Origin of the sequence: Moorella glycerini (assembly GCF_009735625.1) — a bacterium.
Lineage (GTDB): Bacteria > Bacillota > DSM-521 > Neomoorellales > Neomoorellaceae > Neomoorella > Neomoorella glycerini.
The window spans coordinates 634,387-1,557,132 of sequence record NZ_CP046244.1; the positions used below are offsets into that span (position 1 = coordinate 634,387).

Sequence of the window (922,746 nt, forward strand, 5' to 3'; positions counted from 1 at the left end):
GCGCGGTCATAGGTAGCTGCCAGCTCTACCGGGTCCCCGGCATCCCTTAAGTTTAAAAAATTGGTTCCCTTAACTACCCGCCCGTGATCCACATCCAGGCAGGGAATAATCCGCCTGGTAAGCATTTTAAACCTCCTCCCCGGCCACGGCCAGGGCTTCCTCCAGGGTAAAGTTGCCGTTATAAAGGGCCCGTCCCAGGATAGCCCCTTCCACGCCTTCCCTTGCCAGGCCCCGCAGGGCACGGAGGTCGTCCAGGCTGGCAATACCACCGGAGGCAATAACTTTCAGGCCGCTCCTCCTGGCTACCTCCCTGGTGGCGGCAAGATTGGGGCCCTGGAGAGTGCCGTCGCGGCTAATATCAGTAAAGATGGCCCGCTTTACCCCCAGGGCGGCCATGCGGCCGGCAAAGTCAAGGGCCCTTTCCTCCACCGTTGCCGCCCATCCTTCCACGGCTACCATCCCTTCGCGGCTGTCAATACCGACGGCCACCTGGTCGCCGAAGCGCACAACAGCCTCAGCAACTATCTCCGGGTTGGTGATGGCTACCGTCCCCAGGACGGCCCGGGCCGCCCCGGCAGCGAGCAGGTCCTTAAGGCTTTCCAGGTTGCGGATGCCACCTCCCACCTGGACCGGGATATGGACCTCTTTGATTATGGCCGCAATAACCTCCATATTCCGCGGCCGGCCGGCGAAGGCCCCGTCCAGGTCCACCACATGAAGCCAGCGGGCACCCCTGGCCACCCAGCCCCGGGCCACGGCCACCGGGTCGGTGGAGTAGATAGTCTCGGCTTCCGGCCGCCCCTGGTAAAGGCGCACGCAGCGCCCTTCCCGCAGGTCAATGGCAGGCAGAATCAGCACGGTTTACCAGCTCCCCAAAGTTTTTTAAAACCTCCAGGCCCCAGCGGCTGCTTTTTTCCGGGTGGAACTGGACCCCGAAGAGGTTGCCCCGCTGGATGCTTACGGCAAAGGTTAAACCATAATCCGTAGTACCGGTAACTATGGTTTTATCGGCGGGGTCAATATAATACGAATGGACAAAGTAAAAGTTCGTGCCCGTGGGTACCCCCTGGAAAAGCTCCCCGGCCTTAAGCAATTGCACCTGGTTCCATCCCATGTGGGGAACCTTAAGCCCTGGCGGCAGGCGTTTAACTTCGCCCGGTAAAAGGTTTAGACCTTCCACCGGGCCTCCTTCTTCGCTGGTGCTGAAAAGGAGCTGCAACCCCAGGCAAATGCCCAGGAAGGGTACACCCCGCTGCACAACTTCCCGGATGGCTGCTACCAGGCCCCTTTGCTGCAAACTGGCCATGGCGTCGGCAAAGGCTCCCACTCCGGGCAGGATAACGCCGGGAGCCGCTGCCACTACCCGGGGGTCTGAGGTTATCTCCGCCGGGTAACCCAGTTTGGCCAGGGCCTTCTGGACGCTCAAGAGATTGCCCATACCGTAATCGATAATAGCTAGCGGCCGCATTTCGCTTCCTCCGCAAATAACTTTGTCGCAGGCTGGTATTGTCTGACCCTTATCAGTCCAGGCTACCCTTGGTAGAAGGGGGGCCTTCTACCCGGGGATCGCGGCTGGCGGCCTCCCTCATGGCCCGGCCCAGGGCTTTAAAGAGGGCCTCGGCGACATGATGGCCGTTGCGCCCGGCGAGCTTTTGCACGTGGAGGGTCAGGCCGCTGTGGTTAACAAAAGCCCGCAGGAATTCCTCCAGCAGTTCTGTCTCCAGGCTGCCGATCCGGCCCGGGGGCAGGTCCAGGTTACAAGCAAGGTAGGGCCGGCCGCTGAAGTCCAGGGCCACCTGGACCAGGGCCTCATCCATGGGTACCAGGGCGCTGCCGTAGCGATTAATCCCGGCTTTATCGCCCAGGGCCTTTTTGATGGCCTCTCCCAGGCAGATACCGATATCTTCCACAGTATGGTGATTGTCAACTTCCAGGTCGCCCTCGGCCCATATTTTCAGGTCCAGGAGGCCATGGCGGGCCAGCTGGGCCAGCAGGTGATCAAAAAAGGGGATACCGCTGCTCCCCTGCCATTTGCCGCTGCCGTCCAGGTCGAGCTTAACGCGAATGCTGGTTTCTGTGGTCTGGCGCTCAATCAAGGCCTCGCGAGTCATTTCTATCCCCTTCCTGCAGCCGCAGCTCAATGGCCCGGGCATGACCCTCCAGGCCTTCGGCCCGGGCCAGGGCCTGGATCGAGCTCCCGGCCGCCTTCAGGTAGGCGGGACCGGCGGCAATGAGGCTGCTTTTCTTCATAAAAGTAGCGACACTTAAAGGTGAATAAAACCTGGCCGTGCCGCCGGTAGGTAAAACATGGCTGGGCCCGGCCCAGTAGTCCCCCAGGGGCTCGGAACTGTAAGGCCCCAGGAAAATCGCCCCGGCATTTTCCACCCGGCCCAGCCAGGACCAGGGTTCGGCCACGTACAGTTCCAGGTGCTCTGGAGCCAGGGCATTGGCCAGGTCCAGGGCGGCCTCGAGATGGGGCACTACCACGCACGCACCATAATTTGCCAGGGAGCGGGCAGCTATCTCCCGCCGGGGCAGGGTCTCCACCTGGCGGGCGACTTCCTCTACCACCGCCCGGGCCAGGCTGGCTTCCGGCGTGATCAGGACCGCCCCGGCCAGGGCGTCGTGCTCCGCCTGGGAGAGGAGGTCGGCCGCCACCCAGTCCGGCCGGGCGCCAGCATCGGCAATGACCACGATTTCACTGGGCCCCGCCAGCATGTCAATATCAACTGCCCCATAGACTTCCTTCTTGGCCAGGGTAACATAAATATTCCCCGGGCCGGCAATCTTAGCCACCGGGGCCACTGCTTCCGTCCCGTAGGCCAGGGCGGCTACGGCCTGGGCCCCGCCCATTTTATAGATCTCCCTTACCCCGGCCTCCGCGGCCGCCACCAGGAGCAGGGGCGGCAGGGTACCGTCCCGCCGCGGCGGCGTCGCCAGGGCTATTTCCTCAACCCCGGCCACCCGGGCCGGTACGGCGGTCATTAATACCGACGAAGGATAAGCAGCCGTACCGCCGGGTACGTAAAGGCCCACCCGCTTTAAAGGACGGCAGATCTGGCCCAGGATGGTGCCGCCGGCATCCGCCTCCATCCAGGAACCCCGCAGCTCACGGCGGTGGTAGGCAGCAATATTATCCCGGGCCTTTTGAATGGCCTCCCGCAGTTCAGGGGTAACGGCTTCATAAGCAGCCTTAATCTCCCCGGCCGTCACGCGGAAACCGGCCTTTTTGAGATCAACTCCATCCAGCTCACGGGTGTAACGTTCTACGGCTGCCTGGCCTTCCGCCCTGACAGCGGTAATAATATCCCGTACCCTCGCGGCTACATCGAGCTGGGCCAGCAGCCGGCCGGCCCAGCGGCGCCGCACTTCTTCACCCGCAAGAACAGGTAGCAATCCCGGCACCCCCTTGAGCAGCCGCCCGCCTTAAGGCTTCTATTACGGGCCGCAGGCGCTGGTAATTGATCCGGTAACTGACCCGGTTGGCAATCAAACGAGCGGTGGAGGGAAAAATGGGGACCACTTCCACTAGGTCATTTTCCTTTAAGGTCCGCCCGGTAGATACAATATCCACAATCAGGTCGGCCAGTCCCACCAGGGGGGCGAGCTCGATATTGCCGTGGAGCTTGATTATTTCCACCGGCAGGCCTCGCTCCTGGAAAAAGGCTGCTGCTACCCTGGGAAACTTGGTGGCCACCCGGCGGCTGCCGGCCAGCAGGGTTTCCAGGGACCGGCCGGCTTCTTCCCAGCGCTGCCGGGGCGCGGCTACGACAAAACGGCAATAGCCAAACCCCAGGTCCACCAGCTCAAAGACATCGGCCCCGGTCTCCGCCAGGGTATCCTTGCCGACAATCCCCAGGTCGGCGGCCCCGTGTTCCACATAGGTCGGTACGTCCGTGGGACGGCAGATCAGGTAACGTACCCGGTCTACCGGGAAAGTAAAGACCAGTTGCCGTGCTTCGGTGGCCACGCCATCTACCGGGAGCCCGGCCTGCTGCAATAACTGTAAGGCATCTTCGCCCAGCTTGCCCTTGGGCAAGGCCAGCGTCAGCACGTCGGTGACCATTTAAATGTTCCTCCGAAAATCGTATCTAATCCACCCAAACCAGGGCTAACCCCCGGGCGGCGGCCCGGGCCGCTGCTTCCTGGCGGTTTTGACTTTGCCCATCCATAATTACCGTTACCCCCGGCCGGCGCAATTCCCGCGCCCGGCCCAAAACTGCCGCCAGGTCCCGGCCCGCCACCAGGTAACCCTCACCCTGTCCGGCTCCCTGCCTCACGCACCGGGCCATGAGCACCCGCTCCAGTCCCAGGGCAAAGCCGGTGGCCGGGCAGGGGTAACCAAACTGGCCCAGCAGGCCATCGTAACGTCCGCCGCCGCAGACGGGTACTCCCAGGCCCGGTACATAACCTTCAAAAACGATGCCGGTGTAATAATCAAAATCCCGTAAAATACCCAGGTCAATGAAGAGCCACTTTTCCAGCCCGTAAGCTGCCAGCGCCTGCCATACCCTTTCCAGGCCGACCAGGGCGGCGGCCGCCCCGGTCTGGATAAAATTGGCCCGGGCTTCCTCCAGGGCCTCTTTACCGCCATGTAAAGTGGCGAGGAGTTCCAACTGCCGCCTTTTCGACCCCGTCAGGTTATACTCGTCGACCAGCCGCTCCAGCCCCACCAGGTCCTTGCCGGCCAGGGCTACTTTAATTCTCGCCACCGCCTCCTGGGGCAGGCCCAGGTCCTGGAGTACCCCCTTGGTGACGGCCACCTGGCCGATGCCCAAACGGAAGTCCTGCAAGCCGGCCTGCAGCAAGGTTTCTACCGCCAGGGCAATAATCTCCCCATCGGCCGCCACACCCCCGGCGCCAATAAGCTCCACCCCGGCCTGGTGAAATTCCCGCAGGCGCCCGGCCTGTGGTTCTTCATAGCGAAAGACCCTGGCGCTGTAACACAGGCGTAAAGGTAAAGCCTCACGCCGTAACGACGTAGCCACCAGGCGGGCAATGGGCGCCGTCATCTCCGGCCGTAAAGTGAGGACCCGCCCCTGGCGGTCGATAAATTTGTACAGCCTGCCTTCATCCCCGGCCGGAGACCCGGCCTGGAAGGTTTCCACAAATTCAAAAGTCGGGGTCAGCACTTCCTGGTAACCCCAACTTTGAAAGAAAGCCACCAGTTCCTGCTCCAGTTCCCTGAGGGCAGCCGCCTCTGCCGGCAGCAGGTCCCGCACCCCCGCCGGTACCTGGAGATTGTTCCAGTTGCCGGCCACTACCTTCACTCCATTGCTTTATCATGTTAACGTATTAACGTAATAATAACACAAGGAGTGACCTCTTGACAAAAACCGCCGGCCACGTCCAGAGGCCGGCAAGTCTGATTAAACCCCTTTATCTCCAGCCGGTTATCCCTGGCGTCAAATTACTCCCTTTTATCCAGGCGATCCAGGATGAGGTTGTAGCCGTCGGCGCCATAGTTTAAAAAACGCTTGACCCGGCTGATGGTGGCTGTACTGGCCCCTGTAGCGGCGGCAATGGCCGAATAGGTAACCCCCTGGCGTAAGTAGCGGGCTACGGCCAGGCGCTGGGCCATGGCCTTGATTTCAGCGGTAGTACACAGGTCTTCAAAGAAGCGGTAACATTCATCCAGGTTCTCCAGGGCTAATATGGCGCGAAAAAGTTCATCAACCTGGGGGTCCTGCAACTTATCCCGGCCCATAGCATACCCTCCCCCTAGATCAGATGTGAGAGGTGGGAAGTGAGAGGTGAGAAATCAACAAGTTCAGCTCTCTATGCGATAATTAACAACTTCGCCATGCACCTGGTTTTTCCTCCACTGTAATATGTTCTTTCTTTTCAACCAATCAGCCTGGTCAGCCACTCTGTTACCGGGCCAAAAACCCGGGCTAAAAGTTTTGCCGGGCTGGGGACGGGTAAATTTAAAGCCAGGGCCAGGCTTAAGGCCAGGCCCAGGGACCAGACAATGCCCATGACGGCCAGTTCCCGCCAGTACTTTTTCTGCCAGAGCTCCGGAGCATCCAGGTAGGCGATGCCCAGGAAAGCCAGGATAATTAAAATGAGCATGCCATCACTCCTACCTGGTCCTGCCCTGGGTGGCGCCCTTGCCGCCAATATCCAGGGTTTTACCTGGTGTCCTGTTGGTCATTCCCAGCCGGTTCAGATACAAATCCACCTTAACCTGGATTTTAGCCCGGGTAAACTCTTCGTTCCAGCGGTCCTGGACCTGGCGCCAGTAGCGAACATTGCTGCGGTGCAGGGTTTCGCCAAGACCAAAGATGTCCGCCCGGATTTCCTGCTGGGCCCTGCCCACGGCAGCCAGAACCCGCTCTTCCACGGCCCTGTTGACAGCCTCCTGGATGGCCGCCAGGTGTTCCGGCCGGTCGGGGTTCAGGCTAACTGTAGCTTCCGTTAAGTCACAGTCGCCCCGGATTGCCACGTTAAAAGTTACCTGGCTACCTTCAACCCGGGATTTAACCTCCGTAGAGGCGCGGTGAAAAATAACCGAAGCTTGCCCCGGGCCCCTACCCCCGGCCTGTGCTGGCAGCGTTACGGTAATAACCCCCTCCCTTACTTCCCCCCGCAGCCACATGAGGCCGCTGGTTTCCCGTTCATCCAGCCAGCCGATCAGGCGGTCGTCGCGGAAAGCCCCGGCACCTTTAATGGCCACGGCCTCGGGTGGTTTCTTTTTACCCTCTTCCTTGTTACCGCCCTTCTGGCCCCTATCATCACCGTCGCTTCTCACCTCGCGGCTTTCCTGCTCCGGCGTCGGCGTCATGACCACCTGGGGCAGGACGGGGTTATCCCCCGGCGCCTCCCACATGGCCAGGAGGTCTTTTAATTCTACCTTAAAGGTAGTCCGGTTGCGCAGGATACCGGTTAAAATCGTCCCGGGCATTAACTCAATGCCCGGTGGCAATTCCAGCACCTTGCGCGCTTCGCCCCGGGTAACCAATACCGGGGTCGTCAGGCGCATCTGCCGCTCCCGGGTAAAGTGGTCCAGGTAATGGAAACCCTGCCGGGCCAGTTCCTCGCCAAGAATCAACACCCGGTTCTGGGCCCATAGCAGGCGCCGCGGGACCATGTCCTCCAGGCGGCGGGCCGCCTGGGCAAAGTCGCTGCCGGTGGCGCTGATGACTTCTCCCGCTTTGGGCGGTTCCCCGCCGGCGCCCCCGCCCATGGACGGCCCGCCGGCTATGGTCCGGGGAATAGCAACATAAACACTCAGGCGCACCTGATCCCCGGGGACGGCATCCAGGGCTACAGCCATGACAATGGCCAGCTCTTCAATCTCGTGGCGGCTCCAGCAGCCCGCAAGCCCGGGCAACATAAGGGCCAGTAAAAAAAGGGCCAGGGTTAAGCGCAGCCGGGCCCTCATATACCCGTCCTCCTTTTACCCCGCAGCCAGGCCATCACCAGCAAAAATAAGGGTAAAATAAGCTGCCAGGTCAGGGTCCATCCCGGTTCTACCAGGAGCAGGTCGTGGCGGATCTCGCTGATGTTCCGGTAAAGGAGGGCCGCTACGGCAACATTTAATGCCCCCAGGGGGGCAACCAGGGGGCGGTACTCCTTGAGCCCGGTTACGGTGGCCAGGCCCAGGGACACTACATAGAGGTTAAGGGTTATTTTAATAAATACCCCCCCTACCCAGATGGCCAGGAACAGGGCTTCGATGCGCTCAAAAAACTGCCCCAGGGAAACCACCCGCGCCAGGGCATAAGCGGCAAAGGTCAGGCGGGCGGCTTCGCAGCAGCCGAATACAAGAATGGTGCCCATGGTCACCAGGCTGAGGAAAAAGGCTATCCCCAGCAGCCCGCTGATCAGGCTGGCTCTCAGGGCCCGGGGCGGGTTAACGAAGGCACCGTAGGCGGCTAGGATAACTACCTGGCCCAGGAAGCTCCAGGTCACCAGGGCGCCCCCCAGGACCGGCCGGAAGCCGTTTTCCAGGACAGGAAAGATATTCCGGGGCATCATTTCCGGCGTGGCAAAGAGGAGAACAATGGCAATAAAGGTCACCATCAGGGGCAGGATAAAATCCGTGCACCGGGCAATGACCTCCAGCCCGTTACGGACGGCATAGACGGCCACGGCGACGATACTGAGGCCGAAGAATAAAGCCGGCGTTTCCGGCATAACCGCCGTGACCAGGAACTCGCTGAACTCCCGGATAACTACCGCATCCAGCAGGAAAAAGGCCAGGACAAAGATCAGGGCCACCATTTTACCCGTCACAGGGCCTAAAATCAACTCGCAGTACTGGAAAAGGGTGTGGTGGGGGAAACGCTGGGCCAGCAGGTAGACAACCAGCGCCACCGCGCCGGCTGCCAGGGTGGCCATTATGACCGACAGCCAGGCGTCCTGGTGGGCCCGCAGGGCCAGCAGGGACGGTAGAAAAAGAATGGCCGTGGGCAGGACGGCAAACCACAACAGGACCGCCGCCTGGCGGGGACTGATGTAGCCTTCTTCCCGCATCTTCAGGACCGTCCCTCCCCCGGCGGGGGATTGGAGCTGGCCGGTGGGGTTGGCTTTAGCCCGGCTCCCTGGCGTACCGGGTCGCGGTAGCCGATCTGGCTGGGCCGGGAGTTCATGGCCCAGCGGGGTACCCGGACCAGGACGTCTTTAAAATCGCTGAAATTCCAGGGAGTGACAGGAGCCAGGTAGGGCACCCCGAAGGAGCGCAGGGTGTTCAGGTGCACCAGGATGGCCAGCAGGCCCAGCATGATGCCGTAGAAACCCAGGGTGCCGGCCAGGATGAGCATGATGAAGCGCAGCAGGCGCAGGGTAATGGCCATGGCAAAGGAAGGGATGGCAAAGGAGCTGATGCCCGTCAGGGCCACGACGATGACCATTGACGGCGAAACCAGCCCGGCGCTGACGGCCGCTTCTCCAATCACCAGGGCGCCGACGATGCTCAATGCCTGGCCTACCGGCCGGGGCAGGCGCACCCCGGCTTCCCGCAGGAGTTCAAAGGTTAATTCCAGCATGATGGCTTCCACCACTGCCGGAAAGGGAATCCCTTCCCGCTGGGAAGCCAGCTTGACCAGGAGGTTGGTGGGCAGCATTTCCTGGTGAAAGGTGCTAACCGCAACATAGGCCGCCGGCAGGAGGAGGGCTATATTCAGGGCTACAAACCGGGCCAGCCTTAAGAAACTGGAGAGGTAATAGCGCTCATAGTAGTCTTCACTGGACTGGATAAACTGGACGAAAAGCGTCGGGACAATGAGGGCAAAGGGGGTGTTATCCACCAGAATGCCCACCCGGCCTTCCAGCAGGGCGGCCACCACCTTGTCCGGCCGCTCCGTATGGTCGATCTGGGGGAAGGGGGAGGAGGGGTTATCTTCTATAAGTTCCTCAATGTAGGCGCTTTCCAGGATACCATCAATTTGAATCCGCTCCAGCCGCTGGCGCACTTCCCGGACTACGGCCGGGTCGGCCAGGTCTTCAATATAGGTGATGACGATATTAGTCATGGTATAGCGGCCCAGGCAAACAAGTTCCATTTTGAGGGACGGAGTTTTCAACCTGCGCCGGAGGAGGGCGGTATTAGTGCGTAAGCTCTCAATGAAGCTTTCCCGCGGGCCCCGGACCACGCTCTCGGTAATAGGCTCATCAATAGCACGGTGTTCCCAGGAACGGGTGCTTAAGGCCACGCCTTTATTATACCCATCCAGGAGCAGGACCGTATCCCCGTCCAGGACGTGTTTAACCACGGCCCCCATGTTATCGACCACGGCCACATCCGTCATGGGCATGACGGTTTCCATCACCGCGGCCAGTTCCCGGGTTTTGTCTGCCAGGTCCCGGGCCAGCTGCGGGGGGGCCTGCTGCAGGGTGCGCATCAGGGTATCTTCAATGAGCTTTTTGTCGGCCAGGCCGTCGATATAAAAAATGGCTGCTTTAATAGCCTGGCCGAGGTAAAAATCGCGGTGGACGACATCGCTGCATTTGGCAAAGATTCTCTGCAGCTGTTCCAGGTTGAGCTTCAGTTCGGCAGTGAGCTGGTATGCCTCCAGGGGCGGGTAAGGTGCCTTTTGAGCCTTACTGCCCCGGGACTGGCCCTGTTTATCCTGCTGTCCCGGAGGCTGCCGGCGGCGGAAGAGGGCCGCCCGCAGGGGTTTGCGGTAAGGACCGGGCAAAGTTCCTCCCTCCTCTGATTTGAAGCTGGCTAATAACAACACTGGTTAGCTTTCACCGGGGGAGGAAACTTTATGCACTTTCAGGTGCCCCGGCCGGGTTGCCCCGGTTTTAACTTGGGCCGCGTGGGTTAGTTAAACCTGGCGTACCGGAACTTTAAGAACTTACAGGGCCCGGTAACCAATATCGCGGCGGTAGTGCATGCCCGCAAAATTGATGGCCTTTATACCGGTATAAACGCGGTCCAGGGCGGCCTGTAAATCTTCACCCCGGGCTGTAACACATAATACCCGGCCCCCGGAAGTTACTACCTGCCCGTCCACCAGAGCCGTACCGGCGTGGAAAACCTCCACTCCAGGCGGCACTGCCTCCAGCCCCGCAATGGGGGTACCTTTAGCGTACGGGCCTGGATAACCTCCTGCCGCCAGGACCACCCCGGCTGCCGCCCCCGGGTACCAGTCAATCTTTGTTCCGGCCAGCTCACCGTTTATGGTAGCCAGCATCAGTTCTACCAGGTCGCTTTGTAAAAGGAGCATCAAGGGCTGGGTTTCCGGGTCGCCGAAGCGACAGTTAAATTCCAGGACCCTGGGCCCCTCGCGGGTGAGCATTAGCCCGGCGTAAAGGACGCCGCGGTAGGGGCAGCCGGCTGCGGCCATAGCCCGGGCTGTAGGCCGGAGTATCTTTTCTTCTACCTCCCTGGCTATTGCCGGGGTGTAAAAGGGTACAGGGGCATAGGCGCCCATGCCACCGGTATTGGGGCCGGTATCTCCTTCCCCCACCCGCTTGTGGTCCTGGGCAGGCAATAAAGATACCACCGTTTCCCCGTCGCAGAGGGCCAGGATGCTGACCTCTTCACCTTCCAGGCGCTCTTCAATAATTACCCGCCGGCCGGCAGGGCCAAACCGGCCGCCGAACATGGCCGTTACGGCTTCCCGGGCCGTGGCCGTGTCGGGGGCCACCACTACCCCCTTGCCGGCGGCCAGGCCGTCGGCCTTGACGACCACCGGGCCGGGATGTTCCTCCAGGTAGGCCAGGGCCGCCCCGGCCTCCGTAAAGGCGGCATGGCGGGCCGTGGAGATGCCCGCCGCCTGCATCAGCTCCTTGGCAAAAATCTTGCTCCCCTCCAGCCGGGCCGCCGCCCGGCAGGGCCCAAATATGGGCAGGCCGGCGGTTTGGAAGGCATCGACAATACCGGCTACCAGCGGCGCTTCAGGGCCCACGAGGGTAAGATCGATACCGGCCCGGCGGGCAAAGGCCAGCAGGCCGTCAATATCCCCGGCGGCAATGGGCACACAGGTGGCCAGCCCGGCTATGCCGGCATTACCCGGCGCGCAGTAGATTTCTGTAACGTGGGGATTCCGGGCAATCTTCCACACCAGGGCGTGTTCCCGGCCGCCGCCGCCAACTACCAGGATGCGCATTTGCGATTCCCTCCTTTAATGGCGGAAATGGCGGATGCCGGTAAAGACCATGGCTATGCCGCCGGCATCGGCAGCTTTGATGGACTCCTCGTCGCGGACGGAGCCGCCGGGCTGGATGATGGCTGTAATGCCGGCCTCTGCTGCCAGGGCAACGGTATCGCTAAAGGGGAAGAAGGCATCAGAAGCCAGGACGGCACCTTTAGCCCGGGCCCCGGCCTGCTCCAGGGCGATGCGCGCCGCGCCGACCCGGTTCATCTGGCCGGCACCAATGCCTAAAGTAACGCCGTCCTTAGCCACCACAATGGCGTTGGACTTGACGTGCTTCACCACCTGCCAGGCAAAGAGTAAATCCTCCCTTTCCCTCCCTTCAGGTTTACGGGCAGTTACCACCTTGAGGTGTGTGGGGTCGAGGACATGGTAATCCGGCTCCTGGACCAGGAAGCCGCCGCTGACAGGCCTTACCTGGTATTCCTGGACGCGGTAGGCAGCCCTCTCGCCTGCGGCCAGGAGGCGCAGGTTGGGTTTGCTTTTAAGAATCTCCTGGGCTTCAGGGGTAAAGTCCGGGGCGATGACGGCTTCCAGGAATATCTCCGTCATTTCCCTGGCTGTATCCGCATCCACCGTCCGGTTCAGGGCGACAATACCCCCAAAGGCGGAAACAGGGTCGGCCGCGTAAGCCAGGCGGTAGGCCTGGGAGGGAGTTGTAGCCCGGGCCACGCCGCAGGGATTGGTATGCTTGATTATGGCCACCACCGGCTCTTTAAAGTCAGAGGCCAGGTTCCAGGCAGCGTCCAGGTCCATGAGGTTGTTATAGGAAAGCTCCTTGCCCTGGAGCTGCCGCGCCCCGGCCAGGCTGCCGGGGGGTACGGAGGACAGCCGGTAGAAAGCCGCCTGCTGGTGGGGGTTTTCTCCATAACGGAGATCCTGGACCTTCTCGCCGCTGAGGATAAAGTGAACAGGAAAAGGCTCTTCATTGCGGATAAGGCGCTGGAAATAGGCGGCGATGGCCGCGTCGTAGGCAGCCGTGTGGGCGAAGGCCGCTGCCGCCAGGCGCCACCGGGTGGCCGGGCTCAAGTCCCCCTTCTCCTGCAGTTCGGCCAGCACCTCGCTGTAGCTGGCCGGATCAACGATCACCGCCACCCGCTCGTGGTTTTTGGCCGCCGCCCGCACCATGGCCGGCCCGCCGATGTCGATGTTTTCGATGGCCTCTTCCGGCGTTACCCCGGGCCGGGCAATGGTTTCCCGGAAGGGGTAGAGGTTGACTACCACCAGGTCTATGGGTTGGATACCCTGTTCCCGGAGTTGCGCCAGGTGTTCCGGCGCCGGCCGGGCCAGGATCCCGCCATGGATTTTAGGGTGGAGGGTCTTTACCCGGCCGTCAAGGATCTCGGGAAAGCCGGTAACGGCCGCCACTGCGGTAACGGGCAAACCGGCTTCTGCCAAGGTGCGGGCGGTACCGCCGGTGGAAATGAGTTCCCACCCCAGCTCTACCAGGCCCCGGGCCAGATCCACCAGGCCGGTCTTGTCGGAAACACTAAGAAGCGCCCTTTTATGCATATGTACAGCTCGCTTCCTATGAAAATAACTCGACTTGCCGCCATGAGCGGCTCCTTCAAATTTTCACTGAGACCCGCCGGCCGTGGAGGGTGACCCGGCCTTCGGCTAGCCATTTAATGACCTCGGGGTAAAGGCGGTGTTCTTCGACCAGGATGCGGGCCGCCAGGGTTTCCGGGGTGTCGTCGTCCCGGACCGGTACCACCGCCTGGGCGATGATGGGGCCCGTATCGGTGCCGGCGTCAACAAAGTGGACGGTGCAGCCGGAAAATTTGACGCCGTATTCCCAGGCCTGGCGCTGGGCGTTGAGGCCGGGAAAGGCCGGCAGCAGGGCCGGGTGGATGTTGATTACCGCCCCCGGAAACTGGTCGAGAAAATCCTGGCTGAGGAGCCGCATAAAGCCGGCCAGGACTACCAGCTCTACACCTTCTTTTTTCAAGGCAGCCGCCAGGGCCCGGTCATAGGCCTGGCGGGATGGGTACTCCCGCGGTACGAGGCACGAGGCCTTGAGGCCCCGCTGCCGGGCCAGCTCCAGGGCGCGGGCCTCCTGGCGGTCGCTGATGACCACCTGGATACGGGCGGGAACGCGGCCGGCAGCTATGGCTTCGGCAATGGCCTCCATGTTACTGCCCCGGCCGGAAACCAGGATGCCGATTGGTAAAGGTAATGCAGCAGCCATACTTTTTCCTCCGGAAATAACTTTGTCACCGGGCCTCCCCTAATCACGGCTTCCGGGACATACCCCGGTCCTCAATAGACTAACTAAATAAGATCCGGCACAAATTCCACTTCTCCCCGGCCGGGTATTATCTCGCCGGCTACAAAAACCTCTTCCCCGGCGGCCTCTAATCGCGCCTTTACCCTGTCAACGTCACCGGCCGCGATCACCGCCAGCATACCAAGGCCCATATTGAAGGTGCGGTACATCTCCGGTTCCGGCACCTTGCCGTTCTCCTGGATGAGGCGGAAAACGGGCGGTACCGGCCAGCTGCGCCGGTCCAGGCGCATGCTTAAACCTCGCGGCAGGATGCGCGGCGGGTTTTCTACCAGCCCGCCGCCGGTGATGTGGGCCAGGCCCTTGATTAATCCTTCTTTTAGTAATGGCAACAGAGAGGCTGCATATATACGGGTCGGCTCCAGCAATTCTTCCCCCAGGGCCCGGCCCAGTTCCGGCAGCTGCCGGTCCAGGGTGTAACCGGCTTCCGCCAGCAAAACCCGGCGGGCCAGGGAAAAGCCGTTGGAGTGCAGGCCGCTGGAGGCCAGTCCCAGGACCACCTGGCCGGGCCGGATGCGGCTGCCGTCCAGGAGCTCCTCCCGCTCCACGACGCCGACGGCAAAACCGGCCAGGTCGTACTCATCCTCAGGGTAAAAGCCGGGCATCTCGGCCGTCTCGCCCCCGATCAGGGCGCAGCCGGCCCGGCGGCAGCCTTCGGCCACCCCGGCGACGATTTGGGCCACTTTTTCCGGCACCATTTTCCCTACCGCCAGGTAGTCCAGGAAGAAGAGGGGCTCGGCCCCCTGGACCAGGATATCGTTGACGCACATGGCCACGGCGTCGATGCCGACGGTATCGTGGCGGTCCATGAGGAAGGCTATCTTCAGCTTCGTCCCTACCCCGTCCGTGCCCGCCACCAACACCGGCTGCCGGTAACGGCCCGGTTCCAGGGCAAAGAGGCCGCCGAAACCGCCCAGGTCCCCCAGGACCCCCGGTCGGAAGGTCCGGCGGACATGCTCCTGCATCAACTCTACGGCCCGGTTGCCGGCGGCAATGTCTACCCCGGCGGCAGCATAGGTCAGGCCTTCGCCAGCTACCATAATGTCCCCCTCCGAAAATAACTCTATCGCAGGTTGGCATTGTCTCGCTCGCTCCCTGGCCCTTGTGGAGCGGCCTACGGCTCAGCTTCGGGCTCGGGCGGGGTTCCCGGCCTATTCGGCGTCCTTGCCTTTAGAATCCGGCCTCGGACATCCTGTCCTCGGCCCCGCCCTCGCTCCTCAGCTTCGCCTGGGCCGCTTCACCACTCGGGCCAAGTCGCTCGCTTCCGACAAATGCCAACCAGGCATTTTCATACCCTCGCTGGTGGCGGCGTGCCGCCATGAGCGGCTCCTCAGTAAAGTTAGTCCTGCAAAACAAAAGCCAGCCTGTTAAACCTTCACCCCTACCCCTCCAGGCTGTACTTGGTCGCCTCCTCCGGGGAGGGGATGGGGATGGGATAGCGACCGGAAAAGCAGGCGGCGCAGAAATTTTCGGCCCCGCGGGTTACGGAACGGAACAGCCCCTCCAGGCTCAGGTAATAGAGGCTGTCGGCCCCGACATGGCGGCGGATGTCCTCCAGGGAATACCGGGCGGCAATGAGCTCGCCCCGGGCGCTGGTATCAATGCCATAGTAACAGGGGTGCAAAACCGGCGGCGAGGCCGCCAGCAGGTGGACCTCCCGTACCCCGGCCTGGCGCAGCATCTCGACAATCCGCCGGCTGGTAGTTCCCCGGACGATAGAATCATCGATGATAACTACCCGCTTATCCCTTAAGATTGGCTTGATGGGATTGAGTTTCAAGCGCACGCCCAGGTCGCGCATCTCCTGGGTGGGCTGGATGAAGGTCCGGCCCACATAGCGGTTTTTCATCAACCCTTCGATAAAGGGTAAACCCGCCGCCTCGGCGTAACCGGCAGCGGCGGCGATGCCGGAATCCGGCACCGGGATCACCACATCGGCCGCCACCTGGTATTCCCGGGCCAGATTGCGGCCCAGCTCCCGCCGCACCAGGTTGACGGTCTCGCCGTCCAGGATGCTGTCGGGGCGGGCAAAGTAGACGTATTCAAAGATGCAGTGGGCGCTGTGGGGCGCCCGCCGTCCCTGGATGGAGTGCACCCCCTGGCTGTCGATGACGACAATTTCCCCAGGCTCAATGTCACGGCAAAAAGCGGCGCCCACGGTATCCAGGGCGCAGGACTCGGAGGCCAGCACCCAGGCCTCCCCCATTTTCCCCAGGCACAGGGGCCGGACGCCAAAGGGATCGCGGACGCCGATGAGCTTTTCCTCGGTCATTACCACCAGGGAATAGGCGCCCTCCAGCTCGTCCTGGCAGCGGCGCAGGGCCGCCTCAATGGGCTCCTGGCTGTAGCGGGCGATCAGATTGACAATGACTTCGCTGTCGGTGGAAGACTGGAAAATGGAGCCCCTGGCCCCCAGCTGCCGCCTCAGCCGGTTGGCATTGGTCAGGTTCCCGTTATGGGCAATGGCCACCATACCCTTGAGGTAGCGGAAAACCAGGGGCTGAGCATTGACCAGGGAACTCGCCCCGGTAGTAGAATAGCGCACATGGCCGATGGCCAGGTTGCCCTTTAAAGCCCGGAGGTTGTCCTGGTTAAAAACCTCCGCCACCAGCCCCATGCCCTTGTGGACGGCAATATGGCGGCCGTCGGCCACGGCAATCCCGGCGCTCTCCTGGCCCCGGTGCTGCAGGGCGAAGAGGCCGTAATAGGCCAGGCGAGCCACATCCTTGCCCGGGGCATAGATGCCGAAAATGCCGCACTCTTCATGCCAGGGCGACCGGTCCCGGGATGGCTCCCTCTCCCTCACCGGGCCATCAAAGCCGGTATGCTCTCCCGCCATTGCTTCTCCATCTCCCCCAGGCTGAGATTAAATATGGTCCTGCCGTTTACCCTTACCTTCAGGGCCCGGCCGGCAGTCAGGCCGATGACCGCCGCCGGCACGCCCTTCTCCCGCGCCATGGCCAGCACCCTGTCCCGGGCTGCCGGCGGGACCGCCAGGAGCACCCGCGACTGGCTTTCGCTGAAGAGGAGGTAGTCCGGCCGGAGACTGCCTGCCAGCTCCACCACGGCGCCCACCCCGCCGGCCAGGGCACTTTCAGCCAGAGCTACGGCCAGGCCCCCTTCGGCGCAATCGTGGGCCGCCGTCACCAGCCCGGCAGCGATGGCCTGCCGCACCACTTCCTGGACGGCTGCTTCCCGTTCCAGGTTGAGCCGCGGCGGCCGCCCCGCCACCAGGCCGTGGACAACGGCCAGGTATTCGCTGCCGCCTATCTCCGGGCAGGTTTCACCCAGGAGAAGGAGGACATCATTCTCCCGGCGCCAGGCCAAAGCGCAGCGTTTTTCAATATCAGCGATGAGGCCCACCATCCCCACCACCGGCGTGGGATAGATGGCCTCGCCCTCTGTTTCATTGTAGAAACTGACGTTGCCTCCCGTTACCGGCGTCTGCAAAACCTCGCAGGCCCGGCTCATGCCGGCTACGGCCTGGTAGAACTGCCAGGCGACCTCCGGCTTTTCGGGATTACCGAAGTTCAGGCAATCGGTAAGGCCCAGGGGACGGGCGCCCACACAGGAGAGATTGCGGGCTGCTTCAGCCACGGCAATGGCCCCGCCCGTTTCCGGGTCCAGGTAGCAGTAGCGGCCGTTGCCGTCCACCGTCAGGGCCAGGCCCTTGCCGGTTCCCTTAATCCTTAAAACCGCGGCATCACCGCCGGGGCCGGCCACCGTGTCCGTGCGCACCATGTAGTCGTACTGGCGGTAAACCCATTCTTTACTGGCTATATTTGGTGCCGCCAGGAGTTTTAAGAGCGCTTCCCCGTAATCTCCCGGCTCCGGCAGGCGGCTCAGATCGATATGTTGCAATTTATCCAGATAAGCCGGCCGGCGCCGTTCCACCTCGTAGACCGGGCACTGGTCCGTTAAGGCCCGGGCCGGTACCTCGGCCACCACCCGGCCGCCCTCTTTAATGCGCATGATACCGTCGTCCGTCACCCGACCGATAACCACCGCCTCCAGGCCCCAACGCCGGCAGATGGCCTGGACCCTTGCTTCCGCGCCTCTTTTGGGCACCAGGAGCATGCGTTCCTGGGACTCCGAAAGCATCACCTCATAGGGGGTCATGCCCTCTTCCCGCCGGGGCACCAGGGCGACGTCGATTTCCATGCCCGTCCCGGCCCGGGCCGCCATTTCACAGGAAGAGCTGGTGATCCCCGCCGCGCCCATATCCTGCATGCCGATAATTAAATCTTCTTTAATAATATCCAGGCAGGCTTCGATGAGAAGTTTCTCCCGGAAGGGGTCACCTACCTGGACGGAAGGCCGGCGTTCCTCGGAAGCCTGGCCCAGTTCCTCGGAGGCAAAGGTGGCTCCATGGATGCCGTCGCGGCCGGTGCGGGCGCCCACCAGCATAACGGCATTGCCTACCCCGGCGGCGCGGCCGCGGCGGATGTTTTTTTGCTCGATAAGGCCCACGGCCATGGCGTTGACCAGGGGGTTGCCGGTATAAGAAGGATCGAAGTAGACTTCCCCGGCCACCGTGGGCAGGCCCAGGCAGTTGCCGTAAAAGGCGATACCGGCCACCACGCCGCCCATGAGGTAACGGGTACGCGGGTCATCGAGGAGGCCGAAGCGGAGGGAGTCCAAGACGGCAATGGGCCGGGCCCCCATGGCAAAGATATCGCGCACGATACCCCCCACGCCGGTGGCCGCTCCCTGGAAGGGCTCAATGGCCGAGGGGTGGTTGTGGCTTTCGATTTTAAAGACTACCGCCTGGCCGTCGCCGATGTCGATGATGCCGGCGTTTTCCCCCGGCCCCTGGAGGACCCAGGGGGCCTTAGTAGGAAACAGCTTTAACACCGGCCGGGAGTGTTTGTAGCCGCAGTGCTCCGACCACATGACGGCAAACATGCCCACTTCCACATCATTGGGCTCCCGGCCCAGGATTTCTTTAATACGTCTAAATTCCTCGTCCGTGAGGCCCATCTGCCGGTAAACTTCAGGCTCCAAGGCGCTCCCCCCTCTGCCACCAGTCAACTATGGAAGCAAAAAGCTCCCGGCCGTCGGTACCGCCCAGGAGGCTTTCAGCGCAGCGTTCCGGGTGGGGCATCATGCCCAGGATATTGCCCTTCCGGTTAATAATGCCGGCGATATTGCCCACCGAACCGTTGGGATTGGCCGCCGGCGTCACTTCTCCGTCCTGAGTGCAGTAGCGAAAAATAATCTGCCGGTTGGCCTCAAGTTCAGCCAGGGTGGCGGCGTCAACATAATAGTTGCCTTCACCGTGGGCAATGGGAATGCGGACGACCTGGCCCTTCCGGAAGCGGTTGGTAAAGGGGGTGGCGTTATTTTCCACCCTTAAACAGGTCCACTGGCAGCGGAACTGGAGGCAGTCATTGCGCCGCATGGCCCCCGGCAGGAGGCCGGCCTCCAGGAGGATCTGGAAGCCGTTGCAGATGCCCAGCACCAGGCCGCCGGACCGGGCAAAGTCAATGACGGCCGGCATAATGGGGGCAAAGCGGGCGATGGCCCCGGCCCGGAGGTAGTCGCCGTAGGAAAAGCCGCCGGGCAGCACCAGGCAGTCGTAACCGGTAACATCAGTATCGCCGTGCCAGAGGTAGTCCACCGGCTGGCCCAGGACGGCCCCCAGGGCGTGGTAAACATCCTGGTCGCAGTTGGAGCCGGGAAAGACGATAACGCCGAACTTCATGGTTGTTCCTCCGGAAATAACTTAGTCACAGGCTGGCATTTGGCTCGCTCCGTGGTCCTCGCGGAGCGGCCTATGGCTCAGCCTCGGGCTCGGGCGGGGTTCCCGGCCTATTCGGCGTCCTTGCCTCAGAGGCCGGCCTCGGACATCCTGTCCTCGGCCCCGCCCTCGCTCCTCTGCTTCGCCAGGGCCGCTTCGCCGCTCGGACCAAGTCGCTCGCTTCAGACAAATGCCAGCCCGCAATTTTCATTGCGCAGGGCTCAAGCCTTGCCGCCGGCGCCGGCAGGTTCTTCCAGCGTATAGCGATACTGTTCGATCACCGGATTGGCCAGGAGCCGCCGGCACATCTCCTCCACCTGTTGCCCGGCCTTTTCCGGGTCGTCCAGGTCCAGCTGTACTTCCAGGTATTTACCGACGCGCACCGCAGTTACTCCCTCATACCCCATGGCTTTGAGGCCGCCCATGACAGCCTCACCCTGGGGGTCGAGGACACCGGGCTTTAAGGTGACGTAAATTTTAGCCAGGAGCATAACTATCGTCCCTCCAAATTTATTGCAACAGCCTTTCCACCCGGCTTAATACTTCCTCATAGGCGTCTTCGACGCCGCCCAGGTCGCGGCGGAAACGGTCCTTGTCCAGTTTTGCCCCGCTGGTGCTGTCCCAGAAGCGGCAGGTGTCCGGGGAAATTTCATCGGCCAGGAGGACCTGGCCGTGGTGCAGGCCAAACTCCAGCTTGAAGTCCACCAGGACCAGGTCGGCCGGTTGCAGGAATTCCGCCAGCAGCTCATTAACCTTCCAGGCGTAGCTTTCCATTTCTTTAATTTGAGTGTCGGTGGCCAGCTCCAGGGCGGCAATGTGGTAGTTATTAATCATGGGGTCATGCAGTTCATCGGATTTATAATAAAACTCCAGCACCGGGCGCTTGAGGGTTGTCCCTTCCTCCAGGCCCAGGCGTTTGGCCAGGCTCCCGGCGGCAATATTGCGGACCACCACTTCCACCGGGATGATTTCTACCGCCCGCACCAGGAGCTCCCGGGGGCCGGTCTGCTCGATAAAGTGGGTGGGGATACCCCGGCCGGCCAGCATCTGAAAGAACAGGGCCGACAGCCGGGCATTGATCTCGCCTTTGCGGGCAATGGTGCCTTTTTTCAGGCCGTCAAAGGCCGTGGCGTCGTCTTTGAATTCTACAAGGTACTGGTCGGGGTCACCCGTGCGGTAGACCCGTTTGGCTTTGCCTTCATATAATAGTTCACCTTTAATAGGCATGTCATCCCTCTCCTCTCAAACTTTTCGGATACCCGGCACTCAACTAATTACCCGAAGTTTCTCCCCTAACCCTGGCAAGATAAACTATGGGGTAATAATAATGCGATAACCACTTGAGTGCCAGGATCGGTCCGGGCCGTTGCCCGCCGCTACTCTAATCCGGCGCGGCGGAAGATGTAGTCCACATGGCGCAGGTGGTAGTCATAATCAAATAAAGCCTCAATTTCTTTCGCGTCCAGGAGGCTCGTAATATCCCGGTCCTTTAAGACCAGCTCTTTAAAGGGCTGGCGGGTCTGCCAGGCCTGCATGGCATTGCGCTGCACCCAGGCGTAGGCTGTCTCCCGCAAGACGCCTTTATTTACCAGGGCCAGGAGGAGCCGCTGGGAAAAGACCAGGCCGTGGGTCGCCTCCAGGTTGCGGCGCATATTCTCCGGGTAGACATTGAGACCGGCAATAATCTCGGTAAACTTGACCAGCATGTAGTCCAGCAGGATGGTGCTGTCAGGTATAATCACTCGCTCAACGGAGGAATGGGTCAGATCCCGCTCGTGCCAGAGGGCGACATTTTCCATGGCTGCCAGGGCATTACCACGCAATACCCTGGCCAGGCCCGTCACCCGCTCAGACATGATGGGGTTACGTTTGTGGGGCATGGCCGAGGAACCCTTCTGCCCTTGAGCAAAGGGCTCTTCAACTTCTAAAATATCTGTCCGCTGGAGGTTGCGGATTTCTGTGGCCATTTTTTCCAGGGAACTACCGATAATGGCCAGGGTGGCCAGGAACTGGGCGTGACGGTCGCGCTGGATGATCTGGGTGGAAACGCTGGCCGGCCGGAGGCCCAGGCGCCGGCAGACATGCTCTTCCACCCGGGGATTGATATTGGCAAAGGTGCCGACGGCGCCAGAGATTTTTCCGACGCTGATCATCTCTTTAGCCTGTTCCAGCCGGGTGAAGTGCCGGTCAACCTCCATAACCCACAGGGCCATCTTAAGGCCAAAGGTGGTGGGCTCGGCGTGGACACCGTGGGTGCGGCCGATCATGAGGGTGTATTTATGCTCCCGGGCCTTTTGCACCAGTTCGGCCCGCAGTTCCCGCAAACGCCTGAGGAGCAGGTCAGCGGCGTCTCGCATCTGTACCGCCAGGGCCGTATCCAGGACGTCGGAGGAGGTCATGCCCAGGTGAATATACTTGGAGGCATCGCCCACCTTTTCCGCCACTGCGGTGAGAAAAGCCAGAACGTCGTGGCGGGTGGTGGCTTCTATTTCATTAATCCGGTCGATATCGAAATCGGCCCTGGCCTTGATTTCTTCCAGGGCGGCCGGCGGGATTTGCCCCAGCTCGGCCCAGGCCTCGCAGGCGTAGATCTCGATGGCCAGCCAGGTGCGAAATTTATGCTCTGGCTCCCAAATTTTCCCCATTTCCGGCAGGGTATAGCGTTCAATCATTTTTTCCCCTCCCGTAGATAAGCTTCGATGCCCAGTTGCGCCAGTTTGGCATCCCGGGCCGCCACTTCCCGGGCCAGCTCTTCTTTATAGGCCGCCAGGCGCGCCTTTAGCTGCGGGTCGTGGACGGCGAGGATCTGGGCCGCGAGTATTGCGGCATTGGCCGCCCCGTCAATGGCTACAGTGGCCACCGGGATGCCTTTAGGCATCTGTACCATGGCGTAGAGGGAATCCACCCCACCCAGGGCCGCCGTCTTGATAGGAACGCCAATGACTGGCAGGGTGGTCACGGCTGCCAGGACGCCGGCCAGGTGGGCCGCCCCGCCGGCGCCGGCAATGAGGACCTTGAGCCCCCGGCCGGCTGCTTTACGGGCGTAATCCAGGGCGGCATCGGGCGAACGGTGGGCAGACAGGATTTTTACTTCATAAGGAATCTGGAAGCGCTCCAGCATGGCGGCAGCCTGGGCCATAACCGGCAAGTCGGAGTCGCTGCCCATAACCATACCAACATGGGCCAGGTTCATCAAATTTCTTCTCCTTCCTTATATTTTAGCATCTATTTTATCAGCCCCCTTTATCCTTTTTGCTAGCGCCCTGTATTTAATATAATTTAACTCACCCCGCCGGCTTCTCTCCGCTTTCTCTCCGCTTCCACTCCGATTTCTGAACACAAGGATCATAAAGCACAATTTAAATTCCCTCTTGCCGGCCGGCAAACTAAAGAACCCAGGCCGGGGTAGGTCACGCAACACTGAAACCTACCCGCCTGGGTTTTTATCCCTCCGGTGTAGCACAAAAGTGCCTGTACCACTCGGACCTGGCCGCGAAATACCTTCGCGCGGAACCCTGAGGTACACTTTCAGGCTGTAGCCAGGGCAATTTACGGTTGCCCGGTAGAAACTTGGGAGCCCTATTCCCCCAATTATACAGGCCATTGCCATATTCTCTTTTCGCTCCTATCGTAGCAAAAAAGGAGAATGCTGTCAACAGGGAGTTAAATCTTTCCTTAACCGGTAGAAATTACGCTGTTCAAACTTATACTTTCTTAATATTTCTCCACCACTTTTATGTTTTAATATAAGGGTGGGACAAACCCTGCTACATTTCCCAGGAGGTGCTTTGATGTTTCGTCGTCATAAGTTAAGGCTGGTACTCTTTATCTTCGTCCTGGCCGCGATGGTGGTTTTTCCCCTGGTGACCTGGGCCATGAGCTACCAGGTGCAGCCCGGCGATACCCTGTGGCTGATTGCCCGGCGTTTTGGTACCAGCGTAGATGGTCTAAAAAGCAGTAATAATTTAAGCAGCGATATTATGGGAGTCGAAGACCCCGACCAGGGCTTTGCCAATATAGCCACCATCACGAAAATGATGTACGACTACCAGGAAAACCTGGCCCGCAGGTAAACCGGCCCCGGTGGCAGCGTTACGCTAAAGTCGTCCCGGCCGCAAGTAACGCTACCGGCAACCGGCAGCCATAAATAAGCCCCGGCCGCGCTTAGGCGCCGCCGGGGTTATAATTTATAGCTCGCCCCTGAAAACATCCATGACAAAAAACTCCAGTTAAGGAACTATCATCCTGGCGAGGCCCGCTCAAGTCACAGTTAAATTATCGGCGGTATGGGTAATTCTTACCTGTGAGAAAAAAACGGCTACCATTAATTATGCCTGCGGGAACTTTTGCCCCTTCCCTTCGTCTATCTATTACGGAAAATATGTGAAAGGAGACTTTCCTATGGCATTGCAAAAGGCCCGGTCCCGTCCCTTGATCCTGTTTGTTCTCTTTTTCCTCCTGGCTGCCATGTATCCCGCCGCTACGGTCCTGGCCGGGCCAGCAACCATAACCATTACCGTCGACGGCCGACCGTTAAACCTGGAGACGCCGCCCCTGCTCCAGGACGGCCACCTCCTGGTACCGGTGCGGCCAGTAAGTGAAGCCCTTCAGGCCCGGGTTACCTGGAATGAGGAAAACAGGGCCGTGGTAATCATTACCCCGCAGGTCACCATAAATATGAAGGTTGACAGTAAAGAAGTTTTCAAGAACGGCGAGCATCTGTCCCTTGATGTAGCCGTACGGGTAAGCCACGATCGCGCCATGGTTCCCCTGCGTTTCCTGGCCGAAGCCCTGGGGGCCCGGGTGGTCTGGGATGCCCAGAACCAGACCGTCACCATCACCACCCCGCAGGTGCCGGTACCGGAGCGGGTATACAGCGGGGCTTTCCCGGCCCGGGTGGCCTTTAGCGCCAACAATAACCTCTGGCTCCTGGACGGCAGCCGGGCCGGGGCCGGACCGGTACAGGTAACTAAGAAAGGTTCAGTGGAAATCCTGGGATGGTCCCCCGACGGCCAGTGGCTGGCCTACCTGCAGCGGGAGACGCCGGATCTCTGGGCCGGCAAACCCTATCTCTGGGTAGTTAAGGCCGGCGGCAGCGGCGCCTTCCAGGTGGACCCGCGACCGGTGCTGGGACAACCGGCATGGTCGCCTCAGGAAAATACCCTGGTCTACAGCACCCAGGGTCCCGGCGGCGGCTACGCCCCGGACATGAACCTGAAGCTGGCCGCTATTGAAGACGGCCAGGCGAAAGTAACGGCGCTGCTGCCGGACAAAAGCGAGCTGGTGCAAGACTTTGCCTGGGCGCCGGACGGCCAGAGCCTGGCCGTCGCCTTAAGGCGTACGGCAGAACAACCCCTGCGCATCGACCGCATCACCCTAACCGGCGAGCGCAGCAACCTGCTTACCCTGGGCGAAGCCGGCACCCCGGAAGGCCAGATTTACCCCAGCTTCGCCACCGGCTTAACGTGGTCCCCCAATGGCCGCTACCTGGCCTACTACCTGCACCCCAACTCGGGTTCCCTTGCCGCCGACGGCGTGCCGCTTCAGGTGCTGGACCTAGAAAAGTCGAGCCAACCCCTGGCCCTGGGCACATCCCTCCAGTATAAACAGTGGCTGGCCTGGTCCCCGGACGGCAACAAACTGGCCTTCATCCAGGGCGGCAACCGGGAAGCGACCTACAACAAGCGCCTGTGTATTGCCACCCTGCCAGCGGGCCAGATCACTTTTTACGACCAGCCCGGCAGGGTGGATACCCAACCCCTGTGGCTACCCGCCCCCCATGACGGCGTCCTCTTCTGCCGCGGCCTGGAACGCATGGACTGGGGGGGCCAAAAGCAATCCGGGGTGCTTTTAAGCGACCACGGCATCTGGCTGGCGGCGAGCAACGGCCAGGCTCGGCCCCTGACCAGCGGCACGCCGGATAAAGCCGACTACTACCCCTCCGTCTCCCCGGACGGCCAGGACCTCTACTTCCTGCGCCTGAACAGCGCCGCCAGCGGTTCCCTTTGCCACCAACCCCTGGCTGGCGGGCCGGCGGTGGAGCTGGTGCGGAACATGAGCGGCTGGGCCGGTTACTACGGCAACTACTACCCGGCCTGGATGAGTATCTATTACCTGGACAAAACCAGCCGGGCCACCGGAAAGCTGGTGGTTAGCAACGTTGAAGGCAGACACTTTGAACTGGAAACCACCGGAGGCCGCCTGGTGCTCCTGCCCGATAAGGGCGCGCCTGACATGGTGAAGGAACTGGAGAAATATGCCGGCCAGACGGTGACGGTGACAGGGGTAATAACGAACGAGCTCAATATCTACATGCGGGCCCCCATCATGCGGGTGCAGTCCGTCAGCCCCGTGGGTAATGGCGGGGAAACCCCTGCCGGGATTACCTCTTTTACCATCGCCCAACCCGACCTGGTGGTCAAGGGGCAGAACCTGGCCCGGGTGGAGATCTGGGCTATACCCACCGGCACGGGGATAACTGAGAAGGATTATGAACTCCTGGGGTATGCCGGTAAAAAATCGGAAGATAACGGCCAGCAGGTCTGGACCTTCCCTATTCCCCGGAAAACCATCCTGGCCACGGAAATCTTTGCCAAAGGTTACGATGACCGGGGTAAAGAGGTCGGTAAGGTATCCCTGCCTTTTATCGGGGTCACCAGGCTGAATGAAGCTCTAGGGACGCTTGATAAGCCTTAAATTAAACAGCAAGAGGGACGGTGCCCTTCTTCCCGAAGGTTGCCTCCCCTTTTTTTAAGGGAGCAAAAATGCGTGCAAAGCTGGCATTGAAGGATGTGAAAAGGGCCGGTTGCTTTCTGCCGGGTAAAAGTGATAAACTTACTGCAGTTCAAGCTTGGGAGGCTTAAATGTGATTGAACTCAACCACCTGACCAAGGTCTACCACCAGGGACAGGTTAAGGCCGTCGACGACCTGAACCTCCGGGTTCAGGCGGGGGAACTCTTCGGTTTCCTCGGCCCCAACGGCGCCGGCAAAACGACGACCATCAAAATGATGGCCGGGTTGTTAACCCCTACCTCAGGAGAGGTCATAATCAATGGCCACAATATGGCCAGGGACCCCCTGGCAGCCAAAGGCTCCCTGGGGTTTGTCCCCGATAACCCCGATATCTGGGAAAAATTGACGGGCCTGGAGTACCTGCAGTTCCTGGCCGATGTCTACCGGGTGCCGGCTGCCGCCAGGCAGGCCCGGGTGGAGGAACTGGCGGCCACCTTCGAACTCCAGGACGCCCTGGGGGATAATATCCAGAGCTATTCCCACGGTATGCGCCAGAAACTGGTCCTGATAGGCGCCCTGATCCACCGGCCGCCGGTGCTTATCCTGGATGAGCCCATGGTCGGGCTGGATCCCAGTTCCGCCTACCTGCTGATGGATATCCTCCGCCGCCACTGCGATGCCGGCAATACCGTCTTTTTCTCTACTCATATCCTGGAGGTGGCCGAGCGCCTCTGCGACCGGGTGGGGATCATTAATAAAGGCCGGCTGGTGACCCTGGGAACTATGGAAGAGATCAAGGCCCGTCATTCTCAGGGCGAGGAAACCCTGGAGCAGATTTTCCTGGAGATCACTGGCGCCAACCTACCGCCTGAAAGGATGGACCTTAATACTTCCAAAGCCTTGAACAACCTGGGGCAACATGCTATACCCAGGTAATACAGGCAAATACTGCCGCCCGAATATTTCCGTTTTAATGTAAATAGAAATCTGCTTTGGAGGCAAAACTTATGACCACCTGGCGCCAGCACAGTCCCTGGCAGGCCCTGCTGATCACCATCTTGAAAATAAACCTGCGCAACACGACCGGAAAAGGCAGGTTGCCCGGTAGAGGTTTGGTCCGGCTCCTGCTGGCTTTTCTGGTGTTGCTGAGCTTTATCCCCCTGGAGATAATCTTTTTCTCCTTTTTCCTGTCCCTCTCCCGGGCCAGCCTGGCCGTTGGCCAGCCGGCCCTGGTGCCGGTCCTTATAGCCGTGGCCGGGCAGACGGTGGTGCTGGTCTTCGGCATGTTCTACCTGATGTCAGCCTTTTATTTCTCCCGGGATATCGACCGTATGCTCCACCTGCCCCTGCGGCCCCGCCAGCTCCTGCTGGGTGGCCCTGGGCGGCGCCGGTCTGGTTATGCTTTTGGGCCTTGTCAGCCATATGGCCCCTACGGCCATCTCCCGGGAAGGGAAATTTATCTGGCTGCTCCGCTCCCTGCCAGTGGAGGCCCGGCTCCTGGTCCGGGTTAAGCTCCTCTTCAGCCTGGCCTTCGCAGTCCTGGGGGCCGTCCTGGTGAGCGGTATTCTCTACCTGTTCCTGCGCCTGCCCCCGCCATATCTAACCATTACATTTATCCTGGGCCTTTTGAGCAACTGGCCCGTGGCCGCTCTGGGGTTGATAGTCGATCTTTCCTACCCCCGCCTGGACTGGGTCGATCCCCAGCAGGCCATGAAGAGCAATTTCAACGGCCTGATAGCCATGCAGCCTGGCCCTCCCCCTGGTTCTCATCCTGGTCTTATCGGCCTATCTCCTGTCCCGCCTGGGCCAGGGGTATAACGCCATCGTGGCCCTGCTGGCCCTGGAGCTGGTGCTTGCCGGCCTGGTTACGACCCACCTCCTGGAGGGCATGGCCGAAAAACGCTTACGCGGGATGGAATAATGGAGCAGGACGTCTATGTCCTGCACTAGATAGCGAAATTAATAAGCCCCCGGACTACGTTAATAACGGAGCCGGGGGTTTCTTATATACCTCAGCCTGCAGGTCCACACCTTTACGGTGGGAGATGTAAACCAGCGTTTATTATTCCCGGGTTACCAGCACCTGCTGCCGGGCCGGGGACCAGGTGACTCGGTACCCCAGGGCTTCTGCAACATAGCGGGCCGGAAGGAAAACCCGGCCGGCGCGGTTCAAGGGAGCTACATCCAGGTCTTCCCGGCGGCCGTCGCGTTCCATTTCCGCCCGGCCGGGATAAAACCGCAGGACATGGCCGGCTCCCTGAAGGGTTACCGTCTCAGTGGCGGGATCCCAGCCAATCCCCGCATCGGGAACACCCAGGGCCAGGGCCAGGTAGCGCAGGGGGACGTAGGTGCGGTCGTTTTCGATAAAGGGAGCGACATCCATCGCCTGCGCCTGGCCATTGCTGGTGTAGCCCTGCTGCCCCGGGGTAAAGGTCGCCACCGGTACGGCGCTGCCGAAGACAGTAAAGGTGCGGCTGCTGGCTTCCCGGCCCTGGCTGTCATAGGCCTTAACTACGAGGCTCCCTTCCCCGGCCAGGCGGTTGAAATCAATGTTTAGCTGGTAGGGCGGGCTGGCAGGGCTACCCAGTAGCTCGCCATTTAAGTAATACTCCACCCTGCTGATGAAGGGGTCGTAGAGCTTGACGGCGGCCCCCAGGGTGACTTTCCCCTGGAGGGCCATGCCGTCCTCGAGTTCCCGGTAAATCCCGGCGGCCTCCTGGCCGACCTGTTCCAGGTAGTGGGGGCTGGCGATGGCCTCCCGGTAAGCGGTCAAAACCTCCCGGTTGTCATCCAGGCGATAATCGCTCACCTTCGCCTGGGTGTAGAGGGGGTCGCTTTCGTTGAGATCAAAGTAGACCACCGCCTTGACCCGCGGGTAGAGGAGGGGCAGGGTGCGGTAGAATTTAAGAATATTGAAGGCGGCCCAGCGGCTGACATCGGCCCGGCCGGGGCTCAACACCGTGTGGGCGATGCCGAACTCGCCCACCATCAGGGGCTTGCGGCCGGCGAAAATGCGGTACCAGTAGTCCAGGCGCTGCAGGGGATCCAGGCCTGCTCCCGGCTGGTCGGCGCGGCCGCTCAGGTAGTAGTCGCTGTAAAAGTTGACGCCCACCCAGTCGACATAGTCATCGCCGGGGTAATACTCCAGGGCCGCGGCTTTGACCCCCTCCGGCTGGACAATATCAAAGGGGTTCCAGACCATGGCCACGTTGGGTGCTTCCCGGCGCATGATGGTCGCCGCCCGGCGAAACCAGGCGACGTAGGCAGCGGGGTCGCCATGCCAGGCGTTAGTGCCCTCCATGTTCATTTCCGAGGCGAAACGGAGAAAAACCGGGATTTTTAAGGCGGCGAGCTCCCGGGCGATGGCCACCAGATCCTCCTCCTGCAGTCCTCCCAGGCCACCGTTGGGCTCCAGGGCCAGGACCAGGCCCGCGCCGGGCACCTGCCGGGCCTTCTCCATGGCATCCTGGGGTAAAACAAAGTTGCCCGGCCCGTAGATGTGGCCGTAGCCTAAAAAGAGGGCGTGCTGGCGGCCATAAAGGTCTTTGACCCGGTTGTAGTCGTTCCCGCCAGGCCCCCGCTCTTCGTAAAGGCCCAGGTAGGTACCGGCGGCCGGCTCAAATTTAGCCAGGGTTATCCGCCCGGGATCCGGCACCGGGAAAAAGAGGCGCAGGACCGATTTCAGGCTCTCACCCCGGGCTGTATCCCCCCAGGCCCAGTCAGGTACCCCTGCCTGCTGGAAGAGGGCGGCCTCCTTCACGTAGGCGGCCCTGGCTTCGGCCAGTTTCCCCTGGCGGTCGCAGAGGTGGAAGATCTTCTGCCAGGCCAGGCCGGCGTTCTTCAGGTCGCCGCTGGCCTCAAAGTAAGCCGCAGCGCTGCGGTAGAGACCCTCGGCTGTAGCCGGGTCGCCGGCCTCCAACTCCCCGGCGCGCTGGTAGTCCTGCCAGGGGTCAGCCCAGGCGGCTGCAGGCGGGATCAGCAACAAGAATAAAAGAATGACAGCTATACGCGATACCTTCATGCCTGACCATCACCTGCTCCTTTTTTGTGGTAATTCGTTCCTAATTTTAACACAGGAGCAGGGAGCAGGAAAGGTAATTTGTGGGGCGTCTACCGTAATCCGGCGACGTGCCCCCGGCTCCCCGGTTGGCTAAAACCATTTCTTCAGCAAAGGGGTAAATTCGGCCAGGGCTTTTTTTACCTTTTCTTCCTCTATTTCTGCTTCCAGGCAGGAGGCCAGATAGGCGCTTAAAACACTGGCGCCTACCTGACTGATGGCTGCCTTAATAGCTGCCAGTTGCATGATAATATCACTGCAGCTCCGGTTCTCCTCGATCATTCTGGTAATCCCTCGTACCTGACCTTCAATCCTTTTCAAGCGGGAGAGAATTTCCCCCTGGCAATTTTCTGGTGCTAAATCGTTGGCCATTGCGAATACCTCCTGGTATATAAGATGTGAGCTGCTGCCACCATGGGTAGCCCCCTGGTAACTAAGATGTGTGTGGGGGCAGATTATACTTATACTTATACCAATAGGGGTATCTTGTACACATTCTAAAATATAAAACGGCTCCTTGTCAAACCAGGCCTTGACAAAGACGTCATGTCGTGATAATTTTAGTTTTAAGATATACCTATACCGGTATGGGTACTATGCAGGGAGTACATCTTAAAACCACATCACAAACTCTAATCCCGGGGAGATGGTAACTTTGTCTACCAAGTGGTCCTGGGTTCAAGGTGGTATTATCCTGGGGTTGTGGAACCTGCTCATTTTCCTGAGCGGTAACCACCTGGGGACCACCACCGCCTATGCCCAGACGGCCGGTTATATTACCCAGTTCTTCTCACCCCAACTGATACCTGTTAGTACCTGGACGGCGGGGACCTGCGGCACCAGCAGCGGCCTTATGGTCAGCTGGCAGTGGATGCTGGTCCTGGGAACCTTCATTGGCGGCCTGGCCGGGAGCTTGCTACACCGCGAGGGACCGGCACCGGAGGTCCCGGAGCTCTGGCAGCGGAGGTTTGGCGACCGGCCCCGCTTGCGCTTCGGCCACGCTTTCCTGGGCGGTTTCCTGCTGCTCTTTGGCGCCCGGATTGCCGGTGGCTGCACCAGTTCCCATATCATCAGCGGTATGAGCCAGATGGCCATTAGCGGTGTTCTTTTCGCCCTGGCCGTCTTCGCCGCGGGCATACCGATGGCCACGTTCCTTTATAGGAGGGCTGACCTGTGAATCTCTTATGGGCTTTAATCTTTGGTATTGGCTTTGGCTATATTCTACAACGCGTGGGCGCCTTTGAATACCAGAACATCGTCAACGCCCTGCGCTTGAAGGACCTGACCATACCCAAGTTTATGCTCCTCAGTGTCGCCATTACTTCCGTGGGGCTTTTCAGCCTCTATTCCGGGGGGCTGGTGGTCCTGGATATGATCGTCACCAACCCGGTGGCCAATATCGTCGGGGGTCTCATCTTCGGCGCGGGTTTTGCCCTGGCTGGTTACTGCCCGGGTACCAGCATCGGCGCCATGGCCGAGGGTAAGAGGGATGCCCGTTACACCGTCGTCGGCGGGTTGTTCGGTGTCCTGACCTATACCCTGCTGCAACAGTATGCGGGCCTTTCCTTTGCTGCTTATGATGCCGGTAAGATCAACCTGGCAGACCTCATCCCCCTGAATCCCTTCTCCCTGGCGGTAATCTACAGCGCGGCCATCATTAGCATTATATACCTGGTAGACGCCTGGGAACAAAAAAAGGATGCCCGAACCCCTAAAAATATCACAACTAAAAATATCTCCGCAGGGACGGTGTTGAACCATGCCCAGGAATAACCGCGACAGGGCTCTGCTGGCGGTAACCGTTACCATCCTGGTTTTCATGGTCCTGGCTGCCGCCATGGGCGGCTGGCCCCGGTCAGGGGCGGCCGCCGGTAACAACCAGATCCTCCAGCAGGCGGTCTTTGCCTATTACGAGCGCATGCCGGACCATATCTATAAGATTCCGGAAGCAGATTTGAAGAAGCTCGTCGACGCCGGTGACCAGAGCATTTATATCCTGGACATCCGGGAGGCCAAAGACTTTGCTGCCGGCCATATAGCCGGCGCCCATAACATCCCCTTCAAAGAAGTTGGCCGCAACCTGGATAAGCTGCCCCGTGACAAGACCATTATCGTTTACTGCTACACCGGCCAGACCGGCGGCCAGACTACTGCCGCCTTAAATATCGCCGGTTTCAAGGCCCGCTCCCTGAACGGCGGCATGAATAACGGCTGGATGAAGGCCGGTTACCCGGTGGTCAAGTAAGTCGGGTTAACCGGAAGCACTACCAGGTTCCTATGTCCGGGCATAAAAGTGTTTTCAAGCAGTTTTTTCCGGCCCGAAAAGCAACTAGCCGGGCAAGATCTCTACCCATAAAAAATCCGGCTTAAAGCCGTTCATTTACTTAAGCGCGAAAAATATTGTTACCACAATTGCCGCCCATCAAAACGCCCCGCCTGCACGGCCGGGCGTTTTTCCTTACCCTAACTGCCGTATATTCGTCCGTGCACCAGGCTTCACCCCTGGTGGTAGCCACGCGGGAGTAGCCCTGGTACTCGTCCATGGAGAACTGGTTCAACACATCTCCCGGTACTTCGCCCCGGGCCAGGTATTTTGCCTGTCCCTCATCCAGGGCGGCTTCGGTGCCGGTCCCCGGGCGTCTTTACGGACCTCAACCTTCCAGCGCCTGGACGTGGGAGTAATCTCCGCTTGCCTGCTCCTAACAGCCGTACTGGCAATCATATCCATGATCATGCTCCCGCAGGCATGCATAAATCCAGGGCTCGCCGCCGGTTATGGCCAGGAGCTGCACCACCTGCAAAACCTTCCTCTCCCGGCAAAAATTACGCTGCCAAAACTTATACTTTCTTAATATTTCTCCACCACTTTTATGTTTTAATGTTAGGGAGGGACAGATTTCTTTATTTCTCAGGAGCCCCCCATGGGGGCTGGCGCCCCCTCCACGACACATGAAATAGGTGATAGTATAAGTTAAAACACTGCCATGAAAAGGATCGATTTCGCTCTGGTGCCGGACAAGGAGCCCGAGGAGGAGTCTGATCCAGACACCTTTAGGAACCACGAACTGTAAAGCAGGCCTCAACAAGGTAAAGTACCCGCCTTGGAAGGCTGAGCACGTGGAGGAGATTCTTAGACCATGGAGGTGTCTCTTGGCAGTAGTTAAATAAAAAATAAAAAAGAAAGAGGGGAAAGCAAGAAACCACGAAATGGAAGTAGTGTATGAACGCTGCTGTGGGCTAGATGTCCACAAGAAAAAGGTAGTGGCGTGTCTGATCACGCCAGGAGAAAAACAACTAAAACAAGAAATAAGAACCTTTGGCACCATGACCGAAGACTTAGAAGGGTTACGGGGATGGCTTTTAGAAAACGGAGTTACTGCCGTAGCCATGGAAAGCACCGGAGTATATTGGAAACCGATATACAACATTTTAGAAGGCCAAATACCAGAATTAATATTGATCAACCCCGAACACTTTAAAGCCTTAAAGGGGAAGAAAACCGACTGCAAAGACGCGGTGTGGCTAGCCGAACTTTTAAGGCATGGCCTGCTAGCAGGAAGCTTTATCCCGCCGAAAGAAATAAGGGAATTAAGGGAGTTAACCAGGTATAGGGCGGCTTTGGTAGCAGAACACAGCCGCGAGGTGCAAAGGGTCCAAAAGCAGCTAGAAAACAGCAATATCAAATTAAGTTCAGTAGCCACAGATATCATGGGCGTATCAGGGCGAGAGATACTAAAAGCGATGCTTAACGGGAACGAAGATCCAAAAGAACTAGCGCAAATGGCCAGGGGGAAATTACGCAAGAAGATACCAGAACTAGAAAAAGCCCTGGAGGGGAAAATAGAAGAACATACCCGGCTATTGTTGAAACAACAACTAGAGCACCTGGAGTTTTTAGAGCAACAAATCGAAGAACTAAATGCCGAAATCGAAAAAAGGATGGAGCCTTTTTTCGAAGAAGCGGGGAGACTAGCTGAAGTAAACGGCATAAAAAAAGAAGCAGCCCAGGATATAATTGCCGAAATAGGCGTCGACATGACCCCCTTTCCTGATGCTGACCATTTAGCCTCATGGGCAGGGGTCTGTCCCGGTAACAACGAAAGTGCCGGTAAACGAAAGAGTGGGAAAACCCGTAAAGGAAATCAACACTTAAGAGCAATATTAGTCCAATGTTCCTGGGCCGCAATACGAACAAAAGACAGCTATCTCTCCGCGAAATATCGTCGATTAGCGCCACGACTAGGCAAGAAAAAAGCCCTGCTAGCCATCGCCCATAGTCTGATAAAAATTATCTACCATCTCCTAAAAGATAAAGCCCATTACCAGGATCCAGGACCAAACTACTATACCAAAGAAGAACGAGAACGCCGAATAAGGCGGTTAGTAAAGCAAATAGAAGCCCAAGGTTACACAGTAACTCTAGAAGAAAAGCCTTCTGTTGCCTAGTTTTAAAAAAAGCCAAAGGAAAGATAAATGCTAGGTGCAAGCATGCAATGGTAAAAAGACACATTTTAGTATAGCTATACCGCCAGAGTAAAGTTTATACAGCAATAACGCACACTAATTATTTCCACTAAAGTGAAATATGGGCTGAACTGTAAGCCTTAGTGATTTCGGAGGAGGAGGTGCTTTGATGTTCCGTCGTTATAAAAGATTTGTGTCTCTAATCTTCATCCTGGCCGCGCTGGTGGTCTTTCCCCTGGTGGCCCGGGCCATGAACTACCAGGTGCAGCACGGCGATAGCCTGTGGCTGATTGCCCGGCGTTTTGGTACCAGCGTAGATGCGCTAAAAAGCAACAATAATTTAAGCAGCGATGTTATTTATCCCGGCCAGAAACTCTATATTCCTGACGGTACTGCAGCCGATGCCCCCGACTATACTTCCCTGCAGCGGCAGATCCAGGAGTTCCTGGCGGACAAGCCGGGGACTTACGGCGTTTATTTTAAAGACCTCATTTCCGGCCAGTCCTTCGGCATCAATGCCGACACCCCCCTGCCTGCGGCCAGCACGGTAAAGCTGCCGGCCGTCCTGTATATCAACCATCTGGTCGCCGCGGGCAACCTGGACTGGCAGCAAAAGCTGACCTATAACAGCGCCACCGATTACCAGGGCGGCAGCGGCATCCTGCAGTTCAGCGTCAAAGATGGGGACAAGCTAACGTTAAGAACCCTGGCCACCATGGCCATTACCACCAGCGACAACATTGCCTACAACATGCTGCGTAACTTTGTCGGTAAGGGCAGTATTGCCGACTATATGCGGAGCCTGGGAGGGCAAACCGTCTTTCCTGACGGCCAGAACTTGAGCACAGCCCGGGATATGGCCATCTATGTCCAGGCAGCCCTGGATTTCGCCAGGGTCAACGCCGACGGCCGCCGGCTGCTGGACGATATGGCCAATGGTATTTACAATGAAGGCATACCCTTAAAGATACCCGACGGCGTTACCGTGACCCACAAGGAAGGGTTCATCTGGGGCAGCCCGGCTGATGCCGGCGTCGTCTTTGGCTCCCGGCCCTTTATCGTCACCGTTCTTTCCCAGGGAATCGAAGACCCCGACCAGGGCTTTGCCAATATAGCCATCATCGCGAGAATGATGTATGACTACCAGGAAAACCTGGCCCGGAATTAGTAAAGGGTAAGGATCAAAAGCCCCCGGCTACGCCTCCAGGCGCAACCGGGGGCTTTTACTGCAGCGCGGTTCTAGATGTTCCGGGCCACTTCGTAGGCGTCCCAGATGGCTCCCATAATGTTCCGGGGTTCCCGGGAGTCGCCGATGAGATAAAGGCCAGGCATCTTGCCCATCAGGGCGCGGTAAAGTCCTTGCTCGGGCGTAAATCCTGCCGCCACGACTACCGTATCGGCTGGGAGAGTTGTTCTATGGAAGGACCTGTCAATCAGGATAACACCTGCTTCCGTTACCTCCAGCAGGCTGGTACCGGTTCGCCATTCTACCCCTTGATAGCGGAGCATCTCTATGAGCATGATCCGGTTCATATAGGGCACGGGGATGCCGGCCCGCATCAGGTCGTCCAGGATCTCAATTATCGTCACCTGCTTGCCCTGCCGGGCCAGCCAGAGCGCGGTTTCACACCCGGCCAGCCCGCCGCCGATGATGACCACCTTATCACCGGCCTGCTTTTTACCTAGCAGAATATCAGTTGCCGTGCTTACCTTGCCTTTGTCGATGCCGGGGACGTCGGGAATGGCCGGTTTGGAGCCGGTGGCCACAACCACGGCGTCGGGGTTTTTCTCCAGGACCAGTTCCGGGCTTACTTCCCGGTTCAGGTTGATCTCGACCTGCAGTTCCTGCAGTTCGGTTTTATACCACTCCAACAGGCGCGCATCGTCTTTTTTGAATTCCGGCACGGCGGCAGCGATGACATGGCCGCCCAGTTGCTCACTCTTTTCGTAAAGGGCCACCTGGTGCCCCCTCAGGGCGGCCACCCGGGCCGCCTCCATGCCGGCCACGCCGCCGCCGATAATCATTACCTTTCTGGCCGAACTTGCCCGCTCAATGCCATACTCTTTTTCCCGGCCGCAGGCAGGGTTCACGGCGCAGGACAGGGGCCGGCCCAGGAAGCCCCGCCCCAGGCAGCCGTCATGGCAGCCAATGCAGGGCCGGATCCTGTCAACTCGTCCCGCCATCACTTTGCTGGCCCATTCAGCATCGGTTAACAGCCCCCGGCCGATGGCTATCATGTCCGCCTGGCCTTCAAACAGGGCCCGCTCGGCCAGTTCCGGTACTTCCATCCGGCCGGCGACGATCACCGGGACCTTAACCGCTTCTTTTAGCTTTTGGGTTAAAGGCAGGTAACAGCCGTGCTCTTGATAAAGGGGCGGGTGGGCCCAGTACCAGGCATCATAGGAACCGGCATCGGCGTCAAAGCCGTCGTAACCGGCTTCCTCCAGGATCCTGGCAGCCGCCAGCGCTTCTTCCACGTCGCGGCCTTTTTCGGCGAATTCTTCCCCGGGCAGTCCTCCCTGGCGCCAGTCCTTGATAAAATTCTTGATGCTGAACCTGAGGAGGACGGGGAAATCTTTCCCCACCCTCTTTTTAATCTCCTGCACTATTTCGATGGGGAAAGTGAGCCTGCCCCGCAAGTCGCCGCCGTATTTATCCGTGCGGCGGTTGAACAGGGCGATGGTGAACTGGTCGAGGAGATAGCCCTCATGCATGGCATGAATCTCTATACCGTCAAACCCGGCCTCTACGGCTATCTCGGCCGCCTCGCCGGCCCTTTTCACCAGGGTTTCGACTTCCTTAGTCGTCAGTTCCCGGCAGGTTATGGCCGGTTCCCAGAAGTTGGGTATAGCGGACGGCGCTACGGGTTCTTCCGCCAGCATGACCGGCGCGGCCACCCGGCCGAAGCCCATGGTCAACTGCAGGAATATCCTGGTGTTGTAGGCATGGACTCTCTCTGTAAGCTCCCCTGCCGTGGCGATAAAGTGAAAGGGGTTCACGGATATGTTGGGGACCAGGCCGGGTTTAAAGGGCTCGATTTCGTTTTCGACCTTGGTCACACTGGTAATGATTAACCCGGTGCCCCCTCTGGCCCGTTCAATATAATATTCTATGGCTCGCTTGGAGAAGCAGCCGTCCTGGGTCACCAGGCCCAGGACACCCATGGGAGCCATGGCAATTTTATTCTTTACCTCTACCTTACCTATCTTGATGGGTTCAAAAAGTCTGGTATAGGCTGCCACCATAATTAACCTCCTGCTTTTAGCCAATTAGTTTTGTAGTCACGATAATTATTGTGCACCAATACCAGCCATTTATTAGCGCCCTTTTTTATTCTCCCGGCTCCTTGTCCCACCGCAAGCCGCGGTAACTGGGGTGACGCAGGCGGCCGTCCGGGGTCTGTTCCAGGTACTCCACGGTACAGGCCAGGCGCGGTTCCACCCAGCGGGGCCGGGTCAGGCCCGGCACAGGTTCTCCGAAGGGCGGCGGCACCGGCTTAAGTTTTTTTAACTCCGCCAGCAATCGCCTCTCTTCTTCCCGGTCAAAGCCGGTTCCCACCTTGCCCCGGTAGGCCAGCCGCCCCTGCCGGTACTCGCCCAGGATGAGGGCGCTTAAGATACGTTCACCTCTCCCGGGCTCGTACCCCACGATGATGAATTCCTCCGCGTGGGTATGCCGGAATTTGCGCCAGTGGGAGGAACGCCGTCCGGGAAGGTAGGGGCTGTCTTTGGCCTTGGCCATAACTCCCTCCAGACCCTGCCTGGTGCAGGTCGCAAAAAAGGTGGTGCCATGGGTTTCAATGAAGCTGGAGATAACCAGGTTGTCCCCCGGCTGCACGGCTTCCTGGAGCAGTTCCTTGCGCCAATACAGCGGCCGGGGCATGATGTTTTCGCCCCGGCAGTAAAGGAGATCGAAGGCGACAAAAACGGCCGGGGTTTGAAGAGCGGCCTGCCGGATTTTCACGGGTTCGGTAATTCTCCCCCGGGCCTGGAGGCGGCTGAAGGAGGGCCGGCCTTCCTCTCCCGGGATGATTATCTCTCCGTCCAGGACCGCCGGCTGCATCCCGACCCAGCGGTGCAGGCCGGCCAGCTCGGGAAAGGCCGGGGTGATGTCCAGGAGATTCCTGGACTGGAGGATGGTTTTCCGGTCCAGGTAAGCCAGGCAGCGGTAGCCGTCCCACTTCACCTCATAAATAAAGGCGGGGGAATCAAAGGGGCGGGCGGTCACGGCCAGCATGGGCCTGATCTGCAAAAGCGGGAGCCGGCCACCGTCACCTTCAGGCATAAGCCCAGCCCCCTAAAGGCAGTAAGGGAACTCTGTAGGGCACCGGCCATTCCTCCAACTATGATGTCTTGCGCCGCCGGCGGGGTTTTCTGCCTTCTTCCCCGGCACCGGCAGCTTTTTCCTTTTTGGCCAGCTCAATGCTGGCCTTCAGGGCCTCCATCAGGTCCACTACCTTACCCGCCGCGGGCTGCACCGGTACCACCACCTCTTCACCGGCGACTTTAGCCTCAATAATCTCCAGGAGGGCCTGCCGGTACGCGTCGGTATATTTCTCCGGATCAAACCTGGCCGCCAGGTTGTTGATAAGAGTAACGGCCATTTTGGCCTCATTTTCGTGGATTTTGACCTCGTAGTTTAATTCCGGCAGCTGCTCTACCGTCCTGACCTCCCGGGGATAAAACATGGTGTGCATTACCAGGGCCCTGCCGGAAACCCTTACCGCCGCCAGGGATTCCCTGGTTCTTAAACTTACTCTCGCTATGGCAATTTTCCCCGTAGTCTCCATGGCCTGCCGCAGCAGGGCATAGGCTTTCTGCCCCATCTCGCCTGGCACCAGGTAATAAGCCCTGTCAAAATAAATGGGGTCAATCTCTTCCAGGTCAACAAAATCGAGGATGTTAATGTTCCGGGTCGCATCTTGAGGAATTCCTTCCAGGTCTTCTTCCCGCAAAATTACATACTTGCCCTTTTCGTATTCGTAACCCCGGACGATCTCCTCCGGGGGAACCTCTACCTGGCAGAAGGGGCAGTATTTCCGGTACTGGATAGGTGTCCTGCACTTAGCATGCAGGTAGTTGAATTTGAGATCACTACTTTCTGTAGCTTTGTAGAGTTTGACCGGCACATTGACCAGGCCAAAGCTGATGGCGCCTTTCCAGAGGGGGCGCACGGTTCTCACCTCGAGGTCTTCCAGCAGTATCCCGGGCCACTCTGGCACCAGCAACCTTTGCGCCCCGGGCTTTGCCTGTAGTATCTCCCCCCGGCAGGGGGGGCAATACGCCGGGACGGACAGGCGCCATAACCGACGGCGCCGGTACTGGGAAAAATGGCCGACGGGCTGGCTATAAAAAAGAGCTAGACTCCGGCCAGCTCTAACAGCGGTTCTAAATTGTTGGGGTGCTCCAGGAGGTCCCGGTAAAGGTCGCCGTATTTTTCCAGGCGCGCACGGACGGTGTGGATGTTAAAATCCCCAGGGCGGATCTTTTTCCCCGCCACCTCTTCCCAGGTCAACGGCGTGGAAACAGGTGCCCCCGGTAAAGGCCGCAAGCTGTACGGAAAGGCCATAGACCGCCCCCGTACATTTTGCAGGTAATCCAGGTAGACTTTGTCCTGACGCTTCTGGATAGGGTGTGCGGTGGTGGCCTTTTGGGGGTAAACTTCAACAATCAATTGGGCGATGTACCCCATGGCGGCCGTGACCTCCTGGAAGGTCCAGCGGGGAAAAAGGGGGATGAAAATATGCAGGCCGCTGGCGCCTGAAGTTTTGGGGTAGCCAGTGAGGTGGAATTCCTTTAAAGCCTGGTTGACCAGGAGGGCGATTTCTAACACATCCGCAAAGGTGGCCCTTGCTGCAGGATCGAGGTCCATGACAGCAATATCGGGACATTCCAGGTGGCCGGCCCGGGAAAGCCAGGCATGGACCTCGATGCACCCCTGGTTGGCCAGCCAGGCCAGGGTCTCTTCGTTATTACAGAGGACGTAATTGATGGTCTTATCGCTATCGGCATGATAGACAGGCAAGGTCGCCACCCACTCTGGGGCATAGGCAGGACACTCTTTCTGGTAAAAGGCCTCTCCTGTAATGCCGTCCGGGTAGCGCTTCAGGACCAGGGGGCGGTCCCGCAGGTAAGGCAGGATGACGGGGGCCATGTCGACATAATATTCGACGAGATCAAACTTGGTCAGCCCCTCCGGCCAGAAGACCTTGTGCGGGTTGGTCAACTGGAGCTGTTGCTTCGGCAATTGGGGCCGTATGTATTGCTGGCCCTGACCCATTTCTATGCCGCAACCCCCTGTTATTCTTGCCTTGCCATTAGTATCCCACCCCGGTTAAGGCCCATACGCCGGGCCACAAGGAAGTAGCCCTGCGGCGTTCCACCGGCCCGGCCCCCAGGGCGACCAGGATCTTCCTGCCGGCGGCATAACTCAGGGCGGTGAGGCCCGGCCGATGAGTTTTCGCAGGGAACCATTTCCTGGGGTTTTCAGGGTGGGTTAAGGTAACTTTTTTCGCTGGTTTGTACCGTTCTTTTTTCTCCAGGCCATATTCTCCTGCCTGCCAGGATGATATTAGCTATATTTCAAACTATATCTGCCGCTTGACAACTTTATTTCCAGTTGTTATCCTGATGTTACTTAAATATTTATCTAAATATTGCTGGGGTGAAAAGCGATGGGTTTAAATACCCTCTTCAAGGCCCTGGGCGATGACACCCGCCGGGAGATCCTGCGCCGGCTGGCCCGGGGGGATATGGCCGCCGGGGAGATTGCCGCAGCCTTCGACCTCTCCTGGCCGACCATCTCCCACCACCTCAACGTACTCAAGGAAGCGGGCCTGGTGCAGGATGAGAAAAAGGGCCAGTACGTCATCTATTCCCTGAACACCACTGTTTTTCAGGACATTACGGGATGGCTGTTCGACATGCTGGGGATAATAACGGAACGACAGCCAGCCAGAAAAGGGGGAGTTAAAGATGGAAAATAAGTACCGCGTTAGCAAGGAAATGATAACCCGCGACTGGCCCGCCCTGGTGGTCCTGGGGGCCATGCTTGTCGCCGGCATCCTGGTTTACCCCCATCTGCCGGACCTGGTCCCGGCCCACTGGAACTTCCGGGGCGAAGTTGATAATTACTTCAGCCGCTTCTGGGGCGCCTTCGCCCTGCCCCTGATGACCGGCGGTATCTACCTGCTCATGCTTTTTATCCCTTACCTGGATCCCAAGCGGGAGAACTACCCCCGCTTTGAGCTCGCCTACCGGGTGGTGCGCCTGGGGCTGGTTTTCTTTTTAGCGGTGCTCCACACAACCGTCCTGGTAGTGGCCCTGGGCGGGCCGGCCAGCCTGGTCAACCGGGTCGTACCCCTCGCCGTGGGAATACTGTTCATCCTTATAGGTAATTACCTCCCCCAGGCCCGCTTTAACTACTTCTTCGGCGTCCGCACGCCCTGGACCCTGGCCAGTGAGGAAGTCTGGCGGCGTACCCACCGTTTTTCCGGTTATGCCTTTATCCTGGCCGGGTTCATGTTTGTAGTCGCGGCCTTCCTGCCGCCGCCGGCCAACTTCATCCTGGGCATAGCCGGCCCGGCCATAGCCGTGGGAGGTACAATAGTCTATTCCTACCTGGCCCTCCGCCAAGTGGCCCGGTGAAGTCCCAGGAAGCAAGAAGACCTTTATGAGGTTATAAAGGCAAGAAACAGGCCTACTCCATTACCCCTCTTCGCCCGGAACGGCGTCGGATTCTGGGGAGGCAGGTTCCGGATCTGCTCCCTGCCCTCCCCTTACCTGACCCGTTACCGGGCTTCACCTGGTAGTCAGTGCCGGATTTGACCGCGCAAGAATGTTCCGGCGGGACTAGAGCGGGTTTTATTCTCCGGGAATGAGCAGGGTGTTTTGCTCGTGCAGGGTCGCCAGGTCATGGGCCTTGAAGAACGCTCCGGACAGGGTGTAGAGGCTGGTACCGATGTAGAGAACCCGGGTCACGTTTTTATTACCCGCGTACCAGTGCTGCCCGGCCTTCATATAGTCCTGGTCATCCAGGTGGGTGATGCGGCCCCTGAGGGTAAAGCCCTGCTCCAGGTTAAGGTCATAGACGTAGGCCCCCTGGAAGCTAAACTCGCCGTACGGGGGCGGGCCGCCGGGCCTGATGGCCGCCGCCTTGTTTTTCACTTCCATGACGGTAACGGGGAAAGCCAGCAGGTTTTTCTCCCGGTCAAAGAGCAGGGCCTTGTGGTTGTGCAGCAGTTCGGAGTCGGTACCGCGGTCGCCGATGATTTCCTTGAATTTCTCCACCGGGTGCTGGACGTCACTGACATCGAAAAGGGCCATCTTTAAACCCTGGTAGAAGGCCATGCTGCCCCGGTCGTTCCCCTGGTAATCCTTCGGGGGGATTTCCACCGTGTCCTTGCCAAAGCCGATAATGTGGTTCTCGTCATAGGGGTGCAGGTAATCGCTGTAGCCGGGGATCTTCAGGGCGCCCAGGATTTTCGGCTGCTGCGGGTCCTGGAGGTCGATGACAAAGAGGGGGTCTACCTGCTTAAAGGTAACCATGTAGCCCCGGCCGCCCATGAACCTTACTGAATAAATGCGCTCGCCGGGGGCGATGTCTTCCAGTTTGCCCGCCAGTTTGAGCTCCCCGTCCAGGATGTAGACGTTATTTTTCGAGGTATACTCGTCGGTGCGCCAGGCTTCCCCCCTGGTGGTGGCCACGCGGAAATAACCCCGGTACTCATCCATGGAGAACTGGTTCAGCACCGTTCCAGGCACCTCGCCCCGGGCCAGGTACTTTGTCCGTCCCTTATCCAGGGCGAATTTATACAGGGTGGTCTGGCCTTCGCTGACTGGTCCCGACCAGATAAAGGGCCGGCGCGGCGGCGCCACCCCTGGCGACGTCGGCGTATCCGGCTGCGGGCCGGGAGCCGGCTGCGGCAGGGGCCTTACTTCCGGCGGCCGGAAGTGGGTAACGGCCACATATAAGTGTTCCGGGGAGGCATAGATGTTTTGCCCGGCGCCCAGGTAGGCGGCCACCTGCATTTCCACCTGCGGGCGCTCCAGGTCCAGGCCGGCCACCAGGAGATAGTTCGGTTCCACAAAATCGGGGAAATAGCGGATGTCCTGGTAATCGCTGCGTACCCAGCCGGATTTCGCGGCGGAATCGCGGTAGGAGGGCGTGGCCTCCCCTGTTTCCTGTTGCATGATACGGTAGTAGTCGATGTACCTGCTGGCTACCAGGTACAGGGCGGACCCGATTTTCCGGGAGGAAATGTAATCCCCTTCCAGTTCCACTTCCCGGATTTGTTTAAGGTTACTCCTGGCGCCCAGGTCGTAAACTATGGCTTTAACGACAGGGTATCTAATGGGAGGCGGGGGATAAATATCCAGCTTTACCGGTCCACCCTGGAGTAGCGGGGGAGCTACTTTTGTAGGATTGCTGTCCGAGCCGGGAGAGAGGCCGGGAGCTGGCCGGCCGCTTTCCGGCTTATAAGGGGGGCCGGGTGGCTGCCAGGGGATATCCCGAGAGGTGGAGCCGATGACCACCAGGTATTTATCATCCACATATAGCTCCCGCGGCGTGAACTGCTGCTCCTGGAATTCCAGGATACGGGCGATTTGCATCTCCGCCGCCGGGTAGGCCCGGGCCACCACCACCCGCCGGCCATTGACCTGGTAGATGTACTGGCCGTCGGTTTTGACGATATCGGCCTCGTCCACACCCTCTACCTGGACATTGGTACGGGAATAATCTGCTGCCGCCAGGGCCGCAGCCGCTGCCCGCATGGCCTGGACGCTGTCAGCAGCCGCCGCGCCGGTGGCCATTTCGGCGGCTTTCATTACGGTGCCTCCGGCGCCGTAACCGGGATTTTCCCGCTGTGCCTTCTCCAGTAGGGCCTTCAGGTTGGTATAGGAACCCACCACTGGAAGATCCCGGGTGCCATCTTTGTCGTCGTCCCCGGACGTGCCGGTTGTGCCGGCGGCCCCGAAGGCCGCCCCGGTTAAGAGCTGCGTAAGCGCTGGCGCCGCGCCGGTGGTTGCCAGGATAACAAGGGCCAGGACCAGCGCCGGGAGGGAAAGCAGCAGCAACCTTTTCATTACCATATTCACCTACCCTTGATATTTTCTGGTAGATACTCATGCCGCTAACGCCGCACCAGCAAAAGATGAAAATAATCTTCCTGTTGCCATTTATATCTATATAGACGCTGGCTGCCGCCTCCAGGTTCCCGCTTTCTGGTACTACCAGCCACCGTAGCCTTCGCCTCCCGGGAACCCCTGCCCCTCCTCAATCTCGGGGGAACCGTCCTGACCATCGCCCTGGCCGATTCGAGGGTAAAATTACGGCCACTTTGCTTGAATGATAATCACCTTACAAACTTTCCCCATAAAAAGGAAAACCCCGTCTTGCTTTCAAAGACGAGGCTTTATTTCGGAACCGCGTTATAAATCGCGTAGACGATGCCGGCCGCGTCGAGCAATACCAGGCCAGGCCGACGTTGATCAGGCCGCCGCTGGCTTCAAAATTATTGGCGGCATGATCCGCATCCAAATACCCACCCGCTCCGTATGTATTAGTAGCAGCCACGGGTGCTATTTTACCAGTTACCCGCGCACCTGCTCAGGGTTGACACGGGGGCTCCTTTTTCTCGCCCATCGCCGGCCGCTGTCAGCACACCAGCAAGACGGCCAAATGGTCCGATTATTATGGGCCGGTAAAGATTAGAGGTGCGGGAGGTCTTCCCTTTTCCCAATCAGTCCTTAGCTACCGCCGACAGGATTTGCAGCTGCCGGACGATATTCCGGCCCAGGGTGCGGCACTCGTGCAGGGCCAGGGCATCTTCCTCCACGCTACGCTTCCATACCGGGTTATCGCCATCCAGGTCTCCAAACAGGGTACCCATGACACCGTGGTTATAGACCCGGCCCTCCTGGTCGCGGCTGTCGACGACGATCATCCCGTGACTGGCCAGGTAGTGTTCCATGATCATCTGGGTGAACTCCTGGCCGCCGTTGCGGAGACCGGCGTGGGTCACCGCAGCGCCTACCTTGCCGTGTAAAACGTTCTTCACCATATGCAACCAGCGAGTGCGGTCCATGAAGTTCTTCATCAGGCCGGTGACATTGGCAATATAGACCGGCGAGCCCAGGACAATGGCGTCGGCGGCCAGCATCTTCTCTGCCAGGGCCTGCATGTCATCGTCCCTAATGGAACAGGCGATCGCCCGCAGGCAACGGTTACACGCAATACAAGGTTTGATATGGTAGTCGGTCAATTCCAGGAGTTCCGTCTCCGCCCCCAGGGAGCGAGCTTCTTCCAGTACCGCGGCCAGCAGCCTGGCGGTGTTTTTTCCTTTGCGGTGACTACCGTTAATGGCCAGTATCTTCACGGCAAACCCCTTTCTAAAAAGCTTTTGGCTTTATGCCTTTCCTGTCATGCCCGCGAAGTACAGGACATTTTCTTTAATTTTATCTAACGGTAAGGGGTGATGCAAGGAGGATCAGTTCCGGGCCGGGATAAAAAGCCGGCGGTCTTTAGCGGCGTCGTAGGCCGGTCACCCCTTGTAACTACCGTTCCAGTATAGTAAAATAACGCCAGGAAGCAAGCTGCAATAACTTTGCCAATTTAATAATACTTATGCGGTCCCTTTTCACGTAAAAAACTCCCGGGAAGGTGAACTCTTGCCGGCCTTTAAATTGCTAGCCGTATTCGGATTGATGATGGTGCTTCTCTGGCTGCGGGCGCCGCTGGCACCGGTAATCTTCGGGAGTTCATGCCTCCTCGCCATCCTTTACCGCCTCAGCCCGGCCGCCTTTCTGTCCACCATCGGGCAAACCCTTACGGACCCGGCCACCATTGAACTGGAGATAGTCCTTTTACTGATTATGTTTCTGGAATACCTCCTTGGAAAGCACGGTTACCTGGATAGGATGCTGGCCAGTTTACGCAACCTCCTGCATAACCGCCGCCTGCTGTTAGCGGTGTTACCAGCCTTGATAGGCTTGATGCCGTCCCAGGGCGGTGCCTTATTTTCCGCCCCCCTGGTCGCCCAGGCAGCGGCAGGCACTCCCCTGACCGCGGAAGAGAAAAGCTTCGTCAATTATTTTTACCGCCACATATGGGAGTATTGCCTGCCCCTCTACCCGAGTCTTTTAATTACCGCCCGTGTTTGCGCAATACCCCTGGCAAAGTTAATCCAGGCCCTGGTTCCCTACGCCCTGCTGGTGGCCCTGTTGGGGATACCGGTGCTGCGGCGTATCCCGGTGGTCAGGGAGCGCGGCAGCACAGACTATTTCCAACTTACCAGGGAGGTCCTCCTTAACCTCTCCCCGGTGCTGGCCGTCGTTTTAATGGTCCTGGCGTTGCAGGTCAAGATGTGGGCGGCCGTTGGCCTCATCGTGGCGGTGCTCCTGATCCGCCACCGTTATACGCCGTCTAAAGCCCTCCAGCTATGTCGGGAAGCAGTACAGGTAAAAACCCTGATCCTCGTGCTGGGTATCATGTTCTTTAAGCAGATAATTTTAGCTACCCGGGCCGTTGACGGCCTTGCCTACCTTCTGGAAATGCTGGCCATACCAGAGTTCGTCATCTTCGGGATGTTCGGCTTCCTGGTCGGTTTAATCACCGGTACGGTTTCTTATTCCATGGGAATCATTTTCCCCGTCGTGGTGGCTGCTGCCGGGGGTCAGATAGATATGCCCCTGGTGGTATTTGTCTTTGTGGCCGGATTTACAGGAGCCATGTTTACTCCTATGCACCTGTGTCTAACATTGACTGTCGATTTCTTCAAGGCTGACCTGCGTAAAGTCCTTAAAATGCTCATCCTCCCGGAAGCCGCCCTCCTCACCGTAGCTGCCGCTCTGTATGCTGTGTTTAACTAGATTGAGGCCCGTCTTCGAGGCACATCTTGAGCCGGACGTCGGGACCTGCGCAGGCGGCTGCCAGCTATTATGGGGTGAAAGGTGATGGGGTTAAATACCCTCTTTAAGGCCCTGGGCGATGACACCCGCCGGGAAATCCTGCGCCGGCTGGCCCGGGGAGATATGTCTGCCGGGGAAATTGCCGCGGCCTTCGACCTCTCCTGGCCGACCATCTCCCACCACCTCAGCGTCCTCAAGGAGGCCGGGCTGGGGCAGGATGAGAAAAAGGGCCAGTACGTCATCTATTCCCTGAACACCACTGTTTTTCAGGATATTACGGGATGGATGTTCGACATGCTGGGGATAATAACGGAACGGCAGCCAGCTAAAAAAGGGAAGGCGCGTAAAGAAAATGGAAAATAGGTAGCGGGTTAATGGAGGGATGCTAGCCCGCGACTGGCCCGCCCTGGTGGTCCTGACGGCCATGCTGGTCGCCGGCATCCTGGTTTATCCCCACCTGCCGGACCTGGTCCCGGCCCACTGGAACTTCCGGGGGGAAGTGGATAATTACTTCAGCCGCTTTAATACCCCTCCCGGAGACATCGAGTAGGAGGGGACGGCTAGCCCCCGTCCTCTCACACCACCGGACACGCGGGTCCGCATCCGGCGGTTCACCAAGCTTGACGAAGATAAGAATAGCGCTCGGTTAAGCTCATCAGGCCCTGGGATTGCCAGTAGGCATTGCCCAGGGCTCTATTCATTGGCCCATGGGCCATCCGCCACAGCCCTTTGCGGGCATTGGCGAATTCATGCACTACCCATTCCGGCAATCCCAATGCGCGTAGTTCGCGGTACCTGGTCCGTACTCGCTTCCACTGCTTCCAGAGACACATGCGCAGCCTCCGCCGCGTCCAGCTTTCTAAGTTCTTAAAGATGCTGGGCGTGTCGGCCAGGGCGAAGTACCCTATCCAGCCGCCCAGGTAGGCGTTCAGGCGCTCTATGCGCTCGGCCATCTTTAAGGGTTTATTCCGGGCGGTTATCTCCCGGATTTTCGTTTTCACCCGGTCGATGGTCTGCGGCGCCAGGCGGATAAGGATTACTCCTGCCTTGTGTTTGTACATGCTGAACCCCAGAAATTTCAGCTTCCACGGCCGGTCTACCGCGCTCTTCTGCTCGTTGATCTTGAGCTTCAACCGCTCCTGCAGGAAGTTGCGGATACTGGCCATGACCCTTTCTCCTGCCCGTTTGCTTTTGACGTAGATGTTGCAGTCATCGGCGTAACGGACGAACTTGTGGCCCCTCTTTTCCAGTTCTTTGTCCAGGTCGTCCAGGAGTATGTTGGCCAATAACGGGCTTAAGGGTCCGCCCTGGGGCGTTCCTTCTGCCGTCTCCATGACCACTCCGTTTACCATGACGCCTGCCTGGAGATAGCGGCGGATAAGGGTAAGTACCCTCTTATCTGCCACTTTCCGGGCCACCCGGGCCATGAGGATGTCGTGGTTTACCCGGTCGAAGTATTTCTCGATGTCCAGGTCCACGGCCCATTCGTATCCTTCTTCTACGTATTGCCGCGCCTTCTTTACCGCATCATGGGCTTTCCTTCCGGGACGGAACCCGTAGCTGGCCTCTGAGAACTGCGGTTCGAAGATGGGCGTCAATACTTGCAGGAGGGCCTGCTGGATTAGGCGGTCCATTACGGTGGGTATCCCTAACATCCGTTTGCCTCCCCCGGGTTTCGGGATTTCGACCCGGCGCACGGGCTTCGGTCTGTAGGTTCCCGCGAGCAGTTCTTCCCGGATGCGCGGCCACTCGGCGCGTATTTGGTCCCGCAACCGTTCGGTCGGGATGCCGTCCACACCGGGCGCGCCTCCGTTCCGCTCTACCCGTTTCAGCGCGGCCAGCATGTTCTCCCTGGCCACCACCTGCTCCATCAGGCCGCTACCTTGGCCTCCGCGAGGTGACGTCCCGCTTTGTGCCGGAGAAGAACTCGGCCCTCCCGCGCTCCCCCGTGGCTTCACCACTTCTTCCCGCGGGCAGGCCCCTTGCGGGGTTTTCTGCTGTCTCTGTCCTTCTCGCGAACGCACCGGTTTCACCTCTGACTTGATGTTCGGGCCTTCCCCTGGAGTTCATGACCCCCAGGGTACTATGCCCTCTGCTGACTCCTGCCGGTTCAGCCGTACCTTCCGATACGGTTTACCAGCTCTCCCTGGCTTATCCGGCAGGCCTCCCCGGGTAAGAGCGTTAACCTTCGCCCCGTGCCCGCCCCATATACTCTACCGTCCCTTGGCAGCCTGGGATTTCGCTGTGTTCCGCCAGCTTATCCGAACGGTCTAGCCTCGTATGGGGTTCTTGTTCATCGGGCCGTGGCTTTGCCTCCGGCTTCCTTCGGATCCCACCTCGCGATGGACACCCTTGCCTTTGGCTAGCAGACTGGTGCTGCCTCGCCTGCAGTGGACTTTCACCACTAAGTTAACGCCCATGCCGGGCGCACAAAAATAAACACCCGTTCCATGGAACGGGCGTTTTTGCTGCTGCACCGGCCGGTCTCCCCCCTTTTAGCTACACTAGTTGTCCCCCGGCAGGTCGCAGGTCAGCAGGGTCTCCGAGGTTTCATCAGCCATAACTACCAGGCCGCCTTCGGGGTCGGCGATCAGGCTGTTCCCCAGGCTCACCATACCGATGTGGCTGCCCACGGCGTTGGCCAGGAGGACGTAGCAGCGGTTCTCCACCGCCCTGGCGATGGGCAGGGCGCGGTTTTTGGGCAGCTTCCAGCGGGCCTCGCCGGGTTGGTAGTAGTGGGCGGAAAGGATGAACAGGGCCCGGGCCCCTTCCGCCGCGATCTGCCGGGCCAGTTCGGGATAATTCTGGTCGCGGCAGATGATGACCCCGAATTTTGCCCCCTTATAGTTAAAGACGAGGTGCCCGGTGCCCGGGGTAAAATAGCGGGCCTCGGCGTCCGTCAGGTAGATCTTGCGGTAGGTATGGACGCTGCCGTCGGGCAGGAACACCGAAGCAGCGTTGAACAACCGTTCGCCGGCGAACTCGGCCCGGCCGATAATCAAGCCCACACCCAGGTCGACCGCTCCCCTGGCAATCCTGGCCAGGGCGCCTTCCAACTCCTCTTTAAACCCCGGCCGGCCCAGGGTAGCCTGGTTATATCCCGTCAGGCTCATTTCCGGGAAAGCCAGGAGCTCCACCCCCCGCCCGGCTGCTTCTGCGGCCAGGCGCATGATGGACGCTTCATTGACCGCCAGGCTGTCGGCGATAAACATCTGGGCCGCACCTAGACGCAAAGTTATCGCCCCCGTGATATATTTTTCCGTCCCTATCTTACTATACCGGGGTCGGTGTGACAAGGCGCCTGCCAGCGGGCAACTCGTCAAACCTCAAAAAAGTCTTCCTCCTCCAGGATCTTTTTTACCACTTCAACCCGGGATGGTATACTGCCTCTGGTCGTCTTAACGCTAGAAGATCCCCCGTCTCCTGTTCCCTTTTTCCTGATAAGGTATTGCTCCAGCGATTCTTCAATCGCTGGCGTCCCGGTAACCCGGACAACGACAGGGCTATCCTGGCGATACCTTTTCACCCACTTATCCCCGGACTTTTCCCGTTATCCGAGGGTAAAGGCTGTGCTATACCTGGTGCGCTTGGAGTCAGCGGTACTTCCGGTGCCGTCAGGGCCTCGGCAGGCACCTGGATCTTTAAACCACTGTTATACTGATAATCCGTAACCTTCATGTTGATGGTCATGGTTTCCAGGGGCACGGTTTCTCCCTGGAATTTATCCGCAAAAGCGACCAGGCCGGTCATTTCATAGGCATAAGTAAGGTTGTTTTCCACGCCGATGGCTTCCACACCCCAGAAGGAAATGGACTTCAAGACGCCGCCGGCCTGGTTCAGGGCCTGCTCCATCTCCGGGGTCAACCCACCGGGGAGGGCCTGCATCAGGGCCTGCCAGTCGTCAATCCGGCCGTAGCAGGCGATACGGTGAACCTTATGCCCGTTCTCTATACCCTCGCCCAGGTACTGGAAATGGAAACTGTCCTTTAGCCCCGGCGGTAACCCCGCCGCGTTCCTGCTCTGTTCCACCAGGGCTTCCAGGTCCGGCAGGGCTCCTTTGGGTAGCTTCATCCACCGGGGTCCCGCCATGCCCGGGGCCTCTACCCTCTGGTACATAATCCCGTCCACCAGGTACTGTTCCATGGTCACCTGCACCTTGCCGCCCGGCGGCAGGTCTTTACCCGGTGTTTTCTCCACCGGCAGGTTCAGGGTCATTTCCACCTTCTGGTGCAGGCTCAGGGGATAGCTGAATTCGCTCTCGATATTGCCCTGCATGGAAACCGCTGGCACTTCCCCGGCCGCCCCCGGCCGCAGGCGTACGCTTATAGCCATGCTGCCGGCGAATTTCAGGTCTTTGACCTTAGCCTGGGCCTGCTGGGCTGCCTGGACAATCTTTTCCGCCTCCGGGTCGCTGCCAAAAACCCTGGCCAGGAAAGCAACGCCTCCGTCCACGGTTAGGAGCGCGCTGGCGTCCTGGCCGGGCTGCAGCAGGCCGGCCCGTACCAGCCAGGCATAGGGGGTATAACCCCAGCTCTCCCGCCCCAGGGACCCCTTTACCTCCGGCGCGGTGACACCGTCCGGCAACCCCAGGACCCGGGATGCCATCACCGCCGCTTCCAGCAGGGTAACCGGCTGGTCCAGGTGCAGGCCGCCGTCGGGGTAGCCCCTGATGACGCCCTTCTCCTTCAAAGCCATTACTGCCGGGATGTACCAGGCATCCCCCCGGGTGCCAGCAGGGTCGGACGTCACCTGCATCCCGGCCGCCCGGGCCAGGAGGGCGGCAAACTCACCCCGGGTCAGGGTCTTCCCTGGCGCCGGGGCCTGGGGAAATGCCTGGCGGAGCTGGTCGCCGGTGACCGTTCCGGCCAGGGCCGCCGGCGCCAGGGCCAGGATCAGGCCCACGGCAAGTATCAACGCCTGAAACCCCTTCTTCATACTTTTCCCTTCTCCCCTTTCGCTGTTCTTCCCCCTGTACCTCTCTTATTGTTTAGTAATTCTCTACCCTGCCAAATTTCTCCTGCCGGCCAGGGAAATTTTTAGTATTATTAATATTAAACCGCGCCTTTAAAACCTCCCTGCAGGGTTGGTTCATTATATGTCCACAAACATGCTACAGATGTCAAACGTTTAAACTCGCACTAAATTTTTCCTGAGCCTAAAATCTGAAACTTTTGTACCTGATCACCCCCTTGACAGGAACTCCCTACCCCTGGTATGCTAAAGGTAACCTGCAAGTGGAAACACCAAGTTTTCCGAGTCACAATTGCAAAGATTGAGCTGAGATGAGAGCCAAGTATAGATGAGGCGAGACGAGACTGGCCGGTAGTTAAAGGAAAAAACAGCCTGGCGGTTTTCGTCAGGCTGTTTTTTATTTATCCAGCCGTTCCGGGGCTGCAGCCCCGCCGGCAGCAATAATTCATTATCAAGGGGGAGTTATCAATGGAAGAGGTCAAAGTAACCCGGGTGGAAAAGCAGGGGCTGCAGGCCATGGACGTGGTCGTGGTGGCCGTCCTGCTGGCAGCAGGCGCGGTACTCAGGATGATCACCCCGCCTTTCTTTGGCATTACCCCCAACGTAGTCATCGGTATGTATGTCCTGGCCATCATGCTCCTTAGGCCCCGCCTGCCCCAGGTGCTGGGGATCGGCCTGGTGGCAGCCGCCGTCTGCCAGCTGACCACCAAATCTCTGCTGCCCTACCTGAATTTTGCCAGCGAACCGGTAGGAGCTATTGTTACCGCCCTTTTACTCTACCTGCCCTTTGATAAAAACAGTTTCTTCAGGGTAGTAAAACCCCTGGTAGTCACCTTCCTGGGTACCTTTGCCAGCGGTTTTACGTACATCACTATCTTTAAAGCCATAACTCTCTTTGCTACTTTACCCAAAAATCCAGCTTACACTTATCTTCTCATGGTAGTTATTGTTACCGGCATCTTTAATGCCGTCCTGGCCCAGGTACTCTATTTCCCCTTAAAACAACTGCTGAAAAATGTTTAACCTGATAGAGCGCAGCAGCCCGGAGGCCGGTTCATGGAACCCATTATTAAAGTAGAGAATTTTACTTTTTACTATCCCGACAGCCAGGTGCCCGCCCTGGCCGGAATAAACTTAACCGTCCGGGAGGGAGAATTTTTAGGCCTGACCGGCCCTGCCGGCGCCGGCAAGACCACCCTGGCCCTGGCCCTGAACGGCATCATCCCCAATTTTCAGGGAGGCCGTATGGGTGGCAGGGTAATGGTTGCCGGTTTAGACACGGCAAAAACCCCCTGCGCCCGGCTGGCCGGGGTTATCGGCAGCGTCTTCCAGGACCCGGAAGCCCAGCTGGTGGCGGAAGTAGTCGAGGATGAGCTGGCCTTCGGCCTGGAAAACCTGGCCGTTCCCCGGGAAGAAATAGAGCGGCGTATTGGCGGCGCCCTGGAAATGGTGGGCATCACCAGCCTGCGCCACCGTAGTTTACGGGAATTATCCGGCGGCCAGAAGCAAAAGGTGGCCATTGCCGCTGCCGTGGCTTTAAGGCCCAGGGTACTGGTGCTGGATGAACCGACTTCCGAACTCGACCCCCGTGGTACCGTGGAAATCGTGGCCCTCCTGCAGCGGCTCAACCGGGACTACGGCATAACCATCCTGTTGATTGAACAAAAAATAAGTGTCCTGGCCCCCCGGCTCCCCCGGCTGGTCTGTCTTAACAAGGGCCGCATCGTGGCCGATGCCAGCCCGCGCCAGATCCTGGCCCAGGAGAAATTGACGGCCGAGCTGGGCCTGGAGGTCCCCCCGGTGACAGCCCTGTTCCGGATGCTGCGCCGGGCCGGCGTCTATCATGGCGACCTGCCCCTGGAGGTAGACGAAGGCCGGCGGGAACTGGGGCTCCTGCTGGGGCACCAGGCGTCCCGGACATAGCGACCTGAAGGTAGACTATAGCGGGCCCAGTCTTTTATGGAGACCACACAGGGGCAAGCAGGTCCCTGACTGGCATTTGTTTACAGCCAGCGACTTGGTACGGGCAGGGAAGCGGCCAGGACTCAATTCGCAAAGATGCTGTTGGTAATAGGGTTACTTGTGCGAGTGAGTTGAGTTCTGGCTGCTTCGCAAGGACCATGGAGAGAAAAAACGAGCTGGCCGGCGGTAAAAGATACCTGAAAGCTGTCACCATCAGTACAGGGCGGCAACCTATATCTGGAGGCGCAAAAAAATGATCCGGGCTGAAAATGTAGAGTTTACTTACCCCAACGGTTTCCAGGCCCTCAGGGACCTATCCTTTCATATCCGGTCCGGGGAATTCGTGGCCGTCATCGGCCAGAACGGCGCCGGGAAAACCACCCTCCTCAAGCTCCTGAACGGGCTTCTTAAACCCACAGCGGGCAGGATCCTGATCGGCGGCCTGGATACGGCCCGGGCGCGGGTGGCTGAACTGGCCCGCAAGGTAGGCTTCCTTTTTCAAAACCCGGATCACCAGATCTTCCTGCCCACCGTCAGGGAAGAACTGGCCTTCGGTCCTAAGAATTTAGGTCTCAAAGGGGCGGCCCTGGCAGATAGGGTGGCGGAAGCGGCTGCTGCCGTAGGCCTCACCCCTTATCTTGACGTTAACCCCCGGCAGCTCAGCAAAGGCCAGCGCCAGCGGGTGGCCCTGGCCTCCGTCCTGGCCATGCAGCCGGAAGTCCTGGTCCTGGACGAACCCACCACCGGCCAGGATTACCGCGAAGCCCTGGAAATAATGAGGCTTGTCAAGAAGCTGCACCAGCAGGGCCACACTGTACTCCTCGTCAGCCACGATATGGAAATGGTGGCCCGCTTCGCCGGCCGGGCCCTCGTCCTGGGGGAAGGGCGGCTGCTCCTGGATGGGCCCGTGGCGACAGTTTTTGCCCGGGAAGATATCCTGGACGCCGCCGGCCTCGTACCTCCCCAGGCCATCCAGCTCGCCCGACCTTACCAGGAACAGGGACTCCTGCGCCCCGTCCTGACGGTAGAAGAATTGTATGCCGAAATTATCGCCGCTTTAAGGGGTGAGGTAGATGCCCGGCAAGTCCTTCCTGCATAAACTCAACCCCCTTACCAAAGTCGTCTGGTCCCTGGCCGTTATTACCCTGGCCTTTGTCTACCAGCAACCCCTGCCGCTCCTTGGCCTCTGGGCCTCGGTCCTGTCCGTCGCCCTGATTGGTAAAGTGTTGCGGGAAATCTTGCCCGCCATCCGGGGGCTGATCATCTTTGCCGCCATCTTTTTCCTCTTTCAGGTCTTTTTAATCGACGAGGGCCAAGTTGTTTTTACCCTGGTACCAGGCACCGGCATCGGCCGCATCACCGACGTGGGACTCAAGGCCTGCACCATGCTCGCTTTAAGGATGCTGGCCATGACTTCCACCATTCCCGTTCTCCTGGCCACCACCCCGCCCAAGGATATGATTGTCGCCTTTGTGGAAAAACTCAAGGTGCCCTATGTCTACGCCCTGATGCTGGTAACCTCTTTAAGGTTTATCCCTACCCTGCAGGAAGAATTGAGCCTGGTCATCCAGGCCCAGCGGGTCCGGGCCTACGACCTGGAAGGCCGCAATATTATCAAGCGCTTTCTGGCCCTCATCCCCCTGGCCCTCCCTCTCCTCCTCATGTCCGTCCAGCGGGCCCGGACCATGGCCATCTCCATGGAAACCCGCGCTTTTGGTGCCGGCCCCCGTACCAGCCTGCACACCTCGACCTTCCAGTTACTGGACATAGGGGTAATCTCTTCGTGCCTGCTCCTGACAGCCGTTCTGGCGGTTGTATCGCTACGTTAAGATTATCCAGCCGGTAACGCATTAGCCCCGGTATTGTAACCGGGGCTAATGCGTTTTTTGGCATCAGGTATTGGGCGAGTTTTAATGTAAAAGGATTTCGGGGATTCCTTGACTGGAGTTATTTTTCAAGTATATACTTAAGGTAAACTTAAGTTCTAACTAATGCCTTCTTGGGGGGAAACGCATTGGAATTTGCCACCAGCAAGGAGCTACGTATTTATACTGGAAAGATATTAGAGAAGGTTAGGGCCGGGGAACGTTTTGCCATTACGCATCGGGGTAAGCCTGTGGCATGGCTAATACCCTTTGAAAATGACACTCCCGAAGAATTTTCCCCTCTTCCCTATCATGAGGCGTGGGCGGATATTGAACGGGCCCTGGAAGCCAGCGAGCCATATTATCCTGACTGGCACGAAGCTCTCAAGGAAAGCAGGCGGCAAAAGTGATATTCGTAGATTCTGATGTATTACTAATCGACCTGCGCTATCGCCGTGACCCTAAGTATAAAGAAAACGCTGCTTTTTTAGCCGGGCTCAAGCATGGCAAGCAACAAGGTATTACATTGATCTTCAATGTTTTAGAGGTATGTGGTATCCTATCCTATAACTTAAACGAGCAGCAGCTATTAAACCTTTACTGTCATTTGCCAACCCATTATAACCTGCAAATTTACCCGCCCTCAAAGGAGTACCTGCCGCGCCTAACAGTAAAAAGTATCCTGGCGATCATAAGCAAAAAGGCCAGCTTTGGCGAGGCGCTGATTCTTTATACGGTACGAAACATGGGTCTACTGGTATCGCACTATGTTAGCTGGAATGCCAGGTATTTCCTCCAGCAGTTGTCCATACCAGCTTTGACACCAGCAGAGGCCCTGGAAGCTGGAATTCTGAAAAATGCTTGCCCTGAATGAAAAAAGATTGCCCCGGCCGTATAACTATACCCTTTCCGGTAAAGGTTAATTAAGGGGTGCCATTGCTTGGAAGAAAAGGACCTCATCCGCAGCCTTAACTGGTTCTACAGCCTGGAAATCGAGCAGGTAGACCTCTATAAGAGCCAGGCCCGGGCAGCAACGGACATTTACCTGCGGCAGGTGCTGACCCGGGTAGCGGCTATGGAACAGGAACACGTCATCAACCTGGAAGCGGAAATCAGCCGCCGCGGCGCCACCCCGACCCGCCTGGGAGCCATCATTGCTCCCCTCCTGGGGGTAGCAACCGGGACCATCCTCAACTGGACCAATACCCGCACCCTCCTCTGGGCCAACATTACTTTAGAAGAAAAGGCCATGGCTGACTACAAACGGCTAATCCTGAAAGTTGCCGAAAAATCTCTTTTTAACCTCCTCTGGAGCCACCTCATTGATGAAGACCTGCATGCCGCTTGGTTCAGCAATAAGCTGAAAGAGCTGGACCGCCTGGCCCTGCATTAACAGGATGGTAATAGAAAAACTTGACAGGAAAAATAGGATGAGTTATTATTACTATAAACTATACCAAATGAATATACTTTAGACTGGAAGTAATTTTACATGCGCTTAAACCAGGCTACCGATTATGCCTTCCGCGCCGTCCTGTACCTGGCGAAACTGGAACCAGGCACCATTGCCGAAGCCCAGATGATTGCTTCCCGCGAAGAGATCCCCATGCGCTTCTTGCTTAAAATCATGCGTTCCCTGGTGCAGGCCGGGATAGTGCAATCCTACCGCGGCGTCAGCGGCGGTTTTTCCCTGGCCCGGCCGGCCCGGGAAATTACCCTGCTGGATGTCGTCGAAGCTGTAGAGGGACCGGTCAGCATTAACCGCTGCCTCCTGGACCAGGAGTACTGTAATAAACACGGTACCCCTTACTGCCCGGTACACCGGGCCCTGGGCTCAGTCCAGGACGCCCTGCGCCGGGAGTTGGAGCGTTACAACTTCGCCGAACTAGCCGGGAAAACTTTAGTAAAGACTTGAAAGGAGGGATTATTTTCAAATAAACTATACTATTTGGGTATACTTTGATGTATTTTGAGGGGAGGAGAAAAGTTATGGATGCACTCTTGCTGGCCAGGTGGCAGTTCGGGATTACCTCGGTTTACCACTTCCTCTTCGTCCCCCTGACCCTGGGACTATCCGTCCTGGTGGCCATCATGGAGACCATCTATGTACGCACTGGTGATGAAACTTACAAGAACATGGCCCGCTTCTGGGGCAGGCTCTTCCTCATCAACTTTGCCATGGGCGTGGTGACCGGTATCGTCCAGGAGTTTCATTTCGGCATGAACTGGTCCGAATACTCCCGTTTCGTCGGGGATATTTTCGGCGCCCCCCTGGCCGTAGAAGCCCTGGCCGCCTTTTTCCTGGAATCCACCTTTCTGGGCCTGTGGCTCTTTGGCTGGGATAAGCTGCCTAAAGCCCTCCACGCCGCCTGCATCTGGCTGGTGGCCATCGGCACCAACCTTTCCGCCTTCTGGATCCTGGTGGCCAACTCCTTTATGCAGGAGCCGGTGGGCTATGTCTTGCGTAACGGCCGGGCCGAGATGACGGATTTCTTTGCCCTGCTGACCAACCCCCATGTCCTCTATCAATTCCCCCACACCGTCCTGGCCGGCTTTGTGACAGCCTCCTTTTTCGTCATGGGGATCAGTGCCTACCACCTCCTGCGGCAAAGCCAATTAGAGCCCTTCCGCCGTTCCTTCCGGCTGGCTTTGATAACGGGCGTCATCAGCAGCCTGCTGGTGGCGGCCGTCGGCCACTTCCAGGGCCAGTACCTGGTCAATGCCCAGCCCATGAAGATGGCGGCGGCCGAAGCCCTGTGGGAAAGCGCCGGCCCGGCCCCCCTGGCCCTGGTGGCCCTGGTTGATGCAAAAGACCAGACCAATACCTTCGAGATTAAGATTCCCGCCCTGGCCAGTTTTCTTACCTATAACAGCTTCCAGGGCGAGGTTAAAGGCCTGAAGGATCTCCAGGCCGCGGCAGAGGCCAGCTACGGCCCCGGCAATTATATCCCGCCGGTCACAACGGTCTTCTGGAGCTTCCGCCTGATGGTCGTCGCCGGGCTGTGGTTAATTTTACTGTCCCTTTACAGCCTGTACCTCTGGCGGCGGGGGCGGCTGGAAGAAAAGCCCCTGGTCCTCAAGGCCCTCCTCTGGAGCATTCCCGTGCCCTATCTCGCCAACACCGCCGGCTGGTTGATGGCCGAGATCGGCCGCTATCCCTGGATTGTCTACGGGCTGCAGCGAGTCGAGGCGGCCGTTTCGCCCGGGGTATCCGCTGCCGCTATTTTGACGACCCTGGTGGTCTTTACCCTGCTGTACGGGGTCCTGGCGGTAGCCGACGTCTACCTCCTGGCTAAATACGCCCGGCAGGGTGTTGAGACAACTCCTGCCACCAGGATGTTAGATAATTCCGGGGAGGTATCATTATGGATCTAACTATCCTCTGGTTTATCCTGGTAGCCGTCCTTTTTGCCGGCTTCTTTTTCCTGGAGGGCTTTGACTACGGCGTCGGTATCCTGCTGCCCTTCCTGGGGAAAAGCGATAGGGAGCGCCGCGCCATCATCAACAGCATCGGCCCCTTCTGGGACGGCAACGAGGTGTGGATGCTCACCGCCGGCGGGGCCATGTTTGCCGCCTTCCCCCACTGGTACGCCACCCTTTTCAGCGGCTTTTACCTGGCGTTATTCCTTATCCTCGTCGCCCTGATCGTGCGCGGGGTAGCCTTTGAATTCCGCAGCAAGGATGACCGCCCGGCCTGGCGTAACTTCTGGGACTGGATGCTTTTCCTGGGGAGCCTCTTGCCGGCCCTCCTCTGGGGCGTGGCCATGGCCAACCTGATCCGGGGCGTACCCATTGACGCCCGGATGCAGTATGCCGGTACCTTTTTCGATCTCCTTTCCCCCTACACCCTGCTGGGGGGCTTGACCTCTCTTCTCCTTTTCACCCTGCAGGGGGCACTTTTCCTGGCCCTCAAAACCGGGGATGAACTGCCGGAGCGCGCCCGGCAGGCGGGGTTAAAGATAGGTACCGGCGCTGTGGCGGCCCTCCTCCTGCTGCTAATTATGAGTTACCGGGAAACCGATATTTTTACCCGGCCGGTAGCGGGAATCTCCTTCTGGGGCGCCCTGGTAACCCTTCTCCTGGCCTGGTGGTTGCTCAGCTCCCGGAGCTACGGCGGGGCTTTTATCTTAAACGGTCTGGCCATCCTCCTGGGCACTGCGGCTCTCTTTGGCGGCCTCTTTCCCCGGGTGATGGTTTCCAGCCTGAATCCCCGGTGGAGCCTGACCATTTACCAGGCCTCCTCCAGCCCCTATACCCTTAAAGTTATGACCATCGTCGCCCTCACCCTGGTACCGGTGGTGCTCCTTTACCAGGGCTGGACCTACTGGGTCTTCCGCCAGCGGGTTAAGGCCAGAAACCTGGAATATTAGCGGTGAAAAACGGGAGGCCTGCTGGAACTGGCTGCAGCAACTACTTATAAGGGCTATCCAGGACTCTCCGGCTAGGGGCAGAAGATATGATGCTGGATAAAGATTTAATGCGCGAGGCCGGGAAGGTCCGCTCCCACCTGGCCCTTACGGTGGGGCTGGGAGTGGGGGCCGGCCTCCTGGCCATTTTACAGGCCAGCTACCTGGCCCGGGTGGTGAACGGGGTCTTCCTGGCAGGGCAGGACCTGCGTGGTGTCTGGCCCTGGCTCATGGCCCTCCTGGGGATTATTTTCTTGCGGGCGGGCCTGGCCTGGGTTGGGGAGGTGGCGGCCCACCGGGCCGCGGCCCGGATCAAATATGACCTGCGCCGGCGCCTGGTGGGCCACCTGCTGGCCCTGGGGCCGGTACCTTTAAAGGATGAGCATACCGGGGAACTGGTCAACGTCCTGGTGGAGGGTGTTGAGGCCCTGGAGGCCTATTTTGCCCGCTATTTGCCCCAGCTGGCCCTGGCGGCCCTGGTGCCCCTCCTGGTCCTGGGCTTTGTCTTCCCCCTGGACCTGCTTTCCGGCCTGCTTCTCTTTTTCACTGCCCCCCTGATCCCCCTGTTCATGGTCCTCATCGGCAGGCGGGCAGAAACCCTCAGCCAGCAGCAGTGGCAAACTTTAAGCGGCCTGAGCGCCCACTTCCTGGATGTCTTGCAGGGCCTCCCCACCCTGAAAATTTTCGGCCGCAGCAAGGCCCAGGCCGAGGTCCTGGCCCGCCTCAGTGACCGTTTCCGGTCCACCACCCTGGGAGTGCTGCGGGTGGCCTTTCTCTCGGCCCTGGTGCTGGAACTCGTAGCTACCATCAGCACCGCCCTGGTGGCCGTTACCGTGGGACTGCGCCTGGTTTATGCCCGGATACCCTTTAATGAAGCTCTCTTCCTTTTGCTGGTAGCCCCGGAATTCTACCTGCCCCTGCGGCTCCTGGGCAGCCAGTTCCATGCCGGCCTGGCCGGCGTCAGCGCTGCCCGGCGGATCTTTGCCGTTCTGGATATGGCAGGCCCTTATACTACCCCGGCCACAGCGGTAGCGGGCGTGACGGTTAAATCCCCGGCTAATGGCACGGAAACAGGAAATCTCCCGGAGGGCAGGGGCAACCAGGCGCTGCAACCGGGACTGCATATTGTCCTGGCAAGGGTTCATTATGTCTACCAGGATAGAGACCGGCCGGCCCTGGAGGATGTCTCCCTGGAACTCCGCCCGGGGGAAAAGGTGGCCCTGGTGGGTCCCAGCGGCGGGGGGAAAAGCACCATCGCCCACCTGCTCCTGCGTTTCCTGGAGCCCGGCCGGGGACAGATTACGGTCAACGGCCTTCCTTTAAACCAGATCCCCCTGGAGGAATGGCGCCGGCAGGTGGCCCTGGTACCCCAGCATCCCTACCTTTTCTGCGGTACTATAGCCGACAATATCCTCCTGGGACGTCCGGATGCCTCGCGGGAGGAAGTGGTGGCAGCGGCCCGCCTCGCCGGGGCCCACGAGTTCATTGCCGCCCTGCCCCGGGGCTATGATACGCCCGTTGGTGAACGGGGGCTGCGCTTGAGCGGCGGCCAGGCCCGGCGCCTGGCCATTGCCCGGGCCTTCCTTAAAGATGCCCCCCTGTTAATCCTGGACGAAGTTACCGCCGGCCTGGACCCTGCCGGTGACCAGGTAATCCAGGCAGCCCTGGAACGCCTGATGGAGGGCCGCACGGTACTGATTATCGCTCACCGCCTCAGCACCGTCTACCGGGCGGACCGCATCGTGGTCCTGGCCTCCGGCCGGGTGGTAGAAACGGGGCGACACGAGGACCTCATGGCGCACCAGGGTGCCTATTACCGCCTGGTCACGGCCTTTCATTGTGCGGCCGGAAGGTCTGTTGCCCGGGATGAAGGGCCTGGAAGTACGCCTGCCCCTGACCCACAGAGCTGCGCCACCATGTACCGGCGGATAAGCCCTACCTCTCTTAAGCGGAGAACTACCACCGCCGGTACCTTCATCCGCCTCCTGGGTTTAATAGCACCTTTCTGGAAATCCATCCTTGGGGCCACCCTGCTGGGCTTTTTCACCGTGGCAAGCAACGTCGGCCTCATAGCTACCGCTGCCTTTCTCATTGCCAGCGCCGCCCTCCACCCGCCGGTTTTAGACCTCATGCTCCCCATCGTCGGGGTGCGCTTTTTTGGTATCTCCCGCGCCGCCAGTCGCTACCTGGAACGTTATGTCAACCATAGCGTAACCTTGCACATCCTCAGCCGGCTGCGGGTTTCCTTTTACCAGGCCCTTGAACCCCTGGCCCCGGCCCGGTTACCGGACCACCACAGTGGTGACTTACTGAGCCGGGTCGTGGCCGATGTGGCGACCCTGGAAAACTTTTATCTCCGCGTCCTGGCCCCGCCCCTGGTGGCCCTGCTGGTAATGGTGGCAGTTTTCGTTTTCCTGGCCCATTTTGCTGTCAAGCCGGCCCTGGCCTGGCTGTTATTTTTCCTTGGGGCCGGCATCATTGCGCCCCTGGGCCTGAAGGCTGCTGGCCGGAGTGCAGTCCGGCAGCAGGGGGAGGTGCGGGCGGCCCTTAACGCCGCCCTGGTGGATACCGTCCAGGGCATGCCTGAAATCCTGGCCTTCGGCCGCGCCAGGCAGCAGCAGGAACGCATCGCCGCCTTGAGCCAGGAACTGCTGGTTCTCCAGGGCCACGAGGCCTGGAGGACCGGGCTGGCAGCCGCCCTGACAGGCTTGGCCATGAACCTGGCCCTGTGGTCGGTCCTGGGGCTGGCCATCCCCCTGGTGGACCACGGCCAGCTGGACGGTATCTACCTGGCCATGCTGGCCCTGGGGGCGGCCGCTAGCTTTGAGGCCGTCCTGCCCCTGCCTATGATCTTTGAGCACCTGGAGGCAAGCCTGGCCGCAGCCCGGCGGCTCTTCGCCCTTACCGATACCCGGCCTGCCGTCCAGGACCCGCCCGGCCCCGCACCACAGCCAGCGGGATACCACCTGCAGATAAAAGGACTGCGCTTTCGTTACGCCCCGGGAGAACCCTGGGTCCTGGACGGCATCGACTTTACCCTGCCCGAGGGCGGCCGGCTGGCCATTGTCGGTCCCAGCGGGGCCGGAAAAAGCACATTAGTAAATCTGCTCCTGCGCTTTTGGGATTACGAGGAAGGGTCCATCCGCCTGGGGGGACACGAACTCAAGGCCTATCCCCAGGAAGAGCTGCGGCGCCTGGTAGCTGTAGTTTCCCAACGCACCCATCTCTTCCATACTACCATTGGCGAAAACCTCCTGCTGGCCAGGCCCGGCGCGAGCCAGGAGGAGATCCGGCAGGCCGCGCGGCAAGCCCGGCTGCACGAATTTATCCAGAGCCTGCCCCGGGGATATGACACCTGTATCGGTGAAGAGGGACTGAAACTCTCCGGAGGCCAGCGCCAGCGCCTGGCCATTGCCCGCGCCCTTCTGAAAAACGCCCCCATCCTGGTGCTGGATGAAGCCACCACCGGCCTGGACCCGGTAACTGAGGAGGAAATAATGCAGGCTATCTACCGTTTAATGGCCGGCCGGACCACCCTGATCATAACCCACCGCCTGGCAGGCCTGGAGGCCATGGATGAGATCCTGGTCCTGGATAAGGGACGGGTAGTCCAGCGGGGACGGCATGAGGAGCTTCTCCGGCAAGAAGGGCTTTACCGCCGGATGTGGGAGCTGCAGCACGAAGTATTACTTTAGAAAAAGCCCGGGGACTGCCTTGATATGTCGCTCCCCGGGTGAAAATAATCGGCCAGCTTAAGCTCTGGGCTGATTTTTTCAGCCTCTGCCGAGGCTGGACAGTTAGCCCTTACTTTTTAGTACCACTTTGGGAATATTGCTCTAAAATCCGGACCAGCTCTTTCCCGGCCCGCTCCAGGTCGTCGTTAACGATCACGTGCCGGTACCTATCGACATAGCCCATTTCCATGTCCACCCGTTCCAGCCTTCTGGCTATCACCCCGGCGTCCTTTTCCCTCCCGGCCAGCCGCTGGCGCAATTCTTCCATATTTGGCGGGGCAATAAAAATCGGGACGACATTTTCAGGGAAGCGCTCCATGACCTCAACGCATCCCAGGACATCCATGTCGGTAATAATGTCATAGCCGTTCTCCAGGGCATAAACAATTGTCGGTAAATGGGTACCGTAGTAGTCCCCGGAATGAATCTGCTTCCATTCCAGGAAGGCTCCTTGAGCGATCATTGCTTCAAAATCAGCTTTGCTGACAAAAAAATACGGGAAGCCCTGGGCTTCCCCCGGTCGCATGGGGCGGGTGGTTATTGAGGGGAGGTAGTAAATACCCCGGACCCGCTCCAGGGCATAGTTCAGCAGCGTATTCTTCCCCACCCCGGAAGGCCCGGAAACGACGAAAAAGAAACCCTTCCTGTTCCTTTTATCCTCAGCTTGGAAGTTGACTACCAGATCCTTTATAAGTTCCCTTACCATGCTGCCACCAGTGAAAGATATTTAGTTCCATTTTAACATACTACCCCAGCCGAAGCAATGCCAGCTTTAATCCTGTGTCACCAGACTGTGATATTGTCACCCTGTAAGCGGACTGAGAAAATGTCACTATGGGAGGAGAAATCTTTTTGAGTACCAAAGATTCGCGCAGGGTGTTTTGTGATTGAACAAGCCGTTAAAGGCAAGATTACCAACAGGCAGGCTGCTGAGGTCCTGGACTTAAGTGAACGCCAGGTAATCCGCTTGAAGGAAAGGATAGAAGCTGAAGGTGTTACAGGCCTGGCTCATAAGAAGAATAGAGAGCGGACTCCCCAGCATGCTGTGCCTAACTGCTGGCGATCCGCCGATACATTGCCTACAGGAACTGGCATAAAGATAAAAAGATTCTCAAAGAACAGCGAAAGATATGGGTTGCCTAATATTGGTATTTCTTTCCAATATGATGTATGTCTTTTTGGGGGTGGCACTAGCAGCACCTTTGCCTACTGGCAAATTTTTCTTTCACACATCCGTTCTCCTCTCTCTTGCCACCTGCCGCCACCGGAGGTATAATATATTCAAACATTTGTTCCGGTGGCGAGCGTAGATGTCTTCCTCCTGCATCATTCTCCTCTGCGACGCCAACAGCTTCTTCGCCTCCGTCCACCAGGCCCTGGACCCGGTTTTACGCGGGCGCCCGGTTATCGTCGCCGGCCGGGAGGCCACCCGCCACGGCATTGTCCTGGCAGCCAGCTATGAGGCCAAACGGGGTTACGGCATCCAAACGGGGATGACCGTCCGGGAGGCAAAGAGCCTCTGCCCGGACGGCATTTTCATCCCTCCCCGCCATGACCTGTACATCGAATTTTCCACCCGCCTTTTACGCATCATGCGGGACTTTACTCCCCTGGTGGAGCCCTTCTCCATTGATGAAGCCTGGCTGGATGTCCGTGGCTGCCGGGAACTCCACGGCTCACCCCTGGCCATCGCCCGGCGGCTGAAGCAGAGGATCAAAGACGAAGTGGGCATTACCACCAGCATCGGCCTGGGGCCTTCCAAGCTCCTGGCCAAGATGGCGGCCGAGATGCAAAAGCCCGACGGCCTGACGGTCCTGGATTACCCGGATGTCCCTGTAAAAATGTGGCCCCTGCCGGTGAGGAAGCTTTTCGGCGTCGGCCCCCGCATGGAGGCTTATTTGGCCAAACTCGGCATCCATACCATCGGCGACCTGGCCTGCTTCCCTGTCGAGGTGCTGGTCAAGCGCTTCGGCGTGGTGGGACAGGTTTTACACCAGTGCGCCCACGGCGTTGACGGCAGCCCGGTGGACCCTCACTCCCTGGAAAGGGTGAAATCCATCAGCCACCAGATCACCCTGCCGCGGGACTACTATGGTTATGAGGAGATTGAAGTGGTTTTACTGGAGCTGGCCGAGCTGGTGGCCCGGCGGGCGCGCCTGGGAAATTACCTGGGGCGCACGGTGAGTATAAGCCTTAAAGGCGCTGAGTTCAACTGGCTGGGGCGGTCTTTTACCCTGCCCCGTTATACCGATACGGCTGCCGATATTTACACGGCGGCCCGGCGGCTCCTGCGCCGCCACTGGCCGCCCTGGCGGCCGGTTCGGCTGGTGGGGGTGAGCCTGGCCGGCCTGGTACCGGCAGAGGTGCGCCAGGAAGACCTCTTCGGCCGGGTGGAAAAACAGGCCCGCCTGGACCGGGCCTGCGACCGGTTGAAAAACCGCTACGGGGAAAGGGCCGTCTTTCGGGCAGCGTCCCTGACGGGGGTGGGTGTCCTCTATGCGCGGGGCTAACGCTTTGTATGAAGGCCACCGGCTGATGCTGCCGGGGCTTAAAGACCGGGCCTCGGCCACCTGCATGGGTTGCCGCTATTATGCCTTGATCCTGGGCCGGGAAGAAAATAAACCGGCCTGCCTGGCCACCCTGGACCTCTATCTTACCGGGGAACGCCGGGTGCCGGTGGAGCTCCAGGCCCGGGACTTTATCTGGCTGGCTGGCAAAGAAGCCCTGGTCAAAGCTGTGGCGAAGGTCCGGCCGGAAAGACAGGCCTGCGGTTTCTACTGCCCCAGGGGTTAGCGTTTTTCAGTTCCACAAAACCCGTGCACCACTGGCTTTCCGCAAACTATCGCCTGCATCAAAATATAGTATAACGATATTCGGGAGAAGGTGGTCCAGTGCCGGAAAATGAAGGGCAGTGAAGGCCTCGGAGCGTACGTATAAGCACATGGTCGATCTCCTCCTGTAGAGAAGATTCGACGCAGAATCCCAAAATCATCTTTTATCTTAATTATTTTTTTGGAACGGCACTAGCCGTTAATCTTAAAGAGGTTCCTTCCATAACTGCTGCCAGCTCAATCGTATCGGCCTCCAGCCAGATGTCTTTTCCATAACAAACCTCCTCAAAATGCCCCCCGCCTCTCCTCCTGGGTCGCCGCAAGATAAGGGCCCGCGACCTGGCGTTTATACGCTGAGAGGGAGAAGGGATGGAGGTAATTTCTATGCCGGGGATTTTAATCCCGCACACCAGGGAACGGAAAAATTTGCACCAGCCCATGGCCGCCGGCATTGGACCGCCTGATCTGCCCCTCCCCCACCGTGAGACCGGGCCGGCTTGGAGCCCCCTCCCAGGGAAAAGCGCTCGGCGGGCAGACCAATAACCTCCGGGGTCCAAAGTGCGGCAGGGGATGACCCCTTTTGCCCGCAACGCCCGGCGGCCCTAGAACTGGCCGACCATAATGCTGACCCCGGTGGCATAGAAAAGATAGCGGCTGGCTAGTTCGGCCAGGATGAGGAGGGCCAGGGCGCCGTAGAGCCACTGTCCCGTCAGGGCCGAACCATTTTCGCCGTACGCCCGCAGGGCCAGGAAGGTAAAGACAAGGCCACCGATTATCGCCAGGGCCTGGCTCAATACCAGGGCCGGCGCTGCTCCCAGGAGCAGGCGGGCACTCTCCTGCGCCGCTACCGGTCCGGCGCTCAAGCTGGCCAGGTAGGGCGGCAGGCTGACCAGCTGCAGGGCCACGCCGATGACCGCCAGGATGACCGTTGTTTTCAGCATGCTTCCCTGGCCTTCCTGCCGGGCCCGGTAGGCCAGCACGGCGTAGAGGATGGCCCCCAGCACCAGGGCCGTACTGTAGAAGACTATATGGGTATAGGCCGTCTCCCACGCCGGCAGGATGGTGTGGACATAGATGTTGGCCATGCTGACGAGGGCTATTATCCCGCACAGGCCGGCCAGCCAGCCCAGGGCGGCCCTGGCCCCCTCACCGGCCCCGCTGCGCACCTCAACATAGTAACTCACCAGCCACAGGACGAAGAACCCGGCCGAGAAGAAAATCTCCCGGCTGAGCCACGAGGTCTTCAAATTCAGAACAGCCAGCGGCGCTCCTACAGGGCTGCCCAGGTGTCCTAGAGAGACAATCATGCTGGCCGCCATAAGGATGCCTACCCACAGGAGAACCGGCTTGAGCCCTTCCCTCTGCTTTAAATTCAAGGCCTGGGCGACGACCATTAAACCTACGCTCATCTGGGCCAGTAAGGTGAAAAGTACCAGCGCCCATTCTTTACCCATTAGCTTCTCCTCCCATTCCTATTTCCCCAGGGCTGCATCCCGGTGGGGAGTTATTAAAATTGAAGGTTTGGTAAGGTTGGGGTCAGGCAGGCCTTTGATCTGGTTGGTACCGCCGTATTTCTTCTTGAGTTCGTCCAGGGGGCCGAAATCCAGTACCCGCATGGGGCAGGCGGTTACGCAGGCCGGCTGTTCCCCTTTGGCCAGGAGATCGCGGCAGAAGTCGCACTTGCCTACCTTGCCGCTTTCGGGGTTATACTGGGGCGCCTCGTAGGGGCAGCTCCAGACGCAGTAACGGCAACCGATACATTTATTCTGATCGACAAAGACGACCCCATCCTCCGGGCGCTTCTGCATAGCGCCGGTGGGGCAGTTCTTAACGCAGGGCGCCTCCTGGCAGTGGTTGCAACTTATTGAAATCCAGTAGGCGTAGACGTCGGCTTTAACGGCGTTGTTGCCCACCACGGTATAGCCGCCGCCGGCTATCTCATGGACTTTCCTGAAGAGCTGTCCTACCTCCAGGTCGTTTTTATCCTTGCAGGCGATCTGGCAGGTAAAGCAGCCGATACAGCGGTCCTGCTGGACGTGAAAACCTAGCTGTCCGGCCATTGGTACCACCTCCTATGCTTTCTCTACCTGAACTTGAATCGTATTCTGAGCATTGCCAAAAGCGAGGGGGTTAACCCGGTGTGATGTGAGGGTATTGATACATCCTCTGCGGTCTGTTCCCCGGACATCAGGCATAAACCAGGCACCCTGGGGAATATCTACCACCCCGGGCATAATCCGCGGTGTTACCCGGCAGGGCATGATGATTTCGCCCCGGTCGTTAAAAATGCGTACCATGTCACCATCTTTGATACCCCTTGCGCCGGCATCCAGCGGGTTTAAAAAGGCCACCTGGGGTGCTGCTTCCTCCAGCCAGGAGATGTTATCAAAGGTAGAATGAACGCGGTGTTTATAATGGTGACCGATGGCCTGCAATGGATATTTTTGCCCTTCCTGGCTCCAGGGGCTTTCCCATTCCTCAATATATTTGGGAACAGCCGGGATCTCTTTGGGGTTACCTTTATCATACATCCGCGGGTCGAAAATCTGGATCTTGCCTGAGGGCGTATCCAGGGGATGATGTTCCGGGTCACGATAAAAATCTATAAACCCTATTCCAGTTCCTTCCTTATCTGGGGAGAGTTTATAAATCCCCATCTTCTTAAATGCCTCGTAATCAGGAAAATCCGGTAATTTTTGCCGTGCGGTGTTTACCATTTCCCGCAACCAATCTTCTTCACTTTTGCCCTCCGTAAATTCCTTTTCCAGGCCCAGGCGACGAGCTAGCTCAGTACAGATATCCAGCATATTACGACATTCATACGGAGGTTCAATGACTTTATTCATAAAGATAGCGTAACCGATTCCGGCAATATGGGCCCACGTTGAGGTAGCGATGTCATTACGTTCAAAATGATGGGTATCTGGTAATAAAATATCGGCATATCTGGCACTGGGAGTCATAAAAAGATCATGGACCACAATAAATTCTACTTTATTCGGATCGCGAAGAATTTCATGGGTTCGTTTTGTATTAGCGTGCTGGTTAATAAGGGCATTACCAGCATAGTTCCAAATAAATTTAATATTACTGGATAAGCGTTCGACCCCCACTACCCCATCCTGGGGTCCCATTTCCGTACCCCGGATTATTGCATCAGTGAAAGTGAAGAAGGAGATCGTTGCTTTTACCGGATTGTTGCCTGTGGGGTAAACACCCATGGGCATTGGGGGGCTTATCATATCGAGTCCCGGGCCACTGCCTGGTTTACCGCCGTTACCGGTCATGGCGGCCAGCACCGGAATTCCCCTTACAATCTGTTCGCCATAAGCCCTTCTTTGCATACCCCAGCCCTGCAATATCGTCATTGGTTTTATCCTGGCCATTTCCCGTGCCAGTTGGCGGATACGGTTAGCCGGAATACGCGTGATCGGTTCAGCCCATTCCGGTGTTTTGGGCTGACCGTCCTGTTTCCCCAGAATATAGTTCTTATAACACTCCTGCGGTGGATAACCCGGCGGCATATGCTCTTCATCAAAGCCGACTGTATAACGGTTGAGAAATTCCTGGTCGTAAAGTCCCTCTTCTATCAGAACGTAAGCAATTGCCGAGACTAAGGCCATGTCCGTACCCGGTCGTATGGGAATCCATTCATCGGCCAAACTGCCCACGGTATCGCTGTAGCGCGGATCGATTACAATAATTTTAGCGCCTGCCTTTTTGGCCTGCTGTAAATACCAGGCGCCCCCGGCACCAGCCAGTTTCGTTTCGACAGGATTATGCCCCCAGAGTACAATTAAACGGGCATGACGCAGGTCTTTAGGGCTATTGCCTCCCAGGGCACCAAACATCATAGGGACGACATAATAATACTGGGCGGCACTATAGTTACCATAGTAATTCAAATAGCCGCCAAACAGGTTTAAGAGGCGCTGCAATGGTCCTCCGCAGGTGGGAAATTCAGCATAACAGTTATAGAGGGTGGCGCCAATAGTACCGGAGGCATAGACATAGTAAAATGCTTCATTGCCATAGCGCGCTTTTATTTCTTTCATTTTCTGGGCAATGGTATCCAGGGCTTCGTCCCAGGAAATCCTTACAAATTTGCCCTCACCCCGTTCGCCCACCCGTTTCATAGGGTATTTAAGACGGTCAGGATGATAAAGGCGTTTTAACTGGGACCTGCCCCTCTGGCACGCTCGCACCTGGGGTACTTCAAAGGTATCCGGCCCCTGATCATCAGTGCTTAAGCGTACAATTACCCCATCTTTAACATGGGCTTTGAGTAAACAGCGTCCACCGCAATTGTGAATACAGCTGGTTGGTACGATAAGTTCTTTTTCCCCTGAGGTCCTGGCTAAATTCGTGGCTGTTTTGCTATTGGCTCCTCCAGTAAGGTTACAGCCTGTCAAAGCTATGCTTCCGCCTGCGATTGCGCTCCACTTAAGAAAAGAACGCCGGCTTATTACTGGATTCAGTTTCCCATTCCCATGAAGTCTTCCTTTTTCTGCAGCGCACATGGCATTTAACCCCCACTTTTTTGTATATGATAATTTAATAATTAGGTAGTGTACTAACATTCACATTTACACACATGTTTAATTCCATAAAGAGCATCTTTTTACCTTTATATTAACCATCAAATCTACCCCTCCCCTTTTGTTAACTAATACACAAACGAATGGTACCTAACCCTGAATAATGGACAGTGTTAACATTCATATTGCTTGCCTGTTATTTTCAACAGGCGTGGTTTTTTCCCTTTGGACGCTTCATTAAAAATAACCCCTACATTTTTGTATATGGTGACAAAGGAATCTGGCGCCTTAACTCTACTGTTAACCATTTGTGGACACCCTTTTGGGGTCGTTAACCACTCCCAGAAGGTCCACCGGTAACCTAGCAATCATAGCTTATACAAGCCTTAGACCCATGGCTTTGCGCCCCTGCCTTTCGACAGGTTTGCCTTGAACATAGGATACTAAGGGAAAGTGAGTTTACCGTTGGTTTAGGGGAATTATGGAAAAGAAGAGTGTTTTTTTCCGCGGGCGAGGCATACTTTTGACGTTTGTAAACCCTCTCATTTGGCCAGCCCTTCTCCAAAGGATTAGCTTTTGTTCAGCCGGCCAGCAAGCGGCTTAAGGGATTTGAGTCTCCTTTTTCAACTACAGGCCGCTGATGCTCAAAGTTCCAGCCAGGCTGTAGTAGCCTTTGGCCGCAGCCAATAGTTCATCCACCTCAATATACTCATCGGTAACATGGGCCTGGCTTTCCCGGCCGGGCCCGAACCCGACGGTGGGTATCTCCAACTTCCCGGCCGACCCGCTGCCGTTAGTGCAGAACCAGTAGGTTGCAAGGGAGGGCTGCAGGCCTGCCTTGACGAGGGCTTCCCGGGCTGCGGCCACCAGGGGGTGCCCCTTATCTATACACCAGGCCGGGGCAAATTTTAGGCCCTTTAAGGCCCGGCCGGTGTAAGTAGTAATATCCAGGGGGGCTATCATAGCCTCGGCCTCAAGTTCCGGATCCTTAAGCCGGCCTGCTACAATTATGGATTGAAGCGGCATCAGGACCTGGTCCGGTTCTTCCCCTGCCAGCAGGCGCCTGTCGAAGGTGGCGCGACAGCGCTGAGGCACCACTGAAGCCCCCGGGTAGGGCGACGAGATGATGTCCGTCAGTTCCATTATGGCCGGGCCCAGAAGGGGATCGATGGGAAGCTCCAGATGGCGGACGGCCTCTACCAGGGGCAGCATTTTATATACGGCATTTACACCTACCCCCGGGTTGGCAGAGTGGGCCGGCCGGCCCCGGGTTTCGAGAACGATTTCCGCCCTGCCGCGCTGGCCAAAGTTAAGGTTTAGGCCGGTGGCTTCGCCGATAACCACTGCAGCCGGGCGTATTTTTTTTAAAATATGGCTCAAAGCAACTCCTTCAGCCACTTCTTCCACCACAGTACCGGTTACGTAGAGATCCCCGCCCCTATTTACGCCATCCTGGGCCAGGAAACCTATGGCACACACCATGGCGGCTAAGGCTCCCTTCATGTCGGCAGCTCCCCGGCCGTAGATTCTGCCGTCAACCAGTCGGCCCTGGAAGGGTGGGTGTTGCCAGGTCCCGGGTTCGGTTACATCCACCGTGTCCAGGTGGCCATCGAAGAGGATGGCAGGGCCCTGCCCCCGGCCTGCCACGCGACCTATCACATTGCCCAGCTCATCGATCCAGGTCTCGGTATAGCCTAAAGAAACCATCTCCTGCTGAACCAGGGAAGCAACATCCTTTTCCTTTCCGGTCACACTGGGGGTCTGAATCAAGCGGCGACAAAAGTCGATAATGCGCCTTTCCCTTTCAGGAGTTACCATTTTAGCGCACCTCCCCTAAGCCTTAAAACTTCCGGCCCGGTCTTGATAGTAGCGTCAATGCCCCTGTCGAAGGCTGTCTGAGCCTCTCCACAGTAAGTGCTGGTACCGAGGTGAGCCAGCGGGACTTTCTTTGAATCCAGAATAAGTTTAGCACAAAGGATCCGCTACGGAAACTACCCTTGACATATATTAGATTGTTATAGCCTTCCCTGGGCCATAATCTTACCTCTGCGTAAAAGTTTGGGTAAACACCCGCTAAATTTTGACCTCATAAACGCCAGACAGGGGGTCGCTTTTACAACGACTCCCCGCCCCGTCATTTTTCTATTTTAGCTTTTTCCCGCCCAAGTCTAAAGAATAAATAAAGACCAGAATCTCAGCTACTATCTGGTACAGTTCGACCGGAATCTCAGACCCGATATCTAACCCTGCTAACATCTCCGTCAGATGGGTGTCCCGGTGGATAGGGACGCCAGCTTCCCTGGCCGTGGTAATGATTTTATCGGCTATAGCCCCCCTACCGGAAGCCACTACCCGGGGTGCTTTATCTTGCTCGCTGTTATATCGCAGGGCTACCGCCTTTCTTACCCCTTCCTGCTCCTTCATGGCTGCGCTTTTCCTTTACCCCCGTTCCGGTGAAACAGGTTAAACCCTCTTATCCAGAAAGCCGATCTGGGAGCTGGTTTCCCCGGAAGCCATTTCCCAGGGTATAAGACACCGGGGAACGATACCTGGCTGCCATTTATACCCATGCAAATGGTAGCCCAGGCGGGCAAAGGCACCCTGGAGAGCCGGCCAGGATTCATTTATCAACCGGCCCACCCATTCCTTCTCCACCCTTCCCTGGACCCTGACCTCCCTCTGCCAGATACTTATTTCCAGCAACAGGCAGCCCAAATTCTCCGTATCAACTAGGATAGAGATATTAAAATTCTGGCGATCAATGGGGCTGTTTCCCCTTCTCTCTTTTTTAATCACCAGCTGCCCCCAGGTAGTTACCTCATTGTTTTTCCACAGGGGCAGGGTAAAATAAAGGTGGCTCCGGAGTTCGTTCTCCTTACCGCACCATTGGAAAATCAGCTGCCCGGCCAGCTGCCTGGCAATCATTTTGCCAGTCTCGAGGAGTTTGCCGCTGGCATCCTGGCCTGTTTCCCGGCTACCATCCCGTATGGCCTGTAAAAGATAGTCCAATTTTTCTATTAGCCCATTCAAAGGTAGGGACCTGAAAGGGGCGACACCATCCCTGGCAGGTAACTGGGAGGATAACAGGTTGCGCAACTGCTCCGCTACCTTTACCTCGCCTTCCTCCGGCTTAAGGACCAGGGAAGCCACCAGGGTCCTGAGTTCCTGGTAAAGAAGCCTGGCCTCCTCTCCCTTCTCCCCGGCTAAACCGTCAATTAAATCTGCCAGGAGAGGGATAAAACGGGCCAGGCGCGTCATCCCTGCCTGCCCCGGGTCTTTCTCCCCCAGCATAAACTCCTGCAGGAGCTTGAGGGCGTCTGTCCGGGGCAAGACTCCCAGCTTTAGGGCCTGTAAAACCACTTCTATCCCTTCCTCGTCCTCACTGCCAAGGAGGGCCAGAGCCTGTTTTACCTGCCCCAATAATTCTTGTTGCAACGGGAGCCTGTGGCTGATAAATTTTTGCACCAGGGAACGGTGCAGGGGTGTGTCTTTAAGCCCCAACCGGGCAAGAATTTCCCCGGGGATGTCATTTGTCGTTAACCCGTCCCGGGAAAGGAGTTTGACCATGTAAAGGCTTCCCTGGCGCTCCTGGACCTGCAGGCTGACCAAATCACCGGGGGATAAGAAAAAGGGAGTACGAGCCAGGATCTCTCGACCTTCGAGCTCCAGGATAAAATAGCCCGTTCCCCGCTGGCCGAGCACTTTGCCCTGGAGTACCTGCCCCACCTCCCAGGCCAGCCCCCGGCTACCTTTTACGGCTCCTGCCATCCTGGCAGCTACAGCTTTACCGGCCTCGGTCCTCAGATCAGTTAAGATCAGGTTCATAGTAAAGCCCCCCAGGTAGTTGGTTGCGGACAGGTACTTAGTACTGGTTGGATAACTATAGACATTCTATCATATCGGAGGACGGGGCATGATTTTAAATAAGATTCACGGTAATTAGAGTAGACCCTGGCATATCACCTTTAAGTCCAGACTATCCGTTTGTCTCCCCGTTTCCTCCGGGAGTGCCTCTACTCACTAGGCCATAGGTGACATGCCAGAGATCCTTTCATCGAACCGCCATCCGGCCGGTAATCCAAAGTTGGCAGCAGGTATTTTAAATTTCCTTCCCGTGAAGCTATAAAAACCGGTTCAGGGGTGGATCGGGGACAAGGGGACGAACACCCTGCAGGCGGGCTGCATAGGTGCGAATAGCATCGGCAGTAGCACGGGCGGGAAAAGCCCAGGTAGCATTACCAACGGGCCCGTAAAATATAAAGTCTGCTCCATGACTTATGAGATAGGAAAAAATGGCCCCTGCTGCCGCCGCCTCAAAGGCGGGAGTTGTCAGACCTCGGGCACGTTTCCAAGTGTAGAGGGCATTGGCCGGGGCACAGTCGACTGGAAAACCTGTTGCCGTCCTGATTTTCTCCATGGCTGCAGCCGTCCAGCCAATGCTGGCGATATCCAACACTCCCGGATCGACCAGGATATTCTCGATACCTGCAGTTCTGGCGGCTGGGAGGAGCTTATCCTGAAAGAGTTTTAGTTTGGCCGCCGGGTTTAGGGCTGTATTGGAGAAGGCCATAATGACGGCATTCTTTATCCCCGCAGCGGCTATCGCTTCCAATTCGGCTTCGCTAAAGTTAATGTCGAGGGAATTATAAATTAAACGTGAGCACAGGGCGGAGCCAGCAAAATGACGCAGGGTTTCCATCCTTACCGTAGCCGACATGGAATCGACCAATAGCGGTACCGTAGTTTCTGCAGCCAGGAACTCCAGGTAATTGATCATGGCGGCGGTGGTACTGGCGATGACATCCAGCATGACCGGCAACCCGGTCAGGGCCGACATTTCTTCTTGTCCGGCAAGTAAAACCCTGGCCTGATCGCGATTGAACTCTCCCTTTACTTCGTCGGTAGACCTTAACCCCGGGGGCCATGCTTGATATTCGTTTTTGCCGACTGACGTTCGTCAAGTACAGAAATGACGGGTTTATTTTTTTCGCTCACAAATCATCCGCCCCTTTCAATGTTAAATAATACCTGCAACTACCTTTTCTCCGATAATTTACTGCTGGTGATAAGCTCACCCCTCTTTCTTGTTATACTACCCCTGGAAGCAACTTCGGAAACCTTTAAATAAATTAGTATTTTCCAGCAGCCTTTTGGCGTGATCAATGCGGATTTCCATGAGATAATCCATAACACTGATGGCCAGCTCTTTACGAAACAGGCGGCACAAGTAGTTAGGGCTAACATGTACGGCCACGGCGATATCAACTCCACCGGCACCTGTTCTAATAATGCGCCTCCAGGGGGAATTTCTTTCTTTTGCTGGCGATAGGCCAGAATCATCTCCCGCAGGGCATCCTTAAGCATCTCTCTACACTCTTCCAGGGTTTTCCCTTCAGTTATTACCTCAGGCCACTCGACCAGTTGCCCCAGGTAACCGGAACTGATCTTTGTTTAACGTGCCGTATAGTTGCTGAGCATAAATAACCCCCCTTACCAAACCCTCATTATAAAGTATAACTCACCGCTCCTGGCCTTAGCAATTTTTTACCTACTCCCACTCTATGGTCGCCGGCGGCTTGGAGGTGATGTCGTAAACCACCCGGTTGACATAGCGCACCTCGTTGACGATCCGGGAAGAGATACGCTCCAGCAAATCGTAGGGCAGCCGCGCCCAGTCGGCTGTCATGGCATCGTCGCTGGTCACGGCCCGGACGACGATGGGGTAAGCATAGGTGCGCTCGTCGCCCATAACACCCACGCTTTTCATGGAGGGCAACACGGCAAAGGACTGCCAGATTTCCCGGTAGAGCCCGGCCCGCCGGATCTCTTCGGTTACAATGGCATCCGCCTGGCGTAAAATGGCCAGCTTCTCCGGGGTGACTTCACCCAGGATGCGGATGGCCAGGCCCGGCCCGGGGAAGGGCTGGCGCCAGACAATCTCCTCAGGCAGGCCAAGTTCCTCCCCTACCCGGCGCACCTCGTCTTTGAATAAAAGCCGCAGCGGTTCGATAAGCTCCAGCTCCATGTCTTCCGGCAGTCCACCGACGTTATGGTGGCTTTTGATAACGGCCGCCGTCGCGGTGCCGCTTTCGATCACATCGGGGTACAGGGTGCCCTGGACCAGGAAATCCACTTTCCCCAGTTTCCTGGCCTCCTCTTCAAAGACGCGGATAAACTCGTGGCCGATAATCCTGCGCTTCTCTTCCGGGTCGGTCACCCCTGCCAGCTTGGCCAGGAAACGCTCGCTGGCGTCGACATAAACCAGGTTCACCTGCAGGGCCTGGCCAAAGGTCTTCTGCACCTGTTCCGCCTCGCCCAGGCGCAGGAGGCCATGATTGACAAAGACGCAGGTTAAACGGTCGCTCACGGCCCGGTGCACCAGGGCCGCCGCCACGGAAGAATCGACGCCGCCGCTCAGGGCGCAGAGGACGCGGCCGTCACCCACCCGCTCCCGGATAGCCGCTACCTGCTCTTCTATAAAGGAGCTGACCGACCAGTCACCGCGGCAGCCGCACACCTGGAAGAGGAAGCGGCAGAGCATTTCCTGGCCCAGGGGCGTGTGCTTGACTTCCGGGTGAAACTGGACGCCATAAAGCCGGCGCCCCGGGTCGCTCATGGCTGCCACCGGCGTATAAGCCGAACGGGCCGTTACCTTGAAACCCGTCGGCGGGGCGCTGATATAGTCGCCGTGGCTCATCCAGCACTGCATGGTTCGGGGTAACCCGGCAAAAAGGATGTCGTCAGTAGTTACTTCAAGCTCGGTTTTGCCGTATTCCCGCCCCCCGGCTGCCTCCACCCGGCCCCCCAGGTCGTGGGCCATGAGCTGCATGCCATAGCAAATGCCTAAAATGGGAATGCCGCTCTCATATAGGGCCCGGTCAATGCGGGGCGCCCCCGGGCTGTAAACGCTGGCCGGCCCGCCGGAAAAGACAATCCCTTTGGGCTGCCGGGCCAGGATTTCCTGTAGGGGTGTATTAAAGGGGATCATTTCCGAGTAAACCCCGGCCTCGCGGATGCGCCGGGCAATCAACTGGTTGTACTGGCCGCCGAAGTCCAGCACCAGGACTATTTCCGCAGGTTGCTTGTTTTCTCGCATCATCTACCCAACCTCACTGAATTAACCTTTATTTTATTTTATGGTGAAGCTCCTTATGATTCAGGTCGCCCAACTATAGAGCTCTTGCCGTGCAAGCAGCAGGCCTGGCGACCCTCCTTTCATTTCTGCCGGGCGTAAACCTCCGGTTTTAAAACGCAGATGTCCGGCAAATGGCGGTATTTCTGGGCATAATCAAGGCCGTAACCAACAACAAAATAATCCGGGATGGAAAAGCCGCTGTAATCGACATGGACATCCACCAGCCGCCGCTCGGGCTTGTCCAGAATAGTGCAGGAGCGCACACTTAAAGGTTTGCGGGCTTTTAAATTTTCCAGCAGGTATTTTAAGGTCAGGCCGGTATCAACAATATCCTCCACAATCAGGAGGTGCTTATCTTCCACCGGCACTTCCAGGTCCTTCAAGATGCGCACTGCTCCCGACGTGGTGGTCCCGGCGCCGTAACTGGAAACGGCCATAAAATCGAGCTGTAGGGGAATGGTAATCTCCCGCACCAGGTCGGCAAGGAAAATAATCGCCCCTTTGAGGATACCCACCACCAGCAGGTCCTTGCCGGCATAATCGCGGCTGATGGCCGCGCCCATTTCTTTAACCCGTTTTTTTATCTCAGCAGCGCTGACCAGGGCTTCAGCAATATCATCTTGCAAACATAATTCCTCCCCCGAAATAAAATACGATGTTTACAGCAGTTAAGTATGCTTTTCCTCCACCGGCCTCTATTAATATACCTCTTGACAGTTTGCCATAACCTTGTTATCTTCGCTGTATAACAGCAAAATCCTTCTGGCTGGCCAAATTTGGCGGCCAAAGGAGTGATCCACCAATGTCCCTTAGCATCAGTACATTAGAAAAAAGGGCGCGCCAGGTCCTGGGGGTTAGTCCTGAGGCCGGCGCCCGGGCAATAAAAAAGGCCTACCGCCGCCTGGCCCGGCAGTACCACCCCGATTGTAACCCGGATGATAAGCTCACTATTGAAAAATTTATGCTCGTCACCGAGGCTTACGAGTATCTTTTGCGTCATAAACTCCCCGGGCGCAACTCCCTGCTGGTAGCCGGCCTTACCCCGGAAAGCGAGGAACCGGGTGAACGGTACGCTCGCTGGTGGATGGAGCATTTCCGGGAGTTTTTCTAAAGGACTGAGAACTTGCCAGCGATGGCAAGACGGCACTTTCCGGCCTAAATTTTACCTTCTTTTTTAGAAAAAATAAATCCCGCAGCAGGGATGCAGGAAGTTCTTGCGACAGTAATTTTAGCGGGATCTTTTACACCAGGTATTCAAATATCCTGATAGCAATTTAAAATTATGTTATTATATAACTTTTGTATGAAAAGCAACCAGGCATAATTTTTAAGTTGCCCGACTTTTTTACTGATGCTTGACTATGGGCGGAAAAGCCTTTATTCAAGCATCAGGCCGCCACAGAGGGTCCCGGTAATTTCACCGTCCGGTTTCTTGATGGGTACAGCTATCGTTACAATTAATTTGCTGGTTATTGCTGATATGTACACTTTGGAAACAAAAGGCTTGCCGGTAATGGCTTCCCTGAACCAGGTGCGGAAGGAAAAGTCTTTAACTTTGGAGATTGTGTTGGTATTAAATATAACCTGCCCTTCTCGATCAGCACTTATCAAAGCTTCAAAAACAGGGTGGCGGTTATAATACTCTAGTAGTGCCTCCTCATGCCGGCGGATATCCATGGTTACTATTCGTTTATCTGCAGCGACCATCTCCAAATAAGCCAGGGCCTCCCGGACCCGGCCGCGGGTATATTCATCCAGTTCACCTTCGCCACCGCTACTAGCAACAATTTGCTGTAACTGCCCGGCCATCTCCTGCAGCCTCCTACCGGTGCCGGCAAGCTCGTCCAGGGAAGCTGATTGTTCTTCCATGCCGGCGGCACACTCTTCGGCCGCAGCCGCGGTATTCTGGGAAATCATGGCCACCTTACCGGCTAGAGCCTTGATTTTATTCTCCTGATCCTGCTGGGAAGTCGCCGCGGCAAGAATAGTATCCATTGCTTTTTCAGCCTCAATCATGGCCTGGCTGGTGGCAGCGAGGGATTCCCTGGCCGCCCGGCCGGTTGCCAGGTTTTGGGCGGCGGCACTGCTGGCGGCTTCAATCTGGGCGCTGATGGCCTCTATTTCCCGGGCGATAATTGTTATTACCCCGTTAATCTCCTCCGCCGCCCGGGCCGAACTCTCGGCCAGCTTCCGCACTTCTTCGGCCACCACAGCAAAACCACGCCCCTGTTCCCCGGCCCGGGCCGCTTCAATAGCTGCATTTAAAGCTAAAAGGTTTGTCTGGGCTGCAATATTACCCACAATCTCGATAATCGCCGTAATCTGCCGGGCATGCTGCTGCAGTTCCTTAATCCTGCCACTGGCCAGCTGATTGGTGCTGGCAGTATTCTCGATATGTTCAAGGAGGGTGTGTAAAACACTGCCCAGCGAATCCAGGCTCGTTCTGGTGTCCCGGAAAAGGTGGGCCGCTTCCCTGGCTGTGGCGATGGTTTTTTGCCCTTGTTCCACGCCTTCCTCTGAAACTTTAAGAACAATCCCCGCCGCCTGAGCCTGTTTATCGGCGCCGCTGGCCATACTCTCCACTGCCTTAGATATTTCACCGGCAGCCAGTTTAATGTTGTCAAGCCCCCCGGCCAGCTGGGTGGCGCAGAGGTTTAATTGTTCCCCGGCGGCATAAAACCTGCCTAAAACCTGGCGGTATTGCCAGACCAGTTCTCTGACGGATGTCACCAGGGCCTGGATTTCCCGGCCTCCCCGTGGCGGTTCTTCCCAGGCAAGCTGCCCGCTGGAAATTTTCTTGATGCTTTCGTTCAGGGCAATAAGCGGCTTTTTAAACCAGCAGTGATAGGTATAATAAAGATAGCCAAAAAATAATAGATTAAGACCAATAACCACAGGGAAATAGCCCCGGCTCAACGGGGCTTTGATAATAAAGATACTTAACCATAGGAAAATACTTGCCAGGGTCGTCACAAGTATACTTCTCTCCATCTCAAGAATCCCCTCCAGCCTTCCCGGCCACGTAGGGCATCAACCCCCCGGCGGCAATGAGTTCCTGCATAAAGGGCGGGAAGGGCGCCGCCTGGTAGGTTTCTCCTTTAGTCAGGTTGATTATTTCGCCCTTCTCGGCATCGATCTTTACTTCATCCCCCTCGGTTATCCCTGCCGCCGCGGCCGGGGACTCAAAGATGGGCAGGCCGATGTTGATGGCGTTGCGGTAGAAGATGCGGGCAAAGGAAGCGGCGATGACCGCCGCCACCCCGGCGGCCTTGATGGCTACCGGCGCGTGCTCCCGGGAACTGCCGCAGCCGAAGTTTTTCCCGGCCACGATAACCTCCCCTTTTTGCACCCGCCCGGCAAAGGTGGGGTCGGCATCCTCCATGCAGTGGCGGGCGAGTTCTTCGGGGTCGGAGGTATTCAGGTAGCGGGCCGGGATAATGGCGTCGGTGTCGATATCGTTGCCGAAGGTGTGGCACTTGCCCTGGATAATCATTTTATTACCTCCTCGGGAGCGGCGATGCGCCCTTTAACGGCGCTGGCGGCGGCTACGGCCGGGCCGGCAAGATAAACTTCGCTTTCCGGATGGCCCATGCGGCCCACGAAGTTGCGGTTGGTGGTGGCCAGGGCCCGCTCGCCTTTAGCCAGGATCCCCATGTGCCCGCCCAGGCAGGGGCCGCAGGTGGGCGTGGAGACGGCGGCTCCGGCTTCTATAAAGGTGGCTATCAGCCCTTCTTCCAAAGCCTCGGCGTAGATCTTCTGGGTGCCGGGAATGATAATGAGCCTTACTTCCGGATGGACCTTTTGCCCTTTGAGGATCTGCGCCGCCACCCGCAGGTCCTCCAGGCGGCCGTTGGTGCAGCTGCCGATGACTACCTGGTCGATTTTGATCTCACCTATTTCTTTGACGCTCCTGGCGTTCTCGGGCAGGTGGGGCAGGGCCACCTGGGGTTCGATCTTCCCGGCGTCGATGTCTATCTCCCGGGCATACCTGGCGTCCGGGTCGCTCTGGTAGATGTGGTAGTCGCGTTTGAGGCGGCCCTGGATGTATTCTACGGTCTTTGCGTCTACCGCAAAGATGCCGTTCTTGCCGCCGGCTTCGATGGCCATGTTGGCCATGGTGAAGCGGCCGTCCATGGAGAGGTTGGTAATGGCTTCGCCGGTGAATTCCATGGCCATGTAGCGGGCGCCGTCGACGCCGATCCGGCCGATGGTGGAGAGGATGAGGTCTTTGCCTCCGACCCAGGGCTGCAGCCGGCCGTGGTAGCGGAAGAGGATGGTCTCGGGTACTTTAAACCACAGCTCGCCGGTGGCCATGGCGGCAGCGAGGTCCGTGGAGCCGACGCCGGTGGCGAAGGCCCCCAGGGCCCCGTAGGTGCAGGTGTGGGAGTCGGCGCCGATGACCAGGTCCCCGGGGCCAACCAGGCCCGCCTCCGGCAGCAGGCAGTGCTCGATGCCCATGCGGCCGATTTCAAAGTAGTTGGTGAGCCCCTGCTCCCGGGCGAAGTCGCGTAAAATTTTGGCCTGCTCGGCGGACTTGATGTCCTTGGCCGGGGTGAAGTGGTCGGGTACCAGGACGACCCTTTCCGGATCGAAGACCTTCTTTATCCCCAACTGCTTGAATTCTTTTATAGCCAGGGGGGCGGTGATGTCGTTCCCCAGGGCCAGGTCTACCTTGGCGTTGATGAGCTGGCCCGGCTCGACATGTTCGAGGCCGGCGTGAGCGGCCAGGATCTTCTCGGTGATGGTCATGCCCATACAGTTATCCCTCTCTCAATTAATTACAACAGCCATTGGTAGCGTATTTTTTTTCAAGTTCTTTAATTTCCGGAAGGCCGATAAGCTTGTTAAACTCGCTGAAAGGTAACATTTGATCTAAAAAATTCCTGGTAGTACCGCTGGCCTTTAAATTAGCCATAAGATCAATTAAGGCTTTGGCGGCTGTGTAAACTGATGCGGTAGGGAAAATAACTAACCTGTAGCCCAGTTCTTCCAGTTCTTTAACGGTCAGGAGCGGGGTACGACCGCCTTCTACCATATTAGCCAGGACCGGGACTTTAAAAGAAGAACAGATCTGCTTCATCTCGTCCACAGTTTCCGGGGATTCAATGAAGAGCACGTCGGCACCGGCGGCTTCGTAGGCCTTGCCCCTGGCGATGGCCTCTTCCAGGCCCCTGCTGGTCCGGGCATCCGTCCGGGCGATAATTACCAGGTCGGGGTCGCGCCGGGCTGCTACCGCGGCTTTAATTTTACTCACCATTTCTTCCACGGGTACTACCTGGCGATCGAGCATATGGCCACATTTCTTCGGTGAAACCTGGTCCTCCAATTGGATGGCCGCCGCCCCGGCCTTCTCATATTCCCGGACTGTACGCATGGTGTTAATGGCGTTGCCAAAGCCTGTATCGGCGTCGGCAATAACCGGAATGTCGACGGCTGCCGCTGTATTATGGAGCCTGGTTACCATCTCCGTCATGGTAAGCAGCCCTACATCGGGCTGGCCCAGGTGGCTGGCTGCCTGGCCGTAGCCGGTAAAGTAGACGGCCTCAAAGCCCGCCTGTTGAATAATTTTAGCCGCCAGTACATCATGGGCACCTGGTGCTACTAGAATCTGTTTTCTGTTTAATAGCTGCCGTAGCCTAGTTGTAGGTCGCATCGTTGCTTCCTCTCCCTCAATATGCTTCTTGGTGTAACCCGAAATATTGCTTGGCAAAACGGAGGGTTTCATAGGGGTAGCATGATGCCAGGAGGCCCAGGGAATAAAGTAAATAGTTGCGGTCAATGATAATCTCCGGTTCTTCAGGTAGAAGGGAAATGCCCCGGTTGGCCAGGGCCTCCCGCACAATCGCCCTGGCTTCTTCCTCCGGCAGGGCTGTAAAAATACCCCCCACCGCAATGATATATTTAACTGGCCGCAGGTCCCGGCCCATGGGCGTACCGGGAGCGATGCCCATCACCGGGTTATACTCCTGGCTCAGGCAACCGGCATGGCGTTTTAAGGCGGTTTCTACGGCTGCTACGGCCAGGCCGCGGTCAAAACAACGCTCTTCTTCATTCCCGGCCAGGGTCTCCGTCTGGCCTTCCACCCGGCTGCAATAGGCCAGGAGTTCCTGCTCCATCTCTTCGGTAACCGGAAGTTTGGCCCGGAGTAAAACCTGGCGCGGTCCTACTGTTTCTACAATACCCCGGCAGCTGACCCGCAGGCCCAGGTTTCCTTCCACCGTCCGGTAGGCCACCTGTTTTTCATTGGTCAGGATGAGCCCCCTTTCTTCCAGGGGGAGGCCTTCTAACTGGGGAATAACAGAATGGACATCCGTAGTCGCCCCGCCCAGGTCAATAACTACCAGGTTCCCCAGCCCTTTTTCTTCATAATAGCCGCGGGCTAGCAGTTCAGCCCCCATGAGGACGGCTCCAGGTGTAGGGATAACCTTGCCCCCGGGAACCAGGCCCTCCAGGTAACGCAGTCCCGGCGCCCGGGTAATCTGGCGGATAAACTCCCCGTGAATGGCCTCCCTGGCTGGCTGGACCCGCAGTTCGTGGATGGTGGGCATGACGTTGGCCACCCGCCGGTGCCTGACCCCGGCGGCTGCCAAAATCTCGGCCGCCCGGGCCTGGGCCTGGCTGTTACCGGCGATAATAACTACTGCCGGGAGCTTTAAATCCGCCAGGAGGCGGGCATTCTGCCACATGGCGTCGGTATCGCCGCCGTCGGTGCCCCCGGTAAGGAGTACAATGTCCGGCTTAATCTCCAGCAGGACCTCCCGGCGATAGGCCGGGGTATCCTCTTCGGAAAGGACCTCCAGGACCCTGGCCCCGGCGTTCATGGCCACCTCCAGGGCAGCCTTGGCCGTCACCCGCGGCATATAGCCGATGGCCACCATTCGTAAGCCCCCGGCGGCACTGCTGGAAGCCAAAACCTGCTGGCCCGCCAGGTCTTGCAACCTGGGGCCTCCCGGTAAACCTTCCAGGGCCTTCTCCAGCCCCAGGCGGATATCGTGGACCGTCGTCGGCGCCTGGGCGCGGGCCAGCCATTGTAAACGGCCGACCTCCAGCCTGTAAGCATTAACCTTGGTAAAGGTGCTGCCGACATCAAAGGCTTTTATTTCCATGACCCCTTATCCCTCAGGCCTGGATTTTTTCCGGGACCACATAAACATAACCATCCATCAGCCGCCGCGCCGTGCGGCCGACGGCCGCCCGCGTAAGGGTTACCTCATTCCCCTGGACGGCTGCTGCCACTTCAATGGTAATAACCCCCGCCGGATGGCCGATGCGGATCTCGCCCTCATGGCGGCGGGAAACTTCATTGACGATGGTCCCGGGAATGGCGGCGGCGGCCCCGGTACAGGTGGTGCCGGTGCCAGCATAGGTTTTATGCATTACCTGCATGAACATCAGGCGGGAAACAAAGTCAACGTCTTCGGCCCGGATCAATTTCTGGTCGGTAAAACAACGGTAATCCCTGGGCGGGGCGACGAAGGCCAGCATGGGGAAGGCCGGGATGCGCCGGCTGGCGTCTTCCGGAGTTGCGGCCAGGCCCATGGCGCAGGCCCCCAGGGCGCGGATTTTCTCCAGCAACCCCAGGAGGTCGGGCCGGCTGTCAACCTCGGCCGGAGATTCCGTCCCCGTAAGTCCTAGATCACTCGCCCGGACAAAGACCATGGGATTGGCCGCGTCTACCAGGGAGACCTCCAGGCGGCCGTAACCGGGGACATCCAGGACATCGACCGGCCGCCCCGTCGGTAAAAGCCTGCCGGTGGCCGCCCCGGCCGTCCCGGCAAAGTCGAGCATGATTTTCGCACCCGTTCCGGGAACCCCGTCGATTTTATAATCCCCCGTTACCCTGGCTTTACCGTTTTGGACCGGCACCTCGGCGACGATAATTTTACCGGTGTTGGTATTGTGAATGCGGACGTAAGTTACCGGTTCCTGGGCGCGTACCAGACCCTCGTCAATGGCAAAGGGACCTACAGCCGCCGAGATATTGCCGCAGTTACCGGAGTAGTCGATCAAAGGCTCCTTGATGCTTACCTGGCCAAAAGTATAATCAATATCGGCGTCAGGCCGGGAGGAAGGGCCAATTATAGCCAGTTTGCTGGTCAGGGGATCGGCCCCGCCCAGGCCGTCAATCTGGCGCACATCAGGACTGCCGAAAATAGCCAGGATCATCCGGTCCCTTAAAACCCGATCGCGGGGCAAATCATTTTCATGTAAAAATATGCCCTTGCTGGTCCCCCCGCGTAAGATGGCACAGCGCACGCGCAGCATCTCACTCATTACCCATAACCTCCTTTAAATGGGCCCGGACCCAGGCTACCGGTTCCTGGGGATCGGTCCCCGGGCCGAAAAAGGCGTCCACGCCGATAAATTCCGGTCCTTCAGTTTTGATTTTTGCTTCCAGTTCTGCGTGTTCCTCCTCTTTTTCGGCGATCCGCCCGCCGGCTATTACCAGGACTTTATCCCTCAATCCCAGTTCCTTCAAGCGCTTGTCCAGGCGGGGAAACAGGGTGATACCCAGGCCCAGGAGGTTGCTCACGCCGACTACCTGCGCCTTGCTCTCAGCGACGACTTCCGCCACCGTCTCCGGTAAATTCATGCCCCGCATGTAGATCACTTCAAAGCCGGCCTGCTGGAAAGCCTCCCGGACCAGGTTAATACCTATAACGTGGGCATCGGCCCCCACTGTAGCCAGGACAACTTTAGCTTTTTCCGTAACCGGCGGTTCCGGAGTAATGGAGACTTCCTCCCTGGTAAAATCAAGATATTTAGGATCGATCATGGCCGGCCCGTAGCCGGGCACGTAACGGCGAATGCCGTCCCGGTCGCGGTGGGTTTTGACGGCCCGTTTCAAATCCCAGCCCCCGGCCCGGGGAGCGTCCAGTATTCCCTGCTTGCCGGCAGTTACTATCTTTTCGATTAGCTCATCCGGTTCATAGCGGCGCCAGAAGGCGGCCGTTATATCCTCAGGTGCGGGCAGGGATTTTAAGCCCAGGGTAGCCGCCAGGATGGCCATGGCCTCAGTTAAAATGATTTCTTCCCGCCGGTCGATGGCCGGGTCGTTAATGGTGATGGAAGCCATGTTTTCAAAGATGTTCTGGGTGGCCCAGATGGCATGACCCATGGATTTTCCCGTAGGGATGCCTACCGATTCCGCCGCCTTGGGCCGGTAGAAATTGGCCCCGCCAAGCCTGGCCGCGATGGCCATCCGGGCGAAGTGCCCCTGCTCGGCGATTAAATCCGGGGGCGGGTTCTGGAAAGTCTCCGGCACGACGATAAGGGCTTCGCTCCACATAACCCGCCGGAAGGCGCGGATAGCAGCCAGGTCGGCCAGGAGGTTGATACCGGCGACGTTCATTTGCAGGGCGGCCAGTTCCCGCGGTAAACCGGCCAGGACGGCCAGGCCTTCCGCCAGGAGGCAGCCGGCCAGGCCGGCACCGTCGGTACCGCCGATATTGTTCAGGTGCTTGTGGGACTCTATCTGAACATAGATATTGTTTTCAGCGCAAATTTCCAGGGCCTTAAAGCCATTTTTTACTTTGGTTTTATAATCATGGATGCCCCGGCCGCCAAAGTGGACGTGGATGACCGGCCCTATGTCCGTCCCGTCAAAACCGGCAATAAAGGCATTCAAAATGGATAGGTGCGGCGTATCACCGGTTGCGTTAATGCGTATGGGGTGAACGGCGCCCCCGCCCATCTGAACAAATTCCCGCTCCCCTTTCGGCGTAATGCCGCCTTTTCCCCGCGACTGCTCGATCAACTCCGCCCCGTCCAGGGGATCGATATGGCGAGTAGCCTCGGAATGGACAAAATGGAAGAGCTTGATGCCCAGTTGATCGGCAATGGCATACATGTCTCGGGACTGCTCCATGGTCTCGGCCGCGGTATTGCGTCCCAGGATGGGATTCTGGACCGGTATCCCGGTACGGGCGGCCTGGCGCGCCAGTTCGGTCAGGCGATGCCCGCCCCGGACCACGCCAGCCACCTCTCGTGGATAAGGCGCCGGTAGCCCCTTAACGGAACCGTCGGGGCCTACGTCAGGCATGGTAACGTCAAAAATCCTGGCATAGGCCCGCACTCTATCAATATCTTCGCAAATAATCTTCTGGGTTTTTTCTTGCATAGCTTTCGCTCCCGTTTGTAATTACTTATGGTACAATAGCAATACCCAATTTTTGAGCTGCCGCCAGGGCCGCTTCCCGGGAAGGGACGGCGTCAATCAAGGCCAGGCGGCCGCCCCCGCGGTTACGAGCATCAACCATTACCCGGCCCGCGCTGGTCTCTAGCGTCACCCGCTGGAGCTGCGGTTCCCGGGCTTCTTTAATCTCTACTTCAATACCCAACCGGGGGAGTTCTTCCATTACGCGACGGTAGCTCTGGCTGTCGGCCGTGCTGGAACCGTAGATAGCTCCCATTAGAATGCCGGGCACGTTGATTGCCCGCCGGGCAAAAAGCTCCGGGTAGAGTTCAATAATCACTTTTTTAATCTCGCCCTGCGCTAACGCATGGGCTATCCGGGCGGTATTGGTGGGAGAACCGACGGCCTGGCTGCTACCGCCCACTACTACCTCGCCAAAGGGTTCGGTAACGGGATTGGCCAGCTCGGCCAGCCGGCTGACTTCCTCCCGGGCCCGGGTGGCGATGGTAGCCTGCCTTTGTTTTTCTTCTTCTTTGACCTGCTCCTCGATATAGCGGTCGACCCTGGGGTCGCTCTTAAAATAGGCTTCCATATAACTTATAACTTCCGGCACTATATATTGCGCTGATACCTGGTGAGCCCTGGCAGCCAGGGCCAGCATTACATCTACGGGAACATTGACCGGTATAGAGGTCTTGAGGGCCAGCCCGGCGGCCAGCTGCCCCAGCATCAGCGCGCCGCCGATATGGGTGGCGCACAGGCCCGGGACCATTACCCTGGGAGTGCAGGGGACACTTATGGTTGGCGACAGGGCCAGGACTACAGCCCGCTCCACCTCCCGCGGGCCGCCCCCGGCCAGTTCCACCAGGGCCGCGGCCGTACCGCTGGCGCCGGCGCCCAGACCCTCCATGTTACATCCGGTAGTCGTCTTGCCGGCCCGGAAAAAAGTACCGACCCGGAGCATTACAGCCACAGCCGGCCATACCTCTTCCCGCGGGTATGCCTCCAACATGGCCGCCGTCAGGCCGCTGAAGACACAGGCGTCACCGGTTCCGGCGCAGGGGGCCAGGCCCACCAGGTGGTTGCCCACCTGGGCCGCCAGGGTAAGGCTAACGGCCCGGTCGAGGAACGCATCGCCGGTAATTTGGCCCGGTTGCCGGGTTAGCTCATGGCCGACCCGGCCCAAAAGAAAGCTCTGGCTGTCCCGGTCCATCCCCAGCCGGACGGCTTCCAGGTTGTGGTCAAAGGCTTTCTCTATCCTGGCCAGCACTTCCTCCGGGGTAAGGTGCTGGCAAAAGCAGGCTTCGGCCACCACTGCTTCGCCCACCCTGGCTGTACATGCCTCCGCCAGGTGAAAAAGGTCGCCAAGGGTCAAGGGTGCCGTTGGCTGTGTGCGGCTGGCTAAACAGTCTACCAGGGCCTGAATTTTATCCCTGCGGATCATAACGTACCTCCGCTCCCGTCGCTTCTTCCCAGACCTTGATGACGGCGGCTATATCCTGGCCCCCCAGGCCCCGGGCACGGGCCAGGGCAAATACCTGGCGCGCTAGGCTGCCGAGCATCAGGGGGACATCATTTTCCCTGGCGGTCTGCAGGGCCAGGTCCAGGTCCTTGGCCTGGAGGTCGATGGCAAAACCCGGCTCGAAGCGGCCCGGCAGGATAAAATTGGGGACCTTGGCCTTGAAGGCGTAGCTCTGGCCGGAGCTGTTGCCGATAATCTCCAGCATAACTTCTGGTTTCAGGCCTGCTTTAATTCCCAGCACCAGGGCCTCGGCCACGGCGGCCATATTAATTCCCAGCAGCAGGTTGTTGACTATTTTCACGGCGTCCCCGGCGCCGACATCGCCGACGTGGTAGATTTTCTCACCCATGCACTCCAGGACCGGCTTGACTTTCAAAAAATCCTCCCTGGAGCCGCCTGCCATGATTGTCAGTTTACCAGCCGCGGCTCCCGTGACACCTCCCGATACCGGGGCGTCCAGGTAGGCTACCTGCTTTTGGGCGGCCAGGGCCGCCATCTTGCGGCTGTCACCGGGACCGACACTGCTCATGTCAACGACCACCAGTCCCGGCCGCGCACCGGCCAGGACACCGTTTTCTCCCGTCATGACGCTGGCAACAATGGCGGCGTTGGGCAGCATGGTGATTAAAACCTCTACCTGCCCGGCCACTGCCGCCGGTGTTGCGCCTGCCCGGGCTCCCGCTTTTACTAATTCATCGACGGCTGCCGGGATTACGTCATTAACTACCAGTTCGTGACCCTTTTTGATCAGGTTCAGGGCCATGGGCCGGCCCATGTTACCCAGGCCGATAAAACCCACACGCATTGCCGTTCCTCCTCACCGTTCCCCTTTAGCGAGGGGCGGCAGGTTTCCCTGCCGCCTGCTTAAAGACTTACCTCAAGCCATCTTCACCCTTGATCTCTTCTTTCTTTAGACCACCAATACGCGGCAAGGGCCGGCCCGCATCGGTAACCACCAGAGCCACCAGGATCTCGTCAGCCCGGGGTGCATCCGTAACCCTCACTTCCATGGCGTCGTAGTGGCTGCGGACAAAGGCGGCATTTTTAAAATGCAGGGGGACGTCGATGGGCGTGCCCATGCCGCCCCGTTTCTTGGCCGAGGGGATGATGGCCTTGCCTTCAAAGACGGCCGCCCGGAAGGGTTTGCCGAGTTTGGGATGCAGAATGGCGGCCGCATGTTCCAGTTCCCCGTTCTCGCCGACAATGGCGGCTTTGCCGTAACTCTCGACTTCCTTGGGGTCAATTCCCAGGGCGGCTACTGCTCTCTGGCCCAGCAAACCGCCCAGTTCTTCGCCGATATCCATTAATTCCGTCAGGTCTTCCTGGTATCTGCCGGCAAAGGGGTTCTTAATCACGGCAACAGCCGCTGCCTTGCGAACCGGTTTGGCCAGGCTTTTCTCCCCTTCAATCAAGGTTTCTTCAACAATGGTGACCAGTTTGCGGATTTCCATTAGCAATACCCCCTGATAACGATTTATTTAATTGGATGGACCAGGCCCTCCGGGTACTGACGCATGAAACCGTTGAGGTATACTACCACCCCCAGGAGGACCCCGGCCTCTACCAATCGCCGCCCTGTTTCTATTCCCCTTTCCAGGGCTGCGGTTTGTAATTCTTCCGGCAGGGGACCGACGGCCGTGGTCACCAGGAGTTCCGGGATATCGGTGTCCGGATCGAGCTCCCGCGCCGGCCGGCGCTGGATCAACGGGGTATCTACATTCACCGCGTTTCCCAGGACGGTGGCACAGGCGTCGGCAACCGCCGCCGAAGAAGCGACAGCCACGGCCGCATCGGCAATGCCCAGGGTAAAGCTGCGCCCGCCCCGGCCGCTGGTGGCCACGCCGCCGATATGATCCCCCGGCCTGATGTCCAGGTAATGGGTTGGCGGCGCCCCCAGGCGCGGGGCGATGCCGACCCGGGTCTTCTCACCCCTGCCGAGGCGGATGGCGATATCGCCGCCGTTATTGACCAGGACTTTGGTCGCCCCCTGTTTTACCAGGTAATCGCCAACCAGTTCCGCCATGGTACCGGCGACCGCTGCCATGGGGGTAAGATCCGGATCACCTGCGGTTTTAACGGCGGCATACATCCTGTCCAGGACCCGCGGCCAGCCTCCGGGATTGGTAAGCAGGGGCCAGGGCTTCCGGGCGATGGGCAGGTAGCGTTTTAAATCCTCCAGCCATCCTGTTACCAGTCCTTCCAGCCGGTGCCATTCCCGTCCCAGAGGCTGCCCCCGGCGTTCAGCCATAACGCTCATCTGCACCGGGCCTATATCCAGCAGAGCGCGAAAGGGGTCCAGCAATTGGAACATTAATCCCTAACCCCGGCTACAACTTCTTCCACAGGGCGCAGGCGGTGTAAGTGGCCGCCGATACGTTCATAGGTGCTCTTCAACATGGTATATTCCACCGGAGCCACCGTAGCCGGCGTCGGCACCCAGTAAAAGGCCTCCGGGGCAGCCACCTTTTCCACATCCACCATGAAATTGATGCCGCCGCCGGGCAGGAGCATGGCCGGCGCTCCCCCGATGGTCAGTTTTATTTCACCCCGGTGGACGGCCCTGGTAAGCTCCACCGGCAAGGTAGTCACCCCGGCCCGGGCCGAACCGCCGGTACCGCCGACGTACAGGGCCGAGACCCTGGCTTCCTCGCAGTTGGAAGCGATAAGCTCGATTACCATGCGCACCTCCGGTGTAAGGGGTATCTCCCGGACATCCCCGTCAGGCTGTACCTCAAACAGGGCCGCCTTGCGGGCCGTGGTTTCGGTGACCAGGATGCGCATTCCCGGCCTGGCGATATTCATATCAACGGCTTTGATGGCCTGGCGGGGATCGGTAATGGCCGTACCTCCCCAGCCATTGCCGGGATCGCCGAAATAACGACCGCGGGTGCTCTTGCGCCCGGCCGGAATGACGCCACTGTAGGTCATCCCCACCTCCTGGCCGGCCAGGTGCTCGGAAAAGAGGCCAATAATATGGTGGTCGAGGATAATGGCTTCATCCACCACACCTTTCAGGTGGTAGGCGAAGAGGCCGATGGTGGCGCTGCCACACCCCACCCTCATGGTGGTATCCTCCTGGCCGTCGATCACCGGGCGGTGGCCCACCTGAAGTTCTAATGTGCTGCCCTTTTCAACCTTCAAAACAACCCGCCGGCCGTTGGCCAGGTCGACAATCGTCCGCGCGGCCATAAAACCCGATTTGCCTGTTAAGAGATTGGCGCCGCCGATATAGAGCATCTTCGAGCCGTATTCCTCGGTATCGACCATGCCCACTACCTGGCCGTCGCGACGGACCCTGGCGCCTTCCTCGCCAATATGAAAGTTGGTATCGATCTTGACCTTAATACCGCTATAACTTAAAGGAGCTTCCGTAACTACGGTTACAACCTCGATGCCGCCCCGCTGGCCCTGGACGATATAGGGTGCCGGGCGCGGGCAGGGATACTCGGTCCCGGCACCGATGGCCGTGATTAAGGGCCATTCTATTTCCGGTGGCGGCAGGGTGGGTTTAGGTACGCTGGTTACCAGGGGCCGGTTGCGGACCAGTTGCCCTTTAATATTGGTATAACGGCGGCAGGCGCCGGTAAAACCCTCCTGAACCTGGCACTGGACCGGACAGTGGCTGCAGGTGACACTCCCGGCCGGGGGTTTAGCCTCTTTCTGCGCCGCTCCCCGGTTGCAGACCCGGGTGCAAATGCCGCAGGAAGAGCAACCCGCGCCGATGTTAGCCTTTTTCCCTTCAATGGTAATACACCCCAGGGGGCAATTCCGGGCACAGAGGCCACACCCGTTACATAGTTCCAGGTCAATCCTGACCATCATCCAAGCCTCCAGCTTATTTTATAATACTTACCTTTCTGGTAGCCGGCGGCGTGTTCCGGCTCTTTTCAGCCTTGATTTCCCCGTCAACCAGGACCAGGGCTATGCCGGGCAGGTCGCCGGCAGCCAGGGCACCCAGGGCATCCTCTCCCACCGAACCAAGGGGAGCGTCCATGAGGACCAGGTCGGCTTCTTTCCCCGGAGCGATAATACCGGTGTTGAGGCCGTAGACGCGGGCTGTATTACCCGTAGCCGCCGCTACTGCCTCGGCAGCCGGTATCCCGGATACCGAGGCCAGGAAGGCGATATTCCTCAAGATACCCAGGGGAATAATGCCGCTGCCGGATGGTGAATCGTTGCCCATGATCAGGCGGTGCAGCTCGTTGCGTTCCTTCAACCTTTTAGCCATCAGGTCGGCGATGCGGAAGTTGCCGCACTGGACCATTTCCACCGCAAAATCCGTCTCATCGATGATTTTGATTACCTCTTCCTCCGGGATGGCTGTGGGGCCGCCGTTGAGGTGGGAAACGACATCCGGTTTGGTGGCCATGACCTGGGCCGCGGTGACCGTCGAGCTCCCGGGGATGGAAGTGCCGCCGGTGTGCATGGCTACTTTAAAGCCGTATTTATGAGCCCACTCCACCATGGGCGCCGCCTGTTCCGCCGTCTTGACGCCGCCCAGGCCGATCTCCCCTACCAGCCAGACACCTGCCGCTGCCAGCTCGGCAAAGTCGGCTTCCGTCAAACCCGGTTCCAGAATGAGGGCGCCGCCGTGGACTTTTACTCCTCCCGGCCGGGCGTTGGCAAAGGATTTGTGGGCTAAAACAGCCAGGGCTTTGGTACCGGCCGGGTCTTTAGGCCGTCCCGGGGTATGGCATTCACCGGCCGAAATCATGGTGGTCACGCCGCCGTGCAAAGAGCCGGAAATATAATCGGAGGTTTTTTGCCGGGGCGTGTAATCCCCCAGGACCGGGTGAACGTGGGAGTCAATCAGTCCTGGCGTCACGGTCATCCCGCCGGCGTCGATTGTCACCTCCGGGCTTATTCCCTGGAGGATGTCCTCGCCACCCACAGCGGCAATCAGGCCGTCTTTTATAAGAATGGTGTTACCCTCCAGCAGGGGTTGGTTGATGTCACCGCTGACAATGGTACCGATGTTTTTTATAACTACCGTACTCATCTTTCGTTTTTCCTCTCCTTTTGGCTTTTTAATCGGCTCTTACAGGCCCCGGTTGGTTCATTTTCTTCAAAGAGGTTTGGATAATTTAGAGGCACATACATCCATGCGAAAGATATAGCCTTTTTGAGTAATGGCTTCCTCCGCTAGGATATATCGCATCCACCATTGAGTTTCAATTGTCTTCGAACCAGCCAGCATTTGGGTGTTGAAGGCTGCTCCCTTATCATCATCTCTCCCAAACTCAATTCAGCCTCGCGTGGCTTTTCTGGTTAATGCTTTCGTCCTATTTTGCAAACACCAGTAGAACGATGTGCGTTATACCTCGTCCAGCACCTTCTGCCTGGTTTCTACACCCATAGTAGCGACAAAAAGAGCTGCAATGGCAAAAGCAGCGCCAACGATAGCAAATACCCCCTGCACACCCACTGCCGCAAGGCTATACCCAACAACAATTGGGGCGAGCATGGAACCAACGCGCGAACACGCGGAGGCGCTGCCGGTACCTGTTGCCCTGATCCTGGTAGGGAAAAGCTCAGGGGTATAAGTATAAGTGATGCCCCATACGCCGGATACAAACCATGATGTTATTACGCCGACAAGAATAATGACGCCAGACCCGGGTTGACCATTCAAAACAATACCGTAAGCTATAGCGCTACAGGCAGACAGGATGAGGTTGGTGAACAGCAGCCATTTACGGCCAAGCTTATCCATTAAGAAAGCGCTCAACACCTGGTTAGGAATATAAGCAATCTGCATAAAGACTAAATAGGAGAAGGACTTGACCATAGAGTATCCGGATTTAACCAGCAGCGTCGGTAGCCAGGAAAACAACCCGTAATAGCCGAACATGCCAAAGAACCATAACACCCATAGCATAATGGTTCTTTTAATATACTTGGGCGAGAATAATACACCAACTGAGATTTTTTCTGTATCGGGCAGCTGAGCGATTTTTTCTACCGGTGGCAGTTCTTGCCTAGTGATGTTCCTTACCTCATCCTCAATCTGACGGATAAGCTCTTCCGCTTTATCTAACAGGCCCCTGTTGGCAGCCCAGCGGGGAGACTCGGGCAGCCATATCCGGATTATCCAAATAAAGAAAGCTGGCAGCGCACCGGCGATAAAGGCCAAGCGCCAGCCGTAACTCGGAATAATAAAATACGAAATAACAGCTGCGCCCAGCCAACCGATAGCCCAGAAAGTGTTCAACTGCCCTTGAATCTTACCCCGGTGCTTGGCCGGAATAAACTCACCAAAAAGCGATGAAACTACCGGTGTCTCGCCCCCCAGCCCCATACCAGTAAAGAACCTGAATATCACCATAGTGCTATAGTTCTGAGCAAAGGCACAAAGGAGGGAGAATACACAGAATATCAATAGGGTGATCTGAAATATCTTCTTGCGACCAAAAATATCCGCGACATAGCCAGATATAATAGCGCCAACAAGCATGCCCGCAAGGCCAGCACTCAAAATTACCCCGATCTGACCTGAAGTCAGGTTCCAGTCCTTGGCAAGAGCGGTAACGACAAAAGTTACGATGCCAACGTCAAAGGCGTCAAAGGCCCACCCAAAACCATGGATAAGAAGCATCTTGTAATGAAACCAGCATAATGGCAGCCGTTCAATACGTGCGGAGATTTCTGCTACCTTTTTGGCGGTGTCCTGAGGTAACGCTCCTGTAGCTAAACTCATAACGTTAACCTCCTTCTAATCTTAATGTTTCTTGCCTTTCTCAATTAACATTTGCTTTCTTACTTTTTTCAACATCTGAAAATCCCCATCCTTATTCGTAGTTTTTTCTGCTTTTTATGATACTACCTCTACATTTTACTGGGGATCTAAAATAAAAACTAATCCTAACGCATAATCCCACCTCCCAACTAGATATAGCTAGCAAAAACTATGCCATTCGAACAATAACAAAGAGTTCTATATCTAAAGGTTTGTTATGGATAAACAATTAATATGTCTTTTGTAACAACAAACAAACAACGTTTCATTTATAAATCATTCCTGAAACATAATGCTTTTTCCCCTTTCAATGATGCTTTTTCGAACACAAAGTTCCTCATCTGGAAAATCTATTCTATAATGGCTCCCTCTTGTTTCTTTACGTAAAAGAGCTGCTTCGACAATAAGGTTTGCGATTTGTAGCATATTTTTAAGTTCAAACCATTGGCGGTAATATAGTGGTCTAATTTGTGATAATTCATCGCTTAATTTTGATAATTTTTCTTTACATATTTTTAGTCCTTTAGCCTCCCTTATAATGCCTGCATATTGCCACATTGTTTTACGTAAACTCGAAATAATTTCTTGCGTATTATCTAAGCCAAGTAAGGGCAAGTCGATTCTATCTGGAGTTTTAAGTGGCAATTTATGACTAAATTTTAATGCATATTCAGCAGCAGCATTACCAGTACGAAAACCAAATACAGCACATTCTACTAAAGCTGAACCTGCCAATCTATTAGTACCATGAAGCCCACCCATACATTCACCACAAGCATATAATCCTTGTAAAGTCGTCCTACCAATAGAATCAGCTAATATTCCACCCATAGAAAAATGTGCCGCTACTTTCATTTTTAACTTCTGTTTACTATCTCTTCTAATTAAACGGTAAAGCTCAGGATATCTTACCAAGCTATTTGTGTCCATCTCTTTTAGCTCTAAAAAAACATCTTTTTGCTTAAACATTTCCCTTGCTAAAATATCTCGGTTTTCATGTTCACCCCTCGGGAATGCTTCCATAAACCTTTTACCATCCCTATTAACAAAAATGGCTCCATCATCGAAAATAGCAGGATTTAAATCAAGGATTTTAGGATACCCTAAACGATAAGGATAAAATTGAATGAACTCAATACCTGTAAGTTGTGCTCCTGCCCTATAAGCCATAGCAAGTCCATCGGCAGTTATATCTTTTGGATTAGTGGTTTCAGAGTAAATTCTACCCAGGCCTCCTGTAGCCATAATTACAGCTTTAGCATGTACGTTTATAATTTCATTGCCTATTGCACAAGTTACACCATATACAATATCATCATTACTCAATAAATCTATAGCCATCGTTTTTCCCATTAACTGGATATCGGTTCTTAAAATATTGTTTAATATCTATCTAAATCGAGTTCCGTCGAATAAGCTACCCTATGAACAGTCTGAGCTATCAATGAAGCTCCAGAACGTCCCACCCTTTCTTTGCATATAATAATAACTTTACATCCTCTTTTTTTAGCTGCTAATGCAGCATACATCCCTGCTAAACCACCACCTATAATAGCAACATCTGTTATAATAGTAGGACTAAACATTGAAACACCCCCATTAAACCCTTTTAATAATGATACTTGCAAAAATCGTACCAAAATAAAAGATGAGACCGAGCCACTATTCCTTCAACTTCCGCCAGAGAGTCGAACGGCTTACCCCCAGCAATTCCGCCGCTCGGGTTTTATTTCCCTGGGACTGCCTAAGGGCTTCCATGATTACTTCTTTTTCCATGTTAATAATCTCTTTTTTGAGATCACCCTTCCGGGGACTTAAATCCCGGGGTCTAATCCTAAAAGGTTCTTCATAAGCACTCTGCTTAATGACTACATCTATCACTTCTTTAATCTGCTTTTCGTCAGGATTGCCCGTCAGGGTCAGAGCCATAATTCTTTCCGCGATATTTTGCAATTCCCTCACGTTGCCGGGCCATGAGTAGGCAGGTAAATGGGTCAAGATTTCCCGGGCAATTACCGGTGCGTAACGGGCCAGGGTGCGGTTGGCTTTAAAAAGCATATCCCTTAACAGAGCCGGAATATCTTCCTTACGTTCCCTCAAGGGCGGTAAATAGAGAGGCAGGACATTCAAGCGATAATACAAATCGGCCCGGAAGGTCCCCTCCCGGACTGCCGCCAGCAAATCGCGGTTCGTGGCGGCGATGACGCGGACATCAATGGGGATGGTATGCTGGCCGCCGACCCGCATAATTTCCCTCTGTTGAAGCACCCGCAGTAATTTAATCTGGATCGCCTGGGAAATGTCGCCAATCTCATCCAGGAATATTGTACCCCCGTGAGCCAGTTCAAAGAGTCCTGGCTTGCCTTTTTTCCTGGCCCCGGTAAAGGCTCCTTCTTCATAACCAAAAAGCTCACTTTCAAGAAGGTTTTCAGGTACGGCAGCGCAGTTAATGGCCACAAAGGGCTGTCCCTGTCTCCGGCTGGCATTGTGGATTGCCTGGGCAAAGAGCTCTTTGCCGGTGCCGGTCTCACCCATGATGAGGACCGTAGCTTCGGAACGGGCATATTGCCTGGCCTGGGCAATAGTTTTCTTAATGGCCAGGGATTCACCTACTATATCTGCAAAGGTCGTCTTGGCCTCCAGCCCTTCCCGCCGGGCCTTGAGGCGAATCTGGTACTCCGCCTTCTGTATCGTTACGATGTCGTGCAGGGTGGCTACCGCGCCCCTGGGTTCGCCCCGGACGATAACCGGCACTTTATTGACCATGACTTCCTTATCATTGATTTTTTCCAGCTGGTTAAATGCAGCCTGCTCACTGGTAATGAGCTCTTCTAGCTTTAAAGATGGGACTACTTCCTGAACCGGCCGGCCGATGGCTCCCTGGGAGCTGATGCCGGTGATCATCTCGGCGGCAGGGTTGAAGGCGGTTATTATCCCTCCCTGGTCGCAGGCGATAATCCCGTCGCAGGTAAAATCAAGGATGGCCTGGATGCGCTGGGTTTTCTCCATTTCCTGGCGCCGCACCCTGGCCAGTTCCACCGCTCTCTCCAGGGCTTCAAGAACGGCTTTGGGCGAGTAAATATAGACTGCCTTCAAGCCGTGACGCTGGGCCAGATCCCAGGCCAGGCTGGCCCCAACTATCACTACCGGGCGGTCCTGGCGGCTGATTTCGTTGAAAAAGGCTTCTCCTTCAGCAAGAGTTTTAAGAGCTACCTGATATACCGGGAAAGGTAAAACCTCCTTCAAGTCATTGAGTTCATGAATTATTTCACTAAAATGGACAAAATAGACCGTTTCATCGCCGGTACGGCTTTGCAGGATTGTTTTCAGCATGTCATAACCGGATACCGTCACTGCCACCACCGGGGTTGTTAAATTTTCGCGAAGCATGCGGGCGTTACCGCCGCCGCTGACAAAAACATCTACTTCACCGCTGGCTTCAATCTGGCGGGCCATTTCCAGGGTTGTCTGCTGGTCAAATAAACCTTCTACCAGTTCAATCTGGACATCACCACCAACCTGTCCTTGTATTTCCCGGACAACGTTTGTTAATTGACCCCAGCTTACCACCACCACTTTCAGGGACATACCTGTCTCCCTCCCGGGTGTTTAGTTGCTCATGCCGCTACGGCTAAAGTTCGACAGGAAATCTCTTTTTTCCTTTCTAAATCTAGTTTCACCAAACTATAAAACATCGCTTTCAAGCACGAAAAAGCCCCTGGATGCTCGACTGGCAACCAGGGGCATCATTGCCCGTTCTCGGTAAAACACCTTTATCTCACCTGAAAACATTATAGTCAGGGGGAAAACAGACGTCAATCCTTCGCTTTTACCCCTTGCCCTTCCATGGCATGTATGTTATAACCAAGATGTATGTTATAACCAAGAAAGGTAACAACTGAATAGGAGTTGAGTTTAGCAGCTAGAATCGAGTTAGATGAGGATAGATGAGACGACTCGGAGCTTTTGGGGTGAGGACCAGCTGGGTTAGAGCTGGTTTTTTTATTTATAGAGGAGGCCAGGATAGATATGACTACGCCATTACCCATTGTAACCGAAGTCAAAGCACCTCCAGACCCGGAGGCCCTTTATGCCGCCATCACCGGCGGCCGGGAACACAGCTTCCTGCTGGAAAGCGCCCTTTTTCACCCCCGCTGGGGCCGCTATTCCTTTTTAGGCAGCGACCCCTTCCTGGTAGTCAAGACCAGGGGCTACCAGGCCCGGCTCTCCTGGCCCGGTCAACCGGTGCAAACCCTTACCGGCAATCCCTGGGAAATCATCCGCTCCCTCCTGGCCCGCTACAACCTTCCCCGGCGAGAACACCCCATTCCTTTCACCGGTGGCATCGTCGGCTACCTGGCCTATGACCTGGGCCGTTATATCGAGAAACTACCGTCCCGGGCCGCCGATGACCTGCCCTTCCCGGAAAGTTACCTGGCTTTCTATAGTACCATCGTAGCCATCGATCATCACGAGGAAAGGGTCTACGTGGCTGCCAGCGGTTTTCCGGCTACCGGTCCTGCTGCCGTAAAAGAAGCCCTGGCCCGGATAAAGGAAATAACTGCGCGCCTGCAAAAGGTAAGACCCCTGCCGCCCCCGGCAGGGGCCAACGGCACCAGAATACCCGTTAATTCCCTCTTTACTCCCGAATCTTATTGCCGGGCCGTCACCAGGGCGAGGGAGTATATTGCCGCCGGGGATATTTTTGAAGTAAACTTATCCCAGCGCCTGCAGACAGAGCTTGCTGTAGAACCCTGGGAGCTTTACCGGCGCTTGCGGCGGGTTAACCCGGCTCCCTTTGCCGCCTACCTGCCCTTAAAAGAAGGCACCATCGCCAGCGCCTCGCCGGAAAGGTTTTTACGGGTCAGTCAAGGCCAGGTAGAAACGCGGCCCATTAAAGGCACCCGGCCCCGGGGCCGGACCCCGGCCGAAGATGCCGCCTTACGCCAGGAGTTATGGAACAGTGCCAAGGACCGGGCCGAACTGGTGATGATCATCGACCTGGAAAGGAACGACCTGGGCCGGGTCTGCCAGGTAGGGTCGGTGCGGGTGCCGGAGCTTTTTGTCCTGGAAGAATACGCCACCGTTTTCCACCTGGTAAGCACCATCACCGGCACCCTGCAGCCCGGCAGGGATATGGTGGACTTGTGGCGGGCCACCTTTCCCGGAGGTTCCATTACCGGGGCACCAAAAGTACGTTCCATGGAAATCATCGAAGAACTGGAGCCGGTAAGGCGCAGCGTCTATACCGGCGCCATCGGCTACCTGGGTTTTGACGGCGAAGCCGACTGGAATATCGTCATCCGCACCTTTCTCCTGGCCGGCGACCGGGCCTATTTCCAGGTCGGGGGCGCCGTCACGGCAGAATCAGAGCCAGAGCGGGAGTACCAGGAAACCCTGGACAAAGCCCGGGGGCTGATCCAGGCCCTGCGATTATGAAAGAGGAGAAAACGGCGCCCGGAAGGAAACTGCCGCCGTTCTTTCCGTCCTACGGCCCGAGCCTGTGGCCGCTCCGGCGAAGACCAGGGAAAGTAGAAAAAAGCTCACCGGCAGGTGAGCTATTTTCGGAGGAATACACCCATGCCTGCAGCAATCGTCTACTTTAACGGCTCTCTCCAGCCCCTGGCAGGAACGGCAATCAGCCCCGCCGATCCCGGTTTCCTGTACGGGGCGGGGTTATTTGAAACAATCCGCATCGAAAAGGGCAGGGCCCTTTTTCTCGCCGAACACCTTCAACGTCTTACCAGCAGTGCCCGGCGCCTGGGCTGGCCTGTACCCGAAACCTCCGGCCTCCCAGCAGCTATGCAGGCTACCATCGCCGCCAACCAGGTGACCACCGGCCGCGGCCGCCTGAACTTTTTCCAGGGCTGCCAGGGCTACAACCTGATGTTTACGGCCGAAAACGGCCTGCCCTATACACTGGAAGATTACCGCAAGGGCTGCCGGGCTGCCATAGTCACCATTCGCCGCAACCAGCACTCTCCCCTGGCCGGCCTCAAGACCATGAACTACCTGGAAAACCTCCTGGCCCTGGCCGAAGCCCGGAAGAAGGGTGCCCGGGAGGCCCTGCTTTTGAACCTTGACGGTAACCTGGCCGAAGGCAGCCGCAGCAACCTCTTTCTTATCCAGCAAGATACCCTTTATACTCCCGACCTGGCCAGCGGCCCCCTGCCCGGCCTGGCCCGGGCCCGGGTGCTAAAGCTTGCCGCCGGCCTGGGCCTGGCGGTGAAGGAAGAACCCTTAAAGCCCGAGGCTCTCCTGGCTGCCGGGGAGGCCTTCCTCACCAACAGCTTGATGGAGATCCTTCCCCTGACATGGGTGGACGACCGGCCCGTCGGCAACGGCCGGCCAGGCCCGGTGACAGCATTGCTCCAGGCCAGGTATAGTGAGGAAAAATTTAGAAAACATAGTTGTTAACAGCAACTACCAGGTGAAGTAGGCATGGGACGCATGGCTAAAGCCGGTTTTCCCATGCCCCTTCCCGAACCAAGCTTGTGATTTTCAGCGCACCTGGCTCTCTATTACAAACCCAGTTAAGTCTCAGGTCATTTATGCTTACATTAAAAGCCTAAAAGCATGTAGATTGCTGATAGGGCTTTTCCTGCCTTGAAATTTTCGCATGCTGGATAGGGATATATGATAGTTTGGTGATATGGTAGCATCGGTCTTGACAAATATCATAGAGTTCTCACGCTCCTCGTAGTGGGGAGTAGGTTTCTCTTCCAGGGACAATCTCTCTTATCGAGGTTTCTCTTCTACTCTGACCTCCGGATCACCTTCTTAAAGTTGCGCCAGAATGTTGAACAGGGAGATGGCAAGGACATTCACGACGATAAAGGCGTCAGCGGGCAACAGATTAAATCCCCGCCATCTCTCCCAGGAACCGCCGGCAATCACCACGAGCAACCCGCTGAAGGCAAGGATGATTCCGCCCGTTTGTTTCAGGTTGGGCACCTTCCTCCACCCCACCGCCAACAGCAGATTGGTCACCGCCGGAGTGGTGGCCACGATTACGGCTGCGTTGGTGGCGGTAATCCCCCCGCAGGCCCCATGCCAGGGTGGAGTATGCCACCGTGATGCCCAGAAAGCCGAGCAGCGCCAACCCGGGCAAGTCTTTCCTGTGTACGCGTAAACGGCTGCTCCAGTAAGTCAGCGGGAAAAAAGGACCATCAGGGCCAGGAGCCCGCGCAGGGCGGACAGGGCCACCGGAGGTATCAGGGATGTGATCACCCGCCCCGCAATTTTATTGCCCCCCTACAGGAAGGCGGGGAAACCGTCAGGCACAAGTAAGCCAACCAGCGACTGCCCGAAGTCGACGGTGGGGTGTTTCGTCCTGTGCTTCAGAAGTGATTGGAGACTGTTCGTGCATGCCTTTTATCCCCCCATCTGTGCCTTTCTCCGCGATCATTGGTGTGAATGTCCCGCCCTTCCGGGTTTTTTAGGTCATTATATCTCTGATCACCGTTGAAAATTATGATAAAAGAGGGCAGTGGGTGAGGCCCACGTACCCTCTCTACTAGCTGGAAACAGCTACCTTTTATGTTCCGCGTTGTGTTCCGCGCGCATCTCCAGGTCGGCATACTTCTTCAATGGCTTTGCCTACACCCACGGCGGGGGCAGGGCCGCATGGAATTAGGCACGGTGGCCGCCTAGGCGGCGCGCACTGAAGCTCCGGTGAGGTCGCGGGCCATGGACGACGGGGGTCTGTTTACCTGGCATACTCGTCGGCGGCCTTGATAGTCCAGTATACGGCCCGGACCGTGGGGGTTGGCACCCCCAGCCGCTCCCCGATCCGGTACATGGTCCCCATCAAGGCGTCCACCTCCGTCTTTTTCCCACGTTCCAGATCCCTGGCCAGGGAAGTGTTGCCGTGGAAGCCCTTCTGGTACAAGGCTTCGGCCATGGTACGTACAAGCTCGACGGCTTCCACCAGGGGCAGGTTTCCTACTTCTTTGATCCGGGCCACGTTGATAAAGTAGTTGCCAGGCTCCAGGCCCTGGGCTCTCATTACCGCCACGCCTTCCTTCACCATATGCACGTATAGCTGGGCCCCGGCCAGGGTGCGCACCGCCGGTGCATAACCCAGCCGGGTGGCGCCGCATACACCCGAAGCGGCGCAAATCTGGACGAACTTGGTCCACTTGGCGACCTTGATCTCGGTGATGGTCTCGATACTCATCCCACCCCGGCGGAAGACCTCGGCCAGGGCTTCTACCCTCTCGCTGCGGGAACCGTCAAATTCCCCGAAATAGCTGGTGGAAGCCAGGGCATACTCGATCACCCCCGGCGCGGGCATATCCGCTCCTTCGATAGTGACACCACCGATAACTTTTTCCCAGCCGAAGACCTCGGCCAATCTTTCCTCGTGGGTAATGCCGTTCTGGAAGGAAAATACGGTTTTCACCCTGTCGCGAACGGGGCGAACGCTTTCCAGGGCCGTAGCCATGTCTTTATCCTTGACCGTCACCAGCAGGTAATCGATGTCGCCTTCTACCTGGGCAATGTCCGTGACCGCCCGCAGCCCTTCGCCGCTGGCGTACCTGTCGCCGCCCAAAGGACCGGTCAGGAACACCCCCTTCTCATTGATGGCCCGCGCATGGGCCTCCCGGGCCACCAGGGTGACCCGGGCGCCGCCCTCCCAGGCCTTCACCCCAAAGAGGGTCCCCAGGGCCCCGGCGCCAAGGACGACAAGATGCATTTGGAAAACACTCCTTTCGCAGGATAGTTCACACAGATCTAAACGAGTCATAACCCTTGATCATGCGCTTGGCCTAATTGGGCAGGTCGCCACTTTTCCCGCCGGACCCCACCCGGCTTGCCCGGGCCGCCCCCATGAAGCTGGGCTGCATTATGAAAATAATCAGCACTAATAACACCAAGAATACCCACATGCCTCCCACGTAACCACCCGTGGCATCCTTGAAGGCCCCCATGAGGTAGGGTCCCACAAAGCCCCCCAGGTTCCCGATGGAGTTGATCATGGCCAGACCCACGGCACTTTCCGCGGTACCCAGTCCCTTGTTGAAGTGGGCCCATAGAATCGGTGTGGTTCCGCCCATGCCCAGGAAGGCAAGGGACATCCCTCCTACCGTCATAGCCAGGGTATGGGCATTGATGAGCATGATGATTCCAATAGCGCATACGCTGGCGCCGATAGTAAAGTGCCAGTGCCGCTCATTGGTCAGGTCGCTGTGCCGGCTCCAAAGCGTCATGGTGGTGATAAGCGCCAGGGGGGGAAGTGCTCCCAGCCAGCCGATCTGCACGGTGGTCAGGTATTGAGCCACGCCCTTGAAAACCAACGGTGTCCAGAAGACGAGGCCCCAGCTAACCAGCATACAGACAAAATAGACGAAGGAATAGAAGAGGAAGCGCGGATTCCACAGGAGGCGAAGGGCGGAAGCAAGGTTTTCGTGTTCCTGCCTTGGGCCCCCCGCAGCCTCCCGGTCCGCCTTGAGGCGTTCCAAAAGCCACGTCTTTTCTTCTGGTTCCAGCCACTTGGCCTCTTCCGGGCGATTGTCCAGCGCGGACATGAAGATGATGGCCATAACGACGGCCATGGCTCCTTCGATGATGAACAGCCAGCGCCATCCGGGGAGCCCTATGGCTCCGTGGGTCGCGCTCAGGATCCAGCCGGCCAGTGGGGCGCCGATGAGGGACCCCACCTGACCGCCGGCAAGGAAGGACCCGGACATAAAGGCTCGTTCTCTTTGTGTCGTCCAGTAGGTGGCATAAAGGAGGCAACCCGGGAAGAACCCGGCTTCTGCCGCACCCAAGAGAAAGCGGAGAACGTAGAAGGTTGCAGCGTTATGGACAAAGCCCGTGGCTATGGTGACGATTCCCCAGGTGATCATGATCCTTGCCAGCCAGACCCGCGCACCTACCTTGACCATGATCATATTGCTCGGGACCTCAAAGATGAAATAACCGATAAAGAACAGGCCCGCACCCAGCCCGTAGGCTGCCGCAGATAATCCCAGGTCCTTGTTCATCTGCAGGGCGGCGAAGCTGATATTCGTGCGGTCCACGTAGGCCACCGCCATACCTAGTATCGTGAGGGGCAGGATATGCCACAGAACCTTATTGGGCACCCTTTTTTCCATGCTTACTGTTTCGGCTGCCATCGTCTTTTCCCTCCTCTTTTTCGTGAAAAATCCCTTTGGCGGCTAGACTAACCCTGCTGATCTACCGTCGGCTCCCCCCTTTACACCTCAGATGTTTCTTTCCCCCGGCTTCCGTGCTTACGCCCTCAGCAGGGCATCCCCCCTCGCGCGGATCGTTTTTTTCACCGCCTCCCCCACCTCGGTGGTGGAGCTCCGGCCGCCCAGGTCATAGGTGCGGCATTTCCCTTCCGCCAGTACGGCCTCCACGGCTGTCATGACCAGCCGCGCCGCCGCCGTATCACCCAAGTGCTCGAGCATCATGCTACCCGCCCAGATGGTGGCTACGGGATTGGCCTTGTTCTTGCCCTTGTGTTTGGGGGCCGAGCCGTGAATGGGTTCAAACATGGACGGGTACGCCCGTTCGGGGTTGATGTTGCCGCCGGCGGCGACTCCCATCCCTCCCTGGATGGCCGCGCACAGGTCAGTAATGATATCTGCGAAGAGATTCGACCCCACAATCACGTCGTAGTATTCCGGCTGGCGTACCAGCCACATGGTCAGGGCGTCCACCAGGGCCTTGTCACGATGGACGTCGGGATATTCCGCCGCCACGGCGTCGTAGATCTCGTCCCAAAAGACCATGGAGTAGTTGAGGGCGTTGGACTTGGTGCAGTTGGTAACCATGGGCCGTGGACCACCCGGCCGCGCGATGCCTTCCTCCGCCCGGCGCCGCGCCAGGTCGAAGGCGTAGCGGATAACCCGCTCCGTACCCTTGCGGGTGAAGATAGAGGTCTGGATGGCCACCTCATCCGCGGTGCCGGCCTTAAAGCGTCCGCCCAGCCGGCTGTATTCCCCCTCCGTGTTTTCGCGAATGACCACGAAGTCAACCACGGCGTCGGGCTTCAGCTTAACGGGAGAATCAACCCCCGCCAGGAGTTTGACCGGTCGGATGTTGACGTACTGGTCAAAACCCTTGCGTATGTCCAGCAGCAACTCCAGGCTCACATGATCGGGGACCCGCGGATCGCCGATGGCGCCCAAATAGATAGCATCGAAACCCTTCAGGATATCCAGGGCGTCCTCTGGCATCATCCGCCCGTTCTGCAGGTAGTACTCCGAGCCCCACGGCAGGATTTGAAATTCCAGGCGGCTGCTTCCCAACGCCTCCACGGCAGCATCCAGGACCTCCATACCGACCTCGAGTACCTCCGGCCCGATGCCGTCCCCGGGGATGGCGGCAATACGATACTCAGCTGTCATGACAGTCGCTCCTTTGCTGTTGGCCTTGTCTGTCCTGTTGTCCCGGGAACTGTTTTTTATGGCGGGGGCTTTAGGCCCCCGCCTCGCTTCTTGTCTGTCCTGTTGTCCCGGGAACCGCTGGCGCCTGTAACTTAGCAAACCCCCAGTTCCTTCAGCCTGGCGCGCAGCCATTCCTTGCGTTCGGGAGCCACGTCGCGCACCGGCGGCAGCATCGGCCCGGCCTTCAGCCCGATGGCCTCGTACCAGGTCTTCATCATGGCCAGGGCCGAGGCGTAGGTGGCTGTCTTGACGATCTCCCAGAGAAACACGTCGTCGTACAAGTCGCCCACCGGCCTGAGCTCCGCCCACTTCTGGTAGGCTTCCTCCCACTTGCCGGCCCGGGCCAGATCCATGTACTCCTTCATCAGGTGGCGCTTCTTGCCGTAGATGATGTAAGACAGCTCACCATAAATGACCTGCCCGCCGTGACGCAGGTCGTCCAGGAAAAACCGTTCCCAGGGCTCGGAGACAATAAAGTCATCACGGAGTTCGCGCCGCAGTTTCAGTGTCTCGGCGTGATTCAAGGATCCCTGCTTCACCGCCACCACGGTTTCCAGGTCCGCCAGGCGTTTCATAAGGTCGAAGCTCAACACCTTCCCGGACACGGGAGTGCGGTAAAGGCAGATGGCCAGGTTGGAGTGGTCGCTCATGTACTTGAAGAAGTCGTAAATCTCATCATCGGTCCGGAGCTGCACCGCCGGATTCATGACTTCGGCACCGCTGTAGCCCAGCTTTTCCACGAAGGCCATTTTTTCCAGGGCCTGGTGGACGCTGGGGTCCAGGATGATGGTCCAGAGGTCCATGCGCCCCTTGTTGGCATCGGCCACGATCTCGTGGTAGCGGAACCAGTCCGAGAGCTTCACGTTCCAGCACTCGGAAATGAATCCGCCCACCACCAGGCCGTTCACGCCCATGTCAATATAGGCCTCGATGTTCTCCCGGATACCCTCTTCGTCCAGGGTCAGCTCCGGCGTCATGGGTGTCGGAGGACACATGTAAAAGTCACGAAGATGCTCCTTGCACCAGGCCTTGGCTTCCTTGCGCGTGAATTCCATAACTTCATTTCCTCCTTATTATTTTTGATTTTATGATGACCCGCGCCAATGGCGCGCGACCCATCCATACCCCGCCAAGCAGTACCAACTTCGCCACATTACTGCGTCCCTGGTTTCCACCCCGCACCTCATGCGGGAAAACGGGAAAGTACCCATCTTTGGTATAACCGGTAAGACCACAACTCATACAAAAGGGGAAGCCCGGCGTGTGCGTGCGCCTTATAGACCTTCGTCAAATTACGTTTTCCAGTTTCGAGGCCTGCAGGCCGACCTGTTCCCCGCCCGAATTTCTTCCCGCCAGCGGCTGGCTCTGCCCTCTGCCTGCCCTATACGCAGCGAGGGCGAGGGTCACGCCGGCGATAACGAGAAGCGCGCCAACTTTTTCCGCATATCCACAATCTGCTTCAATGCCCTGTCCTTTTTTTCCTTAGACTTTTCCCGGGCTTTTTCCTGCATTTTTCATTTTTTCGTGCTAGACGCACTGCATGGCGGGTGAACACCTCCTCCCCAGCGTTCATTTATTGAGACGGCGGAAGTCGCCCGGTGCCCGATGGGCGCGGCAGGGTGCTCGTCTATGAGCACCTATCCCCCGCTCAGGGGCGGAAAGATCTCCACCGTGGCATCAGGATCGACCACCGCCTGGACGCTGCGTAGGGAACCGTTGACCAGGACTGCGTAGTAGGGCGGCACTTCCAGGCCGGCCTCGATAAGCAGCGCGTGAAGGGAAACGCCCGGTCGATCGGGCAGGAGCAATTCCCGCACCGGCCCGGTTTCCGGCTGGAAGTAAACCTTCACGGGAACCTCACCGCCGGATCCTTTTCCGGCAGAAGTCCCAACTCGGCCAACTTGCCCGGCGTGGGAACGCCGATTTCATCCCAGCCGCGAAGCTGGTAGTATTCCGCCAGCATGCGCCCCAGAAAAGGCAGGCTGCCGGCCGCCCCCGTATCCTTTTTCGCCAGGGTGAGGAACCTGGCCGGGAGGGTGTCATCCTTCCTGGAGACGCCCAGCTTCACGTTGTACATCCGTTTCAGGTTGAAGGCCCGCTCGCCGGCCACCATCAAATCTTCGGCGTCCATATCCCATCCGGTGGCCATGGACACCCACCCGGCCAGCATCTCCGGCCCCGTCCCGCCCCGGAGAAGGAACTTGCATAATCCCAGGGAGTTGTAGACCGCCGTCAGGTCCTGCATCCTCTTGGTGAGGAAGGCCTTCCCTTCCGGTGCGGCGGGTTCCAGGGCGCTCATCACCCCCACCAGGGCGGGATTGAAGGATCCCCCCTCAGCGTAGTAAGTCATCCCATCCAGGTGGCACGGCCCTCTGTTGGCCGTGGCGTATTCCAGGGCCATGCTGGTAAAGGCCCTGGGGTCGTGATAAGACGGCTCCATCCCCTTTACGTGCATGGCGAACTCATGACTCAAACCGCCCAGTTCCTCCGCAGCACGCTTGCTTCCCTGGCCCAGAAGTTCGCCCAGCCCTTCCCGGCGGGCAATCTGTTCCACAAGCTGGAGGATGGCGTTTCCGTTGCCCCAGGTGAGGTCCACGCCACCGGTTTCGCCGGGGGCGATCAACCCGTGTTCGTAGCACTCCATGGCAAAAGCGATGACGCCGCTGGTGGAGATAGTATCCAAGCCCAGGCGGTTGCAGAGGTCGTTGGCCGCTACAATGATCTCAGGGTCGTCATTCAGGAGGAGCGCCCCGAACCCGGCGGCCGTTTCGTACTCCGGCCCGTGGGCAAAGCCGCCCGCATGGGGACCCCGGGTGACCCGCACCACCTTGCCGCAGCGGATGGGACAGCCGAAGCACCCGTAATGTCCTTCGCCGAACCGCTCCATGATGGCCTGTCCATTGGTGCGGCTGGCGCCTTCCGTCCATTTCCCGCCCGCCCAGTTCCGCACGGCGAGATCCCCGCTGACATCACAGGTCTTCACGGAATAAGCCGTCCCGTACTGGCGCAAGGTGATCGTATTATCGCGCAGGGCCTGCATGTGGGCACGAATGGAATCCATCAGCCCCTCGCGATCGAAAACCACCGGCCTTTCTTTCCCCTCCACAGCAATAGCCTTCAGGTTTTTCGCTCCCCATAGCGCGCCAAATCCTCCACGCCCCGCGGCCCTGGCTTCCTCCCCACCGATGATTATCCCGGCCAGGAGCACCCGCCTCTCACCGGCAGGGCCAATAGCGGCTACCTCCGTCTCCGGGCTTGTTTCAGCCTTGATGGTTCTCGTAGTTTCGTAGGTGTCCAATCCCAACAGGTGAGCGGCTTCGCGGATTTCCACCATGCCATGCTGCACATGGAGATACACCGCCCTTGGTGCCGCTCCGGTGATGACTAGGCCGTCCAACCCGGCGCCGCGCAGCCCGGCCGCCCAGTTGCCTCCGACAGTAGATTCCCCCCACCATCCGGTCAGGGGGGACCGCCCGCAAACATTGGCCTTGCACGCCGCCGGAACCATGGTCCCGGTAAGCAATCCAACCATGATGCAAAGCGGACTGTCATCCTGTAAGGGGTCGTCCGGAATAGTTAAATCCTGGCCGAGGAGCCGGACCGCCAACCCCGCTCCACCCAGATACTTTTGCCGCGCACGCTCACCCAATTCCCCATAAGAAACCTTTCCCGAGCTCAGATCTATCCAGGCAATTCGGCCCGTCCCGCAGAACATTTCAGACAGTTACCTCCCATTTTGTGTTGAAGTTCCCTTGAGCGACGGGGGAGCCAGATGAGCGAAGTCGATTTCGATATTCATGTCCTGCCGGAAAGCATCCAGGTGCTGCCACATGGCACTGTAAGCAGAGCAAGCATCACCGGCCTCGATGGCTTGGTAGATCCGCCGGTGGAAATCACGCACCCGGCCCACGCGTTCTGGAAGAAGCAAACTGATGCGGCGACTATCGCGGAGCATGGAGTCGATATTCTGGAAAAGGTCAATAAACAGGGTGTTCCCCGCCAGGCGCAAGATGCCCATATGGAACTGGACATCAGCCTCCACCCGTTTCTCCAAACGGTCGACCTCAGCGCTTTGTTCCATAGCGCGCAGCGTCTCCGCCAGGAAGCTGAGGTCCCGGTCATGACCCCTTACAGCGGCCATGGCGGCCGCGAGGGGTTCGATAGCAAACCTGGCTTCCACCAGATCCTGGATTGGAATGGGGTATACCGAGTTCCACAAGGCGTAGAAATTGCCCTCACCTTCCCGTTTGTCCGCAATGTAGGTGCCCTTGCCACTGATCACCCGGATGAGGCCCATGGCCTGAAGCACCCGCAGGGCCTCTCGTACAGAGCCCCTGCCGGCTGAAAACCTGGCGCACAGTTCACGTTCTGAAGGCAGTTTATCCCCCGGGGCATATTTCCGGGCGCGAATATCTTCCAGAAGACGTTGAATAATTTCTGACGTGATTCCATTTGTAAGCATACCGCCATTGGGAATCCTAGCCTGATCTAAAACCATAACGCTCTCCATCCTCACTCGTTATCCTATTCCCTATAGCCGCTGGTATCCAACATGACCTACCATTCATACCGGTAAGACCATTATAACCACGCTATTGCGACTTGTCAATAATTTTTTTGACCATGTGCGTGTCGAGGCCTCCATGCCGCCATTGATGACGCTACCGGTAAATTTCTTGGGCGTCTACTTCCGCCCAGGAGTGATACCCCTGGTAAACGATAGCTTGAACCATATAAAAATTGTTATTATAATTATAATCAGCAGGAACCAAATCTTCCAGGCAGCTCTGCAATCATTCGATACCGTACAACTGGGTTGTTCTAAAAAAACTAGGTTATACCCAAAGAGGTTCTTAGAGTAAAATATCTCGGCTGGCCATGGCCAAGAGCTACCATAAGGAGGTGTTTTAAACTAATATGGCTACTACTAATAAACCGGGTATTTTTGATGATAAGTTTATAAAGGCGGCATCTCCCTGGGTAGTTCATAACGGAGCAGAATGTTGGAAGAACCTGCTGGTCCACGGGCAACAAATAATATTACCGGAAGGGAGAGTACTGTTTGCTGTTGGTAGCCCGGTACCAAACTTTTATTATTTGCATCGTGGCGAAATTATGATGAAAAGTTTTAACCAGGAAGGGCGCCAGAAAATTATCTGGTATATCGAAGAAGGTAATATTTTTGCCGAGGTGCCTTTTTTTTGCGGTATTCCCACCTTTTTTGAAATTGTAGCCAACCGCCCAAGCGAGGTATACAAGTTTTCCAGGGAGTTTATTTTTAATGAACTCATTCCTAATTATCCCCAGGCTGCAATTGATATAATTAAAACCCTCAGCTATAAGGCATCTGTACTTGCCATGCAAATTCATGAAATAGTATTATCCACCCCTTACAAAAGGATTTGCCGTTTATTTTATATCATTGGTCATTTGTACGGGGAGCCACATGATGAAGGATTGCTAATCAGGAAAATGTTAACCCAGCAAGAAATCGCCGATATTATTGGCGTGCATCGGGTAACCGTAAATAAAATAGTAAATTATCTCCATAATAAAGGAGTTATTAAAATTTCAGGCCGGTCATTGCTCATTACTGATCTCCCCTATTTGGTCAGGGCCATGTCAGAACTAGACCCGATCTTTTAGTCAGCAGGCAACCCGACCAGCTTAAATATACTCCTTACCCTCTAATTATGGGCGTGGCGCAAATTGTAAAAACACGAACATAGGTAAGGGCCGTCCCGAAAATCTACGAAGTGCAGAACGGCCCTGAACCCTAATTCTCTACGTATTCCAGTTTAACGTACCCCAATAATCATCTCTTTATCCATCACTATTGTTATCACTATCATTAACTTGTTTAAACTACTATACCCGATCCATGCTGAAGTTCCCCAGTTGTTTCAGCCTAGCAAGGTCACCGGCGTAAGTTCGGGTGGCAAAAAAGAACAGCATAACCATGGAAATTATTGATATTAGCATGATAATAAACAGGGCTAACGTCAACCCCATCCGATCGGATATAGATCCCGCCAGCCCCGGCCCGATAAAGGCAGTAATGTTCTGGAATAAGACAACAAAACTGGTGGCAAAGGCGCGGAAATGAGGAGCAGTTACGTCAATTATAGAAGAAATGACGGCAGCCGTCATTCCCGCCCAGGCGGGCTGGGACAGGGACCAGCAGATCAGCACCGGGACGAGGCCATAGCCCTTTATGGCCAAAGTAAACGTCAGGCTCCAGAAAACCCCGCACCAGCAAGTCAAAAACAAGGTGGCCTTTACCCGGCCGTTGACCGCTCGCCTGGCCCACCAGTCGCTTAACAAGCCCCCGATGGGCGCACCAAAGATAGTTACAAGACCGAAGAACATAACGGCCTGGCCGGCCTGGGCCATGTTTAAATTAAAGGTGCGGCCGTAAAAGCTGGGCACCCAGGCGGAAAAGGTAAAGGTCCACATCCCAATACCCAGCTGAGCCAGATAAAGGAGAATCAGGCTAGGGGACTTTATAATATAGCGCATGGCTTCCCCAAAATTGAAGCCTACGGCTAATTCCTCCTGTTTTTCCTTCTTCTTGGTCTTGTAGTCAGGGGCAAAAAGCATCAGCGCGGCCAGGATGAACCCGGGGATGGCCACAATACCGAAAACGCTCCGCCAGCCGAAGGTTACAGCCAGCCAACCGGCCAGGCCCACGCCGACGAAAGCGCCAATGGGCTGGCCGGTATTGAAGAGCCCGGTCATCACGCCTCTTTGCCGCGGGGGAAACCATGCCCCGATGAGGGCGTAGCCGGCAGTATTATAACCGGCCCCGCCCGCCCCGACCATGAAGCGGGTAAACAACAGACCCCTATAATTCCCCATCCAGGCGGTAGCCCAGCAAAAAAAGCTCCAGATCGCCGACATGATGGCAATCATATACTTACGGCTCCAGCGGTCCACCAGTATTCCAACTGGTATCGCGGCTATAAGGGCAGCCAGCCCGCGGACGCCTCCCAGCCATCCCAACTGGGCGTCACTTAAGTGATACTCGGCCTTAATGGCCGGAAACACGGCGGAAATGGCCAGCATATCCAAAATATCGAACACATAGAGAAGCCAGATCACAATAAACCAGAAGATAGCAGTTCGCTTCGGCAGCTGGAGTTCAGCTTGCCCGCTCGGCCCCATCCTTTCGAGCGTCTTTCCATCGCCTGGTTTGCCGATTTCAGGTAAAGCATTCACCTGTAAGCACCTACTTTGCATTTAGGATTATATCAACCAGGTTTATGGTTTACCCCCAGATTTTGTGATCAAACCATACCAGGCTATTTCCCCGGAGGATAACGAGCTTTAACCAGCATAATCTACCCCCTTTCCACAGCAGCAATTATTGCTTTGCGGGGCCTATCACAGAAACCTGCAGCACTCCCCGCGCAACCATGTAAATGCGCCATCTCCAGTAATAAAAGAGGGGCTTGCCAGGGCGATTGCTAGGGCATATTCTCCAGTATTGACCCGTGGAATAGTGATAAGTATGTTGCACCCGCAAAGCCTCTCCTAGTCATATACCATCCATTAACACGCAACCGGGCGGGAGGCCAATCTCCGGCTTATTAACCTTTAAACGTCAGCAGCAACGCATAAAGGAGCAAAGCCTGGTGGTGGTGTGTGTGGTGGTAAAACTCCCTCCACGGTTGTCTCCTTCTTGCGGCCGATTGGTGCGGCACCGGGGACTCGGAAGGTCTTTACATCAAGGCGCTCAATGGGTGTTTCCTTGGGGGGATCCAGCTGTGGGATCCATTCATAAGGCGCCCGGTAAGCCCTGTAAACCATGTTTAACTTAATAACCTTGCCCCAGTACGGACTAATATATTCCCAAACAATCTCATGGTTCGGAGTTACCTCTATGATCCGCCCGCCTGAACCTTCCGTAATCAATGTGTTGCCGTTCGGTAAACGCTGGGCGCCGCTGATGAACGGGCTGTAGAAGCGATTGGAGTCGAATGGCATCATATAACCAGCCTCGGCCGGGGTATACTGCCAAACGATTTTCAGCGTAGTTGGGTCAATTTCCAGCACGCGCGAGTAATCACGGAGAGCATTCATCCTGCCCGTCGGTGAAGAGGGGTTAGGTGCACCGTAACCGGCCCATCCGCCGTTGTCAAAAAGTAATATATTTCCTTCTCCCGGCAATCCCTTTGGAATCATGTGGGCGTGGTGTTGCCCGATGATCCAGCCAAGGGCCTTGAGTTCCTTGCTCGTATTGTAATCGGGACCGATTTTCCAGACTATGTTTCCGCTCTTCTTGTCGATTATCGCGATAATATTAGTTTCACGGCCGTCCCAAATAATATTGTCCGGGTGAAAACGTTCGTCGCCGGCGTCGTACCATTTATTTGACCCCAGGACAGACATCGAGTTGATGTGCATCCAGTCGCCCATGCCGCCACCATTAGGCCGCATATTGGGGTCCCGGCACAGGATGTTTTTGGCTTCTTCGCTGAAACCGTACTCATCAAAGTGGTCACTGCATATCCACTCCCAGACGATGTCCCCCTCCCACGTCACCTCGATAATGGTATCATCGAGTAGGAGCTTTTCGGAGATTTTGGGGTTTTTAAGGTTTTTATGACACAGGATAAGTGTGTTACCCCCATCAACCCGCGGTTCCATCCCCGGTACATAATACCCTACAGGGTTCCCTTCCCGCTGGTAGTCATGGTGCTGCCTGGCCATCCATTGAGGTTTCTCTCCCGGATCCTCAATAAACTCGTACATGTTAAACTTCCAGACGATATTACCTTCCCAGTCCACCTGGACCAGGTCAATCATATCTTGCATGCCATAAAAAGGATTCCTTTCGCCAGTGTGTCCCAACACGTAGCCACCGGGTAGAAGTTTGTTGGGGAAGCCGTATAACCCCTTCCATAGTTGGACCTCAGCCCCATTCATATCGATCACAAGAGCCCCCTGCTCAGCCGCCTGGAAAACCGTATAACCGTTCCAGCATTTTTCGGGGTTATAAATGGTAACCCCTGTTGGATAAACACTTGGATACGTCATGCTATCTCCCCCTAAGTTTTTATTTTCATAGCAGCACCAAAGGCTGCCGCTACGACACCGTAATAAACGCTTAAATAGTTGGACTGATCAGTGCTTTTCAATTTCAGTAAATACCTGGTAGGCCCGGGCCGCCGTCCTGTAGGTGAAAAGCATGTTCGGAGAAATCGGCTCCATCTGTCTAAAGCGCTCGTCTTGCGCTTCTTTGGGTTGGAATAAGCGAATGAAATAGGGATGCTTCTTACTCCCTGTTACCTCTTCAATTAACTTTGCCGTTTCGGCGATTTCTTCGGGAGTCATATAGCTAATAATTGGGGGAACCCTATCCTGGCGAATTACCGGGACGATGGTTGTCTGAAATTGATATTTAGGAAACTGCGGTACTATGGATATGGTTTTTTCAACATCATTGAGGTCAATCTCTGCTCCCAAAATACGTTTGTAAAGCCCAAGCGGCCCAACAACTTCCATGACGACGAAATCTGCCAAACCGTAATCGAGGATTTGACGGAGAACATGGCTATTTTTCCCATTTGTGTCTAACTTGAGCTTCATCCCCCTGCCTTTTAAATACATTAAGACCGCTATGAAATCCTCAGTATATTCGGGATTACCGGAAGAAACGTGTAAGCCGTCCACCCATTCCTTGTGTAAAGCGCCAATACTCACAAACCCATCCAGTTTTTTCCCGCCCTGGAGATAGGCAAGTACCGACCCAATTCCTTGCCTGATTTCCACGCCATCCGTAAAAACGGGGAACTCAATTCCGTCCGGGCCTCGATAAATGGCTCTCCGGTTGGCTGTATAAAACTGTTGGAAGTCTTCCCTCCCCTCCTCCTTTATGTTCTTATCTACAAAAGGGATGCCGCGTTCATTCATGAAATCCTTAACAATCTTGCACCTGATGCACCCCGTAGTTGAGAAAATTACATTTTTCATATAAAATCCCACCTTTAATCCCATAATGACTTGCCTGAAACTTGCTAACCTGCACGGGGAACCCCAGGATAAAAAGCACCCTTCCACATGCTTATTTCAACGTCCCGGTAGTTACAAAAACTTATCCTAACTTTCACTCCTTATAGGTTACTCAATATTTCAAGTTAAAAATACCCCATGGCATTGGTGCTTGTCTATAGTGATAACTACAACAAATATGTAGTTTTAATTACATAGAGTAGGCCTTGCCATATAGCCTTTAGGGCCGGCCTATCCCTTTGTTTTCCCTTTCTTCTAGGAGTGTCTCTACTGACCCGACCATGGGAGGTATCCTCCATCTTCGCATGGATATTTTCCAAATTCCTCTTTATAACCTCATAACCTCGCCGCCGAAGGGCTTTATGAAGCGCCTTCCAACTCTTCCAATCCCGCATCTGCTTCATTCTCAGCCGTCGGCGTATCCATCCCATGAGTTCGCGAAATACTCCCTTGCAGTCTGCAATACGGATGGGGTAAGAGCGCTAACCTTCGCCCCGCGCCCTCCTCATATACTCTACCGTCCCTTGGCAGCCTGGGATTTAGCTGTGTAATGCCAGCTCATCCGGACCGGGCGCACTAAAAGCAAAACCGCCCTACTGGGGCGGTTTAATGTTGATGCGCTTATTAAAGTCGTAAAAGTCAACTGTCATGGTCAGTTTATCCTGGGGGCGCTGGCGATGGGCGGCTTCCAGGGAAACTTTGCGGATGTAGTTGCTGCCTCGTTCCACCCAGAACTGGTAGTAAAAATCCTGCCAGTAGCTGTTGAGGAACTGGTTGTTGACCAGCGGCCGGCAGGTGAGGAGGTAAGGCCTCCCCGGCACCTTTTTCTGGCGACCCAAAAACTTCAGGTCATCCACCCGGGTAATTTTTAAAATAGAAAGGGGATTGATTTCGGCCATATACTTTTCCTGTTCCAGGGGGCTGTTGCCTGGGGTTACCATCCAGCGTTGGGAGGCCGGATCGCGGAAATAAGTGGTATCCTTTACCTGGTAGATCTCTACCGGCTGGCCGGTCATCTGGCCCTTTAAATACAGGCTGCCGTCACCGGCCCGCTCCCCGTCCAGGCTGCTCAGGGGTATTTTATTTTCCCCGGTAACCAGGCTGGCCTCGACGTGGAAACGGTAGCTGGCCGCCTGGTTGGTGGTATCCAGGGCCTGGACGATAAGTTCCTGGGGCTCGACCTTTATCTCCCGCAGGTAATAGGAATAAGACCAGCCGCCGGCTAGCGCCAGGAGTAGTACTACAGGTAAAATAACCTGCCAGCGTAAGAATTTAGAGGCCAAAAAAACCACCTTCCCGCCAGAATCCCTATTTAATGATATGGCAGGCGGGAAGGGATATACCTGGATATTACTGGTAACATCTGGGCCGCACCGAAGGTGGGTAGCATCAGGTCAGGAACCCGGTACCCGCGCAAGCTGGCTGGTTTTATAAGCACCATATTTAGCTACCGCCTGGTAAAGGGCCAGGACGTTCCGGGGTGGTAGGTCAGCGCTCAAGATACCACTGGAGGTGGAAAAGATATATCCGCCGCCGGGCGCCGCCGCTAGCAGGAGTTGCTGGACTGCCGCCGTAATGGTTTCCGGCGTACCTGTAGCCAGGAGGTCCAGGTCGAAATTGCCCATCAAGCACAGGCGCCCGCTGTACTCCTTCTTAATGGCGCCAATGTCCATGCCGGCGGCCGGTTCCAGGCACTGGATGCCGTCCAGGGGTAAAGTTGCCAGGTCGGGTAAAATAGCCTGCAAGTTACCGTCGGAGTGGTAAAGGACCGGAACGCCCATGGCTTTAATGGCCTCTACCTGGCGGCGCAAAAGGGGCAAAAAGATTTCCCGCCACAGGCCGGGGTGAATGTAGGTTCCCCGCTCATAGGCAATGTCGTCACCGATGAACAGGCCATGGGCCCCGGCCTGGACGCAGAGGCGGGCCAGCTCCAGGTTAAAGTCGACTACAGCCGCGGCCAGGTCGCTGATGGCTCCCTCCCGGCCGGCCACTGCCAGGAGAAAATCCGTAAAGTCAAAAAGCTTATTGGTTCCCTGGAAAGGGCCGTCTACAAAGGCAAAAACGAAGAAATCCGTTTCTTCCCGCCAGCGCCTTAAGGAACGCAGGTCAAAGGCGCTCGCGTCCGGCAGGTGGTAACTGGCTGCTTCCTTGACGGCGGGGATGGCCGGGACCTGGACGGCAGTCAGGCTCCCCTGCCGCCGCAGCCGCCGGCCCCAGATATCCTGGTAGCAGTCATTTCCCTCTTCCTTTAACGGCGCCTGGGGAGTAACGGCCAGGAGGTCCATTCCCAGGAGTTCCCGGGCAGCCACTTCCTCAGCAAAACCCGCCGGTCCTTCCCGGCCCAGCAGGGCCGCCACCAACCCCGGTTCCAGCTCAAATTCTCCCGCCGGCACCCGGTCGGGTCGTCCCCGGGCCAGGGCCACCTGCACCCGTTCAACATGGTTCACGGGCCTTCGCCTCCAAAATAAAATTTTCTTCCTTGACACCGGTGCGGTTCGCCCCTAATAGAGGCTCAGGCGTTTACAAGAGGCACGAAGCAAAGTTTTTGGCAGCAAATTATGGTAGTAAAAGTGAATTCATAAACACATCCTGGAAGGACGGCCGGGTCATGAGTTCGATATAGCCCACCCGGCGGGCTATTGTTTCACCCCGCTGCCTTTCGGCCAGGGAAAGGAGGGCCAGCCGCGCCCCGGTGCCGGCAGCGTTGCCCACCTGGCGGAAGGCGCCCAGGGGAAGTTGGGGGAACATGCCGATGGTAATGGCGCTTTCTAGCTTCAGGTGGGTACCAAAGGCCCCGGCGACCACCACTTCTTCCAGGTCGTCTACGGTGAGGCCCGCTGCCTCCAGGAGCAGCAGGGTACCGCTGGCGATGGCTGCCTTGGCCAGCTGGATCTCGCTGATGTCCTTCTGGGTTACCACCAGGTCGCTGTCAATGCCGGTTTCCTCAGCCGGCACCAGCAGGAATTCCGCCGGGCCACCCCCGGCAGGTCGCCTTACCCGGGGATGGTTTAAATCCAGCCGGCCGCTGGCGTTAATGACGCCGGTGCGGTAAAGCTCGGCCACGGCATCCAGGATGCCGGAGCCGCAGATGCCCAGGGGCGGTGCACCGCCAATGCTCTCCCAGTAGACCTCCCGCCCGTCGTCACTTAAGCGCACGGCGGCGATGGCCCCGGTAATGGCGCGCATCCCCTGGGCGATGTGGGCGCCTTCAAAGGCCGGCCCCGATGCGCAGGAGCAGGAAAGCATTTTACCGCCGTAACTTAAAACAATTTCCGTATTGGTACCGATATCCAGGCCCAGGGTGACTTTGCGGGCCTCGTCAAGGCGGCTGCCCAGGATCATGGCCACATGGTCGCCGCCGACAAAGCCGGCTATTACCGGCTGGAGATAGACATAGGCTCCCGGGCTGAAGTTTAAACCCAGGTTCCGGGCTTTCACTTCTACCGGGGTGGTCAGGGCCGGGACGTAGGGGGCCCGGGCCAGCTGGGCCACCGGCAGGTGCAACAACAGGTGGTGCATGGCAGTGTTACCCACGATGACGGCTTCTTCTATGTCTGCCGGGGTTACGCCGGCCTGCTCGGCCAGGGTGGCGGCCAGCCGGTTCAGCCCTTCGATTGCTACTTCCTGGATGCGCCGGTAGGCGGCTTCTCCCTCCAGGGCATAGCCCAGGCGCGCCATGACATCTTCGCCGTAGGCGATCTGGGGGTTCATGATGCCGTCGGCAGCCAGGGTGGCCCCGGTTTCCAGGTTGATCAGGAAACCGGCTACCTTGGTGGTCCCCAGGTCGACAGCCAGGCCCAGGGGCGGCGGCGCCGGCCGGCCGGCATAAATGTTGATCACCTCTGTACCGCGGACCGTCACCACGCCGCTGCCGCCGGCCGCCAGGGGCTCCGTCGCTAAAGCCAGGTTAAAATCTACCTCCGGGCGGTCCAGGCCATAAGCGGCCTCCAGCTCGCCGGCCACCTGCTGCCAGAGAGGCCGGGGGGTTTCAATGGTCGTCCTGGTTAACGGCAGGTTATACCTTTTAACCGGCGCTTCCGGGACTACTGCGACATCCAGCCCTTCTACCTGAAGTTGCTGCACGCCAAGCATGGATTCCGGCGGAATTTCCACTTTCAGCGGTCCCTGGATGACTGCCTGGCAGGCCAGGCGATAGCCCTGTTCCAGTTGCTCCGGCTTCAAGAAACGCTTTTCCGCCGGCGTCGGCTCCCCGGCGTCGCCGGCGGCTACCCGTACCCGGCAGCGGCCGCACAGACCCCTGCCGCCGCAGGGTGCCGTCAGGCCCCCGGACCCCAGGGCCAGCCCTATTTGCTGGGCCGCGGCTAAAATAGTCTGGCCGGCCGCAACCTGGGCGCGCCGGCCCACCGGCTGGAAATCAACCAGCACTTCCTTCAAACTTAGCACCCCCTATTTTGCGGAACACGCTGGGCGTGTACCCTTCCTGCTTTTTAAATACCTGGCTGAAATAACGGGCGTCGTGATAACCGACCCGTTCGGCTATTGCCGCTACCGGCAGGTTGGTATTTAACAGCAATTCTTTAGCTGCTCTCAGGCGTACCCTGGTCAGGTAGTCTATGAAGTTCTGGCCCTTAACCTGCTTAAAGAGGCGGCTGAAATAACAGGGACTTAAATATACCTGCTGAGCGACTTCTTCCAGGGTGAGATCCTGGCTGAAGTTGGCTTCGATAAACTTGCTGGCCCGTTCAATAAGGGAAGAATTGCGTTGTTCCCTGCTGGTTGCTACCTGATCTGCCAGGTCCGCCAGGCGCGCCAGGATGCGCTCCCGCATAGCCGCCAGGTTATCCAGGTTTAAAAATTCGCTGCTGCCGGCCAGGGTGAGGTTGGAAACGGCCTCCGGGTCGGCTCCGCCTTCCAGGGCGGCATTGGCTGCCAGGGCAACCAGTTCCAGGATCTTCATCTTTAACAGGGCCGGGCGCCTTTCCTGTTCCAGGAGCAGTTTCATTAAAATATTGCTGGCCTGGCGGTAGGCCAGTTCCCGCTCACCCATGCGGATGGCCTGGGCCAGCTCCTGTTCCACCTGCACCGGCAGGGAGCGGCTGGCCCTGGACCGGGTAGCAACGTCGTCAGCATGGATAACCTGGTCGCCGCCATAAAGCAGGCGGAATTCAGCTGCCGCCACCGCCTCGGCATAGGAGCGGGCCAGGTCGGTAACCCGTTCAGCCAGGCGACCAATACCCACCGTCACGGTCACTTCCGTGTCCTGGCGCACCTGGCGGCAGATGGCCTCGCCCAGCTGGATGGCGGCCCGGCGGGGGTCGCGTTCCTTTTCCAGGTGATCGATGGGCAGGAGAACGGCAAATTCGTCCCTGGTGACAGGTGCTACCAGGGCTCCCGGCCAGCCGGCGGTTGCCTGTTCAATGCTCTCCTTTACCCGCTGCTTTAAAAGCTGCCGTTCAATTTCCGTCCCTTCCCGGGCAAGGCTAGCAAAATTATCAATATCCACCAGCAGGGCCAGCCGCGGCAGGGAGGTGATCCCCAGGAAAAGGGCGCGGCTTTCGGCTTCGGCTGCCGTTATATTCCCGTTGATCAGGTCCATAATAAAGCCCAGGCGGATCAGGGGCTTCATTTCTTTCAGGGCCTTTTTGAGCCGGGCCGTTTCCTGCTGGCGCCGGCGGGCGACCGCTATATCTCCTGCCAGTTCGTCCAGAAGGGCGATCATCTCTTCCCCGTCAACAGGTTTTAACAAATATTTTGAAGCGCCTAGAGAAACGGCTTCCCGGGCGTAGTCAAATTCGCCATAGGCGGTGACAAAGATGAACCTGGTCTCAGGTAGAAGAGCCCGGATCTCCCGGCCGGCAGTAAGGCCGTCCATGACAGGCATCTTAATGTCCAGGAAGACAATATCCGGCCGCAAAGTTGCTGCCAGGTTTACGGCCTCCATACCATTACCTGCTTCAGCGGCCACCTGGTACTGGGGCCGTTCCCTGGCCAGCAAAAAACGCATGGCCTGCCGCTCCAGGGGTTCATCATCAACAAGCAGGATCTTGATTTCCGTGGACAAAACCGGCTATGGCCCCCTTCATAAATACTACGTTACTCTTTAGTATAGGGAAAAGTGAGCTGAATGCAAGTCCCTTTTCCCGGCGTGCTGGTCACATCCAGGGCGCAGTTGCTGCCAAATTGATGCTGCAGGCGCCGGTAAACATTGACAATCCCCAGCCCGCTCACCTGGCCTTTGCTACCGCCCTGTACCCGGAGGTCAAAGATGGCCTTCTGGACCTCAGGGGGGATGCCAATGCCGTCATCCTTTATTTCTATATGCACCTGGTCCCCCACCCGGCGGCCGGAAACGGTAATTCTCCCGCCCTCCTCCCTGGGCTCCAGGCCGTGGATGACAGCGTTTTCTACCAGGGGCTGCAGGACCATGCAGGGTACGCGAGCCTCCAGCACATCTTCCTCTACCAGCACCTGGCTCTGGACCCGGTCCGGAAAACGCGTCTCCTGGATAAAGAGGTAGTCGCGCACGGCAGCTATCTCCTCAGCCAGGGTCACCGTTTCTTTGACCTGGTAGAGGCTGTAGCGCATGAGGCGGGCCAGGGCGCGTACCATTTTTTCGGTAGTTGCCGCCCCCTCAAAGAGGGCCAGGCGGGCGATGGTATTTAAAGAGTTAAACAAGAAATGGGGATTAACCTGGGACTGGAGGACTTTTAGTTCGGCTTCCTTCAGGGCCTGCTCCAGCTGGTGCTGCCTTTTCAGGAAGTGGATAAAGCTCGTGCGCTGCTCCTCCAGTTCTTTATTGACCAGTAAAACGGCGTTGAGCTGCATGATCTGCCCGGACACAAAGGAAAGGAGGCCGCAGACGGCTTCCAAATCCTTTATGGACAGCACCGGTACGGCCGCCTGCAATTGTGCCGGGGCGGGGTCGCCCTCTAAAAGGCAGTGGCCGCAGAGGACGGCTCCCACCGTACCGTCTTCATTGGCCAGGGGATAGGATATTTCCACCAGGCCGGCATGGCAGCGGTAAATAAAAGCCTCTTTAAAATTACCCGCCAGGGTGGTAACATCCACGTCTTTGGCCGGGTAGCCCTGGAGTAAATGGCAATGCCGGGAGCATTCCAGGAAGCCTCCCAAAGGGGTCAAAGGATTACCGGCGGCATCCACCATGATCAGGTGCAGCCCGGTCATGCGGGTAAAGGCCAGCTGCAAGTCTTCCAGGGAACCTTCCCCAAAGAATAAATCCAGGGTAGCCGGTGCCAGGACCGCCTGGCGTTTCTGGCCGGTGCCGATCAGGTCCTTGATCAGCTGGACGGCGGCGGTGGCATCGGGCGCGTAGCCATCGGCCCCCATTTTGGCGGCAATAGTCTCATTCAGCGGCGTACCGCCCACCACCACTTTGACCTTGCCCCGCCAGCCGGCCTCTTGCAGGGCGGCAATGGTTTCGCCCATGGCTCCCCGGGTAGAGGAAAGGAGGGCCGACAGGCACAGGACGTCAGGATGGTATTTAATTACCGCTTCGACAAAGGTGCTGGGAGCGACATTGACGCCCAGGTCAATTACCTCGAAACCCGAGGCTTCGAGCATTATCCCCAGTAAATTTTTACCGATATCATGGATGTCTCCCTGGACGGTGCCGATTATGGCCCGCCCCACCGGTTGCACCTGGCCGGTCAGCATAAAAGGCTTGAGCTCCTTCAAACCGGTGTGCATGGCCCGGGCGGTAATAATCAGATCGGTGACGTAAATCTCATTGCGTTCAAACCTTTCCCCCACCACATCCATGGCGGCCACAAAGCCGTCGGAAATAATCCGGGCCGGATCTACCCCGGCGGCCAGGGCCTGCTTAACTTCTTCCCGTACCTGAACGGCATTGCCGTTGATTACAGCCTGGATTAAATTTTCCAGGGAAAAAGGCATATTTTTCCTCCTAATAAAAACGACCGCAGCAGGGAACCTCCCTGCCTGCGGCCGGATTTACTCTAAGCTTAAGCTTTAATTTTCCCGGCGCGGGCGGCGGCAATATACTCCAGGCAGTATTCATCCTGGCCGGCCAGGGCTGTAGCCGCTCGCAAAAGGCCCATCAGGGGCATATCCAGGGGGTCTAGGATAAAAGCATCCATACCCCGGGTCAGGCACATGACCATAAAGGCCCGGTTTAACAGCCGGCGCTCCGGTAAGCCATAAGAAACATTGGATAGGCCGCAGATAGTATGAACTTTGGGGTACTTTTCCTTTAAAGCCGCCACCGCTTCTAAAGCTTCGACGCCGTACTGGCTGTTAACCCCCAGGGGCTTAATCAGGGGGTCCAGGTAAATATCTTCTTCCGGTATCCCGGCTTCCACCAGCCCCGGTACCAGTCTGCCGGCTACCCGCAAGCGGTCGGCCACCGACTCCGGCATGCCGCCGTCGTCCATGCAGAGGGCAATGACCTTAGCTTTATATTTCTGCACCAGGGGCAAAACTTCCTGCCAGCGCTGCTTCTCCGCAGTGATGGAATTGATCATGGCCTGGCCTTTATGGGCCGCCAGGCCGGCGGCCAGGGCTTCGGCGCTGGGACTGTCGATACACAAGGGCACGTCAACGACTTCCTGGACGATATGCACCAGCCATTCCATGACCTTATCTTCTTCGCCGATGCTTGTCCCGCAGTTGACGTCAATAATGTGGGCGCCGGCCTCAACCTGCTTTCTGGCCAGGTCCTGGATATATTCCTTATCGCGTTCGGCAATGGCCCGGGCAATGGCCTTGCGGCTGGAATTTATCAGCTCACCGACAACCAGCATCTCCTGGCCTCCCTACGAAGCCAGCAGCTGGCGGGCGAGATCTACAGCCGAGGCAGCATCGGGAGCATAGCCGTCGGCACCGATTTCATCGGCAAATTTCTGGGTAACCGGGGCGCCGCCGACCATAATCTTGATTTTATCGCGGTAAGCTGCCAGGCCCTCGACAGTTTTCTTCATCTGCATCATGGTAGAGGTCAGCAGGGCCGAAATGCCGACCAGCTGGGGCTTGTGTTCTTCTACCGCCTGGACAAATTTCTCTACCGGCACGTCAATACCCAGGTCAACTACCTTGAAACCGGCTCCTTCCATCATCATGATGACCAGGTTCTTGCCGATATCATGGAGGTCGCCCTTAACCGTACCGATAACCAGCGTCCCTTTATCCTCCATGGCATCAGCGGTGAGCAGGGGCTTGACCACGTCCATGCCGGCATGCATGGCCCGGGCCGCCACCAGGACCTCAGGTACGTAAACTTCATTGTTCTTGAACTTAACGCCAATGATATTCATGGCCGCAATCAGGCCGTCGTTAATAATGGTGGTGGGGGTGATGCCCTCATCCAGCGCCTTCTGGGTCAGCTCCTTGACCTTATTGGCATTGCCGGCCATCAAAGCTTCTTTAATTTCCTCCAGGACTGCCACTTTACCTTGCCTCCTTAGAAATATTAATGTTAGTTCATTTTTAAGTCTATTTCAAGATTACTTGCGCTGCAAGGCTAAATTATTGCCAAAGGTTTGTTTTCTTGCCCTTGGAGGAAATTACCGGTATCTTCCCCGCTCGAGGGCACCCGGATTTTTGCAGTCCCCCTTCCAGGACCTCAAGGCGAAACCTCCCGGCGATACTTTGCCCGGCCGCTGGCATATAAATCATTCCCCTGGCAGTCAATACCCACAATCACCGGGAATTCTTCTACTTCCAGGCGGTAGATGGCCTCCGGCCCCAGGTCTGCGTAGGCAACGACGGTGGCCTTTTTAATGTGCCGGGCCAGGAGGGCCCCCGCACCACCGGTGGCCAGGAAATATACGGCCCCGGCTTCCTGCATGGCCCGGATTACTTCCGGGCTGCGGCCGCCCTTGCCGATCATCCCCCGCAGGCCCTTTTCCCTGATGAGTAGCGGTGCGTAGGCGTCCATCCGCCCGCTGGTGGTAGGGCCGGCAGAGCCGACCACTTTGCCGGGCCGGGCCGGGCAGGGGCCGACGTAATAGATAATCTGGTCGCGGAGATCCACAGGCAGCTCGCCGCCGGCCCGGAGGGTTTCCACCATCCGCTGGTGGGCCGCATCCCGGCCGGTTAAAATGGTACCGCTGATTAAAACCTGGTCCCCGGCCTTTAAACTCCGGGCCGTTGCTTCATCCAGAGGCGTCGTTATGCTCAGCACAGGCCCACCCCCTATAGAATTGCGGTAGCATGCCGGGCGGCATGGCACTGCAGGTTGACGGCGACCGGCAAAGAAGCGATGTGGGTCGGGTAGATTTCAATATGGACATCTAAAGCCGTTACCCTTCCCCCCAGGCCCTGGGGACCGATGCCGGTGGCGTTGATGACCGCCAGCAGTTCTTCTTCCAGTGCGGCAACATGGCTTAAAGGATGGCGCTGCCCCAGGGGGCGCAGGAGGGCCTTTTTCGCCAGGTAAGGGGCCTTTTCCAGGTTGCCGCCGATGCCTACGCCGGCAACAATGGGCGGGCAGGGATTGCCGCCGGCCTCCTCCACCACCTGGAGCACATATTTCTTGATGCCTGCCACGCCGTCGGCCGGTTTGAGCATCTTGACCCCCGACATATTCTCGCTGCCGGCGCCCTTGGGGGCTACCGTAATCTTCAAGCGATCCCCGTCAACTATCTCCGTATGGATAATGGCCGGCGTATTGTCGCCGGTATTTTTACGCAGCAAAGGATCGCCCACTACCGACTTGCGGAGGTAGCCTTCCAGGTAGCCCTGCCGCACGCCGGCGTTGATGGCTTCATAGAGATTGCCACCCGTCACATGTACTTCCTGTCCCACTTCCACAAAGACTACCACCACCCCGGTATCCTGGCAAATGGGCTCCCCGCTACCGGCCGCCAGCCTGGCGTTCTCCTGGAGTTGTTGTAATATATCCCGCCCTAAGGGCGCCTCTTCCCTGGCCAGGGCTGCCGCCATGGCCTGCCACCAGTCCGGCCCCAGCACCGAGCAGGCCTCGATGCACAGCCCGGCCACTGCCCCTGTGATTTCCCGGGCTTTAATTTCGCGCATTACCTTCCAGCCCCTCTGCACAAGTCCGGTATATTTATGGGACCGAAAAGAGTCGTTAATGTCAAGCAACAAAAGCCTGGATACAATTGTAAAAACTGCCGGACTCTTTAACTGGCCTTCTATATATCCTGGCCCCACTGACTGGTGAAATCCGGTTATTTTCCTGTACCCTGCCTGCTGCCCGGTTTGACAACCGGTAACCCCTGCCGGCATAAGGGACAGTCTTCCGGTTTATACGTCTCAATATCAAAGGTGATCAATGACTGTACCGGTACACCTACATCCGCCCGGCCGCCGCTGCGATCCACCAGGACGCCGGCCCCCACCGGCACCGCGTTGTACTGTTTCACAACTTCAATGACTTCCTTCACTGATCCCCCTGTAGTGATCACGTCTTCCACCACCAGCACCCGTTCCCCAGGCTCCAGGGTAAAACTCCGGCGCAGGGTCATGACGCCGTTTTCCCGCTCGGTAAAGAGGGCCCTGGCGCCGAGATGGCGGGCCATTTCATAAGACATAATAATGGCACCGATGGCCGGGCCCACAACGGCGGTAATACCCTGGTCCTTAAATCTCGCCGCCAGGTCCCGGCAGAGGAGGGCGTTTTCCTCCGGGAACTGCTGCACCCGGGCACACTGGAGATAACGGCCGCTGTGGAGGCCGGAGGTTAACACAAAATGTCCTTCCCATAATACGCCTGTGCGGCGAAAGATGGCCATGATTTCTTCCCGATCGAGCACTTGCTTCACTCCTGTAGATATTTTACTTGTCTGCTATCTCCGCCCTCATATACACTCCCAGGCCGGTCCGCTATCAAATTTGCAGCGCACCAATCAATTCCCGCACGTCTGCAAGGCCCTGTTCTGTCAGGTAGTTTTCCAGGCCAGCGATTATCTTCGTGATCGCACCCGGGTCGACCAGGGTGGCCGTACCTACAGCCACCGCAGTGGCCCCTGCCAGCAAGAACTCAATGGCATCGCGAGCCGTCATAATGCCGCCCATGCCGATTACCGGCACCTTTACGGCCCGGGCTACCCGCCAGACAGCATAAAGGGCCACCGGTTTAATGGCCGGCCCGCTTAAGCCCCCTACTATATTGGCCAGGGCCGGGCGGCGCCTTTCGATATCAATGGCCATGCCCTGGAGGGTATTAATCAGGGCTATGGCACCGGCACCGGCATCTTCCACCGCCCTGGCTATAGTGGTAATATCAGTTACGTTCGGGGTTAATTTAACTATCACCGGCAGGTGGGTATGTTCCTTGACTATAGCCGTCACCCGGGCCGCCATGGCCGGCACCGTACCAAAAACAATCCCCCCTTCCTTGACATTGGGACAGGAGATGTTGACCTCCAGGGCGGCAATGCCCTCGGCCTCGCTCAGGCGAGCGGCCAGCTCCGCGTACTCCTCCGTGGTCCTGCCGGCAATACTGACAATCAGGGGAGGTGTGTACCGGCGTAAATAGGGCAGTTTCTCCCGCAGGAAAATTTCCAGGCCCGGGTTCTGCAGGCCCACGGAATTAAGCAGGCCGCAATGGCCTTCCATTAAGCGCGGCGGCGGGTTGCCGGGGGTGGGATGCAGGGTGATGGTCTTGACCACCAGGGCTCCCAGGCGGTTGAGATCAATAAAGGGGGCGTATTCCTCGCCAAAACCAAAGGTTCCGGAGGCTGGCATTACCGGATTCTGTAAAGTTAAACCGGTAATTTCCACCGCCAGGTTGACTCGGGGCCTTTTACCGGCCTGCTCCATTGTTAGTCCTCCCAGTACACGGCGACTGCGTCGAAGACAGGGCCGCCCGTGCAGACATTTTCGTAATACTTATTGCCTGAAGGATCCTGCAGGGCCGTTACGCAGCCACGGCAGGCACCCAGGCCGCAGGCCATCCTTTCCTCCAGAGAAACCTCGGCCGGGAGGGAGGCCCGCCCCGCCAGGCAGGCGAAGGCCGCCAGGGCCGGCCGGGGACCGCAGGCATAGCCCCGGTCGTAGGACCTCTCTGGTATATATTTTTCCCAGAGCTTTGTCACCGGCCCTTGAAAGCCGGCGCTGCCGTCGTCAGTAGCCAGGAATAAATTAACCTGCATGGCCTTTAATGTTTCTAACTGGTACAACTGTTCCCTATCCCGGGCGCCATAGAAAAAATCAACCTCATTACCGGCCTCCAGGGCCCGCCGGGCGAGAAAAAGCAAGGGAACCATGCCCATGCCCCCGGCTACTAGTGCCAGCCTCTTGTTTTGGGGTAAAGTAAAACCCCGGCCGCGAGGCCCTAGAATATTTATCTTCTGTCCTGACTGCTGTCGAGCCAGCCAGGCTGTGCCCCGGCCTTTGACCTGATACAGTAAAGTTAATTCTCCCTCGTTACCGGCATCATGGATGCTTAACGGGCGTCGCAATAAAGGATCGAAGGTTTCTGAGCAACGGACGTGCACAAACTGCCCCGGCTGGGCCGCTTCAGCAATCAACGGGGCGTGTAAGCGCAATAAGTAAACGTCCTGCCCCAACTGGTGCGAGGCCAGTACTTCAGCTTCCAGGTCTTGCAGCAAGAGCTTCACCCTTTACCAAAAATCCCTATCTCTTTCGACACCAATTCTTATTTTCCTGCCCAGGAATACCGGTAACACAAATTTTAGTATACCTCATTTGGACTTACTAAAGAAGCCCCGAGATGCGCATGGCATGGCGGGGCTTCAGTAATGCTGGAGCTGGATGGGGTGCCCTTACGGCCGGCCGCACTCGCCGGCCTCGCCCTTTAAAATGGCCAGGCCGTGGGGCAGGGCTGGTAGTATGGCCGCCAGGTTTTCCCGCACCCCTTTGGGACTGCCGGGCAGGTTGACAATGAGGGTTTTCCCCCGGATGCCGGCTATAGCCCGGGAGAGCATGGCCTGGGGGGTTAACTTCAGGCTTGCCGCCCGCATGGCCTCCGGCAGCCCCGGAACTTCCTTTTCAATTACATCCCGGGTGGCCTCGGGGGTCACATCCCGGGGGCTGAAGCCGGTGCCCCCGGTAGTGAGGACCAGGTCGGCGCCTACCACATCGCAGAACTCCCGCAATTTGGCGGCCAGGAGCCGGCGCTCATCAGGAACAACCTCATAGGCCACCACTTCGCCAAGATCCGCCACCATTTCCCGGATGACGGCCGCGCTCTTATCCTCCCGCTCGCCCCGGGCTCCCTTATCGCTGGCCGTGAGGATAGCTACCCGGATCACGAGGCCACCACCTCGATAGGATCGCCCACCTGGACCGGCCCACCCTCCAGGATGGCCACAAAGATGCCCTCGCGGGGCATGACGCAGTCGCCGGCCTGCTGGTAAATGGCACAGCGGCTGTGGCACTGTTTGCCGATCTGGGTCACCTCGGCCAGGACCCGGTCGCCGATTCTTAATTTCGTACCCACCGGCAAGGATACCAGGTCAATACCCTCCGTCGTCAGGTTTTCGGCGAAGTCGCCGGGGCCAACTTTCAGTCCTTTCGCCTGCATTTTGGTAATGCTTTCCATGGCCAGGAGGCTTACCTGGCGGTGCCAGGGGCCGGCATGGGCGTCGCCCTCCAGGCCGTGGTTGGCGATTAGCATGCCCCTGGTGATATTCTGCTTGCGTTCCCCTTTATTAGCCGAAATACAGACGGCTACAATACGTCCCATGGCTCCTCCCCTTCCCGCTGGAAGTGGCCGCTGCGGCCCCCCTTTTTTTCGATTAACCGGATGTTATCAATAACCATACCCCGTTCCACGGCTTTGCACATGTCATAAATGGTCAGGGCGGCCACACTGACCGCCGTCAGGGCTTCCATTTCCACCCCGGTCTGGCCGGTGGTCTTCACCCGGGCTTCAATTTCCAGGGCCCCCGTTTCCCGGTCAGGGCGGAAGTCGACGCTTACCGCGCTGATGGGTAAGGGGTGGCAGAGGGGGATTAACGACCCCGTTTGCTTGGCGGCCATAATCCCGGCCACCCGGGCCACGGCCAGGACGTCACCCTTGGGCATCTCCCCTTCCAGGATGAGGTCCAGGGTGTTTTTGCTCATCAGTACCCGTCCCCGGGCTACAGCCACCCGTTCGGTAACGGCCTTGGCGCCCACATCTACCATTCGTGCAGCACCTTTGGCATCAAGGTGGGTCAGGGGATTGCTCATACCCGTGCCTCCATAATACACTGCTCGTTTACTTTGTGCCTTTACAGATACAAACTTTTATTAAAGGAACGACCCGGTTCCCCCCACGGACATTAACCTCACCGGAGCTTACTCTGAACCAACTCCTACTTCCCACTTCCCACCTCTCACTTCTTAAACATCAGCCGCCGATCTGGGACATGACCCGGGGCTGGCGCCAGCCGGTTTCCATGTGGTGTTCGGCCGGCTTCAAGCTGACGGCCCGGGCAAAAATGGCCGCCAGTTCGGCCTCCGAAGCCCCGGCGCGTAAAGGCCCTTTGATGTCTATTTCCCCGTCCCAGTAGAGGCAGGGCCTGAGTTTCCCGTCGGCCGTCAGGCGCAGGCGGTTACAGCGGTGGCAAAAGTGACTGGACATGGCGCTGATAAAGCCGATACTACCTGTACCGCCGGCCACCTTAAAGTTAACTGCCGGGCCGTTGGTTACCAGGTTTGCTAAAGGTTCCAGGGGAAAGACCCGGCTGATCTGGCTTTTAATCTCGTCCATGGATACATAACCGCTACCAGAAGCAGCGGCGGCGCCAATGGGCATCAGTTCAATAAAACGAATATGCAGGGGTTCTTCCTGCGCCAGACGGGCAAAATCCAGGATCTCGTCGTCGTTAAAGCCGCGGGTAACGACAACATTGAGTTTTACCGGTGTAAGGCCCACGGCCAGGGCGGCGCGGATGCCCTGCCAGACGCTGCTGATATTGCCCCGGCGGGTGATATAGCGGTAACGGTCTTTCTTCAGGGTGTCCAGGCTGATATTCACCCGGCTCAGGCCCGCTTCTTTGAGGGGCCTGGCCAGGCCACTCAGGAATATGCCATTGGTGGTCAGGGAAACCTCTTTAATACCCGGTAGGGCGGCCAGGTCCCGGACCAGGGTCACCACGTTTTTCCGCACCAGGGGCTCACCACCGGTGAGGCGGATGCGGTTAATCCCGGCGCTGCCGGCCACCCGCGCCAGGGTGACGATCTCCTCCAGGCGGAGGATGTCCTGGTGGCTCTTTAAAGGTACCCCGGTGGCCGGCATGCAGTAGCGGCAGCGCAGGTTGCAACGGTCGGTAATGGCAATGCGCAGGTAGTTTATCTGGCGGCGAAAGGTATCTTCCACCGGTTTCCCCTCTTTCCTCCGAATATGAGATGTGGGATTTGGGAAGTGAGAGGTGGGATCTGCGGTAGGAACGGCTACACCAGTTCCTACAGGAATTCTGACTTCTGACTTCCAGCCTCCGACTTCCGCAACAGATATACCGTCACTTCCTGGCCGGCGGCAAAGCCCTCGGCCAGGCGGGGGACCACCACAATGCCGTCGGCCCGGGCCAGGGCCATGATGGTACCGGCACCGCGGGAGGTCGGGATGGCCACCAGCCTGTCCCCCTCCCTCTCCAGGCGGACGCGGACAAACTCCTCCCGGCCCAGGGGGGAGTAAATTTTACGGGCCAGGACGGCCTGGACCCGCTCCCGCCGGGGCGGTTCCAGTCCCTGGCGGTAATAGATAACGGGCCGGGCAAAGAGTTCCGCACACAGGGCGGCCGATACCGGGTAGCCGGGTACGCCAATCACCGGCTTACCCTCGACTATACCCAGGATTACCGGTTTGCCGGGCCGGGTGGCAACCCCATGGGTTAAGACCTGCCCCAGCTCAACCACCAGGCGGGCGGTATAGTCCTCCCGCCCGGCCGAGGAGCCGGCATTGATGAGGACCAGGTCGCTTCCCGCCAGGGCCTGCAGCAGGCGTTCCTTTAAGAGCTGGTAATCATCAGGGGTAATGGGGTAAACCTGGGGCTCGCCCCCCCAGCGGGTGACCAGGCCGGCCAGCATGGTACCGTTGGACTCCAGGATCTGGCCGGGGGCCGGGTTGGGGGTGGGCGGCACAACCTCCGTCCCCGTGGGCAGGATAGCTACCCGCGGCCGCGGCCGGACGGCCACCCGCGTGACCCCGGCCGAGAGCATCCCTCCCAGGTCGTAGGGGGTGAGGATATGGTTGGCCGGCACCAGCAGCTCGCCGGCCGTGATGTCCTCACCCACCGGCCGGATATTCTGCCCTGGCACGGCCGGGCGCCGGATAACAGCCGTTGCCTTATCTTTAAAGGCTACCTCTTCAATCATAATAACGGCATCAAAGCCCTCGGGTAAGGGATCGCCCGTGTCGACAACTGCTGCCTCGCGGTCCAGGGCCAGTTCCAGGGGTTCCCCCTCGCTGGCACCAAAGGTCTTTTCCGCCCGCACGGCTATCCCGTCCATGGCTGCCGCCGGGTAGTGGGGTGAGGAGATAGCGGCATAAACCGGTGCTGCCGTCACCCGGCCCAGGGCCTGGGTAACGTCTATTTCTTCAGCCGGCAGCCCGGCCAGGTAACCATTGGATCTTAAAGTTCCCAGAAATTCCTCCAGGGCCTCCTGCCAGGGCCGGCTGGTGACAAAGACCTTGCGTGCCAATAACCAACCCTTCCTTCCCGGGTTTAATATAACTTAATTCAGCTTTCCGGACCCTCTCCGCTTTCTCGCCGCTTTCTCTCCGCTTTATGAACTATGGTATAATAAAGTAACACTTAAAATAATTTAACCTCTACCCTCGTACCGGCTTCCAGGCCCTCTTCTTCCAGGGGAATGGTTACCAGGCCGTCGGCCTGGACCATGGATGAGATCATACTCGATCCTCCCGGTACCGGTACGGCCAGGAACCCACCCGGGCCTGCTCCCAGGCGAACGCGGATATAGTCCTCCCGGCCGGGGGTGGAAGTAACTGTACGGCTTAAGATCGCCTCCACCGTCCTCCTCCCGGCCAGGTGGTCGTAGCTCCCGTAGCGCAGCAGGGGTTCAATTAAGATACTGAAAACAACCATGGCTGAAACGGGATGGCCCGGCAGGCCCAGGATCATCTTATCGCCGGCCACTGCCGCAACGGTGGGCTTACCCGGGCGGATGGCCACACCGTGAAAGAGGATACCCGGCTGTCCCAGGCCAGCCAGGACCTGGACGGTTAAATCGCGGGTGCCGACGGAACTGCCGCCGGAAAGGAGCACCAGGTGGTTCTCCGCCAGGGCTTTCCGGACCCTGGCCGTGAGGTCCTCCAGGTCATCGGGAGCAATACCGTAGAGGGTGACCTTGCCACCGCACTCCTGGACCAGTCCGGCCAGGGTGTAGGAATTAATATCTCTTACCTGACCGGGTCCGGGGTTAGCCTCGGGAGGGACGATTTCATTGCCGGTAGCCAGGATGCCCACCCGCCAGGGCTCATATACAGTCACCCGGGTTACTCCCAGGCTGGCCAGCACTCCCAGGTCCTGAGGCCGCAAAGTATGGCCGACAGGCAGGACGGTGGTACCGGCGCGGACGTCGGCACCCTGCCGCACCAGGTCCTGCCCCGGGGCCACGGGTTTAAAAACGGCGATCCGGCCCTCCGGTAAGAGTTCCGTATTTTCCACCATAACCACGGCATCAGCCCCCGGGGGCATCATACTTCCCGTAGCCACGGCCACCGCTTCGCCGGGGCCAACGGCAACTGTAGCCGGTTGCCCCATGGGCACCTCTCCTACCAGGCGCAAAATCACCGGCTGGCTTTCCCGGGCGCCAAAGGTATCGGCCGCCCGGACGGCATAACCGTCCATGGTGGCACGGGTAAAACCGGGAACGTCGTCCTTCGCCGCCACCGGCCGGGCCAGTTCCCGCCCCAGGGCAGCGAGCAGGGGTAAAATCACTTCCTGCCGTCCCGGCAAGGGCCAGTAGCGGGCCAGCAGCCGGCGTGCTTCTGCTAAAGTTACCACCCGAAAGAGTTCCATCCATATCCCCCTGCTACTCGAAACACCCCAGCTGGCACTGGATAATCTTGATCTGCAAGTCGTCAGTAGCCTGTCCCACCTCACGCATGGGCACCTGCAAACGGCGGGCCACTTCCTGGGCCACCGCGCAGGGCAGCTTGCCGCCATGGTTAGCCGCGGCTTCTTTTACTGCTGCTTTGATGGCTTCCCGGTCAACCATGAAAATACCCCCTTCCAGAAGTTTCATGCTCTCTTCGCGTTGATTTATTATAGCCGGGCTTTATTCCTTTTTGGTAAAAATGTTACTTAAAATATAAGGCACCCGGAAGGGTGCCTGAAGTTACTAAAAACTCCTTTCCCATTCCGGGAGGCAGGCAGGTTTCCCCGCCTACCCCGTCGCTGCCTGGCAAGCAGGCAGGAGGCCAGCAGCCATAGCCTCAAACCTTAGGCCCACTGGCTCGGAGGTATATGCAGTTATGTTTATTGTAGCATAACCATAAATAGGAGGCAAGCAGGAATTAAAACGCATGAGCGTAGATGGTCCCTGACCTTTAGTTAATCATTTTAGCGAATATCTTATTGTATATATCTTCCGCCATCGCAATTGCTTTTTGGGCTTCATCGTGAGGGCTCCTCCTCGTCGTTGAAGGCCATCCTGGCCACACGCAAGTCCCTTCTTGCTTTATCCAGCCATCTTAATGCTTCCTGTTCCCTTTCCTCAGTGTTCATAGAGCACCAACCCTTCTTTGAGGGCGGGGTGGTAAACAGTCCACCAGGCGTCTTTATACTTGCTGATGTCCTCTAGATTAGCAACTATAATATCTTTCGGGACTTTAAATTCACGCAGCTCTTTTCTAATGGCTACTTGCATAGCCCGTTTTTGTTCACGGCTGCAATCCAGAACAATCAAAAGGTCCACATCACTGCCTGGACCGGCTTCTCCCCTTGCCCATGAACCAAAAACGATTACTTTTTGGGGATGGAATTTCTCTACGATACGTTTGGCCATAGACTGTACTATTTCATGCATAAATGCCGACCCTCCTTTCCTGTATTATACCAAAAATACGGCATTTCAATCTTAAGCGGCTTCCGGTAGGGTTAACTCAAATGGGCCGGCTGGTTACGATGGTTTTTCAACTGACCTCCTGGTCCTGTAATCTGCCGCCAGATAGTTTCCACCTGGTTTATGATAACTTCCAAATCCTGTTCTTCTACTGGCTGGTGGCTTTCGGGTTCTCCAAAAGGATGACAATGCCAGCCGCGCAAATTATCCTTATCGATCCCCCAGATACGTTTTTCCTTGTTTATTAATGCAAAAGCCAGGGTACCTGTCCGCTCGTTGCAATACACTTTAAGAAAGCCATCATCTTTAAGTTCAATCTTTCCCTTCATCAGAAAAACTGCCACTTCCAGGTGACAATCCTTTACAAAGTCTTTTCCCGCCAGGCAGGAAAAAAGCTCCCTTAAAAACCTGGCTACATCCATTTGTTTTTCAGCCCCTGGTAGTGTTTTAAAAGAGTTTCTACTTCTTCCCATTCCCAGTAATCATTCTCTACTTCATAAGAAAAGGGATCCTTGGGCAGGCTATTATCTTGCACCTGGCGGCAAAAAGCCTCGAAAGACATACCCCATTTTTTTTGTAGATTATCCCGGCGCTCTTCCAGTTTAGCGATTTTCAACTCAAGGTACTCACTAAAAAGTTTAGATAAGGCTTCATCTATATCATGGGCGCGGGTGGCTTCCAGTAACAAACTACTGAATCGCGGTGAAATTGCCATGGCAGTGCCTCCTCCCGCGGTATATCATATAAGTATTGTATCACATACCAGTTTAAGCGAAAAGCCATCTCACCAACCGGCCAGGGCGGCCTGAATCAGGCCGATGAAAACTCCCGCAGGGCTTCCTCTTTTGCATCAGTGCCCATTAATTCTTGCCACCAGGGCGCAGAGCCTCTCGGTGGCGTAGTAGGCCTCCGCTCCGGTTACTATCCCCTGGGGATCGCTTCCCGTTTTATCCAGGGGCAGGAGGCCCTTTGCCCCGGCCCGGGCCACGGCTGCCGCCGGGTCTAAAGCCGCCGTATCATCGCCCAGGTAGGTGAGGAGGAGAGAGGCCGCTGCCCCCCGCGTTAAAGGTTTCCGTTCGAGATAGGGCTCTAAGGCTGCTGCCCTGGCAGCCACCAGATCGCCCCGGCCGGCCGCCCTTTTTAAGGCATTGGCCGTCATATAGTAAAAGCTTGCCTGGTTGACCGGGTCATCCAGCTTCCAGTCGTTATTATAACCGGCGACAATCAGGCCCCAGCGATTGACGAACTGCAGGCCCGCAAAGGCCCAGTGATCGCTCAAGGGGTTTCTGATGTGGTAGTCCTTCAGGTAAGCGCCGGCCTTCACCAGGAGATCCTGGATGGCCTGGATATCCCGGGGGCTGGCCGCCAGCTCCCGGAAATTCTTATTCACCTGCAGGGAATAAGCGGCCGCCACCCCGGCAGCGTCGCCGGTAGCCATGCCGATGGGTACCACCCGGGCGCTGCCGGCAGCCAGGTGGGTATAGCCGGCCGAGCGCCCTACAACCAGGAGGTTGTCGATCCCCTGGGGTACCAGGGAACGGAAGGGGATGCTGTAGACTTCCGGCCGGCCGTAGACGTAACCCGTATCCTGGGGTGAAGTCGCCTGGACATCCACCGGGTAGGACCCCAGGGCGATGGCGTCGGGGAAATAGCGGTTAAAGAGGACGTCATTCAGGTCCAGCTGGTAAAGGGCCTTGATGTGGCGGGTTTCCCGGACGTAGAGTTCCGGCGCCGCCCCCAGGAGCCTGGCCCCGGCAAAACCGGGCAGCCGGGAGCGCAAGAAGTCAGTAATAGCCGGCAGTTCTTGCCGGGCCAGCTCCATGGCTTCAGTTTTGGCAGCCTCGCTCAGTCCATCGACACCAAAGATCTGCAGGGCGTTAATGAGGATGGTGCCGTCATTCTGGCGGCCGATATTCAAGCCCCGCAGCCGCAAGCGCGAGGTGGAGGGCTGGTACGCCGCGCCAAGGCTGGCAAAGCCCCAGGCAGCCCGGTCGGAAATCTTAGCGTCTTTGATCTGGCCTCCCTTGACGGCCTGCTCCAGGGCCGCCCAGTCGATTCCCCCCAGGTGAAAGACCAGGGTCACGGCCTGGCGCCGCTCTTTCTCGCCCATATCCTCGGCGCCTACCGTATAAGGAACGCCGGCCGCGGCGGCAACGTCGGCGTCCTGGGTGGCGTCGATGACCCGGCCGGCGTAGAAGGCCATTTCCTGGCCGTCCCTGACGGCCTTAATGCCCACCAGTTTATTGCCTTCCAGGATGGGCGCTTTAAAAGCAGTGTTCAGGCTTAAAGCCAGGTTGGGGTAACGTCCCACCATGGCCTGGAAGACTTGTTTGGCCACGGCGACATCAAAGATGCTGCCCCCTACCTGGCGATAGAAATCAAGAAAGGTACCGCGGGTCAGCAGTTCGTATTTCGGCCCGTAATTCATGTCAATAAAGTTCAGCCAGCCGTAGGTAAAGAGGCCGCCCAGGCCGTCGCGCCTTTCCACCAGCAGGACCTTCGCCCCCTGGCGGGCAGCAGATATAGCCGCAGCGACACCTTCCGGTTGCCCCCCTACTACCAGGACGTCGTAGCTGGCTCCGGCAACCGGCGGCGGCGCCGGCGGGAAAGCAGCTGGGTCGGGTGCCTGGTGGGGACCCACCTGCCCGGCCCGCCACATTGTTAGATAGTACCTGGCCTGTTCAACAGCCGTTGCCCTCCCTGGCCATAAGCGCCACCCCGCCAGGGCCGCTAAAAGCAAAATGAAGCTCAAAAAAAGATACAATTTCCTTTTGCCCGGCATTTATTAAGTCCGCACCTTTTTCAGGGCAATTTTAAATCCCGCTACCACGCAAACAAAGCCAGCCTACCGGGGGATCACCGCCTGGAACCGGTAGTGAGAATCCTGCAGGCCCTCCTTAAAGGCCGCCTTGCTCCCCGGAGAAGAATCCAGGTTGTAGAGCCACTTGCCGTCCACCTGGTTAAACCATACGGCAATCTTTATATTGGGGTAGCGTGTCGCGAGGCTCCGGAAACATTCCCGGATCCAGGCCGCCTTGTCGCCGCCCGTTTCGTTGCTGGCGAACTCGGTAATCATGAAGGGCTTGCTCCCGAAATAATACATGTACTCGCGGTACAGGGGCTCATAGATTGCATTAAACCCGCGCCAGGTGTCGGCGGCATGGCTGGTGCCGTTGTTGTAGCCCGTCAGGCCGATCCAGTCTACGGTTTGATCCCCCGGGTAATAGAGCAGGTAATTATTCCATTTAAAGTTGGGAAAGGAGCGATCGTGGGGGTTAAAGACAAAAAGGACATTCTTCGCTCCCTCCGCCTGGAAGAGGCGGTAGACATGCTCCCAGGCCATTTTAAAAATATCCGTATCCTTACCGTAATACCACGCCGACCAGGTGGACCAGTCGCCGTTCATCTCGTTGCCGAAGCGGACGAAAACGGGGTCCTCCAGGGCTTTAAACTGCCGCGCCCATTCCCGTAAAATATGGTCATACTTGCCCTGGATGAGGTCGATGAGGGAGGTATCATTCTTTTTGCCGTACCACCAGGGCTGCAGGGCAACCATTAGTACGCGATTATCATCGTAGATTTTCTTTAATTCTTCAAAGTTGAAGCGGGTATCAAAGGCAGCATAGGTAATGAGAAATTGAAATTTAAAGTCGAGCTCTTTTTCCAGGGGCAGCAGCTTTTCAAAATACTCCAGGCGCCCCAGCTTGTGAGGGTTAAGGATGCCCCACAGGGTTTTATCTGCCGGGATCACCAGGCGGTGACGCCGGCCTTCGATTTCGATATCCCGCTGTACCGGCGGGGCTGCCGGCAGGGCAGGTAGACCTTGCGGCGGCAGGGGTTTAAAGGTCTGGATAATCCGGTTTAAATCCCGCGCCGCGGCCGTAAAATTGGCCTGGTTGCTTTTGAGCATAAAGGTATAGACGGTTTTGCCGGCGACCAGGTCATATTCGCGGTAGTAGTTCAGATCGCCGGGGCCCAGTTGCTGCCGCGTCCAGTCAAACTGCCAGGTATTATAACCCCGGATATTTAACTGCTTCTGGCCGTGGAGCTTAATACTGCCCCACCCCTCCTGGAGGCTGCGGTTGCTGTAAAGGACGTATTCCTCGGCACTGATTTTCCCCAAAGGCTGGGCGAAAACAGTTAATCTGGCGTAACCGGGTTTGGCCAGGATGGTAGCTACCCCGGGGATAATCTCCTGCTGCCAGCCGGCAGGATAGTTTAAACTGAAACCGTCATAAGTATTTACTAACTCCTGCCGTTCCTGGGTATCATTATCTACCGGGGTCATACTTAAGTTACCGGGGATATTGCCGGCAACCTGCGGCTGTGGCTGCAGGCGCCCGCTACCCAGGGCCAGGAGAAAAAGAACCAGGAAAACAAGCCAGGTCCACTTGCGCACCAAATTTCTTCCTTTCGGGAAGTATTTCCAAACGAAGTAAGGATAGCCGTAGGAATGTTTTAGGAGCTGGCATTTGCTATCCAGGCTTTTGTTTGGAAGCGAGCAGGCTCAATAATTTCCGTATCGGTAATAACCATATCCACCGGCCGGTCATGGGTTTCGGGATAAACGTCAGGGACAATTTGCTCGGCAAAGGCCAGGGCGATGGTCCTGGCACCGGGCCTTAAGTCCGCCAGGAAACGGTCATAGTAGCCAGCGCCGTAGCCCAGGCGGTTGCCGCCCCTGTCGAAGGCCACCCCTGGTACTATGACCAGGTCGATCAATGCTGGTGTCAGGGGGCGTAAGCTTTCCGGTTTGGGTTCCAGGATACCCCAGGTGCCGGGCTGCAAATCGGCCGGGAAAGCAAGGACTTCCGAGGCAATAAGGCGCCGCTCTTCCCGCACGCACAGGGGAACGGCCACCCGTTTTCCCCCGGCCAGGGCCGCTTTAATCAGGGCAGGGGTAGCTACTTCACTGCCAAAGGAGACATAACTCATAATTATGCTGGCCTGCTGCCAGGCAGGTAGTTCCAGGACTTTTTTAACGATAATCTCGCTTTTAGCTTCCCTGACTGCTGCTGCCAGGTCGTTACGCCTGGCTAGAATCTGCTGCCGCAGCTGCTTTTTCAAGGTGTACACCCCCGGCCCGGCAAGCTGGCTTTTAGATATTAGACATAAAAGCGCCAGATTCCTCCCCTGACTCTAAGAAAACAGTCCCAGGACTTCTTAAATAAAAACACCGTTCCAGCCTGTATCCACAGTCTTTCCACATGTTAATACCTTGAAAATCAAGCCTTCCAGCCAGTTATCCACATTTAGTGAATAACCTGGGGCCAGCATGATTTCAAATTTATCCACAGCAGGGGAGGCCTTAATTCCCGGTTAGTCACAGATTTATACACATTATCCACAGGCTAAATCATCCACAAAAACAGCCGTTCAGGTCCCAAAAAGGTCCCAGGACGGTCCCAGGAACCTGTTAATTAAGTGGTAAATCGGGGATAGCGTTTAAATCCAGGGGGGCAAAGTCCCGGCGCAAATACTGGTAGTAGGCGGCGCAGGCGATCATGGCGGCATTATCGGTGCATAGATCAGGTGACGGGCAAAAAACAGGTAAACCTGCCTCCCGGCCTGCTGCCGCCAGCTCCCGGCGTAAAGAGCTATTGGCCGCCACACCCCCGGCCAGGAGGATGGAACGGGTAGCCATGCGCCTGGCTGCCTGGATGGTCTTCGTTACCAGGACCTCGACCACCGCCGCCTGGAAGCTGGCCGCTACATCGGCCCGGTTAACCTCCGTACCGGTTTGCCGGGCATGGTGGAGGTAATTGATTACCGCTGACTTCAGCCCGCTGAAGCTGAAGTCCAGGCTACCTTCTTCCAGCCAGGCCCGGGGGAAATTGATCGCCCGGGGATTACCTTGCCGGGCCAGCTTTTCTAGCTCAGGGCCGCCCGGGTAGGGCAGGCCCAGTACCCGGGCCACTTTGTCAAAGGCTTCCCCGGCCGCGTCGTCCCGGGTAGCCCCCAGGATGCGCCGGCGGGTATGGCTTTCCAGGTAGACCAGGCTGGTATGGCCGCCAGATACTACCAGGCAGGCGGCCGGCAGAGGTAAATGGGGGTACTGCAAAAAGCCGGCATAGATGTGGCCCAGCAGGTGGTGAACACCGATGAGGGGTTTATCCAGGGCATAGGCCAGGCTTTTGGCGTAGGCCAGGCCTACCAGCAAAGCCCCTACCAGGCCGGGCCCATAGGTAACCGCCACGGCATCCAGGTCGGGGAAGGACAGGCCGGCGGCGGCCAGGGCTGCGGCCACTACCGGGACGATATTTTCCATGTGGCGGCGGGAGGCGATCTCCGGTACCACGCCGCCAAAGCGACGGTGGGTGGCAACCTGGGAAGCAACGATATTGGCCCGTATCTCAGTACCATTTATAACGATGGCTGCCGCCGTCTCGTCACAAGAAGTTTCAATGGCCAGAATAGTAGTTGCCGGTTCCAAGGCCATTCTCCTCAAAGAAATGTCTCCACATAATGATGGCGTCTTCGCGATTATCGTTATAATAACCTTTACGTACCCCGGCGCGGGAGAAGCCCAGGCGTTCATAAAGGCGCTGGGCTGGCCGGTTGGAAACCCGTACCTCCAGGGTCATCCTGTCGGCGCCCAGGCGCACGGCCTCCTGCATCAGGACCTTGAGGAGCAGTTCCCCCAGGCGCCGGCCGCGGTAGTGGGGGTGAACGGCCACATTGGTAATATGGGCTTCATCAAGGATAATCCACATCCCGGCATAGCCGACAACCTGCCGGCCGGCCAGGGCTACATAATAATAGGCGAAATTGTTGTTATATATCTCATTTAAGAAGGAATGGCGTGTCCAGGGGGTAGGAAAGGAAACCCTTTCAATGGCCAGCACCCCGTCCAGGTATTCACTGGTCATGGGCAGGATTTGCACTTCAACCGGGCCTGCCTCTCCGCCGGTGACGGGCGGAGGTAAAGTGGCTTTAACTGGAAAAGGTCGTCCTCCTTCCCGGCCAGGAGGCGTTCCCGCCCCAACCTGGCTATCTGCGCCGCCCGCGGCAAGGTGCTGGTGGAGGGAAGAAAGCGGGCCCGGCTGCCCAGTTGCTGCCATACTTCCCAGTAGGGTGCTACCCCATCGCCTAAAAAGTAGACCGGCATAGTGGAGGATTTTAATGAGTCGACCAGCGAATAAGGATCCAGGGCCTGATATGGCGTTAAACGGCATAATTCTCCCTCCTGCCAGCGGTAAAGGGCCGTATATACCTCCTGGCGGCGCGCATAGAGCACCGGGCAGACCAGTCCCGGTACCTCCCAGGCGTTCCAGGCCAGGCCATCCAGGGTGGGGATACCGGCCACCGGTTTTTGCGCCGCGTGGGCCAGGCCTTTGACTGTAGCCAGGCCAATGCGTAAACCTGTAAAGGACCCCGGCCCCAGGGCCACGGCCAGGCCGTCAAGATCGGCCAGTTTCACCCCGGCCTCACGGAGCAGGGCAGCGATCATGGGTAACAGGCGCTGGGAGTGGTTTTTGCGGGTATTGCAAAACAATTCGGCTACCAGCCGGTCGCCATCGATTAAAGCCACCCCGGCAACCTGGGTGGCACTGTCAAGCCCCAGGACCAGCAATTTGTTTCAACTCCTCCAGGATACGGGCATAACGCTGCCCCCTGGCCGTCAAGGTGGCGCGGCGGCCTGCCATGGGATCATACTCCAGGCAAACCTCCAGGTACTCCGGGGGTAAAAGTTCCCCCAGGCGCTTCCCCCACTCAACCAGCGTCACTCCCTGGCCGTAAAAATATTCCTCCAGCCCCAATTCCAGGGCAGCCTCCGGGTCTTCCAGGCGGTAAACATCAATATGATAAAAGGGAAGGCGGCCCTGGTGTTCCTGGATCAGGGTAAAGGTGGGACTGGTAACCGTACCGCTCACCTCCAGGCCTTGAGCCAGGCCCTGGGCCAGGGTGGTCTTGCCGGCTCCCAGTTCCCCGGTGAGGATAACAACATCTCCCGGACCTAAAAGCCTGCCCAGGACCCGGCCCAGCTCCCTGGTGGCCCCAGCATCCTTTAACCGTATTTGCACAGCAGTCACCATTCAGTCATTCTATTGCGAGTCGCGCCCGTTCACTGCTCAAACTCCAGGGACAGTTGTTCCGCCTGCAAGGCGCGGTAAACGTCCCGCAAACTTTTAAAATCCTCCCAAACCGGCCGTTTTTTAGCAGCATCCCTGAGCAGGGCGGCAGGGTGAAAGGTGGGCAGGTAACGAATACCATCCCGGGCAATCCACTGGCCCCGCAACCGGGTGATGCTGGCCCCGGGGGCAATTAAAGTCCGGGTGGCTATAGCCCCCAGGCAGACGATAATTTTAGGCTTAATAAGCTTAATCTGAGCCTCCAGGATGGGCCGGCAGGCCTGTACTTCAGCAGGAAGGGGCTGGCGGTTACCCGGCGGCCGGCATTTGACGACATTAGTTATATATAATTCTTCCCGTTTAAAGCCGGCAGCAACCAGGATGCGGTCGAGCAGCTCACCGGCAGGCCCGACAAAGGGTCGGCCCAGTTCGTCCTCCTGGGCCCCCGGGCCCTCCCCCACCAGCATTAAGCCGGCCCGGGGGTTACCCTCACCAAAAACCACCTGCCTGGCTCCCTGCCTTAAGCTGCATCCACGGCAGGCCAAGGCCTTCTGTCTCAGGTTTTCCAGGTCCATAAGCGACACCCAAAACCTTACTTCTACTTTTCCGGCGATAATCCTGGCGGGTAATTACTTTTCCAGGCCGGCCTGGCACTGCCGCCTAGCATCGGTATACGCTAGTGCCGCGCCCGCCTGACGGCGGCCAGCAATTCCCTGGCGGCAGCGGCAATGTCCGGGGCACCGATAACTGCCGAGACGACGGCCACGCCGTCGGCTCCAGCCGCAATGACGTCAGCGGCGTTGCTGCTGTTGATGCCGCCTATGGCGACAAGCGGGATGGTGACTGCGGCCCGGATGGCCTTTAACCCCGCCAGGCCGATGGGTTCGCCGGCATCTTCTTTACTTTTAGTAGCGTAGATGCTGCCAACGCCCAGGTAATCCGCACCGTCCGCAACCGCCTGCCGGGCCTCAAGTACCGTACCCGTTGATACCCCCAGGATTTTCCCCGGTCCCAAAAGCTCCCGGGCTACCCTGGCCGGCAAATCCTCCTGGCCGATATGCACGCCGTCGGCCTCTACCGCCAGGGCTACATCCAGGCGGTCGTTAACGATAAAGGTAGCCCCGGCAGCATGGGTAAGCTGCCGGATCTCCCGGCCCAGCTCTACCAGCTCCCGGGCCGGCAGATCTTTCTCCCGCAGCTGGATGGCTGTCGCCCCGCCGGCCAGGGCCTGGCGCACCAGTTCCAGGGTCGGCCGGCCCCCGCCCAGGTTGGTAGTAATAATGACGTACAGGTCCCATGGAGCCATCATTTTGTCCCCCTCCAGGAAGTCTAAAAGCCACCTGCCGTAGTACGCAGGCGGCTTTTATACTTCGTGATTACGGTGCCAGTTTCCTGCAATCCGGTTCTTCCCCGGGTAAGAATGCCCTCACCCTAGCTTTTAATTCTTCCAGGTCAAAGGGCTTGTAGATAAAATCACTGGCCCCCAGGTGCCAGACTTCCGGCAGCGTCGCGGCATCAACGTAAGCCGACATAATAATTACTGCTGTATGCGGGGCCAGGGCCTTGATCCGCGGCAGGGCTTCCAGCCCGCCCATGATGGGCATCCTGACATCCATCACCACTACATCCGGCCGCCAGCGCTCTACCTGGCGCAGGGCATCCCGCCCGTTACCGGCCGTGGCAACCTGGTAACCTTCTTCCTGAAAAGCCAGCTGCAATAAGGTACGTACCCCGTGCTGGTCATCAACAACAAGTATCCTGGGCAAGGCCTATGCATCCTCCGGCTAACATGGAAAATTACTTCCCCTAACTTACTCTATTCGACAGACAATGACCGGTTTCCTGCAACTATGGAAAATAATGTTTTAGAAAACGTTGAACTGAAATTGCTCGACAAAATATTCAAATAGCTCTTTCTGCCGCCGGTCGTAACAATATAAATCCTCAGGGTGCCACTGGACGCCGATTACCGCTACCTTCCCCTCACCTTCCAGGGCCTCGGTCAGGCCATCAGGAGCCACGGCACTTACCTTCAACCCCTTACCCACCCGGCGGACTGCCTGGTGGTGCAGGCTGTTGACCTGCGCCGTTGGCCCGAAAATTTCCGCCAGGCGGGTGCCCGGTATGACCTTAATATCGTGGCCGGGTTGCTCCCTGGGCCCGGCCTGGTTATGCTCCAGGGCAGCTGGAACTTCTATTTTGATGTCCTGGTACAGGTCACCCCCGGCAGCTACGTTCAGCACCTGGATGCCCCGGCAAATGGCAAGTATTGGCTTGCCAGCCGCCAGGGCGGCGCGGGTAAGAGCCAGCTCAAAGGCATCCCGCTCCGGCAGGACTTTATACAGCGTGGCTGCCGGCCGGGCGTTAAAAAAAGAAGGCTCAATATCACCGCCACCCGTTAAAAGCAAGCCATCGATTATTGCCAGGTAACCTGCCGCCAGTTCCGGGTTTACCGGCGGTAAGAGCACCGGCAGGCCCCCGGCGGCAGTAATAGCCTGGAGGTAGGCCGCCCGTAAAAAAACGCGTTCCCGGTCACGCTCCAGGTCACAGGTAACCCCTATTCTCGGCGCAGCCATAAATCTTCCCCCGTAACTTTCTCTCCCAAAAACTATAGCTCTATCAAACCCAGGCTGATCTCAATGGCCCGGTTCACCTTTTCCAGGGTCTCTTCATCAAGGACGGCTACCTTTTGCTTGAGGCGGCTTTTATCAATGGTGCGGATTTGTTCCAGGAGGATAACCGAATCCCGTTCCAGGCCGCTCCTGGCAGCGCTGATTTCCACGTGGGTAGGTAGTTTGGCCTTGGCAATCTGGGAAGTGATAGCGGCGACAATGGTGGTAGGGCTGTACTGGTTGCCAATGTCATTCTGGATAATGAGTACCGGCCGGGTTCCTCCTTGTTCGGAACCGACCACAGGATTTAAATGGGCATAAAAGACGTCTCCACGACGCACCAACATTTTATTTACACTCCGCCAGCCTGTCATCGTAGTATCTCTGGGCTTCATTTTCTACATCATAGTTTTCCACCGCAAGGGCCAGATTGATTGCCGCCATTTCCTGGTAGCCCCGTTTCATTTGCTCCCGGATATTGCGGCGTTTACGCTCGGTAATATATAGTTTCATGGCTTCGCGAATAAATTCACTCCTATTACGCCTTTCCAGGGTCGCCAGGCCGTCAACCTCGGCCAGGAGGCTTTCCGGCAGACTGATCATGATCCGCTTGACACCCGGCAAGAAAAGGCACCCCCTAAATTGGATGTGAGCAATGAGAAGTGAGAGATGGGAGAGGCAGCTAAACTTCTCAAAATAATATTGCTGACATGATATAACCAATTATAGCGGTAAAGGATTACCAGCGCAAGGCCGGGAGAAATCTTTTTAACGGCCATTTTTTAACTTTGCTTATATACCCTCGCTACCCTCCCGGAAATCAGGCAAAGAATTTCATAGTTTATCGTTCCCATCCAGGCAGCTACTTCCTCCACCGGTAAGATCTGTTCCCCCTGGCGGCCGAAAAGGACAACTTCATCACCGGCGCGGGCTTCTGGTATAGCCGTAACGTCTATCATACACTGGTCCATGCAGACCCGGCCAATGACCGGCGCCCGCCGGCCCCGGATTAACACTTCCGCCCGGTTGGAAAGGAGGCGCGAGTAGCCGTCGGCGTAGCCCACCGGCAAAGTCGCTACCCTGGCGGGGGCTGGTGTACAGTAGGTGCAGCCGTAGCTAATAAACGACCCGGCCGGCACCTCCTTTACCAGGACGACCCTGGTCTTTAAGGTCATGGCCGGGCGTAGATCCAGGCGCTCCCTCTGGACCTCCGGGGAAGGATAATGGCCATAAAGGATGATGCCCGCCCGCACCAGGTTGAAATGGGTTTCCGGCAGGTCGATAATGGCCCCGCTGTTGGCAGCATGGCGCCAGGGGAAGGTTATGCCCCGTTGCTCCAGGTCGGTAATTACCCCTTGAAACAGGGCCAGTTGCCGTCTGGTATAGGTTTTATCGGCAGCATCGGCAGCGGCAAAATGGGTAAATATGCCTTCCAGCCGGACGTGGGGCAATCTGGCTATGGCCAGAGCCGCCGCTACGGCCTGGCCGGGCAAAAAACCCAGCCGTCCCATACCGGTATCAATTTTTAAATGCAGCCGCGCCCTGGTGCCGGCAGCAGCGGCGGCTGCATCCAGGGCCCGGGCCTGTTCCAGGCTGAAGACCGTCTGGGACAGGTCCGCGGCCACCACCCGGCCGGCATCTTCAGCCGGGGTATAGCCTAAAATAAGCAGAGGGGCTGTAATCCCCTCCTCCCGTAAAGCCAGGGCTTCATCCAATGTGGCCACTCCCAGCCAGGTAACCCCGCTGGCCAGGGCCGTCCTGGCTACCGGTACGGCCCCGTGGCCGTAAGCATTGGCCTTAACAATAGCCATAATCTCTGTTTGGGGGGCCAGTATTTTTTTAATGGCGCGGACATTGTGGGCGATCGCATCCAAATCAATCTCGGCCCAAACTGGCCGTGACACCGGCCTCCACCTCCAAATTGCGGAAAACCGCTGGTAAAAAGTTTAACAAATCTCCCGCCAGGAGGGCATGCTGGCCCAGGCGGGCCTGCGCCTCGTCCCCGGCCGCTCCATGCAAAAAGGCCCCCACGGCCGCGGCCACCCCGGGCTCCAGCCCCTGGGCCATAAGGCCGGCAATAATCCCCGTCAGGACATCACCGCTGCCGGCGGTAGCCATGCCGGGATTTCCCGTAGGATTAATGTAGGCCTGCCCGTCGGGCCAGGCAATAATGGTCCGGGCGCCTTTAAGGAGGAGGACCACCTGCCATTCCCGGGCGTACTTCCTGGCTATCTCCAGGCGGTCTTCCTGGACTCTGGCCGCCGTTGTCCCAGCCAGGCGGGCCATCTCCCCCGGGTGTGGTGTCAGGACCAGGGGACCGTGGTTCCCGGTAAGGAGGCCGGTATCCGTGGCCAGGGCATTGAGAGCATCGGCGTCGACCACCGCCGGAGCTTTAAGGCGGGGCAGGAGTTCCTTTACCAGTTCCACAGTTGCTGGGTCCCGGGAAAGGCCGGGACCAAGGGCCAGGACGTCACATGCCGCCAGGCGTTCCAGGATGGGTTCCAGGGCCTCCCGGCTTAAGTATCCGGCCGGTGTTTCCGGCAGGGGACAGGTCATGACTTCCGTCGTCTTCATTGCCAGGATCCCGTGGACACCCCGGGGTACGGCCGCCGTTACCAGGCCGGCCCCGGCCCTTAAAGCGGCCGTGGCCGCCAGGGCAATGGCCCCGGTCAGTCCCGGTGCACCGCCCACGGCCAGGACATGGCCGTAAAGGCCTTTGTGACCGCTGGCCTCCCGTTTGGGCAAGCGGGAACGGCACCAGGCCGCTGTCAGCAGGTGCAGGTTAAAACGCTGGCTGTCAATGAGTTTCTGGGGGATGCCTATGTCGGCCACCTCCAGGCGGCCGGCGTAGCTCGCCCCCGGCTCGACGACCAGGCCCAGTTTGGGCAGGGCAAAGGTTACGGTCCAGGTAGCCTGAATGCAGGGGCCAAAGGCCCGGCCGGTATCGGCTTCCAGGCCGGAGGGCAGGTCAACGGCCACTGTATCCCGGTGGGCTTTATTGATCATGGTAATGACGGCTGCCGGTAAGCCCATGGCCGCTCCCTTAAAACCGGTACCAAAAATGGCGTCTACCACCAGGTCGGCATAAAGGAGGGCGATGTCAGCCCGCTGGAGGTGGCTTTCCCCCAGGAGGGGGAAGATACGGCCACCCATTTTCTGGTATATCTCTAAATTGGTGCGGGCATCGCCGCGCAGGTCTTCCGGCCGGGCCAGGAGGAAGACCTTGACCTCCGCCCCCTGGTTTAACAGATGGCGGGCCACCACCAGGCCGTCGCCACCGTTATTGCCTTTGCCGCAGAAGATTAACACCCGGCGGTTCTTCACCCGGTCTTGAAAATGGCGCCGGATGGATTCCACTACCCTCAAGCCCGCATTTTCCATGAGCACAATGCTGGGCACCAGGTACTCGCTGGAAGCCAGGCGGTCCAGCTGCCCCATTTCCGCGGCCGTTACCAGGTACATGGCTCATCCGTCCTCCGAAAATATAGTTCTACCAAAAACAGTACTTTCTGGTGGGGATATGTCCCTCCGCCGCGAAAGGCACTACGCGCCGACAGGACTACTCTTCCAAAGCCAGGGCTACTGCCGTGGCATAAGCCCGGCAGTGGGACAGGCTAACGATTATGGTGCCGGCTCCCACCTGGCGGGCCAGTTCCCTGGCCCGGCCATAAAGCACTACCCGGGGCCGCCCGCCCTCTTCCCGGCTAATCTCAATGTCCCGGAAAGAACAACTACCCCATCCCACCCCCAGGGCCTTCATTACCGCCTCCTTGGCGGCAAAACGGGCGGCCAGGGAAGCCCCGGGACGGTGCCGGCTGCTACAGTACTCCTGTTCCGCTGCCGTAAATAATCTGGCCAGCAAACGCGGGCGGCGCTTTATAGCCCTTTCCAGGCGCTCAATTTCAATAATATCAATGCCAAGGCTTGCCATAATCCCATCCTAACCATTTTACTGCTGCTTAATTCCCCTTTGCTTTATTCGGCAATAATAGTGAAAAACCTCCTGCAAAATCCTGTTTGCTCCTCTCCTTTAATCTGGCTTTTTCCCTTCGTGCCCTTTAACTTCGTTTTGCTTTAAAACAGGAAAATGGGGATTTTCCCCCCTTTAATCCTTGTTTTTTGCCCCTTTTTTCCCAAAAGCTACTTAAACCTCTTAGCCTACCACTAAGACTGGTAAGACGACCTTTGGCGCCCAAAGCCTTTATTTTTCTTGCTTTCCCGCTTAAGATAGAAATACAAGAAGGGAGTGAAAACCATGAGTAAAGACACCAGGACCATCGAAGCGCTGTTAAAAGAAAACCGCACCTTCCCTCCCCCGCCGGCCTTTGCCGCTGCAGCCAATGCCAGGGACGCCGGCTTATATAAGGAAGGCGAAGATATGGAAAAATTCTGGGCCAGGGAAGCTGCTCGACTCCACTGGTTCCGGCCCTGGGACCGGGTGCTGGAGTGGGAATATCCCCTGGCCTGGTGGTTTAACGGCGGCACCCTCAACGTCTCGTATAACTGCCTGGACCGGCACCTGGAAACCTGGCGCCGCAACAAGGCGGCCCTTATCTGGGAAGGGGAACCGGGGGACTCTGTCGTCCTTACCTACCGCGACCTCTACCGGGAAGTCAACAAGTTCGCTGCCTGCTTACGTTCCCTGGGGGTTAAGCGGAATGACCGGGTTACCATCTATTTACCCATGATCCCGGAACTGCCCATCGCCATGCTGGCCTGCACCCGCATTGGCGCCGTCCACAACGTGGTCTTCGGCGGTTTTAGCGCTGCCGCCCTGCGGGACCGGATTAATGATATTGGCGCCAAAGTGCTGATCACAGCCGACGGCGGCTTCCGTAAAGGAAAAATAGTTGCTTTAAAGGAAAACGCCGATACCGCCCTGGCCGAAACGCCTACTATCGAAAAAGTCATTGTTACCAAGCGTACGGGGCAAAGGATAAATATGCAGCCGGGCCGGGACCTCTGGTGGCATGAACTCATGGCCGCAGCACCCCTCTATACACCCCCGGAACATATGGAAGCCGAGGACCCCCTCTTTATCCTCCATACCAGCGGCACTACCGGTAAACCCAAGGGAGTAGTCCATACCACTGCCGGTTACCTGGTAGGCGTCACCACTACCTCCCGTTATATCTTCGACCTTAAAGATGAAGACGTCTACTGGTGTACTGCCGACATCGGCTGGATTACCGGCCACAGCTACGTCGTCTACGGTCCCCTGGCCAACGGGGCCACCGTTCTCATGTATGAGGGCAGCCCCGACTACCCCCAGCCAGACCGTTACTGGCAGATTATTGAGAAATACGGGGTTACCGTTTTTTATACCGCACCCACGGCCATCCGTTCCTTTATGCGCGCCGGCCCGGCCTACCCGGCCCGGCACGACCTCTCCTCCCTAAGGTTACTGGGAACAGTCGGTGAGCCTATTAACCCCGAGGCCTGGATGTGGTACTACAACTATATCGGCCACCGCCGCTGCCCCATTGTCGATACCTGGTGGCAGACGGAGACCGGGATGATCCTCATCACCCCCCTGCCGGGCTTGACCCCCTTGAAACCCGGCTCCGCCTGCCGGCCCTTCCCGGGGGTGGAAGCAGCGGTAGTCGACGACCGGGGCGAACCGGTACCACCCGGTAAAGGCGGCTACCTGGTCATTAAAAAACCCTGGCCGGCCATGATGCGCACCATCTTCAACGACCCTGAGCGCTATGTCAACCAGTACTGGAACCGCATCCCCGGTTATTACTTTACCGGCGACGGCGCCCGCGTGGACGAAGACGGCTATTTCTGGCTCCTGGGCCGGGTGGATGACGTCATTAACGTCTCCGGCCACCGCATCGGCACCATGGAAGTGGAAAGCGCCCTGGTGGATCACCCTGATGTCGCCGAAGCGGCCGTCATCAGCCGGGAACATGAAATCAAGGGGCAGGCCATAGTGGCCTTCGTTACGGTCAAGGACGGCGTCGAGGCCACTCCCCGCCTGGCCCAGGAACTGAAGGAACATGTGGTACAAAAGATCGGCGCCCTGGCCAGGCCGGAAGCCATTTTCTTCACCGCCGAGTTACCCAAAACCAGGAGCGGTAAAATCATGCGCCGCCTCCTCAGGGATATTGCCGAAGGCCGCGCCCTGGGGGACACCTCCACCCTGGCTGACCCGGCAACGGTAGCCAGGCTGAAAGCCGCTTATGCTGAGGAAGCGTAAGTCGGCGGTCGGAAGCTCGGAGGAACCGGCTAAAGCCGGTTCCAGATGGAGAAGGGAGAGCCCGTGAACAGAAGGGTTCTCCTTTTATATTTGGGGCAGGGCAGTTATAGATGTCCCTGATTGACAAAGAAGCCAGTTCGTTGTAGCATGGAATTAACAAGGATTAGTACCTGCTTTCTTAATTTTCTTGCCGGCAGATGGGAGAAATGGCCATGAATAATAAATTTTACCTCTTGTTTATTGCTTTGACCCTGGTGGAAACCATAGCCGCAATCATCCTTTTCCAGGCTTCACCCTTCCTGGCCTCCCTGGCCTTCGGGGGATTAAATGCCCTGGGGTTAGGGGCTTTAAAGGCTTTCCAGGGACCCCCTTGCTCATTAACCCAGTCGCCGGTGGAAGAAGAGGATGAGATCGGCGGGACCGAAGGTATTTTCGCTTCTACCCTGCAGATTGCCCATGAGACTCTACCGGTATTACGCGGGGGGTTAAATGAAGCAACGGCCGCCAAGACGGCCGAGATCATCCAGAATATCACCGAAGTCCCGGCCATAGCCATAACCGACCGCGAACACGTCCTGACCTTCCTGGGGGTAGGCTGCGACCAGCACCGGGCCGGTGACCGGATCTTAACGGAAGCCACCAAAGAAGTCATTGCCACGGGCAAGTTGAAGGTGGTGCATACCCCCCAGGGGCTCTGCTGCCCCAGGTATAATATGGGCTGCAACTGCCCTTTAAAAGCAGCCGTTATCGTTCCTTTAAAATGCCGGGAAGAAATTGTCGGCGCTTTAAAGCTCTACCAGACCAGGGAGGGGGTCTTCCCGCCCCAGATCATCCGCCTGGCCATTGGCCTGGCCGATCTTTTGAGCCTGCAAATCGAGCTGGCCGAGCTGGACCGCCAGCGCCAGCTCCTGACTGAAGCCCGGCTGGAAGCATTGAACGCCCAAATCAACCCCCACTTCTTCTTTAATACCCTGAATACCATTATTAGCTTCAGCCGTACCGACCCGGAGCGGGCCCGCCGCTTGCTGATCCGCCTGGCCAGCCTCTTCCGCCGGACCTTAAACCGCCGCGGCAGCCTGACAACCCTGCGGGAAGAGCTGGAATGTGTGCGTACCTACCTGGTCCTGGAAAAGGCCCGTTTCGGTAATAAATTCCGATACTTCCAGGATGTACCGGTAGAATTGCTGGATTATCACATTCCCGTCCTCAGCCTGCAGCCGCTGGTAGAAAACGCCATCAACCACGGCCTGTTGCCCAAAGAGGGGCCCGGGATGATCAAAATATCCGGGCGCCTGGCAGGCAATGAGCTCCATTTAACCGTAAAGGATGACGGTGTCGGTATCCCGCCTGAGAAAATCCCCCTGGTTCTCCAGCCAGGATACGGGTCTGGTAACGGCGTCGGTTTAAGTAACGTCAACCTGCGCTTCCAGAACCTTTACGGCCCGGATTATGGTTTGCGCCTGGATAGCAACATTAACGGCACGACTGTTTTTTTGCGGGTGCCCGTTATCCGGCCGGCAGTCGTAAAAGATGCCTCAGCAAAGGAGTTGCTGGTTAATGAAGCTTAAAGCCCTGATTGTCGATGACGAATACCCGGCGCGGCAGGAACTACGCTTTATGCTCCAGGAGTTTAAAGACGTAGAAGTGGTGGGAGAAGCCACCAATGCCCGGGAGGCTTTGAATCTCGTCAGCGCCCTTGATTACACGGTGCTTTTCCTGGATATCAATATGCCCGGGATGAACGGCCTGGAACTCTCCCGGGCTATTCAAAAGCGACCCAACCCGCCCTTCATTATCTTTGTCACGGCCTATGAGGAGTACGCCCTGCAGGCCTTTGAAGTCAACGCCGTCGATTACCTTTTAAAGCCCTTCGATGAAAAACGCCTGCGCCAGGCTATTGATAAAGTCCGCCGCCTGGTGGAACAGCGCCAGCAGCAGCCGGCAACTCCTGAAGCAGGCATCGGTAGCGACGGCAAAGGCCGCCTCAACCGCCTGCCGGTAGAAAAGGATGGCAAGACCATCCTCCTGGATCAAAACGACCTGATTTATGCCTGTACCCAGGGGGATAATGTTTATTTAAAAACATTAAATGAACAATACCTCACCCGTTTTACCCTCAAAGAACTGGAAAACCGCCTGGACCCCCGGGTTTTCTTCCGCTGCCACCGCTGTTATATCGTCAACCTGACCAGGGTGCGGGAAATTGTTCCCTTCTTCAACGGCACCTACACCTTGATTATGGCCGACAAGCAGCAAAGCGAGGTGCCGGTAAGCCGCAACCAGGCCCGCAAGCTAAAGAGCCTCCTGGGCATCAATTAAAATATTTTAAGCCGGCCACCGGCCGGCATTCCTGCTCCTCAAGGGGAGAGCGTTCTTTCACCCTGGTCTTTCTCCCTGCAAATACAGGCATCCTCTCAGCTTAGAAACCGTACTTGCTTGCTAATAAAACAGTTATTATTATAGCCAGGGCGCTGATAATCACACCGGCTAAAGTATTCCTTTGACTCCTGCTGTATTCATGTAATTCTTGATGTAGTAAGTTGAATTTTTCCTCCAACCTGTTATATGCTTCTCTCATTTCATCGCGTAATTGGTTTGATTTGCCTTCCAAGCCGTTGAGATCTTCCTTCGTCTCCCGGCCCAATTTGTTGAGCTCTTCCTTCGTCTCACGGCTCAATTTGTCGAGATCTTCTTTCGTCTCCCGCCTCAATCTGCTGAAATCTTCCTTCGTCTCACGGCTCAATTTGTTGAGATCTTCCTTCGTCTCCCGGCTCAATCTGTTAAGATCTTCTTTCATCTCCTGGCGTAATTGATCTATTCTTTGGTCCAGGGCTGCTATTTTCCCCTCTAAACTATCTTTTATACCGTCAATACGCTGGGATAAATTGTCTATCCGCAAGGAGAGGTTGTCCGTACGCTGGGCCAAGTGATAATAACCGAATTCCGCTATCTTAGATTCCACGCCTTCCGAAGCCGCGGCAATCTCTTTCGTTGCACCTTCTATTATTTCTTTTTCCGACATGGCCATCCCTTCCCCTCTCCTTTCTGCCAATATTTTAACACTTCCCGGAGATGCCAACAAGTAAAACTTACCTGTCTATCCCCCTACGATGTAATATTAAAAGGGATGCTTGCGGCCTCCCTTTTCCCGTCCGATTTCCCGCCTTTCCTACTTACTTCCGGCCCGATACCGCTCCATAATACCGTCGCTGGAAGCTTAAGGCCACGTTTACCAGGCCGATCATTACCGGCACTTCAATCAGCGGACCGATGACCGCGGCAAAGGCCTGGCCGGAGTTGATGCCGAATACGGCAACGGCCACGGCGATGGCCAGCTCAAAGTTGTTGCTGGCGGCCGTAAAGGAAAGGGTGGTTGTCTGCTCGTAGTTAACCCCCAGGCGCATGCTGAGGAAAAAGGAAATTAAGAACATGAGGACGAAATAACAGATTAGAGGAACGGCCACCCTGACCACATCCATGGGTAGTGACACGATATACTGCCCTTTCAGGGAAAACATAACCACTATAGTAAACAACAGGGCTATTAGGGCCAGGGGACTGATTTTGGGGACAAAGTTTTTCTCGTACCATTCTTTACCCCTGGCCGGGATGAGGGTAAAACGGGTGATAACGCCGGCCAGGAAGGGGATACCCAGGTAAATGGCCACGCTGATGGCCACCTCGCCGATGGAGACGTGGACTTTCATTCCTTGAAAGCCCAGCCACGCCGGCAGCAGGGTGATGAAAATATAGGCGTAAACTGAATAAAAGATAACCTGGAAGATGGAGTTTAACGCCACCAGGGCCGCGGCATACTCGGCATCACCCCGGGCCAGGCTGTTCCAGACGATGACCATGGCGATGCAGCGCGCCAGGCCGATAAGGATAAGGCCGGCCATGTAATCCGGGTAATTGTGTAAAAAGATGATGGCCAGGACAAACATCAGGATAGGGCCGATAATCCAGTTCTGGACGAGGGATAAGGCCATAACTTTGCCATTACGAAACACTTTTCCCAGTTCCTCATACTTGACCTTGGCCAGGGGCGGGTACATCATGACGATCAGGCCGATGGCGATGGGGATGGAAGTTGTTCCCACCGACATTTTATTCAGGGCCTCCGCCACCCCGGGCACTACATAACCCAAGGCTACGCCGAAAGCCATAGCCAGGAAGATCCACAGGGTCAAAAAACGATCCAGTAGAGATAACCTGGCCACGGGCTGATAGTTATTTGCTGGTGCCATAATTTCAGTCCTCCTCTATAATATTATTCTCTTTAAACGATCCACAAGTACTGTTTAGTTTAGTTAGGTGCTGGGCCGAAGCCTCCAATTTTCTGCCTTTCCCCTCCTACGCCGGTACCGGTAGCTAATCGTCATATAAGGGTCCCGGCTCTCTTATGGCGCCGTTGTCTGGTAGTCCGTGACCGTGGCTAACCGCAATTAGACGGCTACAGGCTCCCTTTCCTTAATAAGCGCCATCTTTCCTTTTCTGGGGCGGCCGGCAGGCAACTTTCGGATTCTCCATTAGTTGTTGGAGCTTATCATAATCGACGGCAAACTCCTTCTTCGCTTCCAGGGGTACATCCAGGTAGGCCAGCCAACCCTGGAGGACTGCGGCCAGCTTTTCTTTATTGAGGTGGTAAAAGACCCACTGGCTCACTTTTTCCTCCCAGACCAGGTCAGCTTCTTTCAGGACCCGCAGGTGCTGGGAGATGGCCGGCTGGGTTATGCCCAGGATCTCTTCCAGCTCGCAAACGCACAGTTCCTGTTCGGCCAGCAGGGCAATAATCCGCAGTCGCAAATGCTGGCCCAGGGCTTTAAAAGCCTTTTCCCACTCCTTTAAGGTCACTCCTTCGCCTCCTTAGATAAGCTATTTAGTATATAATATTGGGCTTTGGTAGGTTTGTCAAGATGAATTTAAAATGGGCGGCGGTGGCGGCCCTGGTGGTGAGGTTCAACATAGCCGCCCCGGCCAGGCTGGAACCAACCGGTGATACGCCATAAAAGGCGGGGATACCCCTTGACATGAGCATTAACCGGTAGTATCATGTAATTAGCTTATATATGCTGTCAACATATATAAGCAGATCAAAAAGGAGGGAAAGAAACAATGTGTAACTATGCCGGTTACGGTCATAACCGTGGCCATGATTGGGGCCCGCAGCGGGGCTGCTGCTGCCACGGCCATCACCCCATGGGCTTCCACCGCCACTTTTTAACTGCTGCGGAGAAAAAAGCCCGCCTGGAGGAGTATCTTAAGGAGCTGCAGGCCGAAGTAAAAGCCGTGGAGGAAAGGCTGAAGAAACTGGGAGAAGGGGCTTAATTCCCCTTCTCCATCTCTTTGTCCTGCCCAAAAATGTCTTCGTAACGCCGCAGGAAGGTTTCCAGGGCGGCTTTATTGCGCCGGATGGTCACCGCCCAGTCATGGAGGTAATCTATCCCTTCCGGGGTTATCTCATACCGGCGGCGGGCCGGTCCCGGGCCGCCGGTCGACCAGTGGGACCGTACCAGGCCTTCTTCCTCCAGGCGCCTTAAGTTGCGGTAAACGGCCCCGGCATCGGGAACGCCCTCCCATAACCCCAGGCGGTTCATGCTTTCCATCAGCTCGTAACCGTGGGTGGATTTCTCATAGAGCAGCAACAATAAGCAGGGCTGCAAAAAGCCTTCCATGCGGGCGCCGCGACAATCGCAGCGATGGTGATGCCCGCCGGGTTCATAACCGCACATGGATTCACTCCCTATCTGCTATTTACATATGTGTGTTAATATACAATAATAGAATAAACCAATAATTCCATCTCGTCAACAAGACGCTATAACCCATAAAGGAGAGAGGCCATGTTTACCCTGCTTCTTTACCTGCTGGCCCTGGGCGGGCTGTTAATTTCTTTTGGGAAAGACCGCCATAAAACCAGGCTGGCTTTAATGAAAGGCTGGAAGGCCTTTACCAACATCTTACCCGACTTTGCTGTCGTCCTAGCCCTGATAGGGATCATGCTGACTTACCTGTCACCTCATACCATTGCCGCCCTGGTGGGCAAAAACAGCGGCTTCCCGGGCATGCTGGCCAGCTCCATAGTGGGCTCCGTTACCCTTATTCCCGGGTTTGTCGCCTTTCCCCTGGCCAAATCTTTGCTCGACCGGGGCGCCGGTATCATGCAGATGGCCGTCTTTGTTTCGACCCTGATGATGGTGGGCGTCGTCACCGCTCCCCTGGAAAGCAGGTATTTCGGTAAAAAAGAAACTATCCTCCGTAATTCTTTGAGCTATGTCTTTTCCTTTATCGTGGCTATGATCATCGGGATGGTGGTGGGAGCGTGAACTTGCTTAACTTAATCAAGACTTACCGCTACTTTTTATTAATCATCCTCTTTGATGTGGTAATAACCGTCTTCCATCCCGGCACCGGCTTGACAATTTTTAAATACACCGCCGGTAACTTTGCCGAGATGCTCGCCATTATCCCGCCGATCTTTCTCCTCCTGGGCCTCCTAGATGTCTGGGTACCGCGGGAAACAATTATCCGCTATCTAGGTGAGGGTTCCGGGCTAAAGGGCATTGTCCTAAGCATAGTACTGGGGGCAGCCGCCGCCGGGCCCCTTTACGGCGCCTTCCCGGTGGCCGCCGTCATGGCGAAGAAAGGCACCAAATACAGCAACATTATCATTTTCCTCTGTTCCTGGTCGACTTTAAAAATCCCTATGTTTCTCTTTGAAATGTCTGCCCTGGGCATAAAGTTTGCCCTGACCCGCTGGCTGGTCAACATCCCCGGGATACTGGCGATTGCTTATATTATCGACCGCCTCATAGGAGCGGAAGACAAAGCGGAATTCTACCGGCGCCAGATGGCAAATCCTTAACGGCTTACCCCAGCAACCCCTGCAAGGCGTTGAAGCGTTCACTATTTTCCGGCTCTGCCAGGGGTGGGCAATCAGTCAGGGCGTTTTCACCGCCCAGCAACCTGGCGGCAAAAGCCAGGCAGGTCAACTGGCCGCACCGGCGGCAATTGGTCCCGGGCAGCCATTTGTATATTTGCAGCGCTGTGGGCCTCTCCTTTTTGGTGAATAAAGGAGGGATTTCCTTTTGCCGCCGGTGGGTATCGTTGATTAAATCCTTGAGCCAGTCCAGCACCTGGAGGGCGTCCGTCATATTGACCGCTTTGGCCATGGTAAGCTTGCGGGGGTAAAGGGTTATAAGCCGAAACTCTTTCATAAAGGTCAGGTTTTTAGCGTAATGGTTATATACGGCATTTTTAATCACGGTATTGAGGTAGGGTAATAACTCCTCAATGTCCTGGCTCAAAACCGCCTGCAGGCGGATCTTTTCCGCATCGGCCAGGCAGGTTTCCACTTTGGTGACGTCAATCTTTTCCAGATACAACAGGTACCGCCTCCAATCTGTCCACTCCTTGTTCAGCCATGCTTGCAAGGCACAACAATCAGGAAAATAACTCCGGATAGTCCACCGGGTCCATGATAGTAAAACCTCTCAAACACTTCAGCTTGTTAGTACAATAATTTCCTTTACCGCCGTTAAAAAGGTGTCTATCTCTTCCGCGGTATTAAAATAACTTACGCTGGCCCGCACCGTTCCCCGGTCCAGGGTGCCTATGGTTTTATGGGCCAGGGGCGCGCAGTGCAGGCCCACCCGGACCATAATTTCATGTCCCTCGTCCAGGGCGTAGGCCACCTCTTCCGGGGCCAGTTCTTTAATGTTAAAGGAAACCACGCCCACCTTGCGCGCCGTTTCCCGGGGACCATAGACGGTCAATCCAGGTAACTCTTCCAGCCCGGCCAGCATCCTGGCCGTCAGAATCTCCTCGTGGGAACGGATGCGGCTGATCCCCTGGTTGAGGATGTATTCCACAGCGGCTTTGAGGCCGGCGATGCCGACAACGTTCAGCGTCCCGGCCTCAAAGCGATCCGGCAGGCCCTCAGGCATGTACTCCAGGCGGGATACCGAACCGGTACCCCCTTCCTTCAGGGGATGCAGGTCGAAACCGGGACGTATATAGAGGCCGCCGGTACCCGTGGGCCCGAGCAGGCCTTTGTGACCGGTAAAGGCCAGGAAATCGATATCCAGTTTCCGGACATCGATGGGATATGCCCCAGCCGTCTGGGCGGCGTCCAGCAGAACAGGCACCCCGTGCCGGTGGGCCGCGGCAGTAATTGCCTGCACCGGCATCACCGTTCCCGTAACATTGGAGGCGTGGGTGCAGGCCAGCAGGCGCGTTTCCTCCCGGAAGGCCGCATCCAACTCTGGCATTAACAGTTCGCCGTCTTCCCGGCAGGGCACTACCGTAATGCTTATCCCGCGCTCCTTCTCCAGGGTTTTCAAACAGCGCCAGACGGCATTATGCTCCATAGCCGTAGTAATGACATGATCGCCGGGGTTCAACCACCCCTTGAGGGCCAGGTTGATGGCCTCGGTGGCATTGGCGGTAAAAATGATGCGGGTGGCGTCATTAATGTTAAATAACTTCCCCAGTAGCCGCCGGCATTGGAAGACTATCTCTTCCGCCGCCAGGGCGCGGCAGTAGCCGCCCCGGCCGGCGCTGGCCCCTATATTCTTCATAAAATGCTCCATAGCCTGCCAGACTGCCGGCGGCTTGGGATAAGTAGTGGCGGCGTTATCCAGGTAAACGGCCATTATTTACACCCCCCGTTAGGGCCTTAATGACAGGCGTTTATCAAGAGTATGGGTTTTGTCTATTACCTGGCAGCCGTTTTAAGTTTTGTCGGGGCTGCTATTTCGTCCCGGCGTGGTAAATAAACTAACTCAGAGGTGGGAACGTCATGTCACAACAGGAAAATTGGTACCTGCCCTATATGGATAAAAAGGTAAAGGGCATTGAAGTGGTGGAACGCCCGGCACAGGTAGCTGTTTTTTACTGTACCGGGGCCTCAAATGTGGGCCAGAGTACGGTGCTGGGTGGTAACGAGGCTGCCCGGCGCCTGGGTTATGACCGGGCCGCCCTCCTGTGCCTGGCCAGTATCTCGGCCGGCTTGAAGAATATCAGCCGCGCCGCGGCTGAAGCCAAAGGTATCGTGGCCGTAGACGGTTGCCCCATGCAGTGTGCCCGGCGTACCCTGGAGAAGGCCGGGTTTAACGTCGAGGAGAGCCTGGTGGTTACCCGGGACTGCAATGTACCCAAATCATTTATCCTGGAGGACGCTGCCGCTATTACCAACGTCGCCGACGCCATTGTTGCCCGGGTGGAAAAAATTGAAACCGAAAAATAAGGATAAGGGGCGCAATTGCCCCTTCTTCCGGCATTTTCATCAAAAGACGTCGTCATAAATCCCGTCGGAGGAGACTTCTCCTTTTCCCGACCAAGCGCCGCCTGGAAAATTTCGCTTCCCAAGATTTACAATTTATTAGATGAGTTGACTGCGGGTATCACGAACAAGCCCCGTCCCAGGACAGCCTTCATATTCCATCTGGAGCATGACGTGTTGGATGCCGAATTTGTCACGCAATGTGGCTTCCACTTCCCGGCGCAGCTTTTCCGATTCACTGATAGATATATCCTTATCCAGGTCGATGTGGCCTTCGAAATTAATCTGTCGCTCCCCGAGCTGCCAGACATGGACATGATGCAGGTCGCGGATACCCGGCAGGCTCTTGACAGACTTATAAATTTCCTCCAGCTTCACGCCCTTTGGCGTGCCTTCCATTAGAATTTGAACTGTATCAGAAACAATTTCGTAACTTTCCTTCAAAACATACAGACCGATTAATATTGTCAAGAGGGGGTCTATCCAGGTGATATGCCAGAAATAGATCGCCATACCGCCAGCTGCTACAGCCACTGAAGATAAAGCGTCGGAGAATAAATGGAGGTAAGAAGACCGCACATTCAGGCTCCGGCTGGCATCGCGCCGCAGGAGAAAGACCGCCAGGGTGTTGACTAATAACCCGGCGGCTCCGACACCTACCATCATTGAGCTATTGATATCCTGGGGGTGTAGTAACCGGGTTGCGGATTCTTTGAAAAGCAAAATGGAAATCACCATCAATACGGCGGAATTGAACAGGGCCGCCAGGATCTCCAGGCGCTGAAAACCGAAGGTTTTTTCCAGGGTTGCCCCCCGCCGGGAAAAGCGTAACGCAGCCAGGCTGATTGCCACGGCCGCCGCATCACTCAAGTTGTGCAGGGCATCAGAAAGGAGGGAAAGGCTCCCCGACAGTAATCCTCCTGCCACCTCCGCCGCGGTAATAAGCAGGTTTAATAACATCGTTAGTACCAGGTTCAGGCCGCTCACTGCTTCTGTTTCCAGGTGGCTGTGGTGGTGATGATGAGTATTGCCATCATGCTGATCACTGTTCACCTTATGCACTCCTTACCGCGCATTTTTCTCGCCTAACTATATCTCGCCTAACTATATTCTTTATTACTAATAAAATAACGCCTACCCGGCCTTCCGTCAACCAAATAAAAACAAAATCAATCTACCGTCTATGATTGTGGCATGACGAGAACTCTATATATCAGCACCCCCGCCAGGCAGGAAATCCACGTAAGAACACACCGTCCGGCGAAACACCCGGATAAATACCTTGACACCACCAGCCGGGTACCATATAATACAAGCAGCAAGCATTGCCCATCTATGTATAGAGGTTAAAGGTAGGAGGAAAATATGGATTATACGGATCGCGAGTACTGGAACGGTATCATCAAGATGTGCCTGTCGAAGTTTTTTATCCTGCGGGTTCTCTACACCCAGCCCATGCACGGCTACGAGATAGCCCGTACCGTAGCTGAAGTCACCAGGGGCTGCTGCACGCCTACCGAGGGGACGATTTACCCGGTACTCAGGGAATTCGAGGAGGGCGGCTACGTCACTTCTTCCCTGGAGATAGCCGGCGGCCGGGAGCGTAAAGTCTATACCCTTACGCCAAAAGGGCAGGAGGCCTTCCGGGTCGCCGTCGAGGCCTGGCGGGAGGTTACCAATTATATTTTACAGGCGGTAAAAGTACAGGAAAATAACGACCAATTGTAATGATATTGATACAGCTCAAATGCATAAACCAAAATAGCACTTAACATCTGTTAACTGGAGCTAATACATAGGGAGGTACAAAAATGGGCATCAACTCCTTAAGCCAGGCTCTTCATTTTTTCTTTATCATTACAATCGAACTGGTGGTACTCTTCATCGGCGTCAGCTTCCTGGTGGGGTTGCTACAGGAATATATCCCGGCGGCAACCGTCCAGCGGCTACTTACTGGACGCCGCGGCCAGGGTAACGTTCTTGGTGCGGTTCTGGGGGCTATTACTCCTTTTTGCTCCTGTTCCACCATCCCGATTATGGTGGGACTGATAAACGCCGGCGCCCCCTTTGGCGCCGCAAGCTCCTTCCTCCTGGCCTCCCCCCTTCTCAATCCCGTAATCCTTGGTTTATTGCTCGCCTTTCTGGGCTGGCAAGCCACGGTGACCTACGCGGCCGTTACCTTCATCCTCAGTGTAGTCCTGGGAGCCGTATGGGAAAAAATAGGCCTGGCCAGCCAGGTAAAGAGGGTCCGCATCAGCGGCGGCCACGTTGGCAACCGGGAAAACCAGGATTTCCGCTCCCGGTTGGTTCGCGCCCTGGGCGGAGCGTGGAATCAGTTTATCGGCGTATTGCCTTATCTCTTTATCGGTGTGGCCATCGGCGCTTTTATCTACGGCTTTGTCCCGGCTGAGTTTGTGGCTCGAGTAGCTGGCCCCGGTAACCCCCTGGCCATACCGGTGGCGGCAGTTATAGGCATCCCTCTCTATATCCGCGTCGAAACGATGATCCCCATTGGTATGGTGCTGCTCCAGAAAGGCATGAGCCTGGGTACCCTCATGGCCCTGATCATCGGCGGCGCGGGGGCCAGCATTCCCGAAGTTTCTCTACTAGCAGGTATCTTTAAGCCCCGCCTGGTGGTAGCTTTCGTTCTCACCATTTTTACGGTTGCCGTCCTGGCCGGGTATGCCTTTAATATTATTTTTGTATAAGGAGGAACTGTATTATGGCGGAAAAAAAAGGATTGCTGGCCAGGGTTTTTGGCCGGCAGGGAAGTAATTGTTGCTCTATCCGTATCGAGGAGATCCCTGAAGGAGACATCCATACCCCTGATAACGGTTGCTGCTGCGGCAGTTCTTGGCCGGGCAGTACCGAAAAAGCTGAAGGGCGAGAAATAGAGATATCGCCCGAAACCCGGGCGTTCCAGCGATCCCTCGACATCGAGTTTCTCTATCTGGACCTGGATGCCTGCACCAGGTGCCGGGGAACGGCGCGCAACCTGGAAGAGGCCCTCAACGAAATGGTAGGGGTTTTACAAGCAACCGGGATCAAGGTCAACCTGCGCAAGATCCACGTCCAGACGGAAGAACAGGCCCTGGCCCTGGGATTTGTCAGTTCGCCCACCATCCGCATCAACGGGCGGGACATCCAGCTGGACGTCAGGGAAAGCCTGTGCGAATCCTGCGGCGACCTTTGCGGCGAGGATGTGGACTGCCGCGTCTGGGTGTACCAGGGGAAGGAATATACCGTCGCCCCCAAAGGGATGATTATTGAGGCCATCCTGAAGCACGTTTACGGGGAAGGAACTGAAGCTCCCGCGGAAAGGGAAACACCAAAGGAGCTGCCCGATAATTTAAAGCGCTTCTTTGCGGCCAAGCGTAAGAAAGAAGAAGGCGCAGCCGGCCGTAAGCCCGCGCCGGAACCACAAGATTGTTGTTGCGGCGTTTCCCCGTTATCTAAGTGCTGCGACTGACGTGCTATGGCCTGCTCTTCTTGCGGGTATCAGAAACAAGCGCGTAGCTTTTACTAAAGCTATAACTTTAGAACAGGGCCACGGGCAGTATAGAGCAACCCGTGGCCACGCAATTAATATCCCAGGGATTCTTTTACCGCCTGCACCACCCGGTCCAGCTCTTCGCCCGTCCAGGCAAACTCATGATTTTTTTGGATTCCCAGCCGGGTCACCATAACATAGTCTGTCACCGGAAAGCCGGCATGCTCCACAGTTGCTTTAGCACAGCCTATAGGGCAGCCGTCTATCGCCACAATTCTCCTGGCCACCCTGGTGGACTCAACAATACTCTGGACATGGCCACCCAGCCCGGCCAGGCAAAACAACTTGCCTGCGCCCTCTTGATCCAGCTTTACCGCCGCCTGGTTGGCAAGCTGGCCTACGTTCGAACCTCCCGCGCAGGGAAAAAGCATAATTTCCGCCGGTTCGCAGGTGCATTTCTCCATTACAAGCTCATCTCCCGTTTACTAGCTTATTTCCTCCTGGATCCATTTCTTGATCTCTTCTTTGTCGGGCACCCGGCCGAACACTTTGAGCTTGTTGTTGACCATCAGTCCCGGCGTCATCATAACCCCATAATCGGTTATCTTGTTGATGTCCGTCACTTTTTCCACATCAGCGGCCACGCCCATTTCCGCCAGGGCGTTCATCACGTTTTGTTCCAGCGCCTTGCACCGGGCGCATCCCGTACCTAAAACTTTGATTTCCATGACTATCCATCTCCTTTTTCAATTTTTTAATTTAATTTTAGCCCACCAGGGCTCCAAATACTATCCCCGTTAAGGTAGCCATGATGACTACCAGGGAAACGTAGGCAAAGGTTTTCTTGAACCCCAGTACGCTGTTGATAACGAGCATACTGGGCAAACTCAAGGCCGGGCCCGCCAGTAAGAGGGCTAAAGCCGGCCCCTGGCCCATCCCGGACCCGATAAGTCCCTGGACGATCGGTACTTCCGTCAAAGTAGCAAAGTACATAAAAGCGCCTGCAATAGAAGCGGTAAAGTTGGCTAAGAGGCTGTTGCCCCCTACCACCATGGCGATATATTTTGCCGGTATAATACCGGTATCGACGTTGGGCCTGCCCATCAGGAAGCCGGCCACCAGCACGCCCCCGAAAAGGAGGGGCAGGATTTTAATGCTGAAATCCCACGTAGAATCCACCCAGGCTGACAGTTCTTCCCGCTTAAACCAGGCCTTTAAAATCACGGCCAGGGCTACCAGAAGAGCGATAACTAGATACCATTTGACGCTGTATACCGCATACCAGAAGCCCGCTTGTTCCGACGGCTTGCCCCAGGCGGCAAAAACAAGGATTAAGACCAGGACCAGGAAATACAGAACAGTCTGCCCAAGCGTGCGGGGTGGTTCTCCTCCTTCCGGCATGAGCAGCCCTTTGGCCCTCTCCTGCTCTTCTTCTCTGAAGAGCAGGGCCATGATCAGGCCGATTATTACCGAAAACAGGACGGCCCCCAGAGCCCTGGCCAGGCCGATCTGCCAGCCCAGCACCCGGGCCGAGAGGATAATGGCCAGGACGTTAATGGCCGGCCCGGAATACAGGAAAGCTATGGCCGGTCCGAGGCCGGCGCCGCGCTTATATATGCCCATGAACAAGGGTAAGACGGTGCAGGAGCAGACGGCGAGGATTGCTCCCGATACAGCCCCCACTCCATAAGCTGTAACTTTGGGGCTTTCCGGTCCCAGGTACTTCATGACAGCCTGGGAGGAAAGGAAATTGCTCATGGCCCCGGCGATGAAAAGAGCGGGTACCAAGCAGAACAGCACATGTTCCCTGGCGTATTCCTGCAGCATGTAGAAGGCTTCCAGGATGGCGCCCTGCATCCTGGGATGCTGGAAGGGCAGGAAATAGGCAGCCAAAAACACGGCGACAATCAATAACAATTTGCCCTGCTTGCTCATAAAAAAGCATCTCCTTTTTACAGTTTGGTAAAATAAAAGCCAGTCTCACCTTCACCCGGCCAGAACCCATGCATAAAGAGGATTAACCCTATTACATGCGGGCAGGTGGAACGTTTTATTATTACATTAGAATTTTGCTATATATAAGTTTAGAGACAGCCGCTAGTTTTGTCAAGGGCAATAACCTTTAACCTGAAACTTTATTTATGATTGGCTGGGAACAAACCGCCGGCAGGAATTTCCCCTTTCAGGTGCGAAATAGGATAACTGAGGTGAGGGCTGATGGCAAAATATTTTATTGACGCCCTGGGCGAAATGTGCCCGGTGCCCAATATCAAGATCCGGGAAAAGCTTAAAGATCTGGAAGTAGGCGACGCCATCATCCTGAAAACCGACCATAGCTGTGCCTCCATATCTATCAGGAACGAAATGCGTCGTAAGGGTTATAAAACAGCAGTCCAGGAGATCGATACCGGCATCTGGCAGGTAACTGTGCGGCGGGTGAAATAATTAACAGAAACCCCGGTTCGGGGAACGTAGGAAGTTGATAAAGGCTTTACCCAGCCTGGTCTGGATCCTTTCGCGGTTATAGGCCAGGTATATTTTTTGCTCAAAGGAAAGGCCTTCAAGTTCCAGAGCCAGCAGGGTGCGCGTATGGAGTTCCTTACGCAGGGCCAGCCGGGACATGATGGAGATGCCGACGCCGGCCTCTACGGCGGCTTTGATGGAATCAACGCTGGCCAGCTCCACTACTATATTGAGGTGGGACAAATCGATACCTATAGAGTTCAGGGTTTCTTCAATGACCTGGCGGGTACCCGAACCGGCCTCGCGGATGATAAAAGGCTGATTTTTTAATTCTTCGATGCTGATCCACGTACGACCGGTCCAAGGTTTCCTATTAGGGGCGATAATCACCAGCTGGTCTACGGCCAGCTCACAGGCAACAAAGGGCCCCTTTAAATCCTTGCCCTCAATGAGGGCGATGTCGACCCGCCCTTCTTTTAAATCATTGATAATCTGCTGGCGGTTGGCCACCTTGAGCTTTAATACAGCTTCAGGAAATTTTTCTTTAAAAATGCAGATGCTGCAGGGAACAGCATAACCGCCAATCGTCGAGGTAGCCCCCACGGTCAACTGGCCGCTGACGGAGGCACGTAAGCCCTCCATGGCGCTTTCCAGCTCGTCGTAAAGGGATACAATCTTTCGGGCGTAGTCCTTTAAAACTTCGCCGGCATCGGTGAGGGTAACCCCCCGGTTGGTGCGCTCCAGGAGCTGGATGGCAAAAACCTGCTCCAGGTGCTTGATCTGCTGGCTGACCGCCGGCTGGGTCAGGAAAAGACGCTGGGCCGTTTCCGAGAGGCTCCCGGTCTCGGCAATAGTAGCGAAAACGCGCAAGTTGTTCAGGTTCATTTTATCCTCACCTGCCGGTAGGTTCTTTAATCCCTTTGTTATAAGTTATACTTATAATAGCATAAGTGAAGCTAAGTTTACAAGGGGAGGTTGTTGTTTTAAACTGGTGATAGTGAAGGCCTTCACGATAATAAAGCTTAATGGAGGTGGGAACATGGCACAAAGTGAGACTTCTTTACGCTCCCGTGTCGGCACGCGGTCTAAAGCCACAAAAAAGAGCCAGGTGGGTTATGCTATCCTGGTCCTGGCCCTAGTGATCGTCTTTGGTGTTTTCCTGGGAAGCCTGAAGGTTGCCCTGGCTGCCAAGTGGGTCTTCGGCCTTGCTTTCGGCTTCGTTTTGCAGCGCTCCCGTTTCTGCTTTACCGCATCCATGCGTGACCCTGTACTAACAGGCAGCACCTCTTTAACCCGGGCCGTAATTATAGCCATAGCCGTAGCCACCGTTGGCTTTGCCGCCATCCAGTTCTCCGCTTATATGGCCGGCAAACCTATCCCGGGCTTTATCAGCCCCGTAGGTATCCATACCGTGATCGGCGCCATTCTCTTCGGCACCGGTATGGTTATCGCCGGCGGCTGTGCCTCCGGTACCTTGATGCGCGTAGGCGAGGGTTTCATCATGCTCATGGTCACCCTGGTCTTCTTCGTCGCCGGTTCGGCCCTGGGCGCCTATCACTTCGGCTGGTGGCAGGGTTTCTCCATGAAATCCTCGCCGTCAATATTTTTACCCAACGTCCTGGGCTGGCCCCTGGCCCTCCTGGTCCAGTTTGGCCTCCTGGGCGCCCTGTACTGGCTGGCCACCTGGTGGGAATACCGGAAGGCCGATTAATGGCAAAAACCATACTGACCATCAATTTTCCACCTCATATCATACGTCCCTGCTGGCGAGGAGCCATTATGGTAATCTAAATATGGAGGTTGATTAACCGTGGCTGAATATACCCTTGATGCCCTGGGCGAAGCCTGCCCGGTGCCTTTAATCCGCACGGAGAAAAAGATGCAGGAGCTGAAAGTAGGGGACATCCTGGTTGTCCAGGTTGACCATAGCTGCGCCATGAAAAACGTCCCGGAATGGGCGCGCAAGCAGGGTTATAACGTAGAGCTGGAAGAGGTTGAAGAAGGCCGCTGGGACATTATTATCGAGAAAACCAAGTAATCATCCGGAATATTACGGGCAGGAAGGGAGGATTACGATGAGCAGGTATCAGGAAGAGGCGCTGAAGCTCAAAAATGCCCTGCTCAAAGACCCGTTTCCCTACTGGCTGGGGGGCATTTTTCTAGGCGTCCTCAATATTGCCCACTTTGCCACCTTTGGTGCGCCGTGGGGTATCACCACCGCCTTCGCCAACTGGGGTGCCTGGATCGGCCAGGCTCTAGGCCTGCACCCGGAGAAGTGGGCCTTCTACCAGTCAGAGGCCAACGCCAAAATGCTGGCCGGCGGTTTCCTGAATGACGGGGGTTCCATCCTTGATGTGGGCATCATCCTGGGAGCTCTCCTGGCGACGCTGCTGGCCTCCCAGTTTCGCATTAAAAAGATTAAGAATTACAAGCAGGTTGTCGGTGCCGTGGCCGGGGGCTTGTTGATGGGTTACGGCGCCAGAATAGCCTATGGCTGAAACATCGGTGCATTATTTAGCGGCACGGCTACGATGTCGCTTCATGGTTGGGTGTTTGGTATTTTCCTGCTGGCAGGCGCTTTTTTGGGTTCGAAAATTTTAACCAAGTATCTGATTTAGCTAATTAAACAAGCGGGGCACAGGGGGGTAGCTCTCCTGCCCCGCGCTCAAGAGAAAGGGGCGCATGAGAAGATGCGGGAAAAGAAGGTTGAAGACTACGATGTGGTGGTTATCGGCGGCGGCGCTGCGGGGATGACGGCCGCTATTTATGCCGGCCGCGCCCGCCTGAAAACCATCATGATCGAAAAGTCCCTGCCGGGCGGTCTGGCTACCTATACCAATGAGATTGAGAATTACCCCGGTTTTCCCGAGGGGAACACGGGGTTGGGCCTGATGCAGCTTTTTGAACGCCAGGCCAAGAAATTCAACGTCAAGGTCAAACTGGCCGAGGTCCAGTGGGTGGAACTGGAGGGGGAAACCAAGGTCATCAAGACCTTTCGCACCGATTACCGCGCCAAAGCGGTGATTATCGCCACCGGCGGCAAGCCGCGCCTGACCGGTGCCAAAGGAGAAGAAAAGTTTCTTTATGACAAAGGCATTTCCTTCTGTGCCACCTGCGACGCAGCTTACTACACCGGTAAAGAAGTAATGGTAATCGGCAGCGGCGATGCCGCTATCGAAGAAGCTATCTTTTTAACTAAATTTGCCAGCAAGGTGTATATCTCTGTGATCCATGATGTCGGCATTATGGACGCCAATAAAGTGGCCCAGGAGCAGGCCCTGCGGAATGAAAAACTGCATTTTATCTGGAACACTGTAGTCGATGAGTTTGCCGGGGGCGAACGCCTGGACACAGTAATTCTAAAGAACGTCAAGACCGGGGAGAGGATTCCCGTAAAAGTCGACGGCTGCTTCCTCTTTATCGGCTACCTGCCCAACACCGAACTCTTCCGCGGTATGATCAATATGAATGAGCGCGGTTATATCATTACCAATGAGCAGATGGAGACCAATATCCCGGGCGTCTTTGCCGCCGGGGATGTGCGGGATAAAGTCCTGCGACAGGTGGCAACGGCCGTGGGTGATGGAGCCATTGCCGGTTTTATGGCCGAACGCTATATTGCGGAAAGCGAGTATTTTGCCCGGGAATTCCGGGAGGTTAAAGGACCGCAACTGGTATTCTGTTACGATCCAACCGATGCCCGCTGCCGGGAAATGATGACTGTAGTTGAGGCCATCCTGCAAAAACATCCGGAAATCAAGTTGAGCAAGATCGATGTCTATAAAGGCAAGAGTATGGCCCTGCGCCTGGGTCTTACGGGCGACCCCTGCCTGGTTTTAATGCATGGCGGCAGGGTTACTGAAGTCCTGGCCCTCGCAGGGTTGTCTCCCGAGCTCATTGAGACCATGATAAACCAGCTTGCGGCATGAATTTTTAAAAACGGCATTTTAACCTACGTCCCGGACTGGTCTGGTCCGGGACTTTTTTGCCCGCCGTTAATTATTTTCACCAAGTCAACCAGCTCTACAGGGAATACGTTCTAACCTGGGTAAAGTTTGGGACCAGGTAGGTAGATTGATGGGCGTGGGTCAAGAAGACCCTTGCCCCTGCTTAAAACCTCTGGATCAGGTAGATACCGGTCACAATCAAAACCGCCCCGAAGCCGCGCCCCGGGGAGAGTTTATCACCCAGCAGAGCAATTGCCAGGACGAGTGCTATTAAGGGGTAAGAAGCCGTTATCGGTACTACCGACGAAACCTTACCTGCCTGCAGGGCACGAAAATAGGCAAAATGTCCCACCACCGAAGCGGCCAGCCCTTCACCCAGAAGGAGTGCCCAGGTACGGGGTTCTACCTCTTTGAGGCTCCCCAGCCGGGCCGTCGCCAAACCCCACAAAAGCAGCGCGGCGAACACGCCAATAGTGCGTATGAGGAGCGCCGTGAAGGGATCGCTCTTCACCAACCCCAGTTTAGCAAAAATGGGGCTTAATCCCCAAAAAACCATGGCCAGCAACGCCCAGAACAGCCAGTTCACCTTTTTCCCTCCCAGTTCAATAGAAAGTCATTGCACCCCGTCCCCGGCAGATGAAAGCCCGGCAGCCGGGCTTGCAACATAATCTAACTCCCCTTCTTTTCCTCTTTACCCTGTAGCTCCTGCAGTTCCGCCATGGTATTGGTGATTTCCCGGGTCAAAATCCTGCCCACCAGGTCCAGAACCTGGAAGATTTCCGGGTGCTTAACCCGGTAGAGAACCTTTAAACCTTCTTTGCGGGTAACGACAATATCCTCCTTGCGTAACACCGCCAGGTGCTGGGAGATATTGGGTTGCTCCAGCTCCAGGTCTTCTATAAACTTGCAAACGCACTTTTCACCCTGGCGCAGCTGTTCCAGGATCCTCACCCGGGTCGGGTGGGCCAGGGCTTTAAAAAATTCCGCCTTCAGGCTGTAAAGTCTTTCAGCCAAAGAATATCCTCCTTATTTATATGCGAATTTCTGCATATATTAGTTTAGACTTCAAAAGCTGGCTTGTCAAGGACACGGCGCAGGCTTTTGGCAAGAAATAACACTTGCACCTGAACGACAGGCCTGTTCCGCGGAGGGTTACAAAACTAAATACGCGGCAATAGCTACCGCCAGGAGTGCCGCTTCCGGGCCAACCATCATCCTGAGCACCTTGCGCAGGTCGGCCTTGAAGAAGTCCACGGTGAGGGCCAGGCAGAGGTGCATGGGGGTTAACATGTTCCCGGTAAAGCCGGCGATAAATATAAATACAGTAAGTGGCAGGTTCATCTGGCCGCCCGCAGCAGCCATTACAATGGGAAAGGCTATCCCGACGTAGGCCACCGTCAGGCCGGTCAGCATACCTACCAGAAAACTGATAAGGCCGAAAATCATAAAGCCGGGTACCGGCAGCATGGCCAGCAAAGAAGTCAGGCCATCCACCGCCCGCGTATCTACCAGTACTTCCTTGAAAAGCATTACCCCCCACACCATGAGGAGGGTCTTTACTGCTATTGCCTCCCGGCACAGGTGCCAGAATTGCCGGGGCGTGTATTGGTGCCACACCAGCAGCACCAGGAGAACCAGGCCCACCGCCAGGCCTACCTCAACCCGGAAAACCAGTACCAGGACCACTACCACCAGTACCGGCAGGACGCTGAGGAAGAGTTCCCGGGCCGGGGCGTGGTGACCGGCCGGTACCACCTCCCTTTCCCCTTCCTCCGCTACAATTTTAATCCGCCTGAGGGCCGGTATACCCAACAAGATCACCAGCAGGCCATAGGGGGCCAGGGCGGCAATCAGGTGGGGAAGGGGGATCCCGCTGAGGCGGGAGGCCAGTAGGACCCCGGGGTAGAGGGGCAGGAAGTACTCCCAGATATGCCGGTAGTAGTAATTGATAAAACTTTTTTCTTCTGCAGCTATGGAGGTACGCGCCGCCGCCTGCCCCACCAGGGGAGCGGAAAACAGCGCGCCCCCTGCCGAAGGCATGAGGCCGATAAAGGCCGGCAACAGGGCCATCACCACGCGCCGGTTACGAATAAGACCATGTAGCCCCTGCAGCATCCCCTCCAGGTAACCCTGCTCTCCCAGGAGGTGTTCAAAGAGCATGATGAGGGCCAGGATAACCTCCAGTTCTAAGGTGGCCGGGCTTTTGGTGGCCTGCCAGGCCATGCCCAGGAAAGTAACGGGACCGGTGTGGTAAAGGGCGGCCAGGAGGAGCGAACTGCCAAGCATCACCGGCCCCAGGGGCGCCCGCCGCCCCAGGAGCACCATCATTAAACCGAACACCAGTAACAGCTTAAGGCCTTCCAACGTTGTCTCCTTCCCCGTGCATCAAGTTATCACTAATGATAACCACGCCGTAGCAATAAATCAAGGGGTAGTACTTCCGGGCAGCAGGAAATTCCGGGCACCTGTCGAGGGAAGAAACCCTCGCGGAAGGTGTCACCCCGGCCGGGGCAGCCGGGGTAGCGGAGTTGATTAAGGGGCCGGACATTTTACCGGCTTACAGGAAAAAACAGAAGTAAAAAGACGGGGCTGATGCCCCATCTTTTCCTTCTACCTTCTTGTCAAATTTACCTTTCGCTTGTGAAATTAGGCACGACTATTACAAGCTATAAAGCGTTCAATACTGCGATCATAAGTTCTCTCTATTTCCGGTGGAAAGAGACAGCCAGGCAACTCTCCATATTTCCTATGATAGGTTATACATTCGCAGCATTTACCCTTGCGGCTGCAGGGTTCATAGGTACAGGTGCACCTTTCCTTATTGGCTTGCAGATTGCACTGTGCCATTTTCTCACCCTTTACTGGTCCCAGTGAGCGATATTATGTTCATAGTAGAGAAGGGGTTTTTTATCATTGCTGACATTGGCCGCCACCACCTGGCCGACAATAATTACATGATCCCCCTTCTGGTAACGGCCGCTGACCCTACACTCCAGGTTGGCAAGGGCATCTTTTACCCTGGGAGTGGTAACCATCGCCGCCGGTTCGGTAGCAAGACCAAGTTCCTTAATTTTATCGACATCCCGCCCCGAATGGGTGCCGCAGAAGGCAGCAATATCCTCCTGGTCATCGGCCAGGATGGAAAGAACAAACTCCCCGGCGGCATCCAGCAGTTCCAGCACATAGCGATGGGGGTGAAGGGACACCATTACCTGGGGCGGGTTGGAGGATTGCTGGGTAAACCAGGCCACGGTGGTCAGGTCGTGTTTCTCCCCTTTTTTGACACCCACCAGGCCACAGGGGCAGGCGATCTTGCCCAGGGCGCGGGTAATCTCAACATTGCTCATGAGGGTTCAACTCCTTCCTGCATAGGCCAGGGTTTCTCCTTTTTTATTTTACCTGAAAGCAGGGTGGGAGGCAATGATTGTTATGCTATCCTGGCGGGTTTAATTTCCGCAGCCTGCTGATTTCTTCTGCCGTCAATTCACGATACTCCCCTGGCTTTAATAGTTTATCCAGTACTAAAGGCCCCATGGCAATCCGCTTAAGATAGGTTATTTTCTTGCCTACAGCGGCAAACATGCGCTTTACCTGATGATATTTTCCTTCATAAATGGTAAGTTCAACCTCCGATTCCGGTCCGGGGCGAAGAATCTTTAACTCGCCAGGCATGGTACGGTAGCCGTCATGCAAGATTACCCCCTGGTGAAATGATTCCACATCTGTTTCTGTAACCATTCCGCATACCACGGCATAATACGTTTTGGGCACATGTTTTCTGGGTGACAGGAGCTGATGGGCCAGCTTGCCGTCATTGGTAAGTAAAAGCAATCCCTCTGCATCTTTGTCTAACCGCCCTACAGGGAACGGATGATAGGCACGATACCGGGGAGGGAGCAGGTCAACTACTACTTTCGCAAATCTATCATCAGTGGCGGATAGGACACCTCGCGGCTTATTTAGCATTAAATAGATGTACTGTCTATACTCTATGGGTTCGCCGTTTACCTCAATGTAATCACGGCCGGGCAAAACATGTAATCCCGGGTCTCTGGCCAACTCGCCGTTGACCTGCACTTTTTTTTCTTTTATCAACTTCTTAATCTCTTTACGCGTACCAAACCCCATGCTGGCCAGCAATTTATCCAGGCGCTGCCGCTCTTTAACCGCCATTTTTCTTACCTCACCGCTAATTTCCGCACCGCTGTTTCCTAAACGCCGGCTATGCCAGTCATAATGGCATGGTCAGCCTCTTGATCAGCATTGTCCCGTAGCTCCCCCGCGGCAGCTTGAAGAAAAGGCGCATTTTCTGCCTGCCGGGGTAAAGGTCATCAGGCTCCGCGGGCTGCAAACGAAAATCGCCGGGAAAAACTACGGCCTCCCTGGGCGTCGACTTAAAAAAGGCCTGCCGGACCCTGCGCAGGTTGAAACTGCTGCGCTTGATGCCTCTTTCCTCCAGGATGGCCGCAAAGAGCCGCTCGGTGCGGGCATCGGGAAACTCCATGCGGCTGGCAGCCAGCGGCAGGAAAAGAGACTGCAAATAGGCAAGCTCTTTTCTTTCCAGGCGCCGGTAAAAAAGATAGGGTCCGGCCACTCCGCGTACAGCCGTAAGATCAAGCCCCAGTTCCTGCAAAATCCTGCGTAAAAGCTCGTTAAAAAGAAAACTCTGGTAGGCCGAAAAAAGAAGCGAGAGCTCTTCTCCCGGGATCATCTGCAGGGCATCTATGTAGGCCTTCGGTTTCTCTGCCAGCAGGGAAAACATCCTGCATTCCATCGTAGTTTTGGCACGCGTTAGACACGTCGCCCAATCCCCCCAGTGCTCGCGGAAAAAGAGCTTGCGTTCCCTGGCCTCTCTTTTTTCTTCCGGGTAAATACCGGTAAGGTAGATCTGCAGGCTGCCGTTATAGTGCCTTTTCAGCAGCCTTTCGGCCATAAGGCCCATCTGGCGGTCCATGCTGCCAAAACGCTGGTCGTCATAGTAATTAGGGTAGCCGAAACCCCGCACCTCATCAACCCGGCGGCTGATGCGGGATACCTCCGCCGCGTTGAGAGCGCGGAGGGTGATGGCAAATTCGTTTCCCTCCAGGAGGTCTGGCCCCATGGGCCTGTCCATGTAACCTGCGCTTCGCAGGGAAAAGTTTGTTTCTTCAGTGGTTAAGTCACTAGCATGCTTCACCGTGACGTACTGGAAGGTGTGGGCGTGCCTGTCCTTCAAACCCCCGTAAGCAAAAAGACGGTAGGGAAGGTGATGGGCCCTGGCCAGGCACATTAAAAGATCAATGGTATTCCATCCCTTCTTTTCCAAAAGGTACAGCCGATAAGGACCCTTTTCGCGGACAGGCAGTCTGGCCAGTTCCCGGACCATGAAATCCTCGGGGATTACCTTTAATTTCATTGTCTTACTCCTTATGCCTGTTTGTGGCCTCCCTAAATATGTACCACAATCCCTACCGCTTTGCAAATATGCCGGACCGAAAACAAAAGCCAGAACACCGTCGCCGTCGCTGCCAGCATCTAACAGCATTTTGCCAAAAGGGAACTTGATGAGGCCATAGTCCCGCGGCAAACCCTTTGCCAATATTCGAAAATAAACCTTGCTCACCCGGACCCTCTTAGGTAAAATAAAGTAAAAACTTGGTAGGGAGACTCTTGCAAGGGAGAAAACATCGCATGTTAAGAAGAGCCCAAGAAATGAGAGAGGAAATAGTTACCGGTTTAAGAGGTGGCAAAGGTTACGTCGAAATAGTTCACATCCTGGAAGAAAGTAAAAATGAATTCAATGGAAAGGGAAGACTATTTGCCAGGTTTACCCTTAACCCGGGTGCTTCAATTGGCTGGCACCAGCACAGCGGCGATTCTGAAGCTTATTACATACTCAGCGGACAGGGAATAGTAAATGACAACGGGACGGAATCCATCGTTAAGGCCGGCGATATGATTCTTACAAAAAATGGTGAATATCACTCGATAATCAATAACGGTGAAGAAGATCTGGTGTTCATCGCGTTAATTTTGTTCGCATAACTGCCCTTGATACCGGAGCCTTGGCGTACTCTATATTTTTGAGGAAAACTCTCCGGAGTGAGGGCGTTAATATAACTACTGCCAGCATCGTAGAGGAAGATCGCCGGTAATATGTTACCTCGATACCAGCGCCCTGGTGAAGCTGTATATTTATGAGGAAAGCCGCCTGGCCTCGGCTTCGCGCTGCAGGCGCGCCAGCACGGCAGCGACCCGGAGCTCGCTCTTGCGCTCCTTCATGCCGTCCGCCAGGCGGCTGGCGGCGTCCATGGCCGCCCGGGCCAGGATGCGCGGCGCTAAAAGGCTGGCCGTGTCACCCACAACCGGCACCTTGCAGCCGAAAAGCAAGTCGCCGGCGACGGGTTTCAGGGCATCTGCCGGCAGGTCGGTAACAAGGATCTTGTCGCGCTTGTCGAATAGAGAAGCAACCTCGCGCAGGACGGGCCAGAAAAGCGCTCCCTCCCCAGCAAACTGCGCCCTGGAGTTAAGCAGGCTTTGAATCACCAGAAAATCGAGCATCTCCTGCGCTCGCGCGGCACGGATATTTTCACGTTCAATCCGATCTGCCACCGAATAGTGATTGAATTCCTCCAGGACTATCTGTGCCAGCTTTTCGCGTAGCGGCTCAACCTCTGCCGCCGTAAGGATCTCCTCCTCCAGGAGCTGCAGGTTCTCGAGATCCCTCCATGACAGGATAAGCCGGACCTCGCGACTGCCGCCAGGTCCCCGGCAGACTGCCGCATAGCCCACTACCTCAGCACCATCCAGCCAGGGAACGGGGACGGCCAGCCGCCGCACGCATCCGGGAAGCTCGAAACCATTCAAGTATTCTAAAATACGCTCAAAAAATGGGTCACCATACGAGGCAAAATGCACACGTCCTCCACCCCCGGCCAGCCCTTCCTCGTAAAGCTCACGGGAAACGGTAAGGACTGCTCCCTCCGGAACGCCCTCAATGCCCGCCAGGGTCAGCACGGGCTTTCCGTCCTCGTCTGCGACGACACACCCCAGGTCGCGCAGGTACCGCGACTCTTTCAGGGCCTCCCATATCGCCGCCAGGTTTACCGGCGCCGGCCGCCGGTCGCCGGCCCCGGCCAGTCGCATGTAAATCTCGTAAAGTTCCTGCGGGTTGATTTCCATGCTCTTCGTGCGCCGGCGCTGCTCCTCGAGCCGTTTCCGGGCGCGCGCCTCCAGCTCTTCCTGGGTCAGCGTCCCCTCGGCCAGCTGGCGGAACTCCTCCGGTTCCACCGGCAGTAGGGAGACCTGCTGGGTGCCGACGATCAGGTTGGCCTTAGCCAGGCGGGACAGCAGCCGCCCGTACACAATCTCCTCGGCGCTGCCGGCATAGCAGAGATTAAGGACGTAGATATCCTGGTGCTGCTGGCCGATGCGGTCAATCCGCCCGACCCGCTGCTCGATTTTCATGGGGTTCCAGCCCAGATCGAAGTTGATGAGCAGGTCGGCGGTCTGCAGGTTCAGGCCTTCCGCCGCGGCGTCCGTGCACACCAGCACGTCGACCTCGCCGCGCAGGAACCGCTCTTTTACCTCTTCGCGGTCGACGGCAACCATGCGGCCTGTGCCCGCATCGAAATACTCGCCCCCCTGGCCGGAATAGGTGCCGATGCGCATCCAGGGGTCGGCCTGGCGCAGGCGGGCGACGATATCCTTGAGGGTATCGAAGAAACGGGTAAAGACGACAACCTGGCGGATGCGCCCGGCCTGCCGGTCGCGACGCTGGTCGAGCACATTTAAAAGTTCTTTCATCTTCGAGGAGGGCCCGCTCAGGTCGGCCATGTGGTTGATCATTTCCTGCAGCCGCTCCCGCTCCCATTCCAGATCGGCCGGGGTGCGATCTTTAAGCAGGGATTCTGCCGCCTCAAGGTCGTTTTCGTCCTCACTTTCATAGACCAGCTCCTGCAGCGCGGCGAGGCCGGAATCGCCTGCTTCCGTCACGAGCTGGTGCCGCAGGGTGGCTTCGACCTTGCGCAGGCGGCGCTGCAGCGTTTCGCGCAGGGCGTAGAGGCTGGACGCGAACCGCAGCCGCAGGAAGCTCAGCAGGAAGCTCATCATTTGCTGCGCCTGGTGGTCGCCGCGAGCCTGGATTTGCCTGGTCAGACCCTGGCAGTATTTCTCCAGCTCATCGTAAATGCGACGTTCCAGGGGCGTAAACTCGATCCGGGGTAAGGAAAGGATATGGCGCCGGGGGAGGTTTTGCCGTAGCTGCCCACGGTCGCGGTAAATCTCAAGCAACCGCCGGGTATGCCTGAGCATCACCCGGGAAAGGGGGGAAACACTGAATAACAAACGGTACATTAACTGGCGGTCCCTGCCGCGGGGAACCCGGCCGTACTCCAGCCACTGGTGCAGCGTTGCCCGGATGCGCCCGTCAATGACGCTTTCCTCGATAAAGCGCCAGAGCATGGGGTCCTGCACGGGCACTGCCTTTACAGCCCGCCGCAGGAATTCCCATTCCAGCTCCCCGGGCTCCTGCCCGTCCATGAGCCGGCCCAGGAGTTCATAGTACTGCAATGTCAGGGCCGGATCAAACTGGAAGGCGCCCACACGATTGGTCAGCGCCAGCAGGTCGCATACTTCCACGGGATGGATCTGCATGGGGGTGGCCGTGGCCAGCCACAGGCTGCGCGCCCTGCGGCGCAGGTAATTATTGGTGACAGTATAGAGAAGTCCAAAGTCCGGGTGCACCCCGCAGCCGGCCGCAGGGTTATGCCGCCGGAGGGCGTGGGCTTCATCCACCAGGGCAATGTCGAAGGGCGCCGCAAGGGAAAGGGCTTCCGCCCGCTCGCGGCGGGCGAGGAGCCCCGTCGAGACGATCACCAGGTCCGGCTCATAAAGGGATCTCGCCGGCCAGGTCTCTGCCGCCGGGAAGATATACTCGTGCGCGGTTTCCGGCGTGGTGCGCGCCAGGCCAAAGGAGAGCAGCATCTTCGCCGCCATCTGGCGGTGCCACTGCCGGGTGAGGCTCGCCGGTGCGGCAATAAGGATGCGTTTCACCAGGCCCGCCAGGTACAGGGAACGGAAGGCGAGCCCCGCCTCGATGGTCTTCCCCAGGCCGACCTCATCGCACAAGAGGTAGGAGTGGGGCCAGGTTTCAACCAGCCGGCGCACCACGATGGCCTGGTGCGGCCACGGCTCTACAGGCGCGGTCTCCATACCCACGAAGCGGCCGCCGGGCATCTTCGGCGCGTCGCGTAAGATGGCGAAGCGCAGCCGTTCCATGACCGCAGGCGGTGCCGCCACCCCGGTTGCAGCCCGCGTGCCGTTCACCTCTACCGGAAAGTCTATTCCCTCCGCGAACCGGATCAGGCGGCGCCGGACCGCTTCCGGCAGGGTCAGCACCGGCAGGTGGGGGACTTTACCCATCCACAGGTTCTCAAAGGCTTCGACAGCTTCGTCGACCCGCCGGCGGTCCGTCTCGCCCCACCAATCGCAGTGGACGTCAATATTTTCAGCGTTCAGGATAAGGGCTGTTTTCGATTCGTTCAGCGTCCCGGCCCCGTACAGCCGATTGCCGAATTCATCGTACAGGACAAACCACTTTTCGTGGACATAGCCGTCGTCCACGGCGTCCAGGGGTAGCGGCTCGCCGGTTTCTTTATGCACCCGGAAGGCCACCCGCACCTCAAGATAGCCGTGGGCCACCATCCAGGCGAGGAGCGTTACGCCGTTTCGCACCCCCTGCGGCCAGGAGCCGGCCCGGTCGAGCTCGCCGTTCAATCTCGCCGCCAGCCGCTCCCTGTCCCCGGCCAAAATGGCCCTCACGTCTTCGGGTTCCAGGTCGGCACCGACGATAAGGCGCATCTTGCCCCCCCGGCCGACAAAGGCGGAGAAGCCCATCGAGGCGGCGGCCAGGGAGGACGAACGAAAGTACCCGGCCACGCGATCGTACCGCACCGCCAGGCGGAGGGCGGGCACGTAGAAATCGTGCAGCATGTCGACCGGGCGGCCGTCGATCAGGGTAGAAGATGTCCTATAGGACAGGAGCCAGCGGCGGGACCGCAGGCCTTTACCTTGTAAAGGGGTTTCCATCAGATCCGTCATGCTATCTCCCCACGAACACTGGCTGCTGCCGGCTCTACTAAAGGCCGAAAAGGATGGCCCCGGCCTCTTTCCGCAGCTCCTCGTCGGCCATTTCCGCCGCCCAGACGTAGAGTAGGTCGCGGAACACCTGTTCCCGGCCCCCGGTGTGCTGCGTAAGATAAGCGCGGGCGACGGGCACATCGCCTTCCCGGTAAGCAAGGATCAAACCGTGGAGGAGGTCCCACTCGGTCTGCGGGTTATCTATACGCTTTTTGCTGCGCTCCTCCGGCCGGGCCAGGCGCAGTTTCGAGCCCCGGCGGACGAGGGGCGCATGGTAGCCGCTATCCCCGGCAGTGGTGCGCCCGGTACGCCTGCCCCGGCTTTCGTCATTGATGCCAATCATCCGCCCGTTGACGGTATAGCCGGCGGCCCTGCCCTCCAGGCTGATATTGAGGGAACGGGAAAGGTTCAGGGCCTCATTATAGGGGAATTCGGCCAGGCCGAAGATGCCGTAGAGGGTGAGGGCCATGGCGGCTTCCGGGTTCAGGTCGTCCACCCGCAGGCGCCCCCCGGTCAGGCGGGCGATCTGGTGCTGGGCGACGACGGCGCTGGCCTCGTTCATAGCGCGGGTGGGGCTCACCGGCTCGTCGCCGTCCAGCACCGGCCAGTGCTGGGAAAGCACATGGAGGGCGCGGCCGTAACTGGCCACCATCTCGTCCACCGGGTTCAGGTGCAGCGGCTCGAACTCCTTCAAGCCTTGGCGCACCGCCTCGCGCACCCGCTGCGCCACCCCGGTGCCGCCGAAGCCGCTCCAGGTGGCGGGGATGCTGTCCGTTGCCCCTCGTTTACGGCAAGTCAAGAAAATCGAACTGGTGGCAGCGGCATAATCTTTAATTCTCAGGGATTGCTTGAACTCAGATTCTATGGGAAAAGACGACGTGATCACCCAACCGTTCACAATAAGTGAACGTGTAAGCGCTTCCCAGGCTTCCTGCGTCTTGTGTGTAAACATAATTGTCATTATGCCCTCGTCCTTTAAAACACGCATACATTCGGCGAAAATCTCGCCCATTAGGCGTTCGTACTCCTTTGCCGCCTGACCAGCCGACCCGTGGCGTGTTGGGTTGGCCACGGCCTCGTCCGTCTTGTTGGTAAGCCGCCGCAGGAATAAGTCCGGGTATAAGTCATGGAGAGTACGCCGCTGCCAGACATAAAAGTAGTCGGACATCTCCGAGTACTGGACATTATTGTAATATGGAGGATCTATGCATATGAGATCGACGGAACGTTCGGGTAAGTCCATGTGGGCAGCTGTGCCGCACCGGATACTTACTGGAGGTGCGGTTCCAACCAGCTTGTCATGCAATGGTGCCACCAGCTCCGCTATGCCTTCATATGCATCTAAGACCTGTGAGAGAGCCCAGGCCGCGCCGGAATTGGGGCCGCTGAAGATCATCTCTCCGAATGTCCACTTTGGTGAGTAGTCATGGCGCCCAAATGTTCCCGAAACGATCGCCCGTTGCGGTATCCAACGGGTCTGCTTGCTGTTATAGTCGACACACTTGTCAATCACAAACTGGAGGTACGTTACGACGGCGCGTCCGCGTTCTTTGCCGAGTTCCTTTAAGATTTCAGACTTGAGGCGGTTAAGCTCCTCTACCAGGATAAGGTGCCCCAGGAGCTGGCGCGGGGTAAACATGTCGCACCAGCGCGTCATGCCGAAGCTAAGTGGCTGTTGTGTGTTATATCCTTGAGGGAGGTTCTCCGTAGGAATAAGCCCCTGCCGCTCCCACCCGGGCCAGCGTTCAGCAAGGCGCTTTTCAGCCTCGGCCAGGGCCGCCAGGTCCCCCTCGTTGGGCGGCCGGAAGAAGCGCACCTTCTCGGTCTTAATTTCCCCGGCCCGTTCACCGCTGGTATAGCGCTGCGGCCTGCCGTGCTTATCCAGCTTTGGCTGGTGGCGCACGGCCACGACGCAGTAAAGCCGGTCCTGCCACCTCCCGTGCGGCGATTCCCCCCGCGCCTGGGCTTTAATCTCGTCGGCGGGAATAGCTTGACGGCAGTGGACGCATAAACCGACGCCGTCCTTCACCGTCGCGAAGTTAGGGTCCTCGCCGTTGGGCCCCCGGTTGCCCCTGACGCGGTAGGTTTCAAAGCGGACTTTCCCGCCTCTTTTCCGGCCGTCAGTGACGATCCGCACGCCCCACTTATCGCCTTCTTTTGCCAGCCAGCAGGTGTTCAACAGCGGCGCCTCGCCGCCGCAATGGGGGCAGGTGACCTGGCGGCAATAAAGAAGCCCTATCTGATCCTGCTCAGGCCCATCGAACTGTGAAACGACTTCCGGGCACTTACTGCAATGTCTCCTGAGATGCTCCAATTCCTCCCTGGGAAGCGGCGAAAAAGGCGTCACATCAGCCATCTGCTGTTCGACGTGCGAAACCAAACGGTTACCCCATTTCTCCAGGTCTTTGAGCAGGTTAAGCCCAAACCTTGCCGGGTAGTCAAGAGTAGCGTGAAGTATTACAGCAGCAACAGGGTTTAATTCGTTGGCAATAACTCTATGCCCGAGGCGCATGGCCTCAAACGGGATAGAACCGCCTCCTGTCGTGGGATCAAGCACTGTCAACGGTTCATTCACTGGAGCTGGATGGTGCGCATAAGCTCGACCATAGGCGTACAAATCTTCATCGTCCCATTTAATGACAGATCCTAAAATGCTTTTTATACGTTCCGACTTGGCAAACTCGAGCCGCTCATTCACATGGGCCGGGTCTGCAGCTACCCGTTGGACCTGGATGCGATCGCCCTTTTCAGGCCAGGGCTGCGGCAGCGGCTGCGACTCCTGGGCCCAACGTTCGATAACCGGATGGCTGCGAAGGCCCGGGTCGGCGTTGCAGAGCTTTTGAATAATCTCCCGGTTCTTAGCACGCCGTTCCTGTTCCTTTTCCATTGCCCGCAGGACGGCTTCATCGACCGGCAGCCATTCGGCTCCCGCTCTGTCGGTTTTCACGCGGCTGAGCATTTGCCCGGTAAGCGTCCACGGCTCGCCGTTGACCAAAGCCTGCACCTTTTCGATGCCCAGCTGGCGGAGAAACCAGTCCGGGTCCGTACCGGCAGGCAGAAGGGAGCCGAGGATGGCGGCTCTGCTCGGTACAAGGGGCCGCCGCGCCCACCAGACGTGGAGGCGATGTACAGGCGGTGCCTTGCCAGTATCGCGCTCCCGCTGGGTTTCGGCGCCGACCTGGTGGCAGGGAAAGCCCGCTTCGATGAGGCGGACGTCAGTCCTGTCTTTACCGTTCTGCATAACAGTCGCCCCTACCTGCGCAGCTTCTCAAGCAGGTGAAGGACCGCCCTGTCGCCGGGCTGGCCGCCCAGCATGATGCGCATGCCGGCTAAAGCCCAGCGGTTGGCCGCCTCGCCGTACTGGGTCCCCCGCGTCAGCCAGTACGCGGCTTCCTCGCGGCTGAAACGCGCCACACGCCAGGCAATGAGCTCAACCCGGTCCATCTCCTTCAACCTTTCCTGGAGTTTAAAAATAAGCGCCAGTTTTACGCCCGCCTCCTCGTCCAGGGGCAGATTGCCCCGGAAAGTAATACGGCCATTGCCAAGGACCCGCTGCAGTTCAAGGGGGATCCCGGCCGCATCGCAGACGCTGCCGATAATCACGCGGATTACAGGCAAACAGCGGCGCAGGGGCTGGCCGTACAGGAGCCCCCGGTCCCTAAGAGCCGTTTTACCCGCGGCCCCGCCGTTTTTCTGCAGGTCCTCCCCGGGTGCAAAGCGCTCTTTAACCACAAAGACGGGCACAGGCTTGTCTTTATATTCGGTTACCCGCAGGACCCAGGGGGCCTGCGTTAAAAGAGGGCGGATGCGCTGCTGGAAATCCCGCTCCAGGTCCCAGCCGGTGGCTGGCTTCTGCTTTGTCATGGTCATCCCTCGCTACTTTTGTCGATTCTGTTATTTTTTAAGCTCCTGGATAAGCGGGCAATCGTCAGCGGGATCCGAGATCTCGAGGAAGGCCTCCGTGTGCTCTCCTTTCGCCACGACACCGGCCAGCACCTCGAACAGCTCAGCGAGGGCCTTCATGGAGCCCGGGGTAACGCCGGTGAGCTGGATACGGAGGACGCCCCCTTCCGGAAGCTCAAGGTCCACCAGGTCCAGGCTGTCAATGGTGGACCTGGCGCCCCGGTTGTAGAGGCCGCCCAGCCGCCGCAGCAGCGGCAGGAGCTTTGCGGCGCCTTCTTTGCCCTCAAGGGTAAAGGCCCGGCGGCCGGCTGTGACCCATCCCCGCTCGGCCGCCTTGGCCGGGGTGATCAGCACATCGCCGGGCCGGGGGGTATACAGGGCTGCACCGGGCCCCTGGATGAGTTCAGGCTTTTCTTGCTGGTCCGGCGTGCCACGGAAAACCAGCAGGCGGCCGTTCCTGACCAGGGTCACCACAGCCTCCTGGAAGTCCCGGGCCGGGATTTCCCCGTATTTTTCTGCCAGGTTGCCCGCGACCTCCTGCACCGTTGCCGCCCCGCCCCCGCTAACCGTGTAGAGCACGCCGTCACGAACCCTGGCCGGATCAGGCCGGCGGGCTCCCATCCAGCCGCGCTGGTTGGCTCCCTGGACGGTGACGAGCCCGTAGCCCGCACCGGCCAGGTTGACCCCCATGGGAATCTCGTTTTCCCGGTGGTAGAATTCGGCCGGCTTTAGACTATCTTCTGCGCCCATGCGATAAACGCACCATACGCCCTTCTGCACCCCGGTGCGAATAATTTGTTCAAAGACACCCGTACTCTCCAGCACCGGCCAGCTGCGCCGGCAGGAGAAGTTCTCCCGCAGCTTCTCCAGGGTTATAGTGTCGCCCTGCTCAAAGAAGAGCCTGCTCAGGTTCAAAAGGTCCGCCTGGGTTGTATTGCTGCCGGTGAGAAGCTCACCGTCATTGATCAAGGTGGCGCGGATTTGCTCGATAAAGGGCATCCCGCCCTCGCCCCCGGCTGTCTTGATCTCCTTGCGGACGATATGCCCTGCCGCCCCGGGGTAGTAGAGGCTGGTGTAGATGCTGGCGACGGCGGTAACCAGCGCCTGCTCCCGCTCACGGTAGCGTTTCTGAAAATCCTCCTCCGCCAGCCGCCGGGGGTTGAGGCCATAGCTCTGCGGCCTGTCGCTTAAGATGCGCATTGCTTTGACCTGGCGCGCAATAGCCTCGATACGCTGCCGGACTTCTTGAACCTGGGTGCTTTGACTTGCGAAAAGCCCTTCCTGGCGGTTTATCCCTTGCACAGCGACAGTTTCTGGAACCAGGATAAAGATGAGGTTCTGCTGCTGCCGGGGTCTATTAACACCCCTGGTGGTCACCATAGCCTCAACATCGATGGTTGCGGCAGCCAGCGCTACGACCCCCAGCACGGGCCTCCCCTTACCATCAGGCAAATGTTCCGGCAGCGAGACGTCGTGTTCAATATGGAACAGCCCCGAACCGCCAGTGATGATCTTCCGCGCCGTGGCCTCAAGGAGCTCCTGCACCTGGCCTGCCGTGATAGTCTTGCGGATCCTGGCCAGGATGTTGTTAATCGTCGGCTCGCGGCCGGCAAAATATTTTCCCTGTTCGTAACGGAGGTAAAAGGCACTTTCATTTATTTCCTCTAACGCCATGCGTACCTGGGGCGGCGTGAGGCCGGGAAAGGATACAGAAAACAGCGCCTCCGATTCGGTAAGGCCGTAGATTCTGGAATCCAGGCCCTCTTCGCGGCCCACCAGGCTGTGCAGGAAGACCGTCTTCCAGGTGTACTCGTAAAGGGGATAACCCTCCGGGTGCGGGTTGCGCTGGTCAGCAAGTTCCGCGTTGCTACGGCCGCCCTCGAGGGTGCCCGTGTCGACGCTACCCACGTCGGCATTAAGGACGAACAGCAGGTCCGAACTGCCTGTACGGCCGAGGATCTCGTTGACCACGCGGTCCGAGCGCAGGTCCAGGTGACAGGCATGGATCATGGGTACGTCCTGCTGTTGCAGCCACAGGCTGCGGACAGCCAGAGCCAGCACCCGCAGGACGCCGCGCGTGCCCTGGAAGTTCTCGGCACTGGCCAGCTTGTTATTCAGGAAGTCTATCAGGGTGGGGTGAAAGGGATAGCTGGCGATCATCCGGCCCTGAAAATCCTCGCTAGTAGCCTCATCCGGGAGCATGCTGGCGTTGCGGCGGTACATCTGCATATATTCCCCGGCGGTCGCCCTGGCAGCGTCGCGGTTTATCGATAGAAAAAGCCGCTTGGCGAGTACGGACGCGATCTCGGCGGCGTGCACCGGCGTAATCTGGACGGCGTCACGAGCCACCACGCTGGCCACGCCCTTGACGGCTTTTTCGCCAATTCCCAGGGCATCGTCTTCGCTAACCTCTTCGCCGCGCACCTGGCTGATGAGCTTCGCCAAAAGCTCCGTTTGGCGGGCAAAGGCATCGGTTGCGCTGGCCAGCGTGAGGATGACCGCGATCCCGGGATGGTTGCGGGCATAACCGTGAAGCCCCATTAGAAAGGCAGCGAGCTGGTTCGCGCCATCGGGCCGCGCCGCTTCCAGCCGTGCCGCGTACTGGGCCAGCTCATCCAGCATGATGATGGCCTTTCGCCCTCCCAGCACCCTTGCAAAATACGTTTTACCGGGTGCGGCATAGGAGCCGGCCTCCTCTTCCACCTGGCGGTAGAGCTCTTCGCCGCCCATTTGATAGGCAATCTCCCCCCAGAGGGTGTAGGGTACCAGGGCATTACCTTTCGGTTTATGTACCGGGATCTCGTCACCTGCCACGCCGACGACAGCGACTGAACCGGGCTCGGGGAGAAGCTGCGGGTCAAGAAAGTCCTGGATCAGGCCCCGCAGCTCTGTACCCCGGTAAGCAATGTGGGTGCAGGCGATTAGCGTATGGGTCTTACCGCCGCCAAAAGCCGTTTCCAACCGGTGGATAGCTGGAACCGTCATGTCACCCGCGAGGCGACCAAAAACTTCCGCCAGGGTTAAGCGCAGGCCCTGCGTCGGGTAGGTAGCTTCACGGAAAAATAGTTCCGCGTCGGTGTAAATACTATCTATGACGCCCCGGCCGCTACGGTAATACTCGATGATGGGGCTTAAGGACGCTGTAAAAACCTCGGGGTTAAACGTCCCGGCCAGGATCTCGGGACGTGGCCGGCATGTATCCAGTACCGATTGCAAGGTCAAAACCTCCTGTCCACAGCTTCTGGCACCCGGCATGGGATCACCCGTTTCCCGGCCCGGGCCTAGCCGTGCCGGGCCTGACTCAAAAAAGCCGTGGATTATGGATATTGTGACCAATTCTTATGACCATTTCGGCAAAAAACTCCGGATTCCTGCCAAAAGACGTCCAGACTAACCACTTATACCCGGAAGACACAACTTTTCCGGCGCAATTGCAAAAACCATCATTGCCTCACCTCAGCGGAAAGATTTTTAGAAAACGTAATCAAAGCACCTAAAGGCTCACAGATTACCATTACCATGGAATTGACAGGCTTCAATAAGCAGCAGGTCATGTCGTTCTGCCGCCTTCTGATGCAGTTCCTCGCTGAAGCCGTTCCGGGCAAAGAGGGCGTAATATACTTGCGGCGGCCGCTGAAAATGTGGTACCACGGCTTTGACCTTTTGCTGGAGTTCGGAGAGTACATTTGCCCCTACCGGTTTCCCCCACCATTTACACTCACCCACTAAAATGGCCGATTCGTCCTCATTTATGGCCAGCAGGTCCAATTCGTTCTGCCCGTCCCACCAGGAACCCAGGCGATAAGGATAAAAGGATAGTTTACCACGCTGCCCCAAAAATCGCAAATGCTGCCGGCAAACCTCTTCAAAAACCGGACCAACAAAATCCGGGAAATGGGGCTTAATCCTGGTTTCCAGCACCCGTTCTGTTTCTCCTTCCTCCAGGTCGCTGCGGTTGGGATAAACGAAGCGAAACCAGAAGCGTAGAAATTGATCCCGTAACCGGTAAATACCCCGGCGGCTTTTCTGCGGCTGCTTTTCCGTCACCGGCACCAGACGCCGGATTAAACCCATGTCCCTTAATATGTCCAGGTAACGAGAAGTGGCGCTGCGGTCGTGCAGGCCCGCCGCCTGGGTGATTTCATTTAAACGGGTTTTACCATGGGCAATAGCTCTCAGCACGGCAAAATAATTGGCCGGCTCCCGCAGTTCCTGCATAAGAAGAAAACGAGGTTCTTCATAAAGGAAAGTGCCCCGGCGTAACACCCGGCGGGCAATGCCGGCAAAAAGATCATCTTCATCCATAAATTCCAGCAGGTATGCCGGTACTCCACCGAGCACGGCGTAGGCTTCCACAAGCCATAGGGAATCCCTCCCCGGGAAAAAGCCAGCAATATCGTGAAAATGCAGGGGCTCAATCAGGTATTGCCCGGTACGCCTACCATAGAGAGCACTTTTATATCCCAGAACCTCCCTCTCCATCACCCCCACATAGGAACCACACAAAATACATATTACCCCAGTATTCCTCAATTCCTCGTCCCAGACTTTCTGCAAAATGGAAGGAATAGCCGGATTGGCTTCCATGAGATAGGGAAATTCATCCAGCACCACAATAAGCTGCTCCTGCCGGGCCAGCCCGCCCATAAAACGGAAGGCAGCCTCCCAGGAAGGAAAGGAAAAACCCGTTTCTGCCTGTCCGTAAGCCCGCTCCCACAGTCGTTGCGAAAAAGCGGCCAGCTGCTCCCGGTCAGGCGCCAGGTCGGCCACAAAAAAGACGTGTTTTTTCTCCCGGCAAAAAAACCTGAGCAGTTCCGTTTTCCCAACCCGCCGGCGGCCGTATAACACCAGCAGCTGGGCACGACCGCTTCTATAAACTTCCTCCAGCCAGTTTAATTCAGTTTGGCGGTTTACAAAAACCATTTTTAGTACCTCGCATCATTAGTCTAATCATAATTATACTAGGTTTGCAACATAAATTCAAAATCGAGTAGGAGGGGACGGCTAGCCCCCGTCCTCTCACACCACCGGACATGCGGGTCCGCATCCGGCGGTTCACCAAGCTTGACGAAGATAAGAATAGCGCTCGGTTAAGCTCATCAGGCCCTGGGATTGCCAGTAGGCATTGCCCAGGGCTCTATTCATTGGCCCATGGGCCATCCGCCACAGCCCTTTGCGGGCATTGGCGAATTCATGCACTACCCATTCCGGCAATCCCAATGCGCGTAGTTCGCGGTACCTGGTCCGTACTCGCTTCCACTGCTTCCAGAGACACATGCGCAGCCTCCGCCGCGTCCAGCTTTCTAAGTTCTTAAAGATGCTGGGCGTGTCGGCCAGGGCGAAGTACCCTATCCAGCCGCCCAGGTAGGCGTTCAGGCGCTCTATGCGCTCGGCCATCTTTAAGGGTTTATTCCGGGCGGTTATCTCCCGGATTTTCGTTTTCACCCGGTCGATGGTCTGCGGCGCCAGGCGGATAAGGATTACTCCTGCCTTGTGTTTGTACATGCTGAACCCCAGAAATTTCAGCTTCCACGGCCGGTCTACCGCGCTCTTCTGCTCGTTGATCTTGAGCTTCAACCGCTCCTGCAGGAAGTTGCGGATACTGGCCATGACCCTTTCTCCTGCCCGTTTGCTTTTGACGTAGATGTTGCAGTCATCGGCGTAACGGACGAACTTGTGGCCCCTCTTTTCCAGTTCTTTGTCCAGGTCGTCCAGGAGTATGTTGGCCAATAACGGGCTTAAGGGTCCGCCCTGGGGCGTTCCTTCTGCCGTCTCCATGACCACTCCGTTTACCATGACGCCTGCCTGGAGATAGCGGCGGATAAGGGTAAGTACCCTCTTATCTGCCACTTTCCGGGCCACCCGGGCCATGAGGATGTCGTGGTTTACCCGGTCGAAGTATTTCTCGATGTCCAGGTCCACGGCCCATTCGTATCCTTCTTCTACGTATTGCCGCGCCTTCTTTACCGCATCATGGGCTTTCCTTCCGGGACGGAACCCGTAGCTGGCCTCTGAGAACTGCGGTTCGAAGATGGGCGTCAATACTTGCAGGAGGGCCTGCTGGATTAGGCGGTCCATTACGGTGGGTATCCCTAACATCCGTTTGCCTCCCCCGGGTTTCGGGATTTCGACCCGGCGCACGGGCTTCGGTCTGTAGGTTCCCGCGAGCAGTTCTTCCCGGATGCGCGGCCACTCGGCGCGTATTTGGTCCCGCAACCGTTCGGTCGGGATGCCGTCCACACCGGGCGCGCCTCCGTTCCGCTCTACCCGTTTCAGCGCGGCCAGCATGTTCTCCCTGGCCACCACCTGCTCCATCAGGCCGCTACCTTGGCCTCCGCGAGGTGACGTCCCGCTTTGTGCCGGAGAAGAACTCGGCCCTCCCGCGCTCCCCCGTGGCTTCACCACTTCTTCCCGCGGGCAGGCCCCTTGCGGGGTTTTCTGCTGTCTCTGTCCTTCTCGCGAACGCACCGGTTTCACCTCTGACTTGATGTTCGGGCCTTCCCCTGGAGTTCATGACCCCCAGGGTACTATGCCCTCTGCTGACTCCTGCCGGTTCAGCCGTACCTTCCGATACGGTTTACCAGCTCTCCCTGGCTTATCCGGCAGGCCTCCCCGGGTAAGAGCGTTAACCTTCGCCCCGTGCCCGCCCCATATACTCTACCGTCCCTTGGCAGCCTGGGATTTCGCTGTGTTCCGCCAGCTTATCCGAACGGTCTAGCCTCGTATGGGGTTCTTGTTCATCGGGCCGTGGCTTTGCCTCCGGCTTCCTTCGGATCCCACCTCGCGATGGACACCCTTGCCTTTGGCTAGCAGACTGGTGCTGCCTCGCCTGCAGTGGACTTTCACCACTAAGTTAACGCCCATGCCGGGCGCACGGAAAAAGGCTCTCTTCCCGGTCTGGAAAGAGAGCCCTTTTTCTTGGCAAGAAGAACCAAGGTCAACACGTCTAACTGTTGGTATCAACACAGTTTGAGAATCGAGAAACGCAGGTAAAAAGCTTTTCAGGTATAACTATATTATCACTAGTTTTTGAGAAAAGGATTATTACAATTTGAGAATCACCGGAATGATGGCAATAAAGTCCGAGAACGAGTTACTTAATACGTTTATTTTACTCAGGAACCTTCTGGATGTGCATAACAGTTTTCCTGCGCCTATATGCCACCAGGATTCCTTTGTCAGGGCCTACCTCCACCCAACCAGGAGGCCTTCCTGGAAGGGCACTGTCTGGGCTTCTAGTTGTGTGGTGTCTTAATGTGATAAGCTTGTGTAGCCATTTCCTTTCTTTAGGATTCTTCGTATTCAGAACAGTTAGTTGCTGTCCGTAATTCTTTTAGTAATAAGGAGGCCTTCACGGGATGTCCAGCGTCTTTAAGCCATCTAGCCGTTGCTTCAATCAGAGCCTGTAGTCGCCGTATTTCTTTTCGGAGTTCCGCTACCTCGTTAAACTCTATAAGTGCCTTTTCACCGCACCACTCTCTCACAAGGGCAAAAACGGGCTTTTGCTTAACTAACCATTCTTCAGCAAATTCTTGTTCACGTAAAGTAGACGCTGATATTGCTTTTTGCCGCCACTTATTCTCCTCAAGTTGTATATACCTTAGAATTTCTTTTGGGAATCTTTTGCAAAAATCTTTCACAAGTCGCTCGCTAACATGAAATGGAGCCTTGTAATCTCCGTAACGGTCGATAAAGGCGTGTGGTTCAGGAAGAAGTTCTTCTCTTCCAAGGCCCAATTTGTGAACGGATTCTTCAAATTCCCTAATGATTATTAGGTTTTGCTCTATTGCCTTCCACCCGAAGAAGATAAGTTCCTCGCCAAACAATTCTGCAATAGCCCCGAATACTTCTTCAGCAGCCTTATAGATAATTGACCCTTGGACATCACCGGAAGCTTTTGCCGCATTCAATAGCCTCCGTTCGTCATCACAGAATGCATTTGCTTCCTCCCATGGAGCGACTAGTCGACTTTTGGGGACCCACTCTTCGAAGCCCTCATATTCGCCATCGAGGTGGCGGATTCGCACCTTTTGTGATCGCGGTGGCCCCTCTTTTACAACTATTACAGGCACAACTGGTTCACCTAGCATTCGCGCACGTTCTCGATAAGCATATCGCTGTCCTACGATTGCCATCTGGTTACCCCCAATCTTCTCCAACATTAGAAGTGCTGTGAGAAACCCTTCAAACTACAGTTACCCGCAGTTAAAGTGTACGACCTTCAAATTTTCCACTCCATGCAGCCACAATGTTCCGGGTGCGGCTGATGTATTGAAGCAGGCGTAAAGGGTCCTGCTGGAGAGCAGGGTCAAAGAGTATCTCAATGTTATCCAGTAAAACAGTGTCTCCCACCGTATCATCAATAATTGCTTCGACGATTCTTGGCAACCGCAACGTCCGTATCCGGTGGGGGTATTCAAGCAGCTTCTGGCTAAGGACAAGGCTCAAATTAATATATGGGCAGCCGGCGTCCTGGACTAATTGAAGAAGAATTTGGGTCTTTCCGGAATGAAACGGTCCCACGATTAGTAGTAAGCGGTAATATCTTGACCGGGCTGCCTCTATCTGTTTTCCAAGTTCATCTGTTCTCATGGCTATTTTTAACACCAGCCTAAGGGCACGTCATCTGGCCTTTTGGTCCTTCAAAAAATTACCTCCCGTAACCATTTCGATAAAACTTAACCAAAATCCTGCTGAAAACGACGGCCGTTGCGGCAGTCATTATATAGAGCGAGTTGGAATCCATGCGCTGTTCATAAATTCTAGTTTGTAGGGATTTCGTGAGAGCTCATGGGGGAGGGTTAATAAAATATAAGAGTGGCTGAAATAAAAAGCATTGTATGATATACTAAAGGCCAGGAGGGTATTTTCTGGAATAGAATTTCGGCAAATTGACTTTCGAGGAATTCCTGGCCTGGTGCGACGAGGACACCTGTGGAGTACGAAGCTGCCGGCGTCAGGGAATACTGGCTCATTGACCCCGACCGGCAGCAGGCGGAATTTTACCGTCTGGAAGATAATGGTCGTTACCACACCGTAGCACTTAACGCCAGCGGAATTTACCGGTCAGAGGTAATCCCCGGCTTCTGGCTTAAAGTTGAATGGTTATTCCGGGACCCTCCCCCGGCAGCAATAGCCTGCCTTAAGGATAAAGGAAATTCTTTCCTAAACTGTACATACCTAAGGTGTTCTTTATTTTCAGGCAGTGGTTATAATATTAACCAGGGTAGAAATTTATATGGAACTTTATGGTTATTACATCCAAAATTCCAGATAAATGTAAATTTATAACATTAGTGAGGGTACCTTATGATAACTTTGATTGAAGTATTAAATTTCCGCTGCTTGAGGTATATCAAGCAACCTCTCGGCCCTTTTCACGTTTTAATCGGCCCTAACGCCAGCGGGAAAACTACGTTCCTGGACGTAATCTCCTTTCTGGGCAGCCTTGTTTCGGAAGGCCTGGATGCGGCAGTGGGCGAAAGAACGAAAAATTTTCAAGACATGGTCTGGATGCGAAACAGGAATAGTCTCGAACTGGCCATCGAGGCCAGAATTCCTTCAGATCGACGGGCACAACTGGGCAAACAGCCCTATGACTCCGTACGTTATGAAGTTAAGGTGGGGAATGAGCATGGCGAAACGGAAATACTTGCTGAAAAGGTTTTGTTAAAAAAGGCAACGCCAATTCCTTATAAAGAAAGGACTTTGTTTCCTGATTATATTGAGCCGCCGCAAACAATTCTAACACCTAAAGGAAAAAAATACGGCCGTACCGTTGTTAACAAAGTTTATGGGGGAAATGATAATTATTATTCTGAAGTCTACTCTGAACCCGGCAAGGGATGGTAGCCTGCATTTAAGCTGGGTACACGTAAATCAGCCCTGGGAAACCTGCCTGAGGATGAATCCAAGTTTCCTGTAGCGACCTGGTTAAAAGGCTTATTGACAGAAGGTGTGCAACAGTTTATCCTGAACAGTATGCTTTTGCGTAAAGCCAGTCCTCCCGGGCAGGTGCGTGGATTCAAACCGGATGGTTCCAACCTGCCCTGGGTGGTGACCAATCTGCGGGAGAAAGCACCTGAAAAGTTTAAAGACTGGATCGCCCACCTGCAGACGGCGCTCCCGGACCTGGAAGACATTCAGACCATAGTGAGGGAAGACGACAAACATTGCTACCTGGTGCTGGTTTATCGTGGCGGTTTAAACGTACCGTCATGGATGGCGTCGGATGGAACGCTGCGCCTCCTGGCGCTCACACTACCGGCTTACCTGCCTGATTTTAAGGGCATTTACTTGATTGAAGAACCGGAAAATGGCATTCACCCCAGGGCAGTGGAAACCATGTTCCAGTCCCTGTCTTCCGTTTACAATGCTCAAATCCTTCTGGCCACCCATTCTCCGGTTATTTTAAGCCTGGCTGAACCAGAGAAAATTCTTTGCTTTGCCAGGACCGCCGAAGGCGCCACCGATATCGTCCTGGGCAGCGAACACCCGGCGTTGAAACATTGGCAGGGAGAAACCAACCTGGGTGTCCTTTTTGCCGGGGGTGTGCTTGGATGATTAAGGACCTGGTGGTCCTCGTGGCCGATAAAAACATGGAGTACACAATTAAGGGGTTGCTGACACGCCCACAGGCACTAGGGATACGTCAACTAACCTTTGATTGTTTCGTTCATCCAGAAAATGACCCGGGGTGCCTCTTGCGGGGACATGATTTTTTACGTTCTATAGCGAGTAACTATACTCATGCACTAGTAATGCTTGATCATAAGGGCTGCGGCCGGGAACGTCTATCTAGAAAACAACTGGAAAAACAGATTGAAGAACGTCTGAGGCAATCCGGCTGGGGTGACCGGGCCGTAGCCATTGTTATCTCTCCGGAACTGGAAATATGGGTCTGGAGTAATTCTCCCCACGTTGACCGGATAATCGGTTGGGCCGGCAGAGAAACGGATTTGAGGTCCTGGTTGATCCAGGAGGGTTTTTCAGAAGATCGTAAGGGAAAACTAAATCGATCGAAAGAGGCCTTTGAACGGGCTTTGAAACTAACTGGAAAGGCCCGTTCTTCTTCATTGTATTATCAGTTAGCCATATCTGTAAGCCTGGAAAGCTGCATAAATCCGGCATTTGTAAAGTTGAAAGCTACCTTGAAGAAATGGTTCTCCACAGAATGAGCATCAGACCTCTTAGGGTATCGAGGTTAGTTAATGTTCAGCCAGCTCGATTGGATGCGGCGGTGTCTCTGCTCTGGTGAAGTTTTCCGGTGCACGATTTTCTGTAAAATAAGAAACCTTGCACCTGATAATGGGGGTGTGATATTGTGGTCAGATTGAGCCGCAAATTAGAAAAAATAACCCTTTCTCCCAAGCAATTAAAAAGCATGGCGGATTTCGCCGGCAGGCAGGGGGAGGTCCTGGCCTTGTATTTATATGGCTCCTACGGTACGGAGTGGCAAACAGCACTATCGGATGTTGATCTGGCTGTACTGCCGATGCCGGAAACCTCGTGGGACTATAAGCGCGAATTAGAGCTGCTGGCTGAGTTTTGCCATATTGGGCGAAGCGACGATATCAACCTGGTGAACCTGCATCGCGTTCCGGTGACCCTGCAAATGCGGGTATTAGAAACAGGGCGCCTCCTGTATGTTAAAGATGAAATACTCCTGGCCGATTTCAAGGAAAGGGTCATTCGCCGTTATTGTGATTTTGAACCCGACTTGAAGATCCTGTACCGGGATTTTGATGCCAGCCTGCGGGAGGAATTCCTGTGACGGTTGATAGGGAAAAAATCCGCCAGAAGTTGCAGTTTATGCGGCAAGAATTGAGGGAGCTAAAAAAGTTCCAAGGTATGGATATAAGCCAGTTCCAATCAAATAGCCTGTACGAAGCCGCCGCTACAAGAATGCTGCAGGTAGCTATTGAAGCTTTGCTGGACATCTGTGCTCATATAATCTCCAGAGAAGGGTGGGGATTACCTAAGTCCTACGTTGAAACGGTTGAGCTGGCGGCCCGCAACAGTTTGATACCGCAGCAGCTGGAAGATACCTATAAAGCCATGGCCCGCTTCCGCAACCGGGTAGTCCATCTCTATGACGAAGTTGATGCCGCTGAAATCTGGGATATCCTTCAAAACCATCTCGAAGATTTTAGACCATTTATGGCCGCAGTAATACGGAGATACTTAAGTTAAGCGGGTTATTCTGCCGAAACACTAAAAAATAAAACGAGCGGGTCCTTTCCAGGGACCCACTCGCATTTTATAGTGAAAAAACGTTTATACTTATTTTCCCCTACTCCACCGTCACGCTCTTGGCCAGGTTGCGCGGCTTGTCGACGTCGCAGCCGCGGGCGACGGCGGTGTAGTAAGCCAGCAGCTGCAGGGGCACCACCGTCACCACCGGCGCCAGGATAGAGGGTACCGGCGGCAGGTAGAGGACGGCGTCGGCCTCGGCGGCTACCGCCGTGTTGCCTTCCTGGGTCAGGGCCAGCACCCAGGCGCCCCGGGCCTTGACTTCCTTGATGTTGCTGAGCATCTTTTCCAGGAGTTCCGCCTGGGTGGCCAGGGCCACCACCGGCGTGCCTTCTTCGATCAGGGCCAGGGTGCCGTGCTTTAATTCCCCGGCCGCATAGGCCTCGGCATGAAGATAGGAGATCTCCTTCAGCTTCAAGGCCCCTTCCAGGGAGACGGGGTAATCCAGGCCGCGGCCGATGAAGAAGGCGTGTTCGTGGGCAGCCATGCGGCCGGCCAGCTCGCGTATCCGGGGCTCCAGCTTTAATACTTCCTCCACGCGGCCCGGCAATTCCTTGAGGCCCCGGGCCAGCCCGGGCGCCCGGGGAGCCACACCGCGCCTTTCTCCCAGGTACAGGGCCAGGAGAAAGAGGGCCGCCACCTGGGTTAGATAGGCCTTGGTGGAGGCCACGGCAATTTCCGGTCCCGCCCAGGTGTAGATGATGTGGTCCGCCTCCCTGGCCACCGAGCTGCCCACGACATTGGTAATGGCCAGGATTTGCGCCCCTGCTTTTCTGGCCTCCCGCAGGCTGGCCAGGGTATCGGCCGTCTCGCCGGACTGGCTAATTACCAGGCCCAGGGTACGCTCATTGAGAACTGACTCCCGGTAACGAAATTCCGAAGCGACGTCGTCTTCCACCGGCAGGCGCAGCAATTTCTCCAGCAGGTACTTGCCGACCATGCCGGCGTAGTGGGCCGTACCGCAGGCAATGATGGCCACTTTCTCCAGGGCCGCCGCTTCCTCCGGCGTGAAGTTAACGCCTTCCAGGCGCACCCAGCCGTCGCCCTGCAGGCGGCCCGCCAGGGTATCCCTTAAAGCCCGCGGCTGCTCGTGGATCTCTTTCAGCATGAAATGGGCATAACCGCCCTTTTCCGCGGCCTGGAGGTCCCAGGCCACATGGAAAACTTCCTTCTTAAGCAGGTTGCCCAGGGCGTCATACACGTTTACTACCCCGGGCCTGATCCAAGCCACCTCACCATTTTCCAGGATGTAAGTATCCCGGGTGTAGGGCAGGAGGGCCGGTATATCGGAAGCCAGGTAGGTTTCTTCGCCGGCCAGGCCGACAATCAAAGGGCTGTCCTGGCGTACCCCTACCAGCTCCTGCGGGTGGTAGGCGCTGGCCACGGCCAGGGCATAGGAGCCACGTAGGACCGGCAGCATCCTGAGGACCGCCCGGAGCAGGTCGCCTTCATAAAATTGTTCCACCAGGTGGGCCAGGACTTCCGTATCCGTCTCGGAAATAAAGCGGTGACCGGCGGCCACAAGCTGCTCCCGCAGTTCCTGGTAGTTTTCAATGATGCCGTTGTGGACGACGGCAAACTTGCCCGTGCAGTCCAGATGGGGGTGGGCGTTGACATCGGACGGCCGGCCGTGGGTGGCCCAGCGGGTGTGGCCGATCCCCACCCGGGCCCCGTTAAGATTGCCATTGAGACGGCTCTTCAGGACATGGAGCTTGCCCGCGCTCTTTTCTACTACCAACCCCCCGCCGTTCAATACCGCTATCCCGGCAGAATCATAGCCCCGGTATTCCAGCCTTTCCAGTCCCTGAACCAATATGGGGACCGCCGGGCGCGGGCCCAGATAACCAACAATACCGCACATTATCATGCTCACTCTCCCTTTATTTTTTAACCAGGGAGAGATAAGGGGTTACCCGGCGCCCTTTGTCCCCGGGATTACTCCCGGGATTTGTAGCGCCTTTGACGGTCGTAACCGGACCGGGGGGCACCCGCCGATGCCTCGATTAACCCCCGCCTCGTCAACCCTCCGGCACCCATACCTGGATGGCCCTCCTGGCTCACCCCGGCATAAACGGCGGGCCGGCTGGTCCCGGCGCTTGCCTTCGTCCTGATTCCTTTATCTCTCCCCTTTAACCCGCTGGATAACCCGGGCTCCTGCGGCCCGGGTAAAAATCACCCCCCTTTCCCCAGAACGTATTTCCTTATGCCCCGGCGCCACCAGGTAGTAACGGCGGTGATATGCCGGCTTAAAAACACCCCGGCCTTCGTACCCCCGATGCTGCCGGGTAACAGTGGCGGCATGCCGGCAGGTCCTGCGCTCCTGTTAAGTGTTACTTAAGTGAGCCCGCCGGACCCCCTCCGCTTTCTCTCCGCTTTCTGGACAAATGTAGCATAAAGTAATACTTAATGCTGCCGGCAGGGCTCATAGCCCGGCAACAGCCTGCTGCAGGCCGGCCATAATGGCCTCCAGCTCTTCCCTGTCCGGGCCCTCTACCATGAGGCGGATAATGGATTCTGTTCCCGAGGGTCTGACCAGGACCCGCCCCCGGCCCGCCAGCTGCTCCCGGGCCGCCGCCACGGCTGCCAGGAGGGCCGGGCTGGCCATGGCGGCCTCTTTATCCGTCACCGTTACGTTGACCAGCAGCTGGGGCAGGTGCGGCATGGCTGCCGCCAGCTGCGACAGGGGCCGGCCGGTGGCGGCCATGACCTGGAGCAACTGCACCCCGGTAAGCAGGCCATCACCGGTAGTATTATATTCCAACAGGATAATGTGGCCCGACTGCTCGCCGCCCAGGACGGCACCCGTCCGCAGCATCTCCTCCAGCACGTAGCGGTCGCCGACCCGGGTCTGGTGCACCCGCAGGCCCGCTGCCGCCAGGGCCTGGTGGAGGCCGAAGTTGCTCATGACCGTCACCACTACCTGGCCCCCGGGCAGGCCTCCCTGCTCCTGGCGGTACAGGGCCAGGATGGTCATGATGGCATCGCCGTCGACCACCTGCCCCTTTTCATCCACGGCAATCACCCGGTCGGCGTCGCCGTCAAAGGCCAGGCCCACATCAGCTCCCCGGGCGACAACCTCAGCCTGGAGAACCCCCGGGTGGGTAGAACCGCACCCGACGTTTATCTTAGTCCCATCGGGGGCATTATGCAAGAGGAAAATTTCCGCCCCCAGGCGCTGGAAAACCGCCGGCGCCACCCGGCAGGCGGCACCATAGGCGCAGTCCAGCACCACCCGCAGGCCGGCCAGGCCCCGCCCGGCCGTACTGCAGATATGGGCAATGTAGCGTTCGGCAGCGTCCTCCAGCTCCCGTACCCGCCCCAGCTCCACGCCCACCGGCCGGGGCAGGTTATCTTCCGGTTGCAGGACCAGCCGTTCAATCTCTTCTTCCACCGGGTCGGGCAGCTTGTACCCGCTGGCGCTGAAGAATTTAATGCCGTTGTCCGCCACGGGGTTGTGGGACGCCGAGATCACTACGCCGGCATCGGCTTCCAGGGCCCGGGTCAACCAGGCAACCGCCGGGGTAGGCACCACCCCGACCTTCAGGACGTCCCCCCCGACGGAACAGATGCCGGCCACCAGGGCGGCTTCCAGCATATCGCTGGAAAGGCGCGTGTCCCGGCCCACCACCACCCTGGCCCGGCCTTCCGGCCCCGCCAGGACGGCAGCGCCGGCGCGTCCCAGGCGAAAGGCTAACTCCGGGGTAAGGCCGGCGTTGGCCACCCCGCGGACTCCGTCAGTACCGAATAACTTTGCCATGCTCTCACCTGTTTACTGCATTATATGTTCTTGCTGGGAAATCGCTACTTTCACGGCGTGCTGTTGGGGTTGGCAGCCTTGCCTATCTCCACTACCACCCTTACCCGCGGGAAGCTGCCGACCTGCACGCCGGCGGGTATTTCCAGGTTCGTCTCCGCCGTAACATTTTTCGTAGCCCCGGCAATATTAACCGGGGCCGTATTGATATAATCCAGGGCCGCTAAATGGTTGTAGGGAGCAAAGACCTCCACCACTTCCGGCTGGAGAATTACCCGCTGGATGGCATAGCCTTTGGCCGGCTCGCCGGCCAGTTGGGGACGCACCGCCAGGAACTTGCTTGGCATGTCCTGGACTACAGGTACAAATGTTTCTACCACTTCCGGGGAGACGGTTAACCATTCCTGCAAAGGACGGCCCTCCCGGTCAGCCAGCTTTACCGGCAGCTGGGCCAGGAAGTTGCCGCTGGCCTGGTCGATTTTGGCCTCCACATAGACCCGGCCGATGCTTTTCAGGGTGGCGGCAGAACCGGAAACAACTACCTGGGAAGGCTTGAGGACCGGCTCCAGGGCCCGGTAACCGCCGGCCGGCGTGCCCAGGAGATTCACCTGCACGGGCAGCTGCACCTGCTCAATTTTATCGATTTTTATCGTTACCTGGGCAGGGTTCACGTGGATCACATTTAAACCTTCCGGCACCTCGACCTGGACGGGTAGCAGGTTATCGCCGACTTTAGCATCCCGCAGGCTGACATAGGCATGGACATCCCTGGAGAGCAAATTGGCTACCGCGGCCTTGCGCCCCTCCACCCGCACCTGGACCTCCGCCGGGCGGTCGGCAACCACCAGGCCCTCTCTCAAGTTTTCTGTTTCCAGGGGGACCCGGACCACCTTTTCCCCGGTGGGGTTCTGCTCACCGGTTACATACATCCAGAGAATAATGGCCAAAGCGACGGCCAGCAGGCGATAAATCCAATCCTGGCGAAAATGCTCCCGCATGCTTACGACCTCCAGGGCCAGAAGAAAGTATTGTGGTTAACCTGCGGTAATAATAAACTCTGGAGGAGTTCCTTCAGGTTTTTCTCATCCAGGAAGCGGGTCAGCTTCCCCCCCTCGGCCACGGAAACGGCGCCCGTTTCTTCCGAAACCACCAGGACCACGGCGTCAGATATTTCACTGATGCCCAAGGCCGCGCGATGCCTGGTTCCCAGCTGCTTGCTTAAATAGGGGCTTTCGGAAAGGGGCAGGAAACAGCCGGCGGCTACCACCCGGTCCCCGCGGATAATGGCCGCCCCGTCGTGGAAGGGCGTCAGGGGCACAAAGATATTAATTAACAGCTCGGCGGAAACGACGCCGTCGACGCGGATGCCCGTCTCGATATAATCATTGAGGCCCGTCTCGCGCTCGACAACTATCAGGGCGCCGGTACGGTTTTTAGCCAGCACCTGGGCGGCCCGCACCAGCTCATTAATAAGCTTTTCCATATCTTCGGCGCCCAGGACCGTCAAGGGACGGGCAAAAAACTTGCCCCGGCCCAGTTGTTCCAGGGCCCGCCGCAATTCCGGCTGGAAGACTACCGGCAGGGCCACGACAATCACCAGGCGCAACTGGCTCAAAAGCCAGTTGATGGTAGTCAGGTGCAGGCGCTCGGCAATGACCGAGGCTACCACCAGCACCACCAGTCCCTTGATCAGCTGGACGGCCCGGGTGCCCCTGATAAGCATGATGAATTTATAAATGACAAAGGCGACGATGCTGATATCCAGGATTATCCGCACGAGGTCGATTATGTTTAACGATAACAAGTAGCGCCACAGGGCCGCCAAACCAGTCACCCCAAATTTTCCCGCCGGCTTTAGTTAGTATATGGAGGTCCGGTCACTTCATTCGACAGGTAGGGGCCAAATCCCTTCTTTTTACGGCTGCACGTTTTTACTAGTTGCCACCGGGCGGGACTTCATATAAAATAGCGCTAAAGGAGGAGTCCCTGGTGCGTAAAATTTATCTCTCCCTGCTCCTCATCAGCCTTTTTTCCGGGCTCCTGGTAGCCTGGCAGTGGCGTTCCCACCAGACCACCGCGGTCCAGGCCAGGAAGGATCCCGAACTCATTGATATTATTCATTCCCTGGAAAAAGAAGACGCCTCCCTGGAAAATACCATCGCCGACCTGCGCAGCCAGATTGAAGCCCTGCAGAAGGATCGCGCGCAAGGAAAAGGCCGGCTGGCCCAGCTACAGCAGGAAATAGAAGCCCTGAAACTGGCTGCCGGCCTAACTCCCGTGACGGGGCCGGGGATTACCGTTACCCTGGATGATAATAACGCCGGCGCCCAGGCGGCCAAAAACAGTTCGCCGGCAACCTACAAGCCGGAAGACTATATAATTCATGATAAGAATGTCCTCTACCTGGTCAATGAATTAAAAGCTGCCGGCGCCGAGGCCATTGCCGTCAACGGCCAGCGGATTGTCACCAGCTCGGACATCCGCTGCGTCGGCACTGTCATCCTGGTGAATTCCAACCGCCTGGCCCCGCCTTACGAGGTTCAGGCTATAGGCAACCCCGATAGCCTGGAGGCAGCCATCCAGAAGGCAGTAGACTTTTCTTTCTTAAAGAGCCGCGACTTCCCGGTCAAGGTGACCAAATCCCAGAACCTGACCCTGCCCGCGTATAAAGGCGTTTTTTCCCAGGACTACGTCCGGCTGGTTAAAGCAGGGGGGTAGCAATAAATGCGAGGCAAATACTGGCCTGTTTCCCTCACCGTTGTTTTCATAATCCTGGGCTTGCTTTTATCGCTCCAGTTTCGCACCCAGCGGCTGCTGGCCAGCTCCCTGGAAGCCCAGAAAACCGAAGACCTGGTGGCCATGTGGAAAAATTTGAGCAGCAAGCGCAGCCAGCTCCAGGGCGAAATCGCCCAGCTCCAGCAGCAGCTCTTTACCCTTAAGGCCGGTTCCGGCCAGGATAGTGACGCCGAAACGGCTCTGGAAAAGGAGCTGGCCCGCCTGCAGATAAGCACCGGCCTCGCCCCGGTCAAAGGCCCGGGGATTACGGTTACCATTACCGGCGACGCCCCCCTCCTCTACGAGGACCTGGTGGACATCGTCAACGAACTCTGGGCCTCAGGAGCCGAAGCCATCGCCATCAACGACCACCGCATCGGCGCCTTTAATGCCATTGCCGATAAAGAGGAGGGGTCGCGGGTTTACATCACCGTTGACGGCCAGAAGCTCCTCTACCCCATTGTCATCAAAGCCATCGGTGACCCCCATACCCTGGAGAAGGGTTTAACCTTCACCGGCGGCCTGATTGAGAACCTCAATAACCTGTTCAATATTTACCCTGACATTAAAAAAGAGCAGGACCTGCAGCTGCCGGGGACTTCCCTGCCCCGCTGGCAGTATGCTAAACCCCTGCCCCCTGATAAACAAGCGCCAAAGCAAAGCCAGGCAAAATAAAGGCCTGGCTTTTTTACGTGGCTGCCACTTTTTTGTTTAGCTCCCGGGACTGTTTTAAGAGGGCGTATTCCATGCTGTCTAGCAGGGCTTCCCAGCTGGCTTCAATGATGTTGGTGGAAACGCCGACGGTATTCCACGAGCTGGTGCCGTCCCGGGACTCAATGAGCACCCTGACCCTGGCGCTGGTAGCATCCTTTTCATCCAGGACCCGCACCTTGTAGTCCGTCAGGCGCATGCGGCCGATGGCCGGGAAAACTTCCTCCAGGGCCTTGCGCAGGGCGTTGTCCATGGCATTGACGGGACCATTACCTTCGGCCGCCGTATGGACTACCTGGTCACCCACCTTGAGTTTAACGATGGCTTCGGCGATGGCTTCCTGCCCGGGCCGCTTTTCCACCAGGGTCTTGACGTACTCCACTTCAAAGGGCTGCCGGTATTCCCCCGTTGTTTTCCGTAGAAATAATTCCAGGGAAGCGTCGGCCCCTTCGAACTGGTAGCCCTGGCGTTCCATTTCCTTGATGCCGTTTATAACGGCTTGCTCCTTTTCCGGGGAAAGCTCCAGTCCCATCTCTTCTGCCTTGCAGCGCAGGTTGCTGGCCCCGGCCTGGTCCGACATTAGTATGCGCCGCTCGTTGCCTACCAGCTGGGGGCGGATGTGCTCGTAGGTTTGGGAAGCCTTTAGGACGGCGCTCACATGGATGCCGCCCTTGTGGGCAAAGGCGCTGTAGCCGACAAAGGGCTGGTTGCCGGGCGGTACCACATTGGCAATCTCGCTGACATAGCGGGAGACTTCCGTGAGAAAGCTCAATTGCCCGGGGGGCAGGCACTGGTAGCCCATTTTCAGCTCCAGGTTGGGCAATACCGAGCATAAATTGGCATTGCCGCAGCGCTCGCCGAAACCGTTGATGGTCCCCTGCACCTGGCGGCAGCCGGCGGTTACGGCGGCCAGGGTGTTGGCCACGGCCAGGTCGCCGTCGTTATGGGTATGGATGCCTAAAGGTACCTGGAGCTCCTGGCGCACCCGGGCTACGGCGGCGGCGACATCACCAGGCAGGCAGCCGCCGTTGGTATCGCACAGGACCACCCAGCTGGCCCCGGCAGCCGCCGCGGCCTTTAAGGTAGCCAGGGCATAAGCGGGGTTGGCCTTGAAGCCGTCAAAAAAGTGCTCGGCATCAAAGATTACTTCCAGGCCCGCCTCCACCAGGAAGGCGATACTGTCGGCAATCATGGCCAGGTTTTCTTCCAGGGTCGTCTCCAGGGCCGCCGTTACATGGAGATCCCAGGACTTGCCGAAGATGGTGGCCACCTTCACCCCGGCCCGCTTGATGGCCAGCAGGTTGGCGTCTTCCCCGGCTTTCCCGCCGGGCTTGCGGGTGCGGCCAAAGGCCGCGAGTTTAGCCCGCCGCCATCCAAGCTCCCCGGCCCGCTGGAAAAACTCCATATCTTTGGGGTTGGCCCAGGGCCAGCCCCCTTCGATATAATCCACGCCCAGGCGGTCCAGGCGGGCGGCAATTTTTAACTTGTCTTCTACCGACAGGCTGATGCCCTCGCCCTGGCTGCCGTCCCGGAGGGTGGTGTCGTAGACGTAGATTTTCTCCGCCATTAGCTATCCCTCTTGCAGTTCCTGCCGCACCAGGGCACCCATCTCCGCCGTGCCCACCAGGACGGTCCCCGGCACGTAGATATCCGCGGTACGGTAACCTTTAGCCAGCACCCGGCCGACGGCGGCCTCCACGGCTGCCGCCGCCCCGTCCATCTTGAAGGAATACTTGAGCATCATGGCTACCGAGAGGATGGTCGCCAGGGGATTGGCCTTTTGCTGCCCGGCAATATCCGGGGCGGAGCCGTGGACCGGCTCATAAAGGGCCGTCGACCCGCCAATGCTGGCCGAGGGCAGCATGCCGATGGAGCCCGTCAGGACGGAAGCCTGATCACTTAAAATATCGCCAAAGGTATTTTCGGTCACAATCACATCAAACCGGGTCGGCCGGCGGACCAGTTGCATGGCGCAGTTGTCAACGTACATGTGTTCAAGGGTAACCTCAGGAAACTCGCCTTTCAGGCTTTCCACCGTATCCCGCCACAGCCGCGAGCTGGTGAGGACGTTGGCCTTGTCAACGCTGGTTAAGTGGCAGCGGCGCCGGCGGGCTATGTCAAAGGCCAGGCGGGCGATGCGCTCTATTTCCGCCGTAGAATAGAGCATGGTATCGTAGGCCACCTCGCCTGTGCCCGCCTTTTCCCGCTTTTTCGGGCCGAAGTAGAGGCCGCCCGTGAGCTCCCGGATAATAATCAGGTCGGTACCGGCAACAATTTCCCGTTTTAAGGGCGAAGCCTCTGCCAGGGGTTCAAAAAGGTAAGCAGGCCTTAAATTGGCATATAGACCCAGCTCCTTGCGTAAAGGCAGGAGGGCGGCCGTTTCCGGGCGTTCCTCCGGCGGCAGGGCATCCCATTTAGGGCCGCCCACCGCCCCCAGGAGCACGGCGTCGCTCTGCCGGCAGAGGTCCAGGGTTTCCGGCGGTAAAGCCTGGCCCCGGGCATCAATGGCCGCTCCCCCTACCAGGGCCTCGGTAAACTGGAACTCTATCCCCGTGCGGCGGCCGATCACTTCCAGGACCTTTACGGCTTCCGGAACAATCTCGGGGCCAATGCCGTCACCGGGCAAAACGGCGATTTTATACATGCGCCTTCACCTTCCTGGCCACGTAGGGCATCAGCCCCCCGGCGGCAATGAGTTCCTGCATGAAGGGCGGGAAGGGCGCCGCCTGGTAGGTTTCCCCTCTGGTCAGGTTCACTATTTCGCCCTTCTCGGCATCGATCTTTACTTCATCCCCCGCGGTTATCCCTGCCGCCGCGGCCGGGGACTCAAAGATGGGCAGGCCGATGTTGATGGCGTTGCGGTAGAAGATGCGGGCAAAGGAAGCGGCGATGACCGCCGCCACCCCGGCGGCCTTGATGGCTACCGGCGCGTGCTCCCGGGAACTGCCGCAGCCGAAGTTTTTCCCGGCCACGATAACCTCCCCTTTTTGCACCCGCCCGGCAAAGGTGGGGTCGGCATCCTCCATGCAGTGGCGGGCGAGTTCTTCGGGGTCGGAGGTATTCAGGTAGCGGGCCGGGATAATGGCGTCGGTGTCGATATCGTTGCCGAAGGTGTGGCACTTGCCCTGGATAATCATTTTATTACCTCCTCGGGAGCGGCGATGCGCCCTTTAACGGCGCTGGCGGCGGCTACCGCCGGGCCGGCGAGATAAACTTCGCTTTCCGGATGGCCCATGCGGCCCACAAAGTTGCGGTTGGTGGTGGCCAGGGCCCGCTCGCCTTTAGCCAGGATCCCCATGTGCCCGCCCAGGCAGGGGCCGCAGGTGGGCGTGGAGACGGCGGCTCCGGCTTCTATAAAGGTGGCTATCAGCCCTTCTTCCAAAGCCTCCGCGTAGATCTTCTGGGTGCCGGGTATGATGATGAGCCTTACTTCCGGATGGACCTTTTGCCCTTTGAGGATCTGCGCCGCCACCCGCAGGTCCTCCAGGCGGCCGTTGGTGCAGCTGCCGATGACTACCTGGTCGATTTTGATCTCACCTATTTCTTTGACGCTCCTGGCGTTCTCGGGCAGGTGGGGCAGGGCTACCTGGGGCTCGATCTTCCCGGCGTCGATGTCTATCTCCCGGGCATACCTGGCGTCCGGGTCGCTCTGGTAGATGTGGTAGTCGCGTTTGAGGCGGCCCTGGATGTATTCTACGGTCTTTGCGTCTACCGCAAAGATGCCGTTCTTGCCGCCGGCTTCGATGGCCATGTTGGCCATGGTGAAGCGGCCGTCCATGGAGAGCTCTCTTATGGCTTCCCCGGTGAATTCCATGGCCATGTAGCGGGCGCCGTCGACGCCGATCCGGCCGATGGTGGAGAGGATGAGGTCTTTGCCTCCGACCCAGGGCTGCAGCCGGCCGTGGTAGCGGAAGAGGATGGTCTCGGGTACTTTAAACCACAGCTCGCCGGTGGCCATGGCGGCGGCGAGGTCCGTGGAGCCGACGCCGGTGGCGAAGGCCCCCAGGGCCCCGTAGGTGCAGGTGTGGGAGTCGGCGCCGATGACCAGGTCCCCGGGGCCGACCAGGCCCGCCTCCGGCAGCAGGCAGTGCTCGATGCCCATGCGGCCGATTTCAAAGTAGTTGGTGAGCCCCTGCTCCCGGGCGAAGTCGCGTAAAATTTTGGCCTGCTCGGCGGACTTGATGTCCTTGGCCGGGGTGAAGTGGTCCGGTACCAGGACGACCCGTTCCGGGTCGAAGACCTTCTTGAGGCCGAGTTTTTTGAACTCCTGGATGGCCAGGGGGGCGGTGATGTCGTTCCCCAGGGCCAGGTCTACCTTAGCGTTGATGAGCTGGCCCGGCTCGACATGTTCGAGGCCGGCGTGGGCGGCCAGGATCTTTTCGGTGATGGTCATGCCCATGGAGTTTACCTTCTTCCTGCTAAAGTAACTCTTTTTTGGGCTGGCATTTGTTTGCAGCGAGCGACTTGGTCCGAGCGGCGAAGCGGCCGCAGGCTGTGCCGAGGAGCGAGGGCGGGGCCGAGGACAGGAGGTCCGAGGCCGGCCTCTGAGGCAAGGATGCCGAATAGGCCGGGAACCCCGCCCGAGCCCGAGGCAGAGCCGTAGGCCGCTCCGCGAGGACCACGGAGCGAGCGCAAACATAGCCAGCCCCAAATAGTCATGGTTCGCTCTACCTCTGTTTCGGCTCCAGACTCATGCTTCCAGAACCTGTAAGTTCTCTTCCCCTACCTCGTAAATGACTTTATTAATCGCGTTCAGGTAGGCGCGGGCGCTGGCTTCCAGGACGTCGGTGCTGATGCCCCGGCCGATGAACACCCGGCCAGCACACTCGATCTTGACGGTTACCTCGCCTACAGCGTCTTTGCCGCCGGTAACGGCATTGAGGCTGTAGGATTTAAGGCCAACAGGAATCCGCGTTATCTTGTCGATGGCCTTGAAGGCGGCATCCACCGGTCCTTCGCCGCAGGCCGCCTCTTCCTTTAATTCCTCGCCCACCCGGAGGCCGATGGTGGCCGTGGGCACCACCCGGTTACCTGTGGAGATGTGGATATGCTCCAGGACGAATTTTTCGGGAATCTGTTTAACTTCGTGCTCGACAATGGCTTCCAGGTCGCGGTCGCTGATCTCCTTCTTGCGGTCGGCCAGTTCCTTGAAGCGAGCAAAGGCTTTGTCGAGTTCCGCTTCATTCAGTTTAAAGCCCAGTTCCTCCAGGCGGCTGCGCAGGGCATGGCGGCCGGAGTGCTTGCCCAGGACAATATTGCTCTGGACCAGGCCGATCATGGTGGGGTTCATAATCTCATAGGTGGTGCGCTCCTTCAGGACGCCGTCCTGGTGGATGCCGGCCTCATGGGCGAAGGCGTTTTTGCCCACGATAGCCTTATTGTACTGGACGGGCATGCCCGTCAGGCTGCTCACCAGCTTGCTGGTACGGTAGATCTCCTCGGTAACAATGCCGGTGTGGCAGCCGTAATAGTCGCGGCGGGTATAGAGGGCCATGACCAGCTCTTCCAGGGCCGTATTGCCGGCCCGCTCGCCGATGCCGTTGATGGCCCCTTCTACCTGGAGGGCGCCGTTCTCAATGGCCGCCAGGGAATTGGCCACCGCCAGCCCCAGGTCGTTATGGCAGTGGACGCTGATTTGCACCTGCTCAATCCCCGGTACCCGCCGGCGAAGCTCGGCAATCAGATGCCCGAACTCGGCCGGGGTGGCATAGCCGACGGTATCGGGGATATTGAGGACGGTGGCCCCGGACGCAATGGCTGCCGCCAGCACCTGGCACAGGAAGTCGATGTCGCTCCGGGAAGCGTCTTCCGGGGAAAACTCCACATCCCGGCAGTAGCTTTTGGCCCGGGCCACCCCTTGACGGACGGCGGCCAGGACTTCTTCCCGCGTCATGCGCAGCTTGTGTTTTAAGTGAATGTCGGAGGTGGCAATAAAGACATGGATCCGCGGCCGTTTGGCTTCTTGCAGCGCCTCCCAGGCGCGGTCGATGTCCCGGTCATTGATCCGCGCCAGGCCGGCAATCACCGGGCCCTCTACTTCCCGGGCTATGGCCCGCACGGCTTCAAAGTCGCCGGGGGAGGCAATGGGGAAGCCGGCTTCAATGACGTCAACCCCCAGGCGGGCCAGCTGGTGGGCAATTTTCAGCTTTTCCTCGACGTTGAGGCTTACCCCGGGCGACTGCTCGCCATCGCGCAGGGTGGTATCAAAGATATAAATCCTTTTGCTGGTATCCGGCAAGAGACATCAACCTTCCTTGGCCAGTTTATTCCGGTAGGAGCATTTCGTTCAGGGCGGCTCCATTCAGAACCATAGGGTAAACCATTTCCTCTTCGCTGATCAAGCACTCAATAAGGGTGAGACCATCATTTTGCATGGCCCGGGCCAGCACCGGTACCACTTCTTCCTGTTTAGTAATACGCAAGCCGGTTGCCCCATAGCACTCGGCCAGGCGGACAAAATCGGGGTTGCCCGTAAATTTCACCGCTGTATACTGGCGCTCGTAGTAAAAATGCTGCAGCTGGCGCACCATGGCCAGGCTCTGGTTGTTGAAAAGCAAAATCTTCAAGGGCAAGCCCTGCTCCACGGCCGTACCCAGCTCGGCCATCCCCATCTGGAAACTGCCGTCGCCGGTAATGACCCACACCTGCCTGTCCGGCCGGGCCAGGGCGGCGCCGATGGCTGCCGGCAGGCCGTAACCCATGGTGCCCAGGCCACAGGAGGAAATAAAGGTGCGGGGCTCAGTATAGCCGTAAAAGAGGGCCGCCCACATCTGGTGCTGGCCGACGTCGGTGGTAATGATGGCCCGGCCGCGGGTCATTTCTCCCAGGCGTTCGATGACCCACTGGGGCCGCACCTCCCCGCCCCGGCCATAGGTCAGGGGGTAATTATTGCGCAGGGTTTTAACCCGCTCCAGCCACGTCGGGTGCGTAGCGGGCTCCACCAGGGGCAGAAGTTCCTTCAGGACACAGCTGATATCCCCCACCAGGGGCAGGTCGACCCGCACGTTCTTGCCGATTTCTGCCGGGTCAATATCCACATGGGCTATTTTAGCCTGGGGCGCGAATTTTTCTATGGCCCCCGTCACCCGGTCGTCAAAGCGCACCCCCAGGCCCACCAGGAGGTCGCATTCCATAACGGCGTGGTTGGCACAGGGTTTGCCGTGCAGGCCGACCATCCCCAGGGCAAGGGGGTTATCTTCAGGAAAAGCCCCCAGACCGGTAAGGGAGGTGGCCACCGGCGCCTGGATTTTTTCCGCCAGTTCCCGCAGGTATCCTTCCGCCCCGGAAGCCACCACCCCGCCGCCGGCAAACAGGACTGGCCGCTCGGCTTCCTGGAGGAGCTTTGCCAGGGCGCGGAGCTGGCCCGGGTGGCCCTGGTAGGTAGGTTTATAGCCCCGCAGCTCAACCTTCTCCGGGACGGGTGTCTGGCAGAGTGCCAGGGCTACGTCTTTAGGGAGATCCACCAGCACCGGGCCGGGGCGACCGGTGGAGGCGATATAAAAGGCTTCTTTGACAATACGGGGCAGTTCCTCGCCATCTTTAACCAGGTAATTATGCTTGGTAATGGGAATGGTGATCCCGGTAATATCGGTTTCCTGGAAGGCATCGCTGCCCACCTGACTTGTGGGCACCTGGCCGGTAAAGATTACTACCGGGACGGAATCCATATAGGCCGTGGCAATCCCCGTTACCAGGTTGGTGGCCCCGGGACCGGAGGTGGCAAAACAGACGCCCGTCTTGCCGCTGGCGCGGGCATAACCGCTGGCGGCGTGGACGGCATTTTGCTCCTGGCGGACCAGGATATGACGGATGGAAGTCCGGGCCAGTTCATGGTACAGGGGCAGGACGGCGCCGCCAGGATAGCCGAAGACCAGTTCCACCTCTTCGGCCTGGAGGACCTCCATTACGGCCCGGGCACCGGTACGTACCCTAGTCTCCTGTCCCATCGCCGCTGGCCTCCATTCCTTTAGTTTTCGCTCCCCGGAGCATGGCAATTTTACCTGTGCGTACTACTTCCCGGATACCAAAGGGGCGCAGGGAGTTTTCCAGAGCATCAATCTTGTCAGCATCGCCGGTAGCTTCGATAATCAGGCTGTTGCGGGCAATATCGACGATCCGGGCCCGGAAGATGTCAACTATCTGCATAATCTCGCCCCGGACCGCCGGGTCGGCATTGACCTTGATGAGCATCAATTCCCGGCCCACATGGGGATCATCGGTTATATCGCTGAGCTTGATGACATCGATAAGCTTATTGAGCTGCTTGCAGACCTGCTCGATAATCTGCTCATCGCCATCCACCACGATGGTCATGCGGGAAATAGAGGGGTTTTCCGTACGGCCTACGGCCAGGCTGTCGATATTATAACCCCGGCGGCTGAAGAGGCCGGCCACCCGGGTTAAAACCCCGGGGCGATTTTCCACCAGAACCGAAAGGGTGCGTTTCACTCCTGCCTACCTCCCGTCACCATTTTGTTCAGGGTACCACCCGGGGGCACCATGGGAAAGACGTTTTCTTCCCGGTCAATTAAGATATCCACCAGGAAGGGGCCAGCCGTCTCCAGGGCCTCCTGCAGGGCCGGGACGACTTCCTCCCGGGCCGCCACCCGCCGGGCCGGCAGCCGGTAAGCTTCCGCCACCTTGACAAAATCCGGGTTGCCGGCCAGTTCGGAATAGGCGTAGCGCCGGTCAAAGAAGAACTCCTGCCACTGGCGCACCATACCGAGATAACCGTTATTGAGGAGGATAATTTTCACCGGGATGCGATAATGGCTTAGGGTGGCCAGTTCCTGGATATTCATCTGGAAGCTGCCGTCCCCGGTAATGGCCACGACGGTTTCATCCGGCCTGGCCACAGCCGCTCCCATGGCTGCCGGGACGCCAAAACCCATAGTCCCCAGGCCGCAGGAGGAGAGGAAGGCCCGCGGTCGCTCCAGGGGGTAATACTGCACCGCCCACATCTGGTGCTGGCCTACGTCGGTGCTGACAATGGCCCGGCCCCTGGTTAAGCGATATAATTCCTCAATTACATACTGGGGCTTCAAGCCGCACTCATCATAGCGTAAGGGATGCTCTTCCTGCCAGCGCCGTATTCTTTGGCGCCAGGCCGGGTGCTCCCTTTTTTCAGGCAGCCTGGCCAGCAAGGCCTGGAGGGCCTGGCGGGCATCGGCGACGATGGGGATATGGGCCGGGACAACTTTGCCGATCTCGGCGGCATCAATATCAATATGGATGATTTTCGATCTCGGGGCAAAGGCCTCAACTTTCCCCGTCACCCTGTCGTCAAAGCGGACACCGACGCCGATGATCAGGTCCGTCTCACAGACGGCGTAGTTGGCGGCGGCCGTACCGTGCATCCCGACCATGCCGACAAAGAGGGGATGGGTTTCCGGGAAGGCCCCCTTGCCCATCATGCTCATGATGACGGGGATATCCTGCTCTTCGGCCAGCCGCCGCACTTCTTCATGGGCCCCGGAAGTAATCACCCCGCCCCCGATAAAGAGCAGGGGTTTCCCGGCAGCTTGAATAGCAGCAGCGGCCTGGGCTACCTGCAGGGGATGGGGTTCCACCCGGCTACGGTAGCCGGGCAGGCGTAACCTGGGCGGGTAGTGAAAGGCCGCCCGCTGGGTGGTGATATCTTTGGGAATATCGATGAGGACCGGCCCCGGCCGGCCGGTAGTGGCTACGTAGAAGGCCTCATGGATGGTTGCCGCCAGGTCCTTGATGCTTTTCACCAGGTAGTTGGCCTTGGTAACGGGCATGGTAATGCCGGTAATATCGGCTTCCTGGAAGGAATCCCGGCCGATCATAGCCAGGCTGACCTGGCCGGTAATGGCTATAATGGGAATGGAATCCATATAAGCATTGGTTATCCCTGTTACCAGGTTGGTTGCCCCGGGACCGGAGGTAGCGATGCAGACACCGGGTTTGCCGCTGGCCCGGGCATAGCCTTCGGCAGCATGGGCGGCTGCCTGCTCATGGCGGGTTAAAATATGGCGGATGCTGGCTACTGCCAGTTCGTGGTAAAGGGGTAAAACCGCCCCGCCGGGGATACCAAATACAGTATCCACACCTTCCGCCTGCAGGGCTTTTATGATGATTTCGGAGCCGGTTAATTTTTTCGTTTCCACGCGATCCCCAATGGTTGAAGCACTCCTTTGCGCATGAGATAGGTTTTGGCAGGATATGTCCCTCCGCTGCTCAGAAGCTGCGCGCCGACAGGACAACGGCTCGGTTCGGACCGTTGCATCGCCGCCTGCGGATTACCAATGAAAAGTCTCCTGGTTCCGCCAGCATTAACCCTTCTATGAGATTGCGTTTACTGCCCTCTCAAACGTACGCTCAGGCGTCCTCGGTGGCGGCAACGGTAACCTCACCTCGCCTGTCCTGTTACCGGCGCTCCGCTATTCGCAGCTCCGGGACATATCCCGCCCTAAGCAATCTCTTTATCAGGCTTTACTCCAATACCGCGCCCCTGGCCCCGGAGCCCACCATCCGGGCATAGCGGGCCAGGTAGCCGCTGGTGATCTTCGGCGGCGGTGCCTGCCACCTGGCCCGGCGGCGGGCAATTTCTTCTTCCGGCACCTTCAACTCTAGCCTGCGGGCCTCAATATCAATGGCAATGATATCTCCTTCTTCCACCAGGGCGATGATACCCCCTGCCGCCGCCTCCGGCGAGACATGGCCAATGGAGGCGCCGCGGCTGGCCCCCGAGAAGCGGCCGTCGGTAATCAAGGCCACGGAGCTGTCCAGGCCCATACCGGCCAGGGCGGCTGTAGGGCTGAGCATTTCCTGCATGCCCGGGCCACCCCTGGGGCCTTCATAACGGATAACGACGACATCACCGGGCTTAATCCGTTGCCCCATAATGGCGGCAAAGGCTTCTTCTTCGCTGTTAAAGACCCGGGCCGGCCCTTCATGCTGCATCATCTCCGGCAGGACGGCACCCTTTTTCACCACCGCTCCTTCCGGGGCGAGGTTCCCGTACAGGATGGCCAGGCCGCCTTCCTGGCTATAAGGATCCTCAACGGGCCGGATTACCTCCCGCCGCTTTACCTCCCGGCCGCTAACGTTTTCTGCCACCGTTTTACCGGTTACCGTCAGGTTGCTGCCATCAATCAGGCCATGGCGGTAAAGCTCGGCCATCACCGCCGGGATGCCGCCGGCTTCATCCAGGTCCTGGATATGCTGGCTGCCGGCCGGGCTCAACTTGCAGATCTGGGGCGTCCGCCTGCTGATGGCGTCGAAGGTGCTCAAATCCAGCTCCACGCCCGCTTCCCTGGCCACGGCCGGCAGGTGGAGGCAGGTGTTGGTGGAGCCCCCAAGGGCCATATCGACGGCCACGGCGTTGTGAAAGGCCGCCGGCTTCATAATGTCCCGGGGGCGGATATTTTCCTCCAGCAATTCCATAATGCGCATCCCGGCCTGCTTCGCCAGGCGCACCCGGGCCGCGCTGACGGCCGGTATGGTCCCACTGCCCGGCAGGGCCATCCCCAGGGCTTCCGTCATGCAGTTCATGGTATTGGCCGTAAACATCCCGGCGCAGGAACCGCAGCCCGGGCAGGCGCAATCCTCCAGTTCGGCCAGTTCGCTTTCCGTCATTCTACCGGCCTGGGTGGCACCTACAGCTTCAAACATGGTACTTAAGGAAATATCGCGGCCCTGGTAACGGCCGGCCAGCATGGGGCCGCCGCTGACAAAAATCGACGGGATATTTAAACGGGCCGCAGCCATCAGCATACCCGGGATGATTTTATCACAGTTAGGGATAAATACCAGGGCATCAAAGGGGTGGGCAATGGCCATGACTTCAATCATATCGGCAATGAGTTCCCGGCTGGCCAGGGAATACTTCATGCCCACATGATTCATGGCCAGGCCGTCGCAGACACCAATGGTGGGAAACTCCAGGGGCGTCCCGCCGGCCAAGCGGACCCCGGCCTTAACTGCCTCGGCCAGGGTATTTAAGTGAATATGACCGGGAATAAGTTCGTTATGGGCGTTGACAATTCCTATGAGCGGGCGTTCTATCTCGGCGTCCGTCAGGCCCATGGCCTTTAACAGCGACCGGTGGGGGGCCCTGGCCAGGCCTGTTTTCATGGCGTCGCTGCGCATAGTTGTCTCCCCTCACCTTAATTTAAAATATCAGGCAAAAATTTCCGGCCCGTCGTTTCTGGTCAGTTCCCTGAACCTGGCAATAAGGTCCCTAGTAATGGGTCCCGGCTGGCCGTTGCCAATGGGACGGCCGTCTACCTTAACCACAGGGATAACTTCCGCCGCCGTGCCTGTCAGGAAGCATTCGTCAGCCGTGTAAACATCATGCCGGGTAAAAACCTTTTCGTAAACGGGTATTCCCGCCCCGGCGGCCAGTTCCATTACCGCGTTGCGGGTAATGCCTTCCAGCAGGCCGACATGGGGCGGCGGGGTAATGAGCTGGCCGTTTTTGACGATAAAAATATTATCGCCGGTAGCTTCGGCCACATAGCCTTCTTTATTGAGAAATAACCCTTCCGGGGCTCCCGCCCGGGTGGCTTCCATTTTGGCGATGATATTATTCAGGTAGTTCAGGGATTTAATCCGCGGGTCCAGGGCGTCGGGAGCATTGCGGCGGGTACCCAGGGTAACCAGGTCCAGGCCTTTTTCATACAATTCCGCCGGGTAGAGTTCAATGGCTGCGGCAATACAAAAAACCGAAGGCCTGGGACACTTGCGGGGGTCCAGTCCCAGGTCACCTTTGCCCCGGGTAACTACCAGGCGGATATAGGCATCCCTTAAATTATTGCGCCGGCAGGTTTCCAGGACTACTTGCGTCATTTCCTCCCTGGTCAGGCCCGGGTCAAGGTTAATGGACCGGGCGGACTCATAAAGGCGGTCAATATGGGCCTGCAAACGGAAGACCCGCCCGTGGTAGGCGCGGATCCCTTCAAAGACCCCATCGCCGTAGAGTAAACCGTGATCGAAAACAGACAACTTTGCCTCTTCTTCGTCCACATACTGGCCATCAAGATAGATAATGAGCCCCACGCTTCTTCCTCCTCATTTCTACCGGTCAGTGGCAGTTTCCGGCCGGCGCGACTGGAGCCGCGAAATATGTTTATGTTTCAGTATAAATAACCGTAATTTAAGTGTCAAGGATTTTTCCATACTACTTTTTAACCTTCGGTCCTGGTAGAAAACGCTTTGCGCGCAGGTGGTCCTGGCAGCAAGAAAGGCTACTCCCCTTGGGGAGTAGCCCGCCCTCTAAACTGATAAGGGTTAACAGGGTATAAAAGGCCCCTGCCTACTGCTCTGACTCCATCTGGTTACCACAAAGATTTATCTAAATTACTATGGTGTAAAGGGCACCTGCATACCTGTAAAGACGTAAGCCTGCAGCCAGATCAGGGCACTTAAAAGGATGGCCAGGGCCAGGCTGTGCCAGACCACGTTGCGGAAAATGGGCCCCACTGCCGCCATCCCTTCTTCCTGGTCTTCATAACAGGCTACCGTGGAAACCACGATGCTCTGGGCGTCAATCATCTTACCCATAACACCGCCGGTACTGTTGGCCGTCACTATGAGGACCGGGTTCAGGCCCAGCTGCTCGGCGGTAATGCGCTGCAGGCTGCCGAACATGGCATTGGAGGAAGTATCGCTGCCGGTCAGGAACACGCCCAGCCAGCCGAGCATGGAGGCAAAAAAGGGATAGGCTGCACCCGTCCTGGTAAAGGCCAGGCCCAGGATAGCATCCGTACCCGCATAGCGGGTGGTATAACCCAGGCCCACGACGGTCGCGATAACGGTAATGGGCACCTTCATGCGGGCCGCTGTGCGCCGGATGGTTTCCGACCACTGGGCCGGCGTCAGCCGCAGCACGAAGAAGCCGGAAATCAACGCCGCCACCATTATGCCGGTACCGGCGGCCGACAGCCAGTTAAAAGTGTAAATCGCCGCTTCCAGTTCTGGCTTATTGCCGTGGGCCACAGGCGGCGTGCGGAAAACAAGACCGTGGAGATAGGGCATATTGATCTTGGGGGCGGAAATTTTATTAAGAAATGCTTTCCAATCGCCCATGCCCCAGAGGAAAACTGCTGCCGCCAGCAGTACCCAGGGCAACCAGGCCTGGATTAACTCCCCGGTTGTATACCTGGGTAGCTGTTGCTTCTTTACGGCCACGGTACTGGTTGCCGCCGCTTCACCGCCGGAAAGAGCATCTTCAGTAGCAATAATATGCTTGGGCTGCCATACTTTGAGGAAGAGGGCTGTTACCACCATGCTGACAATGCCGCTGGCAATATCCACCAGCATGACGTTGCCGGCCTGGGACATGGCATACTGGGTCAAAGCAAAGGAAGCGCCGCAGACCAGGGTGGCCGGCCAGACCTCCCAGACATCCTTCCACTTGCCTTTATCCATAAAGACCAGCGTGGCTACCAGCCAGAAGGGGACGATGATCGAGAAAAAGGGTAACTGGCGCCCGGCCATCCTGGTAATTAACTCGGCGGGGATACCGCTGACATTGCTCAAAGTAAGAATAGGGGTGCCGATGGCCCCCCACGCCACCGGCGCCGTGTTGGCGATCAGGCAAATCACGGCCGCGGTCAACGGCCGGAATCCCAACCCCACCATCAGAGCGCCGGCCACAGCCACCGGGGTGCCGAAACCGGCCGCACCTTCCATGAAGGCGCCGAAGCTGAAGGCCACCAGCAAAGCCTGCAGGCGCCGGTCCGGGGAAATGCTGGCCACGCTATTCTTGACGATTTCAAATTTTCCCGTTACCAGGGTCATGGTATAAAGGAAAATTGCCGAAAAAACGATCCAGCCAATGGGCAGCAGGCCATACATGGCGCCCATGACAAAAGCACTCAGGGCTGACGGCACCGGCATCTTCATTACCAGTACTGCCACCAGGATGCCGACAATAGCCGCGCTGATAGCTGCGTAAGGTGCAAAAATACCCCGCTCGGTCCGGCCATACTTGTCCTTATGGGGGTGAATGGCCAGCAGGTACAGCAGGACGACAATGGGCAGGGCGGCCACAACGGTAGATAAAAAGACGTTGTTTAGCGGGTTATAATTCTGGAAGTACTGCAATAATAACCCTCCTCTCAATTTTCCCTCAGCAATAGTGGAGAAGAAAAATAAAGCCATTTCTCAATGATTAACATTAAAACATTCTCACCCCCCTGCTTAAATTCATGCCGCCAGGAGGGAAACGCCAACTCACATTTATCCTCATGGCGTCACTGTCCTGCTGGTTAGACCAGGTACTATATATATTCAACGAGGGACTAGATTTTCCTGCTGAATGATGAAAAAATTTTTATTTCACCCCAAACTTGTGATAACTTGAACATAACTGCCCTTCGGTATAAATAATATTCTTTGTTGCATACTAAGTTAAAAATCAAGAAAGGGGCCTTACCTTTTATGACCAGGTTAAACGAATTAGAGATTGCCCGGTTAACCGAAGAGCAAATCAAACGCCTGCAGGAAACCGAAAAGCTAATCAATGCCGCCGGCAACCAGGACATCTATCTGATGGCCTTAAAGAAAAAGTAAACCAAAAATAATAACCCGGGCCATTTCCCGGGTGTAGTGGTCGCCCCTGACCGGGGCTTTTTTAATGACAACCGCTGCAGCTGCTGCAGCTGCCGCCGCTGCAGCTGCTGCCGGAAGTAGCCGTGCCCGGCTCACCTTTGCGGACATATAAAAAACCGGTAAACCGCTGGCTTACCTCGCCGCCGCACTCCGGGCAACGGACTTTATCTTTATCCTTAATGGCTACAAACTGGCTAAACAGGTGCCCGCATGTTTTACATTTAAAATCATAGGTCGGCATGGCTTCATCTCCTTCCCCTAATGATTATAACACCCGGTAACCCTCGTTGTCACCCTCAGCAACCTTGAGATCACAGGTTAAGGGTAAAGCCTCCGCCGGCAGGAGATGGCTGACATAATAGTCCATTTCTACCGCCAGGTCAAGGGTCAGTTGTTCGCCGTAAGGTTCTCCGGAAGGCCGGTAAAGGAGGCGTACCCGGGGCCGGTGCGAATGTCCCCGGGCCGTGCCCGTAACTACACCGATATCGCCGCTGTTGAGCTGCACCAGGGTCCCCACCGGGTAGGCAGCTACATTGGCCAGGAAAGCTTTAACTATCTCGAAATCATGGGTAAAATTGCCCGACCCGGCCAGCATTTCGTAGGCCTCATGGGGCGGGTAGGCGCGGCGGTAGACCCGGTCGGCCGTCAGGGCATCATAAACATCCACTATACCGGTAATCCGGGCAAATTCATGGATTTCCTGCCCCTTTAACCCCTGGGGATAGCCGCTGCCGTTATAGCGCTCATGGTGTTCCAGAGCCACCCGGGCTGAAATCAGGCTGACACCTTTTTGCATCCGGAGAATGTCAAAACCGCACCGGGCATGGCGACAGACCAGTTCATATTCCTCCATGGTCAGCTTCCCGGGTTTATTCAGGATATGCAGGGGTACACAGGTCTTACCGATATCATGGAGCAGGGCTCCTACGCCCAGGTGCAGCAGGGCCTCGCGGCTGTAACGCAGGGTTAAACCGGTAACCAGGGCTAAAATACAGACATTAACGGAATGGGCAAAGGTATAATCATCCAGGGCGCGGATATCGGTAAGATTCAGCATGAGTTCCTGGCGGTCTAAAAGGTCCTCGAGCAATTTGCTAACTATCCGCTGGATGCGGGCCGAATCTACCAGCAGGGGCACATGGCTCTTTTCCCAGCCCTGGTAATTGCCGAAAAGTTCCTTCACGGCCCTGACGGCTGCCAGGCGGGTCTGCTCACTGACTATATCTTCTACTTCCAGGTCCCCCAGGAGTTCATCGCGAATATATACCGCCGGCACGCCCAGTTCTTTTAAGCGAATTATGTAGCTGGGCTTTAAAACTACCCCTTTATTGAGTAATACCTGCCCTTCGGCACTGTAAATAGCCCGGGCCATCACCATCCCCGGTTTTAAACTATCTACCGATAGCTTGCGCAATACCGGCACTCCCCTTTTCCCGCCGCGCCGTTATTTCGACACCGGTAACATAAAATCCTTCTCTTGTAGGGGCCGGCAGCCTGCCCCGGAAAAAATTAACCACCCTTTGCCAGGGTGGTTGTTTTTTTATCGGGACTGCTGGTTATGGGGGAAAATGTTATAACCCGGGTCTTTTTGCTGGCGGTAGAGGTAATAGCCCAGGGCCAGCACCGCCCCGCCGAGGATTACTAACCCGTAAATCATTATCGATCACCCCCAGCTTTTGTTTCAGTTACCTATCACTGGCTTTTAGCAACAGAGAGTTTCCTTCTGCTTTCTACCACCAGCTTTAGTATAAAAAACCTGCCGGGTGGTGTCAACGTTCAAGCTAGCCCGGCCCGGCTGGCCTTCTCGTGTTCCATGAGGCTCACCGTATCCTTCAGGATGCGGATGAATTTCAGTTCCGGGTCTTCCGGTCCCTGGAGGTCGGCATGTTCCTTTTTAAGCAGGTTAACATAATCTATAATCTCCCGGGTGATGACCTCTCCCGGGCAGACCAGGGGAATACCCGGGGGGTAGGCCGTAATGGCTTCGGCGCTGATTTCCCCTTCGGCGTACTCCAGTGCTATGCTGCGCGTCTGGCTGTAGAAGGCTGCCCGGGGCAGCACCGCCATCCGCGGAATGGCCGGCAAAGGGGGACAAAAACGTATCACGTTTTTTAAAGAGCGTTTCCTGGCAATATCCTGGAAGGCAGCAACCAGGCGGCCGGCCGTTTCCCGGTCATCACCAATGGAAACGAGCAGCAGGACGTTGTAGAGGTCGGAAAGCTCCACCTGGATCTTGTATTCCCGGCGCAGGATGGCTTCCATCTCATAGCCGGAAAGGCCCAGGCCCTGGACGTTGACGGTGATTTTGGTCGGGTCCAGGGCGGTACAACCGGGCAGGGAGGTTACTTCATCGCCCATGATGTTCAGACCTTCAATCCGGGAAAGTTCCCGGCGAATCCACCAGGTTATTTCCAAGGTGCGCTCTAAAAGCTCCCGTCCCCGGAGGGCCATCTGCTTGCGGGCCACATCCAGGGAGGCCAGTAAAATATACGAAGGGCTGGTGGTCTGGGTAAGGTTGAGGACGGCCTTTATATGCTTGGGGTCCAACCTCTCCCCCTGCAAAAGGAGAAAAGAGCTCTGGGTCATAGACCCGGCTAATTTATGGGCGCTCACGGCCGCGAGATCCGCCCCCGCTGCCATGGCCGACGGGGGCAGCGCCGGGTGGAATGGCAAATGGGCACCATGGGCCTCATCCACCAGCACGGGTACGTCAAAGGCGTGAGCTACGGCTACTATTTCCTTCAAGGGCGGTACTGTCCCGTAGTAATTGGGGCTGATGACAAAAACCGCCCTGGCGTCGGGGTGTTCCTTTAACGCCCTTTCTACCTTCTCCGGCGTTACTCCCATGGAAATGCCGTAATCCTCGTTAATCTCCGGTTCGATATAAACAGGGTGAGCACCGCTTAAAATAAGGCCGCCCAGGGCTGACCGGTGGGCATTGCGGGGAATAATAATCTTGTCTCCCGGCTGGCAAACGGCCAGGATCATGGCCTGGATACCGGAGGTAGTACCGTTTACCAGGAAAAAGGCATAATCCGCGCCGTAGACAGCCGCTGTCAGAGCCTCGGCCTCCCGGATAACATCCCGCGGATTGCAGATATTATCCAGTCCGGGCACACAGGTCAGGTCCATGGCCAGGACCCGCTCGCCGACATACTCTTTAAATTCCGCCAGGGCCCGGCCCTGCTTGTGACCGGGAACGTGAAAGGGAATAACTCCTTCTTCAATATACTGCTTGATGGCCGTAAAAACCGGAGTCCTGGTCTGCTCCAGCATGGCAAACGCCCCCTATCACGCGCTGCAACAGAAATTATTACACCACAAAAGGCGCTGGAATGCAAGCAGAATCTTTCTTTATATTTCTATGGGCTTTAGCCATGCCGGGTTACCCCGGAAATAAAAGGGAGCCACCACCCGGTGACTCCGGCATTTATTGAAGGTGTTTTACTTCGCCCCCAGTTCAGCAGCAAACCTTTCTTTCGCCGCTTCCCTGCCCACTTTAACAAAGCGGTTCTTCAGTTTAGCCATCACCTCGGGCATGGTGGTATATTCCATATCCTCCAGGGGCAGGCGGTGGGGTTCGAAGGGGCCTAAGGAACGCAAATAATTAGCGATCTCATTGGCGATCTCCCGGGCCTTATCAAAGGCCACATCGGCAAAGAGATCCTGGGGACCCACCAGGCGTCCCTGAGCCAGCTGGAAGCCCATGGCTACCACCCGCGGCGGCCCGTCAAAGCGTGTCGGCGCCGATTGGTTAAGGCCCACGGGCATCAGGGGGCCGATATGGGAACCGCGCATCCAGCCGGCCACCAGGTGGGGATTGGCAAAGGGTTCCAGGGCCTCCCCTACAGCCGGCAGGCCGCTCTGGCAGCGGACAATGCACACCGGGTCGTCCTTACCCACATAACGCCCGGCCATGAGGTTCAGGCGCTGGGTACTGGACACGGCGGCGATTTCGCCTGTGGTTTTAGAATAAACGGCCTTGATGCAGTAGCGCCCCGGAGCACCAATGAAGACCAGCAGATCGTAGAGTTCCTCGGGTAAAGAAAACTCCACCCGCTCATTTTTGATCAGGTCGTAAACCTCAAAGCGGAAACCCTGGTGCATTTTGGGATCGATAACCAGGCCAATGGTATTAAAGGGATCGGCAAACATCTTGTAGAGGGGGAAGTTCCAGGCCCCGGGCTCGGTCTTATCGGCAGCGAAGACAATCACCGGTTCGCTCTTGCGTTCCTCAAATTCCATTTCGGCAACCCCGGGACCCATGCCCTTGACGTTGCCGGAGAAGGCGTCGGAAAGGAGATCCTGGCCGGCACCGTAAAGTTTCAGCTCCCGGGCCACCTCGGTACATTGGAGAAAAATGTTCCAGGCCAGATGGTGAATTTCCGGGCAATCAACGCCATATTTATGGGTCATGATGAGGTTGATATCATCACCCACATGGGCCACCCGGTAATCTATCAACAGCTTGCTGGCGGCCAGGCAGCGCTCAGCCGTTTCCAGGAGACGCGGGTGGACGCTGGAATGACCAACATAGCCACCAATATCAGCCTTGATGACACTTAAAGTAATCTTTTCACTCAAGGTTGCACAACCCCCTTGCCCCGTAATAAAAATAAATGTGTTATACTATATGCTTTTTTATTCGATATAGAATAGCTGATTCCTGCTTTTATAATGATTTTTTGGCGCAAAAATGACCTCCCTTTTCAGGGAGGTCCTATTTTGCGTGTTCCAATTATTTACTTGCATCTTTTAACGACATTCGACAGTGCCGGCCATCTTCTTGGTGCCCCTGGCGCCCTTTACTATGCTAAAGGCTAAAAAGGCAATGGCAATTACATACAGGGAGAAAGAAATCGGTGAAGCAAACAAGCTACCCACATCGCCCCGCCCCATAATTAGGGCCTGGCGCAAAGAACGTTCCATTATTGGTCCCATAACCAGGCCAATTAACAGGGGGGCCGGATCATATTCGAATTTGCGCATCAAATAGCCTGCCACGCCGGCGCCCAGCATTACCCAGACATCAAAAATATTGTTATTGTCAGCGTAAGCGCCGACAATACAAAAGAGCAAGACCACCGGCATCAGGTATTTCTGAGGTATGCGGGTAATGCTCGCCCAGATGCCTACCAGAGGCAGGTTTAAAATCAAAAGCATGACATTGCCGATGTACATGCTGCCGATTACTCCCCAGAAAGCATCCGGGTGCTCGCGCAAGAAAAGGGGACCGGGTGTGACTCCCATCAGAAGCATACCGCTTAAAAGGACGGCAACGGCAGGCGAAAAGGGTATCCCCAGGGAGAGCAGCGGCACCATGGCCCCGGCGCTGGCGGCGTTATTAGCCGCTTCCGGTCCGGCCACCCCTTCAATGGCGCCGTGGCCAAACTCCTCCTTATGTTTAGATATACTCTTCTCTAAGCTATAGGAAGCAAAGGAAGCAATAGTTGCAGCCGGACCGGGAACCAGGCCGATTAAAAAGCCCAGGAAGCCGCCCCGGAACATGGGCGGTAAAGCCCGCTTGATCTCCTCCTTTGTCGGGTAAAGGTCGCGCAGGCCTACTTTCATTACTTCCAGCTGTTCATCGGCCTGACTGGCCAGCCAGAGGATCTCCCCTACCCCGAAGAGGCCGGCAGCAATGGCGATAAAGCTCAACCCCGTCCCCGCACCGGCATAGTTAAAGGTAAAACGGTTAATACCTCCCAGGGGGTCCAGGCCCACTGTAGAAAGGAGCAAACCCAGGGCAATCATTAGAAAGGCCTTGAGGCCGCCTTTTCCCGAAAGGTTAGACAGGAGGATAATACCTACTATAGTCATGGCAAAAAATTCCGCCGGCCCGAATTTTAATGCTACCCTGGCCAGGGGCGGCGCAAAAAGCTGGATTAGGATTATGCCTAAAGTTCCGGCGATAAAGGAGCCAATGGCACTGACAGCCAGGGCCGCGCCGGCCCGCCCTTTGCGGGCCATTTTATACCCTTCCAGGCAAGTGACGACGCTGGCTGGTTCGCCCGGCACATTTACTAAGATAGAGGTAGTTGAGCCGCCATACATGGCGCCATAGTAAATGCCAGCCAGCATAATCAGCCCTGCCGTCGACCCCATTTTAACTGTCAGCGGCAATAACATGGCCATGGCGGCAGCCGGCCCCAGACCAGGTAAAACTCCTGTCAGGGTACCTATAATGACGCCGATAAAACAGGCAAAAAGATTAAAGGGTGTTAAGGCTACCTGTAAGCCTTCAAGTAAAGGCATCAGCAAAACCTCCTAGAGTAAAAGGCCCACCGGAAAAGAGACTTTCAGCCACAAACCAAAAATTAGATATGCCCCCAGGGCAGCTCCCGCGGCTATCCCTACAGCCCGGAACCATTCTTTGACCCCCAGGATCCTACAGCATAACAGGGCCAGGACAAAACTGGTAGTGAAAAAGCCGACAAACTCCATAGCCAAAAGGGCAAGGGCAATCACCAGGGTTAAAATTAAAACCCTGCGCCCGTTTCCGGGGTTAACTGCTTCGTTTTTCTCCCCTTCCGGCTTATTACCACGACCACTGCTTAAAAATAACCACCCTGCCAGCAATAGGACAGCTATAGCAACAAGCATGGGGAAGACTGCCTCGCCAGGTGAAGCGAGGGTGCCCAGGTCATATTGCCGGGAATATATTAAGAACAACAAACTTATGCCTGCCAGTACCAGGCTGCTAACTCTATCCTTTCCCATAGCCTTCCTCCGAAAATTGAAAGTGAGAGGCCGGAAGTCGTCCAGCACTTAACTGTAACCAACCGTCAGAAGTGGCTCCTCCCTGCTACTTTGCATATTCTCAGGGGGCACTTTTTGGTGCAGTGCCCCCTGAAAATAAGTTAACGCCTGGCTACTGCTTCTTCATACCAATCTGTTCCATCAAACTGGCTAGCTCTTGATCCTGCTGGGCGATAAACTTGTCAAAGTCTTTGGCGCTCCGGAATTCGATATTCGCGCCCATTTCAGCGGCAAATTTCTTGAATTCCTCGTTCTCCGTTACTTTCTTCATGGCTGCTTCCAGTTTGCTGATGACTGCTTCTGGTGTACCCGCCGGGACAGCAATGCCACGCCACAGGGACAGGGTTAAATCTATTCCCTTTTCCTTAAAAGTAGGCACGTCCGGCAGGACCTTCAGCCTTTCTTCGCCGGTAACAGCCAGAATCCTGACCTGCCCGGCTTTAACCTGGGACATGATTTCTGCCGGTAGCTGGGAGCTGGCCTCAATCTGGCCGCCTAAAAGGCTGGATACGGCCAGACCCTGGCCAAAAGGTACATGGGTAAATTTGACTCCCGTTTTATTTTCCAGAGCAACAGCCGCCAGGTGGGTAAAGCTGCCCTTACCTGAATTACCAATTCTCACTTTGCCCGGGTTCTTTTTGGCATAATCAATGAACTCATTGATGTCCTTCCAGGGCGCGTCGGCCTTGACGGCAATGCTTACCGGTTCGGTAGTCAGTTCGGCTACCCCGCTGAAGGCCTTATAGTCAAAATTCATATTGCCGGCGTGATAGGCGGTATTGATGGAATTGGAGTTCCAGACAATATTGTAACCATCTGCCTTCTGGCCTTTGACGTAGGTGTAACCTGTGGCGCCACCGGCGCCGGTACGGTTAACGACGGAAATGGGCTGGCCTAATTCCTTACCTGCGATTTCTGCTACCTTGCGGGCCAGCAGGTCCGCGCCGCTGCCGGCACCAAAAAGGACCGTCATCTCTACCGGTTTGGTAGGATAATCTATAGCCGCCTTGTTTTCACCCTGGCTGCTACCTTTGGTCCCTTCCTTCGCCTGCTCGCTGCCGCCGCAGCCAGCCAGGGACAGGGTAAGCACCAGTAGCAGAGCAGCTAGGCCTAGAGCTACACCCTTTAACCTCCAGTTTTTCATGTTAACCCTCCTTGAATTGATTTTTATTAATGCAGCGGTATTTCCGCCGGCATTTCCCCGCACTTAGAAGAGGAACCCCTTACAACCTGATGCCGTTTTCAGGGATTGATGACTACCTTCATGGCCCCGTCTTTGCGGTTGACGAAGTAATCCAGGCCCTTGGGGAACTCCTCTAACGGGAAGGCATGGGTCATGATGGGTTTGGCATCAATTTTACCCTGGGCCATCAGGGACAGGGCTCGCTTGCAGTTCTGGTTGCCTTCACCGCGTACCGTCAAAAGGCTGATCTGGTTCATGACTACATAATCCAGGTTGGCAGTAACCGGTTCTTTGTAGAAGGAAACCAGGACCATGACGCCGCCTTTTTTAGTTGACTTGATGCCATATTCAAAGGCCTGGGAGTTGCCGCCGCACTCAAAAACCCTTTCGGCACCTTTACCACCGGTGATGGCCATGACTTCGGCCACGGGATCGGCAACCTCGCGGATATTGATGGTATGGGTTGCCCCCAGCTGGCGGCCCTTGGCCAGGCGGTCTTCCCTGGTACCCATGAGGATGATTTTTTCAGCACCTAAAGCACGGGCTCCCTGGACAACGGATAAACCTATGGGACCAGGGCCGATCACCAGGACCGTATCGCCGGCAATATAGCCGCCGCTCTTATCGATGGCGTAGAGGGCGCAGCCGGCGGTGGTCACATAGGTGGCCTCGTTAAAGGAAATATTGTCAGGAATTTTATAAACCGAGTTCACATGCTGGACGGCATACTCGGCAAAACCGCCGTCTACCGTCATGCCGGCGGCGCGGTGGCCTTTATCCAGGCGGCCGTAGTTTAAACAGGCGGTATACTTGCCGTCAATGCAGTTCTCGCAGCGGCCGCAACCCTTGTGGGCCTCAATGGCCACCCGGTCGCCTACCTGGAACTCGTCCACCGTTTCCCCCAGGGCCACTACCGTACCGGCCCATTCGTGGCCGAAGGTAAATTCCCCGTAGGGCGGCATCTTGGGCATACCCTTGGTTATGATTTTCACATCGGTACCACAAATGCCGCAGGCGGCTACCCGGACCAGCACTTCTCCCGGGCCGGGTTGGGGGACCGGCTTCTCCACCAGGCGCACGTCATTGGGACCAAAAAGAACCAGGGCTTTCATTTTCTCGGGAATTTGATATTCCATTTTAATGAATAACCTCCTCCGAACGATTATGCCGGAAATTGTATCTGCTGGTTGGGGATATGTCCCTCCGCCGCTCAGGAGTTACACGCCGACAGGACGACGGCTCGGTTCGGACCGCTGCTCCTCGCCTGCGGATTGCCCATGAACAGGCTCCTGGTTCCGCCAACTTTACTCCTTCTATGAGATTACGTCGTTCCCTCACAAAGGCACGCTCAGGCGTCCTCGGCTCCGGCAGCGGTAACCTCACCTCGCCTGTCCTGTTAACGGCGCTCCACGCCTCATAGGCTCCAGGACATATCCCCATCCTAACGCCCAGGCAAATTTTTAGGGTTCGCTGGCGGCAGAACTTTCCTGGCCCGCCAGCCATACTTCCATCAACTGGTGCATAACGGCAGCCGCGCTGGTAGCAAAGACCGGGTCGTTGATATTGGCGTCCAATTTCATTAACTTTACCCGGGGGGCCAGATTGGCCTCCAGGGCCGCCACCAGCGCGGCATCGGCCTCCGGGTCGTGGAGGGGGCCACCGGCGCGGCCGTTTTCCGACCAGCCTTTAAGCGGTACCATAACGGCTACCGGCCCGCGGGCGGCATTTAACCTGGCGGCTAGCACCTCGCCCACCCGGCTTAACTCTTCTTTCGTCGCCCGGACGTTGGTATTGTAGGGGTTGTGGTAATGGGTCGGGCGGCCCCGGTAGGCCGGCGGTATGCTCTCCGCCGGTCCGAAGCAGAAATAATCCAGTCCCCCCAGGGAAATCACCTGGGGAATACCCCTCCGGCCCGCCGCCTCCAGGCGCGGCCGCATGGGGGTATAAATGTCGCCGGCCTCAGCAAAAACCTCGCCGATTAATTCATGGGTAGTGAGATCGAGGACCCCCTGGATCAGGCCGGCCTCGATTAATTCTTCCATGGCCGAACCGCAGGCCCCGGAAGCGTGGAAGGCAATCACCTCGTAACCCTGCTCTACCAGCAGCTCCCGGGCGGCGGTAACTGCCGCGTTGGTATTGCCAAAGGCGGTGGTGGCAATTACCGGCCGGTCGCCGGCCTGCAGGGGCTCGCCGTGGGCCGCCATGCCCATGACCGCCCCGGCAGCATTGCTGAGGATGGTCCGGCTGACGGTATTGGGGCCTCCCAAAAGGTCGGCTACCGAGAACATCATGATGATATCCTTGTACTCAATATAGGGGCGAATGTTACCGGAAGCCACCGTGGAGACAATTACTTTGGGCAGCCCGATGGGCAAAGCCCGCATGGCGATGGCCGCTATGGCCGTACCCTGGTTGCCGCCAATGCCCAGGACGCCGGCCAGCTCGCCCCGGACGTAGAGGTCGGTTAACACCCGGGCCGCTCCCACCCCCATGGTCTGCATCATGGCATCGCGGCGCAAAGCCGGCAAATCCTTAAATTCTACCCCGCCCCGGCGGCAGATTTCTTCCCGCGGGTAGGTGGCCTTAAACCCATGGGGAAGGTAGGTGCTTACATCCAGGACCGGCGCCTGCCAGCCCCGGGCGGCGATGAAGTCCTGCAAAAAACGAGTTTCAGCTTCTTTAGTGTCGACAGTAGCGATAATAGCAATGGTCCTGGATGGCATGCTAGTTTCGCCTCCGAAAATACCTCTCATGGGCTGGCTATGTTTGCGCTCGCTGCAAACAAATGCCAGCCCAGCTTCTCATAGGCGCTAATTGCGTAGATAGCGGCTGTTTACCACCGTGGTAGTTCCTCCTGGTTATTTTAAGCCAGGGCCCAGGCTTCTTTGATGACTCTTTTGGCATTGGCCAGAATTAATTCCGAAGTCTCGCCGGGCAGCAGGGGGCGCACTTCCGCACTCAGGACCGGTCGCTTTTCCGGGCCAATAAGGCCCATGCCGGCCAGCAGGCGGAAATAGGCGCTGACCTCGCCGGTGTCGATCTCCCCGTCTTCCACCCCGAAACGGGGCTGCAGGTCGCCGTACAAAGGATGGCGCCGGTCCTTCATGACGCAGTTACCGATATGAAAAGCCATTAAATAATCCTTTACCAGGGGCAGGGCTTCCTCGGGCTTTTCCCGGAGCAAGGGGAAATGGGAGAGGTCGGCCAGGAGCCCGAATTTAGGATAACTGGGCCGCAGTTCCCTGGCAATATCAAAAGCATCCCTGAAATGGCCAATCAAGGATTCTTTGTCAATATCCCGGTCAAAGATTTTTAAGGTAATGGCCGGGTCGCCCATCTCCCTGGCATACTCGCAGATCTGGGCCAGGGAATCTACCAGCAGTTTCTTGGCCTCTTCCCGCCGCTCCGGGCCGGGGTCTTTGCCGGCCGGGATGCGCACAGCAACAGCGCCCAGGTCGGAAGCTTCTTTAAGGCAGTTGAAAACCTGCTTGATGGCCCGCTTTCTTTCCCCGGGATCGAAGGAGTTGAGATTTAATTTCTGGGAAAAGATGGCCGGCTGGCAGGCATAGCACACCTCCAGGTGGGCAATGCGTAAAATTTGCGCCGCCTCGGTACGCTGTTTGATGTCCTTGATCCAGCCCACTTCCACGGCGGTAAAGAAGTCGTCTTCGGCAATGCGACGCAGGGTTTCTACTACCGGCCCGGTGCCGTTTACTACCTCTGGAAAGGCTTTAAAATGGACGATGCCGACCTTCATAAATTCATAAATGGAAGCCCTCATACCTTAACCTCCCCTTAATTTACGCCATTTTCCCCACTCGCCGGAAGTGTGGATCAATTCTGGCTAGCCCTTGGAAAAAAAATTAACCTAGCTGGGATAACAGGAAAGCCACTTTGGCATTATCTTCTAAAACGTCCGCCAGGTAAAAGGCCCGGTGGATATTTTCCCCCACCGTGACAAAACCGTGGCGCTTAAGGACGGCGGCTTTGAGGGTAAGGTCTGCAAAGGCTTTAATTACCATTTCGGCGAGTTCCACCGATCCCGGCGGGGCATAGTCAACAATCCCTATTTTGTTGAGGCCGGCCTCAGCGGCAGCCGTTACAACCGGCAATTCCCCCCTGGCCGTCACATAAGCCGTAGCATAGGCCGAATGGCCGTGGACGACGGCCTGGACTTCCGGGCGGGCCTTTAAAATACCCAGGTGGAAACGAATTTCCTTGGAAGGCTTGCCCTGGCCTGCCAGGATATTACCTTCCAGGTCCACCAGGATAAAATCTTCCGGTTCCACATCGCCAAAGGACTTGCCAGTGGCTTTAATGAGGATTTGTTCCGGGTGTCCCGGGACGCGGGCGCTGGTGTTGCCACTAGTAGCCGAGGTAAGGCCGCGGGTAAAGATTTGCCGGCTGACCTCTACCATTTCCTGGCGTAACCTGGTAACTGCATCTAAATCGATCATTTTACCTTCCTCCCAGCCTTGCTCGTGGGTACAAGCCAGGCTTTAAAGCCGGGCTTGTACCTTGAGTCAAGGGGATTAGCGCGTTATGCCCTCTCGGGGAAATCGCGGTTTTCTACTTTGAAGGGGAACTTCTTGACCTCTTCAATGAAGGCGGCCAGGTGCTCGGCTTCTTTGTCAAAGAGCTTCAAGCCTTTTTCGGCGGTTCCCCGGAAGGGATTACCAATAGTGGCGTGATCGGAGTACTCATGGTGTTCCATGGGGACAATGATGTTTTCGGAACCCCGGAATTTAACGGTAGCAGTGCCGTCGATCTTGGAGAATTCGGGGCCCATCCACCGCGGCGCGTGGGCACGGTCATTAACCGCCCGGCTCATATCCACCAGGCTCTCATCGTAAGCCATTACCTGGGCCGTCTCCATTTCACCGGCGTGCCAGCCGGGGGTCTCCTCAGGCGGCCCTTCAATGATACCTTTAACTACTTCGCATTCCCTCTCGGTAGGCGTCTTGTACCAGGCCACAAAGGCCCCGGTCTGGTAGCGGAGTTTGCGCAGGAGTTCATCAATAGGTTTGGTGTTGGACCCGTGGTGCGAAACAAAGACTATTTTATTGGCGCCATGGAAAATCAGGCTCCGGGCAATATCATGGAGGACACGGCGGAAGGTTTCGGCAGCCAGGGTAATGGTACCGCAACCTTCACCGACTTCGCCCATGTGATGGGGAGAGTAGCCAAAGGGTAGCAGCGGTGTGTGGGGAACATTAGCCAGTTTAGCGGCCCGCTCGGTAACGGAAATGGTAGTAATGCTGTCCGTTCCCAGGGGCACATGGGCACCGTGCTTTTCACAGCTCCCGACTGGTACGAGAACGGTGTCGGTCTCCTTGAACCATTCCTGAGCGTCAACGAAGGAACATTCCAAGAGGTTGTAACGTTTTGCCATTTCAGTAAACCTCCTGCCAGTTATTTATTTTAGTATAGAAGATTCCCTGACCTCAAGGTGGGTTGCCAGGATGGTAACCGGCGGCACCTCCCGGCCGGCAAGGAGCTCGGCCAGCACCTTCATGGCAGTCACCCCCAGGTCATAGACCGGGACAGCTACAGTAGATAATGCAGGCGTAATAAAGGATGCCAGGGGAGTATTGTCAAAACCTACCACAGCAACATCTTCTGGTACCTTGATTCCCCGTTCTTGCAGGGCTTTAATAACGCCTATGGCCATAAGATCGTTATGGGCGAAAATAGCAGTTATCTTCCGGGGACCGCTAAGGGGCAACCGGCCAACGGCTTGATAACCGCTATTAAATTCAAAGTCCCCTTCAATGACCCACCCGGACTCTATACCTGCCCCTTCAGCCTCCATAGCAAGGCGGTAACCTTCCAGGCGGTCCCTGGCGGTAGTTGAAACCGCAGGGCCAGTCACCGTGGCAATACGCCGGTGGCCGAGACGCAATAAATGCTCAACAGCTTCCCGGGCAGCCCGTACATTATCCACCTGCACCGCCGGCAGGTCGGCTTTATGGCGCCCGATGACCACCGTCGCCACCGAGCCCTGTTCAAAAAAGTGTTCCCTGCTGGCATCCTCTACAGCACCACCGCCGGTAAAGATTACCCCGTCCACTCGTTTTTCCCGCAAGACGCGGAGATATTCTTTCGTGCGTTCCCGGGAACGGTCGGTATTGCAGAGGATAACTGTATAGCCCTTCTCATGGGCTACATCCTCCACCCCCCGGACAATCCCCGGGTAATAAGGGTTGGCAATATCCGGGAGGATCAGGCCGATGGTTTTTGTTTCATTCAGCTGGAGGCTGCGGGCCATGGCGTTGGGGTAAAAGCCAAGTTCTTTGATAGCTGCCAGGACTCGCTCCCTGGTTTCAGGGTTAATGGGGTGCTGGCTGTTGTTAAGGACGCGGGAAACAGTTGTCACAGAAACACCGGCATGTCTGGCTACGTCTTTAATGGTGACCATGGCTTTCACCCCTTTGCGGAAAACGTTTTCCTTAGTTATAAATCTAGCATGGTTTGGCTCCCATGTCAATAACTAATTTTAAATCGTGAATATTTTCTTATGGCAACCGTTTCCCTTTGGCATTATGTGTTATGGCAAACGTTTTCTATTTGTTTTTTCGCGCCCCTTTCTGGAAAGCCATAAGATATGCGGCTGTACATTTGGCACAATCCGCTGCCATAGTAACAAACCCGCTATTCATACGCCTCTCAGATACCGGGGCGGAAATTGAGCCGTAAAGAGTCTGGACATTCTTCCCAAAAATAAAATCTCCCCGCAGGGTAACTAAAAATTTACGGGGAGTTTCAGGAAAGCAGCATCCTTATATAAGAGTTGTTCGCGAAAGGCCGCTAGTACAAGGCCGGGGGACCCCTCCTACTTCAATTGCCGGGCTACAAAGCGCAGGTGTTTGCCCATGGCCCGGCGGGCAGTTTCCGCAGCCCCGGAAATAATAGCCTGGGTAATTTCACTGTGCTGTTCAAAAAGCACCCGGGCGTTATCCGGATCAGAGTAAAGCCGGTTGCGTTTATTGGCCAGGGTCTGGGCAATGGTGTCGGCAATGGTGTACATCAAACGGGAAAGAATGGGATTATGGGACATCCCAGCAATGGTTAGATGAAATTTGACATCCGTATCCTCCTGGAGAAATCCCCGCGCCAGTTCGTTGCCCATCTGCTGGATTATCTCTACCAGCTTTTCTTTTTCCTCGGTCGTAGCCCGCCGCGCCGCCAGGTAAACTATCTCCCGCTCCAGGATCTGCCTGGCTTCCAACAAGTACATGGATTGTTGTTCTTCCAGCAGCAAGGCCATGACCAGGGGCTGGACAATATCGCAGTTCTGCACCTTGCGGACAAAGGTCCCTTCGCCGGGCTTAACTTCCAGGACACCCATGGTGGTCAGGGCGCGAATGGCCTCCCGGACAGATGCCCGGCTGACGCCCAGTTTCTCCGACAGCTCCCGTTCCGAGTAAAAGCGTTCCCCCGGCAAGAGCTTGCCTTCACTGAGGGATTTTTTCACCTGCTCGACGATTTCTTCGTAAATCTTTTTCGTTTTAATAGGCTGCAGTTCCATCGGCCCTACCTCGGAGTTCTTTTTAGATTATTATTGCATTATTTCAGGCTGATGGCAACTGGCTATTTCTAGACTTGGACGTGATTTTGCCAACCATCAGGCAGCTCGTAGCATCTGCCATCCTGGCGGCAACCTGACCTTCCACCTGGTGCAGCAATTCATTTACCGGCCCAAATTGCAGTGCTTTTGCAGGACAGGCACGCACACAGGCAGGTTCTAAAGCCTGTTTTATTCTTTCTATACATAAATTGCACTTTTGCATTTTCCCGTCCTGCCCAAAGCGGGGCACCCCGAAGGGGCAGACCAAAGCGCAGCTATGGCAGCCAATACAGCGCCTCGCGTCAACAAGGATTATACCTGTGTACTCTTCCATACTTATGGCTCTTGTGGGGCAGATCATCAGGCAAGGGGCATCTTGACAATTCATACAGGAAAGGGAGATATAATTCACCTTTACCCGGGGAAATTCCCCCCTTTCAACCACAAAAACCTGGCGCCAGGCAATTTGCTCTTTTCCTGTCTCCCCATCATTTTGATCCATACAGGCTACGATACAAGCCTGGCATCCCACGCAGCGATTCACATCCAGGTAAATAGCATAACCCATAATTTTAGACCTCTTTCTCGAAACACTTTTTAAGTTGGCCCTCGTGACAAATAAAGATTTCCCCTCGTCACCAAAACAATAACTCCTTTAACTGCCTAATCCTCCAATTTCTCGACTTTACATAAAAGTGCCTTGTATCCCGGATAACCGGAAATTGGGTCAAGATAATCAGCCGCAATAAGTAAATTAACGTCTGCCTCCGTATAACCGTGGTACATATGGATTACTCCTGGCATCACCGTTTGAGTCAAATTGGCCAGTACCTGAATTGATCCGCGAGGAGTAGATAGCCTGACCCTATCTCCCTGCTGGATACTCAGCCGATTGGCATCGACCGGGTTCATGTCCAGTGCCGGCTCCGGCCGTAAACTGCGCGTCCAGGATAAACGAAACGTGCGGGAATGAATGAACATTGGCAGACGGGAACCTGTATTTAAAATAAAAGGATATTCTTGCGCCTGCTCCGGGGTTTCATCAACACTAGAGCGGGGTGGGCGATAGACAGGCAACCCTTCATAGCCGTAGGTTTCCAGCAGTCTTGATTGGAATTCCATTTTACCCGTCGGGGTGGCAAAACCTTTTTGCCTGTATTTTTTTTCTTGTACTTCCCGGGAACAGGGTACAAACATGCCGGCAGGATGTTTCTTTAACTCGGCAATGGTTAAACCGCCCGGCGCCAAGATCCAGTCCAGGGAAGCTTCGTAACCGGCATTTAGTAAAGGATCCTCTATCTTTAGCCTGCGAGCCAGTTCAAAGATAATATCTGTATCCGGCCGGGAAGCATATAAAGGTTCAATAGCGGGCCGGGTATAGATGACGTAATTTTCCGGGTAACACCTCAGTTCACTGCGTTCTAAAGAACTGCATGCCGGCAAGACGACATCTGCCAACCTGGCACTGTCGGTCATAAACAGGTCCACATCAACCAGTAAATCCAGTCTCTTTAAACTTTCCGCCATAAAGCTAGAAGCAGGCCACATACGGTGGTTGAGACCAAAGGACAGCATCGCTTTCAGGGGATACGGTTGACCGGAATTAATCTGGAAGGGCAACATCATCGCCTGGGCTTCATTAACCAATTCACACCACACCGGAAATTGTTCCGCACCTATGCGCGGCGGCATCTCCTCCCATTTCCGGGGCAGAGCATACTCGCTCTCCCTGGTAGTAAAGCCGGCAGGTACGCCAATATAGCTCGGGGGATTTACCACATTGCCGCCTTTAATATCATAATTTCCGGTAAGGCCAACTAAACTCATTACTGCCCGGTAATTTTGAACGCCATTGGTATGGTGTACAACCGCACAAGCACTGGTCATCAGGCTACCCGGTTTAGTCGTAGCATACAGGCGGGCAGCTTCAATTATTTTACCTGCCGGTACACCGGTAATGGCAGCCCCCCTTTCCGGAGTAAACTGCCGAACATAATCCCGGTAGGCTTCAAAGCCATAAGTATAATTATTAATAAAATCCCGGTCATACAATTCCTCATTAATAATCACGTTGGCCATGGCCAGGGCCAGGGCGCCGTCAGTGCCGGGTTTTAATGGCAGGTGAATATCAGCCAGAGCAGCCATTGGGGTATAGCGGGGATCAACGCAAATAATTTTTAAACCCTTTTCCCGGGCGTCAAGGATACCCCGGCTCAGGCATGAATTAGAATAAAAGGGATTTGTGCTCCAAACGAGCAGGCAACGGCTGTTGGGAATGTCAGCAACAGCCTGGCTTCCAAAGGTTAGTTTCCAGGCCATCGTTGTCGCCCGGGCGCAGGTGCTGGACTCGCTGGCGTAATTAGGCGAACCGAAGGCATGGGCAAGACGCTGGAGAAAGGGGCGCATCCACTTGCTGTAGCCGGCATAAAAGACAACGGCTTCAGGTCCATAATTCTTCTTAATCTCTATTAACTGCCCGGCGATATAATCCAGGGCTTCATCCCAGGAAACAGGAATAAATTTACCTTCCCCCCGGGGCCCGTTGCGTTTCAAAGGCGTTCGCAAGCGATCTTTATGATATACATACTGGCGCGTAGCCGCCCCTTTTGCACAAAGAGTACCGGCATTATGGGGATTTTCTCGCGTCCCCTCTACTTTTATAATCCGGCCCCCTTGCAAATAGACATCGAGACCGCACTGGGTCAGTGGATCACATATGCAGCAAATTGACTTTTTAATCTCAATCCCTGTTTCTGGCCCGGGAATTTTTCCTTTAATTTTATCCATAACAATTTACCCCCAGGTAACAAAATTCTTCTTTCTTCTCCTTTCCACCTGGTATTTTGCTAGGAATCGCCCTCAGGTGGATTGCCCTGGGAATATTTAAGGAACATCTCCAGCGCAATGCGCTTTTGTTCAGCCATAACTCTTTCAGCCTCTTCCGGCCGACCATTCGCCATGGCCCGGACAATAGCCTGGTGTTCTTTTAAAGATTCTTTAAACCTGCTGCGGTTGTAGGCAAACAAGGCCCGTGCGCGGTCAGTACGGATCGTCAGGTCATCAATAAGCTTTTTTAGCTGCTCATTACCACAATGGGCATAAATGGTCTGGTGAAAACGGCGGTTCAAGATACCGTAACGGCGGTAATCATCATTCTGAACACACGCTTCCATTTCCTTTATCTGCTGTTCCAGCTCGGTCAAAATTTCCGGTGTTATTTTCTCCGCCGTCAGGCGGGTGGCATAGGCTTCCAGCACCACACGAATAGAACTCAGCTCGCGAAAATCCTTTTCTGACAACCTGCTGACCGTAACCTCGCTGTGGGCTGATACATCTACCAGCCCTTCGGCTTCCAATTGCTTAATGGCTTCGCGTACCGGGATAGCACTGACGCCCAGGTCGCTGGCAATCTTACGTAATACAATTCTTTCCCCGGGTTTTAATTCGCCCGAAACAATGGCTTCCCGCAGCATGTTATAAATCATTTCCGTCTTGGTTTTCCACTGCAGGGGTGTAGTTAAGCTAGACACGATACTCCTCCTCAGCAGCGTCTTGTTAATTACTGTCCCTGAATTATATCATATATCATTCTAAAATTACTTCAATATTGCTGGGGAAAATTCCTGCTTTAGACTTGTAGATTATTTTATCCGTGTCAGTAAACCTGTTATTAAACCCAATAAAGCTACAGGTACCAGTAAAAAAGACCCTGCTGGCCACCCTATTCCTGCAGCCAGTAATTGACCCAGGCTTACCGGCCCCAGCAGGACACCAAGATTCTGGCCCCACATTATAGCCGCATTAGCCAGGGGTAGCCTTCCTTGCCTGCCAATAGCCACCGGGGCGGCAGCAAAGGTTGCGGTAGGAATGAACCCGGCTACTAAGCCCAGGGCCAGCATAAAAGGTATAATCGTTAACGGTTTTAAATTAAAAGCCGTAATCCAGGCCAGTGCATAGACAATAAACCCGCCAATATAAACTCGCCGTGAGCTTTTTAAATAATTAACCAACCAGCCAGCAACTATATTGGCCGGTATGACACCGACATGGACCAGGCTGGTGTAAAAAGCAGCCCGGGCCGGGGTAAGGGCGAAAGTTTGTTTAAGATAAGTCGGTGCCCAGGAGTTATAAGCTACAATGGTAAAATTAAAGGTAGCAAACATAAAGGCCAGGAGCCAGATGTCCCTGCTACGCCAAGTTGTTATAATTTCAGACCAGTCGATAGCTTGTTTTGAGCCTGTTTTATTTTCTTTAAATTCATCCGGCAATTCAATTATCAATATAAAAACCAGGAACGCTATTAAAGCCATTATAAAACCGAACCACCAGACAGCCCGCCAGTCGCCCAGGCTGTATAAAGGATTTGCTAAATTAAGCATGAGCACGCTGCCAGCCGGTACCCAGGTAGCCCATATACCCATTGGTAACCCCCTTTCGTCAGGAGGAAACCAAGCATTAATTAAGGAAGGGGCTACTATGCCCATTGTTAAAAGGCCCATCCCCTCGCAAACCCGGCCGACCAGCATCAGGGTTGCCCCTGGGGCAAGGGCACCCAGTAAAGCGCCTGCGGTCAACGCACCCAAACCGGCTATGCCGGCAGATTTTAATTGATAGGGACGTAAAAAGATACCGGCTGGTAGCGCCAGGAAAAAACCTGCCAGGGCGAAACCTGACATCAACCAGCCCGCCACCTTTACATCTAAATGCAACGCCTGCATTAATACTGCCATTAGGGGTGGGACTTTAAATTGATTTAATGTAGCCGCCAGGCTACCTAAATATATAGTTATAAATATCCACCACTTACGTGGCACCTTCCCCGCCTCCATAAACGAGACATTTAAAGGCCAGAAAAAGAATAAGTACCCCCTCCTGGCCTTGCTCAGTACCATAATTATTTTAACTTTAGTAGTTTGGCCAGGTTATCACCTAAAAAGCCCCTTTTGCTTTCCTCGGGAATATCCAGGTTGCGCACGCTGTCGATATAATATTTAATATCACGGCCGCTGTGAATTTCAAAAGGATAATCACAGCCAAAAAGCAATCGATCATGCCTGACGGTCATCATGGCCAGGCGTGTAACAGGCTCCCATCCTCCTGAACCGGCACCGTCAAAGTACAAACGATCGAAAAGGTCCTCAAAGGCAGCTTTATAACCGAGTTCTTCAAGCTCTAATGGCGTCTTGGGAAGAGGTTGAATTTCTGGGGGTACCGGCATACCCAGATCCTGCCGTGGTTCAAAAAAGGCGTTGACCCGCCCCTTCAAAGCCAGCAGGCAGCCGCCAAAATGTGGCAGGACAAATTTGATGTCCGGGAACTCTGGTAAGACGTCATAAATTATCCTTAAAGCTGCCCTGGCAATATCAAAGCCGCGGCCGATGCTGCGGTTGATGGTGCAGTCAAGCTCTATCCCATAGGGTTTTAAATGTGGATGTAAAAAAATCGGCACGTCCAGTTCGCAGGCTTTAGTGTAAATCGGCCACATTAATTCCCGGTTGCTCAGGTTAATATCCGGTCCCTGGGAAGTTAACAGGGCAATACCATGAAAATGTAAATCTTTAATCATATAATCGATTTCAGCTACTGCCGCTTGCGGGTCAGCCACAGGTACGCACCCTGCCGCCAGGAAACGATCGCCATGTACTACCAGTTCTTCCGCAACGGCGTCATTAATCCGGCGGCAAAGTTCTGCGCCACCAACATTCCATTGGGATAAGGTCAGCACCGCCATATCGACCCCGGCGTAATCCATATCGCACAGGTGGGTATCAGTTTGATAGAGGCGGGCATTGAAGGTAAAATCATTTTTCTCATCTATAACTCGCCTGGACGGCTGCGAAGGATCGGCAAACAGTTTATAGACCTTAAGCGGCATAAAATGATGATGGGCGTCGATAATCATCTTTTTCTTTCCTCCTGGCAAAAAATTTGTGCTTCCAAAAGGACCAGACGACTTTAAAGACTGATCAGCGGGAAAATAATCTTAATACAATTTTCCGGGCAGTCAATCCTGCAGGCACCACAGTACCAGCATTCATCGGGGTAAACTACTAGGGGTTTACCGGAAACGGCATCCATATGAATAATATCACCGGGGCAATTATGATCACACAGCCCGCAGCCATTGCATTTTGTTTCGTCGATGAGGATCGCCATTGCTTTCCTCCCCTCCCTCGTGAAGCTGCCTCTTTGCCTCTTACAGATTACTGGGGGCTACGCGTTTTAAGACCACCTGCTCCCCTTGCAAGCATTGGTGCAAGGAGCAATGCCACTCTTCCCGGCTGGTCGGGAAGTCTCCCCGGTAATGGGACAGCCCAAAGCGGCTCTCTTCCCGTTCCAGGGCACCCCGGGCAATAAGTTGGGCCACCAGCAACATATCCCTTAACTCATGCACCCGCATTAGTTCATGGAGATTATCAGCCCTTACATCGGGGAACAATTTTTCTAATTTAGCCAGTTCCTCAAGTGCAGTCAGCATCCCCCGGCGGGTACGCCCGATGCCCACATACAGCGTCATCACCTGACGCAGCTTGTTTTCCAGTTCACAGTGCTTGAAACCGCCCTGGCGCTTCAGAGGGCTATAAATAGCCTCCCGCCTGGCTGTCAGTTCCTCCTTAGGTACTTCTGGTTTGACAGTTTTATCACGATAGATAAATTTAGCTGCTTCTTCTCCCGCCGTCTCGCCTACGCACATAGAACCCGAAAGGCTCCCTACAGTAACTGAACAGGCACCCGTAGCGAAGAGTCCGGAAACGGTGGTAGCACACTCAGGAGTGACATAGATACCGCTTACCGACCCCAGGAAAGCCGGCAACTGGCCTTCGGAAATTTGTACTTCCAGCAGGTCTTTACGCAAATCTACACCCTTTTGTTCGCAATAATCGAGGAATGTATTTTTATCAACCGGTAGCAGGTGATGTAAAAGATGATTAATAGCCTCTTCAGGTAAGTGGCGCAAGTCAAAATAACAGGGACCACGGCCTTCCTTGATCTCCCAATAAACACCCCAGGGCATCACCCAGCGGGGGCCTTTTTCACCCTTTTCGTGGTATTTGAAAAGGAAACGTTCACCCAGACCGTTAACAATGTAACCGCCCATGCCCACAATGGCATTGAGGGCCGAAGCGCTGAAGTTCACAGGGGTTAAGGTATAATTGACGAATTCCATGTTTTTTAATTCCGCTCCGGCCCGGAAGGCCATGGCCTGGGCCCCGCCATTATTATAGGGGCTATGCCAACTATTATAGGGCATACTGGCCTGGTTGTTATAAAGGCGAGTAACATTACCCGTAGCCACAATGGTAGCCCGGGCCAGGAAAGTATAAAAATCCCCTTTACGAATATCAAAGCCCACCGCCCCGGTTACCCTGCCACCATCAGCGAGCAAGTCGGTAATATTAATCCGGCGGAAAAACTTGACCCCAGCCCTGGCCGCCTCGGCACTGACTGTAGGCTTTAACTTGCGGCCGTCAAAATTGATGAAGTAATCCCCGGGCTGGCCGAAAGAACCGGTGCGAATATAATCGTTATGGGTCGCATCCAGCCGCATGGGAATACCCAGTTCTTCCAGGTAAGCAACCATGCGTTTGATCCTTGATAGAAATACCTTTTCCGGGATAGCCATATCCACCAGTCCCTGGGTCAGGCGGTGATACCATTTTAAAAAGGCTTCCTTCGTGTCCCATTCCGGGCCGCTTTCCAGGATGGCCAGGAAATGGTCATTGCCGGCGCAACCGCAACCGCTGCGATCGATGCCCGCTTTATCAACCAGGGCTACCTCCAACCCCTGCCTGCGGGCGGCCAGGGCGGCCATGGTACCGGCCGAACCACCACCAATGACCAGGACATCGGTTGTAATATGATGTTCTGGTATGTTAGCCAGATTAAAGGACATACTTCCTACCCCCTCTGCCGGGGCCAGGAGTTACCCGGCCCCGGCTCCTTACATCCTTAAATTATTATTTGGGCACATAAGGAAATAGCCAGGCAGTATAATAGTAAACGATAAATGCCGTAACTGGAATGGAAATCAAACTTAACAAGGATCCTACCTTGACAAATTCAGTAATTTTCAAGCCGCCACTACCGTATACCAGGGCCATCTGCGGGGCCGCAATGGGCATGGCATAGGACTGCTGGCAGGCTACCGCAATGGTCAATCCCATGGCCACGGGGTTCAGGCCCACAGCTACTGCTGCCGGTACTGCGATAGGGATCAACATGCCGATAGCCGGCACGTTGGGGATAAACTGGGTCAACAGGACACCAATAAAGGTAAAGCCCAGTACAATCAACCACGGCGAAGCCCCCTGGAATAGAACTGCCAGCTCCTTTGCGCTCCAGGCCACCAGGCCGACATCCTTGGCATTCATGGCATTACCCAGGGCAAAACCGGTAGTGACAATAATAATAGCGCCCCAGTTAATAGCCCGTTCTGTGTTCGTCCAGTTGATAGTGAACTTGCGCTCCTTCCAGTCTACAGGCAACAGGAAAGCCAGGACGGCCGCCAGCAAAGCAACTACCGACCCATTCAGTACTGTATCCAGTGTCTTGGTTAGAGCAGCATTAGGACCTGCTATTGCCGAGGCAAAACTAGGCACCAGCCAAAGAATAATAGCTAATGCCAGCACGATCAGAGCGTTGCGCTCGCCGACGGACAATGGTCCCATGGCCTTTAGCTCTCGTTCGGCATATTCCCGCGCCCGCTCCAGGTTAGCCAGCTCTAACTTGAACATCCCCCGGAAATAGATAACAATCACCAGGAACATGATAATACCAAAGGGCACACCAAAAGCCATCCAGTCCCCAAACCGAATAGTAAACTTGGTCAGTGAAGCGATTAAACCCATGGCCAGGAAATTAGTGTTAGGTGAACCGATGGGTGTAATTAAACCCCCGGCCTGAGATCCATACGCTGCTCCAAATTTCATTGTCTTCGAAAGTGGGTGCTCTTCATTGACGGCTAGGGCCTCGGCTATACCCGCCCCTATTACGAGAAAAAGCATAGTACAAGCGATATTGGAGAGGAAAGCTGACACAATTGCTACAGCAGCAGTATAGCTGGCAATCAGGGCAAAAGGACTGGTGGCAGCAAATCTGCGCGATAAAATCCACAGGGCCGTCCTCCTGGTAAAACCATGTTCTACCAGGGCGCCAATAAAAATGTATGCGCCTATCATCAGCCAGTTATTTTCATGACCCAGGACTGCAAAAATATCTTTAAAGTTCATAATTCCCATGGCCGGGATTAAGATAAAAGGAAGCAGTCCCGTTGCTGGAATAGGAATTGGTTCGCAAACCCACCAGGTAATCGTCCAGATAGTAATCGCCAGAACCTGCTGGCCCTTCAGGGTCATCCCGGACGGAGTGGGCATTACTAATATCAGTAAAAATAATAGTGGTCCCAGCCATAAACCTACAGTGCGACGTCCTTTTTCAAACTTGATCTCGGCCGGGCTATATTTTTCTTTGAGTTCATCGAAACTCTTCCACCCGCTGCTCATGGACATTTGTGATTTCGGTGGGACATTCCCAGACACTGTATAAACCTCCCTTTGTAATTAATTTTAAATATAACCAATACCAGCCATGCTTTTTCCAGTGGGTATTTGATTGTATTGTATTTATTTTATTTTTCTAAAACCCGTGATAGAGCCGCTACTATATCAGCCGCCAATACCAGACAGAATAGTACTCCACCCAGTACAACAATAATCTGGAATGGCCAGTGGGGAATGGCCAGGGCCTGTGAAACCTGGTGGGTAGCCCGGACATGCCCGACCTGCAAAATACCGCCCCAGGTCAGCAGGATAAAAATACCGAGGCTAATTAAGGCGGTGATAAATTCAAAAAAAGCACGTATCCTACCTCGAAGGTACTGGGTAACAACTTCCACACTCACGTGCGTTTTACTTAGTTGACCATTGGCCAGGCTCAAAAAGACCACCAATACCATTAAATACTCGACAATTTCGTAGGACCCCAGGATGGGCCGGTTGAAAACGAAACGTAAAAAGACATCAATAACTACTAGGAACATCATACCTATGAGGGCCAGCGCCCCAACGGTACTGAAACCCAAGCAAAGAGGCCGGATGATCCAGCGTTCCATACCACGAGATAACTTGCCTAAAAACAAATCTAATCGCCCTCCGTGCTCATTCTATCCTGATCAGGTTTTATAACGGCCGCGGCGGCCGGTCTTTGCCAACCGGCTACGCCGCGTCCTATCCTATCAAGTTCCTTTGCCTATTGCTGCTGCTTGTACTTGGTAACCAGTTGCAAAACTTGATCAAGGGCCTTCTGGCCATCCAAACCTTTTGCCTTCTGCTCAGCCACCCACTTATCCCAGACCGGTTTCGCTGCTTCCTGCCACTGCTTTTCCTCTTCAGACGTCAGCTGGCGCACTTGCTTATTTCTCTTTTGCATGTAATCCCTGCCTTCCTGGTTGGCAGCATCATAGGCTTGATTGGCCACCAGTTCAGCCACCTGGACGCCGCTAAGCTCATCTAAAACCTTTTGGATATCAGGAGGCAGGCTGTCCCATTTCTGTTTATTCATTATAAATACCTGGGGAATTACTGCCACAGATACATCTACGGCATAATTCATGACCTCGTACAGGCGGTTGCTGTTTATTCCCTGCCAGTCAAAGATAAATCCATCCAGTACACCCTTTTCAATACTCTCATACAACTCCGGCGGCGGAATGTTCATTGGGCTCCCGCCCACTAGCTTCAAAAATTCGGTCATCCCGTAGCCGCCCGTCCGCAGTTTCAACCCCTTGAGATCTTCCAGTTTGTTGATTGGTTTTTTGGCCGTACCAATAAGCTGGTAACCGCTGCAAAAAATGGAAAGCAGTTTGACTTCCGAGTATTCCTTTTGAATCTCCGGGTTCGTCTGGTAAAGCTCCCACATGATCTTCGCACCGGTTTTCGATGAGTTAATTCCCAATAGTGGCAGGTTGGCCACTTCCGTCAAGGGGAATTTGCCCGGCATCAAAGCCGTCGGTAACCAGCCAATATCAGCAATACCGTTGGTAACTATTGAGTAAGTGTCCTTACCCTTGCCCAGGGCTTCTCCGGGATACACGGTGATTTTTAGCCGGCCTTCCGTGCGCTGGTTCACCATATCTGCCCACTTTAACAAGGCCTGGTTGAGCCGTGAACCCGGCGGTTCATGATGGTGAAGTTTAAGATTGATCACGCTGGAGCTGTTAGATTGCGGCGAGGCACCGCCGCTCACTGTCGCCTGCTGTTTGTTGCCTCCACCGCACCCGGCCAGCAGGATGGCGATACTGGCTACCAAGGCCAGCAGCAATAAATATGATTTCCTCCATTTCATGCGCATTCAACCCCCACATAAAATTGTTCTGTGCCATTTTCTCACACCTATAACCCTTACCACAAATACCCTTTGTTTCACCTCCTTCACCGTTACATGAGTACATCCCTGGTTATCTTCCTTCAGCGGACAAGGTGAGGCAGGTACAGGGCTGTCTGCGGGAAGGCAATCATAATAAACATAAAAACTATAAGGGTAACGACAAAAGGAGCAATATAGCGGAAAATAACATGCATTGGGACATCCTTGGCAACGCCGGTAATAACAAACAGGTTGATGCCTACCGGCGGTGTGATTTGTCCCATTTCCATGGCAACAACCATCATTACACCATACCAGATAGGATCAAAGCCAAGGTTCATGACAACCGGAAAGAATATTGGTGTGGTAATGACCACCATGGCCAGGGAGTCCATTATGCATCCGAGGAAAAGGTAAATAGTCATTATACCGATAAAAATGACATAACGCGACACGGGAAGGGAAGCTAAAAATGAAGCCAGAGCCTGCGGTAGGGTAGTCACCGTCAGGAAATAACCGAAGATGTTAGCCCCTATCAAAACCAGAAAAATCATCGCCGAAGTGTTCATGGTCTCTGTTAAACATGCCACCACATTTTCCTTGTTTAATTTGCGCCTTAGCAGGAAAAATAGTAAGGCGCCAAAGGCCCCGATCGCCGCGGCTTCGTTGGCGGTAAAAACACCGCTTAGGATTCCTCCCATAATACCTCCGAAAAGGACGATCATGGCCCAGCTATTCTTTAGTGATACCAGTTTCTCCCCCCAGGGAGTGACCGGACCCTGCGGGGCTAAGGCCGGATTACGTACCGCTACCAGGTAAATAGTTACCATGTACAATGCTGCCAGAATTACCCCTGGAATAATCCCCGCAAGAAAAAGCTTGCCAATGGACTGCTCGGCAATTACACCGTAAAGAATAAAGCCGTTACTAGGAGGAATAAGTATACCAAGGGTGCCACCAGCAGCAACGGCGGCCGCGGCAAAACCCCGGTTATACTTCAATTTGGTCATTTCCGGAAGGGAGATAGCTCCCACGGTAGCGGTGGTAGCCGGGCTGGATCCGCAAACCGCAGCAAAACCTGCCGAAGCAGCGATGCTGGCCATAGCCATCCCGCCAGGCAGGTGGCCGAGCCATTTGTTCGCCGTCTTAAAAAGGTCATTGCTGATGCCTGAATGAAAGGCCAACTGCCCCATCAGGACAAACAGGGGAATAACGCTCATCACAAAGGAAGCTGCAGTCGTATAAGGTACAGTCTTCAGAACGCCCATGGCCGGTTCCCAGCCGGAAATATAAGCAAAGCCTAGAAAGCCCACGACTGCCATTGCTACTCCTACTGAAATTCCTGAAAAGATTAAAAGCAGGAGGGCTATGATGCCAATAATACCTACCTCAAGAGGCGTCAAATTTTCCACCCTCTTTTTAGAGGAAATTTATCTTTTGTCCAAAAAATTGAGCTAGAACAAAGCATCCAGAGACAGGTTGCCAGGACCCAGAACGATTAGCAGTAAGCACAAAGCCCAATCGCTCATCGGTAAGTCGGCCCCATCAAATATTTTATTCTCCCGGAATTTAGCCCAGGTGGCCACCGTCATTTCGACCAGCAGCATTAAAGCCACCCATCTGGTCATTAGCCCCGCCAGCAGGAGCGGCACAGCGATTAACTGGCTTATGGAGGTCACATAAGAGAAAAACAAGGGGAAAGGAATACCGTGTTGCCGAAAGCGAATAGCCGAACCCTGAAAACCCTGTTTACCGAAGGATTTATACCACCCATGGGCGCCAAAGACGATGGCCAGTATTACCCGCACCACCACTAAAACCCAGTCAAGATAATTTTGTGTAAATGAAAGAAAATGTATAAAAGCCGACACCATATTCCACTCCCCTGAAAATTAAGGCCGCACCTGTCTGGTTCTAAAAGACCAGGGCGCCAATGTCCTCACTTAAAAACAGAACACACCATCTCTACCAGTTCTTCCAGACTATTAGCTACTCGGACTCCGGCGGCGGCCAGGGCTGCCGCCTTGGTATCCGCTTTTCCCAAACTGCCTTCGATAATAGCGCCTGCGTGGCCCATCTGTTTTCCCGGTGGGGCCGTCTGCCCGGCAATATAGGCAAAGACAGGCTTGGGGTAGCTGCTGCTGTGTAAATATTCCGCCGCCCGTTCTTCCTTATTGCCGCCAATCTCGCCGATCATTATTACTGCTTCCGTTTCAGGATCGGCCGCGAAAAGGGGCAGCAAATCAACAAAATCAGTACCCACTACCGGATCGCCGCCAATCCCTACCACTGTCGAAAGACCCCCGCCGCGGTACATCAGGTTGGAGGCCGTTTCATGGCTCAAGGTGCCGCTCCTGGACATCATGCCAATATGGCCGGGCGGGTAGAGAAAGGAAGCCATAATTCCCAGCTTGCTTTTGCCCGGGCTGATAATGCCAATAGTATTGGGACCGACCAATCTGACACCCCGCTGCCGCGCCAGGGCGCGTAAATACATGGTATCATGCACCGGTACGTGTTCGGTAATGATTACGATTATGGGAATATCATTTTCTATAGCCTCAACAGCGGCATCTTTAACAGCTCGAGGCGGTACCAGGATCATACTGGCGTCAAGGTGCCCTGCAATCTCCCGTACCTCCTTCACCGTATCAAATACCGGAATGCCGTGTACTTCTTCACCGCCCCGTCCCGGTGTAACCCCGGCTACGATCCTGGTGCCATATTCTTTTATTAGCCGGGCGTGATAGGCTCCCTGGCTGCCGGTAATGCCCTGGATAATAACCCGGCTATCAGCCGCAAGCAGGATAGCCATCAACCTGCCCTCCTTCATTAACCGCCAGCTGTAATAACAGTTTTTGCACCGCCTCTGCCGTTGTACCGGTTTTGATTACTGTTACCCCGTACTTTTCCAGCAAAGACCAGCCTTCCTCCTGGGAATGACCACGCATCTTAACCACCAGAGGTAGTCGTTGCATGGCGGGTAATTTTTCCAAAATGGCGGTAATACCTTGGGCCACCGTATAGCAATTATTAATTCCACCATAAACGTTGACAATAATACCCTTGATACCTGCCGTTTTTAAGGTAATCTCCATGGCGACCATCATTTGTTCAGCAGTAATACCCCCGCCGAGGTCGAGGAAACTGGCCGGCCTGCCCCCCAGGCGAATTACGGTATCCATGGTTGCCAGGCAAAGGCCGGCGCCGCCAGCGATAATCCCTATTTCCCCGGCCGTATCCAGGCGCACGTAACCGAGATTGTACTTTTGGGCTTCAAGCTGGCAAGGGTCATCGGGAACTATTGACCAGGAGGCTAGCTCCGGGTGGCGGTCTAGGGCAGCATCATCAATTATTACTTTAGCATCAGCTGCCACCAGGCGACCGTCCCGGCACCAGGCTGCCGGGTTCACCTCCACTGTAAGGGCATCCAGGCGGTAAAATAATTGTGCCATCCTCCAGAGCATATCCCTTACTTGGAGCAACTTTTTACCCATTAATCCTGCCCGGCGCCCCAGTTCCGCCAGAAGATAAAGGGGTGGCAGTGTTGTGGCCGGCAAAACCGTCCTGGCCAGGGCCGCGGGTTCCCTCCTGGCTACCTCCTCGATATCGATACCACCGCGGGTAGAAAGAAGCATCACCGGATGACCGTGCCCGTAATCCAGGCTTATTCCCAGGTAAAATTCTTGCTCGATGTCCAGCACTTCTTCGAAAAGTAATTGCTTTACTGTTTCGCCCCTGTATGTTACACCGAGCATTTCTCCTGCAACTTTAGCCGCTGCTTCCGGGCAGGAGGCAATCTTTACCAGGCCGGCCTTCCCCCGCCCACCGGCACGTACCTGGGCCTTGATTACAACCCTGCCACCCAGCCGGCCAGCAGCCTCCCGGGCTGCTGCCGGCGTTGTTATTACTTCCCCTCGTGGTATTGCCAGGCCCTGCTGGTTGAAGAGCTCCTTGCCCTGGTATTCATAAAGATACAATCTTTATTTCCTCCCTGGATGTTCAATAAATTGTCACTTAATCTCTTCATTGCTAAATTCTTCCTTATTTTATACTTCACCATCATTCAATACACCCTTAACTATTTGTTCAAATTCTTCCTGTGTCAGGATACCTTTTTTGGCAATCCCCAGGGCTTTAACCCGCTGGACAATAGCTTCAATTTCTTCTTCAGTTGCCCTGCGACCCATTTCCTCCAATTTGACCCTTACAGACCCTTTACCGGTCTTTTTGCCCATAACGATTTCCATCTTTTTACCCACCGTCTCCGGTAAAAAGGGGAAAATGGCCAGGGGTGACTTCTGCAGTACCTCCATTCCCAGGCCAATTTCCCGGGTAAAAGGTAAAGAGCCAACCACCGGTTTGTTGCCGGCCAGGGGCTGTCTCGCAATCTCGGCCACCCGCATTGAGATGGTTGCCAGTTTGCTTAAGTCTACTTTTAGCTGGTAGCCATATAAAGCTGCCAGGCACAGGAGAACTTCTTCCAAGGCAGTATTACCGGCCCGCTCACCCAGGCCGTTGATACAACCGTGGACCACTTCGGCGCCGGCTTCCACCGCCGCCAGGGTGGTCGCCGTTCCCAGGCCAAGATCATTGTGGGTGTGCACTTCTAACGGGACGGAAACCATCTTTTTTATTTCCCGGACCAGGTAACCCATAGCCGCCGGTGTAGCCGACCCAGTTGTATCGACCACAGCAATACTATCCGGCGTAGCTTTGCGCATTACTTCGGCGAATAAACACTTGAGAAAATCCATTCTGGCGCGAGTAGTATCGAAGGGAAAGAAGGTTACATAAAGACCGCGGTCATGGGCATAGTTGATAGCCGTGATGCTTTTAGCGATTATCTCATCTTCCGTCCAGTTGAACTGGTATCTTAATTTGGGGTAACCTGTCGGCACTTCCAGTATAATTCCCCACACACCACAAGCGGCAGCCCGGTCAATATCGGCAAGCATGGCCCGGGAAAAAGCCATAATCCTGGCCTTTAAACCAGCCTGGACAATCTCCCTGATGGCCGCCGCATCCTCATCAGAAACCGCCGGCATGCCGGCTTCTATACGATCCACGCCCAATTCATCCAGCATACGCGCGATAGCTACCTTTTCTTCCAGGCGAAAGACTACTCCCGGGGTTTGTTCGCCATCACGCAAGGTAGCATCGTGAACAATAATTTTTTCAGGTAACTGTTGCTGTTCCCGTACCGGGGGTGCAAAGTTATATTCACTTACCCACCACTTATCCCGGTGCCACGGTTCCTGCATATTCATCCTCCTAACTCACCTTTACTTCATATAAAGGGGGTTTCCCGGTCAACACATTAACAATCGTGCGGGCCACAATTTCACTGGTCAAGGCCATAGAACCGTAGGTATAACCGCCCATGTGCGGCGTTACTATTACATTCTCCAGTTTCAACAGGGCGGAATCCAGCGGGGGTTCCATCTGAAAAACATCTAAAGCCGCCCCGGCAATTTTTTTCTGTTGCAAAACCTCATAAAGGGCTGCTTCATCAACCAGCTCGCCCCTGCTGGTATTGATTAGAAAAGCAGTAGTTTTCATCCGGGCCAGTTCCTGTACGCCGATGAGCTGCCGGGTACTTTCTGTCAAAGGTAAATGCAGGGTTACAAAATCTGCTGTAGCCAGGATTTCTTCTAAACTTGCCGGCTGTACTCCGTTTTCCTTTTCAAATTCGGCATCATGAACTATATCATAACCCAGGATATTCATTTGAAAGCCCCGGGCTCGCCTGGCAACCCCGCGCCCTATCTGGCCCAGGCCTACAATTCCCAAAGTCGTACCATATATATCAAACCCCATGATCGGTCCCCATAAACCCTGGCGCGTCCGCTGGTCAGCAATAACAATCTGCCGCGCAGCAGCAATCATGAGGCCGATGGTCAAGTCGGCTACCGCACTGGCATTGGTTCCGGGCGCATTAGCTACAATAATCCCCCGCCGGGCCGCCGCTTCTACATCGATACTATCGATACCTGTACCATGTTTAACGATGACCTTCAACTTTGGAGCCTGTTCCAGATCTGCAGCCAGGACTTTATTAGTACCGACAACCCAGGCATCTGCTTCTAGCAATATTTCTCTAAAATCGTCACGCCGTCGCATCTCTTCAGGTGGAATCATTACCAGGCGGCAGTGATGCTCTTCCAGTATTTGCTTGGCCATGCTGGAATACCTGGTAAATGTAGGTGAGGTGGAAAGTACAATATAAGGGCTCAAGACCCTCTCTCCTTTGCTTGCTTTCTCCGCCGGCCGATAAACGATTTTCCCACCGGGGCTGCATTTATTCCCGGTGCGGGAAATTATCCGCCTCCCGCACCGGGACATAACAGGGGAGGTAATAGGAAAAATCAAATGGCCTTTTTATAGTCAAATACCCTGTTTAAATGTAAGTCAGCTTTTTAATATATCCTCAATCTCCACCGCTTTTCCTGTTTTAGAGGATTCTACTGCCGCCAGAACTACGGCAATGTTGTGAATGGCCTGGGCGGCGTCAATTTCCGGCGCCGCTTTGAGACCGCGAATAGAATCGGCAAAGTCTTCAAATTGCTCGCGGAACATATCGCCGCGTTCCAGGGTGACGGGTACATCGTGTAAGAAGCGGTTATCAGGGTCATCGCCCTTGCTGGTAAATTCCCTCAAAATGAGCTTGCTGTGATCATCAACTACATCAGCCTTGCTCCACCAGCCGAAATCCAGGTCGTAGAAGAGAGTGGCTTTCGTGGCATAAACGTTCATAAAGAATACGCCCGGGGAAGCCCAGTTGGCACCAATATAAGCCAGCTTACCACTGGCAAACTCGCAGATGGTCATGGTGGCCGTATCTTGATCAACCGGCGTATACATGGATTTCATAAAGGAGAAAACCCGGACTACAGGACCCAGCAGGTATTGCAGGCTGTCGACATGGTGAACCGCAAGCTGGGTTAAGGGGCCACCCGGCGCCATCAGCCTGTCACCACGCCAGTTGCCGGGTTGCAATTCCATACCCCGTTCGTTGGAAAAGTTGGTCTCAATCATGGATACTTCGCCGATACGGCCGCTGTCCATCAGTTCTTTAATTTTACGTACCCCTGCCAGGCGCCGGGCGCTGTGGCCAACGGTAAAGACGACGCCGGCGTCGCGGACGGCTTTTTCAATGCGCCTGGCGTGATCGAGGCTAACGGCGATGGGTTTATCAACATAAACATGTTTACCCGCAGCGGCTGCAGCTTCAATTACCGGCGCGTGCTGGTCATTGGGAGTGGTGACGATAACCCCTTCAATATCATCACGTTTCAATAATGACTCCAGGTTATCTTCTATCTCGCAGTTGTGTTTGGCGGCAAAGGCCTCCCGTTTGCCCACGCTCCGGGAATAACAAGCGACTATCTTTAATTTCTCGCTGCGTTCAATGGCATTAGCCATGATGTTGGCCCAGCGCCCGAGGCCGATTGACGCCACCCTTACTGGTTCGTAGGACATTGTTTAACCCCTCTCCTTTTAGATAATTAATTTGAAAGATAAAATTTAAGGAATCGCCACCGCTGCCGCCGGAAAAAAACAGAGTATACGCAAATCCCCAGCCCCCGGATTTATAATCCGGTGCCCGGCTTTTATTGGTATAACAATGAGATCGCCCGGAGTGATATCAATTACTTCACCATCAACCCACGCTTTCCCCTCCCCATCTAGTACATAAATTACTTCTTCAAAATCATCATGGACATGGGGCTGCCTTGCCCCACCCTGGTCTTCAGCATAGATCTCGACAAGACGACAGGTAACACCCGTAGCCCCGGTAGTTTTTGCCGAGACCAGTTCCGCCACCCTTCGCCCCGCTGCCGGTTGAAAAACGGCCTGTTTGAGGTTAACCCTGGTAACCACTGGCTTTCATCCTTCCATGTTACGTATCCAGACGTTTAAAAACTTCTTGCACTGCCTGTATGATTTCTGAGCTTACGCGCTCTACCAGTTCCTGCGCCTTCTTTTCATTGACAATGCTCAGGTCACCGTACCAGCCGGTAGGCGCTATCTGCCGGATGTCAGCAAGCAGGGGGTAAACCGACCTTGAACGCCGCAGGGCGTCCATTTCCCTGGCTGCCTGGTAAGGGGAAGGGTTGGTAGCCAGCTCCAGCCTTACCAGCTCAGGCCGGTAAGCCAGTACCGGGAGGGCTTCTAAAGCCCCGGCGTGAGTTAATTCGGCTTCCTCCTGGTAAAGCTGGGCAGCAATATAACAGGCCTGGGCCACCACACATCGGACGTCATACTGTTGCTGGAGCTGGGAGGCAGCATAATTAATGGCCGCGGTATTGCCTTCATGCCAGTTCAAGATAAGAATGCGTTTCGCCCCGTGTTTGATTACGCTGGCGGCGACATCCATCAAAAGGTTTATATATGTTTCCTGCCGCAGAGTTAAAGTACCGACAAAAGAGGCATGAAAGGGGGTAACGCCGGCATGGCTAAAAGGGAGCAGGAGGCCATCCAGCCCTGCAGCTACCTGCCGGGCAATAACCATAATGGCGTAATGGTCCGTACCGCAGGGCAGGTGCGGACCATGTTGTTCCACGCTACCGGCAGGGATAATTGCCAGGCGAGAGCGTTTAAGGATTGCTTCGGCCTCCGGCTGGGTTATTTCCAGGAGGTAATGATTGTCTTCCCGGCTCTTCAATTGCTCCACCTCGATAATTGATGATCTATGATAGATGATATATTCTGCGTCAATTTTGATATTCCTGCTTTGGTAGTCGATTTTTTTTATTTATTTTCGGCGATAAAATAAATTGAGTGGTTTGCCCAAAAATCGTTTAACTTTATCCCACCTTTCTCCCTTTGATAACTGCTGGGATCCCATGAAGCCCTCAAAAGCAAATTGCTATTCCACCGTTTCTCTGTTAAAATGAGGCTGAAAGTTTCTGGAATAGCAGGTGCAAAGTAAGGTCATGATAGCGAAAGCAACATTAAAGCGCCTCGAAAAAATAAAACCCGTTTTACAAAAGTACGGGGTTGACGTGGCCTACCTTTTTGGCTCCAGGACTGATGGTACTGCTTATGCCGATAGTGACTATGACTTCGCTGTTTTATTTAAAAGTTATAACCACCAGTACCATAATATCACTCTGGCTATATCTATCCAGCTAGAACTAGAAGAAAAGCTCCACGCCCCGGTAGATATACTTTTTTACAAAAAGTACCAGTCGTCCTGGGTTTTGAAATAATTAACACGAAAATAACCTAACAAATGATCTTCATCAAGTAAATAACCCTACCAGGCAGGGCGTAAAAAGGCAATAATAAGCTAGCAGATGCATGAACTTGCATCAGCCAGGTTAATCCTTTTTGAGGGTATAGTGTTAAACGACCTGGGCGACTTCCCTTACCTCGAGTCCCAGCTTCCGGGCCTCAGCAATAATTTTCTTGATCCGAAACCTTTCTTGCTTTTGTTTGGCTTTCTCAAATGCAGTCTCGTCGTAGTCTGTACCGTTTTTTAGTAAGTTGTAAATGATTACCAGGAGCTTTCTGGCTAAAGCGATAAGGGCTTTCTTGGCCCCGCGGCGTTGCTTGACCTTCCAGTACCAGGACGATAAATAGCTGTCGCGTACCCGGGTGATGGACCAGGCAACTTCGCAAAGAATTCGCTTTAGATAGGTGTTACCGTGGGTGGTGCGAGTGGACTTTTTTTTCCTGCACTTTCATTATTGCCGGGGCTTAAGCCCGCCCAGGAACAGATATGTTCCGCAGTTTTAAAGCGGCTCATATCGATGCCAATTTCCGCCAGAATAGCGGCGGCAGCGGTTTTGTCAATCCCCGGGATGCCGTCCAGTTGTTCCAGTTGTCTTTGGTATTGATTAAGTTTTTCCTCCAGCTTTTGCTCTACCAATCGAAGATGCTCGTAGTGCTGATCCAGCCAGCCCAGCAAAAGCTTGAGGAACTCCCTTTGGTGAACATCCATTTTGCCATTGACAGCCTGCTTGATTTCCTGAAGCTTACTCTTGGCACGACCCTTTACCAAAGTCTCTACTTCCCGGGCGGATATCTTCCCGTGACGGCAAAGGTGATCCATAATCGCCCGGCCCGATACCCCGAAGATATCGGTGAGGAAGGTGGAGAGCTTGAAACCGCAGCTTTGTAAGTGCTTTTCGATGCGGTTCTTTTGCGACGCAATCTCTTCGATAATACTTTTGCGGTACCGGGTTAGATTACGGAGTTCCCGGATAGGTTTGGAGGGGATAAAACTTCCTTCCAACAATCCGGCGCGTAAAAGGGTAGCTATCCATTCAGCGTCCTTCATGTCAGTCTTTTTACCGGGAACGTTTTTCATGTGCCGGGCGTTGGCAACAATCAAAACCATACTGCCGTCAAAGGCTTCTTCCAGGACGTTATATACAGGCTGCCAATAAACCCCGGTGCTTTCCATGGCCACATGGCGGCAGTTCTCTGCTTCCAGCCAGGCTTTCAGTTCATCAAGCCCGGGCAGAAGGGTGGAAAAGGTGCGGATGGTTTTTGTCGGTTCCTCGCCAATATTGCCTTTTAATAGGCAGGCAACCACGGTATCTTTATGGACGTCCAAACCACAGCAGGTTTCCAAGATGTCTTGCATAAGAACTCCTCCTGCTTCATTGGATTTCAGGGATGATTGCCCGAGAAAGTAAGAAGTTTAACACCCGTGCTGTTCCCAAGTCCTTAAGAACAAGGGGCGACAATTGGCTGTGCTCAAAGGCAATCAGGTTAGGTTAGTACTCGAGGTTATACCATCAAAATGTACTCAACCTTTGTCCCTGATAAGTCCAATGTAGCAGAAAATCAGATGTTTGTAATCACTTCTTTCTATTTTCATGATTGGTTGTGCCTTCCAGGCATGGCCGGTTAGTAAGCATTCCTGTAATGAATTAAGGTAGGTGTTGCCAATAAAAAAGCCTCCTGGTAAAAAAATAATAGACCAAAACAAACAAACCCACCAGGAGGCGAGAAACCGAATGAATGAAGTGCAAAAGAAATTACTGGTCCATGGAGAAGTGATAATTGTCGGGATCGACGTAGCCAAGCACAATCACTGGGCACGGATCTATAACCAAATCGAACTGGATGTGGTCAAACCCTTCAAGTTTCATAATAGCAAAGAAGGCTATTATCGTCTAGTGGCAAAAATGGAAGGTACGTGTCAAGATGTAGTAGGCAAAAAGAGACCTCACATAAAAATCCCATATATATCCAACACCTTTTCCGGCTCCGGAGTATTGTGCAGTAATTCTCTGCGCCTGTCAAGGTTAAAGCCTGCGGCCGCCTACGGCGACCTTGACAGGCTTCGCGAATTACTGCCTGCTCTAATTAAGCCGGAAAAGGGGTTAGAATATAGCTCCACTAATTCTTGTTAGTTGCCTCAAGGTATATTTAACCCAATCTGTTCCCGCCTCAGGGCCAACAAGGGCTGGTACTCTCTTCCTTAACCATGCTTCTACGTCTTCTTTAACTATCTTCTTTTCTTTTATTACTTTAACGGGATTCTTTTCTACTTGTGGCATCTTCTTTTCTAGCCATGCGGCTAATTCTCCATTGGCTTTGAGCATAAGTAATGCTACCATGGCCGTTGCTCCTGCTTCGCTCCAGCTCATTCCCCTCTTTTTCATGCGAATGGCTATTTTTTTGTCTACTGTTGTTTCGGCTACGCCCATCCCGTATAACTTTAGCCCTTCCAGTTGTCGTGGTAACCGCAAGCGGTAATCTAACAGGTTATCGCGATATCTTTGACAGTAGTCATATACTTTTTGGCGTTGTTGCTTGTTTTTGCGGTTCGGTGCTTCTTCTATGAGTGCTTCCATGGTGTCCAAAAAGACCTGCTCTTGACCTTTGGCTAAAATCTCCATTAATCCTCGCGCTGTTTCGTTCCCATAAGCCTGCCTTATATCCCGGTGGAGGTGGTAGCGGTCCAATTGTACAATGGCTCCTGGTAACTGTTCTTTGGCTGTCTTCTGGATCCAGCTGGCTCCGTCGCCATTGACCACATATATTGTTTTTTCGTCTATCTCGTAGTACCTGGCTATTTCCGTGGTGAGGGCTTCCCAAAATTGTTCTCCATCTTCATAGATGCCCATTACTACCCGCGGGTTCTTGAGATGCCGGGCATTCCCTTTTTCTATCCACCCTTCGTATACTATTCCTACTTTTACTTCTATCCGCTCTTGCTTGCTCCTTTGCAGGGGAATCATTATGCCATCGGCTTCGATAAATAGTGCCGGTACTTTTTTCTTTTTGCCTTGGGGCTCTTCCCCGCTCACGAATAGCTTGTTGCGCAGGGCTTCTTGCAGTCCTTTTTGTTCCAGTCCATTTCGTTTTACTTCGCTATGGATGGTCATATGGCTTAATTGGCCCATCCCTGCTTCGGCCATTATTTCCGCTGCCTGCCTGAAGGGTAACCGGGTTGCCAGCGATACGGCTAATTTGAGCAGTCTTCCTGTCAGGCGCTTTCCTTGGCGTAAGTTCAGGGCTTCGTCTAACAGAAACCTTCCCTCGCCTCTTTTCTTTTTGCGCGTCGCTTTGACATATAGTCGGCGCTTAAAGGTTATATCCCCGTACAGGCAGGTGATTGTGCGGTAGCGGAAGCCAGCTATCCTATATCTCTTGGGTTTTGCTGGCATAAGGGCATCATCCAGGGCTTCCAGTACGGCTACCAATAATCGCCTGGCTATTTGCAGGATAACTTCTTCTAGAGTGTTGAAATTCTCGATACCATCTAATAAACTAAAGATGGTAGCGGTACTGGTATTACCGTTTACCATAAAGAGACCTCACTCCTTTTACGGTGTTTTTCTTCTTGTGAGGTCTCTTTTCTCTTTTTTGCTCCTTTTTCCTCCTGCCTACTGTAATTTTACACTAACAAATGGAAGAAGCCAAAGAAAAAGCCAGGGCAACAAAAGTAGTAATCGGCATGGAGCCCACCGGCCACTACTGGAAACCCTTAGCATGGTTTCTCCAGGAGCAGGGTTATACAGTAGTGATAGTCAATCCCTATCACGTCAAAAGGCGGAAAGAGGAAGTAGATAACTCCCCCACCAAGAACGACCGAAAAGACGCCGGGATAATAGCCAAAGTAGTCAAGGACGGGAATTTCCTCCACTGCCTTTTGCCCAAAGGAAAATATGCCGAACTAAGGAACCTGACCGTAACCCGGCGGCAGCAACGCCGGAAACTAAACAGCGCCTTAAACCAACTCCAGGCCATCCTGGACGAATACTTCCCCGAGCTGGGGCAAGTATTCAAAAACCTGTTAGGCAAAGCAGCCCAATGGGTCTTAAGGAACTGTCCCTTCCCCAGGTTAATATTAGCCTATAAACTCGAAGAATTAGCCACTGCATTAAAAGAAGCCAGTAACCACCGGGTAGGGATGAAAAGAGCCCAGGCCCTCTACCAGACGGCCCAGGGGTCCATAGGAGTAACCGAAGGATTAACCGGAGCCCAACACAAGCTAAACGCCTGCCTGGACGAAATAGCCTTTTACCAGAAGCAAATCGAGCAAACAGAAGCAGCCATGGCCGATATTTTGGCAGGAATAGATATCGCAGGCAATTTATTAAGCATCCCCGGTATAGGCCTGGTAACAGTAGCCGGCTTTTTAGGCGAAATAGGCGATCCCCAAAATTACGAGCACTGGAAGCAAATCCAAAAACTCGCCGGACTGAACTTAAGCGAACAAAGTTCCGGGCAGAAGAACGGGCAAAGCAAAATATCCAAACGCGGGCGAGCCGAATTAAGGAACCTGTTATACCAAGCCAGTCTAACTCTAGTAGCCAAGAACCGTGAATTTAAAGCGTTGTACCACTACTTCCTGACCAGGCGGGAAAACCCCTTAAAGAAAAAGCAGGCCTTAATAGCCATAGCCGTAAAATTGCTACGGGTGATGTACGGCCTGGCCAGGAAGAAAGAAAACTACGACTCTGACAAAGTGTTAGGCGACTATCGCCGCGCCCAATTACAGCAAGCAGCTTAAGTAAAAACCCAAACACAAGGTAAAAAGTCTTGGGTGGGGGAAGCCATATCATCTCCATAAGGGCATAGACCCTGCTTGTAAGTACTGGCACAACCCACCCGCCCTCAAAAGGCCGAACGAAGGAATGAAACAGGGCATAGACCCCGGGAGACATGATAGGGTAGCCGAGGGCAAGAAGTGGTGAGGGTAACTGCCCAAGACTTAAAGATTAAACCATCGTCTTGTTGTTGTGGACGATGATGGAGGCTTAGTCTGCCCTTTTGGACTTCATCATAAAAAATGAAAATCTAAGAGAGCAGGAGATTTAACGAGCTAGAAGCAAATTATTGAGATAGGGGATTGTCTTCTATTCAATAGATGAGGATTTCCGTACTGACATAGAAGACCGGATAATGCGGGACTATCTTGATTTTAAGCAAGAAATCAACTTCTATGAGCGGGAAGTTGAGGAGGCGATCAGACAAGGTGCCTTCTTCAATCAACCTTAGACTTATCTATTGGCTTTAACAAAAGAAGAGTTTATAGCCAATAACGATAACTTTGCCATCGCCGAGCACCATCTGCGCCGAGCTCTAGAAGCGCTCCTGGATATTGGCCGGCATATTATAGCTAAAAAAGGATTGGGCCGGCCGGAAGATTATAAAAGCATCATTACCTTGTTGGGAAAAAACGGCGTTATCCCCATGGAATTTATGCTAAAGATCCAAGGCATGGCTGGCTATCGTAATCGCCTGGTGCACGGTTATGCCGATGTTACTGCTGAAGAAATCTATGATCTCCTTAAAGAGAGGCTGGCTGATTTTGCGGAATTTGTGTATTACATACTTGACTACCTGAACAAAGAGAACGTAGTTCAGAAAGGTGGGACCGGTGATGACACCAAAAATTGCTCCCGAACTCCATCCCCAGGCAATTAATTGGGAAACTTACAAAGAAGCAGTCCCTGAGAAAATAGAGTTAATTGGAGGCTTCCTTTGCGGCGGTCCTGCAGATCATGATGCCAGGGAGAAACTTTTAAGGGCACTCTTGATTAATGTTGGCCTGGAGCGAGCGATCAAACTGGCGCCAAAGGAAAAATGGGAAGCAGCCCTACGGGAGATGACCCGTTATGCCCGGTAGCATTGCCGTCTGGCTGGCAGCGGCTGTCATAGTCTGCCTGGCCGCCGCTTTACAGGGAATAACCGGCTTCGGTTTTGCCCTGATTTCAGTACCTCTTTTGCTCCTGATCTACGACCCCCATACCGCTGTGGGTATTAATATTATTATTTCCTTCGTTTCCCTCTCTCTGTTGACTTTGCGCGTCCGTAAGGCTGTTTTACTACCGGTGGTGAAAAACCTTTTCCTGGGCAGTATCCTAGGGATTCCCCTGGGGGCTTACGTTTTCCTGCATTTTGACGTACAGCAGCTCAAGTTTATCATCGGTATTGTCACCGCTCTGTGTAGCCTGCTGCTCTTGAGCGGCATGACGGTGAAAAATGCCGCCGGTTGCTTCTGGGAAAGGATTGCGGGCAGCATCTCCGGTTTCCTGACGGGGAGCATCGGTATGCCCGGACCGCCAATTATCCTTTTCCTGAGCAACCTGCAGCTACCCAAAGACCGCTTCCGGGCCACAACGGCCGCCTACTTTACCCTGGTCTACCCGTCCAGCCTTCTTCTTTTAACCCTCCTGGGGGCCATCGACGGTCACATCACCCTGACGGCCGTCTCTTTGATCCCCTTTGCCATCCTGGGCGGCCAAGTGGGTTGCCGCCTATTTTCCCTGGTGCCTCAGGCGCAGTTCCAGCGCAGCGTGCCTCTGCTGGTCCTGGGAACGGCTATCTACATCGTGATAACCACGCTGCCATGAGGTCTGGTGCAATGTAACTTCTTGATTTTTCCCAAAAACCTTCGGGGGAACCAGGGGTCAATGATATATACCCCACTCTCTTCTTGGCGAAGTCAATCTATCGTTACCCCCGGGCAGGTGCTTAATCACCTATTATCTCATACACCAGCGGCTGGGGGGCCGGCGGCTCTGCTGCCAGGGTATAGGCCGCCAGGAATCTTTCCCTGGCCGCCTCCAGGTTGGTCCGGTCGTTGACGTGGAAGACGGCCAGGGGCTCGCCAGCGCTAACATAATCTCCCCGGCGCTTTTTAAGTTCAATACCTACCGCCGGGTCAACGGGGCTTTCCTTGGTGACCCGCCCGGCTCCCAGGAGCATGGCCGCCTCGCCTACCAGGCGGGCCTGGACGGTGCTGATGTAACCGCTGGCCGGTGCGGCTACCGTCACCTGATCGGCCGCCCTAGGCAGGAATTCCGGCCGGTCCACCACTGCCGGGTCGCCGCCCTGGGCGGCAATAAACTGCCGGAATTTATCCAGCCCCTGGCCTCCGGCCAGCAAGGTTTCCAGGCGCCGGCGGCCTTCCTGGCTGCTCCCGGCGGCACCGGCAAGCAAAAGCATCTGGCTGCCCAGGGTGAGGCACACCTCCCGCAGTTCCCGCGGCCCGCCGTCGGATAATACGGCAATAGCTTCTCTTACTTCCAGGGCATTGCCTACCATCATCCCCAGGGGCTCATCCATATTGGTAATTACGGCTACCGCCCGTCGGCCCATCTCCCGTCCCAGGGCCACCATAAGCCGGGCCAGTTCCCGGGCCGAAGCCAGGTCGGGCATAAAGGCGCCGCTGCCAACCTTGACATCGAGAACTATGGCCTCAGCGCCGGCGGCGATTTTTTTGCTCATGACACTGCTGGCAATGAGGGGCCTGCTCTCTACCGTTGCCGTTACATCCCGCAGGGCATAGAGTTTGCCGTCAGCCGGCACCAGGTTCCCCGTCTGGGCCGTAATGGCCAGCCCGATTTCCTTCACCTGCCGGACCATCTCCTCCCGGGAGAGCTGCACCCGGAAGCCGGGAATGGCCTCCAGCTTGTCAATGGTACCGCCGGTGTGGCCCAGGCCCCGGCCGGACATCTTCACCACCGGTACCCCGGCAGCCGCTACCAAGGGTGCCAGGACCAGCGTAGTTGTATCGGCTACACCGCCGGTGCTGTGCTTGTCGACCTTCACCCCGGGGATAGAACTCCAGTCAAGCTGCTCCCCCGAGGCCACCATGGCCCGGGTGAGGGCCGCCGTCTCTTCCTGATCCAGGCCGCGGAAATAGACGGCCATTAGGAAGGCCGCCATCTGGTAGTCGGGGATTGTCCCGGCCGTATAACCCTGAATCATGGCCTCAATTTCCGCCGGCGCCAGGGCCTGGCCCTCCCGCTTGCGGCGGATTAAGTCAAGCATCTGCATAATTATGTAAACCTCCCCTAATAATCGATTTTTCCTTACAGCCAGTAATAAAAAAGCCGCTGGTAAACTACTGGCGGCTTACCACATGGAAATGCCAGGATATACTCTTGCAAGCATTATACCTTGCCGGCTTAGCCTGGGCAAGGTGTGATGCAGGTAGCCATGGAGGTGTTTATTGCCACCAAACCCATATGGCACGTTAGGCGTCCCGGCCCGGCAATCGGGTCACGACCCAACGTCTACAATAGCAAATGGGGCAGTCTTCTAACCGCGTCATAGATCCCCTGGGACGGCTTCAGGAACACCCGAGTTCGACAGTTGCTAGGCAAAAATGACTGCTTTTCAGATGAAGAACCCTTATAAATCAACGTTTCCCGATCTTGGGAGAGCTCAAAAATCAAAAATCACATAGGCACACGATTTCGGGATTAAAACTTGATGGTAATGTAGTACATGCGCTATAATATAGACATGTACATAAGAACTATTTCCCGCAAAAACAAGGACGGCTCTGTTGTCCGTTATATCCAGCTTGCCCACAACGTCTGGGACCCCAAGGCCGGCTACCCGAAAGCCAAAGTACTCTTCAACTTCGGCCGCGAAGAGGATGTAGACCGGGAAGCCCTGGTCCGCCTGGTAAAGAGTATTACGCGTTTTTTGGGACCGGAAGAGGCTTTACGCACCCAGGCAGAGTTAAACGGCAGCGCTCCCCTAACTTTTGTCTCCAGCCGGCCTATAGGTGGCGCCTGGGTGTTAAACGAGCTCTGGAACCAGCTGGGTATCAACCGCGTTTTAGCCGGGCTGCTGGCCAAACGTAAGTTCCAGGCGCCGGTAGAACGAGCCATCTTCGCTATGGTAGCCAACCGGGCTTTGAACCCGGCCAGTAAACTTAAGACCGAGGATTGGGTCAGCCACGATGTTTTCATTCCCGGCCTCCCGGACGTGCCGGTGCAAAACCTTTACCGAGCCATGGACTTCTTACTGGAGGCTGCTGAAGAACTGCAAAAGGATATCTTCTTCTCCGTGGCCCACCTCTTCAACCTGGAAGTCGATCTCCTGTACTTCGATACCACCTCCACCTACTTTGAAGTGGAAGAGGAGGATAATCCGGAGGACCATAAGCAGCACCTTCGGCGTAAAGGCAACTCCAAGGACCACCGGCCGGATTTACCCCAGGTGGTAATCGGCCTGGCTGTCACCAGGGAGGGCCTGCCGGTACGCTGCTGGGTCTGGCCGGGTAACACCGCCGACATGGCGGTAATCGAGCAAGTCAAAAAGGACCTGGTGGGCTGGCAACTGGGCCGGGTCATTACTGTTGTCGACCGCGGTTTTGCTTCGGAAGACAACCTTCGTTACCTCCAGCGCGCCGGCGGCCACTACATTGCCGGCGAAAAGATGCGCAGCGGCAAGGATACGGTGGCAGAGGCCCTTGCCCGGCCGGGCCGTTACAAAACTGTCAAGGATAACCTTGAAGTTAAAGAAGTTATCGTCGGCGACGGCGAAAAAAGGGTACGATATATCCTGGTACGTAACCCTAAAGAAGCAGAAAAAGACAGACTGGAGCGGGAGAAAATCCTGGCCCGCCTCAAGGAAGAATTAGCGGCCATTGGGGACCTCAAAGGCGAACCCCATACTAAAGCCTGCTGCCAGCTCATTGCCCATCCCACTTATGGCCGCTATCTCAAGACCGACAAGAAGGGACAACCCTATATCGATGCGGCCAGGGTGAAAGCTGAAGAGAAGCTGGACGGCAAATACCTTTTAAGAACCTCGGACGATACCATAAGTGCTGAAGACGTGGCCCTCGGCTACAAGCAACTGCTTGAGGTAGAGGATGCCTTCCGCACCATGAAGCAGTCCTTAGAGCTGCGGCCGGTCTATCATCGCCTGAGCGACCGCATCCATGCTCACGTCCTCCTGTGCTGGCTGGGACTGCTCCTAATCCGGGTAGCTGAAACGAAAGTGCAGGATAGCTGGCGGAACATCCGCCAGACCCTGGAACGCATGCACCTGGGCGAATTTGTTGGTCCTGAGGGCAGGGTACTCCAAAGGACGGAAACAACCCCGCCACAGCAGCATATCTTCAAGACCCTTGGGATAAAGGAACCGCCGCAAATAATCGCGGTCGAAACAAAGGCCAGAAAGGGTCCCTAGTAACACGCGCCCAAAAAGCCGATCCCTGAAACCCTTGCGCAACAAGCTGTTGCGCTTATTATTCACCTAGCAACTGTCGAACTCGGGGAACAGGGAGGCAAAAAATAAATGCCTACTAAAAATCCATGGCACTCCAGATCTAACACTAAAGGTCATACCTACCGGGATAACCTGGGAGGTATGACCTTTTTATTTTAGTATGTTACCCGTTCTGGTCCCAGCCAAGGTAAAAGGCCTTCCTGTTAACCTCTAAAAACCGCCCCGGTACTGAGACCGCCAGGGCCTCTTCCCAGGCCTCCCGGCTGATGGGCAACCGCCGCGCCAGGGCGCCCATGAGGACCATATTGGCGCTCTTCACGTTCCCGGCCCGGCGGGCCAGTTCCAGGGCGTCCAGGGCCAGCATATTGTTAACCAGCCGGCCCATCTCTCCCACCAGGTCCTCCGGGTAGGTGCCCGCCCCGGTGAGGACGGGGAGAGGCGGCATCTCCTGGTCGTTGACAATGAGCCAGCCGTCCAACTTTAAGTAAGGCAGCCAGCGGCGTGCCTCCAGTTTCTCAAAGGCCACCAGGAAGTCGGCCGTACCCGGGGCCATGACCGGGGCATAGACGCGGGGACCAAAGCGTACCTGGGTCACCACGCTGCCGCCGCGCTGGGCCATGCCGTGGATGTCGGAAACCTTGACCTCGCCCCCCAGGGAAAGGGCGGCCAGGGAGAGAACGCGGCCAGCGAGGATCGTCCCCTGGCCACCGACGCCCACCAGCAGGACGTTAATCACGCCGTTACTCATCTTCTTCACCCGCCTTCCTGATGGCCTCACCAGGGCAAATCTGGGTGCAGAGGCCGCAGCCGTTGCACTGGACCGGATCAATGACTGCCTGCTGCTCCTTAAAGGACAGGGCCGGGCAGCCCAGTTCCAGGCAGTACCGGCATCCCAGGCAGTTTCCCTTATCTACTATATAGACTGCTTCTTTCTCCTTATTCAAAAGGGCGCAGGGACGGCGGGCGATAATTACCGAAGGTCCGGCTGCCGCCGTTTCTTCGCGGATAGCCTTTTCCACCGCCTCCAGGTCGTAGCTATCGACCACCTGCACCCGCTGCACCCCCAGGGCCCGGGCGATTTGCTTCAGGTCCGCTTTGGGGGCCGGCCGCTGGGCGGCGGTATAACCGGTACCCGGGTGATCCTGGTGCCCCGTCATGGCCGTGGTACCATTGTCTAAAATAATCAAGGTGCCGTTGCTGCCATTATAAACCATGTCCAGGAGGCCGGTCATTCCTGAGTGCAGGAAGGTGGAATCCCCGATAACCGCCACCACCCGGCGGGCAAACTCCGGGCCCCGGGCCTTCTCCAGGCCCATGGCCACACCCAGGCTGGCCCCCATGCAGATACAGGTATCCATGGCCTGCAGGGGCGGTGTAGCTCCCAGGGTATAGCAGCCGATGTCGCCGGCCACCACCAGCCCGAGCTTCTTCAGGACGTAAAAGACGCCGCGGTGGGGGCAGCCCGGGCACATGAGGGGCGGCCGGCCGGGGAGATCGGCAGCGGCCGGGAACCCGGTCAGGGTAGCCGCCGGCGCGGCTGCACCTCCCTGGCCGGAGGCGGCCGCTACCTCCTCACCCGCTGCAGCCGTCGCGGTCCCTTGTTCCCGCACCCCCTCTGCCTCTCCTGGTGCTAAAACCGTGCTGCCTGCGGCTGGATTCCCGGCAGCGGTCATCGCGGGTAAAGCTACTGCGGCCAGGTCGGGGCAAACCAGCTCGGGAGCCACGGCTGCCACCCGGGCGCCTACCGTCCGGGCAACAATGAGGCTACTCAACTCATCCACCCGGGGTACCAGTTCCTTGCCAGTTACGGGCAGGCCCAAGGCGCGGATTTGATCTTCCAGGAAGGGTTCCAGTTCTTCCACCACATAGCAGGTTTCCACCGCCCTTACAAAATCGCGAATCAGCTTCTCCGGGAAAGGATAGGTTAAGCCCAGTTTCAATATCGAAACCCCGGGCAAAGCCTCTTTGACGTACTGGTAAGAAATACCCGCGGTAATGACGCCGGCGCGCCGGTCGGCCCATTCCACCCGGTTCAGGGGTGTAGTTTCCGCATAGGCAGCCAGTTTGAGACGCCTTTCTTCCACCACCCGATGGCGCACCTTGCCAAAGGCCGGTAGCATGACGTACTTGGCGGGCTGTTTGACATAATCCTTCAGCGGCACTTCCCGGCGCTGGCCCAGTTCCACCAGGCTGTAAGAATGGGCAATCCGGGTGGTCAGGCGCAGCATGACCGGGGTATCAAATTCCTCGCTAAGACTAAAGGCCAGCATGGTCATATCCTTAACTTCCTGGCTGTCGGCCGGCTCCAGGCAGGGGATCTGGGCCAAACGGGCGTAAAAACGGTTGTCCTGCTCGTTCTGGGAGCTAAAAAGCCCCGGGTCGTCGGCCGATACAAGGACCAGGCCGGCGTTAACGCCGGTGTAAGCCAGGGTCATCAGGGGATCGGCGGCCACATTGACGCCCACGTGTTTCATGGCTGCCAGAGACCTGGCACCGCCTATGGCCGCGCCGATGGCCACCTCCAGGGCCACTTTCTCGTTGGGGGCCCACTCGGCATAAACTTCCGGGTAACGGGCCAGGGCTTCGATGATCTCCGTACTCGGCGTCCCCGGGTAGGCAGCGGCCACCCGCACCCCGGCTTCCCAGGCGCCCCGGGCCAGGGCATGGTTACCGATTAACAGTTCCCGCACACTTCCACCTCTTCCCACACTGCAGACCCGCCCTAATCCGGACGAGTTAAAATTAAAACAGGCCGCCTTTTATCCGGCGGCTTAAATGAATTCACAGGTTCTCCCACTCCTGTTCGGCTTCCCAGATATCAAATTCACCCGCTTCAACAGGTTTTTTAACATACCCTTCACGGTGCTTGCGTTCCAATAATGAGATTTTTTGCTGCTGAAGGGCGACTTGAATCTGGATAGTACGCATGGAGTCGCCACCCTCTAACTTTATGGGGAATCTTTTCAACACCATAATACATAATTAATAATTTAGGCGTCAATAAGGCATTATGAAAATACCCAAATTGACACCTTAATTAACGAGGTGGCGATAAGGAACCATTAGCTCATTTCGGCCGCAGGTCCACCACCCGCCGGGCCTTGCCCTCGCTCCGGGGAATGCTGTGGGGCTCTACCAGGCGCACCCGGGCTTTGAGTTGCAGCACCGTATGCAGGCGGTCGACCACCTTTTCTTCCAGTTCCTCCAGCTGGCGGTAGCGGTCGCTGAAAAACTCCGGATCTACTTCCACCTGGATTTCCAGTTCATCCAGATAGTTGCGCCGGGTGACGATGAGCTGGTAGTGGGGCGACACCCCGCCGATTTCCATAAGGATGCTCTCCACCTGGGAGGGGAAAACGTTGACACCGCGGATTATAAGCATGTCGTCCGTACGGCCGGTGATCTTGGCCAGGCGCGCCGTGGTGCGGCCGCAGCGGCAGGGCTCAAAGTTCAGGGAGGAGATATCCCGGGTGCGGTAGCGCAGTACCGGCAGGGCCTCTTTGGTCAGGGTGGTAATGACCACCTCGCCCTTGACCCCCGGCGGGCAGGGCTCGCCCGTGGCCGGGTCCAGGATCTCCACCAGGAAGTGGTCTTCGGCCACGTGCTGGCCGTCCTGGTACTCGCACTCGCCGGAGACGCCCGGGCCCATGACTTCCGACAGGCCATAATTATCCGTGGCCAGCATCCCCCAGCGCCGCTCGATTTCCCGGAGCATCTCCCGGCTGGAGGCCTCGCCGCCAAACAGGCCCAGGCGCACGGGGAGTTCCCGCGGGTTCACACCTTCTTCTTCCGCCACCTCGGCCAGGTGCAGGACGTAGGACGGCGTACCCACCAGGACGGTGGTGCCAAAGTCCTGCATTAACATAATATGCCGCTTGGAGTTGCCGGCCGCAGCCGGTACCACCGTCGCCCCCACCCGCTCCAGGCCGTAGTGGAGGCCGAAACCGCCGGTGAAAAGGCCGTAGCCAAAGACTACCTGGGCGACATCCTCAGCAGTCACGCCGGCCAGGGAAACCATGCGCGCTACCAGATCCGTCCAGGTTTCCATATCCCGGCGGGTATAGCCCACCACCACCGGCTTGCCGGTAGTGCCGGAAGAAGCATGGAGGCGGACCACTTCCTTCAGGGGCACGGCGAAGAGGCCGTAGGGGTAATTCTGGCGAAAGTCCTCCTTGGTAGTCATGGGCAGCAAGCGGACATCCGCCAGGGTGCGGATATCCGATGGCCGGATACCCTTGGCATCCATAGCCTGGCGGTAAAAAGGCACCCGCTCGTAGACCCGGGCCACCGTTTCCTGGAGCCGGGCCAGTTGCAAAGTCTCAATCTCCGCCCGCGGGCGGCACTCATTTGCCGAATCCCAAATCATCAGTCACCATTCCTTTAGTTGTTGCCGTGCTCACCCTGCCATGGCCAAAGACCCTGGTTAAATGCTCCCGCGAAAAGGCCGGGGTGACCAGGCTCACCAGGGGTACCACACCCAGGGGAATAATCATGGCCAGGGAGCCAATTGTCGGGATAACGCTACCATCAAGGTGGTAATAGAAAGATAAGCCCAGAGATATAATAAGCCCGCTCAAAAGTCCCGCCCAGGCCCCGGCTTTAGTGGTGCGGGGCCAGTACAAACCGTACAGGTAGGGTGCCAGGAAGGCCCCGGCTACCGTCCCCCAGGACAGGGACATGAGGACCAGGATTATGGTGGGTTTTAAGGCAATGTATACTGACAGCCCGATAAAGAAGACGCATAAGAAACGCAGTAGAGCCATGACCGTGCGCCGTGAAACGTGAGGTACTGCCCCCTGGACCAGGTCGATAGCCACGGCCGAACTGGAGACCAGCACCAGGGAAGCCAGGGTGGACATGGAAGCCGCCAGCACCAGCAAGAGCAGGAGCAACCCCACCCAGGACGGCAGGTACTGGTTGATAATCTGGGGCATAACCAGGTCCGGGTTGGGCTTGCCATTAAGTAAGGGCATCTGGTTGTTGAAAAAAAGGCGGCCAAAGGCACCCGTGAAATAGGCGCCGGTGGCAATAATCAGGGCAAACAGGGTGGATACCACCGTGGCCGGCCAGATGGAACGCTCATCCTTAATGGCATAGAACTTCTGCACCATCTGGGGCAGGCCCCAGGGTCCCAGGCTGGTAAGGACCACCAGGGATAAAAGGGCAAACCAGTTGGGACCCGCCGGGGAAACCAGGCGGGGATTTATGGCCGCCAGGCGGCTGATGCCGGTGACCAGGCCGCCCACCGGCGGCGCGGTAATCACATAATATATCAGGACAAAAACGCCGCCGATCATAATCAAGCCCTGGATGAAATCTGTCAGGGTGACGGCGATATAACCGCCCAGGACCAGGTAGACGGCCGTCAGGGCGGCCATGGCGATGAGGGCGGTAGTAAAGTCAATCTGGAAAACCTGTTCAAATAGGTAGCTCAAACCCATATATACCGAGGCGGAATAGGGAACCAGGAAAATAAAGATTAACAGCGCCCCTACCGTCCGTAAAGCCGGGCTGTCATAACGCGCTGCCAGGAACTCGGGCATGGTCATAGCATTCAGGCGTACCGTCATTTCGCGGGTCGGCCGCGCCAGTACCTTCCAGGCCAGGAAACTACCGATAAAGGCATTGCCGATGACGATCCATAAATCCGAGAGGCCAAAACCCCAGCCTACCTTGCCGGCGTAGCCAATAAAAATAACGGCGGAGAAGTAGGTCGTCCCGTAGGCAAAGGCCGATATCCAGGGGCCCACGGTCCGGTTACCCAGGAAAAAGCCGCCGACATCCCGTGATTTCTTCAAGCTGTAAAAGCCAATAACGATAAGGATTGCAAAATATAAGCCCAAAATAAAAAACTTCATCCTGCCTTCCCCCCGTCCTGCCGTGAAGTTTAATGCCTTTACATATTCCACAACAAAGGCCAGAATCCTGCCGGGCCAGTTAAGTTTGGTTTATAAGGTTTTGCCCGGATGGCAAAGTTAATTGCCACGGTTGCTGGAACCTCCTTTTTATACCTTCGACGTATTTGGGGTTGATCTCGATCATAATGAAATTCCGTTTGAGGGCCTGCGCCACGTATCCCGTGGTCCCCACCCCGGCCATGGGATCAAGGACAACGTCACCTTCCCTGGTCGAAGTAAGGATTATGCGCCGCAACAGTTCCACCGGTTTTTGGGTTGAATGCAATTTCTTCCCCTTCCCATCCTTCACTCTCTCCGTCCCGTTACATATTGGTAGAACCCATATATTAGCAGCAACTTTACCTATCCCAAATTCTTTGGCCACTTTCTTATTAAAGGTGTATTTTTTAGCACTCCTGTCCTTCACGGCCCAGATCAGCGTCTCCGTGGCATTGGTAAATCTTACTCCCAGCCAGTTGGGCATGGGGTTAGTTTTGGCCCAGATAACATCGTTGAGGATCCAGTACCCCAGGTCCTGCATAATCTTACCGATCCGGAAAATACTATGGTAAGTAGCAATTACCCAGATGGTGGCCTGGGGCTTCATTACCCTCTTTATTTCAGTAAGAATCCGGTAGATGAATTCATCATACTCCGCAAAAGATCCAAACTTATCCCAATCATCATCAACACCTGCAACAACCGTATTTACCTTCCATCTTCTCAACTCTTTTTTAGGTAGCTGGAGAAAATATGGTGGATCCAGAAAGACTGTATCCACTGCCTCTGCCGGTAATTTCTTTAGCACCTCAAGGGCGTTACCCAGAATAACCCTGTTCGTTATCTCTGGCAGGGAATAATTCGCTATTTCCGGCCTATCGATGAGCACCATCCTTGATTACCATCCTGCATTGGCTTTTAGCATCTCAATTTCAACATGCTGGCGGCCAAATTCTCCTGCTAAAACATTTAAACGCCTTTCCATTTTTTGATGTTGAGATGTATTTTCGGCACGCAGGTTGGCCAACTCCTCTTTTACCGCCGCCATCTCCGCCTTAAGCTCGGCTACATCCGCTTTTACCGCCACCATTTCCGCCTTAAGCTCGGCTACATCTGCCTTGAGCAATACTATTTCACCCTTAATTGCGCCCACTTCCTGCTTCAGGTCGCTGACGGCATTAGCAGCCCATTGCATTTTTTCCTTAAGACAATCAACACCTTTCTCCAGAGCTGACAAGCGCCTTTCAAAGGCCTCTTCAAAAGCCTTTTGTCCTTCCAGGTTGGCTTTAACCATCGCCTGGATATTTTCCAGCATCAACAGGACTTTTTGTTCCTCCACTGTTACCCCTCCCATAAAATCTTATCATGGCAGCTAAAACCAGGCAAGAAAAAACGCACCCTGTCCAGGGTGCGAAGAATATTATTTGCTTAATGCTGCCCGTACTTCCCGCCTGCAGTTCGACAGGGATGAAGAGCTTGGAAGTAATCTGCGGAGCACCTTCCCGGAGTAACTGGCAGGCAGTCTCCAGCATGGCATTTACCCGCTGGTGCATTAAGGTCTCACCGATTTCTTGCCTTGTTTTGGCCGCCACCTCTTCCAGGTCCCTTTTAGCCCGGCCAAGGGCTTCCTCCAGCCGCGCCAGCTCGGTCTGAATTTCCTCAGGCCCCTCTAAAAACGGGCTATTGTTGTTTTCTTCTTCCCCAGGTTCCATTTCGATCATGTACACCGGCCCAATGCCTATTCCCGGCGTAGCGGCAATTCCTTTCAGCATACGGCCATCTCCTTTTTAAGCAGTTACCCTGCTAGCTCGACTTCGCCCAGGCCTGCCTGCACCAGTTCCACCAGGGTAGCCAGGGCCCGGTCGGCATCTTCACCTTCGGCGCGGATGACCAGTTCGGTGCCGCATTTGGCTCCCAGGCCCATCACCGCCAGGATGCTTTTACCGTTTGCCTCTTTACCGTCCCGCTGCAAGATAATATCTGCTGTAAAGCCGTTGGCCGCCTGGACAAATACTGCTGCCGGCCTGGCGTGTAAGCCGGAAGGATTCTTTAAGGATAACTCTGGCCTCTGGCATTAAGTCATCTTCTATCCTGAAAATCACTTCGCTCCAGGCTGGCATTGTTTATGCTCGCTCCCTGGTCCTCGCGGATCAGCCTACGGCTCAGCCTCGGGCTCGGGCGGGGTTCCCGGCCTATTCGGCATCCTTGCCTTTAGAATCCGACCTGCCGTCAAAGCAGCACCAGCAGGGGCTGAAAATAGCTCACTTGCTCCAGGTTAAATCTGGCTTAACCGGTTAAACCGGACCATCTCCCTACCATCACCGTTTACACTCCGATTAATGAACTATAGTATCATAAAGTAAAATTTAATACCAGCTATTTTCCCCGCCGTTTTTTAATATCTCCCCAATTCCGCCGCCGCCCGGTACATAGCCACAATACTTTCCGGGGCCACATGCGGGCCGATGTGGTTGGAGGGCGCCAGGATATAGCCGCCGCCGGGAGCCAGCTCCTGCAACATCGGCAGGTTAACACCGGTTACCACGGCCCTGTTGCCCGCAGTAACCATCTCCAGGGCTATATTGGCCGGGCTACCCCCGGCTACATCCACCAGGAGTAAAACCCCGTCGCCTTGATCCACTTCCGTAGCCAGTTCCCGGGCCTTTCCCGAAAGGTATCAATCTGTCGCCGGGATTTAAGGCCAGGGCCCGGACCTGTTCCTGGGTACCCAGAAGCATGGTTACTACATCCAGGATAGCCTCGCAGGCCAGGGGGCGCTCGGTCAGGGCCGGGATGTTGATCACTACCGGAAAACGCCGGTAAAAGGTGGCCAGTAAGGAAGAATGGGGGTCGGCAGTAGTAGCGCCGATAACCAGGGTGGTGCAGGAACGGTAGCTCCCGGTTTCTCCTAATCGCCGGTACTGGCCATTGTCCATTAAATAAAAGAGCATTTCCTGGCCTTCCGGGGGCAGGCGGTGGATCTCATCCAGGAAAAGGATACTCTTGTGAGCGGCATCTACCAGGCCGGGCTTTTCCTGGGTGGCCCCCGTGAAGGCGCCTTTAACATGGCCAAAAAGGTGGCTCATGAGCAGCTGGGGGTTGTGGGCATAATCGGCGCAGTTGAAGGAGACCAGCTGGGCCTGGCCGGTAACTCGCCCCAAAGTTTGGGCGTACCTGAACATAGTCCGGTCAAAAAGGGTTTTGCCGCTGCCGGTAGGGCCGATAAGGAGAGTATGCAGGCCGTGGGGTGGGTAAAGGAGGGCGGCCCGGGCCTGCTCCACGGCTACCTTGAGACTGAGATTCCAGCCTACCAGGCTGGTAAAGGGATTCATTTCGATTTCCTGGACTGCCGCCCTTCCGGTATCTTCCCAGCCATTTGAGGAAAAGTCACTGGTAAACTTTCACATCCCCGTAAAAAATGGTATAATTATCGTGGTGAAAAAGTTGAAAGAGAGCTAAAAGATTATCCTCAAGCTGGGGAAAGGGCAGGAGATACCCGTTGAGGTTACCGGCTTTTTTAAAAAAGTATTTTTGGGATGTGCCTTTTGACAGCCTGGATAGGCGGAATGAGTCATATTTTATCCTCGAGCGATTGCTGGAATATGGGGATACTAGAGCCATCCGGTGGGTTATGAGACAGTACAGGGAGGAAGAGCTCCTGGAAGTAATCAAGACGAGCCCTAGATTGTCCGCTAAAACCGGCAACTTCTGGCGTTGTTACTACCATTTGCAGGAGGATGACCTCAGGTGTTTACGTCCGCCCTCCCACCGCAGGGACAGGAGGCACTGGAATTATTAAGCTCTACCGGCTTGCTGCAAAATTTTTACCTGGCAGGCGGTACGGCCCTAGCCCTGCACCTTGGTCATCGCCTTTCGGAAGACCTGGATTTCTTTTCCCCTGGTACGGTGGATACCTTGATACTCAAGCAGAGACTCCAGGACCTGGGCAATTTTCAATTGCTAGAAGAAAAGTGGGGCACCCTGCACGGCATTTTTCAGGAAACTAAAGTCAGTTTTCTGTATTACCGGTATCCCCTCATCTTTCCCCTTGCTACGTTTAGGGGTTGCCCGGTGGCATCCCCTGAAGATATTGCCCCTATGAAAATAGAAGCCATCGCCTCGCGGGGCAGCAGGAAGGATTTTTATGACCTGTATTTTATTGCCCGGGAAATTGCCGACCTGCGCCAGTGCCTGGAATTTTACCGGCGTAAGTTTGCAGGGACCAACTTTAACTTGTATCACGTGCTGAAAAGCCTGACCTATTTTGCCGATGCAGAAAAAGAAAAAGAACCGGTGCTCCTGCGCCGGGTAAGCTGGAACCAGGTAAAAGAATATTTCGAGGAAGTAGTACCGCCTCTATTGACGGCTATAAACTAAAACCCCTACGTCGCCGCTCAAGCAATCGAAGTCTTCGATACTTGAAGGTGCTGAGGAGGAAGCTCCTGTTTTATATATCCGTACGGGAAAAGCGCCGTTACAAGCAAAAGTTTTACCTGGCCTGATAATAGAACTGGATAATATTTTTGAGTAGCCGTTCTGTAATAATTTAGAGATTTCCCAGCTAGGATAAGAAAAAAACCCGGACCTGTTATTAAAGTCCGGGCGCTATTATATTGCTGTAGATTCCTGCAAGAATCTTCCTGGCCCGTTCCAGGGCCTGTTGCACCGCGGCCGGGGAGGGGCCGCCGGGGAGGTCGCGGCCCTGGACGCAGGCTTCCAGGGTAATGCAGTCAAAGACGTCTTCCGCAAAATGAGGTGAAAAGGACTGCCACTCGGCCAGGGTGAGGTCCTGGAAGGACTTGCCCTGCTCCAGGCAGTGGAGGACCAGGCCCCCCACCACGGCGTGGGCCTCGCGGAAGGGCAAACCCTTACGCACTAGGTACTCGGCCACGTCAGTGGCGGTGGCAAACCCCCGGGCTGCCTCTTCCCGCATCCGCTCAACCCTGAATTTAGCCGTGGCCAGCATGGGGGTGAAAACCATAAGACACCCTTTGACCGTATCCAGGGCGTCAAAGAGGGCTTCTTTATCCTCCTGCAGGTCCTTGTTGTAGGCCAGGGGTAAACCTTTCAGGACCGCCAGCATACCCATGAGGTGGCCGTACACCCGGCCCGTCTTGCCCCGCACCAGCTCAGCCACGTCGGGGTTTTTCTTCTGGGGCATCATGCTGGAGCCGGTGCTGTAGGCGTCGTCCAGCTCGATAAAGCCGAATTCCTCGCTGGACCAGAGGATTATTTCTTCCGCCAGGCGGCTTAAATGCATCATAATGAGGGAAGCTGCCGCCAGGAATTCCACCACAAAATCGCGGTCGGCCACAGCATCCAGGGAGTTGGCGCTGATCTCTTTAAAGCCTAATTCCCGGGCCACCATCTCCCGGTCAATGGGGAGGGTCGTCCCGGCCAGGGCGCCAGCACCCAGGGGCATGACGTCCACCCGCTCCAGGCACCCGTCTAAACGCTCCTGGTCACGGTAGAACATTTCAAAGTAGGCCAGCAGGTGGTGGGCCAGGGTGACAGGCTGGGCCTTCTGCAGGTGGGTATAGCCGGGCATGATGGTGTGCAGGTGCTCAGCCGCCAGGTCCACCAGGACCTTTTGCAGGCCGGCCAGGAGCTTTTTGACTTCTGGAATTTCCTCTTTTAAATACAGGCGCAGGTCCAGGGCCACCTGGTCGTTGCGGCTGCGGGCCGTGTGCAGCTTTTTGCCGGCCGCGCCGATCCGTTCCGTGAGCAGCTTTTCGATGTTTATGTGGATGTCTTCGGCGCCCACATCAAAGGTTACCCGCCCGGCCTCAATGTCGGCCCGGATTTCCTCCAGGCCTTTGATAATGGCCTCGCCCTCGGCCGGGGTGATGAGCCCCACCGCTGCCAGCATCCGGGCATGGGCTATTGACCCGGCAATATCCTGCCGGTAAAGGCGCTGGTCGAAGCTGATGGAGGAATGGAAGTCCTCCACCAGCCGGTCGGTTGTCCTGGTAAAGCGTCCGCCCCAGAGCTTCATTGTAGTATTTTCTCCTTCAAGCAACCTTTTTGGCCGGGTATATCCCTCCACTGCTTGAGACACTACGGCCGACAGAACGACGGCTCGGTTCGGACCGTTGCCATGTCGCCTGTGGATTGCCCATGATCAGGCTTCTGGTTCCACAAACTTATATCCTTCTATGAGTTTCGTCTATTTCCTCTCAGAGGCACGCTCAGGCGTGCCTTAAGCGGCAGCAACGGTAACCTCACCTCGCCTGTTCTGTTACCGGCGCTTCGCGCCTCAAAAGCTCCGGGACATACCCTGCCTATCCGGTAACCTTCTGAACCGTTTCTTGCCTTAACCCCGCCTTCTGCTCCATCAATGCCCGGACCTTCAGGGGCAGGCCGAAGAGGTTGATAAAGCCGGTGGCATCCTTGTGGTCGTAATCACCGCCGGCACCGAAGGTCACCAGGTCCTCGCTGTAGATGGAGTAGGGTGATTTAACTCCTGCCGGAGTACAGTTGCCCTTATACAGCTTCATGCGCACGGTGCCGGTGACCGTTTCCTGGGTGCTGTCCACAAAGGCGTCCAGGGCCTTTTTCAGGGGCGAGAACCAGTTGCCGTCGTAGACCAGCTCGGCGTATTTGGCGGCCACTATTTCCTTGAAGTGCATGGTCATGCGATCCAGGGTCAGGTACTCCAGCTCCCGGTGGGCCAGGTAAAGAACGGTACCGCCGGGTGTTTCATAGACGCCCCGGGATTTCATGCCCACCAGGCGGTTTTCTACCATGTCGACGATGCCGACACCGTTGGCCGCCGCCAGGTCGTTCAATTTTTCTACGATGGTCACGGCGTCCAGCCTTTCACCGTCCACGGCCACCGGGATGCCCTTTTCAAAGTCGATAGTTACATAAGCCGGTTTATCCGGGGCCTGTTCCGGCGGGGTAATGATTAAATAGAGATCGTCCTGGGGTTCGTTCCAGGGGTTCTCCAGGTCGGCGCCTTCGTGGCTCAGGTGCCAGAGGTTGCGGTCCATGCTGTAGGGCCGGTCCTTGGTGACCGGTACCGGGATACCCCGGGCGGCGGCATAGTCAATAGCTTCTTCCCGGGAGCGGATACTCCACAGGCGCCAGGGGGCGATAACCTTTAAATTGGGGTTTAACGCTTTAACTCCTAATTCGAAGCGCACCTGGTCATTACCCTTGCCGGTGGCGCCGTGGGCCACGGCGGTGGCGCCTTCCTTCTCCGCCACCTCTACCAGGCATTTGGCAATGAGGGGCCGGGCAAAGGAGGTACCCAGCAGGTACTTGCCTTCATAAATGGCCCCGGCCTTTAGAGTTGGCCAGATGTACTCTTCGACAAACTCACGTTTTTTGTCGAGGATGTAAATCTTGGTCGCCCCGCTCTTGATGGCCTTTTCCTCCAGGGGCGCCAGTTCCTCGCCCTGGCCAAGATCAACGGCCATGGCAATAACTTCGTAGCCGTAGGTTTCTTTGAGCCAGGGGATAATAATGGAAGTATCCAGCCCGCCGGAATAGGCGAGGACTACCTTTTCCGCCACAGGAAAGACTCCTTTCGCTTTAATTGTAGCGCAACAAAACCAGGCGGGTTGGCCGCCTGCCTGCATTCTGGCCGTCCTTACCCGCTTGGGCCCTTCCCTGCTTCAACCCATCAGGGCTGCCATAATAGCCTTGTGCGCGTGGAGGCGGTTTTCGGCTTCGTCAAAGACGGCCGACTGGGGACCGTCGATCACTTCGTCGGTAATCTCTTCGCCCCGGTGGGCCGGCAGGCAGTGCATGACCATGGCGTCAGGTTTGGCCAGTTTTAATAGTTCGCTGTTAAGCTGGTATTTCTGGAAAGCCTGGCGCCGCTTTTCCGCCTCGGCTTCCTGGCCCATGCTGGCCCAGACATCGGTATAAAGGATATCGGCGCCCTCCACTGCTTCCCGGACATTATTGGTAACGGCTATCTGGCAGCCGTTATAGGCGGCTATGCGCCGGGCTTCTTCTACTACCTGGGGCAGGGGTTCATAGCCAGAAGGGCAGGCGATGGTAACATTGAGGCCTACTTTGGCGCCGCCGTACATGAGGGAATGGGCGACGTTATTGCCGTCACCGATAAAGGTGAGGTTTAAACCCTTAAGCTTCCCCTTCCACTCGCGGATGGTCATGATGTCCGCCAGGGCCTGGGTGGGATGGAGAAAATCGGTCAGGCCGTTGATGACGGGAATGGTAGCGTGGGCCGCCAGTTCCTCCACCTCCTGGTGGGAATAGGTGCGGATCATAATGCCATCCAGGTAACGGGACAGGACCCGGGCCGTATCGGCAATGGTTTCTCCCCGTCCCAGCTGCAGGTCGTCCTTGGTCAGGAAAAGGGGATAGCCGCCCAGCTGGTACATGCCCACCTCAAAGGATACCCGGGTGCGGGTGGAACGCTTGGTAAAGATCATACCCAGGGTTTTGCCGGCAAGTATTGGGTGGGGCTCCCCCTTTTTGAGTTTGGCCTTGAGCTCGGCGGCCAGGTCCAGGAGGTAAAAGATTTCCTCAGTGGTAAAATCCTTCAGGGAGATGAAGTCGCGGCCTTTGAGGCCCTTTGCCAGGTCGTTCATTAAATGCATCTCCTTTCTATTAAACCCTGTCTCCTTAATTCGCTCCTTGCCCCAAAACTTCCTGTAAGGCGTCCTTTAAAATAACTATGGCCTGGTCGATTTCGTCCTTACTAATAGTCAGGGGGGGCAGGAAACGCAGGACGTGGCCGTGGAGGGAATTGATTAATAAACCCCGCTCCCGGCAGGCAGCCACCACGGCATCAGCCGGGCCGTCAATTTCTATTCCCAGCAGCAAGCCGCGGCCCCTTACTTCTGTTAACTGGGGAAATTCCCGGGCCAGCCTCTCCAACTCCTGGTAGAAATATTCTCCCAGGACCCGGGCATTTTCCACCAGGCCCTCTTCCAGCAGGGCCTTAAAGGCGGCCACCCCGGCGGCCGTAGCCAGGGGATTACCGCCAAAGGTGGAGGCATGGTCCCCGGGGCCAAAGGCAGCGGCTACCTTTTCTTTGGCCAGCATGGCGCCGATGGGCACCCCGCCGGCCAGGGCCTTGGCCAGGGTCATAATGTCGGGCTCCACCCCATAATACTGGTAGGCGAAGAGATAGCCCGTCCGGCCCAGGCCACACTGCACTTCATCAAAGATAAGTAAAAGTCCTTCATCGTCGCAGAGGGCCCGCACCGCCTGGAGGTAATCTTTATTGGCCGCGTAGACGCCACCTTCCCCCTGGACCGGTTCCAGCATGACGGCGCAGGTCCGGGGACCTACCGCTGCCCGCAGGCTGGCAAGGTCATTGAAGGGGACGTATTTAAAGCCTGCCGGCAGGGGAGCAAAACCGCGGTGGAATTTCTCCTGGCCGGTGGCCGTCAGGGTAGCCAGGGTACGGCCGTGGAAGGAACGGCGCATGGTAATAATCTCGTAGCTTTCCGGCCCCCGGTGTTCCTTGGCATACTTGCGGGCAAGTTTAATGGCCGCTTCATTGGCCTCCGCGCCGCTGTTGCAGAAAAAGACTTTATCCAGGGCTGAATTTTCCACCAGCAATTGCGCCAGCTCAACCTGGGGCTCAATCCAGTAAAGGTTAGAGCAGTGGATGAGCTTCCCCGCCTGCTCCCGGATGGCCGCCACTACCCGGGGGTGGCAGTGCCCCAGGGAGTTAACTGCCAGGCCACCCACAAAGTCCAGGTACTCCCGGCCGTCGGCATCCCAGACCCGGGCTCCCTCACCCCGCACCAGGGCCAGGGGGTAGCGCCCGTAGGTACGCATCACATATTTTTCCCCCAGAGCGATAAGAGCCGCATTATCCATTTCCGGCACCTCCTGCCTTCGACTTTCGTCTTATCCCGGTACTACCATGGTCCCTACCCCGGTATCGGTGAATATCTCCAGCAAAATAGAGTGGGGTATGCGCCCGTCAATAATATGGGTTTTCTTAACGCCGCCCTCCAGGGCGCGGATGCAGCAGTTGACCTTGGGGATCATGCCACCGGCAATAACGCCCTGCCGGATGAGTTCCGGCACCCGGCCAACCTCCAGGGCGGAAATTAAAGAGCCGGGATCATTGCGGTCCGCTAAAATCCCCTCCACATCCGTCAGGAGGACCAGTTTATCAGCCTTCAGGGCTACGGCCAGTTCTCCCGCCACCAGGTCGGCGTTGATATTATAGCTTTCACCCTCCGGGCCCACGCCGATGGGGGCCACCACGGGGATGTAACCTTCGGTGATGACGGTTTCAATAATACCGGGATTAATCCTTTCCACCCGGCCGACAAAGCCCAGGTCCAGCTCAACCTCCGCTCCATCTTCCTGCTGGATATGGGTCAGCTGCTTCCTGGCTTCAATGAGATGGCCGTCTTTACCGCAGAGGCCGATGGCCTTGCCGCCGTAACGGTGGATATTGGTGACAATTTCTTTATTAATCTTCCCCACCAGGACCATTTCCACAATCTCCATGGTTTCGGCGTCGGTAACCCGCTGGCCCTGGATAAACTGCGACTGCTTGCCCAGGCGCTTGAGCATGCCGGTAATTTCCGGCCCCCCGCCATGGACAATCACCGGCCGCATGCCCACCAGGTGCATGAGGACGGCGTCCTGCATCACAGCCCTTTTCAGGTCGCAGTTGGTCATGGCATGGCCGCCATACTTGATCACTACCGTTTTGCCATAGAACTGGCGGATATAGGGCAGGGCCTCGATAAGAATTTCTGTTTTTTCCAGGGGTGAAAGGGGCATCTTGCGTTCCCTCCATGTGCGAGCCCCTTACCGGGACTTTTCTACGGGACCAGCAGGGGATGAATATACCTCTATTAAGTTCGGTAGGAAGCATTGATCTTCACATAGTCATAGGTCAGGTCGCAACCCCAGGCGGTGGCTGCGGCCGTTCCCTGTTTTAAATCCAGGGTAATGGTGATTTCCTCTTCCCGTAAGATGGCCGCCGCCTTCTCTTCACAAAATGGCAGGGGCTCGCCGTCCATGGCCATCTGCTCGCAGCCGGCCCGGCTGGCCAGGTAAATGTCCACTCTCTCCGGGTCGATCTCTGCCCCGGAGTAACCGGCGGCGCAGATAATGCGGCCCCAGTTGGCATCGGCGCCAAAGATAGCGCTCTTCACGAGATTCGAGCCGGCCACGGCCCGGGCAACCAGGCGGGCTTCCGCCTCGCTGGCCGCCCGCCGCACTTCCACAGTGATGAGTTTGGTCGCTCCCTCACCATCCCGGGCAATCAGGCGGGCAAGCTCGCGGCAGACGTACTCCAGGCCGGCGCGGAAGGCGGCGTGATCTTCAATGGTCAGGGGGGCGTTGCCGGCGCAGCCGTTGGCCAGGATAACGGCCATATCGTTGGTGCTGGTGTCGCCGTCTACCGTTACCATATTGAAGGTGCGGTCCACCACTGCCCGCAGGGCCTGGTCCAGGTCACGCTGCTCCATGGCAACATCGGTGGTTAAAAAGCAGAGCATGGTTCCCATGTTGGGGTGGATCATGCCGGAACCCTTGGCTATGCCGGCGATGGTTACCGTCGCCCCCCCCAGGGGCAGCTGGACGGCAATTTCCTTCTTCCTGGTGTCGGTAGTCATAATGGCCGCCGCCGCATCGCTGCCGCCATCTAGTGCCAGCTTTTCTGCCGCTGCCCGGATGCCGGCGCTGATCTTCTCCATGGGTAGGGGCACACCGATAACGCCGGTGGAAGCCACCACCACCTGCCAGGGTTCGCAGCCGGTGGCTTCAGCCGTAATAACTGCCATTTCCCGGGCGTCCCGGTAACCTCGCTCCCCGGTGCAGGCGTTGGCATTGCCGCTGTTGCAGACAATGGCCCGGGCTATGCCAGTTTTGAGATGCTCTTTAGTAACTATCAGGGGTGCTGCCTTGACGCGATTCCTGGTATAGACGGCTGCTGCCGCCGCCGGTACTTCGCTGACAATCAGGGCCAGGTCCTTCTTTTCCTTTTTTAAGCCGGCATGGACGCCGGCGGCCACAAAACCCCGGGGGGCGGTAACGCCGCCGGTAACCGGCTGGATGTCTTCAGTCATTTCTTCCTTCCTCCGTATTTAAGGACATAGTCCCGGTGTGGCCAGGGCCATGGTTTCCGGGAAACCGCACATGAGGTTGAAGTTTTGCACCGCCTGGCCGGCAGCGCCTTTGGTCAGGTTGTCAATGGCGCTGGCGACTACCACCCGGCCGGTGCGGCCGTCCACCGCCAGGTTGATATAGCAATTGTTGCTGCCGTAGACCCAGCGGGTATGGGGCCACCTGCCGGGCGGCAGGAGATGGACAAAGGGTTCCCCGGCGTAAAAATCCTGGTAAACCTGCCGGAGTTCTGCTTCCGTTGCCGTGCGGGCCAGGGTGGCATACATGGTGCTTAAAATTCCCCTGCTGATGGGCAGCAGGTGAGGGGTAAAGGATACCTTAACCTCCATCCCGGCGAGGGCGCTCAGTTCCTGCTCGATCTCCGGGGTGTGGCGGTGGCCGGCCACGCCGTAGGGGTTAATATTTTCATTGCACTCCACAAACAGGCTGGTAACTTTGGCCTCCCGGCCGGCCCCGGACACGCCTGATTTGGCATCGATAATAATGGTTGCCGGGTCGATATAACCGGCCTTGAGCAGGGGTGCCAGGCCCAGGATGACGCTGGTGGGGTAGCAGCCGGGGTTGGCGACCACTCGCGCCCGGCGGACGGCTTCCCGATAAATCTCAGGCAGGCCGTAAACGGCGTGCGCTGCCAGTTCAGGGTTAGCGTGGGGGACTTTATACCATTCCTCGTAAGTTTTGGCCTCCCGGAAGCGCAGGTCGGCTCCCAGGTCGATGACCCTGACGCCTTTCTCCAGGGCCCGGGCGGCCACCGGCACGGCGTGGCCGTGGGGCAGGGCGATGAAGACTACTTCCGTCCGTTCCAGGACCTCTTCCGGGGTTAGATCTTCACAGGGAAGGTTTGTATAACCAGTAAGGGCCGGGTAAACGGCCGCCATATCCTCACCGGCATAACTCCGCGAGGTAAGGGCCACCACCTCTACTTGCGGGTGCCGGCTTAAGATGCGCACCAGTTCGGCACCGGTATACCCGGTGGCGCCGATAATGCCCGCTTTGATCAATAGTGGGAACCTCCTTGCTCTGGTGTTATAATTATACAATAGAAATGCATATTAATGCAATAGCATGGGTAAAATTTTACTTTATCTTTACATTGCATTGACAAGAGTTGCCAGGAGGCATAAGATAAATGGTGGACTTTAAACGCCGATAAATTCTGTCATACCGGTGCCGGTGAAAAGGTGCAACCTGGAGGGGAAAGGAATTTATGTCTGAATGGCAGCGCAACCTTTATCTCCTGGTCATCATTCAACTGCTGGCGACAAGTACCTTCCAGATTGTTACTCCCTTTTTACCCTTCTTTATTGCCGAGCTGGGGGTTACCGATCCCCGCTCCCTTAAAGCCTGGTCCGGCATCCTTCTTGGCGTCAACGCCCTTTTTTCCGGCTTGATGTCACCTTTCTGGGGTGCTCTGGCCGACCGTTACGGGCGCAAGCCCATGCTGGTCCGTTCGGCAGCCAGCATTGCCATCTTTACTGTATTACCTGCCTTCGTTACCAGCGCCTATCAACTGTTAATCTGCCGCATCCTGATGGGTGTCTTCAGCGGCTTTTCCTCTGCTGCCCTGACCCTGGCCGCCAGTACCACCCCGGAAAACCGCCTCGGGTTTGCCCTGGGCTGGCTGCAAACCGGGCAGGTCCTGGGCCTGGTGCTGGGACCTTTAATTGGCGGCGTCCTGGCTGATATTTTTCCCTTCCGGGTCGTCTTCATGCTGGCCGGGTTGCTGGCCTTAACCGGTACCATCCTGGCGGCCACCCTGGTCCATGAAGACTTTCACCCACCTGTGCGGGCAGCAGCCAAAACCACAGAAAAGAGCAGCTTGATCGGGCTGCTCTCCTGGCCGCTAACTATTTATAGCCTGTTTGTCGTTATCTTCCTGTCCCAGTTTGCCACGCGGGGGGTTGAGCCCCTGATGCCCCTCTATGTGCAAGAACTGTCTGCCGGGAGCTCCAATTTTAATACCCTGGTAGGCCTGGTGGTGGCGGTGACGGGGCTAGCCCAGGTAATAGCCGTCACCATCCTCGGTCGCCAGGCCCCTTACTGGGGCTACAAACGCTGCCTCCTGGCTTGCCTGGCCGGTTCGGCTTTGTTTTACTTCCCCCAGGCCCTTGTCGGCCAGGTTTTCCCCCTCATCAGCCTGCGTTTCTTCCAGGGCCTTTTCCTGGGGGGCCTGTTGCCCATGGCCAATTCCCTCATCGGCCTGTTTACCCCGCCTGAAAAACGGGGCCGGGTCTATGGCCTTACCCAGAGCGCTTTCTTCCTGGGCAACTTCTCCGGCCCCCTGGCCGGTGGCTTCTGGGCCGCCCTCTTTGGCCTGCGATCGGTTTTTTACGCCGCCAGTATCCTCCTGTTCCTCAATTTCATATGGGTGTGGCGGGAAGTGCGGGAACCGCAAACAGCCTTAAAAATAAGCAGCGGCAAGTGAAGGATCGGCAACCTTCTAAGCCTTGCCTGCCAGCAGGTCCAGATGACCTTTCAAAACATAACCCACCCGGCCGCTTTTGGTCTTTACCCGCCAGTAAGAAGGTTCCCCCGGTTTTAACCAGGACAGCAGGTCCTCATCCTCCAGGACAGCTACCTCCTCCCCGACCGCCAGATTAAGCCGGTCAGCATACTTATTCCCCTGGCGCTCTTTAAGGCTGGTAGCTTTATTTACCCTGCCTACGGCCATGACCATGGCCCCCCAGGCCGGTTCCCAGCGATAGGTGTGGGTTACCGTCCGGCTCTGGATTTTCGTCCGGGGACCGGTTGCTGCCGGGGCCGACCAGAGGGTCTGGCTGCTAATGGTTTTAATAGCCAGCCGCCCCTCTTCCCGGGTAAAGTCCGTCGTCACCTGTTCACTGACCCCCTGCCAGCCTTCGCCCTGGTCCAGCCATTTTTTATGCCAGCGTTCTTCATTGCCGGCAACTTTACGCCAGATTTCCTGCAAACCTTCCCCCTGCCAGGTATAAAGGGCATAAAAGCTGCTCAAAAAATAGGCACCGAAGCGCTCGTCCAGGAGTTCCCGGATTAAAATGGCATTGCGCCCGGCCTCCAGCTGGACCACCTTTACTTCCTGCAAGGGCAGGGTATTTATGCAGGCCAGCATTACCGGCTGGCTCCCCGGGGTGCTGAAGATACCCAGCAGGCCCCGGTCTTTGGATACAGTAACACCGATAATCTTTTCCGTCCCTGCCGCCGGGGCAATATCCCCTTCAGCCTGCAGGTGATAGACCCCTGGCTTACGGCCTTCGGCCAGTTCCTTTAATATTTCCCTGCCTTCCTTGCTGTTCTGGCCCATAACGGCCAGGGCCCGGGCTTCATAAACATTGACCTGCCCGCTTGCCGTCCGCTGCCAGAAGACAAAGGCTGCCGCAGCCAGGATAATTAAGGCCCGCAACCAGCGCCAGCGACTACCCATGTCCCCACCCCCATCCTTTTAAATCTTTATGCACCAGGATGGCGGGTATGAATAGTGCTGGTAAATTCCTCTTTAATTCGCTGCAACAAATCCTTGTCAAGCATGACATCCGCCGCCGTCCAGGCCAGAGCCGTGGCAGCCAGGATGACAACCCGCCGCCCGGCCTCACCCCGGACTACCTGGGCAAACTGGCGGCTATGGGGCACCAGTTTGCCGGCATTCAGGGAAAGGTAGGGGTGGATGGCCGGCACCACCTGGCTGACGTTCCCCATGTCCAGGGAGCCACGGCTATGGCTGGGGGAGCCAGAATCGATCACCCCCAGTTCTTTCACGTTTTCGCGCCAGGCTGCGGCCAGGGCGCGATTGGTCAGCATGGGTTCATAGGAAGGTTCGTAGTTGTGGTACCGGTAACGGCTGCCGGTGGCCAGGGCTGCCGCCGCGGCGCAATTTTCCACCCGCTCGACAACCTTATTTAATGCCCCTCGGGTACGGGCCCGGAGGTAAAAACGGGCCACGGCGCGTTCGGGAATGATGTTGGGTGAAGTCCCCCCCTCGGTAATAATGCCCTGGACACTGGCGCCGTCTTTAAGGTAGGGGCGCAGGCTGTTGATATGATTGAATAACTGGATGACCGCTTCCAGGGCATTAATACCTTCCTCCGGGCTGGAGGCAGCATGGGCCGCCCGGCCCTCAAAAACGAATTCCAGGGCCTCCAGGGCCAGGGAGCTCACTTCCACGGTATTGGTATCCCCGGGGTGAAACATCATGGCCGCATCCAGGTCGTCCAGGGCGCCCTGGCGAGCCAGCACCACCTTGGCACCCCGGGTTTCTTCGGCCGGCGTACCTAAAACGACAATGGTCCCCCGGAGTTCCTTAATTATGGTTGCTAACCCTAAGGCCGCCCCCAGGCTGGCAGCAGCTATCAGGTTGTGGCCGCAGGCATGCCCCAGCCCCGGCAGGGCATCGTATTCGGCCAGCAGGGCCACCCGCGGGCCAGGACCGCCAGCCAGCTCGGCCCTGAAGGCTGTCGACAGCTGGCACAGGGGCCTGGTAATCTTAAAACCCCGCTCCGCCAGGATGCCTGTCAGTAGCTCTACGGCAAAATACTCCTGGTTGCCCGGTTCCGGGTGATCATAAATAGCTTCGGCTACATTAATAATTTGTTCTTTTAAGGATGCAATGGCCCGGGCAATTCTTTCTTTGACGGCAAGCATACAGACTCCTTGAGTTGATAGATTAGATTTACCAAGGGGGGAAATAATACATCAGAGAAGTCATTCATGGCGACGAGCCGCAACCTGGGGTTACCACCACCAGCGAACTGAAAACCGCCATAAGGAGGTACTCCCATGACCCTGGCTACCTGCAACCGGCATTGCTCCTATTTAAACCATGGTGACTGTGAGCTGGCCGGGATCCTGGAACAGGGCCAGCCTGTCCTTTGCCCTTACCGGCACCGGGAAATGGCCACCCTTACCGGAGAAGTAAACTTCCAGCCAGCCGGGCTGCCCCGCAGCTTCGCCACTCCCCCTCATTACCGTTATCCCGGAACTAAAGAATCTGCTGCCCGTCAACCCTGAGCCGGGGCATGAGGAGTATACCGTCCAGGTGGCTGGGGGCTTCTACCTGGCCGCCAAAGGTACTGTTGTCGCCCAGGGCAATATGCACGGTACCCCGGACCTTCTCATCCTCCAGGACGTTGCCGGTCAGCCTGGCCAGGGGATTTAACCCTATGCCCAGCTCGGCGATGTTGCGGCTGGCCGGGCCATAGCGGGTGAAAATATCTTCTAACAGGCGAGCTTCCCGGCCGCCGCTGACCGCAACGGCCTGCCCTGCTTCAACTTTAAGCCGCAGGGGCTTCTCTAAAACGCCGATCCCGGCCAGGGCCCCGTCAATAACCAGCAGCCCCGCCGCCGTACCTTCCACCGGGGCAATATAAGCCTCCCCCGCCGGCAGGTTACCAAAGCTGCCCGGCTGGCGGTAGAGGCCGGAATCGGGGTGACCCTGGCGGCCGGCAATACTAAAGGTTAGATCTGTCCCTGCCGGCGTCGTCAGGTGGACCTCCCGGCCACGGGTCAGAATGGCCGCATAATGCTCACAATCTGCGGTCAGGGCCGTATAATCGACGGCCAGGGTGCGTTCCAGCATATCAGCTGTAGCGCCGGGTAAGGAGGCGATGCGGGCGCCGGCTGCGTTAGCCTCCCGGCGGGCGCGGGTATGGGACAGGGACCTGGAGGTAGCCAGGACGGCGACCTGGCTTTGCCGCATGGCCGCCGCTACCATGGCCGGCGGTTCCTGGCCGTGGTTATCCCGCGGCAGCATGGTGATGATGGCCGCTTCGGCTTTCAACTCCCGGGCGGCCTGGAAGAAGGCATCACCAATGGTCTGGAGAACAGTATCGGTAACAACGAGGACTGTATCTCCGGCCCTGACGGCCAGGCACTCCGCAAGGGCCAGGCGGCAGGCTGAAGCTAGATCAGGCATGTTAACAACTCCTTCATAAATGGCACTTTCGCAGGCTGGCTTTGTTTTCGCTCGCTCCCTGGTCGTCAATCCCTTACAATGGCCAGCTCACTTCCGCAGGCGCGGCAGGCGCGCCCTGCCAGGCCCGGCAGGGAAACATGATAGCCCCTGCGGCGGATGACCAGTTCGCCACAGGCCGGGCAATAGGTGTTGCTGGCCTCCGGGTCGGCCACATTGCCCAGGTAAACATAATGCAAGTGCTGCCGGGCCATTTCCCAGGTGCGGCGCATGGTCGCCAGGGGCGTCGGCGGCGCCTGCAGGCGGTACTGGGGAAAGTAGCGGGAAAAGTGCAGGGGCGTATCTATTCCTAAATTATCGGCCACCCATTTTACCAGCTCCGCCAGCTCCTCCGGGTCGTCGTTCAAGCCGGTCACCAGCAGTGTGGTTATCTCCACGTGGCTACCGGCCGCAACTATCGCCGCCGCCGTCTCGAGGACGGGCCGGTAGTCGCCGTGGACGACTTTGCGGTAAAATTCCAGGCTGAAACCCTTGACATCAATATTCCAGGCATCAATCCAGGGCAGGAGCTCGGCCAGGGGCTCCGGCCGGATAAAGCCGTTGGTTACCATAACATTCTTCAGCCCCGCTTCCCGGGCCAGCCGGGCTGTAGCCAGGACAAACTCAAACCACACCAGGGGTTCGGAATAGGTATAGGCTATCCCCAGGCTAGCGACTTCCCGGGCCTTCCGGACCAGGTTCTCCGGGGTAATAGCTGCCGTCTCCGGCTCTTCCTGGGCTATCTCCCAGTTCTGGCAGAACTCGCAGCGAAAATTGCAACCCACCGTCCCGGCGGAAAGGATGAGGCTGCCGGGATAAAAATGGTAGAGGGGCTTTTTTTCAATGGGATCCAGGGCCAGGGAGGAACAGCGGCCGTAGTTGCGGGTATAAAGGCGCCCCTCCCGGTTTTCCCGCACCCGGCAGATGCCCCGGCCACCGGAGGCGATAACGCAGGTATGGGGGCAGAGGCGGCATTCCACCTTCTCCCCGGGTAACTTTACATAATATAAGGCTTCCGTAACGCCAGCCACCGGCTTCCTGCCTCCTGCCTCCGTTAATGGTAGCGTGTAACCTTAAATCTTTCCAGCTGGTAGGGTTCATTGGGGCCGATGCCGCCCTTCTGGCGGGCAATAGCCACCTGCTCTTCGACGGTATCAATACCCTCCAGGTCCGGGAGGAGCAGTCCCCGCCGCCGGCCGCGGCTGACGATGACGCCGTAAACTTTGGGGTCCAGGTCCGCCAGGGTGGCCGGTTCGGGTTCGCTCAAGACGTCTACCGAATACTGGAGCTCGGGTAGTTCTTCTACTGTGACCGGGGGAAAACGGGGGTCTTCCAGGCCGGCAGCCAGGGCGTTGTAAATAATCTCCTCGGCCAGGTTGGTCCTGGTAGGGCCGATGGTACCGATACATCCCCTTAAGCTGCCGTGCTTCTTTATCGACACAAAGGCACCGGCCCGGCCGGCCAGTTCCGGGGGCAGGGGTTCGGGAACAGGCAACACCTTGCCGGTTCGCAGGTAATACTCCAGGCTCTGGCGGGCCAGGCGCACCGGCAGCGACTCCGCTACCGGCTTCTTTTCTTTCGCCAGCAGGCTCCGTTCTGGAGCTTCCCCTGCAGGCTCCAGGTGGGCCACCAGGTAACCGACGCCGAAGGGGCCTTCATAGGACAAAACTTCCCCCCGTACCTCATAGCCGTCCAGGGCCCCCAGGCCCATGATAAAGGAACGCAGGCCGCACTCGCCGGCTCTTGCGGCCAGATCTTCCGGTATGGCCAGGATGCCCTCCACGTCCAGGGCCGCAAGGAGCTCCTTCACCCTTGCATCAAAATCCTTTCCCCGGGGATCATACCCTGCCGGCGCCCCGGGCAGCAGCCGGTGGGACAGGTCACCGCTGGCCACCAGCAGGACCCGGTGCGGGCTGGCCGCAACGGCCCGGGCCAGGGCGGCGCCAAAGGCATAAAGCTGCTGCCGCTGCAGGAAGGCCATGCCCATGGCTACCAGGGGGGTATCGATGCCTGCCTGGCGCAAAAAATAGAGGGGCACCATCATGCCGTGGTCCAGTTCCGGGGTTAAGCCGTAACGCCGGCAGGCGGCAGCGTCGAGCCAGGCCACCGGCAACCCTGCTTCCCGGGCTATATCAGCTATGGCCCGGCTGAGCTCCAGGTCCAGGCGGTAAGTAAATTTGACTTCCCCGGCCCTAAAGGCCGCCAGATCACCCTTTAGCTCCCCGGTGGCCCAGAGTCCCACGGCTTCGCGAAAAACCGGCCCGTGAGGGGAAATAATGACGACCACCTCCGGGCGGCGGGCGGCAAGTTTTGCTGCCAGTCCTTTCACCGCCGTAACTGTGGTAGTAATTCTGGCCTCCTCGCCGCGCCCAACCTCCGGAACCATAACCGGCGGGTGGGGCATAAAGGCCACATCCAGTAACCGTCCCATACAATCACCCCTTTTAATATGGCCCGGCGCCCATCCTTTCATGTAACTGCTTCCAGCCCGGGTCTTCCCTTCAGGTTTACTTTACCACATCTACCAGCATTTTGACAGGGGTGAGGGACTGGCGCCATTTGCTATTGTGCCGGTGGCGGTAATTACGTTACAATAAAAGGGAATAAACTGGCTAAGCGCACGCTGCTGTTTCCGGCAACCTGGTGGCAGGTTTAAATCAATTTACCTTCCCGGAGGTGACAGGAAATGCCTCTTTTCATATCCCTGGTTGAACGGATGAGTGTAGTTATAACCCTGGCCTTTATCCTGGCCCGTTCCCGGACATTCCGGAAACTGCTCCAGGAGCAGGCCAGTTCCCGCCAGAAATTCCTGTTAATCCTGGTCTTTGGCCTGCTGGGGATCTTCGGCAGCTATGCCGGCATCCCCATCCAGGATGCCCTGGCCAACTCCCGGGTCATTGCCCCCATGGTCGGCGGGCTGTTTGGTGGTCCCCTGGTTGGTTTCCTCGCCGGGCTTATTGCCGGCGGCCACCGGTTTTTTATGGGGGGCTTTACCTCCCTGGCCTGTGGCATTTCCACCACTGTCGAAGGCCTGCTTGGAGGTATGGTGGCCCGGGCCTACCGCCAGCGCCCTTTGCCCTGGCCGGTGGCCTTTGCTGCCGGTTTTACTGCTGAAGCCCTGCAGATGCTGATTATCCTGGCCCTGGCGCGGCCTTTTGCCGCCGCCTGGAGCCTGGTCAAAGTCATTGCCTGGCCCATGATGCTGGTTAACGCCAGCGGTATTGCCCTGGCGGTAATCATTATCCAGGGTGTGCTCCGGGAGCAGGAGCTGGCCGGCGCCGTCCAGGCCCAGAAGGCTTTAAAGATTGCCAACAAGACCCTGCCCTACTTACGCCAGGGTCTGAGTGCAGATTCCGCCCGCCAGGCAGCCGCTATTATTATGGAGATTACTGGCCTGGAGGCTGTAGCTATTACCAGCGGCGATGAGATCCTGGCCCACGTCGGTGCCGGGAGCGACCACCACCGCCAGGGCCAGAAGGTCCTGACCAACGCCACCCGCCAGGCCCTGGTGACCGGCAAAATCCAGGTAGCCCAGACGGGAGCAGAAATCGGCTGCCACCACCAGGGTTGCCCCTTAAAGGCAGCTGTAGTTGTACCCCTGGAGTCGCGGGGCAAGGAAATCGGCACCTTAAAGCTCTACCATACCCGCGCCAATGCCGTTGGCCCCCTGGACCTGGAGCTGGCCGCCGGCCTGGGCCACCTCTTCTCCACCCAGCTGGAACTGGCGGAAATTGACCGGCAGGAACAACTGGTTGCCAAAGCCGAAATCCGGGCCCTGCAGTCCCAGATCAACCCCCACTTTTTGTTTAATGCCCTGAACACCATCATGTCCGTCTGCCGCCTGGACCCGGAAAAGGCACGGCAGCTCCTGGGCTACCTGGGGGACTTTTTCCGCCGCAACCTGCAACACCCGGAGCGGCCGGTCACCCTGGCTACGGAAATTGAGCATGTACGTTCTTACCTGGCCATTGAGAAGGCCCGCTTCGGTTCCCGCCTGGAGGTAATAATTGATGTCGAGCCCGGCGTGACCCATTACCTGTTGCCGGCCCTGACCCTCCAGCCCCTGGTGGAAAACGCCGTCAAGCACGGCCTTTTACCCCGCCGGGAAGGAGGACAGGTAACCATCACCGCCCGGGAGGTAAACGGCGAGGCCCGGATAACAGTTAGTGACAACGGTGTAGGCATAGACTTAAACAAGGTAACCGGTTTATTAGCGGGCACCCAGGCCAATAGTAATAATGTCGGCCTGTTTAACGTCCACGAGCGCCTGCGCCTGCTCTACGGCCCGGAATATGGCCTGCGCTTGAGCCTGAATCCCGGAGGCGGTACACGAGTAGAATTATCCCTGCCCCGCCAGGGCCAGGCAGCTTTCAAGGAAGGGGTTGCCAGTTGATCAAGGCCCTCATCGTCGACGACGAAGAACCGGCCCGCCAGGAACTACGTTATTATATTGAACGGGATGCTAACTTTACGGTCTGCGGGGAGGCTACCGGGGGCAGCGAGGCCCTGGAACTGGCCTCTTCCCTGCAGCCGGAGGTTGTTTTCCTGGATATCGAACTCTGGGACCTGGACGGGGTAGAGGTGGCGCGGCTGCTTTTAAAGCAGCCCCGTCCCCCCTTAATCATCTTTGCCACTGCCTATGACGCCTATGCCATCCAGGCTTTTGAACTCAATGCCGTCGATTACCTGTTAAAACCCTTCACAGCCGAAAGGGTAGCCACCACCCTGGCCCGGGTGCGCCAGTTGCTCCAGCAACATGAAACCCCACCCCTGGCCAGCCTCCTGCGCCAGCTGGCCGCCACCCGCAAGACTACCAAGGTGGCAGCCTGGAAGGAAGACCGGCTGCTGGTCATCGATCCCGCGGAAATTATCTATGCCGAAGCCCGGGGCCATCAGGTGCTCCTGAAAACTAACCAGGGTACTTTGCGATTTCCCGGTACCCTACAGGAACTGGAAGACAAGCTGGACAGGGGTTTCTTAAGGGTCCATCGTAGCTTTATTGTTAACCTTGACCTGGTGCGGGAAGTAGTTCCCTATTTCCACGGCACCTACCACCTGCTGCTTAAGGACCAGGAAAAGACCGAGATACCCGTCGGCCGCACCTATCTCAAGGACGTGCGTACTGTCCTGGGTTTTTAAGTTCTTCCGGCGCCGTTCAGGCATCAATAGCGTCGTTGGGGCAATATTAATGGCTGCTACCTCCCTCTGGCCTTAAAATTTTAAATAAATAATCAGGCAGGGGAGGTTACAGCAATCATGCTAACTTTCTGGGTATCCATTGCCATCCTCCTGGTGGGTTACTTCCTTTACGGCACTTTTGTCGAGAGGGTCTTTGCCCCCCAGGAACAGCGCCCCACCCCGGCAATAAGGCTCAACGACGGCGTTGACTATGTGCCCATGGACTGGAAACGGGATTTCCTGATCCAGCTCTTAAACATTGCCGGCCTGGGGCCCATTTTCGGCGCCATCCAGGGGGCCCTTTGGGGACCGGTGGCCTTTATCTGGATCGTCCTGGGCGGTATCTTTGCCGGCGCCGTCCATGATTACCTCGTCGGTATGCTCTCCGTGCGCCACGACGGTGCCAACCTGCCGGCCATTGTCGGCAATTACCTGGGCCCCAAAATGAAGCAGTTCGTCAACATTTTCACCGTCATCGTCCTGATCCTGGTAGGGACCGTCTTTATGACCGGCCCGGCCCAGCTCCTGGCCAGGCTTACCCCTGAAAGTTTAAATTATTCCTTCTGGCTGGGCGTTATTTTGGTTTATTACTTCCTGGCAACAGTTTTGCCCATCGATAAAATTATCGGCAGGATCTATCCCCTTTTCGGAGCCATATTGATTATTATGGCTGTAGGTGTTGTGGGCGGGATCATGTTTGAAGGGTACCGTATTCCCGAACTAACCCTGGCCAACCTGCACCCGCAGGGAGCGCCCCTGTGGCCCCTCCTCTTTATCACCATCGCCTGCGGTGCCATCAGCGGCTTCCACGCCACCCAGTCGCCGCTAATCGCCCGCTGCCTGGAAAATGAACGCTACGGCCGCCGGGTCTTTTACGGGGCCATGATTGCCGAGTCGATTATCGCCCTCATCTGGGCTGCTGCTGCCATGGCTTTCTTTGGCGGGACCAGCGGCCTGGCTAACGGTTTGAAGAGCCTGGGCGGTCCTGCTGGTGTCGTCAACCAGGCCTCCTTTACCCTCCTGGGTACCATTGGCGGCGTCCTGGCCGTCCTGGGGGTTATCGTCCTGCCCGTCACCTCCGGTGATACCGCCTTCCGGGCGGCCAGGCTAACCATTGCCGAGTTCATCGGGTTAAAACAAGGTCCCATACTCAACCGCTATAAAATTGCTATCCCCATTTTTGCCGTAGGTTTTATTTTAAGCCAGATTGACTTTACCATTGTCTGGCGCTACTTCGCCTGGTCCAACCAGACCCTGGCCATGATTGCCCTCTGGGCCGCCGCCGTCTACCTGGCCCGGCAGCGCAGCTTCCACTGGGTAGCCACCCTTCCGGCTGCTTTCATGACGGCCGTCAGCATCACCTATATCCTCCAGGCGCCGGAAGGCCTGCACCTGGCCACCAGCATTTCCTACCCCGTAGGCCTGGTCGCAGCCGCCCTGGCCCTGCTGGCCTTCCTGTGGCAGGTTTACACCCGGGAAGCTGTTTCAGAGGCAGCAGCGGCAGCCAAACCCAAACCGGAGCCCAGGTAAAGAAATTAATCCCCGGGTTAAGCTCCTAACCCGGGGATTTTTATATCTGCATCAGGGGGCTTTTTTTGCCTGGCCGGAATCCCCAGCCCCGGGGCCTTTTCCCGCCAGGTAATTAACAATGCCGGCGTAGATAGCAAAGGCCATCCGGCGCTGGTAATGGGGATCGGCCAGGAGCTTTTCTTCCTGGGGGTTGGAGATAAAGCCGGCTTCTACAATTACTGCCGGGATTTTCTGGGTGCGGAGGACAAAGGCATCAATACTTAAAGGCACCCGGTCGGTATTGGCCAGGCGGCGCCTGATTTCCGCCTGGATGGCCTCGGCCAGCATTTTCCCCTCCGGCGATTTGGGGTCGTAAAATAGCTGGGCGCCCCTTTCCCGGCCGTCAAAGGCGTTGCAGTGGACGGAGATAAAGAGGTCGGCCTTGACCTCCTGGGCAAGCTTAACCCGTTCCACCAGGTCATCGCCGGATTCCCCTCCATGGACGTTTTCATCCTGGCGGGTGAGGAAAACCCTGGCACCGCCCTGGCGCAAAAATTCTGCCAGGCGCTGGCTGATGGCAAGATTTACCCGGTCTTCCGGAGTTCCTCCAGGGCCTTTGGCTCCGGAATCAATCCCGCCGTGGCCGGGGTCGACCACCACCACCTGGTTGGCCACCGCCCAGGAAAAGGCCTGGATGGCCTGCTCCTCTTTCAGGCCCTGGTAGCGACTCCAGGCCAAAAATACAGCCATAACTACCAGTACGGCTGCCATAAACTTCAGGCTGCGCCGCCGGGGAACAAATACCACCCGCGCCATAAACCCCGCCTCCCCCCGTAAAAAATATGCCCCTGCTTAATTCGTTAAACCAGGGAACTATTTCCTGCCCGGGGTAAAATAATTAACCTTGATCCTGGTTTCTTAAATTGTTAAAATTAATTCTCAAGTAACAGCGAAAATAAACCATCTAAGAAGTGAAATCACTGCGAATACGAAGGGAAGAAACCAAGTGGCCGTAATCGTTGTCCAGGACCTGGTCAAGCGTTTTAACGACCTGATGGCCGTCGCCGGGGTAAGTTTTAACGTCGAAGAGGGGGAGATCTTCGGCTTCCTGGGGCCCAACGGCGCCGGTAAATCGACCACCATCAAAATGCTCTGTACCCTGCTCAAACCCACCAGCGGGCGGGTCACCCTGGCCGGCTTTGATGTGGCCCGCCAGCCGGATGCCGTGCGCCGCGCCATCGGCCTGGTCTTCCAGGACAACTCCCTGGACGACCGCCTGACGGCCGAAGAAAACTTGCGCTTCCACGGCCTCCTCTACGGCCTCTCCCGGGCTACCATCAAAGAGCGCATGGACGAAGTCCTGGCCATGGTGGATCTGGCCGGGCGCCGCCGGGATATCGTCCGCACCTTTTCCGGCGGCATGCGGCGGCGGCTGGAAATCGCCCGCGGCTTCCTCCACCACCCCAGAGTCCTCTTCCTGGATGAACCGACAGTCGGCCTGGACCCCCAGACCCGCAGCGCCATCTGGCAGCACATCCACCGCCTGCGCCGGGAGAAAAACATCACCATCTTTATGACCACCCACTACATGGACGAAGCGGAAAACTGCGACCGCATCGCCATCATTGACCACGGCCGCATCCAGGCCCTGGATACGCCGGACAACCTGAAACGCCGGCTGGGAGGCGATGTAGTCACCATGATGACCATCGACGACTCCCGCCTGCAGCAGGAGATAGCCGCCCGCTACGGCGTGAAAGTCATTAAAGACGAAGAAGGCCTGCGCCTGCAGGTAGATGACGGGGCTGCCTTTATCCCCCGGGTGGCCGCCGATTTTGGGGGGCAGATTAACAGCATATCCTTGCGGCGCCCCACCCTGGATGACGTTTTCTTAAGCCTCACCGGCCGGGCCATCCGGGAAGATAAAGTCTCTTCCGCCGAGCTCATGCGCCTGAACCGCCGCCACGGCCGCCAGCGGCACTAAGGAGGAAAGTCCCATGCAACCTGCCCTGCGAGCCCTCTATACCATCTGGTACCGGGAATTTATCCGCTTCATCCGCGAGCGCAGCCGCATCATTGGTATGATCGGGCAGCCACTCCTTTACCTGCTCATTGTCGGCCAGGGGATATCGGCGGCTATGGGCTTCCGGGGCGTCCCGGCCGGTATACCCATAAACTACGTCCAGTTCATGTATCCCGGCATCCTGGGGATGTCCGTCCTCTTTACCTCCATTTTTTCCGGCGTCTCCATCATCTGGGACCGGGAGTTCGGCTTTTTAAAAGAGGTCCTGGTAGCCCCCGTACCCCGCTGGGCTACCGCCCTGGGTAAAGCCCTGGGGGGCAGTACCGTGGCCCTCATCCAGGCCACCATCATGCTCCTCCTGGCACCTTTGATTAAAGTCTCCCTGACTCCAGTTACAATCCTCCAGCTCCTGGGCATCCTGTTCCTCATTTCCCTGGGCCTGACCTTCCTGGGCATCGCCATTGCCAGCCGCATGACAACTATGGAAGGATTCCAGATGTTCATGAACTTCCTGGTCATGCCCCTCTTTTTCCTGAGCGGCGCCATGTTCCCCATGACCAACCTGCCAGGATGGATGAATTTTTTAATGAAAATCGACCCCCTGACCTACGGTGTCGATGCCTTAAGGCGCTTGATATATACCGGCACCGACCCCCGGGTGCTGGAGTTCCTGGTCAACTACAGCCTCGGTTTTGACCTGGCAGTAATTACCCTCATGGCCCTGGCCCTGGGTATCCTGGGCTCCTGGTCCTTCAGCCGCCAGGAGTAAAATAAAAGCGGCTGGTGATAAGCCGCTGCTTTAGAGGATAGATTCTTCACTGTAAGGTAAGCCAATATTTATCCTAAAGCTTTCAAGAATAACACTTTATCGTCCTGTCCATCCCCCAGCCCCTCTACAACCGCTTTGATCCCCCGGGAGGCTAATTCTTTTTGCCGGTTACTGAGATGAGCCAGTATATCTTCTTTCTTACCAAAGCGGCGGGCCCCTGTAGTACAGGCTGAGCTACAAGCCGGCTCTTCTCCTTGTTGCAGCCGTTCCCAGCAAAAAGTACATTTTACCGGCTCATTGAAAAGGGAATTGTAGTTAATGGCCTCGTGCGGGCAAGCAGCTACACATAATTTGCATCCCAGGCAATTATCCCGCTCCCATAAAACGATCCCATCTTTATTTTTAATGAGGGCACCGCCGGAACAAACCGCGCAACAAGCCGGCTGCTCACAGTGGTGGCAGGAATAATGGCGACTCCCATCCACCTTCAAGCGGGGTAAGGAGTAATTGGTGTTGCCAGCTTGCCGGCAGGCTATAGTGCAAGCCTGGCAATTAATACATAAAGCACTATCCACCAGCAGGACATAATCCATCATTTCCCTCCCCTCCCCGGCAGGGCCCTGGATATACGGCACTGGAGATTTTTATGCATAAAACCGCCCCCGACGGGATCGGTAAGAGCTGGGAAGAGAGAATTGGCCGGCTCCCGGCCAAAGACCGCCTGGCCGTAATAGGGCTGGGTAAAGACACAATTAGGTGGTAATCCCGCTACCGGGCGGGCAGGTAAAGTAATGGCGCCATAGGCCGTCTCGACAATAAGTTCTTCGCCCGGGCGAATACCCAGGGCCGCTGCCAGGTCAGCATTAATTTCCAGGCAGGGCTCTTGCAAATCCCGCGCCCAGCTGCTGTACTGGCACTGGGTATGGTAGTGATAAGCCACCTTGGCGGTACTTAGCAGGAAGGGGTAATCGGTAACCTTTTCCCGGCTGTTCCCGGGAGCTTGCAAGACATCCTGGAAATAAGGGTAACGAGCAGCCAGTATTTTCGCATCCATTTGTTCCAGCTCTACCTTGCCGGAAGGAGTTGGGAAGCTCTTATCTTCATATAGGCGCCGGCGGGGCTCCTGACCAGCAGGAAAAGGATAGCTTATTCCCCCGGCACTAGAACGTAAGGCCGCAATAGTAATGCCCTTGATAGACGGTGTAAACTCACGCTCCAATTCCCAGCTTGAGGCCGGGTCAGGCGGGAAATATTCGGCCGGTAAATGCAAGCGCCTGGCCAGGAGCCGGAAAAATTCAGCTGCCGATTTGGCTTCTCCTGGCGGTTCCAGGACAGCTTCCCGCCACTGCAGGACACGATTAACACTGGCCTGGGCGGAAGCTTCCTCCAGCCAGTGGGTGGCCGGGAGGACAATATCAGCACAGGTTGCCGTATCATCCATTAAGAGGGTATGGCTGATTACCAGGTCAAGTTTCTCCAGGGCCGCCCGCATCTGCCGGGAAGCCGGCCAGGTAACGGCCGGATTACCGGCTACGTAGAGGACTTTAATCTCCCCCCCTAACATGGCCTCATAAAATTCTTGCGCGTCCCGTTTTTTTTCCGGCTTAGATACCAGCTCTGGCGGAATCAGGCCCTGGACTTTACCATAATCGACGATGTGGGAAATAATCCCGCCCCCGGGTTGCCCGATATTACCCAGGATGGCCATCAAGGCCTCAAAGGCCAGCAGGGCACCGGTCCCATTACTGGCCGTTGCCAAGCCCCGGCCGGGGTAAAAAAGACCCGGTTTGCGGTTAGCCAGGTCCCCGGCCAGTTGCTCGATGGTCGCGGCTGGAATTCCGGTAATTGCCTCCGCCCTCTCTGGTGTATATTCCCGGACGGCTACCGCCAGGCCGGCAAAACCCCGGGTAAAGCCAGCCACAAACTCCCGGTCATATAGTTCGCGGGTAATGATAATGTGGAGCAGGGCCAGTCCCAGGGCAGCGTCCGTACCCGGCCGGATTGGGATGAACTGGTCCGCCTGCCTGGCTGTATCGGTCTGGCGGACATCGATAACAATGACTTTGGTGCCCCGGCGCCTGGCCTCCTGCACCCAGTGGAACTGGCCGGCCTTGGTCTGGGCCAGGTTATTACCAGCTAAAAGGAGGAGCCTGGCCTCCATTACATCCGCCAGGGGATTAGGAGTTGCAGCTGAGCCAAAAAGGGAAATCCGGGCCCGCCGCTCTGATTCATAGCATATAGGGGACGTGCCATAGGAATTCAGTCCCGTGAGTTCAGCAAAAATACCATGAATAAACTTGCTATGGGACCCCCCGATTTTAGAAATAATAGCAGCCACCGCAGCATTGCCGTAAGTTTCTCTAGCCTGCTCCCACCGGCCGGCAATCAGGTCCATGGCTTCTTCCCAGCTCAGGCGACGGAAATGGCCCCGCTCCTTTTTTAAGGGATAAAGGACCCGGGCCGGGCTGTTTAAAATCTGGGCGGTTTCCATGGGTTTGGGGCAAATGTGCCCTTTATTCCAGGGATTATCCGGGTCACCATAAATACCCGCCAGCTTCCCCCGGGCATCCAGGGCAACTAGCAGGCCACAGCCGCCGTTGCAAAGGCCACAAACACTGCGCACCAATCTTCTGGCTTCACTGCTCCCGCTAACTTCCTGCCGCCGGGCCGGCCGGATATAGCGTGCTAATAGATTAGAATACATTGGCCACTACCCTCCCCCACCCTTGCTGTGCAGGGTTACGGAATTGTTGCCACAGCCTGGCTACCCCGAAATTACCTTGAATAAATTCTTTTTCGTGACCCTCTATTACTGCCCCCCTGGCTATAAGCCCGGTTATAACTCCAGCTCCCCGGAGATCACCAATTAAAGTCATCCCCGCCAGGCGACCCTTCCTGGTAACAATTTTGCGGTAAGTCATTCTTGTTGAGTCTAAAGTAAAGTATTCGCGATCATCAACACCTGTAGCTGCCGGCAGGCCGGCACTGGCCAGGGGTAAACCACCTATTTCCGTGGCGTTGACAGCCAAAGATCCCCTGTGCTCCCGTGGCAGACCCGCCATATTATATCCAGCCACCCTGCCCTGGGCGGCAGCACTCGGCCAAACGGCCACTATACCCCTTTCGCCCCGGGCCAGGTCGAAATGTTCGGCCACATCACCGGCAGCATAAATACCCGGTAAACTGGTAGCCATATGGTCATCAACTATAATCCCGGCGTTGATGTCCGCCCCGGCATCCGCCAGCAAGTCATAGTTAGTTTTGACTCCTACTCCTACTACTACCAGATCGCAGGGGATAACCCGGCCGTCATCCAGGCTGACCCCGGTAACCTTATCCCCATCCAGGATGGCTGTAACCTGCCGGCCTAATGCTAAGTCGATACCCCTGGCCCGTAAAGCTATTGCTATCAGGCTGGCGCCCCGCTCGTCTAAAGCCTGGGGCAGGAGATAGGGTAAAAACTCCACAATAGTTACTGCCAGCCCTAAGCCCCGCAGGGCGGCAGCAGCTTCCACCCCTACCAGGCCGCCGCCGATAACGACGGCTTGCCGGCAATGAGCAGCAAAGGACTTTAACTGGCGGGCATCCTCCAGGTTACGGAAGGTAAAAACGCCACAGGCTTCCCGGCCGGGAATGGGCGGTATCCGGGCCGCCGCCCCGGTAGCAATGAGCAAACGGTCATAAGGAACTTCTTCGCCGCCGGCCAGGACTACCACCCCGGAGGCCGGCCGCACTTTAACGGCCCGCCGGCCCAGACAGGTCCTGACGCCCAGGGCCTCATAGAAAGAAGGAGGCCGGATCCACAGCCCTTCCTCCTGGATTTGCCCTTCAAGATAATAAGGCAGCAGGCAGCGCGAGTATGGTGGCCCTGTTTCCGTGGAGATTAACGTAATCTTACCCCCTGGATCCTCGCAGCGGATGGCCTCCACGGCAAAAACAGCGGCGGCACTGTTCCCAACTATGACGTAGTCCATCCTGCTGCCACCTCCTCTGCGGCGGAACCAGAATGGCAACTGGCACCGAAGAGCCCGGCCGTGCCCGGGCTGATAAAATTAGCCATCTGGCTGGCTAAGAAAACTTCAGCCCCATGGGCGATGACCGTTGCTATTCCCGGATAAGCCCGGCTACAGCCAATAACCGGCCAGTAAACTTTCAGCGGCAGTTTCCCTTGAACAGCCGCCGCCACTGCCAGTCCCCTGACCAGGCCCCGGCAACCGCCTAAATGGAAAACCTGCCCCATATAGCCGGCAGCAATCAATTCGTCCAGGCCACAACCACCAGCCAGGACGAGGAAACCTTCTTCCAGGAGCTGGCGAGCCAGGTTAACCGTCCCGGTGCCTTCACACAGGAAAAGCAAAGCTATCCCCCGCATCTCTTTAGCCAGGGCTTCTCCTGCCAGAACTTCCACCAGGTCTTGCTGCCAGCCCGTTAACAGGGAGTGAGGTTTAAACGCGTAATTACTGGAGATTACCGGGCCTTCCTGATGGGCTGCCAGGGCTTGACGAATTAATTCCTGCGCCAGGCCTTCCCAATTGGAACCATCAGGTTTAATTTCATTAAGATTTACGCCCTTTATCCTGCTGCCGGTTAATTGAAAGGGGAGTAAGACACCGCTGGTGTCCGCTATAGCTACCAGGTCCACCACACCCGCCGCCATAGTTTCCCGCAGGACTGCTTCATTGCCCAGGTAAGGCAGCCCCAGCCGCCAGGCTAAATAATCCCCCTCGCGGCCGGCTGCTACAAGCTGGATGCCCCTGGCGCCATAGTTGTCTATTGGAGTAGCCGTGGCCGCAATTTGCTTTTTGATTGCTGCCGCCAGGTAGGGTCGGCTACCGTCAATAACGATCGATACTACTTCCGGACTTAATAGACCCGGCCCGGCAGGAACTGTAGTCAATGAAGTTAAACCCAGGCTGTCATTGTATAGCTTCTCCTGCTGAGCAAGCCCGGCATAAAAGGCCGCCAGGGCTACGCGGATGGCCTTGAGTTCCAATTCTTCCCGCCTGCTGCTGCCGGGACGAGCAACCTGGGCTAAAGCTGAAACCATCTCGGCCCCTGCTGGTCCAGGCCATACACCCCTATCTTTCCACAGGCTTAATTTCCCGGCAGGAATAGTAGCTGCCACAGCAGTCTCCAGCTGCCAGCTTTCTTCCAAATAAAGGGCACTGCCGGCCAGGACCTTTTCTAAAGTAGACCGTCCCGCCAGATTATCAGCCCCGGCGCCGCAGGCACCCAGGCTGGCGCCATAACCAAAAGGATCAATGCGGCAAGGTCCCTGGGGACAGCGAGTACAACACAGGCCCAATTTCGCAAAACCGCACCTGAGCCCTTCAGGCTGGCGCCGGGGTGTTTCCGCCAGGATATTTTTGGAGTTGAACATGCTAACCCTCCTTCACACCGCGAACGGCCCTTCAGCGTAGATTAAAGCCCCGGTAGGACAGGCATGGGCACAGGCCGGCTCCCCGCGACCGCTACATAAATCACACTTCCAGGCCTTCCTCTTGCCGGGAAAAGGAAACACCGCCCCTAACGGGCAGACGGTAACGCACATCCAGCAGCCGACACATTGCTCCCAGTCGCTGGCAACTCCCCCCTCCGGAGTAAAATGCATGGCCCCACTGGTACAGGCTTTGAGGCAAAGCGGGTCCTGGCAATGGCCACAAACCGCAGGCCAGGCGCCTTCCCCGGCTGGCTGGACCTGGAGGCGGGGCCTGTTGCTAGAACCTGGAGCATTAGTACGGGTCTGGGCTTCAGAACAGGCCAGTTCACAGGCCAGGCAGGCCAGACAACGCTCAGGGCGGACAAATAACTGTTTCATCGCTTTTACTCCTGTTCCCCTTCTACGACTCACCGGTGCTTTCTCCTATCCGTCGTCCCAATTCTCTTCCCAACTCCCTTGCCCGGGCCACCAGTCTTTCGTTATCACCGGCCCGGCAAAACATTTCTGGCTTTATTGCGTGGCTCCCATAATACAAGGGGACATTGCTATAAGCACATTCTTCACCATACCCGCAAGAAAGACAGGGAGCATTGCCGGGAACCTGGATACTACCTACCAGGTTCATGCGATACCAATTAAAAAAGTATCTCAGGTATTCTTCCACCCTGGTGGCATCGCGAAATCCTCCGGCTACCGCTATGCCAAACTTACCCTGGGTTAACATCACACGATGCTTCAGGGGATAAAGCCTCTCTAAAAAAGTTTTCGTTAAGGCGTTTAATGAAAAAAAGGTGGGGAAGCCCCCGATGACAATCCCCCGGGCAGCTTCCACCTTGGCCAGGATTTCATTCATCCCATCCTGCTGGACACACCTGTTGGTAGCAGCGCATTTTAAACACGCCAGGCAAGGACGCAGGTGGTAACGGGATAGCTTGATAAACTCTGTTTCCAGGCCGGTAGCGACAAGGATTTCCTGGATAACAAAATCCAGATTACTATTAACTATTGAACTGCCGCTAAAGCCGACTACTAAAGCCATTTCTTTTGCCTCCACCGAAAACTACTTACATTACCCCTGCAATTATACACCCGCCGGTCTTTCCTGAGGTATGCTCCCACAATCTTCCTCCAACTCCCGCGGCCCCACCAGGGAGAGGACCAGGCAGAAGCAGCCCACTACTACCAGGAAGGCCACCAGGCCAAAAAGCCCCATCTTATATAACCACCCGAAACGGGTAACAAGGAGCAGTACCATGGCTGCCGTCAGTATCCCGGCGCCCATAGCCAAGTTCTTCTTCCCAGCTGTAAGCTCGCCGCCTACTTGCCACTGGCCGGCCTTTTCTACCAGCGTTACCATTATCAGGGCCAGAATGTTCATGGACATACCAAAGAATACCGGGTGGATGTTGAGGTAAAATTTGGCAGGGTCCCAGTGACCCAGGGCATACCAGGTGAGACCGCTGATAAAGCCTGCCGCCAGGGCGGCTACCGCTGCTCGCTTCGTGGCCAGGGGCCAGAAAAGGGCGGCTACTACCGGCGCAAAGGTCGCCCCGTTGCGGAGTGTCCAGGCAAATACATTCCACCAGGCAGCCTGCTCGCTACGGAGAATGCCAAAAATAATCATCATTACCGTTAAAACTACCAGGGAAACCTTGGTGTAGTAAACCTTCTGAGCATCCGTTATCTTTGGGTTAATGGCGGCCATGGTGTCCCGTCCCAGACTGGTGGCCCCGGAAAACTGGCAGGGGGCACCCCACCCCAGGGCACAGGCCCAGACACCAAGGAAAAAGAGGCCTACCAGGGGAGCCGGTAAAACCTGCGCCAGGTACAGGGGCACCTGTACCATGCCCCGGGTACCACCAGGGGCTACTACCGCCGCCGCCAGGCCGAAGAGCACGCCGAAGAAGATAAAGATAATGTTGGCGGCAAAGGCCATGAGCAAACCTTTACGCCCTTCCTCCACCGTCCGGCAGGAGAGGGCCATCTGGAAGGCTGCCTGAGCCAAAAGTACGTTAATTAAAAAGGTGGCAAACCAGGCGATGATTAACTGCAAACCCACCCCGTCCAGGCTGAACATGGCCGGCTTGCTAGCCGCCAGCTGGGCCAGGCCGCTGAAGCCGGGTTTGATAAAGAAGGCTATGCCCCCTATAATAAACATAATGGCAAACATGATGTTATTGGCCGTCTGGGTGACCACTACCGACCACATCCCGCCGGACTGGAGATAAATTAGCAATAACAATGCCGTAATAACTACCGCCATGGTAATAGGTATATGGGTAAAGGCAGAAACAGCCGAGGCAAAGGCCAGGGTTGTAGCCACCGACCACATGGGGAAGGTAAAGGCGGTAATGGCGCCCGCCACACCCAGGGCCACGCGACCAAAATGGTCGCCAATCAACCCTGATATGGTCACCATCATCCGTTTCCGGAAATTACCGATGAGAAGCAAGGCAATAATCAGGACATGGACCATTTCGGCCACACCGTACCACCCGGCCGAAATGCCTTTTACATAGGAAAGTTCCATGATGGCAATAAATGAGGAGCCGGAGAATAATCCCGTGATACAGACAAAGACCATCCACGGCCGGAAAGAACGGCCACCGACAAAGTAGCCTTCGCTGCTCTGGGCTCTACGGCGTACCACGTTGCCCAGAAAAATCAAGACGGCCGTATAAACTATGGCTAACCCAATGACCCAACTACCAGTAGCATTCATTACCATACCTCCCTTTCCCTCAGACCTAGGGCCTCTAGCTCGTAGCGTAATACCTCGCAGGCTAGAATAAAAACCATCTATGCCTCCTGGTAATGGCGATAATCCTCAAGATAACGCATGGCCCACTCATCCCGGCCAGCAAGCAAGTCGGCAGCCCTGATACTCCGGCGGATCCCCCTTGCGATAGGATCAACAATCAAGGCCGTCGCCCCGGCAGCTATGGCCTGGGCAAAAAAGGCCTTATTGATAGCCTGGCGATCGGGTAACCCGTGGGAAACATTGCTGGCCCCTAAAATCAGGTTTAAACCTAATTCCTGGGCCACCAGGCGCATGGCTTCCAGGGTAATGACGGCTGCCTTTTGATCTGCTCCTACCGTCATGGCCAGGCAGTCAATAATAATGTCTTCCGGCCTGAGGCCAAAGGCGATAGCCCGTTCCAGGATATGCCGGGCTATGGCCAACCGCTCTCGCGGCTCCTGGGGGATGCCTTTTTCATTCATGCAGAGGCCAACGACTGCTGCCCCGTACTCTTTAACTACTGGTAAAATACGCTGTAAAGATGCTTCCTCGCCCGTTACTGAATTTACCAGGGCCCGGCCGTGGTAAGCCTTAAGGGCTGCCTGTAGGGCTTCGGGCTTGCTGGAATCAAGACATAAGGGTACATCGACAACATCCATTACCGCTCTAACCGCTTCCGGTAAAAGGGCAACTTCATCAACGCCGGCAGCCCCGACATTAACATCCAGCATATCGGCCCCGTTTTTTACCTGGGCTACGGCCTCTTCCTGGATTAAAGATAAATTACCTTCCTGGAGGGCCATGGCCATCCTTTTCCTGCCCGTAGGGTTAATCCGCTCGCCGATGATTACCGTGGGTAGGCCCGGACCAATTTCTACCTGTTTATCTTTGCGTGAAAGTATTGTCTTCATTTAACTCACCTTCAGTAATTCATTGGCCACATCTACAGCTGCAGCCGCATCTTTACCATAACCATCGCAGCCAGCTTTCCTGGCAAACTCTTCCGTGATGGCAGCCCCACCAGCTATGATTTTTACCTTATCCCGCAGGCCGGCATCCTCAAAGGCTTTAACTGTCGCCGGCACATAGTTCAAAGTAGAAGTGATCAGGCAAGACATGGCAATAATATCCGCCTTATAATCCCGGGCCGCCTGGACAAATTTTTCCGGGGCAATATCAATCCCCAAATTAATTACTTGAAAACCGGCACCCTCGAGCATCATGGCTACCAAATTTTTGCCGATATCATGGAGATCTTCTTTTACAGTGCCAATAACTATTACTCCCCGCGAGTTTGTTTCTGAAGCTGAAAGTAAAGGTTTCAGTATATCCAGGCCCGCGTGGGTAGCCTTGGCGGCAATCAACACTTCCGGGACATAAACCTCGTTGCGTTTAAATTTTTCCCCGACAACATTCATGCCGGCAATGATACCTTCATTCAGGATTTGTTGCGGGTCAAAGCCCTCCTCCAGGGCCCGGGTACAGCATTCTTTAACTACATTTGGCTTATAGGTGATGATGGCATTTTTAATTTCCTCCAGGATGCTCACGCTATCTCCTCCTTTTGCTGGGCGGCAATTTTGGTAGCCGAATATTCCCTCGCTGTTTTTAACATTGCCCTGACATTTGCATCGGGAGTTCCATAATCACACCCGACGGCATCAATGGAAAGCTTGTCATAAGGAGCGCCAATATCAATGATCCGTTTTACATCTCCGGCAATTTCTTCCGGCGAACAATTTAACATGCGGACAGGGTCGATGCGGGCATTGACAAAAACGTCTGGCATGAGTTCCCGCAAACGTTTTAAATCCGTCATGGGACCTACTTCCAGGAAGGAGAGATTGTTAACCTTGGCATAACCCTCCAGCATATGATCGGCCTTGCCACAATGATGGATGCCGAAGGGCTGTAAGGTTGCTGAAAGCCTGTTTTCGTAAGGGAGGACAAATTCTTCAAAGGCCTGGCGCGAGATCTGGACTACCGTACAATCAGGCAAAACATACATTTCTGGCGGTGCCATGGGCGTAACTGACGAAGCCAGGGTGCCCGTCCGGCTTTTGACATAACGGGCCAGCTGGATAATGGTTTCCGTACAGATATTAAATAGATGATGCACCAGGTCGGGATTTTCAAAGAAATCGATATAGAGCTGGTCTCCCCGGATCTTTAAACCCAGGTTTAAAACCCCGGTGGTATTAATGTTACCGGTGACCCGGCCATATTTTTGTTCCAGGTAATCCATTTGTTTGATAATTTCCGTCATGGGGTAAGCCTGGGTAATATCGGGTACTTTTAACTGGAAGATCTCTTCTTCTGATAAATTAGCCGGTACCGCCCAGGGAATGGCGTCATCAAAGAATTTAACTTCGCACCCAAAGACCTCCGGCAAAAGAACCATACCGTAATCAATAAAAGGTTCGGGTTCGGGATCGGGTTTCCCCATACCTACATCGCCAAAACGTTCATACAGGATACGCTGCTGTTTTTGAAAGGCATCTACCCGGTAGTCAGGATCATAATAGTACTGGCGGTTATAAGAAATACCGTAATTCTTATACCACCAGCTGGGATAAAAGCCCACTTTAGCGTTAATATATTTGGTGGCCATTTGGCAAACACCCCCTTCAGTTATCTGGTAATTAAATTTTTGCAAGAATCATGCCAGGGATGAAAAATAAAAAAATACCTGACTTTCTTAGTCAGGCATAATTTATTTTCAGTATTTTTGACTTAATTGGTGCGCGGATGTACCACTTTTAATATTAAAAACCTAAAAGCACTTTAATTTCGCACTGGTACGCTAGGCTACCAAGTGGTGCTCTGCTGTACCAGTCCATATTCGCGGGCCTTACGTAAAAGGGTGGAATGGGCTATCCCCAAACTTTCTCCCGCCCGCCTCAAGCTATGGTGCTCCTGCAGGGCCCGGGAGATAAGCTTTTTTTCTAATATCCGGGTGGCCTCATTAAGGGGAATTAAATCATCTACGTAAATTGTTACTCCTCCCTGGCCTCGATCCTTACAGATATAGGCCGGCAGGGATTTACAGGTAATTACCTTTTCTTCCGTAGTTACCACCAGGCGTTCGACCAGGTTCTCTAGCTCCCGGACATTTCCTGGCCAGGTATAGCTTATAAAAGCAGCAAAAACATCTTCCCCTAACTGCTTGTTTAAGCCGTAACGCTGGTTATACTTTTGTAAAAAAGCCCGGGCCAGGGGTAAAATATCCTCCTTGCGTTCACGCAAGGGTGGAATTTCAATGGGCACTACGTTAAGGCGGTAGTAAAGGTCCTGGCGAAATCTCTTTTCCGCCACCAGCTGGCGTAAATCCTGGTTGGTAGCAGCAATGATCCTTATATTGAGGGCAATCGGCTTACGCCCTCCCACGCGAAAAAGCTGCTGGTCCTGAAGTATCCGGAGCAATTTAACCTGTAAATTTAAAGGCATTTCCCCAATCTCATCCAGGAGAACTGTGCCCCCGTTAGCACATTCTAATAAACCTATTTTGCCCCCGCGTGTGGCGCCGGTAAAAGCCCCTTCTTCATAGCCAAATAGTTCGGATTCCAACAGATTTTCCGGGATGGCACCGCAATTAACCTGCACAAAAGGCCCGTTATGCCGGGGACTGGTACGGTGAATTATTTTGGCAATTACCTCTTTCCCTACACCTGATTCTCCTGTTAACAGGACGGTGGAATCAACATGAGCCACCCTGATAGCCTGTTCTACAATCCGTTCCATCTGTTTGCTCTTAAATATAATTTTTTCTGTTTCTAATAAACGCGCCCGCAGTTCATTTAATTCTGTGGTGAGCCGGGCGGTCGCATCACGATTTTGCTCCAGTTCTGCCTGCAGGCGATTGAGCTCGGTCATATCGCGAATGTTGACCACAACCCTGGCAATTGTTCCTTCTTCCGTAAATACCGGATTACCGGTAATCAAAACGTCCCGCCCTGCGGCTGTAATTACTTTGACAGTGGCTGGTTTTTTATGATGGGTTACCTGTTGAAAAATATCGTCAAGATATTTATTTTCCTGAAAGTTACATCCCGCCTCACCCAGGATACGCTCATAACTGGAATTAAAGCGTAAAACATGTTTATCCCGGCCCAAAACAACAATACCGTCATAAGAAGAAGCAATGATGCTTTCCAGTTCATTATTCAAGGCTTTAACGGCACTTAATTCATTATAAGCATTTTCCAGGGCGGAAATATCCTGCAGTACGGCAACTGCTCCGGCCACTTTATTATTAAAATATAAAGGATTTTCGCTTAAAATAATAACATTATCATTTAATATTACCCGTCGTCCATTTATCACCTGGTTGGCCTTAATATCTGTAAGCAAATCACCTTCAGGGAAGACATCTTTTATTTTTCGCCCTAAAATAGCTTTTGCCGGCATGCCAAGTATTTTTTCAGCCGCAGCGTTAAAGTGGATAATCTCTCCTTCTTCATTAACAGCTATAATACCATTCGGTACAGCTTGCAGGATAACTTCTAACTGATTTTCTGTTTCCTGGAGAGCCTCGTATACCTGGTTAATAAGACTAAGGCGAGTTAAAATTCCTTTCAGCTTCTGGTCATTATCTACCACCAGGAGGCGTTCCAGGGGTAAATGAGCAACATCATGAAAGGGTGTATCTTCATGGATACTTACCAGATTACGATCCATTACTTCGACCACAGGCGTATCAAAGCTTTTTCCTGCTCGCAAAGCCTTAATCAATTCCCGGATGGTAATTATCCCTACTATTTTGTCGTGTTCGCTTATTATAGGCGCACAGGTAAAGGGGCCACAGAGATAGATATCGGCTGCCTCGCTCAAGGTGGCATTGGCAGCTAAAGTTTGGGGTGTATGATACATAACTTGTTTAACGCGAAGCATCCCCTATCCCCCCTTATATTTCGATATAATTTATTATACATTCCCTATATATAAAATTCAATTGAGCTGTATTCCTGCCTTCACTGTTCTGGACCTCTCCCCAGACAATACCTACACCTGGCCCCCCAGTAAAAAGCGGCTCCTGGCAGTCGCTTTTGCGATTTCCTAAAAGTTTGGGGAAGATCGGCGAGCCCTTGAAAAACCTTACCGGGCAACCAATCTTCCCCTTTTTACTACTACCTTGCCGGATGCTATTTGCCCGCCGGGCCTGCCTGGGGCCTGGCCTCCGCTACAGCTAAACTCTCTGCCCTTTCTTCTCCGGTAAAGGCAATTACCATGCAGAAGGCAGCAATAAAGATCAGGAAAAGGACCATGCCAAAAACGCCTTTAGCATAAAGCCAGGTAAACTGGTTAACAGCCAGGATGATTAATGCCAGGCCGGCAACCATGGCCCCGAAACCAACACTCCTGGCTGCTCCTTTCCCGGGTATCGCCCAGCGATAGCTGCCAGTCCTTTCAATCAAGGTAACCAGGGTTAAAGCCGAGACGTTAAAGATCATACCAATCCACACCGGGTGGATGTTCAGGTAAAACTTCGCCGGGTGCCAGCCGCCCAGGTGATACCAGGTTATACCAGAAACAAACCCGGCGACCAGGGCGCTTACAGCTGCCTTTCTGGTAGCCAGCGGCCAGAAGAGCACCCCGATGACGGGAGCAAAAGTGGCCCCATTGCGGGCCGTCCAGGCCAGGACATTCCACCAGGCGGCCTGTTCCGTGCGCAGGAAGCCAAAGATAATCATTAAGCCGGTTAAAATTACCAGGGACCATTTGGTGTAGGCAACCATCTGCTTATCGGTAACTTCAGGATTCAGGGACGAAACTACGTCCCGTCCCAGGCTGGTGGCCCCGGAGAACTGGCAGGGAGCCCCCCACCCCAGAGCGCAGGCCCAGATACCCATGAAGAAGATGCCCACCAAGGGTGCCGGTAAAACCTGGGCCAGGTATCTGGGTACGGCTACCAGGCCACGGCCGACGCCGGGGGCTACCACCGCCGCTGCCATGCCAAAAAGAACGCCTAGGACGATAAAAACAATGTTAAATCCTGCTGCCCAGAGGAGACCCTTTTGTCCTTCTTCCGGCGTGCGGCAGGAGAGGGCCATCTGGAAGGCCGCCTGGGCCAGAAAGACGTTGACCAGGAAGGTGCCGAACCAGGCGAGGATTGTCTGCAGGCCAACGGTAGTCAGGCCGTACATGGCCGGTTTGGTCACCGCCAGCTGGGCCAGGCCGGCGAAGCCGGGTTTAAGGAAAAAGGCTACCAGACCGATTATAAACATCAAGGTAAAGGCCACGGTATTGGCCGTCTGGGTAAAGACCACCGACCACATGCCGCCAGCCTGCAGGTAAATTAGCAGGAGCAGGGCGCTGAAGATTACCCAGGTAGATAACGACATCCCTGTAAAGGCGCTCATGGCAGCGGCAAAGGCCAGGGCATTGGCGGTAGCGTACATGGGAAAGGTAAAGGCCGTGACAGCGCCGGCGATGGCCTTGGCCGTGCGCCCGTAGCGTTCACCGATCAACCCGGATACGGTCACTACCAGGCGTTTGCGGAAGGGTATAACAAAAAATAAGGCAATAATTATCACATGGATTAATTCAGCCACGCCATACCAGCCGGCAGAGATGCCCGTGGTATAGGCCAGTTCCAGGATGGCGATATACGAGGAACCGGAAAAAAGCCCGGTTATACAAACAGCCACCATCCAGGGCTTGAACTTACGGCCGCCCACCCAGAAGTCCTCACCGCGGGCGGCCCGGCTTCTGGCTACGTTGCCGGCAACAATCAGAGCGACTGTGTAAATGACAGCCATAAATAAGATCCAAAAAGCGTAGGTATTCACTCACAGTTCCCCCCTGTAGCCTTGTTAAGATTTAATTCTCTCTAGTGAATGCCTTCCCCGATATCCACTTTTAATTACCGCTGGCTTCTTTTAAGAAGGGGTAAGGATACTCCTGGCCGTTAATTTTAAAAGCATACTCGATGGAACCGGCTGTCTTCATCATATTGGCTGCCGAACAGTACACCTCGTCAGCCAGCTTGATGGCGTGGGCCACCTTGTCCGGCGGGATATTGGCCCCCTGGAAATGATAAACTACCCGCATATGGGTAAAAATTTTGGGATGGTCGGCAGCCCTTTCGCCTTCAACCGTAATGGTCAGGTCATCATAACTGACCCGCATTTTTTGCAGGATGTGGGTAACTTCGATACCGGTACAACCGCCCAGGGCCATAAGCATCAGTTCCATGGGCCGGGCACCCTGGTTCTCGCCACCATAGATGGGGCTGGCGTCCATGGCCACCCGGTGGCCGGCACCGTCATCCCCCACAAACTGCATCTTACCTGCCCAGTTGACTGTGACTTTTGCCATCGAAATCATCCTCCTCTGGGTTATTCTACCCTGAAAATAACTTCGCTCCAGGCTGGCATTGTTTTTGCTCGCTCCCTGGTCCTCGCGGATCAGCCTACGGCTCAGCCTTGGGCTCGGGCGCCCAGCACTCACTAAACTCAGGTGCCTCCAAAGGTAGTGCGACTGCATAAACCGAAGAACTGGTTACTGTAACTTGGTTACTGTGAGTGCTGGGCGGCCTATTCGGCATCCTTGCCTTTAGAATCCGGCCTTTGGCCTCTCTGTCCTCGGCCCCGCCCTCGCTCTCGGCACAGCCTGCGGCTGCTTAACCGCTCGGACCAAGTCGCTCGCTCCAAACAAATGCCAGCCGCGTTAGCGGCATAAAAGTCTTGTTACCGCTATCACTTATTTTGTAGATTGCAAAAATCATGCCAGGGTATATAAATCCCCTTGCACCATCTCCGGCTACAAGGGGATGGGATAAAAAAAGAACCTTTTCTGGTCTGTTTGCGCACCAGTAATCCCGGTTATTTACTTTGTTCATGTGGTCACATTATAATTTAACCCCGTAAATTAATCCGGTGCAGTTTCAGACCGCTTCGGTGCAATTTTGCACCACAAGCTCGTAGGACTGGGCCTTGCGCAATAAAGTTGAATGGGATACCCCCAGGGCCCGGGCGGCCTGGCGCAGGCTGCCATACTGTCCCAGGGCCATGGTAATTAATTGCCGTTCCATCTGTTCCCTGGCCTCCCGGAGGGGTAAAAGCTCCCTGAGGACCAGGGTTTTGCCGGCCTCTTGTCGTTCCCCTTGGAATTCAAGGGGCAGATGTTCCGGCTGGATTAAGTCTCCTTCGCCCATAATGACTACCCGCTCCATGGCATTCTGGAGTTCCCGGACATTCCCAGGCCAGGAATAAGCCTCCAACACCTTGCAGGCAGCGAAGGACAGGCGTTTAGCCGTACCGTATTTATTATTAAACCCTTCCAGGAAGTGCCTGGCCAGGGGCAGGATATCTTCCCGCCGCTCCCGCAAAGGCGGAATCCTTATAGGCACTACATTTAAACGGTAATAGAGGTCTTCGCGAAAAGTCTTTTCCCGGACCATCCGGGCCAGGTCCTTGTTGGTCGCAGCCAGGACGCGGACATTGAGCTTAATGGCATGGCGACCGCCAAGGCGATAAATCTCCTGCTCCTGGAGAAAACGCAACAACTTGACCTGCAATCCAAGGGGCAGGTCGCCTATTTCATCCAGGAAGAGGGTGCCGTTATCGGCCACCTCCAGGAGACCAATTTTTCCTTCTTTACTGGCCCCGGTAAAGGCCCCCTTCTCATAACCGAAGAGTTCTGATTCGAGCAGGTTTTCCGGGATGGCACCGCAATTAATTTCCATAAAGGGACCGTTACAGCGCCTGCTGTGCCGGTGAATCAGCCTGGCGATTACTTCCTTACCGACACCAGATTCCCCGGTAATCAGGACGGTAGAATCGACGGCCGCCACCCTTAAGGCCTGGTCCACCACCCGTTGCATGGCCGGGCTCTGGCGGATCACCTCGGGAGCCGCCAGGTGCCGGGCCCGCAGGGCCTGGATTTCAGCTGCCGCTCGCTGGGCCTCTTCTTTGAGATGGCGCAGTTCCGTCATATCGCGGATGCTGATGACCACCTGGGAAACGGTCCCCTCTTCGTTAAGGATGGGACTACCAGTTAGTATGGCTTCCCGGCCCGCCGGCGTCTGGTACATGACGGTCACCGCCTTGCGGCTGTCCCGGACCAGGCAGCAGAGCTGGTGGAGTTGATCTTCTGCCAGGGTGGCATCCGGCTGTAGCTTGTGGCCCACCAGGAGCGGCTTAGCGCCCGGCGCCATAATGCGGCCGTAGGCTTCGTTCACCCCCAGGACAACGCCCTGGCTGTCAATAACCACCATGCCGTCGTAGCAGGCCTCAATAACGCTCTTGAGCTGCCGGTTTAAAGACTTGACCACCTGCAGCTCGCTGGAGATGGCCTCCAGTTCGGAAATATCCTGCAGGACCAGGACAACTCCCTGCTCATGGCCCTCCCTGGTAATGGAACTGCGCCGGATGGCCAGGGTTCTATCTCCTGCACGCGCCTTATGAAACTGGTCACCGGCTGCTTTGGTAAGAAACTGGCTTAAACCAGACGCCGCCAGGACGGTGGCCGCCGGCTGCTCCAGGGCTGCTGCCACCGGCAGGTCGAGGAGCCGGGCAGCCGCCGGGTTGATGTGGCATATTTTCCCTTCCCGGTCGACGGCAATGATACCGTTTGGTACCGCCTCCAGTACTGCCGCTAGCTCGCGTTCCGCCTTTTCAAGGGCCCGGTGCACCTTATTGATCAGGCCAATCCTGGTCAGGACGCCGCTCAAGCGCCGCTCTTTGTTTAAAACAATGAGGCGATCAATGGGTAAATTGGCCACCTGCTCAAAACCTGTATCCTCATCGATGCAGACCAGTTTCCTATCCATGACCTCTTCAATAGGCGTAGCCATGGTAGCCCCCTGCTGCAGGGCTTCCAGGAGGCGAAAGACGGTAATAATGCCCACCACTTCGCCGTCGGCGTCCAGGACCGGAGCGCAGTTGACCTGCTGCCGCTGGTAGACGGCCACGGCATCGGCCAGGGTCTGCCAGTAGTATAACGTCTCCGGGTTGTTGAGCATTACCTGCTTGACCTGCATGAGATACACCAGCCCTTAAAAATTTAGGGATAGGCCCCGTACTACTTTCTACGTCAAGAGACCAATCCCTATTATAACAGGTGGTGCGCTTTTGCACCAGATACAAAAACAGCCGGCCTGGTATTGAGCTGGGGCCGGCTATCTGTTGGGCCAACTTTATAAGCAACCAGCCTTGCGAAAGGTGGGAAGGAAAAGTAGATAATTTTTACCTAGATGGTTACCATGGGATGAGATACTGCTTTTGCTAAAAGCTCGAGAGTGATAAAATATTAAGTAGAAAGTTGCTTTTCGACCCGGAGCTGATTTAAATTTTGCTTAAATGGGGAGGTATGCATCAACTTGGATCAAGAAATTCTCTTCCTTGTCGAAGAATCTCCTGAAGGCGGTTACGAAGCTCGTGCTCTCGGTTATTCCATTTTTACAGAGGGTAAATCAGTGGAAGAACTTAAGGATTCTGTTCGCGATGCAGTTCGCTGCCATTTTGAAGAAAAGGATTTACCGCGGGTGATTCGCCTCCATTTTGTAAAGGATGAAGTAATCGCCGTATGAAAATCCCGAGGGACATAAGCGGGGAAGAACTGGCCAGGTTACTCGCCAAGTTCGGTTATCAGATAACGCGGCAGACTGGTAGCCATCTACGTCTCACCACTATGTTTAACGGTGAACATCATATCACCATTCCCCGCCATAATCCATTAAGAGTAGGTACTCTTAATGGCATACTAATTGATGTTGGAAAACATCTAAAGATCAGCAAGGAAGCGTTGGTAAAAGACCTTTTTAATAACTAAGGGGGCCACGTGGTTGCCCCCTTAGTTGTTTTATAGAAATTCGCCCCCTAAAACCTACCCCTTGTGGGGTAGTGTCATTTAGCACATTAAATTAACCACCGTTTTTCAAATTAAAGTAACTCACGCCGCCGGCACAAACTGCAAGATTATCAAATTACAGCACCCCAAATTCTCAGGAATTGCACATTAGCACAATAAAATCCCCAAAGAAAAAAGCCGCTCAACGCGGCCTAAAAAGAAGGGGCCTTGAACCGTTCCGCCAATTTTTTATCAAGGGCAGCCAGGCGTTTTCTCTGGAAATCAAATCCTTGTTCCAGTTGCAACTGGCAAATAAAGCTGTAATAATGGGGTTCCTCGCGGGCGGTATAGAAAGACTCCAGGTATTTTAGCAATTCAGCGTAAAGGTCGCGGGCGAAATCCAATACCGGGCGTTCCAATTCCTCACCGTAGGACCCAAAAGTATTCGCCCAGAGGACGAAAGCCAGGATCTCCAGGAGACTTTCCACGTCTCTGGGGGAATCAAGCTTAAGCATAGCCACCACCCTTAAAGGCCAATTTCGGTAGCTGCCTGGCGTACCACATCAGCACTAATCAGCTGGGCTTTAAGCTGGGCGCCCCAGAGGAGGGAAGTCAGGGCCAGGTTGTTCACCAGGCGCGGCCAGCCGCGGGAGCGAGAAGCGATGGCCTCGACGGCAGGCGGCTCAAATAAAGGCCTGGTAGCCCCCACCAGGGATAAATGGTGCTCCAGGTAGGCGCCCACCTCCTCACGGTTTAAAGGTTCCACCTGGAAGCGAACCACCAGGCGTTGGGCCAGAGACTGGGTCTGGTTCAACTCCAAGCGGCTCAACAAAAAAGGCAAGCCGGCCAGGACCAGGATAAAAGGATTAAAGGCGTCCATGGCGAAATTAAAGAGCAGGGCCAGGTCCAGCAGGAATTTGGGGTTAGCCAGGTGCATCTCATCCAGGATGAAGACGGGCGTAATCTTTTTATCCCGGAAGAACACCTGGACCGCCTGCTGGATCTGGTGAAAAAGGTCAATCTTGCGGAAAGACGGTTCTTCCCCCAGGCCCCGGGCCAAACCGCGGTAAAAATCCATGACCGTCCCTGTGGCCAGGGGCAAATAAATAACCTTAAAGAGGGCCGGGTTTAAATTAGCACAAAAGACCCGCAAGGCAAAGGTCTTACCGGCTCCCGGTTCCCCCACCAGGACCCCCATGCCCCGGACGCGGGATAAATACTCCAGCCGGGCCCTCGTTTCTTTTAAACTGCAGGAAAGGAAGGCATCCTGGGGTTTTAGCTCCTTGCCAAAAGGAGCCCCTTTTAAGCCATAAAAAGCCTGGTACATTCTAGTTTTGGCCCCCTCCCTGTAAGCTGGCAAAAGAAAGTTTGCTCTCCCGCTTTGCCCGGGCGTTAACACTGAGCGCCACCGGCTGTGCCACCGCCACCTCTTTACCGGCCACAAAAATCAAGACCCGCTCCAGTTTTTCCGGGTCAAAGCGCACCTCCACCCGGTTGCCGATAAATTGAGGCGGCACCTCAAAAAGGCGCTTGTTAATGGAGATAGTAGCATCATGATGTACCCGCCGTTCCTCCCGCTTGAAAAAAAGCGGCTCCAGAACAGCCGGGTCGCTCACCATCTTAACCTGGCTGAACTGGGACATAAACTTATCCAGGGGGCTCATACCCAAAGCACTGTGGACCTGGCGGTGATAATCTTCCTCCAGCCACTGCCAGAAAGAGCGGTTCAAGTTATCCAGAGATTTAAGGTGTTCATCTTTAACCAGGGGCAAGAAACGCTGCCTGACGGTCAAGAAGAACCTTTCGATCTTACCCTTGCTCTGCGGGTCATAGGGTTTAGTATTGATCAAGGCTATCCCCAGGGCCGCGCAGGCCAGCTGCAGCTGCTCCGAACGATAGATTTTACCATTATCCACGTAGACCATCTGCGGAATGCCCCGGCGTAAGATAGCCTCCTTGAAGACCACCTTCAAAGACTCAAACTTCTCGGAAGTAAAAAACTGGGCAAAAGTCACCAGGCGGGAACAATCATCGATAAAAGCAAAGAGGAAAGTAGCCACCTTTTTGTTGCCAACGCGAAGGTAAGGCCCGGCCGCCACATCCCCCTGCCAGAGGGTATTCACCGTATCATAGGCAAAGCGTTTCCGTTCCGGCTCCCGCCGCATCTCCCGGCCTAAAAGCCCCCTGGATTTCAGGAAACGGTAAATGGTAGCGTAAGAAACGGCGTCCGGTAAAATAACACCTTTAGCCACCAGTTGTTCATAAAAGACAGAAGCCGGACAGGAACGCTCCTCCTGGCGCAGGGCCAGGAGTTGCTCCTGTAACTCCGGGGATAAGGCCCGCGGCCTTCCCCGGTCAGAACGCCTTTTCGGTTTTAACCCCTCAAACCCCTCGCGGCGGTAATCCCTGAGCCAGCTGGCAATGGTCTGGGGGCTATAGTCGCAGAGGCCATAATACGGTACTTCATGGGGTCTGGCCGTAATACTCTCCAGGTAGGCCTTCCTGCTGGCTACCTGACCCTGCAACAACGGCGCAATCAAGCTAAAGCGAAAAAGAGCGATATTTTCCCGGTCCTTCTCGTCCATCACAACCCCTCCCCAGGATTTAAGGTTAACCGGTCCGGTCATTTACCAGTTTAACCTTAACCTGTCCCCCAGGACAGGCAAAAGGTGTGTGGTGGCTAATGTAGCAGGGAGGCTTTACGGAACCGGGGAAAGCATGGTAAAATTAATTAGCCATAAAATTGCGCCGGAAATGATTATGGAACCTTTGGGAAAAGGTTTCGGCGTTGGGGAACGCGGCAATCATTTCCAGCAATTTTATGGCCCTTTGTTTAAATTCCGGCGGGATTATTTCCTGGTAACCCTGCTCCCGGAAGAAGGCCTGGATGCAATTCATGTTCTTCGCCCAACGGCGGCGGTAGAACTGGAGCAGCTGGTAGTAAATAAGGAGGCGGGCCTTGGAGAAGAAATATATGAGACAGTCCAGAATGAACTTAAGGGAATACTGGTAATACGGCAGGAGAAAGGAAGGCAAAAGAGAGAAGGTGTGCCGGCAGGAGCGGCACCAAAAGCGGCAGATGGGCAGCTGTAGCCACTTTTCCGAGTCACTACCGGCATTACGCCAGTAAAAACCATGCCGCTTTAGAGCCTGCCGGGCCATACAGATAGGGCAAGACTCTATGACGGGAAACTCATTTTTCTTACCCCGGGCAGCATAATCCTCCAGGGAAATACCGAAATTGTATACCAGTTGCATAAACAGCCCCCCAGAATAATTTGCTAAAATTATATCACTTTGGGGGAACTGTTACATGTTATCTCGATATTTTAAATTGATAAAGTTAGGACTAGTTTTAAGGATGATAGTGTGCTAAATGACAGGGTAGGATTAAGGGGACATATTTGATTTTAAATACATATAGACCAAACTTATGTTCTTGCGGTAAAATAAAGTTGTGGAAAGAAAAATTAACCATTGTGTATACAACATCAACTATCATATCGTTTTTTGCCCCAAATACGGTACCGCTGGCCATGTCAGCGCCGACACCATCCGTAAATATATCGAAACTCAAAAGTCCCATGCGAAGGGAGGTGAAAAAAATGAGCCAGTTGCAACGCAATACCACAGCCAAGAAAAGCAAAGGGCAAACGCAAGGTGACGTGCTGGTAGAAAAAATACCCCTTAAGTTAAAACCTACAGAAGAAACATTGGCCAGGGACATCCAGAGAGAATCTGCCAGGGTTTGGAACACCGTCATGACCATCCACCGCTTATTCTGGTTCAAATACGGCGTCTGGATAGATGAAGCCATGATGAAAGAGTTCCTTAAAGGAAGGTTCAACGTCCATTCTCAGGACGTGCAGGCCATTATTGAGACCTACTACGAATGCTGGGAAAGGACGAGGAAGCTTCACGAAGAAGGGCATCCAGAGTGGCGCTATCCCTGGCGGCTGAAGCGTTTTTTCACCTCCACGTGGAAAGTGACCGGTATCACCGTAGAAGACAAAAACTTAAGGCTGTCCAACGGCTGGAAGAAACCGCCGCTTAAAGTAAAACTGCCGGCCAGGCTGAAAGGAATGGCAATCAAACAGGTCCAGCTCGTTTGGCGCCGCAACGGCTACTGGCTGCATGTAGCGGTAGTTAAGCCCGCCCTGGAGAAAGTCCAGGGGGACGCTGTAGCAGCCGTAGACCCAGGCGAAGTCCATGCCTTAACCCTGACCGACGGGCAGGAAGCCCTGGTCATCAACGGCCGGCATTTGCGTTCCCTGCGCCGCCTGCGCAACAAAACCTTGAGGAAGTTTCAAAAGGCCATTTCCCGCACTAAAAAAGGCTCCAACCGTCGCAGGAAACTCCTGGCGGCCAAGTACCGCTTTTTAAATTGGATTGGAGCCCAAATATCCCACGCCGAACATGCCGTCACGAAAATGGCGGCAGACTGGTGCCTGGAACGCGGGATAAAGAAGGTTTACCTCGGCGATCCCCAGGGTGTAAGGGAACAGGACTGCGGCCGGCACCACAACCAGCGGATGAGCCAGTGGAGCTTCGGCCGGCTGCGGGAGTTGCTGGAATATAAGCTCAAGCGGCACGGCATCACTCTGGAGAAAATCGAAGAACGGGGCACTTCCGGCACCTGCCCGCTATGCGGCAAGTATACAAAGCAGACCGGCCGCGTTTACCAATGCGGTAATATGGAATGTGGTTTTAGCGGGATGCACCGCGACGTGCTAGGCGCTACGGGAATACTGGACTTAGCAGTAAACGGCCGGTTCACCCCGGGCCGCAAGTTACCGGAGATAGTGTCTTACGCGTGGCCTGCGGTATTAGCCCCAGTACAGGTCAGCAAGATGAAAGCCGCATAAAGACGTATCTACGCTGAGTAGTAGACGCCTCTGGACCGGGCCATCCGGCATTTGGGGTTAACCTGGGTGTCTGGATGTAGCGCATTGAAGGGGAATAAGACCTGTCTTCCGGCAGGCATCTCCCGATGAGGTGCTGAGGACCGTCCGGGATACCCGGCTGCTTTAATAAAGCCGCCGGGCTTGTCCCGGCGGAGGTTCACGCTTATCTATACGCGTACTAACCGGCCATGCCTGGAAGGCACAAACAATCATGAAAATAGAAAGAAGTGATTACAAACATCTGATTTTCTGCTACATTGGACTTATCAGGGACAAAGGTTGAGTATATTTTGATGGTATAACCTCGAGTACTAACCTAACCTGATTGCCTTTGAGCACAGCCAATTGTCGCCCCTTGTTCTTAAGGACTTGGGAACAGCACGGGTGTTAAACTTCTTACTTTCTCGGGCAATCATCCCTGAAATCCAATGAAGCAGGAGGAGTTCTTATGCAAGACATCTTGGAAACCTGCTGTGGTTTGGACGTCCATAAAGATACCGTGGTTGCCTGCCTATTAAAAGGCAATATTGGCGAGGAACCGACAAAAACCATCCGCACCTTTTCCACCCTTCTGCCCGGGCTTGATGAACTGAAAGCCTGGCTGGAAGCAGAGAACTGCCGCCATGTGGCCATGGAAAGCACCGGGGTTTATTGGCAGCCTGTATATAACGTCCTGGAAGAAGCCTTTGACGGCAGTATGGTTTTGATTGTTGCCAACGCCCGGCACATGAAAAACGTTCCCGGTAAAAAGACTGACATGAAGGACGCTGAATGGATAGCTACCCTTTTACGCGCCGGATTGTTGGAAGGAAGTTTTATCCCCTCCAAACCTATCCGGGAACTCCGTAATCTAACCCGGTACCGCAAAAGTATTATCGAAGAGATTGCGTCGCAAAAGAACCGCATCGAAAAGCACTTACAAAGCTGCGGTTTCAAGCTCTCCACCTTCCTCACCGATATCTTCGGGGTATCGGGCCGGGCGATTATGGATCACCTTTGCCGTCACGGGAAGATATCCGCCCGGGAAGTAGAGACTTTGGTAAAGGGTCGTGCCAAGAGTAAGCTTCAGGAAATCAAGCAGGCTGTCAATGGCAAAATGGATGTTCACCAAAGGGAGTTCCTCAAGCTTTTGCTGGGCTGGCTGGATCAGCACTACGAGCATCTTCGATTGGTAGAGCAAAAGCTGGAGGAAAAACTTAATCAATACCAAAGACAACTGGAACAACTGGACGGCATCCCGGGGATTGACAAAACCGCTGCCGCCGCTATTCTGGCGGAAATTGGCATCGATATGAGCCGCTTTAAAACTGCGGAACATATCTGTTCCTGGGCGGGCTTAAGCCCCGGCAATAATGAAAGTGCAGGAAAAAAAAGTCCACTCGCACCACCCACGGTAACACCTATCTAAAGCGAATTCTTTGCGAAGTTGCCTGGTCCATCACCCGGGTACGCGACAGCTATTTATCGTCCTGGTACTGGAAGGTCAAGCAACGCCGCGGGGCCAAGAAAGCCCTTATCGCTTTAGCCAGAAAGCTCCTGGTAATCATTTACAACTTACTAAAAAACGGTACAGACTACGACGAGACTGCATTTGAGAAAGCCAAACAAAAGCAAGAAAGGTTTCGGATCAAGAAAATTATTGCTGAGGCCCGGAAGCTGGGACTCGAGGTAAGGGAAGTCGCCCAGGTCGTTTAACACTATACCCTCAAAAAGGATTAACCTGGCTGATGCAAGTTCATGCATCTGCTAGCTTATTATTGCCTTTTTACGCCCTGCCTGGTAGGGTTATTTACTTGATGAAGATCATTTGTTAGGTTATTTTCGTGTTAATTTTATATTAACTCCCGGCTGAAGGCTACCTTGAAGTCCCGGGGCTGGTCCAGGCGCACCAGTTCCAGGCCCAGGCGGTCCAGGGTGGCTGGCGCCGGGCGTCCCTGATCATCCCAGCCGCGGCGGCGGTAATAAGCCTGCACTAATTCTGGCAAATTGGTAAAGGGCCCAGCTTTAATCTCCCCGGCAACAATACCTTCTCGCAGGAACCTGGCCGGCAGGGTATCGGCTTCCCGGCCCAGGCCCTCCCGCAGGTTGAAGGCCCGCTCCAGGGTAAGGCTCCTTGCGGCGGCCATATGGATTTCCTCCAGGGCCAGTTCCGTACCGGTAACGGCCGTCAACATTGCGGTCATCAGTTCCAGGGGCAGCCAGCCGCCCAGGTGGGCAAAGAGGCAGCCGATACCTGTTTCCAGGGCTACTGTCGTCTCGTGGATGCGGCTTACCTGGTCCACCAGGTCTTCCCCTTCCCGGTCGGCAGCAAAGAGCCCGGCGTGAAGTGACTTGCCATAGCAATAACTGCCACCCAGGGCCGAAACGACTATCCCCAGGCCGTGGAGGGGGCGCACCCGCGGGTCATAACCCGGCATCTCAATCCCTTTGATGGTCATGGCGTATTCCGCCGCCCCGGAGCCGGTATATTCTGCCGCCCGGCGCACCCCCTCGGCCAGGAGGTCGCCGATGCCGGCCCGGTAGGCGATCATGCGGATCAATTCCAGGGTGGCTTCCGGCCGTTCCCAGCCCAGGTCAAAGCCCTCAGCTTTAAGTAAACCCCGCTGCTGCAGTTCATAGGCAAAGGCAATACTGCCCCCGGTGGAGACCGTGTCCAGGCCCAGGTCGTTGCAGCGTTCGTTGGCTGCCGCCACCAGGTCCGGCTCGAAATGACCAGGGTTGACTCCCAGGGCCCAGCAGGTCTGGAACTCCGGTCCTCCTCGCTCCAGGAGGTGAGGCTGGTTAACCGTATCAACATCCGCCTGCCAGGCGCCCTGGAAATTGCGGGTAGGTAAAATGGCACCCTTTATAGCCCCCGGCAAAGGCGCCCGTTGATCCCGGCGGTCAATCAATTCCCGCTGTCGCTCCAGCAGCCGGGACCAGAGCTCCCTGTCAGCCGCAGGTATATCCGGTTCGGAGTCTACGACAATGGCTTTAAGTTTTTTGACTCCCATGACGGTACCCACCCCGCCGCGAGCGGCCGTACTGTGGTTACTCACTATGCTGGCATAGCGCACCAGGTTTTCCCCCGCCGGGCCGATGCAGGCCACCCGCGCCCCCTGGCCATAACGCCAGCGCAGCTCGGCCTGGGTAGCCTCTGTCCCCTGGCCCCAGAGGTCTTGTGCCGGTCGCAGTTCCACCTGTCCCCGAGGCCCCAAATAGAGGTAAACGGGCTCAGCCGCCTGGCCGGTCAGGAGGAGTATTTCGTACCCGGCGCCGTGGAGCCAGGTACCGAAGTCGCTGCCGCCCACGGAACGGATAAAGCCGCCGCTTAAAGGGCTTTTGGTCACCGCCAGCCAGCGGTTAACCCCCCTGGCCCCGCTGCCGGCCAGGGGACCGGCGCTAAAGATTAAAATATTCTCCGGGCTTAAGGGTCCTACTCCCGCGGCCAGTTCGCCATAAAGATATCTGGCCGCCAGGGGCCGTCCGCCGATAAAGTCACGGCATACCTTTGCCGGTATATCCTCCTGGCGGATGCTGCCGTCGCTTAGATTTACCCGTAAAATTTGCCGCTCCATAAAAACACCCCGCCGGTACTTTTTCTTTAGTATCAGCGGGGTGCTGCTACACTATACTTCTATCTTCAGCAGTACCACCCGGGCCGGGGCTGCTCCAATTCCCTGGAGGGGAAGGGGCAGGGCTTCGCCGCGCAAGTTATACCTTTGCCCGACGCTGCACCGGCTCACGAAAATCGTATACTGGTACTTCAATAATCCGTTTAGGTTTCATGTGTTCCTTTCGGATTTCCTCCAGCTGCAGAGTTGTTTCCGCATCATAATACTGCTCACCACATTCCTCGCATACCCATGCGGGGACATTTTCTACCAGGGTGAGTTTATCACCCCACCAGTTCTCCACCCGGACTTTTTTTGGCCTGACCTTACTACCGCAAAGCGGGCATTTAGTCATCTTTATTTCCTCCTGCGTTACCCCGACTTCTTTCATTTATCCATTTTGGTGGCTCCGGGATATAAACAGTGATTATGATTAACGTCCCATCGTTATCCAGAGAACAGACTATATGAATAGATCGCCCATCGGGAATATGACCTAGCACCAGGCAACTTGGTCCCCGGGGATCCTCAGGGTAATCCTCCAGGATCTCTCCTGTCAATAAGGCTACTATCATATCTGTAGCCGATATACATCGTTGCCCGGTACGCTGCCTGGCATGACAGCTCATTACCCAGTTACCCTTAATGATCGTCTCCTGTATCTGGCCTAAATCCATTTCCGTTTCTCCCGTCCCACTACTTCTAATTTTAACCGATAATATAAAAGATCGCGAGTACTTTTTACCCTCCACGAGCCAGCCGCTTTGGCGGCCTACTCTATCTCCAGTAGGACGACCCGGGCCGGGGCTGCTTCCGCTCCCAGGATACGGAGGGGCAGGGCCAGCATCTGATAAGTGCCAGGAGGTACCTCTTTCAATCTGAGGCCCTCGATGATAACAATCCCTTGCTCTAACAAGGTCCGGTGGGTTGGGTAACCAGGCTGGTCCCGCTCCACCCCCAGGGCATCCAGGCCGACTCCGCGAACCCCTGCTTTAGCCAGGTGGGCAGCGGCCCCGGCATCCAGGTAGATAAAGTCGGCTTCATTTCCGGCAGCCCAGGAGTTTTTAGTTTTCAACAGGATAAAGTCGCCGGCCCGGACCGGCTGGCCCGCCAGGTCCCCGGCCGTAATGCGGTCGTTGACTGCCGTTAGGTCCAGCACCAGGCAGGAGCCGATTAAAACCGATAGGTCCAGTTCTGCTGTCGTAGCCCCGCCGGGGATCACATGGGCGGGGGCATCGATATGGGTCCCGGTGTGGGTATCCAGGAGCCAGCGCGTTTCCCGCACGCCGTTTTCATAGTCGCGGGTGATTTCCGTTTGCGGCTGCTTCTCCGCCCTGTTTTTGTAGACCGGCATGCCTTGGTATATGGGCATGGATATGTCGTAGATACGCAAGCTTTCACCAGTCCATTCATTTATTTCTAGCTACCCACGTTCCGGCAGCAATTCATCTTCCTGCCACCAGTGGCGGCCGTCCCGGATTAAGAGCTCCCTCGCCGCCGGTGGTCCCCACTGGCCGGCGGCGTAATTGGGAAAGAGGGGCGGCCTCGCCGTCCAGGCAGCGGCAATGGGGTCCACAAACCGCCAAGCCGCCTCCACCTCATCCCAGCGGGTGAAAAGGGTGGGGTCCCCCCGCATTACATCATAAAGCAGGCGCTCGTAAGCCTCGGGGGAGTTGACGCCCACCTCACAGTTCTGGCAAAAGTCCAGGCGGATGGGTACAATGTAATTATTATTCCCCGGCCGCTTGGCATTGAGCTGGACGTAGACACCCTCCAGGGGCTGGACGCGGATGACCAGGAGATTGGGGCGTAATTCGCCGTATTCCTTAAAATACAGGATATCCGGCAGGGATTTAAACTGGAGGATAATTTCCGTCACTTTCACCGGCAGGCGCTTGCCTGTACGCAGGTAAAAGGGCACGCCGGCCCAGCGGAAGTTTTCGATGAAAAGCTTTAAAGCAACAAATGTTTCCGTCGTGGAATCAGAGGCCACTTCCTTTTCCCGGCGGTAAGGCGGTACCACCTGCCCATCTATCTCCCCGCCACCGTACTGGCCGCGGATGACGTTCCTGCTGACTGCCGCCGCGTCCAGGGGTTTCAAAGAGCGCAGCACCTTTACCTTTTCATCGCGGATAGCTTCCGTGGCCAGGCTGGCCGGCGGTTCCATGGCCACCAGGGTCACCAGCTGCAGGAGGTGGTTCTGGACCATGTCCCGCAGGGCCCCGGCCCTGTCGTAATAGCCGCCCCGGTCCGCCACGCCCACCGTTTCCGCCGAAGTAATCTGGACGTGGTCGATATATTTATTATTCCAGACCGGTTCAAAAAAGGTATTGGCAAAGCGGATGACCATGATGTTCTGGATCATTTCTTTCCCCAGGTAATGGTCGATGCGGTAAATCTCTTCCTCGCTGAAAGCCGCCCGGAGCTGGCGGTTTAATTCTGCCGCCGAAGGCAGGTCATGGCCGAAGGGTTTCTCAATAACAACCCGCTGCCACCCCCGCGCCGGTACCAGGCCTGTTTCCTTTAAGCTCCGGACCACGGAGCCAAAGTGTTCCGGGGCCACGGCCAGGTAAAAAATGCGGTTGCCCTGGCAACCAGCCGCCTCCTCCAGTTCCGCCAGGAATTGCCGCAGGAGGGTGTACCCCTCCGGGTCATAAATGTCGGTCCGGAAATAATGCAGACGGCTGGCGAAGGGCTCAAAATGGGCGTCCAGGTCAGAGGCGCGGCGGGAAAAGGTCTGCAGGGACGGCAGTAATATCTCCTGCCGGAAGCTATCCCGGGTAAAATCGCGCCGGCCCACAGCTATTACCCGCAGGGCAGGCGGCAGGAAACCATCGACAAAAAGGTTGAATAAAGCCGGGTAAAGCTTGCGCCGGGCGAGATCTCCCGTGCCACCGAAGATCACCAGCAAACTGTTGTCCGGCCGTTCCGGGGCCATATACCAGCCGCCTTTCTACCCATCTTCCCTCCTATTTTGTGCTCCCGGCCGGGTTTTTATAGGGAGTTTATTACCAGACAGGTAGAAAAAGACCACAAATACATGCGCTTCTAAAACACATGCGCTTCTAATTCTTATAGAAAAGAAACTCGAAGATCACACTGACCTTTGCCGGTGACGTGCTGGGCTCCAAAGCCCGGGCACCAAGCAGGCAATAAAAAAGGGTCCGGCACCTATCTTGCTGACCGGAACCCTTGATTTTACTGGAGCGGAAAACGGGATTCGAACCCGCGACCCTCGGCTTGGGAAGCCGATGCTCTACCACTGAGCTACTTCCGCATGTGTTATTAATTTTACCCCCTTCCTTTTCTTTTGTCAAGTTTTTTAATAAACCGCCTGAGCAAGGGTCTCTTTTTTTGAATTTCAACCCCGCAGGGCCCTAACAAGAATTGGTTAAAAGTATAGCCCTTGCTTAAACGTTTCCTCTGGTAGTATAATTTTTTTAGTAAGACGAATAACGGAGGTAAGAACGGTGTATAAAATAACCGTTTCCCAGAAAGGACAGATTGTTATTCCCCTGGAAATACGTAAAAATTATGGTTTAAAAAAAGGCGACCAGCTGGCGGTGGAAGATAATAACGGTATTATAACCCTGCGACCTCTTCCCAAGAACCCCGTCCTCGAGCTGCGAGGTAAATATAAAAGTAGCAATCCCGTCGATAGGCTTACTACAGTTTTAATAAAAGAAAGATCTGCTGAGCGATCCCGGGAAAGGCGATAAACAGTTACATGGAAACAGCAAAATTTGTCCTGCGCCAAAATTGGGTTTCGAGATTCTCTGGATAGGAAACGGTAACCCCTCTGTAAAGTGACCGGCCCAGGAATTAGGCCGGCCACATTTTTTGCCATGCGGCCCTGGTAGTACTACCATGCCAGCAGCTTAACAAATTCTCCATACTTATCTTCCCATTCCCCCGCCTTTTCCGCTTCATAAGTTTTCAGGGCAAAGGAACGGCGCACTATCTCCCGCCCCTCAGCCAGGCTTGCCACTGCACCCATAGCCATGGCCTGGACCAGGAGGCTGCCGGCGGCCGTGGCTTCCACCGGGCCGGCCACCACCGGGCGTCCGGTGGCGCTGGCGGTAAACCGGCAGAGGAACTCGTTCTGCGTACCACCGCCCACCATGTGGATGACCGGCAGTTTTTTCCCCAGGATACCCTCCAGCTTTTCCAGCACCCAGCGGTATTTTAAGGCCAGGCTCACCAGGGCGCACCTGACGATCTCGCCGCCCCGGAGGGCTCTTCTCCGGCCAGCACCTTTACAGTTTCCCGGGCGATCATGACTTCTTCGTCGGTGTGTACTACCAGGACCTGGACTTTGGCTTCCGGGCTCGAGATCAGGCGGTCATCGCTCCCGTTTTCATTGCGTTCAGCATCCAGCTCGATACCCAGGAACTCCAGGCCGCGGCAGATTTCCCGGCGCAGGCCGCTGCTCTTTTCGCCGATGCCGCCGGAGAAAATCAGGACGTCAATCCCGCCCATGGCCGCCGCGTAGGCGCCGATATATTTTTTCGCCCGGTAGGCCAGGACGTCCAGGGCCAGGCGGGCCCGTTCATGCCCCTGCCGGGCGGCTTCTTCCACTGCCCGGTAATCGTTGCTGACGCCGGCGATACCCAACCAGCCGCCTTTTTTGTTGATTACTTCCTCCAGGGCATCAGGTGACAGGCCTTCCTGCCGCAGGAGATAAACAAGGGCGCCGGGGTCGACATCGCCGCAGCGGGTCGACTGGAGCAATCCCTCCGTGGGCGTAAAGCCGGTGGAGACGTCGATGGATTCCCCGCAGCAGCAGGCATTGGCCGTGGTACCACTGCCGAGCATGAGGGAAACAATCTTTAGTTCCTGCAGGTCCCGCCCTAGAAATTCAGCGGCCCGGTTGACCATATAGGTAAAGGTGATGCCGTGGAAACCGTAACGGCGCAGGCCGTAACGCTCGTAATATTCGTAGGGGAGGCCGTAGAGATAGGCCCGGGGCGGCAGGCTCAGGTGGAAGGTGTTGTCGCAGACGGCCACTTGGGGTATATCCGGCAAAAGCCTGCTTACGGCCTCGATACCTGCAATGTTGGCCGGGTTGTGCAGGGGGGCCAGCTGGCAGCAGGCCTTTAAAGTGGCCAGGACAGCAGCATCAATGCGGGCCGGCCGGCGGAGGCTCGCGCCGCCGTGGACCACCCGGTGGCCGACGGCCTCCAGCCGGTGAGGCTGCAATAACTTGAGGATTTCTGCCAGGGCTTCGCCATAGTCGCCCCGGGGTAAATGCTTCCGGTACTCAGCCGCCTCCCCTGTTAAATCTTGATGCCGCAGGGTGGTTTCCCGGCTGCCGATGCGTTCCACGCTGCCCCGGACCATTACTTTTTCTTCCGGCATGGAAAAAACTTTATACTTAATCGATGAACCCCCACAGTTTAAAGCCAGAATTTGCACCGTTTGTCCTCCTTGAGGCCTTATTTCAGGTTAAAAAGTTTCCCGGCATCTTGAGGAAAAGGAGACCAGTATACCCTCCCAGGCCATAGCTTTCTTGAATTACCTTATGCCTGTTAGCCGTGAAGGGACATCGGCCCATACAGAAATACCGGTGGGCAGGGGGGTGCTACCACCGGTCTTGCCGGCACCAACCTAGCGTGGCAGCCCCTTGATGTCTCCCTCCACCTGGTCGATAATGCCCACAATGGCCAGGTCCACCGGGGCCTGGGGTACATTGAGGCCCAGGCGGGCGGCACTCCCGGTGGCTACCAGTACCAGTTCTCCCTTGCCGGCACCGACGGTATCCACGGCCACCAGGGTCTCGCCCCGGCGGCTGCCCTGGAGGGGACGGATGAGGAGGAGCTTGCTGCCGGTGAGGCTTTCATGTTTACGGGTAGCGACCACCGTTCCGGTTACTTCGGCAATCAGCATCTTCTCACCTGATTTCTACTTCGTCACCGCACTGCAGCCCGGCGGCATTGGCATCGTCGGTGTCGATGTGCATGACGAGCTTGAACTTGGGGCTGACCCGTACCTGGACGCCACCGAAGATGGTGGGCCGGTCGGATTTAATGGTGCGCACGGTGACTTCGTCGTTGTCTTGAAGGCCCCATTTTTCCGCTTCGACCGGGCTCATGTGGATGTGGCGGTTGGCGATAATAGCCCCTTCCCGCAAGGTAACGGAACCCCGGGGACCGACCAGGGTAATGGGGGCGGAACCGGCCAGGTCCCCGGAACGGCGCACCGGCGCCGGGATGCCTAAGGTTATGGCGTCGGTGCGGGAGATCTCTACCTGGGTGCGGTCGCGCACCGGCCCCAGGATGCGGACGTTGGTGAGGGACCGCAAGTTGCGCCCTACCAGGGTGACGACTTCGTTGGCGGCAAATTCTCCCGGCTGGTAGAGGTCGTTCCGTTTGGTCAGCTGGTAGCCGGGCCCGAAGAGGATGTCGATCTCCTTCTGGGCCAGGTGGACATGGCGAGCAGATACGAGTACGGGAACACGTTTGGCCGCCGGGGTGGAATGGGCTGCCGTACCGGCCGCGGCGGTTTTACCCCGGCGTTCCTTCAGTTCGGCCATAACTTCCCTGGTGATTAAATCGATAAGGGCAGCAGTGGACATTATGGTCACCTTGCTTTTAAGTATGGTTGACTGTCAGGACTGCCAATCTGGATGGCAGCAGTCCTGCCTAACAGGCGGCTGACAATGCCCCGGAAATTTGTGGCAGGCCGGCAATTTATCCTGCAGGCCCGATTTATGAACAAGCGGTTGATAAAGCAACATTTAAATTTGGTTGGGATTGGTCCACCTTTCTCCGCCGGGGCGTGTGTTTACGCTAGTTGCTCCCAGACTTCAGGGTGAGGAGAGGGGATAACAACCGCATCCACGAGTTCCCCTTTTTCTTTGAGGGGCAGGGTGGCGGCGTTTACGGCGGCCCGGACGGCGCCGACGCTGCCTGTCAAGATGACCACCCCCTTGCCCCCCAGCCCGTAGGCGGGGCGGATGTCCAGGAGCTCGACAAGGGCGGCCTTGGCGGCGGTGTCGGCAGCCTTGATGGCGGCCGTGACGCTGAAGGTTTCGAGGACTCCCAGGGCGCCTTTAGGGGTTACTGCGGCTACCCCGGCCAGGCCCGACAGGACTCCGGGATGGAGGTTGCCCAGAATTAAGCTGCTCACGACCGTTACCCCGCCGGTGGTGACCCCATGTTCTACGGCGCTCGTCACGGCGCTGATCTCGCCGCTTAAGATAATCAGGCTTTTACCGGGGCAGGTAGTGCGTATTTTCAGTTCTACCGGCGCGGCTTTAAGGCAGCTGTCGGCCACCATTATCCCCCGCGCCAGGCTCTTGAGTTCGATGAGTCCAACGGCGATACCCATCAGTCACTGCCTCCGTAAATAAGACGTCCCCAGGCTTTACCGGGCAGGAGTGGCCTTCGTCCAGGTAGGCGGTTCCTTTCCTGGCGGTGCTCAATGATCACCATGGTTAACTCCTCCCTGGATGGTGATATTGCCATTGACAGCAACGATGATGCCGCTGATGCTGGCGTGGAGGTTGGCACCCGGGGTATCGCCCCGGATACGAGCTAAAAGTTCCCCCGCTGTAACCCAGTCGTCCGGTTTGACTACCGGCTCCGGCGCGGCCCCGGCGCTTTGCTTTAAGGGCAGGGACACCTGGTTGACCGTGATGTTTCCTTCCCGGAAAGTCACCGGGCGGGCGTAGTATTCTTTTAAGCCCAAGCGGCTGATGAGACTTTGAGTAGGTACCTGCCGCCCTTCCCGGAAAGGGGAAGGAGTGGTAGCCTGCCAGGGGCCGGGCCGGAAACCCTTCTGCTGCAGCTCGGCCTTGATTTTCCTGTTGACCTGCCGCGGGGAGAGGTTGAATGGGCAGGCGTAGAGGTCGCAGAGGCCGCACTCGCTGCAAAGCAGGGCCCGCGGCAGGGTTATATCGGCCAGGCCATAGGTCACGGCACGCATGACCCGGTGGGGTTCCAGGGGATGCCCCAAAAGGTGCCGCGGGCAAAAGTCCGTGCACTGCTGGCACTGGCAGCAGACCTGGAGGGCGAGTCTCAGCTCCCGGTTTAGATCCCGCTGGTAACTGGCGGCCAGGGGGTGGTCCGGGGGCAGGACAAGGATGCCCTTGGTGGTCTTGGTAACCGGCGCATTGATGCTGGTCACCTTACCCATGCAGGGGCCGCCGGCGATAAGCACATATTCGTCTGCCAGCGGTCCGCCGGCCAGGGCCAGGAGCTCCCCCACCGGGGTTCCCAGGGGAACGGCCAGGGTGAGGGGCTGCCTCACGGCGCCGGTGACGGTGACGTATTTATGGGTTACAGGCTGGCCTGCCAGGGCGCGGTGGATGTTGTATAAAGTCTCGACGTTTAGAACTACCGCCCCGGCCTGCAAGGGCAAACCTCCCGGCGGGATTGTTCGGCCGGTAACGCTAGAGGTTAATAAGTGCTCGTCGCCCACGGGGTAGACGTCCGGCAGGAGGTGGAGCTTCAGGCCCGGGTAATTGTTAATCTCCCCCGCCAGGGCCGCATGGGCCTCCCGGTATTTTTCTTTGAGGGCTATAACCCCTGTTTGGGCGCCGGTGGCGCGGACAAGGGTGGCTAAAGTGGCCAGGAGTTCGGTCGGATGGCGGGCCATGAGTTCCTGGTCGACTTTAAGTAAGGGTTCGCACTCGGCCCCGTTGATGATAACGGTCTGGATGGGGGGGCTGGTCTTCAGTTTCAAGGCGGTGGGGAACCCGCCCCCGCCGGCCCCGACCACACCGGCAGCGGCTATTTTATTTATGACGGCTTCCAGTTCGCCGGCAGGCATTTCCTTCCCTCCAGGTACGGGCTGTTCTCCAGCTTTTTATCCAGTTCTCTCCCCGGGCATTTTCAGTTTTTTTATTCAGGTTTACCGCTCTTCCCCGCTGCCCGAGGCGGTTCTCCTCCGAAAATGGATGGGGAGGATGCCACCATGGGCGACTCCTCCAAGAATAGATATGAGAGGCGTTAAGTTGTACTTAACCCGGATAATCCCCTACTTTCTCCACTTCATCACCGCTTTCTCTCCGCTTTTGTTCTCAATTTCACAATTAAGCTGTATTTAACTATCCCGGCGGCCACACGGGTGGTGACCGGCCCCCGGCTAGTCTACCGTCCGCAGCGCCCCGGCGATGACCGTCCGCTGTTCCCGGGTGTAGGTGCGGGGGGTACAGATACCCTCGCCCGTGGGGCTGGCGATGGTGTGGCTGAAGTGCCCTTCCCCGCCGATCTTTAACCCGGCGGCCGAGGAGGCGTTGGCTACCAGGATGTCGGTACGGAGCTTGCGGGCGTAAGCCGTGATGCGGCCTACGTCCTGGCTGTGGATGATGGCCGTATGTTTGTAGCCGTGCTCGACCCGGGCGGCCAGTTCCAGGGCGGCGTCAAAGTCTTTTACCCGCACCAGGGGCAGGACCGGCAGCAGCTGTTCTTCCTGCACCAGGGGGTGCTCCGGGGGACATTCTATGAGGGCGATCCTGGTGTGCGCCGGGGCGTTGATGCCGGCTTGCTTCAGGATAAGTACGGCGTCTTTGCCTGTTAGTTCGGGGTTAAAGGTCCGGCCGTCGGGCAGGATGGCCCGCACCAGGTTCTCTTTGTCCCTTTCGTCCTGCACCAGATAGGCGCCGTGGTTCTGCAGGTGGAAGAGGAGCTCGCCGGCTATCGCTTCCACGGCAATGATGACCTTTTCGGCAATGCAGAGGACGGTGTTGTCAAAGGCGGCACCGTCGACAATACACCTGGCGGCGTAGTCCAGGTCTTTCACTGTTTCGTCGACGACCACCGGGGGATTGCCGGGGCCAGCGGCAATGGCTTTTTTGCCGCTTCTCAGGGCCCGGTTAACCACTTCGGGACCGCCGGTGGCGACGACCAGATCTACATCGGGATGGCTTAAGACCAGGTCCAGGTTTTCCAGGCTGACTTTATCGCCAACGACTAATAAATCCTCCGGCCCGCCGGCTTCCTGAATGGCGGCGTTGAAAAGGCGCACCAGGTACTGGGTGGTCTTGAGCCCTTTGGGATGGGGCAGGAAGATAATGCTGTTGCCGGCGGCGACCATGCTGATGGCATGGTTGATGACGCAGGAGCCGGGATGGGTGGCCGGCTCGATGGCGGCGATGAGGCCGAAGGGCGCCCGCTCAATCAGGATGAGGCCGTTGTCGCCGCTGATGGCCTCGGTCTTTATGTCTTCTAACCCCGGGGTTAAGCGGGCGGCGTAGAGCTTCTTCTGGATCTTGTCTTCGACCCGGCCGTAGCCGGTTTCTTCGTGGGCCAGCCTGGCGATTATTTCTACGTTTTCTATGGCCGCCCGGCGGATGGCGGCGACGATCTCGCCCCTCGTTTTGAGGCTTAGCTTTACCAGTTCTTGCTGCGCTTTTTTGGCAGCGCTAATGGCTGCATTCAAGTCGCTGTATACGCCTTTGTCACCGCGCGAGGCAGTGGCCACGGCCTGGCCGGCCCGCGCCTGGCAGGCACCGCTACACGCTGTTGCCGTGGTAGCTGTTGTCCCATTACAGGACTGCTGTTGGATGTTTTTTAATACTTCGGCGACAATGCTGGCGATAGTGGTTTCGTCGATCATTTCTGCTCACCGCTTAGGAGGGTAATATTCTGCTGAGGTCCGTGTGGGGCCGCGGGATAACGTGGACGGCAATAATCTCACCTAAGCGACCAGCGGCAGCGGCCCCGGCTTCGGTGGCCGCCTTGACGGCGCCGACATCGCCGCTGACCATGACGGTGACGAGACCGGAGCCGACTTTCTCCATGCCGGCCAGTTCGACGCCGGCGGCTTTGAGCATGGCGTCGGCGGCTTCAATGGCGGCGACTAAGCCTTTGGTTTCGATAAGTCCCAGGGCGCCGTCTTTCATGTTAATCTACCCCCCTGGTAGAGGCGTCTTTTTTACCGGGCAGGATGCGGGCTACGTCGCTGTGGGGCCGCGGGATGACGTGGACGGCGATGACTTCCCCGAGCCTGGCGGCGGCTGCCCCGCCGGCTTCGGTGGCCGCCTTGACGGCGCCGACTTCGCCAGTGACCATGACGGTGACCAGGCCGGAGCCGATCTTTTCCATGCCCACCAGTTCGACGCTGGCGGCTTTGAGCATGGCGTCGGCGGCTTCGATGGCGGCGACTAAACCTTTGGTTTCAATGAGTCCTAAGGCGCTCATGGGTTGTTTTCCTCCTTAAGCAATTGGTGTGTTATTTATGGGTGGAAAGGCCGACAACAATGACTCTACCCGACGGTTATGGGACCGTCGCTGTGGGACTTGCTTGCTGCCGGCTGTACCGCCAAGGCGGTAGCAGCAAAAATTAAAATTAGTTCCGCCGGAATTATGCTACCCGGGCTTTATCCGGCCGGTCCGTTAGCATAAATACCCAGACAGCTCTTCATGGGGCCGGGCGATGACCCGGCTGGCAAAAACGGTGCTGATTCTAGCGGCCTGTTCCCGGGCGGCTTCGACGGCTGCCGTTACGGCGCTGACTTCGCCGCTGATCTTCAGCACCGCCAGGCCGCTGCCTTTGGTAACCTCGTAACCGAGGATGGCAATACCCGCCGTCTTGGCGGCAGTGTCGGCGGCTGCTATCACGGCGGCCAGGCCGCGGACTTCAATTATTCCCAGTGCTTGTTTACTCATGGTTTTCCTCCGGAATTGATTTGCGCCCGTTGTATTGAACAGCCGGGGGGAAATATTTATTGCTTTCCTCTGGCTGGTTCATGGGCAGCCGCAGCTACCCTGCCCCTTCTTTACTGTTTCCTGTCCCCCAGTGAGGCCAGGACGCGCCGGGTTACGGTAGTGATGATATCCTTGAGTTCCTCCTCGGATATAGCGCCTGCCGCCCCTTCCTCATGGCCGGAAATGCTGCAGGCGCCACAACCCGTACAGCCGGGATGACGTCCGCTGACGCCGAGTTTTTCCCGGATCTGCAGCAGTTTTTCTACCTCCTGGCAGGGCAGCACTCTTTCCCCGCCCAGTTGCCGTGCCGCCAGGCTGATCTTGGCAAAATGCTCTATGGATTCCATCTTGTAAAAGGCGTTGTAGACGTCCGTTCCCATGGTCAGGGCACCGTGGTTTTCCAGCAAAACGGCGTCGTATTTGTCCAGGTATTCCCTGACCGCCAACGGTATCTCTTCGGTGGAAGGAGTGCCGTACCTGGCGATGGGGACAGCCCCCAGGCTGATGATGATTTCCGGCAGTACCGGCTTATCCAGGGGGATACCGGCCACGGCAAAAGCGGTCGCCACGGGCGGGTGGGCGTGGACTACCGCCCGCACGTCCGGCCGGTGCTTGTAGACATCCAGGTGCATTTTTATCTCCGTAGAGGGTTTAAGTTCGGCGGCGCCAGCGATTTTCCGCCCTTCCAGGTCCACCTTGAGGATCATGTCGGGGGTCATAAAGCCCTTGCTCACGCCGGTAGGGGTGGTCAAAACCTCATTTTCCCCGATGCGGACGCTGATATTGCCGTCGTTTGAGGCGACAAAGCCTTTGGCATAAATACGCCGCCCCACCTCACATATGTCCTGCCTGATTTGATACTCGGAAGCCACGTGTTATGTCTCCCTTCCTGGGATTGCCCTGGCCTTCAGGGCCATAGCTGCCGCCCGAAGGCCAGGGTAAGTGGTAACAACAGGCATGCTGTATATATTTAGAAATCGTACTGATCAACGTTACTCTTATCAAAAACCAGCGGCGGACCAGCATAAATTGTTCCGAACTTGCCCACTTCAACATCACCATACTTGGGAACCTTAAACTTGAACCCCTCTTCGCCTTTTGCTTCGCCTTTTACCAGGTTGTACGCAAAGTAACCCGCCACATATCCGATACGGTAGGTATCCCAAAGCATTGCACCAGGTATTACGCCCTTTTTAATAAATGTTTTCAATTGATTGGGTGTACCGTTGCCATAAGCGACAACTTTGTTCTGGACACCGGCATTTTCAACAGCCTGGGCAGCCGCGACGATGCCAACAGAAGTCGGCGACAGGATACCTGCTAAATCGGGATACTTTTGCAGGAGCGCTTCCGCTTCAGTCAGGCTCTTCTGAGGCTCGTCATTACCATAAGCAATTTCTACCAGCTGCATATCTTTATATTTAGGATCCTGCAAAACTTCTTTGGTAATTTTAATACTGTTATTCTGGAAGGGAGCGTCGGTTGTTGAACTCAGGATAGCGAACTTACCCTTGTATTTAAGAAACTCCGCAAACTTAATTGTCATCTGCCTGGCAAGCTCATCATAGTTTGTACCTATAATTGATGCTTCTCGGTACTTCTCATTACCCTTAATGTCATCATTAACGGTTATAATTTTTATCCCCTTATCCCTTGCTTCTTTAAGCACCGAGATTAGCGCATCGCTGCTGTTAGGGGATATGGCGATAACATCGACGCCGCGCTGGATTTGAGCTTTAATGTAAGGAATTTGCGAGGTCGGGTCCGCCTGGTCAGGTGCCGTCATGGTAAATTCAAAGCCCAGTTCCTGTGAAGCCTTTTTAAAGCCTTCAATGATTGGATTAAAGTAGGGGATACCGGTACTGATGGGGATATAGACAACCTTGATTTGTTTTTGGGCGCTGCCACTCTGGGAACTGCTGGCGTTTGGCTGTTGATTCGGTTCCTTAGTCGCGCTTTTACCACAGGCTGTTACAGCTAAAAGAATAAGCATTATACACGTCAGTAAGGCAATAATCCTTTTGGTCATCGTCTTTCCTCCTTGCATAATTGACTTAATAGATACAAGCTCCTCTCACTCCGGAATCACATGATGCAACTGGATGTAGTGGGGATTGCTTTCATATAAATTTCACCTGCTACATAGTCAATCACCCCTTTAACCTTTACTGGCAGTAAAGCTATTTAACAGGTTGGAAACTATCATGGCAAAAATAAGCACTGCACCTATGATGGCCAGTTGATCGAACCTCTTGACATTGGCCAGCAACATGCCTGTCCTCAGAATCATCAGAATGAAAAAAGACATAAAAGTTCCGGTAATACTCCCGCTACCGCCATTAATGGATGTGCCGCCTAACAGCACTATGGTAATTATGTCCAGCTCTCCGCCAAGTCCTATATTATACCTGGCGATCTCCAGCCTGGACATAGAGAGGATCCCGGCGATTCCGGCTACCAGGCCAACCAGGGTAAAAAGTATCATCTTTACCTTATTGGTATTTACAGCCGAATATTTGGCGGCCTCGCTATTGGTGCCAATGGCATATATCTGCCGGCCGAAAAACGTCAATCGTAGAATGGCTTCCATGACAACTGCCATGACTATAAAAAGCAGAAACGGGACGGGAATTACATCAAAGATGTAGCGCTTATCAATTCCTACAAACCAGTCAGGGAAATTTCCCAAGGAATTGTCACCAATGAGCACCTGGGCTAGGCCCCGGTACAATGCCATGGTACCAATAGTAACAATAAGGGAGGTAAGACCTGTTTTTGTTACCAGCAATCCGTTAATGGCCCCGAGAATGGCGCCAAAAACGATACCGATAACTAGGGCCCATTCCATCCTCACGCCATGGTGAAACAATTGGGCGGTTACACAGGCGACAAAAGTCATTGACGCCGCCACCGAAAGGTCTATTTCACCGGCGATCATGACCAGAGTCAACACCAGGGCGATGAGGCCAAATTCTACATATAAACTAGTAGAATTAAGTAGAAACTCTATGTCGGTAAAGTAGGGCGTCAAAAATGAACTAATAACAAAGCTGAGGATCAGGAACAGGATGGTATTAAGTTCCGGCCTGATAAGTTTTTGCCACCTCCTGGATTTTTCTGCAGCCGCCTCGCCATTTACCATCTTTGCTGTTGCAGGGCTCATAAGCTCACCTTCCTTTTCATGGCCTGGTATAGCCGGACCTGGATAAGCCTGTCAATGATTATGGCCACAATAATTATTAGGCCATATGTTGCTTCCTGCCAGAACCCCGATATTCCCAGGGTGGGGAGGGCATTATGGATAACCCCCAACAGGATGCAACCAAGCACGGTTCCGGTGGTATTGCCGTTACCCCCTGCCATGCTGGTGCCGCCGATTACAGTAGCCGCGATAGCGGTGAATTCAAGCCCCATGCCTGTCATGGTGGGGTTGACGTATCCGAACCGCGACATGTAAATAATACCGGCAAAGCCAGAGAGCCCCCCTGAAATCACAAAGATAAGAAAAACTATTAGCTTAACATTGATACCTCGTAGTCCGGCGGCATTAGGATTACTGCCGATCGCGTAAATCTCCCGACCAATATGTGTACGTCTCAAAAAAACTGAAACCAGTAGGGCTATAATAAAGGCGAAGATGACTATCCAGGGGATATAAAAAACTGAATGCTTGGTTTGTGATAAGGCCACCAGCGCCTGGGGTATAAACCTGTTATCGATCTGCTGGCCTTTGCAAAGGATAAATAATAAGCCCCTGTAGATGTTCATGGTACCGAGGGTTACAATAACTGACGGCAGGTTGAATTTGGTCACTATGACACCGTTAATAGCGCCAAGAACCGCCCCGATCAATGTCCCCGCTATAAACGCCAGCGGAATGGGGAACCCCGGATAATTAACGTAAATTTGCCCCACGGCAATCGCTGCAAAACCCACAATCGAACCCACCGAAAGGTCCAGATTCCTGCTGATAATCACCATCATTTCACCCAGGGCGACCACCAGAAGAAAAGGGAAAAACAACAATATGTTAACTAAAGACTCGATACTAAAAAAGCGCGGCTGTATGGCGGAAACCGTGGCATAAATCAATAATATGATTACAATAACGCCAAGTTCCCTGAGAAGGAACAGCCTGGTAATTTTGCTGGCGTCATAACTAGTCCCCGCAGTAGTAGAAAGGGGATCTGGGGTTTTAAGCATCGCCTTGCCCACCTTTAGACCTCCAATACTGCTATATCACAACTTTTGTCCCGAAGCAGCAGCCATAACCTTCTGCTCCGATATTTCTTCCCTCTCAAGGAGAGCCGTCATCGTACCTTCATACATCACCAGTACGCGGTCGCTTAAAGTCAGTATCTCCGGAAGCTCCGAAGAAATCATTATTATGCACTTGCCTTCCGCTGCCAGCCGGTTAATTATTTTATATATCTCTGTTTTGGCCCCGACATCGATTCCCCTGGTAGGTTCGTCCAGGATCAAGATTTTGGGTTCGGTCAGCAGCCACTTGGCCAGGCTTACCTTTTGCTGGTTACCACCGGAGAGTTCCTGAACGGGTTGTCTACTATTTCTAGTTATTATCCTGAGGTTATGGATATAGTTGTCAGCAATTAATTGTTCTTCTTTGAATTTCAACCAGCCCAACATACTGGTAATACGGTTAGGCGAGGAAAAGGAAATGTTATTGCTGATCGACCAAGGTAGCAGGAGCCCCAAACCTTGCCTGTCTTCGGGGACCAGGGCCATTTTATACTTAATGGCATCTAGCGGCGATTTTATCGTTACCTTTTTCCCCCTAATAAATATTTCACCCTTCTCAATGGGAGTAATGCCGAACAGGGCCCGTGCAACCTCGGTTCTGCCTGCACCTACGAGCCCGGCAATCCCCAGGATTTCACCTTCTCGCAATTCAAAGGATATATCTTTAAAGACCCCTTCGATGGCAATATTTTTAACAACAAGATAAGGTTGCGCCGCTATTTTAGCTGGTTCTTTAGGGATCAGCTCCTTTATCGTCCGTCCGATCATTTTTTCGATCATTTGATCTCTGTTGATATCTTTGGTTTTATACGTTCCTATTTTTTCGCCATCGCGTAGTATAGTGACGCGATCGGATATTTCCTTGATTTCATCCAGCCTGTGGCTGATGTAGATTATTGCCTTACCCTGATGTTTCAGTAACCTGATAATATCTAAAAGCTTGCCTACTTCGTCGGGGGTAAGGGCGGCAGTCGGTTCGTCCATAAAGATAACACGGGCATTTTGTGATAATGCGCTGGCAATCTCCACCATTTGCTGGTCGGCAACCGACAGGCCACGCAACTTGGCCTTGACATCCAGTTTAACGCCAAGGGAATCAAGTAATTGCCTGGCTTCCTGATATTTTCCATGCCAATCAACGAAAATGCTCTGCTTGTTTTTAACCCGGGTGTGGCCGATAAAAATATTTTCGGCGATGTCGAGATCAGGGAAGGAAAGAGGCTCCTGGTGGATAAGAGCGATCCCCAGATCTCGGGCAACAATAGGTGAGGAAACGCTAACCTTTTTTTCATCCACGTATATCTCGCCGGCCGAAGGCTGATAAACGCCGCAAATAATCTTTACCAGGGTGGATTTACCGGCACCGTTTTCGCCGATTAAGGCGTGCACCTCACCGGGATACACTTCAAAGCTGATTTTGTTTAAGACATTAATCCCACTAAAGGATTTTGAAATATCCAAGGTTCTTATGACAGGTACTTTTTCCGGCATCAACCTACCTCCTTTAGCCCGGCAAGCCGGAAATAATCTGCCCGCTGCCATGATCTACTGCCTGCAAATTAACCCTTTTCCTCGATAATCCTTACAAACCTTTCATATGCTTTCTCCCATACCTCTCGCTCTTCCGGGAGGTATTCCTTGATCTCAAATGAATTTCTAATAATCCTTCTTATTTCTGGCAAAGACCTGTACAGCCCTGCTCCGGTCGCTTGCAGCATGATATTCCCTATGGCCGTAGCCTCGACGGGACCGGCGGTCACTTTAATACCCAGGGCACTGGCGGTGAACTCGTTGAGCAATTCGTTATTGCTGCCCCCGCCAGTAATATGCAATACCTTCACCTTACTACCGGTCGCCTCCATTAGCCTCTCCAGAACATACCTGTATTTTAGAGCCAGGCTCTCAAAGACGATCCTGCTTATCGTACCTATATCATCTTTATCAACTTCCGCCTGCCCCGTCCTGCAACAATATGCGGCAACCGCTGCGGTGGCATCAACCGGGTTGAGGAAGGCTGGATCGTCGGGATCGATAAAGGCAACAAAAGGTGCGGCTCCCTGCGCCAGGCTGGCGATTTCCTGGTAACTCAAGGACGGGTGCTTTTTGTTCCAGATGCGTTTGCAACACTGGATTATCCACAGGCCCATCACGTTTTTCAGGTAGAGAATTCTATTAAAGGCCCCGCCGGAGTTGGAGATGTTCATTTCATAACTCCTGTCGTTTATTACCGGGCTATCCAGTTCCAGCCCTACGATAGACCACGTTCCTGAGTTTAAAAAAGCCCATCCTTCATCTTCTACTGCCGGAACCGCCACCGCGGCGCTGGCGGTATCATGAACGGCCGGAGCAATCACCGGGACCTCATTCAAGCCAACCTCTTCGGCCAGTTCCCCTTTTAACGGCCCGATAACGTCCCCTGCCCTTATCAGTCTGGTCGTTATCTTCGACGGGATTCCCAGGGCTGCGAAGACCTTCTTCTCCCAATCATCGGTGACAGTGTTATATAGCTGGGAAATAGAAGCCACCGTATGTTCGACGGCTTTTACGCCCGTGAAAAAATAGTGGAATAAGTCGCCGATAAAGAGTATGTTCTCTGCTGCCGGCAATAAGGGATCTTCATCCCGCACCATCGCCACCAGCTGGTTTACCGTATTGATTTGTAGCAGCTGGATTCCTGTCAGGTTATACAGCTCCCGCAGGCCCAGCTTTTTATCGATAATAGCCATTGTTCCTTCATTTTTGGCATCGCGATAATGGTAGGGGTTGCCCAGGAGATTCCCCCTTTTATCGAGTAAACCGAAATCTACACCCCAGGCATCTACTCCTATACCGTCGAGGTCGCTACCGTATTCAGATACATATTTCTTTAAACCGGCAAGCAGCTGGGAGTAAAAACCGAGTACATCCCAGTATAAATGATTATTTATTTTTGTTCCCCCTGTGGGGAAGCGGTAGATTTCGGTTAAGGCAAGCCGGTCCTCTTTGATACTTCCCACCACCGCCCTGCCGCTCTCCGCGCCCAGGTCAAAGGCCAGGAACCTCCTGGTTTCCCTCATGGTTTATCACCCAACCTTTCCCAATCAAGCGGGTAGGTACCGTATTCTTTGATAGCATCGAGGAAGGTTTTATAGTTTACCGGGTTTATACCGGCGTGGATGGAATTGCTGGAGGAGATTATATAACCGCCTCCTGCTCCCGCTTTCCGGATGCAATCTTTAACCTCTTCAATCACATCTTCCGGCTTCTTGTCAACCAGGGTGCTGACGCAATCCACGTTTCCTTTCAAGCAGATACGATCACCGTAGGTTTTCTTCATATATTCCAGGTCCATCCCCCCCAGGGGGTCAATGGGGTCCAGGCAGTCGATGCCCGTATCTATCAAATCTTCGATGACTTTCATAATATTGCCGTCGGTATGCTTGATTACATAGAAACCCAGGGCTTTAAAGTTCTGGATCAGCCTTTTGAAGTGGGGTAAGACCATTTTCCGGTACATTTCCGGGCTGATCAGCAGGTCCTTATTGTCGGCAATATCGTCGCCGACAACAATTATTTCCCCCCCCAGTTCTTTTATATTGCGGGCCAGGCGAGTGCTGTAATCCACGCTGATTTCCATCAGCCGCTCCACGACATCCGGCTGCGTGTAAAACCCCATCAGGAAGCCTTCAAAACCCATCAAATCCCGCGGCTGGGAAAACACATCCCGGAGCCTTATAATTACGGCCCGCGTATCGCCGATGGCTTCCATGACCCGCTTGATGTCGTCGAACCGGTAATCGGCATCCGGGTCGGGGACTCTAAGCTTCTTCAGATCTTCCTCATCCTTAATGGGGTAATCTACCGGCATGGGATATTCATCATAGGAAGCCCTCACGATGCCCCATTCGTCCCGGTAATGCCGGCTGTCGATTACCTCTTTTTTCATATTCGGCGCCACGGCCATCCCGTCAATATCCATCAGCTCGATAAATTTTACCTCGTCGCGCTGTCCGGTCATCTTTTCTATTACACTGGGACTTATAATCCACTCAAAGGTGGGTATCCTGTCCGGTTCCTCCCTTTGCAGGGTCTTGATCACTCTTTCCTTCGGTTTCATTTTTTAACCCCCAAGCGTATTGGCGCCTTTATTCTTTCTCTCCCGCGCGATTTTTTCCGCATAGCCGCTGCGGCGATAATTCAGCAGGGGGTCCGGCTCAATTCCCATTTCCACCCGCACCTGGTTCAGCAGGGGATTGACATCAATCTCAAAGGCTTCCATCAGGGTCCTGTTGGCCAGGATTACATCGCCATTTTGCCGCGCCTCCTGCAGTTTCCTGCGGTCGACTAAGAGAGCCCTGGCGTAGGCCTTCTGGACGTTCATTACCGACTGGATTATTCCTTCAATGCTCGGCTCGATATTGTGGGATTGGTCCAGCATGTAGACAATATCCACGTCCACGTTATCTTCTTCAGCTTCAATAATTTGATCAAAAATCAGGAACAGGCCATAGGGATCGATGGAGCCGACCATCAGGTCATCGTCCGCATACTTGTGGTTGTTGAAATGGAAGCCGCCCATCTTCCCTTCATCAAGTAAGACAGCGATAATCTGTTCCACATTTACCCCTAACAGGTGGTGTCCCAGATCAACCAGAACTTTGGCCCTGTCTCCCATTTTCGTACACATGAGATAGGACATACCCCAATCCATCACATCGGTGGTGTAAAAGGCGGGTTCAAAAGGTTTGTATTCGAGCAGCAGGGTCATATCGGCATCCATGGCGTCGTAGAGTTCCTTCAGTCCCGCGAATAACCTGTGTTTGCGCTCTCTTAATTTATCCTGTCCGGGGTAGTTGGTGCCGTCAGCCAGCCACACACCCAATGTTTTTGACCCCAATTCCCTGGCTATTCTTACGCAATCCTTGAAGTGCTCAATGGTGCTGCGGCGGACATCGGCAAAGGGGTTACATATGCTCCCGAATTTAAACTGCTGCCCCATAAAGGTGTTGGGGTGAACCGTACCTATTCTGAGGCCTTTCTCAGCGGCATATTCACGTACGGGCTCGTACTTCCCGTCCTCCGTCACATCCCAGAGGACATGGGTCGCCATTACGGGGCAAATGCCAACCACCCGCTGGATCTCGGCACAGTCGTCTATTCTATCCCAGACGGTTATAGCGGCACCTTCCTCCCGGAAGGTGCCATAGCGCGTGCCCGAATTACCCACCGCCCAGGAAGGAAGTTCAATGACCTGCTTTTTTAGCTTGTCTTTAACCCTTTCGATATCAATTCCTTTATCTGCTAAAACCTGGGCCAGGAGCTGGTACTGTTTTTCCCATAACATGACCTTATCCCTCCCAAAACTTTATTCTGTGAGGTTATATTTAAACATCAGTTCCATTTCCCTGACTGTGCCTGTTTCCGGGTCGATATCGGGATAATAGATATTGGCCATTACCTCATTCCACCTGGCAATTACGGGACTGCTGGCCAGGACTCTATTGGAATGGTTCCTGTCCGGGACTTCGTAGTAGCCGAATAAATCGTCGCCCGAGCACCAGATGGTGTAATTGCTGATCTTGGCTTCCGCCAGCACTGCCAGCATTTCCGGCCATATCTCGTCATGCATCTTTTTGTATTCTTCCTTTTTTCCCGGCCTTAGTTTAAGCCTGAAGGCTACCCTTTCCATAATTCGTATACCTCCATAAGGGAATGAATGAGGTGTGGGGGGCTATCCAGGTTATGGTTATATAATCCATTTTTAGTGTTTTTAAATCACTCCTCCTATACCTGGTCATATTCTATATTTAGCCCCAAAACTGGTTAACAATTTCTTGTTAAATTTTTAATCTAAATAAAAAACCTCTTTAATTTCCCGTGAAATATTTCCGTTTTCATCCAATTTCGCCTTCAAGGGCTTCATGTATTCCTACCAGCGGATATAAGACGGGTCTTTTGCTAATTCTCCACATGCTTTTTCCATATTTTCGACTTGTAAATAAGAAAACAATTTGCGGCCATCCATAAAATGCTATAATTGCGAATAGCAACCCTCCTAATAGCCGCCAGTAAATCAGGAAAGACTTTCTGGTGTGATAGTTGCCAGCTATATAAACGCCGGGCTTTCTACCTCCAGGTTCTTCAGCTGCTGGCACTTACCTTCTCTGGCACATCTGTTATCGCGCCTCCTGCAACAATCACCCTGACACCACTGCGGCGAAATTTTTCAATTTCCCCCTCCGGGGTGCCGCTGTCGGTTATAAGGGTATGCACAGCCGTCACCGGTGCTACCGTGGCCAGGGCGGCGGTACCAAATTTATCATGGTCGGCAAGAAGGATTATTTCTTTGGCCCCGCGCACCATCTCTGCCTTCACCCTGGCTTGAACCTCGGTCGATTCTGTGATGCCTTCTTCCAGGGTTACCCCTTTACAGGAGATAAAGGCTTTTTTAATGTTATAGCTGGCCAGGGCGTTCTCCACCAGGGGGCCTACGAAGGAAAGGGTACGGGGATGCAGGGTGCCGCCGGTGCAGATGACCGTTATATCCGGGTTGCCAACCAGGGCCATCACAACCTTCAAGGCATGGGTAATTACCACCAGGTCCTTTTTATCTTTGAGGTAATGAACCATCTGCAGAGCCGTGGTGCTGGCGTCAACAGCGATCACATCGCCGGGCTGGACCAGTTCCGCTGCCTTCCTACCGATGAGCTGCTTTTCGTAGCGGTTGCGCATATTGCGGATGTGGAAGGCCGTTTCTTCCTGGTTGACGGCTATTTTTACGGCGCCGCCGTGGGTGCGTTTTAAATAGCCCTCGTTCTCCAGGCGTTCCAGATCGCGGCGGATGGTTTCTTCGGTGACCTGAAAGATATTGCTGAGCTCAGTAACTTTAACTATGCCCTGCTCGTTTAAATGCCGGATTATCTCCTGCCGCCGGTCTTCAGCCCGCATGCCTCAACCCCCTTTCCGAAAACAGGTATCTTGAAGTTTTGTTTCACTAAATATATTCGCCGTTAAAAAGCAAATTCCTTCTGGCACCACAAATTTTTTATCTGGAATTTTGGTTTTTCAAATATGTATTCTGCGTTTCCCAAAATAAAATTACGGGTTTACATATTTACTTAGCCAAAGATGGCATGTGGGATTTAATCCCCTTGACAGGGGCGTTATAAGGGTGTAATATACTGACCTGTGGGCCATTAGCTCAGGCGGTAGAGCACCTGACTTTTAATCAGGGTGTCGGTGGTTCGAGTCCACCATGGCTCACCAGACATATGGCCCGTTGGTCAAGAGGTTAAGACACGAGCCTTTCACGCTCGTAACGGGGGTTCGATTCCCCCACGGGTCACCAAATCCAGGAGCCCTAGGGTAGCGGTCTAACATGCCGGCCTGTCACGCCGGAGATCGCGGGTTCAATTCCCGCCGGCTCCGCCAGGAAAGAATAAAGCCCCGGGAAGGGGCTTTTTTGATACGTATAGCATGGTATAATAAGAGTACAGGCATAAGCAGTTTTTAGGGAATGATGAGACTGTAATAATTTTCAAGAATGTACCGGCCGGGGTTTGCAGGCAATGCGGGAAGGTGTTTTCTATGGTACAAATTAGCTGGTTCTATGGCATCAAGATTTCAATGTTTTATGACGAACATTTACCACCTCATTTCCACGTAGAATACGGGGAATACCATGCGAATTAATGGATAACTGGCATAATGCTTATCATAAAAAAGAGCTGTTTAAAATCGATCCCCTCAGATAGGAGCGTGATAAAAATGATCCCCCCGGCATTAATCCAGGTATATGCTGATAAAGAAAGGGATTACGCCATTATCTGCCAGTTCGTTGACGGCAAAGTGACCCGCTACGATATGAAAAATCTGTTATACGGGGTTTTTGAACCCCTGAGGGATAAAGAGGTATTCAAGAACACCTTGACCATCCTGGATAATACAGCGGCCTGGGATTTAACCGGAAAAAGGGATGAAACAAACTGCCTGACTATTGATCCCTGGACATTATATAATGCCGAAGATATAACCGGCTGAGGAGGTTATTTTTAATGGGACTGGTAAATAAACAGTTCCTAGTGGATAGACGGGGTAGAAAACGGGGGATAGTACTTTCAATTAAAAGATACCGGCAACTGATGGAAGATCTGCATGATCTGGCAATCGTCGCTGAACGGCGTGAAGAAAAAACAAGGGATTTTGCGGAAGTAAAGCGCCGCTTAAAGGAAGATGGAATTGTATAGCCTGAACTTTAAAACTTCCGCTGAAAAAGACCTGCGCCGGTTACCAAAAGCTATAATAGGTCGTGTAATGGAAGTTATCGAAGGTCTGCAACTGGAACCATTTCCCCGAAAAGCGATAAAATTATCAGGTACCGAACGATTGTATCGCATCCCGGTGGGTGATTACAGGATCGTATACGAAGTTAATACTCAAAATCAGAAGCTTACAGTTTATTACATTCGTCACCGAAGGGAAGTATATCGCCGCATCTAGAAAAAGCCTCGGAGAGGTTTTCTTCTATTATTCCTTTTGCAATTCCCGCTCGACAAAGCGCAGGTGCTCGCAGACGGCCCGCCGGGCGGCGCGGGGGTTGTGGTCCCGGATGGCTTCATAAATGCGCCGGTGCTGCTCAAAGAGTAACTGCGGGTTGCCCGGGGTAGTGTAGAGGCGCTGGCGGCTGGCCCTCAAGGCCTGGCGCATGGTGTCGGAAACGGTGTGCATGAGCCGGGCCAGGACGGAGTTACGCGCCGCTTCGGCTATGGCCAGGTGAAAGCGCAGGTCGGCTTCTTCGCCCAGGGTGCCCTTCCGCAGGTCACGTTCCATTTCCTTTAAAATCTCGGCCATTTTTTCTAAATCCTCCGGCCCGGCGCGGCGGGCCGCGAGATGCGCGGCCTCGCCTTCTAAGGCCTGGCGGGCCTCCAGGAGTTCTATGGCCGCCTGGCGGTCCAGGAGCAGGGCCATTGCTAAGGGCTCTACAATGGCCCCCTGCCGGATGTTCTGGACAAAGGTGCCCTCCCCCGGCCGGATGTCAATAACCCCCATGGCCGCCAGGGCGCTCAGGGCTTCCCGCACGGAGGCGCGGCTGACGGCCAGCCGTTCGGACAGTTCCCGCTCCGAAGGCAGGCGATCCCCCGGTTTCAGGTTGCCCTCGCCGATGAGGTCCTTGATCTGCTGGACGATTTCTTCATATATTTTTTTGGGCCGGATGGGCCTCAGTTCCACCTCTGTCCTCACCTCTAAAAAGCAATTTATCTAAGACCGGCATTAAACCCTGAAAGGAGAGGTTACCCTCAGGCGCAGGTTCCACCCCATGCCTGTTTACTCCATACCTGTATCGAAATAACCTGTACCGGGCGCAGCCGAAAACTGGATCTCATCTGTTCAGCGTTAATGTGACTGGAGCCATATCTGTAGCCTTATTCGTCTTCACAGTCCGCAAGTATCTCTGCCGTGTGCTTTACCTGCATAGCGCTACCCAGCTGGTCCAGGCCGCCGCGGAGCTGGAGGACACAGCCGGGGCAGTCTACGGCCACCACTTCCGCGCCGCTCGCCACAATATTTTTCAGCTTGCGCTCCAGGATGGGCCTGCTGATTTCCGGGTACTTGATACTGTAGGAACCGCCGAAACCGCAGCAGCGGTCGCTTTCTTTCATTTCCACCAGTTCTAACCCCGTCTGGCCCTGCAAAACCCGGCGCGCCACCTGGTCCAGGCCCAGATGCCGCTTGAAGTGGCAGGAATCGTGGTAGGTGACTTTGACCGCCTGGTTGCCGGCTTGTGTCAATTCCCCCGGCGGCTCCGCCCGGCGGCCGGAAGTCGTGCATTGCCGGTCAAGGGAACCCTGCCTGCCGGTTTCCAGCCCTTCCCCGGCCCCCTGCTTCTTTTCCCCATTTCCGCCTGGTGGCCCGAAAGGTCCTTGTCGCCCGCCGGTCAATTCATGGACCAGTTCGGTGAAGTCCTTGACCTTCGCCGCCAGGGCCTGTGCCCGCCCCTCCCAGGCCGGGTCTCCGGCCAGGAGTTCGGGGAAGTCCTTCTTCAGGGCCACGGCGCAGGTGGGGCAGGCGGTGACCACCACCTCGGCCCGGGCGCCTTCCAGGGCAGCTATATTCTGTTTAGCCAGTTTAACCGCCGTCTCCCGGTCGCCGGCGTAAGTTGCCGGCGCGCCGCAGCAGGCCTGTTCCTGAGGGAAGACTACCTGCACCCCTTCCCGCCCCAGGACTTTATAAACGGCCTCGCCGATCTCCGGGTAGGCAAAGTCAATGACGCAGCCGCTGTAGAAGGCGGCCCGGAGACGGGGCTTGCTCAAGGGACGCTCCAGGTCCTTCGCCCGGTCCCGCAGGGGCCTCCCGGCAATGGCCGGCAGGCTGCGCCCTTCCGTAAGGCTGCTGAAAAAGAGGGGCAGGTGCCGGATGAGGGGTCGGCCGTGGGTCACCGGCCCCTGGAGACGGGCAGCGGCCCGCAGCAGGGTGTGCATAAGCTTCGGCCTGGCCACCACCCCGTGGAGGGCAAGGCGGTAGCCGCGGGAAAGGCCCTGCTTCCTGACGACCCGCTCCCGCAGCTTCAATACCAGCTCGGGGATGTTGATCTGCGCCGGGCAGACCTCAGCGCAGCGCCGGCAGCCGATGCACAGGCTCTGGGGATCGGCGGCGTCTTCCAGTGAATTGAAGAAGGCTGTGAGGATACTGCCGATGCCACCGCTGTAAATATAACCGTAGACCTGGCCGCTGACCAGCTGGAAGACAGGGCAGACATTGGTGCAGGAGGCGCAGCGGATGCACTGCAGGGCTTCCTTGAAGACCGGGTCGGCGGCCATGCGGGTGCGGCCATTGTCCAGAAGAACGACGTGTAACTCCTTAATCCCTTCGCCCTCACCCTTCCAGGCCGGGACCGGGCCGGTAATCATGGTCACATAGCTGGTAATGGGCTGGGCTGTCCCGCTACGGGGCAGGGCCTCCAGGATGGGGACGATGTCTTTAATGCCGGGCACCAGCTTCTCGTAGCCGACAATGGCCACGTGCACCGGGGGAACGGTGGTGGCCAGGCGGGCGTTACCTTCATTGGTGCAGATGACGATGGTCCCCGTCTCGGCCACGGCAATGTTGGCGCCGCTGATGCCCATACCGGCGGTCAGGAATTTTTTCCTTAATTCTCGCCGGGCGATGCGGACCATATTTTTAATATCCGGTTCCACCGGCTCATTCAGGTAACGGCTGAAGACCCGGGCCACCTCTTCCTTGGGCAGGTGGATGGCCGGCATGACCATGTGGGAGGGCCTTTCCCCGGGCATGAGCTGCAGGATCCACTCCGCCAGGTCAGTCTCATGGGGGGTGATGCCCCGCTCCTGTAGGTACGCGTTGAGGTGGATCTCTTCCGAAGCAAAGGACTTGGACTTGACAATATCGGTAACGCCATGTTCTCTAGCTACCTGGTAGATGTATTCCCTGGCGGCCGCTGCGTCCTTAGCACGGAATACCTTGCCGCCACGGGCCTCCACCGCCCGGGTGAACTGCTCAGCCAGTTCCTCGTAACGGCTGGCGGCATCAGCCTTGATAGCGGCAATCCTCTGCCTTAAGGATTCAAAGTCCCGGCCGGCATAGACCTGCTCCCGGGAAACGATGTAAGCATCGGCAAAGCGCTCTAGTGCCCCGCGCAGGCTGGCATTGTCCAAAGCCCGGCGAATACGCTGTTTGAATTCTTTACCGGCCATGATGCCCACCCCCGTTATCGCCTATCAGGATAATCAGCAGCCGTTCCGGGCCGTGCACGCCGATGGTCAGGCTGCGTTCTATGTCGGCCGTGCGGCTGGGCCCCGTGACCAGGGTGAAATATCCCGGCCAGGAACCCCGCCCCAGGTAGGCGTCGATTACCTCGGTTAAATTGGCCCGGACCCGCTCCACCGGCAGCAGGGCCACGCAGTTGAGCGGCAGCATGGCCGCCAGGCGGGTTTTAAGATCGGTAGCGTCCATAGCCAGGGTGCCCGTCTCGGCAATGCCATAATCAAATTCCACAATGCCGGTATCGGCCTGGCGGGCAAAACAGGCGCCGTCCTTCTCAATACTGAACCCCGCCTGGCCCAGGGCCTTTTCCACCCCTGCTGTCTGCACCAGGGGAGAATCTACCAGGGCCACCTTCAATCCCAGGGGGCGTAAAATTTCTACCAGTTTGGAAGCAACCTCTCCCGGTCCAGCTACCGGGATTACCCGGGCCCCCATCGCTTCGGCCTGGCTGGTGAAGGAGGCGATTAATTCCGCGTGGCGCAAATAGAAACCCTCCCGAAATAGAAGTCAGATGCAAGAAGTCAGAAGTCGGAATTTCCGTCAGAACTGGCTGGAAGCCAGTTCCTTTTAACTTATCGCCGGAAAGTCCCAACTATAAGGACGGGATGATAGATGGTATTTTGGTACAAGCTATTGTTCAAGGATAGTCCTCATCATAGGTGGTTTCTGGTTTATCCAACCTCTGACATCCTGCTTCCGACCCCCGTTTTTTCGTAGGCCTGCTCCAGTACCTGGACGACGTGAAGGACCCGTGGTGAAAGCCCCGCCTGGGCCAGGCCGTCTTCCAGCTGCATGCGGCAGGCCGGGCAACTGGTAACCACCGTATCTACCCCGGTGGCCTTGATGGCCGCCACCTTGTGGGCCTGGACCTGCATGGACATATCGTAATTGGTCAGGCTGAAGGAACCGGCGTTGCCGCAGCAGCGGTCGGCATTTTTCATTTCCCGGAACTCCAGGCCGGGGATGGAGCGCAAAATCTGCCGCGGTTCTTTGCTGATGCCCTGGCCGCGCACCAGGTGACAGGGGTCATGGTAGGTTACCTTGAGGGGCAGGCCGGCGGCAGGCCGGCGGTAATCAAGCTGCACCAGCAGTTCGTTGATATCCCGGGCCCTGGCGGCCATGACCCGGGCCGCCGCCCCCTGGGGGCTGTGCTCAAGGAGTTGCGGGTAAAAATGCTTCCAGGCCTCGCCGCAGGTGGCGCAGGCCACCACCAGGTAGTCAAAGTTATAGCGCTGGAAAATCTGCAGGTTGGAGGCTGCCATTTCCCGGGCCGTCGGGACGTCGCCGTGTACCAGGGTCGGGATACCGCAGCAATGCTGGTCCCGGGGAATTATGACCTCCACATCGTTGGCCAGCAGGACGTTGACCACCGCCCGGCCGGTATCGGTGTAGATATAATTCTCCAGGCAACCGGTAAAAAAGGCCGCCCGGGCCCTGGCTTTAACCGGCTGCATCACTTCCGGGAACTCTTCCCTCAGGGTCTTCCTGGCCAGGGGCGGTAACACCCGCCGCAGTTCCAGCCCGATGGGGAAGCGGGGGTTACAGCGCTGGATTTCAGGCCGGTAACGCAGGGCCAGGGACTGGAAACGGCGGCCGGTTTTGAGGGCCGTGTCAAAGAGCCAGGGGCGCTTCAAGCCCTGGAAGATTACTTTTTTTACCCAGGGCAGGCCCTTTTCCCGCACCATGGCCGCCCGGGCGGCCAGGACTACCATATCGACCCGGACGCCGCTGGGGCAATTGGCCACGCAGGCCATGCAGGTAAGACAAAAAAGCAACTTCCCGGCCAGGGAGTGGGTGGCCGGTAGCTCTCCCTTGAGGTAGGCGTAGGCCAGCTGGACCTTGCCCCGGGCTACCGCCGCCTCCCGCAGGGTTTCTTTATATAAAGGGCAAACCGCCTGGCAGTTGCCGCATTTCATGCATTTAGCCATTTCCTCTTCTACCAGGGCCAGGTCATCGAAAGGATTCACGGCAAATCACTCCTTTACCGGCAGGGGGCCTACCAGCTTCCCCGGGTTTAAGATCCCCAGGGGGTCCAGGGCCTGCTTGAGCCGCTGCATGACGGCAACGCCACTGGCGCCAAATTCCAGTTCCATATATTTCTGTTTGGCGAGGCCAATGCCGTGCTCGCCGCTTAAAGTTCCGCCCAGGGCAATGGCCGTATGGAAAATCTCATCTACCGCCCGGTGTACCCGCTCCATTTCTTCCTGGTCGCGCTCATCACAGGTAATGGTCGGGTGCAGGTTGCCGTCACCGGCGTGGCCGTAAGTAGCAATAGACACATTATACTTCCGGGCAATTCTCTCCAGGGCCAGGAGCATCTCCGGTATTTTACTGCGGGGTACGGTGGCGTCTTCCAGAACGGTGGTCGGCCGCAGCCGGGCACAGGCCGGCAGGGCCGCCCGGCGGGCCGTCCACAGGTTTTCCCGCTCGGCATCGTCCCGGGCCACCCGTACCTGGCCGCCGTTTTCCCGGCAGACGCGCTCCACGATAGCTGCCTCTTTTTCCACCACCGCCGGGATGCCGTCCACCTCCAGCAAGAGCACCGCCGCCGCCTCTACCGGCAGGCCGGCATGGCAGTAGGCTTCCACGGTGCGAATGGTGACATTGTCCATGATCTCCATAGTAGCTGGAATTACTTTATTGGCAATAATCCCGGTGATGGTCCTGGCGGCCCCTTCCAGCCGGTCAAAAACGGCCAGCATGCTCCGCCGCGCCTCCGGGGCGGGGGTCAACCGCACGGTAATGGCGGTCATTATCCCCAGGGTTCCCTCGCTGCCGCAGAAGAGCTTGACCAGGTCATAACCGCTGACGTTTTTCACCGTCTTACCGCCGCAGTGAAAGACAGTGCCGTCGGCCAGGACAACCTCCAGGCCCATGACGTAGTCTTTAGTAACACCGTACTTCAGGCCCCGTAACCCCCCGGAGGATTCCGCTACGCTACCCCCCATGGTGGCCGTTGCCACGCTGCCGGGATCTGGTGGATAAATTAACCCGTAGGGTGCCACAGCATCATTGAGTTCCTGGATCACCACTCCCGGCTGGACGGTGGCTGTCAGGTTTTCAATATCCAGTTCCAGGATGTTATTCATTTCCACAAAGGAGATTACCAGGCCATCTTCCCGGGGAATGACGCCACCACTCAGATTGGTACCGGACCCCCGGGGATAGACCGGTACGCGGTAGGCCGTAGCCAGCTTCATGATGCCGGCGACTTCTTCCGTCGACCGTGGCAAGGCCACGGCCAGGGGCAGGTGCTTGGGCTGGGCCGCTGCGGCGTCAAAGGCGTAGCACCAGCGGTCTTCCGTTCCGGTCAGCAGCCGTTCCGGTCCCAGAACGGCCTGCAATTCCTTTAAAAAATCTCCCCCTGCCAAGGTAATCCCCCCCAAAAAGGATCGCAATGGTCTGGTAATTTTGTCTGGCCTGACCACCTGGTGGTTCTATTATAGCACTTTTTTGCGGCAATTCAATAAGTATTTTACCACAAAAAAACTGGCCTGGCAGGCCAGTTTATAGAACAACTCCACCCATCCCTGTTTCGGGTGCAAATAGAGCAGCTCGGCACGTCGTTGCAGGCAAGGCTAGAAAACATCTTCCACCACAATGGTCTGGTCCCGGCGCGGGCCGACGGCAATGAGATGAACGGGCACGCCGGCCAGTTCTTCCAGCCGCCGGATGTAGCTGTGGCAGGCGGCCGGCAAATCTGCCAGGGTCCTGGCCTTAGTGATGTCTTCCTGCCAGCCGGGGACTTCTTCGTAAACAGGCTCACACTGCTGCAGGACCTTCAGGCTGGCGGGGAAATCACGGATTATCTCGCCGCCGTAACGGTAGCCGATACAAATGCGCAAGGGGTCAATTCCCGTCAGGACGTCCAGCTTGGTCAGGGCGATGCCTGTCAGGCCGTTGACCCCGGCGGCATGGCGCAAGATGACCGTATCCAGCCAGCCGCAGCGGCGCGGCCGCCCGGTGGTGGTGCCATACTCCCTTCCCTGCTCCCTTAAAGTATCGCCAATACTCCCCGTTACTTCGGCCGGGAAGGGACCAGCTCCCACCCGGGTGGTATAGGCCTTGGCCACCCCCAGGACCTTAGTGATCTTCGTCGGGCCGACACCGGCACCAATGCAGGCCCCCCCGGCCGTCGGGTAGGAAGAAGTAACAAAGGGATAAGTCCCCTGGTCCAGGTCCAGGAGGGTCCCCTGGGCACCTTCAAAGAGGACCCTGCGACCGTCCTTTAAAGCCTCGTTAACCAGGCGGACGGTATCGGCAATGAGGGGCCGCAGGCGCCTGGCATAGCCGGCATATTCGTCCAGGATGGCCTCCAGTTCGTAGCCCGGCCGGTCGTAAATTTTAGCCAGCACCTCGTTGACTGCCGCCAGGTTACGGGCCAGCTTCCCGCGGAATTCCTCCCCGTCCAGGAGATCCCCTACCCGGATGCCCGTCCGGGCCGTTTTATCCACATAGGCCGGGCCAATACCCCGTTTGGTGGTGCCAATCTGGGCTTCGCCCCGGCGCTCTTCCTCGGCAGCATCCAGGCCCTTATGGTAAGGTAAAATGAGGTGGGCCCGGTCGCTGATCCGCAAACTTGAGGTATCTATACCCCGTTCCGCCAGGCCGTCCAGTTCTTGCACCAGGACGGCCGGGTCGACCACTACACCATTGCCGATCAGGCAGAGCTTGCCGGGGTAGAGGATACCGGAAGGTACCAGGTGCAGTTTGAACTCCTGTTCCCCGACCATGACCGTATGGCCGGCGTTGCTCCCTCCCTGATAGCGAACCACCACTTCAGCCTTTTCCGCCAGGTAATCGGTAATTTTGCCCTTGCCCTCGTCGCCCCACTGGGCTCCCACCAGGACTACCGCTGCCATGCAAGCACCGCCTTTCAATGTTATTTGTTTTCCCAATCCTCGCCCGGGTGCGGGAGCCGGGCGCAAGCCACGGCCACTCCCGGTTAAGCGCCGGTCATAATAGCCCGCGCGGCAATAACGCCGGCCGCCGAAGCCTGGGCCAGGCCGCGGGTAACGCCGGCGCCGTCACCGGCAGCGTACAAGCCGCGGATATTTGTTTCCAGTTCCCGGCTTAAACTTAACCGGGAAGAGTAAAATTTAACCTCCACGCCGTAAAGCAGGGTATGCCGGGAGTAAACCCCCGGCGCGATCTTATCCATGGCCGCCAGCATCTCTACAATGGCCGTCAGGTGGCGATAGGGAAATACCAGGGACAGGTCCCCTGGCGTCGCCTCGGTCAGGGTCGGTGTCACCAGGCCCTTTTCCAGGCGGTCAGCTGTGGTCCGCCGCCCCGACAGGAGATCTCCCAGGCGCTGGACCAGGACACCGCCCCCCAGGAGATTGGCCAGCCGGGCTACATAACGGCCGTAGGCAATGGGTTCCTTGAAAGGCTCGGTAAAGGTCTTGCTGACCAGCAGCGCAAAGTTGGTATTGTTAGTCTTTTTGTCAGCATAGGAATGGCCATTCACCGTCACCAGACCCTCGTTATTTTCCAGCACTACTTCCCCATAGGGGTTCATGCAGAAGGTCCGCACCCGGTCGTCAAATTTCCGCGAGTAGAAGATAAATTTGGATTCGTAAATGACACTGGTCAGGTGCTCCATGACGGCCGCCGGCACTTCCACCCGCACGCCGATGTCCACGGGGTTGACGGCCAGCTTCAGGTTCAAGCCGGCAGCCACCCGGCGCAGCCAGTCGGCGCCTTCCCGGCCCGGGGCCAGGACCACATAACGGGCGCCGATCTCTTCCCCCTGCCGGGTAACCACCCCGCTAACCCGGTTATCGTCCACCAGGATTTCCTCCACCGGCGTATCCGTGCGCACCTCTACGCCGTGCTCCTCCAGGTAATCCTTCATGGCCTGGAGGATCTCCTGGGTACGCCCGGTACCCAGGTGGCGGATGGGAGCCGGGATCAACTTTAAATCTGCCAGGATGGCCTGGCGCTGGATATCCATAATCCGCTCATCCTCGAGACTGCCGTAGACCTTTTCCGGCGCCCCGAAATGGCGGTAAACGCCATCGACATAATCGATTAAGGCCGTGACATCCCGCTCCGGTATATATTCACTCAGCCAGCCGCCCACTTCCGGCGACAGGGTTAACTTGCCGTCACTGAAGGCCCCGGCTCCTCCCCAGCCGGATACTACCGAGCAGGGGTTGCAGTGCAGGCAGCTGGAACGCGTCTCCTTGGACGGGCACACCCGCCGTTTTAAGCCGTGGCCCTTTTCCAGGATCAGCACTTTGAGCCCGCTTCTCTGCCGCACCAGCTCCAGGGCGGTGAAGATCCCCGCCGGGCCGGCGCCAACGATGACCACCTCATATTTTCCAGCCATCCGTCTCCCCTCCTCAACCTGTTTGCGGGCAAAAAAATAGCCCCTTCACCGGGATTAGCCAGAACAACATTATAATTTTACCAGACCCTTTGCGGGGCGTCAAGAAAAACCACCCGCCTGTGTCACCGGACTGTGATATTGTCACCCTGTAAGCGGACTGAGAAAATGATTTTAGGGCTCATCATCTCGCCCGGGAAAGAGGCTGGTTAACAGGTTAATTACGCCAATAAAAAGGAGGATTATCCCAAACATGGTCGGTAGGGCGATGGCCATCAATTGTAAAGCCTGGGATACAGCATGATCCATCTCTACTGGCCTCCTTAATGCACCAGCGCCAGGACCAGGCCGCCGGCAATAATGGACCCGATCTGGCCGGAGACATTAGCCCCAATGGCATGCATGATGAGGAAGTTGTTAGGATCTTCTTTTAAGGCCATCTTGGCTACCACCCGCGCCGACATGGGGAAGGCGGAGATGCCAGCCGCACCGATAACCGGGTTGAGCTTTTCCTTCAGGAAGAGGTTCAAAAGCTTGCAGAAGAGGACGCCGCCGGCGGTGTCAAAGACAAAAGCCACCAGCCCCATGGACATAACCATCAAGGTCTGCCAGTTTAAGAAGGCGCTGGCTTCCATGGTGGAACCGATGGTGATGCCCAGAAGCAGGGTGACAAGGTTGCCCAGTTCTTCCTGGGCCGCCCTGGAGAGCTTATCCACCACACCGCACTCCCGCAAGAGGTTGCCGAACATCAGGGAGCCGATGAGGGCGACGCTGATGGGGGCGATAATGCCGGCGACGACGGTCACGACGATGGGGAAGAGGATACGTACCAGCCGCGATACCGGTTTCCCTTCCCGGTAGGGCATGCGGATCATGCGCTCTTTTTTGGTAGTCAGGGCTTTGATGACCGGCGGCTGGATAATGGGTACCAGGGACATGTAGGAGTAGGCGGCTACAGATAAGGGGCCCAGGAGGTGCTGGGCGAACTTGGTGGCCACGTAGATAGTGGTGGGGCCATCGGCAGCGCCGATGATGCCGATGGAGGCGGCTTCCTTGATGTTGAACCCCAGGGCCGCGGCGGCGACGATGGTGGCGAAGATGCCGAACTGGGCGGCAGCGCCGAAGACCATCATCAGGGGGTTGCGCAAGAGGGGTACGAAGTCACACATGGCGCCCACGGCGACAAAGATCAGCACCGGGAAGAGTTCATTTAAAATCCCGGCATGGAGCAAGACGGTTAAAAAACCTTCTTCGCCCACGGCCGAAGAGAAGGGGATATTGGCCAGGATGGCGCCGAAGCCGATGGGGAGAAGGAGCAGGGGCTCATAATCTTTAGCAATGGCCAGGTAAATCAGGAGACCGCCGATGGCAAACATGATGACGTCCTGCGGGGTTAAGCTAGTTATACCAATGAGTAGATCTTGCATAATGAAACCCCTTTGTTAAAATTTTAAGCTAAACCATTTATGGTTAAAGCTTTAAGTAGCCTAAATTATAGCAACCAATGGTTCGCCAACGTTAACACTGGCACCCTCGCTGACATAAATTTCCTTCACTGTACCGGCACCCGGGGCTACAATCTCATTTTCCATCTTCATGGCTTCCAGAACTATGAGAACATCCCCCTGCTTTACCGGAGTCCCCATCTTAACTTTAACAGCTACCACCTTCCCGGGCATGGGCGCGGTAATGGTATTGGCGCCTGCCGGCCCTTGCGCCGGTGGGGGTGTTACCGGAGTTGGAGCTACCGGGGATGCCGGTGGCGATGATAGAGCAGGTGCTAGTACTGCTATAACACCGGGGATACCGGTCCCACTGCTTTTTTCTTCTACAGTTACTTCATAGCGCTGGCCGTTAACATGAATAATATAGGTTTTCATCTTCCCGACCTCCATTTGAAGTTAGGTGGTACGGCTCCTAGCAGCTCCTGGCGACCGCTCAGTACCCAGTAATTGGCCTGGGGAAGGGTTCGGCGGATTGTTATCCGATGGGGGGTAGCGCTGTCGGCGGCAATGGCGGCTGCAATAGCGGCTACAAGCTCGGGAGCAATCCCTGTTGGAACTGCTTCTTCCCCGGCAGCAGCTGCCTCCTCCTTGGCTGTTTCCTTCCCGGCCAGCTCTCTTTCCCCACCTTGCCGGTGCTGGCTCCACAGCCCCAGGATGATCCCAACGACTGCCAGCAGACCCAGGGCCAGTAATCCTGAATAGGGCATTTTCTTCACCTCACAGGGGAATATTCCCATGCTTTTTGGCGGGCCTGCTCTCCCGTTTGGTAAGTAGGAGTTCCAGGGCCTGAACCAGGTAACGCCGGGTCTGGCGGGGGTCGATGATGACATCGATATACCCGCGCTCGGCGGCGACATAGGGGTTGGCAAAGAGGCGCCGGTATTCGGCTATTTTTTCCTGCCGCACCTGCTGGGTATCGATAGCTGTTTCTATTTCTTTACGAAAGATTATATTGGCCGCCCCCTCCGGTCCCATAACGGCAATCTCTGCTCCCGGCCAGGCAAAGACCTGGTCGGCACCCAAGTCGCGACTGCACATGGCTAGATAAGCCCCGCCGTAAGCCTTGCGGACGATTAAGGTAATCTTGGGGACTGTAGCTTCGGAATAGGCATATAACATCTTCGCCCCGTGGCGGATGATACCACCGTACTCTTGCTTGGTGCCTGGTAAAAAGCCGGGTACATCGACGTAGTTGACGATGGGGATATTGAAGGCATCGCAAAATCTGATGAACCGCGCCGCTTTGTCGGAGGAATTAATATCCAGGCATCCTGCCATGACCGCCGGCTGATTGGCGATAATCCCGATTACCCGGCCGTTAAGTCTGGCAAAGGCGGTGATAATATTAGGGGCATAGAGGGGCTGGACTTCGAAAAGGCTCCCCCGGTCCACGGTCAAATTAATAACATCCAGCATATTAAAGGCCTTATTAGAGTTATCAGGTAAAATGTGGCGTAATTCCTCCTCTTCCCGGGCCGGATCATCACTTGTTTCCTGGAATGGTGGGTCATCCATATTATTGCTAGGTAAATAGCTTAGCAGGGTACGAACGAGCTGTAAGCATTGATCTTCGTTTTCAGCGGGGAAGTGGGCCACACCGCTGGTCTGGTTGTGGGTCAGGGCGCCGCCCAATTGCTGGGCGCTGACATCTTCGCCGGTGACGGCCTTGATGACCTGGGGCCCGGTAATGAACATCTCGCTGGTGTCCTTGACCATGAAAATGAAGTCCATTAGGGCCGGGGAATAGACGGCGCCACCAGCGCAGGGGCCCATGATGACGGCGATCTGGGGGATGACCCCCGAGGCGATGGTGTTGTGATAGAAGATCTGACCGTAACCGCTCAGGGCGTCGACGCCTTCCTGGATGCGCGCCCCGCCGGAATCGTTGATGCCGATTACCGGGATCCCCACTTTCATCGCCAGGTCCAAAACTTTACATATTTTTTTAGCATGCATTTCTCCCAAAGAGCCGCCCAGGACTGTAAAGTCCTGGGCATAAATGGCTACCAGCCGGCCGTCAATAGTCCCATAGCCTGTCACGACTCCTTCTCCTGGAGCCTCGGTTTGCGCCATATCAAAATTGGTGCAGCGGTGGGTGACAAAGGCATCAATTTCGTTAAAGCTCCCCGGGTCCAGCAGGGCTTCAATTCGTTCCCGGGCCGTCTTTTTGCCCTGCTGGTGTTGTCGAGCTACACGTTCTTCACCGCCACCGGCCCTGATCTTGACCAGTTTCTTATTTAATTCATTTAATAGTCCGTCCATGATCATATTCTAACCCTCACTCTAAGTGATACGACCTCTTTTATTCGCAAAAACTATTCCATCCCTCGTTGAAAATGCTTAGAAAACTACCATAGCGCCAAAAAAGATCAATGTAACTAATATAAATCCCATAATACAATAGCCCACAATATCCCGGATATTAAGACCCGCTATACTTAAAAGGGGTATAGCCCAAAAGGGTTGAATCATATTGCTAAACACTTCCCCAGCAGCAAAACTATTAATAACCCGGGCGTCAGCAACACCTAACATTCGTCCAGCTTCAATCATAATCGGCCCCTGGACCATCCAGATACCACCGGAAGAGGGGATAAAAAAGTTAACTACAGCCCCGCTTAAATAATTCCAAAACTGGTAAGTAAATGGCGTCGATATGCTCACAAACCATTGGGCAATAATCATAACCAAACCTGAAGAAGCCATCATCCCCTGGATACCAGCATAAAAAGGAAACTGCACTATAATCCCGAAAACATCTTTGGTAGCTTCTTCTGCAGCTCGCATAAATCTAGCCGGTGTCTTGTGCAAGAATAAGGCTAAAAATAGTAGGGTAAAATTGAAGATATCTAAATTAACATCAAAACCTTTTGTATAAAACCAGTTAACAATGTAAATTAAGCCAAGCAATCCTGCACACCAGTTTATAAGCGGGCTATTCTCCAGCTTCTGGGCAAAAGACATTTCTGCTTTTGCAGCTAATTCATTGCCAATATTGCCTTCTGTATCTAATAATTTTTTGACACGTATATCTATAACTGGTGTTTCTTGTCTGTCGGGATGAACTAGATAAAACAATAGAGCCACACCCAAAGTACCTAAAGCGACGCCGGTTAAAACCATAGGACTTAAGGCTGTCTGGCTAAAAGGAATAAGTCCTATGGTCTTTTCCAAAAAATGACCCGGGGTATTAACTAGAAGGGATTCTGTATTTGAAAGCCCAAAAAGTCCTATCGACCAGCCGGCATAGGCCCCTGCTACCATTAACTTAAAATCCAGCTTTTCAAGATTCTTGGCAATTTCCCGGCAAAGCAACCCCCCGGCAATTAGACCTAAACCCCATTGCAGCCAGGTTAAAAAGGAGGTAATAATCGTAACAAAGACTACTGCAGAAAGAGAGTTCTTAGGTATCCGTGCCAGGGCCTTCATAAAACGATGGCCCAATGGACTAATAGCCACCATACCACCCACGACCATTAATACTACCATTTGCATGGAAAAAGCTAGGAAACCCCAGAAACCTTTTCCAAAGTATAAGATCATGTCAAACCAGCTTTTGTGGGCGATGAAAATGCCGGCTAAATATACGATAAAAACTAAGCCAACACAAAAAACAAAGGAATCTGGAAAAACTTTTTCCATACCAAAATTTAATTTAGAACTTATCCAACGAAGGATCTTGCGCATATTCCGTCCTCCTTTTTGAATTTTAGCTTTTATAAATGGTGCCAGGAAACCAGCCCGGAGCTTTATCGGCCTAACTGTTTCCCAGCACCAGCTCCAGTGTTAAACAACCCCTTCTTGAGCAAGCAAATTAATTTCTTCAGCAGTTAAACCGTATTTTTGTAGCACCTCCCTTGTATGCTGTCCTAATACAGGCGCCGGTTGACGGACCCTCCCAGGAGTATCAGATAGCTTTACAGGTACCCCATGAATTAATTGCTTTCCGGCTACAGGGTGGTCAATTTCGACCACCATCTCCCGCGCCCTGACTTGCGGGTCATTAACTACTTTATCAACGGTGTTAATGGGTCCGCAGGGAATACCGGCCGTTTCTATAATCTCGATCCACTCTGCTGTTGTCTTTTGGCGAAATACCTCAAACAGAATCGGTTCTAACTCGGCTATATTTTCTGTACGCAGGCGGTTGCTTTCAAAACGCGGGTCGTGCACTAATTCTTCTTTGCCTATGGCCTGGCAAAACTTTTCCCACAACTTATCATTACCAGCGGCGCAAATCACATAATAATCTTTCGTCGGAAATGCCTGGAATGGAGTAATAGATGGATGCCTATTCCCTGTCGGCAGTGGAGCCTTTCCTGTGGCCCAGTACCTGGCAATGGCATTTTCCAATAAAGCAACCTGGCAATCAAGCATAGCCACATCTACCAGTTGGCCTTTGCCGGTTACTTCCCGGGCTCGTAAAGCCGCCAGGATGCCGATGGCTCCAAACATACCGGCAGCAATATCCCCAATGGCCGAGCCCACTCTCGTTGGCAGACCTCCCGGGTGAGCTGTCAAACTCATTACTCCACCCATAGCTTGAATAATTAGATCATAAGCAGGTTTAGAAGCATAGGGACCGCTCTGGCCAAAGCCAGAAATGGCGGCATAAATCAAGCGTGGGTTTATCTCCTTTAGGACTCCATATCCCAAACCCAATTTATCCATCGTACCTGGCCGGTAGTTTTCTAAAACCACGTCAGCATGCTTAACTAGAGTTTTAAATACTTCCTTTCCTCGCGGATGTTTGAGATTTAAAGTTAGACTTTTTTTGTTACGGTTCAGGCTCATGAAATAGCCACTTTCACCATTAATAAACGGTGGATACTCTCTCGCATCATCGCCTTTACCGGGGACTTCAATTTTAATAACTTCCGCCCCCAGGTCGGCCAATATCATGCCACAATAAGGCGCCGCCAACACCCGGCTGAGATCCAAAACAATTATCCCTTCCAGGGCACTGTTGATAACAGCCATTAACTGTTCCTCCTTTTTAAATGGAGGTCCAGCCCCCTTCCCTTTAGTCGCTATATCACTAAATGGTTGGACCATACTCACGGTAGTCTTTAAGATAATTGGTAGCCCATTCGTCATAACCCATTAGCAAGTCCGACGCCCGAATAACCCGGCGAATGGGCTGTACTGTAGGATCAGCAATTATAGCACTTAATCCCTCATGAATAACCATTGGGAAAAAGGCCAGGTGAATACACTTCCGTTCTGGTAAGCCAAAGGATACATTGCTAGCCCCCAGCACGGTATTGTTACCCAGCTTATCCCTTACAGCCGCCAGGGTTTCCAGGGTTATTACAGCAGCCTGGGTATTTGAACTTACCGTCATGGCCAGGCAATCAATAATTATATCTTCTTGAGGAATACCAATTTCCGTAGCCCTCTCAATTATTTTAGTAGCTATTTTCACTCTCCCCTCAACGTCTTCGGGAATACCATTATCATCCATACAGAGGCCAATAACTGCAGCATTATATTTTTTAATCAGGGGTAAAACCTTTACCAGAGAATGTTCTTCACCGGTTACGCTATTCACCAAGGCTTTACCCTCATAAACCTCTAGGGCTGCAGCCAGGGCATCAGGATTGGAGGAGTCGATGGACAAAGGCAAATAACTAACTTCAGCTACAATTTTTACCGCCGCTGGTAAAACAGCGACCTCATCAACTCCTGCCGCTCCTACATTTACCTCTAAAACCTCCGCCCCTGCTTCTATCTGGCGAATTGCCTCCTGGCGCAATACTTCAAGGTCACCGTTAAGGAGTGCCTGAGCCAACGCTTTTTTACCTGTAGGGTTAATGCGTTCACCGATGATAACTGTCCCTTTGCCTCGTTCAATAACTACCTCTTTCGTCTTGCTGCTTAATATTGTTTTCATAATTTTTCCCTTCCCCAGGACGTGCTACCTCCTAGAAATTCAAGGGGTAATCACGATATTGTTTTACAACTGCGGCCATGGCCCGGACGTTGTCGGGGTTGGTATCCCTGGGAACAGCACAGTCAGCGCTGATAATATAACGGCCACCCGGCGCTCCCTTCTGCAGGCATGCTAAAGTCTCCTCGCGTACCTGTTCTTCTGTGCCTTGAAGCAGGGTTACAACTGATTTCACATTACCCATAACAACAATACGATCACTATATTTTTCCTTAAAGTCCTTAATGTCTACTTTATCGCAATGAATAATATCAACATTTTCAGCGCAGACTAGGTCAAAGCGGTCATCCCAGCGGCCACAGGTGTGATAAAGAATAGCCTTAGCGCCGTGAGCCTTCAGCTCACCAAACATTTTCTTGGTGTAAGGATGAGAAAACTCCTCATAGTGCCTGCGGGAAATACAATCCATATTGGCCACGGGATTGGAGGTACAAATAATATCGGCACCCGCATCGACCAGGGCTTTACCATAGGCAGTACAGGCTTCATAGGTAATATCTAGAAGGTCTTTGACGAACTTGGGGTCATCGAAAATGTCCAAATATAGATTAGCACTGCCCCTTAACATACAGGCCGTCCGGAAAGGCGGAGAAGCCCAGGCAATTACAGGCACGTCCGGCCCCACTGCTTTTTTCAGCCTGCTGACAACTTCTAACATATAGGGCATACGGCCATCTTTTCTAGGGTCCACTGGTTTAAGCTTACTAATATCTTCTCTTTCATTAAGGTAAGGTTCAGGAATCCAGGGCGGGTCATCCTCAGCAACTACCATATGGGCACCCATGGCCTCGTCTACAGCAGGTGTACACCAGATATCCCAGACCCCATCTAATTCAAATTCCTCCAGCAGTCGCAGCTGAGAGTTTACATAAAGATTAGGATCTTCATAGCACTGGGCATACTTCAGGCCTGCATACTTAATACCAAATTCACGAGAAGTGAGGAGAAAAGGGACGCGATCGGGGATTTCCTTATTACAAACGGCCATAATCCTTTTCATCGAAGTCATCTTACCGTTACTTGCCATCCTTAAGCACTCCTTCCCAGGGTAAATTCTTTAACGAGTTCAAGGGCTTCACCAGCATCGGCACCGTAGCCATCAGCCCCTATCTTATTGGCGAATTCTGCAGTAACCGGGGCTCCTCCTACTAAAAATTTAACTTTATGCCGCTGTCCCTGCTTTTCAAAAAGGGCTATGGTATCGCGCATGGCCTGCATGGTGGTGGTCAACATAGCTGACATACCAATAACAGCAGGTTTTTCCGCTTCAAATACTTCCAGGAATTTTTCCGGGCTTACGTTCATTCCTAAATCAATAACTTTAAAGCCAGCGCCTTCCAGCATCATAATTACCAGATTCTTTCCAATATCATGTAAATCGCCTTTTACTGTACCAATAACAACTTTTTCTTTGTTGCCTTGAGCACCTTCAACCATTACCGGCTTTAGTACATCCATACCAGCATGCATAGCCCGGGCACATAACAGAACTTCTGGAACAAACATTTCGTTGGCTTTAAACCGCCTGCCCACTTCATCCATGCCTGCAATCAGGCCCTTTTGCAGGATTTCCTGAGGCGCAACGCCCTCCTTTAATGCTTCCCCAACTAACTGCCGCACCTGATCCTGGCTACCAGCTATTAATGCTTTGGCTATCTCCTGTAATTCAACTGCCATTTTGCCTCACCTGCTCCTTTCTTTAAAATTAACTAATATTTGGTAACAAAAATTCTTTTCTGGCTCCCTCTTCCACCCCCCTTTATTTTTTTCTCTATTTGAATTTTAATCTTGGCAATTAATTTTTTACTGGATAACGGCGTTCTAATTGACTGGCTGAAAATTCCCTTTTGCGCACGTTTAAAGGATCTAAACGACGAATAAGTTCAATTTCTTCCCTTGTTGGTAAAGGTGTCTCTCCTAAAGGTTCCGCCATAACTGGCCTGAATGACGTATTATCAAGAAGCTCTTCCATGGTAACTCCCGGGTGTAATGTTTTTAGCCTTAATTCACCTGAAGCAGTAAAATCAAAAACGCCCAAATCAGTTATGACCCAATCTGGCCCTCCGCCCCTTAACCCCATTTCTTTTCGTGTTCCTGACGGGGTTACATGACCCATTGTAGTAATAAAATCAACTTTTTCTACCAGAGTATAATTTTTGCGGGAATCCGCAGGCTTAACTTGATGGCGTGAGGTCCATACCGTAAAATTTTTGGCAAAACAAGATAGGTTGCTGGCTCCTGCGCCACCAGGCAACTTTACTTTTATCTTTTCTTTGCTGCCAATAAGAGTATTATTTAAATTACCGTACTTATCAATTTGGGCGCCACCAAAGAAGATGCGATCTAGCTTGCCTTTTTGCGCCAGGTCGAAAATCTCATGGAGAGGTAGAATTGTAACTGCACCATGGAGCATTACGGCATCCGCCGAAGTAGGGGGTAAAAACGGCGGCTGGGGATCAACCCCTGCCGGCAGCCCGCCTAGAAAGACACAATTGCGAGCATGGGTATGTTTGGCTAACATAATGGCCGTAAAAGGTAACGCTACTGCTACTCCATTAAAAACCACGTCATGATCTTTAATCGTCCTGGCAAGGCAAACAGCCATTAATTCATCTATGGTACAATAAGTTACATCCGTCATTCTCCAAATACCTCCATCCAGCTCGTAATATCCTGCCTCCAGGCTCGCAAGCGTTTAAAATGCTCTTCGTCGCCCACACGCCGTAAGTATTCTTGCTGGGTCTCGCTACCATAAACAAATACATCCAAATATTCTCTCCGGAATATTTCCTCGCCCTCTTGAGCAAGTTGTATATATTTAGCAATATGCTTGCGATCATATGCATAGGCAGGATAACAAGCTGTCGGATGGGCCCCAAACGGAACTTCTACTACTGCTGTCACTTCATAGTAAGGAATTACTATACCCAATTCCCGGATTTCTTCCTCACTAACCACCTCCTCAACAGTTACGATGGTTTTCTCGGCGGCCGTAGCCATTAAAACGTCGGCAAAATACGGTTTGGTTAAATGAACATTCCCGCGTTTATCTGCTTTATAGCCATGAATTATTGCCACATCAGGTTTTAAGGCTGGTACGGCTGTTAATTTTTCGCCCGTGAAGGGACAGGTTATGGTTTTAAATTCAGGATGCAGTTGAAGGATATCCGTACCTCCAACGCGCGGCATGGGCATAAAGGGAATACCGTACTGGGCTGCTCGTAATTGTTGTAAAGTAAAATTACAATCTGTTTCCCTTACCTGCACTTTTCCACTCTGGCAGGCGCGCCTATAATTTGGGGCTAAACCAAAATCAAATTCAAAGCCTACAAAAGAATTTTGTACTGCCCCTACTACCCCCCCGGCACACAAAAGGTCAATATCCAGGCCATGGGCACCGCCAATGGTCATTAAATTCTTCTTCCCCTGGCGTATTATTTCGTGAATGAGGGCGATGGGTTCACGGGCAGACAAAGCTCCACCAACGGCTATAATGTTACCATCCTGGATAATCTGCCCAGCTTCTTTTAAAGAAACAATTTTTTCTCCCTTTGTTATAAACCCGCCCAAAAAATACCACCCCTTAAAACAAACAAAGCCTTTAAATTGGATAAGCACCAATTTAAAGGCTTCACTTTACACTCTTCTCTGAGCAAATGCCCCGCCTTGTTTTTACAACCGTTTACCTATTCCCTTTTCACTTTACACTTATAAATGCATTACTCCTAATCCAGCTCGTTCATGATTGGTACATACATGTAAAGCAGTAACTCCAAACATACCTACTGCTACCCACTTATCATCTGTTACTATCCCCATTTTAACTTTTATGCTCGGATTTGCTAAAGCTGCTATGAGTATGCCTTGGGTAGCTTCTAAAACCGCATGAACTAGACCATGAAGTTTACGGGGGTCATTCTCAATTATACCCGTGTGCAAAGCTGCAGCTACCGCGTTTTTCATTACCTTTTGCTTAAAATCAGCTAACGGCCCAGATACCTCAGTAGCTACTGCTTTTTTATAGCCAATAGATGCCAACCATTCTTTGATACTCTCTTCTTCCTCGCGATCATCCGTCATTGCCAACATTAACGCCGCCTTACCTAGAGAAATTTTTCGCTTCTCAATATATATCTTACTTACCACTCCTCTTTACCTCACTAAAACAGCTTATTCGACATAACTTTATAAATTCCTTCTATGGGGATATAATTTTTTTTAATTTTTATTTTGGCTACTATAACCGATTACTATATTTTTCCCGGGCGGGCGCCACGTCTCCCAGGTTCACGGTAATAATCCCCAGGGCCACCAGGGCCAGCCCCAGGAGCAGGTTCAGGGTCAATTTCTCACCCAGCAACAGGGTGCTGGAGGTAACGCCAAAAACCGGCACCAGGAAGAGGTAAACGCTGGTCTGGCTGGCCGGGTAACGGGCCTGGATAGTTAAAAGGATGGCAAAACCCAGGGCCGAGGTGAAGATAGAAGTGTAAAGGATGATCCCTATAGCCGGCAGCGTCCAGGAGAAGCGCAGGCCATGATCAGCCAGGGCGGCTACCGGGAGTAACAACAGGGAACCATAAAACATCTGGTAAGCAGTTACCACCAGCTTGTCCCGGTTTTGAAAGGCTGCTTTCAGGTAAACGCTGGCCAGGCCCCAGCTGACGGAACCGCCCAGGAGAACAAGGATGCCCAGCCCCTTATTTCCATGAAGCAATTACTAAGACCATGTAAATCAAGCCTCCCAGGGGAAATAAAAACCGCCCACCTGTAAAAAGGTGGACGGTTTGCCTGCCAGGTAAGGACAGAAAGGGGAGATGGAGAGACAATCAAAACGTACAGCCAGCCGCGGCAGGGAGCATCAGGGCAAGCGCAGGACGGTAAAGGCCAGCCAGCTTACAACAGCACCCACTACCGACATGGACAGGCCCCAGATGAGCATATCCCGGAAGAGCTTTTGCTTGTTGGTCTTCTCGCCGGCATTGGCGTAGAAAATGGCACCGGTGGTAGAGAGGGGACTCAGGTCGGTCAAGAAACCGCAAACTACAATTGTTGAAAGCAAGGGTATCAGGTCTGTTGCTGGCGCCCCCACCTTCTGCAGCAGCATGGGGGCCATGGGGATGAAAGCAGGCAAAATAACACCGATGGTGCTGGCATAAGCAGAAATCAGCGCCGCTAAAAATCCCGTTACCAGGGTGAGGGTCAGCGGGGTGGAGAACCTGGCAATTATGCTAGCAAACAGGTCCATGCCCCCTATCTTGCTCATGAGGTCAACGAGCACCGTAACACCCGTCACGAAGAGGATAGTCCCCCACGGCATCTGCTTGATGGCTTTGCCCTCATCGGCAATCTTGAACAAAGCCAGGACGGTGCCAATCAGGAAGCCGCCCAGGCCGACGTCCATCTTGAAGAAAAGGGCGCCGATGATAAATATAAGAATAGCGACGAGGGTGATCAACTGGTTGCGCGTAAAAGGCTCGACCTGCATGTCGACCAGGCTTTGCCGCTGTCCCGGTTCTTTAACTTTCCACAGCTTCAAGCCGCCGTAAATTATATAAGCGAGAATCGAGACGATAAAGTGACCCAGGAACTGGTTCAGCCACAGGATGCCGCTTACCCCTGTCAGGCCCATCTTCTGGGTCAACCCTGCCGCGATAACGCCTGCCGGGGCTATGGGAGACATGGCCCCGGCCTGGCCGCCGTTACCCACTACGATGGCCATGAGCAGGGGGCTGATGCCGGCTTCCTCCGCCAGCAGCATGGCCATGGGCGCCATTAAAGCAGCTATCGTTATCTGCCCGGGCCCCATGGAAGAAAGAACAAAGGCCAGAAGGAAGAAAATTATAGGAAGAATAGCAGCATTGCCTTTAACGCCTTTTAGTGTATATTTAACAATTTTCTCCAGGGTGCCGTTCACCTGGGCCAGCGAGAAAAGATAGGTAGTGCCGGCCAGCATGATTAAAATATTGGTAGGGTAGCTTTTCAGTATATCGGCTACTTTCAGGCCCCCGATATAATGGCCGACCACCAGGGCCAATCCCAGCGACATGGCGCCAATGTTCAGCGGCATGATGCAGCTGATTATAATGATGAATATTAGTGCCAGTAAAGAAACTACTGGTACAGACATCTGGAGCATTCCCTCCTCCGAAATCACTAAGGCTTACAGTTCAGCCCATATTTCACTTTAGTGGAAATAATTAGTGTGCGTTATTGCTGTATAAACTTTACTCTGGCGGTATAGCTATACTAAAATGTGTCTTTTTACCATTGCATGCTTGCACCTAGCATTTATCTTTCCTTTGGCTTTTTTTAAAACTAGGCAACAGAAGGCTTTTCTTCTAGAGTTACTGTGTAACCTTGGGCTTCTATTTGCTTTACTAACCGCCTTATTCGGCGTTCTCGTTCTTCTTTGGTATAGTAGTTTGGTCCTGGATCCTGGTAATGGGCTTTATCTTTTAGGAGATGGTAGATAATTTTTATCAGACTATGGGCGATGGCTAGCAGGGCTTTTTTCTTGCCTAGTCGTGGCGCTAATCGACGATATTTCGCGGAGAGATAGCTGTCTTTTGTTCGTATTGCGGCCCAGGAACATTGGACTAATATTGCTCTTAAGTGTTGATTTCCTTTACGGGTTTTCCCACTCTTTCGTTTACCGGCACTTTCGTTGTTACCGGGACAGACCCCTGCCCATGAGGCTAAATGGTCAGCATCAGGAAAGGGGGTCATGTCGACGCCTATTTCGGCAATTATATCCTGGGCTGCTTCTTTTTTTATGCCGTTTACTTCAGCTAGTCTCCCCGCTTCTTCGAAAAAAGGCTCCATCCTTTTTTCGATTTCGGCATTTAGTTCTTCGATTTGTTGCTCTAAAAACTCCAGGTGCTCTAGTTGTTGTTTCAACAATAGCCGGGTATGTTCTTCTATTTTCCCCTCCAGGGCTTTTTCTAGTTCTGGTATCTTCTTGCGTAATTTCCCCCTGGCCATTTGCGCTAGTTCTTTTGGATCTTCGTTCCCGTTAAGCATCGCTTTTAGTATCTCTCGCCCTGATACGCCCATGATATCTGTGGCTACTGAACTTAATTTGATATTGCTGTTTTCTAGCTGCTTTTGGACCCTTTGCACCTCGCGGCTGTGTTCTGCTACCAAAGCCGCCCTATACCTGGTTAACTCCCTTAATTCCCTTATTTCTTTCGGCGGGATAAAGCTTCCTGCTAGCAGGCCATGCCTTAAAAGTTCGGCTAGCCACACCGCGTCTTTGCAGTCGGTTTTCTTCCCCTTTAAGGCTTTAAAGTGTTCGGGGTTGATCAATATTAATTCTGGTATTTGGCCTTCTAAAATGTTGTATATCGGTTTCCAATATACTCCGGTGCTTTCCATGGCTACGGCAGTAACTCCGTTTTCTAAAAGCCATCCCCGTAACCCTTCTAAGTCTTCGGTCATGGTGCCAAAGGTTCTTATTTCTTGTTTTAGTTGTTTTTCTCCTGGCGTGATCAGACACGCCACTACCTTTTTCTTGTGGACATCTAGCCCACAGCAGCGTTCATACACTACTTCCATTTCGTGGTTTCTTGCTTTCCCCTCTTTCTTTTTTATTTTTTATTTAACTACTGCCAAGAGACACCTCCATGGTCTAAGAATCTCCTCCACGTGCTCAGCCTTCCAAGGCGGGTACTTTACCTTGTTGAGGCCTGCTTTACAGTTCGTGGTTCCTAAAGGTGTCTGGATCAGACTCCTCCTCGGGCTCCTTGTCCGGCACCAGAGCGAAATCGATCCTTTTCATGGCAGTGTTTTAACTTATACTATCACCTATTTCATGTGTCGTGGAGGGGGCGCCAGCCCCCATGGGGGGCTCCTCAGCAAATGAATATTTTGGTCCAACTCATCGCTCTAAATTTTCGCCACTCTCCGTTTATTAACCTTTCACCTCCCAGCAATTCACCACTCAAACCATTTTTAAGACGATTTCCTATCCCCTCCTTTCCGGAAGATCAGAAAAGCAAGCGCCTTTACCCGGAAATAAAAGCTACACTGTTCCTCCTGCGGTAATGTTCCCCGCTGCCGCCGCAGCCCCTACAGTTCGCGGTGAAGCAAGGTATATCTCGCTTTGCTCGGACCCCATCCGGCCCGGTACATTGCGGACCGTCGCTGCCAGCGCCCGGTCGCCAGGCGCCAGGAGGCCCAGGTGAATGCCCGGGCAGGGACCGCACCCCGGGGGGAGAATGATGGCCCCCAGATCGCGCAGGACCCGGGCCAGGCCCTCCCTTTCCATTTGATGTAAAACGTCCCGGGAGGCCGGTGTCACCAGCAGGGTCACCTCTCTATGAACCTTCCGGCCATTAAGCCCCAGGGCTAACTCCCTTAAATCCTCTAACCTGCCGCTGGCACACCCGCCAACTACGGCCTGGGTGATGGGCAGCCCTTCCAGTTCCTTCAGGGGCCGCACGTTAAAGGGAGAAGGGGGACAGGCTACCACCGGCTCCAGGTTCTCCAGTTCCACCTCCAGGTTCGGTTTAACTCCTGGGACTACTGCTTGCGGTGGTATTATCAGTCCCGTTACCGCCCCTGTCTCGCCAATGAGGTTGCATAAAGCCATCCGGCCGGCAGTGCTGAGGCCCCATACCCCCGGGCCCTGGAAACCCAGGGCCCGGCCCTTCACAGTCTCGCGGTCAAGGTGCTTTAAAACCGCCAAAGCCAGGTCCCGCGCTGCCACCCCCGGCGGCATTTTCCCTTTAACCTGCACATTATATATTTCCGGCACCTTAAGCTGCAACTTCCCGCTGACCAGCACGCTCACCAGTTCTTCCGGTTTAAGGGAAAAGGCGATGGCGCCAAAGGCCCCGGCGGTGGCCACGTGACCGTCGGCGCCGGCAATAATCATCCCGGCCCGGGGGGTAAATCTTTCCGCCACTACCTGGTGGAGAACGCCCTCGCCCCGGTCAAAGAGGTGGATGCCCTCCCGGCGGGCAAAGGCCTGCATTTCCCGGTGCAGTTGCCGGCTGGCTACCGCCGGCGCCGGCAAGGTGTGGTCCAGGGTAAAAACAACCCGCTCCGGGCAGGCCACCCTCTCGCCCGCTGGCCAGGCGGCCAGGACCTTGCCGGCGCTGCCGTCATGAGCCAGCATGAGGTCGACGTTGATGGTTATCTCTTCCCCGGGCGCTACCTGCCCTTTCCCGGCAGCAGCCGCCAGGGACTTAAGAAGAAAGTTCATGGGAACACCTGGCCTCCCGTAAGAGTTGGCAGCAAACCAGTTTTATTCTTTATATTGATCCTTCCAGAGCCTCTCCAGGGCTACGAGAAGGGCCTGCTCTTTGTCTCCCGCCGGCGCAACAGGGGTAAATCTAAACTTCTTCCCCTTTTCCCCCAGGGTCTCAGGGCCAATCCCCAGGGCGAACACCATACCGCCATCCTTCAGCCCTTTAGTGACATCCGTTAGCGGTAGCAGGCTGTTGTCCAGGACCACCACTGCATCCGGGTTGCTGGCATTGGCCGAGCGTTCCCGGATAAAGCTATCAGCAATACGCACCACCGCATACATAGGTGCCCCGGGCCGGTAGGCGCCGAAGTTTTCGAAGACCTGGGCATATTTGCCTGCTGCCAGGGCAACCTGCGCTACTTTACCGGCCAGGGCCGCCACCGGCTGGCCGTAACGGCCGTGGAAGCGGATTTCGATCATGACTGCACCTCCTGGAAGCGGCGGTCAACTTCGGCCTGCAGGGCGGCAATGGCCGCTTCATCCATAGTCTTGAAGCGCCCCTGGAGCCGCAGGTATTCCCGGACCGGTATACGGCGTTCCGGGATGACCGTCACCCGCCGCCGGCCGTCGATCTCTTCATAAAGCTGCCACAGGCCGCATTCTACTGCCAGGCGGGCGAGTTGCACCGTCTGGTCCTCCCTGATGCCCCAGCCTTTAAAGCAGGGGGCCAGGATGTGGATATAGCGGAAGCCCTGTATTTCCCCGGCCTTCTGGAATTTCTGGATCAGGTCCAGGGGGTAGGCGACGGAAGCCGTGGCCAGGTAGGCCGGGTGATGGGCGGCCATAATAGCCAGCATATCCTTCCGCGGGGTCGGCTTCCCGCCGGGGGTGTCAGGCGTGACCGCGAGGTAAGGGGTAATGCTGCCGGCCTGGCCGCCGGTATTCATATAAGTTTCATTATCATAGCAGACGTGGATGATATTCTCCTGGCGTTCGGCCGCCCCTGTCAGGGACTGGAAGCCGATGTCCGCCGTCCCGGCATCACCGGCCCAGGAGACGACATTGACATCTTTAATGCCCTGGATGTCCAGGGCCGCCCGGATACCGGAAGCGACGGCCGGGGCGCACTCAAAAAGGGAGTGGTAAAAGGGTATCTCCCAGGCGGTACTTAAACCCGAACCGCCAATGGTGGCCATACAGGAAGCCGGAATGGTAATGATGGTCCGCGGGCCCAGGGCCTTCATGGCCTGGCGCACCGCCAGGGCCGCGCCACAGCCGCGGCAGCCGCCGTGACCACCGGTGAAAAGCTCGGTTTCTGGTACATCAGCTAAACTATTAATTAGTTCCATGATCTCTCACCTCCGGCCTACAGGCCGTACCATTGATAGGGTGCCGGGGTCGTTCCGGCTCCCAGCTGCTCGCGCACCTGCCGGTAAATACTGGTCAAGTCTTCCACGCCGACATCCCGGCCCCCCAGGCCCAGGATGTAGCTGTAAACCGGCATGGTTGCCAAGCCGTACAGGCCGGCCCGCAGTTCCCGGGCCAGGGCGCCGCCTGCACCGTAGACAATATTTTTATCCAGGGCGACTACGGCTTCCGCCGCCCGCAGGCTCTCCCGTACCGCTGCTGCCGGGAAGGGCCGGAAGAGGCGGACCTTCAGCAGGCCGGCCTTTTCGCCTACCGCCCTTAAAGCGTCAACGGCAATCCGGGCCGTGCTGACCAGGGAGCCCATGGCCACCAGGACAATGGCGGCATCCTCCAGCCGGTAGCCCGTTACCGGGCCGCCCCAGTCCCGGCCCGTCAGCCCGGCGTAAGCCGTGCTAACTTCCTGCAGGACTTCACCCGCCCGCTGCAGGGCGGCATCCTGCTGATATTTATAGTCTATATACAGTTCCGGGCCGGTAACGGTATTGACGGCCAGGGGATTATTTACATCCAGGACCGGCCGCCGCACCAGGGGCAGGAAATTAGCCACCGCCTCCTGCTCCGGCAGGTCCACGGTTTCCCGGGTATGGGACTGGATGTAGCCCTCATAGTTGACCATTACCGGCAGGCGCACCCGCTCATCTTCCCCCAGGCGAAAGGCCTGGAGGAGGCTGTCCAGGACTTCCTGGTTGTTCTCGCAGAAAAGTTGCACCCACCCGCAGGCCTCCTGGGCCACCACGTCCCCGTGCTCCGGGAAGCGGCTGTGGGGAGCTGCCAGGGCCCGGTTGACGACGGCCATGACCACCGGCTGGCGCAGGCCGGAAACATGGTAGAGAACCTCGCTCATATAGGCCAGGCCCTGGGAATTGGTGATTAGAAAGGATCTGGCACCGGCCATGGTCGCCCCCAGGGCCGCCGCCAGGGCACTGTGGTCGGACTCCACCCGGACAAAATTACATTTAAGGCTGCCTTCAGCTATAAACTGCGTTATCTTTTCCATGACCGGCGCCGCCGGGGTAATGGGGTAGGAAGCCAGGACTTCTACCCGCGCCAGGCGGGCGGCATGGGCGGCAGCTTCGTTGCCGTTTAATAACTGGCGCATTTTCTTTCACTCCCTGCTTACTTCTCAATAAACCCCCGGTTGCCGGCATATTCCGCAACCATGGTGATAGCCCGGACGGGACACTCGACGGCGCAGATGCCGCAGCCTTTGCAAAAATGCCAATCCACCCTGACCTCCCCTTTATCTACCGCCAGGGCCGCGTCCGGGCAGTACAGCAGGCACTCGCGACAGAGATTACACTTTTGATGATCAATGACCGGCCGCTGCTCGCGGATACGCTCCATGGCCGCCCCGGCGGCCATGGTACCCGGCCTGGCCGAGGGTACCACTGGTAGTTCTTTAGCTGCCACTCCTGGTTGCCTCCTCCGTTACAACTCTTAATGTCATGCTTCCAGGCGGGGGTAGATTTGCCCGTTGCTGGCCGCACCCTTATACAGGATCTGCCACGAGAGACTTTCGGACTATAGACATCCATTTAATAATGCAAGTTCCATGCCAGGTCGAAAAAAACGAACTGAAAATTTTTGCCTGTCTTACAACCGTTGCTATTTAAAGGTTCTGGGAAAAAGAAAAGCCGGCCGCAGTTGCCGGCCGGGAAGCCTCGTGTTTCATTAATATTACATTTACAATTATCTGCAACGTTTATCTATGTTTCACTGCAATACCGGTAGAGAGAGAATTAAGGGTGAAAATTTTCAAACCAGCAAGGAAAAACTGTTTAAACGTCGAATAGTAACTCTAAAGCCCGTAATGTTTCATCTTTGTAACGATAAAGGTTTCCTGAGGTGGCCACCTGGTGTCACCACGGCAAGAAATGAAAATCAGGAGGAAAAGGTTGGTGGCGGAAATTGCCTTTATTGCTCCCTATGAAGACCTGGCCCACATCGCCCGCCAGGTGAGCCTGGAGCTGGGCCTGGACCTGTCCATCCACGTTGCCCGGGTAGAAGAAGGGGCCAACCTGGCCCGCGACCTGGCTAGAAACGGTTGCCAGGTAATAGTCAGCCGCGGTGTGACGGCCTGGCTCATCGAGCAGGCCGTGGACCTCCCGGTGGTAGATGTACCCATCGGCGGCTACGACATCCTGCGCGCCTATTACCAGGCCAAACAATTCGGCGGTCCCATCGGCATCGCCGACGTCCCTGATGTCATCCAGGGCCTGGAGAGCCTGGAAACCATCCTGGGAGATACTTTCCTCAAGTACACCCTGAAAAACCAGGATGATGACATCCGGCGGGGCATCATGGCCCTCAAGGAAGCCGGCGCCGAAGTAATCATCGGGAAAATTGCCATGGCCCGCGAGGCGCGCAATTTCGGCTTAAACAGCGTTATAATCACTTCCGGGAAGGAAACAGTTTACCAGGCCCTCAAGGAGGCCCAGCGGGTATTACAGGTCCGCCAGCAGGAGAAACGCCGGGCCGAACAATTCAAGGCCATCCTGGATTTTGCTTACGACGGCATCATCGCCCTGGATGAGGAAGGCCGGATCACCGTCTTCAACCCCGTGGCGGAAAAACTCTCCGGCTGGCGCGCCGAGGAAGCTATCGGCCGCCCGGTGACCGAGGTTATCCCCGCCGCCCAGTGCCATATATTGTTAAAGACGGGAAAACCGGAACTTGGTGAGTTACTGGACATCGGTAATACCCGGGTAGTGGCCAACCGGGTACCCATTCTTGTCGACGGCCGCACCGTAGGAGTGGTAACTACTTTCCAGAATATTTCCAGCCTGCAAAGCCTGGAGCATAAGGTCCGGCGCCGGCTGGCCGGGCGCGGCCACGTGGCCAAGTATACCTTTGCCGACATCCTGGGCGAAAGCCCATCCTTAAAGGAAGCCGTTCGCCTGGCCCGGGAGTACGCCGCCGTCCAGTCCACGGTCCTTATTCACGGCGAGACGGGTTCGGGCAAGGAAATGTTCGCCCATGCCATTCACCTGGCCGGCCCGCGGCAGAACGGTCCCTTTGTCGCCGTCAACTGCGCCGCCCTGCCGGAAAACCTCCTGGAAAGCGAGCTTTTTGGCTATGCCGAAGGGGCCTTTACCGGCGCCCGCAAAGGCGGCAAGCCCGGCCTTTTCGAACTGGCCCACGAGGGGACCATCTTCCTGGATGAAATCGGGGAAATGTCGCCCCGCCTCCAGGCTCGGGTGCTGCGGGTCCTGGAAGAGGGGGAGATCATGCGCCTGGGGGATGACCGCATCATCCCCGTCAACGTGCGGGTTATTGCTGCTACCCACCGGAATCTGGCGCAGATGGTCAAAGAGCAGGCTTTCCGGGAAGACCTTTACTACCGCATCAACGTCCTCAACCTGGAAATCCCGCCTTTACGGGAGCGCGGGGCCGATGTGCTCCTCCTGGCCGGACACTTTCTCCAGGAATTCTGCCGCCAGTTGCAGCGGCCGGCGGGGAACCTCACGCCTGAGGCAGCCAGGGAGTTGCTCCAGTACCAGTGGCCGGGAAACATCCGGGAGCTGCGCAACTGCATGGAACGCCTGGCCTTACGTTGCCATGGGACCACCATCAACGCTGCTGAGGTTCGCCAGGCCCTGGGGCTGGTAATAGCGCCGGAGTCCGGGGTCCCCGGAGAAGGCGCAGCAGGAGAAGGAAGAATAGAAAGACTGGCCGGCCAGGTAAGTACCCTGGAGCGCGGGTTGATTAAACGCGTCCTGGCCGAAGCAGGAGGCAACAAGGCCGAAGCCGCCCGCCGCTTAGGCGTCAGCCGCACCACCCTGTGGCGGAAGTTAAAAGAGGAAAATAAGATAGACAAAACTGGTAAAGCATAGTAAGATGTTATCAGAGGAGCGAAAGGGGTGGCAGCTATGGCTGAAGAAGCCCGGCAGGAGATAGTTTCTGGAAGGCGGGAAGCTGCTGCAGGAGAGGAAAAACTGGCGGACTTTGGCTTTTATCTGCTGGTGGATAGAATAAGTAATGTCAAAGGCGATCTGCAAAAGCAGCTCATTGACACTAAAGATACTCTGGCAGACAGGATAAATAACGTCAAAAACGACCTGCAAAAGCAAATCAGCGACACCAAAGAAGGCCTCGAGGCCAGGATAAGTAATGTTAATACCAATCTGCAAAAACAGATCAGCGACACCAAGGATAGCCTTGAAGCCAAGATAAATAACGTCAAAAGCGACCTGCAGAAGCAAATCAGCGACACTAAAGAAGGCCTCGAAGCCAGGATAAATAACGTCAAAAGCGACCTGCAAAAGCAAATTAGCGACACTAAAGAGGGCCTCGAAGCCAAGATAAATAACGTCAAAAGCGACCTGCAAAAGCAAATCAGCGACACTAAAGAGGGCCTCGAGGCCAGGATAAGTAATGTCAAGAACGACCTGCAAAAACAGATAAGTGACACTAAAGAAGCCCAGGAAGCCAGGTTTGATAATAAAATTGAAGCCCTACGCCAGGAAGTAAAAAATGATATCAACCGTCTTGATGGCAAACTGGATAATACACGGTGGTGGAGCATAGCCACATTCTTTGCGGTCCTGTTAGGTTCCCTGGCAATTGCTTACTCCATATATTTCGCGAAGTAGTAGAAAAATGGCTAAGGGGTGCATAACAGCACCCCTTAGTTTTTTAAGGCTGGACAGTTCTTAGCCAGCCGGTTCTAGCCGCACTGCGGTCACCTTATATTCCGCCGTCTTGGCGATGGGGTCAAAGGCGGCGTTGGTCAGGATGTTCACCGGCGATTCTTTGTAGTGGTAGGACATGAACATGATCCCCGGCGGTACCCGGTCCGTCACCCTTACTTTCGTTACCAGCCGGCCGCGGCGGGAAACGACCGTCACCCTGTCTCCCGTCTGGACCCCCAGTTCCGCTGCCTGGACGGGGTTAATCTCCGCCAGCTCTTCCGGCCGGTAGCTTTCCAGGGCGGGCGAATGGCGGGTGGTAATGCCGTAGTGATACAGCATGCGGCCGGTAGTCAGCAAAATGGGGTATTCCTCGTCCGTCAGCTCGGCCGGCGGCTGGTACTCGATGCCCTGGAGCAGGCCCTTGCCCCGCGGGAACCTGCCGGCATGGAGGAACTTCGTCCCCGGGTGATCGGGCGTTGGGCAGGGCCACTGCAGGCCATTACCCTCCAGGCGGGCATAGTTCATTCCGGCATAGCTGGGGGTGAGACTTGCCATCTCGGCGAAAATCTGCTCCGGGGAGTCGTAGTGCATGGGGTAGCCCAGGCGCGTCGCCAGATCGCAGATAATCTGCCAGTCGGGCCGGGACTCGCCCCTGGGGCTCAAAGCCCGGCGCACCCTTTGCACCCGGCGCTCGGTGCTGGTAAAGGTGCCGTCCTTCTCCAGGAAACTGGCGCCGGGCAGGATGACGTCGGCAAACTTCGCCGTCTCGGAAATAAAGAGATCCTGCACTACCAGGAAGTCCAGGTTGGCCAGGGCCCTGCGCACGTGGGTGATGTCCGGGTCCGTCAGGGCCGGGTCTTCGCCCATGATGTACATGGCCCTGATATAGCCCTCAGCCGCCAGGTCGATCATCTCCGGGATGCGGAGGCCCGGGGTGGCGTCCAGCCGGCAGTTCCAGGCGACGGCAAAGCGCTCCCGCACCTCCGGGTTGGCCACCTTCTGGTAGCCCGGGAAGACATCGGGCAGGGCACCCATGTCGCAGGCCCCCTGGACGTTATTCTGGCCGCGCAGGGGGTTGACGCCGCTGAACTCTTTGCCCACATGGCCGGTAATCATGGCCAGGTTGGCCAGGTTCATGACGTTGCTGGTACCGCTGGTATGCTCAGTGATGCCCAGGGTATAGAAGATCCCCGCCCTGTCAGTCGTGGCGTAAAGCCGCGCTGCGGCGTAGATCTTCTCCGCCGGCACGCCGGTAATCCCCGCCACCCGTTCCGGCGGGTAGTTCTGGACCACAGCCCGGAGGCTCTCAAAACCTTCCGTCCGCTCCTCGATAAACTTTTTATCCACCAGGCCTTCCGTGATGATGACGTACATCAGGCCGTTAATCAAAGCCACATTGGTCCCGGGTCTGATGGGCAGCCACAGGTGGGCGTGCTCCACCAGCTCAATCCGGCGCGGGTCAACGACGATGAGCTTAGCTCCCCGCCGGGCGGCCTGTTTCATTTTCTGGCCGATGACCGGGTGGGCCTCGGTGGTGTTGGAACCGATAATAAGCAGGACGTCGTTATGCTCAATTTCGGCGATGGAGTTCGTCATAGCGCCGCTACCGAATGCTATGGCCAGACCGGCCACGGTAGGGGCGTGTCAGGTCCGGGCGCAGTGATCGACGTTGTTGGTGCCGATCACCGCCCGCATGAACTTCTGCATCAGGTAGTTTTCTTCGTTGGTACACCGGGCCGAACTCAAGGCAGCGATGGCCCGGCTGCCGTACTGTTCCTTGATCTCTTGCAGGCGCCGGGCGGTATAGTCAAGGGCCTCGTCCCAGGTAGCTTCCCGGAAGCGGCCCTCGCCCCGCTCGCCCACGCGGATGAGGGGCCGGGTAATGCGGTCCGGGCTTTCGGCAAAGTCGGCGCCAAAGCGGCCCTTGACGCAGAGCCAGCCGCTATTGACCAGGGGGTTGTCATAACCGCGGACGCGCACCACATGGTCGTCCTTCACGCTGACCTCCAGGTTACAGCCCACGCCGCAGAAGGTGCAGGTGGTACGCACTTTGGTGAGTTCCCACTCGCGGCCCTGCCATAAACTCGCCTTCTCCACCAGGGCCCCCACCGGGCAGACCTGGACACAGTTGCCGCAAAAGACACATTCCTCCGATTCCCTTAAGGTTAGATCCATGGCCGGGGTTACCCTGGTGTTGAAACCGCGATGGGCAAAGTCGATGACGTTGTTAACCTGGACTTCCGCGCAAACGCGGATGCACTTGCCGCACAGGATACACTTGTTCATATCCCGCACGATGAAGGGGTTGTCATCCTCCAGGGGATAGTCGTGTTTTTCCCCGTGGAATTTGTCTCCCCTTACGCCGTAATAGTAGGCGTAATCCTGCAGGCTGCAGGCGCCGCTCTTGCTGCAGGTGAGGCAGTCCTGGGGATGGTTGGCCAGCAATAATTCCAGCATCATTTTACGGGCTTCAACTACTTGCGGCGAAGCCGTCTGCACCACCATACCCTCAGCGACGGTGGTCACGCAGGAGGCCGGCAGGCCGCGCATACCCTCGATTTCCACCACACACAGGCGGCAGCCGCCCCAGGGCGTGAGCTTCGGGTCATGACAAAGGGTAGGGATAAAGATGCCGTTATTCCGGGCGGCCTGCAAGACCGTTGTCCCGGCCGGTACGGTAATTCTCTTGCCATCTATGGTCAAGGTGACATCAGCCATCTGTTTTCCCCCCTACGTAAATAGATGTGGGAAGTTGGAGCTTAAAGTCTCTAAAACCCACCATTTTCGTTCTTCGCTACAGCCTGGATATAGCCCCGAATTTGCACTTCTCCATACAACTGCCGCACTTGATGCACAAGGCAGGATCAATCCGGTGCGGCTGCTTTTTCTCGCCGCTGATGGCCCCCGCCGGGCAGGCGCGGGCACAGGCGCCGCAACCGGTACACTTGCCGGCGTCAATGGTATAGACCAGCAAGGCCTGGCAGACATGGGCCGGGCAGCGCTTATCTTTGATGTGGGCCTCATATTCTTGGCGGAAGTACTGGAGGGTGGAGAGGATGGGGTTGGGGCAGGTCTGCCCCAGGCCGCAGAGGGCCGTGTTCTTGACTACTCGCGCCAGGGTCTCCAGGGTATCCAGATCCTCCATCTTCCCCTGGCCCTCACAGATGCGGGTGAGGATCTCCAGCATCCGTTTGGTGCCCTCCCGGCAGGGGGTACACTTGCCGCAGGATTCCGCCTGGGTAAAGTTCAGGAAAAAGCGCGCCACATCTACCATACAGGTATTCTCATCCATGACCACCATGCCGCCGGAACCCATGATGGCCCCGGCCCGGGTCAGGGAGTCATAGTCCACCGGCAGGTCGAGCTTGTCCTCGGGCAGGCAGCCGCCCGACGGGCCGCCGATCTGGACGGCCTTGAACTGCTTATCATCCTGGATACCGCCGGCAATATCAAAGATAATTTCCCGTAGGGTTATCCCCATCGGCACTTCGATGAGCCCGGTCTTTTTGACCTTGCCCGTCAGGCAGAAGACCTTGGTCCCCTTGCTCTTTTCCGTGCCCATGGCGGCAAACCACTGGCCGCCGTTCTTGATAATAAAGGGGACGTTGGCGTAGGTTTCGACATTATTGATATTGGTAGGCTTACCCCATAACCCCTGCTGCGCCGGGAAGGGCGGCCGCACCCGGGGCATGCCCCGCTTGCCTTCGATGGAAGCCAGCAAGGCCGTCTCCTCGCCGCAGACGAAGGCGCCAGCACCGGCCTTGATATGCAGGTCAAAATTAAAGCCCGTCCCCAGGATATCCCGGCCCAGCAGGCCCTTTTCTCCCGCCGCGGTAATGGCCATTTTCAGGCGCTTGATGGCCAGGGGGTACTCGGCGCGGCAGTAAATATAGCCCTCATCGGCGCCAATGGCATAAGCGGCGATGGTCATGCCCTCAATAACGGCAAAGGGGTCGCCTTCCAGGACGCTGCGATCCATAAAGGCGCCGGGATCGCCCTCATCGGCGTTGCAGACCACATACTTTTTGTCCCCCGGGGCTTGCCGGGTAAAACTCCACTTCAGGCCCGTAGGAAAGCCGGCACCGCCCCGGCCGCGCAGGCCCGAGATCTTGATTTCTTCGATAACCTGTTCCGGGGACATCCCGCTCAAGACCTTTTCCAGGGCCTCATAGCCGCCGGTGGCGATATATTCTTCCAGGCTTTCAGGGTTGGTAAGCCCCAGGCGGGAAGTTACCACCCGTACCTGCCGCCCATAGTAAGTGCTTCCTGGCATCACCGGGATGCCTTCATAGGGAGTTGCCTCACCGGACAACTGGATAAGGGCCCATTCCCTGACAGGCTCCCCCTGAACCAAATGTTTTTCAATCAAGCCGGGGACCCGCTCCGGCGTTACGTCGCCGTAAAACACCCGCGGTTTCCCCGGCAGGGCTACTTCCACAATGGGCTCAGCGTAACACATGCCGATACAGCTCGTCTGGCTTATATCTACCTGCAAACCCCGCCTGGCTATCTCTTCTGCCAGGGCCGCCATTACCTTCGCTCCCCCGGCCGCCTGGCCGCAGGTGCTCATGCCCACGGTAAGGGAGGGCCTGTCCCCCCGGTGAGATTGCTGCTGCAAAGTTTCCCGCCATTCCTTCAAGTCCTGCAATTCAGTTTCACCCCCACCTAAAAATAGAAGTCTTTTTATATCCATGCTGTGGAAGCTCGCGACGTCATAGTCGTATAGCTAGTATTTTTCCAGGATGGCCGGGATCTTCTCCGGCACCAGGCGCCCATAGGTTTCTTCGTTAATCATCATCACCGGGGCCAGCCCGCAGGAACCCAGGCAGGCCACCGTTTCCAGAGTAAAGCGGCCGTCGGCGGTGGTTTCATTTTTGCCTATACCCAGGGCTGCCGAAATAGCCTCCAGCAGCCGGGCACCCCCCCGTACGTGGCAGGCCGTACCCTGGCAGACGCGGATGATGTTCCGCCCGCGGGGTTTTAAGTGAAACTGGGTATAAAAAGTAGCCACGCCGTAAACCTGGCTGAAGGGGATTTTCAGCTTCCCGGCAATTTCCTGCATGATTTCTCGCGGCAGGTAACCGTAAATCTCCTGGGCTTCCTGGAGGAGAGGGATCAAGGCTCCCCTTGTCCCGGCATAGCGTTCCAGGGCATCCGCCAGGGCTTTTGCCTTAATGTTCACATCATTATTGCTGCCAGCATCCATCAAATCTAGCCAACCCTCCTATCAGACGCTTTCCGCCAATTTAGTGTTATTATAACACTAAATCTACGCACCAGTCAGTAAGTTTTTTTGCTCTAAATTTTACTATTTTGCATATTTAACTTTGTACGGGCTAATATCCCCGGTCCTATATCCCCTAAATCGCCGCAGCCGGTAAGGCGCATGGCCACGGCCAGGTCGTCGGCCAGGGCCTCCAGCTGCAGCCTCACGCCGGCGGCACCGCCGCCAATAGCGGCAATGGCCAGGGGCCGGCCCACCAGGACCGCCCGGGCGCCCAGGGCCAGCATCTTCAGGACGTCCACGCCCGAGCGTACGCCGCCGTCGGCCAGGACCGTTATTTTATCCCCCACCGCCGCCGCGATTTCCGGCAGCACCGCCGCCGTTCCCGGCGTGTGGTCCAGGGCGCGGCCGCCATGGTTGGAAACCACAATGGCCGCCGCCCCGCCGGCCACGGCGGCCTCCGCGTCGGCCACCGTCATGATGCCTTTTAAAATCAGGGGGAGTGAGGTCGCCGCCGCAATCCCGGCAATCTGCTCCACCGTCTTGGGTTCCACCAGCTGGCCGGCGCGGGTCATATTCACCAGCCCGGCAGCGTCGACATCGATACCTACGGCCACGGCGCCGGCATCCTCGGCCCGGCGGATAAGGCTCACTATTTCCCCATCTTCCCGGGGTTTAATGACCGGGATACCCCGCCCCCCGGCAGCTTTGATGGCCTTGAGCCCGGCGTCCATGAGTTCCGGCAGGGGACCGTCCCCGGTGAGGGAAAGGCTACCGGCCTCGGCCGCCCCCAGGACGAAGGCCCGCGCCAGTTCCTCTTCCCCCAGGCGGCCCTGGAAGTTGACCCTGGCCCCGGCCACGGCCGCACCCAGGATGGGAAAGGCCAGCTTCTGGCCGAAAAGCCGCAAGCCCAGGTCCTGGTCCTTGCGGTCGTGGAGAACCCGCATATTGACCTGCCAGGCCGCCAGGGCCGTAACATTATTGCGGAAAGACGCCCCGGTACCAGTGCCGCCCATTCCCGGCACGCCGGTAGGGCAGCGCCGGCCGTCACATGCCGGGCAAACGTGGCAGATGCCGTCCAGGAGCACCCTGGCCCGCTCGCGAATAGATACAAGAGTCGCCGGCATAAGCAGCTTCTCCTTCCTGACACTTCTTGCCAAGCATATATTCTAGTGTTATACTTTATAACAAATAATATAACATGGCGGTGATTCGTATGCCTTATATTGCTCGTGTATCTTCAAAAGGGTGGGTGGTTATACCCAAAGAACTGCGCCAGCGTTATAACATCAGCCCCGGATCAAAAATTGTTTTTACAGAAAATGGTGGCAGCCTCTATCTTACTCCAATCCCTCCAAATCCTATCGCCTCAGGTAAAGGAATGCTTCAAGGTTATCCCCTGGTAGAAACGCTCCTGGCCAGCAGAAAAGAAGAGGTAAAAAATGAAGAAGTACGTTTTTGACAGTTATGCCCTCCTGGTTTATTTACAAAACGAACAGGGGGCCGATCTGGTTGAAGCTATGATTGAGGAAGCCCAAAATGAGACGGCGCAGATTTTGATAAGCGCCGTTAATCTTGGCGAAGTTGCTTATATTATCGAAAGAGCAGCGGGCACAAAAAAGCTAAATGAAGCCATGGCCCTTTTGGAAACGTTACCGATAGAAGTTGTCAATGTAAATAAAGAATTTGCGCTAAAAGCCGCTAAATATAAAGCTAAAAACCCAATCGCCTATGCAGATTGTTTTACCCTGGCCCTCGGAGTGCAAACCGGAAGTCAAATAGTAACCGGCGACCCTGAGTTTCATAAAGCCGCCGATCAGGCCAGCATTATCTGGTTGCCTGAAAAAATCAAGGCGAATTAAATTACCTGCAGGCCAGGTTGCCCGCCACTAAGGGCGGGGCAATTTGCGCCCGCAGGATTTTCAAGGCGCGGTCCAGCTGCTCCCGGCCCTCCGTTACTTCAATATCCGGTTTTAGCCCTTCCCCGTCAATATCCTGGCCGGCAGGCGTACGGTAATAAGCCGTAGTTAATTTTAAGGCGCCGCCGTTACTTAAAGGAAAGATGGTCTGCAGCGCCCCTTTGCCGTAGGTCCGGGTGCCGACCAAAATGGCGGCGTGATTGGCCTGCAGGGCCCCAGCCAGGATCTCCGCCGCGCTGGCCGTGCCCCGGTCCACCAGGACCACCAGGGGCAGGTCCTGGCCCGGTCCCCGGGAACGGAGGACGGTGACCTTTTTATCCCGGCCCATCACCTGCGCCACAGGTTTATCCCGGAGCAAAAACAGGGACGCAGTATCCAGGGCAGCGTCCAGGTAGCCGCCGGGATTACCCCGGAGATCCAGGATCAGGCCCCGGGCGCCCTGGTCTTCCAGCCCCGCCAGCGCCGTCTCCACCTCCTCCGGCGCCCAGTAGGGGAAAGAGCGCAGGTAAAGGTAGCCCACCGGCCCGGCCAGCAGGCGGCTGCTGACCACCGGCGGCCGGATTAATTCCCGGCGCAGGTAATAGCTCCGGCGACTGTCACTGCCGGGAAGGGTAACCGTCAGGTCCACATAGGTTCCCGGTTTGCCGCCCAGCAGCGTGCCTATCTCCTCCAGGGAGAGGTTCCCGACCGGGCGGCCGTCCACGGCCACCAGCACCGACCCGGGCGTGACCCCCAGCCGGGCCGCCGGCGAGCCGGGAACAACGTTAGTGATAACCACCCATCCGTCGAGTGCCTGGAAAACGATCCCTACCCCTATATATTCCTCGTCCAGGGAAGAAGCAAAAGCAGGCATCTCTTCCGGGGCTATGTACTCGCTGTAAGGATCGCCCAGGGATTCCACCAGACCCCGGACGGCCCCGGCCTCAAGGGTTGCCTGATCAATAGGGCCGGCATAATTTTTTTCCGTGAGAGAGCGCACCTCGTCCAGGAGGGCCCACCCCGGCGCCGCGGCCCGGGCTGCTGCCAGGTCACCCAGGAAAACGGCAAAAAAGATGGCCAAAAAGAAAACCCACCGCCGCGCTCGCAGCATCATTCCGTCGTCATTCCCCTCTCCCGGCTTGATGTTGTTAACTATTCGGTACAGTAAGTGCTATTTCCTGCCACAATACATGATTACATTGATTTTTTTCCCAGAAAATACTAAGATGATGAACAAGGAAAGAACGGAAGGAGAAAGAACAATGATGGCCGCTAAAGACCTGGCCATTGCCCGGAAGGTAAAAGAGCGTCTCACAGGGAAGATCCCTCTTTACGAGGTACGTCTATTTGGATCCCGGGCACGCGGGCAAGCCAGCCCCGATTCAGATCTTGATCTGTATTTAGAGACTGGTCCTCTTTCACGGGAACAAAAACGTTTAATCAGCGAAGTGGCCTGGGAAGTGGGATTTGAAAACGATGTGGTTATAGTACCACTGGCAGTTAATCGTAATGAAGCACTAAACGGACCTTTTTCTATTTCGCCACTCTACCGGTCGATAAAAAAAGAAGGGATAAAAGTATGAAAGAAGATAACCACAAACGCACTTTAATTAAGTACCGGTTAAACGAAGCATATGAAGTTCTGGCAGATGCGCAAAAATTACTGGCATCCCAGGGCAGCCCGCGTAGTATAGTCAACCGTTCTTATTATGCCATGTTTTATGCCACTCTGGCTCTTCTAGTAACTATCGACCAGGGTTCAGCCAAACATAGCGGGGTTATTTCCCTCTTCGATCGCTATTTCGTCAAACCGGGGATATTCCAAAAAGAACTTAGCAAATCGCTTCATCGCGCTTTTGAATTCCGACAACAAGGAGATTATGGCGAAGTTACTCCTATAGTAGTAGAAGATGCTATTGAACTTCTGCAAGCTGCGGAAAAGTTTATCCACACCGTACAACGCTACCTTAACGAAAGAGGATTTGCTGATTAAAAATTTACTTATCCACCCGGGCGCCGAAGCGCTGCACCAGGGTCTCCCGGACGGCCGCCACGTCGGCATCGGTAAAGGTACCCGGATCGCGTCCCTGCGTTACGGCGTAAGCGGCAGCCACCCCGGCGGCATCCCCCAGGACGCACTGATTAGGCAGGACTCGCAGTTCGGCCCAGGCCAGGGAGGAGATGCTGGCCGCGTAGCCGGGGATGAGCAAGTTGGGCACCGGGCGGCTGAGGAGGGTGTTAAAGGGAAGATAGACCGGGTTTTGCGGCCATGCGCCCGGTCCAGGCGTGGTCCGGGGATAATCAGGCCGCAAGAAAGGCGTCACCGGCCAGCGGTAGCGACCGTCGCTGCCTTTCAGGTCGCTGAAATGATAGGCATTGATATCCTGCCAGTAAAAGCCCAGGCCGATGCGGTTTACATAATTGCCAAGGTCGTTGCCTTCCTCCGGGCCTGGCCCGGCGCCGTGTACGGCCGCCGCAGTCAGGGCGTAGTTGCTATCCTCCGTCCCCGGTCCCGCTTCCCGGGGATCGACTACCGTATGAATCGTTTCCCGCAGGTAGAGCATCCCGCCGGCAAGGGGTTTCCCATCCGCATCCGGCACCACTTCCGCCTTATTGAAGCCATCGAAGCGGCGCAACGCCCGGATGAAATCAGGATTCGCCAGCATCTCCCGCGCCCGCTGCCAGGCCGTGTCCGTGTCCAGGGCTCCCGGCGCCATATCTCCCGGATAAGCATCGTGCCCCCGGTCGCGGGCATTCGCCCGGCCGTCGACGTTAAAGATGAGAAGGGTATTGACCCACCACTCCTGGCTTCCCGGCCCGTCCTGGGCGGCATTGAGGGGCTTTAAAGCAAAGCCCGCGGGACCGTACCTGTCGTTAAAGCCAGTTACCACCGGGTCATTTATGTAAACTTCCCTGCCGCCATAGGCCCCCCAGGCACCCCGCTCCTGGCGGAAAATCATATCCCGGTAACGGCCGGGCTGCACTCCCCGTACCTTGAACATGAGGGTGGCCGCCTGCTGGCGGGGCAGCAGGATATCCCCATCGTGGCCGGGCCCCGACCAGCCAGCCGCTATTCCTCCGGCGCCGGCAGTACCGCCTTGCAGCCGCAGGCTCTTAAGACGCCGCACCTCTTCCTTGCTAACCAGGTCCGCCGCCAAAAATTCGACGGGCCAGTCTTCCCGGCCCACTGTTACGCCGGCCTCACTCAAGCGGCTGAGCCGCCCGTCTTCCGAGGCGTCAACAAAGATGGTCGCGGCCAGTATTTGGCGCTCTTCACCCCAGATTACCGTCCCGGCGGCATCCCGCTGCAGGCCCCGCAGGGCCAGGGCCTGGAGCCGCCCGCGCCAGTCCTTCCGGACGGCAGTAATATCCATGGCCCAGTAAGTCTGGAGATTAGGCAGCCTGCCCAGGTCGGCGGCAATCCGTGCCGCCAGGTCAGCCGTGCGGTAAAATGGTCCCACAGCTTTAAACCAGTGGGCAAAAGAGCCCCCCTGCACAAGCCTTCCATCCCGGAGCCAGTAGCGCACGTCCCAGAAGTTCTGGCCGCCAGCCGTGGCCAGGCCGCCGTACTCGCGCCCGGGGTAGGGGACCACCAGGGCTACCGACCTGTCCGGCGCCGTCGCCGCCGCCTTCCAGGCCGCCGCGCACCCGGCCAGCCCGCCACCGTAAATGACAATATCCGCCCGCGCCACCGGCGCCGCCAGGGGCCAGCCTTCCGTCCGGCTTCCCGTACCGGAGAGAGTTAACATAAAATATAAAGCGATAAAAAATAACAGCAACCGTTGCCCCATTAGCTAATTCCCAATAGTTTTTTTATGGTTAACATAAAATGCTTTAAATCACCAAGATCACGTTTTAATATTCCCCAGATAATCTCAGCATCAAGTCGAGCATAATCATGGACAATAATGTTACGAAATTGGGCCATCTTCATAAGTTTTTTGGTCAATTCCTCAGGCAGGTAACCGTTTGCCTGGACCAAACTTCAAACGCCACCCGGTAGCGGGGATTTTTATCGACCAGTAAAATCCCGTCCTTTAAGATCTGGTGCTGCAACAGTAAAGGCGCTGCCTGAATGTCAATGACATCCACCTTTTTCCCCGTCACCCTTTCCAGGTCGATAATTATTTCCAGCCGGCGGTCAAAACGCTGCAATTTATCTTCGATACCGGCAAATAACACGGCCACGTCGATATCGCTGCGCTCCCGGCTGGTCCCTCGGGCGTAAGAACCAAAAAGGTACGCCGCCACCACATCCTGGCAGCGGGTGAGATACCCGGTCATGGCAGCAGCCATAGCTTTATTCAAGCGCGCTTCGGCCGGCAAATATTTGGGGAAAGTCAAAATCTCCACCTTCCTGCAACCACACATTTACATCACCTTGACCTTAATTTTACTGGAATTAACCATTTTAAGCAACAAAACAAAAAAGACTGTCCCGAAATTATATGGAAAGCCCTCCTGCCGAAAAAATCCTTAAGCGCAAAAAATCCTTGCTTTAAGCCGGAAATTGTAGTGTAATTTTTATAAAAATCCGCCCCTGAAAACCTACCCCCTTGTGGGGTAGGATGAAGGGGGCGCATGTGATCGTTAAAATTAAACATATCGACCAAACCCCTGTTCTTATGGTAAAATAAAGCCATGGAAAGAAAAATTAACCATTGCGTGTACAACATCAACTACCATATCGTTTTTTGCCCCAAATACCGCCATAGAGTATTAAGGATGATGTCGCCAAACCTCCGCCAACTGTGGCCCCAACGGAGATCGTCAAGCGGCTCAAAAGCATCACCGCCAACAGGATATTCGCCGCCTTTCTCGCCTTGAAAAAGAGATACTTCTGGGGCAGCGGCCTCTGGAGGAGGGGCTACTATATCGGTACTACCGGCAATGTCAGCGCCGAAACCATCCGCAGGCACATTGAAGCCCAAAAGTCTCGCCCGAAGGGGGGTGAAAAAAGATGAGCCAGTTAAAACGCAATACCGCAGTTAAAAAAGGCAGGAATCAAACGCAAGGTGACGTGCTGGCAGAAAAGATCCCACTGCATTTTAAACCTCATGAGGAAGAAATGGCCAGGGACATCCAGAGAGAATCCGCCAGGGTCTGGAACACCGTCATGACCATCCACCGCTTATTCTGGTTCAAATACGGCGTCTGGATAGATGAAGCCATGATGAAAGAGTTCCTTAAAGGAAGGTTCAACGTCCATTCTCAGGACGTGCAGGCCATTATTGAGACCTACTACGAATGCTGGGAAAGGACGAGGAAGCTTCACGAAGAAGGGCATACAGAGTGGCGCTATCCCTGGCGGCTAAAGCGTTTTTTCACCTCCACGTGGAAAGTGACCGGCATCACCGTAGAGGACGGATACTTAAGGCTGTCCAACGGCTGGAGGAAACCGCCGCTCAAGGTAAAACTGCCTGAAAGGCTGAATGGGTTGGCAATCAAGCAGGTCCAGCTCGTCTGGCGCCGCAACGGCTACTGGCTGCATGTAGCGGTAGTCAAGCCCGCCCTGGAGAAAGTACAGGGGGATGCCGTAGCAGCCATAGACCCGGGCGAGGTGCACGCCTTAACCCTGACTGACGGGCAAGAGGCCCTGGTCATCAACGGCCGGCATTTGCGTTCCCTGCGCCGCCTGCGCAACAAAACCTTGAGGAAATTCCAGAAGGCCATTTCCCGCACTAAAAAAGGCTCCAACCGCCGCAGGAAACTCCTGGCGGCCAAGTACCGCTTTTTAAATTGGATTGGAGCTCAAATATCTCACGCCGAACATGCCGTCACGAAAATGGCGGTAGACTGGTGCCTGGAACGCGGGATAAAGAAGGTCTACATCGGCGACCCCCAGGGTGTAAGGGAACGGGACTGCGGCCGGCACCACAACCAGCGGATGGGCCAGTGGAGCTTCGGCCGGCTGCGGGATCTCCTGGAATATAAACTCAAGCGGCACGGCATCACTCTGGAGAAAATCGAAGAACGAGGTACTTCCGGCACCTGCCCGCTATGCGGCAAATATACGAAGCAGGCCGGCCGCATTTACCGGTGCGGTGACAGGGAGTGTGGCTTCGGCGAGGTTCACCGCGACGTGATAGGCGCTGCGGGAATACTGGACTTAGCCGTAAATGGCCGGTTCACACTTGGCCGTAAGTTGCCGGAGATGGTGTCTTATGCACGGCCTGTGGTGTTGGCTCCAGGGCAGGGCCATAATATAAAAGCCGCATAAAGACGTATCTACGTTGAGTAGTAGTTGCCTATGGACCGGGCCATCCAACATCCGGGGCTAATCTGGGTGTCTGGATGTAGCGCATTGAGGGGGAGTAAGACCTGTCTTCCGGCAGGCGTCTCCTTATGAGGTGCTGAGGACCGTCCGGGAAAACCCGGCTATTTTAAGAAGCCGCCGGGCTTGTCCCGGCGGAGGTTCACCATCTTCATCGACGACCTTTCCCTTTGAAGAGGACGAGGTGGAATATAAAGAGCTGAAGGGCCTGCTGGAAGGGAGCCTGCAGGTACGGCCGGCCAACGTCCTGGTTTACGCTACCTCCAATCGCCGCCACCTGGTGAAGGAATTCTTCGCCGACCGCGCGCCGAATGCTGGCGGCGAGGTGCGTCTGCAGGACACCGTCCAGGAGAAGCTCTCCCTGGCGGAGCGCTTCGGCCTTACCGTCATCTTCCCCAGCCCGGACCAGGAGCAGTACCTGGCCATTGTAGGCGAGCTGGCCCGCAAAGCCGGCCTGCAAATGGAACCGGCCGAGCTGCGCCGCCGCGCCCTGCAGTGGGCCCTCTACCATAACGGTGCCAGCGGCCGCACCGCCCGGCAGTTCGTCGACTACCTCCGGGGAGAGCTGGAATAAGAATTGGTTATACCTCGCTGCTACTGTCAAGCCCGAGGATCCGGCGCATTCTAAGGATAAAAAGATGCAGGTCCTTCTTAAAATCACCGGCCAGCTCCGGCAATCCCTCCAGGAGCTGGCGAATTTTTGCCGGGTCCAGGCTAAAACCATAAATGTTACGGAAAACGTGCCTGAAAGCCCGGAGTTCATCCAGGCTCCGGGCTGTCTTAGAAGCAAGTAACGCCGGGCGTAAGCCCGGCACTTCCAGGGTCATTTGATCCAACAACTCTTTATGCCATTGCTCGCCGGCAGGGACAGAACAGTCAATATCTCTGGATATAATTCTAAAAATCTTTTCTATAGCCGTGTAGTAGTCATGCAAGATGGAACCTATAATCCGCAGGGAGGCTTCATCGGTGAGGCTGAAACCCCCCAGGGAATCTGCCTGAATCCTGGGGAATAAATTATACCGCGCTAGTTCTCTTTCCAGCCTTTCCAGGTTGGCAACTTCTTTACGAATACGGGCTTCCAGCAGGAGGTATTTTTCAGGGATCAAATTTTCACCCCTTCCCGGGCAACTTCTTCCTGTAAAGATGGCAGGGCGTCCTCGGCGCACACGATGCTGACCTCAAAGGGCGCGGCCAGGCGCCCGGCCCGGGCCAGCATCTGCCAGTAGGGGCCTGTAAAGCCCTTGATATAAAGATCAATATCGGACCCTTGCCGGAAATCGCCCCGCGCCAGGGAACCATAGAGGATAACCTCCTGCGCGCCGTAAGTATCCCGCAAAAAGGAGGCCACCTGACGGGCCTTCAGCCAGGCCAGGGCCCGGCGCTTATCTAACTCTTCCTCGCGTTTCATGTCAAGAAGCCGCTTTAACCGGACAAATTCTTGTGTCATATTATTATCCCCTCCAGGGAAGCCCTGAAAGAGTGGCTTTTCTTTATTTTACATCCTATCATTAGCCAATTATCCAGTCAATCCTGCCCGTACTAACATTACTCCACCGTAACGGCCATGCCGTCCTGCAGCACGCCCACGTTGGTCACGGCCACCTGCTCGCCGTCCTGCAGGCCCTTAAGTACCATCACCTGCTCCTCGTTCTTCAGGCCCAGAACAACCGGCCGCCGCTCTACCGTACCGTTTTTAACCACAAAGACATAATCCTGGCCGCCGTCCGTACGCACGGCAGCAAGGGGCACAACTACGCCCTCCGGGGCCGCCAGTTTAAATACAGCCCGGGCCGTCATGCCGGCCTTCAGCTCGCCCGGGTTGGCCAGGCTGATCTCTACCGGGAAACGCTGTCCCGTAGCCGCCGCTCCCAGGGCCTGGGGGTTGATGGCGCTTGAAGTAGGGTAGATTCCAGTTCAGCCGGCCCAGGACCTGCCCGGCTTTAGCCTCATCGCCTTCCTGGACGGGATGGAAAATATGCTCAAATGTTTATTTTTCTTCATGCTGTTTGGTAAGGGATAAAGCCCATTGGTAAACTTCCTGGGCGAGAGAGACTGCCTGTTTGTATTCAGCTTCATCTATTGGTTCCCAGTCTCCCGGGTAACGGGTCGTTACAGCGTAATCAGTTAGTATTGCAGCTTCCTTAAGGCTTTCAGTAACTTGCCCTACCCCCGATTCTTCAATTAACTTTAAAAGGTATCCAATAGAATGTGTTTTTGGGATATCAATCTTAAAAAAGGCCATTATACCTTTAAGAGCTTTCTCGGCTGCTTGCTGGGCGTCAAAACAAAGATCTTCGTATAGAATATCAGGTGTTTGCCTGCCCAGTTTTGCCCTGGCGAGATTGCTTTTTGCTTTTTTTAACCACAGCCGCCATAATTCATCGCTCATAAACTACCAACCCTTTGGCAGCCTCAGCATAAACCAACCCCTGTGAAGTCTGGTACCTTTCTATTTTTTCCGGAGTATCTACAAGTATATCTACAGCCGCAGGAACATCGACCAGGTTTTTATAAAGCTGTTGAGCCAAAGCGCGGCGATTATTTATTCCGCTCTTCAGCACTAGGAGATCATAATCACTATTAAATCCTGCTTTCCCTTTACTTCTGGACCCAAAAAGGATTATCTTATCAGGATTTACTGCCTTCACTATTCTGTCTATTACATCTTTAAGGACTTCTTCCAAAAAAATTTCCTCCTCTAGTTTAAACTTTACGCGATAAAATTCCTGTATTCTTTATCTAGATGCTACCAAATTTCTAGCACAATAGTCAACCAAAAAATGTTAAAACGGCATTTTCTCCTTTGCATATCGCTGCTGCCTTCGAGACCGAAAATGCGGCGCATTCTTATGGTAAAAGAGTGGCTTTTCTTTATTTTACATCCTATCATTAGCCAATTATCCAGTCAATCCTGCCCGTACTAACAGTACGTGTCAAGATGTAGTAGGCAAAAAGAGACCTCACATAAAAATCCCATATATATCCAACACCTTTTCCGGCTCCGGAGTATTGTGCAGTAATTCTCTGCGCCTGTCAAGGTTAAAGCCTGCGGCCGCCTACGGCGACCTTGACAGGCTTCGCGAATTACTGCCTGCTCTAATTAAGCCGGAAAAGGGGTTAGAATATAGCTCCACTAATTCTTGTTAGTTGCCTCAAGGTATATTTAACCCAATCTGTTCCCGCCTCAGGGCCAACAAGGGCTGGTACTCTCTTCCTTAACCATGCTTCTACGTCTTCTTTAACTATCTTCTTTTCTTTTATTACTTTAACGGGATTCTTTTCTACTTGTGGCATCTTCTTTTCTAGCCATGCGGCTAATTCTCCATTGGCTTTGAGCATAAGTAATGCTACCATGGCCGTTGCTCCTGCTTCGCTCCAGCTCATTCCCCTCTTTTTCATGCGAATGGCTATTTTTTTGTCTACTGTTGTTTCGGCTACGCCCATCCCGTATAACTTTAGCCCTTCCAGTTGTCGTGGTAACCGCAAGCGGTAATCTAACAGGTTATCGCGATATCTTTGACAGTAGTCATATACTTTTTGGCGTTGTTGCTTGTTTTTGCGGTTCGGTGCTTCTTCTATGAGTGCTTCCATGGTGTCCAAAAAGACCTGCTCTTGACCTTTGGCTAAAATCTCCATTAATCCTCGCGCTGTTTCGTTCCCATAAGCCTGCCTTATATCCCGGTGGAGGTGGTAGCGGTCCAATTGTACAATGGCTCCTGGTAACTGTTCTTTGGCTGTCTTCTGGATCCAGCTGGCTCCGTCGCCATTGACCACATATATTGTTTTTTCGTCTATCTCGTAGTACCTGGCTATTTCCGTGGTGAGGGCTTCCCAAAATTGTTCTCCATCTTCATAGATGCCCATTACTACCCGCGGGTTCTTGAGATGCCGGGCATTCCCTTTTTCTATCCACCCTTCGTATACTATTCCTACTTTTACTTCTATCCGCTCTTGCTTGCTCCTTTGCAGGGGAATCATTATGCCATCGGCTTCGATAAATAGTGCCGGTACTTTTTTCTTTTTGCCTTGGGGCTCTTCCCCGCTCACGAATAGCTTGTTGCGCAGGGCTTCTTGCAGTCCTTTTTGTTCCAGTCCATTTCGTTTTACTTCGCTATGGATGGTCATATGGCTTAATTGGCCCATCCCTGCTTCGGCCATTATTTCCGCTGCCTGCCTGAAGGGTAACCGGGTTGCCAGCGATACGGCTAATTTGAGCAGTCTTCCTGTCAGGCGCTTTCCTTGGCGTAAGTTCAGGGCTTCGTCTAACAGAAACCTTCCCTCGCCTCTTTTCTTTTTGCGCGTCGCTTTGACATATAGTCGGCGCTTAAAGGTTATATCCCCGTACAGGCAGGTGATTGTGCGGTAGCGGAAGCCAGCTATCCTATATCTCTTGGGTTTTGCTGGCATAAGGGCATCATCCAGGGCTTCCAGTACGGCTACCAATAATCGCCTGGCTATTTGCAGGATAACTTCTTCTAGAGTGTTGAAATTCTCGATACCATCTAATAAACTAAAGATGGTAGCGGTACTGGTATTACCGTTTACCATAAAGAGACCTCACTCCTTTTACGGTGTTTTTCTTCTTGTGAGGTCTCTTTTCTCTTTTTTGCTCCTTTTTCCTCCTGCCTACTGTAATTTTACACTAACGTACTAACATTACTCCACCGTCACGGCCATGCCGTCCTGCAGCACGCCCACGTTGGTCACGGCCACCTGCTCGCCGGCCTCAAGGCCCTTAAGTACCATCACCTGCTCCTCGTTCTTCAGGCCCAGAACAACCGGCCGCCGCTCTACCTTACCGTTTTTGACGACAAAGACATAATCCTGGCCGCCATCCGTACGCACGGCAGCAAGGGGTACAACTACGCCCTCCGGGGCCGCCAGTTTAAATACGGCCCGGGCCGTCATGCCGGCCTTCAGCTCGCCCGGGTTGGCCAGGCTGATCTCCACCGGAAAACGCTGTCCCGTAGCCGCCGCCACCGGGCCCACCTGGGTCACCGTGCCGGTGAACTCCCTGCCCGGCAGGGCGTCCATGGTGACCGTCACCTTCTGCCCGCCGGCCAGCAGGGGGACCGCCTCCTGGCCAACCGTACCCTGCAGCTTCAACGTTGAAGTGTCGGCGATGGTCAGCAGGGGCAGGGGACTCGTCGGTGCGGCCATTTCGCCGGGATTAATGTTCCTGTTGGTGACAACGCCGGTGATGGGGCTGGTTATGACGGCGTTGCTCATATTCACTTTAATGGTGTTCACCGCCGCCTGGGCCTGGGCCAGGCCGGAGCCGGAGGCTATTTCATATTGTTTTTTGGCCACCTCGTACTGCTTTTTGGCAGCATCAAGGCCGTTTTTAGCCTGGTCCAGCTTGGTCCGGGCATCGTCCAGCTGGCTCTGGGAGGCTGCGCCGGCGTCCGCCAGGGCTTTAATGCGGTCGTAGTATTTCTGGGCGGCATCCAGGGCGACGCCGGCGTTGGCAATAGCCACCTGTGCCGTCTCCATGCCGATGCGGGCCTGTTCCGCCTGGTCTTGCACGCCGCGGACGGCCGCCTCGGCCTGCCGCAGCTGGGCCTGGAGTTCCTTGGTGTCGATTTCCACCAGGACCTGCCCGGCCTGCACCCGGTCGCCGACATCAGCCTTCACAGCCAGCACCTGCCCCGCCAGCTTGCTGACCACACTGGCCACCCGCACCGGCACCAGGGCGCCGCTTATTTCTACCGTAGCCGCCAGCTTCCCCCTGCCGGCGGCAGCGGCTTTTACCGTTACCCGGTCGCCGGCCCCGGCCCCGGCGCCGCAACCGGCGGCCAGGGCCAGGGTTCCCGCCGCCAGGAGGGCCACAACTTTCTTAATCAACTTCCTCATGGTCTGCTCCCCTCTTTGCCTTTCGCTCTGTGTTTTACCTGATATGGATACGCACCGTCGCGTTCATTCCCGGCATCAGTTTCACGTCGCCGGCATCCAGGAGCTGGATCTTCACCGGAACGACCTGGGTCACCTTGGTGTAGTTGCCGCTGGCGTTCTGCGCCGGCAGCAGGGAAAAGACAGACGTCGTCGCGCCGCTGATGCTGGCTACCCGGCCGCTAAAGGTCCGGCCGGGGTACGCGTCGATTTTTATGTCTACCACCTGGCCGGGCTTGACCTTTTCAATCACCGTTTCTTTGATGTTGGCGCTAATATACAGGTGGGCTGTGTCAGCAATAACGGCCAGGGGCGTACCGGGGGCGACCATTTCCCCGGCCACGGCCCTGGACTGGATCACCTGGCCGCCGACCGGTGCCGTTATTTCCGCCTTCTGGGCCAGCACCCCCGCCGTGCTCCCCAGGGCCTGGGGACTGACGGCGCTGGAGGTCAGCGCCGCTCCCAGGTCCTGGCGTCCCAGCACCTGGCCGGCTTTGACCATATCTCCTTCCTGCACCAGCCAGGCCAGCAGCTTGCCGGGGATTTCTGGGCTGACCGTCACCGTATCCGCCGCCACCCGGGCGTCGTCGGTGCTGGCATAGTTGACGGCCTGGTAGTGGTAGTAGTAGGCAATACCTCCCGCCCCGGCCAGGGCTAAAAGGAGTACCACTGTGATAATCATTCGCCTTTTCATTTATCCTACCTCTCCCTGACTCTATTTTCCTGATTGGTTGTGCCTTCCAGGCAGGGCCGGTTATTTAAAAATTACCCTGCCGCCCGTGGGCGTCATTCGCCGCCGAAGGTGGCCCTGGCAGCGCCCGAGCCTTTCTGCAGGAAAAAGGCCGGGAGCAGCCCCACCAGGATGATCAGCGCGGCGATAATAAACACGTCGTCAATGGCCCGGACAAAAGCCGTCCTGGCGATAATCCCCTGCAGGTAGGCAGCCGCCAGGGTCCTGGCCTGGTCCCCCGCCGTGGACCCGCCGCCCAGCAGTAGACCCGCCTGCCGGAAAAACTCGCCGGCCGCCAGGCTGGACGCCGTGACCTCGTTAGCCAGGTGGGCGGCGTGCATGGCCGTGCGGTTGTTCAGGACGGTTGTCAGCACGGCAATGCCGAAGGAGGAGGAAACCCGGTTGATGATATTGGTAATGGCCGACGCGCGGCCCACCAGTTCGGCGGGGACAACCGACAGGGCCGCCGTCTGGCCCGGCATCATGGCCAGGGACATTCCCAGGCCGCGCAGGATGACCCACAGGTATAGGGTGGCAGTCGGGGTAATAACGTCAAGATGATGGAAAATATAGGTGGTCCAGCCCAGCCAGAGCATACCCGCGACCGCCAGGGGCCGGGGTCCCAGGCGGTCGTACAGCCAGCCCGTCAGGGGCATAACCAGCCCGGAGGCCAGGGCACCGGGCATGGTGATCAGGCCCGTCTCCATGGCCCCCAGGCCCCGGGCCACCTGTAAGAAAAAGGAGATGTAAAACACCCCGGCAAAAAGGCCGATGGAAGTAACGATAACAATGACGTTTCCCAGCGTAAAAGTGAGGTAACGGAAAACGCGCAGATCGAGGAGAGGATTTTCCTGGGTCAGCTCCAGGTATATAAACAGCCCCAGGGAAACCGCGCTGGTGTAAAAAAGCAGCACGATAGCTTCCGATGACCAGCCCCAGTCGCCGCCCTTGCTCAGGGCCAGCAGCAGGCAGAAAAGCCCCACGGCGGCCGTCACGGCACCGCCTATGTCCAGGCGGCCGGCTTCACGGCGGGGAAAGACCGGCAGGTAAAACCAGGAAAGGATGACCCCCAGGACCCCCACCGGCAGGTTGATGGTGAAAATCCAGCGCCAGTCCACGTACTCCACCAGGTAACCTCCCAGGGTAGGGCCAATGGCCGGGGCAACAATCATCGCCATGCCGAAAATGCCCATGGCGCTGCCCTGCTTTTCCCGCGGCACCAGGCGGTAGATGATGGACATGGTGGTGGGCATAATCATACCCCCGCCCAGGGCCTGGATCACCCGCGCCGCGATCATGGAATCGACGTTCCAGCTCAGGGTGCACAGGAGCGACCCCAGGGTAAAAACGCCCAGGGAAAGAATATAAAGCAGTTTAAAACCCAGTTTGTCACCCAGCCAGCCGCTCAAGGGAACAACCACACCCAGGGCGAGCATGTAAATAGTGACTACCCACTCAATGGTGGCGGTGTCGGTGTTGAAAACGCGCATCATGGTCGGCAGCGCCACGTTGACGATGCTGGAATCCAGGATGGCCATAAAGGCGCCGATAAGGGCCACCAGGACAGGGATGATCCAGCGCCCCTCACGGCTGCCCTCTCCACCCGGCAGGCCCGATACCACCTCTGTTCGTACCCTTTCATGCCCGGCCATGGCTTTCTCCTTCTTCCTGTTCCAGGTACCGGCAAAGCAGCTCTAAATCTGCCATTAAACGCCGGTAATAATCTTCCGGCACCGCTTTAAAAATATGCCGCAATTCCTCTTCCATAGCTTCAATTAACCGCCCCATCAACTCTGCCAGGGCGGGCGTGCCCCGCACCAGGACGCTGCGGCGGTCCCCCGGGTCCGGCACCCGCTCCAGGAGCCCGCGGGCCACCAGGCGGTCAAAGATGCCGGTAAAGGTGCTGGGCGGGATGCCAATGTGCCCGGCCAGCTCCGTCGCCCGCAAAGAACCCTTTTTATGCACCTTCCAGAGAACAAGGATCTCCGTCCCGGAAAAACCTTCCGCCTGGAACAGCGGCGCCAGCCGCCGCACTAGCCTCCGGTGCACGCGGCTTAAAAGTTCTAAAAGCCGGATCTCCTGCATTAACACCACCTGTTTTGAAACCGGATAATACGAATCCGAAGTAATAACGATAAAAATAATAGCACCTCCAAAGGTGCCTGTCAACTGCTGTTAAAATTTTGGTCAAAAGCAGGCTATATGGTAGCCGTCTTCGTTAGCTCTACCTCCACAGTTAAAGGGGGCTTTCCCAACTTTTTAGACGCATTAAGAATCTCCAGGCCTACCAGCTTGCCTTCTTCATCGATGTCCAACAATACACCCTGGGATATTTCTTCAGTTTCATAAATAGAGCTGTCATTAAAACGAATATATACGGCGTCAGCATCTGGATCATAACGAAACTTCATGATTTATCTCCTCCGCCCCATTTCCTTGTAAATCTTCTGGTAGATTAAAACATCCTGTCCTTGCGGTATTATTTGTTCCGGATTACCCGAGTTCGACAGTTGCTAGGCAAAAATGACTGCTTTCTAGATGAAGAGGCCTTATAAATCAAGGGTTTCCGGTTTCGGGAAAGCTCAAAAATCAAAAACTGCCTAGGCACACGATTTCGGAATTAAAGCTTGATAACGACATAGTACATGCGCTATAATATAGACATGTACATAAGAACTATTTCCCGCAAAAACAAGGACGGCTCTGTTGTCCGTTATATCCAGCTTGCCCACAACGTCTGGGACCCCAAGGCCGGCTACCCGAAAGCCAAAGTACTCTTCAACTTCGGCCGCGAAGAGGATGTAGACCGGGAAGCCCTGGTCCGCCTGGTAAAGAGTATTACGCGTTTTTTGGGACCGGAAGAGGCTTTACGCACCCAGGCAGAGTTAAACGGCAGCGCTCCCCTAACTTTTGTCTCCAGCCGGCCTATAGGTGGCGCCTGGGTGTTAAACGAGCTCTGGAACCAGCTGGGTATCAACCGCGTTTTAGCCGGGCTGCTGGCCAAACGTAAGTTCCAGGCGCCGGTAGAACGAGCCATCTTCGCTATGGTAGCCAACCGGGCTTTGAACCCGGCCAGTAAACTTAAGACCGAGGATTGGGTCAGCCACGATGTTTTCATTCCCGGCCTCCCGGACGTGCCGGTGCAAAACCTTTACCGAGCCATGGACTTCTTACTGGAGGCTGCTGAAGAACTGCAAAAGGATATCTTCTTCTCCGTGGCCCACCTCTTCAACCTGGAAGTCGATCTCCTGTACTTCGATACCACCTCCACCTACTTTGAAGTGGAAGAGGAGGATAATCCGGAGGACCATAAGCAGCACCTTCGGCGTAAAGGCAACTCCAAGGACCACCGGCCGGATTTACCCCAGGTGGTAATCGGCCTGGCTGTCACCAGGGAGGGCCTGCCGGTACGCTGCTGGGTCTGGCCGGGTAACACCGCCGACATGGCGGTAATCGAGCAAGTCAAAAAGGACCTGGTGGGCTGGCAACTGGGCCGGGTCATCACTGTTGTCGACCGCGGTTTTGCTTCGGAAGACAACCTTCGTTACCTCCAGCGCGCCGGCGGCCACTACATTGCCGGCGAAAAGATGCGCAGCGGCAAGGATACGGTGGCAGAGGCCCTGGCCCGGCCGGGCCGCTACAAAACTGTCAAGGATAACCTTGAAGTTAAAGAAGTTATCGTCGGCGACGGCGAAAAAAGGGTACGATATATCCTGGTACGTAACCCTAAAGAAGCAGAAAAAGACAGACTGGAGCGGGAGAAAATCCTGGCCCGCCTCAAGGAAGAATTAGCGGCCATTGGGGACCTCAAAGGCGAACCCCATACTAAAGCCTGCTGCCAGCTCATTGCCCATCCCACTTATGGCCGCTATCTCAAGACCGACAAGAAGGGACAACCCTATATCGATGCGGCCAGGGTGAAAGCTGAAGAGAAGCTGGACGGCAAATACCTTTTAAGAACCTCGGACGATACCATAAGTGCTGAAGACGTGGCCCTCGGCTACAAGCAACTGCTTGAGGTAGAGGATGCCTTCCGCACCATGAAGCAGTCCTTAGAGCTGCGGCCGGTCTATCATCGCCTGAGCGACCGCATCCATGCTCACGTCCTCCTGTGCTGGCTGGGACTGCTCCTAATCCGGGTAGCTGAAACGAAAGTGCAGGATAGCTGGCGGAACATCCGCCAGACCCTGGAACGCATGCACCTGGGCGAATTTGTTGGTCCTGAGGGCAGGGTACTCCAAAGGACGGAAACAACCCCGCCACAGCAGCATATCTTCAAGACCCTTGGGATAAAGGAACCGCCGCAAATAATCGCGGTCGAAACAAAGGCCAGAAAGGGTCCCTAGTAACACGCGCCCAAAAAGCCGATCCCTGAAACCCTTGCGCAACAAGCTGTTGCGCTTATTATTCACCTAGCAACTGTCGAACTCGGGGATTACGTACTGTCTCATTTACCAGCTGTTTAGGGAGTTTCCTTTCTATTAGCTGCTTTTCAGCATGGAAGGTAAATCTAAGCTTCAAGGTTTCCTTCCTCCTGACTGCCGCAGAAGAAGTCTTCGCCGCCTGGTACGCACCTCAAGGATGGCGCTCTCGATGCCATCCTGTCCAAGTAGCTCAATAAGACAGCTTTAATAAGGTTCACCTCAAGCTCAATCTTAATGTTGAAATGCATAACTGTCAAGAATTTCGGGCCCCTCCCAGCAGGAAATGGCGCCCGGAAACAGTGAGCCTTAAAAATAAAACCGGTAGCTTTTAGCTATCGGTTTCTTGTTAACACGAAAATAGTCCTTTCCAATTTTCATTATTTGTTGTTCCCATTTAATTCCCTGTTCCCATGCCACTACTACCTGTTGCCACAGTTGCTGAACTACCGCCAGAAGCCGACCAGGCCCAGGGCTGCCAGAAGGCTTTTACCGCCAGCTCGTGCTGGATAGTGATGCTCAGCAGTTGCTGCCGGGCCTGCGCCAGGGACGCCTCAGCTGCCAGCACGTCGGCCTGGGTACCAATGCCGACATCATAACGTAATTGGGCCAGGCGCAATACGCCTTCTGCCGAAGCAACCCCTTTTGGGCCGCTTCATAACCCGTTCCGGGGTTTTTAAGCTTTAAAAGTATGGCTTTTTATTGTACAATAACTTATCTCGCTGCAAATAGTGACCTTTATCATCTAGTATTACTGCTTGAAACACCTGTTGAACCAGTATAATTATATGCCCACGGTTTCTCTAGGGCTAGTTTATAATAAGCATGATCTAAAGTTAACTGGAGCAACTTTTGCTGCGCATCTGCAAGATTCTTTTCTGCTTCATTGATGTCGCTTTTCGTTGCCATACCTATTTCATATTTAATTTTGGTTACCCTTAAATTTTCTTCTGCCAGGCGAAGGTTATTTTGAGCAGGAATATAATTTTCTTCCAAGGTTTTTACGCTATTATAAAGAGTGCGTACCAGTTCTTTTACTTGATCTTGGGCCATACCAGCTTGGAGCCTTGCGATTTCAATATCTTCATCGCTGGTATTTTCATCCCACCCCTTCAATCTTTCTTTCAATTGGGCATTTTCTATGGCTGACATTACGTTCGGGCTCTCATCTAGGGCCAGGGTTTGCTGGGAGGCTAAATCACCTTGAAATGGGCTAAAATCTATCTTATCAACAAGTACGGGTCTTGCATTCTCCGGGAGGCCGATAAGTAAATTGAGGGCCTTATACGTTTTATCCAGCTCGATCCTTGCTGCTGCCAGGGCCGCCCTGCCGACCGCCAGCTGGGTTTCCATCCCCATAAGGGCCTGCTTGCTAATTAAGCCATTGGTATAACTAAGCCGTGCATTACTGAGCTTTAAGGCATCATTTTCTACAGTTAAAGTAGCCAGTGAAACCTGAGCCTCTTTTTTTAAAACATCATAATAGGCCTTATGAGTTGCCAGAATAACACTATCTTTTACTGCTGCCTGCTTTTTCCTGGCTACTTCATAGCCCATCTTGCTCTGCTCCCTGGCGACATAAAGAGGTTCTACGCCGGGAGTATAGTCGGTAGCCCAGTTTGGACTAAACCTGGCCAGGGCATAGGCAGCATCATCCTTTAATTCCTCGCTTTTTTGCAATTCAAGCTCGCTTATTTTTAAACTGTCACTATGCAGCAAGGCTTTCTTGATTGCTTCTTCGAGGGTTAATTCCATCTCGTTATTTTCTTCGGCCCTAGCAGGCATTACCATCAACATCAAGAACAAGAAAACCACCATAACAATTGTTGGCAGCCGCCGCATTATCCCACTCCTTATACTTCTTGAATCAAACCTGCTGTTAAAGTCTCCCCTTTGTATAATCTGTATCAATATTTAGACAACCCATAGAAAGAAGCTGAGCCCGGGTTTTAACCCGGGCTCAGCAAATTTGGTTGGTTACTTATTCCAGATTCATGGTCACGGTCTGGGTGGCGTCGTCATAGCCGACGCTGGCGCCCAGGGCCTGGGCGATGAACCGGAAGGGCAGCATGGTGCGGCCACTGGCAACCTCAGGAGCAACGTCCATGGTCAGGCTGATGCCGTTGACCTTCAGCACGTTGCTGCCGATGGTCATCTGGACGGCAGTAGTACCCTTCAGCACGGTCACGGTCTGGGTGGCGTCATCCCAGAAGATGTTCTCCGGATCCACACCCAGGGCGTAGGCGACGTAGCGGACAGGCAGGTAGGTCCGGCCGTCTTTTACGTAGGCGGCTACGTCCATGGTGTACTCGGTGCCGTTGACGGTGTAAGTGCTGCTGCCGATGACGAAGGAGGCTGAACGTTTGGTTGCAGAAACCCCCGAAGCGTTCGTCACAGTAGCTACAGTGCTGGTACTACCGCCAGCTTTTGTCAAGAAAGTACCACTAATTTCCACTGTAACGTCCTTAGCTAGGAAGCGGGAATCGACGTCGTAAGCAATGTCTTTAATCTCAATAACGTCAGCCTTAACAGTGCTGAATTTGGTTCCCCATGTAGCAGCTGCAACCTCAGCAACGTTTGTCCCTTTAGGCGTAGCTACCCACGTAACAGTGACTTTTTCACCATTGATGTAAAGGGTCGGGTTTTTAGAGAAATAGATACCATTGGGTAATGTCAGCTTCAGGGTTCCATTAGTGTTAAAGAGATTTTTCCCTGCTTCGGTAATCTTGATATCACCAGCAACCTGATCAAGACTATTTACGTTTACGTTCTTCTTATCGGCCTCAAAGGTGGCAACGGGGATAACCTTGCCCAATACAACCTCACCGTTCGGACCGGCGGTACCGCTAATCTCCACAACGATGTCGCCAGAAGCATTCGCATCAATATTGACGGTGGGCAGGTGAGTAGAACCATCAAAGGTAACGGGATCAGTAATATTAGTTGGATTAGTCACACTAAACCAGATGCTCCGGTCATCGTTATAACGAGTTCCAGCGGCAAAACCAGCAGGAGCAGCAGGTGGGTTACTGGTCCATTTAGCGTTTTTCAGTGTAAAAACAAGGCTGCCATTGTTGCTAAAGGCACCGGCAAAGTTCTGATCGATCTTAATATCACCCAAGATAACGCCAGCTTGGCCGGGTACACCTTCACGGTCCTTAGTATCCTCTGCGGTTATGGTAAATTCACCTACAGTCGTAGTCGCAACCACCAAATCGGTATCGCTCAGCTTAGAATTTGAGCTAGCAACGGTGATTACGATATCGCCTGAAACACCGGGAGATACATTAAGATAACCGGCAGAATCAAGATCAAACGTCAGCTTCCCACCGATACCTGAAGACGGACTGGTGACAGTGTAAGTAAGGGTTTTGTCATCGGTACGCGTTGCGGGACCCACGGCAAGACCCGCGGTGCCAGAAGCCGTTGGGTATGGGCCAGGAGCAGCAACCCAGGTCACGCCCGGGGTAGCAATTGTTAAGGTGATTGTGTCAGGGGTAGTTGAACTTAGAACGCCAGGTTGATTTTCCTCAATGGTAATATCGGCAACCTTAACGCCAAGACCTGCCCCGCTGATCTTCTTGGCACTGGCAGCAGTGGCAGTCAGCGCACCGGCTCCAATCCTAGCGATGACAAGAGTTTTACTCTCAGTCCAAACCTGGTTGCCATCCTCATCTAAAACCTGCAGCTTAACAGTTGCAGTTACATCACCGGTAGTACCCGACGTGATGTCTAAGTTTGGAACGTCAAAAACCAGTTGGGTTACAGCAGCAGTAGCATTGTAGACGGTAAACTGCACCGAATCACTGTCGGATGCGACATAAGTAATCGTGGCAGCTGGCGAAGTAGTGACGAGAGCTTGAACGGCAGCATTAGTGTTGGGTTCGCTGTTCCATTTCGCCCCGCTTGAAAGATCGACGGTTACATAGGTAGTACCTCCACCGGGTTTCTGACCATTAAATGTAATATTTTGATCGCCAGCAGCTATAGAAAACCACCCAGCCGGCTGATTAGAAGCATCGGTGATGATCGGATATGCGCTGCTGTACTTAAACGGATCTCCGGCAAACGCCGGTACTGCCATGGGAACCAACAACGTTACCATAACAGCCAAGGTTACTAAAATGGCCACAATTTTTTTCGATTTGCCCACTAATTATTTACCTCCTTGAAAATTTGGTTTTTCTTGGCCCGGGCGGCCAATCTTACCCGCTACTCCCCTCCTTCACTCTGGTTTCCCATACCTTGCTGCGATTTATTGCTGCGACTGGTGCTGCGATACAGGCAATTATGCCCGGATGAGGAATTTCCTGCGTGCCCGACCAGCATCCCTACTGGCTTGGACAGGTTTTCCTCACCCAACCAGTTTATTAGACACCGCACCGCGGTAAAAAGTTCCCAGGGCCCGTAAAAAATTTTAAAAGGACATATGTAATATAAAGTATAATTTTAACGGAACCCGCCAGTAAAACGCTCGCCTGAGATATTTGTTACTTTCTGCCAGGTTGCAGTATAGATGGCCCTGCGATATACTTAGTAATGATAGCATGAGGGCATTAAAGCATGATTTCGTCTTCTTATAGAAAATTTCCTTACGGATAACGTCCTTCACGGGAACTTTTTGGCTTTCCATATTGTCTAATAAGTGTCCGGGGAATACCGGGCCTCCAGGGGTGTTCTGCTTGAACCTTGGGAGTAAAAAGGCGCCGGGCAAAAAAAACGGTGCTGTTTCCTTTGAAGAACTGGTCCTGACCTATCAGGATAAGGTATATAACCTGAGCTACCAGCTGACGGGTAACCATAACGATGCCCAGGACCTGGCCCAGGAGGTCTTTGTTAAGGCCTACCTGGGGCTGGATAAATTCCGGTATGAGGCCGATATAGGTACGTGGTTACACCGCATCACCGTAAATTTATTTTTAAACCTGCGCCGGAAAATAGCCCGCCACCCGGCGGTTTCCCTGGACGCCCCTCTAGATACGGGGGAAGGGGAGGTTAGCCGGGAAGTAGCCGCCGCCGGGGGTGACCCCCAGGAGCTGGTGGAGGAGCTGGAGCTGCAGGGCCTTGTCCGGCGGGCCTTAAGGCAGCTGCCGGCGGAGTACCAGGCGGTGCTGGTGCTGCGGGAACTGCAGGGTTACAGCTATGAGGAAATCGCGTCCCTGCTGGGCTGCCCCCCGGGGACGGTGAAGTCGCGCCTGAACCGGGCGCGGCAGGCCATGAAAGAGAAAGTAATGCAGATGGCAGAGGAGAAGCCGCCTGAACACAGGCGGCCTTGAGGTGAGGGGTTATGCAGTGCCGTAACGCGCGGGAGTTCTTCTCGCCCTACCTGGACGGGGAGCTCTCCCCGGCGGAAAGAGAGGTTTTCCGGCAGCACCTGGGCGAATGCCCGGCCTGCTGCAAAGAATTAGAGCGTTGGCGGGATATTTCCCTGGCCCTGCAGGGAATGAAGGCGCCGGTGGCGACACCGCCGGGCTTCCTGGCGGCGGCCAACACCAGGCTGGCGGCCCGGCAGAGGACACGGCCCTGGCAGGGTATCCGGCGCTGGGTGGCTGCCGCTGCGGCCGTGGCGGTGCTGGCCGCCGGTTCCCTAAGCTACGCCGCCCGGGGGTTATGGCAGCACCTGCCTGCTCCTGTAGCCAGGGTGCAGCAGGGCGATGGCCAGCAGTTAGCTGTTGATAATCCCGATCCGGCCGCGAGGCCGCCGGCGTCAAATCTGCTGCCGGACAGCGGGCACAGCCAGCCGGTAAAGCCGGACGTCCAGCAGCCGGACAGCGGCAACCCGCCCGGTAAAAATCAGCTGCCGGTAACTGCGCCTGGCAATGGCGGGGGGCAGCCGGTGACACCGGACAGCGGTAAGCCGGGCCAGCAACCCACCCGGCTGGCCGGCGGGGAGCCATATACCGCCCGGGCCTTTTTAAGCGCCGGGCGCCAGGCGACCAGTACCATGATAAAAATTACCGTAGATGATATAAATGGGACCAAAGCAAAGGCTTTAAGTTTAGCCAGCAGCAGCGGCGCCGCTATTCAGGTCATCGCCGACCAGGACAACGGCCAGGTGAAGCGGGTAATTTACAAGTTCACCGTGGCAGAAAGCCAGGCCGCCGCCCTCGTGGCTGGATTGAGCCAGCTGGGCCAGGTGATCTCCAAAAATACCACCACCCAGGACCTGACGCAGCAGTTCAGCGCCACCCTGGAGCAGTACCAGGCCAAGGTGGCCCAGGTCAATGCCGCTGCCGACGCGGAGGAGAGGGCGAAGCTCACTAAAGAAGCTAAAGCCCTGGAACAACAGCTCAGTACCTGGGAAGAGGAAACGAAACAGCACACCATCATATTATGGCTGGAGACGAAATAAGGGACCGGAAGGTCCCTTATTTAATGGCTGCAGTTGTCTTGTATCACAGGATATGAGAAAAGAGGACAGGCGGGAATGGGCGGGTGAAAACGGGAAAAACCGGGATGGGACAAGGGTTTGAGGGATTTGGCGGGCGGCCTGGCGGTGAGGCGGGAATCTCACAAGGGATGAAAAAAGGCGGGAGAATAATGGCGGCGGAGCGGCGTGTAACGAAGGTATTGTACCGGCTGTTACTGGCCGTTACTAGAATGTGCAAAGGCAGGTTTTATCTGCGTTACAAAGGATTCAGGTTGTAATGATGGCACCCCGGAAAGGGGTGTTTTTTAGTGGTCGGCGGCGGCCTGGATGTCGCGAAAGCGAACTGGCGGATACTGACCGGAGGCGAAGCCAGCAAAGCCAGATATATCAAGGGATTAAAGGTATTTTGGGTGACCGGTAAGGGGTGAGTTTTGGCGACATTGGCGACACCTAAATTATGGTAAAAAGCGAATAAATATAACATAATGATGCATAAATATGCAACGAGATGATTAAAAATAGGGGCTGACCGGCATGGTGCTGGCCAGCCTTTTTATTGGTGGCGATCCAGCGGGCAAGTTTGGCGGCTTTGACATGCACCAAGACGTGGCCGCCGGTCTTTTAATTTTAAGGCCCCCTCTGTTTCCTGTAAATGCGGAATAAATTCCACAAACAACGCCAAAAAAATCAGGCGTATTCTTTACCTGCGGCCTGTTCGGAAGTCGATGTAGATAACCTTCCTTTTTTAGCCTGTTCAAAGTGGGTGTAGTTGACAAAATGAGCGACTTCCCGCTTCCCTTCTTCATCAAGCTCCCGGAACTTTTCAAGGATCTCCCGCTCAAGCGGCGACAGTTCTGCCTGCCTTTTTTCCCGGACCGGCACTTCTCCCGGCCCCGGCCCAGTGCCTTTCAGGAGCCAATCTGTTGAGATATTAAAATATCGGCTCGCGGATATAACCGTTTCAATCGAGGGCTTAAATTTATCCTTTTCAATGTCACTTAAAGTACCTTGAGATATACCGATTGCCTGGGCAAAGTTGACTTGGCTCATCTTCATCATTTTTCTAAGGTGCTTAAATCTCTTCCCAATAGATTCCAATAAACTTCCCCCCTTTCAAGATATCCGCTCACCTGATAATTTAGAAGAAAAAGTTATCCGCGAACCTGTTAATTAGGGTTGCAAATATCCGTTAGCGGATATATAATAGAGGCATCGGGAATTTATTCCACAACCAAATATAGCACCCCGCCGGGAATGGGACAAGGAAAACCGTTCCCCTGAAATTCATGAAAGGCCAAAGGAGCGGCGGTGCTAGCCGCGCCCCCGGTGGCAGCCGGGGACGCAGCACAAACAAGTAAAGGAGGTGGATAAAGTGAAAAACAGTCAAAGGCAGGGGCGGTTGCTAACACCCGAAGAACTCGCCCGAGAATTTAAAAGCTTCCTGGGTGGTTATGCCAACCTGGCGGCAACAGCGCCCGAAAAACCATTCCGCTGGAACCGGTCTATAGAATCCTGGTTTAAAAAGATGGCTGCTAATTATTACGGGGGCTAAGGTTGTAAATGTGGTCATGGCAAAACTCAAAAAGGTGGTGAACAACGTGAACGCCCGCAAATGCCGGTGGTGCAACACTTGGCCTTGCCCGTATCCCAGCGATGAGGACTTCAGGCGGCAAAGGGAGAAGGGCGGCCAGGAATGGCTTGAAACAAAGCCTTGCTGGAAACCGTTCCCCGAAAACATCGGGACCCTGCATGATGAGAACGGGCAACTACTCCGGACACCGGCGACTTAGATCTAAAATGCGGAACTGCCGGGGCTCTTCCCGGGAGGCCGAGTTCATCAGTTCTTTCAGGTATTCGTCCAGGAACTCGTCCTCGGAGCCTATCTCTTCAACAATGGCGGAATAAGGCAAGACGTTTTTGGAAGCGAACCTGGTCAAGGCATAACCGAGGAATTCCGGACAGACCAGGGTGGTACCGGCCACCTGGCCGCCGCGCAGGAGCGCGACGGTGATTACATTCCGGTCTTCGGGATCATCATGGTAGAGATCGGCCCGGTAAAGAAGCAGGGCTTCTTTGAGGGTCAGGGGCTGCAAGAGGGCTACCGGCACCCGGTCGGCGGCAAGAAAGTAACAGCGCCATTGCCCGGCCTGCTCAAGATCGGCGGCAACTATTTTAGCCAGGTAGTCATGGCGGCGGAGAACACCGACTGGCTGTGACTCCAGGCCCAGGCCGAGAGGAAATTCAGACTCAAACTGTTCGATTGCTTTCAAGTCCTGCGCTATTGTGCCAGGCGAAAAATTCATAGTGAGGTGACCTCCTTTGCAAATAATGGAAGTAACTCTTAGATATACGGAAGACGATCTCAAACGGCTGGTGGAAGGCCCGAGGATTAAGCGGGCGGACTGGGTTAAGTGCCTGCCTCTTGAACTTAGGTCCCATCTAACGCGGCTGTTGGAGCTGCAAAAAGTTGCCGCACAGGCATCACCTTCTTCCAAAGTGGTTTAAGGGAAATAATTCCACAAAGGCCGCGCAAAATCCTTTATTTTGTAACAGCCTGTCTCAACTTCGGGAGGTGGTGGATATGCGAAAAAGACAGCTGACCAGCTTTGGCGTGGCGGTGAAAAAAGCGCTTTTGGAAAAAAGAATATCGCAGAAGGAGTTTTGCCAGGTCTACAACATCCCGGAGAACAGGCTGTCGGAGATACTGTATGGAGACAGGCCGGGCAAGAAGTACCGGGAGAAGATCGCGGAAATCCTGGACATTGACCAAGAGCTGGTCGCTTCGTGAAAGGGGGTGGAACGGTGTTGGAACTCAAACGGGCCAAGGCGGAAATCAGCCAGGAGGATATCAAAAAGCAGCAGCTGGAGTTCCGGATCAGCGTGCTGAAGGACCTTTTGATGGAAAAGCTGGACCAGGCCAGGGCGCTGGAGAACGAGATCAAGGTCCTGGAGGCGAAGCGCCAGGCGCTCCTGGAAATCGGGGAGCTGGCGAACAAGGAGCTGGCCAAGCTCCTGGAAATCTGGTCGCAGGAGGGCGTAAAAGCGGAGGGCCACCCTGTAAGCGCTTAGGGCGGCCCTCCCGACAATACGACTACCAGCCCCATTATAGCATCTTCCGGGGCTGGTAGTCAAGGTTGACGGCGGGCGGGGGTTAGTTACTGTTTGTGGTAATCCAGGGGCATCCGCTTAAACTTTTCGACAAAACTGGGGTGAAACCTTTATGCAGGTGGTGCAGGAGCGAGTTTATAAAGCTATCGCTGACTTAATGAGGATGCCCGGTGAGCTGAACGCCCTGGAGAGGGCCTACCAGGACGAAGGTTATCACGTCGAGCGGGGCTTTGCCGGGACGGTCATTTTGAAGCTGGAAGACGGCGAGGTTCATTTTGTCCCCGGCGGGACTTTGATCAGGCAAATTGTTTTCAGGAATTAGGCAAAGTTTCTTGGGAAGGAGGGCAGAAATGGGCACCTGGCTTGCGGTTAAAGATGTGGCCGAACTACTGGATGTAACGGAAAGAACCGTACAACGGAAGATATCAAAGAAAGAGCTGGTAGCCAAGCGGAAGGGCAAGGGGTATCTGATAGATCTATCATCTTTGCCGCCGGAGGCCCAGCTTGAATATGCCAAACGCTTTCCCGAGGCGGAGGTGGTGTTTAAGGAGCGCAGGAGCCGCAACGGGCGCGAATATTCCCTGGCGGAAATCATGGACCTTTACGGGCAGGAGGCGGTGCAGGAAGCTCTGGAAAAGGTCAGGGTGGCGAAGGAAGCCCTGGAAGTAAAATACGACCTGGAGCGCACGGAAAAACTGGAGCGCCTGGCGCAGCAAAACGGTATCAGCTTAACCACCCTGTACCGCTGGATGGAGGCGTACGAGGAGGACAGTTTGATGGGTTTAATCAAGAAACCGCCCAAGAGCCGGGGCAAGCGGCATAGCTTGCCGGAGGAGGCGATCAAGTTTATTAAGGGGTTATACCTGCAGCCAATCAAACCCCAGGGCCAGTGGGTTTATGACCGGTATAAGGAGCGGGCCAGGGAAAAAGGCTGGCCGGTCGCCAGCCGGGCCACGGTCTACCGGGTATTGCAGGAATTGAGCGAGTCGGAGCTGGTGATGGGGCGCGAGGGACTGGAAGAGTGGCGAAAGAAAATAATGCCCAAGGCGACGCGCGATATTACAGTGCTGAAGACCTACGAGATCCTGGTGGGCGACCATCACACCTTCGACCTGTTTGTGGCCCACGGCGGGCGGGCGGTGAGGCCGGACCTGACGGCCTGGATGGACGCGAGATCCAGGGCCATCGTCGGCTGGTGCATCAGCCTGCAGGGCAATTCGGAAACAATCTCCCTGGCGCTGCGGCACGCGATGCTGCCGAAGGAGGACCCGGAGGTCCCGTTCTGCGGCATACCGGTGCTGGTATATATCGATAACGGCAAGGACTACCGCTCCAAGCGACTTACCGGCGGGATGAAAACGGCGCGGAAAGATTATTCCCTGGAGGCGCAGGGGGTGCTGGCCAACCTGAAGGTAGAAGCCACCTACTGCGAACCGTATTCACCCTGGGCCAAGGAGATCGAGCGCTGGTTCGAGACCTTGACCAACCAATTCACCAGGTACCTGCCTGGGTTTTGCGGCACCAAGCCGGAGGACAGGCCCCCTGGGTTCGACGAGAAGAAGCTCCTGGAACGGGGCGAGCTGCTAACCCTGCCGGAACTGGTTGTGCTTTTTGAGCAGTACCTGAAAAAATACCATACTACATACCACGCGACACTCAAAGACACACCGCTTAACGTCTACCTCTCGGTGGAGAAGGCGCGGGAAGGCGTGCCGCAGCCCGAAGCCCTGGACCTCTTGATGATGAAATACGACAATGCCGTGGTCCAGACCGACGGCATCCACCGGTTCAACCACGTTTACTGGCATGACGACCTGATTAATTTGATCAACCACAAAGTGACCATCAGGTTTGACCCCAACCGGATCGGCGAACTGTGGGTCTACTACCAGGGCGAGAAGGTCTGTGTGGCGGAAAACAAAGAGCTTTTATCCATGCACGCCAGCGAGGAAGACATCAAGAAATGGCGGCGGGTCCAGGCCCGCGCCAGAAAGGAGGTCCTGGCCCGCATCAATTCTTACGGCGTTTCTCAGGACGACCTGCGGGAGATCGTGGCCAGCACTTTCGAGGACGGCCCGGCCATCTTTACAGGCAGGTCCAGCTCTAAACCGGCTGCCGTGACAACCCTGACCGGCTTTGAAAAAGAAGCGCGGGAAGCCAAGAAAAGGCGGCGTAAGGAAGAAATCGGCGAGATGGGCCACAATTTCTTCAGGGAAAAAGGCTTAAAACTTCTCGGAGGAGGTAATCAAAGATGAGCGACAATTCGACTGCCATGGACAAGCACAACAAGGAGGAACTGCGGGAATTCTTTGCGGACCTGGTGGAAAACCAGGGCAAGCGCATCACCGACCTGGCTAAAAACATCGGCTACTCCCACACTATGCTTTCCCGGTTTATCAAAGACGGCTACTGCAGCAGCCAGTTCCTGGAGGCCGCTGCCCAGTTCCGGGCAAGTTACCTGGAGCAGGTTAAAAGCGTGGCTGAAGTGGCGGCGGGCGTGGAAGCCATCAAACGGCAGAGTATCGAATGGCGCGGCGAGTGGGACTACATCCCCACCAACGATGCGGTTGCCGTCCTGGGATTCGTTGACGAAGTATGGCGGCTGCACGAAATGGGTGCCATCCTGGGCCATCCGGGCACGGGAAAGACCAGGGGCGTCCAGGAATACTGCAAGATTAACCCCAAGGCGGTCTATGTGCGGGCCGACGTCACCATGTCTTCCAAGGAATTGTTGCTGGAGATTGGCGAGGCGCTGGGCGAGAATCTGAGTTACGGGTCCCGGCGCTCCATGATGCGGCGGATCATTAACCGGCTGCGGGAGGAGCCGCGCATCTTGATTATTGACGAGGCAGACCTCCTGGCCGCCGGTTACACGGTCAATAAGATGGAAATCCTGCGGAGCATTTACGATGAAACTAAACCCTACGGCAACGCCCTGCTCCTGGTGGGTATGCCCAGGCTGGAAGCCTTTTTGAAGAAAGGCCCCAGCCTCAAGGAAAACCTGTCCCAGTTCGACAGCCGCATGGGGCTGGTGCTGCGCATGGGGGGGCTGAAGCGGGAAGAAATTGAAGCCATCCTGGATAAGGTGAACTGCACGCCGGGGGCCAGGCAAATGCTGGTCAACATCATCATGAAGACATCCAAGGGCGGCATCCGGCAGCTTACCAAGATACTGGGCCGCTGCCTGGATCTGGCGCTGGAAAACGGCGACGGCGTTATTACAGATGAAATCGTGCGGGAAGCCACCCGGATGTTGATGCTCTAAGGGGGTGAACGGATGGGCATGGTACCAAGCAAGCTAAGGGATTGCTTTAAAAAGCCGATTGCCTGGCGGGATGTTAAGACGGGTAAAGGGTATTGCCGCCTCCATGAGTTTTGGGAGTCCCAGGGGGCGACGACTTATTCCCCGGAGGAATACGAGGCGGTCCGATGTCAGGAGGCGGCCCGGCTGCAAGAGCCACGGCAGCCCGCCCAGGCCCCGCCGCCGGAAGCGTTAGAGCTGCCCAGCCCGCCAGCCGGTCCCCGGCGGTTCGGGACATGGAGCAAGCAGGAAAAGCTACTGGCGGTCAAAATGTTGGGTCGGGGGCTTTCCGAGGAGGAAGTGGCCAAGAGATTGGGCCGGACCGTCAGGGGCCTGAAGCAAGTCAAACGGCGGGCGGAGCGGCTGGCTGCCGGTTAGGGGGTGAAACGGTGGAGCATGGGCTGGATGGAGAGGAGGCGAAGCAAATGGGAAATAAAATATGCCCGGTCTGCCAGATGACGTTAGAAAATGAAAATGGAGACTGCATGTGTTTGCCGGAAGAAAATACCTGTGATGACTGCCAAAGCTTTGAACGGTGCAAGGCGTTGGGCGTGGCCAAAGAGGGACAGGGAACATGCGATTGGTTCCCGATCAGGTTTAAAGAGCGCAGTTCAAAGATGAGCTTCAGGGATACCGTAATCCTGGCCCTGAACAGCTATAAGGAGGGCCTGGCGGCCAGGGAGGAAGCGGCGGCCATGATTGAGGCGGCGGTGCTTTCCTGCAAGAAATGCGGTATTAAAGAGGACCTGAAAATGGCCCTGGCAACTATAGAGCTGGCCATGGACAACTGCATCAAACCGGAAATCACAGAATGACAAGGAGGTAAACGCGATGCCGAGGGTGCGTATCGAAGAGACCCGGCTGAAAAGCTGGGACGAGGTGAATTTAAACTTAAAAGAAATTGCGGAATGGGAGCTGGCTGTGGAAGCCATTGAAGCGGATATGAACAACAAGATCCAGGACTTGAAACTGGAGAAAGAAATGGAGGCCAAGCCCTACCAGGAGCGCATCGAAAAGCTGGCCATGGAGATCAAGGAGTTTGTGGAAGCCCACCGGGACGAACTGAAGGGCAAGACCAAAATATTGAATTTCGGCAAAGTGGGCTTCCGCCAGAGCACCAAAATTATCATCAAAGGGGTGCAGGCGGTGCTGAAATCTCTGAAGGCCAGGGGCATGATGGACTGCATTATTGTTAAGGAGTCGGTGAATAAGGACCGGCTGCGGGAGTACCCGGACGAGGTGATCGCGTCCGTGGGCGCGACCAAGAAGGTTACGGACACTTTCTGGTATGAAGCTGACCGGGAGAAGCTGAGAGCATGATCAGGGCGCATACTTACACAGAGGCCGAGAAGGCCCTGGTAAGTTACCTGAAGGAGAAACTGGCGGCCCGGGGGATTCAAAAATTCCCCAGGGACTGGCATTTAAAGCAGCTATCGACAGCCAGGAACATGCTGGCGGGGGACAAAGCCCCGGCTCTGGAAGAGTGGTGCCGGTGCATCGATTGGGCTTTTGCCGACCCATTCTGGTGCGATAAGGTGGACCACCTGGCCCGCATTGAAGCCTTGTGGCCCAAATACATGCTGCAGCAAGGGGGTGCTGGGCGTGGGCGGGCCGCGCAGGCTAAACGAAATCCTCCCAAACGTGGTAGCTGGGATGCAAGCCGCAAAGGGAAGCGTTACATCGGACAAAACGACCCCCTGCCCTTTTAATCTTTGCGACGGATCAGGTTATTATTTGGTTTCAGATGACGGGCACCAGATGGTGCGGCAGTGCCGGTGCGCCGAACTGAGAAGGCAAAAGGCCCTGGTGGAACGGCTGTTCCGGCAGGCCAGGATACCCAAACGGTTTGCCGGCAAAAGGTTCGATAATTTTGAGGTTAAGCGCCAGGAGAGGGCCTGGCAGGTGGCCAAGCGGTACGCGGAGCAATACAAGACCCTAAAGGATAAGCCTCAAAACGGGCTGTGTTTTGTGGGGCCGCCGGGTACCGGCAAGAGCCACCTGGCTTATGCCATTCTAAACGAGCTTTTGCCGCAGCAGGTGGTGGCGGTGTCCGGCACGGTGCCGGACCTATTGGACTCCCTCCGCCCCAAGGGCGGGGGCAACGCCGAAGCCGAGGATCGGCTGGAGCTTTTGAAGACGGCGGAGCTGGTGGTGCTGGATGACCTGGGGGCGGAAAGGGACTCTCCCTGGGCCACGGAAAGGATTTATTTGATTATCAACGCCAGGTACGCCGAACAGCTCCCGACCATCATTACCTCCAACCTGCCACTGGAGGAACTGGAAACCGGCGCGGACGGCGAAGTGAACCTGGCCTGGGAACGGATTGTCTCACGGATTTGGGAAATGTGTTATGTGGTGATCATGGACGGGGACGACTACCGGAGAAAGGATGATTGAAATGCTTCAACCGAAAGCGGGAATGAATATATACGATGACGCAAAGTATATCAGGCTGCGGCGGACCAGGAAGAGACCGGCCCACCCGGCCCCCGCCTGGGCGTGGTGGGTGCTGGGCCTGGCCTGCGGCTATTTCATGGCCGCCCTGGCGGTGGCCCTGGCCTGGGGGCGTCTGCCTTAGCAGACACCAAAACCAGGGAGGGGGAGCGGTTATGGGCATGAATCGCGGGTTGTTTTCCTCGGCCAGCGATGAATGGGAAACCCCGCAGTGGTTGTTTGACCAGTTAAACAAGGAATTTCGATTTGTCCTGGACGTTTGCGCCACTCCAGAGAACGCCAAATGCCCTTATTACTACACTAAGGAGCAAGACGCACTCAACTGCTCCTGGGTATGGGCGAAGAACTGCTGGATGAACCCGCCTTATGGCCGCCAGATTGGCCAATGGGTCAGAAAAGCTTATGAGGAAGCAAAGGCCGGGGCTACAGTGGTCTGCCTGCTGCCAGCCCGCACGGACACAGCCTGGTGGCATGATTACTGCATGAAAGGGGAAATCCGTTTTATCCGGGGCAGGTTAAAGTTTGGCCGGAGTAAGAACAGCGCGCCATTTCCAAGTGCAATTGTGATTTTCAGACCGAGAAATGGGCGGTGAGGTGAAGCCGATGGCCAAGATCAGCAAAGGCCAAAACGCTAAAATATGGGCTATGGCCCGGCAACTGGATCTGGACAGCGATCTGTTGCACGAGTTCGTATATAACTATACCGGCGAGAAGAGCATTGCGGCGCTGTCCAGGTCGCAGGCCGCAAAGGTGATTGATGTCATGGAATCCCGCCTGGGCAGCCGCCCGGCCAACCGGGTGAGCAAAAAGCAGCTCTGGAAGATCCGGCAACTGGCCCGGCAGCTGGGCTGGGACGATAACCCTAAACGGCTACAGGGGTTTGTGAAAAAATACGGAGGGGTGGACAAACCAGAGTGGCTTTCCCCGGCCCAAGCCTGGAAGGTGATCGAAGGATTAAAGAAGCTGGCGGAGAGAACGGAAAACGGAGGATAAAAATATGCCAATATGGAACAACCCACCGAAGCCCAGCCGACGGTTCGGCTGGTGCCGGTATCACCGGCTGTGGCTGACGCTGAAGCAGGCCAAGAAGGCCGGTTGTATGGAAAAAGGCTGCAAGCATTTTGAGGAAAATTTCAACCATGAACTATGGCGGCAAAGAGCGAGGCGAGGAATATGCAGTATTGACAACGGTTAAGAAAATGGTTTAAGGTGGTGATCAGGATGGCTAACGAGGGGTGGATCAAAGACTTAAAACCGGAGGATTTGCCCGAACCATACCGGGCGATCAGCGAGATGATCGGGATGGAAAATACGCTGAAGCTGGCAGACAAGTTTCAGGGGATGGCAATCTACCTGCCCAAGCTGGATGCCGTTCTGCGCAAAATCCGCGACGAGAGGATCAAGGCAGAGTTTAACGGGGCCAACTATCGCGAATTAGCCAGGAAATATGGACTTACTGAGGTATGGGTGAGGCAGCTGATCTCTTCCGACCGGGAAACCGGCCAGATTACGTTCATGGACTTTGGGCTGGCGGCCTCGGAAAAGTAATTTTCTAAAGCACTTTTTTTGAAGAACACAGGCAATTAAAGGTAAAATCCCAGTAAAGGCTGGGATTTTTCTTTTTGCCCGCAAGGAGGTTTAGCAGTGAACGTACCGCCGGAAATCGCCCCCTGGTTTATATCCGTCCTGCTTACAATACTGTCCGCAGCTCTTGGAGTTGTCGGATACCTGCTCAAGGATATAAGGGCCGGGATGAAAGACAACGAAAAGGAACAGAACGAGCGCATTGAGTTGCTAAAAAGAGAAATGGCCGATTTTAAGGCCAACATGCCCAAGGAATATGTGTTGAGGGACGATTTTGTCCGGGCCATTGCCGGGCTTGACCACAAGCTGGACCGCATGGCCAGGGAGGTTTCCATCATCAATAGTTCCCTCAATAAACTTATAGGAACACGAGGTGACGGCAGATGAAGATTAGCGAAGCCAAGGAACTGAGGGGCTTCATTTTGAGCATGTGCAAGGTAAATTATCCCCACGGCTGCAGCGAACAACTGGTGCAGATAACGGTCAGCGAAAATGATTTTTCCGCCTCCCCGGCCCTGCTGGCGGGGCATTTTGAGTACCTGGAGGAAAAAGGCTATGTCCGGGTGGAAGAGTCCCGTAATGATAAACTGGGCATTTCCCGGCGGGTGATCTATATCACCGCCAAAGGAATTGACCTGCTGGAGGGCAATATACCGCCGGATCCCGGCATCCTGCTGCCGGTATGGAGTGATTGAATTGGCAAGGGCGAGACGAAAACACCACAAAATTACCCAGCTCCCATCCGAAATTGTGGAAGAGGTAAACAGGCTGCTGGTAAACGGCGAGACCTACGAGGGAATTGCCCAGTGGCTGCGCCAAAAGGGCCATGAGGTCGGCAAGTCGTCGGTGGGACGTTACAGCAAGGATTTTCTTAACCGCCTGGAACGGCTGCGCGTTGTGCGGGACCAGGCCAAGGCCATCGTGGAAGATGACCCGGACGCCCCGGCCACCCAAATGGCGGAGGCTGCCAATAACCTGGCCATGCAATTAGTAATGGAAATTCTCATGGAGGCCGACATCGGCAGCTTGAAGGGGGAAAAACTGAGCCGGGTGCTCAAAGCGGCGGCGCAGCTGCAGCGGTCCAGCGTGGCCATCGAGAAGTTAAAGATGGAGTTCAATAAAGGGGTAGCGGCTGCCGTAGCCCGGCTGAAGGAGGAACTGCAAAGGGAACTGAAAGAACAGCCGGAACTGCTGCGCCAGCTGGAGCAGCTGGTGGATAAGGCCGAGAAGCAGGTGGTCAAGTAATGCTCCTGGAGGAACTGATTGGCGGTAGGAACAAAGCGGAACTGGGACTGGAATTCCTGGAGTGGTGCGAAAAACATATCATCCTGGATAACGGGAGAAGGTTTTCCCTGGAACGGCGGGCAGCCCTGAAGGAAATCTATACCGACATTGCCCACCCCACCATCTCGGTACTGAAGGGTGCCCAGGTGGGGCTGTCCACCTGGGGTATCGGGTTCTCCCTCTGGCTGGTAGACCAGAAGGGTAAAAACGCCATCTACTACCTGCCCAATAATCAGTTCGCCAACAGGTTTGGGGCTACCAGGTTTAACCCATATATCAACCGGTCGGAATACCTGCGCAACCGCCTGCAGTCTACTGACCAGGCGGGGTTAAAAGAAATAGACACCCACTTCTTATACATCCTGGGGCTATTCAACGTCTCCGGCGCGATCTCCATCCCCAGTGACTGCAACCTTTATGACGAGGTGGACGTGCTGAATCCGGAAAACATGGAGTGGGCGCAGGACAGGATTTCCGCCTCGGAACTGGGCTGGCAAAGGTATTTTTCGGTGGGGATGATACCCGGCGAGGGGATTGATGAGCGCTACCAGGCTTCGGATAAGAGGAAATGGGTGGTGACCTGCCAGGCTTGCGGCAAGGAGCAGATCATTGAAGACGAGTTCCCGGAGAATATGGTGAAAAAGGGCGGCCAAGTCTACCTGGTTTGCATTAGATGCGGCAGGCCCATCGATGTGGAAAACGGACGCTGGGTGGCGGAGGAACCTTCCCGCAGCGACGAACACCGGGGATACCGGGTGCCGCAGCTGATTATCCCCGGCCTGAAACTGGATATTATCTGGCGGCGCTGGCAGGATGCCAAGGACAAGCCCTCCAAGCGGGCCAAGTTCAATTGCTCTGTGCTGGCCAAGCCGGATGCGGGAAACATGCAGCCCATTGACCAGGAAGTGCTCAACCGGGCTACAATGGCGTTGCAGTATTACATGCAGTCCCGCTCTGACGAACCGACGGTTATGGGCATCGACGTCGGCGATTATTGCCACCTGGCCGTTGTCCAGCCTCTGCAGAACGGGGTGCTGAAAGCCATTTACTTTGAGGAAGTCCTGGTGGACGAACTGGTCAACCGGGCCGTACTGCTGGAGGAACGTTTTAACGTCATAGGGACGGTAATCGACGCCATGCCCTACAAGACCGAAAGCAAGAGGCTGGTCCGGGCGCTGAAGCGCTCCGCCTGGATCCAATATTTCAAAGGCACTTCCCTCCAGGAGAAGGAAGAGGGTGAGAACGAGAAAGCGGTGCCGGTAATCACGGTGGACAGGGACGACAGCCTGGATAATACCACCGACATGTTTGCTGAGAACCCGCCCAAGTACCTGCTGCCGCTGCCCAGGGACGAGCAGGAAGAAGAAACCTTGCAGGCGGTCCACCGCCACCTGCGGAAGCTGGTCAAGGAAAAGAGGGTTACCAATTCCGGGGATGTGGTGATCAACTACAAGCGCAACGTGGAAAACCACTACGGCATGGCGCTGAACTCGGCAAGGATTGCGGCCACAATGGTTCACGGCAGCGGCTTTGGAGGGCTTCTCTCCGCCGGGATGCGCAAAATATACGACGCGTTAAGGGGATACGACTGATGATCTTGGGGCCGGACGGAAAACCCATTAAAAAACCAATGGAGAGCGAGATCGCGGCGCTCAGCAGCGACCCTTGGAGCAGCTTCCTGAAGGTGCTGCCCAACCCGGACCTGATCCTGCAAAAGACGGGCCGGTCCGTGGAGGTCTACGAGGAAATGAAAAACGACGCCCACATCTGGGCCTGCATGACCTCCCGGAAGTCGGGGGTGCTGTCAAAAAACTGGGACGTCCTCCCGGCTTCCCAGGACGACAGGGATAAAGAGATCGCCGATTTCGTCAAGAAGAACCTGGAGGGGCTGAACTTTGAGCAGGACCTGCGGCAAATGCTGGACGCGGTGTTCGAGGGGTTCCGGGTGCATGAAGTCATTTGGGAACCCCGGGGCGGCAAGTGGTGGATAAAGAGCCTGAAAGCCCGCCCCCAGCGGCGGTTCACTTTCGGCACCGACGGCAGCCTGCGGCTGGTCACCGCCGCCAGCCTGGACGGCGAACCGGTGCCGGGGGCCAAGTTTCTCCTGGTCCAGCATGAGGCCGATGATGATTACAACCCTTACGGGGTGCGGCTGTTCTCTAAATGTTACTGGCCCTGGACGTTCAAAAAGCACGGGTTCAAGTTTTGGGCCATCTTTACGGAGAAATACGGCATACCGACGGCAGTGGGCAAGCACCCGCCGGGGATCCCGGAGCAAGAAAAGCAGGAACTGTTAAATGCCCTCCTGGCCATCGTCCAGGATGCGGCCATCGCCATACCCAACAACGCCGAAATAGAATTCAAGGAAGCTAAAGGCGAAAAGGCGGCTATTCACGAGCTGTTTATCAATTTCTGCAACCAGGAAATCAGCAAGGCCATTTTAAGCCAGACCCTGACCACGGAAATCGGCGACCGGGGCAGTTATTCGGCAGCCAAGGTCCATGAGGATGTCAAGCAAGAGATAGTCGAGGCCGACGCCAAGATGGTGATGACGGCGGTCAACACCCAACTGGTGCGCTGGCTGGTGGATTTTAACTACGGTCCCCAGGAAGAATACCCCCGCTTCGTTATCTTCTACGAAGAGGAGGAGATCAACCGCGACCGGGCCGAGCGGGACAAGATCCTAGTGATGGACCTGGGCCTGCCCACCAGCGTGGACTATTTCTATGACAAATACAATATCCCCCGCCCCGGTGACGACGAGGAACTGCTGGTGGTGCCCAGCCGGGCGACGGCGCTGCCGCCGGTGCAAATGTCACAGGATTTCTCACAGGCGGCGAAACGGGCCGTGAAAGTGGACTTTGCCGAGGATGACCTGAAAATCATGGCCCGTGGCGACGTCCTGGAGAGTTTCTACCAAAAGGCTTTGGAAGGGGGCAGGAAGGCATACGGACGCCTGATGGACAACCTGAAGGAGCAAATCAGTTCCTGGGACTCCTTCGATGATGCGGACAATCTCAAGGCCGGGGTTGAAGCGGTGGAGAACCTGGCCGCTTACCTGACGGATACCGCCCTCACCGGCTATATGCTGGGCGAATATGACGCCTGGCAGGACTACAAGCAAGCCCTCCAGGAAAAGGACTTTGCCGAGGGGCTGGAGATCAGGGTCACCCCCCTGCCCCTCCAGGAGGCGCTGGACTATTTCGCCAGGCTGATGCCGGTGGACGCCGACGAGTATAAAAAGCTGGAGCAAGAGCTGCGGGCCAAGTATTTCACCATCTCCAGAGTGGAAGGCCGCGAGATGGTGGAGAAAATCAAGGGCTATGTGCAGGAGGCCATGGAACAGGGCCAGCCCCTGGAGGAATTCAAGCAAAATGTTGACCGCCTTTTCGAGCGCATGGGCATGGGCCAGGCCGACCCGTGGCACCTGGAAACGGTGTTCAGGACCAACGTCCAGACGGCCTACGGCGCTGGCCACTGGGAAAAGCTCAACGACCCGCTTTTAGCGGATATGTTCCCCTACTACCGCTATTCGGCGGTGCTGGACAGCCGGACGCGGGATACTCACCGGGCCATGCACGGCTACATCGCCAGGCGGGATGACCCCATCTGGAATGAATGGTGGCCGCCCAACGGCTTCCGCTGCCGCTGCGGCGTCGTGGCCATCAACAAGTACCGGGCGGCCAGGGAGGGCATCAAACCTTCGGCACCGCCCAAAGTCGCGCCCGACCAGGGGTTTGCCCGCAACCCCGGACGGGCCTTGAGGGAGGTGCCTGACAACATCAAGGAAAAGGCTGACTTCTACCAGATAACAGCTTGATTGGAGGGATGCAAAATTGGGCAAGTGGTACGAGATTTGGCGGGCCGGGAAATACCCGCAGGGAGAGTTCACCGAGGAAGACGTGCAGCAGATAGTTGACAACTACGACCCCAGGGTGGAAGAAGCCCCGATTGTGCTGGGCCACCCGAAAAACAACGACCCAGCCTTCGGTTGGGTGGAGGCCCTGGCCAGGAAAGGCCCCCTGCTGCTAGCCAAGTTTAAGCAGGTGGTGCCGGAGTTCGCTGAAGCGGTCAATGCCGGGCGGTACAAGAAGGTGTCGGTGCGCCTGGCTAAGGACGAGAAGAAGGGCTGGATGCTCAAACATGTGGGCTTTTTGGGAGCGGCCCTCCCGCAAGTGCAGGGACTGGCCCCCATCACCTTCAGCGGCGATGACGGCGGCCTGGATCTGGAGTGCGATTTTGACGGCGGCACCGACAAAAACCATCATGAGGAGGTAAAGCAAATGGGTGACAAGGAAAAGGAAGCCCTCAAGGAGCAAATCCGCAAAGAAATAGAGGCCGAGTTCGCGGAAAAGAGCAAGACCCTGGAACAGCGGCTAGCGGAGAGCGAAGCCAAGCGCAAGAAAGCGGAGTTCACCGCTTTTGTGGAAAAGCATAAGGCCAAGATACCCACGGCGGTGCAGCCCGGCCTGGTGGAGTTCATGACCAGCCTGCCGGACAAAGAAGATACAGTGGAGTTTACGGCCAAGGAAGGCGACAAGGAAAAACAGGTCAAACAGTCCCCGCTGGCCTTCTTCCAGGACTTCATCAGCAAGCTGCCGGATTATTCGTACCTGTTCAAGGAGATCGCTTCCGGGGAAGAGGGCAAGACCCGCCGGGAGGAAAAGGATTTCGCCGGGGTCCAGGTTGATGAGGAGCGGATGGAACTGCACCGCAAGGCTCTGGATTTCATGGAAAAGAACAAGGTGTCCTATGAAGAGGCCCTGGTTGCGGTGAGCGATTAAGGGAACAAACTCTCAAAAAGTGAGGAGGAAAGGCTATGCCGACTTACAACCCTATATTGACGATTACCTTGACCCCTGCCGGGGTTATCGCCCCCCACCGGTTTGTTAACTTTGCCGGTGGCCAGGCCGGGGCCGGACAGGCCGCCCGAGGAGTTACCCATGACGGGGCGGAAGCGGGAGAAAAGGCCGTCGCGGTCATTGCCCTCGGTACGGCGATAGTGGAAGCTGGCGGCGCTATTAACACGGGCGACCCGCTGACCGCCGACGCCAACGGGAAGGCCGTAGTGGTAACCGATGCCTCGGGCGCGGCCATTAACGCCATTGCGGTAGGTTCCACCGCAGCGGACGGCGACCTGGTGGAAGTGATAGTGGTATCGCCGGTGGCCAAGGCAACCATGACCAGGGCGGCAGCCCAAGCCAACAGCACGGCGGCGGACGTGGCCACCATCGTGGCGGATTTCAACGCTTTGTTAGCCAAACTCCGGGCCGCCGGGATAATGGCGCAGTAACCGATACTAACCTTACTGGAGGTGCGAAATAATGCCGACTTACAAGCAGGTGCGGGTAGTTGACCCGGTATTGACAACGGTGGTCCAGGGCTATAAGCCCCCGGAATTTGTGGGCGATAAAATCCTTCCCATCGTACTGACCGACAAAATGGGCGGGCTGATCAGAAGGTTCGGCCCGGACGACTTCAAGCTGTATGACACCAGGCGTGCCATGAGGGCGAAAAGCAAGCGGATTGAACCCAGGGAAGGTGAAACGGTAAAACTGGCGCTGCATGAAGAGTCCCTGGAAATCACCATTGACATCAACGAGCGCAGCGAGGCCCCCAACCAGGCGCAGCTGGAGGCGCGGCGCAGCCGCATCGCCATGAACAACATCCTGACCCGCAAGGAGAAGGACCAGGCCGACGTGGTGCTGGATCCCAACAATTATGCTCCCGGCCATGTGCTGGACCTGGCGGGGAACGCCATGTGGAGCGATTATACCAACTCCGACCCCATTGGCGACATCGAGGATGCCAAGTCAACCGTGCGCCAGAAGATCGGCAAGAGGCCCAATGTGATGCTCCTGGGAGCCACCACCTTCGATATCCTGAAGGAACACCCGAAGCTGATCGAGCGCATCAAGTACGCTGTCAAAGGGGTTCTTACCGTTGATCTGATGAAGGAATTGTTCGGGATCCAGGATATTATCGTCGGGGAATCCCTCTATGCCGACGATAAAGATGTGCTGCACGATATCTGGCCCAATATCGCGGTGCTGGCCTATGTACCCCCTGAGAACGAGCGGGGCGAGGAAACGCCCAGCTTCGGCTACACCTTCCGCAAGAAGGGCCACCCGCAATCCGGGATGTACAAGGAAGGCAACAAGCTGGATGTCATCGAGGTTTGGGACATCTACGACCCCATGGTCCTCGGTCCCAGCGCCGGGTTCCTGATCAGGAACACCAACTAAGGGGGTGTGACCGGTGCCTAAATACGTGGTATTGGGATACGTAAAACACAACGGCGAAAAGCTCCAGGCTGGCGACATCCTGGAGCTGACCGCCAAGGAAGCCGCCCCGCTCTTGAAATTGCAATCAATCAGCAAGCTGCAAGAGCCTGGCGAGGACAAGGAGAGCGGCGCTCCCGACACAGGCGGCAAGGCCGGGGAAGGCGACGCCGCCAGCAAGGCCGACCAGACCGAGGCAAAGCCCGAGACCAAGCCCGAGGCCGACAAGGGCGGCAAGGGGGACCAGAAAGCGGCCCCCGATAAGGGCGGCAAGAAGAGCTAAAGAAATGCCCCGCAGAGGCCCTAAAACGGCCCAGGAACAGAGGGGGGATATAAAGATATGCGCCCCCGATTTGTAACAAAAAGTAACAGGGTTGTAACGGGGTTATAACACGTTTCGTTACTAACCCATACCCCTGAAATTCATTCCCCGATAAATTCGGGAGCGCGTTTCCCCTCCCGGAGGTGATGACCATGTACTGCGAACTGGCGGACATTTTAGCCCAGGTAGACCGGCGAAAGCTAATCGATCTCTCCAATGACGACGGGGAGCCGGTGCTGGACGAAAACGGCAACCCGACCATCAACACGGCCAACGTGAACAAGGCCATCGAAGCCGCCGGGTCGGAGATCGATTCCTATGCTTCGGTGAGATATCAGGTCCCCTTTTCGCCGGTGCCCCCGGTGATCAAAAAGCTGGCGGTGGACATCGCCGTTTATAACCTGTTCTCCCGCAAGTGGACCGGCGAGGAGGAAGACAACATCATCCTTCGCTACAAAAACGCTGTCAAGCTGCTGGAGAAGATCGCCGAGGGGAAGGTGCAGATAGGCATCAGCGAAAACAGCCTCTTCTATTCCGCCCCGGCCAAGGTTTTCGGGGACACCTTCCGCAAGGAGTACGACTGATGGCGGGGGTGGAACTGGCGGGCCAGTGGGCCGAGCTCAGGCGCACCATGGAGAACATGAACCTGTCGGACCAGGACCTCCTGGCGCTGAACGAGCGCGTGGCGGCCATCCTGGAACAGTCCACCCAGGAGCGGTTCGAGGAGGAAAAAGGCCCGGACGGGAAGTCCTGGCCGCCTTTGAGTGAGCAGACCCTGGTGGCGCGGGCCAGGCGGCGGACCCGGCGGAAAGATGGCTCCAGCGGCTTCAGGACCAAGCGGGGCAACCTTTCCAGGCGGGCGCTGCGGATCATAGAGAATGCCGCCATCCTGAAAGACACCGGCAGGTTGATGCGGTCAATCACTTCCAAGGCCAGGCCCGAAGGGGCGGCGGTGGGCACCAACCTGGTTTACGCCGCCATCCATCAACTGGGCGGCAAGGCGGGCCGGGGCAAAAGGGTGGAGATACCGGCCCGGCCCTACCTGGGGGTATCGAGCGCCGACGAGCAAGACCTGCTGGCTATGCTGCAAGAATTCATTGAGGAGCGAATCGAAAAATGATCCAGATCGCCAAGGATACCATAACAGGAATTCTCAATAATATCGGTGTCAAGCAGGTCTATTACGACGACGATGCCTTTAACCGCAGCAAAGCCAACCCCAGCGCCATCGTCCTGGCCAACAAGGAAGAGCTGAAGGACAAGCGCCGGAAGGTGTGCATCTGGACCGACCCGGCCACGGGTAAGCGCTACCTGCGCAGCCAGAGGTACGAGCGGATTTTGCCCATTGAGGTGAACATTTTCCACCGGACGGAGGAACTGGTAGACGAGATCGCCAGGGCGCTTCTGGCCGGGCTGCCGGACGGTATTGATGACGGCCAGGGAAACTGGACTCCCATCGAACCATCCACCATCGACTGGCCACCGGACCAGAAAGAAAGGGCGCTGGCGGTGGTGTTTATCAAGTTTATCGGCGGCATTTACCAGGACCGGGAGCTGGTGGCTTACACCAAGCTCACCGGCGGCAATACAAGCATCCAATAAGGAGGGCTGAAGCATGGCGGAAAAAGATGACCGGGGCAGCAAAAAGCAAAACGAACCTGAGAAAAAGCTCTACCCCATCGAGGAACTGGCGGCAAAGCAGAACCTGCGCCCGTCCATCCTGGCGGGCATGAAAATGTCATATGGCTGGGCCGATGGGCTAGCCATGACCGATGAGGACTTCAACAAGGCGAAAGATGACTGGCTCAAGCGACCGGTTCACGGTCGGAAATAGGAGGTGAACGATTATGCCGGTTTGGTCCAAAGCGGAAGTAGAGTATCTGGACAAGGGTACCGTAACGGTGAAAGACGTTACCGGGACCCATATCAAGATTGGTTACTGCACCGGACTTGCTCCGGGGCAGTTTGTGACCCTGACTGACGAGGAGAGCGTGCTGGAGAAGCTGGGCGCTGGCCCCCTGGCGGAAGCCTGCCTGGATACAATCCAGGTGCAAGGCGGTACGATTATTGCCATTGCTGCAGCGGCGAGCGTTGCGGGCACATCCACCAACATCACCCACATGGGTACCGGGCAGGCGACGTTTGTCAAAGGAGGTACCCCTATCGGCGAATATGACGTTATCCTGGCGATCACCCAGGGTGGGGCGCTGAATGCGGCCCAGTACAAGGTTTCGGTGGACGGAGGCGACAGCTGGTCACAAATCAAGACGGTGCCGGTGGATGGCATTGTTGATACGGGCACCGGTATCACCATCACCTTCAGCAATGCCGTGGACCCGGGTACCAGCTTTGTGGCGGGGGATACCTACAGCTTCAAGACGACCGCTCCCTCCATGTCCAACCAGGACTTCCTAAATGCCATGGATGTGGTCAAGAACAATAATTTTGTCTATGAATTCATCCATGTGGTGGGCGAAACCGCCCCCGCTCTGTGGGCGGTGTGCGCCACCGAGGCCGACGCCCTGGAAGCCGTGGCAATACCGACCTTCTTTGTATGCGAGACGCGGAACATCGACGATACCGAGGACCCGGACACCTATGTCCAGGCCCTGATCAGCGAAAAGGGACTTCTTGCCCACGAGCGGCTTTGCGTGGTGGCCGCAAGGCTGGAACTGGCAGACCTGCGCGGCAGGCAGCAGGACAAAAACGCTGGCGGCATTGTTACGGGGATTATCGGCAAGTCGAAAATCGAAGAGTCGGCGGGCAAGGTGCGCAAGTATAACCTGGCCCCTCCCGCCCTGGCCATCAAACCCGACGGCTTGAATGAGGGGCACCTGAAGCAGCTGAACGACGCCGGGTTCACGGTGTGCCGGACCTATAACCAGTACTCCGGCATTTACATTGAGGAAGCTAATTTGATGTCCCCTCCGGGTTCGGATTATATGTACGTCAAGGACCGCAGGCTGGCGGACACCGCCGGGCGGCTGGCCTACCAGGCGGGGATGTTCTACATGAAGAGTGAGATGTTTGAGGATGATTTAGACAACCTCAAGGCCAACATGGAAGTGCCCCTGGACCAGATGGTCAAAGACAGGCACATGAAGGGCTATGAACTGACCCTGGTGAAGGCGGCCAATGATGAGATCGTCTTTGATCTGGTGGTGCAGGAAGTGGGCAGTATCAGGAAGTTCAAGACCAGGATCAGCCTGGAGAGGGGGTAAGCTGAATGGCTGTTAACGGCAAGGTGTACGACTGGGAGAGCATCACCATTGCCCTTCCCTACGGGGTGGTGATCGGCGTGGAAAGTATTGACTACGACGATAGCAAGGAGGCGGAGCTGGTCTACGGTAAGGGCGGCAAAGCGGTTGGCTACGGTCAGGGCAACTACGAGGCCAATGCCAAAATAACCCTGCTCCGGGACGAGTACGACCGGCTGCTGGAGTATGCCAGGGAGAACGGCAAGGCCCTTTATAAACTGCCCCCCTTCCCCATCACGGTGAGCTACGCCAACGACGGGGAACGGCCCAAGACGGATGTAATCAAAGGTGCCAAGCTCACCAAGAACGCCCATAAAGCGGCACAGGGCGACAAGAAGCTCTCGGTGGACCTGGAGCTTTTGGTTACCGACGAGATCATCCGGGACGGCGTGCGGGCGGTCTAAACGATAATTTGCTGGTAAGGAGGATGTTTTCTCATGGATAACAAGAAACTGAGCGAGCTGAAGGAAAAATACGGCGAGGTCATCCTGGTGAAGGTGCCCGACCTGCAGAACCTGGATGACGACCGTGGGGACCCGGTGACGCTGGAGTTTGTCTTCCACAAGCCCAAGTCGCGGGATATTGAGCGCTTCCTCAAGGAGATGAGTAAGGACGTTTCCAGGGCCATGAAAAACCTCTGCTTCGGCCTGGTGGTCGAGGAGATGAAGGGCGAGCTGGAACGGGCGCTGGAGAAATACCCCGCCATCCATACGGGGATAGCCAACAGCATCCTGGACCGGATGGGCATGTCGGACGCCATTGAGTTAAAAAACTTATAAGGCGGGTAGACGCCCTGGTGGAGGAGATTGACAACAACTCCTTCACCGCCGGGCGGCTGCTGATCAAAAAGCACCTGCAGCGGGAAAGCGACTTTGAGCTGGAAGAGTTCGCGGAGCTTTACGCCCAGGCGCTGTGGTTGGAACGCAGGGAGATGGACCTGATGGCGGCGGCCATCGCCAAGGCATTCGGAGGGGACAAAGAATAGGCCCCTTTGCTGTAGTATAAGGGGCCTAAAGGCAAAATCGCCGGATTTTTTAAGTGGTTAAATTTTAGTGCCCTTTCCTTGTTGGATAAGTACCTTTTGGTGACATTCAAAACAGTCGAATGTCTTTGTGCCCGATAAAAGTTTATTTTTGGTATGACAGTAAGGGCAGTCAATCTTTATAGTCGAAGCAAAAATAGAAGCAAGTAAAGATATTAAACCTATCAAACCAATGACCACCCCCAAAATTATCATAGGGATGGCAATAAAAAATCCGCCGATGCCCATTAGAAGAAAGGCCATTATCGGCATGGCTCCCCAACCTGCAAAAAGCAACACTAAACTGTTTAGAACAGCGCCACCTTTAGTTTTAGCATCAATATCAGCCATCAACATCACCCCATGACCTTTATTATATACCAAAGCCTGGAGGACTGCACTATGGGATTAGAAACAATTTACAGGTTATCGGTCATCCTTAAACTGTCGGACTTGTTGAGCGGCCCCATGCGGGGGGCGCAAGTCGCCGTCAATAAAACCAATGAAAGACTCCAGGCTTTGGCTAATACCTCCAAGAACCTGATGGCTGCCGGGGGTGCCATGACCGCCGCCGGTACCGCTATATTGGGGGCGGTGTTGCTGCCCACCAAGGCCACCTTTGAGACGCAGCGGGCGCTGGGCGAACTGGCTTCCGTCGGCGTGACCGACCTGCAGGCACTGGAAAAGGCGGCCATGAGCTTCAGCAATAAGTGGGCCGGCACCACCAAGGCCCAGTTTATCAGCGCAGCTTACGACATCAAGGGAGGTATTTCCTCCCTGACGGATACTGGCGTGGCGGAGTACACCCGCCTGGCGGCCCTGACGGCCAAGGCCACAAAGGCCACTACCGAGGAAATGACGTCATTGTTCGCCACTGGGTACGGGATCTATAAAGACATGTACAATAAGCTGTCCGATGAGGCGTTCGGGCAGATGTTCTCGGGCGGGATCGCGGCGGCGGTAAATCAATTCAAATCCACCGGCCCACAGATGGCGCAGGCCCTGACCACATTGGGGGCCGCGGCTACCAGCGCCAAGCGGCCCATGGAGGAGCAGCTGACTGTCCTGGGTATGCTGCAGGCTACCATGCCAGGTGGTGAGGCCGGAACTAAGTACCGGGCCTTTATCCAGTCGGCGGCCAAGGCCGGGAAGGAACTGGGCCTGTCGTTCGTGGACAGCAAAAACCAGCTACTGGGCGTTACTGAGATCATCGCCAAACTACGGGCTAAGTACGGGGATACCCTGGACGCTATCGAAAAACAGCAGATCGCCAAAGCCTTCGGCACCGACGAAGCAGTGGCCATGATCGATCTGTTGTATCCAAAGTTGGATTCTCTCAAAGACAATATCGGCAACATCCGCGAGGCCATGAAAGGCGGCACTAAGGTCACCCTGGAGATGGCCAGGGCCATGAACATTGACCCAGGTTCCCGGTGGCAGATATTAGGTCAGCAATGGCAGAACCTCAAGGAAGTCGTTGGTGGTGAACTCCTACCAACTTTTAACCAGATTATGGATAAGACAGGCGGCTTCCTGCAACGTTTGACGGACCTGGCGCAAGCAAACCCCGGCGTGGCACGCAGCATTGGGTTGGTTGCTGCTGGAGCAGGCGTTTTATTGGCTGCGTTAGGAGGGGCCTCTCTCCTAATTGGGGGTGTGGGCTATATGTTTACTCAATTAGTTAAACCCTTACGTTTAATTAGGGAGGCTGCTGGGCCGATACAGGACGCCTTTCTTACCCTCCGCATCCGGGGCATGTACGCCGCCGACTCCCTGCGCAAGGGCTTCAGCACCATCCGGGCCGGGGCGGCCAGCGCCGGGCGCGGCGTGGCCCAGCTGGCCATCAGCACCGCCCAGCTGGCCCGGCGGGCGGCTATAGCGGCGGCGGGCGGCCTGCGCAATATGGCGGTGGGCCTGGTACAGCTGGCCCGGCGCGGCATTATGGCGGCGGCCACCGCCCTGCCCGGCCTGATCGCTTCGGTGTGGAGCTTTACGGCGGCGCTTTTGGCCAACCCCATCACCTGGGTGGTGATGGGAGTTATCGCCCTGGTGGCGGCTCTGGTCCTCCTGTGGCGCAACTGGGACGCGGTGACGGCGGCCTTCGCCAGGGGCTGGGAGTGGATCAAGAACGTCTTTACCATGGGTAAGCAGTGGCTGGCCGAGGCCCTGACGGGCATGAAAAACCTCATTGTGGGCAAGTTCACCGAATTTAAAGAGTCCGGCGCGGCCCTGCTGCAGGCGTTCGTAGACGGCTTGAAGAGCATGGTCATGCAGCCTTACGAAGTGGTTAAGGGCGGGCTGGCCAAGCTACGCAGGCTGCTCCCCTTCTCCGACGCCAAGGAAGGCCCGCTGTCGCAGCTCACTAAAAGCGGCGGAGCCTTGATAACCACACTGGCAGGCGGCATCTACGCCAAGCAGCATGTGCTATACGCTGCCATGAGCGACGTGCTGGGCGGCGCGGGGCTTACTCCGGCCCTGGCCGCCGGTGGCGAGGGGTTCGCCGCCCCGCCGCCCGGACTGGCCAAGACGACATCCGTCAATATTCGTGAGATTTTCCGTGAGCGGTCTATTACCAGGGAACGGGAACGCAGCGTGGAAACCCGCCGGGGCGGGCCGCTGGTGGCCCTACATTACTACGGCAACGACCGGGCGGAAGCAAGGGACCTGCTGCGGGATCTGGAAGCCTGGTTGAGCCGCAACCAGTAAGGAGGTGGCACCGTGGCGACCATAAAAATCGACAACGACAACGGCGAGGTGATGGTGGGCAACACGGTACTGCCTGGCGTTTTTGAAAGCATCGAGGTGGAAGACGACACCCAGGCCGACCAGGTGGAGATCCAGGGCAAGGAAAAGCGCTCTAACCAGCGGATAGCATATAACCCTACCCGGATCAGGCTGAACCTCACCCTTTTAAACGACGAATCCGGGCCTGCGGTGCAGAAACTGGAGGCCATTCATAAAATCTACCGGCCATCGCGGAGCGTTAACACGCCGCAGGTCTATAGCATTATCTCCCCGGAAGCCCAGGCCCACGGGGTGGACCAGGTGACCTTCGCCTCCTTGAGAAGCCGGAGCACCAACCTGGACGACACCATTTTCGTCAACCTGGAATTCGAGGAATACATCGCGGTGACCGTCCCGGTCCGGGAACGCCCGGTGAGCGGCAGCACGACCACCTATACCGTGGTCAAAGGCGACACCTTGAGCGGGATTGCGGCCCGGTTTGGGACCACCGTCCAGGCCCTGGCAACGGCCAACAACATCGCCGACGTAAACCTTATCTATGTGGGCCAAAAACTGGTCATCCCGTCCGGTGCAGCAAGTTCATCACCGTCGCCCGCCCCGGCGCAAACGGCGAAGGATTCCCTCTCTTGGACCACGGAGGATATCGCCATGGCCCAGGACGACGACATGCCAAGTTAAGGGGAGTTAAGGATGCCGACGCAGCTGTTTTTAGGAAACGCCATAATCCAGGACGGGATTGAATCCTTCGATTGCTGGCGGTCACGCAAGGAGCCTATCGATGTTTTAAACTTCACTTTAAGGCCGCAGGTAAGCATAAGGGTGGAAAATAAGGCCCCGGTAACATTCCTGCTGGGGTTGCCTGGGGGCACTCTAAAGCCGGTATTCGCTGGGGCAATCGACCGCACGGTTTCCCCTTACCGGGCCAGGGACAAGATGGCGGATATGATGCAGCCAGTAAAACAGGCTTTTACCGACATTCTCCCCCAGGAGGTCTTAAGCTATGTGTTAAAGATGAAAGGGATTGAAAAGGCGGAGCTTTCGCCCAAACAATTCCCCCGCAAGAACTTCGTGGCCGACGCCCCCACTTTCTACGACCTGATCCTCCAGGTGAACAGGGCATGGGGAGTAAACTACGACGGTTATTTCGACGTGGAACAGACCTTCCACTGGCATGAACGCAAGGAGCAGAGCAAGCTACCGATCTTCGCATACGGAGAGAACATTATCAACCTGGAATTCGATGGAACCGCAGGCACCCTTTTGACGGTGCTGGTGCCGGAAATAGAGCACTCGCAGCTCATCGGCATCGAGCACCCGGATGTGGAAGTTCAGGAAGTGCTGGTGGATACAATCCACCACTATACCAACGATACCGGCGGCTTGAGGACGGAGATATTTTTCAGTGTTCCGTAGGAGGTGCGCAACTATTGGCGGACAGGATCCAGACTTTTATCGACGGAGTGAAGCTGGTTTTAGAACGGGAGTTTCCTGACCTGACAGGGGCTTACCGTTACCCCGTCCGCGCCAGGGTCATCAAGGTCCAGGGTGCGGGCGCTGATATAGAACTGCTGGATAAGGACGGCGGGCCATCCCCCCCCACCCCCCCCCGCCGTCCCCTACCCGGCAGGAATGGAGCTTTTGCCTGGCGATCTAGTCAGGGTTGGTTTTTACTACAACGACCCGGCCCAGGCGTTTATCGCAGCCAAGATATAGGTGGTGAGCAAAATGGCAGAGCTGGTGGACATTCTGGTGGATGATGACGGTAACTTCGTCCTGGCACCGGATGGCGACGCGGCAGTAGTGACGGACAAGGCGGTCATCCTCCAGGACATCAAGCATGAGATTATGACCTACCTGGGCGGGATCCCCTGGCACCCCGAGTACGGGGGCAAGCTCCAGGAGTACCTGAAGGACGAGGGCACGCCCATCAATCAAAAGGCAATGGCACGGGAACTGGCGGTCATAGTGGCCAAGCATCCCAACGTGTTGCCCGGCAGCGTCTCGGCGGCGGTTAAAGCCTGGGAAGGCGAGGCGATTGAACTGGAGACCGGGTTCCGGTACACCCTGGAGGAGTCTGCCGCTGAAGCCAGCGCCGCCCTTGTGGTGATTATTGATAAGACCGGAGTGAGGGTATATGAAGCCTGAAGACTTGTTGGAACTGAAGACCTTTGAGGAATTGATGGACGAGGCCGTTCAGGAGCTGCAAAGCCGCCAGTTTAAGATAAAGAACTTCCGTCCAGGCCGGATTTTTTACACTCTGCTGGAACTGGCCATGCTGGCCGTAGCCAGCCTGTTCAAGCTGCTGCCCAAAGTCCTGGACCAGCTCTTTTTGAGCACCGCCAAAGGTGCCTGGCTGGACATCGTGGCCCAGGACCGGGCGGGCGTGTTCAGAAAGCAGCCGCAAAAGACGCAAGGCGTAATCAGGGCGGGGCGGAATAACCCTGCTGCAAAAGCGGTGCTGCCGGTGGGGGCGGTAGTTACCACTGAAGAAGATGCTGATGGCAATGTTTTGAGATATCTGGTTACCAAAAGGACTGTTCTGGACGCGGGGGTGGCGGAGGCTACCGTCCCCGTGGAGGCAGAACTGGGTGGCGCGCGATATAACGTCGGGCCGGGGCGGATTACCAGGCTGGCCACCTTCCAGGCAGGGATAGATTACGTGACCAATGATGCCGACTGGATCACCCTGGAAGGTACGGACCTGGAGGATGACGAAAGCCTGCGCCGCCGGGCGATGAATAAGCGTACCGGCATCTCTTACGGCGGCAACCAGGCCATGTACCAGAGCATGGCTGAAGAGATTACCGGCGTGGCCAGGGCCAGGGTGAACACCAAACAACCGAGGGGAGAAGGCACTATCGACGTGGTGATCATCGGCACCGAAGGGGTGCCCACCCAGGCGGTCATCGACAAGGTGAAGGAAAAGCTGGATAATGACGGGTCGGCTATTGCCGACATCGCCGTCTACCCGGCGGAAGAACTGGTCGTGGATATCACTGCCACCCTTTACATCGACCCTGTATATGGTGACCCTGCTGTCATTGACCCGAAAGCCAGGTCTTTGCTTGCGGATATGTTTAAGGTGACACCGGTGGAAGGAGTCCAGCAGATCAACATCGACTATGGCCTGGACAGGTCGTTAATCGTGGCCAACCTGCGGGCGATTGAGCGCGTCTTCAGCGTGGAGTTGCTTCAACCGGCGGAAGACATTAAGACCACCTTCAAGCAGATCCTGGTATTGGGCCAGGTGAACCTCACCATACTGGGGGCTGATGTCTGATGGGTTTCGGTGAAGAGCTTTGGAAACTTACGCCCCCTTTCTTGAAGCGGGCGGCCCGTAAAGAAGACAGCGACACCTGGGTCTGGCTTAGTACACTGAGTGCTGTTTTTGACCGGGCGCGGGAAAAAGTGTTCCTGGTGCGCAGGCAGGCCCTGGTCCCCACGGCCAGCGGGCCTGCCCTGGACTGGCACGGGCGGGACTGGAAAATGCCCCGCTTTCCGGGAGAAACGGACGAGGCATACCGGGAACGGCTCAAGAATGCGCCGGAATTTTACCTGCGGTCCGGCACGAAACGTGGTCTCCGGGCCGTGCTGGAGGCCCTGGGGTATCCAGATGCTGAAATTTACCCGTTGTACAAAGAGAAATACAAGTTCCGCTTCCTGGATGAAAGCTGGGGATTGGGCGACGGCTTAACTTTGGAACCGGTGGTGCCAGACGCCAGGCTTGACTACCTGGGCAAGTGGTCCCAGTTGGCAATTAAACTCAATATTGGAGACCAGCCCTTTACATCCGACCAGCATGACATTTTGATGAAGCACCTGGATATGGTCAGGCCGCCCGAAGGCAGGATCTACGCCGTGATGTTCAGCGTGGTAGCAGAGACCAAGATACTGTACCATGTCTTAGGCAAGCTGACGGCCACTCTGGAGGCCATGACCTCAACCGAAGAGACCGTCCTGGATCGGAAAAGGGTACTTGACGGCAGCTGGCAGCTAGGAAGCAGGCAGAGGTCTTTAATACATGCGACCATTGAGACGGAAACCAAGCCGCTGCAAGAAAAGCCGGTCTATCATACCCTGGCTGAAGGGATGTGGTATCTGGACGGCGGCGGCCCGAGGTACCAGCTGGACGGGAGATGGACGCTTTCCGCTCCCATTACCCTGGGTGATACCATCATTCGCCTGGACGGCCAGCATACCCTGGTGGAAGGATTAAAGCTGGATGCCAGCTGGGTTTTGGACCAGTATGCCGAACTGCGCCACAAGTGTTCCATCACCGAGTGGAAAGACGGCCAGCTGACTGAAAGGAGGTGGCTGCAGTGAACGAAGTAACCACAACACAGGGTAAGATTGACCTGGCCAGGGCCAGGGCCGGGGAAATACCCATCCCCAAGATCACCTATATCGCCCTGGGCACCGGCGGGCACGAACCGGGAGACCCGACCAAGCCGGTACCCCCTTCTCCCGACCAGTTGGCCCTGGAAAATGAGATTTTACGGAAACCCGTGAGCATCGAGAGAACCGGCAATGTGAACCGCTACTGGATCGAACTTGGGAAGGACGAGGCCAATGGTCAGGTTATTACCGAAGAAGGGTTAATTGACGAGAATGGCACCCTGGTGGCCGTCAAAACCTTTGGCGGCAAAACAAAAGAAATCGATACTACGCTGGTCTTTGACTGGTACGAAAACTTTTAGGAGGTGAAGCTCCATGCCGGATTTAATTGGCCAGGACATATACAAGGACAGGATTAGGGAACTGGAAATAACCGACCCGGCCCACCCGTCCACCTGGAACACGAATTACCAGGACCTTATTAACAATGACGTGCATCTAAAAGGGCAAATCACTGGGATTCAAAATGAGATCGAGACAGCCAGGGGAGGTTTCGGCAGCCTTGATGCCCGCCTGGATGCCATGGAAACCCAAACGATGCAGGGGGAACGATCTTTTGCCTCGACCAGCGGCGTGACCGTGACCCACAACTTGGGCCACACGAACTACATTGTGAACATCGCGGCCTTGGCGGACACCGGCGGCGACCTGGGCGACGTATATGTGGTCAAGGCGGCTAATGCCTTCACAGTTTACAATACCGGAGGCTTTGCTGGGCCATTCCGGTACCAGATCATGACATAGGAGGGTTGACAAATGGCGATTATGCAAACGGATCCCAGGCGACCCAATGAGGCCGTGGCCATTGACCCGGCAAATCCCAACCGCATCCAGGTGTCTCCCTTTCCGTATTTCGGGGGGAACACCGCGCCAGCAACCATCGACGCCACACCCTTCCAGGGCGGCCCGCTGCGCGTGTACCTCGACCCGGATGGCAGCATATCGACCGACTTGTATCGCGATCATTACTGGCTCCTGGCCGAGGCCATCCTCCCAGAGCGCCGGTACGAAAACAAACCTACCGGCCAGGTGGACGAAAACGGCCAGCCCATGATGGCGATGGTGGAGCTTCCATTAGATCTGAATGACGTGGAAATCATAGTATTTCCTCTTCCGGAGGTGGTATAAGTGGCAAATATTAGTAAGTTGTCGCTTGCGGCATTGCGTGATTGGCTATTGAGCCAGGTTCGGGAGCAAGTATTTTGGCACAACTCCAAATCTGATGGCACTGGCACCATGGTGGCCAGTGTGATGGTCTACATCCCGCGCTTTCGTGTACCTGCAGGTATATGGGAGGGATGGCCTCCAGTCGAAATCAAGTCGCCGGGGTTCTGGTTCGATAAATATCCTTGCAGCCAGCCTGATGCAACTTCGCAGAGCCGTGGCAGCACGTCTCCCAACTCCCCCGGCCTGGTGGCCGCAGTAAGCCAGGCGGGGGTGGTACCCTGGACGGACATCAACCAGCCCAATTCCAAGATAGTTTGCAGCAACAGGAAAATCAATGGCCGTTCCTGCCACCTCATAACCTTGGAGGAAGCCAGGGCTGTCATGTTCGTGAAAGAACTCATCGGACATGTCCTGTATGGAAACAACTACTGGGGGCGGGATTACCGCGATCCTGCTTCTTGGGAGTATTATGGAGAGCCCGACCCGGTGGTCGCTTCATATACCAAACAATATTCGCCTACCGGGTATTCTCGCGTTTTAACCGGCACTGGGCCGAACAAGTGGGCGCACAATGGTCTTGCAATCGGCGGCGCAATGGATTTTATCAGCTTCTGGCAATGGACGGATTTTGAAATTACCGATGGCCGCTACCAGGCGGTTAAGAAGGCGGCTATAAATGATGTCGATGGCATCACCGCCGCTGACACCGCCATTGTGATCGACGGGGTAGAAAAGCCGGAGTTTTGGCCTGTAAATAATGGGCTGGTCTTAATCAAGGCTGAAGGAACGAACACGGACGAATATGTGATCTATGACTCCTTCGTGGACAACGGCGATGGTACCTACACTCTCAGCGGCTGCCAGCGTGGCCAGAAGGGCACCGCTGCCAGTGCCCACGCCAACGACGCCTTGGTGCAGCAAATCACTGACTACTGCGTGATACCGGGCGGCTGGACCGCCAAGATCGCTGATGCCGGACTCGATAACACCGCCAACCCAGCCACATTTACCTACAGCGACCTGGTGTTGGGACCGGGCGGGGCCAACCCGGCAGTGAACGACGTTCTCCAGTGCCAGAACGAGCAACTAATTATTACGGCTGTCAACGGGAACAGCATCACAGTCAGTCGTGGAGCCAATGGCTCAACCGTGGCTGCCCATGCCCAGGGGATCGGCATTGCGCGTATTTCACCACAGATGACGAATGATAATGTGGCAGCTACTGGTGACTACGGCGCATACCAATTTAACAGGATCGTGAGCTTCAGGACTGAACCGGAACTGCTGGCCCTGGGCCTGCCTGCTTCTGTGTCCTCTGGCGGCTCTAGCCGTTTTGGCGATGGCTTCTGGCTGCGGGTCTATGGCCAACGTGCGGGCCTTGTTGGCGGGGACTGGGCCAATGGGTCGAATGTGGCCCGTGGTTGGGCGGTCAACTTGATCTATCCGCCGTCGTACGCGAACTTCTTCATCGCCCCCCGCGCCGCTTTGCGCCTGTAACCTGAATCCTGAAAACTGAAATCCTGATGGCCCCGCGATAGCGGGGCCAGGGCAAACTTATTTTGCAGGAGAAATTGATGACTAAGAAGTTTGAGCTTGAAGAGAAATGCCGGGAGATGATGGAATTCGCTTATATGGCCCTTCGGGACATCCCGCGTGACTATCGCTATACATTAGGGGCAGACATCCGTAATTCGGCCATGAATTTGATGCAGTTAATAGTCCGCTGCAGAAAACGCTATTACAAGAAAACCACCTTAGAGGACATGGATATCGAATTAGAAACACTTCGTTCATTCATCCGCATAGCGGCAGACACTAATGTTATTTCCAAAGGAGAATATGGTGCTTGGGCTGAAAAGCTAGACGAAATCGGTCGCTTGATTGGTGGCTGGCAGCGATCCGTTAGAAATAAGCAATAAACTATTAGGGCTTGGGCTGAAACGTGCGGGCCTTGTTGGCGGGAACTGGGACAATGGGTCGAATGTGGCCCGTGGTTGGGCGGTCAACTTGAACAATCCGCCGTCGAACGCGAACATCAACATCGCCCCCCGCGCCGCTCTGCCTGAAACAAGCGAGAAGGCGGCTGCTTACGGGCGGTCGTCCCAGGCACAGGCAAAGGAGCCCTGGTCCTTGTCGCGCCTGCTTTATGGCCGGCAAAAAATAAAACACGCCAGACCCGGCTGGTAGGAAATGAAGGCCGGAATCTGGCCTGGTTGGAGGATGAAGATGAGGACTTACGATAATCTATACCCGCAAATTTACGACTTTGGAAACCTTTACGAGGCATATTTGAAGGCGCGGCGCGGGCATAGGTATGACCCGGACGTCCTCGTCTTCTCCAGCAACCGGGAGAGCGAACTGATCGAGTTGCAGAATGAGCTTATCTGGAAGACTTATCAGACGGGCCAATACCGCCGGTTTTATGTACATGACCCGAAAACCAGGCTAGTGGCCGCCCTCCCTTTTCGGGACCGCGTGCTGCACCACGCTCTGTGTAATGTTATTGAGCCGCTTTTTGAGCGGAAATATATCTATGACAGCTATGCCTGCCGGATAGGCAAGGGAACTCACGCCGGTGCAGACCGGGTAACGGAATTTCTCAAAAAAGCTGCAAGAAAATGGCCCAAACCCTACTGCTTGAAAGCCGACATCAGCAAATACTTTCCGTCAGTGAGGCACAGCACCCTCCTGGGGATAATCAAAAGGACTATTGCTTGCGAAGATACTTTATGGCTTATCCAGGAAATCCTATCAAGCTGGGCGGATACAGCCGAACCGGATCCACGAGGGCTGCCCATTGGAAACCTAACCTCCCAGTTATTTGCAAATGTTTATTTGGATCAGTTGGATCACTTCATAAAAGAAGAGCTGCAAGTACCTTATTATGTTCGGTATATGGATGATTTCGTCATAATTTCTGGCGACAAGAAGGAACTGTGGCGGTTGAAGCAGGAGATAGAAGATTTTCTTGACGCCAGGCTTAGTTTAAAACTAAATGACAAAACTGGCATATTTCCTGTATCCCACGGTGTGGACTTCCTGGGGTACCGGATCTGGAAAGACCATCGCCTGTTACGCAAGCGAAGTACTAAGAGGATTAAGCGTGCCTTAAAACACTTCCAGAAACTTTACAGCCAGGGCAAAATCGACTTCGAGAAGATCAACACCACTGTTCAAAGCTGGTTGGGACATACAAAGCACGCAAACAGTTTTAATTTCAGAAAGAAACTCTTTGACACTTTTTCGTTCATACGGGGAAGAGGTGATGATCATGAAACTTAAAGGTTTTTGGAATGATCCAGAAGGGTTGTCTATCGGGGATATAGTTATATGGGCTACGTTGCCCCCTTGGTTATATACGGCCTATCACTACGCTTTGGCAGCTGATTTAAGCGGGAACCAGGTTGACTTCTTTTTAACTCTAACATACCCGCTGTTAATGGTTTTGGGCGGCAAAGCTATTTCAGACCTGCCGCCGCTTAAAAGGCTGAAAATAGAGTTTCCAATCTCAGATGAAAGGGATGATCGTGGTGTCAACTCAAGCCCGAGGATATGAATTGAAGGAAATGCTCCTTACTTCTGGACGCGGTGGTCGTCCAGGACGCAAAATTCAACCCAAGGCCCTGGTGATCCATTGGACAGCCAATACTAAAGCAGGAGCCGACGCGGTAGCCAACCGGAATTATTTTGAGGGGCACCCCCAAAATAAGGTTTCAGCCCACTATATTGTAGACGACCACCAAGTTGTTCAGTGCCTGCCCGAAGACGAAATGGGATATCATGTGGGGGCTTATCGATATCAGCCGAAAGCACTGGAGTTATTGTCCTCTTACCCCAATAACTGCACCATCGGTATCGAGATTTGTGTCAACGAAGATTGCGATTTCAGGCGGACATACTGGAACACGGTGGCCCTGGCGGCTGATATTCTTCAGCGCTATGGCTGGGGTATTGACCGGCTTTGGCGGCATTATGACATTACCTGGAAAGATTGTCCGAGATTCTTTGTAAATGACGAGACCGCATGTGCATACGGCTTTACATCGGCAGCGGAGGGTTGGGAACAATTCAAGTCTGATGTTAAAAAAGAAATGCAAGGAAAGGGGACGGATAGAATGTTCACTGACATGAGAGGGCATTGGGCCGAAAATGATGTCGAGGAAGCTGCGAAATTGGGCCTGGTGGCCGGGAAGGGGGACGGAACTTTTGGTCCTGACGATGGAATGACCAGGGCGCAAGGAACGGTGGTGAGCCTACGGGTTTACAAGAAGCTAGAGACTAAAATCATAGCGCTTGAAGAGCGCATCGCTAAATTTGAAGGGAGGGCTTAGGAATGCACGATTTATTAATGCAGGTGCTTTATGATGTTCTGGTACTTCTGGCCACAGTCGCAGCTGGCTATGCCGTGGCCTGGTTACGGAAAAACCTTGGCGTTGAAGGAATGCGAAAGGTGGAAGTTGAACTGGCTGCCAAACAGGAGTTGGCCTCGTTGGCGGTCCGCTTTGTAGAGCAGGCTTATCGTAATTTACATGGAGAGGATAAATACCAGAAAGCAGCAGAATGGCTGGCGGCGCGGGCTGGTGAACTAGGCATGACAATGACGGCAGATGAAATCAAGGGACTTATTGAGGCTGCGTTAAGGGCATTCAAGGATAGATTTGGTGAGCAGTGGGCGGCAGAGACGACTGGCAGTTAAGCAACAAAATTAGGCAGGGGGTTGAACTCCTGCCTACCGCTCTTATACAACTAATTATGCAAAGAAATTTTTTGCATCGCTCGTGAGATTTTTTTGCAAAACGCGTGCGAAGCTACAGCAGTTTTGTTGCTTTTATACGTTATGACCTTGTTATTTGTTCTCCGGGGATATATAATTTTTCTTAAGTAAGGTGAAAAGAAGAAATGAATATGGCTAAACATTATGAAATAGTTAAAGTTAAAGCGCGAGGAGAAATGGTCTTGCCAGCACCGGGAAAGTTATTGGGAATAAAAGAGGGCGATCAGTTAGCAGTATATGTCGATGGTGAAGAAATTATTCTCCGTAAATTGACACCCTTTAAAAAAGCTAGTTCTAACGACGCTATTTTTAAATTAATCGGTATGGGGGAAGGCCCATCTGACCTGGCCGAACACCATGATTTTTATCTTGCATCTGATGATAAGGAGATTTGATACCCACTATGAGCAGTTTGGATTTAATGTTGTTGGCCGTGCTGGTTAGTACTTTGCCAGCCGCAGGCAGAAGAGCAGTAGCAGGCCAAAGTGGCCCAGGTAAACGCCCGAAATAAGGGACCGCCAGGGATCCTTTTATTTATAGCTTCAAGTTGTTATTTGTTGAATTTCTTTGATAGCCGGCGAGCAGCATTATAGCCCGGTAAATATTATTAACCTGTTCTTTGAGAGTAAGCCCTTCTTCATTCAAGCGCCAGCGCACAATGGTCCCCTGAATGAGCCCGATAAAAATGTAGGCCAGGCTTTTGGGATCGAATTCTCCCCGGAAAATACCTTTATCCATGCCTTCGTTAAATATCGTTTCAATCCAGGAGGTATAATTATTCACCAATTTCTTGATGTTCTCCTTTAGACCGGGATAGCCGGTGTACAGTTCATCTGAAAAAATGATCCGGGGCATGCCGGGGTTGGTTTCTAGTAAAGCCAAATGTGAATTTAAAATTGACCGCAGTTTCTTTTCGGGGGGAAGGTTGCTCCTGGCTACTCCAGCGGCCGTATCAGATAGGTTACTACCTACACTATGTACGGCTGCCTGCAGGATTTCTTCCTTGGTGGCAAAATGTTTAAAAATGGCACCTTCCGTCAGTCCTACTTCCCGGGCGATGGCTGCTGTTGTAAGATGAGTTAATCCTTGACTGGCAATAATTTTTAAGACGGCGGCTATTATTTGCTGTTGCCGGACAGCAGTGCTTTCTTTAGAGTTCACAGGCTCTTGCCTCCCTAATTTACACTATGAGGTCAACGGCTAAAGCATAGTAATTAATTACTTGCCTAACATTTTAACATTTTCCGCTGCATTGTTCAATTACAAAATGTCGGGTTCCAGGCTTTCCCGGCTTTACTACCCTTATGGCAAAATGCCCTCCTTGGCCAGCTTCCGCTTCAAGGATTCTCTACCGCGATTTATGCGCGATTTTACTGCAGTTTCTGAGCTTTTGGTGATCGCGGCGATTTCTTTATAAGAATAACCATTCAGCACCCTTAAACCCAGGGCCAACCTGCAGTTCAATGGAAGCTCACCCATAGCACGCCACAATGTCTCCCAAAGCTCTTTTTTCCTCACCTTTTCCTCCGGGTCGTCAATACTGCCGGCTATCTCCCAGCTTAGTTCACCATCCTCGGTAGTTACTGCAGCATCCAGGGAGAACAACTGGATCTTCTTCCGGCGCCTCCACCAGTCAATCCACAGGTTGACCCCTATCCTGTGCAGCCAGGCCTCAAAACTGCGACCGTCATTCACAAAGTTGGCCAGCGCTATGTACACCTTTATTACTATCTCCTGGGCCAGGTCTTCAGCGTCAGTATGGTTCCCGGTGAGAGTAAAGGCTAGACTGTAGATTTTCTTCTCATAGGCTGCCAGCAGTTCTTCAAAGGCTTTCGTATCGCCCTCTTGGATCCTGGCTATCAAATCTTCGACTTTGCCCATGGGTACGCTCCTTCAACTCAAGCAACAATCCCAAGTAAATGACCACTTACCTATAAGCACGAAAAAAAAGCCCAAAAGTTTCGCCCTGGGCAAAAATTTTTAACCATGAAAAGCGACGAGTTGTGCCAGCCAGGATGGAGCTGTATTCTAACTGATAATAAGTTAGTATTTACTTACTTCAACCTTAAAATCCTAGCAAAATCCATGCCTAACCTCAAGGCCCATTATCATTTATGTAAAATAAAGGTATAGCAATCCGGTTAGCAGGCAGCCGTCTCTAAAAAATAAAACGGATCTCTAGATTTCTAGAGATCCGCCAGAGCCGGGTAAAGTATGGCCGGCAAACCCTGCTTTCCTGTTTTATTTGGTGATTGAGCTCATGACAGCAGGAACAGGGTGTTGTTTTTTCCTGACAAATAAGATTCCCAGATCATCAAACAGGGAGTAGATGACGGGAACTACGACCATGGTCAGGAGGGTCGCCGCTAAAATACCACCTATAACGGTGGTGGCCAGGGGTGAAAAACGTTCCGACCCTAGGGCCCATTCCAGGGCCAGGGGCAGCATCCCGGCAACGTCGGACAGGGCCGTCATCATAATGGGGCGAAAGCGGGTTTTAACGGACTGGATAACAGCCGTCTCCCGGTCAGCTCCTTGTTCACGGGCACGCAGGATGTAGTCCACCAGGAGAATGGCATTATTGACTACCGTACCGGCCAGCAAGATAAAGCCAAACATGACCGGCAGGGAAACGGGCTTGTTGCTGTACAGCAGGGCCAGGGCGACCCCAATGGCAATCAAAGGGATGGAGATCATAATAGTCAGCGGGTGCAAGAAGGACCTGAACTGGGCCACCAGCAGCAGGTAAACCGCCACCACGGCCAAGAGCAGGGCGAAGCGCAGGTCGGCACCGGATTCTTTGAGATCGGCCTGTTCGCCCGTTATCGTCACTTCATACCCGTCCGGCACCTTTATATTTTTTAAAACGCGTTCGACGTCGCCGATGACATGACTGAAAGGCCTGCCGTAGGTAAATCCCAGGACATCGACGGTCTGGTTGAGATTTTCCCGGGTGACTACATCTGCTCCCCTGGTCAAACTTATACTGGCCAGATCCTTTAATGGCACCTGCACTCCTGCCGGCGTGGTCAGGCGGAGATTTAAGAGTTCTTCCAGGGAATCACGGTTTTCGGGTGCATACCGCACCTGAATATCCGTGTCTTTCTGATTAGGCATTTTTAAGCTCGAGGCCCGGGTCCCTTCAATGTTCGCAAATACCTGCCGGGAAACCATCTGCGGTGTCAGGCCCAGCTCTGCTGCCCGTTTGGCATCAATCTTTAAGTCTATTTCCGGAGTGGTTAAGGTCCAGCTCCGGTAGATATTGACAGCCCCGGGTACCTGTTGCAGGGCAGCGGCAATCTCCTCCGCCAGGTGATTTAAAACCTCGGGGTCCTTACCGGTTATGCGGACATCAATTGGCGCCCTTGTGGTTGCTATGGCCGTACCACCGCTTTCTTTAACAACAAATGTCTGCACCCCCGGCAGCCGGGCAATTTTGGCCCGCAACCTTTCTTCAATAGTCCAGATGTCTTCCGTGCGCTCTTTCCTGCTGGTCAGGGTGACCGTTATGTAAGCCCTGGTTACGCCCTGGACGCCGCTGTCACCCAGGTAATGGGCCCCTGCCTCATAGCCTATGCTGCTATGATATGTCACAACGCTGGGCTCTACCGCCAGGAATTCTTCCACCTGCCGTACAATGGCGCTGGTCCCTGCCAGCGAGGTTCCCGGTGAGGTTTCCAGGGTGATAAAGAAGGAGCCAGCGTCGAGCTTGGGCAAGACCTCCACACCGATCAGTCCCAGGATCCGGATACCTATAATCAGCAGGAAAACAGCCAGGCCTACGGTTAACAAGCGCAACCTAAGGGCATGCCGTAATATGGAAACATAAAATTCGCAGGTGGCATCCATCAAGCGGACAAAGGGCCAGGCCAAAAAACCGAGGAACTTTTCAAGCCAGGCAAACCGCAGTCCTTGCAACAGCACTGTAAATAAGGGAATCATGGTCACAGCGACAATAAATGACGAACCCAGGGCCAGGATGAGGGTCAACCCCATGGGGCCAAAAACCCGCCCCACAAAACCGGGGATAAACAGGAGGGGTACCATGACGATGAGAGTTGTAGTAGTACCGGCCAGCACCCCGAGAAATATTTCTCCGGTCCCATCAATGGCCGCCCTCAGGGCATCTTTACCCAGCTCCACCCGGTGCCTGGTGATATTCTCCACTACCACGATAGCATTATCTACTACCATACCGATGGCCAGGATCAATGAAGAAAGGGTAATAAGGTTCAGATCCAGCCCGGCTACCTTCATCAAAGAGAAAGTCATTAAAAAAGAAAGGGGCATGGAAAGGGCCACAATCAGGCTCTCTTTCAAGCTGACTATGAAAAACCAGATAATTAAAGTTGTAAATAGCAGGGCAGTGCCAATACTGCCAGTCATGTTGTCAACAACCGAACAGGTAAATGAGGCATCTTCACTGGCTATCACGAAATCCAAAAAGGGATATTTCTGTTGCAAATCCGCTACTTTTTCCTTGACCCCGTCTACTACGGCCACAGTATTGGCATCCTTTTTCTTGATAACCTGGAGGGATAGAGCCGGCTTGCCTTCAAAGCGAAACTCGCTGCGGTTTTCGGCCTGGCCATCCTCCACCCTGGCAATATCCTTCAGGTAAATAAGGTTGCCATTGCGGTTTTCTATAATGGTACGGCCAATATCGGCAGCCCCGTTAAACTCATTGACAATGCGGATTAGATATTCTTTCTCCTTTTGGATAATGTGGCCGCCGGGATCAGCTATATTCTGGGTACCGAGAGCGGCAACCACTTTGTCCAGGGGTATCTGTAAGGCCTCTATCCGGTTGCGATCTGCAAAAACATTGATCTGGTGCTTGTAACCGCCAAAAATATCAACGGCAGCCACCCCGTCCACCATCTGCATTTCATTCTTAATATCATTCTCCAGCAGGGTGCGTACGGCGGTCATAGGGACTCTGGTACTGCTGACGCTGTAGGTAATAACAGGTTTATCCGACGAACTGAACTTCATTACCTGGGGTTCCTGAATCCCGGCTGGTAAATTTCTTTTGATACGGTTAATCGCATTTTGCACATCAACAGCCGCTACATCAACATCCCTGCCGTACTGAAATTCGACCTGGACTACGGAAAGGCCATCCTGGGAGGTGGAGGATATTTTTTTTACTCCTTCCAGCGTGGCGAACTCTTCTTCCAGGGGTTTACTCACATTTCTGGCAACATCTTCAGCAGCAACACCTGGATAAGCGGTAACTACATTAACCAGCGGCGGTGCTGTTTCCGGAAAGAGCTCTATTTTTAGTGAGTTTTTAGCAAAAACGCCAAAGATAATCACAGCAATAACCAGGGCAAAAACAGTGTACCGGTGCTTAAGTGTATAGGCTGCCCAGTTCATTGCTCTTGCCCCCCGTCGTAGAGGTAAACAGTACGGCCATCATATAATTCCGTTAAATTAGTAGTTGCCACCACGGTATTTTTCTCCACACCATCCAGGGCTTCGATGTAGTCATTATTGGTGATGCCTTTCTTAATTTCCCGGCGCTGGACCTTGCCTTCGATGACGGCAAAGACGAAGGCTTTCCCGCCATCCTCCATTACCGCCTGGCGGGGGACCAGGATGGCTTCCTTTTTTTGTTTCAGGATAAATTTTGCGTCCATACTGTTGCCTGGCCTCAGCTCCTTGCTAACCTCCCCCGGTAAGGGGATTTCCACTATGGTTGTACGGGAAACCGGGTCGGCAGCCGGATGGATTTTGCTTATTTGGGAAATAATTGGTTTTACCGAGCCAGTACGCATCTGCAACATGACTTTGGTACCTACCTGGACTTTGGGCAGCTCCACTTCCGCCAGCTTGACCTCTACTTTAAGGCGGTTAACATCGGCAATGGTCACCAGCGGTTTGCCCGGGATGGCTAGATCACCGGCATAACCGGACACATCCGTAACAACACCATCCACAGGGGTGTTCAAGGTAGTATTATTTAAGGTAACCTGGGCCTCCTCTAGCATAGCCTCAGCCTCTTTGAGATTAGCTTCAGCTTGTTCCAGGGCGTGCCGGGCATCTTCATATTGCTTGGCTGGTATAACGCCCTGCTCATAAAGGGATTTATTCCTGGAAACTTCTTTCTGCCAGTAAGCCACGTTCGTTTTAGCGCTGGCTACTTTTTGCTGTAAAGTATTGGTTCGGGCAACAAGCTCCCGGTCATCGAGGATCACCAGGGGTGTCCCCGCCCGCACAAAGTCTCCTTCCCTGGCGTCCTGCTTAAGGATTGTTGCCGTTATTTTGGCAGCCAGAAACACCTCGTGGTCCGAACGGACGGTCCCCACATAGGTAAGGGTTTCCTCGATTGGCCCGGAAGTCACGTGAACCGTTTTTACCGGTAGCCCTACCTCCTCCCTCGCTGGCGGTGGGGTACGCAAAGCTGCGACCCGGTTATAGGTCAACCTGCCACCTGCATAAATCACCAGGCCGATAAGAAAAAATGTCACTCCCTTTCCCAGCAAGCCGATCAATCTAACTTTACTTGCCATAAAGTTGCCCCCTCCAAAAACTTGCACCCAGTATGTTAAAAAACGATTGTGAGTAAATAGATACTTTCCTAAGGTGACAAATAAACGCCCGGCGCACGATAAATCATAACCACCAGGCATAAGTAATAAGCAAGCTACATGCCTCCTGCCGATATGGCCCAGGGCTTCTCAAAGGCAAGTTTTAAATAGGCGTGCTGGCGCACGAGATTGTCCAGGGCCTGCTGCGCCTGGACCACCGCCACTTCAGCAGCCACCACATCCGCCTTGATGCCCATCCCTGCCTCGCACCTGGCCCTCTCCACGCGAAGTTTCTCTTCGGCCATTTTCAGGGCCTCCAAGGCCGCGACGTACCCTTCCTCCACCTGCCTGGCCTGATAGTATGCCGTACGCGTTGCTTTGGCCATGAGCTCTCGCACGCCGGCATAGTCAAGCTCAGCCTGCTCGAGTTCCTTCTGCCGGGCATCATAGGGTGTATAGGAGCCCGTAAAATACATCATGTCGGCGGCCCAGCGTTTTAAATCTATATTTTGCCGCGCCTTCCACACAGCGGGGGCTTTTTCCAATACCCGGAATACCGCACCGTCCAGGCTGTCCACTTGTAAAGGCTCGAATTTTACATCATCGATGAGCTCGGGCCTCGCCCCGGCATCCAGACCTATTGCCTGGTTTAAGGCGTTGTAAGCGTCATCCAATGCGTGCCGGGCCTGCTCGTAGTTCTTTATAGCTTGCTCATATTGCGACTCAGCTATCATTTGCGTCGAGGGTGCCACAGTGCCTGCCGCTGCACCCGCCCTGGCGTTCTGGAGGTTAATTAGAGCCTGTCCCTTAAGCTTCTCTTGTAGAGATAGCTTGCTACCAGCAACCTGAACGTCCCAGTATTTCTTACACACATCCAGGACCAGGGCGTCTACCTTCGCCTCGTAGTCCTTCTTGCTGGCCCGCCAGGCGAGGTCAGCAGAGAGAAGCTTGTTCCAGCTCGCCTCTATTTGCGGGCCGTAAGGACCGCTGTAACCACCCTCAACCGGGGTGAATTGTACATTCTCCTGGGCGTCGTCCCTGATGGCCTTGGTGCGCTCGATTTCGGCTTCCGCTTTTTTAAGGTCCATATCGTGATCCAGGGCCAGCTTGATAGCCTCGTCTAAACTCAGCGTATCCTGGGCAGCAGCCCATTGCGCCGTACCAAAGAACACTAAAAGGCTTACAACCAGAGTTAGCACCTTTACCCACCGTTTCAACCTGACACCCCCCCAAAGTTTAAGGACCCGGGTCCGGAGGTGGACCCGGGTCAAGCAAGTCTTGTCAAGAGCTTACAGCGTCATGCTCACCGTCTGGTCGGCTTCATTCCAGTCGACCTGGGCACCGAAGGCCTGGGCAACCCAGCGGAACGGCACCATCACGCGGCCGTTTACCACTTCGGCTACCACGTCCATGGTGATGGGGGCACCGTTGATGGCCATGATCGCGCTGCCCGGAGTGACCTGCACAACACGGCCCTGCCCGATGAAGGTGGCTTTAACGCCGTCCCAGATAATGTTTTCTGGCGAAATGCCCAGGGCATAGGCCACATACCTGGTCGGCAGGTAGGTACGACCATCCTTAATGTATGGAGCCACGTCCATAGTAGCCTGGATACCGTTTACGCTGTAGGTAGTGCTGTTAATCTGGAACGTAGCGCTGCGCTTCGTTTGTATTGCGCTGACAACTTCAGCATTTACTACTTTAACTGCATAATCAGTGTCTTCAAAGAAGGCTTCATCGTCATCCTCGAAGCCACCCGACTCTACATCAAAATCGGAACCGTCATAGTAAGCCGTATGGTCCGTTTCAACAATTGCACTGCCGCCGATCTCAACCTCAATGTCACCCTCGGTCACGGTGCGGTCGACGTTGTACTTGATCCCGCTGATAACGATGGTGCTAGGTTCAGTGCTTTCATCACTGAAGGTAATTACCAGCACATCGTTATCATCATCGTCTTCGTCAACATCAACGTCGTCGATTTCCAGATCTCCAGACGTTACCTCGACATCAGGAGTTCCGTCGAAGGTAACATCCTCGGGGAGGGTGATCCTCAGTTCACCGTCGGCATCAATAGCTTCCGCTGCCTCTTCGGTTATGGTGATGTTCCCAGCCGCCTGGCCGCTCTTGCCAATTAGAACCGTAGTCTTTTCCACTTTAACCGATACCGGAGATACAATCTTAGCGACGGTGATCTCTTCAGTCTCTATATCCTGGGTACCGCTAATCTTGATCTTAAGGTCGCCCGTTACTCCGGCCTCGAGGGCTACCTGGTTATCTTCGATGGTCAGCTCAGCAGCATCGGTGGACTCGTTTTGAACCTCCAATTTGAGGGTCCGGTCATCAGTTCCCTCAAGACCTGCATAAATTAGTTCAACGCCATTATCGCTTACAACCACTTCACCTTCTTGCCAAAAGTTACTATCATCGCTAGGCGGATTAGGTGCTACATATTTACCGCCAAACATAACCCATCGTGCGTTGCTTGGAAGAGTAAGTTTAATAGTTTTACCATCATCCAGGCTACCTTCAAGACCTTCTTTAATGGTTATGTCACTGATATCCTGTTCATTAAGGCCAGCATACACCTTGGTATCAGGATCGTCGGCTTCTACAGTCACACTGTAGTCGGCATACTGCCCTACTACAATCTCGGACGGGGTTACGTCGTAGTCACCCTTGACTTTTACAGTTACATCGCCATAGTCAGCCTCGTCTTCGTCGTCTATATTAATATCTACCCAGAATTCAAATCCTATTGCTTCTTGGCTTTCACTCCCGTCGGTCTTGATTATCAATTCATCTTCATCCGGGTTAATTTGAATATCACTGCTTGTCAGGTCACCCCAAAGTACATTTAGGCCAGAAACCGTTCCCCATTCAAGTCCACCAGGCAATACCAGCTTCAATTCATCGCCGCCGTTGAGCGTTCCTGCTACATTTTCTTCTACTCTGATTTTGACCCTACCGCCATCATCCGTAAACTCGTCGTCCTCGATGACGCTCACTTCCAGTGCCCCGTCGCTAACTACCTTGGCGATCACTACCTTGCCATCCGGCAGCGGCCCGGAAATCCCATCGATGGTAACCGCCACATCGCCTTCTGCGCTATCGGATACGTCTACGTTCTCAAAGGCCACAAATAATTCTGCTTTTCCTGAGTAGGTAGTAGTGGTAACGGTTAATTTTAGCGTATTTTCATCAATATAGGTAAGCTGTGCAGTTGCACCGTTAGGTTGTGCAGCCCATTCAATGCTGTATACAGTATCAGTAACTACGTCAAAGTCATTTGGTAAGGTTATCAATGCCTGAGCTGTAGTATTTGCTGGCATCGGGTCGATTTTTACGCCTAGTTTACCAAGTGTACGGAGACCGTCATTCTGTATTGTAGGTACATCAACTGCATAGTACGATGTCCCTGCAATAGCCGGTCCGGCAAAGGGCACCATCAAACCGACCAGCATGGCCACGGTAAGTAGAATCGACAACCATTTCTTCCTCGTTTTAAGCAACTTTCTCCCCTCCATGAAAGATTTGGTTTTAGTTTTGATTTGGAGTTTGGTATTGCTGCATCCTTGGCAGCATTTGGGTATTCCCGCCGCTCTTCACCGCTCCCGTCGCACCCGGGGGCCGGATTTATCGCGGGTGTATGGAACGGACGGCGTGCGGGACCGCATCCCCCCTTTTTCGCTTTTCACACTAGCGGGGCTGTAGCACCCTGCCAGCGCTCTATCTCTACCCCGCCACACCGTATAGACCGGCTAACGGAGTTTGAGCCACACGTTTACCACTTCCTTGCCAGCTTCCAGCGTTTCGCGATCGAGATCTTGAAGTTGCCGCTCTAAGGCTTTGGCCAGCGCCTGGCTCTCGCTGTCCTGCTTGCCTGCCAGCCTCTGGTATTCCAGGAGATTGCGATCGAATTCAGCTGTTATATCCACAGTTTCTCTCTCGAACTTGAACTCATGGCCTAGCCGGGCTATTTTCTCCAGGAATTGATCTGTACTGCCTGTGGGCAGCACTGCCCTCAGTATGGCCTCTTCCTGCTGGTACACCCACACTTCCCTCGGCCTCACGGCGCCCGCTTTTTCGGCCAGGACGGCCACTACTTCTTTGGCATAGGGCAGATTATCCACTTCCACCTTTACCATGGTGGTCCGTATATGCCTGCTCCTGCTGAGGAAGACCTTCTGCTGGCTACCGTTCTCCTGGCCAGCGGCAACGCGCGTATCAGTATTACCCTGCACCCGGGGATGCTGTTCGGCGGCCGTATTCCCCGGCGGGCTGTCCCCTGCACTCCTCTCGCTATTTGGCGCAGGGGTCCCGGGTCGGGTCTTTACCTGTTTTTCTCCCGCACCGGGCCTATATCCATCAGGAACCTTTTTGCCTGCTCCGCTGTTCCCGGGCGTTGCCGCGGCCTGCTCCTGCTCTCCGTCGCTCATTTTCTCGCCCGCCGCCGGGACGCCATCACCGCTTTCAGCGACCACCACCGTACCCGGAACCGGGGGACTACCGGAATCCCGCCACACCGTCAGGCTTCCCGTATTTGCGCGGCCGTACTGCAGCACCCCCAGGCCCACGCCCACCACAATGACGGCCACCAGCGCGACCAATCGCCACCTGGTAATATAAGAAGGGGATACAACCGGGAGCCTGCGGGGACTTTTACCCTCCTCCAGTTCCTCTATACACTTCATCACGCTGTCAACAAAACCGGGAGGAGCTTTCACCTGCCGGTAGAGTTCTTTCAGGCCGCGAGAAATTTTCTTCAGAGCCTCAAGCTCCGCCCGGCAGGCCTCGCAGGACTCCAGATGCTTCTCTAGCGAACTCCTTACCTCATCCCTCAGCTCGTCATCTATATAAGGCGATAACAATTTCTTTGCCTGCCGGCACCTCATTTTTAACGCCACCTTTTCCGAGGGGTCATGCCGTTCCGGCGTTTTGCTCCCGGAGCTACACGCGGCCTCTCCCACCGGCCTTCCTGCTTATTAACACGCATGACGAGCCCGAAAGTTTCGCTTCGCCGGGAAAAAATTTATTTCTTCCATGTCCCGGCCGGGCCTTAAAGCCGGGCGCACAAAAAAAATGCGCCCGTACTAAATCGGGCGCATAGACAGCCTACGTTTACTATTTATTGCTATATATAGGATTAATTTAACATAACTACCCGTGTCAAAGGTGGCAAAGGCATTTGGTGAAGTCAGGGAGTGAAATCGATGAACGGAGGAAACACGTACACGGATTGGAACATATCTGCGCCAGCACAGTGCCCATCTTTACCGCTCTTAATTTCGATGAACTGCAAAAAGTCAACAACCTAATCCGGAAAAAGGAGTACAAGAAAGGTAACGTGCCCAGCAGGAGAAAGCTCGCAGCCAGCAATTACTGGAAAATTTCGACCGGTATTATACTCCGGGGATTATGGTCGCCTCCGCCTTGACGTATCTGGTGACGAGAAACCCTATCATCGCCTTGACCCTGCTGGTGATCGCCTGCCCCGGAGCGCTAGTGATCGCCACGCCGGTTTCCATATGGCCGGTATAGGCAATGCGGCCCGCCGGGGAGTACTCATCAAGGGAGGAGAACACCTGGAAAAGGCAGGAAAAATCCAGGTAGTGGTGCTGGACAAGACCGGTACCCTCACCCGGGGCCGGCCGCAGGTGACGGGATGCTGGGTCAACCGCGGCACGGAAACGGATATGCTGTTGAAAGCCGCCGCGGTGGAAAGGCTGTCGGAGCATCCCCTGGCCAAACCCGTGGTGGAACGGGCAGCAGAAAAGAGACGCATACCTGAAGCCACTAATTTCCAGGTACTTCCCGGCCATGGAGTAATGGCTACGGTAGCAGGAAAGAGGATATATGTTGGTAACCGCAAGCTGATGAGGGAACAGGGCATCGCCATTGATGCTGGGACTGAGGAACGCATGGCAGCAGAGGAAAGGCCGGCCGCACCGCGGTAATCGTGGCAGAGGACCAGGAAATCCTGGGAGTAATTTTTATCGCCGACGTACCGCGGGAGGAGGCCCTGACCCTGGTACCCCGGTTCAAGCGTATCGGAGTTGAAAAGGTTGTGATGTTAACGGGTGACAACCTCCGAACGGCGGGAGCTATAGCGCGCCAACTGGGGATAGATGAGTTCCGGGCGGAAATGCTGCCGGAAGAAAAGGTGGCGGTAGTCAAGAGTTTACGGCAGGAAGGCCAGATTGTAGCCATGGTGGGTGACGGTATTAACGACGCTCTGTCCATGGCGGCCGCCGATGTAGGCATCGCCATGGGGATGGCCGGGACGGACGTGGCCATGGAAACGGCAGGCCTGATGCTGATGGCCGATAGTCTGGCCAAACTCCCTTACGCCATCGGCCTTACCCGCCAGACAATCAGGAACATTAAACAAAATATCACCTTCGCGGTTCTGGTGGTGCTGGTGTTGCTGGTGGGAGTGATCGGCGAGGTAGTCGTGCTCTCGTCAGGCATGCTGGTCTACGAGGCCAGCGTCCTGCTGGTGATCCTCAACGCCATGCGGCTGCTTCATTACCGGGAAGTCTAGCTATGCCCGGGCCGACGAAATCAAGTTTCTAGCAAAAAGAGGCTACAAAGTTACTGTTGCCAATGAACCGCATTTCTGTTGCTTTTATGCGGTATGCCTTTGTTATTTGTTCTCTGACCAGCGCCGGCCAAAATACTATTTAGGAATAAAAGAGCCCTGGAGCAGCAGCCCGGCGCCTGGGACCGGGAAAACCATCATGTTCTGGCTGGAAAAGCAATGAGGGACCGCGAGGTCCCTTGTTTTATTTGGCTGCTATATAGCTTAAAGCCAAACTGCTTAAAATGGTCATCAAAAGCAAATGCTGTACTCATTTTAAATCGTTTCATGACGGCAAAACTGATTGCATCTACGTAACTGGCCTTTTGCATTAAATCTAAAGCATGGGTATGATTTTCATCGGCCCTGTTGAGTATAGCTACTATAGCGCTGGTATCAATCAAGACCCGCATCAACTTTTGTGCTCCCTGGATATATAGTAATCATGACGCCTCGACAAGTCTGCCGGCCCTTCAAAAACGCCGGCCATGCGCAAAAGGTTATTCCCAGGCCAGAAAGTTTTATTTTGATGAGTACCTTCCCTGGTTATTTTTTTAGAGAAAAGCAATATCTTTTTTGCCTGTCGCTCATCAATTTTTTCCAGCATTCTTTTCAGTTCTTCCTTGGCAGTACTCATTATGGTATGCCTCCTTAAGTTAATCCACCTTTATTATACAATCACTTTGTTACCACTTCAATGTTCAGGGTAAACGGGTGTTTGGTTGGAGTTGAGGATCGCGCCGCCGGCCTGCTGAACAGTTTGAGCCGGCCAGGTGACGGAGCGCAATACCTCTACCCAGGACCTGTCGCAACAGCTCAGCACCACCCTGGAGCAGTAGCAGGCTAAAGTGGCCCAGATAAACGCCGCCACCGACCGGGAGGAGAGAGCGAAGCACGAAATAAGGGACCGCGAGGTCCCTTAACTTATATACACTTGCTTCTGAATTTAATCTCCGCTAATAAATTTTCAACGCCTAATTCTCTGGCCCATGATTCTAAGTATTCCATATTCAGATTGCCAAATTGTACTTCATATACGCGCAAAGCGTCTGTTAACTGTTTCTCGCTGCCGCCGGCCAGCTTTGCCCACCTTAACTTGGCTAATATGGTGTCTTCAGGCCGTGATACAACAATTTTCTGCCCCATAAAGCAGTTTGTAACCCTACGGGAAAAACGGGATTGATCGAAAGGTTGGTCTGTAAGAATCCAAAAATCTACTTTATCCCCCGTGGTCAGATCGATTAAATTAAACATGCTCTTCTCCGCGATAGCAGCTAAAATGCTTTGTTCATCCAGGTAATAATCCGGCGGTGGAAAAGCGGCCGATAATTTTTTGAGAGCATTTTCAGGAACAGCTACAACAATATCGATATCGTGGGTTAGACGGGGTTCACCTTGAAGACTGGAGGCAAGAGAACCGGTCAGCATATACTGGATACCAGCGCTTTCGAGTACACTAATAACCCGTTTCAATAATTCCTGTTGTGACATTTAACAAGTCGCTCCAGGTAAATTTTTTTTATTTCCTCTTCAGGAAGATCTGGGTACCTCTGGCGTAAACCGTGCAAGAATAGCTGCCTGCCGAACTCGGAAAGCTCGCAAGCTTTCAGCAACCTTTGCTCAGGAGTCATCTTCCTTAGGACTTCAATATAAATCTGGTGATTGGGCCGCGGTTTCGGGTCCATAATATATCCACCCTTTCAAACTACCCGCACTGGTACGCTCGCAGCGTCGATAACAAGCCGTGTAGCACCGGAACAGGTGATGCTTTAGCCCGGCAATGGTCCACCCGCGCCTTAGGCTGCCAGGCCGGGGGCGCTCCCCATTATCCCTTCTCAGGCTTATAGCCAATCCCACGAGCTAACTGGTAATTGATAAATTGATTAAGGCTGGTATTTTCTTCTCTGGCCCTCTCAACCAGCGCCCGGTGTAAAGATCTGGTAGTCCGGATTAATATGCGGCCGCTATATTCCTCATGGGATGCCGGCTCTGGAATTGGGTCGCCATGTTCCAGGGCATCGATCAACCAGCAACGTTTTGCATCTTCAATCATTGCCAGGGCTTCTTCTTTTGTCTCCCCCTGGGAAAGGCAGCCCGGCAGCTCAGGTATTTCTACCGCATAACCACCTTCGGGAGAAGGGTATAGAACTATTCTATAGGGTAACTTCATATAATATGCAAGATCTTTATTCATCTTCATCTGCCCCCTCTAAAAGCTTAATAGCCCTTATTACATAGCTTTGTAATACATATGGCTGCCGGTAAGGTATAACTAACTTATATTTTCCCTTTCTGTATATGTAATGGCTTGATCCTCCACCCGGCTGAGATCTTATAAAACCAGCTTTTTGCAAAAGTTTATCTATCTCATCAAAGCGGACCGTTTTGGGGTTTCTTTTAATTTTTTCTAGCAATTTTTCAAGCTTGCCCATGAAGCATTATCCCTCCGGTCCTTAAATTATGATAGCATATATGTTAGCATACTGCAATAAATATTCATTTCACCCGTGCCAGGACGGCCGCGGCCTGGGCGCGGGTGAGGGGGGAAAGGGGGGCGAAGACGCCCGGCGCCACGCCGCGCATGAGGCCGGCGGCGTAAGCGCGGGCCACGGCCTCCCGGCCCCACGCCGGGATATCGTCCCAGTCGCGGAAGGGGAGGGAAGCTGGGATGGGGACGCCCGGGTCCGCTGCGCTGGGGAGGGAGCTGGCCGTATCAGATACGCCCGGCAGGAAGGACCCCGCTTGTGCGGCCGAGGATTCTTGCGAGGGCGGGGCGGCCGTTCCTGCGGCCAGGTTGACCACGCCTGTTGCGTCGCCGCGGCCGGTTTTTTTACCGGTGATCTCCAGGTAGCGGGTGAAGAAAGCCGCCGCTTCCACGCGGCTGACGGGCTGATCCGGGCGGAAGCTGCCGTCCTGGTAGCCGGCGACCAGGCCGTGGGCCCAGGCCGCGGCCACGTCCGCCCGCGCCCATTCCGGGATGCCGGCCGCGTCGCTGAAGGGCAGGGCTTCCCCGCCGCCGGGCGCCCAGCCCGCCAGGCGGCCGAGTATTGCTACCAGTTCCACCCGCCGCACCGGGCTGTCCGGACGGAAGCTGCCGTCTTCATAGCCTGCCAGCAGGCCCCGGCCGGCCATTTTCTTGATGTCCTCTTCCGCCCAGTGGCCGCGGGTGTCCCAGAAGCCCTCTTCCCGCGTGCTGTCCAGGTCAATTTTCTGCCCCGCCACGCCGCTCGTCGCCTGGTCCAGGGCCACCAGGAGGACGCTCTTTTCCCCGCCGGTTAAAAGCCGCTGGAAGTCGCCCCTGGCGTCCAGGGGGATTACCTCCTGCCGGCCGTCGTCAAAGTTCAAGTACAGGCGGCCGGCGGTGGTGGTCCCTTTGAGGAGGACACCGCCTTGCTGGGGCAGCACCGAGACGGCCAGCAGAGGCGGCCGGCTGCCGGGCAGCCCGGCGGCCGCCACCTGCGCCAGGATGGGTCCCCGGGGGCTTTCCAGCAGGGTCAGGGTCACGGGCACCCAGGCCGGCAGGCCGGCGGCGTCCACCCGGTAGCCGTTTAAAGTGACCAGGGTGCGGTCGCTTAAGGTATAGCTGCCGCCGTCGGCGGTGCGCAGGAGGCCCTGCTGCCTGTCGACGCCGGCCAGGACTTTAACGGTTTCAGCGGCCGGGGTAGCTATATCGACCCGCCAGGCCTTCCCCTGGCCGGGCACTGCCGTCAGGCGCACCCAGTCGCCCGGGGTCAGGGTAGCGGCGCCAACCGGCAGGCCCCAGCGGAATACCTGGGTGCCGTCGTCCAGCTCAAAGAGGCGGAACTGGTTGGCAAAATCCATGAGGTACAGGTTGCGCCGGTCCGCGCTCACATAAAGGACGCGGCCGTAGGTGACGGAGCTGTATGCCGCCAGGGTAATTATCTCGCGGCTGCCTGGCATGAGGTTCAGGGCCACCCAGTCGCCGGGGCGGACGGCGGCCACCTGCACCGGCTCGCCGTCGCGCTGGACCGGCGCGCCGGGGAAGAGGGTGTAGGTAGCGCCCGTGGCCAGGGTGAGGCTGCTACCGTCAATCCTGGCTACCTTTCCCAGGGCCAGTTCCCTTTTAACGGCGATGTATTCCACCAGTCCCGTTACCGGGTCGAGGACCAGGCGCACGGCCATACCCGGCACCAGGGACCCGGGTTCGGCCCGCCCGGCGGCGCCGTAAGGCAGGTCGGCCCTGCCGGCGTCTACCAGTTTGTCGGCAAAGGTAACGGCTACTCGGGGGCTAAAGACAAAGGGCGCATCCATCCCCAGGAGCCAGAGTTCCCCCTTTTCCAGGTCGATGCGGGTGAGAATGCCTTCTTTTTCCTGGTAGCCGGCCTGGACCCGCCACAGGGTCTGGGTGGAGGGGTTTAGGGTAGCGCTCAGGGCGAAGCCGGGCGGCAGGTCCCGGACACTTCCTGGACGGTTATTTACAGCCAGGCTGCCAGCGGGATTGAAGTAGTAGCCGCCGGTCCGGGCCTGGCTGTTAATCTCCAGGAATAAATCGCCCTCGCTGGTTCCCAGGGCCTGGACGCCGGCGGCCTGCCAGCGCCGGCCCACGATGTACAGGGTATGGGGCCCCAGGTAAGCGTCGGAGCCCGGGAGGATGTGGGCAGCGTCAGCCGGCGCCGCCACGCCGTCGACGCAGTTTTTAATGCCCCCTGGCGGGGCTGTAATGGTGCGGCCTCCAGTTAAAGTTACCTGGTTGGCGCCAGGAACCCCGGCCACTACTCCTCGCTCCAGGAGCTGGCCGAAGGCCAGGGCAAAATCCTGGACTGGCTGCCGGGTCCCAGGTAGGGCGCTTTTATTAATGGCTACGGCCCGTACTTTAACGGTATAAATGCCGGGGGACGGGTCTTTTATGTAAACTTTCTCCAGGTTGTTGCTGTGGTCGGCTTTGCCGGCACCGCTATAATCATTACCGAAAAACTGCCGGCCGTCGGGCGCAATTACCACTAGGTCCAGGTCGTTGACCAGGGCGGCCGCCGCCCCGGCCGGCGGCACCGGGTCGGTCCAGGCCAGGGTGGCCTTGAAGGGCGCCGCTGCGGTAGTCACTTCGACCCGGAAGGTCATCTCCTGCCCCGCCTCCAGGCCTTCGCCGGCGTCCACCAGGTGCATGGCCTTTTCCTCCAGGGCCAGCACCGTACCGGCCAGGTCCAGGATGCCGGGAAAAGCAGCCGTTGGCCCGGCAGGCGGCGTCCAGGCGCCGTTGACGAGGGCGGCTTTGAGGAGGGCGGCCGATGGATCGGCAAAGCCCTTTGTTTTCAAGTACTGGCGCAAAACGGCCGCGGCACCGCCGGTCACAGCCGCCGCCTGGCTGGTGCCGCTCTGGACGTTATAGCTGGCATTGGGAGGGAAATTGCCTTCTACCAGGCGGGAGCGCGGGGCAACAATACCCGTACCCGGCGCCAGGAGATCGGGCTTATAACGGCCGTCACCGGTAGGGCCGCAGCTGGAGAAATCAGCCTGGCGGCGAGCGTCGCTGGCGTCGGGGCTGAAGGCGGGGCGCACGGACTCGCTCGCCCCTACCACCAGGGCGTTTTTGCTGTTGGCTTCGGTAGTAAGCGACCCCTGGACCGGCCCGCTGTTGCCGGCGCCGAAGATGGGAAGGAAGTCGGGGTACTGGCGGACAAAGCTGTCAACCTGGACGGCAGCGTCGCGATAGGCGTTGGGACCGCCGCCCCAGCCGTCAACGTGGACACGGACGCCGGCCTCATAGGCGGGGCGGAAGAGGCGGGTCAGGTCTTCGGGGGGCGCCAGTTCGCCCCTGGAATTTAACAGGCCCTGGAAATAGATGCTGGCCCCGGGGGCAATGCCGCGGTACTGGCCGTTTGATGCCACACCTGTACCGGCAATAATGCCGGCCAGATGGGTGCCGTGGCCGGCAGGGTCATCGGCCTTTTCCCTCCCGGCCCAGCTCTTGAGCATGACCACTTTGGGCATCTGGCCGGGGGTGCTCTGCAGGTCGGCATGAATATCGCTCACGCTGCCTGCATCCAGGCCGCTGTCGGCTAAACCTACAATCTCGCCTTTGCCGGTAAGGCCGCCCGGCACCACCAGGCCCGGCGCCGCCAGGGGGCGGGCCCCGGTGATATCGGCGGCGCGGTCGGTAAGGAAGCCCCGGCCGTGCCAGCCGGGGGGAGGTCCCAGGAGGACTGCCAGCAGGAACACGGAAAGCATAGTTACCCTGGTAGTAGTTCTCATATTATGTAAACTCATGCTTATGAGTATACTCCTCATGTAAGCTTTCCCTCAAACTTCTCACAGTGGTAGCCAGGTAAGCTGGTTTGTTATTAGCAGCTTGCATCCTGGAGCTGTAGCCAGGCCAGGAAACACAGCAGGACGCTGCTCGCTTGAGGGTGAGGGATTGTTTGGCTTTCAGGCATTGAGGCTGGTCCTGGTATATAGTGGGCATGGGAATCAGCCCCTATTACGGGCCTGCTGCAGTACTGCCAGCATAAACTTAGGCAGGGCCAGCGTTCTTTTGACCCTCCCGGGCTCCTGGAGAACCCGGTACAGCCACTCCAGGTTCAGCCGCTGCATCCAGGCTGGTGCCCGCTGTACCCGCCCCGCCAGGACATCGAAACTGCCCCCCACGCCCATAGCTACCGGCACCTGGAGTTCTTCCAGGTGGCCGGCGATCCAGTATTCCTGTTTGGGGGCGCCCAGGCCCACGAGGAGAATATGGGGCCGCGCCGCTTTGATAGCCTCTATAAGTCCCGGTATTTCCCGGGATGACAGGTAACCATGGCTGGTGCCGGCCACCATAAGGCCGGGATGCTCCCGCTGCAGCCGGGCAGCTGCCGCCTCAGCCACGCCGGGAGCGGCGCCATAGAGGTAAAAGCGCCAGCCCTGGCGGGCCCCCGCGGCCGCCAGGGCCTGGAGGAGGTCGATGCCCGTAACCCTTTCCGGCAGGGGCGTGCCCAGTTTCCGGGCCGCCCAGAGGATGCCAGCGCCGTCGGCCGTCACCAGGTGGGCGCGGTTGATGAAGGCCTGGAGTTCCGGCTCGCGGTAGGCCCGGTAGGCGATTTCAGCGTTCAGGGTCACCACGTGGTGGGGTGTACCGGCCCTGATAAACTCTGTCACCCTGGCCACAGCTCCGGCCAGGGTGAGGGGATCTACCCGGTTGCCCAGGACACAGCAGCTTGACATAAAACACGCTTCTCCTTCGCCAAGAGTGGGGAACAGTGGAATTATAGCGGCGCGTTTGCACCGGCAGGCAGCCTAGGGAAGCTGCTCGTAGCGGCCACTTTTTTTCACCGCAGGTTGGGAATGGCGGCCAGGGTTTCCGCCAGCTTCTTCTGATCGACCAGGTAGTAGCTGACGCCGTCGACGTACTTGCCTTCTCCCGGTACCAGGTGCGCGGTCATGGCGCTGCTGTTTAGATCTTTCATGCTCAAGGCCAGGGAGAGCATTTCTTTGAGACTGAGGTTGGTCTTGACCTCTTTACTGATTTCGCTGACGAGCCGGGGTATCTTGGGAATAGTGCTCAGCTTTAACGTCTGGTCGACTACGGCTTTCAGGAATTTCTGCTGGCGCCCGATCCTGGTGATGTCTCCTTCCGGGTCGTAGCGATAACGTACGTAGCCCAGGGCGTCGTGGCCGTTCAAATGCTGTAATCCCGGGCGGAGATTAATGCCCTCTTCCGGGTAATACATGCGCTTGTCCACGTCGATATCAACGCCGCCCAGGATGTCAATGATCTTTTCAAACCCCTGGAAGTCGACTTCAACATACTTCTCGATATGGGTGCCCAGGAAATCGTTGATGGTGTCCAGCAGGAGCTGGGGGCCGCCCAGGGCGTGGGCGGCATTGATTTTATCATAGCCGTGGCCGGGTATTTTTACCCGCGTGTCCCGCGGTATGGAGAGGAGATCAACCTGGGGTTTCCTGGGATCAAGGACCGCCAGGATAATGGTATCGGACCGGGAAGGCTCCTGGGGCTGGCGCCGGTCGATACCAATGAGCAGGATGGTCTGGGGCTGACCGGGTGCCGCCTCGGCCAGGCCGCTACCGTCCCTAGCGTCGCGGGCGGTTGCCAGGCTGCCGTCCAGCCACAGATTGGCCAGCCGGTAGCCGGCAAAGGCAAAGGCACCAAAGGTAAAAAAGGCCAGCAGGATTATACCGAAAATCAAAGGTAAGGAGCTGCGGCGCCGCCCGGCCTGGGCCGCCCCTTCACCCCAGAATTCAGTTTGACGCCTGTCTGGTGTCGCCACCATGAGCTCTTCCCCCAAACTTATAGACGCTTAATTAGCCCTCCAGGTTCCCCAGTCCGCAAAAATTCTTCTTCCTGACAAAGGAACGGGCGCCTGGCGCGCCCTGTGCAGTTCCTGCTGTAGCTGTACAGATTATCAACCTGCGTCCTCGCCCCGGGCTGCCCGCCGCTGCTGCCGGGAGTTTTCCTCCTGACAGGCAACCAGGGGGCCGGCCACAGGTATCCGGCCGGTAGACCAGTCATGGCCTGATGGTGATGGTCAGCGTAGCCTGGTCCCAGTCCACCCTGGCTCCCAGACCCTGGCTGATGACCCGCACCGGCACCATGGTCGTCCCGTTGACCATGGCTACCGGCGCCGGAAGGTCACTCTTGCGGCCGTCAAAGGTGCCGGTGGTAGTACCGATTTTCAGGACGACAGAATGGGCCGCGGTGGTATAGCTGACGGTTTGGGCTGCTTCGTTATAATCAACTTTAGCCCCCAGGGCCTCGCCGATGAAGCGGAAGGGGACCATGGAGGTGCCATTGCCCGTCTGGTAGGGAGCAACCGGCAGCTGTTTGGCGCTGCCGCCCACGTAGGCCGTCCTGCTGCCGATAGTTAACTTAATCACCGGGCGCTGCTCCAGCGAAGCTATCCTGGCTTCCAGGTCGGCAATCTGCTTGTTGATGTTGTCAAGCTGGCCCTGCAGCTCCCGGGCACGGCTGTCGATATAATTGTCGACATAAGATTTGGTCACCAGGGGGTCCTGGCTGCTGCCCGGCTCGGGTCCCCCGGCCTGGACTGACCGGCCGGCAAAATAAATGCCGGCGGCCATTAGCAGGGCCAGGGGCAGGAATATTTTCCAGTTGCGTAAGGAAGGTTGCTTCATACCACCGGTGCGCCTCCTCGTAATGGAAGTCAGGAGCAGGCAGTCGGGATTCGGATTGCCTGTGGGAACGGAGGGTGCTAAGACGTATCTAGTTTTTATTCGACACAAAAGACGAGATTCCTGTTGGCAATTTTTTGTCCTGACGAGGAGAAATAATTGCAATTTTTTTTCAAGCTATAATTCACAAAGTACCTGTCTTTGTGGTATAATAAGAATGGGGGTAACGAGAGATACTATTTAATAAAACAATCTAGTTTTCCTGCAATTCCCCCGGTTTACTTATTTATAGCGAAGAAAGGAGGCATAAAAAATGTTAAAGGACATCCAGCGCAATCTCCTCCGCGAACGCAAGGCGCTCTTGGAACAGTGGGCCTACGCCTCGGAAAGGGAACGGCCCCACCTGCTCGTCAGGATTATGGACATTGACGAGCAGCTTGAACTGGGCAAAAGCAAAAGCAGGCCCCAGGCCAGGCTTCCCAAGCGAAATGTGGTCTAGGAGGAGTAAAAAGGCGCGGTTTTAAACCGCGCTTTTTTCTTGCCGGCCCGGGGGCAGGTAGGGCAAGCGCCAGGGTGAGGCGGCGGGACCAGGAGCCATGCCGGGCTGCAGGCGCCCGGCGGCCCGGACAGTTCCGCCTTCCCTAGCCGCCGATGCCCTGGAGAATCATCTCCGTGGCTGCGCTGGCGATTGCGGCCGGATCGAAATCCGTATCGCTTTCAAAGAAAAGCTGGTGCCCCAGGGCCACTATAAAACCCATGATCAGGTTGGCGGCCAGCCAGGGCGACACCGGGCGCATTTCGCCCCGCCTGGCGGCCGCCTGCAGGTATGCGGCCAGGCGTTGGAGCATTTCTTGCTTGGCGGCGAAGAGCAGCCGCTGGGTGGCGGCGTCGATGGGTGGGTGGTCGCTCAAGAAAATTCTGGCAATTTCCCGGTGCGTCTGGAAGTAGCCCAGGCTTTCCCTAAAAAGGCGCTCCAGGAACCCGGCCAGGGCCGGCTCCTGGCTTACCTCCTGCAGGTGGTCCAGGTGGTCGTTGAAAAGGTGCAGTAGCAATTGCTGGAAAAGATCTTTTTTGCTGCGGAAGTACTCGTAGACGGTCCCCTTCCCCACCCCGGCGGCCGCGGCGATGTCGGCTATTTTAGCCTGGTAAAAGCCGCGGGCAGCGAAGATCTTGGTGGCGGCGGCCAGGATCTGCTGGCGCTTGTCGCCTGTCGCGCGGGTCATACCTCTCCCCTCCCCTTACTCTTGCTTTCCATACCTGCTATTTACATTCCCGGCTCCGGCCTCCCCGGGCGGGCCGCAGGCGGGCGGTGCCGGCGGCGGTTTACCCCGCCGCCGGGGTCTGCCGGGGAACCGGCGGCCCTATACCCCTACCCCCTCCCGGCGCCGCGCCGGCCGCAGCAAGCGGGCCAGGCGCTGTCCCAGGTCTTCCAGAAGGGTGTACAGCACCGGTACCAGGACCAGGGTCAGCACTGTGGAAGCCATCAGGCCGCCTATGACCGCCGTGGCCAGGCTGGCGTTCATCTCGGCCCCTTCGCCGATGCCGGCAGCGAGGGGCAGCATGGCGAGGATAGTAGTCAGGGCCGTCATCAGGATGGGCCGCAGGCGGGTGCGGCCGGCTGTCAGGATCGCCTCCTGCCGCGGCACGCCTTCCCGTCTCAGGATGTTGATGTAGTCCACCAGGACAATGGCGTTGGAGAGAACAATGCCGGCCAGCATGATGATGCCGATAAAGGCGACGACATTGAAAGTTCTCCCCGTCGCCAGCAGGGCCAGGACCACCCCGGTCAGCGCTACCGGGATGGAAAACATGATAATAAAGGGGTGGAAGAAGGATTCAAACTGGGCCGCCATGACCAGGTACACCAGGACAACGGCCAGGAGCAGGGCCAGCCCCAGCTGGCCGAAGGTCTCGTTCATCATCTTGTTCTGGCCGGTGTACTCAATGCTGTAGCCCGGCGGCAGCTTTAACTGGTCCATGTGGGCCCGCACGTCGCCCATCACGTCGGCCAGGGGCCGCGAGCCGCTTAAATTGGCGGTGATACTGGCCACCCGGTCCTGGTTGTAGCGGTTGATGGTGCTTGGGGTGGTGTCCACCTTGAGGTTGGCGATCTCTTTTAAAGGCACCTGCACCCCCAGGGGGGACAGCACCGTGAGGTTCTCCAGGTCAGCAATATTGCGACGGCTGGCTTCCGGGAGGAAGACGCGGATGTCGTATTCGTCACCGCCGGTGCGGTAGCGGGTGGCTACCGTCCCGCCTACGGCCGTAGCCACCACCGCACCGACCTGCCCGGCCCCCAGCCGGTACAGGGCGGCTTTTTCCCGGTCGACGGTGATCTCTACCTGGGGCCGGCCTTTAGCCAGGCTGTTTTCCACGCCCACCGCGCCCGGCACAGCGGCCACCAGCTGCTGCGCCTCGGTGGCGAGCTCCTTCAGCACCTCCAGGTCGGAACCGTGGATGTCTACCTGCACGGGGGCGCCGCTCATAGCCCCACCGAAGCTGGAGGAGGTAGTGACGTTAATCCTGGCGCCCGCGATTTTGCGGACCTGCGCCCGAATCGCCGCCGCCACCCCGGTCGAGCTCCGGCGGCGTTGCTCCAGCGGTACCAGGTTGATATTCAGGCTGGCTGCCTCCGGCGTCTCACCGCTCATAAAGCTGGCCGTGCCGCCGGTACTGCCGATCTGCTGGTAGATGCTCTGGACTTCCGGCTGCTGCTGGATAAGCCTTACTACCTGGTCGGCTATCGCGGCGGTGGCCTCGAGGGCAGTTCCCTTGGGCAGTTCGATAGATACGTTTATGGTCCCTTCGTCGGTGACCGGCATGAATTCTACCCCTACCGCCGGCACCAGGGCCAGGCTGCCGGCAAAGATGAGGGCCACCGCCGCTACTGTCAGTTTACGGTGCCCCAGGGCCCAGTTCAGGAAGCGGCTGTAAGCATTGCTTAAACGCGCCAGCCAGAAGCCGTTAACCAGGCTGTGCCAGAAACTGCGGGCTGTCGTGGCCTCCGGGGGCAGGATGCCGGCCAGGAGGCGGGCCGCCACCGTGGGGGTGACGGTCATGGAGACGGCCAGGGAAGCCATCAGGGAGAAGGCCACCGTCAGGGCCAGGGGGCCGAAAATCTGCCGGGCCATACCCTCGATAAAGGCGATGGGCAAAAAGACGGATACGGTGGTCAGGGTGGAGGCCACCACGGCCGTGGTCACCTGCCGGGTCCCCGAGACGGCCGCCGCCATGGCTTCCCGGCCCTCCTGGCGGTGGCGGTAGATGTTGTCAAAGACTACAATGGCGTCGTCAACCATGCGGCCTATTCCCAGGGAGAGGCCGCCCAGGGTCATCATATTGAGGGTCATCTTGCCGAAATATAAGAGGACAAAAGTCGTAATTACCGAGATAGGAATGGTGAGGCCGATGACCAGGGTGGCGCGGAGGTGCCGCAGGAAAATGAAAATAATCAGCATGGCCAGCAGCCCGCCGTAAAGCATATCCCGGTAAACGCCGTTGATGGCGCTTTCGATGTAGCGGGACTGGTCAACTACCGGCTCCAGGGTTACCCCCGGCGGCAGCTCCTTTTGCAGCTCCCTGATAGTTTGTTTAACGGCATGGGCGATCTGCACCGTATTGCCGCTGGTCTGTTTCTGGATGGACAGGCCGATGGCCGGCCGGCCGTTGAAAAGGGCATAATTCTGCCGCTCGGCATGATAATCCCGCACTTCCGCTATATCGCCCAGGCGCACCGTCCCCGCAGCGGTAGCCAGGGTTACCTGGCGGATCTGGTCCAGGTCTTTAAACTCGCCATCGACCCGGACCAGGACGTCCTTGCCGGCGTCGCTGACCTTGCCGGCGGAAAAGGTGCTGTTCTCCGCCTGCAGGGCCTGGACCACCTGGCTGATGGACAGGCCGTAGAGCTGCAGCCGGGCCGGGTCTACCAGCACCTGGATCTCGCGCTCCAGGCCGCCGGTAATGTTTACCGAGGCGACGCCGTCCAGGCGCTCGAGACGGCTCTTGATGGTATTTTCAGCCAGGTCTTTCAACCGCTGCTCGTCCATGTCGCCGTACATGGCCAGGGTCATCACGGGCATCATGTTAGGGTCAAACTTGATGATTATCGGTTTTTCTGCTGCATCGGGTAAAAAGCGCTCAGCCTGGTCGACTTTCTCCCGCATATTCAGGGCGGCAAAATCCATATCCTGGCCCCAGTTGAACTCCAGCAGGACCACGGATGTGCCGGACATGCTGTATGATTGGATATTTTTGACTCCCTGGACCGTGCCCAGGACGTCTTCCAGGGGTTTAGTAATGGTCTTTTCAATTTCTTCCGGCCCGGCACCCCGGTATGTTGTAATCACCGCGGCGTAGGGCAGGTTCAAATCAGGCAGGAGGTCGACCTGCAGGCGTACCAGGGACACGGCCCCCAGGAGGATGGCTACCAGGACGGCCACGGTTACCGCTACCGGGCGCCTGACCAGTGCCTGAAGCCAGTTCATGCCCCCGCACCCCCGTTCACAACTTCCACCGGCTGGCCTTCGCTGATGAAGTCCTGGCCTTTCACGATCACGCTGTCGCCCTCCGCCAGCCCCTTTATAATTTCGAGGTTTTTATCATCGGCTATGCCTGTGGTGACCGGCCGGCCCGCGGCCTTGCCTTCAACGACTGTGTAGACCACGTCCTGGGCGCCGCGCTTGACCACGGCGTTTTTGGGAACCAGGAGGGCATTATTGACCTGCCTGGTGGTGTAGATAACCGTGGCGGCCATACCCGGCTTGACCCCGGCAGGGGCACCGGGAAGGCTGATTTTGACTTTAAAAACCCGGGAACGCTCATCGGCTGCCGGGCTGACGCTGGCTACCCGGCCTTTCAGCGGCTCCGCTGCCGCTGCCGGCACTTCCACGGCAACCTCCCGGCCCGGCCGGAGGTAGTTGACGTCCTGCTCGGTGACGCCGATCTCCACCTGGCGCTCGCCGGAGGTCACCAGGGTAACCACCGCTCCCTGGGCCAGGGCGCCGGGCTCCAGCAGGCGGGCCGCTACTTCCCCGCTTACCGGCGCCTTGATGTATGTATTTTCCAGGGCTACCTCGGCCTGGCGCACGGCCGCCTCGGCCGCGGCGACCTGGGCGGGGGCGGCCGCCATGGAGGTACGGGCTATGGCCAGGTCTTCCTGGCTGGCCGCAGCCGCTGCACGGGCGGCATCCAGCTGCTGCTGGGAAGCTGCGCCCTGGTCGAACAGCGCCTGGGTGCGCTTTAAATTGGCTTCATCCAGTTGGGCACGAGCTTCCGCCTGCTTCACCCGGGCGTCAGCCTGGTCCAGGCCGAGGCGCGCCTGCTCCAGGTTCGCCTTTGCCTGCTGCAGGCGCGCTTCCAGGTCGCTGTTTTCTAATTCTGCTATTATTTGCCCCTGGACCACTTTATCCCCTACATCCACGAGAATAGACTTTATCTTCCCCGGGCTGGCGGCCATTACTTGGACGGTGGCCCCGGCCTGGACGGTGCCGGTCACCCTTACCGGCTGGGCGATGCTGCCCCGCACGACCGGCGCCAGTTCCACCGGCACCCGGGGCACTTCTGCCTGCCTGGCCGGCTGCCTGCCGCAGCCCCCGCTGTTGACGCTCAGGAGCAACACCAGCAAGATCAGGACCCCATAGCTCCAGCTCTTTCTCACCGCTGTCTCCTCTCCCTTTTGCAAAACTGACTGGACGGTCGGTCGGTTTTCATTATAACAAAAGCTTCCTGACCTGGCAATAAAAATACAAGTGGTAAGTCACCGTGTTACTCACCACTTCTGCCCGCGCAGCCATATTTTAGAGATAAATCGCTCCGTCGGCCTGGCAGCCAGTCCAGGTGCCTGCTTCAACGGTTTAACCGCACCTGCCTCCCCTCGGAGGGGTTGCTCTGCCTCAGGACATCCAGCATGGTCAGGGCCTTGCCTGTCCCCAGGGCAACGCAGGAAACGGGATCGTCGGCCACATGCACCGGCAGTCCCGTTTCTTCACTCAACAGGAGGTCCAGGCCATGAAGAAGGCTGCCCCCGCCGGTCATGACGATGCCTTTGTTCACCAGGTCCGCCGCCAGTTCCGGCGGCGTTTTTTCCAGCACCTCTTTAACCGCACCGACTATCTGCTGCAGGGGCTCCTGGATGGCCGTATAGATTTCCCTGGAAGTAATATTTACCGTTTTGGGCAGGCCGGTTACCAGGTCGCGGCCGCGGACATCCATACTGGCTTCCACCCGGGACGAAGGATGGGCCGTGCCGATATGGATCTTTAATTCCTCGGCGCTGCGCTCACCAATCATCAGGTTGTGCTCACGGCGTATGTAACGGACAATGGCTTCATCAAGCTTGTCCCCGGCCACCCTTAAAGAATTGCTGCACACAATACCCCCCAGGGAAAGGACGGCGATGTCCGTCGTCCCTCCACCGATATCCACCACCATGGAGCCGCTGGGTTCAGCAATATCCAGGCCAGCCCCCAGAGCCGCCGCCAGGGGCTCTTCAATGACATAGGCCTGCCTGGCCCCGGCCTGCTGGGCTGCCTGGCGCACCGCCCGTTCTTCTACGCCGGTAACCCCGGCGGGGATGCAGACCATCACCCGCGGCCGGAAAAAACCCTGGCGACCAATGGCTTTTTCGATAAAATAGCGCAACATTTTTTCGGTACTGTCAAAATCAGCGATGACCCCATCTCTTAAAGGGCGCAGGGCGATGATATTGCCCGGGGTGCGGCCCAGCATGCGCCGGGCTTCTTCCCCGACGGCAAAAATCTGGCCATTATCCCGGTTAAGGGCGACCACCGAAGGCTCACGTAAGACAATCCCTTTACCCTGCACGTACACCAGTACAGTAGCTGTCCCCAAATCGATGCCGATATCCTGATAACCCAGGCCAAACATTAATCTTGCTCCTTTCCTCTCCCATGGCAATCATGTTAATTATTCTCCAGAAGAGGAAAGGATTCCTGTCGGCCTTTCAGGAAACCTGCGTTTCTTTATATTTTTTCCGGGTGGCTTCACCGCCGCGGAGGTGGCGTTCGGCTTTGTTGGCGTTAAGCACTACCCGTACCTCCCTGGCCAGGTTGTCGTTAAGGCGCGGCAGGCGTTCGGTGACGTCCTTGTGGACGGTGCTTTTGCTGACATGAAAAACAGTAGCCGCCTGGCGGACCGTACAGCGGCGTTCCACGATGTAGGCGGCTATCTGCAATACCCTTTCCTGGATATGATCCTGCATGGGGGCAGCCTCCCAATTTCAACTCCGCTATAATTTTATTGGCAGGCTGCTGAAAAAAGAACTTATTGCAGGGCCGGGACGGGGTCGACGGCCTTGCCGTTTTTTAGTAATTCCAGGTGCAGGTGAGCCGGTGTCCCGGCTTCGGCCGTACCCGGGTCCCCCAGTTGCCCCAGAACGGTACCTGGCTGGACCTTATCCCCCTTGGCTACCTTGATGTTGCTTAAGTGAGCATAGACCGTCTGGTAGCCGTTGCCATGGTCGAGGATCAGGCGGTAACGCCAGGCATCGCTGTGTTCTACCTGCTTCACCACCCCGGTAGCGGCGGCTTTAACCTCGCTGCCTGCCGGGGCTTCCAGGTCTACCCCGGCGTGGAAGCGGTAGTCGCCAAAGGCCGGGGCGTAAGTAAAGCCGTAGCCCTTACCTATCTTGCCGGCAACAGGCAAAGCCAGGGAAGGCAGGGCCTCATCATTACCGGCCTGTCCCGCTGCCGTAGCCGGGGCAGTATGGGCACCAGGCTGATCCTGGAGTTCGGGAGGCACGGTGGTAGAACCGGTCAGGGGTTCCCGGGGCGCTGCCGTGCCCTGGAAGGCCGGTTGGCCGGCCAGCGGGAAGGTCTGGACGGCGGGCTTTTTGAACACGGCGTCGCTGGTGACCAGGTAATAGCTGCCGCCAAAGAGGAGGGCCAGCAGCACCAGGTAGAGGCCGCGGCGCTTTAAAGCCCGCTGCAGCCGTTCCAGGCTTGCCGGTCTGAGCAGGGGGCGCCGGGGTAAAAGTTTTTTCCATGAGGCCAGAATCTTCAGCATATGGTTGTATCACCTCAGCTGGATTCTGCCCCATTTTTTAGCATTTAATACATGCTATTTCCTGGCTACCATTGCCGGCTGGTCCTATGAGTAATTCCTCACCGGTTTTCAATCTTTACCCCCCGGTAGTAGTAGGTAAGAATCTCGGCGAAGTTTTTGCCCTCTTGGGCCATACCGTTGGCGCCGTACTGGCTCATGCCCACGCCGTGGCCATAACCGGTAGTATTGAAAATCAGGCGGTCCCCCTGGACCTGCCAGGTGAAATCGGTTGAAGGGAGGCCCAGGAGCTGCCGCAGCTCAGCAGCAGCAAAGGTCTTGTTGCCGATTTTTATGGTCTTTATGCGGCCGGTGGGAGTTTTTTCCAGGACCTTCATGGCCGTCCCCCCGGACGGAGCCAGGGCTGCCGCCGGTACGGCCGTGAGGTTGACCCCCAGCTTCCGGTCCAGCTCTTCCAGGGTGAAGGAAATGGTGTCGTGGTAGCGGGGGGCTTCTTTATCCCAGGGAGAGGGTACGCTCTGGAGGTAGGGCAGGTCCCGGCCCCAGACGGCCGCGGCGCTCTCCGTGCGGCCGCCGCTGTTGGCATGATAGACGGGATCGATGAGCTTGCCCTGGTAGGTCAGGACCATCCCCTGGGTGGCGCGGACGGCTTCCTGGATCTTGCCTTTATTACGCCAGAAGTTGAGGAAACCCCAGCGCTGCCGCAAAACGCTGTCATCGGCAAAGGCCTGGCAGTGGGCAGGATCGGTGCAGATATCGGCACCGGGATGGTGCTCGTCCGGTTTGGTTTTGGCCTCTTCCATCTTTTTCAGAGTATAGGTCCTGGCGGCCACGGCCTGGGCCTTGAGAGCTTCCAGCTCAAAGCTGGCCGGCATTTCCCCGGCTACTACCCCGGCTATATACTGCTCCAGGGGCAAGATCTTAATGTCACCGCTCTGGTGAAAATAGACCCGCACCAGTTGCCGGCCCGCCTGGACCTGGACCGGTGGCTGCAAGAGGTGGATACCTTCAATAATTATGGCCGGCAGGATAATTACGGCCGCAAAAATGAGGATAATGAAAACGGCCATTACTTTACGCATGGTGTTCCCCCTCTGCGGCTTATGGTTTTGTCCACCTGCTATGTCCATTTATATGAGGGCTTGACCAAAAAAAGACCGCCCCGGTGGAGGGCGGTCAGCATAAAAACAGAAATCCGGCGCCAGCCCGGATAGGATAGGCCTGTTTTGTTCTGCTTTGACGGGCCGGCGCCGGATATCTCTACCTTTCTTCCCTACTTATCTTCGCTCCCAGGGCCTGGAGCTTGCCCACCAGGTCCTCATAACCCCGGTCAATGTGATGGACGCAGGAAATCACCGTCTCTCCCTCAGCCATAAGTCCGGCTATGACCAGGGCGGCACCGGCCCGCAGGTCGGTAGCCTTGACCGGCGCACCGGTCAACCTTTTTTTTCCTTTCACAACGGCGCAGTGGCCCTCAATGACGATGCTGGCTCCCATACGCTTGAGCTCATTGACATGCATGAAGCGATTTTCAAACACCGTCTCGGTCACGACGCTGCTACCCCGGGCCGTTGTCAGGAGGGCCATGAACTGGGCCTGCATGTCCGTGGGAAAGCCAGGGTAAGGCATGGTCTTGATGTCCACAGCCTTCAAGGGCAGTTCCGCCCGAACCCTGATGCCGCCGTCTTCCTCTGAAAGTTCAGCCCCGGCTTCCGCCAGCTTAGCCATGACGGCCTTCAGGTGGGTGGAAATGACGTTCTCCAGGAACACGTCACCCCCCGTGGCAGCTGCGGCGATCATAAAGGTGCCGGCCTCCACCCGGTCGGGGATGACGGCGTGGCGGGCGCCGTGGAGTTCCCTAACCCCTTCGATCTTGATAACCCTGGTGCCGGCGCCGCTGACGCGGCCACCCATGGCGTTGATGAAGTTGGCCAGGTCGACAATCTCGGGCTCACCGGCGGCGTTTTCAATGGTCGTCGTCCCTTCGGCCAGGGCGGCGGCCATCATAATGTTTTCCGTCGCCCCGACGCTGGGAAAATCCAGGTAAACGGGCGCTCCCTTCAGGCGCCTGGCCTCGGCCTCCACGTTGCCGTTATTGACATGAATGCTGGCCCCCAGGGCGGCCATGCCTTTAAGGTGCAGGTCAATGGGCCGGGCGCCAATGGCGCAGCCGCCGGGCAGGGAGACCCTCACCCGGCCCAGGCGCGCCAGCAGCGGGCCCATAACCAGGAAGGAAGCCCGCATGCGGCGGACAAATTCATAGGGTGGCTCAACTCCTTGTAAGGAACCGGCCGCCACCCTTAAACACCGGACCCCGTCGGGGTAAACTTCGGCCCCCATTTCGCCAATAACCCCGCACATGGTATCAACATCGGCCAGGCGGGGGATATCCTCCAGGTAACATTCATCCCCGGTCAGCAGGCAGGCTGCAATAATGGGCAGCACCGCGTTTTTGGCGCCGCTGATGGCTACCCGTCCCTCAAGGCGCGAATGGCCCTTAATGACAATTGCCTCCAATTTCCCTTAGCCCCTTTGGCCGCAAATCTCTATTTAAATTTTATTATAACATATAACGGCTAATACTCGCCACCTAAAAGGGGAGAACCTAAATGTAAATAAGTATTGTCATCGGTGGCGTGATAGCGCAGGGCCACGTTGGCATTTACCGGCCGGCCGGCAACTTCCAGGGACCGGGGTAACCGGGGTGTATAGGCGCTGATGGAGAGGAGTTCCTCATCTTCCACACCCTCTACCTTTTCAGCTGCCAGGGCGGCCAGGACGGCCCTGGCCCGCTGCTCCCTTTCCGCCGGGGTAAGTTTCCCGGGGATAACGCCGGTCAGGTTGTAGATAAGATGGGGCTCCACCTGCCAGGGGCGAAAGGCTTCCCTCACCTTTTCCTGCCAGGCCAGCATCTCCCCTTCACCCTGCTTTGGCTGGCCTTCCAGATTGATGAGGAGATAGGTTTCGCCGCCCTCCCCCGCCCCGGCCAGGCTCTGGAGGGAAAAGTACAGGACCACCCCGGGCTGCAGTTCCCCTTCCCAGAAAAGGGCATGGAAGCCGGCATCATCCTGCCTGGTGAAACTGGTTATCCCTTCCAGCCCCAGGGCGGTTGCCGCCCGGCCGGCCAGGTCTTGGATGGCCTCGCCGTCCATAAAAGTAGAATTAAGGCTGCCCCAGGCTTCCAGGCCCATGGTTTCCAGGCGGGCGCCGCCAGCGGTTAAGGCGTTGAATAAAAGGTGGGGTACCGGGTCGTCCCTGTCAACGGCCTGAACGGTACTGGCAGCCTGAATGCTTGCCGCGCGGGATGTCCGGGCGGCCAGGGGGTGCAGGTGCCGGGCCAGGGCCAGTCCCCCGGTAAAACTCAGGAGGAGGACGATTAACAGGAAAATCTTAAAATTAAAGCGCAGGAAATTAAAAGAGAACCGGCGCAAATTAAATGCCCCCTTGCAAGAATAGGATCATACCTATTCTTGCCGGGGGATCCGTTAATTAAACGCCAGCACCGGGTTAGAGATTTACCCTGGCGGCACCGCTTAAGGATACGCATAATGCCTGGTATTTGTCTGAAGCGAGCAAGCCTCTATCGAATGGCTAAACGGCTCCGGCCAAACTTTTTATAATTCGCCCGCGGCCTTGAGGCGGGCAATAGCCCGCTGCAGGGCGGCCTCGGCCCGGGCCACATCCAGGCCGGGCGGCCGTTCCCGCAGGCGCCTTGCGGCCCTCTCCTTTGCCTGGCGCGCCCGCTCCACGTCGATTTCTGCCGCCTTTTCCGCCGTATCCGCCAGGATGATCACATGCTCCGGCCCGGCTTCCAGGAAGCCGCCCGACACGGCCAGGCGCTCCTCCCCCCCGCCCTCCGGGCGGTAGGTTACCACCCCGGCCTTGAGGGAAGTAATGAGGGGGGCATGGCCGGGCAAAACGCCCAGATAGCCCAGAACTCCCGGAGCGATAACGCTTTGAGCCTCCGCCTTTAATGTCACCCTCTCGGGGGTAATAACCTCCAGCTTTAGAGGGGCCATTTACATCAACTCCTGCCCCTTCTTTACGGCTTCTTCGATGGTGCCGACCATGTAGAAGGCCTGTTCGGGCAAGCTATCGTGACGGCCCTCCAAAATTTCCTTGAAGCCGCGGATAGTCTCCTTTAAAGGCACATAGACGCCGGGCTGGCCGGTAAAGGCCTCCGCCACGTGGAAGGGCTGGGAGAGGAAGCGCTGGATCTTGCGCGCCCGGGCCACGATCAGTTTGTCGTCTTCCGAGAGTTCATCCATGCCCAGGATGGCGATGATGTCCTGGAGTTCCTTGTAGCGCTGCAGGATGCGCTGTACGCCGCGGGCCACCTGGTAGTGCTCCTCGCCCAGGATCCTGGGGTCGAGGATGCGGGAGGTGGAATCCAGGGGGTCCACGGCCGGGTAGATGCCCAGCTCGGCGATCTGCCGGGAGAGTACCGTAGTAGCGTCCAGGTGGGCAAAGGTGGTCGCCGGCGCCGGGTCAGTCAGGTCGTCGGCCGGGACATAAATGGCCTGGACGGAGGTTATGGAGCCCTTTTTGGTAGAAGTGATGCGCTCTTGCAGGGCGCCCATCTCCGTGGCCAGGGTGGGCTGGTAACCCACAGCCGAAGGCATGCGGCCCAGGAGGGCCGATACTTCGGAACCGGCCTGGACAAAGCGGAAAATGTTATCGATGAAGAGGAGGACGTCCTGCCCTTCGGCGTCGCGGAAATACTCGGCCATGGTCAATCCCGTCAGGCCTACCCGCAGGCGGGCTCCCGGTGGTTCGTTCATCTGGCCGAAGACCAGGGCCGTCTTGTCAATGACCCCGGATTCCTTCATTTCCAGGTAGAGGTCGTTGCCTTCCCGGGTGCGCTCACCGACACCGGCAAAGACGGAAAAGCCGCCGTGCTCGTAGGCAATATTGCGGATGAGTTCCATGATGAGGACCGTCTTGCCCACGCCGGCACCGCCAAAAAGGCCGACTTTACCGCCCTTGGCGTAGGGCGCCAGCAGGTCAACTACCTTAATGCCCGTCTCCAGGACTTCGGTTGAAGGCTGCTGTTCCTCAAAGGAGGGCGCCGGCCGGTGGATGGGCAGCCGTTCAGTGGCTTCTACCGGCCCCTGGTTATCAATGGGTTCTCCCAGGACGTTGAACAGCCGGCCTAATGTCGCCCGGCCTACCGGTACGGTGATGGGGGCGCCGGTGTCCACGGCTTTCATGCCCCGCTGCAGGCCGTCGGTGGAAGACAGGGCCACGCAGCGGACAGTATTGTTGCCCAGGTGCTGCATGGCTTCCATGGTGATATTGATCTTGTCATTCTTAATGGTAATGGCGTTGTACAGATCGGGCAGCTGGTCGCTGGCGAATTCCACGTCAACTACCGGGCCGATTACCTGCACTACCTGTCCTTCGTTCAATCCATATCCCCTCCTTTACTTCAGGGCGTCGGCGCCGGCCACAACCTCCAGGATCTCCCTGGTAATGGCCGCCTGGCGGGCGCGGTTGAAGGATAGGGTCAATCTATCGATCATCTCTGCCGCATTCTCGGTAGCGTTGTCCATGGCCGTCATCCTGGCCCCGTGCTCGCTGGCCTTGGCCTCCAGGAGGGCCTGGTAGACCTTGATCTCGCAGTAACGGGGCAACAGGGCCTTTAAGACCCCGGCGGGAGAAGGTTCATAGATATAGTCCCCTCCATCCTTCCCGGCCCCGCCGGCTTTAATGGGCAGCAGGCGGTCGACCTGGGGCACCTGGCGGAGGGCGGAGTAGAAACGGGTATAGATGAGGTTAACTTCATCCAGGCTCCCCTCCAGGTACAGCTCCACCAGCTGGCGGGCCAGTTCCCGCGCCTGGATGAGGTCCGGTTCGTCGCCGATATCGGTAAAAGACCGGACTAGCTCCACCTGGCGGCGGCGGAAATAGTCCCGGCCTTTGCGGCCCACGGCTACCAGGGCTACCGGGCGCTCTTCCGCGTGCAGGCGTTCTTCCGTCAAGCGGATGAGGTTGGCATTATAACCACCGGCCAGGCCCCGGTCGCCGGTAATCAACACGTAGCCGGCTTTTTTGACTTCCCGGGTTGCCGCCAGGGGCTGGGTTTCCGGGTCCACGGCCCCGATCAGGCGGCCGATGACTTCCTCCAGTTTTTCGGCGTAGGGCCGGGCTGCCGTGACCTGGGCCTGGGCCTTGCGCAGTTTGGCTGCCGCCACCATTTTCATGGCCCGGGTAATATGCTGGGTACTCCTGATACTGCGGATGCGGCGCTTCAGGTCACGCATATTGGGCATACCGGCTCACCACCTTATGCTTTCCCGGCAGCGGTAAAGCTGCTCTTGAATTCTTCGATGCTCTTCTTAAGCTGTTCCTGGAGAGCATCGTCCAGCTGGCGTTTCTCGCGGATGCCGGCCAGGATTTCCGGGTGCACGCCGTGCAGGAAGCGTAAAAATTCCTTTTCAAAGGGCCGTACCCTCTCTACCGGCAGGTCATCCAGGAAGCCGTTAACGGCCGCGTAGAGGACCACCACCTGTTCCTCCACCGGCATGGGCTGGTACTGGTCCTGCTTTAAAATCTCCATCATGCGCTCGCCCCGGGCCAGGCGCGCCTGGGTGGTCTTGTCCAGGTCGGAGCCAAACTGGGCAAAGGCCGCCAGCTCGCGGTACTGGGCCAGGTCCAGGCGCAGGCGACCGGCCACCTGTTTCATGGCTTTGATCTGGGCCGCGCCCCCCACCCGGGATACCGAAAGGCCCACGTTGACCGCCGGTCGCTGGCCGGCGTAGAAGAGGTCGGACTCCAGGTAGATCTGGCCGTCGGTGATGGAAATAACGTTGGTGGGGATATAAGCCGACACGTCCCCGGCCTGGGTTTCAATGACCGGCAGGGCCGTCAGGGACCCTCCCCCCAGGGCGTCGTTCAGGCGGGCCGCCCGTTCCAGCAGGCGGGAATGGAGGTAGAAGACGTCGCCCGGGTAGGCCTCCCGTCCCGGCGGCCGCCTGAGTAGCAGGGAGAGTTCACGGTAGGCGGCGGCGTGTTTGGACAGGTCGTCGTAGATGCAGAGGACGTCCCGGTGCTGCTCGTACATGAAATACTCGCCCATGGCGCAGCCGGCATAGGGGGCGATGTAGAGCATGGGCGCCGGCTCGCTGGCCGTGGCCGAGACGACAATGGTATAATCCATGGCCCCGGCCTCCTCCAGGCGGTGGACAACGCCGGCCACGGTGGAAGCCTTCTGGCCGATGGCCACGTAGATGCAGATGACGTTTTGCCCTTTTTGATTAATGATGGTATCTACGGCGATGGCCGTCTTGCCCGTCTGGCGGTCGCCGATAATCAATTCCCGCTGGCCGCGGCCGATGGGGATCATGGAATCGATGGCCTTCAAGCCTGTCTGGAGGGGAGTATTCACCGGCTGGCGGTAAACAACGCCCGGCGCCGGCGATTCCACCGGCCGGAACTTGTCCGTCTTGATGGGACCCTTACCGTCAATGGGCTGGCCCATGGCGTTGACTACCCGGCCGATTAGGGCTTCTCCTACCGGGACCTCGACGATGCGGCCGGTGCGCTTGACCTGGTCCCCTTCTTTGATGTGGGTGTAAGGGCCCAGGACCACGGCGCCGACGTTATCTTCCTCCAGGTTCAGGACCATGCCGTAGACATTGCCGGGAAACTCCAGCAACTCGCCGGCCATGGCCCGCTCCAGGCCGTAGATGCGGGCGATGCCGTCACCCACCTGGGTGATGATGCCCGTATCGGCCACTTCTACTTCCAGCTGGTACTGTTCGATCTGGTTCTTCAGGATACTGGTTATCTCATCGGGCCGGATGCTCAAGACTGTTTTTCACCCCTTTGCTCTTTCTGCTCACGCGCCCTTCAGGTGCTCGCCCAAAAGTTCCAGCTTTTTCTTCAGGCTGGCGTCCAGGACCCTGTCCCCGAGGCGGATGACCATGCCGCCCAGGAGGGCCGGGTCCAACGCGGTCTGCAGGCGGATGTTTTGTCCCGTAATATGGGCCAGCCTTTCTTTCAGGGTGGCAGTGACCTCCTCGGAGAGAGGTGCTGCTGCCTGCACTTCCACCGGCAATACCCTGTTTTCCCGGTCTACCAGGCGCCGGAACTGGGCTGCCATTTCCGGCAGGGCCCGCTCCCGGCCTTTGGCCAGGACCAGGTGGAAAAAGTTCTTTAATAACGGGTCGACGTCCGGAAAGAGGGTATCCATTAGCCTTTGCTTCTCCCGGACGGGAATGAGCTGGTGATAAAGGACCCGGCGCAGTTCGGGATTCTCTGCCAGGGCCTGGCCGACCCTTTCCAGGGCGGCGGCAAAGCCGGCCAGGGCACCCTTCTGCCGGGCAACTTCAAAGAGGGCGCGGGCATAACGCCTGGCGATAGTCTGACTACTCATTGCAACCGCTCCACCTCAGCCAGCGCTTCCCGGGCCAGGCGTTCCTGGTCGTCAGGCGTTAAGGTGCGCTCTAAAACTTTGCCGGCCGCCAGGACGGCCAGGGTAGCTGCCTCGCTGCGGATGGCAGCCAGGGCTTTGCTCTTTTCGCCTTCAATCTCGGCCCGGGCCTGTTCCAGAGCCCGGCTGGCTTCTTCTTTCGCCCTGGCGACTATCTCCGCCCGGGTTTCTTCGGCCATCCTGTTGGCCCGGTCTAGTATCGCCTGGGCTTCCTGGCGGGCACCCTGGAGTTGCTGCTGGTACCCGGCCAGCATTTGCTCCGCCTTCGCTTTGGCCGCCGCCGCGTCCTTTAAATTGCCCTCAATTTTGGCCTCGCGGTCGGCCAGGATCTTGCCCAGGGGTTTATAAAGGAGAATATAAAGAACCCCCATGACTACCAGGAGGTTGATGACCTGGAACAAAAAGGTCCAACCGCTAAAATTCAGGGCCTGAAAGATGCCCTGCACGTAGCCACCCCCCTTTCGCTATTCCGGAAAGCAGGACAGGGGCGAATAAGACGGTTTGGCCCGCCTTACCCGCCCGCTTCATTTTAATTAAAGCTTGGTCCACATGAGGATGGCAATAACGAAGGAAAAGAGCGTCAGCGCCTCCATAAAGGCCAGGGCCAGGAGCAGGGTGGTGCGAATGTCGCCGCTGGCCTCGGGCTGGCGGGCTATACCTTCCATCGCTCCGCGGGAAGCATTGCCCTGGCCAAGGGCCGAACCCAGTGCTGCCAGGCCTATGGCCAGGCCGACGCCGATAAAACCTAGTGCTGTCATGTGCATATCCTCCTCTAAGAATGGCTTCCTTTGTGGGCTGGCTATGTTGGTGGTTAGCCAGCCGCTAATTTCCGTTCATTCCCGGGTAACTAATCCCGTAAGTGCGGCTCCTTTAATGCCCGTGGATAAAGTTGGCGATATAAGTAACTGTCAGCAGGGTAAAAACAAAGGCCTGGATCAAGCCCATGAGGACGCCCAGGATCATAATGGGCGTCGGTAATAAAAAGGGCAGCATGATAAACAGGATAGTCACCACCATCTCTTCCCCGAACATATTGCCGAATAAACGCAGGGACAGGGATACCGGCTTGACCAGCTCCTCAATTACATTCAGGGGAAAGAGAAAGGGTGCCGGCTGGAAAAAGTGCTTGATGTAGCCCACCAGGCCCTTTTTACGGATGCCGATTAGCTGGACCAGGATAATGGTAGTCACGGCAAAGGCCGCCGTGGTGGAGAGGTCCATGGTCGGGGGCTTCATCCCGGGGATAAACCAGGATAGATTAAGGCTCAGGATAAAAATAAACAGGGTGGCTACCAGGGGTAGGTAGCGCCGGCCTTCCTTGCCCATGGTTTCCTCCAGGAGGCTGTAGAAAAATTCCAGTAGCATCTCCAAGATGTGCTGGATACCGCGGGGGATAAAGTTTAATTTCCGGGTAGCCAGGAAAACCCCCAGGACCAGGAGGGCCATGATAATCCACGTATTGACCACCGTGGAGTAGACCGGGATGGGCCCCAGGTAAAATACTTGATGGGGCCGGACATGGGCCATTATCTCGCCCAGGGCTTGCAGTCCCACTGTTCTATCCCTCCTTTCCCAGGATAATGAGAATGGCCTGGCCCATATAGGCCAGGACCTGGAGCACCAGCCCTGCCAGCACGCCAAAAAGAAACTCCCTTCCCCCCGCCAGGGCCAGGCCCAGCAGGGCCAGGGACAGACCCGACCGTATGAGGGAACGCCCGAAGAAACGATTAAAGGCCTTCCGGGGCGGCAGGTTGTCCAGGTTATCGACGGCTGCCACCTGCCAGCGGAGTAACAGCAGGGAAACAGGCAAAACACACCCTAACCCGGCAACAAAGGAGTAATAACCGCCCCCCAGGCCGGCTACTGCTCCCAGGGCAGCCATGGCCAGCATGCCTTTTTCAGTCCGGGTGAGTTTTATCTTGAGCATCGGTTTTAATCCCCGGGGCTTCCTTTTCCAGGACACGCAATTCGCTTAAGACACTGCGAAAACCCACCCCTATCCCCAGGAGGACGCCGGCCAGCAGGAAAAGGGGCGACGTGCCCAGCCGCCGGTCCAGCCATCCCCCGCCGTAAAGGCCGAGGAGGGTGCCGGCAATCATGGTAACCCCAAAGGAAAAGGCCATATTGGCATACCTGGCGTAATCCCAGAAATGACGCTTTTTAGCTACCATCGATGTTAAATTGTGCCGGAAGAAAATTTTTATACTCCTGCCAGTCGTAAAACATATTCTCTTTTGTTGACGAAATTCCTGCCGGGAAGAATGTTTATTTTTTAATCCAGGGGATAAAACAACTTTATCCGGACGTAAATTCCTGGGGTCTGGCTATAGTCAGACCGAAATAGTGACGCAGGGCGCCCCGGATACGCCGCGAGGCCTGGCCATCACCATAAGGGTTGACGGCGTGGGCCATCCGCAGGTAAATCTCACGGTCTTCCAGGAGTTCGCCGGCCGCTGCCAGGACCTCCTGGTAGCCCGTGCCCACCAGGCGCACGGTACCGGCAGCAACGGCTTCCGGGCGTTCGGTGACTTCCCGCAGGACCAGCACGGGTTTACCCAGGGCCGGCGCTTCTTCCTGGAGGCCGCCGGAATCCGTCAACACCAGGTAGGAACGGGCCATGAGGTTGACGAAGGGCTCATAATCAAGGGGATCAATTAAGTAAATACGCTCCCGGTTACCGAGGATTTCCCCGGCCAGTTCCCGCACCCGGGGGTTGTAGTGAACGGGGAAAACGACGACTATATCACCATAGCGCTTTACCAGGTCTCGCAGGGCCGTGAATATTTCCTTCATGGGCTCGCCCCAGTTTTCCCGCCGGTGGGCCGTTACCAGGATAACCCGCCACCTTTGCAAATCCAGCTCCTGCAGGCGGGGATCGCTAAAGCAATAGCCGGGGCGCACGGTAGCCTTTAAGGCATCAATAACGGTATTGCCGGTGACGTAGATGTGCTCCGCCGGTACACCTTCCCGCAACAGGTTATCCCGGGCGGTAGCCGTAGGGGCAAAGTGAACGTCGGCCAGGACCCCGGCCAGGCGACGGTTCATCTCCTCCGGGAAGGGGGCGTAGCGGTCCCCCGTCCTTAAGCCCGCCTCGACATGGCCAACGGCAATTTGCTGGTAAAAAGCGGCCAGGGCCGCTACGAAGGTGGTGGTGGTGTCGCCGTGCACCAGGACCAGGTCCGGCCGGGAGGTTTTTAAAACCCCGGCCAGGCCGTTTAAAGCCCTGGTGGTCACTTCTTCCAGGGTCTGGCGGGGCTGCATGATATCCAGGTCATAGTCGGGCTGGATCTGGAACAGGTGGAGGACCTGGTCCAGCATTTCCCGGTGCTGGGCCGTGACGGCCACCTGGCAGCTGAATTCCTCCGGGTAACGGTTTAGTTCTTTTACTACCGGGGCCATTTTGATGGCCTCGGGACGGGTGCCAAAGACGGTAAGTACCTTTAAGGGCGGCATGGAAAAACTCCTCTTATTTCAGATACCTTTTCGCCCTGAGTTTATTGATATGCTCCTCCAGGGCCTGCTGGATGTCGACGCCGTACTGGTCTTCCAGGACAAACATGAGGGAAACGGCCGTCTGGGCCACGTCCAGCAACTCGCGGGTAATGGCCGCCAGGACGGCGTGATGGTCCACCTGGACCTCCTCGCCGCTTAAACCCCGGAGCTTGCCGATGGCCTGGGCCAGTTCCCCGGCTTCTTCCATGAGCTTTAAGGCGGTGGACTCCATGGTAGGTGTCAGGTTGTCCAGTTTGGGTAAGGCGATAATCTTTTGCTGCAAAATAATTCCCTCCCTACTGGTAAGCCCTGGTTAGGGAACTTCCGGGCGCGAGCGGTACCCCTCTTACCCCTCAGTTTGCCTGGGGTGGTGGACGATTTCGATCCCGGCTTCCCGCAGCCAGTCGCGGGCGACCGGGTAGGGCCGGGCATAGACGAGTCTTTTAATCCCGGCCTGGATAATGGTCAGGGCGCACCTTTCGCAGGGATAATCGGTAACGTACATGGTCGCCCCGGCCCGTTCTTCCGGTGAACACTCCAGGAGGGCGTTGATTTCGGCATGGATGGTCCGCCGGCAGTGCTCTCCCTCCATGAGGCAGCCCACATCCAGGCAGTGGGGCAGCCCATGGGGGGCGCCGTTGTAACCGGTACCTTTGATGCGCCTGTCCTTTACCACCACGGCGCCCACGGCCCGCCGGTTGCAGGTGCTCCGGCCGGCCACCTGGAAGGCGATATCCAGGAAGTACTCGTCCCAGCCTTTACGCATAAAACTCACCTGGGGAGTAAAATAACAGCAAAATTTTAGCGGGTAGTTCCCGCCAAACTTAAAAAATTAAATTGCGCGTATCCTGGCTTATTTTAGCATAATTTGTCCTTGTCGGCCAGACTTTTTTAAAGCCCGCCCGGAGTTTTTAACCTCCGGGCGGGCTTTATAGCTCAAGCAAGCTCGGGGTACAGGGGGTAGGCCTGGCAGAGTTCCGCGACGATGCCCCGGGCTGTAGCCAGTTTCTTTGCATCAGGGCCGTAGGAGAGGGCGAGATCTATGGCCCGGGCTACCACCCGCATGGCGTCGGCGTCCATACCCCTGGAGGTCAGGGCGGCCGTGCCCAGGCGGATGCCGCTGGTTACGCTGGGCTTCTCCGGGTCAAAGGGGATAGCGTTTTTATTAACGGTGATCTGGACGGAACTTAAAATATCCTCGGCGTCGCGACCGGTAAGGCCTTTATTGCGCAGGTCCACGAGGAGCAGGTGGTTGTCGGTGCCGCCGGATACCAGGTTAAAACCGTAACCCTGCAGGGCTTCGGCCAGGGTACGGGCGTTGGTGACAATCCTCTCCTGGTAACGCTTGAATTCGGGCAGCATGGCTTCCTTTAAGGCCACCGCTTTGGCGGCGATGACGTGCATCAGGGGCCCGCCCTGGATGCCGGGAAAGACCGCCTTGTCGATCTCCCTGGCGTATTCCCTGGTGGTAAGGATAATACCCCCCCGCGGCCCGCGCATGGTCTTGTGGGTGGTAGTGGTCACAAAATGGGCGTAGGGCAGGGGGCTGGGGTGGATGCCGGCGGCCACCAGGCCGGCGATGTGGGCCATGTCCACCATGAGCAGGGCCCCGACTTCGTCGGCTATCTCCCGGAAGCGGGCAAAATCGATCACCCGCGGGTAAGCGCTGGCCCCGGCGACAATGAGTTTGGGCCGCTCTTCCCGGGCTATCCGGGCTACTGCATCGTAATCAATCCGGCCGGTATCGGGGTTGACGCCGTAAAAGGAAAAATTATAATACCGGCCGGAGAGGCTGACCGGGCTGCCGTGGGTCAGGTGACCGCCGTGGGCCAGGTTCATCCCCAGGGCTTTATCGCCGGGGTTAAGGACGGCGAGATAGACGGCGGTATTGGCCTGGCTGCCGGAATGGGGCTGGACGTTGGCATGTTCGGCGCCGAAAAGGGCTTTAGCCCGCTCCCGGGCCAGGTTTTCGACTACATCGACCCACTCGCAGCCGCCGTAATAGCGTTTGCCCGGGTAGCCTTCGGCGTATTTATTGGTCAGGACCGAACTGTAGGCTTCCATGACGGCCCGGCTGACGAAGTTCTCCGAGGCGATGAGTTCCAGGTGGGTGCGCTGGCGTTGCAACTCGCCTTTAACGGCCTCGACCAGTTCCGGGTCCACACGAGCTACGGTTTCTAAGTTCATTAAATTTCCCTCCTGTTTTGCTGCTGGAAACTCTTCCCCCTGCCAGCTTCTAATTTCCTGGCTTCTTGGTCCTCATCCTTGTCCCGCTTCCAGCTGTAACAACCGGCTATTACTCCTGCCTTCAATCTTGCCGCCGCTGAAATACATATACCGCCCGTTCACCACCAATGAGGGGGGGCCGCGTCCGGGCCGCCGTGACGGGGGCGCTGCCGACGGTCTTGACCTGCAGGCGGACGGGCACGGCTACCGGCCGCAGGTGCATGCCGATGAGGGTGGCGCCGATGTCCAGGCCGGCATGGGCCTGGAGCCCGGCCACCACCACCGGCCGGTGCAGGGCGGCATAGGCAGCCGTGGCCAGGGAACCGCCGGCCTTGGGCGCGGGGACGACTGTTACCACCGGCAGGTCGTAAAGCCTGGCGGCGCCGGCCTCGATGACCAGGGCCCTGTTTAAATGTTCGCAACACTGGGCCGCCAGGTACACCTGGGCGGCACTGGTGGCCTGGAGCAGGCCTTCTACCACGGCCTGGCCTATTTCCAGGGAAGAGGCCGTGCCAATCCGCTGGCCCGTGATCTCGCTGGTGCTGCAGCCGGCCACCAGCATCTGGCCGGGCTTTAGAGCGGCAGCTTCAATAAGCTCGGTAGCAGCTGCTTTAACTGCCGCCGTGATGGTGCTTAAGTCGACCATTCTCTCCGTCCTCCCTGCCCGCCCTATTTTCCTGCCGGCAGTAACCGGCCTCCATGGCGCTAATTTTGGCTACCCGGCGGGCATGACGGCCACCGCTAAATTCGGCCGCCAGCCAGGTGGCGACAATTTCCAGGGCCAGCCCGGGGCCGATGACCCGCTCTCCCATGGTCAGGATATTGGCATCGTTATGTTCCCGCGCCGCCCGGGCCGAAAAGGTATCGTGGCAAAGGGCGGCGCGGATGCCCGGGACTTTATTGGCCGCGATGCAGACGCCTATCCCCGTGCCGCAGCAGAGGATACCCCGGTCGTAGGCGCCGCTGGCCACAGCTTCGGCCACCTTGCGGGCATAGTCGGGGTAATCTACCGCCTCGGCATTATAGGTACCGAAGTCATAGTTGGCAATGCCCTGCCGGTCCAGGTACTCCTTAATTGCTGCCTTAAGGTGAAAACCGCCGTGATCGCTACCCAGGGCGATACGCAATCTTACTGCACCTCTTACGGCAAAGATTAAATACTACTTAATTTTATTCGCCATATTAACGTTAATTCCTGCTCAAGTTACCCAACTTATTTTTTCTCTTGTGAATATTTCTCCAGGGCCTGTCCAACAAGTTCGGCCAGTTCTCTGGCCGTAGCCTGGTAAACTTCCAGGGGCCGGCCAAAGGGATCGGGAATATCGTCATCAACAGTAACAGGCGGTTCTTCCGCAGCCGCTCTTGCACCCGTCTCTTCCCGGGGCTCCCCTGGCGAGGGCTTTTCTTCCCCATCCCGGACATACTCTTTGAGGGTAAAGGTTTTTCCCCGGGCCTCGGGGTAAAGCCGGAGGAGGTATTCTTTGTGGGCCCTGGTCATGGTTAAAATCAGGCCAGCTTCTTCTACCAGGGCTCCTGTAACCTGACGGGCGCGGTGGTCCTGGAGATCTATACCCATGGCCGCCACTGCCTGGATGGCTTGCGGTGTTGCCGGGTCCCCTTCCCTGGCGGCCAGGCCGGCCGAGGCAATATCAATATCTAAGCCCCGCTCTTCCTTTATATGGGCGGCAATGGCCGCCGCCATGCTGCTGCGGCAGGTGTTACCGGTACAGACAAAAAGAATACCGGGCATATCCTATACCCCCATCAACATTTTTAAGCCGATACCCACCAGAATCAGGCCGCCGATAACCTCGGCCCTGTTGCCCAGGTAGGCGCCCAGGCGCCGGCCGGCCAGGAGCCCCAGGACCGTCATGGTCCCGGCAATAAAACCCATGGTCAGGACCGTCAGGGGTACATTGACGCTGATGGCGCCCAGGCCAAAACCGACGCTGAGGGCGTCCAGGCTGACGCTGCCGGCCATGAGCAGGATGGCCATCAGGCCACCGATCACGCCCCCCTGGCCTGGAACGGCCCGCAGCACCTGCCCGGCCAGGCCACCGCTTTCCGTCCTGGTCGTGAGGGCCTCCCAGAGCATCAGCCCCCCCATGCCGGCCAGGACCAGGGCGCCGATAACGGCCGCCAGTTTCCCCAGGAGCCGGCCCAGGAGCAGGCCCAGGTAGAGGCCCGTCAGGGGCATAATGATGTGAAAAATACCAACGATGCCGGCAAAGAGCAGGGCCTGCCGGCCCCGGAGCCCCCCCAGGGCCAGGCCGGTAGCCAGAGAAAAGGCATCGGTCCCCAGGGCCATGGCTACCAGGATGAGACCTAACGGCTCCATATCAATGCCTCCATCTTAAGCCTGGATGATGCGGTTGGCAGCTGACTTGCGCAGGCGGTTCATGATGGCCAGGCCCAGGCCTTCTTCGGCAATGGTTTCGGCCAGGATGATGTCGGCCCGGTGGCGGTCACAGTTGCGCAAGGCACTGAAAAGATTGGCGGCAATGGTAGCCGGCTGGGAGCGGCTGCCCAGGACCTCCAGGTAATCGGGCCGGGGCTCCTGCTGGTAGGCCGCGGCCGTTTCCCTGGTCGCCAGCACGGCCACCCGGCGTCCCCTTTGCTGCCAGGCTGCCACCAGGGCCCGGATTTTAGCCGTCACCCGGTCCAGTTCGCCGGTAATGAGATAAACTTCGCCCCGCGGGGCATAGTGTTTATACTTCATCCCCGGCGCTCGCGGCTGCGCCACCTGGCTGCCGCGGACGGCCGGGTCAATAGCTACTTCGCCGAGGACAGCTTTCAGATCTTCATAGGTCACTCCCCCCGGCCTTAAAATGGTGGGCACCGGGGTTGTCAGGTCCAGGACCGTTGATTCTACCCCCACGGTAGCCGGCCCGCCATCGACGACGGCATCGATCTTGCCCCGCAGGTCTTTCAGGACGTGCTGGCCGGTGGTAGGGCTGGGGCGGCCGGAGATATTGGCGCTGGGCGCTGCTATGGGCAGGCGGGCGACCCGGATGAGGGCCTGGGCCACCGGGTGGGAAGGCATGCGGATGCCCACCGTATCCAGACCGGCGGTCACGATATCCGGGATCAGGTCGCTCCGCGGCAGGACCAGGGTCAGGGGCCCGGGCCAGAAGCGCTGCATGAGCAGGGTCGTCCGGGGCGGCAGGTAGGCCACCAGGTCCTGGACATCACGGAAACTGGCAATATGGACAATCAGGGGATTGTCGGCCGGCCGTCCCTTGGCGCGAAAGATGCGCCGCACCGCCCGGCCATCCAGGGCATTGGCCCCCAGGCCGTAGACCGTTTCCGTGGGGAAGGCCACCACCCCGCCCCGGTTAAGGATCCGGGCCGCCAGGCGAATTTTATGGAGTTCCGGTACCAGGGGATCTATCTTTAAGTACTTCGTCCGTTTACCCACAGCCACCCATTTCACCTCTATGTATTTTTCCCTGTTATTATTCTTCCCGGCGATAGGCCAGGAAACAACGATCGCGGCCGCCATAATCGGGTAACACCGCCATATCCCGGTAAGCCCCGGCGGCCGCTGCCAGGTTCAGGACGGCCCTGCCTTGATTATACCCGATTTCCAGGGCCAGGAGCCCTCCTGCCTTTAAAACTTCCGGTGCCCCGGGTAACAGGACCCGGTAGGCGCGCAAACCGTCGGGGCCGCCGTCCAGGGCCAGGCGCGGCTCAGCCCGGACCTCCGGCGGCAACCCGTCCAGTTCGGCCGCAGGTATGTAGGGAGGGTTGGCCACCAGGGCATCTAACTTTAAACCCTTAAGGGGCGCCAGAAAATCGCCCTGGAGGAAAGTAACCCGGCCTGCCAGGCCTAAAGCACGGGCATTTTGCCGGGCTACTTCCAGGGCAGCCGGGCTAATATCAGTGGCGTATACTTTGGCGTTGGGCAGGTAGTAGGCCAGGCTTAAGCCGATGGCCCCGCTGCCCGTGCAACAATCGGCAATAACATGGTTTCCCCGCACGTCGAAGCGCTTTAAGACGGCTTCCACCACCACTTCCGTGTCCTGGCGGGGGATTAAAACCGCAGGGGTTACTTTAAACTCCAGGGACATGAACTCCTGGCTGCCGGTCAGGTACTGGAGGGGGTAGCCGGCCACCCGGCGCTCCACAGCCGGCCAGAACCTGGCCGCAGCGGCAGGCTCCAGTTCCTCCTCCAGGCGGGCCAGGAGCTGCGGCCGGCTATACCGGCCGGCCCAGGCCAGGAGGACTTCCGCCTCCAGGCGGGGCCGGGGGAGTCCTGCCGCCGCGAGTTGCCGGCTTGCTTCTTTTAAGGCTTCCTGGAGGGTCAATCCCAACGCCTTAAGCCTCCATATTCTTTAACCGTTCGGCCTGGTCACTGGTCACCAGGGCATCGATGATTTCGTCCAGTTCGCCATCCAGGATAGCATCCAGGTGGTGCAGGGTCAGGCCGATCCGGTGGTCAGTTACCCGGTTCTGGGGAAAATTGTAGGTGCGGATCCGCTCGCTGCGGTCGCCGCTACCCACCTGGGAACGCCGTTCGGCCGCCAGCTCCCCCTCCTGCTCGGCCCGGGCCATATCCAGGAGGCGAGCCCGCAGGACCTTCAGCGCCTTCTCCTTGTTCTTCAGCTGCGACTTCTCGTCCTGGCAGGATACCACCAGGCCCGTCGGCAGGTGGGTAATCCGCACCGCCGAGTAGGTGGTGTTGACGGACTGGCCCCCGGGCCCGCTGGAACAAAAGATGTCAATCCGCAGGTCCTCGGGGTTAATCTCCACGTCTACTTCTTCCGCCTCGGGCAGGACGGCTACGGTAGCGGTGGAAGTATGAATCCGTCCTCCGGACTCGGTGGTGGGGATGCGCTGCACACGGTGGACGCCGCTTTCAAACTTCAGGCGGCTGTAAACTCCCTGGCCTTCAATCAGGAAAATAATTTCCTTGAAGCCCCCCAGTTCCGTAGGATGGGAGCTGATAATCTCCGTCCGCCAGCGTTTTTTTTCCGCATAGCGCTGGTACATGCGAAAAAGGTCGCCGGCAAAAAGGGCCGCTTCATCGCCCCCGGCTCCGGCCCGGATCTCCATGATGATATTCTTTTCGTCGTTGGGATCTTTGGGCAGGAGCAGGATCTTTAACTGCCGTTCCAGGTTCTCCTTTTCCTCTTCCAGGCGTTTTATTTCATCTGTAAGGAAGTCGCGGAACTCAGGGTCCTTTTCTTCTGCCAGCAGGGCGCGGCTCTCTTCCAGGTCGGAAATGACCCGGCGATACTGGCGAAAGGTCGTGACTATTTCTTCCAGGGCGGCGTGGGCGCGGGCATGCTTCTGCAATTGCTCCGGGTCGGCGATTACTGCCGGGTCCCCCATGAGCCGGCCCAGTTCTTCATATTTAGCTTCGAGCTGTTCCAGCTTCTCCAGCATAAGGCATCACCTCGCTTCTTCCTCTCGTGCCGCTGCCAGGGCGGCCAGGGCTACTTCCAGCATGCCGTCGTCGGGTTCCCGCGTAGTAAGCTTCTGCAGCCACAGGCCCGGGGCAGCTATGGCCCGCACCCAGGGTACGTTTAAATGGCGGCCGGTGAATTTGAGCAGTTCATAAGCCAGGCCGGCTACTACCGGTAGCAATACCAGGCGGGAGACCAGGCGCCAGGCAATCCCACCCCGGCCAACGATGGAAAAAAAGACGATGGTTAATACCAGTACCAGCAGGAGGAAGCTGGTACCGCACCGGGGGTGCAGGGTCGGATAGGGCCGCACCGTTTCCACCCTTAAATCTTCCCCTGCCTCCAGGGCATTAATTACTTTATGCTCGGCCCCGTGGTACTGGAAGACGCGCTGGACGTCTTTCACCCGGCCAATGGCCGCCACGTAGCCTAAAAAGAGGAGCATCCTGAGCAGCCCCTCGACTACATTCTGCCAGAAGATAGATAAATGGTTATGGAGAAGCAGCGCCGCCCCGGCCGGGAGGAGGACAAAGAAACCCACGGCTGCCGCCAGGGCAATGGCTACCGTCAGGACCAGGTCCCTGGTGCTTAACTCCTCCTCTTCTCCCTCCATTGCCTGGTTGGCCGAGAAGGTTAGATACCGGATACCCAGGATTAAAGACTCAAATAAGGCCACAACCCCGCGGAGCAGGGGCAGTTTTAAAACGGGGTAACGGGCGGTAATGGAGCTGTTGGGGCTGGCCTCGACCAGGATCTCGCCGTTAGCTTTACGGAGGGCTACTGCCGTTTTGTGTGGCCCCCGCATCATCACGCCCTCAATGACGGCCTGGCCGCCGTATTGCACCTCGGGGGCCGCTCCCCATAGGAAAAAGCAGAGCCCGCGGCTCCGCCTTTTTGCCCTAGCGACCATATTTTTGCCGGAAACGCTCAATCCGCCCGCCACGCTCGACTACCCTTTGCCGGTTACCGGTGTAAAAGGGATGGCACTGAGAGCATATCTCTACCCGGATCTCTTTTTTGGTGGAGCGGGTCTCAATGACATTACCGCAGGCACAGATAATCCGGGCTTTGTCGTAATTGGGATGAATATCTGGTTTCACGCCATCTTCACCTCCGCGGGAAAATCAAACTCATATCAGTATAACATGAAAGGGCCGCCAGTGCAAAGCAAAAAATTGGCGGGGCAAATCCCCTTACCATCAAAAAAAGGCCGGCGTACCGGCCTTTTTACCTGTTGAAGAAACGTTCGGGATTGATGGCCCTGCCCTTTTCCCGGATTTCAAAATGAACATGGGGACCGGTGGCATTGCCCGTAACGCCCACTTCGGCAATGGGTTCGCCGGCCCGGACGTACTCACCAACCTTGACCAGGTTGCGGGAGTTATGGGCATAAACAGTCTCCAGCCCATTGCCATGGTCGAGCTTAACCATGTTACCATAGATACCGTTACCCCAGCCGGAAAAAGTTACCACCCCGGACCAGGCGGCCCGGATGTAATCCCCCACCTTGCCGGCGATATCCAGGCCGTGGTGGAACTCATTATCCCGCCAGCCAAAGCCGGAGGTAATGACGCCGATGAGGGGCCAGAGAAAGGAGGCTGGCCTTAAGCTACGGGAAGCAGGTACAGTCTCTACCCTGGTGACCGGTACCCCACGTGGCGAACCGGGGATAGTCAGGACCATACCAATCCGCAGCGCCCTGGCATCGACAATACCGTTGGCGGCGGCCAGGCTTTCCACGCTGGTGCCAAAACGCCGGGCAATATCCCAGAGGGTGTCCCCGGCAGCTACCGTATAGCTCCGCTCTTCTTCGTGGGGCAGCACCAGGAACTGGCCCGGTGTCAGGACGGCATCAGGTTCCAGGTAATTCATCACCGCCACCAGTTCGGGGTCCGTCTGGTAGCGGCGGGCAATGCGCTCCAGGGTGTCGCCTTCTTCTACCCGGTAGATGCGGGTATAGTTATTGACCCGGGCAGCCAGTTCCTGGTAGGTTGCCGGCGCGAGGACGGTCGCCACCTGCTGCAAATCCTCGATGACGGCTGCTTGCGCCGGGAGGGCAAAAAGACTGTTAACAAGCAGGGCCAACCCCAGGGCCAGGCTTACCGCCATCTTTTTGTCCAGCATTTTTTCACTCCTATCCTTTACCATTCTGGCATGAGTTACCTTTTTTCCCATTTAGCCTTTATTTTAGCCATACGTAAACAAAAATATACCCCGTTCTGGACGGGGTTAGTCTTGCAATGACTCCTCGGTTTCGCCAAGGCCGCTTTGCCGCTCAGACCAAGTCGCTCGCTCTAAATAAAACCCAGCCTTATACTATTTTTAGCATTTTGCTAACGGGGTTCTAGCCTCACTAATGCTCCCGGGGGAACAAGGCCGGGAGGGCGCGCAGGAGATCCTTGTTGCTTTTGGTCTTTTGCATGGATTCGATTAAAACCTCGGCTACTTCTACCGGACCCATGCCGCTGGTGGCCCGCCGGAAATGCCAGACCAGTTCCAGTTCCTCAGGGCTTAACAACAATTCTTCTCGCCTCGTGCCGGAGCGCTTGACGTCAATGGCCGGGAAGATGCGGCGTTCGGCCAGTTTCCGGTCCAGGATGAGTTCCATATTGCCCGTTCCTTTAAATTCTTCAAAGATAACTTCATCCATGCGGCTGCCGGTTTCAATCAGGGCCGTCGCCACAATGGTCAGACTCCCCCCCTCTTCCACCTTACGGGCAGCGCCGAAGAAGCGTTTGGGTTTATAGAGGGCGGTGGGATCAACGCCGCCGGAAAGGGTGCGGCCGCTGGGAGGCACGACCAGGTTGTGGGCCCGGGCCAGGCGGGTGATGCTGTCCAGGAGGACCACCACGTCTTTTTTATGCTCCACCAGGCGTTTGGCCCGTTCCAGGACCATATCGGCCACCTTGACGTGGTTGTCCGGCAGCTCGTCAAAGGTGGAGCTGACCACCTCACCCCGCACCGAACGTTCAATGTCGGTGACTTCTTCGGGCCGTTCGTCAATTAATAAGATTATCAGTTCAACGTCGGGATAGTTGGTAGTGATGGCGTTGGCGATTTTTTTCAGCAGCACGGTCTTACCGGCCTTGGGAGGGGAAACGATCAGGGCCCGCTGGCCCTTACCCAGGGGAGCAATCAGGTCGATAATCCGGGTGGAGGGGTCACCGTTATCCGTCTCCAGGGTATAACGTTCGTAAGGGTAAATGGGCGTCAGGGCATCAAAGTGCAGGCGTTCCGGCGATGTCTCCGGTTTTTCCCCGTTGACCTTCTCCACCCGCAGCAGGGCGAAAAAGCGCTCGTTATCCTTCGGAGGGCGGACCAGGCCGGCTACCTTGTCTCCCGTGCGCAGGTCAAAGCGGCGGATCTGAGAAGGAGAGATGTAAATATCGTCGCCGCTGGGTATGTAACCGAAGGGACGCAAAAAGCCGTAACCATCCGGCAGTATCTCCAGGATGCCCTGGGCCTGCAGCTGCTCCTCCTTTTCCTGTTCCTGCTGTTCCTTTTGGGCCAGGGCCTTGGCAATTTCAAAGACCAGCTCTTTCTTGCGCAGGCGGTAGTAGCCGCTTAAATTGAGCTCCCGGGCGATGCGGTAGAGCTCGACCATGGTCTTGCTTTCTAACTCGGCAGTATGCAAATGTAAATAACCTCCATAATTATTTATCCTTTACCTTCTCCCAGTCGGCCAGGAACCTGGCCAGGCCGGCATCAGTCAGGGGGTGCTTGACCATTTGCATGATAACTTTGTAGGGAACGGTGGCGATATCGGCACCCAGGCGGGCGGCCTGGAGCACATGGAGAGGATGGCGGATACTGGCGGCAATAACCTGGGTTTCCAGGCCGTACTGGGCATAAATGGGGACAATATCGGCAATGACCTGCATACCGTCATGGTTGATATCATCCAGGCGCCCGACAAAGGGACTCACATAGGTTGCCCCGGCCAGGGCGGCGAGGAGTGCCTGGTTGGCGGAAAAGACCAGGGTCACGTTGGTTTTAATCCCTTGAGCGGCCAGTTCTTTGACGGCCTTAAGGCCCTCGGCAAGCATGGGGATCTTGATGACGATGTTGGGGTGGATGGCTGCCAGCTCCTGGGCTTCGGCGATCATGGCCCCGGCTTCCGTGCTGATTACTTCCGCGCTGATGGGGCCGTCCACAATGGCAGCAATCTCTTCCACAACCTGGCGGAAATTTCGTCCTTCCCTGGCAATCAGGGAAGGATTGGTGGTTACACCTGAAATTATACCCAGATCATTGGCTGCTTTAATCTCTTCAATATTGGCTGAGTCGATGAAAATACGCACTTCTCAAGGGCACCTCCGTAAAATGGATGTGAGATGGGGGAAGGGAGAGGGTTGGATACTTATAGTTTCGATTCTCATTCATCATTTTAGTCGGCGAAGGGTTCTAAAAAACGGGAGTTATCTGGCAGAAAATAGAAGGTCAAACCCTTAATAAATCATTCACCACGTAACGCCAGAATCCTGCTGGCGGCTGGAAAAAGTATAGATAAGGATAAGAGCCCGGCGGCAGGGGGCCGCGGGGCTCTTTTTAAAGCCCGCTAAGGTTATTTCTTTTTGGGACGGAAGGTATGGCAGGCCGTCCCATCAGAAGTGGTTACTTTGCGATCGCCGCTGGACCTGACTTCAATGGCATCGGCAGTACAGGCCATGTTGTCCCAGAAATGACACTCTTCCACACCGCATTTTATGCCCGCCATCTTTCTCCACCTCCTTTGGGTGTTCACCTATAGGTTTTCACCCCGGGGGAGAAATATGCAAGCGACCGGCACAGCCAAAGACCTGCATTTTATGGCGGATAATGCCGGTGGCAGCTTCCCGGGCCGGCCCCAGCACTTTACGGGGGTCGATTTCGTCAGGGTTGGCTGCCAGGGCCTGGCGGGTAGCTTCGACAAAGGCGATACGGATATCGGTATCGATGTTAATCTTGCGGACGCCCAGCTCCACGGCGCGGCGGATATCGGCATCGGGGACGCCGGAAGAACCGTGCAGGACTATGGGGGTGGGCACCAGGCGGTCAATGGCTGCCAGGCGGTCAAAATCCAGTTTGGGCGTGCCCTTGTAACGGCCGTGGGCCGTACCGATGGCTACGGCCAGGGCATCGACGCCCGTCTCGGCGGCAAAGCGCCTGGCCTCTTCGGGATCGGTCATGGTCGCCTCGCGTGCGGACACGCTGATGTGGTCCTCGGTGCCGCCGATTCTACCCAGTTCCCCCTCCACAGAAGCACCCATGGCATGGGCAATCTCCACAACGCGCCTGGTCAGGGCAATGTTTTCTTCCAGAGGGTATTTGGAACCGTCGATCATGACCGAGGTAAAACCGGCCCGCAGGCAGCGCAGGACCTGGTTGAAGTCGGTGCCATGGTCAAGGTGCAGGACTACCGGGACAGAGGTCCCTGCGGCTGCCGTCCGCACCAGGGCCGTTATGTACTCCAGGCCGGCATATTTAATTGCCCCCTGGCTGGCCTGGATGATGACCGGCGCCCCTTCTACCTCGGCGGCATTGATGATGGCCTGGACAATTTCCATATTATTGCAGTTAAAGGCCCCGACGGCATAGCCCTTGGCGTCGGCTTCTTTGAGGACCTCGGCCAGGGTAACTAAAGGCATAGAATCAACTCCTTTAAAAATTTAGAAGTCGGAGGCAGGAAGTCTGAAGTCAGAATGCCATACATATGTTAGCCTTTACCCTGCAAACTTTATTCTAAAAAGGGATAATATGTTGCTCCTTGAAATCCGCCTTCCGACATCCTGCCTCTAACTTCCGTTCATTATACCGGCGACTTCTGGCGGCGGCGATAACGCTGTTTGGCAGAGGTTTCATTTTTACTCACCAGGTGACCGGGCAGGCGGATTTCCTGTAAGTTCTCTACCCGCTCCAGGTCGGCCATGGTACCGGCCGGCAGTTTTTTTTCCGCCCGGCAGGCCTCGCAGCGGAGCTGCAAATAGCCGGGAAAAATTTCTATTTCAATATTTTCGTTACCGCACCCGCACCTGACGCGACCGTCTTCGGCCAGCTGGTAAATAAGGGACAGCAGCCGGTACATTACGTCCGGTTCCTCAAAATAATCGTCGAAACCAAGGTCCCGGGCCACCTCGGCCAGGGTGCGGTCATGGCGCTGCACTGCCCGCTGCACCTTTTCCCGGGGGCCGATAAAGCCGACCTCCAGTTCTGTCTCCTTACAGGTCAGGGTCAGGAGTTCCCGCGACCACAGTTCCTGGCGGGTATAGCGGCTGATATGAAGGCAATCACACATGCCGCAGTGATACTGGAGCCAGAAGTTTATGCCCTTTTTCCTGCTGATGGTTAAAAGGGTGGTGCCGCAGCTGCACTCTGCCTGCCACGTCCGGCTCCCGCCGAAATTAAAGAGGGAAAGACCGCCAAACTCCAGGCGGCCGCAGGTTGGACAGCGTAAAACCACAACATTCAGCGTAGGGATGAGCATTTTTAATCCTCCTCACCCCTCCTTATTCGCCGTAACCGGGGAAATTCCTGCTCCAGGGCAAATTTAAAAGGCCCTGCCAGCGGCAGAGCCCGTGCGTCCCGTGACAACAGCTTTACTTTTACACCTGTCCCACTGCCTGGACCTGGCAGTATCCCGGTTGCAACACCCCGCGCACCAGCCTGTATAGCTGCTGGATATCAAAGGGTTTTTGCAGGAAATACCGGGCGTCGTATTTACCGGCCTGTTCTACCAGATCCAGTTCGTTATACGCCGTTATGATTATTACCGGTGTGACAAAAGAACGTCTGCGCAACTCCTTTAAAAATTCCACTCCGCTCATGCCTGGCATTTTTATATCCAGGATTACCAGGTCCGGCGCTTCGCTGGCAATTTTTTCGAGGGCCTCCCTGCCTTCAGTGGCCACACATAAGTTATAACCGGCCTGTTTCAAGGCTTCGCAAATTAAACGGCGTACACCCGGCTGGTCGTCAATTACCATTACCTTTTTTTCTGTCAGACCAGCTCACCTCCGATTCCGGCGGTTCTAGAGCCCCCCTTTCTTCATCGCTTCGCTCTTACTTCGCTATCATAATATTTAGCTATCAATCGCTAAATTCCTGCTCCAGGAGCTAAATTTTGGCCGGCAGAGGAAAGTACCGGCACCATCTCCCCGGAAGTTGTGCGCACCAAATAGGGTTGTCCTTCCCGGCAATAGACCCGGGGCAGGCGGGCGCTGGCTGTCGGCCGCCGCAGGTCAAGCTGCACTTCCTGGCCTACTTTGACCTCCGGCAGGTGACCCACGTCGACTATGGAGAGCTGCATGCCCACCCGGCCTACCACCGGCGCCCTCTGGCCGGCGATGGTGACTGCCGTTCCTTCCCCGCCCCCGCGGCCCAGGTAGGCCAGGACGGTCTTCACCAGGTGGCGGGCCAGGTCGTTTAGATCTTTGGGACGGCTGACGGGCGTCAGGGCAAAGCCATCGGCATAACCCACCGGGATAACGGCCAGGCGAGTGGCCTTTTTGACTACATAATCGCCACCATAGCCAACGGGGGTACCGGCCGCCACATCATGGATAAATAGAATACGGGCTTTAAACTGCCAGGGGTTCTTTAAATCCAGGCCCCGGCGAGGAGCCTGGTAGGGGAAATGGCCGTACAAAAGGGTACCGGCCCTCACCATATCAAGGTGCATTTCCGGGTGGAGCAACAGGCCGGTGCTGTTGCAGATATGTTTTAAGGGTAGGGATATCTGCTGCCCTTCCAGTTCCATAAGAACCCTTTGAAAACATTCCATCTGCCTCCGGGCTGCCCCCGGGTGGGCCGCTTCGGCCAGGTGGCTGTAAATGCCCTCCAGTTGCACAACTGGCCAGCACCGCATTTCTCTTGCCAGGGGCACCACTTCTCCCGGTTCCAGGCCGGTGCGCTGCAGGCCGGTTTCTACCTTCAGGTGCAGCCGGGCCTGGCGGCCCACCGTGGCTGCCGCGGCTGCCGCCGCCTCAGCGCCAGAACGGCTGCTGATGGTCAGGGTGAGGTCATCAGTCAAGGCTTGCGGCAGTTCTTCCGGCAGCAAGGGACTCATTAACAGGATGGGGGCCGTAATGCCGGCCCGGCGCAATTCTTGCCCTTCGGCCAGGGTAGTAACCCCCAGGTAGTCTGCGCCTGTGGCCAGTAAAATCCGGGCTACCTCGACGGCGCCGGCGCCATAGGCATCGGCCTTGATGACGGCCAGGAGGCGGGTCGGGGGTTGGAGCAAGCCTTTGACGGCCCGCAGGTTATGTTCCAGGGCCGTAGCTTCGATCTCAATCCAGCGAGGACCGGCCAACCGGGTTAGCTTTGCTAAGTCCACAGGGGATTGACACCACCCTATCTTGAGGGAGTAATTCACGTCAAATAGGGGCATGCAATAGAAAAAAGAGATGGAAAGCTCCATCTCTTTCCGTTTTAGCTGTTTTGGGCAGGACCGCCGGTACTCCTGCATCTCTTATGACCTCCCAACGAAGGTGCGTGGGGGGCGGATTTGCCCACCTCCAAAACAGCCTGTTTATATTTTATGCTTGTTTTCTATATATTAGTCTACCACTAGCAATATCTTTTTGCAACTCCCTTCTACGAGCCGTACGTGTCAAGATGTAGTAGGCAAAAAGAGACCTCACATAAAAATCCCATATATATCCAACACCTTTTCCGGCTCCGGAGTATTGTGCAGTAATTCTCTGCGCCTGTCAAGGTTAAAGCCTGCGGCCGCCTACGGCGACCTTGACAGGCTTCGCGAATTACTGCCTGCTCTAATTAAGCCGGAAAAGGGGTTAGAATATAGCTCCACTAATTCTTGTTAGTTGCCTCAAGGTATATTTAACCCAATCTGTTCCCGCCTCAGGGCCAACAAGGGCTGGTACTCTCTTCCTTAACCATGCTTCTACGTCTTCTTTAACTATCTTCTTTTCTTTTATTACTTTAACGGGATTCTTTTCTACTTGTGGCATCTTCTTTTCTAGCCATGCGGCTAATTCTCCATTGGCTTTGAGCATAAGTAATGCTACCATGGCCGTTGCTCCTGCTTCGCTCCAGCTCATTCCCCTCTTTTTCATGCGAATGGCTATTTTTTTGTCTACTGTTGTTTCGGCTACGCCCATCCCGTATAACTTTAGCCCTTCCAGTTGTCGTGGTAACCGCAAGCGGTAATCTAACAGGTTATCGCGATATCTTTGACAGTAGTCATATACTTTTTGGCGTTGTTGCTTGTTTTTGCGGTTCGGTGCTTCTTCTATGAGTGCTTCCATGGTGTCCAAAAAGACCTGCTCTTGACCTTTGGCTAAAATCTCCATTAATCCTCGCGCTGTTTCGTTCCCATAAGCCTGCCTTATATCCCGGTGGAGGTGGTAGCGGTCCAATTGTACAATGGCTCCTGGTAACTGTTCTTTGGCTGTCTTCTGGATCCAGCTGGCTCCGTCGCCATTGACCACATATATTGTTTTTTCGTCTATCTCGTAGTACCTGGCTATTTCCGTGGTGAGGGCTTCCCAAAATTGTTCTCCATCTTCATAGATGCCCATTACTACCCGCGGGTTCTTGAGATGCCGGGCATTCCCTTTTTCTATCCACCCTTCGTATACTATTCCTACTTTTACTTCTATCCGCTCTTGCTTGCTCCTTTGCAGGGGAATCATTATGCCATCGGCTTCGATAAATAGTGCCGGTACTTTTTTCTTTTTGCCTTGGGGCTCTTCCCCGCTCACGAATAGCTTGTTGCGCAGGGCTTCTTGCAGTCCTTTTTGTTCCAGTCCATTTCGTTTTACTTCGCTATGGATGGTCATATGGCTTAATTGGCCCATCCCTGCTTCGGCCATTATTTCCGCTGCCTGCCTGAAGGGTAACCGGGTTGCCAGCGATACGGCTAATTTGAGCAGTCTTCCTGTCAGGCGCTTTCCTTGGCGTAAGTTCAGGGCTTCGTCTAACAGAAACCTTCCCTCGCCTCTTTTCTTTTTGCGCGTCGCTTTGACATATAGTCGGCGCTTAAAGGTTATATCCCCGTACAGGCAGGTGATTGTGCGGTAGCGGAAGCCAGCTATCCTATATCTCTTGGGTTTTGCTGGCATAAGGGCATCATCCAGGGCTTCCAGTACGGCTACCAATAATCGCCTGGCTATTTGCAGGATAACTTCTTCTAGAGTGTTGAAATTCTCGATACCATCTAATAAACTAAAGATGGTAGCGGTACTGGTATTACCGTTTACCATAAAGAGACCTCACTCCTTTTACGGTGTTTTTCTTCTTGTGAGGTCTCTTTTCTCTTTTTTGCTCCTTTTTCCTCCTGCCTACTGTAATTTTACACTAACCTACGAGCCACTCTAAATGATTGAATCGAATTTTTATAGTGTGGGGAGTCTTGTGGTGTTTTTAGTAAGATTACTGCTCTCAAATAGTAATTTTCATAGCGATAATAGTAAAAGGCAACCACTTGTTTATCATCTTTATCTATACAAACATAATCAGGCTTAGCAATTATTTCAGGTAATAGTTGATAAGCCTCGTCATCTATATCTCTATGATGCCTTTTATTCTTCTCAAGCCTTTCTCCCGTTAAGACAACTTCGGAGGTTTCCTGATACGGAAGTAATTTCAAAATTTCACCCGTAATTTTGCCAACGAATTGGGTTGTCTTACATTCGGTATCTATTTTAACCATGCGACAATGAGCCTGAAGTTGCATAAAACAATTTCATTCTTCCGCGGTAGCCTTTTTCTTCCAAAAAAGCAGGCGGCGGAAACCTTGGGAATAGAGGGGCAAGATCGACTGCCAGAGCCAGTAGTAAAAGGGGGAGTAGACACGGTCGTACTCGCCGATAAACTCGGTAAAGGTGCCGTTGAAGCCCTTCTTAAAACGATAGAGGCCGTAGAGGGGGTTCTTTTCGTCCAGGTCACCCGGCACGCCGCGGAAGTCGTACATGGTACAGCCCTGTTCCCTGGCCCACAGGATCATGGCCCACTGCAGGAGGTAGTTGGGCATAGCGTTGCGGTGGCGGTTGCTGGAGGCGCCGTAGAGGTACCAGGCCTTGTCACCCATGATAAAGGCCAGGGCGCCGGCAATGGCCTCCCCCTGGTAGTAGGCCAGGAAAAGCCTGGCGTAGCCGCGCTTCACCATCTCCCGCCACATGGTTTCAAAATAGCTGTAGGAGCGCACCAGGAAACGGTCCCTGAGGGTGGTTTCTTTTAAAATCTCATAAAAAACTGGCAGGTCATCCAGGGTACAATCATCTTTGATGATCACACCCTTTTTTTGCGCCAGGCGGATATTATAACGGGTTTTGCTGTGCATGTTGGCCAGGAGTTCTTCCGGGGAAGGGGTTAAATCGAGGCGGAAGACATGGCGTGGCTGGACGCCTTCAAAACCAGCCCCTTTGTTCGCCAGGCGGAAACCCTTTTCCTTAAGCATCTGCTTTACGGCCGTATCGCTTTCCGGGATATCGGGGTCGATTTTCAGTAAAATAGCCCCTTCCTGCCGCGCCACGCCGTCGACGGCGGCCAGGAGTTCGCTGAAGAGGTTAGCGTCATGGAAGTCCACCACCGGACCCCGGGGGGCATAGAGGATAGATTTGCCAACATAAGGGAGCTGCCTTTTCAGAAGGCTGGCGCAAGCCACGATGCTGCCCCCCTTCTCCAGGACAAGCCGTAAGGGTTGCCATCCGGTAGTGGCCTTCACCTCACCCCAGCCATAAGACTGGAGAAAATGACCCTTGGGATGGCTGGCAATGAAAGCGTCAAAGCGCTTTTCCTCCTCCGGGCCGATGAGCCTTGCCTGGCGGTTCATACCCCTTGCCCCCCTTGATAAGCCAGGGCCGCCCCCACAAAGTCCCGGAACAGGGGATGGGGCCGGTTGGGTCGCGATTTAAATTCCGGGTGGAACTGGCTGGCGACAAACCAGGGATGGTCGGCCAGCTCGATGATCTCCACCAGGCGGTTATCGGGAGAAGTCCCGCTAATGACCATACCCCTGGCCGTCAGTTCCGCCCGGTAGCTGTTATTGAATTCGTACCTATGGCGATGGCGCTCGTAGATTACTTCTTCGCCGTAGGCCTGGTAGGCCTTCGTCCCCGGCTGCAGCCGGCAGGGGTACAGCCCCAGGCGCATGGTACCGCCTTTTTCGGCTATATTCTTTTGTTCCGGTAATAAATCAATGACCGGGTGGGGCGTTTCCGGGTTAATTTCCGCGCTGTGAGCTTCTTTCAGGCCGCAGACATGGCGGGCCAGCTCTACCACCGCCAGCTGCATGCCCAGGCAGATACCCAGGTAAGGTACCCTCTTTTCCCGGGCATACCGGGCTGCTAAAATTTTCCCTTCGATGCCCCGGTCACCAAATCCCCCCGGCACCAGAATACCGGCCACACCCTGGAGCTGGTCCAGCCCGCCCCGCTCCAGCTCGGCCGAGTAGATCCAGCGGATATCCACCTGGACGCCGTGGTAGAAACCGGCATGGCGCAAAGCCTCAACAACGCTTAAGTAGGCGTCGGGCAGGGTTACATATTTACCCACCAGGGCAATCTCCAGGTGGCGGGCGATGCTCTTCATGCGCTCTACCATGGCCCGCCAGTCATCCATCTGAGCGGGGCCACAATTTAACTTCAGGCGTTCTACCACAATGCTATCCAGGCCTTCCTTTTCCATTAGCAGCGGGACTTCATAGATGGAATCAGCATCCCAGGCCTGGATGACGGCATCGGGGTCGATGTCGCAGAAGAGGGCTATTTTTTCCTCCATTTCCCGGGAAAAGGGACGTTCCGTCCGGCAGACGATGATATCGGGCTGGATACCGATGCTGCGCAATTCTTTGACGCTGTGCTGGGTGGGTTTGGTTTTGGCTTCCCTGGCAGCCCGCAGGTAGGGGACAAGGGTGACATGGATATAGAGGACGCGGTCGCGGCCGATGTCGCTTTTCATCTGGCGGATGGCTTCCAGAAAGGGTAGGGACTCAATGTCGCCCACCGTACCGCCAATCTCGGTGATTACCACATCCGGGTCGCTTTCTTCGGCCACCCGGTAGAGCTGCTCTTTGATCTCATTGGTAATATGGGGTATGACCTGGACCGTACCCCCCAGGTAGTCGCCCCGGCGTTCTTTGGTGATGACCGACCAGTAAATCTTGCCGGCGGTGACGTTGCTGGCCCGGGTCAAGTTAATATCAATAAAGCGCTCGTAGTGTCCCAGGTCCAGGTCGGTTTCCGCACCATCGTCGGTGACAAAAACCTCACCGTGCTGGTAGGGGCTCATGGTGCCGGGGTCAATGTTGATATAGGGGTCAAATTTCTGGATGGCGACTTTCAGGCCCCGGCTCTTTAAAAGTCTGCCTAAAGAAGCGGCGGTTATCCCCTTCCCTAAAGAAGATGTGACACCGCCGGTAACAAAAATAAATTTCGCAGGCATAATTTCCTCCGTAAAATGACACTTTCGTTCATCCTACATCCTCTCCGGAGCGCTGACCCCCAGGAGGTGCAGGACGTTGCGCAAGGTTATACGGGTAGCTTCCACCAGTACCAGGCGTGCTTTCCTTATTTCCGGGTCGTCGGCCAGGACGCGGCAGCTGGTATAAAAGCTGTGGAACAGGCCGGCCAGGTCATGGGCAAAACGGGTGAGTCTATGGGGCTCCAGGGCCTGGGCCGCCCCGGCTACCGTCTCCGGTAAAGCGGCAATCTGTTTGATTAACTCCAGCTCGGCCGGCTCTTTTAAAAGATCCAGGCGGGCCTCCCGGGCCGGGGGAACTGCCAGGCCCCTATCCTTTGCCAGGCGCAGGATACTGCAAATGCGAGCATGGGCGTACTGGACGTAGTAAACGGGGTTGTCGGCCGTTTGCGACCGGGCCAGGTCGAGGTCAAACTCCAGGTGGCTGTCGCTCTTCAGCATGACAAAGAAATAACGGGCGGCGTCCCGGCCCACCTCTTCAATCAGCTCATTCAGCGTTACGTAACGGCCGGTACGCTTGGACATGCGTAAAACCTCGCCGCCCTGGTAAAGGCGGACCAGTTGCATGAGAACTACTTCCAGGCGCCCCGGGTCGTAACCCAGGGCCTGGAGGGCCCCTTTCAGGCGGGCCACATGGCCGTGGTGGTCGGCGCCCCAGATATTGATGACCCGTTCAAAGCCCCGCTCGAATTTATTGCGGTGGTAGGCAATATCGGCAGCAAAATAGGTGGGCAGACCGTTCTTACGGACCACCACCTCATCCTTTTCTTCGCCAAAACGGGTGGCTTTAAACCACAGGGCACCGTCCTTCTCATAAATATAGCCAGCCCTATCCAGGTCGGCTATGGCCCGGGCAACGGCCCCGGAATCGTGCAGGGACTGCTCGCTGAACCAGACGTCATAGGTAACGCCAAAATCCTCCAGCACCTGGCGAATGGCGGCCAGCTTTTCCTCCAGGGCATAGCGGACTAGCATTTCCCGCCTTAAAGCCGGGTCGGCGTCCAGGTACCTGTCCCCGTACCGGTCAATAAAATGGCCCACCGTCTCTACCAGGTCCTCGCCGTGGTAACCGTCAGGGGGGATGGTCGCCTCCTGACCCAGGGCCTGCAGGTAGCGTGCCTCCAGGGAAAGGCCGAAGTTCTCAATCTGGTTGCCGGAGTCGTTAATATAGAATTCGCGGGTAACGTCGTAGCCCACGGCTGTAAGGAGGTTGGCTATACTATCTCCCAGGGCCGCCCCCCGGGCATTGCCCATATGCAGGAGCCCGGTAGGATTGGCACTGACAAACTCCACCTGAACCTTAGCCCCCTGGCCGATATTGCACCAGCCGTAATGCTCGTCTTCGGCCAGGACGGCCGGCAATACCGGTAAGAGCCACTGGTTGTCCAGGGTAAAATTAATAAAGCCCGGTCCGGCCACCTCGATCCTGGCCACGCCGGGTTGGGGTATTTCCAGGTGTCGCACCAGTGCTTCCGCTACGTTCCTGGGTGACTGGCGGGCCTGCCTGGCCAGCAACAAGGCCAGGTTAGCAGCAAAGTCGCCGTGAGATTTATCCCGCGGCGTCTCAATTACAAAATCAGGCAGCTCATCAAAGCTTATCTCCCCGGCTGCCCGGGCGGCGGCAGCGGCATCCCTCAATACCGCTGCCAGCCGCCTTCTGGTTTCCTGTACTATATTCACGCCCTACCTGTACTCCTTCAAGCGTAACTTTCCAGGCGCTCAACCGTAATCTCTAACTGGTTGTCGCTGATTTTCTCCTGGCCGACCTGCAATTCATACTCTAGATTAATACTTCCGCCCCGTTCTGTCAAGTCGACTTCCACTTTAGAAGGTAATACGGTAATCTTCATCGTACCGTATGGAGTTACGTAGAAGCCGGCATTTAAAATACCTGCTTCAAAGGTTGTTTTTTGCTCGGCCGTACCCATGCGGTTCAAGGTTACCCGCCGGGGTTCGACCTTTAAAGTGGTGGTGGTACCCTCCATTCCCGATAGACTGGTTTCATTGTAAAGGATGTAGTAGTGTTGATCCCGGATGAAGAAGCGACCTTCGGTAACCAGCTCGATGGAATCCTTTTCCCCCAGCTCGTTGGTCTGGGTGCCCTTGACCTTCACCAGTACGTCCTTCTTCAAGCCACGCACATCCCTTCGGGATTTTTTGGGTCCTTAAGTTATAATTCTCCAGAAAAGACTGATCTCCTTTTTATTTTTAACGATAATTTAACAATTCTCGTTGTTAATTATACCTTGCAATAGCAAATATTGCCTTGATAAAAAAAGAAAGCTCCGGGCCGGGGAGCTTATGCTTATAAAACTGTTACCCTGGTGATAGACCGGCCATTGCCGGGCTACTTCCCGCCCGCCAGGACCGCAGCCTTTTCAAGAAATACACCTGGGGGGGCCAGGCCGCGGCCGACAGCCAGGGCTACCGGCGCCAGCTCGCCCATCAGGCGGTCAAAGGTTTCCGGGTGCAGGGATTGGGGACCGTCGCAAAGGGCCCGGGCCGGGTCGGGGTGGACCTCGATGATCAGCCCGTCGGCGCCGGCAGCCACCGCAGCCCGGGCCATGGGTAGGACCAGGCGCCAGCTTCCCGTACCATGGCTGGGGTCAACTATTACCGGCAGGTGGGAGTTTTCTTTGACCACAGCCACGGCAGCCAGGTCCAGGGTGAAACGGGTGGCCGTCTCAAAGGTACGGATCCCTCGCTCGCACAAAATCACATTGGGATTGCCGCTGTCCAGGATGTATTCGGCTGCCATGAGCCACTCTTCGATGGTCGCTGCCAGACCCCGCTTCAGGAGGATGGGCTTACCGGTAGCCCCGGCTTCCTTTAGTAGGCGGAAGTTCTGCATGTTGCGGGCGCCAATCTGGAGGGCGTCGGCATATTCGGCCACCAGGGCCACATCCCGGGTGTCCACGGCTTCGGTGACAAAGGGCAACCCTACCTCCTCCCGCACCCGGGCCAGCATTTTGAGGCCTTCCTCCTCCAGGCCCTGGAAGGCATAGGGAGAGGTGCGCGGTTTAAAGGCGCCGCCGCGCAAGATTTGGGCTCCGGCGGCCTTGACGGCCCGGGCCGCGCTCAAAAGCTGTTCCTCGCTTTCCACGGCACAGGGACCGGCCATGACCACCAGGCCGCGGCCGCCTACCGGCACCCCGCCGACCCGTACCATGGTCGGCGTCTCCTTCAGTTCCCGGCTGACCAGTTTATAGGGCTTCATAATGGGGACAATTTTTTCGACGCCGGGCAGGTTGATGATAGCTTCCGAACTCAGGGCTTTCTTGTCGCCGATAGCACCGATAACGGTCTTTTCCTGGCCATAGATGGGGTGGGTCTTAAAGCCCAGTTCTACCAGGCGTTCACTTACAGCCTCGATCTGTTCCCGGGTTGCTCCCGGTTTCATAACGATGATCACAGTCCATTCCTCCCTCCTGGAAATAACGGCAAAATAAAACTCCCCGTCCCAGGGACGAGGAGTTCTACCCGCGGTACCACCCTCCTTGGCTGCATAGAAGCAGCCCACTCATTAAAGGGTACGGGAAAAGAAACAGGTATTACCTTCCGGCTTCCCCCGACGCCACAGCGAAAGAACGAGCGCGCGAAAGCCTCCGGCTGCATCCTTTCCGATACCCCCTCCCTTTTAACGGCGGGAGCTCCGGCCCGGCCTACCCAGCCGGTTGTTACCGGCCTTCAGCCTGCTCCTCCGGGGAGAACTTCAACTCTAGCTTCCCGGCCGGTCTCCCACCAGCACCGGCTCGCTGGGCAGGCCGCTAGAGCCTACTTTTCCCCGTCATGGGATTTATTCTTTCCAGGTTGTGTAAAAATAAGTTTAGCAGAAGGACCGGCCCGGCGTCAAGGGGTTAAAAAAAGTTCCTCCAGGGTTTTACCCTTGGTTTCAATGCCTAAAAGAAGCATCCCGATAGCGGTGACGACAAAGACGGCGGTAAAGAGGAGGAAGATCACCGGGTAGGCTGCCGCCTGGCCCATAAGGACCAGCATCTGCCCTACTATCAGGGGAGCGAGGATGGCGCCAATGCGGCCGCAGAAGGAGGCCCAGCCGGAACCGGTAGCCCGGATGGCCGTGGGGTAAAGCTCCGGCGTATAGGCGTAAAGGACTCCCCAGGCTCCCAGGTTAAAGAAGTAGACTGCCAGGCCCCAGAGAATAAGCTGGCTGGTGGTGGTACTGAGGGAGAACATATAGGCTGCTCCACCGCTCAAGGCCAGGTAAGTCACCAGGGTGGCTTTACGACCGATCTTCTCCACCAGGTAAGCGGCGCTGAAGTAGCCCGGTACCTGGCCCAGGGTCATGATTAACACGTATTCAAAGCTCTTGATGATGGCAAAACCCCTGCCCACCATCAGGGAAGGCAACCAGGTGACAATGCCGTAATAGGAAAAGTTAATCCCGAACCATAAGAGCCACAGGCAGAGGGTGCGCCGGAAATAGCGCCGGGACCAGAGATCGCTGAAGGTTACCCTGGCTGCAGTTTCACCCTCCCCTTCCGGGCCAGTTAGTATTTCTCCCGCAGGGCCGCCGCTGCTTTTCTCCACCATGGCCACTATTGCTTCAGCCGCTTCAACTTTACCTATTTTCTCCAGGTAGCGGGGAGATTCCGGCAGGGCCCGGCGCAAAACGGCAGCATACAGGGCCGGCAGGGCACCAATAAAGAAGGCCAGGCGCCAGCCCCACCGGGGTACGGCCAGGTAGCCTATCAGAGCTGCAGCAATCCACCCAAAGGCCCAGAAGCTTTCCAGCAGGACCGCCATGCGGCCCCGGTAGCGAGTAGGAGAAAATTCGCTCATCAGGGTAAAGGCTACCGGTACCTCGGCTCCCAGGCCGAGGCCCACCAGGAAGCGCAAAAGCATCAGCCAGGGGTAATTAACTGCCAGTCCCGCCAGGAAAGTAGCTACACCATAGAAAATCAGGGTGTAAGTAAAGACCTTTTTGCGTCCCAGGAGATCGCTTAAAGTGCCGCCTGCAACTGCACCCAGGCCCATCCCTAAAAGGCCAATGCTGCCCAGGGCTCCCATCTGGGCGGCAGAAAGATGCCATTCTTTACCCACTGCCGGCAAAACAAAGGAGACCAGGCCCACATCCATGGCATCAAAAAGCCAGCCTATGCCGCAGATAAGGAGCAACCGGTAATGAAAGGCCCCCAGGGGTAATCCTTCTAAACGCCGGGCAATACTCAAAGGACCATCTCCTTTCTTAGCCACAATAAGATCTTTTGGCTCTACTTATCTTACCACATGTAAAGACAGTTGGAAAGTCATTATTTACGGATCTGAGGTCTTAGTATCCGGCCAGGGCAGCAAAGCATAAAACGCCTCCGGTTGCTTTACCGCACCGGAGGCGCCATTACCTTTTACTTCTGCAAAAGGCGCTGTAAAGGCGGTACCACCTGTTTTTTGCGGGACATGACCCCGGGCAAAAAGACACTGCTCACCCCCGGAGCAACATTAAAGGCCCGCTCTACGGCCCGCGCCTGGGGACCGGTGTAAAGCAACTCCGTGCCGTTCCGCATCAAATCGGTGACCATCAGCACAATGAGATCATAATTCTTTTCTACCTGGAGCTTTTCCAGTTCAGCCAGGAGCTCTTCCCGCCCCACCGGCAGGGTGCCGGGATCGATAATCTCAATCTGGCCAATGCCGACCATGGTACCGCCAAAGTTGAAGTTTTTAAAGTCTTCCAGGATAATCTCCCGTCCCGAGCGGCCGGCCAGGGAAGAACCGGCCCGGAACATTTCCCGGCCAAAATCATTAACGTCTATGCCTGCTATCCCGGCCAGCCACTCCGCCTGCTCTTTATCGGTTAAGGTGCTTGTTGGTGATTTAAAAAGCAGGGTGTCGGAAAGGATGGCCGCGCATAAGATGCCGGCAACAGCCTTTTCGGGCTTAAGGCCCTGTTCCCGGTACATCTTGCTGACAATGGTGGCCGTACTCCCTACCGGTTCATTGCGGACCATAACGGGTTCTGCCGTTTCGATGTCGGCCAGGCGGTGGTGATCAATAACCTCCTGGATCTTCGCTTCTTCAATGCCGGGCACGGCCTGGCTCTTTTCATTATGGTCCACCAGGATGACCCTTTTGCCCCGCATGGCCAGCAGGTGATAGCGGGCAATTAAACCCACCAGGCAGTGGTCGTCGTCAACCACCGGGTAATTGCGGTAACGCGTGTCCAGCATGGTCTGGCGGACTTCCGTGATGAGATCGTCCTGGTGAAAAACCACCAGGTTATCCCTGTGCATTACTTTTTGAACGGGCTCGTCCATGGGTACGTTGCCGGTATCCCAGGCTTCCAGGAGTAACCGCGCCAGGTCTCCCACTGTAAAGAGGCCCAGGAGGCGCCGCTCATTATTGACGACGGCCAGGGTTTTAACGCCGTGCTGGCGCATAAAAATCCCGGCCTGGCGCACCGTCGCTTCCGGGTGGATGAAGAGGAGCCCGCCGTCCAGGACATCCTTTACCCGGGTGCGGACATCGTCAACTAAGGGCGGGACAGTTACAGCGAAATAAGAAAGGACAAACTCCGTTTCCCTGTTGAGCTTCCCACACCTTGCGGCCTGGAAGCCCCCCTGGTGCAATTCGTTCTTCAAACCGGCATAACCAATGGCCGCAGCAATAGAATCCGTATCCGGTCGCTGGTGCCCGATTACCAGGATCTCTTTCCCCATGGTCTTAATCTCCCCCTCAAAAGACCTTCTTACTGCTTCGTTCCCAGGGCAGGGTACCCTCACGAATAGCCCGGCCTTATATTTAGCCTCTATAAATTCTATGGTAAGGAGCAATAAAAGACAAGGGCTCAGGAAGGAGGGTTGCTTAACGGTGGTAGGTTTCTCCACGCTGGATTTTATAGGCCCGGTAGAGCTGTTCGAGGAGGATTAAGCGCATGAGCTGGTGGGGAAAGGTAAAGCGGGAAAAGGAGAGGCGCAAGTCAGCAAACTCCAGGAGGTCTCTAGCCAGGCCCAGGGTACCGCCAATGACAAAGGCCAGGTCATTGCGCCCGGCCAGGGCTAGATCAGCCAGCCGCGTGGCCAGCTCTTCCGAAGATAGCATCACGCCCTCCCGGTCCAGGGCGATGGTATAAGCGCCAGGCCGCAAGAGACGCTTCAGCCCTGCTCCTTCAGCGGCCAGGACCTGCTCGACCCGGGCCGGGGACAAATGATCCGGGACCTTTTCTTCCGGCCCCTCCAGGATACGCACCCGGGCATAGGGCTGCAGGCGCTTTAAGTATTCATTTATCCCGGTACTTAAATATTGCTCCCGGACACGGCCAACGACTATAATGTCAATGTGCTGCATGCTTCCTTATTTCGACGGCATTTCACCCAGGGTTACCGTAAAATTAAGTTGCTTTTTGCTTGCCAGGCGGACAACAGTTAAAGTTACTTTATCCCCCGGCGATTTTTTATTAATCAAGCGCTGGATGTCGGCGTAACTCGCCACCTTATTGTTGTCTACGGCGATAATGACATCGCCCACCTGCAATCTGGCCTTAGCCGCCGGGCCATCATTAAAGATGCCGCCGATATAAACCCCCTCCGGTATATTATACCACCGGGCCATTTCCGGGGTAATCTCCCTGAGGTTATAAATCCCCAGGAAAGGATGGGTAACATAACCCCGGGTCAGAATCTGGTCGATAATAGGCCGGACGTCGTTGATGGGTATGGCAAAACCCATGCCCTCCACCCCGCTCGCGGCTATTTTAACGCTGTTGATGCCGATAACTTCCCCCCTTAAATTTACCAGGGCACCGCCGCTGTTGCCGGGGTTAATGGGAGCGTCGGTCTGGAGAGTCCGGAGGGTAATCTCTACACCCCGGGGCCCGGGCACGGTCACTTCCCGGTTCAGGGCACTGATGACCCCCACCGTTACCGAACGGGCAAACTCCCGGCCCAGGGGGTTACCAATGGCCACTACCGTCTCCCCTACCTGCACGGTGCCCGAATCCCCCAGGCGGGCCTGGGGCAAATTGGTTCCCTTGATCTGCAGAACTGCCAGGTCGCTGCGCTCGTCGGCTCCCACCAATGTGGCCGGGTAAACCTGGTCGTGGTCGAGGCTGACGGTGACCCGCTCGGCGCCGGCAATGACGTGGTTATTGGTAACAATATAGCCGTTGGTACCGTCAAAAATAACGCCGGAACCCTGTTTTACCCCGGCATCACCGGTAAAACTATGGCCCGTCAAGGCCGCCACCCCGACGACGGTCGGGCCCACCTGCCTGGCAATGGCAACTACCGGTGAATCGGCTGTAAATTGGACCGGTTGTCCTGCCGGTGGGGTTAACCGGGCCGGAGGTCCAGGGGCCGGTGCCAGGGGCCGCTGCACCAGGCGCGGGGCCAGAACAATGGCCATCCCGGCACCAAGGGCCGCACTGAGAAAAAATAGCAGCACTACTGCCAGGACCCGCACGTACTTAAAGCTGCTGGAAGAAAGATAACGCAAAAATATGCCCTCCTCTTTCAGTTCTAATATTGCCTGCTCTCCCCTTCTTTATAATGTAAAAGGTAAAAAAAAGCCCCCGGAAGCCATTCCAGGAGCTAAGGAAAAAAGCTATAAGGGAGGATGGTTGGGCAGTTTAACGTCATGCCCGGGACTACCCACTGTGACCGCCGGAGCAGTGGGCCACCGGGCGCAAGAAGTACCTCTTGAGCCTGAACATGTAATCACACCTCCATTTTGGGCAAATACCCTTATAGGGTATTTCCATGGTTTTAATATAACCCGGAGATGTGATATTTTTGTGAAGGAAAGTTAAAGGCTTTGTGAAAACTTGCTTACGGGAATTTCCCCGGTAAAGGCACCCTCAAAGCCAGCAGTACTGGTACCCAGGACTTCCTGGAATGCCCGGTCCAGGGTGGCCCCCTGGCCGAGGCGTTCCAAGACCCGGCGCAGGTCCGGCAAGCCCCAGCGTTTTATCAGGTAGTCAACCATTAAAAACGACTGGCGGTAAGCCAGGGCCTGGTCAGGGAGGCTATCAAAACCGTAATCCATAGCCTTTAAGGGATACCAGCCGGTAGCGCCCGGCGAACCCGCCATGGTAAAGCCAGTAAGTTCCTTTTCTACATACTGGGCAATACCTTCCGTCAGCCAGCGCGGGTAATTACCCCGGGCCTTTTCGTCCACCAAAAGGTGGGTCAATTCATGGGCCACGGGGCCCGAGGCGGCAAAAATGCCGGCAATCTCTTCCGGGTCCTGACTGGCCACCCAGTCATAGGGCGAAAGTACGCGGATAACCCCGCCCCAGTAAACCCCCATGGCACTTTCGCTGGCCGCCCAGCCAAACTGGCGCGCGAGACTCTCCCGGTCCGGGTAAAGGATAATTAAAGTTTTACCCTGAGGTTCGTATTGTAACATGGCACCAGCCGGCCCGTAAGCCTCCTCGGCAGTTGCCAGGACCAGGGGGGCTATGGCTGCATCCTCCGGCCGGTAGCGGAGGCGGAAATGGGTGCTATCTATCTCCAGCCAGTTGCGGGTCTGCCAGGCGGTATGCCCCGTCACTACCTGGCGGACCAGGCTGTAGCTCAGGGTACGCGGTAATGCCGTAGTACGGGCCAGGATAACTCCCGCAACTACCAGCATAGCCAGGCAGATGGCAATGATTGCCTGCCACCAGTGTTGAAACATGTTTCTCCCCTCCCCCAGGGGCTCCTCCGTCTGGATTATACTATATTCCTGGTGGCAGCTTCACTGGTAATGAGTGTAAAAAATCCGGAGCCAGCTTAGCCCCGGATTTAAAAGTAGTTCGCTTTTTGGTGTCTACTGGAAATTGCCGGGCCGGTCTGGTGAAAGTTTACTTTACTTCATAACCAGCCTCAGTTACAGCCTTTTTCATAGCTTCCAGGTTTACCTTAGCAGGATCATAAGTAACATGGGCCGTTTTAGCCGCCAGGTCGACTGCTACTACCGTGATACCTTCCAGGCCCCTCAGGGCCTTTTCCACGCTCATTTTGCAGTGATTACAGGTCATCCCTTCGACCTGCAGGGTAGCTTCAGCCATTGTTTCACCCCTCCTTTCTACAGGCCGGCCAGGTAGCGCTCGGCCGCCATGGCCGCCACTGCCCCGTCACCTACAGCCGTACTCACCTGGCGGAAATCCTTGGCTCGGACGTCGCCGGCGGCAAAAACACCGGGGATGGACGTGGCCAGGTTTTCGCGGGTAATAATATACCCCTGGGAATCCAGGGTCAGGGCCCCCTTCAGGAAACCGGTGTTGGGCTCCAGGCCGATAAAAATAAAGACCCCGTCGAAGGCTTCTTCCCTGGTGACACCGCTTTTTACATCTTTTAACTCCAGGCTGCTGATCTTTTCCCGGCCCATAATCCCTGTTACAACTGTATTCCAGTGGAAGGAAATCTTGGGGTTATCCCGGGCCCGTTCCTGGAGTACTTTCGTTGCCCTTAAGGCGTCACGGCGGTGGATAATGGTCACCTGGCTGGCAAAACGGGTCAGAAAGAGAGCTTCTTCCACTGCCGAGTCACCCCCGCCGACTACAGCGACCTTTTTGTCCCGGAAGAAAGCGCCGTCGCAGGTGGCGCAGTAGGAAACGCCCCGGCCGCGAAACTCCTCTTCCCCCGGTACTCCCAGGGGCCGCGGGTGAGCACCGCTGGCGATGATTACTGCCCTCGCCGTAAACTCGCCGCTCCCGGTGAAGACTTTTTTAATTTCCCCGTTAAGCTCCACTCTCTGGACTGTGGTCATCTCTATCCTGGCACCGAAACGCTGGGCCTGTTCGGCAAACTTCATGGCGAGTTCCATACCGTTAATGCCTTCGGGGAAGCCAGGATAATTTTCAATCCTGTCCGTCTGCCCGGCCTGACCACCAGGAGCACCCATCTCCAGCACCACGGTATCCAACCCGCCCCGGGCGCCGTAAAGAGCCGCCGTCAGCCCGGCCGGACCCCCACCGATAATTAGCAAATCATGGGGCACCTTGCTCTACCTCCTTTGCAAAGTAACATATCGCCGCAAGTCTTAGTAATGGCTTACGGATCGCCCGTACTTAGGCAGGGCTCCCGGGATTATGGCTATATTATGCACCCGCTTAAAGTCCATCATGCCTCCCTTCTATGTTTAAACTATAGTTATTATACGCTCCCACTTTAGTCCAGGCAAGATCAGGCAAGAAAAAATCCCTGCGGCCTGTCCACAGGGATGGCAATAAAAATCTAGTTTAAAAATCCGTACGGGTTACGGAAACTGCCATTGACCAGGACTTCAAAGTGGAGGTGGGACCCGGTGGTACGGCCGCTAACACCTACATAGCCGATAACCTGCCCCCGGCTCACCTGCTGGCCCACACGGACGTTAAAGCCCGATAGATGGGCATACCGGGTGACCAGGCCGCCGCCGTGGTCAATGGCAATCATCCGGCCGTAGCCGCCGTCGTAACCGGCAAAGGTTACCGTCCCGGCCTCGGCGGCCCCTACCGGCTGCCCGACGTAACCATCAATATCCATGCCAGAGTGGAACTCCCGGCCGCGATAACCATAGGGGGAAGTAATAGAGCCGCGGATGGGCCAGGCCAGGCGGCCGGAACCGCCGCGGGAAGCCAGGACTACCCGCGTACCCCGTTCCACTATTTTGGTGACAGGTTCTTTCAGTACCTGCTCCTGGATAACTTTTTTCTCAACCTGGACGCCATTTTTGGTCACTACCTGGTAGGTAACCAGGCGTTGGCCCTCTGACCCCGCCTGTTTTACCCTTTCCTGGCCTCGTAAGAGGTCGGTATTCGTTTCTACTTTCACATCATAGGGAACAGGCTCTTGCACTTCCTGGCTATAGACGACCATTACCTGGAGGAGGGGTTTCTCTGTCGTGAGTCGCAACCGCTGGCCAATATCCAGGCGTTCGCCCTTGATTTCCGGGTTGGCTGCTCTAATATCGTCAACCAGCAACCCGTGTTCCCGGGCGATGGTCCACAGGGAATCGCCTTCTTTAACGATATACTCCTGGCTCGCAGGAGAAGTTCCCTTGAGCCTGGCCAGGGCTGCCTCCGGGCTTAAAATTTCTTCTGGCCGGGCCGGCCGGTGCTCATAGGCTACCTGCTCCAGGAACCTGACCTCCTGGATCTCCCCGTTCCCCGGCAGCGGCAGGTAGGCTTGTTTTAATTCGGCCAGTACCGCTTCCGCAATACTATCATCCCGCACGATAAGCTCTGGTTGACCGTTAATGGTTATTACCGTCGCTGCCGCCACGAAATGTAGCGTGCCTTGCAATATATTTTTCAATTGCTGGCCATCCACGATTTCCCGCGGGTTGACCCGGACTTTTTTATAGTCAACCTGGTCGGTGATCTGTAAGCCCTGGTAACTTCCTGCCCCGCGTTCCTTGAGGACATCCTGGATAACCTGGTTGACATCAACCCGGCTGGTAACCACAGCCACCTGCCGGCCGTTAATTATTACTGCCCAGGCGTTGGGAGCGGTAAACTGGTACCATCCTGCCAGCAGCAGCAATCCCCCGGCCAGGATACCGCTTAGTAAGTAAAACTTTTTTTTCTTCCTGCCGTCTGTTTCTTTCCACCGTGCCGGCCATTTCTTTAAGAAACGACCTGCTGCGGCCGCCACATCGGGCAACTTACCTGGCGGCGGCATGACGTTCCTCCTCTCCCCCTTTTTACGGCAGGATTTACTTTTCCCTGCCTTTTACCATCTATATTCTACTTCTGAAAGCAGGAATCCTCCCCGCTTAGAAAATTTTTGCCCTTTCTTTAACCCTGGTACAGGGCCTTTGTGATATACCCTGGTAAGATCAGCCTTTAACAACTTCCTTGACCTGGACATAGAGGGCCGCTTCCAGGCGCATCTGCTGGATGGCGCAAGGTACAGGCGCTGGTTGCCGCAAATCCCCGGTAGCAGCCAGGTTGGCCGCATGGCATCCACCGCTGCAGTAGAAACGAGCCCAGCAGCGGCTGCAGGCCGGCTGGTTGTAAACGTAGGCCTGGCGAAAATCTTCCCTTAAATCAGGGCGCAAGATCCCTTTCCGGACGTTGCCCAGGCAGTAATCCCTTCTCCCCACCAGCTGGTGGCAGGGATAAAGGTCACCGCCGGGGGTTACCGCCAGGTAACTGGTGCCCGCACCACAACCGGTAAGCCTTTTGGTGAGGCAGGGCCCGGCAGCCGCATTAATGTTAAAATGGAAAAAGTTAAAGGGCTTGCCTTTAGCCCTGGCCTCCAGGTAAGCCCGGGCCAGGTAGCGGTATTCCCGGGCCAGACGCGGCAGGTCCTCCTCCTTAATAGCATATTCAGCCTCCGGTGCGGCTACTACCGGTTCCAGGGACAGGTAACGAAATCCTAATTCTACCATATGCAGGATGTCCCTGGTAAAATCGAGGTTCTGGCGGGTATAGGTTCCCCGCACCCAGTAGTCACGGTGCTCCCGGGCGGCGACAAAATGCTGTTCCCGGGGGACAACTAAATGATAAGTGCCCTGGCCGGAGACGGTCCGCCGGTTAAGGTCATGGACTTCCGGGCGACCGTCAAGGCTCAAAATGACACTGATCTGGTTCTCAATGAGGTACTTCTCGATGGCCGGCGTCAAGCCCAGGCCATTGGTGGTCAGGGTAAAGCTGATCTTTTTCCCGGTAGCCACCGCCCTTTCCCGGCCGTAAGCTACCAGATCCTGAACGACGCCGAGATTGAGCAGCGGCTCCCCGCCAAAGAAGTCGATTTCTACCCGGGGGCGGCTGCCGGATTCTTTAAAAAGCAAGTCCAGGGCCTGGTATCCCGTCTCCCGGCTCATTAAGCCCCGCTCGCCGCCAAAGGGGCCACCGCCGGCAAAGCAGTAACGGCAACGCATATTGCAGTCATGGGCCACGTGGAGGCAGAGGGCCTGGAGGCTGGGCTCCGGTGGCCGGTAGGCCCGGCCTGCCTCATCGACGGTAAAGAGGGTTCCCCCGGCCTGTTTGGCCGCCAGTTCCTGGCAGACTTCCCGGACTGTGCCGGCACCCCACTCCCGGGTGGACAAGGGCAAGAGCGCCAGCCAGTCGGCTTCGGTTAAGGTGCCATGTTCTTCCCCGGCCCGCAGTTCTTCCAGAACAGCCCGGGTGGGAGCGTCGATTATATGGACAGCACCACTATTGACGTCCAGGAGCAAGCAGAGGTCTTCAAAGTCGAACCAGTGGACATCCCCCTGCCAGTCAACATTTTGGAGATTTAGGGATGGCAATATCGTTCTCCTCCATAGATAGGACATAAATTTTAGACTGGCTTTTGTTTGGAGCGAGCGACTTGGCCCGAGCGGCGAAGCGGCCCTGGCGAAGCCGAGGGATGATAAGCGGGGCCGAGGACAGGAGGTCCGAGACCGGATTCTAAAGGCAAGGATGCCGAATAGGCCGGGAACCCCGCCCGAGCCCGAGGCTGAGCCTTAGGCCGCTCCGCAAGGGCTTTGGTGCGCGCGAAAACAAAGCCAGTCTAACTACAATCAGTAACCCGCAGTTACTAGAAGCCCGATAGCTCCACCACGTACAACAAAAGCCCGACTGGAAAAGCCGGGCCTTGGGGCTTACTTCTTTTCTTCACGTTCGCAGGGCTGGTTGCTGACGGTAATGGAGGTCTTGCAGGCCGACTGGCAGGAAACATGACAGTTGCCGCAGCCGCCTTGCCTCATGCTCTCCTGCAGGCGGGGCGTGAACACCGTCTTGATGTGCATCAGAAACACCCCTTCTTAACGCTTGGAGAATTGCGGTGCCTTGCGGGCCTTCTTTAAGCCGTACTTCCTTCTTTCCTTCATCCGCGGGTCACGGGTAAGGAAGCCATTACGTTTCAGCACCGGGCGCAGGTCGGCATCGGCCTGTAACAGGGCCCTGGCGATGCCCATCCTGACGGCACCGGCCTGGCCGCTGATCCCGCCGCCCTCAACTTTAGCCAGGACATCAAAGCGGCCCATGTTATTGGTTACTTCCAGGGGCTGGCGTACCTGCATCGCCAGGATCTGCTGGCCAAAATACTCATCGAGGGGGCGCTCGTTAATTAACACCCGGCCCTCGCCGGGAACCAGGCGCACCCGGGCCACGGCATTTTTTCGCCTTCCCGTACCGTAAAACTGTACCTGGGCCAAAATTTTCGCCTCCTTCGATTAATCCTTGATCTCCCAGGCTTCCGGCCGCTGGGCCGCGTGGGGATGACTGTCGCCCCGGTAGACTTTGAGTTTCTTGGCCATTTGCCGGCCCAGGCGATTATGGGGGATCATCCCTTTAACGGCCTTCTCAATGGCTCGCTCGGGAAAAGTCTTTAATAGCTGGGCATAATTCATAACCTTTAAGCCGCCAGGGTAACCGCTGTGGCGGATATATTTCTTTTGCAGGAGCTTTTTGCCGGTAAGGCGTACTTTTTCTGCGTTTATAACAATAACGTGATCACCACAATCCACATGGGGGGTAAAGATGGATTTATGCTTGCCCCTTAGGAGACGGGCAGCTTCGGTAGCTACGCGACCCAGAGTTTTACCGGCCGCGTCAATAATATACCACTTCCGCTCCACCTCATGTGGTTTGGCCATAAAGGTGGTCATTTTCTCCCTCCTGTTCCTGTCACGAAACTATTTTAAGCAATTAATCCCGGCAAGTCAAGAAAATTAGTATGCTACCCTTTCCAGGCACAGCCCCTGGGGCGGGGCCGTCGGGCCCGCCTTTTCCCGGGAACGGGCGGCAAGTATTACCGGGACATCCTCCGGTTGCAGGCGTCCCCTGCCAATTTCCACCAGGGTGCCGGCCATAATCCTTACCATATGGTAGAGAAAGCCGTTAGCCACCACATCAAAAAAAATAAAGTTGCCCTGGCGGCGTAAGTGCGCCTTCAGAACCTCACGTTCATAGTGACGCACCGGGCTGCCGGCGGCGCAAAAGGAGCGGAAATCATGCCGGCCCGTCAGGTAACTTGCGCCTCTGGCCATAGCTGCAAAGTCCAGGGGGTGACGTACCTGCCAGCTGTAACGGCGGCTGAAGATATCGGGCAGGCTGTGGTTGTAAATGGTATAGCGGTACCATTTCCACCGGGCGCTGTAACGAGCATGGAACCCCGGCGGGGCTACCTCGGCAGCCAGGGCCGCTATATCTTCCGGCAGGAGGCTGTTCAAGGCCAAGGGCCAGCGCTCTACCGGTATGCGGCTGGCGGTACTGAAGCTGATTACCTGGCCGCGGGCATGAACCCCGGCGTCCGTCCGCCCCGCAGCCACCGGGCAGATCCTTTCCCCTGTCAGCCGGTTTAAGGCTGCGGCTACGACACCCTGGATGGTAGGCCCGTGGGCCACCGGCTGCACCTGCCAGCCGGCGTAATTGGTGCCGTCATAGGCCAGGGTAATTTTCAGGTGCGGCATGGGCGGAAGTTAGCCTCCTAACATATGGGAGGGATATGTCCCGGAGACGCGATTAGCGGAGCGCCGGTAACAGGACAGGCGAGGTGAGGGTAACCGTTGCCGCCGCCGAGGACGCCTGAGCGCGCCTTTGAGAGGAAACAATTGCCAACTTATAGAAGGATTAAAGCTTGCGGAACCAGGAGCCTTTTCATTGGCAATCCGCAGGCGGCGTGCAACGGTCCGAACCGAGCCGTTGTCCTGTCGGCGCGTAGCTCTTGAGCGGCGCAGGGACATATCCCTCCCCTTTCCTTAGCGGTATCTTCAATCCTAACTTCCAAACCTTAGCCGGTAATACGCCGACCCGGCCGCTAGGAGGCCGGCCAGCAGGAGGAAGAGATAATCTGCCGCCTTGAAATGCAACTCCCGCATCCGGGTGCGGCCCTGGCCCCCCTGGTAGGCCCGGGCTTCCATGGCTTCGGCCAGGCCTTCGGCCCGGCGAAAGGCACTGACAAAAAGAGGGATGACCAGGGGCATTAAGTTTTTAATCTTGCTGCCCTGGAAGGTCGCTCCCCGGGCAACTTGCGCCCGCATAATCCGCTCGGCTTCTTCCAGCAGGGTAGGCACAAATCTGAGGGCCAGGGTCAGCATCAGGGCCAGTTCACCGGCCGGCAGGCCCAGCCTCTGCCCTGGTCTTAGCAGCCGCTCCAGGCCGTCAGCCAGGGCCAGGGGATCGGTCGTGGCCATGAGTACAGCCGCGGCCAGGACCAGGAAAAACACCCTGGCCAGGGCCAGTAAACCGTAGTTAAGCCCCTCCCGGGTAATCCTCACCGGGCCCACCACAGCCATTACTTCCCCCGGTGTGAACGCCACCTGGAAGATAAAGATAATTAACAGGAAAACAATTAGCGGCCTCAACTGGCGCCAGATAAAGGCCGGTGCCAGGCCGGCCAGGATTATTACCGGTAAAATGGTTGCCCCGGTAAGGCTTGCAGCCATACCCGTTGGCGCAGCAAGGAGGGCTATGCCGTAAAGGAGCAGGCCCAGCAGTTTAGACCGGGGATCCAGGTGATGGATGCTGCTTGTCCCCGGGATATATTGCCCCAGCTCGATCAGCATACAGCTAAACCCCCAGCCAGGCCAGGATGGCGTCCCGGGCCTCGGCCAGGGTGAGGACATCCAGGGGTACCGGGGCCCCCCGGCGGCGCAACACCTGCATCAGGCTGGTCAGGGGCGGCGGGATAAGGCCATAGGATCTTAAAGCTTCTCCCTGGCGGAAAATATCCCGGGGCGTACCCTGGAGAGCCACCCGTCCCTGGTGTAAAACTATAACCTCCCGGGCCAGTTCGGCCACCTCAACCATATTATGGGAGATAAGGACTACTGCTTTCCCGGGCCGGCGGTAAAAGGCCCGGACAACGTTAAGTACCTGTTCCCGGCCGGCCGGGTCCAGCCCGGCCGTCGGCTCATCCAGGATTAAAACCTCCGGCTCCATGGCCAGGATCCCGGCGATGGCTACCCGGCGCTGCTGTCCCCCGCTTAAGGTAAAGGGGGAACGCCCGCCCACCGCTTGCGGGTCCAGGCCTACAGCGCGGAGGGCCGCCTTTACCCTTGCTTCGAGCCTGGCCCCGCCAAGGCCCAGGTTCCGGGGGCCAAAGGCTACATCTTCAGCCACCGTTTCGGCAAAGAGTTGCTGCTCCGGCTGTTGAAAGACCATACCCACCCTCTGCCAAGGTGATAAACCTTTCCCTTTACCCCGCCCCCTGGCCGGCTGCCCGTGCAGGGTAACCCGGCCCGCTGTGGGTTCCAGCAGGCCGGCCATGAGCATGGCCAGGGTTGATTTCCCCGAACCCCCGGCCCCGGTAACGGCCAGGAAATCGCCCGGAGAAACTCTGAGAGTGATGTTTTCCAGCACCGGTAACTGCCGGCCGGCTACCTGGTAGGCAAAACTTACTTCCTGGAGGCCAATTTCCATAGGGCCCGGGCCATCTCCTCCACTGTGACTAAATTGGCCGGTAATTTTAAACCCGCCTGCCTTAAACCCTTGCCCAGGGCAACGGTTACCGGCACCTTAAGTCCCGCTGCGGCCAGCTTCTCCTCCTGCTGCATCACTTCCGCCGGCGGGCCGGCTAAAAGTATCTGCCCCGCCTTCAGGACCAGGATCCGTTCTGCCCGGGCTGCCTCTTCCATCAGGTGAGTTATGAGGATAACGGCCAGCCCTTTTTCCCGGCGTAATTCCAATACCTTCTGGAGAATTTCCTCCCGGGCTACCGGGTCCAGCATGGCCGTAGCCTCGTCCAGGACCAGGTAGCGGGGTTCCATGGCCAGGACGCCGGCCAGGGCCAGGCGCTGTTTCTGCCCCCCCGAGAGGCGGTGGGGAGGCCTGGTCCTTAAATTTACCAGATCCACAGCCTCCAGGGCGGCTGCTACCCGCTGCCTTATTTCAGCCGGCGGCAGGCCCAGATTTTCCAGCCCGAAGGCTACATCATCTTCTACGGTAGCTGCCACCAGCTGGTTGTCGGGGTCCTGGAAGACCATCCCTACCCGGCGGCGAATGTCTACCAGAGAAGCTTCGTCCCGGGTGTCCAGGCCGTCTACCAGTACGCGACCTTCCCCGGGCCGCAGCAGGCCATTTAGTAACCTGGCCAGGGTGGATTTGCCGGAACCATTGGGGCCCGTGATAGCCAGAAATTCCCCCGGTTTGATAATTAAACTTATAGTTTCCAGGGCCGGTACGGTAGCTCCCGGGTAGGAAAAAGTGACGCCCTGGACCTCGATCATGGTTTATACCAGTTCAATGCGCACCATGGGCGCGCCGTCACCCTGGCGGAAGCCGGTCTTAATTATCCGGGTATAGCCGCCATTTTTATCCTGATAACGCGGGCCAATTTCTTTAAACAATTTGGTAACCACGTCTTCATCCAGCAGGTAAGCCAGAGCCTGGCGCCGGGCATGGAGGTCACCCCTTTTGCCCAGGGTGATCATTTTCTCGGCCAGGCTTTTTAGTTCTTTGGCCCGCATTTCCGTGGTTTCTATTTTACCTTCCCGCAAAAAGGAAGTTACGATATTGCGCAGCATCATTTTCCGGTGGCCGGACAGGCGGCCTAATTTACGGTAACCCATCTAAAGGACCCCCCTTTACCCATCGCTCTGTCGCAGGGACAGGCCCAGTTCCGCGAGCTTTTGCGTGACTTCTTCCAGGGATTTTTTACCCAGGTTGCGTACCTTCATCATATCTTCTTCCGTACGCTGTAAAAGCTCGCCCACGGTATTAATGCCCGCCCGCTTCAGGCAGTTGTAAGAACGTACCGATAGATCAAGTTCCTCAATGGACATATCCATGAGGCGATCCCGGCTTTCTTCTTCCTTCTCTACCATGGTCACTTCATCGCTGACTCGCTCCGTTAAACCTAAAAAAAGGCGCATGTGTTCGATGAGAATCTTGGCTGCCGAGCTCACTGCCTCATCAGGGGCAATAGTACCGTCAGTCCATACCTCCAGGGTGAGTTTATCATAGTCAGTAACCTGTCCTACCCGGGTGTTTTCCACCTGGTAGTTTACTTTATGGACTGGCGAAAAGAGGGAATCGACCGGGATAATCCCGATGGGCTGGTCCTCTTTTTTATTTTTTTCCGCACTGACATAACCCCGTCCTTTTTCCACCGTCATTTCGATAAACAGGCGGCCGCCTTTTTCTACGGTGGCAATGTGCAGGTCGGGGTTTAAGACTTCGACGTCAGCATCAGTGATAATATCGGCAGCTGTAACCTCGCCTTCACCTTCGGCCTCAATCCTGATTACTTTGGGTTCATCAGTGTGGAGTTTCAGGGCCAGGGACTTGAGGTTTAAAATAATCTCCGTGGTATCCTCAACGACCCCGGGAATGGTGGAAAACTCATGGAGAACCCCTTCAATTTTGACCGTGGTGACGGCAGCCCCCGGCAATGAGGAGAGGAGAATCCGCCGCAGGGAATTACCCAGGGTGATTCCATAACCTCGCTCCAGGGGCTCGACTACAAACCGCCCGTACTTATTGGACATTTCCAGGCACTCAATCCTGGGCCTTTCAATTTCGAGCATTGTTCCCCTCCTTCTCGTGAGCTCATCCAGCCTGCATCTTACCTGGAGTAAAGCTCAACGATGAGGTGTTCTTGCACCGGCACGTCAATCTGCTCCCGCGTCGGCAGGGCGAAGACGTGACCTTCTAAAGCTGCCGGGTCCGACTTAAGCCAGGCCGGCACCGTCCGGTGGGCTGCCGCCGCGGCAATCTCTTTGAAAAGCGGGCTCTCTTTGCTCTTTTCCCGGACGGCAATGACATCCCCCGGCCGGACCAGGTAGGAAGGGATATTTACTTTGTGGCCGTTTACTGTAAAATGACCGTGCCGGACTAACATCCTGGCCTGAGCGCGGGAATCGGCAAAACCCAGGCGATAAACAACATTGTCCAGGCGCCGTTCCAGCAGGATGAGCAGGTTTTCACCAGTAACGCCCTTCATGCGCTCGGCCTTCTCAAAGTAGTTGCTGAACTGCCGTTCCATGATGCCGTAAATGCGGCGGGCCTTCTGCTTTTCCCTTAGCTGCAGGCCGTATTCGGAAAGCTTTTTCCTGGCCTGGCCGTGCTGGCCGGGGGCATAGGACCGCCGGGCCACGGCACATTTATCCGAGTAGCAGCGATCGCCTTTAAGGAAAAGCTTCATGCCTTCCCGCCGGCACAGGCGGCAGGTGGACTCTTTATACCTTGCCAAAGTATTACCTCCTCTGCAAGTCGCATGCTTCTTAGCGACGGCGTTTTCCTGCGACCCTTAGAAGATCCTGTTACACACGACGCCGCTTGGGTGGCCGGCAGCCGTTGTGGGGAATAGGGGTCACATCTTTAATGACGCTGACCTCGAGCCCTGCCGCCTGCAGGGAACGAATGGCTGCTTCCCGGCCGGCCCCCGGTCCTTTAACGTAGCACTCAACTTCGCGCATGCCATGTTCCATGGCCTGCCTGGCGGCTGCTTCGGCCGCCATCTGGGCGGCAAAGGGTGTGCTCTTGCGGGAACCTTTAAAACCTACGGTACCGGCACTGGCCCAGGAAATGGTATTGCCATTTTTATCGGTGATGGTTACCAGGGTATTGTTAAAGGTTGATTTAATATGGGCCACACCGCTTTCAATATTTTTACGTTCGCGCCGGCGAGGCCGGGTAGTTTTCCTTGGCATAGCTTCTCCCCCTTACTTCTTCCGTCGCACGCCCACAGTCTTGCGCGGACCCTTACGCGTACGGGCATTGGTCTTGGTGCGCTGGCCGCGTACCGGCAGTCCCCGGCGGTGACGCAGGCCCCGGTAACAGCCGATTTCCATCAACCGCTTGATATTTAACGCTACTTCCCGCCGCAAATCCCCTTCTACCGTTAAATTCTTATCTATATATTCCCGGAGCCGGCTGACTTCTTCTTCGGTTAGATCCCGTACCCTGGTATCAGGGTTAACGGCCGTCGCAGCCAGGATTTTATTTGCCATAGGCCGGCCAATACCATAAATATAAGTCAGGGCAATTTCCACCCGTTTGTCCCGGGGGAGGTCTACCCCGGCAATCCTTGCCATTTACGCCTTACCCCCTGTCTATCCCTGTTTTTGCTTGTGCTTGGGATTTTCACAAATGACCATAATTCGACCCTTGCGTTTTATAATCTTGCATTTTTCACAAATAGGCCGCACTGAAGGTTTGACTTTCAAACTAAACCCTCCCAGCTCATTTATAGCGGTAAACGATGCGTCCCCGGTTCAGGTCATAGGGTGATAATTCCACCATTACCCGGTCGCCCGGCAAAATGCGGATAAAATTCATCCGGATCTTACCGGAGACATGGGCCAGCACCCGGTGCCCATTGGCCAGCTCTACCCGAAACATGGCATTGGGCAGGGGTTCGATCACCTTGCCTTCAACTTCAATGACATCCTCTTTGGCCAAATAAACCCCTCCTTTTCAAGCCTGCTCAGTCTCTAAGAGCTGGGCAATAGCCCGTCGTACTTCCGCATCGGTAACTACTTCTCCCTGTTTTAACCGGGCGGCAATAGCCGTCGCTACCCGGTTAACCGCCTGGACATGGAGGACGTTTTTCAGTTTGGGTTTACTGGTGCGCCTTAGCTTGCCGTCAACCAGGTAAACCCGGCCGGGCCCGGCCAGCTGCCAGACCAGGAAAGGTCGCCCCTGGTCGCGCCCGGCCCGGGAATATACCAGTTGCCCCACCTTTAGTTCCCCTGCCGGCATAACCTTCGCCTCCACCTGCCAGTTAGAGTAACGTCAGGATTTCCGGTCCATTATCCGTCACAGCTACCGTATGCTCAAAGTGCGCCGAAGGTTTCTTATCCCTGGTCACTACTGTCCAGCGATTGGCCAGGGTATAAACCTCATAGGTACCGGCATTAACCATGGGTTCAATGGCCAGGACCATCCCCACCCGCAGGCGGGGGCCATAACCCGGGGAACCAAAGTTCGGTACCTGGGGATCTTCATGCATAGCCCGGCCTATACCATGGCCTACATAATCACGGACTACCGAGAGGCCATTTCTCTCTACATAAGTCTGGATAGCATGGGATATATCAGTCAGCCGGTTGCCCACGACTGCCTGTTTGATGCCTTCATAAAGGGCGGCTTCAGTAACTGCCAGTAAATGCTGCTTCTCGGCGTCAATAGCGCCAACTGGAAAGGTAACCGCGGCATCACCAACGTAACCATTTTTTACCGCGCCAATGTCAATACTAATAATATCCCCTTCTGCCAGTTGCTTTAAACCTGGGATGCCGTGAACGACTTCTTCATTAACAGAAGCGCAGATGCTGGCCGGGAAGCCCTGGTAGCCCTTAAAGGCTGGCACGGCACCATTATCCCGGATATAATCCTCGGCAATCCGGTCCAGTTCGGCGGTAGTTACCCCGGGGATGATATGCTCTTTGAGTTTAGCCAGGGTCCGGGCCACGATCCGTCCCGCCTCGCGCATCAGGGCTATTTCCCGGCGCGACTTTAAAATAATCATTGCCAGTCTCTTCCCAGGGCCGTACCGATGGCCCGGGTTACGGCCGCAATGTCCCGGCTACCGTCAATTTCTTTTAAACGGCCGCGCTGGCGGTAATAGGCAATGAGGGGCGCCGTTTGCTCGTTGTAGACATCCAGGCGTTTGCTGACGGTAGCCGCGGTGTCGTCGGCTCGCTGGACGAGTTCACCGCCGCAAACGTCGCATTTGCCGGCCTCCGCCGGTGGATTGTACTGGAGATGATAGGTGGCCCCGCACTGGCGGCAGACCCGCCGTCCTGTCAGGCGCTCCAGGAGTTCCTCCCGCGGCACCTCAATATTAATAACCGCGTCCAGCTTTTCCTTCCTCCCGGCCAGCCAGGCATCAAGGGCTTCGGCCTGGGCCACCGTCCGCGGGAAACCGTCCAGCAGAAACCCCTGCCAGCAGTCGGGCTGGCTCAGGCGTTCCTGGACCAGGCCAATGGTTACGGCATCGGGTACCAGGCCCCCACTTTGCAGGTACTTTTCAGCCTGGCGTCCTAATTCGGTACCTTCCTTGATGGCCCGGCGGAACATATCCCCCGTGGAAATATGGGGGACACCTAAGCGTTCACTGATTACCCCGGCCTGGGTGCCTTTGCCGGCCCCGGGTGGCCCCAGCAATACCAAACGCATCCTTTTCAGCCTCCCGGTATTTACTTCATAAAGCCCTGGTAGTGCCGCAGCAACAGGTGGGACTCCAGCTGTTTCATGGTTTCCAGGGCTACGCCAACCACAATCAGGAGGGAAGTGCCGCCAAAGTAGACGTTAATGCCGGTAATGGCCATGAGAATATTGGGCAACACAGCGATAAAGGCCAGGAAAATCGCCCCGGCCAGGGTTATCCGGGTTAAGATCCTTTCAATATATTCGGCCGTCGGCCGGCCGGGTCTCAAACCCGGGATAAAGCCGCCATACTTCTTCATGTTATCGGCCACATCCTGGGGATTAAAGGTAACGGCCGTGTAGAAATAGGTGAAGAAGATAATCAGCAGCGCATAGAGGATCATATAAAAAGCCGACCGCGGGTCAAAAAACCTGACGATAGCCTGGGCCAGGCTGCTGTGGGGGAACCAGGAAGCCAGGGTGCTGGGAAACATCAGGATAGACATGGCAAAGATCACGGGAATAACCCCGGCCTGGTTGACCTTTAACGGGATATGGGTACTCTGACCGCCGTAAATCCGCCGGCCCACCACCCGCTTGGCATACTGCACGGTAATGCGGCGTTCTCCCTGCTGCATGGCCACTACGGCAGCAATGATTACCACGGCAATGATGGCAAAGAGGAGTAAGGATATGATACTTACCTCACCAGATGTAAGGTACTGGTAGATGCTAACGGCACCAGCCGGTAGACGGGAAACAATCCCGGCGAAGATAATCAGGGAAATGCCGTTACCAATACCCCTTTCCGTAATTAATTCCCCCAGCCACATGAGGAAAGCCGTTCCTGCCGTAAGCATTACTGCTACCACCAGGTAATTATGCAGACCCGGCCTTAAGAAGGCCCCCGAGCGAGCGAGATACAGGGCCATACCCAGGGCCTGGAGGAGGCCTAAAACGACCGTCCCGTAGCGGGTATACTGGACGATCTTTTTGCGGCCTTCGATGTCTTCTTTGGCCAGTCGTTCCAGGGCCGGGATGACCACCGTCAGGAGCTGCATGATGATCGAGGCATTGATGTAGGGCATAATGCCCATGGCAAAGACGGTAAAACGCTTGAAGGCCCCACCGGAAATGACATCAAAAAAACCCAATATAGTACCGCCACGAACTAGTTCCTGCAGGACGGCATTATTAATTCCCGGCAAGGGCACATGGGCGCCAAGGCGGAAGACGATAAACATCATCAGGGTAAAGAATATCTTCTTCCGCAGGTCTTCCAGCTTCCAGGCGCTAACCAGGGTATTTAACACCTACATCACCTCAACTTTGCCGCCGGCGGCCTCAATCTTGGCAATGGCCTGGCGGCTGGCAGCCTGAACCCTGACGGTCAGGGGCTTGGTCAGTTCACCATCGCCCAGGATTTTGACACCATGCCTGGCCTGCTTGACCAGACCGGCCCTGGCCAGGACTTCCGGCGTCACCACGGTTTCCGGTGCAAAGCGTTCCAGTTCGCCGACATTAATGGCTGTTAACTGGCGGGCAAACTTATTGGTGAAGCCCCTTTTAGGCAGGCGGCGACTCAAGGGCATCTGGCCACCTTCAAAGCCACGGCGGACACCGCCACCGGAGCGGGCTTTTTGCCCTTTATGACCACGGCCGGAGGTTTTACCCAGGCCGGACCCGATACCCCGCCCTACCCGGGTAGCTTTAAACCTGGAACCCGGGGCTGGATGTAACTCATGCAGGCGCACCCCTGTCACCTCCTATTCTACTTCCTCGCACTTCACCAGGTGGGCCAGTTTCTTTACCTGGCCCCTGATCACCGGTGAATCAGGGCGGATTATTTCCGCATGGAGTTTCTTTAGGCCCAGGGCGCGGGCCGTCTTTCTTTCCGTTTCCGGTCGACCGATTAAGCTTTTTACCAGGGTAATCTTCAAGTTTGCCAATGCCAACTCTACTCCTCCTAGCCAATCAGCTCGGCCACAGTTTTGCCCCGGAGGCGGGCTACCTCTTCAGCCCTCTTCAGCCCCTTCAAACCTTCGATGGTGGCATAAACGACGTTATTGGGGTTGGCCGATCCCAGGCTCTTGGTCAAGATATCCCTGATGCCGGCAGCCTCCAGGACCGCCCGTACCGGTCCCCCGGCAATGACTCCGGTACCGGGGGCTGCAGGCTTGAGCAACACTTTCCCGGCGCCGAAATGGCCCATAACTTCGTGGGGAATGGTCGTGCCCACCATTGGTACTTTAATAAGATTCTTTTTGGCATCTTCAATGCCTTTACGGATGGCTTCCGGTACTTCACTGGCCTTGCCTAAGCCAGCGCCCACATGGCCTTTACCGTCACCAATAACTACCAGGGCAGAAAAACTAAAGCGCCGGCCGCCCTTTACTACTTTAGCTACGCGGTTGATATGGACAACTTTTTCCGCCAGCTCCAGGTCCTTGGTTTCAATGCGCGCCATTTTTCCCCTCCTTCCCTCTTAAAAGTGCAGCCCTGCTTCCCGGGCGCCTTCAGCTACGGCAGCTATGCGACCATGGTAAATATTGCCACCCCGGTCGAAGACAACTTTCTTAATCCCTTTAGCCAGGGCCTTCTGGGCGACGAGTTCGCCAACTTTCCTGGCAGCAGCTATATTCCCGGTAGCTTCCAGGTCTTTTAAAGCCGGGTCCAGGGTTGAGGCAGCCACCAGGGTAACACCCTGCGTATCGTCCACCACCTGGGCGTAAATATGGCGCAGGCTGCGGTAGACACTCAAACGGGGCCGTTCAGGAGTGCCCATTATACGCCGCCGCACCCGCAGGTGCTTCCGCTGCCGCGTGAGTTTGCAGTCTTTCCTTTTGAACATTCCTTTACCCCCTATTTCTTACCGCCCTTGGCGCCACCCTTGGCGCCGGTCTTACCAACTTTGCGCCGGATATACTCATCTTCATACTTAATACCTTTACCCTTATAAGGTTCCGGGCGGCGGACGTCGCGAATATTGGCCGCCAGGGCCCCTACCGCTTCTTTGTCAATGCCTTTAACGATTATTTTGTTGGGGGCCGGCACTTCAATCTCCAGCCCTTCCCCCGGTACTATTTCTACCGGGTGGGAATAACCTACCGTCAGCACCAGTTTGTTCCCCTGCTTGGCGGCCCGGTAGCCTACTCCTACCAGCTCCAGGCTTTTTTGAAAGCCTTTGGTGACGCCGTCAACCATATTCTGCAGCAGGGCCCGGGAAAGGCCATGCAGGGCGCGATGGGGCTTGGCATCCGAGGGACGGCTGACCTCCAGTACATCCCCTTCCCGGCTAATGGTAATCTCGGCCGGGAACTGGCGGGTAAGTTTTCCCCTGGGCCCCTTTACCGTTACCGTGTTGCCGTCAATGCTTACTTCTACCCCTGCCGGTACCTGCACCGGCTTTCTGCCTATACGTGACACCTGAACACCTCCCAGCCTTACCAGATATAACAGATAACTTCACCGCCGACGCCTTCCCGGCGGGCCTGTTTATCCGTGAGTATCCCTTTGCTGGTAGAGATTACAGCCACCCCCAGCCCCCCCAGGACTTTGGGAATTTCTCCCTTCCTGGCATAGATCCTGAGCCCCGGGCGGCTGATCCGTTTTATGCCCGTAATAACCTTTTCCTTATTGGGACCATACTTGAGATAAAGTCTCAAGATACCCTGCTTGCCATCTTCGATGTACTCGTAGTTCTTGATATAACCTTCGTTCTTCAAGATTTCAGCTATCGCCCGCTTCATTTTGGAAGCCGGTACTTCCACCTTCTCCTGGTAGACCATGTTGGCGTTACGAATGCGGGTCAGGAAATCAGCAATGGGATCGGTCATCACCTTGAACTACCCCCTTCCTTCTCGTCCCGCCCTTACCAGCTGGCTTTCACTATACCAGGAAGCTCTCCCCTGTAGGCCAGCTCGCGGAAACAAATACGGCACAGGCCGAACTTCCGCATGTAAGCATGGGGACGGCCACAGCGCAGGCAACGGTTATATGCGCGTACCTTAAACTTCTGGGGACGCGCTTGTTTGATACGTAAAGATTTCTTAGCCATGGATTTCCTCCTTATCACTGTTCCCGGAACGGCATACCGAAGCCGCGCAGGAGTTCCCGGGCTTCCTCATCGCTTTTTGCCGTCGTCACCATGGTTATTTCCAGGCCCCGGGTTTTGTCGATTTTGTCGTATTCAATCTCCGGGAAAATCAACTGTTCTTTCAGTCCCAGGGAGTAGTTGCCACGGCCGTCAAAGGAATTGGGCGACACTCCCTGGAAATCCCTGACCCGGGGCAGGGCCACGTTGATCAGGCGGTCCAGAAACTCATACATCCTTTCACCCCGCAGGGTTACCTTGCAACCGATACTGTTCCCCTGGCGAAGTTTAAAGGCGGCAATAGATTTTTTGGCCTTGGTAACAATGGGTTTTTGCCCGGTAATGGCCATCAGGTCCTGGACGGCACCCTCAATGGCTTTGGGATTCTGGGTAGCCTCGCCCACACCCATGTTCACGACGATTTTTTCCAGTTTGGGGATTTCCATGACATTTTTGTAGCCGAATTTATCCTGCAAGAGTTTGCGAATCTCTGTCAGGTACTTTTCCTTCAGTCTGGCCACATCCAGCCCTCCTTTACCTGGGCTTAATCAATTACTTCGCCACACTTTTTACACACCCGGGTCTTGGTCCCGTCGGCCAGGAACTGTTTCCCGATTCTGGTGGGCCGGTTGCATTTGTTGCAGAACAGCATGACATTGCTGCTGGCCACCGGGGCCTCCTTTTCTATAATCCCGCCCTGGGGCGTCCTGGGGGTAGGACGGGTGTGCCGTTTGACAATATTTACCCCTTCCACAATGACCCGGCCTTTAGCTCGATCAACGCTTAAGACTTTACCTTTTTTACCGGCATCTTTACCGGTAATTACCATGACCAGGTCGCCCTTCTTGACGTGTACCTTTGATGGGGGCAATTTAATGCCACCTCCTTAAAAATAGCAGCGCACGGTTTCTTCTAACCACCTATACCTGCCCGCCGCCAAAATGGTACGGCTATTTTTCCCCTTTTAAAGTACCTCAGGAGCAAGGGAAATGATCTTCATAAAATCTTTATCCCGCAGTTCCCTGGCTACCGGCCCGAAGATACGCGTACCCCGGGGGTTGTTTTGTTCGTTGATGATTACCGCCGCATTTTCATTAAAGCGGATATAGGAACCGTCTTCACGCTTTAAAGCCTTTGTCGTCCGTACCACTACCGCCCGGACGACGTCGCCCTTCTTTACTACGCCCCCTGGCGTTGCCTCTTTAACGGAGGCAATAATCACATCACCCACACTGGCATAACGCCTTTTGGAACCGCCGAGGACGCGAATGCACATCAATTTCCTGGCGCCGGTATTGTCGCCGACTTTGAGGATCGTCTGTTGCTGGATCATCCTTTACCTCCTTCCCGGCGGAAATAAGCCTATTTGGCTTTTTCCAGGATCTCCACTACCCGCCAACGTTTATCTTTGCTTAAAGGACGGGTTTCCATAATCTTGACTTTATCGCCGACGCGGCATTCATTTTTTTCATCATGGGCCTTGAATTTCGTGGTTTTGCGGATAATTTTACCGAGTAACGGGTGACGTACCCGGTTTTCCACAGCCACCACCACGGTTTTGTCCATTTTATCGCTCACTACACTGCCGATCCGGGTTTTACGGTAGTTTCTTTCCAAAGGGCCTGCCCCCTTCCTGTACCATTATCGTCTTTATGCCCGTTCCCGTTGCAGTTCCCGTTCCCGCAGGATTGTCTTGGCCCGGGCGATACTGCGGCGGACTTCCCGCAGGCGCATGGGATTATCTATCTGCCCGGTGGCCAGCTGGAAACGCAGGTTAAACAGTTCCTGCTTCAGTTCGCCTACCTTTTGCAGCAGCTCTTCGGTGGTCAATTCGCGAATCTCTTTAGCTTTCATTGACCTCACCACCCACTTCCGTCCGTTTTACGAACTTGGTTTTAATGGGCAGCTTGTGGGAGGCCAGGCGCATTGCCTCACGGGCTACCTCTTCGGTAACTCCGGCCATTTCAAAAAGAATCCGCCCCGGTTTAACAACGGCCACCCAGTACTCTGGTGCCCCCTTGCCGCTGCCCATCCGGGTTTCAGCCGGTTTGGCCGTAATGGGGGTATCGGGAAAGATCTTGATCCACACCTTGCCGCCACGCTTAATATAGCGGGTCATGGCAATACGGGCAGCCTCAATCTGGCGGCTGGTGATCCAGGCCGGTTCCAGGGCCTGCAACCCGTAGTCCCCGAAGTGGATCTCATTCCCCCGGGTAGCCTTACCCCGGGTGCCTGGCCGGTGCGGTTTGCGGTATTTTACCCTTTTGGGCATTAACATTATTTGCGGCCCCCTTCCTGGACCCTGGCCCGTTCAGGCAATACTTCTCCTTTATAAATCCATACCTTGACACCTATTTTACCATAGGTGGTATTGGCCTCAGCAAAACCGTAGTCGATATCAGCCCTTAAGGTGTGCAGAGGTACCTTGCCCTCGCTGTACCACTCGGTGCGGGCGATTTCTGCCCCTGCCAGGCGGCCGCCACAGGCTATTTTTATACCTAATGCCCCCAGGCGCATGGCCCTGCTTACGGCCTGCTTCATGGCCCGCCGGAAAGCAATTCTTTTTTCCAGCTGGGCAGCAATATTTTCAGCCACTAGCTGGGCATTGAGCTCCGGTTTTTTAACCTCGACGATATTCAGGTTAACCTGTTTACCGGTTAAACGCTCCAGTTCCTTCCGCAGGGCCTCAACTTCGGTACCACCGCGGCCGATGATAACCCCCGGCCTGGCAGTATTGATTATTACCTTGACGCGATTGGCTGCCCGTTCAATTTCTACACTGGCAATGCCCGCCTGGTAAAGGCGCTTTTTGATGAACTCGCGTATTTTCAGGTCTTCATGGAGCAAGGTTTTATACTCCTTGCCGGCATACCAGCGGGAGTCCCAATCGCGGATAATCCCAATACGCAATCCCTTGGGGTGAACTTTTTGACCCACGAAATCAGTCCTCCTTTTCCCCAACCACCACAGTTATATGGCTGGTGCGTTTCCGCCGGATATTGGCCCGTCCCATGGCCCGCGGCTGGTAGCGTTTCAGGGTCGGCCCTTCGTCAACATAAGCGCGGGTGACAACCAGTTCGCCGGCATCCAGGTCGTAATTATGCTCGGCATTGGCGACGGCCGATTTTAAAACCTTGGCAACGGCCCGGGCCCCCCTTTTGGGCGTGACCATGAGGATGGCCTCTGCTTCCCGCACTCCTTTGCCGCGAATTAAATCAACTACCTGGCGGACGCGCCGCGGGGAAATCCGGATATATTTAGCTACCGCTTTTGCTTCCATCCTGTTTACCCCCTACTTCAGCGCTGTGGAACGCTCCGTGTGGGCGCCGTGCCCCCGGAAGATACGGGTGGGAGCAAATTCGCCCAGCTTGTGACCGACCATATCTTCGGTAATGTAAATTGGCACGTGCTTGCGGCCGTCATGGACGGCAATGGTATGGCCCACCATCTCCGGAAAGATAGTTGAACGGCGGGACCAGGTTTTAATCACCCGTTTAGTGCCCTTCTCGTTCATTTCAATAATTTTCTTGAGGAGCTTTTCATCACAATATGGCCCTTTTTTCAGGGAGCGGCCCATGAAAAGGAACCTCCTTCCACCCCTTTATTTGTTCCGGCGCTTGACAATAAGTTTGTCGCTAGGCTTCCGCTTTTTACGGGTTTTAACGCCCAGGGCCGGTTTACCCCACGGTGTTACCGGGTGCTTGCGGCCTACCGGAGCTTTTCCTTCGCCGCCACCATGGGGGTGATCCACCGGATTCATGACCACACCGCGCACCGTTGGCCGGATACCCAACCAGCGACTGCGCCCGGCTTTACCAAAGGTGATGTTTTCCCAGTCCAGGTTGCCCACCTGGCCAATAGTAGCCCGGCATTCTTCCTGCACCTTACGTAATTCTCCCGAAGGTAACCGCAGGAGGGCATAACCGTTTTCTTTGGCCATGAGCTGGGCACTGGCCCCGGCCGCCCGGACCATCTGGCCACCCTTGCCGGGTTTAAGCTCGATGTTGTGGACTATGGTGCCGACCGGTATCTGGCTTAAAGGTAGCGCGTTACCGGTTTTTATATCCGCCCCGGGACCGCTGATGATCTTATCGCCGACCTGCAGGTTTTCCGGGGCCAGGATATAGCGCTTTTCCCCATCGGCATAATTAATCAGGGCGATATTGGCCGAACGGTTGGGATCGTACTCAATGGTTGCCACGCGGCCGGGAATGCCATCTTTATCACGTTTGAAATCGATTATCCGGTAAAGGCGCTTGTGTCCCCCGCCCCGGTGCCGGACGGTGAGCCGTCCCTGGTTATTGCGCCCGCCGGTTTTCTTCAAAGGGGCCACCAGGGGTTTGTAGGGTTCCGTTGCCGTAATCTCGGCAAAGGTAGATACCGTCATCTGCCGCCGGCCGGGTGATGTCGGTTTAAACTTCTTAATGGCCATCTTACTTCTCCCCTTAATTTTAAGCTACTCCAGCCCTTCAAAGACCTTGATTTTATCGCCGGGTTTCAGGGTGACAATGGCTTTTTTCCGGTCGGGTTGCCGCCCCTGGAAACGACCTACCCGGCGCATTTTACCGCGGTCCATGAGGGTATTGACCTTTAATACTTTGACGTTGAAGAGTTTCTCGATGGCATGCTTGATTTCAATCTTATTGGCCCCGGGATCTACTAAAAAAGTATATTTATTTTCCGCCATCAGGCCGGTGGATTTTTCCGTTACCAGGGGTTGAATGATAATTTCTTCGGGAGCCCGCATTAAGCCAGCACCTCCTGTACCCGGGCCACGGCATCTTTGGTAATAACCAGTTTGTCATGGGCCAGGAGATCATAAACGTTTAGCCCCGCCGAGGTTAAACAAGTTACTCCCGGTAGATTGCGGGCCGATAGCTCGACATTGGGATCTTTGCCTGCCGTAACTACCAGGGCTTTATCCTCTACATCCAGGGCCTTGAGAATAGTAACCATATCCTTTGTCCGGGGTTTGGCCAGCTTTAACTCATCCAGGACAATGATGTTGCCTTCGCGCACCTTGTTCGCCAGGGCCGAACGTAGAGCTAAACGGCGCACTTTTTTGGGCAACTTGTAACCATAATCCCGGGGCTGGGGACCAAAAATTACCGCCCCGCCACGCCACAGGGGTGAGCGAATACTGCCCGCCCGGGCCCGGCCGGTTCCCTTTTGCCGCCAGGGTTTGCGGCCACCGCCGCTGACTTCGGCCCAACCGCGAGTTGCTGCCGTGCCCCGGCGCCGGCTGGCCAGCTGCATGACCACAGCCTGGTGGAGGACAGCTTCGTTAACCTCGCCGCCGAAGATGCGGTCATCAAGGTCAATTTCCCCTACTTGCTGGCCCTGGATATTGTACACGGCTACTCTGGGCATTGCCTGTTAGCCTCCCTTTACCGAATTCTTAATTACCAGCAGCCCCTGGCGCGGGCCCGGGACGGAACCCTTGATCAACAGGAGATTACGCTCGGGATCATTCTTGATAACCTCCAGGCCCAGCACAGTGACCCTTTCGGCGCCCATGTGCCCGGGCAGGCGACGCCCCTTAAAGACCCGGGCCGGTCCTTTGGCCGCCAGGGACCCGGGACGGCGGTGATACTTGGAACCGTGCTCCATGGGGCCACGGTGAAAGCCGTGACGTTTAATGCCGCCGGCAAAACCTTTACCCTTGGATATACCTGTAACATCAACCTTTTCGCCGGGGCTAAAAATATCGGCTTTAATTTCCTGCCCCACTTGATAATCCTTAATATCTTCTAACCGGAGTTCCCGGACATAACGGAAAGGGGTTACCCCGGCCTTGCTAAAATGTCCCCGCAAGGGTTTATTGACCCTTTTTTCTTTAACTGGTTCAAAACCTACCTGCAGGGCTTCATAACCATCGGTAGCTACGGTTTTTTTCTGGATGACGATACAGGGCCCGGCCTGGACTACCGTTACCGGAATGGTCCGGCCGGCCTCATCAAAGATCTGGGTCATGCCTATCTTTTTTCCTAAAATACCCTTGCGCACCTGCTCTTACCCCCTACAGCTTGATCTCAATGTCAACCCCTGCCGGGAGATCCAGGCGCATTAATGCGTCTACCGTCTTGGGCGTTGGCTCGTGAATGTCGATTAAACGCTTGTGGGTCCGCATTTCAAACTGCTCCCGGGAATCTTTATTTACATGGGGTGAGCGTAAGATCGTAAAGATATTCTTCTCCGTCGGCAGCGGGATAGGTCCGGATACTACCGCCCCGGTGCGCCTGGCAGTCTCGACAATCTTTTGGGATGACTGGTCTAACAGGCGGTGATCAAAGGCCTTTAAGCGAATGCGGATCTTCTGCCTGGCCATGGGATATTTACCCTCCTTCATGGCACGGGATCAGGCATAAAGCCTGATCCCTGGCCTGGTAATTACTCGATAATCCCGGTCACGACGCCGGCGCCCACGGTGCGGCCGCCTTCACGGATGGCAAACCGTAAGCCTTCTTCAATGGCTATGGGGGTAATGAGCTCGATGGTCATGCGGATGTTGTCCCCGGGCATCACCATCTCTACCCCTTCGGGCAGTTTCACTACCCCGGTCACGTCCGTCGTCCGGAAGTAAAACTGCGGCCGGTAACCGTTGAAAAAGGGTGTATGCCGCCCACCTTCTTCTTTGGTCAGCACGTATACTTCCGCGTTAAATTTGGTGTGGGGTTTGATGGACCCCGGCTTGGCCAGCACCATCCCCCGTTCTACTTCTTTGCGCTCTACACCCCTGAGAAGCGTACCGATGTTGTCCCCGGCTACCGCTTCGTCCAGGATCTTCCTGAACATCTCTACCCCCGTCACTACCGTCTTCCGTACCTGGTCCCTTAAGCCTATAATCTCTACTTCATCCCCTACCTTCACTTTGCCCCGCTCTACCCTGCCGGTGGTCACCGTGCCCCGGCCGGTAATGGTGAACACGTCTTCGATGGGCATCAGGAAGGGTTTGTCGACGTCCCGTTCGGGGGTTGGCACGTAGCTGTCTACCGCGTCCATCAGTTCCCAGATCTTGCTGCACCATTCGCATTCCCGCTTGCCGCAGCCGCATTCCATGGCTTTCAGCGCGCTGCCTTTGATGATGGGTATCTCGTCACCCGGGAATTCGTATTCGCTTAACAGTTCCCGCACTTCCATCTCTACCAGCTCTAACAGCTCGGGGTCGTCTACCTGGTCCACTTTGTTCATGAAAACGACAATGTAAGGTACCCCTACCTGCCGCGCTAAAAGTATATGTTCCCGCGTCTGGGGCATGGGGCCGTCGGCTGCCGATACTACCAGGATGGCCCCGTCCATCTGGGCCGCACCGGTGATCATGTTCTTGACATAGTCGGCATGCCCCGGGCAGTCGACGTGGGCGTAATGCCGCTTTTCTGTCTCGTACTCCACGTGGGCCGTGGCTATGGTGATGCCTCGTTCCCGCTCTTCCGGTGCCTTGTCGATCTGGTCGTAGGCCGTGGGTACGGCCCCCCCGGCTTTGGCCAGGCAGAAGGTGATGGCTGCCGTCAGCGTCGTCTTGCCGTGGTCAACGTGACCGATGGTTCCCACGTTGACGTGGGGTTTCTTGCGTTCAAATTTTTGTTTGGCCATGGGTGGTTTTGCCTCCTCCATTATTGAGAAAAATTTTCTTCCCCTATGCTCCCTGGCGTATGCTGATAATCTCGGCGGCGATATTCTGGGGTACCTCTTCATAATGATCAAACTGCATGACGTAGGTACCCCGGCCCTGGGTCCGGGACCGCAGGTCGGTGGCATAACCGAACATCTCGGCCAGAGGAACAAGGGCGCGGATGACCTGGGCGCCGGACCGGGGCTCCATACCTTCCACCCGGCCGCGGCGGGCATTCAGGTCGCCAATCACATCGCCCATATATTCTTCCGGCACCACAACCTCGACCTTCATGACCGGTTCCAGGAGAACCGGCTGGGCCTTTTTGGCGGCATCCTTGAAGGCCAGGGAACCGGCAATCTTAAAGGCCATTTCCGAAGAGTCGACCTCGTGGTAAGAACCGTCCACCAGGGACACCCGCACATCTACTACCGGGTAACCGGCCAGGACGCCGTTGGCCATGGCTTCCTGGACGCCGGCGTCAACTGCCGGGACATACTCTTTGGGTACAACCCCGCCGACGATCTTATTAACAAACTCATAACCCTTCCCGTGCTCCTGGGGTTCTACTTCAATAATCACGTGGCCGTACTGGCCGCGGCCACCCGTCTGGCGGATAAACTTGCCTTCGGCCTTGACCGGCCGGCGAATGGTCTCTTTGTAGGCCACCTGGGGCCGGCCGACCTTGGCCCCCACCTTAAACTCCCGCAGCAGGCGATCGACGATAATCTCCAGGTGTAGTTCGCCCATGCCGGAGATAATGGTCTGCCCGGTTTCGGGGTCGGTATGCATCTTAAAGGTCGGGTCTTCCTCGGCCAGTTTCTGGAGGGCCAGGCTCATCTTTTCCTGGTCGGCTTTAGTTTTGGGCTCAATGGCTACGGAAATAACCGGCTCGGGAAATTCCATGGCCTCCAGAACAATGGGATGTTGCTCGTCGCACAGGGTATCGCCGGTGGTCGTTTCCTTCAAGCCCACCGCTGCCGCGATATCGCCGGCGTAGGCCTCGTCAACTTCCTCCCGGTGGTTGGCGTGCATGCGTAAGATACGGCCGATCCGCTCCCGGCGGCCCTTGGTGGAATTATAAACATAAGAGCCAGATTTGATGGTCCCGGAATAAACCCGGAAAAAGGTTAACTTGCCCACATAAGGATCGGCCATGATTTTAAAGGCCAGGGCGGCAAAGGGCTCGTTATCGCTGGAATGGCGCTCGTCCTCGGAGCCTGTTTCCGGGTCAATGCCCTGGATGGCCGGCACGTCGGTGGGCGCAGGTAAGAAATCTACCACCGCATCCAGCAGGGGCTGAACACCTTTGTTCTTAAACGAAGATCCGCAGAGAACCGGCACCATCTTGACGGCAATGGTTGCCTTGCGAATACCGGCCTTAATCTCCTCTTCGGTCAGCTCTTCCCCTTCCAGGTACTTGAGCATTAATTCTTCATCGCTTTCGGCCACAGCCTCCAGCAATTTCTCCCGGTATTCACGCACCAGGTCTTCCATGTCGGCCGGCACAGGCCCTTCCTCAATGGCGGTCCCTAAATCGTCAGTGTAGTAAATGGCCTTCAGCCGGATCAAATCTACCAGGCCGCGGAAATTTTCTTCAGCACCGATGGGCAACTGGATGGGCACCGGATTGGCTCCCAGGCGGTCGGCAATCATCCTGACGCCCCGGTAAAAATCAGCCCCGATCCGGTCCATTTTATTGATATAGGCAATCCTGGGTACGCCGTATTTATCCGCCTGGCGCCAGACAGTCTCCGACTGGGGTTCGACCCCGCCTACAGAACAGAAGACAGCTATGGCCCCATCCAGGACGCGCAAAGAGCGTTCTACTTCCACGGTAAAATCCACGTGGCCTGGCGTGTCGATAATGTTAATACGATGGTCCCGCCAGAAGCAGGTAGTAGCAGCCGAGGTAATGGTGATACCTCGTTCCTGTTCCTGGACCATCCAGTCCATAGTTGCATTGCCTTCATGCACTTCGCCCATACGGTGCACGCGGCCGGTATAGAAAAGTATCCTCTCGGTGGTAGTAGTCTTACCGGCATCAATATGGGCCATGATGCCGATATTCCTCGTTTTTTCCAGTGGGTATTCTCTAGCCATAAAGTTTCATCCCTTCTTGTAATCAGGTTTCAGGTACCGGAGGCCGCTGTGAGGTGAGACCTCCAGTTCCTGGGCCCCTGACCCCCACACCTACCACCGGTAATGAGCAAAGGCTTTGTTGGCTTCCGCCATCTTATGGGTATCTTCGCGTTTCTTGACGGCACCGCCGGTATTATTGGCGGCATCCATCAACTCGGCAGCGAGTTTTTCGGCCATACTCTTGCCGCTACGCGCCCGGGCGTAGTTTACCAGCCAGCGGATGCCCAGGGTTTGCCGTCTTTCCGGCCGCACTTCCACCGGTACCTGGTAGTTGGCACCACCCACCCGGCGGGCCTTAACTTCCAGGAGTGGCATGACATTTTTGAGGGCCTGTTCAAAAACTTCCACCGGCTCTTTACCGGTTTTTTTCCTGATGGTGTCGAAGGCGTCATAGCAAATCCGCTGGGCCAGCGATTTTTTACCATTGAGCATGACCTGGTTAATTAATTTGGTAACCTTGGTACTCCCATAAAGCGGGTCCGGTAAAACCTCCCGCCGGGGAACACTGCCTCGCCTTGGCAACCCTTATCCCCCCTTACCACTACTTTTTGGGCCGTTTGGCCCCGTACTTGGAACGGCCCTGGTTACGGTTCTGGACGCCGGCAGAATCGAGGGTACCTCTGATAATATGATACCTGACGCCCGGCAGGTCCTTCACCCTGCCCCCCCTTACCAGGACCACCGAGTGTTCCTGCAAATTATGACCAATACCGGGGATGTAGGCGGTTACCTCAATGCCATTGGTCAGGCGTACCCGGGCTACCTTGCGCAGGGCCGAATTGGGCTTTTTGGGTGTAGTTGTATAAACACGGGTGCAGACACCCCGCTTCTGGGGACATTCCTTTAAGGCAGGTGCCGTCGACTTTTTGACTACCTTTTCCCTTGCCTCACGTACCAGTTGCTGGATTGTCGGCATTCCTTCCACCTCCTTCCCCGGCTATTCTTCCAGGATGACGGCTGAGGCTGAACCTACTTCGATACCGCAGGCCCGCCCCAGCTCTTTCATTGAGTCTACCTCGACTATTTCTACACCCCGCTCGCGGCAAAGCTGAATTAACGGCCCGGTTACATGGGGTTCGGCATCCCTGGCTACATAGACCACCCGGGCTGTCCCCTTCATTACCGCTTTGGTGACCTGTTTGGTGCCTACCACTCGTTTTTTGGCCACCTGCAAACGTTCGTAGGACATAATTCAACCTCCCCTGGGCAGTCGCACTTTCTTATACTATCATTTTCCGATCGCCGTGTCAACAGATTCTGAGGCAACCGCGCCTTCCTCGCCGTCTTCCGGGGTTATTACCCTTAGCTGCCGGTAGCGGCTCATGCCGGTACCGGCCGGGATCAGCTTACCGATAATGACGTTCTCTTTCAGGCCCAGGAGGGGATCGATCCGGCCCTTGATGGCTGCTTCCGTCAGCACCCGCGTCGTTTCCTGGAAGGAGGCCGCCGACAGGAAAGAATCCGTCGCCAGGGAGGCCTTGGTAATGCCCAGCAGCACCGGCCGGGCCGTGGCCGGCTTGCCGCCGCTGGCCTGGACCTTCAGGTTTACCTCTTCAAATTCAAAGGCGTCCACCAGGGTGCCGGGCAGGAGATCGGTATCACCCTCATCTTCCACCTTGACTTTACGCAGCATCTGGCGGATCATCACTTCAATATGCTTGTCGTTGATGTCCACCCCCTGCAGGCGGTAAACCCGCTGCACTTCCCGCAGGAGATAAAGCTGGACGCCCCGGACACCCTTTACCTTTAACAGGTCGTGGGGATTAACGGAACCCTCCGTTAACTCGTCACCGGCTGCCACGTGGTCGCCTTCGTTAACCTTCAAGCGGGAACCATAGGGAACATGGTAGGAGAACTTTTCACCATTGGCGTCGGTGATTTCAATCTCCCGCCGGCCCCGGATCTCGTTAATGGCAGTAATAGTGCCGGTAGTCTCGGCAATAATGGCCTGGCCTTTGGGTTTGCGGGCTTCAAAGAGTTCTTCTACCCGCGGCAGACCCTGGGTGATGTCCTCACCAGCCACACCGCCGGTATGGAAGGTCCGCATGGTTAGCTGGGTACCGGGCTCGCCGATGGACTGGGCGGCGATAATCCCCACGGCTTCGCCAATTTCTACATCCTTACCCGTGGCCAGGTCCTGGCCGTAGCATTTACGGCAAACGCCGTAGCGGGTCCGGCAGGTGAGGACGGAACGGATCTTTACCTTTTTAATACCGGCAGCCACAATGGCCCGGGCCGCCTCATCACTGATCATGGTGCCGGCGGCTACCAGGAGTTCACCGGTTTCCGGGTGGTAGACATCCTCCAGAGCATAACGCCCGGTCAGGCGTTCTTCCATCTTTTCGATTACCTGGTTGCCTTCGTGGATCTCCTCCACTTCAATGCCGGCCGGGGTACCGCAGTCGTCTTCCCGGACAATAACATCCTGGGCCACGTCCACCAGGCGCCGGGTGAGGTAACCGGAGTCCGCCGTCCTTAAAGCCGTATCGGCCAGGCCCTTCCGGGCGCCGTGGGTAGAAATAAAGTACTCCAGCACCGTCAGGCCTTCGCGGAAGTTGGCCTTGATGGGCAGGTCGATAATCCGGCCGGCCGGGTCGGCCATGAGGCCCCGCATCCCGGCCAGCTGGCGAATCTGCTGGACATTACCGCGGGCTCCGGAATTGGCCATCATGAAGACGGGGTTGAATTTATCCATACCCGTCATGAGCTGTTTGGTCAGGGTATCGGTGGCGTTATTCCAGAGGCTGATGACCTTCTGGTAACGCTCTTCCTCGCTGATTAACCCCTTGCGGTATTGCTGGTCAATTTTCTCTACTGCGGCTTCCGTCTCAGCGATTATCTCCTTTTTCTCCTCAGGCACAACGATATCATTGATGCCAATGGTAAAGCCGGCCAGGGTGGAGTAATGGAAGCCCACTTTTTTGATGCCGTCCAACAATGTGGCAGTAGCTTCCGTCCCCAGGAGTTTATAGCAACGGGCGATGATCTCCGTCAGCTTCTTTTTATCAACTTCACAGTTATAGTAACCCAGTTCTTTGGGGATGGGGATTTCCCGGTTAAAAATCAGGCGGCCAATGGTCGTCTCCAGGAGCTTGCCGTCTTCCAGGCGCACCTTGATCAGGGCGTGGACGTCAATGTCCTTGTTGAGATAAGCCATATAGGCCTCCTCGTAGCTGCCAAATACCCGCCCTTCGCCCCTGACCCCGTGGCTTACGGTAGTCAGGTAATAGGATCCCAGCACCATATCCTGGGTCGGCGAAACGACCGGTTTGCCGTCCTTGGGGTTCAGGATATGGTGGGCGGCCATCATTAAAAGGCGCGCCTCGGCCTGGGCCTCGGCCGAGAGGGGAACGTGAACAGCCATCTGGTCGCCGTCGAAGTCGGCATTATAGGCCGTGCAGACCAGGGGGTGAATCTGGATGGCCCGGCCTTCCACCAGTACCGGCTCAAAGGCCTGAATACCTAAGCGGTGCAGGGTCGGCGCCCGGTTTAACAGGACCGGGTGCTCGGCGATAACCTCCTCCAGGACGTCCCAGACTTCATTCTTTACCCGTTCCACCATGCGCTTGGCACTTTTTATATTATGAGCCAGGCCTTTATCCACCAGCCGTTTCATAACAAAGGGCTTGAAGAGTTCCAGGGCCATTTCCTTGGGCAGGCCGCACTGGTGGATTTTTAGTTCTGGCCCGACAACTATTACCGAGCGGCCCGAGTAGTCAACCCGCTTGCCCAGCAGGTTCTGGCGGAAACGGCCCTGCTTGCCTTTAAGCATGTCGCTTAAAGACTTCAGGGGACGGTTGCCGGGGCCGGTCACCGGCCGGCCGCGGCGGCCGTTATCAATCAGGGCGTCCACGGCTTCCTGGAGCATGCGCTTTTCATTGCGGACAATGATGTCCGGCGCCCCCAGGTCCAGGAGCCTTTTCAAACGGTTGTTGCGGTTGATTACCCGGCGGTAGAGATCATTGAGATCAGAGGTGGCAAAGCGACCGCCGTCCAGTTGGACCATAGGCCGCAGTTCCGGGGGTATCACCGGGATGACATCCAGGATCATCCACTCGGGACGGTTGCCGGAGGCCCGGAAGGCTTCTACCACTTCCAGGCGACGGATGGCCCGGATCTTGCGCTGGCCGCTGCTGTCCTTCAGCTCCTGGCGCAATTCGGCGGCCAGCTGGTCAAGATCGATTTCCTGGAGGAGTTCCTTAATGGCCTCGGCCCCCATGGCGGCCCGGAACTGGTTGCCGTACTTATCCCGGTACTCCCGGTACTCAGCCTCGGTGAGCAGCTGTTTCTTCAATAGGGGGGTATCACCAGGATCGATAACCACGTAGGAGACGAAGTAAAGAACCTTCTCCAGGGCCCGGGGTGACATGTCGAGGATGAGGCCCATGCGGCTGGGGATGCCTTTAAAGTACCAGATGTGGGAGACAGGGGCTGCCAGTTCAATATGGCCCATCCGCTCCCGGCGCACCTTGGAACGGGTTACTTCCACCCCGCAGCGATCGCAGACAATGCCCTTGTAACGGACCCGCTTGTATTTACCGCAGTGACACTCCCAGTCTTTGGTGGGGCCAAAGATGCGTTCGCAGAAAAGGCCATCGCGCTCCGGCTTCAGGGTGCGGTAATTGATGGTTTCCGGTTTCTTCACCTCGCCGCTGGACCAGGCCCGGATCTGTTCCGGTGAAGCCAGGCCAATCCGCATGCGCTCAAAGTTGCTTACATCCAGCATTATTCCTGCCCCCCTTGAAGACCTTAAATTTCTTCTTCGTCATATTTGCCGCCCGGGACTACCCTGGCCCGCGGTTTTATCACTGTAAAATCACTGTCAAAATCATCTCCTTCAACCTCCAGTTCCAGTTCGCCGGGATCAAGGTCGGCAGGATCAAAGTCCAGGTCTTCTTCTTCGGTTTCATCGACAGCCTCTCCCGGCTCTGCTTCAGGCTGGCCCTGGATGTCCAGGCCCAGATCCTGGGCCGCTTCGACACCATCATCATCGTCTTCTTTAATCTCGATTTCTTCGTTTTCCTCCGAGAGGACTTTGACATCCAGCCCCAGGCTCTGGAGCTCTTTAATTAATACCTTAAAGGATTCCGGTACCCCGGGTTCCGGGACATTTTCCCCTTTCACAACGGCCTCGTAGGTCTTGACCCGGCCGACGACGTCATCGGATTTTACCGTCAGGATCTCCTGGAGGGTATAGGCCGCACCGTAAGCTTCCAGGGCCCAGACCTCCATTTCCCCAAAACGCTGGCCGCCAAACTGGGCTTTACCGCCCAGGGGCTGCTGGGTAACCAGGGAATAGGGGCCGGTGGACCGGGCATGGATCTTGTCATCCACCAGGTGGGCCAGTTTCAGCATATACATATAGCCTACGGTAATGGGACGGTCAAAAGGCTCGCCGGTACGGCCGTCATAAAGGATGGTCTTGCCGTCTTCAGGCAGGCCGGCTTCCCTTAGTTTAGCCTTAATCTCCTCTTCCGAAGCACCATCAAAAACCGGGGTGGCTACATTAATCCCCAGGGTTTTAGCCGCCCAGCCCAGGTGGGTTTCCAGGATCTGGCCTAAATTCATCCGGGAGGGCACGCCCAGGGGATTTAACACAATTTCAATGGGCGTACCGTCGGGGAGGAAGGGCATATCCTCTTCCGGCATGATGCGGGAGATAACGCCCTTATTCCCGTGGCGGCCGGCCATCTTGTCACCTACGGAAATCTTCCGTTTCTGGGCGACGTAAACCCGGACCAGTTCATTAACCCCGGGGGCCAGCTCATCACCGTTCTCCCGGGAAAAGACCTTGACATCGACGACAATACCCGACTCCCCGTGGGGTACCCTCAAGGAGGTATCTCGCACTTCCCGGGCTTTTTCGCCAAAAATGGCCCTGAGCAAACGCTCTTCGGCGGTCAGCTCCGTCTCGCCCTTGGGAGTAACTTTACCTACCAGGATGTCACCCGGGCGTACCTCGGCACCGATACGGATGATGCCCCGCTCGTCCAGGTCCTTTAAAACGTCTTCGCTGACGTTGGGAATATCGCGGGTGATCTCTTCCGGTCCCAGCTTGGTATCCCGGGCGTCACATTCATATTCTTCAATGTGAATAGAAGTAAAAATGTCTTCCTTAACCAGCTTCTCGCTAATGAGGATGGCGTCCTCATAGTTGTATCCTTCCCAGGTCATGAAGGCCACCAGGATATTGCGGCCCAGGGCCAGTTCGCCCTCACTTGTGGAAGGGCCGTCGGCGATGGGCTGCCCGGCCGTTACCCGCTCCCCTTTGCGGACAGTGGGCTTCTGGTTAATGCAGGTTCCCTGGTTGGAACGGACGAACTTTTGCAGGCGGTAGGTATCCAGGGTTCCGGCATCGGTGCGGATGACAATCTCGCCGGCCGTAACCCTTTCCACCATGCCGCTGTTTCTCGCCAGGACGACCACCCCGGAATCATGGGCCGCCCGCCATTCCATACCAGTGCCTATTACGGGCGCTTCGGTCCTTAAGAGGGGTACGGCCTGGCGCTGCATGTTGGCTCCCATGAGGGCCCGGTTGGCGTCGTCATGCTCCAGGAAGGGGATCAGGGCCGTGGCCACACTGACCATCTGCTTGGGGGAGACGTCCATGTAATCAACCCGGTCGGCAGGCACGACTACAATTTCCCCGGCATGACGGGCGTTAACCCGCTTCTCTAAGAAATGGCCTTCTTCATCCAGGGGAGCATTGGCCTGGGCAATGACGTACTTGTCCTCTTCATCGGCAGTCAAGTAATCAATTTCGTTGGTGACGACGCCCTTTTCTTTATCTACCCGCCGGTAGGGGGTTTCAATAAAACCAAACTCATTGATGCGGGCATAGGTACTTAAAGAACCAATCAGGCCAATGTTCGGGCCTTCCGGGGTCTCAATGGGACACATGCGGCCGTAGTGGGAGGTATGCACGTCCCGCACTTCAAAACCGGCCCGTTCCCGGGACAGGCCGCCGGGCCCCAGGGCCGAGAGGCGCCGTTTATGGGTTAACTCGGCCAGGGGGTTAGTCTGGTCCATAAACTGGGACAGCTGGCTGGAACCAAAGAATTCCTTGATGGCCGCCACTACCGGCCGGATGTTAATCAGCACCTGGGGAGTAATGACATCTACATCCTGGATGGTCATCCGCTCCCGCACTACCCGCTCCATGCGGGCCAGGCCAATACGGAACTGGTTCTGGAGGAGTTCGCCGACGGAACGCAGGCGGCGGTTACCCAGGTGATCGATATCATCGGGTTTAACTTCGCCATCCATAAGGCGCAGGAGGTATTTGATGGCGTAGATAATATCTTCTTTTGTAAGGCAGCGAATATACTCCTGCCGGCCGTTAACTTCCTGAGTCAAAACGCCATGACCCAGCTTTTTGTTCAGCTTGTAGCGACCGACGTTGCCCAGATCGTAGCGCTTGGGATCAAAGAAAAGGGATTCCAGCAGGTTCCTGGCACTCTCGACAGTCGGGGGCTCACCAGGACGCAGGCGTTTATAGATCTCTACCAGGGCTTCCTCCTCGGAATCGGTGTTATCCTTTTCCAGGGTATTCTGGATACGCGGGTCAAAGTCAAAGAGTTCCAGGATACGGGCATTAGTCGCATAGCCCAGGGCGCGCAGGAGGACGGTGGCCGGGATCTTCCGCGTCCGGTCAATACGGACGTAGATGCTTTCGGTATTGTCGGTTTCGAACTCCAGCCAGGCACCCCGGTTGGGGATAAGGGTGGCGCCGTATACATTTGTCCCGCTAGCATCTTTACTTTCCGTATAATAGGCCCCCGGTGAACGGACCAGCTGGCTGACAATAACCCTTTCAGCACCGTTAATGATAAAGGTGCCCTTTTCCGTCATGAGGGGGAAATCCCCCATAAAGACTTCCTGCTCTTTAACCTCGCCGGTTTCTTTATTAATAAGACGAACCTTGACCCGCAGGGGGGCAGCATAGGTCATATCCCGCTCTTTGCATTCTTCCTGGGAGTACTTGGGCTCGCCCAGGGAATAATCAACAAATTCCAGGACCAGGTTGCCGGTAAAATCCTGGATTGGCGAAATATCCCGCAAAATTTCCCGCAAACCTTCATCAATGAACCACTGGTAGGAGTTACGCTGGATTTCAATCAGGTTTGGTAACTCCAGGGTTTCCTTGATTTTAGCAAAGCTCCACCGTTCCCTGGTCCCAACCTTGACCGGATAAGCCAACATGGGTCCCCCCTACAAGAAATTCAAAAGCAAGGTATTGAAAACCTCGCTTTTGACCTCTAAAGTTCCTGCTACCTATTATTGCCGTCCCAGGAAATACTTAATCATGCGACGGCAAATTAATGGCATTTTGTTATGATAGCATAAAGGGCGACTAATGTCAAGGACAAAATTATAGCCGGGGAGTGTTAGTTCCCCGGCTTCTGGCAGCAGGCAACTATTTGATTTCCACAGTGGCGCCGGCTTCTTCCAGCTTGGCCTTGATGCTTTCGGCTTCCTCTTTGCTGATCTTTTCTTTAACCGGCTTGGGAGCGTTGTCTACCAGTTCTTTGGCTTCTTTGAGGCCCAGGGCGGTAATTTCGCGGACCACCTTGATGACGTTAATCTTCTTGTCGCCGGCGGACTTCAGGATGACGTCAAATTCAGTCTGCTCCTCAGCCGGGGCTTCAGCCGGGGCTGCTGCTCCCGGGGCTACGGCCATGGCTACCGGCGCGGCAGCGCTGACGCCAAATTCTTCTTCCAGGGCCTTAACCAGTTCGGCGAGTTCCAGGACCGTCAAACCTTTGACGGCTTCGATAATTTCTTGAACTTTGCTCATGATTGAGAGTCACTCCTCCTCTGAAAATCATTCTACCCTGAAAATAACTTCGTTCCAGGCTGGCATTGTTTTTGCTCGCTCCCTGGTCCTCGCGGATCAGCCTACGGCTCAGCCAGGGCTTAAGGCGGGGTTCCCGGCCTATTCGGCATCCTTGCCTTTAGAAGCCGGCCGAAGGCCTCGCTGTCCTCGGCCCCGCCCTCGCTCCTCGGCTTCGCCAAGGCTGCTTAACCGCTTGGACCAAGTCGCTCGCTTCAAACAAATGCCAGCCCTTTGGGTACCGTGTTAGCGGTATGAGGGTCTCAAGCTGCTTCTTCCTTCTTTTTACGAATGGCCTCGAGGACGTAAGTCAGGTTGCGGATATTGCCGGCCAGGACGTTGACCAGCCCGGCCAGGGGAGCCTGGAAGCCGCCCACCACTTTAGCCAGGAGCTGTTCGCGGGAGGGCAGGTCGGCCAGGGCCTTGATTTCATCCAGGCCAATAACCCTGCCCTGCAAAACGCCCGCCTTAATCTGGAAGGTCTTGCTGTTGCGCATTACTTCCGATAAGATTTTGGCCGGTACCGCCGGATCGTTTAAGCTGAAGGCCGCGGCAGTTGGGCCTTCCAGGAAAGGTTCAAGGGTATCCAGGCCCAATTCCTGCGCGGCCCTGCGCGTGAGGGTATTTTTCACCACTTTAAATTCTACTCCGGCTTCCCGTAACTGCCGGCGTAGCCTGGTCATTTCAGCTACATTCATTCCCCGGTAGTCGGCCAGGATGGTTACGATGGAATTGCCCATCTTTTCCTTTATTTCGGCGACTGCCGCCACCTTGGCTTCCCTCTGTTTGTTCATTTCCCCACCTCCGTTCTGCCAAAAATAAAAGCCCCCGCAGACAAACGAGGGCAAAAGATAATTATAATTAACCTTAACCTGGAAGGTTAATTTTTAACTACCTCGGCAGGATATTAAGCCTCCCTGGCACCTGCTGTCTACGGTAAATACCGGTATGAAGTTTTAACTGTAATTTTAGCCCTTTACCTTACGGCCCGCAGGGGGTTAACTTTGATACCCGGTCCCATGGTCGAAGAAATACTGATGCTCTTTAAATACTGGCCTTTAGCCGCTGCCGGTTTGGCCCTTACCAGGGCTTCTATCAGGGCCTGGAAATTTTCTTTCAGCTTATCTTCCGCAAAACTGGCTTTGCCGATAGGAGCATGGACAATGGCCGTCTTATCTACCCGGAATTCTATTTTACCGGCCTTGACTTCTTTAATGGCCCGGTCCAGGTCCATGGTTACCGTGCCCGCCTTGGGATTGGGCATCAGCCCCCGGGGACCTAAAATACGGCCCAGTTTACCGACCATACCCATCATATCAGGGGTAGCAATAGCCACATCAAAGTCGAGCCAGCCGCCCTGGATTTTTTCTACCAGGTCTTCGGCGCCCACAAAATCGGCCCCGGCTTCCTCAGCTTCCCTGGTCTTTTCGCCCTTGGCAAAGACCAGCACCCGCCGGGTTTTACCGGTACCGTTGGGCAGGACTACCGTCCCCCGGACCTGCTGGTCGGCATGACGGGGGTCGACACCAAGTTTTACCGCTACCTCAATGGTTTCATCAAATTTGGCGCTAGCCGTTTTCCTGGCCAGGGCTATAGCTTCGCCGGGTTCGTAAAGTTGCTGCCTGTCTATCAGTTTACTAACCTCGCGGTACCTTTTACCATGCTTAGGCATTTGGGCATTCCTCCTCGTGGTTCTAGCGGATTACTCCTCCCACCAGCCTCTATTCAAGCCTCTACTTCCACACCCATGCTGCGGGCAGTACCCTCGATCATGCGCATGGCTGCTTCAATACTGGCGGCATTGAGATCCTTCATCTTGAGTTCGGCAATCTCCCGGATCTTTTCCCGGGAAACCTTGCCGACTTTCTTGCGGTTGGGCTCCCCGGAAGCCGTCTCAATACCCAGGGCTTTTTTCAGCAAAACGGCTGCCGGTGGCGTTTTGGTAATAAAGGTAAAGGAACGATCTTCGTAAACAGTTATCTCCACCGGGATAATCAGGCCAGCCTGGTTGGCTGTCCGGTCGTTAAACTCTTTGACAAAGGCCATAATGTTAACCCCGTGCTGGCCCAAGGCCGGACCTACCGGCGGTGCCGGCGTAGCCTTGCCTGCCGGTACCTGGAGTTTAACCACTGCCATTACTTTCTTAGCTTTGGGTGGCATTTTTAACACCTCCTTTAAACGATTTTCTCGATCTGGTTGATATCCAGCTCAATGGGAGTTTCCCGACCGAACATGGAAACCAGGACCTTTATTTTACCCTTATCGGGCTGGATCTCTTCTATCGAACCAATAAAGTTTTCAAAGGGACCACTGGTAACGCGTACATTTTCCCCCACGGCTACATCGATCCGCGGCCGTGGTTCGTCGACACCCATCTGTTGCAGGATTTGCTGGGCCTCTTCCTCCCGGAGGGGTATGGGCTTATTACCCGTACCCACAAAACCGGTTACCCCTGGTGTATTGCGCACTACGTACCAGGAGGCATCGGTTAAAATCATTTCCACCAGCACATAACCAGGGTATATTTTCCGTTTGACGATTTTACGCTTGCCGTCCTTAACCTGGATCTCGTCTTCCATGGGCACTACTACCCGGAAGATTTTATCGCCCATGTTCATGGACTCGACGCGCTTTTCCAGGTTGGCTTTAACTTTATTTTCGTAACCAGAATAAGTGTGGATGACAAACCAGGCCTTTTCCATGTTAACCTCTACCGCAAGATCAATTTGCCCAGAAGGAAACTAAAGACAGAGTCAAAAACCCATAATAAGGCCGCCACAATGAGTACTGAAACCAGTACCACGGAAGTATAGGTTACCAGTTCTTTACGGGACGGCCAGTGGACCTTTTTTAACTCAGCCCAGGACCCCCGGAAAAATTTGGTGGCCTGCTCTTTAAAACTGGTTTTGTTGTTAACTGTTCTGGCCATGGTCTTGGTTACCATTTAAAAACCCCTATCCTATTTCGTTTCCTTGTGCACAGTGTGCCTGCCGCAGTAGCTGCAGTACTTTTTCAGTTCCAGGCGATCGGGGTCATTCTTTTTATTTTTACTGGAAGTATAATTACGGCGCTTGCATTCGGTACATGCCAGGGTAATCCCTACCCGCACTGCCAGCCACCTCCATTATAATAGAAGTGGGGAGGTGGAAAATTGCCCGGGGAGGCAATTTCACTTCCCGCTTCATTTAAATTTCCCTGCTAGAAAACTCTTCTCCACCGCCCCAGGGTTTTTACCCCGGGGCGGCTAAACACTCTTATTAGTTTGCCATAAATATAAAACCCTGTCAATATTTATTTACTCGATAATCCCGGTCACGACGCCGGCGCCCACGGTGCGGCCGCCTTCACGGATGGCAAACCGTAAGCCTTCTTCAATGGCTATGGGGGTAATGAGCTCGATGGTCATGCGGATGTTGTCCCCGGGCATCACCATCTCTACCCCTTCGGGCAGTTTCACTACCCCGGTCACGTCCGTCGTCCGGAAGTAGAACTGCGGCCGGTAACCGTTGAAAAAGGGTGTATGCCGCCCGCCTTCTTCTTTGGTCAGTACGTATACTTCCGCGTTAAATTTGGTGTGGGGTTTGATGGACCCCGGCTTGGCCAGCACCATCCCCCGTTCTACTTCTTTGCGCTCTACACCCCTGAGAAGCGTGCCGATGTTGTCCCCGGCTACCGCTTCGTCCAGGATCTTCCTGAACATCTCTACCCCCGTCACTACCGTCTTCCGTACCTGGTCCCTTAAGCCTATAATCTCTACTTCATCCCCTACCTTCACTTTGCCCCGCTCTACCCTGCCGGTGGTCACCGTGCCCCGGCCGGTAATGGTGAACACGTCTTCGATGGGCATCAGGAAGGGTTTGTCGACGTCCCGTTCGGGGGTTGGCACGTAGCTGTCTACCGCGTCCATCAGTTCCCAGATCTTGCTGCACCATTCGCATTCCCGCTTGCCGCAGCCGCATTCCATGGCTTTCAGCGCGCTGCCTTTGATGATGGGTATCTCGTCACCCGGGAATTCGTATTCGCTTAACAGTTCCCGCACTTCCATCTCTACCAGCTCTAACAGCTCGGGGTCGTCTACCTGGTCCACTTTGTTCATGAAAACGACAATGTAAGGTACCCCTACCTGCCGCGCTAAAAGTATATGTTCCCGCGTCTGGGGCATGGGGCCGTCGGCTGCCGATACTACCAGGATGGCCCCGTCCATCTGGGCCGCACCGGTGATCATGTTCTTGACATAGTCGGCATGCCCCGGGCAGTCGACGTGGGCGTAATGCCGCTTTTCTGTCTCGTACTCCACGTGGGCCGTGGCTATGGTGATGCCTCGTTCCCGCTCTTCCGGTGCCTTGTCGATCTGGTCGTAGGCCGTGGGTACGGCCCCCCCGGCTTTGGCCAGGCAGAAGGTGATGGCTGCCGTCAGCGTCGTCTTGCCGTGGTCAACGTGACCGATGGTTCCTACGTTGACGTGGGGTTTCTTGCGTTCAAATTTTTGTTTGGCCATGGGTGGTTTTGCCTCCTCCTAGAATAGCATTACTATTCGCTTTCCTTGCGCCGCGCCTCTTTCACGTAGCCGGGCGTAGCTATCCGCAAGAGATATTTCTACATTGGTTAGCCTTTTCCTGCTTGTACTCTGTATATTATTACCCTGGTACTGTAAAATAATTCCGGTAACAGGTTGCTTTTGCCAGAAGAAAGGATATGATAGACTTACATATGACTTCCATATTATGAGGGGAGAAGGCCTGTCCATGCCCGTTCTTGTATTAATCCTTTTGTCCGTCTTCCTGGGGGCCGGCGCCCAGGTATTATTTAAAGTAGGCGTCCTGCAGCTGGATAGCCTCAAGTTTAATATTCCGGGGATTACCGGCTTACTTTTCAGCCCTTACATCCTGGGAGGCCTGGTAGCCTTTGCCGCCAGTTTCCTCCTCTGGCTAAAAGTCCTGGCCGAAGTCCCTTTAAGTTATGCCTATCCCATGGTTAGCCTGGGTTATGTATTCGTCTTTTTGCTTTCCTGGCTGTACCTGGGAGAAACCTTGCCGGCCTTACGGGTCGTGGGGCTGGCCTTGATTATCGCCGGCATCTTCCTTATTGCCCGGAGCTAATTTTCCCGGTTTTAAGGGTAAAGCCCTGTCCCAGGGCTTTGCGGCCCACCGGCATAAAGAAAGAACAGGCAGGTGATACTCAAAATGCCGGATTTGTATTATGAAAATTGCCCTTATAAAATTGAAGATATAAAAGCAAAGGTTCAACAGCATAAAAGCGGGCTCCTGGATGCCCGCCTGTATGCCCAGTCCGCCGTCCTTATACCCATTTTAAAGGGAGACGACGGCCTCCTCTCGTTACTTTTTGAAGTCCGTTCCCGGAACTTGAAGGCCCAGCCGGGCGAGATTTGTTTCCCCGGCGGGCGCCTTCAACCCGGCGACAATAGCGTGAAAGAAGCAGCCTTAAGGGAAACCTGTGAGGAACTGGGGCTTAAGCCGGATGCTGTTGAAATCTGGGGTGGCCTGGACATCCTGGTTACCCCCTTCCAGCAGGTCATCTACCCCTTTGTCGGCCTCTTGCTAGAGCCCCAAAGCATCAGGCCCAACCCCCTGGAGGTGGAGGAAGTCTTTACTGCACCGCTGGACCGGCTCCTCAGCCTTACCCCTGAATATCATGAAATTACCCTACAGGTGCAACCGCCCGAAGATTTTCCCTTCCATAAAATTCCCCATGGCCGGCAATACCCCTGGCGCCGGGCCATCTGGCCTGAGCTATTCTACGAGTTTGAAGGGCGTATTATCTGGGGTTTAACGGCACGGTTGCTACAACATTTTTTAGCAATATTGTAAGAAGTGATAGGTAGGGTTCATATAATCGGATTATACTCTTATTTCATTCTTCCCGATAGGAAAAATTATCCCCATAAAGAAGGGCGGGCATCCAATCCTTGCCCACCCTTCGCTACTCCGCTCCGCTCTATTCGGCCAGCTTTTGCTCAATCCACTGCAAGGCCGGGGTTTCCCGGGCGATATCCAGGTGATTATAGTTCATCCCAACCTTGGCCTTTAACGGCGCACCTCTCCTGGTAACCCCCGAGGTATAAGTGGCGCTGGCCACAAAGAGTAAACCGTCGCTAGCATCAGCTTTTTCCCCGATAGGATATCCCCACCAGGTATAGTCCCAGACCTGATTGTAACCATAAAGGACATACAGGTTGATGCCGGGATCTAATCCTTTGTTATTTAACTTGGCAATAAAGTTACTGGTCCCCAAGCTGCCATTGGGATTGGCAATGGCCTGGTTAATACCTTCCGAAGTAATGTAAGCGCTTTGCCCACCATAGTACAGATCATACATGGTTTCATTTCCATCAGCTGATGTCCAGCTCTCGGAATTAAAGGGGATAGGATGCTCGGGATCATCAACCCAGTTGTGCAATAACTGGGTCTGCCCCTGGAAATAATTCCCGTTATACGTATCAGTCATATCCCAGCGCTTATAATAACGGTATACATAATAAATATATGCTTCCCAGAAGGCTACGGGGCTGTTAAGGTTATTTTGGATGACATTCGTGTTTGCCGTATAGTACCGGAACATGGTATCGAGGCCCTTAAAAGGAGCGGCAACAGCAATGTATTTCCTCACATCGCCACGGTAATCGGTCATCCAGGAAGTATCTGTCCATTCGTTGTTTAAAGAACTCATATAGGCGATAGCCGGCAGGTTCCCTTTGCTATGAGCCACTACATCCACTTTGCTGGCCCCGGTTTTTTGTTTTATTATTTCAATAGCATCAGCAATAAGTTCCGCTTGTATCAGGTTATTCCCATGGGTGTGGGGGAAAGAAATGGCAAAGACAGCGTAGCCGCGGTTGGCCAGGTACTGCATCAGGCCAGGATTGGTAATACTGCCTGGTGTCTGATAATCCCAGGGATGGGCCCAGGCACGGTTCATATCATCCCGCGCTCCATGAACAAGGAGCACCGGGTACGGTTTTGTTGCATTCTGCCAGTTAGGCCCGTAACCTAAAAGGAAATAACGATTGCTCTTAAGGTGGCCGTAACTGCCAAAGTTATAGTCGTTATAGGTGGAACTGTACCCGTCGTGCACGTAAATATCCGCCGGGAACCAGGAGCGCACCTTGTCATTCCTGGGCAGGCTAAATTTAACAATCTTCTCCTGCCCGTTTATCATCTGGCTGCTGCTGTCTCCCCATAACTCAACCCGCTCCCAGGGATACGGGTCTGTCGCGGTGGCAATAAGAACAGGTGAGGCGGCTCTGGCCTCAGGGGGTGGAAAAACTGCTCCTGCTACCAAATTTACCAGTAAAAAGAATACTGCTACTAAACCAATAAACCCTCTCCTAATCCTTTTCATAAACTTCCTCCTTATCAAGATTAAATTATGAGTTATTCGTTTAATTACTATTTTAGGCGAGGTACAGCTTTGTACAATTTCTTTTGTATAAATGGATATTTTTTTGTAATAAAATGTTATTCAAAATGCTTCTTCGAGCAATTTTGTTAGAGTTTTGATCTTCGACCTGCTAACCCAGGCAGGAATTTCATAATTGTCAAAGATAACTTTGTAAACTCCCCCGCCACAGTGTATTAACCGCTCTATCCTTTTCAAGTTAACTATATAGGACTGGTGCGTCCTTACAAAACAGAAATACTTCTTCAGTTCTTCTTCTACTTCCTTCAGGCTTTTGTAGCAGAAGCGCCTGCCTCTGGTGGTATGAAAGCAGGAATACCGGCCAAGCCAGGTTTCGATAAAAAAAATATCGTAAATGTTGACAAAAGTTACCTCCTGTCCGCTTTTCCCCTTTAAAGGGTATAAAGGTGCCGCCTTAAAAACATCATCATTTCCAATCCTGACGGTAAAGCCTATGAAGGCCTTAAAAAATAACGCCACGTCTTGAAAATCTTTAAACTTGTAAATCCTACCGCTCCGTGTTTCTTGTACCAGTATCTCCCTGGAATTCGCCTCATTTTTCTGGTTATATATCTGTAAAATGAATGAAGCGCAACTCTTTTTCTCCATCCCCTCTCTCCCCTCATCTCGGTGGATTACCTATATATACACTATCCCCGCAGGCTTATAGCTAATTTCACCAGGTCTTCACCGGTCCCGGTTATCTCCTCCAGGGCGGCAGCTAAAGCTTCTGTCCCCGCTGTTTGATTGGTAACCTGGAATTGTATCTCCTGCAGCCCCTCCTGCAGGCGTTTAACAGCTGCTAGAATATGGCAATATAGTTCTTCTGTAACCTTAACTTGTTCGGCAACTCGTTCGGCCAGCTGCCGTACCTCCCTGGCCACAACTTCGAAGCCTGCTCCCATGCGTCCTAACCTGGCAGCTTCAATGCCGGCATTGAGGCCTAAAATTTTGGTCTGGTAAGCCATTCTTTCAATGAAGTTGACTATCTCCCTGGCGCGGGCAGCTTCCCTTTCTACTGCGGCAGCCAGTTCTTCGATTTTCCTTACCTGGGCGGCGATTTCTTCGGCTGCTGCCGCCAGTTCCTGCCCGCCGGCCATGGCATCCTGCATACTCCCGTTAATATTTTGGGCCATGGCCATTAACTGCTCTTCCCTTTCTATTCCCTCCGACACGCTGATACCGCCAACTACCAGCCCACCCTCTCTCACAGGTATAGCCCTGGCCACATATGGCACCCCTAGCACTTCCGGCCCTACCCGTTCAACTATGCGTTTCCCTTCTGCTATACAGCGCCCTACAACCGAAGCCGGGAGGAGAGGGTCTCCCTGCTTTACAGGGTGTCTGATTTTCTCTCCAGGGACGTATACCAATACCTTCTCTAGATCGCAAACAGATACGGCACAGTCTGCGGCGAATAATCCCGCAAGGCAGGGGGCCACCTCTACAAAAGCTGCCAGTAATCCCATGCTGCTTTCCCCCTTCCCTGAAGAACGCTTCTTCTACCTGGCTTTGCTTAAAGCCAGAAATCCTAATATGGCTGTATGAAATTCTTCTTTTTTCTCATAAAAGGAAGCATGACCGGCTTCCGGAATGGTAATATACAACGAACCCTTTATAGCCCGGTGGATCTTTATCATTTCTTCCAGGGGAGTAACCATGTCTTTTTCAGCACCGATTAAAAACGTCGGCACATTTATTTTTCCTAATCTTTCTAGTATGTCAAAACCACCGTGACTGGAGGACAACCTGAGATAGGCGGCGAACCAGTCACTGGTCAGCACTTCACCGCAATTCTTTTCCCTGGCCTTTAACCATTGGTAATGGGCTTCATAAAAAGCAGATGAATAGATGAAGGGCATGGCCAGTTGGAAAAACTTCTGGCCCGAGTTAAGTTTTGCCGCTTCGTCCCAGGCCTCACCAATGGCCTTCAGGTGATTGGTAAGCCGCGCGGACGTATTGGCTAAAATAAGGGTTTTTAGCATATAACCGTATTTAAGGGCAAAAAGTAAAGCGACCTGGCCCCCGTATGAGGTCCCCACCAGGTGCACCCGGGGCAACCCGAGATGAACAAACAGGTCCCGGAGATCCTCCCCATGCTGGCCTATTTCATATTGCTCATTACATTTGTCCGATTGACCCTGATCGCGAAAATCTACCCTCAAGAGCCGGTAGCCGTTGCGGGTGTAAAAGTCTACGCCATCCACCCAGCTGGCGGTGCTCATCATAATGCCGTTGAGTAATACTACCGTTTCCTCTCCCGTGCCGTCCAGCTCGTAATAGATCCCTACACCATTAATCTCTACTTTCGGCATACTTCTCCCCTCCGTTAACGTTATTGCAGGCATTGTTCCCTGACAAAATTCTAAAAATAACCCCCAGCATCCTGGGGGATAAATTATTGACAAAACAAAAACAGAATGCTGGCTAGCAGCTGGATTCTTTTTCCTTGACATTTACCACTTCTGAGGATAACGCAACTCCAGTGCTGATACGGGTGTCTTTTCGCCAGCGCCGGCCCAGGCTGCTAAAAGCTCGGACCAGTCCTCCCGGGAAAAATAGCACTACTACAATATAAACAACACCGAAAATGATCAACCAGCGTTCAAAAATTGGGTGCACACTCCCCAGGCTGCTGAACCATTCATGGACTATAGTTACCAGGGCCGAGCCGACGATAGCCCCATAAAGGGTGCCGCTACCTCCAATGATAGTCATCAGCAAAGCATCCAGGGTCTTATCCACAGCCAGTACGGAGGTGCTGACAAAACGCTCCTGCAGGCCATAGAGGGCTCCAGCCAGGCTGGCCGTGATGCCTGCTACCACGGTAGAGAATAATTTGTACCGGAAGACATCATAGCCGATGGCCTGGGCCCGGCGTTCGTTTTCCCGTATGGCCTGCAAAACCCTGCCGGTGGGTGATGAAATGAACAAGCTGAGCAGGTAGAACACCAGAATAAGAAAAAGGAGGGCAAGGTAATAGAAAACAACCCGGTCCTGCAGCATTTCCGGTACCCGGAAGCTAAAACCATCTTCGCCGCCGGTCAGGCCCCGCAGTTTGAAAGCTGCTATAAAGAACAGCTCTCCCAGGGCAAGGGTCATCATGGCAAAGTAGGTATCGCGTACCCGCAGGGATATAGTACCGATTAAGAAAGCCACCACGAGGCCTAACAGCATGGCCATAACTAATCCGAGGAGGGCAATCTCCAGCCCCCGGCCCAGGTTTTTCAAAAGGAGGCCTATGGTATAGGCGCCGCTACCGAAAAAAAGGGCATGGCCAAAGCTTATTATACCGGTATAGCCGAGCAAAATATCATAGCTCATGGCAAAGATGGCGATGATGAATATATGGGTTAAAAGGTTAATAGTGGCCCGGGATTCGGTAAACAGAGGTACTGCTGCCACCAGGAGCAGCAATATGAGCAGTAATATATGAAACCTTCTTCTCTTCACTTAAATATTACCTCCTCCGAACAAACCGGTAGGCTTGACCAGCAGCACCAGCGCCATCAAGAGGACGTTTACCGCCAGGGCCGCCTCCGGTACAAACCATGATACAGCCGCCCCTATCAGTCCTACCAGCAGGGCGCCGACGAGGGAACCGACAAAACTTCCCAGCCCACCGGTGACTACTACAATAAAAGCCAGTAGCTGGTTATCCAGCCCCATGGTCGGGCTGATGGAACCACCCAGGGGCCCCATAATAGCCCCGCCCAGGGCCGCCAACCCCGCTCCCAGGGCAAACACCATGGTAAATACTTTCCTGATGTCAATACCCAGGGCCTGCACCATTTCCGGGTTCTCTACCCCGGCCCGGACAATGATGCCCAAGCGGGTCCGGGTAAGCAAAATATATACTGCCAGTGCAACCACTAATCCCACCACGATGGTAAACAGGCGATACTTAATGAGCACAATCCCGCCAAATTCCCAGCTTCCCTCCAAAAAACCAGGGGGCGGGCTGGTCAGCATATTGGGCCCCCAGACCACCTTGACCAGTTCTCCCAGGACGAGCATTAAGCCCATGGTGAGCAGGATCTGGGATAAATGATTACCGAATACCCTGCTGATGGTTGTCCGCTCCAGGATGACGCCTAGCAAAGCGCCGGCGAGAATAGCGCTTGCCAGGGCCAGGAAAAAACTCTGGGTACGCCCAAAGACCCAAGTTCCGACATAAGCTCCCCAGAGGAAGAAGGCCCCGTGGGCAAAATTGAGGATACCCATTAACCCAAAGATAATGGAAAGACCTACAGCCAGGAGAAAAATGGCCATGCCGGTGGCGATGCCATTGGTAAATAGATTGATAAAAGTATCCATACATGCACCCCCATCATCAATCGCGTGCTTCAATGCGGGCTCAGGCTAATGCCCAGGTAACGCTGCTGCAGGGAAGTATCCGCTGCCAGGTCTGCCATCGTACCGCTATGCACTGTCCGGCCATCGTCGAGGATATAATACCGGTCCCCCACCGCCCGGGCCAGGTTAAAATTTTGTTCTACCAGAACCACGGTTGTTTCTTTTTTGATCTGTTTGATGGCTTCCGCCAGCTTTTCAACTACCACCGGAGCCAGCCCCTTGCTGGGTTCGTCGATCAGGAGCAGGCGGCTGTTGGTGACCAGGCCACGCCCCATGGCCAGCATTTGTTTCTGACCGCCGCTAAGGCTCCCCGCTTTCTTCCGCCAGGCCGCCTTCAGGTCAGGAAAGATAGAGACTACTTTTTCTAGCAGGCCCTCCCCATTTTTGCTCCTCATTGCTATCTTTAAATTCTCTTCCACAGTGAGCCCGCTGAAAATAGCCTGGTCTTCAGGCACATAGCCTAAACCTTTTCGCGCCACCTGATGGGCCGGCAGGCCCGTGATACCCTGGCCTTCAAACTCAATCTTGCCCTGCCTGGGTTTTAAAAAGCCCATAATAGTACGCAAGGTGGTTGTCTTGCCGGCGCCATTACGCCCCAGGAGTACCGTCACTTTCCCGGCAGGCACCTGCAGGTAGACACCCTGCAGAATGTGAAATTCGCCAATATACGTTTGCAGGCCCTCGACATTCAATATCATGCCATTCCCCCTCCCAAGTAGGCTGTCTGGACGCGCTCATCCCGGATAATTTGTTCGGGAGCTCCCGAAGCCAGTACGCACCCGTTGAACAACACTACAACCTCGTCCGAAAGGGACAGGACCATATTCATCTTATGTTCCACCAGGATGATGGTCCGGTCCCGCTTCTCCCGCAGGTGCTGCAACAGCTCGATCATGGCCGGCACCTCCTCCAGGGAGATGCCCGCTGTAGGTTCATCTAGTAACATTACCTCGGGTTCCATGGCGAGGACAATAGCGATCTCCAGCTTGCGCTTCTCCCCGTGGGTCAGGGTGCTGGCCAGGGACCCCGCCTTTTTCCTTAAGCCAACTGTATCCAGCACTCCCAGGGCTTTGTCTTGCAGTTCTTTAAAGTGCACTACTGGCGTCAACGGGCGAAAACCGGTACCTGCACTGGCCTGTACTGCCAGCCTCACATTTTCTAATACCGTTAATTTTGGAAACACGTTAGTTATCTGGAAACATCTCCCAAGCCCGCGCCTTGCCCTCTCATGGACAGGAAATCTGGTAATATCTTCTCCTTTAAAAAAGATCCTGCCTCTGGTGGGCACCAGTTGCCCGCTGACCAGGTTAAAGAAGGTTGTTTTCCCGGCACCATTGGGACCGATAATTGACGTAAAGCTACAGGGCTTAAAAGACACATTAACCCCGTTTACCGCAAAGTGGCCCCCGAAAGCCATGGTTAAATCTTCCGTCCACAGGATAGCATCCGTCACTTCATTTCCACCTCCTCACTCCAGTTTAAGCCTTCTGGCCTCGTGACGCAATTCCTCTCTAAAGTTGGGATGGGCTATAGCAATGAGCCGGTTAACGCGTTCTTTCAGGCTCCGAGCCTTCAGATGGGCCACACCGTATTCGGTCACTACATAGTCAACATCAGCCCGCAGCAAAGTTACTTTAGCCCCTTCCGGGAGGAAGGGTACAATGGTCGATATGGTACCATTTTTGGCCGTAGATCTTAAGGCGATAATAGACTTGCCGTCCCGGGACAGCTGGGCACCCACAGCCGTGTCTGTCTGTCCGCCGGTACCGCTGTACTGCAGGTGGCCAAGGCTTTCCGATACCACCTGCCCGGTCAGGTCGATTTGTAAGGCTGTATTAACACTAACCATTTTATAATTTTTGGCAATTACACGCGGATCATTCGTAACTCTTCCTGGCTGGAACTCTATAGCCAGGTTTTCATTAAGAAAATTATACAGTTTCCGCGTTCCCAGGGCAAAGTTGCCTACCATTTTGCCGGGCCAGAGGGTCTTGCAACGACCCGTAATAACCCCGGCCTCGGCGAGGTCCACCATACCGTCGGTAAACATTTCGGTATGGACGCCGAGATCCTTTTTGTTCTTTAGAAAGGTTGCTATAGCATTAGGTATACCTCCGATGCCCAGCTGGATGGTCGATCCGTCTTCAATCAGCTCGGCTATAAAAGCGCCGATGGCCTGCTCTTCTGTACTGGGCTCTATAGGGGGCAGCTCATAGAGAGGTGCTTCGTTTTCAACGATATAGTCAACCTGGCTGATATGGACCTGGGTATCCCCATAAGTACGGGGCAGATTAGGATTAATTTCCAAAACTACGGTTTTGGCTACAGCCAGGAGATCCTTCTCATAGCCGACACCCAGGGACAAAGAAAAATAGCCGTGCCGGTCCATGGGACAGGCTGTACCCCAGAAGAAATCAGGTGGGTCGAAACGGGCCTTGCGAATGCCCCAGTCACGGCCGTGGGAAGGAATGAGGGATACGGTCCCAAGTTCGTGGCCCCGGCGTTCCCCGGCACCATAAAACCAGCTTTCCAGGAGGAAGTGCCCCTTCATGCTGGGGTCAAGGAAAAAATCGTACTCCCGCAGGAGCAGGGCAGAGAAGACACGCACGTTTTCCACTTCATCCCGCCGCCTTCCCAGGGCGCCCAGGAGCCCCGGAGGGGCCGAGGCAGCCATGGCGGCGGCAATGCTGCAGCCTGAAGTAACCATACCCACGGCTTCATCTATACTGATACATTTACGACGGTATTCCTCATGCATGTTCATACGATCTGTTCCTCCTTACTGTTCATCCCGGCCTCACAGGCAGGCATCACCCGGCGCACGGTCCCCATTTAATGGCGGTAGCAGCCCAGGCATATCCGACCCCGGCGCTAACCATGACCACAAGGTCCCCGTCCTTCACACGCCCCTGCTCCAGGGCCAGTTCCAGGGAAAGCACCTGGTCTAGCTGGCCAATATGCCCGTAATCTTCAAGATAAATGGACTGTTCGGGTTTCAGTCCTAATTCAGAAAGGATATAATCATGGGCCGAACGCTTCATATGCAGCAGGCATAAATAACCTATATCCTGCACCGTATAACCGCTGGCCATCACTGCTTCCTGAATGACCTGCAGGAAGTTAGGCATAGAAACTTCTTCCAGGCGATTCTTCATCCCCTCAGGATCGAAAACGTCCAACGTATATAGCCCCTGCGCCAAAGCTTCAGGAGTCATAGGCACTTTAGTGCCCCCAGCAGTAACCCCTACCGCATCGGCCAGGGAAGGATCCGTTATAATTTTGCTGGCCAGCACTTCGTTGCGCCCCAGATTTTTCTGCAGCACAATGGCCGCGCCCCCTGCGCCCAGGTTATACATAAAGCGCACGCGGGGATTCTTGTAATCGATAAAATCCACGTTACGATAACCGCCGGCCAGGAGGACGGTATTCAGGTTTTCGTCGGCCAGCATCATATCCCGGGCAACCTTCAGGGCCATAACCGTTGTACCGCAGCGCAACTGGACGTCAAATCCCCAGGCACGGCCGGCACCGATTCCCCCCTGTAATTTTATCGCTCCCGTCTGCAGGGGATGCTCTTTGTACTCTTCTCCCACATAAATGATCAGGTCGATTTCTTCCGGGTCAATATGGCCCTTCTCCAAAGCCCGGCGGGCAGCCCTGATGCCCATTTCAATGGTATGGTCCTCTGAGCCGGGTACCGGCTTGCGACGAAATCCCAGCTTTTTTTCCACCACCTCCTGAGGTATCCCACTTTCCCTGGCGACATCGGCACTGGTCATATACCTGTCTGGCAGGTATACCCCGGTGCTGCGGATACCAATATTTACTGTGGCCATGTGTCTCTTTCCCCTTTCTCTTTAAGGTAATATCCAAACAAGGACAGGCCCGCAACTACGGCTCATTGTCCTCACTTTTAGAAATCGCCGCCGTCAGGGCATCTTCGTTTGGGCACACCTTCTAAAATTGAGTTCTTCACTACTTTGGCCGTTTCTAACGGGATGAACCTGGCGTCCTCCGGCCAGTTTTCTGCCTCAACAATCTCTGCCAGCAGGGAACTTACTTCCTTGAGATCGGCCAGGCGGTAGACCCGGCCGCTTTGCACATGCTGGATGGTAATGCTCCATGGTATCTGTTCGTTACCCGGCTCATGAACCACTCGAACAATAAAAGAAGCTACAACTCGTTTTGGCAATGCCTTTTACTCCCCTCAAAACAAAAGCCCGCTATCATCCTTCCAATAGGATGATAGCAGGCTCAAGTTGCCTTCAAGTTACATGGCGGCAGAAACCTGCAGTATCTTTTTATAAAGCTTAACCGTCTTAAGGGAAGGAGCTACGCCCATCTCTTCCCTTAACACTTGCAGGCATCGCTGGTAAACCCGTACTACCATAGCCTTGTTGTTCAATTTGCCATAGGAGTATATTTTTAAGCGATAGGCTTCTTCCCAGCAATTATCCTTTTTCAGTATCCTGTCCGCCCATTCAATGCAGCCCTGGTAATCTCCCCGCCCGGCCAGCAGGCGGGCCAGGATTTCCGCCGCGTGGATGTACATCACCACCAGGCGTTCCCGTTCCTCCAGGCACCATTCATCCTGGTTTACTCCCTGCAGGTACTCGCCCTCATAGAGTTCCAGGGCTCTATTAAGCAGGATCTCCGCTTGCTCCGGCCGTTCATTGACCACTTCCTCTGCCCGCCGGACCAGGCCCTCAAATTCTTCCACATCCAGCCAGAATCCTGAAGCCAGATTAAAAAAATAGGCCGTACCTTCACGCTGAATGAAAAAGGAGGGACTGCGCGGCTGCCTCTCCGGTTCCAGCACGCTTAGCAGGGTGTTCAGGGCTACTTTGAAGTCCCGGCCGGCAGCCTCGGGATCTGCTTCCGGCCATAAATAAGCCATTATTTCTTCTTTATGCAATAAGACGCGCCTTTTAGTGATCAGGAGCTGGAACAGCCGCCTGGCGCTCTCCCGGCGCCACTCGTGGCAACCGATCTCTTCTTCGCCGCGCCAGACGCGGAATTTGCCCAGGGTTTGAATGCGCAGGGTATAGCCGATGCAGGGAAACTCCGTATTTACCCCCATTTTTTGCAGCTGCCAGTCAACATAGGGCTGGCAGATATCCTGGCGCCTGGCCTCGTGTAAAAGGGGTACGGAAGCCCGGCCGTCACGGGCACCCAGAAGGGTCCCACGCTGGAGAAGAAAATCATACCCCCTGCTTTCACACAGCTCCAGTAGCTGGATGAGCCTGGAACGCAATTCCTCACCCGGCCCTGCCTTAAATGCCAGATAGGCCAGCCACCAGGCGGCCGTTGCCTTGCCAAAACTATCCCCGCAGCGGCAAAAAAGGTCATGGCCCCGCGCCAGGTACACCCTGGCTTCGGCGAGTTGCTGGCAGGTGGCCGCCGCCACTCCCAGGCAGTTATAAAGGACGGCTGTAAACCACCGGTCCCGTACCTGCTCGGTAACCCGTACCCCTTCCAGGCCGGAGCTTCTGGCGGCCAGCCAGTCTCCCTCCAGGCCATGGATCAGGCACTGGCCCATCATTACCTCCGTGCGGCCGCGGATTATCCCCAGGTTGTCGTTCAGTTCCAGCGCGCGCTGGTAGGCCTCCCGGCAGGCGCCGGTGGGCCAGCCTTTAAGGACCAGCAGGGCATGGCCCAGGCGTACATATCCCATGGCTTCCACAAAGGGCGATCGCAGTTTCTGTCCCAGGCGGATGCCCTCTTCCGCGGCGATGACGGCTTTTTCCCCCTCGCCAATCATAGAGTAACAGAGGGATAAAAGTAGTGGGGTTTCGCGAAAAGAAAGGGGGGGATGGTAGGAGCCTTTTTCTTGCGACGCCGAGCTTTCCAGCAACTGAATGGCTGCCTGCAACCTGCCGGTCCGCAGCAGGAGGCGGGCTTCAAAATTACCCCGGGTGGTGAGATGGAGCATCTCTTTGGCCAGTTGCCGGTAGCGATGGGCATGACGAGGTTTGCCCTGATTGATCATGTTTTCAGCCATCAGGCCCAGGATCTCTGCTTTTTCTTCCGTATCCGCCTCGCCCAGAGCTTTATAAGCGCGCCGCAAGAAATCCTCGGCCAGGGCGGGCTGGGCTGTATCTACATAGGTTTCACCCAGCCCCTTCAAGGCCCTGCTCAGGCCTTTTCTGTCGCTGCTGTTCTTGCATTTTTCTGCCGCCCGCCTGTAGAGGGCCAGTGCTCCCTGGTAATTGGAGGCCAGTCTTTCCGCATCCCCCAGGGCCAGTAAAAACTCTACTTGCTCCTGGAATCGGGGCGGGAGCTGCTGCAGATAATGGCGCAAGAGGTGACCCCGGCCACTGCGGGCCAATTCAGAAGAAAGACGGGCCAGGACCTCAGCCGCATCAGCCCACTGGCGCCCTTCCAGCAAATGCTGGAAAGCCTGCTCCTCCTGGCCTTCCTTAAGATAAAAATATCCGGCCCGGCAATGGAGCAGCTCATAATCGGGCAGCCTTTTGCGGGCTTCCCGGCGGAGAAAATCCCGGAAGAGGTTATGATAGCGAAAAAGGCCGTTCCCCAGTTCAGACAGGAAAAGACCCTTCTTGCTGGCGCGAGATAGTAAACGGGGTGTAAATTCACCCCCCATTACCACCGTACAAGCGTGGAGGCTTAAATAATCCAGAATGGAAGTTTTGAGCAAGAATGATAATAAACTGCTATCCTGCCGCTCCAGTACATCCAGGATAAGAAATTCAAAAAGGCTGTCCAGGCTGTTATCCAGGGTATTACTAAGGGGCAACCGGACCGTCCCTTCTTTAATTCCCCTGCCGATAAGTTTGAGGGTCATAATCCAGCCTTCGCTGTAATCGTAAATCCACCGGGCGTCTTCCCGGGTGAGACGGGGCGAGAATTCCCGCGATAAATATTCATAAACTTCCTCAGGGTTCAAGGCCAGATCCTTCTCGTCGATCAGCAACCTCTGTCCCCTGGCCGCCTGGCGGTAAACTTCAGGAATTTCTACCTTTTCCCGGGAAAGAAGGGCTACCCGCAACCACCGGGGCTTACAGGCCAGAAAACGATCCAGGAACAGGGAAACCTCTTTTTCCTCCCCCACCAGGTGCCAGTCGTCGATGATTAAAATTCCTTCTACCCCGGTATATTCTTCCAGGCTATGCAGCAGGACATTTAATACACTGTCCCAGTTTAATGCCTCATATTTTTTTAGCTCTTCTGGTAATTTATCCCTGATGCCGGGTGCCAGCTTCTCCAGGGCTCCTGCCAGGTAGCTGGCAAAAACAAAACTACTGGCATCCTCCGGCCCCGGGCTGTACCACCCGTAAGGCACCTCCAGCAGGGCAAGAGCCTGGACAATAGCGGTTGTTTTCCCGTAACCGGCCGGGGCGCTAATGACAGTAAGGGAATAATCCATAAGCCGTTGCAATTTATTTTTTAACTCAGGCCTTAACCATATATCTGCTTCCGGCCTGGGAGCAACCAGCTTGCTTTCCACCAGGGCCAGCGACTTTAGCATATCCCGGCCTCCCCTCCCGGTATTAATAAGCCCAGGGGACTGCATATATTATTGGGATATTTCAAGCAAAAAGGCATGCCTGTAGTATTTAGACAACCGACCTGCCGGTCACAAAGAGGTGGCTTAACTTAATTTTAACATACTTTTAGTTGCATACAAGTTACAATTTGTAGTAACCCGGGTTCCCCTCAAAAAAGACGCCACGAGCTGTCGCCCGCGGTCGTCATGATTGAAAACAGGTAAAATTAGTAACGCTTGTTTGTAATTGGAGGCACGGTTTCATCCGGCTTTATTTCCCGGATCAGAGTCGGTACCGGGTAATCAAAGCCTTCCTTTTGCTCAAATTTAATATGATAGAAGCTCTGCAGGGCCTGGTGATCCTCTTTGCGGAAGGTCATGGCACCCTTGGGTGTTTCAAAGCTCATGCCTTCCATTGCTGCGATGAGCTTATCGGCGCCGGTATCGCCACCGGTTTTTTCCACGGCCTGCAGGATAGCCGCTGCTACGGCAAAGCCACCGCAGGTAAAGAGATCAGGGGGCTGCCCATTAAAGCGTTTTTTATGTTCTTCCACCAGCCAGTCATTGAGCTTGTTTTTCGGCAGGCCGTAGTAATAGATAGAGAAGCCTTCCTGCCCTTCCAGGCCCTTCATGGCCTTCATGACGGCAATCTCCGGTGTCTGGGTGATGAGCTTAATGCCTTTATCCGCTACCTTCATATCCATAATCTGTTTCCAGGGCGTATTGGCAGTCCCGGCCCAGATAACATAAAGATAGTCGGGGCTGGCATTAATAATCCGCTGGATGTGGACGGTAAAGTCCGTGGCGTTCATGGGGACAAATTCCTGGATGGAGGTCTTGAGGCCTTTCTCTCCCGCTGCTTTCACAAAGGCGGTAGCACCATCGCGACCAAAGGAGTAATCCTGGGCCAGGATAGCAACGCTCGCTCCCGGTTTCGCGCTGGCAATGGCAGCCGCCGCGGCCAGGGCATCCTGGGTGGAGTTCCTCCCCGTCCGGAAGATGTACCTGTTCCACTGGGCCCCGGTAATGCTATCCGCCACCGCCGGCTCCACAATCATTACCCTTTTGTACTCCTGGGCCAGGGGGAGGATGGCCAGGGCGTCGGCAGAGCTGGCGCTCCCCACCAGGATGTCAACTTTCTCTTCTTCTAAAAGCTTCAAGGCTTTTTGTTTGGCTACGTCAGGCTTGGTAGTAGTGTCCTCGACCACTATCTTGATGGGCCGGCCGGCCACTTCTCGTTTGCCCTGGGTAAGGTAGTCCAGCCCGAGTTCCAGGCCATTGATGGTCATCTTGCCATAAGTCTCCAGCGCGCCGGTAAGGGATGTAACTACTCCGATTTTGATCGGTTTCCCCGCCTCACTTGCTTTCCCTTTTTCCTTTTCCCCACCACCACCGCCACAGGCGGTCATAAAAGCAAGCAAGGCTATTGCCGTAAAAATCACAATTAGTTTTTTCCTCAATACTTTTTCCTCCTTCCCTTATTATCCAGGCATGAATTCTACAATAAAAGTACTTTTCCCTGTCACCTCCCGCGCCTTTTTTAATCATTTGTTTTATCATTATTTTACGGTTATATAGTTACACGACAGTTACCAGGTAAAAACTGCTTATACCTCCTACCGGCGCCTGAAATGTCGCTGTAAAATTTCTGCTGCCTACGGCGGCACCAGTCCTTCACTCCTGAAGCCAAAAATGCCGGGGATTATTATTCCCCGGCATATTATAATTATAAAAATTTAACGCTTGTTCATAATAGACGGCACGGTTTCCTCCGGCTTTATTTCCCGGATCAGATTCGGTACCGGGTAATCAAAGCCTTCCTTCTGCTCGAATTTAATATGGTAGAGCGTCTGCAGGGCCTGATGGTCCTCTTTACGGAAGGTCATAGGACCCTTGGGGGTCTCAAAACTCATGCCTTCCATAACCTCGATAAGCTTCTCGGCGTTGGTATCACCGCCGGTTTTCTCCAGGGCCTGAACTATGGCCACGGCAGCCGCAAAGCCGCCAGGGGTAAAGAGGTCGGGGGGCTGCCCGTTAAAGCGTTTTTTGTGCTCCTGAACCAGCCAGTCATTGGCTTTGTTTTTGGGCAGGCCGTAATAGTATACGGAATAACCCTCCTGCCCCACCAGGTTCATCATGGCTTTCATGGCAGCGATCTCCGGCGTGCCCGTTATGATCTTGATACCCTTTTCCGGCACCCTCATATCCGTGATCTGTTTCCAGGGAGTATTGGCGCTACCGGCCCAGATGACAAATAGATAATCGGGTTTAGCATTGATAATGCGCTGGATGTTGGCCGTAAAGTCGGTGGCGTTCATAGGGGCGAATTCCTGGAGAATTACCTTCAGGCCTTTCTGTTCCCCGGCTTTTACGAAGGCGGCGGCACCCTCGCGACCGAAAGAATAATCCTGGGCCAGGATGGCTACCGAGGCGCCGGGTTTGGCTCCGGCAATTGCTGCCGCCACGGCCAGGGCATCCTGGGAAGAGTTGCGAGCCGTCCGGAAGATGTATTTATTCCACTGGGTGCCGGTAATGCTGTCGGCCACTGCCGGCTCGACCACCATAATGCGCTGATACTCCTGGGCCAAGGGCAGGATGGCCAGGGCATCGGCGGAACTGGCGCTGCCCACCAGGATATCCACTTTTTCCTCTTCCAGCAGCTTCAAGGCTTTTTGCTTAGCTACATCAGGCTTGGTGGTAGTGTCCTCAGTTAATCCCAAGTTCGACAGTTGCTAGGTGAATAATAAGCGCAACAGCTTGTCGCGCAAGGGTTTCAGGGTTCGGCTTTTGGGGCGCGTGTTACTAGGGACCCTTTCTGGCCTTTGTTTCGACCGCGATTATTTGCGGCGGTTCCTTTATCCCAAGGGTCTTGAAGATATGCTGCTGTGGCGGGGTTGTTTCCGTCCTTTGGAGTATCCTGCCCTCAGGACCAACAAATTCGCCCAGGTGCATGCGTTCCAGGGTCTGGCGGATGTTCCGCCAGCTATCCTGCACTTTCGTTTCAGCTACCCGGATTAGGAGCAGTCCCAGCCAGCACAGGAGGACATGGGCATGGATGCGGTCGCTCAGGCGATGATAAATAGGCCGCAGCTCTAAGGACTGTTTCATGGTACGGAAGGCGTCTTCTACTTCGAGAAGCTGCTTGTAGCCGAGGGCCACGTCTTCCGGGCTTAAAGTATCGTCCGAGGTCCGTAACAGGTATTTGCCGTCCAGCTTTTCTTCGGCTTTCACCTTGGCCATATCGATATACGGTTGCCCTTTCTTGTCGGTCTTGAGATAGCGGCCATAGGTGGGATGGGCGATAAGCTGGCAGCAGGCTTTGGTATGGGGTTCGCCTTTAAGGTCGCCGATGGCTTTTAGTTCTTCCTTGAGGCGGGTCAATATTTTCTCCCGCTCAAGTCTGTCTTTTTCTGCTTCTTTGGGGTTGCGGACCAGGATATAGCGTACCCTTTTTTCACCGTCGCCGACGATAACTTCTTTGACTTCAAGGTTATCTTTGACGGTTTTGTAGCGGCCCGGTCTGGTCAGGGCTTCTTCTACGGTTTCTTTGCCGCTGCGCATCTTTTCGCCGGCAATATAGTGGCCACCGGCACGCTGGAGGTAGCGAAGGTTATCTTCCGAAGCAAAGCCGCGGTCGACAACGGTGATGACCCGGCCCAGTTGCCAGCCCACCAGGTCCTTTTTGACTTGCTCGATTACCGCCATATCGGCGGTGTTCCCGGGCCAGACCCAGCAGCGTACTGGGAGGCCTTCCCTGGTGACCGCCAGGCCGATTACAGCCTGCGGTAAATCCGGCCGGTGGTCCTTGGAGTTGCCTTTACGCCGAAGGTGCTGCTTATGGTCCTCCGGATTATCCTCCTCTTCCACTTCAAAGTAGGTGGAGGTGGTATCGAAGTACAGGAGATCTACTTCCAGGTTAAAGAGGTGGGCCACGGCGAAGAAGATATCCTTTTGTATCTCTTCCGCAGCCTCCAGTAAGAAGTCCATGGCCCGGTAAAGGTGTTGCACCGGTACCTCCGGGAGGCCGGGAATGAAAACGTCGTGGCTGACCCAATCCTCGGTCTTAAGTTTACTGGCCGGGTGCAAAGCCCGGTTGGCTACCATGGCGAAGATGGCCCGTTCGACCGGATTCTGGAACTTACGTTTGGCCAGCAACCTGACTAAAACGTCGCTAATACCCAGCCGGTTCCACAGTTCGTTTAATACCCAGGCGCCGCCCATAGGCCGGCTGGAGACAAATTTCAGGGGAGTGCTGCCGTTTAACTCTCCTTGGGTGCGCAAAACCTCTTCCGGTCCCAAAAAACGCGTAATACTCTTTACCAGGCGGACCAGGGCTTCCCGGTCTACATCCTCTTCGCGGCCGAAGTTGAATAGTACTTTGGCTTTCGGATAGCCGGCTTGGGGGTCCCAGACGTTGTGGGCAAGCTGGATATAACGGACAACAGAGCCGTCCTTGTTTTTGCGGGAAATAGTTCTTATGTACATGTCTATATTATAGCGCATGTACTACATAGCCATCAAGCTCTAATTCCGGAATCGTGTGCCTATGTGATTTTTGATTTTTGAGCTCTCCCAAGAGCGGGAAACGTTGATTTATAAGGTTTCTTCATCTGAAAAGCAGCCATTTTTGCCTAGCAACTGTCGAACTCGGGTTAATATTGCTACAGGTCGCCCGGCAACTTCTTTCTTCCCCTGGGTAGCATACTCCAGCCCCAGTTCAAAACCATTTATAGTTGCTTTACCATAAGTCTCCAGGGCTCCGGTGAGGGAGGTAACTATCCCTACTTTAATCGGCTTTTGGGCAACAGGTGCCCTTCTCCCGTCTTTGCTCCCACTACAACCTGATAACAACAGCATTAAAAATAATAATGCAATTAACGACAGAGTACCTTTTTGCTTCAGCTTCAATGGTTTTCCTCCTTCTTGCTAATCTCAATTGCCGTTGGCTACAAAAAGGGTAGTCCAGGTGCCTGCTTCTAGATCATCAGGCCACCGTCTACACCCAGCACCTGGCCGTTAATATATGACGCTTCATCAGAAGCCAGGAACAGGTAAGCCGCCGCCACATCCTTGGGTACCCCCAGGCGTCCCAATGGTGTCCTGGATTGCATCAGTTCCAGGACCTTTTCCGGTACTTTGGCCGTCATATCGGTAATGATAAAGCCCGGCGCGATGGCATTGACGCGTATCCCTTTTTTGCCAAGTTCTTTGGCCCAGGACTTCGTCATGCCGATCACCCCGGCCTTGGTAGCAGCATAGTTGGTCTGGCCTACATTCCCGTAAACCCCCACTACCGAAGAGGCGTTGAGAATTACACCCGAACCCTGTTCCATCATAATGGGCACCACGGCCTGGGTGCAGTTGAATACGCCTTTCAGGTTAACAGCAATGACTTTATCCCATTGTTCTTCAGTCATTTTGGTCAAGAAGGCGTCGGCTGTGATGCCGGCATTGTTAATTAAAATATCGATCCGGCCGAACTCCCCTTTTGTGGCATCTACCATGTTTTGTACGCTGGCCCTGTCGGTGACATCTACCTTGAAGAAAAGAGCCCGGGCTCCTGTAGACTTGAGTTCTGCGAGAGTTTGTTCCCCCGCCGCCGCATCAAAATCGCCAATTACCACCATGGCCCCTTCACGGGCAAAAAGAAGGGCCGTTTCCTTGCCGATGCCCCTGGCTCCTCCGGTAATGATGGCTACTTTATCCTTTATACGCATGAGTTCTCCTCCTCGAAATATTTTTTGATATAATTTTATTAACCTTCCTTTTCAGGCCCTCTCTACAATCGTAGCTACTCCCATGCCACCGCCCACACACAGGGTTGCCAGACCATACCGGCTCTGGCGCTTTTGCATTTCATGCACCAAAGTAACCAAAATTCTGGCACCGCTGGCGCCAATGGGATGCCCCAGGGCTATAGCACCACCGTTCACGTTGGTCTTAGTTAAATCCAGTTCCAGTTCTTTAGCTACCGCCAGGGATTGGGCAGCAAAGGCTTCGTTGGCTTCGATCAGGTCCAGGTCGGCAATGGTAAGACCGGTCCGCTTCAGCGCTTTACGAGTGGCCTCCACCGGCCCGATGCCCATGATGCTGGGGTCTACCCCGGCCGTACTCCAGCTGCGAATAGAGGCCACAGGCTTCAGACCCAGGGTTTCGGCTTTCCAGGCCGAAGTTAGCACCACTGCTGCTGCTCCATCGTTAATCCCCGAAGCATTACCGGCCGTAACCGTCCCATCCCTTTTGAAGGCAGGTTTCAATTTGGCCAGGGCCTCCGCAGTAGTGCCAAAACGGGGGAACTCATCCTGGACAAACACGACAGGCTCTCCTTTACGCTGGGGTACTTGTACCGGGACAATCTCATCCCGGAAACGCCCTTCCTTAACAGCCTTTTCTGCCCGCCTCTGGCTCTCCAGGGCAAAACAATCCTGCTCTTCCCGGGTAATATGGTAACGTTCGGCCAGGTTTTCGGCAGTAATGCCCATGTGGTAGTTATAGAAAGCATCCCAGAGACCATCTTTAAGCATCACATCTATTACCTGGTCATCTCCCATACGGCTACCCCAGCGAGCTCCAGGCAGGGCGTAAGGTGCCCGGGACATATTCTCTACGCCTCCGGCCACAATAACATCCGCCTCCCCTGCCTCAATAAGGCGGGCGGCCAGGTTGATGGCCCGCAGGCCCGAGCCGCAGACCATATTGATCGTTATAGCCGGGACTTCCACGGGAAGGCCGGCCTTGATGGCTGCCTGGCGTGCCGGGTTCTGTCCCAGTCCTGCCTGGAGTACATTACCCAGGATTACTTCATCCACCTGGCCGGGTTCTATCCCGGCTCTGTGCAGGGCTTCTTTTATCACGATGGCCCCCAATTCTACTGCCGGAATGTCCTTTAAGGTTCCCCCAAAACTGCCGATGGCCGTGCGCACTGCACTGAGAATAACCACATTGTCCACGCCCGTCATCCTCCATTTTGTTTTAACAATACCTCTGTTTCATTAACTCGCATTTATATAATTATTTAATTAAGATTCTTACTCAGGTCATTCGAACTCACCTTCCCTGCTTAAACTTCTTCACTTCATCACATATACTAGGGCAACCTGGTTACTGTTAGGTTACACTTTTACTTGCTGCCCGGGCTCCACTTTAACCCGTCTTTTCCCGCACCCCTACGGGCTTTCGTAACCCCCCAGTAACTTATACTGTCTATATTACAATCGCTAAAGTTTTTAAGCCCAGGGAGTGACTGATATGGATCAAAGCCTTGAATTCGATGCCATCCAGATCGGTCAGAAGGCCAGCCTGACCAAAACTATTACAGAATGCGACATCTATACCTTTGCCGGTATCACGGGGGATTTCAATCCGGTTCACATTGATGCCGAGTTCGCCAGGAAAAGCATCTTTAAAGAAAGAATTGCCCATGGGATGCTAACTGCCGGTCTCATCTCTGCTGTCCTGGGTACGAAACTGCCAGGCATAAATACCGTTTACCTCAAGCAGGAACTGGAGTTTACATCTCCGGTACGCATTGGCGATACCATTACTGCCCAGGTGGAAGTCCTGGAAAAGAAGCCGGAAAAGAAGATCATCCGCCTCAAGACCATCGCCACCAACCAGGAGGGAAAGCTGGTCCTCAAAGGAGAAGCCGTAGTCATAAAGCCGGTTTCGTGAATGTGCCCACTAATATTTCATGGCTTGCTTGATATGTTTATTTGTAACCGGAGGTGCTTAAAGATGGAATTCAATCTCAACAAAACGCAGGAAATGATTCGCCAGATGGTACGGGAATTTGCCCGGAAGGAAGTAGCTCCTGGAGCTGCCGAACGGGATGCCAGCGGTACCTTTCCCTGGGAAATCGTCCACCAGATGGCTGATTATAACCTGCTGGGCATCCCTTTCCCAGAAGAATACGGCGGGGCGGGGGCCGATACTTTAAGCTACATCATCGCCATCGAAGAACTGGCACGGGTTTGCGCTGCTACAGCCGTTATTGTCTCGGCCCACACTTCCCTGGGGGCCCACCCCATCTACCAGTTTGGTACCGAGGAACAGAAGCAGCGCTTTCTTGTACCCCTGGCCCAGGGAAAAAAACTGGGAGCTTTCGCGTTGACCGAACCCAATGCCGGGACCGATGCCGGTTCCCTCCGGGCTACTGCCATCCAGGAAGGAGATCATTATATCCTTAATGGCAATAAAGTTTTCATCACCAATGGCGGTGTGGCGGATGTCTATATTGTCTTTGCCAGGACTGGCCCGGGCAAGGGAAGCCACGGTTTAACGGCCTTCATAGTTGAAAAAGGTACGCCCGGCTTTTCCTTTGGAAAAAAAGAAGACAAACTCGGTATCCGCGCCTCCAGTACGACCGAACTCATTTTCCGGGATTGTCCTGTCCCTGTGGAAAACCGCCTGGGCGAAGAAGGAGATGGTTTTAAAATTGCCATGCAGACCCTGGACGGGGGGCGCATCGGTATTGCTGCCCAGGCTCTCGGTATAGCCCAGGCCTGCCTGGACGCTTCCATACGCTATGCCAGAGAGCGAGAGCAGTTCGGCAGGCCCATTGGTTCTTTCCAGGCCATCCAGTGGATGCTGGCCGATATGGCCACCCAGATCGAAGCAGCTCGCCTGCTGACTTACCGGGCAGCGTGGCTTAAAGACAGGAAACGCCCGTTCTCACGGGAAGCGGCCATGGCCAAGCTTTTTGCCTCGGAGACGGCCATGCAGCAGGCCATCAAAGCCGTCCAGATCCATGGCGGGTACGGTTACATGAAGGATTATCCCGTAGAACGATTCTTCCGTGATGCCAAAATAACCGAGATATATGAGGGTACATCTGAAGTCCAGCGTCTGGTCATCTCGGCCAGCATGTTACGATAGGAGGAAGAGCCCATGCGCATAATCGTCTGCATCAAGCAAGTGCCCGATACCACGGAAGTGCGCATCGACCCGCGTACCGGTACCCTGATCCGTACAGGCGTACCCAGTATCATCAACCCCGAAGATCTTCACGCCCTGGAGGCGGCCCTGGCTATTAAGGATCAGCAGGGGGCGGAAGTTATTGCCCTGTCCATGGGACCGCCCCAGGCTCAGGATGCCCTGCTGGAAGCCCTGGCCATGGGGGTCGACCGGGCCATTCTCTTAAGCGATCGTAATTTTGCCGGCGCTGACACAGCAGCCACTTCTTATACCCTGGCCCGGGCTATCAAGAAAATAGGTTCTTTTGATCTGGTGCTGACCGGCCGCCAGGCCATTGACGGTGATACAGCCCAGGTGGGCCCCCAATTGGCCGAACTGCTGGATATACCCCAGGTAACCTACGTGCAGCAGTTAAGCCTGGCGCCCGACGGTACCTGTCGCTTACAACGGGCTCTGGAGAATGGCTACGAAGTAGTGGAGACCAGGCTGCCGGCCCTCTTTACAGTAGTCAAAGAACTGAACACCCCGCGCTATCCCTCTATCCGTGGCATTGTCCGCGCTTGCCGGCAGGGCGTCACTGCCTGGACGAGTGCAGACATAGCGGCCGTTGCCGCTCTCACAGGACTTAACGGGTCGCCCACCCGGGTACGCCGGACTTTTATACCGGAGCATAAAAAAAGCTGCACCATCCTTAACAGCTCTCCCCAGGAGAGTTGCCGGACCCTCCTGCAACATCTTAAAGAACGCCGGATCTTGAAATTTGAACAATTATAGAAGGAGGTCCTGGTTAAAACCATGCGTATAAATAGTGACCTCTGCACGGGTTGCCGCCTGTGCGTGCGCCACTGCCCCTTTGACGCTATAGAAGTAGTTGATAAACTGGCCCGTTTCAAAGATAACTGTAATAGCTGCGGAGCCTGCATAGAAGTTTGTAAATTCCAGGCTATCACTCCAGATGAGGTCCCAGGAAAGAGTACTGGAAGGGCTGAGGAAGGGCCCGTAACTTATGCAGGCATCTGGGTCTTTGCCGAGCAGCGGCAAGGGCGCCTGGCCGGGGTAGTACTGGAACTCCTGGGCGTCGCCCGGGAACTCGCATCCCAATGTAATACTGAGGTAACTGCCGTACTGTTAGGCCAGGGCGTTGCCGGCCTTGCCAGCCAGCTCATCGCCTGCGGCGCTGATCGTGTTTACCTGGTGGAACACCAGGAGCTGGCCAGTTACCGCACTGAGCCTTATACTTATATTCTCAGCAAGCTGGTGCAGGAATACCGGCCGGAAATCCTCCTCCTTGGTGCTACCCATATCGGCCGTGACCTGGCCCCGCGCCTGGCCCGGCGCCTGAATACCGGCCTGACGGCCGATTGCACTGGTTTAGCCATTGACCCTGAAGAAAAAATTCTCCTCCAGACCCGGCCGGCCTTTGGTGGTAATCTCATGGCCACTATTGCCTGCCCCCACCGGCGGCCCCAGATGGCCACGGTGCGCCCGGGGGTGATAGTGAAATTAGAGCCGGATTACACCCGCAAGGGCGAGGTCATCAGGCATTCTTATACTATTCCCCCCGAAGTTCTGCGAACCACAGTACTGGAAATTGTACAAACAACTGCAACTACAGTAAACCTGGAAGAAGCGGAAATAATTATTGCCGGCGGGCGTGGTTTGGATGGACCGGAAGGCTTCCGGGAGCTAGAAAAAATCGCGGCCCTCCTGGGGGCTACTGTAGGTGCTTCCCGGGGAGCTGTGGAGGCCGGCTGGATTGGCCGCGAGCATCAGGTGGGTCAGACAGGTAAAACTGTGCAGCCCAAACTGTATATAGCTTGCGGCATCTCCGGAGCCATTCAGCACCTTGCCGGCATGCAGCGTTCGGGCTGTATAGTAGCCATTAATACTGACGCCAGCGCTCCTATCTTCAGGGTTGCCGATTACGGCATTGTAGGCGATGTTCATCAGATTCTACCTGTACTGGCCCGAGAAATGCAGACCTTAAAGTAAATGCGATAAATACCCTGTATATAGAATGGCAAAAGGGCGCCACGTAGCGCCCTTTCAGTTTAGCTGCTAGTTGCCGAAGAAGAGCAGGATAAGAACCAGGAACAGGATCAAGGCCCAGCTGCCGGAGAAACCTGGTCCGAAGAAGCCGCCCATGATTATTCCTCCTTTCTATAATACCTAACCAGGATTAGTTGCCAAAGAAGAGCAGGATGAGGATCAGGAACAGGATTAAGGCCCAGCTGCCAAATGGACCTGGTCCGAAGAAGCCGCCCATGGTTATTCCCCCTTTCTCCGGTAGTTAGCGGCGGTTAATTACCGAAGAACAGTAGAATCAGTACCAGGAAGAGGATAAAAGCCCAGTTGCCGAAAATGCTGTCTGCCATCTTGTGGCCCCCCTCCAATTTCTCCAGATTTTACTTTAACTTATGCCATTGCCTGCCAGGAGGTTACACTCCTGGAAAAACGCCCGGCAGGTTACCGGGCTAAACGAAGATAAATAAAGCGATCAACAGGAACAGGAAAAGGAATACCAGGCCGCCATCGGCCAGGATGTCCCGTACCTGGGCTTCAGGCTGGATCTGGACTTCAGCCATGATGCCACCCCCTCTGAAAATAGATACTGGCCGCCAGATGCCACTCCAGGCTGCGGGCCTTTTACCCCCTGCTTTTTAATCCCTCCAGGTATTTTATGTATCTCCTGCACCGGTGGTTACCAAATAAAAAATCCCCCGTATGGGGGATTTGGCTGGGTAATTATCATTAAACATTAAAGCGAAAGTTGATAATATCGCCATCCTGGACGATATAATCTTTGCCCTCCAGGCGGGCCAGGCCTTTCTCCTTCACTTTATTCATGTCACCCAGCCGGGCCAGGTCACTAAAGTTCACCACTTCGGCGCGGATGAAGCCCCGCTCGATATCGCTGTGGATCTTGCCGGCCGCGGCCCGGGCATTGGTGCCCTCTTTAATGGTCCAGGCGCGGACCTCATCTTCCCCGGCCGTGAGGAAGGAGATTAACCCCAGGCGGCGGTAGATGGCCCGGGCCAGGCGGTCAATACCCGGTTCGGTAATGCCCATTTCTTGCAGGAAGACTTCCCGGTCGGCGGGTTCCAGGCGCGCTATTTCAGCTTCCAGTGCCGCACAAAGGTTTAAAACCGGGATGCCCCGGGCGGTAGCGTAGGCCTCAATCTCTTCCTGGCCTTCATAATGACCTGCCCGTAACTGCTCCTCGTCAATATTGACCACAATGATCATGGGCTTGGTGGTTAAAAACCCCATATGCCGTAAAACCTGCCATTCTTCGGCCGTAAGACCGGCTTCCAATAAAGGCTTTTCCGCCTCCAGGGCTTCCTGGCAACGGCGCAAGGCGCTTTGTTCGGCCAGCAGGTCGCCCTTAATCTTCTTGCTGGCGGCAATGCGTTCCAGCCTGGTTTCCACCAGTTGCAGGTCGGCCAGCAGGATTTCGGCATTGATCATCTCCAGGTCGCGTACCGGATTGAGGCTTCCCTCAACATGAGGCACGTCCTCACGGCAAAAGGCCCGGACGACATGCAGCAGGGCATCTACCTCCCGGACGGCAGCCAGGAAGGCTGCCCCGGCGCCGCGGGTCAATCCCGGTACATCAATAATCTCCAGGGTGGCCGGGGTTACTTTACGCGGGTGGTAAAGGGAAGCCAGGAAATCGAGGCGGGGGTCGGGAATGGGCGCGGTCCGGATATTGGTTTTCGTCCGGCCGGCAAAGGCCGAGGTTTCTGCCCCAGCTTGGGTTAAAAGGTTGAATAACGTGGTTTTGCCTACCAGGGGCAGGCCAATGATACCGCAGGTCAGGGCCAACTCTCTTCACCTCAAGTAGATATCACAAATCGCCCGGGGTATTGTCACGGTGACGGCGTCAGGACAGACTTCAGGCATCGAAAAACGTCTGCGGGCATGCGTCAGCGCCGGCGTCAGGAAAAGCTGGCATCCTGCGCGGCAGGGGGGAGGGAATAAAAGCTAGGGTAAGCGGACCAGGATAGCCAGGAGGGAAGCGATAACTCCCCCCAGGCCGACAATGACCGCGGCAATTGCTCCCTTGGACCAGCGCATGGTTTCATGGATCTCTACATGCAGGGCCTGGATCTCCTGCTTTGTTTCCTCGCGATATCCCTGCATTTCGCCGCGCAGGGCCTGCATCTCCTGCTTCATTTCCCCACGGAAACCATGAATCTCCTGCTTCATTTCCCCACGGAGACCCTGGATTTCCTGCTTCATTTCCTCACGGAGACCCTGGATCTCCTGCTTCATTTCTTCGCGGACGCCTTTGATTTCCTGGCGGAGATTTCCTTCCATATTATCCATTCGTTGTAATAAGTATCCCAAAAAATCCAGCGGGCGCTGGTTGCGGATTAATTCTTCCTCCAAACCGGCTGCGATTTCCTTTCTCACTTCCTCCGGCATGACCATCCCGCCTCCCTCCTCACCTATCATATTACCATACTATGGACAAAAAATAAAACCCTGGTTTATGCCAGGGAAAATACTGGAGCCCATAACCGGGATTGAACCGGTGACCTCCGCCTTACCAAGGCGACGCTCTACCGACTGAGCTATATGGGCATGGTTGCGGGGGATGGATTCGAACCAACGACCTTCGGGTTATGAGCCCGACGAGCTACCAGCTGCTCCACCCCGCAACATTATTATTATTTGGTGGAGGGGGCTGGATTTGAACCAGCGAAGGCTGCGCCAGCAGATTTACAGTCTGCCCCCTTTGGCCAACTCGGGAACCCCTCCATATTTCCTTTTCAGACGCAAAAATAATTATAACATCCTGCCCTGTTGGCGTCAAGCCCTTTTTGCCGGCAATTACTGGTTATTATCCCGCCGTTCCAAGTAACGCTCCAGCTTGCGCTTTACGCGCTGGAGGGCGTTATCGATGGATTTAACATGGCGTTTCAGGTCAACGGCAATCTCCTGGTAAGACTTGCCTTCCAGGTAAGACATTAAAACTTTCCACTCCAGGGAACTTAAAATCTCGCCCATTTTTTCTTCGATGTCAACGAATTCTTCCTGGCTGATGATTAGTTCTTCCGGGTCGGTAATCTTGGAACCAGAAATAATGTCCAGCAGGGTGCGATCGGAGTCTTCGTCATAAATGGGCTTATTGAGAGAGACATAAGAGTTCAGGGGAATGTGCTTTTGCCGGGTGGCTGTTTTAATGGCCGTGATAATCTGCCGGGTAATGCACAGCTCGGCAAAGGCCCGGAAGGAGGACAACTTGTCGCCGCGGAAATCGCGAATGGCCTTGTAAAGGCCAATCATCCCTTCCTGGACAATATCCTCCCGGTCAGCGCCAATGAGGAAATAGGAACGCGCTTTCGCCCGGACAAAATTGCGGTACTTATTAATCAAATATTCCTGGGCTACTTCATCACCCTCCTGGGCCAGGTAAACAATGTCCTCATCCCCAAGAACTTCATAGGGTTGCCACGTTTCCTGCTGTACATTGACGCTCATGCCAACGCCTCCACCCTGGATTTCCAAGAACCATAGTAATAAAAGGAGGCCCTCTATCTTGTCCAATAACATCAATAATTATACAAGAAACCCCTTCTAACCGCAAGAGTTAACTACTGCCTACTGGCGGCGCCAGTTTTCCAGAACTTTAAGGGTTTCCCCTTGGAGTCGCCCATCCAGGGAGTTTTTGTGGGGGGCCTTCTGGCCCTCCCTGGCCATCTCCCGGTGGGCGTTTTCAATGTAAGCCTTTAACTCGGCTACCGGTAGACGGAGGGCCCCGCCTCCCAGGATCATGCACTGCTCGGCCGCGTCGGAAGTGGCTACGTAAACCTGGCCCCGGGTATTAAGGTTCCTTACCAGTTTCTCGATGACGGCATCAGCCGTTTCCCCCTCCCGGCTGTAAATAATCTCCACGCCGCCGATCTTTTCCTTCTTTTCCACTGCCCCGGCAACCTTATGGGCATCAAAGACAATTATTACCTGTCCACCCCAGTAAGCCTGGTAATTAATCAACTCTGCTATTAGTTTATCACGGGCATGGGCAAAACTTGACTCTTCTTTTAGCTTAACTAATTCCGGCCAGCTATATAAAAAGTTATAGCCGTCAACAATGAGCACATCAGGCACAGGTTCACCCCGCTTCATACCGGGCAGCAATACCTCTGGCGGATGACCTCATACATTAAAACCGCAGCCGCGGCAGCAACATTTAAAGAATTAATTCTCCCGCGCAGGGGCAGTCGCACGGTAAAATCACAGTGGGACCTGACCAGGGGGGAAAGCCCCCGGCCCTCGCTCCCCAAGACCAGGACCAGGGGTATGGTAAAATCGGTAGCAAAGGCTTCCCTGGTGCCATCGCCCTCAGCACCAATGACCCAGATCCCTTCAGTCTTTAGCCTGGCGATGGCCTGGGACAGGTTGGTCACCCTGGCTACAGGGACATACTCCAGGGCTCCGGCAGCAGCCCGGGCCACGGCTGTGGTTAACCCCGCCGTGCGCCGCCGGGGGATAATAAGGCCGTGGGCGCCGGCGGCTTCTGCCGAGCGTAAAATGGCCCCCAGGTTATGGGGATCCTCCACCTGGTCCAGCATGATTAAAAAGGGGTGCTCCTGTTTTTCCCGCGCCAGGGATAGGAGGTCCTCAAGTTCGGCATAACTCCTGGCCGCCGCCAGGGCTACCACGCCCTGGTGCCGGGAACCTGCCATTTTATCCAGGACCGGCCTGTCCACCCTCTGGACAGGAATTCCCTGGCTACGGGCCAGGGCGAGGATCTCGCCAATTACCCTGCCTTCCAGCCGGGGGGCCATTAAAATTTTATGCAAGGGCCGGCCGGCCCGCAGGGCTTCCCGGACCGGATTGCGGCCGGCAACAATATCGTCCATTAACTTTCCTCCCTGGCACGGACAACCGGCGCCCGGCCACAACTCCGGGCGCCTTCGTGGCAGACGCCCTCCGTCTCGCAGGTAGGCCCGGCGTGGCTAAAAATGAGGGGAGCTACCTTTCTCACCTGCTCCCTCATTTTTAAGGCCAGCTCCCGGATTTCCCACTGGGCCTGGTTACAGCAACGCAGGCGAAAAAAATTAAACAAACTGCGAGCATTAAAGGTACAGACCAGTTTGGTCTCGCAGGCATTGGGTAACAGGTAGCGGGCATCTTCCCGGGGGACCAGCTCCTGTATTTCATGATATGCCTTTTGTAAGGCCCGCATACATTCCTGGTAGCGGGCCAGGGCTGCCGGCACGGCGGCGATGCTGGGGGGGATAATGTAGGTGAAGTTGTCTTCGTTGACGTAACGCTGGGATTTCTGGGAATAGGAAGCTATGCGGTGCCTGACCAGCTGGTGGGAAAGGACGCGGCTGACCCCTTCTATGGCAAAGGTAAAGGTAATATGCTCCAGGGGGGATTCATGGCCCAGGGATAAAAGCAGGCGCAGCAGCCTTTCTATTTCCTCCCTATCCATTGCGGCCAGGAGCCTGGTTGCCCCCCGGGGCGAATAACAGAGGCGGGCCGCCGCGGCCACCAGGCGCTCCGGCTCCGGGGTATGGCTGATGAGTTCGACTTGCATTTTAATCCTCTCCCTGTTATACTTCCGCCAGCTCAAAAATGAGCCGGGCAAGCTCGTCCAGCCTTTGCCACTCGCCCTTGAGGTACAGGTAACCGAAGAGGCTTTCCAGGGCCGTGCTGGAGTGGTACTCCTCCGGGACGGCGCTGCGGGGCAGGTGACCCGGCCGGGCGTTACGGCCCCGGCGCAGGATATCCTTTTCCGCAGCCGTTAAGTGGGCCTCCAGGGCCGGTACTAACCTGGCCTGGCCGGCGGCCCGGACGAAACGCACGGCTTCCCGGTGCAATTGCTCCGGCCTGGCCGGACCCCGGCGCACCAGGTGGGCGCGGACCAGCAGTTCGTAAACGGCGTCTCCGACATAAGCGAGAACCAGGGGCGAAAGGCCGGCAACAGGATCCACTGTCGCTCCTCCGAAATCACTAAGGCTTACAGTTCAGCCCATATTTCACTTTAGTGGAAATAATTAGTGTGCGTTATTGCTGTATAAACTTTACTCTGGCGGTATAGCTATACTAAAATGTGTCTTTTTACCATTGCATGCTTGCACCTAGCATTTATCTTTCCTTTGGCTTTTTTTAAAACTAGGCAACAGAAGGCTTTTCTTCTAGAGTTACTGTGTAACCTTGGGCTTCTATTTGCTTTACTAACCGCCTTATTCGGCGTTCTCGTTCTTCTTTGGTATAGTAGTTTGGTCCTGGATCCTGGTAATGGGCTTTATCTTTTAGGAGATGGTAGATAATTTTTATCAGACTATGGGCGATGGCTAGCAGGGCTTTTTTCTTGCCTAGTCGTGGCGCTAATCGACGATATTTCGCGGAGAGATAGCTGTCTTTTGTTCGTATTGCGGCCCAGGAACATTGGACTAATATTGCTCTTAAGTGTTGATTTCCTTTACGGGTTTTCCCACTCTTTCGTTTACCGGCACTTTCGTTGTTACCGGGACAGACCCCTGCCCATGAGGCTAAATGGTCAGCATCAGGAAAGGGGGTCATGTCGACGCCTATTTCGGCAATTATATCCTGGGCTGCTTCTTTTTTTATGCCGTTTACTTCAGCTAGTCTCCCCGCTTCTTCGAAAAAAGGCTCCATCCTTTTTTCGATTTCGGCATTTAGTTCTTCGATTTGTTGCTCTAAAAACTCCAGGTGCTCTAGTTGTTGTTTCAACAATAGCCGGGTATGTTCTTCTATTTTCCCCTCCAGGGCTTTTTCTAGTTCTGGTATCTTCTTGCGTAATTTCCCCCTGGCCATTTGCGCTAGTTCTTTTGGATCTTCGTTCCCGTTAAGCATCGCTTTTAGTATCTCTCGCCCTGATACGCCCATGATATCTGTGGCTACTGAACTTAATTTGATATTGCTGTTTTCTAGCTGCTTTTGGACCCTTTGCACCTCGCGGCTGTGTTCTGCTACCAAAGCCGCCCTATACCTGGTTAACTCCCTTAATTCCCTTATTTCTTTCGGCGGGATAAAGCTTCCTGCTAGCAGGCCATGCCTTAAAAGTTCGGCTAGCCACACCGCGTCTTTGCAGTCGGTTTTCTTCCCCTTTAAGGCTTTAAAGTGTTCGGGGTTGATCAATATTAATTCTGGTATTTGGCCTTCTAAAATGTTGTATATCGGTTTCCAATATACTCCGGTGCTTTCCATGGCTACGGCAGTAACTCCGTTTTCTAAAAGCCATCCCCGTAACCCTTCTAAGTCTTCGGTCATGGTGCCAAAGGTTCTTATTTCTTGTTTTAGTTGTTTTTCTCCTGGCGTGATCAGACACGCCACTACCTTTTTCTTGTGGACATCTAGCCCACAGCAGCGTTCATACACTACTTCCATTTCGTGGTTTCTTGCTTTCCCCTCTTTCTTTTTTATTTTTTATTTAACTACTGCCAAGAGACACCTCCATGGTCTAAGAATCTCCTCCACGTGCTCAGCCTTCCAAGGCGGGTACTTTACCTTGTTGAGGCCTGCTTTACAGTTCGTGGTTCCTAAAGGTGTCTGGATCAGACTCCTCCTCGGGCTCCTTGTCCGGCACCAGAGCGAAATCGATCCTTTTCATGGCAGTGTTTTAACTTATACTATCACCTATTTCATGTGTCGTGGAGGGGGCGCCAGCCCCCATGGGGGGCTCCTCCGAAAATAACTCTATTGCAGGCTGGCATTGTCGCGCTCGCTCCCTGGCCCTTGTGGAGCGGCCTAAGGCTCAGCCTCGGGCTTAAGGCGGGGTTCCCGGCCTATTCGGCATCCTTGCCTTTAGAATCCGGCCGAAGGCCTCGCTGTCCTCGGCCCCGCTTATCATCCCTCAGCTTCGCCCGGGCCGCTTCGCCACTCGGTAGAAGCTCGCTCGCTTCCGACAAATGCCAGCCAGGATTTTCATGCCCTCGCTGGTGGCGGCGTGCTGCCATGAGGGAGTCCTCAGCTTTTCTTCCAGCGGGACCCGTGGGGGGTATCCTCCAGGATTATCCCCAGGGCTTTGAGACGGTCGCGGATGGCATCGGCCGTGGCCCAGTCTTTGCGCTGCCGGGCTTCCTGGCGGATACTTAAAATGATGTCCATGAGGCCTTCCAGGAGGGCATCATCCAGCTGCTGCTGGGGCCGGCCAAAGAGGCCCAGGACGTTTTCGCCCAGTTCCTCAAAAACCGTAGCTGCCCTATTAACAACCCCGGCCTCCGGCCGGGCCGTCCCGCCAAGGTAGCTATTGATCTCCCGGGCCAGGTCGTAAAGGGCCGCCAGAGCCCGCGCCGTATTGAAGTCATCATCCAGGGCAGCCGTAAACTCCCGGCGCAGTTCTTCAACCCGCCCGGCCAGGGTAGCACCCTCTTCGCTGCTGGCAGTTGACCCACCGGCACCCCCCAGGTGGCAGCGGGCCTCGTTCAAAAGGCGGCGGGTATTTTCCAGGCGTTCCAGGCCCTTCTCGGCGGCCAGGAGCCCGGCGTCATCAAAGTCAATGGGGCTGCGGTAATGGGTAGCAAGTAAAAACAGGCGCACGGCCAGGGGCCGGAAACGGCTGGCGATGTCCCTTACCAGGAAAAAATTGCCTCTAGACTTGGACATCTTTTCCTGGTTGACGGTGATAAAACCGTTATGCAGCCAGAAACGGGCAAAAGGGCAGCCTGTCTGGGCTTCTGCCTGGGCAATTTCGTTTTCATGGTGGGGGAAAATGAGATCGGCGCCGCCGCCGTGGATATCGAACCCTGCCCCCAGGTATTTCAAGGCCATGGTGGAGCACTCGATATGCCAGCCCGGCCGGCCCGGCCCCCAGGGGCTATCCCAGGCCGGTTCCCCGGGGCAGGCGGCCTTCCAGAGGGCAAAATCCAGGGGATTACGCTTGGCGGTATTGACTTCCACCCTGGCGCCGGCCCGCATTTCCCCGGGGCTACGCCTGGACAGGCGGCCGTAGGCGGGGAACTTTTCTACTTCAAAGTAAACATCGCCGCCGGCTTCATAGGCAAAACCGCGCCTCATAAGCTCCTCGATGGCGGCGATAATATCTCCTATATGCTGGCTGACCCGGGGATAAAGGGAGGCCCGCTTCACATTTAAGGCATCGGCGTCGCGGAAAAACTCTTCAATATAACGTTCAGCTATACTTAAAGCCGGTACTCCTTCTTCCCGGGCCCTGTTGATGACCTTGTCGTCGATGTCAGTGAAATTCTGGACATAAAGGACGTCATAATTCCGGTATTCCAGGTAACGGCGTAAGGCGTCAAAGACCACCAGGGGCCGGGCGTTGCCCAGGTGGATATAGTTATAAGTGGTCGGACCGCAGACATACATCCGCACCCGGCCCGGCTCAGCCGGAGTGAACTCTTCCTTTCGTCCCGTCAGCGTATTGTACAGGTAAATGCTCATCCTTGCTGGCCTCCAGTTCTTCGATCCTTTGTTCCAACCGCTGGATCTGGCGTTGCAGGCAGAGGAGCATTTCAGCCACCGGATCCGGCAGTTCGTCGTGGCGGAGGTCGATTTCGCTGACTTCGGCATCGGCAATTTTGCGCCCGTTACGGACGACCACCTTGCCCGGAACACCTACCACCGTGCAGTTGGCCGGCACATCACGTAAAACAACGGAACCGGCGCCTATTTTGACATTGTCGCCTATAGTAATATTCCCCAGGACCCTGGCCCCGGCACTGATGACGACATTGTTGCCAATGGTGGGGTGACGCTTTCCCTTTTCCTTGCCGGTACCCCCCAGGGTAACTCCCTGGTACAGGGTAACGTTATTACCTACTTCTGCCGTCTCGCCGATGACCACTCCCATGCCGTGGTCGATGAAAACGCCTTCACCCAGTTTAGCCCCGGGATGGATTTCAATCCCGGTCAGGAAGCGGTTGAACTGGGAAATGAGCCTTGCCAGGAGAATCAGGCCGTGGCAGTAAAAGAAATGGGCGATACGGTGGAGGAGCAGGGCATGAAAACCGGGATAACAGAGGATGACCTCCAGCAGGCTCCTGGCTGCCGGGTCGCGCTGGAAAATAACTTCAATATCCCTTTTTAACTGCCGCCACAAAGCTATCAACCTCCTCCCGATAAGATAAAAGCCTTTCATCCCGTCAGGGACGAAAGGCCGCGGTTCCACCCTGTTTGGAGATTGCTCTCCCCCTCAGCGGGCAATATACTGCCCCGGCCAATAACGGGGCCCGCCGGCAGGGCCTACTTCACTTTCAGCCCTGCAGCTCCCAGGGGCACTTCAACGCCCGGTATCCGGGACCACTTCCAGCCACCGGTGATCCCTCTCTGGTGACCCTTGGTGCGCCTACTCTCCCTGCTCATAGCCGTTAGCGTTATAAACCTTCAATCAGAAACATTATAAACCGGGGCGTTCATCACTGTCAAGCAACAAGACGCTGGCCTGGGCGGCAATACCCTCACCCCGCCCGGTAAAGCCCAGGCCCTCGGTGGTGGTGGCCTTGATGCTGATCTGGTCCTTATCAACCTCCAGGGCCCGGGCTATCCTCTCCCGCATGCTGTCAATAAAGGGCGCGAGCTTGGGCTGCTCGGCAATGATAATGCTATCGGCATTGCCCAGGCGGTAGCCCGCCTGCCTGACCATCCGGTAAACCTCCTGCAGCAGGACCAGGCTATCGGCGTCTTGATACCGGGGATCCCCGGGGGGAAAATGCCTGCCGATATCCCCCAGGGCGGCCGCCCCCAGCAGGGCATCGGCCAGGGCGTGAAGCAAAACATCAGCATCAGAATGGCCGGCCAGGCCGAGGGAACAGGGGATTTCAACCCCGCCCAGGACCAGGCGCCGGCCCGGGACCAGGCGGTGGACATCAAAACCGCAGCCGGTACGCATTAACTATCACCTGCCACAATGGCCCGGGCCAGGACCAGGTCGCCCGGGGTGGTAATTTTAATATTTACTTCTTCTCCTGGAACTAGTTTCACCGGGTAACCCGCCCTTTCCACCAGGGCCGCATCATCGGTAGCCTGCCAGCCGTTAATTTCGGCCTCCCGGTAGGCCGCTGCCAGCCAGTCCCGGCGGAAAACTTGCGGCGTCTGTACCGCCCAGAGGCCCCGGCGTTCCAGGGTGGCAGTAACCATATCGTCGGTATTCCCCTTCTTAATGGTTTCTTTGACCGGCAGGGCGGCAACGGCCGCCCCGGTATCCCGGGCCGCGGCAATCACCCGCTCCAGCAGGGCCGGACTCAAAAAAGGCCGTGCACCATCGTGCACGGCCACCCATTCTGCCCCCGGCGCTACGGCCTTAAGGCCGGCCGCAATGGAATCCTGCCTCTCCCTTCCACCAGCGACTATTTGCCTCACCTTCCGGTAAGGCCCACCTGTAACCACCTGGTGGCACAGGGGGATATTTTCGGGCCGGGTAACGACGATGACTTCATCTACCAGGGGGGAAGCCTCGGCTACCGCCAGGGTGTGGGCCAGGATGGGTTTATCTCCCAGGGGTAAAAAAACCTTATTGCCGCCGGCCCCCAGCCGCCGGCCCTGGCCGGCGGCGGCCACGATCAGGCTTAAGAAAGGCACTGGTACTCACCCCGCTCCAGGGCCTGGTGGTTGGAACCTATTTTACGTTCCGGCCCTTTGGGCCGGGCAAAAATCATCCGGCCGGCTGCCGTTTGCAGGACGCTTGTTACCAGGACGGCAATGGTCTGGCCTATGTAGCGGCGGCCATTTTCGACCACAATCATGGTGCCGTCATCCAGGTAAGCCACCCCCTGGCCAATCTCCTTGCCATCCTTGATGACCTGGACAGTCATTTCTTCACCCGGCAGGACAACGGGTTTGACAGCATTGGCCAGCTCATTGATGTTCAGTACCCGCACGCCCTGGAGTTCAGCCACCTTATTCAGGTTGTAATCATTGGTCAGGATGGGGGCGGCCAGCTTCTGGGCCAGGCGAACTAATTTGCTATCCACCTCCGTCAGGTCTTCAAAATCAACTTCCAGAACCTTGACGTTCACAGCCATTTCCTTGCGAATTTTATTGAGGATATCCAGGCCCCGCCGGCCGCGGTTACGTTTTAACAGGTCAGAGGAATCAGCTATGTGCCGTAATTCTTCCAGAACAAAGGAGGGTATCACCACCGTGCCTTCAATAAAGCCGCTTTTAATAATATCGGCTATGCGGCCGTCAATGATAACGCTGGTATCCAGGATTTTGGCTACCGGTTTCCCGCCTTCACCCTTGCCTTTTTCCCGGTCCTTGCCACCCCAGCGGGGAATGAGATTAAACAGTCCCCAGACTTCGTCCTTGCGCTTGGTGCCCAGGCTCCAGCCCAGGTAGCCAAAGAAGAGGCTGCCGGCCATAGGAATGTAGGGTCCCACCAGGGGCAGGTGAAAGAAAGAGGCCCCCAATAAATTAGCGATGATAAGTCCAAAAATAAGTCCTAAGGAACCGCTGATTATTTCCTGGGCCGGTGTGCGCTGCAACCTCCCTTCCAGCCAGCGCGTCGATTGGGTGATGAAATTAATCAGGCGCTGGGCCAGGCTATAGCCAGTTAAGGCCGCAATCAAGGTCACCAGGGCCAGCAGGGTCCAGCGCAGGCCCGGTAGAGGCCTGGTGCCCCAGCTCTGCTGCCAGATGGCCAGTCCCATTTGGGCAGCATAAAAGCCCGTCGCTGCCGCCACCAGGGCTATGGCACCCCGTAAAATCCGGTACAACATCCCTTCACCTTCTTTACTTCCTTTCTTTCAATTCTTCCTCACCCGGCCCCATCTTATACCATGGGAACCATCAGGCTAAAAGTTTTTCCAGCATGGTTTCTACCTGCTTTTTTTCATAGTTACGGGCCAGGGCCAGTTCACTGATTAAAATCTGGCGGGCATTTTCCAGCATTTTGCGCTCGCCGGTGGACAGCCCCTTATCGTGCTCCCGCCTGGCCAGGATACTGACTACCTCGGCTATCTGGTAAATATTACCGCTGCGCAGCTTCTCCAGGTTGGCCCGGTAGCGATGGTTCCAGTTGGTGCCAGAACTGCCGGTAACTTTTTTCTCTTTGAGAATCTTTATTACTTGTTCAACGCCTTCTTCGTCTACCACTTCCCTTAAACCCACCACCTGCTCGCTTTCCAGGGGCAGCATCACCTTCATATCACCCAGGGGAAAGCGCATAATGTAGTATTTTTTCTTTTGACCCAGTACCTCCCGCTCCTCGATGGCCTCAATGATTCCCGCCCCGTGCATGGGATACACTACTTTATCGCCCACTTTAAACATTCCTTTGTTACCCCCCGTTCCGGCAAAGCCGTGCCTATTATGATTATAACATGATTTAAGCCGTCAAACCGAGTTCCAGGGCCTCAACCACTGAGCGTACATCATAGATTTCGTAATCATTCCGGCCTATTAGACGGCATTTATTCCCCGCCGGGATGAGAAAACGCCTGAAACCCAGCCTGGCTGCTTCTTCGATGCGCCTTTCAACCTGGCTTACGGCCCGGACTTCTCCCGCCAGGCCAACTTCCCCTAAAACTAAAGTTTCGGCCTCTACCGGCCGGTCTTTAAGGCCGGAGGCGATGGCCAGGCAGATAGCCAGGTCGGCTGCCGGTTCATTGATGGCGATGCCGCCGGCGACGTTAAGGTAAACGTCATAGCCCCCCAGCTGTAATCCCGCCCGTTTTTCCAGTACTGCCGTAAGCAACAGGGCGCGGTTAAAATCGACCCCTGTAGCCAGCCGCCGCGGGTTGCCAAAGGTAGTCGGGCTTACCAGGGCCTGGATTTCCAGGAGCAGGGGCCGGGTCCCTTCCAGGCAGGCCACTACACAGGAGCCGGCTACCCCGGCCGGCCGCTCGGCCAGGAGCATTTCCGAGGGGTTGGCCACTTCCTTAAGCCCCCCGGTAACCATCTCAAAGATCCCGATTTCATTGGTGGAACCGAAACGGTTTTTGGCGGCACGCAGGATGCGGTAGGCCTGGTAGCGTTCTCCTTCCAGGTAGAGGACGGTGTCCACCAGGTGTTCCAGGACCCGGGGACCGGCCAGGAAGCCTTCTTTGGTGACGTGCCCCACCAGGATTACTGCCGGGCCACCGTCTTTGGCCAGGCGCAAAAAACGCGCCGCACATTCCCGCACCTGGGATACGCTCCCTGGCGCCGCCTGGATGGCCGGCAGGAACATGGTCTGGATGGAGTCCACAATGACTGCCACCGGGCCTAACCCTTCTATCCCGGCCAGGATGGCTTCTACATCCGTCTCGGCCAGTAAATAAATCTCGCCACTAAGGGCCCCCAAGCGCTGGGCCCTGAGCCTGACCTGCCCGGGCGATTCTTCACCGGAGACATAAAGGATCTTGCCATACCTGGCGGCAAGCCTGTGGGCCACCTGGAGGAGTAAAGTCGACTTGCCAATGCCAGGCGCCCCGCCGACCAGAAGCAAGGAACCAGGTACCAGGCCACCCCCCAGCACCCGGTCCCACTCGCTGAAAGAACTTACCAGGCGTTCCCCGGCAATATCGGTTATCCCTGCCAGCAAAGCAGGAGGTGCCTTCAAACCAGCCGGCCGGCTTATTCCTTCCAGGGTTACCATCTCCGCCACCAGGCTGTTCCAGCTGCCGCAACCGGGGCAGCGGCCTAAAAAACTTAAGCTTTCATAGCCACATTGCTGGCAGACAAAGCGCTCTTTTGTTTTCGCCAGGAAGATCACCTCCCCCAGGCATTATACACCAACCGCCCGGGGTTGGGAAGTCCTACCAGTCAAGGCCTTTTCTTCCTGGGTTAGCTGGAGGCGCCGGCGATGCCAGCCCAGGTATTCCTTAACGCGGTTGATAGTCAAATTGAGCACCTGGTCTTCGCCAATACCGGCACTGCGGGCCACCTGCCAGGCCCGGGCAAAATTGCCCACTGCCGTGAAGACATGGGCATCGCTATTTAAAGCCACCCAGACCCTATATTTTTGCGCCAGCCTGGCCAGGAGCTGACAGCGGGGCAGGCTGCCCGGCCGGCTGATATTGAAGGAATTGTTATTGATTTCCAGGGCTTTACGCTCGGCGGCAGCCGCCAGGACCAGCTTTTCTATATTCAGGGGAAATTCGGGATTGCCCGGGTGGACGATAATATGGACCCGGGGATTCCTTAAGGCCGCCAGGGCAGCCCGGGTATATTCTTCCTCGGACCGGTTATCGAAACCAGTCCCTGTATGGAAACCCGCCAGGACAATGTCTAACTGGTCCAGCAGGCGGTCGGGTACATCCAGGTGCCCCTCCGGGTCCAGGATATTTGCTTCCACGCCCCGGAGAATTGCTACGCTGCCAATCTTGCGAGGCAGGGCTACCAGATTGCTGAAGTGATATTCATGGGGACCGCCGGGCATTTTGAGGCCGTGATCGGTAATGGCAATCATCTTCAGTCCCCGTTTTTCAGCAGCTTCAGCCAGTTCCTTAACGGTACTGTACGCATGGCCGCTGGCGATGGTGTGGGTGTGGAGGTCCGCTTCCAGGTGCACTTTCCTTCACTCCTTTTTACTCCTTCTAGCTTAACAAAAGATTATTAAAGTCACATTAGAATTGCTTTATCTTAAGCTTAATCCATAAATTGGCATCAATTTTGGGGGCTTAAGTATAAATATTAGCTGTTAACGGGGGCATAATACTAGCAGCAGGGTCGGCCAGGGCCGAGCCCAGAAAATTATCGGGTCCGATGCCGGGCTCGCTAATTTTCGGCCAAAGGTCGCCAGCAGGTCAAAAGGCTTGCTGGCCGGCCGGCGGGCAGATCAGCAGCGGTTCGTCACGGCTTGCCGTTAGTCCGAAGGATTAATGGCAGGTCGGCAAGGATGGTTGCTGGTCGAGCTAAGATGACCATAGTTGCCGCAAGGCTTTCAACACCAAAAAGCTCGAGGTTCGTAAAGGTCGAGAGATCTTTACGGGCTTCCCAGGTAGCTGTGGTCGTCGAGCAAAGGTTATTGTAGTTGCCGTAATGGTCTGTGGCAGCCGAAAGGTTGTCGCCGGCTATGCAGGTAGCTGCCGTAGCCGGAGTTAAGGTTCTGACCGGCTCTTTAAAATGAAGGCCCTCCTCCACGGAGCGGCCTTCATTTTTATACCTAAAAAAGTGGCCCAGAAAACCTGGGCTCAAAAGAGTGTATATATTAAAGGAGGTCAGAGGACACCTGATTTGGAGGTAATCAGGTATTGGCTTCAATGATATTATAACTCATTCCTGTTAAGAATCAATAATGGCCTTGTTAAGTTTAGATTAATTTTGGGCCTTCTCCGGTATGGGGCTTTCCGCCTGGGCCTTTCCTTCAGTTACTACCGGTAAGGTAAAAAAGAAACAGCTGCCCTGCCCCGGCTGGCTGGTTACACCGACATTACCACCGTGGGCTTCAACGATATGCTTAACTATAGCCAGGCCCAGGCCGGTACCCCCCATTTCCCTGGAACGGGCCTTGTCAACCCGGTAAAAACGTTCAAAAACCCGGGGCAGGCTTGCTGCCGGTATACCAATACCGCTATCTTCTACTTCTACCCGCAGGCCATCATTCTCCAGGCCGGCCCGTACCGTGACCCTGCCGCCGGCAGGGGTGTACTTAATGCCATTGTCAATTAAATTTAGCAAAACCTGGCTTAAATAATTCTCGCCAATGGCCAGGGGCGGCAGGCCTGCCGGTATTTGTACTTCCAGGTTAACTCCCTTTTCCCGGGCCAGGGGATTAACAGTAGCCAAAACCCCTTCCAGGGTAGGCATGAGCTTGGCCCGTCCGGGGCGGATCCGCTGGGGTTGATTTTCCAGCCGCGAAAGGGCCAGGAGATCTTCGATTAACTGCTGCAGGCGCTGGGCCTCTTTATTGATAATCCCCAGAAAACGGCGGCTCACTTCCGGGTCTTCCAGGGCCCCTTCCAGCAAAGTCTCCACAAACCCCCGGATAGACGTCAGGGGCGTGCGCAGTTCATGGGAAACATTGGCCACAAACTCCGTCCGCATTTGTTCCAGGCGGCGGATGTTTGTTATATCCCGGATGGTCAGGGCCGCACCCACTACCCGCTTTTGGGCACTGATAATGGGCGCCCCATAAATTTTAAAAAGCTGGTTAGTGGTAGGAAAAAGGCGGGTTTCTATCTCCAGGGGTATGCCGCTGGCCAGGATTTCTTTGACGAGTTTATCGATCTCATGATTGCGAATTACTTCCAGTAAATACTTATGCTCAACTTCCGTCCCTTTCTTGCCGAACATGGTTTCGGCCGCCGGATTTAAGAGCATTACCCGGCCCACCTGGTCCACAGTTAACAGGGCGTCACTCATACTGGCCAGAATTGCTTGCATTTTATTTCTTTCTTCTGCCATTTCCCGGAAGTTGTTGCGTAAAGTTTCCACCATGACATTGAGGTGGTGGCTCAACAACCCTATTTCATCATTACTTTGAATCTCAATCCGCTGCTCCAGGTCGCCGCCGGCAATCTTTTGCGTCAGGGGTAGCAGGGCCGTCAGGGGCATAATTATCCCCCGGGACAGGATAAAGGTCCCGGCGGTCATGACTACCAGGACCACCAGCATGGTCAGCAGGAGCTGCCCTTCCAGCCTGGCTACCAGGACACCGGCCCGGAAGGGCGGCAGCCACGGCAGGCCCAGGGCGTTAAGGATGGCCTGGTGCAGGTAAAGATAGGCAGCCACCAGGGTCAAGAAGAGGAGGGTTAAAAAATTTAAGGCGATCTTCCAGCGCAAAGAACGCAAGGCCATCACCACCTCTGGCTATGTAAGCAAACATGGGGCGACGGCCACAACTGCCGGGTCAAACTGGCTGCCACTACCCCGGGTTAGAATAGCCACTGCTTCTTCGGGTGTCCGGGTAGGCTGGTAGGGCCTTAAGGAAGTCATGGCATCAAAGGCATCGGCTACGGCTATGATGCGCGCCCCCAGGGGAATTTCCCCATCATGCAGGCCATAAGGATAACCTTGGCCATCATAACGTTCGTGATGCAGGCCGGCATCATGGGCTATATCTTTTAAACTGGTAACGCTGGTCAATAAATCTATGGTTCGCACCGGATGCTGGCGTACCACTTTTAATTCCCGGGCATCGAGCCGGCCTGGTTTATCTAATATGGCCCGGGGAACGGCAATTTTGCCAAAGTCATGGAGGAGCCCGGCAATTTCCAGGCGCTGGATTGCTTCTTCGCTAAAGCCCAGGCAGCGGGCCAGCCGCATGGCGTAGCTGGCCACCCGCCGGGAATGACCGGCCGTATAAGCGTGTTTGGCGTCGATTATCTGGGCAAAAAGGTCGATGGTAACTTTCATCGGCTCAGCCACCTGGAAATTTACCGGTGGCAGGTCTAAAATTACCCGGAACATCTTTAACTCCAGGGCTGCATTGGTGGCTACTTCCGCAAATAGCGAGCCCGCCAGCAAGCTATCGAGAACTGTTAACAGTTCCGGGGGAAAGGCCTCCTGGACCGTCCAGGCCATGGCCTTTTTGACGGTAGACCAGTCGCTGCCCGGGTAAGCCCGCAGAGTTAGATCAAATTCATCGGCCAGCCCCAGCAGCAGGGCACCGGGGACGATGGCTCCGTCCTTAAGGCCCCGGGGGTAGCCGGAACCGTCCCAGCGCTCATGGTGATCCCGGATCATGGCCGCCACTTCCTCGCCCAGACCGGGAATGGGGGTAACCATGGCCGCCCCCCTGGCAGGATGGTCTTTGATCTCCGGGTTTTGCCAGGCTCCGGCCTTGAGCGTAAGGTGTACCAGGTGGTCGTCCAGGCCCATGGCACCAATGTCGTGAAGCAGGCCGGCATAAAAAACCGGCGTTGCCTGGCCGGGCAATACTTTTTGGGCCAGTTCCCGGGCCACCAGGGCTACCCGCCAGGCATGGTAAAGTTTGGTTTCTTCTTCCACATCCAGGATGGTTGATAAAGCCACCACCAGTTCCCGGAAAGAGCGGTCCTCCGGGCAGCTCACCGTGCCCCTCCCCCTTTATAAAAAAATCGCCCTTTATGCTGGTTATAAAGAGCGATTTCCCCTGGTATAGCTTTAATCTTCCTTAGCCCCTTTGTTTACCACCTTATTCAGGTCGGCAACAAGGCTGGCAACATCAATACCGTGGGCCATGGCTCCCTGCTCGATATTTTCAAAGCGTGCTGCCGCGCAGCCCAGGCAACCCATCCCATGCTCCATAAAAACCGGCACCGTCTGCGGGTACTTGCTGACTACTTCCGTAATGCTCATTTCCTTGGTAATGGTGGCCAAAGGACTCACCTCCTCATCATGTTTATCATTATAAACGGTAAGAGGCCCTTTGTAAAGAAAACTCTATACTATACCCATTTCCTTAAGACAGGTAATCACAGAAGGAGGAGGGTCCTGCCACAGCCAGTCTACCTTGAGCCAGAAACCTGGCAAGATCTCTGTACAGTAAACGCCCTTCCCGCCAGGTGCTATGGTCCGGTAGCGGCCGTTCTCTCCCAGGCGATAGAACTCCGCCTCCTGCCGGTCAGGGTCGATAAGCCAGTATTCCTGGACTCCGGCGGCCTCGTACTCCACATATTTTTCCCCCCGGTCCCGGGCCAGGCTTTCCGGTGAGGTTATCTCTACAATCAGGTCGGGAGGGCCATCCATATAAGTTTCCTTTAGAAGAGGAAGCTTTTCGTTGCTGACATAGAGGATATCCGGTTCCCGGCCCCGGCGCAAGGTACCGGGCAAGCGCACCAGGAAGGGAGCGTCAAAAACTCGCCCTGTTTTTTTGTAATGCAAGAACTCACGTATAACACTGTACAAAAAACCTTTAATATCCTGGTGTTTCCTCTTGGCTGGCGTCAAGACAATTACCTCCCCGTCCACCCACTCCGCCCAGGTATCCTCGTCGCACCAGGCCAGGAACTCCTCAAAGGTTAGCTTGCCTTCCGGTAGGGACCTGCCAGTTTCGTAGGTCACTGCTGCTTCCCGTATTGCCGTAGTCATCTTTTTGCCCTCCTTCCAGGGACGGATTCCCTAAGCCCAAACTTTTGCCAGTTCAACCGCCAGACCCGGGAAGAGTTCAGGTGTAAAAGGTTCCTCTTTTTCCCAGCGGCGGATAAGCATGTAAATACCTCTTTCCAGGCGGAACTCCTCCACCGTCTTTTCCTGGGGGTCCACCACCCAGTAGTAAGGTACGCCATAACGGGCATAGACCTGAGCCTTGGTTACTTTATCGGTAGAGGATAATCTCCCCTGCGGCGGGTACAGGCCGGCTCACTTCGCCCTCTCCTTCCGGCAACCATTTATTTGGGATCATTGTATAATCGTTCCCCAGTGTTGTCAATCAAGCAGCTAACCGGACCAGCCATTTTGTGGCGCTACTATCGGGAAATAATCACTGGTGTACGACAATAGAAAACCCCACTAGCGGTTCCCTCCATTTTTACCCGCCGGTGGGGTTTAATTCACTCTGGCTATTTGCTTGTTACCAGCTTTTCCTCTACCGATTTAACCTTTCCTTCCATGGACAACTCCTTATCGCGCCGGTCGTCAATGCGGATAATGGTCATCGACCGCCGGGCGCCCTTTTCAAAAGGTACTTCGTGTAGCCGCTGCAATAGGGGAAATAAGACATCCAGCTCACCTTCGATAATGGTCCCCATGGGCGTCAGCTGGTACTTAATTCCCGGCGTTTCCTGGAGTACCCTGTGGGCATCGGCCACATACGGGCTGAGGCTGGTACTGCCTGTTCCCAGGGGGGCTATGACTACTTCCAGGACAGCCATGGTTTAAACCTCCTTACCTGCTTTTAAGCAAAACCTGGCACAACATATAAAAGGTCGTTTCCTTCTCGCGAACGGTACGACCCCCATTAGCACTATACTTCTGGCGGGAGTGGGTGGGAATCGAACCCACCGCGCCCGGGGCTCACCCACGCGCCGGCTGGATTTGAAGTCCAGGCAGGCCACCAGGCCCGATCCACTCCCACGCCATTATACGACCATCACTGGAATTGAGTCAAGCTGTCCTCACATATTGCCTAATTCCTTACATTTTTAACAGCTATTTTATCCCTAAAGCGCACCAATGATATCCTCTCTCAAGTTTTCTTGCCTCTTAATATCGCAAGGGAAACTCAAACTACAAAGGGGTGCTAAATTAAATCATGTTTAACAGCTCGAGGTGCCATTATCTCCGCACCCTCTCCGCTTCCACTCCGCTTTTGTTCCAAAAAGCACAATTAAATGTAATTTAACTTCCTGCCGTCAATATAACAGCTACCCGCCCGCAGCGCCAATGCTTACCAATTACCCGCCCAGGTAGGCCTTTTTGACGGCTTCGCTGCTGGCCAGTTCGGCGGCACTGCCTGCCAGGGTGATCCGTCCCGTCTCTAAGACATAACCGCGGTGGGCCACGCTCAAGGCCATGTTGGCGTTTTGCTCTACCAGTAAAATCGTCGTCCCCTGTTCGTTGATCTCCCTGATGATATTAAAAATTTCCTGTACCAGGATAGGGGCCAGGCCCATGGACGGCTCGTCCAGCAGCATGAGCTTTGGCCGGGACATCAACGCCCGGCCGATGGCCAGCATCTGCTGTTCACCGCCGCTTAAGGTACCGGCCATCTGTTTCTGGCGTTCCTTGAGGCGCGGAAAGCGCCGGAAAACCTCCTGCATACTTTTATTTATTCCTTCCAGGTCCCGGTGCAGGTAGGCACCCAGCTCCAGGTTTTCGCGCACCGTGAGATTGGGAAAAATCCGCCGGCCTTCCGGCACCTGGGAAATGCCCATCTTTACTATGGCCTGGGCCGGCAGGCCGTTAATGTTCTGGCCCTGGTAGGTGATGGTGCCGCTCTGGGGCCGTAAAAGACCAGAAATGGTTTTCAAGGTAGTACTTTTACCGGCCCCGTTGGCCCCGATCAGGGTTACAATTTCGCCTTCATTTACCTCCAGGAAAATGCCCTTCAGGGCATGGATGGCGCCGTAATAGACATTAAGGTTTTCTACCTTGAGGAGCAACACCGTTCACCTCCCGCCCCAGATAAGCCTCGATAACCCGTTCGTTGTTGCGAATGGCCTCTGGTGGTCCCTCGGCAATAACCTGGCCGTAATCCAGGACATAAATGCGCTCGCAAATGCCCATTACCAGGGACATGTCGTGCTCGATTAATAAAATCGTCAGGTCGAACTCCTGCCGTACCCAGTTGATCAAGGCCATTAATTCCCTTGTTTCCTGGGGGTTCATCCCGGCCGCCGGCTCGTCCAGCAAGAGGAGTTTAGGCCGGGCCGCCAGGGCACGGGCAATCTCCAGCCGGCGCTGTTCGCCGTAAGGCAAATTTTTGGCTTTTTCATGCTGATAGGGTTCCAGTTTAAATATCCGCAGGAGTTCTTTACTCCGTGCCAGTATCTCTGCCTCGCCCCGGTGAAAGGAGGGCAGGTGTAAAATGGCGTTGAGTACACTGTAGCGGCTGTGCCAGTGGTAGGCAATACGGACATTATCCAGCACACTCAGATCGCCAAAAAGGCGGATATTCTGAAAGGTCCTGGCAATCCCCCGCTGGGTAATCTGGTAGGGTTTCAGGCCCACCAGGTTCTGGCCGTTAAAAATAATCTCCCCCCTGGTGGGACGGTAGACACCGGTCAGCAGGTTAAAAATCGTCGTTTTCCCCGCACCGTTGGGGCCAATCAGGCCTACCAGTTCTCCCTGCTGTAAACACAGGTCCACATTGGCTACCGCCATCAGGCCGCCAAAGGAAATTGTCAAATCCCTAGTTTCCAGCAGAGCCACTGGCTTCACCTCGTTTCGGCACCCAGCGGTCCAGGGTAAATTCCTTGGTGCCCATTAAACCCTGGGGGCGGAAAACCATGATGACAATCAATAATATGGCGTAGATAACCATCCTTAAAACGGCCAGGTCCTGGAGGGCGGCATTAATAAGGGTAATGGCTGCCGCGGCAATAATGGAGCCGGTGATGCTTCCCAGGCCGCCAAAGACTACCATGACCAGGATGTCAAAGGAGCGGAAAAAGGTAAAAGTGGTCGGCTGGATGAGATAAAAATAATGGGCATAGAGGGCACCGGCAATCCCGGCAAAAAAGGCGCCTATGGCAAAGGCCAGGACTTTATAGTAAGTGGTATTGATACCCATGGTTTCGGCGGCAATCTCATTTTCCCGGATGGCCACACAGGCGCGGCCGTGGGTAGAATTAAGAAAATTGACTATAACCAGGATGGTCAGCACCATCATCAGGTAGAGCCAGGTCCAGCTGGTCAGGCGCGGGATACCAATCATCCCGGCGGCGCCGCCAATGTAGTTGATATTATTGGCCACCCCCTTGATAATTTCACCAAAGCCAAGGGTGGCGATGGCCAGGTAATCGCCCTTCAGGCGTAAGGTTGGCAGGCCGATAATTATCCCCGCTAGAGCAGCCGCCAGTGCCCCGGCTATAATGGCCAGTAAGAAAGGCTGGTGCAGCTTCATGGTTAGGATGGCAGCCACATAGGCGCCGACGGCCATAAAGCCGGCATGCCCCAGGGCCAGCTGGCCGGTGAAGCCGACGATGAGGTTTAAGCTTACCGCCAGGATGATGTTGATCCCCAGCATCATCAAGTTAATTTCCTGGAACTTGCTGATCATACCCAGGGACTGGAGGCTAAAGATGAGGAAGTACACCAGTAGCGCACCGGCCAGGGTAAGAAGATTTTTCTTGCTAAACCGCACCTCGGTCACCTACACCTTCTCCGTGTTGTTCTTGCCCAGTAGACCGGCCGGCTTGAGCAGCAGGATTAAAATCAAAAGGATAAAGACGATAGGATCCCTCATTTTACTGCTCCAGTAACCGCTGACCATGGTTTCAAAGACCCCTAAGGCAAAGCCCCCCAGCATGGCGCCGGGGATCAGGCCAATGCCCCCGATAACAGCCGCCACAAAGGCCTTTAAACCCGGCATAATGCCCATTAATGGCTGGATGGTATTGTAATAGAGACCCAGGAGAATACCGGCCACAGCGGCAAAGGCCGAGCCCAGGGCAAAGGTAACGGAAATGGTGTTATCTACATTGATACCCATGAGCCTGGCGGCATCCGGGTCGTGGGAGACGGCCCGCATGGCTTTACCGGTCCTGGTGTAATGGACAATATACTGCAGGACAACCATCATCACCACAGTAACGGCCAGGATCAACAGCTGCAGGGTAGTGGCCGTCAGCTGCATGCCCAGGACTGATAAGGGTAGCTGCTTGTTGGTGATTATACCACCCGGGTAAGAGCGGATGTCGGTCCCCAGGACCATCAGGCCCCCGTTTTCCAGCAACAGGGACATGCCTATGGCCGTGATCAGGGCCGCCAGGCGGGGCGCATTGCGTAAAGGCTTATAGGCCACCCGTTCAATAATGACGCCCAGGAGGCTTGCGCCGGCCATGGCGATGATAAAGGCCCACCAGATGTTGAGCTTTAAATAGACTACCGCAAAAAAACCGATATAAGCTCCCACCATCAAGATGTCGCCGTGGGCAAAATTAATCAGTTGAATAATGCCGTAAACCATGGTATAGCCCAGGGCGATGAGGGCATAAATGCTGCCCAGGGATAAGCCGTTAATTACCTGCTGGAGAAACCCGGCCACAGCTGCCAACTCCTGTCTCAGGCCAAAATAAAGTCCAATGAGGGGGTAAAATGGCCCCCCCATTGGCTTGTCTATCCAGGTTTTATTCTTGCGGTTTGATTTTAGCCTTTAAGGTTTGCTTGCCATCCACCAGGGCAATAATGGCGATTTCCTTAACCGGGTTGTGGTTGGCATCAAAACTCAGCTTGCCGGTAACGCCCTCAAAGCTCTTGGTATCCGCCAGGGCCTGCCGGATGGCTTGCGGATCGGCTTTGCCGGCCCGGTTGATGGCATCGTACAGGAGGTAGGCGGCGTCGTAACCCAGGGCGGCAAAGGCATCGGGCTCGCTGCCGTATTTTTCTTTATACGCCTTGACAAAGGCCTGGACCTTGGGGTTGGGGTCGCTGGCCGAATAATGGTTGGTGAAGTAGGTGTTCTTCAAGTTGGCCGCCCCGCCGGCAAATTCGGCCAGTTTGGGGGAATCCCAGCCGTCGGCCCCCAGCATGGGCACGGTGAGTCCCAGTTCCCGGGCCTGGCTGATAATTTTACCAACCTGTTCATAATAGGCGGGCACATAAATCAGGTCGGCGCCGGCGTTCTTAAAGCGGGTCAGGGCCGGGCGGAAATCCTGGTCGCCCTGGTTAAAGCTTTCTTCGGCTACCACCTGGCCACCCCTTTTGGTGAATTCCGCTTTAAATACCTGGTACAACCCCTTGCTGTAGTCATTGGTATTGTCATAAAGGATGGCCGCCTTCCTGGCCCCTAAATCTTTCGCCGCAAATTCAGCACCAACAATAGCCTGGGGTGGATCGGTAAAGCAGATGCGGAAGATATAGTCGCGGACCTTTTTAGTTTGGGGGTCGACGGTAACATCGGGGTTGGTTGCCGAAGTGGTAAGTAAAGGTACTTTATTGTCGGTAGCTACCGGTACTGCGGCCAGGGTATTGCCCGTGGTGGCCGGTCCCAGGAGGGCAACTACCTTATTTTCAGTTACCAGCTTGGCAGCGACACTCATAGACTCTTCTTTCTTGCTGCCGTTGTCCAGGACAATGGGGTTAATCTTTTTGCCCCCCAGGACGCCCCCCTTGCTGTTGATTTCCTCGAAGGCCAGCATGATGGCATTCTTGGTATTGGTACCATAGGTGGCCACGTCGCCCGACAGCTCGTAGTTGACGCCAATGTTAATCTCGTTGCTACCAGCAGCAGTTCCCTGCTTTTCGCCACCCGACTTGCTCTGGCCGCAGCCGGTGATTAAAGCCGCCGCCAGGAGCAATACCAGGATAACCAGGGCGATTCTTTTAAGCCTCCCCATTTTACATGACCTCCTCCGGTTGTTTTGCCTTTAACAGGCACACTTGCATTTATTATAAACCTGCCCTTGAAGAGCTGTCAATTGGCAATAACCACCCGCCTGTCCCCCTGGCGGCGGGTCAATTTTATCCGGTCCAGGTACTCTAAAAAAGGCAGGACATATTTACGGGAGCTGCCCAGGGCGTCCCTTACTTCCGCCAGGCCAAAGGGGCCGGCCAGGCCTAAATTTTTAACTACCGCCAGGGCCTCCTCAAAGGCCTCCCGGTGCCAGTAAAACTCGTCATTGATTTTAACCAGCACTCCTTCCCGCGTCAGGTAGTGAAGGAGCTCTTCCAGTTCTGCCGGGACCAGGTTGTAAGCAGCTGCTACTTCATTAAAACCAGGGGGCTGCCAGCGGGCCGACCGGTAACGTTCTGCCAGGGCTTGTAAAAGTTCTTTTTGCCGGGAGCTAAACTCGGGTTTAAAATCAGCCAGGGCCACCGTGCTGGCCGTCAGTTGAATACGGCCTTCCCGCGACCATCGTTCCAGCAGGGCCTGGAAGGCCCGCGCCGGCAGGCGGGAGAAATAACGGGAACGTAATTCCTCCCTGGCCAGGCCGGGACGCAGGGGATACTGGCGGTGAAAATCAGCCAGGGCCCGGGCCGCCTCCTGCCACCAGGCAGCCAGGCGTTCATTGCTCACCGCATACAGGTCGTTATCGGCAGCCAGCAAGGTGAGCTGTCCCGCGGTAGCCATATCCTGCAACAATTTCCTGGTTTCCTGCGGCGTTAAGGCCGCCCTGGCTGCCGCTTCCTGCCAGTCCAGGCCATCCCGGTACTCCCGGACAATCTGGGCCAGGATTTCCTCCGGCGAACCTTCCAGGCGCTGCTTTAAGGAAGCCAGGACGGATGGCTCAAAACGGCGGTGCCGGGGCGGTGCCGGGTCAATGACCAGCCCGCCGCCAATGGTTTCCATGGGCGAATAGCTGCGCAAGATAAAGCGATCGGCCCGGGTAGCCACCACCGGCTCCTCCATGAGCAGCTGAACAAAGGCCTTTTCCCCGCCCTTTAATTCCTCACGATCAAGGAGGATAATTCTCCCCAGAACCTCGGCCGTGCCCAGGTAAAAACGGATGCGACTGCGGTTAACCAGGGTACGGGCGCCTGCCAAAAGCTTAAAACTGGCATCCAGGCGATAGGTAGGCCGCAAAAAGCCCGGGGTCAGCAGGGAACTGCCCCGGCTGATGGCTTCCTTTTCTATGCCGGCTAAATTTACGGCTACCCGCTGGCCGGCCAGGGCTTCTTTGACATTCTTACCATGGACCTGGAGGTTGCGGACCTTGGTCTTTATACCTTCCGGCTGGACCTCCAGCTCGTCCCCGATCCGGATGGTTCCTGACCAGAGGGTACCGGTAACTACCGTGCCAAAACCGGTAATGGAAAAAACCCGGTCGACGGGGAGCCTTACCCCGCCTTTTGCCGGCCGGGGTGGAGTTGTTGCCGCCAGGGCCTCCAGCCGGGCCAGGAGCTCGGCTATCCCTTCTCCGGTCAGGGCGGACACAGGTATGATGGGGGCGTCTGCCAGTACTGTTCCCCGGACGGCCTGGCGCACCTCTTCCCGGACCAGTTCCAGCCACTCGGCATCCACCAGGTCGATTTTCGTGAGCACAATGATACCCTGCTTAACCTGCAGCAGGTCAATGATGGCCAGGTGTTCCCTGGTCTGGGGCATCACGCCTTCGTCGGCCGCCACCACCAGCATGACCAGGTCCATGCCGCCGACACCGGCCAGCATCTGGCGAATAAAACGTTCATGGCCGGGTACATCCACCAGGCCTAACTGGCGCCCGCTGGGTAAAGTCAGGGGAGCAAAGCCCAGCTCGATGGATATGCCGCGTTCCTTTTCCTCTTTGAGCCGGTCCGTATCAACGCCGGTTAAGGCCTTGACCAGCACCGTCTTGCCGTGGTCAACATGACCGGCAGTCCCGACAATAATGTAGTCCAAAGTTCCTATCGCTCCTTCTCTCCCAGGGCCTCTGCCAGGGCGCGGGCCAGTTCTTCTCCTTCACCGGGCAGGAGGGTGCGGACGTCAAGGATTAAGGTATCGTCCTGGACCCGCGCCACTACCGGCGGATCTGTTTGCCGCAGGCGCCCGGCCAGCTCCTCTATCGTCAACTGCTCCGGTTTGACGGTTACACCCCAGGACGGCAGTTCAGTTAACGGCAGGGAACCACCTCCGGCCTGGGAGGTGATCGCTTTTATGCCTACCCGCGCCCGGGCACCCAGCACTCCTGCCAGCAAGGCCTGCAACTGTTCCGCCTGCCGGCGTAAGGCCTCCGGCCGGGCTACCAGGGCGGCCAGGGTGGGGATCTCCCGGACGGCCCGGTCCGGGTGACGATAAACCCGCAGGGTTGTCTCCAGGGCGGCCAGGGTCATTTTATCAACCCGCAGGGCGCGGGTTAAAGGGTGACGGGCAATGGCGGCCACCAGTTCCCGGCGGCCCAGGATAATCCCCGCCTGCGGCCCGCCCAGCAACTTGTCCCCGCTGAAGGTTAAAAGGTCTACTCCCTGTTTAATTTCTGCCTGCACAGTCGGTTCGCCGGAAATGCCGTAGTTCTCCAGGTCCACCAGAAAACCGCTGCCCAGGTCTTCCATGACGGGTACCTGCCGGCGCCGGCCCAGGTCAACCAGTTCGGCCGTGGTCACCTCATGGGTAAAGCCCTGGATGCGATAATTGCTGGGGTGAACTTTGAGGAGGAGGGCTGTATCCGGCCCCATGGCAGCCTCGTAGTCCCGCAGGTAGGTCTTATTGGTAGTACCCACTTCTACCAGCCTGGTGCCGCTCTGGGCCATAACCTCAGGTACCCGGAAGGAGCCGCCGATTTCCACCAGCTGGCCCCGGGAAATAATGGTCTCCCTGCCGGCAGCCAGGGTGGCCAGGCTTAGGAAGACGGCGGCAGCGTTGTTGTTAACCACCAGGGCTGCTTCGGCACCGGTCAGTTCCTGGAGCAAACCGGCCACATGATCATAACGGTTACCCCGCTGTCCCCTTGCCAGGTTAAATTCCAGGTTGGTATAGCGCCGGGCTGCCATCAGGGCTGCTTCCGCAGCGGCCTGGCTTAAAACAGACCGGCCCAGGTTGGTATGTAAAACAATACCGGTAGCATTAATGACCGCTCGCAGGCTGCTGCGGCTGCTGGCTTTGTACCTGTTCCTTATTTCCCGCGCCAGCTCTTCCGGGTCCGGCGGCTCAATTCCTGCAGCCAGTATTTTCTCCCGCCAGCCAGCCAGGACCTGGCGGGTACAGGCTACCACCAGGTTATGGTCTTGTTGGGATAATTCCCGGAGCAGGGGATGCCGCAACATCTGGTCTACTGCCGGTAATTGCCGCAAAAGGTTTTTGGGCTGTTCCATGGTTGCCTCCAAAAATTGAAATAGGAAAACGGCGGTCTGGCAAAAACGAACTATCGTTATTATAACCATAAGCTAAAAAATGTGGAACCGGTACAGGTACCAGTTCCGCGTAAAGTTTTCCCCGCCGGGTTATAAACTCCGGCTGCTGGTTAAAAAATATAGCTTAAGAATACTTGCCAAAGGAGGTTTTCCCCATGAGTATCGCTCCCTGGCGCCCCTGGCGCGAACTGGCCGATATCCGCGAGGCCATGTTCCGTAACCTCATGCCCGGCCTCTGGGAAGTCGGCCCCCGCTTTGACATCTACCAGACCGACAGGGAAGTGGTGGCCACGGCAGAATTACCGGGCCTGACATCCAAGGACGATGTGGAGATCACTGCCACCGAAGACACCCTGGCCATTCGGGGTGAAATTCGCCGCAGCGAAGAAACAGAGGATCAGAATTACCACCGCGCCGAGCGCTTTTACGGTACCTTTGCCCGGACCGTCAGCCTGCCAGCCAAGGTAGAACCGGAAAAAGCAACGGCGACTTATAAAAACGGTATCCTGGAGGTCCGTATACCCAGGGCAGAAAACCAGCGGCAGCGGCGCATCCCCATTAATCTCCACTAGTGTTTAAGAAAATTTAATTGCTCCGGCCGGGACAGGGGTTTGTCAATAGCTGAGCCCTCCGGTAAATATTCGCGTTTCTGCCCCTCAATCAACAGCTGTACCCTGTTAATCTCCGGGAACTGGGTTAAGGTAAAGAGGAGGGAATTAAGAAGGGCGGTTTCGGCCGTACTACCCCCGCCATAGCCTGTTACCTCGCGACTGAAATTCACAGTGGCCAGGCCGTGCTCAATTTTTAAATCCAGGAGCCTGGTCCCGGGCCAGATGGTCCGCACCAGCCTGCTATCCGGCGGCGGCCCGGCCAGCAAGGCCAGGATAGCCGCCCGGGGCAGATCGCTTCCCGTGGCTCCGGGCGGCAGCGCCACTGTGACCGGTACCAGGAAGTTGGCGCTGGCGTCATTAAAGTAGACCTGGACACCCTGCTGGTTATCTTTTTTTAAGAGGCTGTTAATTGTGGCCGGCCGGGCCAGGGGTGGATCAAGTTTTACCCCGCCAACCTCCGGCACAGCCTGCCCCTCGACCAGAACTTGTACATAGCGCACATTATCCAGACCGGTCAAAGTTAAAACCAGGGCTTTAATCGCCCTTTCTGCCTGCCCGCTATCCTTCACCTGCAACAATTCTTTTGTTAAATCTACATATACCGTCTGCTGGTTATCTAAAAGATAAACATCCCTCAGCTTAACGCCGTCCGGTATTACTCCCTTTAAACCATCCACCTGGGGACCGGCGAGGAGTTTTTCCACCGCTACTTTAGCTACTTCGCGGGTCGGGTTAAAGGTAACCGTTACCGGTACCAGATAAGCTCCATCCCGGGTCAGGTAATACACTAAAACCTGGCTCAATTCCCTGTCATATAACAACGGGCGTCTCTCTTTGGCAGTTTTGCCGGGCAAATCCTGGGTAGCAGGTTTGGGTTTGCTGAAACAACCGCCGCTAAGCACAACCTGTACCAGTAGCAATAATACCAGTACTACTCGCGACCACCCCCAGCGCCAGTTTCCCGGGTGGTCTGCCTTCATATCCTTCACTCCCTCCCAGGTTTTTTAAAGATTTTTTCGACAAACAAGAGCTAAAATCCTGCCTGTCCTGCATCTTAAAGACGGCGTATTAAAGAGAGGATTAACAAGCACAGGCCCAGGTAACCGAAAAGGGGGTAAATCCAGCTTACCAGGTTGATAAAGCCACAAGTAGCCACCGGCAAAGCCAGGATGAGAATTACTACCGCCGCCCGCCAGGGTGGAAGGGCGGGAATTTGCCCCAGCCTTGTCGCCAGCCCGTAAAGATCACTTGCCGCCGTCGTCACGATAGCCAGCCAGAGGGCCAGGGCATAAAGGTGAAAAAGTCCGGGTTGCAGGCCGGACACCAGGTACAATAAAGGTAGTTCTGCCCGCAGGCCCGCAGGACTTAAAACCGCCAGGGCCGTCACCAGCAAGTACGCCAGGACGCCCAGCACAAGCCCGCCCAGGCCGGCCCCCAGGACCCCCTGGCGGGAGGCCGGCAGGGAGGTAAGTAAAACCGCAACACCAGCCATATTATAAGTAACGTAGAGGCAGGCGTTGAGGACCCAGTTGCTGCTGATGAGCCCCCCTGGTGGTGCAGGCGGGGCAGCAGCAAATGGCCCTGGCCGGGACATGATGGCAACAGCAGCGGTTACAGTCATAATTACCAGCATAACCGGTACCAGCAGGGCATTTAAAAGCAGCAGGCCGCGGCCCTGGCCCAGGCTGGCCAGGAAAGCCAGGACAATGCAGGCCAGAATCCCGGTAATGGGCGCGAAACCAAAATACTGCCGGGCCACGGCGCCGGACCCGGCCAGCATAATAGCCAGGCCACCAAACAGGAAGGCGCCTGTGGCCAGGTCGGCCGGTTTCTCCCAGTTGCCCAGGAGTACCACCAGGAAATCATGGTAAGAGTTAGTACGCCACTTCAGGGCCAGGCGGCGTACCTGGCTGGTAGCCAGGATTAAAAGGGTCCCCATTAAAATTATGGCCGCCGGGGCCTGCGGCCCCAGGATCACGAAAAACTGGACCAGTTCCTGGCCGGAAGCAAAGCCGGCCCCGACCATGGTTCCCACTACCGCTACGGCTACAGCCAGTTCGTCCCTAAGGATCAGGACCACCCTCCCTCAATCTTTGTACATTAATATGCCAGGAGGGTCGTCCTATAGTATAAAAAAGCTGATTCCGGCATATACTCTAGGCACAAGGTTTCTCAGGAGGTAAGGTATGGCACTGTTACCTTTTTTCACCTCTAATCAACCTGAGGCAACCCTCCCTCCTAAGATTAAATATTACTACCAGGACCCCGTGGCAGTGGAAAAATTAAGCCAGACCCTGGCTGGGCACCTGCAGGAGCTTAACCCTCAGGGTAAACAACCCATTGTCGTTGTATGTATTGGTACTGATCGTTCAACGGGTGACTGCCTGGGGCCCCTGGTAGGCACCAATCTTTTACGCATGCCCAGTTTGCCCTTTGCGGTGTACGGGACCCTGGACGAGCCAGTTCACGCCAGCAACCTGACGGAAAAACTGGCCTATATTAAGACCCACCATCCTGATCCCATAATCATCGCCGTTGATGCCTGCCTGGGACAGGCGGAAAATGTCGGCACCATTACCCTGGCCCCGGGGGCTTTAAGACCCGGCGCCGGGGTGAATAAAAATCTCCCGGCTGTAGGAGACATTCACTTTACGGGCATTGTCAACGTCGGCGGCTACATGGAATATTTTGTCCTCCAGAATACCCGCCTGTCCATTGTCATGCGCATGGCCCAGCAAATTGCCAGCGCCATTTACCAGGGTGTGTGCCTGGTTTGCAAGCAGCGCAGTATTGCCGTTGCCCAGGTCCTGCAGTAGGATCAGGAAGCACGTTTGAACTTCGCTAAAATATTTTCCACCTCGTCATCTGAAACCTGGCTGAAATCTTCATAGAACTGGCCCACGGCGTAAAAGGGCGCCGGAGTTGCCAGGCAGATTAAGTCTCCTACGAGAGGCCGCAGGCGTGCCACGGTTTCCGGCGGGGCCACCGGTACGGCCAGGACCAGCCGCCCGGGGTTGGCCTGCTTTACCGATTGCAAGGCCGCCTCTATAGTCAGGCCGGTAGCAATACCGTCATCTACTACAATAACAACCCTTCCGGTGATTTCCGGTTCACTTTCATGACCCCGGTAAACCTCCAGCCGCCGTTTGATTTCTGCCAATTCCCGCCCGATGAGGTCTTTAAGATCGGCCGGCAGCAGATTTAAAGAGCGCATAACGGGTTCGTTGTATAAAACTGTACCGTTCGGCGCCACGGCGGCTACAGCCAGTTCCGGATTGCCCGGCAGGCCCACTTTGCGGGGGATAATCAAATCCACTTCCCCTGCCAGGGCCGCGACGATGGGCGCGGCGACTACCACCCCACCCCTGGGCACGGCCAGCACCAGGGGTTGCTGGCCCCGGTAAACCTGCAGGGCCCTGGCCAGCCGGCAACCGGCATCGTGGCGATCTTTAAAGAGCATGCGGGTCTAACCCCCCGGGAAAAGAGAAGTAGTAATAGCTTTTCCCTTATTTACCTGGCTATGTATGTATTCTCCCGGCCGGAGGCGCAGCAGGTCCCACGGGCCTGGCCCGGCAGAGCCCGGTATAAGCTCCTTCCAGGCTAGGAGTCGGCCGCTAAGGGCATCTGGCAGTGGCCCTGGAGCAAACCGCCGGGTTCGACAATCAGCCGCACCGTCTGGACATCGCCCTCCACCTTGCCCGTCGGGGCAATTTCCAGTTGACCTGTGGTTACTACATCGCCTTTGATGGCTCCCACCACCAGCAGGTTGCGGGCCCTGACCGTGGCTACCACCTGGCCGCTTTCCCCGACCACCAGGTCACCCTCGGTACTTACCTCGCCTTCCAAATTACCGTCGATGCGGACGGCGCCTTCCGCCACCAGTTTGCCGGTTATTTTAGCCCCCTTACCAATGACCGTATCTACCGTTGCCGCAACGGCGTCATTCTTTTTCCCCAGCACTGCCGGCGACCTCCTCCGAAATCACTAAGGCTTACAGTTCAGCCCATATTTCACTTTAGTGGAAATAATTAGTGTGCGTTATTGCTGTATAAACTTTACTCTGGCGGTATAGCTATACTAAAATGTGTCTTTTTACCATTGCATGCTTGCACCTAGCATTTATCTTTCCTTTGGCTTTTTTTAAAACTAGGCAACAGAAGGCTTTTCTTCTAGAGTTACTGTGTAACCTTGGGCTTCTATTTGCTTTACTAACCGCCTTATTCGGCGTTCTCGTTCTTCTTTGGTATAGTAGTTTGGTCCTGGATCCTGGTAATGGGCTTTATCTTTTAGGAGATGGTAGATAATTTTTATCAGACTATGGGCGATGGCTAGCAGGGCTTTTTTCTTGCCTAGTCGTGGCGCTAATCGACGATATTTCGCGGAGAGATAGCTGTCTTTTGTTCGTATTGCGGCCCAGGAACATTGGACTAATATTGCTCTTAAGTGTTGATTTCCTTTACGGGTTTTCCCACTCTTTCGTTTACCGGCACTTTCGTTGTTACCGGGACAGACCCCTGCCCATGAGGCTAAATGGTCAGCATCAGGAAAGGGGGTCATGTCGACGCCTATTTCGGCAATTATATCCTGGGCTGCTTCTTTTTTTATGCCGTTTACTTCAGCTAGTCTCCCCGCTTCTTCGAAAAAAGGCTCCATCCTTTTTTCGATTTCGGCATTTAGTTCTTCGATTTGTTGCTCTAAAAACTCCAGGTGCTCTAGTTGTTGTTTCAACAATAGCCGGGTATGTTCTTCTATTTTCCCCTCCAGGGCTTTTTCTAGTTCTGGTATCTTCTTGCGTAATTTCCCCCTGGCCATTTGCGCTAGTTCTTTTGGATCTTCGTTCCCGTTAAGCATCGCTTTTAGTATCTCTCGCCCTGATACGCCCATGATATCTGTGGCTACTGAACTTAATTTGATATTGCTGTTTTCTAGCTGCTTTTGGACCCTTTGCACCTCGCGGCTGTGTTCTGCTACCAAAGCCGCCCTATACCTGGTTAACTCCCTTAATTCCCTTATTTCTTTCGGCGGGATAAAGCTTCCTGCTAGCAGGCCATGCCTTAAAAGTTCGGCTAGCCACACCGCGTCTTTGCAGTCGGTTTTCTTCCCCTTTAAGGCTTTAAAGTGTTCGGGGTTGATCAATATTAATTCTGGTATTTGGCCTTCTAAAATGTTGTATATCGGTTTCCAATATACTCCGGTGCTTTCCATGGCTACGGCAGTAACTCCGTTTTCTAAAAGCCATCCCCGTAACCCTTCTAAGTCTTCGGTCATGGTGCCAAAGGTTCTTATTTCTTGTTTTAGTTGTTTTTCTCCTGGCGTGATCAGACACGCCACTACCTTTTTCTTGTGGACATCTAGCCCACAGCAGCGTTCATACACTACTTCCATTTCGTGGTTTCTTGCTTTCCCCTCTTTCTTTTTTATTTTTTATTTAACTACTGCCAAGAGACACCTCCATGGTCTAAGAATCTCCTCCACGTGCTCAGCCTTCCAAGGCGGGTACTTTACCTTGTTGAGGCCTGCTTTACAGTTCGTGGTTCCTAAAGGTGTCTGGATCAGACTCCTCCTCGGGCTCCTTGTCCGGCACCAGAGCGAAATCGATCCTTTTCATGGCAGTGTTTTAACTTATACTATCACCTATTTCATGTGTCGTGGAGGGGGCGCCAGCCCCCATGGGGGGCTCCTCCGGAAATAGGGTTCTGCCAGAATTGGTGTCTTCTGGTGGGGATATGTCCCTCCGCCGCTCAGGAGTTACGCGCCGACAGGACGACGGCTCGGTTCGGACCGCTGCTCGTCGCCTGCGGATTGCCCATGAACAGGCTCCTGGTTCCGCCAACTTTACTCCTTCTATGAGATTACGTCGTTCTCTCACAAAGGTACGCTCAGGCGTCCTCGGCTCCGGCAGCGGTTGCCTCACCTCGCCTGTCCTGTTACCGGCGCTCCACTATTCGCGGCTCCGGGACATACCCCCACCCTAACGCCCAGGCAAATCTTAACCGTTTGCTGGCGGGGTCGTCAGCCCCCATGAGGGGCTCCTCCCGAAAGATATTTTAAGGGATCCTGTAACTGGTCATATAGTTTCACTTGAAAGTGCAAGTGGGGACCGGTACTGCGACCGCTGCTGCCCACCCTGGCGATAGGCTGGCCGCGCACTACCTGTTCTCCCGTTTTAACTAAGAGTTCAGAATTATGGCCATACATACTTGTTAGCCCATAGCCGTGATCAATGATAATGGCACGTCCATAAACCGGCATCCAGCCGGCAAAAACCACCCGGCCGTTGCCAGCAGCCTGGACCTCCGCGCCATAGGCAGCGGCAATATCAATGCCTTCATGAAATTCTTCCCGCCGGCCAAAGGGGGAATCCCGGTAGCCAAAAGGGGAAGAAACCGGCCCCCTTACCGGCCAGTGGGAGGGCAGGGCTGCCAGGTAAGCCAGGTGCTGTTCCATTTCCCGGGCCAGTTCTTTGAGTTTGACCTCCTGGCGGGGAGTTTCCCGGGCTACGCCGTTCAGGATAGAACGTACCTGGTTTAAAGTTTGTTCCTGTTCCCGTGGTCTTAAACGGCCACCCCGGGAAGCTTCACTGGGGCGCCCACCGCCTCCCTGGCCCAGGCCCAGCAAGGACCTTACCCGGGCATCCAGTTCGTCGATGCCCTGGATTTTTTCCTGTAAAGCCCTGGCCTGTTCCTCCAGTTGCATAATCTGGGCGGCCTGGCTGGCATTGATCTGGTCAATAACTCTAAGCTCGGCAACCCTTTTGTGCAGGTGATATACTGCTCCTGCGGCTGTAATTAAGGCTATAATAAGCAGTATGGCCATTACGACCGCGACCTGGAAAAACCATGCCGGGAGTAAATAGCGATAAACTCCCCGGCGCCCTTCCGGGACAAGCATTAGCGTAAAGTAACGATCACGCCGGCTACCCTTCAAACCCGGATCCCCCTAACTGGCTGCCTTTTCCGGCGTCAGCAAGCCGAGGGCCATGGCCAGGGCCTTTTCTTCCTCTTCGCTCAGGCGGTAAGTCGAACGCCCACCGTGAACGGGTTTAATAAAGACGCGAGTCTCGTCCCGGGCATAAAGGCTGGTGAGGATAAAACCGTGCCCTTCCCTGTTAAGGAGGGCCAGGGCAAAACTCAAATCGCTGCCGGTATCGGGAAAGGCATTAAAGCGGATCAAGCCCATGCGGCTGAAACTTTTTTCCAGGCCCACCTGGAGATCGGCTGCCTTTTCGTGCACCTGTTCAAGGGCTTTCTTTATCTCCCCGAGGTCATGAAAGCGCGCCAGGACGGCAGTCAGGTCGTGGCCTTCGCCAGTTTCAGCTAAACGCTTGATGCGTCCTTCCAGGCGCCTTACCTCAGCATGGTTATACCAGAGAAAAAGGATGATAAGCAATTGCAAGCCGGCCAGCCCCAGGAGGATAGGGATATAATAGGGTGCCAGTAAAGAAGTAAGTGCCGCCAAGGCAAAATCCTCCCTACTAAATTACAGCAAAGGATTTATTTCCACATGAAATGCCATTTTCCTGTTATTTAAACTTACCTTTCGCAAAAATAAACTGGTTAACTACCGCTAATATCATGCTATCCCGAGAGAACCTGTATCTGCAAGTATGCAAATTCTATCATCCCGAAAAAAATAAATCCAGCAGGATTTATTAAGGTAGAAGAAGAAAGTCTATATGCCTATAAATAAATTAAAGCGTGGTGATATTAATGATAACTGCTGATCTAGCTGCCAAACTGGAACACCTGCAAAATAATTTAGCAGGCATGGAAGCCATCCTGGTGGCCTATTCCGGTGGTGTTGACAGCAGCCTTTTACTCAAGGTAGCCAGTATGACGCCAGCCAGGGTCCTGGCGGTAACGGCCGCTTCACCCACTTATCCCCAGGTGGAAATAGAAGCCGCTACCCGGCTGGCGCGGGAACTTGGTATCTCGCATATGGTAATAAATACCAAAGAAATGGCAAACCCTGCCTTTACTGCTAACCCGCCGGAACGCTGCTACCATTGCAAAAAGGAACTTTTTGCTACCTTGCAGGAACTGGCCCGGGAACACGGACTGAAAGTAATAGTTGATGGCGCCAATGCCGATGACAGCAGCGATTTCCGCCCTGGTAGCCGGGCGGCCAGAGAGTTCGGCGTCCGCAGCCCCCTGCAGGAAGCAGGCCTGACCAAAGAGGAGATCCGCCGGCTGGCAAGATACTTAAGCCTGCCCAACTGGGATAAGCCTTCCATGGCCTGCCTTTCCTCCCGCATCCCCTACGGCCAGGCCATTACACCGGAAAAACTGGAGCAAGTGGCTGCTGCCGAAGCTTTCTTACGCCAGCTGGGTCTAAGGGAAATCCGGGTACGTCATCACGGCGCCGTTGCCCGCCTGGAGGTAAACCCATCCGCCTTTGCCCTTCTCATTGATACAAGTGTCCGGGAAAAGCTGGTTAACTGTCTCCACGAACTCGGGTTTACCTATATCACCCTAGATTTAGAAGGCTTCCGCAGCGGCAGCATGAATGCCGTGCTTAGCCCGGTGGAACGGGTAGTAAGGCACAATGCTTAAAGCAGGGGGAGAAAAATGAAAGTCGCCTACTTTGACTGCTTTTCCGGTATCAGCGGTGATATGTGCCTGGGGGCCCTGCTGGCCAACGGCCTCTCCCGGGATGAACTGGTGGCGGGCTTAAAAGGCCTGGCCCTGGAGGGATGGGAATTAAAGGTCAGTAAAGTCAAGCAGCAGGGTATTGCGGCCATAGATGTAGCTGTGCAGGTGTCCGGTCACCAGCCCCACCGCCACCTGGAAGATATCCTGGAACTGATCAATAACAGCCCGTTGCCTGCGCCGGTACGGGAAAAAGCAACGGCTGTCTTCCGGCACCTAGCCCGGGCTGAGGGCCAGGTGCACGGCATCAGTCCCGAAAAGGTCCACTTCCATGAAGTCGGGGCCGTCGATGCCATTATCGATATTGTGGGCACCGTCCTGGGCCTGAACCTCCTGGGTATTGAGCGGGTTATAGCATCACCCCTGCCCCTGGGCTGCGGCTGGGTCGAATGCCATCACGGCAAGCTACCGGTACCGGCACCGGCGACCCTTTACCTGCTCCAGGGTTACCCTGTTTACGGCACTGAAGATAAAGCCGAGCTGGTAACCCCCACCGGCGCGGCCCTCATCACCACCCTGGCCGAAGCTTTCGGTCCTTTCCCGGCCATGGATTTGACCAGCGTTGGCTTTGGCGCCGGGAAAACCCTTCTTGCGCATCCCAACCTCCTGCGCCTGGCCCTGGGAGAAATTACCGAAAAACAGCTAGAAGGAGAGGAGAGCAGCCTGGTCATCGAGACGACCATTGATGACATGAACCCCGAGTTTTTCCCCGTCCTCATGGAGCAGGTCCTGGCTGCCGGGGCCGTGGATGCCTACTTTACGCCGGTACAGATGAAGAAAGGTCGCCCCGGCGTTCTCTTTACAGCCCTCTGCCCGGAAAACCGCCTGGCCTCAGTAGCGGCGGCCATCTTCCGCCATTCCAGCACCCTGGGCCTGCGCTTCCGCCGCGACCAGCGCCTGGTCTGCCAGCGACGGAGTACCGAGGTGCTGACTCCCTACGGACCGGTTACCGTCAAATGGGGGCTTTACCATGATCCTGAGGGCCGGGCAATCACTAACGTAGCCCCGGAATATGAATCCTGCCGCCGGGCCGCCCTGGCCGCCGGCGTGCCTGTAAAGGAAGTCTACGCCGCCGCCCTGGCTGCCGCCCGGGCCGTAAAGGTATGGTGACCTAAGCTAACCCCTTGCCTGCCAGCGACAGGTCAAAGGGTTAGCTTTTTTAGTGCCACCATAAGGACAGCAGGGCAGCAAAGACAAGGGCTGGTAAAAGGTTACCGGCGGGGATCTCCTTTATCTTCAGTACTCCAAGGGCAATGGCGATAATGAGCAATCCGCCGCTGGCAGTAATTTCGGTTACTGCTGGCGTCAGGTAGTTCTGCAGCCAGGCGGCCATGAGGGTCAAACTGCCCTGGTAAACAAGCACCGGCAGGGCCGCCAGGGCCACTCCCCAGCCCAGGGTGGTACTCATGGTAACGGCCAGGATGCCGTCCAGCAGAGCCTTGGCATAAAGGGTATTGTAATTGCCACGTAAACCAGCCTCCAGGGAACCCATAATGGCCATAGCACCGACACAGTAGAGAAGACTCGCGCCGACAAAGGCCCGGGTAAGCTCTCCGCTACCGCCCCGGGTAAGAAGTAGCTCCAGGCGCCGCCCCAGGCCGGCCAAACGCCCTTCAATATCCAGGAGTTCCCCGCTAATACCCCCGGCTACCAGGCTGACAATCACCAGCACGATATTTTTGCCCTGGGCGGCCATGGCCAGCCCCACCAGTAATATACCCAGGCCAGTGGCCTGGGTAACTGTTTTCAGCAGGCGCCGGGGCAGGCGCTGGCCAATTAAGGACCCTAAAAGGGAACCGGCCAGGATGGCCAGGACATTAACCCATGTCCCCCACAAGTTCTTCACCCCGATTTCAGGCGCCGGCCGGCGCCTTTTTCTTTAAAACTCCCTGGGTTTGCAAATTATCTCTCTGATTTTGGTGGCGAAAAAGTCCTGGGAATGGGCCGGGCGTAAAACCAGGGCCGTATCGACACCTTCGTTGCTGCCGCCCAGGGCAATGACATCCACCCCCGCCGGTATGAGACCAGCGTCCAGGGCCATGCCGGCAACCTCGACGGCCACCTTGGTGCCCTGGCCAAAGAGACGCAGGGTATTGGCGATAATTTCGGCCGGGTAAATGCCCTGGAAACTGAAGCGCAGGGCGCGGTCCAGGCCGGCCAGCAGGTGGGTGGTGGTCAGGACTTTAATCCCCCCATCCTCCAGGCGCCGGCGCGTGGCCGCATCCATTTCTATTTCCCCCGGATTTTTAAAACCGGCCTGGTGGGTAACGCAAACGATATTTAAGTCGTTATTCCCCAGGCACAGCGAGGCGCTGTAGCCGGTTGCCGAAGCAACAACCACATCCTTTAGCCCCAGCTGCCTGGCCCGTTCCAGGGCCAATTTCACCGTCCCTTCTGTATTTATCTTTCCTTTGGCTTGCCAGTATGTTGTCATGTATAGATTCCTGGCTCAAAAAACCTAACAAGTCTTGATACATTGTACCAATTCTTGATAGGCGGCCTCCCCATGACCAGGCTTTTCGCTCCTTTCGGATTTGATTTGCCTGCCCCTGGGAACAGGCTTCGCGACAGGGAGACCTCGGCCCCGGGGGTCTCACCCGGACGGGAGAACGGCACTTGAACCGGGCGTAAGGCGTGGCCTTAAGGAGAACCATAAAAGTTCCCGCCTTACGTTGACCGTTAAGTGGTCCAGCGCTTTAGTCTTTCAAGAGCCGGACGCCTCCGCGCGATCTGTTGGATGCGGCCTACCGGTTTGTCCGATACCGGTTAACGGGGTCACCTACTTGATAAAGCAAGCCGTTTCAAGTCGTGCCAGGCAGAGTAAAAAGATTCCTGTTTATAGCGGTCTAAACCGTTATGAACGGAAACCTTTTCGTCCAGCCGCTTGAAAAGCCGCTTTACCTTTCGGGTCATCCCTTTTCCTTCCCCAGGTAAGGTATCGACCTTTTGGTTCGACTTTTCTTTAATGGCTTGGATTTTTTGTTTTAACTCTTTAGTGATGCGTTCTTTAAAACCTATAGCCCGACGGGCAATTGTCATCGCGGCAGCATGGTGGATTGTTATCCCGTACCGCTCCATGTATTTCCAATAGCCGATAGTGGAAGTGTGAGCTGGCCGGACCGGCTTAAGGGGAAATTGGCTGCCATGCGGTTGAATTTTTTATTGGTGTCCAGCCGGTCTTTGCCGAAGTCCAGATCTTCTAAAGCGATGGGCTTGCCTAATGTTTTGGTAATATCCACCACTACCTGAGCCAGAACGCCGATGAGGTAAGCGCGTCTGAAACTGCGGCTGTAAGCCAATTCGGGCATCTTGATGTAAAAAAACCGTTCGGGTGCATTGTAACCTGAAATTCCCCGTCGAATTTATGCAGTGCCTTCGGATACGGTACGATAAATCCTTCCGGCCAGGGCTCGGGCTGGCCAAAATAGTTGACGTTGGCTAAAGCCACCCCGTCCGGGTTGGTGTCTAAGCCCACATAACCCAGGTTGGGGTCGGTCACCAATTCAGGCGCCGTCATGGTGAAGGCGATATGAACCCTGTACCGGCCGTCCCGGCCTTTGATCAGCTCTACGGTATAAGGCACGCCTGTTAAGAGCAATTCCCATACTTTCAACCGGTGTTTCTCCGGCAGCCAGAGCTTCCCTGTCACCCGCGGAGCCCTGGTCATTATCGGCCTCCCTTTGCTGTCTATGCCTTTTTGTTCGGATAAATGGGAAATAGTGATGTTAAGGCGGAATTCCCCGCCTTGATAAACTGCTCTTATGTTGGGATTGCCGTTTTTAGTGTCGTCACCGCGGGCGTATAACCGGTTCTGCCGGACGTCCCGCCATTCTTCCCGGCTGGCCTTGCCCTGGCAGACCTGCCGCCATAAAGAACGTCCCCCGAAAACTACCTTGGGGATAGTGACGTTAGCTTCATGCTTCTGGAGTTCGGCCAGTTTAGCGGCAAGCTTTTTGACCCGAGTCTTGCGGCCGTGGAATGTCCGTTTAGCTTGCTCTATTTTTGCGGGGTCATTGGCCTTAATCGCTTTGTCTAGATCCTTTTCAGCCCAGCGGAGTTTCTTTTTAGCCCGGCTCAGTTTGGTTTCTGTTTCCTCGATTTCTAACGACAGGAGTTCCTTTTGTGATTCTATGACAGCCTTCGCTTTCATTATGGCGTCGTCACAGTAGCGGGAGTTTAAGCCGCATACCCCTTGGCCTTCTTGTTTAAGTTCTTCCCGGGAACGACCCTCCAGCAACCTGTTGAACGCCCAGCGCTCGCAGGAGCAAAAAAGACGCATCTCCGTGTCCAGCGGGTCTTCATCCCCCCGGCTCCATTTCTCGGACCGGAAAGCAGGGTAAGCTTCCGGAAACCACTCGCCGCAGACGGTATACTTGAGGCCGCCGTTAAGTTCACTCATTTTCTTTTTGTTTTTTCTCTTTTTGTTCTTTCGCTGCTCCTTCATCTGGCTCCACTCCCGCGATTAGTTCCCGAAACCCCTGTCTCACTTTTTTGCCGCCCCTGGCCCCGTACAGCCGGGCAGAAAATGACGTGACTATGGCTAACAAATCCTTAACCAGTTCGCTTTGGGCGTCTTCCGGTTCTTTTTCCGCTATGGCGACTATTTCTACGCCGCAATATTTTAAATGACGCTCAATGTACGAATACCCAAAACGGGCCAGCCGGTCGGGGTACTCGATAATAAGCTTTTTGTATTCTCCCCCCTCGGCCAGTTTGATGGCATTGGTTAACCCCCGGCGTTTCTGGTTCAGGCCGCTGGCCACGTCCGCAAATTTCGCCCTGATGGTAAAACCGTGCTCTTTAGCGTATTGGCGCAACCGTTCCATCTGCCTCATCAGGTTGCCAGCATCAGCCTGCTTTTTAGTGGATACCCGGGCGTATAGCACGGCTGCCTCGCGTCCGTCAGTCAATTGATCGGACTGCAAAAGCCTGTTGAGTTCATCCATAGAGTAACGGCGCTGGCCTCCAGGCAAACGGACGGGCTTAATTAACCCTCGCTTTTCCCAATTGCGCAGGCTGTTAGGATGGACTCCTAATTTCTTTGCTGCTTTGCTGATGGTTAATAGTTCCATAATCTTATGGTAATCATTTTGTTATGTTTTGTCAATATTTATTAACCTTTAGCAGCTGCTACAACCCTCCCAAAAAAGACTTCTTAATCTCGTTGACTATTGAAGTGGTGCTGCTGTGTCCCGGAGCCGCGAATAGTGGAGCGCCGGTAATAGAACAGGCGAGGTGAGGTTACCGCTGTCGCCGCCGAGGACGCCTGAGCGTGCCTTTGAGAGGAAACAAGCGTAATCTCATAGAAGGCTCATAGCTTGCGGAACCAGCAGCCTCTTCATTGGCAATCCACAGGCGGCGAGCAGCGGTCCGAACCGAGCCGTAGTTCTGTCGGCGCGTAACTTTTGAGCGGCGAGGGACACAGCATCACCAACTGATAACTACCAGAGCCCGAAGCCTGTATCCGCCACCACTTACCTGAGCCCGCATTTTCATGTTTCGCCGGAGGAGGCGTTAGCCCCCCTCCATGATTGGTCGAGGGCTGGCTATACTTTGAAGCGAACTTTAATTTACAGCCCTTCTCTAAGCCGGAAGGGTTAAGGAGGGATGGTTCATAATGTTTCACGTGAAACATTTTCCCTGGTTAATACCGCTATAATCCTTTCTAAGTCCTCGGTTCCAAAATAATAGATTTCTATTTTACCTTTATTTTTCCCGTGATTCAGTTTGACCTTTGTGCTTAAAATGTGCTGGAGTCTATCTTCAAGTTGCTTGACTTCTAAATTAACTTTTTCGTACTTCACCTGCTTTTTCTGAGGGATTTGAAGGGCCTCAACTTGAGCCTGCATCTTTTTAGCAATTATTTCTGCCTCACGGACTGCTAACCCTTCTTCTTTAACTTTTTTTGCTAGCATTATCTGCTGTTCTCTGTCCTTCAAACTAAGGATTATCCTGGCATGTCCGGAGGATATTTCATTCTTCCGGAGCATCTCCTGTATTTCCTCTGGTAACTGCAACAGGCGCAGGGCATTGGCGATTACGGGCCGGCTTTTACCTACTCGGTGGGCGATTTCTTCCTGGGTAAGATTATGTTCGTTTATTAGTGCCTGGTAAGCTTCAGCTTCCTCGAGGGGATTGAGATCTTCCCGTTGCAGGTTCTCTATCAAGGCTATTTCAGCCGTTTCCCTGGCATCCAGGTCCTTGATGATGGCTGGTATTTCCTTTAATCCAGCCAATTTTGAGGCGCGCCAGCGGCGTTCGCCGGCAATTAGTTCGTACCTGTCATCGCCAACGGGTTTAATCACTATCGGCTGGATAACGCCGTGGCTTTTGATTGACAGGGCCAATTCCTCTAATTTCCCGGCATCGAAATCTCGCCTTGGCTGGTGCCGCCCGGCTATAATCCGGTCAATTGCTACGCTGGTTACTTCCCCTGCTATAACTTCTTTTTCTTCAGTTGGTGGCAATAAAGCTCCCAGGCCCCGGCCCAGGCCCCTTTTAACCATTGTTTATCACCTCCCTTGCCAGTTCTTGATAGGCTTCGGCCCCACGGGAACGGGGGTCATAAAGGCTGATTGGCTGGCCATAGCTTGGCGCTTCACTTAGCCGCACATTACGCGGGATAATGCTTTTAAATACTTTTTCGGGGAAGTGATTTTTCACTTCATCAACTACCTGCATGGATAAATTGGTCCGCGGGTCATACATTGTTAAGACAACCCCTTCTACTTTCAAGCGGGGGTTCAAGTGGCGCGCAACCAGCTGGATGGTGTTCATCAACTGGCCCAGCCCTTCCAGGGCATAATATTCACATTGAATAGGAATTAAGACGCCGTCGGCTGCCGTCAGGGCATTGATGGTGAGCAAACCCAGGGAGGGCGGACAATCGATTATTATGTAGTCATAGTTATCTTTGACTTCTTTCAGGGCTTTCTTTAATTTCTGCTCCCTGGCAATGGCAGTCACCAGTTCAACTTCAGCGCCTGCCAGTTCAATGGTCGCCGGCGCCAGGTCTAGAAGGGACACTCCTGTGGCGATAATTACACCGGCTATGGGTACGCCGTTAATAATGACATCATAGATACAGTGCTCGATGCGCAGGCGATCAATGCCCAGGCCGCTAGTGGCGTTACCCTGGGGATCAATATCTACCAGTAGTACTTTCTTTCCCGCCTGGGCTAAAAAGGCACTCAAATTGACGGCAGTGGTGGTTTTACCAACCCCTCCCTTTTGATTGGCAATGGCCATAACCTTGCCCATGGGATTGACCTCTCCCTTGACTTTTTTTCTTTATTTCGGCATGCTTGTTCGGGTTCCTGCCGGCCTTGATTATTTTCCCTCACTTCAGCGGCCGTTTGGCCGGCACCCCCACCCGGCGCGGGTAAGCTGGCGGTGTAGTCTTTTCCTTTTTGATTATAACTAAAATGCGCATTTCTTCTCCTTCTGGTAGTTGATGCCGCCATATTTTTGTCTCACCACCTCCCAAAAGGTTTATTGCCTTTTCAGCTGCTGCTAATTCTTGCTCTCCTGCCGGCCCCTTATAGGCAACCATAAAACCACCTACCTGTACCAGGGGCAGGCAGTATTCCGCCAGGGTAATTAAAGGCGCTACAGCCCGGGCTACGGCCAGGTTATATTTTTCCCGGTAATTTCTGTTTTGACCTACCTCCTCGGCCCGGCCCCACAAGCAATCAACCCCGTTTAACCCCAGCCTGGCAACTACCTTTTCCAGGAACTTAACCTTTTTTTGCTGGGCTTCCAGCAGTGTAAGCTGCATGTCCGGCCGGTATATTTTGAGGATAAAGCCCGGTATCCCTGCGCCGGTACCTACATCAATAATCCTGGCACCTGCCGGGATTTCCAGGGCACAAAAAAGGAGGAGGGAATCCAGGACGTGTTTCCGCCAGATTTCTTCCTCCTCAACAATGGCTGTCAAGTTTACCTGCTTATTTGACTCTAAAAGGAGATTGATATAACTTTTTATTTTAGCAATTTGTTCAGCCGTTATTTCCAGGCCGGCGTTCCGGATCAAGCTGGTAATTATGCTATTATTAACCGGCACAGGCATTAACCCCTTCCCGCCGTTTTTGTTCTAGATAGACCAGCAGGATACTGATATCAGCCGGGGTAACGCCTGGTATGCGCAGGGCCTGCCCCAGGGAACGAGGTCTTACCCTTTCCAGGTGATCGATGCTCTCCCGGGATAAGCCACGGATTTCCCGGTAATTGAGATTATCCGGTAAACGCCGTCCCTCCAGTTTTAACATCCGCTCTACCTGGGCTTTTTCCTTGGCAATATAGCCTTCGTATTTGAGAATCATTTCTATTTCCCCGGCAATATCGGCCGTTAGCGGTGGTACCAGGCCGGCTTCTGCCATTTCCTGGTATCTTAATCCCGGTCTTTTCAGGAGATCGGCCAGGCTGGCCGTTCCCTTCAGGGGCGTCTCCTGGTGGCGTTGCAGTATCTCCTGGATAGCCTCATTGTTACTGCCTACATGCTGCTTTTGCAGCATCGCTATTCCTTCTTTGATGGCTTTTTCTTTGGCCTGCAACTTCTTGTAGCGTTCCCCATCCAGGAGCCCTATTTCATAACCAATGGCCGCCAGGCGCAGGTCGGCGTTATCTTCCCGCAGGAGCAAGCGGTGTTCAGCCCTGGCCGTCAGCATGCGGTAGGGCTCGGTGACACCCCTGGTGACCAGGTCATCAATAAGGACGCCGATATAGGCCTGGTCGCGCCTTAAAATAATTGGTTCCTTTCCCTGCACCAGGCGGGCGGCGTTGATACCCGCTATTAACCCCTGGGCCGCAGCTTCTTCGTAACCAGAGGTACCGTTGATCTGCCCGGCCGTGAATAAACCACCAATGGTTTTGCATTCCAGCGTTGCCTTGAGCTGGGTCGGTTCCAGGTAATCATATTCAATGGCATAGCCAGGACGCATCATTTCCGCCTTTTCCAGGCCAGGGATACTGTGCAGGACAGCCAGCTGGACGTCTTCCGGCAGGCTGGTGGACAAACCCTGGACGTACCATTCTTCCGTACTTAAGCCTTCCGGTTCCAGGAAAACCTGGTGCCCGGTCTTATCGGCAAAGCGGACCACTTTGTCTTCTATTGACGGGCAGTAGCGCGGTCCCTTACCTTCGATCATGCCGCTGAAGAGGGGCGCCCGGTCCAGGTTATCCCTGATAATCCGGTGGGTCGTCTCGTTGGTATGGGTCAGCCAGCAGGAAACATTGGGCCGGTGGCTGTTGTCCTCCCAGAAGGAGAAATTTAATGGCTCTTTGTCCCCGGGCTGTTCAATTAATTTCTCCCAGTTTATGGAACGCCCGCTTATCCTGGGCGGCGTACCGGTCTTAAAGCGGCCCATGGCGAGACCCAGGTCCTTTAAACTCGCCGCCAGATCAATGGCCGGGAACTGGCCGTTGGGCCCGCCGGAATAGGCAACATCGCCAATGATAATCCGGCCCCTAAGATAAGTTCCGGTAGTTAAAACAACAGCCCGGCAGTTAAAGAAGGCTCCCGTTCTGGTCAGGACACCCTTTACCCGGCCATTTTCCACCACCAGCCTGGTAACCTCACCCTGCTTGACCTCGAGATTATCCTGCCGTTCCAGGGTAAGGGTCATGAGCTGCTGGTAAAGCTTTTTATCGGCCTGAGCCCGCAAGGCCCTGACTGCCGGGCCTTTGCCGCCGTTGAGGCGCCGGATCTGGATGCGACTGCGGTCGGTATTTAAGCCCATGGCGCCGCCCAGGGCGTCAATCTCCCTTACCAGGTGACCCTTGGCCGGCCCGCCCACCGAAGGGTTGCAGGGCATCATGGCAATACTCTCCAGGCTGATGGTCAGCACCAGGGTACGACAGCCGAGCTTGGCTGCCGCCAGGGCGGCTTCACTGCCAGCATGACCGGCGCCAATGACAATGACATCGTAATTCCCGGCGTTGTACATTTTGTTCACCTTCTTTCTACTTAACTTTCTAACCTGAAAATAACTTTGCTCCAGGCTGGCATTGTTTTTGCTCGCTCCAAACAAATGCCAGCCCGTTATTTTCATCCTTCTGCTGGTGCCGTGTTAGCGGTATCAGGGTCTTGTCATCTATTTACCAATACAGAAGTCGCTAAAGATCCGGTCCAGGAGATCCTCCCGGGCGGTAGCTCCGGTGATTTCGCCCAGGAAATCGCGGGCCGCCCAGAGATCAATTGCGATTAGATCGCCGGGGATACCCTCTTCCCAGGCGGCTATGGCCGCGTTCAGGTGTTCCAGGCATTTTTCCAGGGCGTCCCGGTGGCGGGCCCGGGTGAGTAGGGGATCTCCCCGCCTCCTTACTGCTTTCCCGCCAAGGACGATCTCCTTTACCCTTTGGGCCAGTTCATCCAGGCCCCTGCCTTCCCGGGCGGAAATGGCCACACGGGGGTAAAGGCCGGCAAAAGCCGCAAGCCCGGTTTTCTTTTCGCCTACCAAGTCAACTTTATTGCCTACGACAATCAAGGTTTTACCCGCCACTTCCTCAAGAATACGCTCATCTTCCGGTAAGATTCCGGTACTTAGATCAACGACCATCAGGACCAGGTCGGCTTCCTTTACTGCCTGCCTTGTCCGCGCCACACCGATACTCTCTAGGGTATCGGCCGTTTCCCTTAAACCCGCAGTATCGATAAGGCGACAGGCAAAACCACCCAGCAGCAAAGTTTCTTCTATGGTATCCCTGGTGGTACCCGGAATCTGGCTGACAATAGCCCTTTCCTGGCGCAGAAGTGCATTTAACAGGCTGGACTTGCCGACGTTGGGCCGCCCGACAATGGCAATTTTCAGGCCTTCATTAAGGAGTCGCCCTTCTTCCCAGGTGGCCAGTAGTTTTTTTACCTCTTCCCGGGCCTGGCGCAGCTTATCCAGCTCGCCAGCACTTACTTCGCCAACCTCTTCGGGAAAATCCAGACTGGCTTCAATGGCTGCCAGCACGCCGGTAAGAAGATCGTTTATCTCCGTTATTTTTTGAGACAGTTTACCCTGCAGTTGGCCCACGGCAGCTGCCAGTCCCTGGCTGCTCCTGGCCCGGATGACATCCAGCACTGCCTCAGCCTGGGCCAGGTCCAGGCGCCCGTTTAAAAAGGCGCGCCTGGTAAATTCTCCCGGCTCGGCCAGCCTGGCACCGTGGCGTAAAGCCAGTTGTAAAACCCTGGCTACCGCCAGGGGACCACCATGGCAGTTGATTTCCACTACATCTTCGGCCGTATAGCTGCGGGGAGCCCGCATAATGCAGGCCAGGACCTCATCAACGGTTTCCCCCGTCGCGGGATCGACAATCACTCCCAGGCGCAAGGTATGGCTGCGGCTGGCAGCAAAATCCGGTCCCCGGCGGGGCTGAAATATTTTACTGGCGATGGCTACAGCTTCACTGCCGCTCAGGCGAACTATGCCGATGCCGCCTTCACCCGGCGGTGTGGCTACTGCGGCTATGGTGTCGGCCAGCATAGCCTGCCCTCCCCACATAATAAAACCCAGCAATACTGAAGGTATCACTGGGCCATAGCAACATACCAGGTAATTTTATTTTAGCGTAAAAATGTTAATGACGCAAGGCAATAACAACCTTACGGTTTGGTTCCTGCCCTTCACTGAAGGTCAAGATCTCATTGTCGTTTTGTAAAGCAGTATGGATAACGCGCCTCTCCTGGGGGTTCATGGGTTCCAGGACGACCCTTTTCCCGGTTGCTTTTACCCGGGCCGACAAACGGCGGGCGAGATTGATTAAAGTTTGCTCCCGGCGCTTGCGGTAGCCCTCTACATCCAGGACGATCTTGACTTTGTTCTTTAATACCCGGTTTACGGCCAGGTTGCATAAATACTGCAGGGCGTCCAGGTTGTCGCCCCGCCGGCCAATTAAGATACCCAGGTCTTTGCCGTGAAAACTGACAAAATAATATCCTTCCCGCTGCCGGATTTCGATGCCGGCTGTTACATGCATGGCTTTTAATACCTTGGTTAAAAAGTCGTTAATTACTTCTTCGGGGCTATCGGGCAGGACAACCTTTACCCGCGCCTGGCGCGAGCCCAGTAAACCTAAAAAACCCTTACTGCCTTCTTCTAAAATATAAATTTCTACCTCTTCCCTTTTGGCCCCCAAACTTTTCAGCGCTGCCTCAATGGCTTCCTCAACAGTCTTGCCGCTGGTTTCAATCTCCTTCATTTGGCGCTGATTTCCTCCTTCACCAGGTGCGGCTTCCGGCGTACCAGCCACTGTTCTAAAATGCCCATTAAACTAAAGGTTACCCAGTAGAGAGATAGGCCGGCCGAAAAGCTCCGGCTCATCCAGCCAATTACCAGTGGCATGACTATAAGCATCGTCCTCTGGGTCTGGTCTTGATTGCCGCCGACCATACTTACTTTTTGCTGGAAAAAAGTACCCAGAGCAACTAAGATAGGTAAGATATAGGGATCCGGTTGCCCTAAATTGCTGACCCATAAAAAGTTGGCGTGGGCCAGTTCCACATAGGCCGGGTGGTGAACGGGATCAAAGAAGGTACGCAGGGCACTGAATAAAGCAAAAAGAACGGGCATTTGCACCAGTAGAGGTAAACATCCCCCCAGGGGATTGACGCCTTCCTTCTGGTACAGTTCCATCATGGCCTGCTGGGCCTTTTGCGGGTTGCTCTTATACTTTTTTTGCAATTCCTGGATCTTGGGTTGAATTTCTTGCATCCGTTTCATGGAGCGCAGTTGCCTGTAGGTTAAAGGGAAAAGGATTACCTTAACGAGAATGGTAAACAAAATTATAGCCAGGCCATAATTGGGTATCCCCATCGTCCTGGTAATATTATATAAAAATTGTATTGATTGTGACAGGAAATCAACTAATATATTCAACTAGCACCCTGCCTTCTTCCCCTCTTTAAGGAAAAGGCAGCCTTCACCTCCCTGCTGGCTTTAACGAACCGGGTCATAACCTCCAGGCTGCCACGGGTGACAGCGCCCTAATCTTTTTACAGCCAGGATACCTCCCCTGAATACTCCATATCTGCTTATTGCTTCCAGAGTATACTGGGAACAAGTGGGATAGAAACGACAATTTTTACCCAGGATAGGGGAAATAAATATCTGATATAAACGAATAAATAAGATAACACTTCTTTTAATCACCCGGGCCACCGCTTTCCTTTTTAACCAAAATTTTCCCCCAGCGCCCTAAATTTAATACTTCTTGCTCCAGTTCATTAAAATTACTTTGCCCCGCACTCTCCCTGGCTACCAGCACCACATCCCAACCCGGCTGGAAAGAAGTTATATGTTTACGACAGATTTCCCGCAGGCGGCGCTTTAATAAATTGCGCTTTACAGCTTTGCCTACTTTTTTGGAAATGGAAAAACCAAAACGGGTAAGGCCATAGTTATTGGGCCTATAATATAGTTTTAACATTTTGCCGCTTACTTTGCGGCCCTGGCGGTAAACCCGGCGGAAATCCTTGGCTTTGACAATACGCCGCCCTGCAGTTAACAACATCCTGCCTCCATGGAAAAAGGGATAGGGCCTGCCTTAAGCAGACAGGCGTTTACGACCTTTCCGGCGCCGCCGCTTGATGACTTCCTGGCCGGCTCGCGTGCGCATCCGCTTTAAAAAACCATGAACCCTCTGATGGCGTCTCTTTTTGGGTTGATAAGTCCTTTTCAAACTTACTTTTCCCTCCTACCAGAGTTATCTTTTATCTTTTTCCAGCCGTATCATTCAAATTATAGCTGAGTCTTTTTCCATCTGTCAAGGAAAAGGAATTTTTGTTGCCTGTTGATAGTTATCCCCAAAGCTGGTAAGATAAAAATGCGTGATTTCCCTTTATACCTCTCATTTATCCCCGATATTCATTTTATAGACAGCTGACTTTATTAACATCATCCCCAGGGAGGTTTCCTTTTTGTCACCAAATCAACTCGATCTAGCCTGGCAACAGGTATTATCTATTTTAGAAAAACAAATTAGTTTCTCCGCCCTGGAAGCATGGTTTTTTGATACCCGGCCGGTAACCATGCAGGGTAACACTCTGGTCCTGGCCGCAGCCAACGAATTTGCCCGCGATTATATCCAGAGCCGTTATTATCCTTTGGTTCAGGAATCCCTGCAAAAAGTCCTGGGCCGGGAACCAATTAATATCCAGGTTATTTGCTTTTCTCCTGCTGGGGACCTGGCCACAGCCCCCCCTGAAGCAGCATACGACGACCTGCCCCGCCTTAATCCCAGGTACACTTTTGATACTTTTGTGGTGGGCAACAGCAACCGCTTCGCTCACGCTGCCTGCCTGGCAGTAGCCGAAACGCCGGCCAATTCTTATAATCCTTTATTTATTTATGGTGGTGTTGGCCTGGGGAAAACCCACCTCATGCAGGCTATCGGCCATCACGTCCGCCAGCACTTACCTAATTTCCGGGTCCTGTACATTTCCTCGGAAAGGTTTACCAACGACCTGATTAACGCTATTCGCGATGAGCAGACGGAAGAATTCCGGGCTAAATACCGTAACATTGATGTCCTCCTTATTGATGATATCCAGTTCCTGGCAAAAAAAGAAAGTACCCAGGTAGAATTTTTCCATACCTTCAACCACCTGTATGAAGCCAATAAACAGATAGTAATCTCCAGTGACCGGCCGCCTAAAGAAATACCTACCTTAGAAGACCGCTTACGATCGCGTTTTGAGTGGGGACTCATTACCGATATCCAGCCGCCCGACCTGGAAACCAGGATGGCTATCTTACGTAAGAAAGCAGCTGCCGAAAATATTATTCTCCCGGATGATGTCATGTTTTTTATGGCCCAAAAAATAGATTCTAACATCCGGGAACTGGAAGGGGCTTTGATCCGGGTAGCAGCCTATGCCGCCTTTACGAAAGAAGAAGTTACCATCGAGCTGGCGGAAAAAGTTCTCAAGGATGCCTTAAATCTGGCCCGGCCGAAGCCAATTACCATCAACCTGATCCAGGAAGTGGTGGCTCGCTATTTCAACTTGAAGCCTGAAGATTTAAAGGCTAAAAAGCGGAACCGTTCGGTAGCCTTTCCCCGGCAAATAGCCATGTACCTGGCCAGGGAGATGATCGATGCCTCTTTACCTCAGATCGGGGAGGCCTTTGGCGGCAGGGATCATACAACTGTCCTTCACGCCTACAACAAGATACGCGATGATTTAATAAGCGATCCCTCCCTGCCCCAGATGATATCCCAGCTTATGCAGGAAATTAGAAACCAGTAATCCACAAATCTCAAATCCCGTCCTGACAGCATTTACGGCTGCTATTAACATATCCACAGGCCCTATTACTACTACTATTCATCTTTAAGATGATGATGGAGGATTTGTTCCATGCATATTTACTGTTCCCAACCCCAGCTTTTACAGGCTGTGCAAAAGGTTTACCGTGCCGTAGCCACCAGCACTACTCTACCGGCCCTTACAGGTATTTTATTCCAGGCACAAGATAATATGCTAACTTTACAGGGAACTGATCTCGATCTAGGTATTATTTACAGTTTCCCTGTGGAAGTACTAACTCCCGGCGAACTACTCCTGCCGGCGCGCATTTTTTCAGAAATGGTGCGGCGTTTACCACCGACTAACCTCTCTTTACAGGCCCTGCCGGATAATACCGTTGCCATAACCTACATGCAGTCCAGGGTCCAGTTAAACAGCTTCGATCCCAACCAGTTTCCTTCCCTGCCAGACCTGGAAGGCAATATATCCCTGGAGATAAATATAAACACTATTAAAGACGCCGTCCGCAAAGTAAGTATAGCTACCAGCAGTGAAGATTTGCGTAGTATTTTTAGCGGGATACTACTGGAAATAGAACCCGGGGGGAATCAATTTAACCTGGTGGCTACCGATACCCACCGGCTAGCCGTCTACCATGGCCGGCTGGCCGGAATTACCAGCCAGGAGCCGGTAAACGCCCTCATTGGCAGCCGTTCCTTGAATGAACTGGCCCGCCTGCTGCCGGGTGAAGAAGGCCAGGTGCAAATAAGCATAGGTTCCAGCCAGATTTTTGCCCGGTATGAAAACTTAAAGCTATATGCCCGTTTGCTTGATGGTAAGTTTCCTCATTATCGCCAGGTTATTCCTCAATCCCATATTACCACCGTAAAGGTGGCAACCAGGGACATACTGGAAACAACAGAACGGGCTACCTTGCTGGCCCGGGATGAAATAAAATCCCGTTCTCATATTATCTTCCTGCAGGTAGGTGAAACTTTAAAGATTACCAGCGACGCTACCGAAGTTGGCCACCTGGAGGAAGAACTAGCGGCGCAGGTTGAAGGTGAGCCTTTAACCCTGGCCATGAACGGCCGTTATTTACTGGAAACGTTACGGATAATAGACACGGAAGAGGTTATCCTGGAGATGCTGGCACCTTTAAAACCAGTAGTTGTGAAACCGGCAGGCGAGGATAATTATTTTTGCCTCATCCTGCCGGTAAGGATCAATACCGCACCGGAAAGCAGCCCGCCAGGTGTCTAAAGGGTTTAATTATGCCTAGCAAAAACGTACCTATTACTACTCCATCTATCCGGCTGGACCAGTTCTTAAAATGGGCTGGCATAGCAGCAACCGGCGGCCAGGCAAAAGCAATGATTGCCGGCGGCCTGGTACGGGTTAACGGTCAAACAGAGAAACGCCGCAGCCATCCTATAGGGCCTGGCGATGAGGTGGAAGTTAAGGGTGACAGCTATAAGCTTACGGCAGCTCCAGTTGACTAATTTTCGCAGTTACCGCGAGTTAACCTGGAACTGCCAGCCGGGCCTGAACATTATCCAGGGTCCCAACGCGGCCGGCAAGACCAATCTCCTGGAAGCTGTTGGCTATTTAAGCTTTGCCCGATCCTTGCGCCAGCAGCAAGACCAGCAAGTGGTAAGCTGGGGAGCAAACTCTTTCCAGGTAAAAGGCTTCTGCAATGCCGGCCAGGAAAACCTGGAAGTAGCTATTATTTACCATCAAAGTCATAAAGAGTTAACAATTAACGGCCAGCACCACCGCTTAGTTGATCTCCTGGGGATCTTGCCGGTTATCTATTTTGGACCCGATGACCTGCTCCTGCTTAAAGGTGCGCCTGTCTACCGGCGCCAGTTCCTGGACCGGGAGATAAGCATCCTGGACCGGCTCTATTGCCACAGCCTCCAGTCTTACCGTCGCCTCCTTTTACAGCGCAACCGTTTACTGCGGCAGATCAAGGCAGGCCGGGGAAAATTTCAGGAGCTTGAACCCTGGAATATCCAGTTAGTATCTACCGGCTTGACCATTATCCAGAGAAGACGGGCCTTTCTCCAGGCCCTGGAACCCCTGGCAGCGGCCATCTACCAGAGTATGGATGCCAGGGAACAGCTAACCCTTACCTACCGGCCCAGCGGCGGTGACGGAGAGGAATGGCTGGCAAAAATAACTGCGGGAATGGAAAGGGAGATCCAGGCGGGCTTAAGTCTCTGGGGACCCCATCGTGACGATTTCTCCTTTTTTATCGGCGACCATGAAGCGCGTTGCTTTGCTTCCCAGGGCCAGCAAAGGTCAGCCGTGCTGGCCCTCAAAATTGCTGAAGCCAGGATCTTTATGCAGGTCCTGGGAAAGAGGCCTATTTTGCTCCTGGATGACGTTTTCTCCGAGCTGGATAGCAAACGCCAGCAAGCCTTGCTGGAACTCCTGGCTACCGCTGGCCAGACCTTTTTAACGACCACGGAATTGACCAGACTACCGGCCAGCCTCCTGGAGCAGGCCACCCTCTGGCAATTATCAGGGGAAAGACAGTTAGTGGCAGGGTAGGGATATGTCCCGGAGCCTATGAGGCGTGGAGCAAAGGTCAAAAGGCAGGCGAGGTGAGGTAACCGCTGCCGGAGCCGAGGACGCCTGAGAGTAGCAGAACCTTATGCGGAGGTGGTTATTATGTACCTGCACATAGGTAACGAGATGGTTGTGCCCTGCAAGGAGATTATCGCTATCCTCAACTTGAGTACAACCGGCCGGGCCGGGGTTAACAATGAATTTTTAAATAAGGCCAACCTTAAATTCAAAAAAGATCCCCGGACCGAGGGTTGCAAATCCTGCATTATTACCGATAAGGAGATATATTATTCAAGCATTTCTTCCGGTACCCTGATGAAGAGAGCCAGTTCTATCTTCAGCAACCTGGAACAGGAATAAGGCCCTCCCTGCCGGGATCAAAGACCTCCTTTGGCAAGATATGGTCAGTGCCGGCACGCCTGCTTGCAGGGAGCCAGACTTTTGTGCTATATTTGTCAGGGAAAGTTTAACCTGGGAGGAAAAGATGGAACAGGTACACACGGAATATGATGCCAGTCAAATCCAGGTACTGGAGGGCTTGGAAGCCGTGCGCCGGCGTCCCGGCATGTACATTGGCAACACCGGAGTCCGGGGCCTGCACCAGCTGGTCTTTGAACTGGTGGACAACAGCATTGACGAAGCCCTGGCCGGCTTTTGCGATCGTATTGAAGTAACCATTCATCAGGACGGCAGCCTGACGGTTACTGATAACGGCCGGGGCATCCCGGTGGATCTTCATGAAAAAACAGGCCTGCCGGCCGTGGAAGTAGCCCTGACCATGTTGCACGCCGGGGGCAAATTCGGCGGCAATGGCTACAAGGTGGCTGGCGGCCTCCACGGCGTGGGCCTTTCGGTGGTCAATGCCCTGTCAGAGTGGCTGGAAGTCAAGGTAAAACGTGATGGAAAAATATACCAGCAGGAGTATCGCCGGGGCAATAAAGTATCGGATTTAAAGGTCGTCGGCAAAGCCAAGGGTACGGGCACCAGCGTAACCTTTTTCCCGGACAGGGAGATCTTTGAAGATATAGTTTTCCAGGATGAAATAATCGGCCGGCGCTTGCAGGAACTGTCCTTCTTAAACCGGGGCGTCAAAATAATCTTTCGCGATGAAAGAAACGACACCGAAACCACCTATTACCACACCGGCGGGTTGATTGACTTCGTCCGTCATTTAAATAAAAATAAGTCGGTCCTTTTCAACAAGCCCCTCTACTTCAGCGGGGAAAGGGATGACGTCCAGGTCGAAATAGCCCTGCAATATAACGACGGTTATAACGAACTAATCCTGTCTTATGCTAATAATATCAATACCACCGAAGGCGGCAGCCACGAAATTGGTTTTAAAACGGCCCTGACCAGGGTGATCAATGATTATGCCCGTAAATTTAACATCCTGAAGGAAAACGACAGTAACCTGGCCGGCGAGGATATCCGGGAAGGCCTGACGGCTGTCATCAGCGTCAAGGTGCTGGAACCGCAGTTTGAAGGCCAGACCAAGACCAGGCTGGGCAACACGGAAGTACGGGGCATTGTCGACGCCCTGGTGGCAGAGCAGTTAAGTGCCTATCTGGAAGAAAACCCCACCTTTGCCCGGCGGATTGTCGATAAAGCTTTGAATGCCTTCCGGGCCCGGGAGGCGGCCCGTAAAGCACGGGAGCTGACCAGGCGCAAGAATGCCCTGGAGATAACTTCGTTGCCCGGTAAGCTGGCCGACTGCACCCACAAGGACCCGGCCGTGGCCGAACTTTTCCTGGTGGAGGGTGATTCCGCCGGCGGTTCGGCCAAGCAGGGCCGCGACCGGCGTTTCCAGGCCATCCTGCCTTTGCGGGGTAAAATCTTAAACGTCGAGAAGGCGCGGCTGGATAAGATTTTAAATAACGAAGAGATCCGGACCATCATCACCGCCCTGGGGACAGGCATCGGCGATGATTTTAACATCAACAAGGCCCGCTACCATAAGACTATCCTCATGGCCGATGCCGATGTGGACGGTTCCCATATCCGGACGCTGTTACTTACCTTTTTTTACCGCTACATGCGGCCTTTAATCACCGAAGGTTATATCTATATCGCCCAGCCGCCCCTGTATAAAGTTTCCCGGGGTAAAACAGAGCACTACCTGTATAATGACGCCGAACTGGAAAGGTTTTTACAGAACCATGGCGGCGAAAAATGGGAAGTCCAGCGCTATAAAGGCCTGGGCGAAATGAATGCCGACCAGCTCTGGGAAACGACCATGAACCCGGAAACCCGGACCCTGCTCCGGGTCAACCTGGAGGATGCTGCAGAAGCTGATGCCATCTTTAACATCCTCATGGGTGACCGGGTGGAGCCGCGGCGAGAATTTATCCAGCAGCACGCCCACGAAGTCAGAAACCTGGATATCTAGGGTAGGGGGGCTGACCCCCGTTTTTCTTTAGAACTGTTTGTCGCTAGCTTCCAGCCGGGTATAATTAAAGGGTCACTCTTGAAAGAAGGTGGAAAATACTTGGCCTTGAGAGAGGGCGGTAAGATTTTAGAAGTCAACCTGGAAGAGGAAATGAAGCGTTCCTACATTGACTATGCCATGAGCGTTATTGTGGGCCGCGCTTTACCTGATGTCCGCGATGGCTTGAAACCTGTCCACCGGCGGATCCTTTATGCCATGTACGAAGAGGGGCTGACCCCGGATAAGCCCCATAAAAAGTCGGCCGTCGTCGTGGGTACGGTGTTGGCCCGTTACCACCCCCACGGCGATGCCGCCGTCTATGAAACCATGGTCCGCCTGGCCCAGGATTTTGCCTGCCGCTATCCCCTGGTGGACGGCCACGGTAACTTCGGTTCCGTCGACGGCGACTCCCCGGCGGCCATGCGCTATACCGAAGCCCGGCTGGCGAAAATTGCCCTGGCCATGCTGGCCGATATTGATAAAGCGACCGTCGACTTCAGCGATAACTATGACGGCAGCCTGAAGGAACCGGTCGTGCTCCCGGCACGGATTCCCCAGCTTTTAGTCAACGGGTCGGCCGGCATTGCCGTGGGTATGGCCACCAACATCCCGCCCCATAACCTGGGGGAAGTTATCGATGCCCTGGTCTACCTGATTGACCACCCGGAGGCCGATCTCAAAGACCTGACCCGGTTTATCAAAGGACCGGACTTTCCTTCCGGAGGCCTGATTATCGGCCGGGAAGGGATTAGAAATGCCTATCGCACCGGGCGGGGTAGCATTAAGATTCGCGCCAAAGCCCAGGTGGAAACCTTAAACAACGGCAAGAGCCAGATTGTGGTCACGGAAATCCCCTACCAGGTCAACAAGGCCCGCCTGGTGGAAACTATTGGTGAGCTGGTGCGGGAAAAAAAAATTGACGGCATTGTTGAGCTGCGGGACGAGTCCGACCGGACGGGGATGCGCATTGTCATCGAGCTGCGCCGGGATGTCCAGCCCAGGGTGATCCTTAACCAGCTCTATAAACACACCCAGATGCAGGAGAATTTCGGGGTCATTATGCTGGCCCTGGTAGATGGAAGGCCGCGGGTCCTCAATTTACAGGAAATGCTGACCCTCTACCTGGATCACCAGAAGGAGGTTATCACCCGCCGTACCCGCTATCTCCTGGCCCAGGCCGAAGCCCGGGCCCATATCGTGGCGGGCCTGCGCATTGCCATCCAGTTTCTCGATGAAGTAATCAAGATTATCCGCCAGTCGCCCAATGAACCTGAAGCCTGCCGGGGCCTGATGGAGCGTTTTGCTTTAAGCGACAGGCAGGCCAAAGCCATTGTCGACATGCGCCTGGGGCGCCTCACGGCCCTGGAAAGGGAAAAACTGGAAGAAGAGTGGGAGGAACTGCAAAAGCGTATAGCCTACTTGAAGGAAGTCCTGGGCCATGAGGCCATGGTCTACGGCATAATCCGGGAGGAACTCCTGGAGTATAAAAATAGATTTGCTGATCCCCGCCGGACGCAAATTGTCCTGGAAGAAGAAAACCTGGAGGTAGAAGACCTGATTGCCCGGGAAGATATCGTCGTCACCCTGACCCGCCGCGGCTATGTCAAGCGCCAGCCGGTAGACGCCTACCGCAGCCAGAAGCGGGGCGGCCGCGGCATCCAGGCCATGGGTACCCGGGAAGAAGATTTTGTCCAGGACATCTTTGTCACTACCACCCATCACTACCTCCTTTTCTTTACCAATAAGGGGCGGGTCTTCCGCCTGCGGGGCCATGAAGTACCGGAGGCCGGCCGCCAGGCCCGGGGGACGCCGCTGGTCAATTTAATTTATCTCCACAAGGAAGAAACCATTACCGCCGTTATTCCCATCCGCGACCCGGGCGAAGAGGCTTATCTCTTCATGGCCACCAGGAGGGGTACGGTGAAAAAGACCCCCCTGGCTGAATACCAGACTTCCCGGCGGGACGGCCTCATTGCCCTTAACCTGGAAGATGGCGATGAACTGATCGGTGTCCTGCGGACGGAAGGGGATAACGAAGTTATCCTGGTGACGCGCCGGGGCAAGGCCATCCGTTTTGCCGAAGATGAAGTCCGGCCCATGGGCCGGGCCGCCCACGGCGTGAAGGGCATCGAACTGGAAGACGGGGACGAGGTCATCGGCCTGGTCCGGGTTAAAGAAGGGGCCGAACTGGTCGTTGTTTCTGAGAAGGGTTTCGGCAAGCGGACGCCTTTAAGCGAGTACCGGGCCCAGGGCCGGGGCGGCAAGGGGATTATAACCATGAACGTCACTGAGCGCACAGGCCCGGTAGCCGCGGTGACCGTCGCCGCCCCGGATGACGAGCTAATGCTGATTTCGGCCGAGGGGATTCTCATCCGCCTGGGGGTGGAAGACATCTCCCGCCAGGGACGCATTACCCGCGGCGTCACCCTGATGCGCCTGGATCCCAGTGACCGCGTGGTAGCCATAGCTCGCGTGCAGTAAGACTTAAGTTTTATAGCAAAAATTATGTTATATTGAAGGATTATTGCTTAAGAGGTATCCCTGTAGTAGAATGAAGGAGAATGAAACTGTGCAGCCTGAACGGTCGAAGAGTGAACAATGTGGGGGGGTACAAAATGGCAGCAGAAAAGGGAACCTGGACGGTAAAAAAGGGCCTGGCGGAGATGCTTAAAGGCGGCGTCATCATGGACGTCACCACCCCGGAACAGGCTAAAATTGCTGAAGAGGCCGGGGCCTGCGCCGTCATGGCCCTGGAACGGGTGCCGGCCGATATTCGCGCTGCCGGCGGGGTGGCCCGCATGGCCGACCCGACGGTTATCTTACGGATTATGGACGCCGTATCCATTCCGGTGATGGCCAAGGCTAGAATCGGCCATTTCGTGGAGGCGCAGATTTTAGAGGCCCTGGGCGTTGACTATATCGATGAAAGCGAAGTCCTAACGCCGGCCGATGAAGAATTCCATATCAATAAACATGAATTCAAAGTGCCCTTCGTCTGTGGCGCCCGCAATCTCGGCGAGGCTTTAAGGCGCATCGGCGAGGGGGCGGCCATGATCCGCACCAAGGGCGAGCCCGGTACAGGCAATGTCGTGGAGGCTGTCCGTCATATGCGCCGGGTAATGAGCGAGATCCGGCGCCTGCAGAACCTGCCCGATGAGGAATTGATGACCTTTGCCAAAGAAATCCAGGCTCCCTATGAACTGGTCCGGCAGGTGAAGGAACTGGGGCGCTTGCCGGTAGTCAACTTTGCCGCCGGCGGCATCGCCACCCCGGCCGACGCCGCTCTAATGATGCAGCTGGGCGCCGACGGTATCTTCGTCGGCTCCGGTATCTTTAAATCCAGCGACCCCATGAAACGGGCGCGGGCCATTGTGGCCGCCACCACCCACTTCCGGGAACCGGAAGTCCTGGCCGAGGTATCTAAAGACCTGGGTGAAGCCATGCCCGGCCTGGAGATTGCCACCATCAGGCAGGAAGAACGCATGCAGGAACGCGGCTGGTAGGGCAGCATTGCAATCGTTACAATTTAATGTACTCAGGGGATAAAGAGGCGAGTAAAATGAAAATCGGTGTGCTGGCCATGCAGGGCGCCTTCCGGGAGCATATTGCCTCCCTGGCGGCCCTGGGTGTGGAAGGTATAGAGATCCGGCGGGAAAGGCAACTGGAAGGTATTGCCGGGCTGATCATACCGGGCGGCGAGAGTACAACCATCGGCAAGCTAATGGAAGAGTTCAACCTCCTGGAACCTGTACGGTCACTGGCGGCAGCCGGTATGCCGGTCTTCGGCACCTGCGCCGGGATGGTACTCCTGGCCAAAGATATAATCGGCAGCGACCAGCCCCGCCTGGGGCTGATGCACGTCAGCGTCCGGCGCAACGCCTATGGCCGCCAGGTGGACAGCTTTGAGGTCGACCTGGAGATCCCCGTCCTGGGGGAGGAGCCCTTTCATGCCGTCTTTATCCGCGCTCCTTACCTGGAGAGGGTTGAGCCCCCGGCGGAATCCCTGGCCACCTTTATGGGCAAGTCCGTCATGGCCCGCCAGGGGAACCTCCTGGCGACGGCCTTCCACCCGGAACTGACTAAAGATTTACGAGTACACCGCTATTTCCTGGCGATGATAAAATAAGAGGGCTGGCGACAGCCCTTCTTTTCTTTCACTCAGCCAATTATCAAGAACTACCGGGGAGACTTTATGGAAGCAGGTCAACTTTTTGCCCGCAGCATAGATATCTTGAAAGCCTACCAGTCACCTACGGGTGCTTTTCCTGCGGCTCCTGATTACCCGCCCTATAATTACGCCTGGCTGCGGGATGGGACCTTTAGCGCCCGCGCCCTGGACCTGGTCGGGGAAAGGGAAGCAGCCGCTGGCTTTTACCGCTTTGGAGCCCGCACCATTATCGCCCATGGCTACAAGGTAGAGAGAGCCATGGCGGCCGTGGCCCGGGGCCAGCCCATAGGGGATGCCACCTGCCTCCATACCCGCTATACCCTGGCCGGGGAAGAAGGCCGGGAGCCCTGGGGCAATTTCCAGCTGGACGGCTACGGCACCTACCTCTGGGGCCTGGCCGCCCACCTGCGGGCCGGCGGCCCCTGGGAAGATATTTACCGCCGGGCCGTTGACCTGGTGGTGCCTTACCTCACCGGCCTCTGGCAGCACCCCTGCCTGGACTGCTGGGAGGAATACGGTGATTACCGCCACCCCTCCACCCTGGCGGCCATATATGGCGGCTTGCAGGCCATTTTACCCTGGCTGGAGGACGAAAGCCGAAAAACAGGATTCCACGACGCCGGCAGGGAACCAGAAAGGGAGCAAAATCCGGGACGGCTGGTTTTAAAGGTAGAAGATGTACTGGAACGGCTGCCTGAACTGGCCAGGAGTGAGTTTATCCGGGACGGTCACTGGGTAAAGTTTGCCGGGCAGGATGCCGTTGATGCCAATCTCCTCTGGCTGGGAGTACCCTTCGGCCTCTGCAGCCTGGATGATCCCGTCTTCCGGGAGACGGTGGCCAGGATCGCAACCGAACTTTGTTCCGGTGGCGTCAAGCGCTATTCTGCAGATACCTACTACGGCGGCGGGCAGTGGCTGCTCCTCACCGCCTGGCTGGCCTGGTACTACCGCCTGCGGGGGGAAGAAGCCCCGGCCCGGAAACTCCTGGCCTGGGTGGAAGCCCGGGCCGATACCAACGGCTTCCTGCCGGAGCAGGTGCCGGAAAACCTTACTTCCGAGGCCCACTACCACTACTGGCTGGAGCGCTGGGGGCCCATCGCCAACCCCCTCCTCTGGTCTCACGCCATGTATATCATTGCCGCAAGGGGCATGGAAGTTTAAAATAACTATCGTCCGTCGCCATCATGACCTGCAAGTGTTAATTCAACCGCTTGCAGAACTTACCTTCATCTGATATACTGATATTCGGAGGTGGGATCATGAACGCTGCTCTAACAGAAACCACAAAAATAGGTAAAAGGGGTACGGTTGTAATTCCGGCAAGCCTGCGTCGTAGATACGGCTTGAAAGAAGGGGCTTTGATGATAGCCGAAGCATGCCCGGAAGGGATATTATTGCGCCCGGCGGTAGCCCTGCCCGTAGAAATTTATAGTCCTGAACGTAAGGCCGAATTTCTTTTAAATAATTGCATAACACCTGAAGATTATGCCTGGGCCGTCGAGGAGGTACGCCGGCTGGGATTGGATCCAGCTAATATCCCCCATGAAAGGTTAAAAGATAATTAATGGACCGGCTATTTTTGGATGCCAATGTATTATTTTCCGCCGCTTATGGCAGTCCTACGCTAAACCAGTTATGGGAAAGGGAACGCCATAATCGCTGTCGGCTTTTGGCCTCCAATTATGTAATCGAAGAAGCCCGGCGTAACCTTGAACAACAGGAACATTTAATACGCCTGGAAAAACTGGTGGCGCAACTTAGAATCGTTCCCGAGGCCGACATCACCATTCCCTGTCCAATTAATCTACCGGTTAAGGATCATCCTGTACTTGTAGCTGCGATCCAGGCCCGGGCAACCCATCTCATTACAGGGGATTTACGTCATTTTGCCCCTTATCGTGGCCAGGTTATTGCAGGTGTACGCATCTGTACCCCCCGTGATTACTTTAGCAGCCTGGAGGACGTAGCCACGCCCGGATAACCCTCGCAGTTGCGGTCGAAGCCGGTGCCTGTAGTGACGGCTACCCCGGCCCTCCCCGGCACTTTGATTTTAGACATACTTTATGCTCCATATGTCCATAAAGCGGAGAGAAAGTGGAGAGAAAGCGGAGAGGGTCCGGAATAAAGCGTTAAATATAGTTTAACCTGCAGTAGCTTTACGAGGGCGGCGCAACTTTAAGATTTTTACGGATTACGAAAAAGACACGCCGGTGGCCGGACCGGTAACCACCTGATTTTTTATCCCTTCTACCGGCAACGAGAAAAACGTCCCGGTCCCGGACGGTTACGCAATTAGCCATCACCTCCGGCTCCCTGTTAGAATGGGGGCGAAAGGAGGTGAGCAAGATGGCCAGAGTAACAGCGCCCCTAATGTCCATGGATGCCAGCGGCGCTGTGGGGAAATCCCTGGTATTCGGTAAATGGAAGGGTATTAATTATGCGCGCCGGTATCTTGTGCCTGTGAATCCCAATACCATGAACCAGAAGAAAGTCCGCGGCTATTTCTCCCGCGCGGTGGCCGCCTGGCACGGCGAGAACAGCGAGGTTAAAACGGCATGGAACACGGCCGCCGGCAGCAGGGCCATGACAGGGTTTAATTACTACGTGGCCCAGTACATCAAGTACCTTCACTCCCACAACGGCGAGGACCCTACCGCCCCCTACCAGCCGCCCGGACAACCGTGATTGCTGCACCCCAAGGAGCGGCAAGGCTATTAGCTTTGCCGCTCCTTGAATCATGCCGATGAAGCCCCGGCACCATCTCCGCCTTGCCGGCAAGGCCAGAGGCGGAATAGTCTCGAGGTTTAAGGAAGTGAAGAAAACCTCATTATCTTGAAATCAGTGCTGACGCATGAACTTATTTCAAAACGGGTTTAAAGATCAAAAAACAGGCGACCAGGCGATGTGATAAGAAACCAAGACGGGAAAAAGGGCTTTTTATGTCTGCGGGAGTTTGGGAGGGAAAAGCGGGGGTAAAAAAAGGTGCAGCAAAGTAAGCCACCCCTTAAGGGGGCTTGTGGGTAGGGATTAAATGGCAACTGGCGTAAAAATATTAAAGGGCCAGCCGTATCCTGGGGGCTCTGGTGCAAAGGGCTAGCAATTGGTCGGGATTAAGCCAGCGGTTCATCCAGGTTTCCCGGAGAAACCTGATGGTTCCCCTTAGGCCCAATTCCTGTACTTTTTTCATCAAGGCCTCTGTATGTAAGGTCAGGATATTCAACAGATGCCCCAGATGCATGAGCAAATGCCAGTTTTTCATTGCCGTCCAGTTCAGGGAAAAGGCGTGTTCGTACTGGTAGCCCTGATGCTTTTCCAGCAGGATATTTTCTTCGATGTCCCAGCGGTGGCGGGCCGCTTTATTGCAACGGGCGACTATATTTTGTTTCGTTAATGGCCGTGAGGATACCCACATCCAGTGGGCCTCCTTCTTGGCACCGTTCTCTTCCCATGTCTCTGTGCATCCCGCCACATGGATTTTTAACCGTCGTAAGGACCCGGAAACTTCCCGGAACTCGTAGTCGATGTGGTTGGCCCACCAAAAGTTTTGCTCCCGATTGCCCCACCGGTACTTTAGGGTCTGGTCTTTTTCCAGTTTTCTAATGGCCTGCGCCTCTTCCGCAACACTTATCAGGCGGTCTTGAGGCAGAACAAACATAAAATCCAGATGTAATTGGCGGCACAGGGCCATTATTGGTCCATTGGCATACAGGCCGTCAGCTACTATCATCATGCGTAACTTGGGAAAGGCTTTACGCAGGCGTACCAGTAACCGTTTACAGGCTTTTAATTCGCAATCCTGTTTGGTGAATATGATGTCCTCGCCGGCGGGGTTTTCACAGAACTCCGTGAGTAAGGGGATGGTTACCCCCTGGGGGCCGACCAGGACTGCTTCTAAAGCATAAGCGGCATATGATACCTCTTCCCCACGTTGACGGTGGAGGGCTTCTTTAGCCCAGGGCCACCGGCGCGCTATCTTCTGGGTCCCATCGATGGCTACTACCTGAATCCGTGACAACCCAATAACAAAATATCTGGATATGGCTCAAAACCTCGCGAAAAATAAGGTATAATAGGCTGGATGGCAAACGAATCCATGTTCACCTGCGAGGTGCGGCCATGAAATTCATCATTGAACAGTCTGATGAACACCTTACCCCCGTTGCCGGACTGGCTCTGGTGGGGGAAATCATTGATCATACTGCTCTGAAACTCAGGCTAAATAAGACCCGGATACCTGGTGTTTCTTCTCCGGATATTTCTCACGGGGATGTTATCACCTCTTACGTGGGCCTGCTTTGCCAGGGTCGCAGTGATTTTGACCATATTGAGCTTTTTCGGGATGACCCCTTCTTCGCTGCGGCGCTGGGTATTCAGGATGTGCCTTCAAGCCCTACCCTGCGCCAGCGCCTGGATATGATAGCTCATAGTGTACCCTACCAGGAGATTATCCTCGAGGAAACGGCCAGGTTCCTTAAGAAACTTAAGGCACCGGTAACTCCTGTTACCCTGGGTTCCAGGGAACTAAAGCGCCAATATGTCCCTTTGGATATTGATGTTACTCCCTTTGATAATTCAAATTCCAAGAAAGAGGGTGTTTCCAGGACCTATAAGGGCTACGACGGTTATGCGCCTATCTTCGCCTACCTCGGTAGGGAAGGCTACTGCGTCCATACCGAACTGCGGGCCGGGAAACAGCATTGCCAAAAAGGGACGCCGGAGTTCCTGCGACAAGCTCTAACCTTTGCTCGCGCTATCACTTCGCTGCCACTTTTAGTACGGATGGATGGCGGTAATGACAGCCAGGATAATCTCCAGGTCTGTTTGGACCCGGAAATCAAAGCCGATTTTATCATTAAGCGTAACCTGCGCAAGGAAACGCCGGAGGCCTGGCTGGCCATTGCCAAGGAAAATGGTACCGCCACCCTAGAACGGGAGGGAAAAACCGTCTATCGGGGGCACCAGATGGTGAAAATCGAGGGTGCTGACACCCCTGTCCGTCTGGTGTATAAGGTCACCGAGCGGACGATATTACGAAACGGCCAGCTTCTCCTGGTCCCGGAAATTGAGGTCGAAACCTACTGGACCACTTTACCCGACCCGGTGGAGGATATCATTACCCTCTACCACGACCACGGCACCAGTGAGCAATTCCACAGTGAAATCAAAAACGATTTAGACCTGGAACGGCTGCCCAGCGGCAAGTTTGCCACCAATGACCTGGTGCTACACCTGGGTGTTTTCGCCTACAACATTCTAAGGCTTCTGGGGCAGTTTAGCCTCCCGCTAAAGGAGGTACCGCTGCGCAATAAGAAAGCTCAACGCCGGCGGCTGCGTACCGTTATACAAAACCTGATTACCATAGCGTCCCGGCTGGTTCACCACGCCCGGCAGGTCAAATTACGATTTGGGCAGCACAGCCCGTGGTATCCAGCTTTCCGGTACCTATATAAAGCGTTGGCTTAATACAGAACTTCTAGCTCCAGTTAGCTGTATAAGCAGGCTCCAAGCCTCTTAGGACGAGAGGTCTACTTTGTTATTCCCTTATCCAGGGGACCCAAGGTAAGAGTAAATAGCCTTCGTCCACATAATCAACTTTAGACCCAATTCAATGTATCAGCAGATGTTAAATATAACTGTTAATACCATTTACTGTTAGTGCGAGTTCTACCCAGTTGTTATTATCACGGATTCAGGTACTATATAATGCTTTTCTACCAGTAATGCCTGGAGCTGCCGGTTACGCAGCAGTCGTTTGATTGTTTGCACCAGAACTCCTTCCAGTTGCTCCGGATTGATCTTTTCCAACAGACGATTGACGGTGTCCATATGGGGGATACTTTCAATCTCCGGAAATACCTCCCTAAATAGCTCCCAAAAGGTGGGTCGGGTCAGTTCTCGATTGGCTTCCCTCCTTGAACTATAGGCGAAGATGAATAGAAACAGCGCGAAGGTCAGGAGTACGACCAGTTTATGCCGGATGCTTCCCGGCCGCCTGGGGTCTGGTAGGCGGGCGAATTTCTCCATCAATTGCGGTAACTGTGAACGCCATACCGGCAATTGTGCCGCCAACGCCCCTTGCCGTTCGGCGCCCTCCTTGGCACTGTTGATATAGGCATTTTTACGATTGGCCAGGGTCGCCGGGTGGAGGGTTTCGGGATGCCGTAAGGCCATATTTATTCCCCTCCCTCGTCTAAGGTTTCTTCAATATACTCCGGGAAGGGTTCCACCAGCCGCCGGCGCCAGTTACGTACCAGGGGGTACACCCAGATTGCTTTGACCGCAACGGCATATTGATTAAAGGTGTCTTGACGCCCGCGGCCGGCGGTCTCGCCTATATATATCCAGTTGGCCGCCCGGTAACAGGTACCCTGGTATTCCGGTTCCACAAAGGTTTCTAAAAGAACAGGTTCATAGCCGTAACGTTCCCGCCAGTCCACCCTGATCCGGCGGGCCGCCAGGGCAAGAGCGTGACTCGCTAAGTGCGGGATATGGACTTCCGGTAAGATCAAAAAGCGGTTGTTGTTGACAATCCTGGGCCGGTAACGCCGACGCTCCTCGGCCGTCCAGCCGATCCATTGATCCCTCGCTGCCAGAGCCTTGGCGGCGGCGCCAAACAACATCGCCCCTACTATCTCCCGGCCATTGGCTCCTTGCACCCGAATCCAATACCGTTGCTGCGCCCCGATGGCACGAACATACCCTAAAGGATGGTAAGCCGCCATCGTGGCGTTCCAATCTGCCCTTTCTAAAGGGGTGACTGGATCTATGGTAACCGGCGCCACTTCTTGAAGTTTGGCCTCGAGCCGTGTTTGTATCGCAGTTCCCAGTCGCTCTCCGCCGACTTGGCGCACCTTATTCTTTTGCAGCGGTGGTAAGGTGATGACCCCTTTTTGTTCTAATTCTAGCAGCAGCTTTCTACAGGCTTCCATCTTTAGCCGCCCATTCGGAGCCTTCCAGGGCAAATTCTCACATATGGTCGCCGCTATTTCTTCTCGGCTTAATCGGGAAAATCGCTCTACTGTGTCGCGTATTAAGTTGATATCCGCCTCGGTAAACTCTCTATCCCCAATCCAAAAAGGCACGTCCATCTGAAATTTCACCTCGCTATTTCTCCAAGGCTATTTTCTCAGATTGGCTCGTGCCTGTCCAGTCCTATTTGCGATAAAATTTTCTCGGAACCTCTGTTTTATCCAGATGTCGCAAGGCCTTTTTTGTTAATGCGTCAGCACTGTCTTGAAATGGCGGTCGAAGGTGGCGATACGAGGGATGTTGTTAAGCCGCAAAATAGCGGCGCTGGTAGCGTCGGCTAAAGTTAGGGAATGATCGGAAAACTTCTCCAGGAGCCTACGCGCTTCCTGCAGAATTTCCTTATCGACCCAGATTATTTCGGTAAATCCTTCCTCAACTTGCTGCTTTATTATATCAAGGAACTGCAGGGCTGCCTTTGTATTTAACTTGCGCATCAGTAAAGTATAAGTTTCAGATAGGATCAAATCAGAGGTGATAAGCAGGGTGCCTTCGGCTTGTAAGGATAACATCACCTGAGCGGCTTCGTCATGATGCTGGTCGCTCCGGACCAGGTAAGCAAACCATAAACCTGTATCGACAAATACTTTCATTGATTTGCCTCCGGATACCCCGGGCCATATATTATTTCATCATGCCTTTCGCTGGCTGTAAAGGGGCTCGTTTCGCCAGCAAAAATTCCTATCGCCTTCAATACCGGATTCTTTTCCGGAGGTGTATTACGCCGCTTTTCCTGCTCAAGGTACATGATCAGCGCCCGGCGAACGATTTCCGATTCAGAAACCCTGGCTCGTCGGGACAATTCTTTTAATTCTTTATTCAGGGTAACAGGCACATACAACTGGCGTCTTACCATCTTGATTTGGGGCATATGAATTTACCTCCTTCTCAGTATCATTATAGTATAATGGTGTATAGTGGGCAAGTATTATACACCATCTAAATACTTGTAGTGGCAATGTTGGATAGAGCTTTATTGTCATTTAGCACACTATCATCCTTAAAACTAGTCCTAACTTTATCAATTTAAAATATCGAGATAACATGTAACAGTTCCCCCAAAGTGATATAATTTTAGCAAATTATTCTGGGGGGCTGTTTATGCAACTGGTATACAATTTCGGTATTTCCCTGGAGGATTATGCTGCCCGGGGTAAGAAAAATGAGTTTCCCGTCATAGAGTCTTGCCCTATCTGTATGGCCCGGCAGGCTCTAAAGCGGCATGGTTTTTACTGGCGTAATGCCGGTAGTGACTCGGAAAAGTGGCTACAGCTGCCCATCTGCCGCTTTTGGTGCCGCTCCTGCCGGCACACCTTCTCTCTTTTGCCTTCCTTTCTCCTGCCGTATTACCAGTATTCCCTTAAGTTCATTCTGGACTGTCTCATATATTTCTTCTCCAAGGCCCGCCTCCTTATTTACTACCAGCTGCTCCAGTTCTACCGCCGCCGTTGGGCGAAGAACATGAATTGCATCCAGGCCTTCTTCCGGGAGCAGGGTTACCAGGAAATAATCCCGCCGGAATTTAAACAAAGGGCCATAAAATTGCTGGAAATGATTGCCGCGTTCCCCAACGCCGAAACCTTTTCCCAAAGGTTCCATAATCATTTCCGGCGCAATTTTATGGCTAATTAATTTTACCATGCTTTCCCCGGTTCCGTAAAGCCTCCCTGCTACATTAGCCACCACACACCTTTTGCCTGTCCTGGGGGACAGGTTAAGGTTAAACTGGTAAATGACCGGACCGGTTAACCTTAAATCCTGGGGAGGGGTTGTGATGGACGAGAAGGACCGGGAAAATATCGCTCTTTTTCGCTTTAGCTTGATTGCGCCGTTGTTGCAGGGTCAGGTAGCCAGCAGGAAGGCCTACCTGGAGAGTATTACGGCCAGACCCCATGAAGTACCGTATTATGGCCTCTGCGACTATAGCCCCCAGACCATTGCCAGCTGGCTCAGGGATTACCGCCGCGAGGGGTTTGAGGGGTTAAAACCGAAAAGGCGTTCTGACCGGGGAAGGCCGCGGGCCTTATCCCCGGAGTTACAGGAGCAACTCCTGGCCCTGCGCCAGGAGGAGCGTTCCTGTCCGGCTTCTGTCTTTTATGAACAACTGGTGGCTAAAGGTGTTATTTTACCGGACGCCGTTTCTTACGCTACCATTTACCGTTTCCTGAAATCCAGGGGGCTTTTAGGCCGGGAGATGCGGCGGGAGCCGGAACGGAAACGCTTTGCCTATGATACGGTGAATACCCTCTGGCAGGGGGATGTGGCGGCCGGGCCTTACCTTCGCGTTGGCAACAAAAAGGTGGCTACTTTCCTCTTTGCTTTTATCGATGATTGTTCCCGCCTGGTGACTTTTGCCCAGTTTTTTACTTCCGAGAAGTTTGAGTCTTTGAAGGTGGTCTTCAAGGAGGCTATCTTACGCCGGGGCATTCCGCAGATGGTCTACGTGGATAATGGTAAAATCTATCGTTCGGAGCAGCTGCAGCTGGCCTGCGCGGCCCTGGGGATAGCCTTGATCAATACTAAACCCTATGACCCGCAGAGCAAGGGTAAGATCGAAAGGTTCTTCTTGACCGTCAGGCAGCGTTTCTTGCCCCTGGTTAAAGATGAACACCTTAAATCTCTGGATAACTTGAACCGCTCTTTCTGGCAGTGGCTGGAGGAAGATTATCACCGCCAGGTCCACAGTGCTTTGGGTATGAGCCCCCTGGATAAGTTTATGTCCCAGTTCAGCCAGGTTAAGATGGTGAGCGACCCGGCTGTTCTGGAGCCGCTTTTTTTCAAGCGGGAGGAACGGCGGGTACATCATGATGCTACTATCTCCATTAACAAGCGCCTTTTTGAGGTGCCGCCTCAATTTATCGGCAACCGGGTGGAGGTGCGCTTTGACCCGGAAAAACTGGAGCGGGTCTTGATTTTTGTGGCCGGTAAAGAGGTGGCGGTGGCACAGCCGGTGGCGCTCAGTGTTAACGCCCGGGCAAAGCGGGAGAGCAAACTTTCTTTTGCCAGCTTACAGGGAGGGGGCCAAAACTAGAATGTACCAGGCTTTTTATGGCTTAAAAGGGGCTCCTTTTGGCAAGGAGCTAAAACCCCAGGATGCCTTCCTTTCCTGCAGTTTAAAAGAAACGAGGGCCCGGCTGGAGTATTTATCCCGCGTCCGGGGCATGGGGGTCCTGGTGGGGGAACCGGGAGCCGGTAAGACCTTTGCCTTGCGGGTCTTTTGTGCTAATTTAAACCCGGCCCTCTTTAAGGTTATTTATTTGCCCCTGGCCACAGGGACGGTCATGGATTTTTACCGCGGTTTGGCCCGGGGCCTGGGGGAAGAACCGTCTTTCCGCAAGATTGACCTTTTTCACCAGATCCAGCAGGCGGTCCAGGTGTTCTTCCGGGATAAAAAGATTACGCCCGTCTTCATCCTGGATGAGATGCACCTGGCTAACCCCAAATTCCTGCTGGACCTGGCCCTGCTCTTTAATTTCGCCATGGACGCCTTTAATCCTTTTATCCTGGTCCTGGCCGGCTTGCCTTTTTTGTTGAGCCGCTTGGAGTTGAACCAGACCCAGTCTCTGGCCCAACGCCTGGTGGTTCGCTTCCAGGTGGAACCTTTAAACCGTGAGGAGGTGGGCGCCTACCTGGAGCACCATTTATCCCTGGTGGGGGCTACCAGGCCTTTATTTGAGCCGCCTGCCGTCGAGGCCATCGCTTCTCGCTCCCGCGGCTGGCCGCGCCTGGTGAACAACCTGGCCCTGACTTCCCTCCTCTGGGGCGCCCAGCTTAAAGCCCAGCTGATTAGTGCTGATGTGGTCCGCCAGGCAGCTGCCGAAATTGGCCTCTAAGGGTGGTGGCTATGCTTAAGCTTGCTTCCCCCAGAGACGTGGAAAGTCTCCTGGAGATCCTGGCTTTCGTCCTCTGGGCGAATACTTCTGGTTCCTACGGTGAGGAATTGGAACGCCCGGTATTGGATTTCGCCCGCGACCTTTACGCTGAATTGCTAAAATACCTGGAGTCTTTCTATACCGCCCGCGAGGAACCCCATTATTACAGCTTTATTTGCCAGTTGCAACTGGAACAAGGATTTGATTTCCAGAGAAAACGCCTGGCTGCCCTTGATAAAAAATTGGCGGAACGGTTCAAGGCCCCTTCTTTTTAGGCCGCGTTGAGCGGCTTTTTTCTTTGTGGCTTTTATTGTGCTAATGTGCAATTCCTGAGAATTTGGGGTGCTGTAATTTGATAATCTTGCAGTTTGTGCCGGCGGCGTGAGTTACTTTAATTTGAAAAACGGTGGTTAATTTAATGTGCTAAATGACACTTTATCACAGTCACAGGATCTTTCTGGGACTTATTTGTCCTGTCAATTGCAAGACATGAAGATTGATTAAGGCAGCCGGTAATGGTTGCCTTTTTAACTATTAAGTTACGATTTTTTTCGTTAAAATGATCTTGACATCAAAAGTAAATAATCGTAAACTATAAGCGAAGAAAATGAAAAAATATGAAAGGTATAAAGCAATATATGTTCGCAAGCGAACGCAAACAAAAGATAATAGAAATCCTGGAACATACACCGGCAGTGAGAGTAGCGGAATTAAGCGAGCTCTTTCAAGTTTCCGAAGTAACCATCCGACGTGATCTCCAGGAATTAGAAGCGGCCGGCCTCCTGAAACGTACCCACGGCGGTGCCGTGAGCATTACCACGGCTTCCTTTGAACCAACTCTTATAGAGAAAGAAGAAGAACACCTGGAAGAGAAAAAGGCCATCGCGCGGGCCGCCCTGGATTTGATTGCTGACGGCGATACTATTTTACTGGATGCCGGTTCCACCACCTTACAGCTGGCCCGCTTGCTGAAGGCGAATAAAAAACAGGCCCTCACAGTGGTGACCAACGCCCTCAATGTAGCCTGGGAACTGGCCTTCGTTGAAGCCATCGATTTAATTCTCACCGGCGGCCACCTGCGTCACCGCACCCTTTCTTCCGTCGGTCCCATTGCCGACAATACCCTGCTGGGTTTATACGTCGATAAAGTGTTCCTGGCTACCAATAGCTTAGATGTCGAGCGGGGCCTGACTACGCCCAATATCTACGAGGCGCAGACCAAACAGAATATGGTCAAAGCTGGCCGCGAGGTTATTGTCCTGGCCGACCACAGCAAGTTCGGCCGCACCTCACTGGGATTTGTTTGCCCCATAACGGCCATTCACCGGCTCATTACCGATCCCGGTGCCCCGCAAGAGGACCTGGCGCGCCTGAAGGAACGCGGCGTGGAAGTAATCGTCGCCGCCAGAGATTGAACTACCAGGAGGGGTCATTATTGCCTGCACCCATCATTACGGTTACTTTGAACCCGGCCCTGGACAAGACGGTTGTCGTCGAAAACTTTGAGCCTGCCAAAACAAACCGTGCCCGTTTGGTGTGTTACGAGCCTGGCGGGAAAGGAATTAATGTTGCTAAATTTTTACATAAGCTGAATTATCCGGTTATTGCCACCGGTTTCCTGGCCGGCCATAACGGTATTCTGATTAAAGAGGCCTTACAGGAGAGAGGCATTCTTGCGGATTTCATTGAAGTCGAAGGAGAAACCAGGATCAACCTGAAGGTCATTGATCCTGTCAAAAATACTGAAACGGAAATCAATGAAAACGGGTTTATCGTCAGGAAGGAAGATTTAACCGCTCTGGAGCAGAAGCTCGATGCATTGCTGTCCCGTTGCCGGTTGCTGGTATTATCGGGCAGTTTGCCCGGGGGCGTCCCTGGCGATTTCTATGCCACCTTAATTCGCCAGGGACAGAAATACGGCATTGCTGTCATCCTGGATGCCGAGGGGAAGGCCCTGGAGTACGGCCTGGCGGCCAGGCCCCTGCTGGTAAAACCCAACAAGTATGAAGCCGAAACCCTGCTGGGCGAGCATATCTCTACACCTGAAGACGCCGCCCGCGCCGGGATAAAAATCCGGCAGGCCGGGGCGGCAATGGTGGTCATTTCCCTGGGCGCCCTGGGGGCGGTGGCTGTGGACGGGCACCAGGCCCTGTGGGCGCAGCCGCCCCTGCTGGCGGTTGGTAGCACCGTTGGCGCCGGTGACGCGATGGTAGCCGTCCTGGCTCGGGCTGTATGTATAGAGACCGGCCTGGCGGAGGCCGTGCCCCTGGCGGTGGCCGCCGGCACCTGGCTTGCCGCCCGCCGCACCGGGCCCCAGAACAGCATCAGCCTGGAAACCCTGGCCCGCCAGGTTCAAGTAATACACATTAAAACCCGTCCAGCTAGATGGGCTGCCCCGGAAATGAGGGTTTCCGGTTAAGCAGGGAAAAGGAGGAAGTTAATTTGAATTCCTACGAACGCGCCGTGGCTACCCTGAAAGGGGAAATCCCCGACCGGGTGCCAACCTTTGAACTGATGATCGACCCGGCGGTCATGCAGGCTATCACCGGTAGCGACGATTATGCTGATTTCTGTGAATACGTGGGCCTGGATATAGTCGTCACCGGTACCCCTTCTAAACTATATGCCGAAAAGGTTATTGATCCTGCCAGCCGCACTATTATCAACGAATGGGGCATTGTCCGCCGCTACAGCGAGCAGGTGGTTTCCATCCCCCTGGAAGGCCCCATCAAGAAACCTGCCGATATTGAAAATTACACCCCGCCCGATCCCTATGATGAAAGGCGCTATGTCCAGCTCAAAGCCCTGCTGCAGCGCTTTAAGGGCAAAAAGCTGGTAGGCATGCACCTCCACGACTCTTTTAACTACCCCGTTTACCTGCGGGGCATGGAACAGCTCTTCATGGACCTGATTATAAACCCGGAATTGGTGCAAAAACTGGTGCGGATTTCCGTGGATCACAACATCGCCATCGCTGAACGGGCCATCGACCTCGGCGCTGACTTTATCATCCTGGGCGACGATTACGGCAGCAGCACCAGCACCCTGGTATCGCCGCAGCATTTCCGCGAGTTTTTCCTGCCGGGATTAAAGGAAGTAGTCCAGGCCGTCAAGGCCAAAGGCGCCTTTTGCCTGAAACACTGCTGTGGTAACATCAACGCCATTGTCGATGATATGGTGACCACCGGCCTGGACGGCCTGCATCCCCTGGACCCCGGCGCCGGCATGGACATGCTGGCCGTGAAAAACCGCCATCCGCAACTGACGGTTATCGGCGGCATCAGCTGCGCCGAGCCCCTGACGGAGTACAGCGTCGAGGAATTGAAGCAGGAGGTCAAAAGGGTGATTGACCGGGTAGCCCCCGGCGGCCGTTATATCCTGGCTTCCAGCAATTCTATCCACAGTAAAGTGAAACCGGAAAATTTCCTGGCCATGCAGGAAGCAGCGCGAGAATACGGGAACTATGGAAAGTCCGGTAAGCAGTCAGGGTAGTAGTAATCGCCCGGATACAGGAGTAGAAGAACGGATTAATCAAGGAAGGTTATTTTGACTGGAAAGGTAACCACGTTAAAGCTTTCCCTGCATACCAATTTCACTTACCAATATAGATTGGCAAGAAGTTTTTTTTCAAAAAAAATTACAGAGTAGCAGGAATCCCGAAGGTGACGTCGAATATATGACAACGATAGTTATCGACAACGTTATCAAGTCAGAGGAGTAAAGTTTATTTTGATAAATAGGAATGATTCGCCTAAAGGGCTGCCTACTATTAAAGACGTGGCTGCTGCCGCCGGGGTTTCCTTGAAAACTGTTTCCCGGGTCATCAACGGCGACGAGCACGTCCGCGAGCAGACCAGGGAAAAGGTCCTGGCGGCCATCAAGGCTGTGGGTTACCAGCCGAACGCCATTGCCAGGAGTTTACGGGTTAAAAAAACTTATACCATCGGCGTCATCATCGCCGATATAACTAACAACTTTTACAGCGCTATTGTCCGGGGTATCGAAGACATCGCCACTAGTAAAAACTACAGCCTCCTGATTGCTAATTCTGACGAGATGCTGAAGAAAGAAAAACAGTATACCCGCATCTTTGTGGAAAAACAGGTGGAGGGCATGATTATCGTCCCGGCGGGCGGCTCCCACCAGTATCTAGAGCACCTGGCCGGGCACCTGCCCCTGGTCTTTGTGGACCGGCAACCGGAAGATTTTAAGGGCGCCTCCATTGTTAAGGTGGAAAATAGCCAGGGTGCCTATAATCTAACTTGCCATTTACTTCAACACGGCTACCGGGAAATTGCCTATATCGGCCATATCGCCAGTTTAACAACTGGGGAAGAACGCTTCGCCGGTTTTAAAAAAGCCATGGAGGAATATGGCCAGGAGATTAAACCTTTCCTGGTGCGGATGGGTAGTAAAACGGTAATGGATGCTTTCCGGGCCACCCAGGAGGTTTTAACGGAACAGCCGCGCCGGCCCCAGGCCATCTTTGCTACCAACAATATCATGGTGCTGGGAGCCTTACGGGCCCTGACCTATCTGGGCCTGGAGGTGCCGCGGGATATAGCCCTGGTGGGTTTTGATGATTTTGAAACTGCGGATACCTGTCGGCCGCGCCTGACCGTCGTTTCCCAGCCAGCCTACGCCATGGGCCGGGAGGCGGCTATTATGTTGTTCCGCCAGATGGAAGGAGCTGCTGCCGGGCAGGAAATTACCTTGCCGACGGAGTTGATAATCCGGGAATCCTGCGGCTGCCTGGGGCAATTCCACGACAGCCCGGAAAGGAGAAGATAAGCTAAATTAGCATCAATTGACAACGTTGTTTTTTTGTCGAAGAAGCTGCCGCATTAATATTTCAAAATTAGCGCTTATGTAACCGGAGCCTTTTAGCGAGGTGGCTGTTGATGCCGGAAGTAATCTGCCTGGGGATTATGGTAGTCGATTTAGTGGGCCGGCCGGTGCGCGTCATACCGGAAAAAGGGAAGTTAACCCTGGTAGATACCATGGAACTGCATACCGGCGGCTGTGCCGTCAATACCGGGCGAGCCTTGAGCAGGCTGGGGGTTAAAACGGGCGTTATTGGCAAAGTAGGAACCGATGCCCTGGGCGACTTTATCATCAAGGAACTGGAAGTTGCCGGTATTGATACCCGGGGCATCAGGCGGGCCGCCGGAGTCAATACTTCAGCGACCATGGTTATGGTCAGTGAAGACGGCGAACGCTCTTTTATCCACTATATCGGCGCCAATGCTACTTTAAAGCCGGAGGATATTGACTGGGATCTGGTAAAGGGCGCGCGCCTGCTGCACCTGGCCGGCAGTTTAGTAATGCCGGGTTTTGATGGTGAGCCGGCAGCCGGGGTGCTAAAAAGGGCGCAGGAGATGGGCTGCCTGACCAGCATCGATACGGCCTGGGACGCCACCGGCCGCTGGCGGAAGCTCATTGATCCCTGCCTGCCTTATACCGATGTCTTTTTACCCAGCCTGGACGAGGCGCGAATGCTATCCGGCTATGAGGAACCCGAAGCGATAGCGGCCAGCTTCCTACAAAGGGGGGTGAAGATAGTCGGTATTAAGATGGGTGCCGCCGGTTCTTATGTAGCTTCGGCGAAGGAGAGCATCCTGATGCCGCCCTTTAAAGTCCAGGCCGTTGATGCCACCGGGGCCGGCGATGCCTTTGTAGCCGGTTTCCTGGCAGGGCTGGTGCGGGGCCTTGATTTAAAAGAAACAGCCCGGCTGGCCAATGCCGTCGGGGCCCTGGCCGTCACCGCCGTTGGCGCCTCCAGCGGCATCCGTAGCTGGGAAGAAACTCAAGGATTTATTACGGCAAATTATAATAACACCAACTAACAAAGGAGTCATAGTAGTATGCTTTATCCATTAAAATTTCGCCCCCATTTACGCTTTTATCCCTACGGCGGCTACCGCATTGCCCGCATGTTTGCCAAAGAGGATATTCCCACTGACAGGACCGTAGCGGAAAGCTGGGAAATCAGCGCCTGTCCCGGGTCGGAAGGGATTATTAAAAACGGCCCTCTGGCGGGCTTAAACCTGCAGGAGGCAGTGGATAAATTCCAGGCTGACCTGGTAGGGGAAACGGTCTGGCAGCAATATGGGAATTACTTTCCCCTGTTAATCAAGTTTCTCGACTGTGCCAAGGACCTGCCGCCTCAGGTCCACCCCGATGACGAGTATGCTGCGAAAGTAAACCTGCCCTACCGGGGCAAGACCGAGGCCTGGTATGTCCTGGCTGCCGAGGAAGGAGCCAGCCTCTGGTGCGGTAGCAAGCCGGGATTGACGGTAGAGGAATTTCGCACCCTTATCGAGAGGGGCGATACCTTTGCCCCCATGAAAAAGGTGCCCAGCAAGGTAGGAGCCACCTACTTTATCCCCGGCGGCCATCTCCACGCCATCGGCGCCGGCAACTTTATCGTGGAAGTGCAGCAGAACAGCGACGCCATCTTTGCCTGGGACTGGCTGGACTGGGATTTTGATGAAGAACGCCGTAAGAGCGATATTGAACACAGCCTGCAGGCGGCCGTCATCCAGGATGGCGATCCCGAGGATATCGCCCCTATCACTTTAGAAAAAGGGAAAAACCTCCATGAATATCTTTGCGCCTGCCGTTACTTTACCATGGAACGGCTGAGCCTTAAGGAACCCTGGGCTGAAGGCGGGGATCCAAGGCGATTTACCGCCCTGATCCCGGTAGCGGGCCAGGGGCAGTTGAAGTACGACGGCGGAGCGGAGCAGGTTAAAGCCGGGGAATCCCTGCTTTTACCGGCGAAGATGGGCGCCTGGACCCTGGAACCTGAAGGAGATCTGGTCTTAATTCGCGCCCTGGTGCCGGTAGATTTGCGGGAGGATATCATCCAGCCCCTACGAGCGGCTGGGATAAACGATGAGAGAATTATATCCCTTGGTGGTTATGGCATCCAGAATGACTTGCGCGGCCTGATATAGGGCATCTGCGGCTTTAATACATCGAATTTTCTTGAGGAGGTCATTGAAAATGGGAAAAATGACGAGCCGTGAGCGTTTCCTAAAAGCTGTTTGCGGCGAGCGACCTGATCGAGTGCCGATTTTTGACTTCCTTTTCCAGAAGGATATCTATGAAGCCACTATTGGACGTCGTCCCAAAAGTTATAATGCCCGGGATGCAGTAGAATGTACTTTGGCCTTAGATCTGGATGCCGTATGGGTGCCTTTTGGAGGTTTTCAGGGATGGGAACCCAAATACCTTTCTGAGAATATTTACCAAGATGAATGGGGCACCACTCTACAAGTAAGCGAATCTGCGTGGCCGATTGACGCTCCCATTGATTTCCCGATTAAAGATCGCAAAGACCTCCAGGCATATAAAGCACCCGATCCTCTGGCCCCGGGCCGCCTACAGGAAGTAAAGACTGCGTTAGACATGGTTGGGGGCAAGATAGCCGTATTGGGTGGAGTCCAGGGTCCCCTAACTACTGCATGGTTAATTATGGGGCCCACCAAAATCATGTATAGTTTTTATGATGATCCCCAGTTATTACGCGATGTCTTCAAACTTTCTAATGACTTTTTCATCGAAGCAGCGAGGTTATTGGAAGAGGCAGGGATTGATGCCATCTTCGTCAGTGAAGATTTAGGCGCTAGTGCCGGTCCTCTATTTTCCCTGCAGATGTTCCGGGAATTTATCTTGCCCTACTTTGTCGAACTGGTGTCTTCCATCCATGTTCCTGTTTTACTTCATAGCTGCGGTAACATAAATATTTTCCTTGATGACCTGGTAGCCACAGGTATTAAGGCCATCCATCCCCTGCAGCGCACAGCCGGCATGGATTTAAAGACCGTTAAAGAAAAGTACGGGAATAAAATAGCCATTATCGGTAACGTCGACTCTTCCCGCACCCTGCCGGAAGGGACGGAAGAAGATGTGGAACGAGAAGTGCAAGAATGCATCGAAATTGCCGCTCCCGGCGGTGGCTATGTTTTAGCCTCCGATCACTCCCTCCATGATGGCATTCCGGTTAAAAACATCCTGAAAATGATCGAAGCGGGTAAGAAGTATGGTGTTTATGAATAAAGCTCTTTAGGTTAAAGAAAGGAGGGGTAAAATTTGCCTGATAGCCCCTATATCCTGGAAATGCGATCCATTTGCAAAAGTTTTCCAGGTGTCCAGGCTTTAAAAAATGTCGACCTAAAAGTGAAACGGGGCGAAATTCACTGCCTTCTGGGGGAGAATGGTGCCGGGAAGTCGACCCTTATTAAGATTCTCGCCGGTGTCTATCCCATGGATGCCGGGCAAATAATCGTGAACGGCCATGAAGTTACTATTAACAGCCGTCGTGACGCCCAGAATTTGGGTATCAGCTTTATCTTCCAGGAACTTAATGTCGTTAATCAGCTAACAGCCGCTCAGAACCTGACCTTGGGAGAAGAAAAACACCGTTGGGGCGTTATTAGCCGGCGGGAAGAAATAGCCATTGCCCGCAGCCATTTGCAGGAGCTAGGTATCGAACTTGACCTGCAGGCCAGGGTAGGTAACATGACTACCTCTCAGAAACAGATGCTCCTCATCGCCAAAGCGGTATCGACCCAGGCCAAGATAATTGTTATGGATGAGCCCACAGCAGCCCTGCCGGAAAAAGAAGTGGCCATCCTGTTTAATACCGTTAAAAGGTTGCAGCGTAAAGGAATTACTTTTATTTTCGTATCCCACCGCCTGCAGGACATCTTCCAGATAGGGGAAAGCTTCACGGTATTGCGGGATGGGGAAAATGTAGGCACGGGTCGGATTGCCGAAATTACGGAAACGGAACTCATCAACCTGATGGTCGGCCGTAAAATAGAAAGCCTCTATTATTGGGAACCCCGGCCAATAGGACGAGAGGTATTGCGATTGGAAAACCTCTCCGCCGTCAGCCTGTTGCAGGATATCAGCTTTAGCTTACACGCAGGTGAAATATTGGGGGTGGCCGGGTTGGCAGGCAGCGGTAAAAGCGAACTGGCCAAAGCCATTTTTGGCGTCAACAGGATAACCGGCGGCAGGATGTACTTGGACGGACAGCCCTTCCTTCCGGGAAGCCCGCGCGAGGCTATTGTTAGGGGCATCGCCCTGGTGCCCGAAGAAAGGCGTAGCGAAGGTATTGTCGGCGTTTTAAGCGTGCAGGACAACTTGTGCCTGGCCTGTCCGGGGCAAATCAGTTCTGTCGGCGTTTTAAAGAAAAAAGCCGAAAAAGCCCGTGCCCTCAACTTGATCAGGAAGCTGGATATCAAAACCCATAGCCCGCAGCAGCAGGTAGCCAACTTGAGCGGAGGTAACCAGCAGAAGGTGGTATTAGGTAAATGGCTGGAAAGCAGCACCCGTATCTACCTTATGGATGAACCTACAAGGGGGATAGACGTCGGCGCCAAGGGCGAGATCTACAAGCTAATCAATAATCTGGCGCGGGAGGGGGCGGCCGTTCTCATCTGTTCATCGGAGCTACCCGAACTCTTGGGCGTGTGCGACCGTATTTTGGTTATGCGTGAAGGCAGGTTGGCGGGCATCCTCTCCCGCGAAGAAGCAAACCAGGCCCGCATCTTGAGCCTGGCTATTGGAGGAGAACAAAAAAATGCGAGTTAAAGGTAAAAACCTAAACCAATTAATGCTAGTGGCGATCCTCATCGGTATCTCTGCCATCTTCAGCGCTTTATCTCCGTCGTTTTTAACCACCGTCAATGTCATGAATACCATCCGTCAGGTAGCAATGATTTCTATTGTCGCTTCGGCGGCCACTCTGGTCATGATTGCCCGCGGCCTGGATATTTCTGTGGGCGGTACCTTGGCCTTAACCGGCGTTATCTATGCCAGCCTGGCCACTAAAGGCGTCCCACTGAGTTTAGCCCTGTTAGTAGCCTGCTTGGCCGGCACGATGGTAGGAGTTATCAACGGCGCACTGACAGTAGGTTTAAAGATTAATCCTGTCATCGCCACCTTGGGCACAATGTATGCCACCCGCGGCCTGGCTTTCCTGTATTCCGGGGGTGTGGCTGTGGTCAACGGCTTACCGGCCAACTTCAGCAACCTGGGCCGGGGTTATATAGGGCCATTTCCTACGCCTATCATTATTATGCTGATTGTTTTCCTTATCTTCCACTTTCTCCTCAATAACACCCTGCTGGGCAAATATACCTATGCTGTCGGGGGCAACCCGGAAACAGCCATTCTTTCCGGCATCCCGGTAGCTATGGTAACCTTTATTCTCTACACCCTTGTTGGATTAATGACAGGTTTAAGTGGGGCGATAATGGCCTCTCGTTTGGGTTCCGGCCAGCCCAACATCGGTATGGGTTTTGAATTTGACATTATTCTGGCCGTTCTCCTGGGCGGTACCAGCCTTGCCGGCGGCGAAGGCACGGTGTTAGGTACCCTTATCGCCACGGTAATCGTCGGCGTCCTGGCCAATGGGCTCAATCTTCTGGGTGTGCATACCTTCTACCAATACATTATCAAAGGCGTGGTCCTAGTAGCGGCCGTGGTCATTGACATGCAGCTCAAGGGCCAGGGCGTCATTCGCGTGGGTAAAATGGTACCGGCAGGGAAGTTCAAACTTGAGGGGGGTGAGGCGCTGAAGGAAAAAAATAGGTAAATACGAGCAGGCAAGGTTGTAGAATGTAAAGGTTTATTCAGGAATGGTAGGAACAAGTACAGGACCCAATCCGAATATTGTTATGGGGAGGTTTCACTATGAAAAATGCCAAATGGGTTTTATTGACCCTCGTAGTAGCTTTATTAGTAGCCTTGATAGTTGGATGCGGCCAGAAACAGGCTTCGAATTCCGGTACATCGGGGCCACAGCAAGCACAGCAAACGCAGAAAAAGCTCAAGATTGGCTATATTTATTTAACCCTGGAGCATCCGTATTACCAGGCTCATCAGAAATGGACGCAGAAATGGGCTAAAGATATGGGGATTGATCTAGTCGAACTCGACGGTAAAATGGATGCCGGTACAATGACCAACCAGATTGAAAACCTAGTGGCACAAAAAGTTGATGGGATTGTTTATTGTTTGGTCAATCCTGCCTCCGGCGCTTCTGATATTAATTATGCCCAACAAAACGGCATCCCCATAATTAGTTTCGCCATTAAGCACGGCAACGCGGCTAAAGCTCCTTTCGTTGGCATTGATGAATTAACGGCAGGGAAAATGGTTGGTAAAGCAGCAGCGGAAAAATTTAAACAGCTTTTCCCGAATAAAAAAGCTAAAATAGCTTTAATTAGAATGCCGGGTGTGGAGGCTACCGAGAACCGGGCCAACGGTTTCGTAGAAGGCTTTAAATCGGTTATTAGCGATGCTACTGTAGTTGCTGAAGTTGATGGTGGCGGTGTTCGTGATAAGTCTATGGCTGGTATGGAAGCTATTATCCAAGCGCATCCGGAGCTAAATGTGGTATATGGGATTAATGGTGATAGTGCGCTGGGCGCTCTGGCAGCATTGGAAGGAGCCGGTAGAGGAACTATAAAGACTGAATTGGTAGTTAGTCATGATGGCTCCGAACCGGAAATATTGAAGTTAATCAACCCGGATAGTGCGCTGAAAGTATCTATTGCTAACCAACCCAAAGAATTATCTAAGGCCACATTGGATACTATCTTAGAAGTCATTAACAAAAAGCGGGATATGAAAAATACGGATAACATTTATGTTCCCGCCAAAGTACTGGAGCCTGATATTGATAAGTTACAGCAGTTTATTAAAGAAGAATACTGGTCGACTACCGACCTTAAAGCAGAAGCAGCGAAGTTCAAAAAATAGTTTTTCGCGCGCCTAAAATGCAGCGGCCTATGTTATAAACATAGGCCGCTTTAAAACAAGGGGTGACGCACATGCAAACCCTGACTTCCCTTGAACGTTGTCTAGCCGCTCTCCGTTTTGAGGTCCCGGACCGGGTGCCGGTGGTGCCCCAGTCGTTTATGGTGGCCTGCGCTACGGCCGGGTACAAAATCGGCGCAATCAATAAAAGCGGCAGGCTCATGGCCGAAACACATCTTGTCAGCCAGGCCAAATACGGCTACGACGGCGTCGTCATCGATATAGATGATGCCACCCTGGCGGAGGCCTGCGGCGCCAAAGTTATCTGGCGGGAAAATGATGTGGCTATAGTGGATGAGGAAGATGTGGTTTTAAAGGACCTGCGGCAGATTGACGACCTCCCTTTGCCTGATCCCTACAGTTCCGGGCGCCTGCCGGAATGGCTGGAGGCCACCCGGATTTTGCGGGAAAAGATCGGCGACCATGTTTTCATTATGGGACGGGCCGATCAGGGCCCTTTTGACCTGGCCTGCCTCCTCCGGGGGGCGCAGCAGTTTATGATTGACCTGGTAACCGAACCGCCGGAACTCATCTGGAAGGTCCTGGACTACTGCCGGCGGGCCGGGACGCTATTTGCCAAGGCCCAGAAGGATGCCGGGGCCCACGCCACTTCCATTGGCGATTCTTTTGCCGGCCCCAACCTCATTTCCCCGGCCATGTTCCGCCAGTTCGCCCTGGAGCATGAGATTACCATGACTAAAGAAGTCCAGGATTACGGCATTCCTTTCTCCATTCATATTTGCGGTGATACGACGGCCATCCTGGAAGATATGGCCTCTACCGGCGCCCGGATCCTGGAGCTTGACTGGCAGGTCGATATGGGCTATGCCAAACGAGTAGTTGGTAACCGGGCCGTTCTTATGGGCAATATCAATCCCAGCGATCCCCTGGTCTGGGGCACACCGGAAGCTATTGAAGCCCAGGCAAAGAATATCATTGAGGCCACCGGGGGTATTGGTCTTTTCCTGAGTTCGGGCTGTGCCATGGGTTACAATACACCGGCGGCCAATATGCGGGCCTTGTGTGAGGCCGGTAAAAAGTATGGTAGCTATGAACGGTTAATGGAGTTGGAGGAGAAAAGGAGTAAGGCTTAATGGCGCACCTTTTTGACCGGGAATTTACCCGCCGGGATATCCGGCGCTACTTTGGCAGCCTGGAGCAGGTGGCCGGCCTCCGCCCCTTTACCTACGGCGAGGGAAGGGCTGAGGGCCTCAAGGCGGTTGAGGTCAGGACGGGGAGCGGTTTCCGGTTTGTCGTCCTGCCGGGGCGGGGCCTGGATATCGGCCTGGCCGAGTACCGGGGCCTGCCCCTGGCCTTTCGTTCGGCAGTGGGTGAGAGCGGCCCCCAGTATTTCGAACCGGCCGGCCTGGGATGGTTGAGGAACTTTGGCGGCGGCCTCCTGGTTACCTGCGGCCTGACCTACCTGGGCTCTCCCTGCCAGGATGCCGGGGAGGAACTGGGCCTTCACGGCCGCATTAACAACGTTCCGGCCGAGGAGTTGGGTACGGCGACTGCCTGGGAGGGGGATGAGTGCATCTTTACCATTAAGGGCCGGGTACGGGAGGCTGTAGCCGTCTTTGGCCCCAACGTACTCCTGGAAAGGACCATCCGGGCGCGCCTGGGGGAGAACCGCCTGTTTATCCACGACGTGGTAACCAATGAGGGCTGGCAGCCGGCGCCCCATATGATCCTTTATCACATTAATCTGGGTTATCCCGTCCTGGATGCCGGTTCCGAACTGCTGGCTGCCAGCCGGGAGGTAAAACCCCGGGACGAAGTGGCTGCCCGGGGGTTAGCCTCTTACCGCATTTACGAGGGCCCGACGCCTGGTTTCCCCGATACTGTCTTTTATCACGACCTCCAGCCTGATGCCAAAGGATGGTGCCAGGCCGCCCTGGTCAACCGCCGGCTAAACCTGGGTGTATATGTCCGTTATGAACGCCAGAACCTGCCCAACTTTATCCAGTGGAAGTTTACCGGCGAAGGCGACTATGTGGCCGGTCTGGAGCCGGCCAACTGCCTGGTGGAAGGGCGGGCTAGAGAGCGGCAACGCGGTACCCTGGTGTACCTGGCGCCAGGGGAGGTCCGGGAATACCGCCTGGAGATTGGTGTCCTGACCACGGCAGAGGAAATAGACGCCTTTGCCAGGGCCCTGCCGGCTATTTCATAAGCCGATGGCGGAAGCGGCATTAATTAAAGGCCAGGCAGGTCGGGAGAAAACGAGGAGCACGGAGTGATTTTTTTGCGTCCAGCAGTAGGTATTATTGAAGCCATTGGTTTAACGGCAGCCATCCAGGCGGCCGATACGGCCGTCAAGGCGGCTGACGTTCAGCTCCTGGGTTATGAACTTTCCAAGGGCAAGGGTATGGTTACGGTACGCTTCAGCGGCGATGTCGGCGCCGTTACGGCGGCCCTGGAGGCCGCCGTGGCGGCAGCCAGGGAAGTAAGTGGCGTTTATGCCTCGCTAGTTCTCCCCAAACCCCATGAAGAACTGGACAAGCTATTGTACCGTCAGAAGAAGGATAATGTTGACTAGGAAAAGGGGGAGCACTAAATGCCACTAATGACTCTAAAAGAAGTCCTGGCTGACGCCGACCGGCGCCATTACGGCGTGGGGGCCTTTAATGTCCTTAACGTCGAGATGCTGAATGCCATTGTAAGCGCGGCTGAGGAAGAGCAGGCGCCGGTGATCCTGGCTTTTGCCGAGGTGCACCAGAAGTATATCGCCATGGAAACCATTGCGCCGCTGATGCTTAAAGTCGCCCGGGAAGCCACGGTGCCGGTGGTGGTTCATTACGACCACGGCCAGCAGTTTGAAAACATTATCAAGATCATGCATTACGGTTTTACCTCGGTAATGTTTGACGGCTCGACCCTGCCCTATGAAGAGAATGTCCGCCGCACCCAGGAAGTGGTGCGGATCGCCAGGATCCTGGGCGTTTCCGTGGAGGCCGAACTGGGGCATGTCGGCGGGGCGGAAGGGGGGCCGGGCGGGGAAGATGACCCGCAGGCCTGTTATACTGATGTCAACCAGGCGGCCGATTTCGTGGCCCGGACCGGTGTCGATGCCCTGGCGGTAGCCATCGGTACCGCCCACGGCGTTTACCGTACCCGCCCAAAGCTCGATTTGGAGCGCCTGGCGGCCATCAAAAAACGGGTGGGGATCCCCCTGGTCCTTCACGGCGGTTCGGGGTTGAGTGACGACGATTTTCGCCAGGCCATTGCCCGGGGGATAGCCAAGATCAATATCTTTACCGATATGTCCCTGGCAGCCGTCGATCAATTGAAAACGAAGTTGTGCACCTGTAGCCAGGGTAGCTGCGATGCGTCCTGTGCTGACAACTGCCTGCTCCAGCGTGATTACAGCGACGGTTTGCCCGGGGACAGCATGGAAGACCTGGTCCAGCGGGTAGTGGTCCGGGTATTGCGGGAGTTGGCGCAGAAAGAGAAAGCCCAGGCCCACCCGGTACAAAGTTACCCGGATTTGATTTTAGCGACCACGGCCGGGATTAAAGCCGAGGTTAAACGTAAGATGCGCCTTTTTGGCAGTAACGGCAAGGCCCTTGCCTTTGGCAAGTAGAATGCGGTGGGACTTGCTACATTTTGCTTAAGCAAAAACATTTGTTTAAGGAGGCATTTTCCAATGATTAATGGTGCTCTGGGTATGGTGGAAACCAAGGGTTTGACCGCGGCTATTGAGGCGGCCGATGCTATGGTGAAGGCAGCCAGCGTCAGCTTGCTGGGTATGGAGAAGATCGGCTCCGGGATGGTGACGGTTTTCGTGGCCGGCGATGTCGGTGCGGTCAAGGCAGCCACCGAAGTCGGCGCCCAGGCCGCCCAGAAGGTTGGCGAGCTGATAGCCGTCCATGTCATTCCCCGGCCCCATGCTGACCTGGAAAAAATCCTGCCGGCCATGGCATAGTTCTGTCCTCATAAAGTGAGGGAGCGATAAAGTGCTGCCACAGGAAGAATTACTGGCCATCATCACCAGGGCGGTCCTGGCTGAACTAAAGGAGCAAAAGCGTTTCATCCCGGTAGGTGTTTCCGCCCGCCATCTCCACATCAGCCGCGCCGACCTGGATGTCCTGTATGGCCCTGGTTATCAATTAAAAAAGTTAAGGCCCCTCATGGCCGGTGAGTTTGCTGCCGAGGAGACAGTGACCCTGGTGGGTCCTAATATGCGGGCCCTGGAGCACGTCCGTATCCTCGGGCCGGAGCGCCAACAGACCCAGGTCGAGCTGGCCCGGACGGATGCCGTCCGCTTAGGGCTCAATCCCCCGGTGCGCCAGTCGGGGGACCTGGCAGGTTCAGCGGGGTTAGTAATTGTAGGCCCTAAGGGAGCCGTGGTCCTGCGGGAAGGTTGCATTATTGCCAACCGCCACATTCATATGACCCCGGCTGATGCCCGGGCCCTGGGCCTGAAAGATAATGTCTACGTTGATGTACGTGCCGTAGGGGAAAAGGGTGCCGTTTTACACCAGGTACAGGTACGGGTTCATGAAAAGTTTCGTACCGAACTGCACATCGACACCGATGATGCCAACGCCCTGGGGTTACGCTGCGGCGACCGCGTCATGGTGGTAGCGTGAAAGCTGGCGAGATAAATGTTAATCGGTAAAGTTATCGGCTCAGTAGTATCCACCCGGAAACACGACGGCCTGGTAGGCTTGAAGCTCCTGATCATCAGGCCGTTAAACAGCCGCTCCCGGCACCAGGACCTGGTAGCTGTCGACAATATTGGCGCCGGCACAGGAGAAACCGTGCTGGTGACCACAGGCAGCAGCGCCCGCCTGGCGATCGATAACCCCCGGGCGCCGGTAGATGCCGCCGTGGTAGGCATTGTCGACAACCCGGCCGGGCTGTCGTCCGGGTAACTACTGCTGCCTTTTAAAAGGGGTAATAACTTTGCAGGCAGGAGAAGAACGGATTGCCCAGATTGTAGCGGAAGTGCTAAAAAAATTACAGCCCTATCTGCTTCCCGGCCAGCCGGTACCCGCACAGCCGGCGGCCGCAGCGGCGCCGGCTAATCTACCCGGTGAACAAGGCATCTTTAATGATCTGGAAGCGGCCCTGGCGGCAGCCAAAAAGGCCCAGGCCGAATTGATGGCCCTGGACAGGGAAACCAGGGAGAAGATTATCGCCGCCATCCGCCAGATCTTCCTGGAAAATGCCGAGAAGCTGGCCCGCCTGGCGGTGGAAGAAACCGCCATGGGACGTTATGAAGATAAGATCGTCAAGAATAAGAACGCGGCTTTGCTGACGCCGGGTATGGAGGATTTGGAGCAAAGGGTCGACGCCGGTACGACGGGGATGATTTTTAGCGAGCGCGGTCCCTTTGGCTTGATAGTCTCTATTGAGCCGACCACCAACCCGGTGGCTTCGCCGGTCAATCATGGCCTGGCCATGATTGCCGCCGGCAACAGCGTTTGCTTTGCTCCCCATCCCCGGGCCGTCAAATGCTGCCACGAGGTGGTACGCCTTTTTAACGAGGCGATCTATAAGGCCGGCGGTCCCGTTAATTTAGTTGTAACTACCCGTGATGTCAGCCTGGATAACGTCCACCGGGCCATGGCCTCACCCCTGGTAAACCTGATCGTAGCCACCGGCGGCCACGCCCTGGTGGAGGCTGCCTTGGCCAGCGGGAAGAAATGCATTGCCGGCGGTCCCGGCAACCCGCCGGTGGTGGTGGATGAAACGGCCGACATTGAGCTGGCGGCCCGGAATATCATTCTGGGGGCGGCCTTTGATAATAACCTCCTCTGTATCGCGGAGAAAGAGGTTTTTGTCGTGGACCAGGTGGCGGATGCCCTGCTGCTGGCCATGCAGCGCCAGGGCAATTATGTGGCCAACAACCTGGAAATCCAGCAACTGACCAAACTCCTGGTGGTGGACGGTAAGATTAACAGCCGCTTTATCGGCCAGAATCCATCCCGGATCTTAAAAGAGATCGGGGTCCGGGTTGGGGATGAGGTGCGGGCGGTAGTTATGGAAGTACCCCTGGATCACCCCCTCGTTACCCTGGAACAGCTGATGCCCGTTCTGCCGGTGGTCAGGGTCAAGGATTTTGCCACGGCATTAAAAATTTCCCGGGAAGTGGAACACGGCTTCCGGCATACGGCCGCCATTTACACCCGCGATTATACCCGGGCGGCGGCCTTCGCCCGGGCCATGGAAGCCACCCTGACGGTGGTCAATGTGCCCACCTATGCCGGCCTGGGCGGCGAAGGCATCGGCAAGCCAACCATGACCGTGGCCGGCCCCACAGGGGAGGGTATTACTTCACCCCGGACTTATACCCGCGAGCGTAACGTCGTCTTTGGTGGCCAGTTAACAATCGTTTAGACCGGAGTGAGCTTAATGACCGGGCCGGAATTAGTAGCCAAAGTTTTTCAGGCGGGAGTGGTCGGGGCCGGCGGGGCCGGGTTTCCAACCCATTTTAAAATTAAAAACCGGGCGGAAATCGTCATTGCCAACGGGGCCGAGTGCGAGCCCCTCCTCCAGGTGGACCAGCAGCTCCTGGTCAGGGAGCGAAGGGCAGTTTTAAGGGCTCTGCAGGCAATAAAAGAGGCTGTAGGGGCCACGGAAGCTTACCTGGCCTTGAAACCCAAGTATAAAGAAGCAGTCAGTGCTTTAGAAGCAGTTTTGCCGGGGTATCCGGGCCTGACGATCAAGTTGCTGCCCGATGTTTACCCGGCCGGGGACGAGCAGGTGCTGGTGTACGAGGTCACCGGGCGGGTTGTCCCTCCGGGGGGAATTCCCCTCCAGGTAGGCGTGGTGGTTTTGAACATCGAAACCCTGGTTAATGTATATGCAGCCATGCATGACGAACCGGTAACAGCGAAGTATCTTACCGTTGCCGGCGCGGTGGCCCGCCCCGTGACCGTCCGGGTTCCGGTGGGAACACCGGTGAAGGAGGTCCTGGACCTGGCCGGCGGCCCGCAGGTAGAAGATTTTTTGGTCCTGGACGGCGGCCCCATGATGGGTAAGCCAATCGCCCCTGAACACGATGTGGTGACCAAGACCACCAAGGGGCTACTGGTGCTTCCGGCCAGCCATCCCCTGGCGGCGAAAAAGCAATTGACCCTGGCCAGGGCCCTGGGGCGAACAATGGCGGCCTGTTGCCAGTGCCGGGAATGTACCGACCTTTGCCCCCGCTACCTGCTGGGTCACCCCCTGGAACCCCACCGGACCATGCGGGCGGTGGCTTATGGGATTACCAGTGATAGCCGGGGTATTACCGGGGCTATGTTGTGTTCCGAGTGCGGGTTGTGTGAACTTTTCGCCTGCACCCTGGAACTCTCGCCCCGCCAGGTTAATGTCGCCATAAAAAAGGAACTGCGGCGCCAGGGCTACCGGCCGGGCCGGCCAGGGCAGCAACCCCTAGTTAACCCCTGGCGGGACGGGCGCCAGGTACCTACCGGCCGCCTGGTAGCCAGGCTGGGGCTGGGGGCTTATAACCGTAAAGCCCCCCTGACCCTGGAATTGTACCGTCCCCGGCTGGTGAGGTTGCCTTTACAGCAAGGCTCTGGTGTGGCCGCCACTCCGCTGGTCAAGAGCGGTGACCGGGTGGCCAGGGGCCAGCTCATCGCTGCTGTTTCCGAAGAGCAAATCGGGGCCAACCTCCATGCCAGCATTGCCGGTACCGTCCAGGCGGTGGGCGAGGCCATCATAATCCGGGCCGGGGAGGTGGGTGAAGATTGAAACACGCCATCGGTTTATTGGAATTGAACAGCCTGGCCGCGGGGGTCATGGCAGCCGACACCATGGTCAAAACGGCGGCGGTGGATCTCCTCCAGGCCACCATCATGTGCCCGGGGAAATATATCATCTTAGTTGCCGGGGATGTCAGCGCGGTCCAGAGCGCCGTCGCAGCAGGTAAAGCAGGGTTCGCGGCGAACATCATCAGCAGCCTGATCCTGGCCAACGTGCACCCGGATGTCTTCCCGGCCCTCAGGGGGGCGGTAGCAGCGACGGCAATGGGTGCCCTGGGTTTGATCGAATCCTTTTCGGTGGCGGCGGCCATCCAGGCCGCCGATGCCGCGGCCAAAGCGGCCGTAGTGCAACTCCTGGAGATTCGCCTGGCCCGGGGTATGGGCGGCAAAGCCTTTGTTCTTTTTACGGGGGATGTAGGTGCGGTCACAGTGGCGGTGGCCGCCGGCGCCCGCCAGGCGGAGGCCGAGGGTATGCTGGCCGGCACGGCGGTAATTGCCAATCCCGACGCCCGGGTCTGGGAGCAGGTGCTGTAGAAGGTTAAACTGGCGGGCGGGTAGGGAAAGTATAAGTAAGTGCTGCTAGCTACCAGTGAAAGAGGGTTTTGGATGCAGATTTTAGTTCTCAATTGCGGCGGTTCATCCATGAAGTACCAGCTTCTGGCCATGCCGGCAGAAAGGGTACTGGCCAAAGGGAGCATTGACCGGCTGTTTAGCCCCCGGGCAGAGATCAGCCACCAGGTGGCGGGCCGGGAAGCAGCCCGGGAGCCCTTGCCCGGCGCGACTTTTGCCGACGGCATCCGCTGGCTGGTTACCGCATTGCGGGAGGAGGGTATCATTGCCGGGGTCACGGATATTGAAGCCATTGCCCATAAACTGGCCCACGGCGGGGAGAAATTCCAGCAGCCGGTGTTGATTGACGACGAAGTCCTGGCTACCCTTACCAGCCTCTCCAGCCTGGCGCCGGTTCACCTACCCCCGGCGGTGGCAGGCATCAGGGTGTGCCAGGAATTGTTGCCGGGGGTACCCCAGTATGCTGTCTTTGAAACCAACTTCCACCAGACTGTACCGCCTTACGCCTATATCTACGGCCTGCCCTACGAGTGGTACGAACAGTACGGCATTCGCAAGTATGGCTTCCACGGTACCTCCCACCGCTATGTAGCAGAGACGGCAGCTGGAATCCTGGGACGGGAACTCCGGGAATTAAAGCTTATCTCCTGCCACCTGGGCAGCGGCACCTCCGTGGCGGCCATCAAATACGGCCGGTCGGTAGACATCAGTAGCGGACTGACACCCCAGTCGGGGACCATTATGTCCACGCGGCCGGGGGATTTTGACCCCTGGGTCTTTCCCTTGATCATGGAACTGACCGGCATGACGCCCGCCGCAGTTAATGAAGTCATGGTTAAAAAGGGCGGCCTGCTGGGTATTTCCGGCTTGAGCGGCGATATGCGCGACCTGGAGGCCGCGGCCAGAGAAGGCCACCAGCGGGCCCAACTGGCTATCGATGTCTTTTGCTACCAGGTAAAGAAGTATATCGGTGCCTTTGCCGCCGCCATGAACGGGCTGGACGCCTTAATATTTACCGGCGGCATCGGCGAACGGTCCCCTGCCATCCGCGCCGGGATCTGCCGGGATCTTGATTTTTTGGGGATTGAGTTAGACGAAGAGAAAAACAAACACCGGCCCCGGCTGGATATCCTCTCCAGGGACAGTGCCCCGGTGGCCATCCTGGCCATTGACAGCAACGAAGAATTGATGGTGGCCCGGCAGGTAATTGATTTTAGGCATACTTTATGCTCCATATGTCCATAAAGCGGAGAGGGTCCGGAATAAGGCGTTAAGTATAGTTTAATTTATAGTAGCTTTGCAAGGGCAGCCCAACTTTAAACTGCTTATGGTAGTCCTGCGATAAACAAGTTATGGGATAGGAAGGACTTGTTTCGCCAGCAAAATTCTATCACCTTGGAGGAAGGTTTCATGCCGGCAAAAACCCTCGATGTCGTCTCCGTAGGCGAGATTTTAATTGATTTCGTGGGCAGCCCCAAAGGGTGTCCGCTGGCGGAAGTGACCGATTTTCGCCGCGCTGCCGGCGGCGGGCCGGCCAACGTTGCCGTGGGGGTGGCGCGCCTGGGCGGCCGCGCCGGTTTCATCGGTAAGGTGGGCCGGGACGCCTTCGGGGACCATTTACAGAAGGTCCTGGAGGAAAACAATGTGGATACGCGGGGCCTCCTGCGGGACAGGGAGGCCAACACCACCCTGGTTTTTGTTGCCCTGAATGAAAAGGCGGTGCCGGAGTTCGTCTTCTTCCGTCACGGGACAGCCGACACCAGGCTGGACCCGGCCGAACTGCCGCGGGAGGTCCTGGCGGCGACCCAGATCCTGCACTTCAGCTCCGTTTCCCTGACGGTGGAACCGGCTAGGAGCGCCACCCTGGAGGCCGTCCGCCTGGCCAGGGCGGCCGGGGCAGTTATATCCTTTGACCCCAACCTGCGCCTGTCCCTCTGGCCGGACCGGGAGACGGCCAGAAGAAACATCCTGCAGGCCGCCGCTAGAGCGGACATCATCAAGCTCAACGCAGAAGAGCTGGTATTTTTAACCGGTTGTCCGGAGATGGCCGCTGGAATAGCAGCGCTGTTGTCCGGGATAGCGCCGGGGCCGCGGCTAATCGCTGTTACCCGGGGCGCGGCCGGGGCCGTCCTGGCCCGACAGGGGTTGCAGGTAGAGATACCGGCCCTACCGGTAACCGCTGTGGATACCACCGGTGCCGGGGATGCCTTCATGGCCGGAATGCTAACCGCCCTGGCCGGGATTTCAGGGGAGGGCCGGGATTTAACGGATCTGGAAGAAAGGGAACTGCACCATGCCGGTCGCCTGGCAGCCACTGCCGCGGCCCTTGCCTGCACCCGCCCGGGCGCCATCCCGGCGTTGCCGACGCAAGCGGAAGTGGAAGAAGAGATACAGCGTAACTTAAGAAGAGTAGGGTTTTAAAGTTAATAATCCTTCAACAGGCTCAAAGTGCTTCGTATTCCTCGTCACCAGTATGGCTGTCAGGTCTAAAGAGGTACTGGCAATAATGGCGTCTACCGGGGCAAGTCCATTAGCTCTGTATTTTCGTAAAAGCTCTCCGGCACGCCGGGCAATATTAGACGATACGGGAATGGCATTAAAATGCTTAAGCAGACTCTCTATCTGCTCTTTTTCGCCTTTTTTGGGCATAGTACCAGCCAGCAATTCCATTTCCGTAAGTACAGATATATGGCCCGTAAACTCGCCCTGAAAGATGCGTAACAAAAAATCTGTGGCCGGCTGAAAGCCCCGGAGGTGATCAATGAGGATATCGGAGTCAATTACAATGCTATTCATTGAGCAATTCCTCCAGGCGTCTATGATCTGATTTACGTAGTTCTCGGATGAAATTCTCATTAATATCAGTTCTGTCTTTCCATAAACCCGCCGTAGCTTTAAGTATATCTTCGCTTGTACCCTGGCTACCAGTTAAGGCCTTCTTTTTTACCTCAAGTATAATACTGTTTTCCCCGATCGCTTTGACCAGCAGGGCATCACCAGTATGAATCTTTAACTGGCGTCGAATCTCTGAAGGTATGGTTATTTGTCCTTTGGAAGAAATGCGTGTTTCCATAAACAATCTGCCTCCTTGCCAACTCCTTACTCTCCATAGTTTATCATACCTGGTAAAGCAACGTCAAGAAAGGAAACGCTCCAGCCGGTCGAGGCCTTCTTTGATGTTTTCCAGGGAGTTGGCATAGGAGAGACGCAGGTACCCCTCGCAGTTGCGGCCGAAGTCGATGCCCGGGGTGACGGCAACCCGGGCTTTTTCCAGGATTTCAAAGGCAAAAGAATAGGAGTCGCCGGTATATTCCTTAACGTTGGCCAGGGCGTAGAAAGCGCCGGTAGGCTCAACCCGGGTGGCCAGGCCCATGGCTTTGAGGCGCGCCAAAAGATAACGGCGGCGCTCGTCGTAAGTGGCGACCATTTGCGCCACGTGTTCGTCGCATTCCCGCAGGGCGGCGATGCCTGCGGCCTGGATGAAAGAACCGGCGCAGATAAAGAGGTTCTGCTGCAGCTTTTGTAAAGGCCGGACAAATTCCGGCGGGGCGATACAATAGCCCAGGCGCCAGCCGGTCATGGCGTAGAGCTTGGAGAAACCATTGATGACAAAGGCCCGGTCGGTAAACTCCAGGATGGTATGCTCCCGGCCTTCGTAGACCAGGCCGTGGTAGATTTCATCGGCAATGATATAGGGTCCCAGGCCGGCCAGGGCTTCTAATTCCGCTGCCGTAAAGACGGCGCCGGTGGGATTGGCCGGGGAATTGACCATAATGGCTCTGGTCCTGGAGCCGATGCCCGCCCGGATGGCAGGTAGGCTGTATTTGAAACCGTCTTCTTCCTGTACCGGGATAAAAACCGGCCTGCCGCCGTGATAACGGATGAAATTGGGGTAGCAGGCGTAGTAGGGATCGGGGAGGATGACCTCGTCCCCCCGCTCCAGGAGGACGCCGAAGGTCAGGAGCATAGCCGGCGAGGTGCCGGAAGTTACGATGATTTGATCGGGCGAGATGCTGACCCCGTACTTGCGCAGGTAGTAGCGGGCGATTTCTTCCCTGAGTTCCGGCTTGCCCAGGCTGTGGGTGTAGTGGGTGTCACCGTCCCGGAGGGCCCGCCGGGCGGCTTCTTTGATGGGTTCAGGGGTGTCAAAATCAGGTTCGCCGATTTCCAGGTGGATGATTTTCTCTCCCCTGGCTTCCATTTCTTTGGCCTTTTCCAGGATGTCCATGACGATAAAGGGCGGCATTTCCCGCGCCCTGGTGGCAATACCTTTTTCTCTGTCAGGCAAGTAGCTCACCAACTTTAAAGCAAGGTATTGTTTCTTTTTTCGCCGGAAAAAGCCTGTAATCCTGCCAGCCAGGGGTTTCGGGAATAAAAAAGTGAGTTATGATATAATAACTTGTGGTGATGCAGCAATGGATAGGAAACTAACGGAAATAATCAAAAAGCGCTATAATCGCACGGCCCTCTTTTACGATTGGATGGACCGGATGATCGCCACCGACTGGCGCCGGCGAGTGTGGCGGGAAGCCCGGGGCCGGGTGCTGGAAGTTGGGGTAGGTACAGGGGCTAATTTTCCTTTTTACCCACCGGGATGCCAGGTGACGGCCATTGATTTCAGCCCGGGGATGCTGGCGCGGGCCAGGCAGAAGCTGCACCTGGCTAGGGTCGCGGTGGATTTAAAGGAGATGGATGTCCAGCACCTGGAATTTACAGACAACAGTTTTGATACGGTGGTAGCCACCTGTGTTTTTTGTACGGTCCCCGATCCGGTGCAGGGGTTAAAGGAGGTACGCCGGGTCTGCCGTCCGGATGGCAGGATTGTCCTCCTGGAGCATGTCCGCAGCGAGCACTGGTTGCTCGGCCCCCTGATGGATATCCTGAACCCGCTGGTCCTGTATCTGATCGGGTCCAACATTAACCGCCGTACAGTGGCCAACGTCAGGAAGGCCGGGATCGAGATTGAACGGGAGGAGGATCTGGCGGGAAAGATCGTTAAATTAATTATCGGGCATCCCGGGTAAATTTAAAGTTTTGCCTACAACTTTCTTTAAGAATTTGTTAAATATCTCTCCGGGCCTTGCGTTCTGCGCCGTGGTATGCTATTATAACTCCAAATTAGTTAGGCCAAAGCGATGAGGGGGAGTGCCGGCGGCCCACTCCGGTAGGCGAGAGAGCTGGTGGCCGGTGGGAACCAGCCCGGAGGCTGTCGGGAGGCACCCCTGAGTACCCGGCGAGAAATCCTGTTGCGGGAAAAAGTCGGGGCGGTCATGTCCGTTATGCATGCAGAGGGGGCCAGGTTTGGCTTTATTAACCTGGTCAATTAGGGTGGCACCGCGGGTGAAACTCTCGTCCCTTTTGATAAGGGGACGAGAGTTTTTATTTTGAGCTGGTTAAAAAAGGGAGGTGAGCCGATCTCCACTACCAGGCCTGGGCCAAGTCCTGAATACCAGGTCCGGAACGGATGCTGCCCTCCAGCCAGCGGCAAATTTTGAAGCCTCTTACTACCGCTGTTTTAGTTCTTTCGATTGTGTTGATAGCAGGCCATTATGAAAAGTGTCTTCCATTGATAAAATCAGGAAAGGGTGATTTCCATGACTGACAAGCAGATTTTACTCCTCCCCGGGCCAACGCCGGTGCCGCCACAGGTGGCCCTGGCCATGGCGCGGCCGGCTATCAACCACCGCGGCCCGGAGTTTAAAGCCTTATGGGAAGAAGTAACGGAGGGGCTGAAGGATGTTTTCCAGACCCGCTCCGAGGTGGTCATTTTGACGGCTTCGGGTACCGGCGGCATGGAAGCCGCGGTGGCCAACCTCATTTCCCCTGGGGAAAAGGTGCTGGCCGTGACCATTGGCGCCTTTGGGGAGCGTTTCGTCCAGATTTGCTGCGCCTTTGGCGTTGAAACGGAGGTTATGGCCTTCCCCTATGGCCAGGCGGCCGACCCCCGGGCCATAGCTGGGCGCCTGGCGGCCGACACTAAACATGAAATCAAGGCCATCCTGGTCCAGCATAATGAGACTTCGACCGGGGTTTTAAATGACATCCAGGCCATTAGCCGGGCGCGGGGAAGCCACCCGGCCCTGCTCATTGTGGACAGCATCAGCGGCCTGGCGGCGGCCGATTTACCTATGGACGCCTGGCAGGTTGATGTTGTCATTGCTGGTTCCCAGAAAGCCTTTATGCTGCCGCCGGGATTAACCATGCTGGCCGTAGGCGAGCGCGCCTGGCAGGCAGCTGAAAAGTGCACCAACCATCGTTTTTACCTGGATATTAAAAAGGCGAGAAACTCGGGCTTGAAGGGCCAGACGCCCTTTACACCGGCCGTACCCCTGCTCTACGGTCTAAAGGAATCCTTACGCCTCCTGCAGGCTGAAACCCTGGCCGGCAGCTTTGCCCGCCATGCCCTGATGCGGGATATGGTACGGGCGGGGGTCCGTGCCCTGGGGTTAAAGCTCCTGGCTGACGAGACAATAGCCTCACCGGCAGTGACGGCCGTATGTGTCCCGGAGGGGATGAAACCGGCGGATATAATCAAACCCTTGCGGGAAAAATTCGGCGTGGTTGTGGCCGGGGGGCAGGGTGAGGTCAAGGACAGGGTCTTCCGCATCGGCCACCTGGGTTATGTAAGTTTCAGCGACATCCTGGCCGGCCTGGCCGCCCTGGAAAATGTCCTCTTTGATGCCGGTATACCCGTGAGCCGTGGTGCAGCGGTGGCTGCAGCCGGGGCCATATTAAGCGCAGGAATGCCTGCCGGCGTGGAAACCCTGGCTAGCTAGGTAGAGGAGCCGCTTATAGGGGCTAAGCGCCCGCTCCAACAAGCATGAAAATGTAGGTTGAGGCAAGCTGAATTACATGGCAGAACCCATTTCCGAGGGAGGGGATAACCAAAATGCGTGTTTTAGCCCTGGACGGCATCGATCCCCGTGGGCTGGCTATCCTCCAGGAGGCCGGCCTGGAAGTTACGGCCGCCGGCAAAATGAATGAGGAAGAACTCAAAGATGCTATCCGTGACTGTGAAGCCTTAATCGTCCGCAGCTCTACCCGGGTAACGGCGGCAGCCATCAACGCCGCCAAAAAGTTAAAGATTATCGGCCGGGCCGGCGTAGGCACCGATAATATCGATGTCACCGCCGCCACCGAGAGGGGCATCGTAGTAGTCAATGCCCCCGAGGGCAACACCGTCGCCGCTGCCGAACATACCATGGCCATGATGCTGGCCCTGGCCCGCAATATTCCCCAGGCCAGCGCCACCTTAAAGCAGGGCATCTGGGAGAAAAAGAAGTATGTTGGCGTTGAGCTGCGGGGGAAAACGCTGGGTATAATCGGCCTGGGCAAAATCGGCCGCGAGGTGGCCCGCCGCGCCCGGGGCATGGAAATGAAGGTGAAGGCCTATGATCCCTACGTCGACCCGGAACAGGCCGCCCACCTGGAGGTCGAACTGGCCTCCCTGGAGACAGTCCTGCAAGCCGCCGACTTTGTCACCGTCCACCTGCCCCTGACGAAGGAAACCCGGCACCTCCTGGGGCGGGAGGAGTTGCAGCTCATCAAACCCGGGGCACGGCTATTAAATGTCGCCCGCGGGGGTATTATTGACGAGGCGGCCCTCTATGAAGCCCTGAAAGGCGGGCATCTGGCCGGGGCGGCCCTGGATGTCTTTGAAGAGGAGCCCTTAAAGGCCAGCCCCCTGCTGGAACTGGACAACGTCATTGTCACCCCCCACCTGGGCGCCTCGACAGAAGAAGCCCAGGTGGCCGTAGCTGTGGAGGTCGCCCACGATGTCGTGCGCTGCCTTAAAGGAGAACCGGTTTTGAACGCCGTCAATATCCCGGTGGTGCGGGGCCATATAGCCGCGATCTTAAGGCCTTACCTGCAACTGGCGGAAAAACTGGGCAGCTTCCTGGCTCAGCTCATGGAGAGTCCTATCATTGCGGCGGAAATCTGCTGCAACGGCGAGCTGGCCCAGTATGACCTGGCCCCCCTGACCAGCTCCTTCTTGAAAGGGTTACTGCGCCCCCTCCTGGCCGATGCCGTCAACTATGTCAACGCGCCCCTGGTGGCGCAAAAGCGGGGCATCCGCATCCGGGAAAAGAAGAGCCGGGAGATGGAGTACTTCGCCAACCTCATTAGCGTTAAGGTGGAGGGACGGCGGGAGAGCCACCTCCTGGCCGGCACCGTCAACCAGGCCGGGGAACCCCGCCTGGTCAACCTGGACGGCTACAGCATCGACGCCTGCCCGGCAGGGCACATGCTGGTCGTACCGCACCTGGACCGGCCGCGGATAATCGGCCCGGTGGCCCTGGCCATAGGGGATCATAAGGTTAATATCGCCGCCATGCAGGTAGGGCGGCAGGAAAGAGGCGGGGAAGCCGTGATGCTCATGAGCATTGATTCCGAGGTCCCGCGGGAAGCCCTGCAGTCCATTCGCCAGGTGGACGGCGTCCTGGACGTGCGTTATATTTACCTTTAAATTTCTTTATGGGGGCGGCAACGCCCCTGAAGTTTTTTCTCTCCGGGTTTGCCCCTGGCTGTTAATCGTGGCATAATAGTGGCAGGATTATCCACACTAAGCGGATGAAAGGGGAGCAGTATTTTGCTGGATATTAAGCTATTACGCCAGGATCCGGAAAGGGTGGCCAGGGCCCTGGCCCGCCGGGGCCTGGAAGCCGGGCTGGAGCACTTTCTGGCCCTGGATGCCAGGCGCCGGAAGCTCCTGGTGGAGGCCGAGGGATTGAAGAATAAACGCAACCAGGTATCGGCCGAAGTAGCCCGGCGCAAGAAAAACGGCCAGGACGCTACGGAGTTAATTGCCGCCATGCGCGAGGTCGGCGACCGTATCAAAGAACTGGATGCGGACCTGCGCGCCGTGGAAGAAGAACTCCAGCAGGAGATGTTAAGGATTCCCAATATACCCCATGCTTCCGTGCCTGATGGCTTGAGCGACGCTGATAACATGCCGGTACGCCACTGGGGCGAACCGCCCCGCTTTGCCTTTGAGCCGCGGCCCCACTGGGAAATAGGGGAACAGCTGGGCATCCTCGATTTTGAGCGCGGCAGCAAGGTGGCGGGGGCGCGTTTTGTCTTTTACCGCGGTGCCGGGGCGCGCTTGGAGAGGGCCCTGATAAATTTTATGCTGGACCTTCATACCATCAAACACGGTTATACGGAAATTTTCCCGCCCTATCTCGTCAACAGCGCCAGCATGGTGGGCACCGGCCAGCTGCCCAAATTTGCCGGCGATATGTTCCATGTTGAGGGGACGGATTACTACTTGATACCCACCGCCGAGGTACCGGTTACCAACCTTTACCGGGGAGAGATTCTGGACGGCGATTTGTTGCCCATTTACCACGTGGCCTACAGTGCCTGTTTCCGGGCCGAGGCCGGGGCGGCCGGGCGGGACACCCGCGGCCTCATCCGCCAGCACCAGTTTAACAAGGTCGAGCTGGTCAAATTTACCCGGCCGGAGGATTCCTATGAAGAACTGGAGAAATTGACCCGGGATGCGGAAGAGGTCCTGCAGCTCCTGGGCCTTCCCTACCGGGTGGTGGCCCTCTGCGCCGGGGACCTGGGTTTTTCGGCGGCCAAGACCTATGACCTGGAGGTATGGTTCCCCAGTGCCCGCACCTACCGGGAGATCTCTTCCTGCAGCAACTTTGAGGACTTCCAGTCCCGCCGGGCCGACATCCGCTTCCGTCCCGGCCCCAAGGAGAAGCCGCGGTTTGTCCATACCCTGAATGGATCGGGGGTGGCCGTGGGGCGGACGGTGGCGGCCATTCTGGAGAACTACCAGCAGGAGGACGGCACGGTAGTTATCCCTAAAGCCCTGAGGCCATATATAGGTGGCCTGGAAACCATCCGGCCGGAGCAGGGCTGACCAGGAGCGGTATATGAACCCTTCCCTCCACTTCCTCACCAGGGATAACTGGTACTGGTCCTTACTTTTGTTTGTTTACGGCCTGTCTTTTTTCCTTATGGGTTTTGGCATCATAATCCAGGCGCGGCGGGGGAGCGACCTGCGCCTGGGGAGGCGCTTGCCCTTGCTGGCCGTCTTCGGCCTTTTGCATGGCCTGGTAGAGTGGGGTTACATTTTTATTCCCACTGCTATAGTTGCTGAAGGCTGGCAGACCATGAGGGGGATGGCCGTCAACGGCGGCCATGCCCTGCTCCTGGCCCTTTCCTACCTTTTTCTGCTGGCCTTCGGCATCAATCTCCTGGCGGATACCAGGGGATGGCCGGCCTGGATGAGGTTTCTGCCCCTTGCCTGTTTCGGCGGATGGCTGCTGTTTTCTGCCCTGTCTTTGCCGCAGCAAAGCACGGCTGTCGCTTCCTGGTTGATCCTTATTGAAATTACAGCGCGTTATTTACTGGCCGCCCCCGGGGCGGCGGCAAGCGGGCTGGCCATCCTGGCCCAGGGGGATGAGCTGCGGCATTTAAGGCGCGGCTCTTTAAGATTTTTCCTGGCGGGTGCTGCCGGGGCCTTATTCCTTTATGCCTTTGGCGGGGGATTGATCGTTCCGCCGGCACCTTTTTTCCCGGCCAGTTTTCTTAATACTTCCCTGCTGTTGCGCCTGGGCCTGCCAGCCCAGGCCCTGCGCATCCTCAGCAGCATCCTGGTCGCCTTCTTTATTTTCCGGCTCCTGGACGTTTACGATGCTGAGGAAAGGCACTACCGGGAGACGGCCAGGGAGCGGGAAATGATCTGGCGGGAAAGGGAAAGAATCCGGCGGGACCTCCATGACGGTTTGATCCAGTCCATCTACGGGCTGGCCCTGGGCCTGGAACACAGCCGTTCCCTGCTGGCCGAAAACCCGGCGGTGGCGGCAGAGAGGCTCGCTGTGTTGAAACACCAGGCGGAAGAGGTGATTTCCGGCCTCAGGGGATACCTGGCCGGCCTGCACCTGGGGCGGGAACTGCCGGCCGACCCGGTGGCCCTGATGAAAAGAGTGGTGACCGAGCGGGTCGGCGGTACCGGCTTAAAGGTTAACTGGTGCATCCGGGGTAACGGCCGGCCTCACCTGGATGCCGACCAGCGGGATCATCTTTATCACATGCTGATTGAGATTTTAAGCAATATACGCCGCCATGCCGGGGCCAGCGAGGCCTGGATCGGCATTGACCTGGGGGCCGGCGGTTTCAGGGTGGAAATTAAAGATAATGGTACCGGCCTTCCTGCCAAAGTGCCTGCCGGCGGTCTGGGCCTGGAAAACCTGCGGCAGCGGGCGGCCCTGGCCGGAGGCTGGCTGGAAATTGAAGGCTGGCCCGGGGCGGGAACAACCGTAACCTTCTGGCTGCCCTATGGAGGCGATGGGGAGGGGAGAGACCATGGCCATTCGCGTGGTGCTGGTAGATGATCATGTCGTAGTCCGGGAGGGGCTGCGGGCCCTCCTGGCCGGGGAAAAGGATATTGAGGTGGTAGGGGAAACCGGCAGCGTCGCCGAATTACTGGACCTGGTGGAAGAAGCCCGGCCGGAAGTGCTGGTCATGGACCTCCAGCTGGGCAACGGCCAGAACGGGGTGGAGGCTACCAGGACCTTATTGCAGAGATGGCCTGACCTCAAAGTCGTTATTTTAAGCATGTACGACGACCGCGAACTCGTTTTCCGCGCCTTGGAGGCCGGGGCAATGGGCTATGTTTTAAAGCGGGCCGGGGTGGAGGACCTGATCCGGGCCATACGCCTGGTGGTCAGGGGCGAGGCCTTTCTCGATCCCCAGATTGCCCGGCGGGTTATTGACGGCCTGCAGCAGGGGTTGCCGGCAAACAGGGTCGATGGGGACGAGAGGGTGGAATTGACCGACAGGGAGATTGAGGTCCTGCGCCTGGCTGCCGAGGGCCTGACCAATGCCGAGATTGCCCGGCGCCTGTTTATCAGCGTCAAGACCGTCCAGGCCCACCGGGCCAGCCTGATGCAAAAGCTGGGTCTCCATGACCGCGTGGACCTGGTTAAGTATGCCATCAAAAAAGGCATTCTAAAATTGGATGCTGATTAACGCGGGTTATAGGGTTTAGACCCTAGGAAAAAATCGGGTCACCAACCTATGGGTTCTTTCTCCCCCTGGAGTTATAGTAAATATGGAGACTATCACGAAGGGGGAGAGGGAAGATGCGTAACTTTCTGCGCGACCGGCGTTTAAGCATTGTCTGGACCCTTTTGCGGATATGGCTAGGCTGGCAGTGGCTGGAGGCCGGCCTGCACAAGTTTAGTGATCCTAAATGGATGCAAACCGGTGAAGCATTGAAAGGTTTCTGGGCCAAGGCCGTCGGGGCCTTGCCGGGGACCACATCAGCCATTAAGTATGGCTGGTATGAAGCATTTATCCGTTCATTACTAAACGGCGGCCATTATACCTGGTTTGCCAAGCTGGTAGTTGCCGGTGAGATTTTAACGGGTATTGCCCTGATTCTTGGAGCGGCAACCGTATTTTCCCTGTGCATAAGCGCCTTTATGAACCTTAATTTTATGCTGGCCGGTAGCGCCAGCACCAACCCGGTGCTGTACACGGTGGCCATTATTCTGCTGGTGGCCGGAAGCTCTGCCTACTATTACGGTATCGACCGGCTGGCATTAAACTACTGGCAGCGCAATAAGGAAAAAGTAACGGGCGAGCCACTTTCGGCCCATAAGTAAAGAAAAACTAAAGCCCCGGTAGCCAAGTTACCGGGGCTTTGTATTCCATTGCGGGAGTTGCTTCAAGCACCACTGTTTTTAACATACGTCTATTTCACATTTAATTGACAGCAGAGGTAGGGGTGTGTTATACTATCCTTGCCAGTTACGGAGGGGTGTCCGAGCGGTTTAAGGAGCTGGTCTTGAAAACCAGTGATGCTCTTACGGGCACCGTGGGTTCGAATCCCACCCCCTCCGCCAGTTACAAAAAAGGCGTGGAGAGATGGCCGAGTAGGTCGAAGGCGATCGCCTGCTAAGCGATTGTACGGGACTAAAACCTGTACCGTGGGTTCGAATCCCACTCTCTCCGCCAGAGGATGCCGGCGCCGGGAGGCGCCGGTTTGACTTTACGGCCTTGACTTAAGCCGGCATCTCTGCTACAATAAACGGTGCCAGCAGAAAGAGAGATTGTGCGCCCGTAGCTCAACGGGATAGAGTAACTGGCTACGAACCAGGAGGTTGGGGGTTCGAGTCCCTCCGGGCGCGCCATTTTTTTATCCGTGCGTCTGTAGCTCAGGTGGATAGAGCAGCGGTTTCCTAAACCGCGTGGCGGGGGTTCGAGTCCCTCCAGGCGCACCAGAGATTATCAGCGAGGGGGTCCCATGTGGACCACCGTTTCTATATGGGGGAAGCCCTGGCCGAGGCGGAAAAGGCCTTTACCCTGGGGGAAATCCCCATTGGTGCCGTTATAGTAGACGGGGAGCGGGTCATTGCCCGGGCCGGCAACCGGCGGGAAACATGGGGTGACCCCACGGCCCATGCCGAGATTATCGCCTTAAGGGAAGCTGCCCGGGTACGGGGTAACTGGCGGTTGACGGGTACTACCCTGTACGTTACCCTGGAACCCTGTCCCATGTGCGCCGGGGCCCTGGTGCAGGCCCGGGTAAGCCGGCTGGTTTATGGCGCGGCGGATTTACGTGCCGGGGCCGTAGATTCGGTAGTCAACCTGGTGGAGAATTCCCATTTTAACCACCAGGTGGAGGTTATCCCCGGCATCCGGGAAGAGGAATGCCGGGAGTTGTTAAAACGCTTTTTCCAGCAGTTGCGGAGAGATGGCTGAGCTGGTTGAAGGCGCTCGACTCGAAATCGAGTAGGCGGCTGAAGAAGTCGTCTCGTGGGTTCGAATCCCACTCTCTCCGCCAGCAAAAGGTAATGAAGGGGTGCTGCAGTTATGAATAGCCTCCCCTTTTTATTTTACCAAACTCCAGGTTTTGATCTTCTGTAACGGCTTGCATTTAGCCGCAGTTAGCTGTATAATTTATACGACCACCAGATTTGCGCGGAGAGATGGCTGAGCTGGTCGAAGGCGCTCGCCTGGAGAGCGAGTAGACGGGTCACAAACTCGTCTCGTGGGTTCGAATCCCACTCTCTCCGCCATTTTAATTTTTATAGCTTTGACCGTGCTAGACGGGGAGGTAGCGGTGCCCTGTAACCCGCAAACCGCTATAGCGGGGTCGAAGTCCCACTGGCGGGCCTGACCTGTGGGGTCCGGCCGGTGTAAGGGGCGAAGAGAGCCGGGTCCTGCGCGACGAGAACTCATGAACCCCGTCAGGTCCGGGAGGAAGCAGCGGTAAGTGAGCACCCTCGGGTGCCGCGGGAGCGCCTGGTTGGAGTTACCTGCGCCGGTAACGCCCGGAGGCCATGTTCAACAGTGGGTGCACGGTCACCTAAAGAGACGGGAAGGGATTATTCGGCAGGGGAATAATCCCTTTTTTAATAGGAAAAGAAGGTGAGGATGTTGGCCCAGTACCAGGCCCTGTACCGCCAATGGCGGCCGCGCACCTTTGCTGAGATAGTGGGACAGGAACATATTACCCGCACCCTGCTCAATGCCCTGCGCAACCATCGCCTGGTCCACGCCTACCTTTTCTGCGGTCCCCGGGGCACCGGTAAAACCAGTACCGCCAAAATCCTGGCCAAAGCCGTCAATTGCCAGTCGCCCCGGGAGGGAGAACCGTGCAATGAGTGTCCCAATTGCCGGCGCATCAATGCCGGTAACTCCCTGGATGTCCTGGAAATCGACGCTGCCTCCAACCGGGGCATCGATGAGATCCGCGAGTTAATTGAAAAGATCCCCCTGGGGCCGGTAGAGGGCCGCTACAAGGTTTATATTATCGATGAAGTCCATATGCTGACGCCGGAGGCCTTTAATGCCCTGTTAAAAACCCTGGAAGAGCCGCCGGTCCATGCCGTCTTTATCCTGGCCACCACGGAGCCGCGCAAGGTTTTACCAACCATCCTTTCCCGCTGCCAGCGTTTTGATTTTCATCCCCTGACGGTAGCGGCCATCAGCGGGCGCCTGCAGGAAGTGGCGGCGGCCAATAAAGTCCAGATCGAGCCGGCGGCCTTAAGCCTTTTAGCCCGCAAGGCTGCCGGGGGGTTACGCGATGCTTTAAGCCTTTTGGACCAGATCCTGTCCACCGGCAACCAGGAGATCATTACTGCGGCGCAGGTAGCCGCTACCCTGGGTACGGCGCGCCTGGATATCCTCCTGGCCTTGACTGATGCCCTGGCTGCCGGCGATGGGGCCGCCATGCTCCGTCTGGTAGATACGGCCCTGCAGTCGGGGGTGGAACCCCAGCGGCTGCTGGAGGACCTGCTGGAGCATACCCGCAACCTCCTTCTTTTGCATATGGACCCCCGGGCGGGGGAATTTACCGGCCTCCTGCCGGAAGAAGTGGAACAGGTAGCGGCCCAGGCGCAAAAATTTACCCCCCGGCGCCTGTTAGACCTCATGGAACGGCTGCAGGAGGGAGGAGCAGCCCTGCGCTGGAACAACCAGCCCCGGGTCCTGCTGGAGATGACCCTGGCCGGCTTCCTGGTCGACCCCGGCCCTTCCCTGGACGACCTGGCCCGCCGGGTGGAGGAATTGGAAAAAAGCCTGGCCGCCCTGGCAGGCAGGGGGGAGGTAGCAGCGGGCCGGCAACCGGCAGCAGGGAGGCCGGCAGGACCGACCGGGCCGGGTACCCACGATCGGGGGCACGCTGCTGCAGTTATGAAGGCGGCAATGCGGCCGGTCGACAGGCTGGGGGTAGCACCGCTTCCCGCCAGCCAGGCCGGGCCGGAGCCGGGAAACCAGGCCCGGCCGGTGGCAGGAACGGCAGGGGGAGCGGAAAAAGACCCGGGGTCATCGGAAACCCAGTTAGAATTATTTACCGTCCAGGAGCGCTGGCCGGAGGTCCTGGCAGCGGCCCGCCGGGAAAGCGTTCACCTCCAGGCTTATTTACGGGCCGGGGAGCCGGCGGCTGTCAGTGGGGATAGCCTGACCCTGGAAGTCAAAACGGATTTCCACCGCGGCATGCTGGAACAGCCCGCCAACCGGCAGAAGGTGGAAGCAGTCCTGGCCAGGGTTTTCGGCCGGCCCCTCAAGCTCGTTATTACGGCGGGGAGGCCACCTGTGGACGGGGTGAGCCAGGAAGTATTAGCTAAGCTGGTAGAATATTTCGGCCCCGACAAAGTGGAGATCAAGGATTAAAAAGGAGGACGGTTAAGCCCGTGGGTATGAACAATATCAACAAGATGATGAAGCAGATGCAAAAGATGCAGGCCCAGATCGCCAAACTCCAGGACGAGCTGGGGGAAAAGACAGTGGAAGCAGCCGCCGGCGGCGGTGCCGTCGTGGTTGTGGCCAACGGCCGCCAGGAAATTGTCAGTATTAAAATTGACCCGGTTGCTGTCGATCCTGAAGATGTGGAGATGCTCCAGGACCTGATCCTGGCCGCTGTCAACGAAGCCCTGCGCCAGTCCCAGGAAATGGTGGCCAGGGAAATGGGAAAAATTACCGGTAATATGCGGCTGCCGGGGTTTTAAAAGATGTATTACCCGGAACCCCTGAACAAACTGATTGTAGCCCTGGGCAAACTGCCGGGGGTGGGGCCTAAAACCGCCCAGCGCCTGGCCTTCCATCTCCTTAACGCCCCGGCGGCAGAGGCGGAAAACCTGGCAGCAGCCATCCTGGAGGCCCGCCGGAAGACCCATTATTGCTCTGTATGCGGTAACCTGACCGACCGCGATCCCTGCCTCCTGTGCACCGATCCGGAAAGGGATCAGGGCATCATCTGCGTGGTGGAGGAGGCGCGGGACATTGTGGCCCTGGAAAAAACCCGCCAGTACCGGGGATTGTACCATGTTTTGCAGGGCTCCATTTCGCCCGTGGACGGGATAGGGCCGGACCAGCTCAGGGTTAAAGAGCTTTTACGGCGTCTCCAGGGAGGGAAGGTCAAAGAAGTAGTCCTGGCCACCAATGCCGATGTGGAAGGAGAGGCTACGGCCCTTTATCTGGCGCGGTTATTAAAACCCATGGCCGTCAGGGTAACCCGCCTGGCTTATGGCCTGCCGGTGGGGAGCGATCTGGAATACGCCGATGAAATTACCCTGGCCCGGGCCTTCAGCGGCCGCCACGAAATGGAATAAAAAGTAGGCAAGAAATTATTCCCAGCTGCATATTTTATAAGCAAATGGCAGTTGGGAGGTGGCCGCATGCAGGAGTGGAGCCTGAACGCAGACCTGGAAGTGCTGGCCGAAGCTATCAGGGAGGCCCGGGCAGAATGGTGGGCGGCCCAGCGCTTTTTTGCCGAGGTAACGGAATCCGATCTGGTGGATCAGGCCATCTACCGTCTGGAGGCGGCAGAAAGGAAATATATGTACCTGTGGAAGCTGGCTCGTAACCGGCAACAAAAAGACGGCCTGCAAACGCAAGCCTGTGGCGGGGAAAGCGGGTTAAGGAGTGGTACCTGTGGGCGGTGATACCGTACAGCTTATACTGGCCGGTGTTTTCTTGTTATTTCTTGTTTATCTTATAGGCGGCCTTTTATTAAAACCCTTGAAGTTAGTTTTTAAGATTGTTGTTAACTCCTTGTTCGGGCTTCTCCTCCTCTGGGCCTTTAACTTTTTTGGCGCCTATTTTCATTTTTTTATCCCCCTGAACTGGCTCACTGTTTTAATCGCCGGTTTCCTGGGCCTGCCCGGGTTAATCCTGCTGATTTTTTTGCGCCTGGTCCTGGGGACGTGAGGGAGGGATGCACCAGCGTTGGCCCGTAGCACCGGCAGTCCGGTTAAAGCCGGGCTTTTTTATTTTTAGGCGGTCTTTCAAAGCGGGTGGCATGCCTCATTCGGGAGTATGCTATTCTTGCAGGAGCGCATACTAACCACCGGGGTGAAGAAAAGCGCGTATCGTTGAGGCATACCTGGGGGAATACGGCAGCGGCAAGTCGGAAAACGCCGTTAACCGGGCTATTTTTTTACGGGAGCAGGGCCGGCAGGTGACCCTGGCCGACCTGGATACCGTGGAACCATGTTATACTTTACGACCCCTTAAACCCAAGCTGGAAGCCATGGGCCTCAAGGTACTGGGCTGGGAAACGCGGCAGGTCACCGGCTGGGGTGAAGCCGGGACGGTCCTGCACCCGGCCGTCCGCTGGGCCCTGCACCGGGAAGGGGACGTGATCATCGATGTCGGCTACGGCACGGCCGGGGCCGGTATATTGCATTTACTGGAAGGAGCGGAAACGGCCCCCGATCTCCGGGCCCTGGCTGTGATCAATACTGCCCGCCCGGCGACGGCCACGGTTGAGGATATTATCGCCCACGTCCGCTCTTTAGGCCGGGTGGACGGCCTGCTGAACAACACCCACCTGGGGGAAGAGACAACGGTAGACCTCATCCAGGCCGGGGCCAGGAAGGTAACTGCTGCGGCCCGGGAATTAAACCTCCCGGTAGTGGCCACGGCAGTATTGTTCGAGATGGCCCCTTTAATCGGCGAGCGCGATATTTGTGGTAACCCTGTCCGGGCAATCAAACGCTACATGCCCCTGGCATTCTGGTAAAATTATTTTTCGCAGGAACGGGGTGTATTTATGGCAACCAGGCCTGTTACGGGCGAGCAGCGGGCCTTCATGACCGGCAACGAGGTGGTGGCCTGGGCGGCCCTGGCCGCCGGGGCCGACATCATGTACGGCTACCCCATTACGCCGCAGAATGAAATCATGCACTACTGGACCCGGATGGCGCCCAAATATGAACGGGGTTTTCTCCAGACGGAAGATGAAATCGCCGCCGGTTTTGCCACTGTCGGGGGCGTCCTGGCCGGTAAAAGGGCCTTTACGGCCACGGCCGGGCCGGGCAACGTCCTGATGCAGGAAGCCATGGCCATGGCCGAGATGATGCGCCTGCCCACGGTAGTGGTGGTAACCCAGCGCGGCGGCCCTTCGACGGCCACGGTCATCTATTCCCAGCAGGAGCTCAATCTGACCTGTTTCGGCGGCAATGGCGAGGGCTTGAGGATCGTTTATTCCCCGGCCTCCCATGACGAGCTGTTTCTTTATACCATTAAAGCCTTTAACAGTGCCTGGAAATACCGTTTCCCCACCTTTGTCCTGGGGGACGGGTATCAATCCAAAATGCGGGAACCGGTAACCATCTTCGACCCTGAAGCCCGGGGCATTACCATGGAACCGTGCCGCCCCATGGTGGGCCTGCCGGGGGAAAAACGCGACCCGGCCCACCTGCGCAATACCTATAACCTGGAAGATGAGCTTTACGAGGTCCTCACGGCGGCCATTAAAGAATATGAAGCCATCTCTCCCCGGGTAGTCGAATGGGACACCTACGCCGTCGATGATGCCGACCTGCTTATTATTGCCCACGGGGTTGTTTCCCGGGCCGCCCGGGCGGCCGTTGTTTCCCTGCGGGAAGGAGGCTTCAAGGCCGGCTATTTCCGGCCCGTGACCTTAAGGCCCTTCCCGGAGGAAACCTTGAGGTCCCTGGCAGCCCGGGCCCGCAACCTCCTGGTGGTGGAATCGGCCTACGGCCAGCTAAAACGGCTGGTCCAGGTAAGCCTTTACGGCCTGGAGACGCCGGTCACCGGCTACCTGCGGCCGGGAATGGGGATTACGCCGGAAGAAATAGTGGAGTTTATCCATGCGAAGGAGCTGATCTAATGGCCATCGCCGCCCAACCGCAAATGCCCCGGGTCTGGCGGGCGGAGACCAAGCCCCACAAGTTTTGCCCCGGCTGCGGCCACGGTATTGTCCTCAAGGCCCTGGGGGAAGCTATCGACGCCCTGGACATCCAGGAACGGACCGTCTTTGGTTGCGACATCGGCTGCTCCCTGCTTTCCTGGGACTTTTTCAACCTGGACACCGTCCAGACCCACCACGGCCGTACCACGCCGGTGCTGGTGGGCATCAAGCGGGCACGTCCGGAACTGGTGGTCGTTTCCTACATGGGCGACGGCGGCGCCTACGCTATCGGCGCCCAGCACCTGGTCAGCAGCGCCAGCCGTAACGACCTGGTGACGATTATCGTGGTCAACAATACCGTCTACGCCATGACCGGCGGCCAGATGGCCCCGACCACCCTGCCGGGACAGAAGACGGAAACGACCCCCTATGGCCGCGACGCCAGGCTCACCGGCCGGCCCATCCTGGGCCCGGAACTGGTGGCGGCCATCGCCCCGCCGGGAGCCTACGTCGCCCGGGGGAGTATAGCCAATATCGTCCAGCTGAAAAACTTTATTCAGAAAGGCCTGCAGAACCAGCTGGAAGGCCGGGGAATTGCCTTTATCGAGGCCCTGTCGTCCTGCCCCACCAACTGGCACACCAATGCTGCCGCGACCTGGCGCTTTGTGGAAAAAGAAATGACGGCTTATTTCCCTGTGGGGGAACTAAGGATACCGGCAGAGAAACCGTCCGGCCGGTTCCAGGAGGTACCACCTTATGGGTCTTAATCTCAAAATCGCCCTGGCCGGGGAAGGAGGGCAGGGGGTACAGTCGGTGGCCGAGATTATTACCGAGGCGGCCTATCAGGCCGGCTTCCAGGCCCTGTATATCCCCAATTTTGGCGTCGAACAGCGGGGCGGCGTTTCGGTGGCCTTTGTCCAGATAAGCAGGGAGCCGGTGAGCGCGCCCAAGTTTACTACCGGTGATATTGTGGTAGCTTTGAGCCGCCGGGCCGTGGAACGGGTACGGCAGTATGTGGGCGAAAAGACTTTACTGGTTTATGAGGCCGGCCTGGAAGACGACGTGCGGCGGGTTTACGGGGAAGAACAGAGACGCCTGGCCGTCCCGGCCCTGGCCATAGCCCAGGAGGAAATGCACCCCAGGGTCTTTAACGTCATCATCCTGGGAGTACTGGTGGGCGTAACGGGCTTTTTAGAGCGCCGGCATGTAGAACAGGCCCTGGAACGCCAGTTTGGCCATAAGTTTGCTCAGGACCCGGGCCTCAGGGAATTAAACTACCGCGCCCTGGAAAGGGGGTACGAGATAGGAAGTGGGAAGCGAGAAGTGGGAAATGGGAGATGAGATTATAGCCAAATGTATTTGCAGCATAACCAGTTGTTTTGAACGAGTTTGGTACTGGGTACCCGCGCCTGCGAAAGAGTTATTTTAAAAGGAGCGAAAGCTTTTGAGCATTGTTTTTAAGGCCATTACCACGGAAAACGGCAAAGGTATCTTTCACCTTTTCCCCGCCCTGTGTAAGGGATGCGGTTTATGTATTGAAAAATGCCCTGTAGACACCATCGGCTGGGCTAAACAACTGGGGGCCTTCGGCACCCCGGTGGTAGAGCCGGGTCACGGGAAACCCTGCATTGCCTGTAAAAAATGCCAGCTGGTCTGCCCCGATGCCGCCATCTGGATCGAAAGGCGCGACGGCAAGGGCCGGGATACTAGCCTGACGGCTGCCCCGGAAAAGCATATCAAGCATAAGTAAAAACCAGGCAATACCTACCCTTTGTTGCTACCGCCCGGCGCGTTGCTGGAGGCGGTTTATTGTTGTCCTGACCATGGCATAGATAACTTGCCGCGGAGTGCTACGGGCAATAAATTCCAGCAAAGGGCCTACTTTAGTAAACATCGCCCCTCACGAACGATTTAATTTTCGCGGCTTCCTTAGGATTGTTACTGTAGATATTCACGCTACTGACGGCAGGTTATAAGTTGATGCAGCAGCCAACCTAGCGCTCTGTTGGGCGTCCGACCGACCAGCTGGCTGGCCTGGTATCAGCCGGAAGCTCCCCGGGAGTTGTTGAAGGGTCTGTTGCCAAAATGGAAGGTACTTGTAATTGGGAGGTCGAATTATAAGGATGGATAATGGGGCCTTGCTAGAACTAAATCCAAAACTGGCCAGGGGAATGAACTTGTGAATAATAGGTTTATGGCTTTATTTAGATGGTTTGGGACGCGTACGGGCAGGCGAAACGAGACGATAAAACGAAACGAACAAAATTAGATTTCAATTAGATTTCAACATTAGATTGGATTGGAGGTATGGCTATGGGTAAAACTGCTTTGTTAATTATTGACATGCAAAATGATTTCTGTTTGCCAGGAGCACCTTTTGAGGTAAGTGGGGCTTTGAAAGTGGCAGCCAAGATTAAAGAGGCTTTGGAGGCCTGTCGTAAAAATGGTCTACCTATAGTCCATGTTATCCGTCACTACCGGCCTGATGGCAGCGATGTAGAAATTACCAGGTATGAGGCCTTTTTAAATGCAGGTGGAGCATTAATTCCAGGCAGTAAAGGGGCAAAAATTATTGAGGAATTGAAGCCCATAGAGGGCGAATACCTGATTGTCAAACAGCGGTGGAGCGCTTTCTTCCAAACTGAACTGGATATATTATTAAAGCGCTTGGGTGTAGACCAAGTGGTCATAACCGGCGTTCAAACTCCAAATTGTATAAGAGGAACTGTTTGGGATGCCAATTCCCTAGATTATGAAGTTATTGTTCTAACTGATGGAACCGGGGCTAAAACACCTGAAGTGCACGAAGCCAACCTTTTCGATATGAAAAACATTGGAGTAAAGTTAATGACCACGGAAGAATTTATTAAAAGTTTGCCTGCTCCCCCAAAGGAAAACTTGATAGCTAAAATACGAGGCGATATCGAAAAGAAAAAAGAATAAGTAAAACACTCCCTTGCAGACAAAGAAGGTATTCACGGCAGGGCTTTTTGACCAGGTCAGGTGGTCGTGCCGCATATCCTTGGGGATTAGGCGAGTGGACCCGGTAGCCAGCCTTATTAGATAATATAGCAGGTGTTTTGACAGTAAAAGGGGTTAAGCTATACTTAATTGTGAAAATAGACACAAAAGCGGAGTGGAAGTGGAGGAAAAGCGGAAAAGATACGGGGAATTAAGGGTTAAGTATAATTTAAATAGGGGGAAAAGCAGTCATACTAACTTTATTGTCTTTATTGATATTATGTAGCCTGATCGTGTAAAATTAGTGTATCATAACTTCCGGGGGGTTTAAAGGTGCGTTTTGTGACCGTCCGGTGGCCGTACTTTCCAACATAGAAGAAAAATATCTGGAAGAGTACTTGCAAAACCTGCGCCGCCTCCGGGCAGTACTGGCTGTAAAAAATATGCAAGCAAGAGCCCGGGAAAAAGGATTGGATAAAATTAAGGACGCAGAAATTGAAGCTGAAATTAAAGCCGTTAGACGGAGCCGCGGCCAATGAAAATTATCATCCTTCGGAATTTATCTCCCTTTGGTGAAATATCAAACCTGAATAATGCAGTTTAGCCTGGAGGGTTTTACGAGGAGAAAAGCAAAGTTCTAGGACGGGGACGGACCGCTCTCCGGTCGGAAAGACATAGTCTGAAGGAAGATAACAGCCTGGAGAAGAGCATATGGTCTGATAGCCTGATGGTTGCTCCGGAAAAGCATTGACAGGGATGGCGGTATGAGGATATATTAAATATAGAGGGAAAATTTATAACCACCTTCTGCCTGCCGGGATAGGGAAATATGGGAGGTGAGATGTTTTTTGCGTATTATCTTTATTGGCCAGGCGCCCTTTGGTAAAGATTGCCTGCAAGCCCTCCTTGACCAGGGGGAAGATATTGCAGGCGTCCTCACCGTCCCGGACCGGCCGGGGCAAAAGGGGCCCAATCCGGTTAAAGAACTGGCCCTGGAGCGCGGTTTACCCCTCTTGCAGCCGGCGCGTTTGAAGGAACCGGAAGCCTTGACGTGGGTTAAAAACCTCCGGCCCGACCTGCTGGTGCTGGCCTTCGTAACCGATATTGTCCCCCGGACCATGATTGACCTGGCTACCTGCGGTGGCATTAATTATCACCCTTCATTACTACCTAAATACCGCGGCGGCAGTGCCATGAACTGGGCCATTATCAACGGCGAAACGGAAACGGGCGTTACCATCCATCAGATTGATGCCGGTATTGATACGGGTCCCATTATTCTGCAGCAGAAAGTGGCCATCGACCCTGATGATACGGTAAAGTCATTATACTTTGAGAAACTCTACCCCCTGGGCGTGCAAATGGTAGCCGAGGCCGTCCGTTTAATCCGGGAGGGGAAGGCCAATCCGGTGCCCCAGGATGAAAGGCAAGCTTCTTTCCAGCCGGTAATTAAAGAAGCAGATGTGAGAATTGACTGGCGGCAAAATGCCCAAAAGATTTACAACCTTATCCGCGGTTCCAACCCCAACCCGGGGGCCTGGACTACCTTCCGGGGGGAAAAGCTAAAGATATGGGAAGCCACGTCCTGCCGGGGTCAGGGCGATCCGGGCACAATAATCGAAATCGCAGGAGAGGAAGGCTTTGTTATCGCTACAGGGGAGGGGGCCATTCTGGCCCGGCGGGTGCAGCACGGCAGCTCCCCTGACAAGATGCCCGCTACCCAGTTTGTAACTGCCGCCGCTATCCAGCCAGGTGAACAGGTGGGCATTTAACAATATTTCCTGTCTGCTGGTTAGACCATAAGACAGGAAGCTAATGAATGAAAATGGGAGAAAAGGCTTTATCCAGGGGCTTTTCTTGCCTGCCTGAAGGGCATTATAAGCCAGACAATTCTTGACACCTGTCCAAAGTTACTGCTAGATTTAAATTAATGAATATTATACCTTTGTTATATTAATAACAAAATAGACGGGGGCTGGTACTGGCGAAAATATACTTTTTACCCTGGTCGCACCGCTGGAGAGTGGTGTTTAGATAGAGATCTGGCCCTGATTTTTAATGGAGAAGGGAGAGGGGTTTAATAATGGTCGATCAATCAACCCTTAACGAACTGGTGAGAATTGTCGGCAAAGAGAATGTACTTACCTCTAAAGTATCTTTGAATACCTATATGTATGATGCTTCCCTCGTTTACGGCCAGCCCGAAGTCATTGTCTATGTACAAAATGCCCGGCAGATAGCTGCTATTTTGAAACTGGCCAGCAGTAAAAAGATCCCGGTAACCCCCCGGGGGGGCGGTACATGCTTGAGCGGCGGTGCCGTACCGCAGCGCGGCGGGATAGTCATTGTCATGACCAGGATGAACCGTATCCTGGAGATTGATCCTGAAAACCGCGTGGCGGTGGTGGAACCGGGTGTTACCAATATGGAACTGCAAAAGGCCGTCGCTCCTTATGGTCTAGTTTACATGCCCGACCCGGCCAGCCAGAAGGTATCGACAATGGGAGGCAACCTGGGGGAGAACTCGGGCGGCATGCGCGGGATTAAATATGGCCTTACCAAGGACCATATTATCGGGATGGAGCTGGTTTTATCCAGCGGTGAAATTGTGCAAATCGGAGGCAAACTGGAACCGATAGCCCAGGAATTAAACCTCAATGCCCTCCTGATCGGTTCGGAAGGCAACCTGGGCATTGCTACCAAGATCATTTGCAAGTTGACACCTGCACCCAGGGCCAACCGTACCATGCTGGCCTCTTATAAAACTCTCGAAGATGCAGGCACGACGGTTTCCGCCATCATTGCCCACGGCATTATCCCCTGTACCCTGGAACTGATGGACAACAAGATCATCAATGCCGTTGAAGACTGGCTGCATATCGGTTTACCTGTAGACGCGGGAGCTATACTCTTGATTGAGGTTGACGGCTGGGATGCCGGCCTGGACCGCCAGGCGCAGCAGATAATGCATATCTGCCGGGAGAACGGCGCTACCGATGTGAAGCTGGCCCAGAATGCCCGGGAACGGGATAACCTGTGGACGGCGCGGCGCATGGCCATTGGCGCCATTGGCCGCCTGGCCCCCAATTACGATATGGAAGATGCCACCGTACCCCGCACCAAATTACCGGAAATCCTCAAGGAAGTTAACCGCTTGAGCCAGGAATTTAACGTCCCCATTGGCATGCTGGCCCATGCCGGCGACGGCAACCTGCATCCCCTGGTTCTTTTCGATGAGCGTAATAAAGAAGAAATGGAGCGGGTGGAAAAAGTCAGGGCCGCCCTTTTCCGCAAGGCCCTGGACCTGGGTGGCACCCTGTCGGGTGAACACGGCATTGGCCTGGCCAAACTAGAATTTATGCGCTGGGCCTTCAACCCGGAGGAACTCCAGTTTTTACGCCGGGAACGCCTGGCCTTTGATCCCAGTGAGATATTGAACGCCGGTAAAACTGTACCCGATACTGATACGGCGGCCTGAGGAGGACGGCAATATGCGGCAAGAAATCATTCATAAGCTGGAGAAGATCGTTGGCAGTGGGAATTGCCAGGTAGAGGTAAACATCCGGCGCCAGCACGGTTTCAGCGAAGCAGCCCTGCCGGATGCTGTTGTCTACCCGGAGAACAGCCAGCAGGTAGCTGGGGTTCTCAAAATAGCCGGCGAGGAGGGTATACCTGTGGTACCCTGGGGAGCTGGTACCATGGCCTGGCGGGGTCTGTTACCGCTGGCAGGGGGACTGGCTGTTAACCTCACCCGGATGAATAAAATTATTGAATATGACTATGAGAACATGACGGCCTATGTGGAAGCAGGTATCTCTTTAAAGGACCTGCGGGAAACCTTGCAGTCCCATAACCTGTACTGGCCCGTCGAGCCGGTAGAACCGGATACCTGCACCGTTGGGGGGTGTATAGCTGCCGGTGCGGCAGGACCCAGCAAGCTCGGTTATGGCGATGTTAAATTCCATATTTTAGGCCTGGAAGTTGTTTTACCTACCGGTAAAATTATCCACACCGGCGGTAAAACGGTTAAAAACGTCCAGGATTATGATAACACCCGCTTTCTGGCCGGCTCCTGGGGAGCCCTGGGCATTATCACAAAGGCCATGTTGAAATTAAGGCCCGTGCCGGAAAAGGAAACGACGGTTTTCTTGCCCTTTAAAGAACTGGCGGCAGCCATAGCGGCGGCCCGCACCCTCAGGAATGATACCTTACCTGTGGCCCTGGAATGGCTGGACGGCGCCGCCACGGCGGTACTGGCCCGGGCCGGGTGGAAACCCATTGGTGCAGGCCCCGGCGTCCTGGTAAGCTACAATGGTTTTAGCGAACAGGTAGATACCCAGGTAGATTATGTTAAAAAACAATTTTCGGCAGCCGTTATCCTGGAAGGAGAAGCGGCCGCGGTCGCCTGGCAGGCCCGCCGGCAGCTCTTCCCGGTCTTTGCCAGCCAGAAAGGTGCCATCCTGGCCAGCGTGGCCGTACCTTTTACCGCCATGGAAGAATTTTTAACCCGGGCCCGCTCCGAACTGGACCAGAGCTGCAAAGAGGCAGCCCTGGCAGCTCATTTCGGCAACGGGCATATCCATATCCTCCTGGAGGCGGCTCCCGGCGCCTATGCCGGCGTCCAGGAAACTGTTAATCGCCTTGCCTCCCTGGCCGGTAACCTGGGCGGGCTCCTGATTGTAGATAATATCAATGACCTGACTTTAACGCGGCGCTGGGTTGAGGCGCGGGGGAAAGCTGTGCTGGAACTCCTGGCCCGGCTTAAGGCTGCCTTCGACCCGCAGCGGATTATGGCCCCCAACAGCAAGGTCCTGGCGTATGTTATTGATACTACCAGGCTGGCATCCTGAGACGAGGAGGAACAGGTCATGGTCAAGACTTTTCGTCAATTTGAAGAGGATATCGTACGTTGTAACCGGTGCGGCTTTTGTGAGGAGGTATGTCCTACCTACAAGGCAACGGGTGAAGAGTTTTCCCTGGCCCGGGGACGCAACCGGTTGATGCGCCAGTCCATGGAAGGCCACTTTGATTTAACCAAAGAGCCGGAGATAAACCACCATATTTACTCCTGCCTTCTTTGTGGCGCCTGCGTCGTCACCTGCCCCTCCTCCGTCATTACCGATACCCTGGTTAAGGCTGCCCGGGCAGAAATTACCCGCGCCAACGGTAATCCCTTCCCTATCCGCATGGCCCTGCACGGCGTCCTGGCCAGGCAGCGGCGCCTGACCCTGGGGGCGAAAGCCTTGCGCTTTTACCAGCGCAGCGGCGCCAGATGGCTCGCCCGCCATACCGGCTTCCTGGGTTTGCTGGGGTCCCTGGGTAAGGCTGAAGGGCTGCTACCTGACATTCCGGCCCGGACCTTAAGGGAGCGCTTGCCGGAAATTTTAAAGAAGCCCCTGAAACCCCGGCATAAAGTGGCCTATTTTGCCGGTTGCATGATGAACAACTTCTTCCCCCAGGTCGCTGAGGCGAGCTTGCGGGTTTTCCAGGAAAACGACATTGAGGTCGTAGTGCCAACTTCCAACTGTTGCGGTATTCCTCACGAAGCTTACGGCGAGACGGAAATGCAGATCAAACTGGCGAAAGAAAACCTGGATTCCTTTAAACGCTTTAATGTGGAAGCGGTGGTCACGGACTGCGCCAGCTGTGCTCACGGCCTGCATTATTACGCTGAACTCCTGAAAGATGACCCGCAATACGGCCCCCTGGCGCAGCAGTTTGCCGCCAAAGTAAAGGAAGCTTCCCAGTACCTGGCGGAAGTGGGCTTTAAGAAGGAAATGGGGCCGGTCAACGCTACCGTAACCTACCATGATCCCTGCCACGCCGTCCGGGGCCTGAAGGTCAAGGATGAGCCGCGCCAGATTTTAAAGAGCATCCCGGGAGTCAAATTTGTGGAGATGAACGAGTCCGACTGGTGCTGTGGCGGTGCCGGCTCCTATAACGTTACCCATTATGATTTATCGCAGAGAATCCTGGCCCGTAAGATGGCAAACTTTAAGAAAACGGGGGCCCAGTACCTGGCTACCTCCTGCCCGGCCTGCCTGATGCAGCTGGCCCATGGGCTGGACGTCCACCAGCTACCCGGCCGGGCCATCCACGTCATGCAACTCCTGGACCAGGCCTACCAGAACCGGGCTGTAAAAAGCGGCGCCAAAGCGGTCTGATGGTCACCCCCCTGAAGGGGGGCACAAAAATGCCATCATATAGCAACCTCGCGCTGAATAGGATCATCTCGGGGGGTGAGGAGATGATCCTGTTATGGCGCTGGCGCCGGGCACCCAACATCCTTATCCCGGCGCTGCTTTTTTTCCTGGGGCTCTATCTGGGTGCCAGGCTGGCCGATTATCAACCACTGGCGGTTATGGCCGGCCGGGCCAGGAAATTATTACCCATATACAGCGTTTACACGACAGATAAAAAGGTGGCCCTTTCCTTTGATGCCACCTGGGGAGCAGAGTATACACCTAAATTGCTGGCCACCTTAAAACAATATAATGTTAAAACGACCTTCTTTTTAACCAATATCTGGCTCAAGAAATACCCCGAAGTTGCCAAACAGATCGCCGCCGCCAGTCATGAAATCGGCCTGCACTCGGCCACCCATCCCCATTTTACCGCCCTGAGCGAGGCGGAAATGGAAAAAGAGCTGCAGGAAAATAGCCAGATGGTGCGGGAAATAACTGGCTATAAGGCAGAACTCTTCCGGCCTCCCTTTGGTGACTATAACGATACGGTGATCCGTACCGCGGAGCGCCTGGGGTACCGGGTTATCCAGTGGGATGTGGATTCCCTGGACTGGCAGGAAAATATGACGGCCGATGCCATCTTAAACCGGGTGCTGAAAAACATAAAACCAGGCTCCATTGTTCTCTTTCACAATAACGGACGCTATACGGCCGATGTCCTGGCTCCTCTCCTGGAAAAGCTCAAGGCCGACGGCTACCAGGTCGTGCCGGTAGGGGAGCTGATCATCAAGGGGGATTACTATATTGACCACGCCGGCGTGCAGCATCCCGGCCGTTGATAGATCCGAAAAAATATTTTGCAGGCCGGGGATGTGTGTTACAATAACATCGTGAAGACCCAAGGGCAAGCGCCTCTCTGGGAGGCGCTTTTAAATTACCGGCGACAGCTACTTAATTCCTGGCATACGCCGGGTCATAAGGATGGAGCCTATACCTGGCCCTCCTGGCGGCAGGTCCTGGGGGAGGAAACCTTAGGGATGGACCTGACCGAGGTGCCGGGACTGGACAACCTGGCCTGTCCCGGCGGGGTGATCCGGGCGGCCCAGGAGAAGGCTGCTGCCTTTTACGGGGCGGCGCGGACCTTTTTCCTGGTGAACGGGGCCAGCAGCGGCCTCATGGCCGTTATCCTGGCTACCTGCCGGCCCGGGGATGAAGTTTTATTGCCCCGTTATGCCCACCGGGCTGTTTTTAATGGTTTGATCTTAAGCGGGGCCAGGCCGGTTTATTTAGAAACAGAATGGTTAACTTCACCAGGTCTCCCCCTGGGGGTAACCCCGGCAGTTTTAGCCAGGACTTTGCAGGCCCATCCCCGGACCAGGCTCCTGCTCCTGGTCCACCCCACCTACGAGGGCATCGTCCCCTGGAGCAAGGAACTAATCGCCCTGGCCCATGACCATGGCCTGGCCGTCCTGGTGGATGCTGCCCACGGCGCCCACTTCGGCCTTAACCCGATGCTACCGCCCTCACCCCTGGCCCTGGGGGGCGACTACGTGGTGCAGAGCACCCACAAGACCATGGGGGCCCTTACCCAGGCGGCCATGCTGCACCTGCGGGAAGCCGGGGCCGGAGATACGATAGCAGCGGCCTTAAACCTTTTACAGACCACCAGCCCTTCCTATTTACTCCTGGCTTCCCTGGACGTGGCCCGGCTCCTGGCGGAAGAGCGGGGCCGGCGGGACTGGGGCCGGGCTGTGGCCAGGGCGCTGCGGCTGCGGGAAAAACTGGCAGCAGCCGGCATACCCTGCCTGGCTCCTGCCGATGTGACTGGACCTGCGGCCGCCGGCCTGGATGTCACCCGCCTGTTGCTGCCGGCGGCCCCCTTCGGTGCCAGCGGGTCGGAAGTAGCCGCCTTCTTACGACGCGCCGGTCAGGAAATAGAGCTGGCCGGGCCGGACTATATCCTGTTAATCATCACCCCCGGCGACGGCGCGGCCAAAATAAAATCTCTCCTGGCGGCCCTGCTGGCCCTGCCGCGGCCGGCCGGGCAGCTGCCACCGGCAGCAAATGATAAAGGGGGAGCAGGTCCCGGCCCCCGGATCGCCCAGCCCCGGCAGGCGCTGACGCCCCGGGAAGCCTGGCTGGCCCCCCGGCGGGAGATACCCTTAAGGGAGGCAGAAGGCTGGATTGCGGCAGAATTGATCGCCCCCTGTCCCCCCGGCCTGGCCCTGGTCGTACCGGGAGAGGTCCTGACCGGGGAAGTAATTGCCAGGCTGGTATACTTGCGGGGGCCGGAGGGTAAGGTGCTGGTAGTAGATGGATGAGAAATGTTTATTCTTTAGGAAAAAGTGCAGGTGATTTTTACGTGCCTGGCGGCCTGTTCATTACCCTGGAGGGGCCGGACGGCTCCGGTAAGACCACCCAGATGGAACGCCTGGAATGTTTCTTACGCAGGCGGGGGTTTACCGTTGAATGTACCCGGGAACCCGGCGGGACGCCCCTGGCCGAAGCCATCCGGCAACTGCTCCTGGAACCGCGCTATGGCCCCATTGATGCCCGGGCCGAAATCCTGCTTTATGCTGCCGCCAGGGCCCAGCATGTAGCCGAACGCATCCGGCCGGCCCTGGCAGCAGGAAAAGTAGTCCTCTGCGACCGTTTTACGGATTCCAGCATCGCCTACCAGGGCTATGGCCGCAGGCTGGGGGTGGAACTGGTGCGCCAGGTTAACAGCCTGGCTACCAGTGGCCTCCTACCGGATCTTACCCTCTTAATCGACGTGCCGGTAGAGTTAGGCCTGGCACGGCGCCGGGGGAAAAGCGCCGCCGATCGCCTGGAGCGGGAGGACCTCGCCTTTCACCGGCGGGTACGCCAGGGTTACCTGGAATTGAGCCGCCTGGAGTCGCAGCGAGTCCACCTCATTGATGGTACCGGGTCCCCGGATGCCGTGTGGTCGCAGATTGAAAAGGTAGTAGAACCTTTGCTGGAGTTGAGGAAAAGCTAAATGGCAGCAGGAGAGCAGTTACCCACCGCGAAGCCCCCAATTGCCATGACTGCCCGCCACCAGCTGCGGCAGGCCCTGCAAAGGGGGAAACTCGCCCATGCCTACCTCCTGGCAGGTGGCAGTGAGGCCGCGAGGTTGGAACTGGCTAGGTACCTGGCTGCGGCCCTGAACTGCCAGGAGCCCCGGGAGGGGGAGCCCTGCGGCCGCTGTCGTTCCTGCCAGCAGATGGCTGGCGGCAACCACCCGGACTTTTATCTCTGCAAGCCCCAGGGCGTCACTCTAAAAATTGACCAGATCCGGGAACTGGAAAGGCAGTTGACCTTCCGGGCCTTCCAGGGAGGGGCCAGGGTGGCCGTCCTGGCCGGGGCCGATACCATGACCGAAGCAGCAGCCAACTGCCTGCTAAAGACCCTGGAAGAGCCCCCGGAAGGAGCCTATCTTATTTTACTGGCTGCCCAGCCGGACTTATTGCTGCCGACCATCCGTTCCCGCTGCCAGGAACTGCACCTGGGCGGGGAAGGCGGGGTGTCACCTGCCGGAGCTACCTACTGGAACCGCCTGGCAGGGGCCGGTTTAGTAGCTATGCTACAGGAAATCCTGCCCGAGCTGGAAAAGGAGGAGGATCTCCCGGCCGTTCTCCAGGCCATGGCCCTGGCCTGCCGGGACCAGCTGGTCTGGCAGTTAACAGGAACGGCAACACTATTACTGCAGCCAGGGTACCTTTTACCGGTACCCCTGTCACCGGCGCAAGCCTGGCGCTGTTTCTGGCTTATCCAGGCTGCCCGGGCGGCCATTGAACGCAATGCCAACCGCCACCTGGCCCTGGAGGTCTTGATGTTTAACCTGCACCGGGAACTGGATAAACAGTATTAATCCTTGGCTGGTGCTGCGTCAGCGGCATCTAAATTTACGGAGGTGAGGAATTATAGTTACTGTCATTGGCGTCAGGTTTAAAAAAGCGGGCAAGATTTATTACTTTGACCCGGGCGAACTGGAATTGAACCGCGGCGACCATGTTATTGTTGAGACGGCCAGGGGACTGGAGTACGGCGAGGTGGTCATCCCGCCCCGCCAGGTTGATGAAGGCCAGGTAGTGCAGCCTTTGCGGCCGGTTATCCGCCGGGCAACGGCGGCCGATACCGAACAGGCAAATATCAACCGCCAGAAGGAAAAGGAAGCATTTACCATTTGCCAGCAAAAAATTGCCGAGCACAGCCTGCCTATGAAATTAATTGACGTCGAATTTACCTTTGACGTCAGCAAAATCATTTTCTATTTTACGGCCGAAGGCCGGGTCGACTTTCGCGAACTGGTCAAAGACCTGGCGGCCGTTTTCCGCACCCGCATAGAATTACGCCAGATTGGTGTCCGGGATGAAGCCAAGATGCTGGGCGGGCTGGGTTGCTGCGGCCGGCCGGTTTGCTGTGCCACTTTTCTGGGTGAGTTTGACCCGGTTTCCATACGCATGGCCAAAGAACAAAACCTGTCTTTAAATCCTACCAAGATTTCGGGCCTGTGCGGCCGGCTCATGTGCTGCCTGCGCTACGAAAATGACGTTTATGAGGAGGCGCGACGCCACTTTCCTCCCTGTGGTGCCATGGTCCAGACACCGGCAGGTCCAGGCCGGGTAACAGGGCACAATATCCTTAAGGAAACCGTCATGGTCGAAATACCCGAGGATGGCACTATGGAATTTCCCCTGAAAAATATCAGGAGAGAAGATCATGAGCAGTAATTTTGTGGATTCTCAAGGCAGTACCCTGGTCGTAGCCCTGGCTGAACTGGAAGGACACCTGAGTGAGGTTTTAAAGGAAGTGCGGCGCCTCCGGGCTTTAGCGCGGGCCCTGGAGGAAGAAAACCAGCGCCTCAGGACCATCATGTTCGCGGCCCAGGCCGGGGAAGGTGGTTACCAGCAGCTTTTACGCTTTTATGAGGAGGGTTTTCATGTATGCCCGCCCCATTTTGCCCGGGTGCGGGACGGTGATGGCTGCCTTTTTTGCCAGAGTTTCTTAGAGAAGAAGGGGTTACAGTCCCATGGCTAGCCTTTACCTGGTAGCCACGCCCATCGGTAACCTGGAGGACATTACCCTGCGGGCCTTAAGGATCCTGCAGGAGGTCGATTTAATCGCTGCCGAGGATACCCGGCGTACCAGGGAACTCCTGGCCCATTATGACCTGCACACACCCCTGACCAGTTACCACCGCCACAACCAGGCCAGCAAAACCCCTTATTTATTAAAGCTTCTCCAGGAAGGCAGGGATATCGCCCTTGTTTCCGATGCCGGCCTGCCGGGCATCAGCGACCCGGGGGAAGAGCTGGTGCGGCAGGCGGTAGCTGCCGGCATCACGGTAGTTCCCATTCCCGGCGCCAACGCCGCCCTCGCTGCCCTGGTGGCGTCCGGCTTACCGGCTGGCCGTTTCGTCTTTGAGGGTTTTTTGCCCCGGGCCGGCAAAGAACGCCGGAAGAGGATGGCGGCCCTGGCGGCAGAAGAACGAACCCTGATCTTCTACGAGGCTCCCCACCGCCTGGTGGCTACCCTGTCTGACTTGCTGGCCACCCTGGGAGAACGGCGGCTTGCCGTCGGCCGGGAGCTGACCAAAAAATTTGAGACCATCTGGCGAGGAACGCTGCCGGAGGCGGTAGAGCATTTCCGGGCCAACCCGCCCCGGGGAGAGATCACCCTGGTAGTGGCCGGGGCCGGGCCGGCACCCCTGCCGGCTTATGACCCGGCCCGGGTAGCAGCAGAGGTGGCGGAGCTGGAGGCGGCCGGCCTCGACCGTAAAGAGGCTATGGCCAGGGTAGCCCGGCGTTACGGCCAGCCCCGGCGGGAGATTTACCGTGCCTGCTTGCAGGCCCTCAAAAAAGGTGGCGAGGCCTCCCTGTCAAAATAAAAAGGCGCCCCGAGGCGCCCCTTTTACCTGACTTAGACAGCCTTGGCCTGCTGGGTCATGGCTTCCAGGCATGCCCGGCAGACGTTTTTGCCATGGAAATTGACGATATCTTCCGCATTGCCGCAGAAAACACAGCCGGGCTCATATTTTTTCAGGATAATTTTCTCGTGGTCGACGTAAATCTCCAGGGCGTCTTTTTCATCGATGCCCAGGGTACGCCGCAGCTCAATGGGAATGACTACCCGGCCGAGCTCGTCCACTTTACGTACCACACCCGTAGATTTAATCATGGCTCTCCCCTCCCTATTTCAACATGTTTCGACAACCTGTCTATATGGTACCAGTGTTTCCAGTAAAAGTCAACCATATTTTGGACAAAAAATTAGCCTTCTCGCGCCATTATAGCCAAAACTTGACAACTTGCTCTTTTTTTTAATATAATACTCCTGAATTTGCCGAAAGGGGACGACCAGGATGGGGGACAAGGTTTTTTACGTTACCACCCCTATTTATTATCCCAGCGATAAACTGCATATTGGTCATGCCCTGACGACCACCATGGCCGATACCCTGGCCCGCTACAAGCGCCTGCGGGGTTATGACGTTTATTTTCTCACCGGTTCCGACGAGCACGGCCAGAAAATCCAGCGCAAGGCCCGGGAAGCGGATCTACCGCCCCAAAAGTATGTCGACCGGATTGTGGCCACTTTCCAGGAACTCTGGCGCCGTCTTAATATTTCTTATAACGACTTTATTCGCACCACCGAACCGCGCCATACGCGGGTCGTCCAGCATCTACTGCAGAAAATTTACGACCAGGGGGATATCTATAAGTCCACCTACGAGGGCTGGTACTGTACCCCCTGTGAAACCTTCTGGACGGAACGGCAGCTCAAGGACGGCAACTGCCCCGACTGCGGCCGGCCGGTGGAACTGGTCAAAGAAGAAAGTTATTTCTTCCGGATGAGTAAATATGCCGATAGATTGCTGCAATATATAAAAGAACACCCTGACTTTATCCTGCCCCTTTCCCGGCGCAATGAGATGATCAGCTTTATCGAGGGTGGCCTGGAGGACCTGTGTATTTCCCGGACCACCTTTGACTGGGGTATACCGGTGCCCATGGATCCCAGGCACGTTACCTATGTCTGGTTTGATGCCCTCACCAACTACATCTCCGCCCTGGGTTACGGTACCGAAGATGATCACCTCTTTCGTAAATACTGGCCGGCCGCCGTGCACCTGGTGGGTAAAGATATCGTCCGCTTCCATACCATTATCTGGCCCATTATCCTCATGGCCGCCGGCATTGACCCGCCGCGCCAGGTCTTTGGCCACGGCTGGCTCCTGGTGGACGGCGGCAAGATGTCCAAATCCAAGGGCAATGTTGTCGATCCCATGGTGCTCATCGACCGCTACGGCGCCGACGCCATCCGTTATTTCCTCCTGCGGGAAATGCCCTACGGCGCCGATGGTTACTACAGTGAAGAGGCTTTAATTACCCGCCTCAATACCGACCTGGCCAACGACTTTGGTAACCTCCTCAGCCGGACGACGGCCATGATTGAAAAATTTAACGGCGGGGTAATTGCGGCGCCCTCAGCCCCGGAGCCCCTGGATGAGGAGTTAAAGGCCATAGCCAGGGCTGTGCCGGATGAGGTGGACGCGGCCCTGAACAATTTTGAATTCGCGCGGGCCCTCACGGCCATCTGGCGCCTGGTTAACCGGGCCAATAAATACATCGAGGAGACGGCTCCCTGGGCCCTGGCCAAAGACCCCTTAAAGAAACCGCGCCTGCAGACGGTCCTTTACAACCTGGCCGAGGCCATGCGCCAGGCTACCATCATGGTGGGGCCTTTTATGCCCGGCGTACCGGCCCGGGTGTGGGAGCAGCTGGGCCTTGAAGGTGTGCCCGCGGCCCTCACCTGGGAGAGCCTGGCCACCTGGGGGGGCATCCCTGCCGGTACCCGGGTGAGAAGGGGCCCGGCCCTCTTCCCCCGCATTGAACTTAACGAACAGGAAGGAGAAGGACCGGTGGCAGGACAGGAGACTCCGGCGGCAGCAGCGCCTGCAGTTAAAGAAGAAACGGCTGCTAAACCCGGGGAAGAAGAGATAACCATCGAGGAATTCGCTCGCATTAAACTAAGGGTGGCTGAAGTCCTGGCGGCGGAGAAGGTGGCCAACGCCGATAAGCTCCTGAAGCTGGAAGTTAAAGTTGGTGACGAGCGGCGGACTATCGTGGCCGGCATCGCCCGCTACTACCGGCCGGAAGAACTGGTGGGCAAGAAGGTGGTTATTGTGGCTAATTTGAAGCCGGCCAAACTCAGGGGTATTGTCTCCCAGGGGATGGTGCTGGCGGCCGTCGCTGACGATACCTTAAGCCTGGTAACACCGGAGCGGGCTATTCAGGACGGCGCCCAGGTGCGATAAATGCCGGGACTCATTGACTCCCACGCCCACCTCAACGATCCGGCCTTTGCCGCCGACCTGGCCGGTGTCCTGGGCCGCCTGCAAGAGGCCGGCGTTGTAGCCGTAATCAACGTGGGTTATGATGTGCCATCTTCCCGGCGGGCGGTAGAGCAGGCCCACCGCTGGCAATTTATCTATGCCGCCGTGGCCATCCATCCCCACGACGCCATGACCTTTGACTCCGAGGCAGAGGCTGCTATCCGCGGCCTGGCCGGGGATAGCCGGGTGGTGGCCATTGGCGAAACGGGGCTTGATTACTACCGCAACCTTTCGCCCCGGCAGCGCCAGCAGGAGGTCTTTCGCTGGCACCTGGAGCTGGCCCGATCTTTACGCCTGCCGGTAATTGTCCATGACCGTGACGCCCATGAGGACACCCTGCAGATTTTAAAAAAGGCCGCGCCGCTGCCGGCCGGGGGTGTCCTCCACTGTTTCTCCGGCAGCTGGGAAATGGCCCGGGAGTGCCTGGGGCTGGGCTTTTATATTTCCTTTGCCGGCCCGGTGAGCTTTAAAAATGCCCACAAGCTCCGGGCCGTAGCGGCGCGGGTGCCCCTGGAGCGGCTGCTGATTGAAACCGACTGCCCGTATCTCACCCCGGAACCCCACCGGGGCCGGCGTAACGAGCCGGCCTATGTCGGCCTGGTGGCCGACGCCATAGCCGCGGCCCGGGGCCTGGCACCGGAAGCCGTCAGCGAAGCCACCGCGGCCAACGCCCGGCGCCTGTTTGGGATTTGATCAGAAAAATTCCCGCAGTACATAATCACGGAACATCGGCTCAACGAATGTATAAGACCCGCGCCCCTTCTTCTCGATCACTGTTTTAGCCAGCAAATGATCTATCGTCCGCTTAATTTCATTAGGATTGGCGTTTTCTATGCTATAAATGCTGGTTCCTGTGGCAATGCGCTTTAATACCTGGCGTCCAGTGAAACTCAGGTTTAGATCGTCTAGTAATTCATCGTAGATGGGTGCAAGAGTCAGCAGGGCGCGATCATATCCCAAGCGTACAATCTCAAGGGATATGGTGTTCTGCCCGGCTTCAAGCAATGCGTAGTATAGTTCGGAACATACAACCATCGTGTCCTGGGGGTGCCCTCCGGTTTTACGGGTAATCTCCTTTATTGCTTCCGGGGTAGATGTGATTCCCCTGGTGCGGAACTTTTTGGCAATATATTCCACCCAGGCCGTTTCGGGAATCGAGGGTATGGGAAGAATAGTGGCGAACCGGTAAAAGGCTTCCTTTTTGTCAGCGAATAGGGTTTTCATCATGCCCTCTTTTGATCCCAGGAACAAGTAGGCCACATCTTCTTGATTTTGAAAATAGGAACGCATCTTTTTATAGATTTCCGTCCCTGCTACCCGGGAAGCGTCTTGAAATTCATCGAACAAGATAACCACCGGCTTTTTATCCCGTTTAGCCAACACCCCGGGCAAGTTCAGCGCATAGTCAAGCAAGGCTTCATCGCTTTGCTCGCCTTGCGAAAGCCCCAAATCGAGTTCAAGGTCCTGGAGCTTAATTGCCAGTTTCGCAGTGCCGACAATGGTTTTAGTCCGGTCTTTCCACGCGTCGATTGTCTTGCGAATGCCAGTCCTGTTTTCCAGGCAAGCGTTAATCAGCGCAACAGCCAGATCGCGCTTGCTGGAAAGCCGGAAAAGATCAACTGAAGCGATATAAAAACCTTTTACCTTTAGCTGCCTTAGCACCTCATGGGCCAACGAGGTTTTTCCTATGCGCCGTGGGCCGTAAAGCATGACGCTTTGACCCTCAGAGAGCCTAGTTACAAGGGAGGTAATGAAGTCCTCCCTGTCGACGATATCTTCTTCTGCAACAGGACCGCCGATGGGAAATAGCTTACCTGGCATTATCAACGCCCCTTGATCTTATTATCCATGATTATTACTTATTGTGTAATATTATATTACATAAGGCGTAATAAAGCAATATTTTCCCGGCCAATCCAAAACTCGCTCCAGGAAATAGGGGTATACCGCTTGAAATAACCTATAATCCCTCCTGCCTCAGGGCAGGAGTTTTTTTACGGGTATAAAAGGCGAATATTCTGGCAAGGCTATAGCTGGCATAAAGTGGAAGGAGTGACGTCATGTTCAAGATGTTACCCCCTTCCGGCCAGCGGCCTGCCCCTGGCCGGAGAAAGTCATTGCTGGCGCTGGCCTGCCTGCTGCTGGGGCTCCAGTCCCTGCTGCTGGCCGGCTGGACCAGTAATCGCGTCGATATTTTCACCGATGGCAGCGCCAGGCAGGTAGCCACCGGCCAGTGGTACCTGGGCGACAGCCGGGGCCCGACCGGTTGCCAGGTACGGATAGGCGACTGGGTTTTACCCCTGCCCGGTGCCTGGTTCTGGCCGGGCTTAAAACTGACCATGGCCGGCGTAGTACCGGTAGCGGCCGAGATTGCCGGCCAGCCTCTCTGGTCCCAGGTACCGCTGCCGGCAGTAGCCGGAATCCTGGCCCAGGAGGGCATAACCCTGGGTCCTGAAGACAGGGTAGATAGCAACCTGGGCAGCAATGACCCTTACCAGTATATCCGGGTCATCAGGGTGGAAAATACCATTGAACTGCGCCAGGAAGCAGTACCGCCTCCCCTGGTGCGCCGGCCGGATCGGACTTTACGGCCGGGGAAGGAAAAAGTGGTCCAGGAAGGCCAGCCGGGAGTACGTTATTATAAATACCAGGTAAAGAAAGAGAATGGCGTCGAAGTCGAGCGCCAGCTCCTGGAGACCTGGATCGAAGTCCAGCCCCAGCCGCGGATAGTGGCCTACGGTAGCCGTGCCTACCCGGCAGTTACGGCGGCCCGGGCGGGGGATACCCTGAAGGTGATAGCTACGGCCTATACCCATACCGGCAACCGGACGGCTACCGGCATTTGGCCCTACCGGGGAATAGTTGCCGTCGATCCCCGGGTCATACCCCTGGGAACCAGGCTTTACGTAGAAGGCTACGGCTATGCCGTGGCCCAGGACACGGGCGGCCTGATTAAGGGCAACCGCATTGATATCTTTGTAGATAGCGAGGCCGAAGCCATCCAGTGGGGTCGGCGGCCGGTTACGGTGCGGATTCTCGGTTATTAGGTAAAAAATTCCAGGCGCGGGGGCAGGAAAATCTTGCCCCCGCGTCGAAGTATTTATAGAGACTTCTTCCGGGCGCAACCAGCGTCCGGAGGCAACCTCCCCTCCAATGGCAGTAAAGCTGTATTAGATTTTAAATTTAAATTAGCAAGAGGTGACTCATGGACGGGTGGATTACTTACTGGCGCCAGAAGAATTCCCGGGGGCGCCGCCGGCCCTGGCTCTGGCTCCTGGTGGCGGTATCAGTGCTTTTTGCCGGCACCGGGTGGGGAGTAATGAACTTTGCCTGGAAGCAGGTAACCCTCCAGGTAGACGGGCGGGAGAGCGTAGCCCGGACCTTTGCCGGCCAGGTAGGGCGATTTTTAAATGAGCAGCAAATTACCCTGGGGCCAGAGGATGTTGTTCTTCCTGCCCTGGACGCACCTGTGACTAAAGGTATGGTGGTGACGGTCAAAAGGGCCGTCCTGGTAAAGATAATTGCCGACGGGCAGGAAAGGGAAATATGGACTCCTCCGGTGACGGTGGCCGAGGTTTTAAACAAGGCGGGGGTAACTTTGCAGCCGGAAGACCGGGTTACCCCGGGTGTAACTGCCACCGTAAGGGCAGGAGACACAATTAAAGTTACCAGGGTCACCTACAAAATGGAAACGGTTAAGAGCGAAATTAACTACCGGGTGGAGCGTCGACCCGACGGGGAGATAGAAAAAGGCATTACCCGCCTGGTGCAGAGGGGGCAGAAGGGCCTCCAGGAAGAAACTTACCGGATCGTCTATGAAGACGGGCAGGAAGCAGGCCGCGAACTGGTGGCAACTAAGGTCGTTAAAGAACCTGTACCGGAAATAATAGCTGTAGGAGCCCTGGATATGGCTTCCCGCGGGGGGTACAGTTTCCGCTTTGAGCGGGTTTTCTGGGCCGTTGCTACGGCTTATACCCACTCGGGCTCACGGACGGCGACGGGGGTTTATCCCCGGGTAGGTACCATTGCCGTTGACCCGGATGTAATTCCCCTGGGTACCAGGCTCTACGTCGAAGGCTATGGCTTTGGCATTGCCCAGGATGTGGGCAGTGCCATCAAGGGTAACCGCATTGACGTTTTCCTGGATACGGAGGCGGCTACGGCCCGCTGGGGCGTCCGCCGGGTGAAGGTTTACGTGTTGAAATAGGCACCGGTACCGGCTCAGGCATTGCTGCTAGGGTAGCGGCATAAAATGGTAACTAACACCACCCCGCGAGGTGGTGTTTATTTTTGCTTTCCCACATCTCATAGGGTTTTTCCATTTACATATATTTGTACCATGGCTGCAGATGTAGTATAATACCTCTATGGAGGGATTGGGGTGGATTCTGTAGCCACGCCAGGCAAAACCCTGGCCCTGGTCCGGGAAAAGGGGCTGGTACCCCGTAAATCCCGGGGCCAGAATTTTCTTGTGGATGTAAATATCGTGCGGAAAATTGCCGGGGCCGCTGGCCTTGGCCCTGATGATACTGTTGTCGAGATAGGTCCCGGGCTGGGAGCCCTTACCCAGGAGCTGGCGGAACAGGCGGGACTGGTAATAGCCATTGAGATCGACCGGGATTTAATATCTGCTCTAAAAGAAACCTTGAAGGATAAGGCCAATGTGCGCCTGGTTGCCGGCGATGCCTTAAAAGTTGATTTTGACGAATTAGTTGCCAGATTTAAGGGAAATGGAGGAGGAAGGTTGCCCACTTATAAGCTAGTGGCCAACCTTCCTTATTATATAACCACCCCCATCCTGATGCATTTACTGACCGGTAAATTTCAGATTACGGAACTTGTTTTAATGGTCCAGGCCGAAGTGGGCTACCGGATGCTGGCCTTACCGGGAAGCAAGGATTATGGCTCTTTGAGTGTAGTGGTCCAGTATTATACGAAACCGGCCATTATCTTGAAGGCACCGCGCACCGTCTTTTACCCGCGGCCGGAGGTCGACTCCCTGGTAGTGAAACTAACCCGCCGGCCGGAGCCGGCGGTACAGGTAGGGGATGAAGATTTCTTTTTCCAGGTAGTCCGGGCCGCCTTTAACCAGCGACGTAAAACCCTTTTAAACGCCCTGGGGAGCCTGGGACTGGAACGTCCCCTGTTACTAAAAGCTATGGCAGTTACCGGAGTGGAACCCCGGCGAAGGGGAGAAACCTTGACGATTGAAGAGTTTGCTAACTTGAGTAAAGCGTTACAGCAACAAATGGAAAGAAGGTGATGCCGGTGTATTATATCAGTCCTACTAAGGGTCGCCTGACGGCTGAAGAAATGTTTGCCGACATGATGCAGTTTATCGAGGCCAATCCCGAGGCCCAGTACAAGATCATTATAGGCTCGGATTCCCAGGCCCGGGTCCGTACCTGCTTTGTCACGGCTGTCATAGTCCACCAGGTAGGCCGGGGAGCTCGCTACTACTACAGTAAAAGGTACCAGCGCAAGATTACGTCCCTGCGCCAGAAGATCTTTTATGAAACGGCTTTGAGCCTGGAAACGGCCAGCTTTATCGCCCAGAAGCTGGCGGCCAACGGTCATGCTGATCTCAACCTGGAGATCCACCTGGACATCGGGCCCAACGGCAATACCAGGGAATTAATCCGGGAAATTGTCGGCATGGTGGTGGGCAGCGGTTTTGCCGCCAGGATCAAACCCTATTCCTGCGGGGCCTCCAAGGTAGCCGATAAGTACACCAAGAGCGGCTAAGGGTGAAAATATGTGGAGCACGTCATAAATGTTAAATGGAGTCAGGAGTAAATTGCGGGTGCTTATATATTCGGGTGCTTATATAAAAGAGGTGGCCACCCTTATCCCGCGGGGTTGCCACCTCTTCTAGTTTAATAGACTGGTTCCGTACTTTTTAACCCAACTTTGACACTAAAACTTCTATTTCAAGGGCTTAAAGACCACCAAGACTAGTAATATCAACGATCTTTCTCTACCGAAGTCGGCAAAACGTAGTGAAAACAAATCTGCCTTAGAGTATTTTCACGCCGGGCATCTCTTGGTATAATAGTAATGACGATAACCGAGGTGATGCCCCTTTGTTCCCCCGTATTATCACTACCAGGCGCGGCGGCCATACCTACCATTATCTGGTCCTGGTAGAATCCTACCGGGAAAAAGGCAAGGTAAAACAGCGCCAGGTTGGGCATTTAGGCAACATCGACCAGTATTCCCAGGAAGAGATACAGCGGCTTATTAATAAACTGCGGGAATTCCTTAAGGAAGATGAGCTGGGCACTGTTAAGGACCTCCAGACCTTCGGCACCAAGCATTATGGTATCCCCTATGTGGTGAATTTTTTCTGGGAGCGACTGGACCTGGACGCCTTCTTTAAAAACTATCTCCAAAATCGTCAAGTAGAGATGGATGTGGCCTTATGCACCAAGATTATGATTTTAAACCGCCTCATCGCTCCTAAAAGCAAGCTTGGAGTATCCCAATGGTTAAGGCAAATTTACCTGCCGGAACTGGAAGAGAAACAGCCTGAGTTGCATCATTTTTACCGTACTCTTGACGTCCTGGAAGAAATGAAGGATTATCTGGAACGCCACTTGTACAACCGGCTTACGGATCTCTTGAGTTATCAGCTTAACCTGGTGTTTTACGACTTGACCAGCAGCTACTTTGAAGGTACCCATTGCCCCCTGGCCAGGTTCGGTTATTCCCGCGACCACCGGCCGGACTGCCGGCAAATTAATATTGGCCTCCTGGTGACTCCGGAAGGCATGCCTATTGCCCACCAGGTATTTGAAGGTAATATACCTGATAAAGTAACCGTGGCTGGCGCCATCGAACAACTTAAGCAAAAGTTTGCCATCAAGAGCTGTATTTTCGTGGGCGACCGGGGTATGCTGACCAGTCATAATTTAGAAGAACTCAAGGAGGCTAACTTCCGTTATATCCTGGGCTTTCATAAACGCGGCCGGGAAGTGAGCGATGAACTACTGGCCAGGTACCAAAACCTCGAAGAATACCAGCTAATAGACGGCGATAACCCCCTCTTTTATGTGGAAGTACCACCAGAGCAGGTACAGGCTCCCCCTAAAGAAAACTTGGTAGAGGGAGAAGAGGAAGAAAAGGAAAACTTCGAGCCTCCGGTTCGCTATATCCTTTGCCACAATCCTCTCAAAGCCCAAGAGGATTATGAATTTCGGGTCAAAGCGATAGAAGAAGCCAGGATAAAATTGCAAGAGCTGAAAGACAGGCTGGCCCGGGAAACCCCGCGGCGGGGGCGCAAGCCTACCACAAAAGGAGTCATGCTTAAAGCAGCTGCTATCCTTAACAAGAAGGGCCTTGCTCCAATTTTTGATATTACTTATGACGGCAAGTCTTTCAACTTTGAAATTAATGAGCCGGCTCTGGCTAAAGAGGCTTTGCGGGACGGCAAATTTTTAATCCAGACTAATGCTGACCTGCCAGCTGAGGAGGTAATTGCCGCCTATAAAAACCTGCTCCAGGTAGAAACCGCCTTTCGCCATATCAAGGACTTCATTCGCTTGAGGCCTATCTACCACTACAACGAAAGTCGGGTTAAGGGACACATCTTTATATGTGTGCTGGCTTATCTCTTTGAAAAATGGCTGGAGGTGATACATCGCCGATATATTGAAGATGAGATTTTTAAGGCGAAACAAATCCCTGATCCTGAAAGTCAAGAAAGAGAGTTACGCCGCTGGAAGGTTGCCCATAAAAGCGGCCGCCGTATCCTGGAATTATTAGAAGAGATAAAGGCTGTTGACCAGCAGTTTCTTGATAAGCGGATTTATAGTATCACCCAGCCCGGACAAAGCCAGAGTGAATTGTTAAAAATTTTGGGCCTTCCACTTCCACCTAAAATTTTAACCTTCAGGTAGCCACTAAGAGCCCCAGAAAGGGGTTGTAGTGACAATTGTCCCTATGGACCCCTTGATTTTTAAGGGGCGGTGTCAAAGTTGGGTTTTAACGGGCAAAAACGTGGTTGCCAATGGTGGTGATAATGGTCCGCGTCCAGACCCAGGAGTTAGCCGGGACCTGGGCCGGATTCCAGAAAAAGAGGGCACCGCCGCTGGGATCATAGCCCCGCAGGGCTTCGCGGGCCGCCTGGTAGGCAGTAGCATCGGGAGTCAGGTAAAACTGGCCGTCGTTTACCGAAGTGAAGGCGTCGGGGTCATAGATGACACCGGCAATGGTCCGGGGAAAGCGCCCGTCCCGGGTGCGGTTAATGGCCACGGCAGCTACGGCTACCTGGCCGGCATAGGGTTCACCCCGGGCTTCACCATAAATTAGATGGGCCAGCAGGTCCAGGTCGCTGGCACTATAATCAGTGCTTGTCCCCCGGGAGGCCGCAGGCTGGTAGGACCCGGCCGGGAGGCGTAAGACCTGTCCCGGGTAAATGACATCGCTGGTGAGATTATTGGCGGCCATGATTTGCTGGTAAGACAGGCCGTAGCGTTGACCGATAAGAAAGAGGGTATCGCCGGGCTGGACGACGTAAGTACTGCCGCCCCGGTCAGGTACCCAGAGGGTCTGGCCAGGATAGATCCATGTACTACTCAAGTTATTCGCTTGTTGGAGTTCCCAGGCGCTGATCCCATAGCGCTGGCCGATGAGATAGAGGGTATCGCCGGGCTGGACGGTGTAAGTGGCGGCTGCTGCTGTGCCGGCAAAGGCGAGGATGCCAATTAGCAGGAAAGAAGCCAGGCAAAATAGCCGCAGGCTGGCATAAATTATCCTAGAAATTGCCATCAACTCCTTTGATTTAACTTCTATCTCTAGGCCTGTCATCCAGCTTACTACCATTATACATTTAATTACCATAACCCGTCACTGATAAATAGTTACCAGGACCGGTGTATTATGGTAACTATACATAATATCCAATCAGAATATGGCAAGTTGCTGCATCGAGTACCGCCCTCACCTCCTTAAGTCCCGGGGCATAAAATAGAATGATACAGGGCTTACGGGGGAGGGAAGCAGGTTGAATAACATTAAGCCCGGAGATATCGTGGCGCGGAAAAAATACGGTAAAGATATCTTTTTCAAAGTAAAGTCGCTTATTATAACTGATGCAGGAGAAACTACTGCCATTTTGCGGGGACTGGATGTCAGGCTGGTAGCTGATGCCCCCCTGGAGGACCTGGAGCTGCAACCGGCCGAGGAAGTGCTGCGTTACCGCCACTGCGATATTCAAAAACACAGTCTTTGTTTCCGGCGGATTTTGCAGCGCCGGGAAGCCGAGAGGGAGGTTTTTTTATTGCGGGGTGAACGGCCGGGCCTGGGGGAAAGGGAGCTGGAAAAACAGGAAGGTGCCCCCGGTGATGGTTTTTTTGAGGTACCGGGCCGGGTGCTGCATATCGACGGTGACGAGGAATACCTGGATAAGTGCCTCCATGCCTATGAGCAGCTAAGAATACCGGCCCAGGGCGTGTGCTTGCCAGAAGAACAGCAGGCGGCTAAAGTGAAGGAGCTTTTAAAGGAATATACCCCCGATATTCTGGTCCTTACGGGTCATGATGGCCTGCTCAGGGAAAAAAATAATACTTTTGCCGATCTGGATAGCTACCGCCACTCAAAGTACTTTGTAGCGGCAGTAAGGGCAGCCAGAACTTTAAGACCTACCCATGATGACCTGGTTATTTTTGCCGGGGCCTGCCAGTCCCATTATGAAGCCCTGCTTAAAGCCGGAGCCACCTTTGCCAGTTCGCCCCGGCGGGTTTTAATTCATGCCTACGACCCGGTTTTTGTGGTGGAGCGGATTGCCTATAGTTCCATTGAAAAAACCCTGGGCCCCGCGGATATAATCAAAGATACCATCACCGGCAATGAAGGTATAGGTGGTATAGAGATTAAAGGTAAACTGCGCCTGGGTTATCCTATTTCCCCTTATTGAAAATATCTTAATAACAAAGGCGAAATTTATACCATTATTCCCCTTGACAATAAGTCGGCTCCTCTAGTAAAATAAACATTATGCCTTGACACCACCCCCTTGCTGTTGTATAATAAAGTATACGCGGAAAGAGGGTGGTCTTTTTTGACAGGTAAAGAAGTACTGGCAACTATCAGAGAGGACCTGGAGTCCCGGGTAGGCCAGAAGGTAAGACTAAGAGCCAACCGCGGGCGGAAAAAGATCCTGGAGAGGACCGGTATACTGGAAAAGACTTACCCCAACATCTTTGTGATCCGACTGGAAGAGCAGAAAAGCCCGGAACGCCGGATATCCTTCAGCTATACCGATGTCCTTACCAATACAGTAGAATTAATGGTTGAGGGTGAGAGCGGTATTAAAAAACTGGGTGCCAAACATTAAAGAGCTATCAGGCCAAACCTGATAGCTTTTTTGTATCCGCAATAATTGCATATTTTGGGTTCCCCCACCCCATACTAGCAGCAGTGGGACGGCAGCTGGCTGGCGCCCTGGGGGTAGAGCTGGCCGGAGTCCTGGTGGGGCAGGGGGTGGCCGGCCTGGCCCCTGAAGCCTGGGCTTACGGGGCGGACAAAGTTTACCTGGTTGAGGACCCCGTCCTGGGACCCTACCGCACGGCCCCCTATGCCCGGGCCCTGGTACAGCTGGTAAAGGAGTACAAACCGGAGGTCCTGCTGATGGGAGCCACCAGCCTGGGCCGGGACCTGGCGGGAGCCGTGGCCACCTCCCTGGGGACCGGCCTGACGGCCGATTGCACCAGTCTCACCATTGACCCGGAGACGCGCCTCCTGGAGCAGACCCGGCCGGCCTTTGGCGGTAATGTCATGGCCACCATCCTCTGCCACCGGCACCGGCCCCAGATGGCCACCGTCCGGCCGCGGGTCATGCCCATGCCGTCCCGCCAGGAGGGCCGCCGGGGAGAACTGGTCCGGGTGGATATGGCCTTCAATGAAGCCGAGGTCCGGGCTGAGGTTATAGAGGTCATCGAAGAAAAAAACAAAGCCGTCTACCTCGACCGGGCGGAGATCATTGTTGCCGGCGGCCGGGGCGTGGGGTCGAAGGAAAACTTCCGCCTCCTGGATGAACTAGCCGGGGTCCTGGGCGGCACCCTGGGCGCCTCGCGGGCGGCGGTGGAGGCCGGGTGGCTGCCCCCGGAGTACCAGGTGGGCCAAACAGGGACTACCGTGCGGCCGAAAGTCTATTTTGCCATCGGCATTTCCGGGGCCGTCCAACACCTGGTGGGCATGCAGACTTCAGACGTCATTGTGGCCATTAATAATGACTCGCAGGCCCCTATTTTTAAAGTAGCCACCTATGGAATAGTCGGCGATTTCCGGGAAGTGGTACCGGCTTTAACGGCGGAATTTCGCCGCCAGCTGGTACCGGGGCCTGGGTAGGCTGGAAAAGCAGCTCGGGGTGGGTATTAGCACTGGTTGATGTTAAGTTCGTATGGGGGCATTATGATGGCGCTAAGGTTTGAAGTCGTCATAGTGGGCGCCGGGCCGGCGGGGCTGGCGGCGGCCATCACCCTGGCCCGGGCCGGGGTGGAGGTAATTATCTTTGAGCGCGGCGAGCACCCGGGCAGCAAAAACGTCATGGGCGGGGTCCTTTACCGCCACCCCACCGCAACGATAGTTCCCGGGTTTTACCGGGAGGCCCCTTTAGAGCGGCCGGTAGTGGAGCAGCGCCTGTGGTTGCTGACCGATGCAGCGGCTCTCACCCTGGGTTATAAGAGTATGGCCTTTGCCGCCGAGCCTTACAACGCCTTTACCGTGCTCAGGGCCCGCTTTGACCGCTGGCTGGCGGAACAGGCCGTGGCGGCCGGGGCCCTGCTGATTAATGAAACCGTCGTCGAGGACCTCCTCTGGGAGAAGGACCGCGTCGTCGGGGTAAGGACTGGCCGGGCCGAGGGCGACGTCCGGGCGGAGGTAGTCATCCTGGCCGAGGGCGCCAATTCCCTTTTAACCCAGAAGGCCGGCCTGAAAAAGGACGGCATCAATACCAACCAGCTGGCCGTGGCCGTCAAAGAGATCATTGCCCTGCCCCGGGAAAAGATCGAGGACCGCTTTAACCTGGACGAAGGCCAGGGTTGCACCATTGAACTCCTTGGCGACGCTACTAAAGGCATGATGGGGACAGCCTTTATCTATACCAACAAGGATTCCCTCTCCGTGGGCGTGGGCGTCCTCCTGTCGAGCCTGGTCCGCCGCCGTTTGAACCCCAACGACCTCCTGGAGCACCTGAAAAGTCACCCCATGGTGCGGCGGCTGCTAGCCGGGGGTGAGAGCAAGGAATACCAGGGCCACCTGATTCCCGAAGGCGGCTACCGGGCCATTCCTAAACTCTATGGCAACGGCGTCCTGGTAGCCGGAGATGCCGCCATGCTGGTCAACGGGATTCACCGGGAAGGGTCGAATCTCGCCATGACCTCCGGCCTCCTGGCAGCGAAAACCATCCTGGCCGCCCGGGAAAAGGGCGACTACAGCGAGGCCAACCTGGCACCCTACCGGCAGATGCTGGCGGAGAGCTTTGTCTTGCAGGACTTGCAGAAATACCAGCGGGCCCCCTTTTTCTTTGACCAAAATCCCCACTTCTTTACCCTGTATCCGCAGCTCCTTTCCCGGGCCGCCAGGGAGTTCTTAACCGTCGATAATGTACCCAAGCGGGAAAAACAGAAGCGCATTTGGAGGGAAATTACGGCCGAACGCAGCCGTATACAACTGGCCGGGGACCTTTACCACCTCTGGAGGGTGATGGGCTGATGCGCCTGGAAGATAAGCTGTTCCTCAACCGTTACCAGACGGATAAGCACCCTCATTTAAGGATCAAGGACCGGGAGGTCTGCCGTCACTGTGACGGCAGACCCTGCACCTTTATCTGCCCGGCCCGGGTTTATGCCTGGAACGAAAAGGAAGAAAGGATTGAGACGGCCTATGAGGGCTGCGTGGAATGTGGCACCTGCCGCTACGGCTGCGCCCACGACAACATCGACTGGCGCAATCCCCGCGGCGGCTTCGGCATTCTGTATAAATATGGTTAAAACCAATACCTGGACTTACTTTATCTGTATGGGCACACTTACCAGGAAAACTAATATTATGTAGTATAAGCATACTCCTGGAGGTGGCCCTATGACCATCGAGCAGATAATCAAGCTCCTCAACCTGGACCTGTCCTGGGAATACGCCGCCATGATCCAGTACATCCAGCACGCCAGCATGCTTACTGGCCCCCAGTATTTTGCCATTATCGATGAAGAGCTCCAGCATGCCCAGGATGAGCACGACCATGCCGTAAAGCTGAGTGACAAGATCCAGTACCTGGGCGGCATCCCCACGGTCCAGGTGCAGGAAATCAAGACTTCCCTCAATAACGTGGAAATGCTGCGCCAGGACCTGGAGGCCGAGTATGACGCCCTGAACCGCTACCTGCAGCGCATTGAGCAACTGGAAGCCTTGAAATTGTATGACGTCGCCCAGGTCATCAGGGAAATAGCCCTGGTGGAGCAGGGACACATTATCGACCTGGAAAAGTCCCTGGGCATCCAGAAGGTAAGATAACATATTTTGACCCCACGGCCCAGGACTCGACCTGTAGCCCTGTCGAGGATAACGTCTCCGCAGCCTCAGCGTCCGGCCCCTGGAAGACCCGCGCCTCTGGCAACCGCAGCAGGGGTAAATTGACATTACTTTTACCTAAAGGGAAGGAATTTGTTGAGCGAGGTCGAATATAAAAATATTATAGCAACTGGATTGGAGGATAATACCTGTGCTGGCAAAGGGCATAACAAAAATTAACATAAAAAACAAAAATAGCCAATGGGGGGGGGGGGGATTATATGCCTTTATTGTAAATATTTGGAAAGAAACTCCCCCTCTATTAGCCTCCTTAAAATTACTGCAAATAACATTCCTCCCAACCCATCCAGTGCTACCTTTCATAACGCCTCCGGGAACCAGAATTTCCTTGTAATTTTCGGGAAAAAGTGTCCAGTGGCCGCTGGACTGCCGTCACCATTCCTTCTACTCCGCCCCCCAGAGTTCCCAAAGAGATATCTTTCTCTTATGCCAATAGCTTAAAGTGTTTAAGGGCAAACCACTCGAAAGGGTGGGACGCAAAGCCATGGGTCTGTAGCCACTATGCTGGTATGACTGCCAGGCTGCCACTTTAAAGTCGGTTTTTAATTTTACCTGAACTTTTAAAGGGCAGCCATGCAAATTGCTCGTGGCTGCCTTTATTATTTCTAGATGGAACGAAGGCTGGGGGGCGGGTTTAGTGCAAAGGGATACGGTTACTAAAATTTTACTGGAGATTCGGGAATACTGGCCGGTACTGTACTTTCACTCGGCTGCGGTGGCCAACTTTGCCTTAAGGATAGCCATGGACCTGGGAATAGAAGCCCGTCATTGCCGGGACGTGTTGAGGGGTGCCCTCTTGCATGATGCCGGAAAAATACATGTACGTTTGGAGATATTGACGAAACCGGGGCCACTGACAGAGGCGGAATGGGGGCAGATAAAAAAGCATACCGACTATGGAGCGGACTGGGTGGAGCAAAGAGGGGGCAACGATGAGGTGGTAGCAGTTATTCGCTACCATCATGAATGGTGGAATGGAAACGGTTATGCCGGCCTTAAATATGAACAGATCCCTTTGCTGGCCAGAATAGTAACAATTGCCGACGCCTTAGATGCCATGACGGCGTCGCGACCCTACCGTAAGGCGATTGCGGTTAGTGAAGCTCTGATGGAAATACATAGCGGGAAAGGATTGCAATTTGACCCGGACATATTAACTGTCTTAAGTCAAAAGGCCACCTACGAACCGGCAACCTACCAGGATCCCCGCCCCCTTGCCAGGCAAATCCAGGTAGAAAAAGAATGGCTCGCGAGGTTAATTAAGATTTACGGCGATCTTGCCCATCCTTTAGTAATTGCCCAAAGTCACTGGTTGGATAAGTTGATAGTAAGTATTTATAAGTTACAGGAAGGGAAAAGGGGGAAAAACCTCTCTTTAGGGGAGAAAGAGAAGCTTTAAACCTGGTTTAAAGCCAGAGCAGTAGAGGGGGGGTTCAGGTATGCAAGAGTGTAGCCAGTGTACCCGCAAGACCCCAAATCGTTCTTGTGTCGATTGCGATTATTTCATGAGTCCCGGCCCTTTACGCCGGAAGCCACCGGTGCCCATAGGCATTAGCCTGGTTGCCGCCGATGGAAAACGTTATGCTGGCCGTATTCTCGTATTGAATACCATGGAACTGGGCCTGGAAACACGAGCTCCCGTTCCCGGTCAATACCGGATTTATTTAAAGCAGCATCTTAGCCTGGATGTAGCAGGGGTACCGACCAAGGGCAAGGGTAACATCCACCTCTTTGATATCATAGCCGTTTACCGGGGTGAGGAAACAGCCAGCCGTCTGGGTAATGAAGAATACCGTTTACTGACGGGTAGTACTGGGGACTTCATTGAGCAAGTATCGCAATTAGTTCCCGCCCATTTACAGGACCTGGTTAAAGAACGACTACTTGCCGAGTTAGAAAGCTCGGAGATTTTCAATGCCATGCGGTTGGGCAAGGTAATGCGTTACGAAAAGGGGCGTTTTCGCCATCTGACAGGACAGGCTGACCTGGAACTGCCCCTGCCGGCAATAGAAAATTTAATGCGCCAGGCAATACACCGGGGAACCCACTGCCGGGAAGTGATAGTAAGTGATGACGGTAAAAGGATTTTTGACCTGCACGGTATACCCCTTGACTCCCGGGCAGGGGGCCTGCTGGCCTTTGATCTTACCGAAATTATTGAAAAGGAAAGGCAGATGCGCCGCCAGGAGATGCTGGCCTACCGGGAAGCCGTGGCTGCCGTCACCAATGGGCGCCTGCAGCTTTTGACTTCAGAAGAAATGGTAGCTGTGTTATCCCAGGGTAAGGAACTGGCAAGGGGAGTAGTTAACAAGGCTGCTGACATAGCTTCAGCTCGCAGCAAGTTATGCAGTTTGCTACCCGCGGCTTTTAGCGCCCGCGCGTACGGCATGACCTTATCTTTAACTGAGGCTTTGACCAATACATTAAAACATGCTACGGGTGGTGAATGGGTGGTCCGGCAGACGGATGAGGCCATCCGGATAATTATTCAAAACCAGGGCCAGGGAATTAAGATAAAAGATTTACCCAAAGCGGCTTTAATGCGACATTACTCCACCCAAAATTCTCTTGGTTGCGGGTTTACTTTAATGCTTTATTATGCTGATCAAGTTTATCTAACTACCGGTTCCAGGGGAACCACCCTGGTCCTGGATTTCCATCAATCAGCAGGTGAAGAAATCTGTTCTCCAGCTTCTTAAGTAAAGAAAGAGGAGGAGCGATATTATGCTGGCAGTCTCTGTAACCAAGGGCGCTTATGGGCGCTGTTTAAACCTTAAAGGGGAGTTAGACATGGAAACCTTGGCCACGCTGGAGCGAGCAGCAGAAGTACAGGAAGGAGAGCGGCAATTGGAAATAAACCTGGCAGGGGTATCCTTTATAGATTCTACAGGTCTCAGGGGTTTATTAGAAATACAGCGCCGGTGGTCAATGAAGGGAGGTGAGGTACGGGTTATTAACCCCTGTCCGGAGATTGCCGAAGTTTTCCGGCTCGTAGGTATGGAAGAACTTTTAGATTGTAGTGACCAGAGCCAGGTAACCGGGGGTGAATATTAAATGTCCCTGGATATCGGTGGCAAGGGGAAACAAATAATACATGCCGGTATACAGGGTGCCGGGTGTAGTATTCCAGCAGACGTGGAAGGCGGCGACTTTTTTGCTTTTATTCCCCTGGGAGAAGATCAACTTATTATTGCTATCGGAGATGTAATGGGTAAAGGTATGCGTGCTGCCGGGCAAATGAAGGAGCTTTGTACAATCTTACATGCGTGTACCAGGAAAGAGCTGTCCCTATTAGAAATCATTAATCAGCTGGCTGAAATCGGGGGAAAGCGGCTGCATCGCGCCGGTTCCTTTGCCACCCTGTGCCTTATTTCTTATGAACAGCAGCATAATTGTTTAACCTGCCTCAGCGCCGGACACCCGTCTCCGGTAATATTTTCAGGCCGTAATATCCACGTACCCCGGGTAAGGGGGGTGGCCCTGGGTTTCCTGGAGGAATACCAGGGTACTCGACCGGAACAAGTTATCCTGTCGAGCGGCGATGTAGTTATCCTGTATACCGATGGCCTGCTAGAAGCCCGCGATGCCAACGGTCAAAATTATGGTTTAAATCGCCTCAAAGAGATAGTTGCCGCCAATACTTGCCTGGATGCAGTTGAACTCCAGGAGGTTATCTTAAATGACTTATTTACCTTTACCGGCTGCAGGCAGCAGAGGGATGATGTAACCCTGGTAATACTTAAGAAAGACCTGGAAAAGGGGGGTGAGTGTCATGGAGATCAGGGTAAATAATGAAAAGGAAAAGGCCACCCTGCTGGTAGCGGGGGAACTGGATTATAGCAATGTTGCCCAGTTGCAGCAAGAGATTGAAAGGCAAGAGGCCCCCCTGGTGGAGGTAGATCTTAAGGACTTGCAGTTCATGGATTCCTCCGGTGCCGGGATGCTTCTCAGCCAGGCCAGGTTGTTGAGCCGGCAGAACCGCGTTTTGAAAATTACCCATATACCCGCAAATATTCGCCATGACCTGGAAATAATCGGTTTTTTCCGCGTCTTAGAAACCCTTAAAGGCGCCCCTCAAAGTAGAGGGGAGTGATTGCAGATGGAATCTTTAAAGGCTGGTGCCCTTGAGCAGCCCGGGGAATACGGCGCGGCATCCCGGGCGGCCATTATAGACGGGCAGCTGGTAATAAAACACCCGCCCGGAGGCCCTTATCCGGTGATAGTTCCCTGCCCGGGGTTGCGCCTGGTAGTAAATGGGAAAGAACGAAGCGAACCGACGCCTGTAAATGAGAAGGACAGGGTGGAAATAATCGTTCTGGATGAAAGGCGGGAAGGATACTGGCAGGTAAAGGTTAGTGCGGATAAACTGGAAGCACTTTTACAGGTAAAACCCTGGGTATTAATCCGGCGGCAAGTGCGGGACCTGCCACCGGCGCGGGTTTTATACCTGGAGGTCCTGGAGCACGAGGATTTCTATAAACCTTTTACCCTGGAAGATTTAACCCGGGAAATGGGGCGCCAGGGTATCAAGTATGGTATCGACTGGCAGGCCTGTGCCCGGGGACTGGAAGCCTCAACTGAGGGTACTTTAACCATTGCCCGGGGGCAACCACCCGTACCAGGTAAAGACGCCTCGGTAGAATTATTCTTTACTACCCAGCAAAAGGTTCCAGTAACAGTCGGAGAAGAAGACACGGTGAACTTCCGGGAAAGATTTCGTTTCACCGCGGTTGAAGCCGGAATGGTCCTGGCCAGGAAACACCCGGCTGAAGTGGGGCGGCCGGGGAAGGCGGTAACGGGGGAAATAATCGTGCCCCCCGAGCCCAGGGATATTCAAATGACAGCCGGTTCCGGCGCTGTTTTAAGCAATGATGGTTTGGAGATAATTGCTACCACAGCTGGCCGCCCCGTGGCAAGGGGGTTAAAAGGGCGAGTTGTTATCAGTGTGCTCCCTGCCCTCATGCACCCTGGTAATGTTGATATCACCTCGGGAAACATTTCTTTCACTGGCGATGTCAAGATTGCCGGCCAGGTTGAAGAAGGGATGAGTGTTGAGGCTGGTGGTAATATTTATATAGCGGGAGCTGTATCCAGGGCCATGGTCCGGGCCGGTGGCTTAATTGAGGTACGCGGCAACGTTTTTTCTTCCCTGCTGGCCGCCGGGAGTACGGTGGCTTTACAGCAGGAATTCGGCTCAATACTTGCCAGGGTTGCTGCCATCCTGGAGCAATTTGTTGCCGCTGCTACCCAGCTTTTCCATCATCCTTCCTTCAAAAAGGATGACCTTAAAGGTGGTATTGGTCCCCTGGTATTATTGCTTTTAGCCCAACTTTGACACCGCCCCTTAAAAATCAAGGGGTCCATAGGGACAATTGTCACTACAACCCCTTTCTGGGGCTCTTAGTGGCTACCTGAAGGTTAAAATTTTAGGTGGAAGTGGAAGGCCCAAAATTTTTAACAATTCACTCTGGCTTTGTCCGGGCTGGGTGATACTATAAATCCGCTTATCAAGAAACTGCTGGTCAACAGCCTTTATCTCTTCTAATAATTCCAGGATACGGCGGCCGCTTTTATGGGCAACCTTCCAGCGGCGTAACTCTCTTTCTTGACTTTCAGGATCAGGGATTTGTTTCGCCTTAAAAATCTCATCTTCAATATATCGGCGATGTATCACCTCCAGCCATTTTTCAAAGAGATAAGCCAGCACACATATAAAGATGTGTCCCTTAACCCGACTTTCGTTGTAGTGGTAGATAGGCCTCAAGCGAATGAAGTCCTTGATATGGCGAAAGGCGGTTTCTACCTGGAGCAGGTTTTTATAGGCGGCAATTACCTCCTCAGCTGGCAGGTCAGCATTAGTCTGGATTAAAAATTTGCCGTCCCGCAAAGCCTCTTTAGCCAGAGCCGGCTCATTAATTTCAAAGTTGAAAGACTTGCCGTCATAAGTAATATCAAAAATTGGAGCAAGGCCCTTCTTGTTAAGGATAGCAGCTGCTTTAAGCATGACTCCTTTTGTGGTAGGCTTGCGCCCCCGCCGCGGGGTTTCCCGGGCCAGCCTGTCTTTCAGCTCTTGCAATTTTATCCTGGCTTCTTCTATCGCTTTGACCCGAAATTCATAATCCTCTTGGGCTTTGAGAGGATTGTGGCAAAGGATATAGCGAACCGGAGGCTCGAAGTTTTCCTTTTCTTCCTCTTCTCCCTCTACCAAGTTTTCTTTAGGGGGAGCCTGTACCTGCTCTGGTGGTACTTCCACATAAAAGAGGGGGTTATCGCCGTCTATTAGCTGGTATTCTTCGAGGTTTTGGTACCTGGCCAGTAGTTCATCGCTCACTTCCCGGCCGCGTTTATGAAAGCCCAGGATATAACGGAAGTTAGCCTCCTTGAGTTCTTCTAAATTATGACTGGTCAGCATACCCCGGTCGCCCACGAAAATACAGCTCTTGATGGCAAACTTTTGCTTAAGTTGTTCGATGGCGCCAGCCACGGTTACTTTATCAGGTATATTACCTTCAAATACCTGGTGGGCAATAGGCATGCCTTCCGGAGTCACCAGGAGGCCAATATTAATTTGCCGGCAGTCCGGCCGGTGGTCGCGGGAATAACCGAACCTGGCCAGGGGGCAATGGGTACCTTCAAAGTAGCTGCTGGTCAAGTCGTAAAACACCAGGTTAAGCTGATAACTCAAGAGATCCGTAAGCCGGTTGTACAAGTGGCGTTCCAGATAATCCTTCATTTCTTCCAGGACGTCAAGAGTACGGTAAAAATGATGCAACTCAGGCTGTTTCTCTTCCAGTTCCGGCAGGTAAATTTGCCTTAACCATTGGGATACTCCAAGCTTGCTTTTAGGAGCGATGAGGCGGTTTAAAATCATAATCTTGGTGCATAAGGCCACATCCATCTCTACTTGACGATTTTGGAGATAGTTTTTAAAGAAGGCGTCCAGGTCCAGTCGCTCCCAGAAAAAATTCACCACATAGGGGATACCATAATGCTTGGTGCCGAAGGTCTGGAGGTCCTTAACAGTGCCCAGCTCATCTTCCTTAAGGAATTCCCGCAGTTTATTAATAAGCCGCTGTATCTCTTCCTGGGAATACTGGTCGATGTTGCCTAAATGCCCAACCTGGCGCTGTTTTACCTTGCCTTTTTCCCGGTAGGATTCTACCAGGACCAGATAATGGTAGGTATGGCCGCCGCGCCTGGTAGTGATAATACGGGGGAACAAAGGGGCATCACCTCGGTTATCGTCATTACTATTATACCAAGAGATGCCCGGCGTGAAAATACTCTAAGGCAGATTTGTTTTCACTACGTTTTGCCGACTTCGGTAGAGAAAGATCGTTGATATTACTAGTCTTGGTGGTCTTTAAGCCCTTGAAATAGAAGTTTTAGTGTCAAAGTTGGGTTTTAGAGAAGAAATTTCGCGATCTTCCTGCAGCTGTAGAATTACTAAAAAAGGAAGCCCACAGCCTTCCTGCTATATCAATGAATAGTTTGACGGCATTGATGAATGACCTGGAACGCCTGGTAAGGACGCCATTGACCATTAATAGTTTAGAGCAACTGGAATCAATGTTGAAAGAAATTATAGCCTGGCGGGATGAGATTAATACACCGCCTCAAGGTGCGGCCGACATTATAATTCACTACGCCCTTAACTCAACCGTTGTAGCTACCGGTAACATTAAAGTAATAGGTGATGGCTGTTATCATACCAGGTTGCAGGCCGGGAAAGCGGTAGCTGTGCATGGTGTGTTCCGCGGTGGGGAGATCCAGGCCCAGGGTGACGTTTATATTAAGGAACTGGGCTCCCGTACCGGTACGAGCACCAGGGTCGAAACCCAGGCTGGGGCTGCCGTGACCATAGCTCATGCTTTTGAGAATACTTCCATCCGGATAGGTTCCCGCCAGTATTCTTTTGTTCAGGAAGAATGGGGAGTGCGGCTATGGCTTGACCGGGAAGGAAACCTGGCCAGGCGTAATATTCCAGCCTCATAGCAGCAAAGCCGGATACCCCCTGAAGGGGGGCTTTTTACTTCCAGGAGGAAATTAAGGGGGGAGGAAGAATTATTAAGGGGTTTTTGCAATAACTAGACTGGGGTAAAGAAGGGATATCATGCAACTGGAAGACATCAAGGAAATAGCCGTTTTAGGCACCGGCACCATGGGCCATGATATTGCTTTATTATGCGCCCTGGCAGGATATCAAGTGCGACTTTTTGGCCGTAGTGAGGATAGCCTTAACCGCGGCTTCAGGGAGATTCGCTCCGGCCTGGAGTTGCTGGCAAAGGGTGGCCTGGTGGAGGCTTCCCGGACTGAAGGGGTTATGACGAACATCAAAGGGTTCACGACCCTTGCTGAGGCTGTTACAGGGGTTGATTTTGTCATTGAAGCCATTGTTGAGGACCTGGCTGTTAAGCAAGGGGTATTTCGCGAAGTCGATGCCCTGGTTCCACCCCACACCATCCTGGCTTCAACCACATCCGGCCTGGACCCCACAAAGCTGGCGGCATTAACCAGGCGGCCGGAAAGGGTTGTTGTCACCCATTTCTGGAATCCACCCCACTTGCTCCCCCTGGTGGAGATTGTACGGGGAGAAAAAACGGCTGACGCTACCGTGGCCCTGGCCAGGGGCCTGGTGGCCAGGCTGGGCAAGAAACCAATTGAAGTTAAAAGGGCCGTTCCAGGCTTTGTGGGTAACCGGTTGCAGTTCGCCCTCCTGCGCGAGGCCCTGTACATCGTCGAGCAGGGCTGGGCGACGGCAGAGGATGTGGATGCGGCCGTGAAATACAGTTTTGGCCGGCGCCTGGCGGTTACCGGTCCCCTGGAAAGCGCCGACCTGGGGGGACTGGATGTGTTTTATAACATCCAGTCTTACCTTAACCAGGACCTCTGCCATGAACGGGGGCCGTCACGGCTTCTCAAGGAGAAAGTAGAGCGCGGCGACCTGGGTACCAAGACCGGCCGCGGCTTTTACGACTGGCAGGATGAACAGGTGCTGGCCATTAAAAAAGCCCGGGAAGAAGACCTGATTCAGCGAATGAAGGAAGATAATTTTTGAGGAGCCCCTCATGGGAGCTGGCGCCCCCGCTAGCGAACCATGAAAATGTAGCTTGAAGCAAGGGGCTGGCGGGTACAGGCGGAAGGCGACTTGGTTCGAGGCGTCAGCAAACTCAGCAAAGCCGCAGCGAGGCGGCGGTGAACGGGATGGGGATCGTAACGTGGCTTTAGAAACGAGAAGTACCACGCCCCGTTATGGTTGATCAAAGAGATAAAGTTAAGCCACCCCCGCCGCCGAGCAAGGCTGAGCGCTAAGTTTGCTAGCCGAGAACCACCGGAGCCTGGAGGCTGTACCCCCAGCCCAAAGAAGCTGGGGTAGAGGGCTGGGTGCAGGGATATGGTATCCCATGACGGAAACTTAGCCTTACCGCCGCTTCATCAAGTAGCCCTCGAAGTAGTTCGGGGGTTATTTGTTTTCAGTATTTCCCTTAAGAAATTAGAAATTAAAGCAGGATTTTTGGAGAGGATGGAGAATATTATTTAGAGACTATATAGAGACATGACCTTAATGTGGATAAATATATCCAAAATGGAGGTTCTCAATGTATCTAAATGAACTTAAAAAAAGAGTCTGCGAGGCTATAGATGCCAGGAAAGATGAAATTATCGGGATTGGCGAGTGGATTTTAGATCATCCGGAACTGGGCTTTAAAGAAGTGGCGACTGCAAAATTGGTGACAGAAAAATTTTTATCCCTGGGATTAAAGTGTGAAACAGGCCTGGCCATCACTGGGGTTAAAGCCAAAGCTCCAGGGAAAAGCCATGAGCTAACAGTTGCCATAATGGGAGAAATGGACGCCGTTGTTTGTCCTGACCATCCCCGGGTTGACCGGCAAACTGGAGCAGCCCATGCTTGTGGCCATAATGCCCAGGTAGCCTCAATGCTCGGGACAGCCTTCGGCCTGATACTAAGTGATGTCATCAAAGAATTGGATGGAGATGTAGCTTTTATGGCCGTACCGGCCGAAGAATTTGTAGAACTGGAATACCGGGAGAAGTTACAGCGGGAAGGGAAAATAAAATTTTTCGGTGGCAAGCAGGAACTTATCAGGTTGGGAGTATTTGATGACATTGACCTGGCCATGATGGTCCACTCCCAGGCCAATACCCCGGAACGAAAGGCCTTTATTGCCGGCGGCAGTACCGGATTTATTGGTAAGACCGTAAAGTTTAAAGGCCGGGAGGCCCATGCCGGTGGGGCTCCCCATGAAGGAATCAACGCTTTAAATGCCGCCATGTTGGGCCTGATGGCCATTCACTCCCAGCGGGAAACCTTCCGGGATGAAGATCACATCCGGGTCCATCCCATCATAACTAAAGGCGGCGACCTGGTAAATATAGTTCCGGCCGATGTGCGAGTGGAAACTTATGTACGGGGTAAAACCTTGGAGGCAGTACTTACGGCCAATAAAAAGGTAAATAGGGCCCTGCAGGGAGGGGCTTATGCCGTGGGCGCCGAGGTGGAGATTCAAGAATTACCCGGTTATTTGCCCCTGAATCAGGATCCCGTATTAAGTGAACTCTTTAAGAAAAATATCGAACCTCTCTTTGGCAAAGAAAACATCATCGAGGGGGTAGATATGGTTGGTTCTACCGATATGGGGGATCTCAGCGCCCTGATGCCGGTTATCCAACCCACTATTGGTTGCTTTAAAGGCCCCGCCCATAGCAGCGAATTTACCATAGTAGACGAAGAGGCCGCTTATATTGCTCCCGCCAAGGCCATGGCCATGACGGTAGTTGACTTATTATTCAACGGTGCCCGGGAGGGCAAAAAAATTAAATCCCAGTTTAAGCCCCTCTTTACCAGGGAGACCTATCTTGCCATGTGGGAAGAGGTATTAGCTTAATTAAAGAAAACAGGAGGGTATATAAGTATGCATATAAATGAAGCGGCCAGGATTGAGAGCGCCAGGATTGTGGAGGTGGATATCCCCTATGCCATCCCCTTTCAGATAAGCGGGGGGATAAGTTACAGCCGTAAATCTTTAATTATTGAACTAAAGGGCGAAGGAATTACAGCCTACGGCGAAGCCGCACCCTTTGAAGCTCCTTTTTATTCTTCGGAGACCATTGCTTCCGCCAGGGCCATGCTTATTGAATGGCTTTTACCCCGGGTGATAGGCAAAGAATTTAATAGTATTGAGCACCTGAATATGACTTTAAGGGAAGGCATCCGGGGCAACAACTTTGCCCTAGCAGGTATTGAGACTGGCTACTGGGACCTTATTGCCAAAAAGAATGGTTTATCCTTAAAGGAGTTAATCCGCTATAAGCTGGAACAGCTAGGCACGCCCGAGGAGTTTTTAGCAAGCAAAGACTATATTTTATCAGGGGTTTCGGTGGGGATTCCGGAAGATAGGAGTTACCAGACCCTGGCCCAATGGATCCGTAACTATGTAGAGGAAGGCTACCAGCGAATAAAGATCAAGGTTAAACCCGGCTGGGACCTGGAGGCCATGAGGGTGACCAGGGAAGTAATCGGCCCGGATTTTCCTTTCTGGGTGGACGCCAACTCCTCTTTTGCTGTGGATGAGCATCTAGACATCTTAAAACAGATGGATGCCTTTAATTGTCTCTTTCTGGAGCAGCCCCTGCATCACGATGATCTTTTCGATCACTACAAATTGAGCCAGGAAATAAAAACCCCTATCTGCTTTGATGAGTCCTTAAAGTCTTTGCGCATTGCCCGGCAGGTCCTCGAACTGGGAGTATCTAAAATCTGGAACCTCAAGATTCAGCGGGTAGGCGGTCTCCTGGAAGCAATTAAAATTTATAACCTGGCCGTAAAAAACGGTGTGGCTGTCTGGGGCGGCACCATGCCCGAAAGCGGTATCGGCGCCATGAGTATTCTGGCCCTGGCAAGCTTTGCAGGCTTTAAATATCCCGCCGATGTCGAGGCCAGCAGCCGCTGGTATGGCAGCGGCCATGACCTCATCGAGATAACCATGGATAAGGAGGGGAGAATTGGCGTTCCAGCAGGGATAGGTATCGGGGAGATTAATAGGGAGAACTATCACAGGTATGGCCGGGTAGTATATGAGGTTGGGTTGAAGACTAGAATGGCGGCAGATTGAATATAGCAATAAGGATAGGGGGTTAAAAGGTTATGTTTTTAAAAAAGATCCTATCACTCATCGGGCCTGCTTTTATTACTGCAGCAGTGGTACTGGGGCCGGGTAGTATTACTACCAGCACTAAAGCCGGTAGCCTGCTGGGCTATTCCATTTTATGGGCGGTATTGCTGGCCAGCGTTATGATGGTGTTTTATACCAGGATGGGAGCCGCTATCGGGGTGGCCACGGGCCAATCTTCTTTGATGCAAATTGTGACCCAAAAGTATGGCAGGTGGCTGGCCGTATTGCTAGGGTTGTCCGGTTTTCTGATTTGTGCCGGGTTTCAAACCGGTAATAATCTTGGTGTCGGGCTGGCCATGTCTTCCATGTTCGGCGGGACGGTGGCCCTGTGGGCAGTCATCTTTACGATTGTTGCCCTTGCCCTGATGTGGTCTTCGAGCAGCATTTACCAGGTCCTAGAAAAGCTGATGATGGCGTTGGTGGCAGTTATGATCATATCCTTTGTCGGGAACCTATTGATGATCAGGCCCGATAGCGCAGGTATTATTAAAGGTTTCATACCTGGCAAGCCGGGCAATTTCGGTCTTGTTGTTGCTATTTCCGCCACCACTTTTAGTGTCGCCGCGGCAGCTTTTCAAGCTTACCTGGTGAAAGGGAAGGGTTGGGGGAAAGATGACTACCGTAAGGCCATGCAGGACGCTACTGCCGGTATTATTGTTTTAGGTGCCATTACTATGGTGATTATGATTACTTCGGCGGCGGTGTTATTGCCTAAAGGGATTAAAGTAAACACTGCTGTTGAAATGGCCCTGCAGTTAGAACCCCTGTTGGGCCCCCTGGCCAAGTGGTTATTCCTCATTGGTTTATGGGCGGCGGCTTTCTCCTCGTTTATTGTTAACGCCATGATTGGGGGAACCATGCTGGCCGACGGCCTGGGCATCGGCAGCACCATGGACGGTAAATGGCCTAAATTACTGGCTTCTCTGGTGATGATCTTGGGAACAGCCGTTGCTTCCATCTATAAGACCAATCCTATCCAGCTTTTAATCATGGCCCAGGCTACCACTATTCTAGGGGTTCCCCTCCTGGCCGGGGTAATGATCCTGTTGGCTAATGACAAGCAACTTATGGGCGAATTGAGAAATAATCTGGTTAGCAATATTATTGCTGTGGTCGCATTCCTCTGGTTAGTATACCTTTCTATCCGGCAATTGCTAACATTTCTTGGTTAAGGACAGTTATGTTTCCCCAAAACTTGGAAGAGATGTTCTTTATCCCAACGGCGGGTACTCCGGGACGGGCTAAAATGCGCTGGAACTAGATTTATGTATTTGGCGGCAAGCTAGAGGTAAATTATTCAAATAGGAGCGGTTTTCATGCGCGATGTTGACGTTTTTCGGGAAAGGCTGCGGCAGTCCTTTTTTCCGGCTGTACCGGTCCCCTTCCGGCAGGACGGTACCATTGACCGGCTAGCCCAGGAAAGTTATAGCCGCTACCTGGCCGGGCAGCCGGTGACCGGTGTGGCGGTGTGGGCTCACACCGGGCGCGGGCTGTTCCTTACCAGCGAACAGCGGGAGTATGTCTACTGGAGCTGGCGGGAGGCCATTGGTAACGACAGGCCGATTATCTGCGGTGTGGGCTCCCGTGTGTCACCCGGTACGGCGGCTGATGCGGAAAAGTTGTTTTTGCAGCAGGCCATGGAAATGGCGGAACAGGCGCGCAACCTGGGGGCGGACGCCCTGCTGGTATATCCACCTACCTTTTACCGCGGCACAATAGGCCAGGAGGAAAAGATTATCGCGTACCACCGTATGATCGCCGGGCTGGGCGTTCCCGTTATCCTCTTTTACCTTTACGAAGCAGCCGGGGGCATTACCTACTCCCCCGCTGTATTGCAGGAACTATTTGCCCTTCCCCAGGTAGCCGGCATCAAAATGGCTACCCTGGATTCGGTAATGACCTACCAGGACGTAGCCAACCTGATCCGGCGGGATTATCCTGCCGTTAAGCTGATTACCGGGGAAGATAGGATGCTGGGATATACCATCGCCCTGGGAGCCGACGGTGCTCTGGTGGGGTTGGGAGCAGCCTGCCCGGGGCCACAGGTGGCCATGCTGAAGGCTTTCGGCGAGGAGCGTTATGAGGAATTCGTCCGCTTGATGCTCCAGGTAGACCGCCTGGCTGAGTGCACTTTTGTGCATCCGATGGAGGGGTATATCCAGCGCATGCTATATATCCTGACCCTGCAAGGGGTAATTCCCGCCGGGGCGGCTTATGACCCCTTCGGACCGGGGATCACAGAGGCGGAACGGAGCCACATCCGGGAAACCCTCCAGGACCTGAACCTGCTGTAAGAGGAGAATTATTGATGAACGATGTTTACCTGCTGCCGGCAACCTTAGATCTGGATACCCGTATTCGGAGCCGTATAATTGCCGACTATGAGCGCTTTGGCGATTCTTCCCTACCCCAGAAGGTGGAAGAATATATTTTGGAACAATATGGAATAGATGTTTCCAGTCGTTACGGGCGGTTCCCCATCAAGAATCCCTTTGGTAAGGCCTCCGGCCAGCTTTCCACCAACCTGGCCCAGGTCACCGGGGATGCCCAGGCCGGCCTGGGGTTTGTGGTTTTAAAGACTGTTATCGCCCAGGACCAGGCGGGGCATTCGACCATGGGCCAGTGGAAGGTGGCAGCTCCTCACATGGTGGTGGAGAGGATCATTAGCCGGCGAGGTGAAGAGGGATGGACGGTTACCTGGAAGGGACGGGGTTGGGAGAAGAGCTTTGCGGCCTATCTGGATTTCATGCGGGATGCGCTGCAGGTGGGCAAGCAGTATGGCATCCCAATAGTCCCCTCCTGTAAGTACCACTTGCCCGCGGCTGGGGAAGCCTATAAGGAAGAAGAGTATCAATATACAACCCGAGAGCTGCTACGGGTGTGGCAGCAGGTCAACCCTGACTTGCCGATGCCCCTGGAAAAGGATTTCAGCCCCACCCTGGCGGGCGCGGACGTCAGCAAGGACCGGGAAAATATCCTCCGCTGGCTCAGTGAGGTCCCGGCCCGGATCAAAAAGTGGTGTCAGGCGGGGGAAATTTATCTTGGCCTTAAACTGATGAACGCCATGTACGGGGAAGACTTCCAGCTGGAAATGCTCTCCCGCTGCCTGGCTGAGGGTGACAGGCCGGGAGCGGACTTCCTGGTCTGTTTCAACCGGTTGTTCGATCCTGAACGGGTCTTTGAGGGCAAGCAGGGGGTGGCCTACGGTGGCTACGACCTGAGCGATCGCAACCTGGCGGTACTGACTGCCCTCCGGCGGCGGGAATCAGGGGGCAGCCTCCAGGCGCGGGATATCCCCATCTGCGCCACCGGCAACATCAATTCCGGCCGCATGATGGTGGAATACGCCCTGCGGAGTTGCCTCTGTGGGGAAATTCATACCTATTTTCAGTTACCAGCGAATCAATACCGGATGCGTAAGGGTAGCCGCACCCGGAAAGCGCTGCACGAATTGTTCTTCCACCCGGATAATGGCCTGGTGGCGGTGATGGCCTGGTTGCGGGAGCGATGGGGGATAGGCCGGGAGGAGGGTATAATCCGCTTTACGGACATTGCCGCCTGGTACCGGCGGCAGCCGTTATTTTCCCAGGTAAAATGAAGCCTTAGAAGTGGTATGACCAAAAGCGAGGCGGGGTTGGTGCGAACCCCGCCTTAAATTATTTTCTCTTTTCCCTGCCTGGCCAGAAGGATTTTTAAGAAAGACGTAGAATAGATATTTATAGTAAACGATTACTATCGAACGGTGTGAGTTCATTGAAGCAGCAGGCCAGAGTTACTATTAAGGAAATAGCCCGGAGAGCCGGCACCTCGACGGCAACAGTTTCCCGGGTATTGCGCAATGATGGCTATCCAATCAGCGAGGAATTGAAGGAACGCGTTCTGGCAGTAGCCCGGGAATTAAACTATAGCCCCAATTTAATCGGCCGTTATCTTAAAAATCATAGTAGCAGCGACGTTGGTGTTATTATACCGACTATTACCAATCCTTTCTATTCGCTTCTTATCCTGGGAATAGAGGAGGTGTTAAATCAAAACAATTACAGCATGCTTCTCTGCAATTCCTTCCGGGATGAGGAGAAGGAAAAACGCTATATTGATCTGCTTTTTCAAAAGCAGGTTAAAGGGCTGATCGTTGCTTCTATAGCCAGGCAACACGATTACCTCCAGCAATATATCGATAGGGGCCTGCAGGTGGTTACCTTTGATCAAGAAGTCGAGGACCTTGATTGTACTAAGGTGCTCATTGATTACGAAAAGGGCAGTTATCTGGCCATGCAGCACTTATTTGCCAATGGGCACCGGGCCATCGGCTTCCTGTCAGCGCCCTTGACCAGAAAGAGCAGGAAATTGATTTATGAAGGCTACTTGAAGGCCATGCGGGAACAGGGAATAAAAATAAATAAAGAATGGGTTGTTATTGCCGATACGGAAGTGGAAAGAAATGGTGAGGTCTATGAGTTTGAGAATGGGAAAAAAATAGCGGCCAAACTACTGACAGCATATGAAAAGCCGACGGCTGTTTTGGTGATCAATGATATGACGGCTTATGGTGTGATGCATGAACTGGCCAGCAGGGGGGTAAAAGTGCCCGAAGATTTGTCGCTGGTAAGCTTTGATAACATCTTTTTTTCTCAAATTACCAATCCACCCTTAACTACTGTTAGTTATACCACCTATGAAATGGGGAAACTGGCCGCTGAATATTTAATTAAAAAGCTTACAGGAAGCCAGACGTTACAGGCTAATATCATTTTAGAGCCCGTTTTAGTAGAGAGAAGTAGCGTTAAACCGGTTGGTTGAGGATATAATTTTGCTTCTGTAGTAATCGATTACTATAATTAGACCTCGGGTAACAGAAAAAGATAGACAACGTACACCTTACAATAACTCGTAAAGCCTGTGGGGGAGTTTTATACCGCAGCACTCACCCTTGAGCAGGCAAATGACCCTGTCAAACAGGGAGGATATAAAGGGGGGGTACTACCTTGGAAAAAGTTAAGGTCGGGTTGCTGGGAGCTGCCTTCAGCGCGGAACTGCATATTGATGGTTACTTGCGCTGCCAGGAGCTCAGCCGGGTGGTCGCTGTTTGCGATCGCAATCTAGAACTGGCCCGGGATTTTGCCCGGCGCTACAATATTCCGTACGTCTTTGGTGATGCTGATGAGTTGTTTGCTTTAGGCGAAATTGATGTAATCGATATCTGTTTACCCAATTTTTTACATTGTGAAATGGCTGAAAAGGCGTTTTCTGCCGGCAAGCATGTTATTTCCGAAAAACCTCTGGCGACATCAGTGGAAGAAGCCGAGCGTATGGTGGCGGCAGCACAAAAGGCACATAAACAGCTTTATTATGCCGAAGACTGGTTGTTTGCCCCGGCGTTGCTCAGGGCCCAGGAGCTTATCAACCAGGGAGCGATAGGGAAGCCGTTGTTTATTAAAGCAAAAGAAAGCCATAGCGGTTCCCATTCTCCCTTTGCCAAAAAGCTGCGCTTCTGCGGCGGCGGCGCCATGATCCACCTGGGTGTCCATCCCGTCGGGTTTCTCGTGGCCCTGAAGGGAACACCGACAGCAGTGGTGGCCATGACAACCGGAGGCGGGGCGGGCAATTTTGTCCACCAGGATATGGAGGGCGAAGACTGGGCGGCGGCCCTGTTACGCTTTGCCGACGGAACTACGGCCATCGCCGAAGCAAATTATATTACCCTGGGTGGAATGAATGATATAATTGAATTTTACGGTACCGAAGGCCGGTTGCATATTGATTTGACCATGTCCTCGCCCATTACTGCCTATTCACGGGTTGGATTTGACTACGCGGTGGAGAAAGCCGAAACTACCATAGGATGGACGAAACCGGCAGTGGATGAGAGGCTGATGCTGGGCTACATCGGTGAAATCAGGCACTTTATGAGCTGCCTGCAGCAGGATAAACCGGCAATGAAAGGGCTGAGGGGAGAGGATGGTTTGGAAGTTTTAAAAGTAATCGAGGCTATTTACCGTTCGGCTCGCGAGGGCCGGCAGATAACTTTATAAAAGGAGCGTATTATATGGAGTTAGAATTTGCCGGAGTCAAGTTCAAGAACCCATTTGTAGTTGCTTCCAGTCCCCTGACCAGTAAGATAGAGTTGCTCAAGATGGCCGAAGACCATGGTGCTGCTGCTGTAAGCACCAAGCTTACCTTTATCAAGCAGCCCTTCTACGGGAAATTACGCATGTATAATTCACCTAAAGAAGCTAGTATTATCTGTTATGATCGCCGCCTTGACCTGGAGGAAGGTCTGGAACTGGTCCGACAGGCCAAGGAGCAAACGGAATTAAAAATTTTTGTCAACATCACCAGCGATAGCGGTGACCTGGAAAGCTGGCAGAGGCTGGCCAGGGAACATGAAGAAGCAGGTGCCGACCTGATTGAAGCCAACCTCATTTGTCCCAACGTCGGTCTGGCCACCAAGAGCATTAAAGGGGCTGACGCAGTAAGCAGTACGGAACATGGGGGAGCGGTTACGGGGCAGGATCCGGTTCTGGTAAAGCAGGTTGTTAGTGCCCTTAAGGCGGTTGTTAAAATCCCGGTGGTGGCTAAATTAACCCCCAATGTAACGGACATTGCCGTTATTGCGCGGGCCTGCCAGGAAGCCGGGGCCGATGGTGTTTGTTTGGCAGGAGGGCAATCATCTTTACCTCCGGTGGATATTTACCATGAAGGACGCCCCTGTTATGAACTCTTAAATGGTGCTTCCCACGGCAGCCTTGGCGGCCCGGCTACGAAACTGATCAGCTTTTCCCAGGTGGCCCAGGTGGCCATGAAAACGGATTTGCCAATTATTGGCGGTGGCGGTCTGGGCAATGTGGAAGATGCCATCATGATGATGATGTGGGGGGCCACCCTGGTTACCTATTGCACGTCTATCATGTGGTATGGCTGGGAGGTGGTGCGCCGGACAGTGGCAGGTATAGAAAAATATATGCAAGACATGGGTTATTCTGATTACCGGCAGATAATCGGCAAATCCCTGCAGTACCTGCGCCCCTCTTCAGAACTGGAAGCTGTTCCGGGTTATCCCCGCATAGCCCCGGATAAATGCAATGGCTGTGGTCGCTGCGCCCTGCCGGGTCATTGTCAGGCTATTACCATAATCGATCATAAAGCAGTGGTCCAGGCAGAGAAATGCCTTGGCTGTGGTATTTGTAAGCAGTTATGTACGCGGAAAGCGATATCTTTTTAAGAGTAATAATGAAGGAGAGAGAGCGGTGGAAGAAAAATTAGAGCCAGTTAAAGAATGGTTGGTAGACAGGCTAAAAGTCAGGGTCTACAGTAATCGGCTGGAAATGGGGGCCGCGGCAGCCCGGGAAGTGGCTGATAAAATTAAATTGATCCTTTCTGAAAAGGAAACCGTTAATATGGTATTTGCCGCAGCTCCTTCCCAGGCAGAATTTCTTGAGGCCTTATCTTCAATTCCGGGGATAGACTGGTCACGAGTGGTGGCTATGCACATGGATGAATATATTGGCCTGCCGCCCGGAGCCCCCCAGCGTTTCGGTTTATGGCTAAAAAAATATTTATTTGACAGGGTCAGGCCTGGCCGGGTTTATTACCTGGATGCAGGAGAGGGGGTGGAAGAAAAGTGTAAGCGCTACAGCGAACTTTTGCAGCAGTACCCGGTGGATATAACCTGCCTGGGCATTGGCGAGAACGGCCATATTGCCTTTAACGATCCCCCGGTGGCTGATTTTAATGATCCTCTAGCCGTCAAAGTGGTAGAACTTGATGAGCGTTGCCGCCAGCAGCAGGTAAATGACGGTTGTTTTGCTACAATCGACGAGGTGCCGGCCAGAGCCATTACCTTGACCATACCGGCCTTGCTGGCCTCCAGGTGGATTGTCGGGATTGTCCCCGGGGAAAGGAAGAGGGAGGCTGTTTATCATGCCCTCAATGGGCCTATTGCTCCAAGCTGCCCGGCCTCAATTTTGAGGCAACATGGAGGCGCCACTTTGTATCTTGATGCACAGGCTGCCAGCTTAGTTTTCAGCCTTCAACAAAATTTATAAGAAAGGAAGGGTCAGAATTGAGAAAGATTGTTAGCCTTATGCTTTTGTTGGTGTTGGCCCTGGGCCTGGCGGGCTGCGGTGGAAATCAGAATGCCAATCAGGGTAAAAGCAATAACACCCCGGCCCAGACCGGCGGCGTGGCTGGAGACTATATTTTAATTGGCTCCCTCCAGGACATTAGTTCATCTACAGCTGCGTGGGGTAAAGGTGTGGTCAACGGCGCGCAAATGGCCATCGACAAAATTAACAGTGAGGGCGGGGTGTTGGGCAAAAAGCTTAAACTAGTCAATTATGATACCAAAAATGATGTTAATGAGGCCATTAATGCTTACAACCGCTTGGTAAACCAGGATAAGGTTGTAACGGTTATGGGGCCGCCGACCAGCAATATTGGCATTGCCCTGGCTCCCATTACAGAGCAGAAAAAAGTACCTATTTTTGGAGATTTCATGGATGAACGAGCTACCACCAAAAACGACGGCACTCCTTGGAAATATATGTTCCTGGGTGAGCCAAGCTGTTCCCAGCAGGCGGAAATCAGCGCCAGCTATACCGTCGATAAGTTACAGTTAAAAAAGATAGCTATACTTTATAACCAGGCCAATGCCTATGCTGTTTCCCATGTGATTCCCTTTACCAGATATGTGGAGGGGCATGGCGGGCAAATAGTGGCCAAAGAAATCTTCCAGAACACGGATAAAGATTTAAAGGCCCAGCTGACCAAGATTAAAAATGCCAATCCCGACGCTATCTATGTACCCAACTATTTGCAAGAGAATGCCCTGGTTCTCAATCAAGCTAAACAACTGGGTATAAATATACCCATTATAGGTAACAACTCCTATTTTTATCCTCTGATTGACCTGATCGACAAAAGCATTACTGACGTTTATTTCCTCAATAATGTTACCTTTGATGACCAGGAGGTCAAAAAATTTCTGGGGGAATATAAAAGCAAGTTCAATGAAGACGCGCCTCTTCATGCCTTTTTTGGCTACGATAACATTCTGGTAATCGCGGAAGCTATCAAGAAAGCAGGTAAAGTAGATCCCGAGGCTGTACGCAGTGCCCTGGAAAATATTAAAGATGTCAAGGGGTATACCGGTAATATCTCTATCGATCCCGCTACCCATAGGCCTTTAGGGCTGTCCATGTGGATCATGAAAATCGATAAAGGCAAATACGTTAGCCTGGAGAAATACCTGCCTCCAGCCCAGAAATAAAATGACAGCCTGCAGAGGGGTGACCGGGTTATTCCGGTTTCCCCTCTGCAGGAAAATGAAGGAAGGGACGTCCATGCAACAGGTGATCAATGGAATCTCCGTGGGGGCCGTTTATGCCCTGATCGCTGTAGGCTTTGCCCTGGTCTACAATATCCTCAAGTTCAGCAATTTTTCCCACGGCGGTGTGATGACGGTAAGCGCCTATTTCGGTTATTTTCTGGCCAGCACCTTTCATCTCTCCCTTTTAGTAACGCTGGCGCTGACGGCTCTCTTTGGCGGCCTGTGTGCGGTCATTATCGAACTGGTGGCTTTCCGTCGCATTAGGAATAGTAATGGCCCCCTGATCTATTATTTTGTCAGTTCCATTACAGTGGGCATGTTGCTGGAAAATATCATTACTATTTTTAAGGGGTCAACCTTTTATGCCTATCCTGGCCTGGCCAGTAATACGGTAGTTAGAATGGGTAGTATTACTATTCCGGTAATGAACATGCTCATGCTGGTAATTTCCGGTATGATGCTCCTGGTATTGATGTGGGTGATTATGAAAACCTCCTTTGGCATTGCCGTACGGGCGGCTTCCTTTGATGTCAACACCAGCAAGCTGATGGGGATGAATACTTCCCAGATTATCTCCCTGGTTTTCTTTGTTTCCGGGTTCCTGGGCGGTATCAGCGGCGTTTTTTTAGGAATCAGCTACACCCTGTACCCCCAAATAGGCCAGATGGTGGTGAAGGGCTGGATAGCTTCGGTACTGGGCGGTCTGGGTAGCCTGGAAGGAGCTGTGCTGGGGGCCTTCATCCTGGGGATGGTAGAAGTTTATCTGGTTTCTACCGTAGGTGCCGGCCTTTCTTCCGTATTTATTTTTATCCTGACCCTGGTATTTCTCATGTTCCGGCCCCAGGGAATAGCCGGTAATGTAGTGAGAGATAAGGCTTAGGAGGGAGAGCATGACCCTGTTTACTTCCATGCTGAGCTTCGCCTTAATAACCCTCCTCGGCGTTTTAGGGACATTTCTGCTGACCGGGCTGACGGGATTATTCTCTTTCGGCCAGGCCTCCTTTATGGCCCTTGGCGCCTATATTTCGGGACTGGCAGTAATCAAGTTTAATGTCCCCTTTCCCCTGGCCATAATTATCGGTGTTGCCAGCGGCACCCTCTGTGCGCTGATTATCGGCATTCCTACCCTCAGGCTGAATCGGGATTTTTTCTCCCTGATTACCTTCGGTTTTGGCGAAGCTGTAGCAGGCCTGTTGAATTACTTTGTTAACGTCACCGGCGGCGCCATGGGCCTTTCGGGTATCCCGCCCAAAACAAACCTGTTAATGGTTGCTCTTTCTACTGGGGCTGTTATCTGGATGGTTAACAACTTCCGCAGGCTGAAATTTGGCCGCCAGTGCCTGGCCTTGAAAAACGACGAGCTGGCGGCGGCCGCTGTCGGTATTGATGTCTACCGCATCAAACTGCAGGTTTTTATTATCAGCGCCATAATTACCTCCTATGCCGGTGCTCTGTATGGTTTTCTTACCTCTTATGTGGAACCGGCGATGTTCGGCTGGACCAAATCGGCCGAGTGGGTGATCATGGTTTTTTTCGGCGGCGTCAACAGTTTGACCGGCGCGGTTGTAGCCGGTTTCTTGCTCAATATTTTGCCCGAAGTCCTGAGGTTTGCTTCCGAATGGAGAATCGCGGCTTATTGCCTTATTATTGTTGTTCTCCTGAACTTCAGGCCAACCGGGCTCTTTGACGAATATGAGCTCAGTTTCCGGCGCAAGCACTAACCGGCAGCCACAGCCCCCAAACCGGAAGTTAACTAATAGGAGGGACTGGTAATTGCTGCAAATATGTAACCTCAATAAAAACTTTGGGGGAGTAAAAGCCGTTCAAAATTTTAATATGGAAGTAGAGAAGGGGTCAATAACAGGTATCATTGGCCCCAACGGCGCCGGTAAAACTACTATTTTAAACCTGATATCGGGTATTTATAAAGCTGATGCCGGACAGATCTTTTTTAACAACAGGGATATTAGCAATATGAGACAGCACCAAATTGTCCGGCTGGGCATTTCCAGGACATTCCAAAATATCAGGCTGTTTAAAGGGCTTAATTGCCTGGATAACGTCAAAGCAGCCCGGGATTATTGTACCCCTTACAATCTCCTGGAGGCTTTATTGCAGCTACCTCGGGTGGCCAGAGCTGAAAGGGAACTGGAAAGGGTGGCCCGGGAATGTCTCGAACTGGTAAACCTGAGCCATTACGCTCCTGAGAAACCGGAAAACCTCCCTTACGGTTTGCAGCGTCGCCTGGAGATAGCCAGGGCCCTGGTTAATAAGCCGCGCCTGTTACTCCTGGATGAACCGGCAGCAGGCCTAAATCCGGAAGAAGTAAGTGACCTTATCCAGTTAATCAAAAAGATTTACCACGATTTACAGCTAACGATCATTATCATTGAGCATAAAATGGAAGTCATTATGAACCTGTGTCAAAAGATCTACGTACAAAATTTCGGGCAGACCATTGCTGTAGGAACGCCCGGGGAAATACAGACCAATAAAGAAGTATTGCAAGCCTACCTGGGAGAGGAGGCTTGACGGATGTTAGAAGTAAGGGATCTTTACGTTAGCTATGGTAAAGTAGCGGCCCTTAACGGGGTGACTCTTTCCGTGCCAGAAGGCTCGATTGTCAGCCTGATTGGCTCCAACGGGGCCGGCAAATCCACTTTCCTTAATGCCCTTAGCGGGCTGGTGCGTATTAAGTCAGGGGACATTAAGTTTAAGGGTGCTCCTTTATCGCGCCTGCCGCACGTTATTGTAGGCCAGGGACTGGTCCAGGTTCCTGAAGGACGAAAGATATTTTCTGGCTTAACTGTACGCGAAAATTTGCTGGCCGGGGCCTATCTCAACCGAAACCGTCGAGAAGTCCAGCAGGCCCTGGAAGAAGTTTTTGCGTTGTTCCCCATTCTCAAGGAGCGGCAGAAGCAGTACGGCGGTACTTTAAGCGGCGGCGAACAGCAGATGCTGGCCATTGCCAGGGGGTTGATGGCGCGCCCTAAACTGCTGGCCCTGGACGAGCCTTCCCTGGGACTGGCGCCTTTAATCGTGCGCGGCATCTTCGAGTTGATTAAGAAGATCCGGTCGCGGGGCGTTACCATCTTACTTGTGGAACAGAACGCTAACAAGGCCCTGGAGATTGCCGATTATGCCTATGTCCTGGAAAATGGGCGAGTAATCTGCCAGGGTAGCGGTCAGGAATTACTGCATGATGAGGCTGTCAAGCGAGCCTACCTGGGCATAAGGGGGCAGGAAGGATGCAGGTGACTTTTCCCTACCCCGGCTTTGAACCGTTAGAGGTACCGGCGGGGAATTTTCTTGGGGTTTTCGCCCCCCGGGAAACGGCTCCTGTGGATGAAGATGAGGTTATAGGCAATGGTTTTCAGCACTTCATTGATACGGGACCTCTGGTAGATATCTGCCGGCGGGCTAAAAAAGGAGCAACAGGTGGCCGGGTAAAGGTAACAGTAGTAATTGATGATAATACCCGGCCTACACCGGTCAAAAAGATCCTGCCCTATTTGTTCCGGCACCTGGCCAAAGCAGGTATTGGCTTAGAAGATATAACTTTGCTGGTAGGCCTGGGGACCCACCGCCGGCTGAGCCCGGCAGAGCTAATAGCTAAAGTTGGCCCGGATATTTATGGCCGGGTAAAAGTCGTCCAGCATGACTATCGTGATGAAGGGAACCTGGTCCACCTTGGCTGTACCGCCAAGGGCACGCCAGTGATCGTCAACCGCCTGGCTGTGGAAAGCGATCTGTTGCTGGCGTTGGGGAGTATCGTACCGCACCGGGTGGCCGGCTTTAGCGGCGGCGGCAAGATGATCCAGCCGGGTATCAGTTCCGCAGCTACCACCGGGCAGACTCACTGGCTGAGCGCCCGGGTCAAGGGAGAAAAAATCCTGGGCCAGGTGGAGAATGAGGTGCGCCAGGAAATCGACGCCGTGGCGCGCCTGGCGGGACTGGATCTGATTATTAACAGCGTCCTGTCGCCCGATGGCCGGGTGGCCGGCCTGGTAATAGGGGATTTAGTAGCCGCCCACCGCCAGGGGGCCATGCTTTCGCGCCGGATTTACGGCGTCAACATCCCGGAACAGGCTGATATCGTCATCACCGACTCTTATCCAGCCGATATTGAGATGTGGCAGGCGGCCAAGGGCATCTATTCCGGCAATCTGGCCTTAAAACCAGGAGGCATTATTATCCTCGTCACTCCCTGCCCCGAGGGAGTTGCCGTCCAGCACCCGCAGATTGAGCAGTTCGGTTATGGTAGCCTGGCGGAAGTAGAAGCACTGGTGGCCAGGGGAGAGATTGAGGATTTAACCGTGGCCGCTCACCTGGTCCACGTGGGCGAGGTTATAAAAGAAAAAGGGACAGGCATCCTGGTAAGCCAGGGTATTAATAAGGAGACAGCCGCCAGGATCGGCTTTATTCCGGCCGCTTCACCCCGGGTTGCCCTGGATATGGCCCTGGCCATGAAGGGTAAAGACGCTTCCATAATTGTCCTGCGCCATGGCGGGGATATCCTGCCCCTGGTAGGGGAGGAGTGAAGGCCGGTGGGGGAAAGTTTCTACTGCGGTCTGGATATCGGTACTTCGTCAACTAAAGCCATCCTTTTTGACCGGGACCTGCAGGTAGTTTACAGGATATCCCACGGCTATAGACTGCTTATTGAGGGTACCAGCAGGGCTGAACTTGACCCCGGGGAAGTGCTGGCAGCAGTAATGCAGTGCCTGAAGGAAGCCCTGGCCGCAGCCCGGTCCCGCGGTGGGGAAATAGCTTTTGTGGCCATCAGTTCAGCATTACACTCCCTTATTGCTGTAGATAGGGATTTTACCCCTCTTACCGGTTGCCTTACCTGGGCTGATACCAGGGCCCTGGAGTGTAGCGAGGAATTAAAGGAGCTATATGCCTCCCGGCATTTCTATTTCCAGACCGGGTGCCCGGCGCATGTGATTTATGCTCCGGCCAGGCTGCGATGGTGGCAGAGCTATGAACCGGATATTATAGAGCGAGCCGCCGGCTTCATCACAATCAAAGAGTATGTTCTTTACAGGTTGACGGGGCAATGGGTGGTTGACTATTCCCTGGCTAGCGGCAGCGGCCTGTTAAATCTATATACCCGGGCCTGGGAAAAAGGATTATTAGCTTTGCTGGGCCTGGAAGACAACAAACTGGGACGATTAGTGGACGGTACCACTACCCTCACCTTGACCAGAGAAGCGGCCGTTGTCCTGGGAGCGGATGTACCCCTCGTTGTAGGTAGCGGTGATGGCCCCCTGGCCAATCTTGGTGCCGGCGGTTTAATTAACAATAGCTGCGTGGCCACCATCGGTACCAGCGGGGCTATCCGGGTCTTCTCCCCGGAACCGCGTTTTGATGCCCGGCAGCGGACCTGGTGCTACATGCTGGACCGGGATACCTACCTGGTGGGAGGGGCAATTAATAATGGCGGCCTGGCGTTAAACTGGTTCAGGGATAATTTTGGCAGCACGGGTGAAGATTATGAGGCCATTAATGCCCTGGCGCGTGATGTACCCCCCGGCAGCCGGGGGCTTATCTTTCTACCCTTTTTAACTGGCGAAAGGTCCCCTAACTGGAATCCTTATGCCCGGGGCTTAATGGTTGGCCTGGATCTTGCCCATGGCCGGAAGGAGATGGCCCGGGCGGTACTGGAGGGGGTTATCTTCCGTATGTACTCCATCTTTCGCGCCCTGGAAGAATTAATGGGCACCTTCCCGGAGGTGCTGGTCAACGGTGGTTTTACTAATTCGGATCTCTGGTTGCAGATTATGGCCGACGTCTTTAACAGGCGCATAATTGCTTACCAGACCTACGACAGCTCGGCCCTAGGGGCTGTCATAATGGGTCTTAAAGCCTTGGGCCTTATTAAAGATTACCGCTCTCTGGATTACCAGCCCACCGTCAAGGATATTAAGAAGCCGGTAGCAACTAATGTCCGGCAGTATCAAAGGGTCTACCAGCTATATGAGGAAATCTATGCGGCCAATGCGCTCCTGTTTAAAAAATTGGCCGGGCTGCGGTGTCACTGATTGGAGGCAAGGCAATGGGTAGTAAAATCTTAATTACACCCCGGTCTTATCTGGAAATTCGTGCTGAAATGAAGGAACTCCTGGAGGGTTACCAGGTAGTTTTCAATGAACGCGGCCGACCCTTAAGCGAAAGAGAGATGGTGGAACTGGTCCCGGACGTAAATGGCATTCTGGTTGGAGTCGATCCGGTGACGGCAGCTGTGATGGAGGCGGCGCCAAAGTTAAAAGCTATATCCAAATATGGCGCCGGCATGGATAATATCGATCTGGCAGCAGCGGCCCGGCGGGGCATCAAAGTCCAAAATACTCCTGGTACCAACAGGGTGGCGGTGGCGGAGTTAACCATTGGCCTGATGTTTGATCTTTCTCGCCATATCTCCCATGCGGTAGCAGCCGTAAAAAGAGGCCGCTGGGAGAGAGTTATGGGGGTGGAACTGGCAGGTAAAACCCTGGGCCTGATTGGCTGCGGTAATATTGGCCGGGAGGTTGCCAGAAGGGCCCGGGGCCTGGAAATGAACGTCCTTGTATATGATCCTTACTTCAGCGATGACGGCTTTGCCAGCCGTTATCAGTTACAGGTGACTGACCTGGTTACCCTCCTTAGCCAGGCTGATTATGTATCCCTCCATCTCCCCTTAAGTGCTACTACGGCGGGAATTATTGGCAGGAATGAACTGGCGATGATGAAGAATACGGCCTGTCTCATTAATACTTCCCGCGGTGCTCTGGTTAAAGAAGACGACTTGCTCTGGGCCTTGAGGACAGGAGTCATTGCCGGGGCAGCCATGGATGTCTTCTGGCGGGAACCAGCCGGGGAACATGAATTGTTGCAACTGGATAATTTTATTCTAACTCCCCATATGGGTGCGCACACCAGGGAGGCCGTAATAAAGACAGCCAGGGCGGCCACGGAGAACCTGCTGGCCATGCTGGCTTGAGGGCCCAATACCATTTAAGTAAATTATTGTGATAGGAGGCTATACCAATGCAAGCTCTAGTTAAGTATGCCCGTGGTCCCCATAATATTGCCCTGCGCGAGGTACCGGAGCCGGAGTGCGGGCCGGGCCAGGTTAAGATTGCCATTAAGGCCGCCGGCATTTGCGGCACTGATATTCATGTTTACCATGATACTTTTGCCACCACTCCCCCTGTCATCCTTGGCCATGAGTTCTGCGGCCAGGTAGTTGAAGTGGGCCAGGAGGTAACCAGGTTTAAGGTGGGTGATAGGGTAACGGCGGAAAATGTATGCCGTTTTTGCGGCCGCTGCTTCCTGTGCCATACGGGCCATTACCCTTTATGTCCAGAGCGCAAGGCCCAGGGTCTGGACCTGGATGGCGCTTTTACCAGCTATCTCGTAGCCGATGAGGAATTTGTTTTTAAGATTCCTGACAATATTTCCTTTGAAGAAGGCGCCTTGAGTGAGCCCCTGGCCTGCTGCGCCCATGCCGTCCTGGACCAGACTAAATGCCGGGCCGGAGACGTAGTCCTGGTATCAGGGCCGGGAGCCATCGGCTTGCTTACCATGCAACTGGCCAAAGCCGAAGGGGCTACGATCATTATGGCCGGTACTGATCTTGATGCTGAAAGGCTGGCAATAGCCAGGGCCCTTGGGGCTGATGGGGTTGTTAATATCCAGCAGCAGGATATTAAACAGGTAGTACAGGAACTTACTGATGGCCGGGGGGTTGATGTAGTTTTAGAGTGTTCCGGGGCTGCACCTGCTGTTAATATGGGGCTGGAGCTGGTCAGGAAACGGGGCAAATATACCCAGGTAGGCCTTTTTGGCAAGCCGGTAACCATTGATTTGGAAAAAGTTTGCTATAAAGAAATAAAGCTAACAGGGTCCCTTTCCCATTCCCGTGATGCCTGGATCAGGGGGCTGAAGTTAGTAGAACAGGGCAAGATCCAACTTAAGCCTTTGATTACCCATATCCTGAGCATATCGGAATGGGAGGAGGGCTTCCGGTTATTTAGCGAGAAGAAAGGCCTCAAAATCATATTGAAGCCTGTTCAATGCTAGAAAATACTGCACTTCCTGGTCAGCAGCTGTAAACAAAAAAGCCGGGGCAAAGTGTTCTTCAGCCTTTTCTGGAAGCAGGTCAATAAATACGGCGCTACGGCGGCCATCGTGGGGGGTATTTTAGCCAACATCCTTATCTACTACCTCAAGCCGAACTATCTGGGTAGAAATACCCCTGTCTGGTCCTGGGATGATAGCCATTATTTTAATTGTGGCAGTCAGCCTGGCCACCGAACCTCCGCCGGAACCGATAGTAAAGCGTTTCTTTGCTGCCGAAGAGGAGCAGAGTAAAAAATAAACTAAGGCGTAAAGATACCACCTTCCAGGGTGGTGTCTTTATGTTTACAAGACAAAAAAGGAGGGTTATGATATACTTGTTTTAGTATTGCTTAATTCAAGGGGGATCTTCCAATTATATGCCCTTTAAACTGGCGATCATCGGCCCTGATGATTTGGTGAACCAGAGCTATCAACTTTCCCGGGATACGGCAGGTATTACCCCGGTAACATTGCCTTACAAGCATGAAGGGGAAACTTTATCCCTGGTAGAAAAACATGACTCCCAGGTGGATGGCTTCTTATTTACCGGCTTTTTACCCTATCATGAAACTAGAAAAGCAGGAATAACTTCCAAACCAATATTTTTTTACCCCATTAATGGGACCAGCCTTTATCGCGTGTTCTTTATAATGAAGTTCCACCAGGGGATAGATATTACCCGCATCAGTATTGATACGTTAAAAAGGGATGAGGTACGGGAAGTCTACCGGGAATTAGAATTGGATTATAGCAATTTATATGTTAATGAAAAGGACCTGACGGAGTTTTCCCAGGAGCAGTATTTCAATTTCCATAAATCTTTATTTCTGCAAGGGGTAACCGTTGGAGCGGTAACGGCAATTAATTCCGTTTATGAGAGACTAAAAAGTGAAGGCATTCCAGCCTTTAAAGTAATACCAACGTTGTATGCCATGAAAGAAACCCTCAAGTTCATCCAGGCAGCAGCCCAGGCCTATACGGCGGAAAGCAACCAGATAATCATTCAAATTATCGATATTGAGGATTATAATTTAAATGGACCGGAACTTGCCAGCCTGGAAAAGAGACAGCGTAAATTAAATTTATACCAGGAGCTGCTAAATTATGCCAGGAACTATCAGGCTTCAGTGTTACCAACTGAAGGCGATCAGTTTGTCATCTTAATTACCAAAGGCATCTTTCGCGAGTACACTAATTTTTATGAAGATATTCCCATAATCTATGAGATTGAAAAGAAGCTGGCCATGGGTATCAGCATGGGTATCGGCATGGGCCGGAGCGCCCTGGAGGCTGAGGAAAATGCCCGGGAAGCATTATTATTATCTAAACAGAAAAAGGGTCGTAATGCTTATATTATTAATCAGGACAAGCAAGTAATCGGGCCTATAGGGAACGGCGAAAAGCTAGATTTTAATTTAAAAAGCGACGATCAAAGGTTGGTTGGACTGGCGGAAAAAACAGGTCTCAGTATTGCCACCTTAACCCGCATCCAGAGCTTGATAAAAAAGCTTCAGAGGGATGCCGTTACAGCGACCGAGATTCAGGAAGGCCTGGGGATTACCCTCCGTACTGCCAACCGGGTACTGCAAAAATTATCTTCCTGTGATATAGCTATAAAAGTAGGCCTGGAACAGCCGGCCAGGGGAAGACCGCGGCAGGTGTACAGGATAAAATTAAACTAATTTAGAGCACGACAAAAGGGCCAGGGGTGTGTCGCTCCTGGCCCTTTTGACTGTGCGCCCGGCATGGGCGTTAACTTAGTGGTGAAAGTCCACTGCAGGCGAGGCAGCACCAGTCTGCTAGCCAAAGGCAAGGGTGTCCATCGCGAGGTGGGATCCGAAGGAAGCCGGAGGCAAAGCCACGGCCCGATGAACAAGAACCCCATACGAGGCTAGACCGTTCGGATAAGCTGGCGGAACACAGCGAAATCCCAGGCTGCCAAGGGACGGTAGAGTATATGGGGCGGGCGCGGGGCGAAGGTTAACGCTCTTACCCGGGGAGGCCTGCCGGATAAGCCAGGGAGAGCTGGTAAACCGTATCGGAAGGTACGGCTGAACCGGCAGGAGTCAGCAGAGGGCATAGTACCCTGGGGGTCATGAACTCCAGGGGAAGGCCCGAACATCAAGTCAGAGGTGAAACCGGTGCGTTCGCGAGAAGGACAGAGACAGCAGAAAACCCCGCAAGGGGCCTGCCCGCGGGAAGAAGTGGTGAAGCCACGGGGGAGCGCGGGAGGGCCGAGTTCTTCTCCGGCACAAAGCGGGACGTCACCTCGCGGAGGCCAAGGTAGCGGCCTGATGGAGCAGGTGGTGGCCAGGGAGAACATGCTGGCCGCGCTGAAACGGGTAGAGCGGAACGGAGGCGCGCCCGGTGTGGACGGCATCCCGACCGAACGGTTGCGGGACCAAATACGCGCCGAGTGGCCGCGCATCCGGGAAGAACTGCTCGCGGGAACCTACAGACCGAAGCCCGTGCGCCGGGTCGAAATCCCGAAACCCGGGGGAGGCAAACGGATGTTAGGGATACCCACCGTAATGGACCGCCTAATCCAGCAGGCCCTCCTGCAAGTATTGACGCCCATCTTCGAACCGCAGTTCTCAGAGGCCAGCTACGGGTTCCGTCCCGGAAGGAAAGCCCATGATGCGGTAAAGAAGGCGCGGCAATACGTAGAAGAAGGATACGAATGGGCCGTGGACCTGGACATCGAGAAATACTTCGACCGGGTAAACCACGACATCCTCATGGCCCGGGTGGCCCGGAAAGTGGCAGATAAGAGGGTACTTACCCTTATCCGCCGCTATCTCCAGGCAGGCGTCATGGTAAACGGAGTGGTCATGGAGACGGCAGAAGGAACGCCCCAGGGCGGACCCTTAAGCCCGTTATTGGCCAACATACTCCTGGACGACCTGGACAAAGAACTGGAAAAGAGGGGCCACAAGTTCGTCCGTTACGCCGATGACTGCAACATCTACGTCAAAAGCAAACGGGCAGGAGAAAGGGTCATGGCCAGTATCCGCAACTTCCTGCAGGAGCGGTTGAAGCTCAAGATCAACGAGCAGAAGAGCGCGGTAGACCGGCCGTGGAAGCTGAAATTTCTGGGGTTCAGCATGTACAAACACAAGGCAGGAGTAATCCTTATCCGCCTGGCGCCGCAGACCATCGACCGGGTGAAAACGAAAATCCGGGAGATAACCGCCCGGAATAAACCCTTAAAGATGGCCGAGCGCATAGAGCGCCTGAACGCCTACCTGGGCGGCTGGATAGGGTACTTCGCCCTGGCCGACACGCCCAGCATCTTTAAGAACTTAGAAAGCTGGACGCGGCGGAGGCTGCGCATGTGTCTCTGGAAGCAGTGGAAGCGAGTACGGACCAGGTACCGCGAACTACGCGCATTGGGATTGCCGGAATGGGTAGTGCATGAATTCGCCAATGCCCGCAAAGGGCTGTGGCGGATGGCCCATGGGCCAATGAATAGAGCCCTGGGCAATGCCTACTGGCAATCCCAGGGCCTGATGAGCTTAACCGAGCGCTATTCTTATCTTCGTCAAGCTTGGTGAACCGCCGGATGCGGACCCGCATGTCCGGTGGTGTGAGAGGACGGGGGCTAGCCGTCCCCTCCTACTCGATTCCGGTTCTGGGATTTACCCTTCCGCCAGCTTCTTGTAGTACTCCAGCCTGGCTTTAGCGTCGGCCTCGGCTTTGGCAAAGAGTTCTTCGGCCTTTTCCGGGAACTGCTGCTGCAGGGAGGTGTAACGGATCTCGCCCATCAGGAAGTCCCGGAAGCTGGCTTTAGGAGCCTTGTAATCGAGGATGAAGGGGTTCTTGCCTTCTTTGATCAGGTCCGGGTTGTAGCGGTACAGGGGCCAGTAACCGGCTTCCACCGCTTTTTTGGCTTCCAGCTGGCTGTGGCTCATGTCAATACCGTGGTTAATGCAGGGCGCATAGGCGATGACCAAGGATGTGCCCTCGTATTTTTCCGCTTCCACTAGAGCCTTGATCAGCTGGGTATGGCTGGCTCCCATGGCTACGGAAGCCACGTAGACATAGCCGTAGGACATGGCCATGAGACCCAGGTCCTTCTTCTTGGTGTATTTACCGCCGGCAGCAAAGCGGGCCACGGCCCCGGTCTGGGTGGCTTTGGAGGACTGGCCACCGGTGTTGGAGTAAACCTCGGTATCCAGGACCAGGATGTTGACATTGGCGCCGCTGGCCAGGACGTGGTCCAGTCCGCCGTAGCCGATGTCGTAGGCCCAGCCGTCACCGCCGATGATCCAGATGGATTTTTTCGTCAGGTAATCCTTGTGCCGGTCAATAGCCAGGAGCAGTTCTTTAACCTCGCCCCCGGACTGCTTGATCTCCTCCGGCAGGAGGGCCTTTATTCTATCGCCAAACTCCCGGGAGCGGTCGGCGTCTTCCCGGCCATCGAGCCAGGCTTCACAGGCGGCCTTGAAGGCGGCGCTGACAGGCGCGGCCAGGACCCTGGTAATGGCGTCGGTTAGCTCTTCCCGGCGTTTTTCCACGGCCAGGCTGATACCGTAGCCGAACTCGGCGTTGTCCTCAAAGAGGGAACTGGCCCAGGCCGGGCCATGCCCCTGGCGGTTGACGGTGTAGGGGCAGGTCGGCGCGCTGCCGCCCCAGATGGAGGAACAGCCGGTGGCATTGGCAATAATCATCCGGTCGCCAAAGAGCTGGGTGACGAGTTTAACATAAGGCGTCTCGCCGCAGCCGGCACAGGCACCGGAGAACTCCAGCAGGGGCTGGCGGAACTGGCTGCCCTTGACGGTGGCCGGGTTGAAGTCAACCTTCACTTCCGGCAGCTGCCCGGCGAATTTATAGTTTTCGTTTTCCACGGCTACCACTTCATCCAGGGGCACCATGGTCAGGGCCTTGACTTTGGCCGGGCAGACATCGGCGCAGTTGCCGCAGCCGGTGCAGTCCAGGGGTGACACCTGGATGCGGAACTTCAGGCCGGCCGCCTCTTTACCAATGGCATCCCTGGTGACAAAGGATGCCGGGGCCTGAACCAGGTCTTCAGGTTTGGCCAGGTAAGGCCGGATGGCGGCATGGGGACAGACCAGGGAGCACTGGTTGCACTGGATGCAGTTTTCGGGCTGCCACTGGGGAATATTAACGGCAATACCCCGTTTTTCGTACTTGGTGGTCCCGGTGGGGAAGACCCCGTCGGGGGTAAAGGTGCTGACCGGCAGCTGGTCGCCCTTTAAAGCCATAATGGGCCGCACGACTTTGCGGATGAATTCCGGCTCATCGCCGGGAGCCGTGGCTGCGGCCTCGTCCAGGGCTGCGGCCCAGGTATCCGGGTATTTAATCTCTTCCAGGCCTTCCAGGGCCCGGTCTACGGCGGCCAGGTTCATATTGACGATCTGATCGCCTTTCTTGCCGTAGGTCTTGATAATGGAGTCTTTAATATACTTGATGGCGTCATCTACCGGGATGACATTGGCAATCTTAAAGAAGGCGACCTGCATGATGACGTTGATGCGCCCGCCAAGGCCGACTTCCTGGGCGACTTTAACCGCATCGATATTAAAGAAGCGTAGTTTCTTACTGGCAATGGTCCGCTTCATGGCAGCCGGCAGCCGGCTTTCCATCTCCCCGGCGCTCCAGGGAGAGTTCAGGAGGAAGATCCCGCCCGGTTTAATACCTTCCAGCAGGTCATAACGGGTGACATAGGAAGGATTATGACAGGCGATGAGATCCGCCTGGTCGATTAAATAAGATGACTTAATGGGCTGGGTCCCGAAGCGCAGGTGGGAGATGGTGACACCACCCGATTTTTTGGCGTCATATTCAAAGTAACCCTGGGCATAAAGATCGGTGTGATCGCTAATAATCTTAATGGAGTTCTTGTTGGCCCCTACGGTACCGTCGGAACCCAGGCCAAAGAACTTGCAGCGGAAAGTCCCTTTGGGTGCCGTGTCGATATACTCTTTGATTTCCAGGGAAGTATGGGTGACATCATCGATAATGCCGACGGTGAAATGGTTCCTGGGCGTGTCCGCCGCCAGGTTGTCAAAGACGGCCTTGACCATGGACGGGGAGAATTCCTTGGAGCCGAGACCGTAGCGGCCGCCAACGACAAGGATATCCTTGCCGTTTTCCGCCAGGACCGCCCGGACATCCTCGTAGAGGGGCTCACCGGCGGCACCGGGCTCTTTGGTACGGTCCAGGACGGCAACCCGTTTCACAGAAGCCGGTAACACCTTAAGGAAGTATGCGGCCGAGAAGGGCCGGTAGAGGCGGACCTTGATGAGGCCGACCTTTTCGCCTTTATCCACCAGGTAATTGACGGTTTCTTCAATAACGTCGCAGGACGACCCCATGGAAACGATAACCCGCTCAGCATCCGGGGCGCCGGCATAATCAAAGAGGTGATAATAACGACCGGTGAGGGCGCCTACCTGTTCCATGACCTGGGCGACAATGCCCGGCGTGGCCAGGTAATAGGGATTGGCTGCCTCCCTTTGCTGGAAATAGATATCCGGGTTCTGGGCCGTACCCCGCTGGTGGGGATGCTCCGGATTTAAGGCCCGGGCGCGGAAGGCGCGAATGGCTTCCCAGTCTACCAGCCTGGCCATATCTTCATATTCGATGACATCGATCTTCTGGATCTCGTGGGAGGTCCGGAAGCCATCAAAGAAATGGACAAAGGGTACCCTCGCTTTCAGGGTGGCCAGGTGGGCTACCAGGGCCAGGTCCATGACTTCCTGTACCGAGGCGGAAGCCAGCATGGCAAAGCCTGTCTGCCGGGCGGCCATGACATCGGCATGATCGCCAAAAATGGACAGGGCATGGGTGGAGAGGGCCCGGGCAGCTACGTGGAAAACAGTGGGCAAAAGTTCACCGGCAATCTTATACATATTGGGGATCATCAGCAGTAAACCCTGGGAAGCAGTAAAGGTGGTCGTAAGAGCGCCACCGACCAGGGAACCGTGGACAGCCCCGGCGGCACCAGCCTCTGACTGCATCTCAATAACCTTCAGGGTTTTACCAAAAATGTTCTTGCGGCCGTAGGCGGCCCATTCATCAGCAATTTCGGCCATGGGCGAGGAGGGCGTGATGGGGTAAATGGTAGCCACCTCAGACATGGCATAAGCCACATGGGCAGCTGCAGTGTTACCATCAAATGGTTGCTTGGGCATAATGGGCATTCTCCTTCACCAAAAAATTTAAGCCATACCCCTGGTCCCTATATTGATTCCATATATTAATCTATCATTAGAAAAAAAAATGGTCAATACCAAGTATGCAATACACATAATACATATAAAATATAATAATAAGAATACAAAATAATTACCAAAACACTCCGGGAAGGGTAGTTCCCGGCTGGCTATACGATAGCCGGGAACATCCTGTCCGGATGCAAGCAAAAAACGGGTTTTCCTCAACCGGAAGCCTCTTAGGGGCCCGTACCTATATCATCAATGCGCCAGCCGGTGGTGGGAGTTTCCCGCCGCAGGGTAATAAAGCGAATCTGGCGGCCACTGTCGTAGCTGATGACACGCCGGACGTTGATGTCTACTTCCACCACGTATTTTTTAACATCCGCCTGCTCTAACGACGGATCGTGGTAGGGCTGGATACGGATCACCTTGGCCCGGGTGATGTTATTGATCTCGTCGGCATCATTGGTAGCGTAGGAATAATTATAGAGGCGGTTGTTGTCCATGTTGCGGAACAGGTAACTTACCAGGCGCCGGCGGGTTTCAGTGGCATGGGCCGTGCGGGGGTCCTTATGGTCAATGGCTTCATAATAGGTCTCAATAACCTTTTCCGGGGTCATCTGGCTGATTAACTTTTCCTGGGGGTTATCATGGTCAATATACTGGTCCACCCACTCGCCCCAGGTTTTGCCGGTGATTTCCTCCAGGCGCCGGCCTTTAAGGGAACAGGCAAAGGCATAGTGCCGGCCGGCGTCCAGCCAGGCCCCGACTATTTTCTGGCCGTCTTTAACAATAACGGCCCGGTTGGCCTCCTGGCGGGGGGCCATAAAAGCCGGCAGGGGCTCTTCGATTTTATAAAGGTTGACAGTTACGTTTTTACCCAGGTAAGGGCTGAGATCGAGGCCTACATCCTTACCCAGTTCATTATTATAGGCATAGTAAAGGGCAACGGGATATTCCCCGGATTCATGGATAAAACTTTCGGGGAGGCGGCCGTTATAGCTTTTAATTTTATAGAAAATAGTCCAACCGTACTGTTTTAGAAAGGCGGCATCGGCCGGGTCGATGTCACTGGAGGCATCAGGGTATTCGGCCAGGGTAGTCAATTTTACGGCAAATTCTGCCGGCACCTGGTGCCAGCCGTCTTCCAGTTCCAGGTAGCCGGGGCTATTATCCTGGTGCCAGTAAGGATATTGCTTGCTGGCGACAGTTTCACCGTTTTTGATGTATTTAAAGGCCAGATAGTCCCTGCTTCCTTGCCAGGATTTAGGTGGCGGGTCAATTTTGGGCAGGGGACCGAGGAGATTTAAAAAACGCTGGGCCAGTTGCTTGTCGGTAAGGTTGATAGCCTGGCGGGATTCTTCGCCTGCCTGCCGGGTTACATAAAACTCCAGGCCCGCAATCTGACCCTTAAATTCGTTAAAAGCAGCAACTGCTTCCTTCCGGGTCTGGCAACCGGCCAGATTCAGGATGATTAAAATAGCCATAAGAAGAATAGATAAACCCTTGTGCATATATATTCTCCCTTATTTCAGAATTTCGCTTCCTGAAATTATAGACGTATTTTCCCAGATTAAGGTTCCCCGCAGGTAAATAAGAATTATACTTTACCTGGAGCTATTTTACACCCAAACCCGGGAGGTGCAAATAGTTATTTTAGTAAAAAGGCTTGACCGGGTTTTCCGGGAAATTTACACTAGAGTTAGTGATCCGAGGTGGAGAGTATGCGGGTACGTTATAAATTCTGGCTGGAAGATGGCGAGCATGTTTTTGGTGAGGGCCTCTTTGAACTCCTGCAGGAGATTGACCGGCGGGGTTCCATTAACCAGGCCGCCCGGAGCCTCAACATGTCCTACCGCCAGGCCTGGGGCCAGTTAAAAAAAGCGGAAGGCCGGCTGGGGGAAAGGCTCCTCTCTACCCGGGTGGGGGGTGAGACGGGAGGCGGGGCAGAATTAACGCCCGCCGGGAAGTGGTTTTTGCAGCGTTACAGGCAATTTAGACGCGAGGCAGGGGAGGCCATCGAAGCAGCTTTTCAGCGTCACTTTAGTTAAGGCTCTTTTTTATACCACCGCTATGCTGGATCAAACATAATGAGGAGGGATACATATGAAAAAAATCAAGCAATGTATCGGAGCCTTACTCGCTTTGAGTTTCCTCCTGGTAGTCGTAACAGGCGGTTGTGGCCGGGCTGCCAGGCAGGAAAACAACCAATCCGCTCCTGTATCCAGTAAGGATACTGCTAAAGCGCCGGCCAAAAAAGACTTGATTCTGGCAACCACTACCAGCACCATGGACAGCGGTTTACTCGACGTCCTGATCCCCATGTTTGAGAAAAAAACCGGCTATACCGTTAAGCCCAATGCCGTCGGCACGGGACAGGCCCTGGCCATGGGCGACAAGGGCAATGCCGATGTCTTGCTGGTTCACGCCCCGGAGGCTGAAATGGAGCTGGTGAAAAAAGGGACAGCCATTAACCGCCAGCTGGTCATGCATAATGATTTCATTATTGTTGGTCCACCAGGCGACCCGGCCGGGATTAAAGGGGCTAAAAAGGCGGTGGACGCTTTAAAGCAGATTGCCGCCAGGCAGGCCATCTTTGTCTCCCGGGGCGACGATTCCGGCACCCATAAGATGGAAAAAAGCCTCTGGCAGGCAGCTAATATAAAACCGCAAGGCAAATGGTACCAGGAAGCCGGATCCGGCATGGGCCAGACTTTAAATATTGCTTCCGAAAAGGGTGGCTATACCCTCACGGACCGGGCCACTTACCTCTCCCTGAAGAAGAACCTCAAACTGGACATCATGGTGGAGGGGGAGAAAGCCTTGCTGAATATCTACCATGTCATGCAGGTGAACCCGGATAAATTCCCGGGGATGGCCATTAACAGCGAAGGGGCCAGAGCCTTTGTGGACTTCATGGTAGCCCCGGAGACGCAGCAGGTCATCGGCAACTTTGGCAAAGACAAATTCGGCCAGTCCCTCTTCTTCCCTGATGCCGGTAAAGATGAAAACACCCTGGGGCAGTAGGAGGAGAACTTGACTGGTGGAAGCAGTCTGGCAGGGACTGGGACAGGCCTTCTATCTACTAATCAGGCTGGACCCGGAGGTCATGGAAGTGGTAGCCCTGACCCTCAAGGTTTGTGGCCTGGCTACAGCCGTTAGCGTTTTCCTGGGGGTCCCCCTGGGTACTTTCCTGGCCCTGAAGGAATTTCCCGGCCGGCGGCTGGTCATCAGCCTGGTCAATACCGGGATGGGCCTGCCGCCGGTGGTGGTCGGCCTCTGGGTGAGTTTCCTCCTCTGGCGCAGCGGTCCCCTGGGCCGGCTGGGGCTCATTTATACCCCGGCAGCCATGGTCATTGCCCAGGCCTTTATTGCCGCCCCCCTGGTTACCGGCCTGACCATGGCGGCCATCCAGCAATTGCCGGCCAGGCTGAAAACCCAGGTCCTGGCCCTTGGGGCGTCACCGGGGCAACTGTACTGGACTCTGCTCAAAGAAGCCCGCCTGGGGATCCTGGCAGCCATCATTGCCGGTTTTGGTGGGGTTATTTCCGAGGTGGGAGCAGCTTCCATGGTGGGCGGCAATATCATGCACCAGACCCGGGTCCTGACGACGGCCACGGTAATGGAGGTGTCCAGGGGGCATTTTGATATTGCCATGGCCTTGAGCTTTATCCTCCTGGGCCTGGCCTTCGGCATCACGGCGGTCCTGACCCTTTTGCAGCAGAAGACGCGGGCTGTACCGGACGGCAGGAAAAAATTACTAAGGTTATTATAGAAGCTAAACTTGTTCCTTTGCCACGGGGGGAAGTTCAATGGGTATCAGCATCCGGGCTGAAGGACTGCGGATCAGCAAGGGCGGGCGTGAGATTCTGGCGGTTGATAACCTGGAAATCGGGCGGGGAGAGGTCTGGGGCCTTATCGGCCCCAACGGTGCCGGCAAAAGCACCCTGATCCAGGTCCTGGCCCTGCTGGAAGAGCCGGATAGCGGTAGCATTTTCTTTGACGGGCAAAAGATCGATTACCACCGGGCTTTATCCTGGCGCCGGCAGCTGGCGGTAGTTTTCCAGGAGGCATTATTACTGGATACTACAGTTTTTAACAACGTGGCTGTGGGCCTGCGTTTCCGGGGTATTCCCCGGCCGGTGGTAAAGGAAAGGGTTGAACACTGGCTGGAGGTTCTCCGGATCAGCCACCTGGCCGGCCGGCCGGCACGGCGGCTTTCCGGCGGTGAAGCCCAGCGAGTCAGCCTGGCCAGGGCTTTTGTCCTGGAACCGCGGGTCCTTTTCCTGGATGAACCCTTTGCCGCCCTGGATGCTCCCACCCGGGGCGCCCTGCTGGAAGAGTTGCACCTTATCCTGCGGGAGACGGGGATTACGGCTGTTTTTGTTACCCACGATTTTACCGAGCTGCCTTTCCTGGCGGACCGGGTAGCGGCCCTCCAGGGAGGACGAATTGTCCAGACCGGTCGCCCGGAGACCATTCTCTGGCAGCCGGCCAGTGTGGAACTGGCGGCCTTTGTCGGCATTACCAATCTCCTGCCGGGTGAGGCGCGCTTAAACGGCAGCGGTCCCGTCCAGGTCCGCCTCCAGGGGGGAGTGACCATCCTGGCCGGCACGCGCGTGGGTGGGCGGGTGGTAGCCTGTCTGCGGCCGGAAGAAATAATTATTCAGGGGGGAAATGCTGCTGAAGCCCCGGTTAACCGCTTGCGGGGGAGGGTCAGGCACATCATCCCCCAGGGGGGCCAGTACCGGGTAGAACTTGACTGTGGCCTGCCCCTGGTGGCCCTGGCCGGGGCTTCCCAGCTGCGCCAGGGTTGCCTGCAGCCAGGCCGGGAAGTCCTGGCCACTTTCCCGCCGGAAGCCGTTCACCTGATCCCGGCGTAGCCGGCACTGCCGCATATCATTGCCACCCTGACCCGCCGTACTTTTTTGTAAGGAAACTGCAGGTAAACAAGAAATGCAGGTTGCGGGAAGACAGCGTCTTTTTATTGGCCTGCCTTTTGTTTAAGAAAATTTGTTTTACTAACTCTTGCAGGGTTTTAATTAACTACGCTATAATAGGCGCGGAAGGCGGTGATGGCACTGCCCAAGGTGCTGATTGTTGATGATGAGCCGGCAATCCTGGAACTGGTATCCTTTAACCTGCAACAGGCGGGTTTTACTACCGTCACGGCCAGTGATGGAGCGGAAGCCCTGCAAAAGGCGGCCGCAGAAAAGCCGGATCTTATTATTTTAGATGTAATGTTACCCCGGCTGGACGGCTTTGAAGTCTGTCGCAGCCTGAGGGCCAGGGGCAATACCCCCATCCTCATGCTGACGGCTCGCCGGGAAGAGGTAGACCGGGTCCTGGGGCTGGAACTGGGCGCCGATGATTACCTGACCAAACCCTTCAGTCCCCGGGAGCTGGTGGCCCGGGTACGCGCTATTTTACGCCGGGCGGCAGAAAACCAGCGCCAGCCGGACGATATCCTGGCGATTGGGGATGTGGTTATTAACCCGGCCAGCCATGTGGTCACGGTAAAGGGCAAGCCCGTAGACTTGACCCTGAAGGAGTACCAGCTGCTGCAATTGCTGGCGGAAAACCGGGGACGGGTTTTCAGCCGGGAGGCGCTACTGGAACGCCTCTGGGAAGGCGAATATTACGGCGACACGCGTACCATCGATGTCCATATCCGCCATTTGCGGGAAAAAATAGAAGAAAACCCCAGCAACCCGCGGTACATTCTTACCGTCCGCGGTGTGGGGTATAAATTTCGCGATTAATCAGCGCTCGTGACGGGGGGCTTTTTTGACCTGCATCAGGGCCTGGGTAAGGGCGCGGTAAATATCGGCCCGGTGCTGGGCTTCCAGCATGGCCAGTTTGGAGTAAATTACTCCCTTTTCCCGGACCACATAACGGGGCGGTAACTGGTTTAAAGCCAGGGCTACAATATCGTGGCGACAGCTGTCGCAGCGGCAGGCTTCCGGGTCCTGGGCCAGGACCTGGTCCAACAGTTCCCACACACAGTCTTCCATATAGTTCTTTAAAAAGAGTTCTCTGGCCATTGGTTTCTCCTTCCCACCTTATCAGCTTGCAATTATGTATTTCTTTTTCAGCCTAAATATTCGCCTTAACCTTTTTCCTTCCTTCTTTTCCCCTGGATTTAAATATTGAAATATCGCGACTATTACTGGTATACCCGGCTATGGCTACGGTGAGAATAGCTATAGCCGTCAAAAGAGGAATTAGCGTCTCAATGCCTAATATTACATTAGCAATAAAAAGTTTTAAGGAGATGCCTTTTTTTGGATACCCTGAAGGTGCCGGCCTATGGTAAAATAAATCTGACCCTGAAGGTCCTCGGCCGCCGGCCGGATGGTTTTCATAACTTAAGCACCATTTTCCAGGCCATTGCTCTGCAGGATACCCTGACCTTGCGCCGGTGCCATGAAGGTATTCACCTGGAGGTCAGGGGGGCACGTCTTGCGGCCGGTCCCGACAACCTGGTCTACCAGGCGGCGGCCTTGCTCCAGCAGCGGTATGGTTTTCCGGGTGTGCGTATCAACCTGGTAAAGAGGATCCCCCTGGCGGCCGGCCTGGCTGGGGGCAGCAGCGATGCGGCGGCTACTTTACTGGGACTTAATTACCTGTATAACCTGGGCCTGACACCCGGACAGCTGGCCCGGGAAGGGGCCAAACTCGGATCAGATGTACCTTTTTGCGTCCTGGGAGGTACGGCCCTGGGCCGGGGCCGGGGGGAAGATTTATCCCTTTTACCGCCGGCTCCCAGGCTCTGGCTGGTACTGGTGAAACCTCCCTTTGGCGTCAGCACGGCAGCCGTATACCAGGGTTGGGATGCCGCCCCCTCCCGGCAGAACCCGGAACCCCCTGATGAGGACAGGGCCCTGGCGGCCTTAAGGGCCGGGGACCGGGAGCAGCTTATCAGGGCCCTGGGTAACGACCTGGAGATAGTTACCTGCCGGCTGTACCCGGAAGTGAAGGCCATAAAATTGCACCTCCTGGCTGCGGGAGCGGAACGGGCTATCCTGTGCGGCAGCGGCCCGGCGGTCTTCGGGGTGGCTCCCGACCGCCAGACGGCCATTAGCATTGCTTCCCGGTTCCGGCAGACTTACCCGGAAACCCTGGTAACCTGTACTTTATAGGAGGGGGGGCAGGTTATATTTGGTAAATGGCAATGGGAAAGGTGGTACGATGAAGAATCTGCTCAGTGGGAAACTGGAAAACTACAAGCCCTTACGGGAAATAGTTTTTGAAGCTCTACGGGAAGCCATTATCAACGGCCAGTTGAAGGCCGGCGAAAGGCTCATGGAAGTCCAGCTGGCGGAAGAGATGGGTGTTAGCCGGACTCCCGTCAGGGAAGCAATTCGCAAGCTGGAGCTGGAAGGTTTTGTCGTCATGATCCCGCGCAAGGGTGCATATGTAGCCGACCTTTCTACCAAGGATATTGCCGATGTTTTTGAGATTCGCTCCGCCCTGGAGTCCCTGGCGGCCGCCCTGGCCTGCGAACGCATTACGGAAGAAGAGTTAGATGAGCTGGAGCGCTTGTTAATAAAAGTGGCCGATTGTGTAGCAGCCGACGACCTGGAAACCCTGATTGAAGTTGACACCCAGTTCCATGATGTCCTGTACCGGGCCAGCCGCAATGACCGTCTGGTGCAAATTATCAATAACCTGCGGGAACAAATCCAGCGTTTTCGTACAACTTCCCTGGGAACGCCGGGCCGGATGCGGGAAACCCTGGAGGAACATAAACAACTGGTGGAGGCCATTACCGCCCGCAATGTAGAACTGGCCCAGCGCCTCGCCCAGGAACACATCGAAAATGCCGAGAACCGGATGATGGAGGCCATCAGGGAAGAAATGCGTTCCAGCAGCGGTAAAAAGGCATAAGGAGGGGTTAAAGGGTGGAGGTAGATGCTGTTGTCCTCGCCGGGGATCAAGAAGGCCGGGCCCTGTTACCTGTTGGTTCCCGGCCCATGATTATCTGGGTGGTAGAAGCCCTCCTGGCTTCGGGCCGTATCCGGCGCCTGGTTGTAGCCGGCCCGCCGGAACTGGCCCCGGCCCTGCCCCGTGATATCACCCTGGTGCCGGCCGGGCGGACGACGGTAGACAGCGCCTTGAACGGGGCGGCAGCTTTTCCGGCATCCGAATGGCTGCTCCTGGTTACCGCCGATATCCCCCTGCTGAAGCCCGAGGCAGTCAGGGATTTCCTGGACCGGTGCCGGGAACGACCGGCCGATTTTTATTACCCCATCGTCAGCCGGGAATGCAATGAGGCCAGCTACCCCGGCGTTAAACGTACCTATGTACGCCTGCGCGACGGTACCTTCACCGGCGGTAACATGGTTTTAATTAAGAATTCGGCCTTACTTACCTGCGCCCGCCAGGGCCAGGAACTGGTAAGATTGCGCAAAAGCCCCCTGGGATTGAGCCGGCTGATAGGCCTTAAATTTATAGTTAAGTTTTTAACCCACCGCCTAACCATTGCCGAGGCAGAAAAGCATTTCTCCCGCCTGCTGGGAGCCCGGGGGGCAGGGATAATCTCTCCCTTTCCCGAAATCGGCATCGATGTCGATAAGGAAAGCGACCTGGAACTCGCCAGGAGGGTTCTGGGCAGTGGGCCGAAGGAGTCCTTCGTAGAGGGCTAACGTCTCCCACCACGAAACAATGAAATTTTTTGGGTGTTAGGATGGGGATATGTCCCGGAGCCTATGAGGCGTGGAGCGAAGGTCAAAAGGACAGGCGAGGTGAGGCAACCACTGCCGGAGCTTAAGGCACGCCTGAGCGCACCTAGAAAACAAGCGTAATCTCATAGAAGGCTTATAGCTTCGCGGAACCAGCAGCCTCTTCATTGGCAATCCGCAGGCGACGAGCAGCGGTCCGAACCGAGCCGTCGTCCTGTCGGCGCGTAACTCTTGAGCGGCGCAGGGACATATCCCCACCAGAAGGCACCATTTTTGGCAGAACCCTGATTTGGAGGAGATCGTATGGCCGAAACGGTGGCCGTTATCCTGGCCGCCGGCCAGGGGAAACGGATGCATTCCCGGCTGCCCAAGGTGTTGCACCGGGTAGCCGGGCGCAGCCTCTTAGAACACGTCCTGGCGGCAACCAGGCAAGCCGGCATCGAAGATAATATCATTGTTATTGGCCACGGGGCTGAGGAAGTCAGAGCCGCCCTGGGGCCGGAACAGAAATACGCCCTCCAGGAGCAGCAACTGGGTACCGGCCATGCCCTGGCCCAGGCCCGGCAGGCTGCAGGAGAAGCCGCTACCGTCCTGGTCCTTTGTGGTGATACACCTCTGATCAGGCCGGCTACTTTAAGCGGGCTTTTACACCACCACCGGGCCACGGGAGCCGCTGTGACAATCCTGGCGGCCAGGATTGCCGATCCCACCGGCTACGGCCGCATTATCCGTGACGGGCAGGGGCAGGTAAAGGGTATAGTCGAAGAGAGGGATGCCACCCCGGTAGAGAAGGCAATTAATGAAATCAATACCGGTATTTATTGTTTTGCTGCTGCCTTTCTCTGGCCGGCCCTGGCCCGGTTAAAACCCGATAACGACCAGGGTGAATATTACCTTACCGACGTTGTGGCTATGGCCGTAAGCCAGGGGCTCCGGGTCGAGACGCTAGTTGCCGGGGACGCCGGAGAGGTGCTGGGGGTCAATGACCGTGCCCAGCTGGCTGCAGCCGGGGCCGTTTGGCGACGCCGGATCAATACGGCCCTTATGCTTGACGGGGTAACAATCATTGACCCGGAAGCGACTTATATAGATGTCACGGTGACAATTGGAAAGGATACCATTATATACCCGGCCACTTTCCTTGAGGGACATACTATTATTGGTGCCGGGTGTAGCCTGGGCCCCGGTACTACCATCCGGGACAGCCAGGTAGGTGATGGCAGTACCGTAATCCACGCCGTAGTCCTGGAAAGCACTATTGGACCTGGCTGCCAGGTAGGCCCCTTTGCTTATTTACGGCCGGGGACGGTCCTGGAAGCTGGCGTTAAGGTGGGAGACTTTGTGGAAATCAAGGCTTCGCGGATTGGCCGGGGTTCCAAGGTGCCGCACCTGACCTACCTGGGCGATGCCACTGTGGGAATGGGGGTAAATATAGGTGCCGGCACCATTACCTGTAATTACGACGGCCGGCAAAAGTGGCCGACCATTATAGAAGACGGGGCCTTTATTGGCAGCAATACCAACCTGGTAGCCCCTGTCAGGGTAGGGGCCGGGGCACTGGTAGGTGCCGGCTCCACCATTACCGAGGATGTACCGGCCGGGGCCCTGGCCCTGGCCCGGGAAAGGCAGGTTAATTTACCCACCAGGGGTAAAAAAGGCGACGAAAAAAGGCAGGAAAAATGATAAAAAAGGCGAAGTAAACACAGAGTGAAACCTTTTTCCCTGGAACCTGGAGGTTACTAAAAAGAAAATGGAAACAGAGAGTGCACGTTTAAAAATTTTTAGCGGCAATGCTAACCCTGAGCTGGCCCGGGAGATTGGCGCCTACCTGGGCGTGCCCCTGGGGGCGGCCAAGGTCAGCCGTTTCAGCGATGGTGAAATCAGCATCGCCATTGATGAGAGCGTCCGGGGTGAGGACGTCTTTGTCATCCAACCTACCTGCGAGCCTGTCAATGACAACCTGATGGAGCTTTTAATCTTGATTGACGCTTTACGGCGGGCTTCGGCCTGGCGTATTACCGCGGTAATACCCTATTATGGCTATGCCCGCCAGGAACGCAAGACCCGGGCGCGGGACCCCATCTCGGCCAAGCTGGTAGCCAACTTGATTACCGCTGCCGGTGCCGACCGGGTACTGACCATGGATCTCCATGCGGCGGCCATCCAGGGTTTCTTCGACATCCCGGTGGACCACCTGACAGCAGTGCCCATACTCGCCGATTATTTCAACAGCAAGGGCTTTGACCGGGCTGTAGTTGTTTCCCCGGACCTGGGGGGGGTAACCCGGGCACGGAATTTTGCTGAACGCATCGGGGCGGAAATTGCCATCATCGACAAGCGGCGCCCGGCACCCAATGTGGCTGAGATTATGAATCTCATCGGTGATGTTAAAAATAAAACGGTCATCATGATTGATGACCTCATCGATACGGCGGGGACCATTTGCCTAGGGGCCAGGGCTCTACTGGAGCATGGCGCCAGGGCTGTCTACGCCTGCTGTACCCACCCCGTTCTTTCCGGGCCGGCCCGGGAACGCCTGGCGGCAGCGCCACTGCAGGAAGTAGTAGTCTGCAACACCATTCCCGTACCGGGAAGCAAGGAAATTGCCCGGTTACGGCGCCTTTCAGTAGCTCCCCTCCTGGGCGAAGCCATTATTCGCATCCACAAGGACCTGTCCGTAAGTAAACTTTTCGACTAGTTCATATCCCCCGGTGGTGGGTCGTCATTTTTTTTGCGGCCAAAGGGCAGGCGTTGCCGGTAACGGTTGAAGGCCTCAGTTGCCCTGCGGGTAATTCCGCCAGCGCCCTCGAGGACTTTGCCGGCGCCGGCGATGGTTTCCTGCCATTTGACGTTTAACAGGCCCCCGGGTTTCTGGAGGGATTCTTCGGCCCCTGCCCTGGCTATCAGGGCGTCCCGGCCGCAGGTGATGATTTGAGCAGTTTCCAGGCTCCTGGTTCCATGGAGGAGGCCGCTTTTAATATCCAGGTAATAAATCTTGCCGTCCTGGGGGTCGAAGCGAAAGTCATCTATGGTACCCAGGACGGTACCTTCCTCCGTAATAACCCTGGCACCCAGCAGGGGGAGGGGATGTTTGGCCAGGGCCTCCAGTTCCGGCAGGGAACTTAATTTTACCACGGCACTGGCCTGGTCTACGGTGACGGCATGGTTACCGACGCTTTTGACATGGCTGTAAGGGATTACCGGTTGCTCCTTAAACCATCCTTTACGGTCTACGGTGAAAGCAGCAATGGCCATTCTTTGCTGGTCAATTAAGAGGCGCTTGATGCGCCCCAGCTGGTGGCCATCGGCCAGGCTGACTACGGGCATCCCCATGAGCTTCTTGCTGGTATAAAACATCCTTGCTCACCTCCCGGCTTATAACATGCTTATTCAGCCGGGAAGGGGTTTATGCTGTTTCCAGGTAGGCTAAACTTAAATAGTGAAAGGAGTTGGGACTGATGCAAGTCCAGACACTGGTAGTAGAAGTGCGGCCTGACACTGGTAAACAGTCAGCCCGGCGCTTACGCCGGCAGGGGAAATTACCCGGGGTTATTTATGGAAAAAAAGCCGGTAATATACCTCTGGCCATTCCCCTTAAAGACCTGGAGCGGATTCTTTCCCGGGAAGGGGAAAATGCTTTACTGAAGGTGATAGTGACCGGGAACGGGAAAGAAAAAGAATTTGCCGCGGTAATCAGGGAGGTCCAGCGTCACCCCATCAAAGGTGTAATCACCCACGCGGACTTTTACCAGATTTCCCTGGATGAAAAAATCAGGGCTGCAGTACCGGTCATCCTGGAAGGGGAAGCCAAGGGTGTGGAACAGGGCGGCATCCTCCAGCATGGCCTGCGGGAGGTGGAGGTCGAAAGCCTGCCCGCCGACCTGCCGGAGGGTATAACTGTTGATGTCAGTAACCTTGGTGTGGGAGAACACCTGACGGTGGCCGCCATTAAAGCGCCGCCGGGAGTAAAAATCCTTTCCGAACCGGAGGCGGTAATCGCCACGGTGGTAACTACCCGGGCCGTGGAAGCAGAAGAAGGCGCTGCGACGCCGGCGGGAGAAGGAGAAAGACCGGCAGCGGAATAAGCCCGTAAAGTAAATACTGGAGATGGGGGCGCTAATTTGCCGGTGCAGATGGTGGTGGGCCTGGGCAATCCCGGGCCCCGTTATGAGACGACCCGGCATAATGCGGGTTTTATGGTCCTTGATCTCCTGGCCGACGAACTGGGAATTAACTTCAATTCCAGCCGTCACCAGGCACTCATCGGCCGGGGGATGGTAGGGGAAAGGCGGGTCCTCCTGGTTAAGCCCCAGACCTTTATGAATAATAGCGGCCAGGCCGTTGCCCCCCTGGCGCGCTGGTACAGTATCGCCCCGGCCGAAATGATAATAGTTCACGATGACCTGGACTTGGCGCCGGGGCGGATGCGTATCAGGCCGGCGGGCAGTTCCGGCGGTCACCGCGGTTTGCAGTCGATTATCACCGCCCTGGGGACAACAGCCATACCAAGGTTAAAAATAGGTATTGGCCGGCCGCAAGCGGGGGAAGATGTAGTTGACTACGTGTTACGGCCCTTCAGTGAAGGCGACTGGGCCCTGGTGGGCCCGGCCCTCCTGAAGGCGGCCCGGGCCCTCCGTTTCCTCCTGGAAGGAGGGGGACTCGAGGAGGCCATGAACCGTTTTAATAGCCGGGGGAACGATAGCTCCCAGGGAGAGCCTGCAGGGGTTAAGCCATGATTTTTCTGCCAACCTTACTGGTAGGCCTTTTGGCAGCCCTGGTAGCCTGGGGGGTTAACTACGTGCTCCTGGGGTTGGGGTTTAATAAGAGAGCCATTCTCACTTTATTAGGCCCCCTTGGGGAAGAAACCCTGAAGACAGGCCTGGCCCTTTTGACAGGGACTTCCCTGGCCGGTGTCCACAGCGTGTTTGGTCTTGCTGAAGCAGCCTGGGAACTGGCCGGCGCGCCTCCAGCAAAGGGGCCCGGGAAACTAAAACCGGCCCTGGCGGCCCTGGCAGGTCATTCCTTTTTTGGCTTGCTGGCATCTTTGGCTTACGCTCGTTCCGGCCGGGCCGACGTAGCCCTGGCTAGTGGTTTCCTGGCTCACCTGGTCTGGAACCAGCTGATTTTGACCCTGCATGACTTTTTCAATTATAAAACTTGACTTCTTTCACGGGGACAGAATATAATAGATACTGGATGAGGAGTGTTGTGCGGAGAAGAGGCCCTGGAAAAAGGGCCTCTTCTTAATCAACAAAAGCTTGCTTACTGGTTGGAGTGCAGTATAAATGCATAATTATGGTATATTGCAAATTGTCAGAGATAGTTCCCAATTTCACAGCATAGTAAAGGGCTTCAACCAGGGCCTGGCGGAGCAACAGCTCTATGGCCTACCGGAAGGTTTGAAGGGACTGTGGCTGGCAGCCACGCTCCTCGATTACCACCCCATCCTGGTGGTTACGGCCGGGAGCGATGAGGCCGGGCGCCTGTTAACCGACCTCGATTGCTTCTGGCCGGAGTCAGGTACCGGCTATTTACCGGCGGCGGAACTCCTGCCGGTGGAAGCATACGCCCACAGCCCGGAACTGGCGGGCCAGCGCCTTAAAGCCCTGACGGACATGGTCAGCGGGCGGATGCGGCTCCTGGTGGTTCCGGTAGAAGCTTTGCTCCAGAAACTACCGCCACCGGAGATTTTAAAGCAGGCTCTCCTGACCCTGGAAATTGGCCAGGCAATTGATCGTGAGGCTCTCCTGGAGAGGTTAATTGCCCTCGGTTACCGGCGGCAGGAAGTAGTGGAAGCCCCCGGCCAGCTGGCCGCCCGGGGGGGCATTATTGACATTTTTCCCCTGGATGCTGCGGAACCGGTACGTTTAGAATTATTTGGCGATGAAATTGATTCTCTCCGTTACTTCGACCCGGACACCCAGCGTTCGGTGGCGGAGACGCGGGCCGTAACCCTGGGGCCGGCCCGGGAGGTTCTCCCGCCCCGGGACATCAAGCCCGGGCTGGAGGCTTTGCAGGCCGAATTTGCCCAGACCTATGCTGCCTTGCGCAACCGCCAGCCCCAGGCAGCCCGGGAGTTAAAGGAAAGGGTCCAGCATCTAATGGCCCGGCTGGAGGTGGGAGACTGGCCGGAAGGTATTGACCAGCTCCAGGCCCTCTTTTACCCCCACCTGGCTACCCTTTTCGATTACTTCCCGCGCCCACCCCTGGTGGTCCTTGATGACCCGGCGCGTTTGCAGGAAGAAATGCGCCGGCGGGAACAACAACGCTTAGGGGTTTTTACCGAAATGCTGACCAGCGGCCTGGCTTTACCCTCCCAGGGGCAGGCCTACCAGGAAACGGCCGAACTGGAGCGGCTTTTCAGTCGCTACCAGCGCCTCTACCTTTCCCTCTTACCCCGGCGGGCGCCGGGAACCAGTCCCCGGCAGGCCATCGGCGTCGGCGCCCAGTCCATCCCGGCTTTCCAGGGCCGGATGAATTTGCTTGTTGACGAACTCAGCCGCTGGCGGCGGGATGGCTACCGTACCATCCTCATGGTAGCCGACCCGGACCGGGTGGCCAGTTTACGCCAGGCCCTGGCCGACCAGGGTATTGCCAGCCAGGCCCTGAATGAAGTGGCTGCCGTTCCCGAGGGTGGGCAGGTTCTCGTTGTACCTGGACGCCTGCGCCAGGGCTTTTCCTGGCCCGAGATGCGGCTGGCCGTGCTGGGGGATACGGAAGTTTATGGCGGGGTTAAAAGGCCGCGCCGGCTTAAGGTGGCCAGGGAAGGCAGTAAAATCATTTCTTTTAACGATCTCCGGGAAGGTGATTACGTCGTCCATGTCCACCACGGTATTGGCCGTTACCTGGGCCTGAAGCAACTGGAGGTAGGAGGGGTCAAAAAGGACTACCTCCTCATCCAGTACGCCGGCCAGGACCGCCTCTATGTGCCCATTGACCAGGTTTCCCTAGTACAAAAGTACGTCGGGGCTGAAGGTCATGTACCGCGCCTGTACCGCCTGGGAGGCAATGAATGGCATAAGGTCAAGAGCCGGGTCCAGGAAGCTGTCCAGGCCATGGCCGAGGAATTGTTGGAAATCTATGCCAAACGGGAGGCCATCCCCGGCTATGCCTTTTCGCCCGATACGCCCTGGCAGCGGGAGTTTGAAGAAGCCTTTCCCTACACCGAGACGCCGGACCAGCTCAAGGCCATCGCTGAAGTTAAGGCGGATATGGAAAAACCACGGCCCATGGACCGCCTCCTCTGCGGCGATGTCGGTTATGGCAAGACGGAGGTGGCCATGCGGGCAGCCTTTAAAGCTGTCATGGACGGTAAGCAGGTGGCCGTCCTGGTGCCGACAACCATCCTCGCCCAGCAGCATTATAATACCTTTAAGGCGCGCTTTGCTCCTTTCCCGGTAAAGATAGCCGTCCTGAGTCGTTTTTGTTCTCCCGCGGAGCAAAAGCGGGTTGTTAAGGCCTTGCAAAGGGGCGAAGTGGATATTGTCGTTGGCACCCACCGCCTGTTGTCTGGTGATGTCTCCTTCAAGGATTTGGGCCTGGTCATCATTGATGAGGAACAGCGCTTTGGCGTGGCCCATAAAGAGAAGTTAAAGAAACTGCGTTACAGCGTTGATGTCCTGACCATGACGGCCACCCCCATTCCCCGCACCCTGCACATGGCCCTGGCCGGCGTCCGCAACATGAGCCTGATTGAAACGCCGCCGGAAGACCGCTTTCCCATCCAGACCTATGTAGTGGAGTACAGCCAGGAACTGGTGCGGGAGGCCATCCGCCGGGAACTGGACCGTGGCGGCCAGGTTTACTTTGTCCACAACCGGGTGGCGGATATCGACCGCTTCGCCTATCATGTCCAGCAGCTGGTACCGGAAGCCCGGGTGGGGGTGGGCCATGGCCAGATGGATGAAAAGGAACTCGAAAAGGTCATGCTGGATTTCATCGAAGGCCGCTATGACGTACTGGTCAGCACCACCATTGTGGAAAACGGCCTCGATATCCCCAACGTCAACACCCTTATAGTTGACGAGAGCGATAGTTTCGGCCTGGCCCAGCTTTACCAGCTCCGCGGCCGGGTTGGCCGGACCAATCGCCTGGCCTATGCCTATTTCACCTACCGGCCGGACAAAGTCCTGGGTGAAGTGGCCGAAAAGCGCCTGGCTGCCATCCGGGAGTTTACGGCCTTCGGCTCCGGGTATAAGATTGCCCTCAGGGACCTGCAGATCCGGGGCGCGGGAAACCTCCTGGGACCCGAACAGCATGGCCACATGCTGGCCGTAGGCTTTGACCTCTACTGCCAGCTCCTGGAGGAAGCCGTGCAAAAATTGAAACGCCAGCGGGGCGAAGCCCTGCCGGAAATGAGGCCGGTGGCAGCCTCCCCGGCGGCCCCCGTAGAATTAACGGTGGATACTTTCCTGAGCAACGAGTATATCCCCGATGCTGCCTTGAAGATGGAAATCTACCACCGCCTGATGGCGGCCAGGGATTTAAACGAAGTCGAAGCTATTGCCAGCGAAATGGAAGATCGCTATGGCCGGCCTCCGGTAGAGGCGCAAAATCTTTTAAGCCTGACCAGGGTGCGCCTCCTGGCCCAGGAAGTTGGGGTAACCAGCGTCCATCAGCAGGGCAGGGAAGTAGAATTGCGTTTTGGCCAGCATCACGTCCTGCGCGGTGAAAAGCTGCTGCAGTTGACCCAGCACTTTCCCCGCAAGCTCTCTTTTTCTTCTGCCGGCGGCTTGACCATCAGGGTGCGGACGGCGGGCCTGGACCAGCAGGGGTTGCTGGCTTTGCTGGAAGATGTCCTGGCCAGGATTAAATACCTGGTCGCCGAAGTGGAAGACAAAAGGGGGGTCTTCTATGGCCACTAAGCTCACCTGGTTATGGCAGGGCTTGCAGCCACGTTTGCTTTTGTTGCTGGAAAAGCTGTTCTGGGCGTCAGTAATTATACTGGCCGCCCTGGTAGTTCTCAACCTGGTTTCCAGGTTTATCCATCGACTTTTCCGGGTGGCCAGGAGGGACCCCCACAAAGATAAAACCCTGGAAACCCTGTTGGCTTCGGCATTACGTTATCTTATTTATGCTGTGGCCGTCATGATGGCCCTGGAGCAGTTTGTCGATATTACCCCCATTATTGCCGGCGCCGGGGTGCTGGGCCTGGCGGTGGGCTTTGGTGCCCAGAGCCTGGTGAAGGACATCATCACCGGTTTCTTTATCATCTTCGAAGACCAGTTCCATGTTGGTGACCTGGTGGAGATAAACGGCCAGGTGACCGGTAAGGTGGAGGAACTGGGCCTGCGCCTGACCACCATCCGGGAATGGAGCGGCAAGAAATTCTATATTGCCAACAGCGAGATCAAGACGGTGCGCAATTATAACCGGGAAGAGCTGCGCGCCATTGTCACGGCCACCTTTCCTTTTGAAGAAGACCCCCGTAAGATCCGGGCGGTTTTAGAGCAGGCCTGCCGGGAAGTGGAGAAGGAATACTACCAGGAATTGATTCAGGGGCCGGATGGCCCGGTGGAACCGCCCCAGATCTACGGCGTTACGGATATTGATAAATCGGATAAGGGCGGGCAGTTTACCATTATCGCCCTGACCAAACCCGGTTCCCTCTGGACGGTGGAAAAAGCTCTGCGGGAAAAAATCTGGCAGGCCTGCCAGGACAACGGCATCCGCCTGGCCTATCCCACCCGGGTCTATGTCGGTAGCCAGCCAGGGGAGGAAGGTATAGCACCGGGTGACTACCTGAAGGCGGAGGGGCGTTAGCAACGTCTATGACCTCCCCGGGGGCCGGTTGGCCACCTTCCACAGGAGCAGCCAGGGGACCAGGACCTCCTGGGGAGAGCACTCGCCGTGCTGGTAGCGTTGCTTTTTATGTTTATCCCCAGGGCGGAAATTATGATTGATGGTGTAACCGTGATCGCCGGCCAGGAGGATGAGGGATTGTTCCGGTAGGGCTTGCAGCAGCGGTATGAGCCGGCGCCGGAAACCCAGGGCCAGTTCAGCCAGGAAGGTGGCGTAGTCGTCCGAAGAGGCGTGGACTTTATCGTCCACCAGGTTTAGCCGTAAAACTACTTCTTCCTGCCCGGGGGCCAGGCGATTGCCTTCCCGGGCCAGGGCAGCCAGGTCCTGGTCCGGCCCGGAGGCGTCCAGGAAGCGGAGATTGTACCCGGCTTTCTGGAGCCGGTCCAGCTGGGTGGCAGTCACGGTTGGCAGGTGGGCCCAGAGGAGTCCCCGGGCTATTTCCTGCCGGATCAGGCCGGCCTGTTCCAGCTCTGCTATCATGACTTCACTGGCGTCCCGGCGCAGGCCGTCGAGCCAGATGAAGTAAAGGGCCCGGGGCCGCCAGCGCTGTCTATAGCGTTCCAGCTTTGCCGGCAGTTGTTCTAGCGCCATGCCAGGGACACTGCCGGCCTGGTTATAAAATTCCTGGAAGGCCCGCCTGTATCTGGCCAGTATCTGGTGGAGCTCGGTTTCCAGGCGGGCGAGGGGAAAGGCTTCCATCAGGTTTAAAGTAGCCAGCTGATGCTGTATACGGTAGTACAGGCTTTCCGTACCGCCCAGGTGGGTGGTATAAATTTTTTCCCAGGCAGGGGCGTCGAAGCTTTCCGGCGCAGCTGCCGCTAAGGTTGCGAGGGAATGGAGCAAATGGGTGGCCAACCGGCAGGCTTCCAGGTAAGCAGCCGGTTCCGGCCCTTCCCAGGGTTGAAGGGGGGCACCCGGCGTAATTCCCTCCAGCAATTGCAGGGCTGCGGCCAGTTTGCTACCGTCCTGGCAGGCCAGCCACTCCAGGTAGGCGCCAGCAGCACGGCGGAGGATGGCCGGGAAGACGGTTTCCCGCCCGATAATGGCCAGCAGTTCGGGGCCGGAAGGGGTTCCCCCCGGTACCAGGGCCTGCCAGTAAGCAGCAAGCCGGTCTTCCTCCGCCAGGGCCCGGCGGGCGGCATTTAAAAGGACCCCGGCCAGCTCTGGCGGGCCGGCGCGGAGTTCGAAGACCTGCTGCGCCAGCTCCTGGAGGCTCGTCGTGGCCGGTGGCGCTAACCCCGGCAGGGAACACAGCCGGGCCACGAGGTCCGGCTCCAGGTGGTGGCCTGGCAACCACCAGGCCGTCGTTACCGCCAGGGCCAGGCCGGCTTCGCCCTGCCGGTGCCACAGGGGCAGCAATTCCTGGTAACCGGCGGCGAACCAGTCGTACAAAAGGTTCTCCCGGGACTGATAAGGAACACCGGTTTCGGCGACCAGGACTCCGTCTATTTCCCGGCGACTGGCGGCAATCACCCGGATGTGGGTACCAGGGTCCGGTTGCTCCCCCTCCCGGCCGGCCAGCCACTGCCGCACCAGGTCCAGGAGTTGTTCCGGCTTTAGGACCCGGTTGGCCAGGAGGTCGTAGAGGTCGTCCAGGTTGCGCTCGACCACCAGCACCTGGCCGGCCAGGGCCTGGTTGATGAGACCAACGGTATTGCGGTTGACGACCGGCTTTAGTTTGGCGAGGAGTTCCGGGTCCTGGGGGTCTACGGCCAGGAGCCGGCGCAAGCAGGCTGCTTCCTGTCCCTTACCAACACTTTCCAGACCAGCCAGAAAGCCCCGGATCTTCTCCTGGTAGAGGGGTTCCTGCAGGGCCAGGAGGTAAGCCCGGATGCCCTCCAGAGCAGCGGCTTGAATGGCGGCCGGGGGCGGCAACTCGTCCTTTTCCCCCAGGGCCAGGCCGCAGGAGCAGGCCGGCTGGAGGGCCAGTTGCCCTTCCGGGTTAACCGGGCACTGCCGGGCCAGGGCTGCGGCCAGGAGCTGGTTGACCAGGCTTAGAGCGTCCGGGGCAGCTACCTGCTTTAGCTGGCTTAGCAAGGTTAAAAACCGGTAGGCTTCCCCTTCCCGCAGGGCCTGGTAGGGCTGGAAGCGCTCCAGTGACCGCAGCCGTCGGTGCTCGGCCAGATAGGCATCAGTATAGGCCCGCTGGAAAAGGGTAAAGGCGGCAGCCAGTTGCTGGTAGACTTCTTCCTGATAGAAGACGTCAGGGCTATTGAGTAATTCTATCAACCTGGCCTTTTGCCGGCGCAAGTCCTGATAAGCGGGTGTATCGGGCAGGACCAGCTGGGTAGATGTCAGGTAACCGTGAATGAAGAGGAAATGGTTTAAGTCCTGTTCCAGGAAATGCTGCAGCTTCCGGGTGCGCTCCAGGGCTACTTCCCACAGGGGGTCGGCCTGGTAGGCGGCCAGGAAACGTTCCAGGCCCTCCCGGGGACTATAGGAAACCTTTATTTCCGCCACCAGGGAGGCCACCCGGTTGAGGTCAGCCCGGGCGGCAGCCAGGGGCAGGGCCGCCAGGGCCGGGTAGCTGGCCACTGTCTCCAGGAGCTGGCCCAGGCTATTTAGCCGGGTGCTCATGTCTTTCTGGAACTGTACCAGGTAGTCCCAGAGCTCTTGCTGCCGGCCATGGGTTAAAGGGCCCTGACGCAGGGAAACCGGCAGTAATTTGACCCCGGCCAGGACGGCCTGGAAGGCCTCCGGCAGGACTTCTACCAGGCCCAGTTCTTCGATTTTGTAAAAATTATATGGGCCTATTTGCTTTAAATTTAAGCGGCGGCCGTGGCTATAAGCGGCCACCAGGCCGCTGTGGAGCAGGGCCAGGATAAGGAGTTGGAAGGCGATTTCGCTCAGCCCGAAGGGGCCTTTGCGTAGCCGCAGGCCCAGCTCCGCGAGGCCGACCGGTCCGCCTTTGAGGCTCTCCAGGCAGGCGGCCACCAGCGGGTTGCGGGAGGAAGCCACCTGGAGAACATAACCATCCTTCGCCTTTTTCGCCAGGCCCAGGGGCTGGAGGAAATTATCCAGGGCCATTTTCAGGCCGGCATCAACCCTACCTTTTACCTCCCCCGGTACCAGGAATTCGCCTATAACCCGCTGCAACAGCGGCGCTAGCAGCACCCCGCCCCGGGGAGCAACTTTAGCATGTTCGGGGTAGCGCCGGGAGAGGATGGCGGCGGCTAGTTTTTCCAGCAGGGATTTAAAGGTTTCGTAGGCCGGATTGGTGGGCCAGGGTAGTTCTTCGCCGTCACCGGTTATTAAACGACCGCCGGCGTAAGCGCGGCGGAAAACATCCTGCACCCTGCTTTTCAGCTCTGCCATTCCCGCCGCCAGGTAGGAACGTACCCTTTCTCCTGTCGGGGAGGAGTCGGATTCGTACTCGGCCATTAAGACCTGGCAGGCCAGGGCGCTGGTCAAGAATTCCCAGTCGTCGGTGACAGCGGCCGGCAGCCAGAAGAGGAAAGCCCTGCTCGCCGGTCCGGCGAGAGCCGGCAGGAGGGTTTCCTGGAGGTGCGACAGTTGTTTATTGCCGGCTTCGGCCTGGCCCAGGACCAGGATAAAATCGGTGGCCGTGGTCAGGGCCTGGCGGGCCAGTTCCTCCAGGACGGCGGGACTTAAATCGGCTAGGTCGGTAAAAATCAGCAAGCCCTCCCGCCGCGTCTGCTGCCAGAAGATGTCAACCGGGGTGCGGGGGGTGGTGACGAGATTGGCCAGGGGCAGGCGATTGTCGGTCAGCCACCGGCAGAGGCCGGTGAAAACGCGCCCGTCCCCGGGGAAAAGGCTCTTTTTGATATAATCCAGGCGGCGGCGGACCAGGAGCTGGACGTCGGCCTGGAGGTCGATGTAGAAAGCGTCCTCCAGGGGAGTGGTGCCTTGCTGGTAGCCAAGATAGGCGCCGTCCTGATACAGGCGTTTTAAGAGATCGCCGACATACTCGTAGTTTAAAGCCGATTCCAGCCGGGTGATGGGCTGCAATAGTAGGTGGGCAAGCTGGCGCACCGTCAGTGGCCTGGCCGTAGCCCCCAGGGCGGCCAGGATGAGGAGCTTCACCAGCCTTAAGCCTATTTGCTGTTCCCGGCCCTCCGGCAGCAGCCGGGCTATTTCCTGCTGGAAGTAGGGAAAGACCTGGCGGACGTAGGGGTTTGTCTCCGGCAGGGCCTGGATGCGGTCGCGGAAATGGTCGAAGATCAGGTCCGGGGCCAGCAGGGTATCGGCCGGGGCCTCCAGCAGGGCGGGAATCTGCCGGCCAGGGTCACCGGCCAGGCGCGCGTGGATAAAGTCCACTACACCGCGATGCCGGGAAAAGAGGGGGCGCAAGCTTTCCAGGAAAGTAACGGTCAGGGGGTGGACGGGGTACAGCCGGCAAAACTCCTCCTGGCTAAAGGGCAACTGGCCGAAGGCAGCTGTTAGATCGGCGTAAAGCCGGTGCAAGTGATCCTGTGCTTCCGGTTTCTGCTTGATGAGCCGGCGGCTGATAATTTCCCGGATATGTTCTCCCGTTAGCTGCAGGCGGACGGGGTAGCGATCTTTGATTTTATTGAAGGCTTCCGGTGGTATGGCACCGGTGGCCTCGATCTGCTCCTGGAGGGTCGCCACCACCCACAGGGGCAGGCGGCCGGATATTTCGCCCAGGAACTGGAGGAAGCGGATATCTTCGTTGAAGCTGCGGCTGTCGGGCTTGGAGCGCAGGAACTCTGACAGCTCATCGATAAGGATAACCACGCCGGCCAGGTGATGGGCCGTAACCAGAGACTCCAGTTCGGCAAAGGCTTCCTGGCGCCGGTAGCCCAAACGGTAGGGAAGGTCCAGGCGGCGCAGCAGGGAGGTTAACAGAGCCAGGTTGGCTGGCTGAAAGAGTTCCTTCCGGTCGATTTTTTCCCCGGACAGATAGGCTTCCAGTGCCTCGGGGTAGCGCCCGGTCAGCAGCTCCCGGATTTGGTTTACATAGTCTTCCCGCGTTTTGCGACCCAGACCCTTCCCCACACCGGTTTGCAGGACATCGTCCAGGGCGGCCAGGACAATGTCTTCCAGTTCTTCGTGGTGACTGTGCTCCACCAGGGAAATGGCAGCCACCAGGTAGCGTTTTTGCCCTATCCCCGCCACCAGGGAGGCGATGTTCTCGTGCCAGGCGCCGGCGACCCCAGCTTTACCGGCCAGGGCGCGGCGGGTTTCTTCCTGTGTAAGGATCAGCTCCAGGATGGCCAGGAGATGGGATTTACCCGCACCGTAATGTCCCTGGATGAAAAAACCCTGACCCTCGCCGCGGGCGATGGCACTTAAAACGGCGCCCAGGGCCAGTTCGGCCTCGCCGGTGAGGACAAAGCTCTCGATAAGCTGCTGCCGCAGCCCCGGGTCGCGGGTATCCTTCATCTGGATTACGGTGCGTACTAAAGGAACCTGGACAAGCTGGCTGATAACAGGCAGGCGACCTTCGCTAGGCAAACCACATCCCTCCCTGAAAAAAGTTCGGTTAAAACCTGCTACCTGAATGATAAGATTGTCCCCCAGCTAATCTTTTTTCCCCTCCCGCTCCAGTTTTTTCGCCAGACCCCAGAGCTGGCGGGCTTCCGAGTGGGCACTGGCTACCGCCCTGAAAAAGCTGGCCCCTTCTTCCTGGCGGCCCAGCCGGCGGTAGAGGTTCATCAGGGTCTGGCGCACATGGACATCGGCTGGTCGTTTAGCCAGGGCCTGCTGGAGGAGGTTCAGGGCTTCCTCGTCCTGGCGCAGGCGGTAGAGGCAGAAGCCCAGCTGGGCCAGGAAAAAGGGATCGCCGGGGGCCAGTTCCAGGGCCTGTTGGTAAGCGACGGCGGCTTCGGCATAACGACCCTGCTGGTAGAGTTCATTGCCCTTAACCCCGTGCAGGTGAGGATTCTGGGCCCGCCGCCCCACCCGGAGGAAAGCATTAACTTCGCTGAGGACACTATTGCCGTCCTGGCCGGGAGCCGATAACTTGACGTAACGTGCCTGAGCAAAGGTATCATTGGGGTTACGGGCAGTTACTTCCCTGTAAGCCTGAGCAGCAGCGGCCGTATCGCCCATTTTTTCCAGGGCCAGGCCAAGTTTTTTCCAGAGTTCCAGCTGCTCAGGGTCAAGGGCTAGCTGCTGGCGGCAGAAAGCTACAGCTTTTTCCAGTTGACCGGTATAGATATAAGCCTGGGCCAAGCGGGTGGCAAGATAGGGGGATGGTTCCAGGTCGAAAGCGGCCTGCCAGCAGGCCAGGGCGGTGGAGTAATCTTTCTGGTGGGTGGCTACCTGCCCTTTGATGGCCAGGGCGCGGGGGTCCCGGGGCCGGAGTTGCAAGATCCTATCGGCCAGGTAACCGGCCTCCTGCTTCTGGCCCAGGCGCAGGTAGAGGCTGGCCAGGCTGGCCAGCAGGGCCGGTTCGTCGGGCCAGCGCTCCAGGGCGGCCTGGACTTCTGCCAGGGCTGCCTGGAGATCTCCGGACTTTTTCAGGTTGGCTATTTTTTGTAATGTGGTATTAAGCTGATAACCTCTGCCGGCAACCATGTTTATTACCCCCGGTTTTATTAATTTCCCCCTGACAGGTTTATTTCCTGCTATTTTTTTAGAAAATATCAGCCGGCGTACTGAAAAGTCAACATTACCGACCCGCTGGTGGCAGAGGGCGAAAATGGTAACTGGTCCACAATTTTCAGGGTAATTAAAAACTTAGTTTTTGCCCGGGAGCCGGATTTTATCCATGGTACCAGTTATAGAAAAGGCAGGGAAAAAATGAATAAACCGTCCGGATGGATTATATACTAACAGTGAAAGCTAATCTTTGAAAGGGTTACCCGGAAAAGGGGTAAAGGGGGGATAGACAGCAGTGAAAGCGACAGGCATTGTACGGCGCATTGACGATCTAGGACGCGTGGTAATACCCAAGGAAATCAGGCGCACCCTGCGGATTCGCGAAGGTGATCCACTGGAAATCTTCGTCGACCGGGAAGGCGAGGTAATTTTAAAAAAATACTCGCCCATTGGTGAGCTGGGAGATTTTGCCAAGGAATATGCAGATTCGCTCCATGAAGCCATCGGGCATATAGCCTGTATTGCTGACCGGGACAACATTATTGCGGTGGCCGGTGCCCCCAAAAAGGAATTCCTGGATAAACCCATTGGGCCAGCAGTAGAAAAGGTCATGGAAGACCGTAAACCTGTGCTGATTAACTCTCCAACGGAAGACCTGTTCCCCATTGACGGTGAAGGCGAGGCCTATAAATTTACGGCTGAAGTTATTGCCCCCATAATTGCCGAGGGTGATCCCATCGGAGCGGTAATTATCTGCTCCCGGGAGCCAGGGGTGAAAATGGGGGATATGGAGCTGAAGCTGGCCGAGACGGCGGCAGGCTTCCTGGCCAAACAAATGGAACAATAAGAACGGCGCCCCGGCGCCGCTTTCTTTTTGGCCGGGTGTTGTGGTACAATAAAACGGTACTCTTTACCTGTGAGGCGAGGTAGATGGCAGGCAAGGTTATTATCGCCGGCATGGGGCCCGGTGACCCGGCCCAGGTGCCGCCGGCGGTCCTGGCGGCCCTGTCAGGAGTGGACAAGATCTACCTGCGGACGGCCCGGCACCCGGCTGTAGCAGCTTTAAAAGAGCGAGGATTGCAGTGGGAGAGCTTTGATAGTTATTATGAGCAGGCAGGAGATTTTGAGGAGCTCTACGGGCGGATTGTTACTACCTTACTCGGGGAGGCCAGGGATAAAGAGCTGGCCTACGTCGTACCAGGTCATCCTCTGGTAGCCGAAAGGAGTGTAACCCTGCTCCTGGAAGCTGCTCCCGCAGCCGGGGTGGACACGCGGGTAATACCGGCCATGAGCTGCCTGGACGCCCTGTATGCCACCCTGCACCTTGACCCCACCCGGGGCTTAACTGTTACCGATGCCCTGACTTTTACGTTAGATGGGCTGGATCCCGGGCTGGGACTGATACTCACCCAGGTTTACAACCAGAGGATAGCGTCCGACACCAAGTTGACTCTCATGGGCCTTTACCCGGATGAATATCCGGTAACGGTGGTCCGGGGCGCCGGCCTGGCCGGGGAAGAACGGGTGGCAACAGTACCTCTTTATGCCATCGACCGCCTGCCCTGGATCGATCACCTCACCAGTATTTACCTGCCCCCTTACCCGGCGGGCCGGGACCGGACCCTGGCGGGACTCAAAGCTATTATGGCCAGGCTACGCGGCGAGGGAGGTTGTCCCTGGGACCGGGAACAGACACACCAGTCTCTTAAACGTTACCTTATTGAAGAATCCTATGAAGTCCTGGAAGCCATTGATACCGGTGATATGCATAAACTGTGTGAGGAGTTGGGAGACTTACTGCTACAGGTGGTCTTCCATGCCCGGCTGGCCGAGGAAAACGGCTACTTTACCCTGGCCGACTGCCTGGAAGCTATCTGTGCCAAGATGCGCCGCCGTCACCCCCATGTTTTCGGTAATGCTAGTTTAAATACAGCCGGGGAGGTGCTGGCCCGCTGGGATCAAATTAAGGTAGCCGAAAAGAAAAGTAATGGAGAGGGGGAACCTTCGCTATTAAGTGTGCCCCGGGGTCTGCCCGCCCTCATGAAGGCCCTGAAGGTCCAGGAGCAGGCAGCCCGGGTGGGTTTTGACTGGAGTGACGTAACCGGCGTTTGGGCCAAAGTAGAGGAAGAGCTGGCGGAATTAAAAGAAGCTGTGGCCGGGGAAGAGCGCCGGGAACAGGCCGCTGAAGTGGGAGATGTCCTTTTTGCCTTAGTGAACCTGGCCCGCTGGCTCGGGGTGGAGCCAGAAGCTGCTTTGCAGGCCTCTGTCGATAAATTTATGCAACGTTTCCGGTACTTGGAGCAAAAGGCCCGGCAAAGGGGGCTGGATCTAAAAAGACTTTCCCTGGCGGAGATGGATGCCCTGTGGGAGGAAGCGAAAAAAATTCCAGGAAAATAAGAGGCAATGCAGGAGATTGTTGGATTATAGCGAATAAAAGTGAACAAGGGCAACTGATAGGCAGGAGGGATCACAAGTGAACAAAATGGATTTAGTGGCCAGCGTGGCTGAAAAAACCGACCTGACCAAAAAAGAAGCCGAAAAGGTAGTCAGCGCCGTGCTGGCCAGTATCGAAGAAGCCCTGGCCCAGGGCGATAAGGTGCAGCTTGTAGGCTTTGGTACCTTTGAGATCAAGGAAAGGGCCGCCCGGGTAGGGCGTAACCCCCGGACCGGTGAGGAAATCGAAATCGCAGCCACGCGAGTACCGGTTTTCAAAGCCGGCAAGGCTCTGAGGGAAGCTGTAGCCAAATAAGCAGGTAAAAGGGAAAATCAGGCAATACGCCTGATTTTCTGTTTGGAGGTACATTATGCGCCTGGATAAGTTTTTAAAGGTCTCCCGGTTAATTAAGAGGCGGACCCTGGCCAAGGAAGTGTGTGATGGTGGCGGGGTAGAGGTCAACCGCCGGCCAGCCAAGGCCGGTACAGAAGTAAAACCCGGTGACATTTTAACCTTAAAGCTGGGCAACCGCTGGCAGACGGTAGAGATCCTGGCCACACCGGAAAGTATAGCTGCCGACCGGGCTAAAGAAACTTACCGGGTTCTGGCTGAAGGCAAAACCGGGCCCGGTGAGCCCTAACTGGCCCCCGGCAACTGTACCACCTGGATGCATAGCCATGCCTGCTTCCTGCTTATACTAAGGTAAAACCCAGCACTGTAAGGTACCGGGTAAAACCTTAAAGGCAGGGACAAGCATGGCGTTAAAGCGTAAAGTGATAGCAACTATGGTAGGTCTGTTGTTCTTAAGCCAGGTTTTAGCAGGTTGCCGGGCCCCGGCCAGGCGACCCGCAGCCCAGGAACCCACCCTCTCCCTCTATGTTAACCAGACCGGCGAGGTTAAAAGGCTAAAAATAGAAGAATACCTGCCCGCCGTAGTAGCAGCGGAAATGGAGCCCGGCTGGCCCCTTAATGCCCTGGCGGCCCAGGCCATACTCGCCCGGACCTTTACCATGAAAAAGATCCAGGAAGGCGGGGTCAAGGCCCACGGTACCGATGCCTCCACCAGCGTGGAAGAGTTCCAGGCCTATAACCCTGCCAGGGTCAACGATAATGTCCGCCGGGCGGTAGAAATAACCCGCGGCCAGGTTATCAGGTACAAAGGGAACTACATCAATGCCTGGTTTCATGCTTCCGGCGGCTCACGGACGGCTGCTTCAGCAGTGGAGGGATTAAATTTCCGGCAGGAACCGGCACCTTACATCCAGAGTGTTCCCGACCCGGGGATGGCCATCACCACGCCGGAGAATAAAAGCTGGACGGCTACCTTCAGTACTGCTGAGGTGGCGGCGGCAGTAAGAAGAGTTACCGGCCAGGACCCGGGACCTATTACGGCGGTAAGTATTGCCGCCAAAGGCCCTTCAGGCCGGGCTACCCAGTTAAAGGTTGGCAACCTTACTGTCGATGCCCCGGCCCTGCGCCTCGCCCTGGGCAATGACCGCCTGCGTTCAACCCTGCTCACAGGTATAACCACCGGCAACGGCCGGGTAACCTTTAAGGGCGAGGGCTACGGCCACGGCGTGGGTATGAGTCAATGGGGAGCCAAAGTCCTGGCTGAACAGGGCAAATCACCCCAGGAGATTATTAAATACTTTTTTAAAGATGTGGAGCTGGTCAAGGCCTGGTAAATAGGGCCCAGGTCCTTAGGGGTAAGTGCCGGATTACCGGCCTTTTTTATTTCTTTTTTAGTACCCTCATTCATACAAATATATTACAATGCTGCTACTCCCATGATCTCACTTTCCACCTCTCACCTCTTACTTCTATTCAGGGGGGATGGCGTGATGGCTGACGGGCAGCACCAGCTCACCATTATCAACCGGCAAAAACTCGTTATCAACGGTGTCCTCCAGGTCCTTAATTACGATGAAGAAGAAATACTGCTGGAAACGACTATGGGTCTCCTGACTCTAAAGGGAAAAGATTTTAATATCAGTAATTTGAGCTTAGAGGCAGGCAATCTCGAGGCCAGTGGTACGGTAAATAATCTTAGCTACAGCGAGGGAAAGGGCGCCAGGGGTAAGGGCTTGCTCCAGCGCTTGCTTAAATGATCCCTGTACTGGAGCAGTGGCAGATATTTCTGGCCCTGTGCGGGGCAGGGCTTTTGCTGGCTTTCGCCTTTGATTGCTACCGCGTCGGCCGCTATTTCTGGCGGCCGGGACATTTAAGCACCCATATGGGTGATGCCCTGTTCTGGTTAACCTTTACTGCTTTAACCTTTACTTTGCTGATGTTCATTAACTGGGGTGAGGTACGGGCCTATGTTTTCCTGGCCCTGGGTCTGGGGACCATCCTGTATGCCGGTTTCTTAAGCCGGGGCACGCGCCGCCGGTTATACACCGGCGGGCGTTTACTGGCCAGGATGACGGCCATTGGCCGCCGCTTTTTAAGGCAGACAGTTCTGGTTGTCATTATTCCAGGGCGCCTGGTTTTTAGTTGTTTAACGTTCCCTTTGGCAGCCTTAAGACTTTTCCTGCGGCGCCACCACCCCGGCGGTCCTCCCGGCGGGGTGAAAGGTTAATTATTTTTCTCCCACCAGGAGGATTTTTTTTTAGGAGGGCGAATTATAAATTTTGTCCAATAGTTGTCCACAATATGTGCATAAATTGTGGACAAACATGGGGAAGATGGCGTGCAGATTGAAATTCGCGGCGCAGAAAAGCTGAGCTTCCGGGAACGCCAGGTGGTGGCCCTGAAAGAGATGGGCCTCAGCAATGAAGAAGTAGCACGCCGCCTGAACTTGAGTGCCAGCAGCGTGGCTACCCTTTACCACCGGGCCCGGACCAAGGGTTACCAGGTGGTAATTGTCCTGCCCGGCGACTCCTTAAGCCTATTTGCAGGTGAAGAAGATGGGTAAGGTAGTGCCATTTCCCAAAAGACGCTGGAACTGGCCGGGTATAGTAGTTAGTGTCCTGGCAATCTACCTTTTATACTCCTTTGCCCATGTAGGCCTGGCCCTGTACCAGACCAACCTCCAGATTAAGGCTTGCCAGGAGCAGAAGGCGGCTTTGCTGGCCGAAGGTAACCGCCTCCGGGAGCAGATTAAAGAGCTCAATAACGATAGTTACATTGAGCGGATGGCCCGGGAAGAACTGGGCCTGGTAAAACCTGGGGAAACAGTAATTATACCGGCGGTACCGGGCCAGGTACGGCCCTATATTCCTCCTCAGCCGGGCCATGAATTTCGTGATTAAAATTCCTCCAGGTTATTGACAAATTTCTTAACTCTTGCATATAATGGGAGTAGCTTTAAACGAAAACAGGAGGAATAGCATTCGTATGTCCATTGCCGTAGGCACCGTAGTGGAAGGAGTGGTCAGCGGGATCACCAAGTTCGGTGCCTTTGTAGAATTGCCCGGCGGCCTGACGGGGCTAGTCCATATTTCCGAGGTAGCCGACACCTACGTAAAAGATGTCAAGGATTTTATTAAGGAAAAGGACCGGGTAAAGGTTAAGGTTATCAATATTGACGAAAAGGGCAAAATCGGCCTTTCCATAAAGCGGGCTGATCCCAATTATGACGAAAACCGGCGCAGCCACCGCCACAACCGGGCTGCTGCGGCATCTTCCTTTGAGGACAAATTGGCCCGTTTCCTGAAGGAAAGCGACGAGCGTTTACAGGATCTCAAACGGCACACAGAGGCCAAGCGTGGCGGCCGGGGGGCACGCGGTTTTTAGGACTTTATTTTTTTAAAATTATATAAGTCAATCCATCCGGGCACCCTACAGGTGCCCTTTATTGTGCAGGTGAGCCGGAATGACATGCTATGCAGCCCTGGATATTGGTTCTAACTCCGTCCGCCTACTGGTTGGCGAGGTGCAAGGTGCCTCCGTGCAGCCTCTCCGGGCCGCACTCCGCAGCACCAGGTTGCTGGCCGGGGCAACGGATGGTTGGTTACAAAGGGCAGCCGTAGAGCGGACAGTGGCCGCCGTCGCCGAGCTGGCCGTCCTGGCCCGGGACTACCAGCCCCGGGACCTGGTTTGCGTTGCTACCAGTGCTGCCCGGGAGGCCCGTAATCCGGAACTTTTGCGGGCCGGGGTGGCAGGGGAGGCCGGGTTGGACTTAATTATTATCGATGGGCATACGGAAGCCCGCCTGGCCTACCAGGGCGCCCTGGCAGGCCTTAAGGAGCCGGTCCTAAATCCCCTGGTAATCGATATCGGTGGCGGCAGTACGGAACTCAGCTGGCAGGAGGAAGCTGGACTGCAACTGGTGAGCGTTAAGGTTGGTGCCGTGCGGGCTACGGAATCGGCCATGCCAAGGGTGGCTATGGAGACGGTGCTTGCTCCCGTTCTCGCCCGGGCGCGAAAAGTACGGCCGGGACAAATTATTGGTACCGGCGGGACCATAACCACCGTTGCGGCTCTGGAATTGGGCCTGGAGCGCTACCAACCGGAACTGGTTCATGGTATGATCTTAACTGCTGAGCAAGTTAAAAGCTGGCGCCGGGTTCTAACGGCCATGACCCTGGTTGAGAGGCGGCAGCTTCCCGGCCTCCAGCCGGAGCGGGCAGATATAATTGTCGCCGGCGTCACCATCCTGGAAATAATACTCACCGGACTGGCCGCAGGCAAGCTGGTGGTTAGCGAGACTGACCTCCTCTGGGGTTTACTGCTGGCCCGGGCTAGCGGGGAGAAACTGGCATGAGACTGGTAGTAGCAGTTACGGGAGCAACGGGGGCAGTTTATGCCGTCAGGCTCCTGGAGGCCTTAAAGGAGGCAGGGGTCGAGGTACATTTAATTTTAAGCCACTGGGCCGGGGAAACCCTGCGCCTGGAGACGGGTAGGGGAGTTGAAGCTGTCCAGTCCCTCGCCGCCTGTTGTTACCAGGAAAACGACCTGGCGGCCGCTGTGGCCAGCGGTTCATTCCAGCACCAGGGAATGGTGATCATTCCTTGCAGTATGAAAACCCTGGCCGGTATTGCCCATGGCTACGCCGCCAATCTCATTATGCGGGCGGCTGATGTCACCCTGAAAGAAGGGCGCCGGCTCATCCTGGTCCCCCGGGAGACGCCGTTAAGCGCCATTCACCTGGAAAATATGTTGTCCCTGGCTCGCCTGGGGGCAGTCATTATGCCGCCCATGCCCGCCTTTTATTACCGCCCCAGGACCGTTGACGAAGTGGTCAACCACCTGGTAGGTAGAATCCTCGATCAACTGGGACTACCTCACCACCTGGTACCGCGCTGGGAAGGAGCCACTAATTGGGAATAGCTGCCGGCTTGAGCCTGCGGCAGTCACGCGAAGACCGGGAAGCGTAGCCAAAACCAGCAAATTTTGGAGGTAGAGGGAATTGCGGCCGTTAACTTATATAGCCGGCAGGGGCCGGTATCGTATTTTTTGCCGGGTCTTCGCCACCAGGGAGGGCTATATTGTCCACCTCATGGGCGGTACCAGGCCCCATGTAGGTGCCGTGGCCCTGGGTTTACCGCGGCCTAGCTTAAAAGGTAACCACTTGAGTGCCACCACTTCGGTATTAACTCTCCTGGGCCATAAGGATGATGAACTGGCCCGGCCAGCGGCAGCCACCCTGGCGGCCGGTTTGAACGCACCGGTGGTGGTAGTTGCCGGGGTGCACATCGATGGAGCTTCTCCCGAAGAACTGGCCCGCCTGGAGATTAATACCCGCCGCGCGGTGGTGGGTATCATCAAGGTCTTGCACCGGGTACCTCAAAACCCAGGCTCCGCAACGTAGTTATATCCGCCACCCCGGTGGCCTTTAAGCCCTGGTGGAGTTGAAATTCCCTAACGGCCAGCTCTGTCATCAGGCCGTAGTCGCCGTCGGTAGGACCAAAAAGGTAAAACCCCTTTTCCCGGAGCCTGGCCTGCAGGGTTACTACTTCCGGTGAACCGTACCCGGGTTTCAGGGGACCGGTGGGCCGGGTATAGGGTCCTTTAACGACCACCGGGGTTCCTACAGGCAGCCAGGGGTAGATCTCTTCAATATCTTCGTTGTACATGCGAAAGCAACCTGCCGACGCCGCCCAGCCAATGGACCAGGGGCGGTTGGTGCCGTGGATGCCGTAGTTGCCCCAGGGGACATTGAGGCCCATCCAGCGGGTACCAAAGACGCCGCCGGCTTCATAGGCTTTGTCAATTATCTTCCACTCCCCGACGGGCGAAGGGCTGGTATATTTGCCGATGGCTACGGGGTACTGGCGGAAGACCTGGCCCTCTACCAGGATGGTAAGGACCAGGCGGTCGGTATCGACGATAACTTTGAGGTTTTTACCCTCCGGCGGGGCCGTCCTGGAAGCGTTGCGGGAGATTGAGGTACCCCGGGCCAGGGCCAGCCAGGTTGCCGGTCCTACCTGGCCCAGAGGGGTTAACCCCCGCTCTTTCTGGAAGTTAACGACAGCCCGGTTGGTGGCACCGTCGTAAACGCCATTGAGGGGGCCGATATAATAGCCAAGCTGTGCCAGGCGCAGCTGGAGGTCGCTGACGTCCAGCCCCCGCAGGGGGGGGTCTGTCAACTTCAACAACCGCTCTTCGCCGCAGCAGGGGCAGGGTCCGGGGGCTCCGGCCGCTACCGGCGCCATCGTTAACATTATAAAGATAAAGAGGGCCAGGAAAACCAGCAGCCAGGAGAGCCTGCACGGCAATGTCTCTTCCTCACAGGAGCAGATTCTAGCGGAGCCGTTCATTGAGGCAATCACCCCATCAGAGAAGACCCAACTGGAAACTAGCGCTCCATATAGTATTCCCAGGAACAGTTATCCTTTAAAGACACTTCCCCCCTGGTAAGTTGTACCATGGGTTTAGCCGGCCGCGGTTAGGGGTACATTAATCCAGGAATAAAACTAAAGGGCAGGGGAAGTTATTTTATGTTGCTAGCGCTTTTAATGGCCCTTGTTTCAGGTATAGCCATGGCCTTTCAGGGCTCCCTCAATTCAGCCCTGGGAAAAATTATTGGTCTCCTCCAGGCTACCCTCGTCGTCCACCTCACGGCTACCATAGTAGTGATTATCCTTCTTTTTACCCCTTTAAGCGACGGCAGTTTGAGTAAGCTGAGCCACTGCCCCTGGTACCTCTGGCTGGGGGGCCTGCTCGGCGTCCTCATTACTTACGGGGTAGTGGCCAGCATCCCCAGGGTTGGCGTAGCCCTGGCCACCACGGCTATTATTGTCGGCCAGGTATCTACCGCCCTGCTAATTGATCACTTTGGCTTATTTGGCCTGGATAAAATGCCCTTTACCTGGTGGAAGGCTGCTGGCCTGGTACTCCTGGCTGCCGGCGCCCGGTTAATGCTGAATTGAGCCTACCCCTTGACAAAAGGGCAAGATTCAGGCATAATATCTTCTGCATGGCGGTGTAGCTCAGCTGGTCAGAGCATGCGGTTCATACCCGCAGTGTCGTAGGTTCGAATCCTACCACCGCTACCATTTTTATGATCTGGCCCGTTAGTCAAGGGGTTAAGACACCGGTCTTTCAAGCCGGTAACAGGGGTTCGAATCCCCTACGGGCCACCAGTAAAACCACCCTGAAAAATGAGGGTGGTTTTTTAGTGTCGAAAGATTGTCCACCGCCGTTGCCTGAAGATGACAAGATTTTAGCGTAAAAGGGCGTATAATAATTGCCAGGTAATGGTAAAGGCGGTGGTTTTATGTCCGGCCAACCCGGAGTCCATCTTTACCGGCGGGAAGTCGAACTAACGGTAGCAACCCGCCTGGTCCTCGACTTTCTTTTCCTGGTGGCGGCATTTTGCCTGGCGCGGGGGGCTTTGCTGGAGGAACTTTTCCCCTTTGGACCGGCGGCAGTTATTACCGCCGCTGTCCGGCGGTCGCGCCTCCTCTGGCCAGTGGCCTTGATCAGCGTGGCCGGCAGCTGGTTCAGCAGCCCTGCTCCGGCCTACAGCCGCCTGCTCCTTTTTTTATTGCTGGGACTAATTTTTACCCTTTATCCCGCTTTACGCCGGGGCAGCATCTTGACCCAGGCCACCCTGGCGCCGGTGACCATTATCCTGGTCAGGGGATTAAGCCTTACCCTCTGGCAACCATCCTTTTATGGCTGGGTCCAGGTAATCTTTGAGGCCCTCCTGGCCTGGGGATTAAGTCTCGCTTTTCTCGCAGCAACCATGACCACGCGCCAGGAAGAGCGTCTCCTTGGCGGAGGCCTCTTTCTCGCAGGGGTACTCCTGGGCCTGCAGGGATGGCAGCTCTTTGGCCTTTCCTTGCAGGGCCTGATTAGCAGCTATATCCTCCTGCTGGTGTCTCTGGCTGGAGGGCCGGGGACCGGGGCGGCGGCCGGGGCGGCGGTCGGCTTTTTGCCCAGTCTCTCCCATCTGGTAACGCCGGCCCTGGCAGGTTTACTTGCCTTTGCCGGTTTAATTGCCGGTTCCCTGAAAAGCCTGGGCAAGCCGGGGGTTATCAGTGGCTTCCTGCTGGCCCACCTGCTTTTAGCCAGCTATTTCCTTGGGCAGGATAGTGCCCTGGCGGCTTTAAAGGAAGGTGGTCTGGTGGCTCTGGCCCTGGCAGCCACCCCCTCTTTCCTGATCAATTACCTGCAAAGATTCCTGGCGGCACCGGTAACCATGCCGGCGGTACAGGAGGGCCATGGCCGTCAAGAGAGATTAAAGACGGCCTTAAAAAGCTTGGCCCGGAGTCTTAAATTTACTGGCTTTAAGGAAAGTCCCATGGTTACCGTGCGCCAGGTAGCCAGGGCCACCTGCCGTGGTTGCCCGGCCGGCAAGGTGTGCTGGGAACTGGAAGGCGAACAAATGGTAACCCTGCTGCAGGAATTATTACAAAAGGGAAGCCAGGGTTCCCTGACTACTGCCGATATACCTGAATGGCTGTCCTCACGTTGTAGCCGTTGCCGGGAACTCCTGGCAGCGTTAACAGGTGAGGCCATTAAAATGCAGGTACGTCCGCCAGAAGACGGCTTGAATAACTGGCTGGCAGCCACCTTTGAAACCCTGGCAGCAATGCTGGTTAACGGGGGACCAAACACAGGGACCGGGGCAGGGGAAGGGGAGGAACTGCCTTTATGGCAGGTTACCGTCGGGATGGCGGCTGCTCCCCGCTACCAGGCAGAGGTTTCCGGCGACACCTGTTTGGCAGGCCCCCTTGAACCCGGGAGGCAACTGCTGGTTCTGGGAGATGGTATGGGTGCCGGGCGGGAGGCTGCGGAAACAAGTGCTACGGCCATCGAACTGGTCCGGGACTTGCTGGCGGCCGGCTTTACCCCGGAAATGGCCCTGCGGACCATCAATATGATCCTGCTGTTAAGATCGCCTAAAGAGAGTTTTACTACCTGTGACCTGGCTTTAATTAACTGTGGCACCGGTACGGCTGAATTTTATAAACTGGGAGCCTGCCCTACCTTCATCCAGCGGGATGGCCAGGTAAAAACCCTGAGTAGCCACTCTTTACCGGCAGGGATCCTGGAGGATCTGCAGGTGGAACCCCTCCGGGAAGAGTTGCAGGATGGTGATTTACTGGTCATGGTTAGCGACGGTATCCTGGAAGCCCACCGGGACATAAACGAAAAGGAAAGATGGCTGGCTAAAGCTTTACAGCGTGTAGGCGATGCCCGGCCCCAGGAAATAGCCGACCGTTTATTAAAACAGGCCCGGGCCCTCGTTGACGGCAAGCCCCGGGATGATATGACGGTTATGGTAGCCAGGATGGAAAGGAGTGGCGTATAAAGGATATTATTTAAGGAAAAACTCACCAGAAGAAGCAGGAAAAAGGCCCGTCATGCCGAAATAAAGGCAATATGATGACCTTTGAAGGTGGACCTTTATGCTGGACCGGGTCCGGCAGACAGTCCGGAGATACGGCCTCCTGGTACCAGGGGATAAAGTAGTGGTAGGGGTTTCCGGGGGGCCGGATTCCCTGGCCCTGCTGCACAGCCTGCGGGCTTTACAGGAGGAATTTGGTCATACCCTGCATGTCGCCCATTTAAACCACGGGTTACGCCCGGAGGCGGCTGCCGATGCCGAATATGTTCGTAACCTGGCCAGGAGATGGGGCCTGCCGGTGACAATGGCCAGGCGGGATGTGGCTGCTTACCAGCAGGAGCACCGCCTGTCCCTGGAGGAAGCAGCCCGGGAAGTACGTTACCGCTTTCTCTTGGAAGTGGCCACTGCGGTGGGGGCCAGTAAAATTGCCGTTGGCCACCAGGCCGATGACCAGGCCGAAACGGTTTTATTAAATCTCCTGCGGGGGAGTGGCCTGACAGGGCTTAAAGCCATGGTGCCCCAGCGCGGCCAGGTTATCAGGCCGTTGCTTTTTATTTCCCGGGCGGAAATAGAGGCCTACTGTCGCCAGCAGGGCCTTGAACCCCGCCAGGACTTTACGAATTGGGACATCACTTTGAGGCGTAATAAAATCCGGCACCAGTTATTACCCTTCCTGGCCCGGGAATTTAACCCGGCCATTGTCAGGACCTTAAGCCGGACCGCCGTTATCCTCCAGGAAGAAGAAGAGATCCTGGCCAATCTTGCCGGGGAAGCCTTTGCCAGGGTAAAAATACACCAGGAACCCGGCTGCCTGGTCCTGGACCGGGAGGAATGGCTATCCCTGGCTCCGGGAATCCAGCGCCGGGTTCTGCGCCTGGCGGCTGTTTCCCTGGGCAGAAAGGTAAGCTTCAACCAGGTAGAAGGGGCCCGGGAGATGGCTTCCCGGGGTGGCACCATTACCTGGCCGGGGCATTTAAGGGTAGAGGCCAGGGGGACGGAATTAATCCTGCTGGTCCCGGCCGCGGGGCCCCGGGCCATAACTTTTTCCTACCCGCTGCAGGTACCGGGGTTAACGCCTTTACCGGAAGTAGGACGGGCCATCCGTGCCGGGCTTGGAGAGCCGCCCTCGACTTTTAAGGGCAGGGAGGATGAGGCCTGGCTGGACTGGGATAAATTAGAAAAGCCCCTGGTGGTACGTAACTGGCAGCCGGGGGATTATTTCCGGCCCCTGGGTCTTGCCGGTAACAAGAAACTCCAGGATTTTTTCAGCGACATTCATTTACCCGCGGCCAGGCGTCACCTGGTACCCCTGGTTATAAGCGGCCGGCGTATTGCCTGGGTGGCCGGTTTGCGCCCGGCCGATGATTTTAAAATTACGCCGGCAACGCGCCTGGCCCTGCACCTGCAGCTGGAACCCTGGCCATAAAATAAAATATAAAGTTAAATTGCAATCATATTTGCCGTATGCTACAATATATAGCTATAAGATGCAGGGCGGGGTAAGAGGAGGGTGACCCGTTGAATCGAATTTTTAAGAACCTGGCCGTATATCTGCTCATAGTATTACTGGCAGTCTCCATCATCAGGTTGTCGACGCCGGTGGAGAAGACTGTAGAAGAGTGGGATTTGACTCGCTTTTACCAGGCAGTAGATCAGGGTCAGGTTCTGGAAGTTACTTTAACACCCCATGATAATATTATTAAAGTCGATGGTATCCTGAAAAATAATGCCCGGTTTACAGTCAATGCACCTGCGGCGGCCAACTTGATCGATCGTCTTACCGAGAAAGGTGTCATTGTCAAAGCCCAGCTGCCGCCGCAACCGCCCTGGTGGACAAATTTACTTGGGAGCCTGCTACCGATCCTCCTGCTGGTGGGCCTGGTATTCTTTATGATGCAGCAGACCCAGGGGGGCGGCTCGCGGGTGATGCAGTTTGGCAAGAGCCGGGCGCGGTTGCATACCGATGAAAAACGCAAGGTCACTTTTAACGACGTCGCCGGCGCTGATGAGGCCAAAGAGGAATTAGAAGAAGTCGTGGAGTTCCTCAAAAACCCGCGCAAGTTTAATGAACTGGGGGCGCGCATCCCCAAGGGTGTCCTCCTTTACGGGCCTCCCGGGACGGGGAAAACTTTGCTGGCCCGGGCCGTGGCCGGGGAAGCAGGGGTACCTTTCTTCAGCATCAGCGGTTCTGATTTTGTGGAAATGTTTGTTGGCGTGGGTGCTTCCCGGGTGCGGGACCTTTTTGAGCAGGCTAAAAAGAATTCGCCATGTATCGTCTTTATTGATGAGATTGATGCCGTTGGTCGCCAGCGGGGTGCCGGCCTGGGCGGTGGGCACGATGAGCGGGAACAAACTTTGAACCAGTTACTGGTAGAAATGGACGGCTTTAATGCCAACGAAGGGATTATTATCATCGCGGCCACCAACCGGCCCGATATCCTGGACCCGGCCCTGCTGCGACCGGGGCGTTTTGACCGCCAGATAGTCGTCGATGTACCGGATGTAGTGGGCCGGAAAGAGATTTTAAAGGTCCATGTCCGCGGTAAGCCCCTGGATGAAACCGTAGACCTGGATGTCCTGGCGCGGCGGACGCCGGGCTTTACCGGGGCCGACCTGGCCAACCTGGTCAACGAAGCAGCCTTACTGGCTGCCCGGCGCGGTAAGCGTAAGATCAGCATGGAAGAGATGGAAGATTCCATCGAGCGGGTCATAGCTGGCCCGGAGAAAAAGTCGCGGGTTATCAGCGACTATGAAAAAAGGCTGGTGGCCTTCCACGAAGCGGGCCACGCCCTGCTGGGCCATTATTTGCCCCATACCGACCCCCTGCATAAAGTTTCCATTATCCCCCGCGGGCGGGCCGGCGGTTACACCCTGCTCTTACCCAAAGAAGATCGCCGTTATATGACCAAGTCCCAGATCCTGGACCAGGTAACCATGCTCCTGGGCGGCCGGGTGGCCGAAGCCCTGGTATTAAAGGAAGTCAGTACGGGAGCCCAGAATGACCTGGAGCGAGCAACGGAACTGGTGCGCAAAATGATCACTGAGTTCGGCATGTCTGATGAACTGGGACCCCTGACCTTCGGCCGTAAGCAAGAAACCGTCTTCCTGGGCCGGGATATAGCCCGGGACCGAAATTATAGCGAAGCAGTAGCCTTTTCCATTGACAAGGAAGCCCGTCGTATAATTGATGAATGCTATAACCGGGCCAAAGAACTCCTCCAGAAGCATATGGCCGAACTACACCTGGTGGCCAGGGCATTAATGGAAAAGGAAACCCTGGAAGCCGAAGAATTTACAGCTATTATTGAAGCCTATAACCAGGAGCACAATCCGGAAGAAGACAAGCAAGGGAACCAGCAACAGGAAAACCTGCAGCCGGCAGCTACCGCTGGGACAGGAGTTGAAAGCACCAAAGGCGGCGGTCCCCCTAAGGACCTGCTGATCAAATTAACTTACCTCGGTTGTTTGAAAGGAGTATGGTAGTGGAACGCACCTTTGCCATGATTAAACCCGAAGGGGTAGAACGGGGACTGATCGGGGCTATCATCGGCAGGATTGAACTTAAAGGTTACCGGATTGTGGCCCTGAAAATGCTGCGGCTAACGCCGGAGCTGGCAGCCAGGCATTATGCCGAGCACCAGGGTAAACCCTTTTACCGGGAACTTATCAGCCACATTACCTCGGGTCCGGTGGTAGCCATGGTGCTGGAAGGCCCCGGCGTCATCGCCAGCTTAAGGCAAATGATGGGCGCCACTAACCCTAAAGATGCTGCTCCCGGTACCATCCGCGGGGATTATGCCCTTGAGGTGGGCAAGAATGTTATTCATGGTTCGGATTCCCCGGCCAGTGCGGCCCGGGAAATAGCCCTCTTTTTTACCCCCGGCGAACTGGGGGAAGAGCAGGCCGGGTAACCGGCCTTTTTCTTTAGGGGAGGCCCAAAAGGTTTATGAAAGCCAGTGAACGCCGGCAGAGGATCATCGAACTTTTAGAAAACAACCAGCCCCGCAAGGGCACCGAGCTGGCCGCCCTCCTTGGCGTCAGCCGCCAGGTTATTGTCCAGGATGTGGCCGTATTGAGGGCGGCAGGATTCAATATCCTGGCCACCCCCCAGGGCTATCTCCTGCCGGGTCCGGATACCCGCTGCCGGCGTACCTTTGCCTGCCAGCATGACCTGGCCGGCCTGGAGCGGGAATTACAGATTATGGTCGATTATGGAGGGAAAGTAATTGACGTTGTAGTAGAACACCCCCTGTACGGGGAAATCCGCGGTTACCTGATGCTCGCCTCCCGTTATGACGTCCAGAAGTTTGTCGCCGATTTAAAGGCCAGCGGGGCCAGACCCCTGTATACCCTTACTGGTAGCGGTGTGCACCTGCATACCGTGGAAGCAGCCAGGGAAGATATTTTAGATATAATTGCAGCCCACCTTGCCAGGGCAGGTTTTCTTCTCGAATAGGATGCTAAGGGTAGAACGAAAAGGGGTGGTGAGGAAGGATGAAGGCCCTGGAGTATACCCTTTATCTCGGTACCGACGACGTGCGGGTGGCCTACCACCTGGCCCGGGTTCTGAACCAGAAAGGAGGTGGAGCAATCACGGCCAGGGGGCAAGAAGCCGGCCGGCAAACTGCCGTAGTAGTCCATATCCTGGAGTGGCAGGCCTTTCCCCTCATGCGGGTCCTGGAAACGGCCCGGGTCGCTGCCAGGACTTTTAATGTTCAGGTAAGCAGGGGAGTTTTAGGACCTGCTCCCCGGGAGGCCATCCTGGAAGTAGCCAGGCAGGCCCTCTTGCTGGACAGCCTGCCGGTCATTGCCGGACCTGACCCTGGTGAGAGCGCAACAGGTTAATATATTTGCTTTCTCTCCTGTTATGAAGCACAAAATTTAATTGTTTGTTTTTTGTAAAGAAAGGTTTATAATTATGAATGATGGGCCGGGCGGACAGGCTGTGGTAGCAACCAAATAAATAAGTGAGTGGGGGTAGCAGGAAAATTAGAGTTTGTGTAGAATTTCACTATTAACCACATAACTGGATGTACATTTTTTCGAATTGGAAGGAGTGTTCAAATTGGCCAACGTACCCAGCGATATTGAAATCGCCCAGGCGGCCAGAATGAAACCTGTCATGGAGCTGGCCCGGGCCCTGGGCATTGAGGAAGATGAAGTAGAGTTATACGGTAAATACAAGGCAAAAATCTCCCTTGATGTCTACCGCCGGCTCAAGGATAAACCGGATGGCAAGCTCATCCTGGTCACGGCCATTACCCCCACCCCTGCCGGTGAAGGCAAAACTACCACCAGTGTCGGCCTGACAGACGCCCTGGCCCGCCTGGGAAAAAAGGTTATGGTTTGCCTGCGGGAGCCCTCCTTAGGTCCCAGCTTTGGCATCAAAGGTGGCGCTGCCGGCGGCGGTTATGCCCAGGTAGTACCCATGGAAGACATCAACCTGCACTTTACCGGTGACATCCATGCTGTCACCTATGCCCATAACCTCCTGGCGGCCATGGTAGATAACCACCTCCAGCAGGGCAACGCTTTAAACATCGATCCCCGGACCGTTACCTGGCGGAGGGTTATTGATCTTAATGACCGCGCCCTGCGCAATATTGTTATCGGCCTGGGCGGTAAAGCCAATGGTGTCCCCCGGGAGACCGGTTTTGATATCTCGGTAGCCTCGGAAGTCATGGCCTGCCTGTGCCTGGCCAGCGACCTCATGGACTTGAAGGAGCGTTTCCGCCGGATTGTCGTCGGCTACACCTATGACGGCAAGCCCGTAACTGCCGGCGACCTGGAAGCCCAGGGTTCCATGGCCCTGCTGATGAAGGACGCCATTAAGCCCAACCTGGTCCAGACCCTGGAGAACACCCCCGCCTTCGTCCACGGCGGTCCCTTTGCCAATATCGCCCACGGCTGCAACAGCATAACCGCTACCAAGACGGCCCTGAAACTTGCCGACTACGTCGTTACCGAGGCCGGTTTCGGTGCCGATCTGGGGGCAGAGAAGTTTTATGACGTTAAGTGCCGTTATGCCGGTCTCAAGCCCGACGTTACTGTCATTGTCGCCACCGTCCGCGCCCTCAAAATGCACGGCGGCGTACCGAAATCGGATCTGGCCACGGAAAACCTGGCAGCCCTGCGCCAGGGCTTTGAGAACCTGGAGAAACATATTGAAAACGTTGGCAAATTCGGGGTGCCGGCCGTGGTGGCCATTAACGCCTTCCCCACCGACACGGAAGCTGAATTAAATCTCCTCTATGACCTGTGCAACAAAGCCGGTGCCGAAGTGGCCCTGTCCGAAGTCTGGGCTAAAGGTGGCGCCGGCGGCATTGAACTGGCCCAAAAAGTTCTCAAAACCATTGAAACCAAACCGGCTAACTTCCATCCCCTCTATGAACTGGACCTCAGCATCAAAGAAAAGATTTATAAAATCGCTACCGAGATTTACGGCGCCGATGGGGTTAATTACACGGCCGAGGCCGACAAGGCCATCGAGCGCTTTGAAGCCATGGGTTACGGCAACCTGCCGGTGGTCATGGCCAAGACCCAGTACTCCTTCTCTGACGACATGACCAGGCTGGGGCGGCCGCGGAACTTTACCATTACCGTCCGCGAGGTAAGGCTCTCAGCTGGGGCCGGCTTTATCGTACCCATTACCGGTACCATTATGACCATGCCCGGCCTGCCTAAACGCCCGGCAGCCTGCAATATTGATATTGATGCCGACGGTGTTATCACCGGGCTGTTCTAAAGCTATAGCGCCCTTGCTAATCTTATGCCTGGACCCCACCCCTCTGGCGGGTGGGGTTTTTGCTGCCAGGCATGGCGAATGGTATAATATACTGCGGAGGATGATTTCTATGTCCTGGCAGGAGACCATAGAAGTAATTAACGTTCCCGAGGCAGCAACGGCCAGAAAATTGATGGAGGAGATTGGTGTCGATGCCCGGGGTATTGAGCTGATGGTACCCAAGGCCCTGCATTACTGCCTCAAGCTGAAAGATGTACCGGCCAGGGCGGCCAATATCTTAAAACAAGAAATGCTGGCCCGGGGCGGCGAGGCGGCCATGGCGGCAGGCGTAGCCGGCTGGTCCATCGAGAAGACCGATGTCCTGCTCTTTGCCACCAGGCGCCAGCTGGAACTTCTGGTAGAAAAGCTGCCCCAGCAGTATTTTGGCTTAAACAAGCTGGCTGCCGCGCTTAAAGCTACCCTGGACAGCTGGGAAAAGACAGGTGTCCAGGTGATCCAATGCCCGCGGGGTCCCCTCGTCCTGGGCCGGCGGACCCTGGTCATGGGGATTGTCAATGTAACGCCGGATTCCTTTTCCGATGGCGGCCATTTTTATGACCCCGGGGCGGCGGTGGAGCATGCCCACCGGCTGGTGGATGAAGGGGCCGATATCATCGACGTAGGCGGGGAATCAACCCGTCCCGGTCACGAGCCGGTGCCGGCCGAAGAAGAATGGCGCCGCCTGGAACCGGTTTTAAAGCGCCTGGCGGCCGAAATCAAAGTCCCTATTTCCGTGGATACCTATAAAGCTATTACGGCCCGGCGGGCCCTGGACCTGGGGGTTGATATCATTAACGATATCTGGGGCTGCCGGGCCGACGCCGCCATGGCTGCCGTGTGTGCACATTACCGGGCACCGATCATTATCATGCACAACCAGCAGGGGACAACCTACCGGGATTTAATGTTCGACATCCTCGCTTCCCTGCGGGAAAGTATCCGCCTGGCAGAAGAGAACGGGATACCCCCGGGGCAGATTATTATCGACCCTGGTATTGGTTTTGGCAAGGACCTGCAGCAGAACCTGGAAGTAATGGCCCGCTTACAAGAGCTAAAAGTACTGGGCAAACCCATCCTCCTGGGCACTTCGCGCAAGTCAATGATTGGTAAGACCCTCGATCTACCCGTTGACCAGCGCCTGGAGGGAACGGCCGCTACAGTGGCCTTAGGAGTAGCCCAGGGAGTCGATATAATTCGCGTTCATGACGTCCGGGCCATGGTACGGGTGGCCCGGATGGCCGATGCCATTGTGCGCCGGTTTTAACTTAATCTTAAAGTTACTTCTATTGCCGTTTAAATATTCTTAAGGTAAAATGAAGGGGCAAGAGCTAAAGAAAGGGAGAGGAGTTTTGACTTTAAGGCGCTGGTTGAAGGCGGGCGACTGTTACCTCTTTTATTATGTTAACCAACGCCTGCAGTGCCCCCTGCTGGACCAGACCATGCCCTGGTTTACCATGCTGGGAAGCGCTACCTTTGGACTGGCCCTTTCCCTGGCGACTGCTCTGCTGGGCCGGGAGCAAACGCGCCTGGCCGGCTGGCAGGCCATGCTGGCCCTGGTGGGCAGTCACCTGGTAGTCAGGTTTTGTAAAGGCCTGGTGGGCCGGAGTCGTCCCTACCTGGTCCTTCCCGGGGCCCGTTACCTGGCCCGGCCCTGGCAGGACTTTTCCTTCCCCTCGGGACATACGGCTGCCAGTTTTTCCCTGGCGGTAGTCTTCGCCCTGAATTTCCCGGTCCTTACCTGGCCGCTGGTTACGGCGGCCGGTTTAACCGGGCTCAGCCGCATGTATGTGGGCATGCACTACCCCTCCGATGTCCTGGGCGGGGCTACAGTTGGTGCCCTTTTTGCTTATGGAGTTCATTCCTGGCCCTGGTAGCTAACACAATTCCGGTAATACCCGCCGGGGGAGGCTGCCTTGCCTCTTAACTTGCAGGATGCAGGCCCGGGAGCTACCTTAATGATATCCGCTACGTGTTAAGGCCGGCCTGGACCGGGGAGGTAATCGTTTTTATTATGAGGCAACCCAAAATAAGAATTACTAATTTAAATTTCTATTATGGTTCTAAATGGGCTTTAAAGGATATTAATCTAGAAATAAAACCCAATTCCGTCACGGCCCTCATTGGCCCCTCGGGGTGCGGCAAATCTACTTTTTTGCGGACTTTAAACCGCTTAAATGACCTCATTGAAGGAGCGCGACTTTCCGGGGAAATCCTTCTGGACGGGCAGAATATTTATGCTCCAGATGTCGATGTGGTCAACTTACGCAAACGGGTAGGTATGGTTTTCCAGCGTCCCAATCCCTTCCCCATGTCCATTTATGATAATGTGGCCTACGGTCCCCGGATTCACGGCATCCATAACAGGAAAAAACTGGACCAAATTGTGGAGCAGAGTCTTAAAGCAGCGGCCCTGTGGGATGAAGTGACCGACCGCCTGCGCCAGCCGGCCTTAGGGTTATCAGGGGGCCAGCAGCAGCGCCTGTGCATTGCCAGGCTCCTGGCCGTCGAGCCGGAAGTTGTTCTCATGGACGAGCCTTCCTCGGCCCTGGACCCCATTTCCACTTTAAAAATCGAAGAACTCATCCGGATCCTTAAGGAAAAATATACCATTATCATAGTTACTCATAATATGCAGCAGGCAGCTCGCGTTTCCGACTATACCGCCTTCTTCCTCAACGGGGAGATGGTGGAATACGATGAGACGGAAATCATCTTTACCAGGCCTCGCGACCAGCGGACGGAAGATTATATTACCGGTCGTTTCGGTTAAAGCCCCTCTAACCAGAAAAAGGCAGCTTTTTAACCCCTAAAAGGTGACAGAGAAGAAGTGAGGTGAATATAATGGAAGGTAATAAACTTACAGGAGGGCTAGCCATGGCCATCACAACCAGGCAGGGCTTTCAACATTCCCTGGAAGATTTGCAGCAAAACATCCTGCGCATGGGGAGTATTGTTGAACAAACCATTGCCAAATCAGTAGAGTGCCTGGCCAGGCAAGATGCCAGAATGGCCGCCGAAGTGGTTGAGGGCGATGTTGTTGTGGACGAGATGGAGTTACAAATTGAAGACCAGTGTTTAAAGCTTATTGCCACCCAGCAGCCCATGGCCAAGGATTTACGCAAAATTGCCGCCGGGTTTAAGATTATCACCGATTTAGAGCGCATGGCCGATTATTCAGTTGATATTGCCCGTACGGCCCAGCGCATCCTGGAAACAGGCCAGCCTTTGATCAAGCCCTTAATTGATATTCCCCGCATGGCCGAGTTAGCCCAGGTAATGGTCAAGCAGGCCCTGGATGCTTATGTCCGGGAAGATACAGAACTGGCCTATACGGTAGCCAGGGCAGACGACCAGATCGACATGCTCCACAACCAGGTCTTCCGGGAACTGCTGGTCTTCATGATGGAAGATCCCAAAACCATTAGCCAGGCTACCTATTTGCTCTTTGTCAGCCGTTACCTGGAGCGCATAGCCGACCATGCCACCAATATAGCCGAGGAAGCCATTTACCTGGCCACCGGCGAACGGAAAGAATTAAACGACTGAGAGACCCGGGTTAGCTTAACCCGGGTTTTTTAATGACCGGGTAACAGTTCCGGGGGCAGCATTTTTTCCGTCTGGATAAAGGTGGCCGTTAAAAAGGTTATCAGTCCTACCAGGACGGCGGCTCCCAGGAAAAGAGGCAGCCGGCTCAGGGTCATGGCCAGGCCAAAGGCCGGGGGTCCCAGAGCAACGCCAAAGAAACGCATGGAACCGTAAAGGCAGGTAATGCCACCCCTTTCCTTAGCGCTTACGCTGGTTATCAAGGTATTGACTGAGGGCAGGACGATACCTGTACCCATCCCCATGATCACCATGGCCAGGAAAAAGATATAGATATTATCAAAGAAGCCCATAACTACCAGGGCGGCGGTTTCCAGGACCAGGCCGGCAACAATGGTCATCTTCAGCAAGTTACCGGCCTTTTGTTGCAGGTAACTACCGGATAAATAGGAAGTAAGGGCCATGGTACCCACGGGAATGGCTATAAGCAGGCCGGTACTGAGGCCCCGGATGCCGTAACTCGCTTCCAGGATATCGGAGACGTAACTCAAAACCCCGAACAAAATAAAAAGAACAACCATCCCGGCCAGGATGCAGGCCAGGAGGGATAAGCCCCTGGTCTGGAAAACCTGGCCCAGGTCGCGGAAATAGGTCCGGAAGGTTACCCTGTTTTTATCTTGCCCCGCAGGTTCTTTTATGAAGAACCACACGGCCAGGCCAATGGGGATAGCCAGGAAGCCATAGACAAAAAAAGGGGCGAACCAGGCGATGAGGCCTACAAGGGAGCCGGCAATGGGGCTGACCACCTTCCCCAGGCCGTTGGAAGCCTCAAGCAAACCCAGGGCTTTGGTGCGCTCCTTGCTCTGGAAAATATCGCTGGTCAGGGCCATGGCCAGCTGGTAAGTACCCCCGGCACCAATACCCTGGAGAATGCGGCTACCCAGGATCAGGTAATAAGGGGAAGCTACCAGCCAGGCAGCCAGGCCCGCCAGCAGCCCCCCCAAACCGTAAATGAGCAGGGCCGGTGCCATAATGGGTTTGCGGCCGTAAGCATCGGACAAGAAACCGGCAAAGGGGATGACCAGGCCGGCTGGCAGGGAAAAAGCCGTAATAAAAAGGCTGACCTGGACCAGGCTGACATTCAATGTCGTACGCATGACGGGTAGCAGGGGAACCAGCATGGAGTTACCCAGGACCATAATAAAGGGTACGGCACAAAGAATGGCAAAGGGTAATTTCATTGCTGACTGCAACCTGTTAAACCTCCCAGAAAAGACGCTGCTTCTATTTTGTCTCGGCAGCGCATAAAAAATAAGGGGAGGAGATGCCATGTTTTTCTTTTTGCCGGACAAACATGTACTGGCCATGGCGGCAGTGCGCGTCCTGTCCAGCATGATTGAATTGACGGCGGCCATCCTGATGTTAAAATTAAACCGGGTTGAGGCCGCTTTAAAAATAAACGCGACCCTGGCTTTTGTTGGCCCGACAGTTATGCTGACGGTGATGGCCCTGGGACTCTGGGGCCTGGCCGGTAAAATCTCCCCCGTTAAAATGCTGACCATTATCCTGGGGGTGGGACTCATTTTTTATGGCGTCAGGCGGTAATGATGGTGGGGCAACCGTCGTCTGACCTGTGAAAAAGTACCGCTGGCAAAGTTGTTACCCCCTTCCTGCCCCGGGCATAAAGATAAAAAAGCAGGTTAAAAAAACCCAGGAAGGGGCGAAATTAATGCAGGAAAAAGCAACTAAAACCTGGAAAGATGTCCTGGAATTTCCCATTGGTGGACGCCAGCAAAAACCCAGGCAAGCAGGGTTGACCATGGTTATTGACAAGGGTCTGGGCCTGACGGAATTCAGGGATTTGCTGGAGGTGGCAGCACCCTATATTGATTTCATTAAACTTGGGTTTGGCACTTCCGTTTTTTACCCGGCGGCTATTTTACAGGAAAAAATTCGCCTGGCACGTTCTTACAATGTTGCTATTTTTCCCGGCGGCACCTTCTTTGAAGTCGCCGTTCTCCAGGGGCGGCTAAACCTTTACCTGCAAACGGCCAGGGAACTCGGGTATACTTTTATTGAAATCTCCGATGGAACTATTGACCTGAGCCGGACCGTGCGGCTGGCGGCGGTGCGCCAGGCCCGGGCGGCAGGCTTTGGCGTCATAACTGAAGTGGGCAAGAAGGACCCGCGGGATGCCTTAAGCGAAGCCCTTCTCTTAAGCCAGATTGCCGGCGACCAGGAGGCGGGGGCCGACTATGTCATCGTCGAGGGCCGGGAATCGGGCCAGGGAGTCGTCATTTACGACGGTCGCGGGGCCGTCAAGGAAGATATACTGGCTGGCCTGCTGGCAGGCATCAAGGACCTGGACCGGGTCATCTGGGAGGCTCCCCAGAAGCAGCAGCAGCAGGCTTTAATAATGCGCCTGGGGCCCAACGTTAACCTGGGCAATGTCCAGCCGGGGGATGTCCTGGCCCTGGAAGCCCTGCGGGTGGGGCTGCGGGGCGATACCCTGAGGACTACCCTGAAGGTGGCCGAAGTGAGTTAAGAACCCTTCATGGGGGCTGACGTCCCCGCCAGTTAACGGATTAAAATTTGCCTGGGCGTTAGGGTGGGGATATGTCCTGGAGCAGCGAATAGTGGAGCGCCGGAGGGACATATCCCCACCAGAAGGTACCATTTCTGGCAGAACCCTATTTTCGGAGGTGCGGGAAGCGGGAGCCGGTAGAGGGGGTTCCTGCTTCTCGTTTAATTATTACCTTTTGCTTCCTGGCCGGCAGGAATCTGGCCCATCTTTCGCGAATAACTACCGGACCGGCAAGAGTTGGAGGTGCGAGTGAGTTTGGAAATTGATGTCTTTGCTACTCTAAATGGTATACCGGATGAGGCCATTAATAATAAAGCTGTTATAGTTATTGACGCGTTGCGGGCGACCACCACCATTACGGTGGCGCTGGCGGCCGGTTGCCTGGAAGTAATTCCCGTCCTGACCCCCGAGGAAGCCATTGAAATGCGCGAGCGCCTGGGGGACGAGCGGGTACTCCTGGGGGGTGAGCGCAATGCTTTAAAAATACCGGGCTTTGACCTGGGCAATTCACCCCTGGAGTATACCACCGAAATTGTTGCCGGCAAAAGGTTGATTATAACTACTACCAACGGCACCAGGGCCATTCGCCGGGCAGCAGGCGGCCGCCTGGTTTTTCTGGGCGCCATGATCAACGCTCCGGCGGTAGCCGGACTGGCTGCCACGGCAGGGTCTGATATAACCATTATTTGCGCCGGTACCAGGGATCGTTTCTCCCTGGAAGATTTTTTGACGGCCGGGTTACTGGTTGACCAGCTTGCGGGCCAGGGAGAATTTGTCTTGCGCGACGGCGCCCTGGCAGCCCGGGACTATTATTACTGCCACCGGGCTGACCCGGCGGCAGCCCTGCAGGCTAGCTTTCATGGCCGGCTCCTGGCCGACCTGGGACTGGAAGCTGATGTAGAATTCTGTTCCCGGGTGGGTGCGACAGATGTAGTTCCGGTGTATAGTGGTGGTATTATTAAAAAGGCCAGCTAACGTCATTTGTGGCGTTCTTGTCCCGGCAGCCATGGCATATATATGGTACAGGATGGCTGGTACAAGGGGCGTATTCAATGAGCGCAACAACGGCAATCCTGTTACTACTCATGTTGCTGGGCATCCTGGGCCGCTCTAACGTTATCGCAGCCGCTGCTGCTATTCTTTTACTGCTCCAGTTTACTAACCTGCAAAGAATCTATCCTTTCCTTGAACGCCGGGCCCTGGAGGCCGGCCTTATTTTTCTGGTGGTTTCCGTACTGGTGCCCTTCGCTTCCGGCCGGGTATCAGCCCGGGATATGCTGGCCTCCTTTGTTTCCGTACCCGGGATTATAGCCGTCGCCAGCGGGATTATTGCCACCCATATGAACTGCCAGGGCCTGGAATTGCTCCAGCGTTTTCCCCAGATGATGATTGGTATGGTTATAGGTTCCATTATCGGCGTAGCCTTTTTCGGTGGTATTCCCGTGGGGCCCCTCATGGCCGGCGGTATTGCCGCCCTGCTGGTAAACCTGCTGGCCTGGTTGCGCTAAAATTTTTTATAACCAGCAGGATTTTTAAATTCTAGCGAGAATAAAATATAACAGTATCAAGAGTTTATACCCCTAGAGGGTACCTTTACACTATTTACCAGCTTATAAGAGGATAAAAGGGGGGATGGTACGGGGGGATTTTTCCTATCGTCTTTCCGACCAATAAATTTCTTGTGGAAGGGACGAAAGTATGGCCAAGCTGTTAGAGTATCAAGGCAAGGAATGGCTGCGCAAGGCCGGCATTCCGGTTCCTGTGGGCCGGGCGGCATCCTCGCCGGAAGAAGCGGAACAGATTGCCGCGGAGATCGGCAAGCCCGTAGCAGTAAAGGCCCAGGTGCAGGCCGGCGGCAGGGGCAAGTCAGGGGCGGTAAAACTGGTTGACACCCCGGCAGAAGCCCGGGCGGCAGCAGCATCTATTCTTGGTACGGTGATTAAAGGCTATCCAGTACGCAAAGTCCTGGTGGAAGAGAAGCTGGCTATCGCCCGGGAATTTTACGTGACGATTATTGTTAATTCCGCCCGCAATGCCCGCTGCCCCATGATGATGTTCAGCACCGAGGGCGGCATGGATATTGAAAGTGTTCCGGAAGAGAAGATTTTTAAGCTGCTCATTTCGCCCTTAAACGGCCTCGAAACTTATGACGCCGTTGACATGCTGGTGAAGGCCGGCATCCCCAATGACCAGCTGATGAATTTTGCCAACGTGCTGGTCAAGTTGTGGCACGCTTATAAAAAATACGATTGCTTTACCCTGGAAATTAACCCGCTGGTCTTAACCGCTAACGGGGAACTGGTGGCGGCCGACTGCAAGATGGAGGTTGACAACAGCAGCGTTTACCGTCACCCGGAAATGGGTATTGAAATTGCCAGGGATTTCCCCCACGAGCCCACCGAACTGGATCGTATTGGCTGGGGCATTGAGAAGACCGACACTCGCGGTTCCGGTTTTGTCATGAGCATGGGCTTTGACGAGAAGAGCCCGGGTTATATCGGCTACCACCCCATCGGTGGCGGGTCGGCCATGATGGGCATGGATGCCCTGAACAAAGTCAACCTGAAGCCGGCGAACTACGCTGATACCAGCGGCAACCCGGTTGCTTCCAAGGTGTACCGGGTAGCCAAGGTAGTGCTCTCCCAGCCCAACATTGACGGCTACCTGCTGGGTGGCTTTATGATGGCCAACCAGGAACAATGGCACCACGCCCACGCCGTCGTGAAGGCCCTGCGGGAAGTCCTGCCCAAGAAACCTGGCCTGCCCTGCGTCTTGTTGCTCTGCGGTAACAAGGAAGAAGAATCCCTCGCCATTTTACGCGAAGGGTTAAGCAATGTCGAGGGAGCTACCAGGGTGGAGATCTACGGCCGGGAACATGTTACCGATACCGATTTTATCGGGCAACGATTACTGGCCCTAGTCAAAGAATATCAAGCCGAGAAGCGAAAGTAGGGTGGAACCAGTGCTCGAATTCTGGGAAAGAACAATTAAAGTCACCATCGACACCAGCAAGTGCAGCGAGTGTGAAACAAAGGCCTGCATCGACGCATGCAAGAAGTTTGCCCGGGGGATGCTGCAGCTCAAGGACGGCGTACCCTCGGTGGCCCATTTGAGTGAAGATGAAGTCCAGCGCCGGGGAACAGAATGCCTTGCCTGCGAGTATGAATGCTGGTTCCGCGGCAAGAGCGCCATTAAAATTGACGTTCCCATTGAAGGACTGGATGAGTACCTGCGCAAGCGGGACCTGCTGGAAGATAATACCATGCAGTAATAGGAAAAGGATAAAGAGGGATAAGCATGGGGATTTTAATTGATAAAAACACCAAGGTCATTGTCCAGGGGATTACCGGCAGGGAAGGTTCCCTCCGGGCCAAGTATATGAAGGATTACGGCACCAGGGTTGTGGCCGGGACAAGCCCCGGTAAAGGGGGTGAAGAGGTAGCGGGTATTCCTGTCTATCATACCGTCAAGCAGGCCGTGGCCGAACACGGGGAAATTGACTTCAGCGTTATCTTCGTCCCCGGCCGGGCTTTGAAAACGGCGGTTAAAGAGGCCGCCGACGCCGGGGTTAAAAATATCGTCCCCTGTGTAGAATCAGTACCCATCCACGACATTATGGAAATGGTGGAGTACTGCAAGCTGAAGGGGACCAGGCTCATCGGCCCGGGCTCCATCGGCATCATTACGCCCGGGGAGGCGGTGGTCGGCTGGCTGGGCGGCAATGTCGAATGGGCCAACTCCTTCTTCAGGCCGGGACCCATAGGTGTTTTCTCCCGCAGCGGCGGCCAGTCAGGAACTATTCCCTGGATCCTCAAGGAAAACGGTTACGGCGTCAGTACCGTCGTCCACACGGGTACGGAACCTGTCCTGGGGACTTCCTTCGCCGACCTGCTACCCCTTTTCGAAGAAGATCCCCAGACGGAAGCCGTAGCCGTATTCTCCGAGATTGGCGGCACCCAGGAAGAAGAATGCGCGGAAGTAATTGCTGCGGGTAAATTCACCAAACCCTTTGTAATCTATGTGGCAGGGGCCTGGGCACCGGAAGGCCAGCGCTTCTCCCACGCTTCCAGCATCGTGGAAAGGGGCCGCGGTTCGGCCAAGAGCAAGATGGAAGCCATCCAGAAAGCCGGTGGCTATGTGGCTATGAGCCCGAATGATATCCCGCGTATCCTCAAGAACGTACTCAAACATTAGGAACAGGAGGAGCGATAAGCCATGCCCGTAATGCGTTCTGTCCTTTATGTCCCTGGCAATAATCCCAAGATGATTGCCAAGGCGCCTACCTTCCCCGCCGACATAATCACCCTGGACCTGGAAGATTCGGTGCCACCGGCGGAGAAGGAAAATGCGCGGAACCTTATCCGCGAGAACCTTAAGGCTGTTGGTGCTAATGGCTCTGAGGTATACGTACGCATCAATAACTGGGAAACCGAGATGACCAATGACGACCTGGAGGCCATTGTCTATGAGGGCCTGCAGGGGGTTACCCTGGCCAAGTGCGGGCATCCGGACCACGTCAAGCGCCTGGACTGGAAATTGGAAGAATTGGAACGGCGCCGCGGCCTGCCCATAGGGAGCATCAAGGTGTCTCTCCTGCTGGAAACCGCTAAAGGTATTATCCATGCCTATGAGTCCTGCATCGCCAGCCCGCGGGTGGTTAGTGCCATCTTCGGTGCGGTGGACTATTGCAAGGACATGCGGGTCAAATTGACCTCCGAGGGCAAGGAGCAGGAATACGCCCGTGCCCATATGGCAGTTGCCGCCCGGGCGGCCGGGGTAGTTGCCATTGACTGCCCGTTTGTCGCTTACCAGGATATGGAAGCTTTCGAGAAGAGTGTGCTCCAGGGCCGGCAGATGGGTTATGAAGGCAGGATGCTGATCCATCCCAGCCAGGTTGAACCCGCCAACCGCCTCTATTCACCGGATCCCGCTGATGTAGAATGGGCCCGCGGTGTTGTTAAAGCCTTTGAAGAAGAAGCCATTGCTAAAGGCAAAGCAGCTATTTCCTACCAGGGCAAGATGGTGGACACTCCTGTATATCTCAACGCCAAGGATATCTTGAGCGCCTACGAAGAGATCCAGGCTAAAGATGCCGCCAGGAAGAACGCGTAAAGAGCTAGGTGTATGGCTGGCAGCTTTTTAAAAAAGCTGCCAGCCGGTTCAACCATTAGACCATCACGCCAGTGGCGCTTCCCCTTACCCCCTGGTCCCTTGTTTCTACCTTTTACGCAAAGGAGGTATACCATAATGAATATTCAGGAAAGAGCCCTTGAACTTCACAAAGAGTGGCAGGGTAAGATTGAAGTATGCAGCAGGGTACCTGTGCGGGACCGCATGGATTTATCCCTCGCGTACACCCCCGGAGTTGCCGAACCCTGCAAGGAGATTCACAAAGACCCCAAACTTGTAGACGTATATACACGCCGCTGGAATATGGTAGCAGTAGTATCCGACGGCTCGGCGGTCCTCGGCCTCGGTAACATTGGCGCCCGGGCGGCCATGCCTGTCATGGAAGGGAAAAGCCTGCTTTTTAAAACCTTTGCCGGCGTCGATGCCTTCCCCATCTGCATCGATTCCCAGGATGTAGACGAGATTGTCAGGACAGTCCAGCTCCTGACCCCCACCTTCGGCGGCGTCAACCTGGAGGATATTGCCGCGCCCCGCTGTTTCGAAATCGAGCGGCGCCTCAAGGAAACCACCGACATCCCCATCTTCCATGACGACCAGCACGGCACGGCTGTGGTAGTATTGAGCGGCATCATTAACGCCTGTAAGATTACCAAGCGGGAACTTAACGACCTGCAGGTAGTTATCAACGGCGCCGGCGCGGCCGGTATCGCCACCGCCAAACTCCTCCTCAGTGTAGGCGTCAAAGACGTGATCCTCTGCGATTCCAGGGGTATTGTCTGCTCCAAGCGCCAGGACCTAAACCAGGAAAAACGGGAGATGCTTAAGATCACGAATAAAGAGGACCGCTGCGGCACCCTGGCCGATGCCATGGTGGGGGCCAACTGCTTCATCGGTGTTTCTGTAAAGGACGCCGTTACCCAGGATATGGTCCGCTCCATGGGTAAAGACTCCATCATTTTTGCCATGGCCAACCCTGTTCCGGAAATCTATCCCGACAAGGCCCGGGAAGCCGGCGCTGCCGTGGTGGGTACGGGCCGGAGCGACTTCCCCAACCAAGTAAATAATGTCCTCGGCTTCCCCGGCATCTTCCGCGGTGCCCTGGACGTGAAGGCTTCAGACATCAATGAACCCATGAAGATTGCCGCCGCCCATGCCCTGGCCAACCTGGTAGGCGACAGGCTCTCACCCGATTTCGTCATGCCCGAGGCCTTTGACCTCCGGGTGGCACCGGCGGTGGCGGCAGCTGTGGCTAAAGCCGCCATCGAGAGCGGCGTGGCCCGCGAGCCCAAGGACCCCGAGTGGGTGAAGAAACATACGGAAGAGCTTATTGGTGTCGCGAAGTAGAATAGCGTTTACAGGAACCTGCGCCAAGATACTGCAGGCGAAACTTTTAAGCGCGTGGTCAGGAAATATAACGAGCCGGCTGGATGCCCTATCCAGGCGGCTTTTTTCTGGCATAGCATAACCCCCTTGCCTGCCGGGCACAATAACATAAAAAAGGCAGGTGCAGCAAACTGGTTAACCGCATCGACTCTCCTGGCTGGCCCCGGGAAGCGCCGGAACCCAACAGCGTGCCCCATCCCGAGACCTCACCACCGGAATTCCCAATGGAAGTAGAACCGGTAACTGATCCCCCGCAGGGGGATTTTCTGTTATAATAAGCATATAGCTGGTCAATACTCCCAGTTGCTGTTATAATGGTAACATATGGAATAAGGAGGAGGAAAAATGGCCGCACGCACCAAGGTTACCTTACCCCAGCTCCGGGCCATGAAAGAGCGGGGTGAGAAGATTACCATGGTAACCGCTTATGATTACCCTTCAGCGTTGCTGGCTGACCGGGCCGGCATGGACATGCTCCTGGTGGGCGATTCCCTGGGCATGGTGGTCCTGGGTTACCAAAGTACAGTACCCGTAACTATGGATGAGATGGTGCACCATACCCGCGCCGTCATGCGGGCCAACCCGGCAGCCCTGGTAGTGGCCGACCTGCCCTTCCTTTCCTACCAGGCCAGTGTCCAGGACGCCGTTTATAATGCCGGCCGCCTGGTTAAAGAGGGCGGGGCCGATGCCGTCAAGCTGGAAGGGGGCCGGGCTATGATACCCATGGTCCGGGCTATAGTCGATGCCGGCATCCCGGTCATGGGCCACCTGGGGTTAACCCCCCAATCGGTAGTCCAGCTGGGCGGCTACCGCGTCCAGGGCCGGGAGGCAGCCGTGGCCGATAGAATTACTGCCGATGCCGCGGACCTGGTGGAGGCCGGCATCTTCTCCCTGGTACTGGAATGTGTACCGGTAGATCTGGCCCGGCGGATAACGGCTGAATTACCGGTACCAACCATTGGCATTGGTGCCGGGCCTGATTGTGACGGCCAGGTGCTGGTTTACCATGACCTCCTGGGCCTCTTTGACCGCTTCCAGCCCAAATTTGTCAAGCGCTATGTCAACCTGGGTGAAGCCATCGTCAAGGCCCTTGAAGATTACCGGGAAGAGGTCCGCCAGGGGAAATTCCCCGGTGAAGAACACAGTTTCCGGTAAAAGACCCTCATACCGCTAACGCGACACATTAGAAGGATGAAAATAACGGGCTGGCATTTGTTTGGAGCGAGCGACTTGGTCCGAGCGGTTGAGCAGCCTTGGCGAAGCCGAGGAGCGAGGTCGGGGCCGAGGACAGGATGTCCGAGGCCGGATTCTAAAGGCAAGGATGCCGAATAGGCCGGGAACCCCGCCTTAAGGCCTGGCTGAACCGTAGGCTGAACCGCGAGGACCAGGGAGCGAGTATGGAGGGACGCTGTTAGTTGCTCAATTACCTGGACCTGCTCTTGCTTCTACTCCTGGCCCTGGGCGCCTGGCGGGGTTACCGCCTGGGTTTTGTTAACCTGGTAGCCGGCTGGATCAGCTACCTGGTGGCAGGTCTGGCGGCAGCCCTGTATGCCCGGCCCCTGGCCGCAGCCCTGGACCAGGCCTGGCATTTAACCAGTCGCTGGGGTAACGGGCTTGCTCCCCTCTTACCATTACCACGACCGGTTCTCAGCCAGCCCCTGGGTACGGCGGCCACCAGGCAGCTGGAAATCCTTTTAAACGGCACGCCCTTACCGGGTATGATAAAACAGAGCCTGCTGGAGGGCCTGGAGAAGGTTTCCGGAGGTACGGTGGGCCAGGTCCTGGCCGGGCAGCTGGTCTTCCTGGGCCTGGAATTAATAACCCTGGTGGTCCTGTTTTACGGCAGTTTATTTCTTTTACGCCGCCTGGCTCGCTGGGGCACCATGGGGATCAACATGGCACCTGCTGGCCTGGTAAACCGGGGACTGGGCCTGGCCCTGGGCCTCTTGGGGCAGGTCTTCTGGCTGGCCCTGCTGGTAGGGATGCTGCGCTCCCTCCTGGCCCTACCGGCCATGACGGCGGCACCAGGTTTTGTACCCCTGGCCCGGCAGCTCTATAACTCCGGGATGGCCTTCCAGCTGGGCAATTTTTATGACTGGCTGGCCGGATTGTTGCATACCCTAATCTAGGGGGTCGGCAAGAAGAAGCTATCAAGACACCTATACCGCTGGCGTTGCACCAGCAGAAGGATGAAAATAACGGGCTGGCATTTGTTTGGAGCGAGCAAAAACAATGCCAGCCTAGAGCAAAGTTATTTTCAGGGTAGAAGTATCTCCAGGTTGACAAAAAAGGAGGAATTGCGTAATGGTAGAAAAAGAAGAAAGCAGGGGCAAAAAACTACAAAAAGAACTGGCCCTACCCCAAAAGAGTGCCTGGGAGCGTTTGGAAGGGGATACCAGGGAAAAGGTTTTTGCCTTTGCCGAGGGGTATAAAACATTTTTAAGCCGGGCTAAAACTGAACGGGAAGCCGTCCGTGCCGCCCTGGAAGCCGCCCGGGGGCGCGGTTTTGTTTCCCTGGCTGACCTGCCTCCCGGCCGGGGGTTAAATCCCGGGAGCCGCTTTTACCTGGAATGGCGGGGTAAAGTCCTGCTCATGGGCATAATGGGAACGGCCGACCTGGCCGAAGGTATAAGGCTGGTGGGGGCTCATGTTGATGCGCCACGCCTGGACCTGAAACCCATGCCCCTCTATGAAAAAGACGGCCTGGCCATGTTCAAAACCCACTATTACGGCGGCATCAAGAAATACCAGTGGACGGCCCTCCCCCTGGCCCTGCACGGGGTGATTATGTTACGGGACGGTCGCCGGGTGGAAGTGGTAATCGGTGAAGACAGCGCCGATCCCATTTTCACCGTAAGTGATTTATTACCTCACCTGGCCAAGGAGCAGATGAAAAAGAACATGGAAGAAGCCTTGAGCGGGGACGATTTAAACCTGGTGGTAGGCAGCATACCCTATCCCGGCGAAGACGATCTAAAAGATAAAATTCGCCTGGCCATTCTCCAGCTGTTAAATGAGCGTTACGGCCTGGTGGAAGAGGACCTGATCACGGCGGAGCTGGAACTGGTGCCGGCCGGGCCGGCCCGGGACCTGGGTTTTGACCGTTCCCTGGTAGGAGGTTACGGCCAGGACGACCGGGTCTGCGGCTACACGGCCCTGCAGGCTATCCTGGACCTGGAGGTGCCCCGCCATACGGCCCTGGTGCTCCTGGTAGATAAAGAAGAAATCGGCAGTACAGGTAATACCGGCGCCCATTCCCGCCTCCTGGAATATGCCATAACTGAACTGGCGTCCCGTGTGGGTACCACAAGCATTGTCCATGTGGGCCGGATTATGGCCAATTCCCAGGCCATTTCCGCTGACGTCACCGCCGGCGTCGATCCCACCTATGAAAATGTCTTCGATATGCATAATGCCTCCCGCCTGGGGTACGGCGTAGTTTTAAACAAGTACTCCGGTTCCCGGGGCAAATACGACGCCAATGACGCCAGTGCCGAGTTTATGGGCCGGCTGCGGGACATTTTCAACCAGAACCAGGTTATCTGGCAGAGCGGCGAAATGGGCAAGGTTGATGCCGGCGGCGGCGGGACCATCGCCAAGTTCCTGGCCTACTTTGGCCTGGATGTGGCCGATTGCGGCCCGGCCCTCCTCTCCATGCACGCTCCCCTGGAGATAGCCAGTAAGGTGGATATTTATATGGCCTACCGGGCCTACAAGGCTTTTCTTGCCAGTTAAGGATTTTTAAGCAGGAAAAGCAAAACCTTATGGAGAAAAAGTATATAAAAAGCCCTGGTACCTTGAGAGCGGATGGGCGCCAGGCGCTTTTCTTTTAAAAGGGAGGTTGACACGGTGGAAAAAATAGTAGATGCCCGCGGGCTGGCCTGCCCGCAACCGGTTATCCAGACCAAAAAGGCCCTGGAAACTTTGGAGCCGGATGGCGAGGTAGTTACCATTGTCGACAACGAGGTGGCCCGGGATAATGTTTTAAAGCTGGCGCGGAGCCTGGAGTGTGAGACCAGCGTCAGGGAACAGGGAAGTGAGTACTATATCCATATTCGCAAGGAAAGCATACCGGCTACCCAGTTAAGCGTTAATCCGGGCCAGGTATTACTGGTAACCTCGGCCAACCTGGGCCGCGGTTCCGAAGAACTGGGGAGCATCCTCATGCGCAGCTTCTTTTACAGCTTGGGTGAAACGGAAGTGCTGCCCCGACGGGTACTCTTTATCAACAGTGGTGTCCAGCTCTGCTGCCAGGGTTCACCGGTGCTGGACAGCCTGCTAACCCTGGAGCAAAAGGGAGTGGAAATCCTGGCCTGCGGCACCTGCCTGGACTATTACCACCTGAAGGAAAAATTGTGTGCCGGTAGCGTTACCAATATGTATACCATTATTGAGCACCTCATGGCTGCGGAAAAGGTAATTACCCTCTAGGGGAGTGGTGACTTTGCTCTGGCAGCGCCGGCGTTACCAGGACGAGCAGCGCCTTTCAGCAGCCCTGGCAGGTTGCCGGGGCAAGATAGCTAAAGGTTTGCGACGGGAGTTGTGCCGGCTGGACGCCCTGGCCCTGGCCCGGCTCCTTGCCGGCCTCTGGCCGCGCCTGGAGGAAGCTACTCGTGAGCAGCTGGCGGCTCTGGCGGAGGAAGAAGGTTACATTGACGCGTGGCTGCGGGCCCTGGAACAGGGAAAAGCCGGCGAGAAAGCTGCGGCGGCCACCATCCTGGGCGAGATGGGAGTTAGACGTGCCCTTGGCCCTCTCCTGGCGGCCATGGGGGACCGGGATGAAGGCGTCCAGATGGCAGCAACTGCGGCCCTTACCCGTTTACGTGACCGGCGTTGCCTGGAACCGTTGCTTGCAGCCCTGGCGGAACCCCGGCGCTGGCCACCGGCGCGGGTGGCCGAAGTGTTGCTGGCCTTAGGAACAGCCAGCATCCCGCCTTTACTGGATCTCCTGGCCCGGGGGCCGGAAGATATTTCCTTACGGGTGATAAATATCCTGGGCCTCTTTGAGGATGGCCGGGTCCTGCCGGCCCTGGAGCACTGCCTTGCGAATGGGACCGCTGCCGTGCGCAGAGCAGCAGCCATGGCCCTTGGAGAAACAGGCTGCGACCAGGCCGCCGGAAGTTTAAAGAAGGCCCTGGCCGACCCGGTGGCCGCAGTGCGAGCCGCCGCCGTCCGTTCCCTGGGGAGGTTAAAGTGCCGGGAGGCAGGGGACCTGCTTAAAGGTTGCCTGGCCGATGCAACCTGGGAAGTCCGGGTGGCTGCCGGAGCGGCCCTGGCCGAGCTGGGTGCAGTAAGGGAAGAGCAAGCAGTGGGAGGAGAACACCAGGATGGATCTGCAGGTCGGCGATATCGTCCAGACCAGGAAGAAACACCCCTGCGGCAGCGACCAGTGGGAGATATTACGGGTAGGGATGGATTTTCGCCTGCGCTGCCTGGGATGCGGCCGTTTAATCCTTATTCCTCGCCTGAAAGCGGAAAAGAGCATTAAAAAAGTAATATCTAAGTTGCCTTGAGCAGGGTCAATATCTGCAGGGCCTTCCTGGGAGTGGCGGCCTGTTTTTCATACAAATAACGCAAATAATTGAGGTTGAGGAGGCGCTGCCGGCATTCGGTGAGGCTGGGGATATCACCTGGATTTAAGCTGACGGTCGAACAGCAACGGGCTGCCGCTGCCTCCAGGTAACTACCCATGAGCACCGGGCGGCCCAGTTCGGCCTCAATGGCCGCTGCCTGGGCAAAGGCAGTGGGGCAATGGTTGTCAAAAAACGTGCAGGAAGGAAAAACGAAATAATCGACTCCTTCTTGACGAACCAGCCGGCGGGCCACATCCAGGCGGCCGGTGCCCGGGCAGCCCGGGCAGGGCTGCATGGCCACGATTTTAGCTCCCGGAAGCTCCCCTAGCGGTCCCCTTTTTTTCTCCAGGGCCAGGAAACAGAGGATATGGGCCTGGTAGCCGGGGCATCCCTTCTTCCAGTGATCCCGGCAGGCAATAATACCAACGCGGTGCATTTGAAGGACCCTCTCTGACAGAAAATGACAGTTTAATAGGGGTTAGTATTAATTTAACACAACGATAGCAGTTTAACATATTTATCTACAAAAAAATGTCGGAAGCTGGCGACAAGCCAACTTAATAATTTTAAGAAAAGATAAATGATGTCTAAAAAACTGGCCTGGCGGCTATGCCTTCCAGGTTCCTTTCCCTATCTGGAGCTGATCATAATAGTTGGTGCTACCTCCAGGGTTATTGGTATGATATAATAACAGGTAAGGCAAATTAAACGCTGGTGATCCAATTGTTGTTTAATACATACCAGAGGTCCTATGAAGTCCACTATTACGAAACCAATTTTATGTTAGAAGCCTCACCGGTGACCGTCCTGGGTTACCTGGAAGAAACGGCCACCTGGCATTCTGAAACAGCTGGCAACAGCATTGCCAGCTTAAACGCCGCCGGCCGGGGCTGGGTCGTCTACCGCTATCATCTCCAGGTGAGCCGCTACCCTCGCTGGCAGGAAAATATAACCGTCACCACCTGGGTGGAACGCTTCCAGCGCTGTTTCGCCTACCGTAATTTTTATATCCATGATGCCGGGGGCAACCTCGTGGGCCGGGCCGCATCCGTGTGGATCTTCCTGGATATCGCCAGTAAAAAGCCCCTGCGGATACCGCCCGCGGTAAGCGCACCTTATGGGCTTTATCCTGAGGCGGCCATCCCGGCAGGCTTTAGCGAGCTACCAACTCTGGAAAGCCCATCCATTACGGCAGCATTTACCGTGGGGGCAGCAGACATGGATATCAATCACCATGCCAATAACAAGAGGTATATCAACTGGCTGCTGGAGAGCGTGCCCCTGGAAGTCCACCGGCAGGCCTTTCCGGCCACCATCGAGATTGTTTATAAAAAAGACGCCCGCTACAGGGATCACATCTTGAGCGAGAGTCAGGAGCTAAAGGCCGGGGACGGTAGCAGGTGTTACCTCCACCGCCTCACCTGCCCGGAAAAAGAACTGGAACTAGCCCTGGCCCGGACCACCTGGCAGGAACGCTAACTAATTTATTGATACCAGGTCATATTTTATGTTCTTCGCGGCAAAGGAGCGCAGGTTCAATGCGGGCAGATATGGAAGTAAGGCTTATCCATAATGGCAGGGAATGGATAGCCGGTGATGCTAATTTTGAGGCCAGGGGTCGCACCCTGGTTGAACTGGACCAGAGCATTAAAAACGCCCTGCGGCAAAGCGGCAAATTTCAGCAGGGAACCAAAATAACGGTCCTGATGAAATTTGATTACGAAACCATGCCCGATTATGCCCGGGTGCGGCAGTACATGCCCGCTTATTTCAACCGCGTGTTAGCAGTGGAATTATAGTAATGGTAACAGAGGTTGTTGGCCACCAAGCGAAGCCATGCCTGAATGAAAAACCCGTCGCTCCAGTTTTTTAGCCAGGCGACGGGTTTTATCCTTTCTCTGGACTTTAGGCGTGGTATTACCATGGGGCGGGTCATGCCTGGCAGGCCTGGAGAGAGCATAGATTCCCTGGCAAAACTATGGTAAAATATCTTCAGGCAAAAAGGCGGGAGGTGTTAATAGTGAGCCTGGCCCTAAAGGAAATAGCAACTAGCAAAGATAAGGTGTATACCTACGACGATTACTGCCGGCTACCGGAGGGAGCTCCTTACCAGCTCATCGGGGGGGAACTGGTATTGACACCATCGCCGACTTCTTACCACCAGATAATTTCTATGCAGCTCGTGTCTAAAATGGTCGCTTATGTAACCACCAATGATTTGGGTATAGTTTTAGATGCCCCCCTGGATGTCTATCTCGAGGAAACGGAAACTTATCAACCAGACATTCTTTTCATCAGCCGGGAGCGGCTCAATATCATCAAGAAAGAAAAAATCATAGGAGCCCCCGACCTGGTAGTAGAAATTCTTTCTCCCACCACGGCTTACTATGACCTGCGTAAGAAATACCGGATTTATGAAAAACATGGAGTCCGGGAGTACTGGCTGGTGGATCCGGAGGAAAGATGCGTCCAGGTTTATATCGCGGAGGCAGGCAAATTTAAGCTGGATCAGGAAGTAGAAAAGAAAGGGATTGTTTGCTCGCGGGTAATTGAAGGTTTTTCTATAGATGCCGCCGCTATTTTCCATAACCCCCTGGTGGCAAGCCAATAAACCGGCACTGCTACTGTAGCAGGCCCCTGTAACCGGTCGGTTTAAACCCGCCTGGCAAAACCCTTGCCCGGCTGGATCAAGTGTGATATAATCTTCCGGAAAAGCTTCCCTGCTCCACCGGCGGGTGGGGCCATAAGTCCACAGGGAGGAGGTGCTGTCGTTTGCGTAATTACGAAGTTGTTTTCGTAATTAAGCCCGACCTGGAAGCCGAAGCTACTGCCGCAGTGGTAGAGAAATTTACCAGGCTGGTAGCCGAACAGGGCGGCCAGGTTACCGAGGTAGACCAGTGGGGCAAAAAGCGGATGGCCTATGAGGTGCGCAAGTACCGGGAGGGCTATTATGTCCTCATGAAGTTTAAAGGTACGCCGGCCGTGGCCCAGGAACTGGAGCGGGTATTAAAGATTACCGACGAGGTAATTCGCTACCTGATAACGCGCCTGGAAGAAGAAGCCAGCTAAAAGAAAAAGGCGGTGGGAGAAGGATGTTAAACCGGGTAATTTTAATTGGCCGGCTGACGCGGGACCCCGAACTGCGCTATACGGCCAGCGGCGTTGCGATGACGACCTTTACCCTGGCGGTAGACCGGAATTATGTCAACCAGCAGGGTGAACGAGGAACTGATTTTATCCGCATCACCGTATGGCGCAAGCTGGCGGAAACCTGCGCCAACCACCTGAACAAGGGCCGCCTGGTAGCCGTTGAAGGCCGCCTCCAGACGCGTTCCTATGAAACGCCCGACGGCCAGAAACGCCAGGCTACCGATGTGGTAGCTGACGATGTCCGTTTCCTGGACTGGCCCAAGGATGGTAAAGGCCCCAGTGGAGTGGGCAGCGGTCCCGCTATGGGTGCCGATAGCTTCAACCAGGATTTTAGCGATATGGGCACGGAAGTAGATATGGGCGAAGACGATTTGCCCTTCTAGCGAAAGAGGTGAAATAAGTTTGCGGCGTGACAAGAAACGTTCCCGGAAGCGGGTTTGCAGCTTCTGTGTCGATAAAATCGAACAGGTAGACTACAAAGATGTAAACCGCCTCCGCCGCTATATCAGCGAACGGGGTAAGATTTTGCCCCGCCGTATTTCCGGCAATTGCGCCCATCACCAGCGCCAGCTGACCACGGCTATCAAACGGGCGCGGGCCCTGGCCCTGTTGCCCTACACGGTGGAATAGCTACGGTAAAGCTTAAAGGAGCTTAAGGTGCCACCGCGGCGGTTAGATTGCCGCCAGCGAAGAAATGAAATGCAGGGAGTTGGAGGCTTCTAATCAGAAACTGGCGCAGCCAGTTTCTACAGAAATTCTGATTTCCGACTTCCTGCCTCTGATTTCTGATTTAAAGAGGAGGGAGGACAGCAACTCCCTCTTTTCTATATACGCCGTTAGGGGGAGTTACCCCGCCGGCGCAAAGTATGAGAGCTAAAATCAGGGGTAATTTGGGTGATAATTACATGCAGACCGAAGGCAGGGTGGCAGCCCTGGCCGAAGGGGCCCTCATGGCAGCCCTGACGGTGGTGCTGGTGCTCACGGGGTATTTTATCCCCCTTTTGCAGGTATTCACCAACATTATCTGGACGGTCCCCATTGTCGTCCTCATCGTGCGCCGCAACTTACGCCTGGGGGCAATGGCCACCTTGGTGGCCGGCCTGGCCATAGCCTTTTTTACCGGTCCGGTAAATGCGGCGTTGCTATTTATCCAGTTTGCCGCCCTGGGACTGGTCTATGGTTACCTTTTCAAGGTCAAGGCCCGGCCCGGCCAGGTGCTGGCAGCCGGGGCGGTTGTTGCGCTCTTTTCTTTGCTTTTGAGCCTTGGCGTGACCTCAAAATTAACAGGGCTACCCCTGGGGGGGCTGCTCCAGGAATTTGAGGCTACAGTTAATTATACCCTGGAATTTTACCGCCGTACGGGGATGCTGGAGCATATGGGTAGATCGGGGATGACCCCGGAACAGTTCCAGGCCGCCCTGACCACCATGATCAATCTCCTAAAACTCCTGTTACCGGGGATTTTAATCTCTGCTTCTATCCTGGCCGCCTTCGTTAATTACCTGGCGGCTGAAAAGATCCTGCAGCGCCTGGGCCTTATCGAGAGGGGGCTACCGCCTTTCCGTTACTGGCAGTTACCCTGGTACGCCATCTGGGGGGTAATTGCCGGCCTGGGTCTATGGCAGCTGGGAGATTATTATGACCTGGCTTTTGCCCGGCAGGTGGGGGTGAATATCCTTTATGTATATTTGCCCCTGCTGGCGGGTAACGGCCTGGCAGCAGTGAGCTTTCTTTTTTACCAGTTGAAACTGGCTCCCTTTTTCAAGGCGGTGCTGGTGATTATTGCCCTGCTCAATGTCCCGGTGGCCCTGGTTTCCCTGGTAACCCTGGGCTTATTTGACCCGTTTTTCAGCTACCGGCGGCGCATCAATCCGTCTGGTAAAGGAGAGTGAGGCGTGATGAAGGTTATTTTAACTGCTGATGTGCCCAAACTGGGCAACCGGGGGGCAGTAGTGGAAGTAGCCGAGGGCTACGCCCGTAATTATCTCTTACCCCGGGGCCTGGCGGTGGAAGCCACTGCCGGGCGCATAAAGGAATTAAACCGGGAAAAGAAACGCCAGGAAGAGAAAAAGAGCCAGGAGCTGGCACAGGCCCGGCGCCAGGCCGGCCAGCTCAACGGTGCCCTGGTCCAGGTGACCACCCGCGCCGGTGATAAGGGCAAACTTTTTGGTTCAGTTACCAATAAAGAAATAGCCCAGGCAATTAAAAACACTTTTCATCTGGACATCGACAGGCGTAAAATAGATCTCAAAGAGCCCATCAAGGCCCTGGGCAATTATGAAGTTACCTTGAAATTGCATCCTGAGGTCCAGGCCCGCCTGCGGGTACAGGTGGTGGCAGAGGGGAGTTAAAGCCATGTCAGAAAATATAACCGCAGCCGTTGACGCCGGCAAAGAGGTCCTGCCCGTCCTGGCCAGTGACCGTCATTTACTGGAGCGCCAGGTGGCCGCTTTATACGGTGTTTTATGTGATATTTACGGCACGGACAAAGTAGTTTTAAGGGCCAGCAAGCTGGAAGCCCTGGATTTAATCCGTTCCGGCGACCTGGCGGCCAGGGTCCTGGCCCTGGAAAAATTGATCTATGAGGACCCCACCATCAATGATTTGCCGGCCGAAGAAGAGATACCCCGGGTCCTGACAGCCCTGCAGGAAGAATTAGCCGACTTTATTGCCCGGCGGACGGTGGAAGAAAAGCTGGAGCAGCGCATTGCCGAAAGGATGCAGGAGCGCCATGAAGAGTATATCCAGGAGATTCGCCGCCAGGTTCTAAAGGAAAATAACGGGCCGGAAAACGCCCAGACCCTTAAAAAACTGGCTATTCTGGAAAAGATGTCCCGGATAACCCTATCCCGGACGGCCCTGGAAGCCCTGCGGCCCCGGCGCCTGGAGGAAATCGTCGGCCAGGACCAGGCCGTGCAGGCCATACTCGCTAAACTCGCCTCTCCCTTTCCCCAGCACATGATCATCTATGGCCCGCCGGGGGTGGGGAAAACGACGGCGGCCCGCCTGGCCCTGGAAGAAGCCAAGAAGATAAGCAGTTCCCCCTTTAAACCCCAGGCGCCCTTTGTTGAGGTGGACGGTACCACTTTGCGCTGGGACCCCCGGGAAGTGACCAACCCTCTTTTGGGCTCGGTCCATGATCCCATTTACCAGGGAGCGCGGCGGGACCTGGCCGAGAGCGGGGTGCCGGAGCCCAAACTGGGGCTGGTGACGGAGGCCCATGGCGGTATACTCTTTATTGACGAGATCGGGGAAATGGATCCCCTGCTCCTCAACAAGCTCCTCAAGGTCCTGGAAGATAAGCGGGTAGAATTTGATTCCTCTTACTATGACCCGGGCGATGAAAGTGTGCCCCGCTATATTAAAAAACTCTTTGAGGAAGGGGCCCCGGCTGATTTTATCCTTATCGGCGCTACGACCCGGGAGCCGGAGGAACTGAACCCGGCCCTGCGCTCCCGCTGCGCTGAGGTATTTTTTGAACCCCTCACGCCGACCCACATCCAGACCATTATCAAAGAAGCCGCGGGCCGGCTGGGGGTTAAACTGGAACCGGCGGTACCGGAACTAATCTCCGAATATACCATTGAAGGCCGCAAGGCCATCAATATCCTGGCCGAAGCTTACGGCCTCAGTCTCTACCAGCAGCAGCGGAAGAAAGGCCGCCGGCGCCGGCTAATTACGGTAGACCATGTCATGCAGGTGTTAAGAAGCGCCCGCCTGACGCCCTATACTACCGTTAAGGCCAAGGATACGCCGGAAGTCGGCCGGGTACTGGGCCTGGCCGTGGCCGGCTTTGTGGGTTCGGTCCTGGAGATTGAGGCCATGGCCTTCCCGGCCCGGGAACCGGGGAAAGGTAACATCCGCTTTAATGAGACGGCCGGCAGCATGGCCCGGGACTCCGTGTTCAATGCCGCTGTGGTATTTCGCCTGCTGACGGGGGAGGATTTATACAACTATGACGTCCACGTCAATATTGTGGGCGGGGCCAATATCGACGGTCCCTCGGCCGGCCTGGCCATTACCGCTGCCATTATCAGTGCCGTCCAGGAGCGGCCGGTGCGCCAGGATATCGCCGTGACGGGGGAAATCTCCATCCAGGGAAAAGTCAAGCCGGTAGGCGGGGTGCTGGAGAAAATCTATGGCGCCAAGCAGGCCGGGATGAAGATGGTTTTAATCCCGGCAGAAAATGCGGCCGAGGTGCCGGCCAGCATCAAGGGGATTGACATCCGGCCCGTGGCTACGGTGGCCGAGGCCCTGGATTACCTGCTGCTGGCGACGGCCGGGGCAAAGAGCCGGCGGCGGTCGCGGGCGGGAGCCTGAAAGCTATGGCGGACGAGCTGGAAAAAGTCCCTCCCCAGAGCCTCGAGGCCGAGCAGTCCGTCCTGGGGGCCATTATGCTGGACCGGGAGGCCCTGCTTGCCGTCCTGGAAATCCTTAAGGTCGAAGACTTTTACCGGGAAGCCCACCGGCTGATTTACCGCGCCATCCTGGACCTCAATGAGCGCGGTGAGGCCGTCGACCTCCTGACGGTAACGGAGGAACTCCGCCGCCAGGGCCAGCTGGAGGTGGCGGGCGGGGCTGCTTATTTGACCTCCCTGACGGGCGATGTACCCAGTGTGGCTAATGCCGGCTATTATGCCCGCCTGGTTGCGGAAAAGGCCACTTTAAGGGCCCTGGTGCAGGCAGCCGGCCGCATTACCGAACTGGCCTTGAGCGAAGCCGGGGAAGTGGACCAGATTTTAGATGAGGCTGAACGCCTGATTTTTGAGGTGGCCGGGGGCCGGCGCCGCAGCGGCTTTGTGCCCATTAAAGAGATCCTGCTGCAAACCTTTGAGCAGCTGGAGCGTTTGAGCGCCCATAAGGGTGAAGTGACCGGCGTACCCACCTTCCACGACCTGGACCGCCTTCTTTCCGGCCTGCAGCCTTCCGACCTGATTATCTGCGCTGCCCGGCCGGGGATGGGTAAGACTTCCTTCTGCCTGAATATTGCCCAGCAGGTGGCTGTCAAACAAAAGCTGCCGGTGGCCATTTTCAGCCTGGAGATGTCCCGGGAGCAGGTGGTGCAGCGCATGCTGGCTGCTGAAGCCATGGTGGAGCAGCACCGCCTGCGGACGGGCTTTTTAACCGAAGACGACTGGGCGCGGCTGGTCAATGCCGCCGGTATCCTGGGGGAGGCCCCCATCTATATTGACGATACCCCGGCCATCTCGGCCCTGGAAGTCCGGGCCAAAGCCAGGCGGCTGCAATCAGAAAGCGGCCTGGGCCTGGTGGTGGTCGACTACCTGCAGCTCATGCAGGCCCACCGCCGGGTGGACAGCCGCCAGCAGGAAATTGCCCTTATCTCCCGGGCCATGAAGGCCCTGGCCAGGGAGCTAAACGTTCCCGTCCTGGTCCTATCCCAGTTGAACCGCGGTGTCGAGCAGCGCCAGGATAAACGCCCGGTTATGGCCGACCTCCTGGAGAGCGGGGCCATTGAGGCTGACGCCGATGTCATTATCTTCCTTTACCGGCCCCAGTATTACGACCCGGATACCGAGAAAAAGGGCATTGCCGAGGTTATCGTGGCCAAGCACCGCAATGGGCCGGTGGGAACGGTGGAAATGGCCTTTTTGCCTGAATTTACCAAATTTGTCGACCTGGCCCCGGAACCGGCCGTTTAAGAAAGAAGGTTAAAAAAGTTGGCACCAGATTCTACCCGCATCTGGACCCGGGATTTTATCCTTTTATCCCTGGCCAGTTTCCTGATCTTTACCGGTTTCCAGATGCTCATGCCCACCCTGCCCAAATATGTAGCTGCCCTGGGTGGTGACAACCTGGTGGTGGGCTTTACCATGGGCATCTTTACCATTTCTGCTGTCCTGGTCCGTCCCTGGCTGGGCCGGGAAATGGACCGCCGTGGCCGGCGGGGTATCTACCTGCTGGGCTTGTTGATTTTTGCTGTGGCGGTGCTGGGTTATTCCCTTTCACCTTCGATCCTCATCCTGTTTCTTTTTCGCCTCCTTCATGGCGCCGGCTGGGGCGGTTCCACCACCGCCGGGGGAACCATTGTTACCGACCTTTTACCTCCGCAACGGCGGGCCGAGGGCCTGGGTTATTATGGCCTGTTTTCCAACCTGGCCATGGCCATTGCCCCGGCCCTGGGGCTGCTGGTCCTGGACCTGGCCGGTTTTAAAGTACTCTTCTTTACTTCCGCAGCCCTGGCCCTGGCCGCCACCCTGGTGGCCGGCAAGATAAAAATGCCGGCCGTAGCTACTCGCGGCGGGTCCCCGCCGGCCTTTTTTGAGCCTAAAGCCTTACGTCCGTCCCTGATTGCCTTCTTTATGACCATTACCTATGGCGGTGTGGTAACCTTCCTGACCCTTTATGCCGCCGAACGCGGTATTGCCAATATTGGTCTCTTTTTTACTTTTTATGCCGCAGCCCTGATGCTCATCCGGCCGCTGGCCGGGATGGTGGCCGACCGGCACGGCCAGGGGCCGGTTTTGGTCCCCGGTTTGCTGGCGGCCACCCTGGCCACCCTGATCCTGGCCCTGGCCGGCAGCCTCCCGGTTTTCCTCGTAGCCGCCGTCCTCTACGGCCTGGGATTTGGCGCCGCCCAGCCTACCCTCCAGGCCATGGCCGTGGCCGGCGTAGCTCCCAACCGCCGCGGTGCGGCGAACGGCACCTTTTTTTCCGCCTTTGACCTGGGGATAGGCCTGGGTTCTACCCTCCTGGGAGTCGTGGCCCGGTTCACCGGTTTTGCCGGTATGTATGCTGTAGCCTCTCTCTTCGGACTGGCCGGACTGCTCACTTTTCTGGCGGGAAGAAAAGGCAGGGCTGCCCAAAAAGCAACGGCGGGCCCTTAGACCCGTGGGCAGGATGAAAATCCACGTTACGATTTACGTGTAAAACAGCCGGTATTAGCCGGTATGTTTTGTAAGGGGGGTGTCTTATGGAAGTCAACATTGCCGGTACCCTGCTTAAACTCCTCCAGGGGGATATTGTCGAGCAAGAGGTAGAGGCCATTGTCAATGCCGCCAATACCGGCCTGTGGGGTGGCAGTGGCGTCGACGGCGCCATCCACCGCGCCGGGGGACCGGCCATTGCGGCAGAGTGCCGCCGCATCCGGGAGGAGCAGGGCGGCTGCCCCACCGGCCGGGCGGTCATCACTTCCGGCGGTTTCCTCAAGGCGCGCTACGTTATCCATACCGTAGGTCCCATCTGGCACGGTGGCCGGCAAGGAGAAGATGAGCTGCTGGCCAGTGCCTACCGCAGCAGCCTCCAGCTGGCCCGGGAGCGGGGCATCAAATCCCTGGCCTTTCCTTCCATCAGCACCGGGGCTTACCGCTTCCCCGTGGAGCGAGCCGCCGGGATAGCCATGGCCACGGTAAAGGATTTTTTGACTGCCAATCCGGGTACCTTTAGCGAAGTACGTTTTGTCCTTTTTTCCCGGCCGGTTCTGGTAGCTTATGAACAGGCCCTGGCGAAGGTATTAGCTTCCGGCCCGCAATATAATACCCGGTGATAAGACAGCGTTTGTGGCCGGGGCTTCTTGGGGTGGCGCCGTTGCAGCAGCGAGTTAAGTATTACTTAATTGTGAAATTGAGCACAAAAGCGGAGTGGAAGCGGCGATGATGTGGAGAAAAGGCGGGGTTAACCCCTTAAGTACAATTTAAATCTTGAATTAAAAGGATGAGCGGCCATGCGTACCGGTACGGCCAGCCTGCCCCTGCATGGCGGCCACTGCCCGCCCTGGCTTTTTGAACGCATGAAGCGCCTGGGGCCGGCCATCCTGGAGGTAATTGTCCGGGAATACGGCCCCCGGGAGGTTTTACGGCGCCTGAGTGATCCCCACTGGTTCCAGGCCTTTGGCTGTGTCCTGGGCTTTGACTGGCATTCCTCGGGCTTAACTACCACCCTCTGCGGCGCCCTTAAGGAGGGTTTACGCGGGCGGGAAAAGGACCTGGGCCTGGTGATTGCCGGGGGCAAGGGCCGCACTTCCCGCCAGACGCCCCATGAAATTGAAACGGCGGCCGATAGACTGGCCCTGACATCTTTACAACCCGGGGAGCTGGTCTACGCCAGCAGGATGGCCGCCAAGGTAGATAATACCGCCCTCCAGGACGGTTACCAGCTCTACCATCACATCTTTATCTTTACCTTTGACGGCAGCTGGGCCGTGGTCCAGCAGGGGATGAATGAAATGACGCGCCTGGCCCGCCGCTATCACTGGCTGGGCGAAGGGGTAAGGGACTTTACCTGCGAGCCCCATGCCGCCGTTTGCTGCGACGTACGGGGCGAAGTGTTGAATATGGTGGCCGGCGAAGGTGAGGCCTCCCGCCGGGTGGTGACGGAGCTGGCCCGGGAGCGGCCGCAAAAGATAGTAGCCGAGTTTAACCGCATCCTGGCAAGGGAGCTGCCCCACCTCTCCCTCCCCTGGCGCCATGACGTCCCGCGGGCCAGTTACCTTGATAAAGCCCTGCTCAAGGTGTATGCCGCCCAGCCGCGGGATTTTGCCGCCGTCCTGGGCGTGGAAGGCGTGGGCCCCAAAACCGTGCGCGCCCTGGCCATGGTGGCCGAGGTGGCCTACGGCGCGCCGGCCAGCTTCCGGGATCCCGTCTGCTACAGCTTCAGCCACGGCGGCAAGGACGGCCACCCCTACCCGGTGGACCGCCGGGTGTACGATCACTCCATCGCCGTTCTGGAGCGGGCCCTGGCTGCAGCCAGAATAGGCCAGACAGATAAGCTCCAGGCTTTAAAACGTTTGAGCACCTTGAGCGGGAGATGAATTTTTACCCAAAACGAAAACCGCCACGCCCTCATGTTGCGTGACGGTTTTTTCGTCTTAGCCCAGGATTTCCTTCAGGTCCTGTTCCGGCGTGGTAATGGGCTTCAGGTTGTAGTTTTCCTGCAGGACCTTCAGCACATTGGGCGTCAGGAAGGCCGGCAGGGAGGGGCCGATGCGGATGTTTTGAACCCCCAGGTGCAGCAGGGTCAGCAGGATGGCCACGGCCTTCTGCTCGAACCAGGACAGGACCAGGCTCAGGGGCAGCTCGTTGACGCTGCAGTTAAAGGCTCCGGCCAGGGCCAGGGCCACCTGCAGGGCTGAATAGGCGTTATTGCACTGGCCTATATCGAGGAGGCGCGGGATGCCGCCAATATCGCCCAGGTCGAGGTGGTTGAAGCGGTACTTGCCGCAGCCCAGGGTCAGGACCACGCAGTCTTTCGGCACCTTCTCCACAAACTCGGTGTAGTAATTGCGGCCCGGCCTGGCCCCGTCGCAGCCGCCCACCAGGAAGAAGTGGCGGATCTTGCCGGCCTTGACGGCATCGATCACCTGGCCGGCTATGCTTAAGATAGCCGTGTGATGGAAACCGGTGGTCAACTCGCCGCCGGCCTTTTCCTCCAGGGGCGGCAGGGCTTTCGCCTTTTCTATTACCGGGGTAAAGTCGCGGTTTTTAATATGGGTTACTCCCGGCAGGCCGGCAATGCCGCAGGTAAACATGCGCTCCCGGTAAGATTCCTTGGGGATCAACACGCAGTTAGTCGTACCCAGGATGGCGCCGGGGAACTCTTCAAATTCTTTTTTCTGGTTCTGCCAGGCCGAGCCATAGTTGCCCACCAGGTGGGGGAACTTCTTCAGTTCCGGGTAGGCATGGGCCGGCAGCATTTCCCCGTGGGTATAGACGTTAATCCCCGTACCTTCCGTCTGCCGCAGGAGTTCATAGAGGTCCAGCAGGTCGTGGCCGGTAACGAGAATACCCGGACCTTGCTTAGTGCCGGTAGATACTTTTGTCGGGACCGGGGCGCCAAAACGCTCTACATGGGCTTTATCCAATAATTCCATGACCTTGAGGTTCACGGCCCCGACTTTTAAGGCCATTTCTATATGACGGTTAAGATCAAAGTCGACGTTGGTTAGCGTGGTAAATAAAGCTTCATGCATAAAGGCGTCTACTTCTTCGTCCCTGGCGCCCAGTTCCCGGGCATGGTAGGCATAGGCGGCAATACCTTTAAGGCCGATGAGGATGGTATCCTGCAGGCTGGCGATATCTTCGTTCTTACCGCAAACGCCTGCCCTGGTGCAGCCGGTACCGCCGGCTGTCTGCTCGCACTGGTAACAAAACATGGTTTCTCCCCCTTTGGTGGAATTTTTCAGGACAACCTTATCATAAAGGAAAGGGCTAAAATAAACTGTGACCTGGGTCACAATTATACCCAGATTTGATCAAATACCCGGGCGCTGGAGCAAGTAACTTCTTACAAATCAGAACTGGTACTGGCAGGAAATCCAGTATGGGTGTCGAAAAACCTTAAATACGGCCAGTAATTAACAAAAAAGGGCGGAGGTTGCGGTATGGACGGAAATTCCCCCCGGCCATTGGGAGCTGGAGTAGATAAGCTGGCAGAAAGCCAAAACCAAATGTATAATTTTCACCCGGCAACCAGCCAGCCGTTGGGGAGTTATCATCAGCCGTTACCAATAGAGAAGCCGGTAGGGATGACGGGCGCACCCGACGGGCCGGTAGGGGAAATTTACCAGGAAGCCCAGGAAGCCCTGAGCGATGTCTACCACCGCTGCCGCCTGGGGAACCATCTTGAAGTAAAAGATATCCAGGAGATAGTGGCCGACTTTCTCAACCGGATGCAGGACAACCAGGACATGTTTTTGCAGATGGCCATGCTTAAGGACCTGGACCCCTATTCTTCGCGCCATTCCCTGAATGTAACTGTCCTGGCTACCCTCCTCGGTTCAAAATTAGGCCTCTCCCAGGATGAACTCCTGGTCATCGGCGTTGGCGCCATGCTCCACGACGTGGGCAAATTGGAAGTACCGCCGGCAGTTTTATTAAAGCCCGGCAAGCTAACTGCCGAGGAGTTTGCCATTATCAAGCGCCATCCCCAGGCCGGTTATGAGCGGCTGGACGGCGTGGTCAGCGAAGCGGTTCGCCGGGTGGCCCGGGATCACCATGAACGCTGTAACGGCAGTGGTTACCCCAAAGGATTAAACCGGGAAGAATTAAGCCTGGCCGCCCGGTGCGTCGCCATTGCCGATGTTTACGACGCCGTAACTACCGACCGCTGCTACCGGCCCAGGTATCTCCCCCATGAAGGCATGGAATTGTTAATGGTAGAAAGTACCATGGGCAACCTGGACCTGGAGCTGGTACGGGTCTTTTTGCAGGCCATTGCCAGTTACCCGGTGGGGACTACGGTACGGTTGACGACCGGTGAAATCGCCCGGGTAATAGCCCAGGAGCCGGAGGTACCCATGCGCCCGGTGGTCAAGGTGCTGCAGCCCCGGCGCCGGGCCGGTGAGATTATCCGCCTCCTGACCAATCCTTCTATCTTAATTGTCGAGGCTGAACCCTAGTTCATTTCGTAAAAACTGGGTGTTGGCGGGGCGGCAGGGGTATGCTAAGATAAGGGTACTGGCCAACCTGGATGGCGGAGATGATTGGATGCCGGTTAGGGAAAAAGATTGGGCGACGGCTTACCTGGGTTTGGGCTCCAACCTGGGTGACCGGGAAGGGAATTTGCAGCGGGCCGTAGCTATACTTACGGCCACCGAAGGGATCGAGGTGGAACGCCTTTCTTCCTGGTATGAGACGGCCCCGGTGGGCAAGACCGACCAGGGATGGTTTTTAAACGGGGTGGCCAAAATCAAGACCACCATGCTGCCGCGGGAGTTGCTGTTGACTGTCCTGGCTATAGAGCAGCGCCTGGGCCGGGTGCGGCGGGAGCGCTGGGGACCCCGGAACATTGATATCGACATCTTGCTTTACGACGATTTAACAGTTAATGAACCGGACCTGGCCATTCCCCACCCCAGGCTGATGGAGCGGGCCTTCGTCCTGATACCCCTGGCCGAAATAGCCCCGGAGCTTATTTTACCCGACGGCCGGCGGGCAGGCGTGGCCGCTGCAAGTCCTTTTCCCGGGCAGGAAGTATTGCCTTACAGGGGTAACAGGTGTTAAAATATAACCGGGCGCTACCGTCAAGGAGTGCACGGGTTTATCTTTAACAATAAATACCAGTTGAAGATTAGACCGCTTGGATCTATTTGCGACCGAGACGGGTGGATGAGGAAACAAACTTCCGGCAGCTCGTCGGGAGTTTTTTTGTTCCAGGAGGGGTTACCATGCGAATAGGCATTATCGGTGCCGGGGCCGTCGGTACGGGGGTGGGCATATTATTGCGCCGGCGGGGATACACCATCGCCGGTGTAGCCAGCCGGACCCTTGCTTCAGCCCGGCGGGCGGCGGCAAGGCTGGCCTGCCCGGCTTTTGAGGGGGCGGTAGATGTGGCCCGGCGGGCCGATGTTGTCTTTATCACCACCAGCGATCAGGCCATCGGACAGGTGGCCGCCAGCGTAGCCGCTCAAGGGGGCTTTCGCCCCGGGCAAACGGTGATTCATATGAGCGGTTCCTTAACTTCAGCCGTCCTGGACCCGGCGCGGCAGGCCGGGGCCCTGGCCTTAAGCCTCCATCCCCTCCAGTCCTGTGCCGACGCCGACCGGGCGGTGGCCAACCTCCCCGGGTCGGTTTTCAGCCTGGAAGGCGATCGGGAAGCCCTGCCCCTGGGGAAACGCCTGGTGACCGAGCTGGGGGGCGAGTATTTCCTCATCAGCCCCGAGGCCAAACCCCTCTACCACGCGGCCGCCTGCGTCGCTTCCAACTACCTGGTCAGCCTCATAGATTTAAGTCGCCGGCTCATGCAGGCAGCCGGTATGGAACCGGAAATGGCGGCCCGGGCCCTGGCGCCTTTAATTAAAGGCACTTTAGATAATATTAATGAAAAGGGTATTCCCCAGGCCCTGACCGGCCCCATTGCCAGGGGCGACTTCGGTACGGTCAGGGACCACTTAAAGGCCATGGAGGCCACCGTACCCGAGCTGGGCGAGCTTTACCGCGCCCTGGGGCGCTACACGGCCGGCCTGGCCGGCCGCAAAGGGAGCATTGACGCCCGCAAGGTAGCCCTGTTCGGGCAAATCCTGGCTGCCAAATTTGAGGCAGCAAGCGGGAGGGCAGGAGTCAGGGGCAAAGCCGGCCAATGATAGAGCCCCAGGCAAAGGAGATGACAGGAGTGGAGTTACTGACGACAATTGCCGCCACCCGCAAGTTTGTGGCGGCAGCCAGGCAGCAGGGCAAGAGCATTGGCCTGGTCCCGACCATGGGTTATCTCCACGAAGGCCATTTAACCCTGGCCAGGACGGCCAGGGAGCAGGATGACGTCGTTATGATGAGCATTTTTGTCAACCCGACCCAGTTTGGCCCCGGGGAAGACCTGGAGCGTTATCCCCGCGACCTGGAACGGGATCGAAAGCTGGCCGCCGGCGCGGGCGTCGATGCCATTTTCGCCCCGGCGGTAGCCGAAATGTACCCGCCCGGGTATGCCACCTATGTCCAGGTCGAAGGCTTGACAGAAGTTCTCTGTGGCGCCTCCCGGCCGGGCCATTTCCGGGGCGTAGCTACCGTGGTCAGCAAGCTTCTTAATATCGTCCAGCCCGACCGGGCCTATTTCGGCCTCAAGGATTACCAGCAGGCGGTAGTCATCAAGCGCCTGGTCAGGGATTTAAATTTCCCGGTTGACATAATCACCGTCCCCACCGTGCGGGAGCCCGACGGCCTGGCTATGAGTTCGCGGAACAAATACTTAGCCCCGGACCAGCGTCGTAGCGCCCTGGCCCTCTACCGCGCCTTAAACCTGGGGGCGGAGCTCATCCGCTCCGGCGAACGCCGCGCTGCTGTGGTCCGGGAAGCCATGGCCGGGGAAATTCTAGCCCGGCCCGGCACGCGGATTGATTATGTGGCGGTAAATGACGCTGAGACCCTTGCACCTTTAGAAGAAATCAAGGGCCGGGTGCTGCTGGCCCTGGCCGTCTGGGTGGGCAACACCCGCTTAATTGATAACCTGACCCTGGAGGTGAAAGATGATGTGGCGCACCATGATGAAAAGCAAGCTGCACCGGGCAACTGTCACCGGGGCTAACCTGAATTATGTCGGCAGTATTACCATTGATAGCGAGCTGATGGCCGCGGCCGATATTTTACCCAACGAGAAAGTCCAGGTGGTCAACAATAATAATGGCGCCCGGCTGGAAACCTACGCCATCCCCGGCCCTGCCGGCAGTGGGGTTATCTGCGCCAACGGGGCGGCCGCCAGGCTGGTCCAGCCCGGCGATATTGTCATCATTATTTCCTATGGCATTTTTACTGACGCCGAAGCCAGGTCCTATCAACCGCGGGTTATTCTCCTGGATGGCCAGAATAAAATAACTGAGGTCAGGGGCAGGGAAAGGCCGGGGGAGGTCTGGGTTTAAAATAAGGCCCGGGTAAATATGTTAACCCTAACGGCAAATAAATAGTTGACAACCATAAAAAGGAAGATTAAAATATAATCATGGCAATAGAAGGCAGTAAGCAACAGGTCTTAGAGTATCTACGCCATCACCGGGGCGAGTATATTTCCGGCGAAGAGCTGAGTAAAAAGCTGGCCATCACCAGGACGGCCGTGTGGAAGCATATCCAGGCTTTACGCCAGGAAGGCTACCAGATTGATGCCCAGACCCGCCGCGGCTATTGCTTGCTGTCCATCCCGGATTGTTTTTATCCCGATGAGGTGGCGGCAGGGCTCACGACGTCCTGGCTGGGACGGAACCTTTACTATTACGACGAAGTGGGTTCTACCAACCAGGTGGCCAAAGAACTGGCCGACGGCGGGGCACCGGAAGGGACGGTGGTCATCGCCGAGGGCCAGACAGGCGGTCGCGGCCGGCGGGGGCGTTCCTGGCTCTCGCCACCCCATAAAGGCATCTGGTTCTCGGTTATCTTACGCCCCCGGGTGGCTCCGGCCCTGGCATCCCAGCTGACCCTGCTGGCGGCAGTAGCCGTGACGGCAGCCATTCGCCGCCACACAGGACTCCCGCCGGGCATAAAGTGGCCCAACGATATACTGGCCGGGGGGCGTAAAGTGTGCGGTATCCTGACGGAGATTAAAGCCGAAATTGATGCCCTCGAGTATGTTGTCCTGGGTACAGGCTTAAACGTCAACCTGGAGGCGGGTGATTTTAGCCCCGAGGTTAGACCCCTGGCTACCTCTTTATTTTTAGAACTGGGCCGGCCTGTAGCGCGGCTGCCCTTATTCCGGGAGATATTGTACCAGCTGGAAAAATGGTATGAGCGCTGGCAGGAAGAGGGTTTCGACCCTGTCCGGCGGGCCTGGAAAGAGGCCAGCGTTACCCTGGGCCGGGAGGTGGAGGTTAACTCCTGGCGGGAAGTTTTCCGGGGCGTGGCCGTAGATATTGACGCGGAAGGCGCCCTGCTGGTCAGGGGCGGGGGAGGTGAGCTCCGGCGTTTTAACTCCGGCGAGGTGAGCCTGCGACCGGCAAGCTAAAATTTTTTGTCGCATATGTTAACTAAATAAGCGACAAATAGTTAACAATAATAGCCGCCCGCTAACAAAGCCAGCTGCGAAAAGAGCTATTCACGAGGAGGAATCTTCTATGCGTACTAAAGATATGGCCCTGGTGGCCCTTTTTGCCGCCCTGGTAGCCGTCCTGGCCCAGGTGGCCATTCCCCTGCCCTTTTCGCCGGTACCCATTACCGGCCAGGTCCTGGGAGTATTGCTGGCCGGTGCCATCCTGGGTAAAAATAGAGGCACCCTGGCCATGCTCGTTTACTTACTCCTGGGGGCCATTGGTTTACCCGTCTTTGCCCGGGGCGGGGCCGGCCTGGCGGCCTTTGCCGGCCCGTCGGGGGGGTACCTCTGGGGTTTTGCCCTGGGGGTCTACGTCATGGGCCTGGTCCTGGAAAGGGGTAGAAGGGAGCCGGGTTACGGCCGCCTGGCTGCCGGTATGCTCACCTGCCTGGTGGTGGTCTATGTTCTGGGTACTTTACAGTTAATGTACCTCCTGCATCTTAACCTGGTGAAAGGTCTTCTCCTGGGTGTCCTGCCCTACATCCCCCTGGACCTGGCCAAACTGGTCCTGGCAGCAGCCATCAGCCTCCAGGCCCGGCGGGCGCTGCAGCAGGCAGGGTATCTACCAGCCCCCGGCCGCGGCCCGGGAACTTGTCGGCCGCCAAGTTGATAAAAAAGCGGCCGGCCGCCTCTGCGCCGGTTGCCCCTGGCCGGCCGGCGGTTATTGCTGCTGGTAATTGACCCCTTAACGGGGTTATTTTTTTACCGGCAGGAAAGAGGATAAAGTCGGGTACTGTGGAATAATTGAAGTTGAAAAGAATGGAGGGGATGCGGCCATGTTACTGGCCATAGATGTCGGCAATACTAATATTGTCATTGGCCTTTATAAAGGGAAGGAGCTGCAATGCCACTGGCGCGTAGCCAGCGACCGGCAGAAGACAGCCGATGAATACGGCCTGATTTTACGTCAACTGGGCCATTACCAGGGGGTGGACCTGGCGGCCATTAAAGCTGTGGTCATGGCTTCCGTTGTGCCCACTTTGACCCAGACTTTGACCATGATGCTTAAAGACCAGTTTAACTGCCAGCCGCTGGTCATCGGCCCCGGGGTAAGAACCGGGATGCCCATCCGTTTTGACAACCCCCGGGAAGTAGGCGCCGACCGGATTGTCAACGGCGTGGCCGTCTATGAACTGTATGGTGGCCCGGCCATTGTGGTGGACTTCGGGACCGCTACCACCTTTGACGCTATTTCTGCCAGCGGCGAGTACCTGGGTGGGGCCATAGCTCCCGGTATCGGGATCTCTACCGATGCCCTTTTTGCCCGGGCGGCCAAACTGCCCCGGGTGGAACTCATCAGGCCGCCCCAGGTAATCGGTAAAAATACCGTGGCCTGCATGCAGGCGGGGATAATGTATGGCTTTATCGGCCAGGTAGAAGGGATTGTTAAGCGCATGCAGGCCGAAATGGGGGGGCGGGCCGTGGTGGTAGCCACCGGCGGCCTGGCCGGTTTGATAGGTCCCGAAGTTAGCTGCATTGATAAGGTTGATCCCCTGTTAACCCTGGAGGGTTTGCGGATCGTCTATGAGCGCAACAGTTAAAATTGGCCCGGTTACCCTGGCAGCCCCCCTGGTGACGGCGCCCATGGCGGGTTTTTCCGACCGCATCTTTCGCCATCTCGCCAGGGAAGCGGGGGCGGCCTTAACCTATACCGAAATGATCAGCGCCCAGGGGCTTATCTATCAAAGCAAGGCTACCTGGGCGCTCCTGGATGTAAAGGACGAACCGGGCCCGGTAGCCGTCCAGCTCTTTGGCCGGGAGCCGGAAATCCTGGCCAGGGCTACTAAACTAGCTGTAGCCGCCGGGGCGGATATTGTTGATTTAAATATGGGCTGCCCGACACCCAAGATAGTGAAAAACGGCGAGGGAGCGGCCCTGATGCGCGATCTACCCCTGGCGGCGGCCATTGTGGCCGCCATGGTGGCGGCTGCCGGCCCGGTGCCGGTAACGGTCAAAATGCGGAAGGGCTGGGATGCAGATTCCGTAAATGTTATCGAGGCGGCCCGGGCGGTGGTGGAGGCCGGGGCGGCGGCGGTAGCTATCCACGGCCGCACCCGCAGCCAGTTTTACAGCGGCCGGGCCGACTGGGATTGCATCCGCCGGGTAAAGGAAGCCGTACCGGTACCGGTCATTGGCAATGGTGATATCGGGACACCGGCAGACGCCGTAGCCATGCTGGAGCTGACAGGTTGCGATGCCGTCATGGTGGGCCGGGCTGCCATAGGCAATCCCTGGCTTTTAACGGCCATCCGCGCGCGCCTGGAAGGCCGGCCGGTACCTCCTCCACCCGATGTGGCCACGCGGATGGCCATGGCCATCCGCCATTTCAACATGATGGTAGAGCTAAAAGGAGAAAAGACTGCAGTAAAAGAAATGCGGAAGGTTCTGGCCTGTTACCTCCGGGGTTTACCGGGAGCAGCCCGCCTGCGCCAGCACCTTTATACCCTTGATACCGCGGCGGAAGTCATCGCCACCCTGACTGCCTACAAGATAACCTAATATATTGACAGTAAAACAAATAGAAGTAAAATATAAACAGATAGTTTCTATATGGAGGCGGTACTTTGACAGGGGGACATGATTTAGAAGAAATCACCGTCAGCCTGGTAGATGCTTTGTGGCAGTTCTGGCGGATGTGGCGCCAGGTTTCCCATCCGGTTCGTAAGGGTAAAATTACACCGGAGCAATACTGGCTTTTAAAGCGCCTGAAACATGGAGGTCCCCTTAACATTGGTGAACTGGCCGAGGGGCTGGGGATCACCAGCAGTTCCGCCACAACAGCCACCAAACGGCTGGCAAAAATGGGCCTGGTAAGGCGGGTTAGGCAGAAGGAGGATGAGCGGGTAGTCACCGTGGAACTTACCAGCGCCGGCCTGGAAATGCTGGAGCAATGGGCAAGCGAGCAGCGAGCTGCTCTAGCCAGTTTACTTATGCCCCTAACGCTAGAAGAACGGATCTTACTGTTGAAGCTTATCCGGAAGGTTAATCCTCTGTAAAATGTTTAAAGGGAGAAGATATTACCATGGTTTGTTCTGTCGAGGTGAAAAATCTGGTTAAGCGCTTTGGCAATCATGAGGCTGTCGCTGGCATAAATTTTAATATAAAGAGGGGAGAGGTATTTGGCCTCCTGGGGCCCAACGGCGCCGGGAAGACAACCACCATCCGCATGCTGGCCACCCTTCTGCCACCGACTTCTGGTCAGATACTGATTGAAGGGGTAGACGTGCTCCGCCAGGGTGGCCTGGTCCGGCAAGTCATCGGTTACGTACCCCAGGCCCTGTCCGCTGACGGGACCTTGACGGGGTATGAAAACCTGCTACTCTTTGCCAAGCTACTGCGTTTGGATAAAAAGGAACGCGAGAGACGTATTCAGGAGATTCTGGCTCTCCTCAACCTGCAAGAGGCAGCTCACAAGCTGGTGCGGGAGTATTCCGGCGGTATGGTAAGGCGTTTGGAAATAGGGCAGGCTATCCTGCACCGGCCGCGGGTGTTAATTTTAGACGAGCCGACGGTGGGGTTGGATCCGGTAGCCCGCCACACTGTCTGGAACACCTTAAAACTGCTGCGTGAGGAAACAGGACTGACGGTGTTGATTACTACCCATTACATGGAAGAGGCTGAGGCCGCCTGCCAGCGGGTGGCTATTATGAACCGTGGTCAGATAGCGGCCCAGGGCACGCCTGCTGAACTGAAAAAGGAAACCGGCAACCCTGGCGCTACTTTGGAGGATGTTTTTACGTATTTCACCGGCGACCAGTTAGAAACAGGGGGGAGTTTCCTTGAAATGCGCAAGACGCGTCGTCGTGTCCAGCGATTCAGCTGAAAAACCGATAAATACAGGCCTTATCCAACCTTTCGGCCCGGGTTCCGGCCTACTGGCTTACCTTACAGGCTCCCTGGTGGTGGCGGAGATGGAGATCCGTAAATTGCGCCATGACCCAACTGAGTTATTCACCCGGGCCGTACAACCGGTTTTGTGGTTGCTCATTTTTGGCCAGGCCTTTTCCCGCGTCCGGGCCATACCGACCGGTGGCGTCAGTTACCAGACCTTTATGGCCCCGGGGATCCTGGCCCAGTCCATGATGTTTATTGCTATCTTTTATGGCCTGAGCATTATCTGGGACCGGGACCAGGGTATCTTGCAAAAACTCCTGGCCATGCCGGTACCGCGGGCTGCCTTTGTCACGGGCAAGGCTCTCGGAGCCGGCATTCGCGCCCTTAGCCAGGTGGTTATTATCCTTTTTCTCGCTTTATTATTGCGCCTGGACATGCGCTGGAGCATAACCGGCATAGTTTTTAGCATGCTGACGATAATTGTGGGGGCCTCGTTCTTTGCCACACTATCGATGATTTTTGCGGCCATAGTAAAAACAAGGGAACGGTTTATGGGTGTTGGCCAGGTAATCACCATGCCTTTATTCTTTGCCAGCAACGCCCTTTACCCCATTAACATTATGCCGGCGTGGCTGCAGGCACTGGCTACAATTAACCCGTTAAGTTACGTGGTTGAACTGTTGCGCGGTTACCTGCTCAACGGCACCGTAGCCGGGAGCGGCCATGCCTGGGCGGTTCTCCTGGCGGCAACTGCGGCAATCCAGGTAATAGCTGCCTACCTGTATCCTTTGATAGTCACTTGAACACCTGGTAAAAGGGTTAGACGCGAAGAAATAGTTCTTCGCTATTCCTGGGGGAGAAACTATTAAGAAGATAGCAACAATATTACGCTTAGTCTTGGGAGGGGGCAAAATGTCTTTTCAGGCTGGGGGATCTACAGCCGGGATTTATGGGCGTCGTTACCAGGTCCTGGCTGCCATTATGCTGGGCAGCATCATGGGTCCCATTGACGCCAGCATCGTCAACGTCATTCTCCCGACTATCACAGGCTATTTTGGCGTGCCTATCGCCACCGCCCAGTGGGTACCCATGATCTACCTGTTGACCATCAGTAGCCTGCTTTTATTCTACGGTCGCATGGGAGATATCCTGGGGTATAAGCGTATTTATTTAATGGGGCTGGCGGGCTTTATCGTAGCGTCGGCCCTCTGCGGTCTGGCCCCCGGTATTTCCTGGCTCATTCTTTTCCGGGCCATCCAGGGGGTGACTGCCGGTATGATGATGGCTGTGCCTTATGCTATCATCACAGCTACCTTTCCCCCACAGGAGCGGGGCCGGGCCCTGGGGATCAACGCCATCAGCATTTCGGCGGGACTGGCCCTGGGCCCTACCCTGGGAGGGCTGGTTACTTCCCTGTGGAACTGGCGTATGGCCTTTTTAATCAATATTCCCATCGGGATCGTTGGCCTGATGTGGGCGCGAAAGGTTATTCCTGAGTTAAAGGGCCAGCCTGGCAAAATGGATGGCGGCGGGGCGGTGACGGCCTTTATCTTCCTTTTCTCTTTCCTGCTATTTGTCAACCGGGGACAAAAAATGGGCCTTAATGCTGCCACCCTGGAACCGGGCGTCAACCTGCTCCGCTTTGGCCGCCAGATTTTCATGTTCATTACCGGCCTGGTGCTTTTTTATAACTACAGCGGTCGTAAAGTGAATCTCCATCGCTTCTTCAGCCGCCGGCTAAAAAACCTGGCCATACCCTATGTCATCTGGACAGCCTATTTACCTGTACAGCCTGGCAATCATCACCGCCTCATGGCTACTTCTCCTCCTTTTGCCCGGCTGAGGGGGCAGGTGCGGCGCAGGTTACAGTAATGGCAGTGGTATTCACCCACCTCGAAGCCCTGGCCGATGCCGCTGATGCCGGAGACGGATTTGCGCGGCAGCATGAGGTAGGATGCCGTCAGGGTGATGCCCAGGCTACCGGCGTCCACGAGGGAAAAGATAAGCTCCTGGTCGGCCAGATTATCCCAGTAGGAGTGGCCGGGGCCGAAGGGAGTAGTGGCCTCCAGGCCTGCGGCGGCGATGGCCATCTCCACCTGCTGAAAGCCGCTGTAGTAAGCAGCCTCCACCAGGGCCGAACCGGCCAGGTCCAGGAGGTAGCTGGCCAGGGTATCGCCGGCGGCCTGGTACTCTTTGATCCTGGCCTCCAGGCGGGGGCCGATGGTCGCGGCCATGACGAGGAGCCCCCGGGCGGGTGCGAGCTTTTTAGCTAAAAAGCGGCTTTTGATGACCTGTCCCCCGGGCAGGCGGAGTTCGTTATTTATAATGGTAACCGGCTCGTAATAAGCCCAGGCAAAGGCGGGTTCGGCCAGGGAACGAGCCTCCCGGCAGAGGCTGTCGTAGAGTTCTTTAATATGGGTTTCCAGGCTGCGCCCGCTTTCCATGCCCTGCATGGCCAGGAGCTTCTCTACGTCGACGGTAACTTCCAGGTCCTTAATCAGACGGGTTTCTCCGGTACGCCAGCCCGCCGTCCGCATTGCCATCCTCCTCCCCAAAATTAACTTCAGGGCTATCTCCAGATACCAAATCAATCCAATTTTACGGCTGTACCGGCGGCGGTAACCATAAGCATGCCTTCCCTAACGACCTCATAGTCCAGGTCGACGCCAATGACGGCGTCGCCGCCCAGCTGCCGGGCCTTTTCGGCCATTTCCCGCAGGGCGATTTCCCGGGCCTGGGCCAGCTTTTCTTCGTAGGCCCCGGAGCGGCCGCCGACGATGTCGGTAATGCTGGCAAAGAGGTCGCGGACGATGTTGGCACCCATAATGGCCTCGCCGGCGACCACCCCCAGGTACTCCCGCACCTGGCGGCCATCGACGGTGTTAGTTGTGGTTACGATCATAGGGGTCGCCTCCCAGGGATATTTTTTCCTGACTTTATCAGTTGAATCCCTAGAACCCGCATAAAACCTAGAAAAATAGAAAACAAGACGCGCATTTTGCCACTACAACCGGTCCTGCCAGCGGGCAGCAAACTCCTCTACACGGGTAATGTTTCCCGGCGGTGCAATCCGCATTAGGCGCAGGATCTTTTTGCTCAACTCTGTACTCTGGGTCTTGATAAAGAACACCTCTCCTTTGATCTCTACCTCGGCAAAGTTGAGGGAGTTTAACGCTTCCCGGATTTCTGCCGGCGAGGCATTTTCCACCGCTTGCCGGAGCTTGAATTCCAGAGTGCGTTCGAGAAGAAAGGCGAGGAAGCAAATTACAAAGTGTCCTTTAATCCGCCTTTCGGTCCAGTGAAAAACCGGCCGGACTTTCAGGGTGCTTTTCATGACGCGAAAAGATTCTTCAATCCGCCACAGGTTATGGTAAGCATCCAGGATGTCTTTGGCACTCATTTCTTTCTCGCTGGTCTGGATGCCGTAGTAGCCGTCAAATTGTTTGTCCCGGGCAATGGCTTCTTCGTCCAGTATCCACGTGCCCGTACAGTCTATTTCTTTGAGGTATTTCTTGCCGCCACGTTTGTTGCTGGCCTGGATTTTGGCCTTGCTTTCTAAAAGGGTTTGGGCTTTCTCGATTAACCTTTCCCGGTCGGCCCGGTCTTTTTCCGCCCGCCGGCTGGAGTAGGTGACGATCAGTTTTTCGGGTAATTTGTATTTTTTCCCTTCAGCGGTGAATTCGTTTATGTACTCGATAACCTTGTAGCGAAGGACTTCTCCTTCATCGTCCTTTATCTCCTGGTAGCCATTTTCGTCCAATATCATATCGGTAATCTCTTTTTTCATGCTCTTGATGCGGGCGGCAAAGATGTAGCTGTAGCCCCGTTCCACTATGCGTTTTAAGTTAAGCTTGCTGTTGATCCCCCGGTCGGCGACGATGATCACCCGGCGCAGGCCAAAACGTTTTTCCAGCTTTTCTAAGGCCGTCTCCAGGGTCTTGCCGTCAAAGGTATTGCCGGGGAAAAGCTCATAGCCAATGGGCCGCCCCTCGCAATCAATAAGCAGGCCCAATACCACCTGGACTTCGTTGAACTTACCGTCTTTACTGAAGCCGAAATCGCGTAAAGTGTCGGCTTCGACGCTGGCAAAGGAAAAGGTCGTTACATCATAAAAAACCACATCCACCTGCATGTTAAAAAGGTGGCGGTTCTTTTGGAACATCTCCTCCTCCAACAACTCTTTATACTCGCAGAGTAAATCCAAGGAGCGGTAGAGGTGGTTTAAGGCTACGTCGGGTAAACTGGCATAACGGTGCTGGTAGTTGTAGGTACCTAATTTACTCCTGGGTTCAAGGAGGTGCTGGATAGCCATAAGAAAACTGGCGTCGCTTAATTCGAATTGTACCTTACGTTTGGCACTGATCTTCTTTAAAAGTTTGGGTAGCTCAAATTGGTTCCAGATCTTCTGGTAGACCACATAGCCCCAGTTCTTGATCTGCGCCTCGGAAAAGCTGGCTAAACTGGTCACCTCCCTGGCCTTGGACAATTCTAAGAGGCGCTTACCAAGTCTTTGAAAGCTGGGGTTGTTTTCAATCTCGTCCAGGCGACCGAGATTGAGGAGGACCTTGTGTTTAACAGCTCCATTTTCCCGGTAAGATTGGACTAGCTGGACGTACTGGTGGTTTTTGGTTTTAGTTATTTTGATGAACATGCTTAAATGATACCACTAACATTGCCTATTGTCTAGATAATATTTGGTATTTCACAATATTAGTTGCCACTACGTTTTTCGCTTTTTGGGCTATTTTTAACGCCCAAAGCTAGATTTTATCTGGGTTCTTGAATCAGTAAAATGTCGCAACTGATAAACTCAGGTGCTATTTGTCAACCGGGGACAAAAAATGGGCCTTAATGCTGCCACCCTGGAACCGGGCGTCAACCTGCTCCGCTTTGGCCGCCAGATTTTCATGTTCATTACCGGCCTGGTGCTTTTTTATAACTACAGCGGTCGTAAAGTGAATCTCCATCGCTTCTTCAGCCGCCGGCTAAAAAACCTGGCCATACCCTATGTCATCTGGACAGCCTATTTACCTGTACAGCCTGGCAATCATCACCGCCTCATGGCTACTTCTCCTCCTTTTGCCCGGCTGAGGGGGCAGGTGCGGCGCAGGTTACAGTAATGGCAGTGGTATTCACCCACCTCGAAGCCCTGGCCGATGCCGCTGATGCCGGAGACGGATTTGCGCGGCAGCATGAGGTAGGATGCCGTCAGGGTGATGCCCAGGCTACCGGCGTCCACGAGGGAAAAGATAAGCTCCTGGTCGGCCAGATTATCCCAGTAGGAGTGGCCGGGGCCGAAGGGAGTAGTGGCCTCCAGGCCTGCGGCGGCGATGGCCATCTCCACCTGCTGAAAGCCGCTGTAGTAAGCAGCCTCCACCAGGGCCGAACCGGCCAGGTCCAGGAGGTAGCTGGCCAGGGTATCGCCGGCGGCCTGGTACTCTTTGATCCTGGCCTCCAGGCGGGGGCCGATGGTCGCGGCCATGACGAGGAGCCCCCGGGCGGGTGCGAGCTTTTTAGCTAAAAAGCGGCTTTTGATGACCTGTCCCCCGGGCAGGCGGAGTTCGTTATTTATAATGGTAACCGGCTCGTAATAAGCCCAGGCAAAGGCGGGTTCGGCCAGGGAACGAGCCTCCCGGCAGAGGCTGTCGTAGAGTTCTTTAATATGGGTTTCCAGGCTGCGCCCGCTTTCCATGCCCTGCATGGCCAGGAGCTTCTCTACGTCGACGGTAACTTCCAGGTCCTTAATCAGACGGGTTTCTCCGGTACGCCAGCCCGCCGTCCGCATTGCCATCCTCCTCCCCAAAATTAACTTCAGGGCTATCTCCAGATACCAAATCAATCCAATTTTACGGCTGTACCGGCGGCGGTAACCATAAGCATGCCTTCCCTAACGACCTCATAGTCCAGGTCGACGCCAATGACGGCGTCGCCGCCCAGCTGCCGGGCCTTTTCGGCCATTTCCCGCAGGGCGATTTCCCGGGCCTGGGCCAGCTTTTCTTCGTAGGCCCCGGAGCGGCCGCCGACGATGTCGGTAATGCTGGCAAAGAGGTCGCGGACGATGTTGGCACCCATAATGGCCTCGCCGGCGACCACCCCCAGGTACTCCCGCACCTGGCGGCCATCGACGGTGTTAGTTGTGGTTACGATCATAGGGGTCGCCTCCCAGGGATATTTTTTTTATTTTACCATAGATTGCTGGTGGTGCAACGGGAAAATTTGACCTGCCCGGCAGGATGCGGACCCCGGGTCGGTGGCCCCGCCAGCCAGCAAGTAGCAGGCCATATGCCTGGCCGGGAGGATGCAGGCTGTTACCGTCCTGTACAAACCCCTTGCCAGGACGGTTTTATTTTGTTATAATCTTCCTTGCACATTTCTGTGCACAAAGGGGCAAAGTTTCTAATGGACCTCATCCGGATTGGCGACAAGCTTATCAGCCGGCGCAAGATCAGCTCCATCCTGGAGCGCATCTTTACGTTGCGCTGCCAGGGTTTTTCCCAGCAGGAGGCGGCCCGGCAGGTAGGCGTTGACCGTTCCTTTGTGTCCCGGTTAGAAACCCTGGGCGAGGTACGGCGCGGCCGGCGCATAGCTGTGGTGGGTTTCCCGGTAGCCAATAAAGCCGAGCTGGAAAACATGCTGCGGCAGGAGGGTGTGGAATACGTCTTACTTTTAACTGATGCCGAACGCTGGGATTTTGTCCGCCAAAAAAATGGACTGGAGTTACTGAACCAGCTGATGGAGATTGTCGCCCGGGTGCGGGATTACGACGTCGTCATTATTATCGGTTCCGACTACCGCATCAAGGTCAGCGAAGCCCTGCTGGGACGAGAAGTGGTGGGCGTGGAGATCGGCCCTTCCCCCATCCAGGGTGACCGGGAGGTAGACGTCGAGGGATTGCGCGCCCTGGTACGCCAGCTGGGAAAAAATAAAGGATGGGATAAAAAATGAAACGCGTGGTCAGCATCAGCCTGGGTTCCTCCAAACGGGATCACCGGGTGGAAGCAGAATTCCTGGGGGAAAAGTTCCGCATCGAGCGCATTGGTACCGACGGCGATATGGAGCGGATGATTGCCCTCATCCGGGAACTGGACGGGCAGGTGGATGCCTTCGGCCTGGGAGGGATGGACCTCTACATCCGGGTAGGTACCAGGCGTTATCTCCTCCGGGATGCAGCTAAAATAGCCCGGGCGGCCCGGCTGACCCCCATGGTGGACGGCGGCGGCTTAAAGGATACCCTGGAGCGCCGGGTGATAGCCTACCTGGCCCGGGAAGGTATCGTGGATTTCCGGGGCAAAAGGGTGCTGGTGGTCAGCGCCGTCGACCGCTTCGGCATGGCCGAAGCCCTGGATGCCGCCGGGGCGGATCTTATTTGCGGCGACCTGATTTTTGGTCTGGGTATCCCCGTGCCCATCCGTTCCCTGGCAAGATTCCAGCGGGTGGCCTACCTGGCGGCTCCTTTGGTGCGCCTGCTGCCCTTTAAACTCCTCTACCCTACCGGTAAAGAGCAGGAGAAAATCGACAACCGCTACCAGCGCTATTACGAAGATGCGGAGATTATTGCCGGCGATTTCCTCTTCATCCGCCGTTACCTTCCCCCCGAGCTGCCGGGCCGGGTAATAATCACCAATACCGTTACCAGCGCCGACATCGAAGAACTACGCCGGCGGGGCATTAAAACTTTGATCACTACGACGCCGGAGTTTAACGGCCGCTCCTTCGGCACCAACGTCATGGAAGGCGTGCTTTTAACCTTGAGCGGTAAAAAGCCGGAGGAGGTCACCCCGGAAGATTACAACCGCCTCCTGGACTGGCTGGACTTTAAGCCCCGCATCGTAAATTTGAATTGAGCCAGGGCCGGCGGAGGCCATTTCCCGCCACCTTGCCGCCGGCTTCTACATTAAATAGGGATGCCGCCCGCGGCGGCGCTTCGCCACCGGCGGGCGGAGAAGATGGGGAAGGGGGCCCCCGGCAGACCTGCCGCTTTTCCCAGCTATTCTTCGAAGGAGGGCTATTCCTTGCACAGGTTCGCCTTTATGATCCATCCCCTGGACATCAGCGATATTACCAGGAAATTTCCCCTCGCCCGCCACCTGCCGGCCGGCCTACTGGAACGGGCGGTGCGCTATCTTCCTCCCCTGAAAACCTCGTATATTACCGGTGTCCGTTCCCCCTACGGTGAAACGGAGGGGTGGTTCGTAGCCTGTCCCCTGACTACGCGTCAGATGTTAAGCTTGCCGGAAAAATTTGTTATCGAGCGTATTATTCGCACCGGCCGCCTGGCAGAAAAATTAGGAGCCGAAATCCTGGGGCTGGGGGCCATGACTTCCGTAGTCGGCGATGCCGGGATTACTGTGGCCCGCAATTTAAATATAGCGGTGACCACCGGCAACAGTTATACCGTAGCTACGGCCATAGAAGCTACGGAAAAGGCGGCGGCCATGATGGATATTGACTTGCCCCGGGCCGAGGTAGCCATTGTTGGAGCGACAGGTGCCATTGGCGCCGTGTGTGCTAAAATCCTGGCCCGCCGTTGCCAGAATCTAACCCTTATTGCCCGCAATGAAACAAAACTGGCCCGCCTGGCCGGTGAGATAAAGGCTACTAGCGGTTTAAAAGCCAGGATAACCAGCCATTCCCGGGAAGCCCTCCGCCGCGCCGATGTCATTATTACCGTTACCTCGGCGGTAGATACCGTCATCGAGCCCGGGGACCTGAAACCGGGGGCAGTAGTTTGCGACGTGGCCCGGCCCCGGGACGTCTCCCGGCGGGTAGCCGAGATGCGCGACGATGTACTGGTGATTGACGGTGGGGTGGTCGAGGTGCCGGGCAAGGTCAACTTTAACTTTAATTTCGGTTACCCGCCGGGTTTAGCCTATGCCTGCATGGCGGAAACCATGATCCTGGCCCTGGAGGGGAGAATTGAAAACTTTACCCTGGGCCGGGAGTTAACGGTAGAACAGATCGATACCATCAACCGCCTGGCGGCCAAACACGGCTTTCGCGTGGCCGGCTTTCGCAGTTTCGAGCTGCCGGTTTCCGCAGCCAGGGTGGCAGCCATCCGGGAGCGGGCCCGCCGTAAAGCAGCCCTGGCCCGTTAACTCCCGGAAAGGTATTGACATGATTATCGGGCAGGCCTATAATACCTATAAACAAAGCGGACTATGGCCCAACAAGCACTGGAGAAAGCCTCCGGTGCTTGTTATGGTACTTGGACCTGTGGACCGGCCGCATAAAGGAACGCAAAAGGACATATATTGAGATAGCACCGGTGCCCTAAAACGATGTGGTAATTGAAGGGGAGCGAGCAGAGGATGGCAGAAAAAGAAACCTTATTAACCATGAGCGGGTTGAAGAAACTGGAAGAAGAGCTGGAGTACCTTAAATCGGTAAAAAGGCGGGAGGTCGCCGAACGTTTAAAGCAGGCCATTGAGTTCGGCGACATCAGCGAGAACTCCGAATACGAGGACGCCAAAAACGAGCAGGCCTTCATTGAAGGCCGTATTCTTACCCTGGAAAAAAAGCTGCGTAACGCCAGGGTTATTGACGCCAGCGAGGTACCGGGTGACGTTGTCTCCCTGGGCTCCCGGGTCACTTTAAAGGATATGGACGCAGGGGAGGAACTGCAATACGAAATTGTCGGCTCCATGGAAGCCGACCCGGCGGAGAACCGGATTTCCAACGAGTCGCCGGTAGGCAAGGCCATCCTGGGCCATCGTATTGGAGAAATAATAAATATTCAGGTACCGGCCGGGACCCTGCGTTACCAGATAATTGATATAGCCAGAGGGCAATAGGAGGAACAACAATTTTGGAAGTTGAAAACGATTTAATAGCGGTGCGCCTGGAAAAGTTAAAGCAGCTCCAGGAGGAAGGCATCGACCCTTATGGGGGTCGTTTTGAGCGTACCCATACCACGGCAGCCGTTCACCAGTATTTTGACGAACTGGCAGGGCAGGAAGTAACCCTGGCGGGACGGATCCTGGCTATCAGGGGGCATGGTAAAGCCTCCTTTGTTGATTTACAGGACCGGGACGGTCGCCTCCAGCTCTATATCCGCATCGACAATGTTGGCCCGGAAACCTATGAATTTTTCCGGAGGCTGGATATCGGTGACATTATTGGTGTTAAAGGCAAGGTCTTTCGCACCCACCGCGGGGAAATCTCCCTGGAAGTCCATCAACTAACCATGCTGTGTAAGAGTTTACGCCCCCTGCCGGAGAAATGGCACGGCTTGCGGGATGTAGATTTGCGCTACCGGCAGCGCTACCTCGACCTCATTGTCAACCCGGAAGTAAGGCGGGTATTTATTACCAGGGCCGGGGTTTTACGGGCCATACGCACCTTTCTGGATAGCCGGGGCTTTTTAGAGGTGGAAACACCGAGCATGCACACCATCCCCGGCGGGGCGGCGGCGCGGCCCTTTATTACCCACCATAATGCCCTGGATATCGATCTTTATTTGCGCATTGCCCTGGAGCTGCACTTAAAGCGGCTGCTGGTGGGCGGCCTGGAAAAGGTCTACGAGATGGGCCGTATTTTCCGCAACGAAGGCATATCCACCAAACACAACCCCGAATTTACCATGCTGGAGTTGTACCAGGCCTATGCCGACTATGAAGATATGATGACCCTCCTGGAGGAGATGGTGGCCTTTGTCGCCAGGGAAGCCCTGGGGACGACTACCGTTACTTACCAGGGCGAGGAATTGGATTTGGCCCCGCCCTGGCCGAGGTTAACCATGTTTGCGGCCATTGAGAAATATACCGGAGTGGACTTTTCCAGGCTAACAACGAGGGAAGAGGCCTGGCAGGCGGCAGCAGGCCTGGGGGTGGAAGTCGAACCCGGCCTGGAATGGGGGAAAATCGTTAACGAAGTCTTTGAGGCCAGGGTGGAACCCCACCTGGTCCAGCCCACCTTTATCCTTGATTACCCGGTGGCCATATCCCCCCTGGCCAAAAGGAAAAAAGAAAACCCGCAACTTACTTACCGCTTCGAAGCCTTTATAGCCGGGCGGGAACTGGCCAATGCCTTCTCCGAACTGAATGACCCCCTGGACCAGCGCCGGCGCTTTGAAGCCCAGATGGCCGCCCGGGCAGCAGGTGATGAAGAAGCCCACATGCTGGATGAAGACTTCCTGCGCGCCCTGGAGTATGGCATGCCCCCGGCCGGCGGCATGGGTATCGGCATTGATCGCCTGGTGATGATCCTGACGGACGCGCCCTCCATCAGGGATGTTATCCTTTTCCCTACCATGCGACCCAGGGAAGAATAAGCTTCCTTGAGTATCGGCTAGAAAAAACAAGGAAGGCCAGAATTTTATCAAGGTAACTATGACGGGTAGTCGTTAGCTGGCTTTAGAAAGCCTTGCGCGCTACCCGTTTTGCGTGTTATAGTATGTCCTGCGTCCCGGCAGGGGCGCTCACCAAGGAACTAAAATCAAAAGGGACCCTTGACAAAACGACGGGTTCCGTAGTAAAATACGAACCTGCCGGCAGGAAATCCGCCGGCAGTGGTGACGAGGGAAGAAACTCTTGACACCGGGCTGAAGAAGTGATAGAATAAAAAAGTCGCGTCCAGCGAAGCTGGTCTTTGAAAACTGAACAGTGGTAAGGAGCCAGACGTAAAAGCGAGGACCCTGTATAGGATAAGGACAGGGATCAAGCCAACGTGAAGAAGGCGCTACGGAAGTAGCGGCAAGATATTTACGGAGAGTTTGATCCTGGCTCAGGACAAACGCTGGCGGCGTGCCTAACACATGCAAGTCGAGCGGTCTTTGACCCGGCGGAATCTTCGGAGGAAGCGGGTTAAAGATAGCGGCGGACGGGTGAGTAACGCGTGGGTAATCTACCCTTCAGACCGGGATAACACCGGGAAACTGGTGCTAATACCGGATACGTTCTGCTGGAGGCATCTCCGGTAGAAGAAAAGGGAACGTGAGTGACCGCTGAAGGATGAGCCCGCGTCCCATTAGCTAGTTGGTGAGGTAACGGCTCACCAAGGCGACGATGGGTAGCCGGCCTGAGAGGGTGGCCGGCCACACTGGGACTGAGACACGGCCCAGACTCCTACGGGAGGCAGCAGTGGGGAATCTTGCGCAATGGGCGAAAGCCTGACGCAGCGACGCCGCGTGAGCGATGAAGGCCTTCGGGTTGTAAAGCTCTGTCATCAGGGACGAAGTCTCGATAAGAGGTGACGGTACCTGAGGAGGAAGCCCCGGCTAACTACGTGCCAGCAGCCGCGGTAAAACGTAGGGGGCGAGCGTTGTCCGGAATTACTGGGCGTAAAGGGCGTGTAGGCGGCCCGGCAAGTCAGATGTGAAAAACCCAGGCTCAACCTGGGGGGTGCATTTGAAACTGGCGGGCTTGAGGGCAGGAGAGGAGAGTGGAATTCCCGGTGTAGCGGTGAAATGCGTAGATATCGGGAGGAACACCAGTGGCGAAGGCGACTCTCTGGACTGACCCTGACGCTGAGGCGCGAAAGCGTGGGGAGCAAACAGGATTAGATACCCTGGTAGTCCACGCCGTAAACGATGGGTACTAGGTGTTGGAGGTATCGACCCCTCCAGTGCCGCAGTTAACACAATAAGTACCCCGCCTGGGGAGTACGGCCGCAAGGCTGAAACTCAAAGGAATTGACGGGGGCCCGCACAAGCGGTGGAGCATGTGGTTTAATTCGACGCAACGCGAAGAACCTTACCGGGGTTTGACATCCCGCGAACCTGGTGGAAACACCGGGGTGCCGGTTTTACCGGAGCGCGGAGACAGGTGGTGCATGGTTGTCGTCAGCTCGTGTCGTGAGATGTTGGGTTAAGTCCCGCAACGAGCGCAACCCTTACCTTTAGTTGCCAGCACGTGAAGGTGGGCACTCTAAAGGGACTGCCGGTGACAAACCGGAGGAAGGTGGGGATGACGTCAAATCATCATGCCCCTTATATCCCGGGCTACACACGTGCTACAATGGCCTGTACAAAGGGGGGCGAACCCGCGAGGGGGAGCAAATCCCAAAAAGCAGGTCTCAGTTCGGATTGCAGGCTGCAACTCGCCTGCATGAAGTCGGAATCGCTAGTAATCGCGGATCAGCATGCCGCGGTGAATACGTTCCCGGGCCTTGTACACACCGCCCGTCACACCACGAAAGCTGGCAACACCCGAAGCCGGTGACCCAACCCGCGAGGGAGGGAGCCGTCGAAGGTGGGGCTGGTGATTGGGGTGAAGTCGTAACAAGGTAGCCGTATCGGAAGGTGCGGCTGGATCACCTCCTTTCTAAGGAGCATGGAAGAGGCAAGAAGCAAGAAGGAAGGAGATAAGGCAAGAGAAATTCGCCGCTGGCGAATTTCCACCTCTTATCCTGCCTCCGATCTCCAGCTTCCTGCTTCCTGTTCCCAGGTCGGTCGTCTGGCTCAATCCACTGTTTAGTTTTCAGGGACCAGTTCCCTGAAAGGTAAGGGCTTGTAGCTCAGCAGGTGAGAGCGCACGCCTGATAAGCGTGAGGTCGGTGGTTCGAGTCCACCCAGGCCCACCATAAAAGAAGTAAGAGGCTGGAAGTCAGAGGTCGGAAAAGAGCAGGAACTGGCGAAGCTAGTTCCTACAATAAAATCAGACTTCCGACTTCAGACCTCACACTTCTGGTGTGGGGGTGTAGCTCAGCTGGGAGAGCACCTGCTTTGCACGCAGGGGGTCAGCGGTTCGAATCCGCTCATCTCCACCATGATTGTTCTTTGAAAACTGCACAGCGAGGAAGACGAGGACCCACCTACGAGAAGGAAATGGTCAAGCTAGGAAGGGCGTACGGTGGATGCCTAGGCGCTAAGAGGCGAAGAAGGGCGTGGTAAGCTGCGAAAAGCCCCGGGGAGCCGCAAGCAGGCGTCGAACCGGGGATACCCGAATGGGGCAACCCACCTGGAGTAATATCCAGGTACCCTTAGCTGAACACATAGGCTAAGGGGGCGAACCGGGGGAACTGAAACATCTTAGTACCCCGAGGAAAAGAAAGCAAACGCGATTCCCCCAGTAGCGGCGAGCGAAGAGGGAAGAGCCCAAACCTTATGCATGGAGAAGGCTGCAACCGTTGTGCATAAGGGGTAGCGGGGCTTCCGGGAGTAGTTGCAGCTACTCCGCGAAGGCGCAGGCCGTAGGAGAACAGGACTGGAAAGTCCGGCCATAGGGGGTAAAAGCCCCGTATCCGAAACGGCCGAAGTTTTCGGGAAGGACCCCAAGTACCACGGGACACGTGGAATCCCGTGGGAATCCGGGAGGACCACCTTCCAAGGCTAAATACTCCTTAGCGACCGATAGCGCACTAGTACCGTGAGGGAAAGGTGAAAAGCACCCCGGGAGGGGAGTGAAAGAGAACCTGAAACCGTATGCCCACAAGCAGTCAGAGGGCGTTAAAGCCTGATGGCGTACTTTTTGTAGAACGGGCCGGCGAGTTACGTTAACGAGCGAGGTTAAGGGGAAGACCCGGAGCCGGAGCGAAAGCGAGTCTGAAGAGGGCGTTAAGTTCGTTGACGTAGACCCGAAACCGGGTGATCTACCCATGGGCAGGGTGAAGCGAGATTAAACTTTCGTGGAGGCCCGAACCGACCGGCGTTGAAAAGCCGGCGGATGACCTGTGGGTAGGGGTGAAATGCCAATCGAACCCGGAGATAGCTGGTTCTCCCCGAAATAGCTTTAGGGCTAGCCTCAAAGGTAGCTTAACGGAGGTAGAGCACTGATCAGGCTAGGGGCCTTACCAGGTTACCGAACCTTTTCAAACTCCGAATGCCGTTAAGACAACTTTGGGAGTCAGACTGCGGGTGCAAAGATTCGTAGTCGAGAGGGAAACAGCCCAGACCAACAGCTAAGGTCCCCAAAGACGGGCTAAGTGGGAAAGGATGTAGAGTTGCTTAAACAACCAGGATGTTGGCTTAGAAGCAGCCATCATTTAAAGAGTGCGTAATAGCTCACTGGTCGAGTGACTCTGCGCCGAAAATTTAGCGGGGCTCAAGCCCGTTACCGAAGCTTTGGGAACTGAGTGCACCACTGGTGCTGCCAGTGGCGGCTCAAGCCGCTGGAAGTAGCAGTGGGGCACTCAGTTCGGTAGGGGAGCGTTCTGTAAGCGGCGAAGCTGTACCGGGAGGAGCAGTGGAGCTTACAGAAGAGAGAATGCCGGCATAAGTAAGCGAGAAGGCAGGTGAGAATCCTGCCCGCCGAAAACCTAAGGGTTCCTGGGGAAGGCTCGTCCACCCAGGGTAAGTCGGGACCTAAGCCGAGGCGATAACGCGTAGGCGATGGGCAATCGGTTGAAATTCCGATACCACCTGGAGGCCGTTAACAGGAAGGGGTGACGCAGGAGGGTAGACACAGCGCACCGTTGGTCGTGTGCGTCCAAGCCGGTAGGGAGTGAGGCAGGCAAATCCGTCTCACACACATCCTGAGAGGTGACGGGGAGCGAAATTCAAGTAGCGAACTGGTCGAACCCAAACTGCCAAGAAAAGCCTCTAACGAGGGCTCCGGGTGCCCGTACCGCAAACCGACACAGGTAGGTGGGGAGAGGATCCCGAGGCGCGCGAGCGAACCTTCGTTAAGGAACTCGGCAAAATGACCCCGTAACTTCGGGAGAAGGGGTACCCCGTTAGGGTGATAGTAAAGACTTGCTAGAGCCCGAGGGGGTCGCAGAGAAGTGGCCCAGGCGACTGTTTACCAAAAACACAGGTGCCTGCTAAAGCGGAAGCTGAAGTATAGGTGCTGACGCCTGCCCGGTGCTGGAAGGTTAAGGGGAAGGGTTAGCGCAAGCGAAGCTCTGAACCGAAGCCCCAGTAAACGGCGGCCGTAACTATAACGGTCCTAAGGTAGCGAAATTCCTTGTCGGGTAAGTTCCGACCCGCACGAAAGGCGTAACGATCTGGGCGCTGTCTCAACGAAGGGCTCGGTGAAATTGTAGTACCCGTGAAGATGCGGGTTACCTGCGATAGGACAGAAAGACCCCGTGGAGCTTTACTGTAGCCTGACATTGGGTTTTGGTGTTTCATGTACAGGATAGGTGGGAGGCAGCGAACCACTGCCGCCAGGTAGTGGGGAGCCGACGGTGGGATACCACTCTTGAAGCACTGAAATTCTAACCCGAGGCCGTAAACCGGTCTGGGGACCGTGTCAGGTGGGCAGTTTGACTGGGGCGGTCGCCTCCTAAAAGGTAACGGAGGCGCCCAAAGGTTCCCTCAGCGCGGATGGAAATCGCGCGTAGAGTGCAAAGGCAGAAGGGAGCTTGACTGCGAGACCGACGGGTCGAGCAGGGACGAAAGTCGGGCTTAGTGATCCGGTGGTCCCGAGTGGAAGGGCCATCGCTCAACGGATAAAAGCTACCCCGGGGATAACAGGCTTATCCCGCCCAAGAGTCCACATCGACGGCGGGGTTTGGCACCTCGATGTCGGCTCATCGCATCCTGGGGCTGAAGTAGGTCCCAAGGGTTGGGCTGTTCGCCCATTAAAGCGGTACGTGAGCTGGGTTCAGAACGTCGTGAGACAGTTCGGTCCCTATCCATCGCAGGCGCAGGAAACTTGAGAGGAGCTGTCCCTAGTACGAGAGGACCGGGATGGACAGACCGCTGGTGTACCAGCTGTCCCGCCAGGGGCACCGCTGGGTAGCCAAGTCTGGAAGGGATAAGCGCTGAAAGCATCTAAGCGCGAAGCCCACCTCAAGATGAGGTTTCCCATGGCATAAGCCAGTAAGACCCCTGGAAGACTACCAGGTAGATAGGCCGGGAGTGTAAGGGGGGTAACCCCTTGAGCGGACCGGTACTAATCGGTCGAGGGCTTGACCATGAACGAAGAGTGGGTAAAACGTCAACCTCGCTGGGTAGTTTTGAGGGAACAAACAACAGAAGAGACCAAAGATTTCTGGTGGTAATAGCGGAGGGGAAACACCCGTTCCCATCCCGAACACGGCAGTTAAGCCCTCCAGCGCCGATGGTACTGGGGAGAATTCCCCGGGAGAGTAGGACACTGCCAGGAAGTTTTTCCAAAAGAGCATGGAGTACCCCTCCATGCTCTACCTATACATTCCCCGGTAGCTCAATGGTAGAGCGCCCGGCTGTTAACCGGGTGGTTGCAGGTTCGAGCCCTGCCCGGGGAGCCATTCCCCTCAACCCCTGTTAGGGTTTCCCTACGAGGGGCTTTTTTGTTGCTAAATAACTCTTGCCTCCAGGTTATCTACTCTGCTTCTGCGGGAACGTTGACCCCTTGAGCAGGTTTTGGTCTGCCACCCAGCCAGGTATATATTGACTCCCCCGGGTTATAATGTGGCTAATGGAGTGATTAGATAATGCCAAAAGCAGCAGGGAATCTGGTTATCCTGGGGCGCTTGCTTTTCCAGGCCTTTCCGGCGGTGAACAAGGAATTAATGCGCTGGCGACACCTGGCAGCCAGCAGCCCGGAACCGGAACTAAGTCAACAGGCCCTGGCGAGCCTTACTTTAAAGAAGTTCCACTGCCAGGGGGGTAGTGTCTATGCCGCCTGGCCACCCCGGTACCGGCAGCAAATCCTCCAGGCCATTGTAGCCCTGCAAACCATTAGTGACTACCTGGATAACCTCTGTGACCGGGCCGGTGTCCTGGATGAAAAGGCATTTCGCCAGCTGCACCTGGCCTTTACCGATGCCCTGAGTCCAGGGAGGGCAGAGCATGACTATTATGCCAGCTACCCCTACCGCCAGGATGGCGGTTATCTCCAGGCCCTGGTCCGCGCCTGCCGGCAGGCCCTGATGGTACTGCCAGGATATAAAATAGTACAGGAGGAAATCTTGAACCTGGCCGATTTATACTGCCGCCTCCAGGCGACCAAGCATATAGACATAACCAGGCGACAGGAGAGGTTACAGTCCTGGCTGGAACCTTTACTGGGACAAATACCCGCACCTATCTACTGGTGGGAACTGGCGGCAGCCACAGGCTCAACCCTGGGTATCTTTGCCCTTATAGCCGTGGCCGCCAGGGAAGAACTAACGGCGCCGGAGGTAACCAGGCTAAAAAACGCTTATTTTCCCTGGATCGGGGGTTTACATATCCTGCTTGATTACTTTATTGACCAGCAGGAGGACCGGGAAGGGGGCGATCTAAACTTTTGCGCCTTCTACTGCGATGAAGAGGAGGCCGGCCGGCGGTTACAGTTTTTCCTGGAACAGTCCCTGGAAAAGGCACAAGATCTCCCTGACCCTGCCTTCCACCTGATGGTTGTCCGGGGCTTGCCGGCCCTGTACCTTTCCGATGCCAAAGTAGCCAGGCAGAAACAGGCTTCTACCAGCGAGGCGGTCCTCCGGGCTGCCGGTAGCTTCTCCCAGAACCTGTACCTTCTTTGTAAAACCCTGCGGCGGGTTGGCGTAATTTAGCGGCCAGGGCAACTTAAATTAATTCCTCGAGGGGGGCCAGGGTACGGGTAGCCAGTAAAGCCAGCTCTTCCCGGGCCGGGTTTACCGGTAGTTTATCCAGGGCCTCCAGGGCCAGGGCAATTTGCTCTCCTGCTACGGCAGCCGTAAATTCATCACAGTTTAAGTGCCGGGCGGCAGCAATCAGTTCCTCTGTTTCCGTGGCTGTCAGGCCGCGGCTTATTTTTTCCTGCCACAGGGCGGCCTGTGGAGAAAGCTCTAACAAGCGTAAAACAGGCAGGGTAAGGATGCCGCGAGCCAGGTCCTGGCGGTTGGGTTTGCCCATCTTGGCGGCGGAGCCGAAAAGATCAAGGTAATCGTCAACAACCTGGTAGGCCAGCCCGAGGTGCCAGCCGAATTTGGCTAAATAATCCTGCTGGGGACGCTTTAAACGGCAGAGGATACCACCGCAACGGCAGGCGGCACTGAAGAGGGTGGCCGTTTTTTGGCCGATATAGGTGAAATAGGCCTTTGTGTCGGGGCCAGTAACTGTTAATTGCTGGATTTCCCCGCTACACATGGAGCGGATGGCTTCGGTAACCGTGGTGAGAACGGCTTTTTTGCTTCTGGCCAGGAGACCAAAGGCGGTCGCAAAGAGGTAATCACCGGTGAGGACGGCGGCCACGGTCCCATAGAGGCAATGGAGTGCCGGCAGGTTGCGGCGGACGGTCGCCCCGTCCAGGACGTCATCGTGGACCAGGGAGGCCAGGTGAATAAGTTCTATGGCGACCGCCACTTGCTGGACTTCCAGGGTATCATGCATGCCGAAACGGGCACATAATAAAACTAAGGTAGGCCGCAGGCCCTTACCGCCGGTGAGGGCATGGTTCAAGAGTTGCTGCAACAGGGGATTCGGAGTGGCAACAGCTTGCGTTAAGACTGCTTTTATCTCCGTCCGGGTCAAGGTAATCTTCTCCTTTATATAAAAAGTACCAGCAACTGGAACTAATGTAACTCTAGTATGGCTAGAAGGGGACAATTCTATAGCCTTCTTTAAAAACAGGCGATTTAGCCAGCAATAGTCTAAAAAAAGGAGTATGATAGCTTTTTAGGTATCAGAAAGTCAGGAATTGGATAAAACAGGTACAGCTTGATATTGCTAAAAGGTAGTTTTTGCAGTATAAAATAGTCAAGGAAAGTCAAAAGGAGAAAGAAAGTCAAATTCAAAAGGGAGATCCAAGGGGGGTGGGCCAATGGATGGAAGGTAAAACCCTGGCCGATCGTATAGAAAACTACATCAAGTGGCTGTTAAAAAGCAGTGCCGATGGGATAGTAGAGTTGCAGCGCCAGGAGCTGGCCGAGCGCTTTACCTGCGTACCTTCGCAGATCAGCTATGTCCTCAGCACCCGCTTTACCATTGAAAGGGGCTACCTGGTGGAAAGCCGCCGGGGTGGCGGTGGCTATATCCGCATTGCCAGGGTACCCTTAAATGCCGAGGAGCGGCTAAAAGATTGGGTGCATGAAGCCCTTGGTGAATACATCTCCCAGGAGGCAGCCGTGGAGTTGCTAGAGCGCCTGGGGGAGGAGGGGTTATTAACCCGGCGGGAGCAATTGCTCCTGGCGGCAGCCATTAACCGCCAGGCTTTACCCCTGGAACTACCCAGGCGCGACCAGGTGCGGGCCTGCATTATGAAGGCTATAATTTTAACCTTAATGCGCGATGATTTCCCCAGCGAAGGATAAAAGGGGGCTAGAAAATGCTTTGTGAACGATGCCAGGAGAGACCGGCCAGTGTTCACGTCACCAGGATTATTAACGGCGACAAGACGGAGCTTTACCTCTGCCAGGAGTGTGCCCGGGAAATGCAACCCCAGCTCAACTTTTCCATTCCCAAATTTTTAGCCGGGTTGCTGGATTATGAGCCGGGCCTGGAGGTCAAAGCCCCGCCGGCAGGGGAACGCTGCCGGGAGTGCGGCCTGAGCTACGAGCAATTCCACCAGACGGGGCGGCTGGGATGCCCCGACTGTTACCATTACCTGGCCGCGCGCCTGGACCCCCTGATCCGGCGCATCCAGGGCAGCAGCCAGCACCGCGGCAAAGTGCCTCGGCGGGCCGGTGGCAATTTACGGGTGCGCCGGGAGATTGAAAGATTGAGGGCGCAGCTGCAGCAGCTAGTCGAGCAGGAAGAATTTGAAAAGGCTGCCCAGGTCCGGGACCGTATTCGCGACCTGGAGAATCGCCTGGGAGAACAGGGGGGCGGGCAATGAGCCTGAATTTAGAGCGTAACAGCAAATGGATGGAAGGTTCCGGTCCCCAGGCCGACATCGTCATATCCAGCCGCATCCGGCTGGCCCGTAACCTGAAGGGGATGCCCTTTCCCAATTTGATGAACGAAGCCCAGGAAGTGAAGGTTATCCGCCAGGTGGGCCAGGCCATCCGGGCGCCAGGGGTTTTCCAGGCCGTTGGTGAATTAAGGCTCCAGACCTTACGAGAATTGTCGCCGGTGGAGCGGCAAATACTAGTGGAGAAACACCTCATCAGCCCGGACCTGGCGGAAGGCAAGGGGGAGAAGGCAGTAGTTTTACGGGATGATGAGGCCATTAGCATCATGGTCAATGAAGAAGATCACCTGCGCCTGCAGTGTCTTTTACCGGCCCTGATGCTTCATGAAGCCTGGCGCCTGGCCGACGCTGCCGACGATGCCCTGGAAAACGAACTGGACTTTGCCTTTGACCAGGAAAGGGGCTACCTTACCGCCTGTCCTACTAATGTCGGTACGGGCTTAAGGGCTTCCACCATGCTGCACCTTCCGGCCCTGGTGTTGACCAAACAGGCCGGGCAGGTATTGACGGCCCTGACCAAAGTGGGAGTGGCGGTCAGGGGCCTCTATGGCGAGGGAACAGAAGCCCAGGGCAATATCTTCCAGGTTTCCAATCAAATCACCCTGGGCCGTTCGGAAGAAGAGATTATTAATAACCTTTCGGCGGTAACTGTGCGGCTGGCCGACCAGGAAAGGGAAGCCAGGGAACTACTGCGCAAGCAAAACCGCTGGCAGCTGGAGGACCGCGTGGGCCGGGCCTACGGCATCCTGACCAACGCGCGCATCTTGAGTTCCCAGGAAGCCCTGCAGCTGCTTTCGGATGTCCGCCTGGGAGTAGAGATGAAAATTTTACGTGGCCTCGACCAGCGGCTGATAAACCAGCTTATGGTCCGCATCCAGCCGGCCTACCTGCAGTTTACCGCCGGGAAAGAGATGACGCCCTTTGAGCGCGATGTGCGCCGGGCGGCCATGGTACGGGAACTTTTAGCAGGCTGAGTGGCTAACGGTAGTAATCCGCATGGGCCACAAGGCGGATAAATTAATTTCCGGAGGTGGAATAATCATGTCACCGCGTTTTACCGAAAGGGCTAACCGGGTACTGCGCCTGGCCCAGGAAGAAGCCAGGGCATTGCATCACCCGGCCATTGGGACCGAACATATCCTGCTGGGTATCTTGCGGGAAGGCGACAGCGTCGCCGCCAGGGCCCTGACCAACCTGGGTGTTAACGTCAAAGCTGTACGTGAGGAAGTGCGTAAAATTATCCGGCCGGGGGAAGCCCCTGCCGGTGGGGATATTGGCCTGACACCGCGGGCGAAAAGGGTCCTGGAGCTGGCCAATGAAGAAGCCCGGCGCCAGGGCGTAAATTATGTGGGGACAGAACATATTCTCTTAGGTCTACTGGAAGAAGGCGAAGGCCTGGCGGCCCAGGTCTTGAGCGGGCTGGGGCTTAGCCCCGATAAAATCCGCCAGCAGGTCATTGCCCTGCTGGGCGGTGCCGGGGAGCAGCCCCAGGCCGGCGGCTGGACCGTCCTCCTGGGCAACCTGCCCTTTGGCATGGCCGGGTTCCCCGGAGGAGGGGCCTTCCAGGCCATGGGAGCCCCCGGCGCGGCCAAGATGCAGCAGCAGCGGCCGGGGCAGACGCCCACCCTGGATCAGTTCAGCCGGGATCTCACTCGCCTGGCGCGGGAGGACAAGCTGGACCCGGTTATTGGCCGGGAGAAGGAAATTGAACGGGTCATCCAGATACTAAGCCGCCGGACGAAAAACAATCCCGTCTTAATTGGCGACCCCGGCGTGGGCAAGACGGCCATCGTCGAAGGCCTGGCCCAGAAGATTGTCCAGAACCAGGTACCGGAAGTCCTGCGGGATAAGCGGGTGGTGGCCCTGGATATGTCCGGCATGGTGGCCGGCACCAAGTACCGGGGCGAGTTTGAAGAACGCTTCAAGCGGGTTATGGATGAAGTCCGGGCCGCCGGCAACGTCATCCTCTTTATCGATGAGCTGCATACCCTTATTGGCGCCGGGGCGGCCGAGGGGGCCATCGATGCCGCCAATATCTTAAAGCCCGCTTTGGCCCGGGGCGAACTGCAGACCATCGGCGCCACTACCATTGACGAATACCGGAAGCACATCGAGCGGGACGCCGCCCTGGAGCGTCGTTTCCAGGCCGTCATGGTCGGCGAGCCCACGGTGGAGGAGACTATAGCCATCCTGAAGGGCCTGCGGGACCGGTATGAGGCCCACCACCGGGTGAAGATTTCCGATGAAGCTCTGGAGGCGGCGGCCAGGCTTTCCGACCGCTACATCACCGACCGCTACCTGCCGGATAAAGCCATCGACCTGGTGGACGAGGCTGCCTCCCGCGTGCGCCTCAAAGTCTACACTGCTCCCGACGACGTCAAGAAGCTGGAAGCGCGCCTGGAAGAACTGGAGAAGGAAAAGGCGGCGGCCGTTCACGCCCAGGAGTTTGAAAAGGCGGCTGCCTTGAGGGATGAGGAAAAGAAAATTAAAGAGGAGTTAGAAGCCAAAAAAGGCGAGTGGCAGAAGGAAAAGGGCCTGGAGAAATCCGTGGTGACTCCGGAAGACATCGCCCAGATTGTTTCCAGCTGGACGGGTATCCCCGTTACCCAGCTCGCCCAGGAGGAAAGCGAGCGGCTCCTCCACCTGGAAGACGTCCTGCACCAGCGGGTCATCGGCCAGGATGAGGCCGTTCATGCCGTGGCCCGGGCTGTACGCCGCGCCCGGGCGGGCCTCAAGGACCCCAGGCGGCCCATCGGTTCCTTCATCTTCCTGGGACCCACCGGTGTCGGTAAGACGGAGCTGGCCCGGGCCCTGGCGGAGGCTCTCTTCGGCGACGAAGACGCCATGATCCGCTTCGATATGTCCGAGTATATGGAGAAGCACACCGTCTCCCGGCTGGTGGGCGCCCCGCCCGGCTATGTCGGCTACGAGGAAAGCGGGCAATTAACGGAGGCCGTCCGGCGCCGGCCCTACAGCGTCGTCCTCTTTGACGAGATTGAAAAGGCCCACCCGGACATCTTTAATGTGCTGCTCCAGGTCCTGGACGACGGCAGGCTCACGGACGCCAAGGGCCGCACCGTGGACTTCCGCAACACGGTGATTATCATGACCTCCAATATCGGCGCCAGCACCATCAAGCGGGAGAGCCTGGGTTTTAAAGCTGCCACCAGCGAAGTGGCGGCTGAGTCCTACGAGAAAATGAAGAAGCATATCATGGAAGAGTTGCGGCGGACCTTCCGGCCCGAGTTCCTGAACCGCATCGACGAGTTGATCGTCTTCCATGCCCTCTCCAGGGACGACATCAGGAAGATTGTCGACCTGATGCTGGCCGAGCTGAACCGCCGCCTGGAGGAGAATAAGCTCTCTGTGGAAGTAACTGATGAAGCCAGAGAGATCCTTATCAAAGAAGGCTTCGACGAGGCCTTCGGCGCTCGTCCCCTGCGGCGCGCCATCCAGACTCTCATCGAAGACCAGCTTTCCGATGAAATGCTGGCCGGGAAAATTGCCCCCGGCGACAAGGTCCGGGCCGTCGCCCGGGACGGCAAGATTGTGCTGGAGAAGGCGGCTTGAAGAATACTATGGATTGATTCCAGGCACCCGTTCGAGGGTGCTTTTTTGTGTAACACCGCGCCCGGTGTTTATTTTCGCTTCCGGAAGGGTTAAAATAGAACTATCAGTCAAACTTGTTGCGGGGAGGGTTTCAGATGGGTGTCTCAAGCTCCATGGCCGTCACCCTGCTCAATTTTGACGACACCCTGACCATGCAGGAGGAACTGCGCCGTTTTATCCATAGCCAGGTGGACTTGAGGGACCTCAGGGGGACCAGGCTGTTCTGCGATCAGGCGACTTTAAGCCAGATCGCCGGGAGGATCCGGGGCAAAAAGGGGATCTTTTTCCTTGGGAGCGGGGACTACCACTATGTCTCTTACCTGCTTATGCAGACTGTAGACCGCCCTTTCACCCTGGTCCTTTTTGATAACCATGCCGACATCAAGTTTTCCCCCGCCTTTGCCTTCCTTTCCTGCAGTTCCTGGGTAGCCTGGGCCCTGGGGTTGCCCAACCTTAAAAAAGCGGTTATCATCGGCGCCCGACCGGATAGCTTCATCGGGGTTGATCCCGGCCTGCTGCGGAAGGTCGTATATGTTCCTTATAAGCAAGTGCGGGGAGAACTGTGCCGGCTCGACCGGGGAACCCGGCCGGGCCGGCCACCCCGCCGGCTCCGGGGGCCGGAAGATACCTTTAGCAGAATTATCACCCTGATCCCCACCCGGTCCGTCTATATCAGCGTCGATAAAGACGTTCTGCATCCCCGGGACGCTATCACCAACTGGGAGCAGGGCGAGATGTCCCTGGCGGACCTCCTCCTGCTTCTGCAGGCGATCAGCCGTACCAGGGAGGTATGCGGCGTGGATATCTGCGGCGAGGCCGACCTGCACCCGCTGGACCGGCTGCGGCCTGCCGGTAGGGAAGCCATCCGGAAGAACACGCAGGCTAATGTCAGGATTATCCAGGCCCTGCTACAAACCCGTACCTTTAAGCAGGTGTCTTAATCAGGCGCTTACCATATTATTTTGACTGTATAGCGGGCAATTTGGGGATCGGCGGTAAGAATAGGCAGGTTTTCTACCTGGGCCTGGGCAACGAGAAGCCGGTCAAAAGGATCGCGATGATGGTTGGGAAGGGTATAAACGTGCAGGGCGTGACTTATTTCCACAGCCAGGGGAGTAATAGTATTGATAGCCATCTGGTCGGGGATAAAGGATGTAATATTAGCGGGCAATTCTAGCTTGCCCAGGCGGGCTTTAATGGCCATTTCCCAACAGCTGGCGGCGCGCATGGGTGTCTAAGAGAGCTTTCATTCTTCAAACTCCTTAAGAATAGCTTCGGGCAGGGGGGCATTAAAATCCGGGGCTACAGTGATTTTGCCCTTGGCGCTGCCGGGGTGTCGTTCAGGCTTATCGCTTGTTATCGGGACCAGGCGCGCCACTGGCTTGCCAGCTTTGGCAATAATTACTTCCCGGCCTTCTTTCACCTGGGCTAACAGCTTGGAAAAATGGGTCTTGGCTTCATGAATATTTACTTGTAAAGACATTTCAAATCACCTCTACTATACTAATATAGACTAAGTCAACGGACTAAGTCAAGCCAGCAACCGCCAACGTAATCGCGGGTGTATTCCTTTGGTAGAACGCCTTCAGAAACTGGCGGGAGCTTTAAAGAACTGACCTCGGACGAATTCCGCCCCATCATGACCTGGCTGAAGAGTGTTATCAACCCCAAATACCTGCCGGCATGCAGGTTAAAGTAGCCCGATCCTGGATGCATGTAACCCCTGGGACGTGGAACGGATGATAAGCAACCTGGAAATAACCCTGGAAGAGATGTGGCAGGAGGCCATGTTAAAGGGCTTAAAAGAAGTGTTTATTCTTTTTAAGTAGCCAGGGTGCCCAGCAGGCAGAAGGGTTTTTTCGTCCTGCACCCCGCGGTTTCAAGGGCGGCCGGGTCGCCGGCAGCGAGGATACAGGTGGCGGGGCCGGCCGATTTGTGCAGGTTCAGCTCTGGGAGGTTTTGCCGCCAGTTGATTTGCAGCCCGTATAAAGCGGCCAGGTCCTGCGCTTCGGCCAGGATTCCCCGGGAGCCGACGGGAACCATTTCCCGGACTCCCGGCTGAGCGAGCAGCAGGCGCACGGTTTTTAGATCTACGATTTCCTGATCCTCAAGGAATACCTCGGCCCCGACCTTGGGCCGCCCGAAGAGGGCCAGGGCGTCGCCGGCAGCCAGGCGTCCCATTAAGAGGCTTGTTTTTGCCGCCATGCCGATGACGGTGACCCCTATCCCGGACTGGGATGTAGGGACGTTTTTTTCGCTGCTGCCTGTGAGGGCTTTCTCCGGGTCTATGCCCAGCACGCGGATCTCGTCGGCCACACCCTCCCGGATGGCTGTGCCTGCAGGTTCTGGCTCTACGCAGAGGGTATTGACGATGCATACTGGCCAGGCCCCGGCCGCCAGGACTTCCATCAGGGCTACCCTGGCGGTAAAGCGCCCCAGGATGTACCCTGGCACCCGCACCACGTCGGCTTCCTTGGGGCCGATGGCCCCGGCGGAATCGCAGGCGATCACCAGGACCCTTTGCTCATCCAGGTCCAGGATGGTCAAATCCCGGTAACGGCGGGGGGATGGGGTGGCCGGGGTCATTTACCTTCCCCTTTCCCCCGGCCGGCGGCATAACTGGCAGGAACTACCCGGCGCAGGCTGGTGAAGGCCATGGCGGCCAGGACGATGTTCAGGGTGGAAGCCACCAGCAGGGGCACGACCATGGCCAAGAAGAATGCTTTACCAAACCCCGGCAGGGGGATAAACAGCGCCGGGAGCAAAAGGCCGTTGAGTACTATTCCAGCTGCTATTCCCAACCAGGGGGAAAAGCGGCAAAAGAGAGCAAAGAGGGCGACGACGCCGCCCATGCCGGCGGCAATAACCAGGTGAAGCGGCAGGGTGAGGGGGAAGCCGGCAGTAAAGGCTGTGAGCAGGTGCCCGAGGGAAGCTATCAGGGCCCCATCGGCGGGACCCAGGATGAGGGCGCCGAGAAAGCCGGGGAAGGAATCGAAGGCCGGCGTGCCGGTGATGCTGGGTATTTTTAAATTGGCTCCTGCAGTTGATAAAGCGATGAGCATGGCCAGGATGGCCAGGCGCCTGGCCGTCCAGCGGCTTGCCTTTCCGTTCAAGGGAGATATTACCGGTTTTGACATGTTTGCTTCGCCTTCCTTTCATCTGGGAGTTTAGTCAGTGGTAATCCAGGGGGCCGGGCCACCCTCAACAAAAAATCCCCAGCCGTTTTCAGGCTGGGGACTTTACCATCATCCCCGCTCGCTTCTCCCCTTTCCTGGCGAAGGTGAGAGGTCCCATGGACAGGCAGGTCTCCTGGCTCGCGCTTCCTTGTTTGCCATGCCTTCCCGGGAGTTTTCCCAGTGGCGTTATATCGCAAACTCCGCGCTCACAGTGGCGGGACCGCGCCGGATCGCCGCCCCTAAAAGCGGTTACCGGACTTCCCTATTCTCCCCCTCCCGGGGGCACCTGTCCATTTTTCCATGTAAGGTTGTCAATATTAATATAATCCACCCTCTGGCTTTTGGCAAGGCCCTGTTTGGGGGTTGATCCTATCCAGACAGGCGCGCTTCCAGGGCCTCCTCCTATAACCTGTCGCTGCCGGGGCATAATAGAAATATCAGCAGCGAGGGGGATGAATATGGCAGACGATGCATCTCTACGGGAAAAGGTACGGCAGATCCTGCGCGAGGATAAAGACCTGCGTGGTTACGGCTTGAACGCCGACGTGGTGGAGGGCGAGGTCCAGCTCCAGGGGATCGTCGATACCTTGAAGGAGAAGGAGCGGGCCGGGAAACTCGTCGGGCGGGTCCCCGGGGTGAAAAGCGTGGCCAACGCCGTCGCCATCAGCACCGACGGGGCCATCCGGGGCGAGGACGTGACAATGGAAGTTAACGAGGAAATGGACCTGGATCCGCGGGTGGACCTGCGCCATATTGGCGCCGAAAGCGTTGACGGCCACGGCACGATAGTTTTAAAGGGCCGGGTGGAAGACCCGGCCGAGGTGGAAGCGGCCCGAGAGGCGGCAGCTAAAGCCCGGGGTGTAACCCGGGTAGTGAGCCAGGTTAAGGTGGGGGAAGAGGAAATGAGCCTGGAGGATATTTTCCACAGCCAGGTGAACAACGATAGGGGGGAGTAAGGTTGAATCGGCTGCGGGAGGGCTTTCCTCCCGTGGCTCAATTTATATTTATTGCCATTTCACCTGGATAATATTAAAATAGTATCAAGGTATCAAGAAATAAAGTGGAAGTACGTTGTTGGAAGGTGATATGATGACGTGGGAAGAGGTTAGAAGGCTTTTCCCAAATAAATATATACAAGTAGAAATATTAAAATCTCACCCTGAAGGTAATAAAGAAGTAGTTGAAGAGGTAGCAATAAAGCGTATTATAAAAGATCCCCAAGAGGCCACCTATACATTGATAAGGAGCAAGGGGAATACGTTAGTTTACCATACTAGCAATGAGAAGTTTGAATTGGAAGTAAGGACCAGGCCTGGTCTCAGAGGGGTAATTTGATTATGCGGGTCGAGTATCGCGAAGGGTTACTTTTCGTTTCCAGCTCAGTCACGTATAAAGAGAAGACAAAGTTAATTGATAGTATAGTTATTGATACTGGTGCCGCTAATTCTATTATATCATCGGATGTTGTCGAAGGTTTGGGAATAGTCTTTACGCAAGGAGACCCGGTTGTAATCAGTTATGGAGTTGGTGGAAAACAATACGCCTTTGTCAAGAAGGTTGATCGAGAGGCTTTTGGAAGTTTTAGCATCAGTGATTATAGTATAGATTTTGGGCTGATCGACCCTGACAATAAAATCAATGGGCTATTAGGCCTTGATTTACTTATGCAGCAGGCGCGATACTTGATTTAAAAAGTTTGCGGCTCTATTTCAATGAGGGGTAAATAATATACCTTTGCCTCACTTCCAGGGGGGCCGTAGTAAAAGAAGACGAGGGTCGGTTCGTCGTGTTCCGGTTTCTCCGGGCGGCAGGGGAAGAGTTCGATAAAGCCGTGGCGGCGTAAACTTGCCGGGGCTTCTTTCGTGAGCCCCGGCATATATTTTTCTATGGACCGGGGATCGGTTATCCGCGCCATGTAATTTGAACGCTCCTCCTCTGTCAGGGGTGAAGGCGGCACCCATTCCGGCCAGTGGCGGCTGCGGTCGCGGCAGAGGAAGTCGAATTTAAGGAGCTGGTAGAAGCGCTCCAGTTCCGCCGGCCCCGGGGGGTGGAATCCCGGCGAGCGCACTGGATAATTTTCTGGCCGGAGGCAGCAGTTATCTGCTTCCAGAGAGGTATGTGCCTGGCGGGAACGGCCAGGCATGACGGTAGCCAGGGCAGCCAGTCTGGCTTCCTGGCCGCGCGGAGCGCCGGGAATGTCTAGCCCCAAGCTCCTGGCCGGGACTTCCCGGCTCAAACTGGCGGTGAAGGCCGCCAGGTGGTTATAGAGGTCCCGCTGGCTGTGGCCGCGGCGCATGAGGCCCCAGGCCTCCCACCAGGCGGCCAGGGCCTCGTAAACGGCGAAATAGCTGCCGCCAAAGGCGGCCGCGGCCAGGTAGGCCAGAGCGTGGTCGGCCAGGTGACTGTTACCGTGATAGCGGAGCAGGGTTTCCACGTCGTGGAGGCGGAGCATTTCCTCGTAGGTAATGGCGCTGCTGGCCAGGACTTCATAGGGTGGCCGGTCAACGAAGCGGTAGCCGAATTCCCGGGCCCGGGCGCGCAAAGCGGTCCCCTTCAGGAGTTTCAGGAAGCCAAGCTGGATCTCGTGGGGTTTCAGGGTAGCCACGGCGTCGAAACTTTTGCCCACGCCGGCGTAGCCTTCGCCGGGCAGGCCGGCGATGAGGTCCAGGTGCAGGCGGATGTTCCCCATTTCCCGCAGGCGGCGGACATTGGCCGCCAGGCGCTGCCAGTCCTGGCTGCGGTGGCAGAGGCTGTTGACCTGCGGGTCGATGGTCTGGACGCCGATTTCAAACTGGAAGAGGCCCGGCGGCACCCGGTCCAGGAAGGCCAGCATCTCTTCGTCCAGGCGGTCGCCGGCGATTTCAAAGTAGAAGCGGGCTTTGGGCCGGAGGGAGGCTATATACTCCCAGATGGCCAGGGCCCTTTTTTTATGGGCGTTGAAGGTGCGGTCGACGAATTTTATTTCCCGGACTCCAGCCGCCAGCAGCCTGGTGAGGTCCGCCTTGACGCGTTCCAGGGAGAAATAACGTATTCCCCTGGTGGTCGAAGAAAGGCAAAAACCGCAGGTAAAGGGGCAGCCGCGGGAGGTTTCGTAGTATACCGTGCGCTGGCGGAGGTCGTTGCCGGCGGCGTCCAGGTCTTCCTGGTAGGGGAAGGGGATGGCGTCCAGGTCGCGGGTAGGCGGCGCTGGCGGGTTGACGACAACCTCCCCGCCCCGCCGCCAGGCCAGGCCGGGGATGGCTGCCGGGTCGGGTACGGGCCCCGGGGCCAACCTCCCTGTGGCCGGCCGGGCTATGGAGGCGGGAAGGGGTTCCTCCCGGCCCCCTGCCGGGGCATGCTGTCGTCCGGCCAGCTGCTCCATAAGGGTGCGGAAGGGGATTTCCCCTTCACCTGTGATCGCCAGGTCAACCTGGGGGTTTTGCGCCAGGAAGGCGGCCGTGTCGAAGGAAACTTCCGGCCCCCCGCAGAGGATAGGGAGATCCGGCCGGACGGTTTTGAGAATCTGGATCACGGCCAGGGTGGGGTCGATATTCCAGATATAGCAGGAGAAGGCCACCAGGTCCGGCTGCAGGCGGTAGACGCGGCCGGCGATGTTTTCCGGCCGGTCGTTGATGGTAAACTCCTCCAGGATAAAATCCAGGGGGAGATCCCGGCAGCAGGCCCGCAAATAGCGCAGGGTCAGGTTGACGTGGATGTACTTGGCATTGAGGGTGGTTAACAGGACCCGCAAAGGTATACCCCCGTAAATCAGAAGTCAGAAACAAGACACCCATGCCGCTGAAGCGGCACCATCAAAAAGATGAAAATAACGAGCTGGCATTTGTTTATAGCGAGCGACTTGGTCCGAGCGGTTAAGCAGCCGCAGGCTATGCCGAGGAGCGAGGACGGGGCCGAGGACAGTGAGGCCTGCGGCCGGATTCTAAAGGCAAGGATGTCGAATAGGCCGGGAACCCTGCCTTAAGCCCCATGGCTGAGCCGTAGGCTGATTCGCGAGGACCAGGGAGCGAGCAAAACAATGCCAGCCTAGAGCAAAGTTTTCAGGGTAGAAGTCAGAAGGTACCCGGCAGGGCGGGTTATATGCCGGTATCTTCGGGCTCTACCGTCAGGCTTTCCATGCTTTCCAGGCACTCCTCGACGAGCTCCGCCACGGCCAGGTTCTTTTCGGCCGCTTCCACCCGGGCCAGGGGCGGTTTGGTGGCCGGGTGTTTGGGGACAAAGAGGGTGCAGCAGTCTTCGTAGGGCCGGATGGAGATGTCGTAGGTGCCGATGCGGCGGGCCACCTCGATGATCTCGCTCTTGTCCCAGGCCACCAGGGGTCTTAAAACCGGCAGGTCGACCACCTTGTTGATGACGGCCATACTCTGGAGGGTCTGGCTGGCCACCTGGCCCAGGCTTTCTCCCGTAAGGATGGCCAGGGCATCCTCTTTAGCAGCCACTGCTCTGGCGATGCGGAACATCATGCGCCGCATGATGGTGACGTAAAACTCCTCCGGGCAGTGCTGGCGGATAGCCTTCTGAATCCCGGTAAAGGGGGCGATCACCAGGCGGAAAGGCCCGCTGTAGCCTGCCAGGACCCGGCAGAGGTCGATGACCTTTTCCTTAGAGCGCTCGCTGGTAAAGGGGAAGCTGTAGAAGTGCAGGGCCGTTAGCTCCAGGCCGCGCTTCAGACCCATATACCCGGCCACCGGGCTGTCAATGCCGCCGGATATAAGGAGCAGCCCCCGGCCGGTCACTCCCACGGGTAACCCTCCTGGTCCGGGGATGATGCGGGAGTAGATATAAGCCCCTTCGTCGCGGATTTCCACATAGATAACCCGCTCGGGATGGTGAACGTCAACCCGCTGGTCCTGGCTGTGGGTCAGGAGATAGGCCCCCAGCTGCTGGTTGACCTCTGGCGAGGTGAGGGGAAAGCGTTTATTGGGCCTCTGGGCCTGGACCTTAAAGGTGGTGCCGGGGGAATCCATTAAAACGGCCAGGGCAGCTTTTTTGATGGCTTCCAGCTCCAGGGGAGCAGTGACTACCGGGCTCATGGAGACGATGCCAAAGACGCGCTGCAGGCGCCGGCTTACGGCTTCCAGGTCGTCATGCAGGTCAACGAAGACGCGGCCAAAGGTCTTGTGCATCCCGCGGGGCGGCAGGTCGTCCAGGGCCCGGCGCATGTTGGCCAGGAGTTTGTCCTCAAAATAAGGGCGGTTATTGCCTTTCAGGCTGATCTCGCCGTAGCGTACCAGCAGGGATGTATACATAAGAATTCCTCCACCAAGTGGCTATCCTGCTATGCGTAATGGCTCTTGCCTACAATGCCCACAGTTCCGTCACACATTCCTTTATAGCCTCTACAGCAGGGGCAATCTCATCAGGGGTATTAAGGGCCCCCAGGCTGATGCGGATGGCCCCTTCCAGGCGCCAGCGTTCCAGGCGCAGGGCTTTGAGGACGTGGCTAGCCTCCTGCTTGCGGGAGTGGCAGGCCGAGCCGGTGGAAACGTAGATGCCCCTTTGCTCCAGCATGTGGACCAGGACTTCCGCCCGGACGCCGGGAAAGGAGACATTCAAAATATGGGGGGCGCCTTCCTCCGGAGGGGGGCCGTTAATTTGCGTGCCGGGAATGGCCTCCAGCAGCCTCGTGGCCAGCTCAATTTTTATTTCCCGCATCCTGGCCACCCGTTCCTCCATGGCAGCGGCAGCAAGCCCGGCTGCCAGGCCAAAGGCGGCAATGCCCGCCGTATTTTCCGTCCCCGCCCGCCGGCCGGCTTCCTGGTCGCCTCCCACGAGCAAAGGCTCCAGGCGCAGTCCTTCTTTTATATAGAGAGCACCGGTGCCTTTGGGCCCGTGGATTTTATGGGCGCTGAGGGACATGAGATCAATACCTAGCTCCTGGCAGTTCAAGGTAATTTTACCGTAGCCCTGGATGTGGTCGACGTGCAGGGCGGCGCGGCTTTTGCTCTGGACCAGGCGGGCAACCTCCTCAACAGGCTGCAGGGACCCTATCTCATTATTAACGCTCATAACGCTTACCAGGATAGTATCGTCCCTCAAGGCGGCTTCCAGATCAGCCGGGCGGATGACGCCCCGGGCGTCCACCGGCAGGTAGGTAACCTGGTAACCCTCAGCCTCCAGCCGCCGGCAGGCGGCCAGCAAGGAGGGGTGTTCGACGGCCGTGGTGATAATATGCTTCCCCTGGCGGCGGCGGGCCCGGCTCAAACCCCATACGGCCCAGTTATTGGCTTCGGTACCACCGGAGGTAAAGTAGATCTCCGTTGGCCGGGCGCCTATCAGACCGGCTACCTGGCGGCGGGCGTGAGCGAGGGCCTTTTCGGCGGCCATACCCAGGCCGTGGAGGGAAGAGGGGTTACCGTAATTTTCCACCAGTATTTTATGCATTACAGCCGCGATGTCAGGCAGGACGGCAGTGGTAGCACTGTTATCCAGGTAAATGGCTGGCTGCAAAGCTGCAAAGCCTCCCCAAAAATAGAAGTGAGAGATCTATTTTATTATACAACAATTAAACCTATCTTAAAGGCCCAGGCACCACTCCGAGCCTAACAGCATATTGTAAATTGGCAACGCAAAACCTGCCCATACCATAGGGGAGAAAATGGGGGCAATGGCGATTATGCAAAGAGTGGAAAGGGCCCTATCAAGGTACCAGGAAGACCTTTTGAGTTTGCCCAACGTGGTGGGTGTAGGGAAGGGATTTAAGAGCGTTCGCGGCGAGATAACTAAGAAGCCAGCAGTAGTAGTCTTAGTTAAGGAGAAACTACCGGTTACCAGGTTGCACCGGGAGGCCAGGATACCCCGGGTACTGGAAGAAGCAGAGACCGATGTCCTGGAGGTAGGGGAACTGCGGCTCCTGGGCCGTACCGATTACCAGCGGCCGGCCCAGCCGGGGATGAGTATCGGCCACTATAAAATTACCGCCGGTACCTTCGGGGCGGTGGTGAAAGACCGGCGAACGGGGGAACCCCTCATCCTTTCCAATAACCACATCCTGGCCAACATTACGAGCGGCCGCGACGGCCGGGCGAGCATCGGCGATCCCATCCTCCAGCCCGGTCCCTATGATGGCGGTACCAGGGACCAGGTAATCGGTTATCTGGAACGCTTTGTACCCATTTACCCTGTGGTCCAGGAGGTTACCTGCAGTCGAGCTTTGCGCTTCCAGGAAATCCTCAACCGCCTGGTGCACCTGGTCCGGCCCAATTACCAGGTAAGGATGCAAAAGCTGACGGCGGCCAAGAATATTGTTGATTGCGCCGTTGCCTGGCCGGTAAGTAAAGAGGCCATCCGCACGGAGATCCTGGACCTGGGGCCGGTGAAGGGCGTCCGGGAGCCCGAGCTGGGCATGGCCATAGTAAAGAGCGGGCGTTCCAGTGGCATCACCCGCTCTTCCATTAAAGTCCTCCAGGCCACCGTCAAGGTACTCCTGGAAGAAGGGTTAACCGGCATGTTCAGCGACCAGTTTGTCACCGGACCCCTTGCCCAGCCGGGAGACAGCGGTTCCCTGATCCTGGACAACGAAAATTACGCCGTCGGCCTTCTCTTTGCCGGTTCAGATCAGACTTCTGTCGGCAATCGCATTCAAAATGTCCTGGAGCAACTGGAAATTGAATTCTAGTTCCATGGTTCACTGCTTTCCCCGGCTCAAGCCTCCATGGCTCCTGGGCCGGGGTTAAATTTATGCTACATGGTCAACTGGCCGCCGGGTACGTCAACTATTTGCAGCACTTTTTCTTCTTCACCCGTGACGGCGTTGATATAGGTGAGGTAACGGGTATCGTCGAGTTTGGTTTTGACTTCATAGGTAAGCTTTTCTATCCCCCCGGGTAGGGGGATCAGGGCCAGCCGGACGCCTTCAACCTTGAGCCCGGGGTTAATTTTGGCCCGGGCCTCGGCCGGGGTTAGCTTTGGTGTGGGCAACTGGCGCCTGTGGTGGGCCATATAGTAGGGGGTCGCGTCCCATCCGGTAATTTCGCCGTTGTCCAGGGCTACCTTAACCTTCACCTGGTCGGGATAAAGGATGACATCGCCTTCTTTGGCGGCAAAGGTAATCACCTGGTTATTATCGGTGCGTACGGTATAAGTGGGCTGCATACTGGCAAAGCCGTGGGCCTTTAAGAAAGCCGTGGCCCGTTCCAGGGCTTTAGCTGCGTCAAGGGTAGGAGCGCCCACCGGCCTGGTATTGAGGAGGGAAATGACTTCCCCGCCCTGTTTGCTGATATCAATGTGCACAATGACACTGGGACGCCGGTTATCCACTAAGTTAAGGGCAAAGGTGGGCAGGAGGCCGTTGCTGGTCCGGGTGGCCTGGACGCGGTAATTGCTGTTACTGGCGTCATTGGCAAAGGCTGTGGCCCGGCGTTCGGCTTCGGCCTGGGAGACGTCACCACCTTTAAGGCCCAGGGGACGCGGTTTTTCCAGGTGGTCGGAGAAGGGACCGTCGTAATTAAGGCTGGGCAGGGTCTGCAGGCGCCGGTCGGCGTTAACGAAACCGTCCAGGGGGCCGGGCTGGGCCTGGACGGGAATGGCCAGATTGGCAATGGTTCTTAAAGGCGCCGGCATGCGTGTGCTGTAAAAGCTGCTCCAGCGCAAACCTTTACTGGCCACCTGGCCTTCCGTCTGGCGGAGATCTACGGCCAGCCGCTTCATTTCATCCCGTAACCTGGCCAGCTGTTCCCTCTCCTGGGAGCTCAGTTCCCCGCCCCGGGCCAGTTTTTGCGCCAGGTAATTGTTGTAGTCGCTGGTCTGGGCCAGGAATTTACTGGTATTGATTGGTTTAATGCCCGGGGTAGGCAGCTGGCTTAAGGACAGCTGGGCGGCAGCCGCCTGGTTCCAGGCTTCCGTCAGGTGGACGGCCTGCTGGCGGGGAGAACTGCTGGCCAGGGATTTACCCATACTGACCTGGGCCTGCTCTACGTAATTCAAGAGGTTATAGAAGTCGCGCTGGCCACCAGCCTCCACGGCATTGGCCAGGGTTAAACGGTTGGCCCTCTCCCACAGGCCCCAGCCAACGGCCAGGAGCAGGGCCAGGGTCAGGACAATGGTAGAAATCCTGCGTGTCAAATTAAACACCATCCTTTCAAGGTTTAATCAAGGTTTAACGGGCGAAGACATGGTTTCCGATCTGGGTAATAATGGTCCTGGTCCAGATCCAGGGGCTAACGGGTTTGGCCGGGTTCCAGAAGAAAAGGGCGCCGTAGGTGGGGTCCCAGCCATTCAAGGCATCGGCGGCAGCCCGGGTGGGTGAAGCAAGGTCGGTGACCTGCCAGATAAGGCCATTGCTGACACTTTCAAAGGCCCAGGGTTCGTAAATCACGCTGCTGATGCTGGCAGGGAAAAGGGGGCTACGCACCCGGTTCAAGACGACGGCCCCTACGGCCACCTGGCCCTCATAGGGTTCCGTACCTGCTTCGGCGGCGATTAACCGCGCCAGGAGGTTAATTTCATCACCGACGGCTACCGGTACCCCGGCCTGGGTGGGGAGAGCCTGGGGAGCCTGTCCCTGGTGATAAAACTGCCACAGGGCGGCACTGATTAAGATGACAACCAGGAGAACCGGTATGATTAAACGGCGGCGGTAAGGATGCATAGATTTTCCTCCTCATTTCCTAATTCAACTTTAGTGTGGGTAGGTAGCCGGGGCCTTATACGTAAAAAGAGCGCGGGTTGCGCGCTCTTTTAGCTGCTGCGGAAACGGTTACTGCGGCTTTGCTGGGGCGGGTGATTCTCCTCTGTAGGAGTTATTTCCTGGGCTTCTTTTTCTTTAGCGGCCTTACTTTCTTTGGCACTCATGAGCAGATTCATGAGGCTGGTGAGTAAAGCCGGGTTTTTGCCCAGCAGGCCGGCCAGCTCGGCCGGCGCTTTGACATTCCCGCCGCCTCCCTGGCCCAGGACGGCATTTAAGGCTTCCTGGATGGCGTTGCTGGCCCCGGCCTTTGCCGGTGTAGTGTCATTACCGTGCAGGAGATTTAAGATACCCAGCAGGTCGACCAGGCCTAACAGTCCGGCCAGCTCATTAAAGTTTAGGGCCTGTTGTTGCTGGGGGCCCAATAGTTGGAGCAGGACTTCAAGCAGATTGGTTTTTTCCACCGCGGCCACCTCCACAAATCCTTCCCTTTAATATATGCGGCAGGTAATCAATCCAGCGTTGCACCAACCTTCTTTTGGTTGCATATTTTTAACTATAGAGGATTGATTTTCTCTTTTTAAACTGAAATGGGAGGGAGCGAGATGGCCGATCATATTGTCGATCCCAATCTCCTGGCCGTTATCCAGAGCTTGAAACCCTATATGAGCAGCCGGGCTCTCCAGTGTACTGAAGTGGCCGAAACGCTGCTCGAGATTTTAGCCAGTGAACAGGCCCGGCGGGTCCAGGAAAAATTACAGAGTTTACGCCAGGAGTACAAAATGGTAGTGCAGGCAGCAAAGGTTAAAAAACCGGGTGACAAATGAGATGATAACCAGAGAGGGCGGGACCCTTTCTCTCTTTTTTTAATTCTAATTTTATTGCTGCTGTCCACCGGCAGCTTCCCCGGGCCCGGCACCTCTCCCGGATCTGTGGTTAAGAATAACTCAGGTGGACGCGGGCCAGCCCGGAGCCCCCAGGATTTTCTGAAGAAGTGGCAGCAGGTGTCCCGGGGCCAGGCCCGGCAGCCGGCGGCCTTTCGCCGGTGGGGGGCCGCTGGGGGGAGTGGACGACGGTCAGGCTATTTAAGATTACCTCTTCTTCCCAGACCAGCTGGCCGTTTTCGTAGCGGCGGCGGCGGATTTCAGCCCTGGGGATAAAGGCGGAGACTTCATGGGGCAGGTTGTAAGTCAGGCGGCGGATTACCCGGATGACGGCATTATCTACGTGGAGTTCAACCTCATCGGTATTCAGCGGGCACTCTGGCAGCAAGGGAGACACCTCCTTTGCTGCCAGTATATGTAATAGGGGAGGGAAAGGCACGGGCTAAACGGGTCCAGGGTATGCGCCAGATTTAAGGGCCGGTCCCCGTCAGGGGGCCGGCCCCGGTCTTAGCTGGCCTTGCTTTCCGTCTTCGTTTCCTCTTTAGCCTTATCCTTATATTCCTGGCTGCGGTTTTCGGTGGTATAGAAACCGCCGGCCTTGTAGATGACGCTGATATTATGCCCGATCAGCCGGTGTACAGGCCCGCCGCAGGTGGGGCATTTTTCCAGGGGAGAGGCTGTAATGCGCTGCTCCTTTTCAAATACCCCGCATTTGGCACATTTGTATTCGTAGATAGGCATCGTTACCACCTCCGCTTGTCTGTATATGGTTCCAGCATTGGTTATACGCCAGGAAGCCCGATTTGTCAAGATAGGCCTCTTGCCTGGCTAACTTTACCTTAGTCTCCACTTTATTCTTTCCTGAATCCGTGACAACCCAATAACAAAATATCCGGATAAGGCTCAAAACCTCGCGAAAAATAAGGTATAATAGGCTGGATGGCAAACGAATCCATCTTCACCTGCGAGGTGCAGCCATGAAATTCATCATTGAACAGTTTGATGAACACCTAACCCCGTTGCCGGACTGGCTCTGGTCGGGGAAATCCTTAATCATACTGCCCTGAAATACAGATTTAATAAGACGAGGATACCGGATGTACCTTCTCCAGATTTTCTCACGGGGATGTTATAACCTCCTACATCGGCCTGCTTTGCCAGGGCCGGAGCGATTTTGACCATATTGAGCTCTATCGGGATGACCCCTTTTTTAGCCGGGCACTGGATATCCGGGATGTGCCTTCGAGCCCTACCCTGCGCCAGCGCCTGGATATGATGTGGAGGAAATGGCCAGGTTCCTTAAGGATCTAAAGGCACCGGTAACCCCTGTTACCTTGGGTTCCGGGGAATTAAAGCGTCAATATGTCCCCCTGGATATTGATGTTTCTCCCTTTGATAACTCGAATTCCAAGAAAGAGGGTGTTTCGCGGGCCGGGAAACAGCATTGCCAAAAAGGGACACCGGAGTTCCTACGACAAGCTTTAACCTTTGCTCGCGCTATCACTTCGCTGCCACTTTTAGTACATATGGATGGCGGCAATGACAGCCAGGATAACCTGCAGGTTTGTTTGGACCCGAAAGTCAAAGCCGATTTTATCATTAAGCGTAACCTGCGCAAGGAAACGCCGGAAGCCTGGCTGGCCATTGCGGTGGATAATATTATTGCCCTCTACCATGACCACGGCACCAGCGAGCAATTTCATAGCGAGATCAAAAACGATTTAGACCTGGAACGGTTGCCCAGCGGCAAATTTGCCACCAATGACCTGGTGCTACACCTTGGTATTTTCGCCTACAATATTTTAAGGCTTCTGGGACAGTTTAGCCTCCCTCTAAAGGAGGTCCCCCTGCGTAATAAGAAAGCTCAACGCCGCCGGTTGCGTACCGTTATTCAAAACCTGATTACCATAGCGTCCCGGCTGGTTCGCCACGCCCGGCAGGTGAAATTACGGTTTGGGCAGCACAGTCCCTGGTATCCAGCTTTCCGACAGCTATATAGAGCGTTAGCTTAATACAGCATTTCCGGCTTCCGGTGATTTTTAAGTACAGGGCTTCAAATCTCTAAAACAGGAGGCTCGCTTTGATATACCCATATAAAGGAGAAGCGAGGTTAAAGGTTACTTTTTTTGATAATTGTTATGCCTCATAGTTAACTTTTGGCTTATACGCAAGGTTTTCGGAAACCATTTGCTGTAAAATTGGGCTCATCAGTTTGTTGTTATCACGGATTCAGGTCTTTATTAACCCCTCGGCAGGGAACCTGATGGCAATCAGGAACGTCTATATACTGGGAACCTGATCCAGGGCGGAATAGAACGCGGGGGAGGCAGTAAGTAGTATGCAGAAAAAGTTTTTCCTAGCGGTACTTATGTTCTTGGCTTTAGTTTTATTGCCCTGGCCGGCGGCAGCGGGGATGGACGATTCTTTACATATAGTCGTTAACGACGATTTTCTGGTTACAGATGTGCCGCCGCTGATAGCAAACGGCCATACTCTGGTCCCGGCAAGGCCCCTGGCAGAAAGGCTGGGCGCCACAGTCCATTGGGACGCAGGCAGCCAGACCGTTACCATAAAAAAAGGCGGCATTACCATTCAGTTTGCCATTGGTGAACCTATAGCAACGTATAACGGTGTAAGTTGGCAACTCCCTGTAGCTCCGGAGCTAGTAAAGGGTCGCACCATGGTACCCCTGCGTTTTATAGCCACCGCCCTGGGCCAGCAGGTCAGGTTTAATTACTGGCAGACGACGCCGATGATCTGGGTGACTTCTTCGCCGCTCCTGGAAGATAAGGATACGAACGTCACCCCGGACTATTTTGAAGTGGACACCGGCGAGGGGCCGCCTTATTATAAATTAAAGCCTGAGGGTCAAACCACCAGGGGAATCAAACTGGAGGATAGCGTAACTAAGGTGAAGGAGCTTTACGGGCCACCTTTCAGGGAAGAAACGGTACGCGACGGGCAAGTTGTTCTTAGATATTTCAGCGAGTATCTTCCCCAATCTGACGCCGTAAGTACTTTAAGCTTTACCTGCCGGGACGGCCGGGTGGTGGAGGTGATAATACAACACTAGGTCGTGTCCAGACCTTAGCAGGCTCTTTCCTGGGAGCCTTGAGGCCGTATTTACGGCGTAAATGAGCCGGGATATAGCCAGTTGACCCCTCCCGTTAATTTTTATCATGTTCGTTACAACTTCAGACAGGCCGGGGGAGCCGCTACGGTATGTAAAAAGTAGGTTGGGCTTCTACAGGAGGATTCAGTCACCGGGTGGCGAATATATCCCTTTTGTAACCTCAAGGGAAGAAGGGATTTTTTTGTTGCGCTGGCGTTACCAGCCAGTCCTCTGGGCGGTGCTGATTATCGCCACCCTGGCCGCCGGGGTGGTAATCGTTAACCGGGTGCGCCTGGAAGAGGCCAACCGGACGGTTACCCTGGCGGTCGATTTCCAGCAGGTGCAAAAATTAGCCCAGTGGAGCGGCTTGACTACCAGGGAAACTTTAAGCCGTTTGCAACAGCAGGGAGCCAACGCTGTCCTTTTTAAGGAGCAGACCATAGAGGATCTCCAGCAGCAGGTCTGGGTCCAGCCGGGAAGTGAGGCTGTCCTATCCTTAGCGGCTGCAGTCCAGAAAAAAGTGCGCCCTGAGTATACCTACCTTTTTACGCGCGACAGGGAACTGGGGGAGCGGCTGCAACTGCAGCTAGAAAATAAGGTTCCCGGCGGGGTGCAGGTGCTGGCTGGTAACGACTTTACGGCCCTGGGTATACCCCTGGCCATGCCAGAGCTAAAGGACCTGGGCCTGGGCTTCCCGGACCGGGAGATGGCCATGGCGCGGGAAATGGGCCTGCTGCTTGTTCCCCAGGTGCGGTGGTGGTATGGCGCCAACGCCACTTCCCTGGCCGCCACTTTAAGACCCTTGCTGGCCTACCAGGATAGCATCGTGGCTTTGCTTTTCAATGATAAGAGCCTTCCCGGTTATCCCGCTTACCTAGCTAACCTGGCGGCCCAGGTAGAGCAACTCAACGTCCCGGTGGGCCTGATCGAATTTTTCCCGCAGCAGGGCCTCAGCCGGCTGGTCATGCTCCTGGATAAAAGGGCCGTCCGGGTGCACAGCATCGGTGTGGATGAAATGGCCGGTCTAACCCCGGCGGCGGCCCTGGAACGCCTGGAGCTGGCAGCCAGGGAAAGGAATATCCGCCTCCTCATTGCCCGTTTTAAGTTTGCCCCGGGATCGACAAACTGGTTGCAGGATAACCTCCATTACGTGGGGGAATTAAGAAAAGTAATCCTGGCCGACGGCCTGACCATAGGCCGGGCTGAGCCCTTTTCACCTTTCCCCTTCTCACGCCTGTGGCTCCACCTGGCCGGCCTGGGTGTCCTGGCCGCCGGGGTGCTTTTATTGATGCAGTTTGGCTTAGCGCGACCGGGTGTAGCTCTGGGTTTTCTGGGCCTTGTGATCTGGACGGGGGCCCTGGGGCTGAATCACCAGGTGTTGCTGGCCCGCAAGGTAATGGCCCTGGGGGCGGCCATTATCTTTCCCACCCTGGCCATGCTCACGGCCTGGTCACCGGCGCCCCGCGGTTTAAAGGCCGGGATAGCCGTGACCCTGCGGACGGCCCTGATCTCCTTCCTGGGGGCGGTGGCCATTGCCGCCATCCTGGCCGACAATACCTTTATCCTCAAGATTAATGAATTCAGCGGCGTGAAAATCGCCTTTGTCGCTCCCTTGCTTTTATTTACGGCGGCCGTGATTATCCGGCAGGAGGGGCGGCGGGCCGGCGCTACCCTGCAGGGCTGGCTTGATGCCGGTCTCACCGTAAAGCTGGTCCTCCTGGCCGTGGTGGTGGCCGCTGCCGGTGTCCTTTACCTCAGCCGTAGCGGCAATGAAGGGGTGGGGCTGTTACCTTTTGAAGGGCAGCTGCGCTCTTTCCTGGGGAACGTTTTACTTGCCCGGCCGCGGACCAAAGAATTCCTCCTCGGCTACCCCTTTTTGCTTTTAAGCCTGAGCCTGGGTTACCAGCACCGTTATCTTCTCTTCTGGCTCCTGGGCCTGGTGGGTCAGATCTCCCTGGTTAATACTTTCTCGCACATTCATATTCCTTTCCTCATTTCGTTATTACGGACCTTTAATGGCCTCTGGCTGGGCCTGCTGATCGGGTTAGTAGTGGTTTGGACAGTTAAGCTGGAAGCAGGCGTTTTTAGAGGGGACCACAATCACGGGCGTCAGCAGTCGTAAGCCGGCAAGGAGTAAATAAGGGGGCGCGATAAAACTATGGCCGGGGTAGACGTCCAAGCCGCCAGAGCGACACCATCAGACGATAAAAATGGTAGTCAGGCAGGCTTTAAATCTGGAACTGGCGTAGCCAGTTCGTACGGGTTTCCGACTTCCGACTTCCGGCCGCCGACTTCTGTTTTCAGGGTAGTTATCTCCGGCTACTACGGCTTCCAGAACGCCGGTGATGAGGCCGTCCTTTACAGCATGATCCAGGCCCTGCGTTCCTTTGTGCCCGGCCTGGAAATCACCGTCCTTTCCCACTGCCCGGAGCAAACGGCGGCCAGCCTGAACGTTAATGCGGTAAACCGCTGGCGGCTAACAGCGATAACCGGGGCCATGCGCCGGGCCGACCTGGTGCTCAGCGGCGGCGGCAGTCTTTTCCAGGATGTTACCGGACCGGAGAGCCTCCTTTACTACCTGGGCGTGGTGGTCCTGGCCCGGCTGCTGCGCAAGCCGGTAGTGGTCTATGCCCAGGGCCTGGGACCTTTAAAGCGTCCCTGGAGCCGCTGGCTGGCCGGCAGGGTCTTAAATAAAGTCCAGCTCATAACTTTGCGGGACAGTGAGTCGCGGCAGCTCCTGGAGGAAATCGGGGTGAGACGGCCGCCGGTCTATGTTACGGCCGACCCGGTCCTGGGCCTGGAACCGGAGAACCTGGATTTACGACCCGCACAGAAAAAATGGCAGGAGATGGGCTTGAAGGGCCAGGTAGCTGGCATTTCAGTCCGCTCCTGGCCAGGGGCCGGGAACTGCTGGCCGGCCCTGGCCAGGGTGGCCGATGACCTGGTGACCAGCGGGTGGCAGGTTTTATTTTTACCTTTCCACTTTCCCGCCGATGTCGACGCCTGCCGCCAGGTAGCCCGCCTGATGCATCAACCGGCAGCCATTTTAAGGGAAAATTTGGACCTGGCGACCATTATGGGCCTGATGAGCCAGCTGCAATTTTTAATTGGCATGCGCCTCCACGCCCTGATCCTGGCAGCAGTCATGGGGGTGCCCTTCCTGGCCCTGCCCTATGATCCCAAAGTGGCTGCCTTTGCCCGGCTGGTGGAACAGCCGGCCGTGGGTTCCCTGGCAGGGGTAACCTGTATGAGCCTCACGGCAGCAGTCCAGGAGGCCCTGGCTCGCCGGGAAGAACACGGCCAGAGGGTCAGGGCAGCAGCGGCCGAACTGCGGCCCCGGGCCCTGGATACCGCCCGCCTGGTGGTAGAGTACCTGAGGAAAGGAGCCATAGGTGGCTGACAGCCAGATAAAATGGTAACAAAAAGTAACGGCAAGTATGTCCGGGTACCGGCAGGGACACCGGTGGCCCGCATGGCCAGGGCGGCGAGCATCGTCCTGCTCTTGAACCTGTTGAGCCGGGTGCTAGGGTTTGTCCGGGATGCCAGCATCGCCGCCCGTTTTGGCGCCGGCCCGGCAACCGACGCCTACCTGGTAGCCTATACCATCCCTTATTTTCTCCAGACCATCCTGGGGATGGCCTTTGTCACGGTTATGGTGCCGGTAGTGACTGCTTACCTGGTCCGGGATGACCGCGACCAGGGCTGGGCGGTAGCCAGCGCCGTCGGCAACTGGACGTTTTTAATCATGACCCTGCTGGCGGTTGCCGGTGCCGGCCTGGCTCCCCGGCTCGTCCAGATCCTGGCCCCGGGATTTGCGGGACCTGTTTATGCCCTGACGGTGAAACTAACGCGGATCATGTTCCTCTCCCTCCCCTTCATGGGGACGGGGATGCTCATCAGCGGTATTTTAAACGCCGGCTATATCTTTACCTCCCCGGCCCTGGCGCCGGCGGTAAGCAACCTGGTGATTATTGCTACGGTTGTCTTCGCCGGGCAAACCTTCGGCATCACCGGCCTGGCCATAGGGACGGTCTTAAGTTTTGTCGCCTACCTGGCAATCCAGCTTCCCGACTTACCGCGTTTGCAGTTTCGTTATACCTGGCGCTTGCTAGCCCATCACCCGGCAGTCTGCCAGATTGGCCGCCACCTGCTGCCGGTTTCTCTAAGCCTGGCGGTGGTCCAGCTGTACCTGGCAACAAACCGCTTTTTTGCCTCCCAGCTGGTACCGGGAAGCATTACGGCCCTGGATTTTGGCAATCGCCTGGTAACTTTACCCCTGGGTATCTTCGTAGCCAGCGTCACCACAGCTATTTTTCCTTCCCTGGCCGAGCAGGCGGCCCGGCAGGATCGCCGGGAAATGGCTCACCTGGTGGACCGGGGCCTGGGCCTGGTGGCCCTGACTATCCTGCCGGCGGCCGCCGGGCTCATTATCCTCCGGGAACCCCTGGTGCGGCTGGTCTTCCAGCGGGGGGCCTTTGATCCCCGGGCGACGGCCATGACGGCGGTGGCGGTTTTATTTTATTCCCTGGGCCTCCTGGCCCAGGCCATGCATCCCATCCTGACCCGCGCCTTTTATGCCCTCCAGGATGTAGCCGTCCCGGTAATTACCGGCCTTTTGTCTGTCGGGTTAAATGTCCTCTTCAGCTATCTCCTGGTACCGTACCTGGGACATGGCGGCCTGGCCCTGGCCAATTCCCTGGCGGCCAGCCTCTATGCCCTGATGCTTTACCTGGCCCTTTACCGGCGCCTGCCGGAGTTAAAGGCGGTTACCCTGCTGGGGACTATGCTGCGCACTGGCTTGGCGGCCCTGGGGATGGGCTTGCTGGTCTGGCTGGCCGGGAGGGGCCTGGCTGTTTTTGCCTGGTCCCAACCTTTAGCGGGGTTACTTATCCGGTTAACGGGGTTGACAGCCGCCGGGATCGTGACCTTCTGGGGCCTGGCCCGGCTATTGCGGATTGAAGAAGTTAATTTCATCAGCGCCATGCTCTGCCGCCGGCTGCAAAGGGTTTTTTAGAGAAGCAGGAATATGGGGATAAATGGCGAATAGAAACAGTAATATTGTCCCAAAACAAAAGTTCTAAAAGCGAAGTGACGTCATGGACCTGACCGCCATTCAGAAAGTATTGCCCCATCGCTATCCATTTTTGCTGGTTGACCGGATGCTGGCAGTAGAGGCCGGCCGGCAGGCGGTAGGACAAAAAAACGTCAGCGGCAACGAATGGTATTTTAGCGGCCATTTTCCCGGGCAGCCGGTGATGCCGGGGGTCTTAATCATGGAAGCCCTGGCCCAGGTCGGGGCGGTGGCCCTGTTGAGCCTGCCCGAATTCCAGGGGCAGGTGGTCCTTTTTGGCGGCATGGACAGGGTTCGTTTCCGCCGCCAGGTAGTCCCCGGCGATGTTTTACGGCTGGAGACGGAGATTATCAAGCTGAAGGGCCGGGTGGGCAAAGGCTACGGCCGCGCCTGGGTGGGGGAAGAGCTGGCGGCTGAAGGCGAGCTGCTTTTTGCCGTGGGCGACAGGATAGAGTAGGGGAGCTATGTCAGAGGAACCCCTCATGGTGATGAGCCGCCACCAGCGAGGGTATGAAAATGCCTGGCTGGCATTTGTCCTCTCACCTCCAAAATGGCCGGGAACCCCGCCTTAAGCCCTGGCTGAGCCGTAGGCCGCTCCACAAGGGCTTTGGTGCGAGCGAGACAATGCCAGCCTGCGATAGAGTTATTTGCGGAGGGGGAACCGCAGGTGAATATCCTGGCCCTTGCTCTAGCAGGGGTAATTAGTTTTTGGCTTACACCTGTACTTTGCCGGGTGGCGCCCCGCCTGGGGGCTGTCGATAAGCCCGATGCACGTAAAGTTCACCGTACTCTCATGCCCCGGCTGGGAGGGGTGGCCATCTACGCCGGTTTCCTGGCAGCCTTCTACTTACTCGCTTACCATGAAGATAAGTACCTGGGCCTCTTGCTGGGCGGCACCTTCATCATGCTGGTGGGGCTGGTCGATGATATTAAAAATATAAGTCCCACGCTGAAATTAATGGGTCAAATTGTCGCCGCAGCCATCCTGGTAGCCTTCGGCGTGCGGGTGGAATTTCTCACCAACCCCTTTGACGGGCTTTTTATCCTGGGCAAACTGGCCATTCCCGTAACTATTTTTTGGATAGTAGGCGTTACCAATGCTTTAAACCTGGTGGACGGCCTGGATGGCCTGGCCGCCGGGACTTCCTTTATCGCCGCCGTGACCATTGCCGTGGTGGCCTGGCTTAACGGGGAAGTGGTTGTAGCCCTTCTTTCCCTGGCCCTGGCGGCCAGCGTGCTGGGCTTTTTGCCCTTTAACTTTCACCCGGCACGGATTTTCATGGGGGACAGCGGTTCCATGTTTTTGGGCTTCAACCTGGCGGCCCTGGCTACCATCGGCCTGACCAAGAGCGCGACAGTGGTTTCCCTGTTTGTGCCGGTAGTCATCTTAGGTTTGCCCATCCTGGACACCACCCTGGCCATTATCCGGCGCTTTCTCAACCACCGGCCCATCTTTGCCCCCGACAAAGGCCACCTGCACCACCGCCTGCTGGCCCAGGGTTTAACCCAGCGCCAGGCCGTCGGTGTCATCTACCTGGTGGATGCCTGCCTGGGGGGTAGTGCTGTGCTCCTTACCAGGCTGGCCACGGATCAGGGCATGCTTATCCTGGTGGGCCTGGCCGTGATAATCCTGGTGGGCTGCGATAAACTGGGGATTCTTGGTAGAAGGCATCTTACCAGGGTTAAAGCCCGGCACAATTCTTTGCACATGCTGTAGGGACGAGGTGATGGCTGTGCGCAACTACTATTTGCTCGTTGTTATTCTCCTCCTGGCTTTTGCCCTGGGCCTGGCGGGCAGCGCTGGCGCGACGGCCTCTCCGGCCGGCCTGCAGGCCGACCCGGTGGTTACCCGCAGCTACGTCCAGGAAGCCGTCGACAGCCGCCTGGTACCACTGCAGCAAGAAATCGAACGGGCGCAGCAACGCCTGGCCGCCCTGCAACAACGGGTAAATAACCTGGTGCGGTAGGAGCGGTACACATTGGCTTTTGTTGGGAACGAGCGAAAAAAGCCAGCCTGATGGGTTGAAGGCCCGGCTGCAGTTTTTAACTGCGGCCTTTTTGCATTTATGGAGCTTATTGGGAAATAATACGGAAATGAAGTCTTGGAGTAACGGGGGAATACAGATGAACGACTTGCTTATTGAGGCGCTCTTAATCCTGGCTTTTATCGTGGCCGGCATTGGCCTCCTTTTTTATCTCCACAAGCGAGAATTACTTTAAACTTACTAAGTTAGGGGGTTCAATTCGTGGAGTACCTCGAGGTATTTCTCCAGACCATCCTGGCCTTTGCGGCCATCCTGATCTACACCCGGATTCTCGGCAAACAGCAGATCGGCCAGCTGACTTTCTTTGAGTATATAAACGGCATCACCTTTGGCAGTATAGCTGCCGTGCTGGCCACCGACATCGAACCCAGACGTACAGGGATGCACTTCCTGGGCCTTACCCTTTTTGCCTTTCTTACCTGGGTGGCCGGTTATGCCGTTCTGGTCAGCCGGCCGGCCCGCAAGCTTATTTCCGGCGAACCTACTGTAGTCGTGCATAACGGTAAAATCCTGGAAGGAAATATGAAAAAAATGCGGTATAATTTTGATGAGCTGGCCATGCAGCTGCGGCAAAAAAATGTATTTGATATTGCCGATGTGGAATATGCTATTCTGGAGCCTGACGGCGACCTGAGCGTTTTGCTGAAATCCCAGAAACGCCCCCTGACACCGGCCGATCTCCAGCTGCCGACCCAGTACGAGGGGATACCGACGGAACTGGTTATGGACGGGGAGATCCTCTTCCAGAACCTGAAGCAAAATAACCTGGATGAAAAGTGGCTCATCCAGCAGCTCCAGGCCCAGGGGGTCCAGGATATCAGCCAGGTTGACTATGCCGTTTTAAGGAGCGACGGCTCCCTGTATGTCAATTTAAAAGAAGACGACATCATCAACCCGGTGGATATTACCGACGCCCCGGAAAGCCCGGTGAAGCAGGAGAAGGAAGAACAGGATAGGCCCTCCTGAGCGGCTAGGGCATGAAAATGCCTGGCTGGCATTTGTCGGAAGCGAGCGAGCTTCTACCGAGCGGCGAAGCGGCCCAGGCGAAGCCGAGGGATGATAAGCGGGGCCGAGGACAGTGGGACTAAAGGCCGGATTCTAAAGGCAAGGATGCCGAATAGGCCGGGAACCCCGCCTTAAGCCCTGGCTGAACCGTAGGCCGCTCCGCGAGGACTTTGGTGCGAGCCAGACAATGCCAGCCTGTGACAAAGTTATTTTCGGAGGTGGTTGTAATGACCATCAAATTTGGCACCGATGGATGGCGGGCCATCATTGCCGAGGAATTCACTTTTGCCAATGTCCGCCTGGTTACCCAGGCCGTCGCCCGTTACCTGCAGGACGAGAAAGGACGGGGGGAAGTCGTTATCGGTTATGATAACCGTTTCCTGGCCCCGGAGTTTGCCGCTGCAGTGGCCGAAGTATTGACGGGCAACGGCTTTACCGTTTACCTGCCTTCCCGGGCGGTACCAACGCCGGTAACGGCCTGGGCTATTAAAAAGTATGGGGCATTAGGAGCATTAATGCTTACGGCCAGCCATAATCCCCCTGCTTACTCCGGGCTCAAGTTTATACCCGATTATGCCGGGCCGGCCGTGCCGGCCATTACGGAAGCCATTGAAAAAGAAATAGCGGCTGTAATGGAAGGGGGTACTATTAAACGCCTGGAACTGGCTGAGGCCCGGCAAAGGGAGCTGGTAAAGGAACTGGACCCCCGGGAAGCCTACCTGGAGTACCTGCAGGGTTTAGTTGATGTGGCAGCCATCAAGCAGGCCAGGTTAAAAATTGTCGTCGACCCCCTTTATGGCGCCGGGATCGACTACCTGGATGAATTTTTGCAGCGAGCCGGCTGCCAGGTACATACCCTGCATAACTACCGTGACCCCCTTTTCGGCGGTTCCCTGCCTGATCCCAGCGCCAGCGGCTTAAGCGAGCTGGCCTGGCAGGTCCGGGAAACGGGAGCCGACCTGGGGCTGGCCCTCGACGGCGATGCCGACCGCTTCGGCGTTGTCGACCGGGACGGCACTTACCTTACGGCCAATGAAATCCTTTACCTGGTCCTGGCCCACCTGCTCTTCCACCGGCAATACCGGGGACCGGTAGCCCGGACGGTAGCTACCACCCATAACCTGGATCGCCTGGCCGCGGCCCAGGGCCTAAAAGTTATTGAGACCCCGGTGGGATTTAAGTATATCGGCCAGGCCTTAAGGGAGCAGGATTGTATCCTGGGGGGCGAGGAGAGCGGGGGATTAAGCATCCGCGGCCACATCCCGGAAAAGGACGGCATCCTGGCCACGGCCCTGGTCGCTGAACTGCAGGCCGTCCAGGGCCGCAGCCTAAAAAGTATCCTGGCGGATTTACAGGAGCGCCATGGCCGGCTGGTCAGCCGGCGGCTGGACCTCAAGGTAGCCCCGGATGTCAAAGCGCGGGTTTTAAAGGAACTGCCGGATTTTACCCCGGCCAGGATTGCCGGCGTCCCGGTGACCGGGCGCCTGGCAGTTGACGGGGTTAAATTCCTCCTGGCTGACGGCAGCTGGGTCTTGCTCCGCCCATCCGGCACGGAACCTCTCCTGCGTTTATATGTGGAGGCACCCGGTGACGAGCGCCTCCATCTCCTCCAGGAAGACATAATTTCCGCCCTTAAGATTTAAAGTATCTGGCATACTCGTCGGCCGAAAGTTCCCGGTAACAGCTGGGACATAAAGCCCCTTTACCGGGAACTTCAATGGCATTTTCCAGGCCCAGGCGCTCCATAAAGCTTAAAGAAGCGCCGCAGCGCAGGCAGGCATCGCTGGCGGCTGGCATCTGTGTCACCTCCTTTCACCTTAGACAACCCCCGTTGCATAGGATGGAGCAGGGGGTGAGTGACGTGGGCTACCAGGCACCAGTAATCTTGCTGGCAGCTGTTGCTTCCCTGGCCCTGGCCTATGGGTGTTTCTGGTGGCGGCAAAAAGAATTAACCTTAGACTATCCCTGCCTGGCCCTCCTGGTGGGTAACCAGGAAGAATTTCTAGAAGGCCTCTTGCGCCGGTTCTGGTGGTGGTGCTACTGGTACGGTTCGCCATGGAGGTTAGTGGTAATTACCGATGCTCAGGCAAAGGCGACCCTTGCTATCTTGCGCCATTTTTTTTATCCCTATCCCTTTTGCCGGTTAATCTACGCCGGGGAAGAAGCACTTTTAACGATGGAATTTACTGCCGGCGCTGGCGGGCGGCAGGCGCATTTTTTAGATATTCGGACAGAACAAGATTTTAACTCTGCCTGGACCAGGATCTGCCGGACCTGCCTAAAAAAATAAATTGACGGAAGGAAAAAATAACCCGGGTGGCGAAATAGACTGCCAGAGTCAAGTTTAAGGAGAGCGGGTTCATGGACGAAGGGCGCAGCCGGGAGGGGTGGGTGGCAGGATTAACCCTGGCCGCAGGGGGAGTATTTTTAACCCTCGCAGGTCCACCGGGCCCGGCTGTCTGGTGGGGTTTAAGCTGGAGTATAATCAACGGCCTGGTGCTGGTAACCAGAACCTTTTTTAGGAGCCGGCAGGGGCAGTTCTTCCTCCTGGGAGTCAACCTCGTCCTGGCCGGCAGCTGGTTATTTGCCGGGAGCGGGCCGGGTACCCCTCTTTTTCCTTTTCTGCTGCTTTTGCCCCTCCTGGTGCCCCTTTACCTGGGCCAGAAGCAGGTTGTTGCTGCAGGCCTGGTGATGGTTCTATTTCTTGGGCTGTGCTGGTATATTAAGGCTGGGTTGCCATTAAACAGTCATTCCCTGGCCCTCTGGGGAGGCTGGATTGCCCTGGCAGGCTTTTGCTTTCTCGCCTGGCTCAAAATACTCGCTGAAGCCCTTAAGGTATCTTCCCTGCAGGCTGAGGTGGACCACTGGCGCCGGGAATATAAAATCTCCCGTTCCCAGCTGGCTGCTGTGGAGTTAATGGCCGTGACCGACGACCTGACCGGGGTTTTTAATTATCGCTATTTTGAGCAGAGCCTGGAGCGGTTGTTGAGTCCCCAGCAACAGCTGCGGTCCCTGGCTGTTTTAATGGTGGATGTTGATCATTTCAAAGAAATCAACGACTCTTACGGCCATGTAGTTGGTAACCGCGTGCTGGCGGAGATAGCGGCCATCTTAAAAGAACACACCCGGGAACAGGATATTGTCACCCGCTTCGGCGGGGAAGAATTCGCCATTATTTTGCCCGGTACCGACTACCGGGGAGCCCTTCAGGTGGCGGAAAGAATACGCCGGGCCATAGCTGAATATACCTTCAACCAGGAAGGGCCGCCCATCCACCTGACGATAAGCACTGGGATGGCTGTCTGGCCGGAAGATGGAGTCAATAAGGAGGAACTGGTCGCCCGGGCCGATCTCGCCCTATACCAGGCCAAGACTACGGGGCGCAACAGCGTCTGCCCGTACCGGCTGCTCAAGGCTGATTCCGGGCCGTAACCCTGGCTGGCCAGGCAATGCCAGCCTGTCACAAAGTTATTTTCGGAGTAGTCACCTGAGGTTGTTTTCGAGGGAGGGCCGGCCATGACGGTGGCGGGGAGTTATACCCCGGTTTTTTGCTGGCGGGGGTTTGTGTACCTGGTCTGGGGAAACCGCTCTGGCCGGGTGGGGATCAGCCATAACCCGGGCCTGGATCGTACCTTCTGGCTGCAGCGCGGCTGCCGGCAGTTTTCGTTGTTAACACCGCCATTGCCTCTGGGTACGGCGGCTTTTTTATGCGACTGGCTGCAACGCCGCCTGCCTTTAAAAGGAGAACCCCCGCTCCAGCAGGCTGCCGCCCTGGTAAACAGAGGCCGGTTAAAATTAGGTCTACCGCCGTGGGAGGCCCCGCCTAACACCCTGCCCGAACCCGGGCCGGCGCCGGTGGCAGCAGAGCTGGCCCTGGTGCAAAAAAACCTGGCAGGCCGGATCCTCTGGCGGGAAGAAATAGCCCTGGCCCTGGCGGAACATAAAGGGGCCGTGAATACTCCCCTGGAAGACCTCCTCCAATGGCTCTACCTGGCAGGGGAGGTAACCCTCCTGCCGGGAGTTGGTTATGAACCCAATGGTGAGCCCCGCTGCCGGCGTTGTGGCCAGGCCTCCAGGTTATTAAAGGTAACCTGTGCTGCCTGCGGGAGTGGGGACTGCCTGGTGTGTGAAGGGTGCCTGGCCATGGGGCAGGCCCGCCGCTGCCGGCCTCTCTATGCCCGCCCCTGGCCGGCTCAGCCGGCCGCCCGGGGAAGACCCGACCTGGATACCCGTCCCCGGCTCAACTTTGCCTTGACACCGGCCCAGGTGGACGCCTACAGAGAAGCAGAAAGCTTTGTTTTCCAGGGGAAGGAAAAGGAGTGTTTACTCTGGGCCGCCTGTGGTGCCGGTAAAACGGAAGTGACCTGCGGGGCTATTGCCGCCGCTTTAAGCCGGGGTAGAAACGTCCTTTATGCCTGCCCCCGCCGGGAGGTGATCCGGGAGCTAGAGGTACGGTTAACCTCTGTCTGGCCGCAGCTCCGCATCCTGTCCCTTTACGGCGGGAGTCCCGGTAAATTTGGCACAGCCGACCTCATCCTGGCTACCACTCACCAGGCGCTGCGTTTTTACCGCCGTTTTGACCTGGTAATCCTGGATGAAGTCGATGCCTTTCCCCTGTCCGAAGATCCCATGCTTTATTATGCCGTTGCCAGGGCCCGCCGGGAAGACGGCCAGACCCTGTTTCTTACAGCTACCCCGCCGGCCGGGCTGGTAGCCCGGGTGAGACGCCGGCAGGTAAAGGTAATTTACCTGCCGGCCAGGCACCACGGCCATCCCCTGCCGGTACCTGAGATCCTCCGGGACCCTTTTTTAAGCCGGCCGGGTGCAAAGCGCCTCCCCCGCTCCCTGGTTAATTGTTTGGACCTGACCCTGGCGGAAGAGGTCCAGCTCATTATCTTTGTCCCGGCCGTTAAACTGGTGGAGGAAGTAGTTGCCTGGCTCTTACAGGAACGGCCGGGACCGGACCCCAACCGGCCCTGGGTACAGGGTTGTTATGCCGCCCACCCCCGGCGGGATGAAATTATCGCCTCCTTTCGCCGGGAGGAGTTTCCCGTGCTGGTAACGACTACCGTTATGGAGCGGGGGATTACTATTCCCCGCCTCAATGTCCTGGTCCTTTATGCCGATGAAGAAAGGATTTTTACCGCCAATACCCTGATCCAGATTGCCGGGCGGGCCGGGCGTTCGCCGGCCTACCCCAGCGGCCGGGTATGGTTTCTGGCCAGCCGTATCAGCCCGGCCATGGCCGTTGCCCGCCGCCAGATCCAGGAATTCAACGCTCTCGCCCGCCGGCGGGGATACCTGCTGGCAGGGGAAAAATGAGAGGAGGCGCGTTATGCTTCTCTCCTGGCTTTTTCCCCGGGGTAAAGCCTGTTCCTGGTGCGGCCGGCCGGTGCACCAGGGATTCTTTTGTACCAGCTGCCGGCAGCAGCTCCTGGACTGGCAGCAACATTACCATCCCTGCCTTTACTGCGGCCGCCTCCTGCCGCTGGGGAAGCAGGCAGTCTGTAACCAGTGCCGGGAAGAATTGCCTCCTTTCCAGAAAGCCCGGTCTGTGGGCCCTTACCAGGGATTATTAAAAGAAATGATCTGGGCCCTCAAGTACCAGGGTCGCCGCTCCCTGGCTACCCCCCTGGGACATCTTTTAGCCGGGGTAGTTGTCAGGGAACTGGGGTCGGGGCGTCCCGACCTGGTAATCCCGGTCCCCCTCACCAGCACCCGCCTGCGGGTGCGGACCTTTAACCAGGCTGAACTCCTGGCCCTGGCCCTGGGGCAGGAACTGGACCTGCCGGTGAATGGGGAGGTAATGTTCAGGGTCAGGGAAACGGCGCCCCAGGTCAACCTTTCCCGGCGCTCCAGGTGGCAGAATTTAGGCGGCGCTTTCAAGGTAACAGCACCGGGTAAAATAACAGGGCGCCATTTGCTCCTGGTGGACGATGTCCTGACCACGGGGGCAACGGCTAGCGCCTGTACCCGTGCCCTGCAGGCTGCCGGGGCGGCCGATGTGGCTGTAGTTACCCTGGCTACGGGCATCGAAAATCTTCCCTGCTTTTCACCATAAACAGCCACAGCGAATACCCGTATCGACAAAATTTTAGGCCTTCCACATTTCCATCCACAGTTACAAGGCAGGGATTGCAATTTATTAACAGGGTTATCCACTTTATCCACAGGTTTGGGGACTAAAAAACAAGCTTGCGAAGGCAGGTTTCGACATCCAAAAAATGGCATTTTCTGTTGGAGAATGATTTGACAGCCAACTTTAACCATGTTAAGATGGAATTGCTTGAGGGTGCTCCCGACCCCAAGGGAGAATATTTTAGGAGGAATGTTGACAAGATGTTGGGCAAGGTTAAATGGTTCAGCCCGGAGAAAGGTTACGGTTTTATTGAAAAGGAAGACGGTAAGGACGTCTTTGTGCACTTCTCCGCCATCCAGGGTGAAGGTTTTAAAACCCTGGCTGAGGGCCAGACGGTGGAATTTGACATTGTCGAAGGACCTCGCGGTCCCCAGGCAGCAAATGTGATTAAACTGTAGCCTACCAGGCCCCGGCTTGTGCCGGGGCCTTGCTGGTATTTAAAGGGCAGGAGGCAGGAATTTGCCCGCCTGTGGGGAATAATATATCAACGGACCAGAAAGGAGTGCTTTCAAGGGATGGAAATCATCATCCGCGGCAAAAACCTCCCGGTAACCGATGCTTTAAAACAGTATATAGTAAAAAGGTTGAGCAAAATTGAACGGTACCTGGAAGGAGTGGATGAGGTCCAGGTTAATCTAGCTGTTAATCGAGACTCCCATGTTGTCGAAGTGACCATTCCCCTCAACGGCTACCTGTTGCGGGGTGAAGAGGCCACCGGTGATATGTACGGGTCTGTTGACCTGGTAGTAGAAAAGCTGGAAAAGCAAATTGCCAAATATAAAACCAAGCTGGCCAGGAAGCTGAAGAACGGCACCTTAAAGGAACTGGTAGTCGAAAATCCTGAAGAAGCCGCTCCGGAACCGAAATTAATCAGGACCAAGCGTTTTCCCATCAAGCCCATGCCGGTGGAAGAAGCTATCCTGCAAATGAACTTGCTGGGACATAATTTCTTTGTCTTTTCCAATGCGGAAACGGAAGAGGTTAACGTCCTTTACCGCCGCCGGGATGGAAACTACGGTTTAATTGAGCCGGAATATTAATACAACGACAAAAGATATTTGGAGATTTTGGGAGATATTGGTCGTAATCTACCCATATCTCTTTTTTTTGCCCTTATTTTATCCCTGTTTAGCAGGGAATTTTATCCTCGCCCGCGAATATAGACCAAAAAACTAAGAGAGAGAAAGGTGAGGGGGTTGCCGGAGTCGAAACGGGAACCGGCGGTTGCCGATTATGAAAAGGTAATCTGCCAGATAAAAGATGTCCTGGGGGCTCGGTTAGTAACAGCTCCTGATGGGAGCATCAGCGAAATACATATCATGGCTGGTAGTAACCGTAATCCCAAGCAAATTGTCCGCGACGTGGAATCGGCCCTGCTTATTCAACTGGGAGTTACTGTTGACCATAAAAAGATCAGCGTGGTCCAGATACAGGGCCAGGAGTTAACGGGAGAAGTGGCTGAAGATAAGGCCCTTTACCGGTCCACCTGTTTGCCCCTGCGCCTGGTGAGCCTTAACCTCTATACCCGGGGCCTGGAGGCCGAAGCTACCGTCGAACTGGAAGCCGGCCTTAGCGGTACTATCTACCAGGGGTATGCCTGCGGGCCCAATACGCCGGAGCGCCATCTCTGGCTGGTGGCAGTTGCTACTCTGAATGCCGTTGAAAAATATAGCTGCGGCATCTGGAACCTGGCCCTGGAAGACCTGGTGCTGGTGGAAGTAGCTCACCGCCGGGCTGCCCTCTGCGTTATTGTTTTAGTCAGCCGGGCAGGATACGAATACCTGGCCGGTGTGGCCCTGGTTAAAGGTGATGACCGCCAGGCTGCCGCCCAGGCCGTCCTGAGAGCCCTTAACTGTCGCTCCTGTGTATACGGGTCAGCAGGGTAAAAATTCTAAAGGCAAGGCCAAACCTTAATTGCTCCTGGCCCTGATTCGTGTTAAAATATAGGTGATAAGGTTTATCCTTTTAAGGAAAGGAACCGGTAGGGTTCCTTTTATATTGAGGTGATAAAAGCAATGCTGGGAATATTGCGTAATCTGCTTGATGATAATGCCCGCGATATAAAAAAATTAAGCCGCCAGGTCGAGGCCATCAACGCCCTGGAACCGGAAATCCAGGCCCTGCGGGACAGCGACCTCCAGGCCAAAACGGCTGAGTTTCGCCGCCGCCTGGATAACGGGGAAAGCCTGGATGAACTGTTGCCGGAGGCCTTTGCCGTGGTCAGGGAAACCTCGCGGCGGGTCCTGGGCCAGCGTCACTTTGATGTCCAGCTCATGGGGGGGATTGTCCTCCACCAGGGCCGCATTGCCGAAATGAAAACCGGTGAAGGCAAAACCCTGGTGGCTACCCTGCCGGCCTACCTCAACGCCCTCACCGGCCAGGGGGTGCATATTGTCACCGTCAACGATTACCTGGCCCGGCGGGACAGCGAGTGGATGGGCCGGATTTACCGCTTCCTGGGACTGAAGGTGGGCCTGATTGTTCATGGCCTGGACGCGGCCGCCAGGCGAGAAGCCTATGCCGCCGATATAACCTATGGTACCAACAACGAGTTCGGTTTTGACTACCTGCGGGACAATATGGCCCTGCATCCTGAGGAGATGGTCCAGGGGGAGCTAAATTACGCCATTGTTGACGAGGTGGACAGCATTTTAATTGACGAGGCCCGTACTCCCCTGATTATTTCCGGTATGGCTGAAAAGCCGACGGAAATGTATTATACCGTGGCCCGGATTATTCCCCGTTTAAGGCCGGGGATAGATTATACTGTGGATGAAAAGGCCAAAGTAGCCACCCTGACGGAAGCCGGGGTGGCCAGGGTGGAAGAAATGCTGGGGGTGGACAATCTCTACGACGATGCCAATATCGAGCTTTCCCACCATGTCAACCAGGCCCTCAAGGCCCATACCCTGATGAAAAGGGACCGGGACTACGTCGTCAAGGACGGCCAGGTAATTATCGTCGATGAATTTACCGGGCGGCTCATGTTTGGCCGGCGCTACAGCGAGGGGTTGCACCAGGCCATTGAAGCCAAGGAAGGCGTCAAGATTGAACGGGAATCCCAGACCCTGGCGACCATTACCTTCCAGAACTACTTCCGGATGTACCGTAAACTCGCCGGCATGACGGGTACGGCGGCCACGGAAGCAGAGGAGTTCCGCAAGATTTACCACCTGGATGTAGTGGTGATTCCCACCAATAAGCCCATGATCCGCAGGGATTACCCTGATGTCGTCTACCGGACGGAAAAGGGTAAATTTGAGGCGGTAGTAAACGAGATCTGCGAGCGGCACGCTAAAGGGCAGCCCGTACTGGTGGGCACCATTTCCATCGAAAAATCGGAACGCCTGAGCGAGATGCTAAAAAGGCGGGGCGTACCCCACCAGGTACTGAACGCCAAGTACCATGAAAAGGAAGCTGAGATTATCGCCCAGGCCGGCCGGCTGGGCGCGGTGACCATTGCCACCAACATGGCCGGCCGCGGTACGGATATCATCCTGGGGGGTAACCCGGAGGCCCTGGCTAAAGAAAGGATGCGGCAGGCCGGTTTCAGCCCGGAACTGATTGCCGCGGCAAGCTGGTTTAAAGTGGATGGAGAAAACCCGGAGGTAGAGGAAGCCCGGCGGGCCTACCAGGAGTTCCTGGCCGCAGCCCAGAAGGAGACAGAAGCTGAACGGGAAAAGGTCGTGGCCCTGGGGGGTCTCCATATTATCGGTACCGAGCGCCATGAGAGCCGGCGCATTGACAACCAGCTGCGCGGCCGCGCCGGCCGCCAGGGCGACCCGGGCTCCAGCCGCTTCTACGTCTCCCTGGAAGACGATTTAATGCGCCTCTTCGGGTCCGAGAGTTTAACCGGGATTCTCGACCGCCTGGGGATGGATGACAGTACGCCCATCGATCACCCCCTGGTGTCCCGTTCCCTGGAGCAGGCCCAGAAAAAGGTGGAGGCCCATAACTTCGACATCCGCAAGCACGTCCTGGAATATGACGACGTCATGAACCAGCAGCGGGAGATTATCTACCGCCAGCGGCGGGAGGTGTTGGCCGGGGCGGACCTGCGGCCGACCATTGAAGACATGATTACCACCGTCGTGGACCGGACCGTCGACCGCTTTGCCGGCGAGAGCAAGTACCCCGAAGAGTGGGACCTGGCCGGTATGCTGGAATACGCCGAACAGCTCTTTTTACCCAACTGCAACCGCGAGGCCTTAATCCAGGCCAGCCGGGAAATGGAAAAAGAAGAAGTCTATGGCTTCTTAAGGGAAAAGGCCCTGGAAGCCTACCGGCAGCGGGAAGCAGAGCTGGGCCCGGAAAATTTGCGCGCCATTGAGCGCCTGGTTCTCTTAAGGGTAGTGGACATCAAGTGGATGGATCACCTGGATGCCATGGACCAGCTGCGCCACGGCATCGGCCTCAGGGCCTACGGCCAGCAGGATCCCCTGGTGGCCTACAAGTTTGAAGCCTACCAGATGTTTAACGACATGATCGCCTCCATTCAGGAAGAAGTCGTCCGCTATCTCTACCGCGTCAAGGTTGTCCAACCGGAAGCCGAACGGCCCCGCCAGGTGGTAGAAAACCGTTATGCCGGGGAAGAATCAGGGCCGCGGCAGCCGGTGCGCCGGGAGCAAAAGATAGGCCGTAACGACCCCTGCCCCTGCGGCAGCGGCAAAAAATACAAAAAGTGCTGCGGGGCAGGAAAGTGAGGGAAGAAACTATGTTTATCAACTGTTGCCGGGTATGTCCCAGAGCTGCGAATAGCGGAGCGCCGGTAACAGGACAGGCGAGGTGAGGCTAACCGTTGCCGCCGCCGAGGACGCCTGAGCGAACCTTTGAGAGGGAATTATTGCCAACTCATAGAAAGATCAAAGCTTGCGGAACCAGTAGCCTTTTCATTGGTAATCCGCAGGCGGCGTGCAACGGTCCGAACCGAGCCGTTGTCCTGTCGGCGCGTAGCTCCTGAGCGGCGAAGGGACATACCCGGCCTTGAAAATATTTGTTTAAGATCTTTACTAGAGGTGATCAGCCATGCTACAGGACTATAAAGGCCGCCTGGAGGATTTAGCCCGGCGGCTGGAAGAATTGAGGGTTTCCCTTTGACCTGGAAGCAGCAACGACAGAAATAGAACGCCTGGAAAAGGAGATGCTCAGCCCCGGCTTCTGGGAAGACCGGGTCCGGGCCGAGGCCGTGGGCAAACGCCTCAACTACCTTAAAGAAAAACTGGCCCGGTACCAGGAACTGGAGAGGAAGTATACCGAGGTCCGGGAACTCTGGCAATTGGCCCTGGACGAAGAAGATACATCCCTGGAAGCAGAGATCGCCGGGGAACTGGCCGCCGTAGAACGCCAGGTAGAGGAACAGCTCCTGGCCACCCTTTTGAACGGCCGCTATGACCGTCATAATGCCATCCTCTCCCTGCACCCCGGCGCCGGGGGCACGGAATCCCAGGACTGGGCCGCCATGCTCCTCAGGATGTACAACCGCTGGGCCGAAGACCACGGTTACCAGGTGGAACTCCTGGACTACCTGGAAGGGGAGGAGGCGGGGATTAAAAGCGCCACTATCCTCGTCAAGGGCGAGAATGCCTATGGCTACCTCCAGGCCGAGAAGGGCGTCCACCGCCTGGTGCGGGTTTCGCCCTTTGACGCCGCCGGTCGCCGGCATACCTCCTTTGCCTCCGTCGACGTTATCCCCGAGGTGACGGCCGATGAGGAAGTGGTCATTAACCCCGACGATTTAAAGATCGATACCTTTCGCTCCCAGGGTGCCGGGGGCCAGCACGTCAACAAGACGGATTCGGCGGTACGCATAACCCACCTGCCCACAGGGTTAGTCGTTACCTGCCAGAACGAGCGTTCCCAGCACGCCAACCGTCTTGCAGCCATGAAAATTCTCCAGGCCAAACTGGCGGCCTTAAAACGCCAGGAACAGGAGGCGGAACTAGCCCAGCTCCGAGGTGAGCAGCGGGAGATAGCCTGGGGGAACCAGATTCGTTCCTATGTTTTTCACCCCTACAGCCTGGTCAAAGATCATCGTACCGAGGTAGAAACAGGCAACATCCAGGCTGTCATGGATGGCCAGCTGGATCCCTTTATCCACGCCTATTTACACTGGCAGCGGCGCCAGAATGGGTAAAAGCCCGGTTTTAAAGCCGGGCTTTTGCCTTGACATGGCCTGGAGTTTAGTGTAGGATGAAAGCGGGTCATTTGGGTCTTTTGGGTATAATATTTGGGTTTCTGGGCATTGCTAAAGGAAACTGCATCAGGAAAGGAGAGGGGTTGAGCAATGGTCGCCGTGCGTGCCAACCTGGACCTGGCCAAAAGGTACGTGGCCGAAAAAGTTTTACGGGAAGCCTTCGGTTACATGGAAAAAAATCCAGAAGAGAATTTCCCCCGCCTGCTGCATGTGGCCCGGATGCTGGCCCGGAAAGAAGTACATAAGCAGCAGATCGCCAAAGTCCTGGAGGCTTACCGGCAAAACCCCAGCATCCACGCCTATGTAAACCGCCTTTTTAACCTGCACCCCAATGTCAAGCAGCGCCTTATTTACAACTGGTTCGTCAACGCCATGCTCCTGGGCATCCCCCGCCAGCAACAGGTGGAAAAGGAGACGGGCGTCCATATTCCCAACTTTTTCCTGCTGGACCCCACCAGCGACTGCAACCTGCGCTGCCACGGCTGCTGGGCCGGGGAGTATGCCCACCATGACAGCCTGGAACTGGACCTGGTGGACCGCCTCTGCCGGGAGGCCAAAGAAGTGGGCATCTACTGGCTGGCCATGTCCGGGGGCGAGCCCTTCCGCT

Annotated in this window: 924 protein-coding genes, 19 tRNA genes, 3 rRNA genes, 1 other RNA gene, 17 pseudogenes, 5 riboswitches and 4 other annotated features (2 of these 973 cut by a window edge); of the genes and pseudogenes, 408 read left to right on the top strand and 556 right to left on the bottom strand. The window is 55.7% G+C overall.

The genetic code is table 11. The features are described from left to right. From hisF to purE, 23 genes are all read right to left on the bottom strand, one after another. Positions 1-125, bottom strand: the 5' end (the start) of a protein-coding gene (gene hisF / locus MGLY_RS03040) for an imidazole glycerol phosphate synthase subunit HisF (protein WP_156271682.1). The gene continues 634 nt to the left of window position 1, outside the view; only the first 125 of its 759 coding nucleotides appear in the window; it begins with the start codon at positions 123-125; its stop codon lies off the left edge, out of view. 1 nt (position 126) lies between these two features. Further along, positions 127-858 (bottom strand): 1-(5-phosphoribosyl)-5-[(5-phosphoribosylamino)methylideneamino]imidazole-4-carboxamide isomerase, encoded by a 732-nt coding sequence (hisA, locus tag MGLY_RS03045; protein WP_156271683.1) that lies wholly within the window; start codon positions 856-858, stop codon positions 127-129. After that, the gene (gene hisH, locus MGLY_RS03050) at positions 836-1,468 is read right to left on the bottom strand and encodes an imidazole glycerol phosphate synthase subunit HisH (RefSeq protein WP_156271684.1); all 633 of its coding nucleotides are present in this window, start codon (positions 1,466-1,468) and stop codon (positions 836-838) included. The genes hisA and hisH overlap by 23 nt, the downstream gene beginning before the upstream one ends. Before the next feature lie 52 nt (positions 1,469-1,520). Beyond that, positions 1,521-2,111: an imidazoleglycerol-phosphate dehydratase HisB gene (gene hisB, locus MGLY_RS03055; RefSeq protein WP_156271685.1), complete on the bottom strand. Its 591-nt coding sequence runs from the start codon at positions 2,109-2,111 to the stop codon at positions 1,521-1,523. After that, positions 2,089-3,396: a histidinol dehydrogenase gene (gene hisD / locus MGLY_RS03060; protein WP_156271686.1), complete on the bottom strand. Its 1,308-nt coding sequence runs from the start codon at positions 3,394-3,396 to the stop codon at positions 2,089-2,091. Before hisD ends, hisB begins: the two co-directional genes overlap by 23 nt. Then, positions 3,374-4,066 (bottom strand): ATP phosphoribosyltransferase, encoded by a 693-nt coding sequence (gene hisG, locus MGLY_RS03065; RefSeq protein WP_156271687.1) that lies wholly within the window; start codon positions 4,064-4,066, stop codon positions 3,374-3,376. Before hisG ends, hisD begins: the two co-directional genes overlap by 23 nt. 25 nt (positions 4,067-4,091) lie before the next feature. Beyond that, positions 4,092-5,270, bottom strand: a complete 1,179-nt coding sequence (hisZ, locus tag MGLY_RS03070) for an ATP phosphoribosyltransferase regulatory subunit (protein WP_170290903.1) — start codon at positions 5,268-5,270, stop codon at positions 4,092-4,094. A 140-nt stretch (positions 5,271-5,410) separates the two neighbouring features. Next, a complete protein-coding gene (locus MGLY_RS03075; RefSeq protein WP_156271688.1) occupies positions 5,411-5,707 on the bottom strand; it encodes a YerC/YecD family TrpR-related protein in 297 nt (98 codons plus the stop codon). A gap of 137 nt (positions 5,708-5,844) precedes the next feature. Next, the gene (locus MGLY_RS03080; protein WP_156271689.1) at positions 5,845-6,072 is read right to left on the bottom strand and encodes a hypothetical protein; all 228 of its coding nucleotides are present in this window, start codon (positions 6,070-6,072) and stop codon (positions 5,845-5,847) included. Between the two features lie 10 nt (positions 6,073-6,082). Further along, positions 6,083-7,384, bottom strand: coding sequence for a Ger(x)C family spore germination protein (locus tag MGLY_RS03085; RefSeq protein ID WP_156271690.1), 1,302 nt, complete (start codon positions 7,382-7,384; stop codon positions 6,083-6,085). Continuing rightward, positions 7,381-8,478: a GerAB/ArcD/ProY family transporter gene (locus MGLY_RS03090; protein ID WP_156271691.1), complete on the bottom strand. Its 1,098-nt coding sequence runs from the start codon at positions 8,476-8,478 to the stop codon at positions 7,381-7,383. Before MGLY_RS03090 ends, MGLY_RS03085 begins: the two co-directional genes overlap by 4 nt. Positions 8,479-8,480: 2 nt before the next feature. Beyond that, entirely contained in the window at positions 8,481-10,142 is a 1,662-nt protein-coding gene (locus tag MGLY_RS03095) for a spore germination protein (RefSeq protein WP_156271692.1), read from the bottom strand. A gap of 162 nt (positions 10,143-10,304) precedes the next feature. Further along, positions 10,305-11,561 (bottom strand): phosphoribosylamine--glycine ligase, encoded by a 1,257-nt coding sequence (gene purD / locus MGLY_RS03100; RefSeq protein WP_156271693.1) that lies wholly within the window; start codon positions 11,559-11,561, stop codon positions 10,305-10,307. Positions 11,562-11,576: 15 nt separating this feature from the next. After that, complete coding sequence (gene purH / locus MGLY_RS03105; protein ID WP_156271694.1) at positions 11,577-13,118, bottom strand: bifunctional phosphoribosylaminoimidazolecarboxamide formyltransferase/IMP cyclohydrolase; 1,542 nt, start codon at positions 13,116-13,118, stop codon at positions 11,577-11,579. 55 nt (positions 13,119-13,173) lie between these two features. Continuing rightward, entirely contained in the window at positions 13,174-13,794 is a 621-nt protein-coding gene (gene purN, locus MGLY_RS03110; RefSeq protein WP_156271695.1) for a phosphoribosylglycinamide formyltransferase, read from the bottom strand. Positions 13,795-13,877: 83 nt separating this feature from the next. Then, complete coding sequence (gene purM / locus MGLY_RS03115) at positions 13,878-14,930, bottom strand: phosphoribosylformylglycinamidine cyclo-ligase (protein ID WP_156271696.1); 1,053 nt, start codon at positions 14,928-14,930, stop codon at positions 13,878-13,880. A 341-nt stretch (positions 14,931-15,271) separates the two neighbouring features. Beyond that, entirely contained in the window at positions 15,272-16,729 is a 1,458-nt protein-coding gene (purF, locus tag MGLY_RS03120) for an amidophosphoribosyltransferase (RefSeq protein WP_156271697.1), read from the bottom strand. Continuing rightward, entirely contained in the window at positions 16,693-18,894 is a 2,202-nt protein-coding gene (gene purL, locus MGLY_RS03125) for a phosphoribosylformylglycinamidine synthase subunit PurL (RefSeq protein WP_156271698.1), read from the bottom strand. Before purL ends, purF begins: the two co-directional genes overlap by 37 nt. Then, the gene (gene purQ, locus MGLY_RS03130; protein WP_156271699.1) at positions 18,884-19,594 is read right to left on the bottom strand and encodes a phosphoribosylformylglycinamidine synthase subunit PurQ; all 711 of its coding nucleotides are present in this window, start codon (positions 19,592-19,594) and stop codon (positions 18,884-18,886) included. Before purQ ends, purL begins: the two co-directional genes overlap by 11 nt. 257 nt (positions 19,595-19,851) lie before the next feature. Continuing rightward, positions 19,852-20,121: a phosphoribosylformylglycinamidine synthase subunit PurS gene (gene purS / locus MGLY_RS03135; protein WP_156271700.1), complete on the bottom strand. Its 270-nt coding sequence runs from the start codon at positions 20,119-20,121 to the stop codon at positions 19,852-19,854. Between the two features lie 19 nt (positions 20,122-20,140). Continuing rightward, positions 20,141-20,857 carry a phosphoribosylaminoimidazolesuccinocarboxamide synthase gene (gene purC, locus MGLY_RS03140; protein ID WP_156271701.1) on the bottom strand — a complete coding sequence of 239 codons (717 nt, stop codon included), beginning with the start codon at positions 20,855-20,857 and terminating at the stop codon, positions 20,141-20,143. A gap of 149 nt (positions 20,858-21,006) precedes the next feature. Continuing rightward, positions 21,007-22,302 (bottom strand): adenylosuccinate lyase, encoded by a 1,296-nt coding sequence (gene purB, locus MGLY_RS03145; protein WP_156271702.1) that lies wholly within the window; start codon positions 22,300-22,302, stop codon positions 21,007-21,009. Continuing rightward, on the bottom strand, positions 22,299-22,823 hold the full coding sequence (gene purE, locus MGLY_RS03150) for a 5-(carboxyamino)imidazole ribonucleotide mutase (RefSeq protein WP_156271703.1): 525 nt from the start codon (positions 22,821-22,823) through the stop codon (positions 22,299-22,301). Before purE ends, purB begins: the two co-directional genes overlap by 4 nt. Before the next feature lie 323 nt (positions 22,824-23,146). Next, positions 23,147-23,249: riboswitch (purine riboswitch) on the bottom strand. Between the two features lie 172 nt (positions 23,250-23,421). Here purE and MGLY_RS03155 point away from each other — a divergent pair. The 5 genes from MGLY_RS03155 (at position 23,422) to MGLY_RS03175 (ending at position 28,181) form a co-directional block, all read left to right on the top strand. Next, positions 23,422-23,703, top strand: a complete 282-nt coding sequence (locus tag MGLY_RS03155; RefSeq protein ID WP_156271704.1) for a LysM peptidoglycan-binding domain-containing protein — start codon at positions 23,422-23,424, stop codon at positions 23,701-23,703. Positions 23,704-24,031: 328 nt separating this feature from the next. Further along, positions 24,032-26,326, top strand: a complete 2,295-nt coding sequence (locus MGLY_RS03160; protein ID WP_156271705.1) for a stalk domain-containing protein — start codon at positions 24,032-24,034, stop codon at positions 26,324-26,326. A 169-nt stretch (positions 26,327-26,495) separates the two neighbouring features. Further along, complete coding sequence (locus tag MGLY_RS03165) at positions 26,496-27,299, top strand: ABC transporter ATP-binding protein (RefSeq protein WP_156271706.1); 804 nt, start codon at positions 26,496-26,498, stop codon at positions 27,297-27,299. Between the two features lie 71 nt (positions 27,300-27,370). Then, entirely contained in the window at positions 27,371-27,874 is a 504-nt protein-coding gene (locus MGLY_RS03170; RefSeq protein ID WP_156271707.1) for a hypothetical protein, read from the top strand. Continuing rightward, positions 27,846-28,181: a hypothetical protein gene (locus MGLY_RS03175; protein ID WP_156271708.1), complete on the top strand. Its 336-nt coding sequence runs from the start codon at positions 27,846-27,848 to the stop codon at positions 28,179-28,181. The genes MGLY_RS03170 and MGLY_RS03175 overlap by 29 nt, the downstream gene beginning before the upstream one ends. 244 nt (positions 28,182-28,425) lie before the next feature. Here MGLY_RS03175 and MGLY_RS03180 read toward each other — a convergent pair whose 3' ends face one another. Together MGLY_RS03180 and MGLY_RS03185 are read right to left on the bottom strand one after the other, a co-directional pair. After that, positions 28,426-30,384, bottom strand: a complete 1,959-nt coding sequence (locus tag MGLY_RS03180; RefSeq protein ID WP_156271709.1) for a stalk domain-containing protein — start codon at positions 30,382-30,384, stop codon at positions 28,426-28,428. A 129-nt stretch (positions 30,385-30,513) separates the two neighbouring features. After that, on the bottom strand, positions 30,514-30,792 hold the full coding sequence (locus MGLY_RS03185; protein WP_156271710.1) for a metal-sensitive transcriptional regulator: 279 nt from the start codon (positions 30,790-30,792) through the stop codon (positions 30,514-30,516). Positions 30,793-31,075: 283 nt separating this feature from the next. Between MGLY_RS03185 and MGLY_RS03190 the strand changes: the two genes are divergently transcribed. Genes MGLY_RS03190 through MGLY_RS03200 form a run of 3 tightly spaced genes read left to right on the top strand, consistent with a single transcriptional unit; the run spans position 31,076 to position 32,665 of the window. Then, positions 31,076-31,597, top strand: coding sequence for a YeeE/YedE thiosulfate transporter family protein (locus MGLY_RS03190; RefSeq protein WP_170290904.1), 522 nt, complete (start codon positions 31,076-31,078; stop codon positions 31,595-31,597). Beyond that, entirely contained in the window at positions 31,594-32,193 is a 600-nt protein-coding gene (locus MGLY_RS03195; protein WP_156271712.1) for a YeeE/YedE thiosulfate transporter family protein, read from the top strand. Before MGLY_RS03190 ends, MGLY_RS03195 begins: the two co-directional genes overlap by 4 nt. Beyond that, positions 32,180-32,665 carry a rhodanese-like domain-containing protein gene (locus MGLY_RS03200; protein WP_156271713.1) on the top strand — a complete coding sequence of 162 codons (486 nt, stop codon included), beginning with the start codon at positions 32,180-32,182 and terminating at the stop codon, positions 32,663-32,665. Before MGLY_RS03195 ends, MGLY_RS03200 begins: the two co-directional genes overlap by 14 nt. 139 nt (positions 32,666-32,804) lie before the next feature. Here the strand turns inward: MGLY_RS03200 and MGLY_RS03205 are convergent, their stop codons facing one another. Together MGLY_RS03205 and MGLY_RS03210 are read right to left on the bottom strand one after the other, a co-directional pair. Beyond that, the gene (locus MGLY_RS03205; RefSeq protein WP_246187401.1) at positions 32,805-32,978 is read right to left on the bottom strand and encodes a beta-propeller domain-containing protein; all 174 of its coding nucleotides are present in this window, start codon (positions 32,976-32,978) and stop codon (positions 32,805-32,807) included. Next, entirely contained in the window at positions 32,975-33,154 is a 180-nt protein-coding gene (locus tag MGLY_RS03210) for a hypothetical protein (protein WP_156271715.1), read from the bottom strand. The genes MGLY_RS03205 and MGLY_RS03210 overlap by 4 nt, the downstream gene beginning before the upstream one ends. A gap of 473 nt (positions 33,155-33,627) precedes the next feature. Here MGLY_RS03210 and MGLY_RS03215 point away from each other — a divergent pair, with 473 nt between their 5' ends. Both MGLY_RS03215 and MGLY_RS03220 read left to right on the top strand, forming a co-directional pair. Beyond that, positions 33,628-34,866, top strand: coding sequence for an IS110 family RNA-guided transposase (locus MGLY_RS03215; protein ID WP_156271235.1), 1,239 nt, complete (start codon positions 33,628-33,630; stop codon positions 34,864-34,866). 187 nt (positions 34,867-35,053) lie between these two features. Further along, positions 35,054-36,052 carry a serine hydrolase gene (locus MGLY_RS03220; RefSeq protein WP_156271716.1) on the top strand — a complete coding sequence of 333 codons (999 nt, stop codon included), beginning with the start codon at positions 35,054-35,056 and terminating at the stop codon, positions 36,050-36,052. A 71-nt stretch (positions 36,053-36,123) separates the two neighbouring features. On the opposite strand, the gene MGLY_RS03225 is transcribed toward MGLY_RS03220, so the two are convergent. The 4 genes from MGLY_RS03225 to ligD (MGLY_RS03240) form a co-directional block, all read right to left on the bottom strand. Continuing rightward, positions 36,124-38,130 carry an oxidoreductase gene (locus tag MGLY_RS03225; protein ID WP_156271717.1) on the bottom strand — a complete coding sequence of 669 codons (2,007 nt, stop codon included), beginning with the start codon at positions 38,128-38,130 and terminating at the stop codon, positions 36,124-36,126. Positions 38,131-38,215: 85 nt separating this feature from the next. Then, positions 38,216-39,169: a non-homologous end-joining DNA ligase gene (ligD, locus tag MGLY_RS03230; protein ID WP_211662060.1), complete on the bottom strand. Its 954-nt coding sequence runs from the start codon at positions 39,167-39,169 to the stop codon at positions 38,216-38,218. Between the two features lie 58 nt (positions 39,170-39,227). Continuing rightward, positions 39,228-40,058 carry a non-homologous end joining protein Ku gene (gene ku / locus MGLY_RS03235; RefSeq protein WP_156271718.1) on the bottom strand — a complete coding sequence of 277 codons (831 nt, stop codon included), beginning with the start codon at positions 40,056-40,058 and terminating at the stop codon, positions 39,228-39,230. Positions 40,059-40,243: 185 nt separating this feature from the next. Continuing rightward, positions 40,244-41,164 carry a non-homologous end-joining DNA ligase gene (gene ligD, locus MGLY_RS03240; protein WP_156271719.1) on the bottom strand — a complete coding sequence of 307 codons (921 nt, stop codon included), beginning with the start codon at positions 41,162-41,164 and terminating at the stop codon, positions 40,244-40,246. Positions 41,165-41,558: 394 nt separating this feature from the next. On the opposite strand from ligD (MGLY_RS03240), the gene MGLY_RS03245 reads away from it, so the two are divergent. Together MGLY_RS03245 and MGLY_RS03250 are read left to right on the top strand one after the other, a co-directional pair. After that, the gene (locus tag MGLY_RS03245; RefSeq protein WP_156271720.1) at positions 41,559-41,870 is read left to right on the top strand and encodes an autorepressor SdpR family transcription factor; all 312 of its coding nucleotides are present in this window, start codon (positions 41,559-41,561) and stop codon (positions 41,868-41,870) included. After that, entirely contained in the window at positions 41,860-42,531 is a 672-nt protein-coding gene (locus tag MGLY_RS03250; protein ID WP_156271721.1) for an SdpI family protein, read from the top strand. The genes MGLY_RS03245 and MGLY_RS03250 overlap by 11 nt, the downstream gene beginning before the upstream one ends. Before the next feature lie 216 nt (positions 42,532-42,747). Here the strand turns inward: MGLY_RS03250 and MGLY_RS03255 are convergent, their stop codons facing one another. After that, positions 42,748-44,970, bottom strand: a complete 2,223-nt coding sequence (locus tag MGLY_RS03255) for a beta-propeller domain-containing protein (protein ID WP_211662061.1) — start codon at positions 44,968-44,970, stop codon at positions 42,748-42,750. A 656-nt stretch (positions 44,971-45,626) separates the two neighbouring features. Further along, complete coding sequence (locus MGLY_RS03260) at positions 45,627-46,262, bottom strand: flavodoxin family protein (protein WP_156271722.1); 636 nt, start codon at positions 46,260-46,262, stop codon at positions 45,627-45,629. 307 nt (positions 46,263-46,569) lie between these two features. On the opposite strand from MGLY_RS03260, the gene MGLY_RS03265 reads away from it, so the two are divergent. The 3 genes from MGLY_RS03265 (at position 46,570) to MGLY_RS03275 (ending at position 48,343) form a co-directional block, all read left to right on the top strand. Continuing rightward, entirely contained in the window at positions 46,570-47,754 is a 1,185-nt protein-coding gene (locus MGLY_RS03265) for a DUF401 family protein (protein WP_277997919.1), read from the top strand. Between the two features lie 84 nt (positions 47,755-47,838). Continuing rightward, complete coding sequence (locus MGLY_RS03270; RefSeq protein WP_156276149.1) at positions 47,839-48,156, top strand: autorepressor SdpR family transcription factor; 318 nt, start codon at positions 47,839-47,841, stop codon at positions 48,154-48,156. Between the two features lie 19 nt (positions 48,157-48,175). Then, positions 48,176-48,343 (top strand): DUF1648 domain-containing protein, encoded by a 168-nt coding sequence (locus tag MGLY_RS03275; protein WP_170290905.1) that lies wholly within the window; start codon positions 48,176-48,178, stop codon positions 48,341-48,343. Positions 48,344-48,404: 61 nt separating this feature from the next. Here MGLY_RS03275 and ltrA (MGLY_RS03280) read toward each other — a convergent pair whose 3' ends face one another. From ltrA (MGLY_RS03280) to MGLY_RS03295, 4 genes are all read right to left on the bottom strand, one after another. Beyond that, positions 48,405-49,664: a group II intron reverse transcriptase/maturase gene (gene ltrA, locus MGLY_RS03280; RefSeq protein WP_277997837.1), complete on the bottom strand. Its 1,260-nt coding sequence runs from the start codon at positions 49,662-49,664 to the stop codon at positions 48,405-48,407. A gap of 633 nt (positions 49,665-50,297) precedes the next feature. Continuing rightward, on the bottom strand, positions 50,298-51,026 hold the full coding sequence (locus MGLY_RS03285) for a carbon-nitrogen hydrolase family protein (protein ID WP_156271724.1): 729 nt from the start codon (positions 51,024-51,026) through the stop codon (positions 50,298-50,300). A gap of 86 nt (positions 51,027-51,112) precedes the next feature. Then, positions 51,113-51,319, bottom strand: coding sequence for a hypothetical protein (locus MGLY_RS03290; protein ID WP_156271725.1), 207 nt, complete (start codon positions 51,317-51,319; stop codon positions 51,113-51,115). Next, positions 51,316-52,728 carry an S-layer homology domain-containing protein gene (locus MGLY_RS03295; RefSeq protein WP_156271726.1) on the bottom strand — a complete coding sequence of 471 codons (1,413 nt, stop codon included), beginning with the start codon at positions 52,726-52,728 and terminating at the stop codon, positions 51,316-51,318. Before MGLY_RS03295 ends, MGLY_RS03290 begins: the two co-directional genes overlap by 4 nt. Before the next feature lie 504 nt (positions 52,729-53,232). Between MGLY_RS03295 and MGLY_RS03300 the strand changes: the two genes are divergently transcribed. The 11 genes from MGLY_RS03300 to cydD all read left to right on the top strand — a co-directional run bounded on the left by MGLY_RS03300 (position 53,233) and on the right by cydD (position 64,692). Continuing rightward, positions 53,233-53,787 carry a tryptophan transporter gene (locus MGLY_RS03300; RefSeq protein WP_062280010.1) on the top strand — a complete coding sequence of 185 codons (555 nt, stop codon included), beginning with the start codon at positions 53,233-53,235 and terminating at the stop codon, positions 53,785-53,787. A 33-nt stretch (positions 53,788-53,820) separates the two neighbouring features. Further along, on the top strand, positions 53,821-54,687 hold the full coding sequence (locus MGLY_RS03305) for an ATP-binding cassette domain-containing protein (RefSeq protein WP_156271727.1): 867 nt from the start codon (positions 53,821-53,823) through the stop codon (positions 54,685-54,687). A gap of 292 nt (positions 54,688-54,979) precedes the next feature. Next, positions 54,980-55,825: an energy-coupling factor ABC transporter ATP-binding protein gene (locus MGLY_RS03310; protein ID WP_156271728.1), complete on the top strand. Its 846-nt coding sequence runs from the start codon at positions 54,980-54,982 to the stop codon at positions 55,823-55,825. Next, positions 55,800-56,555, top strand: coding sequence for an energy-coupling factor transporter transmembrane component T family protein (locus MGLY_RS03315; RefSeq protein WP_156271729.1), 756 nt, complete (start codon positions 55,800-55,802; stop codon positions 56,553-56,555). The genes MGLY_RS03310 and MGLY_RS03315 overlap by 26 nt, the downstream gene beginning before the upstream one ends. Positions 56,556-56,740: 185 nt before the next feature. Next, on the top strand, positions 56,741-57,001 hold the full coding sequence (locus MGLY_RS03320) for a type II toxin-antitoxin system Phd/YefM family antitoxin (protein ID WP_025773319.1): 261 nt from the start codon (positions 56,741-56,743) through the stop codon (positions 56,999-57,001). Beyond that, positions 56,998-57,465, top strand: a complete 468-nt coding sequence (locus MGLY_RS03325) for a hypothetical protein (protein ID WP_156271730.1) — start codon at positions 56,998-57,000, stop codon at positions 57,463-57,465. The genes MGLY_RS03320 and MGLY_RS03325 overlap by 4 nt, the downstream gene beginning before the upstream one ends. Before the next feature lie 66 nt (positions 57,466-57,531). Then, positions 57,532-57,984 carry a ferritin-like domain-containing protein gene (locus MGLY_RS03330; RefSeq protein WP_156271731.1) on the top strand — a complete coding sequence of 151 codons (453 nt, stop codon included), beginning with the start codon at positions 57,532-57,534 and terminating at the stop codon, positions 57,982-57,984. Between the two features lie 99 nt (positions 57,985-58,083). Then, positions 58,084-58,506, top strand: coding sequence for an RrF2 family transcriptional regulator (locus MGLY_RS03335; protein WP_156271732.1), 423 nt, complete (start codon positions 58,084-58,086; stop codon positions 58,504-58,506). A gap of 74 nt (positions 58,507-58,580) precedes the next feature. Beyond that, complete coding sequence (locus MGLY_RS03340) at positions 58,581-59,966, top strand: cytochrome ubiquinol oxidase subunit I (protein ID WP_156271733.1); 1,386 nt, start codon at positions 58,581-58,583, stop codon at positions 59,964-59,966. After that, positions 59,957-60,961 (top strand): cytochrome d ubiquinol oxidase subunit II, encoded by a 1,005-nt coding sequence (cydB, locus tag MGLY_RS03345; RefSeq protein WP_156271734.1) that lies wholly within the window; start codon positions 59,957-59,959, stop codon positions 60,959-60,961. The genes MGLY_RS03340 and cydB overlap by 10 nt, the downstream gene beginning before the upstream one ends. 86 nt (positions 60,962-61,047) lie before the next feature. Then, on the top strand, positions 61,048-64,692 hold the full coding sequence (gene cydD / locus MGLY_RS18115) for a thiol reductant ABC exporter subunit CydD (RefSeq protein ID WP_170290906.1): 3,645 nt from the start codon (positions 61,048-61,050) through the stop codon (positions 64,690-64,692). Positions 64,693-64,801: 109 nt separating this feature from the next. Here the strand turns inward: cydD and gmk are convergent, their stop codons facing one another. Continuing rightward, positions 64,802-65,437: a guanylate kinase gene (gene gmk, locus MGLY_RS03355; RefSeq protein ID WP_156271735.1), complete on the bottom strand. Its 636-nt coding sequence runs from the start codon at positions 65,435-65,437 to the stop codon at positions 64,802-64,804. 177 nt (positions 65,438-65,614) lie between these two features. Between gmk and MGLY_RS03360 the strand changes: the two genes are divergently transcribed. Genes MGLY_RS03360 through MGLY_RS03370 form a run of 3 tightly spaced genes read left to right on the top strand, consistent with a single transcriptional unit; the run spans position 65,615 to position 67,524 of the window. Further along, complete coding sequence (locus tag MGLY_RS03360) at positions 65,615-66,007, top strand: helix-turn-helix domain-containing protein (protein ID WP_246187405.1); 393 nt, start codon at positions 65,615-65,617, stop codon at positions 66,005-66,007. A 34-nt stretch (positions 66,008-66,041) separates the two neighbouring features. After that, on the top strand, positions 66,042-67,241 hold the full coding sequence (gene dinB, locus MGLY_RS03365; protein WP_156271737.1) for a DNA polymerase IV: 1,200 nt from the start codon (positions 66,042-66,044) through the stop codon (positions 67,239-67,241). Beyond that, a complete protein-coding gene (locus MGLY_RS03370) occupies positions 67,228-67,524 on the top strand; it encodes a hypothetical protein (RefSeq protein WP_156271738.1) in 297 nt (98 codons plus the stop codon). The genes dinB and MGLY_RS03370 overlap by 14 nt, the downstream gene beginning before the upstream one ends. Positions 67,525-68,164: 640 nt before the next feature. On the opposite strand, the gene MGLY_RS03375 is transcribed toward MGLY_RS03370, so the two are convergent. The 10 genes and pseudogenes from MGLY_RS03375 to hpt form a co-directional block, all read right to left on the bottom strand. Then, positions 68,165-69,016 (bottom strand): dimethyl sulfoxide reductase anchor subunit family protein, encoded by an 852-nt coding sequence (locus tag MGLY_RS03375; RefSeq protein ID WP_156271739.1) that lies wholly within the window; start codon positions 69,014-69,016, stop codon positions 68,165-68,167. Positions 69,017-69,034: 18 nt separating this feature from the next. Further along, positions 69,035-69,622, bottom strand: a complete 588-nt coding sequence (locus tag MGLY_RS03380; protein WP_156271741.1) for a DMSO/selenate family reductase complex B subunit — start codon at positions 69,620-69,622, stop codon at positions 69,035-69,037. Between the two features lie 12 nt (positions 69,623-69,634). Then, positions 69,635-72,082 (bottom strand): DMSO/selenate family reductase complex A subunit, encoded by a 2,448-nt coding sequence (locus tag MGLY_RS03385; RefSeq protein WP_156271743.1) that lies wholly within the window; start codon positions 72,080-72,082, stop codon positions 69,635-69,637. Between the two features lie 370 nt (positions 72,083-72,452). After that, a riboswitch (cyclic di-GMP riboswitch) is annotated at positions 72,453-72,539 on the bottom strand. A 188-nt stretch (positions 72,540-72,727) separates the two neighbouring features. Continuing rightward, positions 72,728-73,918 (bottom strand): YgeY family selenium metabolism-linked hydrolase, encoded by a 1,191-nt coding sequence (locus tag MGLY_RS03390; RefSeq protein WP_156271745.1) that lies wholly within the window; start codon positions 73,916-73,918, stop codon positions 72,728-72,730. A gap of 324 nt (positions 73,919-74,242) precedes the next feature. Continuing rightward, positions 74,243-74,524 (bottom strand): EscU/YscU/HrcU family type III secretion system export apparatus switch protein, encoded by a 282-nt coding sequence (locus MGLY_RS03395; RefSeq protein ID WP_156271747.1) that lies wholly within the window; start codon positions 74,522-74,524, stop codon positions 74,243-74,245. Between the two features lie 39 nt (positions 74,525-74,563). Further along, positions 74,564-75,925: a hypothetical protein gene (locus MGLY_RS03400; RefSeq protein ID WP_156271749.1), complete on the bottom strand. Its 1,362-nt coding sequence runs from the start codon at positions 75,923-75,925 to the stop codon at positions 74,564-74,566. 295 nt (positions 75,926-76,220) lie between these two features. Further along, positions 76,221-76,991: pseudogene (locus MGLY_RS03405) on the bottom strand (pterin-binding domain-containing protein); the annotation flags it as partial. A gap of 371 nt (positions 76,992-77,362) precedes the next feature. Next, a pseudogene (locus MGLY_RS18715) lies at positions 77,363-77,545 on the bottom strand (type II toxin-antitoxin system HicB family antitoxin); the annotation flags it as partial. Positions 77,546-77,648: 103 nt separating this feature from the next. Beyond that, positions 77,649-79,199 carry a glutamine-hydrolyzing GMP synthase gene (gene guaA, locus MGLY_RS03420; RefSeq protein ID WP_156271753.1) on the bottom strand — a complete coding sequence of 517 codons (1,551 nt, stop codon included), beginning with the start codon at positions 79,197-79,199 and terminating at the stop codon, positions 77,649-77,651. 116 nt (positions 79,200-79,315) lie between these two features. Further along, positions 79,316-79,861 (bottom strand): hypoxanthine phosphoribosyltransferase, encoded by a 546-nt coding sequence (hpt, locus tag MGLY_RS03425; protein WP_156271755.1) that lies wholly within the window; start codon positions 79,859-79,861, stop codon positions 79,316-79,318. Between the two features lie 176 nt (positions 79,862-80,037). Here hpt and MGLY_RS18410 point away from each other — a divergent pair, with 176 nt between their 5' ends. Continuing rightward, positions 80,038-80,346, top strand: coding sequence for a J domain-containing protein (locus MGLY_RS18410; RefSeq protein WP_156271757.1), 309 nt, complete (start codon positions 80,038-80,040; stop codon positions 80,344-80,346). A gap of 266 nt (positions 80,347-80,612) precedes the next feature. Here the strand turns inward: MGLY_RS18410 and MGLY_RS03435 are convergent, their stop codons facing one another. From MGLY_RS03435 to MGLY_RS03515, 17 genes are all read right to left on the bottom strand, one after another. Beyond that, positions 80,613-82,226 carry a methyl-accepting chemotaxis protein gene (locus MGLY_RS03435; RefSeq protein ID WP_156271759.1) on the bottom strand — a complete coding sequence of 538 codons (1,614 nt, stop codon included), beginning with the start codon at positions 82,224-82,226 and terminating at the stop codon, positions 80,613-80,615. A 1-nt stretch (position 82,227) separates the two neighbouring features. After that, entirely contained in the window at positions 82,228-82,728 is a 501-nt protein-coding gene (locus MGLY_RS03440) for a 3-isopropylmalate dehydratase small subunit (RefSeq protein WP_156271761.1), read from the bottom strand. Then, positions 82,725-83,990, bottom strand: coding sequence for a 3-isopropylmalate dehydratase large subunit (gene leuC, locus MGLY_RS03445; RefSeq protein ID WP_156271763.1), 1,266 nt, complete (start codon positions 83,988-83,990; stop codon positions 82,725-82,727). Before leuC (MGLY_RS03445) ends, MGLY_RS03440 begins: the two co-directional genes overlap by 4 nt. 19 nt (positions 83,991-84,009) lie before the next feature. After that, the gene (locus tag MGLY_RS03450; protein ID WP_156271765.1) at positions 84,010-84,888 is read right to left on the bottom strand and encodes an isocitrate lyase/PEP mutase family protein; all 879 of its coding nucleotides are present in this window, start codon (positions 84,886-84,888) and stop codon (positions 84,010-84,012) included. Positions 84,889-84,904: 16 nt separating this feature from the next. Then, on the bottom strand, positions 84,905-86,341 hold the full coding sequence (locus tag MGLY_RS03455; RefSeq protein ID WP_156271767.1) for a glutamate mutase L: 1,437 nt from the start codon (positions 86,339-86,341) through the stop codon (positions 84,905-84,907). A 13-nt stretch (positions 86,342-86,354) separates the two neighbouring features. Next, a complete protein-coding gene (locus MGLY_RS03460; protein WP_156271769.1) occupies positions 86,355-87,509 on the bottom strand; it encodes a 2-methylaconitate cis-trans isomerase PrpF family protein in 1,155 nt (384 codons plus the stop codon). Then, positions 87,502-89,355 carry a cobalamin-dependent protein gene (locus MGLY_RS03465; RefSeq protein WP_156271771.1) on the bottom strand — a complete coding sequence of 618 codons (1,854 nt, stop codon included), beginning with the start codon at positions 89,353-89,355 and terminating at the stop codon, positions 87,502-87,504. Before MGLY_RS03465 ends, MGLY_RS03460 begins: the two co-directional genes overlap by 8 nt. A gap of 25 nt (positions 89,356-89,380) precedes the next feature. After that, a complete protein-coding gene (locus MGLY_RS03470; protein ID WP_211662063.1) occupies positions 89,381-90,814 on the bottom strand; it encodes an L-serine ammonia-lyase, iron-sulfur-dependent, subunit alpha in 1,434 nt (477 codons plus the stop codon). After that, positions 90,798-91,697, bottom strand: a complete 900-nt coding sequence (locus MGLY_RS03475) for an NAD(P)-dependent oxidoreductase (RefSeq protein ID WP_156271773.1) — start codon at positions 91,695-91,697, stop codon at positions 90,798-90,800. Before MGLY_RS03475 ends, MGLY_RS03470 begins: the two co-directional genes overlap by 17 nt. Before the next feature lie 67 nt (positions 91,698-91,764). Further along, positions 91,765-92,343 (bottom strand): amino acid synthesis family protein, encoded by a 579-nt coding sequence (locus tag MGLY_RS03480; RefSeq protein ID WP_156271775.1) that lies wholly within the window; start codon positions 92,341-92,343, stop codon positions 91,765-91,767. Positions 92,344-92,366: 23 nt separating this feature from the next. Further along, complete coding sequence (locus MGLY_RS03485) at positions 92,367-93,203, bottom strand: UPF0280 family protein (protein WP_156271777.1); 837 nt, start codon at positions 93,201-93,203, stop codon at positions 92,367-92,369. Beyond that, entirely contained in the window at positions 93,203-94,711 is a 1,509-nt protein-coding gene (locus MGLY_RS03490) for a DUF362 domain-containing protein (protein WP_156276155.1), read from the bottom strand. The genes MGLY_RS03485 and MGLY_RS03490 overlap by 1 nt, the downstream gene beginning before the upstream one ends. Before the next feature lie 16 nt (positions 94,712-94,727). Further along, positions 94,728-95,891, bottom strand: a complete 1,164-nt coding sequence (locus MGLY_RS03495; RefSeq protein WP_156271779.1) for an amidohydrolase family protein — start codon at positions 95,889-95,891, stop codon at positions 94,728-94,730. Positions 95,892-96,206: 315 nt separating this feature from the next. Continuing rightward, entirely contained in the window at positions 96,207-97,589 is a 1,383-nt protein-coding gene (locus MGLY_RS03500) for an MFS transporter (RefSeq protein WP_156271781.1), read from the bottom strand. 315 nt (positions 97,590-97,904) lie between these two features. Then, positions 97,905-99,017 carry an FAD-binding protein gene (locus tag MGLY_RS03505; protein WP_340674044.1) on the bottom strand — a complete coding sequence of 371 codons (1,113 nt, stop codon included), beginning with the start codon at positions 99,015-99,017 and terminating at the stop codon, positions 97,905-97,907. Continuing rightward, a complete protein-coding gene (locus MGLY_RS03510; protein ID WP_156276157.1) occupies positions 99,011-99,214 on the bottom strand; it encodes an FAD-dependent oxidoreductase in 204 nt (67 codons plus the stop codon). The genes MGLY_RS03505 and MGLY_RS03510 overlap by 7 nt, the downstream gene beginning before the upstream one ends. Positions 99,215-99,290: 76 nt before the next feature. After that, positions 99,291-101,216 carry a sigma 54-interacting transcriptional regulator gene (locus tag MGLY_RS03515; protein WP_156271785.1) on the bottom strand — a complete coding sequence of 642 codons (1,926 nt, stop codon included), beginning with the start codon at positions 101,214-101,216 and terminating at the stop codon, positions 99,291-99,293. 441 nt (positions 101,217-101,657) lie between these two features. Here MGLY_RS03515 and pabB point away from each other — a divergent pair, with 441 nt between their 5' ends. Together pabB and MGLY_RS03525 are read left to right on the top strand one after the other, a co-directional pair. Further along, entirely contained in the window at positions 101,658-103,067 is a 1,410-nt protein-coding gene (gene pabB, locus MGLY_RS03520) for an aminodeoxychorismate synthase component I (protein ID WP_156271787.1), read from the top strand. A 141-nt stretch (positions 103,068-103,208) separates the two neighbouring features. Beyond that, complete coding sequence (locus MGLY_RS03525; protein WP_156271789.1) at positions 103,209-104,045, top strand: aminotransferase class IV; 837 nt, start codon at positions 103,209-103,211, stop codon at positions 104,043-104,045. Between the two features lie 363 nt (positions 104,046-104,408). On the opposite strand, the gene MGLY_RS03530 is transcribed toward MGLY_RS03525, so the two are convergent. The 8 genes from MGLY_RS03530 to MGLY_RS03565 form a co-directional block, all read right to left on the bottom strand. Beyond that, entirely contained in the window at positions 104,409-104,618 is a 210-nt protein-coding gene (locus MGLY_RS03530; RefSeq protein ID WP_156271791.1) for a hypothetical protein, read from the bottom strand. A 718-nt stretch (positions 104,619-105,336) separates the two neighbouring features. Next, positions 105,337-106,326 (bottom strand): ketopantoate reductase family protein, encoded by a 990-nt coding sequence (locus MGLY_RS03535; RefSeq protein WP_170290908.1) that lies wholly within the window; start codon positions 106,324-106,326, stop codon positions 105,337-105,339. Between the two features lie 73 nt (positions 106,327-106,399). Next, positions 106,400-107,749 carry an MFS transporter gene (locus tag MGLY_RS03540; RefSeq protein WP_156271795.1) on the bottom strand — a complete coding sequence of 450 codons (1,350 nt, stop codon included), beginning with the start codon at positions 107,747-107,749 and terminating at the stop codon, positions 106,400-106,402. Between the two features lie 117 nt (positions 107,750-107,866). Beyond that, positions 107,867-108,988 carry a tartrate dehydrogenase gene (locus MGLY_RS03545; protein ID WP_156271797.1) on the bottom strand — a complete coding sequence of 374 codons (1,122 nt, stop codon included), beginning with the start codon at positions 108,986-108,988 and terminating at the stop codon, positions 107,867-107,869. Positions 108,989-109,119: 131 nt separating this feature from the next. Beyond that, the gene (locus tag MGLY_RS03550) at positions 109,120-110,022 is read right to left on the bottom strand and encodes a dihydrodipicolinate synthase family protein (RefSeq protein WP_211662064.1); all 903 of its coding nucleotides are present in this window, start codon (positions 110,020-110,022) and stop codon (positions 109,120-109,122) included. Positions 110,023-110,664: 642 nt separating this feature from the next. Beyond that, a complete protein-coding gene (locus MGLY_RS03555; protein WP_156271801.1) occupies positions 110,665-110,877 on the bottom strand; it encodes a MoaD/ThiS family protein in 213 nt (70 codons plus the stop codon). Then, positions 110,874-112,742 carry an aldehyde ferredoxin oxidoreductase family protein gene (locus MGLY_RS03560; protein WP_156271803.1) on the bottom strand — a complete coding sequence of 623 codons (1,869 nt, stop codon included), beginning with the start codon at positions 112,740-112,742 and terminating at the stop codon, positions 110,874-110,876. Before MGLY_RS03560 ends, MGLY_RS03555 begins: the two co-directional genes overlap by 4 nt. A 9-nt stretch (positions 112,743-112,751) precedes the next feature. After that, entirely contained in the window at positions 112,752-113,525 is a 774-nt protein-coding gene (locus tag MGLY_RS03565; protein ID WP_170290909.1) for a FadR/GntR family transcriptional regulator, read from the bottom strand. A gap of 419 nt (positions 113,526-113,944) precedes the next feature. Between MGLY_RS03565 and MGLY_RS03570 the strand changes: the two genes are divergently transcribed. Next, entirely contained in the window at positions 113,945-114,673 is a 729-nt protein-coding gene (locus MGLY_RS03570) for a Crp/Fnr family transcriptional regulator (RefSeq protein WP_156271807.1), read from the top strand. 222 nt (positions 114,674-114,895) lie between these two features. Here the strand turns inward: MGLY_RS03570 and MGLY_RS03575 are convergent, their stop codons facing one another. From MGLY_RS03575 to acpS, 42 genes are all read right to left on the bottom strand, one after another. After that, the gene (locus MGLY_RS03575) at positions 114,896-116,266 is read right to left on the bottom strand and encodes an MFS transporter (protein ID WP_156271809.1); all 1,371 of its coding nucleotides are present in this window, start codon (positions 116,264-116,266) and stop codon (positions 114,896-114,898) included. Positions 116,267-116,623: 357 nt separating this feature from the next. Beyond that, positions 116,624-118,066 (bottom strand): aryl-sulfate sulfotransferase, encoded by a 1,443-nt coding sequence (locus tag MGLY_RS03580; protein ID WP_156271811.1) that lies wholly within the window; start codon positions 118,064-118,066, stop codon positions 116,624-116,626. 87 nt (positions 118,067-118,153) lie between these two features. After that, a complete protein-coding gene (locus MGLY_RS03585) occupies positions 118,154-119,002 on the bottom strand; it encodes a thioredoxin domain-containing protein (RefSeq protein ID WP_156271813.1) in 849 nt (282 codons plus the stop codon). A 206-nt stretch (positions 119,003-119,208) separates the two neighbouring features. Next, positions 119,209-119,472 (bottom strand): hypothetical protein, encoded by a 264-nt coding sequence (locus MGLY_RS18720; RefSeq protein ID WP_422880100.1) that lies wholly within the window; start codon positions 119,470-119,472, stop codon positions 119,209-119,211. Positions 119,473-119,634: 162 nt separating this feature from the next. Continuing rightward, entirely contained in the window at positions 119,635-120,324 is a 690-nt protein-coding gene (locus tag MGLY_RS03590; protein ID WP_156271815.1) for a hypothetical protein, read from the bottom strand. 111 nt (positions 120,325-120,435) lie between these two features. Next, positions 120,436-121,488 carry a uroporphyrinogen decarboxylase family protein gene (locus MGLY_RS03595; protein WP_156271817.1) on the bottom strand — a complete coding sequence of 351 codons (1,053 nt, stop codon included), beginning with the start codon at positions 121,486-121,488 and terminating at the stop codon, positions 120,436-120,438. A 109-nt stretch (positions 121,489-121,597) separates the two neighbouring features. After that, entirely contained in the window at positions 121,598-123,445 is a 1,848-nt protein-coding gene (locus MGLY_RS03600) for an ASKHA domain-containing protein (protein WP_422880101.1), read from the bottom strand. After that, entirely contained in the window at positions 123,417-125,063 is a 1,647-nt protein-coding gene (locus MGLY_RS03605; protein ID WP_156271821.1) for a response regulator transcription factor, read from the bottom strand. Before MGLY_RS03605 ends, MGLY_RS03600 begins: the two co-directional genes overlap by 29 nt. Positions 125,064-125,095: 32 nt before the next feature. Then, positions 125,096-126,916: a histidine kinase gene (locus tag MGLY_RS03610; RefSeq protein ID WP_156271823.1), complete on the bottom strand. Its 1,821-nt coding sequence runs from the start codon at positions 126,914-126,916 to the stop codon at positions 125,096-125,098. Between the two features lie 68 nt (positions 126,917-126,984). Next, a complete protein-coding gene (locus MGLY_RS03615) occupies positions 126,985-127,782 on the bottom strand; it encodes a methyltetrahydrofolate cobalamin methyltransferase (protein WP_156271825.1) in 798 nt (265 codons plus the stop codon). A 12-nt stretch (positions 127,783-127,794) separates the two neighbouring features. Then, positions 127,795-128,424: a corrinoid protein gene (locus MGLY_RS03620; RefSeq protein ID WP_156271827.1), complete on the bottom strand. Its 630-nt coding sequence runs from the start codon at positions 128,422-128,424 to the stop codon at positions 127,795-127,797. Positions 128,425-128,600: 176 nt separating this feature from the next. Continuing rightward, on the bottom strand, positions 128,601-129,161 hold the full coding sequence (locus MGLY_RS03625) for a Fe-S-containing hydro-lyase (RefSeq protein ID WP_156271829.1): 561 nt from the start codon (positions 129,159-129,161) through the stop codon (positions 128,601-128,603). Between the two features lie 11 nt (positions 129,162-129,172). Then, on the bottom strand, positions 129,173-130,015 hold the full coding sequence (locus MGLY_RS03630; protein ID WP_156271831.1) for a fumarate hydratase: 843 nt from the start codon (positions 130,013-130,015) through the stop codon (positions 129,173-129,175). A 155-nt stretch (positions 130,016-130,170) separates the two neighbouring features. After that, positions 130,171-130,734 (bottom strand): orotate phosphoribosyltransferase, encoded by a 564-nt coding sequence (pyrE, locus tag MGLY_RS03635; protein ID WP_170291187.1) that lies wholly within the window; start codon positions 130,732-130,734, stop codon positions 130,171-130,173. 94 nt (positions 130,735-130,828) lie between these two features. Then, positions 130,829-131,764 (bottom strand): dihydroorotate dehydrogenase, encoded by a 936-nt coding sequence (locus tag MGLY_RS03640; protein ID WP_156271835.1) that lies wholly within the window; start codon positions 131,762-131,764, stop codon positions 130,829-130,831. Positions 131,765-131,766: 2 nt separating this feature from the next. Further along, positions 131,767-132,564: a dihydroorotate dehydrogenase electron transfer subunit gene (locus tag MGLY_RS03645; protein WP_211662065.1), complete on the bottom strand. Its 798-nt coding sequence runs from the start codon at positions 132,562-132,564 to the stop codon at positions 131,767-131,769. A 165-nt stretch (positions 132,565-132,729) separates the two neighbouring features. Beyond that, entirely contained in the window at positions 132,730-133,218 is a 489-nt protein-coding gene (locus MGLY_RS03650) for a MogA/MoaB family molybdenum cofactor biosynthesis protein (protein WP_156271837.1), read from the bottom strand. Then, positions 133,215-133,652: an MOSC domain-containing protein gene (locus MGLY_RS03655; protein WP_156271839.1), complete on the bottom strand. Its 438-nt coding sequence runs from the start codon at positions 133,650-133,652 to the stop codon at positions 133,215-133,217. The genes MGLY_RS03650 and MGLY_RS03655 overlap by 4 nt, the downstream gene beginning before the upstream one ends. After that, positions 133,637-134,140, bottom strand: coding sequence for a cyclic pyranopterin monophosphate synthase MoaC (gene moaC / locus MGLY_RS03660; protein ID WP_156271841.1), 504 nt, complete (start codon positions 134,138-134,140; stop codon positions 133,637-133,639). The genes MGLY_RS03655 and moaC overlap by 16 nt, the downstream gene beginning before the upstream one ends. Before the next feature lie 160 nt (positions 134,141-134,300). Next, positions 134,301-135,272: a GTP 3',8-cyclase MoaA gene (gene moaA, locus MGLY_RS03665; RefSeq protein ID WP_156271843.1), complete on the bottom strand. Its 972-nt coding sequence runs from the start codon at positions 135,270-135,272 to the stop codon at positions 134,301-134,303. A gap of 86 nt (positions 135,273-135,358) precedes the next feature. After that, positions 135,359-136,597, bottom strand: coding sequence for a molybdopterin-binding protein (locus MGLY_RS03670; protein ID WP_246187408.1), 1,239 nt, complete (start codon positions 136,595-136,597; stop codon positions 135,359-135,361). Between the two features lie 113 nt (positions 136,598-136,710). Beyond that, positions 136,711-137,940, bottom strand: coding sequence for a molybdopterin molybdotransferase MoeA (locus MGLY_RS03675; protein WP_156271847.1), 1,230 nt, complete (start codon positions 137,938-137,940; stop codon positions 136,711-136,713). Between the two features lie 13 nt (positions 137,941-137,953). Beyond that, positions 137,954-138,166, bottom strand: coding sequence for a hypothetical protein (locus MGLY_RS03680; protein ID WP_246187409.1), 213 nt, complete (start codon positions 138,164-138,166; stop codon positions 137,954-137,956). A gap of 87 nt (positions 138,167-138,253) precedes the next feature. After that, positions 138,254-138,395, bottom strand: a riboswitch (molybdenum cofactor riboswitch). A gap of 242 nt (positions 138,396-138,637) precedes the next feature. Continuing rightward, positions 138,638-138,949 carry a nucleotidyltransferase domain-containing protein gene (locus MGLY_RS03690; protein ID WP_156271849.1) on the bottom strand — a complete coding sequence of 104 codons (312 nt, stop codon included), beginning with the start codon at positions 138,947-138,949 and terminating at the stop codon, positions 138,638-138,640. Between the two features lie 71 nt (positions 138,950-139,020). After that, complete coding sequence (locus MGLY_RS03695) at positions 139,021-139,314, bottom strand: hypothetical protein (protein ID WP_211662066.1); 294 nt, start codon at positions 139,312-139,314, stop codon at positions 139,021-139,023. Positions 139,315-139,397: 83 nt separating this feature from the next. Further along, positions 139,398-139,700, bottom strand: a complete 303-nt coding sequence (locus MGLY_RS03700; protein ID WP_156271853.1) for a hypothetical protein — start codon at positions 139,698-139,700, stop codon at positions 139,398-139,400. Between the two features lie 135 nt (positions 139,701-139,835). After that, positions 139,836-141,737 carry an FAD-dependent oxidoreductase gene (locus MGLY_RS03705; RefSeq protein WP_246187410.1) on the bottom strand — a complete coding sequence of 634 codons (1,902 nt, stop codon included), beginning with the start codon at positions 141,735-141,737 and terminating at the stop codon, positions 139,836-139,838. Between the two features lie 93 nt (positions 141,738-141,830). Then, positions 141,831-143,384 carry a glycoside hydrolase family 26 protein gene (locus tag MGLY_RS03710; RefSeq protein ID WP_156271857.1) on the bottom strand — a complete coding sequence of 518 codons (1,554 nt, stop codon included), beginning with the start codon at positions 143,382-143,384 and terminating at the stop codon, positions 141,831-141,833. 59 nt (positions 143,385-143,443) lie between these two features. Continuing rightward, positions 143,444-144,052, bottom strand: a complete 609-nt coding sequence (locus MGLY_RS03715) for a 5-formyltetrahydrofolate cyclo-ligase (protein ID WP_156271859.1) — start codon at positions 144,050-144,052, stop codon at positions 143,444-143,446. A 349-nt stretch (positions 144,053-144,401) separates the two neighbouring features. Then, a complete protein-coding gene (gene tsaD / locus MGLY_RS03720) occupies positions 144,402-145,424 on the bottom strand; it encodes a tRNA (adenosine(37)-N6)-threonylcarbamoyltransferase complex transferase subunit TsaD (RefSeq protein ID WP_156271861.1) in 1,023 nt (340 codons plus the stop codon). After that, a complete protein-coding gene (gene rimI, locus MGLY_RS03725; protein WP_246187411.1) occupies positions 145,387-145,869 on the bottom strand; it encodes a ribosomal protein S18-alanine N-acetyltransferase in 483 nt (160 codons plus the stop codon). Before rimI ends, tsaD begins: the two co-directional genes overlap by 38 nt. Next, positions 145,851-146,558, bottom strand: coding sequence for a tRNA (adenosine(37)-N6)-threonylcarbamoyltransferase complex dimerization subunit type 1 TsaB (gene tsaB / locus MGLY_RS03730; RefSeq protein WP_156271863.1), 708 nt, complete (start codon positions 146,556-146,558; stop codon positions 145,851-145,853). The genes rimI and tsaB overlap by 19 nt, the downstream gene beginning before the upstream one ends. Next, on the bottom strand, positions 146,539-147,021 hold the full coding sequence (gene tsaE, locus MGLY_RS03735) for a tRNA (adenosine(37)-N6)-threonylcarbamoyltransferase complex ATPase subunit type 1 TsaE (RefSeq protein WP_156271865.1): 483 nt from the start codon (positions 147,019-147,021) through the stop codon (positions 146,539-146,541). Before tsaE ends, tsaB begins: the two co-directional genes overlap by 20 nt. A 29-nt stretch (positions 147,022-147,050) precedes the next feature. After that, positions 147,051-147,632, bottom strand: a complete 582-nt coding sequence (locus tag MGLY_RS03740) for a uracil-DNA glycosylase (RefSeq protein WP_156271866.1) — start codon at positions 147,630-147,632, stop codon at positions 147,051-147,053. A gap of 101 nt (positions 147,633-147,733) precedes the next feature. Next, positions 147,734-148,363: a thiamine phosphate synthase gene (thiE, locus tag MGLY_RS03745; protein ID WP_156276165.1), complete on the bottom strand. Its 630-nt coding sequence runs from the start codon at positions 148,361-148,363 to the stop codon at positions 147,734-147,736. A gap of 70 nt (positions 148,364-148,433) precedes the next feature. Further along, positions 148,434-148,823 (bottom strand): response regulator, encoded by a 390-nt coding sequence (locus tag MGLY_RS03750; RefSeq protein ID WP_156271868.1) that lies wholly within the window; start codon positions 148,821-148,823, stop codon positions 148,434-148,436. Between the two features lie 99 nt (positions 148,824-148,922). After that, the gene (locus tag MGLY_RS03755) at positions 148,923-149,633 is read right to left on the bottom strand and encodes a gamma-glutamyl-gamma-aminobutyrate hydrolase family protein (RefSeq protein ID WP_156271870.1); all 711 of its coding nucleotides are present in this window, start codon (positions 149,631-149,633) and stop codon (positions 148,923-148,925) included. A gap of 32 nt (positions 149,634-149,665) precedes the next feature. Next, positions 149,666-150,016, bottom strand: coding sequence for a type II toxin-antitoxin system PemK/MazF family toxin (locus MGLY_RS03760; protein ID WP_054938113.1), 351 nt, complete (start codon positions 150,014-150,016; stop codon positions 149,666-149,668). Between the two features lies 1 nt (position 150,017). Then, complete coding sequence (locus tag MGLY_RS03765; RefSeq protein ID WP_156271872.1) at positions 150,018-150,293, bottom strand: CopG family ribbon-helix-helix protein; 276 nt, start codon at positions 150,291-150,293, stop codon at positions 150,018-150,020. A gap of 158 nt (positions 150,294-150,451) precedes the next feature. After that, entirely contained in the window at positions 150,452-151,573 is a 1,122-nt protein-coding gene (alr, locus tag MGLY_RS03770; RefSeq protein ID WP_156271874.1) for an alanine racemase, read from the bottom strand. After that, the gene (locus tag MGLY_RS03775) at positions 151,545-153,131 is read right to left on the bottom strand and encodes an NAD(P)H-hydrate dehydratase (protein ID WP_156271876.1); all 1,587 of its coding nucleotides are present in this window, start codon (positions 153,129-153,131) and stop codon (positions 151,545-151,547) included. The genes alr (MGLY_RS03770) and MGLY_RS03775 overlap by 29 nt, the downstream gene beginning before the upstream one ends. A 97-nt stretch (positions 153,132-153,228) precedes the next feature. Next, positions 153,229-153,600, bottom strand: coding sequence for a holo-ACP synthase (gene acpS, locus MGLY_RS03780; protein WP_156271878.1), 372 nt, complete (start codon positions 153,598-153,600; stop codon positions 153,229-153,231). 324 nt (positions 153,601-153,924) lie between these two features. Here acpS and acs point away from each other — a divergent pair, with 324 nt between their 5' ends. The 3 genes from acs to MGLY_RS03795 all read left to right on the top strand — a co-directional run bounded on the left by acs (position 153,925) and on the right by MGLY_RS03795 (position 158,190). After that, a complete protein-coding gene (gene acs / locus MGLY_RS03785) occupies positions 153,925-155,871 on the top strand; it encodes an acetate--CoA ligase (protein ID WP_156271880.1) in 1,947 nt (648 codons plus the stop codon). Between the two features lie 212 nt (positions 155,872-156,083). Then, positions 156,084-157,439 (top strand): histidine kinase, encoded by a 1,356-nt coding sequence (locus MGLY_RS03790; RefSeq protein WP_156271882.1) that lies wholly within the window; start codon positions 156,084-156,086, stop codon positions 157,437-157,439. After that, positions 157,429-158,190, top strand: a complete 762-nt coding sequence (locus MGLY_RS03795; protein WP_156271884.1) for a LytR/AlgR family response regulator transcription factor — start codon at positions 157,429-157,431, stop codon at positions 158,188-158,190. The genes MGLY_RS03790 and MGLY_RS03795 overlap by 11 nt, the downstream gene beginning before the upstream one ends. 100 nt (positions 158,191-158,290) lie before the next feature. Here the strand turns inward: MGLY_RS03795 and MGLY_RS03800 are convergent, their stop codons facing one another. The 3 genes from MGLY_RS03800 to MGLY_RS03810 all read right to left on the bottom strand — a co-directional run bounded on the left by MGLY_RS03800 (position 158,291) and on the right by MGLY_RS03810 (position 160,725). Continuing rightward, on the bottom strand, positions 158,291-158,899 hold the full coding sequence (locus MGLY_RS03800) for a hypothetical protein (protein WP_156271886.1): 609 nt from the start codon (positions 158,897-158,899) through the stop codon (positions 158,291-158,293). Positions 158,900-159,044: 145 nt separating this feature from the next. Continuing rightward, positions 159,045-160,118, bottom strand: a complete 1,074-nt coding sequence (gene arsB / locus MGLY_RS03805; protein ID WP_156271888.1) for an ACR3 family arsenite efflux transporter — start codon at positions 160,116-160,118, stop codon at positions 159,045-159,047. Between the two features lie 223 nt (positions 160,119-160,341). Then, positions 160,342-160,725 (bottom strand): ArsR/SmtB family transcription factor, encoded by a 384-nt coding sequence (locus MGLY_RS03810; protein WP_156271890.1) that lies wholly within the window; start codon positions 160,723-160,725, stop codon positions 160,342-160,344. 261 nt (positions 160,726-160,986) lie between these two features. On the opposite strand from MGLY_RS03810, the gene MGLY_RS03815 reads away from it, so the two are divergent. After that, a complete protein-coding gene (locus MGLY_RS03815; RefSeq protein WP_156271892.1) occupies positions 160,987-161,199 on the top strand; it encodes a DUF5320 domain-containing protein in 213 nt (70 codons plus the stop codon). Here the strand turns inward: MGLY_RS03815 and MGLY_RS03820 are convergent. Beyond that, positions 161,196-161,603, bottom strand: a complete 408-nt coding sequence (locus MGLY_RS03820) for a PadR family transcriptional regulator (RefSeq protein WP_156271894.1) — start codon at positions 161,601-161,603, stop codon at positions 161,196-161,198. The genes MGLY_RS03815 and MGLY_RS03820 overlap by 4 nt on opposite strands. A 111-nt stretch (positions 161,604-161,714) precedes the next feature. On the opposite strand from MGLY_RS03820, the gene MGLY_RS03825 reads away from it, so the two are divergent. Both MGLY_RS03825 and MGLY_RS03830 read left to right on the top strand, forming a co-directional pair. Further along, positions 161,715-162,197 carry a permease gene (locus tag MGLY_RS03825; RefSeq protein WP_156271896.1) on the top strand — a complete coding sequence of 161 codons (483 nt, stop codon included), beginning with the start codon at positions 161,715-161,717 and terminating at the stop codon, positions 162,195-162,197. Then, positions 162,194-162,736, top strand: a complete 543-nt coding sequence (locus tag MGLY_RS03830) for a permease (protein WP_156271898.1) — start codon at positions 162,194-162,196, stop codon at positions 162,734-162,736. Before MGLY_RS03825 ends, MGLY_RS03830 begins: the two co-directional genes overlap by 4 nt. A gap of 4 nt (positions 162,737-162,740) precedes the next feature. Here the strand turns inward: MGLY_RS03830 and MGLY_RS03835 are convergent, their stop codons facing one another. Both MGLY_RS03835 and MGLY_RS03840 read right to left on the bottom strand, forming a co-directional pair. Beyond that, positions 162,741-163,256 carry a (Fe-S)-binding protein gene (locus MGLY_RS03835; RefSeq protein ID WP_156271900.1) on the bottom strand — a complete coding sequence of 172 codons (516 nt, stop codon included), beginning with the start codon at positions 163,254-163,256 and terminating at the stop codon, positions 162,741-162,743. Positions 163,257-163,373: 117 nt separating this feature from the next. Next, the gene (locus MGLY_RS03840) at positions 163,374-164,525 is read right to left on the bottom strand and encodes an aminotransferase class V-fold PLP-dependent enzyme (RefSeq protein WP_156271902.1); all 1,152 of its coding nucleotides are present in this window, start codon (positions 164,523-164,525) and stop codon (positions 163,374-163,376) included. A 146-nt stretch (positions 164,526-164,671) separates the two neighbouring features. Between MGLY_RS03840 and MGLY_RS03845 the strand changes: the two genes are divergently transcribed. Further along, positions 164,672-165,118 (top strand): putative zinc-binding protein, encoded by a 447-nt coding sequence (locus MGLY_RS03845; protein ID WP_156271903.1) that lies wholly within the window; start codon positions 164,672-164,674, stop codon positions 165,116-165,118. Between the two features lie 135 nt (positions 165,119-165,253). Here MGLY_RS03845 and MGLY_RS03850 read toward each other — a convergent pair whose 3' ends face one another. After that, positions 165,254-166,207, bottom strand: a complete 954-nt coding sequence (locus MGLY_RS03850; protein WP_246187413.1) for a cation diffusion facilitator family transporter — start codon at positions 166,205-166,207, stop codon at positions 165,254-165,256. A 312-nt stretch (positions 166,208-166,519) separates the two neighbouring features. Here MGLY_RS03850 and MGLY_RS03855 point away from each other — a divergent pair, with 312 nt between their 5' ends. The 3 genes from MGLY_RS03855 to MGLY_RS03865 all read left to right on the top strand — a co-directional run bounded on the left by MGLY_RS03855 (position 166,520) and on the right by MGLY_RS03865 (position 168,623). Beyond that, positions 166,520-166,882, top strand: coding sequence for a PadR family transcriptional regulator (locus tag MGLY_RS03855; protein ID WP_062280211.1), 363 nt, complete (start codon positions 166,520-166,522; stop codon positions 166,880-166,882). A gap of 83 nt (positions 166,883-166,965) precedes the next feature. Next, complete coding sequence (locus MGLY_RS03860; protein WP_156271905.1) at positions 166,966-167,862, top strand: permease; 897 nt, start codon at positions 166,966-166,968, stop codon at positions 167,860-167,862. 14 nt (positions 167,863-167,876) lie between these two features. After that, positions 167,877-168,623, top strand: coding sequence for a DUF2703 domain-containing protein (locus tag MGLY_RS03865; protein WP_156271907.1), 747 nt, complete (start codon positions 167,877-167,879; stop codon positions 168,621-168,623). A gap of 113 nt (positions 168,624-168,736) precedes the next feature. On the opposite strand, the gene MGLY_RS03870 is transcribed toward MGLY_RS03865, so the two are convergent. The 3 genes from MGLY_RS03870 to MGLY_RS03880 are packed head-to-tail and all read right to left on the bottom strand — an operon-like array spanning position 168,737 to position 170,579. Next, positions 168,737-169,108 carry a putative zinc-binding protein gene (locus tag MGLY_RS03870; RefSeq protein WP_156271909.1) on the bottom strand — a complete coding sequence of 124 codons (372 nt, stop codon included), beginning with the start codon at positions 169,106-169,108 and terminating at the stop codon, positions 168,737-168,739. Positions 169,109-169,129: 21 nt separating this feature from the next. Next, positions 169,130-169,372 (bottom strand): thioredoxin family protein, encoded by a 243-nt coding sequence (locus MGLY_RS03875; protein WP_156271911.1) that lies wholly within the window; start codon positions 169,370-169,372, stop codon positions 169,130-169,132. A gap of 37 nt (positions 169,373-169,409) precedes the next feature. Then, a complete protein-coding gene (locus MGLY_RS03880; protein ID WP_156271913.1) occupies positions 169,410-170,579 on the bottom strand; it encodes a permease in 1,170 nt (389 codons plus the stop codon). 282 nt (positions 170,580-170,861) lie between these two features. On the opposite strand from MGLY_RS03880, the gene MGLY_RS03885 reads away from it, so the two are divergent. Beyond that, positions 170,862-171,089: a sulfurtransferase TusA family protein gene (locus MGLY_RS03885; protein ID WP_156271915.1), complete on the top strand. Its 228-nt coding sequence runs from the start codon at positions 170,862-170,864 to the stop codon at positions 171,087-171,089. On the opposite strand, the gene MGLY_RS03890 is transcribed toward MGLY_RS03885, so the two are convergent. Then, the gene (locus tag MGLY_RS03890) at positions 171,090-171,992 is read right to left on the bottom strand and encodes a selenium metabolism-associated LysR family transcriptional regulator (protein WP_156271917.1); all 903 of its coding nucleotides are present in this window, start codon (positions 171,990-171,992) and stop codon (positions 171,090-171,092) included. It abuts the gene before it with no gap. A gap of 154 nt (positions 171,993-172,146) precedes the next feature. On the opposite strand from MGLY_RS03890, the gene MGLY_RS03895 reads away from it, so the two are divergent. The 4 genes and pseudogenes from MGLY_RS03895 to MGLY_RS03910 all read left to right on the top strand — a co-directional run bounded on the left by MGLY_RS03895 (position 172,147) and on the right by MGLY_RS03910 (position 175,036). Further along, positions 172,147-172,818, top strand: coding sequence for a YeeE/YedE thiosulfate transporter family protein (locus MGLY_RS03895; protein ID WP_156271919.1), 672 nt, complete (start codon positions 172,147-172,149; stop codon positions 172,816-172,818). Between the two features lie 99 nt (positions 172,819-172,917). After that, a complete protein-coding gene (locus tag MGLY_RS03900) occupies positions 172,918-173,145 on the top strand; it encodes a sulfurtransferase TusA family protein (RefSeq protein ID WP_156271921.1) in 228 nt (75 codons plus the stop codon). Between the two features lie 37 nt (positions 173,146-173,182). After that, positions 173,183-173,725 (top strand): annotated as a pseudogene (locus tag MGLY_RS03905) (YeeE/YedE thiosulfate transporter family protein). A gap of 72 nt (positions 173,726-173,797) precedes the next feature. Next, positions 173,798-175,036 carry an FAD-dependent oxidoreductase gene (locus MGLY_RS03910; protein WP_156271923.1) on the top strand — a complete coding sequence of 413 codons (1,239 nt, stop codon included), beginning with the start codon at positions 173,798-173,800 and terminating at the stop codon, positions 175,034-175,036. 181 nt (positions 175,037-175,217) lie between these two features. Here MGLY_RS03910 and MGLY_RS03915 read toward each other — a convergent pair whose 3' ends face one another. The 7 genes from MGLY_RS03915 to truD form a co-directional block, all read right to left on the bottom strand. Continuing rightward, positions 175,218-175,640: an EamA family transporter gene (locus MGLY_RS03915; RefSeq protein ID WP_156271925.1), complete on the bottom strand. Its 423-nt coding sequence runs from the start codon at positions 175,638-175,640 to the stop codon at positions 175,218-175,220. Positions 175,641-175,723: 83 nt separating this feature from the next. Continuing rightward, positions 175,724-176,068 carry an ArsR/SmtB family transcription factor gene (locus MGLY_RS03920; protein WP_170290912.1) on the bottom strand — a complete coding sequence of 115 codons (345 nt, stop codon included), beginning with the start codon at positions 176,066-176,068 and terminating at the stop codon, positions 175,724-175,726. Between the two features lie 138 nt (positions 176,069-176,206). Further along, the gene (locus tag MGLY_RS03925; RefSeq protein ID WP_156271927.1) at positions 176,207-177,418 is read right to left on the bottom strand and encodes a DUF401 family protein; all 1,212 of its coding nucleotides are present in this window, start codon (positions 177,416-177,418) and stop codon (positions 176,207-176,209) included. A 282-nt stretch (positions 177,419-177,700) separates the two neighbouring features. After that, positions 177,701-177,901, bottom strand: coding sequence for a DUF6485 family protein (locus MGLY_RS18130; protein ID WP_156271929.1), 201 nt, complete (start codon positions 177,899-177,901; stop codon positions 177,701-177,703). Between the two features lie 11 nt (positions 177,902-177,912). Beyond that, complete coding sequence (locus tag MGLY_RS03935) at positions 177,913-178,401, bottom strand: flavin reductase family protein (RefSeq protein WP_156271931.1); 489 nt, start codon at positions 178,399-178,401, stop codon at positions 177,913-177,915. Positions 178,402-178,486: 85 nt separating this feature from the next. Continuing rightward, the gene (locus MGLY_RS03940; RefSeq protein WP_156271933.1) at positions 178,487-179,227 is read right to left on the bottom strand and encodes a pseudouridine synthase; all 741 of its coding nucleotides are present in this window, start codon (positions 179,225-179,227) and stop codon (positions 178,487-178,489) included. A 58-nt stretch (positions 179,228-179,285) separates the two neighbouring features. Further along, positions 179,286-180,449, bottom strand: a complete 1,164-nt coding sequence (gene truD, locus MGLY_RS03945) for a tRNA pseudouridine(13) synthase TruD (RefSeq protein ID WP_156271935.1) — start codon at positions 180,447-180,449, stop codon at positions 179,286-179,288. 275 nt (positions 180,450-180,724) lie between these two features. On the opposite strand from truD, the gene MGLY_RS03950 reads away from it, so the two are divergent. After that, a complete protein-coding gene (locus MGLY_RS03950) occupies positions 180,725-181,078 on the top strand; it encodes a cupin domain-containing protein (protein WP_156271937.1) in 354 nt (117 codons plus the stop codon). Positions 181,079-181,228: 150 nt separating this feature from the next. On the opposite strand, the gene MGLY_RS03955 is transcribed toward MGLY_RS03950, so the two are convergent. The 8 genes from MGLY_RS03955 to brxF form a co-directional block, all read right to left on the bottom strand. After that, a complete protein-coding gene (locus MGLY_RS03955) occupies positions 181,229-185,134 on the bottom strand; it encodes a helicase-related protein (protein WP_211662067.1) in 3,906 nt (1,301 codons plus the stop codon). 37 nt (positions 185,135-185,171) lie between these two features. Further along, positions 185,172-188,414: a DUF1156 domain-containing protein gene (locus MGLY_RS03960; protein WP_156271939.1), complete on the bottom strand. Its 3,243-nt coding sequence runs from the start codon at positions 188,412-188,414 to the stop codon at positions 185,172-185,174. Positions 188,415-188,425: 11 nt separating this feature from the next. Further along, positions 188,426-189,037 carry a DUF7680 family protein gene (locus tag MGLY_RS03965; protein WP_156271941.1) on the bottom strand — a complete coding sequence of 204 codons (612 nt, stop codon included), beginning with the start codon at positions 189,035-189,037 and terminating at the stop codon, positions 188,426-188,428. Positions 189,038-189,067: 30 nt separating this feature from the next. Continuing rightward, a complete protein-coding gene (locus MGLY_RS03970; RefSeq protein WP_156271943.1) occupies positions 189,068-192,292 on the bottom strand; it encodes an ATP-binding protein in 3,225 nt (1,074 codons plus the stop codon). 285 nt (positions 192,293-192,577) lie between these two features. Further along, entirely contained in the window at positions 192,578-193,999 is a 1,422-nt protein-coding gene (locus MGLY_RS03975; RefSeq protein WP_156271945.1) for an ATP-binding protein, read from the bottom strand. A 132-nt stretch (positions 194,000-194,131) separates the two neighbouring features. Next, entirely contained in the window at positions 194,132-195,391 is a 1,260-nt protein-coding gene (gene ltrA, locus MGLY_RS03980; RefSeq protein WP_277997837.1) for a group II intron reverse transcriptase/maturase, read from the bottom strand. Between the two features lie 971 nt (positions 195,392-196,362). After that, positions 196,363-197,211 carry a hypothetical protein gene (locus MGLY_RS03985; protein ID WP_156271947.1) on the bottom strand — a complete coding sequence of 283 codons (849 nt, stop codon included), beginning with the start codon at positions 197,209-197,211 and terminating at the stop codon, positions 196,363-196,365. 70 nt (positions 197,212-197,281) lie between these two features. Continuing rightward, a complete protein-coding gene (gene brxF / locus MGLY_RS03990; protein WP_156271949.1) occupies positions 197,282-197,668 on the bottom strand; it encodes a BREX-3 system P-loop-containing protein BrxF in 387 nt (128 codons plus the stop codon). A 342-nt stretch (positions 197,669-198,010) separates the two neighbouring features. Between brxF and MGLY_RS18725 the strand changes: the two genes are divergently transcribed. The 6 genes from MGLY_RS18725 (at position 198,011) to hepT (MGLY_RS04015) (ending at position 201,268) form a co-directional block, all read left to right on the top strand. Then, positions 198,011-198,367, top strand: coding sequence for a Uma2 family endonuclease (locus tag MGLY_RS18725; protein ID WP_156271951.1), 357 nt, complete (start codon positions 198,011-198,013; stop codon positions 198,365-198,367). Positions 198,368-198,385: 18 nt separating this feature from the next. Next, entirely contained in the window at positions 198,386-198,928 is a 543-nt protein-coding gene (locus tag MGLY_RS17975) for an AAA family ATPase (protein ID WP_211662068.1), read from the top strand. A 33-nt stretch (positions 198,929-198,961) separates the two neighbouring features. Continuing rightward, on the top strand, positions 198,962-199,639 hold the full coding sequence (locus tag MGLY_RS17980) for an AAA family ATPase (protein WP_422880107.1): 678 nt from the start codon (positions 198,962-198,964) through the stop codon (positions 199,637-199,639). After that, positions 199,636-200,253, top strand: a complete 618-nt coding sequence (gene mads4 / locus MGLY_RS04005; RefSeq protein WP_156271953.1) for a methylation-associated defense system protein MAD4 — start codon at positions 199,636-199,638, stop codon at positions 200,251-200,253. The genes MGLY_RS17980 and mads4 overlap by 4 nt, the downstream gene beginning before the upstream one ends. Positions 200,254-200,399: 146 nt before the next feature. Beyond that, positions 200,400-200,849, top strand: a complete 450-nt coding sequence (gene mntA / locus MGLY_RS04010; RefSeq protein WP_156271955.1) for a type VII toxin-antitoxin system MntA family adenylyltransferase antitoxin — start codon at positions 200,400-200,402, stop codon at positions 200,847-200,849. Further along, entirely contained in the window at positions 200,846-201,268 is a 423-nt protein-coding gene (gene hepT / locus MGLY_RS04015) for a type VII toxin-antitoxin system HepT family RNase toxin (protein WP_156271957.1), read from the top strand. Before mntA (MGLY_RS04010) ends, hepT (MGLY_RS04015) begins: the two co-directional genes overlap by 4 nt. A gap of 100 nt (positions 201,269-201,368) precedes the next feature. Here hepT (MGLY_RS04015) and glmS read toward each other — a convergent pair whose 3' ends face one another. The 5 genes from glmS to cdaA all read right to left on the bottom strand — a co-directional run bounded on the left by glmS (position 201,369) and on the right by cdaA (position 206,898). Beyond that, positions 201,369-203,189, bottom strand: coding sequence for a glutamine--fructose-6-phosphate transaminase (isomerizing) (glmS, locus tag MGLY_RS04020; protein WP_156276173.1), 1,821 nt, complete (start codon positions 203,187-203,189; stop codon positions 201,369-201,371). Between the two features lie 311 nt (positions 203,190-203,500). Beyond that, a complete protein-coding gene (locus MGLY_RS18415) occupies positions 203,501-203,629 on the bottom strand; it encodes a hypothetical protein (RefSeq protein WP_277997889.1) in 129 nt (42 codons plus the stop codon). Between the two features lie 121 nt (positions 203,630-203,750). Beyond that, positions 203,751-205,085 carry a phosphoglucosamine mutase gene (gene glmM, locus MGLY_RS04025; protein ID WP_156271959.1) on the bottom strand — a complete coding sequence of 445 codons (1,335 nt, stop codon included), beginning with the start codon at positions 205,083-205,085 and terminating at the stop codon, positions 203,751-203,753. Positions 205,086-205,135: 50 nt separating this feature from the next. Then, positions 205,136-206,080, bottom strand: a complete 945-nt coding sequence (locus MGLY_RS04030) for a CdaR family protein (RefSeq protein WP_156271961.1) — start codon at positions 206,078-206,080, stop codon at positions 205,136-205,138. Between the two features lie 2 nt (positions 206,081-206,082). After that, the gene (cdaA, locus tag MGLY_RS04035) at positions 206,083-206,898 is read right to left on the bottom strand and encodes a diadenylate cyclase CdaA (protein WP_170291189.1); all 816 of its coding nucleotides are present in this window, start codon (positions 206,896-206,898) and stop codon (positions 206,083-206,085) included. 173 nt (positions 206,899-207,071) lie between these two features. On the opposite strand from cdaA, the gene MGLY_RS04040 reads away from it, so the two are divergent. Together MGLY_RS04040 and MGLY_RS04045 are read left to right on the top strand one after the other, a co-directional pair. Next, on the top strand, positions 207,072-207,800 hold the full coding sequence (locus MGLY_RS04040) for a DUF881 domain-containing protein (protein ID WP_156271965.1): 729 nt from the start codon (positions 207,072-207,074) through the stop codon (positions 207,798-207,800). A 6-nt stretch (positions 207,801-207,806) separates the two neighbouring features. Continuing rightward, complete coding sequence (locus MGLY_RS04045) at positions 207,807-208,532, top strand: DUF881 domain-containing protein (RefSeq protein WP_156271967.1); 726 nt, start codon at positions 207,807-207,809, stop codon at positions 208,530-208,532. A gap of 13 nt (positions 208,533-208,545) precedes the next feature. Here MGLY_RS04045 and cimA read toward each other — a convergent pair whose 3' ends face one another. The 11 genes from cimA to MGLY_RS04100 all read right to left on the bottom strand — a co-directional run bounded on the left by cimA (position 208,546) and on the right by MGLY_RS04100 (position 223,697). Beyond that, positions 208,546-210,135, bottom strand: coding sequence for a citramalate synthase (cimA, locus tag MGLY_RS04050; protein WP_156271969.1), 1,590 nt, complete (start codon positions 210,133-210,135; stop codon positions 208,546-208,548). 3 nt (positions 210,136-210,138) lie between these two features. Then, a complete protein-coding gene (leuB, locus tag MGLY_RS04055; RefSeq protein ID WP_156271971.1) occupies positions 210,139-211,212 on the bottom strand; it encodes a 3-isopropylmalate dehydrogenase in 1,074 nt (357 codons plus the stop codon). After that, the gene (locus tag MGLY_RS04060) at positions 211,205-211,705 is read right to left on the bottom strand and encodes a 3-isopropylmalate dehydratase small subunit (RefSeq protein WP_156271973.1); all 501 of its coding nucleotides are present in this window, start codon (positions 211,703-211,705) and stop codon (positions 211,205-211,207) included. The genes leuB and MGLY_RS04060 overlap by 8 nt, the downstream gene beginning before the upstream one ends. Then, entirely contained in the window at positions 211,702-212,967 is a 1,266-nt protein-coding gene (leuC, locus tag MGLY_RS04065) for a 3-isopropylmalate dehydratase large subunit (RefSeq protein WP_156271975.1), read from the bottom strand. Before leuC (MGLY_RS04065) ends, MGLY_RS04060 begins: the two co-directional genes overlap by 4 nt. Before the next feature lie 291 nt (positions 212,968-213,258). Then, entirely contained in the window at positions 213,259-214,806 is a 1,548-nt protein-coding gene (locus tag MGLY_RS04070) for a 2-isopropylmalate synthase (RefSeq protein WP_156271977.1), read from the bottom strand. A gap of 25 nt (positions 214,807-214,831) precedes the next feature. After that, on the bottom strand, positions 214,832-216,514 hold the full coding sequence (gene ilvB / locus MGLY_RS04075; protein ID WP_156271979.1) for a biosynthetic-type acetolactate synthase large subunit: 1,683 nt from the start codon (positions 216,512-216,514) through the stop codon (positions 214,832-214,834). Beyond that, positions 216,498-217,016 (bottom strand): acetolactate synthase small subunit, encoded by a 519-nt coding sequence (ilvN, locus tag MGLY_RS04080; RefSeq protein ID WP_156271981.1) that lies wholly within the window; start codon positions 217,014-217,016, stop codon positions 216,498-216,500. The genes ilvB (MGLY_RS04075) and ilvN overlap by 17 nt, the downstream gene beginning before the upstream one ends. Further along, entirely contained in the window at positions 217,013-218,698 is a 1,686-nt protein-coding gene (gene ilvB, locus MGLY_RS04085) for a biosynthetic-type acetolactate synthase large subunit (RefSeq protein ID WP_170290913.1), read from the bottom strand. Before ilvB (MGLY_RS04085) ends, ilvN begins: the two co-directional genes overlap by 4 nt. A 325-nt stretch (positions 218,699-219,023) precedes the next feature. Next, on the bottom strand, positions 219,024-220,682 hold the full coding sequence (gene ilvD, locus MGLY_RS04090) for a dihydroxy-acid dehydratase (RefSeq protein WP_156271983.1): 1,659 nt from the start codon (positions 220,680-220,682) through the stop codon (positions 219,024-219,026). Between the two features lie 30 nt (positions 220,683-220,712). Further along, positions 220,713-221,591: a branched-chain-amino-acid transaminase gene (gene ilvE / locus MGLY_RS04095; RefSeq protein ID WP_156271985.1), complete on the bottom strand. Its 879-nt coding sequence runs from the start codon at positions 221,589-221,591 to the stop codon at positions 220,713-220,715. A gap of 303 nt (positions 221,592-221,894) precedes the next feature. After that, positions 221,895-223,697: an L-lactate permease gene (locus tag MGLY_RS04100; RefSeq protein WP_156271987.1), complete on the bottom strand. Its 1,803-nt coding sequence runs from the start codon at positions 223,695-223,697 to the stop codon at positions 221,895-221,897. A 279-nt stretch (positions 223,698-223,976) separates the two neighbouring features. Here MGLY_RS04100 and MGLY_RS18420 point away from each other — a divergent pair, with 279 nt between their 5' ends. Next, positions 223,977-224,108 (top strand): hypothetical protein, encoded by a 132-nt coding sequence (locus MGLY_RS18420; RefSeq protein WP_277997891.1) that lies wholly within the window; start codon positions 223,977-223,979, stop codon positions 224,106-224,108. On the opposite strand, the gene MGLY_RS18135 is transcribed toward MGLY_RS18420, so the two are convergent. The 34 genes and pseudogenes from MGLY_RS18135 to MGLY_RS04265 form a co-directional block, all read right to left on the bottom strand. Further along, on the bottom strand, positions 224,094-224,255 hold the full coding sequence (locus tag MGLY_RS18135; RefSeq protein WP_246187522.1) for a hypothetical protein: 162 nt from the start codon (positions 224,253-224,255) through the stop codon (positions 224,094-224,096). The two genes, MGLY_RS18420 and MGLY_RS18135, sit on opposite strands and share 15 nt — an antisense overlap. 31 nt (positions 224,256-224,286) lie before the next feature. Continuing rightward, positions 224,287-224,388: pseudogene (locus MGLY_RS18140) on the bottom strand (FmdB family zinc ribbon protein); the annotation flags it as partial. Positions 224,389-224,412: 24 nt separating this feature from the next. Further along, entirely contained in the window at positions 224,413-225,561 is a 1,149-nt protein-coding gene (locus MGLY_RS04110) for an HD-GYP domain-containing protein (RefSeq protein WP_156271991.1), read from the bottom strand. A gap of 362 nt (positions 225,562-225,923) precedes the next feature. Continuing rightward, positions 225,924-227,423: an aminotransferase class I/II-fold pyridoxal phosphate-dependent enzyme gene (locus MGLY_RS04115; protein ID WP_156271993.1), complete on the bottom strand. Its 1,500-nt coding sequence runs from the start codon at positions 227,421-227,423 to the stop codon at positions 225,924-225,926. A 168-nt stretch (positions 227,424-227,591) separates the two neighbouring features. After that, complete coding sequence (gene fbp / locus MGLY_RS04120) at positions 227,592-228,731, bottom strand: fructose-1,6-bisphosphate aldolase/phosphatase (protein ID WP_156271995.1); 1,140 nt, start codon at positions 228,729-228,731, stop codon at positions 227,592-227,594. Positions 228,732-228,902: 171 nt separating this feature from the next. Next, entirely contained in the window at positions 228,903-230,402 is a 1,500-nt protein-coding gene (locus MGLY_RS04125; protein WP_156271997.1) for a tripartite tricarboxylate transporter permease, read from the bottom strand. A 12-nt stretch (positions 230,403-230,414) separates the two neighbouring features. Further along, positions 230,415-230,867 carry a tripartite tricarboxylate transporter TctB family protein gene (locus MGLY_RS04130; RefSeq protein ID WP_156271999.1) on the bottom strand — a complete coding sequence of 151 codons (453 nt, stop codon included), beginning with the start codon at positions 230,865-230,867 and terminating at the stop codon, positions 230,415-230,417. Between the two features lie 151 nt (positions 230,868-231,018). After that, entirely contained in the window at positions 231,019-232,050 is a 1,032-nt protein-coding gene (locus MGLY_RS04135; protein WP_156272001.1) for a tripartite tricarboxylate transporter substrate binding protein, read from the bottom strand. Between the two features lie 98 nt (positions 232,051-232,148). Beyond that, positions 232,149-233,225, bottom strand: coding sequence for a zinc-dependent alcohol dehydrogenase (locus tag MGLY_RS04140; RefSeq protein ID WP_156272003.1), 1,077 nt, complete (start codon positions 233,223-233,225; stop codon positions 232,149-232,151). 324 nt (positions 233,226-233,549) lie between these two features. Then, the gene (locus tag MGLY_RS04145; RefSeq protein ID WP_156272005.1) at positions 233,550-234,812 is read right to left on the bottom strand and encodes a Tm-1-like ATP-binding domain-containing protein; all 1,263 of its coding nucleotides are present in this window, start codon (positions 234,810-234,812) and stop codon (positions 233,550-233,552) included. Between the two features lie 140 nt (positions 234,813-234,952). Further along, complete coding sequence (locus MGLY_RS04150) at positions 234,953-235,870, bottom strand: sugar phosphate isomerase/epimerase family protein (RefSeq protein ID WP_156272007.1); 918 nt, start codon at positions 235,868-235,870, stop codon at positions 234,953-234,955. Between the two features lie 82 nt (positions 235,871-235,952). Continuing rightward, positions 235,953-236,546: a class II aldolase/adducin family protein gene (locus MGLY_RS04155; RefSeq protein ID WP_156272009.1), complete on the bottom strand. Its 594-nt coding sequence runs from the start codon at positions 236,544-236,546 to the stop codon at positions 235,953-235,955. Positions 236,547-236,629: 83 nt separating this feature from the next. Then, the gene (locus MGLY_RS04160) at positions 236,630-237,481 is read right to left on the bottom strand and encodes a creatininase family protein (RefSeq protein WP_156272011.1); all 852 of its coding nucleotides are present in this window, start codon (positions 237,479-237,481) and stop codon (positions 236,630-236,632) included. Between the two features lie 24 nt (positions 237,482-237,505). Next, positions 237,506-238,507 (bottom strand): LacI family DNA-binding transcriptional regulator, encoded by a 1,002-nt coding sequence (locus tag MGLY_RS04165; RefSeq protein WP_156272013.1) that lies wholly within the window; start codon positions 238,505-238,507, stop codon positions 237,506-237,508. A gap of 414 nt (positions 238,508-238,921) precedes the next feature. After that, positions 238,922-239,617: a FadR/GntR family transcriptional regulator gene (locus tag MGLY_RS04170; RefSeq protein WP_156272015.1), complete on the bottom strand. Its 696-nt coding sequence runs from the start codon at positions 239,615-239,617 to the stop codon at positions 238,922-238,924. Positions 239,618-239,660: 43 nt separating this feature from the next. Next, positions 239,661-240,224 carry a 4Fe-4S dicluster domain-containing protein gene (locus MGLY_RS04175; RefSeq protein ID WP_156272017.1) on the bottom strand — a complete coding sequence of 188 codons (564 nt, stop codon included), beginning with the start codon at positions 240,222-240,224 and terminating at the stop codon, positions 239,661-239,663. A gap of 95 nt (positions 240,225-240,319) precedes the next feature. Then, positions 240,320-242,443 carry a molybdopterin-containing oxidoreductase family protein gene (locus MGLY_RS04180; protein WP_156272019.1) on the bottom strand — a complete coding sequence of 708 codons (2,124 nt, stop codon included), beginning with the start codon at positions 242,441-242,443 and terminating at the stop codon, positions 240,320-240,322. A 59-nt stretch (positions 242,444-242,502) separates the two neighbouring features. Further along, complete coding sequence (locus MGLY_RS04185; protein ID WP_211662071.1) at positions 242,503-243,186, bottom strand: GntR family transcriptional regulator; 684 nt, start codon at positions 243,184-243,186, stop codon at positions 242,503-242,505. A gap of 111 nt (positions 243,187-243,297) precedes the next feature. Beyond that, complete coding sequence (locus tag MGLY_RS04190; RefSeq protein WP_156272021.1) at positions 243,298-244,548, bottom strand: MFS transporter; 1,251 nt, start codon at positions 244,546-244,548, stop codon at positions 243,298-243,300. A 2-nt stretch (positions 244,549-244,550) separates the two neighbouring features. Then, on the bottom strand, positions 244,551-245,558 hold the full coding sequence (locus MGLY_RS04195) for an amidohydrolase family protein (RefSeq protein WP_156272023.1): 1,008 nt from the start codon (positions 245,556-245,558) through the stop codon (positions 244,551-244,553). Between the two features lie 53 nt (positions 245,559-245,611). Next, positions 245,612-245,812 (bottom strand): 4Fe-4S dicluster domain-containing protein, encoded by a 201-nt coding sequence (locus tag MGLY_RS04200; RefSeq protein ID WP_156272025.1) that lies wholly within the window; start codon positions 245,810-245,812, stop codon positions 245,612-245,614. Between the two features lie 40 nt (positions 245,813-245,852). Then, positions 245,853-247,550: an FAD-dependent oxidoreductase gene (locus tag MGLY_RS04205; protein WP_156272027.1), complete on the bottom strand. Its 1,698-nt coding sequence runs from the start codon at positions 247,548-247,550 to the stop codon at positions 245,853-245,855. 64 nt (positions 247,551-247,614) lie between these two features. Next, positions 247,615-249,195 (bottom strand): SLC13 family permease, encoded by a 1,581-nt coding sequence (locus MGLY_RS04210; RefSeq protein WP_156272029.1) that lies wholly within the window; start codon positions 249,193-249,195, stop codon positions 247,615-247,617. 89 nt (positions 249,196-249,284) lie between these two features. Next, on the bottom strand, positions 249,285-249,767 hold the full coding sequence (locus tag MGLY_RS04215) for a TRAP transporter small permease (RefSeq protein WP_156272031.1): 483 nt from the start codon (positions 249,765-249,767) through the stop codon (positions 249,285-249,287). A gap of 137 nt (positions 249,768-249,904) precedes the next feature. Continuing rightward, positions 249,905-250,975, bottom strand: coding sequence for a TRAP transporter substrate-binding protein (locus MGLY_RS04220; protein WP_170290915.1), 1,071 nt, complete (start codon positions 250,973-250,975; stop codon positions 249,905-249,907). A 146-nt stretch (positions 250,976-251,121) separates the two neighbouring features. Further along, positions 251,122-252,423, bottom strand: a complete 1,302-nt coding sequence (locus MGLY_RS04225; RefSeq protein WP_156272035.1) for a TRAP transporter large permease — start codon at positions 252,421-252,423, stop codon at positions 251,122-251,124. Positions 252,424-252,474: 51 nt separating this feature from the next. After that, on the bottom strand, positions 252,475-252,894 hold the full coding sequence (locus tag MGLY_RS04230; RefSeq protein ID WP_156272037.1) for a DoxX family protein: 420 nt from the start codon (positions 252,892-252,894) through the stop codon (positions 252,475-252,477). 65 nt (positions 252,895-252,959) lie between these two features. Next, the gene (gene sucD / locus MGLY_RS04235) at positions 252,960-253,835 is read right to left on the bottom strand and encodes a succinate--CoA ligase subunit alpha (protein WP_156272039.1); all 876 of its coding nucleotides are present in this window, start codon (positions 253,833-253,835) and stop codon (positions 252,960-252,962) included. Then, entirely contained in the window at positions 253,813-255,000 is a 1,188-nt protein-coding gene (locus MGLY_RS04240) for a succinate--CoA ligase subunit beta (RefSeq protein WP_156272041.1), read from the bottom strand. Before MGLY_RS04240 ends, sucD begins: the two co-directional genes overlap by 23 nt. Positions 255,001-255,069: 69 nt before the next feature. Further along, entirely contained in the window at positions 255,070-256,284 is a 1,215-nt protein-coding gene (locus tag MGLY_RS04245; protein WP_156272043.1) for a LeuA family protein, read from the bottom strand. Positions 256,285-256,294: 10 nt separating this feature from the next. Further along, entirely contained in the window at positions 256,295-257,203 is a 909-nt protein-coding gene (locus tag MGLY_RS04250; protein ID WP_211662072.1) for a phosphoglycerate dehydrogenase, read from the bottom strand. A gap of 228 nt (positions 257,204-257,431) precedes the next feature. Beyond that, positions 257,432-258,502 (bottom strand): Gfo/Idh/MocA family protein, encoded by a 1,071-nt coding sequence (locus MGLY_RS04255; RefSeq protein ID WP_156272047.1) that lies wholly within the window; start codon positions 258,500-258,502, stop codon positions 257,432-257,434. A 45-nt stretch (positions 258,503-258,547) separates the two neighbouring features. After that, complete coding sequence (locus tag MGLY_RS04260; protein WP_156272049.1) at positions 258,548-258,904, bottom strand: cupin domain-containing protein; 357 nt, start codon at positions 258,902-258,904, stop codon at positions 258,548-258,550. 19 nt (positions 258,905-258,923) lie between these two features. Continuing rightward, positions 258,924-259,688 (bottom strand): creatininase family protein, encoded by a 765-nt coding sequence (locus tag MGLY_RS04265; RefSeq protein WP_156272051.1) that lies wholly within the window; start codon positions 259,686-259,688, stop codon positions 258,924-258,926. A gap of 256 nt (positions 259,689-259,944) precedes the next feature. Between MGLY_RS04265 and MGLY_RS04270 the strand changes: the two genes are divergently transcribed. Continuing rightward, complete coding sequence (locus MGLY_RS04270; RefSeq protein ID WP_211662073.1) at positions 259,945-260,235, top strand: nucleotidyltransferase family protein; 291 nt, start codon at positions 259,945-259,947, stop codon at positions 260,233-260,235. A 135-nt stretch (positions 260,236-260,370) separates the two neighbouring features. Here the strand turns inward: MGLY_RS04270 and MGLY_RS04275 are convergent. Then, a pseudogene (locus tag MGLY_RS04275) lies at positions 260,371-261,617 on the bottom strand (IS110 family RNA-guided transposase). Positions 261,618-261,993: 376 nt separating this feature from the next. Between MGLY_RS04275 and MGLY_RS18730 the strand changes: the two are divergent. After that, positions 261,994-262,392 (top strand): hypothetical protein, encoded by a 399-nt coding sequence (locus tag MGLY_RS18730; protein ID WP_156272055.1) that lies wholly within the window; start codon positions 261,994-261,996, stop codon positions 262,390-262,392. Here MGLY_RS18730 and MGLY_RS04285 read toward each other — a convergent pair. After that, the gene (locus MGLY_RS04285; protein ID WP_156272057.1) at positions 262,363-263,793 is read right to left on the bottom strand and encodes an ISLre2 family transposase; all 1,431 of its coding nucleotides are present in this window, start codon (positions 263,791-263,793) and stop codon (positions 262,363-262,365) included. The two genes, MGLY_RS18730 and MGLY_RS04285, sit on opposite strands and share 30 nt — an antisense overlap. Before the next feature lie 107 nt (positions 263,794-263,900). On the opposite strand from MGLY_RS04285, the pseudogene MGLY_RS04290 reads away from it, so the two are divergent. From MGLY_RS04290 to MGLY_RS04305, 4 genes and pseudogenes are all read left to right on the top strand, one after another. After that, positions 263,901-265,001, top strand: a pseudogene (locus MGLY_RS04290) (IS110 family RNA-guided transposase); the annotation flags it as partial. Positions 265,002-265,498: 497 nt separating this feature from the next. Continuing rightward, positions 265,499-265,918 (top strand): type VII toxin-antitoxin system HepT family RNase toxin, encoded by a 420-nt coding sequence (gene hepT, locus MGLY_RS04295; protein WP_156272061.1) that lies wholly within the window; start codon positions 265,499-265,501, stop codon positions 265,916-265,918. Beyond that, complete coding sequence (locus MGLY_RS04300; RefSeq protein WP_156272063.1) at positions 265,875-266,120, top strand: hypothetical protein; 246 nt, start codon at positions 265,875-265,877, stop codon at positions 266,118-266,120. Before hepT (MGLY_RS04295) ends, MGLY_RS04300 begins: the two co-directional genes overlap by 44 nt. Next, positions 266,110-266,847, top strand: coding sequence for a sulfite exporter TauE/SafE family protein (locus MGLY_RS04305; RefSeq protein WP_156272065.1), 738 nt, complete (start codon positions 266,110-266,112; stop codon positions 266,845-266,847). The genes MGLY_RS04300 and MGLY_RS04305 overlap by 11 nt, the downstream gene beginning before the upstream one ends. A 121-nt stretch (positions 266,848-266,968) precedes the next feature. Here MGLY_RS04305 and MGLY_RS04310 read toward each other — a convergent pair whose 3' ends face one another. Beyond that, complete coding sequence (locus MGLY_RS04310; protein WP_156272066.1) at positions 266,969-268,276, bottom strand: pyrimidine-nucleoside phosphorylase; 1,308 nt, start codon at positions 268,274-268,276, stop codon at positions 266,969-266,971. A gap of 471 nt (positions 268,277-268,747) precedes the next feature. Between MGLY_RS04310 and MGLY_RS04315 the strand changes: the two genes are divergently transcribed. Next, on the top strand, positions 268,748-270,430 hold the full coding sequence (locus tag MGLY_RS04315) for an IS1634 family transposase (protein ID WP_422880108.1): 1,683 nt from the start codon (positions 268,748-268,750) through the stop codon (positions 270,428-270,430). A 202-nt stretch (positions 270,431-270,632) separates the two neighbouring features. On the opposite strand, the gene MGLY_RS04320 is transcribed toward MGLY_RS04315, so the two are convergent. The 11 genes and pseudogenes from MGLY_RS04320 to MGLY_RS04370 all read right to left on the bottom strand — a co-directional run. Further along, positions 270,633-271,217, bottom strand: coding sequence for an indolepyruvate oxidoreductase subunit beta (locus tag MGLY_RS04320; protein WP_156272070.1), 585 nt, complete (start codon positions 271,215-271,217; stop codon positions 270,633-270,635). Then, positions 271,210-273,159 (bottom strand): thiamine pyrophosphate-dependent enzyme, encoded by a 1,950-nt coding sequence (locus tag MGLY_RS04325; protein ID WP_170290916.1) that lies wholly within the window; start codon positions 273,157-273,159, stop codon positions 271,210-271,212. The genes MGLY_RS04320 and MGLY_RS04325 overlap by 8 nt, the downstream gene beginning before the upstream one ends. Positions 273,160-273,250: 91 nt before the next feature. Further along, positions 273,251-273,397: a hypothetical protein gene (locus MGLY_RS04330; protein WP_156272074.1), complete on the bottom strand. Its 147-nt coding sequence runs from the start codon at positions 273,395-273,397 to the stop codon at positions 273,251-273,253. Between the two features lie 139 nt (positions 273,398-273,536). Next, positions 273,537-274,835 (bottom strand): phenylacetate--CoA ligase family protein, encoded by a 1,299-nt coding sequence (locus MGLY_RS04335; RefSeq protein WP_156272076.1) that lies wholly within the window; start codon positions 274,833-274,835, stop codon positions 273,537-273,539. Further along, on the bottom strand, positions 274,813-276,327 hold the full coding sequence (locus MGLY_RS04340) for a sodium:solute symporter family transporter (RefSeq protein ID WP_156272078.1): 1,515 nt from the start codon (positions 276,325-276,327) through the stop codon (positions 274,813-274,815). The genes MGLY_RS04335 and MGLY_RS04340 overlap by 23 nt, the downstream gene beginning before the upstream one ends. 79 nt (positions 276,328-276,406) lie before the next feature. Further along, positions 276,407-277,258 (bottom strand): DNA-methyltransferase, encoded by an 852-nt coding sequence (locus MGLY_RS04345; RefSeq protein ID WP_156272079.1) that lies wholly within the window; start codon positions 277,256-277,258, stop codon positions 276,407-276,409. Positions 277,259-277,264: 6 nt separating this feature from the next. Next, positions 277,265-277,705: a hypothetical protein gene (locus MGLY_RS04350; protein ID WP_156272081.1), complete on the bottom strand. Its 441-nt coding sequence runs from the start codon at positions 277,703-277,705 to the stop codon at positions 277,265-277,267. Further along, positions 277,653-278,138, bottom strand: a complete 486-nt coding sequence (locus MGLY_RS04355; protein WP_156272082.1) for a phosphoenolpyruvate-utilizing N-terminal domain-containing protein — start codon at positions 278,136-278,138, stop codon at positions 277,653-277,655. Before MGLY_RS04355 ends, MGLY_RS04350 begins: the two co-directional genes overlap by 53 nt. Positions 278,139-278,161: 23 nt before the next feature. Then, positions 278,162-278,368 (bottom strand): annotated as a pseudogene (locus MGLY_RS04360) (HPr family phosphocarrier protein); the annotation flags it as partial. Between the two features lie 393 nt (positions 278,369-278,761). Beyond that, complete coding sequence (locus tag MGLY_RS04365) at positions 278,762-279,007, bottom strand: PTS sugar transporter subunit IIA (protein WP_170290917.1); 246 nt, start codon at positions 279,005-279,007, stop codon at positions 278,762-278,764. Between the two features lie 133 nt (positions 279,008-279,140). Next, a pseudogene (locus MGLY_RS04370) lies at positions 279,141-279,704 on the bottom strand (sigma 54-interacting transcriptional regulator); the annotation flags it as partial. A gap of 161 nt (positions 279,705-279,865) precedes the next feature. Between MGLY_RS04370 and MGLY_RS18735 the strand changes: the two are divergent. Further along, entirely contained in the window at positions 279,866-280,165 is a 300-nt protein-coding gene (locus MGLY_RS18735; RefSeq protein ID WP_422880102.1) for a DUF6922 domain-containing protein, read from the top strand. Further along, the gene (locus MGLY_RS04375) at positions 280,114-280,743 is read left to right on the top strand and encodes a nucleotidyl transferase AbiEii/AbiGii toxin family protein (protein ID WP_211662074.1); all 630 of its coding nucleotides are present in this window, start codon (positions 280,114-280,116) and stop codon (positions 280,741-280,743) included. The genes MGLY_RS18735 and MGLY_RS04375 overlap by 52 nt, the downstream gene beginning before the upstream one ends. A 214-nt stretch (positions 280,744-280,957) precedes the next feature. On the opposite strand, the gene argH is transcribed toward MGLY_RS04375, so the two are convergent. The 7 genes from argH to argC form a co-directional block, all read right to left on the bottom strand. Further along, entirely contained in the window at positions 280,958-282,361 is a 1,404-nt protein-coding gene (gene argH / locus MGLY_RS04380) for an argininosuccinate lyase (RefSeq protein WP_156272087.1), read from the bottom strand. Positions 282,362-282,647: 286 nt separating this feature from the next. After that, positions 282,648-283,949: an argininosuccinate synthase gene (locus MGLY_RS04385; protein ID WP_156272089.1), complete on the bottom strand. Its 1,302-nt coding sequence runs from the start codon at positions 283,947-283,949 to the stop codon at positions 282,648-282,650. A 36-nt stretch (positions 283,950-283,985) separates the two neighbouring features. Then, positions 283,986-284,930 carry an ornithine carbamoyltransferase gene (gene argF / locus MGLY_RS04390; RefSeq protein WP_156272091.1) on the bottom strand — a complete coding sequence of 315 codons (945 nt, stop codon included), beginning with the start codon at positions 284,928-284,930 and terminating at the stop codon, positions 283,986-283,988. A 34-nt stretch (positions 284,931-284,964) separates the two neighbouring features. Further along, positions 284,965-286,173: an acetylornithine transaminase gene (locus tag MGLY_RS04395; protein ID WP_156272093.1), complete on the bottom strand. Its 1,209-nt coding sequence runs from the start codon at positions 286,171-286,173 to the stop codon at positions 284,965-284,967. 30 nt (positions 286,174-286,203) lie between these two features. Continuing rightward, positions 286,204-287,097: an acetylglutamate kinase gene (argB, locus tag MGLY_RS04400; RefSeq protein WP_156272095.1), complete on the bottom strand. Its 894-nt coding sequence runs from the start codon at positions 287,095-287,097 to the stop codon at positions 286,204-286,206. Positions 287,098-287,171: 74 nt separating this feature from the next. Beyond that, positions 287,172-288,389: a bifunctional glutamate N-acetyltransferase/amino-acid acetyltransferase ArgJ gene (argJ, locus tag MGLY_RS04405; protein ID WP_156272097.1), complete on the bottom strand. Its 1,218-nt coding sequence runs from the start codon at positions 288,387-288,389 to the stop codon at positions 287,172-287,174. A gap of 18 nt (positions 288,390-288,407) precedes the next feature. Continuing rightward, on the bottom strand, positions 288,408-289,448 hold the full coding sequence (gene argC / locus MGLY_RS04410) for an N-acetyl-gamma-glutamyl-phosphate reductase (RefSeq protein WP_156272099.1): 1,041 nt from the start codon (positions 289,446-289,448) through the stop codon (positions 288,408-288,410). A 206-nt stretch (positions 289,449-289,654) separates the two neighbouring features. Here argC and MGLY_RS04415 point away from each other — a divergent pair, with 206 nt between their 5' ends. Continuing rightward, on the top strand, positions 289,655-290,872 hold the full coding sequence (locus tag MGLY_RS04415; RefSeq protein ID WP_156272101.1) for an MFS transporter: 1,218 nt from the start codon (positions 289,655-289,657) through the stop codon (positions 290,870-290,872). Positions 290,873-290,887: 15 nt separating this feature from the next. Here the strand turns inward: MGLY_RS04415 and MGLY_RS04420 are convergent, their stop codons facing one another. Both MGLY_RS04420 and MGLY_RS04425 read right to left on the bottom strand, forming a co-directional pair. After that, positions 290,888-291,847 (bottom strand): SH3 domain-containing protein, encoded by a 960-nt coding sequence (locus MGLY_RS04420; RefSeq protein ID WP_156272103.1) that lies wholly within the window; start codon positions 291,845-291,847, stop codon positions 290,888-290,890. Between the two features lie 26 nt (positions 291,848-291,873). After that, positions 291,874-293,061, bottom strand: a complete 1,188-nt coding sequence (locus MGLY_RS04425) for a M20 family metallopeptidase (protein WP_156272104.1) — start codon at positions 293,059-293,061, stop codon at positions 291,874-291,876. 135 nt (positions 293,062-293,196) lie between these two features. Between MGLY_RS04425 and MGLY_RS04430 the strand changes: the two genes are divergently transcribed. Continuing rightward, complete coding sequence (locus MGLY_RS04430) at positions 293,197-293,427, top strand: hypothetical protein (protein ID WP_156272106.1); 231 nt, start codon at positions 293,197-293,199, stop codon at positions 293,425-293,427. Here MGLY_RS04430 and MGLY_RS04435 read toward each other — a convergent pair. The 3 genes from MGLY_RS04435 to amrA all read right to left on the bottom strand — a co-directional run bounded on the left by MGLY_RS04435 (position 293,399) and on the right by amrA (position 296,798). Then, positions 293,399-294,331, bottom strand: coding sequence for an aminopeptidase (locus MGLY_RS04435; RefSeq protein ID WP_156272108.1), 933 nt, complete (start codon positions 294,329-294,331; stop codon positions 293,399-293,401). The genes MGLY_RS04430 and MGLY_RS04435 overlap by 29 nt on opposite strands. A gap of 65 nt (positions 294,332-294,396) precedes the next feature. Further along, positions 294,397-295,398 (bottom strand): AmmeMemoRadiSam system radical SAM enzyme, encoded by a 1,002-nt coding sequence (amrS, locus tag MGLY_RS04440; protein ID WP_156272110.1) that lies wholly within the window; start codon positions 295,396-295,398, stop codon positions 294,397-294,399. A 23-nt stretch (positions 295,399-295,421) separates the two neighbouring features. Further along, entirely contained in the window at positions 295,422-296,798 is a 1,377-nt protein-coding gene (gene amrA / locus MGLY_RS04445) for an AmmeMemoRadiSam system protein A (protein ID WP_156272112.1), read from the bottom strand. 255 nt (positions 296,799-297,053) lie between these two features. Between amrA and MGLY_RS04450 the strand changes: the two genes are divergently transcribed. The 3 genes from MGLY_RS04450 to MGLY_RS04460 all read left to right on the top strand — a co-directional run bounded on the left by MGLY_RS04450 (position 297,054) and on the right by MGLY_RS04460 (position 301,075). Beyond that, positions 297,054-298,760, top strand: coding sequence for a sensor histidine kinase (locus MGLY_RS04450; protein ID WP_156272114.1), 1,707 nt, complete (start codon positions 297,054-297,056; stop codon positions 298,758-298,760). Continuing rightward, complete coding sequence (locus MGLY_RS04455; protein WP_156272116.1) at positions 298,757-299,506, top strand: LytR/AlgR family response regulator transcription factor; 750 nt, start codon at positions 298,757-298,759, stop codon at positions 299,504-299,506. Before MGLY_RS04450 ends, MGLY_RS04455 begins: the two co-directional genes overlap by 4 nt. A gap of 117 nt (positions 299,507-299,623) precedes the next feature. Then, positions 299,624-301,075: a carbon starvation CstA family protein gene (locus MGLY_RS04460; RefSeq protein ID WP_156272118.1), complete on the top strand. Its 1,452-nt coding sequence runs from the start codon at positions 299,624-299,626 to the stop codon at positions 301,073-301,075. Between the two features lie 51 nt (positions 301,076-301,126). Here the strand turns inward: MGLY_RS04460 and MGLY_RS04465 are convergent, their stop codons facing one another. Beyond that, positions 301,127-301,870: an N-acetylmuramoyl-L-alanine amidase gene (locus tag MGLY_RS04465; protein WP_156272120.1), complete on the bottom strand. Its 744-nt coding sequence runs from the start codon at positions 301,868-301,870 to the stop codon at positions 301,127-301,129. A gap of 190 nt (positions 301,871-302,060) precedes the next feature. Between MGLY_RS04465 and MGLY_RS04470 the strand changes: the two genes are divergently transcribed. Continuing rightward, complete coding sequence (locus MGLY_RS04470) at positions 302,061-303,038, top strand: ATP-binding cassette domain-containing protein (protein ID WP_156272122.1); 978 nt, start codon at positions 302,061-302,063, stop codon at positions 303,036-303,038. Between the two features lie 13 nt (positions 303,039-303,051). Beyond that, positions 303,052-303,846, top strand: a complete 795-nt coding sequence (locus MGLY_RS04475; RefSeq protein ID WP_156272124.1) for an ABC transporter permease — start codon at positions 303,052-303,054, stop codon at positions 303,844-303,846. 68 nt (positions 303,847-303,914) lie between these two features. On the opposite strand, the gene MGLY_RS04480 is transcribed toward MGLY_RS04475, so the two are convergent. The 14 genes from MGLY_RS04480 to MGLY_RS04545 all read right to left on the bottom strand — a co-directional run bounded on the left by MGLY_RS04480 (position 303,915) and on the right by MGLY_RS04545 (position 322,008). Next, on the bottom strand, positions 303,915-304,442 hold the full coding sequence (locus tag MGLY_RS04480; protein ID WP_156272126.1) for a 4Fe-4S dicluster domain-containing protein: 528 nt from the start codon (positions 304,440-304,442) through the stop codon (positions 303,915-303,917). Beyond that, positions 304,439-306,550 carry a molybdopterin-containing oxidoreductase family protein gene (locus MGLY_RS04485; protein ID WP_156272128.1) on the bottom strand — a complete coding sequence of 704 codons (2,112 nt, stop codon included), beginning with the start codon at positions 306,548-306,550 and terminating at the stop codon, positions 304,439-304,441. The genes MGLY_RS04480 and MGLY_RS04485 overlap by 4 nt, the downstream gene beginning before the upstream one ends. Further along, the gene (locus MGLY_RS04490; protein ID WP_156272130.1) at positions 306,540-307,820 is read right to left on the bottom strand and encodes an NAD(P)/FAD-dependent oxidoreductase; all 1,281 of its coding nucleotides are present in this window, start codon (positions 307,818-307,820) and stop codon (positions 306,540-306,542) included. The genes MGLY_RS04485 and MGLY_RS04490 overlap by 11 nt, the downstream gene beginning before the upstream one ends. Beyond that, the gene (locus MGLY_RS04495) at positions 307,805-309,226 is read right to left on the bottom strand and encodes a hypothetical protein (protein ID WP_156272132.1); all 1,422 of its coding nucleotides are present in this window, start codon (positions 309,224-309,226) and stop codon (positions 307,805-307,807) included. The genes MGLY_RS04490 and MGLY_RS04495 overlap by 16 nt, the downstream gene beginning before the upstream one ends. Before the next feature lie 12 nt (positions 309,227-309,238). Continuing rightward, complete coding sequence (locus MGLY_RS04500; RefSeq protein WP_156272134.1) at positions 309,239-309,664, bottom strand: 4Fe-4S dicluster domain-containing protein; 426 nt, start codon at positions 309,662-309,664, stop codon at positions 309,239-309,241. A 22-nt stretch (positions 309,665-309,686) separates the two neighbouring features. Beyond that, positions 309,687-310,325 carry a flavodoxin family protein gene (locus MGLY_RS04505; protein ID WP_156272136.1) on the bottom strand — a complete coding sequence of 213 codons (639 nt, stop codon included), beginning with the start codon at positions 310,323-310,325 and terminating at the stop codon, positions 309,687-309,689. Between the two features lie 42 nt (positions 310,326-310,367). Beyond that, positions 310,368-312,008 carry a sodium:solute symporter family protein gene (locus MGLY_RS04510; protein ID WP_156272138.1) on the bottom strand — a complete coding sequence of 547 codons (1,641 nt, stop codon included), beginning with the start codon at positions 312,006-312,008 and terminating at the stop codon, positions 310,368-310,370. A gap of 77 nt (positions 312,009-312,085) precedes the next feature. After that, positions 312,086-312,937, bottom strand: coding sequence for a dihydropteroate synthase (locus tag MGLY_RS04515; protein WP_054935987.1), 852 nt, complete (start codon positions 312,935-312,937; stop codon positions 312,086-312,088). Continuing rightward, positions 312,938-313,576, bottom strand: coding sequence for a cobalamin B12-binding domain-containing protein (locus tag MGLY_RS04520; RefSeq protein WP_054935986.1), 639 nt, complete (start codon positions 313,574-313,576; stop codon positions 312,938-312,940). After that, positions 313,573-314,637, bottom strand: coding sequence for a uroporphyrinogen decarboxylase family protein (locus MGLY_RS04525; RefSeq protein ID WP_156272140.1), 1,065 nt, complete (start codon positions 314,635-314,637; stop codon positions 313,573-313,575). The genes MGLY_RS04520 and MGLY_RS04525 overlap by 4 nt, the downstream gene beginning before the upstream one ends. Positions 314,638-314,834: 197 nt before the next feature. Beyond that, on the bottom strand, positions 314,835-316,916 hold the full coding sequence (locus tag MGLY_RS04530; RefSeq protein WP_156272142.1) for a sigma-54-dependent Fis family transcriptional regulator: 2,082 nt from the start codon (positions 316,914-316,916) through the stop codon (positions 314,835-314,837). A 251-nt stretch (positions 316,917-317,167) separates the two neighbouring features. Then, positions 317,168-318,784: a sodium:solute symporter family protein gene (locus tag MGLY_RS04535; RefSeq protein ID WP_211662076.1), complete on the bottom strand. Its 1,617-nt coding sequence runs from the start codon at positions 318,782-318,784 to the stop codon at positions 317,168-317,170. A gap of 100 nt (positions 318,785-318,884) precedes the next feature. Beyond that, positions 318,885-319,343 (bottom strand): OsmC family protein, encoded by a 459-nt coding sequence (locus MGLY_RS04540; RefSeq protein ID WP_156272146.1) that lies wholly within the window; start codon positions 319,341-319,343, stop codon positions 318,885-318,887. A 568-nt stretch (positions 319,344-319,911) separates the two neighbouring features. Next, on the bottom strand, positions 319,912-322,008 hold the full coding sequence (locus MGLY_RS04545) for a sigma-54-dependent Fis family transcriptional regulator (protein ID WP_156272148.1): 2,097 nt from the start codon (positions 322,006-322,008) through the stop codon (positions 319,912-319,914). Between the two features lie 339 nt (positions 322,009-322,347). Here MGLY_RS04545 and MGLY_RS04550 point away from each other — a divergent pair, with 339 nt between their 5' ends. Both MGLY_RS04550 and MGLY_RS04555 read left to right on the top strand, forming a co-directional pair. Then, positions 322,348-322,557 (top strand): 2-oxoisovalerate dehydrogenase, encoded by a 210-nt coding sequence (locus tag MGLY_RS04550; RefSeq protein ID WP_054935980.1) that lies wholly within the window; start codon positions 322,348-322,350, stop codon positions 322,555-322,557. Beyond that, a complete protein-coding gene (locus tag MGLY_RS04555; protein ID WP_156272150.1) occupies positions 322,554-322,799 on the top strand; it encodes a type II toxin-antitoxin system HicA family toxin in 246 nt (81 codons plus the stop codon). The genes MGLY_RS04550 and MGLY_RS04555 overlap by 4 nt, the downstream gene beginning before the upstream one ends. A gap of 230 nt (positions 322,800-323,029) precedes the next feature. On the opposite strand, the gene MGLY_RS04560 is transcribed toward MGLY_RS04555, so the two are convergent. The 4 genes from MGLY_RS04560 to MGLY_RS18740 form a co-directional block, all read right to left on the bottom strand. Then, on the bottom strand, positions 323,030-323,332 hold the full coding sequence (locus MGLY_RS04560; RefSeq protein WP_156271665.1) for a hypothetical protein: 303 nt from the start codon (positions 323,330-323,332) through the stop codon (positions 323,030-323,032). Positions 323,333-323,343: 11 nt separating this feature from the next. Then, a complete protein-coding gene (locus MGLY_RS04565) occupies positions 323,344-324,144 on the bottom strand; it encodes an ExeA family protein (protein ID WP_156271664.1) in 801 nt (266 codons plus the stop codon). Between the two features lies 1 nt (position 324,145). Then, positions 324,146-325,402 carry a helix-turn-helix domain-containing protein gene (locus MGLY_RS04570; RefSeq protein WP_156271578.1) on the bottom strand — a complete coding sequence of 419 codons (1,257 nt, stop codon included), beginning with the start codon at positions 325,400-325,402 and terminating at the stop codon, positions 324,146-324,148. Positions 325,403-325,544: 142 nt separating this feature from the next. Continuing rightward, positions 325,545-326,075, bottom strand: a complete 531-nt coding sequence (locus MGLY_RS18740; RefSeq protein ID WP_422880088.1) for a DUF6431 domain-containing protein — start codon at positions 326,073-326,075, stop codon at positions 325,545-325,547. Between the two features lie 347 nt (positions 326,076-326,422). On the opposite strand from MGLY_RS18740, the gene MGLY_RS04580 reads away from it, so the two are divergent. Continuing rightward, positions 326,423-327,682, top strand: coding sequence for an RNA-guided endonuclease InsQ/TnpB family protein (locus tag MGLY_RS04580; RefSeq protein ID WP_156272152.1), 1,260 nt, complete (start codon positions 326,423-326,425; stop codon positions 327,680-327,682). A gap of 487 nt (positions 327,683-328,169) precedes the next feature. Beyond that, a pseudogene (locus MGLY_RS04585) lies at positions 328,170-329,416 on the top strand (IS110 family RNA-guided transposase). 137 nt (positions 329,417-329,553) lie between these two features. Here the strand turns inward: MGLY_RS04585 and MGLY_RS04590 are convergent. The 6 genes from MGLY_RS04590 to MGLY_RS04615 all read right to left on the bottom strand — a co-directional run bounded on the left by MGLY_RS04590 (position 329,554) and on the right by MGLY_RS04615 (position 334,591). Then, the gene (locus MGLY_RS04590; RefSeq protein WP_156272154.1) at positions 329,554-331,278 is read right to left on the bottom strand and encodes an aldehyde ferredoxin oxidoreductase family protein; all 1,725 of its coding nucleotides are present in this window, start codon (positions 331,276-331,278) and stop codon (positions 329,554-329,556) included. A 136-nt stretch (positions 331,279-331,414) separates the two neighbouring features. Further along, positions 331,415-331,669 carry a type II toxin-antitoxin system MqsA family antitoxin gene (locus tag MGLY_RS04595; protein WP_156272155.1) on the bottom strand — a complete coding sequence of 85 codons (255 nt, stop codon included), beginning with the start codon at positions 331,667-331,669 and terminating at the stop codon, positions 331,415-331,417. After that, on the bottom strand, positions 331,662-331,991 hold the full coding sequence (locus tag MGLY_RS04600; RefSeq protein ID WP_156272157.1) for a DUF4258 domain-containing protein: 330 nt from the start codon (positions 331,989-331,991) through the stop codon (positions 331,662-331,664). Before MGLY_RS04600 ends, MGLY_RS04595 begins: the two co-directional genes overlap by 8 nt. 95 nt (positions 331,992-332,086) lie before the next feature. Next, entirely contained in the window at positions 332,087-332,707 is a 621-nt protein-coding gene (locus tag MGLY_RS04605) for a cyclase family protein (protein WP_170290918.1), read from the bottom strand. Between the two features lie 30 nt (positions 332,708-332,737). Further along, positions 332,738-334,252 carry a glucose-6-phosphate dehydrogenase gene (zwf, locus tag MGLY_RS04610; protein WP_156272161.1) on the bottom strand — a complete coding sequence of 505 codons (1,515 nt, stop codon included), beginning with the start codon at positions 334,250-334,252 and terminating at the stop codon, positions 332,738-332,740. 264 nt (positions 334,253-334,516) lie between these two features. Next, positions 334,517-334,591 (bottom strand) — tRNA-Gly (locus tag MGLY_RS04615). Positions 334,592-334,784: 193 nt separating this feature from the next. Between MGLY_RS04615 and MGLY_RS04620 the strand changes: the two genes are divergently transcribed. After that, positions 334,785-335,033, top strand: coding sequence for an AbrB/MazE/SpoVT family DNA-binding domain-containing protein (locus tag MGLY_RS04620; RefSeq protein WP_156272163.1), 249 nt, complete (start codon positions 334,785-334,787; stop codon positions 335,031-335,033). A 143-nt stretch (positions 335,034-335,176) separates the two neighbouring features. Here the strand turns inward: MGLY_RS04620 and MGLY_RS04625 are convergent, their stop codons facing one another. The 20 genes from MGLY_RS04625 to MGLY_RS04720 form a co-directional block, all read right to left on the bottom strand. Next, on the bottom strand, positions 335,177-335,533 hold the full coding sequence (locus MGLY_RS04625; protein WP_156272164.1) for an FGGY-family carbohydrate kinase: 357 nt from the start codon (positions 335,531-335,533) through the stop codon (positions 335,177-335,179). Beyond that, complete coding sequence (locus tag MGLY_RS04630; RefSeq protein WP_156272166.1) at positions 335,512-336,729, bottom strand: acetate/propionate family kinase; 1,218 nt, start codon at positions 336,727-336,729, stop codon at positions 335,512-335,514. Before MGLY_RS04630 ends, MGLY_RS04625 begins: the two co-directional genes overlap by 22 nt. Before the next feature lie 192 nt (positions 336,730-336,921). Next, the gene (locus MGLY_RS04635) at positions 336,922-337,200 is read right to left on the bottom strand and encodes a EutN/CcmL family microcompartment protein (protein WP_156272168.1); all 279 of its coding nucleotides are present in this window, start codon (positions 337,198-337,200) and stop codon (positions 336,922-336,924) included. 4 nt (positions 337,201-337,204) lie between these two features. Beyond that, positions 337,205-337,888 carry a phosphate propanoyltransferase gene (gene pduL, locus MGLY_RS04640; protein WP_156272170.1) on the bottom strand — a complete coding sequence of 228 codons (684 nt, stop codon included), beginning with the start codon at positions 337,886-337,888 and terminating at the stop codon, positions 337,205-337,207. Positions 337,889-338,097: 209 nt separating this feature from the next. After that, positions 338,098-338,643: a BMC domain-containing protein gene (locus MGLY_RS04645; RefSeq protein WP_156272172.1), complete on the bottom strand. Its 546-nt coding sequence runs from the start codon at positions 338,641-338,643 to the stop codon at positions 338,098-338,100. A 90-nt stretch (positions 338,644-338,733) separates the two neighbouring features. Next, positions 338,734-340,086, bottom strand: coding sequence for a 4Fe-4S dicluster domain-containing protein (locus MGLY_RS04650; protein WP_156272174.1), 1,353 nt, complete (start codon positions 340,084-340,086; stop codon positions 338,734-338,736). 315 nt (positions 340,087-340,401) lie between these two features. After that, positions 340,402-341,874, bottom strand: a complete 1,473-nt coding sequence (locus MGLY_RS04655; RefSeq protein WP_156272176.1) for an aldehyde dehydrogenase — start codon at positions 341,872-341,874, stop codon at positions 340,402-340,404. A 13-nt stretch (positions 341,875-341,887) separates the two neighbouring features. Beyond that, positions 341,888-342,160, bottom strand: coding sequence for a BMC domain-containing protein (locus MGLY_RS04660; RefSeq protein WP_156272177.1), 273 nt, complete (start codon positions 342,158-342,160; stop codon positions 341,888-341,890). A gap of 1 nt (position 342,161) precedes the next feature. Continuing rightward, on the bottom strand, positions 342,162-342,458 hold the full coding sequence (locus tag MGLY_RS04665; RefSeq protein WP_156272178.1) for a BMC domain-containing protein: 297 nt from the start codon (positions 342,456-342,458) through the stop codon (positions 342,162-342,164). Positions 342,459-342,653: 195 nt separating this feature from the next. After that, positions 342,654-342,926: a BMC domain-containing protein gene (locus tag MGLY_RS04670; protein ID WP_156272180.1), complete on the bottom strand. Its 273-nt coding sequence runs from the start codon at positions 342,924-342,926 to the stop codon at positions 342,654-342,656. Positions 342,927-343,036: 110 nt separating this feature from the next. Continuing rightward, entirely contained in the window at positions 343,037-343,837 is an 801-nt protein-coding gene (locus tag MGLY_RS04675) for a class II aldolase/adducin family protein (protein ID WP_156272182.1), read from the bottom strand. Positions 343,838-343,935: 98 nt separating this feature from the next. Beyond that, on the bottom strand, positions 343,936-344,994 hold the full coding sequence (locus MGLY_RS04680) for a substrate-binding domain-containing protein (protein ID WP_170290919.1): 1,059 nt from the start codon (positions 344,992-344,994) through the stop codon (positions 343,936-343,938). 129 nt (positions 344,995-345,123) lie between these two features. Beyond that, positions 345,124-346,128, bottom strand: a complete 1,005-nt coding sequence (locus MGLY_RS04685) for an ABC transporter permease (protein WP_156272186.1) — start codon at positions 346,126-346,128, stop codon at positions 345,124-345,126. After that, complete coding sequence (locus tag MGLY_RS04690; RefSeq protein ID WP_211662079.1) at positions 346,125-347,180, bottom strand: ABC transporter permease; 1,056 nt, start codon at positions 347,178-347,180, stop codon at positions 346,125-346,127. The genes MGLY_RS04685 and MGLY_RS04690 overlap by 4 nt, the downstream gene beginning before the upstream one ends. A 24-nt stretch (positions 347,181-347,204) precedes the next feature. Beyond that, a complete protein-coding gene (locus MGLY_RS04695) occupies positions 347,205-348,716 on the bottom strand; it encodes a sugar ABC transporter ATP-binding protein (RefSeq protein WP_156272188.1) in 1,512 nt (503 codons plus the stop codon). A gap of 68 nt (positions 348,717-348,784) precedes the next feature. Next, positions 348,785-350,281, bottom strand: a complete 1,497-nt coding sequence (locus MGLY_RS04700; RefSeq protein ID WP_156272190.1) for a rhamnulokinase — start codon at positions 350,279-350,281, stop codon at positions 348,785-348,787. Next, the gene (locus MGLY_RS04705) at positions 350,278-351,321 is read right to left on the bottom strand and encodes a uroporphyrinogen decarboxylase family protein (protein ID WP_156272192.1); all 1,044 of its coding nucleotides are present in this window, start codon (positions 351,319-351,321) and stop codon (positions 350,278-350,280) included. The genes MGLY_RS04700 and MGLY_RS04705 overlap by 4 nt, the downstream gene beginning before the upstream one ends. Before the next feature lie 3 nt (positions 351,322-351,324). Further along, the gene (rhaI, locus tag MGLY_RS04710) at positions 351,325-352,548 is read right to left on the bottom strand and encodes an L-rhamnose isomerase (RefSeq protein WP_156272194.1); all 1,224 of its coding nucleotides are present in this window, start codon (positions 352,546-352,548) and stop codon (positions 351,325-351,327) included. A gap of 21 nt (positions 352,549-352,569) precedes the next feature. After that, positions 352,570-352,893 carry an L-rhamnose mutarotase gene (locus tag MGLY_RS04715; RefSeq protein ID WP_156272196.1) on the bottom strand — a complete coding sequence of 108 codons (324 nt, stop codon included), beginning with the start codon at positions 352,891-352,893 and terminating at the stop codon, positions 352,570-352,572. Positions 352,894-353,345: 452 nt separating this feature from the next. Beyond that, positions 353,346-354,152, bottom strand: a complete 807-nt coding sequence (locus MGLY_RS04720; RefSeq protein ID WP_156272198.1) for a DeoR/GlpR family DNA-binding transcription regulator — start codon at positions 354,150-354,152, stop codon at positions 353,346-353,348. Between the two features lie 242 nt (positions 354,153-354,394). On the opposite strand from MGLY_RS04720, the gene MGLY_RS04725 reads away from it, so the two are divergent. From MGLY_RS04725 to MGLY_RS18755, 8 genes and pseudogenes are all read left to right on the top strand, one after another. Beyond that, positions 354,395-354,470, top strand: a tRNA-Lys gene (locus MGLY_RS04725). A gap of 7 nt (positions 354,471-354,477) precedes the next feature. Next, positions 354,478-354,552, top strand: a tRNA-Glu gene (locus MGLY_RS04730). Between the two features lie 6 nt (positions 354,553-354,558). Continuing rightward, a tRNA-Asp gene (locus MGLY_RS04735) sits at positions 354,559-354,635 on the top strand. 93 nt (positions 354,636-354,728) lie between these two features. Next, positions 354,729-354,785, top strand: a pseudogene (locus tag MGLY_RS18745) (YgiT-type zinc finger protein); the annotation flags it as partial. Between the two features lie 45 nt (positions 354,786-354,830). Beyond that, the gene (locus MGLY_RS18750; protein ID WP_246187472.1) at positions 354,831-354,896 is read left to right on the top strand and encodes a DUF4160 domain-containing protein; all 66 of its coding nucleotides are present in this window, start codon (positions 354,831-354,833) and stop codon (positions 354,894-354,896) included. 75 nt (positions 354,897-354,971) lie between these two features. Next, the gene (locus MGLY_RS04745) at positions 354,972-355,244 is read left to right on the top strand and encodes a DUF2442 domain-containing protein (protein ID WP_156272200.1); all 273 of its coding nucleotides are present in this window, start codon (positions 354,972-354,974) and stop codon (positions 355,242-355,244) included. Between the two features lie 14 nt (positions 355,245-355,258). Beyond that, entirely contained in the window at positions 355,259-355,450 is a 192-nt protein-coding gene (locus MGLY_RS04750; RefSeq protein ID WP_156272202.1) for a hypothetical protein, read from the top strand. Next, positions 355,437-355,703, top strand: a complete 267-nt coding sequence (locus MGLY_RS18755) for a type II toxin-antitoxin system RelE family toxin (protein ID WP_156272204.1) — start codon at positions 355,437-355,439, stop codon at positions 355,701-355,703. The genes MGLY_RS04750 and MGLY_RS18755 overlap by 14 nt, the downstream gene beginning before the upstream one ends. 27 nt (positions 355,704-355,730) lie before the next feature. Here the strand turns inward: MGLY_RS18755 and MGLY_RS04760 are convergent, their stop codons facing one another. From MGLY_RS04760 to MGLY_RS04895, 28 genes are all read right to left on the bottom strand, one after another. Continuing rightward, complete coding sequence (locus MGLY_RS04760; protein WP_156272206.1) at positions 355,731-356,432, bottom strand: FadR/GntR family transcriptional regulator; 702 nt, start codon at positions 356,430-356,432, stop codon at positions 355,731-355,733. 194 nt (positions 356,433-356,626) lie between these two features. Continuing rightward, the gene (ldhH, locus tag MGLY_RS04770) at positions 356,627-358,915 is read right to left on the bottom strand and encodes an L-lactate dehydrogenase (quinone) large subunit LdhH (protein ID WP_246187417.1); all 2,289 of its coding nucleotides are present in this window, start codon (positions 358,913-358,915) and stop codon (positions 356,627-356,629) included. Then, positions 358,905-359,468 carry a LutC/YkgG family protein gene (locus MGLY_RS04775; RefSeq protein ID WP_156272208.1) on the bottom strand — a complete coding sequence of 188 codons (564 nt, stop codon included), beginning with the start codon at positions 359,466-359,468 and terminating at the stop codon, positions 358,905-358,907. The genes ldhH and MGLY_RS04775 overlap by 11 nt, the downstream gene beginning before the upstream one ends. A 188-nt stretch (positions 359,469-359,656) precedes the next feature. Continuing rightward, positions 359,657-360,952 (bottom strand): (Fe-S)-binding protein, encoded by a 1,296-nt coding sequence (locus tag MGLY_RS04780; RefSeq protein WP_156272210.1) that lies wholly within the window; start codon positions 360,950-360,952, stop codon positions 359,657-359,659. 6 nt (positions 360,953-360,958) lie between these two features. Further along, positions 360,959-362,356, bottom strand: a complete 1,398-nt coding sequence (locus MGLY_RS04785; RefSeq protein ID WP_156272212.1) for an FAD-binding oxidoreductase — start codon at positions 362,354-362,356, stop codon at positions 360,959-360,961. Positions 362,357-362,563: 207 nt separating this feature from the next. After that, entirely contained in the window at positions 362,564-363,847 is a 1,284-nt protein-coding gene (locus MGLY_RS04790; RefSeq protein ID WP_156272214.1) for an adenylosuccinate synthase, read from the bottom strand. Between the two features lie 83 nt (positions 363,848-363,930). Beyond that, complete coding sequence (locus tag MGLY_RS04795) at positions 363,931-365,319, bottom strand: NAD(P)/FAD-dependent oxidoreductase (protein ID WP_156272216.1); 1,389 nt, start codon at positions 365,317-365,319, stop codon at positions 363,931-363,933. A 171-nt stretch (positions 365,320-365,490) separates the two neighbouring features. Beyond that, a complete protein-coding gene (locus tag MGLY_RS18430; protein WP_277997892.1) occupies positions 365,491-365,625 on the bottom strand; it encodes a hypothetical protein in 135 nt (44 codons plus the stop codon). A 14-nt stretch (positions 365,626-365,639) separates the two neighbouring features. Further along, positions 365,640-366,743 carry a sodium ion-translocating decarboxylase subunit beta gene (locus MGLY_RS04800; protein WP_156272218.1) on the bottom strand — a complete coding sequence of 368 codons (1,104 nt, stop codon included), beginning with the start codon at positions 366,741-366,743 and terminating at the stop codon, positions 365,640-365,642. Positions 366,744-366,803: 60 nt separating this feature from the next. Beyond that, positions 366,804-367,196, bottom strand: coding sequence for a biotin/lipoyl-containing protein (locus tag MGLY_RS04805; RefSeq protein WP_156272220.1), 393 nt, complete (start codon positions 367,194-367,196; stop codon positions 366,804-366,806). Continuing rightward, complete coding sequence (locus tag MGLY_RS04810; RefSeq protein ID WP_170290921.1) at positions 367,193-367,528, bottom strand: OadG family transporter subunit; 336 nt, start codon at positions 367,526-367,528, stop codon at positions 367,193-367,195. The genes MGLY_RS04805 and MGLY_RS04810 overlap by 4 nt, the downstream gene beginning before the upstream one ends. Positions 367,529-367,538: 10 nt before the next feature. After that, positions 367,539-369,089 (bottom strand): acyl-CoA carboxylase subunit beta, encoded by a 1,551-nt coding sequence (locus tag MGLY_RS04815; RefSeq protein WP_156272224.1) that lies wholly within the window; start codon positions 369,087-369,089, stop codon positions 367,539-367,541. Positions 369,090-369,161: 72 nt separating this feature from the next. After that, positions 369,162-370,508, bottom strand: coding sequence for a TIGR00366 family protein (locus MGLY_RS04820; RefSeq protein ID WP_156272226.1), 1,347 nt, complete (start codon positions 370,506-370,508; stop codon positions 369,162-369,164). Between the two features lie 99 nt (positions 370,509-370,607). After that, positions 370,608-371,801, bottom strand: a complete 1,194-nt coding sequence (locus MGLY_RS04825) for a CaiB/BaiF CoA transferase family protein (protein ID WP_156272228.1) — start codon at positions 371,799-371,801, stop codon at positions 370,608-370,610. Positions 371,802-371,859: 58 nt separating this feature from the next. Beyond that, positions 371,860-372,714, bottom strand: a complete 855-nt coding sequence (locus MGLY_RS04830; protein ID WP_156272230.1) for a dihydropteroate synthase — start codon at positions 372,712-372,714, stop codon at positions 371,860-371,862. 31 nt (positions 372,715-372,745) lie between these two features. After that, complete coding sequence (locus MGLY_RS04835; protein WP_156272232.1) at positions 372,746-373,798, bottom strand: uroporphyrinogen decarboxylase family protein; 1,053 nt, start codon at positions 373,796-373,798, stop codon at positions 372,746-372,748. Between the two features lie 2 nt (positions 373,799-373,800). Then, positions 373,801-374,448 carry a corrinoid protein gene (locus MGLY_RS04840; RefSeq protein ID WP_156272234.1) on the bottom strand — a complete coding sequence of 216 codons (648 nt, stop codon included), beginning with the start codon at positions 374,446-374,448 and terminating at the stop codon, positions 373,801-373,803. Positions 374,449-374,566: 118 nt separating this feature from the next. After that, entirely contained in the window at positions 374,567-375,412 is an 846-nt protein-coding gene (locus MGLY_RS04845) for a CoA-transferase subunit beta (RefSeq protein WP_156272236.1), read from the bottom strand. Next, positions 375,409-376,389 (bottom strand): CoA transferase subunit A, encoded by a 981-nt coding sequence (locus tag MGLY_RS04850; RefSeq protein WP_211662080.1) that lies wholly within the window; start codon positions 376,387-376,389, stop codon positions 375,409-375,411. The genes MGLY_RS04845 and MGLY_RS04850 overlap by 4 nt, the downstream gene beginning before the upstream one ends. Before the next feature lie 90 nt (positions 376,390-376,479). Next, a complete protein-coding gene (locus MGLY_RS04855) occupies positions 376,480-376,917 on the bottom strand; it encodes a HutP family protein (protein WP_156272238.1) in 438 nt (145 codons plus the stop codon). 91 nt (positions 376,918-377,008) lie between these two features. Next, entirely contained in the window at positions 377,009-377,485 is a 477-nt protein-coding gene (locus tag MGLY_RS04860) for a DMT family transporter (RefSeq protein WP_170290922.1), read from the bottom strand. Positions 377,486-377,629: 144 nt separating this feature from the next. Beyond that, a complete protein-coding gene (locus MGLY_RS04865) occupies positions 377,630-378,898 on the bottom strand; it encodes an SLC13 family permease (protein WP_156272240.1) in 1,269 nt (422 codons plus the stop codon). Between the two features lie 188 nt (positions 378,899-379,086). Continuing rightward, the gene (locus MGLY_RS04870; RefSeq protein WP_156271235.1) at positions 379,087-380,325 is read right to left on the bottom strand and encodes an IS110 family RNA-guided transposase; all 1,239 of its coding nucleotides are present in this window, start codon (positions 380,323-380,325) and stop codon (positions 379,087-379,089) included. 466 nt (positions 380,326-380,791) lie between these two features. Beyond that, positions 380,792-381,976, bottom strand: a complete 1,185-nt coding sequence (locus tag MGLY_RS04875; protein ID WP_156272242.1) for a 3-isopropylmalate dehydratase large subunit — start codon at positions 381,974-381,976, stop codon at positions 380,792-380,794. 42 nt (positions 381,977-382,018) lie between these two features. Beyond that, positions 382,019-382,441: a 2-oxoacid:acceptor oxidoreductase family protein gene (locus tag MGLY_RS04880; protein WP_156272244.1), complete on the bottom strand. Its 423-nt coding sequence runs from the start codon at positions 382,439-382,441 to the stop codon at positions 382,019-382,021. After that, positions 382,438-383,310 carry a thiamine pyrophosphate-dependent enzyme gene (locus tag MGLY_RS04885; RefSeq protein WP_156272246.1) on the bottom strand — a complete coding sequence of 291 codons (873 nt, stop codon included), beginning with the start codon at positions 383,308-383,310 and terminating at the stop codon, positions 382,438-382,440. The genes MGLY_RS04880 and MGLY_RS04885 overlap by 4 nt, the downstream gene beginning before the upstream one ends. A gap of 17 nt (positions 383,311-383,327) precedes the next feature. Then, positions 383,328-384,488 carry a transketolase C-terminal domain-containing protein gene (locus tag MGLY_RS04890; RefSeq protein WP_156272248.1) on the bottom strand — a complete coding sequence of 387 codons (1,161 nt, stop codon included), beginning with the start codon at positions 384,486-384,488 and terminating at the stop codon, positions 383,328-383,330. Positions 384,489-384,505: 17 nt separating this feature from the next. Further along, complete coding sequence (locus tag MGLY_RS04895; protein WP_211662081.1) at positions 384,506-384,799, bottom strand: 4Fe-4S binding protein; 294 nt, start codon at positions 384,797-384,799, stop codon at positions 384,506-384,508. Between the two features lie 488 nt (positions 384,800-385,287). Between MGLY_RS04895 and MGLY_RS04900 the strand changes: the two genes are divergently transcribed. Then, positions 385,288-387,222 (top strand): sigma 54-interacting transcriptional regulator, encoded by a 1,935-nt coding sequence (locus tag MGLY_RS04900; protein ID WP_156272250.1) that lies wholly within the window; start codon positions 385,288-385,290, stop codon positions 387,220-387,222. A gap of 36 nt (positions 387,223-387,258) precedes the next feature. After that, positions 387,259-387,981 carry a hypothetical protein gene (locus MGLY_RS04905; RefSeq protein ID WP_156272252.1) on the top strand — a complete coding sequence of 241 codons (723 nt, stop codon included), beginning with the start codon at positions 387,259-387,261 and terminating at the stop codon, positions 387,979-387,981. 60 nt (positions 387,982-388,041) lie between these two features. Here the strand turns inward: MGLY_RS04905 and fdhF are convergent, their stop codons facing one another. The 4 genes from fdhF to MGLY_RS04925 form a co-directional block, all read right to left on the bottom strand. Continuing rightward, positions 388,042-390,738, bottom strand: coding sequence for a formate dehydrogenase subunit alpha (fdhF, locus tag MGLY_RS04910; protein ID WP_156272254.1), 2,697 nt, complete (start codon positions 390,736-390,738; stop codon positions 388,042-388,044). Positions 390,739-390,814: 76 nt separating this feature from the next. After that, positions 390,815-392,668 (bottom strand): NADH-quinone oxidoreductase subunit NuoF, encoded by a 1,854-nt coding sequence (gene nuoF / locus MGLY_RS04915; RefSeq protein ID WP_277997893.1) that lies wholly within the window; start codon positions 392,666-392,668, stop codon positions 390,815-390,817. A gap of 78 nt (positions 392,669-392,746) precedes the next feature. Next, complete coding sequence (gene nuoE, locus MGLY_RS04920; protein ID WP_156276191.1) at positions 392,747-393,226, bottom strand: NADH-quinone oxidoreductase subunit NuoE; 480 nt, start codon at positions 393,224-393,226, stop codon at positions 392,747-392,749. A gap of 92 nt (positions 393,227-393,318) precedes the next feature. Further along, positions 393,319-394,371 (bottom strand): alpha-hydroxy-acid oxidizing protein, encoded by a 1,053-nt coding sequence (locus MGLY_RS04925; protein WP_156272256.1) that lies wholly within the window; start codon positions 394,369-394,371, stop codon positions 393,319-393,321. A gap of 74 nt (positions 394,372-394,445) precedes the next feature. On the opposite strand from MGLY_RS04925, the gene MGLY_RS04930 reads away from it, so the two are divergent. Next, a complete protein-coding gene (locus MGLY_RS04930) occupies positions 394,446-394,706 on the top strand; it encodes an AbrB/MazE/SpoVT family DNA-binding domain-containing protein (protein WP_246187418.1) in 261 nt (86 codons plus the stop codon). Beyond that, positions 394,687-395,106, top strand: a complete 420-nt coding sequence (locus MGLY_RS04935) for a type II toxin-antitoxin system VapC family toxin (protein ID WP_156272258.1) — start codon at positions 394,687-394,689, stop codon at positions 395,104-395,106. Before MGLY_RS04930 ends, MGLY_RS04935 begins: the two co-directional genes overlap by 20 nt. 1 nt (position 395,107) lies before the next feature. Here MGLY_RS04935 and MGLY_RS04940 read toward each other — a convergent pair whose 3' ends face one another. Then, on the bottom strand, positions 395,108-396,223 hold the full coding sequence (locus MGLY_RS04940) for a S41 family peptidase (protein ID WP_170290923.1): 1,116 nt from the start codon (positions 396,221-396,223) through the stop codon (positions 395,108-395,110). Between MGLY_RS04940 and MGLY_RS04945 the strand changes: the two genes are divergently transcribed. Beyond that, positions 396,216-396,725, top strand: a complete 510-nt coding sequence (locus MGLY_RS04945; protein WP_156272262.1) for a nucleotidyltransferase family protein — start codon at positions 396,216-396,218, stop codon at positions 396,723-396,725. The genes MGLY_RS04940 and MGLY_RS04945 overlap by 8 nt on opposite strands. Next, the gene (locus MGLY_RS04950; protein WP_156272264.1) at positions 396,722-397,135 is read left to right on the top strand and encodes a HEPN domain-containing protein; all 414 of its coding nucleotides are present in this window, start codon (positions 396,722-396,724) and stop codon (positions 397,133-397,135) included. Before MGLY_RS04945 ends, MGLY_RS04950 begins: the two co-directional genes overlap by 4 nt. A 4-nt stretch (positions 397,136-397,139) precedes the next feature. On the opposite strand, the gene MGLY_RS04955 is transcribed toward MGLY_RS04950, so the two are convergent. Genes MGLY_RS04955 through mntA (MGLY_RS04965) form a run of 3 tightly spaced genes read right to left on the bottom strand, consistent with a single transcriptional unit; the run spans position 397,140 to position 399,486 of the window. Beyond that, positions 397,140-398,891 carry an FAD-dependent oxidoreductase gene (locus tag MGLY_RS04955; RefSeq protein WP_211662082.1) on the bottom strand — a complete coding sequence of 584 codons (1,752 nt, stop codon included), beginning with the start codon at positions 398,889-398,891 and terminating at the stop codon, positions 397,140-397,142. 41 nt (positions 398,892-398,932) lie between these two features. Beyond that, positions 398,933-399,076, bottom strand: coding sequence for a HepT-like ribonuclease domain-containing protein (locus MGLY_RS18760; protein ID WP_170290924.1), 144 nt, complete (start codon positions 399,074-399,076; stop codon positions 398,933-398,935). Positions 399,077-399,087: 11 nt separating this feature from the next. Continuing rightward, positions 399,088-399,486 carry a type VII toxin-antitoxin system MntA family adenylyltransferase antitoxin gene (gene mntA / locus MGLY_RS04965; protein ID WP_211662084.1) on the bottom strand — a complete coding sequence of 133 codons (399 nt, stop codon included), beginning with the start codon at positions 399,484-399,486 and terminating at the stop codon, positions 399,088-399,090. A 297-nt stretch (positions 399,487-399,783) separates the two neighbouring features. Here mntA (MGLY_RS04965) and tnpA point away from each other — a divergent pair. The 3 genes and pseudogenes from tnpA to MGLY_RS04980 all read left to right on the top strand — a co-directional run. Further along, positions 399,784-400,106, top strand: a pseudogene (gene tnpA / locus MGLY_RS04970) (IS200/IS605 family transposase). Next, positions 400,103-401,362: an RNA-guided endonuclease InsQ/TnpB family protein gene (locus MGLY_RS04975; RefSeq protein WP_156272270.1), complete on the top strand. Its 1,260-nt coding sequence runs from the start codon at positions 400,103-400,105 to the stop codon at positions 401,360-401,362. The pseudogene tnpA and the gene MGLY_RS04975 overlap by 4 nt, the downstream one beginning before the upstream one ends. Positions 401,363-401,551: 189 nt before the next feature. Then, a pseudogene (locus MGLY_RS04980) lies at positions 401,552-401,990 on the top strand (DUF815 domain-containing protein); the annotation flags it as partial. Positions 401,991-401,997: 7 nt separating this feature from the next. Here MGLY_RS04980 and MGLY_RS04985 read toward each other — a convergent pair. The 11 genes from MGLY_RS04985 to MGLY_RS05035 all read right to left on the bottom strand — a co-directional run bounded on the left by MGLY_RS04985 (position 401,998) and on the right by MGLY_RS05035 (position 410,449). Then, entirely contained in the window at positions 401,998-402,525 is a 528-nt protein-coding gene (locus MGLY_RS04985; RefSeq protein WP_156272272.1) for a ribonuclease toxin HepT-like protein, read from the bottom strand. Then, entirely contained in the window at positions 402,522-402,866 is a 345-nt protein-coding gene (locus MGLY_RS04990; RefSeq protein WP_156272274.1) for a nucleotidyltransferase family protein, read from the bottom strand. The genes MGLY_RS04985 and MGLY_RS04990 overlap by 4 nt, the downstream gene beginning before the upstream one ends. A gap of 98 nt (positions 402,867-402,964) precedes the next feature. Continuing rightward, positions 402,965-403,216, bottom strand: coding sequence for a permuted SH3 domain-containing protein (locus tag MGLY_RS04995; protein ID WP_211662086.1), 252 nt, complete (start codon positions 403,214-403,216; stop codon positions 402,965-402,967). A 190-nt stretch (positions 403,217-403,406) separates the two neighbouring features. Then, positions 403,407-403,808 carry a HEPN domain-containing protein gene (locus MGLY_RS05000; RefSeq protein WP_156272276.1) on the bottom strand — a complete coding sequence of 134 codons (402 nt, stop codon included), beginning with the start codon at positions 403,806-403,808 and terminating at the stop codon, positions 403,407-403,409. After that, a complete protein-coding gene (locus MGLY_RS05005) occupies positions 403,798-404,103 on the bottom strand; it encodes a nucleotidyltransferase domain-containing protein (protein WP_170290925.1) in 306 nt (101 codons plus the stop codon). Before MGLY_RS05005 ends, MGLY_RS05000 begins: the two co-directional genes overlap by 11 nt. Positions 404,104-404,536: 433 nt before the next feature. Next, positions 404,537-405,967: an ISLre2 family transposase gene (locus MGLY_RS05010; RefSeq protein ID WP_156272057.1), complete on the bottom strand. Its 1,431-nt coding sequence runs from the start codon at positions 405,965-405,967 to the stop codon at positions 404,537-404,539. Between the two features lie 108 nt (positions 405,968-406,075). After that, positions 406,076-407,272: an efflux RND transporter periplasmic adaptor subunit gene (locus MGLY_RS05015; RefSeq protein ID WP_156272280.1), complete on the bottom strand. Its 1,197-nt coding sequence runs from the start codon at positions 407,270-407,272 to the stop codon at positions 406,076-406,078. Between the two features lie 34 nt (positions 407,273-407,306). After that, positions 407,307-408,002, bottom strand: coding sequence for an HlyD family secretion protein (locus MGLY_RS05020; RefSeq protein ID WP_156272282.1), 696 nt, complete (start codon positions 408,000-408,002; stop codon positions 407,307-407,309). Positions 408,003-408,094: 92 nt separating this feature from the next. Further along, a complete protein-coding gene (locus tag MGLY_RS05025; RefSeq protein WP_156272284.1) occupies positions 408,095-409,690 on the bottom strand; it encodes a DHA2 family efflux MFS transporter permease subunit in 1,596 nt (531 codons plus the stop codon). Then, positions 409,677-410,123: a MarR family winged helix-turn-helix transcriptional regulator gene (locus MGLY_RS05030; protein WP_156272286.1), complete on the bottom strand. Its 447-nt coding sequence runs from the start codon at positions 410,121-410,123 to the stop codon at positions 409,677-409,679. The genes MGLY_RS05025 and MGLY_RS05030 overlap by 14 nt, the downstream gene beginning before the upstream one ends. A 113-nt stretch (positions 410,124-410,236) precedes the next feature. After that, positions 410,237-410,449, bottom strand: a complete 213-nt coding sequence (locus MGLY_RS05035; RefSeq protein WP_156272288.1) for a DUF2283 domain-containing protein — start codon at positions 410,447-410,449, stop codon at positions 410,237-410,239. Positions 410,450-410,701: 252 nt separating this feature from the next. On the opposite strand from MGLY_RS05035, the gene MGLY_RS05040 reads away from it, so the two are divergent. After that, positions 410,702-412,384: an IS1634 family transposase gene (locus MGLY_RS05040; protein ID WP_422880108.1), complete on the top strand. Its 1,683-nt coding sequence runs from the start codon at positions 410,702-410,704 to the stop codon at positions 412,382-412,384. Between the two features lie 472 nt (positions 412,385-412,856). Here the strand turns inward: MGLY_RS05040 and MGLY_RS05045 are convergent. From MGLY_RS05045 to MGLY_RS05055, 3 genes and pseudogenes are all read right to left on the bottom strand, one after another. After that, positions 412,857-413,087, bottom strand: a pseudogene (locus MGLY_RS05045) (TolC family protein); the annotation flags it as partial. A 113-nt stretch (positions 413,088-413,200) separates the two neighbouring features. Continuing rightward, complete coding sequence (locus MGLY_RS05050) at positions 413,201-414,301, bottom strand: TolC family protein (RefSeq protein WP_156272292.1); 1,101 nt, start codon at positions 414,299-414,301, stop codon at positions 413,201-413,203. A 139-nt stretch (positions 414,302-414,440) separates the two neighbouring features. Continuing rightward, positions 414,441-416,612 (bottom strand): copper amine oxidase N-terminal domain-containing protein, encoded by a 2,172-nt coding sequence (locus tag MGLY_RS05055; protein WP_156272294.1) that lies wholly within the window; start codon positions 416,610-416,612, stop codon positions 414,441-414,443. A gap of 529 nt (positions 416,613-417,141) precedes the next feature. Here MGLY_RS05055 and MGLY_RS05060 point away from each other — a divergent pair. From MGLY_RS05060 to MGLY_RS18435, 3 genes are all read left to right on the top strand, one after another. Then, the gene (locus MGLY_RS05060) at positions 417,142-417,735 is read left to right on the top strand and encodes a sigma-70 family RNA polymerase sigma factor (protein WP_156272296.1); all 594 of its coding nucleotides are present in this window, start codon (positions 417,142-417,144) and stop codon (positions 417,733-417,735) included. Positions 417,736-417,746: 11 nt separating this feature from the next. Continuing rightward, positions 417,747-418,811 (top strand): zf-HC2 domain-containing protein, encoded by a 1,065-nt coding sequence (locus MGLY_RS05065; protein ID WP_156272298.1) that lies wholly within the window; start codon positions 417,747-417,749, stop codon positions 418,809-418,811. A gap of 552 nt (positions 418,812-419,363) precedes the next feature. Beyond that, the gene (locus MGLY_RS18435; RefSeq protein WP_277997894.1) at positions 419,364-419,492 is read left to right on the top strand and encodes a hypothetical protein; all 129 of its coding nucleotides are present in this window, start codon (positions 419,364-419,366) and stop codon (positions 419,490-419,492) included. Between the two features lie 24 nt (positions 419,493-419,516). Here MGLY_RS18435 and MGLY_RS05070 read toward each other — a convergent pair whose 3' ends face one another. Continuing rightward, entirely contained in the window at positions 419,517-419,927 is a 411-nt protein-coding gene (locus MGLY_RS05070; protein ID WP_156272300.1) for a helix-turn-helix domain-containing protein, read from the bottom strand. 274 nt (positions 419,928-420,201) lie between these two features. Between MGLY_RS05070 and MGLY_RS05075 the strand changes: the two genes are divergently transcribed. Beyond that, the gene (locus MGLY_RS05075) at positions 420,202-420,381 is read left to right on the top strand and encodes a hypothetical protein (RefSeq protein WP_156272302.1); all 180 of its coding nucleotides are present in this window, start codon (positions 420,202-420,204) and stop codon (positions 420,379-420,381) included. 214 nt (positions 420,382-420,595) lie between these two features. On the opposite strand, the gene MGLY_RS05080 is transcribed toward MGLY_RS05075, so the two are convergent. Continuing rightward, positions 420,596-421,132, bottom strand: coding sequence for a hypothetical protein (locus MGLY_RS05080; RefSeq protein WP_156272304.1), 537 nt, complete (start codon positions 421,130-421,132; stop codon positions 420,596-420,598). Between the two features lie 278 nt (positions 421,133-421,410). On the opposite strand from MGLY_RS05080, the gene MGLY_RS05085 reads away from it, so the two are divergent. From MGLY_RS05085 to MGLY_RS05235, 31 genes are all read left to right on the top strand, one after another. After that, the gene (locus MGLY_RS05085; protein WP_156272306.1) at positions 421,411-421,617 is read left to right on the top strand and encodes a helix-turn-helix domain-containing protein; all 207 of its coding nucleotides are present in this window, start codon (positions 421,411-421,413) and stop codon (positions 421,615-421,617) included. 14 nt (positions 421,618-421,631) lie between these two features. Beyond that, positions 421,632-421,898 (top strand): hypothetical protein, encoded by a 267-nt coding sequence (locus MGLY_RS05090; RefSeq protein ID WP_156272308.1) that lies wholly within the window; start codon positions 421,632-421,634, stop codon positions 421,896-421,898. Between the two features lie 151 nt (positions 421,899-422,049). Beyond that, entirely contained in the window at positions 422,050-422,259 is a 210-nt protein-coding gene (locus MGLY_RS05095) for a hypothetical protein (RefSeq protein ID WP_156272310.1), read from the top strand. 28 nt (positions 422,260-422,287) lie between these two features. Beyond that, on the top strand, positions 422,288-424,192 hold the full coding sequence (locus MGLY_RS05100; RefSeq protein ID WP_156272312.1) for a Mu transposase C-terminal domain-containing protein: 1,905 nt from the start codon (positions 422,288-422,290) through the stop codon (positions 424,190-424,192). Beyond that, entirely contained in the window at positions 424,189-425,202 is a 1,014-nt protein-coding gene (locus tag MGLY_RS05105) for an AAA family ATPase (RefSeq protein ID WP_156272314.1), read from the top strand. Before MGLY_RS05100 ends, MGLY_RS05105 begins: the two co-directional genes overlap by 4 nt. A 12-nt stretch (positions 425,203-425,214) precedes the next feature. Then, positions 425,215-425,616, top strand: coding sequence for a hypothetical protein (locus tag MGLY_RS05110; RefSeq protein ID WP_156272316.1), 402 nt, complete (start codon positions 425,215-425,217; stop codon positions 425,614-425,616). Positions 425,617-425,663: 47 nt separating this feature from the next. After that, positions 425,664-426,053, top strand: a complete 390-nt coding sequence (locus tag MGLY_RS05115) for a hypothetical protein (RefSeq protein WP_156272318.1) — start codon at positions 425,664-425,666, stop codon at positions 426,051-426,053. Positions 426,054-426,069: 16 nt separating this feature from the next. Beyond that, entirely contained in the window at positions 426,070-426,558 is a 489-nt protein-coding gene (locus tag MGLY_RS05120) for a host-nuclease inhibitor Gam family protein (protein ID WP_156272320.1), read from the top strand. Next, a complete protein-coding gene (locus tag MGLY_RS05125; RefSeq protein WP_156272322.1) occupies positions 426,555-426,947 on the top strand; it encodes a hypothetical protein in 393 nt (130 codons plus the stop codon). The genes MGLY_RS05120 and MGLY_RS05125 overlap by 4 nt, the downstream gene beginning before the upstream one ends. Before the next feature lie 25 nt (positions 426,948-426,972). Continuing rightward, on the top strand, positions 426,973-427,635 hold the full coding sequence (locus MGLY_RS05130; RefSeq protein WP_170290926.1) for an ATP-binding protein: 663 nt from the start codon (positions 426,973-426,975) through the stop codon (positions 427,633-427,635). 22 nt (positions 427,636-427,657) lie between these two features. Next, positions 427,658-427,816, top strand: coding sequence for a hypothetical protein (locus tag MGLY_RS05135; RefSeq protein WP_156272326.1), 159 nt, complete (start codon positions 427,658-427,660; stop codon positions 427,814-427,816). Positions 427,817-427,853: 37 nt separating this feature from the next. Then, entirely contained in the window at positions 427,854-428,285 is a 432-nt protein-coding gene (locus tag MGLY_RS05140) for a phage N-6-adenine-methyltransferase (protein ID WP_156276197.1), read from the top strand. 10 nt (positions 428,286-428,295) lie between these two features. Further along, positions 428,296-428,685 (top strand): regulatory protein GemA, encoded by a 390-nt coding sequence (locus tag MGLY_RS05145; protein ID WP_156272328.1) that lies wholly within the window; start codon positions 428,296-428,298, stop codon positions 428,683-428,685. 228 nt (positions 428,686-428,913) lie between these two features. Then, on the top strand, positions 428,914-429,240 hold the full coding sequence (locus MGLY_RS05150) for a Mor transcription activator family protein (RefSeq protein WP_156272330.1): 327 nt from the start codon (positions 428,914-428,916) through the stop codon (positions 429,238-429,240). A gap of 96 nt (positions 429,241-429,336) precedes the next feature. Continuing rightward, a complete protein-coding gene (locus MGLY_RS05155) occupies positions 429,337-429,663 on the top strand; it encodes a hypothetical protein (RefSeq protein WP_156272332.1) in 327 nt (108 codons plus the stop codon). Beyond that, on the top strand, positions 429,660-429,971 hold the full coding sequence (locus tag MGLY_RS05160) for a helix-turn-helix domain-containing protein (RefSeq protein WP_156272334.1): 312 nt from the start codon (positions 429,660-429,662) through the stop codon (positions 429,969-429,971). Before MGLY_RS05155 ends, MGLY_RS05160 begins: the two co-directional genes overlap by 4 nt. Then, entirely contained in the window at positions 429,964-430,521 is a 558-nt protein-coding gene (locus MGLY_RS05165) for a phage protein Gp27 family protein (protein ID WP_277997895.1), read from the top strand. The genes MGLY_RS05160 and MGLY_RS05165 overlap by 8 nt, the downstream gene beginning before the upstream one ends. After that, positions 430,521-432,152: a phage terminase large subunit family protein gene (locus MGLY_RS05170; RefSeq protein ID WP_156272336.1), complete on the top strand. Its 1,632-nt coding sequence runs from the start codon at positions 430,521-430,523 to the stop codon at positions 432,150-432,152. Before MGLY_RS05165 ends, MGLY_RS05170 begins: the two co-directional genes overlap by 1 nt. A gap of 38 nt (positions 432,153-432,190) precedes the next feature. Beyond that, entirely contained in the window at positions 432,191-434,380 is a 2,190-nt protein-coding gene (locus MGLY_RS05175; protein ID WP_170290927.1) for a phage portal protein family protein, read from the top strand. A 16-nt stretch (positions 434,381-434,396) separates the two neighbouring features. Continuing rightward, entirely contained in the window at positions 434,397-435,344 is a 948-nt protein-coding gene (locus tag MGLY_RS05180; protein ID WP_156272340.1) for a hypothetical protein, read from the top strand. Positions 435,345-435,379: 35 nt separating this feature from the next. Further along, positions 435,380-435,853: a head fiber protein gene (locus MGLY_RS17765; RefSeq protein WP_170290928.1), complete on the top strand. Its 474-nt coding sequence runs from the start codon at positions 435,380-435,382 to the stop codon at positions 435,851-435,853. A gap of 31 nt (positions 435,854-435,884) precedes the next feature. Continuing rightward, positions 435,885-436,805 (top strand): major capsid protein, encoded by a 921-nt coding sequence (locus MGLY_RS05190; protein WP_156272342.1) that lies wholly within the window; start codon positions 435,885-435,887, stop codon positions 436,803-436,805. Positions 436,806-436,818: 13 nt separating this feature from the next. Further along, the gene (locus MGLY_RS05195; protein WP_156272344.1) at positions 436,819-437,124 is read left to right on the top strand and encodes a DUF7210 family protein; all 306 of its coding nucleotides are present in this window, start codon (positions 436,819-436,821) and stop codon (positions 437,122-437,124) included. Between the two features lie 185 nt (positions 437,125-437,309). Then, complete coding sequence (locus MGLY_RS05200; protein ID WP_156272346.1) at positions 437,310-437,747, top strand: gp436 family protein; 438 nt, start codon at positions 437,310-437,312, stop codon at positions 437,745-437,747. Next, positions 437,747-438,283, top strand: coding sequence for a phage virion morphogenesis protein (locus tag MGLY_RS05205; protein WP_156272348.1), 537 nt, complete (start codon positions 437,747-437,749; stop codon positions 438,281-438,283). Before MGLY_RS05200 ends, MGLY_RS05205 begins: the two co-directional genes overlap by 1 nt. Next, positions 438,280-438,765 carry a hypothetical protein gene (locus tag MGLY_RS05210; RefSeq protein ID WP_156272350.1) on the top strand — a complete coding sequence of 162 codons (486 nt, stop codon included), beginning with the start codon at positions 438,280-438,282 and terminating at the stop codon, positions 438,763-438,765. The genes MGLY_RS05205 and MGLY_RS05210 overlap by 4 nt, the downstream gene beginning before the upstream one ends. Positions 438,766-438,778: 13 nt before the next feature. Further along, positions 438,779-438,997, top strand: a complete 219-nt coding sequence (locus tag MGLY_RS05215) for a hypothetical protein (protein ID WP_156272352.1) — start codon at positions 438,779-438,781, stop codon at positions 438,995-438,997. A gap of 13 nt (positions 438,998-439,010) precedes the next feature. After that, entirely contained in the window at positions 439,011-440,384 is a 1,374-nt protein-coding gene (locus MGLY_RS05220; RefSeq protein ID WP_156272354.1) for a DUF2586 family protein, read from the top strand. A gap of 5 nt (positions 440,385-440,389) precedes the next feature. Beyond that, entirely contained in the window at positions 440,390-440,824 is a 435-nt protein-coding gene (locus MGLY_RS05225) for a hypothetical protein (protein WP_156272356.1), read from the top strand. A 33-nt stretch (positions 440,825-440,857) separates the two neighbouring features. Then, positions 440,858-441,199 carry a DUF6848 family protein gene (locus MGLY_RS05230; RefSeq protein WP_156272358.1) on the top strand — a complete coding sequence of 114 codons (342 nt, stop codon included), beginning with the start codon at positions 440,858-440,860 and terminating at the stop codon, positions 441,197-441,199. A 17-nt stretch (positions 441,200-441,216) separates the two neighbouring features. Further along, complete coding sequence (locus MGLY_RS05235) at positions 441,217-441,405, top strand: hypothetical protein (RefSeq protein ID WP_156272360.1); 189 nt, start codon at positions 441,217-441,219, stop codon at positions 441,403-441,405. A gap of 57 nt (positions 441,406-441,462) precedes the next feature. Here MGLY_RS05235 and MGLY_RS05240 read toward each other — a convergent pair whose 3' ends face one another. Further along, positions 441,463-441,792: a hypothetical protein gene (locus MGLY_RS05240; protein ID WP_156272362.1), complete on the bottom strand. Its 330-nt coding sequence runs from the start codon at positions 441,790-441,792 to the stop codon at positions 441,463-441,465. Positions 441,793-441,843: 51 nt separating this feature from the next. Here MGLY_RS05240 and MGLY_RS05245 point away from each other — a divergent pair, with 51 nt between their 5' ends. The 17 genes from MGLY_RS05245 (at position 441,844) to MGLY_RS05325 (ending at position 454,917) form a co-directional block, all read left to right on the top strand. Then, the gene (locus MGLY_RS05245) at positions 441,844-444,147 is read left to right on the top strand and encodes a phage tail tape measure protein (protein WP_170290929.1); all 2,304 of its coding nucleotides are present in this window, start codon (positions 441,844-441,846) and stop codon (positions 444,145-444,147) included. Between the two features lie 12 nt (positions 444,148-444,159). Then, complete coding sequence (locus tag MGLY_RS05250; RefSeq protein WP_211662089.1) at positions 444,160-444,864, top strand: LysM peptidoglycan-binding domain-containing protein; 705 nt, start codon at positions 444,160-444,162, stop codon at positions 444,862-444,864. Positions 444,865-444,876: 12 nt separating this feature from the next. Next, a complete protein-coding gene (locus MGLY_RS05255) occupies positions 444,877-445,599 on the top strand; it encodes a hypothetical protein (RefSeq protein ID WP_156272366.1) in 723 nt (240 codons plus the stop codon). Between the two features lie 14 nt (positions 445,600-445,613). Continuing rightward, entirely contained in the window at positions 445,614-445,943 is a 330-nt protein-coding gene (locus tag MGLY_RS05260) for a hypothetical protein (protein ID WP_156272368.1), read from the top strand. Then, positions 445,912-446,331 (top strand): hypothetical protein, encoded by a 420-nt coding sequence (locus tag MGLY_RS05265; RefSeq protein ID WP_156272370.1) that lies wholly within the window; start codon positions 445,912-445,914, stop codon positions 446,329-446,331. The genes MGLY_RS05260 and MGLY_RS05265 overlap by 32 nt, the downstream gene beginning before the upstream one ends. Beyond that, positions 446,321-447,466 carry a baseplate J/gp47 family protein gene (locus MGLY_RS05270; protein WP_156272372.1) on the top strand — a complete coding sequence of 382 codons (1,146 nt, stop codon included), beginning with the start codon at positions 446,321-446,323 and terminating at the stop codon, positions 447,464-447,466. Before MGLY_RS05265 ends, MGLY_RS05270 begins: the two co-directional genes overlap by 11 nt. Continuing rightward, a complete protein-coding gene (locus MGLY_RS05275) occupies positions 447,466-448,509 on the top strand; it encodes a phage tail protein (RefSeq protein WP_156272374.1) in 1,044 nt (347 codons plus the stop codon). The genes MGLY_RS05270 and MGLY_RS05275 overlap by 1 nt, the downstream gene beginning before the upstream one ends. Further along, positions 448,506-448,883: a phage tail-collar fiber domain-containing protein gene (locus tag MGLY_RS05280; protein ID WP_170290930.1), complete on the top strand. Its 378-nt coding sequence runs from the start codon at positions 448,506-448,508 to the stop codon at positions 448,881-448,883. Before MGLY_RS05275 ends, MGLY_RS05280 begins: the two co-directional genes overlap by 4 nt. A 13-nt stretch (positions 448,884-448,896) precedes the next feature. Continuing rightward, the gene (locus tag MGLY_RS05285) at positions 448,897-449,325 is read left to right on the top strand and encodes a hypothetical protein (RefSeq protein ID WP_156272378.1); all 429 of its coding nucleotides are present in this window, start codon (positions 448,897-448,899) and stop codon (positions 449,323-449,325) included. A 12-nt stretch (positions 449,326-449,337) separates the two neighbouring features. Further along, the gene (locus MGLY_RS05290; RefSeq protein ID WP_156272380.1) at positions 449,338-449,709 is read left to right on the top strand and encodes a hypothetical protein; all 372 of its coding nucleotides are present in this window, start codon (positions 449,338-449,340) and stop codon (positions 449,707-449,709) included. After that, positions 449,710-451,245 carry a hypothetical protein gene (locus MGLY_RS05295; RefSeq protein ID WP_156272382.1) on the top strand — a complete coding sequence of 512 codons (1,536 nt, stop codon included), beginning with the start codon at positions 449,710-449,712 and terminating at the stop codon, positions 451,243-451,245. A 77-nt stretch (positions 451,246-451,322) separates the two neighbouring features. After that, positions 451,323-451,667, top strand: a complete 345-nt coding sequence (gene avd, locus MGLY_RS05300; protein WP_156272384.1) for a diversity-generating retroelement protein Avd — start codon at positions 451,323-451,325, stop codon at positions 451,665-451,667. Between the two features lie 307 nt (positions 451,668-451,974). After that, positions 451,975-453,030: a reverse transcriptase domain-containing protein gene (locus MGLY_RS05305; RefSeq protein WP_156272386.1), complete on the top strand. Its 1,056-nt coding sequence runs from the start codon at positions 451,975-451,977 to the stop codon at positions 453,028-453,030. Continuing rightward, positions 453,020-453,304, top strand: a complete 285-nt coding sequence (locus MGLY_RS05310; RefSeq protein ID WP_156272388.1) for a hypothetical protein — start codon at positions 453,020-453,022, stop codon at positions 453,302-453,304. The genes MGLY_RS05305 and MGLY_RS05310 overlap by 11 nt, the downstream gene beginning before the upstream one ends. Further along, on the top strand, positions 453,261-454,079 hold the full coding sequence (locus tag MGLY_RS05315) for an N-acetylmuramoyl-L-alanine amidase (RefSeq protein WP_156272390.1): 819 nt from the start codon (positions 453,261-453,263) through the stop codon (positions 454,077-454,079). The genes MGLY_RS05310 and MGLY_RS05315 overlap by 44 nt, the downstream gene beginning before the upstream one ends. A gap of 2 nt (positions 454,080-454,081) precedes the next feature. Next, complete coding sequence (locus tag MGLY_RS05320) at positions 454,082-454,444, top strand: phage holin (RefSeq protein WP_156272392.1); 363 nt, start codon at positions 454,082-454,084, stop codon at positions 454,442-454,444. A 203-nt stretch (positions 454,445-454,647) separates the two neighbouring features. Next, the gene (locus MGLY_RS05325) at positions 454,648-454,917 is read left to right on the top strand and encodes an AbrB/MazE/SpoVT family DNA-binding domain-containing protein (protein ID WP_156272394.1); all 270 of its coding nucleotides are present in this window, start codon (positions 454,648-454,650) and stop codon (positions 454,915-454,917) included. 139 nt (positions 454,918-455,056) lie between these two features. On the opposite strand, the gene MGLY_RS05330 is transcribed toward MGLY_RS05325, so the two are convergent. The 7 genes from MGLY_RS05330 to MGLY_RS05360 all read right to left on the bottom strand — a co-directional run bounded on the left by MGLY_RS05330 (position 455,057) and on the right by MGLY_RS05360 (position 465,950). Next, entirely contained in the window at positions 455,057-455,683 is a 627-nt protein-coding gene (locus tag MGLY_RS05330) for a TetR/AcrR family transcriptional regulator (RefSeq protein WP_156272396.1), read from the bottom strand. A gap of 141 nt (positions 455,684-455,824) precedes the next feature. After that, entirely contained in the window at positions 455,825-456,403 is a 579-nt protein-coding gene (locus tag MGLY_RS05335) for an RNA polymerase sigma factor (protein ID WP_156272398.1), read from the bottom strand. Positions 456,404-456,763: 360 nt separating this feature from the next. Then, positions 456,764-459,901 (bottom strand): efflux RND transporter permease subunit, encoded by a 3,138-nt coding sequence (locus MGLY_RS05340; RefSeq protein WP_156272400.1) that lies wholly within the window; start codon positions 459,899-459,901, stop codon positions 456,764-456,766. Continuing rightward, complete coding sequence (locus MGLY_RS05345) at positions 459,898-461,037, bottom strand: efflux RND transporter periplasmic adaptor subunit (RefSeq protein ID WP_170290931.1); 1,140 nt, start codon at positions 461,035-461,037, stop codon at positions 459,898-459,900. The genes MGLY_RS05340 and MGLY_RS05345 overlap by 4 nt, the downstream gene beginning before the upstream one ends. Positions 461,038-461,171: 134 nt before the next feature. After that, positions 461,172-462,272 (bottom strand): TolC family protein, encoded by a 1,101-nt coding sequence (locus tag MGLY_RS05350; RefSeq protein WP_246187419.1) that lies wholly within the window; start codon positions 462,270-462,272, stop codon positions 461,172-461,174. Positions 462,273-462,344: 72 nt separating this feature from the next. After that, the gene (locus MGLY_RS05355) at positions 462,345-464,567 is read right to left on the bottom strand and encodes a stalk domain-containing protein (RefSeq protein WP_170290932.1); all 2,223 of its coding nucleotides are present in this window, start codon (positions 464,565-464,567) and stop codon (positions 462,345-462,347) included. 249 nt (positions 464,568-464,816) lie between these two features. Beyond that, the gene (locus MGLY_RS05360; RefSeq protein ID WP_156272406.1) at positions 464,817-465,950 is read right to left on the bottom strand and encodes a zf-HC2 domain-containing protein; all 1,134 of its coding nucleotides are present in this window, start codon (positions 465,948-465,950) and stop codon (positions 464,817-464,819) included. A 633-nt stretch (positions 465,951-466,583) separates the two neighbouring features. Between MGLY_RS05360 and MGLY_RS18440 the strand changes: the two genes are divergently transcribed. Both MGLY_RS18440 and MGLY_RS18445 read left to right on the top strand, forming a co-directional pair. Continuing rightward, on the top strand, positions 466,584-467,012 hold the full coding sequence (locus MGLY_RS18440) for an HAD family hydrolase (protein ID WP_156272410.1): 429 nt from the start codon (positions 466,584-466,586) through the stop codon (positions 467,010-467,012). 2 nt (positions 467,013-467,014) lie between these two features. Beyond that, the gene (locus MGLY_RS18445; RefSeq protein WP_170290933.1) at positions 467,015-467,599 is read left to right on the top strand and encodes an HAD-IC family P-type ATPase; all 585 of its coding nucleotides are present in this window, start codon (positions 467,015-467,017) and stop codon (positions 467,597-467,599) included. A gap of 194 nt (positions 467,600-467,793) precedes the next feature. Here MGLY_RS18445 and MGLY_RS05380 read toward each other — a convergent pair whose 3' ends face one another. The 10 genes from MGLY_RS05380 to MGLY_RS05420 all read right to left on the bottom strand — a co-directional run bounded on the left by MGLY_RS05380 (position 467,794) and on the right by MGLY_RS05420 (position 476,722). Further along, complete coding sequence (locus tag MGLY_RS05380; protein WP_156272414.1) at positions 467,794-468,051, bottom strand: PIN domain-containing protein; 258 nt, start codon at positions 468,049-468,051, stop codon at positions 467,794-467,796. Then, positions 468,048-468,272 carry a hypothetical protein gene (locus tag MGLY_RS05385; RefSeq protein ID WP_156272416.1) on the bottom strand — a complete coding sequence of 75 codons (225 nt, stop codon included), beginning with the start codon at positions 468,270-468,272 and terminating at the stop codon, positions 468,048-468,050. Before MGLY_RS05385 ends, MGLY_RS05380 begins: the two co-directional genes overlap by 4 nt. 287 nt (positions 468,273-468,559) lie before the next feature. Next, the gene (locus tag MGLY_RS05390) at positions 468,560-469,126 is read right to left on the bottom strand and encodes a hypothetical protein (RefSeq protein WP_156272418.1); all 567 of its coding nucleotides are present in this window, start codon (positions 469,124-469,126) and stop codon (positions 468,560-468,562) included. Further along, positions 469,105-469,320 (bottom strand): hypothetical protein, encoded by a 216-nt coding sequence (locus tag MGLY_RS18970; RefSeq protein ID WP_054937506.1) that lies wholly within the window; start codon positions 469,318-469,320, stop codon positions 469,105-469,107. The genes MGLY_RS05390 and MGLY_RS18970 overlap by 22 nt, the downstream gene beginning before the upstream one ends. Positions 469,321-469,460: 140 nt before the next feature. Then, a complete protein-coding gene (locus MGLY_RS05395; protein WP_156272420.1) occupies positions 469,461-469,829 on the bottom strand; it encodes a type II toxin-antitoxin system HicB family antitoxin in 369 nt (122 codons plus the stop codon). Then, positions 469,822-470,067 (bottom strand): toxin HicA, encoded by a 246-nt coding sequence (locus MGLY_RS05400; protein ID WP_062280629.1) that lies wholly within the window; start codon positions 470,065-470,067, stop codon positions 469,822-469,824. The genes MGLY_RS05395 and MGLY_RS05400 overlap by 8 nt, the downstream gene beginning before the upstream one ends. A gap of 64 nt (positions 470,068-470,131) precedes the next feature. Continuing rightward, complete coding sequence (locus MGLY_RS05405) at positions 470,132-473,860, bottom strand: S8 family serine peptidase (protein ID WP_170290934.1); 3,729 nt, start codon at positions 473,858-473,860, stop codon at positions 470,132-470,134. Between the two features lie 201 nt (positions 473,861-474,061). Further along, positions 474,062-474,793: a WecB/TagA/CpsF family glycosyltransferase gene (locus MGLY_RS05410; RefSeq protein ID WP_156272422.1), complete on the bottom strand. Its 732-nt coding sequence runs from the start codon at positions 474,791-474,793 to the stop codon at positions 474,062-474,064. Positions 474,794-474,897: 104 nt separating this feature from the next. Continuing rightward, entirely contained in the window at positions 474,898-475,860 is a 963-nt protein-coding gene (locus MGLY_RS05415) for an LCP family protein (RefSeq protein ID WP_170290935.1), read from the bottom strand. Between the two features lie 235 nt (positions 475,861-476,095). Further along, entirely contained in the window at positions 476,096-476,722 is a 627-nt protein-coding gene (locus tag MGLY_RS05420) for a copper amine oxidase N-terminal domain-containing protein (RefSeq protein WP_156272423.1), read from the bottom strand. A gap of 310 nt (positions 476,723-477,032) precedes the next feature. Here MGLY_RS05420 and MGLY_RS05425 point away from each other — a divergent pair, with 310 nt between their 5' ends. After that, positions 477,033-477,218: a hypothetical protein gene (locus MGLY_RS05425; protein WP_054937499.1), complete on the top strand. Its 186-nt coding sequence runs from the start codon at positions 477,033-477,035 to the stop codon at positions 477,216-477,218. Between the two features lie 142 nt (positions 477,219-477,360). On the opposite strand, the gene MGLY_RS05430 is transcribed toward MGLY_RS05425, so the two are convergent. The 110 genes from MGLY_RS05430 to tuf (MGLY_RS05975) form a co-directional block, all read right to left on the bottom strand. Next, positions 477,361-477,942: a TetR/AcrR family transcriptional regulator gene (locus MGLY_RS05430; protein WP_156272424.1), complete on the bottom strand. Its 582-nt coding sequence runs from the start codon at positions 477,940-477,942 to the stop codon at positions 477,361-477,363. A gap of 138 nt (positions 477,943-478,080) precedes the next feature. Further along, positions 478,081-481,203 carry an efflux RND transporter permease subunit gene (locus MGLY_RS05435; protein WP_156272425.1) on the bottom strand — a complete coding sequence of 1,041 codons (3,123 nt, stop codon included), beginning with the start codon at positions 481,201-481,203 and terminating at the stop codon, positions 478,081-478,083. Continuing rightward, complete coding sequence (locus MGLY_RS05440; RefSeq protein ID WP_170290936.1) at positions 481,200-482,375, bottom strand: efflux RND transporter periplasmic adaptor subunit; 1,176 nt, start codon at positions 482,373-482,375, stop codon at positions 481,200-481,202. Before MGLY_RS05440 ends, MGLY_RS05435 begins: the two co-directional genes overlap by 4 nt. Positions 482,376-482,563: 188 nt before the next feature. Further along, positions 482,564-483,604: a rod shape-determining protein MreB gene (gene mreB / locus MGLY_RS05445; protein ID WP_156272426.1), complete on the bottom strand. Its 1,041-nt coding sequence runs from the start codon at positions 483,602-483,604 to the stop codon at positions 482,564-482,566. Positions 483,605-483,680: 76 nt separating this feature from the next. Then, positions 483,681-483,938 (bottom strand): sporulation transcriptional regulator SpoIIID, encoded by a 258-nt coding sequence (gene spoIIID, locus MGLY_RS05450; RefSeq protein WP_156272427.1) that lies wholly within the window; start codon positions 483,936-483,938, stop codon positions 483,681-483,683. Positions 483,939-484,000: 62 nt separating this feature from the next. Continuing rightward, on the bottom strand, positions 484,001-484,741 hold the full coding sequence (locus MGLY_RS05455) for a M23 family metallopeptidase (RefSeq protein WP_156272428.1): 741 nt from the start codon (positions 484,739-484,741) through the stop codon (positions 484,001-484,003). 98 nt (positions 484,742-484,839) lie between these two features. After that, positions 484,840-485,820, bottom strand: coding sequence for a stage II sporulation protein D (spoIID, locus tag MGLY_RS05460; RefSeq protein WP_156272429.1), 981 nt, complete (start codon positions 485,818-485,820; stop codon positions 484,840-484,842). 178 nt (positions 485,821-485,998) lie between these two features. Next, positions 485,999-487,255, bottom strand: coding sequence for a UDP-N-acetylglucosamine 1-carboxyvinyltransferase (murA, locus tag MGLY_RS05465; protein WP_156272430.1), 1,257 nt, complete (start codon positions 487,253-487,255; stop codon positions 485,999-486,001). A 59-nt stretch (positions 487,256-487,314) separates the two neighbouring features. Then, positions 487,315-488,169 carry a YwmB family TATA-box binding protein gene (locus MGLY_RS05470; RefSeq protein WP_156272431.1) on the bottom strand — a complete coding sequence of 285 codons (855 nt, stop codon included), beginning with the start codon at positions 488,167-488,169 and terminating at the stop codon, positions 487,315-487,317. 183 nt (positions 488,170-488,352) lie between these two features. Then, positions 488,353-488,757 carry a F0F1 ATP synthase subunit epsilon gene (locus MGLY_RS05475; RefSeq protein WP_156272432.1) on the bottom strand — a complete coding sequence of 135 codons (405 nt, stop codon included), beginning with the start codon at positions 488,755-488,757 and terminating at the stop codon, positions 488,353-488,355. Then, the gene (gene atpD / locus MGLY_RS05480) at positions 488,758-490,146 is read right to left on the bottom strand and encodes a F0F1 ATP synthase subunit beta (RefSeq protein WP_156272433.1); all 1,389 of its coding nucleotides are present in this window, start codon (positions 490,144-490,146) and stop codon (positions 488,758-488,760) included. Between the two features lie 15 nt (positions 490,147-490,161). Further along, entirely contained in the window at positions 490,162-491,010 is an 849-nt protein-coding gene (atpG, locus tag MGLY_RS05485; protein ID WP_156272434.1) for an ATP synthase F1 subunit gamma, read from the bottom strand. 14 nt (positions 491,011-491,024) lie between these two features. After that, positions 491,025-492,548: a F0F1 ATP synthase subunit alpha gene (gene atpA, locus MGLY_RS05490; protein ID WP_156272435.1), complete on the bottom strand. Its 1,524-nt coding sequence runs from the start codon at positions 492,546-492,548 to the stop codon at positions 491,025-491,027. 30 nt (positions 492,549-492,578) lie between these two features. Then, a complete protein-coding gene (atpH, locus tag MGLY_RS05495; RefSeq protein WP_156272436.1) occupies positions 492,579-493,115 on the bottom strand; it encodes an ATP synthase F1 subunit delta in 537 nt (178 codons plus the stop codon). Next, entirely contained in the window at positions 493,112-493,618 is a 507-nt protein-coding gene (atpF, locus tag MGLY_RS05500; protein WP_156272437.1) for a F0F1 ATP synthase subunit B, read from the bottom strand. Before atpF ends, atpH begins: the two co-directional genes overlap by 4 nt. An 87-nt stretch (positions 493,619-493,705) precedes the next feature. Continuing rightward, the gene (atpE, locus tag MGLY_RS05505; protein WP_054937483.1) at positions 493,706-493,936 is read right to left on the bottom strand and encodes an ATP synthase F0 subunit C; all 231 of its coding nucleotides are present in this window, start codon (positions 493,934-493,936) and stop codon (positions 493,706-493,708) included. 106 nt (positions 493,937-494,042) lie between these two features. Further along, entirely contained in the window at positions 494,043-494,726 is a 684-nt protein-coding gene (gene atpB, locus MGLY_RS05510; RefSeq protein ID WP_211662090.1) for a F0F1 ATP synthase subunit A, read from the bottom strand. A gap of 4 nt (positions 494,727-494,730) precedes the next feature. Further along, positions 494,731-495,099 (bottom strand): hypothetical protein, encoded by a 369-nt coding sequence (locus MGLY_RS05515; RefSeq protein ID WP_156272438.1) that lies wholly within the window; start codon positions 495,097-495,099, stop codon positions 494,731-494,733. Beyond that, entirely contained in the window at positions 495,071-495,343 is a 273-nt protein-coding gene (locus MGLY_RS05520; RefSeq protein WP_156272439.1) for an AtpZ/AtpI family protein, read from the bottom strand. The genes MGLY_RS05515 and MGLY_RS05520 overlap by 29 nt, the downstream gene beginning before the upstream one ends. 124 nt (positions 495,344-495,467) lie before the next feature. Beyond that, positions 495,468-496,625, bottom strand: coding sequence for a non-hydrolyzing UDP-N-acetylglucosamine 2-epimerase (gene wecB / locus MGLY_RS05525; RefSeq protein ID WP_156272440.1), 1,158 nt, complete (start codon positions 496,623-496,625; stop codon positions 495,468-495,470). 13 nt (positions 496,626-496,638) lie between these two features. Beyond that, positions 496,639-496,947: a MazG-like family protein gene (locus MGLY_RS05530; RefSeq protein WP_156272441.1), complete on the bottom strand. Its 309-nt coding sequence runs from the start codon at positions 496,945-496,947 to the stop codon at positions 496,639-496,641. A 63-nt stretch (positions 496,948-497,010) separates the two neighbouring features. Further along, the gene (locus tag MGLY_RS05535; RefSeq protein WP_156272442.1) at positions 497,011-497,430 is read right to left on the bottom strand and encodes a deoxycytidylate deaminase; all 420 of its coding nucleotides are present in this window, start codon (positions 497,428-497,430) and stop codon (positions 497,011-497,013) included. A 170-nt stretch (positions 497,431-497,600) separates the two neighbouring features. Then, the gene (gene glyA / locus MGLY_RS05540) at positions 497,601-498,851 is read right to left on the bottom strand and encodes a serine hydroxymethyltransferase (RefSeq protein ID WP_156272443.1); all 1,251 of its coding nucleotides are present in this window, start codon (positions 498,849-498,851) and stop codon (positions 497,601-497,603) included. 121 nt (positions 498,852-498,972) lie between these two features. Beyond that, positions 498,973-499,536: a TIGR01440 family protein gene (locus MGLY_RS05545; RefSeq protein ID WP_156272444.1), complete on the bottom strand. Its 564-nt coding sequence runs from the start codon at positions 499,534-499,536 to the stop codon at positions 498,973-498,975. Continuing rightward, complete coding sequence (gene rpiB, locus MGLY_RS05550; RefSeq protein ID WP_170290937.1) at positions 499,502-500,017, bottom strand: ribose 5-phosphate isomerase B; 516 nt, start codon at positions 500,015-500,017, stop codon at positions 499,502-499,504. Before rpiB ends, MGLY_RS05545 begins: the two co-directional genes overlap by 35 nt. Positions 500,018-500,103: 86 nt before the next feature. Next, positions 500,104-500,640 carry a low molecular weight protein arginine phosphatase gene (locus MGLY_RS05555; RefSeq protein ID WP_156272446.1) on the bottom strand — a complete coding sequence of 179 codons (537 nt, stop codon included), beginning with the start codon at positions 500,638-500,640 and terminating at the stop codon, positions 500,104-500,106. Positions 500,641-500,643: 3 nt separating this feature from the next. Then, positions 500,644-501,228 carry a manganese efflux pump MntP gene (locus tag MGLY_RS05560; RefSeq protein WP_156272447.1) on the bottom strand — a complete coding sequence of 195 codons (585 nt, stop codon included), beginning with the start codon at positions 501,226-501,228 and terminating at the stop codon, positions 500,644-500,646. Between the two features lie 15 nt (positions 501,229-501,243). Continuing rightward, entirely contained in the window at positions 501,244-502,392 is a 1,149-nt protein-coding gene (locus MGLY_RS05565; RefSeq protein ID WP_156272448.1) for an L-threonylcarbamoyladenylate synthase, read from the bottom strand. Continuing rightward, complete coding sequence (gene prmC / locus MGLY_RS05570; RefSeq protein ID WP_170290938.1) at positions 502,346-503,203, bottom strand: peptide chain release factor N(5)-glutamine methyltransferase; 858 nt, start codon at positions 503,201-503,203, stop codon at positions 502,346-502,348. Before prmC ends, MGLY_RS05565 begins: the two co-directional genes overlap by 47 nt. A 4-nt stretch (positions 503,204-503,207) precedes the next feature. Next, positions 503,208-504,278, bottom strand: a complete 1,071-nt coding sequence (gene prfA, locus MGLY_RS05575; protein ID WP_156272449.1) for a peptide chain release factor 1 — start codon at positions 504,276-504,278, stop codon at positions 503,208-503,210. 6 nt (positions 504,279-504,284) lie between these two features. Further along, positions 504,285-505,142, bottom strand: coding sequence for a DUF1385 domain-containing protein (locus MGLY_RS05580; RefSeq protein ID WP_246187420.1), 858 nt, complete (start codon positions 505,140-505,142; stop codon positions 504,285-504,287). Positions 505,143-505,197: 55 nt separating this feature from the next. Further along, a complete protein-coding gene (gene rpmE, locus MGLY_RS05585) occupies positions 505,198-505,398 on the bottom strand; it encodes a 50S ribosomal protein L31 (RefSeq protein WP_156272451.1) in 201 nt (66 codons plus the stop codon). A gap of 127 nt (positions 505,399-505,525) precedes the next feature. After that, positions 505,526-506,422, bottom strand: coding sequence for a peptidoglycan DD-metalloendopeptidase family protein (locus tag MGLY_RS05590; RefSeq protein WP_156272452.1), 897 nt, complete (start codon positions 506,420-506,422; stop codon positions 505,526-505,528). Positions 506,423-506,651: 229 nt separating this feature from the next. Further along, complete coding sequence (rho, locus tag MGLY_RS05595) at positions 506,652-507,932, bottom strand: transcription termination factor Rho (protein WP_156272453.1); 1,281 nt, start codon at positions 507,930-507,932, stop codon at positions 506,652-506,654. Positions 507,933-507,951: 19 nt separating this feature from the next. Then, positions 507,952-508,599, bottom strand: coding sequence for a fructose-6-phosphate aldolase (gene fsa / locus MGLY_RS05600; RefSeq protein WP_156272454.1), 648 nt, complete (start codon positions 508,597-508,599; stop codon positions 507,952-507,954). A 263-nt stretch (positions 508,600-508,862) separates the two neighbouring features. Then, positions 508,863-509,015, bottom strand: coding sequence for a DUF1540 domain-containing protein (locus tag MGLY_RS05605; protein ID WP_156272455.1), 153 nt, complete (start codon positions 509,013-509,015; stop codon positions 508,863-508,865). Between the two features lie 37 nt (positions 509,016-509,052). After that, positions 509,053-509,925 carry a class II fructose-1,6-bisphosphate aldolase gene (locus MGLY_RS05610; protein ID WP_156272456.1) on the bottom strand — a complete coding sequence of 291 codons (873 nt, stop codon included), beginning with the start codon at positions 509,923-509,925 and terminating at the stop codon, positions 509,053-509,055. Positions 509,926-510,086: 161 nt separating this feature from the next. After that, positions 510,087-510,761 (bottom strand): hypothetical protein, encoded by a 675-nt coding sequence (locus MGLY_RS05615; protein WP_156272457.1) that lies wholly within the window; start codon positions 510,759-510,761, stop codon positions 510,087-510,089. A gap of 118 nt (positions 510,762-510,879) precedes the next feature. Further along, positions 510,880-511,260 (bottom strand): response regulator, encoded by a 381-nt coding sequence (locus MGLY_RS05620; protein ID WP_156272458.1) that lies wholly within the window; start codon positions 511,258-511,260, stop codon positions 510,880-510,882. A gap of 110 nt (positions 511,261-511,370) precedes the next feature. Beyond that, complete coding sequence (gene alr / locus MGLY_RS05625; RefSeq protein WP_156272459.1) at positions 511,371-512,609, bottom strand: alanine racemase; 1,239 nt, start codon at positions 512,607-512,609, stop codon at positions 511,371-511,373. A gap of 460 nt (positions 512,610-513,069) precedes the next feature. After that, on the bottom strand, positions 513,070-514,500 hold the full coding sequence (locus MGLY_RS05630) for an ISLre2 family transposase (protein ID WP_156272057.1): 1,431 nt from the start codon (positions 514,498-514,500) through the stop codon (positions 513,070-513,072). An 89-nt stretch (positions 514,501-514,589) separates the two neighbouring features. Continuing rightward, positions 514,590-514,973 (bottom strand): hypothetical protein, encoded by a 384-nt coding sequence (locus MGLY_RS05635; RefSeq protein WP_156272460.1) that lies wholly within the window; start codon positions 514,971-514,973, stop codon positions 514,590-514,592. A gap of 9 nt (positions 514,974-514,982) precedes the next feature. Beyond that, complete coding sequence (locus MGLY_RS05640; RefSeq protein ID WP_156272461.1) at positions 514,983-516,071, bottom strand: lipid II:glycine glycyltransferase FemX; 1,089 nt, start codon at positions 516,069-516,071, stop codon at positions 514,983-514,985. Then, positions 516,068-517,681 (bottom strand): CTP synthase, encoded by a 1,614-nt coding sequence (gene pyrG / locus MGLY_RS05645; protein WP_156272462.1) that lies wholly within the window; start codon positions 517,679-517,681, stop codon positions 516,068-516,070. The genes MGLY_RS05640 and pyrG overlap by 4 nt, the downstream gene beginning before the upstream one ends. Positions 517,682-517,714: 33 nt before the next feature. Next, positions 517,715-519,397, bottom strand: a complete 1,683-nt coding sequence (gene argS, locus MGLY_RS05650) for an arginine--tRNA ligase (protein WP_156272463.1) — start codon at positions 519,395-519,397, stop codon at positions 517,715-517,717. A 17-nt stretch (positions 519,398-519,414) separates the two neighbouring features. Then, on the bottom strand, positions 519,415-519,849 hold the full coding sequence (locus MGLY_RS05655) for a YwiB family protein (protein ID WP_156272464.1): 435 nt from the start codon (positions 519,847-519,849) through the stop codon (positions 519,415-519,417). Between the two features lie 215 nt (positions 519,850-520,064). Then, positions 520,065-521,129 carry a 3-deoxy-7-phosphoheptulonate synthase gene (aroF, locus tag MGLY_RS05660; RefSeq protein ID WP_156272465.1) on the bottom strand — a complete coding sequence of 355 codons (1,065 nt, stop codon included), beginning with the start codon at positions 521,127-521,129 and terminating at the stop codon, positions 520,065-520,067. Between the two features lie 47 nt (positions 521,130-521,176). After that, positions 521,177-521,517: a binding site (T-box leader), on the bottom strand. Positions 521,518-521,566: 49 nt separating this feature from the next. Continuing rightward, entirely contained in the window at positions 521,567-522,907 is a 1,341-nt protein-coding gene (locus MGLY_RS05665; protein ID WP_156276217.1) for an MFS transporter, read from the bottom strand. Positions 522,908-523,080: 173 nt separating this feature from the next. After that, positions 523,081-524,391 (bottom strand): putative manganese-dependent inorganic diphosphatase, encoded by a 1,311-nt coding sequence (locus tag MGLY_RS05670; RefSeq protein ID WP_156272466.1) that lies wholly within the window; start codon positions 524,389-524,391, stop codon positions 523,081-523,083. Positions 524,392-524,536: 145 nt separating this feature from the next. After that, positions 524,537-525,019: a 23S rRNA (pseudouridine(1915)-N(3))-methyltransferase RlmH gene (gene rlmH, locus MGLY_RS05675; RefSeq protein ID WP_156272467.1), complete on the bottom strand. Its 483-nt coding sequence runs from the start codon at positions 525,017-525,019 to the stop codon at positions 524,537-524,539. A 6-nt stretch (positions 525,020-525,025) separates the two neighbouring features. Continuing rightward, entirely contained in the window at positions 525,026-526,165 is a 1,140-nt protein-coding gene (locus MGLY_RS05680) for a S1C family serine protease (protein WP_170290939.1), read from the bottom strand. A gap of 309 nt (positions 526,166-526,474) precedes the next feature. After that, positions 526,475-527,347 carry a peptidase MA family metallohydrolase gene (locus MGLY_RS05685; RefSeq protein WP_156272468.1) on the bottom strand — a complete coding sequence of 291 codons (873 nt, stop codon included), beginning with the start codon at positions 527,345-527,347 and terminating at the stop codon, positions 526,475-526,477. A gap of 166 nt (positions 527,348-527,513) precedes the next feature. Beyond that, positions 527,514-527,720, bottom strand: a complete 207-nt coding sequence (locus MGLY_RS05690; protein WP_156272469.1) for a copper ion binding protein — start codon at positions 527,718-527,720, stop codon at positions 527,514-527,516. Positions 527,721-527,737: 17 nt separating this feature from the next. Next, entirely contained in the window at positions 527,738-528,652 is a 915-nt protein-coding gene (gene trxB, locus MGLY_RS05695) for a thioredoxin-disulfide reductase (protein WP_156272470.1), read from the bottom strand. Positions 528,653-528,888: 236 nt separating this feature from the next. After that, positions 528,889-530,316: a M23 family metallopeptidase gene (locus MGLY_RS05700; protein ID WP_156272471.1), complete on the bottom strand. Its 1,428-nt coding sequence runs from the start codon at positions 530,314-530,316 to the stop codon at positions 528,889-528,891. Positions 530,317-530,473: 157 nt separating this feature from the next. Then, entirely contained in the window at positions 530,474-531,889 is a 1,416-nt protein-coding gene (gene scfB / locus MGLY_RS05705; protein WP_246187422.1) for a thioether cross-link-forming SCIFF peptide maturase, read from the bottom strand. Positions 531,890-532,225: 336 nt separating this feature from the next. After that, on the bottom strand, positions 532,226-532,375 hold the full coding sequence (scfA, locus tag MGLY_RS05710) for a six-cysteine ranthipeptide SCIFF (protein WP_062281428.1): 150 nt from the start codon (positions 532,373-532,375) through the stop codon (positions 532,226-532,228). A gap of 12 nt (positions 532,376-532,387) precedes the next feature. Beyond that, positions 532,388-532,780, bottom strand: coding sequence for a 30S ribosomal protein S9 (rpsI, locus tag MGLY_RS05715; protein ID WP_156272472.1), 393 nt, complete (start codon positions 532,778-532,780; stop codon positions 532,388-532,390). A gap of 18 nt (positions 532,781-532,798) precedes the next feature. Then, entirely contained in the window at positions 532,799-533,233 is a 435-nt protein-coding gene (rplM, locus tag MGLY_RS05720) for a 50S ribosomal protein L13 (RefSeq protein ID WP_156272473.1), read from the bottom strand. A 63-nt stretch (positions 533,234-533,296) separates the two neighbouring features. Then, the gene (truA, locus tag MGLY_RS05725; protein ID WP_156272474.1) at positions 533,297-534,037 is read right to left on the bottom strand and encodes a tRNA pseudouridine(38-40) synthase TruA; all 741 of its coding nucleotides are present in this window, start codon (positions 534,035-534,037) and stop codon (positions 533,297-533,299) included. 306 nt (positions 534,038-534,343) lie between these two features. Then, positions 534,344-535,132 (bottom strand): energy-coupling factor transporter transmembrane component T family protein, encoded by a 789-nt coding sequence (locus MGLY_RS05730; RefSeq protein ID WP_156272475.1) that lies wholly within the window; start codon positions 535,130-535,132, stop codon positions 534,344-534,346. 4 nt (positions 535,133-535,136) lie between these two features. After that, positions 535,137-535,988 carry an energy-coupling factor transporter ATPase gene (locus MGLY_RS05735; RefSeq protein ID WP_156272476.1) on the bottom strand — a complete coding sequence of 284 codons (852 nt, stop codon included), beginning with the start codon at positions 535,986-535,988 and terminating at the stop codon, positions 535,137-535,139. Continuing rightward, a complete protein-coding gene (locus MGLY_RS05740; RefSeq protein WP_156272477.1) occupies positions 535,964-536,794 on the bottom strand; it encodes an energy-coupling factor transporter ATPase in 831 nt (276 codons plus the stop codon). The genes MGLY_RS05735 and MGLY_RS05740 overlap by 25 nt, the downstream gene beginning before the upstream one ends. A 3-nt stretch (positions 536,795-536,797) precedes the next feature. Continuing rightward, complete coding sequence (gene rplQ, locus MGLY_RS05745) at positions 536,798-537,136, bottom strand: 50S ribosomal protein L17 (RefSeq protein ID WP_054937141.1); 339 nt, start codon at positions 537,134-537,136, stop codon at positions 536,798-536,800. 15 nt (positions 537,137-537,151) lie between these two features. Beyond that, the gene (locus tag MGLY_RS05750; RefSeq protein ID WP_156272478.1) at positions 537,152-538,093 is read right to left on the bottom strand and encodes a DNA-directed RNA polymerase subunit alpha; all 942 of its coding nucleotides are present in this window, start codon (positions 538,091-538,093) and stop codon (positions 537,152-537,154) included. Positions 538,094-538,131: 38 nt separating this feature from the next. After that, the gene (gene rpsD, locus MGLY_RS05755) at positions 538,132-538,758 is read right to left on the bottom strand and encodes a 30S ribosomal protein S4 (protein WP_156272479.1); all 627 of its coding nucleotides are present in this window, start codon (positions 538,756-538,758) and stop codon (positions 538,132-538,134) included. A 70-nt stretch (positions 538,759-538,828) separates the two neighbouring features. Continuing rightward, complete coding sequence (rpsK, locus tag MGLY_RS05760; RefSeq protein ID WP_054937144.1) at positions 538,829-539,218, bottom strand: 30S ribosomal protein S11; 390 nt, start codon at positions 539,216-539,218, stop codon at positions 538,829-538,831. 12 nt (positions 539,219-539,230) lie between these two features. Continuing rightward, positions 539,231-539,602 carry a 30S ribosomal protein S13 gene (rpsM, locus tag MGLY_RS05765; protein WP_156272480.1) on the bottom strand — a complete coding sequence of 124 codons (372 nt, stop codon included), beginning with the start codon at positions 539,600-539,602 and terminating at the stop codon, positions 539,231-539,233. A gap of 18 nt (positions 539,603-539,620) precedes the next feature. Beyond that, on the bottom strand, positions 539,621-539,734 hold the full coding sequence (rpmJ, locus tag MGLY_RS05770) for a 50S ribosomal protein L36 (protein ID WP_141263453.1): 114 nt from the start codon (positions 539,732-539,734) through the stop codon (positions 539,621-539,623). Between the two features lie 16 nt (positions 539,735-539,750). Next, positions 539,751-539,969: a translation initiation factor IF-1 gene (infA, locus tag MGLY_RS05775; RefSeq protein ID WP_054937146.1), complete on the bottom strand. Its 219-nt coding sequence runs from the start codon at positions 539,967-539,969 to the stop codon at positions 539,751-539,753. A gap of 15 nt (positions 539,970-539,984) precedes the next feature. Continuing rightward, on the bottom strand, positions 539,985-540,284 hold the full coding sequence (locus MGLY_RS05780) for a KOW domain-containing RNA-binding protein (protein WP_211662091.1): 300 nt from the start codon (positions 540,282-540,284) through the stop codon (positions 539,985-539,987). 7 nt (positions 540,285-540,291) lie between these two features. Beyond that, positions 540,292-541,038 carry a type I methionyl aminopeptidase gene (gene map / locus MGLY_RS05785; RefSeq protein ID WP_156272481.1) on the bottom strand — a complete coding sequence of 249 codons (747 nt, stop codon included), beginning with the start codon at positions 541,036-541,038 and terminating at the stop codon, positions 540,292-540,294. Further along, positions 541,035-541,688 carry an adenylate kinase gene (locus tag MGLY_RS05790; protein ID WP_156272482.1) on the bottom strand — a complete coding sequence of 218 codons (654 nt, stop codon included), beginning with the start codon at positions 541,686-541,688 and terminating at the stop codon, positions 541,035-541,037. Before MGLY_RS05790 ends, map begins: the two co-directional genes overlap by 4 nt. Before the next feature lie 20 nt (positions 541,689-541,708). Then, on the bottom strand, positions 541,709-542,971 hold the full coding sequence (secY, locus tag MGLY_RS05795; RefSeq protein ID WP_156272483.1) for a preprotein translocase subunit SecY: 1,263 nt from the start codon (positions 542,969-542,971) through the stop codon (positions 541,709-541,711). Next, complete coding sequence (gene rplO, locus MGLY_RS05800; RefSeq protein ID WP_156272484.1) at positions 542,972-543,412, bottom strand: 50S ribosomal protein L15; 441 nt, start codon at positions 543,410-543,412, stop codon at positions 542,972-542,974. A gap of 12 nt (positions 543,413-543,424) precedes the next feature. Further along, complete coding sequence (rpmD, locus tag MGLY_RS05805) at positions 543,425-543,607, bottom strand: 50S ribosomal protein L30 (protein WP_156276225.1); 183 nt, start codon at positions 543,605-543,607, stop codon at positions 543,425-543,427. 17 nt (positions 543,608-543,624) lie between these two features. After that, a complete protein-coding gene (gene rpsE, locus MGLY_RS05810; RefSeq protein ID WP_156272485.1) occupies positions 543,625-544,125 on the bottom strand; it encodes a 30S ribosomal protein S5 in 501 nt (166 codons plus the stop codon). Between the two features lie 18 nt (positions 544,126-544,143). Further along, positions 544,144-544,509, bottom strand: a complete 366-nt coding sequence (gene rplR, locus MGLY_RS05815) for a 50S ribosomal protein L18 (RefSeq protein ID WP_156272486.1) — start codon at positions 544,507-544,509, stop codon at positions 544,144-544,146. A gap of 11 nt (positions 544,510-544,520) precedes the next feature. Next, a complete protein-coding gene (gene rplF, locus MGLY_RS05820; protein WP_156272487.1) occupies positions 544,521-545,084 on the bottom strand; it encodes a 50S ribosomal protein L6 in 564 nt (187 codons plus the stop codon). A gap of 17 nt (positions 545,085-545,101) precedes the next feature. Then, positions 545,102-545,494 (bottom strand): 30S ribosomal protein S8, encoded by a 393-nt coding sequence (rpsH, locus tag MGLY_RS05825; protein ID WP_054937156.1) that lies wholly within the window; start codon positions 545,492-545,494, stop codon positions 545,102-545,104. Between the two features lie 35 nt (positions 545,495-545,529). Next, positions 545,530-545,715 carry a type Z 30S ribosomal protein S14 gene (locus MGLY_RS05830; RefSeq protein ID WP_156272488.1) on the bottom strand — a complete coding sequence of 62 codons (186 nt, stop codon included), beginning with the start codon at positions 545,713-545,715 and terminating at the stop codon, positions 545,530-545,532. Positions 545,716-545,729: 14 nt separating this feature from the next. Continuing rightward, positions 545,730-546,272 carry a 50S ribosomal protein L5 gene (gene rplE, locus MGLY_RS05835; RefSeq protein ID WP_156272489.1) on the bottom strand — a complete coding sequence of 181 codons (543 nt, stop codon included), beginning with the start codon at positions 546,270-546,272 and terminating at the stop codon, positions 545,730-545,732. A gap of 23 nt (positions 546,273-546,295) precedes the next feature. After that, on the bottom strand, positions 546,296-546,622 hold the full coding sequence (gene rplX / locus MGLY_RS05840) for a 50S ribosomal protein L24 (RefSeq protein WP_156272490.1): 327 nt from the start codon (positions 546,620-546,622) through the stop codon (positions 546,296-546,298). A 93-nt stretch (positions 546,623-546,715) separates the two neighbouring features. Then, the gene (gene rplN / locus MGLY_RS05845) at positions 546,716-547,084 is read right to left on the bottom strand and encodes a 50S ribosomal protein L14 (protein WP_054937159.1); all 369 of its coding nucleotides are present in this window, start codon (positions 547,082-547,084) and stop codon (positions 546,716-546,718) included. 29 nt (positions 547,085-547,113) lie between these two features. Continuing rightward, positions 547,114-547,368, bottom strand: coding sequence for a 30S ribosomal protein S17 (gene rpsQ / locus MGLY_RS05850; RefSeq protein ID WP_156272491.1), 255 nt, complete (start codon positions 547,366-547,368; stop codon positions 547,114-547,116). Positions 547,369-547,401: 33 nt separating this feature from the next. After that, the gene (gene rpmC / locus MGLY_RS05855; protein WP_062280814.1) at positions 547,402-547,605 is read right to left on the bottom strand and encodes a 50S ribosomal protein L29; all 204 of its coding nucleotides are present in this window, start codon (positions 547,603-547,605) and stop codon (positions 547,402-547,404) included. Beyond that, a complete protein-coding gene (gene rplP, locus MGLY_RS05860; RefSeq protein ID WP_054937162.1) occupies positions 547,595-548,029 on the bottom strand; it encodes a 50S ribosomal protein L16 in 435 nt (144 codons plus the stop codon). The genes rpmC and rplP overlap by 11 nt, the downstream gene beginning before the upstream one ends. Continuing rightward, positions 548,029-548,688, bottom strand: a complete 660-nt coding sequence (rpsC, locus tag MGLY_RS05865) for a 30S ribosomal protein S3 (protein WP_156272492.1) — start codon at positions 548,686-548,688, stop codon at positions 548,029-548,031. The genes rplP and rpsC overlap by 1 nt, the downstream gene beginning before the upstream one ends. A 4-nt stretch (positions 548,689-548,692) precedes the next feature. Next, on the bottom strand, positions 548,693-549,031 hold the full coding sequence (gene rplV / locus MGLY_RS05870) for a 50S ribosomal protein L22 (protein ID WP_156272493.1): 339 nt from the start codon (positions 549,029-549,031) through the stop codon (positions 548,693-548,695). 12 nt (positions 549,032-549,043) lie between these two features. Beyond that, on the bottom strand, positions 549,044-549,328 hold the full coding sequence (rpsS, locus tag MGLY_RS05875) for a 30S ribosomal protein S19 (protein ID WP_156272494.1): 285 nt from the start codon (positions 549,326-549,328) through the stop codon (positions 549,044-549,046). Between the two features lie 24 nt (positions 549,329-549,352). Then, positions 549,353-550,183 (bottom strand): 50S ribosomal protein L2, encoded by an 831-nt coding sequence (gene rplB, locus MGLY_RS05880; RefSeq protein ID WP_156272495.1) that lies wholly within the window; start codon positions 550,181-550,183, stop codon positions 549,353-549,355. Between the two features lie 24 nt (positions 550,184-550,207). Then, positions 550,208-550,498, bottom strand: a complete 291-nt coding sequence (gene rplW / locus MGLY_RS05885) for a 50S ribosomal protein L23 (RefSeq protein ID WP_156272496.1) — start codon at positions 550,496-550,498, stop codon at positions 550,208-550,210. Next, complete coding sequence (gene rplD / locus MGLY_RS05890; protein WP_156272497.1) at positions 550,498-551,121, bottom strand: 50S ribosomal protein L4; 624 nt, start codon at positions 551,119-551,121, stop codon at positions 550,498-550,500. The genes rplW and rplD overlap by 1 nt, the downstream gene beginning before the upstream one ends. Positions 551,122-551,127: 6 nt before the next feature. Continuing rightward, on the bottom strand, positions 551,128-551,757 hold the full coding sequence (gene rplC, locus MGLY_RS05895; RefSeq protein ID WP_156272498.1) for a 50S ribosomal protein L3: 630 nt from the start codon (positions 551,755-551,757) through the stop codon (positions 551,128-551,130). A 13-nt stretch (positions 551,758-551,770) separates the two neighbouring features. Then, positions 551,771-552,079, bottom strand: coding sequence for a 30S ribosomal protein S10 (gene rpsJ / locus MGLY_RS05900; RefSeq protein ID WP_054937170.1), 309 nt, complete (start codon positions 552,077-552,079; stop codon positions 551,771-551,773). Between the two features lie 62 nt (positions 552,080-552,141). Beyond that, positions 552,142-553,344 (bottom strand): elongation factor Tu, encoded by a 1,203-nt coding sequence (gene tuf / locus MGLY_RS05905; protein WP_156272499.1) that lies wholly within the window; start codon positions 553,342-553,344, stop codon positions 552,142-552,144. A 43-nt stretch (positions 553,345-553,387) separates the two neighbouring features. Further along, entirely contained in the window at positions 553,388-555,466 is a 2,079-nt protein-coding gene (gene fusA / locus MGLY_RS05910; RefSeq protein ID WP_156272500.1) for an elongation factor G, read from the bottom strand. Positions 555,467-555,556: 90 nt separating this feature from the next. Further along, on the bottom strand, positions 555,557-556,027 hold the full coding sequence (gene rpsG, locus MGLY_RS05915) for a 30S ribosomal protein S7 (protein ID WP_156272501.1): 471 nt from the start codon (positions 556,025-556,027) through the stop codon (positions 555,557-555,559). A gap of 19 nt (positions 556,028-556,046) precedes the next feature. Continuing rightward, complete coding sequence (gene rpsL / locus MGLY_RS05920) at positions 556,047-556,421, bottom strand: 30S ribosomal protein S12 (protein WP_054938436.1); 375 nt, start codon at positions 556,419-556,421, stop codon at positions 556,047-556,049. Between the two features lie 21 nt (positions 556,422-556,442). After that, complete coding sequence (locus tag MGLY_RS05925) at positions 556,443-556,694, bottom strand: ribosomal L7Ae/L30e/S12e/Gadd45 family protein (RefSeq protein WP_156272502.1); 252 nt, start codon at positions 556,692-556,694, stop codon at positions 556,443-556,445. A 39-nt stretch (positions 556,695-556,733) separates the two neighbouring features. Further along, positions 556,734-560,231, bottom strand: coding sequence for a DNA-directed RNA polymerase subunit beta' (gene rpoC, locus MGLY_RS05930; protein ID WP_156272503.1), 3,498 nt, complete (start codon positions 560,229-560,231; stop codon positions 556,734-556,736). Between the two features lie 23 nt (positions 560,232-560,254). Then, positions 560,255-563,704, bottom strand: a complete 3,450-nt coding sequence (rpoB, locus tag MGLY_RS05935; protein ID WP_170291194.1) for a DNA-directed RNA polymerase subunit beta — start codon at positions 563,702-563,704, stop codon at positions 560,255-560,257. Positions 563,705-563,921: 217 nt separating this feature from the next. After that, positions 563,922-564,302: a 50S ribosomal protein L7/L12 gene (rplL, locus tag MGLY_RS05940; RefSeq protein ID WP_156272504.1), complete on the bottom strand. Its 381-nt coding sequence runs from the start codon at positions 564,300-564,302 to the stop codon at positions 563,922-563,924. A gap of 299 nt (positions 564,303-564,601) precedes the next feature. Then, positions 564,602-565,132: a 50S ribosomal protein L10 gene (gene rplJ, locus MGLY_RS05945; protein WP_156272505.1), complete on the bottom strand. Its 531-nt coding sequence runs from the start codon at positions 565,130-565,132 to the stop codon at positions 564,602-564,604. A gap of 14 nt (positions 565,133-565,146) precedes the next feature. Beyond that, positions 565,147-565,293, bottom strand: a sequence feature (ribosomal protein L10 leader region). Between the two features lie 21 nt (positions 565,294-565,314). Then, positions 565,315-566,010, bottom strand: a complete 696-nt coding sequence (gene rplA / locus MGLY_RS05950; protein WP_156272506.1) for a 50S ribosomal protein L1 — start codon at positions 566,008-566,010, stop codon at positions 565,315-565,317. 53 nt (positions 566,011-566,063) lie between these two features. Then, entirely contained in the window at positions 566,064-566,498 is a 435-nt protein-coding gene (gene rplK, locus MGLY_RS05955; protein WP_156272507.1) for a 50S ribosomal protein L11, read from the bottom strand. A gap of 14 nt (positions 566,499-566,512) precedes the next feature. Then, positions 566,513-567,040 (bottom strand): transcription termination/antitermination protein NusG, encoded by a 528-nt coding sequence (gene nusG / locus MGLY_RS05960; protein WP_156272508.1) that lies wholly within the window; start codon positions 567,038-567,040, stop codon positions 566,513-566,515. 8 nt (positions 567,041-567,048) lie between these two features. Next, positions 567,049-567,282: a preprotein translocase subunit SecE gene (gene secE / locus MGLY_RS05965; protein WP_156272509.1), complete on the bottom strand. Its 234-nt coding sequence runs from the start codon at positions 567,280-567,282 to the stop codon at positions 567,049-567,051. A 15-nt stretch (positions 567,283-567,297) separates the two neighbouring features. Further along, positions 567,298-567,447, bottom strand: a complete 150-nt coding sequence (rpmG, locus tag MGLY_RS05970) for a 50S ribosomal protein L33 (RefSeq protein ID WP_054938427.1) — start codon at positions 567,445-567,447, stop codon at positions 567,298-567,300. A gap of 186 nt (positions 567,448-567,633) precedes the next feature. Beyond that, the gene (gene tuf / locus MGLY_RS05975) at positions 567,634-568,836 is read right to left on the bottom strand and encodes an elongation factor Tu (RefSeq protein ID WP_156272499.1); all 1,203 of its coding nucleotides are present in this window, start codon (positions 568,834-568,836) and stop codon (positions 567,634-567,636) included. A gap of 247 nt (positions 568,837-569,083) precedes the next feature. Here tuf (MGLY_RS05975) and MGLY_RS05980 point away from each other — a divergent pair, with 247 nt between their 5' ends. Together MGLY_RS05980 and MGLY_RS05985 are read left to right on the top strand one after the other, a co-directional pair. After that, the gene (locus tag MGLY_RS05980) at positions 569,084-569,437 is read left to right on the top strand and encodes an SMR family transporter (RefSeq protein ID WP_156272510.1); all 354 of its coding nucleotides are present in this window, start codon (positions 569,084-569,086) and stop codon (positions 569,435-569,437) included. Positions 569,438-569,521: 84 nt separating this feature from the next. Continuing rightward, the gene (locus tag MGLY_RS05985; RefSeq protein WP_156272511.1) at positions 569,522-570,166 is read left to right on the top strand and encodes an NUDIX hydrolase; all 645 of its coding nucleotides are present in this window, start codon (positions 569,522-569,524) and stop codon (positions 570,164-570,166) included. A gap of 127 nt (positions 570,167-570,293) precedes the next feature. Here the strand turns inward: MGLY_RS05985 and MGLY_RS05990 are convergent, their stop codons facing one another. The 18 genes from MGLY_RS05990 to MGLY_RS06075 all read right to left on the bottom strand — a co-directional run bounded on the left by MGLY_RS05990 (position 570,294) and on the right by MGLY_RS06075 (position 590,567). Beyond that, positions 570,294-571,697 carry an esterase/lipase family protein gene (locus MGLY_RS05990; protein ID WP_156272512.1) on the bottom strand — a complete coding sequence of 468 codons (1,404 nt, stop codon included), beginning with the start codon at positions 571,695-571,697 and terminating at the stop codon, positions 570,294-570,296. A 120-nt stretch (positions 571,698-571,817) separates the two neighbouring features. Continuing rightward, a complete protein-coding gene (locus MGLY_RS05995; protein WP_156272513.1) occupies positions 571,818-572,363 on the bottom strand; it encodes a LytTR family DNA-binding domain-containing protein in 546 nt (181 codons plus the stop codon). A gap of 41 nt (positions 572,364-572,404) precedes the next feature. After that, on the bottom strand, positions 572,405-573,223 hold the full coding sequence (locus MGLY_RS06000) for a methyl-accepting chemotaxis protein (RefSeq protein ID WP_156272514.1): 819 nt from the start codon (positions 573,221-573,223) through the stop codon (positions 572,405-572,407). Between the two features lie 33 nt (positions 573,224-573,256). Then, positions 573,257-574,069: an alpha/beta fold hydrolase gene (locus tag MGLY_RS06005; RefSeq protein WP_170290941.1), complete on the bottom strand. Its 813-nt coding sequence runs from the start codon at positions 574,067-574,069 to the stop codon at positions 573,257-573,259. A 112-nt stretch (positions 574,070-574,181) separates the two neighbouring features. Then, on the bottom strand, positions 574,182-575,207 hold the full coding sequence (locus MGLY_RS06010) for a branched-chain amino acid ABC transporter permease (protein ID WP_156272516.1): 1,026 nt from the start codon (positions 575,205-575,207) through the stop codon (positions 574,182-574,184). Further along, complete coding sequence (locus MGLY_RS06015) at positions 575,208-576,071, bottom strand: branched-chain amino acid ABC transporter permease (protein WP_054935907.1); 864 nt, start codon at positions 576,069-576,071, stop codon at positions 575,208-575,210. A gap of 29 nt (positions 576,072-576,100) precedes the next feature. Next, positions 576,101-576,808 (bottom strand): ABC transporter ATP-binding protein, encoded by a 708-nt coding sequence (locus MGLY_RS06020; RefSeq protein WP_156272517.1) that lies wholly within the window; start codon positions 576,806-576,808, stop codon positions 576,101-576,103. Then, positions 576,805-577,563, bottom strand: coding sequence for an ABC transporter ATP-binding protein (locus MGLY_RS06025; RefSeq protein ID WP_211662092.1), 759 nt, complete (start codon positions 577,561-577,563; stop codon positions 576,805-576,807). Before MGLY_RS06025 ends, MGLY_RS06020 begins: the two co-directional genes overlap by 4 nt. 15 nt (positions 577,564-577,578) lie before the next feature. Beyond that, positions 577,579-578,874 carry an acetyl-CoA hydrolase/transferase family protein gene (locus MGLY_RS06030; RefSeq protein WP_156272518.1) on the bottom strand — a complete coding sequence of 432 codons (1,296 nt, stop codon included), beginning with the start codon at positions 578,872-578,874 and terminating at the stop codon, positions 577,579-577,581. 46 nt (positions 578,875-578,920) lie between these two features. After that, positions 578,921-579,946 (bottom strand): 3-oxoacyl-ACP synthase, encoded by a 1,026-nt coding sequence (locus tag MGLY_RS06035; RefSeq protein WP_156272519.1) that lies wholly within the window; start codon positions 579,944-579,946, stop codon positions 578,921-578,923. Between the two features lie 77 nt (positions 579,947-580,023). After that, the gene (locus MGLY_RS06040) at positions 580,024-580,302 is read right to left on the bottom strand and encodes a hypothetical protein (protein ID WP_054935911.1); all 279 of its coding nucleotides are present in this window, start codon (positions 580,300-580,302) and stop codon (positions 580,024-580,026) included. A gap of 78 nt (positions 580,303-580,380) precedes the next feature. After that, positions 580,381-583,599, bottom strand: a complete 3,219-nt coding sequence (locus MGLY_RS06045) for an ATP-binding protein (RefSeq protein WP_170290942.1) — start codon at positions 583,597-583,599, stop codon at positions 580,381-580,383. Between the two features lie 245 nt (positions 583,600-583,844). Beyond that, positions 583,845-585,026, bottom strand: a complete 1,182-nt coding sequence (locus tag MGLY_RS06050) for a substrate-binding domain-containing protein (RefSeq protein WP_156276229.1) — start codon at positions 585,024-585,026, stop codon at positions 583,845-583,847. Between the two features lie 327 nt (positions 585,027-585,353). Beyond that, positions 585,354-586,337 carry a substrate-binding domain-containing protein gene (locus MGLY_RS06055; protein WP_211662094.1) on the bottom strand — a complete coding sequence of 328 codons (984 nt, stop codon included), beginning with the start codon at positions 586,335-586,337 and terminating at the stop codon, positions 585,354-585,356. A gap of 82 nt (positions 586,338-586,419) precedes the next feature. Beyond that, positions 586,420-588,102 (bottom strand): IS1634 family transposase, encoded by a 1,683-nt coding sequence (locus MGLY_RS06060; RefSeq protein ID WP_422880104.1) that lies wholly within the window; start codon positions 588,100-588,102, stop codon positions 586,420-586,422. A 108-nt stretch (positions 588,103-588,210) separates the two neighbouring features. Then, a complete protein-coding gene (locus tag MGLY_RS06065; protein WP_156272522.1) occupies positions 588,211-588,525 on the bottom strand; it encodes a hypothetical protein in 315 nt (104 codons plus the stop codon). Between the two features lie 68 nt (positions 588,526-588,593). After that, on the bottom strand, positions 588,594-589,334 hold the full coding sequence (fabG, locus tag MGLY_RS06070; protein WP_156272523.1) for a 3-oxoacyl-ACP reductase FabG: 741 nt from the start codon (positions 589,332-589,334) through the stop codon (positions 588,594-588,596). 51 nt (positions 589,335-589,385) lie between these two features. Then, positions 589,386-590,567: an acetyl-CoA C-acetyltransferase gene (locus tag MGLY_RS06075; RefSeq protein ID WP_156272524.1), complete on the bottom strand. Its 1,182-nt coding sequence runs from the start codon at positions 590,565-590,567 to the stop codon at positions 589,386-589,388. Positions 590,568-590,865: 298 nt separating this feature from the next. Between MGLY_RS06075 and MGLY_RS06080 the strand changes: the two genes are divergently transcribed. From MGLY_RS06080 to MGLY_RS06095, 4 genes are all read left to right on the top strand, one after another. After that, the gene (locus MGLY_RS06080) at positions 590,866-591,288 is read left to right on the top strand and encodes a MaoC family dehydratase (RefSeq protein ID WP_156272525.1); all 423 of its coding nucleotides are present in this window, start codon (positions 590,866-590,868) and stop codon (positions 591,286-591,288) included. Between the two features lie 63 nt (positions 591,289-591,351). Then, complete coding sequence (locus MGLY_RS06085) at positions 591,352-592,491, top strand: acyl-CoA dehydrogenase (RefSeq protein WP_156272526.1); 1,140 nt, start codon at positions 591,352-591,354, stop codon at positions 592,489-592,491. Between the two features lie 12 nt (positions 592,492-592,503). Beyond that, positions 592,504-593,304, top strand: coding sequence for an electron transfer flavoprotein subunit beta/FixA family protein (locus MGLY_RS06090; protein WP_156272527.1), 801 nt, complete (start codon positions 592,504-592,506; stop codon positions 593,302-593,304). A gap of 21 nt (positions 593,305-593,325) precedes the next feature. Then, positions 593,326-594,522, top strand: coding sequence for an electron transfer flavoprotein subunit alpha (locus MGLY_RS06095; RefSeq protein WP_156272528.1), 1,197 nt, complete (start codon positions 593,326-593,328; stop codon positions 594,520-594,522). Between the two features lie 759 nt (positions 594,523-595,281). Here MGLY_RS06095 and ychF read toward each other — a convergent pair. From ychF to selA, 34 genes are all read right to left on the bottom strand, one after another. Continuing rightward, a complete protein-coding gene (ychF, locus tag MGLY_RS06100; RefSeq protein ID WP_156272529.1) occupies positions 595,282-596,355 on the bottom strand; it encodes a redox-regulated ATPase YchF in 1,074 nt (357 codons plus the stop codon). Between the two features lie 159 nt (positions 596,356-596,514). Next, positions 596,515-596,964 (bottom strand): coiled-coil domain-containing protein, encoded by a 450-nt coding sequence (locus tag MGLY_RS06105; protein ID WP_170290943.1) that lies wholly within the window; start codon positions 596,962-596,964, stop codon positions 596,515-596,517. A gap of 77 nt (positions 596,965-597,041) precedes the next feature. Continuing rightward, positions 597,042-597,117, bottom strand: a tRNA-Thr gene (locus MGLY_RS06110). 1 nt (position 597,118) lies between these two features. Continuing rightward, a tRNA-Met gene (locus tag MGLY_RS06115) sits at positions 597,119-597,194 on the bottom strand. Positions 597,195-597,208: 14 nt separating this feature from the next. After that, positions 597,209-597,294 (bottom strand) — tRNA-Tyr (locus MGLY_RS06120). Between the two features lie 72 nt (positions 597,295-597,366). Next, positions 597,367-598,017 carry an RNA polymerase sporulation sigma factor SigH gene (gene sigH / locus MGLY_RS06125; protein WP_054935920.1) on the bottom strand — a complete coding sequence of 217 codons (651 nt, stop codon included), beginning with the start codon at positions 598,015-598,017 and terminating at the stop codon, positions 597,367-597,369. A gap of 120 nt (positions 598,018-598,137) precedes the next feature. Beyond that, complete coding sequence (locus MGLY_RS06130) at positions 598,138-598,644, bottom strand: NYN domain-containing protein (protein WP_170290944.1); 507 nt, start codon at positions 598,642-598,644, stop codon at positions 598,138-598,140. A gap of 14 nt (positions 598,645-598,658) precedes the next feature. After that, positions 598,659-599,399 (bottom strand): 23S rRNA (guanosine(2251)-2'-O)-methyltransferase RlmB, encoded by a 741-nt coding sequence (gene rlmB / locus MGLY_RS06135; protein WP_156272532.1) that lies wholly within the window; start codon positions 599,397-599,399, stop codon positions 598,659-598,661. Then, the gene (thyX, locus tag MGLY_RS06140; RefSeq protein WP_156272533.1) at positions 599,399-600,082 is read right to left on the bottom strand and encodes an FAD-dependent thymidylate synthase; all 684 of its coding nucleotides are present in this window, start codon (positions 600,080-600,082) and stop codon (positions 599,399-599,401) included. Before thyX ends, rlmB begins: the two co-directional genes overlap by 1 nt. 16 nt (positions 600,083-600,098) lie before the next feature. Further along, on the bottom strand, positions 600,099-600,479 hold the full coding sequence (locus MGLY_RS06145) for a Mini-ribonuclease 3 (RefSeq protein WP_156272534.1): 381 nt from the start codon (positions 600,477-600,479) through the stop codon (positions 600,099-600,101). Between the two features lie 181 nt (positions 600,480-600,660). Then, positions 600,661-601,899, bottom strand: a complete 1,239-nt coding sequence (locus MGLY_RS06150) for an IS110 family RNA-guided transposase (RefSeq protein WP_156271235.1) — start codon at positions 601,897-601,899, stop codon at positions 600,661-600,663. Positions 601,900-602,478: 579 nt separating this feature from the next. Continuing rightward, positions 602,479-603,909, bottom strand: a complete 1,431-nt coding sequence (cysS, locus tag MGLY_RS06155; protein ID WP_156276231.1) for a cysteine--tRNA ligase — start codon at positions 603,907-603,909, stop codon at positions 602,479-602,481. Further along, the gene (gene cysE / locus MGLY_RS06160; RefSeq protein WP_170291196.1) at positions 603,857-604,612 is read right to left on the bottom strand and encodes a serine O-acetyltransferase; all 756 of its coding nucleotides are present in this window, start codon (positions 604,610-604,612) and stop codon (positions 603,857-603,859) included. The genes cysS and cysE overlap by 53 nt, the downstream gene beginning before the upstream one ends. Before the next feature lie 3 nt (positions 604,613-604,615). Further along, positions 604,616-604,845, bottom strand: a binding site (T-box leader). 25 nt (positions 604,846-604,870) lie between these two features. Continuing rightward, entirely contained in the window at positions 604,871-605,362 is a 492-nt protein-coding gene (gene ispF, locus MGLY_RS06165) for a 2-C-methyl-D-erythritol 2,4-cyclodiphosphate synthase (protein ID WP_156272536.1), read from the bottom strand. Next, on the bottom strand, positions 605,362-606,051 hold the full coding sequence (gene ispD / locus MGLY_RS06170; RefSeq protein ID WP_156272537.1) for a 2-C-methyl-D-erythritol 4-phosphate cytidylyltransferase: 690 nt from the start codon (positions 606,049-606,051) through the stop codon (positions 605,362-605,364). The genes ispF and ispD overlap by 1 nt, the downstream gene beginning before the upstream one ends. Beyond that, entirely contained in the window at positions 606,039-607,190 is a 1,152-nt protein-coding gene (locus MGLY_RS06175) for a PIN/TRAM domain-containing protein (RefSeq protein ID WP_156272538.1), read from the bottom strand. Before MGLY_RS06175 ends, ispD begins: the two co-directional genes overlap by 13 nt. Positions 607,191-607,260: 70 nt before the next feature. Continuing rightward, a complete protein-coding gene (locus tag MGLY_RS06180; protein WP_156272539.1) occupies positions 607,261-607,743 on the bottom strand; it encodes a CarD family transcriptional regulator in 483 nt (160 codons plus the stop codon). A gap of 55 nt (positions 607,744-607,798) precedes the next feature. Then, positions 607,799-609,157, bottom strand: coding sequence for a DNA repair protein RadA (gene radA, locus MGLY_RS06185; protein ID WP_156276233.1), 1,359 nt, complete (start codon positions 609,155-609,157; stop codon positions 607,799-607,801). 21 nt (positions 609,158-609,178) lie between these two features. Beyond that, on the bottom strand, positions 609,179-609,964 hold the full coding sequence (locus tag MGLY_RS06190) for a phosphatase (protein ID WP_156272540.1): 786 nt from the start codon (positions 609,962-609,964) through the stop codon (positions 609,179-609,181). A gap of 281 nt (positions 609,965-610,245) precedes the next feature. Beyond that, positions 610,246-610,536 carry a hypothetical protein gene (locus tag MGLY_RS06195; protein ID WP_156272541.1) on the bottom strand — a complete coding sequence of 97 codons (291 nt, stop codon included), beginning with the start codon at positions 610,534-610,536 and terminating at the stop codon, positions 610,246-610,248. Between the two features lie 174 nt (positions 610,537-610,710). After that, a complete protein-coding gene (gene pnpS / locus MGLY_RS06200; protein ID WP_156272542.1) occupies positions 610,711-612,186 on the bottom strand; it encodes a two-component system histidine kinase PnpS in 1,476 nt (491 codons plus the stop codon). A gap of 18 nt (positions 612,187-612,204) precedes the next feature. Beyond that, the gene (locus tag MGLY_RS06205; protein ID WP_156272543.1) at positions 612,205-613,407 is read right to left on the bottom strand and encodes an HD-GYP domain-containing protein; all 1,203 of its coding nucleotides are present in this window, start codon (positions 613,405-613,407) and stop codon (positions 612,205-612,207) included. Between the two features lie 72 nt (positions 613,408-613,479). Continuing rightward, positions 613,480-613,674 (bottom strand): DUF1858 domain-containing protein, encoded by a 195-nt coding sequence (locus MGLY_RS06210; protein WP_062281441.1) that lies wholly within the window; start codon positions 613,672-613,674, stop codon positions 613,480-613,482. A gap of 84 nt (positions 613,675-613,758) precedes the next feature. Continuing rightward, the gene (locus tag MGLY_RS06215; protein ID WP_156272544.1) at positions 613,759-614,406 is read right to left on the bottom strand and encodes a Uma2 family endonuclease; all 648 of its coding nucleotides are present in this window, start codon (positions 614,404-614,406) and stop codon (positions 613,759-613,761) included. Positions 614,407-614,436: 30 nt separating this feature from the next. Next, on the bottom strand, positions 614,437-614,670 hold the full coding sequence (locus MGLY_RS18450; RefSeq protein WP_211662132.1) for a Uma2 family endonuclease: 234 nt from the start codon (positions 614,668-614,670) through the stop codon (positions 614,437-614,439). 206 nt (positions 614,671-614,876) lie between these two features. Further along, positions 614,877-615,188, bottom strand: a complete 312-nt coding sequence (locus tag MGLY_RS06225; protein WP_156272545.1) for an MTH1187 family thiamine-binding protein — start codon at positions 615,186-615,188, stop codon at positions 614,877-614,879. A 101-nt stretch (positions 615,189-615,289) separates the two neighbouring features. Then, a tRNA-Sec gene (locus MGLY_RS06230) sits at positions 615,290-615,389 on the bottom strand. Between the two features lie 321 nt (positions 615,390-615,710). After that, positions 615,711-616,418, bottom strand: a complete 708-nt coding sequence (locus tag MGLY_RS06235; protein ID WP_156272546.1) for an ABC transporter ATP-binding protein — start codon at positions 616,416-616,418, stop codon at positions 615,711-615,713. Beyond that, positions 616,393-617,187, bottom strand: a complete 795-nt coding sequence (locus MGLY_RS06240; RefSeq protein WP_156272547.1) for an ABC transporter ATP-binding protein — start codon at positions 617,185-617,187, stop codon at positions 616,393-616,395. Before MGLY_RS06240 ends, MGLY_RS06235 begins: the two co-directional genes overlap by 26 nt. Beyond that, a complete protein-coding gene (locus tag MGLY_RS06245) occupies positions 617,168-618,121 on the bottom strand; it encodes a branched-chain amino acid ABC transporter permease (RefSeq protein WP_156276235.1) in 954 nt (317 codons plus the stop codon). The genes MGLY_RS06240 and MGLY_RS06245 overlap by 20 nt, the downstream gene beginning before the upstream one ends. 9 nt (positions 618,122-618,130) lie before the next feature. Continuing rightward, complete coding sequence (locus MGLY_RS06250; RefSeq protein WP_170291198.1) at positions 618,131-619,024, bottom strand: branched-chain amino acid ABC transporter permease; 894 nt, start codon at positions 619,022-619,024, stop codon at positions 618,131-618,133. Positions 619,025-619,106: 82 nt separating this feature from the next. Beyond that, on the bottom strand, positions 619,107-620,315 hold the full coding sequence (locus MGLY_RS06255) for an ABC transporter substrate-binding protein (protein ID WP_156272549.1): 1,209 nt from the start codon (positions 620,313-620,315) through the stop codon (positions 619,107-619,109). Positions 620,316-620,392: 77 nt separating this feature from the next. Next, positions 620,393-622,297, bottom strand: a complete 1,905-nt coding sequence (gene selB / locus MGLY_RS06260) for a selenocysteine-specific translation elongation factor (RefSeq protein ID WP_156272550.1) — start codon at positions 622,295-622,297, stop codon at positions 620,393-620,395. 5 nt (positions 622,298-622,302) lie between these two features. Next, on the bottom strand, positions 622,303-623,706 hold the full coding sequence (gene selA, locus MGLY_RS06265) for an L-seryl-tRNA(Sec) selenium transferase (RefSeq protein ID WP_156272551.1): 1,404 nt from the start codon (positions 623,704-623,706) through the stop codon (positions 622,303-622,305). A gap of 194 nt (positions 623,707-623,900) precedes the next feature. Here selA and MGLY_RS06270 point away from each other — a divergent pair, with 194 nt between their 5' ends. After that, entirely contained in the window at positions 623,901-624,317 is a 417-nt protein-coding gene (locus MGLY_RS06270) for an Hsp20/alpha crystallin family protein (protein WP_156272552.1), read from the top strand. Here the strand turns inward: MGLY_RS06270 and MGLY_RS06275 are convergent. Further along, a complete protein-coding gene (locus MGLY_RS06275) occupies positions 624,314-625,336 on the bottom strand; it encodes a GerMN domain-containing protein (protein WP_156272553.1) in 1,023 nt (340 codons plus the stop codon). The two genes, MGLY_RS06270 and MGLY_RS06275, sit on opposite strands and share 4 nt — an antisense overlap. Before the next feature lie 74 nt (positions 625,337-625,410). Continuing rightward, on the bottom strand, positions 625,411-626,436 hold the full coding sequence (locus MGLY_RS06280) for a YkvI family membrane protein (protein WP_156272554.1): 1,026 nt from the start codon (positions 626,434-626,436) through the stop codon (positions 625,411-625,413). Positions 626,437-626,542: 106 nt separating this feature from the next. On the opposite strand from MGLY_RS06280, the gene yyaC reads away from it, so the two are divergent. After that, on the top strand, positions 626,543-627,172 hold the full coding sequence (yyaC, locus tag MGLY_RS06285) for a spore protease YyaC (protein ID WP_156272555.1): 630 nt from the start codon (positions 626,543-626,545) through the stop codon (positions 627,170-627,172). Between the two features lie 2 nt (positions 627,173-627,174). Here yyaC and MGLY_RS06290 read toward each other — a convergent pair whose 3' ends face one another. The 5 genes from MGLY_RS06290 to MGLY_RS06310 form a co-directional block, all read right to left on the bottom strand. After that, positions 627,175-627,816 carry a phosphoribosyltransferase gene (locus MGLY_RS06290; RefSeq protein WP_156272556.1) on the bottom strand — a complete coding sequence of 214 codons (642 nt, stop codon included), beginning with the start codon at positions 627,814-627,816 and terminating at the stop codon, positions 627,175-627,177. Positions 627,817-627,956: 140 nt separating this feature from the next. After that, entirely contained in the window at positions 627,957-628,316 is a 360-nt protein-coding gene (locus tag MGLY_RS06295; protein ID WP_156272557.1) for a bactofilin family protein, read from the bottom strand. Positions 628,317-628,502: 186 nt separating this feature from the next. After that, a complete protein-coding gene (locus MGLY_RS06300) occupies positions 628,503-629,741 on the bottom strand; it encodes an IS110 family RNA-guided transposase (RefSeq protein ID WP_156271235.1) in 1,239 nt (412 codons plus the stop codon). 627 nt (positions 629,742-630,368) lie between these two features. Further along, on the bottom strand, positions 630,369-631,283 hold the full coding sequence (locus tag MGLY_RS06305) for a M23 family metallopeptidase (protein WP_156272558.1): 915 nt from the start codon (positions 631,281-631,283) through the stop codon (positions 630,369-630,371). A gap of 12 nt (positions 631,284-631,295) precedes the next feature. Next, positions 631,296-631,814, bottom strand: coding sequence for a DUF4446 family protein (locus MGLY_RS06310; RefSeq protein WP_156272559.1), 519 nt, complete (start codon positions 631,812-631,814; stop codon positions 631,296-631,298). 251 nt (positions 631,815-632,065) lie between these two features. On the opposite strand from MGLY_RS06310, the gene larE reads away from it, so the two are divergent. Both larE and larC read left to right on the top strand, forming a co-directional pair. After that, positions 632,066-632,908, top strand: coding sequence for an ATP-dependent sacrificial sulfur transferase LarE (larE, locus tag MGLY_RS06315; protein ID WP_156272560.1), 843 nt, complete (start codon positions 632,066-632,068; stop codon positions 632,906-632,908). A 15-nt stretch (positions 632,909-632,923) separates the two neighbouring features. Continuing rightward, positions 632,924-634,114, top strand: coding sequence for a nickel pincer cofactor biosynthesis protein LarC (gene larC / locus MGLY_RS06320; protein WP_156272561.1), 1,191 nt, complete (start codon positions 632,924-632,926; stop codon positions 634,112-634,114). Positions 634,115-634,163: 49 nt separating this feature from the next. On the opposite strand, the gene MGLY_RS06325 is transcribed toward larC, so the two are convergent. The 14 genes and pseudogenes from MGLY_RS06325 to rpmH all read right to left on the bottom strand — a co-directional run bounded on the left by MGLY_RS06325 (position 634,164) and on the right by rpmH (position 646,666). After that, complete coding sequence (locus MGLY_RS06325; protein ID WP_246187425.1) at positions 634,164-634,850, bottom strand: DUF554 domain-containing protein; 687 nt, start codon at positions 634,848-634,850, stop codon at positions 634,164-634,166. Positions 634,851-634,883: 33 nt separating this feature from the next. Then, on the bottom strand, positions 634,884-635,438 hold the full coding sequence (locus tag MGLY_RS06330) for a pyruvate kinase alpha/beta domain-containing protein (protein ID WP_156272562.1): 555 nt from the start codon (positions 635,436-635,438) through the stop codon (positions 634,884-634,886). Between the two features lie 341 nt (positions 635,439-635,779). Continuing rightward, a pseudogene (locus MGLY_RS06335) lies at positions 635,780-637,403 on the bottom strand (IS200/IS605 family accessory protein TnpB-related protein). Continuing rightward, positions 637,396-638,076: an IS607 family transposase gene (locus MGLY_RS06340; RefSeq protein WP_156272563.1), complete on the bottom strand. Its 681-nt coding sequence runs from the start codon at positions 638,074-638,076 to the stop codon at positions 637,396-637,398. Before MGLY_RS06340 ends, MGLY_RS06335 begins: the two are co-directional and overlap by 8 nt. Before the next feature lie 540 nt (positions 638,077-638,616). Beyond that, positions 638,617-639,510, bottom strand: a complete 894-nt coding sequence (locus MGLY_RS06345) for a ParB/RepB/Spo0J family partition protein (protein WP_156272564.1) — start codon at positions 639,508-639,510, stop codon at positions 638,617-638,619. Beyond that, positions 639,503-640,264, bottom strand: coding sequence for a ParA family protein (locus MGLY_RS06350; RefSeq protein WP_156272565.1), 762 nt, complete (start codon positions 640,262-640,264; stop codon positions 639,503-639,505). The genes MGLY_RS06345 and MGLY_RS06350 overlap by 8 nt, the downstream gene beginning before the upstream one ends. A 79-nt stretch (positions 640,265-640,343) precedes the next feature. Then, positions 640,344-641,066, bottom strand: coding sequence for a 16S rRNA (guanine(527)-N(7))-methyltransferase RsmG (rsmG, locus tag MGLY_RS06355; protein ID WP_156272566.1), 723 nt, complete (start codon positions 641,064-641,066; stop codon positions 640,344-640,346). Further along, entirely contained in the window at positions 641,056-642,948 is a 1,893-nt protein-coding gene (gene mnmG / locus MGLY_RS06360) for a tRNA uridine-5-carboxymethylaminomethyl(34) synthesis enzyme MnmG (protein WP_156276239.1), read from the bottom strand. The genes rsmG and mnmG overlap by 11 nt, the downstream gene beginning before the upstream one ends. 147 nt (positions 642,949-643,095) lie before the next feature. Further along, complete coding sequence (mnmE, locus tag MGLY_RS06365; RefSeq protein ID WP_156272567.1) at positions 643,096-644,472, bottom strand: tRNA uridine-5-carboxymethylaminomethyl(34) synthesis GTPase MnmE; 1,377 nt, start codon at positions 644,470-644,472, stop codon at positions 643,096-643,098. 94 nt (positions 644,473-644,566) lie between these two features. Beyond that, the gene (gene jag / locus MGLY_RS06370) at positions 644,567-645,187 is read right to left on the bottom strand and encodes an RNA-binding cell elongation regulator Jag/EloR (RefSeq protein ID WP_156272568.1); all 621 of its coding nucleotides are present in this window, start codon (positions 645,185-645,187) and stop codon (positions 644,567-644,569) included. Then, a complete protein-coding gene (locus MGLY_RS06375) occupies positions 645,184-645,864 on the bottom strand; it encodes a YidC/Oxa1 family membrane protein insertase (RefSeq protein ID WP_156272569.1) in 681 nt (226 codons plus the stop codon). The genes jag and MGLY_RS06375 overlap by 4 nt, the downstream gene beginning before the upstream one ends. 60 nt (positions 645,865-645,924) lie before the next feature. After that, complete coding sequence (gene yidD / locus MGLY_RS06380; protein ID WP_156276241.1) at positions 645,925-646,137, bottom strand: membrane protein insertion efficiency factor YidD; 213 nt, start codon at positions 646,135-646,137, stop codon at positions 645,925-645,927. Next, entirely contained in the window at positions 646,130-646,495 is a 366-nt protein-coding gene (gene rnpA, locus MGLY_RS06385) for a ribonuclease P protein component (protein ID WP_170290946.1), read from the bottom strand. Before rnpA ends, yidD begins: the two co-directional genes overlap by 8 nt. 36 nt (positions 646,496-646,531) lie before the next feature. After that, positions 646,532-646,666 carry a 50S ribosomal protein L34 gene (gene rpmH / locus MGLY_RS06390; protein WP_156272571.1) on the bottom strand — a complete coding sequence of 45 codons (135 nt, stop codon included), beginning with the start codon at positions 646,664-646,666 and terminating at the stop codon, positions 646,532-646,534. Positions 646,667-646,904: 238 nt separating this feature from the next. Here rpmH and dnaA point away from each other — a divergent pair, with 238 nt between their 5' ends. From dnaA to MGLY_RS06455, 13 genes are all read left to right on the top strand, one after another. Continuing rightward, entirely contained in the window at positions 646,905-648,233 is a 1,329-nt protein-coding gene (gene dnaA, locus MGLY_RS06395) for a chromosomal replication initiator protein DnaA (protein ID WP_156272572.1), read from the top strand. A 111-nt stretch (positions 648,234-648,344) separates the two neighbouring features. Continuing rightward, positions 648,345-649,496, top strand: coding sequence for a DNA polymerase III subunit beta (gene dnaN / locus MGLY_RS06400; protein WP_156272573.1), 1,152 nt, complete (start codon positions 648,345-648,347; stop codon positions 649,494-649,496). 11 nt (positions 649,497-649,507) lie between these two features. Continuing rightward, positions 649,508-649,735, top strand: coding sequence for an RNA-binding S4 domain-containing protein (locus MGLY_RS06405; protein ID WP_156272574.1), 228 nt, complete (start codon positions 649,508-649,510; stop codon positions 649,733-649,735). Continuing rightward, positions 649,698-650,789, top strand: a complete 1,092-nt coding sequence (recF, locus tag MGLY_RS06410) for a DNA replication/repair protein RecF (protein WP_156272575.1) — start codon at positions 649,698-649,700, stop codon at positions 650,787-650,789. The genes MGLY_RS06405 and recF overlap by 38 nt, the downstream gene beginning before the upstream one ends. Before the next feature lie 120 nt (positions 650,790-650,909). Continuing rightward, positions 650,910-651,167 carry an extracellular matrix regulator RemB gene (gene remB, locus MGLY_RS06415; protein WP_156272576.1) on the top strand — a complete coding sequence of 86 codons (258 nt, stop codon included), beginning with the start codon at positions 650,910-650,912 and terminating at the stop codon, positions 651,165-651,167. Positions 651,168-651,291: 124 nt separating this feature from the next. Next, positions 651,292-653,196: a DNA topoisomerase (ATP-hydrolyzing) subunit B gene (gene gyrB, locus MGLY_RS06420; protein WP_156272577.1), complete on the top strand. Its 1,905-nt coding sequence runs from the start codon at positions 651,292-651,294 to the stop codon at positions 653,194-653,196. 99 nt (positions 653,197-653,295) lie between these two features. Continuing rightward, positions 653,296-655,716 carry a DNA gyrase subunit A gene (gene gyrA / locus MGLY_RS06425; RefSeq protein WP_277997899.1) on the top strand — a complete coding sequence of 807 codons (2,421 nt, stop codon included), beginning with the start codon at positions 653,296-653,298 and terminating at the stop codon, positions 655,714-655,716. 134 nt (positions 655,717-655,850) lie between these two features. Further along, a complete protein-coding gene (gene pdxS, locus MGLY_RS06430; RefSeq protein WP_156272579.1) occupies positions 655,851-656,738 on the top strand; it encodes a pyridoxal 5'-phosphate synthase lyase subunit PdxS in 888 nt (295 codons plus the stop codon). Positions 656,739-656,794: 56 nt separating this feature from the next. After that, positions 656,795-657,361: a pyridoxal 5'-phosphate synthase glutaminase subunit PdxT gene (gene pdxT / locus MGLY_RS06435; protein WP_156272580.1), complete on the top strand. Its 567-nt coding sequence runs from the start codon at positions 656,795-656,797 to the stop codon at positions 657,359-657,361. 66 nt (positions 657,362-657,427) lie between these two features. Continuing rightward, complete coding sequence (locus tag MGLY_RS06440) at positions 657,428-658,564, top strand: glycoside hydrolase family 15 protein (RefSeq protein WP_156272581.1); 1,137 nt, start codon at positions 657,428-657,430, stop codon at positions 658,562-658,564. Between the two features lie 98 nt (positions 658,565-658,662). Then, on the top strand, positions 658,663-658,968 hold the full coding sequence (locus MGLY_RS06445) for an AbrB/MazE/SpoVT family DNA-binding domain-containing protein (RefSeq protein WP_156272582.1): 306 nt from the start codon (positions 658,663-658,665) through the stop codon (positions 658,966-658,968). Continuing rightward, positions 658,968-659,384: a PIN domain-containing protein gene (locus MGLY_RS06450; protein ID WP_156272583.1), complete on the top strand. Its 417-nt coding sequence runs from the start codon at positions 658,968-658,970 to the stop codon at positions 659,382-659,384. Before MGLY_RS06445 ends, MGLY_RS06450 begins: the two co-directional genes overlap by 1 nt. A 365-nt stretch (positions 659,385-659,749) precedes the next feature. After that, complete coding sequence (locus tag MGLY_RS06455) at positions 659,750-660,088, top strand: hypothetical protein (protein WP_156272584.1); 339 nt, start codon at positions 659,750-659,752, stop codon at positions 660,086-660,088. A gap of 367 nt (positions 660,089-660,455) precedes the next feature. On the opposite strand, the gene MGLY_RS06460 is transcribed toward MGLY_RS06455, so the two are convergent. Beyond that, positions 660,456-661,418 (bottom strand): hypothetical protein, encoded by a 963-nt coding sequence (locus MGLY_RS06460; RefSeq protein ID WP_156272585.1) that lies wholly within the window; start codon positions 661,416-661,418, stop codon positions 660,456-660,458. 101 nt (positions 661,419-661,519) lie between these two features. Here MGLY_RS06460 and MGLY_RS06465 point away from each other — a divergent pair, with 101 nt between their 5' ends. Beyond that, a complete protein-coding gene (locus MGLY_RS06465; protein WP_156271486.1) occupies positions 661,520-662,866 on the top strand; it encodes an IS1380 family transposase in 1,347 nt (448 codons plus the stop codon). Between the two features lie 201 nt (positions 662,867-663,067). Here the strand turns inward: MGLY_RS06465 and MGLY_RS06470 are convergent, their stop codons facing one another. The 4 genes from MGLY_RS06470 to MGLY_RS06485 form a co-directional block, all read right to left on the bottom strand. Further along, positions 663,068-663,574 carry a transposase family protein gene (locus MGLY_RS06470; RefSeq protein WP_156272586.1) on the bottom strand — a complete coding sequence of 169 codons (507 nt, stop codon included), beginning with the start codon at positions 663,572-663,574 and terminating at the stop codon, positions 663,068-663,070. A gap of 2 nt (positions 663,575-663,576) precedes the next feature. After that, entirely contained in the window at positions 663,577-664,332 is a 756-nt protein-coding gene (locus MGLY_RS06475; RefSeq protein ID WP_246187429.1) for a Druantia anti-phage system protein DruA, read from the bottom strand. Positions 664,333-664,617: 285 nt separating this feature from the next. Beyond that, positions 664,618-665,022: a type II toxin-antitoxin system VapC family toxin gene (locus tag MGLY_RS06480; RefSeq protein WP_156272588.1), complete on the bottom strand. Its 405-nt coding sequence runs from the start codon at positions 665,020-665,022 to the stop codon at positions 664,618-664,620. Further along, positions 665,019-665,300, bottom strand: coding sequence for a ribbon-helix-helix protein, CopG family (locus tag MGLY_RS06485; protein WP_156272589.1), 282 nt, complete (start codon positions 665,298-665,300; stop codon positions 665,019-665,021). The genes MGLY_RS06480 and MGLY_RS06485 overlap by 4 nt, the downstream gene beginning before the upstream one ends. A 326-nt stretch (positions 665,301-665,626) precedes the next feature. Between MGLY_RS06485 and MGLY_RS18765 the strand changes: the two genes are divergently transcribed. The 26 genes from MGLY_RS18765 (at position 665,627) to MGLY_RS06615 (ending at position 690,842) form a co-directional block, all read left to right on the top strand. After that, complete coding sequence (locus tag MGLY_RS18765) at positions 665,627-666,061, top strand: DUF6431 domain-containing protein (protein ID WP_422880105.1); 435 nt, start codon at positions 665,627-665,629, stop codon at positions 666,059-666,061. Positions 666,062-666,203: 142 nt separating this feature from the next. Beyond that, positions 666,204-667,460: a helix-turn-helix domain-containing protein gene (locus MGLY_RS06495; RefSeq protein WP_156271578.1), complete on the top strand. Its 1,257-nt coding sequence runs from the start codon at positions 666,204-666,206 to the stop codon at positions 667,458-667,460. A 1-nt stretch (position 667,461) separates the two neighbouring features. Next, the gene (locus tag MGLY_RS06500) at positions 667,462-668,262 is read left to right on the top strand and encodes an ExeA family protein (protein WP_156271579.1); all 801 of its coding nucleotides are present in this window, start codon (positions 667,462-667,464) and stop codon (positions 668,260-668,262) included. Between the two features lie 11 nt (positions 668,263-668,273). Continuing rightward, positions 668,274-668,576, top strand: coding sequence for a hypothetical protein (locus tag MGLY_RS06505; protein ID WP_156271580.1), 303 nt, complete (start codon positions 668,274-668,276; stop codon positions 668,574-668,576). A gap of 363 nt (positions 668,577-668,939) precedes the next feature. Next, positions 668,940-669,716 carry a DeoR/GlpR family DNA-binding transcription regulator gene (locus MGLY_RS06510; protein ID WP_156272590.1) on the top strand — a complete coding sequence of 259 codons (777 nt, stop codon included), beginning with the start codon at positions 668,940-668,942 and terminating at the stop codon, positions 669,714-669,716. Positions 669,717-669,736: 20 nt separating this feature from the next. Next, positions 669,737-670,720, top strand: coding sequence for a 1-phosphofructokinase (gene pfkB / locus MGLY_RS06515; protein WP_170290947.1), 984 nt, complete (start codon positions 669,737-669,739; stop codon positions 670,718-670,720). Between the two features lie 23 nt (positions 670,721-670,743). Then, positions 670,744-671,793, top strand: a complete 1,050-nt coding sequence (locus MGLY_RS06520; protein ID WP_170290948.1) for a uroporphyrinogen decarboxylase family protein — start codon at positions 670,744-670,746, stop codon at positions 671,791-671,793. Positions 671,794-672,030: 237 nt separating this feature from the next. Further along, complete coding sequence (locus MGLY_RS06525; RefSeq protein ID WP_246187430.1) at positions 672,031-673,092, top strand: LacI family DNA-binding transcriptional regulator; 1,062 nt, start codon at positions 672,031-672,033, stop codon at positions 673,090-673,092. Between the two features lie 110 nt (positions 673,093-673,202). Beyond that, positions 673,203-674,147: a carbohydrate kinase family protein gene (locus MGLY_RS06530; RefSeq protein ID WP_156272593.1), complete on the top strand. Its 945-nt coding sequence runs from the start codon at positions 673,203-673,205 to the stop codon at positions 674,145-674,147. Between the two features lie 18 nt (positions 674,148-674,165). Beyond that, the gene (locus MGLY_RS06535) at positions 674,166-675,260 is read left to right on the top strand and encodes a type I phosphomannose isomerase catalytic subunit (protein ID WP_156272594.1); all 1,095 of its coding nucleotides are present in this window, start codon (positions 674,166-674,168) and stop codon (positions 675,258-675,260) included. A 49-nt stretch (positions 675,261-675,309) separates the two neighbouring features. Beyond that, the gene (locus MGLY_RS06540) at positions 675,310-676,365 is read left to right on the top strand and encodes a uroporphyrinogen decarboxylase family protein (protein ID WP_156272595.1); all 1,056 of its coding nucleotides are present in this window, start codon (positions 675,310-675,312) and stop codon (positions 676,363-676,365) included. A gap of 33 nt (positions 676,366-676,398) precedes the next feature. Continuing rightward, positions 676,399-677,907 (top strand): sugar ABC transporter ATP-binding protein, encoded by a 1,509-nt coding sequence (locus MGLY_RS06545; RefSeq protein ID WP_156272596.1) that lies wholly within the window; start codon positions 676,399-676,401, stop codon positions 677,905-677,907. A gap of 22 nt (positions 677,908-677,929) precedes the next feature. Further along, a complete protein-coding gene (locus tag MGLY_RS06550) occupies positions 677,930-678,913 on the top strand; it encodes an ABC transporter permease (RefSeq protein ID WP_170290949.1) in 984 nt (327 codons plus the stop codon). A 98-nt stretch (positions 678,914-679,011) separates the two neighbouring features. Then, the gene (locus MGLY_RS06555; RefSeq protein WP_156272598.1) at positions 679,012-680,082 is read left to right on the top strand and encodes a sugar ABC transporter substrate-binding protein; all 1,071 of its coding nucleotides are present in this window, start codon (positions 679,012-679,014) and stop codon (positions 680,080-680,082) included. Between the two features lie 71 nt (positions 680,083-680,153). Further along, entirely contained in the window at positions 680,154-681,233 is a 1,080-nt protein-coding gene (locus MGLY_RS06560) for a uroporphyrinogen decarboxylase family protein (protein WP_156272599.1), read from the top strand. Then, entirely contained in the window at positions 681,233-682,309 is a 1,077-nt protein-coding gene (locus MGLY_RS06565) for an aldose 1-epimerase family protein (protein WP_156272600.1), read from the top strand. Before MGLY_RS06560 ends, MGLY_RS06565 begins: the two co-directional genes overlap by 1 nt. Before the next feature lie 63 nt (positions 682,310-682,372). Continuing rightward, positions 682,373-682,675 (top strand): BMC domain-containing protein, encoded by a 303-nt coding sequence (locus MGLY_RS06570; protein ID WP_277997900.1) that lies wholly within the window; start codon positions 682,373-682,375, stop codon positions 682,673-682,675. An 18-nt stretch (positions 682,676-682,693) separates the two neighbouring features. After that, positions 682,694-683,719 (top strand): class II fructose-bisphosphate aldolase, encoded by a 1,026-nt coding sequence (locus MGLY_RS06575; RefSeq protein WP_156272601.1) that lies wholly within the window; start codon positions 682,694-682,696, stop codon positions 683,717-683,719. A 63-nt stretch (positions 683,720-683,782) separates the two neighbouring features. Further along, the gene (gene pduA, locus MGLY_RS06580) at positions 683,783-684,061 is read left to right on the top strand and encodes a propanediol utilization microcompartment protein PduA (RefSeq protein WP_156272602.1); all 279 of its coding nucleotides are present in this window, start codon (positions 683,783-683,785) and stop codon (positions 684,059-684,061) included. A 31-nt stretch (positions 684,062-684,092) separates the two neighbouring features. Next, positions 684,093-684,728 (top strand): phosphate propanoyltransferase, encoded by a 636-nt coding sequence (gene pduL / locus MGLY_RS06585; protein ID WP_246187431.1) that lies wholly within the window; start codon positions 684,093-684,095, stop codon positions 684,726-684,728. A 15-nt stretch (positions 684,729-684,743) separates the two neighbouring features. Beyond that, the gene (locus tag MGLY_RS06590; protein ID WP_156272603.1) at positions 684,744-685,013 is read left to right on the top strand and encodes a EutN/CcmL family microcompartment protein; all 270 of its coding nucleotides are present in this window, start codon (positions 684,744-684,746) and stop codon (positions 685,011-685,013) included. A 31-nt stretch (positions 685,014-685,044) separates the two neighbouring features. Further along, complete coding sequence (locus MGLY_RS06595; protein WP_156272604.1) at positions 685,045-686,481, top strand: aldehyde dehydrogenase; 1,437 nt, start codon at positions 685,045-685,047, stop codon at positions 686,479-686,481. A 15-nt stretch (positions 686,482-686,496) separates the two neighbouring features. After that, positions 686,497-687,840 carry a 4Fe-4S dicluster domain-containing protein gene (locus MGLY_RS06600; RefSeq protein WP_156272605.1) on the top strand — a complete coding sequence of 448 codons (1,344 nt, stop codon included), beginning with the start codon at positions 686,497-686,499 and terminating at the stop codon, positions 687,838-687,840. Next, entirely contained in the window at positions 687,837-688,385 is a 549-nt protein-coding gene (locus MGLY_RS06605; RefSeq protein WP_156272606.1) for a BMC domain-containing protein, read from the top strand. The genes MGLY_RS06600 and MGLY_RS06605 overlap by 4 nt, the downstream gene beginning before the upstream one ends. A 72-nt stretch (positions 688,386-688,457) precedes the next feature. Further along, positions 688,458-689,666 carry an acetate/propionate family kinase gene (locus MGLY_RS06610; RefSeq protein WP_156272607.1) on the top strand — a complete coding sequence of 403 codons (1,209 nt, stop codon included), beginning with the start codon at positions 688,458-688,460 and terminating at the stop codon, positions 689,664-689,666. 165 nt (positions 689,667-689,831) lie between these two features. Next, the gene (locus MGLY_RS06615; protein WP_156272608.1) at positions 689,832-690,842 is read left to right on the top strand and encodes a carbohydrate kinase family protein; all 1,011 of its coding nucleotides are present in this window, start codon (positions 689,832-689,834) and stop codon (positions 690,840-690,842) included. On the opposite strand, the gene MGLY_RS06620 is transcribed toward MGLY_RS06615, so the two are convergent. From MGLY_RS06620 to MGLY_RS06630, 3 genes are all read right to left on the bottom strand, one after another. Beyond that, positions 690,822-691,217, bottom strand: coding sequence for a type II toxin-antitoxin system VapC family toxin (locus MGLY_RS06620; RefSeq protein WP_170290950.1), 396 nt, complete (start codon positions 691,215-691,217; stop codon positions 690,822-690,824). The genes MGLY_RS06615 and MGLY_RS06620 overlap by 21 nt on opposite strands. Next, positions 691,210-691,494: an AbrB/MazE/SpoVT family DNA-binding domain-containing protein gene (locus tag MGLY_RS06625; RefSeq protein ID WP_156272610.1), complete on the bottom strand. Its 285-nt coding sequence runs from the start codon at positions 691,492-691,494 to the stop codon at positions 691,210-691,212. The genes MGLY_RS06620 and MGLY_RS06625 overlap by 8 nt, the downstream gene beginning before the upstream one ends. Before the next feature lie 63 nt (positions 691,495-691,557). Further along, complete coding sequence (locus MGLY_RS06630) at positions 691,558-692,667, bottom strand: pyridoxal phosphate-dependent aminotransferase (RefSeq protein WP_156276249.1); 1,110 nt, start codon at positions 692,665-692,667, stop codon at positions 691,558-691,560. A gap of 169 nt (positions 692,668-692,836) precedes the next feature. On the opposite strand from MGLY_RS06630, the gene MGLY_RS06635 reads away from it, so the two are divergent. The 38 genes from MGLY_RS06635 (at position 692,837) to rsmI (ending at position 723,081) form a co-directional block, all read left to right on the top strand. Beyond that, the gene (locus MGLY_RS06635; protein WP_156276251.1) at positions 692,837-693,445 is read left to right on the top strand and encodes a class I SAM-dependent methyltransferase; all 609 of its coding nucleotides are present in this window, start codon (positions 692,837-692,839) and stop codon (positions 693,443-693,445) included. Between the two features lie 102 nt (positions 693,446-693,547). Then, positions 693,548-693,781, top strand: a binding site (T-box leader). Between the two features lie 234 nt (positions 693,782-694,015). Beyond that, a complete protein-coding gene (locus MGLY_RS06640) occupies positions 694,016-695,197 on the top strand; it encodes a pyridoxal-phosphate-dependent aminotransferase family protein (RefSeq protein WP_156272611.1) in 1,182 nt (393 codons plus the stop codon). 113 nt (positions 695,198-695,310) lie between these two features. Continuing rightward, on the top strand, positions 695,311-696,888 hold the full coding sequence (gene serA / locus MGLY_RS06645; RefSeq protein ID WP_156272612.1) for a phosphoglycerate dehydrogenase: 1,578 nt from the start codon (positions 695,311-695,313) through the stop codon (positions 696,886-696,888). A 123-nt stretch (positions 696,889-697,011) separates the two neighbouring features. Next, on the top strand, positions 697,012-698,295 hold the full coding sequence (serS, locus tag MGLY_RS06650) for a serine--tRNA ligase (protein ID WP_156272613.1): 1,284 nt from the start codon (positions 697,012-697,014) through the stop codon (positions 698,293-698,295). 13 nt (positions 698,296-698,308) lie between these two features. After that, positions 698,309-699,772 (top strand): sensor histidine kinase, encoded by a 1,464-nt coding sequence (locus MGLY_RS06655; RefSeq protein ID WP_156272614.1) that lies wholly within the window; start codon positions 698,309-698,311, stop codon positions 699,770-699,772. Then, complete coding sequence (locus MGLY_RS06660) at positions 699,744-700,409, top strand: response regulator (RefSeq protein ID WP_156272615.1); 666 nt, start codon at positions 699,744-699,746, stop codon at positions 700,407-700,409. Before MGLY_RS06655 ends, MGLY_RS06660 begins: the two co-directional genes overlap by 29 nt. Before the next feature lie 113 nt (positions 700,410-700,522). Next, positions 700,523-701,047: a DoxX family membrane protein gene (locus tag MGLY_RS06665; RefSeq protein ID WP_156272616.1), complete on the top strand. Its 525-nt coding sequence runs from the start codon at positions 700,523-700,525 to the stop codon at positions 701,045-701,047. A gap of 149 nt (positions 701,048-701,196) precedes the next feature. After that, positions 701,197-701,287 (top strand) — tRNA-Ser (locus tag MGLY_RS06670). A 16-nt stretch (positions 701,288-701,303) separates the two neighbouring features. Beyond that, positions 701,304-701,399: transfer RNA gene (locus MGLY_RS06675), tRNA-Ser, on the top strand. 99 nt (positions 701,400-701,498) lie between these two features. Then, a tRNA-Arg gene (locus MGLY_RS06680) sits at positions 701,499-701,575 on the top strand. Between the two features lie 13 nt (positions 701,576-701,588). Continuing rightward, a tRNA-Arg gene (locus tag MGLY_RS06685) sits at positions 701,589-701,665 on the top strand. Positions 701,666-701,690: 25 nt separating this feature from the next. Then, positions 701,691-702,146, top strand: a complete 456-nt coding sequence (tadA, locus tag MGLY_RS06690; protein ID WP_156272617.1) for a tRNA adenosine(34) deaminase TadA — start codon at positions 701,691-701,693, stop codon at positions 702,144-702,146. Beyond that, a tRNA-Ser gene (locus MGLY_RS06695) sits at positions 702,133-702,228 on the top strand. The genes tadA and MGLY_RS06695 overlap by 14 nt, the downstream gene beginning before the upstream one ends. 139 nt (positions 702,229-702,367) lie before the next feature. Further along, positions 702,368-702,463 (top strand) — tRNA-Ser (locus tag MGLY_RS06700). A 21-nt stretch (positions 702,464-702,484) separates the two neighbouring features. Beyond that, positions 702,485-702,749: signal recognition particle sRNA large type (gene ffs / locus MGLY_RS06705), an RNA gene on the top strand. A 72-nt stretch (positions 702,750-702,821) separates the two neighbouring features. After that, a complete protein-coding gene (dnaX, locus tag MGLY_RS06710) occupies positions 702,822-704,561 on the top strand; it encodes a DNA polymerase III subunit gamma/tau (RefSeq protein WP_211662098.1) in 1,740 nt (579 codons plus the stop codon). 26 nt (positions 704,562-704,587) lie between these two features. Beyond that, positions 704,588-704,896 carry a YbaB/EbfC family nucleoid-associated protein gene (locus tag MGLY_RS06715; RefSeq protein ID WP_211662136.1) on the top strand — a complete coding sequence of 103 codons (309 nt, stop codon included), beginning with the start codon at positions 704,588-704,590 and terminating at the stop codon, positions 704,894-704,896. A gap of 3 nt (positions 704,897-704,899) precedes the next feature. After that, positions 704,900-705,499 (top strand): recombination mediator RecR, encoded by a 600-nt coding sequence (gene recR, locus MGLY_RS06720; RefSeq protein WP_156272619.1) that lies wholly within the window; start codon positions 704,900-704,902, stop codon positions 705,497-705,499. 66 nt (positions 705,500-705,565) lie between these two features. Then, positions 705,566-705,832: a DUF2508 family protein gene (locus tag MGLY_RS06725; protein WP_156272620.1), complete on the top strand. Its 267-nt coding sequence runs from the start codon at positions 705,566-705,568 to the stop codon at positions 705,830-705,832. After that, positions 705,822-706,097 carry a pro-sigmaK processing inhibitor BofA family protein gene (locus tag MGLY_RS06730; RefSeq protein ID WP_156272621.1) on the top strand — a complete coding sequence of 92 codons (276 nt, stop codon included), beginning with the start codon at positions 705,822-705,824 and terminating at the stop codon, positions 706,095-706,097. The genes MGLY_RS06725 and MGLY_RS06730 overlap by 11 nt, the downstream gene beginning before the upstream one ends. Before the next feature lie 250 nt (positions 706,098-706,347). Further along, positions 706,348-706,911: a hypothetical protein gene (locus MGLY_RS06735; protein ID WP_246187432.1), complete on the top strand. Its 564-nt coding sequence runs from the start codon at positions 706,348-706,350 to the stop codon at positions 706,909-706,911. 30 nt (positions 706,912-706,941) lie between these two features. After that, entirely contained in the window at positions 706,942-708,024 is a 1,083-nt protein-coding gene (locus MGLY_RS06740) for a ferredoxin oxidoreductase (protein ID WP_156272623.1), read from the top strand. Then, a complete protein-coding gene (locus tag MGLY_RS06745) occupies positions 708,024-708,812 on the top strand; it encodes a thiamine pyrophosphate-dependent enzyme (protein WP_156272624.1) in 789 nt (262 codons plus the stop codon). Before MGLY_RS06740 ends, MGLY_RS06745 begins: the two co-directional genes overlap by 1 nt. Next, positions 708,802-709,386, top strand: coding sequence for a 2-oxoacid:ferredoxin oxidoreductase subunit gamma family protein (locus MGLY_RS06750; RefSeq protein ID WP_156272625.1), 585 nt, complete (start codon positions 708,802-708,804; stop codon positions 709,384-709,386). Before MGLY_RS06745 ends, MGLY_RS06750 begins: the two co-directional genes overlap by 11 nt. Positions 709,387-709,489: 103 nt before the next feature. Beyond that, positions 709,490-709,795: a 4Fe-4S dicluster domain-containing protein gene (locus tag MGLY_RS06755; protein WP_156272626.1), complete on the top strand. Its 306-nt coding sequence runs from the start codon at positions 709,490-709,492 to the stop codon at positions 709,793-709,795. Between the two features lie 255 nt (positions 709,796-710,050). After that, positions 710,051-710,176: a cyclic lactone autoinducer peptide gene (locus MGLY_RS18770; RefSeq protein ID WP_211662099.1), complete on the top strand. Its 126-nt coding sequence runs from the start codon at positions 710,051-710,053 to the stop codon at positions 710,174-710,176. Between the two features lie 182 nt (positions 710,177-710,358). Then, entirely contained in the window at positions 710,359-710,988 is a 630-nt protein-coding gene (locus MGLY_RS06765) for a cysteine hydrolase family protein (RefSeq protein WP_156272627.1), read from the top strand. Between the two features lie 866 nt (positions 710,989-711,854). Continuing rightward, positions 711,855-712,778: a methionyl-tRNA formyltransferase gene (fmt, locus tag MGLY_RS06770; protein ID WP_170290951.1), complete on the top strand. Its 924-nt coding sequence runs from the start codon at positions 711,855-711,857 to the stop codon at positions 712,776-712,778. 311 nt (positions 712,779-713,089) lie between these two features. Further along, positions 713,090-714,484: an FAD-binding oxidoreductase gene (locus MGLY_RS06775; RefSeq protein WP_156272629.1), complete on the top strand. Its 1,395-nt coding sequence runs from the start codon at positions 713,090-713,092 to the stop codon at positions 714,482-714,484. Between the two features lie 13 nt (positions 714,485-714,497). Next, positions 714,498-715,856 carry an FAD-binding oxidoreductase gene (locus tag MGLY_RS06780; RefSeq protein WP_156272630.1) on the top strand — a complete coding sequence of 453 codons (1,359 nt, stop codon included), beginning with the start codon at positions 714,498-714,500 and terminating at the stop codon, positions 715,854-715,856. Between the two features lie 18 nt (positions 715,857-715,874). Beyond that, a complete protein-coding gene (locus MGLY_RS06785; RefSeq protein WP_156272631.1) occupies positions 715,875-717,170 on the top strand; it encodes a (Fe-S)-binding protein in 1,296 nt (431 codons plus the stop codon). Between the two features lie 83 nt (positions 717,171-717,253). Then, on the top strand, positions 717,254-718,030 hold the full coding sequence (locus tag MGLY_RS06790; protein WP_156272632.1) for a polysaccharide deacetylase family protein: 777 nt from the start codon (positions 717,254-717,256) through the stop codon (positions 718,028-718,030). 51 nt (positions 718,031-718,081) lie between these two features. After that, a complete protein-coding gene (locus MGLY_RS06795) occupies positions 718,082-719,512 on the top strand; it encodes an aminotransferase class I/II-fold pyridoxal phosphate-dependent enzyme (protein ID WP_156276255.1) in 1,431 nt (476 codons plus the stop codon). Positions 719,513-719,553: 41 nt separating this feature from the next. Beyond that, on the top strand, positions 719,554-720,189 hold the full coding sequence (tmk, locus tag MGLY_RS06800; protein ID WP_211662100.1) for a dTMP kinase: 636 nt from the start codon (positions 719,554-719,556) through the stop codon (positions 720,187-720,189). After that, on the top strand, positions 720,190-721,062 hold the full coding sequence (gene holB, locus MGLY_RS06805) for a DNA polymerase III subunit delta' (protein ID WP_170290953.1): 873 nt from the start codon (positions 720,190-720,192) through the stop codon (positions 721,060-721,062). A gap of 49 nt (positions 721,063-721,111) precedes the next feature. Beyond that, positions 721,112-721,924: a PSP1 domain-containing protein gene (locus tag MGLY_RS06810; protein ID WP_156272634.1), complete on the top strand. Its 813-nt coding sequence runs from the start codon at positions 721,112-721,114 to the stop codon at positions 721,922-721,924. Beyond that, complete coding sequence (locus tag MGLY_RS06815; protein WP_156272635.1) at positions 721,914-722,231, top strand: initiation control protein YabA; 318 nt, start codon at positions 721,914-721,916, stop codon at positions 722,229-722,231. Before MGLY_RS06810 ends, MGLY_RS06815 begins: the two co-directional genes overlap by 11 nt. Further along, positions 722,224-723,081 carry a 16S rRNA (cytidine(1402)-2'-O)-methyltransferase gene (gene rsmI, locus MGLY_RS06820; protein WP_156272636.1) on the top strand — a complete coding sequence of 286 codons (858 nt, stop codon included), beginning with the start codon at positions 722,224-722,226 and terminating at the stop codon, positions 723,079-723,081. Before MGLY_RS06815 ends, rsmI begins: the two co-directional genes overlap by 8 nt. A 32-nt stretch (positions 723,082-723,113) precedes the next feature. Here rsmI and MGLY_RS18655 read toward each other — a convergent pair whose 3' ends face one another. Then, a complete protein-coding gene (locus MGLY_RS18655; RefSeq protein WP_156272637.1) occupies positions 723,114-723,371 on the bottom strand; it encodes an AbrB/MazE/SpoVT family DNA-binding domain-containing protein in 258 nt (85 codons plus the stop codon). A 184-nt stretch (positions 723,372-723,555) separates the two neighbouring features. Between MGLY_RS18655 and metG the strand changes: the two genes are divergently transcribed. Next, positions 723,556-725,511: a methionine--tRNA ligase gene (metG, locus tag MGLY_RS06830; protein ID WP_156272638.1), complete on the top strand. Its 1,956-nt coding sequence runs from the start codon at positions 723,556-723,558 to the stop codon at positions 725,509-725,511. Continuing rightward, on the top strand, positions 725,512-726,282 hold the full coding sequence (locus MGLY_RS06835) for a TatD family hydrolase (RefSeq protein WP_156272639.1): 771 nt from the start codon (positions 725,512-725,514) through the stop codon (positions 726,280-726,282). Here the strand turns inward: MGLY_RS06835 and MGLY_RS06840 are convergent, their stop codons facing one another. Next, on the bottom strand, positions 726,283-727,410 hold the full coding sequence (locus MGLY_RS06840; protein WP_156272640.1) for an AAA family ATPase: 1,128 nt from the start codon (positions 727,408-727,410) through the stop codon (positions 726,283-726,285). Positions 727,411-727,649: 239 nt separating this feature from the next. Here MGLY_RS06840 and MGLY_RS18460 point away from each other — a divergent pair, with 239 nt between their 5' ends. The 5 genes from MGLY_RS18460 (at position 727,650) to MGLY_RS06865 (ending at position 733,487) form a co-directional block, all read left to right on the top strand. Beyond that, the gene (locus MGLY_RS18460) at positions 727,650-728,636 is read left to right on the top strand and encodes a 3D domain-containing protein (RefSeq protein ID WP_170290954.1); all 987 of its coding nucleotides are present in this window, start codon (positions 727,650-727,652) and stop codon (positions 728,634-728,636) included. 158 nt (positions 728,637-728,794) lie between these two features. Then, on the top strand, positions 728,795-729,796 hold the full coding sequence (locus tag MGLY_RS06850) for a resuscitation-promoting factor (RefSeq protein WP_170290955.1): 1,002 nt from the start codon (positions 728,795-728,797) through the stop codon (positions 729,794-729,796). Positions 729,797-729,970: 174 nt separating this feature from the next. Next, entirely contained in the window at positions 729,971-730,852 is an 882-nt protein-coding gene (gene rsmA / locus MGLY_RS06855; RefSeq protein ID WP_156272641.1) for a 16S rRNA (adenine(1518)-N(6)/adenine(1519)-N(6))-dimethyltransferase RsmA, read from the top strand. After that, the gene (locus MGLY_RS06860) at positions 730,852-731,334 is read left to right on the top strand and encodes a ribonuclease H-like YkuK family protein (protein WP_170291202.1); all 483 of its coding nucleotides are present in this window, start codon (positions 730,852-730,854) and stop codon (positions 731,332-731,334) included. Before rsmA ends, MGLY_RS06860 begins: the two co-directional genes overlap by 1 nt. Before the next feature lie 338 nt (positions 731,335-731,672). Then, on the top strand, positions 731,673-733,487 hold the full coding sequence (locus MGLY_RS06865; protein ID WP_156272643.1) for an IS1634 family transposase: 1,815 nt from the start codon (positions 731,673-731,675) through the stop codon (positions 733,485-733,487). 85 nt (positions 733,488-733,572) lie between these two features. Here MGLY_RS06865 and MGLY_RS06870 read toward each other — a convergent pair whose 3' ends face one another. Continuing rightward, a complete protein-coding gene (locus tag MGLY_RS06870) occupies positions 733,573-734,358 on the bottom strand; it encodes a LysM peptidoglycan-binding domain-containing protein (RefSeq protein ID WP_156272644.1) in 786 nt (261 codons plus the stop codon). Positions 734,359-734,593: 235 nt separating this feature from the next. Between MGLY_RS06870 and yabG the strand changes: the two genes are divergently transcribed. From yabG to MGLY_RS06930, 12 genes and pseudogenes are all read left to right on the top strand, one after another. Then, a complete protein-coding gene (gene yabG / locus MGLY_RS06875; RefSeq protein ID WP_170290956.1) occupies positions 734,594-735,505 on the top strand; it encodes a sporulation peptidase YabG in 912 nt (303 codons plus the stop codon). Positions 735,506-735,649: 144 nt separating this feature from the next. Next, a complete protein-coding gene (locus MGLY_RS06880; protein WP_156272645.1) occupies positions 735,650-735,925 on the top strand; it encodes a Veg family protein in 276 nt (91 codons plus the stop codon). Between the two features lie 74 nt (positions 735,926-735,999). After that, a pseudogene (locus MGLY_RS06885) lies at positions 736,000-736,938 on the top strand (electron transfer flavoprotein subunit alpha/FixB family protein); the annotation flags it as partial. 66 nt (positions 736,939-737,004) lie between these two features. Next, positions 737,005-738,303, top strand: a complete 1,299-nt coding sequence (locus tag MGLY_RS06890) for an FAD-dependent oxidoreductase (RefSeq protein WP_156276265.1) — start codon at positions 737,005-737,007, stop codon at positions 738,301-738,303. Beyond that, positions 738,303-738,581, top strand: coding sequence for a ferredoxin family protein (locus MGLY_RS06895; protein ID WP_156272647.1), 279 nt, complete (start codon positions 738,303-738,305; stop codon positions 738,579-738,581). The genes MGLY_RS06890 and MGLY_RS06895 overlap by 1 nt, the downstream gene beginning before the upstream one ends. A 91-nt stretch (positions 738,582-738,672) precedes the next feature. Then, positions 738,673-739,101: a ferritin-like domain-containing protein gene (locus MGLY_RS06900; protein WP_156272648.1), complete on the top strand. Its 429-nt coding sequence runs from the start codon at positions 738,673-738,675 to the stop codon at positions 739,099-739,101. A gap of 519 nt (positions 739,102-739,620) precedes the next feature. Next, positions 739,621-739,708: riboswitch (cyclic di-GMP riboswitch) on the top strand. 108 nt (positions 739,709-739,816) lie between these two features. Next, on the top strand, positions 739,817-740,578 hold the full coding sequence (locus MGLY_RS06905) for an HD domain-containing phosphohydrolase (RefSeq protein ID WP_170290957.1): 762 nt from the start codon (positions 739,817-739,819) through the stop codon (positions 740,576-740,578). Positions 740,579-740,618: 40 nt separating this feature from the next. Then, positions 740,619-741,878: an ATP-binding protein gene (locus tag MGLY_RS06910; RefSeq protein ID WP_156272650.1), complete on the top strand. Its 1,260-nt coding sequence runs from the start codon at positions 740,619-740,621 to the stop codon at positions 741,876-741,878. Between the two features lie 25 nt (positions 741,879-741,903). Further along, positions 741,904-742,233, top strand: coding sequence for an STAS domain-containing protein (locus tag MGLY_RS06915; protein ID WP_156272651.1), 330 nt, complete (start codon positions 741,904-741,906; stop codon positions 742,231-742,233). Beyond that, on the top strand, positions 742,234-742,971 hold the full coding sequence (locus tag MGLY_RS06920; protein ID WP_156272652.1) for a PP2C family protein-serine/threonine phosphatase: 738 nt from the start codon (positions 742,234-742,236) through the stop codon (positions 742,969-742,971). After that, the gene (locus MGLY_RS06925) at positions 742,952-743,272 is read left to right on the top strand and encodes an STAS domain-containing protein (RefSeq protein WP_246187435.1); all 321 of its coding nucleotides are present in this window, start codon (positions 742,952-742,954) and stop codon (positions 743,270-743,272) included. Before MGLY_RS06920 ends, MGLY_RS06925 begins: the two co-directional genes overlap by 20 nt. Positions 743,273-743,278: 6 nt before the next feature. Beyond that, positions 743,279-744,514 (top strand): flagellar assembly protein A, encoded by a 1,236-nt coding sequence (locus tag MGLY_RS06930; RefSeq protein WP_156272654.1) that lies wholly within the window; start codon positions 743,279-743,281, stop codon positions 744,512-744,514. A gap of 72 nt (positions 744,515-744,586) precedes the next feature. On the opposite strand, the gene MGLY_RS06935 is transcribed toward MGLY_RS06930, so the two are convergent. Further along, complete coding sequence (locus MGLY_RS06935; RefSeq protein WP_156272643.1) at positions 744,587-746,401, bottom strand: IS1634 family transposase; 1,815 nt, start codon at positions 746,399-746,401, stop codon at positions 744,587-744,589. Between the two features lie 269 nt (positions 746,402-746,670). Between MGLY_RS06935 and MGLY_RS06940 the strand changes: the two genes are divergently transcribed. The 22 genes from MGLY_RS06940 (at position 746,671) to ltrA (MGLY_RS07045) (ending at position 772,358) form a co-directional block, all read left to right on the top strand. Then, complete coding sequence (locus MGLY_RS06940; RefSeq protein WP_156272655.1) at positions 746,671-747,174, top strand: FapA family protein; 504 nt, start codon at positions 746,671-746,673, stop codon at positions 747,172-747,174. Between the two features lie 118 nt (positions 747,175-747,292). Next, the gene (locus MGLY_RS06945) at positions 747,293-748,237 is read left to right on the top strand and encodes a 3-hydroxyacyl-CoA dehydrogenase family protein (protein ID WP_156272656.1); all 945 of its coding nucleotides are present in this window, start codon (positions 747,293-747,295) and stop codon (positions 748,235-748,237) included. 541 nt (positions 748,238-748,778) lie between these two features. Beyond that, entirely contained in the window at positions 748,779-750,086 is a 1,308-nt protein-coding gene (locus MGLY_RS06950) for an amidohydrolase (protein WP_156272657.1), read from the top strand. 27 nt (positions 750,087-750,113) lie between these two features. Further along, positions 750,114-751,313, top strand: coding sequence for an o-succinylbenzoate synthase (gene menC / locus MGLY_RS06955; protein WP_156272658.1), 1,200 nt, complete (start codon positions 750,114-750,116; stop codon positions 751,311-751,313). 32 nt (positions 751,314-751,345) lie between these two features. After that, complete coding sequence (locus MGLY_RS06960; protein ID WP_156272659.1) at positions 751,346-752,545, top strand: Nramp family divalent metal transporter; 1,200 nt, start codon at positions 751,346-751,348, stop codon at positions 752,543-752,545. A gap of 144 nt (positions 752,546-752,689) precedes the next feature. Further along, entirely contained in the window at positions 752,690-753,667 is a 978-nt protein-coding gene (locus MGLY_RS06965) for a dihydrodipicolinate synthase family protein (protein ID WP_156272660.1), read from the top strand. Positions 753,668-753,681: 14 nt separating this feature from the next. Next, positions 753,682-754,971: a beta/alpha barrel domain-containing protein gene (locus MGLY_RS06970; RefSeq protein WP_156272661.1), complete on the top strand. Its 1,290-nt coding sequence runs from the start codon at positions 753,682-753,684 to the stop codon at positions 754,969-754,971. 155 nt (positions 754,972-755,126) lie between these two features. Next, on the top strand, positions 755,127-756,173 hold the full coding sequence (locus MGLY_RS06975; RefSeq protein WP_156272662.1) for a LacI family DNA-binding transcriptional regulator: 1,047 nt from the start codon (positions 755,127-755,129) through the stop codon (positions 756,171-756,173). Between the two features lie 185 nt (positions 756,174-756,358). Then, positions 756,359-757,405 (top strand): Gfo/Idh/MocA family protein, encoded by a 1,047-nt coding sequence (locus tag MGLY_RS06980; RefSeq protein WP_156272663.1) that lies wholly within the window; start codon positions 756,359-756,361, stop codon positions 757,403-757,405. 14 nt (positions 757,406-757,419) lie between these two features. Next, positions 757,420-758,595, top strand: a complete 1,176-nt coding sequence (locus MGLY_RS06985; protein ID WP_156272664.1) for a hypothetical protein — start codon at positions 757,420-757,422, stop codon at positions 758,593-758,595. Between the two features lie 25 nt (positions 758,596-758,620). Continuing rightward, positions 758,621-759,418 carry a glucosamine-6-phosphate deaminase gene (locus tag MGLY_RS06990; protein WP_211662102.1) on the top strand — a complete coding sequence of 266 codons (798 nt, stop codon included), beginning with the start codon at positions 758,621-758,623 and terminating at the stop codon, positions 759,416-759,418. Positions 759,419-759,435: 17 nt separating this feature from the next. Further along, on the top strand, positions 759,436-760,641 hold the full coding sequence (locus MGLY_RS06995) for an ABC transporter substrate-binding protein (protein WP_156272665.1): 1,206 nt from the start codon (positions 759,436-759,438) through the stop codon (positions 760,639-760,641). Positions 760,642-760,714: 73 nt separating this feature from the next. Then, complete coding sequence (locus tag MGLY_RS07000; RefSeq protein ID WP_211662103.1) at positions 760,715-761,581, top strand: branched-chain amino acid ABC transporter permease; 867 nt, start codon at positions 760,715-760,717, stop codon at positions 761,579-761,581. Positions 761,582-761,591: 10 nt separating this feature from the next. Beyond that, on the top strand, positions 761,592-762,422 hold the full coding sequence (locus MGLY_RS07005; RefSeq protein WP_156272667.1) for a branched-chain amino acid ABC transporter permease: 831 nt from the start codon (positions 761,592-761,594) through the stop codon (positions 762,420-762,422). 52 nt (positions 762,423-762,474) lie between these two features. Further along, positions 762,475-763,233 carry an ABC transporter ATP-binding protein gene (locus MGLY_RS07010; protein ID WP_156272668.1) on the top strand — a complete coding sequence of 253 codons (759 nt, stop codon included), beginning with the start codon at positions 762,475-762,477 and terminating at the stop codon, positions 763,231-763,233. Between the two features lie 3 nt (positions 763,234-763,236). Continuing rightward, complete coding sequence (locus MGLY_RS07015; protein WP_156272669.1) at positions 763,237-763,959, top strand: ABC transporter ATP-binding protein; 723 nt, start codon at positions 763,237-763,239, stop codon at positions 763,957-763,959. Next, on the top strand, positions 763,950-765,242 hold the full coding sequence (locus MGLY_RS07020; protein WP_156272670.1) for a nickel-dependent lactate racemase family protein: 1,293 nt from the start codon (positions 763,950-763,952) through the stop codon (positions 765,240-765,242). The genes MGLY_RS07015 and MGLY_RS07020 overlap by 10 nt, the downstream gene beginning before the upstream one ends. Positions 765,243-765,248: 6 nt before the next feature. After that, positions 765,249-766,745 carry a gluconokinase gene (locus MGLY_RS07025; RefSeq protein WP_156272671.1) on the top strand — a complete coding sequence of 499 codons (1,497 nt, stop codon included), beginning with the start codon at positions 765,249-765,251 and terminating at the stop codon, positions 766,743-766,745. 14 nt (positions 766,746-766,759) lie between these two features. Continuing rightward, on the top strand, positions 766,760-767,683 hold the full coding sequence (locus MGLY_RS07030; protein WP_156272672.1) for a phosphoglycerate dehydrogenase: 924 nt from the start codon (positions 766,760-766,762) through the stop codon (positions 767,681-767,683). Between the two features lie 47 nt (positions 767,684-767,730). Next, positions 767,731-768,765 carry a zinc-dependent alcohol dehydrogenase gene (locus tag MGLY_RS07035; RefSeq protein ID WP_156272673.1) on the top strand — a complete coding sequence of 345 codons (1,035 nt, stop codon included), beginning with the start codon at positions 767,731-767,733 and terminating at the stop codon, positions 768,763-768,765. Positions 768,766-769,181: 416 nt separating this feature from the next. Next, a complete protein-coding gene (locus MGLY_RS07040; protein WP_156272674.1) occupies positions 769,182-770,486 on the top strand; it encodes a helix-turn-helix domain-containing protein in 1,305 nt (434 codons plus the stop codon). 612 nt (positions 770,487-771,098) lie between these two features. Beyond that, complete coding sequence (ltrA, locus tag MGLY_RS07045; RefSeq protein ID WP_277997837.1) at positions 771,099-772,358, top strand: group II intron reverse transcriptase/maturase; 1,260 nt, start codon at positions 771,099-771,101, stop codon at positions 772,356-772,358. Between the two features lie 84 nt (positions 772,359-772,442). On the opposite strand, the gene nifJ is transcribed toward ltrA (MGLY_RS07045), so the two are convergent. After that, positions 772,443-775,961, bottom strand: a complete 3,519-nt coding sequence (nifJ, locus tag MGLY_RS07050; protein WP_156272675.1) for a pyruvate:ferredoxin (flavodoxin) oxidoreductase — start codon at positions 775,959-775,961, stop codon at positions 772,443-772,445. Positions 775,962-776,221: 260 nt separating this feature from the next. Beyond that, positions 776,222-777,472, bottom strand: coding sequence for a DUF4830 domain-containing protein (locus MGLY_RS07055; protein WP_156272676.1), 1,251 nt, complete (start codon positions 777,470-777,472; stop codon positions 776,222-776,224). 237 nt (positions 777,473-777,709) lie between these two features. Here MGLY_RS07055 and MGLY_RS07060 point away from each other — a divergent pair, with 237 nt between their 5' ends. From MGLY_RS07060 to MGLY_RS07080, 5 genes are all read left to right on the top strand, one after another. After that, complete coding sequence (locus MGLY_RS07060; protein ID WP_054937253.1) at positions 777,710-778,036, top strand: winged helix-turn-helix domain-containing protein; 327 nt, start codon at positions 777,710-777,712, stop codon at positions 778,034-778,036. Between the two features lie 55 nt (positions 778,037-778,091). Beyond that, the gene (locus MGLY_RS07065) at positions 778,092-779,012 is read left to right on the top strand and encodes an ABC transporter substrate-binding protein (protein WP_156272677.1); all 921 of its coding nucleotides are present in this window, start codon (positions 778,092-778,094) and stop codon (positions 779,010-779,012) included. 16 nt (positions 779,013-779,028) lie between these two features. Further along, positions 779,029-779,760, top strand: a complete 732-nt coding sequence (locus tag MGLY_RS07070) for an ABC transporter permease (RefSeq protein WP_156272678.1) — start codon at positions 779,029-779,031, stop codon at positions 779,758-779,760. Positions 779,761-779,797: 37 nt separating this feature from the next. Further along, entirely contained in the window at positions 779,798-780,868 is a 1,071-nt protein-coding gene (locus tag MGLY_RS07075) for an ABC transporter ATP-binding protein (RefSeq protein ID WP_156272679.1), read from the top strand. Between the two features lie 192 nt (positions 780,869-781,060). Then, the gene (locus MGLY_RS07080) at positions 781,061-781,747 is read left to right on the top strand and encodes a response regulator transcription factor (RefSeq protein ID WP_170290958.1); all 687 of its coding nucleotides are present in this window, start codon (positions 781,061-781,063) and stop codon (positions 781,745-781,747) included. Here the strand turns inward: MGLY_RS07080 and MGLY_RS07085 are convergent, their stop codons facing one another. Next, entirely contained in the window at positions 781,748-782,029 is a 282-nt protein-coding gene (locus MGLY_RS07085; protein WP_156272681.1) for a late competence development ComFB family protein, read from the bottom strand. A gap of 240 nt (positions 782,030-782,269) precedes the next feature. Here MGLY_RS07085 and ispE point away from each other — a divergent pair, with 240 nt between their 5' ends. From ispE to MGLY_RS07110, 5 genes are all read left to right on the top strand, one after another. After that, positions 782,270-783,127 (top strand): 4-(cytidine 5'-diphospho)-2-C-methyl-D-erythritol kinase, encoded by an 858-nt coding sequence (ispE, locus tag MGLY_RS07090; RefSeq protein WP_156272682.1) that lies wholly within the window; start codon positions 782,270-782,272, stop codon positions 783,125-783,127. A gap of 49 nt (positions 783,128-783,176) precedes the next feature. Next, on the top strand, positions 783,177-783,875 hold the full coding sequence (locus tag MGLY_RS07095; protein WP_054937452.1) for a GntR family transcriptional regulator: 699 nt from the start codon (positions 783,177-783,179) through the stop codon (positions 783,873-783,875). 14 nt (positions 783,876-783,889) lie between these two features. Then, a complete protein-coding gene (locus MGLY_RS07100) occupies positions 783,890-784,633 on the top strand; it encodes a nucleotidyltransferase family protein (RefSeq protein WP_156272683.1) in 744 nt (247 codons plus the stop codon). Between the two features lie 339 nt (positions 784,634-784,972). After that, complete coding sequence (glmU, locus tag MGLY_RS07105; RefSeq protein ID WP_156272684.1) at positions 784,973-786,352, top strand: bifunctional UDP-N-acetylglucosamine diphosphorylase/glucosamine-1-phosphate N-acetyltransferase GlmU; 1,380 nt, start codon at positions 784,973-784,975, stop codon at positions 786,350-786,352. Between the two features lie 67 nt (positions 786,353-786,419). Continuing rightward, positions 786,420-787,367, top strand: a complete 948-nt coding sequence (locus MGLY_RS07110; RefSeq protein ID WP_170290959.1) for a ribose-phosphate diphosphokinase — start codon at positions 786,420-786,422, stop codon at positions 787,365-787,367. Here MGLY_RS07110 and MGLY_RS07115 read toward each other — a convergent pair. Next, positions 787,364-788,026 (bottom strand): PRC-barrel domain-containing protein, encoded by a 663-nt coding sequence (locus tag MGLY_RS07115; protein ID WP_156272686.1) that lies wholly within the window; start codon positions 788,024-788,026, stop codon positions 787,364-787,366. The genes MGLY_RS07110 and MGLY_RS07115 overlap by 4 nt on opposite strands. Positions 788,027-788,127: 101 nt before the next feature. Here MGLY_RS07115 and MGLY_RS07120 point away from each other — a divergent pair, with 101 nt between their 5' ends. The 5 genes from MGLY_RS07120 to MGLY_RS07140 all read left to right on the top strand — a co-directional run bounded on the left by MGLY_RS07120 (position 788,128) and on the right by MGLY_RS07140 (position 794,431). Continuing rightward, the gene (locus tag MGLY_RS07120) at positions 788,128-788,754 is read left to right on the top strand and encodes a 50S ribosomal protein L25 (RefSeq protein WP_156272687.1); all 627 of its coding nucleotides are present in this window, start codon (positions 788,128-788,130) and stop codon (positions 788,752-788,754) included. A gap of 42 nt (positions 788,755-788,796) precedes the next feature. After that, positions 788,797-789,405, top strand: a complete 609-nt coding sequence (gene pth / locus MGLY_RS07125) for an aminoacyl-tRNA hydrolase (protein WP_246187476.1) — start codon at positions 788,797-788,799, stop codon at positions 789,403-789,405. Continuing rightward, positions 789,402-789,830, top strand: coding sequence for a hypothetical protein (locus MGLY_RS07130; protein WP_156272688.1), 429 nt, complete (start codon positions 789,402-789,404; stop codon positions 789,828-789,830). The genes pth and MGLY_RS07130 overlap by 4 nt, the downstream gene beginning before the upstream one ends. Before the next feature lie 124 nt (positions 789,831-789,954). Next, complete coding sequence (gene mfd, locus MGLY_RS07135) at positions 789,955-793,533, top strand: transcription-repair coupling factor (RefSeq protein WP_156272689.1); 3,579 nt, start codon at positions 789,955-789,957, stop codon at positions 793,531-793,533. Beyond that, positions 793,523-794,431, top strand: coding sequence for a mechanosensitive ion channel family protein (locus MGLY_RS07140; protein WP_156272690.1), 909 nt, complete (start codon positions 793,523-793,525; stop codon positions 794,429-794,431). Before mfd ends, MGLY_RS07140 begins: the two co-directional genes overlap by 11 nt. A gap of 6 nt (positions 794,432-794,437) precedes the next feature. Here MGLY_RS07140 and MGLY_RS07145 read toward each other — a convergent pair whose 3' ends face one another. Both MGLY_RS07145 and MGLY_RS07150 read right to left on the bottom strand, forming a co-directional pair. Further along, positions 794,438-799,906 (bottom strand): DUF6079 family protein, encoded by a 5,469-nt coding sequence (locus MGLY_RS07145; RefSeq protein ID WP_156272691.1) that lies wholly within the window; start codon positions 799,904-799,906, stop codon positions 794,438-794,440. Between the two features lie 66 nt (positions 799,907-799,972). Then, on the bottom strand, positions 799,973-800,971 hold the full coding sequence (locus MGLY_RS07150; protein WP_156272692.1) for a tetratricopeptide repeat protein: 999 nt from the start codon (positions 800,969-800,971) through the stop codon (positions 799,973-799,975). Between MGLY_RS07150 and MGLY_RS17990 the strand changes: the two genes are divergently transcribed. From MGLY_RS17990 to lpdD, 14 genes are all read left to right on the top strand, one after another. Then, complete coding sequence (locus MGLY_RS17990) at positions 800,970-801,125, top strand: hypothetical protein (protein WP_211662104.1); 156 nt, start codon at positions 800,970-800,972, stop codon at positions 801,123-801,125. The two genes, MGLY_RS07150 and MGLY_RS17990, sit on opposite strands and share 2 nt — an antisense overlap. A gap of 165 nt (positions 801,126-801,290) precedes the next feature. Continuing rightward, the gene (gene spoVT / locus MGLY_RS07155; protein WP_054937440.1) at positions 801,291-801,842 is read left to right on the top strand and encodes a stage V sporulation protein T; all 552 of its coding nucleotides are present in this window, start codon (positions 801,291-801,293) and stop codon (positions 801,840-801,842) included. An 83-nt stretch (positions 801,843-801,925) separates the two neighbouring features. After that, positions 801,926-803,392: a bifunctional methyltransferase/pyrophosphohydrolase YabN gene (gene yabN / locus MGLY_RS18185; protein WP_156272693.1), complete on the top strand. Its 1,467-nt coding sequence runs from the start codon at positions 801,926-801,928 to the stop codon at positions 803,390-803,392. Positions 803,393-803,468: 76 nt separating this feature from the next. Continuing rightward, a complete protein-coding gene (locus MGLY_RS07165) occupies positions 803,469-803,744 on the top strand; it encodes an HU family DNA-binding protein (protein WP_156272694.1) in 276 nt (91 codons plus the stop codon). A gap of 55 nt (positions 803,745-803,799) precedes the next feature. Continuing rightward, positions 803,800-804,069: an RNA-binding S4 domain-containing protein gene (locus tag MGLY_RS07170; protein WP_156272695.1), complete on the top strand. Its 270-nt coding sequence runs from the start codon at positions 803,800-803,802 to the stop codon at positions 804,067-804,069. A 115-nt stretch (positions 804,070-804,184) separates the two neighbouring features. After that, complete coding sequence (locus MGLY_RS07175) at positions 804,185-805,114, top strand: SpoIID/LytB domain-containing protein (protein ID WP_156272696.1); 930 nt, start codon at positions 804,185-804,187, stop codon at positions 805,112-805,114. A gap of 156 nt (positions 805,115-805,270) precedes the next feature. Continuing rightward, positions 805,271-805,537, top strand: coding sequence for a sporulation protein YabP (gene yabP / locus MGLY_RS07180; protein WP_156272697.1), 267 nt, complete (start codon positions 805,271-805,273; stop codon positions 805,535-805,537). Then, on the top strand, positions 805,534-806,007 hold the full coding sequence (yabQ, locus tag MGLY_RS07185; protein WP_156272698.1) for a spore cortex biosynthesis protein YabQ: 474 nt from the start codon (positions 805,534-805,536) through the stop codon (positions 806,005-806,007). The genes yabP and yabQ overlap by 4 nt, the downstream gene beginning before the upstream one ends. 111 nt (positions 806,008-806,118) lie before the next feature. Further along, on the top strand, positions 806,119-806,343 hold the full coding sequence (locus MGLY_RS07190) for an RNA polymerase sigma factor (RefSeq protein WP_156272699.1): 225 nt from the start codon (positions 806,119-806,121) through the stop codon (positions 806,341-806,343). After that, positions 806,336-806,680 carry an FtsB family cell division protein gene (locus tag MGLY_RS07195; RefSeq protein WP_054935779.1) on the top strand — a complete coding sequence of 115 codons (345 nt, stop codon included), beginning with the start codon at positions 806,336-806,338 and terminating at the stop codon, positions 806,678-806,680. Before MGLY_RS07190 ends, MGLY_RS07195 begins: the two co-directional genes overlap by 8 nt. Positions 806,681-806,765: 85 nt before the next feature. Then, positions 806,766-807,164 carry a S1 RNA-binding domain-containing protein gene (locus MGLY_RS07200; RefSeq protein WP_054935780.1) on the top strand — a complete coding sequence of 133 codons (399 nt, stop codon included), beginning with the start codon at positions 806,766-806,768 and terminating at the stop codon, positions 807,162-807,164. A 79-nt stretch (positions 807,165-807,243) separates the two neighbouring features. Beyond that, positions 807,244-808,134 (top strand): Ppx/GppA phosphatase family protein, encoded by an 891-nt coding sequence (locus tag MGLY_RS07205; RefSeq protein ID WP_156272700.1) that lies wholly within the window; start codon positions 807,244-807,246, stop codon positions 808,132-808,134. Beyond that, the gene (locus tag MGLY_RS07210; RefSeq protein ID WP_156272701.1) at positions 808,131-808,700 is read left to right on the top strand and encodes a UbiX family flavin prenyltransferase; all 570 of its coding nucleotides are present in this window, start codon (positions 808,131-808,133) and stop codon (positions 808,698-808,700) included. Before MGLY_RS07205 ends, MGLY_RS07210 begins: the two co-directional genes overlap by 4 nt. Before the next feature lie 79 nt (positions 808,701-808,779). Then, complete coding sequence (gene lpdD, locus MGLY_RS07215; RefSeq protein WP_156272702.1) at positions 808,780-809,181, top strand: prenylated flavin chaperone LpdD; 402 nt, start codon at positions 808,780-808,782, stop codon at positions 809,179-809,181. On the opposite strand, the gene MGLY_RS07220 is transcribed toward lpdD, so the two are convergent. Next, a complete protein-coding gene (locus MGLY_RS07220; RefSeq protein WP_170290960.1) occupies positions 809,135-810,088 on the bottom strand; it encodes a L,D-transpeptidase family protein in 954 nt (317 codons plus the stop codon). The genes lpdD and MGLY_RS07220 overlap by 47 nt on opposite strands. 222 nt (positions 810,089-810,310) lie before the next feature. On the opposite strand from MGLY_RS07220, the gene MGLY_RS07225 reads away from it, so the two are divergent. The 14 genes from MGLY_RS07225 (at position 810,311) to phoU (ending at position 823,498) form a co-directional block, all read left to right on the top strand. Beyond that, positions 810,311-810,742, top strand: a complete 432-nt coding sequence (locus MGLY_RS07225) for a DMT family transporter (RefSeq protein ID WP_156272703.1) — start codon at positions 810,311-810,313, stop codon at positions 810,740-810,742. Positions 810,743-810,791: 49 nt separating this feature from the next. Continuing rightward, positions 810,792-810,868 (top strand) — tRNA-Met (locus tag MGLY_RS07230). Positions 810,869-810,880: 12 nt separating this feature from the next. Beyond that, positions 810,881-810,955, top strand: a tRNA-Glu gene (locus tag MGLY_RS07235). Positions 810,956-811,089: 134 nt separating this feature from the next. Next, positions 811,090-813,132, top strand: coding sequence for a SpoIIE family protein phosphatase (locus tag MGLY_RS07240; protein WP_156272704.1), 2,043 nt, complete (start codon positions 811,090-811,092; stop codon positions 813,130-813,132). A gap of 97 nt (positions 813,133-813,229) precedes the next feature. Continuing rightward, positions 813,230-814,594, top strand: coding sequence for a tRNA lysidine(34) synthetase TilS (gene tilS / locus MGLY_RS07245; protein ID WP_156272705.1), 1,365 nt, complete (start codon positions 813,230-813,232; stop codon positions 814,592-814,594). A gap of 92 nt (positions 814,595-814,686) precedes the next feature. Then, positions 814,687-816,651 (top strand): ATP-dependent zinc metalloprotease FtsH, encoded by a 1,965-nt coding sequence (gene ftsH, locus MGLY_RS07250; RefSeq protein ID WP_156272706.1) that lies wholly within the window; start codon positions 814,687-814,689, stop codon positions 816,649-816,651. Beyond that, on the top strand, positions 816,651-817,079 hold the full coding sequence (ndk, locus tag MGLY_RS07255; RefSeq protein ID WP_170291204.1) for a nucleoside-diphosphate kinase: 429 nt from the start codon (positions 816,651-816,653) through the stop codon (positions 817,077-817,079). The genes ftsH and ndk overlap by 1 nt, the downstream gene beginning before the upstream one ends. 35 nt (positions 817,080-817,114) lie before the next feature. Next, positions 817,115-817,624 (top strand): transcription repressor NadR, encoded by a 510-nt coding sequence (locus MGLY_RS07260; protein WP_156272708.1) that lies wholly within the window; start codon positions 817,115-817,117, stop codon positions 817,622-817,624. A 38-nt stretch (positions 817,625-817,662) separates the two neighbouring features. Next, positions 817,663-818,013: a hypothetical protein gene (locus tag MGLY_RS07265; protein WP_156272709.1), complete on the top strand. Its 351-nt coding sequence runs from the start codon at positions 817,663-817,665 to the stop codon at positions 818,011-818,013. Between the two features lie 220 nt (positions 818,014-818,233). Then, positions 818,234-819,913: a formate--tetrahydrofolate ligase gene (locus MGLY_RS07270; protein WP_156272710.1), complete on the top strand. Its 1,680-nt coding sequence runs from the start codon at positions 818,234-818,236 to the stop codon at positions 819,911-819,913. A gap of 109 nt (positions 819,914-820,022) precedes the next feature. Beyond that, entirely contained in the window at positions 820,023-821,216 is a 1,194-nt protein-coding gene (gene folP, locus MGLY_RS07275) for a dihydropteroate synthase (RefSeq protein ID WP_156272711.1), read from the top strand. A gap of 85 nt (positions 821,217-821,301) precedes the next feature. Continuing rightward, positions 821,302-821,826, top strand: coding sequence for a phosphatase PAP2 family protein (locus tag MGLY_RS07280; protein WP_156272712.1), 525 nt, complete (start codon positions 821,302-821,304; stop codon positions 821,824-821,826). A 137-nt stretch (positions 821,827-821,963) separates the two neighbouring features. Then, positions 821,964-822,722 carry a phosphate ABC transporter ATP-binding protein PstB gene (gene pstB / locus MGLY_RS07285; protein ID WP_156272713.1) on the top strand — a complete coding sequence of 253 codons (759 nt, stop codon included), beginning with the start codon at positions 821,964-821,966 and terminating at the stop codon, positions 822,720-822,722. A gap of 104 nt (positions 822,723-822,826) precedes the next feature. Further along, positions 822,827-823,498 (top strand): phosphate signaling complex protein PhoU, encoded by a 672-nt coding sequence (phoU, locus tag MGLY_RS07290; RefSeq protein ID WP_246187436.1) that lies wholly within the window; start codon positions 822,827-822,829, stop codon positions 823,496-823,498. A gap of 29 nt (positions 823,499-823,527) precedes the next feature. Here the strand turns inward: phoU and MGLY_RS07295 are convergent, their stop codons facing one another. After that, the gene (locus tag MGLY_RS07295) at positions 823,528-824,748 is read right to left on the bottom strand and encodes an MFS transporter (protein ID WP_156272715.1); all 1,221 of its coding nucleotides are present in this window, start codon (positions 824,746-824,748) and stop codon (positions 823,528-823,530) included. Positions 824,749-824,824: 76 nt separating this feature from the next. Here MGLY_RS07295 and MGLY_RS07300 point away from each other — a divergent pair, with 76 nt between their 5' ends. From MGLY_RS07300 to MGLY_RS18190, 15 genes and pseudogenes are all read left to right on the top strand, one after another. Next, complete coding sequence (locus MGLY_RS07300; RefSeq protein ID WP_156272716.1) at positions 824,825-825,100, top strand: YqhV family protein; 276 nt, start codon at positions 824,825-824,827, stop codon at positions 825,098-825,100. 124 nt (positions 825,101-825,224) lie between these two features. Then, the gene (comA, locus tag MGLY_RS07305) at positions 825,225-826,040 is read left to right on the top strand and encodes a phosphosulfolactate synthase (RefSeq protein WP_156272717.1); all 816 of its coding nucleotides are present in this window, start codon (positions 825,225-825,227) and stop codon (positions 826,038-826,040) included. Between the two features lie 288 nt (positions 826,041-826,328). After that, entirely contained in the window at positions 826,329-827,054 is a 726-nt protein-coding gene (locus MGLY_RS07310; protein ID WP_211662105.1) for a 2-phosphosulfolactate phosphatase, read from the top strand. A gap of 77 nt (positions 827,055-827,131) precedes the next feature. Beyond that, positions 827,132-827,587: a DUF441 domain-containing protein gene (locus tag MGLY_RS07315; protein ID WP_156272719.1), complete on the top strand. Its 456-nt coding sequence runs from the start codon at positions 827,132-827,134 to the stop codon at positions 827,585-827,587. 190 nt (positions 827,588-827,777) lie between these two features. Further along, positions 827,778-829,031: an ATP-grasp domain-containing protein gene (locus MGLY_RS07320; protein ID WP_156272720.1), complete on the top strand. Its 1,254-nt coding sequence runs from the start codon at positions 827,778-827,780 to the stop codon at positions 829,029-829,031. A gap of 10 nt (positions 829,032-829,041) precedes the next feature. Next, complete coding sequence (locus MGLY_RS07325) at positions 829,042-829,350, top strand: hypothetical protein (RefSeq protein WP_156272721.1); 309 nt, start codon at positions 829,042-829,044, stop codon at positions 829,348-829,350. A 26-nt stretch (positions 829,351-829,376) separates the two neighbouring features. Continuing rightward, on the top strand, positions 829,377-830,273 hold the full coding sequence (locus MGLY_RS07330) for a succinate--CoA ligase subunit alpha (protein WP_156272722.1): 897 nt from the start codon (positions 829,377-829,379) through the stop codon (positions 830,271-830,273). Between the two features lie 21 nt (positions 830,274-830,294). Next, on the top strand, positions 830,295-831,191 hold the full coding sequence (locus MGLY_RS07335; protein ID WP_054937863.1) for an HpcH/HpaI aldolase/citrate lyase family protein: 897 nt from the start codon (positions 830,295-830,297) through the stop codon (positions 831,189-831,191). 135 nt (positions 831,192-831,326) lie between these two features. Continuing rightward, positions 831,327-832,553 carry an NAD(P)-dependent malic enzyme gene (locus MGLY_RS07340; RefSeq protein ID WP_156272723.1) on the top strand — a complete coding sequence of 409 codons (1,227 nt, stop codon included), beginning with the start codon at positions 831,327-831,329 and terminating at the stop codon, positions 832,551-832,553. 384 nt (positions 832,554-832,937) lie between these two features. After that, on the top strand, positions 832,938-833,747 hold the full coding sequence (panB, locus tag MGLY_RS07345; protein WP_156272724.1) for a 3-methyl-2-oxobutanoate hydroxymethyltransferase: 810 nt from the start codon (positions 832,938-832,940) through the stop codon (positions 833,745-833,747). 260 nt (positions 833,748-834,007) lie between these two features. Then, positions 834,008-834,721: a CvpA family protein gene (locus MGLY_RS07350; RefSeq protein WP_156272725.1), complete on the top strand. Its 714-nt coding sequence runs from the start codon at positions 834,008-834,010 to the stop codon at positions 834,719-834,721. Between the two features lie 175 nt (positions 834,722-834,896). Further along, a complete protein-coding gene (locus tag MGLY_RS07355) occupies positions 834,897-836,327 on the top strand; it encodes an aminopeptidase (RefSeq protein ID WP_156272726.1) in 1,431 nt (476 codons plus the stop codon). A gap of 114 nt (positions 836,328-836,441) precedes the next feature. Beyond that, positions 836,442-837,023 (top strand): sulfurtransferase-like selenium metabolism protein YedF, encoded by a 582-nt coding sequence (yedF, locus tag MGLY_RS07360; protein WP_156272727.1) that lies wholly within the window; start codon positions 836,442-836,444, stop codon positions 837,021-837,023. Positions 837,024-837,030: 7 nt separating this feature from the next. Then, positions 837,031-837,870: pseudogene (locus tag MGLY_RS07365) on the top strand (HEAT repeat domain-containing protein); the annotation flags it as partial. 49 nt (positions 837,871-837,919) lie between these two features. Beyond that, positions 837,920-838,105 (top strand): DUF951 domain-containing protein, encoded by a 186-nt coding sequence (locus MGLY_RS18190; RefSeq protein WP_156272728.1) that lies wholly within the window; start codon positions 837,920-837,922, stop codon positions 838,103-838,105. On the opposite strand, the gene MGLY_RS07375 is transcribed toward MGLY_RS18190, so the two are convergent. After that, entirely contained in the window at positions 838,092-838,601 is a 510-nt protein-coding gene (locus tag MGLY_RS07375; protein ID WP_156272729.1) for a CGGC domain-containing protein, read from the bottom strand. The two genes, MGLY_RS18190 and MGLY_RS07375, sit on opposite strands and share 14 nt — an antisense overlap. 278 nt (positions 838,602-838,879) lie before the next feature. Between MGLY_RS07375 and MGLY_RS07380 the strand changes: the two genes are divergently transcribed. The 13 genes from MGLY_RS07380 (at position 838,880) to MGLY_RS07445 (ending at position 850,082) form a co-directional block, all read left to right on the top strand. Beyond that, complete coding sequence (locus MGLY_RS07380) at positions 838,880-839,644, top strand: acyl-[acyl-carrier-protein] thioesterase (RefSeq protein ID WP_277997903.1); 765 nt, start codon at positions 838,880-838,882, stop codon at positions 839,642-839,644. A 59-nt stretch (positions 839,645-839,703) separates the two neighbouring features. Further along, a complete protein-coding gene (locus MGLY_RS07385; protein ID WP_156272730.1) occupies positions 839,704-839,964 on the top strand; it encodes a DUF5395 family protein in 261 nt (86 codons plus the stop codon). Between the two features lie 221 nt (positions 839,965-840,185). Next, positions 840,186-840,776: a Uma2 family endonuclease gene (locus MGLY_RS07390; RefSeq protein WP_156272731.1), complete on the top strand. Its 591-nt coding sequence runs from the start codon at positions 840,186-840,188 to the stop codon at positions 840,774-840,776. Positions 840,777-840,937: 161 nt separating this feature from the next. Beyond that, positions 840,938-841,234: a 30S ribosomal protein S6 gene (gene rpsF / locus MGLY_RS07395; protein ID WP_156272732.1), complete on the top strand. Its 297-nt coding sequence runs from the start codon at positions 840,938-840,940 to the stop codon at positions 841,232-841,234. Positions 841,235-841,257: 23 nt separating this feature from the next. After that, complete coding sequence (locus tag MGLY_RS07400) at positions 841,258-841,698, top strand: single-stranded DNA-binding protein (protein ID WP_156272733.1); 441 nt, start codon at positions 841,258-841,260, stop codon at positions 841,696-841,698. 19 nt (positions 841,699-841,717) lie between these two features. Then, on the top strand, positions 841,718-841,945 hold the full coding sequence (rpsR, locus tag MGLY_RS07405) for a 30S ribosomal protein S18 (RefSeq protein ID WP_054937888.1): 228 nt from the start codon (positions 841,718-841,720) through the stop codon (positions 841,943-841,945). A 275-nt stretch (positions 841,946-842,220) separates the two neighbouring features. After that, positions 842,221-843,207, top strand: a complete 987-nt coding sequence (locus MGLY_RS07415; RefSeq protein WP_156272735.1) for a YybS family protein — start codon at positions 842,221-842,223, stop codon at positions 843,205-843,207. A gap of 6 nt (positions 843,208-843,213) precedes the next feature. Then, positions 843,214-843,666, top strand: a complete 453-nt coding sequence (rplI, locus tag MGLY_RS07420; protein ID WP_054937890.1) for a 50S ribosomal protein L9 — start codon at positions 843,214-843,216, stop codon at positions 843,664-843,666. A gap of 4 nt (positions 843,667-843,670) precedes the next feature. Beyond that, positions 843,671-845,635, top strand: coding sequence for a Lon family ATP-dependent protease (gene lonC, locus MGLY_RS07425; protein WP_156272736.1), 1,965 nt, complete (start codon positions 843,671-843,673; stop codon positions 845,633-845,635). Between the two features lie 5 nt (positions 845,636-845,640). Then, the gene (dnaB, locus tag MGLY_RS07430) at positions 845,641-846,975 is read left to right on the top strand and encodes a replicative DNA helicase (protein ID WP_156272737.1); all 1,335 of its coding nucleotides are present in this window, start codon (positions 845,641-845,643) and stop codon (positions 846,973-846,975) included. Positions 846,976-846,993: 18 nt separating this feature from the next. After that, positions 846,994-848,160 (top strand): MFS transporter, encoded by a 1,167-nt coding sequence (locus MGLY_RS07435; protein ID WP_156272738.1) that lies wholly within the window; start codon positions 846,994-846,996, stop codon positions 848,158-848,160. A gap of 86 nt (positions 848,161-848,246) precedes the next feature. Next, complete coding sequence (locus tag MGLY_RS07440) at positions 848,247-848,819, top strand: O-acetyl-ADP-ribose deacetylase (protein WP_156272739.1); 573 nt, start codon at positions 848,247-848,249, stop codon at positions 848,817-848,819. A gap of 177 nt (positions 848,820-848,996) precedes the next feature. Beyond that, positions 848,997-850,082 carry a DUF763 domain-containing protein gene (locus tag MGLY_RS07445; protein WP_156272740.1) on the top strand — a complete coding sequence of 362 codons (1,086 nt, stop codon included), beginning with the start codon at positions 848,997-848,999 and terminating at the stop codon, positions 850,080-850,082. Between the two features lie 57 nt (positions 850,083-850,139). Here the strand turns inward: MGLY_RS07445 and hcp are convergent, their stop codons facing one another. Continuing rightward, positions 850,140-851,423: a hydroxylamine reductase gene (hcp, locus tag MGLY_RS07450; protein WP_156272741.1), complete on the bottom strand. Its 1,284-nt coding sequence runs from the start codon at positions 851,421-851,423 to the stop codon at positions 850,140-850,142. A 228-nt stretch (positions 851,424-851,651) separates the two neighbouring features. Between hcp and MGLY_RS07455 the strand changes: the two genes are divergently transcribed. From MGLY_RS07455 to MGLY_RS07515, 13 genes are all read left to right on the top strand, one after another. After that, positions 851,652-852,668: an HD-GYP domain-containing protein gene (locus MGLY_RS07455; protein ID WP_156272742.1), complete on the top strand. Its 1,017-nt coding sequence runs from the start codon at positions 851,652-851,654 to the stop codon at positions 852,666-852,668. 88 nt (positions 852,669-852,756) lie between these two features. Next, the gene (gene folK, locus MGLY_RS07460) at positions 852,757-853,272 is read left to right on the top strand and encodes a 2-amino-4-hydroxy-6-hydroxymethyldihydropteridine diphosphokinase (RefSeq protein ID WP_156272743.1); all 516 of its coding nucleotides are present in this window, start codon (positions 852,757-852,759) and stop codon (positions 853,270-853,272) included. Between the two features lie 164 nt (positions 853,273-853,436). Further along, entirely contained in the window at positions 853,437-854,351 is a 915-nt protein-coding gene (locus MGLY_RS07465) for a Rossmann-like and DUF2520 domain-containing protein (protein WP_156272744.1), read from the top strand. A gap of 29 nt (positions 854,352-854,380) precedes the next feature. Further along, positions 854,381-855,286, top strand: coding sequence for a pantoate--beta-alanine ligase (gene panC / locus MGLY_RS07470; RefSeq protein WP_156276275.1), 906 nt, complete (start codon positions 854,381-854,383; stop codon positions 855,284-855,286). Continuing rightward, positions 855,231-855,617, top strand: a complete 387-nt coding sequence (gene panD / locus MGLY_RS07475; RefSeq protein ID WP_156276277.1) for an aspartate 1-decarboxylase — start codon at positions 855,231-855,233, stop codon at positions 855,615-855,617. The genes panC and panD overlap by 56 nt, the downstream gene beginning before the upstream one ends. A gap of 80 nt (positions 855,618-855,697) precedes the next feature. Beyond that, on the top strand, positions 855,698-856,690 hold the full coding sequence (locus MGLY_RS07480; RefSeq protein WP_156272745.1) for a biotin--[acetyl-CoA-carboxylase] ligase: 993 nt from the start codon (positions 855,698-855,700) through the stop codon (positions 856,688-856,690). A 109-nt stretch (positions 856,691-856,799) separates the two neighbouring features. After that, positions 856,800-857,384, top strand: coding sequence for a biotin transporter BioY (locus MGLY_RS07485; RefSeq protein ID WP_156272746.1), 585 nt, complete (start codon positions 856,800-856,802; stop codon positions 857,382-857,384). Positions 857,385-857,550: 166 nt separating this feature from the next. Continuing rightward, positions 857,551-858,315 carry a type III pantothenate kinase gene (locus MGLY_RS07490; RefSeq protein ID WP_156272747.1) on the top strand — a complete coding sequence of 255 codons (765 nt, stop codon included), beginning with the start codon at positions 857,551-857,553 and terminating at the stop codon, positions 858,313-858,315. After that, positions 858,299-859,273, top strand: coding sequence for a tRNA dihydrouridine synthase DusB (dusB, locus tag MGLY_RS07495; RefSeq protein WP_156272748.1), 975 nt, complete (start codon positions 858,299-858,301; stop codon positions 859,271-859,273). The genes MGLY_RS07490 and dusB overlap by 17 nt, the downstream gene beginning before the upstream one ends. Positions 859,274-859,338: 65 nt before the next feature. Further along, the gene (locus MGLY_RS07500) at positions 859,339-859,770 is read left to right on the top strand and encodes a MarR family winged helix-turn-helix transcriptional regulator (RefSeq protein WP_156272749.1); all 432 of its coding nucleotides are present in this window, start codon (positions 859,339-859,341) and stop codon (positions 859,768-859,770) included. Positions 859,771-859,796: 26 nt separating this feature from the next. Then, complete coding sequence (locus tag MGLY_RS07505; protein ID WP_156272750.1) at positions 859,797-860,597, top strand: ABC transporter ATP-binding protein; 801 nt, start codon at positions 859,797-859,799, stop codon at positions 860,595-860,597. A gap of 22 nt (positions 860,598-860,619) precedes the next feature. Then, on the top strand, positions 860,620-861,411 hold the full coding sequence (locus MGLY_RS07510; protein WP_422880109.1) for an ABC transporter permease: 792 nt from the start codon (positions 860,620-860,622) through the stop codon (positions 861,409-861,411). Positions 861,412-861,520: 109 nt separating this feature from the next. Further along, positions 861,521-862,480: an MFS transporter gene (locus tag MGLY_RS07515; RefSeq protein WP_156272752.1), complete on the top strand. Its 960-nt coding sequence runs from the start codon at positions 861,521-861,523 to the stop codon at positions 862,478-862,480. Here MGLY_RS07515 and MGLY_RS07520 read toward each other — a convergent pair. The 3 genes from MGLY_RS07520 to MGLY_RS07530 form a co-directional block, all read right to left on the bottom strand. Beyond that, positions 862,411-863,145: a vitamin B12 dependent-methionine synthase activation domain-containing protein gene (locus MGLY_RS07520; RefSeq protein ID WP_170290964.1), complete on the bottom strand. Its 735-nt coding sequence runs from the start codon at positions 863,143-863,145 to the stop codon at positions 862,411-862,413. The genes MGLY_RS07515 and MGLY_RS07520 overlap by 70 nt on opposite strands. Before the next feature lie 50 nt (positions 863,146-863,195). Next, entirely contained in the window at positions 863,196-863,510 is a 315-nt protein-coding gene (locus tag MGLY_RS07525; RefSeq protein ID WP_156272754.1) for a YbjQ family protein, read from the bottom strand. A 102-nt stretch (positions 863,511-863,612) separates the two neighbouring features. Next, the gene (locus MGLY_RS07530) at positions 863,613-865,259 is read right to left on the bottom strand and encodes an IS1634 family transposase (protein WP_156271558.1); all 1,647 of its coding nucleotides are present in this window, start codon (positions 865,257-865,259) and stop codon (positions 863,613-863,615) included. A gap of 190 nt (positions 865,260-865,449) precedes the next feature. Between MGLY_RS07530 and MGLY_RS17775 the strand changes: the two genes are divergently transcribed. Beyond that, the gene (locus MGLY_RS17775) at positions 865,450-865,728 is read left to right on the top strand and encodes an acyltransferase family protein (RefSeq protein ID WP_170290965.1); all 279 of its coding nucleotides are present in this window, start codon (positions 865,450-865,452) and stop codon (positions 865,726-865,728) included. On the opposite strand, the gene MGLY_RS07540 is transcribed toward MGLY_RS17775, so the two are convergent. Both MGLY_RS07540 and MGLY_RS07545 read right to left on the bottom strand, forming a co-directional pair. Next, the gene (locus MGLY_RS07540; RefSeq protein ID WP_170290964.1) at positions 865,659-866,393 is read right to left on the bottom strand and encodes a vitamin B12 dependent-methionine synthase activation domain-containing protein; all 735 of its coding nucleotides are present in this window, start codon (positions 866,391-866,393) and stop codon (positions 865,659-865,661) included. The two genes, MGLY_RS17775 and MGLY_RS07540, sit on opposite strands and share 70 nt — an antisense overlap. 50 nt (positions 866,394-866,443) lie before the next feature. Further along, on the bottom strand, positions 866,444-866,758 hold the full coding sequence (locus MGLY_RS07545; RefSeq protein ID WP_156272754.1) for a YbjQ family protein: 315 nt from the start codon (positions 866,756-866,758) through the stop codon (positions 866,444-866,446). A 249-nt stretch (positions 866,759-867,007) separates the two neighbouring features. Between MGLY_RS07545 and MGLY_RS07550 the strand changes: the two genes are divergently transcribed. The 12 genes from MGLY_RS07550 (at position 867,008) to MGLY_RS07605 (ending at position 878,965) form a co-directional block, all read left to right on the top strand. Beyond that, positions 867,008-867,553 (top strand): helix-turn-helix domain-containing protein, encoded by a 546-nt coding sequence (locus tag MGLY_RS07550; protein ID WP_156272755.1) that lies wholly within the window; start codon positions 867,008-867,010, stop codon positions 867,551-867,553. Next, complete coding sequence (locus tag MGLY_RS07555) at positions 867,550-868,452, top strand: DUF8754 domain-containing protein (RefSeq protein ID WP_156272757.1); 903 nt, start codon at positions 867,550-867,552, stop codon at positions 868,450-868,452. The genes MGLY_RS07550 and MGLY_RS07555 overlap by 4 nt, the downstream gene beginning before the upstream one ends. A 168-nt stretch (positions 868,453-868,620) precedes the next feature. After that, entirely contained in the window at positions 868,621-869,703 is a 1,083-nt protein-coding gene (locus MGLY_RS07560) for a shikimate dehydrogenase (protein WP_156272759.1), read from the top strand. Positions 869,704-869,916: 213 nt separating this feature from the next. Next, entirely contained in the window at positions 869,917-870,399 is a 483-nt protein-coding gene (greA, locus tag MGLY_RS07565) for a transcription elongation factor GreA (protein ID WP_054937912.1), read from the top strand. 11 nt (positions 870,400-870,410) lie between these two features. Then, entirely contained in the window at positions 870,411-871,877 is a 1,467-nt protein-coding gene (gene lysS / locus MGLY_RS07570; protein WP_156272761.1) for a lysine--tRNA ligase, read from the top strand. Between the two features lie 429 nt (positions 871,878-872,306). Next, positions 872,307-873,867 (top strand): 16S ribosomal RNA (locus MGLY_RS07575). 182 nt (positions 873,868-874,049) lie between these two features. Next, positions 874,050-874,126: transfer RNA gene (locus MGLY_RS07580), tRNA-Ile, on the top strand. A 110-nt stretch (positions 874,127-874,236) separates the two neighbouring features. Continuing rightward, positions 874,237-874,312, top strand: a tRNA-Ala gene (locus MGLY_RS07585). Between the two features lie 60 nt (positions 874,313-874,372). Beyond that, a 23S ribosomal RNA gene (locus MGLY_RS07590) occupies positions 874,373-877,404 on the top strand. A gap of 74 nt (positions 877,405-877,478) precedes the next feature. Then, positions 877,479-877,593: ribosomal RNA gene (gene rrf / locus MGLY_RS07595) — 5S ribosomal RNA — on the top strand. The 16S, 23S and 5S rRNA genes sit together here with 3 tRNA genes alongside, the layout of an rRNA operon. A gap of 49 nt (positions 877,594-877,642) precedes the next feature. Continuing rightward, positions 877,643-877,717 (top strand) — tRNA-Asn (locus tag MGLY_RS07600). A 186-nt stretch (positions 877,718-877,903) separates the two neighbouring features. Next, positions 877,904-878,965 carry a tetraprenyl-beta-curcumene synthase family protein gene (locus tag MGLY_RS07605; protein WP_156272763.1) on the top strand — a complete coding sequence of 354 codons (1,062 nt, stop codon included), beginning with the start codon at positions 877,904-877,906 and terminating at the stop codon, positions 878,963-878,965. Between the two features lie 13 nt (positions 878,966-878,978). On the opposite strand, the gene MGLY_RS07610 is transcribed toward MGLY_RS07605, so the two are convergent. Then, the gene (locus tag MGLY_RS07610) at positions 878,979-879,905 is read right to left on the bottom strand and encodes a polyprenyl synthetase family protein (RefSeq protein WP_156272765.1); all 927 of its coding nucleotides are present in this window, start codon (positions 879,903-879,905) and stop codon (positions 878,979-878,981) included. Between the two features lie 293 nt (positions 879,906-880,198). Between MGLY_RS07610 and MGLY_RS07615 the strand changes: the two genes are divergently transcribed. From MGLY_RS07615 to MGLY_RS07635, 5 genes are all read left to right on the top strand, one after another. After that, entirely contained in the window at positions 880,199-880,684 is a 486-nt protein-coding gene (locus tag MGLY_RS07615; RefSeq protein ID WP_156272767.1) for a CtsR family transcriptional regulator, read from the top strand. Between the two features lie 14 nt (positions 880,685-880,698). Further along, entirely contained in the window at positions 880,699-881,208 is a 510-nt protein-coding gene (locus MGLY_RS07620) for a UvrB/UvrC motif-containing protein (RefSeq protein WP_156272769.1), read from the top strand. Then, complete coding sequence (locus tag MGLY_RS07625) at positions 881,205-882,257, top strand: protein arginine kinase (RefSeq protein WP_156272771.1); 1,053 nt, start codon at positions 881,205-881,207, stop codon at positions 882,255-882,257. Before MGLY_RS07620 ends, MGLY_RS07625 begins: the two co-directional genes overlap by 4 nt. Before the next feature lie 67 nt (positions 882,258-882,324). Further along, the gene (locus MGLY_RS07630; protein WP_156272773.1) at positions 882,325-884,853 is read left to right on the top strand and encodes an ATP-dependent Clp protease ATP-binding subunit; all 2,529 of its coding nucleotides are present in this window, start codon (positions 882,325-882,327) and stop codon (positions 884,851-884,853) included. Between the two features lie 134 nt (positions 884,854-884,987). Continuing rightward, positions 884,988-885,833, top strand: a complete 846-nt coding sequence (locus tag MGLY_RS07635) for an arginase family protein (RefSeq protein ID WP_156272775.1) — start codon at positions 884,988-884,990, stop codon at positions 885,831-885,833. Positions 885,834-885,841: 8 nt separating this feature from the next. Here MGLY_RS07635 and MGLY_RS07640 read toward each other — a convergent pair whose 3' ends face one another. The 4 genes from MGLY_RS07640 to MGLY_RS07655 all read right to left on the bottom strand — a co-directional run bounded on the left by MGLY_RS07640 (position 885,842) and on the right by MGLY_RS07655 (position 888,005). After that, the gene (locus tag MGLY_RS07640) at positions 885,842-886,096 is read right to left on the bottom strand and encodes a type II toxin-antitoxin system VapC family toxin (protein ID WP_156272777.1); all 255 of its coding nucleotides are present in this window, start codon (positions 886,094-886,096) and stop codon (positions 885,842-885,844) included. Positions 886,097-886,138: 42 nt separating this feature from the next. Next, positions 886,139-886,375, bottom strand: a complete 237-nt coding sequence (locus tag MGLY_RS07645) for a type II toxin-antitoxin system Phd/YefM family antitoxin (RefSeq protein ID WP_156272779.1) — start codon at positions 886,373-886,375, stop codon at positions 886,139-886,141. Between the two features lie 338 nt (positions 886,376-886,713). Continuing rightward, positions 886,714-887,478: an AIR synthase related protein gene (locus MGLY_RS07650; RefSeq protein ID WP_156272781.1), complete on the bottom strand. Its 765-nt coding sequence runs from the start codon at positions 887,476-887,478 to the stop codon at positions 886,714-886,716. After that, the gene (locus tag MGLY_RS07655) at positions 887,475-888,005 is read right to left on the bottom strand and encodes an ECF transporter S component (protein WP_246187439.1); all 531 of its coding nucleotides are present in this window, start codon (positions 888,003-888,005) and stop codon (positions 887,475-887,477) included. Before MGLY_RS07655 ends, MGLY_RS07650 begins: the two co-directional genes overlap by 4 nt. A 169-nt stretch (positions 888,006-888,174) precedes the next feature. Beyond that, positions 888,175-888,373, bottom strand: a riboswitch (cobalamin riboswitch). Between the two features lie 153 nt (positions 888,374-888,526). Here MGLY_RS07655 and MGLY_RS07660 point away from each other — a divergent pair. The 3 genes from MGLY_RS07660 to MGLY_RS07670 all read left to right on the top strand — a co-directional run bounded on the left by MGLY_RS07660 (position 888,527) and on the right by MGLY_RS07670 (position 889,759). After that, positions 888,527-889,024: a BON domain-containing protein gene (locus tag MGLY_RS07660; RefSeq protein WP_170290967.1), complete on the top strand. Its 498-nt coding sequence runs from the start codon at positions 888,527-888,529 to the stop codon at positions 889,022-889,024. A 133-nt stretch (positions 889,025-889,157) separates the two neighbouring features. Then, a complete protein-coding gene (locus tag MGLY_RS07665; RefSeq protein ID WP_156272785.1) occupies positions 889,158-889,403 on the top strand; it encodes a hypothetical protein in 246 nt (81 codons plus the stop codon). A 2-nt stretch (positions 889,404-889,405) separates the two neighbouring features. Further along, the gene (locus MGLY_RS07670; protein ID WP_211662106.1) at positions 889,406-889,759 is read left to right on the top strand and encodes a retropepsin-like aspartic protease; all 354 of its coding nucleotides are present in this window, start codon (positions 889,406-889,408) and stop codon (positions 889,757-889,759) included. On the opposite strand, the gene MGLY_RS07675 is transcribed toward MGLY_RS07670, so the two are convergent. The 3 genes from MGLY_RS07675 to MGLY_RS07685 all read right to left on the bottom strand — a co-directional run bounded on the left by MGLY_RS07675 (position 889,756) and on the right by MGLY_RS07685 (position 894,515). Further along, on the bottom strand, positions 889,756-891,798 hold the full coding sequence (locus MGLY_RS07675) for a B12-binding domain-containing radical SAM protein (RefSeq protein ID WP_156272786.1): 2,043 nt from the start codon (positions 891,796-891,798) through the stop codon (positions 889,756-889,758). The genes MGLY_RS07670 and MGLY_RS07675 overlap by 4 nt on opposite strands. Before the next feature lie 343 nt (positions 891,799-892,141). Continuing rightward, positions 892,142-893,314 (bottom strand): tRNA uracil 4-sulfurtransferase ThiI, encoded by a 1,173-nt coding sequence (gene thiI / locus MGLY_RS07680; protein ID WP_156272788.1) that lies wholly within the window; start codon positions 893,312-893,314, stop codon positions 892,142-892,144. A gap of 49 nt (positions 893,315-893,363) precedes the next feature. After that, on the bottom strand, positions 893,364-894,515 hold the full coding sequence (locus MGLY_RS07685; RefSeq protein WP_156272789.1) for a cysteine desulfurase family protein: 1,152 nt from the start codon (positions 894,513-894,515) through the stop codon (positions 893,364-893,366). A 166-nt stretch (positions 894,516-894,681) separates the two neighbouring features. Here MGLY_RS07685 and MGLY_RS07690 point away from each other — a divergent pair, with 166 nt between their 5' ends. After that, positions 894,682-895,683: a chymotrypsin family serine protease gene (locus MGLY_RS07690; protein WP_156272791.1), complete on the top strand. Its 1,002-nt coding sequence runs from the start codon at positions 894,682-894,684 to the stop codon at positions 895,681-895,683. A gap of 65 nt (positions 895,684-895,748) precedes the next feature. On the opposite strand, the gene ypeB is transcribed toward MGLY_RS07690, so the two are convergent. The 3 genes from ypeB to MGLY_RS07705 form a co-directional block, all read right to left on the bottom strand. After that, a complete protein-coding gene (ypeB, locus tag MGLY_RS07695) occupies positions 895,749-897,128 on the bottom strand; it encodes a germination protein YpeB (protein ID WP_156272793.1) in 1,380 nt (459 codons plus the stop codon). Positions 897,129-897,162: 34 nt separating this feature from the next. After that, on the bottom strand, positions 897,163-897,654 hold the full coding sequence (locus tag MGLY_RS07700) for a cell wall hydrolase (RefSeq protein WP_156272795.1): 492 nt from the start codon (positions 897,652-897,654) through the stop codon (positions 897,163-897,165). A gap of 89 nt (positions 897,655-897,743) precedes the next feature. After that, entirely contained in the window at positions 897,744-898,154 is a 411-nt protein-coding gene (locus tag MGLY_RS07705; protein ID WP_156272797.1) for a hypothetical protein, read from the bottom strand. A 141-nt stretch (positions 898,155-898,295) separates the two neighbouring features. Here MGLY_RS07705 and MGLY_RS07710 point away from each other — a divergent pair, with 141 nt between their 5' ends. After that, complete coding sequence (locus MGLY_RS07710; protein WP_156272799.1) at positions 898,296-898,517, top strand: hypothetical protein; 222 nt, start codon at positions 898,296-898,298, stop codon at positions 898,515-898,517. A 109-nt stretch (positions 898,518-898,626) separates the two neighbouring features. Here the strand turns inward: MGLY_RS07710 and MGLY_RS07715 are convergent, their stop codons facing one another. Together MGLY_RS07715 and MGLY_RS07720 are read right to left on the bottom strand one after the other, a co-directional pair. Beyond that, positions 898,627-898,962, bottom strand: coding sequence for a hypothetical protein (locus tag MGLY_RS07715; protein WP_170290968.1), 336 nt, complete (start codon positions 898,960-898,962; stop codon positions 898,627-898,629). Between the two features lie 119 nt (positions 898,963-899,081). Then, positions 899,082-899,315, bottom strand: coding sequence for an FmdB family zinc ribbon protein (locus MGLY_RS07720; protein ID WP_156272801.1), 234 nt, complete (start codon positions 899,313-899,315; stop codon positions 899,082-899,084). Positions 899,316-899,753: 438 nt separating this feature from the next. Here MGLY_RS07720 and MGLY_RS07725 point away from each other — a divergent pair. The 10 genes and pseudogenes from MGLY_RS07725 to MGLY_RS07770 all read left to right on the top strand — a co-directional run. Then, a pseudogene (locus MGLY_RS07725) lies at positions 899,754-900,586 on the top strand (transposase); the annotation flags it as partial. A gap of 326 nt (positions 900,587-900,912) precedes the next feature. Beyond that, entirely contained in the window at positions 900,913-901,647 is a 735-nt protein-coding gene (locus tag MGLY_RS07730; protein WP_156272803.1) for a copper amine oxidase N-terminal domain-containing protein, read from the top strand. Between the two features lie 241 nt (positions 901,648-901,888). After that, on the top strand, positions 901,889-903,808 hold the full coding sequence (locus MGLY_RS07735) for a DUF5693 family protein (RefSeq protein ID WP_170290969.1): 1,920 nt from the start codon (positions 901,889-901,891) through the stop codon (positions 903,806-903,808). 36 nt (positions 903,809-903,844) lie between these two features. Next, positions 903,845-905,086 (top strand): polysaccharide pyruvyl transferase CsaB, encoded by a 1,242-nt coding sequence (gene csaB, locus MGLY_RS07740; protein ID WP_156272805.1) that lies wholly within the window; start codon positions 903,845-903,847, stop codon positions 905,084-905,086. Positions 905,087-905,098: 12 nt separating this feature from the next. Beyond that, on the top strand, positions 905,099-906,700 hold the full coding sequence (gene murJ, locus MGLY_RS07745) for a murein biosynthesis integral membrane protein MurJ (RefSeq protein ID WP_156272807.1): 1,602 nt from the start codon (positions 905,099-905,101) through the stop codon (positions 906,698-906,700). Between the two features lie 82 nt (positions 906,701-906,782). Then, positions 906,783-907,214, top strand: coding sequence for a 3-hydroxyacyl-ACP dehydratase FabZ (gene fabZ / locus MGLY_RS07750; RefSeq protein ID WP_156272809.1), 432 nt, complete (start codon positions 906,783-906,785; stop codon positions 907,212-907,214). Between the two features lie 210 nt (positions 907,215-907,424). Then, positions 907,425-908,474 carry a glycosyltransferase family 4 protein gene (locus MGLY_RS07755; protein ID WP_156272811.1) on the top strand — a complete coding sequence of 350 codons (1,050 nt, stop codon included), beginning with the start codon at positions 907,425-907,427 and terminating at the stop codon, positions 908,472-908,474. Positions 908,475-908,490: 16 nt separating this feature from the next. Next, entirely contained in the window at positions 908,491-908,724 is a 234-nt protein-coding gene (locus MGLY_RS07760) for a hypothetical protein (RefSeq protein WP_170290970.1), read from the top strand. A 279-nt stretch (positions 908,725-909,003) separates the two neighbouring features. Continuing rightward, on the top strand, positions 909,004-909,768 hold the full coding sequence (locus MGLY_RS07765; RefSeq protein WP_156272815.1) for a DUF421 domain-containing protein: 765 nt from the start codon (positions 909,004-909,006) through the stop codon (positions 909,766-909,768). Between the two features lie 266 nt (positions 909,769-910,034). Beyond that, a complete protein-coding gene (locus MGLY_RS07770; protein WP_156272817.1) occupies positions 910,035-911,450 on the top strand; it encodes a phosphoglucomutase/phosphomannomutase family protein in 1,416 nt (471 codons plus the stop codon). Here MGLY_RS07770 and MGLY_RS07775 read toward each other — a convergent pair. After that, positions 911,440-911,604: a hypothetical protein gene (locus tag MGLY_RS07775; protein WP_156272821.1), complete on the bottom strand. Its 165-nt coding sequence runs from the start codon at positions 911,602-911,604 to the stop codon at positions 911,440-911,442. The genes MGLY_RS07770 and MGLY_RS07775 overlap by 11 nt on opposite strands. A 55-nt stretch (positions 911,605-911,659) precedes the next feature. Between MGLY_RS07775 and MGLY_RS07780 the strand changes: the two genes are divergently transcribed. From MGLY_RS07780 to MGLY_RS07825, 10 genes are all read left to right on the top strand, one after another. Beyond that, entirely contained in the window at positions 911,660-912,097 is a 438-nt protein-coding gene (locus MGLY_RS07780) for a hypothetical protein (protein ID WP_156272823.1), read from the top strand. A 71-nt stretch (positions 912,098-912,168) separates the two neighbouring features. After that, positions 912,169-913,239, top strand: coding sequence for a sensor domain-containing diguanylate cyclase (locus MGLY_RS07785; RefSeq protein WP_156272824.1), 1,071 nt, complete (start codon positions 912,169-912,171; stop codon positions 913,237-913,239). A gap of 84 nt (positions 913,240-913,323) precedes the next feature. Continuing rightward, positions 913,324-915,129 carry a helicase-related protein gene (locus MGLY_RS07790; protein ID WP_170290971.1) on the top strand — a complete coding sequence of 602 codons (1,806 nt, stop codon included), beginning with the start codon at positions 913,324-913,326 and terminating at the stop codon, positions 915,127-915,129. Positions 915,130-915,142: 13 nt separating this feature from the next. After that, positions 915,143-915,868, top strand: a complete 726-nt coding sequence (locus tag MGLY_RS07795; RefSeq protein ID WP_170290972.1) for a ComF family protein — start codon at positions 915,143-915,145, stop codon at positions 915,866-915,868. A gap of 278 nt (positions 915,869-916,146) precedes the next feature. Continuing rightward, positions 916,147-916,344 (top strand): cold shock domain-containing protein, encoded by a 198-nt coding sequence (locus MGLY_RS07800; protein ID WP_156276285.1) that lies wholly within the window; start codon positions 916,147-916,149, stop codon positions 916,342-916,344. Between the two features lie 117 nt (positions 916,345-916,461). After that, on the top strand, positions 916,462-916,986 hold the full coding sequence (hpf, locus tag MGLY_RS07805; RefSeq protein ID WP_156272826.1) for a ribosome hibernation-promoting factor, HPF/YfiA family: 525 nt from the start codon (positions 916,462-916,464) through the stop codon (positions 916,984-916,986). A 156-nt stretch (positions 916,987-917,142) separates the two neighbouring features. Further along, the gene (locus MGLY_RS07810) at positions 917,143-917,832 is read left to right on the top strand and encodes a hypothetical protein (protein WP_156272828.1); all 690 of its coding nucleotides are present in this window, start codon (positions 917,143-917,145) and stop codon (positions 917,830-917,832) included. Positions 917,833-917,961: 129 nt separating this feature from the next. Next, entirely contained in the window at positions 917,962-920,649 is a 2,688-nt protein-coding gene (gene secA, locus MGLY_RS07815; RefSeq protein WP_156272830.1) for a preprotein translocase subunit SecA, read from the top strand. Positions 920,650-920,971: 322 nt separating this feature from the next. Beyond that, positions 920,972-922,079, top strand: a protein-coding gene (gene prfB / locus MGLY_RS07820) for a peptide chain release factor 2 (protein WP_156272832.1) whose coding sequence is annotated in 2 segments (ribosomal slippage) — positions 920,972-921,040 and positions 921,042-922,079 — 1,107 coding nt in all. Because the reading frame shifts where the segments join, the coding sequence is not laid out codon by codon here. A 150-nt stretch (positions 922,080-922,229) separates the two neighbouring features. Next, on the top strand, positions 922,230-922,746 hold the 5' end (the start) of the coding sequence (locus tag MGLY_RS07825; RefSeq protein ID WP_156272834.1) for a radical SAM protein. It continues 875 nt past the right edge of the window; the window shows 517 of its 1,392 coding nt (coding positions 1-517); its start codon is at positions 922,230-922,232; its stop codon lies beyond the right edge, outside the window.

Coding starts and splice junctions, on each gene's coding strand:
- MGLY_RS05735 (WP_156272476.1), bottom strand. CDS start 535,988: ATGGAAATTGGCCTCCAGGAAGTAAGTTTTGCCTACCAGGTAGCCGGC.
- MGLY_RS06540 (WP_156272595.1), top strand. CDS start 675,310: ATGGGAAAAATGACGAGCCGTGAGCGTTTCCTAAAAGCTGTTTGCGGC.
- MGLY_RS05270 (WP_156272372.1), top strand. CDS start 446,321: ATGAAGCCTGAAGACTTGTTGGAACTGAAGACCTTTGAGGAATTGATG.
- MGLY_RS03935 (WP_156271931.1), bottom strand. CDS start 178,401: ATGAGCAATGTTGAGATTACCCGCGCCCTGGGCAAGATCGCCTGCCCC.
- MGLY_RS04335 (WP_156272076.1), bottom strand. CDS start 274,835: ATGATTTGGGATTCGGCAAATGAGTGCCGCCCGCGGGCGGAGATTGAG.
- MGLY_RS18970 (WP_054937506.1), bottom strand. CDS start 469,320: ATGGACCCGAAACCGCGGCCCAATCACCAGATTTATATTGAAGTCCTA.
- MGLY_RS06785 (WP_156272631.1), top strand. CDS start 715,875: ATGGTCAAGACTTTTCGTCAATTTGAAGAGGATATCGTACGTTGTAAC.
- atpH (WP_156272436.1), bottom strand. CDS start 493,115: ATGAGTAGTCAGACTATCGCCAGGCGTTATGCCCGCGCCCTCTTTGAA.
- MGLY_RS05640 (WP_156272461.1), bottom strand. CDS start 516,071: ATGAACCGCCAGGCAAGGCTCATCGGCCCGGAGGAGGAAAAGCGCTTT.
- MGLY_RS06590 (WP_156272603.1), top strand. CDS start 684,744: ATGTTAATCGGTAAAGTTATCGGCTCAGTAGTATCCACCCGGAAACAC.
- MGLY_RS05025 (WP_156272284.1), bottom strand. CDS start 409,690: ATGGCCGGGCATGAAAGGGTACGAACAGAGGTGGTATCGGGCCTGCCG.
- MGLY_RS05065 (WP_156272298.1), top strand. CDS start 417,747: ATGCAGTGCCGTAACGCGCGGGAGTTCTTCTCGCCCTACCTGGACGGG.
- thyX (WP_156272533.1), bottom strand. CDS start 600,082: ATGCAAGTCGAACTCATCAGCCATACCCCGGAGCCGGAGCGCCTGGTG.
- MGLY_RS04845 (WP_156272236.1), bottom strand. CDS start 375,412: ATGACGGATGTAACTTATTGTACCATAGATGAATTAATGGCTGTTTGC.
- MGLY_RS03550 (WP_211662064.1), bottom strand. CDS start 110,022: ATGTGTCCTCCGACACCCATGACGCCGGAGCTGACCCTGGACGAAGAG.
- MGLY_RS05310 (WP_156272388.1), top strand. CDS start 453,020: ATGAAACTTAAAGGTTTTTGGAATGATCCAGAAGGGTTGTCTATCGGG.
- MGLY_RS05015 (WP_156272280.1), bottom strand. CDS start 407,272: ATGAGGAAGTTGATTAAGAAAGTTGTGGCCCTCCTGGCGGCGGGAACC.
- MGLY_RS05030 (WP_156272286.1), bottom strand. CDS start 410,123: ATGCAGGAGATCCGGCTTTTAGAACTTTTAAGCCGCGTGCACCGGAGG.
- MGLY_RS07790 (WP_170290971.1), top strand. CDS start 913,324: ATGACGGTGGCGGGGAGTTATACCCCGGTTTTTTGCTGGCGGGGGTTT.
- MGLY_RS05085 (WP_156272306.1), top strand. CDS start 421,411: ATGCGAAAAAGACAGCTGACCAGCTTTGGCGTGGCGGTGAAAAAAGCG.
- MGLY_RS06300 (WP_156271235.1), bottom strand. CDS start 629,741: ATGGAAGTAGTGTATGAACGCTGCTGTGGGCTAGATGTCCACAAGAAA.
- MGLY_RS07375 (WP_156272729.1), bottom strand. CDS start 838,601: ATGCACCGCGTTGGTATTATTGCCTGCCGGGATCACTGGAAGAAGGGA.
- gmk (WP_156271735.1), bottom strand. CDS start 65,437: ATGGTAAGGGAACTTATAAAGGATCTGGTAGTCAACTTCCAAGCTGAG.
- MGLY_RS06060 (WP_422880104.1), bottom strand. CDS start 588,102: ATGTACATAAGAACTATTTCCCGCAAAAACAAGGACGGCTCTGTTGTC.
- MGLY_RS03255 (WP_211662061.1), bottom strand. CDS start 44,970: ATGAAAAGGTTGCTGCTGCTTTCCCTCCCGGCGCTGGTCCTGGCCCTT.
- MGLY_RS05290 (WP_156272380.1), top strand. CDS start 449,338: ATGGCGATTATGCAAACGGATCCCAGGCGACCCAATGAGGCCGTGGCC.
- MGLY_RS04865 (WP_156272240.1), bottom strand. CDS start 378,898: ATGTCTGTACCAGTAGTTTCTTTACTGGCACTAATATTCATCATTATA.
- MGLY_RS17775 (WP_170290965.1), top strand. CDS start 865,450: ATGGGCCTTAATGCTGCCACCCTGGAACCGGGCGTCAACCTGCTCCGC.
- MGLY_RS03640 (WP_156271835.1), bottom strand. CDS start 131,764: ATGGAGCAGGCCGGTAAAAGGCCCCGAGTCAACCTGGCGGTGGAAATT.
- rplJ (WP_156272505.1), bottom strand. CDS start 565,132: ATGAACAAACAGAGGGAAGCCAAGGTGGCGGCAGTCGCCGAAATAAAG.
- MGLY_RS06530 (WP_156272593.1), top strand. CDS start 673,203: ATGCCGGAAGTAATCTGCCTGGGGATTATGGTAGTCGATTTAGTGGGC.
- MGLY_RS06575 (WP_156272601.1), top strand. CDS start 682,694: ATGCCACTAATGACTCTAAAAGAAGTCCTGGCTGACGCCGACCGGCGC.
- tuf (WP_156272499.1), bottom strand. CDS start 553,344: ATGGCCAAACAAAAATTTGAACGCAAGAAACCCCACGTCAACGTGGGA.
- MGLY_RS04255 (WP_156272047.1), bottom strand. CDS start 258,502: ATGTCCTACGAACCAGTAAGGGTGGCGTCAATCGGCCTCGGGCGCTGG.
- MGLY_RS07170 (WP_156272695.1), top strand. CDS start 803,800: ATGCGCCTGGATAAGTTTTTAAAGGTCTCCCGGTTAATTAAGAGGCGG.
- folK (WP_156272743.1), top strand. CDS start 852,757: ATGCCGGTTAGGGAAAAAGATTGGGCGACGGCTTACCTGGGTTTGGGC.
- MGLY_RS05010 (WP_156272057.1), bottom strand. CDS start 405,967: ATGGTAAACGGTAATACCAGTACCGCTACCATCTTTAGTTTATTAGAT.
- MGLY_RS03570 (WP_156271807.1), top strand. CDS start 113,945: ATGGCTACTACTAATAAACCGGGTATTTTTGATGATAAGTTTATAAAG.
- MGLY_RS04480 (WP_156272126.1), bottom strand. CDS start 304,442: ATGATGGATTATGTCCTGCTGGTGGATAGTGCTTTATGTATTAATTGC.
- MGLY_RS07335 (WP_054937863.1), top strand. CDS start 830,295: ATGCCCGTAATGCGTTCTGTCCTTTATGTCCCTGGCAATAATCCCAAG.
- MGLY_RS05020 (WP_156272282.1), bottom strand. CDS start 408,002: ATGAAAAGGCGAATGATTATCACAGTGGTACTCCTTTTAGCCCTGGCC.
- MGLY_RS04315 (WP_422880108.1), top strand. CDS start 268,748: ATGTACATAAGAACTATTTCCCGCAAAAACAAGGACGGCTCTGTTGTC.
- MGLY_RS04205 (WP_156272027.1), bottom strand. CDS start 247,550: ATGTCCTTTAATCTGGCTAACATACCAGAACATCATATTACAACCGAT.
- MGLY_RS05340 (WP_156272400.1), bottom strand. CDS start 459,901: ATGAACTGGGCAGCCTATACACTTAAGCACCGGTACACTGTTTTTGCC.
- hcp (WP_156272741.1), bottom strand. CDS start 851,423: ATGTTTTGTTACCAGTGCGAGCAGACAGCCGGCGGTACCGGCTGCACC.
- MGLY_RS03585 (WP_156271813.1), bottom strand. CDS start 119,002: ATGAAAAATGTAATTTTCTCAACTACGGGGTGCATCAGGTGCAAGATT.
- nifJ (WP_156272675.1), bottom strand. CDS start 775,961: ATGCCCAAGCAACCATTTGATGGTAACACTGCAGCTGCCCATGTGGCT.
- argH (WP_156272087.1), bottom strand. CDS start 282,361: ATGAAGCTCTGGGGCGGACGCTTTACCAGGACAACCGACCGGCTGGTG.
- MGLY_RS03155 (WP_156271704.1), top strand. CDS start 23,422: ATGTTTCGTCGTCATAAGTTAAGGCTGGTACTCTTTATCTTCGTCCTG.
- MGLY_RS06610 (WP_156272607.1), top strand. CDS start 688,458: ATGCAGATTTTAGTTCTCAATTGCGGCGGTTCATCCATGAAGTACCAG.
- tsaE (WP_156271865.1), bottom strand. CDS start 147,021: ATGGTGACTGCTGTGCAAATACGGTTAAAGGATGCTGGGGCCACCAGG.
- purM (WP_156271696.1), bottom strand. CDS start 14,930: ATGGTAGCTGGCGAAGGCCTGACCTATGCTGCCGCCGGGGTAGACATT.
- MGLY_RS03475 (WP_156271773.1), bottom strand. CDS start 91,697: ATGCGTGTGGGTTTTATCGGCCTGGGTAACATGGGCCGGCCCATGGCC.
- rpsJ (WP_054937170.1), bottom strand. CDS start 552,079: ATGGCCAGGCAGAAGATCCGCATTCGCTTAAAGGCCTTTGATCACCGC.
- mnmG (WP_156276239.1), bottom strand. CDS start 642,948: ATGTACAACGCCGGGAATTACGATGTCATTGTCATTGGCGCCGGTCAT.
- rsmI (WP_156272636.1), top strand. CDS start 722,224: ATGGCTAGCCTTTACCTGGTAGCCACGCCCATCGGTAACCTGGAGGAC.
- MGLY_RS05700 (WP_156272471.1), bottom strand. CDS start 530,316: ATGCCGCCGCCAGGTAAGTTGCCCGATGTGGCGGCCGCAGCAGGTCGT.
- MGLY_RS07300 (WP_156272716.1), top strand. CDS start 824,825: ATGTTTTTCTTTTTGCCGGACAAACATGTACTGGCCATGGCGGCAGTG.
- MGLY_RS06915 (WP_156272651.1), top strand. CDS start 741,904: ATGCTGGCAGTCTCTGTAACCAAGGGCGCTTATGGGCGCTGTTTAAAC.
- MGLY_RS04885 (WP_156272246.1), bottom strand. CDS start 383,310: ATGGAACTAATTAATAGTTTAGCTGATGTACCAGAAACCGAGCTTTTC.
- MGLY_RS06870 (WP_156272644.1), bottom strand. CDS start 734,358: ATGGCAATTTCTAGGATAATTTATGCCAGCCTGCGGCTATTTTGCCTG.
- MGLY_RS05615 (WP_156272457.1), bottom strand. CDS start 510,761: ATGCTCATCCCTACGCTGAATGTTGTGGTTTTACGCTGTCCAACCTGC.
- MGLY_RS04430 (WP_156272106.1), top strand. CDS start 293,197: ATGACCCTGGCTACCTGCAACCGGCATTGCTCCTATTTAAACCATGGT.
- MGLY_RS06635 (WP_156276251.1), top strand. CDS start 692,837: ATGGATAGGAAACTAACGGAAATAATCAAAAAGCGCTATAATCGCACG.
- MGLY_RS06950 (WP_156272657.1), top strand. CDS start 748,779: ATGTATCTAAATGAACTTAAAAAAAGAGTCTGCGAGGCTATAGATGCC.
- MGLY_RS03525 (WP_156271789.1), top strand. CDS start 103,209: ATGCCTGCAGCAATCGTCTACTTTAACGGCTCTCTCCAGCCCCTGGCA.
- atpE (WP_054937483.1), bottom strand. CDS start 493,936: ATGCACATGACAGCACTAGGTTTTATCGGCGTCGGCCTGGCCATAGGC.
- cysE (WP_170291196.1), bottom strand. CDS start 604,612: ATGAAAGGCTTTTATCTTATCGGGAGGAGGTTGATAGCTTTGTGGCGG.
- MGLY_RS05670 (WP_156272466.1), bottom strand. CDS start 524,391: ATGGGGAAAGAGATCCTGGTAATCGGGCACCAGCGACCGGATACGGAT.
- MGLY_RS07355 (WP_156272726.1), top strand. CDS start 834,897: ATGGTAGAAAAAGAAGAAAGCAGGGGCAAAAAACTACAAAAAGAACTG.
- MGLY_RS06910 (WP_156272650.1), top strand. CDS start 740,619: ATGCAAGAGTGTAGCCAGTGTACCCGCAAGACCCCAAATCGTTCTTGT.
- moaC (WP_156271841.1), bottom strand. CDS start 134,140: ATGAGCAATCCCCTGACCCACCTTGATGCCAAAGGTGCTGCACGAATG.
- MGLY_RS06745 (WP_156272624.1), top strand. CDS start 708,024: ATGGCCATCGCCGCCCAACCGCAAATGCCCCGGGTCTGGCGGGCGGAG.
- MGLY_RS03380 (WP_156271741.1), bottom strand. CDS start 69,622: ATGGCCGGACAGCTAGGTTTTCACGTCCAGCAGGACCGCTGTATCGGC.
- MGLY_RS05305 (WP_156272386.1), top strand. CDS start 451,975: ATGAGGACTTACGATAATCTATACCCGCAAATTTACGACTTTGGAAAC.
- MGLY_RS04125 (WP_156271997.1), bottom strand. CDS start 230,402: ATGCCTTTACTTGAAGGCTTACAGGTAGCCTTAACACCCTTTAATCTT.
- MGLY_RS05275 (WP_156272374.1), top strand. CDS start 447,466: ATGGGTTTCGGTGAAGAGCTTTGGAAACTTACGCCCCCTTTCTTGAAG.
- thiI (WP_156272788.1), bottom strand. CDS start 893,314: ATGTATACATCCCTGCTGGTACGCTACGGCGAGATCAGCCTGAAAGGC.
- MGLY_RS04135 (WP_156272001.1), bottom strand. CDS start 232,050: ATGAAAAACTGGAGGTTAAAGGGTGTAGCTCTAGGCCTAGCTGCTCTG.
- MGLY_RS04160 (WP_156272011.1), bottom strand. CDS start 237,481: ATGGCAAAACGTTACAACCTCTTGGAATGTTCCTTCGTTGACGCTCAG.
- MGLY_RS03840 (WP_156271902.1), bottom strand. CDS start 164,525: ATGGCCGTTTACCTGGATAACGCCGCCACTACTTATCCCAAGCCGCCG.
- rplW (WP_156272496.1), bottom strand. CDS start 550,498: ATGCGGGCTCCCGAAGAAATTATCATTCAACCCCTGGTAACGGAAAAA.
- MGLY_RS04190 (WP_156272021.1), bottom strand. CDS start 244,548: ATGGTACTGAGCAAGGCCAGGAGGGGGTACTTATTCTTTTTCTGGCCT.
- MGLY_RS04475 (WP_156272124.1), top strand. CDS start 303,052: ATGCAACCTGCCCTGCGAGCCCTCTATACCATCTGGTACCGGGAATTT.
- MGLY_RS04515 (WP_054935987.1), bottom strand. CDS start 312,937: ATGAAGACAATACTTTCACGCAAAGATAAACAGGTAGAAATTGGTCCG.
- MGLY_RS06500 (WP_156271579.1), top strand. CDS start 667,462: ATGTACCAGGCTTTTTATGGCTTAAAAGGGGCTCCTTTTGGCAAGGAG.
- MGLY_RS04155 (WP_156272009.1), bottom strand. CDS start 236,546: ATGATCGATTTAGATGCAGTTACCAGGTTACGCCAGGAAATGGTAGAG.
- MGLY_RS06015 (WP_054935907.1), bottom strand. CDS start 576,071: ATGGATACTTTTATCAATCTATTTACCAATGGCATCGCCACCGGCATG.
- MGLY_RS03215 (WP_156271235.1), top strand. CDS start 33,628: ATGGAAGTAGTGTATGAACGCTGCTGTGGGCTAGATGTCCACAAGAAA.
- MGLY_RS04905 (WP_156272252.1), top strand. CDS start 387,259: ATGGCTGAAGAAGCCCGGCAGGAGATAGTTTCTGGAAGGCGGGAAGCT.
- MGLY_RS07120 (WP_156272687.1), top strand. CDS start 788,128: ATGCAAGTCCAGACACTGGTAGTAGAAGTGCGGCCTGACACTGGTAAA.
- MGLY_RS04660 (WP_156272177.1), bottom strand. CDS start 342,160: ATGAAAGACGGCGCCCTGGGACTTATCGAAACCAAAGGCTTAGTCGCC.
- atpG (WP_156272434.1), bottom strand. CDS start 491,010: ATGCCCAATATGCGTGACCTGAAGCGCCGCATCCGCAGTATCAGGAGT.
- MGLY_RS06945 (WP_156272656.1), top strand. CDS start 747,293: ATGCAACTGGAAGACATCAAGGAAATAGCCGTTTTAGGCACCGGCACC.
- MGLY_RS04545 (WP_156272148.1), bottom strand. CDS start 322,008: ATGCAGGTCAAGCAGGTAATGCTCAACAACCCGGAGACGTTATACTAC.
- MGLY_RS03545 (WP_156271797.1), bottom strand. CDS start 108,988: ATGACAGCTGAGTATCGTATTGCCGCCATCCCCGGGGACGGCATCGGG.
- zwf (WP_156272161.1), bottom strand. CDS start 334,252: ATGGCCCCGGAACGGCCGGACAACAGTTTGCTGGTGATCTTCGGTGGC.
- pdxS (WP_156272579.1), top strand. CDS start 655,851: ATGGCAGCAGAAAAGGGAACCTGGACGGTAAAAAAGGGCCTGGCGGAG.
- MGLY_RS05245 (WP_170290929.1), top strand. CDS start 441,844: ATGGGATTAGAAACAATTTACAGGTTATCGGTCATCCTTAAACTGTCG.
- purF (WP_156271697.1), bottom strand. CDS start 16,729: ATGGCGGGAGAGCATACCGGCTTTGATGGCCCGGTGAGGGAGAGGGAG.
- rpsM (WP_156272480.1), bottom strand. CDS start 539,602: ATGGCAAGGATTGCCGGGGTAGACCTCCCCCGGGACAAACGGGTGGAA.
- MGLY_RS05610 (WP_156272456.1), bottom strand. CDS start 509,925: ATGCCTTTAGTTACCCTGGCCGAGGTCCTCAAAGAAGCCGACGCCAAG.
- MGLY_RS03220 (WP_156271716.1), top strand. CDS start 35,054: ATGTTCCGTCGTTATAAAAGATTTGTGTCTCTAATCTTCATCCTGGCC.
- MGLY_RS07690 (WP_156272791.1), top strand. CDS start 894,682: ATGCAAAGAGTGGAAAGGGCCCTATCAAGGTACCAGGAAGACCTTTTG.
- MGLY_RS05390 (WP_156272418.1), bottom strand. CDS start 469,126: ATGTCACAACAGGAATTATTGAAACGGGTTATTAGTGTACTCGAAAGC.
- tsaD (WP_156271861.1), bottom strand. CDS start 145,424: ATGGCCTTGGAACCGGCAACTACTATTCTGGCCATTGAAACTTCTTGT.
- MGLY_RS03580 (WP_156271811.1), bottom strand. CDS start 118,066: ATGACGTATCCAAGTGTTTATCCAACAGGGGTTACCATTTATAACCCC.
- MGLY_RS18420 (WP_277997891.1), top strand. CDS start 223,977: ATGACCAGGTTAAACGAATTAGAGATTGCCCGGTTAACCGAAGAGCAA.
- acpS (WP_156271878.1), bottom strand. CDS start 153,600: ATGGCAAGCCTTGGCATTGATATTATTGAAATTGAGCGCCTGGAAAGG.
- MGLY_RS07005 (WP_156272667.1), top strand. CDS start 761,592: ATGACCCTGTTTACTTCCATGCTGAGCTTCGCCTTAATAACCCTCCTC.
- MGLY_RS03370 (WP_156271738.1), top strand. CDS start 67,228: ATGCGCGGGGCTAACGCTTTGTATGAAGGCCACCGGCTGATGCTGCCG.
- MGLY_RS05400 (WP_062280629.1), bottom strand. CDS start 470,067: ATGGGCAAGCTTGAAAAATTGCTAGAAAAAATTAAAAGAAACCCCAAA.
- MGLY_RS04890 (WP_156272248.1), bottom strand. CDS start 384,488: ATGCGCCAGTTATTAAACGGCAACGAAGCTGCCGCCCATGCCGCCCGC.
- MGLY_RS05040 (WP_422880108.1), top strand. CDS start 410,702: ATGTACATAAGAACTATTTCCCGCAAAAACAAGGACGGCTCTGTTGTC.
- MGLY_RS18720 (WP_422880100.1), bottom strand. CDS start 119,472: ATGGGATGGATACGCCGACGGCTGAGAATGAAGCAGATGCGGGATTGG.
- MGLY_RS05790 (WP_156272482.1), bottom strand. CDS start 541,688: ATGCGTTTGGTATTGCTGGGGCCACCCGGGGCCGGCAAAGGCACCCAG.
- MGLY_RS03610 (WP_156271823.1), bottom strand. CDS start 126,916: ATGCCTTTTTCCCTGGAAAATTTAATCCAGGCTGTAATCAACGGCAAT.
- MGLY_RS03515 (WP_156271785.1), bottom strand. CDS start 101,216: ATGTCCCTGAAAGTGGTGGTGGTAAGCTGGGGTCAATTAACAAACGTT.
- rpsK (WP_054937144.1), bottom strand. CDS start 539,218: ATGCCAAGGAAAACTACCCGGCCTCGCCGGCGCGAACGTAAAAATATT.
- MGLY_RS04100 (WP_156271987.1), bottom strand. CDS start 223,697: ATGGCTTTATTTTTCTTCTCCACTATTGCTGAGGGAAAATTGAGAGGA.
- MGLY_RS03245 (WP_156271720.1), top strand. CDS start 41,559: ATGGGTTTAAATACCCTCTTCAAGGCCCTGGGCGATGACACCCGCCGG.
- MGLY_RS06560 (WP_156272599.1), top strand. CDS start 680,154: ATGCAAACCCTGACTTCCCTTGAACGTTGTCTAGCCGCTCTCCGTTTT.
- MGLY_RS07625 (WP_156272771.1), top strand. CDS start 881,205: ATGAGCCTGAATTTAGAGCGTAACAGCAAATGGATGGAAGGTTCCGGT.
- MGLY_RS06485 (WP_156272589.1), bottom strand. CDS start 665,300: ATGCCCCAAATCAAGATGGTAAGACGCCAGTTGTATGTGCCTGTTACC.
- ltrA (WP_277997837.1), top strand. CDS start 771,099: ATGGAGCAGGTGGTGGCCAGGGAGAACATGCTGGCCGCGCTGAAACGG.
- MGLY_RS06565 (WP_156272600.1), top strand. CDS start 681,233: ATGGCGCACCTTTTTGACCGGGAATTTACCCGCCGGGATATCCGGCGC.
- MGLY_RS07080 (WP_170290958.1), top strand. CDS start 781,061: ATGGCACTGCCCAAGGTGCTGATTGTTGATGATGAGCCGGCAATCCTG.
- MGLY_RS05520 (WP_156272439.1), bottom strand. CDS start 495,343: ATGGTAGCTAAAAAGCGTCATTTCTGGGATTACGCCAGGTATGCCAAT.
- MGLY_RS05430 (WP_156272424.1), bottom strand. CDS start 477,942: ATGACCCGCGCGACAGGCGACAAGCGCCAGCAGATCCTGGCCGCCGCC.
- MGLY_RS07150 (WP_156272692.1), bottom strand. CDS start 800,971: ATGGTTGCCGGCAGAGGTTATCAGCTTAATACCACATTACAAAAAATA.
- MGLY_RS05150 (WP_156272330.1), top strand. CDS start 428,914: ATGGCTAACGAGGGGTGGATCAAAGACTTAAAACCGGAGGATTTGCCC.
- MGLY_RS06640 (WP_156272611.1), top strand. CDS start 694,016: ATGACTGACAAGCAGATTTTACTCCTCCCCGGGCCAACGCCGGTGCCG.
- MGLY_RS04820 (WP_156272226.1), bottom strand. CDS start 370,508: ATGCGCAAGATCCTTCGTTGGATAAGTTCTAAATTAAATTTTGGTATG.
- MGLY_RS03305 (WP_156271727.1), top strand. CDS start 53,821: ATGGAACCCATTATTAAAGTAGAGAATTTTACTTTTTACTATCCCGAC.
- MGLY_RS04750 (WP_156272202.1), top strand. CDS start 355,259: ATGGGACTGGTAAATAAACAGTTCCTAGTGGATAGACGGGGTAGAAAA.
- rplP (WP_054937162.1), bottom strand. CDS start 548,029: ATGTTAATGCCCAAAAGGGTAAAATACCGCAAACCGCACCGGCCAGGC.
- MGLY_RS04230 (WP_156272037.1), bottom strand. CDS start 252,894: ATGGTGTCGGCTTTTATACATTTTCTTTCATTTACACAAAATTATCTT.
- MGLY_RS04580 (WP_156272152.1), top strand. CDS start 326,423: ATGAGCCAGTTGCAACGCAATACCACAGCCAAGAAAAGCAAAGGGCAA.
- MGLY_RS04490 (WP_156272130.1), bottom strand. CDS start 307,820: ATGGACTACGTCATAGTTGGGAACAGTGCCGCCGCTGTTTTTGCCGTG.
- pyrE (WP_170291187.1), bottom strand. CDS start 130,734: ATGGCCATCTTTCGCCGCACAGGCGTATTATGGGAAGGACATTTTGTG.
- MGLY_RS05555 (WP_156272446.1), bottom strand. CDS start 500,640: ATGCCCGGTATTCTTTTTGTCTGTACCGGTAACACCTGCCGCAGCAGC.
- spoIIID (WP_156272427.1), bottom strand. CDS start 483,938: ATGCAGGATCATATCCAGGAAAGGGTATTGCAGATAGCCGCCTACATC.
- MGLY_RS07020 (WP_156272670.1), top strand. CDS start 763,950: ATGCAGGTGACTTTTCCCTACCCCGGCTTTGAACCGTTAGAGGTACCG.
- purB (WP_156271702.1), bottom strand. CDS start 22,302: ATGATTGAACGCTATACCCTGCCGGAAATGGGGAAAATTTGGGAGCCA.
- MGLY_RS07515 (WP_156272752.1), top strand. CDS start 861,521: ATGTCTTTTCAGGCTGGGGGATCTACAGCCGGGATTTATGGGCGTCGT.
- MGLY_RS06970 (WP_156272661.1), top strand. CDS start 753,682: ATGAACGATGTTTACCTGCTGCCGGCAACCTTAGATCTGGATACCCGT.
- mfd (WP_156272689.1), top strand. CDS start 789,955: ATGCATAATTATGGTATATTGCAAATTGTCAGAGATAGTTCCCAATTT.
- MGLY_RS04790 (WP_156272214.1), bottom strand. CDS start 363,847: ATGGCAGCGGTAGTCCTGGTGGGAGCCCAGTGGGGCGACGAGGGCAAG.
- ilvB (WP_156271979.1), bottom strand. CDS start 216,514: ATGGGACAGGAGACTAGGGTACGTACCGGTGCCCGGGCCGTAATGGAG.
- MGLY_RS05265 (WP_156272370.1), top strand. CDS start 445,912: ATGGCAGAGCTGGTGGACATTCTGGTGGATGATGACGGTAACTTCGTC.
- larE (WP_156272560.1), top strand. CDS start 632,066: ATGATAACTGCTGATCTAGCTGCCAAACTGGAACACCTGCAAAATAAT.
- MGLY_RS05000 (WP_156272276.1), bottom strand. CDS start 403,808: ATGAGCGATGAATTATGGCGGCTGTGGTTAAAAAAAGCAAAAAGCAAT.
- MGLY_RS03795 (WP_156271884.1), top strand. CDS start 157,429: ATGAAGCTTAAAGCCCTGATTGTCGATGACGAATACCCGGCGCGGCAG.
- MGLY_RS04870 (WP_156271235.1), bottom strand. CDS start 380,325: ATGGAAGTAGTGTATGAACGCTGCTGTGGGCTAGATGTCCACAAGAAA.
- MGLY_RS05145 (WP_156272328.1), top strand. CDS start 428,296: ATGGCCAAGATCAGCAAAGGCCAAAACGCTAAAATATGGGCTATGGCC.
- MGLY_RS06920 (WP_156272652.1), top strand. CDS start 742,234: ATGTCCCTGGATATCGGTGGCAAGGGGAAACAAATAATACATGCCGGT.
- MGLY_RS07605 (WP_156272763.1), top strand. CDS start 877,904: ATGCCAAAAGCAGCAGGGAATCTGGTTATCCTGGGGCGCTTGCTTTTC.
- MGLY_RS03490 (WP_156276155.1), bottom strand. CDS start 94,711: ATGGTCAGGATTGACCTGGAACTATGTAACGGGTGTGGCCTCTGTGCC.
- dnaX (WP_211662098.1), top strand. CDS start 702,822: ATGTTGGCCCAGTACCAGGCCCTGTACCGCCAATGGCGGCCGCGCACC.
- MGLY_RS03540 (WP_156271795.1), bottom strand. CDS start 107,749: ATGGCAGCCGAAACAGTAAGCATGGAAAAAAGGGTGCCCAATAAGGTT.
- MGLY_RS03655 (WP_156271839.1), bottom strand. CDS start 133,652: ATGGGACGTATTGTAGCCGTCTGTATTTCGGCTAATAAAGGGGAACGC.
- arsB (WP_156271888.1), bottom strand. CDS start 160,118: ATGGCACCAGCAAATAACTATCAGCCCGTGGCCAGGTTATCTCTACTG.
- MGLY_RS05420 (WP_156272423.1), bottom strand. CDS start 476,722: ATGAAGCAACCTTCCTTACGCAACTGGAAAATATTCCTGCCCCTGGCC.
- MGLY_RS07315 (WP_156272719.1), top strand. CDS start 827,132: ATGAGCGCAACAACGGCAATCCTGTTACTACTCATGTTGCTGGGCATC.
- MGLY_RS05220 (WP_156272354.1), top strand. CDS start 439,011: ATGCCGGTTTGGTCCAAAGCGGAAGTAGAGTATCTGGACAAGGGTACC.
- MGLY_RS06740 (WP_156272623.1), top strand. CDS start 706,942: ATGGCAACCAGGCCTGTTACGGGCGAGCAGCGGGCCTTCATGACCGGC.
- MGLY_RS04645 (WP_156272172.1), bottom strand. CDS start 338,643: ATGGGTATCGCCGTTGGACTCATCGAACTCAAGAGCCTGGCGCGGGGG.
- MGLY_RS05535 (WP_156272442.1), bottom strand. CDS start 497,430: ATGCGTAAAGGCTGGGACGAGTACTTCCTGGATATCGCCTTCCAGGTG.
- MGLY_RS04115 (WP_156271993.1), bottom strand. CDS start 227,423: ATGCTGGAGCAGACCAGGACTCCGGTTTTTACGGCCATCAAGCAGTAT.
- MGLY_RS04685 (WP_156272186.1), bottom strand. CDS start 346,128: ATGAGCCCTGCAACAGCAAAGATGGTAAATGGCGAGGCGGCTGCAGAA.
- MGLY_RS07730 (WP_156272803.1), top strand. CDS start 900,913: ATGCAGAAAAAGTTTTTCCTAGCGGTACTTATGTTCTTGGCTTTAGTT.
- rplM (WP_156272473.1), bottom strand. CDS start 533,233: ATGACCACCTTTATGGCCAAACCACATGAGGTGGAGCGGAAGTGGTAT.
- MGLY_RS04245 (WP_156272043.1), bottom strand. CDS start 256,284: ATGCAGGAACCGTGGCACCGGGATAAGTGGTGGGTAAGTGAATATAAC.
- MGLY_RS06290 (WP_156272556.1), bottom strand. CDS start 627,816: ATGCTCTTTAAAGATCGCCACGATGCCGGTTGCCGGCTGGCCAGGGCC.
- MGLY_RS05215 (WP_156272352.1), top strand. CDS start 438,779: ATGGCGGAAAAAGATGACCGGGGCAGCAAAAAGCAAAACGAACCTGAG.
- fabG (WP_156272523.1), bottom strand. CDS start 589,334: ATGCGTATAAAGGATAAAGTAGCCATCATTACCGGAGGAGCCAGGGGC.
- MGLY_RS06615 (WP_156272608.1), top strand. CDS start 689,832: ATGCCGGCAAAAACCCTCGATGTCGTCTCCGTAGGCGAGATTTTAATT.
- MGLY_RS04395 (WP_156272093.1), bottom strand. CDS start 286,173: ATGGATAATGCGGCTCTTATCGCTCTGGGGGAAAAATATGTGATGCGT.
- tilS (WP_156272705.1), top strand. CDS start 813,230: ATGCTGGACCGGGTCCGGCAGACAGTCCGGAGATACGGCCTCCTGGTA.
- glmS (WP_156276173.1), bottom strand. CDS start 203,189: ATGTGCGGTATTGTTGGTTATCTGGGCCCGCGCCCGGCGGTCCCCATA.
- MGLY_RS06510 (WP_156272590.1), top strand. CDS start 668,940: ATGTTCGCAAGCGAACGCAAACAAAAGATAATAGAAATCCTGGAACAT.
- mnmE (WP_156272567.1), bottom strand. CDS start 644,472: ATGCTGGCCGACACCATAGCCGCAGTAGCCACACCGCCGGGTGAAGGC.
- sucD (WP_156272039.1), bottom strand. CDS start 253,835: ATGGCTATCCTGCTTGCGGCTGATAGCCGGGTTATTATCCAGGGCATT.
- MGLY_RS04995 (WP_211662086.1), bottom strand. CDS start 403,216: ATGACGGCCCGGGCTGTATTTAAACTGGCGGCCCCGGAGGGCGTAGTT.
- MGLY_RS04305 (WP_156272065.1), top strand. CDS start 266,110: ATGCCCGGTAGCATTGCCGTCTGGCTGGCAGCGGCTGTCATAGTCTGC.
- MGLY_RS07650 (WP_156272781.1), bottom strand. CDS start 887,478: ATGACCCCGGCCACCCCATCCCCCCGCCGTTACCGGGATTTGACCATC.
- MGLY_RS04950 (WP_156272264.1), top strand. CDS start 396,722: ATGAAAGAAGATAACCACAAACGCACTTTAATTAAGTACCGGTTAAAC.
- MGLY_RS06035 (WP_156272519.1), bottom strand. CDS start 579,946: ATGGCCACAGTAAATATTGGTATCCGCAGCACCGGGGTATACCTGCCA.
- MGLY_RS06625 (WP_156272610.1), bottom strand. CDS start 691,494: ATGGAAACACGCATTTCTTCCAAAGGACAAATAACCATACCTTCAGAG.
- MGLY_RS05690 (WP_156272469.1), bottom strand. CDS start 527,720: ATGGCTGAAGCTACCCTGCAGGTCGAAGGGATGACCTGTAATCACTGC.
- MGLY_RS05425 (WP_054937499.1), top strand. CDS start 477,033: ATGTTAAAGGACATCCAGCGCAATCTCCTCCGCGAACGCAAGGCGCTC.
- MGLY_RS05160 (WP_156272334.1), top strand. CDS start 429,660: ATGAAGATTAGCGAAGCCAAGGAACTGAGGGGCTTCATTTTGAGCATG.
- MGLY_RS07330 (WP_156272722.1), top strand. CDS start 829,377: ATGGGGATTTTAATTGATAAAAACACCAAGGTCATTGTCCAGGGGATT.
- MGLY_RS04450 (WP_156272114.1), top strand. CDS start 297,054: ATGCCTCTTTTCATATCCCTGGTTGAACGGATGAGTGTAGTTATAACC.
- MGLY_RS03090 (WP_156271691.1), bottom strand. CDS start 8,478: ATGCGGGAAGAAGGCTACATCAGTCCCCGCCAGGCGGCGGTCCTGTTG.
- selA (WP_156272551.1), bottom strand. CDS start 623,706: ATGGAACAGCCCAAAAACCTTTTGCGGCAATTACCGGCAGTAGACCAG.
- MGLY_RS07075 (WP_156272679.1), top strand. CDS start 779,798: ATGGGTATCAGCATCCGGGCTGAAGGACTGCGGATCAGCAAGGGCGGG.
- MGLY_RS03630 (WP_156271831.1), bottom strand. CDS start 130,015: ATGCGCGAAATTAAAGCCCGGGAAATCACAGGGGCAGTGGCCGGGCTG.
- MGLY_RS05205 (WP_156272348.1), top strand. CDS start 437,747: ATGGCGGGGGTGGAACTGGCGGGCCAGTGGGCCGAGCTCAGGCGCACC.
- mreB (WP_156272426.1), bottom strand. CDS start 483,604: ATGTTTGGCCTGGGTTATCAGGATATCGGCATCGATTTGGGGACAGCT.
- MGLY_RS05080 (WP_156272304.1), bottom strand. CDS start 421,132: ATGAATTTTTCGCCTGGCACAATAGCGCAGGACTTGAAAGCAATCGAA.
- MGLY_RS03815 (WP_156271892.1), top strand. CDS start 160,987: ATGTGTAACTATGCCGGTTACGGTCATAACCGTGGCCATGATTGGGGC.
- MGLY_RS07095 (WP_054937452.1), top strand. CDS start 783,177: ATGAAGAATCTGCTCAGTGGGAAACTGGAAAACTACAAGCCCTTACGG.
- pdxT (WP_156272580.1), top strand. CDS start 656,795: ATGAAAATCGGTGTGCTGGCCATGCAGGGCGCCTTCCGGGAGCATATT.
- MGLY_RS03695 (WP_211662066.1), bottom strand. CDS start 139,314: ATGAAGGGAAAGATTGAACTTAAAGATGATGGCTTTCTTAAAGTGTAT.
- MGLY_RS03170 (WP_156271707.1), top strand. CDS start 27,371: ATGACCACCTGGCGCCAGCACAGTCCCTGGCAGGCCCTGCTGATCACC.
- MGLY_RS07520 (WP_170290964.1), bottom strand. CDS start 863,145: ATGCGGACGGCGGGCTGGCGTACCGGAGAAACCCGTCTGATTAAGGAC.
- rplR (WP_156272486.1), bottom strand. CDS start 544,509: ATGTTCAAAAGGAAAGACTGCAAACTCACGCGGCAGCGGAAGCACCTG.
- comA (WP_156272717.1), top strand. CDS start 825,225: ATGCAGGAAAAAGCAACTAAAACCTGGAAAGATGTCCTGGAATTTCCC.
- MGLY_RS05405 (WP_170290934.1), bottom strand. CDS start 473,860: ATGAGTTTACATAATATGAGAACTACTACCAGGGTAACTATGCTTTCC.
- rplN (WP_054937159.1), bottom strand. CDS start 547,084: ATGATCCAGCAACAGACGATCCTCAAAGTCGGCGACAATACCGGCGCC.
- argF (WP_156272091.1), bottom strand. CDS start 284,930: ATGAACGACCTGGCAAAGGGCCTCAAAGGCCGCGACTTCATCTCCCTG.
- MGLY_RS05990 (WP_156272512.1), bottom strand. CDS start 571,697: ATGAAAAGGATTAGGAGAGGGTTTATTGGTTTAGTAGCAGTATTCTTT.
- leuC (WP_156271763.1), bottom strand. CDS start 83,990: ATGGGCATGACCATCACCGAGAAGATCCTGGCCGCTCACGCCGGCCTC.
- MGLY_RS06925 (WP_246187435.1), top strand. CDS start 742,952: ATGGAGATCAGGGTAAATAATGAAAAGGAAAAGGCCACCCTGCTGGTA.
- rpsS (WP_156272494.1), bottom strand. CDS start 549,328: ATGGGCCGCTCCCTGAAAAAAGGGCCATATTGTGATGAAAAGCTCCTC.
- MGLY_RS04600 (WP_156272157.1), bottom strand. CDS start 331,991: ATGGATTTAGGCCAGATACAGGAGACGATCATTAAGGGTAACTGGGTA.
- rpoC (WP_156272503.1), bottom strand. CDS start 560,231: ATGCTGGATGTAAGCAACTTTGAGCGCATGCGGATTGGCCTGGCTTCA.
- MGLY_RS03800 (WP_156271886.1), bottom strand. CDS start 158,899: ATGGCCATGTCGGAAAAAGAAATAATAGAAGGTGCAACGAAAGAGATT.
- MGLY_RS05435 (WP_156272425.1), bottom strand. CDS start 481,203: ATGAACTGGCTTCAGGCACTGGTCAGGCGCCCGGTAGCGGTAACCGTG.
- thiE (WP_156276165.1), bottom strand. CDS start 148,363: ATGGCTCCATGGGACCTGTACGTCATTATTACTACCAACCTGGGCGGG.
- MGLY_RS07140 (WP_156272690.1), top strand. CDS start 793,523: ATGGCCACTAAGCTCACCTGGTTATGGCAGGGCTTGCAGCCACGTTTG.
- MGLY_RS07415 (WP_156272735.1), top strand. CDS start 842,221: ATGCAGACCGAAGGCAGGGTGGCAGCCCTGGCCGAAGGGGCCCTCATG.
- MGLY_RS03895 (WP_156271919.1), top strand. CDS start 172,147: ATGGCACAAAGTGAGACTTCTTTACGCTCCCGTGTCGGCACGCGGTCT.
- MGLY_RS05325 (WP_156272394.1), top strand. CDS start 454,648: ATGAATATGGCTAAACATTATGAAATAGTTAAAGTTAAAGCGCGAGGA.
- MGLY_RS03340 (WP_156271733.1), top strand. CDS start 58,581: ATGGATGCACTCTTGCTGGCCAGGTGGCAGTTCGGGATTACCTCGGTT.
- MGLY_RS05200 (WP_156272346.1), top strand. CDS start 437,310: ATGACCATGTACTGCGAACTGGCGGACATTTTAGCCCAGGTAGACCGG.
- MGLY_RS03200 (WP_156271713.1), top strand. CDS start 32,180: ATGCCCAGGAATAACCGCGACAGGGCTCTGCTGGCGGTAACCGTTACC.
- MGLY_RS03820 (WP_156271894.1), bottom strand. CDS start 161,603: ATGTGCGGTTATGAACCCGGCGGGCATCACCATCGCTGCGATTGTCGC.
- MGLY_RS06095 (WP_156272528.1), top strand. CDS start 593,326: ATGCGTATAAATAGTGACCTCTGCACGGGTTGCCGCCTGTGCGTGCGC.
- MGLY_RS04385 (WP_156272089.1), bottom strand. CDS start 283,949: ATGCAGGCAGGCGGCCAACCCGCCTGGTTTTGTTGCGCTACAATTAAA.
- MGLY_RS04435 (WP_156272108.1), bottom strand. CDS start 294,331: ATGCCTGATCTAGCTTCAGCCTGCCGCCTGGCCCTTGCGGAGTGCCTG.
- MGLY_RS18460 (WP_170290954.1), top strand. CDS start 727,650: ATGTTCAAGATGTTACCCCCTTCCGGCCAGCGGCCTGCCCCTGGCCGG.
- holB (WP_170290953.1), top strand. CDS start 720,190: ATGGCAGCAGGAGAGCAGTTACCCACCGCGAAGCCCCCAATTGCCATG.
- MGLY_RS03500 (WP_156271781.1), bottom strand. CDS start 97,589: ATGAGTTTAGCTACAGGAGCGTTACCTCAGGACACCGCCAAAAAGGTA.
- MGLY_RS04990 (WP_156272274.1), bottom strand. CDS start 402,866: ATGACACAAGAATTTGTCCGGTTAAAGCGGCTTCTTGACATGAAACGC.
- MGLY_RS07710 (WP_156272799.1), top strand. CDS start 898,296: ATGGCCGATCATATTGTCGATCCCAATCTCCTGGCCGTTATCCAGAGC.
- MGLY_RS05830 (WP_156272488.1), bottom strand. CDS start 545,715: ATGGCTAAGAAATCTTTACGTATCAAACAAGCGCGTCCCCAGAAGTTT.
- MGLY_RS18760 (WP_170290924.1), bottom strand. CDS start 399,076: ATGAAGATGGCCCAATTTCGTAACATTATTGTCCATGATTATGCTCGA.
- MGLY_RS06790 (WP_156272632.1), top strand. CDS start 717,254: ATGATCCTGTTATGGCGCTGGCGCCGGGCACCCAACATCCTTATCCCG.
- MGLY_RS18190 (WP_156272728.1), top strand. CDS start 837,920: ATGGATCTGCAGGTCGGCGATATCGTCCAGACCAGGAAGAAACACCCC.
- MGLY_RS06960 (WP_156272659.1), top strand. CDS start 751,346: ATGTTTTTAAAAAAGATCCTATCACTCATCGGGCCTGCTTTTATTACT.
- MGLY_RS03465 (WP_156271771.1), bottom strand. CDS start 89,355: ATGCAAGAAAAAACCCAGAAGATTATTTGCGAAGATATTGATAGAGTG.
- MGLY_RS06780 (WP_156272630.1), top strand. CDS start 714,498: ATGCGGCAAGAAATCATTCATAAGCTGGAGAAGATCGTTGGCAGTGGG.
- MGLY_RS03680 (WP_246187409.1), bottom strand. CDS start 138,166: ATGAAACTTCTGGAAGGGGGTATTTTCATGGTTGACCGGGAAGCCATC.
- MGLY_RS05560 (WP_156272447.1), bottom strand. CDS start 501,228: ATGGAGCCGTTAGGTCTCATCCTGGTAGCCATGGCCCTGGGGACCGAT.
- hisB (WP_156271685.1), bottom strand. CDS start 2,111: ATGACTCGCGAGGCCTTGATTGAGCGCCAGACCACAGAAACCAGCATT.
- tuf (WP_156272499.1), bottom strand. CDS start 568,836: ATGGCCAAACAAAAATTTGAACGCAAGAAACCCCACGTCAACGTAGGA.
- menC (WP_156272658.1), top strand. CDS start 750,114: ATGCATATAAATGAAGCGGCCAGGATTGAGAGCGCCAGGATTGTGGAG.
- cydD (WP_170290906.1), top strand. CDS start 61,048: ATGATGCTGGATAAAGATTTAATGCGCGAGGCCGGGAAGGTCCGCTCC.
- phoU (WP_246187436.1), top strand. CDS start 822,827: ATGGCCATCACAACCAGGCAGGGCTTTCAACATTCCCTGGAAGATTTG.
- MGLY_RS05565 (WP_156272448.1), bottom strand. CDS start 502,392: ATGGCGGCCGCGATCGTTGTTTCCTGGCCTATCGCCGGGAAGAATAAT.
- MGLY_RS17975 (WP_211662068.1), top strand. CDS start 198,386: ATGATAACTTTGATTGAAGTATTAAATTTCCGCTGCTTGAGGTATATC.
- rplK (WP_156272507.1), bottom strand. CDS start 566,498: ATGCCACCCAAAGCTAAGAAAGTAATGGCAGTGGTTAAACTCCAGGTA.
- rplV (WP_156272493.1), bottom strand. CDS start 549,031: ATGGAAGCAAAAGCGGTAGCTAAATATATCCGGATTTCCCCGCGGCGC.
- glmU (WP_156272684.1), top strand. CDS start 784,973: ATGGCCGAAACGGTGGCCGTTATCCTGGCCGCCGGCCAGGGGAAACGG.
- fusA (WP_156272500.1), bottom strand. CDS start 555,466: ATGGCTAGAGAATACCCACTGGAAAAAACGAGGAATATCGGCATCATG.
- argJ (WP_156272097.1), bottom strand. CDS start 288,389: ATGACTGAAGACATCCAGCCGGTTACCGGCGGCGTTACCGCCCCCCGG.
- avd (WP_156272384.1), top strand. CDS start 451,323: ATGACTAAGAAGTTTGAGCTTGAAGAGAAATGCCGGGAGATGATGGAA.
- MGLY_RS04060 (WP_156271973.1), bottom strand. CDS start 211,705: ATGATTATCCAGGGCAAGTGCCACACCTTCGGCAACGATATCGACACC.
- MGLY_RS06340 (WP_156272563.1), bottom strand. CDS start 638,076: ATGGAACTATTAACCATCAGCAAAGCAGCAAAGAAATTAGGAGTCCAT.
- MGLY_RS03975 (WP_156271945.1), bottom strand. CDS start 193,999: ATGGTTTTTGTAAACCGCCAAACTGAATTAAACTGGCTGGAGGAAGTT.
- ligD (WP_211662060.1), bottom strand. CDS start 39,169: ATGCCTGAAGGTGACGGTGGCCGGCTCCCGCTTTTGCAGATCAGGCCC.
- rplQ (WP_054937141.1), bottom strand. CDS start 537,136: ATGGGTTACCGTAAATTAGGCCGCCTGTCCGGCCACCGGAAAATGATG.
- MGLY_RS04700 (WP_156272190.1), bottom strand. CDS start 350,281: ATGAGGGAAACCAGGAGGTTCCTGGCCTTTGACCTGGGCGCGGAGAGC.
- MGLY_RS04705 (WP_156272192.1), bottom strand. CDS start 351,321: ATGAAACCGAAGGAAAGAGTGATCAAGACCCTGCAAAGGGAGGAACCG.
- argB (WP_156272095.1), bottom strand. CDS start 287,097: ATGCCCCTTTCACCCCTGGAAAAAACAGAAATTCTTATCGAGGCCCTG.
- MGLY_RS04345 (WP_156272079.1), bottom strand. CDS start 277,258: ATGGTGCTCATCGATAGGCCGGAAATAGCGAATTATTCCCTGCCAGAG.
- secA (WP_156272830.1), top strand. CDS start 917,962: ATGCTGGGAATATTGCGTAATCTGCTTGATGATAATGCCCGCGATATA.
- MGLY_RS04935 (WP_156272258.1), top strand. CDS start 394,687: ATGAAGAAGTACGTTTTTGACAGTTATGCCCTCCTGGTTTATTTACAA.
- MGLY_RS06085 (WP_156272526.1), top strand. CDS start 591,352: ATGGAATTCAATCTCAACAAAACGCAGGAAATGATTCGCCAGATGGTA.
- MGLY_RS07225 (WP_156272703.1), top strand. CDS start 810,311: ATGTTGCTAGCGCTTTTAATGGCCCTTGTTTCAGGTATAGCCATGGCC.
- sigH (WP_054935920.1), bottom strand. CDS start 598,017: ATGAGCGTCAATGTACAGCAGGAAACGTGGCAACCCTATGAAGTTCTT.
- MGLY_RS06965 (WP_156272660.1), top strand. CDS start 752,690: ATGCGCGATGTTGACGTTTTTCGGGAAAGGCTGCGGCAGTCCTTTTTT.
- yyaC (WP_156272555.1), top strand. CDS start 626,543: ATGGCACTGTTACCTTTTTTCACCTCTAATCAACCTGAGGCAACCCTC.
- MGLY_RS18755 (WP_156272204.1), top strand. CDS start 355,437: ATGGAATTGTATAGCCTGAACTTTAAAACTTCCGCTGAAAAAGACCTG.
- MGLY_RS05415 (WP_170290935.1), bottom strand. CDS start 475,860: ATGGTGGCGACACCAGACAGGCGTCAAACTGAATTCTGGGGTGAAGGG.
- MGLY_RS06630 (WP_156276249.1), bottom strand. CDS start 692,667: ATGCCGCCCTTTATCGTCATGGACATCCTGGAAAAGGCCAAAGAAATG.
- MGLY_RS07015 (WP_156272669.1), top strand. CDS start 763,237: ATGTTAGAAGTAAGGGATCTTTACGTTAGCTATGGTAAAGTAGCGGCC.
- MGLY_RS04525 (WP_156272140.1), bottom strand. CDS start 314,637: ATGGCCACCAAATATATTAACGCTAAAGTGGGCTTTTATCCCAGCTGG.
- MGLY_RS04485 (WP_156272128.1), bottom strand. CDS start 306,550: ATGTATTCTAATCTATTAGCACGCTATATCCGGCCGGCCCGGCGGCAG.
- MGLY_RS04975 (WP_156272270.1), top strand. CDS start 400,103: ATGAGCCAGTTAAAACGCAATACCGCAGTTAAAAAAGGCAGGAATCAA.
- MGLY_RS07210 (WP_156272701.1), top strand. CDS start 808,131: ATGAGACTGGTAGTAGCAGTTACGGGAGCAACGGGGGCAGTTTATGCC.
- dnaB (WP_156272737.1), top strand. CDS start 845,641: ATGGCGGACGAGCTGGAAAAAGTCCCTCCCCAGAGCCTCGAGGCCGAG.
- MGLY_RS06330 (WP_156272562.1), bottom strand. CDS start 635,438: ATGACAACATACTGGCAAGCCAAAGGAAAGATAAATACAGAAGGGACG.
- MGLY_RS03855 (WP_062280211.1), top strand. CDS start 166,520: ATGGATTATACGGATCGCGAGTACTGGAACGGTATCATCAAGATGTGC.
- MGLY_RS05335 (WP_156272398.1), bottom strand. CDS start 456,403: ATGGGCAAAGTCGAAGATTTGATAGCCAGGATCCAAGAGGGCGATACG.
- MGLY_RS03395 (WP_156271747.1), bottom strand. CDS start 74,524: ATGAAGGAGCAGGAAGGGGTAAGAAAGGCGGTAGCCCTGCGATATAAC.
- MGLY_RS06150 (WP_156271235.1), bottom strand. CDS start 601,899: ATGGAAGTAGTGTATGAACGCTGCTGTGGGCTAGATGTCCACAAGAAA.
- map (WP_156272481.1), bottom strand. CDS start 541,038: ATGATTATTTTAAAGTCGCGCCGGGAAATAGCCCTGATGCGCGAGGCG.
- MGLY_RS07785 (WP_156272824.1), top strand. CDS start 912,169: ATGGACGAAGGGCGCAGCCGGGAGGGGTGGGTGGCAGGATTAACCCTG.
- MGLY_RS06175 (WP_156272538.1), bottom strand. CDS start 607,190: ATGTTGTACCGGATTTTACGGGGTGCCATAGCCCTGGTGGCGGCAGCG.
- fabZ (WP_156272809.1), top strand. CDS start 906,783: ATGGACCTGACCGCCATTCAGAAAGTATTGCCCCATCGCTATCCATTT.
- MGLY_RS06840 (WP_156272640.1), bottom strand. CDS start 727,410: ATGCCAGGTAAGCTATTTCCCATCGGCGGTCCTGTTGCAGAAGAAGAT.
- MGLY_RS03860 (WP_156271905.1), top strand. CDS start 166,966: ATGGGCATCAACTCCTTAAGCCAGGCTCTTCATTTTTTCTTTATCATT.
- MGLY_RS05140 (WP_156276197.1), top strand. CDS start 427,854: ATGAATCGCGGGTTGTTTTCCTCGGCCAGCGATGAATGGGAAACCCCG.
- MGLY_RS18430 (WP_277997892.1), bottom strand. CDS start 365,625: ATGGATCATGCTGTATCCCAGGCTTTACAATTGATGGCCATCGCCCTA.
- MGLY_RS04680 (WP_170290919.1), bottom strand. CDS start 344,994: ATGACCAAAAGGATTATTGCCTTACTGACGTGTATAATGCTTATTCTT.
- MGLY_RS05925 (WP_156272502.1), bottom strand. CDS start 556,694: ATGTCCTACGAACGTTTGCAGGTGGCCAAAAAACGAGTGGTAGGCACC.
- MGLY_RS06765 (WP_156272627.1), top strand. CDS start 710,359: ATGGGTAAAACTGCTTTGTTAATTATTGACATGCAAAATGATTTCTGT.
- MGLY_RS06440 (WP_156272581.1), top strand. CDS start 657,428: ATGGAAGCAGGTCAACTTTTTGCCCGCAGCATAGATATCTTGAAAGCC.
- MGLY_RS04165 (WP_156272013.1), bottom strand. CDS start 238,507: ATGGTCACCATTAAAGACGTAGCCAGACATGCCGGTGTTTCTGTGACA.
- MGLY_RS05995 (WP_156272513.1), bottom strand. CDS start 572,363: ATGGAGAAAAAGAGTTGCGCTTCATTCATTTTACAGATATATAACCAG.
- MGLY_RS05315 (WP_156272390.1), top strand. CDS start 453,261: ATGAAAGGGATGATCGTGGTGTCAACTCAAGCCCGAGGATATGAATTG.
- rpsH (WP_054937156.1), bottom strand. CDS start 545,494: ATGACCGATCCCATTGCTGATTTCCTGACCCGCATTCGTAACGCCAAC.
- MGLY_RS06835 (WP_156272639.1), top strand. CDS start 725,512: ATGCCGGGACTCATTGACTCCCACGCCCACCTCAACGATCCGGCCTTT.
- MGLY_RS05750 (WP_156272478.1), bottom strand. CDS start 538,093: ATGCTCGAAATTGAAAGGCCCAGGATTGAGTGCCTGGAAATGTCCAAT.
- MGLY_RS06930 (WP_156272654.1), top strand. CDS start 743,279: ATGGAATCTTTAAAGGCTGGTGCCCTTGAGCAGCCCGGGGAATACGGC.
- MGLY_RS05125 (WP_156272322.1), top strand. CDS start 426,555: ATGATCAGGGCGCATACTTACACAGAGGCCGAGAAGGCCCTGGTAAGT.
- MGLY_RS05385 (WP_156272416.1), bottom strand. CDS start 468,272: ATGAGTACTGCCAAGGAAGAACTGAAAAGAATGCTGGAAAAAATTGAT.
- MGLY_RS07340 (WP_156272723.1), top strand. CDS start 831,327: ATGAATATTCAGGAAAGAGCCCTTGAACTTCACAAAGAGTGGCAGGGT.
- rplI (WP_054937890.1), top strand. CDS start 843,214: ATGAAGGTTATTTTAACTGCTGATGTGCCCAAACTGGGCAACCGGGGG.
- MGLY_RS07485 (WP_156272746.1), top strand. CDS start 856,800: ATGCGTACTAAAGATATGGCCCTGGTGGCCCTTTTTGCCGCCCTGGTA.
- rplL (WP_156272504.1), bottom strand. CDS start 564,302: ATGAGCAAAGTTCAAGAAATTATCGAAGCCGTCAAAGGTTTGACGGTC.
- pduA (WP_156272602.1), top strand. CDS start 683,783: ATGATTAATGGTGCTCTGGGTATGGTGGAAACCAAGGGTTTGACCGCG.
- MGLY_RS04875 (WP_156272242.1), bottom strand. CDS start 381,976: ATGAACTTTCTTCTTAAGTCCCTGGCGGCTGCTGCCGGGAAAGGGCAG.
- pduL (WP_156272170.1), bottom strand. CDS start 337,888: ATGTCCACTGCTGCCCTTATCGATTTAATCACCAGGGAAGTTATGGCC.
- MGLY_RS04340 (WP_156272078.1), bottom strand. CDS start 276,327: ATGAAGTTTTTTATTTTGGGCTTATATTTTGCAATCCTTATCGTTATT.
- cimA (WP_156271969.1), bottom strand. CDS start 210,135: ATGGCGGAGAAAATCTACGTCTACGACACCACCCTCCGGGACGGCAGC.
- MGLY_RS03575 (WP_156271809.1), bottom strand. CDS start 116,266: ATGCAAAGTAGGTGCTTACAGGTGAATGCTTTACCTGAAATCGGCAAA.
- MGLY_RS04880 (WP_156272244.1), bottom strand. CDS start 382,441: ATGATCGAAATCCGCTTCCACGGCCGTTACGGCCAGCCGGTGGCGGCC.
- MGLY_RS07490 (WP_156272747.1), top strand. CDS start 857,551: ATGTTACTGGCCATAGATGTCGGCAATACTAATATTGTCATTGGCCTT.
- MGLY_RS04320 (WP_156272070.1), bottom strand. CDS start 271,217: ATGAGTAACGGCGTGATTAACGTCCTGCTGGTGGGCGTCGGTGGCCAG.
- MGLY_RS07660 (WP_170290967.1), top strand. CDS start 888,527: ATGGCAGACGATGCATCTCTACGGGAAAAGGTACGGCAGATCCTGCGC.
- hpf (WP_156272826.1), top strand. CDS start 916,462: ATGGAAATCATCATCCGCGGCAAAAACCTCCCGGTAACCGATGCTTTA.
- panB (WP_156272724.1), top strand. CDS start 832,938: ATGGCCGCACGCACCAAGGTTACCTTACCCCAGCTCCGGGCCATGAAA.
- MGLY_RS07645 (WP_156272779.1), bottom strand. CDS start 886,375: ATGTCTTTACAAGTAAATATTCATGAAGCCAAGACCCATTTTTCCAAG.
- MGLY_RS06225 (WP_156272545.1), bottom strand. CDS start 615,188: ATGGCTGTCCTGGAAGTAGTCATAGCCCCCCTGGGAACAGGCAGTACC.
- MGLY_RS06215 (WP_156272544.1), bottom strand. CDS start 614,406: ATGACTACGGCAATACGGGAAGCAGCAGTGACCTACGAAACTGGCAGG.
- MGLY_RS05190 (WP_156272342.1), top strand. CDS start 435,885: ATGCCGACTTACAAGCAGGTGCGGGTAGTTGACCCGGTATTGACAACG.
- MGLY_RS03885 (WP_156271915.1), top strand. CDS start 170,862: ATGGCAAAATATTTTATTGACGCCCTGGGCGAAATGTGCCCGGTGCCC.
- MGLY_RS05225 (WP_156272356.1), top strand. CDS start 440,390: ATGGCTGTTAACGGCAAGGTGTACGACTGGGAGAGCATCACCATTGCC.
- MGLY_RS03385 (WP_156271743.1), bottom strand. CDS start 72,082: ATGTGCGCTGCAGAAAAAGGAAGACTTCATGGGAATGGGAAACTGAAT.
- dnaN (WP_156272573.1), top strand. CDS start 648,345: ATGCATATTTACTGTTCCCAACCCCAGCTTTTACAGGCTGTGCAAAAG.
- MGLY_RS06470 (WP_156272586.1), bottom strand. CDS start 663,574: ATGGCCTTACGGCATCCCGAAACCCTCCACCCGGCGACCCTGGCCAAT.
- wecB (WP_156272440.1), bottom strand. CDS start 496,625: ATGCCGCCCTTAAAGGTACTTACCGTCTTTGGCACCCGTCCCGAGGCC.
- cydB (WP_156271734.1), top strand. CDS start 59,957: ATGGATCTAACTATCCTCTGGTTTATCCTGGTAGCCGTCCTTTTTGCC.
- MGLY_RS04570 (WP_156271578.1), bottom strand. CDS start 325,402: ATGGACGAGAAGGACCGGGAAAATATCGCTCTTTTTCGCTTTAGCTTG.
- brxF (WP_156271949.1), bottom strand. CDS start 197,668: ATGAGAACAGATGAACTTGGAAAACAGATAGAGGCAGCCCGGTCAAGA.
- truD (WP_156271935.1), bottom strand. CDS start 180,449: ATGAAATTAAAGGTAATCCCCGAGGATTTCATGGTCCGGGAACTGGCC.
- purS (WP_156271700.1), bottom strand. CDS start 20,121: ATGCTCCTGGCTAAAATTTACGTCACCTTAAAGCCCGGTGTCCTCGAC.
- MGLY_RS07530 (WP_156271558.1), bottom strand. CDS start 865,259: ATGTTCATCAAAATAACTAAAACCAAAAACCACCAGTACGTCCAGCTA.
- jag (WP_156272568.1), bottom strand. CDS start 645,187: ATGAAGGAGATTGAAACCAGCGGCAAGACTGTTGAGGAAGCCATTGAG.
- MGLY_RS07800 (WP_156276285.1), top strand. CDS start 916,147: ATGTTGGGCAAGGTTAAATGGTTCAGCCCGGAGAAAGGTTACGGTTTT.
- glmM (WP_156271959.1), bottom strand. CDS start 205,085: ATGGCAAAGTTATTCGGTACTGACGGAGTCCGCGGGGTGGCCAACGCC.
- MGLY_RS05360 (WP_156272406.1), bottom strand. CDS start 465,950: ATGAGGTGCCGGCAGGCAAAGAAATTGTTATCGCCTTATATAGATGAC.
- MGLY_RS03965 (WP_156271941.1), bottom strand. CDS start 189,037: ATGACAAAGCAGAAGCCAGCCACCGGCTGGGACCTGGAGCGGGATTTC.
- MGLY_RS03300 (WP_062280010.1), top strand. CDS start 53,233: ATGGAAGAGGTCAAAGTAACCCGGGTGGAAAAGCAGGGGCTGCAGGCC.
- MGLY_RS07480 (WP_156272745.1), top strand. CDS start 855,698: ATGGCAATAGAAGGCAGTAAGCAACAGGTCTTAGAGTATCTACGCCAT.
- recR (WP_156272619.1), top strand. CDS start 704,900: ATGTATTACCCGGAACCCCTGAACAAACTGATTGTAGCCCTGGGCAAA.
- MGLY_RS03250 (WP_156271721.1), top strand. CDS start 41,860: ATGGAAAATAAGTACCGCGTTAGCAAGGAAATGATAACCCGCGACTGG.
- MGLY_RS03950 (WP_156271937.1), top strand. CDS start 180,725: ATGTTAAGAAGAGCCCAAGAAATGAGAGAGGAAATAGTTACCGGTTTA.
- MGLY_RS07545 (WP_156272754.1), bottom strand. CDS start 866,758: ATGATCGTAACCACAACTAACACCGTCGATGGCCGCCAGGTGCGGGAG.
- MGLY_RS03870 (WP_156271909.1), bottom strand. CDS start 169,108: ATGGAGAAATGCACCTGCGAACCGGCGGAAATTATGCTTTTTCCCTGC.
- MGLY_RS03225 (WP_156271717.1), bottom strand. CDS start 38,130: ATGGTGGCAGCCTATACCAGACTTTTTGAACCCATCAAGATAGGTAAG.
- MGLY_RS05105 (WP_156272314.1), top strand. CDS start 424,189: ATGAGCGACAATTCGACTGCCATGGACAAGCACAACAAGGAGGAACTG.
- rplB (WP_156272495.1), bottom strand. CDS start 550,183: ATGGCCATTAAGAAGTTTAAACCGACATCACCCGGCCGGCGGCAGATG.
- MGLY_RS06275 (WP_156272553.1), bottom strand. CDS start 625,336: ATGAAGGCAGACCACCCGGGAAACTGGCGCTGGGGGTGGTCGCGAGTA.
- MGLY_RS04955 (WP_211662082.1), bottom strand. CDS start 398,891: ATGTTAACTCTCTCCGGTACGGGAAGCCGGACGGAAGGCTGGCCCCTG.
- MGLY_RS03075 (WP_156271688.1), bottom strand. CDS start 5,707: ATGGGCCGGGATAAGTTGCAGGACCCCCAGGTTGATGAACTTTTTCGC.
- MGLY_RS07240 (WP_156272704.1), top strand. CDS start 811,090: ATGTCCGGCCAACCCGGAGTCCATCTTTACCGGCGGGAAGTCGAACTA.
- MGLY_RS07525 (WP_156272754.1), bottom strand. CDS start 863,510: ATGATCGTAACCACAACTAACACCGTCGATGGCCGCCAGGTGCGGGAG.
- MGLY_RS06775 (WP_156272629.1), top strand. CDS start 713,090: ATGGTCGATCAATCAACCCTTAACGAACTGGTGAGAATTGTCGGCAAA.
- MGLY_RS05630 (WP_156272057.1), bottom strand. CDS start 514,500: ATGGTAAACGGTAATACCAGTACCGCTACCATCTTTAGTTTATTAGAT.
- MGLY_RS07795 (WP_170290972.1), top strand. CDS start 915,143: ATGCTTCTCTCCTGGCTTTTTCCCCGGGGTAAAGCCTGTTCCTGGTGC.
- MGLY_RS05135 (WP_156272326.1), top strand. CDS start 427,658: ATGAATATATACGATGACGCAAAGTATATCAGGCTGCGGCGGACCAGG.
- ltrA (WP_277997837.1), bottom strand. CDS start 195,391: ATGGAGCAGGTGGTGGCCAGGGAGAACATGCTGGCCGCGCTGAAACGG.
- MGLY_RS06030 (WP_156272518.1), bottom strand. CDS start 578,874: ATGAACATGCATGAGGAATACCGTCGTAAATGTATCAGTATAGATGAA.
- MGLY_RS04745 (WP_156272200.1), top strand. CDS start 354,972: ATGATCCCCCCGGCATTAATCCAGGTATATGCTGATAAAGAAAGGGAT.
- MGLY_RS07630 (WP_156272773.1), top strand. CDS start 882,325: ATGTCACCGCGTTTTACCGAAAGGGCTAACCGGGTACTGCGCCTGGCC.
- MGLY_RS04560 (WP_156271665.1), bottom strand. CDS start 323,332: ATGCTTAAGCTTGATTCCCCCAGAGACGTGGAAAGTCTCCTGGAGATC.
- MGLY_RS03495 (WP_156271779.1), bottom strand. CDS start 95,891: ATGAGTACGGTAGTTATAAAAAACATCGGTACCATTGTCAGCGGTGAC.
- MGLY_RS04465 (WP_156272120.1), bottom strand. CDS start 301,870: ATGGCGCGGGTGGTATTTGTTCCCCGGCGGCGCAGCCTGAAGTTTATG.
- MGLY_RS07700 (WP_156272795.1), bottom strand. CDS start 897,654: ATGCATCCTTACCGCCGCCGTTTAATCATACCGGTTCTCCTGGTTGTC.
- MGLY_RS04720 (WP_156272198.1), bottom strand. CDS start 354,152: ATGCGGGCTGAAGACCGGCGGCAGGAGATAATCCGGCATTTAAACGAG.
- MGLY_RS07635 (WP_156272775.1), top strand. CDS start 884,988: ATGGGTGTCTCAAGCTCCATGGCCGTCACCCTGCTCAATTTTGACGAC.
- MGLY_RS06550 (WP_170290949.1), top strand. CDS start 677,930: ATGCTAGTGGCGATCCTCATCGGTATCTCTGCCATCTTCAGCGCTTTA.
- MGLY_RS07665 (WP_156272785.1), top strand. CDS start 889,158: ATGACGTGGGAAGAGGTTAGAAGGCTTTTCCCAAATAAATATATACAA.
- amrA (WP_156272112.1), bottom strand. CDS start 296,798: ATGGGACGGTTACTGGATGTGGCCTTTATGCCCCACCCGCCGGTTATG.
- MGLY_RS03890 (WP_156271917.1), bottom strand. CDS start 171,992: ATGAACCTGAACAACTTGCGCGTTTTCGCTACTATTGCCGAGACCGGG.
- MGLY_RS04810 (WP_170290921.1), bottom strand. CDS start 367,528: ATGCCCTATTCAGGATTACTGGCCCTGGGTCTGCTGGCAGTCGTTGGG.
- MGLY_RS04175 (WP_156272017.1), bottom strand. CDS start 240,224: ATGGGTTATGCTATTTACCTGGATGTGAATCGCTGCGTGGGATGCCAG.
- ltrA (WP_277997837.1), bottom strand. CDS start 49,664: ATGGAGCAGGTGGTGGCCAGGGAGAACATGCTGGCCGCGCTGAAACGG.
- MGLY_RS04930 (WP_246187418.1), top strand. CDS start 394,446: ATGGCGGTGATTCGTATGCCTTATATTGCTCGTGTATCTTCAAAAGGG.
- MGLY_RS06850 (WP_170290955.1), top strand. CDS start 728,795: ATGGACGGGTGGATTACTTACTGGCGCCAGAAGAATTCCCGGGGGCGC.
- remB (WP_156272576.1), top strand. CDS start 650,910: ATGTACCTGCACATAGGTAACGAGATGGTTGTGCCCTGCAAGGAGATT.
- MGLY_RS06860 (WP_170291202.1), top strand. CDS start 730,852: ATGCCGGTGTATTATATCAGTCCTACTAAGGGTCGCCTGACGGCTGAA.
- MGLY_RS07455 (WP_156272742.1), top strand. CDS start 851,652: ATGGACGGAAATTCCCCCCGGCCATTGGGAGCTGGAGTAGATAAGCTG.
- MGLY_RS03180 (WP_156271709.1), bottom strand. CDS start 30,384: ATGAAGGTATCGCGTATAGCTGTCATTCTTTTATTCTTGTTGCTGATC.
- MGLY_RS06555 (WP_156272598.1), top strand. CDS start 679,012: ATGAAAAATGCCAAATGGGTTTTATTGACCCTCGTAGTAGCTTTATTA.
- MGLY_RS06620 (WP_170290950.1), bottom strand. CDS start 691,217: ATGAATAGCATTGTAATTGACTCCGATATCCTCATTGATCACCTCCGG.
- MGLY_RS06455 (WP_156272584.1), top strand. CDS start 659,750: ATGGCCAGAGTAACAGCGCCCCTAATGTCCATGGATGCCAGCGGCGCT.
- MGLY_RS18135 (WP_246187522.1), bottom strand. CDS start 224,255: ATGTCCGCAAAGGTGAGCCGGGCACGGCTACTTCCGGCAGCAGCTGCA.
- MGLY_RS03845 (WP_156271903.1), top strand. CDS start 164,672: ATGTCACAACAGGAAAATTGGTACCTGCCCTATATGGATAAAAAGGTA.
- MGLY_RS06255 (WP_156272549.1), bottom strand. CDS start 620,315: ATGGGGAGGCTTAAAAGAATCGCCCTGGTTATCCTGGTATTGCTCCTG.
- MGLY_RS06890 (WP_156276265.1), top strand. CDS start 737,005: ATGGCGCTAAGGTTTGAAGTCGTCATAGTGGGCGCCGGGCCGGCGGGG.
- MGLY_RS03375 (WP_156271739.1), bottom strand. CDS start 69,016: ATGGGTAAAGAATGGGCGCTGGTACTTTTCACCTTACTGGCCCAGATG.
- MGLY_RS05605 (WP_156272455.1), bottom strand. CDS start 509,015: ATGGCGGGCATAAAATGCGGTGTGGAAGAGTGTCATTTCTGGGACAAC.
- ldhH (WP_246187417.1), bottom strand. CDS start 358,915: ATGGCCGGTAAAGAATTCAAACAGCGTATTCGCCGGGCTTTGGACAAT.
- MGLY_RS05730 (WP_156272475.1), bottom strand. CDS start 535,132: ATGCTGATCGAGCTGGGGCAATATATCCCGGGGACAAGCAGCATCCAT.
- MGLY_RS05980 (WP_156272510.1), top strand. CDS start 569,084: ATGCCCGTTCTTGTATTAATCCTTTTGTCCGTCTTCCTGGGGGCCGGC.
- MGLY_RS06105 (WP_170290943.1), bottom strand. CDS start 596,964: ATGGTCATGCCGGAGGAAGTGAGAAAGGAAATCGCAGCCGGTTTGGAG.
- MGLY_RS07720 (WP_156272801.1), bottom strand. CDS start 899,315: ATGCCTATCTACGAATACAAATGTGCCAAATGCGGGGTATTTGAAAAG.
- MGLY_RS06450 (WP_156272583.1), top strand. CDS start 658,968: ATGGACCGGCTATTTTTGGATGCCAATGTATTATTTTCCGCCGCTTAT.
- MGLY_RS04670 (WP_156272180.1), bottom strand. CDS start 342,926: ATGAGTAAACAAGCACTGGGAATAATTGAAGTCCGCGGCCTGGCCGCC.
- MGLY_RS07065 (WP_156272677.1), top strand. CDS start 778,092: ATGAAAAAAATCAAGCAATGTATCGGAGCCTTACTCGCTTTGAGTTTC.
- MGLY_RS03865 (WP_156271907.1), top strand. CDS start 167,877: ATGGCGGAAAAAAAAGGATTGCTGGCCAGGGTTTTTGGCCGGCAGGGA.
- MGLY_RS06750 (WP_156272625.1), top strand. CDS start 708,802: ATGGGTCTTAATCTCAAAATCGCCCTGGCCGGGGAAGGAGGGCAGGGG.
- MGLY_RS06495 (WP_156271578.1), top strand. CDS start 666,204: ATGGACGAGAAGGACCGGGAAAATATCGCTCTTTTTCGCTTTAGCTTG.
- MGLY_RS04425 (WP_156272104.1), bottom strand. CDS start 293,061: ATGCTTGCCGTCAAAGAAAGAATTGCCCGGGCCATTGCATCCTTAAAA.
- MGLY_RS04330 (WP_156272074.1), bottom strand. CDS start 273,397: ATGCGTACTATCCAGATTCAAGTCGCCCTTCAGCAGCAAAAAATCTCA.
- murJ (WP_156272807.1), top strand. CDS start 905,099: ATGGTAACAAAAAGTAACGGCAAGTATGTCCGGGTACCGGCAGGGACA.
- MGLY_RS04835 (WP_156272232.1), bottom strand. CDS start 373,798: ATGGCAAGTAACGGTAAGATGACTTCGATGAAAAGGATTATGGCCGTT.
- MGLY_RS07620 (WP_156272769.1), top strand. CDS start 880,699: ATGCTTTGTGAACGATGCCAGGAGAGACCGGCCAGTGTTCACGTCACC.
- MGLY_RS04510 (WP_156272138.1), bottom strand. CDS start 312,008: ATGAATGCTACTGGTAGTTGGGTCATTGGGTTAGCCATAGTTTATACG.
- MGLY_RS03440 (WP_156271761.1), bottom strand. CDS start 82,728: ATGATTATCCAGGGCAAGTGCCACACCTTCGGCAACGATATCGACACC.
- MGLY_RS05985 (WP_156272511.1), top strand. CDS start 569,522: ATGCCGGATTTGTATTATGAAAATTGCCCTTATAAAATTGAAGATATA.
- MGLY_RS03390 (WP_156271745.1), bottom strand. CDS start 73,918: ATGGTAACTCCTGAAAGGGAAAGGCGCATTATCGACTTTTGTCGCCGC.
- MGLY_RS04825 (WP_156272228.1), bottom strand. CDS start 371,801: ATGGCTGTTATCAACAGTGCCCTGGAAGGGATAATTGTTTTGGATCTC.
- MGLY_RS04555 (WP_156272150.1), top strand. CDS start 322,554: ATGAAAATCCCGAGGGACATAAGCGGGGAAGAACTGGCCAGGTTACTC.
- MGLY_RS06900 (WP_156272648.1), top strand. CDS start 738,673: ATGACCATCGAGCAGATAATCAAGCTCCTCAACCTGGACCTGTCCTGG.
- MGLY_RS05395 (WP_156272420.1), bottom strand. CDS start 469,829: ATGAATAAAGATCTTGCATATTATATGAAGTTACCCTATAGAATAGTT.
- MGLY_RS03760 (WP_054938113.1), bottom strand. CDS start 150,016: ATGTTGGTGCGTCGTGGAGACGTCTTTTATGCCCATTTAAATCCTGTG.
- pyrG (WP_156272462.1), bottom strand. CDS start 517,681: ATGCCTGCGAAATTTATTTTTGTTACCGGCGGTGTCACATCTTCTTTA.
- MGLY_RS03315 (WP_156271729.1), top strand. CDS start 55,800: ATGCCCGGCAAGTCCTTCCTGCATAAACTCAACCCCCTTACCAAAGTC.
- MGLY_RS07205 (WP_156272700.1), top strand. CDS start 807,244: ATGACATGCTATGCAGCCCTGGATATTGGTTCTAACTCCGTCCGCCTA.
- MGLY_RS04170 (WP_156272015.1), bottom strand. CDS start 239,617: ATGGAACTGCAGCCTATTAAAACGAAAAAGATTTACGAAGAAATCGTC.
- MGLY_RS05115 (WP_156272318.1), top strand. CDS start 425,664: ATGGGAAATAAAATATGCCCGGTCTGCCAGATGACGTTAGAAAATGAA.
- MGLY_RS03565 (WP_170290909.1), bottom strand. CDS start 113,525: ATGGTTTTAGATCAGGCTAGGATTCCCAATGGCGGTATGCTTACAAAT.
- MGLY_RS06600 (WP_156272605.1), top strand. CDS start 686,497: ATGACCGGGCCGGAATTAGTAGCCAAAGTTTTTCAGGCGGGAGTGGTC.
- leuB (WP_156271971.1), bottom strand. CDS start 211,212: ATGTATAAAATCGCCGTTTTGCCCGGTGACGGCATTGGCCCCGAGATT.
- MGLY_RS17765 (WP_170290928.1), top strand. CDS start 435,380: ATGCCGACTTACAACCCTATATTGACGATTACCTTGACCCCTGCCGGG.
- MGLY_RS04495 (WP_156272132.1), bottom strand. CDS start 309,226: ATGTTCAACTCCAAAAATATCCTGGCGGAAACACCCCGGCGCCAGCCT.
- MGLY_RS04250 (WP_211662072.1), bottom strand. CDS start 257,203: ATGGCCAAGCAAATACTGGAAGAGCATCACTGCCGCCTGGTAATGATT.
- MGLY_RS06445 (WP_156272582.1), top strand. CDS start 658,663: ATGAACGCTGCTCTAACAGAAACCACAAAAATAGGTAAAAGGGGTACG.
- MGLY_RS07770 (WP_156272817.1), top strand. CDS start 910,035: ATGACCATCAAATTTGGCACCGATGGATGGCGGGCCATCATTGCCGAG.
- MGLY_RS03875 (WP_156271911.1), bottom strand. CDS start 169,372: ATGGAAATCAAAGTTTTAGGTACGGGATGCGCCCGGTGCAAGGCGCTG.
- MGLY_RS05545 (WP_156272444.1), bottom strand. CDS start 499,536: ATGGTCGACTTAAGCACCATCACGGCGGCAGTTAAAGCAGCTGCTACC.
- MGLY_RS04130 (WP_156271999.1), bottom strand. CDS start 230,867: ATGGGAAAGGATAGAGTTAGCAGCCTGGTACTGGCAGGCATAAGTTTG.
- MGLY_RS06080 (WP_156272525.1), top strand. CDS start 590,866: ATGGATCAAAGCCTTGAATTCGATGCCATCCAGATCGGTCAGAAGGCC.
- MGLY_RS04650 (WP_156272174.1), bottom strand. CDS start 340,086: ATGCCTGCCGGCGAACTGGAAGCCGTCATAAATAAAATAGCCGCTGCC.
- MGLY_RS03615 (WP_156271825.1), bottom strand. CDS start 127,782: ATGCTGGTTGTCGGTGAGCTGATAAATTCCAGCCGCAAGGCCATTGCC.
- MGLY_RS06660 (WP_156272615.1), top strand. CDS start 699,744: ATGGCCATTCGCGTGGTGCTGGTAGATGATCATGTCGTAGTCCGGGAG.
- MGLY_RS06715 (WP_211662136.1), top strand. CDS start 704,588: ATGAACAATATCAACAAGATGATGAAGCAGATGCAAAAGATGCAGGCC.
- MGLY_RS06665 (WP_156272616.1), top strand. CDS start 700,523: ATGCGTAACTTTCTGCGCGACCGGCGTTTAAGCATTGTCTGGACCCTT.
- MGLY_RS07400 (WP_156272733.1), top strand. CDS start 841,258: ATGTTAAACCGGGTAATTTTAATTGGCCGGCTGACGCGGGACCCCGAA.
- MGLY_RS04540 (WP_156272146.1), bottom strand. CDS start 319,343: ATGGCAAAAGTCACAGTCAACTGGGCAGGTAAGATGCAGTTTGTGGGG.
- pabB (WP_156271787.1), top strand. CDS start 101,658: ATGACTACGCCATTACCCATTGTAACCGAAGTCAAAGCACCTCCAGAC.
- MGLY_RS06090 (WP_156272527.1), top strand. CDS start 592,504: ATGCGCATAATCGTCTGCATCAAGCAAGTGCCCGATACCACGGAAGTG.
- dinB (WP_156271737.1), top strand. CDS start 66,042: ATGTCTTCCTCCTGCATCATTCTCCTCTGCGACGCCAACAGCTTCTTC.
- MGLY_RS06480 (WP_156272588.1), bottom strand. CDS start 665,022: ATGAAAGTATTTGTCGATACAGGTTTATGGTTTGCTTACCTGGTCCGG.
- hisG (WP_156271687.1), bottom strand. CDS start 4,066: ATGGTCACCGACGTGCTGACGCTGGCCTTGCCCAAGGGCAAGCTGGGC.
- MGLY_RS07040 (WP_156272674.1), top strand. CDS start 769,182: ATGCCCTTTAAACTGGCGATCATCGGCCCTGATGATTTGGTGAACCAG.
- MGLY_RS04535 (WP_211662076.1), bottom strand. CDS start 318,784: ATGGCTGTCATTTACACAGTCGCTCTGATTGTTGCCGGCAACGTAGCC.
- MGLY_RS04925 (WP_156272256.1), bottom strand. CDS start 394,371: ATGCCGGCGACTCTTGTATCTATTCGCGAGCGGGCCAGGGTGCTCCTG.
- pstB (WP_156272713.1), top strand. CDS start 821,964: ATGAGGCAACCCAAAATAAGAATTACTAATTTAAATTTCTATTATGGT.
- MGLY_RS18410 (WP_156271757.1), top strand. CDS start 80,038: ATGTCCCTTAGCATCAGTACATTAGAAAAAAGGGCGCGCCAGGTCCTG.
- guaA (WP_156271753.1), bottom strand. CDS start 79,199: ATGATGCGAGAAAACAAGCAACCTGCGGAAATAGTCCTGGTGCTGGAC.
- MGLY_RS05590 (WP_156272452.1), bottom strand. CDS start 506,422: ATGCTGGACAAAAAGATGGCGGTAAGCCTGGCCCTGGGGTTGGCCCTG.
- MGLY_RS05320 (WP_156272392.1), top strand. CDS start 454,082: ATGCACGATTTATTAATGCAGGTGCTTTATGATGTTCTGGTACTTCTG.
- MGLY_RS03080 (WP_156271689.1), bottom strand. CDS start 6,072: ATGCTCATTTTAATTATCCTGGCTTTCCTGGGCATCGCCTACCTGGAT.
- gyrB (WP_156272577.1), top strand. CDS start 651,292: ATGGAACAGGTACACACGGAATATGATGCCAGTCAAATCCAGGTACTG.
- MGLY_RS03955 (WP_211662067.1), bottom strand. CDS start 185,134: ATGACGGATCTGATGGAAACCCCTTTACAAGGTAAAGGCCTGCGGTCC.
- MGLY_RS07000 (WP_211662103.1), top strand. CDS start 760,715: ATGCAACAGGTGATCAATGGAATCTCCGTGGGGGCCGTTTATGCCCTG.
- MGLY_RS05685 (WP_156272468.1), bottom strand. CDS start 527,347: ATGTTTCAACACTGGTGGCAGGCAATCATTGCCATCTGCCTGGCTATG.
- MGLY_RS06350 (WP_156272565.1), bottom strand. CDS start 640,264: ATGGGCAAGGTTATGGCCATTGCCAATCAAAAGGGAGGGGTTGGTAAA.
- MGLY_RS06020 (WP_156272517.1), bottom strand. CDS start 576,808: ATGATATTGAATGTCGAGGGCCTGCAAACGTATATTGGCGAATTTCAC.
- rplA (WP_156272506.1), bottom strand. CDS start 566,010: ATGCCTAAGCATGGTAAAAGGTACCGCGAGGTTAGTAAACTGATAGAC.
- MGLY_RS06505 (WP_156271580.1), top strand. CDS start 668,274: ATGCTTAAGCTTGCTTCCCCCAGAGACGTGGAAAGTCTCCTGGAGATC.
- purQ (WP_156271699.1), bottom strand. CDS start 19,594: ATGAAGTTCGGCGTTATCGTCTTTCCCGGCTCCAACTGCGACCAGGAT.
- MGLY_RS18415 (WP_277997889.1), bottom strand. CDS start 203,629: ATGCCGCCACTGTTACCCGGCAGCATCGGGGGTACGAAGGCCGGGGTG.
- secE (WP_156272509.1), bottom strand. CDS start 567,282: ATGGTAACCAAGACCATGGCCAGAACAGTTAACAACAAAACCAGTTTT.
- MGLY_RS04195 (WP_156272023.1), bottom strand. CDS start 245,558: ATGATTATCGACGCCCATCATCATTTTATGCCGCTTAAGGTCTATAAA.
- MGLY_RS18655 (WP_156272637.1), bottom strand. CDS start 723,371: ATGATTAAATCTACGGGTGTGGTACGTAAAGTGGACGAGCTCGGCCGG.
- MGLY_RS04145 (WP_156272005.1), bottom strand. CDS start 234,812: ATGCCATCCAGGACCATTGCTATTATCGCTACTGTCGACACTAAAGAA.
- MGLY_RS04805 (WP_156272220.1), bottom strand. CDS start 367,196: ATGAAAACCTATATTATTCATGTTAACGGCCAGCGCTATGAAGTAACT.
- MGLY_RS07385 (WP_156272730.1), top strand. CDS start 839,704: ATGCGGGCAGATATGGAAGTAAGGCTTATCCATAATGGCAGGGAATGG.
- MGLY_RS03455 (WP_156271767.1), bottom strand. CDS start 86,341: ATGGAAATAAAAGCCTTTGATGTCGGCAGCACCTTTACCAAGGTTAAT.
- MGLY_RS03985 (WP_156271947.1), bottom strand. CDS start 197,211: ATGGCAATCGTAGGACAGCGATATGCTTATCGAGAACGTGCGCGAATG.
- MGLY_RS05455 (WP_156272428.1), bottom strand. CDS start 484,741: ATGCTGAAGATTCTGGCCTCATGGAAAAAACTTTTACCCCGGCGCCCC.
- MGLY_RS04460 (WP_156272118.1), top strand. CDS start 299,624: ATGCTAACTTTCTGGGTATCCATTGCCATCCTCCTGGTGGGTTACTTC.
- MGLY_RS03535 (WP_170290908.1), bottom strand. CDS start 106,326: ATGCATCTTGTCGTCCTTGGCGCCGGGGCCCTGGGGACCCTCTTTGGG.
- MGLY_RS04285 (WP_156272057.1), bottom strand. CDS start 263,793: ATGGTAAACGGTAATACCAGTACCGCTACCATCTTTAGTTTATTAGAT.
- MGLY_RS04200 (WP_156272025.1), bottom strand. CDS start 245,812: ATGGCGATCCTCATCGACGAAACAAAATGCAATGGCTGCGGGCTGTGT.
- MGLY_RS04420 (WP_156272103.1), bottom strand. CDS start 291,847: ATGGGTAGTCGCTGGCGCTGGTTGCGGGCCTTAATTATCCTGGCTGCG.
- MGLY_RS04310 (WP_156272066.1), bottom strand. CDS start 268,276: ATGCAGATGCTTGACTTAATCCGCCGCAAGCGGGAGGGCCAGGCCCTG.
- ispF (WP_156272536.1), bottom strand. CDS start 605,362: ATGCGTACCGGCTGCGGTTTTGATGTCCACCGCCTGGTCCCGGGCCGG.
- MGLY_RS05110 (WP_156272316.1), top strand. CDS start 425,215: ATGGGCATGGTACCAAGCAAGCTAAGGGATTGCTTTAAAAAGCCGATT.
- MGLY_RS04795 (WP_156272216.1), bottom strand. CDS start 365,319: ATGGCTGGAAAATATGAGGTGGTCATCGTTGGCGCCGGCCCGGCGGGG.
- MGLY_RS05095 (WP_156272310.1), top strand. CDS start 422,050: ATGCAGGTGGTGCAGGAGCGAGTTTATAAAGCTATCGCTGACTTAATG.
- MGLY_RS06210 (WP_062281441.1), bottom strand. CDS start 613,674: ATGAGCATTACGGAAGTAGTCAGCAAGTACCCGCAGACGGTGCCGGTT.
- MGLY_RS03790 (WP_156271882.1), top strand. CDS start 156,084: ATGAATAATAAATTTTACCTCTTGTTTATTGCTTTGACCCTGGTGGAA.
- MGLY_RS03825 (WP_156271896.1), top strand. CDS start 161,715: ATGTTTACCCTGCTTCTTTACCTGCTGGCCCTGGGCGGGCTGTTAATT.
- rpsE (WP_156272485.1), bottom strand. CDS start 544,125: ATGGCGCGCATTGAAACCAAGGACCTGGAGCTGGCGGAAAAAGTTGTC.
- purH (WP_156271694.1), bottom strand. CDS start 13,118: ATGCATAAAAGGGCGCTTCTTAGTGTTTCCGACAAGACCGGCCTGGTG.
- larC (WP_156272561.1), top strand. CDS start 632,924: ATGAAAGTCGCCTACTTTGACTGCTTTTCCGGTATCAGCGGTGATATG.
- dusB (WP_156272748.1), top strand. CDS start 858,299: ATGAGCGCAACAGTTAAAATTGGCCCGGTTACCCTGGCAGCCCCCCTG.
- MGLY_RS03675 (WP_156271847.1), bottom strand. CDS start 137,940: ATGGAACTCTTTCGGGTGGTAACTTTAGCAGAAGCACGCCGGCTGCTG.
- MGLY_RS04655 (WP_156272176.1), bottom strand. CDS start 341,874: ATGATCGACGAAACCACTATCGCCAGCATTGTCGCCGAAGTATTAAAA.
- MGLY_RS04665 (WP_156272178.1), bottom strand. CDS start 342,458: ATGAGCGCCTTAGGACTCATTGAAACCAAAGGTTTAGTCGCCGCCATC.
- MGLY_RS03690 (WP_156271849.1), bottom strand. CDS start 138,949: ATGCATGAAATAGTACAGTCTATGGCCAAACGTATCGTAGAGAAATTC.
- MGLY_RS07775 (WP_156272821.1), bottom strand. CDS start 911,604: ATGCCAGCCGCCAGCGATGCCTGCCTGCGCTGCGGCGCTTCTTTAAGC.
- MGLY_RS18435 (WP_277997894.1), top strand. CDS start 419,364: ATGGTGCTGGCCAGCCTTTTTATTGGTGGCGATCCAGCGGGCAAGTTT.
- MGLY_RS03700 (WP_156271853.1), bottom strand. CDS start 139,700: ATGGCAATTTCACCGCGATTCAGTAGTTTGTTACTGGAAGCCACCCGC.
- greA (WP_054937912.1), top strand. CDS start 869,917: ATGGCAGAAAAAGAAACCTTATTAACCATGAGCGGGTTGAAGAAACTG.
- MGLY_RS04635 (WP_156272168.1), bottom strand. CDS start 337,200: ATGCTGATTGCCGAAGTAACCGGAACGGTGGTCGCTACCCGTAAACAT.
- MGLY_RS07640 (WP_156272777.1), bottom strand. CDS start 886,096: ATGGCCATTAAAGCCCGCCTGGGCAAGCTAGAATTGCCCGCTAATATT.
- MGLY_RS07540 (WP_170290964.1), bottom strand. CDS start 866,393: ATGCGGACGGCGGGCTGGCGTACCGGAGAAACCCGTCTGATTAAGGAC.
- MGLY_RS18130 (WP_156271929.1), bottom strand. CDS start 177,901: ATGGCACAGTGCAATCTGCAAGCCAATAAGGAAAGGTGCACCTGTACC.
- MGLY_RS07110 (WP_170290959.1), top strand. CDS start 786,420: ATGGAAACAGAGAGTGCACGTTTAAAAATTTTTAGCGGCAATGCTAAC.
- MGLY_RS05475 (WP_156272432.1), bottom strand. CDS start 488,757: ATGGCCCCTCTAAAGCTGGAGGTTATTACCCCCGAGAGGGTGACATTA.
- nuoE (WP_156276191.1), bottom strand. CDS start 393,226: ATGGATGCTGGCAGCAATAATGATGTGAACATTAAGGCAAAAGCCCTG.
- MGLY_RS05635 (WP_156272460.1), bottom strand. CDS start 514,973: ATGCAACTTCAGGCTCATTGTCGCATGGTTAAAATAGATACCGAATGT.
- MGLY_RS04695 (WP_156272188.1), bottom strand. CDS start 348,716: ATGCCGGAAAAAGTACCTGTCATAAGAACCTTGGATATTTCAAAATCC.
- MGLY_RS07505 (WP_156272750.1), top strand. CDS start 859,797: ATGGTTTGTTCTGTCGAGGTGAAAAATCTGGTTAAGCGCTTTGGCAAT.
- MGLY_RS07550 (WP_156272755.1), top strand. CDS start 867,008: ATGGACCTCATCCGGATTGGCGACAAGCTTATCAGCCGGCGCAAGATC.
- MGLY_RS03480 (WP_156271775.1), bottom strand. CDS start 92,343: ATGGAAATCCGCAAACTGGTCACCATTGTTGAAGAAACCTTGATTGAA.
- ilvD (WP_156271983.1), bottom strand. CDS start 220,682: ATGCGCAGCGACGCCATGAAAACAGGCCTGGCCAGGGCCCCCCACCGG.
- purC (WP_156271701.1), bottom strand. CDS start 20,857: ATGCCTATTAAAGGTGAACTATTATATGAAGGCAAAGCCAAACGGGTC.
- MGLY_RS03775 (WP_156271876.1), bottom strand. CDS start 153,131: ATGTACCTGGTAACGGCCGCGGAAATGGGGCAGCTGGACCGCCTGGCT.
- MGLY_RS07440 (WP_156272739.1), top strand. CDS start 848,247: ATGGAAGTCAACATTGCCGGTACCCTGCTTAAACTCCTCCAGGGGGAT.
- ligD (WP_156271719.1), bottom strand. CDS start 41,164: ATGGGTCAGGGCCAGCAATACATACGGCCCCAATTGCCGAAGCAACAG.
- MGLY_RS04215 (WP_156272031.1), bottom strand. CDS start 249,767: ATGGAACGCTGGATCATCCGGCCTCTTTGCTTGGGTTTCAGTACCGTT.
- MGLY_RS06815 (WP_156272635.1), top strand. CDS start 721,914: ATGAGCAGTAATTTTGTGGATTCTCAAGGCAGTACCCTGGTCGTAGCC.
- acs (WP_156271880.1), top strand. CDS start 153,925: ATGAGTAAAGACACCAGGACCATCGAAGCGCTGTTAAAAGAAAACCGC.
- panD (WP_156276277.1), top strand. CDS start 855,231: ATGTGGCGCACCATGATGAAAAGCAAGCTGCACCGGGCAACTGTCACC.
- MGLY_RS07085 (WP_156272681.1), bottom strand. CDS start 782,029: ATGGCCAGAGAACTCTTTTTAAAGAACTATATGGAAGACTGTGTGTGG.
- MGLY_RS06270 (WP_156272552.1), top strand. CDS start 623,901: ATGAGTATCGCTCCCTGGCGCCCCTGGCGCGAACTGGCCGATATCCGC.
- mads4 (WP_156271953.1), top strand. CDS start 199,636: ATGATTAAGGACCTGGTGGTCCTCGTGGCCGATAAAAACATGGAGTAC.
- MGLY_RS06985 (WP_156272664.1), top strand. CDS start 757,420: ATGGAGTTAGAATTTGCCGGAGTCAAGTTCAAGAACCCATTTGTAGTT.
- MGLY_RS03400 (WP_156271749.1), bottom strand. CDS start 75,925: ATGAACCTGATCTTAACTGATCTGAGGACCGAGGCCGGTAAAGCTGTA.
- MGLY_RS07130 (WP_156272688.1), top strand. CDS start 789,402: ATGATTTTTCTGCCAACCTTACTGGTAGGCCTTTTGGCAGCCCTGGTA.
- rpsL (WP_054938436.1), bottom strand. CDS start 556,421: ATGCCGACAATCCAGCAACTGGTACGTGAGGCAAGGGAAAAGGTAGTC.
- spoIID (WP_156272429.1), bottom strand. CDS start 485,820: ATGCGTAAAGTAATGGCCGTTTTCATTATCCTCATTTTTGCGGCCGTA.
- MGLY_RS04415 (WP_156272101.1), top strand. CDS start 289,655: ATGTCTGAATGGCAGCGCAACCTTTATCTCCTGGTCATCATTCAACTG.
- MGLY_RS05515 (WP_156272438.1), bottom strand. CDS start 495,099: ATGCTCAAGATAAAACTCACCCGGACTGAAAAAGGCATGCTGGCCATG.
- MGLY_RS04300 (WP_156272063.1), top strand. CDS start 265,875: ATGACACCAAAAATTGCTCCCGAACTCCATCCCCAGGCAATTAATTGG.
- MGLY_RS03435 (WP_156271759.1), bottom strand. CDS start 82,226: ATGGAGAGAAGTATACTTGTGACGACCCTGGCAAGTATTTTCCTATGG.
- MGLY_RS06000 (WP_156272514.1), bottom strand. CDS start 573,223: ATGGGATTACTGGCAGCTTTTGTAGAGGTGGCCCCCTGCCTTGCGGGA.
- MGLY_RS03960 (WP_156271939.1), bottom strand. CDS start 188,414: ATGCAGAACGGTAAAGACAGGACTGACGTCCGCCTCATCGAAGCGGGC.
- purD (WP_156271693.1), bottom strand. CDS start 11,561: ATGCGCATCCTGGTAGTTGGCGGCGGCGGCCGGGAACACGCCCTGGTG.
- MGLY_RS04595 (WP_156272155.1), bottom strand. CDS start 331,669: ATGACTAAATGCCCGCTTTGCGGTAGTAAGGTCAGGCCAAAAAAAGTC.
- rpmC (WP_062280814.1), bottom strand. CDS start 547,605: ATGAAAGCTAAAGAGATTCGCGAATTGACCACCGAAGAGCTGCTGCAA.
- MGLY_RS05210 (WP_156272350.1), top strand. CDS start 438,280: ATGATCCAGATCGCCAAGGATACCATAACAGGAATTCTCAATAATATC.
- glyA (WP_156272443.1), bottom strand. CDS start 498,851: ATGAACTTAGAAACCGTAGCTCGTGTGGACCCGGAACTGGTCGAGGCC.
- MGLY_RS04140 (WP_156272003.1), bottom strand. CDS start 233,225: ATGGAATATCAAATTCCCGAGAAAATGAAAGCCCTGGTTCTTTTTGGT.
- MGLY_RS07055 (WP_156272676.1), bottom strand. CDS start 777,472: ATGGCTATTTTAATCATCCTGAATCTGGCCGGTTGCCAGACCCGGAAG.
- MGLY_RS17990 (WP_211662104.1), top strand. CDS start 800,970: ATGTTTATTACCCCCGGTTTTATTAATTTCCCCCTGACAGGTTTATTT.
- MGLY_RS03335 (WP_156271732.1), top strand. CDS start 58,084: ATGCGCTTAAACCAGGCTACCGATTATGCCTTCCGCGCCGTCCTGTAC.
- MGLY_RS03470 (WP_211662063.1), bottom strand. CDS start 90,814: ATGATCCGCAGGGATAAAATTCAGGCCCTGGTAGACTGTTTAGCCAGC.
- MGLY_RS18730 (WP_156272055.1), top strand. CDS start 261,994: ATGAATGAAGTGCAAAAGAAATTACTGGTCCATGGAGAAGTGATAATT.
- rlmB (WP_156272532.1), bottom strand. CDS start 599,399: ATGGACGATATTGTTGCCGGCCGCAATCCGGTCCGGGAAGCCCTGCGG.
- MGLY_RS03310 (WP_156271728.1), top strand. CDS start 54,980: ATGATCCGGGCTGAAAATGTAGAGTTTACTTACCCCAACGGTTTCCAG.
- MGLY_RS07320 (WP_156272720.1), top strand. CDS start 827,778: ATGGCCAAGCTGTTAGAGTATCAAGGCAAGGAATGGCTGCGCAAGGCC.
- MGLY_RS06535 (WP_156272594.1), top strand. CDS start 674,166: ATGCTTTATCCATTAAAATTTCGCCCCCATTTACGCTTTTATCCCTAC.
- MGLY_RS18440 (WP_156272410.1), top strand. CDS start 466,584: ATGGCCGGTATAGGCAATGCGGCCCGCCGGGGAGTACTCATCAAGGGA.
- purE (WP_156271703.1), bottom strand. CDS start 22,823: ATGAACCTGGCCCATGTTGGTATGGTTATGGGCAGCGACTCCGACTTG.
- MGLY_RS03560 (WP_156271803.1), bottom strand. CDS start 112,742: ATGTTCTGCGGGACGGGCCGAATTGCCTGGATAGATCTGAGCTCGGGA.
- MGLY_RS05100 (WP_156272312.1), top strand. CDS start 422,288: ATGGGCACCTGGCTTGCGGTTAAAGATGTGGCCGAACTACTGGATGTA.
- MGLY_RS03450 (WP_156271765.1), bottom strand. CDS start 84,888: ATGCGACCTACAACTAGGCTACGGCAGCTATTAAACAGAAAACAGATT.
- MGLY_RS06050 (WP_156276229.1), bottom strand. CDS start 585,026: ATGACCGCCTGTGGCGGTGGTGGTGGGGAAAAGGAAAAAGGGAAAGCA.
- MGLY_RS07445 (WP_156272740.1), top strand. CDS start 848,997: ATGCGTACCGGTACGGCCAGCCTGCCCCTGCATGGCGGCCACTGCCCG.
- MGLY_RS03275 (WP_170290905.1), top strand. CDS start 48,176: ATGCTAGCCCGCGACTGGCCCGCCCTGGTGGTCCTGACGGCCATGCTG.
- MGLY_RS07260 (WP_156272708.1), top strand. CDS start 817,115: ATGAAAGCCAGTGAACGCCGGCAGAGGATCATCGAACTTTTAGAAAAC.
- MGLY_RS04505 (WP_156272136.1), bottom strand. CDS start 310,325: ATGGCTTTAGTAGTCGGCTTTAGCGGCAGTTCAATAGTTAATAGTAAT.
- yabQ (WP_156272698.1), top strand. CDS start 805,534: ATGATCCCTGTACTGGAGCAGTGGCAGATATTTCTGGCCCTGTGCGGG.
- MGLY_RS06895 (WP_156272647.1), top strand. CDS start 738,303: ATGCGCCTGGAAGATAAGCTGTTCCTCAACCGTTACCAGACGGATAAG.
- rhaI (WP_156272194.1), bottom strand. CDS start 352,548: ATGTTATGGGAAAAACAGTACCAGCTCCTGGCCCAGGTTTTAGCAGAT.
- MGLY_RS06045 (WP_170290942.1), bottom strand. CDS start 583,599: ATGCTAAAGTCGCTGGCCCTGGTGGAAAGCAAGCTGGTTGCTCCCAGG.
- MGLY_RS03910 (WP_156271923.1), top strand. CDS start 173,798: ATGCGGGAAAAGAAGGTTGAAGACTACGATGTGGTGGTTATCGGCGGC.
- hisH (WP_156271684.1), bottom strand. CDS start 1,468: ATGCGGCCGCTAGCTATTATCGATTACGGTATGGGCAATCTCTTGAGC.
- MGLY_RS05050 (WP_156272292.1), bottom strand. CDS start 414,301: ATGCGGCGGCTGCCAACAATTGTTATGGTGGTTTTCTTGTTCTTGATG.
- MGLY_RS05740 (WP_156272477.1), bottom strand. CDS start 536,794: ATGATCGAGGTCCAGGGCGTCACTTTTTCCTACCCGGGAGCTACCGTA.
- folP (WP_156272711.1), top strand. CDS start 820,023: ATGTCCTGGCAGGAGACCATAGAAGTAATTAACGTTCCCGAGGCAGCA.
- prfA (WP_156272449.1), bottom strand. CDS start 504,278: ATGCTGGAGAAGCTGGAACAGCTCGAAGCTAAATATGAAGAACTGGGC.
- yabP (WP_156272697.1), top strand. CDS start 805,271: ATGGCTGACGGGCAGCACCAGCTCACCATTATCAACCGGCAAAAACTC.
- MGLY_RS07035 (WP_156272673.1), top strand. CDS start 767,731: ATGCAAGCTCTAGTTAAGTATGCCCGTGGTCCCCATAATATTGCCCTG.
- MGLY_RS03160 (WP_156271705.1), top strand. CDS start 24,032: ATGGCATTGCAAAAGGCCCGGTCCCGTCCCTTGATCCTGTTTGTTCTC.
- MGLY_RS07265 (WP_156272709.1), top strand. CDS start 817,663: ATGAAGGCCCTGGAGTATACCCTTTATCTCGGTACCGACGACGTGCGG.
- MGLY_RS03270 (WP_156276149.1), top strand. CDS start 47,839: ATGGGGTTAAATACCCTCTTTAAGGCCCTGGGCGATGACACCCGCCGG.
- MGLY_RS03185 (WP_156271710.1), bottom strand. CDS start 30,792: ATGGCCAACGATTTAGCACCAGAAAATTGCCAGGGGGAAATTCTCTCC.
- MGLY_RS05345 (WP_170290931.1), bottom strand. CDS start 461,037: ATGGCAAGTAAAGTTAGATTGATCGGCTTGCTGGGAAAGGGAGTGACA.
- MGLY_RS07200 (WP_054935780.1), top strand. CDS start 806,766: ATGTCCATTGCCGTAGGCACCGTAGTGGAAGGAGTGGTCAGCGGGATC.
- MGLY_RS04150 (WP_156272007.1), bottom strand. CDS start 235,870: ATGAGGGCTTCCATTTATGAATTTATGAAGGTCGGCATCGTCCATTTT.
- MGLY_RS07175 (WP_156272696.1), top strand. CDS start 804,185: ATGGCGTTAAAGCGTAAAGTGATAGCAACTATGGTAGGTCTGTTGTTC.
- MGLY_RS06180 (WP_156272539.1), bottom strand. CDS start 607,743: ATGTTTAAAGTGGGCGATAAAGTAGTGTATCCCATGCACGGGGCGGGA.
- MGLY_RS03295 (WP_156271726.1), bottom strand. CDS start 52,728: ATGAAGAAGGGGTTTCAGGCGTTGATACTTGCCGTGGGCCTGATCCTG.
- MGLY_RS18740 (WP_422880088.1), bottom strand. CDS start 326,075: ATGCAACTGGTATACAATTTCGGTATTTCCCTGGAGGATTATGCTGCC.
- MGLY_RS04500 (WP_156272134.1), bottom strand. CDS start 309,664: ATGAAACAGTTATTTGTCCGCCCTGAGCGTTGTCTGGCCTGCCTGGCC.
- MGLY_RS04180 (WP_156272019.1), bottom strand. CDS start 242,443: ATGGATAAAATTAAAGGAAAAATTCCCGGGCCAGAAACAGGGATTGAG.
- truA (WP_156272474.1), bottom strand. CDS start 534,037: ATGCCGCACCTGAAAATTACCCTGGCCTATGACGGCACCAATTACGCC.
- MGLY_RS05120 (WP_156272320.1), top strand. CDS start 426,070: ATGCCGAGGGTGCGTATCGAAGAGACCCGGCTGAAAAGCTGGGACGAG.
- MGLY_RS04355 (WP_156272082.1), bottom strand. CDS start 278,138: ATGCTGAAAGGAATTGCCGCTACGCCGGGAATAGGCATTGGGCCGGTG.
- MGLY_RS07115 (WP_156272686.1), bottom strand. CDS start 788,026: ATGTTTTATACCAGCAAGAAGCTCATGGGGATGCCCGTAGTCAGCCTG.
- MGLY_RS04590 (WP_156272154.1), bottom strand. CDS start 331,278: ATGGAGCGGCAAATTTTACGGGTAAATCTAAGCGACGGCAGCATCCGC.
- serA (WP_156272612.1), top strand. CDS start 695,311: ATGCGTGTTTTAGCCCTGGACGGCATCGATCCCCGTGGGCTGGCTATC.
- MGLY_RS05410 (WP_156272422.1), bottom strand. CDS start 474,793: ATGTCAAGCTGCTGTGTCCTGGGCAACCGGGTAGATCCCCTCACCCTG.
- MGLY_RS06345 (WP_156272564.1), bottom strand. CDS start 639,510: ATGGTTAAAAGGGGCCTGGGCCGGGGCCTGGGAGCTTTATTGCCACCA.
- MGLY_RS05285 (WP_156272378.1), top strand. CDS start 448,897: ATGCCGGATTTAATTGGCCAGGACATATACAAGGACAGGATTAGGGAA.
- lonC (WP_156272736.1), top strand. CDS start 843,671: ATGTCAGAAAATATAACCGCAGCCGTTGACGCCGGCAAAGAGGTCCTG.
- MGLY_RS07060 (WP_054937253.1), top strand. CDS start 777,710: ATGCGGGTACGTTATAAATTCTGGCTGGAAGATGGCGAGCATGTTTTT.
- MGLY_RS07615 (WP_156272767.1), top strand. CDS start 880,199: ATGGAAGGTAAAACCCTGGCCGATCGTATAGAAAACTACATCAAGTGG.
- MGLY_RS04815 (WP_156272224.1), bottom strand. CDS start 369,089: ATGATCATGGACGGACTATTAAATGAATTAAATAAGAAACTGGTCAAG.
- MGLY_RS04565 (WP_156271664.1), bottom strand. CDS start 324,144: ATGTACCAGGCTTTTTATGGCTTAAAAGGGGCTCCTTTTGGCAAGGAG.
- leuC (WP_156271975.1), bottom strand. CDS start 212,967: ATGGGCATGACCATCACCGAAAAGATCCTGGCCGCCCACGCCGGCCTC.
- MGLY_RS07465 (WP_156272744.1), top strand. CDS start 853,437: ATGCGAATAGGCATTATCGGTGCCGGGGCCGTCGGTACGGGGGTGGGC.
- MGLY_RS03210 (WP_156271715.1), bottom strand. CDS start 33,154: ATGATCATGGATATGATTGCCAGTACGGCTGTTAGGAGCAGGCAAGCG.
- MGLY_RS04800 (WP_156272218.1), bottom strand. CDS start 366,743: ATGCAAGATCTACTCATTGGTATAACTAGCTTAACCCCGCAGGACGTC.
- MGLY_RS07030 (WP_156272672.1), top strand. CDS start 766,760: ATGGGTAGTAAAATCTTAATTACACCCCGGTCTTATCTGGAAATTCGT.
- MGLY_RS05175 (WP_170290927.1), top strand. CDS start 432,191: ATGGAGAGCGAGATCGCGGCGCTCAGCAGCGACCCTTGGAGCAGCTTC.
- MGLY_RS05620 (WP_156272458.1), bottom strand. CDS start 511,260: ATGGTAATTGACGACCAGCCGGGTGTACGCCGTTTAATTTGCGAAGCC.
- MGLY_RS04945 (WP_156272262.1), top strand. CDS start 396,216: ATGGCCAAAAAGAAAACCCACCGCCGCGCTCGCAGCATCATTCCGTCG.
- csaB (WP_156272805.1), top strand. CDS start 903,845: ATGGCCGGGGTAGACGTCCAAGCCGCCAGAGCGACACCATCAGACGAT.
- rplD (WP_156272497.1), bottom strand. CDS start 551,121: ATGCCCAGAGTAGCCGTGTACAATATCCAGGGCCAGCAAGTAGGGGAA.
- MGLY_RS04045 (WP_156271967.1), top strand. CDS start 207,807: ATGCGAGGCAAATACTGGCCTGTTTCCCTCACCGTTGTTTTCATAATC.
- MGLY_RS03460 (WP_156271769.1), bottom strand. CDS start 87,509: ATGAGTGAGATGCTGCGCGTGCGCTGTGCCATCTTACGCGGGGGGACC.
- MGLY_RS18765 (WP_422880105.1), top strand. CDS start 665,627: ATGGCCCGGCAGGCTCTAAAGCGGCATGGTTTTTACTGGCGTAATGCC.
- metG (WP_156272638.1), top strand. CDS start 723,556: ATGGGGGACAAGGTTTTTTACGTTACCACCCCTATTTATTATCCCAGC.
- MGLY_RS03485 (WP_156271777.1), bottom strand. CDS start 93,203: ATGTTCCAATTGCTGGACCCCTTTCGCGCTCTGCTGGATATAGGCCCG.
- MGLY_RS05240 (WP_156272362.1), bottom strand. CDS start 441,792: ATGGCTGATATTGATGCTAAAACTAAAGGTGGCGCTGTTCTAAACAGT.
- MGLY_RS03085 (WP_156271690.1), bottom strand. CDS start 7,384: ATGAGGGCCCGGCTGCGCTTAACCCTGGCCCTTTTTTTACTGGCCCTT.
- MGLY_RS03940 (WP_156271933.1), bottom strand. CDS start 179,227: ATGGCGGTTAAAGAGCGGCAGCGCCTGGATAAATTGCTGGCCAGCATG.
- MGLY_RS05170 (WP_156272336.1), top strand. CDS start 430,521: ATGCTCCTGGAGGAACTGATTGGCGGTAGGAACAAAGCGGAACTGGGA.
- MGLY_RS03740 (WP_156271866.1), bottom strand. CDS start 147,632: ATGGACCTGGAAAACCTGAGACAGAAGGCCTTGGCCTGCCGTGGATGC.
- MGLY_RS04830 (WP_156272230.1), bottom strand. CDS start 372,714: ATGAAAACAATATTAAGCAGCAAGACGAAAGAGGTAGTTATTGAACGA.
- purN (WP_156271695.1), bottom strand. CDS start 13,794: ATGGCTGCTGCATTACCTTTACCAATCGGCATCCTGGTTTCCGGCCGG.
- MGLY_RS04530 (WP_156272142.1), bottom strand. CDS start 316,916: ATGCTTCGCGTTAAACAAGTTATGTATCATACACCCCAAACTTTAGCT.
- MGLY_RS07195 (WP_054935779.1), top strand. CDS start 806,336: ATGGGTAAGGTAGTGCCATTTCCCAAAAGACGCTGGAACTGGCCGGGT.
- MGLY_RS07670 (WP_211662106.1), top strand. CDS start 889,406: ATGCGGGTCGAGTATCGCGAAGGGTTACTTTTCGTTTCCAGCTCAGTC.
- MGLY_RS06465 (WP_156271486.1), top strand. CDS start 661,520: ATGAAATTCATCATTGAACAGTCTGATGAACACCTTACCCCCGTTGCC.
- rlmH (WP_156272467.1), bottom strand. CDS start 525,019: ATGCAGCACATTGACATTATAGTCGTTGGCCGTGTCCGGGAGCAATAT.
- MGLY_RS04840 (WP_156272234.1), bottom strand. CDS start 374,448: ATGGCAGTTGAATTACAGGAGATAGCCAAAGCATTAATAGCTGGTAGC.
- MGLY_RS05230 (WP_156272358.1), top strand. CDS start 440,858: ATGGATAACAAGAAACTGAGCGAGCTGAAGGAAAAATACGGCGAGGTC.
- MGLY_RS04030 (WP_156271961.1), bottom strand. CDS start 206,080: ATGCGGGAGCATTTTCGCCAGGATTGGATTTATCGCCTGCTGGCCGTC.
- MGLY_RS04715 (WP_156272196.1), bottom strand. CDS start 352,893: ATGGAAAGGGTAGCCTTCAGGCTTAAACTAAGGCCGGGAAAAAAGGAA.
- MGLY_RS03755 (WP_156271870.1), bottom strand. CDS start 149,633: ATGGCTGCGCCGAGAATAGGGGTTACCTGTGACCTGGAGCGTGACCGG.
- nusG (WP_156272508.1), bottom strand. CDS start 567,040: ATGGAAAAGGCCTGGTTTGTCATCCACACTTATTCTGGTTACGAAAAT.
- MGLY_RS06655 (WP_156272614.1), top strand. CDS start 698,309: ATGAACCCTTCCCTCCACTTCCTCACCAGGGATAACTGGTACTGGTCC.
- yabN (WP_156272693.1), top strand. CDS start 801,926: ATGGCAGGCAAGGTTATTATCGCCGGCATGGGGCCCGGTGACCCGGCC.
- MGLY_RS05035 (WP_156272288.1), bottom strand. CDS start 410,449: ATGAAGTTTCGTTATGATCCAGATGCTGACGCCGTATATATTCGTTTT.
- MGLY_RS03880 (WP_156271913.1), bottom strand. CDS start 170,579: ATGAGCAAGCAGGGCAAATTGTTATTGATTGTCGCCGTGTTTTTGGCT.
- MGLY_RS06405 (WP_156272574.1), top strand. CDS start 649,508: ATGCCTAGCAAAAACGTACCTATTACTACTCCATCTATCCGGCTGGAC.
- MGLY_RS06475 (WP_246187429.1), bottom strand. CDS start 664,332: ATGGAAGCCTGTAGAAAGCTGCTGCTAGAATTAGAACAAAAAGGGGTC.
- MGLY_RS06725 (WP_156272620.1), top strand. CDS start 705,566: ATGCAGGAGTGGAGCCTGAACGCAGACCTGGAAGTGCTGGCCGAAGCT.
- MGLY_RS03510 (WP_156276157.1), bottom strand. CDS start 99,214: ATGTTTAGTCCTACTATTATAACAGATGTTGCTATTATAGGTGGTGGT.
- MGLY_RS06005 (WP_170290941.1), bottom strand. CDS start 574,069: ATGCCGAAAGTAGAGATTAATGGTGTAGGGATCTATTACGAGCTGGAC.
- MGLY_RS07555 (WP_156272757.1), top strand. CDS start 867,550: ATGAAACGCGTGGTCAGCATCAGCCTGGGTTCCTCCAAACGGGATCAC.
- MGLY_RS05255 (WP_156272366.1), top strand. CDS start 444,877: ATGCCGACGCAGCTGTTTTTAGGAAACGCCATAATCCAGGACGGGATT.